The organism is Pleomorphochaeta naphthae (assembly GCF_055396005.1).
Genome location: NZ_AP042457.1, coordinates 1,481,790 through 2,404,535, shown reverse-complemented (window position 1 = coordinate 2,404,535; position 922,746 = coordinate 1,481,790). Strand labels below are relative to the sequence as shown.

Here is a 922,746-nt window from a genome sequence, read left to right as displayed (position 1 = left end):
TCATATTTTCCAGATTTTAATGAAGCAGATAGAACCTATTTTCATCTATTGGAAACAAAAAATACAGAATATCCTTTTGGTTTTTTAACTAGTTATACAACAACAATAGATAATAAAGTCAAACATATGCCATTATCTTATGCTCTTGAGGAATTTAAAAATGATGAAAAAGAATTATTACATCTTTTAGCAATAATTTTTAAAGCGAGTAAAAGATGTGAAATTTTATCAACCATTATTGAGAAAGGTCAAATTTTTGATCCTATTTATTTAACTATTGATGAAGCTTATCAACTATTAAAGAATGCTGATTTTTTTAAAGAATGTGGTATTGGATTTAGATTTCCTTCTTGGTGGAAAAAGAAAAACAAAATTCACACTCAAGTTAAGATAGGTGAACGTTTTGAAAATAAATTATCTATGAAATCTTTATTATCAGTAGATTTGAACTTTGTTATAGATAATGAAACTTTATCAAAAAAAGAACTTTTAAATTTATTATCATTAGAAGAAGGATTAACAAAATTTAAAGGTAATTGGATTGAGATAAATCACGAAAAGTTAAGAAAATTATTAAGTGAATATAATTTATTAAAAGAAAGATTTGAAGAAGGTTTAAGCTTTGTTGATTTTTTAAAAATGCAACAAGACGCATCATCTATTTTAAATGATGAAAGTTTAGGTATATCTTTTGAAAATGGGAAGTGGCTAGATTTATTTAAATCTCATTCGTTGACTAGTAAAAATAAGTTCAAATTGAGTTCTGAGTTTCATGGAAAATTACGTAAATATCAAGAATATGGGGTTGCCTGGTTATATGAAATGTTAAATTATGGGTTTGGTGTTTGTTTAGCAGATGATATGGGTCTAGGTAAAACTATCCAAGTATTAGCGTTGTTAGGTACTTTTTTACAGCAAGAAGTTTATAGAACTGTTTTATTAATTGTTCCTTCATCTCTTATTGGAAACTGGATTTCTGAGCGAAATAAGTTCATGCCTTCAATCCCTATTTATACTTTAGATCAAAGCGAAAAGAAAATGGAAAGTTTGAATTTAGATAAAAAAGGTATTTATTTATCAACATATAAAATGGTTTCTAACCGAGAAAGTATAAATAAGAAAAAATGGGATTTGATAATATTAGATGAGGCACAAGCTATTAAAAATTCTAATACTAAACAAGCCAAAATTATAAAAAATATTGAAGCAAATAATAGGATAGCAATGACAGGAACTCCTATTGAAAACTCACTATTAGATCTTTGGTCTATCTTTGATTTTATAAATCCAGGATTACTTGGTAATAAAAAACAATTTACTTCTATTGCTAAAAAGGCTAAAGACAATACTAATATTTATAGTTGCCTAAGGAAGGTTATAGAACCCTTTGTTTTAAGAAGATTAAAAACTGATAAATCTATAATTAAGGATCTTCCTAAAAAAATAGAAACTGATTTATATGTCCCACTATCAGCAAAACAAGTTACTCTTTATAAGAGTATGGTATCTAAGGTTTTAAAGAAAGTAGATGAGGTAGAAGGTATAGAGAAAAAAGGATTAGTTTTATCAACAATATTAAAAAGTAAACAGATTTGTAATCATCCAAGTTTGTATTTAAAAACTGAAGATTTTAAAGAAAATGATAGTGGCAAATTTATCGCCTTAAAACAGCTTGCTGAAGTAGTTAAAGAAAAGCATGAGCGAATGTTAGTTTTTACTCAATATAAAACGATGATTTCTCCTTTAAAGTTTTTTTTAGAAGATATTTTTAGATATGAAGGTTTATATATAGATGGTAGTGTTTCATCTAAAAAAAGAAATGAAATAGTAAAAGCTTTTAATAGTGATACATATTATCCCTTTATGATAATTACCTTAAAAGCTGGAGGAACGGGTTTAAACCTTACTAGTGCTAATCATGTTGTACATTTTGATCGTTGGTGGAATAGTGCAGTTGAAAATCAAGCAACAGATAGAGCTTTTAGGATTGGACAAAAGAAAGTTGTAAATGTTTACAAATTTATTTGTAAAAAAACTATTGAAGATAAAATAAATGAAATTATAAATTCTAAAAAGGAATTATCTTCAAAAATAATCGGAGAGAGTGATCTTTCAACAGTATCATGGATTAACAATTTAGATAACAAAGAATTGAAAGAGCTTTTTTCATATTCTACTTAATAGATAAGGAATATTATTATGGATTTTAATAAATTTAGTCAAATGACAATTGAAGAGTTAAGAGAAAAAAGTTCAAGGAATTATAAAAAAGGATATAGTCCAATTATTCTTAGCGGTAAAAAAATATCTCAAACTTGGTGGGGTAAAAAATGGTGTGATAACTTAGAAAGCTATGCAGACTATTCTAATCGTATTCAAAGAGGTAAAAGATATGTGAGATCAGGAGCAGTAATTGACTTAAAAATTGAAGAAGGTTTTATAAATGCACTTGTTCAAGGATCGAGAAAGAAACCTTATAAAGTTGTGATTGAAATAGATCCTTTATCGGATATAAAAAAACAAGAGATTTTTGAAAAAGCACAAAATAAAATTGAAAATATAGAAGAGCTATTATCTGGAGGATTCCCTGAAGATTTAGCTCAAGTATTTTTGAATTCTGAAACAGGTTTATTTCCATCTCCTAATGAAATATTTATTAATTGTAATTGTCCTGATTGGGCAAATTTGTGTAAACATTCAGCTGCGGTATTATATGGAGTAGGTGCAAAATTAGATGAAAATCCTTTAATGTTTTTCTTATTAAGATCTGTAGATTTTAATCTATTTATTAAAAAAACAATAAAGGAAAAAACTAATTTGATGTTAAAGAATATACATAAGAATAAAGATAGAGTAATACCAAAAGATATCGCTAAAGAACTATTTGGATTTGATTTTATTTGAAGATATAATATGGTATTTAAGTAATTTATTTTTATTTTTTTGTAGTGCCATATTTCCAGTAAGATAAGCCACCAATATCATAAACTTGAGTATAGCCTTTCATAACAAGTTTTTTTGCTGCCTTGCTACTTCTGCTTCCACTTTGGCAGTAAACAAAGAAAATAGTATCTTTGTCTGGATATTTTGCTGCAACTTCTTTAGGACTTGAAATGTTTTTTGCTCTTTTGATATGACCACTTTTGTATTCATTAGGGGTTCTAACATCTAAAATAACAATACTTTTATCTCTATCCATTTGAGTTTTAGCTTCAGCTTGATCTATCTTATTATAAACAGCTCCCTTAGCTTTTGCTCTTAGCATTGCAATTTTCTGGTAAATATTATTAATAAGAAAAAATGCAATAGCAATTATTGCTACATACATTGTAAAATCATTAGTATTCATTTAATTCTCCAATATTTTATCTAGGGTAACTATAATTAAATTTTTAAATTTAAACCGTGATATAATCACTTAACCGTTAAGAAAGAGTTATTTAAAAAAAATATTCTAGTAATTTTTAAATTTCTGTTTTATTATCATAATTAAGCGAGGTTTATATAATGAAAAAGAAAATAGCTCTATTTTGTTTAATGTTGATGTTTGTTTCTAGTTTTACTTTTTCTAGTGATTACAGATTTTTATTCGATTCATTAGGCATGCATGAAGATTATTTAGGAGGTATTGGTCCTACTTATTTAAATGTCGGTATAGGTAAAACTGATTTAAACTTTATAAAAGACAATACAACTGAATTGCAATTTTATATTGGTGGAGGACTTGAAAAAAGAAATCTGTGGAATTCTATAACAGATGGAACAAATGCTGCAGATAATATAGTCAGTGTAGATTTAGTTAGAGCAGATTGGAAGTTTCAATTAAATCAAGGCTTTTTTAATGATGTACTTACTGCATCAATAGCTTATGATGGAATATTTGAATATTATAAAGATAAAATAGGATTTTCTAATAATTATACATATTATCCAGATTTAGTTGATGATAATCTTCTTGGAACATATTTTACTGGTGGATTATTTTTAGACTTTATGAATGATGATATGTTCGTTCAAGATGGTGTTTCAGTAGAAACAGAATTCTCAATTGCACCAGAACAAATTAATTCTTTAATTGGTCTATCTGATTTTTACAGTGCTAATGTTGAATTAATTTTTGCAAAAACTCTCTTAGATAGACAAGCTTATGATACAGGTAGGAATCTGTTTTCCTTAGTATTAGTTGATAGAGTTGTAGCAAATTATACAGATGGTTCAAGTGTTCCAACTTATTTTAGAAAGAGCATATCTTTAGGAAGAAAAGTTAGAGGCTTTAGTAACTATTCATATAATAATAAATTAACTTTCGTTAATAATTTAGATTTCAGAGTTGCTTTCTATGAAATTGATGAAATTAAATTTGCTAGAGTATTCCCACAATTTAACTTCTTTGTAGATGTTGGATATGGCATGCTTGAATATGTAAATACAAATTACAGTGAAGAAAATTTAATTGCTTCAACTGGAGTTCAAGCAACTATAAATGTTAATGATTTTGCTAGCTTAGGTTATCAATATGCTTATGTCTTGAAGGGATATAATTTTGATAAAGATCCAACAAGAGTTAGTGTTGGTTCTCTTGTGTTGATGCTAGATTTTTAAATAAAAAAATAAATACTTTTTTTCTTTGCTTCTTGGTTCTAAATCAAGAAGCATTTTGTATTATTATGTAATGAATTAGATTTCTTTTTATATCAAATAGTTTTTTTAATTATTGAATAGAGTTATCTCTTTGTATATAATTGGCATCTATGAGTAATAAGAAAATAGTATCTACACATTGGGCGGATATTTACGCCGATAAGATCATCCGTGAAAAGGGTGAAAAAGATTGTTATACCTGTGCAAGTGGTATCACCCCTTCAGGTACAGTTCATATTGGTAATTTTAGAGAGATTATCTCTGTTGAATTAGTTGCAAGAGCTTTAAAAGATAAAGGTAAAAACGTTCGTTTCATTTATAGTTGGGATGACTATGATGTATTTAGAAAAGTTCCTAAAAATATGCCTGAACCAGAATTGTTAGAAACTTACTTGAGAAAGCCTATTACATTAGTTCCTGATACATTAAAGAGAGCAGAAAATTATGCTCGTGGTAATGAAATTGATGTTGAAAAAATATTACCTGAAGTAGGAGTAAATCCTGAATATTTATATCAAGCAGAACGCTATAGAAACAATAAATATGCTGAAGGAATTAGAAAGGCCTTAGAAAAGAAAGAAGAAATAAAAGCAATTTTAAATGAATACAGAACAAATGAATTAGGTGATGATTGGTGGCCAATTTCAGTATTCTCTTCTTTCACTGATAAAGATACTACAACTATCTTAGATTGGGATGGAGAATATAAAATCACTTATCGTGATGATTCTACAAATCAAGAAGAAACAATTGATATTAGAGAAACTCCTAATACTAAACTACCTTGGAGAATTGACTGGCCAATGAGATGGTGCGAAGAAGAAGTAGATTTCGAACCAGCTGGGAAGGACCATCACAGTGAAGGTGGGTCTTTTGATACTAGTAAAAAAATTGTTGAAGTTTTTGGTGGTAAACCTCCGGTATCTTTCCAATATGATTTTATTTCTATCAAAGGAAGAGGTGGTAAAATATCATCTTCCTCAGGTGAAGTTGTATCTCTTTATGATGTTTTAGAAGTTTATACTCCTGAAGTTTGTAGATATATGTTTGTTGGAACTAGACCAAACACAGAATTTGCAATTTCATTCGATTTGGATGTATTAAAAATTTATGAAGATTATGATACATGTGAAAGAATCTATTTTGGTCTTCAAAAGGCAAATGAAAAGAAAACTGCAAAACAAAGAAGAATTTATGAATTAAGTCAAGTTGACTCTATTCCAAGTGAACCATCATATCAAATTCCATTTAGACACCTTTGTAATCTTCTTCAAATTTATGGTGGTGATATAGAAGCTGTTATTAATTCTTTATCTGATGTAAGTGATAGCCAAAAAGAAAGGCTTATTAAAAGATGTGAATGTGCTTGGGCTTGGATTACAAAATTTTCTCCTGAAGACTTTAGATTTGCACTAGCCACAAAAGATAGCGAGAAAGTGGAAGTTAGTGAAAAAGAACTAGTTTCAATTAAAGCGCTAAAAGAAGTTGTTGCTAAAATGGATACTTATGAGACAGCAAAAGAATTCACTAATGCAATGTATGCTTGTGCAACAGATAATGATTTAGAAACTTCTGATTTCTTTAGAATTATTTACACAATACTAATTGGAAAACCTAAAGGTCCTAAATTAGCTCAATTTATGTTGACTTGTGGTAAAGACAAAATATTACCTATTTTAGAAAAATATTAAAATAATAGCAGTAAGGCGTAAGCTTTACTGCATATTTTTTAGGGAGGAATATATTTTTATGAAAGTTATTTTAATAAATGGAAGCCCTAGAGAAAAAGGTTGTACTTATACAGCTTTAAATGAAATTGCTCAAGAATTAAAAAAGAATGATGTAGATAGTGAAATAATTTATATCAAAAGTTTAGAGAGAAGTTTAGATAGAGCATTTATCAAAGAAGTAAAAGAAAAGATTGAAGCATCCTCTGGATTGATTATTGGCTCTCCTGTTTATTATGCAGCAGCTACTCCTATTCTTTCTAGTTTTATGATTGAATTAATGAAAGTTTTAGATAAAGAAAAAATAGCATTAATGCCTGCTGCAAGTATAGCAAGTGCAAGAAGAGCTGGAACTACTTGTACAATTGATCAATTAAATAAATTCTTTACAATAAGTCAAATGCCCATAGTTTCTACTCAATATTGGCCTATGGTACATGGAAATACTCCAGATGAAGTCCAAAAAGATAAAGAAGGACTTCAAACAATGAGAATATTAGCTAGAAACATGGCTTACATGATAAAAGCTTTTAAATTTGCTAATATCGAAAAACCAAAATTTGAAAAGAAAGTAAAAACTAATTTTATTTAAATTGTTTAATGAATTACTATATTTTAAGTGTACTAAAGTATATCTTGGTAATTTTTATCAAGATATACTCTCATTAAAGAATTTTTTAGTTTTTCACCTCTAATATCTACAATATTTTTCTCTATTTCAGAAAATCCAAACTTATTAAAAAAAGACTGCGCTGAAAGACTAACATAAGATTCTAAAAATGGAATATTTTTATTCCTTGCTAATTGAATAATATGTTTAATTAAGGAAGTTCCATATCCTTTTTTTGAATAACCACCTCGAATGAAAAAATGATCAATATATCCATTATCTTGTAAATCAGCATATCCTATTATTTTATTTGAATCATAAATAGCATAAGGATTAATTTGCTTTATTTTATCACACCAAGAATTATAATCAATCTTCCTTGGTGCCCAAGCATCTAATTGTTTATCATTATAATAGTTTTTAGCATTGACATGTACAGAGGAATAAAATACTTTCCAAAGCTTTAATTCCTCCCCTTCTACATATCTCTTAATTATCATAAAGAGTCCTTTTGTATTCTAATTTAAAATTTTATCTAAAATAAAGGAGTTTTTTCTCCATTTTGGTTGAGCTTTTACACGTAAATCAAGTTGTAGTTTTTTGCCAGGGAAGATTTTTTTAATTTCTTTAAAAGATTGGACTCTAATTTTTTTGATATTAGCTCCACCTTTTCCAACAATAATACCTTTTTGAGATTCTCTTTCTACTATGATAAAAGCTCTAACCCAAATAAGGTTTTCTTTTTCTCTAAATTCTATATCGCTAACATCAACGTAAATGGCATGAGGCAATTCTTGATTAGCTAAAGCAATAGTTTTTCCTCTAATTATTTCACTTATTCTAAATTCTAAAGGTTGATCTGTGTAAGCATCTTCACTATACATTAATTCACCTTCAGGTGCTATTTTAAATAATTCAATTAATATTTCATCTATACCTTCATCATTTTTAGCGCTAGCACTTAAATAAATTGCATCAGGGAGATGTTCTTTTATTATTAATTTTGTTTCTTCTATTTGATCATCTTTTATTATGTCGTTTTTATTAAATACACAAACTATTGGTTTCTTTACAGCCTTTAAAATTTCTATAATAGCAAATTCTTCTTTACCAGGGACTCTTGAAGAATCAACAACATATAAAATCATGTCGCTTTCGCTTAATGGCGATGTTGCTATTTCTTGGAGCCTTAAATTTAGTGTTTGTTCATTCAAATGATACCCTGGTGTATCAGTAAATATTAATTGTCCTCTTTGATCTGTATATATTCCTCTAATTGCATTTCTTGTTGTTTGGGGCGTTTTCGCAGTAATAGATACTGGCATTTCAACTATAGTGTTTACCATTGTGCTTTTTCCACTTGATGGTCTTCCAATAATTGCTACTGTTCCACATTTCATATAGGACTCCTGGTTTAATTTTATCTTTATAATAATCAAAACTCTAAATATTAACAACATTAGAGGCTATAAATATTAATTTAAAAAAAATGACAAATGTCAGAAATAATAATTGACATATGCCTGATATGGTGTTATCTTATAGTTGTAAGCGACATATGCCAGATAACAAAAGATTTAATTATTATTAATTAAATATCACCAATGATAAAATATAAACAAGGAGATACAATATGCCAGGATTAAATGGAACAGGCCCAGAGGGCAGAGGTAAAATGACAGGAAGAGGATTAGGAAGATGTAATGCAATTGAAACTTCTTCTAATGATCTAAAAAATGAAGAGATTGAACAAATAAATACTTTAAATAGAGGTTTTAGAGATGGTGGGTTTAATCGTCCATTAGGATCTTTCTATAGAGGGGGAAGAGGTTTTAACTCATTTAGAGGCAGAGGAATGCGATTAAATGGTTGTGGCAGAAGAAATAGAGGTAATTTTTAATCATTAATTATTAACTCTTTATTAATTTCATTTATTATTCTTTTTGAGGAGAAAGCTGTTAGTTTTCTCCTCTTTGTGTTTTATGAATATAAATGAATAAAGTTTATAAATAAAGAAGTTTTTCTTATTCAAAGCTATGTTTTAATTATTAAGTTCTCAGTTGCTAGATGGTATAATAGATTATGAAAAGAGGAGAGGTTGAATAATGAATTATAATTTTGAAAGACAAAATAAAGGTGTGGAAAATTATGCCAAGAAATAAAAAATTTAGAAGAATTGGTTATATAAGTTCAATTAAACATTTTGCTCCAGTTAAAAGAAATGCCATTGTATCAAGAAAAGATAATGAAGATGTAATCTTAACTAATGAGGAATTTGAAACTATTCGATTAATTGATTATAAGGGATATACTCAAGTTGAATGTAGTAAATCTATGAATATAGCTAGAACGACTGTTCAGCAACTGTACACGGATGCTCGATATAAAATTTCATTGATGTTAATAGATGCAAGACATCTTTTTGTTGAGGGCGGAACTGTTGAAGTTGTTGATGATGAAATTTTAGAGAAAGAAGTAGGCCTTACTGAGAATTCTAATTACAAAATGAGACAAAGACGACATAGAAATAGGCAAAATAGAAATAATTTTAATTATAAATAAAAGTAAATTAATGATTAATTATAGTATACTATTTTACTTTCTCCATAATTTCTATTATATTATTTAAAGATATTAAATTTAGGAGTTACTAATTAATGAGTGAAGAAAAGAAAGACGTAAAAGCTCAAGATCCTCAAATGAATGAAAGACTATTAAAAACCCGTAGTATTTTACTAAGTGGTGAAATCAATAAAGAAAGCGCTGAAAAGATTATTTCACAATTACTTCTTTTAGAAGCAGAAGATAGCGAAAAAGATATTAAAATTTTTATAAATAGTCCTGGTGGTGATGTTGATGCAGGTTATGCAATATATGATATGGTTAGATTTATCACCCCAAAAGTAATAATGGTCGGTGCTGGTTTAGTAGCTTCAGCTGCATCTCTTGTTTTATTAGCAGTTCCTGCTGAAAGAAGAGTAGGCCTTCCAAATTCAACATATTTAATTCACCAACCTATGAGTGGAATGAAGGGTGTTGCAACTGCTATTGAAATTTATTCAAAACAAATTGATAGATTAAGAGCTAAGTTAGATAAAGTTATTGCTGATGCAACAAATAAAAGTGTTGAGGAAGTAAAAAAAGATACAGAAAGAGATCATTGGTTATTTAGCGATGAAGCTAAAGAATATGGTTTGATTAGTAGAATTGTTGAAAAGAGATCAGATCTTTAAAATATTATAAATAATATATTAAATGCAATCTTATAAAATTTCTAATAAATTACTTTAGGAGTTTTTATGGTTGCATTTTTTTTATTGTCTTTGTGTTTGATTTTTATCAGTTGTGAACAACCACAAGTAGAAGAGTTTTCTTTTAAAATTGTTAGTTGGAATGTAGAGAATTTAATGGATACTACAATAGATGGTAGTGAATATAGTGATTTCTCTTTAGATAATTATGATGAATCAGTTTATAGAAGACGCTTAAAAAATGCTTGTGATGTGATTGATGATTTAAATGGTGATGTTGTTGTTTTACAGGAAGTTGAAAATTCAAATGTACTTAGTGATATGGTTGATTTATATCTTTCTAGAAAAGGCTATATATATTTTGGAGCAATAAAGGAAGAAGATAGTGCTATATCTATTGGATTTATTTCTAAAATAAAACCTACTGATATAACAGTGCATGCTGTTGAAGGGGCTAGAAGCGTTCTAGCTTTAGACTTTAAAGTAGATGAAGAAGTAATTAGAGTTTTAACATTTCACGCCAAAAGTCAGATAGAAGGGTTTGAAGAGACAGAAAATCTTCGAATTAATTTAAGTAAAACTTTAAAGCGTCTTATAAACGAAAGTTATAATTATAATATTATTTGTATTGGTGATTTTAACGAGGATCCTTCAATCTACTCAACAATTCAAACAGCATTATATGATATTGAGAAAGAAAATGCTTTTTATTTTAGAGAGAAAGGATCTCTTTTAGTATCTTCATCACCTTATACACTTTTTCAAGATGTTTTATATTCCCCTCAATTAGATTTTAGTGTAAGAAAAAATAAAAATGGTACGTATTTTTATAAAGATAAATGGTATAATTTTGATTTAGCTTTGCTAAATAATAATTGTTTAGATCTTATTGGTTATGATTTTGATGATTTTAATATATATGCACCTCAAAAAATCTGTACATCAACCGGAATTCCATATTCTTGGAATGAAAAAAGTTTAACTGGAATAAGTGACCATTTTCCAATTTATGTGACCTTGAAAAATATTAAAAAATAGGAGGCTATGTAGCCTCCTTAAAATTTTAGTCTGTAGTTTTAACTTTTTTAGGGAATTTTAATTCATAGAAAATCTTTTCTAATGTAAGGCTTAAATTAATATTTTGTACTACACTCATAGATCCATCTTTTAATAAAATAGGTTTTAAAGTTACAGGGGAAAAGTTTAAAACCCCTTTAACTCCTGCTTTTAATAACCTATGATAAGTATCAGCTGCTGCTATTTCTGGAACGGTTATAATTCCAACCTTAACATCTAGTGCATCAACAACTTCATCAAGTCTAGATAAAGGATATATTGAAATTGGTTGAGAAGAATCGCTATAAACTTGTGGATCGCTATCAAATCCTGCCACAATTTTGATTCCATCGGGTTCAAATCCACCATAATGCATTAAAGCAAGTCCAATTCTACCACATCCCATTATTATAGCATTTTGAGAATCACCTTTTCCTAAAATTTGAGAAAGTGAAGCAATCAAATCTATAATCTCATAGCCACCTCTTTTCTGTCCATGAATAGATAATTGTGAGAAGTCTTTTCTTACTACCGCAGCAGATACACCAGCGGCATCAGCAAGGTTATGGGCAAATACTTTTTCTAGCCCAATTGAGCGAAGTCTATTAAGTGCTCGGTAGTATCTTGTAATTCGTGTAAGTTGGTCATTATTCATGAAAACCTCCTATTAATGTGACCAATGGTACATTATTTACAGTTTTTAGTCAATATTTGTTTTCCAATTTTAGTGTATCTGAGTTTAATATTTCTTTACGGGGTATATTTATATGTACATATTTGGCCAAGTATGTTAGAATAACCACTAATCAAGTAATTGATTAATGTAAATTAGGGTAAAAAATATTAGGAGGGTACATGTCAGAGAATAACATTGAATTCTCGCCAGAGTTGATTAGCTTTATCGACGAATGGCGTGACAAACCAGGTAATCTCATCATGGTGTTACACAAGGTCCAAAGTGAATATGGATATGTGTCGAGGGAAGCAGCTGATGAAGTTTCAAAAAGATTGGATATTCCATTTGCTAAAATATGGGGTGTTTTAACATTCTATCATTTCTTTAAGCTAACAAAGCCCGGTAAGTATAACATACAGGTTTGTTTGGGTACTGCTTGCTACTTAAAAGGTGGAGATCTTATTGTAGAAGAAATTGGCAACTTATTAGATTTAGAAGTTGGTGGTATCACTGATGACAGTAAATTTTCATTAGAAGCAGTTCGTTGTATTGGTTGTTGTGGTTTAGCACCAGTAATGACCATTGGTGGTGAAGTTTTTGGTAAGGTTACTAAGAATCAAATTCCTGGAATCTTAAAGAAATTCGCTTAAAAATAAGAAAATATGCATCGTTACATTAGTGATTTTATCTTAGATATAACTCAAAATTCATTTGAAGCAAATAGTTCATTTGTTGAGTTGTTTTTGAATGAGGAAAATCGCTTTTTATACGTTACCATTAAAGATAATGGTAAAGGTATGAGTCAAGATGTTTTAAATAAAGTTTTAGATCCTTATTATACTGATGGGATTAAACATAAGAATAGGAAAGTTGGCTTAGGCCTTCCGTTTTTAGTTCAAAGTGTTAAAGAAAGCGGAGGGAGTTTTGATATTAAGTCAAAACCAAATGAGGGAACTCAAGTAGATTGTTCATTTGATTTATGTAATATAGACACTCCTCCTCTTGGAGATCTTAGTTCTACATTTTTAGCTTTATATAGTGATGCAAAGGCTAAAGAGTTAGTAATTAGACGTGAGATTAATACTTCAAAGGGAAGTGGATATTATGAGTATTCAAAAAGCGAATTACTTGAGATATTAGGAGATTTTTCATCTGTATCATCCTTGTGCCTTTTAAGAGATTTTTTAAAAAGCCAAGAAGAAGATCTCATTCAATATTATATGGAGAGAACTTTAGTTTTTAAGCAATAGCAAAATGGAGAAAAAAATAATGGCAAAAATGACATTAGATGAACTTAGAGAATTAAGAGCTTCAAAGCAAAAGGCCTTACAAAAAAGAAGTATAGAAAGTAAAGAAGGCCAAATTATTATCGGAATGGGTACTTGTGGTATCGCAGCTGGTGCAAAAACTGTTTTAGATGCTTTTCTTTCTGAATTAGACAAAAAGGGGATTACAAATATCTCAGTTACTCAAACAGGGTGCATGGGACTTTGCCATGTTGAACCAACTGTTGAAGTAGTAATACCGAATATGCCTGATGTAATTTATGGTAATGTTGATGCAAAAGTAGCAAAGCAAATTGTTCAAGACCACTTAATCGATCATAAATTAGTAAGTGATCATGTATTCGACAGACCTGCAGCAGATATTTATGTAAAGGATGGAGATAAGTAATGGCTTTCAGAAACTATATTTTGGTTTGTGGTGGTACAGGATGTGAATCTAGCCACGCAGACGATATTTACAAAAACCTTATTGCTGAATGTGAAGCACAAGGGGTAAAAGACGAAGTACAGATTGTTAAAACTGGTTGTTTTGGTTTCTGTGAACAAGGTCCAATAGTTAAAATTCTTCCAGAAGATTCTTTCTACGTTCAAGTAAAACCGGAAGATGCTAAAGAATTGATTAGTGAACATGTTATTAAAGGTCGTGAAGTAACAAGACTTTTATATAATAAAGAAAAGAGTCATAAACATGCTCAAGTCGAAGAAATAGAATTCTATCAAAAACAGTTTAGAATTGTTCTTCGTAACTGTGGATTTATTGATCCAGAAAAAATTGATGAATACATAGCTCGTGATGGTTATGCTGCTTTAGAAAAAGCTTTGTTTGACATGACTCCAGATCAAATTGTTGAGGAACTTAAAATTGCTGGCCTTAGAGGTCGTGGTGGTGCAGGTTTCCCAACATGGATGAAATGGAATTTTACTAAGATGGCTGAAAATGATGAAAAATTCGTAGTATGTAATGCTGATGAAGGGGATCCAGGTGCTTATATGGACCGTTCTACATTAGAAGGGGACCCCCATTCAGTATTAGAAGCTATGACAATTTGTGGTAAAGCTATTGGTGCTCATCAAGGTTATATCTATATTAGAGCAGAATATCCTTTGGCTATTCATCGTCTAGAAGTTGCAATGAAACAAGCTAGAGAATACGGCTTGTTAGGAAAAGATATTTTAGGTAGTGGTTTCGATTTTGATATTGAAATTCGTTTAGGCGCTGGAGCTTTCGTTTGTGGTGAAGAAACTGCTTTGTTACAATCTATTGAAGGTTTTAGAGGAATGCCTCAACCACGACCACCTTTCCCTGCAGTAAAAGGTCTATGGCAAAAACCAACTTGTATAAATAACGTTGAAACATGGGCAAATATACCTGTTATTATAAATAAAGGTGGAGCTTGGTTCCAAAAAATTGGTACAGCTGATAGTCATGGTACAAAAGTATTTGCTTTAACTGGTAAGATTAAAAACTCAGGTCTTGTTGAGGTCCCAATGGGAACAACATTAAGAGAAATTGTTTTTGATATTGGTGGTGGAATTGCAAATGGTCGAGAGTTTAAGGCTGTACAAACTGGTGGACCTTCAGGTGGTGTTATTACAAAAGAAAACCTAGATACTCCTATAGACTTTGGTGGATTACAAAAAATTGGATCTATGATGGGTTCAGGTGGAATGATTGTAATGGATGAAGATGATTGTATCGTTGACGTTGCTAAATTCTATCTAAACTTTACTGTTGATGAATCTTGTGGTAAATGTGCACCTTGTAGAATTGGGGGTAGATCACTTCTCAATATCTTAGAGAAAATTACTAGTGGTAAAGGAACTCAAAAAGATATAGATAATATCCATGCTATTGGCCTTGCAATGAAAAAAGGTTCTCTTTGTGCTTTAGGTCAAACAGCTCCTAACCCAGTTCTTTCAAGTTTAAAATATTTCCCTGAAGAGTATAAAGCTCATATCGAAGATAAGAGATGTCCAGCAGGTAAATGTAAGAAATTAATTTCTTATTCAATTAATATTGATAAGTGTATTGGCTGTACTGCATGTGCACGAAAGTGTCCAGTGGGTGCAATTTCAGGTGAAAGAAAACAAGCTCATGTAATCGATCAAGCAGCTTGTATTAAGTGTGGCGCTTGTCTAGCAACTTGTAAGTTCGGCGCTGTAGAAGTTCATTAGGCGTCGGGAGGATCAAAGAAATAATGGTTAATGTAAAAATAAATGGTATTCCCGTAGAAGTAGCAGAGGGTACAACTGTATTACAAGCAGCAAAGGAAGTTGGAATTTATATACCAACACTATGTTATCATCCAGATTTAACTCCTTTTGCTTCATGTGGTATGTGCGTATGTAAACAAGAAAACAACAACAAAATGCTTAGAGCTTGCTCAACTCCTGTACATGAAGGATTAAGTGTAATAACAGATGATCCTGAATTATTTGAAGTTAGAAAAGCTATTTTAGAAATGACTCTAAGTACACATCCAAATTCTTGTTTAACTTGTATTAGAAATGGTAATTGTGAGTTGCAAACTTTAGCAGCTAAGTTCGGTATTAGAGAACAACCTTTTGAACATAGAGTATCTAAACTACGTGCTGATACTTCATCTCCTTCGATTGTTTTAGATCCACATAAATGTATAAAATGTGGCCGTTGTGTTCAAGTATGCCAAGAATTACAAGGAGTATTTGCTCTTGAATTTATTGGTCGTGGTGATTCAACCGTAATGTCTCCAGCTGCGAATTTAAAACTAAATGATAGTCCTTGTGTAAAATGTGGACAATGTATTGTTCACTGTCCAGTAGGTGCTATATATGAAAAAGATGAAACAGCAGACTTAAGAGCAGCTATAGCTGATCCTGAAAAAATTGTTGCAGTTCAAATGGCTCCTTCAGTCCGTGTAGGTATAAGTGAAGAATTTGACTTACCTGTAGGTACTGTTTCTACCGGGAGATTATATGCAGCTTTAAGAAAGATTGGTGTTGATTTAGTATTTGATACTAACTTTGGTGCTGATTTAACAATCATGGAAGAAGGTAGTGAATTAGTTAAGAGATTAACAACTGAAGGTAGTGTTTTACCTCAATTTACTTCTTGTTGTCCAGGTTGGGTTGATTACTGTGAAAAGTTCTATCCAGAATTAAACGAAAATCTATCTAGTGCTAAAAGCCCTATGATGATGCAAGGTTCAATTACTAAAACATATTATGCTCAGACAGCTAAAATAGATCCTGCAAAGATTTATAGTGTTGCTTTGATGCCTTGTACAGCTAAAAAATATGAAATTAAACGTGATGAAACGATGAAGTCTTCAGGCTATGATGATGTTGATTTAGTATTAACAACTCGTGAGATTGCTAGATTGTTTAGAGCTAATGGTATCGATTTTGCAGCGTTAAAAGAAGAAGAATGTGATTCTCCAATTGGTGAATATACAGGTGCTGGTACTATTTTTGGTAACACAGGTGGTGTTATGGAAGCTGCTGTTAGAACAGCTTTCCATTTAGTAACAGGTGATGAATTAGAAGATGTTAATGTAACTTCTGTTCGTGGTCTTGATGGTGTAAAAAAAGGTGTCGTAGACATGGAAGGCACTAAGATTAAGGTAGCAGTAGTTCATGGGCTTGCAAATGTTAAAGATATTTGTGAAGAAGTGCTCGCTGCGAAAAAAGCAAATAAGCCTGCACCATATGATTTTATTGAAGTAATGGCTTGCCGTGGTGGTTGTATTGCTGGTGGTGGTCAACCTTATGGAACTGACGATAAAGTTAGACAAGAGAGAATTGCTGGTCTATACAGTGATGATGAGCATTCAACATATCGTAAGTCACATGAAAATCCTTCAATTAAAAAAATATATGAAGATTTCTTCACTGAACCTTTATCACATAAAGCACATTCTTTATTGCATACTAAGTATACAAAAAGAAAACTTTATAATGCATAATTAAGGTTTTAAATAAAAGGGTCAGCTCTAAACTGGCCCTTTTTTTTTACTAATAAGTTCTAATATCTTTACGTTTATTATTGGAAATGATATCATAATATTAAAGTTATTTTTTATATAATAATTATATAGATGTGCTGCTTCTATATAAAAAGGAACTAACATGAAATTAAAAAACATATTAAATGAAAATGTTGTAAAAATAAATCTAGAAAGTAATTCAAAAGACGATATTATTAAAGAATTATTAGCAATATTAAAAGATAATAATTTAATTGAGGATGTAGATTTAGCTTATCATGATGTGATGGAACGTGAAGCTAAAATGTCTACTGGAATTCAACATGGTGTAGCAATTCCTCATGCAAAAACTAAGGCAGTAAAACAATTAACAGCATGTATTGGTTTAAAAAAAGAAGGAATCGATTTTAATGCTCTTGATGGTGAAAAAAGTAATATATTTATTATGACTTTATCTCCAAGTGATCATATTGGGCCTCATGTTCAATTTCTTGCAGAAGTAAGCCGTATAATCAAAACTGAGGAAGCTAGAAACAGTATTTTAGCATCAGAGACTCCTGCAGAAGTTTTATCAGTATTTGGAATTTAATAGTTTTTTGTTTTTATAAATAGAGGTTGGAGAAAGATGGCAGAGGAAATGATGGAGTTAATGTTGCAATTAGGAATTATTCTTATTGCAACTAAGTTTGTAGGGTATGTATTTGCGCATTATTTAAAACAACCTAAGGTTTTAGGTGAGTTATGTGCTGGAATGATTATAGGTCCGTATTTATTAGGTGCTATACCTATCGGTGAGTTTGGGCCATTGTTTCCCTTACCTTTAGATACAACAATTCCTGTTTCACCTGCTTTGTATGGTATATCGACTTTAGGGTCTATTTTTTTGCTTTTTGATTCTGGTTTAGAAACAGATTTACCAACTTTTATTAAATTTAGTGTAAAAGCTTCAGTTGTTGGTTTTGGTGGAGTTATTACATCTTTCTTGTTAGGCGCTGGTGCTACAGTAATTTTCCTTCCATCAGTACATTCATTAATGGATCCAGCAGCTTTATTTTTAGGTACAGTATGTACAGCAACTTCAATAGGTATTACAGCTCGTATTTTAGGAGAATCTAAAAAAATTGCGACACCAGAAGGTGTTACAATAATGGCAGCAGCAGTTTTAGATGATGTAATTTCAATTGTATTATTATCAGTTGTTGTGGGAATCGCTTCTGTTGAAATTGAAGGTAATTCTATACATTGGGGTGTTATTGCAGGAGTTGCATTAAAAGCAGTAGGCTTTTGGATTGCTTGTACTGTAATTGGAATAATCTTAGCTCCTAAGTTTACTAGAGGAATGAAAAGATTCCAATCCTTACCATTAATTAGTGAAATAGCTTTTGGAATAGCTTTGTTATTAGCAGGTTTTTCTGAAATGGCAGGCCTAGCAATGATTATTGGTGCATATATTTCAGGCTTGGCTTTGAGTCAAACAGATGTAGCACATAGTATTAGTGTTAGAATAAAATCAGTTAGTGAATTTTTTGTACCAGTCTTTTTTGCTGTCATGGGAATGATGGTAAATTTTTCCGCATTAAAAAGCATCTTAGGCTTTGCCTTACTATTCTCTTTGATTGCTTTTGTTGGAAAACTTATAGGTTGTGGAGCACCAGCTTTATTAGTAGGTTTTAATTTAAAAGGAGCATATCGAATTGGTTGTGGAATGCTTCCAAGAGGTGAGGTTACATTAATTGTTGCTGGAATAGGTCTTGCTTCAGGGGCTATAACTCATGATTTGTTTGGAGTAGCCGTTATGACAATGTTAGTAGCTTCAGTCGCAGCTCCACCTATGTTAGTTGGTGCGTTTAAAGGTGGTAGTGGCTATAAAAAGAAATTAAATATTAAAGATGATAATGATACAATTACAATTGCTTTAGATTTTCCGTCAAAAAGAGCTGCAACCTTTATTTCAGATACTGTTCTCGAAGGCTTCATAGCCGAAGGTTTTTTTGTTTCTAGTGTTGAAAGTTCACATACTGTATATCAAATTAGAAAAGAATCAACTATTATTATGTTAGATATAATTAGAATTGAAGATAATCAAGCTAGTGTCAAATTAACATGTAACAAAGAAGATGAAGCTTTTGTTAGGTTAATGTTATTAGATTCAATAGCTGACTTCCAAGCTTTTGCTAATACCCTCTCTTCAATGCAAGATCCAGAGATGATGAGTGCTCAGTTATTAATGAGTATGTTTAATGAGGATTAATAAAATATCCTCTTAGTTGTGCTAAGAGGATTATTTTAAGTATGGATTTTACATATTTTAATACATTTTTCATTATCTCCTGTAAGAATTAAAGTTTCATTATCTTCTGAAAGAACACCGTCTGTTGGACTAAAATCGACTAAATCTTCTTTTCCAAAGTATGTTAATTCTAGTGTAGTTGGATTAACATCAAAAGCTAAGAGGGAATTAGATTCCTTACAAAGAGCGTATATCTTTTTTAGCGTATTTTCATTATTTAGATTGTCATATTCAAGATAATAAATAAAATTAGTTACTGAACTAAATTCAGGTAATCCCTGAGTGCCACTAACATAGTTTTTAGTTTCTTTTAAAGTAGTTGCATAAATTGAATCTTCAGTATCAAGTTCCCCTAAAATTATTCTATTGTGAGCACCTGCTATAAAAGTTTTCCAATTTAAAGCACCAGCAACTAATATTTCATTAGGATTGTATTGAAGAGGATCGGTTGCTCTTAAGAGATAATTGCTATAATTTGGAACATTATATGCCATAGAAACATAACCTGTATCACTTGCAAAAGCTACAGAGTCTTGATTTGGACTCATTAAGCCTTTTGTACAATGATAAGTAATATCATCAGGATTATTGACCATAGCAATTGCAAAGAATTTGCTATCAAGTTTTGGGTCAATTTTATATTCTCTATAAGAATCTCCAAGGTTATCAAATACTAAAAAGTCAGTAGGTCTAATGAAAATTTGCCCAAAATTTTTAGCATATTTGTGGTAAGTATTGTCACTAAAGTATTTAGTTAATGTATTAAATGAATAATCATATATGTTTATAGTATTAGTATTTTGTTCTGATATAAAAACTCTATTTCTAGCCTTATCCACTTGGATATCTATTACATTAGAAAGTGGCATTTCATATGAATTATTATAAGTTTTAATAACTTCTATTGAATTATTTACTAGCCTACAAATTTGAAGAGTATGGGTATCTTTGCAGTATGAGATAATTTTATTATCTGGCAGAAATCGAATAATCATCTTATTTCCAACATAAAAACCATTTTCTCCATTTTCTATGGTAGCTATTACTTTTGGTAAATATGATGGGGCATTTATTTTTACATTAAATTCTTTATGCGCTGAACTAATACTTCCAATATCACCATTATCAACAATTACATCTAATCTATGGGCTCCAATTTTTGGTTTAAAGCTACAATCAAGTCCACTTCCTATTAAAGAACCATCTAAATACCAATCAATATTGAATTCACTTAAAGGGATATTGTTTTCTTCTTTTAGAGAAGGGAAAATTTCTTGATTATATGATACAACTTGAGGAACATCATCTATATAGCAAGTGATTGGGACCCCTGCTTTATTATTCAACACAATTGGAATATCACTATTATTAGTAGTATCTTGGTCTTCATCGATATTAAAGTATATAGTTCCTTCACTAGTTTTATTCATAACAACTCTAATTGCTTCGATACACCCCGCTAGTAATATATCTCCATCATATAGTTTTGCCGTAAGTGTATAAGAGTCAGCTCGTGCCACAGTTTCGAAAGTAGCTATACCTTGTGAATAATCTATAGTAGTTGGGGTAACTTTAACCTTACTTGAGTTTTGACCTTCTAATTCTAAATTTAGTTTTGGATTATTTGTATATTCAGGGTCCCAAATAAAATTAATTTTAATATTTCCATTACCTACAAGTTTGTTTAATTCAATAACTGCAGATGTAGGATTTTTATCAATATCTATTGTTGTAGATCCACTGACTAGTAAAAGTCCATCAATATTTTTTCCTACAGCAAACAAATCCCAAGTCCCAAGAGATAACCCCTTGATTGTTGTTTCATTATCTTTAATATTTATATTGAAATAATCATCTTCAAGAGGGCCTTTCCCCGTAATCGTAAATTGAGTTACTTCTAAAGGTATATCTTCTGGAAGAATAGATTTTGAAGTGTCTTGCTTTAATTTTAATATTAATGATGAAGTTGTTTGTTGACTTTCACAACTAACAAAAGAAAAAAGTATTGTAACTAAAAGCAAAATAATAATATTTTTTTTATTCATATAAGCCTCCTTGTAGGATATATGAAAAAATAATTATTATTGCCTCAGTATATAGATTTTAAAATTAGTATTGCTAAATTGATTAAACTAAAATATCTTGTTGATAAGGAGATTTAGGTTTGAAATATATATTAAGATTGTTAATTATTGCTATATTTTTCGTTTTAGTTTTTATACCTAGGACAGTTATTGGAAGTTTAGCATATTGGTTACTATTTGTAGCCTTATTTGTTGTAGTGTTTCTTTTTCTCTATAGTGAATATTATGTTAGTAAAAAAGCTGTAATATCTCTTTTAAAAGCAAAACCTGAATTTTCTTTAATATGTGAAAAAATCCCTTTTGAAGTTGAAAAAGATTTTGTAAGAGGTAGATTGGTTATCTATAACTCAATGGTATTATTATATTCTAAAAAAAATGGAAAATGTGAGCTTTCTTGGTCAAAATCAATAGATGAAATTGACTCTATTGAATTTAAAAAAGTTTCAACTAATAAAAAGGGTTTTACTTTGATAAGTGGTAATGAGGTTTTTGAATTTGCAACATATTTCTTTAAAATAGATCAAGAAGCTTTCATTAAAGCTTTAGATTTTGAAATCTAGAATTTAAGTATTTTTACTTAAGTGTTTTAAGCTATTTTCAATATATAGCTCCTATTTTAGTTTACTAGTTAGGAGTGCATATGAAGAAAATAGCTTTATTATTTCTTTTAATAATTATATCTACAAACTTATTTGCTGATGATGAGCCATCGTCTTTAGATGTTGCTCTAGATGTAGCATATCTTGATCCTTTTATAGATCATATAGTTTATAATGAATTAACTTTAAATCTAAATGTTGATTCAGATATATCTCTAAGAATTCCAATAAATATAATTTTCCCCTTATCAAATACAAGTGATTTAATTGGAATAGGGGGCTCCATAGATGTGTTATATCGACCAATATTTAATGGGATTTTTGTATCATTTTCTTTAGTCAAAATTGAATATCTGACAGGCTATGATGCACCTTTAGAAAATATACAATATTTAAATAAATTATCTTTTGGTTATACCTACAAAATAAATGAAAATTGGTTTGTTGAACCTTCTGTTTCTTTTTTTAATCTAAATGGAATGTATGAAGATAGCATTTTAATACTAAAAGACAGTTTTGGAGATTTTCCATCAGTGAGAGCTTCTCTCTTAATTGGTTATAAGATTTTTAATTTCTAAATATTAATGAAAAATTTTAAATAGAGGAGGAAGATAGTACAACCTATCAAAAAAAATGAAAAAAAGTATAGAAAATTTCTTTACAATTTTAATAGTTGTAATTTTAGTTTTTGTGATAAGTGGGTGTTCTTTTGCCTTAGATAGAACATTAAAAAAAAGTATAAGTGATGAAGAATTGATTACTTCAGTTTCAAGAATAGTCGATGAACAGCTAGAAATTGTTGCTCCATATTTTGAAGAAACTGATAAAAGTTTAGATTTAAATCAAATGACAGGAGACCAAGTAGTATCTGAATCTTTAAAAGAAGTAGGAGGAAAGGACTACTTAAGATTTAACTATAGTATTGCCCTTGAAGGGGATGAACGTTTAGATGATATAGCTACTCAAGCAAAATCTTTATTACCAGAGGAAGAAGCTTATAAAATTGATGAAAAGCTTCATCAAACAAGAGATTTTATAAATAGAGATATAGCTAATTTAAGTAAAGCGGTCCCTCCTAGTCAACAGGTAGCTTTCCAAAAAGATCTAAGGCAGTTAGTTACAAGAAGCTTTGTATTATTTACAGCTGGTCTAGTTTACATGTTTATGCCAGAGACTATGTTCTGGGGAAAGGTATCAGCCGCTGCTGCAATTAGTGTTGCTACAGGCGTTCTTTCTTGCACTATAATGAGTCTGTATCAATATTATAAATATGGAGGAGAGTCTCAACAGGCCTTTGCAGAGTGGGTAAATGAAATTTCAACAGAACCACAAGTTGCATTTGCTCTTGCAAACAGTATGATTTCTGTTGGTAAAACTATGAACAGATCTCCAATTGTTACAGGTATAATGATTTGTGTATTTTCATTATATCAAGTTATAGACATGGTAAAACCAATGTTGAAAAAATATAGTTTTGCTTTGTGATCGTTATAAAACAACAGTATTATTGTTTAGTATAATTGTTTTCTATATTACTTTGTGTAATAATAATGTAGAAACAAAATTGTAGGAGCAATCAAATGTTTGAAAATGTTAAAGATAATATGAAAACAAATTTCCTAAGATATACTGTTGTTGATACAATGAGCGACGAAAAATTAGCAGAAGTACAACATCCATCAAGTGTTAATCAATTAGATTTAATTAACTTATTAAAAAGTGATTTAGAAAAATTAAATATAAAAGATATTACTGTTGGAAAAGAAGGCGTTTTAGTCGCTCATATTCCACCTACTGTAGATAATGCACCATGTATAGGATTAATGGCTCACGTAGATACAGCTGATGATGTTGAAGGTAATGGAGTAAAGCCTCAAATCGTAGAAAAGTATAATGGGGAAGATATAGTTTTAGGTAAATCTGGTAGAGTTATAAAGAAAGAAGAAAATCCAGAACTTGACAAGTATATAGGTTCAACTATTTTTACTTCTGATGGTACAACATTATTAGGAGCTGATGATAAAGCTGGTGTAACAGAAATAATGGAGATTGCAAAAATTTTAGTTGAAAATCCAGAGATAAAACATGGTGAAGTTGAAATAATTTTTACTTGTGATGAAGAAACCGGTTGTGGTATGGACGCTTTCCCTTATGATAGAATTCATTGTGACTATTGTTATACAATTGATGGTGGAACTAGATATGAAATAGAGAGCGAATGTTTCAATGCTAGTAAAGTTTCTATTGATTTTAAAGGAGTATCTTATCATTTAGGTGCAGCAAGAGGCAAAATGGTTAATGCTTTAACAATGGCAACAGCTTTAGTAAATAGCTTACCCCAATCTGAAAGTCCAGAAGCCACAGATAATAGATTCGGATATTACTGTCCTTTAGAGTTAAATGCAACAAATGATGAAGCTCATCTTGTTGTTTATCTTCGAGATTTTGAAATCAGTGAAATTGAGAGAAGAGAAAATACACTTAAATCCTTATGTAAAATGGTTGAACAAATTTATCCAGGTGGAAAGACAAAAATTAATATTAAAAGACAATATTATAATATGAAAGATATATCTGTCAAAAATCCTAAAGTATTAGAGAGTATTTTTGAAGCTGGTAGAAGACTTGGGCAACCATTATTTGAATCCCCAATTAGAGGTGGAACAGATGGCGCTCGTATGGCAAATGAAAAAGGAATTCCATGTCCAAATATTTATACTGGGGGACATAATTATCATTCATATTATGAATGGTGTGCTTTAGATGCTATGGAAGATGCAGTAAAGTTAATTCTTGAAATAATAAAAATTGGAGCAGAAAATTAATGATAAAAAGGGCAATTATTTTTTCTCTTTTATTGATTAGCTTTTCAGTAATGTATGCATCTGATTTTCAAATTCAAAGAGGAGATTATAAAATAGATGATCTCTCACAAAAAGTTGAGACTTCTATTAAAACTGCCTTAGACTCTACCTTAGTAGGTTATACTAAGGTAGATGATTCTATTATGAGCACTCTTAAAATTTCTATATCAACTATAAAATATGAAGATTCTAATTTCTTTCTATCAGCCCAAGTTGTTTTAAATTCAAATTCAGTTCCAATAAATATTCAATTTAAAGAAGCAGATAAAGATAAACTAATCAAAAAATTAGATCAACTTTTATTTGATACATTAAAATATGATTTATCAGCTTTATTTAAAAGCGAAAGTGAATATGTGTTGAGTTATAATGAGAATTTTAAATCTTTTGAGAATAAAGATAATAAATTCAAAGTTGGTGATTTTTTATATCTTGCAGATTTTGAAAATAATAAATCTTTAGCCACTGTTAATTCAGTATTTGATGAAGTTGCAACTTTAAATTTTCTTTATAATCCTTCATCTTTAGTAAATTTAGAAATTGAAAGAGGACCAAGACATCAATTAGGTATAAATTTTGCTTATGATTATGAAGCTAATATTATTAGTATGAGTGGAGAATATTTTTATCTAAAATCACTTTTTGCTCCATTCGATACAATTTACTTAGGCCTATCATCTTCTCTTTTTTATGATTTAAATTATATAAAAATTGATGATGTTTCGATTGATTCAAATTTGTTAATAGAATTTCCCCTATCAATTATATTTAAATCAAATTATCTATTAAGTAGTGCAACAATATATTCAAAATTAAAGCTTGGCCTCTTAACCTATGATGATATAAATATGCATAGTGCGTTTGAAATAGGATATAAACAATATTTAACTCCAAATTTAAAATTAGCACTGTCATATAAAATGGATAGTAATAATGAGATGTATAATAGTATTTTATTTGCAACAGAGATTTTATTCTAATCTTGTTTAAAATAAAAATAATGGTAGAATTAATACATTAGGAAATTAAGAATGAAAAGATTTACAATAATATTATTTATCTGCATTATAATATTTAATTCTTGCGTAAGTGAGGATGAATTAATAGTCTTAGATTCAATTCCTAGTTGGGTTAAGACAGATCTAGATAATGACAATATTGAAAGTAATATAAATTATTATAGAATCGAAGGAATTGGAGCAACAGTAGAAGAAGCTACTTTAAATGCCGTAACTTCTTTCTATGATAGTTTTAGTAAATCTATATATATTCCTAATAAAGATATATTTATCTCATCATTATTGAATGATTATTATTATAAACCGTTAGAATTAAAAATTGAGAAGAAATATTATTTAGAAAATGAAGATTCCTTAAATAAAATTGTTTATTTATTAACTGCCAATAAATCTATAATTGAACAGGAGAGCTTAAATAAAATAGAAAAAGATCAACAAGTAATAACTGACTTAGAGCAATTTGAAAAAGAAAGTAATTTATTATATAGAGAAAATAAGGATTATGACTCAATAAAAATATTGATAGATGCTTATATAAAAGCTAATGAAAATGGTTTTATTGATAAAGCTAATACATATTTAAATACAATTATAACTAGAATTTCAGCTTTATCTATAAAGGTTTATGCAAAGAGTAATAAAAATATTTTAGAAATTAGAGTAAATAGGAATCAGGGATTAATTAACCCTACAGTAAAAGGGGTTAATCTTATAGCTCAATATAATTCAAAGGATGTTGATTTTCAAAATTATCTTTCAAGTGAAGATTTACTTCCATTTAAAGATAATTCTTTTACTTTTTATTTAGATGATAAAAATATAAATTTAAAAGGTTTGATAATATTTAAAATTGATTTAAGCAATGAAGTAGCTCTTCTTAGAAGTAAAAATTTTAATGAAGCTGCTGATAGAATAGAGTTGGTAATTGATGAAATAGTTTTTCCTTATGAAAGAATATCAGATTTTCAAGATAAAAAAGTGATGATAGTTTCGATAGAAAATGATGTTTACCAACAAAGGCGTGAAAGTTCAACAATTGAATTTTTTACGACACAACTTAAAAAATTAGGAGCACAAGTAATAGTTAAGGAAATAGATGATTTTGAAAATATAGATGAATTTAAATCTGAAGCAGATTATTTGTTTTTATTTAAAGGGGAAGTTTTAGAAAGTCAAGTTGCTATTAAAGTATTTGTAAGCTCTCATGGAAGTTTAGAAATATATGATTTAAATAGTCTAGAGTTAATTTTTCAAAGTAGTTTAATTGAAAGTGTAGCAATTGAAGATACTCTAGAAATTGGAGAAAAGGTATCTTTGATTAATGTAGCAAAAAGAGCTTTTCATAATTATTTTTAAATTTTATTGTTGAAATAATTTAGTAGATATAATTTTTTCAGGTACATTTGATATAATTCCAAACACTTTTTTATTTACAAGTTCAATAGCTTTTTGTTCGTCATCAACGCACCATGGTAGGATTTTAACTTCTTTATCGTTATATTGTTGAAACATCTTATCATTTAAAATATTGACATCTGGTTTGGCTATATTACATTGGAAAAGGAGAGAGCCATGACCTTTTCTTAAATAAAATGGAACTGATTTATCATTAGAAAAAATAATTCCTTCTAGAAGAGAGTGATTTGAAATTTTCTCAAAGGTTCTCATAGCAAAAGGGTTGAAAGATGTAACAATTACGTTAAATTCTAGTTTATATTTTCTAATTAGATTCCATAGTTTTTTGACTAATACATTATTATTTAACCCATTACTTTTTATTTCGATATCATAGAGCAGATTATTAGAAAATATTTGAAAAACTTCTTCTAGAGTAGGGATTCTTGTGTTTTTAAATTCTTCACCTTTATATATTCCAATATCTATATTTTTTACTTCTGAAAGGGTTAAATTTTCTATTTTATAGTCTTTATTAGTTAAGCGTTTTGTTGAAGAATCATGTATAACTACTAGTTCTCCAGTTTTTATTAGATGGACATCGAGTTCAATTGCGGGTATATTATTGTCAATGCAAAGTTGAAAAGCTGGTAAAGTATTTTCAGGGGCAAAGGAATTCATGCCTCTATGTGCAAATAGAATGGGTTTGTCTTTAAATTGATAAAATGCTCGCATAAATAAAACATAGTTCATTTTGTTTAATTTAGCAAGATTTATTATGTGGAATCAAAACAACTTGCAAAACATAGGTGGTTTTGATAGCTTAAATAAAGCGGAGGAGTTTGTATGAAACTTCAGAATGAAAAAATTGGTGATGAACTTTATGGGTTTAAACTAGTTGAAATTGAGAAATTAAGTGAATATGATTCTTATGGCTTATTATATAAGCATGAAGCAACAGCAATGGAAGTTTATCATGTTTTAAATGATGATAACGAATTGTTTTTTTCATATATATTTGAAACAATACCAAGTGATAACACAGGGGTTGCTCATATAATAGAGCATAGTGTACTTGCGGGGTCTAAAAAGTATCCTCTAAGAGATCCTTTCATGCAATTACAAAAAAGTAGTGCTTCAACATTTATGAATGCATTAACTTATCCAACTAAGACTCTATATCCAGCAGCATCTCCACTAAAAAAAGATTTTGATAATATTTTTAGTTTATATACTGATGCAGTATTTGCACCTTTATTAAGAGAAGAAACATTTATGCAAGAAGGGATAAGACTTCATTGTAATGAAAATGGTGATTTTGCATATAAAGGTGTTGTTTTTAATGAAATGCTTGGTGAAAAAAATGATGGAGAATATGTCGCAAATAGTATTTGTTTAAAAAATTTATTCCCAGATACCCCATATAATTTTAATTCTGGTGGTGAACCAATCGAAATCGTTGATTTAGATTATAAAAAATTTAAGTCCTTTTATATGCAATATTATCATCCAACTAATTCAAAGTTGTTTTTATATGGTAATTTAAGTATTGATAAGTATTTAGAGTTATTAAATAAAGAATATTTATCACAGTGTGCAAAAATTAATGTATCAAAAGTTAATTTGATTCCTAAAAAATGGGATGAACCTAGAACTTTAACTGTAAATTGCCCTAGTAGTGATTCTGATTCTGGATCTATAGTGGCAACAGCTTTTGTAACAACTGATTCATCTATACCTCTAGAAGTAATTACTTTATCGTTTATCTATGAACTGTTATTAGGCTCATCTGGTTGTCCATTATATAAAGCGATGTTAGAGTCTAAATTAGGGGAAGATGTTTCAAACTTAAGTGGTATTAGTACTGATTATACCATGATGCCTTTAATGATAGCCTTTTCTGGTGTTAAAGATAAAGAACCAGAACAAATTGAAAAATTTATTTTAAAACAATTATCTAAAATAAGTGAAAAAGGTTTTGATAAAGAGCTAGTTTCTGCAACATTTAAAAGATTAAGTTTCCAAATTCATGAGAAACCTTCTTCAGGACCAATGGGCCTTATAGTATTAAAACGTGCATTAAGAGGTTGGCTTAGAGGTTTCAGTCCTTCAACTACAGCAGAATATAGTAAAGCAGTTGATGAACTTAAAGTAAAAATGAAAGACAATCCAAGATATTTAGAAGAATGGATTGATGCTAATATAGTAAATAATAATCATCGTCTTTTGTTTGTGGCTAATCCAGATTCTACAGCTCTAGATGTATATAATGAAAAGTTAGCTAAAAAGATAAAAGAAAAAACTGATAGACTTGAAGCTGATGATAAATCTTATTATAGAGAAAAAACTCAGGCATTTTTAGAATTCCAAAATCAAGGTGATTCTCAAGAAGATTTGGAAAAGATACCTAAATTAGGCATTGATGATTTACCTAGTGATATTAAGTGTTATAACCATGAAAAAATATTAATACATAATACTCCTGTATTTATTATGAAAGAAGCAACAAATTCAATTGCTTATTTTGACATTTTTATTCACTTAGAAGATTTAAGTCCTAGAGAAATACAATTATTACCACTTTATACAAAAATTCTTGAAACTTGTTCCGTTGGAGATATGGATAACACTAAGGTGATGACTGAGGTTATGCGTAATACTGGTGGTTTTAATATTTCTTTAGAAGGTGGTTCAAAAACTAATCTAGAAAGGTGCTTAGGAATTATTTTTAGAGTAAAGATGTTAGAAGAAGATATTCAAAAAGGCATAAATTTAACAAAAGAAATAATTCAAGACTCACATTTAGATGATTATCAAAATATTTGGAATTCAATTGTTGAATTAAAAAACATGTATAAATCTGTAGCTTCTGGCTCTGGTTATAGATTCGCTACAATTGCAGCATCTAGTCCTTTTTCTGACAATGCAAAGTTAATTGAAGATTTGTTGGGAATAAGTCAATGGCTATTTTTAGATAAAATCAAACGAGAAGATATTTCATCACTAGCAGTTGACCTTGAAAATCTTAAGAAGAAAACTAATAACATCTCTAGGTTGGAAGTTCATTTAACATGTGATGAACACTTAATAGATAAAAGTACTAAGACTTTAGATGATTTCTTTAGTAGTTTTGAAGAGGGCCCTTCTATTCAAATTAAGGATACTTTTAATAAATTTAACGGTGAAGAACCAATCGATGCTAAAAAAGCCTTTATTTTACCTTCTTCAGTTAATCATACAAGTTATGTAATTCCATCAAAACCCTTAGGTAGTAAAGAAAATTCTGTACAAAGAATATTATCTTCTATTTTATCAGGTAATGATTTATGGAATGAAATTCGAGTTTTAGGCGGAGCCTATGGTGTTGATTGCCATGTAGAAAGTTTAGAGAGATTATTCATCTTTATTTCAGCTAGTGATCCTAATTTGACAAAAACTGTTGATAGTTTTAAGAAGGCGTTGGAAAAGTATAGTGATATTTTAGTAGATCAAGTTTTAATTAATGATGCTATAATTAGTAATGTCGCTAGTGATTTACGCCCATATGGTCCAGATAAAACAAGTATTATAGATTTTAGAAGAATTTTATATAAGATCACAGATGAGCAGAGAAAAGAGGCTAGGGAAGCGATTTTGCATGTTACAGCTGAAGATATAAGGCAGCAGGCAAAAATTCTAAAAGAAGAAAAAAGTCATTCTTTATCATTTTTCTGCGATAAAAGTATTTTTGATAAAGAAAATGAAATCTTGCAAATTAAAGAAGATGAATTAGTTTATCTCCCTGTATAAAAAAAATCCCACATTCAAAGTTGAATGTGGGTAAATGTTTTTATCAATTAGTAAATATAATTTAGTCCTTTACTAAATAATATTCCACTCAATCTATACATAGAAAATGGAGTTGTAATGATAGCGATATCAAACTCATTAGCCATTTCTATCATATCTTGGCTAGGTATTTTATTTCTTGCTATAACAATATTTCTAATATCACTCATAACAGCTGTTCTAACAGCTTGATTATTTGAGAGTCCTGTTATGAGCAGAATGTTGTCTTCTAGCAAAGTTAGTACATCACTCATCATATCGCTAGCAAAGGCAAAATCAACTTCATCATTTAAGTGTGAGTCCCCACACAAAAGTTTTCCAGAACAAAGTTCCAACACATCTTTCAATTTCATATACAAATTATAGCATTTTTTATCGATTGAGCATAGATGTTTTTTTTAATCCGTAACAAATTATCGATTTAATTTCTAGTTTTAACTTCATTCATCTTTTCAATTATTGCCCTATCAAAAACATGGACAATTCATAATTTATGATTTAAACTAACAATTAATAACGTATAAAATTTATGTTAATTTTATAAGTATTAAGTCTAGGAGTATATTTTTAAATGCAATTGAAAAAGTCCCTTTTATTTAGTCTCGTTTTCATGTTTGTTTCGCCTGTTTTATTTGCTTCAGTGCATTTTGGTACATATACTTATACTATAGATACTGTAATATCGATGCTTGAACTATCTTTAATAGAGGAAGGTGTTTTACCTGATACAGATGAATTTGAAGAAAATGTAAAAAGAATAAAACTTATGGTTGAAGCATTTGGTGAAGATGAATTAGTTAAAAACATGAAAGCACAAGCTCCTTTTAGTAGTATAGAAATTAATGATGAATTTTTAATATTAAGATTGAAAGATGGAGGATTTTCTGTTCCAATAGAAATAATAAAAAATGAAATATATTCTAAAGATCCTGAAAGCTTAGATAAAATAATAGGATTTTATAGAAATAATAAATTATATTTTAATTTTATTTTAACTTTTGATAGTGAAAAACAAACTGCAATTTCAAACGAATGTAGAGAGTTTTATTTAATACCTTTTGAGAGGGAGGGATAAATGAGATGAATGCAATTTAAGGAAGCAAATTTATTGAAGGTTTAAAACATTTTTTTGAAAAGCCTTAACTTTAACTAGACTTAATAAATATTCTATTGTACAGTTTTAATGAAAGTTCTCTTTTTAATGGTTTTAGTCTGGGGGTGAGGTAAAAACTAGAATAAAAGAGAAAAAACCCCTGCAACGGAAGGACATAACACCGTGAAGAATTATCCAAAATATTTTTTCACTTTTATCTTATTTCTTTTATTTGGTGCAAATTTATATGCATTGCCTAATCTTGAAAGAAAGAATGATATTAGTGATGATTTAGTATCTAAAATAACACCTAGTACAGATGTAGAAATTGTAGAAGTTGATGCTATAAAGGATTTAGACGATCCTCAAACTTTGGAAGATAAGTTTAGCTATGCTTATTCGTATTTACTGTATTTATCAACTCTTAGTCAAAATTTAGATATAAATCCTGAATACTATGCAAAAGGTGCAATAGATGCAGCTGAAGGAAAAGCTCTTTTTTCGGAGCAAGAAATTGTTGAGATTATACAGCAAATGCAACAACAAATGCTAAGTCAAGCTCAGCTACAAAGAGAAAAAGAAGCAGCTGAGAATTTACAAAAAGCAGAACAGATTTTAGCTGAAAATGCTAAAAGATCTGATGTTATTGTAACAGAGTCTGGTCTACAATATGAAATAATTGAAAAAGGAACAGGTGCTCATCCCACAGAAAGCGATAAAGTCGTTGTGAATTATAGAGTATATACTCAAGATGATAATTTATTAATCAAAAGTGAAGAAAATAGTAAGTTTGCCTTAAATTCACTAGTTCCTGGGTTTATAGAAGGTATTAAATTAATGAATGTTGGTGCAAAGTATAGATTTTATGTACATCCTACACTAGCATATGGTATGGAAGGTACTGATTCTATTCCACCAAATTCTTTATTGATATTTGATGTTGAGTTGAAGCAAATAATTAATGACCCAATTTCTTTAGCCTTGGGAGATTAATGAGGAATAAATATGAAAGAAACTAGTTTTTTTAAAAGAAATTTAACAATTTCAATGATTTTTGGTATTGCTATTGCAATTTTTGGTATAATTTTATTATTTCAAAGTGCAGAATTTTTAAATTTTGTAGTATTTATATATGGTTTATATAGTGTGTTTGTAGGTGTAAAAGGCTTACTGTTTGCAACTAATTTACAGCAACTAAAAAGAACTAAAACAGTAAATTTGTTTTCATCAATTTTTAGCATTGTTATTGGTATAATTATTATAGCTTATCCTTATTTCACTTCCACTTTAGCAGTAACAGTCATAATTTATTTATTAGCTGCTCAATTATTGATAAACGGTCTAGGAAATCTTTTTAGCTCTGTTGGCTTGAGAAACACTTCTTTTGATAGTACTTCTTTGTTAATTAGTGGTCTACTCAATTTAGTAATTGCTATAGTATTTTTTGTTTTCCCAAATCAAGTAGCCCAATTTTTCTTAAAGGTAATAGGTTTTATTTGTATCTTCTACGGCATTGGCCATTTCTTCTGGAGTTATAGGCTTAGAAAAGTTGAAAAAGAATTTGAAAAGAAGAATGTAGAAGGCGATTTTGAAAAAATGAATTAATAAATATAGAAGGTTTCGCTCTAAGTTTTATATTTATTGTATATTTATTGAATTTATATACAAGTAATATTGACACTAGTTAAATTATATATATAATTAAAAATATGAAAATTATTAGAACAATACATCATCATTTATTCGGTTTTAACCAACTCTAAGTGGTCTGGATTGTTCGTTATATCCTTGTAGTCTCCGCTTAGCGGGGATTTTTTTTTACCATAAATATATTTTAGGAGGAGTGATAAAAAGGTAAATAGCAGGTAGTTGCACCAATATTCCTATAGTGTGTTAAAATATATGGCACACAACTGAGGAATGGCCAAGACTTTAACTCGACATGTTTTACTAGTCCAAGAATATGAGACTGTTTAGGAGAATGAGGAGTTTTAGTCGTATCAATCACTGGTCCACTTACTGAGGCCGAATAGGAGAATGGAACAACTACCGAACAGAGAGCCATTTTTGATTTTGTGTATAAAAAAATAAATGCAAGGAGATAAGAATGGTTAACTGGGAAAACAAAACTGTTAGCGTAGGAATTGATTTGCATAAGACTCAATTTACAGTTTGTGCAATAACATCAACGAAAGAGATTCTATTTGAGAAAGTGTATCAAACTAACGATGAAGGTTATAATGCTTTTATTAGTGAATGTCACACTCTAGAAGACAAGTATGGTGCACATGTATCAATGGCAATAGAAGCTACTTCTAATGCTAGATACTTTAGAAACTTAATGCAGAAAGAAGGCTTTTTTACACTTGTTATTAATACTTTAAAATTTAAGGTTGTAACATTAAGTGCTAAAAAGACAGATAAAAGAGATGCTTTTACAATAGCTGAGTTTTTACTAAAAGATATGTTACCTGAAAGCTATCTATGCGATCAAGAAACAGAGGAGCTTAGAAAACTTATCTGTGAAAGAGCTGATTTAGTTTCATTGATAGTAAGAACTAAAAATAGAATACATAATATGATGTTAGGGTATGGGATAGTAACAACTGCCACTCAATTTCAAAGCAAGAAAAAGAGACTGCTTCTTCTAAAAGGTCTCGAAGACCACGCTTTGATTACGAAGAGGACAGTCTCTACCTTAAATAGTTTCATTCAAACTTTAGAAATTTTGGATGAACAAGTCAAGGCTTTAGAGGCATTAATTGAAGATTTTGTACAAGAAGATGAAGATGTTCAATTACTAAAAACTATTCCAGGTGTAGGGAAAATAACAGCTACAACCATTAGAGCATATGTTGGTGATATAAATAGATTTGCAACTTACAAACAGTTCGCAGCATATTGTGGACTCACTCCTTTTGTAAAGTTTTCAAATGAGAAAGGATTTACCGGACATATAACAAAGAATGGACCTGTAGAGTTAAGAACTGCAATGGTACAAGCTGTAATGGGTATGCTTCGTCTACAAAGATCATTAAGGTATTTGTCGCTAATTAATGATTATAAAAGAATGAAGAAAAACAAAGGTAGTGGGAAAAGTATAATTGCCTTTGCACGAAAACTCAGTAGAGTAATTTATGCAATTCTAAAGAAGAAAAAGCCTTTTGATATGAATAAATTAATAGGTGATTTTAATAAGCGACAAGCAGAAGCTGTATAGCTTCTAATAAAGAAAAATGAAGAAATTAGGTTATGGTTTTCTGTGAAAAACTATTGACCTTTTATAGGAGATGAAAAATGGAAGAAAGATTGAGAATTGCAATTCAAAAAAAAGGAAGATTAAGTGAAAAGTCACTTGAGCTTATAAAAACATGCGGTATTCATTTTGGTTGTGATTCAAGGGTTTTAAAAGAAGTCGCTTCTAATTTCCCAATAGAATTCTTATATGTTCGTGATGATGATATCCCTTCTTATGTAGACCAAGGTATAGCAGATATTGGTATTGTTGGAAGAAATGAATATGATGAACAACAAATACCTTTAAAAGTAGTACGTGATTTAGGATTTGCTAAGTGTCGTTTATCCATAGCAACTCTAACAAATTTTGAATATAAAGGTTTAAAATCCTTAGAAGGTAAAAAAATTGCTACTAGTTATCCAAATATTTTAGATAAGATTTTAAAAGAAAATGGAGTAAATGCTTCTTATGTTAAAGTTGGAGGATCTGTAGAAATTACGCCAACTATAGGTGTTGCAGATGCAATTTGTGATTTAGTTAGCACAGGAACAACTTTAAAAATGAATGGGTTAAAAGAAGTTGAAAGTATTTATACAAGTTCAGCAATAATGATTCAAAATAATAATCTCGATGGAGTGAAATTAGATATTTTAAAAAGATTATTAATTAGAATAGATGCTGTAAATAGAGCTAAAGATTATAAGTATGTAATTTTTAATTTACCAGAAGAACATCTTCCTGAAGTTGGAAAGTTAGTAGGATCAATGAAGTCCCCTACAGTTACAAAACTATATGAAAAAGGTTGGGTTTCTGTTCAGACAGTTGTTGCTGAAGACAGTTTCTGGGAGGCTTTTGAAAAGCTTAAAGCAATTGGGGCACAAGGTATTTTAGTTACAAAAATTGAAAAAATGACGGAGTAATCTATGATTCCATATTATTATAAACCAAATATTAGTGAGATTGAATCTTTATTTACTAGAGAACTAAGCGATGATAGTGATGTAGAAAAAAGTGTAAAGGATATCATAAATAAGGTAAAAAATGATGGCGACAAAGCTCTTTTCTATTTTGCTAAAAAGTTTGATAAGGTAGATTTAGATAGCTTATATGTAGGTAAAGAAGAATTTGATAATTGTGATTCACTGGTTAGTGACGATTTAAAAAAATCAATTCTTAGAGCAAAAGATAACATTGAAAAGTTTCACATAGCACAGTTACCACAAGGTGAGGAAGTTGAAATTGAAGACGGAATTTCATTAAGTCGAAAAATTGTTGCTATCAATAGCGTAGGTTTATATATACCAGGTGGAACAGCTCCTTTGTTTTCAACAGTTTTAATGCTAGGAGTCCCAGCTAAAGTTGCAAATGTAAAAAATATAATACTAGCAACACCTCCAACAAAAGATGGTAGCGTGAATCCTATTGTATTATTTACAGCAAAGGCGATTGGTATTGATAAAATAATTAAAGTTGGTGGAGCTAGTGCAATAGCAGCTCTATCTTATGGAACAGAAAGTATTAATAGAGTTGATAAAATTTTTGGTCCAGGAAATAGATATGTAAGTTATGCTAAAATGATAATATCATCTAGAACTTCAATTGATATGTTAGCAGGACCGAGCGAGGTCATGGTAGTAGTAGATAAGGATACAAAACCAAGCTATGCTGCAAGTGATTTCTTATCCCAAGCTGAACATGGTAGAGATAGTCAATCAATATTATTAATTTTAGCTAATGAAAAAGCTGCTTTAGATATAAAAAATAAGTTTATTAAAGAAGTTGAAAGACAACTTGAAAAATTAGAAAGGAAAGAATATCTCTTACCTTCTTTAAACAATTCTAAAATAATAGCGACAGATGATTTTAATAATTGTGTTGAATTAATTGATAAATATGCTCCTGAACATTTAGTTTTAAATTTAAATAGAGCAAAAGAAATTTCAAATAAAGTTAGTAACGCAGGTTCTATTTTTATTGGCCCTTATGCTTGTGAGAGTGCTGGGGATTATGCAAGTGGAACTAATCATACCTTGCCAACAAGTGGTTGGGCAAGAAGTGTCTCAGGAGTTAGTATTGATTCCTTTATCAAAAAAATAACCATTCAAGAAATTAGTAAAAAAGGCTTAAAATCATTAGGTCAAACAATAATTACAATGGCAGAAGGTGAAAGTTTAATAGCTCATGCTAATAGTGTAAGAGTTAGATTGGAGGATATTGAAAATGATTAAAGATTTACTAAGAAAGAATATTAGAGACTTAACTCCTTATAGTTGTGCTAGAGATGAATTTAATGGTGTTGCAGAGGTTTTTCTTGATGCAAATGAAAATTACAAATCATATTCAAATTTTAATTTCAATAGATATCCTGATCCTCACTGTACATTGTTAAGAAAAAAATTAGATGAAAAATTAGGCTTACCTTTTGAAAATACTGTTATAGGAAACGGTAGTGATGAATTAATTGATAATTTGATAAGAACATTTTGCGAACCTAAAGAAGATAAAATTATAATAATGAAGCCAACTTATGGGGCATACAAGGTTTTTGCCGATATCAATGATGTTGAAACTGTTTTTGTGAATTACAAAGAGAATTTTGAAATAAATTTAGAATTATTAAAAGAGACAATTGAAAGTGAATCCTATTTAAAGTTATTATTTATTTGTACTCCTAATAATCCTACAGGAAGAGCAGAAGATTTATCCACCCTTGAACAGATCCTTCAAATGTTTAAGGGGGTAGTTATTATTGATGAAGCGTATGGAGAGTTTAGTAGCAAGGAAAGTAGCGTAAAACTTGTAGATATATATGAGAACTTGGTAGTATTAAAAACCTTATCTAAATGTTTTGCTGCAGCTGGAATTAGAGCTGGGATTATGGTTACAAATAAAGAGATAGTTGAAGTTATTAATAATATGAAAGCCCCATATAATGTGTCTTCCTCTACTCAACGTGAGGCATTAAATATATTAGAAAAAACTGATATAATCTTTAAAGAAAGAGATGAAATTATTGAAAGAAGAAATAAATATTATAATAAATTTAAAGAATTATCTTATGTCAAACACGTTTATAATAGTGATGCTAATTTTCTCTTGATGGAAGTAAAAGATAGTAATTATTTATGTAAAAAACTTCAAGACAAAAAGATAATCATTAGAAATAGAACAAATGATTTATATCTAAACAATTGCGTAAGGATAACTATAGGTAGTGAAGAAGAGTGTAATTCTGTATATAAAGCTATCGAGGAGGTAGGAAATGAAGGAAAATAAAGGTCCTCTTTTATTTATTGAATGTAATAGTTTAGTAGGAAAAGTTGAAAGAGATGCTTCATTTAATTTTATAAAATTTCGACCATCTGTTTTTAGAGGGTTATCTTCTATTGTTGATAAGAGTAATTTTAAATTAGTTATGATTTTATGTTGCGAAGAGTATCAAGCAAAAGGAATCTCTGAAGAGAAAATAAATTCTCTTTGCAATAAGGTAAAAGAAGATTTTGCTAATGAAAGAATATATTTTGAAAAAGATGTTTTTGATTATGAAATCCAAAATTTATGTCCTAAATTTACTAAAGATAATTTAAAAATGAAGGGGTATCTTAGTGGGGATTATGATATTAATAATTCATTTATAATCGGAACTAAGAGTGAAAATATATCATTGGCTAAAGAACTTAATATTAATTGTATTTTATATAGTTCTAAAGATGATGCTTTAGAAAATAAAGATGAGGCTACTTTAATCAGTGATGATTGGAATGAAATATCGAATTTCTTAGTCAACAGTAAATTAAAATTAAGCAGAAAAGCTTCAGAAATTAGAAACACTAAAGAGACAAAAATTAAATTAAATTTAAATTTGGATGGAACTGGAAAATCTCATATAGATACTAAAATTAAATTTTTTGATCATATGTTAGAACAAATTTCCCGCCACAGTGATATAGATTTGGATTTAGTTTGTGATGGAGATTATGAAGTTGATGAGCACCATAGTGTTGAAGATGTTGCAATAGCTTTAGGCAATGCAATTAGTAAAGCAATTGGTGATAAAAAGGGATTAGCTCGCTATGGGTATAACAATCTAGCGATGGATGAAGTATTGGCTCAATGTGCTATAGACTTTTCTAACAGACCTTATTTAGTATATGATGTTCCAATAAAAAGAGAGTATATAGGATCTTTTCCAACAGAAATGTTTGAACACTTTTTTAAATCTTTTAGTGATGCAAGCAAATCAACTTTGCATATAAAAGTTAGTCCTGGAAATTCTCATCACATGATTGAAGCTGTATATAAGAGTTTTGCAAAATGTTTAAAACAAGCTTTGTATGTTTATCCTTTTAGTAATAAACTGCCAACAACTAAAGGAGTGCTATAATGATTGCTATTGTAAAATATAATGCTGGTAATATTCAAAGTGTTAAGTATGCTTTAGAGAGATTAAATGCTGAATTTGTAGTAAGTGATAATCCACAAGTTTTAAAATCTGCAGATAAGGTAATCTTTCCAGGAGTTGGAGAAGCTTCTTCTGCAATGTCATATTTGAGAAAGACTAAGTTAGATAAAGTTTTAACAAATCTTCATCAACCTTTTTTAGGAATTTGTTTAGGATTACAGTTGATGTGTAAATCAAGTGTTGAAAATAATACTGATTGTCTTGGTATTTTTGATTATCAAGTTACAAAGTTTGATACTGAAAAAGGGTATAAAATACCACATATGGGATGGAATCAGATAACATTTAAAGAAGATAATCCATTATTTGTAGGGATTAAACAAAATAGTTATGTTTATTTTGTTCATAGTTATTTTGTTCCAAAAGGTGATGATACTTTAGCTAAGTGTGAATATGATGAAACTGAATTTAGTGCAGCTCTTCATAAAGATAATTATTTTGGAGTACAATTCCACCCAGAAAAGAGTGGACAAATTGGTGCTAAAATATTACAAAATTTCCTGGAGATTTAGATAATGATAATAATACCAGCGATAGATATTATTGATAACAAAGTGGTAAGATTGACAAAAGGAGATTATGATTCAGTAAAAAATTATAGTCAAGATCCTCTTGAAATAGCAAAGGAACTTGAAGATTATAATATAACTCATCTTCATTTAGTTGATTTGCAAGGTGCAAAAAATAATAAGATTATGAATTTAAAAACCTTAGAAAGAATTGCATCAAATACTAATTTAATAATTGATTTTGGTGGGGGTGTTAAAACAGAGCAGAGTTTAAAAGATGCTTTTAATGCTGGTGCAAAACGAATTACTTGTGGAAGTATTGCTGTAAAAAATCCTCAATTAGTATTATCTTGGCTTGAAAAATATTCAAGTGATAGGTTAATCCTAGGGGCAGATTGTAAAGATAATATGATTGCTACTTCAGGTTGGTTAGAAGTGAGTGAACTTAAGGTTGATGAATTTATAAATAACTATTTAAATCAAGGTTTTAGAAGGGTAGTTTGTACTGATATTTCAAAAGATGGAATGTTAAAAGGCCCATCTTTTTCTTTATATAAAATGTTGAGAGAAAATTGTAATCCAGAATTGGAGTTGGTAGCTTCAGGTGGTGTAAGCTCAATTGAAGATATAGATAAGCTATATGAATATAAATTACATAGTGTAATTGTAGGGAAAGCTTATCTAGAAGGTAAAATTAGTATTAAGCAATTAGGCTTATTACAGGAGAAATATAAATGCTAGCAAAAAGAATCATACCTTGTTTAGATGTTAAAGATGGAAGAACTGTTAAAGGTGTTAATTTTGTAGATTTAATTGATGCTGGAGATGCTAGTGAACTTGCTAAATTGTATAGTGATTTAGGGGCAGATGAATTAGTATTTTTAGATATAACAGCTACAGTTGAAAAACGAGCTACTTTAGCTAAATTAGTTAAGAAAGTAGCATCAACTATTAATATCCCCTTTACAGTTGGTGGAGGAATTAATACAGTTGAAGATGTTGAAGTTTTACTATCTTCAGGTGCTGATAAGATTTCAATAAATTCTAGTGCATTTAAAGATCCAAAACTAATAACTACACTTGCAAATAATTTTGGAACTCAATGTGTTGTTTGTGCTTTAGACGTTAAAAAAGATCCTTCTTTTAAGTCTGGATACCAATGTTATATTCATGGTGGAAGAGTTAAAACAAATCGAGATGCATTAGAAGTTGCAAAAGAATTTACTGATAAGGGTGCTGGAGAAATATTATTAACATCAATGGATAAGGATGGTACAAAAGATGGTTTTGCTCTTGATTTAAACGCTATGATAAGTCAAAGTGTAACAATACCTGTAATTGCGAGTGGTGGAGCAGGAAAGTGTGAACATTTTTACGATGTATTCACAAAAGGTAAAGCTGATGCGGCCTTAGCTGCCTCCATTTTCCATTTTGGAGAAATCTCAATTCCAGAGTTAAAATCATATTTAAAAAATAATGGTATAAGTATTAGGGAGATATAATATGGAGTTAACAATTGAAAAAATCGATGAAGTTGATTTTGAAAAAGGGAATGGATTGATTCCTGCGATAGTTCAAGATGCTATTTCTGATAAAGTTTTAATGTTAGGCTATATGAATAAAGAGTCTTTAGTTGAAACTTTTGATAGAAAATTAGTTACTTTTTATTCTAGAAGTCGCCAGGAACTTTGGACTAAAGGCATGACCAGTGGTAATTTTTTAAATTTAAAAAGTGTTTTACTTGATTGTGACCATGATACATTATTAGTTAAAGCTACACCAACAGGGCCTGTATGTCACACTGGTGCAGATACTTGTTTTTTTGAAGAAAATGATTTTGAAGATATGGAAACAAAAGATTTCTTATTTTATCTAGAAAAAATAATAGAAGATAGACGAGATTATCCTATAGAAGGATCCTATACTAATCATTTATTCTCAAGAGGGATTAAAAAGATTGCCCAAAAAGTTGGAGAAGAAGCTACAGAACTTGTTATTGAAAGTATGGATGACAAACGAGACTTATTAATAGGAGAAACAGCAGATTTACTTTATCATTTACAAGTTTTATTAACATATAAAGGGGTAAAATTAGTAGAAGTGCTTGAATGTTTACAACATAGACATACTTAAAAAATTAATTGTATTATTTCTTATCCGTTGTCTAAAAATAACAAATAGCAACGGTTTTTTTTATTTTATAAAATGGGCTTTTTTTTATTATTTGAAATTTTAAAAGCCCACTTTTTAACCTTATAATTCTTCATACTCCTTCATCGAATGGTATTCATCTTCGCTGAAAATTATATGATCAATAATTTCAATTCCAAGAATTTTGCCACATTCAATTAATCTTTTTGTTATGTGTACGTCATTGATACTAGGGGTTAAAATTCCTGTTGGATGATTGTGGCAAAGAATAATTGCAACAGCTCTATTTTTTATTGCATTTGAAAAGACTTCTCTTGGATGGACAATACATTGGTTTATTGTCCCTATTGAAGCAACATCAATTGCTAGAATTTCGTGTGCACAATTGATTGAAATTGAAATAAACAATTCTTGTTCTCTAGTTGCGTAATGTCTAACAACTTTGTGAACATCTTCAGGTTCGATTATTTGCCTTTCTTTTTTTTCAATTTTCCGTCTTCCTAATTCTAAGGCAGCACATAATTGAGAACTTTTTGCTAAACCTAAACCTTTAATTTGACTTAAATCAGTTAGGGATAAATCTCCTTTTTCATCTAATATATTAATAACTGAAGTTGCAATGTTTTGAATTTTATTTTCTCTAGTCCCTGAACTAATTAATAATGCAATCAATTCTTCATCGGTTAAATGTTTAGCTCCGTAATTTTTTAATCTTTCTCTTGGTTGTTCAACCCTATCCATTTTTTTTATATCTGTACTTAATGGTGTATTTATTTTATATCTCATAATTCCATATACTCAATAACTTGTAAAATCGCATTATTTATGGTAAGAAAAACTTATGAAAGAAGAAAAATATAGGATTGGGGACCTTGCTCGAAAAGCTAGAGTTACAGTTCGAACAGTTCGTTATTATGAAAGCTTAAATTTAATTAGCCCAAGTTATAGATCTCAAGGTGGGCAAAGATATTATAGTCAAAAAGATTTAGTTTATTTGAAGCGAATCCTTGAACTGAAAGAATTAGATTTTTCTTTAGATGAAATAAAAAAAATAATAAACTTAAAAGATGAAGATAGTTCAGGAATTAAAAGAAGAAGCGAACTTCTTCATCAATATAGAAAAAAATTATCAAATGTAATTGATAAAAAAGTTGCTCTAGAAGCAAAGATTGATTCTATAAATTGGCATATAAGACAGTTAGAATCAAATATAGATTTTAGAGAATGCCCGGGAAAAGATTGTATAAGTTGTCAATTTAAAGAAAATTGTAGATTTGCATTAGATGATGAGCCTGAGTATTAAAGGATTTCTTTAATATGAATTTCAGGTTTAATTATATAATCATGGATATCTTCTTTTGAAGTGTTGAAAGCCAAATGATTAAACATTAGTTCAACTGCTTTAAAGCCTTGGTCGTATGCATTATGAATAACAGTACTTTCTATAATCCCTTGTTCTAATAAATTGATAGTTGCTGGAACTAAATCATAGCAAAAAATTTTAGGCCTTTGTAAGCTAGTATTTTCTATAATTGCTTTACAACCACCTTCAACCCCAGCCGCAACAAAGTAGACAGTAGTTATATTTTTATAATTTTTAAAGGCTTTTGAAACAATTTTATAAGCTATGGTTTCATTATCATTACATTCTAAAATATCAATTATTGAATAATTCGTTTTATTATCATCTAATGTTTTTATAAAGCCTTTTATTCTATCGTTGTGGCCTTTTACAGATAATGAACCTGTAATGATTAATATATTATTTATAGGATTATTGATTAATCTAATTAATCCTGCAGTGGCAACCCCTGATTTATAGTAATCTGGACCAACATAAAAAAGCCTATTACTTTTAGGAACATCCGTATTTACACAAGCTACAGGAATTCCTTTTTTTATTATATTATTTAATTTTTTTTCGATTTGTTTTGTATTGATAGTAGTTATCAGTAGCGCATCAAAGTTAAGTTTTTCTAATTTATCTAGAGCATCTAAGTGTTGTTGTAAATTGAATCCTTGAAGATGTTCAATATGGACATTAAGTCCATAATCTTGATATTCTTTTTTTGCTGATTTTATTCCGATTTTAACTCTGTCAAAAAAATGATTCCCTATATCTGGTAATAAACAACCTATTCTTATTTTCTTTTTTCGGATAGCTAAAAGAGAACCAGCTTTATTTTTAGAATAATTCAAGTCATTAGCGATTTGCTTTATTTTTTTTGCTATTTCCGGATTGACACCAGCGCGATTGTTGAGAACACGGTCAACAGTTCCCCTAGAAACACCGGCTTTATTAGCTATATCTTTAATTGTTGCCATCAATATTTTCCTTTTGAATAATTATAATAGCATTAGTGCAAGGTGTCACTAGGGGTTTAATTAATTCTTGTTTGCTGCCCGCTTTTTTGACATTACATCAAAAACTACTGCTGCGAGCAAAACTAACCCTTTAACAGCTTTTTGCCAGTTTGCATCTATACCTAGAATAGACATACCATTGTTCAGAACACCCATTAAAATAGCCCCTATAATGGCTCCACTTACTGTTCCTGTTCCACCATAAGCACTTGCTCCACCAATAAAACAAGATCCGATAGCATCTAATTCATATGTATTGCCTGCAGAAGGTGTTGCACTATTAAATCTAGCAACACAAACGAGAGCTGCAATTGCTGATAAGAAACCCATATTAGTGTATGCACCAAATAAAAGTTTATTGGTATCTATACCAGAAAGTATTGCTGCTTTTTCATTACCACCCATGGCATATAATTGACGACCTGGTACTGTTTTTGAAGTAAAGTAATTATAAACAAAGATAATAACACTTAACCAAATTAGTACGACAGGAAGACCTTTATGTTTTCCTAAAGCAGTCGCAAATAGTAATACTACAAAGGATATAGCAAATAATTTTGCGAAATTAGATAGCTTAGAACCGTGAATGTATCCTTTTTTTATTCTTCTGAAATAATCTTTTAAATTAAATAAAATATATAATGCTAAAAGAATAATAGCTATAATTAATGTAAAGACTAATTTACTGTTAGAATTTGTACTGTTAGGAAGGTAGCTTGAAAAAATTTTTAAATATTGTTCGGGGAAAGGTGATATTGTTAATCCATTAAGAATAATATTTGCTATACCTCTAAAAAGCAGCATGCCTGATAATGTTACAATAAACGCTGGTATTCTAACATAAGCAATCCAATAGCCTTGCCAAGCCCCTAATAATATTCCGAGAATCAAACAAATAAATATGGACAGATAAATATTTACATGAAGATTTACAATTAATGTTCCAGCTACAGCTCCTACAAGACATACTATTGATCCAACAGAAAGGTCAATATTACCTCCAGTTATAATACATAGAAGCATCCCAACAGCTAAAATTACAACATATGCATTTTGATTGATTAAGTTCGATATATTAGCAGGAGCAAGCATTGAACCTCTATCTGCTCCACGTATTAATAATTCAAATAGCAATACAACAGCTACTAATGCAATTAACATAGTATTATTTTTCAATATTTTAATAATTTTCCTTTGGTTAGAATTAGTCATTATTAATTAGTCTCCTTTGAACTTTGTATAATTAAAGTCATAATTTTTTCTTGTGTAGCTTCTTTTTGGGGCAATTCTCCTACAATTTTTCCTTCATTCATAATATAAATTCTATCGCACATCCCAAGTAATTCAGGAAGTTCGGATGAAATCATTATTACTGCTTTACCTTTTTCTACCATCTGATTTATTAAAGTATAAATTTCATATTTAGCTCCAACATCAATTCCTCTAGTTGGTTCATCTAAGAATAAAATATCGGGTTCAGCAAATAAGCTTTTACCAAGGAGTACTTTTTGTTGATTACCTCCACTTAAGTCTTCTACTTTTTGTTCTTCACTTGCACATTTAGTATTCATTTCTAAAATATATTTATTAGCAAGTTCAACTTCTAAATCACTATCAATTTTGAAATTATGAGATATTTTTTTTAAATTTGAGAGTGTTATATTTTTTTTGATTGAATTCGACAATATTAATCCATTGCCTTTTCTATCTTCCGTTACATAAGCTAATTTATTATCTATAGCAACTTTAGGTGAGGATAAATATACTTCCTTTCCTTTTATAAGGCATTTTCCACTTATTTTTTTCCCATAACTATGTCCAAAGATACTCATAGCTAATTCTGTTCTTCCAGCTCCCATTAGCCCACTAATTCCAATTACTTCACCTTTTCTTACATTGAAGTTAATGTTATTACAAATTAGTCTATCTGAATATAAGGGATGAAAAGCATTCCAATCCTTAATTTCAAAAATAATTTCTCCAATATTAGGAATTCTTTTTGGAAATCTATTAGATAAATCTCGGCCAACCATGGCTCTTATAATTGTGCTTTCATTGAAACCATCTTTTTTCTTAAGAGTTGTAATTGATTTTCCATCTCTTATTACAGTAACAGTGTCAGCTACGTATTCAATCTCATTTAATTTATGAGAGATGATTATTGAAGTCATCCCCTTTTTCTTGAATTCTAGCAATAAATCTAACAGATTTTTGGAATCTCTTTCATTTAAAGAAGCTGTAGGTTCGTCTAAAATTAATAATTTAACATTTTGGGTTAATGCTTTAGCAATTTCGACAAGTTGTTGTTTTCCAATTCCTATGTCTTTTATTAAAGTTTTTGAGGATTCGTTTAATCCAACTAGTTTTAAATATTTATCTGCTTCTTCATAGGTTTCTTCCCAATTTATATTAAATAATTTACCTCTTTCATTACCAAGAAATATATTTTCTCCAATAGAGAGTAATGGAACAAGAGCTAATTCTTGGTGAATAATGGCTATTCCTTGCTTTTCACTTTCATGAATATTAGCGAATTTACATTCTTTTCCATTAAAAATAATTTTGCCTTCATAACTTCCATAGGGGTAAACTCCACTTAATACTTTCATTAATGTGGATTTTCCAGCACCATTTTCACCTACTATGGCATGAATTTCACCTTCTGTTATCTGGAGATTAACTTTATCTAAAGCTTTGACCCCTGGAAAAGTTTTTGTTATGCTTTGCATTTCAAGCATATATTTCATACAATTCTCCATTTAAAGACATAGGTAGACTATTATTGTCTACCTATGTGTCAAAGTTAAATTATAAACCTAATTGTTCTGGTGTATAATAGCCACTATCTATTAATAGTTCTTGATAGTTATCAGCACTTGCGTAAACAGGTGTACATAAATAGCTAGGGATAATTCCGGTGCCATTATCATAAGTTTCAACATCATTTATTTCTGGCTCTGAACCTTTCATTAAAGCGTCAACCATAGCAACAACTTTTTCAGCTAAAGTTCTAGTATCTTTAAATACTGACATGGATTGAAGTCCTGCAATCATATTCTTAACACTTGTAACATCGCAATCTTGTCCTGTTAAATATGGGAAATTGTCTTTGGTATAACCAGCTTCAACTAACGCATTTGTAATACCTTGTGCACATGAATCATTTGATGAGAGGACAGCATCTAATCTTTGTCCATTAGGACCATATCCGTTTGATGTGATTAAATTTTCCATTCGTTTTTGTGCTTCCTCAGTACTCCAGTTAGGAGTAGAGCATTGAGCTTTTTCTGTTTGTCCTGATTTGCAAATAATAGTTCCATTGTCTAAATAAGGTTTTAGAACCGACATAGCACCTCCCCAGAAATAAACACAGTTATTGTCATCAGGAGCACCAGTAAAGAATTCCATATATGCAGGTTCTTTTCTGTTGTCTAAATCTAAAGCATCTCTTAAATATTCACCTTGAATGACACCAACACTATAATTGTCAAAAGTTGCATAATAAGAAACAGCTTCACTATTCATAATTAATCTATCATATGAAATGACAGGAATTTCTTTTTCTTTAGCGTCTTTTAACACTTCAGTTAAAGATGAACCATCAATAGCTGCTATGATTATTGCATCACAGTTACTCATAATCATGTTTTCAACTTGGTTTACTTGGGTAGGAATATCATTGTCTCCAGCATATTGTAAATCAACTTTATAACCGGCAGCTTCAAGTTTTTCTTTCATGTTAGCACCATCTTGATTCCAACGTTGTAAACTCTTAGTAGGCATTGAAACACCGATTTTTTTTACGTCTGAAGTTTCAGAAGTACCACCAGCGAAAATAGCAGAAGTAGCTATTATTAGAACTAATAAGAAGCATAAAAATTTTTTCATATAATTCTCCTTTTTTTTATTCGTGCCCGAGCACACATTTAATGATAGCATACTAATGTTAGTTGTCAAGCAAAAAAATAACTGTAAATTTAGGTATATCTAAAATATATAATAGGCAAAAAATATTTTAAAACGATGGCTTATGAATTATAAATTACTAAAAATTTTTTTAAAAATGCATAAATTAAGGCTATTGATATATATAGGGAATTGAAATATTCCTATTTTGTTAATTATAAATATTATTTTAATTATTGATTATATGATAGATTTTATATGTTATATTTTATAAAATTATGATAAAGATGAACCAAAGTATCCTTAGATTTGATAAGAATACTTTGGTTTAAAAAAATGAGAGATACATATTAAGAGAAAAAATTAATAATATTATATTTTGAGAAGATTGATACAAATATAACAGATATAACACTCATGATTTTTATTAATATATCAAGAGATGGCCCAACTGTATCTTTCAGAGGATCTCCTACTGTATCCCCAATGATAGAAGCTTCATGAGCATCACTAGATTTTCCACCAAAATGACCTTTTTCTATATATTTTTTCCCATTATCCCAAGATCCCCCAGAATTTGCAGTAAATATAGCAAGCATTATAGCAGATAGAGTTGTTCCTATTAATAACCCTCCAACAAATTTAGGTCCAAAAATAAAGCCTGAAATTAGAGGAGTAAATACTGAAATAAGAGCAGGATATTTCATTTCTGATAGGGCACCTTTACTTGAAATTGCTATACATTCTTTATAGTCAGGAACAGTATCTCCCTTTAATATTGAAGGATCTTTTATAAATTGTTCTCTAATGGCATCTACCATTTTTTTTGCTGACTTTCCAACTGCTTCAATAAGGATTCCACTAAAAAGGTATGGAAGTGCTGCTCCAACGATGGCTCCAGCTAAGATTAAAGTATCAATCATATTTAGAGATAAAGTTTGATGTGAACTAGCTTCACCCATCAATGCGTAAAGGTATGAAGCAAATAATGAGAGAGCTGCTAGTGCTGCTGATCCGATAGCAAAGCCTTTACCAATTGCAGCAGTAGTATTCCCTATAGCATCTAAATCATCAGTAATGGTTCTAACTTCCTCATCTAAATCACACATCTGTGCGATTCCTCCTGCATTATCAGCAATTGGGCCATAGGTATCAACGCTGACTGTTACAGCAACAAAGCTTAGCATTCCCATTGCAGAAATTCCAACTCCATATAATCCTGCAAAAGCATGAGATAATATAATACAGAAGCTAATTATTAGTATCGGAAATAAAGTACTTTTCATTCCAAGAGCTAATCCTTCTGTAATAACAATAGCTCCACCTTCTTTAGAAGATGTGGCAACTTTAAGTGTTGGTTTATATTGATAACTTGTAAAATATTCAGCGAAAAATCCTACTGTGAGACCACTTATTATTCCAAGTATAGCTGAAACCCAAGGGGAAATTGACCCAAATTTAAAAGCGGTAATTGTTGGATCCATGTAAAAGAAACTCATAAAGAAAGTTAAACATATTGTTAAAAGAGCACTGCGATAAGTAACGTTATTTAATTGTTTATGAGGATTGTTTAGTTTTTTCTTTTTTGTAAAAAGAAAGATAGAGAATGTGCAACTTAAAAGCCCTATAGAACAAAAAGCTAATGGAAATATAATTAACTGATTTAATTGACTGTATGAGATTGCCGATTCAGTATTCCTAAACGAATAAGCTGTATAAATAGCCAAAACTATAGCACTTATAATTGAGCCGACAAAGCTTTCTAGTAAATCTGAACCTAACCCAGCAACATCTCCTACATTATCACCAACATTATCTGCGATAGTTGCAGGGTTTCTTGGATCATCCTCTGGTATTTTATATTCTGCTTTACCAACTAAATCAGCACCCATATCCGCTGCTTTAGTATAAATTCCTCCTCCTACACGATTGAACATAGCTATAAGTGAACAGCCTAATGCATAGGCACTAACACTCATAGTAAACGGTATATCACTTATTCCAATGATATTGGTGTGGAAGGCTAGGTTGTCCACTTCTAATTGGCCTAATACTTTACCAAATACTATGTAAACAATTGCTAATCCCAGGAGGGCAAAAGAAGCTACACATAGCCCCATAACAGAACCACCTTCAAAAGCAACTTTCAAAGTTTTTCCTTTATTTTTAGTAGTTCTTGCCTTATTTGTTACTCTTACATTTGCAAGAGTGGCAATTTTCATTCCTATCCAAGCCGCACTAGAACTTAAGAATGCTCCTAAAATAAAGCAAAAGGCAGCAGTAGGTGATACTACTATGGATATTATTATTGCTAATATTATTGAAACGATGACAATTAATCTAAATTCCTGGTTTAGAAATTCTTTTGCACCTTCTTTAATGTATGAAGAAATTTCTATCATTTTTTGTGTACCAGGATCTTGTTTTTTTACAAGATTATAATTATAAAAAGCTAATAAAAGCGCTAAAAAAATAGAAATTAATAATAAGTATAACATTGTTACATCCTTCTAAGAATTTAATCCTATACTTTTAATTGTCAGACGGAATTATTGAGTTGTCAATAATTTAATTATATTTTTTTTACGTTTAAATGTGTATGTGTAAAAAACAAAAGAGAAGCAAAGAAATTAAGGATTTGTTTTATTATTTATTATTTTTTTTTAAGAAGGATATAAATTCACTTGGAGATAGTGGTTCGCTATAAAAATAACCTTGATAATAATCAATATCTAATTGAGATAAAAAATTGATTTGTGCTATAGTCTCAATTCCTTCAACCACAATTTCTAAATCTAATTTTTTTATCATGTTGATTAAAGATGATATCATAACTTTATATTTATTACTTTCTTGAGCTAAAAGTAGTAGGGCTCTATCAATTTTAGCAGTTGAAAAAGGAAGTCTAAGTACTGAATCTAAGTTCGCATATCCTGTTCCAAAATCATCCATTGAGAAAGAAATTCCTTCTTCTGATAATATTTTCATGGTCTTCTCTAATTGAGGTGCTAGGCTTGCTGTGCTTTCAGTAACTTCGAAAGTTATTTGATTTTTTTTAATATTATATTTTTCAAACAATAGAAGAATTTTTTTAGGAAAGGTTGGATCTAGACAATCAATAACAGAAAGGTTTATTGAAATATTTTTAAAATTATTAGGTAATTTATTCGTTTTTAGGAATTGGCAAACTTTCTCAATCATTGTTAAACTTAGTTGACTGATTATTCCTTTTCGTTCTGCAAAAGGAATAAATATTGATGGACTAATATATCCAAATTGTTTTGTATGAATTCTACACAAAGCTTCGGCTGAATTGAATTGATCATTTCTTGTGTTGTAGATTGGTTGAAGTTTTAATTGAATATCATCTTCTTCAATCGCTTTTAAAATAGCCTCATCTCTTTTTTGGTTATATCTATATTCTGTTATATTGTCTAAATGGAGAGAGGAAGGAATGCCTTCGTCTTTTGCTTTTTTACAAATAAAATTAATTAAATCTATAATTTCTGAAGTTGATTTAATATCGCTGAGAGTGTCTGAGTAAGCAATATGGACATTAATTTCTATAGTAATATCTTGGCTAGTAATTGTCTTAGGAAATTTTTGATATAAAAGATTTAAAATATTTTTTTGACATCTATTTTTTTTTGATATTATTATAAATCTATCGCCTTCAATTCTAAAGACAAGCGATTTATCTTTTATAAGATTTAATTCATTTGCAATATTTTTAATGACAAGATTTCCGAAATTTTCTGAAATGATGCTATTTATTTTTTTAGTATTTACATTATCTATAACAATAAAGTTGAAAGGGATATTTTTTGATATTAATGTATAAATATATTCATTAAAAGCCATCCTATTATATACTTTAGTCATAGTGTCCATGTATTCTGTTGGATTTAAAAGTGTTAAATACATTAAATAAATAGCTAGGGCCACTGCTGCACTTAGGATTGACACCATAGAAAATTTAATTTGGATTATGGTTGCACAGATACTAATTGTAATAAAAAAGGGAATGATTACTATTTGACTTAATGTTAAATCCTTGCGATTTTTAAATGCAAATATTACTGCAAAAATAAGGATAGTTACTTCACCTATTACTGCAATATTGAAAAGCTCTCCTCTAATATAATTGAGTTCATTATCGAAATAAAAGATTAAATGGGTAAAAGGGGTGGATAGAAGTAAAGAATAATTAATTATAACAATTAGTATTGGAATAGTTTTAAATATATTTCCAACCTTTAATTCATGTTTAGTTAAAACTATGATATACCTAAAAAGTAAGTATGGAATAATCCATTGTGAAATAAAAAATAGAATATTAACTATGAAATTTAAAGTTATATTGACTTTATTATTTATACAATAAAAGGATAGAATATCTATAAAAACAGAAAGCGTTCCTTCTATTAAAATAGCAGAAAATAATTTGTTAGCTCTGTTTGGAAATATAGGATGTGCGTGAAAATAGATTGCCAATATTGAAATAAAAGTTAGTGCAGTTAAATTGTATGAATAATCAAATAGCATCTAGGTTCACAACCCCCATATAGACTTTTCTAAAAGACTAATATATTTTTTGGTTAAAGTATATGCCATATATATTATATTTAGTACATATTTATAATGATTTCATCATATATGTGTTTGTCGACTCATACAAGTTTTTGAAAAGTTTATATTTTTTATCATAATAGTTTTTATTTCTCTTGTTAGGTGTATATATTTTATATTCAAGTTTTAGGGATTCTATAGCTTCTTTTAGAGATGAAAATTCATTTAATGAAGTATAAGCAAGTTGGGAGAGTCCTAGAAGTTCTGCTGAGGGAGTTTTATATACTACAAATTCTTTATTTGTTATATCACTTTTAAGTTGATGATAATAATCATTATGCTTTTTTGCAGTTGTAACATGGATTTTATCTATTGGATAACCAAGATTTTCAAAAATATCCAAAATAGATTTAAACGCAAAAATAGTACCTTCTATTACAGCATTAGCTATTTCTTCTTTTCTTGAGTTTACTGTTAAATTAAATAAAGTTGCAGTAGCTTCTGGCTTCCATATAGGTGCTCTCTCTCCATTTAGGTAAGGAAGGAAGATAAGAGAATTTTTTTTTGCTTGTTTTGCTAAGGTGTATATTTGTTCAAATTCTAAATCTTCTATACCTATAACTTCTCTAAGCCATTTTAAGGCTATTCCACTATTTGATAAGACGCCAGAGATATTATATAAACCATCTAAAGGATGTTCATAACATAAGAATCTATTATCTTTTAATGGTGTTCTAGAACATAAATTAACTCCTTCGCTTGTCCCATTTATATCAACTACTATATTTTCTTTATCTACTTTGGAGCCAATTATTGAAAAATAGAAATCTGATCCTCCTGCTATGACTTTGACATTTTTTTTAAGGTTAAATTGTCTAGCAATATCACTATCAACTGTAGAAATAACTTTTCCATGTTTTATAAAAGGAGGAAATTTTTGATTATCTAAATTAAAGAAAGCTAAACTATCTTTACTCCAATAATATTTTAACAACTTATTTGCATTATTTACTGTGTAAGCTTTTTTTGTTAGAGCATAATTTATAAGTCCATCAATGCTTAGAAAATATTTAGTTTTATTATAAATTGAAGGTTCATTCTGTTTTATATTCAATATTGAAGGTAGAAAAAAACTACCATCTATATATTCTCCGTAGTATGAAGAAACTTGTTTCGAATAATTAGAACCTCTTTTATCCATCCATAGCCTAGTTTCATCTCCATCAAATTCAAATTTGTTGTTTTTGAGTGTTACAGGAGAATATATAGGGATAAAGCTTGGTCCGTTACTCGATATTATGATTGCATCAATTTGATCAGTATCAATTGAAATGAGATAATCAGATAAAAAATCTAGGTATATATTTGCATCAAGTGTACATTTTTGATCAGTTATTATTGGACTTACGCTCTTTGTGATATAGTTAAAAAATTTACCTTCTTTGTTTATTAATGCTGCTTTTAAGTTTGATGTTCCAAAATCTAATGCTAAAATCACTTTATTTTCCTTCAATAGTTATCTGTTTTTGTTTATTATAATAGCTTATTGCAATCATAACAATTAAGGTAAAGACACTTGGAATCATTAAAGTTATATCTGCAGGAATATTATTGATTCCTTGTACATAATTTGAAATAGCTTCACTAAAGGCAAATAGGAGGGTTGCCGGTATTAAATATTTTATATTTGAATTGCATAAAAATATAATAACTAGAGCAAACCATCCTTTATTTGCACTCATTTGAGATATAAAAGTTCCTTGTTTAAGAGATAAATAACTCCCTGCTAAACCACAGAAAATACTTGATAAGATTAGGGCTATTGTATCTAATTTTACTTTAGAAAGTCCGTAAGCTTCTAAAACCTTTGGATTGTAACCACATGTTTTTAGTTTTAATCCAAATGGTGTTTTTTCTATTAAAATATATACAAATAAGAATAAGATTAAAGCTAAAGGAAGAAAAATAGTAATTTTGCCAATTATAGGAGTATCAATTAAATTCAATGAATTAATATTTAAACTTAAAAGACCTTTCGAATTAAAAAAAGAAAAGGTAATGATAAGAGTTAGGGCCGTAGCTAGCATATTGCTTGCAAGTGCAGTAATAAAAGGATTTGTTCTAAGATAAGCATTTATTAAGCTAATAATTGATGCAAGAAGAATTGAGGAAATTATTCCTAGGATAGTTCCTAAAAACAGTGAGCCTGTTAGGTTTGCTCCTATAATGGCAAAAAGAGCACTAATTAATGTTAATCCTTCAAGTGCTATATTAAGAGTTCCTCCAACTGAAGTTATAATTCCTCCTAGAGCTATTAAGAAGAGTGGAGTAAATAAGTTTAATGTACTATTGATTAATGTTAACATTTTTTTTCTCTCCTAATAGTGTGCTGCTTGTTATTAATAAGAATATTACTGCTTGAAATAATAAAGCAACATCACTACTTATATCACTATTTTGCATAGCAATTATTGAACCTTGGTTTACTAAAGAAATTATAAAGGCTATTGGAATAATTGCTAATGGATTATTTAGGGCAATTAGAGATATTGTAAGTGCGCTGAATCCTAGTCCAGATGAAAAATCCTTAATTACACTTTGGTAATTTGAAAAGATATATAGAGCCCCCGCTAATGATAAAAAAGATCCACTTAAACTAAAGCTTATTAAATAATTTTTTCTAACAGAAATTCCTCCATACCTTGCAAATTCTTTATTGAATCCAATTATTTTTGTTTCATATCCAAATTTTGTTTTTTCAAAAATGAAATAAAATAATATTGCTAAAATTAGAGCATAAATTATAGACGTTGAAAGATTAGAGGGTAAAAAGATTTTTGTTAGCATGTATGGAACTTTTTTTGTTGATTGTAAGTTAGATAATGGATCTTGTAATGGTCCGGTAACTAAGTATGAAGCATAGTAAGATATTGCAATTGATATTAGATAAGATGAAATAAGTTCCGGGGTATTAAATTTTACTTTTAAGTAAGCACTAATAAAAGCTATAAAAGCTCCAACAAAAAGTGCAATTATTAAGGCAAAAAATATGCTTAATTTACCTAATGGGGCTAGATTTATCGCAACAATAGTAGCAACTAAAGCCCCTATGTACATTTGCCCATCACCACCTAGGTTTATTAAGTTACATCTAAAGGCTATGGATATTCCAATTGCACTAATAATTAAAGGGGCTGTATGTGATAAGATATTTCCAAAAAAATAAGGTGAACTTAAAGGTCCAATAAATATTTGATAAAGAGTATTTATTGGTGTTTTACTCATTAAAAATACAATAACTATTAACAGTGCAATACTAATTAAAAAGATATCTATTAGTCCTTTAATTTTTCTCATATGTTTTTTTCCCTAACATGTATTTTCCAATTTCTTTTTTTGATACCGGAATATTATTATTAAATGTTTTACAAATTCTTCCTTCAAAAATAACATTAATTGAATCACTTAGCTTTATTATCTCATCTAAATCAGACGATAAAAGAATTATAGCTTTATTTTGTTGTTTTAATTCAAGTATTTTTGAGTGAATAAAATTTGTTGAATTTAAATCAAGTCCCCAAGTTGGATTAGAAAATACTATGTAATCTTTCATATTATCAATTTCTCTAGCCACTATTGCTTTTTGTATATTTCCACCACTTAATGTGCCCATTTTTTGATGAGGTAAACCTTTAATGCTGTATTTAGATATAAAACTTTTTGCTATTTTTGTTTTATCTTTTAGTTGATTTCTTCTATTGATAATTAGATTTTCACTTAATGTTGCTAAGGCTGCTGACCCATAATGATTGCGATCTGAGGGAACAAAGGCTAATCCGATTTTCCTAAGCTCTGAAGCTCTCAATTTTGTAATATCTTTGTTATTATAATAAATAGAGCCTGAAGATACTTGCATCATTCCACCTAAGACGGCTTCTAATACTCCTTTACCATTCCCACTAACAGCACAAAAGCCTAGGATTTCGCCTTTGTGAACTTTAAAACTTATATCATCTAATAATGGTTTGTTTTGAGAATGTTTTTTTAATCTTATATTTTTAAATTCAATAACAACATTATCGCTTAGCTTTTTATGTAATATATTATGATTTTTTAGAAAATCTTTTCCAATCATTAATTTAGTTAGAGTTTCTTCTGTAATTTCATTAGTTCTATAATCACCAACAAGATTTCCTTTCCTTAAAATCAATATCTTATCGCTTAAATTGATAATTTCATGTATTTTGTGAGTAATTAATATTATGCATTTATTTTTATCTTTTAGTTTTTTTATGGTTTTAAATAATTTCTTTGCTTCTGTTTCACTGAGTACTGCAGTAGGTTCATCAAAAATAAGAATTTCGGCTTGTCTATATAGCATTTTTAATATTTCTACAATTTGTTTTTCACCAGTAGTTAAATTTTTTACTAATTCAGTAGCCTCAAGTTTAAAGTCATATTTATCAATTAAGTTTTGTACTTCTGTATTTATCTTATCTAAGTCTGTAAAAAAAAAGAATTTTTTTTTCTCAATACCCAAAGCAATATTTTGAGCAATTGTTAATTCTTCTACTAATTTGAAATGTTGAAAGACCATCCCAATTTTATGTTTTATTGCATCTTGGGATGAGTGTATTGCCAATTCTTTATTATCTAGTTTAATAGTCCCTGTATCTGGTTTTACAATTCCATATAATATTTTTACCAATGTAGATTTACCAGCTCCATTTTCACCTGCTATTGCAGTTATTTCACCCATTTTAAATGAAGCTGTTACTTTGTTTAGAGCTAATACTCCAACATTTTTATATAGTTTTGTTATATTATTGATTTCAATATTGCTTATCATCTTTCAAGTAGAATCTCACCATTTTCAACTTTTTGCAACCAAGCGAGGAATTCAACTCTAATTTCTTCAGGAAGATGTTCTGCAAAAAGAGGATCGTCACTATAAAAGCCAATATACCCACTTTCAATTGATTCAATTTCAGCACTTCCCCAATTAATATTGTCGTTGTATGCATCTTCTAAAATCTTAACAGCAAGTTCTTTTTGATTCATGGCACCACAACCTAATACTACTCCAGGAGCTTGCTCATAGATGTTGTCATTTGGAAATACTATATAAGCATTATTTTCTTTAGCACTATTAATAACTCCAACTGATGCACTGCCGCTGATTGTTGATATAACGTCACAACCATTATCAATCATTGAGTTTGTTAATTCATTTGCTTTATCAGCATCATACCAGTTACCAATAATACGTTTATCAATTGTAAAGTTTTCGTCAATTGACTTAGCTCCATCTAAGTATCCAGGTATAATTTGTTCTGTTATTAGAGGATATTCTTGAGAGAGGACATACCCTAGCTTATTTGTATTTCTTATATTTGGTAAATCGCTTCTAGCAATCATAGCAGCAAGACGACCTAAGATATAAGATTGTTGGTATTGATTAAATTCATAAGTTGCAATATTAGGATTACCTTCAAAATATGCGTCAGTAATTAAGAATTTCTGATTTGGGAATTTTTTTGAAATATTATCACATATTTCAGTTAGTGAAGGGTTTGTTGTTAATACTATATCGTATTGGTTTGTAGCAACTAAACTAGTTAATTGAGACTCCCATTCAGCTTGGTTGTATCCAGCTTCATAAGTTTTAACTTTGACTGATGGATATTTTTGAGCAAACTCTAGAGCTCCATCATTTAATTTTTGATAGGGGGGGCTACCTGCAAGATTACCACTTATATAAACTAAAATAGAAAACTCATCGTTTTCTTTAGTTTCTTCTTTGTTACCGCCAGCAAAAACAAATGTTATATTAATTAGTGAAATTAATAGAATTAATAAAAACTTTTTCATTAACATCCTCCTCTAGAAAACATAAGAATTGTTAAAAGAACTTACAAGTAGTTAAGTAAAAAATGATAATGAAAAGTAGTTTTTTTTCTTACCTAAAAAATTTAACGTTAGCTTTACAAATTAAAGTAATTGAATTTTAAATTTCATATTCTAATAATTGACAATTTTTAACTTTAAATTCATAAAAATCTTCAAGGCTAATTGAATTAAAATATGAGTTAATTAGCTTAGAAGTTGTTGCATGGCTTACTATTAAAATAGTTGAATCATTTTCATAAGTTGCTAATAGTTCATCTAGGAAACTATATACTCTAGAAGCTGCCATAATCATAGATTCACCATTTGGGAACTTTAAAAATGGGTCTCTTCTTATTCGTCTAAACTCTGGGTCATAGAAATCACATCCTTCATCATCACCAAAATTAAACTCTCTTAATCTTTCATCAATTATAGCTTTTTGATTTAATAATTTTTCGATAGGAGCTACTGTTTGTCGGGCTCTTTTTAAACTAGATACAAAGATATAATCAAAAGTTAACTTTTTATCTTCAATAGTTTGCTTTAAAGTTTCTGCTTGGGATCTACCTGTTTTATTTAAGTTGATATCAGTTATTCCGCATACTTTTCTTTCGTTATTATAATCTGTTTGTCCATGGCGTGTTATATAAATCTTCATAAATTAAATTATAATTAAAACTATGATTATAGTCGATATGTGGGAAAGGGCCATTTGGCCCTTTCTTAAAAATTTATTTAAGAGCAAATAGTATATTAACTGATGTAGAAATTAATAATTCTCCAGTAGGCAATTGAGTATCATAACTTGCCGATTCTGCTACCATCATTTTAGCAGTATTCACTCTATTATAAGTAGAAAATGATGGAGTAGATCCTTCTGAAATACTTATAGGTTCTCCTAATTCCATATTAGCTGCATTTGCAAGAGTATTAGCTTTAGCTATTGCGTTTTTAACAGCTTTAATTCTAGCTTCTTCGTATGAAGCTGTTTTATCTTCTTTATCATATCGAATTGAATATAAATTAATGTTTGTAATTTTACCTATTTCATCAATTATTTTACCTAAATTATCAACATTTCTAATTTTTACATTGATGCTTTGACTTGCAGATTGACCGATTAAGATTCTTTTCCCATCTTCCCAATTATATTGAGGATTTAAGTTTAATGAATTTGTTGCTATATCTTTATCTGCAACATTGTACTTGTATAAAATTTTGAGAATTTCAGTCATTTTTTTGTTAGCAGAATTTAAAGCTTCGCTAGTAGTTTTTTCAGTCTCATTTACTTCAACTGTGAAAGTAGCTATATCGGGGGTTAGTGTGACTTCACCACTTGCACTAACAGAAATAACCTTTTGATTATTTATATCTCTTGAGCTTAAACAAGAGGTTAGTATAATTGAAATGAAAATTATACTAGTGAATAAGGCAATTTTTTTCTTCATTTTTAAAGACTCCTATATTGATTTCTTAATAAGGATAACACATAAAATATTATTATGTGACAAAAAAATAAAAACCCTGCTAAAAATAGCAGGGTAAATATAATTTAATCTTAATATTAAAGTGGTAGAACTTCCATAGTAGGAACTACTGCTAATAAAACACCAGCAGCTACTGCAGAACCAATAACACCAGCAACATTAGGACCCATAGCATGCATAAGTAGGAAGTTATGTGGATCTTCTTCTTGACCAACTTTACTTGATACACGTGCTGCCATTGGAACAGCTGATACACCTGCTGAACCGATTAATGGATTTACAGGATTATTCTTGCTAAACTTGTTCATAATCTTAGCGATTAATACACCACTAGTTGTACCTATAGAGAAAGCAATCATACCTAATAATAAAATACCTAAGGTATTTAGATTTAAGAAGTGTGAAGCTTCCATTTTAGAACCAACGGATAAGCCTAAGAAAATTGTAACAATATTCATTAAAGCATTTTGCATTGTATCACTTAATCTGTTTACTACTCCACATTCTTTAGCAAGGTTACCAAACATTAGAGCACCTAATAATGGAGTTGCTGAAGGAAGAAGTAAAGCACAAACTAATAATACAGCGATTGGGAATAAAATCTTTTCTAACTTTGATACAGGACGTAATTGTTTCATTTTGATTTTACGTTCTTCTGGAGTTGTTAAAGCTTTCATGATAGGTGGTTGAATAATTGGAACTAAAGCCATATAAGAATATGCTGCAACTGCGATTGAACCTAATAGTTCAGGTTTTAATCTACTTGTAACATAAATAGCTGTAGGGCCATCTGCACCACCGATAATACCAATAGAAGCTGCTGCATGTAAGTCAAAAGAAATACCTGGGATAAAAGAAAGAGCTAATGCACCAAGTAAAGCTATGAAAATACCAAATTGAGCCGCAGCACCTAAAATTAAAGTTTTAGGATTAGCAATTAAAGGTCCAAAGTCAGTCATTGCTCCAACGCCCATGAATATGATAATTGGGAACAATCCTGTTGATATACCACTGTCGAATAATAATTTAATAAATCCAGCTGCTCCATTGTTTGGATCAACGCCAGCAATGTATGCAAGAGGAATATTACTTAATATACAACCAAAGCCGATTGTGACTAATAGTAGAGGTTCAAAGCCTTTAGCAATTGCAAGATATAATAGAACTAAACCTATTATTATCATTATGAAATTGCCTGCGCCAAATTCGCTACCAGCTAGTCCAAGAAAACCGACGATACCGGTTGTTTGCCATAATTGGGAAAATGCTTGTCCAATCATATCTATTTTATCTCCTTAGCCGATAACCATTAATTCATCATCTGCGTTAAGTTGGTCACCTTGACTTACACAAATTTTATTTACTACACCATCACAAGGAGAGAAGATTTCGTTTTCCATCTTCATAGCTTCCATAACCATTACACATTGGTTTTTCTTTACAGCTTCACCTTGTTTTACGTTGATGCGTAATACTAGACCAGGCATTGGAGCGACAATAGATTGTCCACCTGCACTAGCTGTTGGAGCTGCAGCTTGAGGAGCTTGAGCTGGAGCTGTAGAAGCAGCTGGAGCTGTTCCACCAATAACAACTAGAATATCATCAGCTTGGCATTGGTCTCCGTTATCAACTTTGATTGCAGTAATTGTACCATCACATGGAGCAAAAACTTCATTTTCCATTTTCATAGCTTCCATTACTAAGATACATTGGTTTTTCTTAACAGTGTCCCCAACTTTTACGTTAGTTTTTAAAATTAAACCAGGCATTGGAGCAACGACGTTTACACTTTCACTTGATACAGCTGCGCTAGCTTGAGGAGCTGCTTTAGCAATTGCTGCTTCGTCAATTCCATCAGCAACTGATAGTGGGTAAGAAACGCCATTAACTTTAGCTTCATTTTTACCAATTTTAACGCCATAAGCTTTACCATTAACAGTAACAGTGAATTCGCCTTTTTTCTTAGCTGCTTCAGCTGCTCTATCAATTTTTCTAACACCATTAGCTTTAGCTTTGCCTGTTAGATATAAGATACCTTTTTCTTTACATGCAGATGCAATGAAAATGTTTTCTTCAGTTGTTTCAAGATTTTCAGCTTTAAGCATTTTAATAGCAACATCACGACCTTTTTTAGGATCAGCATCGTTGATATCAACAACTTTTTTAGTAGTAGGTTCTAGACCTAATTGTTCAGAAGCAATTTTTACAATTTCTGGATCTGGGTCTACAGGAGTTTTACCAAAGTAACCTAAAACCATTTTACCATAACCTTCTGCAATCTTTTTCCATGGGCCAAACATAACGTTATTGAAAGCTTGTTGGAAATAGAATTGAGATACAGGTGTTACAGATGTTCCGAAACCACCTTTTGCAACTGTTTCTCCCATTGCTTGAACAATTGCTGGATATTTATCCATTAAGTTGTTATCACGAAGCATTTGAGTATTTGCAGTTAAAGCTCCACCAGGTAATGGTGAGAAAGGAATGTTTGGATTAACTTTAGAAGCTTCTGGTGGTGTGAAATAATCTTTCATACATTCTTCGAATACACTTTCAGCTTTTTGAATTTTAGTGATATCGATACCTAAATCATAATCAGTACCACGAAGAGCGTGCCACATTGTAATGATATCAGGTTGACAAGTACCACCTGAAACAGGAGACATTGAAAGGTCAACTTGGTTAGCACCAGCTTCAATAGCACTCATATATTGTTGAATTGAAACGCCAGCTGTTTCATGGCTATGCATGACAATTTTTACATCTTTGCCTAAAAGTTTTCTTGCTCTTTTGATAGTTTCAAAAATAACATGTGGAGTAGTTGTACCGGATGCATCTTTGAAACAAACTGAGTCAAAAGGAATACCAGCATCTAGAATTTGTTTTAAAACTCTTTCATAGAAATCTGGATCGTGAGCACCTGTTGTATTAGGTGGAAGACTCATCATTGTTACTGTTACTTCGTGTTTTAGACCTGCATCATGAATAGCTTTACCACTGTCGATTAAGTTATTAACATCATTTAATGCATCGAAGTTACGAATGCTAGAAATACCATGTTTTTTGAACATTTGAGCGTGTAATTTAATGATATCTCTAGGTTGTGAGTCTAACCCAACAACATTAACACCACGAGATAATGTTTGTAGGTCTGCATCTGGACCTGCTACACGTCTAAATTCATCCATCATTTCAAATGCATCTTCATTACTATAGAAATAAAGAGATTGGAAACGAGCTCCGCCACCTGCTTCAAAATGATTAATTCCTGCCTCTTTTGCTGCTGCTACAGCTGGCATGAAATCTTTTGTGAATACACGGGCACCGTATACTGATTGGAAACCGTCTCTAAAGGCGGTACACATAAAATCAACTTTTTTTTTCATCAACTTTTCCTTTATTTTATTCTCGGGACTTTGCAACAGCGGCTGCTATAGCGGCTGCTATTTCTGCGTCAGCACTTACTTTTGGGGCTGCATTCAAACTGGAAGGAGTTGCTACTACTGGAGCAACTTGGGGTCTTCTAGCTTCAATTTTTTTAACAATTGAACTTAATCCTTTTGTTACAAAAATCAATACAACAAGGAATAGAAGAACTGTTCCCATTCCTAAAAGCATGAGTGTGACACCATTCTGTAGCTGACTGACGAGTTGGTCATTTGTTACTTGTGTCAATAAAATCATACGAACTCCTGAATTTTGTATGTTTTGAATGTATTTTATTAAGAAATACTTCTTATGTATAATAATGATAAGTGAGTATAGTTTCAAGGTATAATATCACCAAAATTTGTACTAATAATTACTAGTATTTATTTTGCTAATAAGAATATAAATATTGCAACAAAACGCAACAATGTGGAATTTAGCTATGTCTAAATTTCATACAAAAACGTACATTTGCATTCATAATATATCATTGTTTTTTGGTGAAAGATTAAGAATAATTCAAAACGATAATTATTTATCTATATTGTAATAGTATATATTATAATTAACTTTTATTAAAAGTTTTTTATATTGTAATAGTTTATGGTGAAATATTCGAACTAATAGAATAGAATAATAAAAAAAGATATTTTGAAAGAAAAAAAATTAACTTATGATGTAGATTATAAATAAGGCGACGTACATATTTATGGATAATGAGAATTACAAAGAAAAAATCGAAAAATTAGAAAGAAGAATAAGTGAACTTGAAATTTTAGTTGAACAGTTTAGAAGTGAAAAAAATCAATCAGAATTGTTAAGTTTTCCATGGATTGGTAATTTGGGTCAGTGGTATTGGTTATTAGATAGCAATGAAGTTTATTTTAACAATAAAAAAGTTTCTAATTTAGGCTATAAGGCTGAAGAGATTCCCTCTAAAGTTAAATATGAATTTTTTACTGAATTGTTGCATAAAGATGATTTAGAAAGAGTTATGGGTAATATGAGAGAACATTTGCAAGGCAAAAGAGATTCTTATGAAGTTGAATATAGAATAAAAGCTAAAGATAATACTTATAAATGGTATTACGATAGAGGGAAGATAACTAAAAGAGACATAACTGGTAAGCCCTTAGTCGTTTCTGGAATTGTCTTTGATATTAGTAAAAATAAAAAGATTGAAAAAGATTTAATTGAAGCTAATTCTTTAATGCAAGAATTATTAATTCATGATGATTTAACTCATGTATATAATAGAAGATATCTACTAAATCAATTAGAACTTTTAATAGATAATAACGAAGAAGGATTTTCCTTAATTTTATTCGATATTGATCACTTTAAAGCTGTCAATGATAAATTGGGGCATGATGTTGGAGATAAAGTTTTAGTAGAAGTGTGTAAAGTTGCAAATTCTATTGTTTCTGATAAGGGCGCTTTATGTAGATTTGGCGGTGAAGAATTTATTATTTTGTTATATGAGAAAAATTTAAGAGATTCGATTTTAATTGCTGAAGAAATAAGAACTAAAATAGAAAAGTGTCCTTTTAATAATTGTGAAAAAGTTACTGCTAGTTTTGGTGTTTCTACTTATAAAAAAGGACAGAGAATAGATGAATTTATAAAAGATGTGGATTCTCTTATGTATTTAGCAAAAGAGCATGGTAGAAATTGTGTAAAATTTTAATTTGACTTAACTTCACTTATGATTTTATATATGTTTGTTTTCTATAAAATTTAATTTTTTTATATTTCAATAGAAAAAAATAACAAAACTTTTGAAGTTTTATACAAAATCGGAGCTTTTTCAATTTGTCCATATAGAAAATTATTTATATTGAACACAAAAAATCATATATTATGTTTTTATTATTAATAGTTTAATTCTTTTTAATATAATGAAATAATGCTTGAATTTATTATTTAATATATTAATAAATATAACTTATTTATGATAAATAAAAAATGAGAAAAATTGATAATTTAAAATGTTAGTTTTATAATAATAAAAAACTAATAAAGGAGGTTAATATGATTTACAAAACTGGTCAAAAACCTGGTAAAGGCACTTATTTTTGCACTAAAGATCATCAAAAAGTTGTACTAGATGATTATGATGATACTTTACCACCTTGTCCTAAATGTGGAAATACAACTTTCACTAAGGCTTAATTCAAGACTTCGTCATTGTTTTTTAGCAATGGCGAAATTTATATAATTTAAAGGAATAAATTCGTAATAAAGTATTATTCAAATAAAAGTCAGTAGAAGTTTCTAATATATAAAAACGACAAATTGAATAACACTAACCTATATAGAAATAAAATTTGAATATTTTAATAAACGTTATGTTTAATATTTTTTAAAAAGACATTTGTCAAAAATAAATGCATCTTTCTACTCTGTTTTTATTGCCTTAAACTAATATTTTTACTATGCTTTAATTAAGAGTTTTCAAAATATAGGAGTATCAAATGTCTCATGAAGGAACCCCTGATGAACAGGCTATAAGAGAAGCTAAAATCAGGCAAAGATTAGATAGAATCGGTAAAAAAATAATAGTTATGAGTGGTAAGGGTGGTGTTGGAAAATCCACAGTTACCGTTAACCTCGCTAATGCATTAGTTGATGCAGGAAAAACTGTAGGACTTTTAGATGCAGATTTACATGGTCCAAATGTTGCAAAAATGCTTGGTTGTGAATCAGGAGCATTACAAAGTGAAGATGGTCAAAACTTCTTACCTGTAAAAGTTAGGGATGGCCTTTATGTAGTAAGTTTATCATTTGCTCTAAATAATAGCTCAGACCCTGTTATTTGGCGTGGTCCAATGAAAATCGCAGTTATTAAACAATTTTTAGGTGATGTAGAGTGGGGTAATTTAGATTATTTACTAATTGATACACCACCTGGAACAGGTGATGAACAATTAACAGTTATTCAAGCAATTCCTGAAATGACTGGTTCTATTATTGTAACTACACCACAAGATGTAGCTATTCTAGATGCTAGAAAAAGTGTAAATTTCTCTAGAAAATTGGGAGTAGCTGTTTTAGGTATAATTGAGAATATGAGTGGCCTTATTTGTCCAGACTGTGGCAAGGAAATTCCAATATTCGGAAAAGGTGGTGGAGAGAAGATGTCTAAAGAAATGGGTACTCCATTCTTAGGAAGTATTCCTCTAGAGATGCATCTTAGAGAATATGAGGACATCGGTGAAAGCACTTTAGCTAAGAGCCCTGATAGTAAAAGTACTAAAGCTTTAATTGACATTGCAAACTTTTTAGAGAGTAGGCTTGATGTATCTTCTGTAAAAAAAGACTTAAAAAATACTTCAAGTTGTTCTCCTTCAGCGTGTGCTAATTGTTCAAGTAATTGCAGTTCAAGAAAAGAGGGTTAATGAAAAAAGATCAATTTAAAATTGGAGATATAAAAGATTTAAATCATTTGATATGGGATGAAAAAGATAGAAAAACTATTTTGAATACTCCCATATTTGATTTAGTTGAAATAAATAGGGAATCAAAGCAAGGGGTTAATTCTAACTTTTTTACTCTTGCTAGTCCTGATTGGGTCACAATTATTCCTTGGTATTTAAATGAGGATAATGTGCCCTGTTTTGTTATGGTTCAACAATTTAGACATGGTAGTGCTAAAGTTGTTCGAGAGTTCCCAGCTGGTATGGTTGATAAAGGTGAAGATGCAATAAATAGTGCTTATCGTGAATTGAAGGAAGAGACAGCTCTGGGATCTAAAGAAATGATTTTTTTAGCGAAAGTTAATCCAAATCCAGCAATAATGTCAAATGAAGCTAATTTCTTTTTAGCTAAGGATGTATATAAAATCTCTAAAAGTCAGCACCTTGATACAACTGAACAGCTTGATGTTATTTCTGTTCCTGTTTTAGAAGTAATTGAAAAAATGGGTGTTGATCCTTTATATGATAATGGTGTTATGTTAATGGCTCTCTCTCTTTTCTTAAAATATGCAAGACTTGATTCATCTTTAATACAGACAAAATAAATTATCCTTGTTTTCTTTTATGTTTATGGAGTATTATATCCATATGTCTGTACATTTAATTTTAATTATAATTTGTTTGTTGGTCTTAATTTTATTATGGAGTTCTTCTTTCCTCTTTTATAAGGATAAAAATACTTATGATATTGAAACAAATGAAGAAAATGTTTTTTCTCCCAAATGTAGAAGTATCATTTTAAAGCATGAGCGGAAAACAGATACTGCAGTTTTAATGATTCATGGGTTCCCATCGACTCCGAGTGTTTATGATTACAGTGCTAATTGTTTTTTTGAAGAAGGTTTTGATTCTTATGCTTTCCTTTTACCAGGTTTTGGAACTTCTTGTGAAGATTTCAAAAAGACTTATTTTACTCAGTGGTTTAACTTTATTTGTAGAAAATATGAGATGTTAAAAACTCAATATGATAATGTAGCTATTGTTGGAATTAGTATGGGTGGTGCTTTAACTCTAAAATTAGGGGAAAAATATAGTGAAACTGATTTAGCTCCATTAGCTATAATTCCAATAAGTGCCCCAGTTATTTTTAATAGCTTGATTAAAGATAGAAAAATTACTAAATTTAGTTTCTATTTTGCTAGAATTATTTGTATTTTTAAAAAATACTTTAATGTTGGTATAGTAAATAGAGATGAAGATGGGGAAGATGGAACTAATAGGTGGCTTGGCTATTCTGGGGTGTTTTTACCGCAAGCAATTAGTTTGGTGAATGCAGAAAAAAGGATTAGAAAAGATTTAAATAAAATTACATGCCCTATGTTTGCTATCCATAATGTAAGTGATTTAACTGTCCCTTTTTTTAATTTACCTATAATAGCTAGTGAGAATAACTCAAAATATTTTAGGGCTAAAATTATTAAGATGGATGGCTTTAAACATACTAAGCATGTTTTATTATTATATTTTTCTGTACAAGAAGAATTAACAAATGATATTATTGAATTTATAAAAGGAAGATTAAATGAGTAAAAGAGATGATTATATAAGCTGGGATGAATATTTTATGGGTTTAGCTGTTTTAAGTGCTATGCGAAGTAAAGATCCAAATACACAAGTTGGAGCTTGTATAGTTAATACAAATAATAAAATTGTTGGTATTGGGTATAATGGTTTTCCAATTGGTTGTAGTGATGATAATCTTCCTTGGGAGAGACAAGGGGAATGGTTAGATACAAAATACCCTTATGTTTGTCATGCCGAGTTAAATGCTATTTTAAATAGTGTTAGTAGAGATTTAAATAATTGTACAATATATGTTGGTCTTTTCCCTTGTAATGAGTGTGCTAAGGCTATAATTCAAAGTGGAATAAAAAATGTTGTTTATCTTAGCGATAAGTATGCAACTAGCGATAATACAATAGCATCAAAGAAAATGTTTGATGCTTCAGGTGTAAAATATAGAAAACTAAAACCTGAACATCTCAGACTTTCCATCAACATGGATGAAAAGGAAATTTAATAGGAATTAGATATGAAAAAAATACCTTACTCATTTTTATTGATTGGGTTATTTTTTATTTTAGTATCATGTTCAAGTATAGATTCTTCAACCACTAATATGGTTAAAGATGAAAACCTATCTCTAATAATTAATACTGAGGATTTTGAGCAAAAAGAGTTTGAAATTACGATTCAAAATAAAAGTAACAAAGATATATTAATATTAATCACTGAAGCAAAAGTTCTAACTAAAGATGGTGAAAATGTTAATATAATGAAAGTTGATGATGCTCTATCAAAAGCTCATTCAATTAAAGTTACTAATATTAAGTTAAAAAGTAAGGCTGTATATAAACAAAGGTATGTTGCCGTTGGCTATGTAAGAAAGCAGATTTTAAATGATGAATTTGTTTTGATACCTTGGATTGATTCAAACAATTTTAAGTTATCTATTCCATATATTGTAGATAATAGAAAACATATAATAGAAATTAATTATTAGTTTAAACAAACCTCTTGCCTTTTATTGCAAGAGGTTTGTTATTGTTTGCCCAGCATGGGCAACATCTAGGTGGTGAAAGTCCAGTGCGCCAGTTCGGCGCTATATATATAAGTTGGTGAAATACCAACTCCAGTAAGATTTAGCAAATCACTGGAACTTAGCCTTGGAGTCGAAATAGAAATATTAGATTTAAGCGTAGGTAAAGGAGTGTGAGAGCCGTAAGGTAACTGAAGCTGTTTTAGTCCCGTTACACAGACAAAGGGAAGTCGATGCTTTTGGACTGGCAGCAGACAACAAGAAGAAACCGTTAATGCGAGGTTTTGGAGATTCCCTCGGGATTGTAAGGCATGGCGAGCACATAAGGTATATATAGTGTACCTGGGAGGTCTTAACCTTTTGTAAATATTTGCTAAGAGAGTATTGAGGTGTGAAAACTAAAATATTCTTTATGGAAGGAAAGAAGTCGGATTTACTCATAGTAGTGATGAAACTTATGAAAGTAAGCGGAGCGAAGGGGGAGACATTTTAAACGTTTCTAGGCGTTGAAACATCATTAGTACTGGAGGCTAATAATAATATGATGGAAAATGAAGCAAATAGAATTAGGGAAACATCCTTAAAGCATTTGGATGAGAAGTTACAAACCTTAATGCATTATGTTAGTGAAAGGAATCTTTATGAAGCCCATTTACAACAAATGAAGAACAAAGCAGTAGGAATAGATAATATTACTAAAGATGAATACAATGACAATCTATTTGAAAATTTAAAAGATTTATGTAATCGTATGAAAAGCTTTAAATATCATCCTAAACCTACAAAGAGGAAATACATTCCAAAACTTAATGGAAAACTTAGACCTTTAGGAATAGTATCCTATGAAGATAAACTAGTACAAAAAGTTATGGCAGATGTATTAACTAATGTATATGAACCTAGATTTTTATCTACTTCATATGGCTTTCGACCAAATAAAAGCTGTCATGATGTTATTAGAGATATTAATCATAATATTATGAGAAATAATATTAACTGGATTGTTGAAGCTGATATTAAAGGCTTCTTTGATAATCTATCTCATGATTGGTTAATGAAATTTTTAGAAAATGACATCAACGATAAGAATTTTCTTAGATATATAAAGAGATTTTTGATAGCAGGAGTAATGGAAGAAGGAAAGTTCTTTGAAACTGATAAAGGTGCAATACAAGGTGGTAACTTATCTCCAGTATTAGCAAATGTGTATTTACATTATGTTTTAGATTTATGGTTTGAAAAGGTAGTAAGACCTAGGATGAAAGGCAAAGCTTTCATATTTAGGTATGCTGATGATTTTCTTGCAACTTTTGAATATGAAGAAGATGCAAAGAAGTTCTATGCTGTATTACCAAAGCGATTAGCTAAATTTGAATTGGAAGTTGCAACTGAGAAAACTAGAATAATTCCATTTGGAAGAAATTCTAAATCAAAAGAAACATTTGAATTTCTTGGTTTTAAATTTATCAATGGTAAAACAAGAAATGGTTATTACAAAGTAGCCATAATTACCAGCCCAAAGAAATTAAAAGCTAAAAGACAAGAAGTAAAACTATGGATAGAATCACAAATGCATATACCAGTTATTGAGATAATTAATAAACTCAATAGAAAGCTTATAGGACATTATCGATACTATGGAGTAAATGGAAATAGCAAAGCTATGAGTAAATTTCGATGCTTTTGTGTTAAGCGATTACTTAGGACTCTTCAAAGAAGAGGGCAAAAGCACAAAATGAACTGGGAGAAATTCCAGCAAATAGTGAAATTTAACCCAATTGCTATTCCAAGAATCTATGTTCAAATATGGTAAGTTTCTAAAAGGTTAAAATGAAGAGCCGTATGCGTTAATAGCGCACGTGCGGTTCTGTGAGGGTCTTCATCAGTTGCATTTATACCGGAGATAAATGGCTGATGAATTCTACTCGACCTGTGGGTTTGGCAATTTCATTTAAAAAAAAATGAAATAACCACTAGTTGATGGCAAGTGCAGTATCGTGAGGTGCTGTGTGAAGGAAGCCTAAGGCAAAGTTTCGGGGCTACGAACAGAAACAAGATATAAGGCCGATTATGAGGATGAGTTTTTAATAAGTGATGAAGTCCAGCCAAAATTATAATAGGTAAATCTTTAGTCCACATGAAACGAAAGATGTTGTTCTTAACTGGGGAGGTCTGTAATACGTTGGAGAGGCCTAAATATTACCAATGATAACAACAATTCATACAGTAATGTGTGAACATGTATTACAGAAGTCAGCAGATGGCATAGTAGCAATTTTGGAGAATTGTGAAGGCCTGAATATCGAATTCTTTTCAAAATATGAAAAGTCTTACTATTAGCATGTAGATAAGTTGGAAGTATGGGTTATGTTAAGTCGAAGCTCAAAGGTAAAATGAAGAACAAGAATGCAAAAATAGAAAAGGAAAGAAATGATGAGGAAAGATAATCCGCAATTACCAAATACTGAATTGTGTGAGAAACTACTCTCCAATGAGAATCTAAAAGCTGCTTTTATCAAAGTTAAAAAGAATGGTGGAGCTGCTGGAATTGATGGAATGAATGTAGGTGGGTTAGATACATATTTAGATTCAAATATCAAAGATATCAAAAGTAGGATAATATCACGTAAGTACAAATTTAAAGCTGTTAAAAGGGTAGATATACCCAAAGATAATGTTAAAACTAGAATGCTTGGAATACCAACAGTACTAGATAGATTTGTACAACAATTAGTAGTACAGGTAATTACGCCATTGTTTGAGCCAACATTTTCAGCCTTTAGTTATGGTTATAGACCAAACAGAAGTGCAGAAGATGCTGTAAGACAAGCACAAATATATATAGCTGAAGGCTATAAATATGTAGTAGATATGGATTTGTCTAAGTTTTTCGACACGGTTAATCATGATAAGCTAATGGGCTTAGTATATGAAACATTAGAAGATAAGGATATTAGAAGATTAATATTTAGTTCTCTTAAATCTGGAGTCATGTACAATGGATTTAAAGTTGAAACAAATGTAGGCACTCCACAAGGTGGAGTAATAAGTCCAATATTATCAAATATCTATCTAACACCTTTTGATAAAGAAATGGAGAAGAGAGGAGTTAAGATTATTCGTTATGCCGACGACATTCAGCTTTTTGCGAAATCAAAGATGTCATCTCTAAGAATAAGAGATAATGCGATTAAGTTCTTAGAAAAGAAATTACAATTGACAGTAAACAAAGAGAAGACTAAAGCAGGTAGAGCAGAAGGAGCTAAAATTCTTGGATTTGTGTTTCAAACAAGAGGAAAGAAAATAGATGATGGAGTATTAAAACTCGGTAGATGTGTTCCACGGGATAAAAGTCTAGACAAACTAAAAACTAGGATAAGAGAAATTACTAAGAGAAACAGATGGGTCTCATTAGAAAGAGTAATTGCTGAATTGAATAGTTTGCTTAGAGGCTGGATAAACTATTATGCTAAAAGTACTATAAAAAGGAAGTTTAGAGATATAATGGAGTGGACACGAAGAAGAGTTAGACAGTATGCCTATAAAATTTGGAAGACTAGTAAAAATCGAAAACATCAATTGAGACTTTTAGAAGCTGAAGAATGGAAATTGAAGAAATATTATTACAGCTCAAGAAGTTATTGGAAAATGTCTGGAGCAATAAATAATGTGTTAACAAATAAAATTCTACAAGAAAAACTAAAACTAATTGATGGATTAAGATTATATGTTGAAAAGAATGAAGAAGCCAAAGAAAAAGATATCATTTACTTTGACTTCTTAGCAAAAAGAATGGCAGATGAAGAAGAAGGCCTTAAATTATTAAAAGAAGATTGGCACTACTTCAACATCGAGCGTTATGTTTGATAAACCGCCCGTTACCGAACGGTATGACATGGTGGTGTGAGAGGACGGTTTCGTGAGAAACCCTCCTACTCGATTATTTTAATTGTATCTTTTAGTTTTAGCAGCTTGTATGAAACCATTAAAACAAGGATTTGTATTATTTGGTCTACTTTTAAATTCAGGATGATATTGAACGCCTAAGAAGAAAGGATGATCTTTTATTTCAATTGCTTCAACTAAACTGTTATCAGGACTTATTCCTGTAATAGTTAATCCGGAATTAACTAAATCATCTCTAAACTTATTGTTGAATTCATAACGATGTCTATGTCTCTCATAGATAACATCTTGATTGTTATATAGTTTTTTCAAGACTGTGTTTTCTACTAATTTACAAGGATATGCTCCAAGTCTCATAGTTCCACCTTTATTTGAGATGTCTACTTGATCTTCCATTAAATCAATAACTGGATGAGTTGTATTTTGATCAAATTCACTTGAATTAGCATCTTCCCATTTTAGGACTTTTCTAGCATAACTCATGACTGCGATTTGCATTCCAAGACAGATACCAAAATATGGTATTTTCTTATCTTGTGCAAAATTTGCACTTAAAATCATTCCTTCAATGCCCCTGTTTCCAAAGCCTCCAGGAACGATTATACCATCACAATCTTTTAGTTTTTCATCAATATTGTCTTTTGTTAGTGTTTCACTATCTACCCAGCTTAAATTTACAGTACAGCCAATTTCCCAAGCACTGTGTTTAAGTGCTTCCATAACTGAGAGATAAGCATCGTGTAGTTGAATATATTTACCAACTAATGAGATGTTTATTTCTTTATTAGCTTTTGTGATTCTATCAATCATAGCATTCCATCGAGTTAGATCACATTCTTTTGTGTGTAGGTTAAGTTCTCTGCAAACGATATCGTCAAGCTTTTCATCATGTAACATTAGAGGGGCTTCATACAATACATTTAAAGTTCTATTCTCTATAACACAATCTTTTTTTACATTACAGAATAGAGCTATTTTTTCTTTAATAGATTTTTCTAAAGGTCTATCACTTCTTGTTACGATGATGTCAGGGAAGATACCAGTTGTCATCAATTCTTTTACAGAGTGTTGTGTTGGTTTACTCTTATGTTCATTACTACCACTTAAAAAGGGAACTAAGGTTACATGGATGAATAAACAATTATCAGGACCCACTTCATGGCTTACTTGTCTAATTGCTTCAAGGAAAGGCTGGGATTCGATATCTCCAGTTGTTCCACCGATTTCGGTAATAACTACATCAGCATTTGTCTTTTCTTCAATTGAATAAATAAAATTTTTAATTTCATTAGTAACGTGGGGAATTATTTGAACTGTTGAACCTAAATATTCTCCGCGTCTCTCTTTTTCAAGAACATTAAAATAACATTTACCACTTGTAAGATTTGAATACTTGTTGAGGTTTTCGTCGATAAATCTCTCATAATGTCCTAAATCTAAGTCTGTTTCAGCACCATCTTCAGTTACAAATACTTCTCCATGTTGAAATGGGCTCATAGTTCCTGGGTCTACATTCATATAAGGATCAAGTTTTTGAGCGGTAACTTTAAGTCCACGGTTCTTTAAAAGTCGTCCTAGTGAGGCCGCGGTAATCCCTTTACCGAGGCCTGAAACAACTCCCCCAGTTACAAAAATATGCTTAGTCATTATTTTCTCCTAAATAATTATTGTTGATATGTCTTGAGGATCTCTTTTGCAATCTCCCCTTTGCTTTTCCTTTGGTCCATTGCCCTTTTTTCTATATATCTATGGGCTTTTTGTTCATCAAATTTTAATCGTTCAATTATTAGAAATTTAGCTCTATTTACGATTTTAATTTCTTCTAATTTTCTTCTTAGTTTTTTGTTCTCATTAGCAATTCCCCTAAGTCTGATATTAACAGAGTTGCATAGAACAAGACTTTGGAATAATAGTGGAGAAATAATAGGTTTGCCAAGTAGTAAAACGCCTTCTTTTCCAACTCTTAGTGCAATATCACCAATATATCTTTCTTCAACAATAAGAATTACCAAGGAAAGTGAGCTTTTTGAAATGCTCATCGCCAAATCAATTCCATTTTCATCATTTAAAGGAGCATCTATAATTATTAAATTAAAATCAACCGATAGGATTTCTTGCCTTGCTTTACTGCAGGAAAAACAAGAGGTCATTGAACCTTTCACTCCATTTTTTGTTAGAAGTGATTTTAAATTCATATGACCTTTACCATTTGCTGATACAATTAAAATCTTTTCAAATTCAAACACTATTGATTTACCTTTAATATATTGGGAAATATTTTTCCTCTGTTAGAGTGCTTATATGTTCACAATGCTTATATTCTTCTAATTCACATTTTTTAACATTTAAATATGAATCTAGAAGCTTCTTTGGTAACACTTTTTTCAGAAACTCACTTTTTTCGGCTAAATTTATTGCCTGCTGCATAGTAGAAGGTAAGAAGGAGCCTTCACTTTCTACAAATGCGTTAGTTTCTATAGAAGGGGGAGGAGTCTCCTTATTTTTGATTCCTTCTAAAGCCGCCTCACAAATTAAAGTATAAATAATATAAGGGTTAGCACTTGTATCAGGGGTTCTAACCTCTAATCTACTATATCTTCCCTGAGTTTTTGGAATTCTGATTGTTGTAGATCTATTTCCATAGCCCCATCCAATGCGATTTGGTGCTTCAAATTGACCAAGTCTTTGATAAGAGTTGTAGATAGGAGAAGAGAAGATTGTCATATCTTTTATTCTATTTAATATGCCAGCAATCATGTACTCTCTAACTTGTTGATCATCCATATCTTCATCAGATCTTATAGACATGTTTACATGCATTCCATTTCCACTTTTTTTCTCTAATGGTTTTGGTAAAAATGAAGCAAACAATCCATTAAGAGTTGCTGTAGATTTAACTACACTTTTAAATGTAATTAAATTATCTGCAGAATTTAATAAATTACCATAAGTAAAATCAACTTCCATTTGACCAGGTCCACTTTCATGGTGAGATCTTTCTGTATGAAAGCCCATATCTTGAAGTGTTAAACAAATATCTCTTCGAATATTTTCTCCCTTATCATTTGGGGCAACATCTAAATAGGTTCCATTGTCGAGTGGAATAAAACTTGGATTTCCATCATCGTTTAATTTGAATAGGTAGAATTCACATTCACTTCCTATTTTAAAAGTATAGCCTAATTTTTTTGCTTTATTTACGAACGATTTAATAAGATATCTTCCATCACCTTCGAAAGGTGTGAAGTCAGGATATTTAATATCACAAAACATCATCACAACTTTTCCGCTTGAAGGTCTCCATGGGAGTACTTGTAATGTCTCTGGATCAGGAAATAAGAGTAAATCACTTTGTTCAACTGATAAAAAAACTTTTATTGATGAAGCATCAAATGAAATACCTGTGCTAAAAGCTCTATCAAGTTCATCACTGCTTATTGAGATATTTTTAAGATTCCCTAAGATATCACAAAAAGCTAATCTAATGAATTTAACATTATTTTCTTCAATGAAAGAAGAAATTTCATATTGCATGTTAGCCATAGCACCCTCCTAAGTTAGATTGCTGTGTAATGTTGTTTATATGGTAAAGTTGAATTAGGTTCCAATACATAAAAGTTTGCATTAAAAACAAGGTCTTTGTCAAAGGAAAATTCATTACAAAATTGATTAATTATATCTTTTATTGATTCTATATCATCTTTTGTTGCTTTTCTAGTTACTACTTGTTTAGGTAAATCTTTTGGTAATTCATCACTTCTTAAAAAAATCTTACCTCCATGCATACCTGTACCACAGAAATTACCAACTGGACATTTTCCATTTTGATTTAATCCTAAAACAATAATTAAGCCCCCAGCTAAATATTCTCCTAAAAAACTTCCTGCTCTGTCTCCAATAACAAGAACTGGTTGTTTATCATTATAGGCTTTCATATGAATTCCTGCTCTATAGCCAGCTGATTCTTTGATTAAAATTTTACCACCACGCATTGAATATCCTGCAGTGTCTCCACAGTTACCACGAACTATAATTTCGCCTTCATTCATAGTGTCTCCAGTAGCATCTTGGCAGTCGTTTTTAACTACTATTTTACTACCTTCATCGAGACAAGCTCCTAAAGCGTTTCCAGGGATACCTTTAATAGTAATATGTTTATTTTGCATTCCAGCGCCAATGTATCGCTGGCCATGGACATCGTCTAATTCGAATGAAGTTTCATTATCATCCCTAATTAGACTGTTTAAATTTTTAAAACTCATATGATTAACTGTTATTTTTTGCATTATTTATTACTCCTGATAAAATTCTCTATTCACCAGCATGCTGAATTCCTAGAATCTCTAATTCTTTTTCGCTTAACCCAATTCCTCTTAGCATTAATCTGTTTCCTTTTAAAGCTTCGATTGAGTTAATACCCATTCCACCCATCATCTCTTTGATTTCTCTTCTCCAAGCGGTAATTAAGTTGACTAGGTTTTTAGCCCCTTCTTCAGGATCTAATCTACTTTCAAGTTCTTTGATTTGGGTAGCAATTCCCCAGTTACATTTTCCTAAGTGACAACTTCTACAAAGATGACAACCTAGGGCGATAAGGGCACTTGTTGCAATATATACAGCATCAGCGCCTAGAGCTATAGCTTTTACAACGTCTGCAGAAGATCTAATAGTTCCTCCGACAACTAAGCTAACTTCGTTTCTAATACCTTCTTCTCTAAGTCTCTTATCAACAGCGGCTAGAGCTAATTCGATAGGAATTCCAACATTATCTCTAATTCTAAGAGGAGCAGCACCAGTACCACCTCTAAAGCCATCAATTGCGATTATGTCAGCACCACAACGAGCTATTCCACTAGCAATTGCTCCAACATTATGAACTGCAGCTATTTTAACAATTATTGGTTTCTTATAATTTGTTGTTTCTTTAAGCATATAAACCAATTGTCTTAAATCTTCGATAGAGTAAATGTCATGGTGAGGAGCTGGACTAATAGCATCGCTTCCTTGAGGTATCATTCTGGTTTTAGAAACTTCATCAGTGATTTTTCTTCCAGGTAGGTGTCCACCAATTCCAGGTTTTGCTCCTTGTCCCATTTTTATTTCAATAGCTTTTCCAGCATCTAGATATTTTGGGTGTACTCCAAATCTACCAGAAGCAACTTGAACTATAGTGTTTTCACCATAAACATAAAAATCTTCATGAAGACCGCCTTCTCCAGTGTTGTAAAAAGTGCCAAGTTCTTGTGCAGCAGTAGCTAGAGCTTTATGAGCATTATAGCTAATAGATCCATAGCTCATAGCACTGAACATGATTGGAAGGCTTAATTCCATTTGAGGTTTTGTATCTAAAATAATGTTATGATTTTCATCATATTCTAAGTCTAATTTTTTCTTACCAAGGAAAGTTCTAGTTTCCATTGGTTCTCTTAAGGGGTCAATAGAAGGGTTTGTAACTTGGGAAGCGTTAATTAGAATCTTATCCCAATAAACTGGATATTCTTTTGGTGTTCCCATTGAAGCTAATAAAACTCCTCCTGTTTGAGCTTGTCTAAAGATATTAGTTATATCGTGTTTACTCCAGTTAGAATTTGTTTTAAAACAATGATCTGATTTTACTATTTTTAAAGCATGTGTGGGACAAACAGCTACACAGCGATGACAATTTACACATTTTGACTCATCACTTAGCATTACTTTTAGCTTTTTATCGTAATAGTTAACACCATTTGAGCATTGCTTTTCGCAAAGTCTACAGTTTATACATCTATTTTGATCTCTTATAACTTCATATTCACTTTGAATTAAATTTACTTTCATAGGTTATTGAACCTCCTTATCTAGCTCAACAATGTAAGGTTCCCCTCCTTTGGGGAAATAGATGGAATCTAATTCTGGAGCAATAACTCTAATGGCTTCTTCTTCACTTGCCATATAAACCATATCATCCTTAGTTCCGACTACTAACGAGCGTAATTTTAGTCTGTCATTTAATGCCATTAAGCCATTGTTGTAGCTTACTATTATAGAAAAAGGTCCTGTAATAAGAAAACTTTCATAATTATTTCTAAGATATTTGTATTCTAATTTATCTTTTTCATCCATTCTTTCGATTGTGCTCCAGAAAGGGGCTGCTAATATATGAGCGACTGTTTTTATATCGATGTTTTTCTTTCTGTTTAAGAAATCTATCATATATGTAATTACTTCAGTATCTGTTTGTAAATTACATTTATAACCAAACATTTCAATATATCTTCTATTAGCATCGTAACTTGAAATTTCTCCATTATGTACTACTGAGTATTTAAGTAGAGAAAAAGGGTGAGCGCCACCCCACCAACCTGGAGTATTTGTAGGGTATCTACCATGAGCTGTCCAACTATAGCCACTATATTCTTCAAGTCTGTAAAATCTGCCAACATTTTCAGGATATCCTTGAGCTTTAAAAACACCCATGTTTTTACCTGAAGATACGATAAATGCACCTTTTATATGGGTGTTTACATTTATAGTACATCTTGCTACATATTCTTCTTCATCTAATTGACTTTCAGCTAATTTAGTTGGAAGAGGTGCTAAAAAATATCTCCAAATCATAGGTTCATCAGTAATAGAAGGAATTTTTCTTGTTGGAATTTTTGAAAGGTTTATCATATCAAAATGTTCTTCTAGAAATTTTAAGCATTCCTTTTTAGCTATAGAGTCCATATAAAATATATGGAAAGCATAATACTCCTTATATTCAGGATATATACCATAACCTGCAAAACCGCCGCCCAAGCCGTTTGATCTATCGTGCATAAGTTTTATTGAATCTATTGCAATCTGGCCAGAAAATCTTCTGCCTTTTTTTGAAAAGATACCGCTAATTGCGCATCCTGAGGGGATACGTATCTCCCCTTCTTTTTTTATTCGGTCCATTACTTTTCTCCTTATGATTCCAAAATCAATAAGTCTAAAATGAAAAAACGCCCATAGTTATCCTAACTATGAACGTCTTTGTTCAATCTTTTTATTTTATTTTTATATATAATATAGTGTTAAAACGCTAATTAGACTTCTTTGTCTTAATAAGGATATTATTGAAAAGTGTCATCCTTGTCTAGCATTTTATTAATTTTTTATTAATATAATATGTAATTTTATGCATAAAATGCATATTGAAAAAAAGATTATTTTAATAAAAATATTTTTATTTAGTTACTGGGAAAGAAATTAAATAAAATTTCAAAAAATTTCGGTTAAAAACATAAATTGGAGAGTTGACAAAAATAGTAGTATGATGTATTAATTTATCCTGTCTTTTGCAGCAAAAAGGGTTAATTACTTGTAGCATAAGTAGTTAGCCCAAATAAAATGTCCTTAGTGTTTATTTAACTTTTAAAATTTTCTGTATTTTTGTAATGTCACTTTTTTTTAATACATTCCAACTTAAATCTATACCTGTTTTATTTTTTAATTCCTTTAGTACATTTGAATAATTATTTGTTAGATAATTGAATCCATCTAACTTAGACACACTAGCGTCTCTTAATCCTTCTAACAATTCACTAGTAGTGAATTTATTTTCTGTTGTTTTGTTTAAATATCTAATTACCATTAATGAAAGCATACATATTAGTACATGCGCTTCTATGTGATTCTCTTTACTTACATATACTGGTCTTAAATCTAACTCTGATTTTGTTATTCTAAAACATTCTTCTATCTGCCATAGACCTCTATACATATCAATAATTTCATGAGTATTTACTTCTTTATTCAATTGTAATTGCATAGTCTTTGAGTTCCACCTAGAAGTCCAATCTAAATCTTTATCTTTTTCTTCTTTTTCAACTCCAATAACATTTGTTTCAATAATATAATAACCATCAAGCAGTTCTTCTTCTTCTAACTTTTTATTATCAAAACGAACTTCAGCCTTCCACTCTTCAATTTCTTTACCATTTTTATCTTTAACTTTTGTTTTAAGATATTTATTACTACCATAGTTATTATCTATTACAGATTTGGTTTTAGAGTGTGATGCTAATTCTGCTTTCATTAATGCACTCTGTCTCTCTATTTTTGCTCTTTCACTATACTTTTTACTCCAATAGATAATTTTCTTTCTTGGAAAGTTACTAATACTTGTTTTTTTACCATCTAGATTTGTTAATTTAATATTATGCATCATGTCATATTCTTTAAACATAAAGTCTATTTCAGAGAAGTCAATCTCTCCTTCATCTGTTAGTGGAACATCTATGTATTTATTAAGAGTTTTATCATATGTAATATATCCAGAAGGATCTAATAATACTTTCTTTAATTTTTTTGAACATTTTCTTGCACTTTCACTAATTACATAACCACACTGATTTGCAATAATATTTGCAATATTATCTCCCGTATGCATAGCTTTATCTGCTACATATATTGCATGATCTAAGCTCATTAATTTCTGTACTTTTTTAAAGGAAGGTAAAAAAGTAATACAATCATTGGTATTCCCATCATATGTATCAAACCAAACAGGGAGTCCTTCTTTATCCATAAACATACCTACTTGCACAATTGGTAAAGGTTTATGACTTTTTGATACACCTCTCATTCTATGACCATCTTCATCTTCTATTTCAAAATGTACATTTGTTACATCATAAAACATAAAAGAAGTATCTCTTTTATGTTTATTCACCATAGTTTTGTTTATATCTATTAGTAAAGAATCTTTAAGTGCTGCTATTTGTGTTAAACCTCTATAGATATCATGTTTTTGTAAATCAAAGTGTTCGAAAAAACAATCTTTTGTTTGCCAAGCTTTTAATTTTGAACCAGGATCTAAAATTCTTTTATATATCATTAATTTCATAAAAGATTCTAAACTAAATTCAATATTTAATTTTTTTTGTTCTTTACGTAAAAAATCAATTACTCCAAATTGATTTAATGCCCATAATATATAAAAATCGCCAGTATTAATTATTCTAGAAAATTTACCACTCAATTCATTGTATGGAAGAATAGCATCTCTAACTAAAGTAATATTAACAACATCCTGTTTTTTCTTAAGTTTGTTTTTAATATCTCTTTCTTTTTGTAATTCATCTTTAAAATGTTGGATAGGATCATCATATTTATCTAAATAGTCTTCAAGATAACCTAAATCTTTAACAGTAATAGTCTTTTTTTTCTTAGTTACTTTATCTCTAACTTGATGTTGATAAAACAATCTAGTTTTACCAGTAGCTTTTTCTTTTAACTTAGTTAAATACATGATTAAATCTCCTCATTGACATATTAGCACAACCATAAATAAAAGTCAACTACGTACAACTAGGGACAAAAATTAATTAAAAAAAATAATTATCAAAATGATAATTACATTCTAGCTAAAGACTTATTGTCTTAATTTATCTTTTTAACTGCAAAACTCCGGAGTCCATATAAAATATATGGAAAGCATAATACTCCTTATATTCAGGATATATACCATAACCTGCAAAACCGCCGCCCAAGCCGTTTGATCTATCGTGCATAAGTTTTATTGAATCTATTGCAATCTGGCCAGAAAATCTTCTGCCTTTTTTTGAAAAGATACCGCTAATTGCGCATCCTGAGGGGATACGTATCTCCCCTTCTTTTTTTATTCGGTCCATTACTTTTCTCCTTATGATTCCAAAATCAATAAGTCTAAAATGAAAAAACGCCCATAGTTATCCTAACTATGAACGTCTTTGTTCAATCTTTTTATTTTATTTTTATATATAATATAGTGTTAAAACGCTAATTAGACTTCTTTGTCTTAATAAGGATATTATTGAAAAGTGTCATCCTTGTCTAGCATTTTATTAATTTTTTATTAATATAATATGTAATTTTATGCATAAAATGCATATTGAAAAAAAGATTATTTTAATAAAAATATTTTTATTTAGTTACTGGGAAAGAAATTAAATAAAATTTCAAAAAATTTCGGTTAAAAACATAAATTGGAGAGTTGACAAAAATAGTAGTATGATGTATTAATTTATTAACAGCAAAGGCGCTGTAGTTCGGTTTTGAGCTACAGCGTCTTTTTTAATTTTCAAGAATTTTAGGAAAAATATAAGTTTTAAAGAGAGGTGCGCTGTATATGCAAAAAATAAGTGATTATTTTGGCTCAATGGTATTCGGTGATGATGCTATGAGAGATAGACTACCAAAAGATGTTTATCGTGCATTGAAAAATACAATCAGAGAAGGAAAAGAAATAGATTTAAATATAGCTAATGCGGTAGCTCATGCTATGAAAGAATGGGCTCTTGAGCACGGTGCAACTCATTTTACTCACTGGTTCCAACCTTTAACAGGTATTACTGCTGAAAAGCATGACTCATTTATTAACCCAGCTAAAGATGGTAAGGTAATTTTATCATTCTCAGGTAAAAACTTAGTAAAAGGTGAACCTGATGCATCTTCATTTCCTTCAGGTGGTTTAAGAGCTACTTTTGAAGCAAGAGGTTATACAGCTTGGGATCCTACTAGTTATGCATTTGTTAAAGACGAAACTTTATGTATTCCTACAGCTTTCTGTTCATATAGTGGTGCAGTTTTAGATAAGAAAACTCCATTATTAAGAAGTATGGCAGCTATAGATAAAGAAGCTAAAAGAATTTTAAAGTTATTTGGACATGATGTTAATAGAGTTCAAACCACAGTTGGTCCAGAACAAGAATATTTCTTAGTTGACAAAGAATTATATAATAAAAGAATAGATTTAAAATATACAGGTAGAACTTTACTTGGTGCTAGAGCTCCTAAGGGACAAGAATTAGATGATCACTATTTCGGTTCTTTGAAGCCTAGAGTTAGTGCTTTTATGCAAGACTTAGATAAAGAGCTTTGGAAATTGGGAGTTTATGCAAAAACTCGTCATAATGAAGTATCTCCAGCTCAACATGAATTAGCTCCTGTATTTACTACAACTAATGTTGCTTGTGATCATAACCAATTAACAATGGAAATTATGAAAAAAGTGGCAGATAGACATGGTTTGGTTTGTTTATTACATGAAAAACCTTTTGCTGGATTGAACGGGTCTGGTAAACATAATAACTGGTCAATTTCTACCGATACCAATATGAATTTATTAGAACCTGGGGATAATCCAAAAGATAATGCTCAATTCTTATTGTTCCTAGTAGCCGTAATTAAAGCAGTTGATGAGTATCAAACTCTTCTTAGAGCAAGTGTGGCATCTCCGGGCAACGACCACCGTCTTGGTGCAAATGAAGCTCCTCCTGCTATAGTTAGTATGTTTATTGGATCAGATTTAGAAGAAATATTGGAAGCTATTGCTGACGGTAGAGAAATTGATGGAAAGCAAAAAGAAAATATGCTTTTGGGTGTTGATGTTTTACCAGACTTTGTTAAAGATACTACTGATAGAAATAGAACTTCACCATTTGCCTTTACAGGAAACAAATTCGAACTTAGGATGTTAGGAAGCGCTGCAAGTGTTTCAACACCAAATACTGTATTAAATACAGCTGTTGCTAAAGTATTAGAAGAGTTTGCTGACGAATTAGAGGCTGCTGATGACTTTACTGTTGCTTTAAGTGATTTAGTTAAGAGAACTTATAAAGAACACAAGAGAATTGTATTTAACGGTAATAACTACAGCCAAGAATGGGTTGCTGAAGCTAAGGAGAGAGGTTTAAGCAATCTTAAAACTACTGTAGAAGCTGTTGGAGCTTACACAGAGAAGAAGAATATTGAGTTGTTTGAGCATTTTAAAGTATTAACTGCTTCAGAACTATATAGTAGGGCTACAGTTTTATATGAAAATTATGCTAAAACAATAAACATTGAGGCTTTGACTTTGGTTGACATGGTTAGAAGAATGATAATCCCAGCTAGTAACAAGTATTTAAGTAATCTTGCTGGTGAGGTTGCAAAGGTAAAAAGTGTTTTACCAACCATAGATTTAAAATCACAGTTAAGCTTAATGGAATCAATTTCTCAATTACTAAATTGTTTAAGCGAGAAGGTAAATTTAATAGAAGAAGAACTTATTAAAGCAAAAGCTATCGAGGATGAAAATAAAAAAGCAATTTTCTTCCAAGATAAAATCTTTAACTTAATGAGTGAAATTAGATCTTTTGCAGATGAGTTAGAATTACTTGTTGATAAGGATTGTTGGCCAATACCAACTTATGGTGATCTTTTATATTCGGTTTAATACTTTTTGTATTATTAGTGAATATGTTCAATTTTTTTAGTTTTTTGGTTGCTGCACTTTTGTGTGGCAACCTTCTAGAATTTTAAGGGATTATGGTATTTTATACTTTTAAGGAGTCAAATTATGTGTGGATTTGTAGGAATGTTTGATATAGAAGACGATTCTTCTTTGTATAGGGAACAGGTTTTAAAAATGTCTAAGAAAATTAGACATAGAGGACCAGACTGGTCTGGGATTTATCAAGGTGATAATGTTATTCTATCTCATGAAAGATTGAGTATTGTTGACCCCTTATCTGGTAAACAACCCCTTTATAGTAAAGATAAAAAGATTGTCTTAGCGGCTAATGGTGAAATTTATAACCATTTAGATCTTAGAGAAAAATATTGTAAGGATTATGATTTCCAAACTAATAGTGACTGTGAAATTATCATAGCTCTTTATGTAGCTAAAGGTCCTGATTTTATTGAAGATCTAAACGGTATTTTTGCTTTTGCATTATATGATAGTGAAAATGATTTCTATTTAATAGCAAGAGACCATATGGGTATTATCCCTCTCTATCAAGGTTGGGATGTTAATGGTCATTATTATGTAGCAAGTGAACTTAAAGCCCTAGAAGGAATTTGTCCTTCAGTTTGTACTTTCCCACCAGCTAGTGTTTATGATAGTAAGAGTAAAAAAGTTCAAACTTGGTATAAAAGAGATTGGATGGAATATGATAATGTTAAAAACAATGGTGGAAGTCCTGAAGTAATTAGAACTGCTTTAGAAGCTGCTGTAAAAAGACAACTTATGAGTGATGTACCTTATGGTGTATTACTTTCAGGTGGTTTAGATAGTACTGTTATATCTGCTATTGTAGCTAAATTTGCTGCAGAAAGAGTTGAAACTCATGATAAAGAAAAAGCTTGGTGGCCTCGTCTACACAGTTTTGCAATTGGACTAAAAGGTTCTCCTGACTTAGCAGCTGCTAAAATAGCTGCAGATTATTTAGGCACAGTACACCATGAAGTTCATTTTACTGTTGAAGAAGCATTAGATGCTGTTGAAGATGTTATTTATCATCTAGAGACTTATGATATTACAACTGTACGTGCTGCAACTCCAATGTACTTATTAGCAAGAGTTATTAAGAGCATGGGTATTAAGATGGTTCTTTCAGGTGAAGGTAGTGATGAATTATTTGGTGGATACCTATATTTCCACAAAGCTCCAAACGCAAAAGAATTCCATGAAGAGACTGTAAGAAAATTAAGTAAACTTCACTTATATGATTGTCTTAGAGCTAATAAATCATTAGCAGCATGGGGAGTAGAAGGAAGAGTTCCTTTCTTAGATAAAGAATTTATGGATGTTGCGATGAGCATTAATCCTGACTTAAAACTTTGTAATGATAGAATTGAAAAATGGGTATTAAGAGAAGCTTTTAAAGATATTGTTCCTAAAGAAGTTTGTTGGAGACAAAAAGAACAATTCTCAGATGGTGTTGGTTATAACTGGATTGATAGTTTGAAGGCTTTAACTGATAAATTAATCACAGATGTTCAATTTGATAATATTAAAAATAGATTCCCAATTAATACTCCTGCTACTAAAGAAGAAGCTTATTATAGAATTCTATTTAGTAGACATTTCAAGAGTGAAGGTGCTGCATCAACAGTTCCTCATGAAGCTTCAGTTGCTTGTTCAACAGCTACAGCTCTTGAATGGGATGAAAGCTTTAAGAAAATGAATGAGCCAAGCGGAAGAGCTGTAAAAACAGTTCACGAGAAAGCTTATAAATAAAATCTTATTTGTTCTTTCCCTTTTATTGATTAATTTTGGTAAAAGGGATTTTTTTGTCCAAATTAATGTTATAATATTTAAAAATATTAATTTAAGGAAAATGAATGAGATTGAAAAAAAATAAAAGAATAATTATTTTATTAATGATTTTTAGTTTCTCTATCAGCAATCTTTTTGCATTTTCTTTTTATTATAATTCTTTAAATTCTTCTAATAAAAAAATATATAATGAAGTTTATTCAGCACTTAAAAACAAGCAAGATTCTTTAACTGTAGATGTCTTTGATTTTAATTTATTAAGTGATATTTATTTTTATGTTCTAAGTGATAATCCTTCTATTTTTTATGTTACAGAGAAGTTAAATTATACTTCTTCACTTATTAATGATGAAATTGTATCAGCTCAACTTGAATTTAATTATAAGGATATGAGTGATGCAACAATTATTTATAATAATATAAAGTTAAATAATATATTGAGAGATATTGAAAGAGATGTATTAGGTTTCTCTGATTTTGAAATTGTAAAATATGTGTATGATTATCTGATACAAAACTCTTATTATGATAAGGATTTTCCAGATCAATCCCTATTAAGTATTTTATTAGATCAAATAGGATTGTGTACATCTTATGCTAAATCATTTAAGTTCATAATGGATTATTTTAATATTGATTGTTTTTTAGTTGAGGGCAAATTTAAAGGACAAACTGATAGCCATGTTTGGAATATGATAAAGCTTGATAATCAATGGTATCATGTTGATGTAACACAGGGCGATTCAACTAATGAATATATAGATTATAGTTATCTTTGTGTAACTGATGAGCAAATATTAAAAGACCACATAATACTTACATCTATAGATCTTCCAAAAGCAAATTCAGACAAATATTATTATTTAAAAAATATTGGTGGGTATTTTACTTTTTTTGATGACCAAAAAGTTACAGAAACTATTTCTAATTATATTAAAAAAAATAATGACATTTTTATTCTGACTTTTAAAGATAGCAAAGCTCTAAACAATGCTAAATCGTTTTTAATAGATAACCAAGGTTATATTAAAATATATTTAAAAAATGGATTAGAGCCATCAAATATAAATTATTTTATAAATGATTTAACTGATACTCTAATCATAGTAAATGATAAAACGTTAGAATCAGTTGATACAATTTATTTTGATAATTATTCTACTTCTAGTTTAGTAAAAAAACTTGAAGAAAAGTATTCAGATGGTAAAATGAGTTTTTTATTGTTATTTGAAAGTGAATCAGATTATAGAGCAGCAATAGATTATTTATTTGAAGAGAGAGAAATCTTTAATGTTTTTGAAGATTTAAAATCAATTGATATTATTTATTATGATGAGATAAATAGAGTTGATTTTACTATTTTAAATTAAGTTCATTTCATCTTTTTATAAATTGATCTAAATTATGTACTTTTTAAAGCTTTAAATATAAATATCCAATAGAATTTAGACATAAGAAAGTCCCAAGGTATAATTTATATACGATGGGACAGTTGAATAGTTTTAATTAAACTTAGTCTTCTTGAAGGGCTGCATAGCCTTCTTCTCCAGTTCTAACTTTAATTACGTTGTCAACATTATATATGAACATTTTTCCATCTCCATAGTGTCCTGTATATAATGTATCTTTTACAGTTTCCACAACAGTTTTTACGGGGACTTTAGAAACCACAACCTCAACCTTAATCTTTGGTAATAACGTCATATCTAATGGAACACCACGATATAGTTCAGTTACACCTTTTTGCATGCCACATCCCATAACATTTGTCAAAGTTAATCCTGTGACTTCGATATCATTTAAAGCTTTCTTAAGTGCAGGGAATTTGCTTCTCTTAGTAAGAATCACGATCTTAGTGAATTTAGATTTTTCATCTCTCTTATCTACAACTTTAACAGCCTTTTCTTTAATCTCTGTAGGTGTACCTTCTTCTTCTAAATCAATAGGAGTTCCAGCACCTGTTACGATTGGCATAAAGTCAGCATAAGCATTATCTAATCCGTGTTCTTCTAAGTCTAATCCAGCAATTTCTTCTTTAGCACTTACTCTTAAACCAACAGTTTTCTTAATTAGTGTAAATACGATTGTCATTGTAACAGTAACCCAAGCTATTACAGCAACAACACCGATAATTTGAGTAATTAATAATGAAGCACCACCACCATATAATAAACCACCATCAACAGCTAAGAAACCTGTTAAAATTGTTCCTAAGGCTCCACATACTCCATGAACTGAGAATGCACCAACAGGATCATCGATTTTAAACTTGTTCTCTACAATTTCAATTGCATATACAACAGTAATACCACTGATTAATCCAACGATAATAGCACCTGCAGGAGATACTGCATCACAACCTGCTGTAATTCCAACAAGACCAGCTAGAGCACCATTGAGTGTCATTGATACATCAGGTTTTTTATATTTAATCCATGTAACACACATTGTAGCTACTGCTGCTGTTGCAGCTGCTAAGTTAGTTGTTATAAAGATTTTTGAAGCACTTAATATTGTTTCATCTCCAGTTAATCCTACAGTTGAACCACCGTTAAAACCAAACCAACAAAACCAAAGGATGAATACACCAAGAGCACCAAGTGTTAAACTATGTCCAGGTATAGCCTTAGCTTTACCATCTTTATCAAATTTTCCAATTCTAGGACCTAAGATTTTAGCGCCGATTAGAGCTGCAACACCACCTACCATATGAACTGCAGTTGAACCTGCAAAGTCGTGGAAGCCTAAATCTGCTAACCATCCGCCACCCCAAATCCAGTGACCGCTGATTGGATATATAAGAGCACTAATAATGATTGAATATAAACAATATGATGAGAATTTAGTTCTTTCTGCCATTGCTCCTGAAACTATAGTAGCAGCTGTAGCACAGAATACAGTTTGGAAAATTAAAAATGCAAATGTTGGATAGCTGCCTGAATAATCATTTTGAACAAAAAAGTCAGGAGTTCCAATAAATTTACCTGCACCAAACATCAAACCAAATCCAATAATATAAAATACTATAGTACCTAATGCAAAGTCCATTAAGTTTTTCATTATAATATTTCCGCTATTCTTCGCCCTTGTGAATCCCGTTTCTACCATTGCAAATCCCGCTTGCATGAAGAATACGAGTACTGCACCTAATAAGACCCATAATGTGTCAACTGATGAATACATTTTCCCCTCCTGAAAATAAAAAGACGCGTGACCCAGTATTATTTGGATCACACGTCATTGTGTGGTATTTATTCGAAATGAATCGAAAAACAAAATGATAAAAAAAAGATTGCCTATAGGTTATACAAAAAAAAGACGATGCAAGATTTAGTAGTCCTGCATCGCCTTTGATGTATATACATTTTTTAATAATATTTTAAACTTTTGTCAATACAAAAAATGAATTTTTTTTGTATAAATATGTAAACTAATTTTTAATTCCTTATCTTATAAGAATTTAAAAAAAATTATAAAAGTGCTTTTTTTTATAAGTGTAATTAAAATTTACTTAATAAAGAGTCAATATTATTTTTTAACATATTATATAATGCCTCATCTTCATTAGTATCTGGGAAATTTCTCCAAACTATAACCTTTGCATTTTGATTAACATCAGATAAAGGAGAAGCGAGAGGATTATGGATATTATCAATTATTAAAGGAGAATCTAATTTAGAAACTTCATCAATATTTTTAGGAGATATAGAAGAAGGACCAAAAGTTCCAACTACATTTAACCCCAAAGATTTGGCAAATGCAACTTGATGAAAATGAACATAAGCATCTAGCTTATCTATTTGTTTCGCTTTTATTTCTTCTCTAGCTTCTTCAAATAATTTTTCAATTTTTTCAACCCTAATTTTACTTTTTTCCTCAGTGTTATATTTTGTGCTAATCTTTTTAGCTTGATCTTTAATATTATCGAGGGTATTTACAGTATTAATTTGGATTTCTATATCTTCATCGATTAGATTATTACTTAATGTTTCCATCATGGCTTCATAACCTGCATATACGAAAGCCTTGCTGTTTTGTATAGTTAATATATCACTTGGTAATATTTCGTATTCTGGTGGATGAGTTAAGTCTGAAGGGGCGATACTTATAACATTGTCTAACCCTCCTACATAGGCAAAAGAAGCACACCAACTAGTGCTAGCTACATAATCTGATTTAACCTCTTTTGTCCCTTGGGCAAAAAGGGCTAAGCCAAAAAACAAACAACTAAGTGAAATAATTAATTTTTTTCTCATTGTATTTTCCTCATTTTTATTGATTTTAAAATTGATATTAATATATAAATTAGCACAGCAATTATAGCTATTGTTGCACTTAAAGGTAGGTTGAAATATAAAGTTGTAAAAAAGCCAAATAACGCTAATACAAAACCAAAGATTGAAGAGAAGATAAATAATGTTTTTGTTGCACTACTAACTCTTGAAGCAATTAACACAGGGAGAATTAAAAGGGCATCAATTAATAGTGCTCCAATTAACCTCATTGCTAATGCTACACAAAGTGCAATAATTATAACCATAAAATTATAGTTTAGATCTACTTTAACTCCTAGACTTTTAGCTATTGCTTTATCAAAAAAAATTGAAACAATATTATTAAAATTTAAGATTAGATAAAGCAAAACTACTATTGTTAAGAGGGCTAAAATACTTAAATCTAAATAACTTAAAGCAAAAGGCGATCCCCATAATAATTGAAGTGAATCTTTAGCAGGTACATTGAAAGTATGCATTAAAAGAGAAGCAAGTCCCATTGTAAAAACCATTGCTGCAGCTGATGAGAAAGAGTTTGAACTTGGAATTTTTATAATTAAAAATACTACAATTAAATTAACTATTATTATAATAGGTAAGGTTGGCACATTTAAAGCAAGGGCAAGTGCACCTCCTAAAATTACTCCGTGCATTAGAGCGTATCTTAGAGGAACTAAATCAAGTCTTAATACCATTACCCCGCATAGAGGGAAAGAGATTCCTGATAGGATTAAAGCAATAAAAGCTTTGAATATTGGAGGAAGAGTTAATAAACTAAGCATTATGTCTCTCCATTTTATATGTATCCCATTTTAAAGTATCTTTAATATCTTTATCATGGGTAATTAGAATTATAGTTGGCATTTCTCCATTTCTTAAAGATTGCAATAAAGTTACAAGTTGAGCTTTGCTATCTTTATCTAAGAAAGATGTTGGTTCATCTAGAATTAATATTTTTGCTTTTTGGCATAAACATCTAGCAAGAGATACTTTTTGTTTTTCCCCGCCTGATAGAGAATAATAGTTTCTGTCTATTAGATGTATTGCTTTGCATTTCCTTAAACTCGTATCTATTAAATATTTTCTCTCAGCTTTACTTAAGTCTTTGTTTATCCCCATAGATACAACTTCTCTAACACTAATAGGGAAGGCTTGGTTTTCTTTTTCTTGTTTTATATATCCTATTGTTTTGGTTTCTAATTTATTAATTGGTTTTCCATCTATTAAAATTTTTCCACTAATAGGTTCTATTTCTTGGAGTAATGTTTTTATTAAAGTTGTTTTTCCAATCCCGTTATCGCCTTCAACAATTAAAGCATCTCCCCCTTTGATTTCTAAGTGATCAAAGGTATATAACACTTTATTTTCATAACCAATTTTTAAATCTTTTATTTCAACATTTAAACCAATTCCTTGTTTTGCTCTTATTTTAATTTTTTGGTAAATAACATCTACTGAATTTTCTTTTTCAAATAAATCTTCAGTTTTACAAAGTAATTTATCTATTAACTTAGAATAAACAAGTTCTACATTATGTTTTTCTAATAATGATTTTGCTCTTTCACTTACTAAATTAAATTTTACTCTTTTAATATTTAATTTAATCATGATAGCAGCAGCAGCTTTTCCTCCAGTTGTATCGTGAGCACTTAAGTTATCATATTTTTGGCTGGAATTGCTCAAAAATTTATCAAGTTCGAATAGGGGATATAACCAAGAACTAGAAGATGTAAATATTAATTCATTATCATTAAATACGTTTAAAGTAGTCCCTTTGATTAGGGGCTGGGTAAATTTTTCCATTGTAAAACTCCAAAAAAAAATAGCAAGGAGAAGCAGATATCTAATGTATCTAAGCCTTCCTGGCTAAAATAAAAACAAAAAAAATGAAAAGTAAGATTCCTTCTTGAAATCCTAGATTTAAGATATAATGTATTTGAATATATGTCAATTCACAATTTAACTAAATATTTTTATAACAGTTCTGCAATTGATTCAATAATTTCGTTAATGATTGTATCAAGCCCAATTCTAGTTGTACCTGCTATAGTTATATTACATTTGGATACGGGTATAAATATTTTATGTGCTTTACTTTGGCCAATGGCAAGTGCCATCTTAGGAGTAATTTCACCATGTAAGGCATCAGCTATTATAATACCAATTGGCCCTATAATAATATCAGCATCACGCGCTGCAACTATGACAGGATTCTCGCCAGTTGCAATCCCATCTGCACCACTTTGAAGCATAGCAGCTGTAGCTATGCTATTAGTTCCAATGGCTATTATTTCTGTATTTGGATATTTTTCTTTTATCTTTTTTATTAAGGTTTTTCCAAGGCTTCCACCTTGTCCATCTATCACAGTAATCTTTTTATTTGTTTTCATAAGTTTATTATAAATTATATATCTAAATATGAAAACATATATATTAGTTAAATGACTAGTAGTTTAGATCTAATCAATAAAATTATATTGACAAGGATAGAAGTGTTGTGTGAGAATATAGATAGCGTTGTATCACAGACTTAACCATTTCGTTAAACTAAGCGACACGCAGATTTTCAAGCACAACGTGCAAAACCGGGAGGAACGCTGTGCATACTTTCAGCGTCAATGGTAAAAAAATAACAACGGATGTAGACAAATCTTTACTAAGATTTTTAAGAGAAAATCTTAATTTATATGGTACTAAAGATGGTTGTAGTGAAGGAGCTTGTGGAACTTGTACTGTCATAATTGATGGTAAAGCAACAAAAGCTTGTCTAGCAAAAATTTCTAAGCTTGATGGAAAAAATATAACTACGATTGAAGGTCTAACTCAAAGAGAAGAAGAAGTATACGGGTATTGTTTTGCTGCCGCAGGGGCAGTTCAATGTGGGTTCTGTACTCCAGGAATGATTTTAGCTGCTAAAGCTTTGATTGATGTTAATAACAATCCTACACCTTTAGAAGTTAAAAAAGCAATAAGAGGTAATATCTGTAGATGTACAGGCTATATTAAAATTGAACAAGCAATTTTAGATAGTGCTAGATTTTTTCGAGAAAATTTAGAAATACCCAAAAATAGTGATAACCCCCCTAGTTTGACAGCTGATTCAAGAAACCTACTCCAATAAATACTTATCTCATAAAGAGATAAATTTTTTTATTATCTTTTTCGTTGTATTTTATTTGTACACACAGGGCACACTTGTATATATTTATAGTTTGTGCTATAATTTTATTTATCAAGTCGAGGTTTAAAAATGTATTTATCAGTCATTCCACAGAAAAGATCCAATAAACATAGAATGTATATAAGAGAGTCTTATAGAGTTAATGGAATTCAAAAAAAGAGAATAATTGAAGATCTTGGTTTTGTTGAAGACTATCTAGATCAATATGATGACCCTGTTGCTCATTTCAAAGAAGTAGCTAAACAAAGAACTGCTGAAAAAAATTATCTAAATGAAGAAGTTGAAGTTAAAGTAAGAATTCATGATTTTTTAGATAAACAACAAATAGAGAAATCAGACTTTAGTAATAGAAAAAACTTAGGATATATTGTAATCTCTCATTTTTATCATAAGCTAAAGCTAAACAAATTTATTAACAGTAAAAAAAGATCAACTGATATTGCCTTTAATATGGATAAAGTTTTTCAGTTATTAATTTATTCAAGAATTATTAATCCAGATTCTAAATTAGGGACCTTTAATAATAAGGAAACCTTCTTTGAGCCAATGAATTTCGATATACAACATATCTACCGCACAATGGATTATCTTTTTAAATGGAGATATAGCTTAATTAAGCATCTTAACAATCAAATGACGAAACAGTTTAATAGAGATACTACATTAATGTATTATGATGTGACTAATTATTACTTTGAAATAGATAATGCAAAAGAAATGAAGCAACGTGGTGTATCAAAAGAACATAGACCTAATCCTATTGTTCAGATGGGTCTTTTTATGGATGATATGGGAATACCTGTTAGTTATCGTCTTTTTGATGGAAATACAAATGATTGCTTAACTCTCCAACCAAATATGCAAACAGTAAAAGATGATTTGCAGATAAAAGATATAGTTGTTGTAGCAGATAAAGGAATGATGACAGGAGATAATAGAGGGAATATTCTTATAAATCATAATGGGTATGTAATAAGTCACTCTGTAAGAGGAGCTGATGCAGAGATGAAGGCTTGGGTAAAAAAACAGGATGATTATATTTATCTAGAAGTTCCAGAGAAAGAACAGAGATATGAGAAAATAAAAAAAGGGCGTTGTATTGTTGGAGAAGATAATGTTCCTAGAGTAAAAATGAAATCAAGATTTTATCCAGCAAAGATAAATGTAAAAAATAAAGAAACTGGGAAAATTACTAAAGTATTAGTTAATGAAAGACAAGTTGTGTATTACAGTCAAAAATTTGCAGATAAAGCTAAGAGGGATAGAGAAGATGCTCTTTGTAAAGCACAAAAATTTATTGATAGTGGTAGTACTGCTGTTATGAATAATTATGGAAGTAATAAATATATTAAAACAGATATTGTATCAACTAATGGAGAGAAGCTTTCAAAAACAGATTGTATAAAACCCTATTTTAATCAAGAAAAATTAAAAGAAGAAGAATCTCTAGATGGTTACTATGTGATATGTACAAATGTAATTGGATTAGATCCAGAAGAAAAACCAATGAAATGTAAAAGTAAATTCTTGAAGGATAATTACTTCAAGCTGAACAAAGTCGTTACCGATTTAGATATCATTGAGATGTATAGAGGATTATGGGAAATTGAAGAAACCTTTAAGATAACAAAAAGCTACTTAAATTTCAGACCAGTATTTCACAACAAAAAAGAAAGAATTGAGGCCCATTTCTTATCATGTTTTGTTTCTTTGGTAATTACAAGATTAATAGAACAATCAGTTGAATCAAAATGGTCAACATTACAGATAATTGAAAGTCTTCAAAAAGCTTGTGGAAGTGAGTTTGAAGATAACATTTATCTATTTGATTACTATGACGATATTTTAGAAGAGTTTGATCGTAAGTTAGGAACTTCATTTAAAAGAAAATATTTAAGTAAAGGTGATTTAAAATATATCATAGGAAAAATGAAGAAACAGTAAAAGTGTCCACAACTATTACACAACGTTTATAAGGATATAATTCTTACCATACAAGGAATTATATCCTTTTTTTCACCTATTTAGCTGTCAAAGACAGGATTTAAGATATAATGTATTTGAATATATGTCAATTCACAATTTAACTAAATATTTTTATAACAGTTCTGCAATTGATTCAATAATTTCGTTAATGATTGTATCAAGCCCAATTCTAGTTGTACCTGCTATAGTTATATTACATTTGGATACGGGTATAAATATTTTATGTGCTTTACTTTGGCCAATGGCAAGTGCCATCTTAGGAGTAATTTCACCATGTAAGGCATCAGCTATTATAATACCAATTGGCCCTATAATAATATCAGCATCACGCGCTGCAACTATGACAGGATTCTCGCCAGTTGCAATCCCATCTGCACCACTTTGAAGCATAGCAGCTGTAGCTATGCTATTAGTTCCAATGGCTATTATTTCTGTATTTGGATATTTTTCTTTTATCTTTTTTATTAAGGTTTTTCCAAGGCTTCCACCTTGTCCATCTATCACAGTAATCTTTTTATTTGTTTTCATAAGTTTATTATAAATTATATATCTAAATATGAAAACATATATATTAGTTAAATGACTAGTAGTTTAGATCTAATCAATAAAATTATATTGACAAGGATAGAAGTGTTGTGTGAGAATATAGATAGCGTTGTATCACAGACTTAACCATTTCGTTAAACTAAGCGACACGCAGATTTTCAAGCACAACGTGCAAAACCGGGAGGAACGCTGTGCATACTTTCAGCGTCAATGGTAAAAAAATAACAACGGATGTAGACAAATCTTTACTAAGATTTTTAAGAGAAAATCTTAATTTATATGGTACTAAAGATGGTTGTAGTGAAGGAGCTTGTGGAACTTGTACTGTCATAATTGATGGTAAAGCAACAAAAGCTTGTCTAGCAAAAATTTCTAAGCTTGATGGAAAAAATATAACTACGATTGAAGGTCTAACTCAAAGAGAAGAAGAAGTATACGGGTATTGTTTTGCTGCCGCAGGGGCAGTTCAATGTGGGTTCTGTACTCCAGGAATGATTTTAGCTGCTAAAGCTTTGATTGATGTTAATAACAATCCTACACCTTTAGAAGTTAAAAAAGCAATAAGAGGTAATATCTGTAGATGTACAGGCTATATTAAAATTGAACAAGCAATTTTAGATAGTGCTAGATTTTTTCGAGAAAATTTAGAAATACCCAAAAATAGTGATAACCCTAAATTAGGAACTAGATTTATTCGACCTGATGCTTTAGATAAGGCTTTGGGACGAGGAGTATTTACTGATGATATTGAACTTGAGGGAATGCTTCATTTAAAAGTTCTTAGAAGTGCTTACCCAAGAGCTAAAATTCTAAAACTAGATGTATCTAAAGCAGAGGCACACCCTAAATGTGTTAGAATTGCCACGGCTAAGGATGTTCCTGAAAATAAATTAGGACACTTAGTTCATGATTGGGATGTTTTAATACATGAAGGTGATATTACTAGGTATATTGGAGATGGAATAGCTATTATTGCAGCAACTGATGTTGATGCTTTAGATGAAATTGCATCTTTAATTGATGTAGAATATGAAGTATTGCCTGCTGTTGTTGATGTTCATCAAGCAATGGAAGAAGATGCTCCTAAAATTCATGAAAAGGGAAATATCCTACAAGTTGAACATATTCAAAGAGGTGATGTAGAAACTGCTTTAAAAAACAGTGCTCATATTGTAAGGAATACTTACAAAACCCCATATACTGAACATGCCTTTATGGAAGTTGAGTGTGCTGTAGCCTTCCCACAAGGAAAGGGCGTAAAGTTATATACATCTTCCCAATCAATTTATGATGATCAAAGAGAAGTTGCAAGAATGTTGAAACTTCCTTTAGATGATGTAGAGGTTGAAGCCGCATTAGTTGGTGGTGGTTTTGGTGGTAAAGAAGATATGAGTGTACAGCATCATGCAGCACTAATGGCTTATCTAACTAAAAAACCTGTTAAATTACATCTTACAAGACAAGAGAGTTTAATGGTTCACCCTAAGCGTCACCCAATGGAAATTGATATTACAACAGGTTGTGATGAAAATGGAAAAATCACAGCAATGAAGGCTGTTATTATTTCTAACACAGGAGCTTATGCCTCTTTAGGTGGTCCTGTTTTACAAAGAGCTTGTACTCATGCTTCAGGCCCTTATAATTATCAAAATATTGATATTATAGGTAAAGCAGTATATACAAACAATGTTCCAGGTGGTGCTTTTAGAGGATTTGGAGTAACCCAAAGTTGTTTTGCAGTTGAATCAAATTTAAATCTTTTAGCTGAAAAAGTTAATATGGATCCTTTTGAATTCAAATATAAAAATGCATTGAGAGTTGGTGATACTATGCCAAATGGGCAAATAACCTCTGAAGACTGTGGTATTGTTGAATGCATGGATTTAGCTAGAGATATTTATTATAAAAATCCTAGTAAAATAGGTTTTGCTAATTCATTTAAAAACTCAGGTATTGGTGTGGGTGTTCCAGATTCAGGTAGATGTATTTTATCTATTGAAAATTCAATAGTTCATATTAGAACTAGTGCAGCTTGTATGGGGCAAGGTATTGCTACTATGGCATCACAAATGCTTGGTGAAACTTGTAATCTTAAACGAGAGCAGATGTTAGTAGAGCCTCCTAATACGAGAAGAACTCCAGATTCAGGTTGTAGTACAGCAAGTAGACAAACTGCATTTACTGGAGAAGCTATTAAGAGAGCTGCAGAAAAATTAAAGGCAGCTTTAGAAAATCATACTATTGAAGAATTAGAAGGCCAAGAATTCGAAGGGGAATTTACATTTTATTCAGATCCAATTACTAGTGATAAACCACATCCAGTTAGCCATTTAGCTTACAGTTATGCTACTCAATTAGTTGAGTTAGATGACGATGGAAAATTAAAGAAAGTTTATGCTATAAGTGACGTTGGAACTCCAGTTAATTTGACTACTCTAGAAGGTCAAGTTGAAGGTGGAGTTGTTATGGGCTTAGGATATGGATTGAAAGAAGATTTTCCAACTTATGGTGGATATCTTAAGGTTAAGTATGGTACACTAGGGTTGTTTAGGAGTACTGAAGTACCTGAGATTGAAACAAAATTTGTTACTGGGCCAGGAAAAACAAAATATTCTTATGGCGCAAAAGGAATTGGTGAATTAAGTACAATTGCTACTGCTCCAGCTTGTCAAATGGCTTATTACAAATACGATGGTATTTTCAGAAAAGAACTGCCATTAGGTGGAACTCCGTATAAAAAGAAAAAAGAAGCTAAATAAGGCTAAGGTTATCCTCTCAATTTTGAGAGGATAATTTACAGGAGGAAATTTGTGATAATAAACAAAGTCAGTTTGATTGGATTTGGAGCTGTAGGTGCAATTTATGGTGACAAAATTTCTAAAGTTATTGATTCTTTCGAGGTTATAGTTAACGGAGAGAGAAAAGATAGATATGAAGAAGACGGCATAATGATTAATGGAAAGAGAAAATTTTATAGTTTTATTTCAAGCAATAAAGCTCAAAAACCTCAACTATTAATTATTGCTACAAAAAACCATCATCTCTCTCAAGTAATTGAAGATATAGAGTCTTTAGTTGATGAAAATACTATTATACTTTCTCTTTTAAACGGTATTGTTTCAGAGAGAATTCTAAAAGAAAAATTTCCTAAATCTACTATTTTATATAGCTTTGCAGTAGGGTTAAGTAGCGAAAACTTAAATAATGAAATTAATTATTCTACAGCTGGTAGAATAATTTTTGGATCTGAAAACAATGAAAAAACAGAAGAGGTTTTAGCAGTTGAAGAATTATTCAAAAAAGCTAAAATTGATTATGTAATACCTAACAATATAATGCATGATCTATGGAATAAATTCATGTTAAATATTGTTTATAACACAATATCCTCTATATTGAGAGCGGGGTATGGCGTCTTTAAAAATGAAGATGTTAAAACTCTAGCTTTTAAAGTTGCAAAAGAAGTTCAACTAATTGCTCAAAAAGAGGGCATAGATTTAAGTGATGATGATATTAAAAAAAATCAAGAATTAATTGTCGCCTTAGATCCATATGGAAGAACTTCAATGTGCCAAGATATTGAAGCTTCTAGAAAAACTGAAAATAAATTTTTTAGCAAAACCATTATAGATTTAGCTAAAAAATATGATATATGTGTACCTTATTGTGAAAGTATTTATTACCTTGCTCAAGGGGCAGAATATAGAAATGAAATGATGAAAAATAAGTAAATTTTTATTAAGATGCTGAAAGCTCTTTTTTAGCATCTTGAATTGCTTTTTTCATTAGGGGATATAAAATTCTTTCAATTTTATAGTCCCTATTTTTTATTATAGCCTTTAATTTATCATCGTCATCATAACATTTTAAAAGATCTACTAGTTTTCTTTTCTCTAGAATACGAACTGCTGGGACATTTAATTTTTTAGCGACTATATCCCTTGCGATAAAAAAATGTTTAAGGTAAATTTTTTGTTCTTTATTTAGACGCTTCCAGTTTGTTATTTTTGTCCAACCCGGTTTTGGTGTCTTTGTAATTTTACCAGCCATTTTCATTTTTCGCATTGCACTTTTTATTTTATTTTCTTTGGTTGCTAAATCAATGAGTACCGTTTTGAGTTCATGAAGATAGGCCACATCTTCTAACGCATATTGAATTTGACTCTCTTTAAGTGGTCTTTTTAGCCAATTTGTCATTTGATTTTTTTTCTTTGAGGCCTTACTACCGATATTTATATGTAAATAGTTTTCAACTAAAGCAGAATATCCTTTTTCAAAACCTAGTTCTAAGGCTAAAATTCTAACATCAAATATATTTTTAAGTTCGATGTTAAATTGTTTTTTTACAAGAGATGCATCACTATCACAACTAAACATTATTTTTTCGATTTCTTTTTCTTCTAGAAAATCTTTTAGCATGGACTCACTTATTTTAAATGGATCAATTATATAAAAATTCTTTGTGTCGAATATTTGAATTAAACACAAATGTTCACCATAAATATGAAGGTTAAATTCTCCTTCAAAGTCCATTGCTATACTGTTTAAATTATTCTCTTTTAAATAATTTATAAAGTTTTTTAAGAGTTCATCACTATCAATAATATTATAATTGTACATATTTTTTAACATATAACGTTTTTAAAATTTTTTAAAGGTATAAATTAAAGGAGCTCAAGTTTTTGAGCTCCTTTAATTAGTTGCATCTTTATTAGATATATTTTACTTCAGGATCAGTTTCAGGAATTATTATATTTAAAATAATACCAACTAGTGTTGCTAGAGCAACTCCACCTAAAGCGAATGATAAATTTTCATTAATGTTAAAGGAAATCATTCCTCCACCAATACCAATTACTAAGATAACACTACTTATTGTTAAGTTTCTCTTATCTTTGTAATTTACACCACTTTCTACTAAAGTTCTAAGACCACTTGATGCAATGATACCAAATAATAACATTGAGATACCACCAAGAACTGGGGTTGGAATTGTTTGAATTAATGCTCCAAATTTACCAAAGAAAGATAACAGTGTTGCAAGAACAGCAGCTCCGCCAATAACCCATATACTATATACTTTAGTAATAGCTAAGACGCCAATATTTTCTCCATAAGTTGTATTAGGTGGGCCACCCCATAAAGAAGCCCAAGCTGTTGCAATACCGTCACCTAAAATAGTTCTATGAAGGCCTGGTTTTTCATAAAAATTTTCGCCAACTACGTTGCTTAATACTAAAATATCTCCTAGATGTTCACAAATTGTAGCAAATGACACAATTATAAAAGATAAGATTGCGATAAGATTAAATTTTGGGAGAGCAAAAGTAGGTAAATTTATCCAAGCAGTTTCTTTAATGATAGTGAAATCAATAATAGCATAAGCTGGGAAGAAAAAACCCATAATTAGTGTGAAAAGATAGCCACTAAATAATCCAATTAATATTGGAATTAAAGCCCAGAAACGTTTAAAAAATATGTTTGCAATAATTGTTATTGCAAGCGTGACACAAGCTATTGAAAAATATACCATACTATAGTTTCCAGTCGGATCATTCATTGCCATGTTCATAGCTGTTGGAGCTAAGTTTAGACCTATTACAATAATCACTGATCCAATAACAACAGGAGGTAAAGCTCTATCTAGCCATTTGTGCCCTATAACTTTGATCAAAGCAGCAATTAAAGCATAGAAGATACCAGCACAAAAAGCACCCCCCAGAGCGTATGGTAGACCAAATGTTGATGAAACCATAATAATTGGGGGGATGAAAGCGAAAGAACTACCTAAGAAAGCAGGGACCTTAGCTTTAGTTAAAGCTATATAAATTAAAGTTCCTGTTCCCGCACTAAATAGTGCAGCACTTGGGCTTAGTCCGGTGAGAATCGGTACTAATATTGTCGCTCCAAACATAGCGAAAACATGTTGAATGCTTAAGAAAACCCATTCTCCGATTGGGGGTTTTTCACTTGGGCCGTAGACTGCCCCAGAGATAAATTTATCCGACATAAAAACTCCTAGATTGACTATAAATAAATAGTGTTGGTTTTATGACTTTTTGATAAGTCGTTTTACCTTACCAAAAAAATAAGATAAAAGGAAACCCCCTATATGATGAGAATAGGGGGAAAAAAGTTTTTTTCCTCAATTGAGTGCATAAAAATTGATGAAAATCACTTTTTAGGAGTTTTTACTTTTTAAACAAAGGTAAAAATGCCCCAAGGATTATTATCAATGGAAAAAATAGAACAATAATGATTATGAGTAGGATAAGGAGTTTTTTATCCTTGATTTTTTTATCGAGTGGTTTTTTTAATAAATATGTTTTTTCCATTGGGGGCTCTCCTTTCAATCTGTCTTTATCATAATAGGAGGGCTAGGACATATAATGTCCCTTAGAAAAAAAATTATATTAATTTTTGCATTTTTTTTATTTCATCTTTCCACATTTCTACTAATTTGTTAGGACAAGTAGGTTTAGACAATGATCCAAAAGAGAGAATCTTAGATAAAATTTCTTCAAAAGAGGTAAAGGGAAGAGTCATATATAGAGTATTATTTTTTATAATAACTTCTTGATCTTTGTGCCAAGTTTGGGTTTTTACAATGTTGGCAGCCTTATCATAGAACTCAATAGTAGCTATATAACTTCTAGTATTCATAAATATACCAAAGCCCGATGAAATATATTTTTTTAGTTCACTTTCATTTTCTACATAAGTGTAATCTTTTAGTAATTCTTGAGGATTTTTCATCCTTGATAAATGAAAATTCCTAAGTCCTTTTTTGTCTCTATCATAGGCAATTAAATACCAAGCTTTGCCATCATTAACTAATCTTAAGGGTTCTACTTCACGAATACTAATTTGATTTTTTAGATTTGTGTATTTAAACTTGAGACAATAATTGTTTTTCATTGTAAAAGAAACCACAGAAAAAATACTTTTATCTGGAAGATCAATTACTGGAGATAAAAATAAGATTTTTTTAGACAGATTTTTATCAGCTTCATTTAAAGTATTATCGATTCCTTCTGCAATTAATGAGGAGGAAAGGGGTTGTAATCCGTTTACATTGCTGAAATTGTTAAAAATTGCTTTAAAAATTAGGGTTTCATCGTTATTAGAGTTTGTAAGAGAAAAGTCTTTTTCATATTTATAATAATGATTTCTATGATCATAAATAATTGGAGCTCTAAAACGATCTCTCATATATTCTAAATCACGTTTAACTTGTCGAGTGCTTATTTCAAATTTAATAGATATATCGGTTAATTTCAAAGCTTCTTTTTTTGACAGTTTTTTATCAATATATATAATTCTTTCTGTTTGACTCATAATTTAAAGTTAACATATACACCTAAATATTGCAAAATTATTTTATCCATACTTTTGAGTGATAAGTTTTCTTGTTATTAATTCTTCAAAAGGACACCCTTTTTCAAATTCTTTACAATATTGCTCTTTGCAAATATCAAAAGAAAGAAAACTTTTTTTAGCTTGCTCAACATTTGCATAAACTTTCCAATATCCGCAATATTTTTCATTTTCACCTTTATGCTTAATAAAGCCAATAGTATCTACAAAAGGATATCCTAAGAAAATTCCAATTTCATGTGGAAAGTTCTTTTTGTTGTTTTCGAGTCTTTGATAAAGTTGTGACAATAAACCATCTAAACTTGTAATTTTATAATCAAGCGATTTTAATAAGTTTAAATTTTCAGATGTAAATACACTTTTTGTTAAATTTTTTTCATTAAAAAGTAAAAAGCGTCTAACATTTTTACAACCGCCTAATTCTCTAAGTCTAAAACCATTTTTTTTGAGTATTGGTTTAAGTTGATTTGCTTCTTTATTTAAATTAGGTTCATTTTTCACCATAATTAAGTAGCTAGGTTTTAAATTAGCAAAAACCGGACTACAATATTTGATTAATGTTTCACTTAAACTCATTGGTTCCTCTCTTGATTATATTGTTAGTTATTTCTAACAATATAAAATAAGGGTTGAAAATGGTCAATATATTTCTAAATAATTTAGCTAAAAAAAATAGTCGCCATAAAGACGACTATTATAAATAATAAGGATAATCTTATTTGTATTCACCAGGTTTAATTTCTGCACCATATTTAGCTTTAGCGTCAGAAATCTTAGCAATGAATTCATCCCATTTATCAAAGATTAATTGTGGACAGAATTCATCCATTTTCTTGAAGTATTCTTTACTTCTTTCTAATTTAGCAATCCATTTGTCACAACGGAATGTGAATTGGTAAGTATATTCTTCAAGAGTATAATCTAAGTCTAAGAATTTCTTAAATAGAGCTTTAAGATCTTCATATAGAGGGATTTTACCAGTAGGTGTATCTAATGCGTCATATTCGCCATGTACTCTACCTTCTGCCCAGTGTACCCAAACTTTCTTAGCTAGTTTATCTGTACAGAATTTACCTTCTGGAGTTCTTAAGAAATAGTTTGTTGAGAATACTTTAGGAACTTGTTTTAGACCCTTAACGAAGTTAATATTGTTTAGAGTGTATTCACCTAGAGGGTATGATAGGAAGTCCATGTTAGCCATTGGACTAGGTTTTCTAACACCTTCAGCACCGATTGTTGCACTAGTTGTTTCTGATTCTAGTGTACAAGCTTTAAGTAAGATACCTTCTTCCCAAGAAGCTGATTCTTCAACAGGAACTGTTGTATCACTATCACGGCCACCATAAAGAACACCTTGAACTAATACACCTTTCTTGTCTTCATAACCTTCTTTGTCGAAGTTATCTAAGTAATCAAGTCTCATTGTGTAACGAGCATTGCCGTGTGCACATTTGATTTCATTACCGTTAGCATCTTTTTTACCTTCATACCAGTCTTTACCTGAGAAGTTATCACCAGTTTTAGGAGTATCTAAACCTGAACCTAACCAATAAGGTTTGTTATCTGGTCCACGTAGAACGTTAGAGAAGATAACTTCTTGGTTTACGTTTAAGTTATGGAAGATAACTGGGTCATCTTGAGCGTTTACATCTTTGATAATACCGAAAATACCTTGTTCAACGTTTACAGCTCTGAATTCGCCATCGATGTTTCTGAAATATGCAATATCATCACCAACGATTTGTTCGCCTGGAATCATAGCAGTAGAAGTTTTACCACAAGCTGATGGGTAAGCACCTGTGAAGTAAGTCTTACGACCTTTGTCTTCGTTTACACAAGCCATTACGAACATGTGTTCACATAACCAACCTTCTTGTCCACCTTTGTTGATAGCAAGACGCATAGCATGTTTTTTTAGACCAACAGTGTTACCAGCATATTGAGCGTTCATTGAATAAACGATGTTGTTTTGAGTATCCATGTAGATTCTTCTCTTATCTACATTAAGAGTACAACCTCTTTCATCTAAAGGACCAGCTGAGTGAATAAATCTGAAGAATTCATCTTTTTCTTCATCTTTCATTTGTTTGAAGTGTTCATAAGCAGGTCTGTAAAGAATAGTTTCTGAGTGAGCAACATACCATGAATCTGTGAATTGTACACAAGGCATTGTGAATTCACTGAATGCAGGACCTTCGCAGAAGAATTTAACAACAGCATCTTTTCCTGCCATGTTGTTCTTAGCGATAGACATGATTTCTGCTAAACCTTCATCATAATCGATTGAGTTTAAGCTCTTCATCTTCTCTAAGTTTTCTTTGTATACCATGTAACGAGTGTTAACCTTGTCACGTGCTTGATCAGCTGGACCATCCCAGTGGATAGTTTGCTTATCATTAGCTAATACAAATTCTTCACCTTTTGCTATAGCTTGATCTCTGATGTATTGTTCATCTTCTTTGCTATCATCACAAACATAAATTGTTGCTGGATTACAATGTTCAGCAAATTGACCAACAAATTCAATAACTTTTTCATTTTCAAGTGCTGTTAGCTTTTTGAAGCTAGCTTCGTTCATTTTGCTCTTAAGTAAATCGGTATACTTAGAATTCATTTATTTCTCCTTTGGCGAATCCAATTAATGTGGAAACCCGTAAATCTATAATTACACTAATGTAACTATAACGTTTTTTTAACCTATAGGTGATTTTCACCCACAAATAGACAACTATCAGTAATTGATAGTTTATAATCTAGATAAATAATATCTGACCAAAAATCTATATACAGGAAACAAGTATATTTCCTTGTCTAATAATAAAAAATATAACTAAAAATATCAATACTTAAAGTTTGATTTTTAATTATAGCTTAAAAATAAATATAACAAATTGGGTATAAATTTTGAATATGATAAAAATATGGATAAAAAAATATCAATTTCTTAAAATTTTGGATATTTTCTTTAAATATTATTTTAAAATGTATGTAGTGAAACTTTATTTTTTATATAGTAAAATAGGGATTATAAAGAGAGATAAGGAAATAAAATGATTGAATTAGCGATGCCAGCTGGATCTATGCAATGTGGGTTAGTAGCCTTAAGAGATGGGGCAGATGCAATATATTTAGGTTTGAGAAATTATTCTGCTAGAAAGGGTGCAGTCAATTTTAGTATAGAAGAATATTCTAAGATATTTAGGTATGCCCACACCCTTAATAAAAAAGTTTACGTTACTATAAATACTGTGATTCATGATGCTCAATTAGCCACTGTTATGAAAATTCTTAAATCACTTCAAATAATTGGTAGTGATGGTATTATTGTTCAAGATTTAGGTGTTGCTAAAATTGTTAGAGATAATTTTCCTTCCTTACCTTTACATGGTAGCACTCAACTTGCAGTTCACTCTGTTGAAGGTGTAAAAGCAATGGAAACTTTTGGTTTTGAGAGAGTTGTTTTATCTAGAGAACTTACTATTGAAGAGATAGAAAAAATTAGAAACAAGTGTAAGGAGATTGAATTAAAAGTATTTATTCATGGTGCACTTTGCTATGGTTTTTCTGGTTTATGTATGGCAAGTAATATAATTACAGGAAGAAGTGCTAATGCTGGTGCTTGTGCCCAAATTTGTAGGACTTGGTTTTCTTATAATGATAAAAATGGTTATTTCTTTTCAATGAAAGACCTAGAGATATCAGATAGTGTTAAAAAGTTAAGAGATATTAATATTGATAGTCTTAAAGTTGAAGGAAGGATGAAATCACCTTCTTATGTTTCAGCAGTTACAAAATATTATAGAGCTATATTAGATAATGAGCCATTTGAAGATTTATATGAAAATATGAAAACAACATTTAGTCGTGAAAGTTCAAAAGGTTGGATAGATAATTATAAAGAGAATAAGGTTAGATTAGTTGAAGATAGATATCCATCACATAAAGGATTAGCCTTTGCAACAGTTGAAGACTTATTGATTATTAGAAACAGAAAATATGCTCTACTCTCTCTTGATAAAGATATAGCAATACATGATGGGGTTATGTTTTTAAGAGAAGTAGAAGGGCAGGTAATTGAGCCTGTAAAATTTAGTGTAAGCTCTCTTTTAGATTTAAATAGAAATCAAATTAAGAGGGAGAAAAAATTTAACAAGGTACTTTTATCTGTAAGTGATAGAGAGTGGGGATTATGTAGAGGGGATACTCTTTACTTAATAAAAAGACATAATCAAGATGAAAAATTAATAAATACAGATAGGCTTCCTTTTACTAAGAATTATGGAAAGGCAAAATTTATTATAAGTGATACCTCCATTAGTATTGTCGCATCTTTTGCTATTTTAAATGAAATAAAAGTTGAAAGACATATTAATATAGAAAAATCTAATAAACAATTTGATTATAAACAAAAAATTGAAAATATTTTTAGCCAATCAGGCGATAGTTTTTTTGAAGTAAGTTCTCTTGAAATAGTTAATAATACTTCTTACGATTTTTCTAATATATTTTTGCCTTTGGCAGAGATTAAAAAATTAAGAAGAGCTTTTTATAATGAAGTAGATTTATCAGTTGATAACTATATTAATGAAGAGTTATCTTTTGAAGATAATAAAAATATATATTATGTTGAAGAACTCCCTCCTAGATCAAAAATTAAAGTAAATGATTTACCTTTCTTTGAAAATATTCCTTCATCGGTAAATCAATTGATAAATATAGATGGGAAATATTATTTACCTCTACCTCCTGTATTTTTTAATGAAGAAGAGCAATGTAATAATCTTAAATTATTAGTAGACAGTTTGATAAAATCAAATCTATTAGATAAAGTTTACTTTGGAATAAATAATATTGCACATATTAATTGGTTAAGATCTTATGAAGTAAAAGTTTATGGTGATATTTATTTTTATCTTGCAAATAGACAAGCTGCCTTAAATTTGCTTAGTACTAATTTAAACGTTGTTGGCGCTTATTTATTTCTTGAAACAGTGAAAGGTGATTTATCATTGTGGCCATTTCTTCCAACAAGAGTTGATGAAGACTTTGTTCCACCTTTATTTATATCTAGAACTAATTTTTCATATGATAGTCTAAATAATGAGCAGAAGGATGGTGAGTATTATATCTCTCAAAGAGATAACGAATATAAAGTGATTACAAGAGGAGAATTAACTTATTTATTAAAAAGGAACTAGGAGGAAATAATTCCTCCTAGAACTTAGACATTTTTATATTTTCTCTTTTTGGTTTTTCAAAAAGATATCTCAAGGTACCCCATGAAAAACTCTTTAGATTAATATTTAATTTAATCTTCTAATAGGCCATATTCTTTAACAAAAGCTTCTGCGTTTTGAATAGAGCCACCAGCAGCACCTTTAACAATGTTATTTACCATAAGTGCAAAGCCAATTTTATTACCTTTTTTCTTAACACGACCGGTATATACAACCATTCCTCTAGGATTTCCCCAGAAAGCATATTTTGGTTGAGGGAAGGTTTGTTCACTGCTATATACTACAGGTTGTTCAGGAGTTGATGGTAAATCAGTTACAACTTTAAAGTCTTTCCATGCATCAATAACATCTTGTTCATTAACTTCTTCATCGCATTCAATCCAAACTGTTTCTAAATGACCAAACATAACAGGGACTCTTACGGTGAAAGCATATACTTCAGGATCAATTGACAGAATTTTCTTAATTTCTTTTTCAATCTTAGCTTCTTCACCATTAATGAAAGGAATACAGTTGTCAGTAATATCTAGTGAAGACAGACCAGGATATCCAGCTCCACTAACACTTTGATAAGAGTTAATATGAATAGTATTTATTTTGAATTTTCTAAGTGGTGCTAGTGCCATAGCTAAACCTGTTGTAACACAGTTAGCATTTGTAACGCAGAAACCAGTTTTTGGATAACCTTGATCTCTAATTAAATCTAGTTGTTCAAGATTAGTTTCAGGTATTAAAATTGGTACATTTGAATCATAACGCATAGCTGCTGCATTTGAGAAAATGTAGAAGCCGTGAGCTCTTAACTGAGGTTCTGCTTCTCTTGCAATATTTGCAGGTAAAGCTGAAAAGACAATTTGTACACCTGCTTCTTTCATAGAGTCGAAATTAAATTCTTTCATTTCAATATCTTTAATTGATGAAGGCATCTCTAAAGGTAAAATCCAGTGAGTTGTTGATGCATATGATAATCCTACTCTTGAGGCAGAAGCTGTAGCGTATGCTACATTGAACCAAGGGTGGTCAGCTAGCATCCACATGAATACTTGTCCAACAGCACCAGTTGCGCCAATTACAGCTACATTAATTTTCTTTTCCATGTTATTTCCTTGTTGGGCGGTTCCCAATTAATTTTCATTTTTTAATACTTTATAGTTTTTGAATTAAAAAATCAATACATTTTCAATAAAAAATGTTAATAAATTTACAAAATGTTAATATGATAACATTTAAGTTTATTATATTAAACATATTATAGGTTTTTGAAGATGCTCCTTTAAGTAGGTTAGTCTTATAACAATAGGTAAGAGAATTCAGAATTTTATATTATTTAGTTAATAGGGATGTCTAATTTAGTAAATTGAATAATTATAGATATAGAATTTTGTGAAAATCTAAGTAGATTGTAAAAAAGCGTAATTTTAAGATATCAAACAAAAAAAACTCTACTTTTTTTCAAGTAGAGTTATATAAAGAGTGCTATTTAGCTAATTAGAAAGTTTTTTCCCCAATTCTTTTAGCTTATCTAGGGTTTCATCATCAGGTTCTAAATTAGCAATTACGCCATCAGAAATTAGATTAACGCCGTTTTCTTCACATTTAGCTTGCCAATCTCTCATCCATTGGCCATCTCCCCAATCATAAGAACCAAATAAAAGAACCTTTTTATCCCCAAGTAAAGGTAAAAGTTCTTCAAAGAATGGCTCAAATTCGCCTTCATCTAAAACTTCATCCCCCATAGCAGGACAACCAAGAGCTATAGCATCATAATTAGAAATATCTTGGGCATTAGTATTTCCAACTTCAAAGAGATCACATTCATCACCTGCTCCATCTTTGATTGCTTGAGCCATTTGTTCTGTATTCCCAGTCATGGACCAATAAACTACTGCTGTTTTCATAACAAAATCTCCTTGTTATTATATGTTGTAATTGAAAGTTAGTGCTTTTAACGTGGTTAGTACTAGCTAACACATTAAAACTACTTATAAAAAGTAAAATCGTCAATAGTAAAAGTAAATAAAATTAGAAAAAATGGTAAGATTTTAATTTAACTTGTTATTGGCAAAATAAATAGCAAAAAAATATGGTGACTATTGGGTATAGTCACCATACAACAGGGAAAAATAATGGAGTGACAAATTAATAATACTAATTAAGAATAATATGTTGAGTGATATTATTTTTGTTAGCAATATGTAACTTATGTATGTAATATAAATCCATATTAACTTTTTGTCAATATTAATTAAATAAAAAAAGAAAAAAAAATTTAAATTAATAAAATAATCGAATTATATTAAATAAGAAGTGATTAACTATAGCTAAAATTAGGTTTTTCATTAATTATTTTTTTTAATATTATCTAATAGTGCTAGTTCATTTCTTTTTTGTTCATCAATATTTTTAATTAGTACAATTAAGTGAAGGTGTTTTGTTTCTTGATCGATTTTATATATATGTTGGATTTTATACCATCTGTAGCCATTAAATCTTTTTGTAATAGATCTTAGTTTCACATCTATATTTATATTTTTGGGAATTGTATTGTTAAAAATATGAGAAATATTATTATCTCTAATTTTGATTATCTCATGTAGGTAATCCATATGGATTACATTATTTAGTAAAAATTCGAAGTTGTTAATATTTTTATTTTCATAGAAATCTTTAGGTTCTGTTGGCGAATATAAAAAGATAGGAGTATTTGTAAGGAGATCGTATTCACCAAAAAACTCATAATCAGCTAAGGCTAATTTCATAATTTCTTTTTGTTTGTTAAATCTCTCTAGAATAGATTTATGGGTATTAACATCTATAATTATACATAAAGCTTTAATTGGCATACCATTGTTAAAAAGTGTATAGCTTAAAATATTATACCAACCTATTTTATTATTTTTTATATGTATTCTACCGAGCCAACTATTTTTTTGTTTTATCAATATATTGTTGAAAAATTGCAAAAAACTTTTTTTATCGTCTTCGTAAATTATACTATTTTCTATTAAAGAATTAGGAATATTTCTAACGTATTTATTTGTAACTTTTATTGGAGATGAAACAAATACACTCGTTTCAAACATTTTATGAACTAAATCAACTATTAAGAATTTAGAGGCAATTGTTGGAGTAATTAAAAGTTCCTTTTTATTGCATGAATAGTTTTCAGAATCATTTAAGTTTTCAATTTGAGTAACTATAGCAAAAATGTGCTTCTCTCTATGTTTGTCTCTTGTAATTTCTATATTTTCATTCACCCAAATGCTTTTATTTTCCTTATCTAAAAGTCTATATGAAAAAGTGAATTTAGGCCTTTGTGATTTAAGTTTTTTATAAACTTGTTCAAAATATTCTTTATCTTCAGGATGAATGAGTTTTCTATAATCATAATTAGTAGCCTTAATTAATTCTTTTTTGCTATAATTTAATAGGGAAGCGAAGTTATCACTAAAGTCTTCTATCAAATAATATTTATCAAAGTTATTTCTATGAGTTCCTGAAATTTGATAGTTTATTGCAACATCAGCGTGATCTTTGTTATTTTCCAATATTGATTGATTGATTTCAGATTCTAAATCTATCGTTGGTCTTGCTATTATATAGTATTTTATTTGATTATTATCTTTTTTCCCTACAATTAGAGCAATAACCCAAATATATTTATCTTTGCTTTTTATTCTGCAATTGCAGGAAAAAGGCGATGATGAATTTAGGTTTCTAAAAAAAAGTTGTTGCATAATTTCAACATCTTCCTCATACATATAATCAAAAATATTTTTATTCAATAAGTTTTTAGTGGCTTCTTGGGATAAGTTAAAAAGAGATGAAAACTGTTTATTAATATTTGAGATAGAATAATAGTAATTGTTGATATACCTAACTACAATCAGACCACCTTGGGAGTGTTGCATTAAAGCATTAGAGTTATAATCTGGTTTTTCAATATAATCAAATTTTATTGAAATGATTTTACCCTCATCATCATTAAATGATACTGTAGTAAAAATATTAATACTAAGAGATAAGTTTTTACTTTTATTATAAAGTTTTAAACTGTAATTAATATTATAAACTGTATCAGTTACTTTTAAGACTAAGCTTGATAAAGGGGTTGTTTTAAAAGAGGATGGAATTAAGGATATGTCTGTAATGAAAATAGCTTTGAGATCATCATAATGTGCTATTTCAGCTTTTTTATTGGGACCTGTCCAAATGATTTTTTCTGAGAAAAAACTTAATGATTTTTCACTATTTCTTTCATAATAAAAAACTTTACAGAAATTTTGTACAATTTGTAAAGCTCTCTTTTCTAAATTCATTTTGTGGTCCCTCAATAATTTATATTACTAAAATGGTATCATGCAATAATTTATTATACAAGTAAATTAAATTTTCTTTTACAATAGTTAAATAATATTTTAGGTGAGTTTGTTACAGACTTTTATCAATTTTTTATTTATTAATTTATTAAGGAAAAATTGAGGAGAAAAATATGAGTATAAAAATTAATAAAAATCGTTGTCCACAAAATCACCCATGCCCTGCTATTAGAATTTGCCCAACAGGTGCTTTAAGTCAGAGAGGCTTTTCTGCTCCAGAAGTCGATAATAGTAAATGTATAAATTGTGGTAGATGTACAAGAATGTGTGCTTTTGGAGTTTTTTCGAAACAATAAAATTATTTTAATTTTTTCAACTTTTTATATGAATTCATGCTAAAATAATTTTATGGATAAAAAAGATATTATTTCACGACTTCAGGAATTATATATTTATGATTTGTATGGGTTTAAAACGGAGCTTAAACCTTTAGCAATGATTCTTTTACTAGATGAACAAATAAACTGTGTTGCTACTGCTGTTTTTGAAGGTAAGAGAAGATTAATTTGTGTAACAGATTATAGGGTGATTATTATAGCAACTCCAATTGTTGGATCTACTGAAACAACAATTATTAAGCGGAAAGCTATAACCGACTATAAGGCCAATAAAAAAATATATAATTCTAACTTTACAATAGCTACAAAGGGAAAAGAATATTTCTTTAAAAATTCTCAAAGGAGAATTATCGATTTATTTCTATGGGCCATGGAACAACCTATCAAAGAATATGAAGATTAAAGGTAAACTGATATGGTTTTGAGTAAGATATTGCTCAAATCTATCAGTTTTTTATTATTATTTAGGTAAATATCCTTTTTTTAAGGATATTTTTTTTTACTTAACAACTAATTAGAAATTATAAAAAAAATAAAGGAAATCATCGTTTATCCTGATTAAAATACTTAACAAAGCTTTTTTGGGTGAAGATAAACGGAAAGAAAAATGCTTGACATTAGGAAATATTGGTGCCTATTATTAAACAAGTTTATTATTATTCAACTTAGTTGAATAGGTTTGGAGGATATGTGAAAAACGGGAAAAAAAATGATGGTAGTGGGTATACGAGCCGTTGGGGCCTTATATTAACATTGATTGGTGCTTCTGTTGGGACTGGTAATGTTTGGCGTTTTCCAAGAATGGCTGCGTTAAATGGTGGTGGATCTTTTGTATTAGCTTGGACAATATGTTTATTTGCAGTTTCAATTCCAATTTTAATTGCAGAGCATGTATTAGGTAGAGCCTCTCGACATGGTGCACCAGGAGCGTTTAGAGATTTTATTGGTAAAAAATATACTTGGATGGGAGCTTTTTTAGCTTTAACAACGTTATTAATTACCGGATATTACACAGTAATAATGGGCTGGTGTTTTCATTATGCACTTTTATCGCTTAAAGGTTTCGATGGGGTAGATACAGTTGCACTGTTTGAGACTGTCTCTCAAGGGGGAGTAAATTGGGTTTATTTTGTAATTTCATTAGTAATAACTGCTTTCTTTGTGTCTCAAAAAATAAGTAAAGGTATTGAATTAATTGGTAAATATTTAACTCCTATTTTATTTGTTATTCTAATTGTAATTGCAGTAATAGCATCTCAGATGGAAAATTCTGTTTTAGGATTACAGAGATTATTTACTTTTTCTTCTACAACTTTTTTCAGTGCTAATACTTGGCTTAATGCTTTATCTCAATCGGCATGGTCTGTTGGCCCTGGTTTTGGATTAGTAATTGTTTTAGGTGTATATACAAGCTCTAAAACAGATATTGGCTTAAATGAATTTGTACATGGATTAGGAGATAATTCGGCTGCCCTATTAGCCGGATTCGCTATTTTGCCAGCTCTTTTTGCCATGATGCCTGTAGATACTGCTACTGAAATTTGTGCAAGTGGTAACTATGGTTTAACTTTTATTTCTTTGACCTCTCTATTCTCAAGTATTCCAGGTGGTCATATAATTTCATTTTTATTCTTTTTTGCATTATTTTCAGCAGCTTTAACTGCGAACGTAATTTTTATGAGTACTGGAGTAGTTCCTATGATGGATTCTACTAAAGTTTCTAGAAAAAAAGCTACTGTGCTTTTGACAATTATTGTATTAATTATTGGAACGCCTTCTGCTCTATGGAGAAGTTTCTTAGGTAACCAAGATTGGGTTTTAGGCCAAGCACTTCTTGTAGGTACAATTTTTACTTGTTTCTTAATTTATAAATATGGAACAGAAAAAATGCGAACAAAATATATTAATACAAAATATAATGAACTTTATATAGGGAAATGGTGGAATGTTTCTGTGAATTTTGTAACACCAATTCTTATAACAATTATGTTTATTTGGTGGACTATCCAATCAATTGGTTGGGGAGCAGATTGGTGGAATCCTCTTGCAGAAGCTTCTCCTGCAACTTTCATAGTTCAAATTTTAATTTATGTTGTTATTCTCATAATTGCAAATAATTTTCTTTCAAAAAATTCTGGTGAAAGATATATCGACAATCCTGAAGAAGGTAGTGTATTTCCGCCTCTTCCTGAAATTCATACTAAGTAGGAGATTAAAATGGAAATAAGTGCAATTTTATGTATGGTAGTTTGTGTTGCCTTAAATTGGGGAGTTTTTGCTTTATGTTTAATTAAAATAGCAAAAACAGGAAAAAAAGAAGCTTAAAAATATAATAAAAATTTTAAGAGCGTAAAATTTACAAGGAGACAATATTATGTTTGCAACTAATGTTCCTTTTGATCTTTTTAGTAAAAGAAGAAATAAATGTAGAACGATCGCAAAGGAAAGAGATTATAAGGGTGTTATAGTATGTTCAAGAGGTGGAGGTACTTGGGATAGATATGCTGGTGGTCAGTTTTTTGCTAATCACTATCAACAAAGATGTTATCTACCCGATAATCTTCCAAGATGGAGTGGTCGATCCCATTCACTATTACTGATTCCGACAGATGGAGAGGATTGTTTATTAGTTACTACAGAAGAATATCGTAAAGATTTAGTAGCTATTGATGATATCCGTTTCAATAATAATTTTTTTGAACTTTTTTCTACTTCTCTAAAAGAAAAAAATATGGATAGTGGTAAAGTTGGGATAATATATGAAGATGTTATAACGGGAACTATTTTAAGACATTTATATAAAAGTTGTCCAAATATTGAATTGATTCCTTGCGATGATATACTTGAAAATTTAAGAAAAGTCAAAACACCAAGAGAAATACAATCTATAAAAAAAGCTTGTGAAATCGGATCTAAAGCAGTTTCTTTAATTATGGAAAATGTTGCTGAAGGTAAAACCGAAGCACAAGTTATAGCTCCAGGTCTCTCTCATGTATTTAGTGAAGGGGCAGCTCTTTATTTTATTGTAGTAAATGGAGGTAAAGATCCAACAGCTGTTCATAGCATAGATTCTCCTGGTTATGATTGTATTAATCCCTTAAAAAAAGGTTCAATTTTTAAAGTTGATTTCATCATCATATATGAAGGGTATATCTGTGATTTTGGTAGAACCACTGTAGTGGGTGGAGCGAATGATGAGCAAAAAGAAGCTATTAATTTAGTTACAAATGCTTGTGAAGAAATCATTAAAAACATTAAACCTGGAATGATGGTAAAAGATTTGTGTAAAATTGGTGATGATTATTTAGTAGAAAATGGTGTATCTCTATCAGAAAAGCAAAATGATCCAAATCAATTATATGCAGCTTTTCCACCCCACTGGGGTCACGGAATTGGTTTAACTTGGGAACAACCTTGGTTTGTCCAAGATTGTGAGGATGTCATTGAAGAGAATTGGTATCTCGCAATAGAAAAAGCGTTGTATAAACCAGGTTTTGGTGTTGTTACATATGAACAAAATTTGATAGTAACAAAAAATGGTTGCTTGGTATTGTCAACCACACCAAAATATTGGATTTAAGGAAAAGTGATGCAGTTAAAAGATAAAAGAGTGATTAGGTTTTTACAAAAAGCTGTTCAGATAAAAAGTATTTCTGGAAATGAAGAAGCATTTGCAAATTTGATTAAAGAAGAAATGGATTCTTTAAATTATGATAAGACTTGGATAGATTCTTATGGTAATGTTATAGGCTTTGTCAGAGGAAATAACCCTGGAACTATTCTTTTTGAAGGTCATCTTGATACAGTAGATGTACCATCTCTAGAGAAATGGACACACAATCCATTTTCTGGAGAGATAGTAGATAACAAGATGTATGGAAGAGGCACTTGCGATATGAAAAGTTCACTCTGTGCGATGATAGAAGCAGGAGGGAATCTAATTGCTTCTAATAATCGAGACTTTTGTTCTTTTTACGTTGTAGGAGTTATATATGAAGAAATTTTTGAAGGTGTAAGTTTTGGAAAAGTTTTAGATGAAATAGATGTTGATGCTGTTGTTTTAGGAGAGCCTTCTGATATGAGGGTGATGCTTGGGCAAAAGGGTCGAGCTGAGTTAAAAATAACTTCGCATGGGAAAAATGCTCATTCAGCCTTTCCTAATAAAGGTATCAATTCAATTTATAATATGAATCTTATACTCTCAGAATTAGATAAAATTGAATGTGCGAAAGATAATATTTTAGGAAATGGCATAATGGTTCCAACAGATATTTGTTCTTATCCTTTTCCTGGCAATTCAGTAATACCGGATAAATGTATTTTAACAGTTGATAGAAGACTAGTAACTAATGAAACTGCAGATAGTGTTTTAGAGAGTGTCGAAGTTGTTCTAAAGAAAATTGAAGAGAAAGATCATAATTTTTCTGCTTCAGTTAAATTAGCCACAGATAAACAATTAAGTTATACAGGAAAAATTTTGGAAGCTGAAAGGTTTTTCCCCGCATGGTTTACAAAAAAAGAAAGTCAGATAGCTAAGTCTATTTCAAAAGCTGTAAAGCATGTCACTAAAAATGATAAAGTATTATTTGACATGTATTCCTTTTGTACAGACGGTAGTGAATCTGCTGGTAATAGAAATATTCCAACAGTAGGGTTTGGCCCAGCTCCATCTAATCTCGCTCACATCGTTGATGAATATGTTGAGATTGAAAAAGTTATTGAAACTCAAAAAATTTATGAAGAAATTGTAAGATTTTTTTAAAGTGATTGTGAATTAGAAAATTTAGGAAGAGTAAAATTTTTGCTCTTCCTATTTTGGCTTTTATATATTATTCTTTAAAAGAGTGAGGGAAAAATTGGATTTACAAAAAATTGGTGCAACCATAAAACGAATTAGACTAGCTGAAAGAAGGACACAGCAAGATATTGCAACAATGTGTGGACTTTCAAAAAGTTATCTTTCAAAAATTGAAAGTGGAACTGTTCTTCCTTCTTTGAGTGTGCTCGGTCAAATAGCTGATGCTCTTGGAACAAAAGTTTCTGTTTTAGTTGCACAAGAAGAAAAAATAAGTATTGTACATGAAGATGCCGAGCATGTGCTATCTAATTTATCAAAGACTTCAATGGGGTATAGTATATTCCCATTTGCAGCTAGTATTAACAATAAGAAAATTCAACCTTTTTTATTTGTTACTAAAAAATCTGAACATAAATTAAATAAAAATTCTCATGATGATGATGAATTTTTATATATATTATCTGGAGAAATGTTCCTAGAGATAGGAAGTAAAAAATATCATCTTCAAGAAGGAGATGGAATATTTTTCGATGCAAGAATCGAACATATGACGATACCAATTTCAGAAGAAGTTAGAGTATTAGATATTTTTTGCTAATTGAATTTTAAAAACAAAGTATAGATAAAATAAAGGTGTCACAAAAATTGTAACACCTTGTTTTTTTTAAATAACTAAAATTAAATTATTGAATGATAGAATCTTCTTCTAGCATGTTTAGTTTCTTTGCAACGAAAGTTGTACAAGTTAAGTCACCAAATACGTTAAGTGCTGTTCTTCCCATATCTAGGATAGCATCGATACCTAATATCAAAGCATAAGCACCAGCAATAGCTGTACCAGGTTGTATAGGCATTCTAACTTGTTGCATTACCATAGCTAACATAATAGCTCCAGCACCAGGAACTCCTGCAGTACCAATTGAAGCCAAAGTTGCTGTGACGATAATTAATCCCATATCACTTAAGCCAAACATTCCATGGCCTACTGATAAAGCAATAAATATAGCACAAACACCTTGATAGATAGCTGTACCATCCATATTAATTGTTGCACCTAGAGGTAGAGAGAAAGAATAAACTTCTTTTTTAACACCAAGTTCTTTAGCAGCTTCGATTGAAACAGGTAATGTTCCACTTGAAGAACGAGTAACAAAAGCTGTTAAGAAAGGACTTCTTGCTGATTTCCAGAATGTTGATAATTTGATTTTTCCAAGTTTTAAAATACTTGAGTAAACTAAAAGAATATGAAGTAGATAACCTAAGAAACAAGCAACAGTTACGATGGCTAATGAACCAGCAACAGCAGCACCTTGTTTAGCAAATACTCCACTAATTAATGCAAATACACCAATTGGAGCAAATTCCATGATTCCTTTGACCATTTTCATCATTATTTCAGCAAAACCATCGAATAAATCAAACATTACATTACCTATTCTGCTTAGTCTTTCATCTTCCGAAATTTTAAGATAAGAAACACTTAGTCCAAAGATAATTGCAAAGAAGATAATTTGAAGAATAGAACCTGAAGTTAGGGATGTGAAAATGTTTTGAGGTACTATTTCAGCAATAGTATTCCAAATAGAAACATCAGCAGTCTTACCGGCAGCTTCAGCCGCAATTGTAGCAGCAATTTGTGCGTTAGGTTTAAAGATAAATCCCATTAATAATCCAATAATAACAGCGATAGCTGATGTTATTAAATATATTCCAACAACTCTGATTCCAACTTTACCAAGATTTGCTGGAGAAACGGAAGCCGATCCAACAACTAGAGTGGAAAATACTATAGGAATTAAGATCATCTTTAGTAATCTTACAAAGATATTACCAAGCATTTGCAACCAACCAGGGATTGTAGTGATTCCGTTAGCAGCTAAAATAATACCTAAAACTGCACCAAGTATTAATCCAATTAAAATTCTGTACAAAAGATTAAAATTGAAATACCAACCAAATAACCTGTTTTTGCTAACAGGAGCTTTATTTGCCATAAAAACCTCCATAAATAGTTATTTACTAACAATTAATAGTAACATAAATTTATAAATTTGCAATTTAATTTATATCCTTATGTTATTTTATTTAGGGGGTATAATACTAGAATTTAGGAATAATGAAAAGTAGATATATAAAATTTCTGTAAAACTAAAAAGTAATTAAGCACTTTAAATTTATTTTTTTTTACTATTTCCTTTTAATATAGCTATTTAACTATTTAGATTTAATATTAACTCGATTAAATATTCTATATATTTTTAATTTGTATTACATCTTTTTGAATATTTTATAAAGTAATTTCGAGTTTATATTTTATTAAATAGTTTTTTTTTCTAATTGAAAATAATTAGCTAAGTTAAGATAAAATTATAATAATTACATAAATTTTGAATGGGGTTTCTTATATAAAAATTAAGGATTTCTGTGTTTTAAATTCTTAAAAATAAATAATAATTAAACAAGAAATTATAAATTTTTACGTTAATTTGAATAATTAAAAATATTTTTGTATTTTGAATTTAGTAAAATTTTACCAAAATTTATGCTTATGTATTTTGTTCCCTTGTAAATAATTATACATCATTATTTTTGTATTAATATTTTTAATTTTAATTTCTTTGAATATTTTTTTTAAAAAAAGTATTGACAAAAAAGTTTTTAAAAATATATGCTAATAGCATGAAGAGGCGATGGTGCCTAGTTAAAGAACTACCATCGTCTCTTTTTTATTTATTGGCTAAAACTATTTTTTGCAAACGAGAGCAAAGGCGCTTTATTTTAGAGCGACTTTGCTCTTTTTTTTATAAAACCAATTGATATGAGGGAATACAAAAATTATGGACAAAATAAGCATTGAAGATGAGATATTGATGAGTGACATTGGGATGAAATTTAATAGTGGACCGGAAGAAATTACAGCATTAACCAGTGTTTCTCTCAATATTAAAAAAGGCGAATTTGTATCATTAGTAGGGCCTTCAGGTTGTGGGAAAACTACTCTTCTAAGAATCATAGCAGATTTACTAACTCCAACATCAGGAAAGGTAAGTATTGGAGGGGTTAGTCCAAGAGAGGCAAGATTAAGTGGAAAATATGGAATGGTATTCCAAAGCCCAGTTCTTTATGAGTGGAGAACTGTCATAAAGAATGTTGAACTCCCTTTAGAAATAATGCGTGTATCACCTACTGAAAGATATGAAAGGGCACAAGAAATGCTTGAAATGGTTGGATTAAAAGATTTTGGCAACAGTTATCCAGGTCAGTTATCAGGAGGAATGCAACAACGTGTTGGTATTGCAAGAGCCTTAGTAATCCAACCTGAAATACTTTTGATGGATGAACCTTTTTCAGCTTTAGATGAATTTACAAGAGAACGTCTTCATGAAGATTTATTAAATATTTGGAGAAGGACAAATAAAACAATTGTTTTTGTAACTCATAATATTTCAGAGTCAGTATTCCTTTCAGATAAGATTTGTGTTTTATCACCACATCCAGGCCGTTTATCTGCTGTAGTTGATGTAGATTTTGAAAGACCTAGAAGAATGAATATTAAAAATACACAAGAATATACAGCTAAGGTTGTAGAAGTTAGATCATCCTTTGAGGGGGTATAGTTTATGAGTCAACTTAAAAAGAAGAAAGATTCAAACACGTTAGTTACTTTTGTTTGGGCTTTAGGCTTTTTTATTGTTTGGGAGATAATCGCTTTTTTTGTTGAAGCTTCCCCAAACATTCGTTCTCCTGAAAAAGTACTTCCACATTTTTGGAAAATAATAGCAACCGCCTTTGATCAAAAGAAGATAAATGGAAGCGAGAGTGCAATTCAATTAGTTTGGTTAAATGCAAAAGTTACTTTGATTCGATCTGCTCAAGGTTTTGCAATTGGTTCAGGGGTTGGCTTTTTATTAGCTCTTTTTATGAGCTTAACAAAAGTTATAAAAAAAATAGCTTTTCCTTACCTAATGATTATTCAAATGATTCCTATATTAGGAATGGCACCAATACTTTTATCATTTACAGGAGATATTGATTCTAGTCGTATAATTATCGCTGCAATTTTAACCTTTTATCCGGTAGCAACTAATACATTAGCTGGTATGGAATCTGTAGAAAGAGAAAAACATGAACTTATGTACTCTTATGCAGCAAGTAAATGGCAATTGTATACAAAGACATTAATACCAGCAAGTATTCCATACTTATTTACAGGTCTTAAAGTTTCAGCTCCTTTAGCGATTACAGCGTCAATTTTGGTAGATACTTTGCAAGGAGGAATAGGTTTAGGTTGTTTGTTATCTCAATCACTTAAAGGAGCAATGACGAGGTACGTATTTTGGCTGATTGTAGTAATTAGTGCAGCTATTGGTATTTTAAGTTATTTGTTAATGGGTTTAATTGAAGATGTTTTCTCAGGCCATAAGAAAGCTGAGAGGGCGTGCAAGAGGTAAGTAAATAATGAAGAGACAAGAAAATTTGAATTGGGAAAACATATCAACAATCTTATATCCTTTAATTTTTGGGATAGTTGTTTTTGCCTTATGGCAGGGAGGCATTCTAAACATATTATTAAATACAGATACAAACACACTTCCTTCCCCAAGCCGTATAAACGCTATAATTTTAGATAATAAAGCAAAAATATTACTAAATTTAAAAGCTACATTAATTGTTGCACTTCTCGGTTTAGTATTTGGGTCTTTAATAGGTTATGGCTTAGCAATCTTAGTTGCTCAGTATAAAAAATGGGGAGCTGGAGCTATAACACTTGCTTCAGCATTTAACGCAGTTCCAATAGTGGCTCTTGCCCCTGTTATGAATAACTTAACTAAACAAGTATCACCAAATGTAGATTTTAGATCAATGCTCGCAAAAACAATTGTTGTTATGGTTATTTGTATAGCAGGAATGGCAGTTAATGCATATAGAGGTTTAACAGAGTTAAAACCATTTGCTAAGGATTTAATGAAAACCTATGCTGCAAGTAATTTTACAGTTTTCAAAAAGTTATTATTTCCAAATAGCATTCCATACGTATTTACAGCACTAAAGGTTAGTCTTCCTGGAAGTATCATTTCTGCCTTAGTTACAGAGTATTTTTCAGAAAAAGTCATAGGTATAGGTCGTCAGATTCGTGAAAACATTGTAACGGCACAATTTGCAACTGCTTGGGCATATATTATCGTTTCCTGCTTAATAGGAATATCTTTATATGTACTTTTGCTTTTTGTAGAAAATGCTGTCATGAAAAATAGAAATAGAAAATAAGGGTAACCGTACCGAAACGGTTTATAAAAATTTTAATAGAGAGGGATTAAAAGAATGGAAAGAAAAAAACTTAAAAAGGCTGTATTTATTACAGTTGTTGCTGCTGTTATTTTTGGGTTTACATCATGTAGTAAAGAAGAAGCTACTCCAGTAAAGGAGAGTGGAGTAACTTCTGAAAGTACTGCAACTTCAGAAACTGTGAAAACTGATAAAGATCGTATTTTAGAAGCTGCAGCTGAAGGTAAAATTGGTAACTGGGGCTTAGGTAATGAATATGAAATCCTTGCCTTATTGGCAAAATATGATCAACCTCTTGAATTCTTAAGTCAAGACTTTACTATGGATGGTTTTGATGATGGATCAATTACATTAGCATCAGCTATGACTTATAACGAATTAGGTTTAGTAAAAAATGATTATGATGGAGCCTATGGTTATGGAGATAGTATCGGTTATATCGATATGAACGATGAAGGGGTTGCTATGTTAGAAGATAACCTTTTCACAACTAAAGAATTTGCTGAAGCTAATCCAAACACTGTTAAAGCTTTCATTTATGCATCTCTTAAAGGTTGGGCTGATGCTTGTGCTAATCCACAAGAAGCAGCAGAAGTTGTATTTAAATATGGTTCATCAGTTTCATCTGAACATCAATTATACATGGCTAATGAAGTAAAAAAACTTGTTGAAACAGATACTAAAGGAAATACTGTTTCTAACTATGGATACATGGATGATGAAGCAATTCAACAAACTTTAGAATTAGCTCAAACTTATATCAAACTTGATGATAGTCAAGCAGCTGAAAAGCTAGCTAGTTTAACTCTTGATGATATCCGTGATATTTCATATTGGGAAGCTGCTACAAAATCACTTGACGGAAGCGATTTAGGAACCCCAGAAAAAACAGATGTAAAAATTCAACTTAAATGGTTACCTCAAAGTCAATTTATGGGTTATTACATGGCCCTTGATAAAGGATATTACGATGAAGTTGGTTTAAATGTAACGATCACACCAGGTGGTGGTGATATTGCTGAAACAACTGCTGTATATAACGGTACAGTTGATTTTGGAGTTACTTGGGTTTCTAATTTGATTTCTGCTAATGCTGCAGGTATGGGGCTATTAGAAGTCGCTCAAATTTATCAACGTTCAGGTTTACTTTTAGTTTATAAGAAATAATCATCAAAAATTAAATTCAAATATGGCAGTAAATATTCTGTCATATTTGAAGGGTTTTATTAAAAAGAGGTTTGATTAATATGGATTTAATAATAAAAAATGGAATGATAGTAACTCCATCTGAAACGTATAAAGCAGATATAGCTGTAAAGGATGGAAAAATTGTTAAAATAAGTAGTGAGATAACATCTGATGCTTCTAAAGTAATTGATGCTCAAAATAAATATATTTTACCAGGTGCAATTGATGCACACACTCATTTAGCAATGCCTTTTGGGGGGACAATTTCCGCAGATGATTATTTTGCTGGGACAAGGGCAGCATCTTGTGGTGGTACAACTACTGTTTTTGATTTTGCGTTGCAAGATTTTGATGAAAAAATGGTTGATACAATTAAAAGACGTGATAGCATCGCTTGTAAACAAGCAGCTGTAGACTATGCTTTTCATATCGGAGTAAAAGACATTCACGGTGAATTATTAGATTCTATGAAAGATGCTGTTGAATATGGTGTTCCAACCTTTAAAGTCTTTATGGTTTATGATTTTGGAGTTTCCGACGGTGTTTTTTATCAAGTACTTCAAAAATCAAAAGAAATAAATGCCATGATTTCTGTACATGCGGAAAATAATGAAATGGTAAATTATAATGTAGAGAAGTTTTTATCAGAAGGTAAAAAAAGTCCTTGGTATCATTATTTATCTCGACCTGAATTTGTTGAAGCAGAAGCAGATATGAGAGCAATTCAATGGGCGAAGGCCACAGGGGCTAAATTATATATAGTCCATCTTGCAAATGAAGAAGGGGTAAAAGCTGTTACAAAAGCAAAAGAAGATGGCTATCCGATTTATGCAGAAACTTGTCCACAATATTTAAATTTTACGAATGAAGTATATAAAAGGGAAGATGCTAGAAATTTTGTATGTTCTCCTCCAATAAAAGGACAAAAAAGCCAAGATGCACTATGGAAAGCCATAAAAAGAGGCGATATAGATGTAATTGCTACAGACCACTGTCCATTTATGCAAAGCGAAAAAGATTGGGGTATAGATGATTTTACTAAAATACCGAACGGCTGTGCTGGAGTTGAAAATATGTATCCTTATATGCTTAGTAAAGCAAATTCAGGTGAAATAAGTTTTAATAAAGCTGTTGAGCTTTGTAGCTCAAATCCTGCTAAAATATTTGGTTGTTCTCAAAAAGGTAGTCTTTCAGTAGGTAAAGATGCAGATATTGTTATATACGATCCAAACAAAGATTTTACAATTACTTGTGAAGGTATGCACTCTGATTATGATCATACAATTTGGGAAGGAGTTTCACTTCACGGTTATCCTGAGATGACTTTTTCTAGAGGCAGAATGGTTTATAAAGATGGTCAATTTTTAGGCGAAGCTGGATACGGTAAATTTGTAAAAAGAAAACTATCGTAACTTAAAAAAAAGATTATAAAAAAGGATTTAAAATATGGATAGTTCCGTTTTTCTAAATAAATTATCATCAAATGAAGCAAATAGATGCTTACTCTGCATTGATGCTCCATGTACAAAAGCTTGTACATCATCCAATAATCCTGCAGCAATGCTTTTTTCTCTACGCTTTGAAAATACAGGGGTAAAAGACTATTTTGATGGAGAAAAATGTAAAGATTGCGATGCCAAATGTGAAAGTGCCTGTGTACATTATGACTTTCCAATTAGGATTAAGAAAACTGCTTTAGCTTTAGAAAACCGTGATTTAATTTCAAGGAAAGCAAATTTAGAGTGCACATTTTTAGGTATCAAATGTGAAAATCCATTTTTTCTATCTTCTTCTGTTGTTGCTAGTAATTATGAAATGTGTAGAAATGCTTTGGAAATGGGTTGGGCTGGAATAGTTTTTAAAACTATTGGTTTTTTAACTCCTAAAGAAGTTTCTCCTAGATTTTCAGCTATTAAAAAAGAATCTACACCTTTTGTAGGATTTAGAAATCTAGAACAGATTGCAGAACATGAACTTAGTGAAAATCTCAAATTTATTTCAGATTTAAAAAGAGACTTCCCTAACAAAGTAATTGTATCCTCTATAATGGGACAAAGCGATGAAGAATGGACTCAATTAGCTAAATTATCTCAAGAAGCAGGGGCAGACATTATAGAGTGTAATTTTTCCTGTCCACATATGAGCGGAAATGGATTAGGATCTGATGTAGGTCAAAGTCCATCCCTTGTTAAGCATTATTGTGAGTGTACAAGAAAAGGAACAACCCTTCCTATTTTAGCTAAAATGACACCTAATATAGGGCATATGGAAATTCCTGCAATCAGTGCGATAGAAGGTGGAGCTGATGGAATTGCTGCTATTAATACAATAAAAAGTTTGTCAGGGTTTGATTTATCAGACATGACTTCTCAACCAAATATTAAAGGTAAATCTTCAATTTCAGGCTATTCTGGAAAAGCTATAAAACCTATTGCATTAAGATTTATTAGTGAATTATCTAGTTGTAAAGAATTAGAAGGTGTTCCAATTAGTGGTATGGGTGGAATTGAAAACTGGAAAGATGCTTTAGAATTTATTGCTCTTGGTTGTGGAAATGTACAAGTAACTACATCAGTTATGCAATACGGCTATAGAATCATTAAGGAGCTAAAAGCTGGCTTATCTACCTATATGTATAACAACAAAATAGAATCTATTTCAAGCCTTGTTTCAATGGCAAAAGAAAATATAGTTTCATCACAAGAGCTGGATAGAGATACGATTGTTTATCCAATTTTTAATAGTGATAAATGTTTAGGCTGTGGTCGTTGTTATATTTCTTGTAGTGATGCAGGTCATCAAGCAATTGAGTTCGATTTTAAGACAAGAAAACCAAAGTTGTTAGGAAATAAATGTGTGGGTTGTCATCTTTGTAAACTTGTTTGTCCAGCAGATGCTATAAAAGAGAGTAGACGTATAAATAAAATAAAATCAACCCTTGTACAGGAGGGTATTGTATGAGCAATAGATTGAGGAAAGCTAAAAAAATAAAGCTTTCAAGTTTAATACCAACTGAAAATTTTAGGATAGTTAGTATAGAACTTAGAGATATGCCCTGTGGGATAACTGAAATTCCAGTTACCATAGAGTTTAATAAAAAAAACAAACCCCCATATAAAAAACTTATGGTGGGAGGCTTATTTATTCATGGTTTTGTAAGAATGAATAATGAGCTTAGTAAAATTAATGGTGAAGAATATAGAAGGGGGGATGGTTCTGATTTAATTAAAAGAATTTATCTTACCGATTGGGATGGGGCCTTTTTATTATCTCTAGCATTAAACAGTGGTGGAGAATTTATATATGCAGTTACAAGTGAAGAAGTTGATCAACTTATCATAAATTGTATACACCCAAATGAATGAGAAAAATATTTATATAATGGAGGAAATGGTTATGTATAAATGTAGTTTGGAGAGAATGACAGACAAAATTGATACTTTCGCAAAATATGGTGATGCTGGACATGGGGGAATAACACGTTATTCACTATCTCCTGAAGCTATAGCGGCTAGAGAGGAGTTTATCAAACGAATGGAAGCAATTGGTGCTATAATTGAAGTCGATGATGTAGCAAATTTATATGCAACAATTGAAGGAAGTGATCCAACTGCCAAACGTATAGTAATGGCCTCACATATTGATTCGGTAACTAATGGGGGAAATTATGATGGTATTTTAGGAGTAATCAGTGCTATGGAGACTCTTGAAACTGTTGTTAAAGAAAACATCCCACATAAACATCCTTTAACTGCTATGGTTTGGACAAATGAAGAAGGCTCTCTATATCCTCCTGCTATGATGTGTTCAGGAATAGTATGTTATGATTATCTTCCAGATAGTATTAAAGAAAAGTTTAAAAAAGAAGATATGCTCGCTACAAAAGATGTTTTAACAGGTACCACTACTTTTGGTGAAGCTTTAGAAAAATCTGGTTTTAAAGGTGAAGAAAAATATAGATTGAGTAGGGAAAAATATCAATATATGTTTGAAACACATATAGAGCAAGGTCCAATTTTGGAAGATGCAAATAAAGATGTTGGAGTTGTAGACTGTGTTCTTGGAATGTTTAATTATCGATTAAAATTTTATGGACAAACAACACATGCTGGAACTTTTCCAATGCCAAAGAGAAAAGATGCATTTTACGCAGCTGCTCAAGCATTAATGTATTTACACAGCGAAATTGACAAATTAGGATATCCTGAACTTGTATATACAACAGGAGAAGTTGAGTGTCATCCTTGTGTTCACACTTGTGTTCCTGACTATTTTGACTTTTGTATTGATGTACGCCATGAAGATCCTAAAGTCTTAGATCAAGTTTTAGCAATTGTAAAAAGTTGTGCAGATAAAGAGTGGAGTGGTTGTAGTTGTTCTGTAGAAAAAGCTTGGAACCGTGATACAGTTTATTGGGATAAAAAACTAGTTTCATATGTAGAAGAAGCGGCTAAAGAATCAGGAGTTTCTTACCAAATAATACATTCTGGAGCAGGTCATGATGCACAATTTGCTTCATACATGATTCCTTCAACAATGATATTTGTTCAATCTAAAGATGGTTTGAGCCATTGTGAACCTGAATACTCATCTTATGAACAATGTACAGCCGGTGCAACTGTGATGATGAATGCTGTATTAAAAGCTGATAAAGACTAAAGGATTAATGTGATGAATGGAAAAGAAATAACTCAAAAGCTTAAAAAATATAATCTTCAATCTTGGAGTAAACAAAAAGATATTAATCCTATTGCTGTTGAAAAAGCTGATGGAATATATTTTTGGGATTATGATGGAAATAGATATACAGATATGTCTTCCCAATTAGTAAATCTTAATGTTGGATTTAATAATAAAGCGATTTCAGATGCAATAAAAGCAAAAGTTGATCAATATTGTTTTGTTGGACCAAGTTATGGTGATATATCTAGAGCCACATTAGCAGAAAAAATTATTTCACTTCTTCCTGACAATTTTGGTAAAGTGTTTTTTACTAATGCAGGAGCTGATGCGAATGAGAATGCAATTAAGATAGCTCGTATGTTTACAGGCAGAAATAAAATTATGAGCCGGTACAGAAGTTATCATGGTTCAAGTTTTGGGGCAGGTAATTTAACAGGAGAACCTAGGAGATTTGCACTAGAGCCAGGAATTCCAGGATTTGTGAAATTTTTTGATCCCTATATATATAGAGAGAAAATACCCTTTGAAAGTGAAGAAGATGCAGTTGAGTATTATATAGGTAAATTAGAAGAGCAAATTCAATATGAGGGTAGAGATGCAATTGCTGCCATAGTAATGGAAACTGTAACAGGTTCTAATGGTGTAATAATCCCTCCTAAAGGTTATATGAAAAAAGTTCGTGGGCTTTGTGATAAATATGGGATCTTATTAATATTTGATGAAGTTATGGCAGGTTGGTATAGAACAGGAACTTGCTTTGCTTTTGAAAATTTTGATGTAGTTCCAGATATTGTAACTTTTGCAAAAGGTGTTACTTGTGGGTATGTTCCTCTAGGTGGTGTAGCAGTTACCTCTAAAATTGCTTCCTACTTTGATGATAATTTATTATCTTGCGGTCTTACCTATAGCGGACATCCATTAGCCTGTGCTGCGGGAGTTGCTTGTGTTCAATACTATGAAGATGCTAATATCAAAGAAAATGTCAAACTATCTGGAGACTATCTTGCTAAGAGACTTGAAGAAATTAAGCTAAAATATGATGTAGTTGGAGACGTAAGGCATATTGGTTTATTTTCCTCAATTGAATTAGTTAAAGATAAAAAAACGAAAGAACCTTTAGTTGAATATGGGTATGATAAAGATGGGGTTATGAGTTCAATAATTGGAAAATTAAAGGCAAAGGGATTTATGACGTATTCACATGAAAATATGATTTTCGTTAATCCACCTTTAATTATAACTCCTGAGCAAATTGAAGAAGAACTTATGAAAGTGGAAGAAGTATTGGCAGAACTATAATTATATTAGGAGAGGTTTTATACTCTCCTATAATTTTAATTTATTTTAGAAAAATTCTAAATAAATATCAAAGATGATAGAAAGTATAATAAATTACTTTATCATCTTTTTTTAAAGATAAAGAAAAGTAAGATATACAAAATTTAGTTTATATTTAGCTTTTATTTAAAGATGTGAAAGAAGTTAAATATATTAATAGTTTAATTGAAGTTTTTAATTAATACTTGATTATTTAAATAAACAAATATTAATGATAGATAAAAACTTTCACTAGGGGGAAAAATGTCAACACAATTTGCTACTGCAAAATGGTCAATTTTAGGGGATAATGCCTTAATAAATTCTGGAAAGCATATTGCGAAGCTAGGTACTAGATGCTTGATTATTACAGGAAAACACATAACTAAGATAGAAATTCTTAATAAAGTTATAGATTTATTAGATTCTAATTCGATTGAATATGTAGTTTTTAATGATATTACAGGGGAACCTACCGATATAATGATAGAAGAAGCAGTTGAAGTATATAAAAGAGAAGATTGCGATTTCATAATAGGACTTGGTGGAGGCTCTCCTTTAGATAGTGCCAAAGCCTGTGCTGCAATGAGTACTCTAGATGGTAAAATTTCCGATTATGTAGGAAAAGAAATTTCAGGTGATTTTCCACCTATTGTTTTAATACCAACAACAGCTGGAACAGGTAGTGAAGTCACAAAATTTACCATAATAACAAATACAAAAACTGATGTTAAGATGTTGTTAAAAGGCGATGATTTAATTCCTACTTTAGCAATAGTTGATCCAGTTTTAACTCATTCGGTTCCAAAGAGTGTAACAGCTGCAACAGGAATTGATGCCTTGACTCATGCTGTAGAAGCTTATACTTCAAAATGTGCAAATCCTATAACAGATATGTTTGCTTTGTCTGCAATAAAGCGTATTTTCAAATATCTTCCAATAGCTTATATAGATGGAAATGATGCTACTGCAAGAAGTGAAATGGCAATGGCATCGTATGAGGCAGGGATTTGTATCAACAATTCATCTGTAACAGTAGTTCATGGAATGTCACGTCCAATTGGAGCCCTCTTTCATGTTCCTCATGGGATATCTAATGCAATGTTAATTACTCATTGTTTAGATTATGTATTAGATGGCTGTTACAGTAGATTTGCCATAATTGCCAAAGAAATTGGAGCTGTTGAGAATATAGAGAATGAGGAATTAGCTGCTATCAAATTTATAGTACAACTTAAGAAATTACTTAAGATGGTAGAAATCCCTAGTATAAGAGAATATGGAATTGATATGGAACTCTTTATGTCTCAAATTGATAAGATGTCTAATGATGCACTAGCAAGTGGAAGTCCAGCAAATACTAGAAAATATTTAGAAAAAAAAGATATCTTAGAAATTTACAAAAATGCTATATAGAAAAACTAATATAATCAATTAATCTTACAAACTAATTACCCTTTATCATTGAGGGTAATTAGTTTTATTAAATAAAAAAAAATCCTTACTAAAAAGTAAGGATTATATTTCGAGAGCGACGGGGATCGAACCCGCGATCTTCGGCGTGACAGGCCGACGCGATAACCATCTTCGCTACGCCCCCAAAAGACAAGTGTTAACCTATAGAATTTTTGACTTATTGTCAATAGGGAAAAAGTAAAAAGTTAAATATCTTTAGACTTAAAACTTAATAGTCTCAGAGCATTTAAGATAGCTATGAAGGTAACACCCACATCAGCAAACACAGCAGCCCACATGTTAGCCATACCAAGAGCCCCTAGAAACATGATTAAGAATTTAACTCCTATAGCAAAAAAAGCGTTCTGTTTTACAATAGTCATTGTTTTTTTAGATAGCTTAATAACGGAGGATAAACTACTTATTTGCTCTCCCATAATAACAACATCACTAGCTTCTATTGCAGCATCGCTTCCTGCAGCACCCATAGAAATACCAACTTCACTTAGGGCTAAAGATGGAGCATCATTAATCCCATCTCCTACAAAAGCAACAGAATGGCCTTTTTTTATAATTTTATCAAGTTCTCTAACTTTATCTTCAGGAAGTAAGTTTGCCTTAAAGGAAGAAAGGCCTAAATCAGAGGATACTTTTTTTGCATTTTCCCAATTATCGCCACTCAACATAATTAAATTATTGATTCCATTTTTCTTAAGTTGTTTAATTGTAGCTTTACTATTTTTCTTAATCTTATCTCCAATAGAAATAATAGCTTTGAACATATTATCAATTGCAATGTAGATTAGGGAATTTGTTAAATCAATATCATCATATGATTTAACTTTTATATTATTGTCTTCTAATAAAGCTTTTTTACCAATAAGTATAACTTTATTATTAACTGTTGCCTTTAATCCTTTACCAGCAATTTCTTCTACATTAGTGGCAACAAAGTCATTTTTAGTGTAGTTTTCACTCATTTTTATGTTTTCAAATTCTTTCACAATTGAAATAGCTATAGGGTGATTAGATAATTTCTCCACACTTGCAACGTAATTTAAGAGGGTGTTTTTATCAATATCTTCAACTTTTATATCTGTAATAGTAAACTTACCTTCAGTTAGGGTTCCAGTTTTATCAAAAACAATTGTATCGACTTTTGCTAAGTTTTCTAAATAAATACTGCCTTTTACAAGAACGCCTTTTTTAGAAATAGCACCAATACCACTAAAATAGGAGAGTGGAATTGATACAACAAAGGCACAAGGACAAGAAACAACTAAGAACATTAAAGCTCTATATATCCAAGTTGAATAAGGAATACTTGGAGCAAATAAAGGAGGGATAGTTGCAAGAAGCAAAGCAGAATATACAACAATTGGAGTATAATATTTTGCAAATTTCTTAATAAAAATTTCATTATGAGATTTTTTTTCGTTAGCTGATTCAACTAAGTTCAGAATTCTTGCAATTGTAGAATTTTCATAAGTTTTATTTACTTCAATAGTTATAGGTGAGTTAATATTTAAACTTCCACTTAAAACAGTTGTATTTTCCATTACATCAAAGGGAAGAGCTTCGCCTGTGAGAGGAGAAACATCAAGAGAAGAAGTTCCTTCAATAACAATTCCATCTAGGGGAATTCTTTCTCCCGGTTTAACTAGAATTATATCTTTAACTTTTACTTTTTCGGGTTCAATATCAACTATTTTACCATCTATAATACGATGAGCAATCTCACTTTTTAAACTCATTAAGCTTTTTATAGAACGTTTAGATTTATTAATGGCATATTGTTCAAATGTTTCTCCAATTTGATAAAACAATAATACTGCTACACCTTCGCTAGAACTTCCAATAATAAAAGCTCCAATTGAAGCGACAGCCATTAAAAAAGTCTCATCTAAAAAATATCCTTTGAATATATTTTTTATTGCTTTTAGCACAATATCGTATCCAATTATAATATATGAAATGAGCATAAAATATAATTTTAAACTTCTAAACAAAGTTAAGCCTAAGATAAATAAAATTAGCGAAATAATAATTCTTGGTATTCTAGGAATTTTCATAAAAAATAGTCCTTTATTTTATATGAATAGATATTCATATGTTGATTAAAAAAATATATGAGATAATTCTCATATATCTCTGACTCTGAATATACATGAATATTTATTCATATGTCAATACTAATCTTCATTTTTTTTATGATTCATGTGTTCTATTGCTATTTTTATTATTTCTTCAACATGGTCATCATCAAAGGAATAAAAAACATTTTTTCCTGACTTTTTAGCTTTTACTACTTTTGCATTTTTTAGAATTTTTAGTTGATGAGATATTGCAGATTGTTCCATGTCTAATTTTTTTGTTAAATCATTAACACATAATGGTCCGTTCCCAAGTTCTAGTATTATTTTCATTCTTGTAGAATCTCCTAGGACCTTAAAAAATAGACAACAAGAGTCGAAATCGGCCAATATTTCTTTTTTTCCAATCATATTTTTTCCTTTTCTTGATAGTCGTATTGTACTACTAAAAATTATTAATTGTCTATAAAATATATAATTTGCACTAAATCATAAATTATTTGTTAATTCTTACTTTTAATTTGACCGCAATAATGATACTTGTTAAACTAGTTTTATTAGAATAGATAAATTAGGAGAGTTAGATGAAACCAACATTAGTAGTATTGGCAGCTGGAATGGGATCAAGGTATGGCGGTGTTAAACAAATTGATTCGGTAGGCAAGAATGATGAAACCTTATTAGACTTTGGTGTTTATGATGCAATGAAAGCTGGGTTTGGTAAAGTTGTTTTTATCATTAGAAAAGATATAGAAAAAGACTTTAAAGAAAGACTTTTTGATCGAGTTAGTAGGAATATGGATGCTGAATATGTATTTCAATCAATTGATTCTTTACTAACTGACGAACAAATTGAATTGAGTAAGGATAGAACTAAACCTTGGGGAACAATCCATGCTGTTCTTTGTGCTAAAGATGTAGTTAAAGAGCCTTTTTGTGTTATAAACAGTGATGATTATTACGGTAGAGAAGCTTTTGAAATTATGGCAAAGCACCTATCTCAATTGGAAAAAGATAGTACAGAACATGCTTTAGTTGGTTATGTTCTTGAAAATACAATGAGTAAATCAGGTAGTGTCTCTCGTGCTGTATGTACTGTTGAAGATGGTTATTTAGTAAGTATGAAAGAGAATACTAAGATTGAATTTGTTGGAGATAAAATCATTAGTCATTTAGATGGTAAAGATATTGAAATGACAGGAAAAGAATGGGTCTCTATGAATTTCTTTGGTTTTTCAGCACGGGCTTTTGATTCGTTTTCTAAGTATTGGGATTCTTTTATAAAAGAAAATGTTACAACTGAAAAAACTGAATGTTATTTACCTGAAGGAGCAAGTGAAATTGTTAAATCTAATCAAGGTAAGTTAAAATTTTATACTACAAATGAAAAATGGTTTGGAATGACTTATAGTGAAGATCGAGACAATGTAAAAAAAGAATTGGATAAGAAAATTAAAGAAGGATATTATCCTGAAAAACTTTGGGAAAAATAAGAAATATAAACCGTTGACTTTTTGGTTTTTAAGGTCAACGGTATTTTTTTATATATGTTTTGTTTTCCAAGCAGCTTTTTCTATAGGAGTAAAACCTTCCCCCATTACTTGATAAGCATCATGAACTATTACAAAGGCGTTTTTATCAATTAGATGAATTTGATTTGTTAATCTTCCAATTTTATTATTGGGCATGACTGTCATAATTACTGGCCTTTCGTAATTGGTATATAACCCTTTACCTTCTAAAATAGTACCACCATGGTCTAAATCTTTTAGTATAACATTTTTAATTTCATCTCTTTTGTCACTTATTATATATATAGTTTTAGAACTATAACTTCCAAAGCCAAGAAGAACTTTATCAATACCAACACTTGTAATATATATTGTTATAATTGCGTAAAGCGCTGCCTCAATACCAAATATAAATATGCTGCATGTTACTATTATTGCATCTATAGTAAACATAGCATTTCCTAAAGTTAAAAAAGTATATTTTGATAAAATTTGAGCTAGAATATCAGTTCCACCTGTATTAGCACCACTTTTCATAACAAACCCAAGGCCAGCACCAAAAAAGATACCACCAAAAATAGCAGAAAGTAAGTATGAAACATGATTTTCATAACTGATAATTCCATCAGCACCAATCATTTTTGTAAGAAAGATAGTAAATCCTGAATATAGAATGGTTCCTAGTAATGATTTTAAACCATACTCTTTTCCAAAGATTAATAAACCTATGAAAAAAAGGGGAATACTTAAGATAAAAATTGAAGTACCTACATCAAAATTTAAAGTGTGATACAAAATAATCGCTATACCTGTAACCCCACCGTTTGCAATTTTTGCGGGGTTTGCAAATAAAACAACGCCTAGAGATGTTAATAATGTACCAATGATAATGTAAAAATATTCTAATAATTTATATCTCGTTATTTCCCTTTTCATAATATTTACTCCTAAATTTTAGTACTAATCTCTAAGTTTCTAGTTCGCATCATTTTTACAAGAACTTCAATATCATCAGAGATTGACAAGCAATCAAGAATATCCTTTTTCATGAAACCTTTTTCGCATGCTTTTATTAGAAATTCATATAGGGGTGTATAAAAATTATCAATATTAAGTAAGCCAATTGGTTTTGTGTGGATATTTAGTTGTAACCAGGTATATGTTTCAAAAAATTCTTCATATGTGCCAATACCTCCCGGCATAGCAATAAAAGCATCACTTCTTTTATACATTTCTTTTTTTCTTTCATGCATGTCAGTCGTAATTATCCTTTCAGTTTCAACATTTCTATTACAGACTTGTGGTAAGTTTAATCGTTTAGGTAAAACCCCAATTACTTTAGCTCCATTTTCATAGGCAGTAGAGGCCACTAGACCCATTAATCCTATATTCCCACCTCCATAAATTAAAGTCATTTTTTCCTTGGCAATATATTTTCCAACATTAATTGCCACCTCACTAAAAATTGGATTATTTCCTTTTGAAGATCCACAAAATATAGCTAAATTGTTTATAATATTCATGAGTTCAACATACAGCATTCCAAGATGAATGTTCAAGATATGATTGAGATAATAGGAAGAGGTAAAGAATTAATTAGATACATATTTTTTATCAATTAAGAACTCTTCAAATTTTTTTAGACTTGTTGCAAAATTATTTCTTCCAAAACCCATTCTAAAATAATTACCTTTAAAAAAATAAATATTAGCAGGTAATAATAGGACACCTTTTTCCTTTACTAAAGTGTCACAAAAATCTTCTATTGGTTCTTCTATTTTCATTTTCAAAAAACCTACAGGACCTGCCATTGGCTTATTGAATTTAAAAAGTGTTGAGTACTTATTGAAAAAGACTTCAGCTATTTCGATATTTTTTTGTATTAATTTTAAATTTTTTTGTAAAATTTCATCTCCATGGTTTAAAGCAATTGTCGCTAAAAATTCACTTGGGGCACTAGAGCAAATGCTAGTGTAATGTTTCATTTTTGTTAGTTTGTCTAAAATTATTGCATCTTTTGTGGCAATCCACCCGATTCTAAGACCAGCTAACCCATAAGATTTAGACATTACACCAAGAGATATTCCTTTTTCATATAAATCGGCTAACCAAGGTCTTTTAATTCCATCTAACTCAAGACCTTTATAAACTTCATCACAGAAAATATAAATATTATGTTTTTTTGCAATTTCTACTATTTTTTCTAATTCTTCTTTTTTGAAAGTATATCCTGTTGGATTATTTGGAGAATTTAAGACAATTAGTTTAGTATTTGGTTTTATAAGTTTTTCAAGCTGATTTAGATTTATAGACCAATTTTCTTCATTTTCCTCAAGTTCCCATTTAGAAGTTTCACAACCAATTGTTTTAGCCACTTCGAATAAGGATTGATAAATAGGAAATTCATATATTATATGGTCTTTTTTGTCTAAGAGGATATTCATAAAATTAAAGATAGCTTCTTGAGCTCCTGTATGAATTAAAATATCATTTTCATCTATAGTGTTAAATAAAGATGCAACTTGTTTTCTAAGTTCAATATCACCGTTAACTTCAGTGTACCCTAAATTTTGAGTCATAAATTTTTCTTTGGCTCCGATTTCATAAGATAAAAGTTCTTCTATATTCATTGATTGACAATCTGATTGTGTTAATAAATATGGTGCTGTAAATTCGTATTTATTAAAAAACACTTCTAATTTAAAATCTTCTATTTTCATTTTTATCCCTTACGTTTGTTTAGTTAATTTCAGGAATATATTATACCTAAATAATTATTTTTCTAATAGCTTTTTTATAGATTAGATTGATTTAATCAAATTTGTAAAATTTTTATATTTGAAGTAGTATGTATTTATTATATTTAAACATTGATTTTTAAAAATAAAGAATTATAATAAAAATATAGAATAAACCTTAGCTTTTTCTATATTTATTGCTATAATGTAACTAAGTAAATATATTAGTTTAATTTAATTGATAGGTATAATTATTGTACATAAAATGATAATTTTAGTTGTTTGGATTATATAATTAATGTATTATATATTATAGAGATATAATATATTCGTCTATATTTGAAAAAAAATAAGGAGAAAGGGTCATATTGTCCCTAAATATTAGCATTATGAAAAAAAGAATTATTACGCTATTAGCTTTATTAGTATTGTTACCTGTCATGGTTTTTGCAACTGATGTAGTTATTACATGGCAATGGATGCTTGATGATCCACAGGTTACCGGTTTTAGATATCAATTAAATGGAGAAGATCCTGAAGGTTGGACAGTTGTTGATGGAATGACTTCTTCTTGTGTTTTTGAAAATTTAGATAGTTCTAAAGAATATACTCTATATCTACAACAAACATATGATGGTGTTAATTGGTCTCCAAGTGCAGTTTCAACTGCTATGCCAGTCGTTGTAGCCGATGATACTATGGTAGAAGAGCCTGCTGCAATGGATGATGCTATGGTAGAAGAATCTCAAGAAGTTGCAATGGTAGATGAAACGACAGAAGAAGTTGTAGATGCAGCAAGTGAAGATAAAATGATGGCTGAAGAAGAAGTTGTAGATGCAGCAAGTGAAGAAATCACAGGTGATGAACAAAAGAAAGATAAAAAATCATCATATTATACAAGTATTTCATTAAGAGGTTCTGGTGTTTATGCTCTTAATGCTATTTCAGGAAATATTCCTTATGATAATTTAAGTGCAAGTGTTGGTATTGGCTTAGGTTTCAATAATATCTTTAAGATATCTAGTGTTGGTTTTGGATTAAATGTTAATGCAGATTACATTTTAGCTCCATATGATGGACAAGCATTAAATTCCTTAAATTCATTCTTCACAGATACATCTATTACAGATTATAGTTTGAGAGTTACATTAGCTCCTGAAATGGAATTCAATGTAGGTAGAGTTGTTGTTAACTTTGCAGGTTTAGTAGATGCAACTTTAGTTGATTTCCCATATGTTGGTACTTTAGACATAGATGAAGACTTTGCCTCAACACATATCTTACTAGGTTATGGTGGACAATTTGGCTTAGCATTTAAAGTTAATGACCATTTCCAAATTGGTACAGATGCTAAGTTTAGAAGATTTGGTGGTTTAGATGGAGAATGGGGTGTTGAAGTAACACCAGCTCTTGTATTAACATTTTAATTAATTGATAAATAAAGATTTGGGTCAGTTTTATTTCTGACCCTTTTCTTATCTTTTCTTTAGGAAAGTGAATATATGATACCTTGACCAAAGATTATTGGTGTTTGTATTATTGTATTATATTTTAAGTGAATAAAATGAAGGAGAAGGGGATTATTCCCCTACAAAAAAGATAATGAAAAAAAGCCGCATGCAACGTTGCATCGACTATATTAGATTTAACCATGAATCAGAAGGTTTTATTCTTTCTGATGAAGATGAGGCTGATATAATAGCAGTTTTAGAAAAAGATGAAACTGCTGATAGTTTGATTGAAAAGTATATTGTAGAAAATTCATTGGTGAACCACGATTATGTAGCTAGTGATAAAGATTTTGGTTATTACGAAAACACAAGATGTTTATTTAATTTTTTTGATGTTAGAGACCGTGCAAAACTGAGAGAAATTGCTATTTATATTACCGCTATCAGAACTGCAGAAATGATTGTTTATCCTGTTGAAGGTCCCTTTAATTTAGACAGATTAAAAGCAATTCATAGTAATTTGTTTGGAGATATTTATCCTTCTGCAGGAATGCTTAGAACTACAACAGCAGCTAAGAGAACAGAATTTTGTCGTCCAGAATATATTAATAGTTCAGCTAAAGAAATTTTTTCTAAGTTAAGGAAAGATCATTATTTGAGGAATTTAGATAGAGAATCTTTTATTAATGATTTAGCATATTATATGGGGGAAGTTGAAGCTTTACATCCCTTTAGAAATGGGAATGCTCCTACAGCCAGATTATTTTTTTGGGAGCTAATTTATTTAGCGGGATATAGAATAGAATGGTCTCAAGTTGATCCTGATAGACTCCTCGAAGCAGATATTTGTGCAATTGATGGTGATTATCAACCTTTGATAGATGTATTAGAAGACGTCGTTTATAAAAAATAATAATAAAAGCAAATCTTAGTATTTAAGGTTTGCTTTTATTATCAAAATATTCCTCAATTTTTTTATGTAGTAATTATTTCTAAAATGTTAAATCTATAATTTTAATATAATAGTTTCTAAATTAAAAAAAAACGATCTAATTTATCATATGTGTAGGTTAAAATACTAATATAGTTTATTTGATAAATTTCAAGTAACTATATCTTTTTTCACAGATTTTTAAAGTGAATTTATTTGACATTAGTTTAAATCAGGATTATCGTTTAATTAATGAGAGTTATTTTTATACTCTCAAATTATTCATGGAGGTAGTTATATGAGTGTAAACAATGCAATGACTTCAGAATTTCTCCACTCAGCATATGGTGGTGAAAGTATGGCACACATGCGTTATTTAATTTGGAGTGATATAGCAAAAAAAGAAGGTTTTAATAATATTTCTAGATTATTTAAAGCCATCGCTTATGCAGAAAGTGTCCACGCAGGAAACCACTTTAAAGTAATTGGAGGAACTACTTCAGATGCTTCAGTAACAGGTGGAGGAGTTTTTGGGGTTGGGAAAACTGCAGAAAACCTTCAAGGTGCTATTAATGGAGAAGCCCATGAAGTAGATCAAATGTATCCAGTCTATTTAAATACTGCTGAATTCCAAAATGAACCAGAAGCTAAGCGTTCATTTCATTTTGCTCTAGAAGCAGAGAAAATCCACGTTGAATTATTTAAAAAAGCTCGAGAAGCAGCTTTAGCTGGACATGATATGGAATTAGATAAAATATATATCTGTCCTGTATGTGGTCATACTGTTTTAAATGTAGCCCCTGAACGTTGTCCAGTATGTGGTGCTAAAAAAGAACAATACGTAGAATTTTAATATTATTTACGAAATGCCATTTTAAAGTAATTTTTACTTAAAATGGCATCATAAAAATATAAATTTTCCAAATTTATATTTTTTTATTATATTATTAATTTTAACAAATAATTACTTTTAAATTACAAGTAATAATTGTTAGAAAAATAAATTAAACTTATAACAATCCCTTTGTCTTTGATATTATTTCTTTTTCTTATATAATAGTATAAGAATAAAATATTAAGGGGTTTTTTTATGAATAGTTTTACTTATTATACTCCAACAAAAGTTATTTTTAAAGAAAATGGCGAAGTTGAATGTGCAAAAGAATTAAAAGTTTATAATCCAAAAAAAGTATTAATTCATTATGGTGGTCAGAGTGCTATTAAGTCTGGCTTAATTGATAGAGTTAAACACAATCTTGACGAAGCAAATATAGATTATATTTTATTAGGTGGAGTAGTAGCAAATCCATTATTATCAAAAGTTCATGAAGGAATTGCTCTTTGTAAGAAAGAAGGAGTTGATTTTATCTTAGCTGTGGGTGGTGGTAGTGTTATAGATTCCTCTAAAGCAATTGCTATTGGCTTATATAATGAAGGAGAAGTTTGGGATTTCTTCGAAGGCATTAGAGAACCTCAAGGTTCATTCCCTGTAGCAACAATTTTAACAATCGCTGCAGCTGGATCTGAAATGAGTAAAGGTTGTGTTATAACTAAAGATGATGGAATGTTAAAAAGATCAACAGCTCATCCTGATGCAGCTTGTAGATTTGCAATCATGAATCCATTATTAACACTAACTCTTCCAAATTATCAAACATTTAGTGGTTGTGTTGATATTTTAATGCATACAATGGAAAGATATTTAAATACCGATGGAGATCAAAATTTAGATATCACTGATGAAATTGCAGAAGGATTAATGAGGTCTGTTATAAAAAATAGTCTTATTTTAAAAGAAAATCCAAAAGATGTTAAAGCTCGATGGAATATAATGTGGTCAAGTAGTCTCTCTCATAATGGACTAACCGGCTGTGGTACTAATTCTGGTGAATGGGCTGTGCACAAGATAGAACATGAACTTGGTGGTAAATATAATGTTGCTCATGGAGCAGGATTGAGTGCTGTTTTCTCAAGTTGGGCTTTATATGTTATAGATAGAATTGAAGATAGATTGGAAAAATTCGCATTGAATGTTCTGGGTGTAGAGAAACAAGCAACATCAAGAGAAACAGCTCTTTTAGGTATAGAGAAGATGAATGAATTCTACCATAAAATTGATATGCCAACTAATTTGAGAGAATTAGGGGTAGAACCTACTGATTCAGAAATTGAAGAACTAAGCATTAAGGCAACTAATTTTGGAAAACGTTTAATTGGAACTACTATTGGCTTAGATAAAGATGATTTAATTAAAATATATAATATGGCTAAATAGTAAATCGCAATAATACAACCTTCTTAAGTAGATTAATAAATTTATTTATTATTTTCTGCTTTAAGAAGGTTTTTTGCTAATTCACTGTATAAAAAAGAAAATACATGAAAAAAAATTTAATAACGAACTTAAGTTTAATATATAAAGAAGGAAAGACATAGAAGAATAAAAAAGCTGCTACTCAGTCATAGTTATTGACTTTTGCAACAGCTCTTATTAATCTGAATTTATCTAGGATCCTGTTCATATTCAATAACAAAACCATAACACCTTCCAGGAAGTTTCTTTCCACCATATGTACCAACGCTATCCATGTAATCTCCCCAAGTCGAAACTGGAAGATTCATTTCACCGAATCCCATAACAGGCTGTCCATCTCCTGAATCATTTGGTTGTGTGTTATCTCTTGGATCTAAATCAATGATTCCATCATCTAGATTTATAGCCCAATTAGTATATTCAAAGGCCTCACCACTTAACCAAGTCCAACCTCCTGCTGGTTCAATAGAACCTTCAACTTGGTATCCACCTAAATATGGTCCAATACTAATACCATAATGCTTACCATTTTCATCAAAATGCCAAAAATATTTATCATCATTTATTAGAGAGAAAACGAAGTCATTTTCATTCTTCGTATTTATACAGGCTAGATAACCTCCTGCGTCCTGAGCTAAATATGCAGCTTGGTACCAATTTAAATTACCACTTGGCAGATAAATAGTTTCATAGTAATGAGTGATACCATTTTCTGATGTAAATTCACTAATACCTTTTCTTTCAATAGTTACATCACTTGGTAAATCTTCCCAACTGAATACTTCATAGGGAATAGTAAAATCTATCCCATTTATGTTTACAGTATGTGGATCTATTTCTACAGAAGATTCATCCATTATGCTTTGCATTAAGTTTTTTAATAAAGTAGAATCTACATTTAGAATTTTTGCTATACTTTCAAAATCAGGTTCCCCTTGATTTGGATCACCAAGAGCCTTAATTAATTCATCTGTAGTAACTCCTAATTTAGAGGCTACTAGAGCTAGTCCCTCATCAGGTTGTTCTTGAGTAATAGATGAGATAGCTATATTTTCTTTAGTACCCTGTGCAAATAAATTAATACTTGAAAGTAGTACTATTAATAACAGTGAAATTTTTTTATTCATATTTTTATCTCCAACAATTTAATTTATGAGTTTAATATACTTAATAATTTTTTATTATTCTTCTTAGCCGGTCGGCAAAGTAAAAAAAAAGGAAAAATTTGATATTAACAATTTCTTAATCCAAAAGCAAAGTTTGAATAATTTAATATAACTTAATTGTTTAGGATTATTACATTATCTCTTATATTTAAAAACTAGTTCTATGATATACGAGTTGTAATAAGGAGTTAATTGATAGGTGGGATTAGTGAAGAATAAATAGTTTAATTTAGAATAACTGAGTGTACATAATTAGTAAGTTAAAAAATAATTAAATATACTTTGTAATCCAAAATGAATTATAGAGAAGTTATCAAGATGTTTATAACTGAACAAAAGAATATATAAAAAAAAGAAAAAAAATATATCCGTTTAAAATGTTATAGTTTTAATAATTTGCTAAACAAGAGTTTCTATATGTACATTTATTACAGAAAGAAATGAGTTGAAGAAATAGAATATTGTATTAATGAGTATATGAAGTATTATAACAATAAAAGATTCTAAGGGTATATTTATAAAATGACATTAAATTAATATAAGAATTAATTGGAAAAAGCCAAGGATAAAGTCGCTAAATGACAACTTCAACGATTGAATAATTAGTTATACTAGATTAATTAAATTTAAGTTTGTTTAAGAATACCAACCAGTTCATTTTTTTTTCAAGGAAATAAGATATAAGGCTTAATTTGAGTAATATAATTTATATTCAATAGTATTTTGATTGACTGTTGTTTTAACAAAATATTATACTCTCTTTTATGTATCAAGTATTTGAGATAATTTTAGCTATGGGTAGTGCTTGGGCAATTATAGGATTGCTTAGGACTTTAGTATTAAAAAGGCATAAAACTATAAAAGATTTATGTTCAATAATTGTTATCGCTATTTTTTTGCTAACAATTTTTGATAATTTGCTTAGACCCACATTTATATCTATGGGTGCATTAAAATTTATATATCCAATAACTAGAATTAGTTATTTTTTAGTTGGACCTTCACTTCTTTTATATGTATTATCATTATTAGAAGAAAATTTTAAACTAGAATATAAACATTTATTTCATATAATTCCTTTTATAATTTGGTTCATTTATATTTTAATTGATCCTGCCTCAGTAAACCCTAAAATATCTTTTGGAAGTGAAATAAATGAGCTAAATAAGCCAAGTCCATTTTTTTCATTAGCTTTTGTTTGGGATTTAACACTCAATTTATCTAGAGTTATATATAGTTTTATAATTCTAAGAATTTTAAGAAAGCATAGTAAATCTATTGAAGATGAATATTCAACAAAAAATAAAAATATTACATTAGTTTGGATAAAATACTTAGTAGTTTTTTATACTGGAATATATTTAGTATTTAGTGTTATTCATATAATTTTAGCTGAGGATAATGAAATATTACAAATTTCTGCTGCCATCGTTAGAACTATTCCAGCTGTATTATTTGTTTTCTTTTTTTCTTTATTTTCTGAAAAACAAAATTCTCTAATATATTCTAAGAAAGAAGAACCCTCTACAGATTTGAAGTATCAAAAGTCAGGGATTACAGACGAAGAACTTAAAAAAATTTACAAATCAATAGTTCAATATGTTGAAAGTTCCAAAATATATTTGGACTCAGATTTAACTTTAGATAAATTAAGTGAGAAAATAAATATTTCAAGGCATAAAATATCTCAAGCTATTAATCATCAAGCATCTAAAAGATTCTATTTATTTATAAATGAGTATAGGTTAAATGAATTTGTTAATGCAATTAAAGAAGAAAGATATCCTTCTTATACTCTGATATCAATTGCATATGAGTGTGGTTTTAAATCCTCTTCCGGATTTTATTCAATGGTAAAGAATAAATATAATGTAACTCCTAAAGTTTTAGTCCAAAAAATAAAGGAAAATGAAATATAATGACCTATTTTAAGACTTAACTTATTTAATAAAGTTATTTCTTATGAGGATAAAATAAAATTATACTTAAGGAGCCTATTTTGTTAGAGATCAAACTTTATACAAATAATCGCAAGTCTATTTAAAAATCACAAAAGGCAATGTGCGTGAAAATTCTATATATAAATTAATCAACTATAGAAAATAAGATATTTTTTTGATAAACAATGCATCTTAGATAAGTTTAAAGAAAAAACAAAATCGAATATAGAATATATTAGAAGAGCTGTTACTCAGTCAAATATATTGACTTTTGCAACAGCTCTTTTTTTTAATTAAGATAGAGTTTCCTTTTTTATTACTTTTTTAGGCTTTTTTCTAACCTTAATAACTTGTCTTTCTTTAATTAGATAACATTGATGAATCTTGTTGTTTCTTTCAAAATCAGCACCAATAGATTCTTCAGTTATATTTTTAACATCATAATCTTGGTATATATAATCATCTAAGACAAATTTTCGATTATTATTACTAAAAATTAAGATACCATCTTTGTCTAAGTGTCTCATACAAAGGTGAATTAATCTCTTATGATCTCTTTGAACATCAAAGGAATCTCTTCCTTTTCCATTAGAAAAAGTTGGAGGATCACAGAAAATCAAATCATACTTATCGTATGAATTGTATAAATAGCTCATACAATCTTCTTTATAATAGAAATGATTCATTGTCTTAAAATTATTTAAAGCCATGTTTTTCATAGCCCAGTCAAGATAAGTTGAGGAAGCATCAACTGATACTGTTGAAAGAGCACCTCCCATTGCAGCTTGAACTGTTGCAGTTCCTGTGTAGCAGAAAAGATTTAAGAATCTAGTATCTTTTGCTAGTTCTTTGATTTTTTTTCTAATAGGTCTGTGATCTAAGAAAATACCAGTATCTAAGTAATCAGTAAAATTAACAAGGTATTTAGCATCATTTTCTTTAACAATAATAAAACGATTTTTACTACCTAATTTTTCATATTGGGTAGTTCCTTTTTGTCTATTTCTAGTTTTTACGAAGATGTTATCTATATCAATGTTTGTTGCTCTTTCTGTGGCTAAAACTAACTCTTCTAAATGTTTTTGAGCTACTTCCTCATCAATTGTAGAAGGAGCTGCATATTCACTTAGTACTATGTATTTGTGATCATACATATCGATTGAAGCACTATATTCTGGCATATCAGCATCATAGATTCTGTAGTTAGTTACATTGTCTTTTTCCATAATAGGGGTAAGACGATCTAGATTTTTGATTAGTCGATTATAAGCCATTTGAGAACCTTCACTTAAAGGTTGTGACAATCTTTCTTTTTTTCTTTCTTCGGCTTTTCTAATAAATTCTTGTCTTTCTTCTTCACTAAATACGTAATAGTGAGCAACTTGGCAAGGAATATTGGCATTCATAACAGAGTTAGTTCTATTAGGTTTCATATTTACAAAGCCTAGAAGTTCTTTTTCTCCACAAATGATAGAAGCATGCCAACCACCGAAGTATTCATTAAGTGTTTTACCCATATTTGAATATAGAGCTTCGATTTTTGCTTCGTCTAATCTAACGCCATATGGTGGGTCAGTGATAATATAGCCTGGAGTAGAAGGAACATCTTCTTTTGAAATTTTAGTGAAATCTTTTACTGAAAATTCAATTTTATCAAGAACACCAGCGGCTTTTGCATTTTTTTTAGCAATTTCTATAGCTTTTGGATCAATATCCCAACCATAGAATTTAAAATCTCTTTTACTTCCTTCTTCCTCTTCCAAAATTGCTTGGCCTAAAACTTTGTCCCAAACTTGTTCATCATGAACTGGAAGTTTAAAGAAAGCAAATCTATCTACATCAATTAGACCTGGAGCAACTTTGCTTGCCCAAAGAGCAGCTTCAATTAGAATAGTTCCAGCTCCACAAAAAGGATCTAATAAAGGGGGGAGCTCTTCTAAAGAATCATCTTCTAATTTTCTTCTATATTCGCTTCTTTTGATAACAGTAGCAGCAAGAGTTTCTCTCATTGATGCATCAACAAAAGCTAAACGATAGCCTCTTTTATGAAGTTTTCTTCCAGAAAAGTCAACAAAATATATAACACTATCACCTCTGACATGAACATGAAAAGTTACGTCAGGGTTGTCCTTTTCGACATTAGGTCTTTCACCTTCAAAGTTGTTTTTGATTCTATCAACTATAGCATCTTTTAATCTAATTGCAGCAAAGTGCCCATTTTTTAACCATTTACAGTTTTTTACTGTTTGGGTAATTGCAAAAGTAGTTTGGGGATTAACCCAATCTTCCCATGGAATTTCCATTGCACTTTGATACAATTCATCAGCATTTATTACATCATCATCATGATATAATGCTAATAAAAGTCTTGAAGAAACTCTTGAGTATAGAGTAAATCTATAAGCAGTTTCTAAATCACATTCAAATTCAACACCACCGTTAGTTGTGTTGGTTTCCTCAACTCCTAAAGCATGAATTTCATGCTCTAAAATATCTTGTTGGTTTGCTGCGCACGTTGCAAAAAAAACCATACGATTCTCCTCACCTCTGATTCCCCAGAGATTGTTTAAAAATATTTATATTATTTGCTATTTCTGTTGCAAATAAATTATTTAAATAATTGACTTATTTCATCCTTGCTAAAACTATAGTGACTATTACAATTTAAACAGGACAAGGTTAGAGGGAATGGCCCCTCTTTTAATATAGAGTCTTTGTCATTTTTTGGTAATCCCATTAAATGTTTGGCGAAGTTATCTTTATTGCAAGGACAAGAAAAACCTACACCTTCGTGAGATAAGTGAGTAGCTGTAGGGAAATTAGCCATAATATATTCTTTAGGACTAGTGTTTTTTGTCATATTTTTGCCTAAAGAAGGAAGGGCTTTAGTTTTTTCTTCCATTTTAATTAAAGCTTCATCACTGCAACCTGGGAGAGCTTGAATAAATAAACCACCTGCTCCCATTATTCTTCCATCCTTATCAAAATCAATTGATAGGTTGAAAAGGGAAGGAGTTTGTTCGCTTTCAATGAAATAAGTAGCTAAATCTTGAGCTAAATTTCCACTTTCAAGCATAACTTGTCCGCTAAAAGGAGATTTATTACCTTCAATTAATTTAGTAACAGTTAAAAAACCCGGACCATATAGAGAACTTGTATCAAAACTTGTTAGAGGTTCTTTTAATTCAATCGGATTGTATTTTAAATAACCTCTAACAGCACCACAAGCCCAAGCTTCTGTATAAATTCCGCCAATTGGTCCACCACATTCAACAGTTAATTGGACTCTATCATTGCCCTTAACAGTTGCAGAAAGTAAGGCGTTAGCGATATAAGCTTGGCCGAGTACTAAGGATTCTACAACCCCAGTTTCGTGATTAGCTCTCATTTGGTTTAATAAGTGGGTTGTGCTTATTATAGTAGCTCTAAAGTTGTTATCCTCAAGTAGGAAAACTTCTCTAGAATCATCATCTATTGTATTAAGGTGTTTAATTAATATTTCATCAGTAATTTCTTTTTTTATCATAGCGAACAAAGATTAGGCTAAAAGCTTTATTTTTTCAAGATTAATATAAGTTATCTCTGTTATATATTTATTAATTATCCATATACTAATTTATTCTATATAACTAAAGATGGTCAAATTGTGATTTTTTCAGTATTATTAATATTAATTAGTTACAAATTATATTTATTTTATAACTAATTGACACTTCTTAAGAAAATTTGTATGGTTAATTAGTTGTGTAATTAACCATCTAACCGATTTGAAATTTTATAATAAGAGAAAGAGTGAAAATGATTGATAAGAAGAAAATATTAATAACAGGTGGAGCTACCTTTTTAGCGAGAGAAATATCTCTTGCTTTATCTAAGGATTATCAGCTAATAATTCACTATAACAAAAGTGAAGAGGACGCAAAATCTTTATTGAAAGAGATTGGTGAGGATAATTGTAAATTAATTCAAGCTGATTTCAATAGAGTAGATCCTAAGCTCTTTTTTAAAAAAGCCCTCTCTCTTTATGGTTCTATCGATATTTTAATTAATGCCTCTTCAGTTTTCACAAAAATCGATACTAAAAATTTGAATAAAGATATTTTAGAACAGTATTATAATTTACATTCAATTTTTCCTTTACTATTAACAATTGAATTGTATAATCATTTAAAGAAATGTAATAAAAGGGGAGCTGTAATAAATATAAGTGATGCACAAATTAATATGCCTACAAAGAATAGAGTTCCATATTATTTAAGTAAGGAATCTCTATCATATCAAAGTAAATTGCTTTCAGGAGAATTAGCCCCTACACTAAGGATAAATGAAGTAGCTCCTGGATTTACTTTAGCAAAAAGTTGGGAAACTTCATATTTTGATAAGGTAGACAAGCTATTACCTTTTAATATAACAAAAGTTAATCAAATTATAAAAGCAATTAAGTATTTTATTGAAAGTGAACAAGTTAGTGGTCAATGTTTAAAAGTTGATAGTGGTCTATCAACTATCCCGATAAAACTAATATAAAGAGGAGTTCAAGAATATATCTTGGTGAAACAAATGAAGAAAAAAAAATTATTAATATTTTGTTTAATTTTCTTGAGTAACAATATTTATTTAAGTGCTGTTTCGCTTGAGAATTTAGTAAATCAAGCAATAGAGAAAAGTCCTCAAATTACTACTCTTGAGTTAAATAAAAACTATACAATGCTAAATATTGAAAGTAGTGAATTAGAAGAGAAAACTAAAGTTGGCGTTTCAACAGATGTAGAAATACCTGAATCTGATGAATATATTATAAAGGGAGGAGATTATGGTTTACTAAGCATAGAAATACCGGGTTCCTACACTCCAACTTCTCCCACTCAAGTAAGTAATACAACCTCTATTGTAGTAAATGGTGGAATTTATAAATCAGATGATTTAGATTATGTAGGAAGCCTATCAGTTTCTCATAATTTTTTAATCGGTGATTATACAAATAATTATAAAACCTTAAATAATCAAATTACTAGTTTAATAGCTACTCAAGCTTATGAAACAGGACTTATTAATTTTAAAAAAAATCTTTATAATATGGTTTCAAATATTATAAATAATGAAAAATCTCAGAGAGATGTAGAAAAGAAAATAAAAGATCAAGAGAAACTTATTAATGATAGTTTGACTTTAAATCGAATTACTGAAGATTCTCTATTATATAAACAGTATAATCTTGTGTTAAATACTTATAAGGATTCTTTAGATAACCTTAAAATTCAACATGAATCTATTCTCCAAAATTTTAAAGATTATACAGGTGTCGATTATGATACAGTAGATATAATTAGGGAGCCTGTTCTTAATTTAGATACTGATAATAGTGAAAGCTTGAGTGTCCAAATAGCTCAATTGAAAGTTAAATTAAAACAGGAAACTATAGATCAAGTAGAAAGAGAGAAAACTCAAAGCTATTTGAAGCTTGGCTCTACTGCTGCAACAAATTATGTGGATGATAATTTAGATATAACAGCTAGTGCCTCATATAATACCGATAATTTTTCTATAAGCGTAAATCCTACATTATCTATTGATTTATCTGATTCTTCTCTTTCCCCATCTTTTTCTTTTGGAGGGAAATGGATTAATGATACTACAACAGATAGAGATCTTATTAAAAATAAATTAAATGAGAATGAATTAGTTTCATCTCAGCTTGATTTAAACTCTGCTATACAAAATCAATCTCTTACTACATTAAATTTAAAATCACAAATAACTAATTGGCAAGCACAATATAAGCAATTAAATGATAATATTAAATTTAAAAACGAAAATTTATTACTTCAAATGCAGATGTTTGATTTGGGCCTTGTTTCACAGAGTGAGATTGATGATTTAGTTTTTGAAATAGAACAATTAAATTACGATAAATTAATTTTATTATTAGATGGCTTATCTATTGAACTAGATATAGAAAAAATGATGCTATAGGGGGATATTTAGATGGCTGAAATATATAAAGATGATGAAGTTGTGGAAAAACAAAAAAAGACTGTAGCTGATACAGAATCCCAAATTAGGCTTGAAATTAAAAAGAAATTAAGAAAAAAAAGACGTAAAAAAATATTAATTTGGCTTATTATAATTGCTTTAATCGTTGGAAGTTCTTATTTATATTCTTTTTATCAATCAAATCAAAGACTCCCTTGGCAGGCAGTAACGGTTGGTACTCCTATTGAAGAGTCTTATACTGAGTCCTTAGTAACTGAAGAAGTTACAAACCCAGTAGTAAATATAAGTGGATCTTTAAGTGCTTATGATTTACAAGATGTAGTATTAAGAACTAGTGGTGCTATAACTTCTGTAAATTTTGAAGAAGGTGATGAGGTAAAAAAAGGTGATATACTAGCAACTGTTGATGATACTAATCAACAATATATAATTGCAAAACTTAAAAGTGATATTGAAGCAGCTAAATTAAGTGGAAATCCAAATGATGTAAAACTTCTTGAATTACAATTGGCAAACGCAGAGAATAATTTAGAGTATACGAAAGCTATAGCAAACTTTGATGGAGTTGTTGCTTATCAAGGGTGGGAAACTGGAGATTACAATACTGTTGGAGATGCTGGAAAAATGATTATTGCCGATCTTAGTAAATTCAAATCTGTTGTTGAAATAGATGAAATGGATATTAATAATATTAAAGTTGGTCAAATAGCTGAGTTAAATTTTGATTCTCTTCCTGGAGTTACAGCTGAAGCTGTTGTTACTAAAATACCAATGTTAGGTAGGTATAACGCTCAAGGTTTTGGTGTTATGGATGTTGAAATTACTATTGATAATCCACCAGAAGGCCTTAGAACTGGGTTTACTTTCCATGGAACTATAATAGGGGATGAAGAAATTAAAAGAACTATTATAGATCAAGCAGCAGTCAAACAAAGTGGGAATGATTCGATTGTAACTAAGAAAATGGAAGATGGAAGTCTAAAAGATATAGTCGTAAAAATTAAGTATCTAGGTGAAGGTAAATGTCAAGTCTTATCAGGTGATATTGCTCCTGGAGATACTCTTGTTATTAAAAATACTCTTACTTTCCAAGAAGAATTGGCCAATGAAATGAAAGGGAGTGATAATTAATGACTAGTAATGTAATACATCTTGAGAATGTAAAAAGATATTATCTTGTTGGTGATTTTTTTGTTAAAGCTCTCGATGGTGTTTCACTTGATATAGAAAGAGGAGAATTTACTGCAATAATGGGGCCCTCTGGAAGTGGTAAGTCAACAATGATGAATTTAATTGGTTGTTTGGATACTGCTACAACTGGTGATATTTATATTGATGGAGAAAATACAGCAGGTTTAAATGAAACTGAACTAGCTTATATTAGAAATAAAAAAGTTGGCTTTGTATTTCAACAATTTAACTTATTAGGAAAGGAAAGTGCACTTAAGAATGTAGAAACTCCATTGTTATATGCAGGAATTAAACCTAAAGAGCGAAAAAAAAGAGCGATGGAAGCTCTAGAAAAGGTTGGCTTGAGTGACAGGATATATCATAAACCAAATGAGTTATCAGGAGGCCAAAAACAAAGAGTTGCCATAGCTCGAGCTATAGTAAGTAATCCTACTATTTTATTAGCGGATGAACCAACAGGAGCTTTAGATTCTAAAACAGGAAATCAAATAATGGAACTTTTTGAAGAATTAAATGCAGAAGGTAGAACTGTAGTCTTTGTTACTCATGATAGGGATTTAGGGAATCGTTGTCATAGACAAATCCATTTAAGAGATGGAAAGATAGAGGAATAGCTTATGTTTTGGGAAAATATAAAATTAGCATTATCTGCAATGAAAAGCAGTAAAATGAGGACAGCCCTTTCTCTATTAGGTATAATAATCGGAGTTGGTGCTGTTGTAGCTATTTTAAATCTTGGGGACAGTGCTTCTGCAAATATTACAAAAAGTTTAGATTCCGGTGGCACAGATATTATAACAATTTGGACCCAAGCAAATGAAAGAACAGAAGATATTTTTACAAGTCAATTTGCTCAAACTTTAAAAAATAGTGTTGAAGGAATTGATCAAGTTATCCCCCAAATGGTTAGTTCTGCTTCAATTAGAGCAAATAAAAAAAGTGCAGGTGCTCAAATAATGGGTACAGAATCATCATATTTTACTATTCAGAAACTTGAATTTGATAAAGGAAGTGCTTATACTCTTCAACAGAATATTAACTCAAGAGAAGTCGTTGTACTTGGAAATGGTATAGCGACAACATTATTTGAAAATGAAAATCCAATAGGAAAGAATGTTAGTTTTGTATTATCTTCAGGTGTAATAAAAAGCTTTCAAGTTGTTGGTGTTTTAAAAGAAAAAGAACAATCATATACTATGAGTTTTGATAATTCTGTTTTTATTCCTTTTAATACTTTTTCAAATAAACTTGTAAACACTGATGTTGTATCTAGCTATGTTGTTAAAACAAATAAAAGTTATGATACTATTGAAGTTAGTGATCAGATTAACAACTTCTTAGATACTTCCGTTGGAAATGATAGTTATCAAAGTTTTTCTCCTGCAATGATAACTAAGATGGCAAATGAAGTTACAGCGACTTTGAGTTTATTCTTGGCAGCTATAGCTGGAATTTCCCTTCTAGTAGGAGGTATCGGTATTATGAATATAATGCTAGTTTCAGTTGCTGAAAGGACAAAAGAAATAGGGATAAGAAAAGCTTTGGGAGCTTCTCCTTCTGTAATTAGAGGACAATTTATAGTTGAAGCCGTAACTTTAACACTTATTGGCGGTTTTTTAGGTATAATATTTGGGAGTTTTATAAGCTTAGTGGTTACAAACATAGCGGGGTGGACTTTATCACTTTCATATAAATCCTTTATAGTTGCAGTAGGCTTTAGTATGCTTGTTGGAATTTTCTTTGGTTGGTATCCAGCGATGAGTGCTTCCAAATTAGATCCTATTGAAGCTTTAAATTACGAATAATATTTATACTGGGAAAATATATGAAGAAATACAACAATTCAATAGTGAATGGTAAAGAACACTTATTTGTTATAAGTGGACTTGTTATATCTTACTTTTTAATAATTATATTTGTTTTATTTTTATACAATGCTTTAAAAGATAGAGAAGATTTGCGATTACAAATGGAAGCTGAACAATCTTTTAATAGTATTTTTTATTACATAAAAGATGATCCAGTTAAAGCAAATGATGAATTACAAAGTAAAGGTATATTAGGAGTTGGTGTTTATTCATATACAGGTAAACAGGTTCTTTCTCTTGGTGATGTTCCTACAATTTTATCAAAAAAAATAATAGATAATTTTAGTACCTGGGGATCCAAAACAACTGGAGGAACCGCTACTTATAATTATGATAATGATACTATAGAATATATTAGATTTATAAATAGACTAACAGTTTTATGGGATGTAATTGATCCTAATTTAGTTAAACTTTCTGATTTTAAAGCTCCTACAGTGAGTTTCCCTGATGTATTATACATAATTTTGGATGGAACTTCATATAGGGCTATGCAAAATCGCCTAAAAGTAATGTTGTTCATTGCTCTTTTTGTGATAACCCTTTTGTTTTTCTTCATAGTTAGGATATATAAAAATAATAGAAAATATAGGATTAAATTAGAGAGTCAAAGGAATCTAGTTAATTTAGGCCAAGCTGCAAGAACATTGACGCATGAAATCAAAAATCCACTAAGTTCTATTAATATTCAATTAGCAATTTTAAGGGTAAAAGTTAATCCTTCATATAAGTCAAATCTTGAAGTAATACAATCTGAAGTTGATAGGATAAAAATATTAACTGATAAGGTTAGTGAATTTTTGCATAACCCTGAAGGGATTCCAAGTGAATTTGAATTAGTTGAATTTATTCAAGATATTATTTCTAAATTTCCGAGTAAAATAGCATTATATTCATATTCTTCTTTTTATGTTAAAATGGACAAATTGAGGGCTAGAAGTGTCTTTGAAAATTTAATAAAAAATGCTATAGAGAGTGGAAAAAACCCCGAAGTTGAGGTTATAATAAAAAAAGGAAATAAAGCTAGAACAGTTGAAATTGAGGTAAAAGATAGAGGAGATGGCCTTCCTGAAGGTGTTAAAGATAAGATTTATGATCCCTTTTTTACAACTAAGACTACAGGAAGTGGGATAGGTTTATCAATTACCCGTCAATTTGTTACAGCTAGAGGCGGAAGCCTTAATTTATATCCGAGAGAAGGTGGTGGCACTGTTGCTCAAGTAATACTACCAACTTCTCAAATTCATTCTCACAGGAGTCGTTGATGAGAGTATTAATAGTTGATGATGAGATAAATATAAGAACATCGCTAAGTCAATTTTTTAGTGTATATGATATAGATAGTGAATTAGCTGAAAATGGATTAGTAGCTCAAAGGCTACTTTTTTCAGATACCTTTGATGCTATGATTGTTGATTTAAAAATGCCAGGGATGGATGGTCTTGAGTTAATTAGATGGATGAGAGAAGAAGGTTTTGATATCCCTGTAATTATGGTAAGTGCTCATGGAGAAATCTCTGATGCTGTTTCTGCTTTAAAAGGTGGAGCTGCAGATTATATAGTTAAACCTTTTAATCCTGAAGAGTTAGTTGAAAAAATTCAAAAAATGGTCGAAGCTAATAAAGTTAAATATTTAGTAGAAAATCCAACATTTGAAAATTCTTCATTTATTGGGCAATCTCCACAGATGTTAGATATAAAAAAGACCATTGCAAGATGTGCAAAAACAAGATCCAATGTTTTAATTACTGGAGAAAGTGGAACAGGAAAAGGTGTTGTTGCTAAAGAAATTCATAGGCAAAGTTTTGGCGAAGAAGGTCCATTTCAGTCAATAAATATTGGAGGAGTTCCAGCTTCTTTAATCGAAAGCGAATTATTCGGTCATGAAAAAGGAGCCTTTACAGGAGCTGTTAATAGAAAAATAGGGCTTTTTGAAGTTGCCAATGGAGGAACTCTTTTCCTTGATGAGCTAGGTGATCTACCATTAGATTTACAAGTTAAATTATTAACTGTAATAAATGATAGACAAGTTCAAAGACTTGGTGATACTCAAAAAAGAGACATCAATGTAAGAATTATTGCTGCAACAAATAAAAATCTTGAAAAAATGGTAAATGAAGGAACTTTTAGAGAAGATTTATATTTTAGATTAAATGTACTTAGAATTAAATTACCTCCTCTTCGTGAAAGACGAGAGGATATACCTTTATTAGCTGCTGGTATATTAAAAAGACTAAAGAGAGAAATGGGTAATGAAAGATTAGAAGGTTTTACTCCTAACGCGCTTGAGAAATTAAAACAAGGGCAGTATTACGGTAATGTTAGAGAGTTAGAAAATGTCATAGAAAGAGCTATTTTATTTTGTGATGATGTCTTGATACATGAAGATGATATTTCGATTGAAGATACTGTAGGAATGGCAATAAATCAACCAAGTACTCCTACAAAATCGTCGCTTGAAGTAAAATCACTAAAAGAAGTTGAGAAAGAAAAAATTATTGAATCATTGCACAGATGGGCAGGTAATAAAACAAAAGCCTCAAAAGAGTTAGGAATAAGTCGAAGAACACTATTAAATAAAATAAGTGAATATAATATTGAAGAATATAAGAAGGTAAAATAAAAGAGAAGAAGGCTATAATGGCCTTCTTTGTTATAGAAGTTATAAATTAAATTATGAAATTAGTTTAATAGTTCAGTAAGTATAGAGTAAAGTTGTTCTCTAATAATAGGTTTTGCTAGATGAGCATTCATCCCAACATTTAAAGATTTTTCTATATCTTTAGGATAAGCATTAGCAGAAAGAGCAATAATTGGTGTTGTTTTATCATTTTTTCTAATTTCAATAGTTGCTTCTAATCCATTCATCACAGGCATTCTTATATCCATTAAAATCAATGCATATTTGTTTTTGTTTGCTAATGCGATGCCTTCTTTTCCATTTTTAGCTACATCTACCTCACACTTATAAACATCTAAAAGTTTCTTTACTATTATGCAATTAATCTCAACATCTTCGCATAATAATATTTTTTTCCCTTTTAAAATATGTTTCGTCAGTTCTGTATCGTTTTTCTTTAGAAATTGTTCAACTTCATTAGTAGGAGCTTGATTTAAAAATAAATCAATAAAGAAAGTAGTACCAACATTTAATTTAGATTTACATGAAATTTTACCACCCATAGCTTCAACAAGATTTTTAGTAATAGCTAACCCTAGGCCTGTTCCACCTTCTATGTTTGAGAGTTCATTTATTTCGGTTGAAAAGGGAGTGAACATTCTTTTTTGAAAATCTTCACTCATTCCCACCCCATTATCTGATATTATGTGAGAAACTTTGATTTTACCGTTTGGTAATTTTTCAAAGGTATCTGTCCAAACAACGCATCCTCCTTTGGGAGTATATTTAATTGCATTATTTAAGATATTAATAAGTATTTGTTCAATACGTCTTTCATCTGCTTTTATATAAGAATATAAGTTTTCACAACGAAGTTTAAATTTGAGATCAATACCTTTTTGGGCAGCTCGTGGTTTAATTATTGTTTTTATTTTATTAGCTATTTTTGGAGTATAAGTTACTACCTCTTGAAGATATATTTTTCCGCTTTCCAATTTTTGCATATCAAGGATATCATTGATTAAAGAGAGCAGATAATCACTACTATCTTTAATTTGTGAAAAATATTTTAAAGCCTTAGGGTCTTTTATTTCGTCTAAACCAAAATTTGCGAAACTTAGAATTGCATTCATAGGTGTTCTCATATCATGAGACATCCTTGCTAAAAAATCTTCTTTTTGTAAATTAGATTTTTCTAAATCAAAAACTTTTTGCTCTAATTCTTGACAGCAATCATCTTCTTTTGTTAAGTCAATTACTAACAAAGTTCCAAAATAATTATTTTTAAAGAAAGAAGGATATCCATTTAAGCTTAATTTATGAGGCTTATTCTTTACTAAAGTAGTAAAAGATATTTTACTTGATTTCCCATTATTTAATTCCTTTTGAAAAGGCATAAAATTGTCTTTAGGAATATCTTTTAAGATATCTTGATAATTTTTTCCGATTATGTCAATTAATCTAATTTTAAAAAAAGATTCAAAAAATTTGTTAACTTTTATTATTCTATTTTCATGATCTAAAATAATTGCTGCTTTATTTATGTTTTGAATATTTTTAATATTAGAGTAAGGAAATATGTTTTGGATATTTCCATGATTAATTATAGAGAGTAGGCAAGGTTTGTTATCGATTGTGGTAGGATGACTTTCAACTTCCATATTTAGAATTTCACCATTGGCAGTTTTATGAGGAAAATGGAAAAAGTGACGAAGCCTGTTATTTGCATTTGCCATCTCTTTTTTTATATGATTATTTTGAAGTACGTTTAACTCGGATATTTTCATTGTACACAATTCATCTATTTTATATTGATAAGTAGATTCTGCTCTTTTATTTGCTGCTATTATATTTCCACTTTCTACATCAATTAATAAAATTATAGAGGGATGATTCATACAAGCTTCATTGTAATAATGCATTTATTATCCTTATTTCTTTATTTGATATAATTAAAATTATATTATATTATTATTATTTTTTTTTACTAACAATTCAAGGAAATAATGTATATAATGATATAATGCGATAAAAAAAGATTGACTGATATCAAAAATATGTAATACAAATTTGATTGTTTTATTAAATTTTGATATTAATATTATTTTTTTGTCAAAATGCTTTTTATTTATTTTATTTTTTGTTATATTTTTTTATAGATAAAAATATATTTATTGGAGATAAAATCATGGCAACAATTATTGGTGGACCAAGCAGATATGTTCAACAAAAGAATGCTTTAAACGACCTAACAACATTTACAAAAAATTTAGGTGATAATTTACTAATTTTAATTACTGAAAGTGGTAAAAAGAGAATTGGTAACATAATAGAAGACGGAATCAAAGATGGTGATACAACCAAAATCAACTTCTTATATTTCAATGGAGAATGTTCTAAAGTCGAAATAGAAAGAGTAAAAAGCGAAGCTCAAAAAGTAGGCGCTAACGTGATTGTTGGTATCGGTGGTGGTAAAGCTCTAGATACTGCAAAAGCTGCAGCTTATTATGCTAAATTACCAGTAGTAATTTGTCCAACTATTGCAAGTAGTGATGCACCTTGTTCCGCATTATCTGTTATATATACTGAAGATGGTGTTTTTGAAGAATATTTATTCTTAAGTGAAAACCCAAATATGGTATTAATGGATACAGCAATAGTAGCTAAAGCTCCTTCTAGATTAATAGTTGCTGGTATGGGTGATGCTCTAGCAACATATTTTGAAGCAAGAGCTTGTAATGCATCTAATGCAATTAACTGTTTAGGTGGAACAGACTCATTAGCTTCAATCGCTCTAGCTAAATTATGTTACGAAACCTTAATTGCTGATGGATATAAAGCTAAACTTGCTGCTGATAACAAAGTTTGTACAAAAGCTGTAGAAAATGTAATTGAAGCAAACACTTTCCTTTCTGGAGTTGGTTTTGAATCAGGTGGTATTGCAGCAGCTCACGCAATTCACAATGGTTTTACTGCTATCGAAGAAACTCATCACATGTATCATGGTGAAAAAGTTGCATTTGGTACTGTAGCTCAATTAATTCTTGAAAACGCAAGTGAAGAAGAACTTAAAGAAGTATATTCTTTCTGTGACAGTGTTGGCCTTCCTACAACACTTGAACAACTAGGTATCAAAGAAGTTAAAGAAGAAGATATTATGAAAGTTGCAACTTTAGCTTGTGCAGAAGGTGAAACAATTCATAATATGCCTTTTAAAGTTACACCTAACGATGTTTATGCTGCTATTTTAGCTGCTGATGAATTAGGAAAAGCTTATAAAAACTAAAATAAATTGAATTACTAACAACAATTTTAGGATATCTCTTAGAGGTATCCTTTTTTATTTTTATGAGATTTTGTCGTTTTTATGAAATACGTGTAATATTTTGTAATTGTTAATTTCTTAATCTTTTTTACACCTTTTTGTAATATAATTAAATTACTTAATAAAAAAGATCTATAAAGGATTTGAAATGAAAAAGATAAATAAAAAGGTTTTATTACTTTGTTTACCTCTCTTATTAGCATTAACTATATCTTGTTCAATTACAGAAACTATCTCCTCAGATAGTAATGTTATTTATGTTGATAGTGATGCAAAGGGCTTAAATGATGGGACAAGTTGGGAAAATGCTTATAATTCATTACAAAAGGCACTATCTGTAGCTAAAGCAGATACTGAAATTTGGGTAGCTGAAGGAATTTATTATCCGACAGAAGGTAAGGATCGCTCTATTAGTTTTACTATGGTAGATGATGTTGATCTTTATGGAGGTTTTTTAGGTAATGAAATATCAAAAGATCAACGTGATTGGCAAAATAATAAAACAATTTTATCTGGCGATATCGGAGTAAAAGGTTTAAAAACTGATAATAGTATAAAAGTTATTATTGCTGCAAATAATATATTAGATGGTTTTACTATCTCAAATGGTTATTTTTCTCAAAAATTAGAAGGTTCTCTAGCCACGAATGGCAATCTACCAATGACACAAGAGGTAGAAAGCAATAAATCAGTTGGTCATTTAACTCCAGACGCTGTTATGAGTGGAGATGCTTCTTCTTCAAATAGCGGAAACGGTATAATTATTTGGAAAGTCTCACCTATCATTAAAAATTGTATTATTGAAGATAATGAAAGTGGTAAAGGTGCAGGCGTTTATATAATGGGAAATAGTGAAGATGGTGATTTACCAACTTTTATAAACACAACTATAAGAAATAATATAGCTGAAGGAAGAGGCGGTGGAGTAGCTATTGATATGAGATCTAAAGCTATTTTTATAGATTGTATTTTTGATAGCAATGAATGTTCCAATGGTAAAGGTGGAGCAATATATAATGACTTTGGCTGCAGTCCTTTATTTGAAAATTGTTTATTTATAAATAATTTTGCTCAGTCTGGTGCTGCTATCGCAAATGATGGAGTATCAAATCCAGTAATTTCAAATAGTACTTTTTATAACAATACAGCAAGTGAAGCAGGGGCTGCTTTATACCAAGGAACTGGACCTTATAATGACCCAATAGTAACTTCTTCTATTATTTGGAATAATCATTGTGCTCAGGATAAAATAAGTGTTTATAATTTCAATGAATGTAATCCTAAAATTACTTATAGTATTGTTGAGGGAGGATACCAAGGAGAAGGTGTTTTAGATGTTGATCCTATGTTTATTGATGCAGAAAAGAATAATTTTAATTTGAAGGATAACTCTGTAGCAAAAACAGCTTCTAGTGATGGTGGCCAAATTGGGTTTAGGTCAGATGCTATAAAGGGAAGAACTGAAGCAGATTATAAGCAAATAATTAAATATTTAAATTCCTTTGAAGGTTCAGAAGAACCAACAGAAATGGATTTATCAAATCCAGTAAATCCTAGTGATGTTGAAACTATTTCATATCTTTTGTATGTCAATTATAAGGCTGTTGGAGATAATGATGGAAGTAGTTGGGCTAATGCATATACATCTTTACAAAATGCTATAAATGTAGCAAATGCTATTTATTTAAAAACAGATACTGAAGTTGATATTTGGGTAGCCAAAGGAGAATATCTTACAGGCAGTTATAGAGATGATTCAATAATCTTACAATCAGGAGTAAATATCTATGGTGGGTTTAATGGTGATGAATCATCTTTAAAACAACGAGATTATGTAAACAATCAAACAATAATAAGTGGTGAAATTGGAGATAAAACAACTAAAGAAGATAATTCATACCATGTATTTATTGCAAATGATAACGTTAAACTTGATGGACTAATTATAACAGGTGGATACGCTGATGGTGTTGATGGTGAAGTTTATGATAATAAAGGTGGAGCCATTTTAAACTATTTAGCAGGGAATAGAGTCATTCCAACTTATGAACCAACCTTAGGTTTTGATATTGAAATTAATAATGTTATATTTATAGAAAATTATGCACAAGAAGGTGGAGCAGTATATACATATCACGGTGGAAATCCAACATTTAATAATTGTAGTTTTATTGAAAATAGTGCTCAGTATGGGGGTTCTGTCTTAGATAGATCTGGAACTAATGCAATTTACATTGATTGTGAATTTATTTCCAACGAAGCTAAATATAAAGGTGGATCTGCATTTACGGATTATGGTTCTATGGCTTCTTTCTACAACTGTGATTTTTCAGATAATAAATCGGGTAGTGCAGGTGGTGCTATTTATGTAATAGATAGAGCATCCCAACAAGTTTTCAATGAGACGGATTTTGATTTGATAGATAAATCTTGGCCAAATACTACAGATATTTTTTCTTCTGTATATTTAGAAAATTGTTCTTTCTCAAATAATAGAGCAAACACAGAGGGAGGAGCTCTTTATGTTTATGAAAATAGTTTTGCCAAAATTGTAAATTCTTCTTTTGTCAATAATGAAGCACTTGATGCAGCTATAGTATCAAGTAATGGATCTACAATTTTTATTGATAATCTTACCTCTTTTGAAAATAATAACCCTCTTAATACCCTTGTAATAGGAAATAAATCGGTTATTATAGAGTAAAAAGTAATTAACAAAAAGGAAAAGTAAAAATTTTAACAGGATACTCCTTTTATAGGGGTGTCTTTTTATTTGGTTGACCTAGGGTGAAAATGACGGTATTATAATTACAGTAATAAGTGGTTGTAATTCCTTATATAATAAAGAATTATATTAATTGTGAGCTAATATAGAGATTTGTAATTTAAACAAATTCTTATCTGATAAAGAATTATATATACTTTAAAAGAATTTATTCATGGAGGCGGTAAATGAGCTTACCACATTGGAATTTAGAAGAAATATATACAAGTTGTGATGGTGAAGATTTTAATTCAGCTATTAATTCTTGTAGAGAGAACTGTACAAGGGTTAAGGCCTTGATAAAAGATGGATCTGCACTTGAAGAAGTTATTAAAACCTGGGAGAAGGTATTAGATACTTATGAAACCTTAGATGCTTATACATATGCTTTACTTTCTGTTGAAACAAATAATAGTGATTATATGTATGCCTTAAATAGAGTATCCAAATTAAGCTTAGATGTTAATAACCTTGAGGTTATTGTTGTAAATTATTTAGCTGAAAATAAGAGTGCTGTTTTAAATGCAATAGACAATGAATTAAGTGATTATTCTTTTGTTATTCATGAATTATTAGAAAAACAAAATCACTTGAAGAGTGAGGAAGTTGAAGCTGTAGCAGCGAATTTAAATAGAAGTGGAACTGAGGCTTTTTCAAGATTACAAGAGGCTTTAATAAGTCGTTCCGTTATTGATTTTGATGGTGAAAAGAAGACTGTTACAGAGTTGAGAAACATGGCTTTTGATAAAGATAGAAAGGTTAGAAAAAAAGCCTTTGATAGTGAAGTTGAATTATTGAAAAATAATGAAATAGCATTTGCAGCAGCTTTAAATGGAGTTAAAGGTTCTACTATTACTCTCGATGATTTACATAGTTATGAACCATTAAAGAGAAGTTTAACTCAATCAAGAATTGATGAAAAGATAATAAATGCTTTAATCTCCACTATAGAAAAAAATCTTCCTTTATTTAGAAAATATTTAAATAAAAAAGCAGAAATGTTAAATTTAGATCATTTAGCTTTTTATGATCTTTTTGCACCAGTTATTGATGATGTAACAAGGTATGAATTTGAAGAAGCAAAAGCTTTTATCTTAGATAAGTTCTATGGATTCTCTAAAGAAATGGGTGATTTCGCTAAGAAAGCTTTTGAAAATAATTGGATAGATGCAGAACCTAGAAAAAATAAAATTGGTGGAGCTTACGATATTGGCTTCCCAGATGCAGGAGTTTCAAGAATTTTATGTAATTTTGACTATTCATATAACGGATTGTCAACTTTAGCTCATGAATTAGGTCATGCCTTTCATGATAGTGTAGTACTTCCTAAGTCTCATTTACTTAGAACTTATCCAATGACATTAGCAGAAACAGCTTCAATTTTTAGTGAAACTATTGTGCTTCAAGGTGCTCTTGAAAAAGCAAGTGAGGTTGAAAAAATTTCATTAATTGAAACCTTTTTACAAGATACAACTCAAGTTTGTGTTGATATTTTATGCAGATTCTATTTTGAAAGAGAAGTCTTTGAAAAGAGAAAAGAGAGTGAATTAAGTAGTGAAGAACTTTGTGATATTATGGTTGCCTCTCAAAAGAAAACTTATGGAACTCTAAGTGAATATCATCCATATATGTGGGCTGTTAAAGGTCATTATTATAGTAGTGATTTCTCTTTCTATAATTATCCTTATGCTTTTGGTCAATTATTTGCTCTAGGTGTTTTTGCACAAAAACAGAAACTTGGTGATGATTTTGCTCCAAGGTATAGGAAAATGCTTGAGCAAACAGGAAAGGATAGTGCTAAAAATGTTGCAGCTCTTTTAGATTGTGATATAGAAAGTGAAGAGTTTTGGCAAAGCAGTATAGATATTGTTGCATCCTATGTTGAGGACTTTGTTAATGCAAGTAACAATTAAGAGTATTGCACAAGGTGGTGAAGGAGTTTCTCATTTACCTAATGGAAAGACAGTGTTTGTTGATGGGGCAGTTATTGATGAAGTTGTATCAATTGAAATATATAAAGAGACATCAAGTTATGCTAAAGCTAAGATAGTTGAAATTATAAGTGCTTCAGAGGACCGAGTTTCTCCTTTTTGTCCACATTATTTTGAATGCGGAGGTTGTAACCTCCAGCATTTAAAATATGAAAAACAAGTACAAGTAAAAGAAGACTTAGTTATTTCTCATTTAAAGAGGATTGGTAAATTAGATTTATCCAATATTAATATATTACCTACAGCAGTTGATAAAGATGCAGGTTATAGAAATAGAGTAAGATTCCATGTCTCAATGTCCGATAAAAAAGTTGGATTTTTGAAAAAAAATAGCAATGAATTATGTGATATAGAAAGTTGCCCTCTATTAGTAGATTCAATAAATAAGTCAATTGCAAATGGAGATATATTAAAAGCTGCAAGAATTAATATGTTTAGTAATAATTCTAAAGGAAAGTATATCCAAGTTCCAGTTTTTGCGGGAAATGATAAATTAACTTTTTCTAAAGACAGGGTGCCAATTACAATAAATGGTAGAACACTTATGGTAAGTGCTAATGTGTTTTTTCAATCAAATCCTATTTTATTAAGTCAGTTAATAACATATGTAACCTCTAAAATAGATAGTGATTCAGTTATGGATCTATACAGTGGAGTTGGAACTTTTTCTGCATTTTTACCTAAAGGTACAATTGCAGTTGAAAAGCAAAGGGACTGTCTCTCCTTAAGTAAAATTAATGCTCCAGAGGCTATATCCTTTACTGGAGAAGTAGAAAACTGGGGTAAAAAGAATAAAGAAAAAGTTGATATAGTAGTAGTTGATCCACCAAGAACAGGTTTATATGAAAGCGTTCCTAAACTTATAAAAAAGTTTGGTGCTAAAAAAATAATTTACATATCTTGTAATCCTGTGACTCTTTCTAGAGATATAAAAGCTTTACAAGAAATAGGTTATAGAGCAGAAGAAGTTAAAGTTTTTGATTTTTATCCACACACTCACCATGTCGAAAGTGTAGTTAGTTTAAAATTAAATATTTAAAACTATTTTTTAAAAAGGTCATTCATTTTAATAAGGATGTGATTTATGCAGTATTTAGTATTATTTAGAGGTATTAATGTTGGTGGAAAACATATTATAAAAATGGATGACTTAAAAAAGTTCTTATTAAAAGAAGGCTTTGAAAATATTAAAACATACCTACAAAGTGGCAATGCTATATTAACTTCATCTTTAAAAAAGATGGAAATATATGAAAAAATTAAAATAACATTTGCAAAAGAGTTCGGTTTTGAAAGTGAGATTGTAATTCTTAGTAAAGATGAAATGAATTTAATTATTAGAAATATGCCATTTTCTCAAGAAGAGATAGCACATCTTGAGATGACACAACCAAAAGTTGCACACCTTTATGTTTATTTTTTTAGTTCAAAAATAGATAAATCAAAAATCAATACAATTTTAGCAAACTATCAAGGACTTGATGAAATGATTTGTGAAGAAAATTATTGTTATCTTCTCTGTCATGAGAGTATAAGAAAATCTCAATTATCAATCAAAATGGCTAAGAACTTTAAAAATGTAACAGTTAGAAATATTAATAGTGTTAATAAAATATATAAATTAATGTGTGATTAATTTTTAAAAGTGAGGTGTATCCATTGAGGGGCATAAAGTCAAATAATAAAATTGCATCGATAGTTTCAAATTGGAAGGATGGGTTAATATATTCTTTTCTTCAAGGATATATGGGATACGCATTAGTAGACAATGAAGAAGAGCCACAATCTGTTCAAATTGTAGTTGGGGATTTTTCTTTTTTTGCAGGAGAAATCAACACTGATTTGCTAGAAAATCTTGCTTCTCCAATTTTAATAGCACAAAATAAAGAGTGGGCTAAAGAAATAGAGAACTTTTTTAAAGATGAAATTGTTAAACGAAAGCGTTATAAAATGAAGACTTCTATAAAATCTTTTAATTTAGAGAAATTAACAACATATGTAAATTCTCTAGACAAAGAATATAATTTAAGTAAAATTGATAAAAATCTTTATAAAAAGATTATAAAAAAATCTTGGTCAGTTGATCTATGTTCTCAATTTAATAGTGCAGAGGATTATGAAAAAAATGGACTTGGTTTTGTTATTTTAAAAGATAACAAAATAGTTTCAGGAGCTTCTTCTTATGTTATTTATGATAATTCTATAGAAATTGAAATAGATACAAAAAGGGAATATCGAGAAAAAGGTTTAGCTACAGTATGTGGTGCTAAATTGATTTTAGAGTGTTTAGAAAAAGGCATTTTTCCAAGTTGGGATGCTCAAGATTTAAGATCAGTTGCTCTTGCTGAAAAGTTAGGATTTATATTCGATTCTCCTTATGATGCTTATTATATAGTAGAAAATAAATAATAAAATTAAAAGCTGATAAATGTACGTTTTTCTTTTGGAGGTAGAATGGAAAATCAAGAAAATTATATCTTAGAGGACAAATTGATAAATTTAATTGAAACGCTAAAAGCTAGGTTTAATGAAAATTTATCATATCATCCTTATATTAAATGGGAAGAAGTTGAATCTAAATTGAGAAAAAATAGAGAAAAACTTATAATATTATATGATATGGAAATAACTCAAGGTTCTCCTGATGTTGTTTCATACAATAAAGATTCAGATGAATATATTTTCTTTGATTGCTCAAAAGAAAGCCCAAGTGGAAGAAGAAGTTTGTGTTATGACAGAGAAGCCATTGAAAGTAGAAAGGCTAATAAACCCAAAACAAGTGCTATAGAAATGGCAAAAAAAATGAAGGTTGAAATTCTCAATGAAGAGCAATATAGAATGCTCCAAAGTTTAGGAGATTTTGATACTAAGACATCAAGTTGGGTAAAGACCCCTGATAGGATAAGGAAATTAGGAGGTGCCCTATTTTGTGACAGAAGATATGATACAGTATTTACATATCACAATAGTGCTCAATCTTATTATTCTTCAAGAGGTTTTAGAGCTTTTTTAGTAGTTTAAGATGTAAGTTAATTAAAGGTAATATTATGGAAATTGAAACTAAAAGATTAATTTTAAGAGAATGGAGGGAAAGTGATGCTAGAGACTTATTCACTTTTGCAAAAGATACTAGGGTTGGACCTATTGCAGGGTGGCCTCCTCATAAAAGTGAAGAAGATAGTTTAAATATAATAAAAAATGTTTTATCAAAACCTTATACCTTTGCAATTGTACTTAAATGTGAAAATAAAGTTATTGGAAGTATTGGATTGTTGCTCCAAGGTGAAAGTAATTTAGATATATTAAAAGATGAAGGTGAAATAGGATATTGGATTGGTGTTCCGTATTGGGGACAAGGAATTACTTTTGAGGCGGTAAATGCCATAATTGACTTAGCTTTTAATACACTTAATTTATCAAAATTATGGTGTGGCTATTTTGATGGGAATATACAATCGAAAAGGGTTCAAGAAAAATGTGGTTTTAAATATCATCATACAAATGAAAATGTATATTGGAAGTTAACAGATGATATAAGAGTTGAGCATGTAAGCTACTTAGATAATTTCAAAAAGGGAGTGTAATATCAAGGGTGTAAGTTATTTACTCAATAATTTACACAGGTAGATTGAAACTCCTAGTTTATTTCTTGTACACCTCTTACCTAGTTATTAAATAAGGGGTGTATTATTTTAGTAAAGTTGAAAAATTGAATGCAGATTCTTTTATTCTGTTTAAAATCATTTCATCTTCTTTCACTTTTCCCCTGTTAAAGCAATTTAATACTTTAATAACAGAACAAACTTCATATCCAAGAGCTTCTAGAGGTTTTTTCATAGCATCTACAGTAAACCCCATATCTTCTTCACTCTCTTGTTCACAAATTGCAATGATTACAGCCTTTCTATTTTGATTAGCTAAGGAACTAGACCACTTACCAGGCCTGGGAGTTTCAAACTCATAAAAACAATATAATCTATCAATAAAGGCTTTCATCCATGCCGTAATATTGTAATTGTGGGTAGGAGAAATTAAAACTAACCCTTGGCTAGAAATTATATCAGGATAAAAAGAAGTCATATCATCTTTAATCCCAGTACAGATTTTATCTTTTCTGCATCTTTCACAACCAATACAGCCTGAAAAATTGTAGTCACGAAGATAAATAGATTTATTTTCTATACCATTTTGGTTAGCTATATCCATAAAATAATTAAGTAAAAAGTCAGAGTTCCCATTCTTTCTAGGACTGCCATTTATTCCAAGAATTTTATTTTTAACTTCCATTTCCATAAGTTCCCTTAATTTATAATTAAGTAAAGCTTAACATAAAAAGCATAAAGTTAAAATGAAACTAGTTTTAAAATTTTTAGCTATTTAATTTTTGATTATATTTTGAAAGGACTAATTCAATATCAGGCGTTGCAACTTGATCTATAGCTTTTAAAGTATTAGGAGGATCATCATAAGGTTTAATATTTTTTTCAAACCAAATAACATCATGCCAAGCATCAGCTTTATAGCCAGTATTTTTGAATACACCTAGTGTTCTAAATCCTAAATTATTGTGAAGTTTAACACTTTTATCATTAGGAAGAGTAATAACTCCATATATATTATAAATGTTTTGAAGTTTTAAAATATCTATAAGAGCCATGTATAAAATTTTTCCAATACCTAAACTTACATATTTATTATCCAAATAAATAGATAACTCTGCATTCCATTTATAAGCTTCTCTTTCTCTTATCTTGCCAGCATATGCATAACCAATAACTTTGTTATCTACTTCACAGACTAAATAAGGATAAAAAGATGAGATTTTATTTACTCTTGATTTAAAGTTTTCTAAAGAGGGTACTTCACATTCAAATGTTATAGAAGTATTTTCGATATAAGGTTTATAGATATTTAAAATAGATTCAATATCTTTTTCTTCAACAAATCGAATGAGTTTAGTTTCCATATCTTAATCCTTTTAGTAGAGATTAAAGCAAGAAAGTGATTTTTTTACAATAATAAAAGACTAAAAAATAATTAAACAAGTTTTAAATTATAGGTTTTATAACAAAATTCAAGTAATTAAGTTTTAATTTTATTCAATTGAAGCAGATATTGTTTTAATTTTTCAGGAACACTTTGTATTAAAAGATCAACAATTTTTTCTTTTGGTAAGGAAAGATAACCTGTTGCCCACTTTGATGTCATATCGATTGATCCTTTACAGTACATTTCTAGTAAAAAAGCAATATCTTCACTTAAAGGCTTGTGCGTTTGTTTGACAATAGCATTTTCATAAAATTCATAAATCATTTTAAAATCATAATTTTTTAAATTATTGTAATCATCACTTTTAAAAGCTTGAGAAAAGAATATTTTTTCATTTTCAATAAAAGTAAACTTCTCACATAAAGCTTCATGTAGAGTTAGTTGGACTCCCATTAATAAAAAACTTTTATCACAAAGTTGTTGAAAATACCAATTTACTAAATCATATTTATCTTTAAAATTTCTATAAAAAGTTTGTCGGGTTAAATTACTTTTTTTACAGATAGAAGAAACTGAAATTTTATCTAAACTTTTAGTTTTCATTAACTCTTTTATAGCAAGAGCAAATTCTAATTTGGTATCCATAAAGTTAATCCTTTTGTTTGTAAGTAGCTAAGCAATTACAAGAAAATTAGTAATTTTTATTATAAATCAAACTAGCTAAATTAAAAAAAATAACTACATTTAAATCTAAAAAAGTTTAACTACTTTTATCATAAGCAATTATAGTATAAAACCTAATTTATTTAATTTCTATATAAAAATTTTAAAAAAATATAGGCTAGAGTGACACTCTGATAAATCTGTAACTTGCTTTTGTTTAAAATCAAACCGATAATTAAATATAGATTAAGTCATTTGGAGGCAAAAAATGGTACAAAGATTTGTATTAAATGAAACATCATATCACGGTGCAGGGTCTATTTCTATTATTCCTGAAGAAATTAGAAATAGAGGATTTACAAAAGTATTTGTTTGCACAGATCCTGATTTATTAAAATTTAAGGTCGCTACAAAAGTCACTGATTTATTAGAGAAAGAATCTATAGATTATTACCTTTATTCTAATGTTAAAGCAAATCCAACAATTGAAAATGTACAAACAGGTGTTAAAGCTTTTATTGATAATAAAACAGATTGTATAGTAGCAATTGGTGGTGGTTCAGCAATGGATACAGCTAAAGCTATCGGAATAATTATTAATAACCCTGAAAATAGTGATGTTAGATCTCTTGAAGGAGTTTCTCCTACAAAGAGTAAATCTGTTCCAATAATAGCAGTTCCAACAACAGCTGGAACAGCAGCAGAGGTTACAATTAACTATGTAATAACAGATCCAGAGAAACAAAGAAAATTTGTTTGTGTAGATCCTAAAGATATCCCAGTTGTAGCAGTAGTCGATTCACAAATGATGAGTAGTATGCCAAAAGGTTTAACAGCTGCAACAGGAATGGATGCACTAACTCATGCAATTGAAGGTTATATCACAAAAGGTGCTTGGGAATTATCTGATATGTTCCATATTAAAGCAATTGAAATTATAAGTAAATCTTTAAGATCAGCTGTTAAGAATGAGAAAGAAGGAAGAGAAGGAATGGCTTTAGGTCAATATGTTGCAGGAATGGGTTTCTCTAATGTAGGTCTTGGAGTTGATCACTCAATGGCACATCCTTTAAGTGCTTTTTATGATACACCTCACGGTGTAGCCTGTGCTATTTTACTGCCAACAATCATGGAATTTAATAAAGATTATACTGGAACAAAATATCGTGAAATAGCAAGAGTTATGGGTGTTAAAAATGTTGATTCTATGAGTCAAGAAGAGTATCGTGATGCTGCAATAAATGCTGTAAAACAATTGTCGAAAGATGTTGGCATCCCTCAAAATTTAAAAGGTATTGTTGATGAGAAAGATATACCTTTCTTAAGTGAAAGTGCATTTAACGATGCTTGTAGACCTGGAAATCCTAGAGATTGTACTAAGGAAGAAATAGAACAACTTTATAAGTCTCTACTTTAATTCTTTTTTACTATAATATTTTTACCTTATTGCTACTATATTATTATTGGTTTTATCCAAAATATAGTAGCATTTTTAATTATTATACTTTCTCTTTTCAATCTTATTTTCGTGCATATTTTTACTTGTAACATTAAACACTTCTTCTAAAGTCATTTTATTTCCTTCATAGATATACTTACCTATTGAAAATGAGTATTTTAAAGGACCTTTATGGGTATCAATTACTAAGGATTTTTTTAAATTATTTAAGTGGAAAATAATTTCATCCCGACTGTGATCATTTTTTAAAAGAAGACAAAATTCATCCCCTCCATATCTATATATGGGAATATTTAGTTCTCTTTGGATTGTTTGAACAAAGTTTATTAATACCTTATCTCCCACTGCATGACTAAATTTATCGTTAATTTCTTTAAAATTATCTAAATCTAAAAACAACAGTGAGAAAGGAATTTTGTTTAAAAGCTTGTCTTCAATAATATTATTTAAATTTGTTCTATTATGAGCATTAGTTAAATTATCATAATAAATTGATTTTTTAATTTCTTCTTTATAGTTTTGATTTAAAGCTGTTGTTTGGTATGAAATTATAAATAATAAAGTAAATAATAGGCCAAGATTTCCATAGGCTTTGGTAGAGTAAAAAAGCATAAAAGAAATTAGAATGTAATAATAAAACATTGAAAGTTCATCTTTTGTTATTTTCATTGATAAAACTTTACCATTTGTTAATTTCAAGATTATGGAGACCATTAATTTATTGATAAAATTATATATTAAGATTCCACTCAGTATGCTTAAAATTTTATTTTCAAATAAATTAAAACTAATAATATAGGAGAAAAATAAACAGAAAACATGCATTGATAAATTAAATAGAACCTTAACATTTATTACCTTATCATAAAATTTATAGACATAGACTCTTATAATATTTACAATAGTTAAGGCAACAATAAGACTTAAAATTGAGGAAAATAGAGTAGTTATAGTTAGAGAAAATATTGCAATAATACCTAATAGAGAAAAATTTGAATTTTCAGAAAGGGAGATTGATTTAACTTCAGATATTATCATAAATAAAGTTGTTATCATTAGAGAAATATTTAATCCCATAGACGTAGTTAAAAAATATGATAATATAAAGGCTAGTACACCGAGCGAATATACAAAATATAAATAAGGTTTAAAAAATTTATTCATTGATTTCTCTTTTTATATCATTATTTTAAATTGCAAAATTTAATAGTAGTATTATAAAATTATTTTTGACTTTTATATATAAAAAAACTGAAGTTTAAAGACAATTATTAGTAGTTGAATAATATAAAAAGTCGAAATTGTACATAATAATTAAATTTATCTTATCTATTGTATAGTATAATAAAGAAAGGAGGTTTAAATGAAAACAATAATAATTTATGGAAGCAAGTATGGAACTAGCAAGGCTTATGCCATTGAGTTATCAAGAAAAACAAACATTGAAGTATTAGATTATAAGAGTGTTAAAAATTTAGATGATTATACTTCAATAATTTATATAGGTGGCTTATATGCAGGTGGGTTATATGGACTTAAAGACTTTTTAAAAAGAAATTCTGTAGATAAAAATAAAGATTTATACATCGTTACAGTTGGTCTCGCAGATCCTAAAAATAAGGAAAATACTACTCACATTAAAAAATCATTAGAAAAGAGGATTCCTTCTTATCTTTATAATGAGAATAACATTTTCCATTTACGGGGTGGAATAGATTATTCAAAACTTACTAAAGTTCATTTTCTAATGATGAAAGCTTTATATAATAAAACTAAAAAGCTCCCAGTAGAAAAACAAAATGTCGAAACAAAAGCCTTAATAGAAACATATAATAAAAGTGTTAATTTTGTTGATTTTAAAAGTCTAGATGAATTAATTTCAAAGCTTAAAATTTAATAAAACAATTTAAAGTTTTTTAACAGTATTTCCTTTATACAATTGTGTTGGAACAATAATATTTTTTTTATCGATTTTATTATTATTTTTAATTCTAGATATTAACAATTCGACAGCTTCTTTTGCTATTTGTTCAAAATTTTGAGCAATTGATGATAAATTACGATTTGGAATATCTTCAAATTGTATATGGTCAAAACCAATAATTGAGAGATCATTTGGAATAGATATATTTTTTTTCTTAGCAGCATGCATTATAATATTAGCGATAAGATCATTAACACAGAAAATTGCACTTACCTTATTTTTAATTAGTTTATCAAGGATGAGACTAGCTTCATTTTCATCAAGAAAAGTTTGCTCATCATCTTGAGTATTATGAAAGTTAGTAATAATAATTTCAGGTCTTAATAAAATCTTGTTGTCTAATAAAGCTTGACAATAACCTTTATATCTTTCACTTACAACATTAGAGTCTTTAACTCCAACAAAGGCTATGTTTCTATGATTATTATCAATAAGATATTTTACAGCAGTATATGAGCCATGATAATTGTCGGAACTAACTGATGGCAAATCTAGTTCTTCTAATTGTTTATCTAGAAGTACGATAGGAAACTCTTTTAAAATTAAATGACTTAGTGCAGTAATGTTTGCATTTCCAATTGGATAAATTATTGCTCCTGAAACATTATAATTCATTAGATTTTCGAGGATATTTTTTTCATTACTAATTAATTGATTTGAGTAGTGCACACTACAGAGAAAATTATTCTCTTCACAATATTTTGCAACATTATAAGCATATTGTTGTCCACCAGAGAAAAAATTGATCTTATGTGGAAGTACAAGAGATATAATATCAGTATTTTCACTTTTATAAGTAATTTTAGGAGATACAAAAGAACCTCTACCTTTTTGTCTATAAATAATGGATTTTGATTCCAACTCGTTTAATGCCCTAGTTACAGTAATACGAGAGGTATGAAATTGCTTCATTAATTGCGTTTCAGATGGGAGTTTGTCATTAGCCTTATATGTATTGTTGGAAATTAACAATTGAATTTCATTCATTATTTTTTGGTAGATTGGTGGCATGTCTACTCCTATTTTATTTTATTTAAATTTTTTAGGACTTCTTCTAAATTGCATTTTAAAGAGTTGTAAGAGTGATATTTACAACCAATTTCAAAATTTTGATTTAATAGCTTGTTTGTATCCTTTTTAAATAAACATTTTAACAGATTTTCACTAGTTTTGCAAAGCTGATTAGAATTCAATGTTTTTAAATATTTATAGTTATTATTAATTTCAAAAGAATCTCCCATTGAAATATAGTTATAACCAAAAGGTTTAATATCTGTTTTAAACACAGGATATTCGAAACAAATAATAGGTAGTTTTGCAAAAACAGCTTCTATAAACTGATTACCCCAACCTTCAAAAGTACTAGGGTAGCTTACTGCATCAACATAGCTATAGCTATCCCATAAACTATATTGTTTTTTACCATTTTCATTACTTCTTTCAGCTTGAATGACATTACTTAAAAAATGCACATAGCTACAAGCTTTTGAAAATTTTTTTAATTCTTGTAAATATTCTAAGCCATCGATTTCTGCATAGCCAACAATTAATAAATGAATCTTACTATCTTCATTTATCTTTTTATCGTTGTATAGAGGTAAGTTATAAAAAGGAGAGAGGAGTTTGTTTTCATTAATATAATTTACAAGCTGAATAGTAAATTCAATACTTTTTCTAGGTACAATCCTTGTAGCTTGTAATATCACAATATCATTTTTAGCAATACCTAAAGATTTAAAAGTATCATTTAACCCCTTATTATAATCATCCTTTTTCCAAGGCTTTTGATTGAAATCAAAAGTATCAGTTATAACTTTAGATTCAATACCTCGTCTTTCTAATAAATGTTTTTGACTCATAGTGTTTATTACAGCATGGATAATATATTTAGAAATGGGGGGAATGTATTTATTTAAATAATCAATTAAACGAGGATTAGTAACATTATTATATTGAGGACGTTCAAAATAGAAATCATGGTGCATTCCTAGAGTTGGAATTTTATATTCTTCAATAATTTCTAAAAAAGCCTTACTAGCTGCTATATGACGACCATGGCTGAATATATTATGAATAAATAAAAAGTCTGGTTTTTCCTTCTCAATAATAATTTTTAAAGTTTCTTTTATTTTGATACTTGTTTTATCTAGTTCTTTTAAAAGAGGATCAATATCTTTGTCTGCAATGTTTTTATCAAAAAAAGATTGAGTTAGTTTTACTATACTTGGATCATCAAAATTTAGATCATCTATTACATAGTTAGAATTTTTACTTTTTGGACCAGATACTAAAAAAGATTCATAACCAAGTTCTTTTAAAATATCCATTCGTTTTTCTATCTCAAGTGATACCCCATCAGTCATACCAACTCTATAATGAGCTATCATTACTTTATTCTTTTTATTATTCACTCTAAGCCTCTATTTTTAAGTTTTTTTTGTTGTTCTGCTTTAAATATTATAATATAGCCAGCTACTTGATATGTCAAGTTAAGATTTAAAATGTTAAGAATTTAATAATTTTATATATTTTTCTAGACAAATGAACAAACCTGATATATTATGTATTTAGTTACTAGGGGTTTTTTACAAAATCAGAAGTCAAAAGATAAAGATTTTTAACTTTGATATCACATCAAAGAGAAAAAGGAGTCATATATGAAAAAAATTAAGGTACTAATTGCTTTGATGCTTTTAGTTTCAACAGGTTTTATGTTTGCAAGCGGGCAAAAAGAAGAGAGTGGTGATAAAGAATTAAAACTAGTTGGTTGGTCAACAACTCCACAAGAAAAAGAATATGTTCAATCAAGAATAGATTTATTTGAAGAGGAAAATCCTGGAGTAACAGTAAATTGGGAAGTTCTTACAAATGAATATAATGAGACACTTCAAATTCAAATAGCAAGTGGAAAGGGCCCTGATGTATTTTATCTCGATGCAAGTTGGGCTTCAATGTTTATTGAAAATAATACTCTAAAACCTATAGATGATTATGTTGATAGTTCTGTAATAAATAGTTTTTATCCAAGCACACTTTCAGCTTTTAGAGATGATAGCAACATTTATGGATTATCTAAGGATATGAATACATTAGTTCTTTACTATGATGAATTAGCTTTTGAAAAATATGGAATGGAAGTACCAACTACTTGGGATGAGTTATTATCTACAGCTAAAGAATTTGCGAATAAAGGTGAATATGATGCTGGTTTAGTACTAAGAACTGATTTTCCAAGATTTTACCCTTTCATTTTACAAAATGGTGGTAGTATACTAGATTCACAAGGAAATCCAAATTGGACTGATCCTGCAGTAGTAGAAGCTTTTGATTTCTATTTTAATCAGTTGATTGGCAGTGGTGCTGCTAAGACTAATAAAGATTTCAATGGAGAAAACGAAGGTGCTTTGACTACTAAAAAAGTTCCTATGATGATTTCTGGTGGATGGGCTACAGCTTATTTAAATGAAAATGGAACTGACATTGAATGGAAAATGACGAAATTACCAAAAGGTAAAACAGAACATACTGTATTGTTTACAGTAGCATATGTAATGAATAAGAATGCTAATGATCCTGATTTAGCTGCTGAGTTTATCAATTTTATGACAAATGAAAAATCTCAGAGAATGGTTGTAGACAGTGGTTTAGCTGTACCAACAAGAATGGCAGTTGCTGATTACTATATTGAAAAGAATCCTTCATTAGGTGCAAACCCTGAACAAGCTGCTAATGCAACTGTTTATAATCTAGGTGTTCATACTCCAAAAATTGCAGACTTAATGACAGCAGCTGGAGAAAAGATTCGTTTACAAGGCGTTAGTGCACAACAAGCCCTTGAAGAAGCTAAAGAAGATTATATGAAGTATATTGATACTCTTTAATATTCAAACATAAGGATTAGAGAAATGAAGAAAACTAGACAAAAAGCGTTTTACGGTTGGCTTTTTCTCAGTCCCTACATAGTATTGGTGGTACTATTTTTCATAGTACCACTGTTATTTGCCATATATTTTAGCTTTACAAGATATAGTTTGATATGGGGTGGGATTGAAAATGCACAATTCATAGGATTGAAAAATTTCAGAAATTTACTTAGTGATGAGACATTTTTAATTTCATTAAAAAACACAATGATTTTTGTGTTATTGAGTTTGCCAACACAAGTAATTATATCTTTTGCCCTTGCTTACATATTGAACTCAAGAAAATTAAAAAAAACAGGTTATTTTAGAACTGTATTTTATATCCCAACCTTAATTTCAACTGTTGCAATAACGTTGATATTTTCTTATCTCTTTCAAAGTGAAGGATTAATTAACAAGGCCTTATCAATATTTTATAATATTAATATTAACTGGATGGATTCTGTCTCTCATATAAAATATCCTGTAGTAACAATGTATAGTTGGATAAAAGTTGGTATTTATATGCTCATATATTTAAGTGGATTTATGGGAATTCCTGATAGTTTTTATGAGACATTAAAAATTGAAGGTGGTAATTTATATCATGAAATAAGATTGATAATTATTCCGACTTTAAGAAATGTTACATATTTTATTACAACAATGATTTTAATAGATTCCTTCAAATTATTTGATATTCCATTTATCATTTCAAAAGGTACTGGTGGACCATTAAATGCGACATTAACAACAGTAATTTATATTTATAAAACAGCGTTCTCTTCTGGACGTATGGGTTATGCTTCAGCGACTTCTCTCTTACTGTTTTTAATCATTTTCATTTTTACAAAATTACAAAGCTATCTTAAAGGGAAAGTATCATGAACAAAAAAGTAAGTAGTATCATATTTAATTTAATTGTGTTTATTATCTCCCTTATTGCTATTATCCCATTTATTTGGAGTTTATATGCTTCCTTTAATTCTACAATGGTTATGAATAAAGAGTTTTTCTCTCCATTAAATTTTACTATTAAGAATTATGGGTATATTTTAACAGAATTTCCCTATACCAGATGGTTTTTAAATAGTGTTGTGGTTTCTGTTTTTGTATGTTTAGGCAATTTGATAATAAATACAATGGCTGGATATTCATTAGCACGTCTTAAATTTAAAGGTTCAGGTTTTATTTTATGGATGACATTATCCTTAATGATGATTCCTTCACAAGTTTTATTAGCTCCGACTTATGTAGTTTTAACAAAATTAGGATGGATTTCAACATTTAAAGGATTGATAATTCCTTTCTTATTTAATTTATTTAATATTTTCTTAGTATATCAATTTTTATTAGATATTCCCGCCGACCTTGAAGAAGCTGGAGAAATTGATGGATTAAATCCCATTGGAATATTTTTGAATATTATTATTCCCCTATCTGTTCCTATTTTAATAACCCAATCAATTTTATCTTTTACAAATAACTGGAATAGTTATTTATGGCCTAGTTTAATTGGAAATGTTGAAAGTTATTATACTTTACCAGTTGGTTTAAACTCCTTTTATGGCGTTTATTATCAAGATGGTAATTCAGTACAAGCTGGTGTAATGTTATTAACTTTACCAATAATAATTTTTTATATATTTGTTCAAAGATTTCTTAAAACAAATGATATTACTTCGGGAATTAAAGCTTAATGATTAAATCTAATATTTATAAAACAAACTTTTATTTAGATGGTAAGAGTGAAATATTAAAAGAGAATAATTGCTACAAGATCATAAGTGAAGATCTTATAAAACTTAGAATTAAAATAAATAAAGATAGCTTAATATTTTGGCCAAATAGAGAAGGGGAATTATTAGAAGGCGATAATATAAACAAAATCTTATCAGATTATAATATTGAAGAAGCCTCAATTTGTTATCCATCTACAGCTTCTATGTTGTTTTTTATGATTTTTAATAAAAAAGAAAATCAAGGTATAGTAATTTTTTCTAAAGCTGACGCAGAGGGGAAGATTTCTTTTTTCTCTTTAAGTAAAGAAGGAGAAACTTCTTTTATAAAAATTGAATCAAAAGGATTAGATTTAAAAATTAAATCATATAGGGCTAATTCAATTAATCTATTATTTGAGGAATTTTTAAAAGATGAAAAAATTATTTCAATATTGCCTAAAAGAAAAAAACTATCATCATATCAAGTGCAATTAGGGTTTTTTACTCCTTATGGAGAATATAATGTTCCCTCTTCTAAAGGCTTTTTAGTGAGTGTTGATATCGCGAAGTTGATGAGAAAATATTTAGGAGACAATAACATAATTCACATGTTTGCTTATCATGGGGCCCATGATAGCAATTATCCGCAGTATTTTCCCTCATCTTTATTAGGTGGTAAAAAACAATTAAAACAAGCCATAGATAAAATACATCAAGAAAAACAAAGATGTTCACTGTACATGAATGCTAGACTTTGTTCTGTAGAAAATTTGGAGCTTTTTCCTAAATTATATAAATCGATTGTAAAAAATGAAAAAGGCCAAGAAGTTATAGAAACATATTATGGCAGAAACTTTTATGTAATGGATCCATTAAGTGAAGATTGGAGAGCTATTTTAGTTGAAAATGCTTCTTATCTCAAAGACTTAGGAGCTGATATAATTCAATTAGATCAAGTAGCAGGTAGAGCAGCTATTGGGCTAGTGGGTAAAAAATGGGGTGAAGGATATAGAGTTTTAATTGAGGAGATTGCAAAATTAAATCTTGAAGTTTGGATTCAAGGAATTAATGAAATATATCCAGCAAATAGATTTGAATTATGCTATAGATATCCTAATATACTTTTAGATGGAACTATTAGAGGTGGCCATCCTTTTGGTATTAGTTACCCATTGATTCCAAAATTATTGAAAGACCAAAATTATATAATTCCTATTGGTAATTCAGATCTCTTAAATCAGGTTGATCCAACTTTGGTAACAGTTGATTTAGAACATCAATTAGGCCAATTATCCATTTATTCACAAGCATATATGGATAGTCTAATTAAAATTTTAGAGTCCCAAAAATAAAATAATATAAAATCTTGTTTTCTTTAAAAAATCTATTAATTAGCGTTAATAGATTTTTTTTACTATAAATTAATAAATGCAAATAGTTAATCATTTTTAGTTATCAAATAAAATAGATAAAAAATAATTAATATTAAATTAAGAATAAAATACTCAATTATTTTATTAATGTGTAAAAATAATATAAAATAAAGTAAAATTTTTAAAAAACTTAGACTATTTTAATAGTAATCGTATTACATTTGCTTTATCATATAATTAGGTTATTAACTAAAAATAAAATATTTTAGCTAATTAAAATGTAAATATATAAAAGGATATAAATGAATTTTATTTTAGGAATCTTTGTACTATATAAAGAAAGGTTCAATTTTTTCTTTGAATTGTTGGTACAACACATCTTACTTTCTGCTGTAGCTATATTTTTTACAACAATTATTGGTCTAGCCTTAGGTATTTATATTACAAGGAACAAAAAGGCAGCGGGTATTATCCTCTCGCTCAATAATTTTATATATACCATTCCTTCGATTGCACTATTTGGATTTTTAGTTGCTATTTCTGGAATAGGTAATACTAGTGCATTAATTGCATTAACAGTATATGGCGTTCTTCCGATTATAAGGAATACTTATGTTGGAATAAATGAAGTTGATTCTCAAATTGTTGAATCAGCTATAGCTATGGGAAGTACAAGTAAGCAATTACTATTTAAAGTGCAACTTCCTTTAGCAATGCCTGTAATTATTGCAGGATTTAGAATTATGGTCGTAATGACTATTGCACTTGCTGGGATTGCTTCTTTTATAGGAGCAGGTGGGCTTGGAGTTGCAATTTGGAGAGGAATTACTACAAATTTTCCTGAAATGACAGCTGCAGGTAGTATTCTAGTTGCCTTTCTTGCTGTAATAGTGGATTACTTTTTAGGTTTGATTGAAAAACATGCTAAAAAGAAAGCTATCGGTACAAGAAAAATGAGGAAAGTTAAATGAATAAAAAAAATATTATTATTTTACTTGCAAGTTTAGTAATTGTTACTTTTGTATCTTGCACTAAAAATGAAACTAAAAGTGTTGTTATTGCTTCAAAGCCAATGACTGAACAATATATTTTAGCAGAAATACTAACCCAATTAATAGAAAATGATACAGATATTAAAGTTGAACAAAAGCTAGGTATTGGAGGCGGTACATCAAATATCCATCCAGCTATGGAAAAAGGTGAGATTGATATATACCCTGAATACACAGGAACAGGTTGGTTATTTGTATTAAAGCAAGATTTAATAAATGATCCAATAAAGTTATATGAAGAAGTTAAAGCTGCTTATTTAAGAGAATATAATATTAAATGGTTAGCTTTATATGGTTTTAATGATACCTACGCTCTTGTAATAAACAAAGATATTGCGGATGAAAATAATATAGTAACATATTCAGATCTTGCAAAATATAGTGAGAATTTAACACTTGGTGCAGAGTATGATTTTTATGAAAGAGAAGATGGTTATGATGGCTTAAACTCAACATATAATTTTAACTTTGGTAAAACAGTAGAGTTAGATATTGGATTGAAATATAATGCTATCAACTCAAACAATGTTGATGTTATAAATGCTTTTTCAACAGATGCAATGCTTGAAAATTCAAACCTTACTGTATTAGTAGATGATAAAAATTTCTTCCCATCTTATTTTGCTACGACTTTAGTTAGAGAAGAAACTCTTGAGAAATATCCAGAGTTAGAAGATGTGTTAAACAAATTAGATGGTACAATTAGCAATGAAAAAATGATTCAAATGAATTATGAAGTGGAATTAGAAAAGAAAGATCCTAAAGTTGTTGCTAAAGAATTTTTAGTTGACCAAGGTTTGATTAAATAAAAAAAAGGCTTTCTAAAAATGGAATTAATTAAATTTGATAAGGTATATAAATCTTATGATAGCGATAAAACTGTTATAAAAAATCTTAATCTTAGCATAGAAAATGGTGAGTTTATAACACTTATTGGTAAATCTGGTTCTGGCAAGACTACAATATTGAAAATGATTAATGGGCTTTTACCTATTGATTCTGGTAAGATTTATATAAAAAATAAAGAAATAAAAGATTGGAATATAATTGAACTTAGAAGGGATATTGGCTATGTAATTCAACAGATAGGCCTTTTCCCTCACATGAGTATAGAAGAAAATATAGGCTATGTTTTAGATATTAAAAATGAAACAAAGCAAAAAATAAGAGAAAGAGCTAAATATTTAATTAACTTAGTTGGTATGAATACTAGTTATTTAGAAAAATATCCAAGAGAGCTCAGTGGTGGACAGAGACAGAGAGTAGGTGTCGCAAGAGCGCTTGCTGCAAATCCCGATATAATTTTAATGGATGAACCTTTTGGCGCAGTTGACGAAATTACAAGACGTTCGCTTCAAGATGAAATTATTAAACTCCATCAAACTCTTAATAAAACAATTGTGTTTGTTACTCACGATATAGAAGAAGCTTTCAAATTAGGAACTAAAATTGTTTTATTCGAAAAGGGTTCTATCATTCAAGATGGAACTAAACAAGAAATATTGATGAATCCTAAAAATAAATTCGTAGAAGATTTTCTAGGAAATAAGATTTTTATAAAGTATCTAAAAGAAATGTTTATTTAAAATAGTTATAGATAGCTATAATTTGTGTTCTGATATAAAAATATAATTCATTATTATTTTTTTGTTTGAGTTAGAAAACCTAGTGGATTATATCCGCTTGCATTCAATTAAAAATGTAAGGAAAAAGAAATGTTTGAATATTTAGAATTAGAAATTATTACCTCTGGTGTAGGTGTTTTTAAGATAAGAATAAAAGTTGTAGATAAAATTGTTTATTATAAATTTCAAAAAAGTAATTCGAGTTATTATAAAGATTATAATAAATACTTTAAATATTTAGAGAGTCAAGATTGGCTTAACAATTTAGAAAATTTAGAAATTGAAAATTGGATGTATGATTACACTAAAAATGATGATACCAAAGGCACCCAATGGACTTTAGATTATAAAGAAGTAAATCAAAGGTGTAAGCATATTTATGGTTATAATGCTTTTCCAAAAAATTGGAATAGTTTTATAAGCCTTATAAACACTTTGCATAAAGATATAAATCTGGTAGAGAACTTCTAAAAAAATGAGATAAAAAAATATGATAATAAATAAATGTAAGAAAGCCTCTTTTTCTGTAATAGGTAAAGAAGGTTCAACTAGAAATGGTAGAGATTTTATTTTTAATCTTTGGAAAGATGTAAATAAACATTATTCAGAGATAATTAATTTAGCTAAAAAAGATGACAATGGTAATCTTATAGGAATATGGGGGCTAATGAGTGATTTTTCAAAACAATTAAAACCTTGGGAGGAAAATTATTCTAAAGGAATATATTTAGCTGGTGTAGAAGTTGATTCTTTAGCTATAGCTCCTGCAGGATGGAAAAAATGGGATGTACCAGCTTTTGAATATTTATGTGTAGAGAATAATATTGATACAGCTTTTTCAGATGGAATTTTATATATTAAAGAAAATAATTTAAATTTTGTTGCTGCAGCTTTCGATTTTATTTCTCCTAAAACAAATATAGAGTATATATATTTCCCAATAAAGAAATTGTAGATTATTATTAAGGTAAAATCTAAGTAGGGCTAAAATGGATATTGAATCAAAAATACCAAGTATAAACAAACATCTCAAGAGTGATTATAAATATATTGAGCCAAATGAAATGTCTCATAAAGGGCTTTGTGTTCCTCAAATTATTGCTGATTATGGAAATTTGTTATTAAAAATTAGGTCCTTTCCTAGAGTTGGTAAATATATGATAGGATCAATTTATGAGATGAAAAAATCATATAATAGTTTATACAATCAACCTATAAAAGCATCAACTATGATTAAAGAGCAAGACTTAAGTGATTTAAAAAGTTTTTGCAAGGAACTTGATATTTTAGATATTGGTTTTACAACAGTAAATCCATCTTATATTTTTAGTAATAAGAAGATTCTCTACGACAAAGCTATAGTTGTCTCTTATAAGATGAATTATTCAATTATTAGTACAGCTCCTTCAAAACCAGTGGAAAGAGAAATTTTTAGAACCTATTATAAATTAAATTATGCAGTAAATAAAATTAAAGAATTTTTAAATTCAAAAGGTTATAATGCTCAAGCAGGCCCAGCACTTGGAGGAGAAGTAAGTTATCCTCTATTAGCCCAAGATGCTTCAATTGGTGAAATTGGAAAGCATGGTTTATTAATTTCACCTCAAGGTGGACCTTCAATCAGATTAGCAGCGGTTTATACAGATATAGAGAACCTGCCAATAAAAAAAGAAAATGGGCATTTATGGGTAAAAGACTTTTGTGATAAATGTAATCGATGTGTTACAAAATGTCCTGGCGATGCAATTTTTAAGAAAACAAAGATTTTAGATGATGGAACAAAAAAACATATAGATTATAAAAAATGTGCTATTCCTTTTTCAAGAAATTATGGGTGTACAGTTTGTGTTAAAGAATGTGTATTTTTTATTAATTCTTATGAAAAAGTCAAAAGTAGCTTTTTTTCAAAAAATTAAGCTAAGAGAATAAAGATAAATATTTAAAAGGATATTCCCATTAAAATAAAGATTAAAGAATATAAAGAATATGTAGATAAAACTGGAAAGAGGTTAAATCTTTATAGGCTTATCGCAAATGAATTTAAGATAAAATGTGCTCTTTATCCAGGCTCTTATATTGATATAGATCCCTCATTAGTAATTGAAAATGTAATTTATGTTGATAATTTTAGAGGAGCAATTAAGTATTTTAAAAATAGTGAATCTGAATTATTAACTTTTATAAATGATAATAAAGAATATAAAGCAGAGAGTAAAATATCTTTTATAGCGAAAGATTATAATACTGAACTAAATTTAGATCCTGTCGATTTAATAATATCACAATATGCAGGGTTTGTTGGCCAAGCTACTAAAAAATATTTGAAAAATGGTGGTATATTATTAGCTAATGATAGTCATGGAGATGCAACCTTAGCATATTTTGATAAGGATTTTGAATTTATAGGTGTTGTTGAAAGAAATAAGATAATGACTTCTAATTTAGATTCTTATTTTAAAATGAAGGATAATAAAACAATTGATTTATCTCTAGTTAGAGATAAAATGAAAGGTTTAAAATATATCAATATGCCAAGCAATTATATTTTTAGAAAAATTAAATCTAAAATTTTAAGTTAATTATACTATTTTATTTCAATTTAGATATTATTTTTAGGAGATTTAATATAAAAAATAACTGTATTTTCTTAATAGATAAGAAATTGTTTTATCTATTTGATAAATTAGTGTATAATTAAAATAATAATTTGACGTTATTTCTCGTCACTAAGAAGAAAATGGAGGTTCACTAATAATGAAAGGTAAAATTGTATTGAATTTAGCAATGAGCTTAGATGGGTATATCGCCAGTGAAGATGGAGGTTTTGACTGGATAGTAGGAGATGGATATTCGTCTTTAAATACAGAAGTTGGTCATAACTATCCAAAATTCTTAGAAAATATTGATATTGTGGTAATGGGACGGCATTGTTACGATCAAGGGTTTGCAACTGACTTTCCTGCAAAGCAAGTTGTAGTTGTAACAAGTGAAGAAAAAGAGAGTGAAGATAATGTGTATTTTATTAAAGATAACATTGTAAATACAATTAAAAATGAAAAAAGAAAAGGGAAAAATATATACCTTTTTGGTGGTGGTATATTAATAGATTCTTTTTTAAAAACTAATTCAATCGATGAATATATAATTGGAATAATTCCAATAATATTAGGCAAAGGTCGTCGTTTGTTTTTAGATAATAATCCTACCATATTATTACATTTACAAAAATATGAAATAGAAGATGGGATTCCATTACTTCATTACACTCGAAGAAAATATAGTAAAATAGTGTAATAGTTTATTTGCCCCCTTATATTTTATAAATTGTTTTTATTTTTAAATTCACCAGGACTGATACCATAATATGATTTAAAAACAGATCCAAAATGCTTAGAAGAACTAAATCCTACATCTATAGCTACATCTTGTACCTTTGAATTAGGATTTAAAAGAAGAGCTTTTGCTGTTTCCATTCTAAGCCTCAATAGATATTTTGAATAAGGTTCTCCAATTTCTTTATGGAATATAGTGCTTAAATATGAAGGGGTTATGTTAAAAATATCAGCGAGGATTGTTAAGCTTAACCCTTCTCTAAAATGGAGTTGTAGGTATTCTTGGATTTGAGATACTAGTGTGTTTTTATTAGCTTTAATCGGTGAAAAATTTTTGTTATTAACAGAGTTGTTTTTTAATGCAATAACAGATAGTGCAGCAGAGAGTTCTTCATCTCTTAGAGGTTTTAATAAATAGTCAAAAACATTTAGCTTTACAGCAGCCCTTGCATATTCAAATTCGTTGTATCCTGTGATAATTATTATAGGTAAATTAGGGTGATTTGAATAAAGATATTTAGATAATTCGATACCATCCATTGCAGGCATTTTAATATCAGTAATTACAGCATCATAAGTTTTGTGTTGTAAATATTGAATAGCATAGACACCATCGGAGGCAGTATCTTCACAAATCCATTCTTTATTAATTTCATTTAAATTGTTTCCTAAATATTCCCTCATTAAAGGTTCATCATCTACGATTAAAGCTTTATACATCTTATTCTCCTAATATTTTTGGAATAGTTAAAGTAAAGACGGAGCCTTCTTTAATAACAGAAGAGATAGATAATCCATATTTTTCACCATATTTAAGCTTTATCCTTCTTTGTATATTAATTAAAGCAACTCTTTTATTCGAAGATAAATACTCAGAATTTGGATTTTCAATTTTTTCTTTTATCTCTTTAAGTTTTTCTTTTTCTATCCCAACACCATTATCACGAATAATAATAGATAAATTTTCTTTCTTTTCACTTACATTAATATTAATAAGACATTTATCTTCTTTTCTTGAGAATCCATGAATAAGAGCATTTTCAATAATAGGTTGTATTGTTAAAGCAGGAATAAGATAATTTAATACCTTATCATCAACATTAATTTCATAATTTAAATTTGTATAGCGGATACATTGCATACTTAAATAATTTTTGCAAATTAAAAGTTCGCTTCTTAGTGTAATTTCAGAATCAGCGTGAACAAGTCCGTTTAATAATGAGGCTAGTTTTTCAATATAATCTATTGATTCTTCTTTTCTATTAACTTTAATTAATAAACTTATAGTATTTAAACTATTAAATAAGAAATGAGGCTTAATTTGATTACACATTGCAACATATTGGGCTTCTTTTTCAAGGTATTTAGCTTCATAAATTTTTTGAGTTAATAAGATATTCTTTTTCATAGTTGTCTCAATTTTTTCAGTCATTTCATTAAAAGTTGATGAAAGGTAGGCTATCTCATCATCTCCAATAACTTTTGCTTTAACGCTATAATCTTCACCTTGGACTTTTTTCATTAAATCTGTTACTTCGTAAATAGGTTTTAATAATCTTTTTACAAGCTGAGTCGAAAGAAGAATACCAATTGTTGCACAAATGAGCCCTAATATAATAGATCTAGTTTGGATCTCATTTATTCCCTTCGTCATAGATTGTAAATTACTAACATCATATATCGTCCAAGAGGTAAAAGGTATTTGAACAGATGTAATTAAAAAATCAAAACTATCAAAATTGAGAATATTGTTATTATAAGAGCCCATCTTTAATTTGTTATACATTTCAATTAGATATGATGTGGGATAACATTTACTACTGCCGTAAATGAATTCATCTTTTTCATTTGCGATAATTAAACCCTTATCTTCAGTATCTAAAACTTTTGAACAAATCTTATCTAACCCTTTAGTATTTACATCAATTCTTAAAATACCTAGAGTTTTGCTATTATCTTCTATATCTAAAATATTACTTAAGATAATAAAATTAGCGTTTTCAGTTTCAGGATATATAATTATAGGGACTTTACTAGAAGATACCTTTTTAATCATATCGTCATCCAAATTAGAATAGGATAAATATTTTTGAGTTCTTTTGCTAGAATAAACTTCTTGGTTTGAGAAGATATAGACTCCTTCAATATCTTCATTAGGAAGTAGGATATTTTTAGAAAGGAAATTTTCAATATTTCTTTGCTTAGATAAAATTGCTGAAGGTATAGTAGGGTGAGTTGATAATGAATTAATCAAAGTATCATCATAGTAGGGAAGTATGCACAATTCTTGGATATTTTGAAGATAACTATCTATGTTGTATGCTAACTGTTGTAGTGTTATTTTAGTATCGCTATAAGATAAGTCAATCATATCTTTTTTATAATTTCTAGAAGAAATAATAGTAACAATCATCACAGAGACAAAAATAAGAACACTAGTGCTAAAAAGTAATTTTTTCTTAATCGTCCATTTTTTCACCATTATCTTTCCCCTTTTAGTTTATAGTATAAGGACAAAAGAAGATGAGCAAGAATAATCAGTTAAAAATGAAAAAATCAAAAAAACTTATACCAAAATTTAAAAAACTTGGTATATCCAATTTTATATAGAGGGGTGATAATTAAACTATCACGGATTAAAAGGAGTTATGGTATGAATAAAAAAGTTATATCATTTTTAGTAGTATTTGCCATATTATCAGCATCGTTATTTGCAAATGGTAATTCTGAAATATCATTTTTTACAGGTAAGGTTGAAACGATTGATTTAATGAATGATATTATCAATGAGTTTAACGCTAATGAAAGTGAGGTTTCAGTTTCTCAAGAATACCAAAAGGATGCAAGTAACATTATAAAAGTTAAATTTGCTTCAGGTGAAGTTCCTGATATTATGACAACTTATGAGCAAGCATATGTCGATCAAGGTAAATACTTAGATTTGAGTGATGAAGCTTGGTGGGACAGATTAATCCCTTCAATGAGAGATAATTGTACGGATATTAAGACAAATAAACAGTATAGAGTTTGTACAAATATGACAATGGCAGGTTTATTCTACAATAAAGATATCTTTGATGAATTAGGCTTAGAGCCTGCTACAACTTGGGATGAGTTTGTTGAAAATCTTGAAATTATAAAAAGAGAAAGACCTGATGTTACTCCTTTGTTCATTCCTGGAAAAGAAGCTTGGTCATTAGGACATTGGATTGAGTTCGTTCCCCATGGCTACTTAAAACAAACTTTAGGCCCTATAGATTGTAAGATTGCTATGTTAAATAATGATCAAGAAAAATTAGATTTTGCTAACCCAAATGGGGCCATGGTAGAATTTGCTAGAAAAATGGTTGATTTACAAGAAAGAGGATTAATAAATAAAGATGTTTTAACTGCAACAGCAGATAATAGAACAGAAGCATTTGTAAGTGGGGAAGCTGCTATGTTCTCTGATGGAATGTGGGCTTTAGGTGGTCTTTTAGCTGCAAATCCTGATATGAATATTGGTTTTGCACCATACCCAGCATATATGCCAAATTCTCAACCTGTAGTTTTATCTGCAGAAGATAGTGGATATTGTATTTCAGCAACATCTACAAATATTGAAGGTGCTAAAAAGTTCTTAAATTTCTTATTCTCACCTGAAAATATGAAGAAATATTCTGAAGCTTTAGGTTCCCCTAGTGCATTTAAAGATGTAGATGCAGCTTGGGCTCCAGAAGGATTTAGAAATGAAGTTACAAATGTATTAAATACAGCAGTGAATATTGGCTTTACAAATGAAAAACCAGCAGGTTTCTCAGGTGATGATGCCGGAAGAATGGTCCAAGATTTACTAGCGGGTAATTATAGTCCTGAAGAATTTGGAATTGCCTATCAAAAAGCATGGAATAATGGTTTTTAAATATTGATTTACATCTGGTAGGGATTTTTTCCCTACCAAATATTTTAAGGATTAATAATGAAAAAAAGAATTGATGGAATTCAACTCATGAGTATTCCTGCAGCCTTGTTGTACGGAATTTTTTTTATCATTCCTCTTATGCAAGGAATAAGATTAAGCTTTACTAATTGGGATGGAATGGGAAAAGCTAAATTTGTTGGCTTTTCTAATTACATAGATTTTTTTAGTGACTCAAGAGCTTTAGGGGATATAAAAACAACAGTTTTATTTGCTTTAGGCAGTGCCTTATTTTTAAATCTAGTAGGCTTAGCATATGCCCTTTTAATGAAGAATAAGTTTAAATATCAAGGACTAGTTAGAGTTGTAATTTATCTTCCTTCAATAATAAGTCCTTTAATAATGGGATATATCTGGTATTTTTTACTCCAACCTGGAAGAGGTTTTATATATAGAGCAGCTGAAGTTTTTAATAATCCTATCAGTTGGAATTGGATGAGTAAATATTCTTCAACAATTATAATGCTAGTTATAGTAAATGTTTGGCAATATGCTGGGATGACAATGATTATTTATTTAGCTGGATTACAGTCTATAGCAAATGAAATGTATGAATCAGCACATATTGATGGGGCTTCAAGATTCCAGATATTCAAGAAAATAACAATTCCACTACTAGTTCCATCAATACGAATTAACGTAGTAACAAATATAATAGGATCTTTGTCTGTTTTTGATATTATTATGTCTCTTACAGAAGGTGGGCCTGGATATTCAACTGAAAGCTTGAGTATATACATTATGAGGATGTGTTACGGTAATAAAACAGGTTATTCAACAGCAGTTGCCATGATTTTATTTCTATTAATTTTGATTCCGGTTTTATTTTCCTTTAAGTTTACTAAATCAAGGAGTTAAAAGTGAAAGAAGTAAAAATAAATAAAATAATGAAAATAATAATTATTGCAGTCATATGCATAACTTGTTTATTGCCTTTTTATGTGTTGATTATTCTTTCGTTAAATGATCCAAGTAAGCTATTTTATCAAGGCAATATGTTTGTACCTGATTTACATTTTGAAAATTACATAGAAGCTTATAAAAAATCAAATATAGGTAGAGCTATGTTCAATTCAGCAGTTATTACCTTTGGATCCCTTAGTTTATCTATAATCGTTGGAGGAATGGCGGGGTATTCTATCGCTAGAAGAGCAAGTAAATTCAATTATATCTTATTTTCAACATTAATAGGTTGTATGATGATTCCAGGGATAATTAATACAGTACCACTATATACATTGATGAGAAAAATTCATGGAGTTGATACTCTTTGGGGAATGATTTTTGTAACTTCAACACTGTCATTACCAACTTGTGTATTTATATATACTACCTATATTCGAGAACTACCAAAAGAGTTAAATGAAGCTGCAGAAATAGATGGATGTACAGGGCTTTCTGCCTTTTGGAAAATTATATTTCCACTGTTAAAACCTGCAACAGCAGCTTTTGTAATATTAAATGGATTTGGAATATGGAATAACTATGCCCAAGCAGTATTTTTCTTACAAAGCAACAAAAAACATAATGTTCCACAAGCTTTATCTGTATTTTTTCAACAGTTTGCAGGAGCAAAATGGCATTTAGTATCTGCTACGGCCACTATAGCAATTATACCAGTAGTTGTCGTATTTCTAATATTTCAAAAGCAATTTATGAGTGGATTAGCTCAAGGAGCAGTTAAAGGATGATAAATTATATATATTCTGATAAAGCGAGTTATACAACAAAAGAGCCAATATATCTAATAATTGAAAGTAATATAGAAAAAGTTATCTGTGACATAGAGATATATAATTTAGAAAAGAAAGTACAATCTTTTAAAGTTAACCTTAAGCTGGGTACAAATAAAATTAACATTGGTTTATATGAAAAAGATCTTTCAGGTTATTTAATAGTTGTTAAATGTGATAATAAAATATATACAACAGCATTTTCTATAGATTCAAATAATTCAATAATTCGCTATGGTTTTTTAAGTGATTTTAATAAAATGGATGATAATTTTGATATAAAATGGCTTAATTTAAATCATATAAATTATGTGCAATTTTATGATTGGTCATACCGACATGATAATATGGTTCCACCAGTAAAAACCTTTAAAGATGCAATGGGTAAAAATAACAATCTAGATGTAATAAAAAACAAGATAAATACTTGTAAAGGCTTTGGTATGAAACCAATGGGGTATGGACCAATTTATGCTGCAACAAAAGAATATTATTTAACGCACAAAGATCAAGCTTATTATCAGAAGGGAAAAAGGCCATTAACATTTATAGATATCTTTTACTTTATGAATATAGAAAATGAGCAATGGGTTTCCCATATAATTGAAGAATATAAAAAAAGTATTGAGAAGGTTGGTTTCTTAGGCATACATTTAGATACATATGGTTATCCTAAAAGAGCTTTAGATAGTTATGGAGAGGTAAAATATCTAGATTATGAAATACCGAAATTTTTGGATAAGGTATCTAAAAAATTATTTCCTCATTCTTTGATATTCAATAACGTAGGAGCTTGGCCGCTAAAGAAATTAAATAATAAAAATCAAATAGCAACATATATAGAAGTTTGGCCACCATATGAAACATTTTATCACTTAAAAGAGTTAATTAATAAAGCAAAAAACTTATCAAAGCCGGTTGTTTTAGCAGCATATTTGCAAAGTTTTAGATTAGATAGAGATAGAGCTTTCTATAATGCACTATTAGTTAATTTCTTTATTAATTCACAAGGTGCTACTCATCTATTTTTAGGAGAAGAAAAGTGTGTGATAACTCAAGGATATTATTGTGATTATTCACATTTAGAAAAAGATGAAGCAAAAATACTTAAACATTATCAAGACTTTTATGTAATGTATCAAGAATTATTATTTGATGATTCATTAAAAGATGTGACAATGACCCATTGTGGTTGGGATAATGAAGAATATCAAATCGAAGGAAATTATTCACTTACTTCTCAACCAAACAAAATTTCTGTAGTTTTAAGAACAAACGGCAAAAAACATTTAATTTGTCTACTAAATTTAGAAAATAATGATGAAGTGTGGAACAAAGGTAAAAACGAGCCATCTTTAAGTTCACCTTTACTAGTAAAAATTCAAGTTTTTAAAAATGTTGAAAATGTTTATTTTGCTGATCCTGATACAAATTTAGGAAGAGTTCAAAAGCTAAAGTTTTCTCGAGTAACTGGAAAAAGAAGTGATATTATTGAAGTTGAGATTCCCCATTTTAAAGTTGGTTCTATACTATGGTTAGAGGAGAAATAATTTAAAATAGGATTAATGAATATATTATTTAACAAATTGAGATGAAAAATAGCAATATAAGAAGTCTTGTATTAATAAGTAAATATTAAAAAAACACAAATCGTAAATATGATGAGCTACTAGTTAATTAGTAGGCTTTAAATAATTTGGGATTTTGTGATAAGAATTGAAAAAAGTAAAATAAAAATCTGGATCAATTTAGACAATTAAAAGAACTCTTTTGTTTCTTTTAATAAGTCTTGTAGTGTTGTATTTTTCATTTCATTAAACATCGCCATTTGGATTTTAGTTAGGTGGGCATCTAAGATAGTGTGAATATTTTTTCCAATGGGACATTGGCAGTTTGGATTTTCATGAAAATTAAAAAAATCATTACTAATAGCTTCCACTGCATTGAAGATATCATAAAGATTTATGTCTTTTGGTTCTTTTTTTAGATATGCACCACCAACACCAGCTTTAACTTCAACAATCTCAGCTTCCTTAAGTTGCCCTAAAATTTTTCTTATAATCACTGGATTAGAATTAGTGCTATGAGCTATAAAAGTTGATGTAACTTTTATTTTATCTGAAAATGTTGCAATACATAGCATTGTATGAATTGCTAGTGTAAAGCGTTCTGTTATTTGCATTATATTATTCTCCAATTTTTGGTAAATCTTTTACTTTTTTTGTACAAAGGTAAATAAAATATTTTTTTGTTGTAACCATTGACATTACAACGATGGTTGTGTTAGTTTGGTTGTTGTAATGATTCTTGTTACAACATACTACAGATAAAAGGAAAAATCAATTATGGAAGATAAAATACTTTCTTTAGTCGTAATTCTTAAGACAAAAGAAGAGAAGAGGGATTTTGTTAAAAATGAAGTATCAAAAATAGTTCCTATAGTACTAGAAGAAGATGGCTGTATTAATTACGAGTTTCATCAAGATATAAATGATGAAAACACCTTTATATTTTATGAAAATTGGGCAACTTATGAAGCGTGGCAAAATCATGTTAATAGTGAGCATATGAAAAAATACTCAAAATTAACTAGTGATTTTATTGAAGATAAGAAATTATATCAATTATCTAAATTATTTTAATAAAATTCAGGAGTAAGAAAATGGAAGCTATAGAACTAATAAAAGGACGTAGAAGTGTTCGTAAATTTAAAGACGAAAAGGTAAGCAAAGATGTTTTAAACAAAATTATTGATGCTGCACGATTTGCTCCATCTTGGGGAAATTTCCAAATTGCTAGATACACTTTTGTAGATGATGAGGCAGTAATTAAACAGTTAGCAGAAGATGGTGTTAATGATTTTGTTTATAACATAAGTACTCTAAAAAATGCTAAAGGTGTTGCAGTTTTAAGTTTTGTAAAAGGTAAAAGTGGAAAGCTTGGTGGTGAAGAATATGCTACTAATAAAGCTAATGTTTGGGAAGTTTTTGATGCTGGTATAGCATGTCAAACTTTTTGTTTAGCAGCTCATGCCTATGGAGTTGGTACTTGTATAATGGGTGTTATTAATGATGAATCAATTTCTAAAATAGTAAACTTAGATGATGAAGAAACTGTTGCAGCTTTAATCGTTTATGGATACCCACAAGAAGAAGTTGCACCAACACCAAGAAAAAAAGTAGAAGAATTAGTTCGCTTTATTTAGCAATTTAGTTTAACGAATAATCTATTTAATATGAGAAAAGTATTTAATAAAATTGATTGTAATTTATATTATTTTTTAACTGTGCTTGATTAAGTTTAGCAATAGTTAGATAATTTGTGAATAACAAAAAAGATATTAAATACTTTTTATAGATAGAGGAGGAGTATATGGAATTCTTTGAAGTAATAAAAAATAGATATTCATACAGAGGTGAATTTACCTCTAAAAAATTAAGCGATGAAGATATAAATAAAATATTAAATGCTGCATTAGCAGCTCCTGTTGGAATGAAGGTTCAGACCTCTTCATATGTTGCTATAACAGATAAACAAATTATATCAGATTTAAGTAAAATAATTAAAGGAAATGGAATAGCAACAGCACCATTTGTTTTAGTTTTATTAACAGAAAATCTAAGTGGTTTTTCATCCATGAATTTTGAAGTTGAAAACTATAGTGCAGCCTGTGAAAATATTTTATTGAGTGTAACAGCTTTAGGTTATGCAACAGTATGGACAGACGGTATTTTGAGAGCAAAAGAAGTTAATGATTCAGTTAGATCATTGTTAAAAGTGCCTAAGAGTAAAACAATACGAGCCGTTTTACCAATTGGGGAACCAAAAAATCCTACTGGGCCAAAAGAAAAAGATAAAATAGAAGACCTTGTAGTTTTTAATCATTTTTAAAAATTTTAAATTGCATAATACATTTTTCATTCCACAGTGCTTAAAACATTGTGGAATTTTTTACTCTAAAAATGCTTTAAATTTATTTAAAATTTAAATTTGACATATAAAAAAAACGATGATAATATTTGATTAAACGATTAATCATATAAAAGGAGATTGATATGAAAAAGAAAATTGTATTATTGCTAGTTTTTCTATGCACTTTTGGCATGGCCTTATTTGCTAGTGGGGCTAAAGAAGAAAAAAGTTCAACAGATCAAAGTGAAGTTAAAAAAGTTGAAATGAAAATATCAACATGGACGAGTAACAAAGATCAAATAGCTCTATTAGATTCTTTTGTCCAAGAATTTGCTCAAAAGAAGGGAATTGAAATTGATTGTGAATTTGAAACAATAACTTTTGCAGAATACACAACAAAACTTTCTATGGAATTACAAGGAAATGAAGCTCCTGATGTATTTTGGGTATTAGAAACTACAGCTCCAACCTTTGTATCATCAAATTTACTAGGTGATTTAACCCAAGCTTTACAAGAGTATGACTTTTCTGATTTTTCACAATCAGCAATGACTCTTTGGCAAAAAGATAATAAAGTTTTAGGTATCCCATTCTCAACCTCTCCTTTCTTTATTCTATATAACAAAGATTTATTCAAAGAAGCAGGTCTTGATTTACCAACACAAATGCAAGCAGAGGGAAATTGGACTTGGGAAAACTTTAGAAAAATTAGTAAAATTATAAAAGATAAAACAGGAGTATATGCATATCAAACACCTGATGGAGCAGGTTATGATTCAAGAATTTTACACACACTTGTACCAATAATTAGATCTTATGGCTCAGATGCATGGACTGATGATAATGAAATTCTAATTAATTCAGATGAAAGTGTTGAAGCTGTTACTTTATTCCATAATATGATTTATCAAGATGGATCAGTAGTCCCTCCAGGAAACCAAAGTGATTTCTTTGCAGGTGATGCAGCTATGACAATGGGACAAATTTCAAGAGTTTCTAAATTAGAAGGAGCATCTTTCGATTGGGGAATAATTTCAGTTCCAGCTGGACCTGCAGGACAAGTTCCAGTAATTGGACAAGCTGCAATCTGTTCAAATGCTAAAAGTAAAAATGGTGAGTTAGCAAATGAACTTGTCGCTTACATGACAAATAAATCTTGTGTAGAGAGAATGGCTGGAATTTGGCCACCAGCTAGAAAATCTGTACTTAATTCAGATACTTTCCTAAACAGTAATCCATCAGTAAGTAGTGAAGAAATGCAAGAAGCAGTAGCATTCTCAATTAATACAGGAAAAGTTCTTCCATCTCATAAATTATATCCACAAATTGATGTTGAGTCTAAAATGGTTTGGGATAAGTTATGGAATAAAAATGCAAATGTAGAAGATGTTTTAGATCAAGTTGCACAAGTTTATTCTAAATATATTAAGTAAATAGGATTCAGGGCATTTATTATGGAGATGAAAACATTGATTAAAAAAAATAAAAGAAAACAAAATTTAATTGGTTATTTTTTTATTGCACCACAAATGCTTGGGTTTCTGTTCTTTGTAATGATGCCCTTGATATCAATATTTATTTTTTCTTTTCAAGAGAAAAATTTACTTTTTGGAACTTCTATATTTAGTGGATTTGATAATTACAAGAATTTAATTGAAGATCCACTATTCTTAAAAACTTTAAAGAATACCTTCTTATTTTCTTTAGGTGTTGTTCCTATAAATTTAATTTTTTCGTTAATTCTAGCTTTATATCTCGGTAAAGCTAGAGTTGAAACCTTTTACTTAAAAACAATAGTGTTTTTACCAGTAGTTACAAGTGGTGTTGCCTGGGCAATTGTTTTTAAGTACATACTCCAAGGTGGAGTAGATGGCCCATTAAATTACTTTTTATCATTAGTTGGTATAGAAGGACCAAATTGGCTTAGAGATGTAAGATGGGCAATGTTTAGCGTAATAATTACAAGAGTTATTAAAAATTTAGGAATGAATATATTAATATTTCTTGGTGCTGTTTTAAATTTGCCTAGAGACGTTCTTGAAGCATCTAGAATAGATGGGTGTAATACATTTTCAATGTTTTTTAAGATAAAATTACCATTGCTTATGCCTTCTGTATTGATGGTAATGATTGTAACGGTTACCGGCTCGATGAGAGTTTTTGATACAATTAAACTAATGACTGATGGAGGACCAGAGGGATCTACAATGGTTATTGTTTATTATATTTATCATCAAGCGTTTAAAATGTTTAATACCGGCTATGCTAGTGCAATTTCTGTTGTTTTATTTGCAATAGTTTTAATCTTGACCCTAATACAATGGAATGTTAGAAGGAAGGTATCTTATTATGAAAACTAATAAATTGGTCTCATATATATTTAGAGCTCTTCTTGCAGTTTTATTAACAATAATATTTGTGTATCCCTTTTGGTGGATGCTAGTAAACTCATTGAATAATCCTGCAGATATTTTTGGAAAACCTTCTTTTTTACCAAAAGCTTGGAAGTTTTCAAATTATGTTGAAATTTTTAAAGTACAACCTTTTGGTAAACATTTTATAAATACGATAATAGTAGCAACAGTTGGGACAGTTGGCAATATTATTTTTTCAGCCTTGAGTGGATATGCTTTTGCAAGAATTAATTTTAAAGGAAGAAATTTTTTCTTTATTTTATTATTAATGGCCTTAATGATGCCAATCGAAGTAATTATTATTCCTTTATATACACAGATGTCTGCATTAAAATTAACAGATAGCTTTATTCCATTGATGTTAATTCCTATCTTCTGTTCTCAAGGAGCTTTTTCTTCCTTTATGTTTAGGCAGCATTATATAACAGTACCAAGGGAACTTGAAGAAGCAGCAACTCTAGATGGGCTTGGAACATTTGAAATATTTAAAAAGATAATGCTTCCAATTTCAGGACCAATTATAGCATCTGCTGGTATATTAGCTTTTTTGTCTATATGGAATATGTATCTTGAACCTTTAGTTTTTATAAGCAGTTTAGATAAATTTACTTTACCTCTGTCTCTTGCCAATTTTAATGATACTTATGGACTTCCTCAGTGGCATTTGCAACTAGCAGCTACTTCCCTTTCAGTAATACCTATAATGGTTGTTTATTTAGTATTTCAAGAAAAAATTACAAATGCAATGGTTAATTCCGGTTTAAAATAGGAGAGAATATGAAATATGATGTTGTCATTGTTGGTGGTGGAATCGCAGGTTCCATTGCAGCAATAGCAAGTGCCCGTATGGGTGTCAAAACACTTTTAATTGAAGAAAAAGGGTGTCTTGGTGGTTCTTTAACTACCTCAGGTACAGGACCTATGATGACTTTTCATGCAGGAAAAGAACAAGTTATAAAAGGGATTACAGATGAAGTAATACAAAATTTAGTTAAAAAAGGTCTCTCTGTAGGCCATATAGTTGACACAACAGGTTACACATATACAGTTACCCCCTTTGATAGTGAAGGTTTAAAATATGAACTTGAATCAATGGTTATAGAATCTGGAGCACAAATACTCTTTCATAGCATTGTTTCAGATATTAAGGTTAACAATTCTCTTCTATCTAGTTTAGATATAATATCTTGTGGAAAACATTTTGAAGTTAGTGCAGATGTTTTTATTGATGCAAGTGGAGATGGAGATTTAATATACCAGCTTAAAATTCCTTTTACTCAAGGAAGAGAGATAGATGGTAAAGATCAACCTATGAGTATGAATATGAAATTATCAAATATTGATATTGATACTATAAGGGACTTGATGGATAAAAACGTTGAACTCTTTCCTTTTTTAAAAAATAAACCAGGAATAGAAAAAAAGGCTAGTCGTATATCCTGTTCTGGATTTCAAGAAATAATGAAAAAAGGAATAGAATCAGGAGAATTAACATTTGATAGAGATATCGTATTATTTTTTGAAACCAATACAAAAAATGAAGTAATTGTAAATATGAGTAGGATAAATAATTTAAATCCTGTAGATCCCCTCGATTTATCTAAGGCAGAAATTGAAGGCAGAAAACAAGTTTGGCAATTATATTATTATTTAAAAAAACATATTCCTGGTTTTCAAAATGCAATATTAATCACAACAGGACCAAATGTTGGAATTAGAAGTTCAAGAAGACTAATTGGTAATTATACTTTAACAGTTGATGATATAATAAGTGGTAAAAAATTTGAAGATGGAATTTCGGCATGTGGATATCCAATAGATATACACTCAAGTGATGGAGTTGAAACAAATACTACTTTCCTTCTTGACGGCATGTGGTATACTATTCCTTATCGATGTTTAATAAATAATACTATTAAAAATGTTATAGCTACAGGACGATTAATTTCTTGTACTTTTGAAGCTCAGGCCTCTTTAAGAGTTTCACCAAGTTGTGGAGCTTTAGGTCATGCAAGCGGAGTAAGTGCTGCTTTGTCAGTAAAAAATAAAATATTACCAACTGACCTTGATGCAAAATTAATCAGGAAAGAGCTAAAATTACAAGGAGCTTTTTTAGATTGAAGGACAATAAACGTGTAACAATTCAAGATATTGCAAACGAAGTTAATGTTTCATATGCGACAGTATCAAAAGTTTTAAGTGGAAAAATTGGTGGGAATATAAGAGTTAGCGAAGCAACTAAAAATAAAATAATCGAAGTTTCTACGAGATTAGGATATGTTCCAAATCATATGGCAAGAAATTTAAAAAAGAATAATCTTTCATTAATTTCAGTATTTACATATGAAGATATGAGTAAACATGAAATACAGCAAGAATATTTTGAATTTTATATTGGCGTATATTTACAAGGTGAAAAATTAGGATTAGATGTATTATTTTTAAATACTCGCAAAAATATATCCTCTTCATCTCGCGTGACCTTATCTTCTGGAGCAATAATGATTGGTGTGGAAAGAGATGATAGTGATATTAAAGCTTTAGCCTCTAGAAATTTTCCTTTAGTTTTTGTTGGTAGAAGAGAGATTCCTGGCATAAAAACGAACTGGGTTAGTTTTGATTATAAGACAGTAATTTTAGAGATATTTAAATTATTAAAAGAAAGAAATGTAAAACAACTTCTATTTATTAATTCTGTAAATCAAGCAGAACCACATGCTGATAAACAAAAGTATCTTTTTTATTTTGCAAAATTATTTGAAATTTCTGTTTCCGTTTTAAATTTAGGTAATTCATTAAATATTGATAAAGAACAAGAGAAAATATTAGATAATTTTGATTACTATATTGTAGATCGAATTTGGCAACTACCTGCTATAAATCAATATTTATCAAAAAAAGCCTATACATTGGGAAAAGATAAATTTGGAATAGTAATGGAAGATGATTGGCTTAATGAGAATAAATGGACATGTTGGGAAAATAAAAGACAAGAATTAGGAGCACTCGCAACAAAACATTTATATTCTATTTTAAATAAAAAAGAACTGCCATCTCAAAATTTAGTATCTTTGAAATTAGTTTTTAGAGACAGCTTTAGATTAGAAAATTAAGAAATTAAAATAAAAAGTATCACTTATAAAAACTATATTTTTTGTTGTTTTAAAGTAAAATAACTTACTACCTTGTCTTTACATATGTTAAACTTAAAATAAGATTTCCAATTTCATAAGGACAACTTAAGTGAATAAACATTACAATAGAATTTTATTTCAAGGTAGTAAAAAAGCTAAAAATAAAGAATATTTTGAAGGTTGGTACTTTAAAAACGTTAATAATACATCTACTTATACAATTAGTGTAATACCTGGAATAAGTTATAATAAAGTTGATCCTCACTGTTTTATTCAATTTATATCTTGTGATGATAAAAATAATCATTTTACCCAATATTTTAGGTATCCTTCATCAATGTTTGAATTCTCATTATCCCCATTTCAAATTAAAATAGGGAAATCTATTTTTAATGAGTTTTCTATATTTTTATCTCTTGAGAGTCCAAAGTTGAAAGTTGAAGGAACATTAATATATTCAAAATTAACGTATTTAAAAAAGACTTTTTTAAATCCTAATATTATGGGATATTTAAGTTATATACCTAAATTAGAGTGTAACCATCATATAATAAGTATGGGACATAAGATAAAAGGGTCTCTACTGCTTAATAATGAAAAAATCAATTTTGATGATGGTATAGGTTATAGTGAAAAAGATTGGGGGAGTTCTTTCCCAAGTGAATATATTTGGATCCAGTGTAATAATTTTAATCATTCTTCAATTAAATTAGCTCTTTCGGTAGCTAGAATTCCTTTTTTAGGCTTTTCTTTTAGGGGCTTTTTTTGTTCTCTTTTTATAGATCAAAAAGAATATAGATTTGCAACTTATAATAGAGCAAAACTAAAAATTGATAGTGCAAGTGAAAAATATACAAGTATAAGCTTTAAAAAAGGGGACATCACCTTGGATGTAATAGCTAATATAGATGAAGTTCAATCTCTCTCTTCACCCAAAAAAGGAATTATGAATCAATCAATTAAAGAAGGTCTTTCAGCTTCAGTGTCAATTTTATTTAGGGATTTACAAAATAATTTAGAAATCAATTCATTAGGTAAAAATGCAGGTGCAGAAATAATGATGAGAGTAGATTAAATATTCATTGAAGCTTTTTATTTATATTGATATGATGTGCTATCGTCAGTTGGTTAAATTATAAATAGTAAAAATTTGTATATAAATTAAGTCTATTCTGTTTACCTAAGTGATAGTAAAAAAAGTTTATGTCAGATAATTGTTTTTCAAAGTTTTGAAACAAAAATTATTCTACAACAAAACTAAAAAAAATAAATTAAAGGGATACAAATGGCAGGATACATAATATCCTTTAGTTTTGTTTCTATTGTTATATTAATAGCTACAATACTTGGAAAGTTTGGAAAAGTTAAAATTGAAGGAACAAGAAAATTAGTACATATAAGTGTTTCGAATTGGTGGTTTATTGCAATGTATTATTTTGTAAACCCAATAGAAGCCTCAGTAGTACCTTTTTGTTTTATAATAATTAATTATCTTTCTTACAAGAAGCAATTATTTGCAGCAATAGAAAGAGGGGAAGGGAAAAAAGATCTAGGAACAGTTTATTATTCAATTTCTTTGTTTATACTAGTTCTATTATCTTTTTCACTTAACAAACCTGAGGTTGGTTTACTTGGAATATTAATTATGGGATATGGCGATGGTTTTGCCGCTTTGGTTGGTAAAAAATGGGGAACGAAGCCTTTATTCTTAAATAAAAATAAAACATTTGAAGGTAGTCTCACAGTTTTTATATTTTCAATAATAATTACTTTTTCTGTTCTAAAATATTATTATCCATTTATTTCTATAAATCTATGTCTTATTATAAGCTTAATTTTGGGAGTTTTTTCATTTTTAGTTGAAGCTCTAACCCCAAATGGTTTTGATAATTTAACATTACCTTTATTAACAAGTGGTGTGTTTTATTATATAGTACAATATTTAATTTAATAGAGTTTTCTAGCTATATATCTTTTATCAAATCATAAATGTTAGAAGTGTCTAAGCTTATTTTTATAAAGTGTTTAATAATTCTCGATATTATATCATGAATAAATCCTTATTTTTAAAGAAATGGGTAAAATTCATATCTTAATATTGACAATAAAAATTAATTAGGCTAATCTAACTCTAGTTAGAGATATTTAAAATTAAAAGGACTCCTATTTGATAAAGAAAGAAATGAAACTGTTTATAGCTTTAAATGCAACTGTAAATAGTTTAACAAAAAAAACACATAAAATAGTAACACAATATGGACTTACATTGTCTCAATTTGCTGTTCTAGACGTTTTATATCACAAAGGGGACCTTTCGGTTGGAGATGTTCAAAAGTTGATTTTAAGTAGTAGTGGAACTATTGCTATAATAATAAAAAATTTAGAGAAGAATAATTTAATTAAAAAGCTTCAAGATGAAGGAGATAAAAGAAAGTATATCTTAAGGCTTACAACAAAAGGAGCATTTTTAATTGATAAAGTTTATCCAAAACATGAAGATAATATTATTTCTTCAATTAGTGTGCTAAACTGTGAAGAACAAGACTGTGTTCTAAAAAGTTTAAAAAAAATTACAGGATATAAAAATGATTAGAAAAATCGATGAGATAGTTAGAGATAATAACTTAGGGGAGGGTAAAAAAGTTAGTATGTATAAAGTACAAGATAAAAAAACATACTATGATTTTTATTCCCTTCTGATGTTAGATTCTATTGATACTAGTTCATACCAAGAATATAAAACTGGTTATGCTGCAAATCCCCAAAGAGGAGTAGAAACAATAAATTCTATTAAGACAGGGTTTTTGTCACATAGAGATTCTATAAAAAATGGTGATTTTGCTGATGATGAACAATGGGTGACTACAGGTTCTGGAATATTGTTTGAAGAAAAATCATCAGAAGTATGTATTCTTAACGGAGTTCAACTTTGGCTAAATTTACCAAGAGATATTAAAATGGCACAACCAGAATACCACAGTATAAAAAACAATTATGTAAAAGAGTTTTCGATAAATGATGGATTAGTTCAATTATTAAAAAATGAGTACATGACTAATCAAGGCTCATCTAGTAAATATTGGCCTGTTGATTATCATATAATCCATTTATGTAAAGAAAATAAAATTAAAATTGATACTAATGAAGACAAGATAGTGGTTATGTTTTCGTTTAAAGGTCAGTTTAAAATTGATAAAGAAATAGTTGAAGAGAAAACAGCTATAAAATTAACGGAAGGTAGCTTCATAGAAATAGAATCACTTTCAAAAGATATTGAAATATTATTGTTAAGCACCTATGGACAAAAACAACCCATGGTTTGGGGTGGTCCAGTAGTTTTAAATAATATTAGATAATAAATGTTATATATTATTAACGTTTATTTATTTAGAGACAGATTATGATTAATAATCAAAAGGAAAAAAGTTGTGAAAATTATAGACACATTACAAGAAAGAAGATCTTACTATGACATATCTAAAAAATTGCCAGTAGAGGAATCAGAAGTTTTTGACTTTATCAAAAAAGCTACTGAATTAGTTCCTGATGCATTCAATATGAAAAGTTCAAGAATTGTAGTAGTAACAAAAGAAAATCAAGATTTGCTTTGGGATAAAATATATGATAAATTCCAAGGTCAAGTTCCACGAGAGAAAATTGATGGTTTTAAAAATGGGTATGGAACTATTTTATATTTTATTGATAGTTTAGTTTTAAAAGCCTTAGAAAAACAATTTCCAGTATTTGCTCCTAAATTTATAGGATGGGCTGAACAATCAGCTGGAATGTTACAGCTTTCAATTTGGAGTGGTTTAAAAGAATTGAATATTGGTGCATCTTTGCAACATTATAATCCAATTATAGATGATGTTGTTATGGAGCTATTTGATGTACCTGACAATTATATTTTAAATGCTCAAATGCCATTTGGTGGAATAAATTCAGAGCCAAAACCAAAAGAAAAAGAAGATATTTCTAAAAGAGTAAGATTTATATAATTAATATAAATTAATATTATTTAGGATACAAAAAAATTATCTCATCGTAGTTGATACAGCATTGTATTAATTAGGATGGGATAATTATGTTTTATATAAACAATTTTTTTTCTTGACTCTAGTGTCAAAAACAAATATATTTTATTTAGACAGTATTGTCAGAATAAAATATAGGAAAAATAAATGCCAAAAGTTGTAGACATTGAAGAAATTAAGAAGCAAATAATATTAGGTTCTTATAATGTATTAATAAGAAAAGGGTTTTATAATTTAAATATCAAGGATATTTCAAAAGAGTGTGGGATAAATCGAACAACAATATATTATTATTTTAAAAGTAAAGAAGAAATATTTGAAAAAACTATTTACTACATTATCGATAAGATAGAAGCTGATATTAAAAACATAATTCAACAATCCAATAAAACTCCACTTGAGAGAATTAAACATCTAAATTACCTATGGGAAAAAGAATTTAAAAATACAAATATAATATTAATTTTAATGGACCTTTGGCTTTCTATAAAAAGAGAAGAAAGTGAAATGTTTGATAGAATAAAAGAGAGAATTAGTGAAATTAGTAATTTAATTAATAAATGTTCTCTTCACTCAATCAAAATGAAAAGAAATGAAGTCAAAGGTAAGTTAGATATAGAAAATTCATTCATAATTCTATCCATGCTCCAACAAATGCCTCTCAGATCAAACCTAGTTAAAGACAACATATTATCTTTAATATCTGTATTATAAATTTTTATAAATTAACATGTATATAGAAAAAATAGAGGAGAACAAGATGAAAACAACAAAAATGTTATTAACTAAACAAATACTTAATCGTGGTTTTAAGTATTTAGAAAAAGATCCTATTCAAAATCTTCCTAAGTTAGTTAAATTAGCTGGAAAAGTTCCAATGCAACCTGGGACTAGAAAACAATATGAGAAAATTAGAAATTATTGGAATGATGAAAATAGTACTTGGCATGTTTTTATTGAAAAATTATTAACAGAATTAAATCCTAATATTAGAAATACTTTTTTAATGAACCTCTCTTATAGTACCGGAATTAAAGGCTCTAAAATTCTACAAGAAAGTAGAGATAAATATAAATGTAATATTCCCTGGGCAATATTAATGGATCCTACTTCTGCTTGTAATTTAAAATGTAAGGGTTGTTGGGCCGCCGAATATGAAAAAACTGATTCTTTAGATTTTGATACTTTAGATAGTATAATAAATCAAGGTAAAGCTTTAGGTACATATGCATATTTATACTCAGGTGGAGAGCCAATGATTAGGCGGGATGATATCATTAAATTGGCGCAAAAACATAATGATTGTATATTCTTAGCTTTTACAAATGGTACGCTTTTTGATGAAGAGTATGCGAAGAAATTACAAGAAGTTGGAAATGTTACTTTTGCAATTAGTATAGAAGGTTATGAAAAAGAAACTGATATGAGAAGAGGTAAGGGAACTTACAAAAAAGTAATAAAATCCATGGATTTACTTAAAAAGTATGGTGTTCCTTTTGGTTTTTCAACTTGCTATCATAAATTAAATGAAGAAGTTATTTCTAGTGAAGAATACATTGATTTTATGATTGAAAAAGGTTGTCTATTTGGTTGGTACTTTACTTATATTCCTCTTGGAAAGGATGCGGTTGAAGATTTAATAGCAACTCCAGAACAGAGAAAACATATGTTTGAAAAAGTTAGAGAATATAGAGATACAAAACCTATTTTTACAATGGATTTCTGGAATGATGGTTCTTATGTAAATGGATGTATTGCTGGAGGAAGAAGATATCTTCATATAAATGCTAATGGTGATGTAGAACCTTGTGCCTTTATACATTATTCATCGGCTAACATACACAATGAAACTTTACTTGAAGCTTTGCAACAACCATTATTTAGAGAGTATAAAAAAAATCAACCATTTAATGAAAACTTATTACGACCTTGTCCACTTTTAGATAATCCAGACAAACTTAAAGAAATGGTACAAAATTCTGGAGCTACTTCAACTCAACCAGTAGATAGAGAAGATGTTGTAGACTTAACTAATAAAACACAAGAAGTTGCTAAAAAATGGGCACCTGTTGCTGATGAATTATGGGAAGAAGGTCATAGGGTTAAAAAAAGCAGTTAAAATCGTAAACAATTCAAAAACTAAAGCAATGAGTCTCCACTAGTTTAATATTGATTAGTGGAGAATTATTGTATCTATTCAAATATGATATAAATAATAATTAAGATATGTTTTGTATATATTAGTTAATTTCACAGGGGGGGAGATTTTTTTTAATTGGAAAATCCCTTCAGCTAATTAATATATAATTTTAATTAGAAAAGGGATTGAACCTCTTTTTTTAAATCTAATTTATTGTGTAAGAATATTAGATATATATAAATCTAACTTTTTTATTAATATTTCTTACCTATATTAATAAATTTTTATAAATACTAACTAGGATCTAGATAGACTATCTGATATTTACTAAAAGGAAAAAGATGTTAATTATTTTGAAAACTAGAGAAGAACTAAGATAGATAGAATAAATATAATATCAGCGCTATATTCAGGCTTTTAAAATATCAAGATTTTTAATTTCTTGGTACTATTTTATTATAACAGAGATGGTTTTTAATTTTTAAGCTTTGCATAGCTTTATTGTAGAAGATGAAATGAAAGTAGATTTTGAATTTTATAAAAATTAGAAGAAAATTGTTACAAGAATAGAAAAATTATTGTTCCAATAAATGACTAAAATTGAATATACTCATTATTAAAATTATAAAAAGGATTGATGAGTGAATAAAAATAACCTTACATTTAAATTAATTGATGAAAAATATGCCGTTTCTAGATTGTCTGCAAATGATAAATTGCCACAATGGTGTCCTATAGAAGATTTTGTAAGTATTACTAAAACAGATGATGAATTATCAATAGTATGTAAAGAAAGATATGTTAGTGAAAATGTAACGAGTGAGAAAGGTTGGAGAATATTAAAAGTTCTTGGACCTTTAGATTTTTCATTAGTAGGAATTTTATCTAAAATTACTTCTATACTAGCTTTAAATAGTATTAGTGTTTTTGCAATTTCTACATATGATACAGATTATATTTTGGTAAAAGATTTATCGCTTTCTAAAACAATTGAAGTTTTAGAAAAAGAAGGTTTTAAAATAATTTCATAATATAAAAATATCAAGGTTTAATCTTAATGTTTAATAGCATTAAGATTTTTTTTTGCTATAATCTTGACAATAGTGTGTTATATACACTATTGTGTGACTATGAGGTATAGCTGTGGATAATATAGATGGTATTTTAGATAATTTATTTGGAGAATTAAAACGTGGCACCTTAGTATTAAGTGTTTTATTAAAAACAAAAGAGCCAATTTACGGATATTCACTTGTTCAAGCTCTACAAGATAGTGGCATGAAAATTGATAAAAATACGCTTTATCCATTATTAAGAAGACTTGATAAGCAAGGGTTGTTAATTAGTTTTTGGAATACGAGTGAAAATAGAGCTAGAAAATATTATCAACTAAGTGAGGTAGGTAAAGCTGTTTTAGATGAATTGATAAAAGAGTGGAAAGAAATGAATTCCAACATTGAAAAGATGTTGTGAAAACTATAAGGAGTTAACATGCAGTTAATTGAAAAGTATATATATGCTATAGGATTAAAGTTGCCTATAGACGTAAGAGAAGAAATAAAACTTGAGTTAAAATCTCTATTACTAGATGAAATTGAAGCTTCTTATGGTGAAAACCCTACTGTTGATAATGTTAAGAAAGTTATTATGGAGTTTGGATCTCCATCTGAAGTTGCCTCTCGTTATAAAAATAAAAATGTTGTTATTGATGGTAAATATACAAATCTATTTTTTATGATCATAAAAATTATTATATTTGCCATGGCTGTGTCCTTTTCTGTAATTTTTATTATTGATTTGTTGACTCAGACCCTTACTCCTATAAATGTCTTAAAAAGCTTTTTAAAATTGTTAAGTAATATTTTGAGTGCTTCATTTGGTGGCATAGGAGCTTTAACTTTAACTTTTATGTTGATAACTAGGTTTAGTGCTGAGTTTGATGCAAGCTTAAATGAACCTTGGTCTATCGCAGATTTAGATAACATAAAACTTGAGGAAGATAAAAAATCAAAGGTTTCACTCTATGTAGAGATATTTTGTAGTGTGATATTTATTGCTTTAATTCAAAAAATGCCATCAATAATTTCTTATTTAGAATCTTTGGTAGACAAAACAGGCTTAAATTTGGGTCATTATATAAATCCAGTTGTTTTTAAACAGTATTTAGTTTATATCGCCTTTATTTTAGTGTTAGAAATTTTAGCGAATGTAGTAGAATTGGTTGTAGAAAACTCTAAATTCCTAGATATATTATCTTTAATAACTAAAGTTTTGAATATTGCGTTAGTTTTTGCTATGGTATTTGATAGTACTCTATATTTAAACTATTTAAATATATTTGGATTACGTGCCATTTTTATTATTAATGCTGTTGTTACTTCGTTTGAGTTTTTTTCTTTAATGTATACTTTTGCAAAACATCATTTGGTTTTTTCAAAAACATAAAAAAACATAAATTTTAATACTTTCAGTATTGTTTTAAATAACCATCTTTAAGTATTATTCATGTAAAGTATATGAATAATAGCAAATTTCTTTTGAGATAAGTTATTTTCAATTTTGTATTATAATTAATCCATTTCTATAAATTTTAGGAGTGGATTAATTTTTTTAATAAGATAAAAAAAAAGAGCAACTATTAAGTTGCTCTGTATTTTTAGGAGGTTTTTATTTTATTTATCACTTTAGTTGTGTTTTTCTATTATTGAATGCTATATTCAACTTTAATATCACTTGTATAATCACCAGCTGTTAGACTTTCATCACCACTCCAGCTTAAGTTAAAAGAGTTTACTGTAAGATCTTTGTGTAAACCAGCTGATATAGAGCTTAATGAAACTTTAGTATTAACTTGTGGTAAAATGTTTGAATCTAAAACAGTTGAACCGTTGATAGTTGTTTTAAAAGTTTCAGGAGTTACAGATACTTTAACAGCTAAGTCACTATTTTTATTACTAGAAGCTTTAATAGTAAAGAAATCAGTTTTACCATCTTCTGTTAATGGATCAACTTCAATTTGTTTTGTATCACCTTCGTTAATGATATTGTTGTTATAATATAAATCATAAGAAACTTCAGTTTCTTCAATTGAAGTGTTTAATTGTACTTGAGCTGATTTAGCGCTCATAGAAGTGATTGCGATTAATGATAATGCTAAGATTGATAATATTTTTTTCATAATTTGTTTTTATCCTTTAAATAAATAGTTTTTTTGTTTTCTTAATTTCCTTTAAGATGATTTAACTATAAGTTATATTGTAACTTATGTCAACACTAATATAAAAAATAATTAGACAAATTTGTAATAAAAATATTAACTTATTATATTGTAAGCAATTAAATAGTAAAAATAAATTGTAACTTATAGTAAAAGTATACAAAATTGAATAATATTGGCTAAAAAAGAATCAATTTTCTCTCACTTAACCCTTATTATTCGTAAAATAAATTTTAAATTATCCACTTTTTTGTTTTGGAGTGTTTTTATTTTTAAGTTAAAAGTGGGGAATCTGTAAATATTTATTTGTGGTATAAGCAAATATTGGACTTACGTTTTTACTAAAAGTTTAAGACACTAAGAGTTTTGAAACAATTACTATAATAATTAGATGGAAAAGTGTGATGTTTATATTAAGAAAATAATACCTCAAAAGTGAATTTGAAAGTTTTACAATTTACTTTTGAGGCATCAAGTAATTAAGTTTAGTTAATGAGTTTGAAAGGTATTATTAATTGACTGTATAATTTATAGTTACATCACTTGTATAAGTTCCGGCTGTTAAGTCACTTTTACCTATCCAAGAAAGCTTAAATTTATATAGTAATTTGTTAATTACTAATCCAGCTTTAATAGTTGCTACTTTATCGTTTATTGTTTGTACGGAAGGAGTAATACCAGAACTTACTTGTTTATTATTAACTGTTGTTGTAAATTCGGTAGCGTCGATTGAGATTTCAACAGCCAAATCATAAGGCATGTTGCTTTTGTTTAAATAAATTTCGAAATCGTTTGTTTCTCCACGATCAGATAAGGATCTTTGTATGTTAATTACATAAGGGTTGTCGACAGTTCCTGAAATTTCATTTCCAGCATATTTTAAAACATATTCAGGGTTAACTGAGTCAACATTTGTAATTAACTCTATCTGAGCTGTTTTTGCTGAAAGTGATCCTAGAGCCACTGTTAAAATAAATAAAATTGTTAATATTTTCTTCATTTTAATCCTCTTCTATCTATTGTGTTATTTCTCTAACAATATAATTTAAGAATGTATCTTATGTCAAGACTTTTATAGAGAAATATGAATCCATGTTTTTAAGTTACTATTTTATTATTTTTTATATATAAATAAACATTATTATAACGTAACTTATGTGGTAAGTTGCAAGTGATATAAATAGGTTTTGTTTAATCACCTAAAATTCTTTTTTAATAAATACTATCTTTACCTGATTTATATGTTGTGTTATGGAGTTTTCAGGTTTAGAATTAAATTATCTTGGAGGATTAATCATGATAGGTGCAATAATAGGAGACATTGTTGGATCAAGATTTGAGTTTAATAACCATAAATCGAAAGATTTTGAGCTATTTACAAATGAGTGTCGATTAACTGATGATAGTATTTTGACCTTATCTGTTGCTAAAGCGATAATGGAAAGTGAAAAAGTTGTAAGATATACTTTAGCCTCACAATTTAAAAATGATGAGTATTGTAAAATTCTTGAAAATATGACTATTAAATATTTAAAGGAATTTGGTAATAAATATCCACACAGTGGTTATGGAACAATGTTTAGACGATGGTTACATCAATCCGTTTCAAAACCTTATAATAGTTTTGGCAATGGAGCTGCTATGAGAATTAGTCCAGTAGGTTATTTTGCAAGAACAATAGATGATATATATATGTTATCAAAATGTGTAACTGGAGTAACTCACAATCATGAAGAAGGCTATAAGGGAGCAGAGGCTACAGCAGTTTCAATTTTCTTAGCTCGCTGTGGTTTACATAAAAATGAAATCAAGAAAAAAATAGAAGATAAATATTATAATTTAAATTTTACAATAGATGAAATTAGAGATAATTATGAATTTAGTGCTACCTGTCAAAAAAGTGTACCACAAGCTATAGTTGCTTTTTTAGAATCTACATCTTTTGAAGATGCTATTAGAATTGCAATTTCACTAGGAGGTGATAGCGATACAATAGCAGCTATTACAGGATCTATTGCTCAAGCATATTATTTAGTTCCTGAAGAATTAGAGTATAGTGCTTTAACATATTTCGATAAAGAATTACTTGATATATATGAACAATGGAAATTGTTCATGGAAAACAGAAATTGTCTATATTAGTTTGAATTATTTTCTTTTTTAATTTTTGTAATAAAGATTAAATTGGCTAGAGCAAATATAGTAGCAATTATTGCTGTAACTATAAAAGATAATTTTAGTGAATAAATATCACCTAGCTTTCCAATCAATGGGAATATAAAAATCATGAAAAAGCTAAATACCATACTTGCAAATGATAATATTGTTGCCCTATTTTTGCTAGGAATTAGTTTATTAATATAATCACTCATAGCAACATATATGAAATTTTCAACACCAGCTAGAAGAATATAAAAAATAAAAGAATATTTTGATACAGCAATAAACCAAATACAGATAGCGGCTACAAAAGGCATGATTATTAAGATCCCTTTTTCTTTTATTATTTTCTCTAATTTATAGGTTAAGGCTCCTGATAAACCTTCGAAAATTGCTGAAATAGAAAAAATAGCACCTATAAATAGTTCAGTATGTCCATTAGCTATCCAAAAGTTCTGAAGATAGAAAAATAGACTAGTTCCAAAAACTAGAATAACTTGTGTAAATATAATAAAAAATCCTATCTTTCTATTATTTTTAAGCACTGAGGTACTTTGAGTTACTTGGGTAACTAGTACTTGTTTTATACTTTTATTAGATATATCTTCTTTTTCATAATTTGGCTCTCTGAATATAAAAGATTGAATTATAGTTACAAATATGAAAATAAGGGTTAAGTAAAAAACATAGTCATAACTGATAGTAGCTAAATATCCGCCAAGCAAAAATGCAATAATTTGACCTAGCTGAAAAGCTATCTCTTGTCTTCCACATATTTTCATATAATCTTTTTCTATTTTTAATTCTTTCAAAGAATCATAAATTAAAGCTTCTCCTGCACCAGATTCTAGATTATAAGAAAGGGCTATCAAAATAAAAGAAAGAGCAAAAAATAAAAAACTATTTGCATAAAATAAAAGGGCTATGCTAAAAATTGCTAATATTCTTCCAAGCGTTCTACTAGTTTTTCTACCATATAAATCTGCAATTAAGCCAGTTGGAACTTCCATCAGAAATGAGGTAATGTGGAAGATACCTTCTAATAAACCTAATTCAACTAAGCTCATTCCTTTTGCAGCTAAATAAATCATCCAAAGCCCATGTGTTAAATTTAGATTTGAAAGAAAAATAAAAATATAATTGTTGGGAATGTTTTTGTATAATTTTTTGTTGTTCAACATTTTAGTTCCTATTAAAAATAATGGAGAGAGTACTCTTAGAAAAGTGTCTATAAGTACATTTTTGCTACATGATATAAATAAAAGCTAATTTATTTCAAGATAAATCATTTTGTCTAATTAATTAGATTTCTTTGAAAAATGAGTGTATATCTGATTTTTAAGCAAGAATTATGATACTATATAATAAATAAGATTTAAAGGATAAATAAATGTCAAGATTAAATATTTTATGGACCACAGATAGTGAAGCTACAATTACCTCTCTTTTAGTTCCTTATACTAATAATGCTTTAACTAAAAATTGGTGGGATGAAGTTCATGTTGTTATATGGGGTGCTTCAACAAAATATATTTTTGAAAATAAGGAAATTCAAGATATAGTAAAAAATATGATTAAAAATAATATAGTAGTAGAAGCCTGTAAATTTTGTGCTGATAAATTTGGAGCCACAACTTTATTAGAAGACTTAGGTGTGGATGTGAAATATATGGGTCAGCCTTTAACAGAATATCTAAAAAGTGATGCAAAATTTTTAAGTATATAAATAAAACGGAGGTAACTTATGAAAATAAGGACTTACAAAAATGATGTTCCAAACATTATCTTAGGATGTATGCGTATTCATGATAAGGATGATAAAGCTATTGAAACATTATTAATGACAGCTTTAGAAAATGGTATTAATTTCTTCGATCATGCAGATATCTATGGAAGAGGTGAAAGTGAAGCTAAGTTTGCAAAAACGGTAAAAGCTTTAAAAATAGAAAGAGAGTCTTTGATAATTCAATCAAAAGCTTCAATTCGCCCAGGAATTTGTTATGATTTTTCTAAAGACCATATATTGAAATCAATTGATGCAAGTTTGAAAAGGTTAAACACAGATTATTTAGATTTCTTTTTATTACATCGTCCTGATCCCTTAATGGAAGGAGAAGAAGTAGCAGAAATTATAAATACTTTAATTGAAACAAATAAAGTGAAGGCCTTTGGTGTTAGTAATCAAAATACTCATCAATTAAATTTATTAAATAAGTTTTGTGATAACAAGTTTGTTGTAAATCAAATGCAAATGAGCATAACAAACTGTCATATGATAGATAGTTCAATAAATGTAAATATGGATAACGAAGCTTCTGTTGATAGAGATGGGGGGATGTTAGAGTATAGTATATTAAATGATATTACACTCCAAGCTTGGTCACCTTTTCAATATGGTTTCTTTGAAGGAATTTTCTTAAATAGTGATAAATATATAAAATTGAATAAGGTTATTAATCGCTTAGCCGAAAAGTACAGTGTAAAGCCAGAGGCTATTGTAGTAGCATGGTTATTAAGAATCCCAACAAAGATACAAGTTATAGCAGGAACAACTAATTATAAGAGGTTAAGTCGTATTGCAAAAGCTACAAGTATAACTTTAACTCGTGAAGAATGGTATGAATTATATTTAAGCGCTGGGAAGAAACTTCCTTAAAATATAAAATAAATTAAAAATACATTGACAATCTTCTATGTTTTGATATAAAAATACATAGAAGGTTATCTATGTATGGAGATTCTATGAATTATAAAGAACTAAGTGAGGTATTTAAAATTTTATCAAATGATAAAAGGTTAGAAATTCTTGATCTCTTATCATGTGGAGAATTAAGTGCCTGTGAGCTTCAAAAAAAATTTGATGTTACTCAGCCAACTCTTTCTTATGATATGAAGTTATTGAAAGAAGCTTCTTTAATTTTAGAAAGGGTATCAGGAAGATCTCATTATTACTGTATTAATCAAGAGTATTTTAAAAAAATAAAAAATATATTTAATAAATTAACCCAAGAAAAGACAAATTGTTGTTGCCATAGATAGGGAGAAAAAAATGGCTTTATTTAGAAAAAAAATTAAAGTGGAAAAAGAAATTAAAGAAACAAATCCTAATGCAAGAATTAAGGTTTTAGGTTCAGGGTGTCCAAAATGTATGACACTAGAAAAGAATGCTAGTATAGCAGTAAAAAATTTAAATAGAGATGATGAAATTACTCATGTAACCGATATGAAAACTATTGTTTCATATGGAGTTATGAGTACTCCAGCTCTTGTTATTGATGAAAAAGTTGTTTCAAGTGGTAAAGTTTTGAGTCCAAAAGAAATCGAACAATTATTATAAGTAGAAGGTGTATTATGAAAGAAATAGAGATTAGAAGAAGTGTAAGACAATTTTCTGATAAAAAAGTAGATGAATCTACAATAATTGAGATTTTGAAAGCTGGTATGCAAGCCCCCATCAGCAATGAATCAACAACCATGGGAATTCATCGTTGTAGAAGATAAAAATAAAATTGAAGAACTTTCAAAGATTAGCCCTTATGCTAAATTTTCAAAAGATGCAGCTTTTATGATAGTAGTTTTAGCAAAGAAAGATTTAAAAGCTCCTAGTTTTGTTCAACAAGATTTAGGTGCTTGTACTCAAAATCTGATGTTGGAAGCTGTAAGTCATGGAATTGGATCAACTTGGATGGGGGTTTATTCTAAAGAGGATAGAAGTAAATTTTTAATTGAGACTTTAAATATTGATACTAAAAAAGTTGAGCCATTTTCATTAATAGCTTTAGGCTATCCTAAAACTCCTGATTTAATTAAGTTTGTTAATCGTTTCGATGAAAAGAGAATTCATAGAGAAATGTATTAATAAAATATAGTTTATCATTTAAATTTAATTGATATTTCACCCTAGATGTTTTAGAAGTTAATTCTAATATTTTAAGGAAGATTATGAAGAAAAAAGTAGCATTTGTATGTGTACACAATTCATGTAGGTCTCAAATGGCAGAGGCTTGGACTAAGAAATTAGGTGGAGATATTTTCGATGTTTATTCAGCTGGCACAGAAAAGTACCCCGAAGTTAAACCCCTTGCCGTAAAAGTTATGGAAGAAGAAGGGATAGATATGTCTTCACATTATCCTAAATTATTAAATGAAATTCCATCTAGTGTGGATATTTTAATTACAATGGGCTGTAATGTGCAATGTCCTTTTGTACCTTGTAAAGTCAAAACTGATTGGGGGTTAGATGATCCATCTGGTGGTCCTATTGAAGATTATAGAGAATGTTCTAATTTAATTAAAGAAAAAGTCATTGAATTAATTGAAACATACAAAAATTAATTAGAAACTTTTTCAAAATAAAGAAAAAAGCCTAAAAACTTTTAGATTGTAAATAACAGAATTAATTATTGCACTGCATAAAATATAGTTAATTTTTGTTAAGTATAATCCTATTAAGTTCTTTAGGCTTTTTTTTATCACATGTAAGGTAAAAATTATAGAGTATTCTAATTAATATAAATAATTATAATTAATATTTGCTTGTACTATAAATAATTAACTATTGTTTTGAGTGTAAATTAAAATTATTGATTAGAGAAAAAAACTAGTTGTTTTATTAGCACTATTGTTATTAGTTCCTTCTTTTGTCTTTGCAGGAGGACAAACAGAGAGCTCTAGTTCTAAAGAAGTAGAAATAAGATTTTCAACAATTTGGGTTGGGGCAGATACAAAAGCAGCACCTATTAAAGAGTTAGTTGATGAATTTAATGAAGCAAATGTTGGTAAAATTAAAGTTATTATTGAAGAAAATCCTGATGCAGATGCTTATCGATCAAAAATAAACACAATGTTAGGTTCTGGTTCAGCCCCAGATGTATTTTCATTCAATCCTGACCAAACTTCATTCATGTTCTATGATAGTGATGTATTAATGGATTTCACCGACGAATTAAAAGGAGACTGGAGTGATAATTTTGTTGATGGATCTATTGAATCTGCAACTATAAATGGTAAAACAAAATCCTTGCCTTATGAAATGGGATATACTCCAATTTGGTATAACATGGATATTATGGAAGAAGCTGGTGTTACAGAAATTCCAAAAACTTTTGATGAGTTCTGGGATGCCTGTGAAAAAATTAAAGCTGCTGGTTATGTTCCAACATCACAGATGACAGGTGGAACTAATGCTTGGACTTCAATGTTATGGTATTGTCATATTTTAAATGCTATTGGTGGACCAAATGTTTGGGAAAGAGATTTTGCAACAGATCCTGTATTTGTTGAAGCAGCTGAAATTCTCAATGAGATGTATCAAGATGGAAATACAACAGTTGATGCTATTGGTGGAGATGCTGGTGTTGCCGGTGGACATTATTTAGCTGGACAAACAGCAATGTTCATAAATGGTCCTTGGTATATTGGTCGTGTCGAAAGTGAAGCTCCAGAAGTATTTGCAGCTACCCAAATAGGACCAGGCCCTGGTGACAAATATTCCAATGGACAAGTTGGTTTCCCACAATCAAATTTAGTTGCTGCAAATACTAGTGACCCAGCAAAAAAAGAAGCTGTTCTAGCCTTCTTAAAATGGATGACTACACCAGAAAATGCAGCTCGTGTTTCTCAAGCCTCTGGTGCAATGCTAGCTGTAAAAACTCCTGGCGTAACAGGAAATAGGTTACAAACTCAATTTAATGAAGCTATAAGCAATGCTTCATTTATCCAAACACATTTCCAATTTAATTTTGCAACTGATGTTATGGCTGAATTCGGTCAAGCTTTAGCTAAGATGGCTTCAGGTAAAGCTACTCCAGAAGAATTTGTAGCACAAATTGCTTCTAAAATTCGTTAACCGATAAATTTTACTTGGGCCTAGTTGTATCTAGGCCCATCGTTAAATTAGGAGATTTTATGCATAATAAAAACGGCAAAATGATTTTTATTTTTTTGTTGCCCGTACTCATACTATTTTCAACTTTTTTTATCTATCCTTTAGCTTATGTTATTGTTACAAGCTTCTCAAAATGGAACGGATTTACTGCTCCACAATTTTTTGGATTTGAAAATTATAGATATTTATTTTCAGATGAGAATTTTAGATTATCCCTTAGAAATAATATAGTTTGGGCAGTAGTTTTAGGCTTTATTCAAGTCCCTCTAGCTTGTATTATGGCAATGATTTTATCTAGGAAACCTAAGGGTTGGAAGTTTTTAAGAACAGTATACTTTCTTCCAAATGTAATTTCTCAAGTAGCATTAGCTATGATGTGGACTGCAATATATAATGCTCAAAATGGAGTACTAAATGCTTTGTTAACATTTGTTGGATTAGGTCATCTTACCAATAACTGGCTTGGTAATATGGATACTGCTTTTGCCGCTGTTATATTTCAACAAGTTTTTTATATCGGATATTTTATGATTGTTATTCTTGCATCAAGATTAAGTATACCAGAATCTTATTATGAAGCTGCAGAATTAGATGGAGCTAGCATTTTACAACAAGAATTTCACATCACTATTCCTATGTTAAAACCTATATTAATTACAACAATAACTTTAGCTCTAGCTTATGGAATGAGGCATTTTGAGTCTACATTCTTGATGACAGGTGGTGGACCAGCTCATGCAACTTCTGTTATGGGAATTATGCTTTATACTGATATGCAAGCTTTAAGATATGGGGAAGGGAATGCTATTGGAGCCACTTTAGTTATTTTTGGTGGTGCTACAATAGGTCTTATTAGATATTTCTTAACGAAGAATAAAGATAACTAGGAGAATTGATAGAATGGCAAGTAAAATAATAAGAGAGAAATCCTCAATGAGCGTAGTAGGTACAATCTTAAAATGGATTTATTTGGTCTTTTTTCTTTGTATAACGCTACTTCCTTTAATTTGGTTGTTTATTACTTCTTTTAAGACAAATTTAGAATTTGAAACTGCATCTGCTTTTTCTCTTCCAAAAGATTGGCAGTTTGGAAATTATGTTAATGCTATTTCTATGAGTGGTCTTCCTAGACTATTTTTAAATTCAATTATTGTTGCAGTATTTGCTACAGCTTTAAATCTTTTAGTATCCTCCATGGGGGCTTTTGCTATAGCTAGGGAAAAATTTAGATTTAATGGTGTTTTATTAACTATAATAATGTCTGGAGTCTTAATTCCTATCATTGCATTAATGGTTCCTTATTTTAGATTAATTAAAAATTTACATCTCATTGACAGTTTAGGTGGCTTAATAATTGTATATTCTGCTATTAATATTCCTATATCAGTTTATTTAATTCATGGATTTATGAGTACTATACCAAAAGAATTAGAAGAAGCTGCTGTTATAGATGGGTGTACTTTTACTCAACGTTTTACGAAAGTAGTTTTTCCTCTATCTAAGGCAGGATTAGCTACCTCAGGTGTTTTAATGTTTATATACTGTTGGAATGAATTTACTTACGCAATGCTATTAACAAATAGTGAACGAGCAAGAACTCTTCAATTGGGAATAAGATATTTTAAATCACAATTTGTTGTTGATTATACAAGCATGTTAGCTGCAATCGTTATTACAATGATTCCAACTATTGTAGTATATGTCTTTATGCATGATCAGATTATTGGTGGAATGACAAATGGAGCTGTAAAAGGATAATAATATGATTGCAATTAAAACTAAAAATAATCAAACTCGAATATGTAGCGAAGATTTAACTTTAATTGATTCTCCTCATTTTATGACATTAAAACAAGGGGAGGCTGAAGTAGATATGCATCTAGGTAATTTTTTTATCGAAGATCATATAAAAAGTGAAAATAATTTTAATATAGCAGATTTTAAAATAGTAAATAACGATATAACTTTAATTCTTGAAGGTGAAAAAAAGGAAGAAGCAAAAGTTTTAATCCAAGAAATTGATGATTTAATTAAAATTAAATTCTTAAGTTTACCAAATGAATACAATCGTATCTCTATCAGATTTAAAGCAGAAAAAAATGAAGCTGTGTATGGTTTAGGAGAACAATTTTCCTATTTTAATTTAAGAGGTAAAAGCTATCCTATTTTTACTAGTGAGCAAGGTGTAGGTAGAAATAAAAATACTGAAATTACTCGTCTAGCAGATGAATATATGAAAGGTGGTGGGGATTATTACACTACATTTTATCCACAACCAACTTTTGTATCTAGTAGAAAATACTTTGTTCATTGTGATACTTTTGCATATTGTAATTTTAACTTTGAAAATGAAGACTATCATGAAATCACTTTTTGGCAACCTCCAAATGAAATAGTAATATCTAGTGCTTCCTCTATTTTAGAAACTGTATTAAAACTATCTTCATATTTAGGTCATCAGGATCTTCTTCCTAATTGGGCAATAAAAGGGCTATCTCTAGGAATTCAAGGAGGAAGTGAATACATAAAAGAATGTGTGGAAAAGGCAAAGTTATATGATTTAGATTTAAACAGTGTTTGGATTCAAGACTGGGAAGGTGTTAATATTACATCGTTTGGGAAACGGCTACATTGGGATTGGAAATGGGATGAAAAATTATACCCTAATTTGCCTAATATTATTAATGATTTTTCTAAGAAAAATGTAAGGGTAATGGGATATATAAATCCATATGTAGTTAAAGATGGCTCTTTGTGTAAAATTGCTGAAGAAAAAGATTATTTAGCTAAAGATAAATTTGGAGAAAATTATTATGTTGATTTTGGTGAGTTTAATTGTGGCATAATAGATTTTACAATTAAAGAAGCTTACCAATGGTATAAGCAAGTAATTAAAGAAAACTTGATTAAATTTGGACTTTCTGGTTGGATGGCAGATTTTGGTGAATATTTACCAACTGATTGTTATTTAAAAAATGGAGATGCTTTAGTTGAACATAATAGATGGCCTGGATTATGGGCTAAATTAAATTGGGAAGCTTGCCATGAACTAGGAAGGGATGATTTGATATATTTTATGAGAGCTGGTAATTCTATGAGTCAAAAATATTGCAAGTTAATTTGGGCCGGTGACCAAAATGTTGATTTTAGTGAAGACGATGGGCTTCCAAGCGTTATTACATCAGCTCTTTCCCTTTCAATGTGTGCAATGGGCCTCCACCATAGTGATATTGGTGGATACACAACTTTATATACTTTAAAAAGAACAAAAGAATTACTAATAAGGTGGGCTGAAATGGCTACTTTCACTATATTTATGCGAACGCATGAAGGTAATAGGCCAGAAGTAAATCATCAACTTATGAGTGATGTCTCTACGATAAAAGCGTTTAGTTATCTTGTTAAAATCCATAATCTTTTGTTTGATTATTTAAAGCATCTAAATAAAGTTAATCATGAAACTGGCCTTTCTATTCAACGTCCATTGTTTTTTCATTATGAAAATGAGAAATATTATAATATAAAAGATCAATATATATTAGGCGATCAACTTATAGTAGCTCCACAGTTAAAAGAAAAAACATTTAGTAGAAAAGTAGTCTTACCAAAAGAAGAGTGGATACATCTTTTTAGCGGAAAAGAATATGGAGAAGGAGTTTGGATAATAGATACCCCTTATCTTATGCCTGCAGTTTTCTATAAGAAAAATGGAGAATTTGCCCCATTATTCAAAAAAGTAAGAACTATTGATAAACCTAAGGTTGAGATATAGATATAATAGATAATTTTATTCTAAAGCCTATTTTATTTTTAATTGGTAACTATATATTATTCTAGACATTTTCATGAAAAATAGATATTCTCATTGATAATTAGTTGTTATTATTTTATGTATTCATTTTATATCAAAATGGAAAAATTTTTTGAATTTGAATTTAAGTTGTAGTACGTGAAATCACTATTTACAAAATTGGAGGCTGAATATTAAGTTATTAAGATCAATTATTGATTATATAAGATTAGAAAATAGATTAATTTCACAAAATAAAGAAGCTATACAATCTGATTTAGATAGACTATTGAGAACAGTTCTCCCAGCATGTATTTTTTTATTTGTGATGCTTGTGGGAATTTCACACTACACAAAACCAACACTTGCTTTTATAATTCTATATTCTATAGGAGCCTTACTCTGTTCAATTTGTTATATCATTGTTTTAAAAACTGATAGCTACAAATTACATTTATTAACTTATTATCTAGTCGCAATATATGTATTTTGGTTTTGCACATATATAGGTGCAATTGTTAGACCTTTTGCAACTGGTACTAGTATTGTAGTATTATTGGCATTACTTCCATTATTAATTCCAGATAATTTTTTAAGAGTTAATGGCTTTATATTTTTGTTTTATTTAGCATATTCTATTATTTGTTTTAAATTTAAACCTTTAAATGTAGCAATTGATGATTTTGTCAATGTTACTTGTTTTACTTCTATAGGCTTTCTATTAGGGAATAATTATCGTCACATCAAGTTATTAAGTTTTGATATTCAAAGAGAGTCAAAAGATAATGAACATATTGACTTTTTAACAGGTTTACCAAATAGAAGGCTAATGTTTTTGAGAATAGCTGATAGTGAAAATAAGGATACATCTCTTCCAATAACTGGTGTTATGATGATGGATATTGATCATTTTAAAAAGTATAACGATAACAAAGGGCATTTGAAAGGAGATATTTGTTTAAAAGAAATTTCTAAACTTTTTACAAGAATTACAATCGAACGGAATGTTGAAATATATAGATATGGTGGAGAAGAATTTGTTGGTTTTTATTATGGACATGATGAAGAAAAACTTGATAGTTTAGCAAATTATATAGTAGAGCAAGTTAGAAATTTAAATATTGAGTTTAAAGAATCCGAAACGAAGGTAGTAACTATTAGTTTAGGATATACTTTTAGTAAACCATCAGATGATTATGGTATAAATTATCTGATAGACATAGCTGACAAAGCCCTATATCTAGCTAAAAATGGCGGTCGAAATACTATTAAAAAAATATAGGAAACATTCTATAAAATGAAGAAAAAAGTTATTTTAATTATTTTACTTTTCTCTGTTATTAATTCTATATTTGCAAAAGAAAGTGGAGAAGATATTTATGTTCATTTTGCAAAAGTTGAATTAACAGAGCAAGAATTAAATACTATGGATTTTAATACTGTGTATTTAGTTGCAGCAAGTCCTACAAGTGAAAGTGTTGGATCCCTAGGTGCGCATGCTTTTGTTGTATTAGCTAAAGATGATGATTTTGATAGTGCAGTTGCTATAAACTTTTATGCATATCATGAAAGACTTACAATTTTAGAAAAAATTGGCCGAGGTGCAACAGTAGGATTAGAAGGATATATCGATATTAGACCTTTTTCTTATATAAATGAACGATATACAATAGGGCAAAATAGGACACTTTTTATTTATAAAACAAATATTGAGAAACAATATATTCCTCAGTTAATTCGAAAATTTTATGAATATAAAAATACAGATCTAAAATATCAATTTTTTAATTACAATTGTTCTTCTTTACTTGGAGAAGTTTTTTCTTCGGTTTTAACTACAGATGAAAAAAAGTATAACTTTCCAACTTTAATTATGCCAGGACGATTGATTTCTCTATTTGAAGATAGAGGCTTATTAGTTGAGGAGAAGGTTATAAGTCCTGCATTGATTAAAATAAAATATGACAATATTTCTTTAGACATAGAAGATATAAAATCTCGTGCTAAATTCTTTGAAATTCATGGTTCTGAAACTACGTTAAGCGATGGTTTTGAATTAATGGATACAACTGTTGATAATTTTGATTCGCATACAATTTTTAGTGAGAGAGTATCTTCACTTTATTTAGGTTATGATAAATTAAAATTAGCATTTGGTACTACTCTTTTCAATAATGAACTTTATGAACAAAGACAAAGTGCTTTAGTTTTATATGAAATTAAATTGTTTGATTTATCTTTTACAGCAGATTCATCATCTATAAATCTTGATAAATTTACAATATTGGAAAGTGGACGATATACAAAAATCAATTTAAGTTCATTTACACCATCCTCATACTATTTACTTAAAATAAATGAAGAGAATCAATTGTTAGATTTTAATGTTGGATATGGTATATCAGTAGGTAATCAAAATACACTATTTTCGATAATTCCTAGTGTAGAAACAAATATCGCAAATCTCCTTCTAACACTAAAAATTAAATCTATTTTAACAATATATTCAGAGAATTCTTTTGTGTTATTAAAAATTGATTATCCAATATATAATCAGACATCAATTTCAAATAAAGAAATACAATTAAAGGCTGGATTAAAATTTACAGATTCATTTAGTCTTGAGTCTTCTTATGATTTTATAGATGAAGATTTTAATCTATATCTAAAATATAACTTTTATCCTTTATTATTCTAATTGTCACGATTTTTTTGGATGTCAATAATTAATTCTTTAAGCAAGGATTTTAATTGATTAAATTTAATAGGATCAAAAGTTATATTGTTTTTCAATTCATTTGGAATTTTATAAGCTTCTTTTTGTAAATCCTTTCCTTTATCGCTAAGTTTTATATAAACTTTTCTTTTATCATTTTTATCCTTTTCTCTTAAAATTAAACCTTTTTTTTCTAGCTTTTTCAAAAGGGGAGTTAATGTATTACTTTCAAGATATAGTTTTTCTCCAAGCTCCTTTACAAGAATATTATCACTTTCCCATAGCACAAGGAGAGTTATGTATTGAGTATATGTTAAATCTAATTTATCAAGAGCACTTTTATATAATCTAATGACTTCTTTAGAAGCAACATAAATGGGGAAACAGTATTGATTATCTAGTTTTAAATCGTTATTCATCTTTTAAATCCTTAATTTGTATTATTTATCGTACGCGATTCATTTTATATTCTATATTAGAAATATAATCAATAATAATTGTGACAAAGTTGCTTACAAATAATAGAAATTATATTTATTATATAAATAAGAGGTATAGAAAATGAAAAAATGTAGTAATTGTGATGTTGAAATGCTTGAAGATTATACATTAAAAGGAACAAAAAGCGATTTATATATTCAAAAACAAGGCATATGTGGGCTTACTTTAAATACGATAAGTATTGCTGTATGTCCAAAATGTGGAAAAGTTGAAATGTATGTAGATCCAAGCAAGCTACAAAAAAATTTCTAAGAATTAAATTGTTTTTTAAAATCAGACATACTTAAAGAAGTATATTTCTTAAAAAAAGCAGCTAAATTAGCCGGTTCATAAAAGCCAAGTTTAGTAGCTATTTCATAATTTTTTAACTCATCTTTAAGTAAGAGTCGTTTAGTTTCAACAATTATTCTATTAATAATTAAATGTTTAGCAGAGATATCTGCACATTCTCTGCAAGCATTGTTTATAGTTTTCTTACTGAGACCCATTATTGAGGAATAAGTGTCTACATCTTTAATAAAAGTATAATTTTGTTCAACTAAAGATCTGTATTTATAATAAGTTTTATAAGTTGAAATAGAAAAATGATTAAGATTCTCATCATTTTCATATCTGAGAGAATTTATAAAACTCTGAAAAAGAGATTTAATTAAATTCTCTTTTTCTTCAAATTTTCCTGTACAATATTCTCTATAAATTAAATCAATTAAAATTTTATTAGTGCTATTTTCACTAGTGTTGATTTCTACTATAGGTTTCTCAAAAGGAGCTTCAAAAAACGATAATAAGTCGTAGTTATATAAAGAATAAGATTCAATGAAAAAGGGTTCGTTTATATTTACTAAATAGCCCTCTAAACTATTATTTACACGAAAAGAGTGTATTTTATTTTTTTCTAAAATAATTAGATCATTTTTCTTAATTTTATATTCCTTAAAATCTATACTATGAAAAGATTGTCCACTTGTAATGTATAACATAGTCCAAAAATTTAGACGAAAATCTTGTTCTAAAATTTTCTTGTTAGTTCTACTAAAAAAGTCTTGAATTTTAACAATTTCAAAATTAGCATTATTTTTATTTTTATTTTTATAAGAAATTCTTTTTATACCCATGCGATAAAAGTTATCATCTTGTAATAGACTAATACAATATAGAAGGGTTTCGTTTTCATAAGATTTATAATCAAATTTATATTCACATTTTATAAAGGGATATTATATTGTTTTATCGATAAGGATAAGATGATGAAAAAAATAATATTTACTTTATTTTTACTTTTTACACTACTTAGTTGTACTAGTAAAACAGAAGAGGTTCCAACTTTAAAAGTTGCAATGGATTTAAAATTTCCTCCATTTATGTACATAGATGAAGATAATAATCCCTCTGGGTTAGAAGTAGAAATAGCTAAGGCCTTTGCTTCATATCTAGATTGTGAATTAGAAATAGTTAATACAGATTTTTCTATGCTAATTCCATCTCTAGAAACAGGAGAAGTAGATATAGTAATTAGTGATATGACAATAACTGATGAAAGAAAAAGAAAAGTTGATTTTTCATCTCCATATAGATTTAGTAAAACAATAGCATTGGTAAATAAGGATTTCTATGAGGAGAAAGGAATAAATGATGATATGAGAGTTGAAGATTTTTTTGCCTTAGAGGGGCTTAAAGCCATTGGACTAGGTGCAACAATTTCTACAAGTATCCCACAAAAATATGGAATTGAAGCCACAGAAGTCTCAGAGATTGCTTCAGCAATAATGGAAATCAATACAGGACTATCAAATGTATTAGTAGGAAGTACAACAGTTATTCAAGATCATTATGCTAATAAAAATACAACAGAATTATATTTTGGAATTCCTGAATATTTTTCATCAGGGTTTGCAGTTAAAAAAGGTAATGATGATTTATTACAAAAGGCAAATGATTTTATTTACTCTTTATATGAAGAAGATGGATTATATAATGAGATAAGAGATGAATATGATCCAATAATTAAAGAATATTTAAAAAACGAAAACTTGGGGTTAGATTACATTGTTCAAAAACCAGAAAAGTAAAATAAGTAACTTTTTAGCATTTTTACTAGTATTTATTTTTTTACTCTATATTTTGTTTTTTTCAATTGATGGCTTGAATTATCAATTAATTTTACAAGAAAGAAAAAAATTATTCTTAGCTCTGATTTCAACGCTATATATTAGTCTTTCAACTTTATTAATAAGTTTAATTACTGGTTTCCTTTTTTATCTATTGAATAACTCAAAGAATGCTTTTTTTAAAATTCTCTCATCAATTGTAAAAGAAATAATTATGGGAACACCCCTACTAGTTATGATATTTTTAATTGTTTATGTTTTTGGGATAAGAATCCAAATATATAATAAAGAGTTGCTTGGAATAATAGCTTTAAGTTTATACATGACACCCTACATGGCAAATTCATTTGAATCAGCCCTTTCTATAATTGATGAGAGACAATATCTTGTAATAAAATTATATGATTTTACTTTTTACCAAAAATATAGATATATAATTTTACCACAATTGATAAAACCATTGATTCCATCTTTAATTAATAATTTTTCAATTATAATTAAAGGCTCAGCACTTTTAAAAATAATATCAGTTTCAGAAATAGCATATGTGATAACAGTAATTTCTAATAAAAGCTATGCAAGTATTGAAGGGTATCTAGTAATGTGGATTATGTATTTAGTAGTAACAATTCCCTTATCCCTTTTTGCTTCGTATCTTTCAAAAAGGTTTAGAAGATGAATATAAAAATAAAGAATTTAGTTAAAAGTTATGATAACAGAGTTGTTTTAAATAATATTAATTTAGAGATTAAAAATACAAAAGTGGTTGGAATTATAGGAAGTTCAGGATGTGGAAAATCAACACTATTGAGGCTTTTAGCTACACTTGAAGATTTTAATAGTGGAGAAATTGAAATAAATGGACTACAATTATCTTTGGTAAACAAAAAACAATATAGGAAGAATATTGGCTTTGTTTTTCAAGAACACAGTCTGTTCCCCCATTTAAATGTTGAAGATAATATTAAATTAATATTAGAAAAAATACAGAGAAAAAGTAAAAATGAGAGTGAAATTATAACTAAGAGATTGCTTAAAGAATTTAGTTTATCTAAAGAAGCTAAAAAGTTCCCTTCAAAAATTTCTGGAGGGCAAGCACAAAGAGCTTCAATAGTTAGAGCTATAGCAACTAATCCAAAACTTTTGTTTTTAGATGAACCTACAAGTGCTTTAGATCCTATATTAACTAAGGAAGTTTTGGAAAGTATTAAGACTTTAAAAAATAAAGGGATGGAATTTATTTTTGTAACACATGAAATGAATTTTTTGAAAGATATAGCTGATTATTATATTTTCATGGATCAAGGAAAAATTATTGATCATGGAAGAGTAAAAGATATAAATGAATCAAAATCAAATATGTTAATAAATTTTATTAATGTATAAAGTGATAATAACGGAGAGGAAAAATGTTAAGTATTAGTGAAATTTTTAGTAAGTTTGAAATGTTACATTCTTACAGTTTTGCGACAATCAATGATGGGTACCCAGAACTTAGAGTAGCTCATTTTATAACTTATGATAAGGATGGATTATATTTTCAAACTATGAAAGTTAAACCATTTTATAAACAATTGAAAGAAACAAAAAAAGTAGCAGTATTATCAATGGTTAGTGAGAATAAGGCAGTCGAGCATGATGAAAAAGGCTTGAGTGAGTTTCCACCAGGATTTTTTATTAGGGTTAAAGGAGATATTAAAGAAATAGATTTTGAAACACTAAGTGCAAAAGCAAAAAAAGATAATAGATTTTTACCTTTAGTAAAAGATATTGAAAGATATCCAACAATGACAACTTTTGTTTTATATAGATTTAGTGGTGAAGTTTATGATTTTGACTATGAAAAGGTAAATAGAGAGAATAAATTAGATAGACAACGCTTTAATTTTAATGGTTTTGAATATGAAGAAAGTGGTTTCCAAATAGATAAGGATAAGTGTATAGCTTGTGGTTCTTGTTATAAGGTATGTAGTTTTGATGCTATAGAGACTGGAGAATCATATTTTAAGTTAAAGCAAAATTATTGTGATGAGTGTGGAAATTGTTACAGTATTTGTCCAACTAATGCAGTAAAGGCTAAGGTTAATATGAGTGAAGAGGATAGATCACATTGTAAAAAAATCTTAAAAAATAATTTAGAAGCTAATTAATAAAAACTCATTATCATCTTGTTTGACTTACTATAAAAAAGTTATGATAATGTATGTAGATATTACATTAGTGAGGCATTTATGAAAGATGGTTTGATAAAAGTTGCGACATATTCACCAATCAATTACACAGTTGATTTAGAAAACAATAAAAACAATATTGTTAAAGCAATATATAAAGCAGCTAAAGACAAAATAAAAGTATTAGTTTTTCCTGAACTAAGTATAACTTCTTATACAGCTGGAGACTTGTTTTTAAATCAACTTCTAGCAGAAAAATCACTACAAATGCTAGAAGAAATTGTGAAAGCCACAACAACGGTTCCACAAATAGTATCAGTTGTTGGAACTCTTTTTATATTAAACAATAGAATTTATAACTGTGCTGCAGTCATACAAGGTGGTAAAGTTTTAGGTATTGTGCCTAAACAAAATATTCCAAATTACCAAGAGTTTTATGAAAAAAGATGGTTTGCCGAGCCTAAAGATGAAAATATTGAAATAGAGTTATTTAATGAGAAAACATATTTTGGAACAAGACTTCTCTTTAAATGTACAAATATATCAGATTTAGTTTTAGCTGTTGAAATTTGTGAAGATCTTTGGGTCCCAAATAGTCCAAGTAATCTTCACTGTGTTGCAGGAGCAACAATAATAGCAAATCCTTCTGCAACTGATGATATAGTAACAAAAAGCGAATATAGAAGGAATTTAGTATCAATTCAAAGTGCAAAATGTATTTGTGCTTATTTATACACTGGTGCTGGATCAGGGGAATCAACTACCGATTTAGTCTTTAATGCACATAACCTTATTTGTGAAAATGGAAGAGTTCTTTTAGATAAAGAAGAAAAAAGTGGGGAGATGAACGAAGCAATTATTGATGTACAAAGACTCTCTCTAGATCGTAGAAAAATGAATACTTTTTATAGAGATGTAGAAGATTATAAAACAATTGAATTTACTTTTGAAAGTGAAGAAACAGATTTAACAAATTATCATATTTCAAAAACGCCTTTTATTCCAAGTTCAAAAGCCCTAATGAAACAAAGGTGCGAAAAAATCTTAACTTTACAAGCTTTAGGCTTAGTTAGAAGATTAAAAGCTTCTCATTGCGAGCATGCAGTAATAGGTCTTTCTGGCGGACTAGATTCGACTTTAGCCCTTTTAGTTACTATTAGAGCCTTCAAAAAGGCAAATATAGAGTTAAAAAATATTCATGCAGTATCAATGCCTTGTTTTGGGACAACAAAAAGAACAAAATCAAATTCTGAAAAATTAGCACAACAAATGGGTGTAAGTTTTAGTGAAATTAATATTACAAAGGCCGTTTTACAACATTTTAAAGACATAGAGCACGATCAAAATGTTCATAATGTTGTATATGAAAATTCTCAAGCTAGAGAAAGAACTCAAATTTTGATGGACATGGCAAATAAAGTTGGTGGTTTAGTGATAGGAACAGGTGACTTGTCAGAATTAGCTTTAGGTTGGGCAACCTATAATGGGGATCATATGTCTATGTATGGTGTAAATGCCTCAGTGCCAAAAACTTTAGTTAAACACCTAGTAACATATAGTGCTAGTATTCAAAGTGAAGATGTCGCAAGGATATTGATAGATATAGTAAATACACCAGTAAGCCCAGAATTATTGCCTCCAACAATGGATGGAACAATTTCTCAAAAAACCGAAGAGTTTGTTGGTCCATATATTTTACATGATTTTTTCTTATATTACTTTGTAAGATGTTCTTTTTCTACTTCAAAAATCAAAAGATTAGCTTACCATGCTTTTGAAGATGAATTTGATAAAGAGGTAATTGATAAATGGCTCAAAGTCTTTGTTAAGAGATTCTTTTCACAACAATTTAAACGATCCACTTTGCCTGATGGACCTAAGGTTGGAAGTGTAACTTTAAGTCCTAGAGGAGATTGGAGAATGCCAAGTGATGCTATAAATAGCATATGGTTGAATAATACTTTATAAATGTTAAGTCAATAAAAGTAATAAAAGTTGATAAATTTGTCAAATAAGTAACAAAATACCAAAAAAATATTTTTTATTTGCATTTTTATATTTTTTTTGTAACAATTATTATTAAGTATGGTTTTGCTATATGTAGTACATGTGAATTTACAGAATAGGAGTTTATATTATGAATAAGAAAATTTGGGTTTTAGTTGCAGCAATTTGCTTATTATTACCAGTATCATTATCAGCTGAAGTTTTAGATTTCAGTATTGGAGCCACTGCTCAATATAATTTAGATTTTGAAGGTGCCTCATCTTCTACAAGTGAAGATTTCTTTGATTTTGATAATTATAGTTTTGGCGCTGAAGCAAGATTAAAATTTTTATTGCTTGAAGTTTCAGATATGGCATTAGTAGGAACTGAAAATGATGGTTGGCAAGTAACTAATTTGATGACAGCTGGATTAAGTTTTGATTTACTTAATTTAATTAGAGTTGGAGTTGGTTTAGGCCCAGAATTTTTAATTAATATTGATGAAAATGGTAACCTAACTAATGAAAATGATGAAGAATTTAATTTTGGTGACATGTTTATGCAATCTAATTGTACATATAAAGCAAATGTGGATTTCCTATTAGGTGGAATTACACTTTCTGCTAATTATACAATTCCATCTCAAGGATTCAATATTCAAAATATTATAGACAATGGTTGGGACTTCGGTTATTTAGCATTTGAAGATCCTAATGAAGGAAAATTAGGTGTTTCAGTATTAATTTCATTAATATAATATAATACTATTTATTATAAGGAGGGATTATCCCTCCTTTTTTTATACCCAAATTTAGATCTTTAAATATTGCTTTACTATTTCTATAACTTAAATTCTATGATAATATAGAAAAAAGCTAGGAGCGTGATTATGAAGAAATTTGGATTTAGAGATTTTGTTATTAAACCTATTTTATTATCAGTTGTTACTTTTTTTATTATTTTTTTCTTTTTTCCAAGCTTTAGTAATAAATATTTAAATGTAGGATTTTCCCTTTCATCTGACACAACTCAAAAAGTCGAAGATATTTCAGATTCAATTCAAAATAAAACAGGTGTAAATGTTGATGATTTATTAGATTCTCTTGATACAGATGATTTATCTAACATGCTCAATTAAAATAGGGAGTAACTTTTTGTGTCTTATAGACTGACTTTTTTAGGTTCTGGTACTAGTCATGGAGTTCCATCGATAGGTTGCAAATGTGAAACGTGTTTATCCACAAATCCAAAAGATAAACGTTTGAGAAGTAGTATTTTATTAAAGAGAAATAATAAAAACATTGTTATAGATACTGGGCCAGAGTTTAGAATCCAATGTCTACGGGCTAATATAGATCATCTTGAAGCTGTTCTTTATACACACACACATGCAGATCACTTAAATGGAATCGATGATTTGAGATCTTTTACAAACAAGGAAAGGACTTTGCCTTTATATGGTAGTTTAGATACTATTGTTGAAATAAAAGAGAGATTTTCATACATTGAATTAGGGACTCTTAACGGGACAACCATACCTAATCTATCATTAAATATTTTACAACCTTATCAAAAAGTTTCTATAAGTGATTTTGATATAACACCTTTGATTTTAGATCATGGAATGTTAAAAATTTTTGGTTATAAAATATTTAATACAGCTTATCTCACAGACTGTAATCACATCCCTAGCGAGACATATAAATATTTAAAAAATCTTGATGTATTAGTTTTAGATGCATTGCAACATAGAACACATAAAACTCATTTTACGTTAGAACAAGCGATAGAAGTTGCAAGGGAAATAGGTGCTAAAAAAACTTATTTTACACACATTGCACATGGGATAAATCATGAAAGAGATTCTAAATTATTAGATGCTAATATGGAACTCTCTTATGATACTTTATCCATGAAATTGGAGGAATAATGGACAGCTTATTTAGTGATAAAGATTTTGAAGATGGAAAAAAACTTCAAGAGAAAAATGAAATGCCAACAATAGATATGGAATTTGAAGATCAAAAAGTTGAAAATACTAAAAAAATAGATAGTGTTATAGATATGATGGAGGTTGATGAAAGTCAAAGAGAAGAATTTTACATAATCGATGGATTTGGTTTAATTTTTAGATCTTATTATGGTTTTATCAATAATCCTTTATATGATAAAGATGGAAATAATATTTCTGCTATATATGGTTTTTTCAATACTCTATTTATGGTTATTAGAAAATATAATCCAAATTATTTAGTTGTTGCTTTAGATTCTAAAGGACCTACATTTAGACATAAAATGTATGAACCTTATAAAGCAAATAGAGATGATGCTCCACAAGATTTAAAAGCTCAAATCCCTGTAATTATTGACTTATTAGAAAAGATAAACATACCAACTATAGCTAAAGATGAACTTGAAGCCGATGATATAATTGCTTATCTATGCCAAAAAGCTATTAAAAACGATTTAAATGCAATTATGTTTACAGCTGATAAAGACTTACTACAATTAGTTAATAAATATGTTTATTCACTAAGACCTCCTAAAAAAGGTCAAAAAGAATATAGGCTTTTTGGACCGAGTGAAGTAGAAGAAGAATTTTTAATAAGACCTGAGCAAATAATCGATTATTTAGCTTTAATCGGAGATAAAAGTGATAATGTTCCTGGAGTAAAAGGTATTGGTGCTAAAGGTGCTGTTAATTTACTTACAAAATATTCTAGTTTAGAAAACATATATAATAATTTAGATAAGCTAAGTAAAGGTGTTAAAAATAAGTTAATTGAAGGTAAAGAAGCGGCTTTTTTATCTCAAGAGTTAGTTAAACTTAGAATAGATGAATCATTGTTTGAAAACTTTAATGTTGAAGATTATAACTTAAATAATATTAAAATTGAAAATATCATCCCTTATTTTGAAGAAAAGCGATCTAGGTCTTTAGTTGCTGCAGCTAAAAAATTAATGAACAAAGAGCAACTTACAAAGTTAGATGAGAGAGAAGAAACAATAGTTGAAACAGATCCTGAAAAGATTGAAGCCATAGCAGATACTGAATTATTAGGAGCATCAATTTTAGAGCCAATTGATAGTATTGATCAATTAGATGCAATTCTAAAAAAGGTCTCATCTTCAACAAATCTAATGGCATTTGATACTGAGACGACAAGTGAGGATGCTATCAAAGCTACGTTAGTTGGTTTTTCACTGTCTTTTGAATTAAAAAAAGCATATTATTTCCCATTAATTTGTGGAGGGAAAAGAATCCATGAAGAAGAGGAAGTTAGACCAATATTAAAAAAATATTTACAAGATAACCCAATTGCAATTATTGGTCATAATATTAAATATGACTATAAAGTAATGAAAAGGTTTGGCGTAGAATTAAAAAACATAGTATTTGATACAATGATAGCCGCTTGGTTACATGAGAGCAGTGAGCCTTCGTTTAAAATGGATGCTATTGCTTTAAAATATTTAAATTATCTATGTGTTAGTTTCAAAGATGTAGTTCCAAAGGGAAAATTATTTAGTGATGTTGAAAAAACAGAAGCTGTAGCATATGCAGCTGAAGATAGTGATATTACATTTAGACTTTATAAATTTTTCAATGGCGTATTAGATATGCAAAGAAAGAAAGTCTTAAATGAGATCGAATTACCTTTAATCACGATTTTAGCTAATATGGAATTAGAGGGCATAGGTGTATCAATAAAAAAATTAGATGATTTATCTCAAATTTTTGGAAAGAGAATTGATGAAAACCTTAAAGAAATATATAAGCTGAGTGGTCATGAATTTAATGTAAATTCAACAAAACAATTGCAAACTGTCTTATTTGAAGAAAAGAAACTCCCAACTAAAAAGAAAACTAAAACAGGGTATTCAACAGCAACAGATGTTTTAGAAAGCTTAATAGATGAAGATCCAATAATTAGGAAAATATTAGATTATAGGGCAATAAATAAATTGAAATCTACTTATGTAGATACTTTTCCAGCCTTAGTAAATCCACAAACTCATAGAATTCATACCTCATTCTTACAATTTGGAACAGCAACAGGCAGACTTAGTTCAATTAATCCTAACTTACAAAATATACCAATTAGGAGTGATGAAGGTAGAAAAATTCGTGAAGCCTTTGTCCCTAAAAAAGGCTGTATATTAATGAGTGCAGACTATGCCCAGATAGAGTTAGTAGTTTTAGCTCATGTAGCAAATGATAAGGCACTTCAAAATGCTTTTATTAGTGGAGAAGATGTACATAAATTTACAGCTTCTTTAATATTCGATAAACCTCTAGAAGAGATAACAAGTAGTGAAAGAAGAGTCGCAAAGACCATCAACTTTGGAGTTATGTATGGAATGAGTGCCTTTAGACTTGCAAAAGAACTTTCAATTAAGAGAGATGAAGCGAGTTCTTTTATTAAAGCTTATTTCCATAGATATAGTAATGTAGCCTCATTTATAGATAAAACAATATCTCAAGTTAGAAAAGAAGGTAAGATTGTCACATTAATGGGTCATGTCAGAAATATTCCTAAAATAAATAGTAAAAATAAGCTAGAAAAAGCAGCTAGTGAAAGAGTTGCTGTAAATTCTATCATCCAAGGTTCAGCTGCAGAAATAATGAAAATAGGTATGATAAAAGTAGATAAGGCCTTAAAAGCTAATAATTTAAAATCTAAATTGCTTTTACAAGTTCATGATGAAGTTATTTTAGAAGTTCCAGAGGATGAGAAAGATATAGTATATAAATTATTAAAAGAAACATTGGAAAATGCATATAAATTATCTATTCCTTTAAGAACAAGTATTGAATTTGGTAAGAGTTGGGGAGAAATGCACTAATGTATGTAATTGGTTTGACAGGCAAAGCTTGTGCAGGTAAAAATCAAGTTGCAAGTGTATTTGAAGAAAAAGGCTTTTTAGTTATAGATGTAGATAAATTAGGTCATGTAGCTCTCGAAGATAAGAAAGCTGAAATAGTTAAAGTCTTTGGAGATAGTATCTTAACAAATGGTGTAATTGATAGAAAAAAGTTAGGGAATATTGTCTTTTCATCAAAGAATCAATTAAGAATATTAGAAAAAATCGTACACCCATATATAAAAGAGTTATGCATAAAAATTATAAATGAAACTGATAAAAACGTTGTAATTAATGCAGCTATACTACAAAGAGGAAAATTAGTTGATTTATGTTCTAATGTTATTTTTGTAAAAGCTTCGTTTTTTACTCGATATAAAAGAGCAAAAAAAAGGGATAAAAGAGGTTTTATTTGGGTATTAAAAAGAGAATTAGCCCAAAAAGATATTAATATTAAAAATTTAAAGCAAAAAACTAAAGTTTATATAATCTTGAATAAAAAGACAAAAAAGGAAATTTATCGACAAATTGATAACTATTGTGATATATTTAATAAAGAGAAAGAGAATATTTATAAAATGTAATAAAAATGATAGTATAAATCATATTTTTATCAATATATAAACTTGTTCGGTATGACATATATTGCTATAATTCAAATAGTAATAGGAATTAATACACCTTTAGGTGACAGAATTAAGTAGGAGGAATCCAGAATATTGTATTATCTTTATTCGGAACTATAATTTATGAAAAGATCAACACGTATTTCTTTATTAGTGTTTACTATATGTGCAGCTATTTTTGCTTTTGGGGCATTATGGTATACTAGACCTAATTCACCAAGTTATATAATAGAAGAAGCTCGACAAAGACAACAAGTTCCCCTTCTAGAAGTAAAAGAACCAGCAACACGAATGGAACCAATTGATATTGATTATGATAAATTAGCTGCTGCAGTTTCTCCCAAAGTAAAAGATTCCTTAAAAAATGATAGTGATTTTATAAATGAATTTGCAGATGACATTAATCTTACCATATCAAATTTGATTAAAGAATATACTACATCTACATTAGTTCCTTCTATTAATAGTAAAATTACAACATTAGTCGATCAATTATCAACATCATTATATAATGATTTGTCCTCAAATTTAACTGAAGATATGACCCAGTTAAGTGAAGATTTATCAACTCAGTTAAGTGAAGATTTACAATCAGATCTAACAAAAATGGTAGATGATAAGATTCAAATGACCTTAGATTCAATTGATATAAATACATATTTACCACAATTAGTAGACGCATTAACACCAGTAGTTGTGGGTCAGGTTTATGATATGGTAGAGGCAAATAAAGACGATTTTATTCAAGTTTCACAAGAAATATCTTCTTCACAATTTACAGAAAATGATGCCAAAGCTTTATATATCGAATACCGAACTCAAATAATTAATGATATAGTTCCTATAATTTTAGATGAAGTTGAATCTGTTCTACAAGCTAATATACAAACATATCTTGACTCTCAAGATGGTGAAGTAACATTAGAAACAGCTGAAACAACAACAAAAACTTTAACTGATACAACAACTCAAGATTCAACACTAACAAGTGATAGTGAAAAAGAGACAACAACTGTTGATGAGGTAAGTGCCGTTGTAGTTGCTCAAGTCTCCGATTCATCAGATACGACAAGCAATGATACAACAGTATCTAGTGATGATGAAATTGCTATTCCAACTTTCTATCCAACTCAAACGAAGACTTTAACAGCTGAGGAATATCAAGCACAGAGAACTGAGATTAGAAACGAAGCAATTGCTGATGCATTGAGTAAATTATCAGATCAGTAATATTGATTTGTGAAAAATAATGAGTGTGAGGTTACCTTAGGGTAACCTCTTTTTAATCGATATGTGGGTATTTTCTTATCTGACCATCTAAAGTTTCGAAAGTATATATTTTATCTTTAAAACATTTTAAATAACATTTTGAGAGAGGAACTTTTCCACCACCATCTGTTAAATCAATCATAAACGATGGCATAGCTAAACCAGAGAGGCGTTTTCTCATTTCCCTTTCTATTTCCATGGTTTTATCTACATTAACTCTTAAATGGGCCGTCCCAGATACTAAATCGCCTTGGAATACGTAATAAGGTTTTATTCTATTAAAAAGCAATTTATTACAAAGCTCTTCCATAGTATCAAAATCATCATTAACACCTTTTAACATAACACTTTGATTAAGAGCAAAAATACCAGCATTAGTAAATTTATTAATTGCCTCAATCGCTTTAGAATCTAATTCTCTAGGGTGGTTTACTTGGGTTAAAAGGTAAAATGGTGCACTAGAATATTTTTTGAAAATAGAAATTAGATTATCTGTAACTCTGCTTGGAGCTGTTACAACCATTCTTGTGCAAATTCTAATAATCAGTCTAGGGTTTTTTTCTCTTAGAGTTTTAACTAGAAAATCAATCTTTTTATCTGATAACGTTAGAACATCTCCACCTGTTAAAAGAATTTCAGTAATTTTAGGATGACGCTGAATATATGTTGCGGCTTTAATAATATCTTTATCACTTATAGGGCCAATTAATTTTCCTGTAAATCTTCTTCTAAAACAATGCCTGCAATACATTGGACAAATATCTGTAGTAAGGAGGGCTACTCTATTTTCATATCTATGGATTAATCTAGAAGAATGAGAATTATCAACTTCATTTAATGGATCTATATCTTCTAATAGTTCATCTTTTTCTTCAAGAACATTTGGAAAAACTTGAATTCGTAAAGGATCTTTTTCATCATTTAAATCAATTAATGATAAGTAATGACTTGTAATAGAGATAGGGAGAGTGTTTTCATTTTCTTTAAAATTTCTTTCATTTTCACTTAGTTTATATTTTTCTTTAAGTTCTTTAAAACTTTGGATCTCAATTTTCATATATTATGGTTTATATCAAATTTAAAATTTTAACAAGAGTGTTATTTCTTGATAAAAAAAGACTTGTAAATTAAAAAATGAAATGACATATAGTTGATAGTTTTTATACGACTTGGGTAAAAAATGAGTGCTTGCATAAAATTATCATATCTTATAGTATTAAAGTATTGCTAATAGACAACTTATAATTTTATAAAGAAAAGCATTAGCAACTAAATGTAATATAGTAAGCGATAAAGTAACAGCATGAGTATTTGATTTATGAGTTAGTACATGTTTTGAGTAATAGGTATTAATAAATTTATCGTTATAATGAAAATGTTTGTGAAAAATCAAGATTATAGAACTGGGGCTTGGTTAGGATATAATTGTCATGACCTGTACTACGCAAGTGGTATAATTCGAGCATATGCGAAGTTTAAGCGCTCTAACTCTAAAAATGAGTTGGAGTGTTTTTTTGTTTACAAAAGATAAAACATAAAAAATCTTCAATTCAAGTATAAAAGAAATTTTATCAATTTATGAATAAATATAGAAAAAAAATTAGTTATAGAAACTATTAAAAATAATTAGCTATAATATGTGATTTAACTAACAATATTTTTAATTTACAATTATTTTTATAGCTTTTCATAATAATTCATGCATTGGTAAAAGAAGGAGAATTATATGAAGAAGATTATACTTAGCTTCGTATCATTATTATTATTACTTACTTTATCAAGTTGTAATAGTAAAAATGAGACTACTATGGCTAAAGTTGAAAAGAGTGGTGAGATGACATTTGCAATGACAGGTGGATATCCTCCTTTTAATTTTATCAATGATGAAGGCGAGTTAGATGGATTTGATATAGATATAGCAAACGCTCTAACTAAAGAAATGGGAGTTGAAGCTGTGGGGATTACAACAGCTTGGGATGGAATAATTGGGGGCCTTTTGAGTAACAGATTTGATACTATTATTGGAAGTATGGCTATCACACCACAGAGACAAGAAAAAGTAAACTTTAGTAATCCCTATTATTATGATGGAGCACAATTTTTTACAGCTTCGGATAAAAAATTAAACAGTATAAGTGATTTAAAAGAGGGTAAAGTTGGTGTAGTTACAGGAACTACGTATCATACTGCACTAGAAGAAATGGATAATGTAACTGAGATAATGCAATTTGAAAGTGATGTTGATAATATAATGGCTTTAGAGCAAGGAAGAATTGATGGGTTAGTTACAGGGCGATTTGTTGGTTTACAAGCTCCTGAAAAGTTTGGAGTTGATTTAGTTCCATCAGGACAAATGTTATATTCTGAAGAAATAGGAATTGCGGTTAGAAAAGAAGATAAAGAATTATTAGATGCTATAAACACAGCCTTAGAAGCAATTATTGAAGATGGAACATATCAAAAAATAAGCGACAAATGGTTTAGCACTAATATTTTAGAAAAACAATAGAGGAAAAAAAATGACATTTATTACTAATTTCATGTCCTCTTTTATTGGCTTTTTTTCAGTAGTATTTAAATATGCACCAAAATTTGATAAAGCAATTATATACACTCTTGAGTTATCAGTATTTTCTATTTTACTAGGAACTTTTATTGGTCTAATCGTTACAACTTTAAAATTAACTAAATTTAAATTTCTACAAAAAATAGCTTACTTTTATATTTCCATTGTAAGAGGGACACCGCTCCTCTTACAATTGTATTTTATATTTTATGGGCTTCCTCTAATAGGGGTAGAATTTAATTCATTTACTTCTGCAATAATAGGATTAGCCTTTCATAATGGTGCTTATATTAGTGAAATATTTAGGGGAGCAATTGTTTCTATTCATTATGGTCAAGAAGAGGCGGCTAGAGCTCTTGGTATGAGTAAAATTCAATCTTTTAGTCATATAATTTTGCCTCAAGCATTTAAAAGATCAGTTCCAGCTTTAGGAAATCAATTTATTATAGCTATAAAAGATTCTTCATTAGCTAGTGTTATCACAATTACAGAAATTACACTCACGGCAAGACAATTTAGTGCTGCAACATATAATCCTTTTCCAATTTTATTTATTGCAGGTGTTTATTACTTTGTGATTATTACCATATTGTCGAAAACCCTAAAAAGATTGGAAAGGAGATTAAAAGTAGATGAAAGATAGGATAATGATAAAGATTGAAGATTTACATAAATCATTTTGTGATTTAGAGGTTTTGAAAGGAATTAATTTAGATATTCATGAAGGAGAAGTTATTAGCATCATTGGAGGTAGTGGTTCAGGTAAGAGCACATTGCTTAGATGTATTAATTTCCTTGAGAAAAAGAATAAAGGAAATATTTATATTAATGGTAAAAAAATCAAGCGAAATGCTACTGAAATAAATAAACTTAGGGAAAAGGTAGGAATGGTTTTTCAAAGATTTAATCTTTTCCCACACAAGACCGTTTTGAAAAATGTTATGGTTGGTCCAGTTGTAATAAAGAAAAAAGATAAAGAAGAGGTAAAGAAAAAAGCTTATCAATTATTAGATAAAGTTGGCTTAGCTGATAAAGCTGATGTTTATCCAGCTATGTTATCTGGAGGTCAACAACAACGTGTAGCTATAGCGCGAGCTTTGGCTATGGAGCCTGATGTACTTTTATTTGATGAACCAACATCGGCTCTAGATCCAGAATTAGTTGGAGAAGTCCTTCAAGTTATAGACAAGCTTGCTAAAGATGGAATGACGATGATAATAGTTACTCATGAAATGGGTTTTGCAAAAGAAGTATCAGATAGAGTTGTTTTTTTACATGAGGGGATAATAGAAGAGATAGGAAGTCCTAGTGAAATTTTTGAAAATCCTCAAAGTGAGAGATTGAAAAGCTTCATAGCTAGTATATGGTAGTCGTGTAATTATTTTTAACTGTTCAATCAATTTTCTAGCCCATTATTTGAGTTAGTCTTTTTAAAATAATATTTTATAGTTTTTTATTTACACTGTCTTTTAAATATTAGATTTATGTTATTTCAAAAAAAACATTCACATTAAAAGAAAAATCTATGGTAGAATAAAATATACTTATATTTGAGGTGTGATTCATGGCAACTGAAAAGAAAAAGGGTTTGTCGGGATATTATGTAACGACTTTTTTAATTGGACTTGGTTTTTTTACAATGGGTTTAATGGATCCTTTATATGATACTTACGTTCCAATCTTCTTATCAAAATTTATTGATTCAAAAGGTTTAATTGGATCAATTATGACATTTGATAACATATTAGCAATCTTTTTGATTCCGATATTTAGTGCTTTAAGTGATAGAACAAGAACGCCTATTGGAAGAAGAATGCCATTTATAATTGTTCTTTTACCTTTAACTGCAGTTACCTTTGGTTTAATACCCTTTACTGCCCTATATGCTTTATGGTTATTGATAGCAGCAGTATTTTTATTAAATCTATTTAAACAAGCTGTACGTGGCCCTGTTGTTGCTCTGATGCCTGATATGGTGCCAGGAGAAGTAAGATCAGAAGCTAATGGTGTAATAAATACAATGGGGGGAATTGCAACTATTGTTGGTACAGTTGGTTTAGCAAGACTAATGGATGTTCCTTTAACAATAAAAGGCAAGTCTTATGAAAATATTTTAGCCTTTCCAACTGCAAGTATATTAGTAATTGTTGCTGTCATTTTGTTATTTATATTTGTTAAAGAAAAAGATGGAAACTATAAAAATGAAGATAATGATGAAAAAGTACCAATTAAAAAAAGTTTAAAAGTTATTTTTAGTGAAAAAGATAAAAGTGCATTATTTATTTTATTATCCCTTTTATTTTGGTTTATAGCATATCAAGGCGTTTTACCTTTTGTTGGGTTATATAGTGTAGAAGTCTTACATACAAGCCAGGGCACAGCCTCTTTAGCAGCAGGAATGGTCGGTATAGCATATGCAATATTTGCTATACCATCAGGTAAATTTGCTCATAAATTTGGAAGAAGAAAAACTATTCGAATAGCATTATTTGCTTTGGTAATTATTCTTCTAGGTGTTTTTGCACATAATAAATTAACCATTAATTCAACACAAGCTTTTAGACAATATACATTTTGGATATTACTATTTTTCTTTGGAATTTTTTGGGTTACTGTAGTAACAAATAGCTTTCCAATGCTATGGCAGATGGCAGATTACAAAACCATGGGAATTTATACAGGGCTTTATTACTTTTTTAGTCAATTAGCTTCCATAATATCTCCACCAATTACAGGTTTCTGTATTGATTTATTTGGCCATCAAAGTTTGTTTGTCTATGCAGCCTTCAATATGGGTGTAGCGTTCTTCTTAATGAGAGGTGTTCATAGAGGTGAACCAGAAGATGATCCTGTAGAGATGACAAAAGAAAATTAGGAAGATAGTTTTAAGATGCATTTTCAATCAATAGTGATTACTTCCATGATATGGTTAAATGTATTTAATTACTAAAGAAAATGCTAAACAATATTATCTACATTATTCAATTTATTAATTATATATTTTAAAAAATTAAAGAGGTCGTTGCCATTTGTTACGACTTCTTTTTTTAATTACTAAATGAATTTTGCATAAAAAAAGCCTATTACTTAAGTCAAATATGTGAGACTTGCGTAATTGGCTTTTAAATTATCAATAAAGATTAACTAGCTATTAACTCTTTCTAAATATTCTTTAGTTTCAGTGTTAATTCTAATTTTTTCACCTTTTTTAATGAAAATTGGACATTTAACTTTTAAACCAGTTTCAGTTGTAACATATTTAGTAGCACCTTGAACTGTATCACCTTTAATAGCTTCTTCAGCTTCAGCTACTAAGTAAACAACTTTACTAGGAATTTGGATGTCTAATAGTTGAGTTTCCCAGAATGTACAACGATAAGTGTCACCGTCTTTCATAAGATATTCATAATCAGGGAAGTTTGCCATTGGTACTTCGATTTGATCGTAAGTATCAGTTAACATTAAATGGAATGATTCGCCATCATTATATAAATATTGACAATCTCTATCTTCTACTGTGATATCTTCTGCGTTATCTTGGCTTTTCATTGTTTCAGCTAAGATTTGACCTGTGCCAGGATTTTTTAGTTTTAAACGTACAAATGCTGAACCTTTTCCTGGATTGACGAATTCTCTATCGATGCAAACGAAAGGTTGTCCTTTAATAAGTAGTGCGGTGCCTTTATCGATTTGACCTGCTTTTATCATGCTTATTTACCTCTGTATAATGGAATTAAATTTAATAGCTATAGTAGCATATCAGAAAAGGGAAAAATAATCACCCCCTCAATATTATCAATATTCATCTGACTCATCAAAAGTCTATCCATTCCAATTGCGACTCCACTAGTCTGTGGGAAAGACTTAAATATTTTATAATATTCGTCATCAATATCTGCTATAACTCGATTAGAAGAAGATCTTTCTCTAATTATAGTAGAGTACTCTTTTCTATAATATTCTTTAATTTTATCTTCATCTCTCAACTCATCATAACAGTTTGCAATCTCTAGTCCCCCTATATACATTTCCCATCTTTTTTTGAAAGGTGAATTAGGTTGATTAGTTGCTAAACAATCGATTTGTTTGGGATAGTTGTCTAAAATTAAAGGTTTATCTTGTGGTAAATTAGGCTCTACAAAAGTTAAGAATAATCTATTAAAAGTTGATTCCCAACTTTCATTTCTTTGAACACTAGTTAGACCACATTTAATTGCTTTTTCATATAGCTGTGATTGGCTTTGGCATTTTTCTAAATCAATATCACAGAATTTCTTCATAGCATCATTTACACTCATTTTCCTAAATGGAGGTAAAGCCCAACTTGGAGTATCTTTTAAATGAGTTTTCTCAATCATCTCACTTGTTAACTCGATTGAATCTTGTTCATCCATACCAATTGAATAATATTCGAGCATTGTAAATTCTATATTATGTTGTTTTCCTATTTGTTCACTGTTTCTAAAACATTTTGAAAATTGATATATGGAAGGGAAACCTTCACTAATCAATTCTTTCATAAAAATTTCAGGAGATGGAATTAGATAAAGTTCTTTTGAAGGAAGAAAATCTGAAAGAAATTGTGTTGAAAAGTTTTCAATAGTTGCTTCAGGGATTAAAGTGGGGGATAGAGATGGAGTTTCAACTTCTAAATAATCTTTATCATTAAAAAATTTTCTAATATTAGTATATAAAATGCTTCTATTTTTAGCAGCTTGTAATTTATCAATATGTTTCATAACTGTTCTATATTATCTTGTAAATATATTCTTGTTCAAGATAAAAATAGTTAAAAAGACTCCAAAGCAATATTTACTTTGGAGCCATATATCATTTTACAATTTAGAGAGTAACACCATTTTTGAAAATAGCAATTTCATTGTAATTGTTTATTTCATTTTTAGTCTTATTCTCACCATTTGCTAGAGAGATGATGTAGGAAATTAGTTGATCTCTAACTTCATTTTTATCTTGAGTTAACATAGTTGAAGCATCAAAATCAATCCAATTCTTTTTATTTACTGCCAAATTGTGGTTAGTTGCAATTTTAACAGTAGGAACTACTGATCCTAGGGGAGTACCTCTACCAGTTGTAAATAGAATTAAATTTACTCCACTAGCACTCATATTAGTAGTTGAAACAATATCGTTTCCAGGACCATTTAAAAGAAGTAAACCAGAATCTTTAATTAAATCACCATAGTTTAAAACACCTTCAACAGGAGCTTTTCCACCTTTTTGTACACAACCTAATGATTTATCTTCTAAAGTTGTAATACCTCCAGCCTTATTACCAGGAGATGGGTTTTCATACACAACTTGGTTATTATCTATGTAGTATTGTTTAAAATTATTAATTAAATCAACACAATCATTGAAAACTTCTTTGTTAACACATCTATCCATTAAAACTTGTTCAGCACCGAACATTTCTGGAACTTCGGTTAATATTACACTTGATTTATAAGCAGATAACTTATCACAAACAAGGCCAACTAGAGGGTTTGCACTAATTCCTGAAAGTCCGTCAGAGCCACCACATTTCATGCCAATTTTAAGTCTTGAAATGCTAACTTTTTCTCTTTTAGATTTAGAAGCATAATCAATTAATTCAAGAAGCAATTTTTTAGCGTCAGCAATTTCATCTTCACTCTCTTGTGCTATTAAGAATTTGACTCTATCACTATTATAGCCATTTAATTCTTCTTTAAATTTATCTATAGTATTGTTTTCACAACCAAGACCTAAAACTAGAACTCCTCCGGCGTGTGGATGTTTTACTAAATTAGCTAAAATCTTTTTAGTGTTTTCATGATCGTCGCCCATTTGAGAACAACCATAAGGATGGGTTAAGGCTAATACCTTATCGATATTAGTTCCTTTGATTTTTTCTTCACCCCAAACTTCAAGTGTTGTAGCAATTTTGTTAACACAACCAACAGTTGGAATAATCCAGATATCATTTCTAATTGCAATATCATTATTTTCTCTAACATAAGCGTTAATAAAGATATCATCTTTAGCTTCATTTTCTTTTTCCCATTGTTCTTTTAAAGCCTTAGCTTTATTAGGGTCATAAGAGTATTCAATTTGTTCGCTCAGGTTAGTTTTTACATTATGGATATGAACATGTCTAGCTTTTTTAATAGGGCATTTTGCTCTACCAATAGGGTAACCATATTTTATAATGTTTTCACCTTCATTAATATCCTTAAGGGCAATTTTATGCCCTTGAGGGATATCTTCTAACAAGGTGAAACTATCATTATCGATGGTGATAGTATCCCCTTGCTTTAAAGGTGATAAAGCAATTAAGACATTGTCTTCTTCACGAATTTTGATATATTTTTTTTCCATTTAGTTTTTCCTATTTACAAACTCAGTTAGGGCTGTTTTCATACCTTTTTCACAGATTGAATCAAAATAAGTTAAAACGTTATCTTCTAGAGATTCAATTTGAGTTAAGTCTTGTCCCCACCAATCAGAATTTGATAATACTTTGTTAACGATGACTTTTCTATTTTCAGCTTTAGTTTCATCATATTCTTTGTAAAGATTTTCAAAGAATTCTAAAACAGATTCATCATCTTTAATTAGATATTCTTTATCATTATATAAGCCTTTCATACTTCTATTTTCAATTTCACTACCTTTGTAGAAACGAATTAAAGATGCAATTGAGAAACTTAGAGCTTGTGGTACTTTATTAAACTTTTCTACATATGAAAGAAGAGAAGGTAAATCACGAGTTTTGAATTTTGAAGTTGAGTTTAGTGAAATAGAAAGAACTTGGTGGTTTAAGAAAGGATTTTTAAATCTTGTTAATACATCATTTGCATAATCAAGAAGCATTTCTTTATCACCATCCATAGATTCAATGATTTCATCAAACAAGCCTTCTTTAATGAATTTGTAAACAGTTTCATTATTTAAAGCTTCATCTACAGTAGTAATTCCATAAAGGTGTGCTGCTAGAACCATAAGAGTGTGAGTACCGTTTAGGATTCTAACTTTTCTTGTTCTGTAGAAAGACATATCATCTGTAAAGATAACATTTAGCCCTGCTTTATCTAAAGGAAGAGCTTCCTTTAAAGCATTTACATCTTTATGTGTTTCAATTACCCATAGATGGAATAATTCAGCTGTATCTAATAAATTATCTTTGTAACCAATTTTTTCGCAAATTTGATCCGCATCTTTTCTAGGATAGCCTGTTACGATTCTATCAACTAATGTGTTAGTGAAAGTACATTCACTTTTTACCCAATTGATAAAGTCATCACCTAAATTCCATTCTTGAGCATATCTAATAATTAAAGCTTCTAAATTATCACCGTTTTTGTCAATTAATTCACAAGGAAGGAAAATTAATCCATGACCTTTTTTTTCGAAGAAGTTAAAGCGACTGAATAAAAATTGTGTAACTTTTGCAGGGAATGAAGCAGCAGGTTTGTCCTCTAATTTACAATTCTTTGCATAAGCAATACCTGATTCAGTAGTGTTTGAAACAACAAATTTCAAATCTTCACTTTTACTTAATTCCATATATTTGTCAAATTCATCATAAACATTAATACAACGACTTACACTAGTAATCTTTCTGTAATCTTCAACGATTTCTCCATCTCTAATTCCTCTAGTGATAGTTGTATAAAGACCTTTTTGGTCATTAATCATTTGACTTAGACCAGTTGCTAATGGTTGTATAATTACAACATTTGAATCAAAACCCATTTTTTCATTGGCAACGTCTACTTGCCAATCAACAAAAGCTCTTAGAAAATTACCTTCACCAAATTGAAGAATTGATTCTTTTCTAGCCACAGTCTTTGTTACATCATTAATTGTTTTCATAATTTACCTCTTATATACACTGTTGTATACATCATTGTATATGTTATTGCTTTTTTGTCAATAATAAAATATACTTCTTTTTAGAAATTAAGAAGGATTAGAGAATGGCAAAAAGGAAACAGACTCTTAAGCAAGTTGCATATGAGTATATAAAAAATAAAATAGTAAATTGTGAATATGAGCCAAATGCTTTTATAAATGAAGATATGATAGCTAACGAATTAAATGTTAGTAGAACTCCAATCAGAGAAGCTCTTATGAGACTTGAACAAGAGCAGTTAGTTAACATTTTGCCTAAAAGGGGTATTGTAGTTTGTTCTTTAACGCCAGATTTAATTGCATCAATCTTTGAAACAAGATTATTATTAGAGCCATACATAATTGAGACTTATGGAATGTATATTGATAAAGAAAAGTTGAAAGAGTTTAAGAAATTGTATGGTGGTGAATATAGAAAGAGTAAAGTTGAATTTGAAATAGACGATGAGTTTCATAGTTTAATTTATCATTGTAGTAAGAATAAATATTTAGTTAAGACACTAGAAAATACTACATTTCAAAATCAAAGGATAAGAGTTTATTCTGGAATAAAAGTATTTAGAGTCCCTGATACTTATGATGAACATATCCAAATTATTAACGCTTTACTAGATGAAGATTATAAATTAGCAGCAGAGAGGATGAGAGAACATATTTTGAAATCTAGAAAAAACTCATTAGAAATTGTTTTTTCTTCATAATATATAAACGAATTTTAAGTGGAGATAAATTATGAAAGAATTTATGGGTAGCGACTTTTTATTACAAACAAAAAGCGCTATGTCTTTATTTGAAGCAGCTAAAGATATGCCAATTTTTGACTATCATTGTCATTTGATCCCTAAAGAAATCGAACAAAATAAAAGATTCGATTCTATTGTAGATATTTGGCTTGGTGGAGACCATTACAAATGGAGACAAATGAGAACATTTGGTATTGATGAAAAGTTGATTACTGGAGATGCAGATCCCTATGATAAATTTTATGCTTGGGCACAAACAGCAGAAAATTTAATTGGTAACCCTCTATATCATTGGACTCATTTAGAACTACAAAGGTATTTTGATATAAAGTTACCTTTAAATACTAAAAATGCTAAAACTATATATAATATAGCTAATGAGAAATTAAAGACTGATAAAGATTTAGATGTATATGGCATCATGAAGAAATTTAATGTTTATGCTGTTGGAACAACAGATGATCCAATTGATGATTTAGCTAGTCATAAAATAATTAGAGAAAGAGGCGATTTAGAAACAAAAGTTTTACCTTCATATAGACCTGATAAAGCTTTAAATATAGGAAAAGCTGGTTTTGAAGATTATATTAATAAACTTGGAAAAGCTGCTAATATTGAAATTAAGAGTATTGGTGATGTAGTAAAAGCCTTAGTAAAAAGATTAGATTACTTTATTGAAAACGGTTGTAAAGCAACAGACCATGGTATTGAGAGAGTTCCTGCAATTTTCTTAAGCGAAGAACAATCTAACACAATTTTTGTAAAAAAAATGAATGGTGAGAAGTTAAGTGCAAAAGAAGAAGAAGCTTATAGTTCCTTTGTACTTCTACAATTAGCAAGAGCTTATCACAAAAGAAATATTGTAATGCAATTACATCTTTCAGCATTACGTGATAACAATACTAGAATGTTTAATATATTAGGACCTGATACAGGTTATGATTGCTCTCATGATAATAATGTTGCAGCTTCAACTTCAGCATTTTTAAATGAATTGGAGAAAACAAATCAACTTCCTAAAACGATCCTTTATTCATTAAACCCTAAAGACCATTATTCACTAGCAACTTTGATGGGATGTTTTCAGGGAGATGGAATTAAATCTAAAGTACAATTAGGTTCAGGTTGGTGGTTCTTAGATCATAAAGATGGGATGGAAGAACAAATGAAAGTTCTAGCAAATCTTTCAATGCTTCCAAATTTCGTTGGAATGTTAACAGATAGTAGATCTTTTTTATCTTATCCACGCCATGAATATTTTAGAAGAATATTATGTAATATAATTGGTACTTGGGTAGAAGAAGGTGAAATCTATAATGATGAAGAGACTTTAAATAGGATAGTAAAAGACATAGCATTTAATAATGCTAAAAATTATTTTAATTAAAAGTTTATTTATAAAATTGGGCACCTTTTTAAGGTGCCTATTTTAATAGGTATTTAATTTTATATTAAGTTATAAAAATAACTTTAAGTTACATAATTAGAAAAGACTAAAAATATTGTACAAATAGATTTAGTTAAAATATAGTTCGTTATCTTGTCATTTTATACCGCTATATCATATAATCGCAGTCATGGAAACATATAATACAGATGATATTATTTTTGCCTTAGCTACAGGATGGAATCAAAGTGCTTTAGCTATAATTAGAATAAGTGGAAAAGGGGCTATTAAAGCCCTCTCTTCTTGTTTTTCAAGACCTAAAAGTTTATTAAAGTGTAAGAATGCAACCTTGTTACATGGCTATATCATAGGTGAAAATAATCATAAAATAGATGAAGTAGTTCTCTCTGTTAATAGAGAAGGACATGGATATACTAAAGAAGAAGCCATAGAGATTACCTCTCATGGTTCTTTAGCAGTAATTACTGCAATTATGCAAGAGTTAACTAAACATGGAATGAGACAAGCAAAAGGTGGAGAATTTACTCTCAGAGCTTTCTTAAACGGTGCGATGGATTTAACTCAAGCTGAAGCTGTACATGAGCTTGTCACCTCTCAAAGTCAAATGGAAAGAGGCTTAGCTTTAGGTAGGTTAGAAGGCTCTTTATATAAAAGAATTGAAGAGATGAAACAAAATTTGCTACAAGCTATGGCTGTAATTGAAGTACAGTTAGATTATGCAGAAGATGAAGTTGAAGATTTTGACTTTCCTAGAGATATAATCTTTCAAACTAAAGAGTCTATTAAAGCCTTATCTAACACTTATGAGACAGGTAGACTTTATGGACAAGGTGTTAAGATAGTTCTTGCAGGAAGCACAAATGCAGGTAAAAGCTCGCTCTTTAACTTATTATTGAAACAAGAGAGGGCAATAGTTTCAGATATAAAAGGGACTACAAGAGATTACATTGAAGCTCAAACTACTATTAGAGGAATTCCTGTTAGATTATATGATACAGCAGGACTTAGAGATAGTAGTGATGTAATTGAAAGTGAAGGGATTAAAAGGACTAAGGAACTTTTAGATGTTTGTGATGTCATAATTTATTTAGTCGATGGAGTTGATGAAGATACAATTATTGATAGAAGCATAGTAGATAATCCCAAAACAATTTTAGCATATACAAAACGTGATATTAAACATAGAAAAGAAGCTATTTCAATAAGTACGATAACTGGAGAAGGCCTTGAGACTCTCTTTGATGCTATCATAGATAAAACAGCTTCCGGAATCCAAATTTCTGATGATTCTACACTTGTAATTGAGTCTAGTAGACAACATCAATTATTAGAAGAAGCTAAAGAAGCTCTTGAAAATATTTTAAGTATAGAAAGAGTTGATGTAGGCTTAGATATGATAGCTCTCGAACTTAATACTGCAATAACCGCTTTAGGTGGTTTGACCGGAGAAATTACAAGTGATGATATTTTAGAGAAGATTTTTGGTGGATTCTGTGTCGGAAAATAAGGAAGTAATATGGATTATGATGTAATAGTAATTGGTGGTGGACATGCAGGAATTGAGGCATGTTTAGCTACTAGTCGAATAGGATTTAAAACACTTTTAGTAACTCAAAATATAGATGCAATAGGACGTCTTTCATGTAACCCTGCAATAGGGGGATTAGCAAAAGGTAATATTGTAAGAGAGGTAGATGCTTTAGGTGGTGAAATGGCTCACCTAATAGATAGTACAATGATTCAGTATAGGATTTTAAATAGAAGAAGAGGTCCAGCTGTCCAATCACCAAGAGCTCAAGCTGATAAATTTGCTTACCATATGAGAGCGAAACATACTCTAGAATTGCAGAGCAATCTCTCTATTTTCATGGATACAGTAGTCGATTTAATGATTGACCATGATAAAAACGAAATCAATGGTGTAATTACAGAGAGAGGTCATAAAATTTCAAGTAAAGCAGTAGTTTTAACAACAGGAACCTTTATGGAAGGTAAAATTTTCATAGGTCAATATGATGCTCCATGTGGAAGACTTGGAGAGAGTGCTGCAATTGGGCTCGGAACAGCTTTGAGAAATCATGGTTTTAAACTTGGAAGAATGAAAACAGGAACACCAGCTAGAGTTAGAAGATCCTCAATAGATTTTTCTCAATTGGAAATTCAACCTGGAGATGATCCAATGATGCCTTTTTCATTTGACTATGAATCAATAAATAGACCTTCTATTCCTTGTTACATAACTTGGACAAATGAAAAAACTCATGCAATTATTAAAAAATATATGCACCTTTCCCCACTATATGGAGGAAAGATAGTTGGAAAAGGTCCTAGATACTGTCCTTCAATTGAAGATAAGGTTGTAAGATTTCCAGATAGAAATCGTCACCAAATCTTTATAGAACCTGAAGGAGAAGAGAGTGAAGAGATGTATTTAAATGGGCTTTCTTCTTCCCTTCCAGAGTTTGTCCAAAACGAATTTATGAGAACTCTAAAAGGTTTAGAAAATGTTGAAGTTATGAGACCAGCTTATGCTGTTGAGTATGATTACATGGATCCTCTACAATTATTACCTTCACTTGAGACCATAATGATAAGTGGTTTATTTGTAGCTGGCCAAACTAATGGAACTAGTGGATATGAAGAAGCAGCTTGTCAAGGATTAATGGCTGGAATAAATGCAGCACAAAAACTGAAAGGAGACGAGCCTTTAGTTTTATCTAGAGCAGAAAGCTATACAGGAGTTTTAATCGATGATTTAGTTACTAAAGGAACTAAAGAACCATATAGAATGTTCACATCTCGTGCAGAGTATCGCTTAAACATGAGACATGACTCTTGTGATCAAAGACTCACAGAATTAGCTTATAAAGTTGGCCTACAAAGTGAAGAAAAATTAGAAAGATTAAAGACAAAATTAGAAAGAATAGAAAGTGTTAAAGAATTATTAAAACAAAATTCATATAATCAAAAAAATGCACTACAAGCTTTGAAAATGCCTGAAGTAGAAATTGATGACATGATGGAAAAAATACATGAACTTTCTTTATATAGTGAACCAATTAGATATCAAACACAACTTGATGTAAAATATGAAGGCTATATAAAAAAACAAGAAAAAGAGGTAAAGAGATTTGCAAGTCTAGAGTCAATTAAAATACCTAAAGATTTTGATTTTGATAGCGTTAAAGGCATGAGTACAGAGGGAATTGAAAAGTGTAAACAAATTTGCCCTATAAGTATTGGTCAAGCAAGTAGAATTAGTGGACTTAGAACTACGGACATAGCAGTACTAATGGTACATGTTAAAAAGTGGAGAAAAAATTAATAGTGAAATATGAAAATATTTTAAGAGATTGCTTAAAGCAAGTAGATATAAAAATTAGTGATGAACAGATAAACAAATTACTTAGATATGTTGCTGAGATTGAATTATTCAATAAAAAATATAAACTTGTTGGAGCTAAAGACGAAGAGATTATTACAAAACATATAATGGATAGCTTAGTCGCTGTAAAAGAGATAGAAAAGCATATAACAAATGATTCAGTTATTTGTGATGTTGGCTCTGGTGCAGGACTTCCTGGAATTCCGCTTGCAATATATTTTGAGAATAATAAATTTACTTTAATAGAGAGAATGAGTCGAAGAGTAAATTTCTTAAATAATGCTGTAGTTGCTCTAAAGTTAAATGATAGGGTAACTATAGTAGATAAAGATCTAAAAGATGTTGATCAAATTTATGATCTAGTTACATTTAGAGCCTTTCATCCTCTTTTTGATATAATTGATTACATCGACAAAATAACAAACAATGATTCTATTGTTGTTACATATAAAGCGAGATACGATAGTGTTGAGGCAGAGCTGAAAATAGTAGAAGAAGAGTGTGAAAGCAAATGGAATTGGGAATATGTAGATTTAAATATACCTTTCATTGATGCACCTAGAATGCTATGTTTATTGAGAAAACAGAACACTTAGATATAAAGGAGCCTTCATAGGCTCTTTTTTATTTATAAAATATTTTTTACAATTGTAAAGTAAAATGTAATTTTTGGTCGATGAAATTGTCTATATATGATATGATAATAAACAAAAAATATAGTGTGAGCGCAAAGTGAGAAATAAAGCAAAAAAAAATAAAAAAACAAGAGAAAAAATTCCTAATCTAGAAAATAATATTGTTGAGAATAAAAAAGGTACTAAATTTTCCCTAGTTCTAGCTATTTTATTTTTAGTAACTTCGCTTTTACTTTTTTTAACAAGTATAATACCATTAGTTAATAAACCAGTAAGTTTGATTGGTATATCCACAAATCTAAGCACTTTTTTAGCTAATTATATTAGTTTTGTACCAGGAAACCCAATATTACTAATACCCACATATATTTCACTTTTTATAATATCACTAATGATATTTAGTTATCGAGGTAAAAAACCATATTCATATTTTAAGATTTTAATCTTTGCTTCATTTGTTTATAGTATATATTTAATTACCTTAAAGGCAAATAATTACCCATTCCCTAAATTTTTAACCACATCACTTTTAAGTGAAGATTTATCATCAGCAGAAATATCTTTTAGACTTCTACTTAGTATAGTAATAGAATTATCTCTTCTTATAATTCTTAATCCTATCAGTGATTATTTAAATAGAAGGCATAATAGAAAAGATAAAAGAAAAAAAACAGAAAAAATAAAAGATGATAAAACAAAAAAAGGTGTTGTCCCAAAAGAAGAGGTAGTAAATAAAAAGTCTGAAGTTAAGTCAGTACAGACTGATTTAGGAGTAAATTTTCCTAAGCCAGTAGATATACCAACATTATCCTTTGTTGATAAAGAAAAGACAAATTATGATTTTGGAGATATTAAACCACCTAAAAATGTTGAAAAATATGATTCAAAAAAAAGTGAGATTAAAGACTCAGTAGATGATGATTTCATTTCCAATTTAAATTCAAATCAGACCATCTCTCTAGAAACGTTGAAACTTGCAAAAAAGAATGTTGAAGAAAAGATGAAGAAGCTTAATACAATTGAGCCAATTACAAAAAAAACTTCAACTAATACACAGCAAGTAAAAAGGGATTCATTAAGTTTTGGATCAATATTATCTGAAAGTATAGATAAAAACAAACAAAATACAATCAATAATGAAAATATAACTGATCCTACACAACAAGCTAAACATGATAGAGATATTATTGATGCAAAAAATAAAGTATCAGGAATATATAATAGTAAAATTAGAAAGAACTCAGCCGTATTAAAGAAGAAGAATGAGGATTATCTTCATGATCCACTAAAGAACATTATGAGAAGTGGACATCTTTTAAAGGCAACTGAAAAAAATGCAATTAAAGATGAAATTGAAAATATAGTCGAAAGTAAAGAAGCTAGAGAAAAAACAACATCAAATATAATCGATGAGATAAATAAAAAAGTGACAGAGAAGAAAGATTCACTTTTAAATGATGATTTTTCTGATATAGATTTTAATGATTATGAACAAGAAATAACATCTTCACAACTCCAATCAAATGGTAAAAATAGAGAGACTAGTGATTTAAACGATGATAGTTTTAAAAATATAAACAATTATCACAGTACTGCAAGGCCTGTAGGTTCAGCTCAATTAGTAGATGAAACTGATGATCCTATTATAAATGATGAGGACGATGAAGACTTAGAGTCTGCAGTTGCGGGGTTATCTTCATCAAGGCTACTTGATCCTAACAAGTTCTCATATAAATTTCCTCCCAAATCTTTATTAAATGAATACCCACAACCAACTCAAGAGATAGATGAAAATGTTAAAAAGCAAGCTAGAATGTTAATTGAGACTCTAGCACAGTTTAAATATGATGTAGAACTTAGAAATATAGTAAAAGGTCCAACGGTTACAATGTTTGAAATAGTTCCTGCCCCAGGAATTAAAGTTAATGCGATTACAAATCTTAGAGATAACATAGCTATGAATCTAGCTGCAAAGAAAGTTAGGATATTAGCACCAATTCCTGGTCAAACTGCAGTAGGTGTTGAAATACCGAATCGTAAAAGAGATATCGTAGGTTTTAAAGAAATATTAACTAGTGTAGATACTTCAGATATGGCAATTCCAATGACAATGGGAAGAACTTTATATGGAGAGTGTAAATCATTCGATGTTGCAACATCTCCTCATATGTTAATAGCAGGATCTACCGGCTCTGGTAAGAGTGTTTGTGTAAATTCATTAATTTGTTCAATCCTTTATACAAGGACACCTCGTGATGTTAGATTAATTATGGTAGATCCTAAAGTAGTTGAATTGACAATCTATAATGGAATTCCGCATTTATTGACACCTGTAATAACTGAAACTAAGCGAGCATTAAAAGTTTTAGATTTCTGTATTGATGAAATGGATAGAAGAAATAAAATGCTAGCTAAAATGAGCGTTAGAAATATTAAAGGCTATAATAAAAAGATAAAAGAGCAAAAGATAGCACAAGAAAAAATGCCATATATAGTAGTAATTATTGATGAATTTGCTTCTCTAATGAGTACTGCTGGGAAAGATTTAGATGAGAAAGTTTCAAGACTTACAGCAATGAGTAGAGCTGTAGGTATACATTTAGTATTTGCAACCCAAAGACCATCGGTTGATGTAATAACAGGTGTTATAAAAAATAACTTACCAACAAGGGTAGCTTTTGCAGTAACATCGATTCAAGATTCTAGAACAATTATTGGAACAACAGGTGCAGAAGATTTACTTGGTAAAGGGGACATGCTATTTAGTGCCAATGGAAAGCCTGTTACTAGGATGCAAGGCGTATTTTTATCTGATGAAGAAGTTGAAGATATAGTAGCTTATGCGAAAAGACAAGAAGAACCAGATTACATTGATGAGTCATATTTTGAAGATCCATATGACGATGATATTGATCGAGATATGGATGATAATACAGATGATGAATTGTGGAATGCAGCCTTAAATATAGCATTTGAGAGAGGAAGTGTTTCAGCATCCTTCTTGCAAAGAAGACTTAAAATTGGGTATAACAGAGCAGCAAGGCTTGTAGAAGATATGGAGGCTAAGGGAATAGTTGGTCCAGCAAATGGAAGCAAGCCAAGAGAGCTATTAAGATATCAAGAGTAAAGAAGGTATAAAAAATGTTCAGAGAACATGCAATAATGAATGGTGAAATAGTTAAAGTTGAAGATGCAGTTGTAAATGTTGCATATAGAGAAGTTCAATTTAGCTTTTCAGCATATGAATCAATTTCGATTGTAAATGGAAGAGCAATTTTTTTAGAAGATCATATAACAAGATTATTTAATTCATGTGTTGGTATAAAACTCCGTCATCCTTTTAAACGAGGCGAAATAAAGCAAAGTATAATTAAATTAATAAAAACAGATACAATTGAAAGTGCCACCATGAGAATTTTGATAATTGGTGGAGAAGATCCTAAATTATTTATTACATATACAAAAAAGATTACGTACCCTGATTCATATTATAAAGAAGGGGTAGTTGTAACATCTTATGAAGGTGAGAGACTATTTCCAAAATTTAAAACAAGTAATTTGCTTTTAAGCTATATAGCACTAGAAGATGCAAAAAGTAAAGGTGGTTTTGAAGCTATATTAGTAAATAGAGATGGGTATTTATTAGAGGGAACAAGGTCTAATTTTTATGGATTTTCTAATAATAAATTATATACAGCTGAAAATGATAAAGTCCTAGAAGGTGTAACACGAACAAGGATTTTAGAAGCAAGTGAAAAATTAGGAATCGAAGTTGTTATGAGAGCTCCAATGTTAAAAGAAGTTAGACAAAATAAATTTGATGAGGTATTTATTTCTTCAACTTCAATGGCAGCGATGCCAATTAAAAAATTAGATGATGTAGAATTTAATACAGACTTTTCAAGAACATTAACACTTATGAGGATAATTAGAGAAAAAGAAAGATTTGATAGATAAAAATCCTGTAAAATATGGCATTCTTGTAATAATACCAAATTTATATTATCCTTAAAAAGATTTGAAGAAATAAATCCTAATTAAGGTGAAAATATACATGAAATTTACACAATTACCTTTCCATGAAAATGTGCTAAAAGGTATAGAAAATGCTAACTTTAGTGAATGTACTAAAGTTCAAGAAAAAGTATTACCAATAAGTTTAGAAAATAAAGATTTGATGGTACAATCAAAAACAGGTTCTGGGAAGACCGCAGTTTATTTATTAACAATATTGCAACGAATTGCAATCGCTATAGATAAGAAAGAAGCTTTACCAAAAGCATTGATAGTGGCTCCAACTAGAGAGTTAGCTGTACAAATTGAGCAAGATGCCAAGTTATTATCCTCTAATTTAGACATAAATATTGGAGTCTTTTATGGTGGTGTTGGTTATGAAAAACAAGAAAAATCTCTAAAAAATTGCGATATTTTTGTTGGAACTCCAGGGCGACTATTAGATTTTCAAAAAACAAAGAAAATAAATTTTAAACAATTTGACATTTTTGTATTAGATGAAGCTGATAGAATGTTCGATATGGGATTTTACCCAGATGTTCAAAAAATGTTCTCTCTACTTAAAGCCAAGAAAAATTTACAAACAATGTTATTTTCTGCAACTTTAAGTGTTAGAGTTAGAAATTTAGCTTGGTCTTATATGAGTGAACCAGTTGAAATAGAAGTTGAACCTGAAGAAATTTGTGTTGATAAAATTCAGCAAGAGTTATATCACGTAGCAAAAGACGAAAAGTTTCAACTTTTTTTATATCTAATGAAACAAGAAAATAGTACAAATGCTTTAATCTTTACCAATACTAAAGCTAAAGCAATTGAAGTTGCAAAACGACTTACTATAAATGGTTATCCAACAAAGTATTTAATGGGAGATTTAAGTCAATCAAAAAGATTAAGTACTATCAATAGAATGAAAGAAGGGAAAATAAAATACCTAGTAGCTACAGATGTTGCAGCTAGAGGCTTACAAATCGATGATTTAGAACTTGTAATAAATTATGATATCCCAGAAGATTTTGAAAATTATGTTCATAGAATAGGTCGAACTGCTAGAGCTGGTAAGACAGGTAAAGCAATAACTTTAGCTTGTGAAGAATATATATATGGACTTGAGCCAATTGAAAAATATATTGAAATGAAAATCCCTGTTAAATGGATAGATGATGATAAATTCTTAGAGATTGAAGATAAAAGTAAAGATTTAAAATTTAGGGATTTAGTAAGTGAAAAAGAATATGCTTCAAAAAAAGGCAAAAATTCATCTTCAAGATATCCTAAAACAAGAGACAATAAAAAGAAAAAGGACTTTACCAAAAATCCTCAAAAACCTAGGGTTAATAAGACTTCTGCTACCACAAAAAAACCTCAACAAAAAAAATCATATAATCAAAATAAAACTTATCCACAAAAAAATAGAAAATCATATAATGAAATACAACATTTATCTTTAGAAGAAAGATTAAATTATTATAAAGAACAGTATGGTGGAACACAAATTAAGAAGAAACCAAATCCTACAAAACTTCCTAATGCACCATTAGAGAAGGGCCAACGTCCTGCAAAAATTGATTTAGAGAAAAAAGAAACATATGTAAAGAAACACACAAAAATGCCTCAAACTGTTAAACAAGAAGAGAAAAAGAGTTTCTTTAAAAAGCTTTTTTCTAAGATTTATAAAAAATAGTCTTGTTCTACTTTCTTAGATAGATTATTTTTTGATTATATTAATAAATAGAGACTGGTATAAATTATGAAATATGTACATTATTTTTTTGCATTAATTTTATTTGCGATTGGAGTTGTAATTTCCACATTACTTTGTGTGCTCCCTGCTAATTTTATTAGACTATTAGGTTTTAAGAAAGCTTCTAAAAAAATTTATTGGGCTTGGGCCCCCTCATTAGCAAGATTTGCTTTGTTTTTATTGAATTATCGAGTACATATAGAAGGATTAGAAAATTTACCAAAAGATCAATCTAATGTTTGCTATGTTTCTAACCACCAAAGTTTACTTGATATTTGTGTGTATGTTGGAAAATTAAAATTAAAAGCTTCTCCAATTGCTAAAATTGAAGTGTTAAAAGCCCCATATGTTGGCTCTTTTGCTAAGGGAATTGAAGCAATTTTACTTGATAGAAAAAGCCCAAAATCATCTATCAAAGCTATATTAAATGGGACAAAAGAATTAAAAGAAGGTAAGTCTGTTATTATATTCCCTGAAGGAACTCGAAGCAAAACAGGTAAGATGGGACAGATGAAAGCTGGTAGTTATAAAATGGCTATTAGAGCCGAAAGTATAATAGTTCCTTTAGTAATACAAGGAACTAGAAATGGTTTTGAATCTAAAAAAGGTTTTCATAAATATGATGTTTATGTAAAAGTATTGAAACCTACAAGTGCTAAAAATTTAACTAAAGAAGAACAAAAAGAATTACCTACACTTGTCTCAAAACAGATAGAAGATACTTACGAGAAACTTCCAACCCCAAAATTTTAAAATGTTAGCACTCGATATTAATAACTTAAGGTTTAAATATAAAAGTTGGACTGAAAAAAAGTTAGAGGATACTTTTAAATCACTTGATCTACAAGTAGAAGAAAATCAAAAAGTTTTAATTTTAGCAGATAGTGATGAAGGTAAAACTACATTAGCTAGGCTAATCTCAAATTTATTAACTAAATTTATACCAAGTGAAATTGAAGGGTCTGTAAAACTATTTGATAATGATTTATTTGAAAGTGAACCATTTGAATTAGTAGATAAAGTTTGTTACGTGTCTCAAAACCCGTTAGAAATGTTTATCACAACTACAGTCGAGAATGAAATAGCTTTTCCTTTTGAGACCTTAGGTATTGAAAGAAATAAAATTATAGAAATAGTAAATCAATCTTTAAAACAATGGGGTTTAGAAAAATATAGAGAAGTATCTCCTACAGAACTATCTGGCGGGGAGAGAAAAAGATTGCTTTTAGCAATAACCTTTGCACTAAATTCAAAGATAATTGTACTAGATGAAGCTTTTGATGATTTAGATAAAAAATATAGAGATTTTTTAGCTAAACAAATTAAAGAGAAAACAAATACATTTATTGTTTTAAGTGCAAGATATTTGAATCAATTTGAAAATGTTTTTGATAGAGTTTTAGTATTAAAAAATGGAACCATAAAAGAAGTTGAAGATTATAAAGCGATGTTTACTCATCAAAAGATTGATACATATCTTTCTAATTCAAGATTAATAAAAGATCTTACATTTAGAGAAAAGAATATAAAAATCAATAAAGAAGAATTAACGATAAAAAATTTAAAAATTCAAAGAGTTAGAGAAAGTTCTAAATTTTTAAAATTTAGTTTACAGTGTGAAAAATTCTCTGTTAAAACAGGAGAGATTATAAGGCTTGTAGGAAATAATGGAAGTGGAAAATCGACATTAAGTAGGATAGTTTGTGGACTAGATACTCCTTTAAGTGGGCAATTAAAATTAAATGATAAACTTGTAACAAAAGAAATATTACAAACAAAAGTTGCATATTTATTTCAAAATCCAGATTTACAGATTTTTTTACCAACAGTTAGGGAAGAACTATCTTATGGCTTAGAAGCGAGGGGGAACCTCACTTCCTCTCAAATAAAAGCAAAAGTTGAATCTTGTGCAAAACTCTTTAATCTAGATCTTGAAGAAACTCCATCAACGATGAGCTTTGCCTTAAGAAAGAATTTACAAGCAGCAGTATATTATTTACTTGATCGTCCTTTTATTATTTTAGATGAAATTGATGGAGCTATGAGTTATCAATCTTCTTACTATATAATAGATAAATTAAGCGAAAAAGGTGCTGCCTTAGTAATAATAACTCATGATGATGATTTTGCAAAAAGCATCTCTGATAGAACTTATAAATTCAAAGATGGAATAGTTGAGGAAGTTTTATGAGTAGTGCAACAATATATAGAGAAGGAAGAGGCTTTTTATATAAGATAGATCCGAGGGCAAAAGTAATTGCCTTATTAATAGCCTGTGTATTTGTATTTCTTCCAATTTATTTTTCAGGCTTAGTTACCATCGCTTTTCTTTTAGTAATTTTATCATATTATTCAGTTGGAAAGAAAAACTCAAATAATATAATTAAAGCCATATTACCTATGATAATCTTAGTAATAATATTCGCACCTTTGTATGAAAGATCTGGTACACCTCTAATCATATACAAACAAAAATTAATATTAACTTATGAAGGCTTGATTCATAGTTTAACTTTATGTTTAAGGTTCTTTTCAATAACGTTTGCATGTTCTTTACTTTTTTTAACAACAAAAATGAATGAGTTCATGTTAGCCTTACAAGCTTTTTTTATACCATATAAAACTTGTCTAACAATATCATTAGTTTTTAGAACAATCCCTACAATATTTGATGCTTTTAATCAAATCACAGATTCACATAGTCTTAGAAGAAGTGAAGATTCTAAAAAGAAGAAATTGAAAAACATATTTCCAACATTAACAAGTTCCTTAGTAGTATCATTAAAAACAATACCTTCTCTTGCAATGGCCTTAGAAGCAAGAGGCTATGGGCTAAAGATTAAAAGGAGCAATTATCATATCTTATCAAAAAACAAGTATTTTATTTTCCAGACAATTGCTATTATATTCTTATTTGTGATATTGTTACTCATATTTAAAAATTTTTGAGGTTAATTGTTATGGAGAAAAGAAAATCAAATTCGGCTCTAAAAACATCATTAATTGCTGTTCTTACTGCTTTAGTTGTTGTATTCACAATTATTGTTAAAGTGCCAACTCCAACAAAAGGTTATTTAAACCTTTGTGATTTGGCTATATGTTTTATAGCATTTACATTTAGCCCTTTAACTGCATTTATAGCTGGAGGACTTGGAACTGCTATTGCAGATATAATATCAGGCTACCCACAATGGGCGCCAATATCATTTATTGTACATGGAGTAGAAGGACTTGTTGTTGCCTTGATAGTTAAGAGAAGTGCTAAAGATATTAGCAATGGTGTAAAAGTTCCTTTTTATAAAATATTATTAGCAATGGTCCTTGGTATAATAATAGTTGCAGGAGGATATTTTGTACTTTCTGCTATTTTTATGAGTTTAGGTTTTGCAGCCGCAGCTGCAGGAATTCCTGGAAATCTTTTACAAGCAGGAGTTGGGGTTGTAGTAGGTTATGCATTATCTCGGGCCGTAGTTAAAGCTTATCCGCCAGTACAAGGCATATTAAATTATTAAAGATTATGAGCGTTAGAGAAATTCTAACGCTTTTTTTAAAAAAAATGAAAATAATAAGTAATATTTGTTGAAATAATACAGAATAAATATAACAATAACCAAAGAAAAATCGAGTAGGGAGTTGAAATGCAACAGAAGGGACAATCATTTTTGATAGTTGTATTAGATTTTGGCGCACAATATAGCCAATTGATTGCAAGAAGAGTTAGAGAAATTGGTGTATATTCTCAAATATTACCTTTTAATTGTAGTATTGATGAGATAAAAGAGTTAAATCCTGATGGGATAATTTTTTCAGGTGGACCAGCTTCAGTATCTGCTGAAGGCTCTCCTAGGGTAGATAGTGAAATATTTAAATTAGGTATTCCAATTTTAGGTATTTGTTACGGACTACAAGTAATGATGAAACAAAATGGTGGGCAAGTAACATGTCCAGAAAAGAAAGAATATGGACTTGCCAATATTGATATTGTAAAACAATCATTATTATTTGATTCAATTAGTGACAAATCTCAAGTTTGGATGAGCCATGGAGATTCAGTATCTCAATTAGCAAATGGCTTTGAAATTATAGCATCGACAGAAAACTGTCCAATAACAGCAGTCGAAAATAAGGCTAAAAATTTTTATGGAGTACAATTCCATCCAGAAGTAGTTCATTCATTAGAAGGAACTAAATTACTAGAGAATTTTGTTATTAAAATTTGTAAATGTGAAAAAACTTGGAGCATGACAAGTTTTGTAGATCAAGCAGTTGAGCAGATCAGAGAAAAAGTTGGTGACAAACAAGTTTTATGTGGACTTTCTGGCGGAGTTGATTCATCAGTAGCTGCAGTATTAATTCACAAAGCAATAGGTGATCAATTAGTCTGTGTATTCGTTAATAACGGTTTACTTAGAAAAGGTGAAGCTGAAAATGTTCAGAAAATATTTAGAGATAATTATTCTATAAGATTGCAGTACGCTGATGCTGAAGATGCCTTTTTAGAAGCTCTTAAAGGTGTTAGTGAACCAGAAGCAAAGAGAAAAATTATTGGTAAATTATTTGTTGATACTTTTTATAGTGAAGCTAGAAAAGCAGGCGACATATCCTTCTTAGCACAAGGGACTCTTTATCCAGATGTTGTTGAATCTCAAAGTGCATTTGGTGGACCTTCATCAACAATTAAATCTCACCATAATGTTGGAGGCTTACCTGAAGATCTCAAATGGGATTTATTAGAACCTCTTAGAGACTTATTTAAGGATGAAGTTAGAGAGCTAGGTAGAGAACTAGGACTTCCTGAAAATATGGTAAACCGTCATCCTTTCCCAGGTCCAGGTCTTGGTGTTAGATGTATTGGTGAGATTACTAAAGAAAGACTAGATACATTAAGAGATGTAGATGCAATCTTCATTGAAGAAATAACTAAAGCTGGTTTATATGGTGATATTTGGCAAGCTTTAGCTTGTTTACTCCCTGTAAAGAGTGTTGGTGTTCAAGGTGATGAGAGAACTTATAGAGAAGTTTGTTCACTCAGAGCTGTGACTAGTGAAGATGCTATGACAGCCGATTGGTATAGAATGCCACCAGAAGTGTTACAAAATGCAGCATCAAGAATTTGTAATGAAGTTGCTGGGGTTAACCGTGTCCTCTATGATATAACAAGTAAACCACCTGGAACAATTGAGTGGGAATAAGAAAATAAATTGAAATGACTCCTTACATTGTAAGGAGTTATTTGTTGTTTTGACTAAGCAATATATATGTTGAAGCACACATTTGGGTTTATGAAAACTAAAAGATGTAATAATTTTAATATTTATAGAATAAGAAAAGAAGAGAATATAAATAAAATTGCATATACGAAACTGGCTATATTTAAAAACTAAAAAAGAAAATATATCTCTTTCCCTTATGAATCTAATCGATAAAATTTGAAAAATATCCAAAAATGATAATATTAACAATTTAGGATTAAAAAAAATATTTTTACATTATTTTATTCTTGAAGATAAAAAACCTTCAAAGAAGTTTCTAGCATTAATTCCTAACGTCCTATTTTTATAACCACCTTCTTGAACAAATAAAATTGGATAAGGTAATTTACCAATTTCCAATCCATTATTTCTAAAATCATTAGCTTTGAGAGACCAAGTACCAGTTGGATCACCCTTTGCTATATCTAGACCAAGACTAATAATCAGGTAATCTGGGTTAAAATTCTTAATTCTTTTTATGGCTTTTTGAAGCGTTTTTAAATATTCTTCACCATTTACATTTTCTTTAAGTGGATAATTTTGATTAAACCCTAAGCCTTGATTTTTACCAGTTTCTTCTATAAATCCAGAGAAATAAGGGTATGCAAAAGAAGGGTTACCGTGAATGGAGAGGGTTAAAACATCACTTCTAGAATAAAAAATTTGCTGATGGCCGTTACCGTGATGGTAATCGATATCAAGTATAGCAATTTTCCCATATTTTGAAAGAAAATGTGCAGCAATTGAAGCATTGTTAAAATAACAGAATCCACCAAAAACATTTTTTTCAGCATGATGACCCGGTGGTCTAACTAAAGCATAAGCACTATGATGTCCTTCGAGAAGTAAGCTAGCCCCTGTTAAAGCACAATTTACGGCAGCTCTTGATGCCACAAAAGCATTTTTATTTAAAGGAGTAAAAGTATCTATACAATAATAACCAGCTAATACTGACAAATCATTAGGAGGGCGAGTTAAATTTCTGACTGGGAAGACATATGGGTAAATGGATTTTCCTTCAGGAAAAGAACTACAAATTTTTTTGAAATAATTAAAATATTTAGTGTTGTGTATCTCTAATATTAACTTATCTGGAAAACTTCTAGCAGGGGTTAGCTTAAAAGACTCAAGTTTAGTAATTTCTTTTAAAATACTTGAGATTCTAACAGGAGATTCAATATATCCTCTTTCTCTAACATGGTGAATTTCATGCTTGTTATTTACAATTAGTGGAATTCTGTTTTTGATTGCTTTTGGGTTTTCTACAACTCGATTTTTCTTACTATACTTATAGTCTCTTAATAGTATCGGATCATCTTTAATCGAAGCTACTACCATTTTCACATATTTTTCTGGACAAAAAGTAGGATATTTTCTTTCTAAAATAGCTCTAACAATTTTTTTAGCAAACTTAGCAGATAAATCATAATCATTACCTAAATTATCAAAAACAAGATATGGAGGGCAATCATCTTCTATATTTACCACAGTCTCATATTTTGTATTAATAATAGGTCTAGCACCATATCTTTCATAGAATGCAAGACGAGCTTTGTTTTGTTTAATTTCACTTTTATCTTTACATAAAGCCTCATCATCAGGTAAACATTCCATAAATATACCAATTGAGTTTAAAAGTTGTGCTTCTTCTCTAATCCTTTCATAAATAGCTCCTCCAATTCCAGAAGAAGTTCTACCAGGTTTTACAGCTAAGTAATCTAGGTAGCAAAAATTTGTGTCAGGCATATAAAATAGAATAGCAAATCCTTTAACATTTGTTTGACTATCTTCAGCTACAAAAATTGTAGATGAAAATTTATATTTTAACGGATCTTTCATCTGTTCAATGATTTCAGATATCTTATCTTCTTTTACAGAAGAAAAATGACTTCTTAAAATTTCAAATATTTGTTCAATAGAATTTTTATTTGAGGGATGAAAAGAGTCAGTTATTTTTCTAATTTTAAATGTGCTCATAAAAAAAGGCTACTGCTGTTATTAACCCCCTGTCAATATTGATAGAGGCCAATATTGAGTTAATTATTATTATTTTTTCTAAAAGAATTTACATAATAATTAATAAAAAAATGTTTATAAAGTTAGCCTTTTGAAATACTAAGTTTGAGAGTTTATAATTCAAATTTATATTTGACTTATATGTATTTTAGTTAGTGTAATAAGTATAATTATTTACTCTGTCTATAAAGAGTTTAGTACCTTGGAGTTTAGTTAAAAAGCTCTCTTTAAGTTAAGTGTTTTAAATAATTCACTTTACTTTGTGTATTTTATTTTAAATGATTGTTGTTAGCATTGACTAATTTTTTAAAAGTATTACTATTGTATATGTAAGTAATAGATAAATAATACTTTCTATTATATAACAAGAGGTAAAATATGAATCAAAAACAATTTATGAGAATGAAGGATGCTGATGGTTTTATAGCTGCATTAGATCAAAGTGGTGGAAGTACTCCTAAAGCATTAAAAGCTTATGGTATTGATGAAAATCAATATAAAAATGATAAGGAGATGTTTGATTTAGTTCAAGATATGCGAAGTCGTATTATAACTAGCAAATCTTTTACATCTAAACATATTTTAGCTGCAATATTGTTTAAAAACACAATGGAAAGGCAAATTGATGGTCTTTATACAGGAGATTATCTTTGGGATAAAAAGGGAATAGTCCCTATTTTAAAAGTAGATAATGGACTTGCTGACAGAGAAGACGATGTCCAATTAATGAAACCAATGCCAGGATTAGAAGAATTATTAGAAAAGGCAAAAGAAAGACATATTTTTGGAACAAAAATGAGGTCTGTTATACATGAGGCTAATCCTATTGGAATTAAAAAGATTGTACAACAGCAATTTGAAATCGGTAAAAAAATAATAGACGCAGGATTTGTTCCTATAATAGAACCTGAAGTAAACATTCATAGCGAAACTAAAAAAGAAGCAGAAGAGCTGTTGATTAAAGAAATCGAAAGCCAAGTAGATAAATTAAAAAGTAATGACTATATTATGCTAAAAATCTCTATTCCATCAGTAGCCGGTGCTTATTCTTCTTTAATGAAAAATCCAAAGATTTTAAGAATAGTTGCTTTATCTGGTGGGTATTCTAGAGAAGAAGCTGATGAATTATTAGTAAAAAATCCGAAATTAATAGCAAGTTTTTCTAGAGCTTTACTATCTGATCTGTCAGTTAATCAAACACAAGAAGAATTTGATAATGTTTTATTAAAAACAATTAACGAAATTTATACAGCTTCTGTAATAAAATAAGAGCAGATAGATTTATCAATTATGTTTGACTTAAAATAAAATAATAAATAAGAGCTTAAGGTTTCATTTTCTGAAGTTTAAGCTCTTTTTAAATAATTAAATATATATATAAGGTTTAGTGTATAAATTAATGAATAAAGAATATGAAAAAGACAAATCTTCTTTGAAGAAACGATTAAGTAAACTTGAATACGAAGTAACACAAAATGCGGCCACAGAGCCACCTTTTAGTAGTAAGTACCATAATAGCCATGATAAAGGATTATATGTAGATATAGTATCAGGGGAGCCTTTATTTTTATCAACAGAAAAATTTGATAGTGGTTGTGGTTGGCCTAGCTTTACTAAACCTATATTTAAGGAAAACGTAAAATATAATAAAGATACATCTCATAATTTAGATAGAATAGAAGTTAAGTCTACTAAAGCTGATTCTCATTTAGGTCATGTATTTAACGATGGACCTTCTGAAGCTGGAGGTCTAAGGTATTGTATAAATGGCTCTTCTTTAAAATTTATTCCTTTCGATAAATTAGCTGATGAAGGTTATGAAGACTATATTAAGTATTTTAAATAACTAACTTTACAAATTAAATTTAACAATATTATTTATATGTTAAAAAAAATATAAGCTTTTATTGTATTTTAGTTGACAAGCCAACTAAAAATTATTATATTGTAATTAGTTGGTAAGCCAATTAATAAAGGAAAAGTAAAAATGGAAAATAAAACACGTGAAGTATTAAATATTATGCGCAGATTAAATAGAAAACTATTTACCACAAGTGGCAATAGTGAAAACTCAACTATTGGTTTAAGTCAAATTAATATATTAAAAGAAATTATTAATAATAAAAATCTTACCCAAGATGAATTAGCTAGTAATTTAAATTTAGATAAAACAACCATAGCTAAGGCTGTTAAAAAGTTAGAGGAAAAAGGTTTAATAATCAGGTCAAAAAGTGATGTTGATCGCAGAAAAAACAAACTAGTTGCTACCGATAGAGCCTTTGAAGTTAAAGATAAAATGAACGAACATATGAGAGAGTTTACACAGTCATATTTTGAAGGACTTAGTGATGAAGAAATAGTAAAATTCAAAGAAACTCTTGAAAAAATCGAATTAAATTTAGAAAGGAATAGAAGTATTATGAAAGATAAAAAACATGTATTATTAAAAGTATTAAAAGTCGTAGAAGAAAATGAAGGATTATCTGTTGAAAAGTTAGCAGAGTTACTTAATAAAGATAGTAATAAAGTAAATAAAGTTGTTGATAAGATGATTAAAAAAGGAATCTTAGAAAAAAGAGAAGATTTACTTTATGCACTAAAAAATTCTAGTGATCTAAAACAAGATTATAAAGAACATCATAAAGAGCATAAAAAAGATGAAAAGAACAAAGATCATAAAAAAGATAAAAAACACGTAATATTAAAAGTATTAAAAGCTGTTGAAGAAAATGAAGGATTATCTGTTGAAAAGTTAACAGATTTACTTAATAAAGATAGTGATAAAGTAAATGAAGTTGTTGATAAAATGATTGAAAAAGGAATTTTAGAAAAAAGAGAAGATTTACTTTATGCATTAAAAAATTCTAGTGATCTAAAACAAGATTATAAAGAACATCATAAAAATCATAAAAAAGATGAAAAGAATAAAGCTCATAAAAAAGATAAAAAACACGTAATATTAAAAGTATTAAAAGCTGTTGAAGAAAATGAAGGATTATCAGTTGAAAAGTTAGCAGAGTTACTTAATAAAGATAGTAATAAAGTAAATGAAGTTGTTGATAAAATGATTGAAAAAGGAATTTTAGAAAAAAGAGAAGATTTACTTTATTCACTAAAAAATATAAATGATTTAAAGCAAGAGCATAAAGAGCATAAATAAAACAATAAAACTTTTAACTAAATAATTTTAAATTGAGAAAAAGGCCAAAGTAGATATAAGAACTATTATAACTACTTTGGTTATTTTTATGTAAAAAAAGATTTGAAACTTCAAAGTTATATATATCTATTGACTATATATCTCTTAGTCAATACTTTTAAGAGAAGTTATAACAATTGGAATTTACATGGTAGTCAAACAAATTTTAAACAAGAATGAGATCAAGAATACTTATAAAGAAAAAGTGGATGCTCTTCCTTTTCTTTTATCTGTCATATTTTTTGGAATTACAAATTCTATTGCGAAAGCATTGATGAATAATTATTTAGCAGATATTGTTAAAATTTCCAAAATACAATTAGGTGTAGTTGAATTTTTTAGAGAACTACCAGGTCTATTTTTAATATTTATTTTAGCTTATTTACATAAACAAAGTGATAAGAAAAATTATCAAACAGCAATAATTATATCAATTGTTGGTTTTTTAGGATTAACATTTTTGGGAACCAGTTTTTGGGTAGTGGTAATATTTTTAGTTATGAACAGCCTTGGAGAACATATTAGTATGCAAGTTAGGCAAAGTTTATCAGTGGAAATGGCTAAAAGTAATATGAGTGGTAAATCTCTTGGGATAATGCAGGGGAGTCTATCTCTAGGAAATATTTTAGGATTTCTAATTGTTCCAATTATTTTTATAATAATGGCAGCTTTAGGTTTTTCAAGAGATAATGCTATAAGTTATAAGACTATTTATTTTATAGCAATGTTAATTGCTATTGTAGCTTATGTTTTTACTTCTAAAATTCCAGAATTAGATATAGAGAAAAAAACTGGACCAAAAATTTATTTCCATAAAAAGTATAGCAAATATTATATTTTATCTTTTTTTTATGGAGCAAGAAAGCAAATATTTTTAACTTTTGCACCTTTTGTATTGGTTCTAAATTATTCAGCTAGTGCCTCTTATATGTCTTTATTGTTTGCAATAACTGCAGGGTTGTCCATTATTTTTGGTCCAATTATTGGGCGTATAATAGATAGAGTTGGTTATAAAAAAGTAATGATTGCTGATACTTTAATCCTAATTATTGTTTGTTTTTTCTATGGTTTTGCTCATTTATTATTTAATCATAAAGTAGCATTTTATGTAGTTAGCATTAACTATGTATTAGATGCAATTCTTTCTCTATGTAGTATGGCCTCTTTAGTATATTGTAGAGAATTATCAATAAATCAAGAAGAATTTGGAAAAACAATTACTACAGGAATTTCTGTAAATCATTTAATTAGTATTGTAATAGCTCTACTAGGTGGATTAATTTGGCAAGTTGCTGGAATAGAAACACTATTTACAATCTCAGCTATATTAGGAGCTCTAAATAGTTTATTTGCAGCAACAATTAAGCAAGTAAAACAATAATAGTTGCTTGTTTATATGGATTTAGAATTCCAATTAGTTATAATTAAAAAAAATATTTAGTCAAATCAACTTGCTTTCACATTATATCATTATTATAATTGCATTTATGATTTCAAAAGATTTTCTAATTTCAATGTGCCAATTTATGAGTAAAATACTTGGCCCAACGTCGGAAGTTTTGCTTCACAATGCTAAAAATGGAGCAATAGAGTGGATTAATGAAGATTCAATTTCTCATCGCAAAATTGGAGATATAAATGCAACAGCTATTTTACAGTTGTTAAATTCTAAATGTGAGAATAATAATACAGATAAAATTATAGGTGGATTGAATACTTCAGAATCTAATAAATTAATTAGAACTAGTAATTTAATGGTTAGAGATGATGATGGTAAGTTGATATATGTTATTTGTGTTAATCAAGACATTACAGGGTTTGCCCAAATTCAACCGTTTTTACAACATATGTTCAGTGAAAAAGAAAAGAAAAATATCAACCTAAATGATAGTGACAGTAATGCTGCAGATATTGAAGAGATAATGACAAGTATAATTTTAGAAGAAGTTAAACATGCTGATTTTTATACTTTAGAAACCAAAGCTGCTAAAATGGAAGTTTTAATTAGGCTTTGGAATAGAGGAGTCTTCAAAGTTAAACAGGCTGTTCCAAAAGTTTGTGAAGTTTTGGATATTGCCCAACCAACACTCTATAAATATTTAAAACAAATAGAAGTAGAAGAAGCAGCAAAAGAGTAGAATTTTTATATTATTAAAATAAAATCATTGATTACTAAGGTAATTGGTGATTTTTTTTTATCATAAAATCGAAAAAATGATATTTTTTTATATAATTTTTTATATATCTGGAGGATTTTTATCGTAATTTCTTAAATTTGTAAAAGATATATGTGATATTTAATATGAAAATTGTCATTATATTTTTCATATTTTAGCATATTTTATATATTAATATCCAATTATTATTAAATAATATGAGTAATTGGATAATAATTCTCTATAAACTGAATTCTAATATTTTAATTAAAAAAATATTCATTGACATTACTATTCGTATATATTATTATCCTTATAGATAAAAAATTATCACATAGGAGAATTTATGAAAGCTAAAGAATTTTCAAATAAAGTATTAACTGGAATGAGCATTGGTATTGTTGCAGCTCTTGTTCCAAGTGCAATCCTTGGGGAGCTAAGTAAAGCTTTAGGTTTAACTTATATAGTATTAATAACAGGGATAGCTTCTAGGCTTGCTGCCTTTGCAATGGGTCTTTGTATAGCAGGACAATTTAAAATGAAACCGATACATGCAGTATCTCTTGCAATCTCTACAATGATTGGTAGTGGTGCAATACAAATGGTAGAAGGTTCTATGGTTCTTGCAGGACTTGGTGATGTTATTAATGCAGGTCTTACTGCAGCAGTAGCTGCTTTACTTCTTCTATGGTTTAATGATCGTTTTAAAAGTTACACAATGATTTTAGTACCAACTCTAACAATCGCAATCAGTGGTTTGTTTGGTTTATTCACACTTCCTTACGTTTCAATGATAACAGGTGCTGTTGGTCAATTCATCGCTTGGTGTACAACATTACAACCAATATTAATGGGTGCATTAATTTCAATGAGTTTTGCAATTATCATTATTTCCCCAATATCTACAGTTGGTATTGCTTTGGCAATTTCACTTTCTGGAATTGGAAGTGGTGCAGCTAACTTAGGTATATGTGCAGCAGGATTCGGTTTAGCTATTGCTGGTTTCGAAAAGAATGGTTGGGGTACTTCATTAGCTTCAGTATTAGGTTCTCCTAAATTACATATGGCAAATTTCTTAAAGAATCCTAAAATGTCTATTCCTCTACTTTGTAACGCTGCAGTATTAGGTATTCTAGCCGGAATTTTAGGAATTGTTGGAACACCAATGAGTGCTGGTTTTGGTATTAGTGGATTAATTGGTCCTTTAAATCACCTAGGTATTGTTGGTTACAGTGCTTCAAACTGGATTATTACTCTTATCGTATTTATTGTATTACCAATTGTATTAGGCTTTGTCTTTAAATATGTATTCTTTAAAGTTGTAAAAATATTAAGCGCAGATGATTACGCAGTAGAAGTATAAGAAGGATATAAAAATGGCTGAGAAATTTAAAATTACGGCTTTTGCAAGTCGTCCTGATGAAAGAGTTAGTTTTGATTTATTTGAAGATAAATTAAACTTAGATATAAAGCATGTAAGTAGTTCACTTTCACTAGATGTAGTTGAACAAGCAAAAGGTAGCTTAGGTGTTACAGTATTAGGTAACTGCGATTGTTCAAAACCTGTTTTAGAAGCTCTTGCTAATCTTGGTATTAAATATTTGGCTAGTAGAAGTGCTGGTTATAATAACATAGATGTTGAAGCAGCTAAAAGCTTAGGTATTAAAATAAGTAATGCTCAATATTCACCAAACTGTGTTGCAGATTTTGCAATAATGCTAGCATTAATGTTAAATCGTAAAGTATTAACAGGCTTAAAAAGAAATATAGCAAATGATTTTTCACTTCCCGGTCTCCAAGGACATGAGATGAAAAATATGACTGTTGGAGTAATTGGAACAGGTAGGATAGGAAGAGCTGTAATTAAAAATTATAGTGGTTTTGGTTGTAAAATTATAGGATATGATTTGTATCAAAATGAAGAGATTAAGAAATATATGACCTATGTAGATCTTGATTACCTTTTAGAAAATTCAGATATCATCACACTACATACACCTCTTTTTGATAGTACCTATCATATGATTAATAAAGAAAGTATTGCTAAAATGAAAAAAGGTGTAAAGATTATCAATACGGCTAGAGGTGAATTAATTGATACTGATGCCCTAATCGAAGGTCTTAAATCTAAGAAAATTGGTGCTGCCGGTTTAGATGTTTTAGAAAGTGAAAAAGGAATTTTCCATTCAGATTGTAGATTAAAAGGTGTTGATAATGATCATATCGCTATTTTAAAATCTCTTGATAATGTTGTATTAACGAATCACTTTGCTTTCTACACTGACCAAGCTGTAGAAGATATGGTTTACTGTGGTTTAAATAGTTTATACCAATTTATTACTACTGGTACTGCTGATTTTGAAATTAAATAATGATAATATAGAATTTGAGTGATATATTTAGATTGGTGCTTTTTAGGCACCAATCTTTTTTCTTATTATTTGTTTTTCTTAAATAGTCTAGAAAAACCACCATCAAATCGTTCTTCATTTATGAGCGTAAGATCTAGCTTAGCCCATTCATCAAATTTAATATCTCCAGGGACTAATTCATCAGTCATTATAACAGCAATTTCTTTACAAGCGTCAAGAAAAGCCATAAATATTTGCTTTCCTCCAATAACTGTTAATACTTCATTTGAATCTTTGTATTTATTTATCAACTTATCTATAGAAGTTACTACTTTAATATTTTTTGAGTATGAACTTACATCTAAATTTTTATCTTTAGTTAATATATAAAGGTTTGTCTCTTTTTTATAAACATTCTCCTTATAAAATTGGAGGCTTTTTCTCCCTGCAACATAGTGATCACCCTTTCCCCAAAGTGCTATTTGAGGAAGAACATCTTTTGGAAGTAAGGTGAATCTTAAGTCATTCCCTTCTTTTGTGGATGAGCCTAGTATATAATTTTTGTCTACCATAAAGGCAAGTTTTATCATTTTGTATCCTTTAATTCGAAAATAAGCATTTACTTATAATCTACTAATTTGTTTCTAGAGAATAAAATATTCTCTTCTGTATATGTTCAGTCTAATGTAGTAATTTTTCACATGTCAAGCAAATATGGTTAATTATAACCTTTTTTATTAGTGTTCTAAATAAATATCAAAAATTCACGAAATTATAACAGATAATTTTACTTAAGCTTCTGCAACAATATTTATTCTATATTTTAGAGTTTTCTTTTTTGTAACTAATTAGTAATGCAATTATAGTTGCTAAAGCAGCTCCTTTAATTCTCCAACCAAAGTTTACAATGAAGATATAATCTAGAATAATGTTAGTTATCGCAGAAGCAAGCATTGATATCATCGATAAAATATGTTGATTTTTAGATCTAACCGAACTACTTAAGTTGAATGAAATCATTTGAAAAATAAATCCATATAAAATAATTTTAAATAGTTAGGAGAGTAAGTGAGGATATCTTCGGTAGCTCCAAATATTTTTAATACTGAGTCAAGATTAAAATGCATAATTAATACCGTTGTGAGTGTAATAATTATTCCAACACTTAACATATTCCCAAATACATGGTTTGTGCTTCGAATATCTTTTTTTGCCTAGATTTATAGATAATAAGGCAGCGCCACCTGTTCCCACAAGATATGCACAAGCTACCAACATCATCATTACAAGGAAAGCAATTGTTAAGCCAGTAAGAGCTTCTTCTCCTGCAAATTGTCCAATAAAAATTCTATCTACAACATTATAAATTGTATTTACAATCATAACAATTGTGCTAGGTATTGAATATTAAGCTAAAAGTTTCCCAACCGATTTGGTTTCTAGTTCATTTGTTTTGTCTATAAGTTTTATGCTCGTATTCTAGAACATGATTTATTTTAATTTGTTATATATTTTTTCTAAAGATTGAATAGCATTTTCTAATATTTCTAAATCTTCATCACTTAAAGTTTCAATTAAATTACTTATATGTGAATCAAATTTATCCATCATCTTTTCAGCAAGTATTTTACCTTTTTTTGTTAAAAATAAATAAATTTCTCTTTTATCTTTTTCAGAAGGAGTTTTAATAATAATTTCTTTTTTTTCTAGTTTATCGGCTAGGTATGTAAAAGAACCACTTTCCATGTCTACTGAATCTATATAGTGTTTCATTGGTAAGCCAGGATGGAAGTATATCTCAATAATAGTTCTAACTTCATTTTTTTTAATTGGTGTATCCATTGAAGGTTTAAATGAAGAAGAAAAATAGTGCATGAGTTTTGGTAAAATGTTTGCTGATTTAGCAATTTTGTTTGCCTTTATTTTGTTGTTCATAATATTCCTGTTATTTAAATTGTCTTGAATTCTAACTAAATAAAAAATAAATAGTATTGAGTTTAAAGTCAATGTTATTATTTAGAATTCTAAATATTTTTTTAAATTAGGCAAATCGACAAAAAAAGAGCAACTATTAAGTTGCCCTGTATTTGGAGAGAGTATATATATTTTTTTAATTAGTTGATTGAGTAATTGATTGTTACGTTACTTACATAATCACCAGCTGGAAGTTCTTTGTTACCACCCCAGCTAAGGTTGAATTTATTAACTAATTTATCTTTATTAAGACCAGCACTTAAAGTTGAAACTGAATTAATTTGATTTACAGAAGGGGTAATGTTAGATTTATATGGAGTTGAGCCATTTAAAGTAGTTTCAAAAGCTTCAGGTTTTATTTCTACATTAACTGATAAATCACTATTTAAATTACTAGAAGCTACGATAGTAAAATCTTGAGTTTGTCCACCTTCAGTAAGGGATCTAGAAATAAAGATATCATATTCAGTTGTATTATCTTCAATTTTGTCATTGTTATAATAAAGTTCACAAGATACTGGAGTTGAATCTACAGAAGTGTTTAATTGTACTTGAGCTGACTTTGCGCTCATAGAAGTGATTGCGATTAATGATAATGCTAAGATTGATAATATTTTTTTCATAATTTGTTTTTATCCTTTAAATAAATAGTTTTTTTGTTTTCTTAATTTCCTTTAAGATGATTTAACTATAAGTTATATTGTAACTTATGTCAACACTAATATAAAAAATAATTAATAAATATTTTAAAATAAATATAAGTCTATATATTATAAAGAATTATTATATGTAAATAACTGTAACAATTAATATATTTGATCATAAGATGTAGCTTTTTTCTGAAAATCTAATAAATTTTATATTTTTTTTTAATAATTAAGCCCTAAAGCTTACCTTAGGAAAAATAGGTCAGTTTTATTCAACTTCTCCAAACTTATTACATAGCTATTTTAGTTACAAATAACTTATTTATTGTGTTATAAAGCTTAAAATTTGCTTTATTTTAATTTATTTAGCTTTGTTTTGTAAAACTTCTGTTGACTTCTACAAACTTATTACATATATTATACATATAAGGAGCATAAGAAATGAGAAAAGCATTTATCTTATTAGTTTTAGTTTTATTAACAACAATGTTTTCATTAACTGCTAAGTCAATGACTGTTCGCATTGTAGCTTATGTTCCTGAAACAATAACTTTTGAAGAAACAGATTCTTCTTTTTCAGTTAAGACTAATATGAGTAATGTAGATTATGGCTTTTATGATCAAAGTGGAAGCTTAGTTTCTCCTCAAGCAGCTGATGTATTAGCAATAAGTGCTATTTAATTTAGATTGATTTATTAAAAAGACAGACAATATATTAACAAAACTTGCATAACCCAATTTCTAAAAGGGAAAATTAGAAATTGGGTTACCTTTTTTTTAATCTAATATACTCTCATAAAAAAAGAGCAACTATTAAGTTGCTCTGTATTTTTAGGAGGTTTTTATTGTATTTATCACTTTAGTTGTGTTTTTCTATTATTGAATGCTGTATTCAACTTTAATATCACTTGTATAATCACCAGCTGTTAGACTTTCATCACCACTCCAGCTTAAGTTAAAAGAGTTTACTGTAAGATCTTTGTGTAAACCAGCTGATATAGAGCTTAATGAAATTTTAGTATTAACTTGTGGTAAAATGTTTGAATCTAAAACAGTTGAACCATTGATAGTTGTTTTAAAAGTTTCAGGAGTTACAGATACTTTAACAGCTAAGTCACTATTTTTATTACTAGAAGCTTTGATAGTAAAGAAATCAGTTTTACCATCTTCTGTTAATGGATCAACTTCAATTTGTTTTGTATCACCTTCGTTAATGATATTGTTGTTATAATATAAATCATAAGAAACTTCAGTTTCTTCAATTGAAGTATTTAATTGAACTTGAGCTGACTTTGCGCTCATTGATGTCATTGCGATTGCTACTAGTGCTAAGATTGTTAATATTTTTTTCATAATTTGATTTTATCCTTTAAATAAATAGTTTTTTTGTTTTTCTTAATTTCCTTTAAGATGATTTAACTATAAGTTATATTGTAACTTATGTCAACACTAATATAAAAAATAATTATACAAATTTATAATAAAAATATTAACTTGTTATATTGTAAGTAATTAAATAGTAAAAATAAATTGTAACTTATAGTAAATGTTGGATAAAATTGAAAAACTAAGATAAAAATTTGAGATGATTAATATAATAATTTATTTATAGATTATTAAATGTAGGTTTTCTTATTGATAGTTTTTCATGAGTTTGACTTATCTTTTTCTTTGAGTTACTATGGGTAAATGTATCGTTTGAATTTGTGAAGTTTCATAATATACTTTACAATATAGGTATGATTTTTATTTTTAATTAATTTGTAGTAGTACGGGGATATTTTTTTGAAAATTATAATACTAGGTGCAGGAAGACGGGGAACAAGATTAGCTTATTATTTATGCAAAGAAGATGAAGAAATTACTTTTATTGATAAAGATAGAACTCGTCTAGATAACGTCCTTTATAAAATTGACTGTATGGGGATTTTAGGTAATGGAACAGATATAGATATCCTAAGGCATGCTAATTGTGCAGAAGCTGATGTTTTTATTGCGGTTACAGGAAGCGATGAAATTAATATTGTATCTTGTGGCCTTGTGGCAAGCCAATTCCCAAATGTTAAAACCATTGCAGCAATTAAGAAATTGGGTTGGAGTGGTAAAAATGAAAGGATGGGTTCTTTATTAGGAATTTCTGAAATTGTTAATCCTAATATTGTAACAGCTAAATTAATATATAATATCGTAAGTAATGGTATTTATAATAATATAATAACATTTAATAATTCTGATTTAATATTATATAATTATTTAGTTGATGAATCGAAAAATTTTATTGGTAAAAGCATCCAAGAGATAAGAAAACAGACTAAAGAAAACTTTGTTGTTGCTGCAATTAAAAATAATAGAACAACAATTGTGCCAAATGGTAGTACAATAATTCATCAAAATGATATTTTATCCATTGTAGGTAAACCTAAAAACTTATCATCTCTAATGACTAACGTTTCAAAAAAGACTAAGGATAAATTCAAAATTGTTTTAGTTGGTGGATCTATGATAACTAGGTTTTTCTTAAGACAATGCACTACGTTACAATTAAGTAATATTATATTAATCGAAATGAGAAAAGATATTTGTAATGAATTTGCAAATGAATTTCCACAACTTGTTGTTTTAAATGCTGATATTACCGATGATTCTATATTAACAGATTCTCATTTAACTAATTACGATTTATTAATCGCTTTAACAGAAAGCGATGAATTAAATTTAATTACTGCAACTTATGCAAAGAAAAAGGGAATTGTGAGATCTATGGCTTTAATTAGACATAATATTAATTATTTAAGTATGGAATCATATTTAGGAATAGATTCAATTATTTCTACAACAGAATCGACTGTTGAGACTGTATTGAGTAAACTTAGAGGAAGTAATGTGTCTAGTATTCATTCTATTCTAGGTGGCTCTATTGAAGTATATGAATATACTGTTGAGAAAAACACAAAGGTTTGTGGTAAAAAACTTTCTGATATTAATATGAAAGGAAAAGGTATTATTGCGGCCATAAGTAATAAAAATTCAAAAAACATTACTCCAACTGGGGATTATGTTTTAAATCCTGGCGATTCTGTTCTAGTTAGTGTTAGCTCAGGTAGTGTTAAATATATTCAACAGTTATTTATTAAGGATCAGGACTAATGAATTTCAAGCAAGATTTAAAGCTTCTCTCTTATATGCAAATTTTTATTGCTTTATTTATGATTATCCCGACTGTAATGGCTTATGTAAAGAATGAACAACAGGCTTTAGTTGGTTTCTTATATTCGTTTGGTGTCATATTAATATTTGTTATTATTGTTTTTTTCACAACTAAAGGTGAAAAAAATACTAACCTTGGAACAAGAGATGGGTATTTCTTTGTAACTTTTACTTGGATTATTGGTGCAGCAGTAAGTGCTATTCCTTTATATGTTAGTGGTAGTTATCCAGATTATGTTAGTGCATATTTTGAGGTAATGAGTGGATTTACCACAACAGGTGCTACTGTGCTAACTCAAATTGAAGATAACCCTATTTCCATATTGTTCTGGCGATCAGCTACAAACTGGTTGGGAGGAATGGGAATTGTTGTTTTATTAGTTGCTTTAATTCCAAGAGTTGGTTCAGGTGGTAATAAATTAGTTGGAGCTGAATCTGTTGGTCCAGTTAAAGATAAATTAACTCCAAAAATCCAAAATACAGCTTTGATATTGTGGAGCATTTATGTAGGATTTTCTATTCTAGAAGTTATCTTATTACGTTTAGGTGGATTAAATTTATATGAAGCTGTAACTGTTACTTTTTCGACAATGGCTGCTGCTGGATTCTGTGTAAAAAATGCATCTATTGGAACATTTAATTCTTCTTATGTAGAAATCGTTGTTACAATATTTATGCTTATAGGTGGAGCAAACTTTGCCTTATATTATAAGGCACTTAATGGAAGATTAAAGCAAGTATTTAGAGATGGTGAACTTCATGCATACATTTTGATTTGGGGAACATGTACACTTGTTATAGCAGTATTTTTAAGCAGTAAAGGAATTTATTCAGATTTTGGAACTGCTTTACGTTATAGTGCTTTCCAAAATGCTTCTATTATCACAACAACTGGATTTGCAACTGCTAATTATTGTTTATGGCCAACTTTTACACAAATGGTTTTACTTTTGCTTTTCTTTGTTGGAGGTTGTGCAGGTTCAGCAGGTGGTGGAATAAAAGTAATTCGTGTTGCAACTGTAATTAAAGCAGCTATTGTCCACATTAAACAAAGAATATATCCTAATGGAATATTTCCTGTAAAAGTTGGAAGAAATGTAATAAGTGATGATGTCTTGATTTCTATAAGTGGATTTATAGCTATTTATATAGCTACAGGTTTAATAGGATCAGCTTTCGCAGCCCTTTCTGGTTGTGATATGATTACAGCTTTTTCTGCATCTTTTTTATGTTTAGGTAATATAGGAATTGGTTTTGGTTCTGTAGGGCCAACTGGGAATTTCTCAGCTTTCGCTCCTGCTTTGAAGTGGATGTTTGCTTTCTTAATGCTTTTGGGCCGCTTAGAACTATATACAGTATTTGCATTATTCACAAAATCTTTCTGGAAGAAATAAAACACTAAATAATTAAATTTCTAATACTAAAGCACTTTTAGTGCTTTAGCTATTTAAAACTTATAAATAATTATTAAAGTAATTTAGTAGGTTTTTATTCATTAAATTCAATTACCCAATTATCGTTTATTAATTGGGCTATTGAATCATAACACGCAATAAGGTTAACTGTTTCTCTATCGTAAATTTTATAAGAACAATTTAGAGCATCGATTAATTTAATAAAGCCTTGATCTCCTTTTGAATTTACAACCTTGCAGCCTTTGTTATTGTAAGGAAAAGAAAATAAGAAAAAATCTATATTAAGATTAGTTAAAAGTTTTATTGTTTTTACTTTTTTTTCATTTTCCCATTCTTTTTGTGTCTTCAATTTTTTGTATCCCGTGTTTTATTAAAAATATTGTTTCCTTTTTGTTATATTCCTAATATTACCACAATTTAAAAATTAAATCAAAATCCTATTTATATTTTAATTTAATATTTTTTTCTTTTAAAAAATTTAACCATTCGTCATTTGGTTTTCTATTTGTAATTAGATAATTAATTTTATCAAAAGAAGCGATTTTAGTTAAACTTGATTTATCAAATTTAGTATGATCGATTAATAAGAAAGCTATATCGCTATTATCTATCATTATAGAACTTATTTGAGCTGCAACTTCATTATCGTGACTTAGGCCAAATTCCTTAGAGATGGAGGTAGGGCTTAGAAAAACTTTTTCTGCATGAAGTTTTTTTAATAAGTCTATTGTGAAATTTCCTCTAAACGCATTTGAATTATTAATGAGAGTTCCTCCAAGACATATTACCTTTATAAGTGGATTGTTTGAAACAAGATTAATTATAGTTAATGAATTGGTAATAACTGTTGCTTTTATCTGTTTTTTGTTTAATTGTTTAGCAATACAGAAACTAGTAGAACTTGAATCAAGCATTAAAATATCTCCATCATGGATAAAATTGCTTGCAATTGAAGCTAAAGTTTCTTTTTCTTTAACCATAACTTGTTCTCTTAATTGAATTGGAATAGATTTATCAAAAGTGTCTATTTTATAAGCCCCACCATGAACTTTTATTATCCCATAATTTTTTTTTGATAAATATTCTAAGTCACTTCTAATAGTTTCCATTGTAACTTTTAATTCTGTAGCTAATTTTTTTACAGTTACTGTTTTTTCTGTATCTAAAATATGCTTAATAATATCTCTTCGTTCTTTTGCTAGCATAATATGTCCTTAAAACAAAATTTAGTCTTTGTTCCTAAATTATCATTAATATCTTATAATGTAAAGAAATATTATCAATTTTATCTTATCATATTTTATTGACATTTGGTATTATTCGTGTTTATATAATAAAAAACAATGAAAAACAAAATAAAAAAGGTGTCTCATGAAAAAACTAGATGATGGAATGGCTTTTATCTTAAAATATGAAAATATAGCATGGTATGATAATGGCGTGGTAAGAATTTTAGATAGAAGAATTTATCCAATTGAAGTTAAATTTGTTGAATGTAGAACTTATAATGAAGTGGCTCAAGCTATAAGTGATATGGTAACTCAAAGTTGGGGACCATATTTTGCAGCAGGTATGGGAATGGCGTTAGCAGCTTATCAAGCTAATGGTTTAGATGAAAAAAGCTTTGTAGAATTTATGCATACAGCCGGTATTGCCTTATATACAGCAAGGCCTACAACTTCAGCATTTATGAAAGAAATTGTTGAAAAATGTGAGAAAGCTGCTATTAAAGCAAAGTTAGAAGGCCAATCTCCAATAGATGCTGCATTTAATACAACAGTTGATTATTATAATGAAATTTATTCCTCTTGTCAGATTATGGGTAATTACTTAGTAGATTGTTTCCCAAACAAGGGAACTGTAATGACACAATGTTGGGCTGAGACTGTTGTTGGAATGATGTTAAAATCTATTAGGGAACAAAATAAAGATATAAAATTTATTTGTCCTGAAACTCGTCCATATTTACAAGGTGGTAGGCTTACTGCAAGTTGTATAAAGGATATGGGTTTTGATGTTACTGTTATTACTGATAACATGCCAGGTTATGTTTTAGAAAAGAAAAATGTTGATGTTTTTACATCAGCTGCTGATGTTATATGTATGGATGGTCATATTGTAAATAAAGTAGGTACATTTCAAATTGCATTAGCTTGTAATTATTTTGGTATACCATATTACGTTACAGGAAAACCTAATTTAGCTCATCCAGACAAAGAGTCAATCGTTATTGAAGAGAGAGATCCAGAGTTAGTATTACATGCCTTAGATAAAAAGTTTACTTTTGAAGGTGTTAAAGGCTATTACCCTGCTTTCGATATTACTCCACCAAAATTTTGTTCAGGTGTTATTACTGATAAGGGTAAATTTAACCCAAATGAATTAGAAAAATATTATAAGAGTGGTAAATAAAGTGGATAATTTTTATAAAGAAAGAGCAGAAGTAGCTAAAACTATGAACAAACTATTTGAAAGAGGTCTTACAACAGTTTCAGGTGGAAATATTAGTTTAAGGCTTACCGATGAGTTATTTTGTATAACACCTTCAGCTTTGGATAAAAGTAGTTTAACAGCTGAAAAAATAGCTATTGTTGGTTTTGATGGAACAAATTATACTCCATCCCTAAAGTTAAGCATCGAAAGCGAAATTCATAGGTTAGTATTAATCAATCGTAAAGATATTAATGCAGTTGTTCACTCTCATCCGATTTATGCATCATCGTTTAGTACTATAGAAGGTGAAAATCATATTTTATCAAAACTTACGGCTGAAGCTTATTACTTTATGGGAGATATTGTAAATGTTCCATATCACTTGATGGGAACTAAGGATTTAGCAGCAGAAGTTGCAAAATATAGTAAAGATTTTGATGTGATGTTAATGCAAAATCATGGTGCAATTGTTTTAGCCAAAGATTTACTTGGTGGATTTGATAAAATGGATCTTTTAGAGAGATCTGCTCAAATGAGTGTTGTTGTTAAGCAATTGGAATCTTTTGGATATAAACCTAAAGAGCTTAATAAATCTCAATGTTTAGAAATAGAAAAAATGAGATAAAAATGGAAGAATTGACTTTTATTGATAAAATTGCTGAGAGTGCAAATTATATAAAAAAATATGTTAATTATGATATAGACATTGCCTTAGTATTAGGTAGTGGGTTAGGTAAATTAGCATCAGAGATAGAAAATCCTATTATCATTAAGTATAGTGATATACCTTTTTTTCCAATTTCTACAGCTCCTGGGCATTTTGGAAGACTTGTAAGTGGAAAACTAGGTAACAAAAAAATAGTTTGCATGCAAGGCCGTTTTCATTATTATGAAGGATATGAGGCAAAGACAATTTGTTATCCAATATTTGTTTTTAATCAATTGAAAATAAAAAAATTGATTTTGACGAATGCTAGCGGATGTCTTAGACGTGATTGGAATGTTGGTGATTTAATGATTATTGAAGATCATATTAAATTAGTTGCAGACAATCCATTAAGAGGAACAAATTATGAGTCTTTAGGTCCACGGTTCTTTGACATGTCTAAAACCTATTCTCCTAGAATGGTAAAAGTAGCACAAGAGTGTGCTAAAGAAATAAATTTACCAATACGTAAAGGTGTTTATCAGTTTTTTTCTGGACCAAGTTTTGAAACAGCTGCTGAGATTAAGATGGCGCAAGCTTTAGGAGCAGATGCAACCGGAATGTCTACTGTTTTTGAGGCCATTGTTGCTAGTTATTTAAAAATGGAAGTTCTTGGAATAAGTTGTTTAACTAATATGGCTACAGGGCTTAGTAAAACAATATTAAATGAGGAAGAAGTTATAGAAACAGGAGAGAAAGTTAAATCTAAATTTATACAACTTCTGAAAAGTATTATAGAAAGATGGGAAAAATAATTACAATTAATATATATATATAATTTATTAATTGAGAGGAGAATCTTATGAAGAAATTGTTGTTAATTACAATGTGTTTGTTGAGTGTGTCATCTCTCGTATTTGCAGGTGGTGCTTCTGAAGAACCTACTAATGAGGAGAAAGGTCTTAATATTGCAATTATTACTACTCCTTCAGGTGTTGATGATGGTTCCTTTAATGAAGAGAACTATAACGGTATTTTATCATTTATTGAAAAAAATCCCGGTTCAACAGTTAAGCCATTAAGAGAACCAAGTGGAGATGTTGCTAAGGCTTTGAAAGTAGCTAGTGATGTAGTTGCAGATTATGATGTTGAAGTTTGTACAGGCTTCCAATTTGCAGGTATTAGTCAATTAGCTATTGATAATCCTGATACTAAATTCATTTTAGTAGATACTTTTCCAGTAGATCCAGATGATCCATCAGGTACTTTAGTATTAGATAATGTTTATGCAATGCTTTTTGCTGAACAAGAATCTGGTTTCTTTGCTGGTGTTGCAGCTGCTTTAGAAACAAAAACTAATAAAGTTGCAGTAATCAATGGTGTTGCTTACCCCTCTAATGTTAACTATCAATATGGTTTTGAATGTGGTGTAAAATATGCAAATGCTATTTATGGTACAAAGGCTGAAGTTGTTGAACTACCTTCTCAAGCAGGTACAGATGTAACAGGTGCTAATGTTGGTGGTAACTATATTGGATCATTTGCTGATGAAGCAACTGGTAAAATTGTTGGTAATCAATTAATCAATGAAGGTTGTGATATCTTATTTGTTGCAGCTGGTGGTTCTGGTAATGGCGTATTTACAGCTGCAAAAGAATCAAAAGGTAAAGTTAAAGTTATCGGTTGTGATGTAGACCAATGGGATGATGGAGTTGTAGGTGATGATAATATTATCTTAACAAGTGTTCTAAAGGTTATGGGAATAAATGTCGATAGAACTTTACAAAAAATTAAAGACGGCACCTTTGTTGGGGCTAACGAGGTTTTACAAGCTGATACTGATTCAACGGGCTTTGTTAAAGAAGAAGGTCGTCACCAATTACAAGATAGTACAATTGCTAAATTAGACGAAGTATATCAATTAGTTAAAAATAAGGAAATCATTCCTGCATCAAATTTCGGTGGATTCACACCTGATGAATTTATGGTTAATTAATCTAAGAATAGATCCATTGCTCTTAATTGAGTAATGGATCTTTTGGAGTAGATAAATGAATAATAATTTTGTTGAGCTTAGGAACATAAGCAAAGTTTTTCCTAATATTGTTGCGAATGATGATATTTCTTTAGAAGTAAAACAAGGAGAAATCTATGCAATTTTAGGTGAAAATGGTGCTGGCAAATCTACCTTAATGAGTATACTTTTTGGTTTATATGAACCTACTTCTGGGAGTATTTATATAAAAGGAGAGAAGGTAAAAATCTCATCTCCATTAGATGCTAATAAGCTTCATATAGGAATGGTGCACCAACATTTTAAGCTTGTTGATAATCAAAGTATAGCTGAAAATATTATATTAGGAATTGAACCTATAAAAAAGAAATTTGGGATTTTCCCCAAAGTCGATTTAGAATCTGCAATAAAAGATGTAACTTTATTATCAAAGAAATATCATCTAGAAGTCAATCCTACCGATTTAATCCAAGATGTTTCTGTTTCAACCCGTCAGAGAGTTGAAATTCTGAAAATGTTATATAGAAATGCTGAATTATTGATATTTGATGAACCTACTGCTGTTTTAACACCTCAAGAGATTGAATCCTTATTAGAAATAATAAAATCTCTAAGAGATAGTGGTAAAACTATTATTATAATTACACATAAACTTGATGAAATTAAAAAAATAGCAGATAGGTGTGCAATATTAAGAAAAGGAAAGCTAATTGATGTCTTAGACGTAGAAAAAACAACTACAAAAGAAATGGCATCTCTAATGGTCGGTCATGATATTTCTCTGCAAATAAAGAAAAATCCAAAACCTTATGGTAAAACAGTTTTAACAGTAGATAAGATTAGTGCAGTTAATAAAGATGGTATTCCAACATTAAAAGATGTTTCTTTTTCGATAAGAGAAGGAGAAATTTTAGCAGTAGCAGGTGTCTCAGGTAATGGACAAGTAGAAATTGCTGATGCAATTGCAGGACTGTTATCTATTAAAAAAGGAAACATTTCTTTAAATGGCTCTTTAATTAATGATTTAAGTATTAGAGAGAGATTAGAGAGTGGAATTTCTTATATACCAGAAGATAGGCATAATGTTGGACTTCTTTTAGATTTTACCTTAGCAAATAATCTTTGTTTGAAACAGTATTATAGAGAACCGTTCTGTTCTAAGAAAGGTGTACTTGATTTTAATAAATTTAATGAATTAAGTGAAATTTTAATTAAGAATTATGATATTAGATGTGGTGAGGATGGCCCTAACACAATAGTTAGAAGCATGAGTGGCGGAAATCAACAAAAAGCAATTGTTGCGAGAGAAATTCATGCGAACTCTGATTTAATTATCTTTGTACAACCTACAAGAGGTTTAGATGTAGGTGCAATTGAAATAATACATCAACGAATTGCTGAATTGAGAAATAATGGTAAAGCTATTTTATTAATCTCTTTAGAATTAGACGAGATTATGTCTTTAGCTGATACTATTTTAGTCATATATAATGGTGAGGTTCAAACCATCCGTGATGCAAAAGAGTTAAGTAAAGAAAAAGTTGGAGAATATATGATGGGGGTTCATAAATCGTGCTAAACAATAAAAATATTTTTAAAAGAGCTTATGTTAGTTTTTGCGGACCTGGAAAACATCAAGTTATAAGGATTTCTTTATTTTGTTTATTTTTAAGTTTACTAGGTGGAGCTATTTTATTATTAATCCTCGGTAAAAATCCTTTAGTAGCATATAAAGCACTTTTACAAGGCTCAGGTTTACTTGCCAAAGCAAAGTATCCTGGTAGGAAAAGTCAACTTACTGATTTTTTAAATTTATTAAACTATTCAGTACCAATGATTTTTGCATCATTATCAGTTGCCATAGCTTTAAAATGTGGTTTATTTAATATCTGTGTTTCAGGAATTATGGTTTTATCTGGCTTTATGGCAACTATTTTAGTTGGTTATAGTGATATTTCTTCAGTGTTAGCTAAAATTCTTGTAATTTTAATTGGAGTTGGAGTTGGCGCTTTGATGGGAGCTTTAATTGGATGGTTAAAATACCGATTTAATATGAATGAAGTAGTTGTTGCAATTATGTTTAACTACATAATTAGTTATGTTGCAAGCTTTTTTATTCAAACCCAATTTGTAGATCCAATAACAAGACAAAGTATTGAAATAAATCAAAATGCAAGATTAACGCTTGTTGATGTTGAAATATTTTCTCTTAGGATGAATATTACAACAGTCTTTATATTAGCTTTAATAGTTGTATTTGCGATAAAATTTTTATTAGACAAAACCCGTTTCGGATTTGAATTGAAAGCCGTGGGTGTAAATAAGAAGGCATCTAGATACTGTGGAATAGAAGTTGGAAAAACATTAATAAAAACTATGATTATATCAGGAGCTTTAGCAGGTTTAGCTGGAGTTACTTATTATCTTGGCAGTTATGCCTCGATGCAGCCTAGGATAGTCCCTTCTTTAGGATTTGATGCTATAGCAGTAGCTCTTCTTGGAAATATGGCTCCTGTAGGATGTTTTTTTGCATCGATTTTAGTAATGATTTTCGAAAGTGGAACTGCTTATCTTTCATCAAGATTAGGAGTATTAAGAGAAATTGCAGCATTAATTACAAGTATTTTATTACTATTTAGTGCTAGTAGTGGATATTTTAAACTTATGGCTAACAAATTTAAAAGTGAATTAGTAGAAAGTGGAGGTAAAAATGAATAATATTATAATTGAAAGCATGGCTTTTACTTTACCTCTTTTTATAATTTCAATTGGTGGTATTTTTTGTGAAGGAAGCGGGGTAATTAACTTAGCACTAGAAGGTTTACTTGGAATGGGAGCTTTCTTCGGTGGGTTAATCGTTGCCTCTTTAACATCAACTTTTGTAGATTCTCAAAGTACGCTAGTATATATCTCATTATTTTCTGCGATGGTTGGGGGAGCATTATTTGCCATGTTATATGCTTTAATTGTATTAAAATTACAAGCAAACCAGGTAATTAGCGGAGTTGTTATTAATATGCTCTCTGTTTCTTTAACTGCCTTTTTAACAAACCAATTAAACATTTCACTTTTTGGACAATCTTCAAATAAATTTATGTTATTTGTTTTTCCTAGAGTGACAGTTCCATTTTTATCTAAGATTCCAATAATTAGTGGCTTTTTTACAGATGTTTATGTGTATGAATTTATTATAGTTGTGATAGCAGCTTTTATGGCATATATATTATATAAAACACCATTTGGCATGAGGCTGAGAGCTTGTGGGGACAATCCCCAAGCAGTAGCTGCTGCTGGACAAAATGTAACTAAAATTAGATTTATTGCGATATTAATAAGTGGAGCAATGTCAGGTTTAGGTGGAATGTGTTTTGCATATTCAATTTCAACTAATTTTTCTCCTAGCATTTATGTTGGATATGGATATTTGGCAATTGCTGCATATATTTTTGGAAACTGGAAAATTTCAAATACTCTATTAGCTTGTTTGATATTTGGTTTTGCAAGAAGTATTGGATATTTTTTAGTTCAACAATTATCCCTTCCAAGTAGCTATAGTGATTTAGTCTTAACATTCCCATATGTATTAACACTAATCTTGCTTTTATTCTTTTCTAAAACAAACAAAGCTCCAAAAGCCCTTGGAGAAGTTTATGATAAGGGAAAACGTTAATTTAAAAAAATAATAAAGACAATGGTGTCTTTAAATAAATAATGAATAACGGAATTTATAATAATTCTGGAGGTAGGTTATGAAAAAAATTAAAATTTTATTTTCGATTGTTGCCATTGTTTTTGGCTTGAGTTCTTGTGCAACTACAAATGATGTTGTACAAAGTGAAGTTAAGGATGATTTGCTCTATTTAGAGAGTAGATATGAAATTAATTTATTTGATGCTACAATAGAACCATCAATTTTTATTGAAAATTGTGAAACTATAAGTGGTGTAGATTTATCTGATGTAACAGATGTAGTAGTAGCTTTAGTAAAAGCATCAGGGTTTGAAGAATTAGCTCAAACTTATTCAATAGAAAAGGCAAAAGAGAGATTATCTTATTATGGAGTTAACCATATTGGTTCCTTTGATGCTAAATACATAGCTTGTGCTTTAGATGCAAAATTAATTGATAGTGAAATCATTTCTAAATTAGTTAAAGCTGATGAAATAGATGGTAGTGTTGCTGCAACTTTGTTAATGAACGTGGCCCAAGTTAATGGAAGTGCACGAAATTACTTAGGTAAAATCAGTGATGAGGATATTTTAAATAAAGTTGCAACTGCATTTAATTCTTATTACATCTATTCAGATAATAATTTAGATGTTGTAGGTAAGAAGTTAGTAGAATCTAAAGCTTCAACAGGATATAACTTAAAGAAAGATGGATTTAATTCCAACTTTATACCTGAACTAACAATAAAATATGGACATAGTGATGAAAAACATCTAAAACAATTAATTGCATTGTTAAATAGTGAAGGAATTGATGCAAAAATACAAATTGAACCAAAAGTTTCAATTTACCAATATTTATTAGAATGGGGTCCAATTCCAGAACCTTCATATTCATATTATGTAGAACAATATAGTGATGATTTATATTTAGTACATGCTTTAGAATATGATGCATTATTTGAATTTGAAAATGAAGCTGATTTATTAGATTTTAATAGGATTATTGAACAATATTCAAAGAAGTCTGAACAAAATCAGAAAGATGGAAGTGATGTAAAATTAATAGCAGGAGCTTGGTGGCAACCTCTCTATAGTACAACTGTGATGCATGATGAAGAAGCTTATAAAGTAATTTATGATAGTGTAGCAACTGAAAATGGCTATTCAATTCATCCTTTCTGTCTTGAAGAAAATAAAGATGAGTTAGCAACTATTATGCAAACATATACTGATGCTCCAATAGTTTTAAATAAAATGTATGTAAATAATGCTTTTTATAGATATTTGAGTGGAGAATCATCTGAATAAAAGAATATTAAATTTTTTATTCATGGACCGCTGTAACAGTCAAAGTAGACTAGCAGCGGTTCTTTTTTTTACTTAATTTGTTATTTGTGAGAAATAAAGAATATTTATTTAAGTCAAACTTATAAAGGCCTAAAGAGTTTTTAGGCTTTATAAGGCAAAAATATTTTTTGTTTTTTAAAATGCAACTAGTTAAAAAGTATCTTCTAAATTGTTAATAGTTTATTAAATAGTTTAATTTTGTATTTTTTACATAGATGAATTATTGACCTTTATTTGTAATTGTATTATTTTTTATTAGTTATTTTTTATAACTATTATTAAAAACAACTAAAATAGAGCAAGGGAGATCATTTTGGAAAATGTTAGAAAGTCAATTTTAACTTATATAGAATACTCAAGGAAAATCACATCTCTAATGCTTAAGAAAATGGCTCCTGTGAGAAAGAAATATAATTTAACAAAGTTGGATGCAAATGCTTTAATTTTCTTTGCTGAAGATGAACATCCTCCAATTGCTAGTGAGTTTAGTAAATGTGGATCATATTCTAAATCAAATGTTTCAAAAGCTTTATCTGATTTATTAAAAAAGGAATTAGTTTTGATGGAATCTGATCAAGAAGATCGAAGATTTCAAAAAATAATATTAACTGAAGAAGGTAAGAAAGTTGCCAAAGAACTAAAAGAATCGATTGAACCAATTATAAAAAAACTGAGTAAGGGAATTAGCTTAGAACAGAAAAAGCTAATAATTTTATTTTTGACTCAGTTAAAAGATAATATAAATGAAGTTATGGAAGAGATAGAAGGATAAATGGGAACAAAAATGTTTAAAAAGAAAATATTATTAATAAGTTTTAGTATATTGTTTCTAACAAATTCATTATTTGCTAGAAATCTTAGTTTAGATGATGCGGTGGAAGAGGCTTTAAATAAAAGCAGTCAAGTTCTTTCAAAAGTATTAGAAATAGAAAGTGCAACTATAGATGATGAATATAAATATTCATCCCTCTATCCAAGTTTAAGTGTAAGTGGCACAGCATATAGAGCGAATGAGCCCCAGGGTTATTCTAGTGGTACTGTAGTATTATATCCAACTCTTAGTGCTTCATTTACTTTTAACCCTGCAATGCTTACTTCTTTACAAACAACATCTTTGTCTCTTCAAAACAATCAAATTAGCTTAGATAAGGCAAAAAAAGATGTAGCATTACAGATAAAAAAATTATATTATGGAATTTTAGTTCAAGAAGCATCTTTAGATTTTCAAAGAGAAAATATTGAATATTTAGAAGAAACTTTAAAAAATACTGAAGCAGCTTATGAAAATGGTGATATTCCAGAATTAAATGTATTGCAACTAAAATCTCAAATTTCATCTCAAAGAGCAAGTCTTGAGAAAACAGAAACATCAATTGTATCTCAAAAGAGGACTCTTGCTTTTTTAATTGGCTTAGATGACATTACAGAAGATTTAACTCTAACTGATGAATTACCTCAAGAATATGATGTTGATTTATCGCAATTTACTCTGAATAAAGCACTAACTGCTTCATCCGATTTAAGATCATCTCAGATAAATAAACAGTTACTTGATGTAAATAAAAAAGCATTAGAGCAATCAACATATTTCCCATCTTTAGTTTTATCTGCAAGTTATAATCCAAGTTGGTATTTATACGATGGCTCTATAACTGATGGCTATGATAGTGGTAGTATTAGTGCAACTATAGCTGTAGATGTTACTAATATGTTACCAGGATCATCTGGTCAAAAATCTCTAAAAAAACTTGATATTTCTTATAAACAACTTGAATTAGGAAATACAAGTATTAGAGATAATATAGTATTAACGTTTAATTCTAATTTAGAAGCAATTAAAGATGCTAAAAGACAAATAGAATTAAGCGAGGAAAACATCGAATTGTCAAAGAAAGCTTTTGAATTAACATCTCTTTCATACGAAAGTGGTTTTACATCATTCTCTGATTTGCAATCCGCTCAATTAAGTGTAAGTAATGCTCAATTGTCATTACTTCAAGCTCAATATACATATGTAAGTGCTCTTCTAGATTTAGAAGATCAATGTTCAAACTAAACTAAAGGAAAATACAATGATTTTGAATTACAAAAAACAAATTATAAAAGTTACTATATTAGTAAGTCTTTCTTTATTGACTTTATCATCTTGTAGTAAAATCGATGAAGCACTTTCACCTTCCATAAATGAAGAAGATACAAAAGTTGAATTGTCAGAAGAAAGTTCAAAACCAATTAGCGTAAATGGGGCAATGGCAAAAATAGGGTCAATTAGTTCAAGCATTGAAGTAGCCGGTACAGTTACTACATCTAATCCTGTTGCAATTATTGGTGAAGCTACTGGAACACTAAAGAATTTTAACCTTGAGGTTGGTGATGAAGTAGAAGCTGACGAAGTTATTGGACAAATCGATCCTTCTCGCCCTGGTATGAATTATAAAATGAAGGATATTGAAGCTCCAATTTCTGGAACTGTTATATCAGTAAATACTAAAGAAGGCTCATTAGTCTCTTCATCTAATCCTTTAGGGTATATTCAAGATTTAAATGATACTACTATAAAAGCTAATATAATTGAAAAATATATTTCTTTTGTAGAAATTGGGCAGGATGTAGAAATTAAATTTGATGCCTTTCCAAATAAAATTTTTAAAGGAACAGTATCTGATTTAGAGCCCACTGTTAATACTCAAACTAGATCATTAGGAATTGAAATAGATTTTGAAGATCCAGATAATTTAGTATTACCAGGTATGTATGCCAAAAATAAAATCATTACTAAGACAATTGATGATGCTTTGTTAATCCCTTCCACAAGTGTTTTTGCAAAAGAAAACTCTTTTTATGTTTATCTAATTGAAAATGGAAGATTAGTAAAAACTCCAATAACAAAAGGCTTAGAAAATTATGATTATGTTCAAGTGCTTGAAGGCTTAAGTGAAGGAGATATTATAGTTAATTCTAAATCTTCCTTATTAGGCGAAGGCTCTTATGTAAATGTCCAAAACGAAGGAGCATTTTAATGAGTATAAGTGATACCGCAATTAAAAAACCTAGGACTGTTTTGATTTTTACTATCATTTTAGTAGCCCTAGGATTATATACAATGAATGAAATTCCTATTGATTTACTCCCTGACGTATCTCTTCCATACGTTATGGTAATAACTCAATATCCAAATGCTAGTCCTGAAGAAGTAGAATCTAAGTTAACAGAAGTTATGGAAAATACTTTTGCAGGTATTACAGGCTTAACAGATATAAATTCTCAATCTAGTTCAGGCTCTTCTACAATAACGCTACAATTCTCGCAGTCAACTGATTTAGATCAAGCGACGAATATGATAAGAGATAGGCTATCTTTAGTAGAAGATTATTTACCAGAGGATGCAACATCTCCGATGATAATGCAATTAGATGTATCTTTAATGCCTATAATGGGTGTATCTCTTACGGGAAATAAAACACCTGATGAACTACTTAATATTGCAGAGGATATAGTTTCTCCTGCCCTTGAACAGTTAGATGGTGTAGCTAGTACAACAATAAGTGGAGGAAGAGAGAAGATAATTAAAATTGAAATTGATAAAAATACTCTAGATACTTTAGGCTTATCTCTAACTCAAATGTCTCAAGTAATAGCAAGCCAAAACTGGAAATCAGATGCTGGTACTATAACTGATCATGATATGAATTACTCAATTAGTAGTGAAGGGAATTTCCAATCACTACAAGAAATTAAAGACACAATTATTGCTACAAAAACTGATAATCAAACAGGAAGTATTTCAACAATCACGCTAGGAGATGTTGCAACCGTAGTTGAAGATTATAAAGATACAACTTCCTATGCATATGTTAATGGAGAGCCAGGAATTATCTTGACTATTTCAAAGCAATCAGGAACAAATTCACTTCAAGTATCAGATTCTGTTATTGAGAAATTAGATAGTTTAAATAGGAGCTTACCTGATGGGGTTAAATTAGAAGTAGCATATAATACAACAGATTCGATTATAACCTCTATATCAAATGTAGCATCATCAGCAATCACTGGTGCAATTTTAGCAATTATAGTTATATTAATATTTTTAAGGAGTTTATCTTCAACTTTTACAATATCTCTAACAATTCCAATATCTCTAATAATTACCTTATTAGTATTACGCTTTACTAATAATACAATTAACATGATGAGCTTAGCAGGATTGACTCTTGGGGTGGGTATGTTGGTAGATAACTCGATTGTTATATTAGAAAATATATTTAGTTATCGTGAAAAAGGGGCAAAACCACATATTGCCGCATCTTTAGGTGCAAATGAGATGAAAAGTGCAATAACAAGTTCAACTTTAACTACAATTTCAGTATTTGTGCCTTTGTTACTATTTAGAAATAGCTTAGATGGGACAATTACAATATTTGAAGATTTAGCCTTTACAGTAATAGTATCACTAACAACATCCTTGTTAGTTGCTATAATCTTAGTTCCAACTCTTTCATCTTCCTTTTTTAAAGGACACATAAAAAGAGTAGGAGAAAAAAGAAGAGGGTTAAATGGTGTTGTTGAAAAAGTCTTTAATGCTTTTGAAAATGGTTATTCTAAGTTTATTAGATGGTGTCTACATCATAAAACCTTATTTATAGTCATTATTTTAGCCTTGCTTGTAGCTTCAATTGCTAAAATTCCATCTTTAGAATTCACATTTATCCCTGAAACTGATCAAACAAGTGTTACAGCAACATTATCATTTCCTCATGGAACTGATTTAGCAGTAATTGATGCCAAAACTACAGCATTTGAAGAAGATTTGAAAAAAGAAATTCAAGGATATACTAAAATGGCTACAACCATAGATGGAGGCTCTCAATTTACTATGTTTACAGGGGGAGGTTCCTCAACTTCTTCTATTTCTATCACCTTAAAAGATGCTGATGAAAGAGTCGCAGGAGATATGGATTATAAGGAAATAACAAAAATAATTGATTCCTTAGATAGCAAGTATACAGATTTTGATTTAACTGCTGATACATCTTCCAATTCTTCAGCTAGCTTTAGTGGTTCAGATATTGATATCACAGTTAAAAGTGATGACTTTGATAGATTAACACTTGTATCTACTCAAATTGCAAATATATTGGAGAAAGATGCCTCTAATTTAGTAAATAACGTTTCAAATTCAATCACTGAAGGAAACCCTCAACTATCTATAGTATATGATAAAGCTGCTATGAACAGAAATTATGTTAATTCAATGAGTATTGCTTCAGAATTAAAGGCAGACTTGAGTGGTGTTACAGTTGGATCATTTACTCAACAAGGTGAATCAATTGATATGATATTAACTTTAAGTGATGCTGATGAATATCATAAGTTTAATCTAGATCAAATAACAGTAACTAATCAATTAGGTCAAAAGGTTCCTCTTTCTGCTATTGCACATATAGAAGAGACAACTTCACCAATGACTATTTCTAGAGAAAACCAAGGTCGTGTAGCCCATATTACTGCAAGTAATGTAGGAAATTTATCAATAAATCAATTAACAAATGCAATTGAAGATTTACTAGATAAGAGTAATATTCCAATAGATGAAGGATTAACATATTCTGTTGGTGGTTCTTGGGATTCAATGAAAGAAGGAATTGAAGTATTTATAAAAATTATTTTGATGGCATCTATTTTAGTATTTGCTGTTATGTCTTCTCAGTTTGAATCATTCAAAGATCCATTTATTGTTATTTTCACTTTACCAATGGCCTTAATTGGAGTAGTTGCAACAATAGTATTAACAAAGTCAGTAATCTCATTAATGACTTTAGTTGGTATATTAGTTCTAGTTGGTATTATAGTAAATAATGGTATTGTTCTAGTAGATTATACTAATCTACTTAGAAAAAGAGATTATACTCTAGAAGATGCTTGTGTAACATCAGCTAAGACTCGTTTAAGACCGATTATGATGACAACTTTAACTACTGTCTTAGCATTAGTGCCTTTGGCATTTTTCCCAGGTGAAGGCTCTCAGCTCATTCAACCAATCGGACAGGTAATATTTGGTGGACTATCTTTTGGAACTTTAATGACTTTAACAATGATGCCAATTATCTATTATATTTTAAATAAGAGAGACGAAAAGAAAAAAATCAAAAAAGCATTAAAGAATAAACAACAAGCTTTAATCGATGGAAATGAAGATAGAGGAGAGATAAAATAATGAAAAGAGTTGAAATAATGATATCAAGAGCTTTAGATGAAGAATTTCTTGAAAGATTAAGTGCCTATGAATTAACACATTTTACAGCTATCTCTCCAGTTATTGGTAAAGGATTTTCTAATCCTAAACTTGGTGATGAAGTTTGGCCACAAACTAATAAACTATATATCTTTTATGTAAAAGAAGAAGATGTAATGAAATTAACAAAGATAGTTAATAAACTTAGGGAAGAGTTTCCAACTGAAGGCCTTGCTGCCTTTGAAAGCGAAGCTAAGTGTCTAAGTGAGTGTGAAGAATTATATTCATAATAATAAAAAAATAAGGAATATTGTAAGGCTATCAGTCTTCAATATTCCTTTTTTTAAATTAGTTGTAACTAAATAAAATAGAGCCTGTTGTTAATTTGTAAAATTCATAAAACAATAGGAATTTATATAATTAAAAACTATTATTTACACAAATTTAAAATATTAACTACATCTTTAGGATATAGTTTTTTAAATCCATTTATATACTTATTGTTACAAGCTTTTTTAGCCATAATCTCAAAGTTTTCATCTCCAATATTAATAGCAGATAAAGAACTAGCAATATGAAGGTCTTCATATAAGAAAGTTTTAAGCTTTTCAATTGCTAGCTTTGCAATTTCCATATCCTCAAGATTTGAATCAATATTAAAGACATTAACTCCAAATTGTTTAAACTTAGAAACAGTAGTTTCATCAAGAGTATATTCAAGCCATTTTGGGGTTAGAATTGCTAAGCCTAAACCATGAGTAATATCATAATAGGCACTTAATTCATGTTCTATAGGATGGCATGTCCAATCATGAGTTTTATCAGCAGCAACAAAACCATTAATAGCCCAAGAAGATGTCCACATAAGATTTGCTCTAGCTTCGTAGTTGTCAGGCTCATTATATGCTATAGGAGCATATTTAATAACTGTTTTCATTAGACCTTCCATCACAGTATCTAGCATGTAAAGGCTTTCATTCATATTGAAATATACTTCAAGAATGTGATTTAAAATATCTGCAGATCCACAAGCTGTTTGGTATTTGCTTACACTAAAAGTTAAACTTGGGTCTAAGAAAGAAACTTTTGGTCTCAAAGGTTCAAAAATTAAACCAATTTTATCATGAGTTTCAGGATTGCTAATAACACCGGCAGCATTCATTTCGGTTCCGGTAGCTGAGAGTGTTAAGATAGTAAATAAAGGTAGAGCTTTTTTAACATCAACTTTATTGAGCATTATATCCCAAGCATCTCCATCATAATAAGTAGCAGCTCCAATATATTTAGTACAATCAATAACAGATCCACCACCAACTGCTAGTAATACATCTATGTTTTTTTCTTTACAAATTTGTGCTCCTTTATTAACTGAAGAAACTCTTGGGTTGGGATCAATTCCAGATAGTTCAAATACTTCAAAATCTCCTTTTTTTAATTCATCCATAACCTTTTGGTATAGACCCATTTTTTTGATACTACCACCACCATAAGTTAATAAAACTCGCTTACCATATTTTTTTAATTCAGGAGCTAAATTGCCTAATTGATTTTTTCCAAAAAAGACTTTTGTTCCTATATCATATACAAAATTATTCATAAAAATCCTCCTATTTTTTATTAGTTATATTTAATTTAATCATGTTATAACTAAAATTAACAGAGTTTTATAATTAATTAAATGCCTAATTTAATATATTTTATTGTCTAATCCTATAAACTTATAATAAAAAAGCATTAAATCTCTTGGATTTTGTTGTATAATTCTATAATAATTATATGAATGTGAGAGTTTAAGGATGAATAAATGGAATGTAGTGATGCTATAAAATATATAAAAGAAAATAATTTAAAAGAAGGGTTTAATGAAACTAATGTAAAGGGTGTTAAAATCTTTAAAAATGATTATCCTGTTCCAAGACAACTTTTAGAATACAATCCTGGAATATTAATTGTATTAAACGGTAGTAAACATGGTTATATCAAAAATAATCATTTTGATTATAGTAGAGATTATTATATAGTTTTACCGACTCATCTTCAATTCGAGTGTGAAGCAATTGCCTCAAAAGATGATCCAGTTTTTGGGCTTTTTATAGAGATTGATATTTCATTATTAAATGAGTTAATTATTAAGATGAATTTAAGACCACATGTGGTTACAGCTAATTCTTTTAAGGTTAAACCTACTAAAATTGATAATAAGTTAGAAACAGCAGCATTAAGATTACTTGAAGTTTTAAAAGATGAAACAGACTCTGCCATATTAGGCTCTTCATTAGTTAAGGAAATCTTATATTTAGTATTAAAAGGTGAAAATAGAGATATATTATATTCTTTATGTGCTAATGGTAGTGATTATGATAGGTTAGCAAAAGCATTAAAAATAATTCATACAAGATATAAAGAACATTTAAATGTAGAAGACTTGGCAAAAGAGTGTTCAATGAGTGCCTCAGGATTTTATAAAATCTTTAAATCACTTACAGGAGAGACTCCACTTCAGTATATAAAGAAGATTCGGCTAAAACAAGCGAAAGATCTATTAGAGCAACAAAAGCTGAAAGCCTGTGATGTAGCAATTGCGATTGGGTATGAGAGTGTTTCTCAATTTTCTCGAGAGTTTAAAAGATATTATGGGGCGACACCAGGTATGGTGAGAATAAATAATAAAATTCAATAAAAGGGAGTAATTTTATGAAAATTGTTGATATGCATTGTGATACAATTGTTGCTTGTTATAAACACAACAAACATTTAGATAAAAACGATTTACATATTGATGTAGAAAAATTTATAAAAGGTGATTATTTACTTCAAAATATGGCTATCTTTCTAGATATGCGAGAAGAAAAAAATCTTACCAATTTGGCTAAAGATATAATTAAGTTTTATGATAGAGAAACAGATAATAATAATATTAATAGAATTTATAAATTTTCAGATATCAAAGAAGATAAAATAAACACAATGTTAACTATTGAAGATAGTGAGATAGTACCTTATCAAAATTTAGAAGAATTTTATGATTTAGGTGTAAGAATGATAACTTTAACTTGGAATTACCCAAATAAGGTTGGATTTTCAAATATTGATAGTGACCATTTTAGTGGATTTGAATCATTAAAAAGAATTGATAATGAAAATGGGTTAACTCAATATGGAAAGAAATACATCAAAAAAATGGAAGAAATGAATATTATAATAGATGTCTCACATGGATCTAATAAGTTAATGAGCGATGTACTTGATTACAGTGAGAAGCCTTTTGTAGCAAGTCATTCTAATTGTTATAGTGTAACACCTGTAGGTAGGAATATTAATGATGACTTACTTATAAAAATGATAGAAAAAGAGTGTGTAATTGGAATGAATTTTTGCAGTGCATTTCTAACAGATATTGGTAATAGTGAATCAAAAATAGATGATTTAATTAAACACATAGATCATATTTTAGATTTAGGTGGAGAGAATAATGTTGGCTTTGGTGGTGATCTTGATGGAATAGACTCTAAGTTAGAAATAAAAGATGCTAGTAATATGCAATACATAATTGAAAGACTAAAAAAGAGATATTCCATTAACATAGTTAAAAAAATAAGCCATGAAAATGTTCTATCTCTTTATGAAAAAGTTTTGAAATAATTTTTATTTACTTATAGCATTAACAGGGCAATTTTTTATTGCCTTGTTAATAATATCATCTTCAACTATTTCAATATTTAAAATTTGAGCTTTTTTATTTTCAATTTTAAATAAAGCGGGGTAAGTTTTTGTACAAATACCACAACCAATACAGGCCCTAGTATTAATACTAGCTTTCCCGTCCCTATATGATTTATCTACTGCAAGATCTTCATCTTTTATAATTTTATCACTTATAAATGAGAAAATTAAAATTGCAATAATTGTTAATATCCACCTAACTATCATAAAAGTTGGGCCTAAGAATTTTACTTCATTTATTAACATAGGAACTTTAATTACGGCCCATGAGCTTAGAATTATTATTATGTTTCTAATAGAAGCCCCTTTTTTATGAAGCATTACACAGATTGGAAAAGCAGCATAAATAGGTCCGGCTGATACACTTCCTAAAACAAAAGATAAAATAATTCCTTTTAATTTAGATTTTTTTCCCAAGTATTTCATAATAGTATCTTTATTTATCCAAGTGTCTAATAAGGCCGTTAAGACAAAGATAATAGGCATTATCATCAACATTTCTTTAATATAGTAAGTGCTATTATTTATTGAAGTGATAGCTAAAGTTCTATCAAAAATAAAAATTGAAATATAAGCTAATAAAATAAGTATTGAAAATAAATTATTTTTTAATTTTTTAATCATAAGATAACTCCCATAGCGAAAGCAATTAAAATTGCAAATACAAAGCTTAAAATATTTCTTGTTAAAGCAAATTTAATACCAAATTCCTTTTTCTCAAGCGGAAAAGTAACAAGCCCAACCATAGTCAAAGTAGTTAAAAAAGCTACTGCTGCAACTATATTTACCGAAGCATCTACTAGCGTTCCGACTAGAGGGAAGGCTATAAAAGCAGGGATTAGTGTTATAGCACCTAGAATAGCTGAGGCTATAGTTGAAATGATAGGATTTTGTCCTTCAATAAAAGTTGCTATTTCACCTGGTGGTATAATAGCAAGCACTAAACCAATTAGAAAAATTATTGAAAAAATACTAATTGCCATAGCCTGTCCCATTTTTAAAGCTGTTTTTAATGCTTTTAGTGTTTTTTGTTTGTTTTTAACTAGAGAGAAAATTACAAAAATTATTGTAATTAACCACATAGCTTTAGTAAAAATATCCATAAAATTACTCCTGTAATCTAGAGTATTGAATTAATTTTATCTAAATCAAAGACACCGATGAGTCTATTTTCTCTTTTTATAAAAAGACTCATTTACGACTTTTTTTCTTTAATTAAGTAAGTTACAATCAAAGAGAGGTAATGGATGAAAATAAAAAATATTTTAGATCAAGTATCTTATTTTGATAATTTAGATAATCTTGATACCCTAATTCAAAAAAGGTATATAAAGGTTAAAAATTATGAGAAAAATAATACAATTAGAGAAGTTAATGAAAGTTGTGAATGGGTTGATATTGTTGTAAGTGGAGTTGTAATTGCTTATTCATTAAGTGAAAATGGAAACGCAACAACAATGTTTGAATTTAGACAAGGTAGTATAATTGGAGCTAATTTGATATTAATCGAAGGAGTTTATCCACTTAATTTTTATTCAAAAGATAAAACTACAATAATAAGTATTTCTAGGAAGGGAGTTGAAGAACTTCTTCATAACTATAATTTTTGTTTAAAATTTTTTAAGGCATTATCTATTAATTCTCAGAACTTGAATAAGAAAGTGTTTTTATTTCACAAAAAAACGATTCGGGAGAATTTAATTGATTATTTTAATCAGCAATCTTTGATACAAAGATCAAAAACTATTCAATTGCCTATATCTAAAAAAGAACTTGCCGATTATTTTGGTGTGCAGAGACAGTCTTTATTTAGAGAATTAAAAAAATTAAATGAAGAAGGTATTATTAAAATAGAGAATAGGAAAATCACTATTTATTAAAAATAATAATTTGTTCTTGATTTAAAATTTAGACTTATTATAATATCTAAAAGGTGAGCCAATTTAAGTTTTAATTAAATCGCCAACCTCAAAATGTCTGATTTTTGTTCATTTTTAGCGTAGGTTCGCGCAAAGTTGTAATTCTTTGTATAATAAGAAAATAATTGGTAAATTAAATTTAAAATATAAGAAAATATTATTTGCTTTGTAACAAGCAATTTTGGGTTCGCGATTTGACTATTGTAATTTATTACTGTATAAGGAATAATATCGTAAGGAGTCTGAAAGGCATGACCTGCTAAAAGGGATTAAGACTCTTTCTATCTCCTTATAAACTTACTCTACACCATTTACCAGTCTGAAAGGCATGACCTGCTAAAAGGGATTAAGACCAGTTTCAAATTCATAAACTGGCAATGAATATTTCTTTGCGTCTGAAAGGCATGACCTGCTAAAAGGGATTAAGACCTCTCGTAAAATATGCTAATAATTAAGCCAACTTTATTATGTCTGAAAGGCATGACCTGCTAAAAGGGATTAAGACAGTAAACTCGATAATAAACATTTTTTTCACTTCCTCATCTGTGTCTGAAAGGCATGACCTGCTAAAAGGGATTAAGACATCATAATATGAGAAATATAATATAAAAGAAATAAATCAGAAAAAATACTCATTGATGAATTATTAATAATTGTTATATTAAAAAAATAAGAAAATTTATTTATTCTTCTTTTCTTAATTGATGCATAATATTCCTATAAAGGATTATAATATTATATAAAAATAATCAAAAACACTTTTAGATTTATTTGATAAGTTTATTTCTTTAATAAAAAAATAATATTTTAATAGAAAATAATAACAGATAAGTTAATAACAATATCAAATAATTATAGATTTAATGTCTATTGATTTTATTACAAAACTAATATTTTTTTGAGATTATAAAGATATTTTTCATCAATTTTTCATTATTTAAAAAAAGTTTGACAAACAAAAATTAATGGGTTAGATTATAGTTAATCGGTTGTGTGTACGTTAACATTTTTTTATTTTGAGTATTTATAACCATAAGGAGGGTCATATGAAACGTATATTTTTTATGTTATTAGTCGTTTTATTATCACTAAATTCACTTGTTTTTGCTGGAGGGCAAGGAGAGTCTAGCAAGACAGATCAAGTTACTATTGGGGTATCTATCTGGAGTTCTACAGATACTTTAGGAAGTCAATGCAAAAGAATTTTAGATAAAGCAGCTGATGCTTTAGATGTTAAAGTTAAATACATTGATCAAGGACATATTTCTGAACAAGTTACAGCTTCTGCTGAAACTTTAGCAGCTGCTGGTGTTGATGGAATGATAATTTGTAATTCAGCTTCAGCAGAAATGACTTCAGTAATAAACACATGTGAAGAAAATGAAGTTTATTGTGCGCAATTCTTTAGAGTAATAGATCCAGTGGCTAATCCAAATGAATATGCTTTAGCACAAAGATCTAAATATTTCTTAGGTGCCGTACATGAAGATGAAGTATCTAATGGAATGAATTTAGTTAAGATTTTATGTGAAAAAGGAAACAGAAAGATTGCATTGGAAGGTTGGGAAGCTGGAGATGCTACATTCCTTTTGAGATGGGAAGGCTATAAAAAAGGAATTGAAGAATGGAATAACAATCATCCAAATGATAAAGCAGTATTATTAGAACCTCAATATGGTGGAACAACAAGTGATACAGGTAGAGCAACTGCTGAAGCCATTATTAATGCTAATAGCGATGTTGATGCATTAATTGTAGCAGGTGGTGGTGGAGATACTTTAGTAGGAGCATTAGCTGCTATTGAATCACTAGGATTAAAAGGTAAAATTGATGTTGTATCAACTGATTTCTTAGCTGATTTAGATGTTCAATTACAAACCGGTGGAATGGCTGCAGAATCTGGTGGACATTACTGTGATCCTTTATTTGCTTTCATGCTAGTATATAACACAATTAAAGGCAAATATACTCCATCAACAGATTCTTTTGTTGATATTAAGTTCCCTTATTTATATGTTGCTTCATCTGATGATTACCAAGATTATGCTAAATATTTTGTATCTGATCTACCTTATAATGATGATGAAATTAGAGCAATGGCCAATATGTCTATAGATGAATTAAAAGCAACTGCTGCTAAATTATCAATTGAGGATGTTAAATCAAGACGTTAATTGTTAAGTAACATATGTGAAAGCATCACAAGCTTTCACATATGTTTTTAGGATAAAGAAAATGTCCTAACACAATATGGCATATTAAAGTTCTATTTTCTTGTTTCTAATCAGAGGTGAATATGGGTGATTTTTTTGAGAGATTTAAAAAAAATAGGTTTTACGGAATTACTATTTTATTGATACTCTTATTTTTCTTTTGGGCGGTTTTTAAAATAATTTCTCCCACTAATTTTGGAACTCCAAAATTAATGAGAGATTATTTTCAAACTAGTATTCAATACGCAGTCGGTGGCTGTGGTTTTTATTTCATTGTTGTTATGGGTATGTTTGACATGAGTATCGGTGCTAATGTTGTTCTATCCTCATTAGTTGGTGTTCTCCTATCTAGATATTTTGGATATTGGGGGTTAATTTTTGGCTGTCTGATTTGTGGAGCATTAATAGGGGCTTTTAATGGAGTCCTTTATTCAAAATTAAGAATTCCTTCAATAATAGTTACTGTAGGTTTAATGTTAATCTTAGAAAGTTTAGCTAACTATGTTGTAGGTTTAGATACATCAGGATTTCCAGGTAAATTAACAGACGCAAGTATTTTAGCAATCGGAAATGCTCCGTATAATTATATTATAGCATTCACTTCATTTTTCTTGATGGGTTTCATTTTACGTTATACCCGGATTGGAACTTATAGCAACGCAATTGGAAGTAATGAATATATAGCAAAAACCATGGGTATTAATGTTGAGAAATATAAGTTTATTGGTTTTGTTCTACTTCATTTCTTTGTTGGGATAATGGCTTTACTAACGGTTAGTTATGGTAGAGGAATGTTAGCAGTTACTGGAATGTCTTCAATGGATAGAAACTTTCCCCCTCTGATGGGAACTTTTTTTGGGATTGCCTTTAAAAAATATGGTTGTCCGGTTACAGCAATAGTTTTTGGTGAATTCATAATCCAAATTATCTTCAATGGTTTAGTTGCAATGCATATTCCAACCACAATAAATGATTTTATAACTGGTGCGGTATTACTGATTATTGTAACTCTAACAAATAGAGGTAAATTGGGAACAGTGGTCAAGTAGGAGACATTAATAATGAGTGAAGCTTTTTTAAGATCCGAAAACATAAATAAATATTTTGGAATAACACATGCTGTAAATAATGTGTCATTAGAATTTAATAGTGGAGAGATTCACGGACTTATTGGAGAAAATGGTTCTGGGAAATCCACTTTTTGTTCTATGTTAAGTGGTATTTATCCTATCACAAGTGGCAATTTTTATCTTGAAGGGAAAAAATTAGAAATAAGTTGTTTAGTAGATGCTAATAAAAATGGGATTTCTATGATTGTTCAAGAGTTAGGAACTTTGCCTGGCTTAACTGTTGCAGAGAATTTATTTTTAGGTGAAGAAGACCAATTTATGAAAGGTCCGATTAAAAACTTTAAAAAAATGAATGTAGCTGCCCAAAAGATTTTAGATGAATATGGTTATGGATATATTTCAGCGTCTAAGATGATTGATCATTATAGTTTTGAAGAGAGAAAAATTATTGAGATAATTAAGGCCGTTTATTTTAAACCGAAAGTTGTAATTGTAGATGAAACTACTACTGCTTTGAGTAAAACAGGCAGAGAAAATCTTTTCAAAATAATGAATGAAATAAAAAAAGAAGGAAATACTGTAATCTTTATTTCTCATGATTTAGTAGAAGTCTTAGAGCATTGTGATAGAGTTTCTTGTTTAAGAGATGGAGAGCTTATAGGAACTGTAAGTTCTAAAGAAGTAAATGTTGATAAATTAAAAAAAATGATGGTTGGCAGAGATTTAAGTGGAAAATATTATAGGACAGATTATAAAACTGCACTTTCTGATGATGTTGTATTAAAAGTTAAAAATGTCTCAGTAAAAAATCATATATCAAACATTAGTTTTGAGTTGCATAAAGGTGAAATTTTGGGTTTTGGTGGACTTTCGGAATGCGGAATGCATGAACTAGGAAAAGCCTTGTTTGGCGCGTCTTATGATAGAAAAGGTAGTGTAACTTTAGCTGATGGTACTCAGATTGATTCGATAAATGTAGCTATTAGAAAAAATATAGCTTATGGGTCAAAAGATAGAGACAACGAATCTATAATTGTTGCTGACACAATAAAATCAAATATTGTTTTACCTTCAATAGACAATCTGTCAACTCACCATTTTTTGAAAGAAAATAAACTTGTGGATTTTGCAAATAAGTTTGCACAGTTAATGAGTATAAAGATGGTTGATGTTCATCAAGATGTTTCAGAACTTTCTGGAGGTAATAAACAGAAAGTAGTTTTAGCTAGATGGCTCGGTAGAGATTCAGATATATTTATTTTAGATAGTCCTACTCGAGGTATAGATGTAAAAGTAAAAGCAGATATTTACAATTTAATGGAAGAATTAAAATTAAAGGGGAAATCAATAATAATGATTTCAGAGGAAATCCCTGAATTATTAGGAATGAGTGATAGAATAATTATTATGAAAGATGGACAGATTTCCAAAAAGTTTATGAGAGATCCAAATTTGACTGAAGAAGATATAATCGAAAAGATGGTTTAAGGAGCATGAATGATGAAAAATTTCAATATTAAAAATAATAAGTTAGATTTACGCTCATTTATGCCTTTAATAGGATTTGTCGTATTAGTTATAATTTTTGCTATATTAACAAATGGAAAAATCATACAACCAAGAAATCTAAAACTTATGCTGAGTCAGGTATATGTATTAATGATTGCAGCAACAGGAGTTTGGATGATAATGACAGTTGGTGGTCTTGATTTTTCTCAAGGCGCAATATTAGGTTTAGCATCAATTGTTTTTTGTGAATTTTCAAAATATAGCATAGTTTTAGGTATTGTTCTTGCGGTAGTTTCTGGAGCTCTAATGGGTGCTATTAATGGACTTTTCCATGTTAAATTTAAAATTGCTTCATTTATTGTAACTATTTGTACAATGTATCTTTTCAGAGGACTTTGCAAATTTATCACAACAAATGGCCCAATTCCTGCTTCTTTGAACGTTCTGGCATTAAATCAAACTTGGTTTAAAGTATTAATGACAATAATTGTATTACTAATAGGATTAATTGTAATAAAATATACACGGCTTGGCTATGACTTAAAAGCTATAGGAGCTGGTGAAATAGCAGCCCGATTCTCAGGTTGTCGTCCAGATTTATTAAAATTTTTAGTTTTTGTAATAGCAGGAGCAATTACAGGGTTTGCTTCTTTTATCAATGTAATAAAAGTTGGGTCAATTACAGGAACTGCTGGTAGCATGCTAGAGATTCAGTTATTAATCTCTTTAGTTTTAGGTGGCATGCCAATAAATGGAGGATCGAAAGCTAGATTTTCAAATATTATTGTTGGTACTTTAACTTACAGTGTTTTAGAAAAGAGTCTACCTATGGTATTTAGTGTTTCTGCTACTCAACAATTAGTTAAAGGTATTGTTTTCTTAATCGTTGTTGCATTAACTATTGATCATGAGAGTTTGAAAGTAATTAAATAATTTATAATTTTTTAAAGTAGAGGATGTGAAATTAAAAATAAATTTTTCATCCTCTTTCTTATATAAATATTTAGTTAAAATATTCAATTGCGAATCTTTGTAATTTAGAATAGTATTAGTAATATTATTATTCGATATTTTAGAAGTTTGATTTTAAGAAATCGCCAACCTTTAATATCGTGTTTTTTGCCCATTTTTAGCGTAGGTTCGCGCAAAGTTGTAATTCTTTGTGTAATAATAAAATAACCAGAAAATAAAGTTTTGGTAAAGAAAAAATATAATTTGCTCTCTAACAAGCAAATTTAGGTTCGCGATTTGACTATTGTAATTTATTGCTGTATAAAGAATAATATTGGAAGGAGTCTGAAAGACATGACCTGCTAAAAGGGATTAAGACATTGATACAATTTCACCATATAAAAAACTGAATTTCTTTTTTGTCTGAAAGACATGACCTGCTAAAAGGGATTAAGACTAAGTCAACCTCCCAAACCTTATCATCTTTGTTCCACGTCTGAAAGACATGACCTGCTAAAAGGGATTAAGACCATTTTCGTCTTCTGTTGCGAAGTTTTCCATTCCTCTTAGTTTTCTAGTCTGAAAGACATGACCTGCTAAAAGGGATTAAGACCACCGGTTAAGCTATCATAAACTAGTATATCAAACTTATCAGGTCTGAAAGACATGACCTGCTAAAAGGGATTAAGACGTAAATTCTTTTTTCCAAATTATACCGAAATCATAATTTCGTCTGAAAGACATGACCTGCTAAAAGGGATTAAGACAATTCACAATTAAAATAAATATGACCATCAACAATTATAGTCTGAAAGACATGACCTGCTAAAAGGGATTAAGACTTTGTGTTTTCCAGCTTAATAATTTTTCATCATGAATATTTACCGTCTGAAAGACATGACCTGTTAAAAGGGATTAAGACCGGGCATTTTCAAAAGCAAGGAATAATATATCATTGTTAAGTCTGAAAGACATGACCTGCTAAAAGGGATTAAGACTCTTTTCTTGAATTAGGCATTATTATTATTTCTGCATCTCCGTCTGAAAGATATGACCTGCTAAAAGGGATTAAAAAAGATTTTAAGATTTGGGGATTAATATTTTATTTGAGATAAAAAGTAAATATATTAACTCTTTTTACTTTGCACTTTAGAATTAATGAGATTACTATATAAATAAAGTATGATTATTGTTTAATCTTTTAGTTAATGTTTTTACAAGTTATTGTCATTAATGATTATTGAGATAGGGCTGAAAATATTAAATAACAAACCTTTTATTTATATAGGAGCATCAAATTGAAAGAAGAAGTGGTTTTAATTACAGGAGCAAGTAGTGGTATTGGATTTCAAGCAGCAATTGATTTGAAAAATAAAGGCTATATTGTCTATGGAGCCGCTAGAAGAATGGACAAATTAAAACAGCTTGAAAAAGAAGGCATTAATATTCTTGAATTAGATGTTACTGATGAAGAAAGTATGGTCAATTGTATAAATACCATAACCAATCAAAATGGTGGAGTTGATATTCTAGTTAACAATGCTGGGTATGGTAGTTTTGGGTCGATAGAAGATGTTGAGTTAGATGAAGGAAAAAGGCAATTTGAAGTAAACTTATTCGGATTAGCAAGAATGACCCAATTAGTACTTCCATATATGAGAAGTAAGAAGAAAGGCAAAATAATTAACATGTCTTCTGTTGGAGGAAAAGTCCACACTCCATTTGGAGGCTGGTATCATGCAACTAAATTTGCAGTCGAAGGTTTCAGTGATTGTTTAAGAATGGAAGTTAAGCCATTTAATATAGAAGTTATTTTAATTGAACCGGGTGGAATTAAAACAGATTGGGGAATTATTGCATCAAATAATCTAGAAAAAATTAGTGGTGAAGGTGCATATAAAAAAGAAGCTAATGCTGTTGCTAAATCGTTAAGGAAAATGTACACAGAAGGAAAAGGAACAAGTAATCCATCAATAGTATCATCAACAATAGTAAAAGCTGTTTTAAAAAAGAAACCTAAAACTAGATATTTAATTGGAGCTAATTCTAAGTCACTATTCTTCTTAAAGAGAATTTTAACAGATAGAGCATATGATCGAATTTTAATGAAATATATGAGTAAATAAAACAAAATAGTTTGATTTTTCTAAATTATATTAGTAAATAGACTCATTATATCTTTAATATTTTGATATATTGTGTCTAAACTATTTTTCATTAAAATGGTTTAAAGAAAAATATATAAACAATATAAGGATTATAAAATGAGACGTAAAGACAGGTTAGTTACAGACAGAAGTGAAATAATTGAGATTTTAGAAAATAATGATGTTTGCAGAGTTGCTATGAAAGACTCTCAAGGCTTATATATTGTTCCTTTAAATTATGGATATGAATTTGATAAAGATAATTTAACTCTTTATTTTCATGGGGCGCAAGAAGGTAGAAAAGCCGAAACATTTAAAAAAGGTAATTGTGAAGTTGCTTTTGAAATAGATGAAAAAAATAAGGTTGACGGAAAGGGCGATATAGCTTGCACATATACTTATTTTTATAAAAGCATAATAGGAAATGGAATAGCTTCAGTAATTGAAAATTATGATGAAAAGTTAAGAGCCTTAGAACTTTTAATGAAAAATGTAACAAAGAGAAGTAATTTTAAATATAGTGAAGCATCTGTTAAAAATGTTTTAGTTATGAAGATTGATGTAACTTCCTTTACTGCTAAAAAACAATAGGAGTTATAGTGCATAAAGTTAAGGCAAAACACATATTATCTAGTAGTGGCAATATGAATATTTATAGAGGATGCACTCATGGTTGTATATATTGTGATTCAAGAAGTGCTTGCTACAAGATGAATCATGATTTTGAAGATGTCGAAGTTAAAGAAAATGCACTTATCCTATTAGAAGAGACACTTAGAAAGAAAAGAAAAAAATGTATGATATTTACTGGCTCAATGTCTGATCCTTATCTTCCAATTGAAAAAGATTTGAAGTTGACTAGGGGAGCTCTTGAGTTAGTATATAAATATGGATTTGGTATAACAATTTTAACTAAATCTGATTTAATTTTACGGGATTTAGATTTAATTAAAAAAATAAATGAAAAAACTAAATGCGTTGTCCAAATGACACTTACAAGTTCTAGTGATGAAATGTCAAAGAAAATTGAGCCTAATGTTTCTGTTTTCTCAAAAAGAGTTGAAGCATTAAAAGTTTTTAGAGATAACAACATTCCAACAGTAGTTTGGTTAGGCCCAATTTTACCTTTTATTTTAGATACAGAGACTAATATAAGAAAGCTATTAAAATGTATAATAGAAGCTAAAGTAAAGGCTGTATTATATTTTGGAATAGGTATGACGCTAAGAGAAGGTAATAGAGAATATTTCTATAGACAACTTGATAAACTTTTCCCTCCACTGAAGAGAAAATATATTGAAATGTTTGGAAATAGTTATTATATAGGAAGTTATAACAATTCCAAATTAATGAAAATTTTAGATGATACTTGTTCAACGCATAATATATTACATCAGGTTGATGAAATTTTCTCATATCTTAAAAAATTTGAAGATAAAGAATATGTCCAATTAAGTCTCTTTTAATTGTGTCTTTTTTTTATTAAGATAAAGAAAAATGAGAAATAAAACCTAATAAGGAAATAAAAATATATATGAAATGTGTTATTCAAAGAGTAAAAGAAGCTTCTGTAACTGTAGATGAAAAAATAGTTGGCCAGATAGATCATGGCCTTTTAGTTTATTTTGGAGTTGCAAAAGGCGATAAAGAAGAATATATAGATTATATTGTGAATAAAATTTCTAAACTTCGAATGTTTAGAGATGAAAATGATAAGATGAATTTAAGTGCATTTGATGTTAATGCTAAAATTTTAGTAGTAAGCCAATTTACACTTTATGCGAATTTAAGAAAAGGTAATAGACCTTCATACGACAATGCTGAAAAGCCAGAAAGAGCAAAAAAATTATATGAAAAAGCCGTTGAAAAGTTTAAAGAACTTGGATTTGAAACTCAAACTGGTGTATTTGGAGCACATATGGATGTGAGATATTTAAATGATGGTCCTGTTACAATGATATTGGAGAAAATAGATTAGATGACATATATAGCTTTAGATTTTGAAACAGCCAATTCAAGTGCCGGTGGCGCTTGTTCTATTGGTATGGCAAAATTCGATGAAGAAGGTAAGGTTGTAGATACATATTATTCTTTAATATGTCCTAAAAATAGATACTTTGATCCTTCAATGACAAGGGTTCATCAACTTTCAAGTGAAGAGTGTTTACTCTCTCCCACTTTTGATCAATTATGGCCAGACATATTAGCTTTCATGGATAATGATATTATAGTGGCACACAATGCTATATTTGATTTTAAAGTATTACAAGGGTGTTTAGATGCTTATGATCTCAATTATCCTAGAAATGTATTTTATTGTACACTTCAAATCAGCCGAAAAAAATGGCCACAATTTAAAAGCCATAAGTTAACTGTACTAAGTGAATATTTCGAATTGAATTATAGAGCACACCATGCATTAGATGATGCAATAAACTGTGGAAAAATTATGAAAATCGCTTGTGAAGATAAAACCTATGAAAGGCAGACTTTAATTAATTATTTAGACTATGAATTAAAAGTTAAATCAAGAGTAATGATAGAAGATGGGTATTTATTTTAATAAGGGGATTCAAACCTCTGAAAGTTTTATAATAGGAGGGCTTTTGGCCCTTGCCGGTGGATATTTAGATACATATACCTTTTTTGGGCGAGGAGAGGTTTTCTCAAATGCCCAAACTGGGAATATGGTTTTAGTTGCTATAAACATAGCACAAAAAAACTATCATGAAATTTGGAAGTACATTATACCAATATTTAGTTTCTTTTTAGGCGTTGTAGTCGCTGAGACTATAAAAAATGGAAAAAGATCAAATAAAAAACATTGGCGACAAAATGTATTATTGTTAGAAATTTTAGTAGTAGTTTGTGTCTCATTTATAAAAACAAGCGATGCAACAAATATAATTGCTAATAGTTTAGTATCCTTTGTTTGTTCACTTCAAGTTGAGGGCTTTAGAAAAATGCACTCAACAGGGTTTGCTACAACAATGTGTACAGGAAATCTTAGAACAACAAGTGAAAATTTTTTTCATTACATAACCCAAAAAGATAAAAAATATAGGGATAGGGCAATAAGGTCTTTTTCTATAATATTATTGTTTATAATAGGGGCAATACTTGGAACTATAGTAACACTTAGATTCCATTCAGTTGCCATTTTAGGAGTAAATGTATTTCTTATAACTTCATACTTATTTATGAATAAAGAGAGATTATAGATAGGTAAATTTGTCAATTTAGTATTGACGAATAATAACAATAATGGTAATTTATTTTCATGATTTCTTTGGGGCTGTAGCTCACCTGGTAGAGCGCTTGAATGGCATTCAAGAGGTAGTCGGTTCGAGTCCGATCAGCTCCATTTTTTTGAAAAAAAATTAGATAAATGAAATTATTGCTTATTAAGTTAAAAAAATATCCTAAACGAAAGTTAGGATATTTTTTTCATGCTTTTTACTTCTTTTTTAGAAGACTTGCAAATGGGTTATAAGTATCATCATCGTCTTCTTGTTCAGCCATATATTTTTTAATATTTTCTTCTTCTTCAAAAGACTTAGTGGGACTTAACGCAATTCTTCTACCCTTTACATCAATATCATCTATTGATACAGGCATTTTTTCACCAATTTTATATAGTTTGCTTAAATTTGTATTATCTCTAGTATCAGGAAGTTTTGCAATAAAGATTAAACCATCAAGTCCAGGTTCTAAATTAACAAATAAGCCAAAACTAGTAATCTTAGAGATAGTACCTTCATACCTGTCCCCCACTTTATAGCGAGATGAAACAGTATCCCAAGGATCATCTTGGAGGGCTTTTGAACTAATAGACATTTTTTTATGATCTAGATCAAGGCTTAAAATTTGAGCTTCAATAACATCACCAATTTTTAATTCTTTTTCAATATCTTTAACTCTACCAACTTTAATTTCTGAAATAGGAAGTAAAGCTTGTATACCTTGTACATCAACAAAGGCACCAAAAGATTCAATTTTTACAACAGAACCCTTAATAACATCACCAACTTTTAATTCTTTCTTGAGTTTTTCAATTTTTTTATTTTCTTCAACTTCTTTAAAAGCTTTGTTAGAAACAATAATATTGTGATGTTCTCTATCAAATTCTTGAATTAAAAAAGTCATAGTTTTTCCAATAAAGAATGAAGGATCTTCTTTTTGCCTATATCCCATTTGTGAGAAAGGACAGAAAGCTCTACTATCTCCAATCTTAACTTCAAATCCACCTTTAATTTCTTTTTCCACGCTGCCTTCAACTGGGATTTTAGCTTCGAAGGCCTTTTCTAACACAGCAGTATTAGCCTTATCTCCTTTTAATCTAGTAGTAAAATGCATCTCCCCATTTTCGTTTGAAATAAAGTAAGCACTAATAGTATCTCCAACTTTAACAGTCAAATTTCCATCAGAATCAGTAAATTCAGATGCATCAAGGATACCTTCACTTTTTAAATTTAAATCAAGGAATATATTCTCCCCATATATAGCAACAATCTTTGTTTTTACAAGTTGTCCTTCTTCAAAATAATTAATCAATCTATTTCACCTCTAATTTCATTAAATATTTAGATTTGTTCTTAAAATCAATATAATCATATTAAAGTGATTATAATAATTTATATACTAATTAACTGTAACACAGTGTTTAAAATATGAAAACATCAAACTATTAAATCAACTAAATCCAAATAATATTTTTAAAATAGAGAATATTAAAATAGTTTATCTAAAAATAAACAATTATTTATTTTAAGAGAGGAGAGAATATTTATATTCATCTTTGCTCATTATTTTATTTATGTTAAGATAAATTTAAATATAGGAGCAAAATAATATGGATAAAAAATATTTAGATTATACAAAAGGTCTCTTAGAATATATAAGTGAAAGTCCCACTTGCTTTCAAGCAGTTGCTACGATAGAGAAAACTCTACAAAAAGTAGGATTCATTTGTTTAGATGAAACTAAAAGATTTAAATTAGAAACAAATAAAGCTTATTATGTTAAAAGAAATAATTCATCTCTAATAGCCTTTAAAATACCAGAAAATTACAAAGGGTTTTCAATAATAGCCTCACATACTGATTCTCCAACATTTAAATTAAAAAATGATTGTGAAGTAGTAAAAGAAGAGAAGTATACTACCCTAAATACAGAAGGTTATGGCGGAATGCTATTAGCCCCTTGGTTTGACAGACCCCTTTCCATCGCCGGTAGAGTTTTTATTAAAAAAGATAATGAGATTGAGGAAAAACTTGTAACAATAGATAGAGATCTCCTTACTATAGTAAACCTTGCGATTCATCAAAATAGAGAAGCAAATAAGGGCATAGAATATAAAAAACAAGTAGACATGTTACCAATATTTGCTCTAGGAAATAAGAAGGGAGCAATTAATACTTTGATTGCAAATACATTAAACGTAGATGAAGATCAAATTCTCTCTAGTGATTTATTTTTATACAATAGAATGAAACCAAGTATTTGGGGCTTAGATGATGAATTCTTCTCCTCTCCTAGAATTGATGATTTACAAGGGGTCTACACCTCTCTAACAGCATTGATTAATACAGAACCTTCTTCTTATATAAATATGGCTTTATTTTTAGATAATGAAGAAGTTGGAAGTGGAACAAAGCAAGGTGCTTTGAGTGATTTCTTAAAAATCACAATAGATAGAATTGCCAATTCATTGAATTGGGATGTTGAAGATAAGGCAATTTATCAAGCAAATAGCTTTATGGTTTCAAGTGATAATGGTCATGCTCTTCATCCAAACTATATGCAAGTAAATGATATATCTAATAAACCAGTATTAAATGGTGGTGTATTAATTAAACATTCAGCTAATCAAAAATATACCACAGATGCATCATCTGAAGCCTTGTTTAAATTTATTTTAGAAAAAGAAAATATCCCATATCAAGAATTTTTCAATAATTCTGATGTACCAGGCGGATCTACGTTAGGTAATTTAATTAGTAGATCATATTCAATTAATACAATTGATATAGGGGCTGCACAACTTGCTATGCACTCTCCATATGAAACAGGTGGTACAAAGGATACATATTATCTAGTTAAGGCTATGGAAGCTTTTTATAAAAGATAAAAATAACAGTTATAATTATCTCCATAAAATAATTTATGGAGATAATGCTTTAATTAAAAAGTTTAGAGAAAACTTTTGGAAAGATTGCTGTTAACCATAAGCCAATGATCATATAACGAATGAAAGCTCCACTATAATAAAAGCTTTCAGGGATTAATGAACTAAGTCCAAGTTGAATTATAAGCATTCCCAAAATAACAATAACAACGCGTAAAATTTTCTTTTGAATAGAACCTTCAACATTAAAATTAATTTTTTTAGTTTCGTAAGCGATTCCTAAAAATCCACCTCCACTGAAAGCAACAGTTTTCATTAAATCAGAAAAAGCTGTAGTATCAATTAAATTAATTTGAAGTAAACTACTAAGAATTAAAGCAAGAGAGGAACTAATAATTCCAATGAGTAAACTTAATTTATATTTTTTATCTAAATCAAAACTAACCCTTTCAAAGATAGGATAAAAAATCATAGAGAGTAGAATTCCAAGAATTAATCCAGTTGCAACATCAATAGGCCAATGAACACCTAAATACATTCTGCTAAGACCGACTAAAACAATAATGATCGCACAAATTATTGAAAGTGCTCTTTTTTTTATGGCAAAAGCTAGAGATGAGAACATTGAAGCTGCTCCCGTGGTATGACCTGAGGGAAAGGAATACCCAGTTGCAGTAGCAAGTCTTTTACCTTGGATTTCTGATAAAACAGTAAAAGGTCTAGGTGATCTAAATATAGATTTTAATAGTCCCATAGAAACTAAACTCACAACAAGGGATCCACATATAGCAAAACCTTTATTCTTATCATAAGTGTACATAACAATACTTAAGATTAAAATTAATAAGTTTTGTTCTCCAAAAAGTGAAGCAAAATTAGCTATAAAGTCTAAAGTTGGGTTACTGATATTTAAAAAAAACAAAAGTATATCTTTTTGCACAGTAATATCCTCCATTTTGTTAAGAAGTATAACAGATAAAATTAAATCTAACTATATGAAAAAAATAGAAAAATTAATTAACAAGTAGCATATTGTAATAAAAAAAACAAAAAATAAGGAATAAAAAGGATTAAATATACTCTTTAATAATTATTAATTTCATCTTATGATTGTGTTTAATTCAAAATGAGTAATATAATAAAAAAAACTAAGAAGCTTTAAAATATTGATATTCTAAAATTGAATTTTTGATAATTATTACTAAGAAAAATGTTAACAAGGAGTAAGTGTTTGAAAAGTAAATACATGACAATATATGAACACCTAGTTCATAAAATTGAAAAAGGTAGTATCAAAGCTGGAGAAAATCTTCCTTCTGAAAGTAAATTGATGAGTCATTATCAAGTTTCTAGAGATACAGTTAGGAAAGCTTTGAGTTTACTTGAATATAATAATTACATAATTAAACAAAGAGGAAAAGAATCTATTGTTAATAATATAAACAAGTTTAATTTTCCTTTATCTAATATAACAACATTTTCTGAATTAGTAGATCAACAAAAATTAAATGTAAATACTATTGTCGAAGATTTAAGTATTGTAGTTGGTGATCAAGAGATTATGAAGATCTTACAGATTGCTGAAAATGATGAGGTATATAGAGTTAAGAGAATTAGAAAGATAGATGGAGAGAAGGTAATTTTAGATAAAGATTTCTTTTTAAAAACAGCTGTACCTCATTTGAGTAGAGAAATTTGTAAAAAATCAATTTATCAATATTTAGAAAATGAATTAAATCTTAAAATTTCTAATGCAAAAAAAATAATCACAGTTAATAAAGTATCAAAAGAAGATAAACTATTGTTGGACTTAAAAGATGAGCCTTATATAGTAGTTGTTAAAAGCTTTACTAGATTAGAAGATGGTACTTTATTTCAATATACAGAGTCTCATCATAGAATCGATAAATTCCAATTCGTGGAATATTTAGCTAGACGATAAATAAGTAAATTTTTTCATTGACAAACTTGTACGTATAAGTTAGTATAATCCTACAATTTGTACGTATTAGTTGTGTGTGAAATTTAATATTGGAATAATACTGAATATGAAAAACTTTAAAAATGCTAGCGTGTATCAAGTTTATATCAAATCATTTAAAGATACAGATTCTAGTGGTGAAGGTGATATAAGAGGGATAATAGAAAAATTAGATTATTTATCATTTTTGGGTATCCGTTATATTTGGATAACTCCATTTTTCACATCTCCTCAAAGGGATAATGGCTATGATGTTTCTAATTATCTTTTACCTGATGCTAGGTATGGTACATCACATGATATTTATGAACTAATTGATGAAGCAAAAAAAAGAGATATTGGACTAATTTTTGATATGGTATTAAACCATACATCTTGTGAGCATGAATGGTTTCAAAAAGCTTTAAGCGGCGATGAGAAATATCAAAATTATTATTATTTCAAAGAAGGTAAAGAAAACAATACTCCTCCAACAAATTGGCTATCAAAATTTGGAGGCTCTGCTTGGAAGTATGTTCCCTCTCTTGGTAAGTGGTATTTACATTTATTTGATGAAACACAAGCTGATTTAAATTGGAAAAATCCAGAAGTTAGAAGCGAAGTTAAAAAAATAATTAATTTTTGGAAAGATAAAGGTGTTGAAGGTTTTCGGTTTGATGTAATTAATCTAATTTCAAAACCGGAAATTTTTATTGATAGTTTTGATGGTGATGGAAGAGAATATTATACTGATGGTCCAAAAGTTCACTCTTACCTTAAAGAAATAGTTAGAGATTGTGAAATAGAGAATTATTTTACAGTCGGAGAGCTGTCTTCAACTACAATAGATCACAGTATAATGTATTCGAATGAAGAGAATAAAGAATTAAAAATGGTCTTTAGTTTCTATCATTTGAAAGTTGATTATAAAGATTTAAATAAATGGGAATTAGAAGACTTAGATGTAAGGAAGTTAAAAAAAGTTTTAAACCAATGGCAAGTTAGAATGCAAGAAGGTGGAGGCTGGAATGCTTTATTTTGGTCTAATCATGACCAACCTAGAGTTCTTTCAAGATTTGGTGATGACAAAAAATATCATAAAGAATCAGCTACAATGCTGGCAACATGCATGTATTTACTTAGAGGTACTCCTTTTATTTTCCAAGGTGAAGAAATTGGGATGACTAATGCATATTTCACCTCTATAGACCAATACAGAGATGTTGAAAGTAAGAATTATTATGATATTTTGCTCAAACAAAATAAAAATAAAAATGAAATAATTAAAGTCTTACAAGAGCGATCTAGAGATAATTCAAGGACACCAATGCAATGGGATGGATCAAAAGCTTCAGGGTTTACAGATGGAATTCCTTGGATTGAAGTAAATAAAAATTATAAAGAGATAAATGTAGAAAAACAAATTCAAGATCCAACCTCTATTTTATATTTTTATAAAAAACTTATATCCCTAAGAACAGAATCCTCAACTATAGCAGAAGGATTATATAAACCATTGCTCTTAGAAGATGAAGATGTCTTCTCATATTTAAGGTTTGATGAAAGGGAAGAATATCTAATCGTAACAAATTTTAGTGATAAAGAAACAATAGCAATTTTTGACTTTGAAGAGACTAATTATGAAATGGTTATGAGAAATTATGAGGGTACAAGAGACTTCAGTTTAAATTTATTAATGAAGCCTTATGAAGCCTTAGTCTTTCATAGAGAAAAATAAAAGAGGACATATGAAAAAGATAATAAAGAAATATTCTTTTGAAATAGTTTTAGTACTGCCTTTAACAATATATATACTAGGTTTTACTATTTTGCCTATTTTTAAATCAATTCTAATGGGATTTACAAATGAAGAAACAAATACCCTATCCTTAATAAATTATAAAATGTTATTTAATAGGCCTCAGTTTGTTGATTCAATAACTAATACAATTTTTGTTGCTGTATTTAGCTTGTTTTTTCAGTTAGTAATAGGATTAATTATAGCTTTAATTTTGAAGAAGACATTCAAAGGGAAGGGATTTGTAAGAGCACTTGTTTTAATGCCTATGGGTATACCAACTTTAGTATCAGGTGTTATGGCTTTATATATTTTTGGAACCTCAGGATATTTAAATGAAATCCTTTTTAGACTTGGAATCTTAGATATACCAGTTAATTGGTTACAAGGTGGTTTTGGAAGTTTAATTGTAATTATATTAGCAGATACTTGGAAAGTTTTACCTACACTTGTTTTATTATTACTAGCAGGATTAGAAGCAATCCCCTCTGAAGTATATGAAGCCTCATATATAGATGGAGCAACTCCCTTTCAAACTTTTTTTAAAGTTACATTACCCTTATTAAAATCATCAGTAACAATGGCTTTATTATTTAGAGCAGTTGATGCTTTTAGAATCTTTGAGCTGCCACAAGTTTTAGTAGGTCAATCAATACCATTTGTAGCTACATATTCTTATGAAGAGTATGCAATAGGGAATATAAATGCCTCTGGTGCAGCATCTACAATTTTATTAGTAATGATTATGACTTTCACATTTTTGTATCTTAAATTCATTGATAAAGGAGAAGGATTCAGTGTTTCTGCCTAAATATTTAAAAAAAACTTTATTTTACTTAATCCTTGTTGTAATTTGCTTATTTATGATATTCCCATTGTATATTTTAGTTAAAATATCTTTTGGAAATGCATCAGAAGTATTAACTCAGCATCCAACCTTATTACCACACTCGATTACTTTTTCACATTGGACTAAATTGCTCAATTCAGGGAATTTGTTACAACCTTTTTTAAAAAGTTTTATAGTAGCTACTTTAACTATGGTTATAGCAACAATTATAGTAGCTCCAGCTTCATATGCAATCTCAAGATTAAGTAGTAAGGTAAGATATGCTTATGTATTAACTTTGTTTTGTACAAAAATGTTTCCAACAGTCGGTATTGCCTTACCTATTTCAGTAGTATTTTTGAAATTAAATTTATTAGATACAAATATAGGTTTGGTTTTGGCACACTTAATTGGTCAAGTACCTTTTATGGCTTGGATTTTAGTTTCAACCTTTTCAAGTATACCTAAAGAACTTGAAGAAGCAGCTGATATTGATGGCTGCACAAGAATTACAACACTAATTAAAATTATATTACCCGTTGCAGTTCAAGGAATTGCTGTAGCTGGTTTATATGTTTGGTTAAATTCTTGGAATGAATTCACATATGCGCTGTATCTTTCATTAACAACTAAGACCTTACCTTTACAAGTCTATTACTACGTACAACGGGGCGGTTTTTATCAACAAGCAGCATATGCAACAATTCTAGCAATTCCAGTCATTATTATGACATTTATTATGCAACATTATTTAAAATCAGGTTATCTATCTGGCGCTGTTAAAGGATAGTCTGAAAAGGAGAAATATAGATGAAAAAAAGATTTAATATTATAGGTTTGATATTATTAAGTGCTATACTCTTAGTAAGTGGAGTAAGTTGTTCAAAAGATGATACATCTACTAAAGACAGTGGAAATACAAAAGAGACATTGACAGTTACCATGGCTTTAAGTGAAGAAGAATGGGATGTTATGAGAAATGTTGTAATCCCAGGATTCGAAGAAGAAAATAATGTTTCAGTTGAGGCAATTCAAGTTGAAGCCTCTAATGTTAAGAAAAAATTAATTTCCATGAAAGAAGCTAATAAAATGGAAATTGATGTTATAGCTCAAGATGTTAATAACATTTCTAGCTTAGTATATGAAGGCCTTGTTGAAGATTTAAGTGATTATACTTCTATAATTCCTGAAGAGAGTATTGGTAAATTGTCCCAAGCTGGTATTATTGATGGTAAGACTTATTTTATGCCATATAGACCTAACGCAGAGATAAATTATTACAATCAAATTATGTTTGATAAATATGATTTAGAGCCTCCAACTACTTGGGATGATTTATATGAAACTGCTAAAATATTAAAAGAAAATGAAGGATTAGGACGTCTTTGCTTAAAGATGAAATTAAATGGAGATGCAATTGAATTAGCCGAGTTTATTAGATCGGCTGGTGGTGATTTGCTTGTACTAAACGATGAGGGGAGTATAGAAGCTTTTACTTTCTTGCAAAAACTTTGGCCTGAATTATCAACAAATACAATTAAAGCTGGTTTTAGTTCAAGCAATACATTCTTAGCTACTGATGAAGTTTATTATTGTCCTAACTGGCCATTTGCTGCAAATATTATTGTAAAAGATGGTGGAAAAGAAGAAATTAAAGCTTATGAAGGTTTCTCTGGTCCAAAAACTTATGCTAAAACATTAGGTGGGGAGATGCTAGGAATTCCTGTAGGATCTAAACACAAAGAATTAGCTATTAAATTTATACAGTATTTAGAAAGTAAAGAAGTTCAAGAAATATTTATGAAAGAAAATGGATGGGCTTCATTTAGAACTGATACTTATGAAAATGTTGATGAATGGCAAGTTCCATATTTTGAGAGTTTACAAAAAGCTTTAGAAGTTGCAACTCCTCTACCAAGAGTTTCTTATTGGTCCGAAGCACAACAATTAATAAACGATGCTGGTAAAGAAATTTTAATTAATAATGCTGACGTAAAAACAACATTAGATAAGTATGCAGCGAAAATGGAAGAACTTAGAAACTAATTATAATTTAATTTTATTTGATGTCATAAAGAACCTTGGTGAGTAAAAAATTACCTAAGGTTCTTTATTTTTTATCATACTTGTTTTATATAGTTTCATATGGCCAAGATAAAATTCCACCAAAATCAAATACATTTGAAAAGCCCATTAAAGCTAATTGAGAAGTTGCAACTCTAGATCGAACGCCACTCCTACAATAAATAAATATTTTGGTATCTTTTTTATAAACTTGTTTTACTATGTCAAAGACTTTACTTAGAGGGATGTTTATAGCCTTTGGTATATGTTTTTCATTATATTCTTCTTCGGTTCTAACATCTAAAATAACAATATCACTTTCTCTATCAAGTCTCTCTTTAGCCTCTTTTGGACTAATTTTATTGTATTGAGCTTTTAACATATATTATTTTACCACCTCATAGGGCCAATCAATAATTCCACCAAAATCATAAACATTCGTATAACCTTGACTTACTAATAGCTTTGCAGCTTGAGCACTTCTGTTACCGGACCTACAGTATACATATAATTTAGTATCTTTTTCAGGATATTTTTCTAAAACAGTTGATTCAATAACATTTAATGGAATGTTGATTGAATTTGGGATATGACCAGAAGCATATTCACTTGATGTTCTTACATCAATAACAAGGATATCATCTTGTTCATCAATCGCAGCTTTAGCCTGAACAACATTAATTTTATGATATTCAGCTTTTGTCGCCTCTTCTTTTATAACCACTTCTTCTTTTTGTACTTCCTGTTTTCCTGAAGCAAGTAGTGAAGGTGTTAGTACTACTAATATTATAGAAATTGTATAGATATATTTTTTTAGATGTTTCATGTTATTTACCTCTATTGTTTATTTTATTATAGCATACTTTAAATTTATGATAAAATAAGTGATTATGTCACCTAAAAATAATGATGATTGTTAAGGGGATAACTGCTCTTAATTAAAATTAACTCAATTTTGAAAATAAATTGTGAAAAAAAAATATTATATAACAAAAATGTTATTTTATGTTTAAAAAAATGTTAAAAAAATAATACTTTTACACTTTAGCATATAAACAATAATTAAGTAAAATATCTATGTTTTGATAATTTATTATAGTAAAAATTTATTTATTTATAAATTTAATTAAAATAAATCTTAAACTTCCTAAATATTCCAATAATTTATAAATTGACATTTATCAAATAGATTGTTTATTCTTAAATTAATCGCAATAAATAGGAAGGGTCAAAAGAGTGAAAGAGTCTTTTAGTATATTATTTGGCTTATTAGGTGGATTAGCAATATTTATATATGGCATGAATCTGATGAGCGAAGGGTTACAAAAGGTTGCCGGAGAAAGGATGAGACAAATTCTTGGTATTTTAACTAAGAATGTTTTTTTTGGTGTAATTGCTGGTGCTATAACAACAATGGTATTACAAAGTTCTAGTGCGACAACTGTTATGGTAATTGGATTTGTTAGTGCGGGGTTAATGAATTTGCCACAAGCTATTTCAGTAATTTTAGGTGCAAATATTGGTACAACAATGACAGCCCAATTAATTGCTTTTAAATTAAGTGATTATATTTGGCCAATTTTATTTTTAGGTTTTATCTTAAATTTTGTATCTAAAAATGAAAGAACTAAAAACATAGGGTTAACTATTTTTGCTTTTGGTTTGTTGTTTGTTGGAATTGAGACTATGGGAGATTTAATGAAACCCTTAGCAAAATCAGAAGTATTTGTAGCCTTGATTTCTAAAGTATCACATATTCCAGTGTTAGGTGTTTTAGTTGGGGCCTTAATGACTGTTGTTGTCCAAAGTTCATCTGCAACTATAGCAGTTTTACAAAATTTTGCAAGCACGCCGGGGCCAGATGGAGTTATGTCAATTATAGGGTTAAAGGGAGCAATACCAGTACTTTTAGGAGATAATATTGGTACTACAATAACTGCATTATTAGCTTGTATAGGGCAATCAAGAAATGCTAAAAGAACTGCTATAGCACATAGCGTATTTAATTTAGTTGGTGCGATTATTTTTATTTTCTTAGTCACGCCTTTTTCTTCCTTTGTTGCTTTTATATCACCAAAAGGACCAGAGCTAGAAGTAATATCTAGACAGATTGCTAATGCACATACTTCATTCAATATAATTAACACAATAATTTGGATGCCTTTTGTTTGGTTAATGGTCAAAATTGTAACCACATTAGTTCCTGGAGAAGAAGTTGAAGAGGTTGGAGAGAAAGCTGCTGCTATATATTTAGATCCACATTTATTAGCACAACCAGTTTTTGCTATGACGTTATGCCAACAAGAAGTATTACAGTCATGTGAAACCATTTTAAAGTCTTTCAAGAAAACAAAACTAGCTATAATTCCTTTCGATAATGATAATTCTGTTGAAATCAAAGCTGTTTGGAAGACTCAGAGAGATTTACAAAGAGAAATACAACATTACCTATCTAGAATGATTGCTATTGGAACACCTACAGAAGCACAAACAAACGCAATTACTGAATTATTATTAGTTTCTTCTGGTTTAGAGAGAATTTGTATTCAGATGGGTAATTTCATAGATGAAATGGTAGAATTAGAAAACAATGATTTATCATTCTCTGATAATGGAGAGACTGAATTAAGACATAGTTTAGATGCAATTATTGAATTATTTAAAGCTTCATTAGAAGTTTTAAAAGATGGAGATGATGTAAGTATAGTTATGGTTATTGCATTGAGAGAACGACTTATTGATATGGAAAAAGAAATGCAAGATCACCATCTTGATAGATTAAATACAGGTGTATGTAATCCTCAGATGACACCTTATTTCAATTCAATTCTTGGAGATTTAACAAGTATTGGAACTTATTGTTTAGATATATGTCAATCTTTAAGCTACGGATTAAATGTAAGAGTTGAAGATAGATAAAATTATAAAAATTAGTATTTCCATAGGCTAAGGCTTTAAGCTTTAGCTTATTTTTGTTATAAGGGAAGGGAGCAAAAAAATTTGGAGACATCAATGAATAATAATTCTTATCAGATTGTTCTTATAAGGCATGGGTTTTCTTTGGGAAATCAACTTAAGACATTAAGTGGTCAAAGTGATGTGCCTCTTATGGAAAAAGGTAGAAAGGAATTAGTAAAATATAGAGAAAAATATAATTTTATAAAAACAGATTTATTTTATAGTTCAGATTTAAGTAGGTGTGTTTCAACTTTTGAAACACTTTTTGGTCCCGAATGCAAATTAGATGGTACTTTTAAAGAACTTAGAGAAATTAATTTTAAAAAAAGAGAAAATGAAAGATTTTTAAGTAGAGATGTATTAATTAAATTATTTGAAAAATGGATAGTTGATGATCCGAGTACTAGAGATGTTGAATCATTTGAAGAAATAAAAGATAGAATGTTAAAAATTTTTAATAAAACTTTAGTTGATTTAAAAAATAAAAATTTAAAATCTGCAACTTTATTTACTCATTCTTGTGCAATGCGATGTTTACTAATTGGCTTGGGCCTTTTTGAGAAAAGCCAATATCATGAAATATCAGTTAAAAATGGGCAAGGCTATGTTTTAAACTTAGAATATAATAAAGATCTTGTTATAAAAGAATGTATTCCTCTATTTGAATATATAAAGTAATACTTATGCACCTATATTGTTAATAATTAAGATTTTTGATATCTTAAAAATATATATATCTGACAGGGAAGAGTAATCTAAACTAAAAGATAATTAATACAAATAACTTCTGAAGTATTAGGAATACTCCAAGACTAAGAAGCTTTATTTCTTTTTCTTTGGGCCTTCTATATTTCTGTTGGAGGTGTGGATGGACACTAGATTAGCTATAATTGCTATAATAATTGAATCCCCAAATTCTGTTGAGAGAGTAAATGAGACTCTTCACTCATGTGCTTCTTATATAATCGGCAGAATGGGTATGCCTTACCCTAAAAAAAATGTATCTATTATCACAATAGTTATTGATGCTCCTCAAGACAAAATTAGTAGCTTGTCTGGGAAATTAGGTCAAATTCCCTTTGTCAGTATAAAAACTACATATTCAAAGGTATAACTTATGTCTAATTTAAATTCAGCACCTAGGAGTGTTAGGCTTCACATCGGGATTTTCGGGAAAACTAATAGCGGGAAATCTTCACTTTTAAATGCTCTTACAACTCATTCAACTTCAGTTGTTTCTCCTGTGAAAGGCACTACTACTGACCCTGTGTATAAGTCGATAGAGTTATATGGTTTGGGTCCTTGTGTATTGATAGATACGGCTGGATTTGATGATACAGGAGAGATTGGAGCTTTAAGAGTTAAGAAAACCCAAGATGCCTTAAAAAGAACTGATATAGCAATAGTTCTCTTTGATGCTACAGAGACTAATTTTGAGAAAGAAATTGAATGGGCAAATAAATTAATAAAAAAAGGAACGCCTTTTTTAGCTGTAATTAGTAAGGTTGATTTGAATCATGATACATCTCAAATAGAAAAATTAATTGAAGAAAAATTTCATCTCAAAGCATTAAAAATTTATTCAACACAAGAAAATTTACAACATATCGTTAGAAAAGAGTTAATCAAAATAAATAAAAATAAATCTAAAAAAAGAAGCATTGTTGAAAACTTAGTAGAAAAAGATGATATAGTAATGCTTGTAATGCCTCAACAAATAAATGCACCTGAAGGCAGATTGATTTTACCTCAGGTTCAAACTATTCGAGATTTACTTGATCACAGATGTGTTGCAATCTGTGTTTGTACAGATGAAATTGATACTGCTTTAAAAGCTCTAAACAAACCTCCTAAATTGATAATAACAGATAGCCAGGTTTTCCCGCTTGTATATAAGAAGAAACCAAAAGAAAGTTTATTAACTTCATTTTCAATTTTGCTTTCAGCTGTTAAAGGCGATGTGAAAAAATTTGCATCAGCAGCTAAAGCCATTGATAATTTAACAGAAGATTCTAAGGTTTTGATAGCTGAAGCTTGTACTCACGCTCCCTTAACAGAAGATATTGGAAGAGTTCAAATACCAAGATTGCTAAAAAATAAAGTAGGTGATAAGTTACAAATTGAATTTGTAAGCGGGAGTGACTTTCCAACTAATTTAGATGATTTTGATTTAGTTATTCATTGTGCAGGGTGCATGTTTAATAGAACATATATGATGAATAGATTAAGTGAGTGTGAAAAGAAAAATGTACCGATGACAAATTATGGAATTTGTATTGCTAAGTTGTCAAATATTTTAGATTTTGTTAATTATTAAGCTTAAAAATAAATTAAAGTGAAAGGCAAAAGTCCTTTCACTTATTTTTATTATTTCAAACAATTAGTTAAATGTTCCCATTTTAAGTCCATATCTTTAATTAGAGCTATTTGGGTTCTACATCTATCTAGATTATGATGTTCTCTTTCAGTTGTAAAATAGACATCACCATTTAAATAATCAGTTAAAAATCTTATAGCCATGATTAGGGTAATATATCTACCAGCTTCTGCAATCAAGGATTTTTCTTTTTCACTTATAAAAGAAGAAGTAACTTCAAGGTAACCTTTAACTAAAGCTTCAAAATATTCTACATTACATTTCATTTTGTTAAAATCAACCTCATCTTCAACTGCTGTAGAAGTTGTGCTTCTAATCATATCCCCGACGTCAAATAAAATAGTTCCTCTCATAACAGTGTCTAAATCTATTATACAAAGAGCTTCTTTTTCATCTTCACTAAAAAGCACATTATTTATCTTAGCATCGTTGTGGGTTACTCTTTTTTTTAGTTCACCTTTTTCATATAAATCCCAAATAATCATAGCTCTATTTTTGTTATCTAAAAGGAATTGGACCTCATCAATTACAGATGATAGTCTTTTAACTTTGTCATTGTTTATAGCCTCTTCTAATTGTTTATATCTAAAAGCAATATTATGAAAATCTTTAATTGTTTCAAAAAGGCATTCATCATTAAAATCTTCTAATTGTTTTTGAAATTGCCCAACTGCTTTAGCTAAAATATATGCTTGATTTGCATTGTTTACTTTATCAAAAGTTTTAACATTATCTATAAATTTATAAGTTCGCCAAAAGTTATTATTTATATCTTTAAATAAAAGCTCATCTTCTCTAGTTTTTATAATTTGTAAGCACCTTTTTCCCTTATTATCTAAATCTTTTATTTTTGATTGAATATGAGAGGTTACTTTTTCAATATTATTCATAAGATTATATGGGTTATTAAATACGTAGGTATTTATCATTTGATGAGTGTACTTATCTATTTCACCATTGGCATTAGCAACTGTTGAAATATATGTAGAATTGATGTGGCCTTCTTTTTTTGCCTTATAATCAATCAATTTTCCATCAATATTAAATTGGGCAAAAATTTCTTTAAAATCCATAATATCCTCCTAAGATATACATTGAGTATATGAGTAATATTATTAGAAGTATTGATTCAAAAGTTTAATAAATTTGCACAATTAGAATTGTTTGTGCTTGTTCTCATCCGTTAAGAGTAAAATTGATTTAGAATATTCACTAGGACTCATTCCGACTATTTTTTTAAATTGTCTAGAAAAGTAATGAATAGTTGAATAACCAAGCCTATCAGCAATTTGGGTGAAATTATCAGTTTCGTTTCTAATTAATCTTTTAGCCTCTTCAATTTTTAAGCGGTAAAAATATTCCATTACACTCCAACCAGTTTCTTCTTTGAATAATTTTTGAATTAAAGACTTACTCATTGAACAATGAGAACATATATCTGTAAGGGTAATATTTTTATTAATATTTTCTTCTAAAAATGATATAACAAGATTAACTCGTCTCTCATTTTCTTTTTCATGAATAGAAATTACTGAATTCATAGTTGGTTTTGAATTTAATCTAAGTAAACTTAAAAGAAACATTTCAAGTGATGTTGCAATTAAATCAAGTGAAAAAGGGGGAGTTGAGTCCTTAAATATTAACTTTTTAAAATAGGGATCTCCTAAATTATTTTTAAATGTATCTCTTGATTCTTTAATGATTGTATTAAGGTAATAAACTAAATTGCGATTTAATTTTAAAACCTTATCTTGAAAATAGTTCATGCATTGATCAGGGCAATCAAAGGAAACTACTAATAAGTTAGGAGATATTTTCCCATTGCAAAATACATCATGAAATTTATTAGGAGTTATAAAAACAATGTCGCCTTGTTTTAGTTGGTAAACTTTCTTTTCAATAGTAATACCAACCTCCCCTTTATCTACGTATAAAAACTCCCAAAAATCATGAGCTTCACCTTCAAATAAAAAAGTGCTAGGATACTCAAAATAGTGAACAGTTATAATATTTGTTATAGTTAGTTCCCTCTTTAAAGGGGTTAAAGTAAAACCGTTTTTTATCTTTTCCATGTAGTTAAATATATACGAAGATAAGAAATACTGCTAGCATTAATAAGCCAAAAAGTGTGTAAAATCTTTTTTTATGTGATGTGTAAAAAATATTAAAAATTATAATGAATTTGTTATATTAATTATATTTCAAACATAAATGTGTAAAATATTATTTCTTTTTTATATAAGAATTTAAAAAGCAAACTTTAAGGAAAATCTTAATAATAAAGTATTTCTGATTTAGAAAAATATAATCTATTGACATATCTTGCATATTGACATAAGTGCCCAATTATGGTAGATTCTATTTGTCTGACAGTGGGGTCGGTTGATTATATCCCGTTAATATACTTTTTAGTTTTTTTGTTCACCCACTGTTTGTTTCAGCATTGTTTTCCCCCTCATTTACTGAGGTGATGACTGAAACACCCCTGTCGTTAAATCGACATCCCCTTCAAGAGTGCAAGCTTGTAAGGGGAATTTTTTTCCCAGATTGTTTAATTAAATTTTTGCTTTTGTGAAAATTGTATTGTTATGAGTTGATTATCATGGTATTTTAAAATAGAAGTAGATACTAAAAATAGGAGTATTTCGTGAATATTGTGATTATTGGAAATGGTCCAGCTGGAAATAATGTTGCCACTAAATTAGATGCAGAGGGAATAAAAGTTGACCTATATTCAAATGAAGAGGTAAATTTTTATAGCAGAATTAGATTGCCTGGATGTTTAGGAAATAAAGATAAATTATATTCCCTATGTTCAAAAAACGAGCCTTCATATATACATCATGAGGCGGTTGTTGCCATTCATAGAGAAAGTAACTCTATTTTATTAGCTGATGGTCAATCAAAACATTATGATAAACTTGTAATTGCTACAGGTTCAAATCCTATAGTGTTCTTCAATGATTCTGGGTTAGAGGGAATTTATACTTTGAGGAATTTTTGTGATGCGGAAAAGATAAGTGATGAGCTACAAGGCCCTGTTTGTGTTATGGGCGGTGGCTTATTAGGCTTAGAGAGTGCATTAGAAATAAATAGGTTGGGCTATAAAGTAACTGTTGTTCAAGGCGATGCTTATGTCTTAAACAAACAATTAAATGAAGAAGCCGCTCAGATTGTTAGTGATAAATGTGAAGAGAGAGAAAACTTTAAAATAATAAGTAATCAATTTGCAAAAAAAGTTGAAGGCGATAAACGAGTTAGAAAATTAATTTTGCAAAATGGAACTGAAATTGAATGTAATACATTAATTTTGGCAGCTGGAGTAAAACCTTCTATAACTTTGGCTAAGGGTTGTGGACTAAAAATTAATAAAGGTATAGAGATAAACGAATATTGCCAAACAAGTGATAGTGATATTTATGCTATTGGTGACTGTAGTGAATTTAATGGTGAGTGTCCCGGTTTATTACCTGTAGCTTTGGCAACAGCTAATGTTTGTGTTAATCACATATTGGGAAATAAAATTCAATATGTTCCACCTCAAATGCCTACAAGATTCCAAGCTGATGATTTAATAGTTGCTAGTTTTGGAGAACTTAGAGGCAAGTGTTATAGCAAAAGAAAAGATGAGAGATATGAGGCTTGGTACATAGATAATAATAAAGTGGCTGGTGTAATTTTGATTGGATCAAAGTCACACTTACCACTTGCAAAAGCTTCTTTAAATAAAGAAGTAGAAAATGTTGAAGTATTATTAGATTTCTAGTTTTTTTAACACATATAATCTAGAGCCATAATCGCCGAGGACTCTTGTAACTTCATTTTCATAATTTGTGCCACCATATTCTTGGTTTAATATTAAACCTGATTTACTTAGAAACTCGCCATAGACTCTATGGTGAGTTATTTCTACATTAAATTGTAAGATTTTTGAAATCTCATCAATAGCTTTTCCCTTAAGTAAGGAAGTTGGTAGAAAATGAGCTAATAAGTCTCCAAATACAGATAAATCAAATTTTTGTGCTCTATTAAACATTTCATAGTAAGCCTCATCATCTACAATTGGTATTTGTAATCTTTCTAAAGGAGGATTTGGAATTGTTCTAGTTCTAAAATCAAGTACTATTATTTCACTTTTGTCATTATTCATAACTGCCCATACGGCTCTATCTTTATTATCACTCATTTTATTGATTCTAGCTAAGGTGCCAAACTGTAATGTTTTCCTATATCTTTTGTAAAAAATTATTTGTTCTTTTATTTGTTCTAATTCATTTTTACTGATATTATTTAAATTTAATTCATAGCCTAAGTTCCCAATTGCAGCTACATTATATCTTGATTCAATATCACTAACTCGTAAAGTTTGGTGATTAGGGCTAGCACTAACATGATTTGTCATTGCACTCAAGGGGTATCCAAAACTAGTTCCTTCTTGAATGAAAAGTCTTTCATAAACGTCAGTACAATCACTTGTCCAGTTTTGAGGCATAAAACATAACATTCCTAAATCATACCTGTTTCCACCGGCTGAGCATGATTCAAATAAGATATTAGGGAATTTTCTAGTTAACCTATCAAGTAGTTTATAGAGGCCTATATAATATCTATGTAAAAATTCTCCCATATGTGAGATATCGTGGTTATAAGAATATAAGTCGCTAAAAACTCTATTAAAATCCCATTTTACATAATCAACTTCACCTAGTAAAAATATAGAAGATAAGGAATCTTCAAGGTATTTAATAACTTCTTCTCTACTTAAATCTAGAATAAATTGGTTTCTTCCAACACTAGGTTTTCTACCAGGTATCATAATAGCCCAATCAGGGTGTTCATCGAATAGGTTACTATTTCTGCTAATCATCTCAGGTTCGACCCATATTCCAAATAACATTTTCATTTTATGTATTTTTCTAGATAAAGCTCCAAGACCTTCGTTAAGTTTTGCTGTATTAACTTGCCAATCGCCTAAGGAAGAGGTGTCATCATTTCTATCACCAAACCATCCATCATCGAGTACAAATAATTCAGCACCAATATCTTTTGCTTTTTTTGCAAGGTTTAAAACTTTTGTATCGTCAAAATCAAAATAGAAAGCTTCCCATGAGTTTACTAAGATAGGACGTTCTTTATTTTTCCAATAACCTCTAACTATGTTATTATTTGCAAAATAGTGAAAGTTACGACTGATAGCGCTAAAGCCTTTTTCACTATAACTCATGATAGCTTCAGGTGTTTTAAATCTTTCATTTGGATGTAAAATCCATTTAAACGTAGAGTCATTAATTCCCGTGAGCAATCTAGTTTGGTTGTATGGAGTTACCTCAACAACTTCTTTATGGTTCCCACTATAAATTAGATTTGTAGCATAGCATTTGCCCGAAAATTCACTACAATTTTTTTCACTTAAGTAAATTAAAGGATTATGTTGTGCACTAGAAGCCCCTGTTTTAGAATCATTTACAATGATTCCTTCAGATAATGGTCTTTTATGAATATGTCTCTCTCTAGCCCAGGCTCCATCAAATGTAATTAAATCAAAGTTACTATTATCTATATCTAATTGAAGAGAATAAAGACTTTCTATAGTTATATTTTTAGTTGAAAAATTAAATAATTCTGCCTTTCTTGTAATGACATCGCAAAGATGAAAAACACCATAAGTTAGTACAAGTTTTATATCTAATTCTTTGTCTTTTAAAGTGATTCTTAGAGAATCACATTCTTCTCTACTGCCGTAAGACTCAGGTAAAGAAGAAAAGGTCTTAGGCTTTGCACTTATAATCTCATGACTAACGTAGACAAAATCTAAAGTAGTCATTCCACCATTATAACTAATTTTTGCAAATGGTTCTCTATAATCACCTTTACCTGGAGTGGAGATTTCTTGTTTAATTAATCCAAGATTTAATTCACTATTTTCTTCATATAGTGTTGATGTTCCAGCCTTTTGCATATATTTTGTACTTAAAAGTTTAGGATTTATACTTTTTTCATTTAGATGTGCACCATAATAAAGATGTTCTAAATGTTCGTTTGGTTTTGCTTTAAAAATATAAGTAGTGTTTGCTGTGGATAATATAAAAACGCCATTTTTTTCAATAATCATAGTAAATCTCCTTGTACTAATAGGCATGTATATTATAATTATAGTAGAGATATTAAAAATGTTCTATGTTTTTTTAATATAATGAGGAAAAAGGTATAATGGACATAAGAAGAGTTAGAATTAAAGAAGAAGAGAATGCAACTGTATTAAGCAACGATTTAATTAGAGCTGTTGTTCAAGATTATAATGGTAGGCTTATAGAATTTAGTGCCATGAATATTCATGGTGGATGGGTAAATTCGAATAAATTACATAGATTCCCATTTTCTAAAGATACAGTAGATCAAAATATTAAACATACAAATTCGGATCCTCTTATGGAAAAACTCTACGGCTATCAAGTTAAATTAGTAGAAAATGCCAAGAAAGAAACTTCCAAAGATGATGATATATCTTCAGTATTAGGAAATATTAATAACTATGATGAGTTGTTAAGCCAAAGTGAACATTTAAGCAAAAATGAAACTGATGCTTATCTAGATGCAATCTTTGAAAAAGACAGAGTCAAATGGCTTGTTCAGCGATACGGCAGTGATGAAACAACCGGAGGCGTTTGGGTTTTGTCCAAAAATGTTTCATTATTGAAAAACAATAAATGGGCGGCAAAAAGACTTGATGTTGTTTTACCGAACCAACCTGTTATTTATTCTGCTTTATATATTAAAAACACATCAGAGGAAGATATAAATCTAAATGTAGGTTTTGATAATACATTGGGTGCTCCATTTTTAGAATCAGGTTGTTTATTAAATACTAGTGCTAAACTTTGGAATAAGTTAAAAGATGCTCAATGTAATAGAATTATTGATAGAATTGCAGATACAGATAAACCTTTTAGTTTAGAAAAAGCTCCTCAAAAAAGCGGAGGAACTTGTGATATAAAAAATGTAATAGGAATTTTAGGTACTACAGATGTTCTTTATGCAGAAAATGAGAGTGAAAATCTCTCTCATATTTGGGCGAGCGTAATAAATCCCCATCATCAACTAGTTTATCTTTCATTTTCTCCTAGCAAAAAACTTATGGAAGATATGGATATAAATTTAAATTATTCCACAATGGTTTTAGATTACGGGGGAAGAAATCAACCACCTTGGTCTTTGTATGAAGGAGGTCCTAGTAATGAATTTTCAATTCATTTAGGTGCTAGTACTTCTTATTTTGGAAATGGCGAAGGTGTAATATTTAAACCTGGAGAGATAAAAAGAGTTTTATATGCTAGATGTTTAACTACATATGATAATGCAAGAATGGGAAACAATTTTTCTTCCTTTGAATCTTTTAATCATAATATAGTATTAAAAAGGACGAAAAGTTCTATAGTAATTCCTTCAGATCCTAAGTTTGAAATTATTAAAAAATTTGGTAATAAATTAATTGCTTTTGATTAGATTTTTTACTTTTTTTCTGTTAAGCTCTCTCTGAATTTGAGAGAGTTTTTTTATTTTAATATCTAAGTTTAGATGATATAATATTTCTAATTTGTGATTGGGGGAGATTTGATGCTTTTTAAACAACTAAAAGATTTTACTATTATAGATACTGAAACTACAGGTCTTGGGTGTTATTCACGATTAGTTGAATTTGCTGGAATGAAATTTAGAGATGGTAAAGCTGTTGATTCTTTCCAAATCTTAGTTAATCCAAGGATGAAGATGAGTGATGATGTTATAAAAATCCATGGTATTACAAATGAAATGGTAAAAAACTGTCCTCCAATTGATCAAGTTAGCCATAAAATTTATGATTTTATAAAAGATGATGTCTTAGTTGCACATAATGCTGGCTTTGATGTAGATGTGTTAAATAGAAGGTTAACTTTTGGCCTAAAAAATAATTACATAGATTCTTTAACTATATTTAGAGAAACTTTAAATTTACCTAGATATAAACTTGATTACATAAGAAAATATTTTAATATTGAAATAGATCAAACTCACAGAGCTTTAGATGATGTTGAGATGTTATATCAATGCCTAAAAAAAATTAAAAAACCATATTCTTTAAATATTAAAAATATAGGTAGTGTTAAGGGAAGTTGCAGACCATCACAGATCAAAGTTACTAATAAATTAAGCAATAAGTTATCAAATTGTCATTGTGTTGTAACAGGCGAGATTCCTAATATGAGTAGAGTAGATTTTTGGCAATTAATTGTTAATCATGGTGGATTAGTTGGAGATTCAATTTTAGTTAAAACAAGATTTTTAATAGTCGGTGAGACTAATGTTGGATATGCAAAAATAAATAAAGCTATGATGAAGAAAGATAAGGGAGATATTATCGATATAATAAAATATCAAGATTTCTTAAATTTTATTAAAGAATAGTTGTCTTTTTTTGTATTTTTATTTATTTAACTTTTCATGTTTTTAGTTAAAGAAAGGAATTTCCTTTCTTTTTTTTTATGCAACAAAATTATGTTAAAAAAACAAGATATAGGACTATATCGATTTTTAAAAATCTATGATATATTTGTTATATATTTGAAACATTTCAAACTTTTTTGTGTTTTTTTTCAATTTGTTCTTTACAAAATAAGTTTTTAAAAATAGTCTATTGTAAATTTTATGAATAAATATGCATAAAAATGCATAAATTATCACAAATGGAGAGAAGTTATGAAAAAATTAGTATCTATTTTTTTAGTTTGTTTTGCTATACCTTTAGCAATTTTTGCCGGTGGTTCAAAAGAGGCACAAGTGAGTGAGATGCCTGAAGAACTTGTTTCATCTCCGGCTACAAATGTGGATGATTCAAATATGGAGGTTCAAAAAGGTGGAACTTTAACAATATCCCTTTCTGCATCCCCTAGTAAGTTGGATCCTATTCACTACAGTGGAACTTATGAAAGTCAAATTATTGGTGAAGTATGTAATACAATTATTGATTACAATAGTACCCTAAGTGCTTATGTTCCATCCTTAGTAGAAAGTTGGACAGTATCTGAAGATGGTAAACAATATGTATTCAAAGTTCGTGAAGGAATTTATTTCCAACCTGGAACATATCAAGATGGAAGAGAAATGACAGCAGAAGATATTGCTTATTCTTTAAACCGTTCTGCTAAATATTCTGATAGTAACCGTCTTTCAATGTTAGATTATGCTGAAGTTACTGGAGAAAACGAAGTAACTTGTACACTAAAAAGTTCAAATGCCTCTTTCTTAACAGCTTTAACTGATTCTGGTAATGTAGTAGTGCCAAAAGAAGAAGTTGAAGGTTGGGGAGATGATTTTGGTAAACACTTAGTTGGAACAGGTCCTTTTATCTTAAAATCCTTTAAACTAGACCAAGAAACAGTTCTTGTTAAAAATCCTAATTATTTCTTAGGTGAACCTAATATTGATGAATTAGTCTTTAAAGTAATTATTGATCCAATACAAGCTGTTAATGCACTTCAAACTGGCGATCTTGATATTGCTACAGGTTTAACAGGTGAATCTGTTCAAAAAGTAAAGGATAATGATGATTTGACCTTATTAGCTATCAATGGCTTACATGTCGCTTATATTTACTTTAACCAAGTAAATGGCCCAACTGCAGATATTAGAGTTAGACAAGCTATTATTGAAGCTATCAATGTTGATGAAATGACTCAATCTATTTACAAATATGGAGAAGCTTCAAGAGCTTATTTACCACTTCCTCCAGGATCTTGGGGATATGATGCTTCATTAGAAAGTGAAATTCCTTCATATAATGTAGAGCATGCTAAACAATTATTAGCAGAAGCAGGTTATGCTGATGGTTTAACACTTGATTTATATATTGGTAACACTCCTGCAAGACGTGCAATGTCAGTTTTAGTACAAGCTTACTTAGCTCAAGTCGGAATTACTGTAAATATTCATGCTGCTGAATGGGGAACTTTCAGTGACATAGCTATGAGCGGAAATGCTAATATGTATGGAATGTCTTGGACATGGTATCCAGATCCATATTTCTTCTTAAATAAAATGTTCTCAACAGAAGAAATTGGTGGTATTGGAAACGGCCAAGGTTTCTCAGATCCTGAAGTTGATGACCTCTTACAAAAAGCTCTTGAAGTATCAGATGTTGAACAAAGAGCAGCTTTTTATAAAGAAGCATTAGCAAAAATCGTAAGCCATGTTCCTGGTTTATATTACTCAAATGAAAAAGTCGTGTATGGTGTAAATAATAAAGTACATGATTTTATTCAAAGAGCTGATGGAACAATTCGTATTATTACTCCCGAAAATAATGTTTGGGTTTCTAAATAAGAAGAAGATAAATAAATAAAAGATGCTTGTAAAAAGATATATAAGTCTTTTTACAAGCTTTTGTAAGGTAAAAGAAATTGTTAAAATTAATTTTGAAAAGAATATTACAGAGTATTCCAACCCTTATAATAGTAATTTCTATTACATTTGTGTTAACTCGGATGATACCAGGAAATCCAGCAAGAACTGTATTAGGCCCACAAGCATCCCCACAAGATATTGCGCGGATGGAAGAAAAAATGGGATTAAATGATCCTATTTCAGTCCAATATATTCATTACATGGAAGATGTCTTTAAAGGCGATTTTGGAACATCATATATGTATAATCAGTCAGTTACATCTTTGATTGCAGAGCGTATACCAAACACGTTATTAATTACTATTACTAGTTTGATTATAGCTGTATTTCTTGGTGTTTTTATAGGTGTTATTTCAGCATTAAGACAATATTCGATTGTAGATTACGTTTTTATGGTTTTAGCTTTAATAGGTGTTTCAATGCCGATATTTTGGCTAGGCTTGATGTTGGTTAATACTTTTGCTGTCCAGTTAGGATGGTTTCCAGCACTTGGAATGGGCTCGATGGAAGTTGGATTAAAAGATGTTATTAGTCATATGGTTCTCCCTTGTTTGTGTTTAATTACTATTCCGCTTGCAACTTTTGCAAGAATTAGTAGATCGAGTATGCTTGAAATTATTCATAATGATTCGATTAATGCCTTAAGGGCACGTGGTATAAGTGAGAAAAAAGTAATATGGAAACACGCACTAAAAAATGCTTTACCTCCAATTGTAACTGTTTTAGGTCTGCAAATTGCGACAGCTTTTACAGGAGCTATTTTAACAGAAAGTATTTTCTCTTGGCCAGGAATGGGAACTATGATTATTTCAGCTATTGATAATCGTGATTACACTTTAATTCAGGGTACTGTTTTATTTATTGCAATAATATTTATAGTAATAAATATCTTAGTGGATATTGTTTATATGATAATAAATCCAAAAGTTAATTTTGAAATGAGTAAAGGTAAATAATATGGCTATAGAAAAATTAAAAAATGATGTATTAAGTATAGATCAACAAATGAGTTTGATGGAAAAAGAGAGAAAAGCCAATAGCCCTTTAAATAAATTATTAAGAAATAAAACTGCAGTAATTGGTGCGGTTATTGTAGCTTCGATGTTGATTATAGCTATTTTTGCCCCTTTGCTTGCTCCTTATAGCCCAAATGAAATACACCCTTTAGATTCATATCTCAAGCCTTTTTCTCCAGGCCATATTTTTGGTACTGATGCTTTTGGAAGGGATTTATTTAGTAGAATATTATATGGTGCTAGAATTTCATTACTAGTTGCAATCTGTAGTACAGCTGTTGCTGGTGTTATAGGAATATTGCTAGGCCTTATTTCAGGTTTTTTCGGTGGAATAGTTGATGCAATTATAATGAGAATTATGGATGGCTTTTTATCTTTTCCTTTCATATTACTTTCTATCATATTAATGACTGTCATGGGGACAGGAGTTGTAAATGTAATATTAGCTATTGGAATAGCAAATATGCCAAACTTTGCTAGAGTAGTAAGAGGTGAGGTAATTATTGTTAAAAATGAAGAATTTTGTAATGTAGAAAAGGTTCTAGGTGCATCGAATTTTAGATTATTATTTTCTCATATTTTACCCAATGCAATCTCTCCAATAATTGTTTATGCAACATTAGCTATAGCAGGAGCAATTATTTCTGAAGCTGCATTAAGCTTTTTAGGAGTAGGTATAGCCGCACCAACAGCATCTTGGGGAAGTATATTAAGAGATGGTAGAGATAGTCTTTATACAGCTTCTTATATTGCTTCAATATCTGGTTTATTTATCCTGTTAACTGTATTAGGGTTTAATCTATTTGGCGATGGATTAAGGGATGTATTAGATCCAAAACTAAAGAAATAGGAGAAAATAATGAGTGACCATTTATTATCGGTAAATGATTTAAAAACATATTTTTATACATCAAGCGGAGTTGTTAAAGCAGTTGATGGTGTTTCATTTAATCTAGATGCTGGCCAAACACTTGGAATTGTAGGTGAATCTGGCTCTGGTAAAAGTATTACAGCAAAATCTATAATACAGTTATTACCATCTAAAATTTGTAAGTCCAGTGGTGGACCGGTTATTTTTGATAATAAAAACATGCTTGAACTAAAACAAAACCAGATTAATAAACTTAGAGGTAAAGATCTATCCTTAATATTCCAAGATCCAATGACAAGTTTAGATCCAGTTTTTACAGTTGGCCAACAGTTAATTGAGTTAATTTTAACACATGAAAAAATTAGTAAGGAAGAGGCTTATAAAAAAGCTGTTGAAGCTTTTAGAAAAGTTGGAATTCCTGATCCAGAAAAGAGAATGAAATCTTATCCATATGAATTATCTGGAGGAATGTGTCAACGTGTTATTATTGCAATGGCAATAATGGGCTCTCCTAAATTAATTATAGCTGATGAACCGACAACAGCTTTAGATGTTACAGTTCAAGCACAGGTGTTAGACCTTCTTAAAGATTTACAGAAAGATTATAATACTGCAATTTTATTAATTACTCATGATTTAGGAGTAATTTGGGATATGTGTGATACTGTAATTGTAATGTATGCTGGCAAAATTGTTGAATATTCTACTGTTAAAACATTATATAATAATCCTATTCATCCATATACTTGGGGACTGTTAAACTCTATGCCTAAAGCAACTGATGAAGCAAAGTCAGATTTCATAACGATAAATGGAACTCCTCCAGATTTACGATTAACAGGCAACTTCTGTAATTTCTGTAATCGTTGTGAGTACGCACAAGAAAAATGCTTTCAAGAAGCCCCAGAGTTTATAGAAATAGAAGAAAACCATTTTGTAGCATGTCATAGACAAACAAAGTCAAAAAGAATTATAAGGGAAAAATAACATATGGATGATAAAAATATAATTATGCAAATCAAGCATGTACATAAAGATTATGTTATTAAAAGCAACACTTTAAAAGAAAAAAATCAAGTGTTACATGCTTTAAGTGATGTTTCCCTTGATATTTATAGAGGTGAAACCTTAGGTGTTGTTGGAGAATCAGGTTGTGGTAAATCTACTTTAGGTAGAGTAATTGCTCAATTAACTGATTGTACTTCTGGTGATATTATCTTCAATGATACAAATTTATTAACCTTAAAGAAGAAAGAGTTAAAAAGTGTTAAGAAGCAAATACAGATGGTTTTTCAAGACCCTTATTCATCTCTAAATCCAAGGAAGACTGCTGGATATTTAATAGGAGAGCCTTTAAAAATTCATAAGTTGGTTAAATCTAAAGAAGAATATGATGCAAAAGTTTTAAGCTTAATGCAAAGTGTTGGTCTTGATACTCAACATGTTAATAGGTATCCTCATGAATTTTCCGGTGGACAGAGACAAAGGATTAATATAGCTAGAGTACTTTCTTTAGATCCAACTTTTGTAATTTGCGATGAGCCAGTTTCTGCACTCGATGTTTCAATCCAAGCCCAAATTTTAAATTTATTTAATAAATTGCAAAAAGATAGGGATATAACCTATTTATTTATTTCTCATGATTTAGGTGTTGTTAAACATGTAAGTGATAGAATTGCAATCATGTATTTGGGGAGAATTGTAGAAATAAGCGATGCAACCGATGTTTATAACAATCCTCTTCATCCTTATACTAAAGCTTTAATATCTGCAATTCCACCAGAATCTCCATTTGATAAAGTAGAGAGGATTAAACTTAAGGGAGAAATTCCAAGTCCAATTGGTGATTTAGTAGGGTGTCCTTTAGCAAATAGATGTCCTTTTGCCAAAGATATTTGTCATAAAGAGATTCCTAAATTAAAAACTATAGAAAATAAACATAGTGTTGCTTGTTTTTTATATTAAATTGAATAGTAAAAAAGAAGGTAGTTATGAGTAATGTAACACGTAATGAGATTTTGTCTTATGCCGAGAAAAAAAGTGATGAACTAATTGAACTTGTATCTCAATTGATTCAAATTCCAAATGAGAATCCAGGGGGGAATCAACAAGTTGCAATTAATTTTGTAAAAGATTATTTAAACAAATACAGTGTTAAACATGAGCAAGTTCAAATAAATCCTGAATTTCCTTGTATAATCGCAGAGATTGGAGATAGAGCTAAAGGAACTAATATCATACTAAATGGCCATATTGATGTAGTTCCTGCCGGAGATTTATCTCAATGGAAATGGGATCCCTTTTGTGGAACAGTAACTGATAAATTAATATTAGGCCGTGGGACCTCTGATATGAAAGCAGGGCTTGCTGGAGCATTGTTTGCAATGAGAATATTGAAAGAAACAAATGCTGATTTAGAAGGTTGTTTAAGGCTTCATGTCGTCTCTGATGAAGAAAGTGGTGGCGAGTATGGTACTAAATGGCTTTGTGATTCAGGATATGCTGATGGAGCAGATGCTTGTATAGTTTGCGAACCTACATCTAAGTCAACAATAGAAATTGGACAGAAAGGTGGACTTCATTTAATAATAAAATCTAAAGGTGTTTCAGCTCATGGTTCTCTTGGTGGATTTAAGGGTGATAATGCTATTTTAAAACTATTAAAAGTTTTAGATGGTTTGAAGGAATTAAATAAAGTTAAAGGTCATTATCCTGATTCACTCTTACATTCTCTAAAATGCTCAAAAGAAGTTGCTGATTTTGCTTTAGAGCAAGAGGGAATAGGTGATATTATAGATCACGTTACAGCTAATGTTGGTTTAATCAGTGGCGGGTCTAGACCTAATATGGTAGCTGACTATGCTGAAGCAGTAGTAGATTGTAGACTTCCAATTGGAGTTGATAAATCTGAAATTGTGGAAGTAGTGGAGAAAATAATAAAAGATTCTAATCAAACAGGAATCTCCTGTGAGTATCAATGGGTTCATGTTCCTAACTACACAGTAGAAGAAGCTCCAATAGTTGAAGCGCTTAAGAAAAATGCAGAAGATGTATGGAAAATTGATGTTATACCAGCTTGGCAGTGGGCAAGTAGTGATGCAAGAGAATATAGACTATTAAATGTTCAAACAATTCAGTATGGTCCATCAAACACAGAAGGCATACATTCGTGCAATGAAAATGTTGATATTGAGGATGTATTAAATAGTGCGAAAATTTATTTAATGACTCTATGTGATTTATTTAATATAAAATAGTGAAGGAAATATAATATGTTATTACGTCAAGTCTTAGATCTTTATGATTTATTAGATACACCTAAAGCTAATGGTTATGAAATTGTAGAATTATTAAAAGAAAGAGGGGCAAGCAAAGTTTCTGTAGAAACTGTTGTTGGCGATAAAGGAAGTACTGATTGTATTACAATCTTAATTGAAGGATCAAATGGTAAATCCAAAGGTGGAAGTGTTCCCACTCTTGGTATTATTGGTAGACTAGGTGGAATTGGTGCTAGACCTGAAGTTACAGGTTTTGTTTCTGATGGTGATGGTGCTTTAGCCGCTCTTTCAGCTGGGTTAAAAATAGCTGAAATGAATAAAAAAGGTGATGTATTAAAAGGTGATATAATAATTGCAACTCATATCACTCCAACAGCACCAACTCAAGATCATTTTCCTGTCCCATTTATGGATTCTCCAATTGATATGGAAACAAATAATGAGAAAGAAGTTCTCCCAGAGATGGATTGTATTTTGTCAATTGATACGACTAAAGGAAATCGTGTTATAAATACAAATGGTTTTGCTATCTCCCCAACAATTAAAGAAGGATATATCCTTGAGGTAAGTAATTCATTAATGGATATTGTAACTAGGGTAACTGGTAAATTACCAAATATCTTCCCTGTTGCTCAACAAGATATTACACCTTATGGAAATGGATTACATCACTTAAACAGTATATTACAACCAGCTTGTAAAACAAACGCTCCTGTTGTAGGTGTTGCAATAACTACAGAACAGCCAGTTGCAGGGTGTGCTACTGGGGCTTCACATTTTGAAGATATTGAAAGTGCTGCAAGATTTGCTGTTGAAGTTGCTAAAGATTTAGGTGAAGGTAAAGTCTCTTTCTATAGTGAAGAAGAATTTGAAATTCTTATAAAGTTATATGGAAAGTTAAATAAATTCCAAACAAAATAACAAGGATTTATTATGAAAAGTGTAGCTATTATCTCAATTGGTCAAACACCAAGAGTAGATTTGACTCCAGATCTAGAGCAAGTTTTCAGCAAAGATGTTAAATTGGTAGAGTATGGAGCACTAGATAATTATTCTTTTGATGAAATAGAAAAAAATTTCAAAGTTTCACAAAATGATGAAATATTAGTTTCAAGGATGAGAGACGGAAGACAGGTTAAGTTTACTGATTCGTTTATTATCCCTAAAATACAAAAGTGTATTTTAGAAGCAGAGAAAACTTGTGATGCTACAATTCTAGCTTGTACAGGTGTTTTCCCTAAATTTAAACATTCCAAGTTATTTATTGAACCACAGGAAATAATACATGGAATTGTAGAAAAATTGAGTGATGGTCAAACTATTGGAGTCTGTGTACCTAATATAAACCAAGTTGAACAAGCATACAAATTTTGGGGTGAAAGCTCGGTAAGTGTTAAAGTTGTAAATGCTTCTCCTTATGAGCAAGCTGAAGACGTAAAAAATATCGTTAGTGAAGCTTTTTCAAACGAAGAAGTATTATTAATTTGTTTAGACTGTATTGGGTATAGTAAAAAAATGAAAGATGATATTCAAAAAATAATGGATATCCCTGTTTTACTTCCTAGAACAATGATAGCAAGTATTTTAAATGATTTAATTTAAAATACTTGATAAGTTAATTAAAAAGTTAGGTACCAATTGGTACCTAATTTTTTATAGTTTTTTTCCTTCACTTAAATATTGGTCTATGTAATAGAAAGCTTTGATAAGGATTTTAATACCAGTTAAAAACATATCAATATGTACGCTTTCATCAGGTTGGTGAGCCCCTCCCCAAGAATCATCAAACATTCTTGGAACATCTGCATCAAATATTCCATAAGCAACACCATTTTTTAATTTTCTTGCATAAGTTCCTCCACTTATAGTATAAGGAATCCTATTTTGATTTAGATATTTATTTGAAATATCAGTTAAATGTAATACTAATTCAGAATTTCTATTAATATGACTTGGAGGATTATCTACAAATTTCTCTTCTACATATCCAAGAGTCTTTAATTTATTCCCCATTTTTAACTTAATTATTTTTCCATCACATGTTATTGGATACCGGATGTTAAAATTAACGCTTACATATCCATCATTTAATCTAACTAGGCCTAGGTTATGGGAAATTTTGCCGGATATTTCATCTTCAAAAGGAACGTCTAATGATTGACCATGGACATCTTCTATCATGCTTAAAATTAAAGAAAATTCTTCTTTTTCTTTATTTGAGATCAAATCAGTTTCAATTAAAGCTTGCATTAATACTTGAGCAGCATTTAAAGATCCATCAGGATAAGCGGCATGTTTAGAAATACCTTTTGCTATAATTTTTGTACCTTTTGAAGCTTTTTCAACACTTATTCTTTTGTTATCTTTAAAAATAGCTTTAATTATAACTGTGTTATTATTATTTAAAGTTAACTCACCTACAGGAGGAACGACATTAGAAGCCGTTCCAACTGATAAATTTGTAATATTAGTAAAGTTAACCTTCTTTTTATAAGTGGCACTAATTATACCTTTTTCACCATAAATTACAGGAAAAGTGACATCTGGTACAATACTAATATCTGGCTCTTCATTATCTGACAAAAATTTATCAATATCTTCCATGCCTGTTTCTTCAGCTAAGCCAAAGTATTGAAAAAAAGTATTTTTTAGTAAATGATTATCTTCAAGATATTTTAGAGCGTACATAACAGCTACAGCAGGTCCTTTATTATCTCCTACACCACGGCCAATTAAAAAATTATTGACAATTGTGGCATCATAAGGGGGATATGTCCAATCATTACCCTCAGGCACTACATCTAAATGTAAAAATATTCCTACTTTTTTATTTGATCTATTTTCATCTTTAGAAGCAATACCATAATATTTTTCATTTCTCGTGTTGAAACCAAAATCCTCCATTATTGATAAAGCCTTATTTAAGGCTTTATTACATCCTTCACCAAAAGGAGTATCACTATTTTCTTTTACAGAAACACTTTTAATATTAATTAAATCAATAGTATTTTTTAAATATTCTTCTTTGATTTCTTCAATCCATTTGTCAATGGCTTTATCTGATAGAATTTGGCTTTTATCCATTTGTTGGTTCCCTATTTTTTTGTATTAATTTATAAAATTATATCACAATAACTGTTATTATAAAATCAAGTTGTTATAATAAATATTGATAAAAGTTACAAATCTATTTTTATTTAAAAAAATTATGGTTACTAAGATTTTTTATAAGGATAGAAGGTAAAAAAAAATAATAAAAATTTAACAAAGTTTTAATTTTAAATTAAAGAGGTGGTGATATATAATAAAAAAAACTCCTTACGAAAAGGAGTTTAAACAAAAATATTTTATGTATATAGAATAGAGTTAAAAAAGAGGTGCCAATCGGATTCGAACCGATGCATCACGGTTTTGCAGACCGTTCCCTTACCGCTTGGGTATGGCACCAAATCAACGATTGTGAGATTACCAAATTTATGGGTGTTATTCAAGTATATATTATAAAAAAAATATAAAAAGTCTAAAATATTCAAATTATTAGAAAATTTAAAATAAAATAAAATTTTTGAAAAACTATAATTAAGTAAGATTATGAACTTTATTGATAAAAAATTAAATAATTTTTGAACTTTTTTTTGTTGACATGTAATTATTTTGAATGTATTATGTAATCAAACGAACAAAAACGTTCAAAGGACTTAAAATGTTACCTGTTGAAAGACAACGATATATACAAGAATTAGCTATGAAAAAAAAGAGTGTAAGTGTTAGTGAGCTTGCACCCGAGCTAAACGTAAGTGAGTTAACAATTAGAAGAGATTTAGATAGTCTCTGTTCAAAAGGTGTTTTAGAAAGAACACATGGAGGGGCTACTTTAAGAAGAAATCTCAACATTGAGCCTGACTACTTACAGAAAGCTAGTGAATGTTCTAGAGAAAAACAAGCTGTTGGAAAACTTGCTGCCTCGCTATTAGAAGAGGGTGATACAGTTTATATAAACAGCGGTTCTACTACATTAGAAGTAATTAAATCAATTTTAGAAAAAAATATTGATATAACAATAGTCACAAATAATATAGATGCTATGTGGCTATGTAAAAGTGATGGAAATGTAAAAATCATTTTTGTCGGTGGTTATTACAGAGCAAAATCTCATTCTGTTTCAGGAAGATTAGCTTTTAGTTTGATTGATCAAATTTATGCAAATAAAGCAATAATTGGTGTTGATGGTTTTTCTCCTATTGCAGGTCTTACGACTCCAGTATTAGAAGAAGCTGATACAACTAGGGCTATGATTGAGCATAGCGTTGGGTCAAAAATTGTTGTTGCAACCGAGAATAAAATTGGAGTTGTTTCTAATTTTAAAACAGCTCCAATCGAAAGAGTTGATGTTTTAGTGACAGATGAAAATGGTGGAAACTTATTAAAAAACACAGAGATAAGTAAACATATACAAGTATTAATAGCAAAATCGTAGGAGGATAGCTATGAAATTCGAAGAAACTTATGCAGACAATTATAAAGATTGTGCATGGATCCCATTTGAGGATTTAGAAAAATTCATGAAAGAAGCACTAATTAATGCAGGTATTCCTGAAGAAGATGCTACAACAATTGGTGAAGTATTAATTGAATCTGATAAAAGAGGCATAGACAGTCATGGAATTGGTCGTCTAAAACCTATTTATATAGATCGAATTGATAAAGGAATTATGAATCCTAAAACTGAAATTGAAATAGTTAAAGATCAAGATGCTACTGCAGTTATCGATGGTCACAATGGTTTAGGACATGTTGTTTCTAAGAAAGCTATGGAAATGGCTATTGAGAAAGCTAAAAAATACGGTGTTGGTATGGTAGCTGTTAGAAATTCTACACACTATGGTATTGCCGGTTATTATGCTCTTATGGCAACAAAAGCTGATATGATTGGAATCACAGGTACAAATGCAAGACCATCAATTGCTCCAACTCATGGTGTTGAAAACATGATGGGAACTAACCCTTTAACTTTTGGTATACCAACTGATGAAGAATTCCCATTTGTATTAGATTGTGCAACTAGTGTATCACAACGTGGTAAAATTGAAGTTTATGGAAGAGCTGGAAAAGAATTACCAGAAGGTTGGGTTATCGGCCGTGATGGTAAAACTAGGACTGATACACAACAAGTATTAAAAGATTTAACCACAGGTAATGCAGCTTTAACTCCTTTAGGAGGAATTGGAGAAATAACAGGTGGATATAAAGGTTATGGTTATGCAGCAGTTGTAGAAATTCTATCAGCAGCTTTACAAGAAGGTGCTTTCATGAAAGCTTTAAATGGTTTTGATGAAGATCATAATCCAATACCATATCCTCTAGGACATTTCTTTATTGCAATAGATCCAGAACATTTTATGGGTGCTAAGACCTTTAAGAGAATAGCTGGAACAATTTGTAGACAACTTAGAAATAGTGAAAAAGCCCCAGGTGAAGATCAAATCTTTACACCAGGTGAAAAAGAATATATTGCTTATAATTATAGAAAAGAACATGGTTGTCCTGTTCCTCCATCTCTTCAAAAAGTCATGATTGAGTTAAGAGACAGATGGAATATGGATTATAAATGGGATTTTGAAAAATAAACAAAAAGGAAAAGATTAAATGGCAACGTTAAAAGAGAGAGCATTAGCTTATCATAGTCAAGATGGAGTACCTGGAAAGGTAAGTGTGGTTCCAACTAAACCTTGTAAAACCGCAGATGATTTAGGTTTAGCATATACTCCTGGAGTAGCTCAACCTGTACTGGCAATTGAAGAAACACCTGAAGATGCTTATAAATATACTGCTAAGGGTAATTTGGTTGCAGTTATTTCTAATGGAACAGCTATTTTAGGTTTAGGAGATAGAGGTGCTTTAGCTAGTAAACCTGTAATGGAAGGAAAAGGGGTTTTATTTAAAAGGTTTGCTGATATCGATGTTTTCGATATAGAAATTGATGAAAAAGATCCAAAAAAATTAATTGAAATTGTTAAGAAATTATCTCCAACTTTTGGTGGTGTAAATCTCGAAGATATTAAAGGTCCTGAATGTTTCGAGATAGAACAAGAATTAATTAAACAATGTAATATTCCAATATTCCATGATGACCAACATGGTACTGCTATTATTGCAACAGCAGGTTTAATGAATGCTACAGAAATTGTTAATAAAAATTTAAGCGAAATTAAAGTTGTTGTAAATGGTGCAGGTGCTGCTGGTGTTTCATGTGCTAAGATGTTTGTTGCTGCCGGAGTAAAACCTGAAAATTTAATAATGTGTGATAGTCGTGGTGTTATTTATAAAGGTCGCACAGAAAGAATGACTAAAGAAAAGTTACAAATGGCAGTAGAAACTGATGCTAGAACTCTATCTGATGCACTAAAGGGTGCAGATGTATTAATGGGCTTATCAGTTGCAGATTGTGTTACTCCAGAAATGTTGAAATCTATGAATAATGATCCTATTGTTTTTGCAATGAGTAATCCAAATCCAGAAATTGATTATCATTTGGCTCTAGAAACACGTAGTGATATTATAATGGCTACAGGTAGAAGTGATTATCCAAACCAAATCAATAATGTACTAGGATTCCCTTTTATCTTTAGAGGTGCCTTAGATGTTAGAGCTACTACAATTACAGAATCAATGAAAATGGCTGCTGCGAAAGCTTTAGCTAAATTAGCTAAAGAACCAATAGTTAAAGAAGTTGAAGAAGCTTATGGAAGAAGTTTTAGTTTTGGTAGAGATTATATCGTACCTAAACCATTTGACCCAAGAGTAATTGAGTATGAAGCAGTTGCTGTAGCAAAAGCAGCTTGTGAAGAAGGTGTTGCACTAAACCCAATTGAAGATTGGGATGCATATAGAGCTTCTCTCGTAAAAAGAATGGAAAAATATTGGAAGTAAATAATCTTTAAATATAATTTTCTAACTCTAAGAGACTACAAATCTCTTAGAGTTTTTTATATTTTTAATGAATTATATAATACACTATTTCTTTTTTCTCTTTTTGATATTATTATTTAAATATATTAGAGACAAGGAGATATTGTTTATGAGTGAATATGATAATAATTCTCATCCTTATGAGGAAGATAAATGTGTAAAGAAAACAACAAGTGATGATGCTTCTTCTGTTGTATTAATTTTAGGTATTATTGCAATCGTAAGTGTATTTTCTTGGATTTTTTCTTTTGTCGGATTAATCCTAGGGATTATTGCTTTAGTCAAAGGAACTAAGATTAGACATAATTCAAGTGCAGCAATGGCAGGATGGGTATTAGCAATTATTGCTATTTCCTTGTTCGCCTTAGGTGTTGTGTTCTTTGTTGGATTTTTTATGCCTCCTTTTTGGTGTTTTTTGTAATTTAATTTTTTAACTAATATTCCCGTGTAATAGCGGGATTTTTTTATGCTAAAAAAGAAGCATTAATTTATATTATGATAATTTTAAATCATAAATTAAAAATATGATGTCAATTTGACATATTCTAAATATATGATATAATTTAATCATAAAAAGAGGTGATAATTAATGAATGATGAATATTATTCTTCTAGTTTAATAGCAATTATTGGGGATATTAAAGAATCTAAAAAATTAAATAGTTCTAATAGAGGCTTTTATCAGCGAAAATTAAAAGAAGAATTAGATAAAATAAATAAAAAATATAAAGAAGAAATCCAATCTAATTTTGTAATAACTTTAGGGGATGAATTTCAAGGGGTATTAAAAAGTGCGACTGTCTTATTTGAAATAATAGAGATGGTACAGTTTGTAATGGATCCTATTTTAATGAGATTTGGAATAGGGATTGGAAAAATTTTTACAGATATAAACAGACTAGCTTCAATTGGTGCAGATGGTCCGGCTTATCATCGGGCAAGAAATTCTATTTCTATGATGAAAGATAGTCGTGATGACATACAAAATATATATTTAGATACGGCAGATCCTATAAAGGATTTTGAACTTAATTCTCATCTATATTGGGTATGTAATAATTTTAATAATTGGACACAGTTACAGCGAAATATTATAAAATATAAGGAAACAAATCCTTCTCTTACTCAAACAGAAATTGCTTCTTTATTAAAAATTAATCAATCTTTAGTAAGCAGGAGTTTAAAAGCTTCACGATATGATAACTATGTTAAATCAAAGATTTCCATATCCCAAATATTAGAAAACATTCTTAAGGAGATGCGATGAATAATATTTTAGTAATATTTATTTTACTCCACATTTGTGGTGATTTTTATTTTCAAAATCAAAGCATGGCAGAGAGGAAAAATTCAAATTATTTATTTGTTGTATATCATAGTATTTTTTATTTTATTACTATGTTTTTTCTTTTTATTTTTTATAAAGTAACACTATCTCTTCTTATCTCTATGTCAATAGTTGGTCTCTCACATTTTATTATAGATTCGATTAAATTTTTATTTATGAAGAGATACAACAAAGAGAGTAATTCTTTATTTATAGTAGATCAACTTCTTCACTTTTTAGTGTTATTTTCTTTATTTTTAGTTATAAAAAATAGTGATTTAGTAGAGTGCTATGAAAGGTTTTCTATAGAAAATATTATTCTCTATCTTAACTGTTTTACTGCCTTGTTAGTAATTTTTAAACCAGCAAATATCTTAATTAAAAGTATTTTACCATCTTCTATAAAAAAAGGAAAAGAGGAAGAAATTTCCTCTGTGAAATTTGGTAAATTAATTGGAAATCTTGAAAGGCTTTTAATACTTATGTTGCTTTGTGTAAATCAATATGTAGTAATAGGATATATATTTACAGCTAAATCTATAGCAAGATGGAAAAAATTAGTAGAAGATAAAGATTTTGCTGAATACTATTTAGTTGGGACTCTCTTAAGTGTTATAATTGCAATAGTTGTTTACTTTATCTTCTGTAGAAATATATTTATAAAGTAAATTGGGATGAAAATCACCCCAATTGTTTTATAATAATTCTTCTTTGATTTTTGCTTTAACGTTATCTAAAGTTTCATTATATTGTTGATCTAATTTTTTCAAATTCTCATCAAGCAACTGCATAAATTCTTTATCTTGTTCAGCTGAATATGTAAAACCCTCTCCATATTGTTGTTGTAATTGGGCTTCTTTTTGTTTGATTACAGGCTCAAATTGTTCTTTCATCTGTTTTACAAGTTCATCTTGATGGTTTAAATATTGTTTAAAGAATTCTTTAACTTGATTAATAGTATTTACCAATTCATCACTGTCGTCTTTTAAAAATGAAATAATATCTATTATTTTATCTAGAGTTGTTTCGAAATTATTATTTTTAGGAAGAGAAAGATTTAGCATTAAAATATTGATAATCCCCTCTATAGTGCTTTTTTTATCAGTAGAGTTTTCAAAGTCCTTTTTGAACTTGTCCAAAGTATAATCGATATCATTTATATATAAACCACAGATTTTTCTTCCAAGTTTAACTTGTTTCTCTTTGTTTATTTTGTCCATATCAACATTAAGATTTTCAGTTTTTTCTAAAGCTATTTCCCAAGCAGATTTTATTCTAGCCATAACCTTACCTCAATTTAAATTATTTAAAGAAAATTCTTTATAAAGATAAGATAATAACAAATAAACTAATTAACAAGTACCTTAAAGATGTGGTAAATTGCTTTTATGACAAATACAGTTGATTTGATTTATGGTTTCGACATTTTTGGAACAATAATCTTTGCTCTCACTGGGGCATTGAAAGGTGTGGAGAAGGATTTAGATTTCTTAGGTGTTATAGTATTTAGCACTACAGTTGGTTGTGGTGGAGGTATGATTAGAGATGCTTTAATCGGTGCAACTCCTGCTGCTGCTTTAACAAATTACATTTATTTAGTTGTTTGTGTTATTGTTGGAATCATAGTCTTTTTTATCGGTTCTTTTATTCATTCTGAAAGAAAAATAATTAAATATGCTGATGCTATAGGTCTTGGTGTTTTTACTTCCTTAGGCTGTGCTAAAGGTGCTCTTTATGAGTGTTCAGCAATGGGACAGGTTCTTTGTGGAGTAGTAACGGCTACAGGAGGGGGAGTAATTAGAGATATTATGAGTAAAAATATTCCTACTATATTAACTAGTGATTTTTATGCAACTGCCTCTTTACTTGGGGGCTTTTTATATTTAACTTTAGAAAAGTCTACTCTTTCTAGATCTTATTTGTTTTTAATAAGTGCTGTGTTTGTATTTATAATAAGAGTAGTAGCAATAAATTTATCTATGGAGCTACCTAAAAGTGGTTCTGTTTGGAAGAAGAGGAAGATGTAATGGCTGAAGAATTAAAACAATATTACTTAGATACATATAAAAAAGAATTAAAGGCTAAAATTACAAAAATAGATGGTAATAAAATATATTTAGATAAAACAATTTTCTATCCTGAAGGTGGAGGGCAACCAGGGGATAAAGGTTATATAAACAATTTTACTGTATTAGATACTCAAAAAGATGGAAATGATATTTATCATTTAGTAGATGAAGAAACTAATTTAAAAGTTGGAGATGAGATTTTATTAAAATTAGATTGGAATCATAGATATTATTATATGAAAATGCATGCTGCTCAGCATTTGATAAGTGGCATTTTATTTAACTACTTTAAAGTTGGAACCTTATCTGTACACCAAGGTTCATCTTATTTAACTATTGAAATAGATAATCCATCCTTTAGTGAAGACGATTGCTATAAAGTTGAAGATATTGCAAATGAAAAAATTTTAGAAGGCTCAGATATCTCTTATTTAGAGATGAATAAAGATGAGGCATTAAAACTTCCTCTTAGAAGAAGTATTAAAGTTGATGGTTTAATTAGAATTGTTAAAATAGAAGGTAATGATTTAATAGCTTGTGGTGGGCTCCATGTTAAAAATACTAGAGAAATTGGTAGAATAATGTTTTATGGAGTTGAGAAAATTAGAAAACATTATAGACTATTGTTTAAAGTCTCTCGTGATGCAGTTCTATACTCTAGAAAATCTCATATTTTATTAAAAGAACTTTGTACTCTTCACAGTGCTACTTTTGATAATCTGCTCTCATGTGATAAAGCTCTTTTTGAGAAAAATTTAAATCTTGAACGACAAATGAGAGCTTTAAAGAAAGAAAATGCTAATTTGATTCTAACTGCCTTATTAAATAGTAAGGATGAAAACATAATAATTGAAGATATTAGTGATAGAGATTTTGAGTTTAAAGATATCGATTTAGATGTTGATAAAGTTTTATTCTTATATAAAAAGGAAAATAATTTATTAAAGTGGTTTCTCTATCTAGGGGAGAGTTTTAAATCATATAATTTTAAAGACATTAGAGAAAAAGTATTGATTTTAATTAATGGAAAAGGTGGGGGAAGATTCCCTTATTTTCAAGGAAAAGGTGAATTAACTGATATTGAACGATTTAAAGAGGCTTTTTTAGGATATTTTAATGAATAAGAAAGAAAACGAAAAACATACTTTTTTAAAAGAAAATGGGAAATTTGATTGGAAAAAAATAATTATTAGAACTTTTTTTATGCTTATTTTTATTTTCCTCATTTTTATTCTTTATGATAAAATTTTTAGAACAAATGTAACTGCAAATACTTTAGCTACAGAATTATATAATGATTTAGGCTATCATGGAGTTGCCTTGTTTGTGTACCTTTGTGACACTTTTATAGTGCCTTTAACTCCAGATGTTATGTTCCCACTTGTTTCAGCTGATTGGAGCCCTTGGCAAATAACATTTTTTATGGGATCTGCCTCTTTTTTAGCTGGGCTTTCAGCCTATTGGTTAGGGCATTTAGTTTCTCTAATTAAAGTGATTGATAATGTAGCAAATAAGATTATGGGAAGTCATAAAGTCTTAATACATAAGAAAGGAGCCTGGGCTGTTGTCTTGGCCGCTTTGACTCCTATCCCTTATTCTACAATATGTTGGACAGCTGGTATTTTAAGAGTAGACTTTAAGAAAGTTGTGTTAGCAAGTTTAGTTAGATTTCCAAGAATGCTAATATACTACTACTTATTTAGAGCTGGAATTCATGTTTTAAATTTTCTATAATATTTTTTTAGCTGCTTTTATAATTAAATCAGTTCTAAATGGAGCATCTCCAATATATTCATCTGCATTTAATAATTCATCAGCCTTTTCTTTGCTAACATATTTTAAGATGACCTTATCATTAATTAAGGCTTCTTTTAATGTGTTAGTTTTGCCTTCTTGTACTTCTTGCCAAGCTTTTAAACTATGTTCACGAATTACTTCATGCATTTCTTGTCTATTTGCTCCATTTCTACCTAGTTCCATCAATAGTCTTTCACTTGCTGCAAAAATACCGTAAGTTTTCATATTCCTTTCGATAGCTGTTTTATGGATATTCATATTTTTAACAACCTTAATTGCAGTTAGAAGAATTTCATCTGAAGCTAAAAAAGTAGAGGGAAGTACAACTCTTCTATTTGCACTATCATCTAATGTCCTCTCTAAAAGAGTTTGTGCACTATTTTGCCAAACAGTGTTAGACTGAGAGCTTATAAATCTACATAAACTATCAATTTTTTCACTATTTATTGGGTTTCTTTTAAACGGCATAGCTGAAGATCCTACTTGATTTTTTCCAAAAGGTTCTGACCATTCTCCTATAGGTGGAGATTGTAAAATTCTGAAATCTATAAAGAATTTATAAAGAGTACAAGCTAGGGAAGAGAGTGCATTTATAACGCGTAAGTCTTGTTTTCTAGTATAAACTTGAGTTGCAGCATCAAAGGCTTTAAGATCAAGTTTAGCCATTACCTTATCTTCCATTTGACTAGCACTCATGTTTGTATTTTTTAACAGTTCACTATAACTTGCAGCAGTTCCTACTGCCCCTTTCATTCCTTTGCCTTTTATATTATCTCTAACTCTTTCTAAATCCTTAATATCGTCAATTAAATCTTGAGCACTTTGTGCTATTCTATAACCAACAGTTGTAGGTTCAGCTGGTTGAATATGTGTGAATGCCATACAAGGCATATCTTTATATTCTTCCATTTTATCTATAAATAGTTTTAATAACTCTTTTGATTTATCAATTATTAAAGATAAAGCTTCCTTTAGTCTAATAGCATCCATATTATCTAGAATATCCATGCTAGTTGCACCAAGATGAATAATAGCTGCTGCAGAAGGGCATTGCTCTGCGTAAGTTTTAATTTCAGCCATCAAATCATGATGGATTATATTTTCAATTTCAGTTGCTCTATCAACATCGATATCAGTTTTGTGAGCCAATAATTCTTCAACTTGTTTTTGGCTTACTAATCCAGCTTCCATTTGAGCTGTTGCGAGAGCAATCCAAATACGTCTAAGCAAAATTCTCTTATGTTTTTCGCTATAGATTTCTCTCATTTGAGAGCTACCATATCTCCAAGTAAAAGGTGATATATATGTATCATGGGTGAAGCTTGTCATTAAATTACTCCATATTTTATTATGCTAATAACAGATTATTTTGATAAAAAAGGGTTAAGCTTTAGCCTAACCCCTATTTAAAATTATAAAATGATAATTTGATCTCTTTCCGGGCCGACTGAAATAAATTTAATTGGGGCACCAACTAATTTACCAATTTCAGTACAATAATCTTGAGCTTCTTTTGGTAGGTCTTCCCATTTTCTAGCTTTAGAAGTATCGCATTTCCAACCTTTAAATTCTTTATATATAGGTTTTGCAACTTCTTGAAGTGCAGTTTCAGGTAAGTAATTAATAACCTCTCCATTAACTTCATAAGCAGTACAAACTTTAATTGTATCGAAATGATCTAAAATATCTAATTTTGTAATAGCGATACCAGTGAAACCATTAATCCAACAAGAATAATCAGCAGCTACAGCATCAAACCATCCACAACGACGAGGACGACCTGTAGTAGCACCATATTCATGTCCGATATCTCTAAGTTTTTCGCCATCAGCATCAAATAGTTCAGTCATGAAAGGACCACCACCTACACTAGTAGAATATGCTTTTACAACACCAATTATTTCATCAATCCTATTTGGAGCAATACCAGCTCCACTACAAGTTCCACCAGCTGTAGGGTTACTACTTGTAGTATATGGATAAATACCCCAGTCTAAATCTCTCATTATACCGAGTTGACCTTCTAGAAGAATGTTTTTGTTATTATTATATGCATCACGGATAACAGGAACAGAGTCAATAATTTTATCGCCAAACATTTCTCTCCATTTAGCACAAACATCAAGCATTTCTTCAATTGTAACTTGAGGAAGACCAAAATATGCTAATTCTCTATTTTTTCTTGGTAAAAGCATTTGTAATCTTTTTGTTAGTCTATCAACATCTAAGATATCTACAGCTCTAATTCCACTTCTAGCAGCCTTATCGCTATATGTAGGTCCAATACCTTTCTTTGTAGTACCAATTTTCCAATTCTTGCTTTTACTAGCTTCTTCTGCACCGTCTAAAGTACAGTGGAAAGGCATAATTAAATGAGCTCTTTTATCAATGAATAAATTGCTTCCATCAACACCTGCTTTTGCAATGGAATCTAGCTCTTCTTTCATAGTATCAAAATTTACTACTGTTCCAGCTCCTACAATGTTAGTAGTTTCTGGGTTGAAGATACCGGAAGGGATAATGTGTAGGGCAAATTTACCTTTGTCATTAATGACAGTATGTCCTGCGTTATCACCACCTTGAAAGCGGATACATAAATCAGCTTTTGTTGCTAAATAGTCAACAACACGACCTTTTCCTTCGTCTCCCCATTGGGCTCCTACAATAGCACTAATACTCATTGTTTTCTCCTTAGCCTTTATTTTTTAATAACATGGCTTGTTCATTTTTTGTATGTTCTTCAATATCCTCGGCATCCCACGGATATTTAATCCATAAATCCTCAATTTCAAGAGCTGGATAATATCTTTTAATCTGCTCTGGGAAATCGGCATCTTTTTCTTTAAGTTTGTTATGTAGTACTAAAACAGCAATTTCTTCGGGATCATATTTTAATAATTCTCTAACGCAGTAACCAAGAGTAGCTCTAGTATCATCTACTTCATCAATTAATAAAACTTTTTTCCCTTTTAATTGTTCTTGTACTTCATCAATCCACTGAATTTTGGTTGGGTGGGTTTTATGCTTTTTATCAACACCATAATATGATATACCAACAGCATAAATAGGGCGGTTAATAAAAGTCTTGATTATTCTTGCAGGAATAAATCCTCCAGAACCGATTGCAACAATCACGTCAGGGTCAAAGTTGCTTTCTGTAATTCTTTGTGCTAACTCTTTGACTAGTTTGTGAACAGTGTTGTAGCTAACATAAAATTTTTCGTTTTTCATAAAGAAGTTTCCAATTTTATTTTATTTTATTTTTTTGTAAATTTATTATTTAATTTTGAGGATGCATTTCGGCAATATATGGGAGAGTTCTGTGTTTTTCATTATAATCTAAACCATATCCAACTACCCAAACATCTGGAATAGTAAATCCCACATAATCTATTTCTACAGGTACAGTATGTCTATCTGGTTTATCTAATAAAACTAAAGTTCTAACACTAGCTGGTTTTCTTGATTTAAAGTTTCTTATTAGATAATCTAAAGTATAACCTGAATCTAAAATATCTTCTATAATTAAAACATGTTTATCTTCCATGTTTTCCCGTGTATCCATTAAAAGCCTAACGTTACCACTAGTCCTATCTCCTGTATAAGAAGATAAAGCAATAAAGTCAACAACATGATCTATTGTTAATTTTCTGCATAAATCTGCGGTCAAAATAAAAGAGCCCTTCAATACCCCTACGAGTATAAGACGCCCTTCAATGTTTGCATATGCTTCATTGATTTGATGTGCTAATTCATCAACCCTTCGAGAGATTGTATCAGCATCAATTAATACTCTAACCAAATCTTTAGTTAAAGCAGGTATTGCTAATGAAGATTCCATAGCCCCTCCAAAACTTAGTATAGTTATTTGTACAAGAAATAAAGATAATAGTCAATTAAATTTGGGGATGTTAAAAAGATTATTAATTCACACTTTTTACGTATTTTATAGATAAAAAAATATACTTAATATATGGCAATATGAAGTATTAAAGTAGATTTAATTTTTACACTTATATTCATCATTTAGCGTTTTATAATTATTATTTTTCTGATAAAATCAAATTGTATTTACTATACAATTTAACTAATTGGAGGTTATATGAAAGCATTTAAAGCTTATGATATACGTGGAGTTTTTGACAGCGATTTAACAGTTGATTTAGCATATAAAGTTGGCTATTTTTTACCAAAATTACTAGATGCAAAAACAATTCTAGTTGGAAGAGATATGAGAGTCTCATCTCCTGAAATTTTTACAAGTTTAACGAAAGGAATTACAGATGCTTCTTGTGATGTTTTAGATATAGGTCTTGCAACAACTCCTATGGTTTACTTTTCGACTGTACATTTTAAAGTAGATGGTTCTGTTCAAATCACAGCTTCACATAATCCTGCTAAATATAATGGATTAAAAATTAGCAGAAAAATGGCAGTTCCAGTTGGTGGAGAAACTGGTTTAAATAAATTGCAAGAAATGTGTGAGAGTGGCATTATTGAAGTGTCTGAGAAAAAAGGCACTATAAAACAAGTTGATGCAAAAACACCATATTTAGATTTCTTAAGAAAATATAAAGAAGATTATTCAGATATGAAAATAGCTGTCGACTGTTCAAATGGTATGGCTAGTTTGTTAATAAAAGAGGTACTAGGTAATGATGTAAAATATATATTTGATACATTAGATGGTACTTTCCCAAATCATGAACCTAATCCTTTAGATCCTAATAATACAGTTCAACTACAAGAAGTTGTAAAGAAAAATAAATGTGACTTAGGAATCATTTTTGATGGAGATGCTGATCGAGTCATGTTTATTGATGAAAAAGGTGGATATATTCCAGCTGATCATTTAATGGGTTTATTAGGTGAAAAAATGTTGGAGTTTGAAGGTGAAAAAATAGCTGTTGTCGACATTAGGACAAGTAAATCAACAACTGAATATTTAGAGAAACTTGGTTATGAAGTTATAATGTGGAAAGTTGGTCATGTTCATGCTAAGGCAAAGTTAAGAGAAACAGGGGCCGTCTTTGGTGGAGAACTTGCGGGCCATTATTATTTTAAAGAGTTTAATAATTGTGATAGTGGGATATTTGCTGCATTAATGGTTTTAAATATTTTAAAGAAAAAAAGAGCAGAAGGTAAAACTTTATCTTCTTTAATCGGTGATATTGTAAAATATGAATCAAGTGGTGAAATAAATTTTAAAGTTGAAAATAAAGATGAAGTAATTTCTATTTTAAAAGATACATACGCTCCAACTGCTACAAAAGTTTTAGATACTGATGGCTATAGAATTGAATTTGATTCATGGTGGTTTGGAATTAGAAAAAGTAACACAGAACCTTATTTAAGATTGGTTGTAGAAGCAAGTAATAAAAAAGAACTTGAAGAAAAAATTAATGAACTGACAATAATTATTAAAGATAACGCTAAGTAAAATAAAAGAATATAATTGGGGTGATTTTTATCACCTCAATTTTTTACTACTTTTCATCTAACACATCAATATAATTAAAATTTTTTTATTCTAATGTTGTAAATATTTATATATTAATCACATTATTTTGGTTTTTGTGGATATAAATATTATAGAAATTATACAAAGAAAGTACAATTTGAGGATAAAATATTGATAATTCGCATCAAAATTCAAAATATATTATTTTTTTATATTTACATCGGTAGTTAATTAAATTATGATTTACTTAACTTAATACTGAGACGTCTGAAAAACTTCTCATTAAAAAACTGTGTATACGGTTTAAAAAAGATTATAGACTTTACATTTGTAATCATTAAGGGGAAAGTATGCAGCTTAGCAAAAAAAAAGCTTTAAAAGCATTAGAAATAATGCTTAATTCAAGATATTTTGAACAACAAATTTCTAACTTATTTCAGAAGAAAATCATGCATGGAACAACTCATTTAAATATTGGTCAGGAAGCTTGTCAGGCTGGCCTTGCATTAAATTTAGATGATGGCGATTGGATAGTTCCAACTCATAGATGCCATGGTTACACAATAGCTAGTGGTAGCTCAATGTATAAAATGTTTAGTGAAATGTTTGGCTCTTCCCACGGCCTTAGTAAAGGACTTGGTGGTAGCATGCACATGAGCGATGTAGAACATAATAATCCAGGTTCATCTGCTGTTGTAGCTAGCGGTGTTGGTCTTGCAGCTGGCCTTGCATTTGCACTTAAAAGAAAAAAACAAAAGAATATGGCCGTTGCTCTATTAGGTGATGGAGCTACATCTCGAGGGGTAGTTCATGAGATTATGAATATATCTTCAATATGGAATTTACCTCTTTTATTTTTCTTAGAGAATAATGGATATGGGATGAGTGCAAATATAAATAGGATGGCTGCCGGAAAATCCCTTTCTGATCGTGCTAAAGTTTATAACATTAAATCTGTCACTATTGATGGTAATGATGTTGAAGCTGTTTACAAAGCAGTAAATTTAGCAAAAAAATACATAATTCAAGAAAAAAAACCTTATTTTATAGAATGTAGAACATATAGATTTAATGGACACTCAAAATCTGATCCTTGTGTTTATCGAACTAGAGAAGAAGAATCATATTGGTTGAATAAGTGTCCTATTAAGACGTTCACTAATAGACTTATAGATCAAAAGATTGTAAATAAAAATGAGATTGATATTTTAAATAAAGCTTGTTCAGCTTTTGTTTTACAAGAGTTAAAAAAGGCTGAAGCTGTGAAAGATGATTGTTTAGGTGAAGAGGAAGCTAGTAAATTTGTCTTTGATCCATTTCAAGTTGAAGAGAAAAGATCTCAATTTTTACATCGGGCTATTGGTAGAGAAGCTATAAGAGAAGCTTTGTTAGAAGAGTGTCAATTAGATGACAATGTAGTATTGATTGGCGAAGATATTGGAATTTATGGTGGATGTTTTAAAGTCACTGGTGATTTATATACACACATAGATGATCAAATTTATGAAACACCTGTAAGTGAAGAAGGTTTTGCTGGCATAGCAGTTGGTGCTTCTCTACTTGGTATTAGAAGTGTTGTTGAGGTTATGTATGGAGATTTTTCAACCCTTGTAAGTGATGCTCTAATTAATCATGCTAGTAAAATTAGATTTATGAGTGCAGGTCAATTTAATTGCCCTGTAGTCTTTAGATTCCCTATGGGATGTGGAACAGGTCATGGAGCCCAACACTCTCAATCATTAGAGATGATGTTCTCTAATGTTCCAGGTTTGAAAATTGTTGCACCGTCTTCTCCAAGGAAAGCAAAGGCACTATTAAAAGCTTCTATTAGAGATAATAATCCAGTTATTTTTTTAGAACATAAATTATTATATCTTTTAGAAGGCGAAGTTGGAGATGAAAATGACATCATGCCATTAGGTAAAGCTAGTATTCTTCAAGAAGGAAGTAAGGTTTCACTAATTTCTTATAGTTATAGTGTTAATACTTGTATCAAAGCTGTTAAATTACTAGAGCAAAGTGGAATTGGAAAAGACGTTGTTGAAATTGTAGATATAAACACCTTAGCGCCATTAGACCGAGAGACTATAATTAAGTCGGTTTCTAAAACTCATAGAGCGTTAATTGTTCATGAGGCACCTCTTGCAGCAGGTTTTGGTGCAGAAGTTGCCGCAACAATATGTGAAGATGAGAGGGCTTTTAATTCTTTAGAAAAACCAGTTATGAGACTTGGTGGTAAAAACTCCCCAATTCCGTTTTCTCCAACATTAGAGAAATCCTCTGCCCCATCTGAATTTGAGATTTTATCAGCATTAAAAAAACTTTTAGACATATAAAAGAAAAAAAATAAAAAACTCTATTGATAATCTCAATATTTAATAGATTTTGACCTTTTCATTTTTTCTTTTGTTTAATAAGATAAGTTGAAAATTAGTTGCATTTTTTTGTAATTAAATCTAGGAGTAACAAATATGGACATTGATGTAAAGAATTTGCATCCCTTAGAAGTCCGATTGCTTCGTCATGTAAAAATGGGTGAAGATATCACTAGTGAGAGATTGATTAGTGAGTTGGATTATAAGGTAGGGCAATGTAACCAAGCATTTAGTTGGTTATGCAATAAAGGCTTTTTAGAGGAAAAGAGTCGTACAACACGTACTCTTTTTGAACTAACAGAGTTGGGTCAACAACAACACAAAGATGGTATTCCAGCCTTTAGAATCTTTACATTTTTAAAAGAAAATGGAGAAGCTACTTTACCTGAAATAGCACAAAAGCTTAATTTAGAAAAAAGCGATGTTGGTTCCGCTTTTGGTTCTCTTTCAAAAGCAAAAGTAACTAAGATGAATCAAGATAAAAAAGCAATTGTTATTTCTGATGACCTTCCTGAGAGAGAAAAACTAATTATAAGCTTAATAGATAGAGGCGTTAGTGGTGCTATTGAAGAGTCTTCATTAACTAATGAAGAAAAAAAGGTAATGTCACAAATCTCTAAAAAGAGAGGAGCTTCTAATTCTGCTTTTAAAATGATTGAAAGAGAAGATGTTGTTTATGTTTTAACTGAGGAAGGAAATAAGGCAAGAGAAGCTATATTTGCAGCTCATATTACTGGTGAAGAACTAGGTAATGTTACACCTCAAATGCTTTCTTCTGGTAGTTGGAAAACAGGTACTTTCCGTCCTTATGGAATAGATGGTCCAACATCTAAGATTATTCCAGGAAGACATAATCCTTATGGTAATTACCTTCAATGGGTAAAAGACAAATTAACATCTTTAGGATTTGAAGAATTTGATGGTTCTTTAGTAGAAAATGAATTCTGGAACGGTGATGCTCTATTTATGCCACAATTCCACAGTGCTAGAGATATTCATGATGTTTATTATGTAAAAAATCCTTCTCATTGTAAGAAAATTGAAGAGCCCTGGTTAAGTAATGTAGCTCAAACCCACATAGATGGTTGGAAAACTGGATCTCGTGGTTGGGGTTATCAGTTTGACCATGAATTTACTAGAAGACAAATTATGAGATCACAAGGAACAGTTCTTTCTGCAAGACAACTTCCAAAAGCAAAAATACCTGGCAAATACTTTGGTGTTGCTCGTTGTTTCAGATATGATCAAGTTGATGCAACCCACGGTGCTGATTTCTATCAAACAGAAGGAATTGTTTTAGGAGATGATGTAAATCTAAAAACTTTATTAGGCTTATTAAAATTATTTGCTGAAGAGATTGCTGGTGCTGAAGAAGTTAAATATGTCCCAGGATATTTTCCATTTACAGAACCTTCTATTGAAGTTCATATAAAACACCCTGTATTAGGTTGGTTTGAGTTAGGAGGAAGTGGAATCTTCCGCCCTGAAGTAACAAAGCCTTTAGGTATTGATGTTCCAGTTCTTGCTTGGGGATTAGGAATTGATAGAATGGCCTTAATGCATTTAGGCTTAAATGATTTAAGAGAATTATTCACCCCAGATATTGATAGTGTTAGAACAAGGAGGGGAAATTAATGCCAAAAATAGAAACCACTGAAAAAGCATTATTTACTTTTTTAGGTAGAACATATAGTGATGAAGAACTTGAAGAAATATTCCCTGTTGCTAAGGCTGAATTAGATGGTCATGAAGGTGATGTTATAAAAATTGAGCTAAATGATACAAATAGGCCTGACTTATGGTCAGCAGCTGGTTTGGCTCGTTTATTAAAGTCCTATGAGAATGGGGAAGTAGCAATGTATGATTTCTTCTCAACAAAAGATGAATCTTTTGATGCAGAAGGAAGATCTATGAAGGTAGAGAATTCTCCTTCTTATAGAAAATATTCAATTGGTTTTGCTGCAAAGGGTCATGTTGTAAGTGAAGAAGATTTATTAGCATTAATCCAAAGTCAAGAAAAACTTTGTTTTAACTTTGGAAGAAAGAGAAAAACTATTGCAATGGGAATTTATCGAAGTGATTTGATTAATTATCCAGTTCACTATACAAGTGCTGATCCTGATAAAACTTCTTTTATTCCTTTAGGAATGGATGAAGAACTAACTTTGAGGGAGATTTTAGAAAAACATCCAAAAGGTATAGAATATGGTCCAATTATCAAGGATGAAAAAGTTTATCCTTATCTTGTAGATGATAAAGGAAATACTTTATCAATGCCACCTGTAATTAATAGTTCAAGTGTTGGAGCTGTTGAAGTTGGAGATAGTGACTTATTTGTTGAAATGAGTGGCCCTATATTAAAAAATCTTCTTCTTGCAGCATCAATCATGGCTTGTGATATGGCAGATATGGGATTTGAAATTTTACCTGTTAAAGTTGAATTTGACAGTGAAACAGAATTTGGTAAAGAAATAACAGTTCCATATTACTATCAAGAACCAATGAAATGTTCAATTGCAGAAGTTAGAAAGACAACTGGTATGGATTTTACTAGTGAGCAAATAATAGCTGCATTGAAAAAAATGGGTGTTTTTGCTATTTCTGATGATAAAGATATTTTTATCACAGTTCCTGAATATAGAGATGACTTTTTACATGCAGCAGATATAGTAGAGGATGTAATTATTGGATATGGTTTAAATAATTTTGAACCAGAGATGCCATCTTCCTTTACTATGGGTAGATTAACTCCTGCTGAAGAAATTGGTAGAAAAGTAAAAGATATTATGGTTGGTTTAGGATTCCAAGAAATGATGTACAATTATCTAGGTTCTAGAAAAGAATATATTGATAATATGTGCGTAGATGGATCAAAATATATTCAAATTGCAAACCCAATGAGTGAAAACTATGAATATGTTCGACCTTCAGTTATCCCAAGTTTATTAGAAAGTGAAAGTATTAGTGCAAGAGCACCATACCCACATAAAATCTTTGAAGTTGGAAAAATCGCATTTTTAGATGAAAAAGATAATAGTGGAACAGTTACAAGAAATTCTCTAGGCTTTATGTCTGCAGATTCTTTGATGGGCTTTAATGAAGTTTCTTCTTTAGTTAGTACTTTGATGTATTTCTTAAAAATAGATTACAAAAATGAAGTATTAGAAAATGATCCAAGATTTATTGAAGGTAGATGTGCAATCATTACAGCAAAAGGTAAACAAATTGGTATCTTTGGTGAAGTCAATCCACAAGTTTTAGAAAATTGGGGTTGTTCAATGCCAACTGTTGTTTGTGAAATTGATTTAGATACAATCTTAAGTCTTTAAAAAACAAAGATAATAGACAAAATTTAATTATCTATTATTGATGAAAAAAATTCCTTTAGTAGTTTATATACCACTAAAGGAATTTTTATATCTTAGAATTAATTAATAAAATTCTTTAATTCATATAAAGAAATCTAAAATTAAAGTTCATTTTTTTTAAAAAAAGTTTCAATTATCCTACTTCTAACTTCTTTTACCTTAATGTCAAAATGGAATATCAATAAGAATATATATTAGAAATAAACGGGATTTATAATTAAATAATTGTTTGTCTTATAACTAATTAATTAATCAAAGGTCTATATATTTTATACTTATTTGACAAAATAATAATAATAAAAAGAGATCAAGTTTAAATATTTATTTATCAAATTTTATGATTACCTAGAAAAAAAATATTTCAATATTTTTTTATTGATAGTTGACAGCTCACTCTTTTAGATGTATCGTTTTATTTGACCGAATATGATTCGGTTAAATAAAATTAGTGAGGTTTTTATATGAAATTCGAAAATTTATTTTCTCCAATTAAAGTGGGAAGTGTTGAAATTCCTAACCGTATTGCAATGATGCCCATGGGAGTTTTTTCTCCAAGAATGATGCGTCCTGATGGTAGTTATACTAAAGATGGTGCCGATTATTACATTGAAAGGGCTAAAGGTGGTACGGGTCTAATTATTACAGGTTTAGTTCCTATTATGCCTTTAGGTCCTGGTTTTCCATGCATTGTAAGTGATAGTGAATCCTACATAAAAAATCAAAAATATTTAGTTGATGGTATTCACAAATATGGTTCAAAGGTATTTATTCAAATGTCAGCACTCACAGGAAGAGTTAGTATTCATCCAGGAGATCTAGCACCAAGTGCTACACCTAATGTTTGGGATCCTACAAAATTATCACGTGAAATGACAAAAGAAGATATTAAGAATTACATAAATTATTTTGCTCAAGGTGCTAAAAATGCTAAAGATGCAGGTATAGATGGAGTTGAAATTCATGCTGTTCATGAAGGATATTTGTTAGATCAATTTGTTATTGCATCTATGAATAATAGAACAGATGAATATGGTGGCTCTCTTGAAAATCGTCTTCGTTTCCCAGTTGAAATAGTTCAGGCTATAAAGGCTAAATGTGGCGATGATTTCCCAGTTTCAATTAGATATAGTGTAAAGAGTTATATCAAAGCTTTTAACAGAGGTGCACTTCCTGGAGAAGATTTTGAAGAATTTGGTAGAGATATTGAAGAAAGTAAAATCATAGCTAAAAAACTTGAAGAAGCTGGATATGATATGTTAAATTGTGATAATGGAACTTATGATTCATGGTTTTGGCCACATCCACCAACATATATGCCTAAAGCATGTAATTTAGAAGATGTTGCTATTATTAAAAAAGAAGTTAGTATTCCTGTTGTATGTGCTGGTAAATTTGATAATCCAGAATTGGCAGAACAATCTATTATAGATGGCAAAATGGATATGTTAGGAATGGGAAGACCTTTATTAGCAGATCCTGATATTGCAAATAAATTTAAGAATGAAAAATTAGATGATATTCGTCCTTGTATTTGCTGTCACATGGGTTGTCTTGGTAAAATTTTCCAACCTTCAGATAATGATATTAGTTGTGCTTTAAATCCTGCTTGTGGTAATGAAAAAGCATATGCTATTACTAAGAGTGATAAAGTTAAAAAAATCTTAGTAATAGGTGGAGGAATTGGTGGAATGGAAGCTGCTAGAATTTCTTCACTTCGTGGACATAAGGTTGATTTATTTGAAAAAACAAATGAACTCGGTGGAGTTTTTGTAGCAGCAGCAAGTCCATCTTTTAAAGATGATGATAAAGTGCTTTTAGCATGGTATAAAAAGCAAATGAAAGATTTAGGCGTTAATGTAAAAATGAATTATACTGTTACAAAAGAATTTATTGAAAAAAGTGATTATGATGAAATATTTGTTGCAACAGGTGCTACTGCTAGAAAATTAGATATTGCTGGTCTAGATGACAGTAATAGAACTTATGCTATTGAAGCTCTTGGAAAAGGTACTGTAGATGGTGATAATGTTCTTGTTATCGGTGGTGGTTTAACAGGTTGTGAAATTGCTTATGAATTTAGTAAACAAGGTAAAAAAGTTTCTATTGTTGAAATGGATTCATCCTATCTTAATGTACCAGGTATGAGTGCTGCAAATATTAATATGCTTTTAGAATTATTAGAAAGTTATAAAGTTCCAGTTTTAACAAATTCTCGTGTTACTAAAGTAGAAAATGGTAAAGCAGTAGTAGAAACTGCACCTAAAATGGTATTAAATTCAGCAAATCGTTCGAAGTTAATGGCAATTCCAGCAAAAAAAATAGTACAAGAAATTCCTACAGATCATGTTATTATTTCTATTGGATACAATAGTGATAATAAACTCTATAATGAAATTAAGGACTTAAAAAATGTTCATTTAATTGGTGATGCTAAAATGCCATCAAATGTAATGAATGCTATTTGGGAAGCTTACGAAATAGCAATGAATATCTAATTTTATGATTAGTACCGATGACTGGTTGTTTGAAAACTTAGTCATCGGTTTAAAGTTATTTTTTAATTAAATAATAATTTAGTACCACAGTAAGATCTTTTAGTCCTTCAGTAACTAAATCATAACTACCTTCATGAAGACACCAATCATAAATAGTTCCTCTTGAAATTCTTAAAATCCTTTTCGTTATCTCTTGAGCATCCGCCTCAAATATTTTCTCTTCTATACCTTGTAGAACGCTTGAGTAAACTAGTTTATAAAATATTCTATCTTCATTTAGAATATACTTATTTTTATTAGAAAGTTGATTTTTGAAAAATTGAGTTGCATATATATATCCTAAGGAACCGATAGCTTTAAGTTGCTCTTCAATTAGAAATTTAATATTGTCTTGAGCTAATGAAGGTTTTCTTTTGTTCCAAGATTCTTTTAATTCTTTATCAAACCAAAAATAACCTTCATTTAATACACTTTCTTTGCTAGAAAAATGGTGATAAAAAGCACCAACAGAAATTCCAGCTTCTTTACATATTTGAGCTATAGTTACTTTTTCATAAGATTTTTCGACAAAAAGAGTTGTTGCCTTATCGAAAATGTTTCGACGAGTGTTAAGTGCCTGTATTTTTCTGAGATTTGGTTTACTATCTTCTTTCATATATTTATTTAATCATAGTGTGTTATCTCTGTAAAGATAGTTCTTAACTAAAATAAATCTGTACATTTATTTTAATTGCCTCTCTTTTACCATAAATCTTATAAACTATAACTTATTACATCATATTTATAACTTCAAATTTACATTAAGTGATATTGTTGTATAACATTTAATCAATTTTTAAATGCACTTTTTATTTTTAAATTAAGCACAAATAAAATTTGATTTTTAGCATAATAAATATTATTCTTTTTAATTGTTTTTAAGTTACACATCTCTTTTCTAAACTTGCATTTAATAGTTTTTTCATAGTAACTAAGCCAACAACTTTGTCCTGATTTTTAATAATTAAAATAGAAGAATTAGATCTTTGCATTAGAGTTAAGGCATCGTAGTTATTGCAAGAAGGAGAGACATCAATTTTAACTCTTTCTATAAATTGATTAATATTTTGAGTCTCATCATACTCCGCTTTATATAAATCTTTATATTTTATTATACCAATTACGTTTTTATCATCATCAATAACAGGGAGGACACTTAGATTATTATTTTTCATTAAATCAATAGTGTCTTTAATGTTATTGTCAGGTGAGCAAGAAATAAAGTCTTTCTTGCATACTTGTGAAACTGAACAGGTTGAAAAACTAGAGATACGTTTATCAAATTCTACATGAATACCTCGTCTAGATAGTTTTTTTGTATACATAGTATCATGGCTCAACAGTTGTGCGATAAAAAAAGAAATTACAGAACATAACATTATAGGTAGCATAATTTCATAGTTTCTTGTCATTTCAAAAAGCATAATAATTGATGTTAAAACACCTCCTGTAACACCAGAAACTATTCCAACCATTCCAACTAAGGCGTAAGCTGCGATTGATCCTGTTGTAGTTGGAAATAAAAAATTTGCAATAACTCCCATGATTCCACCTAAGGCAGCACCTAAAAATAGTGATGGTGCAAATATCCCACCTGAACCTCCACAACTTAGAGTTAGAGAATTAGCAATAATTTTAATTGCTACCATGAATAAGAGTATCCCAATTGTTGTTGCTTTATTAGCTAAAACAAAATCCATAAATTCATAACCAACTCCGAAAATAAAATAATTATCAAATAGTTGTAGAGAAATATATCCTAAAATCCCAATTAAAATTCCTCCGATAGCAGATTTAATTAAGGTATTAATTTTTATTTTATTTACAAAATCTTCAAACCCATAAACGCTTTTTATAAAAAGCACCGATACTAATCCTGTAAAAATACCTAGAATAATATGAAAAAATAATTCAAAAGTTGAAATCATAGCATATGAAGGAATTATAAAAGCAGGACTTGAACCGAGGAAAATAGCCGCACAATATGTTGATACAATTGAACTTATTACAAGAGGTAAAATAGTCATAATACTATATTCTGGTAATATCAACTCTAGCGCGAACATTACCCCTCCAATTGGAGCGTTAAAAGTTGCTCCTATACCACCGGCAGCACCTGCTCCAACTAAAATTATTTTTTCCCTAGAAGATAATTTGAGAAGCTGACCAAGGGAAGAGCCAAAGCTCGAACCTATTTGAACTATGGGGCCTTCTCTACCAACAGAACCTCCGCCACCTATAGTAATAGCTGAGGCGAAAATTTTAACTAAAGCTACAATCGGACGAATTGTTCCACCATTTTCAGCTACTGCATCCATTACCTCAGGAACCCCATGTCCTTTAGCTTCAGGGGCCCATTTTTCTGTTATAAAATTAGCAAGCATAAGAGATAGTGCTGGAACAATAATAACCCATTTACCCCAACGCGAAACATTTGATATAACACCTACAGATTTAAATGATAAAGTGCCTTGAAAAAAAATATTATAGAAGAAGTTAATTAGATATCTAAAACCAACAGACCCAATTCCAGAAATAATACCAACAAAAATACAAAGTACACCTATAAAAGCTGTTCGTTGAATTTGGTAGGTCCTCCAATCTTGTAGTAATTCATATACTCCTTTTGTTTCTTTTGTCCTGATTTTTGGCATAATGTAGTACTCCTTTTACAAATCATTGTGAAAATCAACTAAATAAAGTTCTGTTCGAGTTTGAGTTCTTGAAATATGTTTTAATTGTTTTAAATTATAATTTAAAAAGTAAATAATATTTAATAGAACAATACTTAACTCGTTATAACAATATCCATTTTTAACAATAACATGGATATAGAGAGGAAACCACTAAAATTTTAATTTTCATAATATAAGTTAAAAAAGAAGGTGAAATTTGAACGTAAATGTTCGTTTTAACATTTACTTTCTTCTCTAAAACTATTTGGAGTTTTAGAAGTATAGCGTTTAAAGAAACTAATGAAATTATTAGGACTTTTAATTCCTACAGCTTTAGATATTTCGCTAATACTTTTATTAGAATAAGATAGAAGATTTCTTGCCTTATCTATTCTTTGCCTATTTACATATTCTTTGAAAGTAGTATTAGTAACCTCAAAAAATAGGGTAGATAGATATTTAGCACTAATTCCCATTTGTTTTGCAACCTTATCGAGTGTTAGTTTTTTTTCTAAGTTATTATTAATATAAAATTTAGCTTCCCGAATTTTTTGGTTGCTTTTTTGAATTGTAAAATTAAAGCTATCACTTATTTTATCAATTAGTTGATAAGTTTTAAACAACAATTGAGAACTATTTTCACAAAATTCAAATTCGCTTGTTATTATAGTAGTTAGAAATACATTAAAATCTGGATCAATATTATTTTTATCAATAGTACTAAATATATAGCTAAAAATATAAATAACTAGATTCTTTTGCAATCTAAAACTACTAATATCTTTTTCTCTTATAATTAAAGATATAAACATAATTTTAATATATAATTTTAAAGCCTCTATATCTCCAGTTTTAATACTTTCTTCAATAAAATCTATAAGGTTAATCTCAATAGGTTTTATAACTCGTTTACAGTCTATTAAATCACTTAAATCACAAGAAATATTAGCAGCAACCTTATCTATATTTTTATTATAGATTTTGTTAAAAAATAGGAAAAATAGAAGTTTAGCATTTTCATAAATTAATAAATTGTCCTTTTCAAAGGGGCCGAAGATAAACAGTTTATCTTTTTTGATTATTATATGATTATAATCTTTGTCTTCAATTATGAATATATTTTTACGCTTTTTTATAAAATTTAAAATGTTTTCACAATTGCTAAACTTAAGAGTATTTTCATCATTAAGCATTTTAAATCCAATGTTATTCAAAGTACATAAATCTTCAATAAGTTGATAGTTTAGCATTATTGTCCCTTTTAAATAATAAATTAATTTAGTTTTATAAAACTTATGTATATATTATAATATAAATATGAGAAGTCAAAAAGAGATAGATTTATTGTGTAAGATTACAAATGCTTATTATTTAAAATTTAAAAATAGTGGGGAGTGCATAAGTGAATTCAATCCAACAAATATTTTAAACTTAGATCATGATCTCTATTATTCAAAAAAATTATTATTTGAAAAATTATCAACAGATATAGTCATATCACTTAAAGAGAACCTTTTTTATATATTAGTTAAAGAAACTTCTATAGTTCACATGCTAGGACCACTTGAGATTGATTTTAAAAATTTAGATGATTATCATTTTGTCTCATATAATGAAGTAGAAGCAGTATCTAGATTATTTTATTTTCTTTTGACAGGGTATGAACTTTATTATCATATACCTCGCTTTGTAGATGAGAGTTATAAGTTTTACAGAGGAGAAAAATTCTTTTTTAGTGAAGAAAAAATATTTAATTTTGAAGAACAACCTAATTTTACACTTAACAATCAATATCAATTATATAATGTCCTTTTGATAAGTATTAAAGAAAAAAATAAAGGGTTCTTGCACAATTATATACATAGTTTGCTAGAAGAAGATTTATTCGAAGAATTATTAGTTGATTTTGAAGAAAATGTAATTGAGAAATTAGGAATTTTTAGGTTGAAAAAAAATATATTAATTCATACAGTCTCAAAGATCATGTTTTATTTAAATGAAGAATTAGTAAATAAAAATAATAATATAAATATCTCGTATTTAATAATTAGCGAAGTTGAAAAAGCTAATAATATAGATAATTTACTTGAAATAGCTTATAAAATAATAGATCAAATAATTGATTCAATAGAGGATTATCAAATTAGTATAAATCCATATATAAGGAAAGCTACAAATTACATAATTTGCAATTTAGATCAAAAATTATCACTAGAGTCAGTAAGTAAAGAGTTATCTATAAGTCCTAAATATCTATCCTTTTTATTTAAAAAAGAATTAAATATTACTTTTAAAAATTATTTAATAGAAAAACGGCTTAGTAAGGCAAAAAAACTTTTACTATATACAAATAAAAGTCTTAGCGATATATCTTTAGAAATTGGGATACAAAATTCTAATAATTTTATTTCATTTTTTAAGAACTATGTTCATACCACTCCAAATAAATATAGGTTTAATTTTGAAGATTAGAATTAAGATTTTTATTGAATAATAGAAGGCCTGAAGTATCTAAGGGTTTACTATAATAGTAGCCTTGAATTTTATCCACACCTATTTCTCTTGCAATTTTATCTTGTTCTTCTGTTTCGACACCTTCTAAAATGATTTCGAAATTTAAATCTTTTATCATTTTAACAACTGTTTTTAAAACTTCTTTTTTAGATTCTTCTTTTTCACAAGCAAGTAAAAGATTTCTGTCTAATTTAACAATATCGAAAGGAAGAGTAAGAAAAGATTCAAAAGTAGAGTAACCAGTGCCAAAATCATCTAGACTAAGTTTGAATCCTTCCTTTTTTAATTTCTTCATGTTAGTTGTTAAAATATCCCAATTGATAGCTTTTGTTGATTCTGTAATTTCTAATACGATTTTAGAAGGGTCTATATTATTTCTGTCTAAAATTGAAATAAAGTCTTTAACTATATGAGTTTCCATAAAATGAATCATAGAAATATTTATAGAAATAGTTTCGAAAGGAATTTTAATAGTATTAATAACATGACAGATTTCTTCCATCATAGATTTTCCAATCGCTACAATCGTTCCATTGTTTTCTGAAATTGTAATAAATTCATCACAAGGAACGTAGCCAATACTAGGTACTTGGATTCTAGCTAAGGCTTCTGCTGTATCAAATGTATTCTTTTTTAAATTAAAGATTGGTTGTAAATTAAAATCAATAGGTTTGTTATTAACAATTTTATGAATTTCGGTGTCAATAATTCTATTTCTTGCGAAAGCTATAGCATCGTCGGAGGAGATGTATAAATCTAGTTTAGTATTTGAGTCATTTAATTTTTTTAAAGCCCATTGAATAGCATCTTTATAAGAGATTCTATCAGAAAAAGAATCTAGAGGGGCAGTGTGTGCGAAGAGATATCTAAGAGGTAGTGCTGCCGGTGTAGTCTCTTTTAAATGTATGAACTCATCAGAACATATATTTGCAGCAATCATTCGCTCAGCGTCTGTTTTATATGTTATTGCAAAAGTGTTTTGGTCTATTCTAAAGATGATTGATTGCTTTAGTGCTTTTTTTATTTTATTTATAATATCCGAATAAGTTTTTGGTATAAAAGAAAAAGTAGATAGTTCGTTACTAATATTTGTGTGTTTAACATGGAAGAAAAGCAGTTTAGTATCATTATTAATTTGTGTTAAAATATAGTTATCAAATGTTTCAGGATTCAAGGCTCCCGTAGCTGTATCTTCGGAGAGAATTGGACTTTGTTTTTCAACAAAAATTATTAAAATTAAGATAGCGTTTGCAAATTGTAGTAATTGGATTTTTGGTGTTAAATAATGTGCAATAATCATTAATACCAAAAATAATCCACAGAAAATTAAAAGGTTAACTTTCCTTTTTTGCATTATATTTTTCTGTTTAATTAAAAAATAAATTGAATCAATTAAATAACAAATTGCACTGAACCAAATAAAGGAATATAGAGGACCATAAGTAAAACTTCTATCATTAGCGATAGAAAAAATGATTCCACTTGTATCATTGTTGATAAGCATTATAAGAACAGTAATTGCCGGAATACTTAAATAAAAAACCCTATGCTCTCTTTTCATATTAAATCTACTGTTAAAATATAAATAGACAGATAGGATTTGAAGTTCTAATAAAATATAAAAAATTATACAAGTTGTGTAACAAAGTGCTAAAGAATATTTTGTGCTATTTAAAAAATGTATATCTAAAATATTTGTAAAAGCTGTAAATATACTTAAAACAACGTACATTGAAAATGGTCGCTGTGTCGGGTTATAAATCTGGCTCTGTGATATTTGCAAAATAATTATTGTTATTAAAATAATTATAGCTGATATATCAAAATTATTATAAAAAAATATGTTTTTCACTTGTTCTTGATACAGCTCCTTTTAATTTAGTGATTAAAATTTTAATTTCTCACCAAATTCATTTAGCTCATCTTCTCCGTAACTTTCATGTTTTAGTTTTAAAGTAGCCCCATCATCATAGTACCTAGGAATGACATGGATATGTAGGTGAGGTATTTCTTGGTTTGCTGCTTTAGAATTGTTTATGATGATGTTAGTACCATCGCAGTTAAGTTTTTCTCTTTGTAAAGCATCAACTTTTTTTGCTATTTCCATCATATGAGATAATTCATCAGCTGGACATTGAGAAAATGTTGGATAAGGTTTTTTGTTAATAACTAAAGCATGTCCCTTATTAACGGGATTAATATCTAAAATAACAATACAGATATCATCTTCATGCAATTTAGTTGCCGGTATTTCATTATTAATTATCTTTTCAAATATAGTACTCATAATTAATTATACTACCATATTTAATATAATTTTTAAAGAATATTTGAAAAAGTTCTATTTTAATTTCCCATATAGGGACAAATAAACTTGTAGCTGTAAACTAATTATTATATATTAGCGTTTAATGTTTAATTCATTAATAAAAAATTTATTTTTTTTACATTAAAGAGAAAAAAAATAACATACAGGATGTGCTAATGCAGACTTTAGATTTGCTTAACGAAAATCAATCTGTAACAAAAACAATTCTTTTATTAGCTTGGCCCACAATTACAGAACAAATTTTGTTAACTTTTGTAAATTATATAGATACAGCTATGGTGGGCTCTCTAGGGGCAGTAGCTACAGCTTCAATCTCAATTAATTCTTCAACAATTTGGCTAGTAAATGGACTCTTGAGTTCAATAGCAGTGGGGTTCGGTGTTTTAGTTGCTAAAAATATAGGTGCTAAAAATTTTAAAAGATCTTCTTTAGCAGCTAATCAAGGGTTGTTTGCTGCTTTATTCTTAGGATTGATTATTTTTTCAATAATGCTATATATAGGACCAAAGCTCCCATATTTTTTAAAAGCAGATTTGGCAATTGTTGAAGATTCCCTAAGTTATATTAAGTGGATAACTTTTGCCTTTATTCCTCAAAGTTTAATGATAATGAGTAGTGGTATTTTTAGAGCAGCTGGGAATACTAAAACTCCCTTTATAGTAAATATTTTAAATAATATTATTAATGTATTTTTAAATTATTTTTTAATTTTTCCATCAAAAGAAATTTCTTTTTTCAACTCTCAATTTACTTTACAAAGGGCTGGTTTAGGTGTTAAAGGTGCAGCAATTGCAACGTTCATTTCCATAGCTATATCACAATTAATACTTTTAATATTATTAGTTAAAGATAAAAGATATAAGTTAGATATAAAGATTATAAATCCCTTTAAAATGAATTGGAATATAAATAAAAATGCTTCTCTTTTGGCTTTACCAAATGCTTTTGAAAGGCTTTCTTTGACAATTGGACAGATTTTTTTGACTGCAATTGTAGCAAGTTTAGGAACAAAAGCTTTAGCAGCTCATTATTTAGCTATACAAGCTGAATCGATTACATATATGCCAACTTTTGGTTTTGCTACAGCAGCGACGACCTTAGTAGCTCAAGCCTTAGGTGGAAATAAGAAAGATTTGGCTAAAAAATATGCTAAAAATTCTCTCATAATGGGAACTTTAACAATGAGTGTTGCAGGAGTTTTTCTCTACATATTCTCTTCTTCTTTAGTTGGCTTCTTCACTTTTGATAACGAAGTTATTACCTTAGGCTCAAAACTTTTAAGAATCGTCGCAATCTGTGAGCCTTTTTTTGGTTTATCTATGATGGTGTTTGGGATATTGAGAGGCTCAGGAGATACTAAAAGGCCTTTCTTTATTTCAATAATAGGAATGTGGATCGTTCGCTTGCCTTTAGCTTTTTACTTTGTTAATTATTCTACTTTTGGTTTAAACGGAGCTTGGTTTGCAATGACTCTAGATTTGATAGTTAGAGGTCTAGTTAGCTTGTTTATTTTTAAAAAAGGAAAATTCTTTGATAGAAAAAGTTTAAGCTAAATATTAGAGATTTGTTTTTCTCTTTGTTCTTTTATAAAAATAAATATTGCTGCAGATGTTATTATTACATAACCAATTAATGAGCTAAATACAAAGGTTTCATGGAATAAGAAGTATGAGTATAATGCAGCCCAAATTAGTTGGAAATAATCATATATTGAAACATCTTTAGCACTTGCAAAGTAATAAGCATAAGTTAGGCCAAATTGACCTGCTGTTGCACTTAGTCCTGCCCCTAGAAGCATAAATACTTGATAAGTTGTCATAGGTGTGTATGAATAAATCAATAGAGGAACACAAACTATTGATGAGAAAAGTGAAAAGATAAATACAATTATACTTTTATTCTCTCCTTTATTTAAACAGCTTCGAAGGAATGTATATGCTAACCCCATACATAAAGCGCCAGTAATAGCAATCAAATAATTGACTAAGGTACCATTGTTGAATGCAGGATTTGCTACAAAGTACACACCAATAAATGCAATAAATATTCCAATTATTTGATAAACTTTTGGTACTTCTTTTAAGAATAAATAGCAGAATATTATAGTAAAAAATGGTCCAAGTTTAGCAATAATTGTTACATCGCTTAATAAAAGATGGTCAACTGAATAAAAATTACAAAGCATTGCAATTATTCCAAATACACATCTTGCTATTAGAGAAGGTATATTTTTCTTTTGAACCCTAACTTTTTGATGAGATTTATATAAAATAAAAGAAGCTACTATAGCTGCTATTATATTTCTAAAGAAAACTTTTTGAGTAGTGGGTAAATCCCCGCTTAATCTAATAAATACATTCATCGTGCCAAAACTAAATGAGCTAATTAATACACAAAGAATGCCTTTTGTCTTGTTATTCATTATAAATTGTCCTATTTTATGAAAAATAGTAACAAATAAAACTTTTCTTGTCTCGAGTTTTTAGTTTAATTTTTATCCCTTTTTTAATTTTTGTTTGATTAGCTTATATATGATAATTTTTATAATTTTATTAGAAGTGTTAAAGTTAAAAAAAATATACTAAAGATTATGGTAGAAAATTTAATTTAATTTGAAATTTAATACTTTTTTAATAATTTAGTATTATTGTTATTTTAGTCATAAAAATGTATAATTTATCTTGTGTTTGTTTAAAGTTAATATAAGATAAGTGCTTTTATTATAAATAAATTCAACTAATTAAAGATAATATTTACAGTATAGAAAAAAACTTAGCACAAAGGATTGAAAAAAGTTGTTGTTTGTTTTATTATCCTCACGGTGTATTAATTTATAGTAATGATATAATTTTTATTAATGCATAACAAATGTAAATAATGTTTCAGGAAAGGCCTGGGACTAAAACATATTCTATAATAAGAGGTTTTAATTTATGAGCAACCTGAATAACATGAGAAACATCGGTATTAGTGCCCACATTGACTCCGGTAAAACAACTCTTACTGAACGTATTCTTTATTACTGCAAGAAAATTCATGCAATCCATGAAGTACGTGGTAAAGATGGTGTTGGTGCAACAATGGACAGTATGGAACTTGAAAAAGAGCGTGGTATTACTATTGCATCTGCAGCAACTAACGTAACATGGAAAGATAAAGAAATAAACATTATTGATACTCCAGGTCACGTTGATTTCACAATCGAAGTTGAAAGATCTTTACGTGTTTTAGATGGCGCAATCCTTGTTCTCTGTTCTGTTGGTGGGGTACAATCACAATCTATTACTGTTGATAGACAAATGAAACGTTATAACGTACCTCGTATCGCATTTATTAACAAATGTGATAGAACTGGTGCTAACCCATACCGTGTTAAAGATCAATTAATTAATAAATTGGGCTTAAACGCAGTTATGATGCAAATCCCAATTGGTTTGGAAGATAAGCTTGAAGGTGTAGTAGACTTAGTAGAAATGAAAGCAATTTATTTCGATTCTGGTGCAGATGGCCTACAACCAAGATATGCTGAAATTCCAGAAGAATTAATTGATGAAGCAAACGAAAAAAGAGAAGAAATGTTAGATGCTATTTCTCTAGTAGATGACGACTTAATGGAAGCTATGCTAGAAGAAAACGTTACTGTTGATTTAATCAATGCTGCAGTACGTAAAGCAACTATTGCATTAAAACTTTGTCCTGTTTTTCTTGGTTCTGCTTATAAAAATAAAGGTATTCCACCTCTACTTGATGCTGTTAGTTCTTTCCTACCTAATCCAACTGAAGTTGAAAACAGAGCTTTAGATTTGGATAATGATGAAAAAGAAATTGTTTTACCTTCAGATGAATCATTAAAACCTGTTGTTCTTGCATTTAAACTAGAAGATGGACAATATGGTCAGTTAACATATATTCGTGTTTATCAAGGAAAAATTAAGAAAGGTGATGAGTTATTCAACACTAGATCAAGAAAGAAATTTAAAATTGGTCGTTTGATTAGAATGCACTCTAACGAGATGGAAGATTTACAAGAATGTGGATGCGGTGAAATTGCTGCACTATTTGGAATAGATTGTGCTTCTGGTGATACTTTCTGTCACCCAGACTTAAACTATTCTATGACATCTATGTTCGTTCCAAATCCTGTTATCTCTCTTTCAATTGAACCTGTAGACAAAAAAGCTGCTGATAACATGGCTAAGGCTTTAAATAGATTTACTAAAGAAGACCCAACTTTCAGAACTTTCGTAGACCCTGAGTCTAACCAAACCATTATTCAAGGAATGGGTGAGTTACACTTAGAAGTTTATGTTGAAAGAATGAAGAGAGAATATAAAGCTGAAGTTAAGATTGGTAAACCAGAAGTTGCATATCGTGAAACTATTTCACAAAGAGCTGAGTTTAACTATACTCACAAAAAGCAAACTGGTGGATCTGGTCAATATGCTCGTGTTGCAGGTTATATCGAACCTATCGCTCCTGCTGCTGAAGGCGAAGATCAAAAAGAATACGAATTTATTGACAAAATCAAGGGTGGTGCAATTCCAACAGAATATATCCCATCTTGTGATAAAGGTTTCCAATTGGCAATGAAGAAAGGAACTCAAGTTGGTTTCCCAATTGTTAATGTTTCTGCTTGTGTTAATGATGGTGCATGGCACCCAGTTGACTCATCTGATATGGCTTTCCAAACAGCTGCTTTATCTGCTTTCAGAGAAGCTTATGAAAGAGCAAAACCTGTTATTCTTGAGCCAATCATGAAAGTTGAAGTTACAGGACCAACAGAATTCCAAGGAAACATCTTCGGTTCTATTAACCAAAGACGTGGTATGATTATTTCATCTAGTGAAGAAGGTGTAAACTGTATTGTTGAAGCTGAAGTACCTCTTTCAGAGATGTTTGGTTATTCCACAGTATTAAGATCTTTGACTCAAGGTAAAGCAGAATTTACCATGGAATTAGCAAAATATGGTAAAGTTCCACAAAGTGTATCAACTGAGTTAAAAGAGAAATATGCAAAAAAACGTGCTGAAGAAAACAAATAAATTAGCATTAAATTAAATAATTATCGGATTTTATTGAAAAAATAAAGTCCGATATTTTTTTTTGCTATTTGGATTTATCTAAATTTTGATAGCTTTTAATTGTCGCTTTAATTTAAAAAAAACAAACATTTTTCCCCGAGTTAAACTTTTCATGATATAATTAATTATCAAGATATTTCGGAGGTAAAATACATGGAAATTCAAGAGTTAACCAAAATTAGCCCACTTCGCGTCTTTGAAGAGTCTATTGGTGGCGGCTTAGGCCGTGGTAATTTAGGTGTTCTAATATCTCGTCATGGGGTAGGAAAAACAGCCTGTCTAGTACACTTGGCAACTGATAAACTATTCAGAGGCGAACACGTAATTCACGTTTCTTTTAGTGGAAATGTTGAGCATGTTATAAATTGGTATAAGGAGGTATTCCAAGAAGTATCCGATAAACAAGGTTTAGATGGTGCAGCTACAGTATATGATGAAATATTATCAAATCGTGTAGTGATGAATTTTAGTCAAGATATGGTTTCTATTGATAAAGTCTTATCAAGTTTAGAAACATTAATTAATGCTGGTTCTTTTAAGGCAGATGCAATATTGTTTGATGGCTTTAAATTAACGACTGCGAATATTGAAGATGTGAAGAAAATAAAAGATTTTGCCTCTAGATTAAACGTTGAAGTTTGGTTTAGTGTATCCCCAGTTAGACAAGATATTAAATATGATGAATATGGTGTTCCAGAATCCATTTCACCTTATTTAGAAGTTATTGATGTTCTAGTTGGTTTAAAGATGAATGAGAAAGGTGACAGAGTAAGAATGACTCTAGTTAAAGAACATGACAAAGTATCGGAAAAACCTCTTGAGGTTTGCTTAGATCCTAAAACCATGTTAATTTCCAAATAATATATTGATGAGTCCTCCCTTTATGGAGGACTTTTTCTTATATTAAAAAGCTGCTAGATTTTCTAGTAGCTTTTTTTAAACCCATAACTCTTTAATTTCTTCAACTAAGATTACAGCTTGGGCTATGATAGCATCACCAGAGCCTAATTCACCTAGAATATTTTCTGAAGTTTTAGCTTTTATTGAAATTAGGGAAGGATCGATAGAGAGTAATCGAGAAAGATTGTTTTTAATTTTCTGTTTATATTCTTTTAATTTTGGGGTTTGTAAAATAATGGTACAATCTAAGTTGATAATTTGAATGGGATAAAGTTTTAATGTCTCTTTTAAAAGCACTTCGCTGCTGATATCTTTAAATTTTTCATCAGTATCACTAAAATGTGCCCCAATATCATCAGCACCACAAGAGCCTAAAATTGCATCAATGATGGCATGTAATAAAACATCACCATCACTGTGAGATATTTCACCTTTATCATTCGGAATTTTTATACCACCGATAATAAGATCTCTATTTTTCCCTAACTTATGTAAATCAAAACCTTGTCCAATTCTCACAAATATCCCTTACCTTATTTTATTGATGTATGATCGAAATTCTTTGTCTTTAAAGTATTTTTTTTCACCTTCAGATTTTGCTTCAATATATTCTTTAATTTGTTTTTCGGCATTTGGAATATCATTTAGGAAAGTTATTTTTGTATTTTTAATATCCCCAACACAAACTCCAACACCTAAATTAAAATCGCTATATATTTCAGTATCATCTGTATATACCTTATCTTCATCTGCATTTTGATGAGCAAGATAAATTTCTGGAAAATGAAAAACTTGAGGTGTTTGTACAGAAAATACTTTTGTTCTATCTATATGACGAGAAATAGTACCATTTTGATCAATTTCTTTAATTGAATCAGTAATAGGCACTGCTGGAGCACAACCTCCGTATACTTTTGCTGTGGCGAGAGTTCTAATGATTAATTCAGGTGTTACAAAACATCTAGCCCCATCATGTATTGCAACGAAATCAATAGGTAAGTCTAAAGTTTTCAACATAGAAAGAGCGTTTTTTACACTTTCTTGACGTGTCTTACCCCCATCACTTAGAATCAAAGGTACAGGACATCTATCTCCTAATTCCTCGAGTGCAACTAAACATTCTGTTTTAGAGTCTTTAGGAGTAGTTACAATAATAGCTTTGATGCCAGGAACAGCTAAAAATGGGGCAACCGAATTGTATAAAACGGTATGCTCATTAATTTTTAAGTATTCTTTTTTTACACCTGCATCATTACCATTGTTAAACCTTGAACTATTACCAGCTGCAGTAATTATAGCGCAAAAATTTGGAATGGACATGTTATTCTAATTTACTGAAGATAAGCATTTGAATCTCATCTTTTTCTTTATCTAGAGAATAGGCAGCTTCATCAATTAGTATTCTAAGCGCACTATCATATAATCTTCTCTCTTGAACTGGAAGTTCTTTGACTTTAGACCTATGGTAAAGAGTTTGGACCACTGTCGCAATTGAAGTAATTGATCCTTCTTTTAGAAGATCAACATTCATTTGATAGCGTGCCTTCCAATCTACTGGTGGCTGTTTGTAATCTTTAGAAATAGAATTGATAGCTTCTAAAGCCTCTTTTTTTTGTACAATGCCTCTAATACCCATCTCTGCTGATTTAGCAACAGGTATCATGACAGTCATATCTGAAATGTCTAAGTAAATAACATAGTAAAGAGTAGGCTTGCCTCTGAAATTTCTTTCTTCAATTCTTTTAACTATACCAACCCCTTGTAAAGGGTATACTACGTGTTCACCGACTATAAATTGTGTATCGTTTTTATTTGCACTCATAACTTTTGTATTATACTCTATTTTTTATTATAATACAACAAGGTTGGAATAGCCAAAAGTTGTAATTTTTATTAGACTTGCTCTTATGAAAAGTGAAATTAGAAATTGTGGAGTACTATTACATCCAACATCTTTGCCTTCTAGGCATGGCATCGGAAGTTTAGGTGATAAAGCTATAGAGTTTATTGATTTATTAGTAGAAATGAAAATCACATTATGGCAAATATTACCTTTAGGACCTACCGGATATGGGGATTCTCCATACGCTTCGAGAAGTACTTTTGCAGGTAATGAACTATTAATAGATTTAAACGAACTAGCCTATGCTGGATATCTTGAATTAACAGATGTTTTTAATGATCCATTTGAAATAACAGATAGAATTGATTATAACTTAGTAAGATCTTTTAAAGAGCCTTTACTTAGAAAAGCAGCTAATAACTTACTTAATTCTAAAGATAAAAAAGCTTTTAAAAGTTTTTGTAAAGAAAATGCTTATTGGCTAGATGATTATGCACTCTATAGTGTTTTAGTTGAGGAATATAATGACTCAAGATGGTATGTAGCTTGGCCTGAAGAGATAAAAAAAAGAGATAAAAAAACTATTTTAGAATTAAAGAAAAAATTTAAGGATAAAATAGAAATAGTTAAAGCTATTCAATATTTCTTTTTTACTCAATGGCATAAAGTAAAATCATATGCTAATGAAAAAGACATTAAAATAATAGGAGACATTCCAATATTTGTTGCAGGCGATAGTGTTGATGCATGGACTCATGTTGAACTATTTAAGATGGACGAAAATTATCAACAACTATTTTCAGCTGGAGTTCCGCCTGATGCTTTCAGTGATGAAGGCCAATTATGGGGAAATCCAGTTTATGATTGGAATAAACATGAAGAAACTGAATTTAATTGGTGGGTACAAAGGATAAAAGCAACTCTAGATATGTGTGATATTATTAGAATTGATCACTTTAGAGGTTTAGAATCATATTGGGAAGTTCCTAGCAGTGAAAAAACAGCTTTAAATGGGAAATGGGTAAAAGCCCCTGGTCAAAAATTGTTAGATCAGTTAAAAAAAGAATTTCATGATTTACCTTTAATCGCTGAAGACCTAGGTGTAATTACTGATGAAGTTGAAGAGTTAAGAGATAATAATAATTTACCAGGTATGAAAATTATTCAATTTGCATTTGGTTTTAAAGATGGTAAGTTTGATTCAACTAATGCTTATTTGCCTCATCATTGTACTTATAATAGTGTTGTCTACAGTGGTACACATGACAATGATACTACTAGGGGTTGGTTTAATAAGTTAAGTGAAGGTGAAAAAGATATAGTCAGAAGATATTTTGAAAGTAGTAACGAAGAAATTGTTTGGAAATTAATTCGTAGTATGCTCTTTTCAAATAGTAAATGGGCTATTTTACCTATGCAAGATATTTTAGAACTTGATACAGAGAGTCGAATGAATACTCCATCTACTTGTGGATCTTCAAACTGGAGTTGGCGATTGACGAGTCTAGATATAGAAGAGTGGAGAAAAAGTAGATTAAGTTATACGATAGAAATGTGTGATAGATTTAGATAAATAATATTAAGACTTGAGTGATAAGCTCAAGTCTTTTTCTTAATCAATGTTTCACTTAAAAAATTCTTGCTATGTTGTAAAAGTTTGATATAATGAACTTGTGTTTAGTATATAAAACAAAGTGAGGTTAGAAGTGAAACAAATCTTAATTACGGGAGCCTTAGGGCAATTGGGAAGTGAAATTGCCTTAGCCCTAAGAACTATATATTCGAATGAGAATGTTGTATTAGTAGATATCAGAGATGATGTTAATAAAGATCTTATTGCTAATGGTCCCTTCTACATAGCTGATTGTAGAGATGGAGAAACTTTATCAAAAATTATAGAGAAACATAAAATAGATACAATTATACATTTAGCAGCAATCTTATCAGCTAAAGGAGAGTTAAATCCAACTCATGCATGGGATATAAACATAAATGGATTAACCACAATTTTAGAATTAGCTAAAGAATATAATTGTAGCTTATTTACTCCATCATCTATTGGAGCTTTTGGTTCTTCAACACCTAAAGATAACACTCCACAATTTACAATTCAAAGACCTTCTTGCATTTATGGAATTACTAAAGTTGCTGGAGAATTACTTTGCGATTATTATTTTAACAAGTATAATGTAGATACTAGAGGAGTCAGATTTCCCGGTTTAATAAGTTATTTGACACCTCCAGGTGGTGGAACTACTGATTATGCTATTGAGATATTTTATGAAGCAATCAAACACAAGAAATATGTATGTCCTTTGAAAGCAGATACATACATGGATATGCTTTATATTGGAGATGCAGTAGATGCAGTTATAAAATTAATGAATGCTGATCCATCAAAGTTAAAACACAGAAATGCTTATAACATTACTGCTATGAGTTTTTCTCCAGCAGAAATAGCTAGAGAAATCAAAAAGCATATACCTTCATTTGAAATAGTATATGATGTAGATCCAGTTAAACAAAAAATAGCTGATTCTTGGCCCAATAAATTAGATGATAGTGAAGCTAGAGAGCAGTGGGGATTTAATCCATCTTACGATTTAGAGAAGATGGTTGAAAAAATGTTAGAAGAAATTTCAAGGAGGTTAAGTAATGATTAAGAATATTGAAAAAGAACTAAATGAATATTTAGACGGTTTAAAAAGTAAAGGCTTGTATAAAAGTGAGAGAATTTTAAACACTCCACAAAGAGGTGAGATTGAAGTAAATAATGGTAAAAAAGTCATTAATTTTTGTGCTAATAATTACTTAGGACTAAGTGATAATAAAGAAGTCATTGAAGCAAGTAAAAAAGCTTTAGATAGATGGGGCTATGGACTTTCTTCTGTTCGTTTTATCTGTGGAACTCAACAAATTCACAAACAATTAGAAAATAAAGTTAGTGAATTTCTACATACTGATGATACTATTTTATTCTCATCTTGTTTTGATGCAAATGGGGCTTTGTTTGAACCTTTGTTAAAAGATGAGGATGCAATAATTAGTGATGAATTAAACCATGCATCAATTATTGATGGCGTTAGACTTTGTAAGGCAAAACGATTTAGATATAAACATAGTGATATGAAAGATTTAGAGAGATGCCTTATTGAAAGCAAGGATTGCAGACGCCGTCTAATTGCAACTGATGGAGTATTTTCTATGGATGGAGATATTGCTAAGCTAAAAGATATAGTTGCTCTTGCTAATAAATATGAAGCTATTGTTATGGTAGATGATTCACATGCTACAGGTTATATTGGAACTACTGGCCGGGGAACCCCTGAATACTGTGGTGTTGAAGTTGATTTGATTTCTACTACTTTTGGAAAAGCTTTAGGTGGTGCTAGTGGTGGATGTATTTCAGGAAAACAATGTCTAATTGATTTGTTTAGACAACATGCTAGACCTTATTTATTTTCAAACACTTTAGCTCCTGCTATAGCTGGTGGAACTCTTAAAGTCTTTGAATTAATAGAAAAAGAAAATCCCTTTAGAACAAAAACTTTAGAAAATGCTAAATATTTTAGAGAAAAAATGGAAGCAGCAGGCTTTGATTTAGTTAAAGGTGATACTGCTATTGTTCCTGTTATGCTATACGATGAGGTTACAGCAGTAAAAATGGCTGAAAAGTTATTGGATGAAGGCGTCTATGTAATTGGTTTCTGCTATCCTGTTGTTCCTTTAAATAAAGCTAGGATTAGAGTACAATTATCAGCTGTTCATACCAAGGACCATTTAGATAAAGCTATTGCAGCTTTCACTAAAATTGGTAAAGAGATGAATATTATCAAATAACATAATTAATACTAATATTTTTTAGCTACTAAGATTTCTTAGTAGCTAAATTGTTATTTAGCCCAATTAATTTTTTTTATAATATTTTAAATACATATACCTTCTGAGTTATTAAAAGACCCAAATCTTCTTCTTTTTTAAAATTTATATTTATTTTTCTAAAAAGGGTATCTTTCTTGAGGTTAATATAAAAATTATGTATTATTCTTTCAGTTATGAATATTATATTATTTGACAATTTAGAAGAAATTAATAGTATCTCTATAAAAGATGATAGAGCTAGACACATTAAAAAAATCTTAAAATTAAAAGTTGGAGACTCTTTTTCAGCAGGAATAATTAATTCCGTTCGAGGAGAAGCTACTATAATAGATATAAATGATGAAAATCTAGTTTTTTCATTTAAAGGAGATTATTCTTCTCAAGAAACCTTACATCCACTTACTCTAATAATGGCTTTTGTTAGACCAATTTGTATGAAAAGGATTTTAAGGGAAGCTGTATCTTTAGGGGTGGAGAAAATTATTTTATCTGGGGCTGATTTAACAGAAAAGTCCTATGCTAAAGCAAATTTTTATGTTAAAGAAGAGTACAAGAAAGTATTAATTGTTGGGGCAATGCAAGCAGCTCAAACCACTATAAGTGAAGTTGTGATAGTAAAAAACATTCAAGATGCTATAAGAGAAATTGATAATTCATATGATAAGTTACTATTAGATAATGTTTTAAAAGGAAAGAGTTTAAGCGAGTATAACCCAACAAAAAATAAAAGTGTTATCGCAATAGGACCTGAGAGGGGATTTTCTCAAAGAGAGAGAAATATATTTGTAGCAAATGGATTTAGCTCTTATACTATAGGTAAGAGAGTTTTGAGAAGTGAGACAGCATCTTGTGCTGCAATAGCTTTAACACTATCAAGGATGAATTTGATTTAAATTAATTAATTAGGAGAAAGAAATGGCACATTGTGTAGTAGAGGAAGCTGAAAAAATACTAGATAAAGAATATAAAGTTTTAGATAAGGGCTTTGTACGTTTAGTAGATTACTGTGGAAGCGATAGTAGAATAGTTCAAGCTGCAAGAATTTCTTATGGTGATGGAACAAAAAGTTATAGAGAAGATAAGGGATTAATCAATTATCTAATGAGAAACGACCATTCATCTCCTTTTGAACAAGTAAATTTTACTTTCCATGTTAAAATGCCTATCTTCGTTGCAAGACAATGGATTAGACACAGAACAGGTAAAGTTAATGAAATTTCAGGTAGATACAGTGTTATGAGTGATGAATGTTATAGACCTGATTATTCTCATATAAATCAACAAAGTTTAGATAATAAACAAGGTAGAAAAGCTGAATGTGTTGATAAAGAAACTGCTGATAAGGTATTAGCAAAGTTTGAAGAAGACAAAAAAGTTATTTTTGAAAATTATCATCAGCTATTAGATCTTGGAATTGCAAGAGAACTTGCAAGAATTGATTTGCCTCTTTCTTTATATACTCAATGGTATTGGCAGATGGATTTAAGAAATCTTTTCCATTTCTTAGAACTAAGATTAGATAGTCATGCTCAATATGAAATTAGAGCTTATGCTCAACAAATTCTAGAAATAATAGAGAAAGTATGTCCAATTGCTGTTGATGCTTTTAAAAATCATATTTTAGGTTCCGTGACATTGTCAAAAAAAGAAAGAGAAGCTCTTTCTCTTATTCTAGAAGGTAAAGAGAATCCACTTAAAGGCAGAGCTAAAGCTATATTCGAGGAAAAGTTGTTATAAGTTATGGATAATGAGATAGATTCAGAGGTAACTTCATTAGGCGATAGTGTTAAAGAAGAATTTCTAAGCCCGCACGATCAAGCTAAATCTTTACCCCACAAAAGTGGGGTATATCTCATGCTCGATAAAAATAAAAAGGTAATTTATGTTGGAAAAGCAAAAGATTTAAAAAAAAGGGTTACAAGCTATTTTTTATCTAATCGAGATGCTAAAACAGCAGCCTTAGTGAAAAAAATTAAAGTAATAGAACATATCATTACAGGTAATGAATATGAGGCTTTAGTTTTAGAAAATACTTTAATTAAAAAATATAATCCACATTATAATATCGATTTGAAGGATGGTAAAAGCTATCCTGTAATTAGAATTACTAATGAAGATTTTCCAAAAGTTTTTAAGACTAGAAGAATAATTAAAGATGGTTCATCTTATTATGGACCCTTTCCAGGTGTTGCAAGCCTTCAGGTTTATCTTGATTTAATAGAAAAAATGTACCCTTTAAGAAAATGTGGGATCCCATTAAAAAAGAGAAAAACTCCTTGTTTATATTATCACATTGGTCGATGTAAAGCTCCTTGTTGTAATAAGATATCAAAAGAAGAATATGCAAAAGATGTAGCTGCTGTAAAAAAATTATTATCTGGAGATAATGATAAATTGATAAGTCAAACACAAAAAGAAATGTTGGCTTTTTCTAAAGAATTGAATTTTGAAAAAGCAGCAGAAAAAAGAGATCTTTTGAATGCTTTATTAACTATTAATTCTAATCAACAAGCCATGGATTTTAATCAAGAAAAGAGAGATTATGCTGCTATTGAAATGAGAGGCCCTTTATATACAATTAGTATAATGCAAATGAGAGATGGAGCTTTAATGGGTAGAGCTTTATATAGAGGAACAACTTTGGGTGATGAAACTGATTCTCTTTTAGCTTTTTTAATTAGATATTATTCCGATGGGTTAAAACTTCCTACACAACTATATATTTCTCACGATATTAATCTAGAGTATGTTTCAAAATATTTTAAAGAAGAATTAGATGTTGATATTAAAGTTGATGTACCATATGAAGGAAAGCATTATAGAATTTTGAAGATGGCAAGTGAGAATGCGTCTAGAGATGTTGAAAAAAGACTTAGGAATAAGGATAATACAAGAGCTCTTGAAGAATTACAAAAAGTTTTAGATCTTCCAGCTTTGCCAACTTTAATTGAAGGTTTTGATATAGCCCAACTTTCTGGTAAATATACAGTAGCTTCTTTAATATCTTTTAGAAATGGAAATCCAGATAAAGCAAATTATCGAAGATTTAATATTAAATCTCTTGAAGGTAAAATTGATGATTTTGAAGCAATGCGTGAAGCTGCAGCTAGAAGATATTCAAGAGTATTAAATGATAATCTAGAAAGGCCTTCGCTTATCTTAATTGATGGTGGTAAAGGCCAGGTTAACGCTGTTAGTGAAATTTTAGAAGATTTAGGCCTTAGCGAAATTCCAGTAGTTGGCTTAGCTAAAAGATTTGAAGAGATTGTATTTAATGATGATAGAGAGCCTTTAAGATTAGAAGAAGATTCTTTAGCTTTACAGACTTTAATTGCCGTAAGAGATGAATGCCATAGATTTGCAACTACAGCTAACCAAAACCTTAGAAGTAAAGAAGTTGCATTTAAGTTATTAGAAGATATAAAAGGGATTGGTAAAGATAGGTCTAAAAAACTTATGAAGACTTTTGGTAGTGTAGATGAAATTTTAAAACGAAGTCCTGAGGATATAGCAAAAGAAGGGAAAGTCCCTCTATCAGTTGCAAAACGTTTGAAAGAAAAACTTTCTCTATAGTTTGTTTTTTAAAGAAGGAGTTTCTAACTTTAGAGACTTCTTTCCTTTTTTTACAATAATATTATATAAAAGTTGTTCAATTTCTAATTTTAAAAAGTCACCAGTATTTGTCCTAATTTTTACATCGCTATCAATTAATAATGAAATAATTCTTCTACAATCTTGTGTTTTGTAGTTAGCAATAGCCTTATTATATAGAGCTACTTCATCTTTTCGATAAACAGCTTTTTTAACTCCTAAAACAGTTGCGTTTTGCATTGCTTGATAGCTAGAATTTCCCATGTCTATGCTTTCTAAGATACTTAAGAGTCTTCTAAAGCCCCAAAGTAGCCCACCTGTTAAGGTGAAAGCAAAAGTTGGATCTCTATCTAATAATACATGGACAATTTCAATAGATTCTTTTAATTTGGCGTTAAGAATCATTTCTAATAGTGTAAAAGAATTTTCATTTTTACTGTGATGAACATATTTTTGTATAGCAATTTCGTCAATAATATCACTTTGATTTTTATTAACATTAAAGAAAAAGGCGAGTTGATTACAAATTATTTTTAACTCTAAAGTATTATTATCTACTAATTCTAATAAAAGTGTTATTGCTTCTTTTGTAATTTGTAAATTATTGCTTCTAAAAAAATTAATGACATAATTATTTAAATCATTTTCGCTTAACGGGTAAAAAGATACTGTATTTGCTTTATTAATTGCTGATGATATTTTTGTACAGGGACTTTTTAGACTAAATAGCTCACTTTCAAGTATTAAAGTCGCACTGTCGCTAGGCGAGTTAATATAATCTAATAAATTATTAACTTGAGTTGAGTTAAGTTGATCTATAGCATAAAGAACTATTAAGGTATGAGAGGTAAATAATCCTGGATTATTTAACTCAACATACATTTCATTTTCGTCAAACTCAAAACTATAATATTTTTTAAATTCGACATTATTATCATATTTCTTTAATAAAGAAGAATATTCTTTTTTTATGGCTTCTTCTTTTGTTCCAGTTTCAGGTCCTAAAAATAATTTTATATTATTATTCACTACGTTTCCTATATTGTCGTGTCAATAAAGCAAGGGTTCCTGCAATTTGAAGTTGAGTAGTGTATATAGGATGATATGAACTATTTGCAGGTAGTAAAGTGACTCTATCTTCGCCACTTTGATAATATTTTAGTGTTAACCCAATTTCAGGAATGTCGGCTAAGACAATATCTCCATCATTAGCAACTTTGCATTTTTTAATAATTGCTAAATCACCAAAATATATACCAGCATCATCCATAGAATCATCAGTTACAATAATTGCAAAAAACTCATCTTTTGGTGAACAAGTTATCATAGATACAGAACAAGAAATTGTATAATCAGGAACTTTTGATAAACTTCCAGACTCATTTGTGCTATAAACAGGAATTTCTAACATATCCTGAAAAGGGACAAACCTAGGGTCAATAATTTCAATTGATCTAGAGATTCCTTGTGTTGTTTTGATAATGTTTTTGCTTTCTAAGGCTCTTACATGGTCATGAGCAGCCTTAACTGAAAAATTAAAGTAATTGCTAATATCTCTTACAGATGGACTGTAACGATATTCTCGCATATAATCTCTAATATACTGTGCAACTTGAATTTGTCTGTCCGTTAGTTTTTTCATAATCAGTTTGTGTTTTAATATAAGATTAAAACAAGCCTCCTTGCAATATCAAGTAAAATTACTTGTTCACATATTTAACGAAACTACTTATTGTTCGAATCTATTTTCAAAAAGTTTTTCTATAGCATCTGCCATTTCAACTTCATCCTCTCCTTCACATGAAATTTTTATTTCACTTTTAAAACCAGCACCTAAGGTGATAACACCCATAATAGATTTGCCATTGATTTTAATATCGTCTTTTTCCATATATAGTTCGCTTTTAAATTTGTTGGCGACTTTAACAATCATAGCAGCAGGACGGGCATGAATGCCTGCTCTGTTCTTTACAATTAAATTTTTACTAACCATCTATAAGGTGTTCTCCTCATTTATATAATACATTTTTTTTGCAGATTCAGTTTCGAACCATTTTAGTACACTTTGATCAAATTCTTTAGCAGAATGATATCCAAGTTGTTTTAATCTTTCATTTCTAGCAGCTGTTTCAATAATTATAGGAATATTTCTACCAGGTTTGACAGGGATAATTAATTTGGGAATATCGATACCTAAGAAAGAAGCTTTCATATTTTCTTCCCCAACTCTATCATAGTTTTTATTAGAATCCCATTCTTCAAGATGAACTAGTAGTTGAACTTGTTTTCTATCTCTAATAGCTCCAACACCAAAAATATTAGCTAAATTTATTATACCAATGCCTCTAATTTCCATATGGTGGGCTAACATTGGAGATTCTCCACTGCCAACTAAAAATGAGCTACCAATATTTCTAAGCTTTACTGTATCATCACTTATTAATCTATGACCTCTTTCAATTAACTCTAGTGCAGTTTCACTTTTTCCAACACCACTATCACCTGTGATAAGAACTCCAATTCCATAAACTTCTACGAATACACCATGTATTGTTTGAGTTGGTGCAAATAGTTCATCTAAAAGTTGGTAAATATGGCGTGAAAAATCAGAAGAAATAAGTGGAGTTTTAAGTATTGGAGTGCTAGACTCTTCAGCAATTTCTATAAATCTTTCACTTGGAGTGTAATTATGTGTGAATATACAACAAGGCACATTATATGAAAATAATCTCTCAATATTGCTGTAATCATTATTCTCTTCTAACATGTCAAGATAACTTTGCTCTCCATGCCCAAAAATTTGAACAGCATTTCCTGCAAATGATTCAAAAAAACCGGAAAGGGGTAACCCGGGTCTACTAATTTTACTACTTGTTATTTTATTTGAAAGGCCACTTCTTCCTGCAATACAAGATAGTTGCAGTTTGTTATGTTCTTTCAAATCTATATCTAATAGCTCTAGTATAGTGCAGCTTGTCATTAATTTTGCCTCCACTTTTTTTAAAATATATCACACAATTTCTTTTTTATAAAGAAGTACATTAACAAATGTAGATACTTTTTCCATGATCTATAAAATTTTTTCATATATAAAATAAATATATTAAAATTAATTTAATGTATTTATTAAATTAGTTATAACAAGTTTAAGTAATATATGCCTAACAAGAACTTAAAGTATGAATTTAAAATAGAATTTTCATTTTTTTTCTAAAAATGCGTGATTAAAGGCTAAAAATTAGGTAATCGATAAATTTTTATATAGGGTTTTTGATTTGACTTTTATATGTTTAAGGGTTAACTTATAAGTAGGTAAAGGATAATTGATGGTAATTATTTCATCAATTTAAAATTTCAGATTGTGACAAAGAGAGGGTAAAATAGCTAAGTAACTTTTTTTAAAATAATAATAATTTTTTAATTATTATCGGCAGCAGGTCCGTTGGACTTCTACAAAATTTAATGATAGGAGGATGCTTTTTAACTAGTATTAAAAAGCAAGAAATACATGAATATAACAGTTAAAGGTATACATTATACACCAAGTGATGCAACTAGAGAATTTTTGGATAAGAAATTAGACAAAATTAATTTTGCTAATGATTCTCTTAGTGATTTAGAAATTGTTATGACAAGAGAGAAAATCGGTCAAGGATTTCATGTTGACGCTCACTTACGTTTTAAATGGGGTACTAGAAAAACCATCAGTTTAGATTGTTATGAGTTATATGAAGGCATTGAACTGATTGTTGATAAAATTTCAACTGCTGCAAAAAGAGAAAAAGGAAAGGTGAAAAACCATAAAAAAGTAAGACCTGATTTTGTAGAACCAGAAGTTCTATAAAATAATATATATATAAAGATGGGAAGGTAAAACTTCCCATTTTTTTATTTAATTTCCTCTCAAGAAAGTAGAGTCAATATTCAATTCTTTTCGATATTTACTTACAGTTCTTCTAGCTATTTTTATTCCTTCTCCACATAGTTTATCTGCTATTTTTTGATCGCTAAGAGCTTTAGGGCCCTCATTTTCATTGATAATTTGTTTAATCCTTTCTTTAATTGCAGCTTTAGAATTATTTTGCGATGTTCCAACAGCATTTGAAAATAGGTTTTTAATTGGTATTATTCCCCAATCACATTCAAGCCACTTTGATGAAGCTAATCTAGAAACTGTAGTTTCATGAACATCCATTTCTAAGGCAACTTCTTTTTGTGTTAATGGTTTAAGATATAGTGGACCTTTAAAAAAGAATTCACTTTGTTTTTCAATTAATATCATTCCTAGCTTAAATAAGTTTTTATTTCTCATATCAATTTGGTTTATTAATTCTTTTGCTATAGTAGTTTGTTCTCTTATATATTTTTTGGTTTTAGAATCATCAATTTCTTTTGCAAGGTCAGTAAATTCTTTGCTAATTGTTAGATTAGGAAGATTCTTAGAGCTTGTTTCTAATTCAATTTTTCCATCAATAACATAAATTGATAAGTCAGGAATTATATATTCTCTTAATCCATTATCAAATTGTGAACCTGGGAATGGGGTCAAAGTTTGTAAAAAAGAAAATAGATAATTATAAGTTTCTTCATCAATTTTTAAATTAGTTAATATCTTTTTTATTTTTTTACTTCTAATATTTTGTAATTCATTATTTATTAATTTTTCAAATGTCTCTAATAATTCTTCCTCTAAACCTTTTATTTTAGCTTGAATTAGTAAAGACTCTCTAAAATCAGAACAACAACAACCAATTGGATCATAGTTTTGTATCTTATCTTGCATTTTTATTATAAGATCTTCTTTTTCTCTTCTAGAAAGTTTAGAAAGAGTTTCACTTTTTAAGTCTTCTTCAATTAATGTCATTGGATCTTGATTGTTGAAACCACTTGTATCTAAATTAGATATTAATAGTTCTCCAATTTCTACTTCTTCAGGAGTTAACCTATCTAGATGAAGAGTTTCTAATAAATGCTCCATTAAAGTTTTAGATGAAGTTAAAGTATTTTCTATAAATTTCTGTTTTCTATCACTAGCTTCACTATCATATACTCCCTGGTAGTCAGATCCATAGGCTGATGAATCTGAAAAATCATCAGCTTTAGATTCTGTTGGGAGTCTATTTGTTATATTATCTAAAGATTGTTCCATTGAATTTGGAATTTCAAGTGCTGGATTGCTTTCAATAGCTTCTTGAATTTTTGCTTGTAATTCTGTTAATGGAAGGGCTAGGGTCTCTAACCTTTGAAGCATGAGAGGTGATAATGATAATGTCTGTTTAGTTCCAATTTCAAGGGATAATCCCATTATTGATCCTCCTCAAATGTTGATCCAAAATAGATTTCTCTTGCCATCTCATCCTGTAATAAAGTTTGTTTATCTCCACTTGTTAAGATTGAGCCATTATTAATTATATATGAGCAATCTGTTATAGATAGTGTATCTCTAACATTATGGTCTGTTAGTAATATTCCAATGCCTTTATTACTTAAGTTTTTTATTAATATTTTAATGTCATAAACTGCTTTAGGATCGATGCCAGCAAAAGGTTCATCGAGTAATAGAAAGTGTGGACTAGTAGCTAATGCTCTAGCAATTTCAGTTCTTCTTCTCTCACCACCAGATAGAGTATATCCTAATTGTGAACGTAATGAAGTAAGTCCAAAATCTTCTAATAATTTATCTAATAATTGTTTTTGTTCACTTTCTGTTAAATCATCTCTATTTTCGATAACTAATTTTATATTATTTTCTACACTAAGTTTTCTAAATATTGAAGCTTCTTGTGGTAAATAAGAAAGTCCTTCTTGTGCTCTTTTGTGCATTTGTAAAGAAGTAATATCTTTTTCATCGAGAAATATTTTACCACCATTTGCTTTTATAAAACCTACTATCATATAAAATGTAGTAGTTTTTCCAGCCCCATTAGGGCCTAATAGTCCAATAACTTGACCACTTTCCATAGAAAAAGAAATTTTCTTTACTACAGTTTTTTTCCCATATTTTTTTTCAAGGTCCTTTATGGAAAGGATATGTTTCATAAAAGCTTAGCCAATTAAATTTTGGCTTCCTCCAAATCAAAGTATTATGAATTATTATAGCATGCAATTTTAAAAACTACTATGTTCTTGAATGTAGTTTTTGTGATGGTTACTTAGTAGTAATATTTGCTTCAATAGAACCATCCATTGAAATATCATTGTTATTTAAATTAATAGAAATTGCATTAGCTTTATATGTGTTATCTTGCCATATTACTGATGAATTTCCTAGTAATGATATATTTTTATCTTCTAAATTAACTCGTAGAATATCACAACTACATTTCATTATATCGTCATCACTGCTATGTAATAGTTTTACTTCAACAGATAAATCTAATATTGAATTTTCTGTATCATATTCCAGGTATGTCGCTGTAGCATAAATACTATTTTTTAAATCGTCAAATTCAACCCAACCATCAATTATAATTTGGTTTTTATCTCTGTAATATTTTAAAGAAGAACATCTTAGTGTTATTTCGTTTTCACTGTCTTGAAATTTGACATTACCAGTACATTCAATATAGTTATAATCATCCCCACTAAGGGTTATACTATCTGCTAAAATTGTCAAATCATCAATTTTTACATTAGCAGAGTTGCTAAGAGTTATTTTCTTATTTTCTTCTTTCATAGAGAGAGTGGTGTATCCTCCACTAAATTCGATTGATGAGGCAAAAAGGAAAATTGGAAAAAATAATAATAAAAATAGTGTGATAATATTTTTTTTATTTTTCATATAATTCTCCTTTTGTAATTTTTTTAAACTCAAAATATCTAGTATCTATATTTAATGATAAACCTGATCCAATGATTGTTGAGTTATCACTGATAACTGTTACTTTTTCATCGGATGTATTAAGAATTGAGTTTTCATTATTCCATTCAAGTGTATCACAGTATATTTCTAAAACAGGATCTAATATTTTAAATATTACATTTCCTTTTAGTTTAACATCATAATTTTCAGTATCAATTTCAATTTCATCACAGTTGCCAGTAACTTGTGTTTTCCCATTATTATCTTCAATAATAAATTCTACATTTTGGGCTTTTGTAAGATTTGTTTTATTATAAATTTCAACTTGGTCAGAAGCAAGTCGAATTGAGCTGTTAACATCTCTTTTGATTGTGTATCTAACATCTTCTAATATCAAATCAGGATGTTCAAGTATATCATTTTGTTCTTCATTTTCATTTATAAAAGAGCAAGAGGTAAGTAAAATGATAATTATAGTTAAGACTATGAATTTACATTTCATTTATCTCCTCCCTTTTTATATGATAAAATATATGTATATTAATTTAATTTTTCTAATACTTTTGGGTAATATTTACTTTTGCTATAATGAAAGTAAATACCCACACCAAGAAATCCTATTGCTACACCTAATAATCCAAAAAGGAATTTATATCCTTCCGTATTTGCAGGACTTATTAAATAAAAAATAGGGAACATAAGTAATGGAATCATTAATGTTATAAAGGATGTTGAAATTGTTCTTGCCGGTGGAAGGTAAATTTTAAGACTATCGCCAATATTTATTTTTTCAAAACCCTTATCGACTTTTGCACTAAAAGTTTTTCCTTTGACATTACAAAACATACTTCCGCTACAGCCTTTACATGCTGTAGTAGGGCAGGTAACCTCAACACTGTTATCGTCATTTATTTTTACTACTTCTACAATTTCTACCATTATTTTTCTTCTTCTTGTTTATAATCTAAAATAATTGTCTCAATATTAGTAGCTTTATTTGTTTCTTCATCAATATCTACTAACACCCCTTGCATTTGTAATCTCTCCCAACTTTCTGAAGATCTTAGTGGAATAGCATTTGTGAACTTTTTAATTTCAGTTTCACTGTTTAGACCTCCTACACTTAAAGTTGATCCTACCATTCCATTATCTGTTATATATGCTGTCCCTTTATCTAAAATTCTAGCATCACTTGTTATTGCTTTGCAATGTGTTCCAACGACAGCAGATACTTTACCATTTAGCAAATAACCCATTGTGTTTTTTTCAGCAGTTGTAGATGCGTGGAATTGTAGTAAAATTATGTCTTGGTCTGCAGAAATTTTATCCACAATTGAATTAGCAATTAAAAAAGCATTTGATAAATGTGTTCTTGGAAAATCACTATTTCCTAAAAGGTTTATAATTGCAATCCTTTTATCTTTTAATGTTAGATATTTAATTCCTTTTCCAGGATTTGTTAGTGGATAGTTTGCAGGACGAAGGATAAAGTTATTTTTATCTAAAAAATCAACCATATCGACTTTATAATATATTTTTTCTCCACCTGTGATTACATCAACTCCAGCTTTGTGGATCATAATTGAGTGGTTTTTACCTATACCAAATCCGTTAGTTACACCTTCACCATTTGCAACAACTAGATCTATATTGTTAGTTTTAATTACACTTTTAAGTAATTTTTTAATTACCGTAGTGCCAGGTCTACCAACGATTTCTCCTAAAAATAATACTCTAATACTCATGCATCTAACACTATATTGCAATTGAGTTTCAATCAAGTGAATTTATTAAAAACTTTTTAATTATTCTAAGAATATTTTTATTTATAGTTGTTTGTTTTAGATAATAATGATATAAAATACTTTAGATTGCCTAGGTGGCGAAATTGGTATACGCGCTTGGTTCAGATCCAAGTGGTCATTAGACTGTGCAAGTTCAAGTCTTGTCCTAGGCATTTAAGTACATATCGTTGATACAATAATGTAGCTATTGTAAATTCTTTTTATGTAAGGAATTAAAAAATAGCTGTTTTTTTATATAAGGCTAATTTGCCTGTTTTTCCAAGTCCTTTAGGAGTAATCGTGTAACAACAGACACACCTAGAGGGCAATCGTGTAAAAAGGTTAAAAATTCGATTTATTAATATAGGAATACTAATTTTGTTTTTTCTTATTTAATTCTTCTAATAATCCAGCGGTGATAATAGAAGCTGGCATCGCAATTAAAGCAATACCAAACAATGAGGAAATCATTGTAATAATTTTTCCTAATACTGAAACAGCATATATATCTCCATAACCAACTGTAGTTAGTGAAACTGTTGCCCAATAAATTGCATCAAAGAAACTATTAAAGGTATCTGGCTCAACATTAAAAATTATCAATGTTGTAATAAAAATATATCCTAAAGCTAAAATTCCAAACGAAATTAAAGCATTTTTCTCTTTTTTAAATATAGTAACTAATAATTGAACATCTTTTGAAACTCTGAATATTTTAAGTAATCGTAAACCTTTTAATACTTTAGTAATTCTTAATACTCTGAAGATTTTAAAGCTATTAGATAGAAGATTAAATGAAGGTAAAATGGATAATAAATCAAGAATTGCCCAAGTACTAAAGGGATATAGTAAGAAGGATTTTAAGCTTTTTTTTAATTTATGATTAGCCGTTATCCATCTCAATATATAATCAATAATAAAAATAGTTACTGTTAAATAATCAATATATTTAATAAATTCATATTCTGTTTTGAATATTAATCCTGTTAAACTTAACAGAATTACAATCAGCATAAATCCATTGTAAATAGAATTGTATTTTGCTTCTGAGTTATTAAGCTGGTTATAAATAAAACATATAATTTTTTTTGTCATAATAGTTATCCCTTAATTAATTAAATAGTAACAACTTGGTATATCCAAAATCCCTGTATCAATGAACAAACAGTTCTTTCAGTAATATTAGAAACCTTTCAATTGAAATTTAAACTTGAAAACTGTCAACTCATATAAATTATATTAGAAGCATTAATATAATTTAAGTCAACATTATTTTCCGTATATGGACTTATAGTTGTTTTATTGCCAGATGAAATAGCAGAACTTATTAACGTAATATTCAACTATATTAAGATTGACTGTACTTTTCTCTTTCTCGTGATAGCTCATCTCCTATAATTTTAACATGGTTCGTCAGATTGTTTAAAATATAAGATTTCTTGGCCCTTATAATGAATCGAATCTAAAAAAAGTATTGAAAATAGTTGTAAACTATTTAGGAATCTGTGACTACTAAATTGGGAGCTGACAAAATGTAGTAACTATTTCAATTAATAATTCATTATTTTTCTAATAGATATTATTATTGTATTTTTTACTTTTTGATTTATACTAAATAATCGGGAGATTAAAATGGAAATTAATTCAACAGACCAATTATTTAAAAACCAAACTGGAGGAGCAAATGCTATAACAGGGTTTGATTATCAATGTCTTTATTCTTGTTATACTGTACTTAATTGTCTAAATGAAGGAACAGACATTATGTATTTTGAAGGATTAGAAGATATAGATCTATATCAGCTAAATAATAATATAAATATTCAAGTAAAACATTCTAAAAACAAAAAAAATTCTTCGTTCTTTAAATCAATAATAAAAAATTTTATAAAAATATATTTATCAGAACCTTTTAATCAAAATAGAAAATTCAAACTGATTTATGATTTTAAAATTACGGAAGGGAATATAAAGGAGTTAATTAAAAGTAATTCAACAAGTAAAGCTCTTAGTAAATCAACAAATAAATATTGGAAGAATTTAATATTAGATTTAAAAGAAAATAATCCTGAATGGAATTGGGTACTTTTTGATTCTGAAAAATTTATAAAAAAAATTGAGTTTGAATTTATATCACAAAATGATTTACAAAGTATAATTAATAATAGACTTATTAAATTATTTGATATTTATGTAGGAAATGAAATATTATATGCAAGATCACTTTATTATTATTGTTTTATGAAAATGAAAAATAGAGAAACTTTATCAAAGTCTGAACTAAATATATATATTGAAAAGGTTAAGTATGAAATTAATAAGGGAACAAAAAATCCTGCTTATCTTTGGATAAAAGAAATAAATTTTAATGAAATCCCAGCTTCAAATGATAATTCTTTTTTCGAAGGTAAAAATACCTTACCAAATGATATTATTGCAAATTATCCTATACCTAGAGAAAAAATTGAAAAATCTGTAATAAAATCTATAAATAATAATATTATTACAATAATAAAATCTTCAAGTGGTCAAGGAAAGTCTACCATTGCATGGCGTGTAGCGTATTTATTACATGAAAATTATGAAATATACAAATTAAATTATTGTAATAATGTAAAAGAACTCGATAATATTATTGAACTCATTTCATCTAAAATAAAAATTGGACAAATTCCTCTATTAATTCTAGATAATTTAAATGAAAACTTAAAAGAATGGAATTTATTATCTCAATTATTATTAGAAAGAATTGGTACAAATTATAAATGCATAATCCACTACACTTGGACACCGTTATTCCATCATTTGGACAACGTTATGTTCATTCGGACAAATTAAATTTCTATCTTTAATCTTAACAAATTGTTAACATTCCGTCTTTCCTTTTTCAATCATATTTTACATTTATTTATAATTTTTTAGTTGTTTTTCTCCTAATTGTTCTCTCATTGATGAGCCTTTCAAATTTATCCTAATAGAATTAAAAGCTACTCTATCTAATGAAGCATCTGCAACTGTTGGATCAGGGAATAAAGTTTGCCAGTTTTTTACTGGTATTTGAGCAACAAAAAGTATTGATTTATGATATGTATATCTATCATCTATTACTTCTAATAAATCATGCGCTGCTGTTTGTGTTAAAGGTTCTAGCCCAAAATCATCTAACACTAGTAAATCACTTTTCTTTAATTCTAATAATATTCGTTCATATTTGGCATTGGCATAAGCCAAATTTAATTCTTTTATTAATCTTGTTGTTCTATAATATTTTACTTTAAAACCTTGAACACATGCTTCATGAGATAAAGCAGAAGCCACAAAGCTTTTACCCGTTCCTGTGGCACCTGTTACTATCATATTTAAATGGTTAGAAATCCATGAACAAGAAGCATATTGCACTAATTTATTTTTTAAACCTTCTCTATGCTCTGATTCAATAAAATCACTTAATACAGCTGAAGTATCCCTTATTCCAGAGTTTTTAATTAATCTTTGTAATCTATTGTTTTGTTTTCTTTCCCATTGCTTATCTACAATCATTGTCATTCTTTCATCAAAAGATAACTCTAAGGTTGAGCCAAAAGTTTCTTGTCTTTCAATTTCTTCTTTCATAGCAGAGAGTCTCATTTCTTTTAATCTTGTTAATGTTTGTTGATTCATTTGTTTTATTTCTCCTTTTTTATTTGTATTCACCACGAAGATTTTCATGGATTATTGGCTCATTATTTATTACAGGGATATTATCATTAGGTATTAAATAACATTTGGTTTTAATGATATTTGTTATTTCTTTAGCTAATAATGTATTTGTAACTATTGCTCTTTTACATGCAGCTTCAACAATATCTACATTATGTCTTTCAATTAAATTGATTATTGAAAAGCACATTTTATATCCTTGTTGAGGTTTATCGTATTTGTTTAACCAATATTCAATTACTTCTAATGTACTAGGACCAATTTGAAGAGCTTTATCTCTATAATCTTTAGATTCCATTCTACTTTGAAGTTTGAATTTTAAATCTTTTTTAGGCATATGGGTATCACAAGAAATTCTAGTAATCCCTTTTAGAGCCTTTTGATGAGTTGCTACTCTTTTATGATTAATGTATATTTCAATTAGATTATGACGAGCATGTAGCTCGTATGGTTTAGATGCATATTGGTAAGGAACTGTATATTCACAACCTTTATATGTTGCTGCATATGTGTTGCTGATAGTTCCAGTTTTTAAATCATAAATTTCATAATCATTTGCTGGCAAAGGAAGTAAGTGGGGTTTGTCATATTTAAGAAATATTTCTTCTCTGCTTACTTTTATTTTTTTATCAGAATCTACTTTTCTAGCTAATTCTTTTGTTTCTTTAAAAATGAAATTATTTAATTCATTGAAACTGTTAAACACACCTTTGTCTTTGATTTTTTCAAGAATCCAGGTTTCAGCTTCTCCAACAAATTGTTCAACAGAACCTTTATCCTTTGGAGCTCTTACTCTAGCAGGAATAATTGCAACATCATAAAATCTAGCCATTTCTTGATACAAAGGGTTTAATTGAATGTCATAACATTTTCTACTTATTACTGCCGTTTTCGTATTGTCAGGGACCCAGCACTCACTAATTCCACCATACCATTTTAAAGCTTTAACATGAGCTTCGTTCCAATAAGATTGACTCATATGTTCACAGGCTATACAAAATGGATAAGAACTTAATCCAAGTGTTGTTACAAAAAAATAAGCAGTTTTAAGTTTTCCAGTTTTAGAATCTCTTACACAATCAATTGTAGGTCCAACCCAATCTATGTACAGGTTTTGTCCTGGTTTTCTCTCTATCGGTGAATAAACATAAGCTTTAGAATCTTTCTTCCATTTACGATATTTTTCATAAAAGTAAGATCTACTTGAATTGGTTTCATTATTAGAAACACATTTAGCATACATGAATTTAATATTTTTCCTACTTCCTCTAGCATTGATTTCTTCATCAATATCTTTCCAATTAGGAAGAATTTTTTCTGATGAATCTAATTCCTTAGGAAAAAATAGTTGTTGTAATTCATAATCATTGTATTTTGCAATTGAATCATAATTTAATTCATGAATTCTACAAATTCTTAAAATATTAGCAACAGAACTTTTACTACATCCGACACTTCTTGCTATTGCACGAGTTGATAGATTAAATTCAAATTTCAATCGAATAATTTCTTTAATCATACTAATTTGAGTACTCCTCATATTGGGATCTCCTTTAAATGTTTTTATTTAAAGTTAATCCTTAATTTGAGAAATTTAAATACTGTCCAAATGTAGCATAATGCTGTCCACATCAGAGTGGAATACTGTCCAAGTTAGAGCATAGAATGCATTATAAAATATTAATCACTTCAAGAGAAGAAGCTTGGTATAGCTATTGTGGTGACATTTCACAAATAAGAAAATATAATTTCATTTCATTAAAACTTGATCAAAAACAAGCTTTAGAAATATTTACCGCCTTTAAAAACAAAGAAAAAATTCATAAAAACATTACTAATTGGAAAAGTGCATGGGAACAAATTGATAATAAAGGATTACTAATAGAATATGTATATTTAATTACACATGGAGAAATGCTTTCTGAAAGAATTAATTATCAATTAAAAAGACTAAATTTCCAAGAAAATACTACAATTAAATTTGATATATTGAAAAAAATATGTTTCGCAGATACTTTAGATATAAAACTAAGTGCAGAAAAACTTTTTTCATTTTATAATAAAAATAAAAATATTGATATTACAAGTATTTTAGATTCTTTCAATAAAGAATATTTAATAGTAAGTGATAGCAACTCAAAATATATAACAGGACTGCATCCTATCCGTTCAAAACATATTTTGGACAATTTATATAAATATTCATCAATAAATGACACAATAATTGATTTATTAGATATTGCTGATAGAGAGTATATCCCTATCCTTTATTCAAATATACCATTGCATATAAAAGAAGATAGTAAAGATAAATTTTATGTAGAATTAACTAATAATACTAAAAATAAATCCATTCAATACTATTATGATGCAATTAGAGGACTATTAAGTGGATCAATACAAAAATATTATTTGCAGAACAAAGATATTTTTATTCAAATTAATCAAAAATTCGAATTATTATTATTTTTAGCAGGAATAAATCCATTTAATACTTTTCCAGAATTCAACTATAAATATACTCCAATAGAAGATTTTAAGTATACTCTTAAAGATAATGAATTTTTAGAAAATATAATAAATCAATACGAAAAAATACCTAAATTTATAATTGAAGATAGTGATGTATATTCTTATACTGAACAATTTTATAATAATATTTTCGAAGGTATTATAATTGAAAAAGACTATGAAAATTTTTCCAAGCTATTATTTCTATTAACACATATAAATAAAAATACATTACTTATTAATGATAAACAAATTAATCAAATTTGGATAAATAAAGAAAAAATAGATACCTCAGAATTGTCTAAAATTTTTTATTGTTGGTATCTACTTAATAAAAAAGATTATTTAGATTATATCAAGATTAATAAAAATACTATCTTCAATTATATAACTATTAAAACAAATTCATTAAGGCTATATGAAAATAAAGAAAAGAATATTATTGTTGAATATATGTAAGCGTAAAATCACTGAAACTTTGAAATAAGAAGATCTTCTGTTAGTTTGTTATCAGGAGAAAATAAATGCAAAGAAAATCAAAATATTCTAAAGAACAAAAACAACAAATTATTGAAGATTGTTTAAACAGAAAGGAAAAAGAAGGTTTTTCAATAGCAGCTTATGCAAGGCAGAACAACATTTCAAGACAAACTTTATATACTTGGATTGAAAACTTTAAAAAAAATAAGCCTCAAAACCTAGTTAAATTAACAATAAGACAAAATGAAAATATTAATCATACCAATGATAAAATAATAAATATTAAAATCAATACATCTTTTTGTTCAATTGACGTCCCTTCAACTGTAAAAGAAGAAACATTGCAAACAATATTAATTGCTTTAAAAGGAGTTAATTAATTATGTTTTTTAATTTTGATGACTATAGTTTTTACATAAGGCCTGGTAAGACTGATATGAGAAAGAGAAGTTCAAGTCTTTCTTTTCTAATTCAAGATGAAATGGAGTTAAATCCTTTTGAAAAAAGTGTATTTGTATTTTGTAGTGGAAACAGAACAATATTAAAAGCTATTGTATGGGATAAAAATGGATTTTGGGAAATAACTAAAAGATATGAAACTGGCTCTTTATGTTGGCCTAAAGATGAGAAACAATCTAAGAGTGTATCGATAGAGCAATTAAAGCAGGTATTAGAAGGTCAAAATCCGTGGAGACAAATAGATACACTTTCTCCTACTAGAGTATGTTAAATATTCTAAATACTTAACATAATTTAAGCAATAATTATTGACATTTAATTACTTATCTGATAAGATTTTAAGCATGAGTAAATGGTGTACAAAAGAGTATTTAGACAAACTGAGTGATGATGCAAAAAATGACTTAATTTATCAGCTACTTTCTACAAATGAAAAATTAACTGAAGATATCAATGATTTAAAAGAAATACTTAGATTAAAAAGTACCAAACCATTTATTCCTTCAACTGAGCAAACAGGTTATCTTTTTGATGAAATGGAGTTGTTGGTAACAGCTTTAACTGAAGAGGAAGAAAAACTTATTGAAGTAAAAGAACATTCAAGAAAAAAAGCTCCTCATAAAGTTAAAGAATTAGCTAGTGATACACCAATTATTGATGTAAATCATTGTGAAGATGCAGATGATGAAATAGTTGATGAGAATGGCTATTTATATACTAGAATTGAAGATAAGGTCGTAGAAAAGATTTCTCTTCAACCAGCTTCATATTTTATTGAAAGACATCTTTATCCACAGTACAAACTAAAAGACTTTGAAGCAGATAGAAAATCTGGAGAAAAGAATATAATAGTAAAGTGGAATAATAAAGAAACGGACACTATCATAGCTTCTTCTTCCTTAGTATCTAAAGTAGTAACTAGAAAGTACAATGATCAACTTCCCTTATACAGGCAAGAAGCAATATTTAAAAGAGATGGATTAGAGTTTTCAAGACAAACTCTTTCAAATTGGTTATTAAGGTACTTTAATTTAATAAAACCTTTACAGAAGAGATTAAAATATCATATCTTATCATCTAATTTGATAAATCAAGATGAAACACCCGTTCAAGTATTAAAGATACCTAATTCAAAACCATCAACAACTCATTTTATGATGGTTAGGGTTGGTGTGTCTAATATAGATGCAAAAACAACACATAAGATAGTACAATACCAATATCTTCCTAATAGAAAGAAAGATACCTTAAACGAAGATACTAAATATTATGATGGATTCATTATGACTGATGGATTAAAAGGATATTTAGGCTTAAATAATCATCTTAATTGCTGGGTTCATGGTATTAGACAATTTAAAGAAATATTGAAGATAAATAAAAAAGCAACAGATGCTTTAATAATAGTATCATTAGTTAATGAACTCTACAAAGAAGAAAAAAAATTAAGAAAACTATATGAAAAAGGTATCTTAACAAAGGAAGCTTTTAATAAAACAAGAGTTGAGAAAACTGATAAAATATTTAAAAAGATCAGAGTCAAAATAGAAGAGATTAAACCAAAATATACAGAAAAAAGTGCTATGGGTAAAGCTATAAAATACTTATTTGAATATTGGGATACTTTAATAAAATATCCTAAATGTTTTGAAGCAACTCCCGATAACAATTTGGCCGAAAATTCGATTCGTCCATTCACACTAGGAAGAAAAAATTGGTTATTTAGTGTATCTCAACAAGGAGTAGAAGCTTCAGCTTTATATTACAGTTTAGTTGAAACAGCAAAAGCTAATAATATTAATGTATATAAATATCTCAATTATGTACTTGAAAAAGCTCCAAAGATGAAACAAGAAACAGATTGGGATCAACTACTCCCTTGGAATGTTTCAAAGGATAAGCTAGAAAACCTAGTAAATAGATCAAATCTTGCAGTTCCTAATAAAGCCAGAACTGAAAAATATATATTTAGAGGGGTACATTAGGTGAAAGCGCAAACGATTTTACGCTTACGAATATATATTATCACCATTAGATGTATTAGAAGCAAATTCTAATAGTGTATATAGAATAGATACTATTTTTTATTTTCTCCCTTTTTATGAAAATTACGGCGCAGATTCCATAAAATTAATTCCTAATTTATTTAATATCTACGATGATTCTCATAAAAGAATGCCAATAAAAAATGTAATAATAAGCAAACATCAAGATTTAACTCAAATTTGGAATAATACAATCTCTAAAAATTATGAATATATTACAATAATTGATTGGTTAGAATTTTGGATTGATATAAGAAAAAATTTAATTAAACTGAATGCAATTAGTATAAAATATTTTATGGACAGAATAATTAACCCAAGCATTGCTACTAAAGGATTAAAGAATTATAATTTTTATTACGAAAAATCAATAAAACAAATTGGAAAAATATTAATTTTTCCAAAACAAAATAATCCATTTAAAAATAATTCAAATAGTTTTGTTGAAGACTTTTTAAATAATTCTTATTTTTCATATATTACTTATTTCTACCAAAAAATTGTAGATTTTTCTAAATTAGAAGAACAATCCTCTCACTTAGCTATAAAAAATTTACTTGACAGTCAAATGTATTTAGAAAAAATGCAAGTTACTTTTAATGAAGTTTTATTGATGACTAATTATTCATTCTCTGATTTAAAACAAATTGAACAAGAAGAGAAGAATAGTATTTCTAATTTGTTATCAACTTGTTTGTATTTTAAAGATCAACCTACAAATATTAATTCAACACGAAATAATATTTTATACTATTATCAACAAAAAAAGATAGAGACTTTAAAAAAAGCAGAACAAATTTTAAATGGGAATGATTTTTTTAAAATAAATTGGATATTTCCTAATGATATTTTATATGATAAACATTTGTACAAATTACCTATAATAATTGATGATTTTGATATAAATAATAATGAATTATTAATTCCATTTATTTCTTCATTAGCTTTGCTATCAAATTTAGATATTAATTTTATTATCATTTTATTAAAAATAAATAATACAAATAAATTAAAAGAACAAGGCTTTTTAATTAATAATGCAAAACTTAAAATAATATTTGACGAAAACTATAATGAAAAGGATTTTGTAAATACAATATTACCGCTAAATATGGCTCTTCTAAACTATTTGTGGGTTAGATTCTATTAATTCTCTTGTTAAGTCCCTTTGTTAACTGATTTTATCTATTAGCTAAAGAGATTTTTATGTTACTACAAACCAAAAGTACAGAATTGAGTAAATTATTTATGTTTCTAAACCCGTAAGCTCTTCTAATACAGAGTTTTATTTTGTTATTTAAAGCCTCAGTTTTTGCATTGCTAATATTGTATGTTCTAGTTGCCATAATAGCATCATAGTGTCGTTTTATTTTTCTTCCAAGATCTATAAAACTTGGTATTCTGCATCTTCTAGCCCAAGATAACCATGAATCTAAATGTTCTTTAACTTCATCCATATCATCAAGCTTGAATATAAATCTAAGCTCTTCTTTTAGCCTATATGCTCTATATAATTGATTATCATTAAGCTTTATCATTTCCAATTTTTCTCTCTGATTTTTTGTTAAGTTTTCAGGGTTCTTGCGTAAGGCAAATTTAGAATTTTTTATAATCTTTGATTCATCTATTGGTTTCTCATCTCCTTTCTTAGGTCGTCCTCTACCTCTCTTCTTTGGTTTTCCTTCCTTCTGTTCAAGTATTGCTCTTGCTCTTTGGGAGGCAGCTTTTCTTACATCATCTAAAGCAACTTGTGCCCATCCAATTGCATGAAAAGGATCAATACAACGCTCTGCATTAGGAATATATTTATCTAGACAAGCCTTTATCCATCTAGCTCCATCACCACTAACAGTCTTAATAGAGGCTCTCTGTTCTGGACTTAAATATTCAAAGAATTTAGATAAAGTTTTTTGATTATGTCCTTCCTCTGCCCATATAACTGTACTATCATCGTTATTTACAACTGTTGTAATATAATTATGTCCTTTTTTATAGCTAGTTTCATCAATTCCAATATTAACTAAATTGTTAAACCTATCTTCATAATTAGGAGCAATATCCCATAATACTCTATTAATAATATCACCAACAGTATTCCAAGAAACACCCATAAACTCTGATAATGTTTTCTTGCTTAAATTAAAAGCTAACCAGGCTACTTGATTTTCAAAATCTTTAGTAAATCTAGAGTTATGCCTAGCCCAAGGAACTGCTGCAGTTATAACACCATGATCTGGACAAGTTACTCGATTAGTACTTGCTAAAACATATACAGCAATAGTTCCAACATCTAAAGATCTCCATTTTCGTAAAGTATTATTTTTGTCGTATCCTGGTAATTTTTTTCCACAGATTGGGCATCTGTTCTGCTCTCTTTTATATGATTCCACATGAATATAAAGCTCTTTAATATTTTTAGAATTATTAATTAAATTCCAATTTAAAACTTTTACATTATTGACACCAATTAATTGTTTTAATAAGCTCTTGATAGTCACTGGTTATACCTCTTTTGTTGGTTTGTGGTAAAACTACAATAGACGATAACTGGTGACTTTTTCAATTATATTTCTGAAATTTAAATTTATTTATTTCCAACTCCAATTTACTGATATAAATTAACTCCAATTTTTTAAATTTTACCCACATTTACTGATGAAGCCTCCTAAATATTGAAGAAAAATATATAATAAATTTTAATACTAAATATATGATTAATAAGAATTTAACAGATGAAACATTTGAAAAAATATGTATTCAATTGTTATATTATTCAAAACTAAATGAACTTAAACTAAATAAAATAATTAGGGAAAATCTTCAAAATAATATAAAAAATGTTATAGTTGAAATAATTAACAATCGTACTTTTTTGTCAATTGAAGAAAAACTCTTTATTGATAATAAAATAAATAATGTTATAACCAAGAATAATAATTTTTCATTCGATAATTATATATCTGATTTAAATTATTATAATAATAAATTTAATAATATTTGTAATACTTAAGAAATTTAATTTTGGTAGTTTAAATCTAACTTCGTAAGTTCTTTCGGTAAGTCTTAAGATTTAATTAAACTTATGAATCCGTTCTTTTATTTTAGAAATAATAGAACGGATAAGTAATAAAAATAATATTTATTTTTTATCTTTAGGTGGGCAAGGATCATTACCATAACTATTTTTGGTTATTTTTTTTCCTTGTTTGATATCCTAATTTTGAGTGTCATGAAGTTTTGTTTCTTTTGATGCACCACCTTTTTTTACAGCCCATTTTTCTGAAGATGTATAACTATGTGAATAGTTTTTTTTGGTATTTTTTCTCCCTATTTAAATAAAATATTGTCTTTTAAAATTATATATTAATTAATTATATATCTTGCTTTTTAAAAGTTAAGTTTGATTATATGGGGTACGCTTTTTTGTTTATAGATAGAGGAACGGTATTTGTCCTCAATCAATTAACCGAGGAGTGTAATATGCGAGATTTACCTATTGCATATGGGAGCAGTTGTTTTGCAAAGAAATGGTCTAATAAGACTATTAGTTTTGAAGAACTTTGCAAAAGATTAAAAACAACTATTAGAACCACTGAAACTCAAGAAGAGTATCCTTCTATTTCTAAGAGAGAGAAAGATAGAATAAAAGATAAAGGTGGATTTGTTGGTGGCCTATTAAAAGATAATAGAAGAAAAAGAGAAAACATAGTTAGTAGATCTATGTTAACTCTTGATGCCGATAATGCATCAGTTGATTTAATATCTAATTTTGAAAATCTTTGTGAGTATAGAGCAGCTCTTTATACAACTCACTCACATTTGCCTATATCCCCTAGATGTAGAATTATTATACCATTAACTCGAGATGTTACTCCTGATGAGTATACAGCCATTTCTAGATACTATACACGGAAGTTAGGAATAGATATGTTTGATGAATGCTCTTATAGACCTCATCAATTAATGTATTGGCCTACAACTCCATCAAATGGTGAATTCATATTTAAAGAAGTAGATAAAGATTGGTTAAATCCTGATTTGTTTTTAGCTGCTTTTCCTAATTGGAGAGATTGTACTCTTCTACCAACTTCTAGTAGAGAAAGCTCTGTTTATAAACCATCAAATAAAAAACAAGAAGACCCTTTATCTAAAAATGGAATAATTGGAGCTTTCTGTAGAGCCTATGGAATTGAAGAAGCAATTGCTAAGTTTATACCAGATGTTTATGAGTCTTCTTTAATAGAAGGAAGATATGACTACATTCCAGCTGATTCTAGTGCAGGAGTTATTATTTATGATAATAAGTTCTCCTTTTCTCATCATGCAAGTGATCCAGCTTGTAATAAATTATTAAATGCATTTGATTTAGTTAGAATTCATAAATTTGGACACTTAGACAATGCTATTGATGATTTAAATACAAAAAGTCCTTCTTTTGTTGAAATGAATAGCTTTGCAATTAATGATGAAAAAGTTAAAAAAATAATTACAAAAGAAAAAATAGAAGATGCGGGCCTTGAATTTGATGATAGTGATGATTGGTATAAAAATCTTGAAATAAATAAAAGTGGTAAAATTTTAGAAACCTTAGATAATTTTGTTTTAATATTGAGAAATGATAAAAAACTAATAAATATTAAATTTAATATTTTGAGTAATTCAATTGAGGTCGTAGGGAATGTGCCCTGGGAGCAGAAAAAACCTGGGTGGAGTGACACTCACTTTTCTCATCTCAAAGTATATCTATCAAAAGTCTATAATATTTATTCACCAATTAAACTAAAAGATGCATTAATCGCAGTAGCAGATGAAAGGGCTTTTCATCCAGTTAAAAATTATTTTGTTAACTTACCCAAGTGGGATGGCATTGAGAGAATAGAAACTTTATTTATCGATTATCTTGGGGCTGAAGATTCACTTTATACAAGAGCTGTAGCAAGAAAAACCTTAATAGCAGCAGTTGCAAGAGTTTTTGAACCAGGGATTAAGTTTGATAGTGTTCCAATTTTAAATGGTCCTCAAGGAATTGGGAAATCGACACTATTTTCTAAACTAGGTGGTAAGTGGTTTTCAGATAGTTTGACTCTAACTGATATGAAAGATAAATCTGGACCTGAGAAATTACAGGGATATTGGATTCTAGAACTCGGTGAATTAGCTGGTATGAGAAAAGTAGATATTGAAAGTGTTAAATCTTTTATTTCCCGTAATGATGATAAGTATCGACCAAGTTATGGAGTTAATGTGGAAAGCCATCTTAGACAATGTATTATTGTTGGAACTACTAATGCACAAGATGGCTTTTTAAGAGATATCACAGGGAATAGAAGATTTTGGCCTATAACAGTAACAGGAGATTGCATTAAGAAACCCTGGCATTTAAACGATGATATTATCGCACAAATTTGGGCAGAAGCTCTTATCTTTTACTTTATCGGTGAGAATTTATTTCTTGAAGGTGAAGTTGCAACTCTTGCTCAGTCTTATCAAGGTGATGCTATGGAAACTGATGAAAGAGAAGGTTTAATTAGAGCTTATCTTGATACACCAATTCCTGAAAAATGGGATGAGTTTGATATTGGACAAAGAAGAGATTATTTAGCTGGTTTTAACAATGGGGGAGGCGTTCTTCGAGATAAAGTATGCAATCTTGAAATATGGAGTGAATGTTTAGGTAAAAATCCTTCAGATTTGAGAATGTCTGATTCCTATGCAATCACGAGTATTATGAAAAAGATTGAGGGCTGGGAAAAAAGTGGTAGAACTAATTTTCATATCTATGGTCGTCAAAGATTCTATAAAAGACTTCAACCTTCAAAATGTTAGAAAAAGATATTGAAAAACAATTAGTTAATGAAACTAAAAGCATGAGAGGTCTAGCTCTTAAGTTTACTAGCCCTGGCTTTGTTGGGGTTACTGATAGATTGGTACTCCTTCCAGGGGGTAAATTAGCCTTCGTTGAAGTTAAAAGAGCAGGTGAAAAACCAAGACCAATTCAAATCTCAAGACATAAATTATTAAGAAAATTAGGGTTTAAGGTTTATGTTCTTGATTCAAAAAAACAAATTAAGGAAATATTAAATGAAATATATACCTCATAAATATCAAGCTTATGCTATAGATTTTATAGAGCAAAATAATATTGCAGCTGTTCTACTTGAAATGGGTTTAGGTAAAACTGTTATAACTCTTACAGCTATAGATAATTTACTTTTTGATTATTTTTTAGTTCATAAAGTATTAATAATTGCTCCATTAAGAGTAGCTAGAGATACATGGCCAGCTGAAATAATAAAATGGGATCATATAAACGAAATATCTTATTCTATTGTTGTTGGAACATTGGATGAAAGACTTGCTGCTTTAGATAAAAGAGCTGATCTATACATTATAAATCGTGAAAATGTCCAATGGTTAATAAATGATAGAAGGTTTGATTATGACATGGTTGTAATAGATGAATTATCTTCTTTTAAAAATCATCAAGCTAAAAGATTTAAGTCTCTAATGAAAGTAAGACCAAAAGTTGATAGGATTGTTGGTCTTACTGGAACTCCAGCTAGTAATGGTTTAATGGACCTTTGGGCTCAATTCAAATTATTAGATATGGGAAAAAGACTAGGTAAGTTTATAACTGCTTTTAGGAATGAATACTTTGTTCCTGATAAGAGAAATGGTCAAATAATATATAGCTATTCACTCAGAGAAGGCTCAGAAGAAAGAATATATAAAGCAATTGATGATATTACTATATCAATGAAAGCAGAAGATTATCTAACAATGCCGGATTTAATTAATACTACCTTTCAAGTACATTTGAATTTTCAAGAATCAAAAATATATAAAGATATGAAAAAGAAGTTATTGATTGAGTTAAAAGATGTTGAAATAACTGCTGCTAATGCTGCAAGCCTTAGTGGTAAATTATCACAAATGGCAAGTGGTGCTATTTATGATGATGATAAAAATATAATTAACATTCATGATAGAAAACTTGATGCACTTGAAGATATTATCGAAGCAGCTAATGGGAATCCGATTTTAGTAGCATATTGGTTTCAACATGATCTAGAGAGAATAATACATAGATTATCTAGGCTTAAATTAAAATATTCCACTCTTTATAAAGCAGAAGATATTGAAAAATGGAATAAAGGTGAATTGCAAATTGGACTAATTCATCCTGCTTCCGCAGGTCATGGATTGAACCTTCAATTTGGTGGTTATAACCTAGTTTGGTTTTCTATTCCCTGGAGCTTAGAATTATATCAACAAACCAATGCAAGATTATATAGACAAGGTCAAAAATCTAATGTTGTAGTTATTCAACATATTGTTACCAAGGGAACAATAGATGAGAAGATATTAACTGCGCTGTCAAGTAAAGATAAGGTTCAATCAGCATTAATAGATGCTGTAAAAGCTGATATAAAAGGAGTTCTAAATGAGAGCATATAGACTTCTTGTTGCAGGTATTACAGTTAGGGCCGTAGAGGATTATAAAAAGGCATTAAAGCAGTTAGATAGCAATCCGACTTATGAAGATGCAATAAAAACAAAGAAGGAGATAGAGGCCTTTTTTGAGAGTGATTGGTTTAAATTTTTATGTGAAATTAACGATGTAAGTAGAATATTAAAAAAGGAGAACATACTAAATGACAAATAAAGAATTTTTATCTAGAGCTTTTTATTTAGAGAGACAAATTAAATCAAAAGAAAATCAATTACAGTATTTAAGGGCTCATGCAATATATGTAACTCCATCCATTTCAGATATGCCTAATTGCAGTGCTACTGAGAAATCAAGAATGGAAAAAACTTTATTAAAGATAATGGAATTAGAAGATTATATAAATAAAGAGATAATAAAGCTTATAGGTTTAAAAAAAGAAATTGAGAGTGCTATTAAAGCTATTAATAATATTTCCTGTGAGACAATATTAGAGATGCGATATCTTGAATATTTGAGTTGGCAAGAAATAGCAATAAGACTTAATGTATCTCAAGATCATGTGTATTATTTACATAGAAAAGCTATTAGGTTGGTTAAAATATAATAAATATTCTAGTAGACAACTAATATTGAAATTAGTATACTTAAAAAAAATATTAAAGGAGTATAATAGTTTATGAAGAAAAAAAGTATACTACTACTATTATTAGTATTACTATTATGGGATATTGCTTGTTTTGCTTCAAGTAATGAAAAAGGTGATATGTATTATAAATATGGCTTAAATGAAAAAGCTAAAGAAGAATATATAGAAATTATATTTGAGTCTAATGAAAGTTTAAAACCTGAGGCTTATTATAAATTAGGAAATATTGCTTTTGAAGAAAATAAAATTGAAATAGCAATTGAAACTTGGAGTGCCCTACTTAAAAACTATCCAAATTCTAATTATTCAAAAATTGTAAAAGATAAATTGGAAATTTTAAAAGAAGTTGTAGGAAAAACTACTAAAGGTGTAGTAGATAATGCTGAAGCTGCAATATATTTAAAAAATGGAGATTTTTGGTCAGATGGTAAATCAGATACTTTTCATATTGATTCTAGTTGGATTGATAACGTAGATGCCTCTATTACTTGGTATGATCTTGTAATAACTAAATTCCCAAAAACTGTTGCTGCTGAAGAGGCTTATATTTCAAAATTAAAAACATTGTTGGGTTGGACAGAATCTGGAAGATATGGTTCATCTTATGGCCTTGAGAAAAATTTTGAGAAATATATTCCTTTGGTTTTATCAACATTTTATTCTTTTGAAAAAGAATTTCCAAATTCATCTACTTTACAAGCTTTTAGGTTTCAGATAGCTCAATCTTATTGGAAAGATAAGCAATGGGATAATACTAGAAAGTGGTTGAATATTATTATAAAAGAAGCCGGAGATAAAGATTTATTTTATAAAGATTTGGCTGAAAGAAGATTGCAAAAAGTAGAATATTAACCACAATAAATAAAAAAAATTATAGCTATCTATTTTAGGGCTATAATTTTTTTATTTAACATATTTATTAAGGAAAATTAAACGGTAGAAATCTTTTTTGATTCTATGTTTTTCTTATGGCCAAATATCAACATCAGCTCCGGAGCCATCTTTTAAATATAATATCTCTCCAGTGTCGTTAATTCCAAAGCCTAGAGTTGAATGATTTAGAAATAAAGTTTCTCCGGCTTTGATAATTGTACCATTGCTAAAATTATGTGATGTTGGGTTGTTTTTATTACCTAAAGTCCAATCACTTATATCAATATCAACTGAATCATAATTCTTGAGTGTTACTGACTCATTTTCAGTTGGGTTTTTTACAACACTATATATTCTAATATCACCTGTTGTAGGATAGCCTGATGAACCTCCTGTTGCAGTAAATCCTGTGGTTTTAATCCAGTTACCAGATAAATCATCATCGCCTAGGTTTGTGATAAATTTAGCTGATATAGGCCTATGGTCTGACACTTCTAGGCTTGCTTGCTCATCATCATTAGAAAATAACAATTCATCAAATTTGTACATTTCATAAAAAGAATTATACTCTCTGCTCCAAGTACCAGAGTTAATCCAAAAATTATCGTAGCTACTAGTATCAGTTATTGTTGTTTTTAATGTAGGTTGTATTAGATTGTGGTAGGTTCCCATATCCCAGCTATAATCATCTGCTGGCATGTTAAAGTCCCCTAGTAATATAATATCAGACTCACCACCATTTGCTGCATCTACTAAAGCAATTATATCATCCATCTTCATTATTTCTGCTCTTCTGTCAGTTATACTATCCCCATAAATAGAGTGAATAGTTGCTAATGTAAAATCAAAATCTGATGCTTTGAAATGAGCAATAAAGGGCTCTCTAATTAGTAAATCATCTGGATCATTAAATAGATAAGATATTCCTAGAGGTTGAATGATAGTTGAATCAAAAAAGTAAGTGTATTGTTCTTTTACACCTCTACCTGTTTTGTTTGAAATTATAGCATTCCATTCATCAGGTAATATGTTGAGTAATCTATTTATTACTTCAACATCTCTTACTTCTTGCACTGCAACTATATCATATCTATCTATCTATTATATTCGCAATTTTTTGTAGCTCTAAATCATCACGGCTATCATTAGATAAAATCCTAATATTCTAGCTTGCTAATTTGATTGATTCTGTAGGTTGTATATTATTTGGTATTGCATTAGTTATAGGGCAAGATACAAATAATAAAGATAGCACAATTAATATTGTAGCTTTTAGATGTTTCATAATATTACCTCAAAAGTTTAGTTGCCTATCTATTATATTATAAAATATGAAAGTTTTATACAATTGGCAATAGATTGGAATGGGCAAATAAAAAGCCTCACTGTTTGTGCGATAATTTTTGAAATAAGATTCCTAAAATATCTGAGTTGGAAAGAAATAAATTAAATTATTTATAATAAAAAAAGCTGTCCAAAAAATAAAAGAGTTGGATAATTACATTTTTATCAAAATATATTATTAACTGAAGTAGTAGGTTTTGTGGGTCATTTTCTACTCGATTGAGTTAAGAATTTTTACACATCATATTTTTAACGGGTTTAATTCATGCATAAAGTGTATTTATATGAATTTTTATTCATATAAATACACATATAAACTATTTACATTAAGCATCTTTAGTCATAATCATTATATCTGAAGGCAAAAATTCTATTTACAAATAAAATATTTTTATTAGGAGGTTGTATATGCAAAAAGTTAAGTCTATTTTGATAGATATTACTTTGACAATTATTTCTGCATTCTTTTATTCAATGGCCTTTCCCTCTTTTATAAGTGATAAAGGATATCCATTTTTAGCTTTTATTGCTTTAATACCACTATTGATTGCAATATATAAAACAAGCTTAAAATTTTCATTTCTAGTTGGATTTTTATTTGGGTTTATATTTTTAGCAATATTTAATTATTGGCTTTCAACTTTTCACAATTTGGCAATATTTATAGGCCCATCAATTAGAGCGATTCAATTGATGTTTTTTGTGCCAATTTTTAAATTGATATATACAGTTGAAAAAAAACATACTGTTTTAATTCAAGCAATATCTTACACTCTTTATACCTATATTATTCAACAAGGATTTTTAGGATATCCATATGGAAATTTATCGTCAGCTTTTGCATCCTATTTACCTATTGTTCAAATTACATCCATCACAGGACAATGGTTTTTATCTTTTTTCTTTATAATTCCTCAAATCTTTATTGCAGATTATATTGTAAGATATAGTAAAAAAAATAGTTTCTTTAAATTTCTTGATATTAAGAAAAAATTTATAATCTTATACTTTATTATTCTTATATCTATAAATATATTTGGTTATTATAGAATAAATTATTACAAAAATATTACTCCATCGTATTATAAAAAAATTGCAGCATTACAACATAATAATGATACTTGGAAAGGTGGATATCAGCAATACAAAAAAAATTTTGAAACGCTTAAAAAAATGACAATGGAAGCAATGGAATATAATCCTGATATGATTCTTTGGAGTGAAACAGCGTTTGTTCCATCAGTAAGTTGGCATACTAAATATCCAAACAATTTAGCAATTAGTAAATTGGTTGATGATTTTGTCGAATTTGGCAAATCTTTAGATGTTCCTCTTATAACAGGAAATCCAGAAGGTGTTTTGAAAGAAAATTATGATGAACCATTTAATGATGATGGATCTTGGAATAGAGATGATTATAATTCTATAATTCTATTTAACAATGATAAAATTGTTGATACTTATAGAAAACAACATTTAGTTCCATTTACTGAATACTTTCCCTATGAAAAACAATTTCCAAAAATTTATAATTTTTTAAAAGCAAATGATTTCAAATGGTGGCTTCCAGGGGATAAATCAAAAATATTTATATTCAATGATTTATATTTTTCTACATCTATCTGCTTTGAAGATGTTTTTGAAGATATAAGTAGAGAATTTGTAAAACAAGGTTCATCTTTATTATTAAATTTAACAAATGACAGTTGGTCTGGAGCTGTGAGTGCAGAAGTGCAACATTTAAATCTTGGAATTTTTAGATCAATTGAAAATGGAAGAAGTACAGTTCGCTCAACTAACAGTGGAATTACCTGTTTAATATTACCTACTGGAGAAGTTTTAAAACCGCTTCCTCCTTTTACTGAGTCATATATGATTTATGATGTTCCTATCTTTGAAGAAAAAGATTTTGGATTAACTTTTTACACAAAATACGGAAACTGGTTTGTTTATCTTTCTTTTACCCTTTTTATCATTTGGGGAATAATTAAAATAAGAAAGTTAAAAAAAACTCTTGACAATTGAATATCTATTCAATTATTATTAAATTGAATAGATATTCAACTGTTGGTTAAAAAGATGAGTGTAAATAAATTTAATTGTGATTGTAATTCTATACATGAAGATGTAATAGAAATAGTAAAAATGAAAATGCTTAATGATATTATTTTTGATAATGCTACAATTTATTTTAAGTTAATTGGAGATAGAACAAGAATTAGAATACTTTGGGCATTGAGTATACATGAAATGTGTGTTTGTGATATTGCGAATATTTTATGTATGAGTAAGTCAGCAGTATCACATCAGCTTAGCTCCTTAAGGGAAGCTAATTTAGTAAAATATAAAAAAAAGGGTAAAAGTGTGTATTACTCTCTAGCTGATAAACATGTTAAAGACATGGTAGACGCTGGAATAATGCATGTACACCAATAAATAGGAAAAAAAATGAAACTTTTATACAAATTAATTGGATTGGATTGCGCAAATTGTGCTGCAAAAATTGAAAAAAAAATTAATAAATTATCGCATGTTGAAAGTGCTAGTTTAAATTTTATGACTACAAAATTAAATCTAGAAATAACAGATGATTTTTTTGAAGAAACGAATAATGAAATTATTTCAATAATCAAAAAAATTGAACCTGATGTAATAGTGCAAAGAGTTTAAAATATGAAAAAAAATATTATTAGATTTATTATTGGACTTTTATTATTTATAATTGCATTTTTATTAAAAATATATGGAATTACTTTTAGTAATTATCTATTTATTATTAGTTATTTAATTGTAGGCTATGATATTGTAATAAAAGCTATAAGAAATATTTTTCGAGGTAGAATCTTCGATGAGAATTTTTTAATGACTTTTGCTACCTTTGGAGCTTTCTTTCTAAAAGAATATCCTGAAGCTGTAGCTGTAATGTTATTTTATCAATTAGGAGAATTATTTCAAAATTATGCTATAAATAAATCTAGGACTACTATTTCTAACTTAATGGATATTAGACCTGATTATGCTAATTTAAAAATTGGAAATGAAATTACAAAGGTAAATCCATTTGATGTAAAAGTTGGTGATTTAATTGTTATTAAAGCAGGAGAAAAAGTGCCTTTAGATGGAATAGTAGTTGAGGGAACTTCTCTTATTGATACCTCAGCTTTAACAGGTGAATCTGTGCCTAAAAATATAAGAGTTAATGATGAAATATTAAGTGGAAGTATAAATCAAAATGGATTAATTACAATTAAAGTATTAAAACCTTTTGAAGAATCAACAGTTAGCAAAATTTTAGATATAGTAGAAAATGCAAGTAGCAGAAAATCAAAAAGTGAAAATTTTATTACTAAATTCGCAGCAATTTATACTCCTTTTGTAGTTCTTGCTGCTATTCTTCTAGCAACAATCCCACCATTTATATTAAATCTTGGATCTTTTAATCTATGGTTATATAGAGCATTAACTTTCTTAGTTGTATCTTGTCCATGTGCATTAGTTATTTCTATCCCTCTTTCCTTCTTTGGTGGAATCGGAGGCGCTTCAAGAGAAAAAATCCTTGTAAAAGGAAGTAATTATCTTGAAGCTCTATCAAAAACTGAAGTTGTAATTTTTGATAAGACTGGCACATTAACAAAAGGTGTATTTAATGTTCAAGAAATTAATTCTAAAAATATTGATAAAGAACAATTATTAGAGTATGCAGCTTATAGCGAAAGTAATTCTTCTCATCCTATTGCTCAATCGATTCTAAAAGCTTATTCAAAAGATATAGATAATACAAGAATAAAAACGGTTGAAGAGATTCCTGGTCATGGAATAATTTCAAATATCGATAATAAAGAAATTTATATCGGTAATTCAAAGTTGATGAAAAAAATAATTCCAAACTTTGTTGAATTAAATAAAATTGGAACTATTGTATATATTGCAATTGATAAAGAATATCAAGGTTATCTTATAATATCAGATGAGATAAAATCAGATGCAAAAGATGCAATCATTAATTTAAAAAAAGAGGGCATAAAGAAAACAATTATGCTTACAGGAGATTCAGATTCTATTGGTAAAAAAGTTGCAAAGGATTTAAATATTGATGAAGCCTTTACCCAACTACTACCTACAGATAAAGTAGAGATAGAAGAAGATTTTTTAAAAAATATTCCAAAAGGGAAAAAATTAGCATTTGTTGGAGATGGAATTAACGATGCACCAGTACTTGCTTTGGCAGATATTGGGATTGCTATGGGAGCAATAGGTTCAGATGCTGCAATTGAAGCTGCAGATATTGTTATAATGAATGATGAACCATCAAAAATTGCTACTGCAATTAAAATATCAAGGAAAACTATTAAAATTGTAAAACAAAATATAACATTTGCATTACTTGTTAAATTTATAGTTCTATTTTTAAGTGCTTTAGGTATTGTTAATATGTGGCTTGCAATTTTTGCCGATGTAGGTGTTTCGATTATTGCTATAATTAATGCTTTGCGAGCTCTAAAAATTAAATGATGGTATTAATCTTTTGATCTAAATAAATTTTATACTCAGCTTTATATAATTTTTTTGTTGAGTATAAAATTTTAGAAATATTTAATGATTCTAAAGTACTTTATAGATTAGTCGTGAATTTTCATCTCCTTGCTATATATTTTATTTTTTAAGCATTTAATAAAAACTTTTATAAATTTTGTTGAAATCATTTAGGATTATTTATTTTGCATTAGTATAGTGCCAATACATATTTTACGATGAAAGAGATGTATGTAAATTTAAAAAGGAAGAAGTCCTATTATGAATTTTATGTAGGTTTCTTTAAAAGATAGAGACTGTAGTTTTGAATAAAAAATATTTGTTTTAAGTGTGTTACTTGTTGTATATATTTTATATTCTCTGTTGGTTTTTCTATTATTTAATAAACTTGATTAATAATGGAATGAGAAACATAAATTAAATAATAACTAATCTGTTTTATAAATTATTTCAAATATAGGTAAAATCATTTTAATGTATCTTTCTTAAAAAGGAGTACAATATCGATATATGGGAAATATTTATTTCTCTTTAGTTATTTGATCAAATAATTAAAACATTATTTGAACTTTAACCTTTTTTTATCATAATATCATTAATTGATAGATGAACATTATTAGCAATAATTTTTTTTGATTTTATTAAATTCATAATTCTATAGGAAAGGAATGAGTCACTTATATCAAAAGAAATATTTCGAAACACGTTACAAAGTATTATTTGAAATTTTGTAAAATTACTTGTAAGTTGCTCTAATATTAAATCATCTAAAAAGGATTCTTCTTTTACTAAGATTTTATTATTTTTAAATAATCTAAAACAATTGGTTGTATTTTGTAATTCTAAATATTCATCTTTTAGCTTATTTTTTTCTTCACGCGTCAATTTTTTAGCATAATTTAATAGTAAAGGATAATCTTCAAGTTCAATTTCTGCAGTTGCTTTTATATTTTTATATTTATCTATTTTATTAGGATTAATAATATAAATATTTGTATTTTCTAAAAAATAGCATAAAAATCTTAAATATATTTGTTCATTTGAACTATTTGTGCAGTAATAATAAATGGGATTTTCTGTAGTCTTTAATTCTTTGATTTTATCATAATTTATCTCTTCATCAATATATTGTTCACTTTCTTTATCATTGATTAAAGAACAAAATGATTTGAAATATTTTTTTCTATTGTAAATTGATTGAACATTATTAATGTCATATAAAGGGCCAATACATAAATAATCCCGTAATCCAAATATTTGATGGTTTTCTCTATTATTTTCATAAACATAACATAGTGCGCCAAATGAATTATATCCAGCAATAAGATGTATTTTTTTCATTGTGCAAGAATACTATAGAAAGATCTTTTGAGTCAATGATATTTGGAAATTCATTTTTTATTATGGCTTTGTAATAAATATTTTGATAGTTATCCAAATTAAATATACACCCTTAATAAAATAAGTCGCTCTATTTGAATCTTTCAGCCTAATTTAATTGATTTTAATAAATATTTCAGGTACACAGTTTATTTTTTCCAAAATTTTGTAGAATGAACAAAAACTGAATAATGAATAATTGGTTAAAACGTGTTAGTAAATCAATGTTTTATACGTTCAATTCTTGAAAAGTTTTTTATTTAATTTCCTATTTGGAAAGATATAAATTAAACAAAACTCAAGACAATTCCCAATTTTTATATAGATGTTTTTTAGCCTTTCATAAATTATTTTAATGAAAAAAAGCTGTCCAAAAAGTAAAAGAGTTGGATAGTCATAAATTTTTGTTTTTTTGATTTGGTGGACGACAAGAAAAATAGGACAATTCATTTTTTCTTATCCCTTCACCTTGTCATTGAAATAATTCCTTATCAAACAGCTACTTAAACACTTAATGGTACAATAGGACAATAATTAATATAAATAAGTATATATATATATAATAGTGGTAATAGTACTATATGTGTATATATACCCCTATTATATATAAAGAGTAGGAATAATAAGTGTCCGTGCCCACTTGGCCAAAAAAGAAATAAAGGGGTGAGTGGTATAAACAAATTTTCAGTAATTGAGGGTGAGGGGTAAAAATAAAAAATTACAGTAAATAACAGTTGATTACAGTAGTATTTTTTAGTTACTCTAAAATTAGAAAAATATATCGAGAGGACTCAAAGAAATTTGGGTTCTTTTTTTATGGGAAAATGAAATGCCTAAAAAACCTAAAAAGCCTTGTGCATATCCAGGATGTCCAAAATTGACTTATGGAAGGTACTGCGAGGAGCATGAGAAGCTAACAAGACAGCATTATGAAAAATATAAACGCAACCCTGAAACAAAAAAAAGATATGGTCCTCATTGGAAGAGGATACGAGATGCTTATGTGAGAGAACATCCAGTTTGTGAGATGTGTAAAAAGCGTGGGATCAATACTCCAACACAAGAAGTTCATCATATTATCCCTTTAGCTGAGGGTGGTAGCAGTGATTGGGATAACTTAATGGCTCTTTGCAAGTCTTGTCATTCAAGACTTCATACATTTAAAAGTAAAAAAATACATTGATATGTCATAACCTAGGGGTGTATAAATCTCTGTAGGATAAGGAGTTATAACAAACAGGGGCATTCATGCAGAAAAAATGGAATTCAAAGGGGGTATTAAACCCTAGATTGAGGTGATAATAGATGGCTAAGGATGGCACAAATCGAGGTGGAGCTAGAGTTGGTGCTGGTAGAAAACCTAAAGCTCTAGCTACAAAATTAGCAGAAGGAAAATCTGCTGTTGTATGTGATCTACCTGATACTCCAAACTTGAGTGGAATAGAAATGCCTCCCGTAAAAGAATATATGATGGCTTCACAAAAAAGTGGTCTAGAGTTATGTGCAAAAGATGTTTATAAAGACACTTGGAATTATCTTAAAGTGAGACGTTGTCAAGAAATAGTTAACCCTCAGTTAATAGAGCAGTATGCAATGAGTGTTGCAAGATGGATCCAGTGCGAGACAGCAATTAGTGATTTTGGTTTTCTTGCAAAGCACCCAACAACTGGTGCGGCTATTGCTTCTCCCTATGTTTCAATGAGTCGTGAATATATGAAGCAAGTTAACCAATGTTGGTTCCAGATATTCCAGCTTGTAAAAGAAAATAGCTCATCTGATTTTAAGGGAGCTAGCCCTCAAGATGATTTGATGGAGAGACTTCTTAATTCAAAGAAAAAATAAAAAAATCAAACAAAAGGAACTTTTCAAAGATGAAAAAACTAGTGACATCTGAATCAGTTTGCAAAGGGCATCCTGATAAATTATGTGATTTAATATCCGATACAATTCTAGATGCTTGTTTAGAAAAAGATAAAAATTCTAGAGTTGCTTGTGAAGTTCTAGCAACTGCGAATCACATAATTGTGGCAGGGGAGATAACCTGCAAAGAAAGAATTAATATAAAACAAACTGTAAAAGAAGTTTTATTAAATGTTGGCTATAATCCCAATGATTATAAAATATCAGTTTATGTGCATACCCAAAGTTCGGATATTGCAGGTGGGGTTGATTTAGCACTTGAGGTAAGAAATAAAGAATCAGACAAACAATTAGAGCTTGGAGCTGGGGATCAAGGAACCGTATTTGGCTATGCTACAAATGAAACAAAAGAATTTTTACCTTTACCCTTAGTTAAAGCACACGCAATTTGTAAAAAATTAGATTTATGTATGAAGGATTTATCAATTTTTGGAATTGGTCCTGATGGAAAAGCTCAAGTAAGTATTGAGTATGATGGGGATATTCCTATAAGGGTTTCTACAATAGTAGTATCAGTTCAACACATTGAAGAGATATATGTTAGTGAATTGAAAAAAGAAATAATTGAAAAAGTTATAAATCCAGTTTTTGAAGATTTTCCAATTGATATTAAAACAAATATTTTAATAAATCCTTCAGGCAAATTTGTTCTGGGAGGTCCTGCTGCAGATACAGGACTGACAGGTAGAAAAATAATTGTAGATACTTATGGCGGATTAGCAGCTCATGGTGGAGGTGCTTTTTCAGGAAAAGATGCTACTAAAGTTGATAGGTCTGCAGCATATATGGCAAGGGCTATTTCAAAGAATATTGTGAAATGTGGATTTGCAAGTAAATGTCAAACTTCTATTTCTTATGCAATTGGTAAAGCTCACCCAGTAGCTTTGGAAATAAAAACATTTGGAACTTCTAGTATTGGTGAATCAAAATTAGAAGATTTAGTATTAAATACTTTTGATTTAAGGCCTTCAGCAATCATTAATGATTTAGCGCTTTTGAATGTTAAATATTCTAAAACTTCGACTTATGGTCATTTTAATAATATAGAGAATAATACTTGGGAGCATTTTGATAAAACTGAAGAATTAATGGAGTTGTTTGAAAAAAGATGTTAATTGAAAAAAAGAAAATAAATGAATTAATTCCTGCTGATTATAACCCTAGAAAAGATTTAAAACCTAGTGATGCAGAATATGAAAAATTGAAGAGATCAATAACTCAATTTGGTTATGTTGAGCCAGTTATTTTTAATAAAAAAACATCACAAATCGTAGGTGGACATCAAAGATTAAAAGTTTTAAAAGATTGTGGGTTAAAAGAACTTGATTGTGTAATTGTAGATTTGACAATTGAGAAAGAAAAAGCTTTGAATATAGCATTAAATAAAATATCAGGTGATTGGGATAAAGAAAAATTAGCATTATTAATTACAGATTTAGAAGGCGTTGATTTTGATGTATCTCTCACAGGTTTTGATACCGAAGAGATTGATGATTTATTTAAGGATAGTTTAAAAGATGGATTAGAGGATGATGATTTTGATGTAGATGATGAATTGAAAAATCCTCCTATTACTAAAAAAGGTGATGTTTGGACTTTAGGCAATCATAGGCTTATTTGTGGGGATAGCACAAAAGAAGAAACCTATAATCATTTGATGTGTGATAAAAAAGCAAATTTGGTAGTAACAGACCCTCCATATAATGTAAATTATGAAAGTGGCGCAGGAAAGATTCAGAATGATAATATGGATAATAATTCTTTCTATGCTTTCCTGTTAGCTGCCTTTGAAAATATAGAAAAATGCATGGCAATAGATGCATCCATTTATGTATTCCATGCTGATACTGAAGGTCTTAATTTTAGAAAGGCTTTTAACAATGCTGGTTTTTATTTATCAGGGACTTGTATTTGGAAGAAACAATCACTTGTACTTGGTCGATCCCCTTATCAATGGCAACATGAGCCCGTTTTATATGGTTGGAAAAAGAAAGGCAAGCATAATTGGTTTACAGGAAGAAAAGAATCTACTATTTGGGAGTTTGATAAACCTAAAAAGAATGCTGATCATCCGACAATGAAACCTATTCAATTAATAGCATATCCTATTATGAATTCTTCTATGAGTGGAACTTTAGTATTAGACCCCTTTGGTGGCAGCGGTAGTACTCTTATAGCTTGTGAACAAACTGATAGAGTTTGTTATACTTGTGAAATTGATGAAAAATATTGTGATGTAATTATAAAAAGATACATTGAATTGGTAGGTTCAACTTCCAAAGTAACAATTGAGAGAGATGGTCTTTTATATTCATATGATGAATTGATAGAAGAAGGAAATAATGATGAACAGTTGGAATGTAATTAATACTCTTATCATATCAATATTTGGATCAGGTGGATTAATAATATGGTTCTTAAATAGGTCATCTAAAAAAAGAGATTCGAAAGATACTAATAGTGATGATATTAAAACAATTAAAGAAAAACTTTCCTTCGTTCAGGAAGGTCTAGTTATGACGTTAGAAAATGATAAGGTTATTTTTAAGGCTCTTAGAAATCATGAAATCAATGGTGAATCAGAGAATCAAGAAGAGAAGATGGATGAATATTTTTTATCTCTTTTTAAACATAATGGAGAGAATTAATGTATCTAGTAATAATAATTTTAGTCTATGCAGGTTTTATAGGACTTATGATGGAACTTTATAAAAAAGTAATCAGAAAAAATAAATCAGGTGTGTTAGAAATAAGGTTGTTGGCTTTAGTTTTATCAATCATATTTAGTATTTTTGTTTATAAGATAATCTCTATTAATGATATTTTTGAAGAGATTAACAATACTCCTTATATAATTATTTTATACTCAGCTTTAATTTATTTATTACAACTTCCATCTTGTATGAAAATATGGAAACCTTTGTTAAAAGATTTAATTGAAAGGAAAATCAAATGAATACTTTCATTACAATTATTGTAACAATTATATTAAGCTTACTCGGAATTACAAAGTATCAATCAAATAAAATAAAAGATCAAAAGAAAGAAATAGATAATAACAAAAAACAAGTAAAGAGTGCTAAAAAAGAGTTTGAAATAATAAGGGATGTTCAGGATAAAATAAAAAAGGTAGAAATAGATGAAAAACCTAAAAAGAAAAAAGCTGCTAAATCTGGGGATTTTTCTTCTCGTCTTAATAGGCTTAATAAGCTGCACGACAACTGATACTATTGAAGAGCCTTTTGATTCAACTCCTATACTAATAAATATGATACCAAAACTTCCTGAAATACCTAAATTTCCTAAATTGAATTGGAATTATGAAAATAATAAGTATTATATCAATGAAGAGAATGTTGATAAGTTATTAAATTATGGTGAATATGAGTTACCATTATATAGATATGAAATGAATCTATATAATAATCAATTGCAAATTGTACTAGATTCAATTAACTCAATTGATTTATTATAATCGTTAATATTACATATAGGTGAATTTTCTTGTATTAAATCTTTTTCTATAAATTTGTAATCAGTAGTTAATAAATAGTAAATTTTTATATTAAGATTTTTTTCATAAAAATATTTAACTATTTTATTCATCTTACAATTTGTAGATTGCCCCCCAATAAAACAGTTTCTTGGAGAAATGTTTCCATAACCATTATTGAAACGCTTGTATAAATTTTTAGATTCACCAATATAAATAATAGTTTTATTTACTTCCCATAAATATACCCCTGAGTCTTTTGGTATATTCAATTTAAATTTACAAAAGGAACCTTATCCATTTTTATTAAGTCGAAGATTTTTTTTATTACTGTATCTATTTTGAGGTGAATAGGAAATTAGATTACTTTGTTCATCAAAAGTTGGCTTTATTACATTTAAAAATTGAAATTTATACTTTTCTGAAATTATAAGAATGTTTGACATGTTATACCTTTTTAGTGAATTTTTAATATAATTATAAATTGAATAATCTTAATATTCAACTTGATAATATCTCCCTTTAGAGTGATATATACATGTATAGGAGATTATAATTTTATGAGAACTATTACTAAAAATCATTTAGATTATCTTAGAGAACAATACCCTTCAGGAACTATTGTTAAATTGCTTAGTATGGAAGATTTACAAGCTCCTAAAAAGGGAACTTTAGGTAGAGTATTTCATGTTGATGATACAGGAACTATACATGTTAAATGGGAAACAGGCTCAACTCTTGGAGTTATATACGGAGTTGATAGAATTATGAAGGTAAGCAATGACTGAGATTATTAAAGAGCAAATATTGAGAGTTCGTGATACATGTTTAACTAATATGTTTGATATAAAAAATGTTAGATTTATAGTAGAAGAACTAGATTTAATAGAATTAAAAAATTATATTGAAAATAGTGATGATAAAAGAGAGTATATTACTTTTATAATAAATGGAAAGCTTTAATAAAAGTTATCCATTTTTTTAAGGCCCTATGGGGTCTTTTTTTGTGTCTAAATATTATGAAAAAATTAAAGAAATACAAAGCAACCAAGTTTGAAGCAAAGGACTCAATCTATGATAAAGAAAAAGCTGACTATGCAGTTAATTTTATAAATTGTTTAAGTCATACAAAAGGCATATGGGCGGGAAAGCCTTTTGAATTATTAGATTGGCAAGAGCAAATAATAAGAGATCTATTTGGAATTATTAAGCCAAATGGGTATAGACAATTTAATACAGCTTATATTGAAATTCCAAAGAAGAATGGCAAAAGTGAATTAGCAGCAGCTGTTGCTCTACTATTAACATGTGGGGACTTTGAAGAGAGAGCTGAAGTATATGGGTGTGCAGCGGATAGAGGGCAAGCTTCTATTGTTTTTGAAGTTGCTGCTGATATGGTTAGAATGTGCCCAGCCTTGAGTAGAAGAGTAAAAATACTAACAGCTACAAAGAGAATAATTTATCTTCCAACTAATAGTTTTTATCAAGTATTATCTGCTGAAGCTTATTCAAAACATGGCTTTAATGTACATGGAGTTGTTTTTGATGAACTGCATACACAACCAAATAGAAAACTATTTGATGTAATGACAAAAGGCTCAGGCGATGCAAGAACTCAACCATTATTCTTTTTAATAACAACAGCTGGAACAGATACTCACTCAATATGTTATGAGCAACATCAAAAAGCAATTGATTTGATAGAGGGTAGAAAAATAGATAGCACTTTTTATCCTGTAATATATGGAGCAAGTGAAGAGGATGATTGGACAAAAAGAAAAACTTGGATTAAAGCAAACCCTTCAATTGGTGAGACTATAGGCTTTGATAAGGTTCAATCTGCATGCGATAGCGCAAGACAAAATCCAGGAGAAGAGAATTCATTTAGACAGCTAAGATTGAATCAGTGGGTAAAACAAACGGTTAGATGGATGCCAATGAATAAATGGGATTTATGTGGATTTAAAATTGATAATAACTCTCTTAATGGTAGAGTTTGTTATGGTGGATTAGATTTATCATCATCCACAGATATAACAGCTTTTGTTTTAGTTTTTCCACCCATTGATGAGGATGACAAATATATTATCAAACCTTATTTTTGGATTCCTGAAGAATGTTTAGATTTAAGGGTACGAAGAGATCATGTTCCATATGATGTGTGGTTAAAAACTGGCCATTTAGAAATAACAGAAGGCAACGTTGTTCACTATGGTTATATTGAAAAATTCATAGAAGAATTAGGGACAAAATATAATATAAAAGAAATTGCCTTCGATAGATGGGGTGCTGTTCAAATGGTTCAGAACCTAGAGGGTATGGGCTTTACTGTAGTGCCTTTTGGTCAAGGATTTAAAGATATGAGTCCTCCAACTAAAGAGTTAATGAAGCTTGTATTAGAGAAGAAATTAGCACATGGTAAACATCCCGTTTTAAGATGGATGATGGATAATATTTTTATAAGACGAGATCCTGCAGGTAATATAAAACCTGATAAAGAAAAATCAACTGAAAAGATAGATGGTGCTGTTGCAACAATAATGGCACTGGATAGAGCAATAAGATGTGAAAATGTAAATAATACTTCTGTTTATGATGGCAGAGGTATTTTATTTATCTAAATTTGGAGTGAAATATAATGCAATTTTTGCCAAACTTTAAAAAGAGAGCACGAGATAAACCTAAAAATAGTATTAATGGCTCCTCGTTTAATTTTCTTTTTGGAGGAACAACTTCAGGAAAACCTGTAAATGAAAGAACTAGTATGCAAATGACTGCTGTTTATTCTTGTGTAAGAATTTTATCAGAAGCAATAGCAGGACTTCCTCTACATTTATATCACTATGGAGAGAATAATAATACATTAAAAGCCGTTGATCATCCTCTTTATTTCTTATTACATGATGAGCCAAATCCTGAAATGACAAGTTTTATATTCAGAGAAACCTTAATGACTCATTTACTATTATGGGGTAATGCTTACTCACAAATAATTAGAAATGGTAAAGGGGAAGTTATAGCTCTATACCCATTAATGCCTGATAGAATGGTAGTTGATAGAGATAAATATGGAAATCTTTATTATCAATATACAAAAAGAGATGGTGATACTAATACTCTAAAAGGTACAACTGTAATATTGGATCCTAGTGAAGTATTACATATTCCAGGTCTTGGCTTTGATGGCTTGGTTGGATACTCTCCAATCGCAATGGCTAAAAATGCTATTGGAATGGCTATAGCTTGTGAAGAATTTGGAGCATCTTTCTTTGCAAACGGAGCAGCTCCTAGTGGTGTTCTTGAGCATCCTGGTTCTTTAAAAGACCCTAAAAGAGTTAGAGAAACATGGCAAGGACAATTTGGGGGTTCTTCAAATACTGGAAAAGTTGCAGTACTTGAAGAGGGTATGAAATACACTCCAATCTCTATCTCTCCTGAGCAAGCACAATTTTTAGAAACAAGAAAATTTCAAATTAATGAAATAGCTAGAATTTTCAGAGTTCCTCCTCATATGGTTGGGGATTTAGAGAAGTCAAGTTTTTCTAATATTGAGCAACAATCCTTAGAATTTGTTAAATACACATTAGATCCTTGGGTAATTAGATGGGAGCAGTCGTTATCTAGAATTCTATTTAACAAAGAAGATAAGAAAAAATACTTTATAAAATTCAATGTAGAAGGTCTCTTAAGAGGAGATTATCAAAGCCGTATGAATGGGTATGCCACTGCAAGACAGAATGGGTGGATGAGTGCAAATGATATTAGAGAGTTAGAAAATTTAAATAAAATATCTGATGAAGATGGAGGTAATCTCTATCTCGTTAATGGAAATATGCTTCCTTTAAATATGGCTGGAATATATGCCAATAAAGAAAGTACAAACACGGAGGATAATGGTAGTGAAGAACAAGAAGTTCTGGATTTGGAAAAACCAAGTAGAAAACGAAAATAAAGTAAGAGTTTTATCAATAAATGGAACAATTGCTGAGGATAGTTGGTTTGATGATGATGTAACTCCAAAACTATTTAAAGAAGAATTGTTTTCTGAGGATGGGGATCTAGTTATATGGTTAAATTCTCCGGGTGGAGATTGTATTGCCGCAAGTCAAATATACTCAATGCTTATGGATTATCCATTTAATATAACAATAAAGATTGATGGAATAGCTGCTTCTGCTGCATCTGTAATTGCAATGGCTGGAACTAAAGTATTATTAGCCCCAACTGCTCTTATGATGATTCATAACCCAATGACTGTAGCTTTTGGAAATCATGAAGATATGCAAAAAGCTATTGATATGCTTAATCAAGTAAAAGAGAGCATAATCAATGCTTATGAATTAAAGACTAACCAACCAAGAGCAAAGCTTAGTAAGCTGATGGATAGTGAAACGTGGATGAATGCAAATAAAGCAATAGAACTTGGATTTGCAGATGGGTTATTAGAAGATTCTAAAAAAACAAATATTGAAGATAGTTATTCCTATTCAGGAAAAGCTGTTGAATCAAAATTAATAAACAAAATAACAAATAAATACAGAAAGACTTCTCAAGAAAAAATTGAAACAGGTGTATCAATAAACGAATTAGAGAAGAGATTATTTTTAATTAAACCATAATAAATAGGAGATATGATTTATGAATAAAGCTAATGAATTAAGAGAACAAAGAGCTGGTGTTTGGGAGAAAGCTAAAAAGTTTTTAGACTCTCATAGAAATGAAAATAATATGCTTTCCAGTGAAGATACGCAAACTTATGAAAGAATGGAAAATGAGATTGTAAATCTTGGAAAAGAAATTGAAAGACAAGAAAGATTAGATAAAATTGAAAGAGAATTAAATGCTCCAATCAATTCTCCTATTACTTCTAAGCCTGGTGATATGGAAAACTCTAAAAAGATGGGAAGAGATAGTGGTGAATATGCTTCTGCTTTCTGGAAACAAATTAGAGCAAGAGATGGAATTGTAACTCCTGAGATTAGAAATGCACTAAGAATTGGAGTTGATACCGAAGGTGGATATTTAGTTCCAGATGAATTTGAGAGAAGGCTTGTTGAAGCATTAGAAGAAGAGAATATCTTTAGAACAATTGCTCATAAAATGAATACAGCAAGTGGTGATAAAAAAATCCCTATTGTAGCTTCAAAAGGGAGTGCATCCTGGATTGATGAAGGGGGAGCTTATCCTGAAAGTGATGATGCCTTTGGTCAAGTAAGTATTGGTGCTCATAAAGTTGGTACAATGATTAAAGTATCTGAAGAATTGATCAATGATAATGTATTTGATTTAGAGGGATATATTGCAAAAGAATTTGGAAGAAGAATTGGAGCAAAAGAAGAAGAAGCTTTCTTCATTGGGGATGGAAGTGGAAAACCATTAGGTATTTTAGCAACAACAGGGGGTGCTCAAATTGGAGTAACATCCTCTTTGGATTCAGGTATTAAATTTGATGAAATTATAGATTTATATTATTCCTTAAAATCACCATATAGAAAGAATGCAACTTGGATTGTAAATGATACAACTATTAAAGCTTTAAGAAAATTAAAAGATGGAAATGGTCAGTACATTTGGCAACCATCAGTAACTGCAGGAACTCCTGACAGTATTTTAAATAGACCTGTTCAAACCTCTTCTTTTATGCCTGAATTAACTGCTGGAAATAAGAGTGTTGTATTTGGGGACTTCTCATATTATTGGATTGCTGATAGACAAGGTAGAGTCTTTAAACGCTTAGGTGAATTATATGCACCAAGTGGTCAGGTTGGTTTCTTAGGTTCTCAAAGAGTAGATGGAAAACTAATTCTTCCAGAAGCAGTTAAAGTACTTCAACAAAAAGTAGCTTAGTAAGGATAAATTGATGAATAATTCAAAAAATTATAAAGAAGATGGTGGAGATACTATTGTACTTGGGGGTGATGTAAAAATCACCTCCACTGCAAATATAATAATTGAAGAAGGTTCTAATATTAAGGGCCTTTCAACTTTTAAAGAAATAGATAATCTTGAAGATAGTACTGCTGAAACTGTAAAAGCTTTAAAAAATGATTTTAACTTACTTTTTTCTAAATTAAGAGAAGTTGGACTGCTAAAAGTATAGTTATAACAAACACTTTAGAGAAATCTAAGGTGTTTTTTTATGGGGGTATGAAATGATTGTAAGTTTAGATTTATTTAATTCCTATACTGGAAATTATGAAGATAATGAATCAGCTATTCTTTTAAAAGAATCTTTTTTATCTTCTGCTGAAGAAGTAATAAAAGGCTACTTAGGTTTTGATCCAACTGAGCAAGAGTATGTTGATGTATTAATTTCAGGGAACGATAAAAAGAGATTATATTTACCCTCTCGTCCTATCACTTCTCTTTATTCAGTTTCTATTAATGATTCAACTTTTGATACAAATAAATTTAATTATAACGATGATTATATCTATTTTACTGATTATAAAATGCCTTTCAAAAAAGGTGTTGATAATATTTTATTAAGTTTTAAAGCTGGATGGAATGATAACAACATGCCAAGTGTAATTAAACTTTCAATTTTAAGAATAGCAACACTAATGCTCTCTGAAACAAATGGTAATATTGGTTTAACTGGTAAGAGTTTTTCTGATAATAGTAGAACTTTTATTAACTATAGTAATTATAGAAAATACTTGCAGCCTTTGGATATATTAAGAATTGTAAGGTTTTAAATATGAGACAGAAATCAAATACAGATTTTTTTTCAATAGAATCAGATATAACAGACCCTCTAAATATGCTAAATGATTTAGGTGCAAAACAGAAAACAATTATGAGAAGATTACTCTCTGGAATCGGTACTGATGCAAAAAACAAAGTTAAAAAAGGCTATAAAAGTAGTGGTTTAAAAAAACGCACTGGAACTCTTTATAAAAGTATTTCAAAGAGAGTAATTAAAAGTGGAAAGGCTGTAATTATTGAAGCAAAAGCGCAAGCTGAGAATAATGTATTTTATGGATATGCTCTTTCTAAAGGCTCTGAAATTAGAGCAAAGGATAATGGTTATCTAACCTTTCAGATAGATGGGAAATGGAAAAAAGTTCACAGCGTAAAATTACCTGAAAGAAACTTTGTAGAAAAACCTGTAAATGATTATCTAAAATCAACAGCTTATAAAGAAAAGCTTGATAAATTGGTTCAAAAAGAAATAGCAAAGATAGAAAAGAAAAATGAAAACAGAAATACAAGTTCTAGAAAAACTTAAATCCGTAATAATTAATAAATTAGCTTCTTATTATGATCAAGAAGTTACATTAGCACAAATAACAGATATGAATATAAAAATTGATTTTCCAGATATTGATAATATGAGAAAAAATAATATGTTTTATATTCAACCAGATTATGAAACCTTAGAAGAACTTAGTATTAATAGTGATATGGCTACTATGAATATTAAGATCTTTATTTTGTGTAAAGGTGCAAAATCACAAGAGTTAATAAAGAGAGTGTTTGCTTATTATTCAGCACTTTATGGGATGTTAAAAAACAATCAAAGCCTAGATGGTTTTATAGATTTTATAAAAATTACAGATATGGACTACTATCCAGCAGTATCAGAAATTGCAAACATTAGTGCAATTGAAGTTAGATTGGAACTTATGTGGTCTAAAGAATTTTAAAGGAAGTAGAAATGGCTTTTATAACAGGTAGTGGAACTACTATTCAATTTGGAAAAGAAAGTGGATTTGCAATAAGTGCTAATCCTACTACTTTAATAAATCATACAAATGAAGGAATAAGTGTATCAGTTTCAAAAGGGGATGAAGGATCTCTTTTAGCAAGTAAAACACCCTCTAGTAGAGACCTATTATCAATTGGAGTTGATGGCTCTATTAGTTTTATTTTAAGACCTGAGTTTGCAGGACTATTATTTCATTTAGCACTAGGTGGAAATGATACTTGTACTCAAATAGATGAAAGTGAATGGTATAAACATAACCTTTATTTATGTGATGTAAATCAAAATCTACCTTCAACTACAATTGTAATTGATAGAAAAGCGGTTGTTAAAAAATATCCTGGATGTACAATTTCATCCTTTTCCTTAACTTGTGCTGCTGGAGATTTTGTAAAAGGTAGTATTGATATAAAAGGGGTAAGAGAAGAAACAGGTTCTTTAAATACTTCAATACCTAATTTTAGTATTCCATCTTACAAATGTATAAGTGCAACCTTTAGTGTTGGAGGAAGTGTTTTTGATATTTCAAGTGCCTCTCTAAAAATTGATAATGCATTAGAAGAATCCCCTAAAACTTACTCATCAGGATTATATTCAGGACAACCTCAGCATGGAAAGAGAAGTGTAACTCTTGATTTTGAAATACCTTATAGTAGTGCAATTGAAGATTTTAAATCAAATTATCTAATAACAGAAAATAAGACAGAAGTAATATTAACTTTTGCTTCCTCTATTTCAGATTATAAAATTGAAGTAATTATTCCAAACCTATCAGTCAATGATGTATCTGCAAATATAGGAGGAACTGGAATACTAACAGCATCTATTTCAGGAGAAGCACTATCCGTTGGAGATACAGAGCCAATTGAAGTAAATATCACAGATAAAACAGCAACACCTTATGGAGATTAAGAAATATGTTTATTAAATCAAAAAATTATAATAATTGTGTTCAAAAAGTAAAAATAGAAATTGGAACTAATGTAGGTTTAGAAAAAGATGATGAAGCTTATATTGTATTAAAAGAATTACCTACAATTGAAATGCTTAAATTAAAAGATGCATCAGAAAAAAGTGAAAATGATATATTAATTCTATTTCGAGAATTGTTACCATTAATCTTAATAGATCATAACTTTTATGAAGATGAAAAAGCACAAAAGAAAATGTCAGAAAAGGATGTAACTTCAATTATTTTTGACTCCTTAGATTTAACAGTAAAGGTTGTGGACTCTTATACTAAAGCAAGTTTTTTTACCCGAGCAGAGAAGATAGGATAGCTTTATCTTCTCTTTGTATTGAGGTCTTTAATGGTAGGAGAAATCAAGAATTATTTAATGAATATAAGCATTGGTTATTTTATATAACTGATATTTATCTTCCTATTTGTGATAGTGAAACAGGGGATTTTAGATCTCTCCCTTTTGAGGGCTCAATCATGAATCAGCCTTATATGAGTATGCAAATACTAAAATTAATCCAATTAAATTATAGAAAGTTTTTGTATGAGAAAATGCAAAAAATAAAACAAAAGAGTAAATAGCCAGCTTCATGCTGGTATTTTTTTTGGGGTATAGAAATGGCAACACAAGCAAAAGTAATAATTAAAGGTCAAAACAATATAGGCCAAGCTACAAAATCTGCTGCTAATGATTTGTCTGCTCTAAAAAATACAGTATCAAAGTTTGGATCTACTCTTAAATCAGCCTTTGCCGTAACTGCAGCTATAGCTGCAATTCAAAAATTAGGGTCAGCCTGTAAAACAGCTTTAACTGAAGACTTTGGTGAAGCCAATAGAGCATATAAACAATTAGCAATTGCACTTGGAGATACTGCAGCCTACAACTCAGTTGTTGAAACTGTTGATACCTTAGCTAAGAAGACCTTAACAGCTAATGGGGACATTGAAGAGATGGTAGCAGAGCTTGCTGCTCTTGGTAAAAGCTCTGATGAAATTAATAGTATTTCAACTGCTGCAGTATCTTTATCAAATGTAACTGGTAAAGATTTAAAATCTTCAATGACTACTTTATTAAATACCTTTAACGGAACAACAACTCAATTAGAGAGATTAGGTGTTAATCTTGATGGAGTTACCAAAGAAGAATTGAGCCAGGGTGCTGCAATTGATTTAGTTATTGAAAAACTAGGTGATTACTCTGATAAAATAGCTGAAGGGGATGCAAATCAACACTTAAAAAATATGAGTGAAACCTGGGGGGATATTAAAGAAAAAATCGGTGGTGTTATAGATTTTAATTTTGGTCCTTGGATTGCTAAACTTGATACAGGCTTTGAAGATTTAGGTCAGAGAATAAATAAAATCACTATATATATTGGTGCAGTTATTAAAAATTTTCCTAAAGTATTTAGTTTAACTCTTTCTACTTTGTGGGAAATGGTAAAGAAAACCTTTGAATGGAATTCTATTAAAATAATATTTATTACAGCTATTAAAAATATTGGAATACTTTTAATGGAAATGTTAAAAGCAGTTTTTGGAGCAATTCCTCAAATGCTAACTCAATTAGTAGCAGGTATTCTTAATTGGATTGTTTACATTGCTGCAAATATTGAATCTTCCATATTAAATGCTATTCAAAATGTTATTAATAGTGCTGGTGAAAAAATTCAAGGTACTTGGATTGGTAAAATCTTTAAATTAGGAAATAAGCTTGAATCTATAGACTTTGGTGGGGATGTTATAAAAGAGAGAGCTGAAAGCAGTAAAAAACAAGCTGATAAATCTTTTGAAAATATAGGACCTATCTTAAAAGATTATGTTTTATCTGCAGTTGATAGTGCAAAAGTAATTAACTCAAATAATGTATCTGCTATTTCTGATATTTATGGTGGAATTAGTGATGATTTTAAAACTGCTTTAAATGAAATTGTCATGCCTGATTTAGAGGTGATAAAGAAACACTCAGATGCAGCAGATCAAAGTGAGGTGTTAGAAGAAATAGCTCAAAATATAGCTTCTAATCCTACAGTAGATAATACTAATAATACAGAAAAAGACGAGGAGTTTTCATTTAGAGATAAAATATCAACATCTTTAAATGATAAAATTTTTACAGTTTTTACGAGCATTTTTAAAGGTCAAGGAACTTCAATATTTGATTCTATTTCCAAAGAAATGTTAGGAGGAGTTGGAAGTTTAGTATCTGCTATCATGCCCCTTATAGATATAGTTATGCAGGTTGTTAATCCACTTAATATCTTGCTTACAATAATAGGTGGATTTGTTTCTGTTATGGAGCCCGCTTTAAATTCTGTATTTGCTCCTTTAATAGATGCCTTTACTTGGATTGGAGAAGCCTTAGCTTCTACAACCCTTCCATTATTAGATGAACTTCATAAAGTTTTCTCTGTAATTGCTAATGTTATCTTTGCTGTATTATCTCCTATTATTCAGTCCCTTGAGCCTTTGTTTTTAGTATTATCAGGAGTAATAGAAGCACTCCTTCCAATACTTATATTGGTTGCTAAAGCTTTTACTATATTGATGTCGCCTGTTCAGTTCCTTGCTGATTTGTTTTCGTGGTTAGGCTCTTGGATAAAATATCTAGGAGAAGCAATAGGTGTTACAATTTATAATTTATCACATCCCTTTAGTAGTAAAAAAAGTTATGGAACCACTCCTGGTAAATTCACCTCCGATGCCTTTAGTGGATTATCTGATAGGTTAAATGCTATTGATTCTTTTTCTAATCAAGATACAACAGCGACTGATTCTGTTGCAACTAATACCGCTGTTAGTAGTGCTGGGTATCAGGGGGGAACTCAAGTAACAATAAATATCTATCAACAAGCACCTATTGTAGGAGAAGGTGGGATGAGAGCTTTTGCAATGATGATCAAAAATCAGTTTGAAGAACTCAATTATTATGGAGTATCTGTATAATGGCAAAACTTAATAATCCAACTCTTTATTTAACCTTTTTAGAAAATGATATTCAGTTTAATCACGAGCTTAATCAAGTAATAAATAGTAATAATATTGTCTTTCCCTCCCTTAGTTTTAAGTATCAATTATTAAATGGATTGAAATCTTCGTCAAATCAAATATCTCTTCAATTATATAAAACTTGCTCAAGTATAGAAGATATTATTGTAACAAATGGAGATATAAAAGCTGTATTAAAAGATGGAAGTAAGACTATTTTTACAGGTTATCTTTCTTCAAATTATAACTGGTCTATTACTTCAACAGGGGAAAGTGTATTAAATCTCACGATTGAGGATGTTGGCACTAAATTGCTTGTTAAATCTTTTATAGAAGATGGGGAATATCTAATTAATTCATCAGCCTATATGGCAATATATGAAATATGTAATGTTGCTAGAGTTTCAATAGCACAAGATTGTGAGATAATTTTAGATACAGTCACCAAAAAAGTTGAGAGTGGTACAACCTGCAAGGATATAATAGATCAAATATTATATGAATTAGGGTATGTTTATTATTTTAATGAATATGGAAATCTTTTAGTTCATAAAATTGAATGTCTCTCAACTGAAAACTTAAGAGTAATAGATAAAGATTATTTATATTGTGTTGGCAATTCTGCAATAAATATTAAGAAAGATATAAGAAAATATAATGGTGCAAAAGTTACCTATACTAGACTAGGTACCTCTGATAATTATTTAATTTATAGAAATACAACGGGTAAAGATGATTCTCATCCCTATTGTTATTTTTCACTTAAGCCTAATGAGCATTTTGATGGGGTTGAAATTTATGATGAAATCGAAAGTGATAATACTTTTCGAAGTCCCTCTCTAGTTCAAGCCTGTAATGCTAAAAGCGAAACTGAAATAGTAGGAAGTAATGAAATCTTATCAGTTGAAAATGTTTCTACGATATTAAAATCTCAAAGTGGAAATGTGGTAGGAATAATTGATAGTGCTGGTGGAACTAATTTATTAATTGATATAAAAAATAATGGATCTATTCCTTATTATATTACCCAGCTTGATGCAATAGCTGATATTATTTTTGTAAAAGATACGAACCTTATTAGTACAACTGATACGATATCTCAAAACAGTGATAGCTCCAGTTCAATAATATGTGAAGAAGTAAAATATATTCACTCACAAGATTTGGCAAGTAAGCATGCTAATTTAATTTCACAATATAATAAGTATTCAAATACCAAATATGAATTTTATTCAACTGAAGATTTAGAAAATGGAAGTGTAATAACCCTATTTGACAACTTATATTCGGGTTTAAAAGTTAATGTATTAATTTATGCAAAAACCTTTACTGATCAAAGTGATATTATAAAATACTTAGCTGTTGGGATAAGTAAATTTGATTTAACAAAAAATGTTTATTATCAAAGCTTAGCAAAAGCCCAAAGGGAAACTAAGGGTGAAGATGGAAAATCTTTTAGTGTAGTAATCGAATCTTCAAATGGGACTCTTTTTAGAGCAAATTCAATAAATACAACCCTATCTTGTAAGGTTTACAAAAATACTATCGATATAACAGAGGCACTTGAATATTATCGCTTCAAATGGGTTAGGAAGACTGACAATGAAAAAAGTGATGAAGCTTTCAATACTTCATCGAAAGCACTTTATAAAAAATCAATATTAATAGAATCAGAAGACTGTATAGGACGTACAGTCTTTTTTTGTGAAGTTGATTTAGAAAATATTTAAATTAGGAGAAACAAATAATGAGTAAAACCTCAGCATCTTTTACCATCATGGATTACACTGATGGTATTTCATTAATCACGGGCATTGATTCTAATTTGCCTTTGACTTCTCTTTACGATACTGCAAACCAAAATCTGCATCCTTCTTGGGGCGGAGACACCTCTCTTATTTTATCCCCTAAAGTTATAAAGGCTGGGAGTGCAACCAGTTTATTAACAGAAATGACTAATAAAGGATGGAAGAGAAGGGCTTCAGGAGGAGATTGGATAGCTGTTATAAGTGGCCAAAATGGAGAAACTATAAATTCAGCAACAGGAGCTCTAACTGTAGCAGAGGATAAATTGGTAGGTGATGTTTGGCAAATTGATTATAAATTTAGTGGGTCATATTTAGATACTATTTTAAATTTAACTTTTCCTGTTGAAGTAAGTATTACTTTATCAAGGGTTGCTAATGGTACCTCTTTTGTAGTAGCTAGAGCATATACTCTAGATGGCTCTCAATTTAAAAATGGAGCACCTTCTTCTTTAAAAATTAAAGCTGAACTTATTAGAGGAACAACAACTGATACAACAAATTTATCCTATTCTTGGGAGAAATCAACAAATGGAAGTACCTGGACCTCTGTAACAGGAAGTACAAATATATTAAGTGTTACTCCCTCTATGGTTAATAGTTTTGCAATGTTTAGATGTCATATAAGTGATACAGACTCCTCTTCTGATACATACAATCAAATTTTTACAACTGAAGGGGTATCAATTTTAGATGTATCAGATCCTTATCAATCAGTAATAGAATCTACCGCTGGTAGTTTTTTTAAGAATAATAGTGGATCCACTATTCTTATATGTAAAGTTTATCAAAATGGAGTTGAGATTGATACAACAGGAAGTTCTTTAGTTTATAATTGGTGGAAAAATGATAAAGATGGGAATCCTGATGCATCCTTCTCTCCAGTTGCTGTAGCTACTGGTTCAATAGTTGCAACTAAGAAAAAAGCAATATCTGTTTCACATGAAGAGGTTGATATTAAATCTACATTTTATTGTGAGGTAGCATAAATGAAAGCTAGTTCCAGCATTACTTTAATTAATATTGTTGATGGTGAAGATGGATTATCTGTTTTATCAATTGAAGAACAATTTTCTATAAGTAATTCTAGGGACATTGAGCCTACTTCAAATTGGAGTGTTTCACCCCCTCAACGAAATGAAGGTGAGATACTTTGGAAAAGAGAAGTAATTACTTATTCTAATTCAACTATAAAAATACTTACACCATATTCAATAACAGGAGATAAAGGGGACCTAGGAGAAAATGGACCTGAAGGAGAAACCGGTAAATTAGCTGTTGTTTTTGAGTTAAATACAATTAATATAAAACCTTTACAAAATATTGGATTTATTGACTATAACGGAACTCAAGTAAATATTACTGAAACTTCAAAGTCTTTCACAAAAGGAGGGGATGGAATAATTATTGCGAATCTTAATACTAGTGAAATTAAATTTTGTAAATTGGAATTAGGAGAAACGACTTATAACAACAATATTGTGCAAACAATTAATATAATAGACTATGAAAATAGCACATTAATAACAACTAGACATTCAGCAATGATTAATTATTCTTATCTTAAAATTGGCGAGTTTGTAATTGATTCAGAGGGACAAGTTAAAACAGCAGCAATAACTTCATATGAACCAATTGATTCATATTTTCAAAAAGCTTTTATGAAAATATTTAAGCAAGGAAATATTTCTTCTAATGATTTTGAGAATTGGTTAGATGCTCTTGAACTGAAAAGCTTTTATCAAACTCTTGTTGTTTCTACGCTTTTAGTAAATTCCTTATTAGCAAATAATGGACAGTTTTTAAATTCTCTAAGAATCTCAGAAAACAATATTGAAGGAACGTTAAATAATAAATTAGATAAACCTGAGTTATTTAAAGATGGAATAACTTTAAATACTGATGGATCTATGCAAGCGAACTGGTCAGGATTAGATGAAAATGGATATCCAATAAGTGGCTGGAAAATTGAAGGTAATGGGAAATCATATTTTAATGGCTCCACAATGATTAATGCTGATGTTAATAAAATAACTGCAGAACAAATTGTTCATAAAGCATTAAAAACAATTGACCAAAAAAATGGAGCAACAATAAATTATTCTTTAGCACAAAATGAATGGCTATCTAATGATTTTTTTAATCAATTTGACTCAAACCATATTAATAGAAATAATTATAATATAACACTCAATGGAATACCTTATGATTATTTTTTTAAAACAAATAATGTAGATCAATATTTATTATACGATACTAATCCCTATACAACAAAAATAAGCGCACATGATAATAAAGTTTTACATACTTGGACTAATACTTTTGGATACCCAATATATGTAACAGTAAAAGCTACATTAGATGGTACAATGAATGAAGTTGTATGGGAAATTATTAATGGCTCTTATCCAAGAGAATTGTGTTCAATATCTCAAATAGAAGTAGATTTTGTTTTATTCCCAAATGAAACTTTACAATGCAGAGGTACTTCTTGGGCTCTTTGGGGTAGTCAAAATGCTTCTGTTAATTATGTTAGATTTCATAAAACCTTTAGAGGAGGTAGAGAAAATTTCTTAGAATTGAATAATAGAGAAGCCGTAGAAATAACTTATTCACAAAGGAATGAAAACCTTTTATCAGTGCCTATTACATCTATTACAATACCTCCATGGGTTGAATATTTATATATCTTTGTCGGAAGTGATAATGGAGCTTATTCATCTGAATCAAGAGGGGCATATGTAAATTTTAAATATAGTATAAATGGTGGAACTGAAGTTGATATAATCCCTTCAACAGGAGCCAGTACAGATGTTAATTATACTGGTTATTTCAGAATTGATTGTAGTTCTTATAATACTCAAATTACAGTGGCTTTAACAGCTTATTTATTTGGAGATGAATATGAGGAAGATGGCAAAGATAAAACAGCAGCGGCATCATTAAATATTAATTATATAGATTTTGGCTATTCTGTTTATATATCTGGAATACCTGATAGTTTTGCTTTATATGATTCAACAAGAAAAGAAAAGAAATATTTTTTGAACAATACTTATTATAAAAGTGATATTAATATAACCATGAATTCTATTAATTCCTTATCATATATTTCAAAAGTGAATAAAACTGATTTTATTTTAGGTTTATATAATTACATAACTTATGATTTAAGGGATACTTGGTTAGTTTTAACTGATGGAATAATTCATACAATATCTATTGATGGCATTGATACACAACTTGTTCAATTATTTATAACTAGTTCTTATATTAAAGCAATTGATAGTAATGGTAATACAGTAAATCTTATTCAAGAGGACAGATATAATTCATTAAACATGTATGCAATAGTAGCTGGTTCTATTGAATCAATTGAAACAGGGCATATTATACCGATTAGAGATAATAGGGTCATTGGAACATCAGAAAAACCTTATCAATCAGCAAATATTAATTTAATTAATGCAACTGAAGTTCATGGAAAAGTATATGCAAGTTAGAGGTATTAAATGAGTTGGAGTGTAGGAGATGAAATAACAGCTGCTAAATTAAATAGTGAAAATATTATAGCTAATTGGTCCTTTTCATGGACTGCTCCAAATAATTCAAATGATGATCATTCAATAGGAAATGCCTTATTTTATTATCATGATTGTGGTGGAATTAATGATCCTTTATTAATCTCTTGGCAGGCTTCTACTACTACTGAATGGTATTGGTTTGGGAATTATAGCCCTTGGATAACAATGTGGATTGAAAAAAGAACAGCAACAGGAGTTATTATTGGTAATAGATATGCAATAATATCTGCAGAACATGCAACCATTTCACTATCTGGTAATCTGAAAAAAAGTGATTTAACTTCACTCTTTGGCTCATCTGAAGGTTGGTATTATTTATATTATGATTGTCGAGATGATCAACATGGTTCAGCTTCTATGGATTTTTCATCATATATGTATCCAAATAGTAATGGAGAAAATAAAGCACTTCGATATTATATTGACCCAACTTCAAGTGGGTTTATCCCAGGGATAGAATTAACTGCTGCTAATTTAAATACACACAATGTTGGAACTTATTAATAAAGGAAACAAGATGATAATTATAATAAAAACTTTAGAAGGGACAGAATTATTAAATGTAGAATTTTCGAGTATAAGTGTGAAGGATAAGCTTTATTCTTTTAATTTTAATACTAATGCACTAATAAATCTAAACTTAGATACTGATAAGATTTACAATATTTCTTTTTTGAATGCTGAAGAGGTTGGCTTATCAGATGCGATGACTATGGTATACATATCCTACTATTATAATGCTTCAACAGCTTTTGTAAAAAATGAAGAAGGAGAAACGATATCTACAGTAGCTGTTAATTCCAATACAATTACACTTAAAAAATATTAAAACAAAAAAATGAAATATTTGTAACAAATTAAAGCCAACTTGATTTATTCAGGTTGGTATTTTTTTTATGTCTATAGGGTACGTTTTTTCGTTTATTAATAGATGGAGAGAATTATGACAATAGATGAAAAACAAAAAGTTAAGCAAATGAGAGAACAAGGTTTAAGCTATGCAATAATAGCTTCAATATTAAATGTCTCGGTAAATACTGTTAAATCATATTGTAAATATCATAATCTCAAAAAGTCTGATAAATGTGAAGATAATAAAACATATTGTTTAAATTGTGGGGAGCCTTTAATTCAATTAAAAGGTAAAAAAACTAAGAAGTTTTGCTCTGATAGTTGTCGTTATCAATGGTGGAATAAACATCGAAAAAAAACAAATAAAACATTTAATGAATTTATTTGCCCAACTTGTGGTACAAAATTTAAAGTTTATGGTAAGACTACCAGGAAATATTGCTCTCACGAGTGCTATATCAAAGCTAGATTTAAGGAGAAATAATATGGACAGTAAGAATTTTAGTAATCAAAAAAAATACAACTCATCTTTATATTTATTAGATAATTTAAAAGAAAATAAGCTGATAAAAAAAGCTGAATATGATCAAGCAAATAAACTTTTAATTAAAAAATACAAGCCAATGATACAAAGCTAATTCTTTATATTGACTTGATTTACTTTGAATAATAGAGCATTAATAGTGTATCAAATGAGAGGTGATTATGGAAAAAATAATTAAGATTGAAGCAAAAAATACCTCATATCTACACAAGAGAAAAGTTGCAGCTTACGCTAGAGTTTCAGTTGATTATCTTGATAGTTTGCACTCCCTTGCTGCTCAAATAAACTATTATACCAAGACAATAAGAAGTAGAGCTGATTGGCAGTTTGCAGGTATTTATTCAGATGAAGGAATAACTGGAACAAAAGTTAATAGACCAGGATTTCAAGAATTATTAAGGCAATGTGAACTTGGAAATGTTGATATGATTATTACAAAATCAATATCAAGATTAAATCGAAATACTGTTGATTTATTAAATACAGTTAGAGCTTTAAAAGAGAAAGGAATTAATGTTTATTTCGAAAGAGAGAATATTAATACAATTTCACAAGATGGTGAATTGTTTTTATCCCTTCTAGCATCTTTTGCTCAAGAAGAATCTAGAAGTATAAGTGAAAATACTAAATGGTCTATTAGAAAAAGATTTGAACAAGGAATTTGTAAATTTAACTATATTTATGGCTATAGATGGGATGGTAATAAATATGAAATTGTTGAAGATGAAGCTAATATAATAAAGCTGATTTTTAATAGTTATATTGAAGGGATGAGCCCTCATCAAATAGTTAAACTGTTAAATTCAAAGGGATTAAAACCTTTTAGAAAGGATTCTTTTTGTTATGAAAGTGTATGGCTAATACTAAGACAAATTAATTATACAGGGGACTCTGTTTTTCAAAAGACTTTTAGAGAAAATCATTTAACTCATAAGAAAAAAATAAATAAAGGTGAACTACCAAAATATTATGTAGCAGGAACTCATCCAGTGATTATTGAAAAAGAATTATTTAATAAAGTCCAAGAAGAAATAGAGAGAAGAAAAGCTTTAGGTTATAAAGCAAACCAATCATTGAACTTTAGTTGCTTTACATCTAAGTTATATTGCTCTATTTGTGGAAAGACTTATAGAAAGAGAAGTAATAGCAATAAGAGTAGTGCTGGAAAGATTTGTAAATACACAAGATGGATATGTGGAACGAAAATAACTAAAACTGCTAATGTTTGTCCTTCTTGTAATGTTCCTGATAAAGTCCTTCATCAGCTTTCAGCTGAAGTTATAAATAGAGAAGTTTTAGATGAAGATTTATTTAATACCCTTATTGAAAAAATAACAGTAGGGGAATATGAACTCTTTTTTTATTTTAAAGATGGTCAAATTGTAAAGAAAACATGGCAAACAAAGAAAAATCATAAGACAAGGATAAAAAAATATGACAAGGAAAGTAAAAAAGATACCAGCAACACTAGGACAATATTCGAAAACTCCTTTATCTCAGATAAAGAAGAAGAATGTCGCAGGATATGCTAGAGTTTCAACAGATAATAAAGAACAATTATCAAGTTATGAAACACAGGTAAATTACTATACTAAATATATAAATAGTAAAGCAGATTGGAATTTTGTAAAGGTTTATACTGATGAAGGAATATCAGGAACTAGTACTAAAAAGAGAGAAGGTTTTAAATCAATGGTTAGTGATGCACTTGATGGTAAAATTGATTTAATAATTACAAAAAGTGTTAGTAGGTTTGCTAGAAACACTGTAGATAGTTTAACAACAGTTAGAAAATTAAAAGAGAAGGGAATTGAAATCTATTTTGAAAAAGAAAATATCTGGACTCTTGATAGTAAAGGAGAGTTACTAATTACTATAATGTCATCCCTTGCCCAAGAAGAATCTCGATCCCTTTCAGAGAACTGTACCTGGGGTATTAGAAAGAGATTTGAAGAGGGCAAAGTTAAAATGTCTTATAAAAATTTCCTTGGATATGAAAAAGATAAAGCGGGCAATATAGTAATTAACGAAAGAGAAGCTAAAATAGTTAAATATATTTATTCTAGATTTTTACACGGATTAACACCTAATTCAATAGCAGAAGAATTAGAAACAAAAGAAGTTCCAAATGTTAGAGGGGATGTAAAATGGTATGGGTCTACCATAAAAAGCATGCTACAGAATGAAAAATATACTGGTAATGCTATTCTTCAAAAAACTTATTCAGTTGATTTCTTATCAAAAAAGAGACTGAAAAATAATGGAGAGATTACAAAGTACTATGTTGAAAATAGTCACCCAGCTATTATTTCCCAAGCGAAATTTGATTTAGTACAAGACGAATTTGAAAAAAGGGCTGCTTATCCCAATCGAAGTACCAGTGTTAATTTGTTTTCAAATAGAATTGTTTGTGGTAATTGTGGTGCTTTATTTGGTAGGAAGATTTGGCATTCCACTGATAAATATAGAAGAGTTGTTTGGCAATGTAATGATAAATACCGAGGAAAAGAGAAATGTGACAATGTTCATCTGAGTGAAGATGAAATATACAAAGCAGTATTAGAAGCAATTAATAAAATAATAGTTGAAAAAGATGAGATAATAGAGAATTGTCAATTAATTCTAAACAAAGTATTAGATACTAAAAAGATTAAGATTAAAGAAGCTGAACAATCAAAAGAATTAAATAAAATATCAAAGCAAATTGAACAACTAGTTGAAGGCAATTCTACTATTATTAATAACCCTGATGAATTTAATGAAGAATATAATAATCTATCAGCAAAGTATTTTGCAATTCAAGAGATACTTGAAAAGACACAAGCTATTCTAGCTGATAAGTATTCAAGGAAAATACAGATTGATAGATTTCTAGAAACTATCAAAACTCAGGATGATTTAATAACAGAGTTTTCTCCCAAGTTGTTCATATCCATTGTTGATATAGTTGAAGTCTTTTCTAAAAAAGAGATAAAAGTTCACTTAAAGAATGGTGAAATAGTTGTTGTTGATGTTTATTAATTTTGTCATTGCAAATTGAAGAGAGAACTCTTTTCAGTTGACTAATACTCTTTTATTTAGTTAATTTTATATAAAAGGAAGGATTAATTATGTTTGCTTTGATATCTGTGGGGATTTTTTGTGTCATGGCAGTTGTATTGTTGTTGATAAGGAAAGCACATATTGCCTCTGTCCGTAATTTAAAGGAAACTTTCGGTCGTATTCCAGATGAAGAGCACGATATGAAACGCGTGAGCTCATATCACGTTCAAGCCATACAAGCAGACGAGGAAGCTTCATTTCTGGATTCTACAACTTGGAGTGATCTCTCAATGGATTCTGTATATCATAGGATCAACGCATGTCACTGTTCTATAGGTGATGAGTATTTGTATCATGTTTTGCATGATGTCCACACACCACAAAGTACTCTGGAGTCCCGATATTTACTCAAAGAATGGCTTTCCTCAGATGAAGTTTCACGATTACGTCTTCAGAAAATTCTCGTTGGTATTGGTAAACGACCGGGAAACGGACTTGGTGCATTCATTTTTAATCCTTTTACCAAGCGGTTGGGAAATGATTGGATATATGTGGTATTGGCAATGTTACCATTAGTGGCATGTGCATTATTACCACTATCAATACAAATAAGCATGGGATTTCTGATATGTAGCGTGTGTCTTAATATCCTTGTATCGGTGAATAAAACAAGCTCTTTGGAAAGTGAGCTTGAGAGTCTTCGTTATTTTTCTTCATTGGTACATGGAGCGAAGATGATTCATCGTGAATTTGCAAGTCGATTGAATGAAATGGGTGGGAGTGGTACCCTCGGGGATGATCTTGAAATATCACTTGCTCCATATAGGCACATGCGTGGAGTTCTCCCGGGTAGCATGAACCCTTTTGCTGCTGAAGTTGAGGTCCCATTTTTAGTATTAAAAGCAGTGTTTCTCATGGATTTGATTCGCTACAATCGCACTGTGGGTTTGATGATTGCGCATAACCAAGAACTTCAAATGCTGTATAAGATTATCGGAGAACTTGATATGGCAGTAAGTTCAGCGTCTTTTTGTGCGAGTATCCCTTGGTATTGCAAACCCCATTTTGATGAAGAGAATTTCATCGTAATAGAAAGGGGCTATCATCCGTTGGTGAGTAATCCGGTTCCAAATTCTGTTGTGCTTAAAAATGACAGTATCCTAACTGGTTCAAATGCCTCAGGAAAGTCAACATTCATCAAGATGATTGCTGTTAATCACATTCTTGCCCAATCATTATTCATATGTTGTGCCAAGAAATATTCACTCGGACGGGCATTTGTAATTTCATCCATGGCTTTACGTGACAACATTGAAATTGGTGAGAGCTATTTCATGGCAGAAATTCGTTCCCTTCGAAGAATTATGGATGAATGCAAGAAGCAAAGGTGTGTCTGCTTTATTGATGAAATCTTACGTGGAACAAATACCCCTGAACGTATTGCTGCTTCGACTGCGGTGTTACGAGTTCTGCATAAAACACAGAGTATGTGCCTTGTTGCATCGCATGATATAGAATTGACAGAAATATTGGATGAAATATATGATAACTACCATTTCAGTGAACATTTTGAAAAAGAAGAAGTTGTCTTTGACTATCTGTTGAAGAAAGGACCAGCAAAGACAAGAAATGCAATTCGTCTTTTGGAATATATGGGTTTCGATGAGCAGGTCGTAATTGATGCAAGAGCAATGTTGTGTAAAAGTATGTAAAAACTCTGTAAGTCCTAGATAGCGTTGTCTTCTATGATAAAATTTTTACAAATGAAAAAGTATTTAAATTTATTTTTTTTCATTGTTTTTTAGTTTTTTTATAAATTGAAGGACTTGCTATAAGTTAAATAGCAAGTCCAAAATAAAAACTAACAATATGTTATTTGCCTATTTTTATTCCTGAGATTCTTTCATAATACTCAGCTAAACCACTATGATCGTGTTGACCTTTTCCATCAAAATGTAAATTCTCGAACATTTCTTGTACTTGAACAGAAATAGGCACTGGACTTCCAATTTCATGAGCTGTAGAAATTGCATTTGCTAAATCTTTTATATGTAAATCAATTTTAAAGCCTGGGTTGAAATTTGATTCTATCATCATTGGAGCTTTTGCATTCATTACAGTCGAGCCGGCCAGCCCTCCTCTGATTGCTTCAAAAACAGTTTGAGGATCTACACCAGCCTTCTTTGCTAAGGTCATAGCTTCTGCTAAAACAGCAATGTTTCCTGCTACAATAATTTGATTAGCAAGCTTAGTTGTATTACCAGCACCTATAGCTCCACACAAAACAGCAGATCCTCCAAGAATATCTAATATAGGTTTTACTTCATCAAATAAAGCTTTTTCTCCTCCACACATAATTGACATAGTGCCATCAATAGCTTTTGGTTCTCCACCAGAAACTGGAGCATCTAACATTCTAACACCTTTTTTTGCACAGGCTCTTCCTATTTCTTGACTAGCCAAAGGAGCTATTGAAGACATATCGACATATTTTAAACCAGATACAGCACCTTCTAATACACCTTTTTCACCCAAAACAACAGCCTTAACATGAGGAGAGTTTGGGAGCATTGTTATTAGTAAGGGTACTTGAGAGGCAATATCTGCTGCACTTTTTCCTCTAATTGCACCAGCTTTCTCTACTTCAACAATATTTTCTTCAATTATATCAAATACAATAACTTCATGACCTGCTTTTAATAAATTTTTAACCATTGGTTTACCCATAATTCCTAAACCAACAAATCCAATTTTCATAATTATTTCTCCTATTTATTTAAAATTTTTAATACTTTTTCGACAATATCATTTTCAGTCAAATGATATTTTTCAAGCAATTCTTCATATTTTTTGGCACTAGTACCATAGCTATCATTTATTGCAACCATACCTATAGGTAAAGGACAATCACATAAAGCTTCAGCAACTGCACTTCCCATTCCACAAAAAACATTATGTTCTTCTGCAGTAATTATGGCTTTCACACCTTTTATATTTTCTTTTAATTGTTCTAAATTTAAAGGTTTTATAGAGGATAAATTAACAACCCTTGTACTAATTCCTTTTTCTTCCAAAATTGTTGCAGCTTTTAAACTTTGAGAAACCATAGTTCCACATGCAAATATAACAACATCTTTACCTTCTTTCATTTTTGTCATCTGACCAAAGATATAAGGCTTATTAGGATCTGTTAACTCAGGAAGCTCAGCTCTACAAACTCTCAAATAAACTGGACCTTTATGATTTAACATTGCATGAACCATCTGCTTTGTCTCAATTGCATCAACAGGACATAAAACACTCATATGAGGGAGTACTCTCATTATGCCAATATCATCAATTGATTGGTGCGTTTTCCCATCTCCAAAATCAGACAAACCAGCAGAAGAGCCACATATCATTACATTTAAATTAGGAATAGCTATTGAAGATCTTATTTGATCATAAGGCCTTCCTGATGAAAAGACAGCAAAAGAACTTGCAAAAGGAATTTTTCCAGCTAAGGACAAACCTGCTGCAGTAGAAATCATGTTTTGTTCTGCTATTCCCATCTGAAAATATCTTTCAGGATATTCATTTTGAAAATATACACTCATAGTAGATTTTCCTAGATCAGCTTCTAAAGCAACTACTTTTTCACAATTTCCAATTTCTACTAAAGCTTCACCATAAGCTTTTCTAAGACTTGATGTTTTCATTGTTTTATATCTCCTCTCTCATTCTTTCAATACATTTTAAACTTTCTTGATATTCTTCTTCTGTTAATGCTGCATTATGATATTGACACTTACCTTCCGCAAAAGGGAAACCTTTAGCTTTAATTGTTTTTGCAACAATCACTGTTGGAAGGCCTTTAGTATTATCGGCTTTTTTAATAGCTTCTCTAATTTCTTTAATTGAATGTCCATCAATTTCTATAACATTCCAACCAAAAGCTTCAAATTTATCAGCAATTCTTTCAATTGGAAAAACTTCTTTTGTTGTACCTGAAGCTTGTACAGAATTTTTATCAACAAATAAACATAAATTATCCAATTTATAATTTGCACAGCTCATTGCAGCTTCCCAAATTTGTCCCTCTGATAATTCTCCATCTCCACAAACACAGAATACTTTTGAATCACTCTTATCTAATTTCAATGCCATAGCCATACCACCAGATATACTTAAGCCTTGACCTAAGGAACCTGTTACAGCTTCAAGACCTGGTGTTTTATCTATATCCGGATGACCTTGAAGAGTTCCATTAAGAGTTTTTACCTTATGTAATTCCTCTCTATCAAAATATCCCAATTCAACTAAGGCTGCATATTGTGCTAAAACAGCATGTCCCTTAGAAAATATAAGACGATCTCTGTTTGGATCTTTTGGATTTTTTGGATCTAAATTTTTCATCCTTTCAAAATACAAAACTGATAAAACATCTGCAATTGATGAACTACCTCCAAGGTGACCAACCTTACCAGGGGGTATCATTTCAATGATATTTGCACGAATTTGTATTGCCATTTTTTTTAAATATTTTTCTTTCTCATCTAAATTCATCACGATTCTCCTTAATTATTAATAACAAGTTACTCCACCATCGACACAAAGAGCTAATCCATTAATAAAGGAAGCTTCTTCACTAGCCAAATAGAAAACTGCATTTGCGACATCTTCTTTAGAACACAACCTACCTAAAGGGACTTCTCCATAGCGTTGAGCTTTTTTCTCAGGGTCTTTGAAAAGTTCATCAATAAAAGGCGTATTTACTGTACTTGGATGTATTGAATTACATCTAATTCCAAATTTTGCATATCTAGATGCAATAGATTTCGTTAATAAAGTTACAGCACCTTTTGTTGTCGTATATGCTTCAGGAGTGAATTTATGACCAATAAGGCCACATACAGAAGACATGTTAATAATTGAACCACCTTTTTGTTTTTTCATTATAGGCAAAACAAACTTTGTACCTAAAAAAACTGATCCGACATTAACATCCATCATTAATTTCCATTCACTTAAGCTAATATCTTCTATATCTTTTCTTATGTTTATTCCTGCGTTATTAACTAAAACATCAATTTTATTTTCTTTCTCTATTACTTCATTAACAGCTTTTTGCCAACTATCTTCACTAGTTAAATCCATGCATATAAAGTGCAAACTATTTTTATTTTTATCTTTATTTTCATTTATAAGAGCAGTTCCTTTCTCTTTATCTAAATCAAGAACATAGACTATTGCACCAGCATTAACTAATTTAATGCTCATAAATGAACCTAATCCACCGGCACCACCAGTAATTAAAAAAACTTTATTTTTAACATTCATAAATTTATTATTCCTCCAATTAATTTGTAAATTTTGCTTATTTAAAAATATATTCAAGTTCAATAGGTTTTTTATTCATAAGCTCTATACTTCTTTCATCAGGTTGTGAAAAACCAATATAAAATTTATATTTTTTACCTCTAATTTTTTTATTACCTTCATCATCTACGCTTTCTAAACATTTTTTATTTATCAATAATTTAGCTTCAGTTTTGTCTTTTATTTTTATTCTTTTAAATCCACATAGACTGGCATTTTTTGTTGCTAATGGATTAAAATCTTTTATATAGACTTGTAAAACTTCTTCTATTTCTTTTTCACCTAAATTTTGTATTAAAACTTTGACTTCAAATGTTTCAGAATATTCTTCAAGTTTTATATTGAGTATTTCTGCTTTTCCATAATTTAAGCCATATCCAAATGGATATAATACATTTTTATTATCTTCAAGAAATCTATAGGTTTTTCCTTTCATATTGTAATCTTCAAATGGACTTAATTTCTCTAAACTTTTATAAAATGTTACAGGTAATTTGCCAGAAGGGGAGGTGTTGCCAAATAAAATATCTGCTACAGCCTTTCCTCCTCTTGCTCCAGGATACCAAGCTTGAATAATTCCTGATGCTTTTTTATCTGCATAACATAGATCAATGGCACTTCCGCTCATCAAGATTACTATTGTAGGTTTATTAATTTTAATAATTTTTTCTAATAATTGATTTTGATTTCCTGGGAGTTTTAAATCAAGTTTATCGCCTGCTGCATATGCATTCCCTATATCTGGTTGTTCTCCTTCAATTGTTTCATCTAGTCCCAAACATAAGATAACTATTTCACTATTTTCTGCTACACATAATGCTTCTGAAATTCTATCATTATCGTATGCTAATTTTTCTTCTTTTTTTTCATAAATATGACAACCTTTACTATAGTTAATTTTAATATCATCATTTTTGAGTTCATCTTGAATTCCTTCTAAGACTGTTATATATCTAGAAGAAGTCCCATGATAATTTCCTATTAAAGCTAATCTGCTATTTGCATTAGGTCCTATTACAGCTATACTTTTTAATTTATTTTTATCTAATGGCAGAATCCCATCATTTTTTAGTAATACTATAGATTTTCTTGCTGCATTTATTGATAACTTTATATGTTCTTTGCTTTCTATTTCTGTATAGCTAATTGAATCATAGGGTGTTTTCTCAAACATCCCTAGTAAGTATCTAGTCGTGAATAATCTAGTGGCTGCTATATCAATATTTTCTTCTTTAATTAGACCTTTTTTTATGGCATTTAAAATATATTGATAGGTACATCCACAATTTAAATCACAACCTGATTTTAGGGCCAAAGATACTGATTCTTCAGGAGATTTTGTAACCTTATGGTTTTCATGAAAATCTTTTATTGCCCAACAATCTGAAACAAAATGTCCTTTAAAATTCCAAAGTCCTCTTAATACAATTTGCATAAGATAAAAGTTTGCACAACAAGGTTCTCCATTAGTTCTATTATAAGCTCCCATTACACTTTCCACATTTGCTTCTTTTACCAAGGCTTCAAATGCTGGAAGATAAGTTTCCCATAAATCCTTTTTACTTATTTTTGCATTAAAGTAATGTCTTTTTGCTTCTGGTCCACTATGTACTGCAAAATGCTTTGCGCAAGCTGCTGCTTTTAGATACTTTCCTTCCCCTTGTAATCCCTTTACAAAAGCTACTCCTAATTTTGATGTTAGATATGGATCTTCTCCGTAGGTTTCATGACCTCTTCCCCATCTTGGGTCCCTAAAAATATTAATATTTGGAGACCAAAAAGTTAGTCCTTTGTAAATATCTTTATCTCCTTTTTTTTGTGATTCATTATACTTTGCTCTTCCTTCGATTGCGATTACATTAGCTATTTTTTTAAGCATAACATCATCAAACATTGCAGCAAGTGCGATAGCTTGTGGAAAGACCGTTGCTACACCAGCTCTGGCAACTCCATGAAGAGCTTCATTCCACCAATTATATTCAGGGATATTCAATCTTTTAATTGCAGGAGAGTCGTATCTTAGTTGTGAAGCTTTTTCTTCCAAAGTCATTTGACCCACGAGCTTTTTAGCTTTTTCTTCTGCCCATTTTCTATTTCTCATAATTCTTCCTTAAAATATGTAAAAAATTTTTTAACTCTTAAAATCTTCAATAAAATCAGTAATTTTTCCTTCATATAATGGTAATGAAATTGTTTCTTGTGATTTACTGCTTTTATGAAAAGCTAAAATCATTTCTAAAGTTTTAAGTCCTTCATAACCATCCACCAGTAATTTTTCTTTACCAAGGACAGCATTGATATAATTGGTATATAATTTTCTATGTCCTAAACCATAAACATTTTTGTATTGTTTTTGATTAGTGATAAATGCATCAATGTTTTTATCATCAAGATCACAATAAATAATTTTTTCAGCAGCTAGTCCACCAAGTTTAATTGTTCCTTTTTCTCCAATTATTGTAATTGTTTCTTCAAGATTCTTTTTATATGTATTGGTAGTCCCTTCAAATTTTCCAATTACACCATTTTTATATTTTACTATACCAATTCCTAAATCTTCGATTTCAATATAAGGATGGAGTCTGTTTGATAAAAAAGCTGAAACTTGTTTTATTTCAGAATTAATAAACCAATTAATTAAATCAAACCCATGTATACATTGACTTAATAAAGCTCCTCCATCTTCATTCCAAGAGCCATGCCATGAATTATTTAAATAATATTTTTTATCTCTACACCATCTGACTGAAATTGAAATGTGAGAAATTTTACCTAGTTTATTTTCTATTAGAATTTTTTTTATTAATTGCGATGAATCATTAAATCTATTTTGAAAACAAATTCCCAGTAATAAAGAATTTTTTTTAGCTATATTTAATAATTCTTGAGCTTGTTTAATATCCATTGCAATAGGTTTTTCTAATAGAACATTTAATTTATGCTCTAAAAAAAACTTACATAGTTTATAATGTTCTCCATTATCAACTGCTATAGCTACAAAATCTAAATTTATTTTATTGTTAATTAAATCTCTATAATCTTTAAAAATTATAGTTTTATTTAAATTATATTTTTCTTTTAAGGCTAGAGCTTTATTTGTATCAATATCACATATTGCAATTATATTTAAATTATTAAATATTGCAGCTTGTATATGATATGAAGAAATTACGCCACATCCTATTAATGCATAGTTCATTTTATTATTATTGCCTTATTTTCAGCTTCAATAGCTAATTCAATTGATCTAAAAATATGTTCTTGAGTCATAGCAATTTCTGTTCTATTTAAACAATCTTGTATTAATTCTCCAAAGAAAGGGAATCCTACCATTCCGTTAATTTCGTAATGTTCTTCTTTTTCTTCATCAACTACATAAATATGATTTGGCTTTGTAGAATTAGCAATATCAACATATTTTCTTATTTCAATATAACCTTTTGTTCCAACGATAAACATTCTTCCATCTCCCCAAGTTGTTAATCCGTCAGGAGTAAACCAATCTACAGATATATAGCAAGGAATATTATTATCTGTAATATAGGTGGCATCTCCAAAATCCTCTAATCCAGGATATTGAGGATGTGTTAAATTTCCAACTCTTGATGATAGTAATTTTGCATCTTTTGCATTTGCATATGATAGAACTTGTTCTAATTGGTGAGAGCCTATGTCAGTTAATATACCCCCATATTGTTCTTTATTAAAAAACCAGTTTGGTCTTGTCTTTTCAGCTAATCGATGAGGTCCCCAGCCTTTTATGCTTACAACATTTCCAATTCGACCAGATTTAATTAAATCTCCGGCAAATATTGCTGATTCAACGTGTAATCTTTCGCTATAATAAACAAACCATTTTTTCCCAGTTTCTTTTACTTTTTTTCTAGCTAAAGATACTTGTTCTAATGTTGTAAAAGGAGCTTTGTCACTAAAAAAGTCTTTACCATTATCTAAAGCCTTTAATCCAATTAGATATCGTTCATTAGCAATAGCGGAGGTTGCTATCAAATTAATTTCTTTTATTTTCATCATTTCTTCAACCGTTGAAATGACAATAGCATCTGGAAATGTTTTTAAGAAATCATTTACTTTTGATTTGTCGTAATCAAAAACATATTTAATTTTTGCACCAAATTCTTTTAACCCTTTACACATTCCATAAATATGACCATGATCTAATCTACAAGCTCCAACTATAAATTCTTGTTTATTTTTGTTGCAATTTTTTTTAGTAATCCCAGTTGGTGTGTAATTTTGTCCTAGTTTATTTGATTTAGTATTCATAATTAAATCCTTTATTTGCCTAAAGAAATTTCTTCTTTAGAATATAAATTTTCTACGCTTTCACTTTTTTTATAAAAACGTGGAACTGCTTCCAATAATTCATTTTTTTTATAAAAAATATCATTTTTTTTAATAGGTAATTCTATTATTTTCTTTTCAGTCGCACTTTTATATATAGCATAAATTAATTCTAATGCTTTTTTACCATCGAGAGATGTTACTATTAATTTTTCTTTGTTTAAAATTGAATTAATAAAATTTTTAATTTCTCCATCATGTCCTTCTAATTCTAAATCAGGGATTTCATCATAAAGTTTTTGGAAATATTTTTCTGTTTCTATATCAGGTTCAAAGAAACCATTTTCTAACTGTTTAACACAATGCACTGTCCAAGGAATAGAAATAGAAGCCTTTTCTGTTTGGAAAAATATTTCTTGCTTTTCATTCATGTCCGTTAGTGATACATTAATTTCTGCTAAAGCTTTTGAATATTTTAAAATTGATAAGGAAGCATCCTCAACTTCAGAATTGTTATGGTTTAAATTTGAAAAAAATGAACTGAGATATTCTGGAGTTCCCATATACCATTGCAACATATCAATTTGGTGAACACTATGATTTAGAGTGCATCCACCACCTTCTTGTTCCCATGTACCGCGCCACCATAATTTATAGTAATTGTTTCCTCTATACCACATTGAATTAACTCTAGCTAATAAAATTTCTCCAAAAACATTTCTTTCAAATAATTGTTTTAATTTCATAGCAGAATTTTTAAAACGATTTTGTGAAATTATTCCTAAAGTTTTACCACTTGTTTTTTCTGCTTCTATCATAATATCAGCTTCTTCTAAGCTAGCAGCCATTGGTTTTTCACAAAGGACATTTTTACCATTCAATAAAAATTCACAGGATACTTCACAATGTAATGAAGGGGGTAGGCATATAGAAACGATATCAATATCTTCTCTTTTTAATAATGTCTTATAGTTACTTGTTATAGTTACATCTTTTAAATCAAGATTACATTTATCAGCTAATATTTTACATTTGTAAGTATATATGTCACAAAGGGCAACTACTTTACAATTCTTTTTTTGACTTAAATATCCATTTAAATGTTTGTGTGATATGTTACCTGTTCCAATAATTGCAACACCTAGTTTTTTCATAATAACTCCTTTTAGTGATCTAAATCACTAATAGAATATTACATTAATGGTATTGTACAATGGTTGATTTTTATATTTAATTGTACGATTTATATATTATTCAGAAGAAGTCTTAGGTAAAGTTATTTGTACAAAGAACCCTTGGTCTCTTTTCTTTATTGTTATACCGTAGTGTTTGCCATAATATAATTGAATTCTTTTTTGAATGTTAGTTAGTCCTATATGGTTTCCTGTAAATTTATAATGCTTTTTATCTTGAGGGGTATTCAATTGTGTAATTAATTTTTTATATTTATCTTGTGATATCCCTATACCATCATCAGATATATTTATAATTATCCTATTGTTATTTTCAAAGATCTCTACTTTTATATTTATATAATTGTTAGATTTATATAAATTATGTTTAAAACAGTTTTCAATAATAGGTTGAATACAATATTTTAATAAATAAATAGAATCTATATCTTCTACATTTAAATCTAAGGAAAAAGAAAATAAATGTTCATATTTTTTTTTCATTATATTTATATAATATTTTAAATACTTTAATACATGAGATAAAGGTACTATTCTTTTATCTTCACGTAAATCAAATCTAAGCATGTAGGCTAAGGCATTAATGCAATTTAATGCATTTTTAGACTCCTTATTTTCAATAAAATATACAATTATATCCAAAGTATTAAATAAGAAATGTGGATTCATTTTTGACTGTAAAGCCTCAAATTTAGATTCAATTTCTAATTTTTCATGTAATCTATCCTCTATATACATTTTTCTAATTATGTATAAAGAAATAAGCATTATAAAAATACTTGTAAGACCAATAAATATTATGAAATAACTAGTTGTTTTTGCACTTTTTATTATATTGTTATTTGAAATACTAACTATTAGAGATAGGCCTCTTGTGTGATCAGGTGATAACATTTCAAGTGTATCCTTATTTTCTCTTGTTAGAATTCCCAGATCAGCATTATATACACTAAACTCTTTTAATGAAGTATCGTGTTGCAAAACTTTCTCATTCTTTTTATAAATGTTTTTTGAAGTTTCAAGTAAAGTCCCCTTGTTGTCATAGATAGAAACATCCATGTTAATTTTTTGCCGTGCATAGTCAAAACTAAAATTGTTTTTTATATCAATTAACATTTGGGTTAGATTATATTCAACTATACAATAACTGTATTTTTCTTCTTCTAAGGATTTTATTATTGTAAAAACTGGTAAGATCGTTGATAGGTTCAATTCATCTCTATAACAGTCTAATACAATTGAATTAAAAGGGGTTTTATCATTTAGAGCTTTTTTAATTTTATTAATATCAATATTAGAGAGATAGTCATTAATAGGTTTTATAAGCCCATATGCACTACTGTTAATTTTTGAACCCTCTTTGTTCTGATATTGGATATATATATCTCTTATGCGAGTTTTTTGATTTTTTGTCATATATGTAATATATCTATCTACTTCCTCTGATGATAAGTTATTTGATGATAAGAAAGTGACAAATTGATTAGTAGAATTATCTATTGGGTTTAATATTTCTTGATTTAAAGATAATGAATATTTTGAAAGAATCGATTTTACATTCATTGTAAAATTCTCATATATATAATTTCTAGCAAATATTGAAACTATTATAATTATTGCAAATAAAAATATTATAAGTGAAATTATTAGTTTATAAAAAGTATTCTTTTTCATAAATTTTTTTTGTTTGTTATTTTATATTTATTCAATCTATATTTTCCTGGAGATACTCCAAGAACTTTTTTAAAGCATCTATTTAAATATGAAGCATCACAAAAACCAACTTTGTCAGCTATTTCTTCAAGAGATAAATCTTTATTTTTTAATAAATCAGATGCAATTTTAACTCTATAATATTTAACAAAATCAACAAAAGTTATTTTGATTTGTTTAGAAAAATTAGATGATAAATAAGCTACCGATACCCCAGCTATGTTTGCAACATCAGATAAATTAATTTCTTGAGAATAATTATGCTCGACATATTTCATAGCTTTTCTAATGTGTAACGGTAAATCTTCATTATAATATTTATTTTTTATTATAGGAATATCTTTGATAGTTAGTTTTACTTTATCTAAGACTTCAAAAAAGTCATTTTTAAAAACAGGTTTTACTAAAAAATCAAAGACTTTAAGTTGTATTGCTTTTTTTGCATAATGAAATTTATCATAGCCAGAAATGACAACAAAAATGCCACTCCAGCTTTTTTCTCTAGCATATTGCAAGAAATCCAATCCTGTTCCTCCGGGTATAATTATATCTGTAAAAATTATATCAGGTTTATTTGTCTCAAAACAGTTTATTGCTTCATCATAAGTTGAGGCTAATCCAATTATATTATATCCTCCACCATATTCTTTTATATAGTTACAATATCTTTTTTGAGCTATAGGTTCGTCTTCCACAATAAGTAAATCCATTAATAATTATCCTTTTAAACCACTTAAAGCAATTCCTTTTACAAAGTATTTCTGTGCACTTAAGTATACCACGACTATTGGAGAAATTGTAAAAATTGTAGCAGCCATTACTTCATTCCATTTTACATCGAGATCACCTTTTAATAAGGCTAGACCTAAAGTTAATGTTCTTTGGGATTCAGATTGCAAGAATATTAAAGCATATAAATATTCATTCCATATAGATAAAAGAGTTATTATGAATAGTGTTGTTAATGCAGGTTTAGCAAGAGGTAAAATTATTTTTAAATATCTTTGAAAATATCCATATCCATCAATAACGGCGGCTTCTTCAAGTTCTTTTGGAATCCCTAAAAAGAATTGTCTTAATAAAAATGTCCCATATGCAGTAAAGGTTTTTGCCAAGATTAAAGAGGCCGGATTATCTAAAAGTCCTAAAACTCTGAATAATAAGAAGTTTGGTATTAATACTACTTGATGTGGGACCATTAGAGTTGCTAAATATATATAAAATAATTGATCTCTAAATGGAAATTTTAATCTTGCAAAAGCATATCCAGCCATAGAAGATGTTAATAAAGTAAAAAAACATACAAAAACAGAAATTCTTACAGTATTAAATAAATATGTAAAAAAAGGTAATATTGATAATACCGTTTTATAATTATTAAAATTGATTGAGCTAAAGGTTAAAGCGTATGGTTTAGTATATACTTCGTGAAAATCTTTAAAAGATGTAATTATCATCCACCAAAGAGGAATAAAAAAGAATAAAAATATTATTCCTAAAACTATATACCATAACTTGCTTTCTTTTTTACTATTTATCATTTTTATATTTCTCCTTTATCTGACATTTTTTTCTGGAATATTGTTATAATAAAAATTATTAAAAATAATATTAAAGCTAAAGATGAAGCATAGCCCATTCTAAAATTCTGAAATCCATTTTGATAAATATACATTACAAGAGTATTTGTACTATTTGCTGGACCTCCTTTTGTTAAAACTGATGTTAAATCAAAGATTTGAAAAGATCCAATCAAAGATGTTACAAAAGCAAAAAATGTTGTTGGCGCAATTAAAGGTAAAGTTATACTTTTGAATATTGTAAAGGAATTTGCTCCATCAATTTCCGCTGCTTCATAATAGGTTTTAGATATCCCTTGTAATCCGGCTAGATAAATTACCATAAAATATCCTAATTCTTTCCATAATCCTACTAAAATTACAGAAAACATAGACCATGATACAGAGGATAAAAATGGAATTGGTCCAATTCCTAAAAAACCAAGGAGATGGTTAACTAATCCATTTTGGGAAGATTCTAATAAAGGTCTCCATAATATACCAACAGAAACCGATGAACAGACTGAAGGAAGGAAAGCGATAGTTCTAAAAAAATTTCTACCATGTAGTTCTTTATTCAATAAAATAGCTAATAATAATGATAATAATAAATTAATAGGTACTTTTACAAAAGAATATAATGCCGTATTTTTAAGGCAAACCCAGAATATGCTATCATGAAAAATGTTTTTATAATTTTGTAGACCAATAAAACTTTTTTTATCTAGCAATCCCCATTTCATAAAACCGAGAATAAAAGAATACAACATTGGCCAAACTGTAAAAACTATAAATCCTATTAGATTAGGGAGTAAAAATAATAATGCTGCGACATATTCGGGTTTCATTTTTCGTTTTTTTAAATTTATTTGTAATGCATTAGTTGCCATAAGATTCACCTCATAAATATGCACCTATATTTTATAATTAGGTTATATAGGTGCATAAAATTAATTATTGTTGAAAGTTTAATTGTTTCTTTGAATCAATTCTGTCATTTTAGTAGAAAGACTTGCAAAACCTTCTTTTGCACTTACATCGCCCATCATAATCTTTTGAATTACAGGCATAACTAAAGAATTTGCTTCTGCATAACCTTTTCTTAATGGTAATTTATGTCCATATTTTTTTGCGATGAGATTTGTAACTTCTTCTATTTTTAATGGGTAGACATCAGCCTGAACATATGAAGGCCATAATGTATTATCATTAGTTAACATAGGAGGAACTCTTTTTGAGTTAACATAGAATTTTTCTCCTTCATTTCCACGTAAGAATTTCATAAATTCCCATGCAGCGTCTTTATGTTTAGAATCTTTAGCCATACAAATTTCATTACTCTTATAAACTGTAGTATTTTTTACAACTGAACCACCTGGTAGGGGATAAACTTCAAATCTTACACCACCAATTTTTTGGAATGTTAATACTTGCATTGATGATGCGCCCATCATAGCTAAAGAACCATTAACAAACCAACGAGTAAAGACTTCTGTATCACTTGTAATTGAATCTTTAGGCATGTATCCTTGTTGATATAAATTAGCTAGTTGTTGAATTGTTTTGTAAGCTTCTGGATTATTTAATGTGTATGTATTTAAATCATCACTAAATAAATTTCCTCCTTCTGCCCAAATAAATGGGAAATAGGATGTTAATTGTCCATTATCTGCAGCAAAGCCATATGTTCCTGTTTCTTGTCCGTTGAATTCTTTTATTATATTGAAGAATTCATCCATAGTCCAATCATATGAAGGCATTGGAATTCCTGCCTTTTCAAAAGCATCAATATTTAATGCGATGTACATTGGAGCAGTACCCCATGGCAATGCAGATACATGACCATCAACAGTTGCTTCATCAATAGAGGCTACAGGATAAATAGATAAATCAAAATTATCTTTTGTTATATAAGGATCTAAATTTTCAATTGTTCCCAGGCTTGTAAAATCTTGGAAATTGTATGAATTAATTCTCATAACATCTGGAGCCATTCCTCCTGCTATCATAGTAAGTATTTTTGCATGATAATCATTATGTGGAGAAACTATTGTTTCAATTTTAATATTAGGATGTTTAACTTCAAAAGCATCAATTATATCTTGTTCTACACCAATTGCTTCTGGATTTCCCCAAAAAGCATATTTAATTGTAATTGGTTCATTATCTGTTTTTTGCTCAGTAGAGCCATTAGCAAATAATCCCGTTAAAGAAATTAATAGAATTGAAATAAAAATTGTTATTCGTTTCATATAGAAACCTCCTTTTAGTTTAAGTATAAGATAAGATTTTGGGTTTACAATGTTTAATTTATAGAAAAAAATGTACAATCTATAACAATTTGGTAGGATCAAAATTCATTATTTGATTAACAAAGCTTGAAATAGATTTAATTAATAATAAACCTGAATCCGTATAGATTTCAAAATAAGTAAAATATATCAACATATGTATAGTAAATTATAGAATAAAAAAGCCTCTTATGTTACAATTAGATTATCACAAAAAAAGGTAACAGGAGAGGCCAAATGATTGATTTTGATACTACAACAATTACATTAGAGAGTAAAGCAGGTTTAAACTTAATTTCTAAAATTTTAACATTTGCAATTATGAAAGTTAATGATAATGCTGAATATGATTTGGATACCCTTAAATCTAAAAGTCTTTTAGAAAATGAAACTATATATAAAACCTTAGTTGGTTTAAACTCTATGGGATTTACTAATTTTTCAGATGTAGAACAATTTAGAAATAATGAAGTATTTAAAGAATGTTTAAATCTTAAATTCACTCCTGCTCAAGAAACACTAAGATTGTATTTAGAGAAAGAACGTATTGCAAATTTTATTGAACATTGTAATTTAGTTAATATTGAATTACTAAAGAAAGTTTCTTTCCCATGTGAAAAGATAAGTGAAAAATATATTCCATTAGATTTTGATGTAACACCTATGATTAATCCTAAATGCAATAAAGAAGAATGTTCTAGAACATATAAAGGGGAAGATGGGTTTGCACCACTTATGAGTTACTTAGGCTCTTATTGTATTGGAGCTGAACTTAGACCTGGAAAACAACATTCCCAAAAAGATTCAATACCGTTTGTTCAAAAGGTATTGGATAATGCTAAAGAGATACTTACTTTAGAAGATTATAGTAAAGTGTTGTGTAGATTTGATAGTGGTCATGATAGTGTAGAAACTATTAATGTACTTGATAAAAATAATGTTAACTTTATTATCAAGAAAAAATGTAGAAGAAACGACTATTCACAAGATTTATTAGAAAGAGCTAAATCATTATATGATAAAAAGATATCATATGATTATAGACAAACAACTGTATACTATGGTTATTTTACCCAAATGTATCCAGTAGGAAAAGAAGAAACTTCTAATAAAGCTCAAATAGCATTTAAGATTAAAGAGAGTTATGAAGATAAAAAAGGTAATATATTATTATTTCCAGAAATAGAAGTAGAGCTTTATTGGACTAATTTGATTGAAGATGCAATAACAGTAGTTAATCTATATCATGACCATGCAACAAGTGAACAATATCATAGTGAAATAAAAACTGATTTAAACTTTGAAAGATTATCGTCTGGTAAATATAGAGTTAATGAAATGTTATTAGCAGCTATTACTAATGCTTATAACATTTTGAGAATAATTGGTGATATTACTTTATTAAATCAATTCTATTTACCTGAAGGAACTAAGGGTAATAAAGATAGAATTAGAATGAAAACAATATTGAGAGATATTATTTATACTAGTGCTAGATATATGAGAAAAGGAAGAAGTAAAGTGCTTCGGCTCTATAAGAAAAATCCTTGGACAGAGTTATTATTACGAATTGATAAATTTATTAACATATATTTTCCACTTTTCATTTAATACTCAATAAAACTAAAGATAAAACAACAGAAACAATACTTCTAATATCAATTAGAAGATTTTAGTATGACTGAAAAAAGTGATATTTGAAAAAAAATTAAAAATATTATTCTTCATTCTATTAAAATAATGGAATAAAATATAAGAACAGAAATAAGTAAAACAAATAGACAAGATAAAATCCGTACAACAAAATAATTCAGGTGACTTGAAATATTAACTGCAACCTTTTGAGCATTTGCAAGACTTAATGCAATTGAAATAGTGAAAAGTTTAATGAAAAATCTTTTTTTCGTTTGACTTTTTGCTTTTTCTGCCTAAAAATTAAGGTACGATGTTTATTTGTCATTACCAAAGGGCGCAAAAAACCCAGATTGGCAAATAATCTGTTTTTTTGCAGTACTAAATGCAATCACTGTCATTTTGTTTACTATTTCTTGTTGGTAAACAGTGCGTGTTTGGTTATTTTTACTGTTATTTAACTAAACTTGGTCTAAGCATTACTTCATCTGGTGGGATGTAAGTAATGCTTAAATTTTTTAAAATATTTGGGCCATACATTCTTTCAAAGATTTCGTATGGAGTATTATTTCCTAACTTTCCTCTTTTGTAAGAATTGATATGACTCATCATAAGATTTGTCTTCTTTTGATCTAAGTGATTTATTGATTGATATTTTGGGATTACTCTTCTAAGTAATTCATGATTTACTTCACATGATGCTTTTTGGTAACTTGCCATAGGCTCACAAAAGAAAACTTTTGTTCTACTAATTCCATCTATGGTTTCTTCAATCTGTTTTGGTCCCGAGAATTCAGCACCCAAATCAGTCAGAATAATAGGAAATAATCTTTTAAAATATTCATGACCTAGTTTTTCATACAAATCATTAAAGATATCAATAACAGATTGTGCTGTGTTTCTCTCTCTAATAAAGGCTAACATAAAAGAACAATTAACAAAGTGAATAGTAAGTAATACTTTACCTCCTTTAGTGCTTTCAACACTATCCATTTGTACAATAGGAATATCGGGATAATTATCTACATACTCTAAGTAATCATCATAAGACCTTCCAATACGACATTTCTTTTCAATTAACCTTTTAGATTTGTTTGTGTTAACTCTCTTTTTAAATCTAACAAGACGTGGATGTTTAAAATTATCAACTTCAAATAATCCTGAATGTTGATATGAATAAAGAGTTCTTTCACAAATAGGTATTTCATATTTATGTGTTTCATAAATATGATGAAAAGATTGTCCTTTCTTCACTAGAGGTGTAATCAAATCATTAGTAAATTGGAATTCATATTCATTAATAGCAATACCAGATCTTTTATCAACTAATACTTCTTTATACTGTTTTTGTGCATAAATACTATCATAAAATCTTTTTTCTAAATCACATCTGAATTCATTTTTACATCCATTACAAACATAAGGTGGTTTATCTAATAAAGGACATTCCTCTTTTATATAATCCTTACAAATATAAATGCACTTCCCACAAGTAGAACAACTTTTACCTGGACAATTAAGATTGTCACACATGTAGACTTTATTACAAGTTTTTCTAAATTTACAGTCATTGAAATAATGGCTCCATTTAGAACCTTTTCTTTTAAGCTGCATATGAGCTCTAATTTCTCTAGAAACGGTAGAAGGTGATCTATCAATTCCTTTAGCTATTTGTTTAAATGATTTCTTATCATTTAAACCACTATAAATAAAATGTCTTTCTTTAGAACTTAAATGTTTAAAGTTGTTATTCATAATTATCCTCCTTGATTTGAATAACGAACCAAACACAAAAACCAACAAGAATAAAATATTGTAAATCCTCATAAAAATAGAAAACAAGTGTGAAACAACCGAATAATAAGAAAACCTTATTTGTATTAGTAATAGCAACTATATCTTTTGCAATATTTATTGCAACCAATTTGCCTTAGAAAAAATTAGAGGGGGTTGCATTAGATAATTCAATTAACATAGTTTTTTTGTTTTCAAATATTTTGAATTTATCCTTGACAAATATAACTTTCATCAATTATAATTTAGGTAAATTAATATAAAAAAATATTACTGACAGACTATATTTTGTTGTATAGTCGGGTTACAAAATGAGTAACAACAGAGGGAAATATAAGCACATCTGTGGGACAGGAAAGTTCCATTGGTGTGTTTTTTTATTATGATTTTTTTAAAAAAAATACTTAAAAACAAGTTTTGGAGAGAAAAATGGGAAAAGATATTACATCAGAAAAAGTAAGAAGTGAAAAAGCTAGAAAGATAACTTTTGTTGGATTCTTTATAAACTCAATATTGTCAGTATTTAAAATAACTGCTGGTATTATTGGAAAAAGTAATGCTATGTTAGCTGATGGTATACATTCATTGTCTGACTTTTTTACAGATATTGTTGTTCTTGTTGGTTTTAAATTTACTGAGAAACCTGCAGATAAAGATCACAATTTTGGTCATGAAAAATATGAAACAATTGCAACTTTTATAATTGGAATTGCATTATTATTAGTAGGGTTTGATATTTTACAAGGTGGAGCAGTTAATGTCTATAAAATTGCTTTTAAAAATGAAATCCTACCCAGACCAAAATTAATTGCTATTATTGCAGCCTTGATTTCTATTTTTTCAAAAGAATTCTTATTTAGATTTACAAAGAAAGTCGGAGAAAAAATTAATTCTCCTGCTGTAATAGCTAATGGATGGCATCATAGATCTGATGCACTATCATCAATAGGAACCTTAATTGGTATCAGTGTTGCTTACTTTTTAGGAGATAAATGGATTATTTTTGATCCAATTGCAGCTATAGTTGTAAGTGTTTTTATTTTTAAAGTTGCTTTTGAGATAATGCTTCCTGCAGTAAATGAGCTTCTTGAATCATCCCTTGATGAGAAAGATGTAAAATATATATCTAATTTAATAGAAAGTAATCAAGGTATTAAAAATTATCATAACTTAAGAACAAGAAGGATTGGTTCAAATATTGCAATTGAAGCTCATTTAATGTTTGATAAAAATATTTCTTTATACCAAGCACATGCAATTTCTGAATCTATTGAAAAAACACTTAAAGAATATTTTGGGAAAAGAAGTATTATTACTTTTCATCTTGAACCAAATTATAAAGAATTCATTGATTAAAAATAAATCTTTTACCATTATATAATTAATGATATAATTTTTTTTATTAGGAGAACAAAAATGGAAAAAATTATTATTTATGGTAGTAAATATGGTACGACAAAAGCTTATTCCCAAGAATTATCAAAGAAGACAGAAATACCAATAATTGAATATTCAAAGGTAACAAATTTAGAAAGCTATGATGTTGTAATTTATTTTGGTGGACTTTACGCTGGGGGTGTTTTAGGGTTAAAAGATACACTCAATAAACATCCTCTTTCAATAAATCAAAAATTAATAATTATTACAGTTGGTTTATCAGATCCAAATGTTACAGAAAATACAGATAATATAAAAAAATTACTTTCTACACAGATTTCTAAAGATTTATATGATAATTGTAAAATATTTCATTTAAGAGGCGGGGTTGATTATTCAAAATTAAGTGTAATGCATAAAATAATGATGAAAGCTTTATATAATAAAACAAAGAAATTGCCTATTGAAAAGCAAAATGAAGAAACTAAAGCATTAATTGAAACATATAATAAGAAAGTTAATTTTGTAGATTTCAAAACGCTTAATCAAATTGATATGCACCCCTACAGGTTGACACTCTTCTTTGCATAGAACCCTTATAGGTTTCCATATGGAGGAATTACCATGTATAAGGCAAAGAAACCACAATTAATGGTTAGCCAAAAGCTAAGTGCTATTGAAGATTACTTAGAAGGTAGAGGCTCATATCAAGAGATTGCAGAGGCATATAATGTATCTCATGTTACAATACTTAATTGGGTAGCACAAAAGGATTCTCTTATTGCAGAATGTTTAGAATGTGCTAGGATGTATCCAGAGGCATTAAATCTATCCATTGTCTCAGAGGGGGAATCACCTACGAAATTAAGTAATGAGAAACAGCTAGAATTGTTAAAAGAAAACAGGCGTTTAAAAATAGAAGAAAGCAGAAAAGAAGATCATATTGCCTATTTAGAAAGCTTGCTTGAACTTAATAATATTGATCCCAATAAGATGTCGAAAAAAAAAGGAAGAAGCAATTAGATATGCCAAAGAAATAAAGCATAGAACTAACATAAAAAGCCTTTGTTCATTTGCAGATCTCTCACGTGCAGCTTTTTATAAATCACAGCAAAAGAGTGCTTATAATGAGCTAAATGATAGAATCATTAATTACATAAAAAAGATTCAAAAAGAAACTTGCTATGGTGTTGGATACAGACCGATGACAGCAATGGTTAACAATACACTTCATATGCAGGTGAATAAAAAACGTATTCATAGAATTATGGATGAAAACAATCTGCTATCTTCTGTTAGGAGAAGAAAATATTCTACTGAACAGTATAAGCAGAGAAAGGAATTAAAAGCCAACAGACCTAAGGATTTATTGAAACGTAATTTCTTTTGTGGTACTCCAAGAAATCACTTTGTAGTTGATATTACATATTTGTTTGGATTAGAAAAAATGTATTATTTAAACACTATTGTTGATTTATTTAATAGAGAAATTGTTGCCTGGAAAATAAGCGAACACCCTGATAGCCAATTGTGTGTAGATACGCTAGTAGAGCTATCAGAGCAATGTAATTTGCAAGGTTCTATCATTCACAGTGATGGTGGGACTTCATATGATAATAAGGCTTATATGGCTAAGGTTAATGAACTTGGGATGACTCCCAGTATGTCTTTTGGTGACTGTTATGATAACAGCGCAGAAGAGAGTGTAAATGCCATAATAAAAACTGAATGTTTATATAATAGATTTGGAAAAACTAAGTTTAAAAACAGAAGAATTAGATGTGCAAAAGTACTGGAAAGGATTGAAGAATTTATACCTTTCTACAATAACAAAAGAAGAAAAGCGGGACTTGGATGGGAAACTCCTGTAGAGCATCTTCAACACAATCCAAGAGGGACTTTACCTGTAATTGTAGAATAACTATTGACAACTAATACTGATACTATAGAATAGGACCTGACCCAAGTGCAAACCACATTGGGGTCAGTCACACAAAACAGGAACAACTTTAAGGGTTCCAGTCAAACATAAGGTGTAAACTTTATGGGGGTCAGATCATTACAATAAATTTTCAAAACTCCTTACTGTTCCTTACGCAAAACATCTTACCACGTACACTCCTGTTACCTTTTTTTGTGATAATCTAATTGTAACATAAGAGGCTTTTTTATTCTATAATTTACTATACATTTGTTAATATATTTTACTTATTTTGAAATCTATACGGATTCAGGTTAATATAATCTATTCAATTTTTTTATAAGTAATAACATTTTCTCTAATTAGATATGCACTTGATGAACCTAAATCAACCATAAGATTTAAAATCCAAATATAATCGTTTATCAACTTATTGTTGTTTTTTATTTCTCCAATATGGTTAAAATATAGTCGTTTTATCATTCTTTCAGCTGAATAAGAGGTTAAAGAAATTGCTTCTTGTAAATTTGATTCTAATAATATTTTGAGCCAGCTTATGCCTTCTGGTAAAAATTCTTTTTCACCTATTGTTGAAAAAACATTAATTATTGATGCAATATTATTTTTACCTCTTTCAAGTACTAGGTTTTTATAAAATGTTTTTTTATTATTTAAAACACACCATTCATATTTAAGAGGATTCCCATTGATATCGCATAAAAGAAATCTTATATCTAAAAAAAGCGTTGGAATAAGTGGATGTTTATCATTTGTTGGTAATAAAGTATTAAGAAGTTCCCATAAAGTCCAGAAATTTTCCTTTTGTTTTTTAAACTTTAATTGGTCAATATTTAAATTACTATTATCGTAAAGTTTTATTGCAATATAATCCAATATCCCTTTAACAAACTCTACTAAATCATTGTTAGATGAATCGTTTGATATTGAATTTATCAATTGTGTTAAAACTTTTTTAGAGAAGGAAATATTAGTATTTAATAATAAAAAAGTTGATAAATAATTTTCAATTAATGCTATAGCACTATATTGTAAGTTTCTGGATTTTTTATTATAAGCATATTGTTGCTTTTCTTTTATGAATAAATCAGAAATAACTAAAGATGACATTTTATTAATAAAATTTGAATAATCAATATTTTCAACATTATAAGGTGTTATTATAAGTACTTTAGTAAGTAAATATGCATCAAAATTTTTAAAATTAATTTCTGAAAGGTCTAATTTTTTAGTATCAGTATATAAAATTCTTTGAATAAATTCTTTTTCTTTTCTTTTTTCTTCAGCTAAGGTATCTTCGTCTTGGTACGCATAAGATTTAGGGTTTTCTTTTTTGAATTGAGCATATTTAATAAGGCAAAGCCATATTTTTTTTAATTTTGTAGGAAAAAGTTTGAACAATGTTTTTCTAATATACTGTAAAATAGTTTTGGTTTCATTTTCAGAAAAAGGAGCAATCAACATATAAAATATTATTTCTAAAATTTCGGATATTTCCTTTTCTTCTTGAAGATTTTGCAAAATTAAATGGAAGGCTGTTAATGATATGGATTTATCCAATAAAGTGTAGATTTTATTTTCACTATAGTTGTTATAGAATGTATCATCTAGGATAGCTTTATTTATTTTTATAAGAGTATCTAGGCACCACTTTTTTTGTTCTTTCGAAATTGAAATTGGAAAATCTTTTAATCCAAGGACAGCTAAAGTTGCGGGTCTACTATATGTTGAGTCAATATTGTTTTTGTCTAAATAGTATAAATAACATTCATTCCATTTGTCAAAACTAATTTTTTCTTTATTTTCATAAGCTTTGAAAATCAAGTTTGAATATGAAGCTGATTTATTTATAGAATAAATTTCATCTTTTTGTGATTCTAAATAATTATTCACATCTTCTTCATATTTTGTTTCTAAAGGGAATCCTCCTAATTTTTCATCATATTCTTTTGCTTGTAAATTTCTTATATCAATATCTTGTAAAAGTTTTCTCATATCAAGATCTTTTTTATTTACTTGTTTTTTCATTTTATCAAAACACTTATGAATATCTTTCTTTAATTTTTTATTATTTAATTGATAATAGAAAATAAAATCACTTAATCCACGCTTGTATTTTTTCCGATGAGGAAGTTGATTTGATTCCCAACGTTCTTTTGATGCATATGGATTATTAAAATCCATTGGAGATAGAGCAGTGGATTCTTGTACTACTCGACTTATATCCCATTGATAAGCTTCTTTAATCGATAGTAAGGGTAACATAGATTCTTCTACTTCTTCTGGATATGCCATAGTAATACTTGATAATACTGCAATAGGAGAAATGTTATTGCTGTTTATAAATATATAGTCAAAGATTTTTTCTAAGATTTTCTTAGTTGTTGGTGTTTTTATTTTAGCTATTTCTAAAAGATATTTTTCTAAGCTCATTAGTAATGATACCAGTAAATAGCTAGTTACGCTTATGCCTCTATATGCTACCCATAATTGAGGAGAGGCCCATAATTTAGAAGTAGTTCCATCTTTGAGAACCAATTCAATTTTTGATATATTATGTTTATATTCACAATCAGAATTAACATAAAAATCAACAGCATAATTGATAAATTCAATTATAAATTTTACTCCAATCCAAGGATGATAATTCAATAAAGTATAAAAAGGTGTTTTATATATTCCAGAAGGGCTGAATGAAAACAAATGTTTTATTCCCCAACATTCATCCTCTTCTAATGAATTGTTTATGGGGAATCCCCATCCATGAACTGTGAGCTCTTCTTTTTTTTGTGGAATATCTTTCCAATATTTCCAAGCTGTTTCAATAATAACCTCAGGTAATTCTTTTATTAAATTATAATTTCCTACTCCTGAAAGGGAAATTTCAATAACATTTTTATAAAAATAATTCAATTCCCATGAACTATTATTGTCAATATGAGTAAAAGCCCGATTTAATAAAAGCTTAATTTCATCTTTTGAAACTCCAGCTAAGTTAAAAATAATGGTTATTAGATCTTTGATTTTATCACTTGAGCTTTTTGCTTTCCAAAAAGCATTTTTATCTTCTATTTCGTTTAGGTAAGTAAGTACTATAAATTTCATTGCTTTTTTTTCATCATTATTGATTTTATTATATTGGAACATAATTCTATAATTATACTCAGAAATAAAGTTTAATATTGAATGTTTAATTATATCTAATGTAGAAAGATGATTCTGAATAAAAAATATTGATTCTTTCCATCCAGAACCTATCGGCAAAAGAAATGAATTTTCTTTATTAATTTGGAAATTTTCTTTACAACATGTTTTTAGTATATGAAGACATCTATTAAATAACTCTGCCTTGTTATCTAGAAGTTCTTTTTCAAAATTAATAAAAAAGGAATGGCTAGTATCTGATTTAAAAATGGCAATTAATAATTCATCTGACCAATATTTTTCAATATTTTTATCAAAAATAGTTGTTTTTATTAAATCAATAAATTTATCATTGTTATCAATTAGATAATCTTCAACCCAAAGGCGAAAAGCTCTTCTAATTGCGGGTTCATTACCTATTTTGTTAAATAAATCTTGTGGATTGGGAAAATCATCGTAGGTTGATGAAATATATTTAACTAATGCCCAATCTTCTAATATATCATGAGTGGGAGAGTATTTTCTATTATTATTGTTTTCTTGAAAAATTATTTCATCATTTTCTAAACAAGTTATAGCTTCAGCATCAAATTTATCAGGACGTACAAAGAGTTTCATTTTTTTTGCTCTTTTTATAGCTATGTCCATAAACGCTTCTTCTCTTTTCAAAGGAAGCCCATTTCTAGTATTAGTTTGATCTACAACTAATGAATTCCATAACTTATTTTTAAATTCAGTTAATGATAAATTAGCATAACTATCATTTGTTTTACTAATTGCCAAGATTGAAAAATCTATATATTTTGGACTTTGAAGTAACTCTTTTAATTTTTTATTGTCCATAACACTAATTAATTGTGGAAATTTTTCTTTTACAAGATTTAGTTCCTCATCATTAAGGGGGGGGATTTCTGTGATGTTAGTTTCATTTATATCAATATCAAATTTTTGAGTAATTAAATCTATTGCATATTTTCGTGATGATGCTATCAATTTGATTTCAGGGTGTTCTTTTAACAATGCTAAAAGTTGTTTAAAAGCGCATTCAGGGTCTGTTTCTAATAATTTTTCTAGGCTATCTATGTAAATTAATTTTTCAGGAATGAGTGATATACAAGAAAATATATTTTCAATAGTCTCATGTATTCCCAGATTAGAAAATAAATTTGCCAAAGTTGGTGTATTAAATTGATCAGCTCTGAAGACAAACACACTCGCATTATGAAAATTTTTATTAAGAAGAGCTTTGATTGCTGCAGATTTTCCAACTCCTGGGTTCCCCGAAATAATTGTAATTTGTGAATTATTTATATTCTTTACAATTTGTTCAAGTACTTCAGTTCTAGGAAAATTTAATATATTTTCATTTTTTCCAATATAAGTTTTCAACGGTCGTAATATTTCTTTACTATCCGATTTAAGCTTTTCAACATCTTTAATGCACGGTTGTAATCTAGCATTGTCAAAATAGTTAAAGAAACTTTCACTCTTTATGCTTTGAAGATTTATACTACCACCATTTGGATTGAGGGTTGATATATAAGAAAAAATACTATTCCAGATTTCATCTTCTGAAATTGATGTTTCATTGTTTTTAGAAAGTTTAATAAGATTAAGAAAATAAGTTTTATCGACACTACCATTATTTAATAGATCATATTCTAAAACATCAACACATTTTAAAAATTCCCATAGTTGTTTATCTGTCAAATCAATATTGTTATTTGCTTCTTTTAATATCTTACGAAAAATATCTAAACTATTTTCTTTTATTTTTATTCTGTTTACTTCTGATATAAAATCAATTTCTGAATCATGACTTTTTGCCCAATTAAAAAGGGTTTTAAAATGTGCTCTTTCATTTTTAGATAAACCATTTTTTATTATAATAAGTTTATCTTTTGATTTGTCAAAAATTGAAGTATTGTTAAAATCCTTCCAAAAAGCAGTTACTACGTCTTTAAATTGTTCATTTTTCGAAGTAAATGAAATATCGTGTTTTACCTGAAAAAGTAATCGATGGCTCCCTTGTATTGAATTAACTATTGCCATAAAATCATCTGTTTCATAACCTCTGTTTGTTACTTGCAATGCAATTTCTGTTAGTTCTCCTGAATCTATACAAGGTACACTACATTTTGTAATCAGTGCTGTTAAAAATGCCGTCTGAACTAATTGTTCAAAATTTGTTCCACCACCACCTTTTTGAAAAGCACTTCCTTTATCTGACATATTTACCTCAATTAATTATTATGTTTCAAAGTTATAATTTATTATCCAATAATGGAAATATCTAATATTCGTTCTAGTAAACTAATTATATTTTTAAATTATATATTTAGAAGTGTAAAAATTCAAACTTTATTGAACAATTTAATAATATTTTTTTGTTATATATGCTTTTGTTAAAGGTTATTATTCAAAATTTTACTTAAAAAAGAAAAAGTTTATTCATAATTATTTTAAACCCTATTAAGAAAAATTACACCCACTTTTTATATAATCGTATTGTTGTATTAATGTGTGAAATTCTAGGCATAATTCTAGTTTTCAAAATACGATTAATAAAAGATATTAATTCTTTATCTACAAAGAGTTAGTATCTTAATTTTTTTTAAAGTTCTAAATCAAAAAATCCTCAACTATACTATCGTGTAATTATCTACTAAGGTTCATCCACTTTTTTCCATTACGTGTATAGTATAGGTATAACGTGTATTGTTTATTTTTGAGGTTTATTATTCTCAGTAAATCTTTATTGGTATCATTTAAAATTAAACTAAGCTTATTTAATAATTCTTAACTATTTATTTATATCTTATATCCTTTTTGTTATGAGATTATAGGATTTTTGTCAAAATATTAGATTTACAATATTTTTTTCATAAAATATATTTATTAATATGAATAATTTTTGGAAACTAACTAAAATTTATGATATAATTTGTTTCATATAGTTGATATTACTCGAGGTAAATAATGGCAACGATTGACTTAAAAGAAATTCCAGAAAGATTAAATAAACTTGTTGAAAATATGGAACAAAATGAATTTATTTATTCATTATTAGATATTTATGGTATTAGTAAAGCTACAGTAACTAAGTTAAAAAATGGCGCTTATAATGTAGCAAAAAATGATATAGATGTAGATTTTAAACGGAAAGTTTATTTTAGACCAGTTCAATTAGGTGCAGATCTTATTGTTGAATTAGCAGATATAGTAAAAAATATTCATAATAAAGAAAGATTTGTTATTGTAACAGATTATACTACTTTAGTTGCAAAAGATATGAATACAAAAGAAACAATTGAGATATCAATATCAGACCTTCCTAAACACTATAGGTTTTTTGCTCCATGGGCTGGAATTGAAAAGACTGAAACTCATATTGACAATCCTGCAGATGTTAAAGCTTCATATAAAATGGCATCTTTATATACAGAAATAAAAAAAGATAATTTAATTACAAATGAAGAAGAAACTCATGCAATGAATGTTTTTTTATCTAGAATCCTTTTTTGTTTTTTTGCTGAAGATACTGGTATTTTTGAACCAGGTCAATTTTCAGATTTGATTGAAAAATATTCAAACAAGGATGGCTCTGATTTAAAATTATTATTAACTAATTTATTTATAGTTTTAGATACACAAGAGGGTGATAGAAATGATGTTCCTTTTTATTTAAAGGATTTTCCTTATGTTAATGGAGGATTGTTTAGTCTGAAAACAGAAGTTCCCGTATTTTCTGCTAAATCAAGAAAAGAACTTATTGAAGCAGCAAATAGAGACTGGGAACATATTAATCCAGATATTTTTGGTTCTATGTTTCAGGGAGTTGTTTCTGAAGAACAAAGAAGTAACCTTGGTCAACATTATACCTCTGTTTCAAATATTATGAAAGTTATAAATCCATTATTTATGGATAATCTCAATGAAGAATTTAATCTTCTAAATGAGCAATTAATTAATCTTGAAAAAGAAATAGAAGAAAAAAAAGAAGTAGGTATCTATGATTTAGTTAAACAAAATAATAAAATTGTTTCTATAAAAAAAGAAATGCTTAAATTAAGAACTCGAATAAGTAAAATTAAAATTTTTGATCCTGCATGTGGTAGTGGAAATTTTTTGATAACAGCTTATAAGGAATTATGTAAATTAGAGATAAAAATTATCAAAGCTACTGACAGTTTTGCTTATTCTGAAATAAGGTTAGATAATTTTTATGGTATAGAAATCGATGATTTTGCAGCCGAAATAGCAACGCTTTCTCTTTGGTTAGCCCAGCACCAAATGAATTTAATGTTTTTTGATGAATTTAACCAAATGAATCCTACTTTACCTCTTTCAGAAGCTGGTCAAATAATCAAAGGTAATGCATGTAGCCTAGATTGGGAAGAAGTTTGTCCTTATAAAGAAGGTGATGAAATTTATATATGTGGTAACCCTCCATTTGTAGGGATTTCAAATATATCCGAATCCCAAAAAGTTGATAGAAAACATGTTTTTAATGATACAAAGAAAATTGGATATATAGATTATGTAGCTTGTTGGTATATCAAAGCTAGTAATTATATGAAAAATAAAAAATCAACAAGAATAGCCTTTGTAGCCACTAATTCTATAACTCAAGGAACTCAAGTTGATTTAATATGGCCTAAGATATTTAAAATGGGGTTAAAGATTAATTTTGCATATACTTCATTTCGATGGATAAATAATGCACAATCTAAAGCTAAAGTGTCAGTAGTAATTATAGGAATTTGTCAAAATAATAAAGATAAAGCAGTATTATATTCTAATTCAAAAAAACAATATGTTGAGAATATTAATGGTTATCTTATAAATGGGGCTAATATTTCAATAAAAACTAGATTAAAACCTTTTTTTAATAATTTACCAGTTATGAAATATGGTTCCAAAGCAACCGATGGTGGTAATTTAATCCTGTCTCCTGAAGAAGCAAATAGGTTATTAATGAGTAATCCAAATTTACATAGTATAATATTAAAATTTCAAGGTTCTTATGAATATATAAATAATAAAAAACGTTATTGCTTGTGGATTACTAAAAATAATAAAGATCTAGCTTATCAAAATAAGGATGTACTTGAACGAATAAATAAAGTCAAATTATTTAGATTAAAATCAAAAAAAAATGCAACTAAGAAACTTTCAAAAGTGCCATATAGATTTGGAGAAGATTTTTTTGAAAATAAAATTTCTATTATTATTCCGTTGGTTTCTTCAGAAAATAGAGATTATATTCCTATAGGAATAGTCGATCAGAATACTGTAATATCTAATTCAGCTTCATTTATCAGCTCTTCTGAGATTAAGGATTTATATTCAATTTTTGCTTTGATTGAATCAAAAATGCATATGATTTGGGTTAAAACCGTAGCAGGGAGGCTTGGAACAAGTTTAAGGTATGCAAGTACAATTTGTTATAATACTTTTCCGTTTCCAAAGACATCACAAGAGCAGAAAAAACAATTAGTTTTGAATACACAAGCTATATTAGATACTCGTGAATATTATTTTGATAAAACAAATGCTTGGCTTTATAATCCAGATACTATGCCAGAGGACTTAAAAAAAATTCATGAAGAAAATGACAAATTTGTAGAAAGTTTATATAAACCATCAGGTTTTAAATCTGATAATGAAAGATTAGAATTTTTATTTGCAGAGTATGAAAAATTAGTTAAAAAAGAAGGTAAATAATATGCCAGAAATGATGAGTATTGATTATAATAAAACAGGTGATAGTGTTAAATCAAATGCATTAGGTATGCGAGAAATGCAGGAGAAAGTATATAACCAAAGAGAATCTCAATATATACTATTAAAAGCACCTCCTGCTTCCGGTAAATCAAGGGCATTGATGTTTATCGCATTAGATAAAATGTATAATCAAGACATAAAAAAGACTATTGTTGCTGTCCCTGAGAGGTCTATTGGTTCTTCTTTTGCTCCCACAGCTCTTTCAGATTTTGGATTTTTCAAAGATTGGGAACCTGAAAAAGAATATAATCTTTGTTATTCAGGTAGTGATAGGAGTATTGGTAAAATAAAAAAATTCAACGCATTTTTAAAAGATGAAAAAGCTAAAGTTGTTATATGCACTCATGCCACACTTAGATATGCTTTTAGGGGGTTAGACCCATCTGAATTTAATGATATATTTCTTGCTATTGATGAATTTCATCATGTTTCAGTTAATGAAGATGAAAATGTTTTAGGGGATATGATATCCTCGATAATAAAAAACTCTTCAGCACACGTTATGGCTATGACAGGTTCCTATTTTAGGGGCGATGGACTTCCTATCTTAACACCTGAAACAGAGAGTTTATTTACTAAAGTAACTTATAGTTATTATGATCAACTTAATGGGTATAAATATCTAAAAACTCTTAATTTGAATTATAGCTTTTATCAAGGTATCTATACTGATTCTATTAAGGCAGTATTAAACCCAAAACTAAAAACTATTATACATATTCCAAATGTTAATAGTGCTGATTCTACTAAAGATAAATATAATGAAATAGGGCTTATTACTGATATTTTAGGTAATGTCAAATCGTGTGACCCTATTACTGGTTTAGATATTGTTGAAACTGAAGATGGTACTGAATTAAAAGTAATGGATTTAGTAGATGAAACAGGTAGAGATAAAAAATTGCAATATATTAGAGATCATCATGATAAAGATGATTTAGATATAATAATAGCATTGAACCTTGCTAAAGAAGGGTTTGATTGGCCTGCATGTGAGCATACTTTAACTGTAGGTTATAGAGGGTCTTTAACTGAAATTGTTCAAATTATTGGAAGATGTACTAGAGACTTCCCAGGCAAAGAAGTTGCTATTTTTACTAATTTAATTGCTGAGCCTGATACAACAAGTAAAAAAGTTGCTGATGCTACAAATGATATGTTAAAAGCAATAACGGCTTCATTATTAATGGAGCAGGTTATGCAACCTAAATGGGATTATAAAAGTAAAAAGTTTAAAGGGAGTGATGATAATGTAACCGTAGATATAAAAAATCCTCCGACATCAAGAGTAAGAGACATACTTGAAAATGATTTAAGTGATATTTCAGCTTCCATATTAAATAATCAATATGTAAAAATGGCTATGACAGATAAAGATAATGGGAAGCTCATTAATAAAGTTCTAATACCTAAAATTATTCAAGACATTTATCCTGACTTAAATTCAGAAGAGTTAGAATCCGTTAGAGAAAATGTAGTAACAAGTCTTACATTAGTAGGTAAAAAAACAGAAACTCATGGTGATAATAGATTTATTAAATTTGCAGATAATTTAATTAATGTACAAGATTTAGATATAAATCTTATAGATTCTATTAACCCTTTTTATGAATCATATGAGATTCTTTCAAAAAATGTTGATTCCGATGTTCTTGGGATTATTCAAAGAACAATAAGAGAGTATAGAAATCCTATAACTATACAAGATGTCAAAAATGAATGGCATTTAGTAAAAGACTTTTATACAGAATATAAACGTGCTCCTGAATTAAATTCAAAAAATTTGTATGAAAATCATTTAGCAGAAATTCTTTTAAAAGCTCAAGAGTTAAAAAGGAAGCAAGTAAAATGAGTTTAAGTTCAGAAGAAATTGATGTATTAAATTTTATTAGTTCAGATGATCCATTTGGTTTGTTAGATAAAGTTGTAAAAGAAGAAAAAAATAGAAAGGAAAAAGAACAAGAAGCTAACCCCATACTTAAAGCATTTAAAGAAATAAATGATTTTTATGAAAATAATGGAAGATTGCCTAAAAAAAATGATAATACTGAAGAACGAAAACTTGCTATTCATTTACAAAGTATTCTTGATGATGATGTTAAGAAAGATGTCCTTAAGAGTTATGATAAATATAATTTATTAGTAAAAAAAGAAAAGCAAAAAAATCCTGAGGATTCTTCAAAAGAAAATAATATTGAAGATATTTTTGATGATGAAATTTCATCAAAATTATTAGAAGTAGATTATGATGAAAAAGGTCTTTTTGATTTTTCAAATGGTTTAAGCACAGCCAAAGAAAGAGCTCAAGCTGATTTTGTTGCACATAGAAAACCTTGTCGTAATTTTGAAAAATATAAACATTTATTTGAAGAAGTCCAAGAAGCTTTAGAGCAAAAACATAGGAAATTAATACCTTTTAATGTAAAAACTTTGCATGTAGGAGGATTTTATGTACAAAATGGTATTTTGTTATATCTAGAGTCTTTGGATAATTTAAAAATCAGAGGTTCAAATTATGATGGAAGAACGCATTGTATATATTCAAATGGAACTGAATCAAATATATTATATGAGTCTTTGCGAAGAGCTTTAAACCTTGATGGAGGTATGACTGTCACAGAAGATGAAAGAAGTAGTGCTGGGCTACTATTTGAGCAAAATCAACTTACAGTGGATGATGAGGATCGTGAATCAGGATATATTTATGTGTTGATGTCTATGAGTCAAGATGAAAAGATAAAAGCAATACCAAATCTTTTTAAAATTGGGTTTACTACTAAATCAGTAGAATCAAGAATAGCAAATGCATCTAAACAGTCAACATACTTAAATAGTGATGTTCGCATAGTTGCAACCTGGAAATGCTATAATACTAAGACTCAAAAAATAGAGGACATTATACATCAATTTTTAAAGCCTGCTCAGATTATTTTTACTGTTTCTTCAAGTGAAAAAAAAGCAGATGCAAATGAATGGTTTTCAGTGCCTTTACCAATAATTAAAGAAACTGTTGAAAGAATAGTTGATGGATCTATAGTTAAATGTTACTTCGATGTAGAGACTCAAACTATAAAAGTTAAATAAAGAATATTAATTATTATTTTTGAATTATTTAAATAAAATTTAAATAGGATTGGGGCCAAAGTTATGTTTGATATAAATGAATTTAGTGGTGCTGTAAAAGCATTTTTTGAATTAATTAATAATTTTTACACTTCGTATTCTGAACCTAAAAAAGCTCGGAAAATGTTAGATATTGAAGCTGAAGGTATTAAAAAAATTGCTGAGGCTAACGCCTATGCTGTTAATACTTTATGTGATAGTTTAAGGAAAAATAATATTGGTAATTTAACTGAAAATTTGCCTCCTTTGTTAGATAATAAATTTAACAAACAGAATGATATGTTATCTAGAGCTACTTTAAAAGAAATTAATAGCTCAATAAGGAAAGAAGTAAATATAGAAACAATTTTTCAGAAAACTTATAATGAATTAGAAAATAAAGAATTAAAGAGTGATGATAAAGTTGATAATGATTGGATAACTAGATTTATTGATATTGCAGAAAACATTTCTAATGATGATTTACAAACACTTTGGAGCAAAATATTAGCCAATGAAATTATTGAACCAAAAAGTTATTCATTAAGAACTTTAGATGTTTTAAAAAATTTATCAACTCACGAAGCTAAACTATTTGAGGAAGCTAGTAATTATGTTATTAATGATTCTTTTTTATTATCAGAAACTGATAATATTCTTAATTATCCAATAACTTATTATAATCTAACCGTATTATCTGAGTGTGGATTGATAAAAGATGAACCCTTACTCGCTTATAATAAAAAGCTAAATAACTTTCCTGAAAAGGTATTAGAATATGGTAATTACCTATTATTATGTGATAGTAGTTTAGAAAAAGAAATCCAAATGGAAATTTATCCACTTACGTCTACCGGCAAAGAATTATATGAAATAATTAATTGTGAAATATCAAAAAAATTTTTTATAGAAATTGCTAAGAACCTTTCTGAAAAAGAAAAAAAATCTTCATTCTCTATCCATGAAATTTTAAGCAAGGAACAAAAAGGTCTGAGGTATAAACGGACTTCAATTTGGACTAGTTTAAATTCAGTAGAATAAATAAATTATAATTTTGATGGATTAATAAAAAAAATCTATTCTATATAGAGGTGTTATGAAAAAAGTAGTAATATAATAATATGAGTAAAACTGAAAATCATAAACTTTTTTACAATTATTCTTTAAAATATCTTTATGAGATATTGCCTAAAGATATGAAAAGAGAAGAGTTAGAAAAATACTTTGTGGGAGATAAAAAGGATTTTAGTTGTCTTGAAGATATATTTGAACATTAATTAAATCAGCCCAAAATTATCAAAGAATGCCTAATGTTATTAAATTTGAACAGAAGAGAGATTTAATTAAAAAACTATTATTTAATTTTGATTTTAGAAAGATATCAGAATTTACTTTTGAAGATATATATGAAATTTTTAAAGAAAATTTTGAAATTAAAAACTCTGAAAAGAAAAATAACTGTTGGTACAAGTGGACAAAATCAATAATTGATTCATCAAAGTTTATTAATGATTTTGCTGATTTAGATGATTTCTTAAAATTTATAAGTATGTTTGAATATAACCTTCAAACTAAAATAGCTTTACCACTTTTAATTTCAAAGAAAATAAGTGGAATTGGTTTTGCACTAGCTTGTGACTTTTTAAAAGAGTTAGGATTTACAGATTACTCAAAACCAGATGTTCATATTGTAGAAGTTCTTACTTCATTACAATTTTCTGAAAAAGATGACATTCAAATATTTGAAGAAATTGTGAGAATATCAAATGATTGTAAAGAAATAGATAATTCAATTACTCCATACAAAGTAGATAAAATAATATGGTTAATTTGCTCAGGTAAATTTTACTTAGATGATATAACTATAAAACCTCATAAACAAGAATATATTGATTTCTTAAAACAAAAATTACACTAATATTGTTAAATATACATCTAGGGAGGGGTACGCTTCCTCGGTAATAAGTAGGAGCAGAAATACTCTATCTACTATTATTTACTGAGGCCTTATGGAAAGAGATTTTAGTACCCCAATTGGAAATAATTTTACAGTTAGTTATGCTAATTGTGTATAGTTAATAAATCAAAACTTTTTATAGGGGGTGAGCTTTTTCGGTAATAGTAGAGGGGCTAAAGTAATTTTGTCCTTAAATTATTTACCAAGGAGTGTGTTATGCGTAATTTACCCATAGCCTATGGTAATAGTTGTTTTGCAAAGAAATGGTCTAATGAGACTAATAGTTTTGAAGAACTTTGCAAAAGATTAGAAACAACTATTAGAACAACTGAAACTCAAGAAGAGTATCCAAACCTACCTAAGAGAGAAAAAGATAGAATCAAAGATAAAGGTGGATTTGTTTGTGGTCTATTAAAGGATAATAGAAGGAAGAGAGAAAACATAGTAAGTAGATCTATGTTAACTCTTGATGCAGATAATGCATCAACTGAGTTAATAGCTAACTTTGAAAATCTTTGTGAGTATAGAGCAGCTCTTTATACAACTCACTAACACATGCCTCAGTCTCCTAGATGCAGAATTATTATACCATTAACTCGTGATGTAACTCCTGATGAGTATACAGTCATTTCTAGACATTTTACTAATATCTTAGGTATTGATATGTTTGATGAATGTTCCTATAGACCTCATCAACTAATGTATTGGCCTACAATTTCATCAAATGGAGAATTCATATTTAAATAGGTTAACAAAAAATGGTTAAATTCTGACTTGTTTTTAGCTGCATATCCTAATTGGAGAGATTGTACTCTTTTACCAACTTCTAGTAGAGAATGCTCACTTTATAAACCATCAAATAAAAAACAAGAAGATCCTCTTACTAAAAAAGGTATTATTGGTGCTTTCTGTATAGTATATGGAATTGAAGAAGCAATAGCTAAGTTTATAAGTGATGTTTATGAACCATCAGTAGTAGAGGGTAGATATGTTTATATACCTGCTGATTCAAGTGCTGGTGTTATTATTTATGATAATAAGTTTTCTTTTTCTCATCATGCAAGTGATCCAGCTTGTAATAAATTATTAAATGCATTTGATTTAATTAGAATTCATAAATTCGGTCACTTAGATATAGATGGTGATAACTCTACTTCTAAAAGTCCATCTTTTGTTGAAATGAATAATTTTGCTATAAATGATGATAAAGTAAAAGAATTAATAACTAAAGAAACAATAGAAGAAGCTGGAATTGAATTTGATGATAACAGTGAAGATTTGATTACTGAAATAGAAGTAAATAGTAAAGGAGAAATCTCACCTTCCTTTAATAACTTTGTTTTAATATTAAGACATGATAAAAAACTTAATAATATTAGATACAATGTTTTAAGTAATTCTATAACTGTTGTAGGTGATGTTCCTTGGAATCAAAATAAACCTGGTTGGAGTGATATGGATTTTGGAGGTTTATTAAATTACTTTTCAAATGTTTATAAAATATATTCACCAACTAAATTAAAAAATGCTCTTTTAGCTATATGTGGAGAAAGACTTTATCATCCAATAAAAGAATATTTTAATTCATTACCTACATGGGATGAAGTAGAAAGGATAGATACTTTATTAATTGATTATCTTGGTGCTGACGATTCACCTTATATTAGAGCTGTTACAAGAAAGACATTAATAGCAGCAGTAGCTAGAATATATGAACCAGGTATTAAGTTTGATTGTGTACCAATCTTAAATGGACCACAGGGGATAGGTAAATCAACTCTCTTTTCTAAACTTGGAGGGAAATGGTTTTCTGATAGTTTAACCCTAACTGATATGAAAGATAAATCAGGACCTGAGAAACTTCAAGGATATTGGATATTAGAACTTGGTGAATTAGCTGGTATGAGAAAAGTAGATATAGAAAGTGTTAAATCTTTTATTTCTCGTAATGATGATAAGTTTAGAGTTAGTTATGGTGTAAATATAGAAAGCCATCCAAGACAATGTATTATTGTTGGAACTACTAATGCAGAGAGAGGATTCTTAAGAGATATAACAGGGAATAGAAGATTTTGGCTTATAACTGTTACAGGAGATAGTATAAAGAAAGCCTGGGATTTAAATAATGATATAATATCTCAAATATGGACTGAAGCTTTAGTTCTATATCAGAAAGGTGAGTCATTATATCTTGAAGGTGATATAGCAAAAGTTGCAAGAGATTATCAAGATAAAGCTATTGAATCTGATGAAAGAGAAGGACTTGTTAAAGCCTATCTTAATACTTTACTTCCTGAGAAATGGGATGAATTAGGACTTGGGGAAAGACGTGATTATCTTTCAGGTTTTAATAGTGAAACTGGTAAAGTTGAGAGAACAACAGTCTGCAATCTTGAAATATGGAGCGAATGTTTAGGGAGAGATTCTGCCTCTATTAAAAAAGCTGATTCCTATGAAATTGCTACAATAATGAAGCATATGGATGATTGGATAAGATTTGAAGGGAATAAAAGTAAAACTAAGCGATTCCCTATTTATGGCAAACAACAAGCTTATGTTAAAAAGGTGAAAGAGTAATTATCAATTCACGATAGTTAATTGTAGTAATACTAAAAATATTAGCATCAGTAGTAATTTAACTATTGGTGCTAATGCTTTATAAATCTTATTCCACTTTATTTTGATTAGTCTTGCAATCAAATCAAATAATTCTGAATAAAATATATAAATAAAGGAATAAAAAGCTAAAAACTGGAAGAAAAAAAGCTAATCATTCCACTGTTTTATACCATCTTTAATTCTTTACAATGGTGATTTAAGAATCTCTTGGTATAAGTGGAATAAGAATATACTAATAAAGTATTAATATTATATATATAGTATATAGGGGTATATACCATATAAATCCTATGCACTATCAAATAGTTTGAAATGCATCATTCCTTATTCTATCTATCCATTATTAGAAAATTACAATTTAAAAGTGAATTGTCTTCAAAAAAATGGCCCCAGGCCCTTAGACAACTGAAGCTCTATCCATGTAATTAAATAATAGAATCATTCAATATAAAGTTCAAGGAGGTGGTCCTCCTGGTGAAGTTGTTGATATTACCATAGTTATTTAAAAAGGTGACACTGGCGATGGTCTTTATACTAACTTTTCTAAATGAAATATTATTTTTTTTACTATATAAAAGTTATATAAATGAGTGTCACTACCGTAACCCCCAATTGATGAATTAGTAATATATTTAATTATCAAAAAGCTTATTCGCTAATTTAGATTTTAAATTCTAAAGTTGAAGAATTGATAAATGATATGTGTTTTAAATTATAAAAATCTACAATTTTTTTATAATGGACTAAATCTTGATTGTTATAATAAGCAATGTGCAAATTCTTGATATTTCCCGTTTCTTGCATTTGTGCTATTCTAAATAATATATGGTCATCTACTAGTTCTCCTTTTTTAAAAGGGTTAGGAGTAATTCCTTTGGCTGGTAAAAGATCAATATATCCTACTCGTTGAAAGCTTAAACCATATATTAAAAAATTATTGATTGTTATTTTCTTATCATTAAAAAAATCTAAATTATAATATTTATTATAGTTTTGATATTTTTGTATCTGCAATAGTTGATTATATTTTCCAATTCCATTCCATCCCCATAATATTTTCCAATAGAATTCTTTGTCATTTATATGCGTAAATATTAAATTATTTACATCTGAACAATTTGTGATAAAGTATCCATGCAAGTGTTGTGGAAATAACGACTCAAAAAAAGTGTCAAAATTGGTAGTAAATACTGATGCATTAGTTGTTAACTTATTACTTATCGATTCATTATAAATTTGTATTTTTTTATTTAGTCTCATATATTCTAAATAATTAGTTAGAAGGGAATTCCAAATATTATATAATGGTGGCATGAAATTTTTTATTGATGAAAAATCATAATCGTTGTTTTCGAACATGTCACGTCCAAACCAATATTCTATATTCCCATCCCTCTTACTATAATAATTTTTAATGACTAGTTTAAGTTTTTCAAAATATTTAATATTCTCAATTGTCTTTTTCTTATAAAAAAAATTAAAAATTAGTCGTTCTTCTCTTTCAGATAAGGCATTATCAAAAAAGTTTTTAATAAATTTATCAAAGTTTAATAAATATTTTTTTTCTTCAACAATAAAAGAATTAATCTGAGATAATAAATTTATTGAAAGTCCATTGCCAAATAAAAAACCGTCAAACTTCAAATTAGTCTCCTCATTCACTCTTTTTAGTCTTTTTTATCAACACTTATCGACCAAAAGTATGAATCTATTAATTTCATTATTGGGTATTTATAATTAGTTTCTTCGAATATCTCAGATTGAATATTCAATAATTCCAATTTGTTATCAATAGCGAATTGATAAATTTTAGCTATTGAGTTCACAGAAAAGTTTTGTATTAACTTTGAATTATTAACTTTATTATATTCTTTAATTCCTGATTTGAAATATCTATCATATGCAGGGGTACAACCAAGAATCCCAAGCATAATTTTTGTAGTTAAAGTGCTTGAAATATTGTTTTTGGGAGCAGGTTTTCCAATATAATTAAAATAGTTTTTTCTTTCCATATTTAATTTTTCTTGAAGGTCTTTATGTAATTCATAAGTTAATTTGGCTAATTCTTTATAATTATTAATATTTAAATTTTCATCAAAATTTCTTAATTTAAAATATTTATTTGTAAAGATAGTTTCAATTATAGGTTTATAAATTTTATAATCTTTTTGGATTAAAAAACTAGAACCTCGATACATTCCCCAACTTGCTAGATAGAACCCAAGATGTAACATAGCTAGTTCTAGCGATTCATCATATTGTTCTATTTTTAAACTATTGAAATATGAATAGCAATGGTTAAAGCTTCTGTATCTGTCATTGTTATGGTTTTTTAATTTAGTGTAAAATGGTAATAATTTTTCTATTGGTGGGTTCATTGAATAAGATGCTCCATGTATTTTATTTTTCAATTTTTGGAAGTGAAATATATTTATAATTAAAAATAATTTCAAATATAATATTATAATATGATAAGAAAACTAATCAATCAAGAGGAAATATTAAAAATAAAAGAATCAAGTGTTGCTAAACCAGCTGTAATTGTTTTTTTTACAATAGCTTTTAAAAAAGGTGACACTGGTGATGGGCTTTATACTAACTTTTCTATATGAAGAATTATTTTTTTTACTATATATAAGTTATATAAATGAGTGTCACTACCGTCACCCTCAATTGATGAATTGGTTATATTTTAAATTGTAAATATAATTATAAGTTCCTTATTAGGAATATTATACATTTATTTTGATTTTTATTATACACAAATATACTGTTTTGCTATACCCAGAACACCTACACTCTTCACTAGCTTAATAATTTCCTTTGATTAATGTTTGATTTATGGGGGTGGGGGTATTAAATCTCTAGGACTATTGCCCTTATAACGAACAGGGGCAATAACGCAGAAAAAGCAGTATTCAAAGGGGGTATTAACCCCTAATTTTTTCAAATAATATAATTACTACTAACTTGATAATTCTCTTCTTTAGAGTGATATATACACCCTATAAGGAGAATTAATTTTATGAGTAATATTACTAAAAATCAGTTACAACAATTAAGAAAAGAATACCCTGTTGGATGTGTTGTTAAACTAATATCAATGGATGATTCTTTTGCTCCAAATGGGGGAACTTTAGGCAAAGTATTTTATGTAGATGATACAGGAACTATCCATGTAAATTGGACTAATGGATCTACTCTAGGTGTTGTATTTGGAGTAGATAAAATAGAGAGAATTGAATAAATGAAAAAAAATCTTAAAAAAAGTTGAAAAAAAATAAAATTAATAATCCTAAACTCTTGTATTTTTAATACAGACAACAAATAAGAGGGTATTTCTTTTATTATATTTTTTTTAATTAACTACTAGTTTTATATCAAATAAGGCCTTTATGGGCCTTTTTTTGCGTCTTAGGGGGTACGTTTTTTCGATATATAATAGGAGGGGAGTATATGAAAAATACTGAAAAAGAAAACATCACTAAGTTAAGAAATGCAGGATATGGTTATACAGCAATAGCTAATGAACTAAACATATCTATTAATACTATTAAATCATTTTGTAAAGCTAATAACCTAGGTGGAGTTAAAGCTAAGAGGAATAATAAAAAGAAGAATATTAGCTTTTGTTTAAACTGTGGAAAAGAATTAAAACATACACCAGGGAAAAAGAAAAAGAAATATTGTTCTGGTAAGTGCAGATATCAATGGTGGAATAAGAATAGGGATTGTAAATCAACCTATCAAATAAGATGTAAATCTTGTAATAAAAAGTTTAATGCCTATAAAAACAGTAACAGAAAATATTGCTCTCATGAGTGCTATATAGCAGACAGATTCAAAGGAACTATCTTATGAATAATAACCAATTTGAGAGACAAAAAAACTATAGTATTTCTTTAGAAATCCTATTCTCTTTAAAAGAAAATAACCTAATAACTGATGCTGAATTTAAAGAAGCTGAAAAATTATTAAATGAAAAATTTAAACCTATTATATCGATTGTATCTCTTGGTATCAACTTGAATTAGTTGGGGTTATAGAGCATGTATATACATTAAGTAGGAGATGTTTTATGACTAAAATAACTAGAATAAACCCCTATATATTACCAATAAAGAAAAAGAGAAGAGTTGCAGCTTATGCAAGAGTGTCAGTTGATTATGAAAAGAATATAGAATCTCTTAATACTCAAATAAGCTATTATACTTCTTTAATACAAAATAACCTATCTTGGGAATATGCTAGTGTTTATTATGATAAAGGTGTAACTGGTACTAAAATTAATAGACCAGGGTTTAAAGAATTAATGTATCAATGTGAGATAGGTAATATTGATATGATAATAACCAAATCAATATCTAGGTTCACTAGAAACACTGTTGATTTATTAGATACAGTTAGATCCTTAAAAGAAAAAGGAATAAATGTATATTTTGAGAGAGAGAATATAAATACTAATTCTCAAGATGGAGAATTGTTATTAACTCTATTAGCTTCAATTGCATAAGAAGAATCTAGAAGTATTAGTGAAAATACTAAGTGGGCAATTCGAAAAAGGTTTGAAGAAGGAATATTTACTCATAAAAATCTTTATGGATATAGATGGGATGGTCAAGAATATCAAATTGTAGAAGAAGAAGCTAAAGCAGTTAAATTAATATTTAATAGTTATCTTGAAGGTATGAGCCCTAATAAGATAGTTAAACTATTAAACTCAAAAGGTTTTAAACCAATGAATAGCGATAAGTTCTGTTATGAAAGTGTATGGTTAATACTAAGACAAATTAGCTATACAGGGGATTCAATTCTACAAAAGACTTTTATTGAAAATCATTTAACTCATAAAAAGAAAATTAATCGAGGTGAACTTCCAAAATATTATGTTGAAGATACTCATCCATTAATTATTAAAAAAGAATTATTTAATAAAGTTCAAGAAGAGATTGAGAGAAGAAAAGCTTTAGGTTATAGAGCAAATCAATCATTAACCTTTAGCTGCTTTACTTCAAAACTCTATTGCTCTATTTGTGGAAAGACTTATAGAAAGAGAACAATTCCAAATAAAAGCTGTACTGGCAAAATAAGCCATTATAAAAAATGGATATGTGGAACCAAGATAACTAAAACAGCAAGAGTTTGTCCATCTTGTAATGTTCCTGATAAAGTACTTCACCAGTTAGCAAGAGATGTAATTAACAGAGAAGTATTCGATGAAGAATTGTTTGATTCTCTTATTGAAAAGATAACAGTTGGAGAGTATGAACTATTCTTTCATTTTAAAGATGGTCAAATAATTAAGAAAACATGGCAATCAAAGAAAAATCATAAGACAAGGAGAAAGTTACATGCCTAGAGTCGTTAAAATAATACCTGCAACATTAGAAGAATATTCATCAACTCCAATAGATAAATATAGTAAAAAGAAAGTAGCCGCTTATGCTCGTGTATCAACAGATAGTGAAGAGCAAGCCTCAAGTTATGAAACACAAGTTAAATACTATTCTTCATATATTAAAAATAAACATGAATGGGATTTTGCTGGTGTTTATACTGATGAAGGGATATCAGGAACTAGTATGAAAAAGCGTGAAGGCTTTAAATCAATGGTACAAGACGCACTTGATGGTAAGATTGATTTAATAATAACTAAAAGCGTTAGTAGATTTGCTAGAAATACAGTAGATAGTTTAACAACTGTTAGAAAATTAAAAGAAAAAGGTGTTGAAGTATATTTTGAAAAAGAAAACATCTGGACACTGGACAGTAAAGGAGAACTACTAATTACCATAATGTCATCTCTAGCTCAAGAAGAATCTAGATCCATTTCAGAAAACTGTACTTGGGGGATTAGAAAGAGATTTGAAGAAGGAAAAGTAAAAATATCTTATGGGAGCTTTCTAGGCTACGAAAAGGATGATAATGGTAATATTGTAATAAATGAAAGAGAAGCAACTATAGTTAGATATATCTATTCAAGATACTTACAAGGCATAGCCCCTAATACAATTGCAAAAGAGTTAGAAGATAAAAAAGTCCCAAATGTAAGAGGAAAAGTTAAGTGGTATGGCGCTACTATCAAAAGCATGTTACAAAATGAAAAATATACTGGTAATGCTATACTTCAAAAAACATATTCAACAGACTTTTTATCAAAAAAGAGAAAGGTTAATAATGGAGAAGTTCCAAAGTATTATGTTGAAAACAGTCACCCTTCGATTATAACAAAAGAGCAATTTGAACTAGTTCAAGAAGAATTTGAAAAAAGAGGTAATCTTAAAAATAAGAATATAAATAAAAGTGTATTTGCAAATAAAGTTATTTGTGGTGATTGTGGTAGCTTCTATACAACTAAAACCTAGCACTCAACCGCTAAGTACAAAAGAATAATCTTTCAATGTAGTAATAAATACAAAAACAAAGTTAGATGTACTACTCCTCATTTTTATGAAGAAGAGTTAAAAGAAATAGCTGTTAATGCAATTAATGATTTAATTAAAGATAAAGATTCAATTATTGAAAATTGTAATCTTATTATTAATCAAGTACTACAAACTGAAAAGTTAAAATCAAAAGAAGAAACTCTAACTAAAGAAGTTGATAAATTATCAAAAGAACTAAATCAATTAGTAGCTACCAATGCTACAACAATTCAAAACCAGGTAGAATATGATGAAAAGTATAATAACCTATATTCAACATATTCTTCAGCTCTTAATGAATTAAAAAGCCTTCAAACTACAATTCAAGATAAAAACAATAGAAAAAGTAAAATCAAGCAATTCTTAAATGCTTTAAAATCACAAGATGAAATCTTAACTGAATTTTCACAAAATGTTTTTTTATCTCTAGTTGATAGAATAGAGGTTTATTCAAAAGATGATATTAAGTTTGTTTTTAAGAATAGTGAAAATGCCGTTTAATTTGCTTACAGAAAAGAAAGATAACTAATATATAATAGCTTTTATTTAGTTTTTTACAGTATTAAAATATTTGATAAATGTCAGAAAAAAATAATATTAGTTTCATTATTTTTATAGTTTTTTTTCAAAACTATGTTACAATTAATTTATTAATTATTGATAAACTTATAAAGTGTACTTGTATTCTTCTATCGAGATATATAAAGAAATGGGTATCATTGATTGTTACACACATTGTTCTTTAATTAATATACTATATTAAAAGTAATTTTTTTTATATAAACCTTTAAGGGATAATACATGTGGAATGATATCGAAACAACTGAAGATTTGTTGAACTTTCAAGTAGTAGCTGATACTGCTGCACAGATTATTAGAGATTCCAATAATCAACCTATTTCCATTGGAGTCTCAGGTTCATGGGGAGTCGGTAAATCCTCGTTATCGAAAATGATTGTTAAATCAATAAAAAGTAATGAAGATAAGCAAAAGTATGTTATTATTGAATTTGATGCATGGTTGTATCAAGGATATGATGATGCGAAATTGGCCCTTCTTCAAATAGTCTCGGATAAACTCTTTTCAGAATCCAAGAAAAATGAATCAGCTCTTTCAAAAGCAAAAGAATTTGCAAAGCGAATAAATTGGTTAAGGATAGGTAAGTTACTTGCTCCTGTGGTGGGTGGAGCTGTAACTGGAGGCAGTCTTGGAGGACCAGTTGGAGTAGTAATTGGTGCTGTTGGAGGAATAGTAAAATCTGGAGGAACTCCAACTTCTGATGATTTAAAGAATCTGAGTGATGCTTATTCAAATTTAGGCCCAGAGATATCAGGATTATTAAAAGAACAATCATCAACATCAATACCTAAGGAAATATCGGAATTAAGACAAGTATTTTCTGATCTTTTAGAAGAGCTAGACGTAAAACTTATCATAGTCGTTGATGATTTAGATAGATGTTTACCTTATACGGCAATCTCTACTTTAGAAGCAATTAGACTTCTTTTATTTCTACCAAACACCGCTTTTATTGTTGCAGCAGATGAGGAAATGATTAGAAATGCTGTAAAAGTTCATTTTGGTGATGAAGATATGTCTAAAGATTTGGTAACTAGTTATTTTGATAAACTCATTCAAGTTCCTATACATGTTCCAAGATTAGGAACTACAGAAATTAAGGCGTATCTTATTCTTTTGCTTGCTGAAACAAAAATGCAATCAGGAGTGATTACTGATGAATGTTTTCTAGATGCAAAAAAGAAAATTCTCAAAGCAGTAAAGTTGTCTTGGTCAAAAGAATTAACATTCGGAATTATGATGGAATCTTTTGGGGATGAAGCAAAAAATATCCAAACTGAGATAGAGCTTGCCGATCAAATAGCAGGAATAATGATGAACTCAAAACATATATTGGGCAACCCTAGGCTTATAAAAAGATTTCTTAATGATTTGATGATTAAAAGAACAATAGGAGAGGCTCAGGGATTAACTATATCTTTTGAAGAACAAGTTAAAATGCAATTATTTGAAAGATGTGCAACAGAAAAAGCCTTTGAGTTTCTTATACAAAATATTTCGGTTGTTGATGGAAAAATTGCTTTTTTAAAAGAAATTGAAGATAAGATCGCTGAAGGTGGAGAAATTTCATTACCAGATCCTTCTTGGGATGATAATTTTATTAAAGGTTGGTTGGAACTTAAACCAAATCTTGGTGATACGGATCTAAGACCTCTTGTTTATTTGAGTAGAGAGAAAAGTCTTTCGATGCAGAATTCTGATGATTTATCTCCTGAGGGTAAACAGATATTAGCAATTTTAGAGGTCAGCACAAAATTTGATGATACTTTAGTACCTCGTATAAAAAAGATTGGTGAAGTTGAGGCAAGTAGATTATTCGTTAGAATGAAAAAAATTATTAGATCAAATCAGTGGAATCAAAAATATTTTATCCAATCAATGCATATACCAACTGCATTTCAAAGTATAAGTATCCAATTTATATCTTTCGTAAACGAAATGCCCCCAGAAAAGCGTATTCCAACTTTAATTCCTCAATTAGTTCGTACAGAATGGGGACTATCGTTGGTAGAGCTTTGGAAGAATGATAAAGATACCCCAGAAAGAACAATTAAAGCTATAAAAGGATTAAGGAGGAGTGATAAAAAGGTAAATAGCAGGTAGTTGCACCAATATTCCTATAGTGTGTTAAAATATATGGCACACAACTGAGGAATGGCCAAGACTTTAACTCGACATGTTTTACTAGTCCAAGAATATGAGACTGTTTAGGAGAATGAGGAGTTTTAGTCGTATCAATCACTGGTCCACTTACTGAGGCCGAATAGGAGAATGGAACAACTACCGAACAGAGAGCCATTTTTGATTTTGTGTATAAAAAAATAAATGCAAGGAGATAAGAATGGTTAACTGGGAAAACAAAACTGTTAGCGTAGGAATTGATTTGCATAAGACTCAATTTACAGTTTGTGCAATAACATCAACGAAAGAGATTCTATTTGAGAAAGTGTATCAAACTAACGATGAAGGTTATAATGCTTTTATTAGTGAATGTCACACTCTAGAAGACAAGTATGGTGCACATGTATCAATGGCAATAGAAGCTACTTCTAATGCTAGATACTTTAGAAACTTAATGCAGAAAGAAGGCTTTTTTACACTTGTTATTAATACTTTAAAATTTAAGGTTGTAACATTAAGTGCTAAAAAGACAGATAAAAGAGATGCTTTTACAATAGCTGAGTTTTTACTAAAAGATATGTTACCTGAAAGCTATCTATGCGATCAAGAAACAGAGGAGCTTAGAAAACTTATCTGTGAAAGAGCTGATTTAGTTTCATTGATAGTAAGAACTAAAAATAGAATACATAATATGATGTTAGGGTATGGGATAGTAACAACTGCCACTCAATTTCAAAGCAAGAAAAAGAGACTGCTTCTTCTAAAAGGTCTCGAAGACCACGCTTTGATTACGAAGAGGACAGTCTCTACCTTAAATAGTTTCATTCAAACTTTAGAAATTTTGGATGAACAAGTCAAGGCTTTAGAGGCATTAATTGAAGATTTTGTACAAGAAGATGAAGATGTTCAATTACTAAAAACTATTCCAGGTGTAGGGAAAATAACAGCTACAACCATTAGAGCATATGTTGGTGATATAAATAGATTTGCAACTTACAAACAGTTCGCAGCATATTGTGGACTCACTCCTTTTGTAAAGTTTTCAAATGAGAAAGGATTTACCGGACATATAACAAAGAATGGACCTGTAGAGTTAAGAACTGCAATGGTACAAGCTGTAATGGGTATGCTTCGTCTACAAAGATCATTAAGGTATTTGTCGCTAATTAATGATTATAAAAGAATGAAGAAAAACAAAGGTAGTGGGAAAAGTATAATTGCCTTTGCACGAAAACTCAGTAGAGTAATTTATGCAATTCTAAAGAAGAAAAAGCCTTTTGATATGAATAAATTAATAGGTGATTTTAATAAGCGACAAGCAGAAGCTGTATAGCTTCTAATAAAGAAAAATGAAGAAATTAGGTTATGGTTTTCTGTGAAAAACTATTGACCTTTTATAGGAGGTAAAAAATGGGAACATCATCTTCGAGTAAAGGACCTGGGACAGGAGTTCCTTTTGATCCTCCTTGGTTAGATAGGATACCTTCTCCTTTAATACCTGGAGAAGATTTAGAAAGTTTACCAAAAACGCCAACACCTTCTAATATATCCTCAAATGAAGATCTTGCTCCTCCAGCAAGATTTCTTGGAGCAAGACGAAATCTTAATAATTATATTCATTCGGGAAATAGAGAAAGTCTTAATAGGGCTCTTGGACATTATTCAAGAAAAGGAATGGGCGGATCTTCAGTAATAGCTAATCGTATGATAATTTCTACAAGAACTGCTGCAGGTCTTTTGGGGTTTTTTAATTCTGTTTCTTCTGGTAATAATTCTGCATTAAAGTCTTGGATTGAAGGATTTACGTCAAAAGGTGCAAGTGCAAGAGAAATAGCAGATGGTATTGTTGACATTGTAGGTCCAAATGGAGGGAGTTTAGATGAAATATCTGCACAGAACTCTCTTGCTTTGGCTTTTGAAGATCTACTAACAGAACATCCAGAAGTTAATCTTTTGAGTTTAACAGAATCAAGTATTTGGTCATTATTAGGATCTTATCTAGGTTATGAATTATTCAATAGAATATATTTAGATATTGGGCAATGCTTTGAGAATTCAAAATTAACAGCTATTGAAGCAGAATCTCGTAAAGAAGAGATGAGAACTTATATTATTTCAGATGTAACAGCAAGTCTTAATATAATTAGAAAAACTGGTACTAATTACTCTAAACAAGAAGTAAATAAAGTTTTTAGAGAAGTCCTTTTTCGTACAATAAATATTTATGAAGGAGCATTGGAATGAAGATTGTTAGTTGTGTAGAATCGAGTATTCCTCAAAACCGTTCTGATGAAGTTATTTATATTTGCCAATACTCAAATCCTGGAGCACAAGATATTGGCTATTTTGGATTAGGTTTCTGGGATACTATTCGTAAACAAGGAATTGCTCCATCTACTGCTATTTGGGATTTTGCAACGTTTGCGCTTACAGTAGCATCGATAGATAAATTAATTTCACGAAAGTCAAGTCCTGATGGATGGACAAGAGAGCTTGATGTTGAAATCCATCTTTGCTCTCCTGATAAGTGGTATTCACAAATAGAGCAGTTGCAAAATCTTTTAAGATTTCTTACTGGAGATTTTTGGACGCTTTCATTTTGTGATGGAGGGTTTTTTCCTCCTTCCCCAAAGCCAATAATGCATGAAGCTGATTGTATAAGTTTATTATCAGGAGGTATGGATAGTTTAATTGGGGCAATTGATTTAACAAGAGATGGGAAATTGCCAATTTTTGTGTCTCATATTGTAAAGGGATCTAAAAATGCTCAAGAAAAATATGCTAGTAGTTTAAGTGCCTCTGAAAGGTTATATCAATGGAGTTATAATACAAAACTTAAAGGACATGGAGAAGACTCAACTCGTGGTAGATCCATGGTTTTTTATGCATTTGCAGCAATAGCTTCGGCGTCAATTAATAGGAAAAGTGCTGAGCCAATTGACTTATATGTTCCAGAGAATGGTTTTATAAGCCTTAATGTAGCTCTTTCGCCTGGGAGGCTTGGGAGTTTAAGTACAAAAACAACACATCCAATATATATGAGTGGTTTACAAAATTTATGGAATCATTTAGGAGTTCCTCTTAATTTAAAATTTCCATATAGGTTCAAGACAAAAGGAGAAATGATGAAAGAATGTCTTGATCAAGATTTATTAATGGATTTGGTAAAAGATTCTGTAAGTTGTGCTAAATATGGTAGAAAACATATTCATTGTGGAGTTTGTGTACCTTGTTTAGTAAGAAGAGCTGCCTTTATGAAAGTAGGTTGGGAGGATTACACAAAATATGGTAAAAATATTAAGAGTGATAGTGTAGATAATATTTCTGTTACAGCGACATCTTATTTGCATATGCAATCAAAAGGAATACGTCATATAGTAGGTAGTGCTCTAAATTTTGCTAGTGATACCGATAGGGTTAATTATGAAGGAGTTTTTTATAGAGGGTTAACTGAAATTTATGAACTATTACATTACTATGGTCGCGTATGATTGATTTTCATTGTCATCTTGATTTATATCCCAATGTCCTTTCTTTTATTAAGGAAGTTGAAAAACGAAATAAATTTACATTAGTAGTAACAACAAGTCCTCGAGCTTGGTTAGCTACTTCACAAGTATTTGCTTCAATCAAAAATATAGAATGTGCTATCGGCATGCATCCAGAGATAGTGATAAAGAAGTATGTTGAAAAGAATATTTTATTAGAGAATATTTCTAGGTCTAGGTTTGTAGGTGAAATTGGAATTGATGGATCAGTTAGTAATATTGACTCTTTACCTATTCAAATATCGTTATTTAAAGATATCATTAGAGAGGCAGAATCTTGTGGTGGTAGAATTCTAAGCATCCATTCTCGAAAAGCTGAATTACTGGTACTAGATATCCTTGAACAGGAATGTTTTAACAGTACACCAATTTTACATTGGTTCACTGGAAATAAATCTTTATTAAGTAGAGCTATCAATATGCAATGTTTTTTTAGTTTGGGGCCTGCTATGACAAGAACGATTAAAGGTAAAAGACTTATTTCAGAAATACCAATTGAATATATTTTGCCAGAATCCGATGGTCCCTTTGCATTAATTAAAAACAAACCGGTTATGCCTTGGGAAGCAATAAATATCATTCCAGATTTATCTGAAGTTTATGGTATTTCTAAAGAGCAGATACTAAAAAAGTTATTAAAAAATGCTCAAAGATTCACAAATACACTTTCCTGAATAATTAATAATATTTAAAGTTATAGAATGTCATAACTTTCCTATCAACGAACTAGTAATCGGTTGATATCCCTTTAGTAGATTTAATATTTATCCAATAATTTTGCCTTAATAAAAGCATCTATAACTTTAGGTAATAATAATTCTGGTATAAATGAATTTACCTTATATTTTTTATATTTTCTTTTTGGGACTAGTTTGGTTATAACTATAATTTATAGATTTCAAATAGACACATTAAAAATGATGATTAGTTATATAATGTGTATGGATTAATCAGTATAGAGTGTTATTTTATTAAAAGTGAATCATTAGGATTTATCAAATTTAACAAAAAAAACTGCCCATTAATCAGGGCAACTTCTAATTTTAAACTTTTATAATATTAAAAAAATTTAAAAAGAAAAAAAAGTTGAAAGAATCGATATATGTCCTTTCTTAAAAAAAATATCTCTATTTATTTTTGATCTTCATTGGTATTATATTGTTGAGTGTATAATAAGTCAATTATTTCTTTAACAAATCTTACAGAATTAATAATAAATTTGTGGTCAGATTTTTTTATGTTGAATAAATCTTTTTCTTTAATAATTCTTCTTTCAAATAAATTTTTAATATCAAGTAGAGCGTTTTCTTTTATTTTAGTACTTGTTATTATATTATTAAATAGAATTATAGTAGCTAAAATATCATTAATAACATCATGTTTTAATAATTTTTTTTGAAATTTTTGTTTATCATAACTATCAGGCTTTCCATTAACATTTTGTTTTAATTTATATATTTCAGATAAAAGTTGAAAATTTAGTTCAATATTTTCATTTTTTAAAGAATTTAGAATACAATTATTATGAGCACAAGCATTCCTTATTATTCTAACTGACCAAGAAAAATTCTTAATAATACTTGTATATGATTTGCCTAATTTTGTTGCTTTGTTTGAATAATACATTTCATGTAAATCAATTAATTCTTTGAAACTTAATAATTCTACAAGTGCCCATATAGGAATATCATCAGAATATTTATTATATATATCTGAGCAATAAGATTTTGTTGATTTTTTAGAAAAAGCTTCATAAGCATTTGGATATTCTTTAAAAAAATATTTTAACAATAGAATATCCATCTTCATCACAATCGTTAGTTATATCATTAATTAAATTTAATTTTAATTGATGTTCTATAGATAAACACATATTGAATAATATACGTCGTAAGTATAAATCAATCTTTGAGAGTTCAACTAATTGCTTATAATATAATTCCCAATATTCTCCAGTATTTTTATTGATATCAAACAATTTAGCATAAGATTTTAATTTATAAAAATAAGTGCTATTTTTTAAGAAACATTTAGCATTTTCTTCTTCATTTTCAGCAAATCTAATGTTTTTCATATTTTTCATATAATCGATTTGTTCATCTATATTTAATTTTTTTTTCATCTAGGATCCTGCAAATAAAAATAATTTTAACATAGGTATAAGTATATAACAATATAATGAAATAAATGAAAACAAATACAAGCTTTCCTTTTTTCTAGCAATTAATGTATTATCAAGTGAAAAAATTGAATAGTTTACTTGATACAAGAGGACAATTCTATATTATTATATAATAATTAGTAGTGGCTCCTCTGATATTAATTCTTCATTAGGGAATGAAAGTTTATTTATATTTAGAATTAGCCCTGAATAATTTACTTTTTTTAAAACAAATCTGTAGAATAAGGACATTAAAGCATTATATACAAAATGAAAGTTGTCAAATTCATTTTGAATAAGATTTGGTATATCAAATTCTCCATGAAATATACTATTTCTATGAGCTATTATTATTTTTTCATATTTTTTTAAATCAATACCATTTGCTGTGAAATTGCCACAAAGAATATCTCTATTAGAAGGACCAAAAATGTTAGGGATTCTTTTATTAACAATATTAAATTGATCTTCAGAAAGAGTTCCCTTAGATTTCTGTTCTTTTAATATTAATTGAAATTGCTTTATAATTTCTTTTTTTATAGGTTTAGATATTTTCTTTTCTTCTCCTAAGGTAAGCTCAGTTTTATTCCATTTTGCAAGTACTCCTAAATTCGCAAATAATTGTAAACAAGTATAAAGTGATAAATCTCCACAACTTCCTAAAATTATTTGTACTACATTTGAACAGTATTTATCTTCTGAAATTTTTTGATAAAGATTAAATATATTTTCTGTGGGAATTTTATGCCAATATTTAATCATTGTTTTATATTCTATATTATTTTGAACGTTATTTAAAATAGTTGAATAGGAAGGAATTAATTCATTCATATTTTGTTTAATTATACCTTTATTAGGATGGGAACTGATTAAAAATGGTTTGGTAAAATCTATATTACTATCTTTAAGTATCATTTTCCCTACATTCGAAAAATTTGTAGAAAGGAAGAAGCCAAAACCTAACATTAAATTATTTATTTTGGTTATAAAATCCGCATAATAAGTTTGCATATTATAATCTATAAAAATTAATAAATTATTATCAGTTTTAAATTCATAAATTAAAAAAGATGCATTATCGTCTTTAATCTTAATACAAGACGTTGATGTTAATGCATTATTTTGATTATTGTTTATTAATATTGGAGTTGAATTTATTATAGAAGTCCAATTAGTGTTTTTTTTATTTTGTATCGAAAGAACTGCTCGATAATATCCCTCAGTATTAGAATTTTGTAAAACCAAGTCATTGATTAAAATTACAGTATCAAATGGATCTTTTGTAAACTTTCGCTGTAATATAAAACTATTATTAGAAATATAAGATATATTTTGGGTCTTCTAACCTATATGTGGGTTAGAGCCTAATTAATTTTCTCTTTAAGTCCCTTTGTTAACATAATTTATCTGTTCGCTAAAGGGATTTTTATGTTGCTACAAACCAAAAGTACAGAATTAAGTAAATTATTTATGTTTCTAAATCCGTAAGCTCTTCTAATACAGAGTTTTATTTTGTTATTTAAAGCCTCAGTTTTTGCATTACTAATTTTGTATGTTCTAGTTGCCATAATAGCATCATAGTGTCGTTTTATTTTCCTTCCTAAAGCTACAAAACTTTGTATTCTACATCTTCTAGCCCAAGATAACCATGAATCTAAATGTTCTTTAACTTCATCCATATCATCAAGCTTGAATATAAATCTAAGCTCTTCTTTTAGCCTATATGCTCTATATAATTGATTATCATTAAGCTTTATCATTTCCAATTTTTCTCTCTGATTTTTTGTTAAGTTTTCAGGGTTCTTGCGTAAGGCAAATTTAGAATTTTTTATAATCTTTGATTCATCTATTGGTTTCTCATCTCCTTTCTTAGGTCGTCCTCTACCTCGTTTCTTCATTTCCCCTTCTTTCTGTTCAAGTATTACTTTTGCTCTTTGGGAGGCAGCTTTTCTTACATCATCTAAAGCAACTTGTGCCCATCCAATTGCATGAAAAGGATCAATACAACGCTCTGCATTAGGAATATATTTATCTAGACAAGCCTTTATCCATCTAGCTCCATCACCACTAACAGTCTTAATAGAGGCTCTCTGTTTTGGACTTAAATATTCAAAGAATTTAGATAAAGTTTTTTGATTATGTCCTTCCTCTGCCCATATAACTGTACTATCATCGTTATTTACAACTGTTGTAATATAATTATGTCCTTTTTTATAGCTAGTTTCATCAATTCCAATATTAACTAAATTGTTAAACCTATCTTCATATTTAGGAGCTACATCTATTAATACTCTATTAATAATATCACCAACAGTATTCCAAGAAACACCCATAAACTCTGATAATGTTTTCTTGCTTAAATTAAAAGCTAACCAGGCTACTTGATTTTCAAAATCTTTAGTAAATCTAGAGTTATGCCTAGCCCAAGGAACTGCTGCAGTTATAACACCATGTTCTGAACAAGTTACTCTATTAGTATTAGCTAGGACATATACAGGAATGTTTCCAACATCAAGAGATCTCCATTTTCGAGGAGCTTCTTTTTTGTCGTATCCAGGTAATTTTTTTCCACATATTGGGCATCTGTTTTGCTCTCTTTTATATGGTTCTACATGAATATAAAGCTCTTTAATATTTTTAGAATTAGTAATTAATTCCCAACTTTTAACTTTTACATTATTGACACCGATTAGTTCTTTTAATAAGCTCTTGATTGTCATTGGTTATCGTCCTTTGTGTGTTGTTGTAAATTTACAATAGACGATAACTGATGACTTTTTCAATAAATTCCTTAAAAAAACTAATATCTGTATTCTTTATTCCTTTCTTTTTCAATTCTCAATTATAAAATTTACCCACACTTAGTGATGAAGCCTCTATATTTTTTATATAAATTCTTAATATGAATTGATTGATATCTTTAAATTGTTTTATCCATGATACTTCAATAGTATAATATCCGTTTGAATTATATTTTAAATTTCCCTCTAATACTTGAAAAAATCCTTCTGTGCTCTCAATTGTCACAGTATGTTGATTGTAATTAAAAGTATTAAAAATTTCTAATGAATTACCAATTTCTTTAAACATATTAATTTTTTTATATTCAGAGATTTGATTATTCCAGTAGTCCTTAAATTTATCCATTTTTTAACCTTCATTATATTATAACATCAAAATATTGTATAATTTTACACCCACTTTAGAAAAAATACACCCTTTTTTTCTAAAATCGTATTGTTGTATTGATGTGTAAATATCTAGGCATTTAAGTACATATCGTTGATACAATAATGCAGCTATTATAATTTCTTTTAATATAAGGAATTAAAAAATAGCTGTTTTTTTATATAAGGCTAATTTGACATATTTATCAAGCCCTCTTGGGGTAATCGTGTAATAGTCAACACCCCTAAAGGGTAATCGTGTAAAATTTGAAATATTACTAATTTATATTTTATTTTCATTAAATTTATCCAAAAAAATAACCATTTCAAATAATCTTGAAGATGATACACTTTTATCAAAATAAGAAGAATAAGGAAATTCTTCACCAACATTGATATCATCAATATACAAAGCAACTTCTTGGAGTTTCTTATTATTTTTGTTTTCACATACGCTAAAAAAAAATCTATAATCTTGGTTGTCTTTTATAGTAAAAATATATTTTTGTTTTATTATAAATTCTTTTTTATTTATAAGTTCCGGAGGAGAGATTTTAAGCATTACTTTTAAAAAGTCTCCAATTGTTATACTATTATATTTAGATATTTTAGCAGGAAATCTAAAGTTAGTATTAACTAAGGTTCCATATCCAAACAAATTATTTATTATATTTATATCATTATGGTATTTTTCACTATAAACATCAAAAGGTTTCTTTGATTGCAAATTTATGGTTATCTCTTTGAATAAATCGGGAGAACAATATTTTATTGAATAAAAAAAGGATAATATTAAAGATTCAGTATCTGAAAAAGTTTTATTTGAATAGAATGCTAAGAAATCATCTAATTCATATTTAATTTTTTCAAATTTTCTAAGTGAAAAATTATAATTTGGTAAAATATAACAAATTAATGTTATAAATGATTTATTATTGCTATACTTCAGTTGCAAATAAGCATTAATAGTTTTTATATACTCTTCATTATTCGGAATAGGTAAGAAAAATTTTCTATTGATTAAACGGTCAAAATAACCTTCAGAGTCTGTATTGCTACCATAAAAATGTTCAACACTTCTTTCCAACTGGTTAGAATTTATCGCTAGAATAAATAAAAATCTTCCATTATTAAAAAAGTGCTTTATTCTTTCTAAAAATTCAACAGCAAAAGTGGGTCGACATCGATCTAGCTCATCAATTATAATTATAATTTTTTTTGAACTATTAGGATTTATTGAATTGTAAATTAATTCTAGATTGTCATTAAAAGTTTCAAATAAAATTGATAAATCTGTTTTTTGTAAATACTTATTTTCTATGTTTCCTTCGAAAATGTTATACTGCTTGCTAACATTATTTTCTATATTTTCTAGTGAATTTTTCGAAATTGATAAATATTGAGAATTATATAATTTAGAAAAAAATGAATGTTGATCTATTGAATTTGAATCAAGGGTTATTCTAATAAATTCATTTACAGTAGCAGATAAATATAATAAAGCTTTCCTTAATTGTTTTTTATTATTTAAATCAGTGTTTTTTTGAATTATTTGAGTATTAAATTCTCTTATAAAAGGTTTTAAAGGTTCTTCTTCATAATCATTAGACCAAGCATCAAAAGATATTACTCTATAGTCCTTTTCTATTAATTTTTCTTCCAAAGCTTTAATAAATGTTGTTTTCCCAAAACCCCATTCAGCATTTATACTAAATACTTGCTTATCCAATTCTAATTCATTTATTGTAGAAATATTTCTGTTAATAGATTTATTTGAATCAATAATTTTAATTAAATTATTACAGAATTGTTGTCTTGAAACGAATAATTTGGTGTAATATTCTTCTTTGGTTTCATTTTTCTTATTATCATATTTGTTTAAATCTTTTGTATTATAAAAAATATAACTTTCAATCAAAATTATGCTTATGATAAGGGACCCAAAAATATGGGAAGTCATTATTTTATCAGAAAAATCTGTTTTTAGATTTATTATTTGATTGTATAAAAAATTTAATATATTGGGTAAACATATTATAATAATAGATAATGGGAATAATAATTTCAAATTTTTAATTTTTCTATTTTTACTTCTCATCCCATATATTTGGGTTATAACTATTAATCCCAAAAGGAAAAGAATTTGAATATATCTACAGAAAAGATCTACATTTTGCATTAATTTTAACCTTTAATAAATTATTTTATTTTACATCTCATAATTATCAGTCCACAATTCACATTGCGTCATTACTGTTTTAATTGTATCATTCATGCCCTTTGGTGGGTATTTATATTTTTTATGCAATTTCTTAATTAACATTCTCATTCTAGCTCTTGCGGATTCTTTCTTTTTCCAGTCAATAGTTTTATTTTTTCTAAGGGTTTCAGTTAGCTCTTTCGTGATTGCTATCAACTCATCATTTTTATAAAAACCTTTTATATCTTGAGGGGTAGTTAATGCATCATAGAAAGCAAGTTTATCTTCTGATACCCCAAGATGATTACCAGCTTGTTTTGCTTCTGCTATATCATTTGCAAGTTTCATTAATTCAGCTATTACTTTTTCATTTGTTCTTAATCCATTAATATCGGTGGCATAAGTTTTACCATTTATGTCCTATTAGCTTTTTCTGGAATATTGATTGAAAGTTTTAATGATAAGCCCATAAATTTACCTCATAGATAAATTTTATTTTACCATAGAAAACTAAATTGTTGAATGATGGATAATAAAAAATATCATAGTTGATTATTAATATAATTTATTTTTACTATTAAGCTAACAAATTGTGTTGTATAATAAAGGTTATAATAAGTTAATAAATTTTATGGAATAAATTATGAAAGAAGAAATAGAATATTTATATAAATATAGGCCTTTATATTCTTATTGGAAAGATATAATAGATACAAAAACTGGAGAAATAGTTAAAAAAGTAAAAGTTAAAAAACCTATAATTAATAAATTTACTTTTGACTTATTAACAAAAGGTGAAATATACTTTTCTTCTCCAAGAGAATTTAATGATCCTTTTGATTGTTGGATACCTGTCTTTCCAAGTAAAATAACTGAAGAATTCGTAAAAAATAAAATGAAAGAAGATCCTAAATTTAAAGAATATATTATTACAAATTTTAATAGAGATATTCCTAGTTTTGTTAAATGTCATAATAATCCTATGATAGATTATGATTTAAAGACTCGAATTCATAGAGAGGCTTTTGATGATAATTTGGTTTGTTGTTTTTCTAAAACTCATGATAATCTTTTAATGTGGTCACATTATGCGGATTCTCATCAAGGTATATGTTTAGGATTAAAATATAGGTATAAAAATAAAGTTAAATATTTAGATTTAATATCAGAAAAAGGTAAAGTTGAAATACCAATTGAAGCTGTAAATTATTCGCATGATGGTAAGAAAGAAATTCCAGTTCCAGCTAATATGATTAAAAATGAGCTAATAGAGAAAAATTCATATTTGAAAGCAAAAGAGTGGGAGTATGAAAAAGAAGTGCGAGCCATCATTACAAAAGAAGAAGTTGGTTCAAAAATATTAAAATTAAGAAAAAATAGTATAAAAGAATTATATTTTGGAATTAATGTACCTTGTAAAATAATCTTAAAAACAATGAAGATATTATATGATTCAAAATACTATAATTTTAAAGCTATAAAATTTTATAAAATCAAAGATGCTATTGGTTGTTTTAAGTTGGATTTTATAGAAATTAAGAAAGATTATTTTTATAAAAACCTTAATGTAATAGAAAATATACTTAAAAAGGACTCTGTATAACATCTATATTCTTTGTTAAAATAACTTTTGTTATAGATGTAATAGTAAACAAAATAGGGTTCTTTCCTTTAATTAGGGATTAGTTATAAGCTCCATCAATAAGATAACCATTATTTTCCTCGTCTTAGTTGCTGACAAGGTTATATAATCCTTTGCCATTAATATCAAGCTAAATTTCATTTTACCATAGAAAACTAATTTATGAATGGGAGATTTTAGATTTTTATTCTTTAGAGGATTTTCTTTTATTTTTTTTGTTGAAAAGTTATTTATTTCTATGAGATACTATAAGTAAGGAAACTTTATGAACGGTTATTTAAAAAAGCAAATTCTTTCTTCTGAAGCAAATAATATTTTTGATATTACAATACATGATATATTTCATATGATACAAATTAATGAAGCTGATAGATTTGAATGCGAGAAAATTACTCAAAGTGTATACAATAATGAAAGATCAATTAAATCTAATGAAACAAAGACAGCTTCACGACTTAACTTCTATAATGAAATTTTATATAGATATCCTAAGACTGCCGGTTTTATTATGGAATATCCGCACGGCAAAATAATAACTCAAGCAGAAAGAAATCATTTTTATAGAGGTGAAAATCAAATATATGAAAAAAGTATTCCAACTTTATTGAGACAATTAAATCTGAAAAAAACAAAAGAAGAAAAAGAACTTTTTAAGATAATAAATGAAATGAGAATTGCAGAATTTGGTATATTTCTTGTAAAGCTTGATTTCATTCAACAATGGCCTTATAAAATTGGGTCTACTGTTTTATTTGATGTTATAGCACAACATTATGGATTAAATACGAATTGGTTAGATATTACAAATGATTTTCTAGTAGCATTATTTTTTGCAAATTGTTTTTGGGACAATAATACTAATTCCTGGAAACCTTTAACAAGAAAAGAAACTGAAAAAAATGAAAATACTAAATATGGTTTAATATATCACTGTCCTTTATGGCAAAAAGAATTACATAATGGATATGAATTAACAAATGAAAAAGGAGAACGAGTTTTAGATAATGCAATATTACCTATAGGGTTTCAACCTTTTATGAGATGCCATATGCAATCTGCATATGGTATAAAAATGCTGGAAGAATTTCCTTTACAAAATGATGTTATATTTGAAAAATTACGTTTCCGCCATAATGAAGAATTGTCAACATGGATTTTTGAAAGGATGGGTAAAGGCAAATTAATTTATCCCCATGAAGGACTAAGCCATTTCATTGATATAATTAAAAAAATAAAGGAATCTTATGTTTTTTCTGAAGAAGCCTTTAATTTTACTTTTTCAAAAAATAAATATTTTACAAATAAAGAGCAATGTTTAAATAAAATTCTAACAACTAATATTTTAGGACATTCAATAGAAATTGGAAGAGATAAACATCCTTATTCCTTACCTAGTCAAAGAATAAAAGAATTTGATAAAGTGTATAAAGACTTTTCAATTGAAAAAGAATATAATATAAAATTGGGCATATGTAAAGTTTTTTAGATTTAATTTTGGCTAAATCACAAACTTTTTGTGAATTTTTTGACATGTATATTATCATATTTAGTTATTTCATTTTTAATAAAATAAGAATTCAATTTTTGGCTTTACGACTCAATAAATGTTCGCTGTATTGTAATTTACTTATATCTTATTCCAAGCTTTTCCAAATAATTCTCCACCATTTGCTGATAAACGAATAACTTGAGTATCTTCGAAAATTTTTTTAGCATCCTCATGATATTTTTCTATTTTATCAATAGCAATAAAAACTTGTTTTTTATTTTTTAAGTATTGCTTAGCAATGCCTGACACTGGGAAATCCCCTACAGGTTTCAATAGGTCAGAATCGTGTATTAATGCAGGTATACAACTTAATTCTAACATGGCTAAAACAAATAATATCATTCCTTTCTATTGAGTGCCTGCACTGAACGGGTTCTCCTTTTTTAGTCAAGCTTAATTTTACTTAATAAGTTTTATATTTTATACACCCTAGAGCCCTTTAAACGTGTAATTATATTGGAATTGGTGTACCAATGCATAACACTATATATGGTTAATACCTTGATACAATTTCTTATAAGTTTACTTAAAATAAAGAATTAAATAATAGTTGTTTTTTTTACATAAGGTTACTTAGCATGATTTTTCAAGCCCACTAGTAGTAATCGTATATCAACAGATCCCCCTGAAGGGTAATCGTGTAAATTTATGTTCTATTTATAAAAGGTGTTTTTAGAATATTTTAATTTTATATGAAATTAAATAATTCTGCTTATTTTTAAATAATTTGCTATGACTTCCTGTTCTAATTAGTGATAGACATAAATTCTCGTTTTCTATTTTATATATTAGTAATAAATCTAGTTATATATGGCATCCTCTCATGTTTTTAAAATGTTTTGAGTTTGTTAATTGATGATCTTTATATTTTTGAGGTAACGGATTTTGCTTAGCTAAAAGTGTAATTATATGAATAAAGTCTTCTTTATCATGTCCACTTTTCAAGGCTGTTTATAGTCTTTCTTAAATTGAGTATGATATTTAATTTTAAGCATCTAAATCGTTCATTAATTCTTCTACAGAATTAAAAGGTCCTTTTAAGTTTTTGTTGTTTTGTGTTTCACTTAAAGCTTTTAAAGTTGATGAATTTGGTTGTTTAAGAATAACTTTAAAAGGAAGCCCTTCTTCTTGAATAACTTGTCTCAAAAAAATATTAATTGCTGTACTCATATCAAGACCTAAACTAGAAAGAATCCTTTGAGCATCCTTTTTTATTTGTATATCTGTTCTAACTGTAATGCTTGATTTATCATTCATTTTCTTTCTCCTATAAAAGGTCAATAGTTTTTCACAGAAAACCATAACCTAATTTCTTCATTTTTCTTTATTAGAAGCTATACAGCTTCTGCTTGTCGCTTATTAAAATCACCTATTAATTTATTCATATCAAAAGGCTTTTTCTTCTTTAGAATTGCATAAATTACTCTACTGAGTTTTCGTGCAAAGGCAATTATACTTTTCCCACTACCTTTGTTTTTCTTCATTCTTTTATAATCATTAATTAGCGACAAATACCTTAATGATCTTTGTAGACGAAGCATACCCATTACAGCTTGTACCATTGCAGTTCTTAACTCTACAGGTCCATTCTTTGTTATATGTCCGGTAAATCCTTTCTCATTTGAAAACTTTACAAAAGGAGTGAGTCCACAATATGCTGCGAACTGTTTGTAAGTTGCAAATCTATTTATATCACCAACATATGCTCTAATGGTTGTAGCTGTTATTTTCCCTACACCTGGAATAGTTTTTAGTAATTGAACATCTTCATCTTCTTGTACAAAATCTTCAATTAATGCCTCTAAAGCCTTGACTTGTTCATCCAAAATTTCTAAAGTTTGAATGAAACTATTTAAGGTAGAGACTGTCCTCTTCGTAATCAAAGCGTGGTCTTCGAGACCTTTTAGAAGAAGCAGTCTCTTTTTCTTGCTTTGAAATTGAGTGGCAGTTGTTACTATCCCATACCCTAACATCATATTATGTATTCTATTTTTAGTTCTTACTATCAATGAAACTAAATCAGCTCTTTCACAGATAAGTTTTCTAAGCTCCTCTGTTTCTTGATCGCATAGATAGCTTTCAGGTAACATATCTTTTAGTAAAAACTCAGCTATTGTAAAAGCATCTCTTTTATCTGTCTTTTTAGCACTTAATGTTACAACCTTAAATTTTAAAGTATTAATAACAAGTGTAAAAAAGCCTTCTTTCTGCATTAAGTTTCTAAAGTATCTAGCATTAGAAGTAGCTTCTATTGCCATTGATACATGTGCACCATACTTGTCTTCTAGAGTGTGACATTCACTAATAAAAGCATTATAACCTTCATCGTTAGTTTGATACACTTTCTCAAATAGAATCTCTTTCGTTGATGTTATTGCACAAACTGTAAATTGAGTCTTATGCAAATCAATTCCTACGCTAACAGTTTTGTTTTCCCAGTTAACCATTCTTATCTCCTTGCATTTATTTTTTTATACACAAAATCAAAAATGGCTCTCTGTTCGGTAGTTGTTCCATTCTCCTATTCGGCCTCAGTAAGTGGACCAGTGATTGATACGACTAAAACTCCTCATTCTCCTAAACAGTCTCATATTCTTGGACTAGTAAAACATGTCGAGTTAAAGTCTTGGCCATTCCTCAGTTGTGTGCCATATATTTTAACACACTATAGGAATATTGGTGCAACTACCTGCTATTTACCTTTTTATCACTCCTCCTAATAATAACTGGTCTATAATACCAGTATAATTTCTATTGTTTATTACCATCTATAAATAAATAGATGATATGTTTTTATAAGTGATATAATTGTGGGCAGAGGGCCTCATTTTCAATAAACTTTAAAGTTTTAAAAGGAGTCTGTCCTCGGTCCCAGTTTTCCCTATCGGTTGATTAAATCTTTGAGTTTCATTCATGCGGGAGATTGGAAAATGGAACCTATTTTTAACCTTGGAGGTTAGTATGAGTATCGTTGGTATCGACATTTCAAGTACTTCGGCTACATTTTGTATTCTTGGCAATACAGGTGTTATCGCACAAGACAATTTTCCACTAAATAAAACTGGTTTTAACAAATTATTATCTACTCCCGGAATTAACAAAGATACTACATTTGTCATGGAATCCACTGGGAAATATCACTTAACTTGCTATCATTATCTACTAAATCACAACATGATAGCTTATGTTGTAAATCCGTTGCTTATTAAGCAATACAAGGATACAATTACCTTAAGGAAAACTAAGACTGATAAGTCCGATGCTCTCCTTATTGCAGGGTATGCAAATAACCCTAGTATTCAATTTGAAGGGAGAAAAACTGAGTTGGAATCTGAAAGTAAACTTCTCTCTAGAGATAGGATTGCTAATAGCGAGCAACTTGCAAAAGCTAAGACTAGATTGAAGGGAGATATAGCTGTATCCTTCCCTGAATTGCATAATATTAACGTTTTTACTGATTCTTGGCTCAATTTGTTGTCTGTGTATGGTTCTGCTAAACAAGTAGCTTCTGCCTCTACTGTACAACTTGCTAAAGCTATTAGAGGAACTAGAGTAAAAAGTACTGAGAGAGATAAAAAGCTTGCTAAAAAAGCCAAAGAATTGGCTAAAGATTCTGTGGGTGTAGATCTTCATGCAGCTATTACCAAGCATCAAGCTAAAACTGTTCTTTATCTTAAAAAGGAAGACAAAGAACTTACAAAAGCTCTCATAAATATGGAAAAAGAAATTCATCCACAAGAGATAGAGATTATTACTTCTTTCCCTGGTATTAGTGATACAACTGCTGCACATTTTATGGCAGAGATTCAAGATATTCACCGATTTAGTCGCTACCAAAAATTGATAGCTTTCATAGGAACTGATCCAACAATCTATCAATCTGGAAAGGAAGATAGGCATGGTAAAATTTCCAAACGAGGGAATCGAGTCCTGAGAAAATATTGCTATCTGATGGCAACTAATAGCCTTAGAAGCAATCCAGTTTTGGCTGAATATTATTCTAGAAAAAGAGAACAAGGTTTCCCTCATAGAAAAGCTATGATTGCTACAACAAATAAACTTATTAGGGCTATTTACGCCCTTTTGATTAGAGGCGAAAAAGCTAGTATTCAATAATTTAAAATCTTTTTCCTTAATCATAATTGTTTATAGTTGACTCCTTGTACTTATAATATAATAGAATAATAATAAATTATAAACATATTTGCTTACAAACATACTACATTGTCTTACATTTCTGTGATATATGATTATAGTTGAAGTAAATTAAGGTAAAAAAAATCATAAAATTAGTTAAAAGTTTTAAAAGTTAATTAAGAGCAATTATCAAGTTATGAAACACAAATAAATTACTATACAAAATATATAAATAGCAGAGCTGATTGGAATTTTGTAAAAGTTTATACTGATGAAGGAATTTCAGGAACTAGCACCAAAAAAAGAGAAGGTTTTCAATCAATGGTACAAGACGCACTTAATGGAAAGATTGATTTAATTATAACAAAGAGTGTTAGCCGATTTGCTAGAAATACAGTAGACAGTTTAACTACAGTTAGATTGTTAAAAGAAAAAGGTGTTGAAGTTTATTTTGAAAAAGAGAATATTTGGACTCTTGATAGTAAAGGAGAGTTACTAATTACCATAATGTCATTCCTTGCTCAAGAAGAATCTAGATCCATTTCTGAAAACTGCAGCTGTGGGATTAGAAAGAGATTTGAAGAAGTAAAAATGTCTTATGGTAGTTTTCTAGGCTACGAAAAGGATGCTAATGGTAATATTGTAATTAATGAAAGAGAAGCAACTATAGTTAGATATATCTATCCTAGATTCTTGCAGGGGGTAACACCAACTTCAATTGCAAAAAATTAGAAGATAAAGGAACTCCTAATGCTAGAGGTGATGTAAAATGGTATGGCACTACTATTAAAAGCATGTTGCAAAATGAAAAATATATAGGGAATGCTATTCTTCAAAAAACATATTCAACAGATTTTTTATCAAAAAAGAGAAAGGTTAATAATGGAGAAGTTCCAAAGTATTATGTTGAAAACAGTCATCCCTCCATTATAACAAAAGAGCAATTTGAGAAAAGAGGTAATCTTAAAAATAAGAATATTAATAAAAGTGTATTTGCTAATAAAGTTATTTGTGGTGATTGTGGTAGTGTATATACTACTAAAACCTAGCACTCAACATCTAAGTATAAAAGGATTATCTTTCAATGCAGTAATAAATACAAAAACGAAGTTAGATGCACTACTCCTCATTTTTATGAAGAAGAGTTAAAAGAAATAGCTGTTAATGCTATTAATGATTTAATTAAAGATAAAGATTCAATAATAGAAAGTTGCAATCTTGTAATTAATCAAGTTTTACAAACAGATAAGTTAAAAGCAAAAGAAGAAACTCTAACTATTAAAGTTGATAAATTATCAAGAGGATTAAACTAGCTAGAAGCTTCTAATACTACAACAATTCAAAACCAGGTAGATTATGATGAAAAGTATAATAAACTATATTCAAAATATTCTTCAGCTCTAAATGAATTAAAAAGCCTTCAATCTACAATTCAAGATAAAAACAATAGAAAAAGTAAAATCAAGCAATTTCTAAAAGCTTTAAAATCAAAAGATGAAATCTTAACTAAATTTTCACCAGATGTTTTTCTTTCACTTGTTGATAGAATTGAAGTTTATTCAAAAGATGATATTAAGGTTGTTTTTAAGATTGAAAAATAAAGGTTATAAAGGAAAATAGAATTTAAATTAATGCTAGCGTTTATTAACAGCCTAATTCTTTGTGATAATTTTTGAGAGTTGTGAATCTATATATTTTACTGCTAAGAATATGTGTGTTATTATTTTTTACTGCTGAAATATATTTTGAGACATATTTTTCAAAACTCTTTATAATATAATTTTCTTTAGAAGTAATAGATATATATTCGTCGTTTGGTATTAAAAAAGGCTCTTTAGATAAAATATAAGATGGGTTAGTAATTAATAATGCTTTAGAATAATCAAGCCCCTTTCCTAAACTGTTTGCAATATGATTCTTTTTAGTAATAAATGATGCTTTGTTCTTAATATTTGATCTTAGGGGAATTGCAAATGTTAAATTATTGATATTTATTATGACTAATCCAAAACCCCGAGTTTTATTTTCAATCCAGTTTCCTTGAACATGATCTAAGGCTTCTATTAGATTATTATTATCGTTGTAAAAGGATTTATCTAATTTAACAATTTTCATAAGTACAATTACTCCAAAGCAAAAAGTAAAGCCTCCAATTAGGAGGCTTGCTTACAGTCCATTCTGTTCGGATTTTTCAGTTTTTTAAATGGGGCAATCCTACCACCATCTTCATTCTGTTCGGATTTTTCAGTGTTTTACGTGGGGCAATCCTACCACCACTGACTGTAATAAAAGTATCTAATAATTTTATTTAATAGTCAAGTGAAAAAAACTCTAATCTAAAGATTAGTTAATGATAAAAAGTAAAAACATCTCCTAAACGAAAGTTTTACTATTTACGTTTTCTTTCGGTTAATAACCTATCCAAGAAATGGTCTATCTAAACGTAAAACCTATGTTAGGCTACATAATTAACATCCTTGGCAATATTAATTATTTCAATGGCCGTCAATATTTATTAGAAATATTGATTAATTGTTATGTCAATAGCTTTTATTATTTTAATTAAAATCTCCCTAGTTCTGCAGTAATAAATAAAATAATAAAAAGCTTATTCCTTTTAGGGAAAGTATTTTTTTTGCTTAAAATAAATTTTTATATAACATTTTGTTGTATTACTCTGTAGGCCTTGACTATTTTTAAGTTATAGTAGATACTTAAAATACGAGGTGTTATATGTTTGTTAAGAAATTACCTGTAAACAAAGATGGAAAAACTTTATTGATTTTTGCAGAATCTATTAGAATACCAAATGGATATACTACAAATGCCAAAGGGAAAAAAGTTAAAGCTTATAAGATTAGGCAAAAGAAAATTAAAACTATTGGTTATTATGAAGATCTTCTAGATCTTTATGAGGATCCTATTGCCCATTTTAAAGCAGAAGCTAAAAGAATAAATGAAACTAACAAGCAAAAAAAAATTGAAAACACTATTTCAGTAGAATACAATACTGATGAATTATTCGACATTAATACAAATACTAATAATTTATATAATTTAGGCTATGTAATGATAAATGCAATTTATCATGAATTAGAAATAGATTATTTATGGAATAACAGAAGAAGATATACAGGTGATAAATTTAATCACAATATGATTTTTTTATTATTAGTAATTGATAGGATTATTTATAGTTCTTCAAAGAAAGGAGCTTTAAGTAAAACTGACTATTTTTTTGAGAACTTTAATTTTACTCTTGATGATACATATAGAGCTTTATCCTTTTTTGCAAAATATAAAGTAGATTTACTAAAAGTGTTAAATCAAAATGTAATCAAAAGATATAATAGAAATACAGATTTATTATTTTATGATGTTACAAACTTTTATTTTGAAATAGATGAAGAAGATGATTTAAGAAAAAAAGGAGTTTCAAAAGAACATAAGCCAAATCCAATAGTTCAAATGGGATTATTTATGGATGATAAAGGAATGCCTATAAGTTATCATAAATATGAAGGCAATAAAAATGACTGTTTAACTTTTATACCAAGTCTTGAAACAATAGGTTTTGATTTAGATTTTGACAATGTCATTTATGTAGCTGATAAAGGGATGATGAGTGGCACCAATTTAAGTAGAATTATCAAAGAAAAATCTGGATATGTAATTAGCTATTCTGTTAGAAAAGCAGATAAAACTTTTCAAGAGTGGGTATTAGATGAAACAGGCTATGAAGAATGGGTAGAAGAAGACAATGAAAACAATCATGCAGAGAAAGTAATCTATAAACGCAAGTCAAGAATGCAACCTAGAGTAATATGGGTTGATAAAATCTATAGAGATAAAAATGGAAAGGTAACAACAAAAAAGGTTGAATTTACAATAAATGAAAGACAGATTGTTTTTTACAGTTCTGCGTATGCAAAAAAGGCAAAAAAAGATAGAGAAAAAGCTAAAAAAATAGCATCAGGGAAATCAGCATCATCGATTTTAAACAAAGGAGCAATGAGTTTAATAAATAATTTAGCAGTTAATAAAGAAACTGGAGAAATTGAATCGAATCAATGGGGACTCATTAAAGATTTTGATGAAAAAAAACTAGAAGAGATTGAAAAACTAGATGGTTACTATGCAATAATGAGTAATGTCATTGGAATAGAAGAGAATGAAATTCCTTTTAAAGCAAAACATAGGTGGACTAAAGATAATATGTATCAACTTAATAAAAAAGTAACTGATTCAGATATAATACAAATGTATAAAGGTCTTTGGAAAATTGAAGAAAGCTTTAAAGTAACAAAGACAGGTTTAAAAGCAAGACCGATGTATGTTAGAAAAGAAGATCATATAGAAGCCCATTTATTAGTATGTTTTACAGCATTATTAATATTAAGAGCTTTAGAAGTAAGATCAAATCTCAATGCATTTCAAATACAAAAATTAATACAAGAATTTCAAGTTGATGAAATATCTGAAAATTTATTTAAAACGACATATTTTTCACCAGAGTTATATAAGCTTGGAAAAGCTGTAGGATTAGATTTAAGAAAAAAACAATATACTAGAAAAGAACTGAAAAGTTTTATATCAGAGAGTAAAAAATTTGGACGTCTAAATTAAAATTAAATTATCAATGAATGTAACACATGAAAATGTGTAAAAATGTTGAAATAATTTCAAGCTACACAATAACTTAGTGTAGCTTTTTCTATATTTTTGCTGCAGAACTCAGGATAAAAGTATCTAATAATTTTATTTAATAGTCAAGTGAAAAAAACTCTAATCTAAAGATTAGTTAATGATAAAAAGTAAAAACATCTCCTAAACGAAAGTTTTACTATTTACGTTTTCTTTCGGTTAATAACCTATCCAAGAAATGGTCTATCTAAACGTAAAACCTATGTTAGGCTACATAATTAACATCCTTGGCAATATTAATTATTTCAATGGCCGTCAATATTTATTAGAAATATTGATTAATTGTTATGTCAATAGCTTTTATTATTTTAATTAAAATCTCCCTAGTTCTGCAGTAATAAATAAAATAATAAAAAGCTTATTCCTTTTAGGGAAAGTATTTTTTTTGCTTAAAATAAATTTTTATATAACATTTTGTTGTATTACTCTGTAGGCCTTGACTATTTTTAAGTTATAGTAGATACTTAAAATACGAGGTGTTATATGTTTGTTAAGAAATTACCTGTAAACAAAGATGGAAAAACTTTATTGATTTTTGCAGAATCTATTAGAATACCAAATGGATATACTACAAATGCCAAAGGGAAAAAAGTTAAAGCTTATAAGATTAGGCAAAAGAAAATTAAAACTATTGGTTATTATGAAGATCTTCTAGATCTTTATGAGGATCCTATTGCCCATTTTAAAGCAGAAGCTAAAAGAATAAATGAAACTAACAAGCAAAAAAAAATTGAAAACACTATTTCAGTAGAATACAATACTGATGAATTATTCGACATTAATACAAATACTAATAATTTATATAATTTAGGCTATGTAATGATAAATGCAATTTATCATGAATTAGAAATAGATTATTTATGGAATAACAGAAGAAGATATACAGGTGATAAATTTAATCACAATATGATTTTTTTATTATTAGTAATTGATAGGATTATTTATAGTTCTTCAAAGAAAGGAGCTTTAAGTAAAACTGACTATTTTTTTGAGAACTTTAATTTTACTCTTGATGATACATATAGAGCTTTATCCTTTTTTGCAAAATATAAAGTAGATTTACTAAAAGTGTTAAATCAAAATGTAATCAAAAGATATAATAGAAATACAGATTTATTATTTTATGATGTTACAAACTTTTATTTTGAAATAGATGAAGAAGATGATTTAAGAAAAAAAGGAGTTTCAAAAGAACATAAGCCAAATCCAATAGTTCAAATGGGATTATTTATGGATGATAAAGGAATGCCTATAAGTTATCATAAATATGAAGGCAATAAAAATGACTGTTTAACTTTTATACCAAGTCTTGAAACAATAGGTTTTGATTTAGATTTTGACAATGTCATTTATGTAGCTGATAAAGGGATGATGAGTGGCACCAATTTAAGTAGAATTATCAAAGAAAAATCTGGATATGTAATTAGCTATTCTGTTAGAAAAGCAGATAAAACTTTTCAAGAGTGGGTATTAGATGAAACAGGCTATGAAGAATGGGTAGAAGAAGACAATGAAAACAATCATGCAGAGAAAGTAATCTATAAACGCAAGTCAAGAATGCAACCTAGAGTAATATGGGTTGATAAAATCTATAGAGATAAAAATGGAAAGGTAACAACAAAAAAGGTTGAATTTACAATAAATGAAAGACAGATTGTTTTTTACAGTTCTGCGTATGCAAAAAAGGCAAAAAAAGATAGAGAAAAAGCTAAAAAAATAGCATCAGGGAAATCAGCATCATCGATTTTAAACAAAGGAGCAATGAGTTTAATAAATAATTTAGCAGTTAATAAAGAAACTGGAGAAATTGAATCGAATCAATGGGGACTCATTAAAGATTTTGATGAAAAAAAACTAGAAGAGATTGAAAAACTAGATGGTTACTATGCAATAATGAGTAATGTCATTGGAATAGAAGAGAATGAAATTCCTTTTAAAGCAAAACATAGGTGGACTAAAGATAATCTGTATCAACTTAATAAAAAAGTAACTGATTCAGATATAATACAAATGTATAAAGGTCTTTGGAAAATTGAAGAAAGCTTTAAAGTAACAAAGACAGGTTTAAAAGCAAGACCGATGTATGTTAGAAAAGAAGATCATATAGAAGCCCATTTATTAGTATGTTTTACAGCATTATTAATATTAAGAGCTTTAGAAGTAAGATCAAATCTCAATGCATTTCAAATACAAAAATTAATACAAGAATTTCAAGTTGATGAAATATCTGAAAATTTATTTAAAACGACATATTTTTCACCAGAGTTATATAAGCTTGGAAAAGCTGTAGGATTAGATTTAAGAAAAAAACAATATACTAGAAAAGAACTGAAAAGTTTTATATCAGAGAGTAAAAAATTTGGACGTCTAAATTAAAATTAAATTATCAATGAATGTAACACATGAAAATGTGTAAAAATGTTGAAATAATTTCAAGCTACACAATAACTTAGTGTAGCTTTTTCTATATTTTTGCTGCAGAACTCAGGATAAAAGTATCTAATAATTTTATTTAATAGTCAAGTGAAAAAAACTCTAATCTAAAGATTAGTTAATGATAAAAAGTAAAAACATCTCCTAAACGAAAGTTTTACTATTTACGTTTTCTTTCGGTTAATAACCTATCCAAGAAATGGTCTATCTAAACGTAAAACCTATGTTAGGCTACATAATTAACATCCTTGGCAATATTAATTATTTCAATGGCCGTCAATATTTATTAGAAATATTGATTAATTGTTATGTCAATAGCTTTTATTATTTTAATTAAAATCTCTTTCGATGTTTTTGGGAATTTTTTAATATAGTGGTTATGGAATTTCAACAATTATTAATAAATATGGTCATGATGTTTTTGATATAGAAAGTAATTACATACGATGTACTATTCCTTTTGATGCTGAAGTTATATCAAAAACTAAGAAGAAAAATGTCGGTTTGAATAAAACAGAAAAGAAAGTCATAATTTATTTATTAGATGATGAGAGCTATTCTGCAGAAGATATAGCTAAAAAGGTAGATGTTACAAAAAGAACTATTGAAAGAGCTTTCAGTTATTTACAAAATAAAGGAATAACTGAAAGGATAGGTTCGAAACGTGATGGAGTTTGGCACGTTATAAAATAATTTAACGGATTTATTAAATATTTTTACACCCTGTTAAGAAAAAATACACCCACTTTTTCTATAATCGTATAGTTGTATTGATGTATAAATTCCTTGGCATTAAACTACATATCGTTGATACAATAATTCAGCTATTATAATTTCTTTTAAAATAATCAATTAAAAAATAGCTGTTTTTTTATATAAGGCTAATTTGCCAGTTTCTACGAGTCCTTCAAGAGTAATCGTGTAAAATAGTAAAAATTTAAACAATACTATTTATTCATAATAGTATGATTAATTATGATATTTTGAGAAAACTAAGTTATATTTATTGTTCAAACCTTACATGCTAGGTCAAAATAAAGTATCAATTTTAAAAAATAATTAATTAATTTGTCCAAATAGTGCCATTTGGACGATTTATTAGTGAAAATACTTTAATTTTTAGTTATAAATTAAATGGTAGGATAAATCCTGAGTTCTGCAGCAAAAATATAGAAAAAGCTACACTAAGTTATTGTGTAGCTTGAAATTATTTCAACATTTTTACACATTTTCATGTGTTACATTCATTGATAATTTAATTTTAATTTAGACGTCCAAATTTTTTACTCTCTGATATAAAACTTTTCAGTTCTTTTCTAGTATATTGTTTTTTTCTTAAATCTAATCCTACAGCTTTTCCAAGCTTATATAACTCTGGTGAAAAATATGTCGTTTTAAATAAATTTTCAGATATTTCATCAACTTGAAATTCTTGTATTAATTTTTGTATTTGAAATGCATTGAGATTTGATCTTACTTCTAAAGCTCTTAATATTAATAATGCTGTAAAACATACTAATAAATGGGCTTCTATATGATCTTCTTTTCTAACATACATCGGTCTTGCTTTTAAACCTGTCTTTGTTACTTTAAAGCTTTCTTCAATTTTCCAAAGACCTTTATACATTTGTATTATATCTGAATCAGTTACTTTTTTATTAAGTTGATACATATTATCTTTAGTCCACCTATGTTTTGCTTTAAAAGGAATTTCATTCTCTTCTATTCCAATGACATTACTCATTATTGCATAGTAACCATCTAGTTTTTCAATCTCTTCTAGTTTTTTTTCATCAAAATCTTTAATGAGTCCCCATTGATTCGATTCAATTTCTCCAGTTTCTTTATTAACTGCTAAATTATTTATTAAACTCATTGCTCCTTTGTTTAAAATCGATGATGCTGATTTCCCTGATGCTATTTTTTTAGCTTTTTCTCTATCTTTTTTTGCCTTTTTTGCATACGCAGAACTGTAAAAAACAATCTGTCTTTCATTTATTGTAAATTCAACCTTTTTTGTTGTTACCTTTCCATTTTTATCTCTATAGATTTTATCAACCCATATTACTCTAGGTTGCATTCTTGACTTGCGTTTATAGATTACTTTCTCTGCATGATTGTTTTCATTGTCTTCTTCTACCCATTCTTCATAGCCTGTTTCATCTAATACCCACTCTTGAAAAGTTTTATCTGCTTTTCTAACAGAATAGCTAATTACATATCCAGATTTTTCTTTGATAATTCTACTTAAATTGGTGCCACTCATCATCCCTTTATCAGCTACATAAATGACATTGTCAAAATCTAAATCAAAACCTATTGTTTCAAGACTTGGTATAAAAGTTAAACAGTCATTTTTATTGCCTTCATATTTATGATAACTTATAGGCATTCCTTTATCATCCATAAATAATCCCATTTGAACTATTGGATTTGGCTTATGTTCTTTTGAAACTCCTTTTTTTCTTAAATCATCTTCTTCATCTATTTCAAAATAAAAGTTTGTAACATCATAAAATAATAAATCTGTATTTCTATTATATCTTTTGATTACATTTTGATTTAACACTTTTAGTAAATCTACTTTATATTTTGCAAAAAAGGATAAAGCTCTATATGTATCATCAAGAGTAAAATTAAAGTTCTCAAAAAAATAGTCAGTTTTACTTAAAGCTCCTTTCTTTGAAGAACTATAAATAATCCTATCAATTACTAATAATAAAAAAATCATATTGTGATTAAATTTATCACCTGTATATCTTCTTCTGTTATTCCATAAATAATCTATTTCTAATTCATGATAAATTGCATTTATCATTACATAGCCTAAATTATATAAATTATTAGTATTTGTATTAATGTCGAATAATTCATCAGTATTGTATTCTACTGAAATAGTGTTTTCAATTTTTTTTTGCTTGTTAGTTTCATTTATTCTTTTAGCTTCTGCTTTAAAATGGGCAATAGGATCCTCATAAAGATCTAGAAGATCTTCATAATAACCAATAGTTTTAATTTTCTTTTGCCTAATCTTATAAGCTTTAACTTTTTTCCCTTTGGCATTTGTAGTATATCCATTTGGTATTCTAATAGATTCTGCAAAAATCAATAAAGTTTTTCCATCTTTGTTTACAGGTAATTTCTTAACAAACATATAACACCTCGTATTTTAAGTATCTACTATAACTTAAAAATAGTCAAGGCCTACAGAGTAATACAACAAAATGTTATATAAAAATTTATTTTAAGCAAAAAAAATACTTACCCTAAAAGGAATAAGCTTTTTATTATTTTATTTATTACTGCAGAACTAGGGAGTAATCGTGTAAAATAGTAAAAATTTAAACAATACTATTTATTCATAATAGTATGATTAATTATGATATTTTGAGAAAACTAAGTTATATTTATTGTTCAAACCTTACATGCTAGGTCAAAATAAAGTATCAATTTTAAAAAATAATTAATTAATTTGTCCAAATAGTGCCATTTGGACGATTTATTAGTGAAAATACTTTAATTTTTAGTTATAAATTAAATGGTAGGATAAATAAATGAAGAATATTAGTAAGAAAGCTCTTTTTGTTTTTTTAACTGGGATTGTACTTTTGATAACAAGTTGTCAAACTGTCGAAAAAGAAGAAACTTCATCTCAAGATTTAGAGGTAAAGTTTGTAGTAACGGATACAATGCAATCTAAATTTTATGATGCTGATGGTAATGTTATTGATGAGCCTGAATTAGGTGATTCTTTATATGGTCAAGATGCACAATATCAAGGTATTATGCCTTCATATACAGATAATGGGGACGGAACTGTTACAGATAATAATACAGGTTTAATGTGGCAACAAACTCCACCAACAGATAAGATGAGCTATGATGAAGCTGTAGAATATGTAGAAAATTTAGAATTGGGTGGATATACTGACTGGAGACTTCCAACTATTAAAGAATCTTTTTCTTTAGCAAATATGGATGGACAACTGAATGCTGAAGATATTTCAGAAAGTATTCCTTATATTGATTCTGATTATTTTGATTTCTTCTATGATGAAAATCGTCCTTATACTGGATCTTATTGGACAAGTAGTGTAACTAAAATTCCTGCTGAAAATGAATATGAAGAAATGGAAAAGAACTATGGATTTAACTGGGCAGATGGTCACTTGAAATCTTATGGTGATGGTTACTATCTAGATGGATCTTCTTCTGGTTCTTCTATTCCTGCGGGAGTTAGAGCTGTACGTGGTGAAGAAGGAGTATTTGGTGTAAATGATTTTGTTGATAATGAAGATGGAACTATTACAGATAACGCTACAGGATTAATGTGGAGTCAACAAGATAGTGGTGCTATTAATGATGACGGTTCTATTCGTGATGTAGATGATGATAATTATGGTTTAGGTAGAACTTGGGTTGATACATTAGAATGGGTTCAATCAGTAAATGAAGCTAACTATATGGGCTATAGTGATTGGAGATTACCTAATGCTAAAGAACTTCAAAGTATAGTGGAATATGGTATAACAGAGTTACCTGTTGTTGATACTGATTATTTTGACTTAAGTAGAGAAGATTGCTATATGTGGACAAGTACTACTTGTGGTGACTTCCCTGATACAGCTCTATATTTTGCATTCGGAAAAGCTTATGGTATTAATCTTGCATCTGGCGGTGCTGCTGGTATGAGTAATGATGAACAAATGGGCCCTCCACCTGAAGGTGATAGCGATGGTGAATTACCTCCTTTAATGGAACAATCATCAGAAGAATCAACAAGTACTGAAGATGTAACTGTAGCTGACTTTGTAGATACACATGGCCCTGGTGCAATGAGAAATGATTATAAAGATACAACAGGAGCTGCAACACAAGCACCAGCACTATCAAGAGCATTATGGGAGCAATTATATGGTGAAGAATATCCTTATGAATATGATGAAGCTAATGATACAACAACTATATTTGACTTAAGTGCTTCAGAAAATGCAGCAGACTATATAGTAATATATAATTACGCATTATTAGTACGTGATGCTAACTAAATTAATAGAATAGGATTAGTAGTAATTATAAGAGCCTCAAAAGAATAAAATGCTTTTGGGGCTTTACTTCTTTTTACGAGGTTTGTATTTATATATATTTTATTGTATCTGCTATTTGATTGTAAAAGAGATCTTTACGTTACTTACATAATCACTTGCAGAAAGTTCAATGTTATCTTCCTAGCTTAAGTTAAATTAATTAGCTAATACGTGATCATGCTTATAAGCATTTAAAACTGTAATGGATTTTTCAGTGTTAAGAGATGCTTGTACAAAACAGCTTTTATCATTTGTATTGTCAGATAATTTAAGAGAAGAGTTTGTATTAGAAACTGTTGACCAATTAATAGAAAGATATGGAACCCAATTAAGTAAGAATGTAATTATCACAAGTGACCAGGGTGTACATTACTCTGCAAGAGAATATAGAAGGAAATTAAAGATGTATAATATCACTCGCTCGATGAGTAGATGTGCGAACTGCTGGGATAATTCGCCGCAAGAAAGCTTTTTGGGTCATATGAAAGATGAGATAGATATTACAGAATGTAATAGATTTGAAGAATTAAAATATTGTATTAATGAGTATATGAATTATTACAATAATGAAAAATCCCGATGGGATATAAGCAAAATGACTCCTAATCAATATAATAAATATTTGAGGAAAGGACATTATATTATTCCTGGAAAAGGCAAAGTTAAAGTTGCATAATTACAACTTTAACTTTTGGATAATGTGGTATACTAGATTAAGTAAAATAAAGTTTGTCTAAAAAAGGCGAACCAGTTCACCTTGTTAGCTTATATATATTAATAATTTAATTTTAAGGAGTAGTGATAATGATTTTGAATATATCAGTCTATGCGTTTATTGTATTAACGTCACTAGTAATTTTGTTCCAATTATGCCTAGCTGCTGGTCTACCCTGGGGGGCAGCATCTATGGGTGGAAAATTTAAAGGTAAATACCCGGTAAAAATGAGACTAGTAGCAATTTTAAATTCCTTTTTATTATTCTTTTTTATAATTATTATACTATCAAGATCTACCTTCGCTTTTCCAAGTTTATTTTCTTTTTCGAAAATAGCAATATGGTTTCTTATTGCTTTTTTTGTAATAGGAACAGTGATGAATTCAATAACACCGAGTAAAATAGAGAGAATTTGGGTTCCTGTTACTTTACTCCAATTTATCACTAGTTTGATTATTGCTTTAAATTAAAATTAAGGTTCAACATATAAATGATAAAATAGGCCGAATGTGTAACTGGTTTCAAGTATGAAACCAGCTGCACATTATAGCAAAAATTAGAGAGTGAATCGAAAAATATGTATAACATTTTAGAATAGTTAAATAACTTACACATTGTGATTGACTCTTTCGTTTTTAAGTATGAAAAAGTATTAATATAAATATACTATTTCATGTAACTCTGAGGTGTCATATTCTTTAACTGTATTTTCTTTCTTGATTATGGTATGTTCTTTTCCAACATATCGGTAGCATGATTCGCCAGGTTTAACCTCAGTTTTTTCACTCATTACAATTCTATCTAACTCGATATTAACACTTATTTCAATTCCATCTTTTTTATAAAAAAGCTTCACATTTCTTGCATATTCTTCACCCATCTCAGAATCAAATACTACATCTTTTAATTCTGATTTACAGATCCTCAAAGTTTCTGGGTTTGGTTCGCATAGAACTGTTCCATCTTTATCAATTGCAAGCAAACTAAGTAGTAGACTATCATCTTTCATGACCAGCAATCCATAATCAAGACACAAATCAGGAGTATGTATTTTTCCCCAATACCACTGCTTATATCTTTTATTCATATTATTGTGTCCCCAATTATGATCATGGTAACCTTCTCCTTTGAAAGGTATTTCTTTACCATCTTTATATATAATACCTTCTACCTTTGCATGAGGTGCTGCTACGGTCCAGCCCATATTAGGTGGATTTTCAGGGGTGAAATAATGAGGAATTTGTGGGTAGAACTTTAATTTACACCCATTGCCGTTAATCATGGTATAGATTTCATAATATTCACCAAAATCAACGCAGTATTGGTTATTGAACCTTGCTTCGCATTTCTCGTAGCTTACGGTCACTTCATCTCTTGTAAATTCTTCTAACTCCCAAGCTGAATCACCATTTTCATAATAAGCATTATATCTGATAGAAGGTTTTCTGGGCTTTAGTCTTGTGTCATTAACTGAATACATGGCAACTATGTGGGTTCCATCTTCAGAATTTGCATCAAAATACCACCACTCAAACTCTTGTTCCTCATCCTTGAAAGGTAATTGTACATGCATTGCATCTTCTTTTAAAAAATTCATTTAGTCTCCTTTGTATACACTTATATATAAGTATACACTTGTATTTTTTTTCTATTAATAGAATAATTATATTTGAAAAGCTAAGTCAATATTTCTAAGGAAGTTTGCACACATTGCTCAAATTTGTATACTAAGAGGTTTAAATGAATTTTACTAAAAAAGATTTACCAAATTTAACAAGAACAAAAAGATGGATAATTTCAGCACTTTTTAGACTGATGGAAACAGATGACTATAAAAAAATAACAATCACACAAATAATTGATGAAGCTGAAATTGCAAGAAGAACTTTTTATGTCCATTATAAAAACAAGCATCAAATTATTAAGGAGTATATTGATGAAACTTTTAGTAGAATTTGGTTAGATTTCAATCAAAATAAACAAAAATCACTTTATGATATTGCCTATTATTCTTTTAGTGAATGTTTCAAACATATTGAAATACTAAGAGTATTGCACAAACATAACCTGTCCAATTATTTTTATGAGCAGTTTATAATTAAAATGAATAAAACTACAAAAGAATCTAATTTGGCTGTTTTCGATGTTTCTGATTTTTCTGAATCAGAAATTATATATTTGAACATATTTCATGCTTCAGGTTTGGTTAAAATGATTGACCGATGGATCCAGGATGGTTGTGAAGAAACACCAGAAAAAATGGCTGCCTTATATGTTAAGATTTGTAAGATTGGAATACTAAATGATTGAAAATAATAAGATGAATCAGAAATAGAAGTTAAAATTATTTGTGTATATGAATCTAGATCTACAGGTTTTAACCTAAAAAGAGAATTAGAAAAAGCTAATATTGATTGTATAATAATGGCACCTACTAGAATATATAAAAAAAAAGATGGTAATCGAGTAAAGACAGATAAGCAAGATGCTAGAAATTTATCTCAAACATTATTTTGTAAAGAAAAAAAGTAAGTAGTTCTAATCTCAGTTGAAGATAAAGCTACTAGAGACTTCATTAGAATGAAAGATGATATAAAAACACAATAAAAAAGCAAAGTAACAGTTAAAATCATTTATTTTAAGAAGAAATATTAATTATCCATTTCAAGAAGGAGCTTGGTCTGATGCATATAGATAATGGTTAAAGACTATTAAATTTGATTTAATGATTAATCAAATAACTTATAAAGAATATTTAGTAGAAATATATAGATTGAAAGAAGCTATAAAGCGTTTTGATATAAAGATTGAAGAATTATATAAAAATGAAAAATATAAAGAAGATGTAAAAAGATTATGGGGCTTTATAGGTATAGATCACATATAGCCTTATCTATAGTATGTGAAATAAAAGATTTTGCAAGATTTAATAAAGCTAGAGAGTTTTCATCATTTATTGGGCTATGTGCAAGAGAATTATCTTGTTTTATCAAGTTTAAGAAACTTTCGGCATCAGGAGCATTAAAAAGATTATCTCTAAAAGATTTATGACTTAATATACGAGCTAATTTACTTAATATTCTTAAATGGTAACTACTATTTTTTTGGGGGCCAACAAGTAAAAATACAAGTTTAATATTTTTTTTATCAAGTGCTAGTAGCTCAATTTAAGTTTTAAGAGGCATAACTGCTATCAATGATTTATCCATTGATGAACATCTATTTCAAATCCGCAATATTTAAATAAGCGTTTTCTAACAAATCCGCACTTTTTTAAATAGCTAAGTCTTTGCAAAAATAACAATTCTTATAAATTGATTTTATTCCCAACCCTTGGGAATGTCTAAGGAAATTCGAAATGCTTAAGTAGTTTTATTAAAGAATAATTATTATCTACACTGAATTACTATTTGTGTGTAATTGTAAAAATTTGTGTTAATTTTTACAAATAGGATTCACAAATATTACTAAACAAACTTTAAAGATGCATAGTATTTTTTAAAGTTCTTTAAGTCTTATAATTAGATTAAAATAAATTTAAACGAAATCTTGAACCGGCACGGAAAGTTTAGACACTTTAATAAAACTTAATCATCCCTAAGTACTACATTGAATCAAATATTTAGAAAAGATTAGTTATGATATACTAGTCTTGATGGAGATTTAGATGGGTAAAAGGTACTTTATTGAAGAAGAAATTGCTAAAATAAGAGCAAATGAGTATGCCTAAAAAGTTAGTGAAAAATCAATTAAATATACTTTAGAATTTAAAAAGGAATTTTGGAGAAGATATCAAGGTTGCCAATCACCAGGAACTATATTTCTTGATTTAGGTTTTGATTTAGATATTATTAATCGTGAGAGAATTCATGGATTAACTAATAATATTAAAAGACAGGCTACAAGAGCAAATGGATTTGAAGATCAAAGAGTCAATAATTCTAGACCTAGAACTAAAGAGGCAATATCTGTTGAAGAAAAGCTTAAAGCTTAAGAATTAGAGATAAAAAAATTAAATCAAAAGTTGGAATTCTTAAAAAAAAAACATCATGATAGAGGAAAAATATTCACTATCGCGACAGCAGAGAAGGAAGAAAAAAAGAAAATAATACAAGCACAATTGCTAGATCCAGAAAATCTATTAACAGTTGAAGAATTATGTTTAATAGCAGCAATATCAAGAGCTAGTTATTACTATTGGCTTAACTTTAAAGATAAGCGTGATGAAAGAGAGTCAAAAGATAGAGCTGCAGTTGATATAATATTAAATGTATATAAGCATAGAAAGTTTAAGAAAGGTTCAAGACAAATCTTTATGATACTATGAAATACACCAAATAAGATGAGCTTAGAGAAGATAAGGAGATTGATGAAAAAATATGGATTATTTTGTCCAATCAGGAAAGCTAACCCATTTTAGTACTTATCGTTGATACAATATAGCAGCTATTATAATTTTTTTTAATGTAAGGAGTTGAAAAATAGCTTTTTTTAATTTAAGGCTATTTTGTCTTATTTTTCAAGTTTTCTAGGAGTAATCGTGTACCTTAAAAAGATAATCGAATTAGATAATGTAATAGTCAACAGAATTGTTTTTTTAATAGCGGTATCTAATATTATTTATATATTTTTTCTAACAGTGTTTTTTCCATTTATGTCAGTTAGATGAGTAATGAATTCACCTTTACTTTTAATAGATATCAATTAAATCAAATAGTGCTTTATTTTTATAAATAACTTCTTTTCCAACTTTTTCCTCAATTAAAAATCCTTCTTGAACAAGTAATTTAAGATATTTTGTTGCTGTGCTTCTTGATAGTTTTAATTGCTTTTGGAAATATATATTTTTTGTATAGAACTCATAATAAATTAAATCTACTAATTCTTTGCTATATATTTTAGGAAGCTTTTGCTTCATTTTAGTACAAGTTGCTTCAATACTTTCATTAATTTTCTTGATAAAATTTATTGTAAATTCTGAAGTCTCTTCAATTCCTTTGAGCATATATATAATGAAATTCTCAATGTTATGAATATCTTTGTTACACTCATTGAGTAGATCATAATATTCTGCTTTGTTTCTTATTATATATTTACTTAAATATAATATAGGTAAATCTAGCTTTTTTGTCATGACAAGGTAGAGAATATTTATTAAACGCCCAGTACGACCATTACCATCATAAAAGGGATGTATTGTTTCGAATTGATAATGGATTATTGCCATTTTAATAAGTGGATCATATGTTTCATTATCTGAATTTATATATTTTTCAAGATTAGATAAATATGTCATTATTTCTTCATATGATTGGGGAGGTGTATGAACTATTTCTCTAGATTTGGAATTAATTATTTCAGTTCCAGGAAGATTTCTTATATCTCCAATATTTGGTTCTATAATTTTGTGGATATCGATTATATCATTAATACTTATAAATCCTTTTTGTTTGAGAATTTTATATCCTTCGTTTATAGAACCTCTATATTTTAGTACTTCTTTAGAAGAAGGATTAATGCTATATTCAGTTATTTCTTTATATAATTCATCATATGTTGTAACAATATTTTCTATTTCCGAAGAATCTTTTGCTTCACCTAGAGTAACAACATTCAATAAGATTCTAGGATTTTCTAATGTTGATGTAATACCTTTTAATTCACCTATCTTGTTGTTTGCTTTATTTAATTGTATTAAAACTTTTTTAGTTTCAATATCAAAGTCTAAAGGTAGTTTATTCATTTTTATTTACTCCTATTAGTCATAAATCCATATTTATTGAATTATATATTTTAAGTGCTTCAACTTTTATAAATAACTAATAACTATATAAAAAGATAATCATGTAATAAGTATATGACTAAAATATTAAAAATAATAGTTATGTTAATAGTTTATGAGTAATTTATTAAAAAATCTAGTCACGTTATTGTTTTATGAATAAAAATTAGAGAAATTTATTCATGTTTATAAATCTATACTAAAATATTATAAGTAATAGGTATGCTATAAATTTATGAATATTAATTTAAATATGGTTAAATATAAAGTTCTTTCCTTTTTAATAATGCTTTGATTTTGTGACCTAATGATTTTTATGTTTTTGTGCGAATGGTTTTAATTTAAATAATAAGTTTAATTAAGGGGTTTCTTTTATGTTAGAATAGGTGAATTAATATTAAGAACAAGTACTAAAAAGCGTGAAGTGTTTAAATCCATGATTAGTGATGCACTAGAAGGTAAAATTGATTTAATAATTACTAAGAGTGTTAGTAGGTTTGCTAGAAATACAGTAGACAGTTTAACAACAGTTAGAAAATTAAAAGAGAAAGGAATTGAAGTATATTTTGAAAAAGAAAATATCTAGACTCTTGATAGTAAAGGAGAGTTACTAATTACTATAATGTCATCTCTTGATTAAGAAGAATCAAGATTCCTTTCAGAAAATGTACTTGGGGGATAAGAAAGAGATTTGAAGAGGGAAAAGTAAAAATATCTTTCGGTAGTTTTCTTGGATATGAAAAAGATAAAGAGGGCAATATAGTAATAAATGAAAGAGAAGCTAAAATAGTTAGATATATCTATTCTAGATACTTACAAGGCATAGCCCCTAATACAATTGCAAAAGAGTTAGAAGATAAAGAAGTTAAAAATGTAAGAGGATCTATTAAGTGGTATGGCTCTACAATTAAAAGCATGTTACAAAATGAAAAATATACTGGTAATGCTATTCTTCAAAAAACATATTCAGCTGATTTCCTAACAAAAAAGAGACTGATAAATAATGGGGAGATTCCAAAGTATTATGTTGAAAATAGTCACCCTTCTATTATAACAAAAGAACAATTTGAACTAGTTCAAGAAGAATTTGAAAAAGAATGTGCTTACTCAAATAGAAGTACCAGTGCTAATCTATTTTCAAATAGAATTATTTGTGGCACCTGTGGTGCTTTATTTGGTAGGAAGATTTGGCATTCAACTGATAAATATAAAAGAGTTGTTTGGCAATGTAATGATAAATATAGAAAAGAAGAAAAGTGTACAACAACTCACCTTTCTGAAGATGAAATATATAAATCAATACTAGAAGCTATTAATAAAGTAATAGTAGAAAAAGATGAAATAATAGAAAATTGTGAATTAATATTAAACAAAGTATTAGATACTAAAAAACTAAAGATAAAAGAAGCTGAGAAATCAAAAGAGTTAAATAAAATATCAAAGCAAATTGAACACCTAGTTGAAGGTAATTCAACAATTATTCAAAACCCTGATGAATTTAATACACTGTATAATAATCTATCAACAGAGTATTTTGCTATTCAATAAAAGGTTGAAAATACACAAGCTATTCTAGCTGATAAGTTTTCACGGAAAATACAGATTGATAGATTTATAGAAAATCTTAAAGCCCAGGAAGAACTAATAACAAAACTTTCTCCAAAGCTTTTTACATCCATTGTTTATATCGTTAAAGTGTTTTCAAAAAAAGAAATAAAAGTACATTTTAAAAATGGTGAAAAAGTTGTTGTTAATTTGTTGAGGTAAAAAAGAAAGATAAACAATATTTTATAGATTTATTTTTATTATTTTTCATTTTCATAGATTCTCCTCTAGATGTAATACTAGAGGAGGTGCAGTTAACTTCTAAGTTCAACTTAAATGGGGGCATATCAAAATGTTAGTAAATTAATATAATATAAAAAGTAAATTATCAATAAAATATTTAAAAAATAATGTACAGCATAATAAAACTATTGTAAAATAAAAGAAGTTTTTATTAGGAATCTAAGAGGTTTTTGTATGTATGTTAGTCCAATTGTATTTATTATTTCTTTATTAATTGTAATCGCTATTATTTTTGTAATTTTTTTATTAATTAGAAATTTTATTTGCTGGTATTATAAAATTAATATAAATATCAAATTACTTGAAAGTATAAATAATAAGTTAGAGTTTCTATCTAAGCAGAACTTTCCAGATGAATATATCGAATTTGAGAAATCTTTAAAACCCCTAGAACCTATTGAACAGAATATAAATATTGAAAAAGATATAAAAGAAAAACACATATGCTCTAAATGTGAAACTAGTATACAAGGCAAAGAATACTATTGTGCAAAATGTGATGAATATTTTTGTTATGATTGTATTTTATCTGGAGCAAAATGTCCTAAATGCAAATCTCGATTGATTAATTAATTTGAGGCAAAATAAATAGAATTTTCTTATTCAAAAAATAGTTAATTTTTAGAGTTAGAAAAATATTGAGGAGGTTAATGTGTTTGATTTTTTAATAATTACATTTTTAATTTTAAATATAATATTCATTGTATACTTATTTATTTTTATTCGAGATTTCATGAATTGGTTTTCTAAACAAAACAAAAAGAGAATCGAATTATTAGAATCAATAAATAAAAATTTAAAAAAAACTGAATCAGCTAATGATTTTAATAAGAAAGAATAGATTTAAAAGAAAAAAATTCATTATATGAAAATTATAAGATAAAAGTCCTATTATTGGTATTTTTTTGACATTAATTTATTCAATTGAGAATTATTTTTTATTACATTTATTTTGAAGAGAATAATTCAATAGCTTGTTTTATATCAATTACTTGAGTTCGTTCATGTCCTAATATTCTATATACAACTGATTCCCTGTAAGGTTAAATGTGACATTTAACCTTATAGGGAATCTCCTAAACTCCTAGTTACATAAAGAAGAGTTAATTAAATGTGTCAATAATGTTGATGGTGTGAAATTTACTTGTGAAGTAAGTATTCTAATTCGTTTACAGTAAGAATTCTAGGAAGAGTTTCTTAAATAAATAATGATTTACTTTTCTTCCATATATATGCTGAAAATGATGTTACTACCGTTTTATATTATACAAGGTGAAGCAGGAATCCAATAAAGAAACATGCGCTTCCTCCAAGAACAAAAAGATGCCAAATTAAATGATGGTGTGGTATTTTTTCTACAGCATAAAAAATCATTCCGACAGAGTATGTTATACCACCTGCTAATATCCAAAATAATAAACCCTTAGGCGAGAATTCTCTAAGAGGATTCAAGAAGAACACAATCATCCATCCCATTGGTAAATAGAGTAGGTCAGAGAGTAGATGGACCTTTGCAAGAAACACCGATTTCATGATAATCCCTGCAATTGCTAGAGTCCAAATGATTATTAGCATTTGCCATTTAAATGGATTAGGGAGTACGAGCATTGCTATTGGAGTGTAAGTACCTGCGATAAGGAGGTATACTGCAGACTGGTCGAGAACTCTCACAATTGCGTGGTACTTTGGCTTACCTGTGAGCAAGTGTGTTGCAGTTGATGTGAGGTATAATATTATTTGAGCAATTCCATAAATTAGAAATGCAATTTGAGCATAGGTGCTACTACCTGCTTTAATTTCTAGAACAATCAGTGCAATAATCCCCAAGATGATACCAATACCATGAGATAAACTGTTCATACGTTCTTTCTTACTAATCATGTAGAAACCTCCACATTTGTATAATTCATTATATAAATTATTAAGTCTTATTTCTATATTGAAATGATTTTTAAATCTGGAATCTTAAAAAATACGAGGGATGATATAATAACAATTATTAATAAATATTAGTTGAAGCCTATAAACGATAAGATAATTTGGTTATGTAAACTAAACAAAATTATAGAATTATAATTAATAAAACTATCTAAATTAGTTAAGATAATCTAGACTCTGTAATTGTAGATCTTCATGCAACTATTACCAAGAATTAAGCTAAAATTGTTCTTTATATTAAAAAGGAATACTAAGCTCTAACAAAAACTCTCACAAATATGGGGAAAAAAATTCATCCACAAGGGTATAGATTATTATTCAATCTGATAGCATTTAATATCCTTTGAATTAATTATTTATTAACTTAATATTATTTTTATGAAGAGAGAGTATCGATTTTCACATAGAAAAGCGATGATTGCACCAATAAATAAATATATTAGAGCCATTTACGCCATTATAATTAGAGGCGAAAAGCTAGTGTATAATAATAAAAAATCTTTTTCCTTAATCATAATTGACTTTCATTAAAAATTATTCTTCTCAATTTGTTGATTAAATATAATATACTTATTTTAGGATTAAGTGTAATAATAAAATACCATAAAATTATATAAATTCAAAACTAGGACAAGAAAGATTAGCTCTCAATTATGTTTACAATTAGAAGTTAACTGCACCTCCTCAAGTTACCGCTAAATGAGAAGCTTTATTATCACTAGATGAATGACCAACAGTTGTTCTGTTAAATAGATTTGTCATTAAATATATATAGTGCCAAATTTTTTTCTTAACATGTAAAAAAATAAATTAAAAAACTAGTAAATAGATTAGATTTTATAACATTTTAATAATTACGATATTGATAACGAATTAAAATATAATTATTTACTCAAATTATCAAATTGATGATAAAGGTAATGTTTCAAAAGTATCTAGTGCCAGTATATATTGTATAATACAAGGGCGAAACAAGTAAAAGATAGTTCTGACTTTTACAATAAGAGTGAATTCCTAAAAAGCATTAATTTAATGGACTACAGTATGAATAAGGTTACATATACTAATATCACAAAAAAAATATACATACCTATAGCTATTAATTATAGGATTGTAATGTTGAAACAGGTAGAACTGTTTACTCAGGGTCTGAGACTACACAACAGTTATACTTAATCGAAAAAATTAATTCTCGAATTTCTGCTAAATCAAGTACTATTTCTAGTTGGTATCGTGACAAGTATATACGTTTAGGAACAAAATTCTCACCTGATCCAACAAAAGAGCAGATATAAGAATGTTATAATAAAAAAGCTAAGATAATTTCCAATTATGGCGAAATTTCAGAAGCAATTGTAGAAGATAGATTCTAAAAATTTTACTAAATTATATATTAATATTCGGTTTCTTTATTTTACTGAAGCCGAGTATTAAGCTCATAATTTTTAAAAATTACAGTGTCCACTTGACGTGTACCTGTTCAATTTTGCTTTATTTTTTAGCTACTAACCTTCCAACCATTAGAAATAACTTCATCAATAGAATTATAAGTTCCTAATAATTTATCTGTTTCATAGTCATAGATAGGATAAGTATTCTTTAATGCATCATTTAATTTAATATATCCATAACTTCCATCTAGGTTATCCATATTACACCCTTTATTATTTCCTGAAAGATCAAAAGAAAATGCAACAATATCTACTTTTTCTAGAATTTCTCTCGTAAGTTTTTTTTGATCCTTTCTCCATTCTTTCTTTTCCATATAAAACTCCTTATCAACTAGATAAATAGTACCATGTTTAAATAGCTTATGTCAAAAAATATTGTTTATATAATAAAAATATAGGGTAGTGTTTAATTGAATTATCTAATGCGACCTTGCCTATTTTTTTTATAGCTAATTTGGTTACAGTAAATATTGTAAACGAATAAAAGATAGCAGTTAATAATTGAATTGAGTTTAAAAAAATAAGTATCTCTTTTAAAAAATATTTTTTAACTATTAATTATAATTGTGGTATTATTAGAAAATAGGAATTGATGTTAGGATGAAAAAAATTAAAAGAATTCAAGTTGTAAATTTAGTATTAATAGTTATATCGATTTTGGTATTGCCATGGATAACAAATCTTCATGGTTTTACAGGACTCTGTAGATGGAATCCCTTTTATAAAAATATAGTTAGCTATTTATGGGCTTTTAATATACTAATTTTGGTTATTTTTATTATTTCCGTTTTACATTTAAAAAGTAAAAAGATATTAAATGTTTTTAAATGGATTTCAATCAGTCTTTCGTCTTTATTTTGTTTAGTGTTGGTTGGTTTATTTTTTTATTTGACAATCCCAACTTTTTCAAAACCAGATGAAATTTATAGTATTACAGAAGTTAGTAAAAATAATAAATTAAATGAAAAAGAGCCTTTGCTCTCTTTAGCTGTTTCTTCAGATCCACATTGGGGGAGTGAAAGGAGTAATAAAGATGCGAGAGATGAAATACTCAAAAATATTGGAGAATCAGATTACGATGCATTCTTATGTTTAGGGGATATTGCAGAACTTGGTTCAACTGAATCATTTTATAAAGAAGCAGCAAATGATTTCAATAAATATTTGAATGAAACTCCAATCCATGTTGTTTTAGGTAATCATGATGCATTAATTAATGGTACAGGAGTATTTAAAAAATATTTCCAAAAAAATCATGATTATTTCTATAGTCGTATCGATTACGATAATTTACATATAATTACTTTAGATATTTTATGGGATGCTAAAGAATTTGATAAAAATCAAAAGCAATGGCTTATAGAACAATTAGAAGAAATACCAGAAGAGGATATGACAATCGTCCTCTCACATTGTTTTGGCTATAGTTCTGGTTATTTAGATTCTCAAACGGGTATGCAATGGTATGATAATAAAGATGTTATTGAAAAAGTAGCTTCAGTAATTGAAGAATATAATGTTGAACTTATGATAAGTGGACATAATCATTTGATGGAATTATTAAAACATGGAAACACTTATTATGGAATAATTGGCACAATGGGTGGCCATCTTGATAGTCAAAATGATTATACTTCACCTCAATCTATCTGGTTAAATAATAATACTTTTGGATGGCTAGATATCCAAGTTTATGAAAATTTTTTAGAGTTAACATATAAAGATCAAACTGGTAAAAACCTCTATAAGGTTACTGTAGAAAATAACTTATAAGAATGTAAAATATTTTGTAATTATTAGTCTTTTTGAATTTTAATCAATTGGGAGAAAATTTTGAATAAGTCAAAACCATTTTTAATTTATAACGCCTCTATCGTGTATGGAGAATCTTGTAAAATTTTTAACCATTGTGCAATTTTGATTAAAAATTCAATAATTTCTGAAATTTATTTTAATCAAAATGATTATCAAAAACTATTATTAGATGATGATATTTCAACTTTTGATGCTGAAAATAATCTTTTAGGACCAGGTTTGATAGATATGCATATTCACGGTTGTGGAGGGGTTGATACTAGTAGTGAGAATCGTGAAGAAGCTCTTTTTAAAATGGCAAGAATACTTGAGAAAAATGGGATTACTACTTTCCAACCTACATTACTTTATGATTATAAATCATTAGTAGAAATATCTATGACAATCAATAATAACCCTATATTAAAAAATTATATTCCAGGATTATATATTGAAGGGCCTTTTATAAACAAAGATAAAAAGGGTGGTATTCCACTTTCTTGTATTATAGAACCTAATGTTGGTGAATTAAAAAAATTATTAGATATAAAGATAGATAATAAATGTGCAATAAAAACTATGACGATAGCCCCTGAACTTAACAATATTGAATCTATTATTAATATTTTAGAAGCTAATGATATAATTGTAGCACTTGGCCATAGTGATGCTACTATATCTGATATACCCAAATTAAATAAATATCATTTTACTCATCTATTTAATGCTATGAGTGGTATTAGTCATAAAAAGCCTGGATTAGCCATGTATCCATTTATGCAAAAAAATAGTGAGAATATTTCTTGCGAAATAATTGGTGATGGTATCCATATAGCTTATGATACGCTTAAATTTGCATTTAATTGCTTAAATAAAAATCAAATCTGTCTAATTTCTGATTCAATGAAATTTGCTGAAATAGGAAGTGGAACCATGCAATATTGTAATAAAGAAGCATATTGTGATGGAAAAGCTTGTTATTATCGTGATGATGATACTTTAATTGGTTCTTGCACACTAATATTTAAGAGTGCCAAATCCTTATTAGAAAAAAATATAATTACAAAAGAAGATTTTTTTAGGATAGGTTCTGTAAACCCAGCAAGGATTTTAAATTTAACAGATAGAGGATCTATAAAAATTGGCAAAATTGCAGATTTAGTATTAGTTGATTCTTCCTTTAATATTTTGAAAGTATTTAAACAACATTTATAATTTGTTTAAGATATAAAATCAATTTTTAGATAGGTCATTTGAATTTTAGTATTTCCAATACTGATTTGGAGATTTCTTTTTGGTCTAGAGGAGATTCTTCTTCTAAAAAAGATAACAGAGAAGCAAAAAGCCCCCCAACAATAAATGTCCTTTGAACATGATTAAAAGAATCTTTATATTTCCCTTTTGATAAAACAATATTCAAGTATTTTTCAAAAGGGCGGTACATTACCATATGGAGGTTGTTTTTTAGATAAAGTTTGATATCAGATTTTAAAATTTGCCAAAAATTAAAACATTGAACTAAGGCTTGTTCTAAATCAAATTCTTCGCCTTGAAGTGATGAAATATATTCAGAGAATACACGGTCAAAATGAAATTGAAGAATATCTTCCTTCCTATCAAAATTTCTATAAAAAGTAAGTCTTGCTACTCCCGCTTTTTCAGTTATATCAGTAATGGTGATCTGATCATAGGATTTTTCTTTTAATAGTAATAGTAAAGCATCAGCAATCCATTGTTTACTTCTTTCTGATTGTTTCATAGCTTATAACCTCCATAAGTGTAATAAAATCAACTATTTTGTATCTTCTATTCTGGATTTTTATTAATTATAATTGTGTTATTAGTTGTTACAGTTATAACACTTGTTACACTTTTAGTCAAAATTTAGGAGAACCAAATTATGATTTTATTTTTAACTTTACTTAGTGGTATCGCATGGACAATAGTTTATATTGAAGCAATTAGAAAAGGTTTTAAAGATAAAACTTATGCAATGCCGCTTTTTGCATTGGGGCTTAATATTGCATGGGAAGCTATCTATTCTATTACTGGGTTAGCAAATCCAACTATTCAAACGCCAGTTAATTTTATTTGGTGTGGACTTGATGTAGTGATTGTTATTACATATTTTTTATATGGCAAAAAAGAATTTCCTAATAATTCAAAGAAATATTTTATACCATATAGCATACTTGCCTTTGCAACAACCTTTGCAATTCAGATGGCTTTTTACTTACATTTTTCTAGATCAGAAGCAGCTTCATATTCAGCATTTTTGCAAAATGCAGCGATGTCGATACTATTTTTAACAATGATATTTCAACGTCAAAGCAAAAAAGGTCAATCTGTACTTCTTGCTGTTGCTAAATGGATAGGTACTCTTGCTCCCGTTATAAGTTTTGGTTTGTTAAAGGAATTCAATATATTTGTTTTGATAACAGGGATTATATGTAGTGTGTTTGATATTATTTATATCGTTGTATTAGTCAAATGGGATTCCATCAAAACTTCTACAAAAACATCACAATTTTAAGGTGAAACTGAAGTGACAATTTTATATTTTACTGCAACAGGAAATAGTCTATACGTGGCGAAACGGTTAGGTGGAACTTTATTTTCAGTTCCTCAACAAATTAAACTAGAAAATTTTGTATATAAAGATGACAAGATTGGAATAATATTTCCAGTATATGGACTATCGATTCCAAAGTATATTGAAAACTTTATTAGCAAATGTACCTTTGAGACAAAATATCTTTATGCAATTATGACTTATGGTCAATATGCGGGAGGAGTAACAGGCTGTCTTAATGAGATTGCAAGGAAAAATAGTCTAGAGTTTTCATATATTAATTCTGTAAAAATGATTGATAATTGGTTGCCTGGATATAGAATGGAAGATCAGATAGGTTCTGTAGGTGAAAAAGATGTAAACGGCCAGATTGAGAAAATAATAAGCGATATTAATTCTAATGTGTGTTGGCAAAAAAGAGATAGTAGTATTGATAGATTTGCAACATCTATTTTAAAAAAAATGAAACCGACAAAGAAAAAGAAAGTAAGAATTCACACAGAAGGTTTGAAAGTATCTGATTATTTTTTCATTGATAATTCGTGTATAGAATGCAGTATATGTACGAAAGTCTGTCCCGTAAGTAATGTTGAATTAAAGAATTCAAAACCTTTTTTCAAAGATAAATGCATCAGTTGCCTAGCCTGTGTACAAAATTGTCCGAAAAAGGCGATTAGGGTAAAAGGTGAAAAAAGTCATGAGAGATATAGAAATTCAGAAATAAGCTTACAAGAAATAGTTGAATCTAATAATAGAACTGATAAATAGCGATAAATAATACAATAAGATTAGGAGTAATTAGGATGACAATATTTGATAAATACTTTACTTTGTGGGACTCTGCTCTTTTAGATGAGTCTGCATTTAATGAATTGATGGACTTATTTGCTGATGATGTAGTGGTTAAAGCACCTCAAGGCGAAGTGAAAGGTAAAGATAAATTAGGATTCGGTATTAAAGAAACACTAAAAAATTATTTTTCTATGAAACATGTTTGGAAAGAAAAAAACACAGATTATGGGCTAAAAGCGACATGGGCAGTTGTTCATGAATTGAAAAGTGGAGAAATGCATGCTGCCGTAGGTGTTGATATTATCCAACTCAATGAATCTGGAAGAATAAAGCATTTAGAAATTAGACCGGAACAAAATATAACGAAAAAAATCCAATAATATTATTCTGCAATAAAGCAGGGTAGTCTTTTGTTTTTTTCTGAAATTGATAATAAAAAAAGGAGGAGTGGTATGGATAATGCAGAAACAGTTTATGTAAAACTGCATAAAATATATGCGGGGAGGTTAAAACTCGGTGCCGAAAGCGTTCCTGTTGAGTTTTATCTTATTGAGCATAAAAAAGGAATAATACTCTTTGATACTGGTATGCCTAGAGAATGTATGGATAATCTCTCTGAATATTGGGGCGAGATGATAGCTAGTATGTCTGAAGTTGATATGACAGAGAATGAGTTAGTAGTAAATGCTATTAATAACCTTGGGTTTCAAGCTGAAGATATTAAATATGTCATTCAAAGCCATCTTCACTTAGATCATAGTGGAGGTATTGGATTATTTCCAAATGCAAACTATATAGTACAGCAAAGCGAATGGGCTGCAGCACATGATTCCAAATATCCTTTTCCCATTAATCAACTTTACATACACGAAGATTTTGATAAACCAGTAAATTGGAAATTCCTTAAAGGAATTGATGAAGATTGCTATGATCTGTTTGATGATGGATCTGTAATAGTTTGGTTTACTCCAGGTCATACACCAGGGCATCAAAGTTTAGTGATAAATACTAAAAACCACGGACATATTTTATTAACAGGAGATGCCTGTAACGACTATGCCACTTTACAAGGGGAAACAGGTTTTTCTTTGTGCTGGAATGAAGAAGAGTGTATAAAATCATTGAAGCGTATTCAAAAAGCAAAAAAAGATGGTTGGTTGCTTCTCTTTCCACATGATTCAAAGAATTGGAATAAAAATGAAAAATATTACGATTAATTTATAAGGAGGATAATTTTATGAAATTATTAAAAGACAAAGTAGCTATTGTAACTGGTGGAGCAAGTGGTATGGGTGCTGCCTATGCAAAACGTTTTATTGAAGAAGGGGCAAAGGTAATCTTTACTGATATCAATGAAGAACTCGGAACAGCTTATCAAGTTGAGTTGGGAAATCAAGCAGAATTCTATAAACATGATGTAGCTGATGAACAGCAATGGAAAGATCTTGCTTCGTTGGTTAAAGAAAAATATGGCCATGTTGATGTTTTAGTAAATAATGCAGGTATTGGTGGTAACAAACCTATTCTAGATTTTCCAGTAGAGTTATATATGCGTGTAGTTTCAGTAGACCAAGTTTCCGTACTTTTAGGTATGAAATATATTGGTGGTTTAATGGCAAAACAAGGCAGCGGATCTATTATCAATATTGCTTCCACAAGTGGTCTTGATGGACAGATATTTGGTGCGGCATATTGTAGTGCTAAATGGGCTGTTAGAGCTCTATCAAAAACTGGAGCACTCGAGTTTGCAAAATACAAGGTTCGTGTAAATTGCTTACTTCCCGGTTTCGTAGATACCCCTTTAGTTTCTGCTCCTGAATATGCACAACTAAGAGCAAATTATGAAACGACAATTCCTCTTGGTAGAGCAGGTAAAGTCTCTGAAATTGCCGAGGCCTGTTTATTTCTTGCTTCAGATATGTCAAGCTATTGTAATGGCACAGAGTTAGTAGTTGATGGCGGATTAAGTTCCAATGCCCACGCATATTCTGATTATATGATTCGCAATTTAAAAATGTGGTAATTGTGAAACATATTTAAAGCATATTATTGTGGCGTATTGAAGTTTATTACTCAACCAACAATAGCAGTGATATCTTATACTAAATTTTACAAAGGTTTTGTGGTAAACGGAACTTGTGTCTGTGGCTATTTTTGTACCTTATCTAAGTTTTGGATAAGGTACATGCTATTATACAACTTATGAAGATGTTTAATTTAAATACATATAAGATATAGCAATGTATAAAGCTATAAAGAGCACCTTTAAATATAATTACCTTAATAGAATTCATTAAGAGTAAGAAACAATAACCGATAACTATAGATATAGAAATTTTATTTGTTCATTAACCTTAGGAAGAAAAAGAAGCACAATTAGCAAAGACACAAAACTAAAGGGTGCTTTCGAAGCAAAAGATAAAACAGAGTTCATTACCAAAGCTTATGGTAAATCTCAGCTTGAATTAGAGCTCTTAAAAAAAAAGATGAATTTATCTAATTAGATCTTTGCGAACTTATTACTCCAGGTCTTAAATATTTTTCATTTGGACATACTATTGAATGTTCAATAAGTGAGCAATGTAACATATTAGATATAAGTAGAAGTCACTATTATGATTTGTTAAATCATCATATAGAAAGAGAAGTAAAATATAAAGAAAAAAATTAAATATAAAAGAGCAAAGATTATAAACCTATTCCTTTTTTAGGCTATAGAAAAATATCGACCATTTTAATAAAATAAGGGTATAAATGGGCAACAGATATTACTTATATAGCATTACCTCATGGATTTGTATACCTATGTGCAATAATAGATCTTAACAGTCGTAAAATACTTTCATGGAAATTAAGTAATACAATGGACGTATATTTTTGCATTGAATGTTAATAGAAATCTATAGAAATTTATGGGGTTCCATCAATTTTTAATAGTGACCAAGATAGTCAATTTTCCTCAAATGAAATCTATTATAATTCATTTACTGGTGCATTGAAAAAAGAGGGAAAACTACTGAAATATTCGTGAAATATTTTAGAAAGTGTCTTGATTAGCTGCTTCCTAAACTTAGCCTAAAATATACATAGTGATTAATTTAATTTTGATCTGTTGTATTAATTATTAAACCGCAAAAAATAAGAAAGATTCCAATAAGAGTATTTATAGTGTAGGTTTCTTTTAATAATAGAATTCCTAAGAGTGAAGCTGTAAGAGGTTCAGCTAAAGTATAGGTAATAGCCTTTGTTGAAGAAGTTTTTTTCAACCCTATAGCAAAAAGAGTATATGAGAGACTAGTAGCTATAACTCCTAAATGAAATAAGGGTAGAATTTCATTAATGCTAATTTGATACGAATTCCTATATATAAATAATATGGGAGATAGACAAATTGCTCCAAAGAAAAATATCATACCATTAGTTTTAATTCTAGAATTATTTTTGTATGCAGTTTTGGAATTTAAAACAAAAAGAGCATAACAAAGGCCAGCAGATAAGGAACATACAACTCCAAAAATATCAAAGCTGGTATTGTTTTTATTATAAAAAATAAATATACAACCAGCTATTGAAATAATAGTTGCTATTATCCATTTCTTAGAAATTTTTATATCCAATATCTTATTAATGATTCCAGTAAATATTGGTGCACTTGAGATTGCTAAAATTGTACCTAGGGCAACTGATAATCTTGATACTCCTAAAAAGAAAAAAGGTTGATAAAAGGCTATACAAATAGATGAAATAAATATTGATTTTATATTTCTTAAATCTTTAAATTTATTTGTTTTATCAAAAAAAGATAAGATAAATAAAAAACTACCTCCAATAAGCATTCTAAATGTTGCCACAACTAAAGGAGGCATTTGATCAGATAAAAAAACTTGAGAGGTTCCTGTAGTTCCCCATAATACAGCACTTAATATGATTAAAAAAGAAGAATAGTTCATAAAGTATTGATAATAATCAAAGATTTAAAAAAAAACTAGCCTAAATTTAAAATTTAAAATACTTACCTGAATCCGTATAGAATACAAAATAAGTAAAATATATCAACATATGTATAGTAAATTATAGACTAAAAAAGCCTCTTATGTTACAATTAAATTATCACAAAAAACGTAACAGGAGAGGCCAAATGATTGATTTTGATTCTACAACAATTACACTAGAGAGTAAAGCAGGTTTAAACTTAATTTCTAAAATTTTAACATTTGCAATGATGAAAGTTAATGATAATGCTGAATATGATTTGGATACCCTTAAATCTAAAAGTCTTTTAGAAAATGAAACTATATATAAAACCTTAGTTGGTTTAAACTCTATGGGATTTACTAATTTTTCTGATGTAGAGCAATTTAGAAATAATGAAGTATTTAAAGAATGTTTAAATCTTAAATTCACTCCTGCTCAAGAAACACTAAGATTGTATTTAGAGAAAGAACGTAGTGCAAATTTTATTGAACATTGTAATTTAGTTAATATTGAATTACTAAAGAAAGTTTCTTTCCCATGTGAAAAGATAAGTGAAAAATATATTCCATTAGATTTTGATGTAACACCTATGATTAATCCTAAATGCAATAAAGAAGAATGTTCTAGAACATATAAAGGGGAAGATGGGTTTGCACCACTTATGAGTTACTTAGGCTCTTATTGTATTGGAGCTGAACTTAGACCTGGAAAACAACATTCTCAAAAAGATTCAATACCGTTTGTTCAAAAGGTATTGGATAATGCTAAAGAGATACTTACTTTAGAAGATTATAGTAAAGTGTTGTGTAGATTTGATAGTGGTCATGATAGTGTAGAAACTATTAATGTACTTGATAAAAATAATGTTAACTTTATTATCAAGAAAAAATGTAGAAGAAACGACTATTCACAAGATTTATTAGAAAGAGCTAAATCATTATATGATAAAAAGATATCATATGATTATAGACAAACAACTGTATACTATGGTTATTTTACCCAAATGTATCCAGTAGGAAAAGAAAATGTTACAAATAAGGCTCAAATAGCATTTAAGATAAAAGAGATTTATGAAGATAAAAAAGGTAATATATTATTATTTCCAGAAATAGAAGTAGAGCTTTATTGGACTAACCTTATTGAAGATGCAATAACAGTAGTTAATCTATATCATGATCATGCAACAAGTGAACAATATCATAGTGAAATAAAAACTGATTTAAACTTTGAAAGATTAGCATCTGGTAAATATAGAGTAAATGAAATGTTATTAGCAGCTATTACTAATGCTTATAACATTTTGAGAATAATTGGAGATATTACATTATTAAATCAATTCTATTTACCTGAAGGAACTAAGGGTAATAAAGATAGAATTAGAATGAAGACAATATTAAGAGATATTATTTATACTAGTGCCAGATATATGAGAAAAGGAAGAAATAAAGTGCTTCGACTCTATAAGAATAATCCTTGGACAGGGTTGTTATTAAGAATTGATAAATTTATTAACATATATTTTCCGCTTTCTGTTTAACACTCAAATAATATAAATACAAAACAACAGAAATAATACTTCTAATATCAATTAGAAGAGTTTAGTATGACTGAAAAAAGTTGTATTTGGAAAAAATTAAAAATATTATTCTTTCTTCTATCAAAATAATGGAATAAAATGTAAAAATAGAAATTGCTAAAACAAATAGACAAGATAAAATCCGTACAACAAAATAATTCAATTATAAAATAGCCAAAAATTAGCTATAATTATCAATTATTAAGATTTATACGGATTTAGGACTTAGATATTTATTCTTTATTATAATACATTTAAATTTAAAATGAAGCTTTTGTAGCTAAAAATTTTAATTTATTACTCTCAATCAGATTTTATTATATTATTAAGACTAAATGAAATTGATGGTGTGATAAAACATTTAAGTGTTTTTGGTACAAAATAATAATTATGCCCATTTAATCTAATTAAGCTTGTTTTGTAATCAACGTTTTATAACAAGAGTATTTAATACTTCTTTTTTATATGAAGATACAGTTGGGGTTGTATTGGATATCTCGAGTAAGAATGTAAAATATTAGCAAAATATTGTAATAAAATAATGTACTTTAGAATAAAAATCATGTAAACTAAAATTAATTTTATTAGAAAACTAAGAGGTTTTGTATGTATGTAAATTCAATTGTATTAATTGTTTCATTATTGATAGTAATCGCTATTCTTTTTGTTATTTTTTTAGCAATTAGAAATTTTATTTGTTGGTATTATAAAATAAATATAAATATCAAATTACTTGAAAGTATAAATAATAAGTTAGAGTTTCTTTCTAAGCAGAACTTCCCAGACGAATATAGTGAATTTGAAAAATCTTTATGTTCAAAATGTGGAAATAAAATTGAAGGGGTGAACTATTATTGCTCTAATTGTGATGAACATTATTGTCATGATTGTATTTTAGCTGGAGCAAAATGTCCTAAATGTAAATCTCGTTTGAGTAATTAATTTAGAGTAAAAATTGTTGTTCAGAGTTTTTATTTATTGTTAATTAACTTGCATGATAAATACAACGATGGTATTATTTAATTATGTTATTTTGAGTGAAATAGTAAAGGTTAAGTTAAAAATATCTAAGATTGCACTTTTTATAAATTTATTAACAAGTTTTAACAAAAAAACATTAGAAGAATTTATTAGGACAGAAAGAAATATAGTTATTCTTTTTTGTGATAAATTGATACAGTAAGTAAATTATCTTTAGGAAACTAAATTGAGTATAAATCATAATGAAATTTTATTTTTTGGAGCTAGATTTAAAAGAGGTTGTTTAGGAGCAATATTATTAACTTTTACTTTTTTTATTTTAAATTGTTTTGTAAGTTAAGTGTCTAATTCATGTTTTTATTTTCTGTTTTAAATTTGGTAGTGTAAGAACTAGTTTAAAATGTCTGATAGAGATATTAATTTAGAATTTAAGAAAAACTGCAAGAAGAAATTCTAGTAAGAAATCTAAAAACACTTAATAAACCCTATTGAATAAGTTTTTTGTTTTATTATTTAAGATAGAGTCATTTCATATTTTATTCTTGCAAATTCATTGTTTATATATTTCAAATGTAAATAAATCTATTTTTTTGGGACCTTTTTGAGACTTTTTCTTTTGTAGTACAAGATTATAGACGATAGCATTTAACACAAAGAGGTACCAAATGAACCGTGCAACAAATATTATATCCATTATTATATTGTTATTTACTCCCTTATTTTTTTATTCATGTGATAAAAAAACTTTAGAAGAAAAAGATAATCTAGTACTTGATGAAGTTTCAGCAGCCACTGATTATACTCAAGTGGTATCCACCGCTGTTGAAATCAAAGAAGCTGCATTGCGTGATCGTGTGCTAGCTAGTGGGACCATTCAAGGTATTAAAGAAGTAAATGTCAAAGCCCGCGCTTCAGGTGTTATTAAGTCTATCGATTTTAATTTGGGATCAAAAGTAGAAAAAGACCAAGTCCTTTTGGTTTTGGATGATACTATTCCATTATTGAATTTCAGCCAATTGAAAAACAATTATGAAAATAGCCTTAAAGAACTTAAAGCCAATAAGCAACTTTATGAACGTGGTGCTATTTCTCTTGTTCAGTTGACCCAAACACAAAGCAGTGTTGATGGGCTTGCTGCTCAACTTGAGCAAGTGAAAACTAATTTACAAAATACCAAAATAACAACTCCAATAGCTGGTAGTGTTGCTGAGAAAAACAATCTTGTTGTTGGTGATCTCATACAAGCAGGTGAGCAAATTGTGCGTGTTGTAGATCTTGAGAACCTTCGCCTAACCGTAGCTGTAGGGCAGACTCAACTTTTTCTTATTAAGGAAGGTGCCCCAGCTCTTGTAACAATTAAGACACCTACAGAGGTTATCGAGGCTGAAGGTAAGGTAAGTGGTATTAGTGCTAGCAGTGATTCTAGTACAGGAAGTTGGTCGGTATTAGTTGATTTCACAAATCCAAAACCATCTATAATTAAAGCAGGTATAAGCGCAGATGTAATTATTTTCAATGAGGAGGCTCCCATTTATACTTTGGTTCCTAATTCAGCAATGGTTTATAGAAATGGAGTAACCTCAGTCTATTTGGTAGAAGGTGATAATGCAAAACAGGTTAATGTAAAAATAGTTGACCAGTATGGAGACCAAAGTGCCATAGAAAGTCTTGATGAAGATATCACCCTAGTAGGAAAGAAAGTCCTTGTAAGTGCTCTCTCTCGTATTTTGGATGGAACCTCTGTCGTAACTCAAGATAACTAATAAAGGAACCTATTATGGATAAACAAAAAGTATTCAGTATTGGCAGGTTCTCTGTAACTAAGCCTGTGATGGTAAATATATTAATGATAACAGTCCTACTTTTAGGTGGCTTAAGTTTGGCGCGTTTACCACAAGAACAGTTTGCAGAGATTCCATTCTTTTGGGTTAACGTAATAGTTCCTTACCCTGGAGTTGGTGCCGAAGACTTGGAATCTTCAGTAACTATACCAGTTGAAAATGCGTTTCAAGGTATGAATAAACTTAAAAAGATAAGTTCAACTACTAGTGAAGGGCTTAGTGTTGTTAGGGTTGAATTTGATGATGGTATTACACAGCAAGAGTTTAATTCTCTATACCAAGAGGCTCAAACTCGATTCAATCAAGTAGCATTACCTGATGGTGTACTTGATCCAATTGTCGATGATTTCTCATCAGCTGATTTTCTTCCTGTTATCGAGGTTGTAATTAGTGGTAACCTTCCATATGATCAGCTTCGTGAACAAGCTATATCGCTTCAGAATAAGATATTAAAGGTTAAGGATGTTTCTGATGTTGAACTACTTGGGCTTCCAGATAAACAGATTCTAATTAACTTAGATAACAGTAGTCTAATCTCAAAGGGGTTGAGTGTTAACGAAGTGGTCAGAGCTATTTCTGATCAAAATAGTACAATCCCTAGTGGAACATTAAATACAGGTTCTAGAGAGTATCTCTTAAGGACACTTGGTTCAATTGATACTGTCTCAGACTTTGGTTCTGTAATTATAAGGCGTTCTTCAGATTCCTCAGGTTTGGTAAGGGTTAGTGACGTAGCAGAGGTAGTTGATGGTTTTGATCCAGATTCATCTCTTGCCCGTTTTAATGGGAACCCTTCGGTTAACTTGAGAGTTATCAAAGTAGTGAAGGGAAACTCAGTTGATATTGTTGATGGGGTAACTCAAATTGTAGAAGAAGCTAGATGGGAGAACAATGGAGGAGCGAATATCACTCTATTTAATGATTCAACTGTCCAAATAGCATCAAGTCTGTCAGTGCTATCTACAAACGCTGTTTTGGGGTTGTTTTTGCTTGTTATTATTCTTTGGCTTTTTATTGGCTTTAGAAATGCTATAATAACGGCTTTAGGTATACCCGTAACATTTGCCTTAACATTTTTAGTTTTGGATTTGCTTGGAGAGACAATCAATACAAATACTTTATTTGGTCTAGTTTTAGTTTTAGGACTGATAGTTGACCACGCTATTGTTATCATAGAAAATTCATATAGATTGCAATCTAATGGACTTTTACGGCATGATGCAGCAATAGAAGGCTCTAATCAAGTTATATGGCCAGTAGTTGCTGCAACTGCAACGACTGTAGCAGCCTTTCTTCCTCTAATGCTTCTTCCTGGAACTATAGGAAAGTTCCTAAGGGTTATCCCTTTAACCGTTACGATAGCTCTTATTGTCAGTACGGGTGAGGCTCTTTTTTTCCTTCCAAGTCACTATGCCGAATGGGGGCCAAGAGAAAAGAATAAAAGAGAACCAGGTACTTGGTTTATTAAAATCCAAAAAGGGTATTCAAAACTCTTTGCAAAAGTTTATAAATTTAAAATTCTCACTCTTTTGCTTGCATTAATGCTTACTATAGGTGTCTTTTCTTTGGTAAGTACCCTTCGACAAGACCTTTTTTCAGCTGAGGATTATTCCTATTTCAATATTGAGATACTTACACCAAGAGGTACTTCTTTAGAGCAAACCAATAAAATAGTAGCACAGTATGAGAATATCTTGCTTGAAAAAGTGGGAAATGGAGAGATAATATCTATCAGTACCAAGATAGGGACACTGGGAAGTGGAGAAGCTAATTCAACTCAAGCTCAGATAACTGTAGACCTTGCTGAGATGAGTGAAGGAAGAAATCGTAGTATAGATGAAATTATTGCTGAGGTACAAAATGAAACTTACTATCTCAGTGGTGTTGAAAAAGTATTTTTCCGCAAAGCTCAAAATGGGCCACCTACAGCAGATCCTTTGAGTTTTCGTTTTTCAGGTGATGATTATAACCAAATTATTGATGCTTCCAATGCTATCGCTAACTTATTAACCTCCATTGATGGAGTTACAAACGTGGAGAGTGACTTCATGGCAGGTAGTCCTGAGCTTAGAATAAAAATAAATCAAGAGCGTGCAAGTGCACTTGGGGTAACTGTATCTAGTGTTGGCTCATATATACGTGCCCGTTTTGATAATATACCTGCGGGGATTTTCTTTGAGAATAATGAACAAATAGATATTGTAGTACGTTTTGCAACATCGGATTCTAGGCAATATGAAAACCTTGAGCAACTATTGATTCCTACAGAAGATGGAAGGCAGATTCCACTTTCTAGTATTGCATCCATTGAGCTTGACAACTCTCTAGGATCAATACGTAGGGTTGAGGGTAAACGCGAGATAACTGTTTCAGCAAATGCTATTGAAACTTTAGATCTTCAAATGGTAAACCAAAAGGTACAAGAACTTTGGAATCAAAGTCTCTCTTATAGATATCCTGATGTAACTTTTGGCGTAGGAGGGGAATTCGACGACTTTAGTACTTTAATTTTTGATATAATTCGTGTATTTATCCTCGGTATATTTTTAATCTACTTGATTCTAGGAACTCAATTCAACAGCTATAGTCAGCCTCTATTGATATTATTTTCTATTCCTTTTGCCTTTATTGGTGTAGTACTATATCTCTTTGTTTCAAAAACTCCACTTTCAACAACAGTGATCTACTCTAGTGTAGCTTTGGCAGGTATTGCAGTTAATGATGCAATTGTACTCATTAGTTTTATCAATGAATTACGAGATAAAGGAATATCTATTAAGGAAGCAGTAATGGAAGCCGCTAGAACAAGGCTTAGGCCAATTATTCTTACTTCCCTGACAACCATTGTTGGTCTTTTGCCAACAGCAATTGGAATAGGAGGGTATTCTGTGGTTTGGTCTCCTATGGCTAGTACAATTATCTTCGGTCTAGTTTTCTCAACCCTAACTACCTTGTTTATAATTCCTATGTTATATGGAACTATTTATGACAAAAAGAAGAAAAGGAGTGAAAAGTGAAAAATCACCTACTACCAATATTAAGTATATTAATTGCAATTTCCTTTCCACTTTCTGCAAATTCCTATCCATCTCTAGATGTCCAATATGAGGTAGAAAATGGAGATGAAGTTGTATTAGATCAAGAAAAAATTCAAACATTTATAAACCAATGGCAAGATAATTCTCTTTCTACATTTTCTGAAGCAGCTAAAGAGTTACGCTTGGTTCTTTTAAAGGGAAATTATGATCTTGAACAACTACAATCCCTATATAGGATGCAACTTAAGCAACTGCAATACCAACAGAAAGAGCAAGGATTCAAGATTGGCTTATCTTCCCAACCGTTGTATTCATTAAGCAGAAGCCTAAACCAAACTTCTACTGGGGGTTATGATCTTTCTAATACTTTTGGTGTTGGTACGACTATTTCTAAAACACTTGGAACAGGTGCTATTGCAACTTTCAATGCCTCTCATAAATCTTCTATAACAAAAAATAGCACTGCGGGGTCCTTTTGGACATGGACCCATAGCCCATCCGCGAGTCTTACTATCAATCAACCCTTATGGGTAGGAGATGGTATAATAGACTCTAATTACTCAGAGAAGCAGATAGAAAAGCTACATATATCAGCTGAGAATGCTAAACTTTCATATAATCAACTTCTAGAAACCCTTGTAGTTCAGGGACTTAATCAATTATCAACACTACAAGCTCTTAAGGAGAGTAGATTTCTCTTAGGTGAGCAACTTAGTATTGAGAAAATTTCAATCAAGGATGCAAAGAAAGACCTAGAAGACGGTAGGATAAGTCGTAATGCATATGAGGCAAGAGTACTTAATCTAAATCAGATACGATACTCCCTTACTGAGATTGAAAGACAAATAGAGACAATTCAAAACTCCTTACAAACTCTTTGGGGAGATAATGAATACCCGAAACAAGTAATTGTAGATAGTGATTTATTTGAAACCTTACCTTCAATAATATTTGATAAAGAAGAACTTGTGAAAATTCTTTTAACAAAAGATTACTCCTATGCACAAGCATTGGGTAATCTACGTTCAGCTGAGATAGATGCAATGCTTAAGAATCCAAGTGATGCACCAATGCTTACCTTATCCTTTCAATTTTCTCCTTACTATTCCCCAAATACAGGAACTGGATTCTTAACATCTTTTGATGAATTGTTTACTAATAGTACGCCTCTCTTTTCTTTTTCAATAGGATTTAGTGCTTCAGACTTTTCTCGATCAACTACGAAGCTATCCTCATCTTTGGCAGAAGAGTCAGTTTTACAGGCTATGATAGAAGTCGAGAAAGCCCGAGATAATATAGAATTGAAGGTAGATGAGATTCAAAGAAATATTAATAGCTTATTGCTTAATCTATCTATCGGTCAGTATGAAGTTAATCAGCGTAATAATGATGTAGAAGTTGAACGTATTCGATTTGATATAGGGCTTGCTAATGAGAATAGCATTAGAGCAAAGGAAATTGCTTGGTATGATTCTGCTTTCATGGTTTTGCAGACTTTACGAGAGCTTGAGTTGATAGCCTTAGATTTAAGTGCCCTTGGTGTGGATATTTGAGAGAATATATTAATATTAATTAAAAGTTAATATTAATGGTAGTCCATTGAACTTGCAAAAATTCAATTGTAATCTCATAATATTAATTGGTATAAAAATAAATTTTATAATCCTAGAAGAATAATACCAAATTGAATACAAGAAACAGGAAAACAATATGGATAAAAATGAAATCTTTGTAGTATACGGAAATCAAATCAAAGAAATGACTCAAAAACTTTTAAACAAGGCAAATATTGAGCAACTAATTCCTTCAAAGCAATCTGTTATTGGCTTAAAACCTAATCTAGCAGTATCTAAAACTGCTGATAGTGGAGCTACTACTCATCCAGAGATAGTAATCCAAATAATCGAATATTTACAAAACTTAGGCTATTCAAATATAAAAATTATTGAATCAGCCTGGATTGGAGATTCAACTAAACAAGGGTTTAAAGTTAATGGTTATTATGAAATAAGCAAGAAGTACAATGTACCTTTAGTTGATGTAAAAGATGATACATATATTAAAAAAACTTCAAATGGAATAACAATGGAAATTAGTAAAGAAATAATGAACATAGACTTTTTAATTTCACTTCCTGTCTTAAAAGGCCATTGTCAAACTCTAATAACCTGTGCACTAAAAAATATGAAGGGCTGTTTATCAGATCACTCAAAAAGATTATTTCATTCTCTAGGCTTAATGAAACCCATAGCAACATTAAATTCTATAAAAGCTGCTGATTTAGTTATTGTTGATTCAATAAATGGTGATTTAGATTTTGAGGAAGGTGGCACTCCTATTCAAACTAACCGAATGTTTATAGCTCTTGATAGTGTTTTATGTGATACTTTTTCAGCTTCACTTTTAGGTTATAAAGCATCTGATATAGAGTATATAAATATTGCCAATGAGTTAGGTGTTGGCTCAAATGATTTAGATACTGCTAAAATCACATATCTAAACAAACCTGAAGTAGATGATTTTAGTAAGCCTAAGGGTATTGTTTCACATCTTGCAAAATATACTTGTCCTAATAAAGCTTGTTCAGCTTGTTATGGTAATTTAATTCATGCTTTAAAAAGACTGGATGAAAGTAGAAATTTACATTTAACAAAAAAAATTTGTATTGGACAAGGATATAAAAACATCACTGATAAAAATCTAATAGGTGTTGGGATTTGTACCAAAAATCTAGGTAAATCTTTAAAAGGCTGTCCTCCTAGCGCAAGTGATATGATAGATTTTATCAATAAAAATAGTTAAATATATATACTACTTAAATTATATTAGCTATAAGAACACAGAGAGTTTTATAGCTAATATAAATTACCTAAAATTTAAGTTGTCCAAAAAAAGAACAAACTTTTAAAAAAAATATTTCAATTTATTAGTAAAACCTTGGATACATATTTTAGGTTATTGGAATTTTAAATGATAAATCAAGTTTATAATCATTGTTATTTGAAACCTTAGGAGTTATTGCAACATAGTTAAGAACTTTTGATAATTTTTTATTATAATTTGAAGCATAAGTAAAGACCCTAACCATTCCAAAAATTTTGAACCCCACTAGAGCAGTTAAGCTAGCAATGCTTAGGCAATTTAAGTAAATATTTTCTCCATAATGTAAGGAAGCCCCATAGCCTAAAGAGAAAACTGTAAAAGTAGAAAGCATTCCAGCTAAGGTAATTGATCCACCAGATATATCACCTTGAATATATGAGCCAAGCCCAAAACCAAAGACTGTATTCAAAAGAAAGGGGGTTGTAACACTGATTTTATTACTAGAATATAATGATTCTTTCTGATTTAACGAAAAATTTAAACTCATTTGACTAAGTTCATAAATTTGTTGTTCATTATAATCATTTATATAAGATAATTTAGTTTTTACAGAGTTATAATTGTTTTTATCATTTGCCGCAAAAATACTTACTCCACCAAGAAGTAGTATAACTGATAAAAAAAGATGTTTTTTCATTTATTTTCCCCTAAATCTTATTATCTCGAATTCAAATCCAATCCAGATGACTTTGAATGAGTATTATTAATTTTATAACTTTTTATATTAACGTAGAAATAAAATTTCTAATTTATATAAACCCCTTTTTCATAAAATAGATTTATAATATTACATTAGATTAGAGTAATAATTTACTATTTTTCTTTTACTTTAAAACTTAAAAAAGAAAAACTTATTTTTAAACTAAACTGGACCCCATAATATAGACACAAGAAAAAACTTAATAATCTAAAGAATATCACAATGAACTATGTTTTTGGATTAATCTAGTTATGATAAAATTATGATGATTGGATATTTTATGGGGAAAAGGTATTTTTCTAAAAAGGAAATAAAAGTACTTTTGATTTTATAAAATAGCGTAAAAAGTAAATATAAAAATCAAGTTAGGCCAATTTTGCTCAATAACTGGGAAGCCACTTATTTTAATTTTAATGAAGAAAAATTGCTTCAATTAGCACAGAAGGCTAAAGAGATTGGCGTAGAATTGTTTGTACTAGATGATGGTTGGTTTGGAAAGAGAGATGGTGATACAACAAGTTTAGGAGATTGGGATACATACCTCACTAAACTGCCTAATGGAATTGGAAATCTTGCTAAACAAATTAAGTCTTTAGGATTGAAATTTGGTCTTTGGTTTGAGCCAGAGATGGTAAATATAAAAAGCCATTTATATAAAAAACATCCTGATTGGATTATAAAAAGGGAAAAAAGAGATTCTTGCATTGGTAGAAATCAGCAAGTATTAGATTTTTCAAATGACTTAATTGTTGAGTATTTATATGAGAAAATGTCTAAAATTATTAAAGAAACTAATTTAGATTATATAAAATGGGATATGAATTGGATATTACTGCGTTAGCTGAAAGCGAAATTGAAAAAATGAAAGAAGATATCAAATTCTTTAAAGAATATAGAGAATTGATTCAATTTGGCAAGTTTATTCGCTTAGAATCACCTTTTAAGGGTAATACTTGTGCTTGGATGGTTATATCACAAAATAAAAAAAACAGCTATTTTAGCATATTATAAAATATTAGCTACACCAAATCCTCCATTAAACAAAATTAAACTTCAAGGTTTAAATGAGAATGTATTATATAAAATAAATGAAAAGGATTATTATGGAGGAGTGATAAAAAGGTAAATAGCAGGTAGTTGAACCAATATTCCTATAGTGTGTTAAAATATATGGCCCACAACTGAGGAATGGCCAAGACTTTAACTCGACATGTTTTACTAGTCCAAGAATATGAGACTGTTTTGGAGAATGAGGAGTTTTAGTCGTATCAATCACTGGTCCACTTACTGAGGCCGAATAGGAGAGAGGAACAACTACCGAACAGAGAGCCATTTTTGATTTTGTGTATAAAAAAATAAATGCAATGAGATAAGAATAGTTAACTGGGAAAACAAAACTGTTAGCGTAGGAATTGATTTGCACATGTATCAATGGCAATAGAAGCTACTTCTAATGCTAGATACTTTAGAAACTTAATGCAGAAAGAAGGCTTTTTTACACTTGTTATTAATACTTTAAAATTTAAGGTTGTAACATTAAGTGCTAAAAAGACAGATAATATGATGTTGGGATATGGGATAGTAACAACTGCCACTCAATTTCAAAGCAAGAAAAAGAGACTGCTTCTTCTAAAAGGTCTCGAAGACCACGCTTTGATTTAAGAAGAGGAGTATCTCTACCTTAAATAGTTTCATTCAAACTTTAGAAATTTTGGATGAACAAGTTACGGCTTTAGAGGAATTAATTGAAGAGGAATGTACAAGAAGATGAAGATGTTCTATTACTAAAAACTATTGTAGGTGTAGGGAAAATAACAGCTACAACCATTAGAGCATATGCCCATGATATAAATAGATTTGCAACTTACAAACAGCTTACAGCATATTGTGGACTCACTCCTTTTGTAAAGTTTTCAAATGAGAAAGGATTTACCACACATATAACAAAGAATGGACCTGTAGAGTTAAGAACTGCAATGGTACAAGCTGTAATGGGTATGCTTCGTCTACAAAGATCATTAAGGTATTTGTCGCTAATTAATGATTATAAAAGAATGAAGAAAAACAAAGGTAGTGGGAAAAGTATAATTGCCTTTGCACTAAACTTTAGTAGAGTAATTTATGCAATTCTAAAGAAGAAAAAGCCTTTTGATATGAATAAATTAATAGGTGATTTTAATAAGCGACAAGCAGAAGCTGTATAGCTTCTAATAAAGAAAAATGGAGAAATTAGGTTATGGTTTTCTGTGAAAAACTATTGACCTTTTATAGGAGATGAATTAATGAATGTTGGATTTAACTTAGAAATTCCTTTTAATGGAACAACTAGAAGTGAATATTATAAAGGTAAAATAACCGTTGGGACTGATTTTGGAGATTTTACATCCCAACTCTATATAATTAAAGCTATTTAATTTTAAATAAAAATAAAATAATTAAATCTGCTACTTTTAGTGTAGAGTAGCAGATTTAGATAAAACAATTACAAATAATAGATTAAGTAGCTTTAAATAAATATATTAAGAATTTACTTGATAAGGTTATTTGTAAAAGGAATTTAAATATCAAAAGTAATTAAAACTACTGATTAAAGGACTTATATAATTAATTATTAATCCGTTAAAATAAGCTTATTTTTGTTTGTTTTTAAAATATTTATTAAATTCTGGATGTCTAGAAATATATCCTCTGAAGGTTGATTGTTTTACCTTTAACCCATAATTATCTACTAAATATTGCCATAAAACTTTTTTGTAGTAAAAGGTTTTTGTTTTGCTTTTTAGAAGTTCTTTTATAATTGAATAATAATCATCAATAGGTGATTTTCTTTTTCGCTTTGAAACTTTTTCATAACCATTAATATATTTTTTTACGGTTCGTCGATCACAACTTAACTCTCTAGCTATTTGTGAAAGATTGACTTTTAAATTTGAATCTTCAATGAGTGTTTTCAATTTAACTAAATCTTCTAATTTGTTAATTTCAATGTTAGAATTCATTTTTTTACTAATAATCATAAATATCCTCATTTAGAATCTAGTATACTATATTATTCAAAAGTTAAAGTTGTAGTTCTGCAACTTTAGCTTTCCTTTTTTTAGAAATAATGTAATGACCTTTGCTCAAATATTTAATATATTGATTAGAAGTCATTTTAAAAAGTTTCCATTGATATCTTGAATCATTGTAATAATTCAAATAATCATTATTTTCCATAAGTGGAATAAAGCTTTTATAATCTAAATTATTCTAATTATCTTTTTTTTCAAAGATAAATTCCAAAATTGGATCTTTTAATTCAAAGAAATCATGAGATGTTATATCTATTGGGATATCTGGATAAAGAGAATCTATATTATCATCATTGATTAATTTGAAATAATTAGTAGACCAAGAAATTCTATTTCCGGAAGGTAATTGAGTTACTTTTACTTCACCATAATGGTTGGGTTTACCACCAGTTGGGCTTCCAATTAGTATCCCATTATAATCATTAGAAAGTTCAATAGCATTCATTAATCCTGAAGAGAAAGTTTTTGATCCAATTATTATATAAAGTTCAGCTTGATTTAATTCATTTTTTAAAAGAGAATACAGCGGTTTTATAACATTTGAATTTCCTCCCGAGTTATTTCTCAAATCTATAATAACCTTATCAATATTTTTTTCTTTTACTTGCGAGTAAAGCTCATTAATAAAATTAGAAAAAGGTTGATCTAGATCATTTACACAAGCATTATATAAAATATATAAGGCTTTTTCATCTTCATAGAATTCTCCATAATATGCTTTATCATTGAATTTTATATAAGGGGGAAGGTTAGTCTTATCTGCCGGGTAAGAATTATCATAATATACAGCCCAGTCAAGATTCCTAAAATTTTTTAAATCCTTAGCTTCAAAGAAAATTGTTTCTTCACTATCATCTCTAAATTTGAATGTCATATTACAATTCGATTTTGAGTTAGTAATTCCAGCTCCATAAAGTAATTTAGGGTCAAGTAAACTTGATGATAGAAGAGATTTTAAGTAGAAGTCATTTTCATGAGAAAGCGTTGATTTTAAAATTGAGAAAACACTAGTGTTTTGAGAAGCAGAAAAAATAGGTATACCATTAATTTTAATTAATTCAACACCTACAGCTTTAGTATTACTTGAGTCTCTAACCAAATGATAATTTTCATTTAAAGCAGCCGTTACAAAAACGCCATCATCTAATACTTTTAAATTTAAAGGATAAGCCTCAGTCATTGTATAACCATAAGAAGTATGAGCATCATTAATTAATGAAATAAAGGAACGGATTTTAACCCATCGTTGTTCTAACTCTAAGTCCTTGCATTCTTCTTTTAATTTATCAATTTTCTCAAAGTACTCTTTTTTACTTATACTATGAAAAATATTTTTGTGTAGCTTAGGAAGTTCATTTTCTATAAAATATATATCACCTTCCCAAGGCTCTAAAATATCAACTACTTCATTTGGAAGCTGATATACATCACCTATCTGTAATTGACAAGAGGTAATAACTAACATTACTAGCAGTAATAATTGAACTAAAAAATATTTTAATTTCATATAATATCCTTATAATTATAGATTTAATAAAACTGTAGATAAGAAAATATTTTTGCTATAATAATTATTGCAAAATAAAATATAAGTGTCTAGTTTTTGTAATCTTAGAGGATTAATTTATAAGATTAGACTTTATAATTACTATAATTAAGTATAACAACTATTCTTAGTAAATATGTTGTTGTTTATCATGTAGAAAAAGATAAAACCTAAAATTTACTTATATAATACAATGTTTTGTACATCTAAAAATAAATTACATCACAAAACCATCACAATTCTTAAGTATAATACGTTATTAGAAAAGGAAGGCTATTATGATGAAAAGTAAATATTTTGTTTTAACTGTTATTGCTAGTGTTTTTTTGTTATTTGGTTGTGATCTAACCCTTAGTTATGATTATTCATTTTATATAACCGAGGTTTCAACCTCATCAAGTGTCGGTGGTCTATCTGTTGATTATATTGAATTATATAATGTGACTGATGAAGATATTGATTTAAGTGGATATTATTTTGGAGATAGCGAAGGTATTGATGATTGTCATCAAGTTACATTACCTTTAAGCATTAATCAATGGGATAGTGAAACATCTCAATGGATTAGTGATACAACAACAACCGATGCTCCAACAATTCCAGCAAATGGTTACTTAATAGTCCTTTATTCAAATGATTTTGCAATAGATGATGAGATGTCTATAACACAATTAGTTACTTGGACTGAAGAAGACGAGGACGAAGTTGAAACTCACACCGTTGATGATGAATATTCAAATATAAATTATTTAACAGTACCTGAAGGATTGAAAGACAGTAAAGCTGAAGGTGTATATATTTATAATTCTGTAGGAGAACAAGCAACTACCTTTTTTACATATGAAGCAGATGAACAAGGTGATGATACTGTATTTTTATATATAGATGGAGAATGGACACAAGGTAGTGCATCTGCTGGAGAAGCCAATGAATAAGAATTTCAAATATTTTATTTTTACTTTTTTGATTATAATGATTTTTTCATCCTGTAGTTTGAATATATACGGTTTTTCTGATGTATTAGATTATGGAGATGTAGATGAATCAGATATTTATTATAGTGAATTAGAAAGTATTTCAGATTGGGATGATTTAACTCATGGTAAGTTGGATACTGATGATATAGTTAGCAATATTGATAAAATATTCGACACTTCTAAAGTTCAAAAGTTAAGAATAGTAATTGAGCCTGAAAATTGGGAATTAATGAATGAAAATTTAGAAGATTTAAAAGATGAATTAGGAAGATCCTCAGATTTTACATCCATCGACGATCCTTTTTTTGTTCCTTCTGAAGTATTTTACAGTGAAGATGGATCAGATGAAAATATGAAAGAATGGTACAAAGTTGGTATTAGATTTAAAGGTAATTCAAGTCTTTATCATGCTAATTCTAATAAATTGCCATTTAAGTTAGATTTTGATGAATTTGAAGATGTTTATGATGATATTGATAATCAACGATTCTATGGCTTTAAACAATTGAATTTAAAAAACAATTATGATGATGAGTCACAAATGCATGAAGTTGTAGCAACTGAGCTCTTTCGAGATTTTGGCTTAACGGTCGCTCATGCATCTTTTTATGAATTATATATTAACGTTGATGGTGGAGATGAAGATGATGATATCTATTATGGCTTATATACTTTAGTTGAAGAAGTAGATGATACAGTAATTAAAACTCAATATGATGATGACGATGGTAATTTATATAAACCAGAAGATGATGCTGCTACGTTTGCAAGTGGAACTTACGATGAAGATGAATATGGTTTAAAAACAGATAATGATGAATCTTATGAGGATATTTTAGAGTTATATAATGCAATAAATGATGATGATTTGACTGATTTAGAAGAAATATTTGATATTGATATTTTCTTAAAATGGCTTGCAGCAAATACAGTTATGCAAAACTGGGATACATATGGTGTAATGCCTCATAACTATTTTTTATATAATAATCCAGATAATAAATTTGAATGGATTCCTTGGGATAGTAATGAAGCTTTAACCTCTTCAAGTAGATGTCTTGATTTAGATATGGAAGAAGTTGATGATGATTGGCCTTTAATAAGATATATTTTAGATGACGATAATTATAGAGAAACATATAAATCTTATGTTTATGATTTTGCCTATGATTATTTTAACGAAGATTATCTTAATGACATATATGACGAATATAAAGATTTAATTGAGGATTATGTAACAGCTGAATCATCTAATTATACCTTTACTTCTTCTAGTAAATTTACAGCAGCTTACAATGAATTAAAGGATCACACTAGTGATAGATATACTGCAGCAATGAGCTATTATAATAGTGAAGATTAAAATAAATCATATTATTTATATTTAATTATCAACTTTGTGAGGTTGAATTTTTAATTCAACATTATAACTTACGTAATTTATAAAAGATGATAATTAAGAATAGTTATATTCAATTTTAAAATAAGTTAAAGTATACAATAATTGATAGAGTAGTTTTATATTCACTAATATTAAGAGGTTAATGTTGTTTTTTGATTTGGTTTAAATTGTAAATATATATTGGCACTATTTTATTTTTTTTATTCGAAAAAATATTTACAAAAAAAATTTTATTTTTTAAAATCTTGTTAGTCTAATTACTATAAATGAGGAAAATTTTACTAAATGAAAAGAAAAAGCATTATTATTTTAATGGTGTCAATACTTTTGATATCATTAATGTCTTGTGCAACTACTGGAATATATGATTCCGCAGAAAAAACGCGTTTTAATGATAATAATATTTCTGTTAAGGTTAATGGTGTTATTGAAAAACATACTTTTATGATTTATGGTTTTTCTTTGGTTTCAAATAAAGGTGTATCACTTACAATTAAAAATATAAGTGATAGTCCAATTACAATTAATTGGGAAAAATCTTCAATTACTTATGGAAATAATACTTCCAGCGTGTTTATAGATGGACAAAAAGCAATTACAGCAAATACTTCTTCCATGCCACCTTTAACTATCCCTTCACAAAAGTCTGTCAGTGTTAAAATTTATCCTTCAAAGAATGTTAAATTCAATTCTAATAAAATGGAATGGGAGATTGAAAAAATGGGATTGAGCAAAGGTGAAAATCTTATAATTGTATTGAATTATGAATATAAAAATAAGGATTATTTTATTGAAGTAAAAGCTGCACCAAAAAATGGCTTTATAAAATTAGGTTTTTAAAAAGATATTGTTTATTTAAGTTGAAAGCTAGACTGTTATTGTCTAGCTTTTTTTAGTTGGTGTGATTATCTAATATCTGTTTAAATAATTAATTTAACTTATTTCCTAATTTGTTATTTTAAATATTAGAGTTAATTATCAAAGTATTTATTAAAATTTTTATTCTAATCTTGTTAAAATTGTTAATTTTAAAAGTGATGTGACCAACTCTATTTTTCAGCTTTATTTTGATTAAAAGGTCTAACTGCAACTATAATAATTCCAAGAACTGATAGCAAGAAACCCCACAAAAATCCACCGTCATATCCTTTTGATTCATTTATTGATTTGCTAATAAACCCGCAAACAACCGCTAAAATTAAATAAATAAAAATTTCCATATGTTAAGTCTTCTTTTATTTTAATACTAACATTAAATTAAAAAGTTGTCTAATAAAAATATTTCTATATATAAGTTATTTCAAAAGTAATTTATATGGCAACTAGCTTTTATTTATAAATATTTACGATAAATAGATAATATAGCCCATAAAGAGTTTTGATACATAACTTAATAATACAATTAATTTGATATTAAAATTTTTTATAGGGAATTTTTAAAAGTTTCTAATTGCAATAATTTGATTTCAATTTATCAATAACTATGCCCAATAATACTAAAGACATAAAATCTAACTAGATTTTAAGTTAATCTATGTAAATATATTACATTATGGTTTTATTGACAGGATGCTAATGAATGATCAAAAGGAAGCAAAGAAAGTCTTGATTATTGAAGACGATAGAGAGATTGCAAATGTTGTTGTAGTAAATCTAGAAAGCAATAGAATTAAAATAGAACAAGTTCATGATGGACAATTAGGGTTAGAAAAATCTAACTTGGGGAGTTTAATTTTATTATTCTCGACATTATGTTTCTTGGACTTGATTAGTGCTCCATGTTGCTCGTGAGCAACAATAGTTGTATTTATAAAAATATTTCTACTTAAATATTGTTTCAAGAGATGATTTTAATTATTATAGTAATAAAAAGTACTTCAAGGATTTTTTATGAGAAAATTACTAATATTATTTCTTACTAGCATATTTTTTTTAATAGGGTGTGATAGTTCTCTAATTCAAGCTTATTTAGAATACCATTTTGATAGTTATGATGGAAATTTAATTGTAACTAAACTTGAGACTAATAATGTTTTCTCAAAAAGACAAGATTTTGATTCTGTAGTCTTTGACGATGAAATATATATTATTGGTGGCTATGATGTCACAGTAAGAGGCGAAAAAGATAGTTATTGTGAAGATGTATATAAGAGTGCTGATGGAATAAATTGGACATTATTAACCGATAATGCTCCTTTTAAAGGTCGTCGTGGTCATAGAGCAACTGTTTTGGATGATTATATATATGTAGCTGGAGGATTCTGTGCTGATGATGAGACTGGAGAGAGAGGTTACAAAAACGATGTCTGGAGAAGTAAAGATGGAATTACTTGGGAAGAAGTAAGTCAAAACTCTCAAAACATTTGGGAGCCTAGAAAAGATTTTGGAATGTTAAGTACAGACAATGCAATATACGTCTTTGGTGGGTTTAGGCAAGTTAATAAGGTTGGGCCAAAATACCTAGATGATATTTGGAAAGGTGATGTTGGAGATGATGGAATAACATGGACTGAATTATCAGTTACTATGAAAGGTGGTAGAAGTTCTTTTGCATATGAATTAGTTGGAGATGATATTTATATACAAGGAGGATCCTTTTTAGGAGCTACTCAATCTAAGACAGGGAATATTGACTCTTCAATAGATTATTGGGACTCTCTTTGGAAATTAAATATAAAAGATTCTACACCTACATGGGAATCGCTAGATAGCCCTATAAACTCTTGTAATAGAAGGAGTGATCATTCTTTAGTTTATTTAGATGATAAACTTTGGTTATTTTCTGGAAGGAGCAATAGTTCACTTCATTTTTCTCATAACAAAGATACATATGGGACACTCTATTATGATTTAGAAAATACTAAATGGGTAATGGATTCATATGGTGCACCAACTGATCCTGTATATGGATATTCAATAGAAATTTTAAATAACAAGATGTATCTCTTAGGTGGTTTTTCTAGTAGCGGACCTAGAAATTCTGTTTGGCTACTTGAAGAGGGGGATAATTAAGATGAAAAAAATGTATATTACAATATTATTAGCTATTTGTATTTTTCCTTTGAGTGCTAAGTCAAGTTTTTTAGGACTAACTTTTACTGGCTTACCTGAAAACTTTTTTTATGAATCATATTTAGCTGACCCTCTTGCTGTTAATACTGAACTTACTTATAGAGATTATGAAATTGATGAAATTCATCCTAATGAATTAGGAGAAGAGACCCATTTTGATTGTAAAATTGGTACTAGATTTAATTTCTGGAGAATATCTCCTGAAGACCATCCAGATTTAGGGATAGAATTTGAAATAGGAGCAGCAATTTGTGCTTTTATGAATACTCATGGTACAGATTTATTAAGTACTGATGGAATATATTATTACACACTGATTTTTAAACCAAATTACTTCTCAACTTTTAAATGGGGACATCATCACATTTGCTCTCACCAAGGTGATCAATTAGATACAAATGGAGATGGTAATCAATATATTGATTTTGATATTAATGCTATATTGAATGAAAGTAATTTCGTTAGAGATGATTATATTTTTTCAGCAGATATTTTACCTCTGTATTTTTTGAAAAATATTAATGAGAACTTCGCTAAAGCTTTAAAGGTATATGGTGATTTTATTTACTATAATCCCGCTGAAAGCCTTTTAGGGGGTGATTCTAATTCAGTTGTAGAACATGCATATATCTGGTATCAATACGGAGCAGAATTAAAAATACCAATATCAGATAATAAATTAGGGACTCTATTTTTGGCAGGACAAATAAGCAAATGGCAACAAGCCGCTTATACAAGTAACTATACTTATCAAATTGGTATTATTCTTCCCTCAGAAAAAAAATCTCAAAGATTGAAATTTGCATATCAATTTTATGATGGACAATCTCTGATTAATAATTATCAAAATAGAAGATCTCGGTTCTCAGGATTCGTATTTACAATAGATCAATAAAATATATATGGCAATCCAAAAGGGTTGCCTTTTTTTACCTTTCAACGTTTACATAAAAAGAAATTTTTTAAATATTTTCGATATTGCTACAAAATAGTATGATATTCTACATAAGTTTAAATGCTCTGCTATCGAAAAAGATATGTGCTTTATGAGATATATCAGTATCTAATGACCACTCAGGAACAACTAATAGGGCACCATCCCTTTGTAAAGTTGGCAGTGCAGAGCCACAGTTTGGGAAAAATTTTTAGAATAATTTACTATTCTTAACTATATATGTTTTTACTTTATACTCTTTAGTAATCTGTGTGGTTTTTTGTTTAAGATGAAAATAAATTGGAAGCAAGTGCTTAACCTGTATCTTTTTTACAACGAGAACAGGGACAAAGAAAGAAAGCTTTATAGTCGCCTTTAATCTCAAATGTAATATTTTTACAAAGATATGACCCTTTATGATTCATTATTACTTCCTCCTAAATAATTAGAAAAATTATATATTATATATTGGTTATAATGTAGGAGATATGGATGGTTGAAATTAAAATCTTAGATTTATATATCATTATCAATTAGTTTAAATAGTTAATTATTATATTTTAAAAGTAAAAAGAAACGACTTTTGTATTTACATACAGTTTCATTCATTGTTTATCCTTTGGTAATATAAAATATTGATATAAATCTAAGAGAACAGTAAAAGTTTTTAATTACATAAACCTTTTAATCATTAAGGAATTTAAATTTTAATATGTTTTAAGTTGACCTATATAAATATAGTACACTATAGTTTTATTGAGAGGATGCTAATGAATGATCAAAAGGATTTAAAGAAAGTCTTAATTATTGAAGACGATAGAGAGATTGCAAATGTTGTTGCAGTAAATCTAGAAAGTAATGGAATTAAAACAGAACAAGTTCATGATGGACTATTAGGATTAGAGAAATCTAAAACTGGAGAGTTTGATCTCATTATTCTCGACATTATGCTTCCAGGACTTGATGGTATTAGTATCTGTAGAAAACTTAGAGAAGAAAAATATAATACACCAATTCTCATGTTAACGGCTAAAATAGATGAAATTGATTTAGTTTTGAGTTTAGAACTTGGAGCTGATGATTACATGAAGAAACCTTTTAGCATGAGAGAATTACTCGCTAGAGTTGGAGCTCTTATTAGAAGATCAGAAAAAACTATTAATAAAAGGGAAGAAGAACAAAATGAGAAACTACAGTTTGGAGAACTTATAATTGATTATACGAAGCATCAGGTCATTGTTAGAGGAAAAACTCTTAATTTAACGGTTAAGGAATTTGAACTCTTAGATCTTTTTGCTAGAAATCCAGGTAGGGTTTTCAGTCGTTCTGACCTTTTAAATACGATTTGGGGATATAATTTTGAAGGATATGATCATACTGTAAATACTCATATTAATAGATTAAGAAATAAATTAGAAGAAGATCCATCTAAACCAAAATATCTTTTAACAGTTTGGGGCTTAGGTTATAAATTCACAGAACAGGAGGATCTAACATGATATTTCGTTCATTCTATGCAAGGCTATCAATACTGTTCTTAATTCTTGTTTTTTTATTTGGATCTGTAAGTTTATTCATTGCATTTGATGCATCTACCCACCTTTTCGATGAAGTTGATCAGTTAATAAACAGAGAGTATGCAGCCAATATTTCCGACGAGTTATCAGCTATAATAGCAGAAGATCCTACAGGTAATCAAATCAAAGAAGCTATCCATTATATAATGGTTTTAAATCCTAATGTTGAAATTTATCTACTAGATGCTGGAGGTAAAATTCTTAGTTATTTCACTGGACCGGGGAAAACTATAAAACGAGAAAGTGTAGATACAACTCCTCTTGAATTATTTCAAGAAACAGGTGGTTATGAGTCTATTTTTGGCGATGATCCTAGAACTGTGAGCGAAAAAAAACCTTTTTCAGCGGCACCAATGCAAATTAATGATGAACAAGGTTGGGTTTACGTAATTCTAAGAGGACAGGGTTTTGATTCCTCCCTTGCCTTAGTTAAATCAAATTATTATCTTAGATCAGGGCTATCTACATTTTTAATAGCTTTACTTTTTACACTTATTGCAGGTCTTTTTTTGTTTTTTATACTTACAAACAGATTAAGGAAATTAAGTGAAGATGTGCAGATTTTTAAATCAGGTAACTATGGCCATAGAGTAGAAATTAAAGGAAGGGATGAACTTGCACAATTGGGTAGCACCTTTAATGAGATGGCACAATCAATAGAAGAAGGTATTCAAAAATTAAAAGAAGCTGATCAACAGAGAAGCCAACTTATTGCAAATATTTCTCATGATCTTAGAAGTCCTTTAACTTCAATTAGAGGACATTTAGAGACCTTGTTAATTGAAGAAAATAAAATATCAGAGAAAGAAAAACGTGAGTATGTAGAAATTACTCTTAGAAATGTAGCTGGATTTCAGCGGTTAGTCGAAGAATTGTTAGATTTAGCACGATTTGAATCAGGGCAAATACACCCAGACAAAATATTGTTTTCACCTGCTGAACTTTTACAAGATATTATATTAAAGATGAGGGGACAATCCGATTCAAATCATATAACAATAAAATATAATCCAGATCCTAACCTTCCTTTTTATAAAGGAGATATAGGTTTATTTGAACGTGCATTTACAAATATTATAGGCAATGCTATAGAACATACGCCTGAAAGAGGAATAATAAAAGTAGAATTATCAATTATCAATGATGCATATATAATCACTGTTATTGATAGTGGAGGGGGAATCCCAGAAGAAAATCTCCCTCATATATTTGAGCGCTTTTATCGTGTAGATAAGAGTAGAAATAGAAAAACTAAGGGAACTGGTCTTGGTCTTGCTATTGCAAAAGAAGTAATTGAGTTACATGGAGGCTTCATAGAAGCCAAAAATTCAAATGATGCAGGTGCTATTTTTACTATAACTCTTCCTTTAATAAGTTAATTTTTTTTGTATCTTCTGTGATACTTTTGTGACAATTATAGCCTACCTTTGATGTAGGAGGTAACGCTATGAAGACGTTAACTACAACAATTATAATATTATTAGCAATAAGTTTTCCACTTTTTTCAGGTGGTAAAAAAGAAACAATCCCTGAGAGTGAAAATGCTATGATGATGATGGCTCAAGATCAACAAATTTCAAATACTAGCTCAGAGCCTTTTATAGAATATCAAAATCTAGAGCAAGCTAAAATGGTAGCTGCAGAAGCTCCAACAGTACTTTTCTTTTTTGCAAGTTGGTGTCCAACATGTAGAAGTGCTCGTGAAGAATTTAATGAAAGACAAGATGAATTTAAAAATATAAATATTATCTTAGTTGATTATGATAATTCAACAGATCTTAAGAAAATGTATGGAATTACTTATCAACATACTTTTGTTCAAATAGATGAAAATGGTGATACCCTAGTTAAATGGAATGGTGGTGCCACTGATAAGTTGCTTTCAACTGTAAAATTGGAGAATTAATTATGATGATACTTGCCTTTTTCGCTTTTTTATCAGGTATAGTAACGATATTATCACCATGTATCCTTCCTGTTCTTCCTATTATTCTCTCGGGAACAGTAGGAGGAAAGAAAAAGCCGGTAGGTATCGTTCTTGGATTTGTAATTAGTTTTAGTTTATTTACATTAGCTCTTTCGGCTTTAGTTCAAGCTTTTTCCATATCAGCAGATACTTTAAGATATGTGGCCGTTGCAATTATCGTAACTTTTGGTATTACATTGATGATTCCAAAATTACAATTAGTTTTAGAGAATATACTCTCTAAAGTTGCCCGCTCTAAAGGGACATCAAACCGAAATGGATTTTTTGGCGGGGTAATGACAGGCTTAAGTTTAGGCTTGGTTTGGACACCTTGTGTAGGTCCAATAATGGCATCGGTAATTAGTCTTGCAGTAAGTCAACAGGTAGATGGTGGATCTGTAATTATAGTTGCAGCCTATTCTTTAGGCACAGCAATTCCTATGTTTGCTATAATGGCTGGTGGTAGAAAACTATTAAACCGTTTCCCTAAAATAACAGCGAAAACTAAAGAAATCCAACGAGTATTTGGAGTTATTATGATAGCTGCAGGCTTAATGATTGGTTTTGGTTTTGATAGAAGTTTCCAAACCTTGATTTTGGAAGTCTTTCCAAATTATGGAACAGGATTAACTACTTTTGAACAAGGAAATCTAGTCCAAAATGCTTTAAATGATCGTAATGCAGATAGCAATACATCTGATAGTTTTGATTGGTCAGTGTCTAGTGAATCAGCTAAGGTTTCAAATTATGGAGAAGCTCCTGAATTCATTGCTAAAGGACCTTGGCTAAATACTGAGCAACCTTTATCAATTGAAGCTTTAAAAGGTAAGGTAGTTCTTATAGATTTTTGGACTTATAGCTGTATTAACTGTGTGAGAACAATTCCGCATTTAAGAGAAATTTATGACAAATATGAAAAATATGGGCTAGAGATTATTGGAGTCCATTCACCAGAATTTCCTTTTGAAAGAAATGTCGAAAATGTTCAAAAAGCAATTGAAGAATTGCAAATAACTTGGCCGGTTGTTTTAGACAACGACTTTACTCAATGGAATGCTTACAATAATCGTTATTGGCCAGCACAATTTTTCATAGATGGAAATGGAGAAATTAGATACTTTCATTTCGGTGAAGGTGGTTATGATGAAGCAGAGCAAGTAATAAGAACTTTGCTACAAGATAATGGAGCAGAACTTGATAATCAAGAAACTATTGAAATATCAACTGATAGTTTAAGTGAAAGAACTCCAGAGATTTATCTTGGCTACTTGCGAGCAACAAATTTTGCTTCTGAAGGAAGATTTGATGAGGACACACTCACAGCTTTTGAAAAAAAGGAATACCTTGAATTAGGAGAGTGGTCTTTAGGTGGAGAGTGGATTATAAGAAATGATTTTATTGAAATCGATGGAGATGGAGAATTAGAACTACTATTTAAAGGTAAAGATGTATATATGGTAATAGAACCTTTAAATGATGAGAGTATAATTACTGTTGAAATAAATGGTAAGAGTCCACAAGATACTGCTGATGTAGTTAATGGGGTTTTGAAACCTAATAGTAGTAGACTGTACCATCTAGGGAGTTTTTCTGATTCTTATGAAAAATTACTTGGCCTTAAAATTTCAGGTAATGTAAGGCTCTTTACATTCACTTTTGGTTGATTTGATAAATACCATGTTTATGTAATCAAAAATCAATAGACAGACTATCTGCTAAAAGTCAAAAAGACTATTGGAGTAAATAAAATGAAAGACAGTCATATAAAATATATATTAATAGCTATATTAATTTTGGTTTTTACACCATTATTATTAATATCGCAAGGAAATATAGAAGAACCTGAACAAGTATCTAATCTATATATCGAAGAAAGTGAACCATTACCACCAGCTGATGGAGAAAATGGTACTTGGGAAAAACCTTCTGATGATATATTGAGAGAAAATCTTACATCAATGCAGTTCGAAGTAACACAGAATGAAGGGACAGAACCTGCCTTTAATAATGAGTATTGGAATAATAAAGAAGACGGAATCTATGTAGATATAGTTTCTGGAGAGCCCCTTTTTAGTTCTGCAGATAAATTTGTATCAGGTACAGGATGGCCAAGTTTTACTAGGCCCCTATCTTCAGGAAATATAAAGGAAATAACCGATACTTCGTATGGTATGAAAAGAACAGAAGTAAAAAGCTATTTTGGGGATTCTCATCTAGGTCATGTATTTTCTGATGGCCCAGATCCAACAGGACTGCGTTACTGTATTAATTCTGCATCTTTGAAGTTCATTCCTAAAGAAGATTTGATACTTGAAGGCTATGGTCAATACTTAGATTTATTTCGCGGAGGAAGTTCTAAACTTATTATTCGAGATGAATTGAAAGAATGGGAAGATTTATACGAAAGTGATGAAGTTAGTACTGCGGTTTTTGCAGGAGGATGTTTCTGGGGAGTAGAGGCAGTATTTGAACAGCTTTACGGTGTCCTTGATGTAGATTCAGGTTACAGTGGAGGAACACAAGAAACAGCTACCTATAATAAAGTTTCATCAGGTAAGACCAATCATGCTGAGGCAGTTAGAATTATATATGATCCAGAACTTATTGATTATAGGACCTTACTTGAGGTATTTTTCACAGTTGCACATGATCCAACTCAACTTAATTACCAGGGCCCAGATCATGGCAGACAATATAGATCAGTAGTTTTTTACGCTGATGAAAATCAAAAAATTGAGACAGAACAATATATAGCTGAGCTTACAGAATCTAAAATTTATTATGATGAAATTGTAACAAGAGTTACATCACTTAAAGCATTTTATGAAGCAGAAGATTATCATCAAGATTTCTTGATTAATAATACACAACATCCATATATAACTAGTTGGGATATACCTAAATTAGAGGATTTAAATAACACTTATCCAAAATTGCTTGCAGTAAATAATCCTGAAACATTTGATAAAGCTAATGATTTGCTTGAAATCAATGAAATTAAATAATTGAAGATAGAAAAATATACTCAGTTATAATATATAAAATTAGAAATTTAAAATGCAGCCTAACTTAATAATAGTTAGGTTGTATTGTTTAATCTTAGTTGCAATTTATCTTTAGTTTAAGTTGATATTATTTATTCAAAATTTAAATTTAATTATTACATTTTAAAACTAGGGACAATATTTAGGTAGAAAATACTAAAAAAAATATTTAATTGTTTTATAGATAAAGAAATATTTGTCTCTTTATGTTTCATTGCTGCAAAAAACCTAATTGATTATTTTTTACTATTGTATTTTTCTTCTTTATTCTCCTTGACTAAAGGTTTTAATTTTTGTAATGTATATGAGCAAATGCTCATACATGAATAAGCTATTTTTTTTACACCATATATGATTGAATGAGCATGTAACAATATATACCCTAGGAGGTAAAATATATGGTAGAGATATTTAAGGCTTTAGCTGAAGAGAGTAGACTGAGAATTTTATCAATTCTACTTGAAGATGATATGTGTGTATGTGAAATAGAAAGTAGTCTTGGATTAAAACAATCGAACATATCTCGTCATTTATCGGCGCTTAAAAAAAGTGGTTTGGTAGATAGCTATAAAAAGGCACAATGGGCATATTACAAAATAAATAAAAAGTTTGTAAATGAAAATCCAAAACTTTGGCTATATCTTGAAGAAAAGTTAAAAGAGTTACCAAGTTTTCAAGAAGATAATAAAAGATGGAAAAAGTGTAAAGAAGATAAACTTTGTAATAATTAGTTTATAAAAAAAAATGAATTTAGGTATCATAATAAGGAGTTAATTATGAAAGATAAAAAGTCAAGCGATATAGGATTTTTTGAAAAATACTTAACATTGTGGGTTGTGTTATGTATGGTTGTGGGCGTAATGATAGGTAAATTTACACCAGCTATCCCAGAATTTTTAGGTCAATTTGAATCAGCAAATGTATCAATACCTATTGCAATTCTTATTTGGATTATGATTTATCCAATGATGATGAAGGTAGATTTCCAAAGTATTAAGAATGTTGGTAAAAATCCTAAAGGATTATATCTAACTTGGGTAGTAAACTGGCTTATAAAACCTTTTACTATGTTTGCAATATCATCATTCTTCTTTTTTGTTGTATTTAAAGCAATAATTCCTGAGGATTTGGCTAAAGATTATTTAGCAGGAGCCGTTTTACTTGGTGCTGCACCATGTACAGCTATGGTATTTGTATGGAGTCATTTAACAAAAGGAAACCCAGCTTACACAGTTGTTCAAGTAGCTACAAATGATTTGATCATCTTAATAGCATTTACACCAATTGTAGCCTTCTTGTTAGGTGTTGGTGGCGTTCAAGTTCCATGGGATACACTAATTTTATCAGTTGTATTATTTGTCGTAATTCCTCTAGTTGCAGGAGTAATAACTCGTATTTTAGTTGTTAAAAAAAAGGGAGAAACATATTTTAAAGAGGCCTTTATACCAAAGTTTAATAATATAACAATTGTTGGATTGCTTTTAACCTTAATTATTATCTTTTCTTTCCAAGGAGATGTAATACTAGAAAATCCATTGCACATTATTTTGATAGCTATACCATTAACTATTCAAACATTTTTTATATTCTTTGTAGCTTATATCGCTGCTAAAGTTTTAAAACTACCACATGATATAGCAGCCCCAGCTGGAATGATTGGAGCATCAAATTTCTTTGAACTATCTGTTGCAGTTGCTATTTCATTATTTGGGACAACATCACCTGTTGCTTTAGCTACAATAGTTGGTGTATTAGTCGAAGTACCTGTTATGTTAACTCTAGTTAAAATTGCAAATAATACAAAACAATGGTTTGTAAAAGATAGCTTAAACTAGGTGAAATAAAGTAAAAATTTAAGAGGCTAATATGAAAAAAATAACGATTTATGAACCTGCTATGTGTTGTCCAACAGGACTTTGTGGAGTAGGCGTTGATTCTGAATTACTTAGAATCTCAACAGTATTAAATAATTTAAAGAAAAAAGGAATCGAAGTTGAGAGATATAATTTAACAAATTCTCCTATGAAGTTTATGACAAATAAAATAGTAAATAAAATGATTAATGATAAAGGAGTTGATGAGCTACCTTTTACATTAGTAGATGAGGAAGTTGTAATTGTAGGAAGATATCCCACTAATGAAGAACTTGCTAATTTACTTGATATTCCTTTAAATACTTTAGATGAATAATTAGGAGAACTAAGAATGATTGAACAATTTAATCCACAAATTATGGATTTGACAAAATATACATTTTATACAGGCAAGGGAGGAGTAGGAAAAACTTCTACTGCTTGTGCCACTGCAGTTACTTTAGCTGACAGTGGTAAAAAGGTTCTTTTAATAAGTACCGATCCTGCATCTAATTTACAAGATGTATTTAATACCGAACTTAATAATAAAGGTGTGTTAATTAAAGAAGTTCCAAATCTTGTTGTTGCTAATCTTGATCCTATTCAAGCTGCTGCAGAATATAGAGAGTCCGTGATTGCTCCATATAGAGGGAAACTTCCTGAGGCTGTGCTAAATAATATGGAAGAACAACTATCAGGTTCTTGTACTGTTGAAATTGCAGCATTTAATGAGTTTTCAAAATTCATTACAGATGAAGAGATTCAAACAAAATATGATAATATCATTTTTGATACAGCTCCTACTGGACATACCCTAAGGATGTTACAATTACCTTCAGCTTGGGATAACTTTATTAGTGAGAGTACACATGGTGCATCTTGCTTAGGACAACTTTCAGGGCTTGAGAGTCAAAAAGATGTTTATAAAAAGGCTGTTGCAACTTTATCAGATAAAAACTTGACAACTTTAGTCTTAGTTTCACGCCCAGAAACAGCACCTTTAATAGAAGCGCAAAGGGCATCAATAGAACTATGTGAAATAGGTGTCGAAAATCAAATGCTTATCATAAATGGGGTAATAACTTCACATGATGATAAGATATCTGATAGCTTATATAATAAACAGCAGAAAGCTCTTTCTATAATGCCTTCAAAATTAAAATCAATACAAAGCTATTTCATTCCTTTGCGAGGTTATAATGTTACAGGTGTCGATAATGTAAGATCTTTATTAATTAAAGATAATTTAAGTGTTAGTGAAAAAGCTATTAAATCACAGAATATTCTAGAACTTAAAGATGTTATTGATGATCTTTCAAATAGTAACAAGAAAGTAATTTTTACAATGGGTAAAGGTGGAGTTGGAAAGACAACAATTGCTGCAGCCATAGCTTTAGGACTATCGAAAAAAGGAAAAAAAGTTCAGCTTACAACTACAGATCCTGCTGCTCATCTTAAATATGTTATATCTGAAAGTGATGGTATTAGTATGAGTCATATTGATGAACAAGCAGAATTAAAGAAATATCAAGAAGAAGTACTTTCAAAAGCTAAGGAAACTATGTCTGCTGAGGATTTAGCTTATGTAGAAGAGGATTTGAGATCACCTTGTACTCAAGAGATAGCAGTGTTTAGAGCTTTTGCTGAAATAGTTGAAAAGGCAGAAAATGAAATAGTTGTTATAGATACAGCTCCCACTGGACATACACTTCTTCTATTAGAATCTACTCAAAGCTATAATCAGGAAATTGAACGTTCAAAGGGTGATATTCCTGAAGCAGCAAAAAAACTCTTACCTAGACTTCATAATTCTGATGAAACTGAAGTTATTATTGTAACTTTGCCAGAAGCTACACCAGTTTATGAAGCTAAACGATTAGAAGAAGACTTAAAAAGGGCTAAAATAAATAATAAATGGTGGATAATTAACTCATCATTATATCAGACAGGAACAACTAATTTGTTGTTATCAGCAAAAGCAAGTAATGAAATTGAATGGATTAACAAGGTTGATGAATATTCAAAAGGAAACTTTGCTGTAATAGCCTGGAATCCTGATGAAATTAAAGGTGAAAACTTAAAAAATCTATTGGATTAATATTTCAGATATTTTAAAAATATCTGAGTGATAATTATAAATAATATTTAGAGGTAATAAAAATGAAAATTACAGACGAAGCTAAAGCCATGCTTCAAGAATTATTTGCTTCAAATGATAGCAATTGTCTAAAAGCTATGTTACAAAAATCTTGCTGTGGGACTTCTCTTGCTTTTAACTTAGCAAAACTAGAAGAAGGTGATGAATATACTTCCATAAATGGAATCTCCGTGTTAATGGATGATGATGCTAAAAAACGAGCTGAATCAGTAACAATTACTGTTGAGAATGGTGAGTTGTCAATTCATGATGAAGCATCATCGTGTTGTTGTTAATCTTTTAAAATATTTTTTATCCCCTTGATGAATCAATTTTTCAAGGGGATTCTTAAACTCTATTAAATAATTATTGTGTTATTAAAAAACCCAATTAGCATTAGTTGCTTTTTCTGATACTTCCCAAAGTTTTTTTGCTACCTTTTTATCTTTTGCATGTGGTTTAATTTTGCACTTTCCCACAGGACCAACCCAATAACTTCTTCCAGTTGGACCGTAAAATCCTTTTTCATCCAAATCTTTCTCAGTTGCACACATTAGTTCTGGATAAGCTCCTTTTTCAGCTGATTGAGTTAAAGGAGTCATTAATTTAAAAGATATTCTCATAAATAAATTACCGCTAGTATTAATTAACGATGTTCTAGAAGAACCTGGATGACAAGCATATACTTTTACATCAGTCTTTCTAGCTTTTTTTAACTTATCTTGTAAATGATAAACAGACATTATTTGAGCAAGTTTGCTTTGACTATAAGCATTATTACCAGTGTAATCCTTATCCCAGTTCATATCATCAAATTTTATTGTTTTAATTCCCATATCATATCCCATACTGCCAACAGTTACGATACGTCCTTTAGATTTCTCAATTAAGGGAAAGAGTAAGCTTTGAAGTAAGAAATGGCCATAATGATTAACTCCTAATTGACTTTCAAAACCGTCAACTGTTAACTTTTGTTTTGGAACTTGAGCAATCGCCCCATTACACATTAATGCATCTATTCTGTTTATTTTTTCATTTATTTCTTTGCCCGCTTTTCTAACAGAGGAAAGATCTCCTAAATCTATCTTTATATATGAGATATCAATATTATTACCTAGTTCTTTTTTTAATATTGAAATTACTTTTTTAGATTTTTCAGGATTCCGATTTAACATCACAACTTTTGCATCTTTTGATAATAAAATTTTTGTAGCTTCGAATCCTGTACCACTAGTAGCACCTGTTATTAAATATGTTTTTCCTTTTAAGGACTTAATTCTATCTGGTGTCCAACCTTTTTTCCCAAATTGTCTATCTGCCATTTTATGACTCCTTTAATTTTATTTTAATTTGTATCTAATATATTTACTTAATGTATATATATAATATAACTCTCAATAATATATAAAAATAGTATAAATTATCTTTAAAATATGCCTATTTATATCATTTAGGTTGAAAATTGTTATTTTAATTGATATTTTTATTTCATGATAAAACAACAAATAAAAGAAATTATAAATAATAGAGTTTTTGAAGATAAATTGATTGAAACAGGAATAAAGGGTGTAAAACTTTTTAAAGTAACAAAATCTCATCAATGTGCTCCTGTTGTATATGAGCCGACAGTAGTTGCAATTGTAAATGGCGCAAAAGAAGCAATTTTGGATGGAAAATCTTATATATTTGATAGCAATAAATATTTATGTTGTCCCATATCTATGCCTGTAGAAGCTGGGACTCCACAAGCCTCAGTTGAAAATCCTTTATTAGGAGTTCATATTACGTTAGACACACGGGTAATGAGAGAGATTGTAATTGAAATGGATAATTCAATTGAATCAATGCCTAAAACTAAAAAAGGCTCTATACCAAAAGGTCTAGCCTTAGCTAGTTGGGACGATAATTTTAGTGAAGCTTTATTTAGATTACTTAAAATAATCAATAATCCAATGGATCTTGCAATACTTGGGCAATCTCGCTTGAGAGAGTTATATTACACTATATTAAAGGGCGAAGCTGGAGATACAGCTAGAAATTCTTTTGGAGTAGGTAATGAGATTGCACGATCAATAGAATTTATATCTAGAAACTTAGATAAACCTATAACTATAGACGATATGGCAAAGCAAGTGGGGATGAGCAGAGCTGTATTTCATCGTAAATTTAAGCAAGCAACAACTATGTCTCCAATACAGTTTATAAAATCAATGCGCTTAAACAATGGGGCTATGAAAATAGCATCAGGTATGAATATAAATGAAGTTGCCATGCAAGTTGGATATGTTAGTGCATCACAATTTAGTAGAGAGTTTAAACGGTTATATGGACAGTCACCAAAGCAATGGAGTCAAAATATAACATTGTCAGCTGATACAATAAGACAAGCGATCCCAAGTGCGACATATTTTGACTAATTTTTAGTTTTCCTATTATAATTATTATCGATCTTGGATATTTTTATTAATTCTACTGATATTAAAAAATGACGAAATCACTTTGGAGTAATTTTGATTTATATATCTATCTGCAAACTAGTATATACTATAATATCCTAACAATTATAATAATTAGCATAGATAATCAAATCCACCGATAATTCGGTGCGATGTATGGATATCTTCCTCAAAAAATGACCAATCAATATTATATTGAAAATAAGTATCCATATTTGTAATGATTTCATAACTAATTATTTCACTAAAATCTAGTCCGTTATAACTACGTTTTTGATAATTATCATTTTTATATATCCAATAATTTGAGTTACCAAAATTTCCTATAATCACAACTATAAATTTAGAAATTTTATGCTTATAATTTAGATTGGTATTAAATGAAAATCTTAGAGTATTAGGTAAGCTTAAAAAATTTCTCCAATCTAAATCAAAAATTGCATTTGTATTCCACATTATTAAATAATTATCATAAGAATCAAAAATTAGGTATAGATTATTGTTTATAGACAAATTTTTGGAGGCTTCATCAGTAAATGTGGGTAAAATTTAAAAAATTGGAGTTAATTTATATCAGTAAATTGGAGTTGGAAATAAATAAATTTAAATTTCAGAAATATAATTGAAAAAGTCACCAGTTATCGTCTATTGTAGTTTTACCACAAACCAACAAAAGAGGTATAACCAGTGACTATCAAGAGCTTATTAAAACAATTAATTGGTGTCAATAATGTAAAAGTTTTAAATTGGAATTTAATTAATAATTCTAAAAATATTAAAGAGCTTTATATTCATGTGGAATCATATAAAAGAGAGCAGAACAGATGCCCAATCTGTGGAAAAAAATTACCAGGATACGACAAAAATAATACTTTACGAAAATGGAGATCTTTAGATGTTGGAACTATTGCTGTATATGTTTTAGCAAGTACTAATCGAGTAACTTGTCCAGATCATGGTGTTATAACTGCAGCAGTTCCTTGGGCTAGGCATAACTCTAGATTTACTAAAGATTTTGAAAATCAAGTAGCCTGGTTAGCTTTTAATTTAAGCAAGAAAACATTATCAGAGTTTATGGGTGTTTCTTGGAATACTGTTGGTGATATTATTAATAGAGTATTATGGGATATTGCTCCTAATTATGAAGATAGGTTTAACAATTTAGTTAATATTGGAATTGATGAAACTAGCTATAAAAAAGGACATAATTATATTACAACAGTTGTAAATAACGATGATAGTACAGTTATATGGGCAGAGGAAGGACATAATCAAAAAACTTTATCTAAATTCTTTGAATATTTAAGTCCAGAACAGAGAGCCTCTATTAAGACTGTTAGTGGTGATGGAGCTAGATGGATAAAGGCTTGTCTAGATAAATATATTCCTAATGCAGAGCGTTGTATTGATCCTTTTCATGCAATTGGATGGGCACAAGTTGCTTTAGATGATGTAAGAAAAGCTGCCTCCCAAAGAGCAAGAGCAATACTTGAACAGAAGGAAGGAAAACCAAAGAAGAGAGGTAGAGGACGACCTAAGAAAGGAGATGAGAAACCAATAGATGAATCAAAGATTATAAAAAATTCTAAATTTGCCTTACGCAAGAACCCTGAAAACTTAACAAAAAATCAGAGAGAAAAATTGGAAATGATAAAGCTTAATGATAATCAATTATATAGAGCATATAGGCTAAAAGAAGAGCTTAGATTTATATTCAAGCTTGATGATATGGATGAAGTTAAAGAACATTTAGATTCATGGTTATCTTGGGCTAGAAGATGCAGAATACCAAGTTTTATAGATCTTGGAAGAAAAATAAAACGACACTATGATGCTATTATGGCAACTAGAACATACAATATTAGCAATGCAAAAACTGAGGCTTTAAATAACAAAATAAAACTCTGTATTAGAAGAGCTTACGGGTTTAGAAACATAAATAATTTACTCAATTCTGTACTTTTGGTTTGTAGTAACATAAAAATCTCTTTAGCTAATAGATAAAATCAGTTAACAAAGGGACTTAACAAGAGAATTAATAGAATCTAACCCACAAATAGTTTAGAAGAGCCAATTTTTGTATTATTATTTAATGAAAAAAATGAATATGATAAATTACTGTTAAACATATATAATAAGTTATCTGAAAAGGTCCTACCTATTTCATATTGTAAGGAATTATTATTTATCAGTGTTGAAATTATCACTGTCATTATAATCAGTATAAGTAAAACTATTATGAGATTGAATAGTGGACGAGATTTTTAATCTTTTACCTTGATATATAGTATCAAGAGAAAAATAATCTTTTGTATCTATATCTTCGACAAAACCTTCTTTTTTGATAGGTAAACTTATTGATAAAGATAAGCCTGTTTATAAATTCATTGAATTATAATCATCAAAGTCAGCGAAAACTCGCCCAGACATTAAAGAAGTAATTAAAATTGATGGGTCTTTAGATATGTCATTATAAATTAAGGGGAGGGTAACAATAGAAGAAAAGCTTTTATTATTTAAAAATATATTTGCAAAAGATAAGTTACTTTCATGATTTATCAAAGAAAGATTTACAATAGAATATTTTAAATCTATTAGTCTGCCTATCTCATCCTAAAATAATATCGAAAAGTAGGATATGTATTATTTATTTTATCAACTTTGATATCAAATGAACTGTTGATTAAAATATTATTTAAATAAATTGATAAAATAAGCAGAATATAAAGTTGATTCTATCGTTTTAGATTATGGAAAAATTAAAAGTGATAAATAACATTTATTGTTTTAATAAAGAAGAAATAGATTTATGATTGGAAAAGGTGAGTTGATCATGATAAAGAAAAAATGTAATTAATTAATGTTTTAGTAGAGGGATGTTTTATGAAGTAGAATTTAAGATTAAAGTGTTATAATCAATTCAAAGATATAGGGTTTTTATAAATTTGATAAAATTTGAGAATTAGATTATAAGAAATATTATGATGACTTAAGGGAAAATATGAGATATAAAACTATTTTTGATGTACCCTCTTGCTTTATTTAGTCGTTTTAATTAGTCTTTCTCAGTTATGGAGAAATGTTTTGAATTATAATTTTTTAGAAGGTAGTATATCAAAAAAATTAATTAAATTTACTATTCCTATTTTAATTGCTCTGTTTTTGCAACAACTATATGGTGCTATAGATTTACTAATAGTTGGTAATTTTGCTACAGCTGCAGATGTATCGGCTGTAAGTATTGGTTTTCAATTTATTTCTATTTTTATTAATTTAATAGCTGGTTTATCAATGGGAACAACTATAATAATTGGACAAAAAATAGGAGCACAACAATCTAAAGATTTAGGAGAAGTAATAGGAGCTGGTATATTTATATTTTTTATAATAGCTTTAGGTTTTACTTTCTTAATAGGATTAAATGGTTCTTTTTTTTCTTCAATGTTAAATACTCCAGATGAGTCGTTTGCAAAAACTTCACAATATATAAGTGTACTGGCTTATGGTTCTATTTTTTTAGTTTCATATAATGTACTTGGTTCAATTTTTAGAGGAATTGGAGACTCTACAACTCCTTTGATTGCTGTAATCATTGCAACAATTGTTAATATAATATTAGATATATTATTTGTTCATTCTTTTCAAATGGGATCATATGGGGCTGCTGTTGCAACTGTGATAGCACAAGCTGTAGCTGTATTGTTTTCTTTATTTATTATAACGAGGAAAAAACAAATATTTACTTTAAGGTTTAAAGATATATCATTTCACAAGAAGTATACAAAGCAAACATTAAGCTTAGGATCTCCTGTTGCAATAAATGCATTTTTAGTTACTCTCTCTTTTACCTTTGTTTTATCCATAGCTAATAGATTTGGTGTTTACAGTTCAGCTGGAGTTGGAGTTACAGAAAGACTTATTAGTTTCTTGATGTTAATTCCAATGGCATTTTCTCAAGCAATTGCAAGCTTTGTAGCACAAAACGTAGGTGCTAAAAAACATAAACGAGCCTCAGATGGAGTAAAAATTACGATTTTAATTTCTTTAGCTTTTGCCTTTATTTCAATGTTTATAGCATTAGTTAAAGGCCCATTATTACTTTCATTATTTACAAATAATCCTAAAGTGGTTCCACCTGCTTATGAATATTTAAAAGCTTATTGTTTTGATATATTCTTTACAGCTTTCTTATTTCCTTCAATAGGATATTTTAATGGGTATGGAAAAACTAAATTTACTTTGATATCAGGGACAGCTGGAGCTCTTTTATTTAGAATACCAATTTCTTATTTATTGTCTTTAGTAACTCCAACTTCTATTTTCTTAATAGGTTTAGGAACTCCTGCTGGAACAGTATTTCAATTAACAATATCTTACATATATTATAAACATCTTCAAAAACAAATAAAAAAAGAACAACTAAAAACTCCTATCTAAAGGATATAATTTCAAAACATGTAAATAATTGAATTTAAAAATAAGAATATCTTAATAAGGAAAAGGGTTAATTAATTTTTAATAATTGAATAGAGCATTCTCTTTAAATCTTTTACAATCAAATCGCAAAGAGTGTACGATCCACCTTTAAGACACCAATCAATAATATCTCCTCTACCGATGCGAAGAGAAGCTTCAGCAATTTCGTTTGGGTCAGTATCACTTTTGAAATAACCTTCTTTAATTCCTTCTTCAATTGTTTCAACTAATGTAATATAAAGTTTTCTGTTGTGACTAAAGGAATAATCAGGTTTAGATGATATTATTTGATAATAAGAGCCAACCATTAAAACATAACCAAGTTCCTCTTGCATCAAACATGCAGACTGTTCAAGAATCCCAATAAGTTTATCAACAGGTGAATTAAACTTTTTCTCATCAAGACGCTTAAATAATCTTTCATCGATTATTTGGTATGTCTCATCAATTATACTATCTTTAGATGAAAAGTAATGGTAAAAAGTACCCAGAGAAATATTTGCAGCCTTACATATTTCTTTAACTTTTACAGAGTTGTATCCTCTCTCTTTAAATAAAGCCATTGCTGTTTCAGAAATATGCCATTTTTTATCTAAGGCTTTTTGTTCACGAGTATTCAGTTTTTTCATATGCAAAATAATACCAAATTATCAATACACCGTAAAGCTATATATTTAAACATTCGAAATTAGATATTTTTTTATCTTTTTTTTATTTAAATCAATAAATTTTTATTGACTTTTGAAAAATCTGCCTACATAATGGACTAGAACCTTATTCTAGAACGTGGTTCTACTTATTTTATTTTCGCACTTAGAGGTTTTTATTATGACAAGCAAACAAGGGGCTAAAATCCCCTCATTTATCAAATTAGTGCTTTTCTTAACGCTATTTACAGCAACAGCACTTCTTACGATGTTTCAGCCAATATGGGCAAACATCCCACTTAATATAATAATCCCAGTATTATTATTAATGTTTATGGAAATGGTTTTTTTTGAAAGATTAAAGCTATCAACACTGATCTGTATGAGATTGTTGGTTGTTGTTACAATATTTGGACTATTTTCAGGAACGACATGTGTTAAAATCGTTTTGGTTCTTTGGATGATTAATATTCTTGAGGCAACTCTTACAGACTTGAGTAAGAAGCATTATTTCAATGCAATAACAGGGTTTGTATTAACTTTGTCTTTATTTACTTTCTTTACTCAAGAAAACTTATCTTCATGGAATGGTATTTATTATAGTTTAATGTTCAAAGGATCAGTTGGAACTATCTGTTGGATTATATCCTATACTATTTGGAACTGGGACTTTGTTAGTTATGATTTTCCCCCAGCTATTGCAAAGCTCCATTTAGCAGTTTTAGCTTCTCCAATTGTTGGTGCCTTAATTACAGGAAATCCTGGTCTTTGGTTTATCTTAAGAGGGAATAGTCTTACAACTGCAGGGGTTACAGAAATTTCTTTTAAAAAGAAAATTGTTAAAGCACTCGAAAGTGATAAAATGACAAATTTTGTTGAAAAAGTTCATACAGTTCCAATTCAAATCACTTTAATGATTATAAACGTATTGCTAGTGGCAGTACCAATTTTAGTTTTGTAAATAATAAATAAGAGGAGAATTATAAATGAATCATTATGATGCAATTATCATAGGTGCCGGTAACGGTGGGCTATCTTCAGCAGTTAGGTTAGCTACTAAAGGTAAAAAAGTATTAGTTCTTGAAAAACATAATATCCCTGGTGGATGTGGAACTAGTTTTAGAAGAGGTAGATTTGAATTTGAAGTTGCTCTTCATCAATTATCAAGTATGGGAACTAGTGAAAAACCTGGAGAGTTAAGAAAACTTTTTAGAGAATATGGAATTGAAGATAAAATTGAATGGATTCCAATTAAATCTCTATATCAAGTAAATCTTCCAAGTGGTAAAAACCAATCTATTCCTGCAAATAGAAAAGAAGCTGAAAAAGTTCTTTGCGAACAATTCCCAAAAGAAAAAGACAATATTCTAAGATATTTTCAAACAGTTTATGATTTTCACAATCAAACTAATGCATTTATGGCTATGCAAGCTAAATCTACTAGTGAACCTAGTGAAATAAAGAAATTTATTGTAAAAAGTGTTTTTGCAAAGAAATTTCCTGTACTTGCAAAGTATGCTATGTGTAGCACACAAGAAGTTTTAGACGAATTTTTTGAAGACAAGGAACTTCAATTGTGCTTAAGTGCTTATTGGTGTTTTATGGGAATGCCTCCAGAAAGATTTCCTTTCTCAATTCTTGCAAGATGTACAGCTATTTACATTGATGATCATCCTTATTATGTAAGAGGCGGATCTCAAGTAATTTCCCAAGCTTTAGCAGATGCTATTCGCGAAAATGGGGGAACTGTAAAATATAATTGTGGTGTTAAAGAAATTGTTATCAAGAACAATAAAGCTTGTGGCGTTATTGATGAAAATGGTGAAGAATACTCCTGTGATGATATTATTTCAGGTATTTCACCAATTGATACATACTTTAAGTTAATTAAAAAAGAGGAAGTTCCAAAAGATGCTAGAAAATATTTATCAGCATACACTGTTGGAATATCTGCTTTAGTTTGCTATATGGGACTTGATTGTAAGCCAGAAGATATTGGATATACTGATTCATTTAATTTAACTTATGATAATTTAGATTGTAATGAAGTTTTCCAAAAGGCCTATACACTAATGCCTGAAACTGATCCGATTATAAATACTTGTTATACAGTTGACGATCCAAAAGTTTCTCCTGAAGGTACAAGTGTTATTTCTGCTGGTGCTTTAAAATTCGGTAAACCTTGGATGGAGTTATCACCTGAAGAATATCATAAAACAAAATATGAAGCTGGAAATATTATTATTGATAGACTTGAAAAAATGTATCCAGGTCTTCGCAGTCATATAGAAGAAATTGAAGTAGCAACTCCTTTGACATATATGCATTATCTTCATCATCCAGAAGGTTCTATTTATGGTTTTGAACAAGATTTAAAATCATCTGTATTCTTCTTTCCAAGAGAAGACCAAGTAGAAAATCTAACATTTGCTAATGGATGGGTCAATATTTGTGGATTTGGCCCTAATTACATGTATGGTGCACAAGTTGCAGATAGAATTCTAAATAGGGAGACAAAATAATGGCTGATTTAAAGAATATGATTATAGCATCTATGCCTCACGGAAAAGAAATATTACAAGAAATAGATGATAAAAGAAAAAATGGTACTAATTATGAACTAGAAATTGGAAAGGTTGAATCTACTGTTGGTAAATACCATAAGAATAGTCTTAATTTAGTTGTAAATAAAATAATTGAACACGGAAGTCTCGCGAGAACTATTCGTCTAACGCCTAAAGAGGGTATTTTACCAATTTTTGAAGCTGGTCAATATTTAAACTTATTTACTGAAATTGAAGGAGTTAGAACTTCTCGTCCTTATTCAATTTCTTCATCTCCTCTTCAAAGAGCTTATTATGAAATTACTATTGCGAGAACTAAATCCGGTTTTGTTTCAGACTTTTTATTAGACAATGTTAAAGTTGGTGATGAATTTAGTGCAAATGGTCCAGCAGGTGCTTTCCATTTTAACCCAATTTTCCATAGCAAAAAAAGTGTAATGATTGCTGGTGGAAGTGGTATTACCCCTTTCATGAGTATGTGCCGTGAAATTTTTGATAACCGTCTAGATAGAGAAGTTCATCTAATCTATGGTTGTAGAAATAGTGAATCTGTTTTATTTAAAGAAGAACTTGAATCTTTAGCAAAAACATATGAAAACTTTACTTTCACTTTAGTTTTATCTGAAGCTGAAGCTGGTTATTCAGGTAAAACAGGCTTTATAGATGAAGCCTGCATTAAAGACTTAGTAAAAGATATTAAAGGTAGTACTTTCTATATTTGTGGCCCACAAATTATGAATGACTTTGTTGTTAATGCTTTATTAAGTTTGGGTGTTAGAAAAGCAATGATAAGACGGGAGATGTTTGGTAGTCGTCAAGATATCCAAAATGAACCAGGTTGGCCAAGTGAGCTTAGTGGAAAGGAAACTTTCACAATTACAATTGATGGAAAAACAAAAATTAAAGGCTTAAGTGGTGAAAGTCTTCTAACTTCTTTAGAAAGAGCAGGTGTTCGAATGAATGTATGTTGTAGAAGTGGAGAGTGTAGCCTTTGTCGTATTCAACTTACAAGTGGCAAAGTCTTCCTTTCAAAAGGAATGCTACTTAGATATGCTGATGAAAAATTTGGCTATATCCACTCTTGTAAAGCTTATCCAATTACAGATGTAAGCATTAATCTATAATGTTAATTTAAATTAAAATAGAAGGTAAATAATATGTTATTTTTTGAAGCACAACCTTTATCAAACTGGTTGATGTTATTTTTGGTATTTGGTGTTTTATTATTACTTAATGAAATATGTCGAAGGACGAAGCTTGGGGGAATTATTCTTTTAATTGTCCTACCATTATTGTTGACTATATTTGTATGTCCAAAAACTACAAAAGGTACTAGTGTTGATGATTGGTTTCATTTTGCAAAAGTATACTCTTCGCTTGCTGGTTGTATTGGATTTTTTCTTATTCGCCATATTGAAGGAGCAACTAAAAAGAAATGGGTTTTAATCTTCCCTCCTTTAATTTTAGCTGTTAATATTTTAGAAGCTGTAATTAGAGATTTTGAAATCGGTGGAATGGGTTTAGTTGCACAAGTTTTTGATGGTATGATGATGACAAGTGGTCCTTGGAATTATTTAAACGGCATTGCTGGTATTTTAAATATCATTACAATAACAGGATGGGCTGGAATTGTAATTAGTTCTTCAAAGAGCAAGGATATGCTTTGGCCAGATATGTGTTGGTTCTGGATTATAGCTTATGATTTATGGAATTTTGCATATACTTATAACTGTCTAGGGGATCATGCATGGTATTGTGGTATTGCTTTACTAGTTGCTCCAACTTTTGCAGCATTTACCTTCAAAAAGGGTGCTTGGTTACAACATAGAGCTCAGACTTTAGCTTTCTGGTGTATGTTTGCTATGACTTATCCCTCCTTTATTGATAATTCACGTTTTGCAGTTCATGCAAGCCAAAATCCAACTGCTTTGATGTTAGCAAGTACACTTTCATTAGTTGCTAATGTCGCTGTATTTGTATTCATGGTTTACAAAGTTGTAAAAACTAAGAGAAACCCATACTCAAGTGAACTTTATACAGATTTAAGCTGTTATAGAGAAGTTGCAAATGATGCTATGCCAGTTTAATTCTAATATTAATTAATAAAATTAATAATTAAAAATTATTTAACTCTTTCATGTCTTTTATTTGATGTGAAAGAGTTTTTTGGTATTTTATACAAAATAATTTATTAGATTAGATATTTAATCTATATTCTACATTTTTTGTGTTTGTCGTATTAATGCAAAGTTTTAAATTTATTTTTATTGTAATTAAACAATTTATAACATATCTATATAAATATTTATTTTACTAACAAATCTTTATCTTTTAACAGTTTAATAATAATTAATATTGATTATCGAAAACAACTTGAAAATTAATATTAGTTTAATTATTAATGCTATAATTTATATTAAATTTTATGAATTATAATCATCATTTTAAGTATTTTAGCATATATTGATATAATTTATTTTTTATAGTATAGTGAGATGCGAATCAAGACACTTTCTAAAATATTTCACGAATATTTCAGTAGTTTTTCCTCTTTTTTCGCTGCACCAGTAAATGCATTGTAATAAATTTCATTTGGTGCATAATATCCCAACGATTGGTGTGGCCTTGTAATATTAAAATAATTAATAAACCAATCCAATCCTTCTTCCAATTCACTCATGGTAGAGTAATCATGAAGAAAAATATGTTCATATTTTAGAGTTCTCCAAGTTCTCTCCATATATATATTATCCATTGCTTGACCAACAGAATCCATACTAATTCTAATATGTTCTCTTTTTAATACTGCAAGGAATTCATTTGAGGTAAATTGGCTACCTTGGTCACTATTAAAAATTGATGGTACTCCATAAATTTCTATGGATTTTTCTAAACATTCAATGCAAAAATATACGTCCATTGTATTACTTAATTTCCATGAAAGTATTTTACGACTGTAAAGATCTATTATTGCACAAAGGTAAACAAATCCATGGGGTAATGCTATATAAGTAATATCTGTAGCCCATACTTGATTTACATATTGGATAACCATGTTTCTCAACAGATAAGGGTATTTCTTATGATTTTTACCTTTTTTAGCTCTAGAAGTATTCTTTACTGCTATAGCACTATATATCCCTAATTCCTTCATTAAACGCCTTACAATGCTCTCTGTTGCCCACTTATATCCTTTTTTTATTAATATAACAGATATTTTTCTATATCCTAAAAATGGAACTGGGGACCAAGCTTTAAGTATAATCATTGCTCTTTCATAATCAATTTTTCTCTCTTCTCTATATTTTATTTCTCTTTCTATATGATGATTTAACCAATCATAATAATGACTTCTACTTATATCTAATATATTACATTGCTTACTTATTGAACATTCAATAGTATGTCCAAATGAAAAATATTTAAGACCTGGAGTAATAAGTTCGCAAAGATCTAATCCAATAAATTCATCTTTTTTTTTAAAAGCTCTAATTCAAGCTGAGATTTACCATAAGCTTTGGTAATGAACTCTATTTTATCTTTTGCTTCTTCTAATTCTTTTTCAGTTTTTGTATTTTTCTTTGATTCTTCAAAAGGAGATAAATCATGCCGTAATAAACTTTTTTTCCACAATGAAACCATACTTGGTGTAACTTGATATTTTGCTGCAATTTCTTGTACTGTAGCTTCCTCTTGTATTGCTTCTAATGCAACCTTTAATTTTGTGTCTTTGCTAATTGTCCTTCTTTTTCTACCCATAATTAATATATTATTCCTTTGGGAATAAACTAACAAGGATTCGTGAAATTATTTTTCTGTTGTCTAGTAACTCGTCTCAGTATATAGGTTAGTATTAAAAAAATAAATATTTGCATTTCTCAAATATTTTTAAGTTGAATTTATAATTTTTTGTTTGACTTTTAACAAATTATAATGGAATATATGCGTATAATTACACAAAAAATAAGAAAATAACCACTATTTACCGAAACATATTATCTATTGATTTCCTAATAAATAAAATGTAATGGATGCTTCTTGATTTACTTAATAAAAGTAGTGAAGAGTTATTACCGCATTTTTCTTTAAAGGATAGTTATGATAAATAAGAGTGTTCGAATATTTAAATTGTTAATAGTGTTATTGATTATTATATTGTTTTCATCTTGTGATGGATTAATATCTAATGGATCTTCTAATTTTGATAATGATAAACTTATTACAGCGTATAACTCATTGATGTTAAAGTTAGATAGTGAAGAAATAACTTTAGGCATTGAATATACTTATGATGATGAAACAGAAGAATTAACTACTATTTCCTTTGAAAATGTTTCTATTTTACACAATGGAGTAACATATATTTTTAATGGTCAAATTGAAGTTGAAGATTCTGATAATTATGATTTAGATTTAATTGTGACTACATCGATTTCTGATGAAACCTTTACTATTATTTTAGTGCAAACATTTGATAATCTTTCCTTTAAGATTAATGGTGTAGATTTTTCAGATAGTATTTTAAGTTTAGATTTTAATTCTGATAATAATAATCCAGATGAACCTTATATTTTTCATGAAGATTATATAGAAAATTTACTAAAAGCTTTTACTTTGTTGATGAAAAATTATAATACATATAATAATAATCATGCATATTTAGATGAATTTGATAATGTTGATTTAATAGTAAAAAGCGATGATAGAATTTATACGTTTAATGGAATTACAGAAGTATTAGAGGATAATTCTTATAAATTAAATTTAACAGCTAAAATTGAGCAATTAAATCTTGATGATATTGATCTTTCTATTAATATTAATATTGATCCTGATGGTACTATCTCATTATTTGATATAGATAGTCATAATTATAGTGTAGTTGTAGATGATTATTATAAAAATTGGAATTCAACGGGGAGTACATCGGTTGTAAACTCGGAAGCTGAAAGAAATATAGCATACTGGTTATTTAATAACTTTTCTAAGTATCAAGATGGTGCCGTTAAATGGGAGACATCAACTGAGTTCCGTACTTATTATTATGAAGGGTATTCTAACATTTATAGTCGTTATCACTTTGATTTAGAATTTACATATGATGGGAAAACTATTTTTCTAAATGGTTATTATGATAATAGAACGGATCTTGTTAATGATTATACATCTAAAGACATTACTATTACTTCGCCAGACTTCGTAAAAAGTTATAAGGGCATAGTTGTCAAAACAGGTTCAAATTATTATGTGAAAATAAATGGTCATATAATGGCAACTTATGAAATAGTAGATAATCACTGGGAGCTTGTTCAAAATTAATTTCGGATTATATATAGTTTTAAACTATAAAACTACATGGTAATATCTTCTATATCTAGCAATATATTGCATTGAAATTGGTTCTTAATATATTTGTTAATTAGGATAAAGATTAAAATTAATTTTATTTATTTAAATATTGATACCACATTGTTGCAAAGGATGCTTTCAACAACGTGGTACATATTTTTAAGGAAATTATTCTATTATTATTTTAACTCTTCATCTTGGCAAACTGCTACTTTACCACAAGCTCCGCTTGCCATAAGAGCATAAGCTTCATCGGCTTTTTCAAGTGGGAAGCGATGAGTAATTAAATCTTCAGGATGAATACCCCACCTTACGATTTTTTCTACTAAGTCTTCCATTTTCCATATGCTTGTAACCCAAGAGCCAATTAGAGTTTTTTGATCATGAAGCATATCTTCGCTTGGATTGAACTGAACTGTACCACCTTCACCAATCATTACAATCTTTCCCCATTTTCTAGTAGCTCTAATAGCTGTTGCTCTTCCAGCATCACTTGCAGAACAATCAAATGCTCTCTCAACCCCATGACCACCAGTTACTTCTTTAACTTGTTTAACATTATCAGGACCGGCAATGAAAGCTTCATCGACTAAACCAAGTTTTTTTGCAACCTCAATTCTAGCTGGTTGTGTTTCAATTCCAATTAATTTGTTAGCTCCCATCGCCTTGCATAGCATCAAACATGCTAAACCAACAGGGCCAAGTCCAACTACTAATACAGCATCATTACCAGATACTCCAGCTTTTTCAATACCCTCATAAACAGTACCAAAGCCACAAGCAACTTGAGCTCCATCACTATATGAGAGACTATCAGGTAGTGCCACTAAATCTTTCTCATCTGCAAGTAAATATTCAGCCATACCTCCATCTCTTTGCCAACCATAGGCAGCTCTTTTATCAGAGGTGCAACTGATCATATAACCTTGTCTACATTCATGGCAGACCCCGCAGCCAGATATATGATAAACAATTACTCTATCACCTTTTTTAAATCTTTTGAGACCTGGACCTTCTTCAATAATTTGTCCACAAGGTTCATGACCTGCGATTACACCCTGATAACCTTCTGGGCCTTTACCAAGATGTTCTCTATAGATACATCGAATATCACTACCACAAATAGTAGAAGATTTCATTCTAAGTAATACTTGACCATAGCCTGGTGTGGGTATTTCATATCTATCAAATGAAACACTACTATTACCTGGTAATGTTGCTCCTAACATTGTTTTCTTTTCCATAATTATTATCCTCCTATGGTTTTAACTTACGATAACTCCATTTTCATCCCATAAATCATGCCAATCTTTAGCACCTTGCCATAAAAATACATGACCTTTTATTAGACGACAGTTTTTATCTATTTTATTTAATTTATTTAGCTCTTCTTCAGTCAGTGGATCTTCACATATGCTTTTTAAATTTGTAATAATATTTCTTTCTTTAGTAGAGAAGGGAATTGGAATTACATTATTTGCATTAGCCCATTTTAAGCAAATTAATGCGGGATGTGTTTTGTGAGCTTTTGCAATATCTAATATTACAGGATCCTCTAAATCAACAGTATCCTCACTTGTTTTATCTCTCTCAGGTCTATTAGGAGAACCAAGAGGAGAAAAACCAATAATCGTCATCTTATTTTTCATGGCATACTCTCTAAGTTCTTTTTGTTGGAAATGAGGATGCATTTCCATTTCAATGATACTTGGCTTAATATTACAATCAGGCAAAATTTTATTTAACTTTGGAATTGTAACATTACTTACTCCAATTTCTTTAACAAGGCCATCTTTCATTAATTTTTCAAATTCTCTCCATAAAACCATAAAATCTTCATGAATATATGGTTTAGCATCAGGGCTTCTTGAGTTAACATCACATCCTGGTGGATGGTAATTAGGAAAAGGCCAATGAACAAGATAAAGATCTAAATAATCTAGACCTAAATCACTTAAGCTTTTTAAAAAAGATGGTCTAATATCTTCTTTATTATGTTTATCATTCCATAATTTTGAAGTAATCCAAAACTCTTCTCTTGGTATTTTCTCTCCAGTAATTTTCCCATCCATGGCTTCTCTTAAAACTATACCAATCTCTTTTTCATTCCCATAAATACTTGCACAATCTATGTGTCTGTATCCTGCTTTTATAGCGAGTCTTACACTTTCCATCATTTCTTTATTAGATACATGATCAGAGCCAAAAGTACCAAACCCGATAGTTGGAATCTTGTTGTTATTAATTGTTGTAAAATAAGGTATTTTCATAAAATTTCCTCATAAAAACTGGTGTAAAATACCAGTATAAAATCTAGCTTTTTATAACTTTCTCTAAATTTGTTTAAGTTATATTTTTATTTTATTATGAATAAATGTTTTAACAATGCTCAAAAAGCGAAAATTAAGTACCATTTTACGCAATTAGTGTTATTATAAAGTATGAAGAAAATTGGTTTAAAGTTAATGTTTCAAGACCACTATGATAATAGTGTAGCTAAAGGGGTATTGAAATATTCAAAAAATAAGATAGATTGGGAAATAAATGGAACTGGTTATTGTTTTCAAGAAGAAACAGAAGAGATAGATGCCTTAATAGCTAGGATTGAAACTATTGAGGAAAAAGAAATTTATGAGAAATTAGATATCCCTGTTGTTGATATTGCAGGTGCATTTTTTTCTGATAAAATTTCCACTGTTAGAAATGATGATTGGGATACAGGGGTGAGATGTGGTAATTATTTTTTTAATTTAGGAATTAAGCAATATGCTATGTGTTTGGTATCGAATACTAATTGGGCTAAAGAGAGAATGATGGGTTTTTGTAGTAGTCTAAATATTGCTTATGATAAATTAAACTGTTTTAGCAGACCTCTTTCTTGGTGGAAGGATATTTATAACTATAATGATGTTGATTTTAAATCTTGGCTAAAATCATTATCAGTTAATACTGGTTTATTTTGTTGTAATGATTTATCTGCTATGAAAGTTTCTAATGCCCTTAGACATTTATCAATAAATGTTCCTTCAGAGGTTATTATTTTAGGGGTAGATAATGAAGAGCTTATGTGTATGCTTGCAAAACCAACTATATCAAGTATGGCATTACAGTTAGAAAATATAGGTTATACTGCAGCAAAGGTATTAGATTTGATTATAAATGATAAAAACAAGAAAGTTGTTTACAGAATTCCTCCCATAGATGTTATCGAGAGGGAATCAACAACTTTATTTTATGGGGAAGATGTTTTTGTATCTCAAGCTATCTTGTTAATTAAGGACTATATAGGCACTAGTTTTGATGTAAACGATATTGTTAATCAACTAGGTTGTAGTAGAAGAACCTTAGAAATAAAATTTAGAAAAGTATTGAACACAAGCATTCACTCTTTTATTGTAGAAGAGAAATTATTAAAAGCTAGAGACTTATTAATTACAACTAATCTTCAAGTAAAAGAAATTTCTAGTGAATGTGGATTTGGTTCACTGCAAAGGTTCCACTCATCATTTAATAAAAAATACGGAGTTACACCGAACAAGTATAGATTCTTAAATTCGATAAACAAATAATTTAGTTGTGTTTAAAATAGGATTATTTATCTTCAAAATTAGGGAGCTCTGGGAATTTAGGAATTTTTTCTAAATCATTATCCCAACATGCCCGACTATCCATAAATATATGTCCTTTAGGTGTAATTTGAGGATCTGTATCTAAAGAGCCTGCAGGCACTACTAATAAAGTTCCATCCATTTGTAATGTAGGAAGGGCAGATCCACAATTTGGACAAAAACTTTTTGAATGATTAGTTCCTTCAACTCGATAAGTTTTTACTAGATTGCCCCCTGTAATCCATTTAATTTTCGCAGTAGATGAAAATAAATTAGATGCATGAGCTGAGCCTGTGTCTTTTCTGCATCTAGAACAATGACAAAGAAAGAAGTTTTCAAATTCTCCCTCAATTTCAAATGTTATAGATTTGCAAATACAGGAGCCTGTGTGTTTCATTATTATCTCCTTTTGATAAGATATATAGAATAATATAACATCACAGTCATTGTATATCAATGTAATTCTCTTTTTATTTAATATGGATTTAGTTATATTTCAGGCTAACTGATTAATTATTTATTTGTTAAGTTAGAATTTTTAGTCATTTAAGATATAGATTTTATTTAGAAAGTTAATAGAGATTAGTTTAGCCATTGGGCCTTATAAATATTTATAAATTATCATAAAATATTATAAGGACTCCAATAGCTATTTTTTTTAATGTATATCTAATTAAATAGTTTTATCAATTTGTTGTAATTCTTTTTTTTCACTTTCCTTTTCAGTTGGTAAAATGATGTTTAAAATAATAGCAGTGAGAGTTGCTAAAACAACAGGAGATTTACCAAAAATCATAATAAACCAAGCTGGAAAGCTTGCAATAGCACCACTTGCTTGACTGATACCAACACCTAAGGCTGCAGAAAGTCCAACAATGGAAGAATTTCTATAATTCATTTTTTCACTAGTTACTAGTTTCATACCTGTCATTGCAATTGATGCAAATACTGAAATTGTTGCCCCACCTAGAACACATTGAGGAATGGTTGTAAGAATCGCCGAAAATTTAGGAATTAAACCTGCAATCAATAAAATAGTAGCACTAAGACCTAAAGTAATTCTATTAATGACTTTTGTGCTTGCTACAATTCCAACATTTTGTGAATATGTTGATGTTGGAAGCCCACCAAAGAAAGCTCCTAAAACGTTTGATAAACCATAACCTATAATACCACCCTGAAGTTCAGAGTTAGTTGGTTCTCTATCTAAACCTCCAATTGTTGTTGCAGAAAAATCACCAATTGCCTGAATAGCATTTATTGTAAAAAGAATACCTAAAGCTATACAAGCTGATAATTCAAAAGAAATTCCAAATGGCATAAATTTAGGTAATTGAAAAACTTTTGCTGTTGCCACAGGATTTGAATCAATCATTCCAAAAGGTATTGAAACTAAATAACCGACTAATATACCAATGAGGATTGAAGATAATTTTATTAAACCTTTTCCAAAGTGATTTAAAGCAGTTACTATAGTAAGTGTTAATATTGCAATTGACCAATTTTCCCAACTTCCGTAATCAGGACTACCAACACCACCTGCCATATAATTAATTGCAGTAGGATATAGTGATAAGCCAATAGTAAAGACAACAGTACCAGTGATCATTGGAGGAAAAAAACGTCTAATTTTTCTAACAAATACTCCAACTAATGCTGCTATTAATCCGCCGACAATTTGTGCACCAAAAATAGCACTTAAATCATAACCTTCAGCAATTGCTAACATACTTGAAAGATAAGCGAAACTAACACCCATTATAACTGGTAATTTTGAACCAAAATATTTTCCAATTGGAAAAAGTTGAATAAAAGTGGCTATTGATGCAGTTATGAGTGCTGATTGAACTAAGATAATTCCATAGTTAGGAACAGGTGAAGAAACAGCTTGCGAAATAATTAAAGCTGGGGTTACACATCCGACAATCATAGCAACTACGTGTTGTAGTGCCATAGGAATAGATTTTCCTATTGAAGGCATTCCATCAAGTTCAAAAATGGAACTTTTCTCTAAATTTAACATAAATTCTCCAAAATATTATAAGGTTTGTTTTGTTGCAATGTGTTGCATTATAATATGAAACCTCTAATTTGCCAAGAAAATTTCTGAAATAATTGATATATTTTTATTTATTTAGAATATAGTTTTTACCTAAGTTTATAAGCTAAAAGACAATACTGATTTAAGTCAAAATATTTAAATAATTAAGATAGTGTTGTATATTTTGATATTTTTAGACTCGATGGTATATATTTTTGAAATATTATATAGAAAAATGTATTTATAAATTATTATAAAATATCCCTCTTCCTGATAAGGGAAAAGGGATGTAATTTACTATTTTACAGGGACTGTAACTCTAAGTTCTAAAGCATCTAAAAAGCCTGGTTTTGCTTCTACTGTTTGTGGAATAAGGTTTACACTTGGTGCAGCACTTGAACAGAATTGATTTAAATACTCATTACTTGTTGTAGCATATTCTTGTGGGTTTACATGAGGTACCATTCCTTCTTCTGTAAATTTCATATGTGGAATTCCAAAAATTTCTACACTTGTTTCTTGTGGCAATTGTGGATGCATGTCAGGGCGGACCATATGGAATACATAAAAACCTGTTACTTCCTCACCATTTTTAATACAACTCATCTTTAAAATATGGGCAGATACTGTTCCTTTTTTAATTTTGCCATAAGCAAAAGTATCAAAATCTTCTTTAGCAGTAACCATTTCATGGGTATAAATATATTTGTCATATTCTAATCCACTATACTTTGCCATTATTCTTGTAGTTCCACCGTACATGGAAAAGAATCCTCCTAATATAACGTCAGCTGGTGGTAAGGGAGCACATAGAGAATTAATCTCTTCTACAGTTTTGCCAAATGATAAAGTTCTTGCCCATGGTGCAGAATTTACTGTATCATCTTCCATTAAGGTTACAACAATTTTTTCAAGTTTACCTGAGAGTGAAGCCATTACAACAGGAAGGTAAGGATTAAATAAGCCCGGATAAATTCCTTGTTGTACAATTGTTACTCCATTTTCTAAAGCACAATTATTTACTTTTTCATAAAGTTTAGGAGCTGTTTCTTCCCAACAATATGTATCAAGAGAAGTTACAACGTTTTTCTTTGCTCGTAAGGCTTTACAAATTACTTCTGCTGTAGGACCTCGACCTGTAGGGGTTCGATCACCTTTATCCCATAAAGGCATGATGTATAATAAAACAACTTCGGCATCTAAAGCCAAAATTGCATCAACATCAGATGAAACTATTACTCCAGTTTTAGGTAGTCCAAAGATTTTCCCAGCATCCTTTCCAATTTTCTTTGGGTCTAAATCAATAGCTCCTACAAGTTCTAATGTTTTTGAAGCTTGAATCATCATGATTGCTGTTCGTCCTAGATTTCCTACTCCCCATATAATTACTCTGTTTTTGGTCATTATTATGGTACTCCTTATATAAATTAAGGCTTCGTTTAGAAAAAATTTTGTTTAAGAAAACGCTGTCTTAGATTAGAGGCCTTTTAATGAAATAGAAATTTAGTTTTGAAAAAGAATATTAGAATTTCCAACCTCTTTATATCAGTATAGATTTATCGATTGAGAACATCAACAATATTTATCACTTATTTTGTTATTTTGAATTTTGTTTGATTTTATAAATTTTTATAAGAAAATAATTAAAAACATGTATTTGTTAAAAAGGAGTATAATCATTTTAGACAATCTAAATATTAAAATATTTCAAAAATTAAAAATATGTCTAAACAAAACTTTTTAAATCAACTATATTACTTTCATGCTATTTTATTTTGCTCCTCTAGAAGGCCTAACCAATTACACTTATCGAAATACGTATTCCACTTTTTATAAAGATGTGGATAAATATTTTACGCCTTTTCTCAATGCAAATACAGAAGGCTGTCTTGCAAGAAAATCTAAAAGAGAAATAGATTTAGTTAATAACAAGGTTTCAAATCTTGTTCCTCAACTTTTAACGAACAACTCTAATACCTTTAATATAGTTTCAGCTAAGTTGAATGATTTAGGGTATAGTGAAATTAATCTTAATTTAGGATGCCCTTCTGGCACTGTTACGAGTAAGGGGAAAGGCTCTGGACAATTAAAAGATTTAGACAGACTTAGATTATTTTTTGATGAAATATTTAAAAATAATATTCAAGAAATTTCTGTTAAAACTAGAATAGGGTTTAAAGATCCAAAAGAAATGGAATCTTTACTTCCTATTTTTAATGATTATCCGATAAAAGAATTAATTGTTCACCCTAGAGTTAGAGAAGATTATTATAAAGGTGAAATAAACTTTGATGTATTTAAATTTGTAGTTGAAAATTCAAAAAACGAGGTTTGTTATAATGGTGATTTGTTTACTGTAGATCACATTAAAAGTTTTGTTTCTAAATTTCCAACAGTAAAAAAAGTTATGATTGGACGAGGGTTACTAGCAAATCCAGGTTTAGTAGAAGAGTATAAAACAGGGAAAGCTGCGAGTATCCAAATTTTTAGAGAGTTCCATGATTCTCTTTATAAACAGTATTCACAAATTCTTTATGGAGAGAGAAGTCTTCTCTTTAAAATGAAAGATTATTGGAGAGTGTGGAAGATAAACTTCCCTGAAAAAGAAAAACAAGTTAAACGCCTTCACAAATCACAAAATCTAAATTCTTATAATAAAGCAGTTGATTCTATTCTTCAATAGAACTTTTGTATATTTTCATACACATACAAGTATTTTAATTAAGTTGCATTTATTGTTATAATCATATGATTAATTATAAGTTTATGTAGTTAATTATTATAAAAAAACAACTGCAATTGATAAGGTATCAGTTAAACAGTTGTTTTTATTAAAAATTAAAGCTATTTCAAATAACCTAAATATTCACTTTGTAAATCGATGATTGTATCTAATAATTTCTCAGTTTGTAATATGCTATTATTAGTAGTATCAACTAAAAGTGCTTGTAATGCCAATTCTCTTGATTGTTGAATTACTGCTTCAGCACATAATCTTAAAACACCAACTCTATTACTCAATAATGATGAAAAACCTAATGGCATAACCTTATCTAAATTTACGCCATGAACTCCATCTTTATTTACAATTGCTGGAACTTCAACAATTGTGTCATTTGGTAGGGTAGAAATTAGCCCATTATTTATAACATTTACTGCTAATTCTTCATGATTATCATCGTTTATTATACCTTCTATTATTGGTACTACTCTCCAATATTCTTCGGGCAATGTCCCTGATTTTAATCTTCCATACATGTCAACTTGGTGTCCAAGACATTCTTTTTTATAATTTGTATAGAAATCCATAACTCCTGCATGATCTGCAACTTCTTGAGCCCAATGAATGTATTCACTGAAATGACTGTCTGTTGTTATTGGAATTTTTTTGAAATATTGGATTATTTTCATAAATAATCCTCTTTCTAGAGTCCCCTCAAAATAAGGAATTGCTTTTTCCATTATGTCATTCATCGCTGATGATCCATCTTTAACATAAGTTGCATCTAATAAACAACTAAAATGATTTAATCCCCCAGAGGTTGTATGTAGTTGATCAAATGGAATATTTAAAATTTTTGGTAAATGTATTACAAGGGAAGAAACTTCATGGCAAAGTCCAATTACCTTTAATTTGGGATATTTTTTTGTGACAGCAGTAAGAATATTTGTCATAGGATTGCTTAAATTCATAATTAGAGCATTTGGGCAAATTTCTTGTATATCTTCACATATTTCCAATATTGGTGGGATGATTCTAAATGAGTGGAACAATCCACCAGGGCCTCCGTTTTCTCCATAAACTTGTTTTATTCCAAAATGAAGGGGAATATTCCAATCCATTTCCCAAAGTTCATATCTATCACCAACTTCTATTGAGATTAAGACAAAATCAGCTTCTTTTAGAGCTTCTTTTCTATTTGTTGTTGCAGTTATTTTATAATTTAAATTATTTGACTTTAAATATTCTTTTGATACTTTTTCAACTTCACGTAGTGGAACAGGATTAATATCAACTAAAGCTATTTCACAACCTTCTAAGGTTTTACTTTTAAAGATATCACCTAAGGCACCTAGTCCAAACATCGCACTTCCGGCACCAATTAATACAATTTTCATATATACTCCTTTTTATTTAAAATATGGTATAAGCTCTTTATGGGCTTCAAATAACTCATTAACCATTTGATCCATTGCATCTAAGTTAAGCATTGAAGAACAGAGTGGATCTAACATTACAGCTTGATATATTAATTTCTTATTATTTAATAAAACTGCTTCAACAACTAAATTTTGAACATTTATATTTGTTCTATTATAGCTAGCTAGTTGTTCTGGAATTTTTCCAATATGTGTTGGTTGAATTCCATTTTTATTTATTAGACAAGGAACTTCTACACAACAATTTGTTGGAAGATTAGTAATTAATCCAGTATTTAATACATTCCCATTAATCTGACTATTTTCTCCACTGACAATTGAATTGATTATAGATCCGGCATATTCTTCACTCATGTTAACATGAAGTTCTTTTCCTTCTACAATGCTTTGTTTTGTAGATTCAAATTCTTTAAGATTAATTTTACATCGTCTTATATATTCATTTATTGGAATTTTATATTTTTCGATTAACTTTTGATCTTTTATGAAATATGGACAATACTCAGCATTATGCTCGCTAGATTCTGTAACGAAATAGCCAAGTCTTTTTAACATTTCAAATCTAACTTTATCTCCTTCAAAAGTTTCAACTGCACTATCTTTAAAGTTCTCCCTAAACCAGGAGTCAGATGCTGGGCAATCATATAAATGTTTTGGAACAAAATTAGGATTTTTATCTAACTTATTCTTTAATTCAAATAATTTTGGATATAAATTTTGTCCCTTTGTTTCTAGTTTTAAAAACCAAGCTTGATGATTAATTCCAGCAACTTTAACATCTAGTTCTTTATATGGGATATTTAAATATAGAGCTAATTGTTTGCTTGTTGTTTGGACACTATGGCATAATCCCACATATTTTACTGTTGGATATTTTTTTAATACATATTGAGATAGCATTGCCATTGGATTAGTATAATTTAAAAGATAAGCTTTTGAGTTATATTTAATTATAGCTTTACATATTTCATCCATTACAGGCATTGTTCTTAATGCTCTAAAAATTCCACCTATACTCATCGAATCAGCAATTGTTTGTTTTAAACCATATTTTTCAGGAATTTCAAAATCAACTAAAGTAGATTTGAATCCTCCAACTTGTACTAAATTTATTACAAAATCAGCATTTTTTACTGCTTCATCAATACTGTTTGTAGTAGTAATTATTGTATTACTATTGCGTTGCTTGATGAACATTTTTGCTACTTTTTCTATAAGTTCTAGTCTTTCAGAGTTGATATCTTCAAGACAAAATTCACAGTTCTCTAATGCTTTAAATCCAAGAATATCTACCATAAGTTGTTTAGAAAAAACAACACTTCCAGCTCCAATTAAAGTTATTTTAATCATTTTATCCTCTTTTATTTATTAAATTCATATATAAAGTTAACAATTCCTTCTTTCTCTTCTTTTGGATTAACTCGTAAAAGATGTGCTTCCTTTTTATATCCTTTGTAATCGAGATTAACCGCATCAGTTGAACAAGTTTGTCTTTCAACACAGAAGAATGGTTTATTTTTTGGAGTAAAGACTTGCATATGTGTAAAGTCATCAGTTGCATCCATATAAATTCTCAATCCAATATTTGGATAATCAATATATACTCGTTCATCCTTAATCATTGATGTAAAGCAATTATCTAAATCTAGGTGACTTGGAGGGGTTGGATTTCTTAAATCAAAGTCTTTTCCATCTACTTTTAATAGTTTTCCTGTTGGAAGTAGTTCTTCACTTAATTCCATCATGTGTTTAGCTGGAACTCTTATAAATGAGTTTTCGTTACCACATAGTTTCTTGAAAAAAGTATGATAAGATATTCCAAAAGGAAGGGTTTTATTAGATAAATTTTCCACTTTGTATTTTATATCAAATCCTTTTTTATTTACTTCAAAAATTATTGTTAATTTATGTTCCCATGGAAATCCTTCATATATTGGGTGTTTCTTAGTAACGTTAATCCAAGTTTCTAACCTAACATAGTCTTCATTTATTATAGGTTCATTATATTCCCAACTTTCATCATAAACTAAGGAATGAAGAAAGACTGGGATTCCATTTTTTTGTTGCCAATAGTTGTTTCCATCAAATTTATAGAAACAATTTCGTAATCTATTAGGGAACGGATATAAAATTGGATTTCCTGTGTAATATGAGGTTAAAGAGAAATAACTATCATAATGTATTACTTCAAATTCATCTACTCGAAAACAATAAAGATTATTGCCAAGCGTAGGTGATACTTTAATTAAAATGTTATGTTCGTTATCATTTTCTTTTTCATATCCTAATAAATATGATTTTTCTCCTTCAATAGTTTCTCTATCATAGTAAAAGCTCATAATGTTCTCCAATTTATTTTCTTGTTACATATTTTTGTGCATCAATGGCTACTGCTAATATGACAATTGCACCTTTGATGATATAAAGCATATAAGGACTGACGCTTATATAAACTAAACCATAGTTAATTACCTGAAAAATAATTACACCAATAACAATACCAAATATTGATCCAACACCTCCCATTAGAGAGACTCCACCAACAACACAGGCTGCAATGGCGTCTAATTCATAGCCGTTTCCTAAATTATTTGTTGCACTTCCTGTTCTTCCAACTTCTAGAGCTCCAGCAAATCCATATAAAAAGCCTGCTATTAAATAAATAATAATTATTGTTTTTGTAATGTTGACACCAGATACTTTGGCAGCTTCCATGTTATTACCAATTGCAAAAAGATTTCTTCCTAGTTTTGTTTTGTTCCAAATAAACCACATGATGGCAACTAGAATTACAGCATAAATAATTAAATTAGGAATTCCCAAAAAATCTCCCTGAGCAAAATCTGTAAAAGAAGTTCGTAAGCTTCCAATTGGTGCTGCACCACATACCTTTTCATAATAAGTTGAAGTTGCTCCGTATAAAATCATCTGCATGCCTAATGTGGCGATAAAGGCTGTAACAGATAATTTTGTTACGATAATTCCATCTATGAGAGAAATCAAACCACAAATTAAAACTACCAATAGTATAGGGATAAATACTGGTAAATTTAGACCAGGGAAGATAATATTCGGATTATCTAATGCTTGCATCATTGATGCAGATACAACTGCAGCTAATCCAACAAATCTACCAATCGCCAAGTCACATCCAGCTAATACTATAATTCCACTAACACCTAGTGCTAATATCATTCTTGTTGAAGCTTGTGTAAAAATAAACTTGAAGTTATTTATGGATAGAAAAGTAGGATCTACTATGGTAATTATTATTATCAATGCAATTAATACTATATATATAGCGTTGTTCATTAATTTGGTTTTTATAATCCTTTTTTTTCTTTTTCTTTCTATATCTTCTTTTGTTAACTCAATCATTGTTTATGAACTCCTATAAAAATTTTGCAGCTAAGCGAAGAATTTCTTCTTGATTTGTATCTTTTGTGTTAACTATTCCCGCTATTTTTCCGTTACTCATAACTAATATTCTATCTGAAACACCTAGAAGTTCTGGCATTTCTGAGGAAACCATAATTATGCCTTTCCCTTGATTTGCTAAGTTGATAATTAGTTGATAAATCTCAAATTTAGCACCGACATCTATTCCTCGGGTAGGTTCATCTAAAAGAAGAATATTAGGAGATGTTAGCATCCATCTTCCAAAAATTACTTTTTGTTGATTACCTCCTGATAAGTTTCTTATCATTGCTTTATCAGAAGGAGTTTTAACATTTAAAGTTTTTATGATTTTAAGAACATCATTATTTGCTTTTTCATCGTTTATTACTCCATATTTACAGTAGCAATCAATATTCGATATCATTATGTTGTCTTTAACACTCATCCCAGGAAAAATTCCATTATATTTTCTCTCTTCTGTTAGAAGGGCAAATTTGTTTTTGATTGAATTAGAGGGATTTGAGTTTTTACATTCATTATTTTCTACAATGATTTCACCTGATTCTCTTGTTCTATAACCAAATAGTCCTTCGACAATTTCAGTTCGCATTGATCCTTCTAGTCCCGCAATCCCTAATATTTCACCTTTTCTTAGTGTAAAAGAAATATCTTTTACTAGAGGAGAGTAGACTAAGGATAAATTCTTTATTTCTAAAAGAGTTCCATCTGGAGTGTTGGTTTTTTTGGGGAATCTATTAGTAAGTTTTCTTCCTACCATTAACGTAATAACATTATCGATGTTAATATTCTCAATATTTTGTGTTGAAATAAGTTTTCCATCTCTCATTACAGAAACTTCATCAGCGATGCTAAAAATTTCCTCTAATTTATGAGAAATATATATAATGCTACACCCTTTGGCTTTTAATTTGTTAATTACTCTAAACAGATGAGCGACTTCTTTTTCAGATAAAGAAGATGTGGGTTCATCCATGACAATTATTTTTGCATTATATGATGCAGCTTTTGCTATTTCTATCATTTGTCGATCAGAGATTGATAGCTTTTCAACTTTGATAGATGGGTTTATATCAATTTCTAGATTTTTAAATATTTCTTGAGTGTCCTGAAATACCTTTTTCTCATCAATAATAATTCCATTTTTCATAGGAAAGCGTCCAAGCCAAATGTTATCCATGACTCTTAATCTTGCAACTTGATTTAACTCTTGGTGAACCATTGTGATCCCATTATCTAATGCTTGTTTAGGTTCTACAAAACTGACAACGTTTCCTTCAAGCTCAATTGTTCCATTGTCAGGTATATATATCCCAAAAAGGCATTTCATTAATGTTGATTTACCAGCTCCATTTTCTCCTACTAAAGCATGAACAGTTCCTTTTTTTACAGTTAAGTCCACATTATCTAAGGCTTGTACTCCAGGGAACGCTTTTGACATTCCTATTATTTTTAATAAAATAGGATTATTGGTCATAAGATTTTTCTCCAATTAGTAATATATAATCATGGTACAAAGATGTACCATGATTAATTAATGATTTTATTTGTATGCTTCAATTGCATTATCTAGATTGTCTGCCATGGTAATTTCACAAGCTACACGAACATCTTTCTTTTCTCCGAATACGTAATCAGTACCATCTAATGGGTCTCGACCGTTAGCAACATTAACTGTCATTTTGTATGCAGCAAGACCTAAGGCTTTAGGGTCATTTAAGATAGTTCCTAGTAATTGGCCTTTTTTAATTAGTTCAACAGCTTCAGGAAGTCCATCTACTGCAACAACTGGCATATATTTGCCATCAGTAAAGTAACCGGCTGCTTTAAGAGCTTCTACTGCACCTAGAGCCATTGCATCATTGTTACAGATTACAAATTCAATTTTGTCCCCATGTTTAGCTAACCAAGTTTCCATAAGATCTTTACCTTTTGAAGCATCCCACATTCCGGTTTGTAGTTCTAATTCTTCTACGCCAATTCCAGCTTCTTTGATAATTCTTATTGGTTCGCTAGTTCTAACTTCAGCATCTGGATGACCAGGTTCACCTTTAAGTAATACATATTGAATCTTTCCATCGTTGTTTTTATCCCAAGCTGGATTAGCTTTCCAAGAATCTACAATCATTTGGCCTTGTTGAATTCCAAATTCAGCTGAAGTGATTCCAGCATACCAGCATTTGTCGTAACCCATTATTACATCTTTAGAAGGTTCTTTATTGTAAAAAATTATTGGGATGCCAGCTTTTCTAGCTTTTTCGACAACTGTTTGACCTGCAGCAGGTTCTACTAAATTAACACATAAAGCTTTTACGCCTTTATTTATGTATGTATCAATTTGGTCATTTTGTTTTGCTTGGTCATTCATTGAATCACAAATTAGTAATTCTGATTCTGAATCTTCAGCTGCAGCTTTTTCTATAGCTTTTCTAACAAATGACATGTAATTGTCATCGTATTTATAAACAGTGACTCCTATTTTAGGAATGTCTGTTTCTTGTTGGCCATTTGCAAATATAGTGATATTGCAAATTAAAAGTAATGCTAAAAAAATTGTTGTTGATTTTTTCATCTTTTCTTCTCCTTTTGTAATGAAATAATTAAATACTTTATTTAATCATTAAAGAAAGTATTTAAAAATAAAATACGTAATCGCTCTTTAACTAGGATAGCATTAGACCATAAATCTGGCAAGTTTTATTTTTAAAACAATATAATTTATTGTATAGTAGATAAATATAAGATATTTTTAGTTGATTATAACTGATTTCTACTTAATAGAGTGATATAAAACTAAATTTATCTATTAAATAAAGTATGGTAAAAACTATAAAATTAAACTGTTTTTTTAATTATTAAAAAAAGTCTTCTTCTAAAATCTTATTTAGGACTAAGGCTGCTGCACCAATTTCTCCTTTACTTCCTTCAAAAGATGATTTTAGAATTTTTACATTATTACAGCATTCAGTCATTGCTTGTTTTTTCACAGTTTCAGTGATTTGGGTTTCTATAAATTCCCAAGATTGAGATAGTTGTCCACCAATAATGACAGCTTCAGGATTAAAAACATTGATTATATCTGCTAAAGCTGTTCCAACATATACTCCAATATTGTTTAGGACTTCTATTGCTAACTCATCATTATTTCTTGCAGCTGTATCGATTATATCGTAATTGATTTCATTTAAATCACCATTGTTAACCATTGAAGTAATAATTGTAGGATAGCCTAATTGAATTTTATTAATTATTTCTTGCACAAGAGCTCTTGATGAAGCGACTGTTTCGAGACAACCATAGTTGCCACATAAACATTTTACACCATTTTCTTTTACTCTTATGTGACCAATTTCTCCAGCAGCCGATGAAACTCCTCTAAAAAGTTTTCCATCTATTAAGATTCCGCCTCCAACTCCTGCATCTAAACTTAGAAATATTAAATTTCTAAGATTCCTATATTTTCCAAACCATTTTTCTGCTAATACCATTACTCTTGCATCGTTATCAACTATGACAGGTAGTTTAAATTCGTTTTCTAAAAGTGCCTTAATATTTACATATCTCCAATTGAAGGCTGGGGCAAATATTGAAATTCCTGATTTATAGTCTACAACCCCATGAAAACCGACGCCAATACCAAGAATTCGTTGAAGATTTCCATTTACATTTTTTTTCAACTCTTTGATTGAATATACTATTGTGTTAAAAATATTTTCTTTGGTGATTGGTAATGGATATTTATCAGTTCTAGTAATTTTAGGTTTGCCTTTTAAATTTACTATTGTTGATACAACTTCAAATTTTTTTACTGTAATGCCAATACTTAGTAATGAGGTTTCGTTTATTTCTAGCATTTTAGGCTTTCTTCCACCTGAAGATTCGCCTTCTTCCCCAAGTCTTATAAAATTCATTTTTTCTAATTCAGCAACATTAGAAGATACTGTTGCTGCTGTTATATTTAAATCTTTAGCTATTTGTGCTCTGGAAATGGATCTTTCTTCCCAAACTTTTTTTAAAATATTTCTTCTGTTTTGCTTTTGAATTAAAGAGTTTTTATTGTTATCCATGAATCTTATAATACCTTAGTTGTTGATAAATTAATAGATTTTTTTAAATTAAATAATAAAATTAGTTTACTTAATGGTGGGTAAAATGTAGTAGAAAATATTTTTCTAAGAATATAAATATTAATAGATGAAAAAAAATTTTTGTAAAAATTAAAAAGCTTAGAATATATATATTATCTTGATGTTCTCTTTTTTCGTATTGTTCTATTAAGGCAATTTGTAAATAGGTAGAGTGAATAATTATTCAAAAATTATACAAATAAAACCTAAAATATATGCATATAAAAGTCCTATATAATCAAATACGTCATATTTCTAGCTATAAATATATTTATTTAACCAATTTGATTAATAATTTTTTGATATTTATACAATAAGTTATATTAAAAAAGGTTTGAAGTATAGATTAATTTTTGATATGAGATTATTATAGTCCAAATATTAAAATTGATTCAGGATGGACAAAATGTTAATTGAGGATTTTATTAAAAAGGATGAAGAACTTCAAGAACTTTTTCAGTCTGTATCAGTATTGGATTTAGCAAAGTTTGAAAGAAAAACATATAAGACAAATGAATATTTAATTAATAAAGATTGTTGTGCTAATAATATTTTTTTTATATTTGAAGGTATTTGTGGAATACTTAAAGATTTAGCAAATGGCGAATCTTATTGTTCTTATAAAATTAATTCAATCGCTATAATAGGCTTATCTGAAATCCTTCCTAAAAAAACTAAAATTAGAGTTGCGGATGTTATTGCTATTAGTGACGTAACAGCTTTTTCTATAAGTAAATCTTATTTTAAAACTTTTCAAATAAAGTATCCTGATTTTTATAATAGATGTATACAAATTATAATTGAAACTTTACACCAAAATTTAATGGTGCATATAGAATGTAAAAAGTATAATGCAAAGTTAAATATAATATCATATCTTATTCACTGTTATAAATTATATTATAAATTACCTCAATTTAATAATAATGGTGTTTTTATAAACGAAACTCGTCAAATGATTGCCGATTTTACAGGGCTTTCAGAGAGAAGTGTAAATTCAACAATTGAACTTTTGAAAACTTTAAACCTTGTTACAGTGGATCATCAAAAATTATATATAAATAAAAATCAATATGAAAATCTATTAGAATATAAATTTAATAATACTTAAAAAATCTTACAAGCTTGCAAAATTTCCTACTTTTATTGAAATCAAAATGATATAAGAGAAGTAATAATATAAATTTTTAGGAGTGCTTTATGTTAAAAAAATTTGTTGTATCTTGTTTATTGATTTCAATGTTACTCATTGGGTGTGCTAAATCCACTGAGACAAAAGAGGTTGATTCTTCATTAACTGTAGAGAAAACTGTTAAAGTTGCCTTAATCACATCTTCAGGTGGACTTGGAGATAGATCATTTAATGATGCAGCTTATGAAGGCTTAAAAAGAGCTGAAGCTGATTATGGTATTGAAATTAAAGTAATTGAACCACAAGGTGTTTCTGACTATCAACAATCACTTAAATTAGTTTCTTCTGCGGGATATGATTTAGTTATAACTGTTGGAAATGACTGGAGTGATGCTCTTTCTGTTATAGCCCCTAATTTCCCTGATACTAAATATGCTGCAATTAACTTAAGTATTAGTTTAGACAACTTACAAGTAGCACAATTTGCTGACCATGAAGGATCTTTCTTAGCAGGTGCATTTGCTGCCTTAATGACTAAAACAAATAAAATTGGATTTATTGGTGGTATGGATGTTCCAGCTATTAAACGTTTTTATGTTGGTTATCAAGAAGGTGCAAAATATGTTAATGATGATATAGAAGTTATACCAACTTATGTTGGATCTTTTGCTGATCCTTTTAAAGGTAAAGAATTTGCTCTTCAATTAATTGGTGAAGATTGTGACATTATTTTCCACGCTGCAGGTAAAACAGGCGAGGGGTTATTTGATGCAATTAAAACTAGTGATGATGTTTATGCAATTGGAGTAGATAGCGACCAGGATTCTATTGTTGAAGGAAAGATTTTAACATCAATGATTAAAAGTGTTGATGCTGCAGTATATGATATGACAAGTTCATTTATAGATGGCACATTTGAAACTGGTAAAGTTCTTTATGGGCTAGAAGAAAAAGGTGTAGGTCTCTCTGAAATGAAATATACAAAAGATATAATTCCTTCAGATGTTTTAAATCAGCTAGCTGATATTAAAGCAAAAGTTATTAGTGGTGAAATCCAAGTTACTGATGTATTTGAAGAGTAGGTAATTATGGGTAAATATGCTATTGAATTAAATAATATTACCATGGTATATCCCGGAGCAAACTTCAAAGCTAATGAGGATGTCTCATTAGCTATTGAAGAAGGCACTGTCTTATGTTTAATTGGCGAAAACGGCGCAGGTAAATCTACTTTAATGAATATCCTTTATGGATTATTTGAACCTTCTGATGGTGAAATAGTAATTAGAGGTGAAAAGAAAGTTTTTCATTCTAGTCTAGATGCTTTAAAATCAAATATTGGTATGGTTCATCAACATTTTATGCTTGTTGAAGAATTATCAGTTCTTGAGAATATAATAATAGGGTTCGAACCTAAAAAAAATTTGTTTATTAATAAATTAAAGGCTAGGAATAAAATTACTAAAATCATGAAAGATAATGGTATGGAAATTCCTTTAGATGAAAAAGTTTTAAACCTCCCTGTAGGTATGCAACAGAAAGTAGAAATAATAAAAATCTTATATAGAGGTGCCGATATATTAATTTTTGATGAACCAACTGCTGTTTTGACGCCTCAAGAAACTCAAGAATTATTTATAAATATTAGAAAATTAATTACTGCTGGAAAAACTATTGTATTTATTACTCATAAATTAAACGAAGTTATGGAAATAGCTGATAATATTGCAATTATGAGGCGAGGTAAAATGGTAGGGTTTGTTAAGAAAGATAGCACGAATACAGTTGAACTTGCTGAATTAATGATTGGATCTAAGTTGCCAAAACTTAGGGAAAGGAAAACTTTAAACCTTCCTGTAGTTGCAAGAATTAAAGGTCTAACAGTAAATTCTAAAACTCAAAAACCTTTATTAAATAATGTAAATTTAAATATTAGAAAAGGTGAAATTGTTGGTATTGCCGGTATTTCAGGAAATGGTCAAATTGCCCTTGCTGAGGCAATTACTGGGGTAAAAAAACCTGATTCAGGAAGTTTTGAATTAAACGGTAAAGATTTTACTAATCTAACTCGTAAAGAAAAAATCCATAATGGTATAAGTTACATTCCTTTCGATAGAAAAAAGGAAGGACTAAATATGGAGTGGTCACTAGATCAAAATTCAATTGCCGGTTTCCATGATTTAGATGAGTTTCTAAAAAGTTATGGGCCTTTAAAACTCTTAAATAAAACTACCATTAAAAACAATGCTCAAAGAATGATTAAGAAATTTGATATAAGAACCCAAAGTTATAATACTAAAATCGCATCACTATCTGGCGGAAATCAACAGAAAGTTGTTATAGGTAGAGAAACTTTAGTAAAGAAACCAAAACTATTAGTTGCAGCAGAACCGACTCGCGGAGTTGATATTGGTGCAATTAGTTTTATTCATGATTACATTCTGCAATTAAGAAATGAAGGTACTGGTATTTTATTATTTTCATCAGATTTAGATGAGATATTTACTTTATCTGATACGATTTTAGTTATGTACGAAGGTGAACTAGTTTGCAAGTTTAATTCTAACGAAATTACAAAAGATGAGCTCGGTTTGTATATGGCAGGAGCTAAACGAAATGAGGTTTTTTATGAATAAAATAACCACAGAAACTTTAAAAAAGTTATCTAATCCTATAATTGCTATTTTAATCTCTCTTTTATTAGGAATTTTTCTTATTATTCCGACAGGTGAGAGTCCTCTAGAGGTTTATAAAATGTTACTTGTTGGATCTCTAGGAAGTAAAATTAGTTTATATGGCACCTTTGCTGCTGCTACTCCTCTATTATTTACAGGTCTTGGAGCGGCAATGTCGTTTAGAGCTGGTGTATTTAATATTGGTTTAGAGGGCCAATTGTATATGGGGGCTATGGCTTCAGCATTATGTGGCATTTATTTTAGCTTTTTGCCAGCGTTTATTCTTTTACCTTTATGCTTGATTTCAGCTCTTATTGCTGGAGCAATATGGGGCTTTATACCTGCAATTTTAAATGTTAAATTGGATGTTAATATATTTTTAAATTGCATAATGATGAATTCTATAGCTCAGCTATTTTGTAATTATCTATCAGCTTATCCTTTTAAGGGTGAATTACCAATTTCAGCTACTGCAAAGGTTTCTGATAAAGCTTTTTTGCCAAAATTAGCTGGTAATATGAATGATTTAAACCTTGGTTTTATAATTGCAGTCATATTAGCAATAATTATATATGTTGCATTGTTTAAAACTAGATTTGGTTATGAAAGTAGGGCAGCTGGAATAAGTAGAATATTTTCAAGATATATTGGTGTAAATGCCGCAAGGAAAACTATAATAATAGTCATGATTAGTGGTGCTATCGCAGGACTTGCCGGTGCTGAGAGAATTCTTGGTGTTAACCATCGATATATTGCTGATTTTTCAAATGGTGTAGGTTATACAGGAATAGCTGTTTCTTTACTTGCCATGCACAATCCTATTGGATGTGTTGTTGCTGCAATATTTTTTGGTGCTTTAGAAAATGGTGCTATTCAAATGGAAGTAATGACAAATATTTCACGGGATTTGGTTTCTTCTATAGAAGCGATAATGATAATTTTTATGGCAGGATCATATAGCTTTCCACGATTAAAAAAATACTTAAATAGTAGAAAAAAGGAGACTATAAATGCTTGATAGCTTGACTATAATAATTGAAGTTACAATTAGGTCTTTTCCCGCTATTTTGATGGGGGGACTTGCAGGTTTAATTACACAAAGAATTAAAGTTGGAAATCTCGGACTCGAAGGTTTTATGTTAATTGGTGCATTTGTTGCTGTTTTAGGCAGTTATTATTCCGGTTCTTGTTGGTTCGGTATATTTTTAGCTTGTTTTATAAATGCTCTATTATGTATATTTTTCATCATTTTTAATCAAGAATTTAAAGCAGATAATGTAGTAATGTCTGTAGCAATCAATATGTTTGCTTTGGGAATTACAAAATATATGTTATCGGTTTTATTTGGTGTAAAAGGAGCTTTTTCTTCACCAAAAATTATTGGTGTACCAAAAGTTAATTTACCTTTTTTAGAAGATATTCCAATATTAGGAGCTTTTGCTCATCAATCGATTTTAGTTTATATTTCTTTAATATCTTTGGTTTTTATACAATTATTATTATTTAAAACTAGTTTGGGTTTGAGAATTAGAGCAACTGGCCCAAATGAAATGGCGGTAATTACTGCTGGTGTAAACACTAAAAAAGTTAAAATATTAACATATATATTAAGTGGCATTTTGTGCGGTTTAGCAGGGGCATATCTTTCATTAGGTCAACTTACAATGTTTACTGACAACATGACAAATGGTAGAGGCTTTATTTCAATGGCCGCAGCTAATTTTGGATTTGGCTTACCTGTTGGAACCTTTTATGGTGCATTATTATTTGGATTTGCTGATGGAATTACTATGCGGGCACAATTACAGGGGTTCCCTCCACAGTTGGTTTCAATTATCCCATATTTGATTACTATTCTAACTCTTTGTGGAATTGGGCTATATAGAAAATATCGTTTGAAGGAAATTTAATAATGAAAACTAAAAAGAAAAAAAATATATTGCTAATTACTACTGATCAGCAAAGGTATGATACCATAGCTGATGAAAATCACAAGTTTATTAAAACTCCTAATTTAGATAATTTAATAAAAGATGGGAAATTATATAATAATTGTTACTGTGCTCTCCCAGCTTGTATTCCTTCAAGGCACAGTATTTTAACAGGAGAGTATAGTTCTGTTCATAATATGGATCATAATTATTTTAATAACGAAGAATTTGTTCCATATGATGTACCATCTTTCCCAGAATTTTTAACTGAAGCCGGATATGATACTCAAGGTATAGGTAAAATGCATTTTGTTCCAACTCGTAAATCAAATGGTTTTAATCATTTAAAATTGATGGAAGAAATTCCAGATTATATTGAAGATGATGAATACACTATGTTTTTAAAAGAAAAAGGTTATGGAAGATTTCAGTCTGTTCATGGAGTTAGACATTATCTATATATGCAACCTCAACAATCTATGTTACCTGAAGAACTTCATGGTTCAGCTTGGGTCGCTAATGAAACTATATCTGCAATGGATAAATTAGATGGTTCAAGACCATTTATGTATTGGACTTCTTTTATTTCACCTCATCCTCCTTTTGATGTTCCATCAACGTGGGCTCATATGTATGATGATATACAGTTACCTCCATTAGTTGAGTCTAAAACACCAATTTCCAATATTGCCATTGAAAATAGTAAAATTGGTGAATATGCAAATAAAGAAAGACAAGAAAGAAGTAGAAGACTTTATTATTGCTCTCTCTCTTATGTCGACTATCAAATTGGTAGAATAATAAAAAAAATGAAAGATATGGATATTTATGATGATACTTTAATTGTATTCACATCTGATCATGGAGAGATGCTTGGAGATTGTGGAACTTTTCAAAAATTTCTTCCTTATGATTTTTCATCAAAAGTTCCTTTTATTATAAAACCTCCAAAAAATATGAGTCTTACAGTAGAACAAAATGAGATGGTTAACCTTATTGATTTATTCCCAACGTTTATGGATGTTGCAGATATTAATATACCATTAGTGGATAAATTACCTGGGGAAAGTTTATTTAAAAAGGATAGAAAGATTGAAAGAAGTTTTACTTTTGTAGAGTACCATAGAGCAAATAAAAGATGGGTGTCTTTAGTTTCTAATACATATAAGTATAATTATTACTATGGTGGAGGCAAAGAAGAGTTATTTGATCTTATAAATGATCCTTTTGAAACTGAAAACTTATTATATAATACGGACCTGTCATTAGATGTTTTAAATATTAAAAATACTTATAGGAAGAAATTAATACAATATGAAAAACAATTAGGTCCCCAGGGGTATGTTGTTGAAGATGATTTTATTGTTTTAGATACTTATCAACCTAATTGTTTTGTTGAAAGGAATTTCCCTAAATTCCCTTTACATTTAAAAGAGGAAGAAAGGAAAAATATGCTAAATTTAACTGATGAATTGCAACTGGCTATTCAAAATGAACCATTAATGGATGATTTTAAAGTTGAGAACTTTGAAGTGATTAGAAAAGTATATAAAGAGTAGAATTTTTGAGTAAGATTAGTATTTTTTTGTACTGATGATTATATAATTGATTTAGTATTCAGACACATTTTTTTTGTAATTCATAAATTAAGCAATAAGTAAACTTTCGTTTTTAAATAAGATATACTATAGACGTTAATCTACAGTATATCTTAGGAAAACTATAAATAGCTGAATTTAATCTATTAATTAGCAGAAAGTACGAGTTCTTTTTGAGTTTTCCATCTATAATCTGCAGTAACTTTTACATCCAACTGGTAGTTTTTATCCCAAATAATCACTAGCTTTTTGTTTTCTTCTTGTAAAGAAAATTGAGCTGATGAAGGGAAAGTGAATTCGCCAAACCCTTTAATTGTTATACAAATTGTTGTTTTATTCCTTTTTATAGCTAAATTTAATCCATGAATATTTAAATTTTTTATAGAAAAATTGTTATATTTCGTTTCAATTATATGAAAATTAAATCCGTCTATATTTGGATGTATTCCAACAACAAATCTAATAATGAAATCTGTGTAAAGTGCTCCCCAACCATGGAAGGGTAGGCCAGCACCATCTCCATTTTCTGCATCATAATATTCATAACAGTTGTTGTTATGAATTGTTGAAGATAAAAATCTATTTAAAATCATAGCAGCAGCATCAGGATGAGAAGATTCGATTCCATATAAAATTGACCAGGTGATTTGTGGCCAATTTGCTCCTCGCCAAAAATCATAAGAACAGTATGAGTTTTCACTTTTACTTACAGATGGGATAGGGGCTTTGGTAAAGAATTCTTCATCAGAAAGGAGATATTCTTGTATTAAACGGTCTTTCTGTTCTTTAGTTGGTATATCAGTCATTAAAGGAAGTAATCCTGCAGCAGTTTTTACAAGAATCTTTTTGTTAGTTCCTGCCTCAAGATCATAATAAAATCCATCTTTTGAATTATACATTAGAGTATTCATACTTTTTTTAGTTTGTTCTTGTTTTTTTATCAAACCTTTAGGTTCTTCTTTGCCTAGTATTTTAGCCATTTTTATGATTGTTTGTCTCATTAGATAGATATATGTATTGAAATCTACACCTTCAATAAAAGGATCAAGAACCCTATTCCTAGTTGCCTCATCAAATCTAGGACTGTTATCCCAGCCTGATTCCCAAATGTTTGTGTATGCAGATAATCCTCTATTACCTAAGTCACGATATAAGGTTAACCAATTATCATATGCTAGTAATGAATTATAAAAGAACTCTAAGTAGTCTTTATTTCCAAATTTTTTATAAACTTCGTTAATAGTTATTCCAATGACAGGGGGTTGTGTTGTTCCAGATGTTTTTGCATCTCCATCCATCCATTCTCTACCATTTGTTGGATACATAAATAATTCATAAGGAATCATTCCATTGCGCCATTGATTTAGAACAAAATTCTTCATTTCTTGTTCAGCATGAGTTGAATCATTATTCCATAACCATGCAATAGTTTGGAATGCTGAATCCCAGAAAAATTGATTGTAATAGTGGAATTTATTTACTGATGTAAATGGGAATTTCATCCTTTCTTCTGGGAATTTTATTTTCCCAGCAAACAATATATACCAACTAGTATAATATATTTTTTCTAATTGTGTATCATCACAATCAAATTGAGGTATTGTTTTAGTAAAAATATTCCAACGAGATATCTCATTGTTTTGAGCATCTAATATGCTTTTATTGAGTGTAGGTGTGGTTTTCGTTTTTAAATTGTCTAATGAAAACTCTACTGATAGTGAATCATTAAGTTTTGGATTCCACTTAAAACAATAGAAACTATTTCTTGAAGTAACAGAAGTATTAAGCAAATTTTTGGCTTTTCTTCGGATTTCTTCATTGACCCAAAAAGTATAACGTTTTTTAAGATTATGACTTGTAAAATAGTGACTTTTTGCAATATCTACAGGATAAAGAGGTGAAACTGATATTGATTCCATTGGTTTTGATACTGACAGATTAAAAGAAAGATTGTCCCATTTCCCTTCTAATATTTGATTATTGATAACATCTAGTTTACAATTCCCTTCTTCCTCCCAATGATAAGGAATTCCTTGAGGAGAAAATAAACAAGAACCAGTAAATAAAATTGTTATATCAATGGAACTTTTAATATCCATTTCTAAAAACGCAGTATTTTCTTTGACCGTGATAACTTGAGTTATTTTTAAATCTTTTGAAGAAAATATAGATAATTTTTTAATAGGATCTGTCGAACTGTATGTTTCTGTCAAAGTAAGCTTTTTCCCTTCTTTATCAAACACTTCAGCTTGAAATAATGGCTGAAATTGCATAATTGAGGAAACAAAACATTCAGGAAGACCGGGGAATGATAGACCTTTCTTTTTTCTTATGGTTATAAGGTTTCCAAATTGAGTATCAAGTTCTGGTATTTGAGTGAAAAAGTTTTTAGTTTCTAGGGTATATTTCATAATTATTGACCTTTATATAAATTGTTTTGCCTAAAGAAAAGGGGGAGTTAGTTTCTAGTAGAATTAATTGTCCTTGTTTCAAAGAAAGTTGGTAACGATTTATATTACCAAGATATGAGCGGCTAGTAATGATAGCAGGAATCCAATCCGGGGTAGGAGTGTGGCTGAATAGTAAATCCTCAGGGCGTGTAAAAAGTATTCCTTTACCTTCGAAATTTGGTTTTTTAGGCAAAAATATTTTTTCACCAGAAGATAAAATGAATGTATTATTTTGTATGGTCCCTTCAATAAAATTTGCTTTGCCAATAAAATCTGCGACAAATTGATTTGCTGGTTTTTTATAAATTTCTTCAGGATTACCAATCTGTAACACTTTACCTTTGTTCATAACAGCTATCCTATCAGAGATTTCCAAAGCTTCTTCTTGATCATGTGTTACATATACTGCTGTTATTCCTAACCTTTGCTGAATTTGCTTAATTTGTTTCCTTAATGAAATCCTTAATTTTGCATCGAGATTAGATAGCGGTTCATCTAGAAGAAGAATTTCTGGGTTGATTACTAAAGCTCTAGCTATTGCAACTCTTTGTTGTTGACCCCCACTCATTTCTTCAGGGTATTTTCCCTCAATATTTGGTAGTTCAACCATGTCCAAAGCCCATTTGACTTTATCTCTAATTGTTTTTGAGTCTACTTTTTTTATTTCTAATCCATATGCAATATTTTTAAATACTGTTTTATTTGGCCATAGGGCATAGTTTTGAAAAACGAAGCCAATATTTTTTTTCCATGGTGGCAAACTTGTATTATCTTTGTCGTTAAATAAAATTTTCCCTTTCTCTGGTCGTTCAAATCCCGCTATAATTCTAAGTAATGTGGTCTTTCCACATCCAGATGGTCCTAATAGAGTGAAAAATTCTTTTTCTTTTATTTCAAGTGATACATTTTTTAATGCTTGTAATTTACCAAAATTCTTTTCAATATTTATTATTGAAAGGGATGTTGTTTTACGATTTTGTGTATTAGATTGCTTCAAGGCGGACCTCCGTAGGTTTTCTAGTTTTTATTGTTACTATGTATAAAGGTATATATAACATCATCATAAGTAGTACTGTCATTGAAGATGCAAGCCCAAAGTCAGCACCTGCATCAATAGTGTTTTCAAATACAACAGCAGTCATAGGTTTCCAAGGGGGACGATATAAAATTATCGTGGCACTAATCTCAGTCATTATTTGTAGAAAAGCGAGTGTAGCACCACTAATAACTCCACCAATCATTAAAGGAAATGTAATTTGCCAAAAACTTTTCATTGTGTTTGCACCAAGACTTTGAGCAGCTTCTTCTAGAGCACTGTGTACTTGATAAAGAGCTGTTTCTGCACTTTTAACTGAATATGGAAGTTTTCGGACAAAATATGCAAGAACTAAAATTAACCATGTTCCAGTTATCATTATAGGTTTTTGATTAAAAATTAAGATAAAACCAATACCTAATACCGTACCTGGTATAAGATAAGGAGCCATTACGAGTTGATTTAGAACACCTGAGGCTTTCCATTTCTTTCGTTTTACAAGAATGTAAGCTATACCAATACCAAAAATTATATTTAATGCTGTGGCAATGCCTCCTGTAAATAGTGTTACCCATACCGAGTTTAAATTTGATTTAAATAGATTTACATAGTTAGCAAGAGTAGGATTAGAGGTAATAACACCGGCTCTCCAGGTAAAGAATGAGGTAATTAATACTGATAGATGAGGTATGAATGCACACAATAATACGATAAAAGTTATTAAATATGTTAAAATTCTATGTTTTGTGCTAGCTCTACGTGCAGATGGTTTGTTTGTTTTTATGGAAGCATATGAGCGCCTTGCTAAATAAATTCTCTGACCTGTTAGCATAATGAATGAAATGAAGATCATAATCATACTACCTGTGCTAGCAATAGAAAAATTACCTCCTATTTCATTAATGTATTCTTTGTAGACAAGTACTGGGAGTACATTTAAATCTAGTGAAATTACATATGGTGTACCAAAATCAGTGAATGCCGTCATCATGGCCATGTACATTCCATTAATTATTCCCGGCATTACTAAGGGAAGTTCAATCCTCCAAAATGTATTCCGTCTATCTCCTCCTAGGCTCATTGAACTCTCTCTTAAAGAATTATCTACTGAAGTAAAAGTATCATAAGTAAGCAGGAAAATAATTGGAAATATTAACCATGTTATAACCCAAATAACTCCATGTATACCAACAATTGACCAGTCTAAACCTAGCATACGAGTGAGGATCCCATTACTTCCTAATAACATCCTCCATGCATATGCTCCGAGAAACGGTGGTGCCATTGATGCCATAGTAATAAGTGTTATAACAAAACTAGTGCCGGGTATTTTAAAACGAGAATATAGATAGGCTAAACCTACTCCTAATATAGTGGCAATAAATGTGGAAAATAAGGTTACTACTAAACTATTTTTTATAGCTGTTATATATTTTCTTGTTGATAAAAATTTCAGATAATTGCTAAGAGTAAAGTGCTTTGATCTATCTTCTATACGTAAGTATGCTCCTTCTGAGAAAGATATTTTTACTTGAGAATTATTTAATTGTTGAACACTAAAAGGAGTTGTCTTTTGTTCTCCAAAAAGAGATCCAAATACTTTTTGAGAAATAAATAAAATATTATTTTTAGTTTTAATTTGAACATTAGATTCTACAACTTCTGCTGAGATTGATTCATTAGTAGTAGGAGTTGAAATATAGATTTCTCCTGGTTTTTTAGAACTAATAGAATATGCTTTTTCACCTTTCTGATATAGCGTAAAAGCGTTTTTTGTTTGATCTGTTAAACTAAAACCTTCCATGGCTTCTGTTTCAACGCTCAATTCATTGCTTTCTTTACTTGTAGTTATCGTTAGTTCTCCTCCATCTTGCTGAAAAGAACTTTTAAATATCCAAAATTGAGATGTGATTATAAGCGATGCTAAAAAGATCAATGTAAAAGCCGTGAATAATTTCCATGGATCTTTAAAAAATCTTATTATTTTTGACAAGATAGTCTCCTTTTTAAATGCAAGCCATTTTAATTAATTAAATATGGCTTGCATATATTTTAAATATTATTATTTAAGTAGAGCATCAAATTTAGCATTTACAATTTGTCTTGGCTCGTTTGCTGTGAAAAGATTTAGTTTGCCTAGTTTAGGTAAAACCTCAGGTGGGTCTACATCTATTCTAGCTGATCTTCTAGAAATGGTATCTACAGCAATTTTATGTGCTTCTGGAGAAGAAACAAAATCAATAAGTAATTTGCCTAATTCAGGGTTAGGACCATTCTTTACTAGAGCAATTGCATCCATTTGTACTGTAACAGCATCTTCTGCATAAATCATCTTAACAGGAAGTCCCTCTGCTTCCCATGTAGCACCTAAATCTTCATTTATGAATCCAGCAGGTAATTCTCCATCACGAACAGCTTTAAACATAGCATCAGAGCCTGGTATTACAACACTGTTTTCTAACATTTGTTCAATAAAATCCCATCCATATGCATTTACTAACCCAGAAACTATCGTGTAACCTGTACCTGATTTATTAGGATCTGCAAGTGCTATAGCCTTACCTTTCCATTTAAGATTAACTAGGTCCTTTACTGTGGTAGGATACTCATCTTCACTTAGAAGATTTGTATTTACTAGGATAGGCTGGCATAGGATTGCGAAAGGGTGCCATTTATGTGCAGGGTCAGTGTTCTGCATAAATTCATCTGCAGGGGATTCGTAAGATGCAAATAATGATTCATATGATTCAAAACTTGTAGTATCTCCACCCCACATGACATCCGCTGATGGGTTGCTTTGTTCTGCTTCAAGTCTAGAAAATAGTTCACCTGTACCGGCTTTGATTTGTTCAATCCTTACATCCGGATATTTTTCATTGAAGGCATCAAGAATTGGATCGGTAATTTCTGGACCATGTGGTGTGTATATTGTAACGACCCCCTTAGGTCCTGAAGTAATTTCTTGTTCTTTTGCTCCTGCAGCAAATAGTAATGATAAAGAACATCCAGTTAAAAACATAATAGATATTAAACGTTTCATAAACTCTCCTTTGGTTATGTCCAAATTCATTTTGGTAGTAACCATTTATACTATAACTCATTTTTATTATATGTCAATTGTTTTTTATTATATGCAATAACTTTCTAAACTATATACATTTAAGGAGACTGTTTTACCGGTTATTTTATTGACATGTTTATTAATACCATTTAAAATAATGGATATGTCCAAATATAAGAGAGATACTATGCAAACATTTAAATATATGAAGATAATCGAAAAAATTCGTAATAATATCCAGCACGGTGAGTGGTTGGAAGGTCAAAGAATTCCATCTGAAAGAGATTTAGCGATTGAATTTGAAGTAAGTAGGATTACTATTAATAAAGCAATAGAATGTTTGATCGATGAAAATTTACTAATCCGTTATAAGAATAGGAAAGGAACTTTTGTAAATAGTAGAAATACTGTAGATCCCATTAATCTTGTTGGAGTTGCCATTGATGATGTTTCTGATAGATTTGGTTCAACTTTATTGAGAGGAATTGAGGATTTTTTGTGGCATAAGAAAATTCATACAGTTATATGCAATGGAGATCGGGATTTTTATAAAGTAAGAGACTATATAAATTCACTTTCAAAAAATAAGATTGATGGTGTTATTTTTTCTCCAGTTATTGATGAAAGCACTGATTTTTCACAAAATATTGAAATAGTAAAAATTTTAGAAATGCAAAATATTCCATTTGTGTTAATTGATAGAACTATCCCTGGATATGCTGCAAATTCAGTATCATCTAATCACTATGAAAGTGCTCGTTTAATTACTAGAGAATTGATTAATAGAGGGCATAGAAATATTCTTCTTATGAAGGGGTTAGATTGTTCAAGTATGGATGATAGAGAAAAAGGATATTTAGATGCTTTAAAAGAAGCTGGAATACCGATTCATCCTTCATTCCTGACGCAATTCAATGATAATAAGCTGTTCAAACAACCGGATAAGGAAGAAATAGGTAAAATATATCAAACCTTAAAAAGATTAAGTCAATCTTTTACGGCTGTTGTTGTTTTAAATAATAGACTGTTAAGAGGATTTAAACTTGCTATGGAAGAGATAGATCCTAATTGGGAGGATAACATAACAATTGGATTACATGATCTTTTTTCTCTTCAAGAGCAAAAACCAAAGAATCTTTTGCAAATAATCCAACCGGATTATGAGATCGGAAAGGAAGCGGCACGGTTGCTTCTTCAGATTATTGAAGATCGTTCTACTGTAAATAAGCAAATTGTCATTGAATCAAAAAGTCTTTTTTAATGTAAATTGTTATTTATCTATATTCTAAATTAGATATCATTCAATTTATAAAAAGATAATATCAATTTATGGTTTAAATGTAGTTCTATCTGTATTCTATTATTACTTAGACTTAAAATGTATTTTCTTATCTCTTGTGAAAATAAGAAAAACATCTAGCCTTTGATAGTGTATGTAAATTAATAATAATCTTTTTCCAAAGTAAGAAGAGAGTAGTATTTTATTAAAAAAAACTAGTGCTTTGTCTTAGATAAAATTAATTAACTTATTAATATACACTATCGGCCTAGATGCAAGTATTACTGGTATCGAATAAATAAAGGTATAATAGTTTTAATTTATTAATCAGCGTTTACTTTTTTAAGTTGGTTATCATAATAAATTTTATTTCTCTTTGCACAAATTGTGTATATTACTATTTGAAATAATTCTTATATCTTTAGATTTAAATGGAGAGTCAATTTCCTGTTTGAAAGAAGAAATTTTGCCTCCTGCTTCTTGAACTAATAGCATTCCAGCAGCAGCATCCCATGGATTTAGCGTACATGCAATGTAAGCGTCTTGCTCTCCATTTGCTACTTGGCAAAATCCCATGACAGCACACCCATAAGATCTAACTTGTCCTGCATTTAGTAGTAGATATTGTATTTTCTCACTAATTTTTTGTCTTTCATTTAAAGGGCCTAAATCAAAATCTATTCTCGAATTCGTTAAACTTGAGGTCTCTGACACCCTAATTTTTTTCCCATTTTGAAAAGCACCTTTATTTCTTTCAGCTAAAAAAATATCATCAGAGACTGGGAAAATAATACCACCAACTTCAGGAATTCCATTAATTGTAAGCCCAATGCTAACACCAAATTCAGGGAAAAGTCCTCTTACAAAGTTTTGAGTTCCATCTATTGGATCAATAATCCAACATCTTTCCTTTTTTGTATAACTTATTGAATCTAGTCCAGATTCTTCTCCAATAATTAAATCATTTGGAAATTGTTTCTTAATTTTTTCTACTATTAACTTTTGTACATTTACATCTACTTCGGTTAATAAATCATTTGCATGCTTTTTTGTAGAAACATGTAAGTTTTTTCTATTAACATATTGTTTTACAATATATTTAGAAACAAAATTAAGTAATTCTTCTAAATATTTTAAATCGTCCATTTTATGCCTTCTTTCTTTTTTTATTTGCTTACTTATTTAATCAATTTAAGTATTTTGTATTACAGAAATACTTTTTAAAATGCTTTCTCTTGGGTTTATAACTTCTCTAAATCTCTCAGGGTAAATTTCTAGGGTGTAAAATCCATTATAATTTATAGACTGTAATGCTTTTACATAATAATTGAGTGGAATCTGTCCTGTATTAAGTGGCCAGTGTGTTTCATTATTTTGGCTAACATCGTGTATATGTGTATGAATAACTTTTGTTAAAAACTCTTGTGGATATTCTAAATTTAGGTGGCCATTTAAAACATTTGAATAAGTATGGCCAATATCCCATCCAATTCCTAATATAGGACTATTAACGCGGTTACAGATTTCAACTATATTCTTATATTTAGTCCCAGGATCTTGAATTCCTTTTTCCCTATTTATTTCAAGTGCTACTTTAATTGGGAAATTAATTAACTTTAGTTTTTGAGTAAGCAATCTTAAATTTTTTGCAGTGTTATCAATTAAACTCTCAATAGATACGGAAGAATCTGTTGATGATAGTGCGTGTAAATTCAGCATCAAATGAGTCTGCTTATTTTGTTTAATATCCTTTAATACTGTAGGAAACCATGGATAATCATTTTCAATATCTCCCTCTTTAATTATTTTTGGTAAATGACAATGTAAAATTACAATAAGATCATTTTTTAAAATTGTCCTACATGCTTCAATAACTTGTTGAGGAGGTGCTTCGTCGTTGAAATTTGATATTTCTATACCGCTTAAAACTTTTTTCTCTAAAGGCAAAAAAGATTTTGCAGGACCGAAATTTTTAGTAAGGATTTCATCCCTTACATTTTTTACATTGCCCGATAGATAACTATAGGGGAGAGATAGTGAAATTTTTTTCATAGTTGACTCCTTTAGCTTATTTACTTATCACTATTTTTAGTAGGTTTGTTATATATATATGTTGCTCTCAATTCTTCAAGTTTCTTTAATGATTCAATCGATTCCTTTTTTAATCTATCGTTTACACCTAATATTAGGGCAAAGGAAATTGCCATAGGTACTACAGGAGAGGGGAATGTCCCTTTTTGACCTCTTTCCGCATATAAGACGTAATCAACATTTTCACTACTAGTGGGATTGTGCATATCTGTAATTAAAATTGAGGTTGCTTTATGGTCTTTAAGTATTTTCATTGCTCTTAAATTGTCAGTTGACAACCTTGAAAAATTATAAATAATAGCTGCATCTTTTTCACTCAAAGTGAGGAAATGTTCGCACATAGAACTACCTCCTTCACAAACATATTTGCAAGGAATCCTAAGTCTACGAAGTCTAAAATTCAGATAATGCGCCATGTGTTCATTTGCTCCTATTCCAATAATGTATAATGTTTTAGCTGAACAAATGTGATCTATAGCAGCATTAAATGCTGCTTTATTTACACTATTGATAGATGCTTTAAGGAATTCTACTTCATGAGATATGATAGATTCATAAGAAAATTCAACATTTTCCATGATTGCTATGGAGTGCCTCATTCTTGTTTCAGGGGACAAATAATCACGATAATAAGTAAAGAGTGCTTCTCTAAAATCATTAAATCCATCGTAGCCTATGTACTGAGCAAAGCGAACTAATGTCGCTTTACTCACTCCAATTTCATCAGAAAATTTTGACATAGGGAAATAAATTATTTTCTCTATGTTATTCATAACATAATCGGCAACCTTTTTTTGTTGTTTTGAAAAAGAGTCATAAAGATTTGAAATTTGTTGAATTATTGGTATATCATTCATATGCTAAAACCCAAATGAACAGATTAAATTTTCTGTTTTTTCGTCATAAATATTTCCACGTTTAGGCAAAATTGCAAAAACATCTTCTATTTTCATATCCACACATTGTTCCTCAGGTAATTTTACTAGTAATTCAGGTCCATTTTGTGTAGAAACAAGATGGATTAGTACTTCAGAACCAGTTGGTTGAATAGTATAAATTTTATAATTTATGCTATTCTTATCGCTTGCAGCTAATTTAAAATCTTCAGGTCTAATATTTAATACTACCTCTTGATTATCTTTTAATAAATTTTCAGTATCTTCCATTTCAATGGGTATTTTAGCGCCACACTTATCTGTAAATATTAATTTATTTTTATTTACTTTTACAGTTCCACGAAGAAAATTAGATTGTGGATTACCCATGAAATCAGCAACAAATAAATTTGCAGGGAAGTGATATACTTCATTTGGAGTTCCAATTTGTTGTATTATTCCACCATTCATTACAACAATTTTATCAGATAATGCCATAGCTTCGATCTGATCATGAGTTACATAAATTGTTGTTGCTTTTAAGTCTATATGAAGTCTTTTTAACTCTGAACGCAATTTCATTCTTAATTTTGCATCTAAGTTAGAAAGGGGTTCATCAAATAGGAATATGCTTGGCTCAGTTACTACCATACGAGCTACAGCAACTCTTTGCTGTTGTCCCCCACTAAGTTCATGGGGATATCGATCTTCGTAACCTTCTAATCCGACTATTTTAAGAATTTCGTTAATTCTTTCTTTTTTTTCAGATTCTGATAAACCTTGTTTGTTTAATCCAAATAAAATATTACCACCTACTTTCATATGTGGCCAAAGAGCATAATTTTGAAAAACTAATCCAAGGCCACGCTGTCCTGAAGGTACGTTAATATATTTTTTACTAGAAAATATACATCGATCATCTATGTATATTTCTCCTTCCGCTGGTTCCTCAAGTCCAGCAAAACATCTTAGGGTTGTAGTTTTTCCACAGCCTGAAGGTCCTAAAAGTGTAATGAATTCATGGTCGTTAATTACCAAATTCAAATTATTAACGGCTACTACATCGCCGAATCGTTTAATAATATTTTTAAAAGTTATTGTACTCATAATTTTACTCCAATTTAAAGTTCAATCTTACCGCCAATGCGATCTAGTAACATGTGTCCACTTACAACAATAAAGATTATTAACAACATTAGTGCATATGCATGTTGTACAAATTCCTGAGATTGATATCTATATATAATAGATGTCATTAAAGGGTTTTTAGGTGTGACTAATAAAATCACAATATCTAGTGCTCGCATAGTTGTTATGAAAGTTAATAACATTGCTGACAGAATTCCTGATTTTGAAAGAGGCATTACTATACGAGTAAATCTTTTAGCCCATCCAATATTGTGAATAACACCAACTTCTTCTAGGGAAGGATCGATTTGGTGCATTGCCGAAATACCAGAACTAGTTGAAAATGGTAAATATTTTACAGTACAAGTTAAAACTAATAGAGCAAACGTTCCATATAGTGCGGGCATAGGTCCCCAAGAGCGTGCAAACATTGTAAGGAAAATACCACCAAAAGCAATTCCAGGTATCATATATGGTACAAAAGAAACACTTTGTAGCCATCTTGAGAATCTATATTTACGATTTCTTACAACGGTGTAACCTATTAAAATCCCAATAACTCCACTAACTAATGCGGTTATTATTGCAAGTGATACAGAATTTTTTATTGATGAAAGAATATATGGATTTCTGAATATACCAGGTTGACCTTCTGCAATTGAAGGAATGCTCTTACCTATCCAATAATGTAGAGTAAGATTATCAATCCCATATCGTCCATTTTGTAACATTAATGATTGCCAACCTAGTAGAAATAATGGCAAAAATACAAAAAGTACAACAAACAACATAACGAGGAATGTAACAAGTTTATGCCATTTTCCAAGACTTTGTGGTTTTCGAGAACTGCCTTTTCCTTCTACTGTAACAAAGCGTTTACGAGATCCAATTAATTGTTGGTTTGTAATTACTAAGATAACAGTTATTAAAATAAGCATAAGTGACATTACATAACCTTCTCCATAAAGTTGATTATGCATTGAAGAATAAATACGTGTTGAAAGAGTATAATATCTTACAGGTAAACCAAGTATGGATTGCGTTGTAAACTCTCCTAAACCTTTGCTAAAGGTTAAAATAAATGCTGAACCTAAAGCAGGTAAAGAAATCGGAAAAGTTATTTTTCGTAAGATTTCAAATTTACTTGCGCCCATTATTTCTGCACTTTCTTCGAGTCTTGAATCAATATTTGCCAACACCCCACGCATTAAAATGAAAGTATATGGAATATAATGTACTCCAAGTGAAATAACTATAGGAATATAGCCGTATGCAAGCCATTCTGGAGCATTAATACCAAAGAAATAATTTAGCATTCCTTGAGCCCCTCCAAAACGTTCACATTTAAAAAGCATTTTCCAAGCTAGTGCAATTGTCCAAGATGGTGCTATATACGGTATTACTAAGACTACTGATAAAAATCTTTTATGATGAATATCCGTTCTAACTACAACATAAGCAAGAAGAGATCCTAATACTAATGATATTAAAGTCATGCCGAGAGCAATTGCTAGACTATTTATGCCGGGTTTAAAGAATAATGAATTTGTTAATTTGCTAAAAAGAACCCGAGTCCAATAGAAAAGTGTGAAAGTTCCTTCTTCAGCGCCCCGGACCAAACGTGATCCGGAAGCGTCGAATAGGAAGGAATTTACTACTATAAACAAGAGCGGTATTACAACCAAAAAAAATAGTAAAATAAGAAATATAATTCCCCATAATTTTTCTGGACTGCGCCCTAGTTTCTTTAATTTATATATTAAATTTTTCATAAGTTACCAACCATTTGTTTTGTCGATTTCTGTAGGCAAATATTTTAGAAAGTCATCCAAAAATCGCGAACTTCTAATCCATAATCATATACATAATCATAATCAATAAACCAAGTATAATCTTTTAAATCATCTAAATGCTTATCTCCTTTAGGAGTAACATCACTTCTTGAAGACCATCCCCCAGGAACGTTAAATGGACTCATACCACCTTCACCATTTGAATCGCCTAATAGATAACGGATAAGAATTTTAGCAGCGTTTGGGTGAGGTGCATTTGCAGCCATAACTAAGTGGTTGGCCTTGGTTATACCTACTTTTGGTTCAACATTCCAAGCTATGGCTAATTTTGCTTCTTTGGAATCATTGTAGCGAATTTTAGACGACGCTACGCTAAGAGTTAATGGTGGATCACTTTGACCTGCAGTTCCAACTGACATGGCAGCGTCTCCATCTGAGGAAGTAAGTACTATACCATTTTCAATAAGTCGTTTAATAAATTCTTCACCGGCATTAGTTACACCATCACTAAGTTGGAGTTTCTCTCCAAATTCTTTTTCATAAGCAGCTTCCATTTCATTTGAATGTTGAACAACTGTTTGTAAAAAATTTAAATTTTCTTCTGTCAACATTGGATCCTTCATTTGAACTTTGCCATACCATTCTTCTTTAGTTAAATCCCATAAATTATCTATTGGAGAACCATTTGGATAAACTTCAGTGTTATAAAAAATTACTTTTGATTCTAAAGAATGTACTAATAGTGGACGTTGAAAATCTGATGATATAACTTTATCAGTTTTTACTCCATCTTCTAAAATTGAAGGGACGTAGTTTTGAACATATCCTTTTGGCATTAACTCATTTAAGAGTGATGAACCGTTTGCGAGCATTAAAACATCAGCATTATATACACCTGCATTTTGTTCACGAGTGATTTTATCTATCTGTTCAACGTCTGCCATATCGATGGCTTCAACTTCAATACCTGGGTATTTTTCATTAAATGCTTCAAGTGCATCATAGATTCTCGAAGATAGTGAATAAATTACGACTTTTCCTTCCTTTTTAGCATCTTCGTAAATTTTATCCCAATTTTCATTTGTAGAAACTATCTGTGCCTCCTCTACAGATATAGTTTCTTCTTGTGTGCCAGAAGCCCATAAGAATGTGCTTAAACAAAGCATCCCCATTAAAATAATTCCCTTTTTCATATAAATACCTCCATTTTGTTATTTATATTTATATGAATTTATTATATGCACAGTTTGTTTCATATGTCAAATTTTTTGTAACAAATGTACCATTTTTGCTATAATAAAAGTGATAAATCCTATAAAATATGAGTAATATAATTAATATTAACTATTATTTGTTTTTATATTATTTCATTTCTTTATAAATTATGTAAAACTACAAATAATTTCATTTTAACGACATTTTATCGATTAAATTATTTATTTTTTTAATAAGCAAAATTATATTTCATATGTTTAATTGGTTGAGAGTTATCTTTTTTAGCTTCAAATGTACTAATCAGTTAGTATTTATAGCTAATAGGATAATTAAACTACTAAAGAACAATGGATATTTTAACTTAGCTTATGATGTATTTAAAATATTTTAAAAGATGTATGGGTTAGACTTTACTAATCATAAATTAAGTATTGTTATTAAACTTTATTGTATTTTTTAATTGATAAAGGATTAAGTGTTACTTGTAAATCTAAAATAATTAATGTATTGTTTGACATCAAACAATATGAGGGTTAATTTTTGCTCTTATTATGATATTAGGAGTATTTTATGAAAAAAGAACGATTTGTATTTGAGATTGGATCTTTGCATCACAAGATAAAAAGAAAAATTCAAAATTCAGAATTCTTTCAAAACATAAATAAAATGACAGGAACAAATTGTAATATTATTTTATTTCTTGCTGATAATAGTGATATAGACATTTTTCAAAAAGATATACAAGAACATTTTGATGTTACTAGATCAACCATGTCAAAAGTACTTAGTCTTATGGAAAAAAAAGATTTAATACAAAGAAAATCAGTTTCATACGACTCGAGACTTAAGAAAATAGTGTTAACAAAAAAAGCATTAAATTTAAGTGATTCTATACGAAATGAGTTAGATAAATTTGATGCAGTTATGACTAGAGGTTTTAGCAATCAAGAGTTAGATATGTTTTATTGTTATATAAATCGAGTTAACGAAAATATAGATTTAGCTAATATAAAGGGTATTAATTGTGATTAAATATTTATCAAAAAGCATTAGGGAATATAAAAAAGATACAATCAAAACGCCAATTTTTGTTACTTTTGAGGTTTTGATGGAAGTGTTAATTCCATATATTATGGCAAAAATAATTGATTATGGTATTGATTTAGGTAACATGTCTGTAGTTATTCAACTAGGTATTGTTTTGTTAATAGCCTCTTTTATTTCTTTATTATTCGGAGTTTTAGCTGGAAAAAGTGCAGCAAGAGCTTCAGCCGGTTTTGCTAGAAATTTAAGAAAAGATATGTTTTATAATGTTCAAACATTTTCTTTTTCAAATATAAACAAATTTTCAACATCAAGTATAATTACAAGGTTAACAACTGATGTAACAAACGTGCAAAATTCATATCAAATGATAATTAGAATGGCAACAAGAAGTCCTGCAATGATAATTTTTTCATTAGTTGCAGCTTTTAGTATTGATAAAAAGCTTTCCCTAGTATTTTTAGCCTCTATACCAATACTTTCTGTAGGACTTTATCTCATAATGAATAAAGCCTATCCTATTTTTCGACGAGTTTTTAAAAAATATGATAAGTTGAATAGTGTAGTTCAAGAGAACTTGTTAGGAATTAGAGTTGTTAAATCATATAATCGTGAAAATCATGAGATAGGTAAATTTAAAAGTATTTCTTCTGAAATATACAAGGATTTTACTAAGGCTGAAAAAATTATTGCTTTTAATATGCCTCTTGTACAATTTATAATGTATTTTTCTATGATTTTATTATCTTGGTTTGGAGCTAGAGCTATTATAGTAAGTGGAAATAATCCAAATATTGGATTGAGTACAGGACAGCTCTTAAGTCTGATTTCATATACTATGCAAATTTTAATGAGTTTGATGATGCTCTCTTTTGTACTTGTGATGATTACAATTTCTAGAGCATCAGCTGAAAGAATTTCAGAATTATTACAAGAAGAGAGCACTTTAAAAAATATTGATCAACCAATTAAAGAAGTTAAAGATGGATCAATATGTTTTGAGAATGTTAACTTTAAATATTCTAAAGAATCGGATGTTTTATGTTTAGAAGACATTAACTTAACAATTGAGTCTGGTGAAACTGTTGGTATTTTAGGTGGAACTGGTTCTTCAAAAACTTCGCTTATTCAACTCATTCCACGATTATATGAAGTGACAAGTGGTAAAATATTTGTTGGTCAAAAAGATGTTAGACAGTATGATTTGAAAGCATTAAGAGATCAAGTGGCTGTTGTACTACAAAAAAATATTTTGTTTTCAGGAACTATAAAAGAAAATTTACGATGGGGAAATAAAAATGCAAGTGATGAAGAATTAGTTAAAGCTTGTAAATTGGCCCAAGCTCATTCATTTATCATGGAATTAAAGGATGGTTATGATACATATGTAGAGAGGGGTGGAACAAATTTATCAGGAGGACAAAAACAACGTTTATGTATTGCAAGAGCATTGTTGAAAAATCCGAAGATATTAATTTTAGACGATTCAACAAGTGCTGTAGATACAAAGACAAATGCTCTTATTCAAAAAGCTTTTATTGAGGAAATTCCAAATATTACAAAAATAATAATTGCACAACGTGTAGGTTCAGTAAAAGATGCAGATAAAATTATTGTTATGGATAATGGAAAGATAGTAGGAATCGGAAATCATGAATATTTATTAAAAAATAATCATTTATATCAAGAAATTTTCAAAACTCAATTAAAAGGAGTAAAATAATAATGAGAAAACAAGTAAATAAAGATACAATTGTGCGTCTATTTTCATATATTAAAAAATATAAATTTAAACTTATAATCGTTTTTATAAGTATAATTTTATCAGCTGTGGCTAGTGCCCTAGCTTCATTATTTATTCAAAGTTTGATAGATGATTATATTTCACCTTTGCTATTAGAAAGTGTTCCAAATTTTTCTCCATTATTTTCTATCCTTTTAGTTATGGGTTGTATATACCTTATAGGAGTTCTCTCAACACTTATATATAATCGTTTAATGGTCAGTATTGCTCAAGGTGTATTAAAAAAAATTCGTGATGAATTATTTTCAAAAATGCAATGTTTGCCTATCAATTATTTTGATTCAAATAGTCATGGTGATATAATGAGCAATTATACTAACGATATAGACACATTACGACAGATGATATCCCAGAGCTTACCTCAATTGATTTCATCTATAATTACCATAATTGCAATATTTTTTGCTATGTTGTATCTAAGCATTGGTTTAACGGTTTTTGTTGTGATTACACTTTTCCTTATTTTGAAAGTTATTGGGCAAGTAGTAAATAAAAGTGGAAAATATTTTGTAAGACAACAGCAATCACTTGCTGATGTAAATGGATATATTGAAGAGTTAATTACAGGGTTAAAAGTTGTAAAAGTATTTAATTATGAAAATGAAGCTAAACAAGCATTTGATAAAAAAAATGACGAACTATGTAATAATTCAACATTAGCAAATTCCTATGCAAATATTTTAATGCCAATAATGGGTAACTTTGGTTATATACTTTATGTATTATTAGCAATAATTGGAGGAGCTATGGCGATTTTAGGGACTCCAAATTTAAGTATTGTTGGTGTAAATGTTATCACTTTAGGTATGATTGCTTCATTTTTACAGTTATCTAGGAGCTTTGTACGTCCTATTGGTCAAGTATCTCAACAGTTAAATTCTGTAATAATGGCAATTGCTGGAGCAGAACGTGTGTTTAGATTGATGGATGAAAAAGTAGAAGAAGATGAAGGATATGTTAGCTTAGTAAATGCCAATAAAAAAGATGGTAAGATTGTAGAAACTGAAAAAAGGACTGAGATATGGGCATGGAAATATCCTCATAAAGATGGTTCTATAACATACCATGAATTAAAAGGGGATGTTATTTTTAATAATGTTTATTTCTCATATATAAAAGGGGAACCTATTTTAAAAAATATATCATTACATGCTAACCCTGGAGAAAAAATAGCACTAGTTGGTGCAACTGGAGCAGGTAAGACAACAATTACAAATTTGATTAATCGCTTTTATGATATTGATTCTGGAAAAATTAAATATGATGGTATAAACATAGATAAAATTAGAAAAAGTGATTTACGTCGCTCTTTAGCAATAGTTTTACAAGATGTTAATCTTTTTACTGGAACAGTAATGGATAATATACGTTATGGTCGTTTGGATGCAACTGATGAAGAATGTATTGCTGCAGCTAAACTTGCTAATGCAGACCATTTTATAAATATGTTAAAACATGGATATGATACGATTTTATCAGGAGATGGAAGTGACTTGTCACAAGGACAACGCCAATTAATTTCGATTGCAAGAGCAGCTGTTGCTGACCCACCTGTAATGATTTTAGATGAGGCTACCTCTAGTATTGATACGCGAACTGAGGCTATAGTTCAAGAGGGAATGGATTCCTTGATGAAAGGTAGAACAGTTTTTGTAATTGCTCATAGATTATCAACAATTAAAAATGCCGATAAAATTATGGTAATAGATAAAGGTGAAATCATAGAACAAGGAAATCATGAACAATTAATTGAGCAAAATGGTACTTACTATAAGTTATATACTGGGGTTTTTGAACTTAGTTAAAATTAAAACATCTTATGTTATATAAATTTAGGTAAGATAATTTTATCTAAATTATTTAAAGTTGTGTTTTTAAATAAAAAAGCAATTTGAGATGTTGTTTAATAAATATATAAAGTTGCTTAGAGTTTTGATGATATAAAATATTCTTTAATTAGATTTTATTTTAGATAATAAATTTAAGAAGTGATTTTCATAAGCGACAAGAAGAAGTTATATAGCTGCTAACAAAGAAAAAAATAAAATTGGGTTAAGTTTAGCTTAAAAAAATTATTGACCTTTTATAGGAGTGGATCCCATGATAAATGTATCCGAAGTACTTGAAATATCGATACCAACGATACTCATACAAACCTCCAAGGTGAAAAATAGGTTCCATTTTCCAATTATCCACATGAATGCAACAAAAGATTTAATTACTCGATAGGGAAAATTAGGATCGAGGACAGACTCCTATAAAAACTTAAAAGTTTAATATAAATGAGGTACTCTGCCCATAAGTATATCACCTATAAATACATATCATAGAGGTGGTAATAAACAATAGAAATTATACTGGTATTATAGACCAGTTATTATTAGGAGAAATATAAGTGAATATTAATTTTTCATTAGAAAATGCTGTTAATAAGAGATATAGTGTTAGAAATTATAACAATAAACCAATACCAATTGATTTGGCTAAATCTATTAAAGAATTTTCTCATACTTTAGATAACCCCTTTGGAAAGAAGGTTAATTATCATTATTTTGGTAAAGAGTTTATGAGTGGGGATAAATTACGTGGATCATATGGTATTATTCAAGGTTCTAGACAATATATAGCTGCAACAATAAATTTAGAGCCCAATAGTTTAGAAGCTTTAGGGTATGAGTTAGAAGTATTAGTACTTTATTTAGCTAATCTAGATATTGGATCTTGTTATTTAGGTCTTACATTTGATAGAAAGGGTTTTTTATCATCTTTAAATCTTGATGAGAATGAAGTTTTACCTATTTTACTTCCATATGGATATGCTTCAGATAAAAAACGCTTAAAAGATTTTGCGATGAGAAAACTTGTAACAGCAGATAAGAGAAAAAGTTGGGATAAATTGTTTTATAAAAATGATTTTAATACATCATTAAACAAGCAAGAAGTTTTAGATTTTTCATTTGCTTTGGAGATGGTTCGTTTAGCTCCTTCCGCTTCGAACAAACAACCTTGGAGAGTTCTATATTTAAATAATTCTTTCCATTTTTATGAATATAAAAAACCTGGTTATAGTGATGCTTTTTCTTACGATATCCAAAAAATAGATATGGGAATTGCAGCGGCTCATTTTGATCTTGCTATGAAAGAACAAGGTATGTCACCAAAAATTGATTTTACGGAGCCAAAAAATGTTCAAATACCTAAGAATATAGAATATAGGTTTTCATGGATAATTTCATAAGGTTTAGATAATATTTAAACATAAATAAAATAATACCAACTTTTAAAATAAACAGTTGCTTTTTAAATTGTTTTGGTTTTTTTTATGATGAAAATTCGAATGAATTGTAGATTAAGAGAATATTTTTATTGCTAATTATTCAATCTTAGAATACTATACAATGAAATTGGGAAATATTAATTTAATATAAAAAATGCATTATTTTTTATACATTTGTATAATAAACTTAGTATAGAAAAAATTCATTCAAAATACACATTCCATAAAAAATGTAAAAAACCTGAATTTAAGTATAATAAACTGGTATTATTAATTTATTTTGATAAGATTTCAAATTTTTTCAAATTTGGTTGGTTGTCTATGTGTTTTATATTGAGTACCTTTCCATTATAGGAGTTACAAATGGTAAAGACAGTAGCGCAAATGTTTCATAAAAGCACTTTAGATAATCCAGAATTAACAATGCTTAGTTCAAAGAATAATAAAGGTGTATTTATTGATGAAACTTATAGAGAAGTAGAAGATAAAGTTATTAATTTAGCACTAGCCTTATTTGTAACATTTAATTATAAGAAACAAGATTTAGTAGCAATTATTAGTGATAACAGGAAAGAGTGGATATATAGTGATTTGGCTCTTCAATATTTAAATTGTGCTGATGTACCAAGAGGTTTGGATGCAACTGATTTAGAATTAATTCAAATCTTAAATGACACTAAAGTAACTACTTGTTTTATAGAGAATACTCAAACTATTAAAAGATTTAATACATTAAAAAAAGATTTACCTTTTTTAGAGACTTTAATTTTAATGGAAGATGTCCAAGTAAAAGAGGATAGTCAATTTGAAGTTGTACGATTATATGATTTGTTAGAAAAAGGTCAGAAATTAATTGAAAAAGATATCAGTTTAAAAGATAAACTTATAGATGATCTTACAAATGGTAAACCAGATGATTTAGTTACAATAATATTTACTAGTGGAACTACTGGTGCATGTAAAGGGGTTATGCTAACTAATAATAATTATATTCATGAAGTCACTCATTTACAGAAATTTGTAAATAATCAATTTTTACCAGGTCAAAGATGGATGACTGTTCTTCCTATTTGGCATTCGTTTGAAAGAAGTGTAGCTTATGTTTCTATTTATTTCTCTCAAGCTATGTATTATAGCAAACCAATTAGCAAAATAATGTTAAGTGACTTTAAAAAGGTTAATCCACATTGGTTTTCTTCTGTTCCACGAATCTGGCAGTCTGTAAATAAAACTATTGAGAGAAAGATAAAAAAATCAACTAGTTTTAAAAAAGCTTTAAGTCTAGTTTTAATTACAAATGCTCTCAATTTGAGAAAGGGTTACAATGAAGTTCATAATTTACTACCAAGATATAAAAAAAATCATTTTAGAGGATTTGAGTTAATTGATGGACTTTTCAAAATGGCAATCCATTATCCTCTTTATGTACTTGGTAAAAAAATGATGTTTGATAAAATTAAAAGCCTTTTCGGAAATAGTCTAATAGCTGGTATTAGTGCTGGTGGGTCCATGCCTAAAGGTGTTGATAATTTCTTTAATTCTATTGGTATTACTTTATTGAACGGATATGGGATGACTGAAACAGCTCCAATTATTACAGTTAGAAATCTTGTAAAACCTATTGTAGGTAATATGACTTTAGTTGATGGATATAGTATAAAAATAGTTGATGAAGATAATAGAGAAGTAGAAATTGGTCAAAAAGGTGTTTTAAAAGTTAAAGGTCCTCAAGTTATGAAAGGCTACTTTAATAATGAAGAAGCAACAAGGAAAGCAATTGATGAAGATGGTTATTTAAATACAGGGGACTTAGTAACAAAAACTATTAATAATGATATTGCTATTGTTGGAAGGGCTAAAGATACTATTGTATTAGCAGGTGGTGAAAACTTAGAACCTGTTCCAATTGAAGGTAAATTAAGTGAGCTAGATTTTATTGAAAATGTCATTGTAATTGGTCAAGATAGAAAGTATTTGTCAGCTCTTATTGTTCCAAATATGAAATCTATAAAAGAATTAGTAGGGCAATTAAATGAAAAATATAATGATGATAAAGACCTGATTCACAATTATATCAAAGAAAAAATTGATGAAAAAGTTAATTGTAAATTAGGCTTTAAAAAATATGAATTAATCAATAGATTTGTTATTCTTGAAAAACCTTTTGAAGTTGGTAAAGAATTAAGTGCTAAGTTAGAATTAAAACGTAATATTATTATGGAGTATTATAAAAAAGAAATTGATATGCTTTATGCACATTAAAAATCTAATATAAATAATAAAACACTTGAAAATGGTATAGATCAAATTCAAGTGTTTATTTGTCTTTTTTTATTTAAAATGATTATACCTTTAAATAGTGTTTTATTTATTATCTAAATTATTTTTTGTTGAACAAAGGCACTTAATTTATCAGATAGAGAGCATAGCATTGGTGCTTTCATTTTAAAGTTTTTATATTCTTTGGTCTTAAAAGGTTCATAAAGAGAGTCTCTATTAACTTTATCCTTTCTTCCTTTTTCATATACATAAATAACTCTATTTTCTTTACTTAAATTAACAGAATTGCATAAGTTTACAAATTGTTGCAAATTAGAAAAAGTCTCTATGTAATATAAAATTACATCAATAGAATCATCTTTTTTTACACTATCAATATTTAAATAATATTTTTCTGGAAAGTTAACCACTAAAATATGGTTAAAGTTATCTAATTTTAATTTGTATAAATCCATTTGTTTCTCGCTTTTTTGTAGATTTTTAAATTATCAAGTTAATAATTGAAATAAGAGGGCTCCGATTGTATTGCACCAATTGATAACATATCATCTGTTAATCGTGGATTGTATAAAATATCATAAGGAATATCTTCATTTGTTATCCCATCTTTATCCAAATCGACTTCATCTTTTAATAAATAAGTAGTATCTCCATTATGATATAATTTATTGCTATCATATGAGTGATATTTAAAATATAAATCATTTTCACATATCAAATTGCTAAAATCTTTTGCGAAATTTTGAGGATAAGTTGGATCTACGTAGTAAATACCTTCTTTATTTATATTGGATGGCATTGCTGTTTTTATATATATGCTTTCTCTAATATTATCTTCATTTAAATAATCATCAACCTTTTGAAAAATAAAGCAATTATAGAATTCAAAGATATTTGAATCATCTACTTGAGAGTGTATAGCAGGTGCTGTAATATATCCATTTGTAGAATTATTAACAAATGTTGATTGATAGCATTTTAATTTTGCTTCAGGCTCTAAGTGTACTGTAGCAGAATAATCGGAATTTGCAATATTTTTAAAGAATAATGTTTGGTTTAAATTTAATTCTATATTTCCTTTTACATATATAGCACTTCCTTCTCCATTACTTGTTATATTATCTATAAATATTGTTTGCCAAATATCTTGTATCTTTTGATTCATGGATTCGCTAGAAAAATACATAGCTCCACCTTTCCATGAAGCATAATTATCTTTGAATTTACATTCGACTATTGTGGGGTATGAATCTATGTTATATATTCCCCCTCCATTACATTCTGTGTTATTTCCATCGGCGTAGCCGTCACTAATTACACAATGTTGAATCCAAGAACTTTGATGAATTTCATTATCTCCACCAGGATTATAAAATACATGATAACAGTTATCGACTTTACTCTCTAAATCTCCAATATTTCCAGATAAAATAGTTTCATCATATTCATTTGAAAAAGAAGAATCATAACCACCGATTAAATCTACATTATTTAAAAGCATAAAATGAAAAAATCTATCTGTGTTCCAACTATTATCACTATCAAAGCCTGGTTTTTCTTTAGGAGTATAAAATCCTTTAGCAATATGAATTTCCTCAATATCATAAATTGAGGCTAAATAAAGGGCATTTTGTAAATCAATTGTTGGATTTTCACTTGTAGAGCCAAAAAGTTTAACACTAATATAATCTGCTTTATTATCTACAAAAAGACACTGCGGCATATTCTCTGGTTTTTGTAATTCATATGCTCCAAGATCATAACTACTTGTTCCACAATATTCATTTATAAGTTTTACATCGTTGAGGCGTAAGTTATTTATATTTTTTAGAGATAGGTTAACTGCTCTTGCATTATCATTTATATCACTTGTTAATCTATCTATGTCCATCCCCATATCTAAAGCAGGGTTTGTAACATTTTCATATAATTCCAAGAAATTTTCATTTACTTGATCGTTATTTGAGTATTTAAATATTTTTGTATCAGCTGGTATAAAGATATATCCATCATCAGTATAAATCTCATCCTGAATTATAGTACATTTCGCGTTAAATTCTGAATCATATGGATAATATGTAGCACTTGAATTATTATTTGTACCATTTTTCCAGATGATTGTATTATATATTTGTGAGGAAGTTGAAAATTCACCTTTTAGATATGATGGCTCATTAAAAGCTATAGTTGTATTATACATGTTTATAATACTTTCATCACTTACATAAAATGGTTCCATTTTATTTTTAAAGAAAGCACAGTTTTCCAAATCAACTCTAATTGTTTTGGTCGAAGTACCATAAATAGAATAAGCATTATTATTATAAAATTTTATTTTTGAAAATTTTTGAGGGTATGAACTTCCCCAAGCATTCATATAAACAACCCCACCATAAGACGATGTATTATTATAAAATGTAAGTCCTTCTAATATAGGAGTACAATCTTCAATATAGATGGCTGCTCCAAAAGATGCTTTATTATTATAAAATTTTATGTTAGTTAGAGTTGGGGCTACTTTTTGTAAATAGATTCCCCCTCCATAAGATGAACCTGAGCCATAAGCCAAGCCTCCGGTGATACTAACATTTTTTAAAATTGCGGATGAATTTATTTCAGATGATTGAGGTAAATATATAACATGTAAAGATTGTTCATTACCGTCTAGAATAGTTTCTCCTCCAGTAGGATCTTCGTTAGCATTCTCACTACCAGCAAACCCTCCTGTTATAGTTAAATTGTTTCTTAATGCAAAATGATAGCCATTACCATCTAATGCTTCTAATCCATTAGGATATGATGTAGGAAAATATCTACCTTCTTTGACATATAGATTTTTTATACCATTTGATGCAGCATCATCAATAGCATCTTGTAAATTTCCATATGCTGTATTCCAAGAGGCCCCATATCCAGTCCCATCTTCACTAACATATAAAATTGTGGAATCATCAGTTGTATTATCAGGTGTAATGGAATTTGTTGAACAATAGCTTATATTCCCAATTGCATCTGTTAAAGTGTATTTAAATACTATGTCTTCTATTGCTCCTATTTCATTTTCACCACTATCTCCAACAATTGAATTTTCATTTTCAATAGTCTCAAGATATGTATAATTTTCATTATTTCCAACTTTATATGAAACATCAATTTTTACAACGTCTGTATTGTTATTTGACCAAATTGTTTTAGCTTTTCTAAAGTCTTGAGGGCTAGGGTAATTAAAAGTTAAAGGAGTAGGTTTTTTTCTATCAATATGAATAGACTTTGAAGTTATAGCAGCATCACCATAAGTGCTATATTCCTCATACCTAATATCTATATTCAATGTGAAGTCTTCATCTTCAGAAGTTTCATATAGTTGCACTTTAGTGTAAGTTGTATTCCATTGTTCATTTTCATTTAAACGATATTGGAAAGTAAAAATCTCATCTTCGCTTACTGGAAAAGTTGGTTCAATATAAATTTTAGTACTATTTGTTATTGTATCAATATTATTAGATGAATCATCTGATAATTTGAAAATAGGTTTTATTATTTGTGTGTTAATTGTAAAATCACAGGTGGTGCGACTATTACCTTCCTCTCCAAAATTATTTGTAAAATATATTTCAATATGATGTGATCCTTCTGTATATATTTCAACTGAAGAAGATGAATTTAAAACAGAAAAAGGAATTGAATTATCAATAGAATAGTAAAAATGTCCCTTCCTCAGGATTTAAATTATCTGGTGCTGAATAATAAAGAATAACACTTTCGTTAACTGTAGAGCCATTTAGAATGAGTTCATCAGTATCTTTGCTTCGCAAATCCATATTTAATGGACCTGGAATTTCACTAGCATCTTCACCTGGTGCAGGACAACTAGCAAATAAAATTACTATGATAGTAAAGCTGTAGGCGTATTTAAAAATATTGTTAATTTTCATACGTCCCTCTCTTTATAAAACAACAACAACAACTATCTAATATTATAGCATATAAAAATAGATAACTAATTATTTATTTTATTTCTGTTCATTTTATAGAGTACTGGGCAATAATTTTTGTTAAATATTGTTGTTTAAAATTAATAAATTAAAGGTTTACTATATTTTGTGATCACAAATTAAGTTTTATATAATTTAAAATCAAAAGGTTTAAATTTTTCTTCAGAATTTAAAGAATAATTTTATATTATTATAGCTAGATTACTTGCAGTTTTTTTTAAAATTACTTGTTTTATCAATTTATTTAGCGTAACATAAATATGAGAGGTTTAGTATGGAAGATAACACAACCAATGCAAAAATCGTAGCGACCATAGGACCAGCTTCACGAAGTTATGAAATGATTCGTGATATTATCAAGTCTGGGGCTAGAGTAATTAGACTAAATTTTAGTCATGGTGATCATGAAGAACATCAAAGAACTGTGGATTGGACACGCCAAGTATCAGTTGAACTTGATACTCCTGTTGCAATATTTCAAGATTTGCAGGGACCTAAAATTCGAGTAGGACAGCTTGAAGTTGAATCTTTTCAAGTTAAGGATGGAGAAACTTTAAAAATTACTACTGAACCCTGTATTGGGAATAGAGATTTAATAAGTATCGATTATCCCTTTCTACATGAAGAAGTTGTAATAGGAAATAGAATTCTCATAGATGATGGTCTTATAGCTCTTAAGGTATTAGATGTTAAAGAAAAAGTTATTACAACAGAGGTTGTTGACGGAGGTACTGTAAAACCTAGGAAAGGAGTTAATCTTCCAGGTGTCCCTTTGAAACATCTCTCTTCTTATACTAAAAAAGATGAAGTGGACCTTGATTTTGCCTTCCGTAATAATCTTGATTTTGTAGCTTTATCTTTTGTAAGAAGTTCTGATGATGTTGTTGCATTAAAGAAATTTATGTATAAAAAATATGGCAGAGAAATACCAATTATTTCTAAGATTGAAAAACCAGAAGCTGTTACTGATATAGCAAATATTATTGCTGAATCTAGCGTAATAATGATTGCTCGTGGTGATCTAGGTGTTGAAACTTCTGCTGAAGAGGTTCCTGTAATACAAAAAACACTTATTAGAGAATGTAATCTTGCAGGACTTCCTGTTATTACTGCTACACAAATGCTTGAATCGATGATTAAAAATCCAAGGCCTACACGCGCCGAAGCTGGAGATGTAGCAAATGCAATTTTAGATGGGACAAGTGCTGTAATGCTTTCTGGAGAAACTGCTGCTGGTGATTATCCACTTCGTGCAGTGGAGATAATGAAGAGAATTATAACATATACTGAAGCAAGTCTGACATACCGTAGGCTTGTATTAGACCAACGGTTAAATCAAGAGGATATTGAAATTAATAGGAAGAAAAGCACTACTGAAGCAGTTGGTGTTGCAACTCGTGAATTAGCTATGGCTATTAAAGCTGCATATATCGCTTGTTTTACTCATTCAGGAGGTTCCGCTAGACTTATATCAAAATTTAGACCGGCTGTCCCCATTATAGCTTATACTCCAATTAAGCAAACAGCTCAAAGACTTGCTTTATCTTGGGGAGTAACTCCAATTTTGATACCTAAATTGAGTTCGCTTGATGAGTTATTTGAAATTGCTCCTAAATATTTAAAAACTATCGGTTATATAAAGCAAGGTGATAAAATTGTTATTACTGCTGGAGTTCCTGTTGGCTCTCCAGGTAGGACTAATATGATAAAAGTTGTAGAAATATAAATATTATAAAATGGCCCTCAATTGTGAGGGCTTTTTTATGAATTACATAAAATTTAAGAGGCTTCATCAGTAAGTGTGGGTAAAATTTAAAAAATTGGAGTTAATTTATATCAGTAAATTGGAGTTGGAAATAAATAAATTTAAATTTCAGAAATATAATTGAAAAAGTCACCAGTTATCGTCTATTGTAGTTTTACCACAAACCAACAAAAGAGGTATAACCAGTGACTATCAAGAGCTTATTAAAACAATTAATTGGTGTCAATAATGTAAAAGTTTTAAATTGGAATTTAATTAATAATTCTAAAAATATTAAAGAGCTTTATATTCATGTGGAATCATATAAAAGAGAGCAGAACAGATGCCCAATCTGTGGAAAAAAATTACCAGGATACGACAAAAATAATACTTTACGAAAATGGAGATCTTTAGATGTTGGAACTATTGCTGTATATGTTTTAGCAAGTACTAATAGAGTAACCTGTCCAGATCATGGTGTAATAACTGCAGCAGTTCCTTGGGCTAGGCATAACTCTAGATTTACTAAAGATTTTGAAAATCAAGTAGCCTGGTTAGCTTTTAATTTAAGCAAGAAAACATTATCAGAGTTTATGGGAGTTTCTTGGAATACAGTAGGTGGAATTATTGACAGAGTATTATGGGATATTGCCCCTAATTATGAAGATAGGTTTAACAATTTAGTAAATATTGGAATTGATGAAACTAGCTATAAAAAAGGACATAATTATATTACAACAGTTGTAAATAACGATGATAGTACAGTTATATGGGCAGAGGAAGGACATAATCAAAAAACTTTATCTAAATTCTTTGAATATTTAAGTCCAGAACAGAGAGCCTCTATTAAGACTGTTAGTGGTGATGGAGCTAGATGGATAAAGGCTTGTCTAGATAAATATATTCCTAATGCAGAGCGTTGTATTGATCCTTTTCATGCAATTGGATGGGCACAAGTTGCTTTAGATGATGTAAGAAAAGCTGCCTCCCAAAGAGCAAAAGTAATACTTGAACAGAAAGAAGGGGAAATGAAGAAACGAGGTAGAGGTAGGCCTAAAAAAGGTGATGAAAAACCAATAGATGAATCAAAGATTATAAAAAATTCTAAATTTGCCTTACGCAAGAACCCTGAAAACTTAACAAAAAATCAGAGAGAAAAATTGGAAATGATAAAGCTTAATGATAATCAATTATATAGAGCATATAGGCTAAAAGAAGAGCTTAGATTTATATTCAAGCTTGATGATATGGATGAAGTAAAAGAACATTTAGATTCATGGTTATCTTGGGCTAGAAGATGTAGAATACAAAGTTTTGTAGCTTTGGGAAGAAAGATAAAGCGTAATTATGAAGCTATAATAGCAACTAGAACATACAAAATTAGTAATGCAAAAACTGAGGCTTTAAATAACAAAATAAAACTCTGTATTAGAAGAGCTTACGGGTTTAGAAACATAAATAATTTACTCAATTATGTACTTTTGGTTTGTAGCAACATAAAAATCCCTTTAGCTAACAGATAAAATCAGTTAACAAAGGGACTTAACAAGAAAATTAATAGGATCTAACCCACATATAGGTTAGAAGACCCAAATTTAATTTTAATTTTCTACGTTATCTCTATTTATATCGATTGGTGCTTTAATAGTTGGCAGACAATAAGTGAGCTCTGCTTTTCCTAAAATTTCACTATTTTCTATAGCATCCATAAAATTAATAAAATTTACATCTGTTGAATTTTCCATTGGAAGTTCTATAGGGTAATTAGATAAAGCAAAAATTGCTACATGGAATTCTTTCGATTCAATATTTGGGTTAAAAGGGAGAGGTTGAGGATTAATATTTTTATTTCTGTTATTTGCCATGTACCAATTTTCGCCAGGTATTTTATCCCAAGAGATTTTATTAATTGAAGGATCTATCCCCCAAAGAAGTAAAATTGCGTTAATAATTGTTTGATCTTCTGGATTTGGAAAATCATACATAATGATAGCTAGTGATTTAGTCCCCTCTGGGATGTTTTCCCAACTTAAGGGAATATGTATTTCATCTTTCTCAATATTTTCTTCATTTAATTTTCCATTTTCAATTGCTGAACTTGTGAGCGTAAAATTGGATGGTCCGTATTCGGTGGTTAGAGATTCAAATATTTTCGTAGGATTTAGGTTTTCTTCATTAGGCTTTTTGTCTTGTGGCCTCCTTAGTTCCTCAATGTTATTTTCTGTAGGGGGAGGGGGTAGTTGAATTTTTAACTCATCTGGATTGAAGCCTAAAGACAATAATGCTTCATCAAGCTCATCGCCTCCTATTAATCCCAAATTTCTAAATAATTCATTTATCGATATTATATCTTCTTCACTAAGATTCTCAGGATCATAATCTGCTAATATTTCTGCAAGTAAGTCTTCAATATTTGTGGTATGAATTGTTATTTCTTGACTTTCCTCTTCTGTTTGTCCGCTAGCAAATGTAAAGGTTATAGGGAAAAATAGTATAATAAGAGTAAAGATTATAATCTTACATGATTTCATAAGTTATCTCCTAGTTAAAATATTATATTTAATGATACATTAGTTATGTGATGGTAATGTGAGAGAATGAAGTAGATAATTGACTTGGAGTAAAATATTTTGTTTAAATAATTTAAACTAAGATAAATAATTAGGCTAATTGTTATTTATAAGTTTTTGTTTTGTGTGTGCTAAAATGATTTAAAAAAAATTATATTTTTAAAATCATAAAATAGTACATTCGATAGATAATATAGTAAAAAATAAGGAGAAAATTGATGGCTAATCACAAAATTTATTCAATGAGCTTTGCAAAAATATATTCTTTATACATAAAAAAAGTTGAGAAAAAAGGTAAAGGTCAAGCAGATGTTGATGAAATTATATTTTGGCTAACAGGATATACTAAAGATGATTTAGAAAGCATTTTACAAAATGAAGTAGATTTTGAAACTTTTTTTAAAAACGCCCCTAAATTAAATCCAGATAGAATATTAATTAAAGGCATGATATGTGGTGTTAGAATTGAAAATATTGAAGAACCGCTTATGAGAGAAATTCGATATTTAGATAAATTAATCGATGAACTGTATAAAGGAAAAACACTAGATAAAATTCTTAATAGAATAAAAGCATAAACAATAATTACTCTTTTATTTCTCTTACAGAATTTCTAATTACAAGGTTTACATCTAATTTAACATTTGGATGTTCAATTGCTTGTTTCTTAATAAGTTTCATCAACATTGATACAGCTACTCTTCCTTTATCGCCAGAATTTTGATGTATTGTTGTAAGATGTGGATGAATTATACGAGAGAAGATATTATCATCAAAACCTGTTACAGAAATCTCTTCTGGTATTTTTACACCACAATCTTGTAAATAGCTTACTGCTTCAGCAGCGTAATAATCAGATGAGAAAACAAGGGCTGTATATGGCATTTCTTTTGTAATTAGTTTTGAATATATTTTATATCGTTCACTTCTTTCTTTTGCAAGTAATATTTTATCAGATAGATTCAAATCTAAATTTGCTTCTTGAAAGGCCTTTTGGCAACCTTTAAAACGATGTAAATCAGTTCCAGAGAAAAGTACATCGTTTGCCATAAATATAACTCGTTTATGGCCCATTGATATAAGATATTTTGATATTAAGTATCCACCTTCTTCGTCTTGAAGTCCGACACTATAATATCTATTTTGATTGTCTTCAAAGTGTGAATCTATAAATACAACTGGGCTTTCAACACTATCTAAAATAATAGGTCCTATTCCACTTGGAACCCATACGAGTATCAATCCTGCAAGCTTCCATGTTTTTGCTAGACGAACTACTTCTTCTTCGTCAGCTGTAGTATGTAACATAAAGAAATAACCCATTGCTCTAATCTCTTCTTCTAAGGCACCTAAAATTGCAGAAGAAAAAGGATCTTCAAGAACAGTTTCATTCCATCTAGGTTCCATAAACATGATAACGCCAATTATACGAGAATCATTTTGACCAAGTATCATAGCCGCCATATTTGGGGTATAATTATATTTCTTAATATATGTTTCTACTTTTTTACGAGTTGCAGCAGAGACCTTAGAATAATTTCCATGAAGGACATTTGTAACTGTTGTTGGACTCACACCTGCTTTTTTTGCAATATCTTTGATTGTTGGCATGGCCTCACCTTATAATAATTTTTATTAGTTGTATATGTTGTATAAATATTTATTTAAAAAAATAGGGGTGAAGAAGAAAATTTTCATTTTCTTCTTCATTTAAGTTGTTTACTTTAAGTATCCTAGCCATTTCTTTTGAGTTGAAATCATTCTATCTACTAATTCATCGAGTGAAGATGCTTTATTTACAACTGGGTTAGCTAAAAGTGCTTGAATAACATATTTTTTTTCTTTTTTTATTATAGCTTCAGCTGTTAAGTCATAAACTCCTGCATAAGATCTCAGTAGTGCTAAGTATCCTTTTGGGATGTTAGGAACTTTTATACCGTTGACTCCATCCTTATTTATAATAGCTGGGACTTCAACTGCAATCCATGATGGTAAATCTTCAATTAAACCATTATTTGGAATATTAACAGCAGCTTCTTCATATCCTGAATTAGTTTCAATTCCTTCAATAATTGGTATAACTCTTTCTGAAGTTTTAGTTTTTATTTCAGATATAGTCTTTTTAGAAAGTACAGCTTTATAATAATCATAAAAATCCAAAATACCTCTATGATCTACTATATCCCATGCCCAACCTAAATATTCACCAAAATGACTGTCTACAGTGATTGGAAGAAGATTATAATCTTTTAGCATTAATCTAGCTATATGGCGGTCAGCCCATCTATAATTGCTTTTTTTATTACTTTTTCCTTTTGAGAATTGTTCTTCAGTTTGAAGTTTGCCAGAAGCAAGATATTCATCAAATACATCACTGTAACCAGGTTCTTTTTCGAAGAAATCATTAGCTTTTTCTAAAACTTCTGGATATAAGTCTTTACCGGTTTTCTTGTCATGTAACTCTATCATACAGCTAAAATGATTTAATCCTGCAGCTCTAAAGTGCATTTCATCAATATCTTTATTTAGCATAGGTGGTAGCCATTTATTTAGCCAACCAATTTCATGGCACATACCAATGAATTTGGCTTTAGGGTACACTCTATGGACAGTAGTACATATTGCAGTCATAGGGTTAGAATAGTTGAAAACATAAGCGTTAGGGCAAATTTCCATAACATCTTTCATGATTTCAAGGACTACAGGAATAATTCTTAAAGCATGAAAAACTCCACCAGGTCCACCATTTTCTCCATATACTTGGTTAATTCCATATTGTAGTGGAACTTTCCAGTCTTCATCCCATAATTGGAATCTATCTCCGACTTCTATAGATGAAATGATATAATCAGCATTTTTAAAAGCAGCTTTTCTGTCTGTTGTGGCAGTAACTTTATTACTTAATGAGTGATCTTTAATAAAGGTCTGAGCACTTTTTAATACGCTATCTAGTGCTTCTTTGTTAATATCTAGAAGCGTAATATCACATCCTTTTAAAACGGAGCTATTAAAAATATCTCCGAGCATACCGTAACCGAACTGGGCTGAGCCAGCCCCTACTAGAACAATTTTCATATAATTGTCTCCTAATATTTATTTTATTGAGCCCTCTACCATTCCTTTAATAATATATCGTTGCGCAAATAGATAGAGAACGATAATTGGAAGCATTGCGATAAGGGTAGATGTTAGAATTAAATCCCATTGTTTCAAATATGCTCCAGCAAATGCTGTTACAGCAATTGGAATAGTTTGAACTTTTCCATTTGAACCTAATATGAGTAATGGTAGTAGGTAGTCATTCCAAATCCAAATACCATTTAGAATTAATACTGTAACAATAATGGGTTGGAGTAATGGGAATATTATTACAAAGAAAGTCCTACCTCTAGAACAGCCATCAATTGTAGCAGCTTCTTCAAGTTCGTAAGGAATATTTTTAATAAATCCATGGAAAATGAATATTGATAAAGGTGCGCCAAATCCAAGGTAAGCAAATACAACACCTGGGACTGTTCCTAATAGCTTAATGTTTAAAAAATTACCTACAATTCTTATCCATTGAACGAGAGGATACATAAGAACCTGAAAAGGTATTACCATAGCGGAAACAAAGGCCATGAAGATAATTGTAGACCATATAGTTTTGTTTCTTACTAATACCCAAGCTGCCATTGATGAAAATATAGCTATAACTAATAGAGAGAAAAAGGTGATAATAGTGCTATCGCCAAAAGCCCCTATATAATCAACAGTTGGGTTGTTAAATATTAATGAAACATTAGTAAATAATTGTCCCCATGATTCTGGTTTTGCTATTGCATTATATATAATTTCCTTAGAAGTTTTTGCTGAATTAATAACAACCATTGCAAATGGAATCATAAATAATATGAACAAGATAATTGTAAAGATTTCTAAAATTACAAGGCCGTATTTATGTAAAGTGTATTTTTTCTTATCTGATATAGGATCGCTCACATTTCCACCTCTTTTCTTTTATTGATTGTAACTTGTATCAAGGATACAATGAGAAGTACGACAAAGAGTACTACAGCTTTTGCTTGTGCCTCAGCCATACGGTTTGCAGATGCAGTGTTGAAAATATTCATAGCTAATAATTCACTAGCTTTAACAGGTGATCCAAGGAATCTTGTAGCAGGTCCTCCATTCGTTAATGTTAAGTTCATATCGAATTGTTTGAAGGATGTAGTTAATGTTAAGAAAAGAGAAATTGTAAAAGCATTAGCCATCATTGGGATTAGAATTTTAAATACTCTAGTAGAATATTTAGCACCATCAACGTTGGCAGCTTCCATGAGAGAAGTTGGAATACTTTGAATAGCTGCTACATATATTAACATAATATATCCAGCATATTGCCAAGTATTTACAACAGCCATTGTCCAAATAACCGAGTTTGGTTTACTTAAAAAAGAGTCTTGAAGAAATTGAATCGAAAAAGTATCGCCAATTCCAACTAAAATATTGTTGAAAATAAATTGCCAAATATATCCTAGAACGATACCACCAATTAGATAAGGAACGAAAAAGCCAGCTCTATAAAAATTTCTTCTTGGAATTTTGCTAGTTACAATAAGTGATAAAACGAAACTTACAACATTTACAAAAATTACATTTAAAAATGTAAAAAGAATTGTAATTAGAAAAGAATATAGAAAGTCAGGGCTATTAAATAGGTATTTGAAATTAGCAAATCCTACAAAGTTAATATTCCTGCTTACGCCGTTCCAGTCTGTCATTGAATAATAAAGCCCAAAGAAAAATGGGATTACTATAATCATGAAGAAGGCAAATAGGGTCGGTACTAAAAAAAGCACATTGATTAAACGATTTTGCTTCATTATCTTCTACTCCTGTATTATATACTAAATAGCTCTTGCAGCATTGACTGCAAGAGCTACAAAATTTTGTGCTTATTTAAAACTTGCAACAGCTGTATTCATATCTTGGATAAATTGATCAATATTATCTGGGTTTTGTGCAAATAAATCGAAGATAGGTCCAAAGATGTTTTGACCAGCACCATCAGGTAACATTCCAAAGAATACGCCATAGTTACCACCCTTAGCATTAGCTTCCATCAAAGCTTGGCTAAGTTGTCCAGAAGGTTGAAGAGTTACAGATTTGAAAGCAGGAATCATTCCAGCGTCATTTACCATGTATTTGTGACCTTCTTCAGTAGTAGCAATTGATGTTAAGAATGCTTTAGCAGCTTCTTTGTTAGGACTTTGTGAATTAACAACGTACCAACTTGGAGCGAAAAGGAATAATCCAGTTTCTTCTGTGTCTAAGAATGCATGTGGTGCATAACCAATTTCAAAATCTACACCTAATTGTGCTAAGTTTGGATCTACCCAGTTTCCTTGATGTAAGAAAGCTGTTTTACCTTGAGCGAAAGAACCAACTTGGTCATCGTAACTACCATTGATTAAGATTTGACGATCAGAATATTTATATAATAATTGGAGGTATTTTGCGTATTGTAAGAAACGTTCTTGATCTAATTCGCCATTAAGTGCTTTTTCGATGATAGATGTATCATTGAAATCAAGGCCACCACCCCAATAAACTGCTAAGTTATGTTGAGCTGCAACCCACCACATTCCACCAGCTACAGATGCTGCCATAGCAACCGGTGCATCAATTCCAAGTTCATCTTTTTTTGCATCTAAAATTTTAAATGCTTCTTCATAAGCTGCTCTTGTAGTAAGTGTTGAAGGATCAATACCTGCCTTATCTAGGATTTCAGCATTGTATGCTAAACCATAACCTTCGATTGCTACAGGGAATCCATAAACTTTACCATCATCTTTAAATGCTAAATCAGTATCACTTACCCATGGTTGATCACTTAAGTCTTCAATGTAATCTTTCCAAAGATCATACCCACCTTGACCTTCAATAACAAAGATATCAGGCATTTGATCAGATTGTAATTTTGCCTTTAAAGAACCGGCATAGTCACCACCACTACCAAGTGATTCAACTTTTACAGTTACACCATCAGTTGCTGCACTATATTGAGCTGCATAAGCATCAAGTGCATCTTTGATTTCAACTTTTTGTTGGAACATGTTTACTGTAATTTCTCCAGATTGTTCAGATGTACCTGAAGCAAAAACACTAGCTGTGATAAATGATAAACCTAAAGTAAATGCTAAAACTTTTGAAAATGTTTTTTTCATTTTTAACCTCTTTTTGTTAGAACTTATGTTGCATTAAGTAAGACTAAATTAGTTAGGTGTTACGCAACACTACATTTAGTATAACACCATTTTTCACTCTGTCAATTAAAAAAAAATAGTTTTTGTTATCTTATTTTAATAATTAATAAGAATTCAAGGAAATAAAAAATGAAAATTGTTCAATATAAAACCATTGACTAGTGAATAATATACTAATTGTGTTATTAAAATGTTGAATTTATGATTTAATGTAAAATTAAGCAATAAAGCAAATTAGCTAAGAGAAAATTAATGTTTTTCTATGGAGCTTTGTCAAGAAAAATGATTTATTAATAAAAACTATATTAAAAATAATATCTAAATTAGAAAAAAAATATACCCCGCATTTTGCAGGGTACAAAGATAAAAATTTTTAATAATTTAATAATAAAATAACTATTTTAAATAAAACTTATAAATCCAATCCCAATTTCATTGTTTGATTTAATAATGGGATATGGAGTTAAAACATTATTAATTGCAACTTTTGATGGGCTTTTTTTATCTATATTTCTTGTAAAATATGAAGCAAGTATTTGACCTGTTAAGGTTGTTCCCATAATAATTGAAGTATATGTTTTTTGATTAATTGATACAAAATCATCAAGAATTAAATTAGTAAATACTCCAATCAAAGCCCCTCCGATTCCTCCAATAGAGACTAAACCACTTCTAGCTGAGGACCATTCGATTTTATCCCATAGTTTAAGAGAGCCGTAGTAAGATAAATCTGTTAATCCCATTCCTATTAATAGGGTATTCGTAGTATCTAAATTATCGAATAAGAAGGTACTAAGCCAATAGTAGTAATTAGTCCAACTATAAGCTTGCAAGCCAAAAAAAGCTTTCCCTTTTTTTATTTCTTTATCTTTAAGAGCATAATATGAAAGAAACAATGAACCATTTAGAGTGGCTAATTGTGCTGTAAGAAAGGCTTTTTCTTCAATAACCTCGTCTTCAAAGAGTTCATTTTCTAATGAAATGCCCTGTAAGTAATAAAAATTACCCATTGCTATGACTTGATTGGTGATAATATTTGAATAAAAATCGAAGGATATAGGATTATCTTTAGATAGAAGATAAGAAGTCGTAAGACCTAAACCAACACCAGTGAGACCTGTAAGTCCAATAGATAGAGAATCAAATTCAATATCGAAAAGGTCTAGGACTCTCAATGAAGAATAAGTTAAAGTTGAAAGATTCCCTAAATAAAAAGGAACCATGCCTGAATTATCAACCTTATTATTAATATTATAGAGGAAATTACTAGCTTTTATTTTATAAGCAGAATCTGGATATTCAATTATTAATTGATCAAAGGCAGATTTAGCCTGGTCATTATTCTCATCAATTAAAGATTCTAACCCCTCAATATATAAAATAGTATCGTCACTTGCACTCAAGGGGCTTATTATTAATAATAATATAAACATAATTAAAACATATCTTTTCATAAAATTTTCCTTTATTTTATTTGCTAAAATACTCGAAAAGTTGTTACAAAAAATAATTTTTTTAAAAACTATTTATAAATTTGATGTAACTCATTCTAAAATATTTGTCTGTTTTTCTCAAAATGTGATTATAATAAGCAAAGTTAATTTTGGTATTTATAAAAAAGGTAGTAAAGTTAATTATGTTTTACATTATAATAATTAACTTATATAAAATTTTGCTTTACCTAAACTGAAACATTATTCTTTTATGAATGTTACATAAAAATATAATATCAGAGAAAGATGATTGAGTATAAGTCCATTATTTAGCTATTTTATCAATATTTTCCATTTCTAGTTCATTTATCTTTTTTTCAAGATCTCTTAAATCAGAATGAATAGCATTAATTTTAAATTCAATAGTATTTAAAATCCAAAATTGGAAATGGCTTGTTTTATATTGGTGATGCATCATAAATACAATTTTTATAGATACTAATAAAACACTTATTTCAAGAGATATATATGGTGGTAAAAAGTGAGTTGTCATTTCAAGAATAAATAAAATAAGAATAATAGCGAGAAATATTCCATTTATTATGGCATCAACTTTGGAGAAATTTTTTCCACCTACTTTGCCTAGCATTGTTCTAATTTTTTCTTTTTCTTGATTGTAATCCTCAATTTCTTTACGTAAGGCTTCTTCAGCACTTGTAAAATCTTCTTTGTTCATTTGTAACCCTTTTATATATATATTTCACTTTCCTGCTTTATATATCGACTCATTATTTGTAATAGTAAATTATTTAATTAAATACTCAAATTAATTTTAAATCAGATATCTCAAGAAAGATTTATAATTGTTTAAACTGTTTTTAATACTTTTGCAAGTAGTATTTTGAAAAAAAATAATTCTTAATAGGATAAATAATTATTTATTTAAGAATAAAAAAAGCTTACTAGTTAATCTTAATTAATAAACTAGAAAGCTTAATTTTACAAATGAAGATATTTTTATTAAATATTTCTTAAAGATAATTTTGTGAATAATGATTTTAGAAGTAATTTAACTTCTTTATTAGTTAATTTTTCAATATCGACAAATGCTCGATTTATATACCTTTGCGCTAATTTTTCAGCTTTTTCTACACCACCTAAAGATATAGTTAAATCAACAACCTTTTTACTTTCCTTTCTTGATAAAGCTTTTTTATTTTTTACTAATTCAAATAAAGGAGTTTTTTCAAGATTACTGTTGGACTCAGTTTTTAATGCTGCTATGAGGGGGTAGGTAGGTATTCCAACATGAACATCTTGCCCTACAGCTTTTCCTAATTTGAGTTCATTACCAGTATAATCTAGTATGTCATCTTTAATTTGAAAGGCCATTCCAAGGCAATATCCTATTCGGTGTAATAATTGTTGTTGGTATTTATCCCCAGAGCTTACAGCAGCTCCTGAATAGGCACTAAGAGCAAATAATGAAGCTGTTTTTCCTCCAATTCGGCGAAGATAAGTTGAGGAAGATATTAGAAAATTACCAACATCGGCATCTTGGGCTAATTCGCTCTCTAATAGACGAGTGAAAGCATTTGTTACCGCGTTTGTTTCTAAATCTCCCTTTTTCCCATTAATTAGAGTCATAGCTCGAGCTAATAGATAATCACCAGCAAGAACTGCTTGTTTAGGACCTACTTTTGAATTTATAGTAGCAATTCCTCTTCGAGTTTTTGCTCCATCAATAATATCATCATGGATTAAAGATGCCATGTGAATCATTTCTAATACACTAGCCACCCTTAAAGTTTCCTCTTCGCTTTCGCTATTGCCAACTTTAGAACCAATTATAACAAGGGCGGGACGAATCATTTTCCCTCCCTTTGTTACTCTCTCAAGCAATAATTCTCTAATAAAAGGATTTGAATGTTCAATAGATGTTAATATTAGTGAACGCACCTGTTGAAGTTTTGCTTCAATAGATGGTTCATCTTTCCAAAAATCACTCATATTAGGTCGTAATATCCTTATTCTTAGCTAGTCTTCTTTCCATTTGTTTTTTAGTAAATGCTGGTTCATCCATAAATATGTAAAGTTTCTTTGCAAATGGAATTTTGTTCCAAACTTTTTTAATCCAAGGCATTACCCAATAGTCTAGACCAAAGGCTCTGCCTGCTCCGCCTATCATTACAATAGAAACAGCCATATACCATAAAATTTCTTTACCTGCAAGAGCTCCGATTAAGAACATTGTAGAAAGTCCTAGAGAAACAACTGCTGCTGGAGCGGTGAAGAGACCTCCAATTAAGGCAAGACCAATTCCAACTTCAGATAAAGTAATTAAGACCTGGAATAGATAAGGAGCTAGTGCTACAAGGTTATCATTCATCCAAGTAAATAGTGCTAATGGTTCACTTAATAGTGGTGGGGCAAATTGTTGAACAGTAGTTGTAACTTGGTTTGCTGCATCAGTTACTACACCAGAGGCTGCACTTACTGCATTAACAACTTGAGTTGCGGTTTGAGCTACAGCATCGGATGCAGCACTTACTGCATTAACAGCTTGAGTTGCGGTATGAGCTACCGCATCGGATGCAGCACTTACTGCTTGAGTCGCAGTTTGAGCTACAGCATCGGATGCAGCGCTTACAGCTTGAGTTGCAGTCTGGGTTACAGCATCGGAAGCAGCGCTTACTGCATTAACAGCTTGAGTTGCAGTTTGAGTTACGGCATCGGAAGCAGCGCTTACTGCTTGAGTTGCAGTCTGGGTTACGGCATCGGAAGCAGCGCTTACTGCATCGCCTTCACTACCAGTGGAGGATCCCCAATAAACTTTTGAGCCTGTTTTATCAGAAAGCCACCCACTATTAATTTTCCCAATTCCTTCAATTAGCCACATCACACCTAGGTAAATTCTTAAAAATGCTAACCAATATCCTTGTGCTTTATATGAAGCGAAACCACCAATAAGAGATCGTCTATTTTTAATATTCAATATCTCATGTTTAAAATAACCCCAAGCTCCATTAATACCACACACTCCAGCTTGATAGTACATATTAACTAGGTGTTTGATAGCCATTGCAGGAAAGCCTGATAGTGACATACCAGCTGTATGAGATACAGCATATCTACCACCGATACTTACCATATAACCATGGAAATTAGATTTAAAAGGTTCAACTGGCTTTGCATCAACACCAAATTCTTTTTTGATATTATAGATAATACCATCAGCAGCAGTAGCAGCTGTTTGTTCAGCCGCTTCAACAATTTGAGGGATAGGGCGATTATCTTCTAAAAACCAAACACCATCTCCTGCTAGATAAACATTATCGTAATCTGGAGATTTCATAAATTGGTCAACTTGCTTTCGTTGCACTCTACCATCTGTTAAATCTAATTCATGGCAGAATGTAGTTCCTCTAATACCGCAGGTCCATATAAGAGTGCTAGTTTTAATAACTGTGCCATCTTTTAGAGTTAGAGAATTTGCATCAGCTTTAACAATTAAGCTGTTAGTTCTTACAATAACACCTTTTTTCTCCATATAGGCAATGGCTTTGTTTCTAGGTTTATCTGGAAGCATTCTTAAGATACTATCAAGTGCCTCAATATTCATAAGTGTAACTTCATCATAATCCACGCCATATTCTTCACAGAGAATTGGTAACCATTCAATTAACTCTCCAGTTAGCTCAACACCTGTAAAACCACCCCCGGCTACAACAAAGGTGAGTTGTTCTTTTCTTTTTTCTTCATCACTTATGTAACTTGCTTTTCTAACAGTGTTTAGTATATGCTGTTTAATTTTAATACTATCTTCTAAACTCCAGAGGAAAAAAGCATGTTCCTTAATTCCAGGAATATTAAAATCTGTGGATTCTGCTCCTGAAGCTATAATTATTTGATCATATGGATAAGACGCCTTAGATCCTTTGAGAACTTGTTTTTTAAAATCAATAGTTTGAATTTCATCACGAACTACATTTACTCTTTTACCTGCGAATATTCTGTCATAGGAAATTTTAACTGATTCTTCACCAACTCTATTTCCTGCAACTTCATGTAGTTCAGTCATTAGAATATGGTGTTTGTGTTTATCAATAAGAGTAATTTCTACTCTGTCTTTAAATTTCTTTAATTTTTTTGCGAGTCGTTTGGCTGCATGAACACCAGCGTATCCTCCGCCTAATACTACTATTCGTTTTTTATCCACTTAATTAAATACTCCTTATTAATTAATTTATTTATTATTCTTTTATTTGTTTTATAATATATTTGTTATAGTAAGCCATCTAAAACATAAAAAATCAAGGGTAGATGATTGAACTTATTATTAAAATCGATATATTATTATACATTAATATCATGAAATATAAATTTAAATCAATCAAAAACATTTTACTTATGTCATTTTTTCTTACATTATTAGTTGGATGTAGTAAAAATAACGTAGAAATTGAAAAAACTGTAGCTTCTGAATCAAGACTTCTTCTTGGAACTTCTTGTAAAATAACAATATATGATTATCCTACTGAAGATATTTTTTTACAAGCTTTTGAGAGAATTGCAGATATAGAACAAAAGATGTCTATTCGAATTTCATCTAGTGAAGTCTCTCTTATAAATCAGAATGCTGGAATTAAACCAGTTATAGTATCTGAAGATACTTTTTTGGTAATAAAAGAAGCTCTCGAAGTTGCAAAGCTTAGCAATGGGGCCTTTGACCCAACAGTTGGTCCGTTAGTTTCTGCTTGGAATATTGGCTCTGATGATGCTAGAGTGCCCCCACAAGAAGAAATAAATTCTCTTTTACCTTTAATTGGGTATGATATGGTAACTTTAAGTGAAAAAGATAAGAGTGTGTATTTAGAAAAAGAAGGGATGATGCTTGATTTGGGAGGCATTGCTAAAGGATATGCTGCAGATGAAGTTGCTAAAATTCTAGTTGCAAATAATGTCGAAAAAGCTATTATTAATCTTGGGGGAAATGTTTTAACCCTCGGAACTCGTGTTGATGATACAAAATGGAGAATAGGTGTTCAAAACCCTGAGGCAGAAAGAGGCGGGTATGTTATGATAGTAAACCTTGAAGATCAAGCGTTAGTTACAAGTGGACCGTATGAGAGATTTTTAGAAGTAGATGGGGTAATTTATCATCATATTCTAGATACTAATACCGGCTATCCTGTTGTAACTAATTTAACAAGTGCAAGTATAATTGGATCTAATTCTTTCATTTCAGATGCACTAAGTACCGCCATCTACTCATTAGGACTTGAAAAAGGTTTGGCTCTTATTAATTCAATAGATGGGGTTGAAGCATTGTTTATCGATGATAATGATAATATTTATATCTCAGATGGGTTTAAAGATAATTCAATTCCTTTCAGTGTTACTGAAGATTCTTTTAAGGTAGTTGAGCAATAAATGGGAAAATATTTTCAGAAGTTTCACTGAAAATAAATAGGATTATCGCTATAATCGAGATATGGATAATGTGAAGGAAAATATCTTTTTTATTAGCATATCTAATTTCAGTTTGTTTTGTTTTTCCTTCTTTATCTAAATCAATTCCTAAAAGTAATTGATCTATTGCCCCTATTATAGGAGTTTTTTTCTCAATTTGATGCCAACTCGTTGTTAAGCGGTCAAAATAATAAAATTGAAGAGAGATTAAAGCTCCTAATTTTCCTGGTATTTGAGGTCTAGAGCTCATCATATAGTGGGAGGCATAGATAAAACTAATGAGAAGTAAAGCTTTCTTTGCTCCCATAATTAAGGAACCAGAGGTAATTGGGTAGGATCCTATTGAAAAAAGCACTAAGCCTTGGGGCGACAGAGTGTGAGCAAAAGAGATTGAGATTAGCAAAATAATATTTGGTAGAAGACGAAACTTTCTGCCACTCTGTAGTGCTAATATTATTATAAAGATTGTGATAAGCAATCTAGAAATTAGAGATTCAGAGAAAATAATACCCAGTATTATAAAAAAGCCGCTGATAAGTCTTAGTGTTGAATATTTCATACTTTTTCTTCCTTAAGCTGTGCATACCATTTACTTTTATTTATAAATTCATTAGCAAAGATTCCTAAAATAATGCTACTAATTAAACTTGAGAAAAGAAAAAGAGGAGCAAATACATAAGTTGCTTCTTTAAATAAAATCAGATAACTTATAAGAAGTTGGCTAATAGAGCTGCCTAGGGCACCACTTAAACTAATACCAACTCTACTAACCTTATCTTTAAATAATTTATAGACTAAGAGCATTAAGATAGCACTTGATACACTACCTGCTAGTGAAAAAAGTATTATATAACTGAAGATAGTACCGCTAATTAGACCTTGGCCTAATACCTTTAATAAAAGTAATAAAAAATATTCTCTATTTTTTAAAATACCTAGAGCTAGGATTATAGGAAGGTTAGCAAGTCCTAAACGCATGAAAGGAATAGGTTTTGGAATCATGTATTCAATTGTTGAAAGAAAAAGAGCACATGCTGCAAAAAGGGCAACAAGTTCAATTCTTACCTTAGAATGAGATATCATCAGTTTCCTCCTCTAAGTTTGTATCTTTTTGCCCTTCAATCACTATAAAGACATTATTTGGAAGACAAGCAAGCCATTCACCAGGTTTATCTATCCATCCGCTTAATACACATACTTGATTTTTACAGTCTGAAGAGTGTACATGAACTCTGTTATTAGAGATTTCTATAGTAGTTTCTCCAACAGGACCTTCAAATGTTGCAATCGTATCGACACTTAAGTCATATACCCATTCTTTATCATCGCTAGTAACATGGACTTCAGGCTTCCCTGAAACAGTATTATAAAGGGTAAAGCTTAGAACACTTATAGTAATAAATAATAAAAAAATAATGAAGTCGATAAGTGTTATTTTTTTCATAAGCTCATGTTATCAGTTTAACACACTTGTGTCAAAAGGTTTTAAAATCGCAAAAAGTATAGATAATTTATTATTTAATTGAGGGCTTTTCCCTTGAATTTCATTATCTGAGTTTGTATACTGCAACTCGATATCAATATATCAGGAGTAATAAATGAAAAAAAATAGTATTCTATTCAATATAACACTATTAGTTGTCTTACTAAGTGTTACCTTGGTTAGTTGCCAAAAAGAAAGTGAAGCCCCTGCTAACGATGCAGAACAAGCTACAAAAGCTGTTGTTGTAGAAGAAAGTTCTTATGAAGATGGAATTTATTTTGCCGCAGAAGAAAATTTTGCATCAAACGGTTGGAAATATGTTGTTACCTTAGTTGTTGAGAATGGTAAAATTACTTCAGCAGATTGGAATGGAGTAAATGTAAGTGCTGGCCTTTCAAAAAAAGATTATGATAAAGCTGGTAAATATGGTCTAGTTGCTAAAGGTGGAGCACAAGCTGAATGGTATGAACAAGCTGCAAAGGTTGAACAATATCTACTAGACACTCAAGACCCATCAGTAATCAGTTACAAAGATGAACAAGGTCACACAGATGATATTGCAGGTGTATCTGTTCATGTTGTTGAATTCTTTGATTTAGCTCAAAAAGCATTAGCTAATGGACCTGTTGGAAGAGGTAAGTATGAAGATGGAGCATATTTCTTCTCTGATTCACAATTCCCTTCTTCTGGATGGAAAGATTATGTTTCACTAACTGTTATTAACGGGAACATTGTTGGTGTAAATTGGTCAGCAATTAACAAAATGGGACAAGATAAAAAAGCCTACGATGCTGCTGGAAAGTATAATATGGTTGAATATGGTGGAGCACAAGCTAACTGGTCAGACCAAGCAGCTAAGGCAGAACAATATTTAATTGAAACACAAGATCCAACTCAAATTTCATATAAAGATGATGAAGGTCATACAGATGACATTGCAGGTGTATCAGTTCATGTAAATGCCTTATTTGAATTAGCTGACTCAGCTTTAAAAGCAGGCCCTGTTGAAGTTGGACCTTATACAGATGGTGGATACTTTGCAATCCAAGATGATTTTGTTAACGGTTGGAAAGATTATGTGTCATTATTCGTTAAAAACGGTAACATTGTAGATGTATATTGGTCTGCATTTAACGAAGCTGGTGATGATAAAAAAGATTATGATATGGCTGGTAACTATGGATTAGTTGCAAAAGGTGGAGCTCAAGCTGAGTGGTATGAACAAGCAGCTAAAGCTGAACAACATTTAATTGAAACTCAAGATGTTACTGCTATAACTTATAAAGATGATGCTGGACATACAGATGATATTGCTGGTGTTTCTATTCATGTAAATTCATTATATGAATTAGCAGCTCAAGCATTAAACAATGGTGTTGTAAGCGTAGAGTAAATTCTTAGAATTATCTTTTAAAGAAAGGTCTTTATCTTGAAATAAGATAGAGACCTTTTTAGTTGTTTTATAATTTATTGAGATTTAAATAATCACAAGGTAGAAAGTTTAAATCTATTAAAAATAGAAAAGAAAGTAAATCTCTAATACTAAATGAAGCAAATTAATAACTTTATTCAATAATGAATGATACAATAAAGCAAATCATTACAATTAAGCTATAATAAAAATGAACTTTTGTTGTATTTCTTATACCTAAGTTTTTATAATTTCTAACATTGTTAATAGCTTTTATAGCGTATGGTAGAGTTACAAAACTAATTAAAGAATAAATAGGGAAATATCCTAAAACAACATAAATGGTTGTTAAAATATAGACACCAACCACCAAAGAAATAAAAATAAATTTACTTAATTTATCTCCAATCCTAACAGTCATAGTTCCCATAGCAAATTTTTGGTCTCTCAAAAAATCTCTCATTTCATTACTAATCATAAGAGCAGGGATTAAAAAAGAGGTTGGTAGGTTAATTAAAATAGGTGTCCATGCAAAAGAACCAGCTATAGCATAATAAGAGCCTAAACTCATAAGTGGCCCCATTAAAATGAAAGAAAGAGGAACTCCAAGCCCTCTCCTTTTATAAACAAAAGGCTCTCCTGTGTAAGCATAAGATCCAATGATTCCAGCTAGACCTATAACTAACATCCATATATTTGTTCTATATATTAAATATAAACCGATAGCGCTAGCTAATAGTAGAACTCCAATACCTGAGATAAAGACAAAAACATCAAAGTAACTGCGTTCCATCTTCAAAAATCTCATCGTTTTAGTTCCTTGGGGAGGATATTTAAAACTTCCTTCAAAAAAGTCATTAATTAAGTTTGCTCCAGCTTGTGAAGCTAAACCAGCAATCATTATTATAGTAACTAGAAATACCATATAAGAAGTGCTCTGTCCTTCAAAATACCCATTTATATATGCAGCTATGATACCAAAGGCTGTTGATGCAAAAGCTAGGCTAAGAGAAAAAACCCTTAAAGCTATCCAATAATTTTTTATAAATGATTTAACTTGTTTCATATTTTATAATTTTTTGTCCTTTCAATGTTTGTCGTTGTTGTTAGTTTGTATCATTCACTTTATTTTAGGTCAAGTCTCTTAACTGCTGAATTTAATTAGTTTTATATCTATATTAAACAGTTTATTTTCTAAATTTATAGTAAATAAAATAGATTATGAGGCTTTGTTATTATGTTATAGTCTTGAAACAATTAATAGTTTTAGTATATTTTTAGATACAATTATATCTATTTACAAAAAGGAATAAAAATGAAAAATAAACTTATAATCAGCATATTATTGATTGTATCTCTACTTAGTATTAGTTGTTCTAAAGAAGAAACAAAGGCTCTAAACATAGGGTTGATGCCAGCAGTTGATATAGCTCCCATTATGTTAGCTGAAAAAAATGGGTATTTTGAAGATGAAGGTTTAGAAGTAAACCTACAAATTTTCTCAAATGCACAAAATAGGCAAACAGCCTTACAAACTAATGAAATTGATGGGGCAATGACAGACTTAGTTGCACTAATTACAAATAATGCAGAAGGATTTGGTCTAAAAGGAATTTTTGCAACAGATGGTATGTTTCCATTATTAGTAAATCCAAATTATATTGACGACAAAGATATCAAAGTTGGAACTATGGAAATTAGTGTTTCAAATTATTTAGTAGAACAATATCTTAAAGATGAATATAATTTTGAAAAGATTTTTATTAATTCGATACCTACTCGTTTAGAAGCAATTAGTACAGGTGAAACTGAAAGAGGATTAATTCCAGAACCTGTTGCATCAGTTGGAGAGATGAATGGTTTAATTAAAATAGTTTATGATGGTATTCCAAGTGAGAGCCTTGATATATTAGCATTTACAGATAAAGCCATATCAGAAAAATCTAAATCCATAGAGCTATTTACTAAAGCTTATGCTAGAGCTGTAGAAGATATTCAAAAAGATCCATCTTTAGCAAGAGATGTATTGATGGAAAATATATCAACACTTCCACCTCAAGTTAGAGATTCAATAACCTTACCTGAATATAATGAACCAACACTACCAAGTGAAGAGTTTGTATCTGAATTAATTGATTGGACTGAAAATTTAGTAGGAAAAACATATGATATTACTGCAGATGATATCTTAGATGGAAGGTTTGTAAAATAATGATAAACATAGAGAAGGCATCTTTTTATTATGATTCAAAACCAGTATTTAAAGATATAAATCTAAGGATTGAAGGTAGAAATAATATAAGTATAGTTGGCCACAGTGGATGTGGTAAAACAAGCCTTCTCTATTGTATTAAAGGATTGAAAGAACTTTCACAAGGTACTATAAAGCTAGATAGAATAAGGCAAGAAGATATTGGCTTATTATTCCAAGAGGATAGACTTTTACCATGGAAAACTGTAAAAGATAATATTTTATTAGGCTTAGACAAAAACCTGCCAGTACAGCAGTACATAGATATGGTAGGGCTCAGTGGTCATGAAAATAAATATCCTTCCCAGCTAAGTGGTGGTGAGAGGCAGAGAGTAGCACTCTCTCGCGTATTAATTAGGCATCCAAAGCTTTTACTTTTAGATGAACCTACAGCTAGTTTAGATGAATTAACAAAAGAATCTCTTCAAGATATAATTTTAAAGTTATCAAAAGATCTTGAAATGAGTTTTATTCTTGTTACTCATCATATAGAAGAAGCAGTATATATGGGGGATAGAGTAATAGTTTTTGGCCAAGAATTAATAGATATTGATACAAAAGGCACCGATAGACTAAGCAAACAATATTTTGAAAATGTTAAGAAAGTTAGATTAGCATTTAAAGGAAGAGGAAATGAATAAAGGTTATTTTATTAAAGGGGCATTATTATTGTTAATACCTTGGTATATCTTAGCTTTTAGCATTTCCATGCCAATTATACCTTTTCCTCATTTAGTTTTAAAAGAAGTTTTTACAGAGTTAATTAGAGGACAAGTTTTAATACATCTATTAGTTAGCCTTTATAGAGTATTAACAGGCATTTTATTAGCCTTATTAATTGCTATTCCTTTAGGAATATTAATGGGATTGAAAAACTCTGCAAACAAATTATTAACTCCAATTATTTACCTATTTCAACCAGTGCCCAAAATAGCATTGTTGCCAATTTTTTTAGTGTTATTTGGTATAGGTGATTTAAGTAAAATTTTAATAGTATCAATGGTTATATTTTTTCCATCAGTTTTGATGATAAAAGATAGTGTTGCAGAAATTAATTATAATTTTGTAGAACTAGCAAAAGCATATCACTTAAGCAACCATCAAGTTCTAGTAGATATAATCTTTCCTAGCATCTTGCCAAGCATTTTTTCTACCTTAAGAATATCAGTAGGCATTAGCTTATCTGTATTATTTTTCAGTGAAAATTTTGCCACCGATTATGGAATAGGCTACTATATTATGAACAGTTGGATAATGGTTAATTATCTACAAATGTACACTGGGATAGTATTTATAAGCCTTTTGGGTATTTTCTTATATAAAACAATAGAAATAATAGAAAAGAAAACAATGCCATGGAAACTTGTAACTCCTAGTAATAGAAGTTAATACAAAAACTTTTATTAATTATATAAAAAGTATAAAAACTCCAAGAACAGATACTAAAGTTCCAATAACTTCTAAGGATTTTATCTTCTTCTTTTGAACAATTAATTCATACATGAGGATAAAAATTGGACTTATTTGTGCAATAGCAGTAACAAGACCTACTGGGGCGAAATTAAAAGCATATAATAAAACAGTTATTCCAATAATAGGTCCACTAATAGTAGCTAGAAAAAGCAAAGATAGATTTTTAGCAGAATTAAAAGCTTTAAAGTCTTTAAGAAATTCTTTCCTAAAAAAATGAGAAAATAAAGCAGCAGCTACAAAACCTCCAATTATCCTAATTGAATTTGTCCCTAAAGGCCCAAGAGTTGAAAGAGCACTTTTAGCTAAAATATTAGAAACGGATTGTGAAATAGCACCAAGAAAGGCAAAAATTATACCCTTAGTTAAGTTGTTGTTTGTTTCTTTAATATTTTTATCTTTACTTAATACTAAAATAATAATTCCACTAATTGTAATTAGGGATGCAACCATTTGAATAACTGTTAGAGATTCCTTGAAGAAATAATAAGATAAAATAGAGTGAAAGATAGGATTCAATGTCATAATTACCATTGATTTCCTAGCCCCTATATTAGTGTAAGCCCAAAAAGCAAAAGAATCACAAATAAAATATCCTATGACTCCAGATAATAATAAAATTATCCAAGTGTGGATTGGAGCAAATAAAAAATCAGAGCCTTCTGTTAAAAATGTAAGAATTAATATAAGAGGGAAAGCAATCCAAAGTCTTATATGTACTGTAGCTCTTGTTGAAACATTTTTCCCTAAGTAGGAAAAAATTAAAGACTTTTCAGCAGATGTAATTGCTACAATTATAGCAAGAATTTGACCAAACAAAAGGTTACTCATATTATATTGTCCCAAATGAAATTTAGAAGTAGGATAGAGGCTTTGAATTATAATTTCAATAATATTTGTAAAAGTATTCTTATTAATATTATTTTTAATAATGTTTAGACTAAAACACTATTATAAGTTATTAGTAAAGAAGAATAACTTAATGTTTGGTTGAACGGTATTAATGAGAACTAAAATATAAGGTGACATTAAAATTATATAATATTTTGTAATTAGAGTTAAAAAAAGGGCCTATAAATTATAAACCCTAATATCTAAACTAAAAAGAAAAGTCATCAATGACAGCTCCGAATTGCCATCTATCCCATTCATCTAGTTCAGTGTCAACAACATAATCATATCTAATTACATGGTGGACATAGCCTTCTGCTACATCTGAATTTATACCTTCAGCAACATATAAATATTTAGATGAATTAGCTGTTATATTATCTCCATATCCTTTATCTGTTAAAACGAGATCAACATAATCTCTTGAGTAGTCATAAGTAGACGTTGCTGACATATTTTCATCTAAAAGATATAAATCATCATCTATTTTTAGATATAATTTGTTTCCAGTGTTGAGATAAATAGAATCATTTTCAATAGCAATACCCATAACTCCAGCATCAAGGTCATCTAAAGATACAGCAGTTATAAAATTCTCATCGGTATCATCTAAGGCAAAATCAATTATTATATAGCCTTTAAATTCATCACTTGCAATATATAATTTTGTTGAGTCATAGACCATATCTATATATCCTACTGCCAAATTTAAGTCAAGAAATTCTGTTAAGTCATATTCAACACTAGTATTTATATCAATAGTATCTGTTGAAGAAACGTAATCAAATTGTATAATCTTATCTTTATTTCTATCTGCTACAAACATCTTATCATCTGCTATAAGAATATTAACAGGTTGTGAATCACCTTCAAAGGAGTGAGAAGAAGTAGTTATTGAAGATACATTATATTTAGTTATTTTTTCTTGATTTAAGTCAGATACCCAAAAATTTTCTCCATCAATTGTTGCTAACCCATGTGGTGTAGCACATATACTTATAATGTAACTTTTATTTTTAAGATCTACAATTTTACCCTTCTCCCAAGATGCGAGATAAATATTGTCATTTTCATCTCCAGCTAAATTAACCTCAACCATGCCATAAAATAAATCAGGCCCTCCACCATCTCCACCTATACTTCCTTGCAGCAAATTATTAATCAAAGGACAAGAAGTCATTATTATAATAGTAGAAATAGTAATTACAATTAAACTAATGCTTTTTTTCATGTTCAACCTCCAAAACACAATTACTTATTTATATACTACCATATATTTCTAAAATATTAAAAATAATATACATAATATTATGAACTGGTTCGCCTTTTTTAGACAAACTTAATTTTACTTAATCTAGTATACCACATTATCCAAAAGTTAAAGTTGTAATTATGCAACTTTAGCTTTGCCTTTTCCAGGAATTATGTAATGGCCTTTCCTCAAATACTTATTATATTGATTAGGAGTCATTTTACAAATATCCCATTGGTATCTTTCATTATTGTAATAATTCATATACTCATTAATACAATATTTTAATTCTTCAAATTTATTACATTCTGTAATATTTATCTCATCTTTCATATGACCAAAAAAGCTTTCTTGCGGCGAATTATCCCAGCAGTTCGCACGTCTACTCATAGAGCGTTTAATATTATACTTCTTTAATTTTCTTCTATATTCTCTTGCAGAGTAATGTACACCCTGGTCACTTGTGATAATAACATGTTTACTTAATTGGCTTCCATATCTATCTATTAATTGATCAACAGTTTCTAGTACAAACTCTTCTCTTAAATTATCTGACAATACAAATGATAATACCTGTTTTGTACAAGCATCTCTTATTACTGATAAATAGGCTTTTTTACTTCTATTAACTCCATAATACATATAAGTAATATCTGTTGTTAATAACTCTCCAGGTCCATAATCTCCCCATTTTCTTTGAACTCTATTTTTAGCATAAGTACTTGTTTGTGTTGCTTTAAGCATTTTTCTATATGGGTTAGCTTTCCTAATTGGACAAAATAATCCATATTTTTTCATCAATCTTCTTATCTTTTCTAAGCTCATCTTATTTGGTGTATCTCTTAGTACCATATAGATTTGTCTAGAACCTTTCTTAAACTTTCTATGCTTATAGACATTTAATATTATATCAAATGCAGATCTATCTTTTGACTCTCTTGCATCACGATTATCTTTAGAATTAAGCCAATAGTAATAACCAGCTCTTGATATTGCCGCTACCCCACATAATTCTTCAACTGTTAATAGATTATCCGGATCTAGCAATTGTGCTTGTATTATTTTCTTTTTTTCTTCCTTCTCTGCTGTCGCGATAGTGAATATTTTTCCTCTATCATGATGTTTTTTTTTAGAAATTCCAACTTTTGATTTAGTTTTTTAATTTCTAATTCTTGAGCTTTTAATTTCTCTTCAACAGATATTGGTTCTTTAATTCTAGGTCTTCCTTTATTATTAACTCTAGTGTCTTCAAATCCATTTGCTCTTGTAGCCTGTCTTTTAACATTATTAGTTAATCCATAAATTCTCTCTCGATTAATAATATCTAAATCAAAACCTAAAGCAAGAAATATATTTTCTGGTGATTGGCCACCTTGATATCTTCTCCAAAATTCCTTTTTAAATTCCAAAGTATATTTAATTGATTTTTCACTAACTTTTTCAACATACTCATTTGCTCTTAATTTAGCAATTTCTTCTTCACTAAAGTACCTTTTACCCATCTAAATCTCCATCAAGACTAGTATACCATAACTAATCTTTTCTAAATATATGATTCAATGTGGTACTTAGGGGCGATTAAGTTTTATTTAAATGTCTAAACTTTCCGTGCCGGTTCAATTAGATTGATGTATATTATTTAAAAATAAATAAGATTATATTATTATATTTTTATACAACTTAAATAATAAAAAAAACTGTAAAACTATATATAAGGCTAATTAATAAAATAAACATTATGCTATTTTAGGAAAATTAATTTAGGCTTTTACGATTTAAATCAGGACAGTTTCCAAAAAGATAGAAATATATATTTATAAAAGTACTTCTATTTGGAGTGTTTTAAAATTTACACAAATTAACTTTTTAAACTAATTTTGACAAAATAACCTTTTCAGTAAAAATTTTAAAAAATATTAATTTATTTTAAATTAAATCTTTCATTTATAAATAAAATGACATATAATTTTGTTATATAAGATTAACAATTTAATAGAATAAAACAATAGGAAAAAAGTAGATAAAATTTTAAAAAATAATAAATTATCAAATAACATTACAATTTCAACTAATATTATTTAATCAACTAATAGAATTATGAGTGATAATTTTGAGGAGAGCGGTTTTGCTAAACAAAAGAATTGAGAAGTTAATTCAAGAGCCATTTATTTCTAATTATACAACTGTTGTCTCTTCAAAAAATAAAGATGTTGTAAAATTACAGTTAAACAAAAAGTTTGGTAAAGGTTTTATTATCATGTATGAAATATTTCCTAATGTTTTTATTTTTTATAATAACTACAGAGAGTTAAATCCTACTTCAAATTATATGGAAACAAAATACAAAGAAAATGCTTTAATTGTTAGTCATTGTTTATCTGGAAATTCAAAGCTTAAACTCAAGGATAATACAAGTATTGATTTTAAAAAAAATGTTAGTATCTATTTTTCAGGAAGATGCTTATTAGAAACTGTTAATAAAGATATTAATGAGTTAGAGCATATATCATTATTTTGTTATTGTACTTCATTATATGAGCTTGGAAGGCATTTTTCGCTTGAAGAGGTCGTAATTAAGGATTATTTAAATCAATTGTGTAACATGGGGAAAATTCTTGTTGGTAAAACTGATCCACATACAAGTAGATTACTTATAGAATTTGAAGCTTTTAGAAAAGAAGAAAATTTTCCTATGTTGAAGATAAAAGGTATAGAATTGTTTATAGATACTATAATAAATTATCAAAAATATAAAAAAATTGCTCAAATAAACTATAATCCAGATATTATAAATAAAGTTGAAAGAATTAAATATTTTTTGGAAAGCAACTGGACACAAAATTATACAATAGTAGAATTGTCAAAAAAATTTAATATCTCTCAAACCTATATAAAAACACTGTTCAAATATTTATATGGAATGGGGCCCTCTAGTTATATAAAGAATTATAGATTAGAAAAGGCAAAAGAAATGCTTAAATCACCTAATGTATCAATAATTGATGTATCTTTTTCCATTGGTTATAGTAATCCAAGTCAATTTTCTCATGACTTCAAATGTAAATTTGGTATTCTCCCCTCTAAATACAAAAATAGAGTTTAAGTTAAATTTGTCTAAATTGTATAAATTTATGACTATTTTTGTTAGAAGTGATTAACATTTTATGATAACTTTATCTTGAATTAATTATTGGGGGGCTCATGCAAAAAAGTAGTAAATTTAAGATATATAGTTTAGAAAATTCCTCTAAATTTTCTAATCAAATATTCCATATCCCAAAATGCCATAATTTAGATAAATAATTAAATAAAGTTGCTTAATTGGGGGGAGAATGAAAAATAGTTATGCAATAAAAAATAGTAATAATGATTTGTTAATATTATATAGAAAACACAGAGCTAAAAAACGATTATTTGTAATTATATTAATTCCAACAGTAATAGTTTTAATTGGTATAACAATAACCTTTGGTTCTGCTGATATTAAGTTTTTAGATATATATAAAATAATTTTTAAAAAGATTTTCCCTTCCTTATTAGTAGATGCAGATTTAAAAACTAGCGAGTTAATAATATGGAAAATCAGGTTGCCTAGGACTTTGATGGGAGTATTAGTTGGCCTTGCTTTAGGCTCATCAGGTGCTGTAATGCAAGTAATTTTAAAAAATACGTTAGCAGACCCTTATATGTTAGGAATAAGTTCGGCTGCAGGATTTGGAGCATCTCTTGCAATAATATTTGGTATAGGATTTTTTAGTGGACCTTTTTTAATAATAGGGAATGCCTTTATCTTTTCTTTAATATCAACCCTTTTAATATTAATAATATCTTTGAGAAAAGATTCGAATTCACAGATGATGATATTAAGTGGTTTAGCTCTTCTATTCTTTTTTCAAGCTTTAACAACCTTGATTCAATATTTTGGAGATTCAGATGCTGTCAAATCAGCAGTGTTTTGGACAGTTGGAGATTTAGGTAAAGCCGATTGGATAGATTTGAAGATTACAACTCCAATTGTTATAATTTGTTATTTTTTATTAATTTATAAATCTAGCGATTTAAATGTTATGAATACAGGAGATGAATCAGCTCAATCTCTTGGGATAAATGTTAGAGGTACCAGAATTTTTACAATGATTGTTTGCACAATTATGGTTGCAACAGTTGTAAGTTTTACAGGTACTATTGGTTTTATTGGGCTTGTTTCGCCTCATATAGTAAGAATGCTTGTAGGAAGCGATAATAAAGTTTTAGTCCCATCCTCAGGCTTGGTAGGAGCTGTGTTTTTAGTAGTTGCAGATAGTATAGCTAGGACAGTTTTATCTCCAATATTACTACCAGTTGGAGCTATAACAGCGTTTTTAGGAGTACCTTTATTTGGTTATTTAATAATAAAAAGACAAGGAAAGAGCATATGATAATAGAGGTTGATAATCTTAACTTTTGCTATGGTACAAAAGAAATACTAAAAAATATTAATTTTATAGTTGGTAGAGGAGAATTAATTTGTATTATTGGTCCAAATGGATCTGGTAAAAGTACCTTAGCAAAATGTATAGAAGGGTTACACAAACAATCTAGTGGAACCATCTTATTTGATGGAAAAGATTCAAGGGCATTTTCTAAGTCAGAGATAGCTAAAAAAATAGGATATGTTGCACAAAATAACGATCAACTATTTGGGGATATAGTTTTTGATACAATATTGTTGGGAAGGAAACCATATTACTCATATAGTCCAAACGAAAAAGACATAGAGATTGTTATTAAAGTTATCCATGAACTAGAATTAAATGATTTAGCAATGAGACGCTTTGATAGCCTTTCAGGAGGACAACAGCAGAGGGTGATAATAGCTAGGGCGCTCGCACAAGAACCAGAGGTATTACTTCTCGATGAACCAACATCTGCACTCGACATCGCTCATCAATTAGAAGTAATTAACATTCTCTCAACTTTAATTAAAGAAAAAAACATTTCTACAGTTATGGTTATTCATGATTTGAATATGGCAAGTAGGTTTGCAAGTAAAATAATAATGTTAAAGGATGGTGAGATTTATTCACAAGGAAAGCCTCAGGAAACTTTGACACAAGCCTCATTAAAAGATGTATATAAGGTTGAGGCTAAAATACATGAAATAGATGGGGTTGTTATGGTCAATCCTATAAATAGAATAAAATAATTTGGGAGAATTATATGAAAAAAATGCGTAAACATATTTTGTTTTTTATATTAAGTTTATTCACACTAAATATTATTGCAGCTCAAGGAGTTGAAGAGGATATATCCTTATCTAACAAAGATGATTCTAAAAGTTTTACTGTAACAGATATATTAGGTCGTGAAGTTACATTTAATAAACCAGTAGAAAAAGTTGCTTTTACCCATATGGCTACAGGAGAAGCAATTAAAGTACTAGGGGGCTGGGATATGGTAGTAGCTCGTGATGGCTATACAAATGATGGTAGTGTTTTCCCTAATTTAGAAGAAATCCCTACTTTGACACCTATAATGGGTTCTCCTTATACAGATATAAATATGGAATTATTATATCAATTAAATCCTGATGTGTTGATTCTAGAAGTTATTCCAATGCCAGGTTTAGAAGATTTGATAAGTAAATTAGATAAAATTATTCCAGTTGTCTGTGTAAAAACTTTTTTGCCTGAAAAAGTAGAATTTAGTATGGATGTATTAGGTAAGGTGTTAGGAAAAGAAAATGAATCTAAAGATTTCATAGAATGGTATAATAGCATTATAAATAGATTATTAGATAAAACAGGAAAACTTAGTGAAGAAGAAAAACCAGTGGCATTTTATAAAATGGGATATGGTGATGTTGAAGATTTAATGTCATTTAGCGATGAACAAGACTTTGTTCCTTTAAGAAATAAAGCAGCAGGGTTTATAAATTATACAGCTAACACTCCTTCTCAAGGAGGATGGGTGACATCATTAAATCCTGAATGGATTGCCTCTAATGATTTCGATATCCTTTTTATAAATGATCCAAATCCTAGCATGTTTGGACTTAATGTAACAGATACCACACCAATACAAAATCATATAGATCAGGTAAAAGCAATAGACTGTCTAAGTGAAAGTTCAGCTGTGAAAAATAAAAGAGTATATATGATAAGTTCTGATCTAACAGCCTCTCTAAGGATGTTTATTAGTTTTGCATATTATGCAAAAGCATCCCATCCTGATTTATTTAAAGATATGGATCCAGATGAAATTCATCAAGAATATTTAAATAAATTTTTAGGTTTAGATGTAGATTTATCTGAGAGCGGAGTTTTCTTTTATCCAAAAGTAAAATGATAATATTATGATTGTATCTATCAAGCGATTATTTTTTATTATTAGAAAAGTCTTTTTTTATAAATAGAATGTTAGCTATAACTAATAAACATAAAAAATATTTTGTATTAAATTTAAACTATAAATATTTTATGTATAAGATTTTAAATAAAAATTAAGAATAATATTTTAATTAAATATTTTTGAAATAAAGTTAGAATGAGCTAATAAAAATTAGAATTTATTTTTATTATTAAGTCTTATAAAAGTAAGAAAAATAAATATATTTGGGAGGTGAAATAAATGCGACAAAAAAAACAATTAATAGTTTTTTTGTTGATAGGTGTTTGTGTTATTAATTTTTCTTTTGCAAAAGGCGAAAAAGAAGTTGTAAATAATTCAATTCAAAATACTTTAGTTAAGGGGCAAGATAATCAGTATGATTGGCTAATTGCTGATACAGATGATTATATAACACTTATCGATAGTTATGATAATCAAGTAACAATAAAAAAACCTATAAGAAAAATTATAGTACATGATATGGGGTCAGCTTTATCTTCCATAAGAGCATTAGATGCACAAGATTTAGTTGTAGCAAGTAATTCGTATGTTAAAAAAAATGCTACATTTTTCCCTAAATTATCAAAATTACCAATTATTTCTGAAGATTCTCAAGCAGTTGATTCAGAATTGATTCTTCAATTACAACCTGATTTAATTTTATCAAGACCTTTTTATCTTGAACAATTAAAAGATGTTATCACCTCGGAAATACCAATAGTTCAATTAACTTTTAATTCACTAGAATCTTATAAAAAGCTTGGTGCAATTTTAGATAAGGAAGCTGAAGCAAATGAATTTATTAATTGGATAAAAAGCTATACTGATATAATTGAGAGACGAATTTCAACATTAGATTATGAAGATTACCAAGAAGTCTTTGTCTACTACGGTGGAGAATATGGACTCAGTGATCCTCCACCATATGGAACTTTTGGTAAAGATAATTTTTTAAGGAATGATTTGATTATGGCAGCTGGGGGTAAAAGTATTACCTCTAATATACCAGGGGATTGGATTGATGTAGATCCCGAGTGGATTATTAAACAAAATCCTCCTCTAATAATACGGGAGTGCTATGTTTACAAAACAAATCCGGAATTAGGTTATGGGATAAACAATGAAACAAATGCAAATAATTTAATCAATAATATTTTAAATGAGCAAGTTGCTTTTGAAAACAGTGATGCAGTAAAAAATAAGAATGTACATTTAATATATGGAGATTTAATCGAAGATTCTTGGTTTATAAGTCTTGTTTACTTGGCAAAATGGTTTCATCCAGATCTATTTAGTGATTTAGATCCAAAAAAAATGCATCAAGAATATTTAACAAGATTTCAAAAACTTGATTTTGATTTAGAAAAACAAGGCCTTTTCACATATTCAGCAATTGAAGGAGAATATTAAAATGTCAACGAAAAAAAAATTTGTATTAAAGAGACTAATGCCTTATATGGAGAAGAAAAAAATCCTTCTACCCTTAGCCTTAGTTTTATCTGCTATTTCTGCAGTTTTAAATATAATACCATTTGTCTTAATATGGGTTATTGTTAGAAGTATATTATCAACAGGTTCACTATTTGATATTCAAAATCTTAGTTTTTATGCTTGGATGGCTTTTATAAGTGCATCTTGTGGTATTATTTTATATTTTTTAGCTCTCATGAGTTCTCATCTAGCAGCATTCCATGTTGAAGTTGGTATTCAAAAAATTGGGATGAAAAAAGTGTTGAATATGCCTTTAGGATTTTTTGATAAATATTCAAGTGGAAAAATTAGAAAAATTATTAATGATGGAGCAGGGACTACTCACACCTTTTTAGCTCATCAACTTCCTGATATAGCAGGAAGTATTATTTCTCCCATAATTTTAATTGCTTTAATTGTTTACGTAGATTGGAGGATGGGAATTGTTTCTCTTATTCCTATTCTATTGGGCTTTGTAACAATGAGTTTTATGGTAAGTAATAAAGGTAAAGCCTTTCAAAAGCAATATTATGATTCACTAGAAGAAATGAGCTCTGAATCAGTTGAATACATTCGAGGTATTCCAGTTGTAAAGACATTTGGACTGTCTATTTTCTCTTTTAAACGTTTTTATAATAGTATTATTAAATATAAGGATATGGTTTATGCCTATACTGTACTTTGGCAAAAACCGATGTCTTTCTATACTGTCATTATGGAGAGTGCTGCATTCTTTTTAGTTCCAATTGGAATTTTACTCATTGGTAGATCAAATAATCTTGCTTTAGTTTTATCCGACTTTGTTTTCTATATATTAATATCTCCAATTTTTACATTATTATTAATGAAATCTATGTATTTCAGACAAAATATATTAATAGCTGAACAAGCAATAGATAGAATTGATAACTTATTAGATTATCCTACAATGGATTTTTCTCAAGCTAATAAAAAAATTGAAAATTTTGATTTAGAATTTAAAAATGTAAGTTTTTCATATGATAAAAGTGATAAAAAAGCAGTCGATAATATTAGTTTTACTTTAAAAGAAGGTCAGACAATTGCACTTGTTGGACCATCTGGAGGAGGGAAAACTACCATAGCTCGATTAGCTGCAAGATTTTGGGATATTGATGAAGGTGAAATTTTAGTTGGAGGTGTTAATATTAATAAAATGCCAAAACAAGAGCTTATGGACACTATTTCATTTGTATTCCAATCAACAAATTTATTAAAAGGTTCTTTAAGAGAGAATATCTTATTTGGTAATGAATTAGATAATGAACAAACTCTTAATAATGCTATTATAAATTCGCAATCAAAAGAAATAATTGATAATTTACAAGAGGGCTTAGAAACTCAAATTGGATCTCAAGGGACTTATTTATCTGGAGGAGAACAACAGAGAATAGCTCTTGCAAGAGCAATGGTAAAAAATGCTCCAATTTTATTATTAGATGAAGCTACAGCTTTCGCTGATCCTGAAAATGAGCATTTAATTCAAAAGGCCTTAAAAGACCTTAGTTCTGGAAAAACAACTCTGATGATTGCTCACCGTCTAACAACAGTTAAGGATGTAGATAAGATCTTAGTTATTAAAGATTCTAAAATTGTTGAACAAGGTACTCATAAACAACTGTTAAAGAAAAATGGTTTGTATAAAACAATGTGGGATGAATATCAACAATCAATCGATTGGAAAATCTCTACAAAAGAAATCATATAAAGGATGGACAAAATGATTAATTTTTTTAAAGAAAAATATGCACTTTCTCAAAAAGGTGCAAAAGATTTTGTGCTTTCAATTGCTTGGACAATCATATTGGATTTATCTTTTATGCTTCCTGTAATTTTTAGTTTTAAATTTATTCAAGATTATTTACCTAAATTGCTTCATAATGAACTGGTTCGCCTTTTTTAGACAAACTTAATTTTACTTAATCTAGTATACCACATTATCCAAAAGTTAAAGTTGTAATTATGCAACTTTAGCTTTGCCTTTTCCAGGAATTATGTAATGGCCTTTCCTCAAATACTTATTATATTGATTAGGAGTCATTTTACAAATATCCCATTGGTATCTTTCATTATTGTAATAATTCATATACTCATTAATACAATATTTTAATTCTTCAAATTTATTACATTCTGTAATATTTATCTCATCTTTCATATGACCAAAAAAGCTTTCTTGCGGCGAATTATCCCAGCAGTTCGCACGTCTACTCATAGAGCGTTTAATATTATACTTCTTTAATTTTCTTCTATATTCTCTTGCAGAGTAATGTACACCCTGGTCACTTGTGATAATAACATGTTTACTTAATTGGCTTCCATATCTATCTATTAATTGATCAACAGTTTCTAGTACAAACTCTTCTCTTAAATTATCTGACAATACAAATGATAATACCTGTTTTGTACAAGCATCTCTTATTACTGATAAATAGGCTTTTTTACTTCTATTAACTCCATAATACATATAAGTAATATCTGTTGTTAATAACTCTCCAGGTCCATAATCTCCCCATTTTCTTTGAACTCTATTTTTAGCATAAGTACTTGTTTGTGTTGCTTTAAGCATTTTTCTATATGGGTTAGCTTTCCTAATTGGACAAAATAATCCATATTTTTTCATCAATCTTCTTATCTTTTCTAAGCTCATCTTATTTGGTGTATCTCTTAGTACCATATAGATTTGTCTAGAACCTTTCTTAAACTTTCTATGCTTATAGACATTTAATATTATATCAAATGCAGATCTATCTTTTGACTCTCTTGCATCACGATTATCTTTAGAATTAAGCCAATAGTAATAACCAGCTCTTGATATTGCCGCTACCCCACATAATTCTTCAACTGTTAATAGATTATCCGGATCTAGCAATTGTGCTTGTATTATTTTCTTTTTTTCTTCCTTCTCTGCTGTCGCGATAGTGAATATTTTTCCTCTATCATGATGTTTTTTTTTAGAAATTCCAACTTTTGATTTAGTTTTTTAATTTCTAATTCTTGAGCTTTTAATTTCTCTTCAACAGATATTGGTTCTTTAATTCTAGGTCTTCCTTTATTATTAACTCTAGTGTCTTCAAATCCATTTGCTCTTGTAGCCTGTCTTTTAACATTATTAGTTAATCCATAAATTCTCTCTCGATTAATAATATCTAAATCAAAACCTAAAGCAAGAAATATATTTTCTGGTGATTGGCCACCTTGATATCTTCTCCAAAATTCCTTTTTAAATTCCAAAGTATATTTAATTGATTTTTCACTAACTTTTTCAACATACTCATTTGCTCTTAATTTAGCAATTTCTTCTTCACTAAAGTACCTTTTACCCATCTAAATCTCCATCAAGACTAGTATACCATAACTAATCTTTTCTAAATATATGATTCAATGTGGTACTTAGGGGCGATTAAGTTTTATTTAAATGTCTAAACTTTCCGTGCCGGTTCACAACTCAAGTAATTCATTAATTAATAATAATATCTATTTAATAATGGGAATAAGTTTTTTTGTCATAATGTTTGTTATCGCATATTTTCAATACAACTCAACATATACAAAAATTTATGATGAAAGTGCAAAAAGTAGAATAAGTCTTGCTGAAACGTTGAGAAAATTACCTTTAGCATATTTTGGAAAAAAGGATGTTGCAGATTTAAGCTCAACTATTATGGAAGATGAGACACAAATTGAACAGTTGTTTTCACATACAGTCCCACAACTTTATGGGGCGATTGTTACTACGTTTATTATGGGGATACTTCTATTTATTTATAACTGGCAATTAGCTCTTGCTACATTTTGGGTTGTTCCTATTGCAATATTAGTATTTTATCTTTCAACAAAATTTCAAAAAAAAGCACATGTGAGATTGTATTATCTAAAAAGAGATATTACAGACAGAATTCAAGAATCTCTAGATTGTGCTCAAGAAATTAAAGCATATAATAGAGAGACTTATTATTCAAATATATTAAACTCCAAATTAGATTCCTATGAAACTAATTTAATAAATAATGAACTCTTGATTGGAGCTTTTATTAATCTTTCCTATGTTTTCTTAAAATTAGGTCTTCCAAGTGTAATTTTAACTGGAGCTTATCTTCTTTCAAAGGGAACAATTAGTATTTTTGTATACCTTGTCTTCTTAGTAGTTTCCGCTAGAATATATAATCCTGTAATGGGGGCCTTAGATAATTTTGCTGCTCTTATCTATCTAAAGGTACGTATAAATAGAATGAAAGATATGAAAAAAATGCCAATGCAAGAAGGTTCAAAAACATTTAATCCTAAAAATTATGATATTAAATTTAATAATGTAGATTTTGCATATCAAAAAGGTGTTCAAACTTTAAAAAATGTTAGTTTTACAGCCAAACAAGGACAGATTACTGCTCTAGTTGGGCCTTCAGGAGGAGGAAAAAGTACTGTAGCAAAATTGTCAGCAAGATTTTGGGATATAGATAAGGGCATTATTACACTAGGGGGACAAGACATTTCAAAAATAGATCCTGAAACATTATTATCTAAATTTGCGATTATATTTCAGGATGTCACACTTTTTAATTCTAGCGTAATGGAAAATATTAGACTTGGAAAGAAAGATGCGACTGATGAGGAAGTAATACAGGCAGCAAAACTTGCTCAATGCTCAGATTTTATAGAAAATCTTCCACAAGGATATAATACTTTAATCGGAGAAAATGGTGAAAGACTTTCAGGAGGAGAAAGACAACGTCTTTCGATTGCTAGGGCAATTTTAAAAGATGCCCCAATTATTTTGATGGATGAAGCTACTGCTTCTCTAGATGCAGAAAATGAGACTAAAATTCAAAATGCACTAAGTACTTTAATAAAAAATAAAACAGTATTAATTATTGCACATAGAATGAGAACTGTCTCTAGAGCTGATAAAATCATTGTTATAAAAGATGGAAGTATCGTTGAGATGGGAAGCCCTGAATCTTTGCAAAAAAAACAAGGTTATTTTGCAAAAATGGTAAAAAATCAGATTCAAAATTAAGAAATACAGCTTGAAATTATTATTTATTAAATCACAAATCCCCAGTTAATTAATGCTAGGGATTTGTTTGTTTTCTGATAATGTTTTAAAAAATCATAAAAAATAAAAAATATCATATTTTGCCAATCATAGTTCACTTTAAAAGTGTTTTCTCTCTTTTGTACCATCAATTATGTTTTTTTATATAAAAATACAAAGTTTTATATAAAAATAACCAATTAGCAATGATTTTTTGTTGACGGCAGTTTGATTAGTATGTTATAAATACTTTGAAGATTCAAAGTTAGGAGTTTTAAAAGTGAAAAAGAGATTATTCAAAATAACCTTATTATCATTATTATTAATAATGGTATTTACTGGATGCAATAAAGAAAATAATGAAGAAGAAAAATCATTTAGCATAGATAATAAAATGAAGATTGTTGCTACCACACAGATGATTGGAGATGTTGTATCAGAAATCGGAAAAGATAGAGTTGATGTATATACAATGATGGGACCGGGTGTTGATCCTCATTTATACAAAGCAAAGACAAGTGATCTAACAAAACTAAATGAAGCTGATCTAATCATCTATAATGGAATTCATTTAGAAGCAAAAATGGCAGATGTTTTAGAAAAATTATCAAGTTCTAAAAATATTCATTCAATTGAAGAAGGGTTAGATGAAAACAATTTGATAACTATAGATGGGGCACATGATCCTCATATTTGGTTCGATGTTCAAAATTGGATTGTAGCTAGTGATGTGATAAAAAATGCTTTAATTTTGACAGATCCAGATGGTAAAGAAACATTTCAATTAAACTATGATAATTATGTTGCAAAACTTGAACAATTAGATAGTTATGTTAAAGAACAAGCTCAAAAAATTCCGAAAGACCAAAGAATAATCGTAACAGCTCATGATGCTTTTAATTATTTTGGTCGAGCCTATGACTTTGAAGTTAAAGGGCTTCAAGGAATAAGCACAGTTGATGAAGCTGGAACTTTAGATGTAAAAAATCTAGCTGATTTTATAACTGAAAATAAAATTAAAGCATTATTTGTAGAATCTTCCGTATCACCTAAAAGTATTCAAGCTCTTCAAGCGGCAGTTGAAAGTAGGGGATGGCAAACAAAAATTGGTGGCGAGCTTTTTAGTGACGCTATGGGAGATGCAAATACTTTTGAAGGAACTTACATAGGTATGGTAACTCATAATATAGATACTATTGTAGCAGGTTTGCTTGGTGAATAAAGAAAAAGGGGGAATGTTATGGATAAAAATTGGGCTATAGATGCTGAAGATATTACTATCGCTTATCATGATAAACCTGTAATTTGGGATGTCGATATGCAAGTTCCAAAAGGGGTGATGATGGCAATAATAGGGCCTAATGGTGCAGGTAAATCAACTTTAATTAAAGGTCTTTTAAATCTTATCCCATTAACTGCTGGAGAGGTAAAAGTTTTCGGTGATTCATATAAAAATATGAGAAAAAAAGTTGGCTATGTTCCACAAAGGACAGCTGTAGATTGGGATTTTCCCACTACAGTACTCGATGTTGTTTTGATGGGAACATATGGAAAACTTGGCTGGATTAAAAGACCTAGAAAACAAGAAATTATTTTAGCCCATGAAGCTATTGAAAAAGTAGGAATGAGTGAGTTTGCTAATCGTCAAATAAGTCAATTATCAGGTGGGCAACAACAGAGAGTTTTTTTAGCAAGAGCTTTAACACAAAATGCAGAAATATATTTAATGGATGAACCTTTTCAAGGGGTAGATGCAACAACAGAAAGAGCAATTATCGCCATATTAAAGGAATTAAAAAATTCAGGTAAAACAGTTATTGCCGTTCATCATGATTTACAAACAGTTCCAGATTATTTTGATTGGGTTACTTTATTAAATGTAAGAAGAATAGCAGGGGGACCTGTAAAAGACGTATTTACTAAAGAGAATTTAAGAAAAGCATATGGTGGTAGGATTTCTTTCTTAGAAGACAAGAGTGAATAGAGGAGATAATAATGTTTGATGGACTTTTTTATGATTATACTTTACGAATTGTTTCTTTAGGTGCCCTCTTGCTTGGAATTACTTCAGGAGCATTAGGCTCTTTTGCAGTGCTTAGAAAGCAAAGTCTTTTAGGGGATTCGATTTCACATGCAGCCTTACCTGGTATTGTTTTGGCTTTTATGATAACAGGTAGTAAAAATTCTTTTGTTTTATTAATAGGTGCAGCCATAGCGGGGTGGATTGCAACTGTTTTTATTCTTTCGATTATCAGAAATACTAGAATAACAAGTGATGGAGCACAAGGTACGATTTTAAGTGTTTTCTTTGGTTTAGGCTTATTACTATTAACTTATGTTCAATCAAAACCTAATGCCGCTCAAGCTGGTCTAGATAAATATCTATTTGGACAAGCTGCAGCACTTCTTCCAGAGGACATTAAATCATCTGCAATATTAGGTGGTATTTCAATTGTAATAATGATAGTGATATGGAAAGAGTTGAAATTACTAACCTTTGATCCAGATTTTGGACAATCATTAGGTTTTAGTGCTAAATTGGTAGATTATTTGATAACTGCCCTAATTGTAATAGCCATTGTAACGGGTTTACAAACTGTCGGTGTTATATTAATGAGTTCAATGTTAATAGCACCGGCGGCAGCAGCAAGGCAGTGGACAAATAAATTGGGTGCAATGGTAATTTTATCTTCAACTTTTGGGGCAGTAGCTGGACTTGTAGGAGCTATTATTTCTTGCATAATACCAAATTTACCAACTGGTCCAAGTATAGTATTAAGCCTAACAGCAATTGTAATAATATCCTTATTATTTGCACCAGAGAGAGGTGTTATATCTTCAATGATAAAACGATATAATAATAGATTTAATTTCTCACTTCAAAAAATACTATTGATATTATTAGATCTAGAAATACTTCATGGTGGTGAACATAGGGCTCATGATAGTCATACAATAGCTTATGCTCAAAAAACAATTAAGAATGTAGATACAGCACTTATTGCTTTAGAGCAAAAAGGATTAGTTTTAAGAGATACAAGGGGGAATTGGTTGCTTAGTGATGAAGGAAGAAATAAGGCTAATTTAATTAAAAAGGGTGGTTCATTATGATAGTAGAAATTTTAATTATTGCAGTACTCGTTTCTGTTGCATGCGCCATTCCTGGTGTATTTTTAGTTTTAAAAAAAATGTCTTTAATTAGTGATGCAATAAGTCATTCTGTATTATTAGGTATAGTTGTTGGATTTATGTTAACACATTCACTATCTTCACCTTTGTTATTTATCTGTGCAGTAATTACGGGGTTATTAACTGTTTTCCTATCTGAAGTTTTAGTTAAATCAAAACTGGTTAAAGAAGATGCGGCAATAGGAATCGTTTTTCCAGCTCTTTTTAGTATTGGTGTAATTTTAGTTAGTAGATACACAGGCAATGTTCACTTAGATACTGATGCAGTACTTTTAGGTGAGTTGATATTTACACCTTTAGATAGAATAACATTTATGGGTAGGGATTTTGGCCCTAGGATGATTTGGGTAATGTCGATAATATTAATTATTAATTTAGCAGTTCTTTTTCTTTTCTTTAAAGAACTTAAACTTGCAACTTTTGATAAAGGATTATCAGCATCATTAGGTTTTTCACCTATATTAATTCAATATATCCTCATGGTTGATGTTAGCATAACTACAGTTGGAGCATTTGATGCAGTTGGATCTATTTTAGTTGTAGCACTTATGATAGTTCCAGCGGCAACAGCATATTTGTTAACTGATAATTTAAAAATTATGGTAATTCTATCTATAGTAATAGGAATTATATCTTCATTCTTAGGAATTGCTTTTGCATGGATAATTGATGCATCGGCATCTGGAGGAATGGCAGTGATGGTTGGAATTATATTCTTTATAACCTTTTTGTTTTCACCATCAAGAGGTCTTATTGTACTTAGAAACAAGAGAAAAAATCAAAAAATTGATTTCGCTGTAAAAATGCTTTTAGTTCATTTACTACACCATTCCGATACAGAAAGTGCTTCAGATGAATGTCGTGAACAGCATTTATTAGAACATATTAATTGGGAACCCCGATTTGCAAAACAAGTAGTTCAAAAAGCTAAAAAAGATGCACTTGTAAAAGAGAGTGAAGGTATCTTAATATTAAGTGAAAATGGAATAAGCATGGCTCAAGAGTCAATGTTGGGGTAAATTATGACAAATAATATTTCAAAAACACTTCAAGATTATCTAAAAATAATTTTGATTGAAGCTCAATTTAATCCTAAAGGTTATGTTTCTATGGGAAAGTTAGCAGAAAAAATGGGGTTAACTGCTGGAACCGTAACTACAATGATTAAAAGATTTTCTAAAGATGGTTGGATTGAATATAAACCAAGAGTAGGCTGTTGCTTAAGTGAAAAAGGTAGTGTGGAAGCTGTTAAACTACTTTATAAACATAGAGTATTAGAATATTTTTTAGAGAATACGTTAAAGATGAATTGGCAAGATGTTCATAAAGAAGCTGAACATTTAGAGCATGAATTATCTGATAAAGTATTACAATACTTAGATAAGTTTTTAGATTATCCAAAAGAGGATCCACACAATCAACCAATTTTTAGAAATATTGGTGAATTTAAGAATTATTATTCACAAAGTTTTTATACACTGGATTGTGCAGAAAGCGATAATGAATATGTTGTTGAAAAAATAATAAATAATGAAGATAGTGAATTTAGATCATATTTAGTAGCTAATAATTTTCTTCCAGGTAGTGTTTTTAAAGTAGTCTCTAAATCAGTACCTGGTGGTTGGATTGAAGTTAAGTCATCTAAAAGTAAAAGTGTACATTTTAGTTTTGAAATAGGTAAAAAAATTATAATTAAATCACTCAAATAAGCTTCATCTTTAATAATATATTGAGACAGTATTAATTAAAAAAACTATACATTTTAGAAATTTAATAAATGTGTAGTTTTTATTTACTCCATTTTTAATATTTAATCTGTCAAATAAAATATAAAAGTAGTTTATGCAATATATTTCATTGACGAGTGAAAAATAAACATTTACCATTAGTATAGTTCTTTTGTTTAAAGATTTTTGGTTAATGGAAAATTTGAACCTATAATATTGAATAAATTCAATATAAAGTTCGTTGTGTAAAATTATGAATATTTATCTAAAAATAGATAGTAAACATTTTCTCACATATAATTGTAATTGTTTTTATAGCACTTTTCTTTTTTAGCAAGTTCTAATCATATTGATTTCACCGTAGAAAATTAAGATAAATTATTATTACATCGAATTTATTATTTTTAAAATATAAGGAGAAATTAATTTTGAATGTTAATAAAAAGATAGAAGAAGATCTTTATAACTATATAATAAAATTGTCTAAGGGTGAGAAAACAAAAGAGTTGTTTGAAAAATATAGAGCATCTCTAGAATGTTGTACTCCTTTAGAAGTTAATTCTGCAATAGATAGATATATAGAGACTGATAATGATTTTAATCAAATAGAAAAAACTGTAGCTAAGTTTATTAGAGCTTGTGAGAGAGGTTTAGATTCTAGTGAAAAAATTGATTCAAATATCCCATTCATCTCTTTATTAATTGAAGAGAACTCTTGCTTAGAAAAATATAAAGAAAACACTAGTATAATATATAAAGAATTTATTAATGATTATAAAAAAACAGAAAAGATAGATGAAAAAAAACTTTATATATTAAGAGATAAATTGTTAGGATATAAAAATATTAAGCCTCATTATCTAAAGCTTCAAAATTCACTTTTCCCTGCTTTAGAGAAGACAAATGTGAATATGAACTGTCTTAAATTAATGTGGCACATTCAAGATGACATTATGGATGCTTTAAAGTATCTTTTGAAAATTATAGATGAAAAACCATTTGATTTTATTAAATTTAATAAAATATATGGTGATATGTTCTTAAAGATTGGAAAACTATTATATAGAGAGCAACATATCTTATATCCCTTAGCTGTTGATATAATCCCACAGGAAGAATTTACTCACCTGTTAAATGATGTTGATATGTTAGGTACAGCCTTTGATGTTAAATTAAAAGATTATTATAGAGGTAAAAATATGTCAGAAATTATTAATAATAACAATGAGAGAAAAGAAGAATTAAATAGAATAATAAAGGTATTAAACGAGAGTGAAGATCACAGCTTTGCTAAAAAAGAAATCAAAAAAGATTTTAAGAAGTTGCTTGATAATTTAAGTCCCGAAGAAATAGCTGAGGCAGAGCAAGCTCTTATAGCTGAAGGAGTTCCTGTTGAAGAGGTTCAAAAGTTATGCGAACTTCATGTGGATACCTTCCATGATGCTTTAAAAAATGCCTCAAAACGTTCTGAAAATGGAAGTGAAAAAATAAGCGGACATCCAATTGCTAATTATAGAAGTGAAAATAAAGAATTAAAATCACAAATTGCAAAATTTAAAAAGTCATATAAAAGTTTAAAAAGAACAAAAGATTTTAAAGCTTTTGATAAAGCTCTAGAGAATATTTCCCAAATTGATATTCATTATACTAGAAAAGAAAACCAACTCTTTCCATATTTAGAAGATGTTGATTTTACTGGTCCATCTAAGGTTATGTGGGGTAAACATGATGAAATAAGAGCTGTTTTTAAAGAACTTAAAACTGCTTCAAGTGAAAAAAATGTAAATAAGTGTATTTCTCTCTCAAAAGATCTTATTCCCAAGTTAAAGAGAATGGTATTCATGGAAGAAAAAATACTTTTTCCAACAGCTTTAAGAAAATTGCCTGAATCAGTTTGGGGTGAAATTAGAAAAGGAGAAAACGAAATTGGTTTTGCTTGGATAAAACCAGGAAACCTTTGGGCTCCTGAACTATCTGCTCATAATCCTATACAATCAAAACCAATTGTTACTAAAAGTGATGATAATTTAATTGATTTAAGTGTCGGAAAATTAACGGCTTCTCAAATTAATTTAATGTTAACAAATCTTCCTATTGATATAACATTTGTTGATGAGAATGATAAAGTAAGATATTTTAGCCAAGGTAAGGAGAGAATATTCCCTCGTTCACCTGGAATTATAGGACGAGATGTACAGAATTGTCATCCTCCAAAAAGTGTTCATATTGTTCAAAAAATAGTAGAAGATTTTAAATCTGGAAAACGTGATGTGGCAGAGTTTTGGATTCAAATGAAGGGCTCTTTTATTCATATCCGTTATTTTCCTTTATTTGAGGGAAATACATATAAGGGAGTTATTGAAGTGAGCCAGGAAGTCTCTAGTATTAGAGCTCTTGAAGGAGAGAAGCGTTTGTTAGATGAAGAATAAATAAAAAGTAAGATTTATGAAAACTATATAAAAAACCTCCAAATGAAATATATAAGGGATTATATATTTAGTAATGGAGGTTTTTATTCAACAATTTTAAGTTTTATTTTTTAGTATTTTTTAAAGCAACCTTAATATTTCCGTAAATTAATAAAATTAATAATACTAATAATATTAGAGCAATCGGTCTAATTAAGATATAAGATATAATATTTAAATCTTTAGCAGTAGCAATTATTATTGATTGTCTAAGATTTTTTTCGGCCATTCCTCCTAAAATCATTCCTAACACACTTGGAGCAATAGGTACATCCAATCTCTTGAAAATTAAACCGATTATTCCAAAACATATTGCGATTAAAATGTCAAAAAGACTGTTTCTCGCACTATAGGCCCCAATAATGGAAAATATTAGTACTGCTGGAATTATATATTTAGTATTCACTTTGAGTATTTTTGAAAATAATTTAACCCCTGAAAATCCTAATACAATCATGAGTATACAACTTATTAGAAGACCAAACATCATTGTATAAACAACATCGCCATGTTCAACAAAAAGTTTAGGTCCAGGAATTAAACCATGTATTGTTATTGCACCAAAGATTATTGCTGAGGTTGCTGATCCTGGTATTCCTAAGCTAAGTAGGGGAACAAAGGAACCACCTACAGCAGCATTATTTGCACTCTCTGGAGCTACTATTCCATCTATACTTCCTTTTCCAAATAACTCTGATTCTTTTGAAGTTCTTCTTGCTTCCCCATAAGCAATAAAAGATGCAATAGCTCCACCAGTTCCAGGTAAAATTCCAATTAATGTTCCTAAAATTGAAGATTTTAATATTATTTTCCATCTACTTAAAGTTTCTTTAACTGCTTTTAAAGGATTAAATTTACTAACTTCATTTGTTGTTACATTTTCTAAATTGGATTTTTCATAAAGTAAATTTAACATTTCAGAAATTGCAAAGAATCCTACACTAACTGGGATTAAACTTAGACCAGATTGAAGATTCATCGATTCAAAAGTAAAACGATAATTACAACTAGTGTTATCCATTCCAACAGTAGAAAGTATTAGACCAAAGGCAACTGCGAAGAATCCTTTATAAACATTACTTCCCATTAATGCACCTACTACAGCAAGTCCTGAAAGACAAACTAAAAATAATTCTGGTGGACCGAATTTTAAGGCAACTTTTGCAAGTATTGGTGTGAATAACATCATAATAAGTACACCAAAAAAACCACCAAATCCACTTGATAAGACTGAATAAGTTAGAGCCTCGCTACTTTTTCCCTGTCTAGCTAAAGGATTTCCATTCATAGCTGTACAAGCAGCTTCTCCAGTCCCTGGACAATTTAATAAAATAGCTGATATAGAACCACCATAAGTTGATCCCATATATAAGCCACCTAGCATTAGTAGCCCAAGACCTGGTGATAAACTATATGTTATTGGTAGTAGCAAAGCTACACCAACAACACCGTTTAAACCAGGCATAGCCCCAAATACTATTCCTAGTCCAACTCCAATAATATTTAGTAATAATGCAAAAGGGCTAAAAGAAGTACCAAGCGCATTTAAAATAATATTCATTGACTATGCCTCCACCTTGTTTTTAATTAAACATAGTAGGATTTTCATCCACTAATGCTTTCATTGCTTCATAGTTATTATCTAATCTTTCTTTAACTTGAGTTTGATCTAAGAATCTATAAATCTCATTCATATTAGTCATTTTAGCTTGGAAAGCTTCATCTGTTACTTTTCTGAGTGTTTCAGTAATTTTATCCTTAACTTCTTGAGGAGTACCCTTTGGAGCAACAATTACTCTATATGTTTCAGAATCGATATCATAACCATTTTCTTTCATGGTTGGAACATCTGGGATTACAGATAATCTTTCACCAGCAAATGTTGCTAATGTAGAAATTCCTTGACCTTCAACTTGAGCAATAAATTTTTTATCCAAAATAGCACAGTCAACGTGACCACCTAGAAGGGCATTAAGGCTATCTCCACCTCCACCTTGCATAACAGTAGTAATATCTATACCTGCAGCTTTTTCAAACATTGCTGCTTCAGCAACGTGAGTTTTACCAGATACAGATACAGTTATGTTTCCAGGATTTGCTTTAGCATAAGAAATAAAATCTTCTAAAGTTTTAAAGCCAGTTTTGTCATTTGATAATAAAACATTTGCTGTTGTGTTAATTGCACCAAGATACTCAAAGGAATCATAGTCATAAGAAACATTTTCACCAGTTAATAGAACAAGAATATGGTCTAAGTTTGAAAGTGCACCAATTGTATAACCATCAGGTTTTGCAGAAGATAGAGAAGTTAAACCCACTTGTCCAGCTCCACCACTTTTATTATTTACAATTATTTTTTGTCCTAATTCAGGTTCCATAGCAGCTGTTAAAAGTCTCATTAGTGAGTCAGTTCCACCACCTGCTGAATAAGGAACGATAAATTGAATTCCTTTTTGAGGATATTCATTTGCTGATTCTGTTGTTCCATTTGCAAATACTACCATACTTGCAAATACCATTAATAAAGTTACAAAGAAAGTCTTTTTCATATGTAATTCTCCTTTTTATTTATATTAGAATTCCAGTTGGAGTAACCAACTGTAGAATGACGGCAAACCCTATATAAGCTATGATTGCTAATGTAAGGGAATAAATTAATGCAATTTTAAATTTTTTGCTTCTACTATTATCTTGAACTACTAGCATTAAGACAAAAGATAGAGTAAATAAAGTAAAATAAAATCCGAGTATTTCAATTAAGAAATAGGCAATGAATAATAAAAAAATAACAAGTAATTCTTTTTTCTTAATAATAATATCATCCAATGTTTTACTATTCTCTAAATTTTTTAAATAATTAATGAATTGTCCTATACAAGCCGATAGTGCAATTACTAAACTTACAAGTGGCAAGATACGACTTTCTGGAACATCTATTGAAATAATTTCAATTACAAGAATTAGAGAAAAAATAAGCATTAAAAAAGTTGATACTAAACTATCGGCATTTTTTGCCTTATTTTTTTTAACCATTTTACACTCCTTTTTTTAAATAAGTACGGTTGAAAATTCTTTGAGAGCTTCTTTTGTAATTTCAATCCCAATTCCAGGCTTATCGTTAAAGTAATATCTACCATTTTTAACAATTTCTTTTGGAGTAGATAAAATGTCTCTATTTTCTAAAGCCATAAATGGGAATTCTAAAGGAAGTGTCCTCTCTCCTATAGTTGATAAATGTGCACTGTGAGCAGTAGCAATTAGTCCATTTGGATTATGTAACGTTGCAAAAAGTCCTAAGCCTTCAATTGCTGGAATTAAATTTCTAACAACACTTGGACCTCCAACATATTTCATATCAGGCATTAATACTTCATATAATTCCGTATTCGCTACTTTAAAAAAGCTTGACATATCATATAGCTCTTCACCAGTAGCCCATCTTATTTCTGGATGTCTATTTTTTATATTTTTAAAATTTTTAGTAAAATTTTCAGCAATAGGATCTTCAAGCCAATAAGGAGTTCCTTGTTTTTTAAGTAATACTAACATTTTTTCTAAATCAGAAGTCCTAAATCTTTGATGGCAATCAATGGCGACATTATCTATTGAAGTTACATCTAATAAAGCTTCTAATCTGTCCATACCAAGTTTTATATTAGTATCAAAAATTTCTGGGGACACTTCATCAAAAGGCGTTGCTTTTAATAAAGAAAATCCTGCATTTAAAGCTTTTTTTGCATTATCTGCTAATTTTTGAGGGGATCTTTGCTTTCTTATAGCTTTATTTAAGTTTGCATATAATTTAATGCTGTCGGTTTTATCGCTTCCATATAATTGGTAAAGAGGTAAATTTAATTTTTTAGCTTTAATATCCCAAAGACATTGGTCAATTCCACTTATAGCAGTAGAATAGATTTTCATATTCCTTGTTGTAGGATAGCTCCACATTTTAAGGGCTCTCATACATTGATTTATATTAGTTGGATCTTTTCCAACTAAGTGTTTTTCAAATTTAGAAATAAGGTTTGCAACTCCTAAATCATCAGGGCTTCCTGTTACTTCACCCCATCCCGCAATGCCCTCGTCAGTCATAATTGTTAAAATAACCCATAAGTCATTTTCAAAAGTCATTTTGTAAGTAGTTATTTTTTCTATTTTCATCTATTCTACCTTAAGCCTATTAAAATTGTATTCAAATGTTGATTCTATAATTGATATTGTTTCTTTTGCATTTCTCGTGATTATTGAATTATATATATTAGTATGATTAGAAATTGCTCTAACGAAATTGTCAGTAGTAACTTTTGCCATTTCAGTAAAATATTTAATAAAAACATCCTTACAACCTCTAAAGACATTTACAAAAAGAGGGTTTCTTGATCCTTTTATTATGGCATAGTGAAATTTGTAATCAGCTTGAATATATTTTTCTACATCACCATTACAAGTTTTCATTTGAACAAGTGCGTCATGTAAGAGTTGAAAGTCTTCGTCAGTTCCTCTTTCACACATTAATTTAATGCTTGAAAATTCTAATACTTGACGCAATTCGACAATATATTTGTATTCATTTCTACTTAAATCAATTTTATCTATTGTATTTGTTAAAATGTTGTCAAATCTGTGATTGGAAATAACAAAAGAACCTTTGCCAGCTCTAGTAGCTATAACATTTTGTGCTCTAAGTTTTTGTATTGCACTTCTTACACTAACTCTACTTACTTGTAACATTTTGCTCAGTTCATTTTCAGAAGGTATTTTATCTCCAATTTTCCATTTACCACTTTCAATTTTTTCTAGTAAATTTTCATAGATTTCATCAGACAAAGATTTGTTAGAATCAAATTCAATTGACATTAATTTTTTACCTCCTGTGTTACCAGTACTACCTGTATTACAAGTTATAATAATCTATGAATTATAATATTGTCAATAAAAAGTTTTATTTTTTTTCAGCTATTACATTTAGAGAGAAAGTTTTTAAACTTTTAGTAAAGTTTATATTTGAAGAGATAATTTTTTTAATTTACTTATAGTAGATTTTAGATAAAAAAATATTGAATCATTTTCTAATTTCCATTTTATAATTTATTTATTTTTGTTATTATTAGTTGTATAATTAAAAAATAATTATTTAATTAATAAAAAACTTAAATACTACAAAATCAATATAGTTTATATTGTAGTTTTTTTATTTTGATAGTAGCCTAGTCATACTATTCTAATTTTTGTGAGGGGAGAATATGTTTAAACATAGTGTTGTTTATAATTCTATTAAGGAAAAAATAGTAATAGGTGGATGGTACGAAGGAATGTTAATACCTTCAGAATCTCAATTATGTGAGATGTACAATGTATCCAGAATTACGATAAGAAGAGCTTTAAAAGAATTAGAATACAGTGGATTTGTGAAAAGGATTCAGGGAAAAGGAACCTTTGTTAAAGTTAATAACCAAGATGCAATTGAAGTTAGTACATCAAGTGATAGTGATGATGCAATAACTTATGAAATTATCGAATGTAAAAATGTGGCAGCAGATAGTGTTGTAGCTAGAAAATTACAAATTGGTGACTATGAAAATGTTTTATATTTAAGAAGAATAAGATATCGAGGAAATAAAGCTGAAGCTTTTATTGAAACTTGGTGTACTTCTTTGACTGCAAATCAAATTAAAAATTATGATTTGACTACTGAGAAAATATTAACTGTGCTTTCTGATATTAAAAACGAATTAATACAATCTTCATTTGTTACTGTTGCACCAATAATACCTGAGGATTGGATTTGTAAAATTATTAATGTCGAATTAGCTTCTGCGCAAGCTTTGTTATCAAGAGTATCAACTAATTCTAATGATGAACCTTGTGAATACACTAGAGCAATTGTTAATTCTGATGATATAGAGTTTGCAATTAGTTCGTGGGTAAAAAAAGATAGTTACAAAGGGCTTTGATTTAATTACTATTTAAAACTATATTTTACAATTTTAGACAGATTTGAGCTTTCATTTTTATCTTTAAAATAGCTGTTTTAAAGTTAGTTTATAAATCTTTTAATAATAATAAATTAAAAGATATTTTTGTTATGGAAAAATAATTTGTTGTTTTTTTTATAAAATTTGTAAATCCTTATTACTAATTACTTCATTATTTTAAGTTGTTAAAAGATTATTTATTTTTCACAAAAACTGACTTGTTTGATGAAAAAAATGCAGTTACTTATTTCTTTTTCATTATATTTACTTGAAATTGTATTGATTCTCAGTTATGCTATTTTTGACAATTTGTAAAATATTGTAAGTAAAGGGAATATTATGGAAAAAACTATAATCACTATGTCGAATCAAGCAGCTCAAAAGTATGGAAATAGAGCATATACCACAAAGAAAATTGATGGGAAATGGATTCCCTGCTCATTTGAAGATGCAAAAACTATTACTGATAATATAGCAGCAAGTTTATTAAAAAGAAAATTTAAAGCACAAGATAAAGTTTCAATATTAAGTGAGGGCTCTAGCGAGTGGGTAAACATAGAGCTTGCAGTTATTAAAGCTCGTGGAATAAGTGTTCCTTTATCAATTAAATTAACAGGAGCTGAAATTGCTTTTAGGGTAAATCATAGTGAATCTACAATGATTGCGGTATCTCATAATACAATAGAGAAAGTCGTTGATGCTTTTTCTGATTTTGACCATAAAGTGATTCTTATCTATCTAAATGATGAAGATGATAGAATTAGTGAAATTGCTAGTAAAATGAATTGGAAGAAAAATGAAGATTTTCTTATTTATAATGACTTAATTGAAGATGGAAAAGCAATTTTACAAAAAAATACGGATATAGTTGAAAAATCTGTAAGCAAAATTAAAGAAAATGATGTAATTAATATTTGTTATACAAGTGGAACAACAGGAAACCCTAAAGGAATTATGTTAACTCATCTAAATTATTGGGCAAATAGTCATGACGCTGTTAAATTATTTGAACTTCCTGATGCGACATTTGAGACTTTGATTGTGTTACCTGTTGATCATTCGTTTGCCCATACTGTTGGAATTTATACTGCATTTTTGAGAGGTATTACTCTTCATTTTGTAGATTCTGGTAAAACAAATGCATCCATTATTAGAAATTTCCCTAAAAATCTTAAAGAAGTAAATCCTATATTTATGATGACAGTTCCGTCTATAAGTGGTAGTTTCATGAAAAAAATGAGACAAGAAATTCATAAAAAGGGTGGTATAGTTGAAAAAATATTTAATAGTGGGCTTAAAGCTGGTATTTTAAGAAATGGTGATGGCTATAATAAACCTAAAGGTTTTATTAGAGTAAAAACTTTCTTTCCATATTTCTTGGCAAATAAATTAATTTTCAAAAAACTTAGAGCTGTCTTTGGTTCAAGAATAAAATATTGTGTTGGTGGTGGTGCTTTATTAGAAGCTAAACAACAACATTTTTTTGCTGCTATTGGTGCACCAATTTATCAAGGTTATGGACTAACAGAAGCTGCTCCTATAATAAGTAGTAATAGTCCTAAGAGCTATAAATTTGGAACAAGTGGGAGAGTTGCTCCTTCTATTAAGTGTAAAATAATTAAAGATGATGGAACTGAAGCAAAAGTAAACGAAAAAGGTGAAATCGTTATTAAGGGCGATAATGTAATGAAAGGTTACTTTAAAAACGAAGAAGCCTCCAAAGAAGTTCTAAGAGATGGTTGGTTATATACTGGTGATTTAGGTTATTTTGATGAAGATGGGTTCTTAGTTGTAACAGGTAGGGCTAAAGCACTCTTGATTAGTAAAGAAGGTGAAAAATATTCTCCAGAAGAAGTTGAAGAAGTTATGTATAATAATGTAGATATCATAAATCAACTTTTAGTTTATAATGATCACAAACCTTCAACAACAGCTTTAGTAACTCTTCAAGAAGATAATGTAAAAGCTTTGATAAAAGAAAATTCTATAACTAATGCTAAAGATGCTTATACTTTAATAATCAATACAATTAAGTCATATGAAGAAAAAGCTTCAAGCATTCCAGTTATGTGGCATCCTGCTAGATTTGCAATAATCGAAAAACCTTTTAGTGAAGCAGATGGTTTAGTGAACTCAACAATGAAATTAGTTAGATACAAAACTATAGAATTCTATAAAGAAAGACTTGATTTATTATATAGTGATCCTGATAAAAACCGAGATAAAAATTTAGAAATTATTGAGAAATTATTTTTCTAATTTAACTTTAAATTAGTTGAAAAAGAACTAGCTTTGCCTAGTTCTTTTTTTATGGCTAATTATATATATTTTTGTTTCATACATTAAATAAAATTTGTTATAATGATTATTAATTTAAGACAAGTTTTTATTCATTTGTGTATTAAATAAAAAAATACTTTTATAATTTATAATAAATTAGCTAGTTTTTACTATGTTTTTGTTTAGTATTAGTTAACTTTATAAAAAGTTTTCAATAAAAAATAATAGTTTTAGTAACTTAATGGTGTTTTTTATACTTTAATATTGTAGAATGTATTTGTTATTAAAAATCTTTTTTAGATATTAAGGATTTTATTAATATTTTATTTTGTGCAAAGTAAAATTAGAGACATTTTTTTGGAGGAAAAAATATGAAAAAGAAAACAATAAGTTTAGTAATACTTTTATCTATAATTTTTTTGTTATCCTCTTGTGATGTTACAACTTTATTAGATACTTTCAAAGGCAACGTTTATGAAGATGTGTTTGATGTAGACCTAGTTGGTGATTCAGCTCAAGAGGCTGCAGATAATGTATCTCAATCTTTAGTTCCAGTTTTAAATGATGAGAATGAGCCCGTACTTCCTACACAAACAGATGAAGAGAAGGAAGAATTAAAATCAACTGTAGCAAAAGCTATTTCTAGCGAAAGTTCATCTGATGCTTTTTTTGATAGTCTTGAAGAAGAGGCTAGTGAAGAGCAAGGAACTGCTGCAAAAAATACAGCTGATGATGTTAATGAAAAATTAGATGGTTTAAAAGATTTAGACTTAGACGATAATGATCTTGAAGCTCAAATTGATGAATTAGTAGATGCGTTAATGTTAGATTTACCTGATAATCCAACTCAAGCTGATGTATTAAATGTTCAACTTGCAAACAATCTTGTAAATAGTTTGTCTGATGCTTTGGATTTAATTGATGATGAAGATGCTAGTGATGATGACATTATAGATGGATTTTTAGATGTAATTAGTGATGCTGCTTTTATGTTAAATGTAGCTAAAGCACAAGGTTCAACTTCAGATCTAATAAATAGTCTTGATTTTTCACAGTTAATGGATTTGTTCGCAGATGATTCTGGATCTAGTTCTGATTCTGATCAAACTACATCTTTTAATTCTGAGGCAGTTGATACTTTAAATGCGTTTAGATCTACTGTGGATTTAGTTTTAGAAAATATATTAGGTATTGATCCTGAAAATGTAAACGAAGGAATGGATTCAGATATATTAGATGCTGCAATTGATAATTATAAATTGCAATACAGTGCATTTAATTCTTTCTTGGCTGTTACTAAATATAACACTACAGGGATTGAGTATGAGATAACTCAAGATGATCTTGATGAATTTGCTGGAATTCCAGGTGTAATATCATATACAATTGCAACTGCATTAGTAAATGTAGATACAGTTTTTGAAGAATTAAAACCAGAGGATGAAAATTATGATACTATCAAGGAAATTGTTGATGCATTAATTGGTGCAAATACTAGTTTGGTATATCCCGATGAATATACTGAAGATATGGAATTTTTTTTACCAGAGGATTTAGTTTCTATTGGCCAAGACTTCCAAGGAAATTCTGATGATATTTCTGATGTATTAGAAGATTTAGGGTTAGAAGAAAAAGCTAAGGTATTTATAGACAATGCTATATATTTAGTAGAACTTACAGTTTCAAACCCTGATGATAATTTATTATTACAAGCTTTATTGGAATTCCACAGTTCATTGACACCTGAAGGAGAGGAGGACTAGTTTTATGAAAAATATTAAAAAAATAATTTTAAGTATAACGATATGTGGTATATTAGTTTCAACCTCGGCTTTTGCTGATCCCGATCCAGCTTTACTATCTACAGATACTCTTAAGGTTCGATCCACTGCGTTTGAACCAACAAGTAGTCATAGATTATCAATGGGCGGAGCTGGTTTAGGCCTAGCCGGTTATTATGATAGCTATTTATATAACCCAGCAAATATTACAAAAGATGGATTTAAAATTGTATTTCCATCATTAACAGTAACTGTTAATAATGTTTATGATTTAATGGTTCCAGATAGTGGAGATGATATTATTACTATAGCTCAAAGACTAGGTAGTGATGATAATGCTCCAATTGATATGGGAACATTAATCTTGAAATCTATTCCATACGGTTATGGTGAAATAATGACATTGGATACTAATGTTGGTTTTAAAACACGAGGCTTTGGTCTAGATTTAGCTGTACAAGAAAAGCTTAGAAGTTATAACAGTAGTGGAAACTATAGTGAGGCTTCAGCAATAAGTGAAACAACTGTAGCAGCTACTATGGCTTTAGGTTTCAATGTTCCATTGGGAAAGAATTTCTCAATTGATTTAGGAGCTAAAGGTGCCTTTAATTATAAAGTTTACTCAATTGCAATGGGCTTTGATGAAGTAATAGACTTGATGAGTGGCTCAGATGATATGGGTACTACTTTGATGGAAACTATTCCTTTTGCTAGTGGATATGCTCTTCCATTTGCTGTTGGTGTTAATTTGAATCTACCTTTAGGCTTTACTCTTAGTGGAGTTGGTAGAAACTTCAATGGTAATTATAATATGACAGGATATACAAACCTTAAGAGCTTAATAAATAATGATGAGACTATTGTTGCATTTGCTGGAGAAAATTCTTTAGGAACTGATAATTCAACGGCACCTAGTTTATCAGACAGTTTTGAAGTTGAAATACCTTGGAGCTTAGATATTGGTTTAGCTTTTGCACCTTCAACTCCTTTAGATGGAATGTTTAAACCATCTATCGCAATTGATTTTATTGATAGTTACTCTCTAATTGAAGATTTAATTAATCAAGATAAGACGACTGCAGAATTACAAAGTGCAGCATTAACTTCATTAAATGTAGGAGCTCAAGTAAGGCTCTTTAGTTTAATGGATGTTAGAGCAGGGCTTAGCCAAGGATATAAAAGTGTAGGCGTAGGTTTAGATTTATTAGTAATCCATCTAGATGCTGCTTATTATTGGAAAGAATATGGTGATATCCTAGGACAAAGTCCTTCAGATTCGCTTAGTGTTAAATTCTCTTTGTTAAGTAGATAACATAACACATAATTATTAATGAAAATGCTCTTTGACTATACGTTGAGGAGCATTTTTGTATTATTTGGTATAGGCGATATGTAAAAAATGTGTTATTCTGATAACAAATTATAGATTTCAACAACAATTTGTATAAAAATCATATACATTATCACAATTTGATGTTATATTGTTATTATTTTGTGAGGAGGAGCTGCAAATGGACAATTTTGGAGCATGGGGCTTAATTCCCCCCATTTTAACTATAACTTTAGCGTTTGTAACAAAAGATGTAATTATTGCATTATTTTTAGGAATTTTATCAGGATCATTAATTGTCGCTGGTGGAAATATTTTTTTAGCAATTCTTAGTTTGACTGATATGTTAGCAGGAAGTTTAAATGATGGATGGAATATTAGGATCTTTTTATTCTGTGCATTGCTCGGTGGTTTAGTTGGTATGCTAAGTAGGACTGGAAGTGCAAGAGCTTTTGGACAATGGGCTGCAAAGAGACTACATAGCAAAAGAGCAAGCTTATTGATGACTTGGTTCTGTGGTATTATTATTTTTATTGATGACTATTTTAATTCATTAGCAGTTGGTACAGTTATGAGACCAATCACTGATAAAAACAAAATCCCAAGAGCAAAACTAGCCTATATTTTAGACTCGACAGCTGCACCTGTTTGTATAATTGTTCCAATTTCTTCATGGGTTATTACCGTTATGAGTTTAATAAAAGGATCTGAAGGCTTTTCTCAATTAGGTCTTTCAGAATTTGCTTTTTTCATGAAGAGTGTTCCTTTTAATGTTTACGCAATTTTAACATTAATTATGGTTGCAACGATTATCTTCACTTCAAGAGATTTTGGGGCTATGAAAAAAAGTGTAGATTTTGCTAAAGAAACTGGTAAATTATTTAATGAAGAATATGGACCAGCCCCTGGGGAAGTTGAACTTGATGGCGACTCAAATAAAAATAAAGCTAAACCAATGGATATGTTATTCCCAATTGTTGTTTTAATTGTATCAGCAGTTATCCTCTTTCCTTTAACAACTTGGTTAACTAGTGTAGATGGAACTACTATATTGAATTTAAATCAAGCTATGGCAACAATAAGTGTTGGTGAAGCTTTTAATAATACTGATGCTTCAATGGCATTATTTTATGCTGTTATAATTACTTTATTTTTAACTTATATATTTTATATAGCTCGTGGTTTATTCTCAATAAAAAGTGCTAGTGATTCTTTAATTGAAGGAATTAAGAGTATGGTTCCAGCCTTAATCATTTTAACAATGGCTTGGACTATTGGTGGTATTATTAAATACTCTCCTGAAGATGGAGGTTTAGGTTTAGCCTCATATCTTTCTGAAGCTGTGGTTGGAGGTGGTTTTCCTCTTTGGTTAGTTCCTATGATTGTTTTTGCCTTATCTGCCTTAATTTCATTTGCAACAGGAACATCTTGGGGTACTTTTGCAATAATGATTCCAATTGTTATGCCAATAGTAGTAGGATTAGGACAAGCAAATGCCCTAAACCAAGCACATTTAATTAATAGTTGTTTATTCAGTGTTAGTGCAGTTTTAGGTGGAGCAGTCTTTGGAGATCATGCTTCCCCTATAAGTGATACAACCATTCTCTCATCCACTGGAGCAAGCTGTCCACACTTAGAGCATGTAAGAACACAATTACCATATGCTTTAACTGTTGCAAGTTGTGTATTTATTGGATATTTTGTTGGTGGAATTATGAATATGAATATTGTAGCAACTTGGATTACATCTTTGATTTGTTTTATTCTAGCCATGGTTTTTTTACCAAAAATTTTAAGCAGTAAATAAAAAGACATATAATTGTATAGAGCCACTTGATATATATAGGTTGGCTCTTTTTTTATGTTGTTTATTATTTGTTAATATTATATTATTTAATAAAATATATTTAGTAGGGTAAAGGTATGAAAAGATTTGTTAAAATAACACCTAAAGTTGTAGAATACGCTTGGGGGAATAAAGACTTTATTCCTAGTTTAATTGGTATGCCAATTGATGAGAAGCCAAAGGCAGAAATGTGGATGGGAACTCATCCAGGAGCTCCATCACTTATCAGTGATACAAATCAAACTTTAGAAGATTTTTTAGTTGAAAATTCACATTTCTTTAGTATTGATCACCTAAAGCTTTACAATGACAAATTACCTTTTTTGTTTAAAGTATTAGCTATCGAAAAGCCTCTCTCTATTCAATGTCATCCAGATTTTAGAGAAGCTAAAATTGGATATGATAATGAGAGAGAATTCAGAAAATCAAATCCTAGAAATCTTTGGAATTATAAGGATGATAATAGAAAAGCTGAAGTAATTTATGCACTAACCCCTATTACAGCAATGTGTGGTTTTTTAAGTGATGAAGAAATAATTACTAATTTAAAAACTTATATTCCAAATGGTTTTGAAAAATATATTTCTTCTTTAATTCAAAATGGTTCAAATAATGCAAAAACTATTTTTGAATATATATATACAGTTGATGAAACTGTTTTAAAAGAACTAATAGATGAATTGCTAAAAAATGTAGATTCTTGTGAGAATAAGGTAGGGGAATTCTTCACTAAAGAAGGAATTATAAATAGGGTCAAAACAGAGTTTCCAACCGATAGGGGATTGTTTGCTCCACTTCTGTTAAATGTTGTTCATTTAAATAAAGGTGAGGCATTATACCTTGAACCAAGATTGTTACATGCTTATGTATATGGTAATGGTATAGAATTGATGAGTGCATCTGACAATGTTCTTAGAGGTGGTTTGACTAATAAGAAAATGGATGTTGATGAACTTATGAAAGTCATGATTGTTAAACCTTTAAAAATTAAACTATGTAAACAATATCTTGATGTAAATGGAAAAACAGTAGTAGATACACCAACTGATGAATTTACATTAGCAGTTTATAAAAAAGGTGAGTATGATATTAGAACAGATAACCTTGAGATGCTTTTATTCTTTGATGATAGCACAATAGAAATAAAAGGTGAGGTTATTCCTGTAAAAAAAGGTAGTGTTTATGTCATTGCAGCAAATACACATTTAAAATTATCTAATAGTGGAGATGTTTTTGTAGCAACTTGTTAGTTAGTTCAAATTTACTTGAATAGAGCTAGGATCTTTTTGATGCTAGCTCTATTTAGTTTTTGACTTAATTCTTTTACTGTATGAAAAATAGATATTTTTGATATTTGATTATCTATAAAAAATTTAGTAATATTTTTAGTTAAACATAAAAATTCTAATAAAAATACGCAAATTTCTTAAATAAAATCTTGTTAATGCAATATTACTATGTTATATTTTATTTATGGAAAATATAAAATTTATTGATTTATTAAATAGAGAATTAATTATTGCTATGGGGTGTACTGAACCTGCTGCAAGTGCCTTAGCAGGAGCGAGAGCTGCAGAGTTGTTAGAAGGGCCTGTTGATAAGATATTTATACAAACAAGCCGTGATATGGTTAAAAATGCTATGGGTGTTGGAATCCCTAACTGTAAATCAAAAGGAATTCCAGTTGCTGTTGCTCTGGGAGTTGCTGTCAAAAGTATTAAAAATGGCCTTGGAATTTTATCAGAAGTAACTGAAGAGCAAAAGAAAATAGCATCTACCTACAATGTATCTTTAGAAATGGTTGAAGATGTTCCACCATTATATATTAAAGTTGAACTTTCTAATGATATGCACAAAACAATTGCTATTGTTAGTGGGAATCATTCATATTTTTCTTATCTCCAAAAAGATGATGAAGTTTTAATTGATGCTCCACTTGGAAAGGTTTCTAATACTAATGATTCTTCTTTTATGGCAGATGTAACTTTAGAAGAGATTGTAAGTTTTGCTAATGAATTACCGAGAGAAACAGTTTCTTTACTTATCAGCTCTGCTAAAACTAATTTAGCCATTTCTAAACATGCCCTAACTACAGAGTATGGATTAGCTGTTGGCAAAAATACATATGAAAATTTAAATGATCCTCCACAAAGTTTAGATGAGGCTTTATCCTTAGGAGCTACACTTTCGGCAAGTGCATCCGATGCTAGAATGGCAGGTTGTCCTCTCCCTGTAGTTATTAATAGCGGAAGTGGAAATCAAGGAATAACAATTACTTTACCTATATATAATTTAGGAAAATATTTGAAGAAAAGTAAATTAGAAATAGCAAGTGCTTTAGCAATTGGTGAATTAGTTGGATTATGTTTGACTGCAAAAAAAGATAGGTTATCTGCACTTTGTGGAGCATTTACAGCTGCTATTGGAACAGCATGTGGTTTAGTTTATCTTCAAGGTGGAAATATAGACACTATGAACAAAGCAATCAATGTAATGATTGCTAACTTAACCGGAATAATTTGTGATGGAGCTAAAATGACTTGTGCTCTTAAGATTTATTCCTGTGTTCAAAGTGCTAACCTAGCAAGCCAACTTGCTCTTAGGGGATCTGCTCCTGGAGAAGAGAGTGGTATTGTTGGAATGGATTGTGTTCAGAGTTTTGATTATCTATCTAGAATAAGTCATGAAGGAATGGCACAAACTGATAAAACAATATTAGCAATTATGTTAGAAAAACAAAAAGAAAGAGAAGAAAAGTGTTAATTATAAAATAAAAGGATGCTATTTAAATTTTAGCATCCTTATTTTCTATCCTTTTACTCCAGATAGTGCTATACCTTGTATAAAATATTTTTGCAAGAAAATAAATAACACTATTATAGGAATTGTTGCCATAGTTGCCCCTGCCATAATTTGGTTATAGAATATTCTATTTTGTCCTTGTAATAAAGAAATACCAACAGACAAAACTCTAGAATTATCTGAGGAACTAATTATTAAAGGCCAAAGATAATCATTCCAAGAGTACATTACTGTGAAAATCAATAAAGAAATCAAAGCAGAACCTGTTAATGGTAAATATAATTTTCTAAAGCGACCAAAAAAAAATAACCATCAATTCTACCAGCTTCTAGATATTCATTAGGTAATGATAGATAATATTGTCTAAGTAAAAACATCCCAAAAGCACTAAACATTCCAGGTAAGGTTACACCTAATAAAGTATCGATTAATCCTAAAAATCTCATGATAATGTTCTTTTGTACAAGACTCATTTGTGGTGGAATTATCAAAACTGATAATAGGAGTAAAAATATTATATTTTTACCTTTAAACCTTATTTTTGCAAACGAGAAAGCTGCCATAGAACAAAAGATAAGTTGCGCTATAGTTCTCATTATTGTTAGCATTATTGTATTAGAGTAATATTTTAAAAAAGGAATTACTTTAAGAACCTCTGTGTAGGGTGTAAATAAAATTTTCTCTAGTAAGAAACTTGGTGGAACTTTCGTCAATTCTGTTGTTGATTTTAAAGACGATAAAATCATCCAAATAAATGGAATAGCTGTCATAATTCCAAAAATTAGTAATTTTTTATATTTGGATTTTAAGTCTCTACCTTTTTTAAAGCATCATCGATAACTGGCTTTTATTCATTGTCCCAATACATTAATTATAAAGCCACTTCTTTCTCTTCTTCTTTACTCTAAGCAAACATTGGTACCATTAAAGTTACCAAAAACATAAATAATGTTATGTTTTTTTTCATAATTTTCGTCCATAAAAATATAGTTTTATTCTAGTTTTCTATATTTATCATTTAACATGGATTTGTGAGCTTCAAATGCCATCTTATGAGATTGCAAAGATTGGTTTATTGAAGTTTCTAAAGGGTAGTTATCTTTGTCTTGAAGATGCTTAATCAAATCACTCATGAAGTGAGAATCTCCACCACCATGACCATCTGCGATGAGGGAAGGGTGCTCAATTAGTTTTCTCTCTCCTGTTGAAAAGCTATAAGCTTCTATCTCATCCGTAATCATATTGCCTCTAATTTCGCCATTTTCAAGCATGATTTTTATAGTTCTTGAAGTATCTTTAGTGTAAGCACTCATAGTAAATGCTACAGTAACATCATTTTTAAATTTCATTGCAACTACCTGATGTTCTGTCATATTATTATCGCAGGCAAATACACATCTACCATATGGGCCATTATCAAGTGCTTCAATAATACCTTTTTCAGATAAATCTGTAGTAATAATATTAACTGGCCACCCTTTATTTCCTGTTAAATAAATTTTAGGGGCGTAATATGGGCAAGTAGTGCTATGGGGACATCCATTTAGACATCTATCAGGTGCATTTTTTGGTTTGTTTTTTCCAGAAAAATATCCCTTACTTCCAAAAGATGATATTTCTGTACAATCGGAACCAATTAAGTAAAGTAAGATATCCATATCATGGCAACTTTTAGCTAAAATCATAGGGGTAGATGACTTTTCATCTCTCCAATTTCCTCGAACAAAGCTATGAGAATAATGAATATTTCCAATATTCTCATTATGTTGTATTCCAATTATTTTTCCATATTCATTAGATTTAATTAAAGCTTTGATTGACTTAAAAAATGATGTATATCTGAGAACATGGGCTATTGCTACACTAACACCTTTTTCATTTGCTTTATTTGCTATAATTTGGCATTCCTCATATGTGGGAGCAATAGGTTTTTCCAATAATAAATTATACCCTTTTTCAATAGCTGCAAGGGCTGGTTCAAAATGCATTCTATCTTGAGTACATACACAAACTAAATCAGCAAATTTTTCTCTCATGAAAACATCTTGCCAAGATTTAAAACTATTTTCTTTTGGAATATTGTGTTTTTGTACCATCAGCTTTCTTTTTTCTTCATCAGGTTCAGCTACAGCTATTATTTGAATTTCATGTGGATTTTTATAGGCATAATCTCCATAAGTATATTGGCCTCTTCCTCCAGCACCTAAAATAATTGCTTTTATTTTTTTCATTTTCCTACCTCAGTTGTTTAAGTATGTTTATATTTTAAATTAGTTTTATTGATTAAAAAATGACAAAAATTACTTGATTTTTGTCATATCCGTGTATATTCTTAGTTATGGTAGATAGAAACGATTTAGTAAATAATTATAAAATTATTAAAAATCCAAGAGATTATTTTAAAGGAAAAGGTCATTTAATTTTACCTGTTCCTGATAACATTATCTGTTTTGTAAGAAAAAATTACGGAAATGATGGGTTATCTAATGCCGTACAATCTCATCATAGGTATGTTTGTATATTCAACTTACTAGATTCTTTAGATGTAATAATTGATGGTAAATTACAAAGAATCAATAAAGATGAAGGGTTAATCCTTTTACCTTATCAGTATCATAAATTTCCAATTCCTAAGAAACAAAATAATATTTTTGCAATTTTTATTACTTTTGAGATGGAATGTGATACATACTTTGAATCATTTAGATTGAATAATTTTAAGCTTGATCAACAAGTTTTTAATTTATTAAATCAGTTTTTTTATATTTATAATGATAATCAGAAGGGTGTAATTCCATTAGTTCTTGCACAGTTGCTTCTTCATATATATCAAAACACGGACTTAGTGAGTAAAGAGACATCAATAAAGTTAATGCGAGATAATTTATTGCAGAAGATAATTACTACAATAAACTCAGATTTACATGCAAATGTTATTGAAATTGCTAATAAATTAGGATATTCAGAAAGTCATTTAAGACGATATTTTAAAAAAGAGATGGGTATGACTTTAGGAAGATATATTATCGAGCTTAGAATTTCAAAATCAGTTTTCTATTTATTTAAATATAATTATAGTATCTCTGAAATTGCTGAATTGTGTGGATATGATTCTATATATTCATTTAGTAGGACTTTTAAAAAAGTAGTTCATTATTCACCATCTGTGTTTAGATCTGTTATCAAAAAAAATCCAGATATGCTTATTGATTATGGTATGAAATAAGTGAAGTTTGAAGAAAATATTTTCATAAAAAAAGGTTGTAAGAATATTTTTCAATTCTCACAACCTTTATTTATTAATCTATAGTAAAAGCAAATCCCATAAATTTAGCACGTTTTGTTTGATAATTATTTTGTAGAGATTGTCCATCGTAATATTGATATGCTAATCTCATTCTTTGTCCATTTTTTCCTGGTGGGAATATAATACCAATTTCTAGATTAGTATTAGCAGCATAAGCTGTTTGTTGCCAATGGCTTCTTTGTGCTGCAACAAAAAGTGATCCAAACTCTTTGTTATCAATAGGTATTTCTAATTCAAAACCATATTGGAACCAATGATATGAATGCACATTTGGATCATTCATTCTACTACTAATTTCTAATCCTCCAGGGACATAAAAATTATAGTCACCATAAACTCTTAATAATTTTGAAAAGGTTGGGAAGAAAGGATTTAAGAAATGTAAAGGTTCAAAATAGCCAGAAATCATATAGTCATCTCGAACATAATTGCTTTCATTAGAATAAATATTATTGTCATAGTCATTATATTTAGAACCATCACCATTTGTATCTAATTGGTCTCCTTGGTGAGAACAAATATGATGTTTAGCTAACCTTAATCCTCCCCAATCTACAGGTTTAATAGCTAAGGAAAAATAATAGATACCATCCATCCCTAATAAATCAGTTCCATGAGTGTTCATGAATGTACAAATGGCTAACCCCCAATCCATTTCAATACCTAAGTTAGGGTTATTAATTGGAGATATTCTCCAGAAGTTAAATCTTGTACCTATATTTACATCAAAGTGATCTTCAGTCCCATCAGATGTTGGATGGATTTCCTCAATTTGATATTTTCTATATGTAATTTTAGTATTTACGGCTAAAGGGTCAGCAAGATAAGAAGGATATAAAAACTCATCTGGAAGACTTGTGAAACTCAAGTTTAGGAATTCAATATTATGAGGTTCATTAGATTTTGCATTAATAGGTAAAATGGTTAAAATTGCAATTAATAATATAGTTCCTCTTTTCATTTTATTCTTCCTCCCCTGTTTTTTCGATAGTCCAAACATCATTTTGTGGACCACTGCTAGAATAACCACCGATTAAATATATTTTTTCATTAAAGAGTACTGTTTGATAACCATACCTTGGCTCAACAATTGCTCCATCTGAATCTGTTGTCCAAGAGTTATTATCTATAGAATAATAAACAGTGGAGTAATTTCTTGTTTTTTCTGAGAAAGTAAGTGAACTATTACTTTTTCCTGAGAACATCCAAATTCTATTGTCATAGTAAATTAAGGAATGATTGCTTCTTGTATAGGCATTATCAGGTGTTTCTCCTGTATTTGCCCAAGTTTCATTTGTTAAATCAAATTTCCATAACTTTTCCCAATTAGTAACTGATTCGTCAGTCCTTCCTGAACTAGATTGTTTAGCATCTTTAAAAGAGCCACCTTGTAAGTAAAATGCATCATCAGTTTTACAATATGCAAAAGAGGCTCTTGCTCCTAATCCCATATCATCTGTTACTGGAGTCCAAGTTTCTCCGTCAGTTGATTTATACATATCTCCATAGTATGTATTATCATCTGCATTAAAACCACCAAAAATATAAAGAGCATCGTCACTACTTAACATTCCATGATAAGCTCTAGCATTCCAAGAGGTTGAGGAAGTTACCTCAGTCCAATTCTCGCCATCACTAGTTGTCCAAACATCATTTACATAACCTCTATCACCAGTCTCTTCATCTACTCTAAAACCTCCAGCTATATACAAATTATCATCTAAAACAGCAGCCGCCATTCCTCGTCTACCTTTCCAAGGGGCATCATCAGTAACTTTTTCCCAAGTAATGCCATCTTCACTTCTATATACATCTTCTTTGTAGCTATCTTCATCACCTCTAGCAGAGCTATCGTAGCCACCCATTACATAAATATAATCTTGAAATACGATTGCTACAAAATCTTGTCTATTAGAAAATTCAGCATTTTGGACTATTCTAGTTGGAGTTAATTCTCCATCGTAAGATTCAAAAGTATATTGTGAATATGGGATAATGAAAGACCCATCACAACCAAAAAAGAATAAGGGGATAAGTAAAAAAAGTAATGCACATTTTTTCATAGTAACCTTCCTGAACTTTATTTACCTAAAATATTAAACATTAGTAATAATTTAGTGTGTAGTTTTATGAATTAACTTGGATATTATAACAAATATATTTATTAAATAAAGTGAAAATATTATATTTAAAACTTTTTTTATTATATTTTTTTGTTATATAAAAGAAACTTGGTTACAATCTATTTGTTACATTATAATTTCAATAAAATTTTTAAATTTGAAAAATTAAATTAAACTTTTAACTTGTATTAAAATTTGACAATTTCAATTTAAAAATGAAAATTTATTGCAGGTTTTATAAAAAAAATATTTTTCCTATTGACAATAAAGGCTAAATTATATAGGTTAACAAATGTCTTTAAGGGGGCGTAGCGAAGATGGTTATCGCGTCGGCCTGTCACGCCGAAGATCGCGGGTTCGATCCCCGTCGCTCTCGATAAAGCTCTTTACAATTTGTAAGGGGCTTTTTTTATTTTTATATATCATTTGCTTTTAAGTTTAACTAATCTCGGTTAAAATTATTTTAAAGGAATAATAAGGCTAATTGTCTTTAATTTATTCTTTTGGGGTAATTAGATATCATCTTCGATTAGGTGGTAATTCGAAATTAAATATATTTAGGATAAAAAAGTGAAAAATGATTTTGAATTAATTAAGCATTATTTAAGAATTGATAGAGAAACCTTTAATCGAGAGATTAGAAATGAAGCATTTGATACTCTAAAAAAGAAATCCCATTTTCATGTTTATACAGGGGGATTATTAGCTTTAACGAATAATTGTGTAAATAATTGTCATTATTGTGGATTAAATCGAGATAATGGGGAAATTCGTAGATTTACTTTAGACGATAAAACAGTAATTAAATCTATTAAACTTGTTAAAAAAATGGGTTTAAAGAGAATTCTTCTAATTGGAGGAGAAAATCCTAAAATATCTATTTCTCAATATTTGAAATATATTGAAGAAGCTAAAAAAAATGATTTAGAAATAAATATTGCCATGGGTGTTTTTACAAAAAGTGAATATAAACAGCTAAAAGATACAGGTTTAGATTATTATACTATAAAGTTTGAATCTTCGAATCCTAATGTATTTAATTCTAGTAATCCTGATATAACCTTTGAAGATAGAATGAAAGCAATTAGGGAAGTTAAAGAAGTTGGACTAAAGTTAGGTACAGGTAGCATTGTAGGACTAAAAGGTCAAAGTTTTGATGACATTGTAAGAGATATACAATTAACAAAAGAGTTAGAAGCTGATTGGGTGCCTATAGTCCCATATATACCAGCTAAAAACACAATTATGGCTAAAGATACTCCATTTGGTAATGTAGACCTTTTACTTAGAAGTATTTCATTATTAAGATTGCTTCTTCCAACTTCACAAATTACAGCTGGTCAGCCTACACAGGATTCTAAAGAAGGTTTTGCTGATAAAAAAGGAAATATTGAAGCCTTAAAACATGGGGCAAATAAACTATTTGTTGAAGTAACCCCAATGGCAATGAGAGGGGAGTTTGAAATAATAGAAGGTAGAAAATTATTTCAAATTGAAAATATTGAAAATATGATAAAAAGTGTTGGACTTGAAAGATTTTAATTGAGGAAAAGAAAGTTTATGAAAATTATGGTTGGAATGAGTGGTGGAATTGACTCCGCAGTAACTGCATATTTATTAAAAGAAAAGGGCTATGATGTTAAAGCAATTACTATGCTTTTAGGTAAAGGCAATAGCCAATTAAAAAATGCGAAAAAGTCAAATTATTGTTTCGCCCCAAATAAAGAAGATGAATTAAAAAAAGTTAAAGAAATCTGTGAAAAATTAGATATTGAAAGTATTTTATTAGATTTATCCTCTAATTTTGAGAATACTGTACTGCAAAATTTTAAAGACGAATATTTAAATGGAAGAACTCCTAATCCTTGTGTGTGGTGTAATGCTAAAATAAAATTTAAGGCTATGCTTGAAGAAGCTGAAAAACAAGGTATTGAGTTTGATAAATTTGCAACGGGTCATTATGCTAGAATTATAGAAAAAAATGGTCGCTATTGTTTATATAGAGGTAAAGATTTAAAGAAAGATCAAAGCTACTTTTTATATAGATTAACTCAAGATCAGCTTTCTAAAGTCCTTTTTCCTTTAGGGGATTATGTAAAAGATGAAGTTAGAGCTATTGATGTGAAGTTAGGTTTTCATGAAGAAAAACAAACCGAAAGTCAAGATTTTTATGATGGCGATTATACAGAGTTATTAAATGTAGAGAGTAAAGAAGGAAATATTGTAAATAAAGATGGAAAAATACTAGGAAAACACAAAGGCTTATTCCATTACACAATAGGACAACGAAAAGGTTTAGGTATTGCTGCAGATAGACCTTTATATGTTTTAGAATTAGATACTTTTAAAAATGAAGTTGTAGTTGGTTATCAAGAAGAAACTTTTAATAATATAGTTGAAGCTAAGGACATTGTTTGGGGATCTAGAGAAAGCATAAATGAAGAAAAGTTAGATGCTAAAATTAGAAGTACTGGACAACCAAGTAAGGCAACTGTCTCAACGTATATAGATACAGATGGAAATCAAGTATTAGTTGCTAAATTTGATGAGCCAATTCAAGCTGCTACTCTTGGTCAATCTTTAGTTATTTACGATGGTGATGAAGTTGTAGCGGGTGGTATTATTTCAAACACAAAATAATTGGTAAAAAATGTAAATTTTTATATACAAATCTATATAAGTGAGTTATAATTTTATTCGTAATTGATTATTCTTCATGAATTTAATATTTTATATAGGCGGCCAGATAAAAACTCAAAATTTTTATTTGGCTTTATGTTTGTTTTTATTAATATTCTTTTTTCATTAGATATTAAGTTAAAATTTATACAATACTACTGTAAATTTTGATTAAAGAACAATAAATGTTGTTTCTTTTCTTTCTTTATGTTTAAATAAGTTGAAATCGAATTTAGGAGATGTTTATGAGAGTTATAATTGAGAAAGATTATAATGATTTATCAGCTTGGGCCGCTAGATACATTGCAAATCAGATAAATGAAGCAGCCCCTTCAAAAGATAAACCTTTTGTCCTTGGCCTTCCTACAGGTTCCACACCTTTAGCAACTTATAAAGAATTAATACGATTATATAATACTAACTATGTTTCATTCGAAAATGTTGTTACTTTTAACATGGATGAATATGTGGGCTTAGATGAAAATCATCCACAAAGTTATCATTATTTTATGTGGAATAATTTTTTTTCGCACGTTAATGTAAAAAAAGAAAATGTCAATATTTTAAATGGTATGGCTAAAGATTTAGATAGTGAATGTATTCGTTATGAAGATAAAATTAAAAGCTATGGTGGAATCGATTTATTTTTAGGGGGAATTGGAGTTGATGGCCATATCGCTTTTAATGAACCTTTCTCATCCTTAACCTCTCGAACTAGAGTCAAAACTTTAACATATGATACAATTGTAGTTAATAGTAGATTTTTTGATAATGATGTTTCTAAAGTTCCAAATACTGCGCTTACAGTGGGTGTAGAAACTATCACTAGTGCTAAAAGTGTAATTATACTAGTAAATGGACATAACAAGGCTAACGCATTAAAATTGAGCGTTGAGGGCCCAGTTTCTCAATCATGTACAGGTAGTGTTTTACAACTACATAAAAAAGCTCTTTTCGTTGTAGATGAATCTGCTTGTGATGAGCTTAAAGTTGGCACTTATAAATATTTCAAGGATATAGAAAAATCGAATCTGGATCCTAATGTTCTTTTAAAATAATAATTTTTTTGCCTTTTTTTAGTAGTTTTTAAAAAGGCATTTTTTTTTGTACTTGAATTAATGTTTTATTATTGGTAAAAATAAGGAAAACATTTTAAAGGATAACTGCTATGAACATTGTATGTCTTGATTTAGAAGGGGTGTTAGTACCTGAAATTTGGATTGCGTTTAGTGAGGAAACAGGTATAGAAAAACTTAAATTAACTACCCGTGATGAGCCTGATTATGATAAATTAATGAGATATAGATTAGATATCTTAAAAAGTCATAATTTAAAATTAACTGATATTCAAAATACAATTAGTAAAATAAAAGTTCTAGATGGTGCAAAGGAATTTTTAGATGAACTTAGAACTTTAACTCAAGTTGTTATTTTAAGTGATACATTTAGTGAATTTGCTGCTCCTCTTATGAAACAATTAGGTTATCCAACTATTTTATGCAATGAATTAGTTGTAGATGAAAATAATATGATTGTTGATTATAAATTAAGAGCAAAAGATGGTAAACGTAAAGCCATTGACGCTTTTAAGAGTTTGAATTTTAGAACTTTTGCTGCTGGGGATTCATATAATGATTTATCTATGATTCATAAAGCTGATGGAGGTTGTTTATTTAGAGCTCCTAAAACAATTTTAGAAAAAGAAAAGTCTTTGAAATTAACTACAACTTATGATGAATTCTTGTCTGAAATTAAAGCTTTTTTAAATAATAATTAATAAATGAAAAAAATAGAAAAGAAAATATTAGGATCATTAATAGTATTAATAATTAGTATAATCATTGGGTTTTCACTACTTTCAGTAATTTATACTGGTAGTGCCCTAGTTGAAGCTATAGTTGCTATCATTGTGATAGTAGTATTAATAATATTATTGGTCCTTTTTAAGAACTTTTATAATGATTTTAAAGATACATAGTTAAAAATTTATTTTATTTATTGTATTTACAAGTAGTATTTCTAATAACTAATGTAGGATCTAAAATAATTCGTTCTGCTTTTTCAGATGGGTTTTCAATTTGCTTAATGATTAATTTTACAGCTTGTTCACTCATTTTTTGAACATGCTGATCTACAGTTGTAAGATTAATATCATATAATGATGAAAAATTAATATTATCAAACCCAATAATTGATAAATCTTCAGGAATCCTTATTGAATTTTCTCTACAACATTCAATAAAGCCAATGGCAGATAAATCATTTCCTATAACAATTCCTTTAGGTTTGTTTTTTAGGTTTTTAATATATTTTTTTGCCAAATTATATCCGGTATCAAGTTTCAAATCAGTTTCCAAAACAAATTCTTCTTTGAAAGGTATGTTGTAATTTTCAAGTGCTTTTAAATAGCCCTCATACCTTAAAATTGAAGCTGAAGATTCAACAGTTCCTTTTATATATGCAATTCTAGGAAAGCCTAATTCAATTAGATGCATTGTAGCAATATAGCCAGCTTTGAAATTATCTAAAATAACTGAATTCGTTTTAAAATCATTTATATCAAGCATCCTATTTACAAGAACTAGGGGGATTTTTTCTTCTTGCAATTTCTCACTTAATGCACTTTTTCTTGCTGTTAATAAAATAAGCCCTGCAAAATTAGAACTTACAATTGTTGTAATAAATTCTTTTTCTTTTTCTGCATTATTTTCGCTATTGAAAACAACTAGCATATATCCTTTTTCAATTAGATATCTTTGAATATAAAATGCCAAATCAGCATAAAAAGGATTCCTTATATCACTTAATATTAATGCAACTATTTTTAGAGCACCTTTACTTAAGCTCCTTGCTATAGTATTAGGACTGTATCCAATTTCTTGGATATATGAATTGATTTTATCCTTTAACTCTTTACCTACACCAGGAGAGTTATTCATTGCTCGAGAAACTGTGGATTTAGATACGCCTAAATCTTTGGCTATTGCTGTAATTGTCATTTTTTTAGACATTTAAGTAATCCCTCATATCTTTGTTTATCACTAAATAATTATTACATACTTCATCATAAAAAAGCAATATTAGATTATTTTTTATATGAATATTGTAATATTATTATAATATTTTGAATTTATTAGTTAAATAGATCAGTGTTTATTCTTTAAAAAAATAAACACCGAATAAAACTAACAAATTATTTCAATGCTGCTGGATATTGAAAATCTTCTTTTGAAATATCAAAAGGCCAAACTAGTACAGGTTGTTTATTAATATACTGAACAACTGTTAAGTTACCTCCCATGTTTTGATTTTTATATTCAATACCATTAAAACTTGAATCAGTAAATGAAATTGTTGAATATGGTAGAATAATTTCTGGTTTAGCACCAATGTCAAAGCTGTTTTTGATATCAATTTTATTAAAAGCATTTTTGATTGCTTCAGTAGATAAATCGCCTTGATCACTCGCAATTTTTAATGCTGATGCTATTACATATGTAGTAATATAAGCTTCAGCGGAGTGTCCATTCATTTCTACATTATAAGTTTCTTTAAATTTGTTTGAAATTTCAGTTCCTTTTGAACCTGCTACGAATTCTGTTGCTACAGCAATTCCATTACATAAGTTACCAACAGCAGGAACATAAGATGCTTCAGTAAATCCATTACCTTTTGCTATACATAAATTTGGTGCATAACCTTGTTCATTAAAAGTTTTGGTAAGCAAAATTGCGTCTGAAACATAACAATCTACAATTAAAGCATCAGGATTTAATCTTTTTAGTTGTAATACTTCTGAAGTAAGATCAGCAGCCCCTTGAGAATATAAAACTTCACCAAGGTATTCATATCCTAGTTCTTCAGCCCAATATTTAGTCCACTCAACAGTTTGTTGTCCAACTTCAGTGTTATCAGCACAAACAGCAATTGTTTTAATATCAGCATCACTTCTTTCTTTATCCATATCAGCAATTGAATAAATCATATCTCTAATGAACATCATATTAGTTGGAGCTAATCTAAAGAAATATTCATATCCATGAGAAGTTAGATTATCAGAGGTTGCATTAGCAGTAATAAAAGGTACTTGATAAGTTTCAGCTACTTGAGCTACTACTTCAGTTACACTACTTTGGTAAGCTCCAATTACAGTTTTAACTTTTTCCTGAGTTAATAGCCTTTCCATTTCAGTCATACCAAATTCGCCTTTACCTCTTGAATCACCATAGATGATTTCAATTTTTTTCCCATTAATTCCGCCAGCGGCATTAATTTCGTCTAAAGCCATTTCGATACCTTTTTGCATATTTTGACCTGAATCAGCTAGATCTCCAGTTAATGGATATAATCCACCAATAAGGATAGTATCAGAGTTTTCTTCTTCTTCACTTTCTCCACTTGCCAATAAAGGTGTAACTACTACCATTAGCAATACCAGACTTAGTAAAAATAATTTTTTTACTTTTTTCATTTTTTTTCTCCTTTTATGGATTCCTTAGAATCCTAAATATGCTTTCTTTACGTCTTCGTTATTAAGTAAATATTCAGAATTCCCTTTAACGTTGACAACTCCGTTTTCAATTACATAACCGTTTGAAGCAAGACTTAAAGCTTTTCTAGCATCTTGTTCGGCAATGGCAATCGAAAGGCCATTGGTAGATGAGACATTTTTAGCAATTTTGAAAATTTCATCTACGATTTTTGGGGCTAAACCTAACGATGGTTCATCCATTAATAAAACTTTAGGTAAGCCCATCATTCCTCTTGAAAAGGCTACCATTTGCTGTTCACCACCCGATAATGTACCAGCTAATTGTTTTTGACGTTCTTTTAAAATTGGGAACCAATTGTAGATTTGTTCTAAGGTGTTTTTTTTCTTTTTTTTAGATTCAGTAGTGCAGGCGCCTAATTCTAAATTTTCATAGACAGTCATGTTAGGGAAAAGTTGTCTCCCTTCAGGACATAAAATAATTCCTCTATCAATAAATTCAGCACAAGACTTATTTGTTATATCTTCTCCTTCAAAGAAAATTTTTCCTTTAAATGGAGAAATTAATCCTGCTGCTGCATTAATAGTAGTGCTTTTACCAGCTCCATTGCTTCCGATAAGAGAAGTAATTTGACCTTTTTCAAGAGAGAAAGATAAATCCCATATGACTTGAGTATCTCCATATTTTACGTTGATATTTTGGACAGTTAAAAAAGATTCTTTCATTATTTTGCTCCTTTTCCTAAGTAAACTTCGATTACATATGGATCATTCATTACTTCATTTGGGGTTCCTTCTATCATTTTCTTACCATGATGCATCATAATTACTTCTTCACAGAGATTTTTTACTGCACGCATAACATGTTCAATTAGTAAAATTGTAACTCCCGATTCATTAATCTTTTTTATCAAATTAACAGCTGAATCAGTTTCCGTTTGATTTAACCCTGCCATAACTTCGTCTAGGAGTAGTAGTTTTGGTTTAGTTGCTAAAGCTCTTGCTAGCTCTAATCTTTTTTTGTAAGATGTTCCCATTTCTCCAGGTAATAAATCTTTTTTGCTATATAGATCTGTAAACTTTAATATTTCTAAGGCATAGCCTTTTGCTAATTTAGCACTAGAAATATCTTGTCTTCCAAAAAGAACTCCTGAAATAACATTGTCTAAGACAGTCATATTTTGTAGAGGTTTCATAATTTGAAAAGTTCTAGCTATCCCTTTAGAAGTATAAGTATGGGCCAAATTGCCTGTTATATCATTTCCTTCATAAATAATATTTCCTTTAGTAGGGGTGTAAACTCCACTAATCATATTAAAAACAGTAGTTTTTCCAGCTCCGTTAGAACCGATCATTCCTGTAATTGATCCTTCCTTTACAAAAAAGTTAACATCGTCAACAGCTCTTAACCCTCTAAAATCTTTTGTCAAATTTTTTATTTCTAAAATGTTTTTACTCATATCATTACCTCTCATCATCACTAGCTGTTTCAAATAACTGAACTTTGTTTAATATTTTCTTTTTAACTTTACTTTTATTGAACCATCCCATAATTCCAGAAGGTTGGAATAAAATAACAATAATAATTATGCTTGAGTAAACAACTAAATTTAAACCGCTAACTATATTACCTAATGCGGCATTTAAGTATTCAGATAGAGGAGTCAAAATTATTCCACCAATAAGTGGTCCTGTTACGCTTCCTAATCCACCAATAATAGCGGGAAGAACAAATTCTATAGATTTAGTTCCCATCATTATATCTGGGTTAATATAGCGAACGTAATTTGCATAAAATACTCCACATATAGCAATCATTCCACAGCTAATGAAAGTAGCAATCAATTTGTATTTTTGAGGGTTGATACCAATAGCGTTAGCTGTATCTTCATCTTCTCTGATTGTTTTTAAACCATAGCCTAATTTTGATGTGTCTATTTTTTTTAGAATCATGTAGTAGCTAAGCATTAAAATTAATGCAATATAGAAATATGGGACCTTAGATGTAAATCTCATTTGTAAAAGTGAGGATTTGCCATATTGTAATAATAATCCTTGTCCTTTTCCTGCTAAATCCCAATTTAAGAATAGATTTCTTATAGCCTCACCAAAAGCGATTGTTACTAGGGAGAAATATGCACCATGAAGAACAAAACAAGGTGATAAAATAATGGCCCCTAATGCACCAACTATAAAAAATACTAGAATTATGCTAATCCAAGGTGAAATCCCAAGACAATTTAATAAAAGTGTAGAAATATAGGCTCCAAGACCAAAGAAAGCAGCATGTCCTAGGGATATTTGACCTGTTAAGCCTCCTAATACACTCCAAGAAAGAGAACAAGCGACTGCTAAAAATGTCGTAATAAAAATTGACATTAAATATGGAGTTTTGATAATTATTGGAATAAAAGATAATATTATAAGTAAAATTATAGGTAGTAGATTTGATTTAATTATTTTTTTCATTAGTTAGCCTCTTTTTTTCTTTAGATTTATTCTTTCTTTACCAACAAGTATTAATATAAATATTAGGAAAACGAGAGTATCTTTAAAGGATGAGCCAACTACTACTGCTCCTATTGTTTCTAATAATCCCAATACTAGTCCACCAGTGAATGCACCAATTACACTACCTAATCCTCCAAGTGTTACAACAATAAAAGATCTTGTACCATAAATATTACCTACAGTAGGATATACATAGTAGAAAGACATTAAACATGCTCCAGCTATTCCTGCAATACTTGCTCCTAATCCATATGTAATTGCATATATTTGATTAGTTTTAACACCACAAACTTTTGCCCCAACAGGGTTTTGGGATGTTGCTCTTATTTGTTTTCCTAAAGTTGTATATTTTAGCATCGTAAAAATTAATACAGTTACAATCATTAAGAAAAGAAAACTTATTAATTTTGGTGCACTAATATTTAATCCAAATAACTGAATTACTTTATTTGATACAAAACTTGTAGCAGTTCTATAATTTGATTTAAATATTAATAATGCTAAATTGGAGAAAAGGATTCCTAAGCAACATGTTAAAAATAGAACATTCGAATCATCATCAGATTTAATTGATTTTGTAATTAAGGTTACTTGAATTAAAGCACCAAATCCAAACATCAAAACTGCCACTATTGGAATAGTTATAAACGGATCCATTCCCATTTCACATAATAGATAAGACATATACATACCTATCATTAATATTTCACCTTGACAGAAGTTAACAATTTTCATAACTCCAAAAATAAGGTTTAAACTCATTCCAATCATGGCATAAATCCCTCCGATCATTATACCGTTGATTATTGCCTGTAAAAGTGTATTCAAAGCACACCCTCCTTTTAAATTGTATGCAATCTAATTTAAAAAATAACGCAACGTTGCGTAAAATAAGATATTTTTAAACAACCGTTTTCGTTATTTAGTGTATACTATCACGGAAATTTGTAATCGGCAAGAAATAAATTAATTTTTTATTTCTTTGTATAATCGGTATTTATTAGTTAATTACTTAATTAGTATCCTATTTTCTTAAAAAAATAGTTAAAAAATTAATTAGTATATTTTTCTTGACAAGATTAATTATAGGTCTTAAACTAACTGTAAATTAAGGAACCGGTTTCGTAATAGGAGCATCTTGTGATTGAGGGTAAAATGAAATGGCGACAAGATTTTTTAAAAAATATGTCGGATATATCTATAGGAAATAGAACAATATTTACTTATAACAATTTAGAAGATAATATTTATCTTTCTTTAGTTAAAGTTTCGAAAAAATTTGCGAATAAAGTAGCAATTATTGATGATAATGAGATTGAATATACATATACACAATTACTAGAAATGGTAGATGATTTTGCATCTTTTCTAGTTACAAAAGGAATCACTAAAGCAACTCATGTTGGCATTTTGTTACCAACTTCAATTGAATATTGTATAACTTTTTTTGCCTTAATTAAAATAGGAGCCATAGTTGTATTATTACCTACTAAATATAAAGAAACAGAAATTCAATCATTATTGATTCAAGCTGAAGTTACAAATCTAATAATATCTGAACGTTATATTTCATATTTTAATCATATTACTATTAATAAAATTTGGGTTAATTGTGAGACCAAAGCAAATGGCTTATCACATTATTGTACAACTGATCAGGTGCATTTTGAAAAAGCTAATAAAAATAATGATTGTGTAATCATTTTTACATCTGGAACAACCTCAACAAGCAAAGGTGTTGTCATTAAAAATTATAATGTTATGCATGCTGTTGAAACATATAAAAGATTATTAAATATAGGGGAAGATGATAAGTTAATACTCCCTATTCCCATATATTTGATAACAGGTCTAGTAGCTATTTTAGGCCTTAGTGTTCACTGTGGTGCTACTGTCAAATTAAATAGAAAATTTAATGCTGATAAAGTTTTAAATGATATTGAAAAATATAATATTTCATTTATGCATGCCTCTCCCGCAGTATTTTTACTTTTATTAAAAGAAAAACATAAAATGCATGATTTATCTTCTTTAAAAACGATTGCTTGCGGAGCAGGTAATATGCCTAAAGCTAAAATTGAAGAATTGCATAATTGGATACCTTGTGCTCAATTTCGAACTATATATGGGTTAACTGAAACAACTTCACCTGCCACTATTTTCCCAACAAATGCTTATAAACATAAGTATGTTGGTTCTGTAGGTTTACCAATTCCTGGAACAAAGTTTTTAATCCAAGATGAAAAAGGTAACCATCTAGGAGCTAACGAACGTGGAGAAATTTTAATTAAGGGTAGTGTTGTATTAGATCGATATTACAAAAGAGATGATTTGAATTTGAAAAATGACTGGCTAAGAACAGGAGATATAGGATTTTTCAATGAAGATGGTTTCTTGTTTATAACCGACAGAAAAAAAGACATTATAAATAGAGGTGGTGAAAAAATTTGTTCTATAGATGTCGAGAATGCAATTTATGATATTAAAGGAATAATAGAAGTTGCTGTAATTGGAATAGCCAATGATTTATATGGGGAAGAGGTTATCGCAATTGTAGAAAAAGAAAATAAGGCCTCAATAACTGAGGATAGCATTAAAAAATATTTATCTACAAGATTAGCAAAATATGAAATACCAAAAACAATAGTTTTCGTAGATTCGATTTCCAAATCAGCTAATGGAAAAATTAATAAAAAATATTTAAAAGAGAAATATACAAAAAGGAGTCTTTCTAATGAAAATGCCTGAATTTGTTTCAGCTGATAAAGCAGCTGAGCTAATTGAAAATAATTCTACTGTAGTAACTATTGGTATGACCTTAGTTTCTTCTGCAGAAGCTATATTAACAGCAATTGAAAAAAGATTTGAAGAAAAAGGGCAACCTAATAATCTTACTTTAGTTCATTCCTGTGGTCAAAGTGATTGTGATCGAGGTATTCAACATTTTGCTCATGAAAAATTACTTTCTAAAATAATTGGAGGTCACTGGGGGCTTCAACCAAAAATGATGGAACTAATTAAGAATAATAAAATTCTAGCTTATAACATTCCTCAAGGTCAATTCGCTCAATTATTTAGAAGCATGGCAGGAAAAGAGCCTGGTAAAATTTCTAAAGTTGGATTAGGAACTTTCATTGATCCTCGTATAGAAGGTGGAAAAATGAATGAAATTACTAAAAAAGCAGAAGATATTAATGATATTTTAACTATTGATGGCGAAGAATATATTAGATATAAGCCGATACCTTTGGATTATTGCATAATTAGAGGAACATATGTAGATGAAATTGGTAACTTATCAACTGATGAAGAAGCTATGAAATTAGAAGTTTTACCTGCAGTTTTAGCATGTAAACGTTTTGGTGGTAAAGTAATAGCTCAAGCTAAGTATAAAGTTCAAAAGGGTGATATCCATTGTAAAAAAGTAACTATACCAGGTGTATTTATTGATTACGTAGTTATAAGTGAGAATCCGGAAGTAGATCATAGACAGACTCATAGTTTTGCTTTTAATCCTGCATATTGTGGAGATATTAAAGTTCCAGAATCAAAAACAGAAATTTTAGATCTTTCTGTTAGAAAAGTTATTGGAAGAATTGCTTTGATGAATCTTAGGCCTAATAATGTATTAAATGTAGGTACAGGAATTCCAAATGATGTAATCGGCCCAATAATTACAGAAGAAAACATTTCCGAAGATGTAACAATAACTGTTGAGTCAGGAATTTATGGCGGCATTCCAATGGGAGGAATTGATTTTGGAATTGCTAAAAACAATTATGCCCTAATCCGCCATGATGATCAGTTTGATTATTATAATGGTGTTGGTGTTGATATAACATTTATGGGGGCTGGTGAAGTCGATCCGTTTGGAAATGTTAATGCTACTAGATTAGGACCAAAACCTACAGGAGCTGGTGGATTTGTAGATATAACAACTAATGCTAAACATGTTGTATTTTGTGCAAGTTTTACAGCAAAAGGTCTTATTTGTTCATTTGAAGATAATAAATTACATATTTTAAAAGAAGGTTCTCTAATTAAATTTGTTAATAAATTGCAACAAGTTTCTTATAATGGCGAAATTGCTTTCAAAAAGGGAAACAAAATGCATTACGTAACGGAGAGGGCTGTATTTACAGTTTCAGAAAAAGGTTTAGTGCTTGAGCAAATAGCTGAAGGAATAGATTTACAAACTCAAATATTAGATTTAATGGAATTTAAACCAATTATATCTGAAAATCTTAAATTTATAGATAGTAGGGTTTATAAAACTGATGGAATTATGGATTTAAAAAAAATAATTTTTGAATAAAAAATGGAGGAATTATGAGATTAAAAGAGAAAGTTGCTATTGTAACAGGTGCCGGAAGTGGTTTAGGTGCTGGCATAGCATTAAAGTTAGCACAAGAAGGTGCTAAGGTTATTGTTGCTGATATGAAAGCAGAAACAGCTAATAGCATGGTTGAAAAAATTAAAGCTGAAGGATTTGAAGCTAAAGCGTTTGTAGTTAACATTGCAGACCAAAATCAAGTTAAAAGTATGTATGATTTCACTTTAGAACAATATGGTACTTTAGATATTGTAGTAAATAACGCTGGAATTAATAGAGATGCAATGCTACATAAAATGTCTGTTGAAGATTGGAATCTTGTTATAAGTGTTAATTTAACTGGTACCTTTTATAGTGTTCAATATGCTACTCAAATTTTAAGAGAAAAAGGTAAAGGTGCAATTATTAATATTTCTTCAGGAAGTTGGTTAGGTAATATTGGACAAGCTAATTATGCAGCTTCAAAAGCAGGGGTCGTTGGATTAACAAAAACAGCATCAAGAGAATTGGCAAGAAAAGGTGTTACCTGTAATGCTATTTGTCCAGGTTTTATTGAAACAGATATGACAAGAGGTGTTCCAGAAAAAGTTTGGGACATTATGATTAGTAAGATTCCAATGGGTAGAGCTGGAAGCCCAAGAGATGTAGCTAATTTAGTAGCATTTTTAGGTTCAGATGAAGCTGATTATATAACTGGCGAAGTAATAAACGTTGGTGGTGGAATGATTGTTTAGGAGAAATTGATGACAAATAATTTAAAAGACGTGGTAATTGTTAGTGGAGTGAGAACTCCAGTCGGTGCTTATGGAAAAAGTTTGAAAGACGTTTCAGCAATTGATTTAGGTGCATTAGTTGTAAAAGAAGCAGTAAAACGCGCTGGAATTGATATAAATAAAGTTGATGAATTAATAATGGGTCAAGTTGGTCAAGTTGCAGAATGTGGATTTATAGCTAGGGCTGTTGCACTTAAAGCTGGAATGAGTGAAGAATCTACAGCATATTCAGTAAATAGACAATGTGCCTCATCACTACAGTCAATAGCTGATGCTGTAATGGAAATTCAAACAGGGCAAAATGAAATTGTTGTAGCAGGTGGAACAGAAAATATTTCACAACTCCCTTACTATGTAAAAGATGCTCGTTGGGGAGCTAGAATGGGACATAAAGTCTTTGAAGATGGAGTTATTGATATATTAACTTGGCCTTTAAATAATTCACATAATGGAGTTACGGCTGAAAATGTTGCAAAAAGATATAATGTTTCAAGAGAAGAACAAGATCAATTTGCCCTAAAGAGCCATCAAAAAGCTTCAAAAGCAATAAAAGAAGGTAAATTTGTTGAAGAAATTGTACCTGTTGAACTAGTAGATAGAAAAGGAAATGTTACAATTTTTGATACTGATGAAGGTCCTAGAGCAGATCAGACAATTGAAAAGCTACAAAGATTACGTCCTTGTTTTGTAAAAGAAAATGGAAGTGTAACAGCAGGAAATTCTTCAAGTTTAAATGATGGGGCCGCAGCTTTAGTATTGATGTCAAAAGAAAAAGCTCTTGAATTAAATCTTAAACCATTATTAACAATAAAAGGATTTGCAGTATCTGGTATAGATAGTGACTATATGGGATATGGTCCTAAATTATCAAGTGAAAAGTTAGCTAAAAAATTAGATTTAGATTTAACTGAAATTGATATGTTTGAAATTAATGAAGCCTTTGCGAGCCAGTCAGTAGCTGTAGCTAGAGATCTTAAATTGAGTGATGAAAAAGTTAATATTTATGGTGGTGGTATTTCAATTGGACACCCATTAGGTGCTACAGGAGCTGTTTTAGTTGTTAAAGTATTACATGAATTAAAAAGAACCACTAAAAATGATGCGATGGTTAGTATGTGTATTGGTGGTGGACAAGGAATGTCAATGTATTTTACTAAAAATTAATTCCTATTAATTTTTTGTAAATCTTTTAAAATAAATTCTTCAATATAATTTTAAATATACTGAAGAATTTATCATATAAATTATTAAATTATATAATAACATAGCAAAAATTTGATAAATCTATATGAAGAAGGAAATTAAATGATTAGTTTTGATATTAAAGGTAAAAGAGCTATAGTTACTGGAGGCTCAAGTGGTCTTTGTAAAGAAATTGCAAAACAATATGTCGAGGCTGGATGCAAGGTTGTAATTGTATCAGTTGATAATGGAATTGAAAGTGCAGCTAAAGAAATAAGTAAAGAAGGGAATATAGTTGAATATATTCAATTTGATCTTACAGATTTTGATAATATTCCAAAATTGGTAGATGAATGTTTATTAAAACTTGATAATAGAGTTGATATTTTATTTAATGGAGCAGGTATGATTAAAAGGGCTCCAGCTTTAGATGTAAAATTCTCTGATTGGCAAAAAGTGATAGATTTAAACTTAAATGCTGTTTTTTTATTGTCACAATTAGTTGGTAGGCACATGGTAGAACAAGGCTCAGGTAGAATAATTAACATGGCCTCAATGGATTCTTTTTTTGGTAGTGTTATGGTCCCTGCATACTCTGCTAGTAAAGGTGGATTAGCTATATTAACAAAGGCTTTATCTAATGAATTAAGTTCTAAGGGCGTTAATGTTAATGCCATAGCTCCAGGATATATGAGAACTGCTCTAACTAAAAACATGAAGGATGTAAATCCAGCTCAATATGCAGAAATAACTAATAGAATTCCAATGGGTAGATGGGGTGAGCCAAAAGACTTAGCTGGCCTTGCAATTTTTCTTGTATCTAGTGCTTCTGAATATATAACTGGTGCTATTATACCCGTAGATGGTGGATTTATGGGAAAATAATTAATTTGTGTCTTGAATAAGAATTAATATTAGATTATCGTAGCATTCGGGTTATATTTTCTAATTGCAATTTGACCTCTTTTAAGAAAATACTTCGATTAGTGTTCTAATGTATTTTTTTGCTCGTTTATGGTAAAAAGTTACAATACACTTAATAAATGTAAAGTAAAAATATTAAAATTTTGTTAATTAGCTTATTTTTTTCTTAAAAACATATTGACTAGAATTGCGTTTTTATTCATTTTAGCTATATCTAAATTATACGTTGTGACAGAACGAATAGGAGTATGTTATGACCCGCGAATTCATAGACGAAATGAAGGAAGCGCTAAAAGCAGAAAAAGCTGCTATTTTGAAAAAATTGATCAAACAAGATTCAGATTTTAAAGATTTAGTTAACGCAAAAACTATCAATGATAGCATTGATTCTGTAACTGAGGAATTAGCATTTAGAAAAATTCAAATAACTGCTACTCATGATTATAATAAGTTACAAGCAATTGATAATGCCCTCTCAAGAATTCACAACAAACAATATGGATATTGTTTCCAATGTGGAAAGGAAATCCCAGAAAATAGGTTAAGGGCAATTCCTTATGCAGTTGTTTGTGTTGACTGTAAAAACAGTGAGGAAGAGAAGGCTGGAAGAAGTAGGTAAAATAATTAAAGGTTCACAATTTTTGTGAACCTTTAACTGTTTTTAGAAATAATCTTAGAAATATGGATTGTTTCTCTCTTGCTTGATTGTTGTTTTAGGACCATGCCCAGGTAAGACAATTATATCGTCATCTAATTCCATAAGTTTAGATAAGCTAACCTGTATATCTTGGTAGCTTCCTCCAACAAGGTCACATCTTCCAATACTACTTGCAAAAAGAGTATCTCCAGAAAATAGGATATTATTTTCTTCATCTAGGTAGCAAACTCCACCTTGAGTATGACCTGGTGTTGAAATAACTTTGAAGTGACAATCATCTAAAAATTCTCCGCCTTTAAGAGTATAATCAGCTTCTGGTAAATTATTAATTTCGTTTTCAAAACTCTGCAGGAAAGTTAAGTCAAAACAATATTTATTAATGAAGTCTTTACCTTTTTTTCCAAGGTAGCATAGATCTTTTTCACCGACAAAGATTTCTAATGAAGGATAGGTTTCAACCAATTTTGGCAAGCCCATTATATGATCCCAATGTCCATGAGTTAGTAAAACTGATACAGGTTCAACATTTCTCTTTTTAAGAAAATCAATAATTTTATCTGCATCGGCACCAGGATCGATTATCCAAGCACTTTGAGTTTCTTCATTACCATAAATATAACAATTTGTTTGGTAAGGACCGACAATTAAGGAATCAATAAACATAAATCCACTTCCTATCTAATTATTTCTTTTTGGAATAAGTAATAGAAGCTGTGCGGCCTTTGATGTCAATACCGTCCAAAACTTCGATTGCCTTTTCACAATTTTTTTCATCCATAGTTATAAAAGAATATTTATCATGGACTCTGATGCTATAAATATCATCTCTAGTGATATTTAACTTTTCTTGAAGTAAAAGAGAAAGTTCTTTAGTATATAACTTTTTCATTTTACCAACATTTAAATAAAGAGTTTTTGCCCCATCAGGAAGTTTTTTTACTGGCTTAGGTTTTTTTACTGCTTTAGTTTCTGTTTGTGCTGCTTTAGCAACATTTTGATCTGCAAAAGTTTTTTTTGCCTTTGAATTTCGACTTTTTTGACTTTTAGCTTTTTGAGCTTTATCATCTTTCGATGACTTAGTGAGCTCTCTTAATAAGTAAGCCATAAAGTATCCACGTAAGCGCCATGGAACATTCTTTTTGATGAGTTTTTTAAGAGATTCTAATTCTTCAGGATTTGGATCTGTTTCAGTTTTTCCTGCAAGTAATTTAATCTTCCCAATTAGAACATCATCTAATTCAATAGGGGTGCTCTTGTTTCTATTATCCATGAGCAAGTCTCCTTAAAGATATTTACTACACTCATTGAGTTTTAGTGTAGTTCCTTTTTTGCAAAATATATAATAATTTTTTATATGTTTTAATTATATATTTTGTATAATACTAAGGCTAGGAAAAGGCACCTACCTTAGCTCCAAGGATACCTTCCGGTCACACTCGGGGAATTGATAAACTAAAAAGTCCTGCAATACCAATTTCTTTTGAGCATATAAAAGAATTAATAGCTTTGTCAAGGAAACAATTATTTGCTATATTGTTCTTATGGCCTATAGTAGCAGTGAACAAATAGTAATAATAGAGAAGCAAATAGAAAAAGTCAAACAACTTATAGCTAAACATTATCTAAGTTTAGGTGTATCTGTTGCACTTTTTGTAAAAAATAAATCTTTTCCTTATTGTTCAAATGAGCTTATTGACTATGAAATGTCTAAAAAAGAATATAAAAAACAATTAGATATTTTTAATAAACTTAAAAATAAAGTAGACATAGTTGATGACTGTAATAAACAAATTTGTAATTTGAGAATATTATTAGATGAAAAAAAAGAAGAAGAAGAAAAAGAGCTCTCACGCTTTGGAGCTGCAGTTTATGAGGCTTATTCTAATAATAAATTAAGTGAAGATTTAAAAATTAAGCTAGATTCTATTTTTAACAATATAAATAAAACAATAGCTAAGTATGAAAAAAAAGCTAACTCTACAAATGTAATTTTATTTTCTGCTTTTTATAATAATCTTTTGTTAAATAAAAAACGAGAATTAAAAAAATTATTTAGAAATGCTGCTGTTTATCTTAGAGATAATAACCTAATAGAAAAAATTGAGATTTTAAATAAAGAGAAATATTTAAATACATTAAATCTAGCTATTAATTCTAGAACTCAATTAGAGAAGAAAATTAAAAAATGTGAAAATCAAATCAAATTGATTAAAAATGAAGAAGCTCATTCTTCTTCTAGGGTATTAGAAGAACTAAAAAAAGATGTGAAAAATGCTAAAGAGAGTGAAATAAATGCTGCTATATTATTAGGTAAAGAACTATATAATACTCTCCCCAATGATATTACCTCAAAAGAAATTGGCATAAAAGCAATTTCTTTGATAGATAATATAACACTAGAACTTGCTAAAATTGATAGTTTAGAACAAGATATAGTAAAAATAAAAAATGAGATGATCATTACAGAGCTTTCAGCTCAGATAGCACATGAGAGAAGTAAAATTAAAACGCTTGAAACTGAAATAGCAAATTGTAATAGACAGATTAATAAAATAGAACAAAAAATAAATGAAAAACGTAATAAGATAATAGAGTTGAAGAAAAAAGGAACATTTGAAAAATCAACTTTAGACTTAGTTACTTTGGATGAGAGCGATGGAAACACCGAAAAATAATGATAAAAATGAAATGAGTGAGAACAAAAAGCCTATACATAAAAAAACTCCGTCTACTTCTTCTAAGTCTAACTCGGTGAAAAGAAAAGCAAGAACTGAAATACAAAAAAAAGCTTTATTAGACAAAGAAAAGACCCCATCTGCTACTAACAAAAATCCAACAAAAAAACCTAGAATAGCAAACGTGCAAACTAGTGAAGCTTCTAAGAGTAGAAAAGAAATCAAAAAAAATAATATAGATGAAATAATTGTTCCTCCGAGAAAAGCCGTTAGAGGAATTCCTAGTTCTAAAAAAGATGTCTTTAAAAAAGGAGGATACTCTTCTACTCAACAAAAAAAAGAAGTTAAAAAAGAAGAAGATAAGAACCAAAATAAAATAAATTCTCAAAGTAAGAGTAAAAAAGACAAAACAGTTCCACATATAAATCATGAACAAAGTCATACTTATTCAATTAAGAAATTAAAAACTAATATAAAAGATGATGCTAAAACAAAAAGTGATAGTAAATCTAAAATTTCTGTAACTAAAAAAACAAGCCAGAAGAAAAAAAATGTAAATCAAAAAAATAAAGAGATAAAAAAACCTATCTCAAAAGTTAAAAAGAATGTTAGCCCTAAAAAAAAGAAATCTTCTACTAAGAAGAATAAAAAGATTAAAAAAAATACAATTAATAAAAATAAATATATTATTATAATTCTTTTTATCTTATTATTAGCTTTAATTATTTTAAAGCTATTTTCTAATACTCAATTTTCTAATAATAGTTTAACATCTAGTTTATCGAATGATAACTTAAATATAATAGAGCCAATTTCTTCAAACGATATAAATTTAGATTATATTTATGTTGGAAACGATACAAATGACTTATCCTCTATAAACAGTTCTCTATCTTTATTAAATGAAGAGGAGAATAATGATTCATCAATTTCAATTGTCAATATAGAGGATGATAAATTGAGTGGAGATTACGTAAAATTAACAATTAACAAAGGATTAAGTGCTAAAGCAATATCTTTTTTATTAGAAGAAAATGGGGTTTGTAGTAGTGAGGCTTTTTTAAATTATGTTGTTAGTAATAATTTAGATACCAAGCTTAGAAGTGGTACCTATATTATTAAGAAAAATAGTCACATTGAAGATATAGCCTCAGCTATTGTTGAATCAGATGATATAACAATAAAAATCTATCCAGCAAGTACTATTGATCAAGTTGATCAGCTTTTAGCAAGTCGTAAACTTATAGATAAAGGAGAATTTATCGAGGCTTGCACAACAATTTGTAGTGAAAAAGGCTTAGAATTTGTAGAAGGGTGGTTTACTCCAGCAATCTATAAAATTACAAATAAATTTGATGTAGATTTATTAGCTAGAACGATGTTAGAAAATACTTTTAAAATTTTATCACCATACCTTAAAGATATTGCAAATTCTGGGTATAGTATAAACGAGATAATAATAATAGCTTCATTAATTCAAGCTGAAACTCAAGATGTTGATCAGATGCCGATAATTTCAAGTGTTATTCATAATAGAATTAAAAAAGATATGCCACTTGGAATTGATGCAACTACAAGATATGAACTTGGGAATTGGAGTGATGAAATAACGCAAGAAATATTTGATAAGCAAACTCCATATAATACAAGAAGAAAAAAAGGGCTACCGCCTAGTGGAATTTGTTTAAGTAGTAAAGAGGCAATTGAAAGTGCAATCTATCCGTCAGAGACTGATTATCTGTATTATATCCATGATTTGGATGGTAATTTAATCCCAGCTTTGACTTATGAAGAACATTTAGAAAATATAGAAAAGAGAGATAGTAAAATATAATGAATTATGAATTTGGTAAGTATAACTTACACACTCATTCCTTTTATTGTGGGCATGGAGTAGGTGAGTTAGAAGATTATGTGAGAGAAGCAAAAAATAATTCAATAGAATTGTTAGGTTTTAGTGAACATTGTCCAGTAAAAGAAAATCGCTGGTCAAAGAGTAGAATGGATTATAAAACTGTTGATACCTATTTAGCTAATATAGATAATTTAAAAGAGGTGGAAAAGCAAAATAATGAAAAGAATTTAGCTTTAAAACAAGATATTGAAAAAACGTCACTTAAAATATTAAGTGGTTTTGAATGTGATTATTTTAAAGAATATCATTCGTATTTAGAAGAAATGAAAGAAAGATGTGATTACTTAATTTTTGGGGTACATTATTTAAATTTACCAACAAACAAAGATTTTCCACTTCATCATTATCCTTTAAATAAAAAAGCATTAAGTGTTTATGCTAAACAATATATAAAATCAATCGAAAGCGGATTATTTTCATTAGCAGCTCATCCTGATTTATTTTTTATACAATATTTCAAATGGGATGAACAAGCAAAAGCTGTTAGTAAAGATATAATCGAAGCAGCCCTGTATTACGATATGCCTTTAGAGGTAAATGGAAATGGTATTTTAAAAGAGAAAACAATAGGCTTTAATAACGATATGAGATACCTATATCCTGTTGAAGAATTTTGGAATCTTGCAAAAAGTTATGATAAAATAAAGATAATTTCTAATTCGGATGCACACTCTCCTTATAACATAGGTAAAGCTATAGATTTGTGTGATAAGTTTGGGAAAAGAGTTGGATTAGAATATAAAAGCGCAAATATAGATAATATTGAAAGTAGCCATAAAATAGAATTCGTTTAAAGAGGGTATAAATGAAAAGTGTTTTAGTAGTTTGTTTGAATCCAACATTTCAAAAAACATATATGTTTGATTCGTTTATTTTAGGAGAAGTTAATAGGGCCAAATATTTAAGAGAAGATGCTAGTGGAAAAGGTATTAACGTATGTAGAATCCTAACACAAAAAAATATAGACAATGTTATAATTTCTCATCTCCATTACAAAGATGAAAAGCGAATGTTAGAATTAACACAAAGAGATAATATAAATCTAAAATATGTTTTAGATTATGATTCTAGAGTAAGAACCTGTTCAACCATCTTAACAAAATCAGGACAAACTACTGAACTTGTTGAAGAAAGTAATAAAGTTAGTGATTCAACTGATCAGAAAATAAGAGAATTATTTAATCAAGAGATTGAGAAATGCGACTATTTACTTATTACAGGTACAAGAAGTCCAAATTATAAAGAGGATATTTATTCTTCATTTGTAAAGAGAGCAAAAGAGCTAAATAAGAGAGTAATTTTAGATGTAGCAAATGATGAATTAAAAAGATGTATAAAATATAGACCAGATATAATTAAGCCGAATTTGAGAGAATTTATGAAAACTTTTTATAACCAAGATATATTAGAAAATTCACAAAATGATGAATGCAAAGAGAAAGTAATAGCTAAAATTAAATATCTCTACGATGAGTTTAATATAATAAGTGTTATAACTAGAGGTAAAAGGCCAACTTGGGTTTATGATTCTAGTGGATTTTATCAAATTGAAGTTGAAAAAAGTGATAAATGTGTAAATACAATTGGTTGTGGCGATACCTTTGCAGCTTCTTTAGTAGCTAATTTAATTGAAAATAAAACATTAGATATTTCTCTAAAAAATGCTAGTTATGATGCTATGTTAAATGCAGAGAGTATTATACCTGGAAGTTTAGTTTAAAAGGCGGGGTGCGAATAAAATTCCATCACTTCATTTGTAGTAGGATGCTTAAATTTTATATATGAAGCGTGTAGGGCCATAAACTTCTCATTAGGTTTTCTTACGCCATAAAGCCTATCTCCAACAATTGGGAATAGCTTTTCCTTAGAATGGACTCTAAGTTGGTGTGTTCTACCAGTTTCTGGAGAAAATAAAACTCTAGTATAAATCTCATTTGTATCCTTATTTTTTTCAATACCAATTCTCTTATAATGAGTTATAGCCTTTTTACCCTTTTCAAAATCAACAATTTGGTAAGGCCTATTTTCAACATCTAATCGTATAGGTAAATCGATAGTACCTTTTTCATTTTTAACAACACCTCTAAGAAGTGCTGTATATTGTTTTTCTACTTCTCTATGTTGAAACTGTATTGAAATATTTCTATGAGATGCCTTATCCATAGCTAGGATTAATAAGCCTGAGGTATCCATATCTAATCTATGTGTGCTACTTTGTTCTATAGCATTAGGGAATATCTTTTTAAATCTAGATGTTATACAATCTTTTAATTCAGGTTTTTTCCCTGCAATTGTTGTAATATTAGCTTGTTTATTAATTACGCAAATATATTGATCTACATAAATAATATCTAGTTTTAACATATGTGGTAAAATTAAAGAACATTTTTCCTCACAAGGAGGATAAAAAGATAGATGTTGTTTTTCTTTAGTATTTTTACCATAAAACCCTTCAGCTAAGCTAATAGGAGTTAGTGAGTTTTTAAAAGCGTGATTTAGCAATTTAGGAGCACAACAATCTCCCGTTCCAGTTGGGAAAAATTGATTTTTTTTCAAATCCCTAAGTTTTAAAATTTCCCCATCTACTGTGTGAAATGTATATAAATCTTGAATCTCAGCTAAGGCTTTATTACTAAGATCTTTTCTGATTTTAACTAAATCTGTGCTATTATTTGATTTAATTTCTCTAGTTAGTTTTTTTATTTGTGAATCATATTTATTAACTATTTGATCAAATTTTGTTGTATCAAAAGCAGGTGGTACAAATCCTTTTACAAGATATCTTGAGTATAGTTGTGAGGAAAAAGCTTTTAGAACAACTTCATTATTATCTTTGTCTAAACAAACTAAGATTCCAAACATAATACCTTTATCATCCATTAACTTTTCTGTAGTTAAATCTTCACTAATAATTTTAGTTTCATCAAATGTTTTAAATAATTTCTTTAGGTGGATTGAGGCTAACTCGACATCAAAAATTCTTCTTTCTATCATGCGTATAAATGTATATAAAAGTGAACTTTTATTCAAATACAAAATTTATCTTAACATAAATTTAGTTTAAATTCATTGTTTTGCATTAAGTAATAACACATTGCAGTTCTTAATAACTGAGAAATTAAAGGCAATATGGCAAAAATATTTATACAGCGCTTAAAAAAATTGTTAACAATTAATTTTCTTTTAAAAAGGGAAAAGTTATGGCTACAAAAAAACAGCAAAGTCCTCCTTTAAAGAAGGAAGAGGTAACCCAGAGTGAAGAAAAAAAACTTAGCAAAGATAAAATAATTGGCTTAATAATTGCATTTGTTTCTTTATTAATTATTGTTTATGTGGCTTTTTTAGGAATGGGTAAAAGACCTATTTCTAAAATGACAAAAGAAGAAGCCTTAACAACTTTAAAGACTATTTACGGCTCTTCGTGGATTATAGATGAACAAGGTGTATCTTATCCATTAGCATCTAGGGGTCAAAAATATGAAAAAATATTTTTGACCACAGATTTAGATAGAGAAAAAGTAATTTTGCCCATTTTTCTCTATCTTGATAAAACTAATGAAGTTTTAGGTAAAGAACTAGGCTTTATTTACTATGATGAAGAAAATTCATTATTAAAAGCTCATTTGCCAAACTCTAAGATATATGATCTTGTCTATTCTAAATCTAAAAATAATCAAATGGAAAATATAGCCTTTATTTTTAGTGGAAATCAAAGAACTTATTATATTAAAGAAGAATTAGTTGAGAGTGATGAAGAATAAGGAGAATAATTTTATGAAGGATAATAAGAATAAAGAAAAGATAAATACTAAAAAAGCCTTTTATAGCGTTTTGTCAATGATAATATTAATTTTGAGCGTATCATATTTTTTCCAAAGTTGTGATGCTTCATTGATCCCTCCAATTGAAGATGAATCAACAGTTGATTTAATAGATGATTTTATACAGGGAGATGATGACGATTTAGTTGAAGAAGAAAATTATTTTTCTTTTGATATTACAGAACAACTTATAAGTGATAGACCAACTGTGTATGTTGAGAATGAAGAGACAGCGAGTATTGAGATAACAGAGTTCTATGAAGAAAGAGCGTGGGGCTGGTCTTTTATTAGTGGATTTGAAGAAGATGATAATAATGGCTTATTCTCTTATGAAATTGAAGATAATATTCTCGTTTTTAATAGTGATGGCCAATATTTTAATGCTAGAATTGATTATAATAACTGTTGGCAAGTTGATAATTATCTTTATTCAAAGATTGAAATTAATGAAATTAAATATAATTGTTATATAGTATTAGATTAAATTTAAAAAAGAGCCATTCTTTTGATATAGTAATAATTTGGAACTAATGCTTTGCTAGGTAAAAAAAAGAAGATATCAAGTTTTAGATATCTTCTTTTTAAATCATGTTGATATGTTTTATAATAAATTACCTTTTATTTTTAAAGGTAAGCCAGCTACTAATAATATGACATTATCAGAGAGTTTAGCTATTTCTTGATTAAAGGTACCAATAAGATCAAGTAATTTTTTTTCTTTTTCGTCAATATTAATTGTTGTAAGTTCAACAATGTTTGAAAGTATAACAATATCTTGTTTGGGATTAGATAATATATCTAAAAGAAGGCGTTGTTTTTCTTCTAAATTTTCATTAGATCTAACTAAATTAGATAGCCATTCTACAATATTATCAACAAGTACAATTTGTGCAGAAGATGGGAGATCTTTTAAGGTTTTATCTAAATTTTTATTTTCTTCTATAATAGTAAATTGTTCTTCACTTTTGAAATTTAAATCTTTACATTTATCAGTGACTTCATCAACTCTATCTCTAGATGTTGCTATAATAGTTCTATGTTCACTTTTTATTCCAAAGCTTAAAGCGTAGTCACAAGCATAAGAACTTTTTCCACTTTTATATGCTCCAAGTAAAAGAGAAACTTGTGGTTTCTTTTTTGTTTGGATTTTTTTATCACTAGCACTAGAGAGGAGTGTGCGAGAATTCGTTTTAACTTGGTTTTGATATAGATGCATTTTTTTGATATCTATTGTTGGCATTTTTCTCTCCTACTAAATCATACTAACATGTAAATTTAGATATTTCTACTATTTTATTTTTCAAAAATTAATCCAATACAATAGCTTAATGCTTTGTGTAATTATATAAAAATTAACAATAAATGAGAACAAAATTAATAAGAATAATAGAAGTTTAATTATTAAAAGATTTTCTAATATTCAAGTTTTCATCGTCTAATAAAAATTGTAATTTTCTTAAGATTCTAGCAAGCTCATCTATATCATTACTATTTAAATTATCAACAATTTTCATTGAAATCCTTTTTAATGTTTTGTTTATTGTAATAGCTTTACTCTCACCTTTAAATGTTAATTTAATGAGAGTTTTTCTCTTATCTTGAATATCTTCGATAAATCTAATTAGATTGGCTTTTTCTAAAATCTTACATATTTGTTTAGTATTTTGGTGACTAGTAGAAAGTTCCCTTGAAAGTTGTCTCAAACTTGGAGGGGTAGGTCTTTCATATAAAAATAAAAGTACTTCAGCTTGTCTCTTTGTGAGAGAGTTTTTATTTGAATCTTCTTTTTCATAATATTGTTCCATTTTAGACAACAAAGATGAAATTTGTTTAATAGAAAGTAAAGAATGTTCTAGAATTTCAATATCTTCAAAATTACTCATAATTAATTATCTAAGTCAAATGAGTCAGGGAAGATAAAGTCATTTAAATCTGTTGAATTTTTAGTTTTTTGTGCTTCAAGAATTTCATAATCTTCTTTACTCATTTTTTTGCCTTTACTATTTTTACGTGCCATTTTTTCAAGTGTCTGATTGTTAATGTATCGTCTTTGAATTCTTTTTCCACTACCTAGTAAGATTGCAATTGGACGTAAGCTTTCTATATTTACACAGAAGATTTGAATCATACTAGTTAGAGGTACTGCCAAAAACATTCCTGGTATTCCCCAAACAAAACCCCAAAGAGATAATGATACTAATAAAACAAATGGAGATAGACCTAATTGTATACCTTGAAGTCTAGGGTCTATAATATTTCCTAAAACAGTTTGAATTGAAATCGTTAATACTCCAACATAAATTATGCTAATCCAATCAGGTGCAAATTGTATAAGAGCCATAGAAATGGTGACAAGAGTCGCAATCAATGATCCAATACTTGGTATAAAATTCAAAACAAAGGCTAAAAGTCCCCATAAAATAGCAAAATCAAGACTAGTTACTTTTGCTGTTAAGTAGAATAAAATACCGGTGATTAAACTTATTGTAAATTTTATAAATAAATATCTTGCAATTTGGTGAGTTGTTCTTTGTGCAATTGATACAATGATTTTGCTTTTTTTACCATTGAAGGCTTCATTAATTTTTGGAGTTAGAGTATGTCTTTCTAAAATCAAGAAAAATAAAAAGACAAAAACTAATAAAATATTTTTAATGATGGTTGCAAAATGTGATGAAATATTAGTTAGACTTGTTAATGTTATATTTATCCAATTAATATCCATTCTAGAGAGAAATGTTTCTCCTGGTTCAAAATCTAACAAACTAGAAAGTTTTTCAGTAATCAAATAATCTAGCTCATCAACTCTACTTCCATAAGCTGGTATTCCAATAATTAATTTTTGGATTACCATAAATACCAATACACCAACAATTAATAAAAAAGCAAGAAAAGCAAGAATTCCAATGGTATTACTCAGCCAATATGGAAAATGCAATTTATCGAGTTTTTCAAGAAGTGGGAATAAAATAAGCATAACAAAACATGCAAAAACTATTGGAAGTAAAACACTACTAGCAGCTTTTAGTCCAAAGACTATAATAAAAAATATAACAGTGAAAGCTAATGCTTTCAAATATTTATTACTATCTTTTAAATTTAAGGAATTCGGAAACTTTGTATTTTCTTTCATATTATCAAATATAAACTAGCTATGAAAAACCTTCAATATCTGCTATTAATTAATTATGAAAGAAAAGCAAAATCTTGATCGAATACAAGTAGTTTTAGTGGACACACAAGATGGGGCTAATATTGGTAGTGTTTGTAGGGCAATGAAAACTATGGGAATTACACGCCTAGCCTTAGTTAGTGATAGAACTTACGATATAGTTAGGATTAGGCAATTAGCCCTTAAAGCTATTGATATTTATGAGAGAGCATCATATTTTGATAATTTAGAGGCTGCGCTTTCAACTAGTATTTATAGTGTAGGGGCAACTAGAAGAAGAGGAAAATACAGAAAAGCAGATTGTTTAAATCCTGAACAATTAGCTTCTAAAATATCAACTTTAGGAGATGGACTTGTCTCTATTGTGTTTGGTAGGGAAAAAAGCGGATTAACAGATGAAGAAGTAAATGCTTGCTCGCAAATTGTTACAATTCCAACTAGTGAAGACTTCCCATCATTAAATCTTTCTCAAGCTGTACAAATTATAACTTATTCTCTTTACAATAGATTAAAACCCTGGCCTGTAGAATTTTCCCCTATAACAAAAGATAGGCTAAATGACGGAGTTTTTAAATCAATAGATAGTTTAGATAATATAGGTTATTTTAAACAAAAATATGAGAAATATTGGACAACTATTTTATTAAGAGATGTATTTGAACGAGCTACATTAAGTGAAAGTGAAATGCAAAGAATTGAGAAATTGTTTGATAAAATGTCTAAAATTGCAAAATATAAAAAATAGATAGTTAAATAAGATTTATTTTAGCAATAATTTTTCCTTGAACATTAAAATCAGATGGAATTGAATCATTATTATAATGATTTATTATACTATTTAAACTTATATAAGTAGCTAAATATATTTTATCAGTTAATTCAATTCCTCCACTTTGAGTTAAGCTTATTGTTATTTGTGGAGTTCCAACTATTATAGAAGAGATTACTTTTCCAATTATATCATTATCAGTATCTTCTTTATTTGTTTTTATTCCTTTTGTCCCTTTTATTTTAAATAATAAAGTTGAAGCAATATTCCAATTTTGAAAAGAGGAATATTTAAAAGAAGCTGAACTGACAATAGCATCAGGGCCATAAATATAGCCACCGTATCCTATTTCACTATATTTTCCATAATTATAACCTAGAATATAATCATAATTATAATTTAGAAGATTAACTTCTTCATCCCCCTCAATAAAAGAATCATATTTTTCATTTAAATAGAGATAAGGAGATGTATAAACTACCTCAATATTTTTACTAATTATTCCATTAGTTTTTGATTTAGAATTTTTATAATTAATTAAAAATCCATAAGAAGAGGGAAACTCTTCTCCGGATTCAAATACTTGAATTTGATCAAATGAAATTATAAAATTAAGTTCATTTCCTTCATTAATTACCCAAGTTGTTTGAAATCCTAAAATATTATTTGCCTCATCATTTGCTTTTATAATTTTGTTATCTTTAAAATTATAATAATTATGAACGAACATAAAAGGGATGAGCATCCTAAAATTTAAAGTAGATACTTGAAAGAGAGCTCCTTGATAAATATCTAGAGAAAAATTTTTCAATAGATTAATTTTTGCTTTATGCATTACTCTGTACTGTTGTTTTCCATTAAAAGATATTGGTGAAAACTCTAGAGAAGAACTTTGTTGATCAAAGGCTGTTACATTTATTGTATATGAAAATTTTGATGATAGAAGGGAGAAGGCCATATAGTCTTGTTTTGAGAAGTTGTCGCCTATAAAAAAATTACCTGTTATACCACTACCTGATGATAATCTATTTTTACCAATCTGAAAGTTGTAATGCTCATCTCCAATAGATAAACCAATTTTGAAAGGGTAGTGAATTTCAAAATTATTTTTCCAAGTTGGTAATAAGAAAAAGGAATCTAAGTTAGTTTCAATAGAGGAGGCGTAATCTATAGGAGTGTAATTTAACTTATCTTTTATAGCAAACTGTGAATATCCTACAATATTTTGTCCAAAATATAATTGTGTATTTAAATCTAACCAAGGGGATATATCTTTGTATTGGTTATCTAATTCATAATATTTTAATTTACTATTATCATTTGTTTCATAAAAAAAGCCTTCGAAAGTAATAGGAAGATTAATATTAAAGGCAAAATTTTCATTTGAATATAGTAAATTATCTTTATTAAATAATTCTTTTTCAACTTTGTCATATAAACTTTTATCAATTTTGCTTAATGATGCTCTATCAATTTTGTTAAAAGTATATAAAACACTAGCTGCTGTTGTTGGATAATTATCATATATTCCTGTTACCTTTGAGTTTAAAGCTAGATGGTTTACTGTTGTTACAATAAAAGAATCTCTATCATATAGAGTTGCTATTGTATTCATTGAATAAGCTTTAAATGGTATTAAACATATTAAAATTATAAGTGAAAATAATTTATTTAATTTCATAATTCATCTCAAATTGTTTATGTTACTTAAATGCTAATAAATATTAAGTGAGCTTTCAATATCAGGGTCTTAGTTATTTAATAATTGTTGTAATTATTTGATGATAAGATTATAGAATTAACAGATTGAAAATCAAAGATTATATTTTGGGTATTCTATAATAATTGAAAATCCTTGTGCTTTTGGAATTTTCTTAATAAGATTGAACATAATAATGGAGTTAGAATATATGATTAATGAAGGCTTTTTAAATCCCATGCCTAGAGTTGTAGCGCATAGAGGTGATAGTAAACATTTTCCAGAGAATACAATTGAAGCATTTATTTCTGCAGTAAAAATGGGAATTGATGTTATTGAAACTGATGTTCATTTATCAAAAGATAATCAAGTTGTAATTTGGCATGACGAAACTTTAGATAGAAACACAAATGGAAGTGGTAGAATAGAAGATCACAGTGTAAAAGAATTATTAGAATTTGATGCTGGATATACTTTTACAAAAGATGGGGGGAAGACTTTCCCTTTTCGAGGGAAGAATATAAAATTATGTACTCTTGAAGAAGCTTTAGTAAAATGCCCTAATCAAAGATTTAATATTGATTTAAAAACTAAAGATTTAAGAATAGTAGATGAGTTTATAAAAGTTGTTAGAAAGCATAAGGCTGAACATAGAGTTTGTTGTGCTTCATTTCATTTGGAAAATCTGCAAGCTATTAGAGAAAAAGCTCCTGATATATTAACTAGTGTTACTACAAAAGAAGTTGTTCCTTTATTAATTAAACAAAAACTAAATATATTACCTAAAAAATTAGCAGAGAGAAAAATTATTTTTCAAGTGCCAGTCTCTCAAGGAATAATTAAAGTAATCACTCCTAGGTTTATAACAATGATGCATCAAAGAGGTGCTGTAATTATGGTTTGGACAATTAATGATGAAGAAGAGATGAGAACACTTTTTAAAATGGGGGTTGATTCTATAATGACAGATGACCCAGCTACTGTGATAAAAGTTGCTAAAGAGTTAAATATTAGATAATAATTTTGAGAAATAAACCTCACTACTTAGTTAAAAATAAATAGTGAGGTATTGTTTAAATAGTTAGTTTTAAATTTGTTCCAACTATATTTGTTTTAATATTCTGTTTCGTTAGAGCTGTTGCCTCTTTATGACAGATAATATATTTATTCTTTTTAAAGAGAAACGGTTCATATTTTTTATCTGAATAAAATTTGATGTTATTTTCCCTCAATTCAGTATTTGTTAAATCGCTTAAAATAATTACTGCCCTAAATCCTGTACTATCTACCTTACAAGGAGAGAAGTGTAGTGTTGTGTTATAAAGCAAAATAGTAGTATTTTTAGGTATATAAAAGGTTTTAATTTTTGAACTAGTTAATTCATAATTATGATCTAAATCTGTTAGCTTCGCTAAAAACAAAACGACATCAGTGCTATAAACATTAATTTCATTACAAGTGTGCCACTCAAGAGCATTTAAGTCAGTATTTTGACCATTACAATAACCTATTTCAATTTCTTCATCAAAATAAGGAGATAATTCTTCAATTGTTTTTTCATCTTCCCATTCTCTAACATATGGGATGTAAATATTTCCTTTGTCGGGAATCTTAGTATCTTTTTCTAATTTTGTAATTAAATTTTTACTACAATTTAAGTCTAAGATTTTTCCATATTCTTTAAAAAGAGAAGAGTAAGCACTTTCAATTGAAAGGCTAGGATTTAGAGTTTGTAATTTTTTTAAAGTTGAATTATTATTTGACAAAATAAGTCTCCTAAAGTGCGAACATAAAGATACCAGTTAAAAGCAATAAAGCAAAAACAATAATTGAAAAAGTTCTTGCATTAACTTTGTTATGTATCATCTCACCAATGATTATCCCTACAAACAAGAAAGGTAGCTGTGTCAATGTGTTTTTAAATGTTGTAAAAGTAAAACCAGGATTATTAAAAAAATAAGATATAATAATAATAGAGTTTAAGGTAAACCAAACAGAACACAGGGTTGCTCTAAAATCTTTTTTATCTTTTAAAACTTTTGTAGCATATATTACAACAAGTGGGCCCCCACTAGAAATTGCTCCGTGAACAACTCCCCCAAATAATAAGGCTAGAGTGGATGTGATTTTATCTTTTTTACTTAAAGTAGTAACTTCTTCATTTTCGTTTTCCCTCTTCATTAATAGTTTATATAAATTTAAGATTGATACAAAAATTATAAAAATAGCTAAGCCTTTTTTAAATAGAGATGGATTTACATACCTAAAAATATACATTCCTATTGGAAGTGTAGGTATCATAAGAGCTAATATTAAAAATGTATGTTTTATTTTCACATGTTTTAAGTTAGTTACAACTATATATAAAGCTAAAATCCAAGCTAAAATTGTAACTATCATTATTCCTTGTTTTAGACCGAGTAGGGCTGTTACAAAAGGAACAGCTATAACTGTGCACCCAAAGCCTGTTATAGCTTCAAGTGCATGAGTTATAAATACTACAAGTCCACTTAATATAAGGTTTAACATTTTGCCACCAAGAAAGGATAGATATTTTCTTTTGTTGCTTTAGGTATTTGGTTCCACATTTTTGGATCATCAAAAGCCCTATTAAAGTGTTCATCTATTTCTTCTTTTTTTATTTCAACTCCTAGTTGTTTGAAATTTCTAGGTAGCTTCATCAAAGTAAACATCTTATCAAGTTTTTCATACAATTTAGAGAGTAAAATGTCTTCATCTTTTTCGCTGAAAAAAGCTTTAGCAATTTCACAAAGAGGCTTTTTAACATTTTCAAGACTCATCGACATTTTAAAAATATCTAGTAAAGTAAATGCACAAGCACTTCCATGTGGTACGTGAAAATCTTCGCTCAATACAAAAGATAGAGCATGACCTGCTGCAGTTCCTGTACAACTAAATGTAGCTCCAGCCATTGCAGAGGATAGTAACATGTTTTTTGCCCATTCGCTGTTATCTGTTTTATTTACTGCAGCTGTATATAATTTTGGTAAATTATTAATAATGTCAATTGAAACTTCTATAGCCAATTTTCTAGTTTCTTCAGTCGCATTTTTATTCCAAATAGTTTCTAACACATGGTCTAATGCATCAACTCCAGTTGAAGCAATTAATGAAGGAGGCATATTTAAAATATATTCAGTATTTAAAATAGCTTTCTTTGCATGCATTAATTGTGATCCTAGGGTATATTTTCTTTTACTAAGAGAAGTATAAACTCCAACTTTAGTCATTTCAGAGCCAGTTCCAACAGTTGTTGGGATTAGAATTAGAGGAAGGCTTTCTTTCTCTATTTTTCTTTTAGGTGAATTAGACAAATAGTCTTCAAGGTCTCCACCATTTGTTTGTAGCATACTAATGGCCTTAGCACTGTCCATAACAGAACCACCACCAATACCAACAATTAATGAAGTTTTATTAATTTTACTATTCATATTATTAATATCACTTGTTCTAGGGTTTGGGTGAACCTCATCTAAAACTGTAATATCAATAAGATTTTTCATATCTTTTAAAAGTATTTCTTTTTCCTTAATTGGGGCATTATCTACAATGAAAGTAATATTTTTTAAATTAGGATCTAAAAGCAAACATTCTTCTAAAAGAGTTGAAGCACTTAAGGAGTCAGTTTGTACTATTTTTACAGGATTATTTAATAAGTTCCTGTGTGTAATGTCTTTCATTATTTGAAATTCTCCTTTTCAATTTCTACAACTTGGTTAAAGGCATTAGTTAAGAAATCAGTTTTAAATTCCATTTTTTCACAGAAATTTCTCTTAAGCCAACCATCAACAATTTCTGTTGCTACAAAAGGAGCTGTAATCCAACCACCGAGAGTTATTACATTAGCTTGGTTGATGATTTTAGCTCTCTCACCACTGAAGATTGAGTCAACAACACAGGCATAAATACCTTTATGTTTATTAGCGACAATAGCCATTCCTTGACCAGTACCACAAACTAAAATACCTTTATCAGCTTCTTTATTCTGTATAGCCTTAGCTACTTTAGGAGCTTGTTCAAAATAAGGTTTTGGATGATCTTTATCTTCTATGCCAAAATCTAAAACTTCATAGCCTTTTTCTAATAAAAAATCTTTAATAGCAGTTTTTAAATCATAACCACTTAAGTCACTTGCAATTGCAATTTTCATAAAATATTTCTCCTTTTTATTTCAATACTTCTTTAACTTGTTTACAGATTTCTTCTGCTGTCAATTTATAATATTCTTTTAAGTAATCAAGAGTTCCAACTTGACCGAATTCATCTTGGACTCCAACCATTCTCATTTTTGTAGGTCTCTCAATAGCTAATAAATTACTAATAGCACTACCAAGACCACCACCAACTTGATGATTTTCAGCACTTACAATATGTTTAGTTTTTGCTGCATAATGTAAAATTAATTCTTTATCTAGAGGTTTTACACAAACTGGATCTATAACAGCAGCGCTGATACCTTCCTTTTCTAATCTTTTTGCAGCTTCTAAAGCTTCTGGAACTAAAACATAACCTAAGGCTATGATAGTAACATCACTTCCGTCTCTCAAAACTTTTGCTTTCCCTATCTCAAATTTTTCATCCTTATCATAAATAGTTTGAGATCCTTTTCTTTGAAGCCTCATATATGTAGATCCATAATGATCTATTAAGTTATATATAGTTTTATTTAAGCTAACTGAATCACAAGGTTCACAAATTACTAAATTTGGAATGGTTTGCATGAGGGCTAAATCTTCAAAAGGCATATGGGTTCCGCCATTAAAAGCTGCTGTAACTCCAGGATCTGTTCCAACTAATTTAACATTTAGTTGAGCATAATTTGCACTTAAAAAGAATTGATCAAAAGCTCTTCTGCTAGCAAAACAACCAAAAGTTGCTGCAAAAGGAATTTTTCCCATATTTGATAAACCTGCACTAACTCCAACTAAATTAGCTTCTGCAATACCAACTTCAACGAATCTTGAAGGGTAGGCTTTTTTAAAATCAGCTGTACCAGTTGCTCTCATTAAATCAGCTTCAAGTACCATAATTTTATCATTCGATTTTGCTGCTTCAATTAATGTCTTGCAGTATATTTCTCTCATATCCATAACTTTAGAGCTCCTTCTTTAATTCGTTGATTGCCTCACTAGCAATTTCTTTAGAAACAACCATGTTGTGGTTTGTAAGTTTGTTTTCAGCAAAAGCTGCACCTTTACCCTTTACAGTGTCTAAAATGATCATGTTTGGCTTGTAATTAGATAATTTTGCACATTCAATTTTACTTTCAATTGCTGCAATATCATGACCATCACATCTGTAGACATTCCAACCAAAAGCTCTCCATTTACCTTCAATATCGCCTAAATCCATTGTGGATTCAGTTGTTCCATCTAATTGAAGTTTATTATAATCAGTAAAAGCAATTAATTTATTAAGTTTATATTGAGAGGCAAACATTGCAGCTTCCCAGTTTTGTCCCTCATCAGATTCTCCATCACCAATGATTGCATAAGTGTAATTCTCTAACTTATCAATCTTGCAAGAAAGAGCCATTCCACAAGCAGCTGACAATCCTTGACCTAAACTACCGGTTGTCATATCAATTCCTGGAGTTTTAGTCCTATCGCAATGGGAAGGAAGATTAGTGCCGCCTTTGTTTAATGTTTTAAGCCAACTTAAAGGGAAAAAACCTCTTAAAGCTAAAGTTGAATATAAGGCTGGGCCCGCATGCCCTTTAGATAGAACTAATAAATCTCTACCAACTTTTTTGGGATCTGTTGGATCTATATTCATTTCTTTAAAATATAGTAAAGTTAATACCTCTATCACAGATAGAGAACCACCAACATGGCCAACTCCAAGATGTCCTATAGTTTCTAATGTTTTTATACGAATTTCATTAGCTTCTTTTTTTAATATTTGAAGCTCTGTTTTAGTAATCATTTTACCCTACCTTTATTACTTTCTTTATGAAAATAATAAATTCAAAAGGGAAATTTGTAAAGAGAAATTTTAATAAATTAATAACTTTATTTGTGAAAGTAAGTAAAAATGCTTTCTAAAGTAAATATTATATGTTACAAATAAAGTAGATTATCTTATAGGAGATGGGTGAATGGTGAAGAATGTGATGAGAGCTAGTGATATTAGAACTCATAATATTAATATGGTTTTAGCTGAGATATATAAGAGTCGTGAGAATGGTATATCTCAATCCTCATTAGTTAATTTAACAGGTTTAAAAGCACCAACTTTGTTTAGAATTTTTTCAGAATTAGAAAAAAAAGATTTAATACAACCTATAAAAAAAGAGTATAAAGAAGATGGGAAGAAGGGTAGAAAACCTTTATTATATACAGTAAATGCTGATAGTTTATTTTCCATAGCAGTTGAATTTTGGGCCGGAGTTATATTAATTGGTTTATTTAATTTTAAGTTAAAAAGAGTAGCGTCAGTAACTCTCTCAATTTCTGACGATTTTGATATAAATGAAGTAGTAGCTATAATTACTAAAAATATAAATTCAATAATTAAAGAGCATTCAATTGAGAGAAGTAAAATCATTGGAGTATCGGTAGCAGCTCCAGGTTGTGTAAATATTGAAAAAGGGATAGTTATTGACTATCCAAGAATTAAAGGCTTAAATCATTATCCACTTTCAAGTGTATTAGAAGAGGAATTAGGCTTATATGTTATTGTGCATAATAACTGTTCAGCCTTAGCATATGGAGAATATCTATATGGTGAATATAAAGATCCTAAGGGCTTGTTTACTTTTTTATTGAGACGAGGTGTAAATGGTGCTTTAGTCAGTGAAAATGGTATTTATATAACTCCAGATTGTGTTACTTTAGAAACTGGCCATATTCCAATTAGCTTTGATGGTCCTGTATGTACTTGTAAGGGAAAAGGTTGCTTACAAGCTTATTTGCTTGACTTAGATAGTAATCCTAATACCCCATTATTTTCTTCATTAGAGCAAAGAATTATCGATAAAGATCCCAAAGCTTTTGAAATTCTAGATAAGGCTAGTGAATATTTATCTGTTGGTATTAGAAACTTAAAAATTCTTTTAACGCCTTCAACTATTTTAATCGAGTGTTCAAGTGATGTTGTTGCAAAGGAACTATCTAAGAGAATCAGAGAAAAAACTGATGAATTAGTAAAAGATGGTATCATTTCTCCTGTTAGAATTTTTGGTAAAGAATATTCAGCTATAACAACTCAAATGGGTGCCGTGGAAATTTTAATGGAACATTATTTCAGTAATTAAAAATTAATCAATTAAGTCAATATTTTGCTATATTTGTTTTTTTTAGTAAAAAAAAGTTGACTTATTGCTTTTTATATTGTTTACTTTCAGTAAGAAATAAATAAAATAAGAAGGTTTTTTATGAAGCAGAAAGTATCTTTAGGCATAGTTTGTTTAGCTAGGAAAACATATGATTATCATGCAGCAGAAAAATTGTATAAAAACATATTAGAAGAAGTTAAAAAAATTGAAAATGTTGAATGGACAGTTATAGAAAACTTAGTTATCGAAAAAGATGAAGGTGAGGCTGCAGGTTTAAAATTTGCTTCTAGCAATCTTGATGGGATTGTTTGCATTAGTGGAACTTTTCACTTAGGTCATTTACCACTCTTGATAAAAAGACATTGTGATAAGCCAATGCTTCTTTGGGGGCTTCCTGAATTACCCTATAACGGTGGTAAAATTAGATTAAATAGTGTTTGTGGTGTTAATTTAAATGCATCTAATTTATATAAAAGTGGTTTTGATGACTATGTTGTTCGCATAGATTCTAAGATAGATAATGACTGGATTGACGCTCTTAGAGTTATTAGAGCTTTAAACAATAGTCACATTGGTATTTTAGGCTTTAGGGCAGATGGTTTTTTCAATGTAGGGGTGCAAGATAATAATGTATTCGATAATACAGGGGCGATTGTAGATCATTTTGAGTTATCAGATGTAATTAATTTAAAAGTAGATGATCAAGAGGTAGAAAGTCGAAAAAAACAAGTCTTACAAACATTTGATTGCTCCTCGATTAGTGAAGATCAAGTTAATAAGGTATCGCTTTTGAGTGCCAAATTAAATAAATTTTACATAGATAATAATTTAAATGCCTTAGCAATTAGATGCTGGCCAGAATTTGCTAGAGATTTTGGAATAAGTCCATGTGCTGCTATGAGTATTTTACAAAGTGAAGATAAAATATTTACTTGTGAAGGTGATATTGATGGATCTCTTTCGCAAATAGCCCATAGGGCTCTTGGAGCTGAAACGCCATTTTTATTCGATTTCTCACAAGTCGATTTCGAAAAAGATTTTGCATTATTTTGGCATTGCGGGGTAGCCCCTTGTAATCTTTGGGATGGTGTTTGTAATAGATCTCTCGATACATATTTTGCTGGAGGAAAAGGTGTGACAGCTGATTTTGTTCTAAAAAGTGGACATGTCTCAGTATTAAGATTAGATTCAGCTAGAGGAAAATATAGAATGTTTATCCAAGATGCAACAGCAGTTCCAATGGAAAAATTGTTGAAAGGAACTTATCTAAAAGCTAAATTTGATAGACCTGTTAAAGATGTTTTAGATATAATAGTAAACAATGGTTTTGCTCATCACAGTAGTGTAGTTTATGGTTCTTTTTTAAAACCTTTGAGAATTGTAGCAAAATTAAAAGGTTGGGAAATCTTTGAGTAGTAATTTTCTCCTTTTTTGAAATAACATAGTTGATCCGTCAGTGTTTGGCGGATCATTTATATTTTAGAGCTTTTAAAATGTATCCAAGTTTAAAGGTTGAATAAATCTTATTTAAATATTGATTAATCACATTTATAACATTAAAGAAAAATGTAATTAAAAATTAATAGGGAGCTTTACATAGAACATTATACTTTACTTATCCTAATATAAATATCGTCAGTTGCATTTCTTTATATAAGCTTTGTAGTACTTTTAAATTACTAATTTAATGATACAATTTGTAATATGTCTAGAAATTTTAAGTTTTATTTTCTTAAAAGATTAATTTACTACTTTATTTTCAATTAAAATAAACTCTCAAAAATTTATTAATAATTAGAAGAATTAAAACATAATTGGATATAATAGCCATATAATTTTAAAGTTAATTATTTTAAATAATTGGTAGATTTTGAATTCTTTCTTGGAAAGTTTCAATTAAAGATTCTATTAATATAGAATACTTGTGAATGTTGTTTTGGATTCTTTGCACTGGAGCAGATATACTAATAGCTGCAACGGGTTTGTTACGAACTAAAATAGGTGATGCTATACACATAATACCAATTTCATGTTCTTCATTATCTAGAGCATATCCTTGCTTTCGGATTTTGGTCAGTTCTTTAAGTAAAGACTCTTTATCGGTGATTGTTGTATCAGTAAATTTTTCAAAAGTCATGTTATCAACAATATCTAATATTTCTTTTTCATCTAAAAAAGCAAGCATAGCTTTTCCAAGTCCTGTACAATAGAGCGGTGCTTCTCCCATAATTTGACTAGCAGTACTAACTCTTAAAGTTTGCGTTGATTCAATCTTATGTAAATAAGTTAATTTTCCATTATTAAGTTTTGCAAGATGTACTGTCTCCTTAGTATGGCGAGCAATAGTTTCTACAATTTGCACCCCTTCTTCAAGTAAGATACCTTCAATGCTTGAAGTGCTATGGAAATTGTTCATTTTGCTTGTTAAAAAATATTGTTCATCTTTAGGAGTTTTAGCAATATATCCTAAATCTTCTAAGGTATTTAAAAATCTAAATACAGTACTTTTATGAATTTTAGTTTGTTTAGCAATATCAGATAATATTATTTTTTTATTTTTTGCAATTGTTTCTAGTATTAACATAGTTCTTTCTACTGCAGTAACTTTATTTTCTTCCATTTATACCTCTGTTTCATTTTTGTTAATGTGTTTCATTTTTCTCTTGACAGAATTAATAATTCATTATAAAAAGTATTATATGTTATAAAAATGAAACGGTCAATTAAAAATGAAACAGGAGGTTTTGTATATGATGGATAAAGCTATTATTAAAGAGCTTGAAAAGAAATTAATTGTAGCTGTGCTAGTAATTGATGATTTAGATACAGCAGTTGATAGTGCAAAGGCTTTAGTTGCAGGAGGAATTACTGCTATAGAATTAGCATTAAGAACACCAGTATCATATGATGCTATAGATTTAATACATAAAAACGTACCAGAGATGATGATTGGAGTTGGAACTGTTATTAAACCTGGACAAGCTAAAAGAGTTAAAGAATTAGGGGCTTCTTTTGCAGTTGCTCCAGGGTTAAATCCTAAAATAATGAAAGAAGCAAAAGATTGTGGATTACCATTTGCTCCAGGTATTTCAACTGCTAGTGAATTGGAAAAAGCTGTTGAGTTAGGTTGTGATTTAGTTAAATTATTCCCAGCTGAAGCTTTAGGTGGAATAAAGTACTTTAAAGCAATGACAGGTCCATATAAATATTTAGGACTTAAATATTTCCCTTTAGGTGGAGTTAATGAAGAAAATTTACCAGCTTGGGCAAGTGAAAAAGATATTTGTCCAATAGGAGGTAGTTGGATTGCTAAAGGAAATCTGATTAAAGACAGAAATTATACAGAAATTACAAATAGAGCTAAAAAAGCAATGCAAATATGTAAAGAAATAAAGGATGGGATTAAGAATGTCTAATAAGATAGTTACTTTTGGAGAGATAATGATGAGGTTAAATCCTCAAGGGTATCTAAGATTTTTACAAGCAAATAATTTTGAAGTAAGTTTTGCAGGTGGAGAAGCAAATGTTGCTGTATCTTTAGCTAATTTTGGAGAAAATGTTTCTTTTGTTACAAAACTCCCAAAACATGAAATAGGTCAAGCCGCAGTTAATTCTTTAAGAAATTACGGTGTAGATATTAGTGATATTACTAGAGGTGGAGATAGAGTTGGTTCTTACTTTGTAGAAAAAGGTGCTTCCCAAAGAGCTTCAAAAGTAATATATGATAGAAAATATTCAGCTGTTTCTTTAGCAACAAAAAGTGATTTTGATTGGGATGAGATTTTTGCTGGAGCAACTTGGTTCCATTTCACTGGTATAACTCCAGCATTAGGTGGAGAGCTTCCAGAAATTTGTTTAGAAGCTTGTAAAAAAGCAAAAGAAAAAGGTATTACAATTTCTTGTGATATTAATTATAGATCAAAACTTTGGTCTAGAGATGAAGCAAATAAAGTTATGTCAACATTAATGCCTTACGTTGATGTTTGTATCGGAAATGAAGCAGATGCAAAAGATGTGTTTAATTTACAAGCCGGTAATACGGATGTTGAGAAGGGTGAATTAAACAAAGATGGATATATTGATGTTGCTAAACAATTAAGTGAAAAGTTTGATATTAAAACAGTTGCTTTCACACTTAGAGGAAGTCTTAGTGCTAGTGTAAATACTTGGGCAGCTATGCTATATGTAGATAATAAAGCATATTTTTCTCCAAACTATACTATTCAAATTGTTGATAGAGTAGGTGGTGGAGATTCTTTCAGTGCTGGTTTAATTTATAGTCTATTTAATAATTTCAAATCACAAGATGCAATCAACTTTGCAGTTGCAACTTCTTGTTTAAAACATACTATAGAGCATGATTATAATTTGGTTAGTTTAGATGAAGTAAAATCTCTCGCTGCAGGTAATGCTTCAGGTAGAGTTGTTAGGTAATTTTATTAGTTAATAACTTTGAAAAATTGTTTTACTCTATGATGAAAATTAGTGTATAGGTAATTTATAAAATAGTTACTTATGCACTTTTTTAATAAATATTTTTCCCATCTACACCCAAGTATAAATTTAGAATTTTCTTTCTCTAATATATTATTAGATACATAATAATAAAAATCCCTTTATTATTTTTATTTAAAGATGTTATAATAGGCCAAAAAAGAGGTAATTATATGACAAGAGATGAGGCACTAACTTTATTAAAGAAATATAATCAAAGCGAAGCATTAATTAATCATGGTAAAGCAGTAGAAGCTGTAATGAAAGCTTTCGCAAGATATTATGATGAAGATGAAGAGTATTGGGGAAATGTGGGGTTGCTTCATGATTTAGATTATGAAAAATGGCCTGAACAACATTGTGTTAAAACAGAAGAGTTATTAAAAGAAGAAAATGTAGATGAAAAATTTATTAGAGCTATTTGCTCTCATGGTTGGAAAATCTGTACTGATATAGAACCTAAATTGCAAATGGAAAAAGTTTTATATACTATAGATGAGCTTTGTGGGCTTATAAATGCTACTGCACTTATGCGACCAACTAAAATGGACGGCATGAGTGTTAAGAGTGTAAAAAAGAAATTCAAAGCCCAAAGTTTCGCAGCAGGTGTTAATAGAGATGTTATAACAGAGGGAGCTAAACTTATGGGAATGGAATTGTCTAAAATAATGGAGATTTCAATTAAAGCAATGAGTGAAGTTGCAAGCGATATTGGGTTATAATAAAAAATATTTTCGCTTCTAAACGGATTAGAATAAACTAATCCGTTATCTTTTTTATGTATTAATTAGTAGAATTTATTTAAATGAGACATCTTTTGTGGAGGTTTATGATGTTAAAAAAGAAAATTATTTTTACTATATTTTTTGTAATAATTATTTTAACAAGTTGTACTACAACAGGGGTTGAAACATATTATCAAAGTGAAGTTGAAAATGTTACGATCCCAAAATTAGGAGAATCAAACACAGTTTATGTAGGGGATACCATATTTACTCAAGCTATTTATAATAGAAAGCCCACAATTGAATTATTAGTTGATTATGGCACTAGAGCTCCTAAAGGAACATATATTTTACTTGGTGAATCAGAGTATGGTGATTTAGTATATAGAAGCAATGACTTTTTGGGTTCATATTCAATTTTTCCACAATTGTTAGAAGATAAAAATGGCAAGGTTTGTGTTGATGTAACAGATTATAATTTTATTGATGAACAAGATTATAAGAGATCTTTTAGTTATAGTGATGATTCTTTTGAACAACAAATTATTTACACAGGATGCGAAAATAACTTAGTTTATTTTTCATATAGGGAATTTAGTTCAAATTATGCTAGAGATGCTTACACTATTGATCTAGTTTATGATTTAGATAAAGGAAATATAATAAACGTAAAGAATTCATCATTTGAAATTATTGAAGCAAACAATGAAAAGATTACTTATAAGGTTTTATCAACCTTTTAATTATAGAAATTGCGAAATAAAATAATAGTTATTAATAAATAAGCTATTTAGAAAACCTTTGGGAGGTTAGTTGAAATGAGTCATGTAGTTAGATCAAATGATGTTATTCTTGAAAGTGTTGGAGAGGGTGTTGAACGACGAGTTCTCTCCTATAGTGATAACATTATGGTTGTAGAAGTAAATTTTAAAAAGAATTCAATTGGAGCTTTGCACTCTCACATTCATGAACAGTGTTCCTATATTACAAAAGGAAAGTTTGAGTTTGAAATTGATGGGAAAAAAGAAATAGTTGGGGAAGGTGATTCTATTTATTTTTCTCCTAATTCAAAACATGGTACTCTTTGCCTTGAAGAGGGAACTGTCATAGATGTGTTCACTCCTAAAAGGGATGATTTTATTTAGTTTATTATATATTAGCATAAGCTTTAGGTGATTTTCCCATATATTTTTTAAATACTTGAAAAAAGTATGCATAGTCTGAAAATCCACAACGACTTGAAATTTCTTCCATGTTCAAGGTTGTGGTTTTAATTTGTTTATATAGAACTAAATTTATATAATTTAAAGTAATCTATCTTATTTAAGTTCATAAAATTTGGAGACAAATTTCTCATTTTTATCAATTTTAATTCTAAGCAATTTATATAAGGTTTAAACTGTTTTCTTAATTGAATACTAGACTTCAATATTTCCTTTGCTGATAAAAATTTCTTTCACTTATATTAGAATTTTATAGATTTTAATACAAATTTGTAAAAAAAATCTTTATTGAATAATATTTAAATCTTGACAAAAAGTATAATGATAGTAGAATTAATATTACAAGTATGACTTGTATAACTAATAGAACTAGTATGAAATTAATATTTAGGAGAAGAATTAATGAAAGAAAAAAGTAGTAAATATATGGGATCTGTTAAAGTGGGGCAAAAGGGACAAATAGTTATTCCAAAAGAAGTTAGAGATATGTTTGATATCAATTCTGGTGATACTCTCTTACTATTAGCTGATTCAAAAAAAGGAATTGCAATAGAAAGAATGGGGGTATTTAACAAGATTGCAGATGCAATTTTTAAAGGTCGGGCTAAAGAAATATATCCCGATCACAGTGAAGAAGACAGTAAAGTATTTGCAAATAAAATAAAACAATTGAATGAGGAGGATCAAAAAGAGGATGATAGCAATTGAAACAAAGAATCTTACAAAAAGATATAAAGAAACCTTAGCTGTAAATAATTTGAATTTATCTATTAACAAAGGTGAGTTATTTTCACTTTTAGGTGTTAATGGAGCTGGAAAGACTACAACTATTAAAATGTTATCTTGTTTAATTAGACCAACAAGTGGCGATGCTTTTTTATTGGGAAACAGTGTAATTGAAAATCCAATAAAGGTTAAAGAAATTATAAACGTTTCACCTCAAGAAACGGCTATAGCACCAAATCTTACTGTTAGAGAAAATTTAGAATTTATAGCAGGTATTTTTGGGTTTAGTAAACAAGAATCAAAAGAAAAAGCAAATAATATGATTACTTCTTTTAATATGGAAGAAGTTGCAAAACAAAAAGCTAGTACTTTATCAGGTGGATGGCAACGTCATTTAAGTATTGCCATGGCTTTAATTACCGATCCAAAAATTTTATTTTTAGATGAACCAACATTAGGTTTAGATGTTCTTGCTAGGAGAAAACTTTGGACTTTAATTAACAGTATGAAAGATAAAGTAACAATTATATTAACAACACACTATTTAGAAGAAGCAACAGCACTTTCTAATAGGATAGGTATAATGGTTAATGGAGAAATTAAAGCTATAGGAACTTCTAAGGAGTTGATGGATCAAACCAATTCAAACAACTTCGAAGATGCTTTTGTAAGTATTGCAAATAAAGGAGAGAAATAAATTATGAAAGTTTTAGTTTTTGCCTCAAGAAATACAAAAGAAATAATTAGAGATAAATTTAATTTAGCATTTGGACTTGGCTTTCCTGTTATCTTATTGTTTTTACTTACAGCTTTGCAAGCAAATATTCCAGTTCCAATTTTTGAATTATCAAGTTTAACCCCTGGTGTTGCTGTTTTTGGCTTATCTTTTATTTCTCTTTTTTCAGGTATGTTGATTGCAAAAGATAGGGAGAGTTCACTAATGCTTAGGCTTTTTACTTCCCCACTTAGATCTTCACATTTTATTTTTGGATATACAATTCCTCTATTGCCTATGTCCATAGCACAAATTGCGGTTTGTTTTTTAGTAGCTATTATTCTAGGTTTAACATTTACTTTTAATATTATACTCACAATTATTGTACTTATACCTTCTGCTCTATTATTTATAGGCTTTGGCTTATTGTGTGGTAGTATATTTAATGATAAGCAAGTTGGTGGAGTTTGTGGAGCCTTGTTAACAAATGTAACAGCTTGGCTATCTGGAACTTGGTTTGATTTAGATTTAATTGGTGGGGTTTTTAAATCAATATCTTATATTCTTCCTTTTTATCATGCTGTTGAATCAGGCCGACAAACATTAGCTGGTAATTTTAGTAATATTTGGCCACATTTAATTTGGGTCATTGTTTATGATATTGTAGTTTTAAGTATTGCAATTATTGCTTTTAATAAAAAAATGAAAAGTGATAATGTGTAAAATTTATTATGTTTATAAAATTAAAAGGCAATAGCTAAATTAATAACTATTGCCAAGGAGGTAATAAACTATTAAAGGGAGAGTCATTTGTACGGATGACCTGTTAAATCTTCGATAATAATTTTATCTTCATCTTTGATATCACATCTTTTGCCACCATTTTGAATTCTTTCAATTTCACTTCTAGCTATCTTAAAAGTAGTTGGATTAACTTTATATTTTTTGCTACATAATAAGCCAAATATCATTAGAATGAGTGGGACTACATTAAATAAGACTCTAATTGTATTTACTGTTAAAGGAGTTTGTTGAGTTAGTTCGGCATTAAATCCAACTATGGCTAGAACATTACCAAAGATCCAAAGTACTACAGCTTGAGTCAACTTTCTAATTAATGTAAACATTCCACAAACAGCTCCAGAACGGTCTTTCCCATGGCAAAGAATTTCAACATCACAAGATTCAGGAAGCATAGCCCAAGGCATTGATATTATTGCTGAAAAACCGATACCCATTATTATACAAAGAATAATTATTAAATAGGTTGGTGATGATGGATTTAAAATTAACATGAATAAAATCATAGTTAATATAATAATAGTTGCTCCAACTCTATAAGCCACAGCTTTTCCTTTTCTATTAGAGAAATAAATATAGAATGCTAAAGCTAAAAGTTGAGCTAAGAGGAAAACTCCTAGAAAGTAATAAAAACTCTCTGCCTTAAATAAATAATAAGTTGCATAATAAATAAAACTTGCTGATAAAATGTCCATTGCAACATAGGCGAGCAAATACATTTTAATATGAATTTTGAAGGTTTTGTTAGAAAGAAGAGTCTTTAATTCTTTGAAACTCTCTTTCAAGGAAAGAGTTGATACTTGATGTGGTATATTTTCTTGTTCGAAGGTGCCCAAAAACACAAATACCCAAGGAATAGCGTAAAGAACGCCAAAAGCTAAACCAACAATTCTAAATCCTATCTCAGGATTATCTTTATATACATTGTTAACAAGATATCCCGGAATTGTTCCAGCAATCAAAGCTGAAAACTGTGAGAAAGCCATTTTTGATCCTGATAATCTTGCTCTAGTTTTATATTCTACACTCATTTCACTAACTAAGGCATTGTAAGGAACCATAACCATTGTAAAAACTGTTGAGAAAAGAGTGTATGTAAAAGTGTAGTATAAAACTTTTAGTACTAAAGAATCGAATTTAAAACTGTTCCATAATAGGGAATAGCTAATTATTATAGGGATTATTCCAAGTAAAAAATAAATCCTGCGTCTTCCAAATCTTGATTTAGTTTTATCAGATAAAATGCCAAATAGTGGATCACTAATAGCATCCCATCCTTTTCCAACTAAAACTACAATTGCTGCATACTGTGGAGGTATTTTAGCAACATTTGTTAAAAACATCATAAATAGAGTACTTATAATTAAAAAAGAACCACCTCCAAAGAAGTCTCCAACTCCATATGCGATTATATTTCTTGTTTTAACTTTTCTAATATCTTGTTTTGCATTTATTTCCATAAAGTAAATAATATAGTAGCATTTTTCATTTGTAAAGAATTGTTTTACAAATGTTACTTTTTCTAAAAAATAAGTAACATAAATATGTAATAATGATAATTATTTTAAATAATAATTAAATTATTTAGAGAGTTTACTATAAACAAAATATAATATAATTTTTGATTTGTTGATATTTTTTTCATCTATAAAGTAATAAGAGATATTTAAAATGTTATCTTTCTTATCGAATGAAATTAAAAAAAATAATTATAAATTTGTTACATAACTATAGAATTTGATAGCTATATTGAATTACTTGATATATTATATAGTTACAGATTTAAACAAAAGAAGGTAAAAATATGAATACATGTACAGTATTGTTAGAGAACAATAATGATAATTTCTCTCATGGAAAATGTGCTCATGGACTCTCTTTATTTTTAGAAATTGATAATTTAAAAATACTTTTTGATACTGGACCCAATTCTAATTTCATATATAATGCGCATTTACTTAAAAAAAATTTAAATTCTATTGATTCGGTAGTATTGTCACATTCTCATTATGATCACTGTTGTGGGTTTACTGAGTTTATTAAAAAATTTAGATGCCGAGAATTAATTTGTAGTGATAGATTTTTTTATGATAAATACAGTTTGAAAGATGGTGTTTATTATTATAAAGGAGCAGATTTCGATGAAAAGTTTTTAAATTGTTTTGTAATTCACACAACATATGTTGAAAAAACTTTAAAACTAGCTCCTCATATTTTTATCCATTCCAATATAGAAAATTCTGAAGGTATGGAAGAATTGCCAAAAAATTTTTATATAAAAGAGAGTGATGGTTATTATCCTGATAAATTCCTAGATGAATCAGTTCTGGTTTTTGACAAGAAAGACGGATTGACTGTAATAGTAGGATGTTCTCATCCAGGTATCATATCTATAATTAAAGCTGTATCAAAAATTCATGGTAAAAAAGTTAAGACAATTATTGGTGGTCTTCATTTAGCAAAAGCAAAAAAGTCTAGGATTGAAAAAACTATAACAGCTTTAGAGAGAGAGGGCGTTGAGAAAGTTTATTTAGGTCATTGTACAGGAGATAAAATCATTGAGTTTATTAAAAAAAGAGATTCTAAGATTGAGGCTTTTAGGATATCAACAGGTGCCGTATTAGAATTATAATATATGAATTGATATCAATTTAAAGAGTGTAGTTAATCAAAAAAATTACACTCTATTTTTTTTGTTAAACATCAAAAGTCTGATTAAATGATATATGAAGGTTAAAATATTGATAAAGGATAAATAAAATCAACTATTGGTTATATTATTTTATAAATACTAATAATATAACTTAAAATTAATTTTTATTGTTGAATGTTGTATTAAAACTTGATAGACTCGCATCTATTAATTTTAGATTGGAGTTTTTATGTCTCAAAAAAATAGTTTAGTTCTTAAGAAAAAATCTTTATTCAATATATCAAAATTCCCATTCTATTATGGTTGGGTTATTTTATTGTTTGGATCGCTTGGTGTTCTAGCTAGTATTCCAGGTCAAACAATGGGTGTTTCCGTTTTTACTGATTACTATATTAATAATCTCAATATAACAAGGGTAGAAATTTCAACTGCATATATGATAGGAACTTTAGCAAGTAGCTTAATAATTTCTTATGCAGGAATATTTTTTGACAAATATGGTGCAAGAGTTGTTGCTGCCATTTCCTCAGTATTTTTAGGCCTATTTTTATTAATTTTAGGATTTTCTCCATCAATAATTAATTTCTTAACTAATTTATTTAATGTCCCACATCTACTTACTGTTTTTGTAGTTATTACCTTTGGTTTTTTTGGAATTAGATTTTTCGGACAAGGTGTTTTAACTTTAGTTTCAAGAGGAATGGTTGCAAAGTGGTTTGGCCTCAGAAGGGGATTTGCTGTTGGAATTATGGGATTAATAACAGCTTTTGGCTTTTCATTTGCTCCACAACCTCTCCATTCAATGATAGTTAGATTTGGATGGGATAAGGCATTAATAGTAATTGCCTTATTCTTAATATGTATCTTTTTCCCACTAGTTTTAATCTTTTTTAGAGCTGAGCCAAGTAAGTATGGTATGGAAGTAGAACAAGGGATGAAAGTAAAACAACTATCAAAGAAAAATAAGGTTATGGATGCAGAAATTGATAAAACAGTGGCCGAAGCTAGAAAAGATCCTCTTTATTGGGTAATTCTTTTATCTTTAGGGTTTTGGAGTTTATACAACACAGCTTTTACTTTCCATGTTGTTTCAATTTTTGATGGAATTGGTGTAAATGCATCCGATGCTGTTAAAATATTTTTACCTATTTCAGTGATTTCAGTTATTTCAAGATTTTTAGCAAGTTATTTAAGTGATAGAATTTCCATTAAATATATCTATATATCTTATGTTGTATCACTCATTTTAGCTTCTGTTTCTATGTTAATCTTATCTTACCCAGTATCTAGAATTATATTAATAATATCTTTTGGTATAGGTGGGGGACTTTTTGGAATGTTAAATATTGTAACTTGGCCAAAACTTTATGGTAGAAAGCATTATGGGGCTATTAGTGGATTTGCCATGGCTATAGTAGTGGCTAGCAGTGCAATCGGTCCATGGTTGTTTAGTTTGGCTAAGAAATTTACTAATAATTATAATATTGTAGGACTTGTTGGAATTATTGTATCAGCAATATTTTTAATATTTGTTTTGAAATCTAATTGGTCTGTTGAAAGTAAATAGCTTAAATCGATAATCATCAACTTGATAAATTAATAAACTCTTAAGGATAAAGGATAAAATAATCTACTATCCTTATGAGTTTTTTTTCTATATTGTTAAATATTGTGTTATGATTTTAAAGAAATGAGATTAAAAATTTATTCACCAATAAATAAAGATAAAAAGAAAATCTTCCTTTCTTTTGAAGGTATTAAAACTGAAGTACAGTACTTTGAGGGTATAATTAAAAATAGAGATATTTTAAATGTTAATCCGAATATTGAAATTATTTTAATGCTTAGAAATCATACTTTTTTAGGTTGGAGTAATCCTCTAAAAGCAATGCAAAGGACAAAATTTTGTATAGATAACTTATCAAATAATAAAAGAAATGTTTCTTCCTTTATTAGTTCCATAGTAGAATTTTGTTTCTATAATTCTTCACATTTGTCGACTAAAGAAGATGCATCCTTTTTATATGATGATCTCATTGACTTAGTTAAAATTCAATACAATTTATCAAAGAATGATAACTTTGATTTCACTAAATCAATAGCAGAAGATATTACAGACAGTGTATTAACTAAAATAAATAAAGAATATGATATTAAAGAATTAGATGAGTTTATTAACTCCCAATTTATACCATTCAATCCAAAGTTAGATAAAGTTTGTCTAATAGTAGATAGAGATAGAAGAAGTGTTAATAATAAGCAATATGAAATGTTAGTTAATTCATGCCAAGCTAATAATTTCTCTCTTTATGTATCAAATCCTTGTTTTGAATTTTGGCTATTATTACATTTTAATGAGGTTTTTACATTAGATAGAGCTCTACTTTTAGATAATAAAAAATTAAGTAGTGATGATAATCCAATCCATTATTGCGAGAATGAATTAAAAAAATTATTGAGAGATTATGAAAAAAATAATATATGTTTTAATCAATTAATCGATAGAATATCTGTAGCTATTGAAAATGAGAAACGATATAAAGAATCGATTGATGATTTAAAAAATGAACTTGGTAGTAATGTTGGGATATTAGTGGGACAACTATTAAATAATAATCAATTTTAATATTTGCCAAGTACAAAAGGTATCAGTGTTTATATCATTGATTTTTAGATAGAATAAGATTAATATTGATTAACAAAATATATATAGGATTTAATTAAAATATGAAATCAAGTGAACCTTCAATGAAAGATGTAGCAAAATTAGCTGGTGTTTCGACTGCAACTGTTTCGCATGTAATAAATAATTCATGTAATGTAAAAGAAGAAACAAAAACTAAAGTTAATAAAGCTATTGATAGATTAAATTATAAAGTAAATCCTACTGCTAGACGTTTAAGAACGGGGCATTCACAGATTGTTGGTTTTGTAGTCTCTAACTTAGCCCATTATTTTTATCAAGAAATCGGTGCTAAAATTGAGGAAGTTTTAAATAAAAATGGTTATGAATTATTTTATATAAACACTCACGAGGATAAAGAAAAAGAAATTCAGCAACTTGAACTTTGTACATCTGAAGATTTTGCAGGTGTAATTGTTGTTCCTGTAAACGATGATTGGAGTTCTATTAAAAATATACTAGGTAATACACCAACTGTTTTTATAGATAGAAAGCCCAAACATATAAGACGTGATGTTGTGTTAATTACAAATGCTCAAAGCAGTTTTAATTTAACTAATGAATTAATAAATAGAGGTGCTAAAAAGTTAGCTTTTATCTCTCCACAGTTAGATAGTACTATGAAACTTAGACTTGATGGATTTAAAGATGCTATTTACCAACATGGTCTAGAGGTTGATGAGGAGTGTGTTATTTTTGGAAATTACAAACCAAAGATTTACACTGAACTTGCAAGTGATGAAGAATTTGAGAGAATTTTGAATTTTGTAATTAATGAAAAAAAAGTAGACTGTATTGTCTCTGGTAATGCTTTGTTTGCTTTTACTGCTATTTCATATTTTAAAAAGAACAATATTACACTACAAAAAGATATTCTTTTTGGAACGTTCGATAATGCGTTTTGGATGAAAAATTTAGATGAAGAGTTAATTGTTGTTGAACAAAATACTAGCGCCATGGGTGAAAAAGCCGCTTCTATTTTACTTAGTAGATTAAAAGGTGAAACTTTCATTTATGATGAGTATTGTATAAATACGAATATAGTTGTTTTAAACGAAAAGAAATAAATAATATATAATTAGATAGAAGAAGAGGGACCTTTGTCCCTCTTCAATTGATATTATATGAATAGTTTGAAAAAACTAAACTTTCATAAATTTAAGTTGTTGCATTTTTCTTTTGATAACAATCAAAACCAACAGCAATGATTAATACTAGACCTTTAACAATTAATTGCATATATGTGCTAATATTTAATAAAACCATTCCATTTGTTAATACACCAATGATTAATACACCAGCGACAACACCACTAATTTTACCAAATCCACCTGTAATTGATACACCACCTAAAACTACACATGTGATGACATCAAATTCATAACCAAGTCCTGCTGTAGGTTGTGCTGAATTTGTTCTAGATAACATAACAATCCCTGCTAAACCTGCAAAGAATCCAGCTAAAGTATAAATTAAGAATTTTGTTCTTCCAACTTTTATACCAGATAATTCTGAAGCTTCTTCATTTCCACCTACTGCATAGAAATAACGACCAAAATATGTTTTATTTAAGATGAATGATCCAACTGCAAAACAAACAATCATGATAATTACAGGAACAGGAACTACTCCTAAATAACCTTGACCAATTACTTTAAATCTTTCATCGAATCCATAAATTGGAACACCACCAGAAATTAAATAAGCAGCACCCTTAAAAATAATTTGAGTTGCAAAAGTTGCGATAATTGCTGGAATTCCAATAACTGAGACTAGAGCTCCATTTAAAAAACCTATTGCCAGAGCTAATAACATTGAAAGTGCTATTGCAGCTGGGATACTTAAACCCATGTTTACCATAAGGTATGCACAAACAACATTGACTATTGTAATAATAGATCCAGTAGATAAGTCAATACCTGCTATCAAAATAACAAAAGTCATTCCGATAGAAGCAATTCCGTACATTGAAACTTGTCTTGCGATAGTAAACAAGTTGTTAGATGATAAGAATCTAGGGTTAGCTATAGAAAAGCCTATTACTAACAAAAGTAGAACAACCCAAATGGCTTTAGCCTTGAATTGATTTAATATTTCATTTTTATTATTTTTTACACTTAATGTAGCATTCATACTATATTTCTCCTTAACAATTAGAAGCCAAAGCCATTATTGCATTTTGACTAAATTCATTTTTTTGTAATTCACCTGTAATAACACCCTCTGAGAAAACAACAATTCTATCGCTCATGCCGATTAATTCCTCCATTTCAGAAGAGATTAAAATTACTGTTTTCCCTTGTTCAACTAGAGAGTTAATAATTTTGTAAATTTCAAATTTTGCACCTACATCAATACCTCTAGTTGGTTCGTCTAATATAATTAGTTGTGAATTAGCAGCAAGCCATTTACCTAAGATAACTTTTTGTTGATTACCACCACTAAGGTTTTTTACAATTTGATTAATTGAAGGAGTCTTTATTAATAATTCCTTAACTTGTTTATTTGTGATTTCTTTTTCTTTTTTCTCATCTATTTTGGAAAATTTAGAAAAATGATCATAAATTGGCATATTTATATTATGGTTAATTGAATTGTGTAGGATTGCTCCATGTCTCTTTCTATCTTCAGGAACAAGGGCGATACCTAGTTCAATTGCATCTTTAGGACATTTTGGATTTATTTCTTTACCATTAAAGTATATTTTACCAGAGTCCTTTAATACTGATCCAAAAATCATTTGGGCAAGTTCTGTTCTTCCGGCTCCAACTAAGCCACCAATTCCAAGAACTTCACCTTTTCTAACCTCTAAATTAACATTTTTATCGCCATTACCACAAACATTTTCTAGTTTTAAGATAACTTCATCTTTAATAGTATTTTTAATTTTTTTAGGATAAGATTCTTTTAGTTCTCTACCAACCATTAATTGAATTAATTCATCAACAGTAGATTTTTCAGTTTCAAGAGTATCGATATATTCACCATCTCTTAAAACGACAATTTCACTAGATAGTCTAAAGATTTCTTCTAATCTATGTGAGATGTAAATAATTGCTACACCTTTAGATTTTAATAATTCACAGACTTTCATCATAGATTCAACTTCTCTACTAGTTAGTGGAGCAGAAGGTTCATCCATGATTAATACCTTTGCATCTAATCTAATAGCTTTAGCAATCTCTATCATCTGTTGATAACCGACTGATAAATTACCACATAATTCTTTTGGATCGATTTTTATATTGAGTTGTTCAAAAGCTTTTTCGGCTTCTCTCTCCATAGCTTTTCTATCGATTACAAGACCTTTTCTAATTGGGTTTCCTAAAAATAAATTTTCAGCTGCTGATAACCCTTTTATGTTGTTAAATTCTTGATAAATAATTGCAATTCCATTTTCTCGAGCTAATTGTGGGCTCATATGTGTAAACTCTTTACCGTTTACAATGATTTTTCCTGATGTTGGTATTACAGCTCCGGAACATGTTTTGATTAATGTTGATTTTCCGGCACCGTTCTCGCCAATTAAACCTAAAATTTGACCTTTTTTAATTTTCAAAGATACATCATTTAGGGCAAGAACACCTGGATACTTTTTTACAATATGTTGTAATTCTAGTATATATTCACTCATTACTTTTCCCTTTTTTTATATGAAATAATCTTTCATATATTTCATTATCTCTATAATTTTCATACCTTTTGGTAAATTTAGTAGTTTTAGGGAATTCTTTTATTCTCCAAACTTTTCATTATAATATCCTTTTGTTTTTATGAGAGCGTACCCTATATAAAATAGGGTACTGATATAAAGTTTTTTTAAGTAAAGTCAGCTAAGAATTCTGCTGCGTTTGATGCATCCATAACTGTTAATGGTCTGTATACATTTTGATCTTCAAATTCATAACCAGTTAATAGTTTTTCATACATATCAACACAAGCTGCTGCTGTTTTTTTGTTTGAACCTTCAAATCCAACTGAAGCTCTTGTTGCTTCGCCATTTACAATAGCTTGTAGTTGTTGTTGTGTAGCATCAGCTGAGAAGATACCCATATCATCTGGAATATTTCCTTTAGTTAAAGTCATGAAAGCTTCATTAGTTCCAATGTCTCCACCAGCACCAATTGAACAAACAACTTTTACATTTGGATGTGCTTGAAGGATAGATTCCATTGCTGTTAGAGCGGTAGCTGCATCTAAACCAGGTTGTTGAGCTACAACTTTATATTTACCATCAGCTTCAGCTTTAAGACCTGCTAAAATACCATTTTCTCTATCTAATAGAATAGGTGTTTGTGGATAGTTGATAATTGCAACTTCTGCAGGATTAGAAGTGGTATAATGTTCAGATATAAATTTACCAGCTTCAGAACCGATTGCATTACCAAGTTCAGTATTATCTAATACCCAGTTAACATCAGTGTTTGTCATTTTATCATCCCAACACATAACCTTAATGCCAGCTTTTCTAGCTGTAGCTAAATAATCTTCTAAAGCATTAGGATCAGATGGGTGTACCATGATTAAATCTACACCGTTTGTGATATAGTTTTCGATTTGTTGAATTTGAGTAGCTGAGTTATCATTACAAGCTAAGATAGTGTAATCCCAACCTTTTTCTTTTAATAATTCCTCAACTTCACCAAAAACTCCAGCCCAATAACTGTTTTCTAAAGATTGAATAGTAATTCCAACTTTAAAAGTTCCGTCTTCTTTTTCGCTTGAACCACTTGCAAATACTGGTGCGACTACAAAAGCAACAACTGCTAGTGCTAATAAAAATTTCTTCATAAGAAAATCTCCTTTTTTATATATTCTATTTATTAAATCCAAAGTTTGGATTATTTTGTTATTTGTCTAGAAACAAGAGAAAGCTCCATCAACTACGATATCTGACCCTGTTGTAAAAGTGCTTGTATCGCCTGCAAGATATACACAGATTGATTGAAGTTCTTCAGGATTTCCCATTCTCTTCATAGGAGCCATATCATTCCATTTAGCTATTAATGGTTTTAATTGTTCTGACTCTTTAATTAATTCAGTTGCCATATATCCTGGGCTAATGCAGTTAACTCTAACGCCACGAGTAGCCCATTCAACTGCTAAAGATTTTGTTAAAAGGATAACTCCTGCCTTTGATGCATTATATGCACATTGAGGTTGAGGAACATTTACGATGTGACCTGACATGGAAGCTGTATTAATAATTGAGCCATAGCCTTGTTTTAACATTACCTTGCCGGCAGCTTGTGCTGTTAAAAAGACACCAGTTAAATTAATATCAATATTTCTCTTCCATTGTTCCCAAGTCATCTCTTCAGCTGGAGCGTTAATACAAATTCCAGCATTACAGAAAGCAACATCCAATTTTCCAAATTTATCTAAAATGATTTCAATCATCTTATTAACTTCATCTGGATTTGTAACATCAGTTTTAATTGCAATCGTTTCAACGTTGTAAGTTTCTTTTAAGAGAGAAGCTGTTTTAGTAGCTTCTTCAATGTCGATATCAACGATAGCTAAATTAGCACCAGCTTGAGCAAAAGCAGTTGCAACACTTTTACCAATACCGCGAGCACCTCCTGTTACAAAGATTGCTTTACCATCTAATCTCATTTTTTCAATAATACCCATTATTGTTTTCTCCTCAGGTTTTATTAAATAACCTTAATTTAAATATTAGTTTTTTAAAAATTCTTCTAATGTGCTTCTAACACTAGAGTTTTCAATTTGAGCTTTAAAAGCACTAAATTTCTTAATTATGGTAGGATCACTAATGCCCAAATAACTCATAAAACTCTTATCATCTTTAATTAATTTTTGAAGTAAATCAGCATTTGGATCCTCTATTGGAATAATGTTGTTCTCACTATCGACACCTTTTAGGAAAACTGCCCAGAATGCTAATGAGAGAATAAGAGCATTGTTATCTGAGATTTCTAATAAAGGTTTAACAATTGCATTGCTAATCTTTTTAGAACCATCACTAGCTAATCTAAGTAATTTATCTTTGATGTATTTATTAGAAAAACGATCAATTAGTTGATTTTTGTATTCATCTAAATCAACACCTTCTACAGGACTTAAAGATTTAGTAATCTCTTCCATATAATGATTTCTAATAAAATCTTTAATTAATGGATCGTTTATTCCCTCATCAACATCTCTATGTCCAAGTAGGTATGAAGGGTAGGAAAGGGCACTGTGAGCACCATTTAATAATCTAATCTTCATAAGTTCATAAGGAGTTACACTCTCAACAACTAAAGCACCAACTTTTTTGAACATTTGAACTTGATCAATTTTAATATCTTCAATTACCCATGTTTTAAAATCTTCACAATGAACGCCACAAATATCTCTAATATCATATTTTTCTTCTAATTCTTTAATATCTTCATTAGAAGTTGCTGGAGTAATTCTATCTACCATAGTATTTGGGAAATATATATTTTCTTTAACCCAATCTAAAATTTCAGGATATTTAAGTGAAATAAATTCATAAACACAGCCTTTTAACATATTCCCATTTTCAGGAACATTATCACAACTCATAATAGTTACAGGCTCTTTAGTAGTATTAAATCTTGTAAGTAAAGATTTAGATAAAACACCAACAACAGAAGAAGGATTTTCCTCAGACTTTAAATCTTTCATGATAAGAGGATGATTTAAATCTAATTTATGATTTTCACTATCATAGCAATAACCTTTTTCAGTAACAGTTAGAGTAATCAATTTTGTATTAGTAGAAGTGAGAACTTCAAAAACAGTTTCAGGATCTATAGTTAAATTAGCATAGTTTGCAATTCCACCTCTAACAGATAGCTTTTCATTTCCAAAAGGATCTTTTTCTAAAACAGTATATAAGTAATCTTGTTCTTTCAAAGTAGTATAAAATTCTTTCTTTGTAGGAATTAAATCAATTTCATAAACTCCATCTTTGTAAATTCCTCTCTCCATTAATTCTTCAATGTAAGATAAAAAGTGAGCTCTATGAAATGCACCAAGTCCAATATGAACTAAGGCTGGTTTTAATCCTTTGCGATTGTAATGGGGTACTTGAATGGAAGTAGACTCAATTTTTGTTAAATTATCATTCGAAAGTGTTAACATATTTATCATTCCTCTTGATTTAAAAGTGTTTTTTAATCGATTAAATTTTGTAATTAAAAAAAATAACTTAAAAGTCATTTAGTTAAAATTTTTAATGTTGAATTTAATCAATAAGTTACAAATTTTTTAGTGAAATTTAAATAATATAAATATAATTCGTTGTTAAATAAGAAATTATTTATGCTATATTGCTATGATGCTAAAGTAGTACCTTTGAATTTATATTATTTATATTCAATTCTTTCGTGTCTAAAATTAATCTACCATTGATTTTTATATAGCGCAAGCAAAAAAAAATAAATATTTTTTAATCGATTAAAAAAAGTGTAATAATTTCAAAAAATTAGACATAAATTAAACTATATTCAATATTAAATTTTTACTTAATTATTTATAATATAAGAAAATACAAAAAACTTTTTGAAGTAATAAAAATATTTATTTATCGATAAAACTCTATCTTATATGTTTTATCATTTTACTATATTTTTGTTAAGGGATTTTGTTTTATTATACATAAATGGGATTTTTTATTACAAAAATCTTAATCTATTATTTCTAGCTTTATAAAAATTGTTTAAATTCTCTGATTTTATTTAAATAATTTAGTAATATACTGGACTAAGTTAAAAAATAAAAAAAATAGTTTGCAATTTTAAACAATATATCCTATTATGTTTCATATAATCGATTAAAAGTAGGATACAATGTATTTTGATAAAGTCTCAATGAAAGATGTAGCAAAAAAAGCTGGTGTTTCAACTGCAACAGTCTCTCATGTTATAAATAATTCTTGCAAAGTTAAAGAAGAGACTAGGATAGTTGTTAATAATGCTATTAAGGAATTAAATTATAAAGTAAACCCTACAGCTAGGAAGCTTAGAAATGGACAGTCAAAGACTATTGGTTTTTTAGTTTCTAATTTAAGCCATTACTTTTATCATGAAATAGGGTCCGCAATTGAGCAAGTTCTTTATAAAAGAGGTTATGAATTATTATATATAAATTCACACGAAGATAAAGATAAAGAAAAAAGACAACTTGAATTGTGTAAATTAGAGAATTTAGCTGGACTTATTGTTATTCCTGTAAACAGTGATTGGAGGGATCTTGAAGTAATTGTAAAACATATCCCTTTAGTATTTATAGATAGAAAACCTATAAATATAAGGAGAGATACAGTTTTAATTACTAATGCAGTTGGAAGTTTTGCCTTAACTAATGAGCTAATTAGAAGAGGTGCAAAAAAAATAGCTTTTATCTCTTCTAAATTTGATACTACCTTTAAAATGAGAGTTGATGGTTATAAAGATTCCTTAGAACAACATAATATTGAAATTGACAATGATTGTATTATTTATGGCAATACTAGACCAAAAGTTTATAGTGAATTAGCTGCAGATCCTGAGTGGGCTCAAATTTTAGATTATGCTATCCATGAAAAAAAGGTTGATTGTATTATTTCTGGAAATGACCTTTGTGCTTTTGGTGTAATATCTTATCTAAAAGAGCATAATTTTACTTTACAAAAAGATATTTTGTTTGGAACTTTTGATAATGCCTTTTGGATGAAAAATTTTAAAGAAGAAATTATAGCTGTAGAGCAAAATACAAAGGCTATTGGCAGAAAGGCAGCAACTCTGCTTTTAAGCAGGATTAATGGTGATACTTTTGTTTATACTGATTATAGAATTGGCACAAGATTAGTATCTATAAAACAAAATGAGGTTAAATACTTATCTTGATAAATGTTTTGAGGAGTTATATTTTATGGCAAATATTGTGGCATTAGGTGAATTGTTAATTGATTTTATTCAAGTTGGGGAAAGCGATATTAAAAATCCTATTTATGAAGCTAATCCAGGGGGAGCTCCCTGTAATTTTTTAGCAATGACAGGTAAATTATCTCACAAACCAACTTTTATTGGTAAGGTTGGTAATGATAATTTTGGAAAACAATTAGAAAAAGCAATTGTTGAGGCTGGTATTAATACATCAGGCTTAATTAAAAGTGATAAATATCCAACTACACTTGCATTTGTTCATCATGATAGCTCAGGTGATAGATCTTTTACTTTTAATAGAAGTGCAGATGCACAGATAAGTGAAAGTGATATTAGTGAAGACTTATTTTTAAATCAAGATGTTTTTCATTTTGGCACTTTATCTATGACAAATGAAAAGTGTAAAAAAGCAACGCTTAAAGCTATTAAAATAGCAAAAGAAAAGAATTTATTAATATCTTTTGACCCTAATTTAAGAGCAAATTTATGGGATGATTTAAATAAGGCAAAAGAAGCTTTTATTGAAGGCTTTAAAGTTTGTAATGTATTGAAAATTGCTGATAATGAGCTTAGTTGGTTTACTGGTATTGATGATTTAGATTTGGCTATTGAGGCTTTTAGAAAAGAATATAATATTGATTTAATTTTCTTAACATTAGGTAAAGATGGATCTAAAGCTTATTATAAAGATATTTGTGTAACTGTCCCAACGTTTTTAGAAGTTGCTTGTGTTGATACAACTGGTGCAGGCGATAGTTTTATGGGAAGTTCCTTGTCTAAGGTGCTTGAAATTGGCATAGATAATTTAAATGAAGAAAACTTAAAAGATATCTTATTATTTGCTAATGCAGCAGCTTCTATTGTAGCAAGTAGAAGAGGTGTTATTAGAATCTTGCCAAGTTTAGAAGAAATAGAAAAATTAAAAGCCACAAAAACTAATTAAATTAAAAAGAGGATAAAGATGAAAGAAGATATGAAAGTTGCCATAATGCAAGGTATTGGTAAAATTGGGTATGAGATGAGAAAAGTTCCTCAGCCAAAAGCTGATCAAGTTTTAGTAAAGATACAATATGTAGGTGTTTGTGGCTCTGATTTACATTATTATGAACATGGTAGTATAGGAAAATATGTTGTTGAACCACCTTTTGTATTAGGTCATGAAGCAAGTGGTATTGTTGAAAAAGTAGGGGATGAAGTAACTAATTTAAAGGTAGGCGATCGTGTTGCTTTAGAGCCTGGTATTACTTGTGGTAAATGTGAATTTTGTAAGACTGGTCGATATAATCTTTGTCCTGATGTTGTTTTTTTTGCAACCCCTCCAATTGATGGAGTTTTTTGTGAATACACTACCCATCCTGCAGATCTTTGTTTTAAATTACCAGAGAATGTTAGTTCTATGAATGGGGCATTAATAGAACCTTTAGCTGTTGGTTTTCACGCAGCAGATCAAGGGGGAGCTAGAGTAGGTCAAAAGGCTGTAATCTTTGGTGCTGGTTGTATAGGTTTAATGACTCTACTAGCACTTAAAACTTACGGTTTAAACGATATTACTGTTGTTGATATATTACCTAATAGATTAGAACAAGCTAAAAAACTTGGTGCAACTCATGTGGTTAATTCACTTGATAAAGATTATTTAGACAAATTTAATGAAATAACTTCAAATAAAGGATATGATATAGCATTTGAGAGTGCTGGAACAGAAATAACAACTAGACTTTGTATTGATGTTTTGAAAAAAGGAAGTACCTTAGTTTGTGTTGGATATTCAAAAAGTGGAGAGATGACTTTGCCAATGAGCCTTTTATTAGATAAAGAGTTAACAATCAAAACTGTTTTCAGATATCGCCATGTTTATCCAAAGGCTATTGAAGCTGTAGCAAGTGGTAAAATTAATCCAAGTGATGTTGTAACAAATATCTTTGAATTCGATGATGTCCAAAATGCTATGGATAAATCTGTTGAAGATAAAGCAAATATAGTAAAATCTGTTATCAAAATAAGTTAGTTAAGTTAATTTATTAGCTAAACTCTTATTCCATATATAATTTTTATTTATCTAACCTTGTTTGCATCGTATGTGAATGAGGTTTTTTTAATTAAGTTAGTTGACAGTATCAATATTATAAAAATATAATTAGCTATTATTTTATCGAAACTTTGTTTAGGAGTTTTAAAGTTGAAAAAAAAATTCATTAGTTGTTTTTTTCTTGCTATAGTTGGTTTAACATCTATTTTCGCTAATTTTGATTATAGATTTGATTTAGTTTCATTTGACCCATTACACAAAGAATATTTTGCAGATGTAAGAAGACCTGAACTCTCTATCAATTATTTGTTTTATACAGAAGGATATCCAGACAGAGTTATCCAAGATGAGTATGTAGATGGTAATACTACAACTAATAAAATAAAGTATTGGGAACTTGATATGAGTCGTTTAGAACCATTAAACCAAATGATTCATTTAAAAATTGGTGAAACAGCATCACTTGCTAGAAGTACTTTTACATTTGATCATTGGCTTAGCCCTATTTCTTTTGATTTTTCTATGCAAGGTTTATTACAAGAGTTCTTCTTAGGTGGATTTGACGATAGTATTGGATATGATGGTATTTATTTTTTTGGAGGAACTTTTAGAATAGGGGATGTTTTTTCTATGAGGATAGGAAATCATCATTATTGTTCACATTATGGTGATGCTATTTTAAAAGGTATTTCTAAAACAGCTGATATTAGTAATAGAGATTATTTTTGGTTAACTTATAAATATATTAGAATGGATGCTTTTGTATTAGGTTTTTCAATAGAACCAACTTCTAATTTTAGACTTTATGGTGAATTAAATTATCCACCAAGAGACATACAAAGTATTAGACCAGATATGTTTGCTCCAAATTGGGTAACTAGAAATGGTATACAAATAAATGATTATCCTGATTGGTACAATGCAAGAATTGTAAATGTCGGTTTTGAATATAGCCATCACTTTTTTAAGAAATTAGGTAAAACTACAATTGGTTATGATCTTCATATGTATGAAGAGGGAAAAGTGATTTATAATCATTTTGAAAATGGAGCATCTGATGGAACTGATAGCGAAGTAAGTGATGCTGAAGATAGCAATATATATTTTGATAAAGATGCCCCTTGGGAAGTTGAACATAATATTAGAATCTCTCAAGAATTAAATGATACAGTATCTTTAGAATTTACATATCATAATGGTCGCTCTCCTTTTAATAACTTCTTTTTCCAACATACTGAGATATTTGGAGTTGGAGCTAGAGTTAATCCTAAATCAACAGTAACATTATTTGATACTGAATAAAGCTTAGATATAATTGTAAATATTTGTTAATTTAAAATATCGAAATATGAGGTGGTTTAAACTGTCTTTAATGTTAACTTATTGATATTTTATATGGTGCTCAAATAAGGGTTTATTATGAGAGAGAAAGGTCATAAGTAAAATTGTTTGGTTTGTTATTATATGATTGAGAGTTTAGTAAATTTGTTTATAATTACTCGAGTTGTGAAATATATGTAAAATATCTGAGTAAGAAATATTTTAAACCTAACGTATAATCTAAAAAAACAATTGACGTAAATAGTAGATTTTTTTATAATTTTTTTCATTGCACTATAATTTGAGGTCACTATTATGAAAAGAAAATTATTTATTATTTTGTCGTTTTCTATTTTTTGCCTAACATCATTATTTGCTACTTTTGATTATAAATTTGATGCTTTTTCTTTTGAACCAATTTATAAAGAATATTTTGCTGATAGGGCAAGACCTGATTTTAGTTTAAGTCAAATTACTTATTTTGATGGGTATCCTGATAGAGTTTTACAAGATACTCATGTAAATGTTAATGAAGAGGACTGGGAAGAAAATAAATACACTAAGGTATTTTTATTTGATGACTTAATTCAACCTGAAAATAAATTTGTAGCTCTTAAAATTGGAGATACAATGGCCATAGGTAGAAGTACCTTTATATTTGATCATTGGCTTAGTCCTATATCTTTTGATATTTCAATGCAAGCTCTTTTACAAAATTTCTATAGAGGGTCATTTGATGATACTGTAAGCTATGATGGAATATATTTTCTAGGAACTACATTAAGAGTCGGTCCAGTTTTTTCAATGAGAGTTGGTCTTCACCATTATTGCTCTCATTATGGAGATGCTACTTTAAAGAGAATTAGAGCTAATTTTGATGATGGATTTGGTGATGATTTTTTTGATTTTGGATTCACCTATAAATATGTAAGAATGAACGGATTTGTTGTAGGACTTTCACTCGATTTAACACCAAACTTTAGAATTTATGGAGAGTACAATATACCTCCCCAAGATATTAATAGTCTAAGGCCTGATATGTTTGCTCCAAATTGGATAACAAGAAATGGTGTTGTAATAAATCCAGATTATCCAGATTCATATAAGGCTAGAATCATTAGTATTGGTTTTGAGCATTCATTTAATTTATTTAAAAATTTAGGCAAAACAACTATCGGATATGATCTTCATATGTATGAAGAAGGTAAAATTCAATACACAATTGAAGAAGATGATGAAGATTTTGAGTATTATGAAGAAGATGAAAATGATGAATATTCATCTTATCATTTTGCTTCAAATTATTTTTTCGATGAGGATGCTCCTTGGGAATTAGAACATAATGTTAAAATAGCTCAAGAATTAGATAAAAATATTTCTTTAGAAATTGCTTATCATAATGGAAGATCTGTTATGAATAGTTTCTTTTTCCAAAAAACATCAACTTTAACTGTTGGATTAAGATATAATCCCGATTATACCGTAAATGTTTATGATTCAAGTAAGTAATTGATATTATTTTATAGCTACAATTAATTTGTAGCTATAATTTTGACTAATATAGTCATAAAAGGAGTTTGTTTTGAAAAAAAAGTTATTTTCAACTTTGTTTTTATGTTTTGTAAGTTTGACAACCTTGTCTGCAAATTTTGATTACCAATTCGATATCTTCTCTTTAGATCCCTTGCATAAAGAATATTTTGCAGATCGTGCAAGAGCTGATATGAGTGTTAATTATCTCAATTATTATTCTGGTTATCCTACAGTACTACTTCAGGATACTGGTGATAGTGTTCAAGTTTATGATTTAGGCAACTCTTCTACTGAAGGGGTTATGATGCAATATAAATTAGGAGAAACCTTTTCTATTGCAAGAAATACTTTTACATTTGATTCATGGTTAAGTCCAATAGCTTTTGATTTATCAGCTCAGGCACTAATTCAATCTTTCTATACAGAAAGTTTTAATAATGGAATTGGATATGATGGTATTTATTTTTATGGTGTAACAGCTAGAATAGCAGATATGTTTTCAGTGAGGATAGGAAATCATCACTATTGCTCCCACTATGGAGATGAAATTTTTAAATCTTTAAGTTCTACAGATCTTACAAAAATAAATTTAGGCTATAAATATATTAGGATGAACGGTTTTGTTATAGGAGTATCTGTTGAACCAACATCTTGGCTTAGATTATATGGAGAGTATAATTTTATTCCAGAGGATGTTGATACGATTCGTCCAATAATGTTTGCTCCAAAGTATGTTAATTCTAATAATTCAGATTATCCAGATTGGTATAGTGCTAAGATTATTAATGTTGGAATTGAATTAAATGGTACAATCTTTAAGAACTTAGGTAAGACTACTATCGGATATGATCTTCATATGTATGAAGAAGGTTTGATTGAATATGATATAATCGATGGATCTGTTGTTACCTTTAATGAAGACGGTACTTGGGAATTAGAACATAATGTTAAGATAGCCCAAGATTTGAATGAAACAGTTTCCATAGAACTCTCATATCATAAAGGAAGATCTCCATTTAATAATTTTTATTATTTACAAACATCTTATTTAAGTTTTGGATTTAGAGTAAATCCAAAAAATACATTCACCCTTATCAATACAGATAAAAGTTAAGTAAAAAATGTAGTTTATCTTAAAATTTTTAAGTATATTAACAAAATTTATTTCAATAGAAAATTACACACTTTAAAGTTCACTTAAATTTAAAAAATGAGCAATAATTATAATTAATATTTAAAAAGGAGTTTTATTTGAAAAAGCAAATATTAATTTGTCTACTTTTATGTTTAATGGGGTTATCACCATTATATTCAACTTATGAATATGATTTTGATATGATATCTTTGGATCCAATTCACAAAGAATATTTTGCAGATAGAACAAGACCTGATATGAGTATTACAACTCAGTTTTATTTAGATGGTATTCCAGATAGAGTTCTCCAAGATTCTGATGGGGAAATGAAAGTTTTTGAATTTGGAGGTGATTTTACTGAAACTGGTGCTCAAACCTTAATTAAGGTAGGGGAAACCTTATCTATTGCTAGAAGTACTTTCACTTTTGATAGTTTTTTAAGCCCAATCGCTTTTGATTTTTCATTTCAAGGCGTGCTTCAATCTTTTTATACAAATGCTTTTAACTATGGTATAGGGTACGATGGAATTTATTTCTTTGGCGGAACATTTAGAATAGGAGATGTTCTTTCAATGAGAATTGGTCAAAATCACTATTGTTCCCATTATGGAGAGGCTATATATAAACTTGTGGATAAAAAATATGAAACTTTAGATGACTTTAGTCTATCTTATAAATACATTAGGATGAATCCTTATGTAATAGGTTTATCAATTGAACCAACTTCATTTTTTAGAGTTTATGGGGAAATAAGTTTTCCAGGTAGAGATATAGAGGTCCTTCATCCTAATGTATTTAGACCAAGTTGGTATGATAGTAATAATCAGTATAGTGATGATTATAATGCAAGAATAGCAAATGTTGGAATTGAATTAAGTGCAAATATATTTAAGAACCTAGGTAAGACCACCATTGGTTATGATCTTCATATGTATGAAGAAGGAAAAGTTATTTATAATCATGTAACTGGTGGAGATGTTGATTTCAAAGAAGATGCACCTTGGGAATTAGAACATGATGTTAGAATAGCACAAGAGATTGGTAATTCTCTTTCTTTAGAAATCTCATATCATAATGGAAGGTCTCCTTTTAATAATTTCTATTTCTTGCATACTGAATTATTAGGATTTGGGTTAAGGTTTAATCCTTAAAATATTATTCTTTAATTAACTTTAATATTATATTTAATTATCACTCTGTAATTTATTAAATTAGATTATAGAGTGATTTTTTGTTGTAAAATATTTATGATTTGAAATTTTAAGTTTGTTATCTACAGATAAATGGTAATATAATGGAAAGAGACTTTTCAGTTTTTTATAATATTTAAAGTTGAGGTTCCCCATGGATAGAAAAAAGAAAGAGTGTTTCCAAAAATTTATGATTAAAAAATACATGACTCTAAAAAAAGGAATTAAAAAAGAATCTTTAGAATGTGACTATAGTATTAAAGATTTGATATCTAAAATGAGTTTAGATGAAAAGATTGATTATATTTCAGGAGTAAATGATTTTTGTATAAGAGGAAATGATAAGTTAAATTTAAGTGAAGTGTGGACAACTGATGCTACAGCTGGAGTTAGAGGTTGGGATGAAAAAGTTACAGTTTTCCCTTCTCCCATAGCAATGGCTGCAACTTTTAATAGAAAATTAGTTGGTAAAACTAGTGAAGCTATTTGCAAAGAAACAAGGGCTGTTGGAGCCTCAATTTTGTTAGCTCCAGGTGTAAATATTGCTAGAGTTCCAACTTGTGGAAGAAATTTTGAGTATTTTGGCGAAGATCCTTATTTATCTGGTGAGATGGCTAAATTTTATATAAAAGCTGCTAATAAAGTTGGGGTAATTACTACTGTAAAGCATTTTGCTTGTAATAATAGTGATTATGATAGACATAAAGCAGATAGTATTGTAGATGAGAGAGTTCTCCATGAAATTTATTTACCTGCATTTAAAAAAGCTGTTGACAGTGGGACTCTATCTGTTATGACTAGCTATAATTTAGTTAATGGTACTTATGCTAGTGAAAATGAATATTTGATTGAAGAAGTTCTAAGAAAAAAATGGGGATTTAAAGGCTTTGTTATATCCGATTGGACAAGTGTTTATTCAACAGTAAATGCTATAAAGCACGGGATAGATTTAGAAATGCCAAAAGGAGTTTGGTTTTCAAGAGACAAAGTCAAAAAAGCTCTAGCTAATAATGAAATAAGTGAAGCAGATATCGATAAAAAGGTTAGAAATATTTTGACTGTTTTAAAAAAAGCTGGAGTTTTAAATAGAAATATAAATGATTCAACTATTGAATTACATAGTAAGGAGAGTCAAAAAGTTGCTTATGATATTGCCCTTGAATCTATAACTTTATTAAAAAATGATAATAAACTTCTTCCATTGAATAAAGCTAAAATTAAAAAAGTAGTTTTACTCGGAAAGAACAGAAATATTATTCCATCAGGAGGTGGATCTTCTCAAATAATTCCAAAAGTAGAGATGATAAGTTTTGAGTCAAAATTAAAAAATGAAGGATTTGAAGTTGAAAGTTTTGGCAGAAAATGGTTGAAAAACAAGAAAACAAGAGAAAAAGTTCAAACCGCTGATCTTGTTATAATCAAAACCGGTTTTGATGGTTATGATGAGAGTGAATGTTATGATAGAGATTATGAAATAGATCAAAATGAAGTTAAAACAATAGTTGAAGCTAATAACTTAAACAAAAATACAATCACTATTGTTAATTCAGGCGGTGCATTCGACCCAAGTTGGATAAAAAAGGAACCAACATTATTGCTTTCATATTATTTAGGAGAAAAGGAAAGTGATGCTCTTTTTGATATAATTTTCAATAAAGTTAGCCCCTGTGGTAAGTTACCTTTTACAATTGCAAATAAGTTATCTGACTGGGAAAGTGTTAAAAACTATTATAATGATTATAATAAGTTTTCAATTAAAAGAATCCATAAAGGTCAAGGAAACCCAAATGTCAGAGTACCTTCGAAAATAGAATATAGAGAAGGGTTACTAATAGGGTATAGAGATTTTAGAACTAATAATAAAGAAGTGGCTTTTGATTTTGGTTATGGATTAAGTTATTCTTCATTTAAATATTCGAATCTATTAATCAATAAAGATAAAGAAAAAATACATGTAAGTTTTGATATTGAAAATACTGGAGATATTAAAGCTAAAGAGATTGCGTTTGTGTTTATTCATTCTTTAGATAGTAAGGTATTTAGAGTAGAGGAAGAACTCAAAGGCTTTGAAAAAATTGAATTAAAGCCAAAAGAAAAGAAAAATATTTCAATCAAATTAACTGAAGATGATTTTAAATATTATAGTAAGGATAAACATGATTGGGTTTTAGAAAAGTGTAATTTTGAAATTAGAGTAAATTCTAGTGCCAATAAAATTGAATTGAGTGATAAAATTAAAATAGAATAAGGTAACGGTTAAGGAGTTGGATTATATTGTCTAACTCCTTGTATTGTTAATATTCTATAGTCTCTTCTTCCATTTTTATAGCTGATGGAATTTTTCCAAGCCCTGGCATTGTCATTATTGAACCAGTTAAAGGAATAATAAAATTAGCACCTGCAGATAAATTTACAGATTTCACAGTAATAGTGAAATCCTTTGGTACTCCAAGGATGTTTGGATCATCGGAAAGTGAATTTGGGGTTTTGGCAATACATACATAAGCTTTACCAAATCCCATTTTTTCATACTTCTTAATTTGATTTTCAGCTTTTTCAAGATATTTAACGTCTTTAGCTCCATAAATGTTTTTTGCAATAGTTTCAATTTTCTCTTTTATTGTACTATTTAAATTATATATTGGTTTATAATTTGAAGGTTCATTATTTAAGATGTTAATGACCTTTTTAGCTAAATCAATTGTTCCTTCTCCACCTTTTGAAAAACCATCTAAAAAAGATACAGTATAACCTTCATTTTCACACCAAGTAGTTAATGCATCAATTTCTTTTTGGGTATCTTGGGCAAAGTGGTTTATTGCTACAACTATTGGAATATTATATTTCTTAACATTTTCTATATGGGCTTTTAAATTATTAACACCTGAAAGTAAAGCGTTTACATTTTCTTTTTTAAGATCTTTATATTGTACACCACCGTGCATTTTTAGAGCTTTGACTGTAGCTACAACCACTGCAGCTGATGGCGTGATTTCTCCTTCTCTACAAGCGATATCTAAAAACTTTTCAGCTCCTAAATCAGCACCAAATCCTGCTTCTGTTATAGTAATTGGGGATAATTTCATAGCAAGTTTAGTTGCAATAAGTGAATTGCATCCATGTGCTATATTAGCAAAAGGTCCACCATGTACAAAAACAGGGGTGTGCTCTAACGTTTGTACAAGATTAGGCTTTAAAGCTTCTTTCATTAATTTCATAACTGCATTTGAAACTTTTAAATCTGCTACAGTAACTGGAGTCTCATCATAAGTGTAAGCTACAATTATTTTTTTTAATCTTTGATGAAAATCTTTTGAATTATTTGCTAAACATAATATGGCCATTAATTCTGAAGCTACAGTTATTACAAAATGATCATTTCTTTCAATACCATTATATTTGCCTATTCCTATTTTTATGTTTCTAAGGACTCTATCGTTCATATCTATGGCGCGTGTCCATACAACGCTTTCAGGATTGATATTAAGTGGATTTCCTTGATAGATAGAATTATCTAAAACTGCAGCAATTAAATTAATTGAGGAGGTTAGAGCATGGATATCTCCTGTGAAATGAAGGTTTATATCGTCTTTTGGTGCAATAGAGGCTAATCCTCCACCTGTTGCACCACCTTTAAGACCAAAAACAGGTCCAAGAGAGGGTTCTCTTAAACAAAGAATTGCTTTTTGATTTATCTTCCCCATGCCTTCAGATAGAGCAATAGCAGTTGTTGTTTTGCCTTCGCCAGCCTTTGTTGGAGTTATGGATGTTACAAGGACAAGCTTGCCATTTTTTTTGTTTGCTAATTTATTATTAATTGATGGTTCAATTTTTGCTTTATATTTACCATAAGGTTGAATATATTCGTCTTCAATACCTATACTTTTTGCAATCTCGCCAATTGGTGAAAGATCCATAGATTACCTCCTCAAAGGCTTTGGATATATGATTTGTTTTAATATATCATGAGAGTTTGCAATTATTCAAAGGGGTATTTTAATAAATTTTGTCTTTTTGCAACAGAATAGTATATATTATTCATTTATTTGTTGCATAATTTATTATATGTTGCAATGATGATTAATTATTGCAACATGGTATGAAATAACTAGTTAAATAATATCTATATGGCACATTTTCATAGCTTCAATTGCCCTTTTGTGACTTTCAGGATTTACACCGGCACATGAGTTCTCTTCAACGTATATAGGGATATTAGGGAAGTAAGCTTTGACTAGCATAGCATTTGAAATAACACAAATATCTGTGCACAAGCCAACTAGGGTTATACTTTCAATTTTTTCTTGTTGATTTAAATCTTTAAGATATTCTACTAGTTTTGTACTACCAAAGGTTTCTTTGTTAAATATAGGTTCATTTACATATGGAAGGAGTTTGTCAGTTATTTGCCAACCTTTTGTATTTTCAATGCAATGAATAATAGGAAGATGCTTACCTTCTTCTGTTTCCATATAGTTATTTTGATGAGTGTCCCTAGTAAAAAATACTTTCCCATCAAAATTTTTTACTCTATCTACAACTTTATCTACAATGTTAACTGCTTGATCTGTTCCAAGAGCACCATCAATAAAATCATTTTGCATATCAATAACTAATAAAACTTTCATAATCAATAACGCTCCTAATAAATAATCTTTCTTAGTATAAAATAACTTTTAGTGATAAAAATGTCTATAATTATTAATTTATGAGTTTTATATTGAAATAATTTTGCCAAACTCAGTAATGAAAATTTGCCAAACTCGGTAATAAAAACTTGCCAAACTTGGTAATAAGTACTACCAATGGATTAGGAGAGTATACTTTGGCTTACTATCAAAGTGTTGCAGATACTTTATTAAAAGAAGAATTAGAAGCAAGAGGGGCAATTCTAGTAAAAAGCGTTAGGTGTTGTGGTAAAATTTCTACCTCATTGAAAATTGCTAAAAGCACTTTATTTATGCAAAATTCACAGACAAAAAATCAGAATATTCAAATGGCAGAATTAAATCCTTCTGCACTTTTGCAAGGAGATGTTCCTCCTAAAATGCCTTTCATATAAAACTCATGAATTTTTGTTGTTTCATATCTTACTTCAGGGAAGTCAGCTAAGCTATAAAGTTCAGAATTAAGGGTATCAGGATTTTTTGTAACAAAGTAAATTTGCTCTTTCATATATTTTTTTAAATCCAAATGGAGTACATTGTGTGTAGTGAATATAAATTGTCCATTATGTTCTTTTCCATTAATAAAAGAAATAATTTTATCAGAAAGTACCGGATTCAACACTCTATCCATTTCGTCAGCAAATACTGTTTTGTTTTCATAAACAACTCTATAGATTTGAACAGCCCAAGCAAAATATTCCATTACACCACTTGAGTCCTCGCTCAACTCCTTAGAGAATATTGAGCCATCGATTTTTTTACGCTTTATTTCTGTTTTAAAAAATGGGTGTTCCTCATTAATTTTTATACCAACAATAGAAGAATCAACCATTTTTAATATTTCTAAAAACTTTTTTTCTTTTAAGATTCTTATATCATCTTCTTCTTTTTTTAAATCTTTATAGTAGTTGTAATTAATAAAAATTTTTTCAGCATAAAGATTATTATTTATATAATTTACAAAATTTAAGCTATGTTTATCTCCTAAAAGTGCAAATTTATTTATGAAAAGGCCAATAGACTCAGAAGATTTCACTATAGTGTTAAAGGCCTTGATTATATTAGGTTTTAATTTAGCTTTAAGAACATATTTAGACAATTTTTTATCTTTTGTATTTTGTTCTCGTGATACTATAAAAATTTCTTGTTTTTTCCCATATAATGTTGTTTTTAATGATAAGCTTTCAAATATAATTCCTAGGTAATCAATTTGTAAAACATAAAAGTATAACTTATTGTTAATTAAAATATCTAATGAAAATTCTTGTGTTGTATTACATTCTTCAGGGTTGTCAGAACAGATGTTATTTATATTAGTTAGATTTTTAAAGGATCCAACTTTATCATTTGTTTTGAATAAAGATTTTAGAAAGTTAAGACTGCCAATTAAATTTGTTTTTCCTCCCGCATTTTCACCTACTATTACAGCGGTTTTTAAAATATCTAAACCATATTCGGTTTTATTAAAATTATTTAAAAATCTATTTTTAACTTTATTTGCAGGGGCAAGTAAATCTAAAATACTAAATTCTTTAAAAGATTTGTAATTTTTGAACTCATATCTACATATCATATGATACTCTCCTTATAAACTAAAACAATAAAATGTTTTAATTTATTGAAATTATATAATATTTTTCTAAAAAGTCAAATGTCAAAACATTAATTCTGTTAAATTTCTTGTTTGTAAAAAGCTATTTTAAATCTATCTATTTTAATTATTAGTCTTTTAGGACAAGATATGGGGTAGATAAAAAAAGGTTGATAATCTTCATTTTTGAAGAGAATCAACCTTTTATATTATAGTTTTAAAAATTATAATTGAGGATTTTCTACTGTTGTTTTATCCTGAATTTGGTAAGGCGCTAAAACAGAAATCATTCTAACAGGTTTGTCAGAATTGTTTTTAACATAATGAACCTCTTTTGGTTCAATGTGAATAAATTGTCCTTTTGTAAGATGGTATAATTTATTATCTACAATTATATCAACTTCTCCTTCTTCAATATAAAAATTTTCTTCCATTATATCATGATAATGAGCTGCGAAATCTTCACCAGCTTGAAATTGAACAATAGCGAAATTTGCTCTTGGTCCCTTCATTAAATATTTAGGGCCACTGTTTCCGAAACGATATTCTTTGTCTTTTTCGTCAATTATATACATTATTTGTCTCCTATACTCCTGGGGCTTTCCACATATATCTTTCGATATTTGCATCACTAAGTTTGAGTTGATTTTCATAAACTTTTAGCCATTTTTCATATAAATTCATATATACCTTGTGATTATCCATATTTGGTATATACGTTTTTTCAATCTTTACTATTTTTTTCGATGCTTCAACAACATCTTTATAAATTCCAATTCCAACACCTGCAAGTATTGCACTTCCTAATGCAGTTGCTTCTTTTACAACAGGAACTGATAATGGGATGCCTAAAACATCACATAAGATTTGCGACCATAATGGGCTTTTTGATGCTCCACCCGCAAATATTACGCTATTTATGTCTTTTTTAGTTGTTTCTTTAATTAGTTGAACATGCCCATATGTTATAAATGCTGTGTTTTCTAAAATCGCACGATAAAAAGTATATTTGTTAAAATTCTTAGCATCTATAGCAAAATTAGTAAAAGAAGGGGCAGCATGTTTCCAAGATAAAAAGTTCATGATATTGCTAAAAGTGCACATCATGCCATTAGAACCGGCAGGAATATCTTTTGCTTTTTGATCCATCATGTAATAGAAATCTATATTTTTCTCTTTAGCTAGTTTTACATCCAATTCACAAAAAGCATCTCTATACCATCTCATAATAAGACCTGGAATAAAAGCTAGAGCTTCATATTGCCAAACATTTGGAATTGAATGACAGTTAACTCTTACTGGGCTTTTTTCAGATACAATTGGATCGTCTGTATTATATTCATATTGCCAAAAGCTTCCACCAAAAATAGCAGCTTGATCACTCTCAACAACACCAACTCCAATTGAACCTAATTGAGCATCTCCACCACCAGTTACAATAGGGGTATCTTTTTTCAAAGAGGTTAGGTTGGCTGTTTCTTGATTAACTTTAGCAACTATATGACCGCATTCTGAAACCTTCGGGAATATATCATCACGTAAGTTGCATCTTTGAGCAATAGTTTTATCCCAGCTTCTACTTTTAAGATTGAAAAAACCTGAAGTTGAACCATTGCTAGGATCTACTTTAAGGACACCACTCATTTTATATATTATCCAATCGTTAATCATTCCGATGTGGGCGATGTTTTTATAAATTTCGGGTTCATTATTTTTAACCCATAATAATCTTGGAATAGCACTTAATGGAAAGGTTTCCCCTGTTTCCTTATAAAGTTCCGCTTCTAAGTTTTTATTTTCCTTAAGTTGTTTAACTTCATCGTCACTTCTTGCATCAACATTAGCACAAGCCCAAATTTCTTTGCCTTCTTTATTGTAAAGAACTATTGCTTCCCTCATGCAAGTTGTTGATATTGCTTTAATTTTAGAGCTATCAATTTTAGATTTCTCTATAACTTCTTTGATAGAACTTGTGGTCAATTTCCAGTTTTTATCCCAGTCAAAGTTCATGCTTCCAGGATATCTAGGATCATTTAAATGTTCCCATTCTTTAGAAACACATTCGATTTGATTTCCTAATGTGTCAAAAATGACCGCTCTAACTGACCCTGTACCAGCGTCAATAGCTAATAAATAGATGTCATTATTCAAGATTACCTCCTATTAAACATTTAAATTTAACCATTCAGCAGTTTCTTGATCTGTAATAAGAATATTAATGTAACCACCTCTTAAAGCGGCTCTTATTGCCTCCCTTTTAGCTTTTCCAGCAGCAACTCCTATTACATTTTTTAGTTTTTTAAACTCATCCATCGAAATACTGATTAAGTTCTCATATAATTCACAAGAGATTATATTACCATCTTTGTCTAAAAAATGACTTAGGATATCGCCTACAGATCCTTTCATTTTGAGAAGGTTAAATTCATTCTTGTTTATAATTCCATTGTTTATAATAGTTGCTTCGTCATTCATTCCCCCTATTCCAACAATAGTGTAAGAAGCATTGCTATTCATTTTAGCAATTTCAATAACAGATTTTTCTTTTTGAAGAGCTTGAACCATTTCATTGGTAGAAGCAATTAAGGGGGCCGGAATTAGATAGAAATTAACATTTTTCATTAAAGTATATTGGTCTAATAGATATAAGCTTACTCCTCCAGTTAGTGTAACAAAGTTAATTACTTTATCACTTAAATTAGTAAGTTTGTTAATAGTTTTAATTGGAGTGTCCCCATATCCAATATTTAATATATTTATATCATCTAGCCTTGCATCTAAATACATTGATGCAGCTGTTGCTACATTTGTGTTTATATCTTCAATTTTATAACTAGTAGAAGTTGGAACAACCATAGCATCCTGTAACTTATATTTTTTTATAAGATCTTGTTCTATTGATATTTTATTCTGTAAGTCTCTTCTAATTTTAAATTGGATTATATTTTCCTGTTGTGCTTTATCTAGCATTCTCACAACTCTCATTCGTGATATTCCAAGTTTGTCAGCGATAGTTTGTTGTTTTAGTTTGTCGATATAATATAACCAAGCTATTTTAGAAATAAGTTCGTCTTCATAATTCATTAATTGCTCCCCAGTTTGTGAACATTATTTAGTATATTGATAATATTATCATAAAAGATTTATGTTTGCAAGATTAAAAAAAATATTAAATAAAAGTGAATAAATAGGAATATATATATTTATAACAACAAATTACATACATATTAAAATGATGTGAAAAAAAATTTGACAAATCGAATTATTGGGGATATGCTTATCTTGTATAACAAAGTTACACTAACTAAACAAATGAACAAAACAGGAGAAAAAATGAAAAATAAAGATTATTCGTTATTAGAAATAGTCGATATTAAGAAATCATTTATTGGTAATAGTGTTTTAAAAGGAATAAATTTAAAATTGAACCAAGGGGAATGTCTTGCATTGATTGGTGGTAATGGAGCTGGTAAAAGTACTCTTGTTAAAATAATAATGAGTATTTATAAACCAGATTCAGGACAGATATTTGTTAATAACCGTCAAATTACTTTTTCAAACCCATCAGAATCTCTCAATAATAGCATCTATTTAGTTCCACAAGAGCCAATGTTATTTCCTAATATGAGTCTTAAAGAAAATGTCTTAATTGGTATAAATAAAAATAAAAATGAATTGATTCAAAAATTAGAGAATTTAATTAAATCTTTAGGTTGGAATCTTGATTTAGAGCGTGAAGCTCAAACTTTGACAATAGCTGAACAACAACTAGTTGAAATTTTAAGAGGACTTTTAAGAGAAGCTAATATTTTAATATTAGATGAGCCAACAAGTGCTTTAACTTTTGATGAGGTTAATTCTTTATTTAAAATTATAAAAGACTTAAAAGCTAAAGGTATAGGATTAATATATATTACTCATAGATTAAATGAAGTTTTTGAAATAGCAACTGATGTTGCTATTATGAGAGATGGAGTAATTACTGTTAATGGAAAGGTTGAAAACTTTACTCATGAAATGTTAGTAGAAGGTTTACTACCTGAAAATAAAGAAAATTGTACAACTTCTTGTGATGAGGGTGACTTAGTAGAAGTTGATTATGATAAAGACCCTGTCTTTAAGCTCGATAAGTTTAGTGGGTATGGCTTTGAAGATATTGATCTAGAAATTTATCCTGGTGAAATTTTAGGTGTTGCCGGTGTTGTTGGAGCTGGTAGAACAGAACTTGCTACAACTATTTTTGGACTAGATAAAGTCAGAAAAGGAAAGGCTTATTTAGAAGGTAAAGATGTAACAAGTTTGCCTACTGCTAAAGTTATTCAAGCTGGTATTAATTATATTCCAGAAGATAGGTTCCAAAATGGTATTTTTGGCATAACTAGTGTTCGAAATAATTTAACATCTGCATATATAAAAGGACGTCCTTCAATTTTTACCCATATCAATGATGAAGAAAAAATTGCTGAAAAATATATAAAAAATTTCAGAGTTAAAGTTACAAGTCAAGAACAGTTGATGAGTTCTCTTTCAGGTGGAAATCAGCAAAAGGTAATTATTGGTAGAGGACTTTCAACTAATCCAAAATTATTAATATTAGATGAGCCTACTAGAGGTATTGATGCAGGTGCTCGTGGGGACGTTTATAAGATTATAAGTTATTTAAAGAAAACTGGAGTTGCAATAATGTTAATTAGTTCCGATATGGAAGAAATTGTGGAATTAAGTGATAGAGCTATAACAATTTTTCAAGGAAGAGTTAATAAAGTATTTAGTAAGGAAGAAATCAATGGGGATTCATTGATGAAAGCTTCATTTGGGGTGGATAGTACTGATGAAAACTAATGTTAGAACCATTTTGAAAATGAGAAGTGTAACTTCTTTTTTGTTTGTCGTAGGATTGTTTTTATTAGTTGGTCTAGTAAATCCTGATTTTCTAAAACCAAGTAATCTTTTATTGACTATTAATTCAAGTGTTGTATTCACACTTTTATCAGTTGGTATTGCTTTTCCAATTATTACAGGTGAAATTGATGTATCTGTAGGTGCTGTAATGGGACTTTCTGCTGCTGTGAGTGCGACTATGATAAGAGATGGACAACCTTGGGTTTTAGCTGTAGGTGCTAGTATTTTGATTGGAATAGCTTGTGGATATTTCAATGGATTTGGTCTTATGTATTTAGGTATACCATCAATCATTATTACATTAGGAACAAATGGAATAGTAAGAGGGCTTATTTATGTTTATACAGATGGAAAATGGGTTGAAAACCTTCCTTTTGAATATAAAAGTTTAAGTCAAGCTACTACTTTAGGTATTTCCAATTTTTATATTGTAGCAATCTTGATAGCTATTATTGGAACAATTTTAATTAGAAGAACTAAAGAAGGAAAATATTATTATGCTGTAGGTGATAATATTGCTGGATCTTTTTTAATTGGTATTCCTGTAAAGAAAACTAAGATTTCTGCTTTTGTTCTCTCTTCTGTGTTTGCTTCTTTAGCTGGCCTTGTTTATGTTAGTAGAATTGGCTTTGTTACTCCTACTGCTGGTATGGGATATGAAATGAAAGCAATTGCAGCCTGTGTTTTAGGTGGCGTAAGTCTTTCAGGCGGTGTTGGTACCTTAATTGGAGCTTCTCTTGGAGCAATTATCATGTCTTCTGTTGGTAGGATTTTGGTATTCCTTAAATTTTCATCAGATTATGATGGAACGATTACTGGTATTTTATTAATTACTATCGTCGTAGTTGATGCTTTGATCCAAAAATATAATACCGAAAAAACTAGACGTACAAGATTATTAGCTAAAACATCGAATGGAGGGGCATCAAATGAATAGTCTAACTAATAACAAAAAAATATTTAGATGGGAAACCTTTTTAATTGCATTAATTCTTTTAGAAATAGTTATTTTTGGTACTATAAATCCTAGATTTTTAAGATTGAGAGTCTTACTGGGATCGGTAAATGACTTTATGTCTATTTGCGTTATTTCACTTTTTGTAACTTTTGTATTAATTACTGGTGGAATGGATATTCAAGCAGGCTCAATTGTTGGCTTAACTTCGATTATAATAGGAGTTTTTTGGCAGCAAGTAGGATTAAATATTTGGGTTGCTAGTGTTGTAGCTATTATTATTGGAATCCTTTGTGGATTATTAAGTGGATTTTTTGTTGCCTATACAGGAGTACAACCCATGGTTGTTACTTTAGGTGGATCCTTTTTATATTCTGGCTTAGCAGTTTCAATAACAAAACTTGCTAAAGTAGAAGCTTACAAAGGTATTAGTGGCTTCCCAAAAAGCTTTACTAGTTTTAGTAAATTTAGATTATTTAATGTGATTCCTTCCCAGATTTTTATATTGTTAGTTTTAATTATTTTTGCATTCATATTACTTCATTACACAAAATATGGGAGATATATCTATTTAGTAGGTATTAATAAGGAGGCTGCAAAATATTCAGGAATCAACCATAGGTTAATTATTATGAGCAGTTATGCTTTGTCAGGGTTCGGCGCAGCAATTGCTGGAATTATTTTAACTTCATATTTAGGTACTGCAAAAGCTGACTTTGGTAAAGAGTTAACTCTTCCAATTATCACAGCTGTTGTATTAGGAGGTACTTCTATTACAGGAGGAAAGGGAACCATTATTGGTACTGCTTTTTCTGCTATCGCAATTGGAATTATGAGATTTGGCTTATCTATGGCAGGGGTAAATACACAATATACTGATATACCTGTTGGAATTTTACTTGTAGTTGCTGTTTCTTTGAGAGGTTTATCTGAACAAGGTGTATTTAGAAAACTTAAATTAAAATTCAAAAAAGGTAGTGTAGCGGCTACCACAAAATAAACTTAGGAGGCTTATTATGAAAAAGCTATTGATTTTATTACTATCTATTCTAGTTAGTACTTCATTTATTTTTGCTTCAGGATCTGAAGAGAAATCATCATCAAGTAAAGATGAAAAAGTAATTGTTTTTATTCCAAAAATTAGTGGTAACGCTTTTTTCGAAGTTGCTAATGATGGAGCACAAGAATTAGCAGAAAAAGTTGGATTCACTGTAAAATATGACGGTAGCCCAGAAGCATCTGTTGCTAACCAAGTCACTATTATAAACAATGCTATCCAGCAGGGGGCAGATGGTATTGTTGTATCTTCAGTTGATGCTACAGGTTTAGATGATGCTCTAAAGATGGCAAAAGATGCAGGCATGACTGTAATGACATGGGATAGTGATGTTAGTGCTGATGCTAGAGAGATGATGGTATCTCAAGGTACACCCAAAATTTTGGGAGAGATGTTAGTAGAAATGGGTGTTGATTCTCTAAAAGAAAGAGGGGTAAACCCTGAAACCGACACTGTAAAATATGCATGGCATTATTCTCAAGCAACTGTAACAGACCAAAATTCTTGGAGAGTAGCTGGAGAAGAATATATTAGAAAACAATATCCAAATTGGGTAAATGTTGCTCCAGATAACTATTATAGTGATCAAGATGCAGAAAAAGCTATTACAGTTGGTGAAGCTGTTTTAACTGCACACTCAGATATTGATTTAATTATATGTAATGACTCAACTGCATTACCAGGTCAATGTCAAGCTGCACAAAATCTTGGCCTAGATAAAAACGATGTTACTATAACTGGTTTCGCAACTCCTAATGCTATCAAAGATTATTGTAGAGCTAATGTAATTCAAAGATGGGGTTTATGGGATGTTAAAATCCAAGGCGGAATTGCTTGTTACTTAGCTTATTATGGTGCTTTAGGTAATGATATTAAAGTTGGGGATGTAATTGATGTTCCAACTATTGGTGAAGTTAAAGTTGAACCAAATACTGTTTTAGATCCTAATGCTTATACTGCTGATGATTCTGGTGTTGTATTACTTCCTGAAAGAGCTGTATTTACATTAGAAAACATGGACAACTATAATTTCTAACATACAATCAATGTAGATTTACAAATTCTATATGCCAAATTTTTGGCATATAGCTTTATATATAGGAGAATAAAAAAATGGCAGATTTAGATGGTTTTAAAATTGCACATGATTATCATGTTGATATACCTTTTGCTTGTGATGGTAATTTTCATGTAAAAGGTGCTGGAAATTTAGATTGGGGTATGAAGAAACATCTTTCTAAAATTTTCAATCCAAAAAGTGGTAATACTGTTATGTTTGCCTTCGATCATGGGTATTTTATGGGATCTGTTTCAGGTCTTGAAAGATTAGATTTATTGATACCAAAACTTAGTCCATATATAGATGTTTTAATGGGTACCCGTGGAGCAATTAGATCTTCAGTTAGACCTGATAGTGGTAATTCAATAGCTTTGAGAGTTAGTTCAGGCTCTTCAATGTTGAATGAAGATTTAAGTCATGAGGTTGTTGCAGTAAATATTGAAGATGCTATAAGAATGAATGCTGATTGTTTAGCTGTACAAACTTTTATTGGTGGCGATGGACAATTATCTAGTATTGATAATTTATCAAAGACCATTAATGCTGGACTTAGATATAGTATTCCAACACTTGGGGTAATAGCCGTTGGTAAACAATTAGAGAGAACTGCAAAATATTTTAAATTGGCTACAAGAATTGTTGCAGAAATGGGTGCTAATATAATTAAAACTTACTATTGTGATGATTTTGAAGAAGTTGTAGCTGCTTGTCCTGCACCAATTGTAGTAGCTGGTGGTAAAAAACTTCCTGAAAAAGAAGCTCTTGAATTAGCTTATAATTCAATTTCAAGAGGTGCTAAAGGCTTAGATATGGGAAGAAATATTTTCCAAAGTAAATACCCAGCAGAAATGGCTCAAGCAATTGGAAAAATTGTTCACGAAGGCTTTAATGATAAAGAAGCATATGAGTTCTTCTTAGATCTTATTAATTAAAAAAATTACTTTAAATATTGCTGCTGTATAATTTCAATTATTTATTGAAATACAGCAGCTTTTTATATGAGTTAAAATAGGGTAGTTAGGAATATTTATTTTATGGTTTTTGCCCACTTTAGTGCTTTCTCTTTTTGTTTCTCTAAATCTTCACTAACGTTTATAAATGAAGAAAGTGAAATAAGTTTATTCTTTTTCATAACTGACTTTTCAATTCGTTTCTTAGCTTTTTTATCTCCACCTTTATGTGTGTAAAATAAGGCAATGTTTTTGGAATTTATGAGATTTCCTTCTAGAAGAGAATATGTTGGTGATGCTAAGGTTCCAGCCCAAATTGGTGAACCAATAATAATTGTTTCATACTTATCTATATCATGTTTTATAGGGTTTAATTTAGGTTTTCTTTTAAAACTAGATTGATAACCTCCAATTAAATATTTTGTAAAACCTTTTGCTTTTATTTCTTTTTTTGGCGTTATTTTCTCAATGTCAAAGTTGAGTTCTTTTGCTAAATGATTAGCTATTTTTTCTGTACTTCCTTCTAATGAATAATATAATATTAGAGTTTTATTCATAATTATCCTCCATATTTGTATGATAAATGTAATAATTATTGGTTATGCCACTAAGCAGTCTTTTATTATTATATCGCACTTTATTATTTATTAGAAATTAATCTTGAGATGTTTTATGATTTTATATAAAAATCTTAAATCAAAAAAAGCTTTTGATCATTCAAAAGCTTTATTGACTATTAGTTCTTATCAAGTTCACTATTTATTATATCTAGGATATTCAGTGCAAAGAAGTCTGTAAGGTTTTTCATCTTCTTCTATTTCTGGGAATCGTCCCATCTGCTTGTAGAAGAAGTTATCATTTACATCATCATTACACATAGAAACTTCACCAATTAATACATCACCACCTTTCGCATCAAAATCATGATATTGATAAGGCCAAATTGTGATGCTCTCTCCAGGGTTTAAATACACTTTAGTTCCTGCAGGAGCTTTGTAACTTCTTCCATCTGTGTTTATAGTTACATCGTTTTTTGATAATGATCCATCTTTTTCAGCATTATATACAGAAATAATTAGTGTGCCACCACCACGATTTATAATATCTTCACATTTATATGCGTGGTAGTGCATAGGTGCTTTTTGATTTTCAAATAGCATTAACAATTTTTCTGCATATGGCTTTTCATATCTCTTATCTTTCTGATTTCCATTTCTAAGAGTAATTAGCGAAAATCCAAGTTCATAAAAGTTATTTAAGCCGAAATCTGTTATGTCCCATCCGAGTTGATTATCTCGAATTTCATCATACTCGTGATTTTTTTCTTTCCACTCTTCATAACTCCAGTTACAAAAGGGGGGAATACTAAATTTATATTCTTCTAATAAGGCTTCAAATTTTTTGATAACATTATTAATTTCTGATCTCTTCATAAGTACATCCTTTTGAATATATATCAAATAATTTCATGACTTCGTCATAACTTTTCATGGCAGAGGTCCCATCAACTTCAGCTAATGAACAAATAGCTGTAGATACTGCAACTTTTAGAGCTTTTTCTAAATCATAACCTCTATAAATTGAAATTATAATTCCAGAAAGAAATGCATCACCTGCACCTGTTGTGCCTTTTATATAACTTTTTGGGACATCTAAGGATTCTGCCTTATATATTTTATTTGTTTTACAATCTAATCCGTAATTAAATAACTTAGAATGTATAACAACCCAATTTGTTACTCCAAAGCTTTTTATCTTATCAAGGGCAGTAATAACATTTTCTTCAATGATATTATCATCTTCATCTTTAAGTTGAATTCCACTAATGCTTTGGGCTTCTAATTCATTCACAGTACAATAATCACTGTATTTTAGAGCACTTCTTGCAACTTGTATAGTTTTTTCGTCATTTTTTGAAACCATATCAATAGAGGTTTTTATACCTTTTTGTTGGGCAAGATAAAGAAGTTTAGCTATTTTTGATCCAAATTCAGAATCTTCATCCATAAGTTTTCCAATTAAACCTATGTATTCTACTTGAAGGATACCTCCTTCCAAATTATCGAGATTAATACAATCGATATCGAAATCTTTATTTGAGGCTGCATCAAAGAAAAATGTTCTTTGCTTAGTCGATAAAGAATCCATTACATGAGTGGTTGGGGTTTTCTCAAGTACTTTTGTATTACTCATATCTATATTAGAATATTTACTAAATTCTTCTTTTATAAGTGTTGCACCTTCATCGCATCCTATTACACTATTGACAACTATTTTTATATTCTTATCTAACTTTGCTAAATCGAGAATTAAGTTACCAGAGCCTCCAATGGAGGCACTAGTATCACTTATAGTTGCTAAACTACTTTCTGTAGGATATTTATTAATGAAGTAGTGCTTATCTAAAATAACAGGGCCTACTACAATAATCGATTTATTCATTAAAACTAAATACTCCAATTGCTCTCTTTACATCTTCTTTCATTGCGTTTTTGGCAATTACTGGAATGTCGTGGAAGAAGATATTATCATCTTCACTCTTAGCTGCTAAATGATTGTATACTGCCTTACCTCCATATAATGTCATGTAAGTATAGTAGTTGATTTTTCTAATACCATTTTTAATTGCAGTTTGGAATTCTTCTTTTGAAAGACCTGAACCTCCATGCATTACAAAAGGTATATCAATAGCTTCTTTAATTAGTTTTATTCTATCTAAATCTAAAACAGGTTTTTCTTTGTATAATCCATGTGAGGTTCCAAAAGCTATTGCTAAGGCATCAACACCTGTTCTCTCAACAAATTCTTTTGCCAATTTAGGGCTTGTGTAAATATCATTGAGATCAGCATAGTTTTTTGCACTTTCACTAACACCACCTTCACCAAGACCAATTTCTGAAGCAAAAATATGTCCTAGTTCAGCTTCTACACTAACTCCAACGCTATGTGCGGCTCTTACAACTGCTTGAGTTTCTTTTACGTTTTCCTCAAAAGATGAAGCAGAAGCATCAATCATTACTGAAGTAAAGCCAAGTCTAATAGCCTTTATACAAGCTTCAAAACTACTGCCATGGTCTAAGTGTACACAAACTGGTACTGAAGATTTTTTTGCAAAATGCAACATTATTAGAGCTGCTTCTTCAATTTTCATCAAAGGTTCATGTACCCCAGCATAATTCATGATAACTGGCATATTTTTTTCTTCTGCAGCTTCTATTATAGCTTGTGCACTTTCGAAATTTGGAACATTAAAAGCTCCTATTGCTACTTTGTTTTCGTTCGCAAAGTCCATTACATTTTTTAAATTAACTAACATTTTATACGTCCTTTTGTTTATTATTTATTCTTATTTCGCAAGAAGTCAATGAAAACTGCTAATAAAATGACTGTTCCTTTAACAACATATTGCCAAAATGAATTAACATTCATTAAATTAAGTCCATTATTTAGGAATCCAATGATTAAAGCACCTATTATTGTGCCTCCTATTTTACCACTACCTCCACTCATTGATGTTCCACCAACTACTACAGCAGCAATTGCATCCATTTCAGCACCGTCTCCAGCTGTTGGTTGCCCTGAATACATTCTTGAAGCTAAAACTACACCAGCTAGTCCTGATAATAGACCGGTATATGCGTAAACATAAAATTTAATTTTTGAAACTGAGATACCACTAAAGTTTGCAGCTTGAGTATTTCCACCAACAGCATACATGTGCCGCCCAAATTTTGTATTATTCATTAATAATGCCGTGATTATCAGAACAAAAACTAAAATAACAACAGGTGTTGGAATAGGTCCGATATAGCCTGCTCCGATAAATTGCCATTCTTTTGATACTACTCTAACTGGAGAGCCTCCTGTATAAACATATGCTAAACCACGAGCTATATTCATAGTAGCTAAAGTTACAATAAAGGGTGGAATGGTTGTTTTTGATATAACAGTACCATTAAATACACCAATTAAGATTGCGACAAATAATCCTAATATAATAGCTACTGGAATTGGAAGTGAGTATCGAGCAACTCCGGCTGCAGCTACACAACCACTTAAAGCTATAGTTGATCCAACAGATAAGTCAATGCCTCCTAAAATGATAACCATTGTCATACCACAAGCTAGGTATAGGTTTGTAGAAATTTGTCTCAAAACATTAAACATATTTCTAGAGGTTAAAAAAGCCTTAGTTGTTGGGGGATAGATTGCTAAAAATAAATAAAGTACAACGAAAGCAATTATTATACCTAAGTTCTCTTTTAAGAATTTATAAGAGCCTTCCTTCATTTTTGAAGATTGAATTGTATTAGTTTTTCCCATTTTAATATTCCTTTTTATTCTGCTGCTAAGTGCATGATATTTTTTTGTGTTAATTCAGTATGATCTAAACATCCTTTAACATGTCCATGTGCAAAGACATAAACTCTATCACTCATGTTAATAATTTCAGGAAGTTCACTAGATATCATAATAATTGATAAGCCTTCTTTTACAAGTTCATTCATAATTGAATAAATTTCGGCCTTTGCACCAACATCAACACCTCGAGTTGGTTCATCTAGAATTAATAGTTTTGGTTTGGTAGCAAGCCATCTACCTATTAGAACTTTTTGTTGATTTCCTCCAGAAAGGTTTCCAACTGTTTGAGTTACTGAAGGTGTTTTTGTGTCCATTAAATCAATATATTTTTGGGTTATTTCACTTTCTTTCTTTTTATTTAATTTTATTCCCTTAATAAATTCACTTAAAACTTCAATTGTTGTATTATATTCAACACTTTGAATAAGGTAGAGTCCTTCTTTTTTCCTGTCTTCTGGAACTAAAGAAATACCATCTCTAATAGCTTGGTGAGCACTTAAATAATGTTTTTTTTCTCCTAAGAATATAATATCCCCACTGTAGTCTTTAGTTAGTCCAAAGAGACATTTAACTGTTTCACTTCTTCCTGCACCGACAAGACCAGCAAAGCCAACGATTTCTCTTTCTTTAACTTCAAATGAGACATCCTTTACCATGTTGTTATCACATAGGTGTTCACATTTTAAAAGGGTTTTACCAGCTTCTAGATAATTTCTTGTATAGTATTTAGATAGTTGTCTTCCAACCATCATATTTATCAATTCTTCTTTTGTGCTTTCTTTAACTATTTTTGTACCAACATATTCACCATCTCGTAAAACAGTAACTCTGTCGCAAATTTCATTTAGCTCACTCATTTTGTGAGAAATATATATAATACCAACACCCTTATTTAATAGAGTTCTCATGATAGAAAATAAAAAATCTACTTCTTTATCTGATATGGAAGAAGTTGGTTCATCCATAACTAAAATTTTTGAATTAAAAGAAATAGCCTTAATAATTTCAACCATTTGCTGTTGGGCAATTGTGAGATTTTTGATAAGAGTTGTAGGTTCAAAGTCAAGGTTATAATCTTCAAGGAGTTTTTTAGCATCATTGTTCATCTTAGTTTTATCAACAATAATACCTTTCATAGGTTCGCGACCTAAGTAAATATTTTCTGCAACAGTCATATAAGGAACTAAAACAAGTTCCTGGTGAATGATTGCAATTCCATTTTGATGAGCTTGAAGAACATTTTGAATATTTACTTTATTGCCTTCTATAAATATTTCGCCTTCATCAGCTGCATAAATTCCCCCAAGTACTTTTATGAGAGTAGATTTTCCAGCACCATTTTCTCCAAGTAGAGCATGGACTTCTCCTCTCTTTAACTCAAAATTAATATCTTTTAAGGCATATACACCGGGAAACTGTTTGTGTACATTTGTCATTTTGAGTAAAACATCAGTATTCATAATTTTTTCCTGTTACTTTTTTTGTTTTGAATAACTAAAGGTTTAAAATACTTAAGGAGTGAAACTCACTCCTTAAGTCAATATTAAAACCTATTGCCAGCCGTCAGTTCCAAAATCATCAACGTTATCAATTGTGATTAAGAATGTAGGAACAGGGTATCTTGCATCAACGCTTTCACCATTTAAGATCTTATACATTAGATCTACAGAAGTTGTTGCAATGTTAATTGGAGATTGTGCACCTGTACCTTCGATTAATGATTCATCGCCTCTTGCAATTTCACTCTTAATGTCAGGAGATCCATCAACACCATAGATTAAACAATCTGTAATACCAGCAGCATTAGCAGCAGCTAAAGCACCAAGAGCTGTAGGGTCGTTACCACCGAAGATAGCAACTACATCTGGGTGTGCTTGTAATAAGTCTTCACTGATACTCATTGATTTTTGTAGGTTACCTTTTGCATCTTGTTGTGCAACAATGTTGAAACCTTTTCCTTCAATAGCAGCTAAGAAACCATTAACTCTGTCTGTAACTGAATTCATTGTAGGAGAATCTAAAACGATAATATCTCCACCTTGTGGTACTTTTTTTACTAGGTCTTCACCACAAACTTTACCAGCATTGTAGTTATCACTACCTGCATAAGTTGCAACATAACTCATATCAGCAACTTCAGTATCGAAGTTAACAATTGGGATGCCTGCATCTTTTAATTGGTCTAAAGCTGGAATAATACCTTCAGCTTCAGCTGGGTTTAAGAAAATACCATCAATACCTTGTGCAATTAAATCTTCAATTTGTTGTATTTGACGAGTAACATCGTTAGCTGGGTCTACAGAAATAAGAGTGTCTCCCTTTGCTTCTACTTCATCTCTAATAGTTTTTTCAATTAAAACAAAGAATGGATTTGATTGGTCCATACATGTAAAACCGAATTTGTAACCTGTTTCTTCTTCAGCTGATCCTTGTGCAAATACACTTGTTAGAACTATAGATGCTAACAATAATGATACAATAACTTTTTTCATCAAAAAGCCTCCTTAATTAATTTATTTAAATTATAAGGCGTATGTGTATGTTAACATCTGTAATTTGTAATTACTTTTTTATGACAAATGTAATATATTAATTATCTAACTTTGATTGGATTATTCTTTGAAGTTTTTTTAGAGCAATGGCAGTATCCATTTCATCATTTATAATATTATCTATTTCTTGTTGAGCTATGGCCATTGCTTCATTGTATTCTTTAAATTTTTGAGGGGAGATACTTTTATCCATGATTGTATATAATAAACTATTATTATATTTCATATCATTTTCACCCATATTTTCTAAAAGAATATCAGCAATGGTATCGCTTTTTGCAACTTTTTTTAAAGGTGAAGCTCCTTGAGAATATTTATATATCTGTTCTTGAATTTTGTAATTGTGAGTGAATGTTTTAAGTAAATCAAAAGCTAAGGATTTGTGCTTAGAATTAACATTTATTGCCATAAGTAGTGATTGCATTTCACTAATATTATCCCCTTGTGGGCCACTTGGCATTGTTGTAAAATCCCATTGATAATCAAGATACTTATTAATTTTATATGGGTAAGCTGTATATGTTCTATATTCAGCAAAGCTAATTGGCATAAATGCAACTTTTCCCTTATCAAAATCAAGTTGGGTAAGTTGTTGGTTATCATTAATAGTATTTATTTTTTGCATGAATTGTACAGCCTCAATAACTCTTTGATCATTAAAGTTAGATGTAGTTCCAATATCGTTGAACAAGGTTACTCCATTTGTATATGTTACATCTAACCAGTTTAAATCACTAACTCCAAAGGTATCTATTTTGTTATCTAAATTTTCATCTTTAGTAATAGCTCTACAAATGTTTAAAAATTCGTCCCAAGTCCAAGTTGAGGAGGGTACTTCAATATTATTGTTTTCTAATAATGTCCTATTTATAGCCATAAGATTGGGATTTACTTCATAAGGAAGGGCATATTGTTTATTTTGATAAGTTCCTGATGAATATGCAGATTCAAAATAATCATCTTTTGAGATAGAGGAATCTTTTTCGATTAATTTTTCAAGATCTAATAAAAGCCCAAGTTCAGCATACTTATTAAAATCTTCATTTAAAATAAAAAACACATCTGGAAGATCTCCCTTAAGAGCTTTTTCACTTAGATAAGAGGAATAATCATCTAACCTTATCCCTGAATAATAATGTACTTTTATATTTGGATGTATTTTCTGAAATTCTTTAATTGCATCATCTATATTTCTATAACTATCTTCTCTTGCAACATTCCAATTACTTCCTGCAAAAATACCAACTTCTAAAGTTATGTCTCTTTGTTTTGTAATTAGTACAGCTATTAACATTGTTGTTATTACTAAAATTAATGGGAGTAAGGTAGTTAAAATCTTTTTTTTCATAAAATATTAAGTCCTATCATAAATTCTTTTCTGCACGGCCCAAATAGCTAATTGGGTTCTGTCTCTTAAATCGAGTTTATCAAGAATTGAACTTAAATAGTTTCTAATAGTTCCTTCAGATAAATTCAATTCATTAGCTATCTCTTTATTAGATAATCCCTTTTCTATTTTGTGTATAATTTTCCATTCACTTGGTGTTATTGTATCAACTATACTTTGATCTATGTCTATCTGTGTGCTAGCATTTGCTAGTTTTGAAAAAAGTTTAACAACCTTTGAAGCTACATCAGGGTTGATCATAGATTGACCACTATATACTGTGTTTATAGCTTTGCATAAGTTGTCTGTAGAGGTGCCTTTCAAAAGGTAACCACTTGCTCCATTTTTTAGAGCGTGAAAAATGTATTCATCATCATCAAAAGTAGTTAATATAATAATTTTTATATCAGGGTACTTTTCTTTTATCATCTTTGTACATTGTACTCCATCAAGTTTGGGCATTCTAATATCCATTAGTACAATGTCTGGCTTTTCATTTTTTATAGATTGAAGAGCTAAGTATCCATTTTCGACAATATCAGTAACTTCAAAGTTGTCTTGAGCATTCAGAACAATCATAAGTGATTCTCTAACTAGTTGTTGGTCATCTGCAATTAATATTTTAATCATTATTTTTTCTCTCCACCTCTCAATGGAACAATAGCTCTGACGGTAAAACCATTGTCATTAATGTAAGAAATAGATCCTTTTATACTTTCTATTCGCTCTTTCATATGACGTGTTCCAAAACCTGGTTTTATTTTTTTACAGCCGATTCCATTATCTTTTATTTCTAAAAAAAGATTATTATTTTTATCTTTTATAAGTTTTATATCTATTTTTGATGCATATCCATGTCTAATTGCGTTGGTAATACTTTCTTGAACAACACGATAGATAGCATTCTCTTCATATTTCTCTAAGTTGAAATCTTTTTCGATAGTATATTTAATATCTATATCAGTTGTTTTGATAGTCCTTTCTATCATTTTGATTATAGAAGTAGCTAAGCTAATATCTTCACTACTATCAGCTCTGAGTGTTGTTACACTTGTTCTAACTTCTTTAATGCCACTTTTAGCAACATTAGATATTACTTCAAGTTTTTCTTTTGTAGCTATAGGATCTTTGTCTAAAGTCGCAAGACATGCATCAACACCAAAAGAGATTGCTGTTAATGAATGGCCAATTGTGTCGTGGATTTCTCTAGCTAATCTGTTTCTCTCTTTAGTTTCTCCCATTTTCTCTTTAATGTCTGCTAGTTGTTTAAGCTCTTCATTTGCCACTGATAATTTTTTATAAAGTGCATTGATCTCATTAATCCTTCCTCTTTGCTCTTGGATAACGAGAGCACAAAATATAATAAAACAAATTAAGTTTAACCCTGTTAAGGTATAGTAAAATGTAAGAATTACTTGTCTAATCTGCTTAGGGTAGTAGTTGATATATGCATTTATGGAAAAGAGATTTACATAAACATCTAAAATTGAAAATGTTGTTAATATGTAAAGAAATACTCCAATACTTATTGCAATATATTTGTTTTTACTCTCGATATAATAAACTACATTAGCTAATACCCAAAGAATGATTCCATTGTAATTAAAATCAACAATTTTCATTAAGATAATTGCAATTGCAGTATCGAATAAAATGGACAGTAGGATGTTTTTCTTATTATTTGGGAATACAAATTGTCTTAAGTAAAACGTTCCAATGAGAGCACTGTTTAAAATAATACCGTAAAATAATAATAGATTAGGTTTGTAGGGAAGTTTCTGCAAATTATTAATAAATGTTCGAGAGTTGTTATCGATGCAAACAAGTTCAGTAGTTGTATTTATTAATATTAATATAAATGATATTGCAAAAATATTAATTCCTAACATGACATATTTAATTTTTCTAATATTTGTATTATCCATATTTCTACTGCCATCCAGTTATATCAAATTTATCAATATTTTCTTTAGTAATTAATTCAACTGGCACATAAATTAAAGGGTCAATCTGTTCATTATTTAAAGCTTTATAAGCAAGCTCTACAGATTGCTCTGCCATTCTAAGTGGGAATTGTGCACTAGTTCCTTCCATATATCCTTTATTAATCATGGCTTTTGCATCAGGAGAGCCATCAATTCCATAAATTAAAATATCATTGTCAATCTTTGCTTTTTGAATTGCAGCAAGGGCTCCTAAAGCGGTTGGATCGTTTCCTCCAACTACAACATCAAATTCACTAGAATCTTCTTTTAAAAATTGTTGCATGCTTACCATAGAATCGTTTAATGTGGAGGAGCTATATCCTCTAAAGATTATCTCATATTTATAGTTGTTCTCATCAAAGGTGTCGAGTAGACCTCTTATCCTTTGGCTAGTTGAATAGATTCCTTCATGATTTATTATAACAATTTTGGGATCAGTTTTCTTCTTCATTATATCTTTTGCTATCTGAACACCAGCTCCATAATTATCGCTTAATATTATAGTTTCAACAAATTGCTTTGCAAAAACATTCGTATCAACGTTGATTATTGGAACACCTCTGTCTCTACATTCTAAAAGGGCAGGGGTAATACTACTCCAATCAACAGGGTTAATAAAAAGTAAATCTACACCTAAATCTAGCATGTCTATAATTTGTTGATTTTGTTTCAACTGACTTTGTGCGGGGTCACGAGTTATTAATGAATCTCCATTAGCATCAATGATTTCTTCCATCTTGGAGTTTAGAGCAATAAAATATTGATTATCCATTGTCATATATGTGGCCCCAAAAGTATAATGTTTTTTTGAATTCTTATATGTGTTAAATAAAAAAATAGTGAAAAAAATTAAAAGAGTTAGGGAAATACAAAATATAATTACAAAAAATCCTTTGTGGTTGTTGTTGTGTTTATCTGTCATATATTTATTACTCCCTACATTTTTTCTATTATTGCACAGTGAGAGAAAATTTCAACAGATAATAAAAAAAAATATGTATTTGTTATGCTTTCAAATTGAAATATATGTTCCGTAATTAATTTTTTAGTTATCATTAAATGTTAGAATGCTTAATTGTATAAGGTAATTGCACTATAATTTATGTTATAAGTGCTATCTATTAAAAATAAAATAATTAAAGAGATTGAAATGAGTAATTAATGAATATGTTTTTAATGTGAAAAAATCACATTAAACTACTTAAAATAAAGTGTAAAGTGTAAAAAATTGTTGACTGTTGTGAAAAATATGATAATATGATAACTATCATAAGAGGTGTATATGTTAATTAGATTTAGAGTTGGGAATTTCTTATCATTTAATGATAATCAAGAATTTTCAATGATAGCCGGTAAAACTAGAAATTATTCAGATCGTTTATACAAAGATGATTCATTAAAATTAATTAAATTTGCAGCGTTTTATGGTGCCAATGCATCAGGTAAGTCTAATTTAATTAAAGCAATTGATTTTGCAAGAGTAACAATTTTACGGGAAATACCATCGAAAAGTATTATTTCCTATTCAAAAATAAATAATGACAATAAAAATAAAAATAGTTATTTCGAATTTGAAATAGAATTAAATGGTAAATATTATGCATATGGATTTGAAATTCTATTAAGTGAACGAGCAATAAAAAAAGAATGGTTATATGAATTATTTTCTAGTAAAGAAGATAAATTAATTTTTGCTAGGGATATTGAAAATAAATCTTATGAAATTTCAGATAAATATTTTAAAACTAAAAAATTATATAATAATTTGATAGTATTTATAGATGTAATTAAAGAAGATAGTTCTGTATTATTTTTACATGATATAAATGAAAAAAAAGTTTCTTTATATAACGAATTTCCTGAAGTTCAAATATTGAAAACAATATATAATTGGTTTTACAAAGATTTAGATGTTAATTATGCTAATCGCCCTTTAAAAGATTCATATAGAAATATTTTTGATGAAAATATTTCTTGTAAAATTCAAAAGTATTTGAATATGTTTGGCATAGGTATAACAAAAGTCGTACCTCATCCTGTATCTAGAGAAGAGATTAAAGAGTCTCTTCCTCAGTTTGTTATAGATGATATAATTGAAGAATTAAAAAAAGATAATAATAAAATCCCTAAAAAGAAGATATTATTAAATTTTTCTCTTAAAGGTTTTTACCTTTTTGAAAAAAATCAAAATGATGAAATTACATATAAGGTCTTGAATTTCAATCATGGTGACGATGATATTGCTTTTTTGCTATCAGAAGAATCCGATGGAACTCAACGTTTAATGGAATTATTATCTGTTTTAATTATAGAAGAAGAAGGAAAAATATTTATTATTGATGAAATAGATAGGTGCTTGCATCCTTTGTTGACTAAAAAATTTATTTCTTCGTTTTTAGAAATAGCTAAGAAGAAAAATATTCAATTAATTGTTACAACTCATGAATCACAGCTAATGGATTTGAATTTATTGAGAAAAGATGAAATTTGGTTAATTAATAAAGACAAATATGGAGAATCGACAATTTATAGTTTAGATGAATTTAATGAACGATTTGATAAAAAAATTGTACGAGCTTATTTAGATGGAAGATATGGTGCTATACCAGAATTTGATAAAAATATAAATTATGGAGAAATTAGTGAGGATTAGTTTTAATGCGAATACAAAGGGTGAAATCTACTTTTGGGGAAAGAAAAAAAGTATTTGAAAATTCTAACCCTCGAAAAAAATATTTTCTTGCCTACGAAGGTGTCAAAACTGAAGTTCAATATTTTAATGGAGTATGTAATCATAAGGAATATTTAAATATATCAGCATCGGTTGAACTTGTTCCTTTATTGAGACATAGTCCTCATATTGGTTGGAGTAATCCGTTAAAAGTATTTGATAGAGTTAATTCATGTTTAAAGCATTTATCAAAAAATGAAAGAAATGTAGATTCTTTTGTGAATGCTATAAGTGATTATTGTTTTAATGAATCAGAAGATTTACAAACTATAGATGAAAGAAATGAATTGTATAAAACTATTTTAAATATTTTTGAAGAAAAATTTAATTTAGGGCCCAATGATAATATAAATTTTTCCGATGATGAAATTATTTCTAAAATAATTCAAATAATGAGTATCCTTTCAAAAAACTTACTTGTTAAGAATATTGAAAATTTTATATACATGCAATGTGAAACTTATGATCAAGAATATGATTGTGTTTGTTTAATAGTTGATAGAGATAAAAAAAGTTTTACAAATAATCAATATGATAAATTAATAAATAGTTGTAAAAAATATAATTATCATTTATATGTGACAAATCCTTGTTTTGAGTTTTAGTTATTATTGCATTTTGATGAATGTTTATCTTTAGACAGAAAAAAGTTGATTGATAATAAAAAAGAATTTAAAATTAAAAATGCTCATGGAGAGATTGAGACAGTAACTTATTGTGAATATAAAATTAGAGAGCTTATGCCTCAATTTAGAAAAAATAACTTATGTTTTGATTTATTAAAAGATAAAGTCATTAAAGCAAAGGCTAATTCATTAAAATTTGAAAATCATTTAATAGAATTAAAATCAAAAGTTGGAACTAATTTAGTATTTTTATTTGATGAAATCGAAACAAATAGTAATATTTAATTGTTTAAAATTAATGATTTAATATTTTAAATATTCTGTAAATGAATTTGATCCGAGCTTTCTTCGATACTTAATCATGTTCTTCCAGATTATATTTCCTTGTTTTTCCGTAATAATTCCTTTTTCTAAAGCTTCTTTTAAAATATCACCAGTAGTCTTATTTTGTAAATTATATTCTTCAATAAATTTTGAAATGTCTTTTAAGTTATTGCTTGCTATAATCCCAGAACTTGTTTTTGCTAAGGCGATGCAAGCCGCTTCCCCATTACCAATAATGCAATGGCCCTTATCAGGATGTTTTGTTAATTTAGCGAAAATTTCATATTCTTCACTTGGTATTTCAATTGTTTTGATAGAAGCAACTTTGAGGTTCACTAATTGATCGATTCGGCTTTTTAAGTGTGGAACACTAGGATTAGATAATTCGTTATAAACTTCTTTCGGTATGATGATACGATTTGGATATAATAAAGCCAATATGCTTTGTTTATCTATCCATAAAAATGCTGAAAGTCAATTAGTATCAAAAAACAAAGGCTCAATCATATATTTCTTCTTCTTCAAAATCACTGCCAAAAACTAAATCTGACCGAAATGCGGTTAATAAAAATTCTTCATATTTACTATTAGATATTAAATTGTCCTCAAGTAATTTATTGGCTATTTTAACATAATAACCATAAGTGCCATATTGTTTGTCTTTAGGTAAGGCTTTATATAGTGAATCATCATATCCTAAATCTCTTGCTGATTTAATAACATTATGTTTATATTGTTCTGCTTCTTTATCTGAGATTACTCCGTCTTGTTGTAACCTAAACAATATTGCCTGTCTACTGACTTTGAAGTATTGCTCTAAATATACAATATCTTTTAGTTGGAGTTTGTTTGTGGAATCAGTTAATATTTTGATTTTTTCAGCTAACGAAACTGCTGGTATCAAGAGATACGATGCAAATTGATCAGCTGTTTTTTCTATATTTGAACTACCACCGATTTGTTTAGAGCAAGCTGATTTGTTGTTAGCTTTATTGAAATATAAATGATAAATTTCATGTGCCATTGAAAATCTTTGTCTTCCAATAGACATAGATGAGTTAATAGCGATAATTGGTGTGTTTGAATTAGTCAAACAGAGTCCACTCATTCTCTCTCCCATTGGGTAAAAGATAATTGAAAGCTTATCTATAGTTTGCATAACAGCTAAAATATCTATTGGACCATTCTGTTCAATACCAAAATCTTTTCTAAAAGTCGCGGCTTTTGTGCTAATTTCTATGTTGTTCATTAAACTTCACTGTCCTTTTTGATATCGGTCATAGATTTTAAATTTAATGCAATTTTATTTATATAACTTATAGTTTCTAAATCTTCTGAAGTAATTCCATTTGTCCTAAATGAAAAGCTAATAGGTTGTGCTGTTAAATTTTCACAAAAAAATGTATTACTTTCAACTCCAAATAAAGATGATATTTTCTCAAGCAAATCTGTTGTTATATTTCGTTGATTTTTTTCAATTTTTGAAATTAAACTTTGATCAACTTTTAAAAAAGTTGCTAACTGCTTTTGTGATATATTACTTTTTTCTCTTAACTTATTGATATTTTTGCCAATATTGTCATAATTCATTATTTTGCTCTCCTCTCTGCATTATAATAATTCTAAATTGTCATAAAGTCAAATGATATTTTATATAAATAAATGACAAAAATTGTTGTATTTTTTTATTATATTAAAATTAATTTGTTGTTTAAGTTTTTATATATCAGTTGTTAGTGATTAATTTAATGTAAATATATTAAATTCTGTCATATAATTTAAAGTTTATTGTATTATATTAATGACTTATTTAATATTAAATTATAAAATTGAACTTTTTGTAATACTGCAAAGACTGCAATAATACCAAATGTGAACTCTCTAGATAATTAAAATGATAGTAAATAAAAGGATTGCATTCTGCAAAAACAGAAAACAATCCGTATAATTTAAAGAGAAATGTCGTTATGAAGGAGTTCATAATAAATAATTCTCTTAAAGCTATTTTTAATAAACTATACTTACTAATCCTGTAGTGAATACTGGTACAAAAGTGAAAAGTAACAAGTCAAATACTAATAAGCCATAGAAGGGTAATGCTTCTTTAATAAAGTCTTTAGTTTTACATTCTGTAATACCACAAGTTACAAACATTAGAGTTCCCATAGGTGGAGAGATAGCTCCAATTGCATTGTTGAAAATATACATCATAGCAAAGTGGATTTCATTAATACCAAAACCTTTTGCTACTGGAGCAAGTAAAGGAACTAGAATAATCATTGAAGCATTTCCTTCAATAAACATACCAACAATTACTAAGAAAATATTAACTATAATTAAGAATAAATATTTGCTATGTATATGTAATACCATCCAATCCGTAAATTGTTGTGGGATTCTCTCTTTTGTTAAAATCCAAGAGAAAACTGTAGCTGCTGCAACAATTAACATAATTGAAGCTGTTGTAGTAACAGTTTCTTTTAGTGCAACTGCAGAATTTTTAGCATTTAACTCTTTGTAACATAGGCCTAAGATAACAGCATATACAATAGCTACTGCTCCAGCTTCTGTTGCTGTAAATATTCCAAGTCTGATTCCACCAATAATTACAATAGGAAGACATAATGGAGCAATTGCAGGAGGTAATACTTTTTTATATTCTTTACTTGTCATTCTTTCAGTTCTAATTGGTTTGTAACCTCTTTTCTTTGAAATTCTAGAAACAAGCATCATCATAGTTGCACATAAGAAAGTACCTACTCCGATTCCAGATACAAATAATTTACCAATTGAAACATTTGCAATAACGCCATAAATAATCATCGCTATTCCGGGTGGAATTAAAGGTGTTATCATACTAGACATAGCTGTAACTACAGTTGAAAAAGATTTAGAGAATCCATTTTCTTCCATTTCAGGAACTAACATTTTAGCTTCCATCGCAGCATCTGCTAAGTTTGATCCAGATAGGCCTCCCATTAATGTTGAGAGAAGAACATTTACTTGAGCTAAGCCACCACTTAGTCTACCTGTAGCAACTGAAGCAAAATTCATAATTCTTTTTGTAACACCAGTATAATTCATAAAGGTACCGGCACTAACAAAGAATGGGATAGCAAGCAAGGAAATGCTTTCTGTTCCAGTAATCATTTGTTGAGCAAAAACTACTGGGTTGATTCCTGGTTTTAAAAGGAAATAAACTAATGAGCCTCCAAGAATTGAAACAAAAACTGGAACTTTAAAGAATAATAGTAGCAGTAATGTTACAGCACATAAAATAATAATAAAAGTCATTATGCTATCTCCTTTACTTTTTTATCTGATACGTATTTTGTTAAGAAATAACTGATGAGCATATCAATACATGATAGAGGTGCTATTGCATAAATTAGCCAATATGGAATTTCTAACATTGAAGTTGAACGTCCACTTCTCAAAAATAACTTAACAAAACCAACACTTTGATATAGTAAATAACCTAGGACAATTAAAACGATAGCATCTATAAAATATTCAACTACCTTTTGTATTTTACTTGGCATAGCGTCTACAACTATTTCAATAGCTACATGGTTGTGTGTTCTAAATGCAATTCCTGCTGCTCCGAAAACTATCCATACCATACAAAATAATTGTACTTCTTCTAACCACGTAAAAGGTTTACCTACTACATATCTCATCAAAACTCCCATGGTGGTTAAGATTACCAAAACCACCAGGGAGATAGCAGAAATATAGAGATCAAGGTTTTTCAATACCTTAAATACTTTATTTTCACCACTCATTCTTTTTTGCCCCTTTAGAACTATATTATTAATTTAGTTAGCACCCATTGCTTCACGAACTGTTTCATATAAACCTTCAGACCAACCAAATTCATCACCATGCTCGTAGAAAGCTTGAGCTGCTTCTTTAAATTCAGCTGTCATTTCGTCTGTCATTTCAGTTACGATAACACCTTCATCAATCATCTTTTGTAAATATTCAGCTTGGCTTGCAGCTTGAAGTTCATTATTATAAACACCAGCTTCTTTACCTGTACTAATTAATAATTCTTGTTGTTCAGGAGTTAATGAATTAAATAAGTCTGCTGACATTACCCAAGTTGTGAAGTTTTTAACGTGACCATCAAGTAGTAGATAGTGTGCAACTTCATGTAATTTTCTACCATACAATGTTGATAGTGGATTTTCAGCTCCATCAATAGTTTTTGTTTGTAGAGCTTGGTAAACATCACCTAAACTCATACCTGTTGAAGTAGCTCCTAAAACATCCATACCAATACTTTGGATTTGGTTAGAAGGTACACGAATTTTCATACCTTTTAAATCTTCTAATGATTTAACAGGATCAACTGTTAAAGTATCTCTTTGGCCATATACCCAGTTTGAAGTAATAATTTTCAAACCTTTATCTTCTAATTTTTCACTTTGAGTTTTATACCAATCGCTATCAACTAATTGCCAACATTGATCCCAGTTATCAAATAAGAAAGGACCAAATACAATACCGAAATCTTTTACACCATAATCAGCGTAGAAAGCACCGTCTGCTAGTGTTACAACAGGTTCACCTAAAAGCATTGAGTCAATTAATTTACTTTTTGAACCAAGTTGGCTATCAGGGAATAATTCAATAACTAAAGATCCATCACCTTTTTCAGCAACAAGTGATTGCCACTTTTCAAGAGCTTGACCGATAGGTTCTGACATTGAATTTTCAAAACCAATTTGAATTGTTACAGGATTAGCAGATGAAGAACCAGCTTCTTCTGAACTACCGCTTGCGAATAATGATGTTGCTAATAAACCACATAAAATGATTAGTGCACATGTTCTTTTTTTCATTTTAAACTCCTCAGTGTTTATAAAATTAATTTTTTTTTATTTAGTAAAGTCGATCATGACTTTAAGCATTTGACCTTGATTGTTACTAAAATCTGCAAAAGCAGTAGCAACATCATCAAATTTATAGATATTAGTAACAACTTCTTTTAAAGGAACAGAACCTGATTTAACTAAATCTATTAATTCTAAGAAATCGCTTTTTAGAGCATTTCTTGAACCGTGAACATTTAATTCTTTTTGTTGTATTCTTGTAAAATTGAAATCTAAATTTTTCTTACCAACACCAATTAATACAACTGTGCCACCAAAACAAGCAGCATCTATACAATTTTGGAAAGTAGATGGTAGACCAACAGCTTCAATAACTACATCGAATCCATTTTTATTTGTTATTTCATTCACTTGTTTGATAAAATCCTCAGGTGAAGTATTTAGTATAACACCATCAACACCAAATGATTTTGCCTTATCAAGTTTATCTAAAGAAATATCAGCTATATAAACATTAGCACCTTTTGCCTTAGCTGAAAGGGCAGCTAATACACCAATGGTGCCAGCACCAATAACTAATACATTATCACCTTGTTTAACTTTTCCTCTCTTAACTCCATGGTAACTTATACAAAAAGGTTCAATAGCTGCAAGTTCAATTGGATCTAAACCTTTTCCATCATAAACCCTTTCAATTGGCATAGAAACATATTGAGCAAAAGCTCCATCTCTTTGGCAACCTAAAGTTTGATTGTGTTCACATGCATTAACAATGCCTTTTTGGCAAGAATAACATGTATTATCATTAAAGTAAGGGTTACAAGTTACAATCATCCCTTTTTTTAAACCTTTATCATTCTCATCAATATCAACAATCTCTGCTGAAAATTCATGACCTGGAATTCTAGGATAATCAAAATATGCAAATGAACCTCTGTATGAACCTAAATCACTTCCACAGATTCCACCATATAATATTTTAAGTAGAACTTCACCTTCTTTTCTCTTAGGCATGTCAATGTCTTTAATTTCTATTTCCCCAGGATTGTTTATATAAACTGCTCTCATTAGAAAAAAACTCCGATATATTTATTATAATTTATCTTGTTGTATACAACAAAGTATATTTCATATACTAACATGGATATGAAATCTGTCAACAAAAATTTTTATAAATTTTTAAAGTTTTTTTTTGATCAATTTTTTTTATAAAAAGGTTGGTAAAAATCATGTAAATTTTATAAATTTAAAAATAATATTGAAAATAAATTTTACACAAAAAAGTAAAAGTGTAGATTCTTTACTTTTGTTTCTTATATTAATACAAATAGATGGTTAAGAAGTTGGAATAGGAAAATTAATTGCATAGTCATATATTATTTGGATATTTATGCATTTAAGCCTGTGAATTTAAATTATATAAAATATGAATATATATTAAAATATTTACCGTTTATCTCAATTTAAAGACAAAAAGTTATTAAATTATAGGGTTTCTTTATATTTTAATCTAAAATTAAGCAAAAAAAACAGTTCAAAGTGAAAGTAAAATAAAAAAATGATTAACCCTTATTATTCTGATAAAGATAAAATTACTTAACATAAATGAGTTAAAAACTACTTAGCTTAGATAATATTAAAATAGGCTTTGTCATATATGTAAATAAATGATATATTATTATCTATATATTTTTAAATTTATATTATAGTATAGGAGCGAAATATAATTATATATAAGTAATTGTTTTTCACCAATATTTACTATTATTAGGAAAATGGAAACTGTTTTATATGATAATTAAGAGATTGTTGTATACATCAGATAATAAAAATATGTTATATACTAAATTATAATTTACAAGTAAAATAAATTTAATAAGTTAAAAAAAAGGAACATCCATTATGAAAACTGAAACACTGAAGCTCAAAGCTTATAATGCAATAAAGCGGAATATTATTGAATGTAAATATATTCCCGGTTCCATGATAAATGAAGAACAGTTAAAAGAAGAGTTGCAAATAGGGAGAACTCCAATAAGAGATGCACTTGGTAGAATTGAACAAGAAGGCTTGATTAAAATTAAACCTAAAAAAGGAATTTTAGTTACTCCCATTACAATTGAGGAAATAAATAAAATCTTTGAAGTTCGTTTATTAATTGAACCTTTTGCCTTACAAAAATATGGGTATCGTCTTGATAATGTTGAGTTAGTTTCTTATTTAAAGTACTTAAAGCTAGGTGATAACGGCAATTTAGATCGCAAAAAAATAATTGAATTAGATGATAAATTCCATGATTCAATAATCAACTGTGTCCCTAATAAATATATTATTACTTTTTATAGTATAATTACTTCTCAAAATAAAAGGCTGAGGATTTTATCTGGAAGTGAATATACTACTAGAATAAAAGATGGGGCAGATGAACATATTAAAATTATAGAAGCAATTTTAAGAGAAGATTTTGATGGAGCAAGTTTAGCTCTTGTAGAGCATTTAAATCAGTCTAAGAGTAGTGCCTTTAAATTACTAACAAAAATTCCACCACAAGTAGCAGCTTGGACTAATACACCTTCTGTAAACTAAATTCTAAAAAATATATTTTCTATAAATAGTCTTCTATGATAATAGAGGACTATTTGGCCTTTACTTATGTGTAAAGAAATTTAATTTAAAAATTTATAAATGAGATTTAAACTTGCTTTAGTACCCATTCCTGTAAAATTAACATCATACCCAGATTTTGAATCATCTTCTCTAAAGCAAAAATTATATATAGGTTGGTTAGTATTTATTTTAATATTTATATAGAAATTATCAGTAACCTTTGTACTTAATTCTACTCCTAAATATATCCCCCAATTAATATTAAATATATCATCGTTATCTAAAACAAAATATAAGGTATTCATGACTATTCCAGAACCAATTGATGAATAAGATTTTTCACTTATAGGTAAATGTATTTGCAATCCTAAAAAAGATTCGCTAAAGATTTGCCCATTAAAACTTTCTATTGTAGTGTAGGTAATATTATCTAAATCATCTAAATCCTCGTAGATAATTTTTGGAGATGCTAAAGTAATCTGGCCATAAGTATATAAGGTTTTTGAGTTTAGTAAGGATTTCTCAGTAGAAATATTTACACTTAAGCCCGATATTTCATAAGTGTCTAAAAAAAGGTACATGTAATTATCTATATATCCCAATCCCGTGCTAAGAGAATTTTTATTATCAGATGAGAAAATTGGAGTACAGATAATAATAGATAAAATAAATACAATAATTTTTTTCATATATTTTTCCTTTAAAATTTATATAGTATGGATAATTGACCTAACCCACCAAAACCTATAAATGAATTATTTAAATCATTAAAAAGTTCACCATCAAAATAATAATCAGTGAAGTAAATATTAAAGAAATCCGTTGATAGAAGAATACCAAAATCTATGTAAAAATCATTATTTAAAGAAAGATTTCCTCCAATACTTGCGTATGATCCGAAACTAAATAAAATCCATAAATTCTCAGGCGATTCTAAAGTTATTAAGTTAGTGTGGATGCCATAATTAGCGTAAAAATTTAGGTTGTAATTTATTAAAAAGTTATTTTTTATTCCTATAAAAGATTCAAACATATATCTAGTAGGATATTCTTCGTTTAAATTATATCCATCCATTTGAGCATCTATAAAAGATAGTGAATAATCGATAGAAAAAGAATATTTAGGTTTTTCTTTTTTTAAACTGTCTGTATTTATAGTTATACTTGGCCCTTTAAAATACATATCTTCACATAAGAAATGTACGTAGCTAGTAGTATAACCTCCACCGATTCCTAAATATTGATTAGTTTCTTTATAATTAAAAGCATAAATTGAAGTAGTTATAAAAAATAAAATAACTACTATTATAAATTTTTTCATAATATATTCTCTTTATTTCCGTTAATAAAAATAGTTTTGTTATATAAATAATATTAGATGCAAAACTATTATTTATGTAACATCTAATTATTTACCTAAATCTATGTATATGCAAGAAAAAAATACTAAATATTATTTGTACAAATGATAAAAAATTAAGGCCATACAAGATTCAACAATATGGGTACCGATTCAAAATTCATATTTTATTATGATATTATTTAGATTAATTTATTTTTTTAACAGATTGTCTTTTAATTATCTTATGAGGAACTATAATTTTATTATCTTCAAGAATATATTTTTTATTATCTACAACATATTCATTATTTTTATTTATTAATGATAAGACAGCTAATTTGCCAATAAGCTTAGCAGGTTGAGATACAGTCGAAAGGGTTGGTCTAAAAATAGAAGATAAGAAAATATTATCGAATCCTAAAATTGATATATCTTCTGGAACAGAGAATCCATTATCCATAGCAGCATTTAATGCACCGATAGCCATTGTATCGCTAGCTGCAAATATTGCAGTTGGTCGCTTCTTTAAAGAAAATAATTCATTAGCATTTTTATACCCTGCTTCATATGAAAAGTCACCAATTTTAAAAAAATTAGGATAAATATTAATATTATTATCTTTTAAAGCATCACAATATCCTTCATGTCTTAGTAAGCCACTTGTGGTATCCTTGTTAACTCCACCAATCATTGCAATATCTTCATGTCCATTATCGATTAAATATTTAACGGCTTCATAAGCTGCCTTATAATCATCAATATTGATATTTATAGAATTAAAACCTTTAATCAAGATACTAGTTTGAATTATTGGATAACTACAGTTATTTAATAATTCAAGGATCTTTTTGTTTACTTTTTCATGCATTAATATTAATCCGCAAATATACATTTCATTAAAAAGCTTTAAGTATTTAATTTCTTTAGATAAATCCTCTTGAATACTGCAAACGATGATATTGTAGCCAATTTTACTAGCTTCTTCTTCGATAGTAGATATCATAGTTGAATAATAGTCATAGCTTAAGTCAGGAACAATAACTCCTATAAGAGTGGATTTTCTACTAGCAAGACTTCTAGCAGCTTGACTGGGTTGATATTCTAATTCTTTAACAGCGGATAAAACTTTTTTCTTTAATGAAGGACTCACTTTCGCTTGACCGTTTAGAACCCTAGAAACAGTTGAAATTGAAACTCCAGCTTTTTTTGCTACATCAGTTATTTTAGCTCCCATAAGCACCTCATTACATTTTTATCATTTTTATATTATCATAAAAGACAATATTTGTCTTAAAAAATAGAAAGTTAAATAATCTTAAAGTAAATAAATTATTTCTTGACAAATAGCTAATTATAGTTCAGTATAGTTTTGAAAGCGTTTTCAAAATATTGGAATAAAGAGAGTGTTTTATGAAAGCCTTTTCATAAAATAGAGAAAAAGAGGGAGATGTAAATGAAAAAAATTAAAGTTATGTTTTTGTTTGTATTAATTAGTCTAATTTCACTTAGCTCAATTTTAGCTAAGGGAACAAATGAAGAAGTTGGTAAAAAGACATTAACAGTAAGTATTTGGGATGAAAACCAAAAACCTGCGATTGAGAAAATTTTGAGTGAATTTAATGCACAAAATAGTGAATATGAAGCTGTATTAGAATTAACACCTTGGAATTCTTATTGGACAAAATTAGATGCTGCAGCTGGGGCTAATCAAGCAGCAGATGTTTTTTGGATGAATGTTTATCTACCTAAATATGTTGAAGGTGATGTTATGTTACCTTTAGATGAATATATAGCATCTGCTAATATTGATTTAGATAATTATGTAGAAACAACAGTTAATATGTTCAAATATGATGGAAGCACTTGGTGTTTACCAAAAGGTATGGACACAGTTGTAGTTGCATATAATAAAGCAATTTTTGATAAATATGGTGTTGATTATCCTAAAGAGGGCTGGACTTGGGAAGATATGAAATCTACAGCTACTCAATTGAAAAATGCAATTGCAACAGCTAATGGCAGTGAATATCCACTCTTAATGGAACTAGATGCACAACCATCCCATTTTAACTTTGCCTATCAAACCGGTGGCTATATAATCAATTCAGATTATACTAAATCAGGTTATAATCTAGATAGCACAGTTGAATCATATGAGAATGTTGTTGACCTATTTAATGAAAAACTATTAGCACCATACACTGTATTATCAGAAACTAAAGGTACTGATTTGTTCTTATCAAAAAGAGGAGCTATGGTATTTATTGGCTCATGGCAAGCTGCAGTATTGGAAAAATCATCAATTGCTGAAGCAAAGAATTTAGGTCTAGTTACAATGCCATCACAAGAAAAAGACAATACCTCAGTTATTGGTGGATTAGGATATGGAATATATAAAAATACTAAATACCCAGAAGGTGCTTTTCAACTAGTTTCATTTATCACGGGAGAAGCTGGTAATAAAATTCAAGGAGAAGAAGGAATAGATATACCAGCATACAAAGCTGCCCAAGTCTATTACAAAGATCATTTTAAAAATATTGATGCACAAGCTTTCTTCGATGCTGCAACTAATTCAGTACCATTTCCAGCTGGTCCAGATATCAATGCATGGTTTGGAATAATTAATGATAATGTAGCTAGAATTTATGCACAAGAGATTACTGCAAAAGAAGGTTGTGATATTATTTATGACCAAATGCAAGCTATTTTAGACAAGTAGTTATGTTTTATATTCCAGTATTTAAATACTGGAATATATATCTTTTTTTCAAGGTGGGGGTTATGACAAGCAAAGAACATAAAGAAATAAGGAGTGCATACCTTTTTATATTACCGTTATTATTGGGTTTATCACTTTTTTATTTTTTTGCTTTTTTTCAAAACTGTGCTTATAGTTTTACCGATTTGTCTTCATTTGGTAAGCCTAATTATATTGGATTAGAAAATTATAGGAAATTATTTAGTGATGAAAAATTTATTATTTCTTTAAAAAATACTTTCATGTATGTAATTTTAGGAGTTCCTTTAGTTTTAGTATTATCTACACTAACTGCTGTATTTTTAAACTCAATCAATAGATTTAAGACTTTATTTAGGACAAGTTTATTTTTACCAGCTGTTACAATGCCTGCTGCAATCGGATTGCTTTGGAGATGGTTATATAATTATGAGTTTGGAATAATTAATTTTATATTAGAAAAATGTGGATTAGAAAAAATTGCTTGGTTATCTAATACAAATTTAGTAAAAATTTCAATTACAATAGTATTAGTTTGGAGCATGGTCGCAATATATACAATTATAATAATGGCAGGATTACAGAATATTTCTAAAACATATTATGAAGCAGCAAAGATAGATGGGGCTTCTCCAATAAAAATATTTTTTAAGATTACCTTACCTTTACTAACTCCAACCTTATTTTTTTCAACAGTAATGACTACAATAGGTATTTTTCAAATATTTGATTTTATTTTTTTAATGATACAACCAACAGCATTGAGTTTAAGATATAGCATGTCTTTAGTTTATTATTTTTATGATCGTGCTTTTATAGCCTTTGATAAAGGTTTTGCTGCAGCAATATCTATGGTTTTGTTTTTTATTATTTTAATTGTAACCATTATCCAGTTAAAATTTCAGAAAAAGTGGGTATATTATGAGTAAAGCAAAAAATTCAAATTCGATAATTTATATAATACCTGAATCCGTATAGAATACAAAATAAGTAAAATATATCAACATATGTATAGTAAATTATAGACTAAAAAAGCCTCTTATGTTACAATTAAATTATCACAAAAAACGTAACAGGAGAGGCCAAATGATTGATTTTGATTCTACAACAATTACACTAGAGAGTAAAGCAGGTTTAAACTTAATTTCTAAAATTTTAACATTTGCAATGATGAAAGTTAATGATAATGCTGAATATGATTTGGATACCCTTAAATCTAAAAGTCTTTTAGAAAATGAAACTATATATAAAACCTTAGTTGGTTTAAACTCTATGGGATTTACTAATTTTTCTGATGTAGAGCAATTTAGAAATAATGAAGTATTTAAAGAATGTTTAAATCTTAAATTCACTCCTGCTCAAGAAACACTAAGATTGTATTTAGAGAAAGAACGTAGTGCAAATTTTATTGAACATTGTAATTTAGTTAATATTGAATTACTAAAGAAAGTTTCTTTCCCATGTGAAAAGATAAGTGAAAAATATATTCCATTAGATTTTGATGTAACACCTATGATTAATCCTAAATGCAATAAAGAAGAATGTTCTAGAACATATAAAGGGGAAGATGGGTTTGCACCACTTATGAGTTACTTAGGCTCTTATTGTATTGGAGCTGAACTTAGACCTGGAAAACAACATTCTCAAAAAGATTCAATACCGTTTGTTCAAAAGGTATTGGATAATGCTAAAGAGATACTTACTTTAGAAGATTATAGTAAAGTGTTGTGTAGATTTGATAGTGGTCATGATAGTGTAGAAACTATTAATGTACTTGATAAAAATAATGTTAACTTTATTATCAAGAAAAAATGTAGAAGAAACGACTATTCACAAGATTTATTAGAAAGAGCTAAATCATTATATGATAAAAAGATATCATATGATTATAGACAAACAACTGTATACTATGGTTATTTTACCCAAATGTATCCAGTAGGAAAAGAAAATGTTACAAATAAGGCTCAAATAGCATTTAAGATAAAAGAGATTTATGAAGATAAAAAAGGTAATATATTATTATTTCCAGAAATAGAAGTAGAGCTTTATTGGACTAACCTTATTGAAGATGCAATAACAGTAGTTAATCTATATCATGATCATGCAACAAGTGAACAATATCATAGTGAAATAAAAACTGATTTAAACTTTGAAAGATTAGCATCTGGTAAATATAGAGTAAATGAAATGTTATTAGCAGCTATTACTAATGCTTATAACATTTTGAGAATAATTGGAGATATTACATTATTAAATCAATTCTATTTACCTGAAGGAACTAAGGGTAATAAAGATAGAATTAGAATGAAGACAATATTAAGAGATATTATTTATACTAGTGCCAGATATATGAGAAAAGGAAGAAATAAAGTGCTTCGACTCTATAAGAATAATCCTTGGACAGGGTTGTTATTAAGAATTGATAAATTTATTAACATATATTTTCCGCTTTCTGTTTAACACTCAAATAATATAAATACAAAACAACAGAAATAATACTTCTAATATCAATTAGAAGAGTTTAGTATGACTGAAAAAAGTTGTATTTGGAAAAAATTAAAAATATTATTCTTTCTTCTATCAAAATAATGGAATAAAATGTAAAAATAGAAATTGCTAAAACAAATAGACAAGATAAAATCCGTACAACAAAATAATTCAATTATAAAATAGCCAAAAATTAGCTATAATTATCAATTATTAAGATTTATACGGATTTAGGTAATATTAATTTTTAGTGTTATTTTAACAATAGCTCCATTTTTCTGGATGTTTTTAACCTCTATAAAAACTTTTGAAGAGGCTATTGCAATACCACCTATTATTTTTCCTAAATCGCCTCAATGGGTAAATTATTTAATCATATCAGAAAAATTTCCTTTTGTTAGATTATATTTAAATACAATAGTAGTAATAATATTTGTAATTATAGGGCAATTAATAATCAGTTCTTTAGCAGCATACGCATTTGCAAGATTAAAATTTCCAGGGAATAACTTTATTTTTGTCTTAGTTTTAGCTTTATTGATGCTACCTAGCCAAATTTTTTTAATACCTCATTACAATATAATGATCTGGTTAAAAAGTACTGATACAATTAGGGCTTTGATATTGCCAAATTTATTTAACGCATTTGGTGTCTTTATGCTTAGGCAATTTTATATGAGTATACCTAAAACATTAGATGAAGCTGCTACTATTGATGGATGTTCATATTTTCGAATTTATAGACAAATATTATTGCCATTGCTAAAGCCAGGTTTAGTATCTTTAGCTATTATAACAGCATTAAATACTTGGAAAGCTTTAATGTGGCCATTAATTGTAAATAGATCAATTAATAAGATGACCTTATCTGCTGGATTGGGTTTATTAATTGGAGAACATACAACATATTACGAACAAGTTATGGCCGGTGGAGTTATATCAGTTTTCCCAATGTTAATTATATTTATGATTTTTCAAAAGAGTATTGTTGAAGGTATCGCAAATACAGGAATAAAAAATTAAAGGTGAAATTATGTTAGATATATTATTTATTGGTGCTCATCCTGATGATGAGCAAGCTATTGCAGGAATAATGTTAAAAAGTAAAAAAGAAGGATTATCAACAGGGGTAATTATCTTAACAAAAGGTGAATCTGGAGGTTTTGCTTCAAAAAATGTAAGAGTAAATGAATTAAAACAGGCTGCTAAAGCTATGGACTTAGATTATCTTAGAAATTTAGATTTTGAAGATAGTGGTATTGAATTTACAAAAGATGCTGTTGATAAATTAATACCGCTATTAGTTGAAACTAAGCCTAAAATTGTAATAACAATCCATCCAGATGATTATCATCCAGATCATGTAGCCGTATCAAAAATAGTAGATAGAACAGTTTTTGTAGCCGGTTTAAAAAAATACATGGGTGATCAAACCTGGCATCCTTCGCATGTCCTATATGTTTCTTTAGATGGAAGAACTAATAAAAAGAGGGCCGATATTTTAATAGACATAGATGAAGTGATTTCTCAAAAGATAAAAAGTATGAAATGTTATGAATCACAACAGATAGATAAGTTTTTGTTAACTAATTCTAAATATTTAGGAAATTTGGCTGGCTGTGAATATGCAGAAGGCCTTTATCTTAAACAACCTATAGTTTTAGATAAAATAGATTCTCTTATTACAAAAAATAAATTTGGTAGATAAATTAGGTAATTTATGGAAGATTATAAAATAAATTTAAAACAAAAAAGTGAAGCTATAGAAAATAGGCGTTGGTTACATAAAAATCCTGAATTAGGTTTTAATTTAGATAAAACAATAAACTATATACTTAGAGAATTAAAAAAAAATGATATAGATTATAAACTTGATAATAATAATATTATAAGTGTCAATTTTGGAAATAGAGGTAAAACTCTTTTATTTAGAGCCGATATGGATGCTCTTCCTATTAAAGAAAAAACAAACCTTGAATATATTTCCCAAAACGATAATATGCACGCTTGTGGGCATGATTTTCATAGCTCTATTTTATTAAATGTAGCAAAAATTATAAAGAAAAATGAGCAAAGCTTAACCAATAAAATCAAATTAATATTTCAACCAGCAGAAGAGATTATTGAAGGTGGTAAAAAAGTAGTTGAGAGTGGATATCTAGATGATGTTGATAATGCCTTAATGTTTCATGTATATCCTTCTTTAGATGTTGAACCTGGAACAATAATAGTTCCAAATCCTGGACCAACTACACTTTCTACTGATTTCTTTAAAATTACCATAGAAGGTGTTGGCGGTCATGGTGCAATGCCAGAAAAAACTATTGACCCAATAATTGTTGCCTCTCATTTAATTATTAATTTAATGAATATTTGTGAGAGAGAAATTTCTTTTTTAGATTCAACTTTAATTACAATAGGGAAGGTTATTTCAGGAGAAAAAAGTAATGTTATAGCTTCACAAGCAGTAATTGAAGGTTCTATTAGAAGCTTTGATGAAAAAAATAAACAATTTATATATTCAAGGATTGAAGATATATCAAAGTATACAGCGAAAACATTTAGAGCTAAAGCAAAAGTAGAAATTCTAAATGGTTGTCCAAGTGTAGTATCTGATAAATTATTTTTGGATAAAATTAAAAAAATATTTTCAAAAGAAAATATAAATTATGATATTTCAACAAAATATTTTAATGAAGGTAAATTTATATTTGGTGAAGACTTTTCATTTTATTCATCAAAAGTTCCTTCAGTAATCTGTTTAGTCGCATCTGGTAGAAGTGAAGAGGGATATAAATATCCACTACACAATCCAGAAGTAATTTTTGATGAAGATTTATTAGTTAATGCAATAAATGCTTTTGTATCAATTGCGTTTAATTTTTAATTGATTTTAGGAGTAAAAAAATGAAATTAGCAGTTCTCGGTGGTGGTGGAGTGAGATCTATGTTTTTAGCAAAAAGTCTCACTCAACGTGCTAAAGAATTAAATATAGATGAAATTGTATTTATGGATACAAATTTAGAGAAGTTAAATATCTTTGGAAAAATGGCTCAGGAAGTTGCAAAAAGGATAGATAGTAATATTTTATTTACATTGACAAATGATGCTAAAACAGCTGTTAAAGATGCAAAATATATAATTACTACAATTAGGGTTGGTGGTGATAGAAAGAGAATTGATGATGAAACAATAGCCTTAAAGCATAATGTAATTGGACAAGAGACAACAGGGGCAGCGGGGTTTTCTTTTGCAATGAGGTCAGTTTCTGTGTTAGCTAATTATTGTGAGCTAATAAAAAAATATTCTAAAGAAGATGTAAAAGTATTTAATTTCACGAATCCAGCAGGAGTAGTATCTCAAACTCTTAGAGATATGGGGTATGATTTTACATATGGAATTTGTGATGCACCTAGTGGACTTTTGCATGACTTTGCCAAGATTTATGAAGTTGATCCATCTAGTGTAGTTGGTGAGTGCTTTGGTCTAAATCATTTATCCTTTTTTAATAGTATTAAGATTAATGGAAAAGAAGAATTAAATAATATAATAAATAATGAGAGAATATATAAAGAGAGCGAAATGAGATATTTCTCTAAAGAAATAACAGAACATTTTGGATATATTATCAATGAATATTTATATTACTTTTTTTATAGAGAACAAGCATTAAATAATATTTTAAATTCAAGTCAAACAAGAGGACAATTAATTAATGAAGTTAATAAAGGTTTAATTAATGAATTGAAAGAGTATGATATAAGCAGAGATTTTGATGTTTGTTTAAAGATATTTGAAAAATGGTATGATAAAAGAGAATCGGCATATATGAAAAATGAAACGGGAGTTAATAAGAGTAAAACACCATTTACTTTTGATATTTACTCTCCGGATTTAGGTGGATATGCAGCAGTTGCTTTAAACTTCATTGAAGCTGTAGAAACTAATAAAAAAGTAAATATGATAATGTGTGTACCTAATAATGGAGCAATTAAAGAATTAGAAGATACAGATATAGTGGAAGTAACTTGTACTATAGACAATAATAAAGTAATAAATCATAAATTTACAAATATAGATGAGACAATTTTAGCGTTAATTAAAAAAGTTAAAACATATGAAAGATTGGCATCAAAAGCTTTGAGGGATAAAAATAAAAGCATAGCAATTGATTGTTTATTTTCTCATCCTTTAGTTAATTCTTATTCATTATCAACTACTTTGGTAAAAGAATATTTAGAATCGAATAAAGACTATGTAGAAGGGTGGAAATAAAATATGAGTTTTGTAGCAAGTACAGGTATTATTAATGTTGATATATTATATGGAGATGTAAAAAACGTTCCAAAAGAAGGAACAGAAATATTTTCTAAAGCCTTTGATATTCAACTAGGCGGTGGAGCCGCTGCTACTATGATCAATCTATCAAGATTAAACGTTCCAACAAAATTAATAACATTGCTTGGAGATGATACATTGTCAGAATTAGTAAAAGAACAGTTAAATAATTATAATCAACCATACCTAAATATATATAGTGGTAAAGAGATGCCTTTAACTGTAACTTCAGTTATGGTTACAAAAAAAGATAGGACATTTATTTCCTATAGAAAAGATATACCAATAACAGAGAGTATGAAACAAAAGGTTTTTGAATATTGTAAAGGGGCAAAAATAGTACAAATTCAAGAAGGCTATGAGGATGTATATTTAAAACTAAAAGAGTTATATCCTGATACTATATTTGTTTATGATACAGGTTGGGTAGATCATTTAAGCATAGAGAAATTTGAAAAATATTTAAAAATAGCTGATTATTTTACTCCTAGTATACCTGAAGCATTAAAGATAACAAATACTGATAATATGCTTGATGCAGCCAAAATTTTGCATAAATATTTTAAGAAAGTAATTATAAAATTAGATACTAAAGGCTGTTTTGTTAGTACAGAAAGTGAACAATACGTGATTCCAGCTTTAGATTGGATAAAGAAAATAGATTCAACTGGAGCTGGTGATGCTTTTCTTAGTGGTTTTATTTATGGCCTCTATTATGACAAAGACATATCTGATTGTGTTATATATGGAAATATTTCTGGAGGTTATTGCGTTAAGGATTTAGGCTGTTTGACATCTTATCCTAGTGAAAAAGAGTTCGAGACAAATTATGAAAGAGTTAAGAATTTAATTGATTATAATGTTGAAAATTATCTATAAAAAACGAGGATAATACTTTGAGTGATGAAATTAATAAAAAAATTATAAATATTTTAAATAGAGAGTTAATTATAGCCCTTGGTTGTACTGAACCAGCATCAATTGCTTTTATTTCAGCAGTAGCTATTGAAAATTTTAATAGTGATATTGAGAAAATAAAAATTGAATGTAGCACTAATATAATTAAAAATGTTCATGGTGTATCAATACCAAATACAAATAATAGGAAAGGGATAAAGTATGCTATTGCAGCCGGTATGCTTATAAAACAATCAAGTAAGAAATTAAAAATACTTGAAGCATTAAAAGAAGAAGATATAGAAAAGATAGATAATTTTGTTGAAAATACTGATATTGAAATAATAAAATCTCAGATTAAAAATACACTTTTTCTAAGAATTGAAATTTTAGGATTTAGAGAAAAAGTGTTAGTTGAATTAATTGACGGTCATACTAACATTACTAAAATAGTAAAAAATGATGAGGTGATTTTTGAAAAAGAGTATAAAACAAATATATCAGCAAATAATCAATATGATTTAAACTTTGAAGAAATATTTGAATTTATTAATAAAGTAGATATTCAACTAATACCTAAATGTATAAAAGATCAAGTTGAGTTAAATTATCAAATTGGTAAATGGGGCCTTTTAAATAATAAAGAAATAAATATTGGGCAGTATTTTAAAGATGAAAAAATTGATATAGCATTAGTAGCATCAGCAAGTGAAGCAAGAATGTCAGGGTGTAATTTACCTGTTGTAATAAATAGTGGATCAGGTAATCAGGGGCTTGTTGTATCTCTTCCGCTAATAAGCTATGCAAGGAGAAATAAACTTCCCAAAGATATCTTATATCGAGCGATAATGCTTTCTAATTTATTAGCAATTTGGCAAAAGCAAGAGTTTAGTAAATTATCGGCATTTTGTGGTGCTGTAAATGCTGCTGCAGCAGTAGGAGCTGCATTAACATGGCTAAAAGGCGGCAATGCATATCAAGTGAAAGAGTGTATAAGCAATACTTTAGCATCAGTGGCCGGAATGTATTGTGATGGGGCAAAAATTTCCTGTGCCTTTAAAGTAGCAATATGTGTTGAAAATGCTACAATCGCAAGTTCAATGGTTTTAAATAATAAAATATTTCATAGTGGAGAAGGGATTATAAAAGCTAGTGTTGAAGAAACAATTAGTAAAACGGCAACCATTGTTAATAGCTGTTCTGATTTAGATAATCTCATATTAGATGTAATTTTAAATTGAACAATTAAATATTTTTGAGTGATAAAGTTTTTTATTTCAAATTAATGTATAATATAAGTTTGAAATAGAGCCTTTAAAGTAGATTTAATAGTTTTAAAACTGCTTTTGAGGCTCTTTTTGTTAATATGGATACAGATAAAATAAGTTTCTAGTGAGTAGAATATTTAAAGAATAGATTAATATTATTTATAATTTAAACCTTTTTTGTGTTTAGAAAATTACTTTTTATGTAAACCTATAGCTAAAAAGGTTATTCCAGCTGCAAGTAGAATGGCGCCAATACCAAATTCAGATTTTGTAAAGCTAATTAATATTCCTTGAATGATAATAAAACTTCCATAAATTTTGAAATTTAAACTTTGCACATAGACTCTACGACTTATAAAAAAAATAGTGATAAAAATAATAGAGACTGCTATATTTAAGAAAATATTAGTTATAAAAGCTAGCATAAGATTCCTCGATATTTATTTTATTTTTTAAAATTGTAAATTAATGTCGATAATTTTAACAGAGTAAAAGATATAAATAATTAAAAACAAATTATAAAAATTGAAGGCAATTTTGTTTCTCCTCAGTATGTTAATAATATCTCAATTGATATTTGGATGATTTAAAACTAGCAAGTGATAATCTACTATGCTTCATTAGTACTTGATTCAAAGAATTTATGATATGTTTTATAATTTAAAAGTATAGCTAAATTTAATATCTGTTAATATATTTAAAAATCAACAATATAACTATATTTATCAACTTGATAAGTAAATTGTATGTTTGTAATCAATTAAGCTTCTATGTTTGAGGTAGCGCTATCATTATTTAAATTCTATAAATAATAAGAGGAAAGATGAAAGGTAAAAATGAAAGCTTTAAATAAAATGAATTAGTCTAATTTAAATTAGATTAAAGTTTTATTAACTTTATTATTGTTAAATAGACAATGTTTTTTAATAGTCAAAGAAACATATATAGATAATCTTTTTAATAAAAGAAATTCCTTATTTATTATAAAATAGATGGTTAAATTATCCTAAATAATGTTAGTCCATAATATTAAAAAATTATTATTTTGCGAATAATTCGCAATATTATAAAATTTTTCTTGAATTGTAAAATTTTTAGGTTTATAATAGCAATATATCCGCATAAATAATCATTAGGAGGATAATGTGTTATTAGAATTTAAAACAAGTAATTTTAAATCATTTAAGGATGAAATAATTTTCTCTCTAATTCCGTCCGCTAAACAGAAAGGTTTAGATTATAGTATTATAACTAAAAAAATAGCGAAGAAAAACTATAAAGCTATTTGTTCTTCTGTTATTTATGGACCAAATGCTTCTGGTAAAACAAATATTATTAGTGCAATAGATACTTTTAAACAAATTGTGTTAAGAGGGCATATAAATAATATTGAAGAAACTCAATCACCTAATTTCGCAGCATATTCGATTGAATTGATACCAAACAATTTATTAGTTGAAGCAAAACCAGTATATTTTTATATTAAATTTATTGAAGAGGAGTTTCTATTTGAATATTCTATCAAATTAGATTTAGGGAAGTTTTTACAAGCTGATTACAAAAGGAAAATAGTTGAAGAAGAATTAAGTATAAACAGTAAAAAAGTATTTTTTAGAACTAATACTTCACTTGAAGTTTTTAAGACCAAAGAGCTTAAAGAAATATTAAGAGATGATGTAATGCTTCAATTTGATAATCTAAGAGCTATTGCTTTAAGTAATATTCACGATAATGAATTATTTTTGCTAAATGGTTTTAAAAATATTTACAGTTCGAAAATTGTATCGATTATAACAAATTGGTTTGAAAAAAAGTTAAATACTTATTGTAGATGTGATCTATTAAATTGTACTAAAAGTATTGAGGATAATAAAGAAAACTCTATCTACATTGAAAAGACCATTGATGATGCTGCTAAAACTTTTGGAATTAATTCCAATGCATTAGGCTATGTTAAAGATGAAGAAAGTAGTAAATCTAGACTTGTTTCCGTCTTCGATAAATCTAAAATTGCTATTCCTGCAAAGATCTTTGAATCTTATGGAACCATTAGATTTGTAAACATTTTTCCAATTATACTTAGAATTTTAGTTAATGGTGGTGTTTTGATTGTTGATGAATTTGATGCATCAATCCATCCAAATGCTTTAATGAATATAATTAATATTTTCCACAATGATGAAATAAATATAAATCATGCTCAACTAATATTTAATACACATAATCCTATTTTTTTAAACAGTTCATTATTTAGAAGAGATGAAATTAAGTTTGTTGAAAGAGATGATCAAACTCACTTAAGTTATCATTATTCATTATCAGATTTTCCAACTGCAACTACCAAAAATGGTCCAGGAGTTAGAAAAGGCGAAGACTATTTAACAAATTATTTTATAGATAAATATGGGGCTATTAAAGATATTGATTTTACTGAAATTGTAACTCGTATTTTAAAATCTAATAAAAGGGTAGAGAAAGATGAAGACTAATAAAACATATTATTTTTCAGTAGAAGGAGAAACTGAAGTTTTGTATTTTAATTGGTTAGAAGAGCAAATAAATAAAGTTGAGAATAGGATTTTTAATGCTAAATTCAATGCTACGAAATATCAGAGTCCAACAAGTCGTGTAAAGAATCTAAAAAATAAAAATGGAATCCTGATAACTCATGTTGTTGATGTTGAAGGAAAAACAAAAAAAGATATAAATAAATTTGAAAGTGTCTTAGATAGAATGAAAGAAGCTGAAGGCTTGGGTGATAAAGTCATATACAATTTGGCATATAGTAACTTATCGTTTGAATTGTGGATGTGGTTAATCCTATTGCGAACTCGTCAGGCCAATTACTATCCTAAATATACAATGAACAAGTAAGTTAATAATTTCTTAAATTATTTAATAAATTACTATATTTTAAGTGTGCCAAATTGCGAACATTATTATACACTATCAATGACATAGTCAAAAAGATAAATCTGAAATAAATTGTATTAGAATTAAAATATTTTTTGTTATTTTGAACCGGCACGGAAAGTTTGGACATTTTAATAAAACTTAATCTTCATAAAATACCACATTGAAACATATTTTTAGAAAATATTAGTTATGATATACTAGTCTTGATGGAGATTTAGAAAAGGTACTTTAATGAAGAAGAAATTGCTAAAATAAAAGCAAATGAGTATGCCTAAAAAGTTAGTGAAAAATCAATTAAATATACTTTAGAATTTAAAAAGGAATTTTGGAGAAGATATCAAGGTTGCCAATCACTAGAAACTATATTTCTCGATTTAGGTTTTGATTTAGATATCATTAATCGTGAGAGAATTTATGGATTAACTAATAATATTAAAAGACAGGCTACAAGAGCAAATGGATTTGAAGATCAAAGAGTCAATAATTCTAGACCTAGAACTAAAGAGGCAATATCTGTTGAAGAGAAGCTTAAAGCTTAAGAATTAGAGATAAAAAAATTAAATCAAAAGTTGGAATTCCTAAAAAAAAATATCATGATAGAGGAAAAATATTCACTATCGCGACAGCAGAGAAGGAAGAAAAAAAGAAAATAATACAAGCACAATTGCTAGATTCAGAAAATCTATTAACAGTTGAAGAATTATGTTTAATAGCAGCAATATCAAGAGCTAGTTATTACTATTGGCTTAACTCTAAGGATAATCGTGATGAAAGAGAGTCAGAAGATAGAGCTGCAGTTGATATAATATTAAATGTCTATAAGCATAGAAAGTTTAAGAAAGGTTCAAGACAAATCTATATGATACTAAGAAATACACCAAATAAGATGAGCTTAGAGAAGATAAGAAGATTGATGAGAAATATGGATTATTTTGTCCAATCAGGAAAGCTAACCCATATAGGAAAATGCTTAAAGCAACCCAAACAAGTACTTATGCAAAAAATAGAGTTCAAAGGAAATGGAGAGATTATGGACAAAGAGAGTTATTAACAACAGATATTACTTACATGTATTATGGAGTTAATAGAACTAAAAAAGCCTATTTATCAGTAATAAGAGATGCTTGTACAAAACAGGTTTTATCATTTGTATTGTCAGATAATTTAAGAGAAGAGTTTGTATTAGAAACTGTTGACCAATTAATAGAAAGATATGGAAGCCAATTAAGTAAGAATGTAATTATCACAAGTGACCAGGGTGTACATTACTCTGCAAGAGAATATAGAAGGAAATTAAAGAAGTATAATATCACTCGCTCGATGAGTAGACGTGTGAACTGCTGGGATAATTCAACGCAAGAAAGCTTTTTTGGTCATATGAAAGATGAGATAGATATTAAAGAATGTAATAGATTTGAAGAATTAAAATATTGTATTAATGAGTATATGAATTATTACAATAATGAAAGATACCAATGGGATATTTGTAAAATGGTTCCTAATCAATATAACAAGTATTTGAGGAATGGCCATTATATTATTCCTGGAAAAGGCAAAGTCAAAGTTGCATAATTACAACTTTAACTTTTGGATAATGTGGTATACTAGATTAAGTAAAATAAAGTTTGTCTAAAAAATGCGAACCAGTTCAGTTTATATGTTAAGTATAATATAATAGTAAAATGTTTTACGTTAACAAAAATAGAAAGGAATCAAGGATATCCAAGCTTACAATGTATTAGGTTAGAATTATATTTTTAGAGTGAATATTTAATTTAAATAGATCATAAAATCATTTTCGAATTTTTATAATCATGGATTTAAAAATGATAGATATAATAAAGTGATAAATTAATTTTGTTTTGATGTAAAGTATCAAATATAATTTAAATATTACCATTATATAATTCTAAAACTACAAAATAAAAAAGAGCCATTGTAAATAGTATCGATTAGATAAATACAATGACTCAGGACTTAATTGTTAGTAGGATCTAATTTTCAATATAGGGTACTATATCATTGTTTATATCCGGTCCAAAAAATTTAAAGGCTACCAAATCTTCTTTTCCAGTATTTTTTATTTTTACTCCCTTTATTGCTTTATCATGGCAAACTAAAAATTCGTCGTTAGAATCAGTTAAAGAAACTTTTTGACCTATTACAGGTCTTTTTTCAACTAATCCTTGTCCTTTCCAAATGAAAAGGCCATATAGGCCAAGAGCTTTAGTGGTATATTCACAACCTGGTTTAATGGTAATTCTAGTTCCATTGAATTTATGTGTATTATACCAAATCCATTCTTCTTTAACACCTTTTGGAGTTTTCTCACTAATTGGTTGAGGGGAGAGGTGATGGTGTTCAAAGAAATGTGAGTCTGAACAAGCTTCCCAGTCAATTTGTTGCAATGCTGCTTTTTCTGGTCCTAATTTATCTATTTTATCTTTAGATATATCTTTGCTCAGTAACCTTTTGCTTTGAGGATATCCCTCAATGTTTGCCTGGAAAACAGCCATAACATCGGATGATTCTTGTAGCTCTAATGTTAGAGCTGTGCCAGGAGCATGTAAGATGCCAGATGGCAAATGGAATCCTTCACCAGGAATATTTTGATATGCAAATGAATATTTTAAAATCGAATCACCTTCCCATTTTTTTAAATAAGGAATAAAAATCTCTTCTTGCAAATTCTTTTCAACTACAGAGGGGACAACTCCAAAAAATGTCTCAGGATGAGCTCCTAAATCTGCATCCAAATAGTAGTAAGCTTCTTCCTTAGATCTCAAACCAACTAGATCAGCATCTTTTTGCATCTGATGAATGTGATAAAAAAGTCTAGTTTTAAAATCATATATCTTAAGGAGTCTACCTAAGCATTTATGGTTAATATAATAATCTTTGCCAAAGGCCTTTTCACCTAAAATATCTAATGCTTCAATAAGAAGTAAATCTTTTGTTTGTTCAGAAAGTTTTACATAAGATTGCCCTTCATGTGGGGTAAAGATTGTATTATCTGTTTGTGTTTCAGATACTAACCATCTTTCGCAAATTGCTCCTTTTTCTCCAGCATCATATTCCTCGTCAGATAAACTGAGTCTTTTTCCTGGTGGTAAAAAATCTCTTGTTACCCAACATGGTTTCATTTGAAGTATGCCATCAAATTTTTCAAAATCATCTAAAAGTACTTCTTCTTTTGTCCTCATATAAAACCTCCTAAAATTTTATTTGACAGATTAAATTAACAATGTTACTATATTGTTAACGTTAACAATATTAACACGAGATTGAGGATAAGTAAAGATAAAATGGTAACTTTAAAAGACATAGCAGAAAAAGCAAAAGTATCTACAATGACAGTGTCGAGGGTTGTAAAAAATCCTGAAATGGTAAATATAAAAACCAGATTGAAAGTCGAAGCTGTTATAAATGAATTAAATTATCAGCCCAATGCAAATGCTCGCAGACTTGTCTTACAGAAGACTAATACAATATTAATTATTATTCCTGATATTAGTAACTTCTTCTTTAGTGAAATGATAGAAAGTTCTTCTCAAATTCTAAAACAATATGGATATAATGTTATTTTTGCAAATTCATATGGTTTTGAAAATGAGGAAAAAAGATTAATAGAAATGGGATTATCTAAAATTGTAGATGGAATTATACTTTATGTTCCACGTTCGAATTCAAATTATCTTGATCAAACTGGCAAGAATATACCAATAGTTGTTATCGATAGACAATTTGAAAGTGACTCAGTCGGCCAGATCTATATTGATAACTTAGAAGGGGCAAGAAAAGGAGTTCAATATATGCTTTCGATGGGACATAGAAGAATTGGATTAATTGAAGGCCCTGAAGAAGTTCAAGTAAATTATAGACGTAAATTGGGTTATATTAAAGCTTTAGAAGAACAAGGTATAGATTACGATGAAGAATTAATATTTAAAGGTGATTTCTCATTTACAGAAGGAAGGGTCGCATATAATTATTTTTCAAAATTAGATAATCCTCCAACAGCCTTGTTTGCTACAAATGATGTTATGGCACTTGGTTTTATTCAAAAAGCTCAAGAAAATGGCGTAAATATTCCAGATGATTATTCAATCCTTGGATTTGATAATATCAGAATGGGTAATATGATAGTTCCTGCATTAACAACAGTAAATCATCCTAAAAGACGTATGGGTAAAATGGCTGCTTATAAGATTTTAGAACTCTTAGGAGAAAAAATTACCAATATGGAAACCGTTGAATTAACAAATGATTTGATATTTAGAAATTCAATTAAATATTTAGAAAAAAAGGAAGAGTAATGAATCCGATTTTAGAAATGAAGCATATAATGAAGGCCTTTCCTGGTGTTCAAGCTTTAGATGATGTAACACTTAAAATAATGCCAAAAGAAATTCATTCTATTGTAGGAGAAAATGGTGCGGGTAAATCAACACTTATGAAGATTTTATCCGGGGTATATTCTAAGGATAGTGGAGAAATTTTGTTGAATGGTAAATTGGTCGAAATTAATTCTCCACAAGATGCTATAAACTTAGGAATTGGGACAGTTTATCAAAATTTAAACTTAATTCCAGTTTTATCAGTAGCTGAAAATATCTTTATGAATGAATTTGTTTATAAAAAAGGTATAATTATAAACCATAAGGAAATTGAAAGAAAAACTCAAGAAGTTCTTAATTTATTACATTCAACAATTTCTCCTTTGGCAAAAGTTGATTCATTATCTGTAGCAGATCAACAGATGGTTGCTATTGCAAGAGTTTTAGCCAAGAATATTAAAATTTTAATCTTAGACGAGCCAACATCTTCTTTGAGCCCAGCAGAAGCACAAAAGCTTTTTGATAATGTTAAAAGGCTACAAGAAAATGGAGTTTCGACAATTTTTATTTCACACCATATGGATGAGATATTCTCTATTTGTGAACATGTTACCGTTTTGTGTGATGGAAAATACGTCGGTGATTGGAATATTGATGACATTGATAATAATAGATTAGTAAAAGCAATGATTGGTAGAGATATAGAAATATCAGAACCAAGAAAAATGTCTACAAATACAGAAGAAATTTTAAAGATTGAACATTTAACTTCAGGTGAGTGGGTTCGTGATGTGTCATTTTCTGTTAAAAAAGGAGAGATTTTTGGTATTGGTGGTCTAGTCGGAGCAGGAAGAACTTGGATGGCAAAATGTATTTTTGGAGCGGTTTCAGACTGGACTGGTGCAGTAACTATCGAAGGGAAAGAAGTTGATATTAAAACTTGTGAAGATGCCGTAAACCATGGAATAGCTTTTGTTCCTGAAGATAGAAGAAATGAAGGCTTGGTTTCACAAATGTCAATTATGGAAAATATTGGATTATGTAATCTTAAAAAAATTACTTCTAAAGGTATTTTAAATAAAAAGAAAGAAGAAAAACTTGCTACAGAAGTAATAAAAAATATGAATGTTAAAACTCCTTCTATAGGTCAAATTGTAAAAAACCTGAGTGGTGGTAATCAACAAAAAGTCGTTCTAGGAAAATGGTTTATTACAAATCCTAAAATTATGATTTTTGATGAACCAACAAGAGGGATAGATGTCGGGGCTAAAAGTGAAATATATAAAGAAATTGAAAATATGGCAGAGCTAGGAATTGCTATTATCGTTATTTCTTCTGAATTACCTGAATTAATAAATTTAAGTGATCGAATCATGGTTCTTTCAAAAGGGAAAAAAACTGCTGAATTTAAAAGAGATGAATTCAATGCAGAGAAAATAATGCTAGCTGCTACTTCAAATTAAATAGGAGATATTATCAAATGTTAAAAGCTAAAAATAAATTTTCAATAAAGGAATATGGGTCTGTAATTGCTCTACTAGTTGTTTTTCTTATTCTGTCAATAAGTTCACCATTTTTTCTTCGCTCAAGTAATATAAGAAATATTATTGTTCAGGTAGCAGTAATAGCAATTTTAGCAGAGGGTGCAACTTTTGTAATACTTACAGGAGGTATTGACCTTTCTGTAGGTGCGGTTCTAGCACTTTCTGGAGTTTTATCTGCTAGTATTGTTAAAAATACAGGTAATACATTTTTAGGAATATTTGTTTGTATCGCAGTTGCAATAATTTGTGGTTTGATTTGTGGAGTTTTAATAGCATATGGAAAAGTTCCAGCATTTGTTACAACTCTAGGAATGATGTCTATAGCAAGAGGATTGTCCTTTGTATATACCAAAGGAAAACCTATTAGTGGTTTTTCAGCTGCATTTAGATTTTTAGGAACTGGAGATATTTTTGGATTACCAGTCATGATTATAGTTGTTATTGTATTATTTGTTTTAATGAATTTTATATTAAAAAAAACAGCTTTCGGAAGAATCACTTGTTCTATTGGTAGTAATGAAGAAGCTACAAGGTTGACTGGAATAAACACAAAGAAATACTTAGTAAGAATTTATATGTTAGCAGGTTTTTTAACTGGAATAGCGTCATTAATGTATGTTGGTAGAATAAATAGTGGTCATCCAAATTCAGGACAAGGCTACGAGTTAAATGCAATAGCTGCAGTTGTAATTGGTGGTACAAGTTTATCTGGAGGTAAGGGTTCAATAATGGGTACCTTAGTTGGTGCTCTATTGATGGGAATAATTGGAAATGGACTAAATTTATTAAACATAAGCTCTTATTATCAAAATGTTGTTCTTGGCTTAGTAATTATACTAGCAGTACTTGCAGATCAAAATATAAAAAATTAAATAATTATATTAAACATTAAATAAACTAGGAGGAAGTTATGAAAAAGTTTTTATTGTTTATTGGGATTTTGACAATGGTATTTGGTTCAGTTTCAGCAAAAGGGGAAAGTGAAAAACCTGCTACAGATGATGGTGCATTAGTTTTTGGTTATGCTGTACAAGATTTAGGAAACCAATATTGGGTAACCGCAGCTGAAGGTGTTAAATCAAAATGTGATGAATTAGGTATATCAGTAAATGTTATGGATGCCAACTGTGATCCATCAAAAGAATTAGCAAATATTGAAGATATGATTTTATCAGGTGTTGATGCAATTCTTCTTTCACCTTGGGATGCTGATTCTGGTTCTAATGGCGTTATAGCAGCAAATAAAGCTGGAATACCTGTATTTGTTCTTGATATTGGCGTTAACGATGGTGATATTGAAACATTTATTGTTTCAGACAATGTTGAAGGTGGTAGAATGGCTGGTGAATTTATTGCTGAAGATTTGAAAGCTGGCGATGAAGTAGCTCATATCCAATGTCAACTCGGATATGTAATTCCTGCTTTACGTGGACAAGGTTTTGAAGAAGTGATGAAAGAGAAGAATATGAATATTGTAGCAACACAACCTGCGGATTCTCAAAGATCTAAGGGCATGGATGTAATGCAAAATATTTTACAAGCTAATCCAAATCTAAAAGCAGTTTTCTGTGAAAATGATGAAATGGCTCTTGGTGCTATTGAAGCAGTTGCAGCAGCTGGACTTACTGGAAAAGTAAAAGTTGTTGGTTTTGATGGTACTGATGATGCTGTTGCAGCTATTAATGAAGGAAGACTTTCAGGTACTATTGCTCAACAACCTTTTAAGATGGGTGAACTTGGTGTTCAAGCCGCTGTGGATTTCTTAGATGGCAAGACTTTAGAAGAAACAACTTATGTTCCTGTAAAGCTATTAAAAAAATAATTTTTTAATGTTAACGATATCAGTCATGAGATTCTCATGGCTGATTTTTAAGGAGTTGAAATGTATGATTTTTTAAATATATCAAAAGAAAATATAGAAAAAAGAACTGGTACTTTAGCACAAGTCTGTAGTGCAAAAAAACTTACTTTTTCTGAAGGAGTTTCAAAAGGGCTTGATGTTGTTGATATACATTCTGGTGGTGGTCTTGATTATCAAATATTAGCTGGACGAGGAATGGGGGTTGGAAGGGCTTCCTATAGAGGTGTGCCTATTTGTTGGATTTCTCCAATGGAGGAAGTTGCTCCTGCTTTTTACAATCCACAAGGTGAAGCCTGGTTAGAAACATTTGGTGGGGGTATGATTACTTCTTGTGGTTTAACAAACGTAGGTGGGCCAACAGTTGTTGATGGACTTAATGTGGGTCTTCATGGTAGATTGTCACACATTCCAGCAAATGATGTTTCAATAACTAAAGAATGGGTTTATGATAGTTATCAAATAAAAGTATCTGGTTATATGACTGATGCATGTGTTATGGGACATAATTTTCAGATTAAAAGAACTTACATTATAAAAATGGGAACAAATGAAATTCATTTTTATGATGAAATAAAAAACTGTGGTGATAGAAGAGAACCATTATTTGTTCTATATCATCTGAATTTTGGATATCCTTTTGTTTCTGAGAATACAAAAATTACAATCGATGATAGAATTGGCCATCCAAAGGTTAAAGATAATTCATACTTTGATAAAAGAGATAGCTGGCAAGAATTTTCTAAACCTCAAAATAATATCTCAGAATTAGTCTATTATCATACTCTAGAAAAGAAAAATAATAATTCTAATATAGTAATTGAAAATCAATTTGATGATTTAAAACTTAAAGCTGAGATATCATTTCCTTTGGATTCTTTAAATCATTTAGTTGAATGGAAGATGCTTGGCGAAAAAAATTATATTCTAGGCATAGAACCTGGGAATACTTTTGCTTCTGGAAGAGATTATTCTTTTAAAAATAACGATGTAGAATATCTTGATCCGAATGAAGTAAAAAAAATTGAAATGCATTTGAGATTTAATGTTATAAATTTATAATAGAGATTTTTATATTAAAAATATTTTAGCCTTACTTAAGACTTTTATTTAGTATTTACAATCTGTTTCAAGTAATTAGTACTTTTAAGTAATAGTTAAGATAAAATTACTTTATAGTTTTTTTAAGTTAGAATGTTTTAATATAAATTGGGTAAGACTAATCAAAATGATTATGAAAAAGGGCTGTTACTTAGCCAATCAAAAATGGCTTTTGCAACAGCTCCTTTAGCTATAAAAGATTGAGTTAAATATTTAACTAAAAAATTTATTTAATAACTGTTTTATCCTTTAACAGCTCCAGCAGTAAGACCTGCTACAAAGAATCTTTGTAAGAATATAAACATTATTGCAACAGGAATAGAAGCTATAACACTTGCTGCCATCATACCAATCCAGTCATTTCCCCCTTCACCTGTAAAAGTAAATATCATTCCACTTGCAAGAGTTCTCTTTGCAGTAGTTGAAATAAGAGTTAAGGCATATAACAAATCATTCCAGGCCCATACAAAACTATATATTGCAATAGTAGTCATGCCAGGGAAGGCAAGAGGCATTACAATTTTTATCATAGTTGTAAAATCACTAGCACCATCGATACAAGCCGCTTCCATTATAGAGTTTGGAATTTGATCAAAATAAGCTTTAAGCGTCCAAGTTCCAATAGGAAGAGTTAAAGCCACATAGGCTAAGATGATAGATGGAAATTTATCAATTAGTCCCATATTTTGAAGCATAGGATAAAGAGAGACAAGAAGTAATCCTTGAGGAAAAGCTTGGCTGATTAAAATAATAGCCATAACTTGTTTTCTTCCTTTATATCTAAACTTTGAAAAACTATAACCAGCAAAAGCCGAGATTGTTGTTGATAAGATACTTGATAAAATAGCAACTATCATACCATTTCTTAAATAACCTAAAAAATCTAAATTATGTAAAATCCTATTAAGATTGGAGAAATCAAAGTTTTGAAAGAATGTAATTTTGTACATTTCACTTTCTGGTTTTAGAGAGGTAGATATCATCCAAAGTTGAGGAAAAAATGCAAAAAATCCAATTAATATCATGAAAGTAATGAAAAATATTTTGAAGCCTAAAGTTTTTTGAAACATATTAATTTTCCTCCTTTATATTTCTTAAATAAACCCAACTAAAACAACCTAGTAAAATCGCCCAAATAACTCCAAGAGCAGCTGCTCTTCCTAGGTTATATTCCTTAAATGCTTTTTTATAAACTTCAATAGCAAATGTTGAAGTTGCTCTCTCTGGTCCTCCGTCGGTCATTACGTTTATTAAATCAAAATGTTGTAAGTTTGAAATAGTTCCTAAAATAAGGATAAGTAGTAATACAGGTTTAATTGTTGGGATAATAATATGATTGAAGACTTGAATATTATTAGCTCCATCAATTCTAGAAGCTTCACATAGCTCATTTGGAACACCTTGAAGACCACCCATAATAAATGCCATATACCAAGGGAACATCTGCCAAGTTCTTGCTGTTACAACAGCAACTAAAGAGGTACTTTTTCCGGCGAGCCAAATAACATTGCTGTCAATAATTCCTATTTTGTTTAATAGAGCATTTAAAATACCATAATCACCATTGAATATCCAATTCCATAAAAATCCAATAGCAATACCAGGTATAATCCAGTTTACAAGGGTTAACCCTCTCATAAATTCTGAAGCTTTGAATTTCTCGTTCATCAAAATTGCCCATATTAATCCCAACGTAAAAGGGCAAAGAGTAGAGAACAAAACAAATTTAAAAGTAGTCCAAATTAATGGTAAAGTATTTGGATCTTTAAATAATTTAATGTAATTTTCAAACCCTACAAAATCGTTTTTTGGAAAAATCAAGTTTTTATTAGTAAAACTAGTAAAAATTGAATTTACGAAAGGATAAAAAATCATAAGGGCGAAAACCAATAAAGCAGGAAGCACTAAGAGCCATGCCATTAATGTACTATTTTTTGAATTTGTTTTCATAAATTCTCCATATTTTCAAAAGTATCCACTCCTATTTTATAATAGAAGTGGAAATGTTAATATATTTATTTAATATTATAGATTCTCAATTCTAGATACCATATCAGAAGCAGCAGTTTCAGCTGTTTTTGAACCCGATAATACTGCTTGTAAATTCTCAGTAATAATTGAGTTATATGCTGAGTAATTAGGACCAGCAGTTTCAGCAAGTCTTCCACCATCTAGGATAGGTTTCCAAGAATTAGCCCAGTAATCATTTGCAACTTCACTACTATTTAAGACGCTATTTTTAGAAGGAAGCATACCATTTTCTTCAAAGTACTTAAGAGCAACATCTTCACTAATTAAATGCTCAATGAAAGATCTAGCTTCAGCTTTTTTAGGAGATCTGTCGATAATTACTAATAAGTGACCCCAACCACTAGCTTTTGGAGTATCACCTTCTTTTAATACAGGGTTAACTTGAGGTTTAGCATAAGATTCGATAGGACCAAAAGCTTCGTTTGTTATAGCACCTTTAGCTAAAAGAGCATCGTTGTAGAAAGCAACTCTACCTTCTTTAAATAAAGTTCTTGCATCACCTCTACCCATAGCACCTTGGATGTATCCCTTGTCAGATAATGATTTAAACCATTTAATAGTTTCAATAGCTTCATCACTATCTAAAACACAATTTCCATTATCATCGAAAACGCTAGCACCAAAAGTCCAAAGCCATACCATGAAGTCAGGAGCACAAGTTCCACTATCTTTAGTCATAGCAGCAAATGGTAATATATCATTGCCAGGATCATTGTCAGTATTTGCAGGATGATTATTTTTAACCATATCTAAAGCTTTTTCGAAATCACTAATAGTTACAACATCAAAATCAACACCACTATCTTTTAGAATTTGTGTATTTGCTATCATACCCATAGGAGCGACAGTCCAAGGAACACCATATTGAACACCTTCGAAATTTCCAACTGAAATAGAACCGGGAGCAAAGTTATCAGTGAAGAAATCGTCTCCAAAAATTTCAGATAAATCAGCTAAGACACCAGCTTGAGCTAATGCTGGAAGCATTCTAATATCAATTTGAGCAATATCATATTGTTCTTTGCCTTGTGCTCTAAGAGCCAATTGTGATTCTGTTTCACCCCAAGGCCAATTAATTTGAACAACTTGATTTTCACTAGGTTGTGTTTCGTTGAAAGAAGTAATCATCCATTTAAATATCTCTTTGGACGATTCTTCGCTACCACTCCAGTTACTCCAAGTCATACCTTGTTGAGATTCTGTTTCTTTGCTACCACTAGCAAATATACTAGAAGTTGCAAGTGCGATAATAGATAAAACAATAAATGTTTTTTTCATATCTTTTTCTCCTTTTATTAAACTTTATTTTCTATTTCTAAACTGAAAAGACGAATTCTTTTTTCACCCCAAGTTTTTTTAAACTTGATAGTTATAGAATCAATAGTTTCAGAAAAATTAACATTTACAACCCTTTGATAATTGTCTTTAATGTTGATAATTTCAACTTCCTTTTTGTTTTTGTATCCAACAATATCAAAATCTCTAACTAGGGAAGGGGCAACACCATATACATTATCAATTAAATGCGACTCATTAACTTTAAGTTGTCTAGAACTCACTAATTCTCTCTCTAGACTAGGATCAAAGTAGAGCTTTAAAAAGTTAAAAGAATTAGAAGAGTTAATATTTAAATCACATTCAACCTTATCACTTACCCAAGCATTGTATGAGTTATAAGGGCGATTATAACCATTTAACAAGTTGTCTTTTGAGAGATAATTAAAGTTATTTAGTTTAACAAGTGGGTTATAGTATTTAGGTTTTCCAACATGTCCCATTAAAATACCAGGTAAATTTTCATCCATAGTTGGAAAACTAATTAAAGAAGTAGAGGCAAAATAGAATGTTAAATATGAGGTATCTTTCACTTGAAACAAGTTAAGTTTTACAAAATTTCGACCTTTCTTTAATTCAATAGTTTTATTTTCCCTATCGGCAATGTCAAAGCGATGAGGTAAAATATCTTCTCTAACTTTTAAGGAGATAAAAGTATCTTCTTTACTGTCAATTACCACAGCAAAATCGTTAATTATACAACTTGGAAGAGTTATGAAAACATCTTGACCTTCTGGCTTTAATTCACCATTTTCTACACCTGGTACACAATTAATAGTTGAACTTACTTCAATATTAAGATTAACACTTTTTCTTTTTTTCTCTTTACCAATTAAAAGAACATCTTCAATTTTTTCTTGTACAAAATTATAATCAGATTTTAAATCACTAGTTTTCTTATCAGACTTAGCTAAAAAAGCTGCTGCAGTACCTGCAGCCTGTCCACTAAGAGCACAAGTATCCATTATTCTAGTACTAGCAAAAGAAGAGTGAGTTGTTCCAATAATCCTTCCACAAAGAAGGAGATTTTTAACATTAGAAGAATATAGTGATGAAAGAGGAATAGGGTAGATGCCAACTGGAATTTGAATACAACTTTGTTCAGTTGAATAAATACCCCCTTCAGGATGAAAATCTAAAAACCAGCCACCATAAAAAGCAACATCATCAAAGAGTCTTTTATCTTTAATGTCATTGTAAGTAATAATAGTGTCGGTTTTAAATCTTCTGCTTTCTCTTTTTCCTGGAATATTTCCAATCCACACAAGATCTAAATTATCAGCATCATATAACCCACTATTTTTGATGTAGTTAAAAATACCATATGCAAGTTTTTTTAGTTCTAGAGATACATCATTAATATTTTTAAACATATTAGTATCTCCACCATATTCAACCCACCAGAAATCTAGACCATTAGTTTTTTCATTTACAATTCTACCATCATTATTGATAAGCTTATCAATTTCTTCAATAGAATATGCAAAAGATGGAGGAATAAAATCAACCTTATAATCTTTTTCTTCAGTAAAGAACAAAATAGAACTACCTTGAGTGCAAGAAGATGGGGTAGTTGGAGCATATTCTTCATTAAATTCATCTTTGCTTTCTTTTCCAATAACAAAATCAATATCACAAGAGGAGGCTACAATCCCATCACCTGAGGCATCGATAAAAACTTTACTGCTTATAAAATAATGAACTTCACCTTTAGTTGAAAAAGCTTCAACAGCTTTTACTTCATTATTTTCTACATCTGTTGAAACAACTAAAGTGTTTAACAATAAAGTAATGTTTTTTTCTTTTAAAACAGCTTCAAGTAAAACTTCATCCCAAATAATAGGAGAGAGATGTTGATTAATATATTGATTTCTTAATTTTAGTTCACCTAAAATCCCCATCTCTTCGCTAAATATATTACCACCACCAGAGGAGCCTCTAGTCCAAACTCTAATTTCACTAGAGCTATTGCCTCCTAACACAGCAGATGAGTTAATAAGTACAGTTTTACAGCCATTTCTACTAGCAGCAATTGCAGCACAAGTGCCAGATATCCCACCACCAATTACTGCAACATCAAAGTTTAATTTTTCTACGTTCATATAAAATACTATAAGTGCAAAAAATTGAGAAAACAATATACTATTTTGCTCACATTATGAAAGAACCTGCTAAATAGTATAGCAAAAAAGTACATAAGAAACTGTAAAATTTTTCAAAAAAATTTGACATATAAAAATTATGCCATATAATTAAAAACATGGAAGAAATTAAATACAAAAAAATCTATAACTATTTAAATAAGTTAGCAGCATATTATGATGCAACTATCTGTATAAAGGATTTCTCCGGCTTCATAAGCCAAAATCCAGACTTTCATGCAGCCCTTTCCCCATTTATGATTCATGATAAACCATATTGTAAATATATAAAATCAGATTCATCCGCAATGATGTATTGTCAATCTCAAATACCTTATTTAATAAAAAAATGTCATGAAACAAGATGTAGTTTTACAGGAACTTGTCATGCAGGAATGTGGGAACTTGTAGTTCCTTTAATTCAAAATAATCATATAATAGGTGCCATTTTATTTGGATGTTATAGAGAAGAGAATATAGATAAAAAGAAAAATTATATAAGAGTAAATAAAAGATTTACATCTCTATCATTAGAGAAATTAGAAAAACTATATAATACAACTTCCCAAGTTCCAAGTTCAAAAGATATCGAGTTAATACAAGCATCCTTAGAAGTAATAGCTAATGAGATAGTGATATTACAAGATCCTAATTTTGATAGCCAACCTTTATTTAATAAAGAAGAAGTTAGTACATACGATTCAATGGTAATGAATGCAATAGAATATGTAAAAGGCCATATGAAAGAGAAGATAAGCTTAGATCAAGTTGCAAATCATTGTAATTATAGTTCTTCTTATTTATCTCATCATTTCAAAAAAATAGTTGGAGTAAATATAAACGAATATATAAATAAAATGAAAGTTGAACATTCAAAAAACTATTTATTAAAAACAGATGATACACTTGCAAAAATTGCTGAAGAATTAGGATTCTCTGATGTTTCATATTATAGCAGAATATTTACTAAAATCTGTGGAATATCGCCTGGAAAATTTAGAGAAAAATATTTAAGGGTGGTCAAAAGTGAAAGATTATAAAAAAGCAGTAGATTATATAGAATTTCTTAAAAAAACATATGGATTAGATATAACAATAAAAGATTATAAAGGGTTTGTTTATGATAATGAGAAATTAGAATTTTCCTTAAGACCTTATCTAGCACATACAAATCCTTATTGTATGTATGTTAAAGAGAGAGAAGAAGAATTTTATAAATGCTTGAATAATAATAAACAGTTAATAGAGAAGTGTAAGACAAAAGATTACTTTTTTCATATGTGCCATGCTGGAATTTGTGAGTTAATTATACCTATAAAGGAAGATAGAAGAATATATGGTTCTATAAATATATCACATTTTAATCATTATCCTGAAAAGACAAAGAAGGCAATTGATGAAACATTTTCAAAGGAAAGAAGAGAAGAAGGACAGAGAAAGTTTAAAGTGTTTGCAAGAAGTGCCTATGTAGAAAGTTCAACATTAATTCCAAGTTTAGAATTATTAGCTCAATATTTACTATTATTAATAAAACAAACACCATATAAAAAAGAAAACAAAGAAGAGAGAGAAGAAAAACAATTAAGAGATTATATAAAAAATAATATTTCAAAAAAGATAGTAGCTGATGAAATCCTAAGTACACTTAAAATAAGTAGAACTCAGCTAAAACAACTAATTAAAACAAAAGACGCTAAAAACCTTAGAGATTATATAAATACAATAAGAATAGAAATAGGTGAAAAACAACTATTAGAAACACAAAAAACTCCTAAAGAAATTGCACTTTCACTAGGATTTAAAGGCTACAGACATTTTGAAAATGTCTTTTTTGAAAAACTAAATATTTCTCCAAAAGATTATAGAAAGTATTATAAAAATGAGAAGCATTATTAAAACTTTACATAAATAAATTATCAACTTTGTACAGATTCTAAATAATTTTAAAGCTAATTTCAAAATGTAAAAAGATCTTATTCTAGAAGTGAACAAAATCATTATCAAAAATAAGGCCAATAGTTTCTGAAGTTTTATAGGTCCTATCCTTAAATGAAAAACGGTGGAGGAAATCGATAATGAGATACGAGGTAGGCGTTATTTTTGCTTAAATATCACCTTTTATAAGTATTTAAATAATGATTTTTAGTAATTGTTTCAACAAAAAAATGTTAAATTATATGTTTTTGATTTTTGAAATTTATTAAGTTTTAGCTATTTGTTTAATTTATTGTTGCATTTGCCCGGATAAAATTAAAAAATATCCGGGTAAATAAAACAAATTTTTAGGATATTATGAATTATTTTAAACAGACCGAAAAGCATTTAAATATTTCTGAGGGTGTGATAACTTCTTCTTATTGTCGACAAAATGGAATTCCAACTTCATATTTAAGTAGGTTAGTTAAAAAAGGCCTTCTTATTAGGATATCAAAAGGTCTTTATATAAATAAAAATGCCAATTATGATGAATTCTATTTTTTCCAATATCGGTTTCGGTTTTAAAAAAACTGTATTTTCCTATGAGTCTTTATAATAGCAGAATAATTTAAATTGATTTTTCTAATAGAAAATCAATTAAGTTTAGATGGATAATGCCATCTCTTTTAAGTAATATCTTATCAAGACTAATTACATATTTTGGATAATTATCTTTAATATATTTATATGCTGAAAATTCTCTTTCAATTGTTTTTGCATCTGTTAATAAATAGCAAGCTTGAATATAAAATTTTTCCTCATTTTTTTCAGCAATAAAATCAACTTCACTTTTATAAGTTTTTCCAACATATACTTTATACCCTCTAGCAATTAATTCATTATAAATAATAGTTTCAATTAAAGCGCCATATTCCATAGAACCTTTATCTTTTTTTAAATTAAAAAAACCTAAGTCTTTAGTATAAATTTTTTCTTCGTTCGATAATTTCTTTTTTCCTTTGATATCATATCTAGTGACTTTATCGATGATGCAAGCTTTTACTGTATTATTAATATATTCATAAACAGTAGGAATCGATACTTTAAAATTATTTTGATTTAATACTCTTGCTACATTAGTTCCTGAAATTGATTTTGCTGAATTTCCAACTAAATAATCAACAACTTTTTCAAGACTATAATTATTTGATGAATTAGTTCTTAAAATGATGTCTTTTAGGACAATTGAATTATATATATTTTCAAGTAGAAGGTTTTTACTTTCCTTGTCAATTTTACACACAAGAGGAAAACCGCCCCATTTTAAATATTCCAAAAATAGGTCATCGATTGAGGTTTTACTATCTTTATTAAATTCAACATATTCACTAAATTTAAATGGTAGTACGGAAAAGCTTACCGTTCTCCCCCCTAACACGGTACTCAATTCGCCTGAGAGTAAAGTAGAATTTGATCCAGTAATAAATATACTACAGTTATAAGTTGATCTAAAAGAGTTGATTACTTTTTCAAAACCAATTACATTTTGTATTTCATCAATAAAAATATAATATTTATCATTGTTTACAATTTTATTTTTAATATAGATATATAAATTTTCATCGAGTAGTAAATTTCTTTTTTCAAATTCTTCTAAATTTAAATATATGATATTTTCGTTATTGATCCCGTTTGATTTTAACTCATCGATTATTTGATTCATTAAAACTGATTTACCAGAACGACGCATACCTGTAATTACTTTAATCATTTCTGAATTATAAAATGGTCTTATTCTCTTTAAATAATTTTCTCTTATAACATTTTTCATTTTGTCCTCCTGGTGATTTAAGTATATTGGAAGTTATAGTTAAAGTAAATAAATGAATTTAATTATTAATAAAAAAATTAATATAAATTAAATCAATTTAATTAATATTAAAAAATTATGATAAATTTAAATCAATTGAATTTACTGTCGACAAAACACAATAGGTGTAGAGTTATAATTATTTGTGAGAAAATTGGAATTAAATTTGTCCATATGATGGAATAACGGTGTCCAAGTGTAGTGGATTATGCAATTTAAAGACAAAATAATATTTCCAATCTTTTTTAGACTATATTAATCTGTTTTAACATGTAGGGATTACTTTATCTAATTGTATTTTTCTTGTTGTCCTTCCTGTGATAAGTTATACTGTTTCCTAGAAAACTAAATAATTTTATTTATAAAGGTGTCTACAAAACAAATGTTTCATGTTGAGCAAATTATAAAAAAAGTCCCTAATGGATGTACAAAACCCTTTCAAGCAATGTTGAAAGAGGGGCAGAGAGAAATTTATGCTTATATAAAGTTAAAAAACAATGAGCAAGGAGTTTTAGCACTAATTAATGAATTAATTTCATATAATTTAGCTTTAGTGTTAGACATTCCTATGCCTCTAAGTGGAATTGCAATTATTGATGATGCGACAAATTTTGGAGAGTTTGAAATTGATAGGAGCAATTTTGGACATTGTTTTTATTCAAAGGCAATTGACCCCGCTACCATATTAAATAGGCAAATTATGAAATATGTGAGTAATAATGATTCGTATGAGAAAATAATACTTTTTGATCATTTGGTGTATAATAAGGATAGAAATAAGGGAAATTTATTGATATATTTAGGTGCAAATGATAAAATTATTTACGCGATTGATCATACTCATGTATTTAAAAATGAAACGATATGGGATAGATATTGTTTTAAACAAGGAATGAGCCAAAATGATTACACAGATACGCAAATATTAGAACGAAATAAATATGATTATTTTTTTACTAGTAAGAAAATAACTTATAATTCTTTATTAGAGCAAGCTGAGATATTCAAAGAAAGGATTAGTGAAACATTGTTTGATAAAATCTTTATGAAGATTCCCAAAGATTGGAATGCTAATACAGAGGATTTAGAAGAACTAAAAACATATTTACTATATCGACGTGATAAATTGGATGATATATGTTTACTCATTAGTAATTATATAGAAAATAAGGTTAGAAGGTAAAAATATGAAAAATAATATACAATTTTCAGTGCTAAGCTATTATCCAAATTTTTTAAATAATGAAAATATAAATTTAGGTATTTTGTTTCATAATCTTATTAATAATACTAGAAAATTCATTATTACTAAAAATTGGAAAAGAATTTCTGTTTTTGATGACGAAATAGATTTAGATTTTGCAAAGGATTTTCTTAAAGGTATTAAAGAAGAATGTGAAGATTCCTTATGGAATAGTAATGACAATTTTTCTTTAAAAGAATATACAAAATATTATATAAATCAATATAGGTTTAACAAAATTATTGAATCAAATGATAATGATTTTGATCAATTTGTGATTAGAACTTCAAAATATTATTTGAGGCACGATTACGAAAAAAAAGACAGATTAAAAATAAAAGAAGAAATAAAATTTATAAAACAATTAATGAATTCAGAGAATGTGCAATATTCTACAAAACAAGTAATTGGTGGTTTTGATGAGAGTATTTCTTTTGATTTTACTGTGAAAAATTATGGTTTTAAGCATTTTGTTTTTGAGAATAAAAATATTAATCGTCAGATTATGACTGCTAAAGCCTGGTCTTATACTGCAAGTAAGTTTAAAGATATGAGAACTGTTTTTACGTATGATATTGAGAAAAAAGACTCTAAAGAATTTAATATTATAATGAAAATTTTAAGAGAAAATGCTTATAAAGTATTATCAAAAGATGAGTTATTTAATTTTATTAAAGAAATTTCATCTGAAAGATAAACTTTCAATTCTTGTGAGCTATTTTAAAGAACGTATTATTATTTGTATAAGATAGAATTAGACTTAAAATTGTTGAGTGTGAACAGCTAAAGTTGTACTCATAATAGAAGTATTACAAATTGTGTGTGAAAAATTATTTACAAAAGAGCTACAATAATTAGATCCAAAAGAATTTGAATGATTAGGATTTATAACTGTAGCAATAAATAAATTAAAATTATCGATTTAGTGCAGGACTGTATCAGAGGTATGAGTATCGAATGCAATTTATGACGTTTTTTAAGAAACTAAATTTTGGTGTTACTTCTAACAAAACAATATATAAGTATATTTTTAAGATTGTTGTATTTAATGGGAACTTTTTGTGATATTATCCCTAACTGTGATTAATAATTCCATACAAGATTTATAATCGCATTTGCACCCTATTTTTTCTAAATCCGTTAGAAAATTTTCAAATTGTTTCTTCCCTCCGATTTCAAGTAGGAAGAGAGGTAAAGGATTGATTGCAAATATTTTATTCTGTTTTTCTGCTAGGGCCGATTCAATCTTATGTAATTTAATTAAATCATACTCAATTATGTCTGAATATGAATCAGATGATAAGGTAGTATCCTTTTTATCATCTATACATGTTAAAAATCGATCAAGGTGGATGGATAGATATTTTTTAAATTGATCGATATTCATTCTAGCTTGCCTGTCAGGATTTTTGTTTCCAATAATCATTATATATTTTTTAAAATCAGAAATTTTTATAAAACAATTATTATTGCAATTTGAGAATGAATTATCTTTTGGTATATCCCATAACGATTCAACCATTGGATAACTAATAAATGGTTTTCCAAATTGATTGGTTGATTCATTACAAAGTTCTAGTAGTTGGTGTAAATTTTCATTAAAATCTTTTAATTGCTTTTTATTAGTTTTATTTTGAAATATACCATGGCAATCATAGTCAAAAAATAAGTAAACCTCTGAAATATCATCAAGTCTTAATGAATCTATAATTTCGTTTGTTTTTCCCATTTCTTTAAGCCAAGATAAATAATCTAAATAGGGGGCTTCTTTTAGGTCCTTACATAATTTTAAAATACTACCAACATCTGGGGAAAAACAATATTTTTATTATTATCTAAAAAAAATTCATTTAACGTTATTCATGGTTTTACCCTTCAATATTATTAAATTCTCCAGCCTTAAACATTTTCTCTAGATTGTGAGCTTGTCTAATTTCTTTGCCAGTAAGTTTATTCAAGGATTTAATTTTATTATCTTCAATAAGGAAATAAGCATCAGGTCTTAATATTTCGTTGCTTATTAAATTTGGATTATGAGAAGTAATAATAATTTGGATATTAGTTATTTTTTTTAATGATGAAACAATATTTTTTGATAATTTGATGTGGTAATACGCATCAAATTCATCAATACACAACAAAGAAGGATGTTTTTCATTTTTACACATTTCCCACCAATAAAAAAATAATAGGAGTGCACTTTCACCATTAGACATATTTCCTATAATTGGCAAATAATTATTATTACCAAATTCATAATAAGCTACATTACTTCCATCAGGTAGTTGTTTAACAACAATCTTTCTATCAATATCATTTTGAAAAAGAAATTTATTATATTCCTTGATCCAATTATTTTTAATTATTTCATCAATAATTTGAGCAGTCCCATTTTTAAACCCTATGTAGCTTCTATCTTGTAAACTCCAAAAAAGTAACATATTTTGAACATACTCCATGAAATCATAAAAAGCTTTGGTTTCTTTGTTTTTTACATCTAATTGGGTATTTGCATATAAATATTTAACAGCAGATAATTTAGAATTTTTTAAATCAAGTGTCAAAGAGGGACTCTCTTTAAACTTATGCTTAAAATTAAATCCTTCTGATTTGTCAAAAATAATTAATTGTTTTTGGTTAATAATAAGTTCTTCGAATACTATTTCATCTATATTTTGTTTCTTGTATCTATAAATAACAATGTTTTCATCAAAGCAGAATTCATATTCAAATTCAACAAGTTTATCTTTATTATATATGTTTTGGTAGTTTGTAGTTTTATCTAGTCCTCTTTGCTTATGGTTTACATCAGTTAAAGAATATACAATGTCAAAAAGTGCAAGCATCAAATTTGATTTTCCACATGCGTTGTATCCATAAATCATAGCAAAATTTAGAATTTTATTCTCATTTACTATTTCAGCATTAAAATTATAGTTAGCAGCTGTAAGATCAAGAGTTATTTTATCCTTGAAATTTTTAAAATTTGTAACACTAAAACTTTTTAACATGATAGAACTCCATATTTTTGTTATAAAGTATACCATGTTTTTAAAAAATGTATTTATGCCGTAAAAAAAATACGGTAAAAAGAAAACTAATTTTGTTTTCATCTAAACCGATAATTCTTTTAAAACATTTCTATTCTATGTAGTAGAAAATATGTAGATAGCCTCAATTTATTATTCTGAATGTAAAATTAAAATATTTGATGAAATAAAATCTAGGCATTTGCAATACTTAATGCAACTAATTAACCTTAGAAAAAAGAAATTAGGGTAGCCGTAGATATTTCAAGTAATAAAAAAAATAACCAATCTTTTCTGAATCTATGATTCAATGTGGTACTTCGTAAAGATTAAGTTTTATTATAATGTCCAAACTTGCCGTTCCGGTTCACAAGTTAATCAATAAAGAATATTTGATTATAATATTAAAGAATTGATTGAAGAATTTGTATTATTCAGTTTATATTAAAATTCTATAAATAATGAAAATGTAACTTAGCCTTTCCTTCTTTATTGCCTTTGATCTTAAATCCGGCTTAAAAAATACGAGTAGAATTATGAATCTATGATATACGATATAAAGAGCTAATAAGAGCTGAGCCTAAAAATAAATATCTCTAAGTAGAGTATAAATGATAAGATAATAAGTGCGAACAAAAACGATGAGATAAGAATGTACAGAATTTAATAATCAAAATAATATTTTCATTAAAACTGAGGATATTTATGATTATTAAGCAAGAAATTAATTCTGACATTGAAAATAACAAATTAGAGAATTTAGTTAAATTGAAAGCACTTATTGAAGAGTAAAATTTTTAAAATCTTTTAATTGGTTAAAAAGGGTAAGATAAGGATGGATTTTATTCTTAAAAAAAGTAATTAGTACCCTGTACACAATAAGACAGTTGATTTATTTAAAGATATCATTAAACTCTAAAAGTAAATGAGTGACATATTATAATAACTTAATAAGTTCAAAAAAAAGGAATAAATAAAAAATACTATTACAAAATTACTATTTATTTTAGAACGATTTAATAAAGGAATTGATATCCCCTTAATTTAATTGACTCTTAGAAAATAACTGCACTTCCTCTAGTAATCATCTAGAGGAGAATTTATGAAAAAGAAAAGAAAGCACCAAACAGTTATTAATAAGCTTAATACTATTTTAAAGTTGTCTCTTTAATTATCAATGTAGCAGGAACGACTGATTCAAAAGCTTGGTAATCATCAAGTGCATTAATTGCTAAATCCGCCATTAAGGGAATATTTTGATTAACAGAAGTAATTCTCAAAATTGATGTTTCAGAAACAGGTGAGTTGTCATAGCCAATAACTTCAACTTCTTCAGGAATTTGTAGTTTATTAGTTACACATTGGCGAATGCAAAGGTGAGCAATATCATCATTAGAGCAGAAAAACCCTAGCTTTTTATTTTGGTATTTATTAATTAAATTTTTGATAATCTTGTCCATTTTAGAAAAAGCTTTTTGACTATATGGGTCAGTAAATTCTTTTTCAATTATTATTTCATTTTGGATATTATTAGACATAACTTCAAAGCCTAATATTCTTTTGAAAGATGGCCAATCTTTGTGGTACCCATTGTTAATATGAATTACAACATCGCAATGATCTTGTATTAATTTTTCGGTTGCTATTTTAGCACCGTTAAAATTATCATTATTGATTTGTTTGAAATTTCCCCCAGGTCTTTCAATTGCGATAATAGGTAATGGAATATTTTCAATATCTTCATTATTTAAAAAATCTGTTAAAAGGATAACACCTTTTACACGATAAGATTGAAAACATTTAATTAGCTCTAATTCAGATTCTTTATCGGAATTAGATGTAAAAACTATAATGTGATAGTTTTTTTCTTTTCCTTTAGATATTAGTTGGTTTAATAATTCAGTATAAAAACTTTGATGTAGGTGAGGTAAAATAAGTCCGACTAAATTGGAATGTCCTTTTGCTAAATTTGCCGCAAAGTAATCAGGAGTGTAGTTTAACGCATTAATTGCTTTTTCGATTTTTAATTTAGTTTTGTTAGATATTATATCTGGATTATTAAAATATCTTGATACTGTCGTTGTTGAAATATTAGCTTCTTTCGCAATGTCATGTAGTTTTGTTCTTTTCATTAAATCCTCATCAATTTTAATATCGTTATGTTCACTATATCACTGATATTTAGAATAGGCAATATTTTATGAAAAAAAATTTCATAAACTTAAAAATTATAAAAATATGGATAATAAGCTGTAAATAATAGAGTTTTTTACTAGTTTTGAAAATTAATTTCATATAAATGTAATAAAGTATTAATTTTTATGAAAACGCTTGACATTTTATAAAACAGTGCTAAACTTTGATTATCTAGAAGACTTTTACTTAAAGGAGAAAAATTATTATGAATGTTTGGCAATCAAACAGTCCTCTTGGTGGCTTACCAGTGATAAAAAAGGCAGTATCTAAGAGAGCTTCGAGTTATGATGTAACTGGTGGAAACAAGGATTTTTGGACTGTTGAAACTGGAGATACAGCAGTAATGGCTGATATAGAAGGGACTGGATGTATTAAGCATATTTGGATGACAATAAGATGTTATGATGAAATGTATTTAAGAAAATTAGTTTTGGAAATGTTTTGGGATGATGATACTACTCCAAGTGTGCGAGTTCCTTTAGGTGATTTTTTTGGTATTGGCCATGCAACTTGTAGACATTTTGTATCTCTTCCTTTAAATATTACTTTTGGAAAAAGAAGAGGGCCAAAAGGTCCATTTTCAGGATCTATGAATTGTTATTTTCCAATGCCCTTTGGTAAAAAAGCAAAAATACAATTAGTTAATCAAGCAAATAAAAAAGTTGAAAATTTATTTTTTATGATTGATTATGAATTATACAATGATCCTATGCCTAATGATATGGGAAGATTTCATGCACAATGGAGACATGAAAATCCATGCAAAAAAGTAGTTTATAACACAGATCTCAAAAATCCTGCTCCTTGGGACTTACCTGGGAAGAATTTGACAGGAAAAGATAATTATACAATTTTAGAGGCTCAAGGAACCGGCCATTATGTCGGGTGTGTTTTAAATATTGATAATTTTGATGCTTCAAATCAAGAATTTACCTGGCCTGGAGAAGGTGATGACATGATATTTATTGATGGTGAAATTTGGCCTCCTTCATTACATGGAACTGGAACTGAGGATTATTTTGGATGTGCATGGGGGTTTCCAAGTGGAGAATATGATGGACCTTATCATGGAATTTCTTTAGGAAGCGATGTACAAGAACATTTTGGTAAATGGAGTTTATATAGATGGCATATCGAAGATCCAGTTCATTTTGAAAAATCTATAAGAGTTTCAATTGAACATGGACATGCAAATGATCAAGGAAATGAGTATTCAAGTGTTGCATATTGGTATCAAATTGGAAATCATCTTCCATGTGAAGAATTAGAAGCTGTAGAAAAACGCCTACCTAAAAGGTGGCCTGAACATGGGACTTGGGATAGATAATTAAAAAAAAATAAGCAAAGGGAGTTTATTATGAAAAAGACAATTGTATTTGGTTTGATGTTGCTAGCAATTAGCTCATCAATCTTTTCGCAAGGTACTTCAGAAAAATCTGAAGCAAAAAAACAACTTACTGTACTAGTAGAAAGTGGAAGTCCAGGAGAAGCTGTTGCAAAATCAACTGCTCAGGAATTTAAGGATAAAACGGGATATGAAATAATAATAGATGCCGTTCCATATACTGGGTTGTATGATAAATTATCTGCAGAAATAAAAGCTGGTGCGTCAACCCATGATGTGGCCACTTTAGATGTTTTGTGGTTGCCTGCTTTTAAAAGAGGATTGCTTGCTTTAGATGATATTGCAACTGAAGAAATCAAATCTGATTTTTTACCAACATTGGTAGATGGTGGAACATTAGATAATGAATTATATGGTTTTCCAATGTGGATAAATGCAAAAGTATTAATGTACAGAGTCGATTGGTTTAATGATGAAGACAATAAACGAGAGTTCAAAGAAAAGTTTGGATATGATTTAAGTGTTCCAACAACATGGGAAACATATATGGATGTTGCAAGTTTCTTTACTAAAGATGATATATATGGAACTGCTGTTTATGGAGCTGCTAGTGGAGATACTGTATGTTCTTGGTTAGACCATGCTGCTCAAGCAGGTGCAAAACCTTTAGTATTAGATGAAAACGCTAATGTATTAGTTAATGAAAAACCTTACGTTGATGCTCTTGATTTCATGGTAAATCAATATAAAAAAGGTGTAGTTCCAAAAGAAACCTTATCTGTAGCAAGTACTGAAGCACAAGAAATGTTTAAAAATGGAAAGTTAGCAATGCAATTGAACTGGTCACATCAATATCCTGCTTTGTATGATCAAATGGGCAAAGATAAAGTAGGTGTAGCAAACATGATTGGAGGACCTGCGGGAATTGCTGCTACAACAGGACCTTGGTACCAATGTGTTTTAAAAAATTCAAAAAACGTAGATATTGCAAAAGAATATATTTTATTTATGTTTGATCATAATAAAGATTATATGGAAGCTGCTTTGAAAATTGCTGGTAGAAAATCTGTATATGAAGAATATTCTACTCAACCTGGGGCTGAACATCTTTCTGCAGTATTGTCTACTTTAGCTCAACCCCAATCTCAAAATAGACCTGCAACACCATATTGGACACAAATTGAAGAGATCCTTTATAAAAATATCCAAGATGTATTTGCTAATAAAATGACTTCTCAACAAGCTTTAGATGCTGCTAAAACAGAAATAGAAGCAGTAATACAATAATGATACAATAAATCTGAGAGAGGATATTCTCTCTCAGATTTATAAGGATGTAAATATGAATTTATTATCTAAAAAAACGCTGTTATGTTTCTTTTTGCCAGGTGCTATTTTTTTAAGTGTTTTTTTAATTTATCCAATTTTCAAGATGTTAATTGATAGCTTTTATTTATTTTCTTTTGATGGGGAAAAAGCTTTTATAGGGTTTAATAATTATATAAAAGCTTTTACAAACACATCTTTTATTCAACCTCTAACCAATACTTTAAAATACATAACAATTGCAGTAGGCTCAGAATTGGTTTTAGGTCTTGTTTTAGCTTTACTTTTTGAAAATAAATTTCCTGGTAACAATATTTTGAGATCTATTGTTCTTACTCCATTAATGATTGCACCATTGGTTGCAGGACTTATTTGGAAGTTGATGTTAAGTGCTCAGTTTGGAATTATAAATTCTATTTTGGTAGATTTAAATATATTAAATAATACCAGTGATATTTTATGGTTAGCAGATGAAAAATGGGCCCTATTATCTTGTACATTTGCAGATATTTGGTTAACAACACCTTTTATGATGTTAATGTCACTTGCTGGGATTCAAGGAATAGATAAAAGTTTGATTGAATCCTCTAGGATTGATGGAGCAAATTTCTTTCAACAGCTATTTAAAATAAAACTTCCAAATATAAAAGTAATATTATTGACTGCAGTATCAATAAGAATTATTGATGCAGCTAGAACATTTGATATTGTTTGGGCAATGACTCAAGGAGGACCAAATAATTCTTCAGAGTTATTAAGTATTGTAATTTATCGTACTTTGACAAGATACAACAATGTGGGTTATGCAAGTGCAATGGCAGTAGTGTTTATAATCACTTTAGTGATATTTACCTTAGTTGCTATGCAAAGTTTGTGGAATCCCAAGAAACAAGGATAAATCGTGGAAAATAAGAATAAAAAAATAATTTTTTTTAGTATTTCATTTTTGTTAGTAATGTTTTGGTTATTCCCATATCTTTATTTAACAAGTTCAGCTTTTAAGCCAAATGCAGAAGTTATATCAATTCCTGCTAGATTTTTTCCAACTAAAATCTCTGTAGAAAATTTTGTTAAGTTGTTTGATAGACTTCCAGTATTTAAGTATATAGGAAATAGTTTAGTAGTAGCAATTGTTAGTACTGGTTTATCTGTTATTTTAGGATCTTTAACAGCTTATGCAATTACAAGGTCAAGGTTATCACATACCTCAATTTTTATAACTATTTTAGTACTAAGTTTAAAAATGATACCAACATCAATTATAGCCGTCCCAATTTATGAAATAATAATAAATTTAAAATTATATGACACTAAACTTGCTTTAATAATTGTATATGTTGCTATAAATATACCCTTTGTAATATGGGTAATGATGGGGTTTTTTAGCAAAATTCCAAGAAGCTTAGATGAAGCTGCATGTATCGATGGAGCTAGTACTTTAAATATTTTTACTAAAATAATACTACCAATTAGCCTTCCAGGATTATCAACCGCTGCAATTTTTACATTATTTACAGCATGGAATGAATTTTTGATTGCTCTGCTTTTAACGAGCATAAATGCTAAAACTTTTACAGTGTGTTTATCTGAGTTTCTTTCTGCATATAATATGGATTTAGGCCCTATGTGTGCTGGAGCTTTTTTATTTAGTTTCCCAGTCTTGATTATATCAATGTTAGGCCAAAAGTTTATTGTAAAAGGTATGATTGCGGGAGCTGTTAAAGAGTAGTTAAATCGAAAAAAAATTCATTAATAGATTGGTAAAAATCAATAATTAGGATTTGTAAAATTTTGTATTTTATCATCACTCAATCTGTGATGAAGCTTAGAATAATTTTATTAATTAATATTAAAAATTAGAATAGATAGGAATAAAAATGTTAAGACATGAAGGAAATTTTATAGGAGATACTTGGTATTTTGTTCAAAATGATAAAGTTCATTGTTACTATTTGACTTGTCCAAATACATATGAAAGACATACAGCATGGGATATAGCACATGCTGTCTCAACAGACTTAATAAACTGGACTGATCAAAGTGTCGTTTTAAAAAAAGGGAATACAGGAGAGTGGGATGATACTTGCTTAGCAACAGGCTCAATAATAGAACATAATAATAAATATTGGATGGCTTATACTGCTAAATGGAATAGTAGCGATGTTGCCATTGGTATTGCTTTCTCTACTGATCTCTACAATTGGGAAAAGATAGATAGAAACCCAATAACTAAAATTGATGATAAATATTATGAGAAAATAGGGAGTGGCAGTCGTGCAATTTCTCATTGGAGAGATCCCTATCTTTTTAAACATGAAGAGTATATTTATCATGCAGTTTGTGCAAGTAAAAATAAAGGTAAAAGTGATAGAAGAGGTACTGTTGGATTAGCTCGTTCAAAAGATATGATAAATTGGGAAGTTGTGGCCCCTTTAAAACTAGATGAAGTAGCCGCAGAATTAGAGTGTCCCCAAATACATAGAATTAAAGACAAATATTTATTGATATTCTCGTCTTTTTATGAATTGTTTTCAACTGATATCAAGACAGAATATGGTGTTAATGGATTACCAAATTCCGTCTATTCTATGTGGAGCGATTCTATTTTTGGACCATATAATTTTACATATCAAAAGTCTTTAATACCTTCTGATTATCCTGTAAAGCCATATGCTGTGCAATTAGTTATTTTTAAAAATAATCTTTACCTAATGGGTACAGTTTGGGATTTTGAAAATAATAAAGATTTTGTAACAGACCCTATACCTGTTGAATTTGATGGAGAAAAATTAGTAGTACAAAAGAATAAATAATAATGATTCTAATAGTTTGTTATTTAATGGGCCTTTTAATACATTTTTTGAGATTGTAATTTACTAAAGTACTCTCATTTTTTTTAATATAAACTATTGATAATTCTTAAAATAACAATATTACGTAATTATAAAATAAGGTGCTAATAATTAAATACCACATATTAAATGCTAAGAATATAATTTGAAAGATTATGTAGTAGTACAAGTATCTATATTTATAGAGACTAATGCAGATTAGTCTCTATTCAATTGAGATGGTTATATTTTAAAATCTTGACTAAATAATTAAAATAAAAATCTTATATTAATTCACCATCCTTAAAACATAAATTAATCTAAGAATGTAAAGAATTAACTTATACATTGTTAGAAATATAAAATAACTAGAAAGTTAAATGTTAAATCAAAGATTATATAATACTAAATTAATTTTAGATTATGAAGATAAGAAAAAGAGACAACAAGAGCCCTATAAACTTCATCGATATCTTTAGCCCCTTTTTCAGTAAATTCAATTTCAATACTCATAGGACAGTTGTTATTATTTTTCTCTAAAATGTCAAAGATCTTAGGAAAGTTAATATAACCTTTGCCTAGGGCAGGAAAATCCCAAACATCTTGTTTGCCACCTTTATCTTTGATATGCATATAACTAACATTGTTAACACAAGCTTTTAAATCATCTTCAGGTAGTACATTCCCATAAAATAAAACATTAGCTGTATCATAATTGATTTTGATTAAGTTAGAGTCAACTTTTTCTACAATGCTATTTAAACTCTTTCCAGTAGGAAATTCTTTACCATGAGTTTCTAAAACAAGCATTAAATTATTTCTCTTAAGGTGAGGAATTAAAAACTTTAAATTTTCAATTAAAGTTTTTTCATTAGAAGAAGAGTTGTTTTTAATATGAGCTTCACCAATAGAGCTTACAATATATTTAGAGTTAAAAAATGCAGCTAACTCCATATTTAAAATAAAATCATCTAATCTGTTTTTATCCATAAGGGAAGTGTGACCACTAAAAGCAAAAGGGATTAAACCTAAATCATTAATCATATTTCTAACTTTAACAAGATGCTCAAAAGATTGAGTTGGAAATACATGTTCAGTCCAACCCTTAGTAGCTGTTAATTCAATATATTTAAACCCAGCTTTTTTAATTAGAGGAAGAGCCTCTTCAATAGAAAACCCGTGAAAAGTGTTAGTGTTTACACTAATAATTCTATCCATATTTAAAAACTCCTTTTTAATTTTTTTTAAGCCAATTAGCAGTAGATTCTCTAATAATGATTTCAGTCTCCAATCTCATAGATTGGATAGGACTTTCCTCTTTGTTAATGTGTTGAATAAGCATAGAGCAACTATAAATACCAAGTTGGTATTTAGGTTGATTAACAGTAGTAATAGTTGGCGAAGTCATATAGGTTAGAGGAATATTATCAAAACCAATTACTGCAATATCACCAGGAACTTTTAATCTATTTTGTTTAATAGCTTTAATAGCAGCAATAGCGTAAATATCGCTAACAGCGAAGATAGCATCAGGTTTATTACTAGAATTAAGCAATTGATAACAAGTAGCACAAGCAATATCATAATTAATTTCTGGAATTTCACAAATTAAATTATAATCTAAAGGAATATCAGCAGAAACGAGGGCTTGCTGATATCCAATTAATCTCTCTCTCGCATATTTATATTTCAAAGGACCATTTAAAAGAGCAATTTTTCTCCTACCTAAAGAGAGAAGATAATCAACAACATTTTTACTAGCTTGAATATCATCAACACTAACATAAGGGAGATCTAAAGCATCATTATATTCGCAACATTGAACAATAGGAATAATATTACTAAGTTTATCAAGAAGACTTGTTTCAATAATATTAGTAGTAATAAGACCAGCCGCATTAGAAGTTTTTAACATATCAATAAAATTATTAATATTTCTCTCTTTAATAACTTCCTCACTAATTAAAAGAGAATACCTATTTCTAAGAGCACAATCTTTAGCTCCGGCGATTATTTCAGAATAGAAAGGATTATTAAGAGATGGAATATTGAAAATAATAACATTATTTTCAATAGATTTTGAATTCTCAATAAAAGAACAATCCACACCAAGTTCTTTCATAGCTTTTAAAACTTTTTCACGAGTCTCATTTTTTACAGAGAAGGGTCTGTTCATGACCCTACTAATTGTTGCTATAGAAACATTAGATAATTTTGATATTTTTTCATAAGTAGCTCTCTTATTCATAACTTTAGTTTAAATGCTTTTTGCTAAAAGTAAAGAATATCTTTTTTTTTGAATAATTTTCACAAAAGTGTGAAAAATATTGTAAAAAAGTAGAAATTTTTTCATGAAGCTTGATTTTTTTACCCTAAATTATCTTTATCTTGACAATTTTTCAAAATGCATTTAACTGAAAAAAAAAGCTTTTAAGGGAGGTCTTTTTATGAAAAAGTTTTTAGTAAGTCTATTAGTTTTATCAATTTCACTAATGAGCGTATTTGCTAGTGGTACAAAAGAGGATACAGGCCCAGATAAACACAAAATTGGAATATTAGCTCCAGCAGTAACACATGGTTGGGTAGCCGCAGTTGCATATAATGCAGAAGAAAGATGTAAAGAATTATCAGATCAAATAGATTATAAACTTTACACATCCTCAAACGGTGAAGAGATGACAACACAACTTGATGATTTACTCCTTTGGGGTGCAGATTTAATAGTAGCATTCCCACAATGGACAGGAATGGAAGTTCCAATACAAAGAGCAATAGACAAAGGAGTAGTAGTCGTAAACTTTGATATATTAATAGATGCCGATGGAGTATATAGAGTATCTGGAGATAATGAGGATATGGGAGTACAAGGAGCACACTACATAGTAGATAAGGTAGGAAAAAACGCAACAGTAGTAGTACTAGAAGTTCCAACCTCAGGAAGCGTATCTGAACTTAGAAAGAAAGGCTTTATGGAAACAATCATGAAAATTGCCCCAAATACAAACATCTTCACATTTGCAACAAAGTTTACAAGAGAAGATGGATTAAAAGATATGTCTGACATCTTAACATCCTTCTCACACATAGATGCAGTATATTCAATGGATGATGAAACAAGTATCGGAGCCTTACAAGCAATAAAAGAAGCAAAGAGAGATGACATTAAAGTTATAACCGGTGGTGGAGGCTGTCAAGAATACTTTAACATGATGCCATTAGAAGAAGATATCTACCTGCAAAGTGCACTATATTCCCCTGCAATGGTTAGAGATGCTATAGATATGGGACTTAGCGTCTTAAATGGTGAAGAAGTAGAACCAGTTAAGATAATACCAACAACAATCGTTGATAAAACAAATTATAAAGAATTCTTAGACGAAAATAGTCCATACTAATAAAAATTAATAACTAGGTAAGGGGAAACCCTTATCTAGTTAAAAAGTTAGGGAAAAGATATATGAAGATACAAATGAAAGGTATCGATAAATCGTTTGGATCAAATAGAGTATTAAAGAATGTGAATTTTTCAGTTCAAAGTGGAGAAATCTGTGCACTACTTGGAGAAAATGGAGCTGGCAAATCAACACTGATGAACATACTCGGCGGGGTATTACCAGCTAATTCAGGCAGCGTATTTATCGATGATAAAAAAGTCTCATTTACCAAACCTTCAGATGCTATTGAAGCAAAGATAGCATTTATCCATCAAGAATTAAATTTAATCAATGATTTAAATATTTATGAAAATATGTTCATAAATAGAGAGATAAAAACAAAAAAACATCTACTAGATACAAATCAAATGAGAGAAAAAGCTACTCAAATATTTGAAAAAATGAACATATTAATAGATCCTAACCAAATGGTTAGAAACCTTGATGCCTCATATAAACAGATAGTTGAGATAGCAAAAGCCCTATTAATGGAAGCTAAAATAATCATAATGGATGAACCAACATCAAGTTTAACAGACACAGAGATAGAGAGAGTTTTTACACTCATGAAAGATTTAAAAAAACAAGGTGTTGGAATGATTTTTATATCTCACAAACTAAATGAAGTAATGCAAATCTGCGATACATATTCAGTATTGAGAGATGGGGTTTTAGTAAATGAAGGAAAAGTTTCAGATGCTACAACAAGAAGTCTTGCTAAAATGATGGTAGGACATGAGGTTAGAGATAAGATTCTAATAAATGATGAAAAATATGGCAGAGAAACCTTAAGACTTGAGAAACTTTCATGTGAAAAATATTTTAAAAATATAACTCTAAAGTTACATCAAGGCGAAATATTAGGAGTAACAGGCTTACTAGGAGATGGCAGAACAGAATTATTCCAAACAGTATTTGGAGCCTTTAAGAAAAATTATGAAGGAAATATCTACGTAGATGGGAAAAAAGAGAGAATAACCTCAACAGATCAAGCAATCAAACTTAGAATAGGGTATGTACCAAGAAATAGAAAAGAAAATGGCATACTTAAAGATTTAAACATTTTAGATAATGGAACGCTTGTTACCTTAAGAAGTATGAAAAAGAGATTTTTCCTAGATACAAATAAACAAGTTTCTTCATTTCAAGACAAAGTAGATAAACTCCATATCAAAATGGAAAACATGAATGATTCAATAAATAGTTTATCAGGCGGCAATCAACAGAAAGTAGTATTAGCTAAATGGCTATCTACAAACCCTAAAATCTTGATATTAGATAATCCAACACAGGGAGTTGATGTAGGAGCTAAAGAAGAAATCTACGATATAATACTCACCCTTGCAAAAGAGGGAGTATCAATAGTAGTTCTCTCAAGTGAAGCAAAAGAGATAATAAAACTATGTAGAAAAGCCTACGTATTATATCACGGAAGGATAACAGGGATAGTTGAGGGAAAAACTATGAGTGAACAAAACATAATGCACCTAGCAACAGGTGGCCAATTAAATTAGGAGTTTTAGGTGGACAATAAAATAAAAGAGAAAAGAAAAAATAAATTTCTTACAAATTTTAAAACATCTTGGAAAGAAAGTTCAACTTTTAGTACAGCAATAGCCTTATTAGTAATGATAATACTACAAACCTTAGCACTAGGCTTTGATTTCAGTGATGGCTTTAGATATTGGATAGTAAGATGGGGCCATAACTGGATAAACATATTAAGAAATAATGCAAATATAGGGATAATATCATTAGGAATGGCCTTTGTAATCATCTCTGGAGGAATAGATTTAGCAGTAGGCTCAGCCCTAGTTGCAATAGGGGCCTTTTTAATGGTCTTTATAAACACCTCAGGAGGAGTGCTCCTTTCAATAGGCATAACAGGAGTGCCAGCCTTTATCATAGCAATAGCTCTAAGTTTACTAGTAGGACTTTTGCTTGGAGCCTTTACAGGAGTAATAATAACATATGGAAAACTCCCACCCTTTATTGCAACATTAGGAACTATGAAAATATTTAGGTCCGTAACCCAGCAATTTATGCAAGGGAATAATCCACAAGTACCGAAAGCCTTTTTAAAAATAGCCTCAGTAGAAATCTTTGATCTAATGCTAATGCCAATCCTATATTGGATAATAATCGCATACATATTAAACCTAGTATCAAAAAAGACAGCATTTGGAAAACATGTATATGCAGTAGGATCAAATGAGAGAGCAGCAGCCTTAAGTGGAATTAATGTAAAGAGAGTAAAACTAGTAGTTTATTCACTAATGGGCTTTTTAGTAGCAATAGCAGCAATATTACAAGTAAGTAGAATCGGGGCAATGGACTATGCAAATGCAGGATCCGGCTATGAGATGGATGCAATATCAGCAGTCATAGTAGGTGGAACAAGCATGAGTGGAGGCCGAGGAACAATAGGAGGGACAATACTTGGAGTATTAATAATATCAGTAATGAACAACTTATTAAATCTTTTAGGCGTTCCCCCATTCTTGAGAGAAGCCTTTAAAGGAGTAATAGTAATCTGTGCCGTATTACTACAGAAAAAAGAAGAAAATTAAGAGGTGCTAATAATGATAGGAGTTGGAATAATAGGATGTGGGAAAATAGCTCAAGTTAGACATATCCCAGAATATTTAGATAATGAAAATGTAAAACTAATAGGCTTTTATGATTATAATGAAGAGAGGGCAGCAACACTAGCAAAAAAATATAATGCTAAAAGTTATATAAGCTATGATGAATTACTACATGATAGGAAAATAGATGCAGTTAGTATTTGTCTACCCAATAATTATCATGCACCAATCAGTATAAAAGCAATGAGAAGTGGTAAACATGTCCTGTGTGAAAAACCAATGGCAATAAACCTAGCAGAGTGTGAAGCAATGGTTGCAGTATCAAAAGAGACAAACAAAAAGCTAATGATAGGCCACAACCAAAGATTAGCAAAAGCCCATATATATGCAAAAGAGCTAATAGAAAAAGGCGTCATAGGGAAAGTAATTTCCTTTAGAACAACCTTTGGCCACAGCGGACCAGAAACATGGAGCATAGACCCAGGCAAAGATGTTTGGTTCTTCTCAAAAGATAAAGCAGCCATGGGAGCAATGGCAGATTTAGGAATCCATAAAACAGATTTAATACAGTATCTACTAAACTCAAAAATAATAGCAGTAACATCAAAACTAGTTACATTAGATAAAAAAGATTCAACAAAAAAACTAATAAAAATAGATGATAATGCCTTTTGCATATACGAGATGGAAAACAACATAGTTGGAACAATGCATGCAAGTTGGACAATGTATGGAGAAGAAGATAATTCTACAATCATCTATGGAGATAAAGGATGTCTTAGAATCTATGAAGATCCAAACCACTCAATAGTAGCACAACTAAAAAATGGAGAGAAAATCTATTATGATATAGACAAAATCCAAACAAATGACAAACAAACAAAATCAGGAGTAATAGATGCCTTTGTAAAAAGCATAGTAGAAGAGATAGAGCCAAGTATTACAAGTGAGAGTGTACTAAGCAGCATGAAGGCAGTATTTGCAAGCATAGAAAGTAGCAAATTGAACAAAAGAGTAGAGGTTGAATAAACATGAAATTAGGAATAGTAAGTGCAATATTTGAAGAATTAGAATTTGAAGAAGTAATAAAGAAAGTCCATACCTTAGGCTATAAATGTATCGAAGTAGCCTGTTGGCCTAAAGGAGAGAAAGAGAGAAGATATGCAGGAGTTAGCCACATAGATGTAAATAACTTAGATGATCAAAAAATAAAAGAAATTAAAAACATCACTAAAACATACCAAGTAGAAATATCATCATTAGCATATTATCCAAATACCTTAGATCCATCCCCAACAAAAAGAAGAGAGAATATAGAGCACCTAAAGAAAGTAATAAAAGCTAGCAAATTATTAGATATCAATCTAGTAACAACCTTTATCGGGCGAGATCAAAATAAAACAGTTGAAGAAAACATAGAAGAATTTAAAAAAGAGTGGCCAAAAATAATAGAATATGCAAAAGAAAATAAAGTAAAAGTAGCAATAGAAAACTGTCCAATGCTATTTGACAAAACACAATGGCCAGGAGGCCAAAACCTATTTACAAGTGTAAAAATATGGCGAGAATTATTTAAAATAATAGATAGCCCATATTTTGGAATCAACTTTGATCCATCCCACTTCGTATGGCAACAGATGGATTATATAAAACCAATATATGAATTTAAAGATAAAATGTTTCACATCCACTTTAAAGACATAAAAATATTAGAAGATAGGCTAAAAGAAGCAGGAGTGCTCTCCTATCCACTAGAATACATGATCCCAAAAATCCCAGGACTAGGAGATGTAAACTGGTCAAAGTTCATCTCAGCCTTAACAGATATAGGATATGAAAGTTATGCCTGCGTTGAAGTAGAAGATAGAGCCTTTGAAAGTTCATTAGAAGATAAAATAAAAAGTTTGAAATTAACAAAAAAATATTTAGAACAATTTGTGATATAAGGAGAAGGGCATGGTAAAAATAGCTATAGTTGGAGCAGGAGGCATGGCTAAAGTCCATCTAGATAATTATAAATATATAAAAAAAGCTAAAGTAGTAGCACTAGTTGGAAAAACAAAAAAAGATCAAGAAGAAGCAGAGAAAAGAAACCTAAAGTTTTATGAAGATCTAGAAACACTACTAGAGAAAGAACCCATAGATATAATAGATATCACAACACCAACATTTACCCACTATCCCTTAGTAAAAAAAGCCTTAGAGAGAAAAAAAACAGTAATCTGTGAAAAACCCTTTACCCTAAAAGAAGAGAGAGCAGAAGAATTATTTACACTAGCAAAAACAAATAAAAGTTTTATCTATATAGGGCAAGTAGTCCGCTTTGCAAAAGAGAGCCAAATATTAAAGAAAATAGTAGAAGATAAAAGATATGGAAAAGTATTAGATGCAGAATTTAATAGATTATCATCCTACCCATTTTGGGTACAAAACGATTGGTTTAAAGACAAAAATAAAAGTGGATTAGTCCCCTTTGATCTACATATCCATGATTTAGATCTAATAATAAGCATATTTGGAGAGCCTAAAGATTATAGAGTATATAAAAGTGGGAGAGAAAATATAGATTATAGTGAATTTTATAGATTCACATATATCTATGATAAATTTCAAATAACAGCCCAAGCTTCTTGGTACAATTCATCAATGCCCTTTTTAAACAATTGGAGAGTAGTATTTGAAACAGCAGTTTTAATATTTGATGGAAAAACATTAAAAGCCTATCCAAAAGGAGAAAAAGAAATAGAGTATGATATAAAAGATGAAGTAGTTGTTCCAACATCAACAAACCTACCACCAACAGGCTGGTTTTATAATGAATTAACAAACTTTATAGAAAGTTATGAAAAAAAGAAAAACTCAGATATAGTTGATAATCGCGAAGTACTAAAAGTATTAAAACTTTTAAATCAGTTTTAAACAAAATAAAAAGAAAAATGTAAAACTTATTATAGTCTCAAACCTGAGGCTATAATTTTAATTAAAAATGATTATTAAAAAAAATCTAAAAAGAAAAATGATATATAAGTGAGCTTAAACAAAAATATAAGATAAGAAAAAATTAATATATCAGTACAAAACAAGCCTTCCTCGAAAAAAATATCATTAATTATATCAAATAATTTGAAAGGCATAGTAGAGTTATATTCTGATGATTTTAAATAATTAAGAATTAACTCATTTTTGATTAAATGTGAATTGCATGCATAAATATCAGAAAGTAGTTCTTTTTAAAGTGTGCCTACTGAAAATCATAATGATGTAATTAAAAGGTTTATACAAAAAAGAACTGATATTACAGATATTCATAAAAGTAAATAAGAGAAATCTATGATTGTATGAAAACTATCTTAGGAAAAATTTAAATAGATTAATTTCTATAGAAAAATCCCATAAAATTTGTAGCAAGGATATTAATCTTCTCGATAATCTATACAAGAGGTCAAGAATTTTAAAATAAATGAGATATTTAATCTTACAGAGAATCAAATCTGTGGCTTAAGATAATATGATTAATAACTTTAATATGATTTTCTCACAGAATTTATAAATATCCTGCTATAAGCAGAAAATCATGCTAATGCTGGAAATTTTCCTATTAATGTGTTTTAGGATAGTGTGAAAGTTATTTTTTGAAAAATGTTTTTGAATCAACAAACCTGAAAAAAAAAATTAAAAAAAATAAAACTTGAAAAATGCTTTCATGTGTATTACTATTAAATTATCTTAGAAAACAAAAGGAATTATTATGAGTTTTATTTTTTCACCTAGTCCATACGAAGATAAAAGGGCTATAAATTATCCTGAAGTAGAAGCTTCTGTACTTAACGAATGTTTATTCAAGTATGACAATGTAACAAGTGGTTTTTTTGATTTATTAAAAAGCCTAAAAAGTGGAGTAGTTTCCTTAGATGGAGCTCCCTCAGCAGAGTTTAATAGAATGGTTAAATCTATTCGTAGCAAAGCTAAAATAGAAAATTTCAATATTAAATATATTCCTATTGATAAAATCTATAAAAGTAGTGATGAATTATATGATTTTTTATTGACATATCTTCCTGAAGATAAAATAAAAGATCCTTCTCAAATTTTTGGAAGAGTATTTAAAGAAAAGTATGATTCTATATTCGATAATAGTAAGTTAATAAAACTTTTAGCGGATTTAGAAAAATATAAGAAAGAAGGAGAAATTGTACTTCTTTATGGTCAAGGCGCTGGCTCAGAAAGTTTTTGGAACATCGCTGACAAAGTAATTTTCTTTGATGTTACACCAAAAACAATGTTTTCAAGAATTAAAAATAGTGAATATACTTGTCTTGGTGATGAAAAAGGTTTAGCAATTCGTCAAGAGTTTAGGAGAATTTATTATATTGATTTTCAATTGTCATTACATTTAAGAGAAGAATTAATAAAAACTAATAGATTGGATTATTACATTACCAGTGAAAGAGATGAAGAATCAATTATGATTTCACATTCAGCTATGAGAAAGGTATTATTAAATTTAGCTAAGAGACCTTTTAGATGTAAACCTATTTATAGTGAAGGTGTTTGGGGCGGTTATTTTTTGATGAAAGCTAGAAATTTACCAAAAGATCAATTTAGAAACATTGCTTGGGCAGTTGATATGATTCCAATGGATAATTCTTTAGTTATTCAAATGAATGACCAGAAGGACATTTTTGAATTACCATTTATGGCTTTCTTGCAAGAAGTACCCGAACAAATAATGGGCAAAACTTTAACAGAAAGATTTGGAAGATATTTTCCTATTCGATTTAGTTATGATGATACTTTCCATAGTCCTGGAAATATGTCTATCCAGTGTCATCCAAGAAAAGAATTTTGTAAGAATAATTTTGGAGAATATTACGGTCAAGATGAGGCTTACTACGTAATAGAGACCGGTGTAGGTGCAAAAACTTATTGTGGATTCAAGAATGGTGTTAATGTTGATGACTTTATGGTAGAGGCTAAAAAGTCCGAAACGAATAAAACCAAATTTGATCACGATAAATATGTAAATTCAATTCAATCTATTCCTGGAAGACAATTCTTAATACCTGGTGGAACAATTCACGCTTCTGGAAGAAATCAATTAGTACTTGAAATTGGTTCATTAATTATGGGTTCTTATACTTTTAAGCAGTATGATTATATGAGGAAGGATTTAGATGGAAATCCAAGACCAATTCATACATATTATGGTGAAAAAGTGTTGGAAAAAGATAGGAATGAAGATTTCGTTAATAAACGCTTAGTAAAAGATCCAGTATTGTTGAAGAAGGGAGATACTTGGGAAGAATATTTATTAGGAGAAGATCCTCTAGTATATTTTTCAACAAGGCAAATAAGATTTTCTGATAAAGCAGAAGGAAATACAAATGGTAGATTCCATGTATTGACTCTTGCTGATGGTGAGAAAGTAAGAATTCAATCAAAGAAAGATCCAAACAAATGTTATCATTTAAATTTCTTGGATATTGTTGTAGTACCAAGTGATATTGGAGAATACGAGATTATTAATGAAGATGTTCGTAAACAACCAATAGTAGTTTACAAAGTTCAGGTAAAAGAATGATAAAAAAAAGTGATTTAATTTTAGGAATTGACGCTGGAGGACAAACTTTTAAGTTTTCTTTGTTGAAATACTCTAATTTAAAACCTTTATTCGAACCAATTTATACTTCAATAGATTCAAATGGCTCAAAACAATCCATTCTAGATGTTTGGAATTCAATAATTAAAAAAGCAATGAAAATTGCTGAAGAGAATAATGGAGAAATAAAGCTAATAGGCTGTTCTTGTCCAGGACCTTTTGATTATTACAATGGTATTAGTTTAATGGACCATAAATGGAAGTCAATAAAAGGAGTTAATCTTCCAAAAACTTTTTATGAAAATGGACTAAATCCAAAGATTCCTGTCTTTTTCTGTCACGATGCTCATTCCCTTGTTTTTGGGGAAATAGCATCTGGACGATGTAAATCATTTAGCACCGTAGGTGGTTTCATTATTGGTTCTGGTCTTGGCTTTGGAACAGTTAGTAAAGGATCTATTTTGGCAGATACATTAGGAACTCCTATTTTTAGAATGTTCTGTAGACCTTTTAGAAATGAAACAATTGAGGATTTTGCAGCAAGTAGAGGTATCCCTCGATTATTTAAAGAAATAACTGGACGTTCAACGGAGCTTTCGGCAAAAGAAATAGGAGACTTGGCTAATAAAGGCGATGAAAAAGCAATTTTAGCTTATAGAAAAATGGGGGAAGCCATTGCTACAGTTTCTTCAAAAATAATTGAAGATTATAAAATTGATTGTTTAATATTTGGTGGTAGAATTTCAAATTCATTTGATGTCTTTATTCCTGCATTTAAAGAAGAATTAGAAAGAAAAGGAACTAAAATTCCATTATTATTAAAATCTCAAAATAGTGAAATGTTATCCATAATTGGGGCTTCTTATTATGGGAAAAAACAAAAGGAGAATATAAAAAATGAATAAAACAATAAATTATATTTTAGATATATTAAAAAAAATTAGTTTTTATTTGTTAATAGCCTATTCTGTATTAGTAGGTATTCAAGTAATTTCTAGATATTTTTTTAATTCTCCGACAACTTGGACAGAATTGGTAGCTAGATATTTGTTTGTTTGGTCAATAATGCTTTATATGCCAGTATTGTATCGTGATAAAGGTAATCCCGCTTTTGATATTATTTTTAAAAATTTGAACTCAAAGATGCAAAGAGTATTAAATATCTTGATGAATTTAATAATAATGCTTTGCGCTATATGTCTTCTTGTTTGGGGTATTAAATACTGTGATTTAATGAGTAATAAGTGTATCAAAGGTTTAGGAACTGATTTGAAAATTTCAATGAATTTGGTTTATTCAGCAATACCTGTAGGTGGGTTTTTCTTACTACTCACTAGTTTAAAAGAGTTTGCTTTTAGTATAAAGCGACTTGATAAAGGAGACAAATAAAATGTTGTTAATATTAATTATATTGTTTGTTGTCCTTTTATTGGCTGGGGTTCCTTTAGCTTTTACATTTTGTGCTGCGTCTTTTGGATCAGCGATTTTTTCAGGTGAAATAAATCCAATATTATTGATTCAAAAACTTTTTAATTCAATAGATAGCTTTACATATATGGCAATTCCTTTATTTTTATTGGCAGGCAATATTATGAATCAAACAGGAATTACTAAAAGGCTTGTCGAATTTGCAGATTCTTTGGTTGGACAGTTTTATGGGGGATTAGCTCAAACAACTGCGCTATCTGGGATGTTAATGGCTGGAATCTCTGGATCAGCTAATGCAGATGCAACTGCAATTGGAGCTTTACTTTTACCTCCATTACGAGAAGCAGGTTATGATGATGGTTTTAGGGTTTCTTTGGTTTCTGCTTGTGCTGTACTTGGACCGATTATTCCCCCTTCAATTTTAATGATTGTTTATTCTGGTGTAAGTACAATATCTGTTGGAAAACTTTTCATGGCTGGTATTATTCCAGGGATTACTCTTGGTGTTTCTTATATGATATACAGTTATTTTTATGCAAAGAAACACGATATCAAAAGAACAAAATTTGTAGGATGGAAAAATGTTGGAAGATGTTTTTTAGCCAGTTTAGGTGGATTAATAATGCCAATAATAATTATTGGTGGAATCTTATTAGGTATTGTTACTGCAACTGAAGCAGGAATTTTAGCTGTTATTTACGGAGTAATTTATGGTTTTGTTACTAAATTATTGGATTTAAAAAAGCTTAAGAAAAGTATTGAAGATGCCTTAGTTGCTACAGTTGGTTCTATTCTTGTAATTTGTTTTGCAACTTTAATTGGATATATTTTTACACAAGCAAACGTACCTATATTAATAATGAATATGCTTGAAGCTATTTCAACGAATAAATATGTCATTTTAGTTATTATTTCATTGTTATTGGTGGTTATGGGGTTATTTATTGATGCAAATGCCATAATTTTAATGATGGTTCCAGTATTTGCTCCATTAATATGTAGTTTGGGTTTAGATCCAGTTTATTTTGCTATGATAATTTTATTATCAGTTGCTACGGGCGGTTTAACACCACCTGTCGGATTGGTTTTATATATAGTAGCAAGTATAGAAAATGTCAACATTTCAAGAGTAGTAAAAAAGATTTGGGTTTTTGTGGGATTGATGGTTTTAATGGTTATCCTAGTAATTTTCATTCCACAATTAGTAACATGGATTCCATCTGCTATAGGTTAGTAAGGAAAAGAGAAAAAAATAGGTAATGACTTTTTTTACGGTTTGAGTGATGAAAATTTAAATAGCAGGTAGTTGTCTCAAAATTTCTATTGAACCTTGAATTATATTTATAAAACCGAGGCATGGCCAAGACTTTTAACTAGATACATTTTATTGGTTCAAGATATGAGGTTGTTTAAAAGAATGGAGAGTTTTGTTGTGTTAATTATTGGTTCATTTACTAAGGTGAAATAGGAGAATGAAACAACTATCGAACAGAGAGCCATTTTTGACTTTTAGTATAAAGAAACAAATGAAAGGAGATAATAAAAGATAATAGAAAAAACAAAACTGATAGCGTAGGAATCGATTTGTATATGACTCAATTTACAGTTTGTGCAATAACTTCAAAGAAATGAGTTTTTATTTGGAAACGCGTATTTAACCAATTTTATATAGTTTTTATTGATAAACGTCACAATAGTATGGGGCAAACTCTTTGAAAACTATAGAAGCTACTACTAACGTTATGTGTTTTAGAAATTTGACGTAAAAAGAAGATTTCTTACAACGTTTATTTATACTTTATAAATTTAGATTGTAACATTAAGTGTTAAAAAGCCTGAGAATAGAGATTCATTTATTAAATCATATTTTATCTGAAAGTTATTTAAAGGAATAAGAAATATAAGAATTTAGACAACTGATCAGTAAAAGATATGGCTTAGTTTCATTAATAGTAAGAACTAAGAGTATAATAAATAGTATGATGTTCGATTATAAAATAGTAATAAGTGCTATTTGATTTCAAAACGAGATAAAAGAGACTGCATTTTATTGACAATCCCGAATGTCTTTCTTTGATTACTAAGAGGACGGTCTTGATGTTAAAAAGTTTTATTCAACGTTTATAAATTTTGGACGGATAAATTATTACTTAAGCGGTATTAATTGAAAATTTTGAACAAGAAGTTAAAGATGTTTAGCTGCTATAAACTATTTTTAGTGTAGTAAAATAGCAACCACAAGTATTAGAGTATATGCCCAGGGTGTTTAATAAATGGATTTGTAATTTTTAAATAGATTACAGCAAATTGTGGAATCACACCATTTGTAAAATTCTCAAATGAAAAAAGATATACGGACATATAACGAGGAATAGAGACCTGTAGCGTTGATAACTTCAATGTTACAAGCTGTGATAGGTAAGCTTTGTCTATAAAAAGATGAAAAAAACAAAGGAAGTGGGCAATTTATAATTGTCTTAGTAAGAAAATTTCAATAAGCGACTCGCAGAAGCTGTATAGCTTCTAACAAAGAAAAAAAATGTAAAATTAGGTTATGGCTTTTTGTGAAAAGCTATTGGCCTTTTTTAGGAGGATACATGAAAAAGTTTTTAGTGTTATGTTTAATGTTTAATGTTTTCGTAGGATTTATTTTTGCGAATGGAGCACAAGAAAATAGTAAAGCCACAGAGCAAGAACAGGTGATTGAAATTTCATTAGCTCATGGAAATGCTATTGATCAACCAATTGGTGTATATTCACAACTTTTTGCGGATAAGGTAAATGAAAGGAGTAATGGTAGAATTCATATTACAGTTTATCCAGCTGGACAATTAGGTAATGCAATTGATTTAATGGCTAATGTTTCAAATGGATTGCAAGATATGAGTATCATTGATATTGGATATCTTAATGAATATAAACCATCATATGCTATGGTAAGTTTACCAATGATGGTAAATAGTTGGGAACAAGCTGAAAAAGTTCTTGATAGTGATGAATGCGCACAAATGAATGAAGAAATTGCCCAAGATGATAATATTAGGATTATGGATTGGTGGTGGAATGGTTTTAGAAATATGTGCTGTAAAGAAGAAATAAACGAAATAGCTGATTTTAAAGGCAAGAAGTTCCGTTCACCTGGTTTAGATATGTACTTAAAAATGTTTGAAATTTTAGAAGCAAAACCTACTATCATTGCATGGGGAGATACTTATTCAGCTTTACAAAGTGGTCTTGTTGATGGAATGGAAACAACAACTGAAGCTTTAGTTACTCAGTCATTTTATAAAATAGCTGATAATATAATTTTAACTAGACATATTTTTAGTTGTAATGCTCCTGTTATTAGTGAAGAACTTTGGGAAAGTCTTTCAACTGAAGATCAAAAATTGCTTACAACTTGCATGGATGAAGTCACAGAAGAATTAAGAGCAGAAGTAATTGACAAAGAAAATGGATATCTCGAAACCTTAAAGACTTCTGGAAATAATGTTGTAGTTCTTAAAGATCAAGATAAATTAGTTAATTTATTTACTCCTTATTGGAATGAGTATGCTGAAAAATATGATTGTGTTGATTTTATGAATTTTATTATTTCATGTAAATAGTATTTAATAGCCTCTAATTTCTTTAAATTAGATGGCTTTATTTTTAGGAGGTAAATTTTGAGAGATATAACAGCTAAAATTGGCTTGTTGCCAATAGCATGTTCTAGATTTAAAGGTATGGGGAAAGAAACCCCTCAAACATATGAAGAAAGAATTCAGGTTAGACTGGATAAAATTGCAAATGGTGTTTCTCAATTTGCCCAGCCAATTAATCCTGGTCAAATTTATACTAAGGAAGACTTACAAAGTGCAATGGATTTATTTTATAACAATAAAGTTGATTTAATTTTTGCTTTTTTCCTTTCTTGGTCTGAAGATGCAATTTGGATCAGATTTTTACGTGATATGTATCCTCTTCCTATATTTTTTTCGCACATTAGTCCTGAAATAACTTATTCCAATACTGAAGAAGAAAATCCATTTATTGAATATCTTTCTACAGGTGGTTTAGTTGGGACTTTGGAAGGAAGTGGAGCTTTTGGAAGATTTGATAGAAAAATGTCCTATTCTTATTGCGGAAATTTGGAAGAGGTTTTAAATGAACTAGAATCATTCGCAACGGTTTCAGTTCTTAGATCAAAATTAAGACAAGCAAATTTTGCTCTTATGGGTAATTATCCAGAAATAATGTGGTCTACTTATTGCGATCCTTTTACTTATTTTAGCAAGATTGGTCCAGAGTTGAGATTTGTTTCAATAATGACTTTGAAAAAAGCTTATGATTTAATACCCGATAAGAGGGTCGATGACAATATTAAAATTTTATTAGAAAAATATCAAACAAGAGGTGATATAGAAAAGGAACATTTTAAAGCTTCAGTGAGATGTTCTCTTGCAATTGAAGATGTGGCTCGTGAAATGAATATTTGTACTGTTGTTCTTAATGATGCTAGTAAATTACTATTTGAAGAAATTGGATTACGTCCAGGTTTCTATCCGACTCCTGAAAACAAAGGAGACGTGTGTGTAGTCCCAGAAGGGGATTTAGGCGTAGGGCTAGCTGTTTATATGTTGAAAGAAATTAGTAAAGAACATGTGAATATTATTGAACCTGCATATATAGAAAATAATGGGAATGTTAAAGTTGTTCATGCTGGACCAAATGATTATTCAGATCCAAAAGGAAAAACTATAATTGCCCGCGATATTCGATTCGCTAGATCTGGATGGAAACATGCAGGAGCTTCTTTTGCTTGGTATGTAATTCCTGAAGGTAAAAAAACACTTCTTCATTGTTCTCAGGGAAAAGATGGTAAATATAAAATGGTAGTTACCATGGCAGAAGGAATCTCAATGAACCACGAATTAGCAAGTTATTCTCATGGGTGCATTAAGTTTTTAGGAAACTCTGCTAACGAGGTTTTTAGGGCTTTAATTAATGAGGGTGTTACTCAACATTATGCAATAGCTCCTGGTGACTGGAGAAAAGAATTAAGATATCTTGCTAACATGTTAGATTTTACTTATCTCGAGATTTAAAAAGGTTTCATTGACCTAGAAGCTTATTTTGAATAGTATAAAATATGTCACTATTATAAAAATATTAGGGGGGATAAAATGGTATTTAAATCTATTGTGGATAATTACAATAAATTGAGTAGAACTGAAAAAATTATCGCAGATTACATTATTGAAAATCCAGGAATAGCTTTAGAAAAAAATGCTTTCGAATTAGCCGAAGTTACAAAGACTTCACCTGCTACTGTTGGTAGATTTTCTAAAAAAATAGGTTATAATAACTTTTTAGATGCAAAAATACATTTAATAATGGCCATAAGTACTCCATTAAAAGAGGCTACAGGAGGAATGAGTCTCTTTGTTGATGATGGTGACAGTTATCCTAAATGTGCCAAAAAACTATTAGGTCAAATTACTAACGTTTGTAATTCCGCATTAGAAATTATTGATTACAATCAAGTTGAAGTTGCTGTAAATAAATTGCTTAAGGCCAATGTTATAATGTTGGCTGGAATTGGTGCTTCGGGTATATCAGCTCAGGATTTATATATTAAATTAAATAACATTGCTTTAAAAGTACAATACGATAAAGATCCCCATATAAATTTAAAATCTATGTTTTCTGCTACTCCAAAAGATGTCATTGTAATTTTTTCTTATTCAGGGGAATTAAAGTTGATAACTAAAGCTGCTCAAATAGCTTCTGAAAGAGGAGCATTTGTTATTTCGATTTGTGGAAATACTAATTCTTCTCTTTCAAAATATTCTGATTTGCTTTTTCAGAGTCCAGCTATGGAACAAAGAGTTAGGGTAGGTGCAGTGAGTTCTCACTATTCGCAGCAGGTTATTAGCGATTTATTATTTTTAGGAATAGTTTCTAAATCTTTTAACAAAACTAAAAAGAAAATTGTCGATATCAATAATGTAATGAAAGAAATAATATGAAAGAAAAGTTCCAATTAAAGAGTGAGGCTCTTTGTATAACTCTCAGTAATATTGATAAATATTTAGGTACGAGGTTTGAACATTTTCCTTTTATTGACCAAGTTGTTTTAGATGGCAAACATACTTTTTTAGGAATGGAGAAAACTATAAATGGTTATGGGACAGGCGGAGTTGGATTGATGAATGGTTGGCTGTGGAAAAATCCAGAGCAAATTGAAAAGATAATGAATAAATATCCCATTTTGGGAGTAGGAATTATTGAATTACAAGACCATGAAACCTATTCAATTCGGGAAAATTACCCCGTTGAGTTTGTAGAAATAAAGCAATTAGTAAAAGAAGAAAATGTTATTTCTTTTGAATTGTTTCAAAAAGATTTTTATGGTTATTCTTATAAGATGGTAAGGACTTTTGAAGTAAAAGAAAATAAACTTATTTTAAAAACAAAGATTACAAACCTCGGTAAAAAGAAAATTCTAGCAGAGCAATTTTGTCATAATTTTATAATGTTTGATCAACATGCAATTGATTCTTCTTATAAAATCAGTCTTGATGGAATAAAAAACTTAAATCTTGTCAGAGGTGAAATTTTACTAGATAGTAATTATTATTTTCCAATGAAATTTGATTCACAACAGGGATCTTTAGCTTTTAGTTGTACTTATGCATCAAACAAATCAAGAATTATTAGGATTGAAAATCAGTCTATAAAAACTTTTGTTGAAATTGTAGATAGTTTTACATCGAAGAGATTCTATCATTGGTTAAGTAATTGGTGTTTGTCTCCTGAATCTTTTTGTGAAGTAAATTTAGAAGAAAATCAAAGTGAAGAGTTTTCTAAAATATTTACATTTGGGTTTTGTTAAATAAAGATTCTGTATAGATTTATCTAACAATGCTATCGAAATATTTTAAAAATGAACAAATATACTTATTCTATACAATAATTGAGTGTTAGAAGTTATAAAGCTACTGAATCAGTTTTAAAATATAAAGATATATAGATGCTCTATAAAAGATGTAGAGCATCTATATTTTAATAGTAAGTACTATAAAAAAAATAATGTAACTTCATCAACTATTGTCTATAAAAATAAAAATTAAACCATCCCAAGCAATATAAAAATGACAGAAGTGGTAAAATAAAAAAAATTAAATTACTAAAAAAATATAAGACAAATATTAATAAAATTAGCCATATTTTTAAATTAAAAAGGTCTCTAATAAAACTAAAATAACCAAGTAAAAAAACAAAAAGCTAAACAAAATCAAAATTATAGAAAAATTTATAATATCAATTAGAAAATTAAGCAAATAAAGTTAAAATAAGAGAATTGATAAAAATAATAAACTTAGAAATATAATTTGTAAAAAGTTTTAAAAATAACTGCAAATTCAATAATTGTTCAAATATGAACAAAAAAAACTAAAAAAAAGCAAATAAATATATGAAATTTTAAAAAATTAGCCAACCTAAAATGTAATAAAATTATGAAATTATGTAAATTATTTCATCCTAAAATATTGAAACATTCAAAAAAAAATAATCTTTTTAAAATAATATAAAAATGATATTTAACTAAGAAGAAGGTTAAATGTATCAATTTAATTATATAAATAAAAAAGGAAAACATGGCAACCTAATTAAAAAGCACAAATTAATAAATTAATAATTCCTTTTAAGTTAAATAATTAGTAAAATAATTAAAAATTAAACTAGTTAAATTATAGTTATTTAACTTCTGACATAAAACTGATTTGTTAAAAATTTGTTTAAAAAATTGGAGAGAATACCCTGTAACAAAAGTACGTGATAATTGTTAAATATATTGCATGGATAGTAAATTTGAGTTATTATTCAGTACGATAATTAAAAGAGGTTTAGAATAAATTAAGACAAAGTAGGGGATTGTCTTATCTTGCTCTGGGAGTATATGCATAATTCAATTTTTCTACTTTTCTTAAAATTTTAGCTAATATTCTCACATAGTGTTTCAATATTTTTAGTATACGCTGATAAGTCGCGGTATTAAAAGTTGAAGAAAATATATAGAAAAATAATACAGACACTCAGTCTGTATTGCCCTGCTATATACCTTTCAATTTTTATATAAAAACTTAACCTATTGAACCAATTAATAAACCTCGAATACTTAATTAAATATTTACTACTCCTATACAAAACTTGAGGATTATTAAGCCTATGAATTCAAGAACATTAAGAATAGCTTTATTAGTAATAGTTGATATAATAGTATTTTTTATATCAGCACTCTTAACAGTGTTTATAGTAAATGGTTCAACAAGAGAGTTAAGTAATTATATTTATGTAATATTCATGACCCAAATACTTTGCTTAATAATCTTCAAAGTATATAGAGTTAGGTTATTAGATAGTTCATTAGAACTTGCAATAAGAGGCTTGGCACTAGTAATAGGATCAATAGTTGGATTTTTTCTAGCATTTAAGATGGAAATGTTTACAAATTCCATCTTTAGAGAATTCATCTGTTACTCAGTATTATCCTATTTTCTAGCAATGGCATATAGAATCCTTTATAGATTTGGTAAAACAAATCATGATAGAAGACTTTCTAATGGAAATTCATTTTCTCAAGATCAAAGAAAAGCAGCTTTAGTATATGGAGCTGGTGAAATTGGAAAAGCTTTAGCAAGACAATCAACAAAAGGTAAATTAGATTATAATATCGTTGGGTTTATAGATGATGACAAAGTTAAAAGAGGTTCATTAATCTTAAATAAACAAGTGTTAGGAGATATAAAAGACCTGCCAAAAGCCTTAACAACAACAAAAGCAAAAATATTAATAATAGCAGTGACAGAGCTTTCTGCAGATAAAATGCAAGAAGCAGTGAGTGCTGCAAATACTAACAATGTTGAAGTTAAAATCGTTCCATCCTTATTTGAATTAGAAAATTCAAACAAACAACCAATAGATTTAAGAAGTATAGACTATAAAGACCTACTTGGAAGAAAACTTATTGAGATAGATAAAGAGCCAATAAGGGAGATGATAGAAGGTAAAGTAGTACTAGTTACAGGAGCTTGTGGATCAATTGGAAGTGAAATATCTAGACAGGCTAGAAGCTATAAACCAAAGAAATTAATACTTTTAGATATAGATGAGAGCTCATTACACGACAGTGCACTAAGACTGTTGAATTATAAAGCAGAGTGGAGTGAAGAAGTAGTTCCAGTATTATGTGATATAAAGAATAAAGAGAAAGTAGATCAGATAATAAGCAAATATAAACCAGATATAATATTCCATGCAGCCGCTTATAAACACGTTCCATTAATCCAACTTTATCCAGAAGAAGGAATTAGAACAAATGTAGGTGGCTCATTTAATGTATTAAGCCTTGCTGCAAAACATAAAGTTAAAAAAGTAGTAGTAATAAGCACAGATAAAGCAGTAAACCCAACAAATGTAATGGGAGCTACCAAGAGAATGGTAGAGTTAGAAGCTGCAATGCTTAATGAAGAAAACCCAGATACAGAATTTGTTTGTGTTAGATTTGGAAATGTACTAGGATCTAGAGGATCCATGTTACCCTTGTTTATAGAAGAAATCCAAGCAGGCGTTCCAATCACAGTAACCCATAAAAAGATAATAAGATACTTTATGGCAATACCAGAAGCAGTATCCCTAGTATTTTTAGCAGGCTCTATCGGAAAAGGTGGAGAAGTTATGGTACTAGATATGGGACAGCCAATAAACATATATGAATTTGCTAAAAAACTAATAAACATGTATGGCGATCCAAACAAAAACAAGATAACCATCACAGGCCTAAGACCAGGGGAAAAGATGTATGAGGAACTTCTCGCAAATAAGGATAATACCATCCCAACCTCAAACAAGCTCATCTTCAAAGCAAAAGTAACAGGCTCTCTCAACAAAGATGAGTTCTGTACTCGTCTAAAAACAATCAACACTCAAACCCCTAAACAGTTAAAGCAGTGGTTAAGTGAAACAATAGTTGAGTTTAATGAAAAGTAAAAAAAAAAGTTAAAATTAACAAAAATAAAAACACAACGAAATAAATAAAATAAAAATAGAGATAAAAAAAACAAGATTAATAATAATATAAATACATATAAGGTGATAAAATGAAAATATATTTAGTAATAAAAAGATTAATAGATATAATCCTTTCATTATTAGGATTAATAATATTATCACCAGTATTTTTAATACTTATTATAGCAATAAAATTAGATTCTAAAGGACCTGTCCTTTTTAAACAGAAAAGAGTCAAAATACATAAAAAACATTTTAATATATTAAAGTTTAGAACAATGAGAATTGATACACCAAGTGATATACCAACACATATGTTAGAAAACCCAGATCAATGGATAACAAAAGTTGGTAAGTTTTTAAGAAAAACATCCCTTGATGAATTACCACAAATTATTAATATTTTAAAAGGTGATATGTCAATCATAGGACCTAGACCCGCACTTTGGAATCAGTATGATCTAATTGCAGAAAGAGATAAATATAGTGCAAATGATGTTCCTGTAGGTCTAACTGGTTGGGCACAAATAAACGGTAGAGATGAACTACCAATAGAAGTAAAAGCTAAACTTGATGGTGAATATACTAAAAAGATTAGCTTTATTTTTGATATGAAGTGTTTCTTTGGAACAATCTTCTCAGTAATAAAAACTGAAGGAGTTGTAGAAGGCGGAACAGGAACATTAAATAAATAGTAAAGTAAAATTATGAAAAAGATATTAATAACAGGTGCAAATAGCTATATAGGAACAAGTGTAGAAAAATGGTTGATGAAAGAACCAGAAAACTACCAAGTAGATACCCTAGATATGCAAGATGAAAACTGGAGAAATTATGATTTTTCCCCCTATGATACAGTATTTCATGTTGCGGGCATTGCTCATGTATCAACAAATCCTAAATTAAAAGATTTATACTATAAAGTAAATAGAGATTTAACAATTGAAACAGCTAAAAAAGCAAAAAAAGAAAATGTTAAACAATTTATCTTTATGAGTAGTATAATAGTTTATGGTGATAGCAGCGCTAAAGATAGAGTAATTACAAGAGATACAATTCCAACACCAAGTAACTTTTATGGGGATAGTAAATTACAAGCAGAAAAAGGAATAGAACCATTAAGAGATGATAACTTTAAAGTCGTAATACTAAGACCACCAATGATATATGGGCCTGGATCGAAAGGAAACTATCCAAGACTTTCAAAACTTGCACAAAAAACACCAATATTTCCAGATTTTCCAAATCAAAGAAGTATGTTATTTATAGATAACCTTTGTGAGTTTATAAAACTAATGATTGACAAAGAAGAAACAGGATTATTTTTTCCTCAAAATAAAGAATATGTATCAACAACAGAATTAGTAAGACAAATAGCAAAAGCATATAATCATAAAATAATTTATACTAAAATATTTAATCCATTGATTAGCTTAATGTTTAATTTGCAGACAGTAAAAAAAATGTTTGGAAATCTTATTTATGATAGAGATTTGAATGAGTCTTCTCTCTTAAATTATTCATTGATAGATTTTTGTAAATCTATTTACAATACAGAAAGAATAAACCCTAATGAATAAAAAAATTCTATTTTTAGTAAATCATGACATAGTAATATATAATTTCAGAAAAGAATTAGTTGAACGATTATTATTAGAAGGGTATGAAGTTTATATTTCTTCTCCCTATGGAGAAAGAATTGATGATTTAATGCAGATGGGATGTAATTATATCGAAACAACAGTTGATCGGCATGGAATAAATCCTATTAAAGATTTATTTCTTATAAAATTTTATAAGAAAATTATTAAACAAATAAAACCAAAAGTTGTATTAACATATACTATCAAACCAAATATTTATGGTGGTATCGCAGCAAAAAGGTATAATATTCCATATATTGCTAATATTACAGGATTAGGAACTGCTGTAGAAAAAAAAGGTATATTGCAAATTATCACAGTTTTAATGTACAAATATTCTTTTAAAAAAATTCAAACTGTATTTTTACAAAATCAAGAAAATATGGATTTTTTTAAAAAGAAAAATATTGCACAAGATAAACTTAAATTATTACCTGGTTCAGGAGTAAATTTAAAACATTTTCAGTTATTAGAATACCCCCCAGAGGATACGATAGAATTTGTATTTATCTCTCGAATAATGAAAGAAAAAGGTATAGATTTATATTTAGAAGCCGCCAAAATTATTACCACAAAATATCCCAATACAAAATTCCATGTCTGTGGGTTTTGTGAAGAGAATTATGAAAAAAAATTAAAAGAATATCAAGACGAAGGTTATATTATATATCATGGTATGGTTAGAGATATAAGAGAGATTTTAAAGTTTACTCATTGTACAATACACCCTTCATATTATCCTGAAGGTATTTCAAATGTTCTTCTTGAAAGTGCAGCCTGTGGAAGACCATTAATTACAACCGACAGAAGTGGATGCAGAGAAGTTGTAAAAACTGATATTAATGGATTTATTGTATACCCCATTAATGTTGTCAATCTGATACAAAAAATAGAAGTATTTTTAAATTTACATTACAAAGAGAAAATTGTAATGGGATACAATAGTAGAAAATATGTTGAACAAAATTTTGATAGGATAATTGTAGTAAATTCATACATTAAGGAAATAGAAGGAATAACTTAGTGGACTATAAAAAAATAATAAAAAATAGAAATGTAAGATTTAAAATATTACGACTTTTTGATTTTTTACCTGATAGAGTAATGCTTAAATTACAATATCGAATTAAATTGAATAGAAAACTGAATATAAACAATCCTAAAAGGTTTACCGAAAAATTGCAGTTATATAAAATGTATTACCGCAATGATATTTTACATGTTTGTGTTGATAAATATAAAGTTCGCAGTTTTGTTGAATCAAAAGGATTAAAAAATATTTTGCCCAATTTTTATGGATTGTTTGATAATGTTGATGAAATAGATTTCATGCGTCTTCCTAACAAATTTGTAATGAAATGCACAGATGGGGGGGGGGGGCTAAATGTAATGATTTGTAACGATAAATCAAAAATGAATATACAAAATACTAAAAAAATATTATTAGAATGGTTAAGTCATAATAAAATTTATGGTGGCCGGGAATGGGCTTATAATGGATTACAACCTAAGATAATAATTGAAGAATACTTAGAAGATGAGTCTTGCTCAAATGGAATATTTGATTATAAGTTTTTTTGTTTTAATGGGGTTCCATATTATATTGTTTTAGATGGTGACCGTTTTACAGGGCATAAAAGGAACTTTTATGATATTAATTGGAATAAAATTGAAGTTAGTAGTGATTGTCCAAATTTTGATAGAATAATCCCCAAACCAGAAGGTTTATCTGAAATGATTAGAGTTGCTAAGATTTTAGCAGTTGATTTTGATTTTGTACGAGTAGATTTATATTATGTTAACAAAAAAGTGTATTTTGGAGAATTAACTTTTTACCCTTGGAGTGGATATGTAAAATTTAATCCTGATTTTTTTGATTATGAATTAGGCTCTAAATTTAAAATAGAGAAAATATATTAATATAGTTATTAATTTATTAGTTAAAGTTAACATAATAATTAAATATTCGGTTTTAGATTAGAAAGTATATAATTATTTCTAAGGTGTTCTCTTGGAATAGTGGCAAAATAATTATGTAGGTTGTTGAGTAATGCTTATATTAATAAAGAATGGGATGTTTATATAGTTTAATTATTAAATTATAAAATAGATTATATTATCGATAAATGGATTAAAATAGAAGATTCATTAATTAAAACTTCTAATAAATTTTTTAATTTTAATTAAAAAAGCAAATTAAAAAGTTCATAACCGTAAAAGATATATGGAAAGATATTTCAATAGATTTTGATGATATGCCTATGATTAATTCTAAATGTAATAAAAAAGAATATACAAGGATAAAAAAGTGTGAAGATGGTTTTTTTTCTTATGTGTTTACTTAGGCTATTATTGTATTGGATTAGAACTTAGACTTAGAAAGAAAGGCTCAATATCTTTTGTTAAAAAGATATTTGATTCAGAAAAGCCTCAAAAATTATTGTGTAGATTTGATAGTGGTCATGATAGATTAGAGGCTATCAAGGTGCTTTAAAAAGGTGTAGAAGAAATGATAACCCAGAAGATTTATTAAACCAAAACATCTTTTGTGGCACACCTAGAAAAAAGGAATGTTGTTGATATTACATGCTTTTATTGTTTAGACAAAACGTATTATTTGAATACTATTATGGATCTATTTAATAGAGAAATAGTAGCGTTGAGAATTAGTGATAGTCCAAATAGTGAATTATGTGTAAATACATTATTAGATTTATCTAATAAATATGATTTAGATAGATGTATAATTCACTCTTGTTGCTGACACTAGCTATGTAAACAATAGTTATATGGATTTTTTGGAAAAGTTTAATGGTAGAATTAGTGTTTCTGTTGGAATTTTTTATGACAATGTAGCTGAAGAATCCCTAAATTATATAATAAAACCAGAGGCGTTTTATACAGAATTTGGGAAGAAGAACTTTAAAGATCGACAAGTTAGAGCTGAATTAGTTCGGGCAAAAATACGATGGTTTATTACCTTGTGTAATTATATTAGAAAGAAAAAAGGAATAAATTGGCAAACTATAATAGAAAGATTAGAGAAAAATCCTAGAGGAACTTTACCAATTAAATATAACCCAGAATTGACACTATAAGGAATAGTGCTAAAATACTTAAAACAGTACCTTACTATTTAGGAAGAAGTGGCTCTTAAAGTGTCAACTAAATTGGTTGCAAACTAGAAAAATAAATAGAAAAAATAAAATCTATACAACATAATAATTCGATTAAATAATGACTAAAATTAGTTAGATTTATTAATTATTATAATTTGTGCGGATTTAGATTTGTGTTAAAAAGAAAATTATAAATCTAATTATTAACCCATTTGTCTAGAATAAAAAATATTTTGTTGATTGATTTTTTTGTGTTGATGAAATTCCAATTACTATAATTCCTAGATTAAGAATTCAAATTAGAGATGTTGAAGCTTTAAAAAGTGAATTAATTAAAGAGAAATTAATAATAGATGGATTGAAAAAACTTTGAAATGATATTAATTATATTGAAGCTATTACAATTAATTGGTACGGAAAGTTTGGACGTTTTTATAAAACTTAATCTTCGCAAAGTATTACATTGAATCATCTATTTAGAAAAAACTAGTTATGAAATACTAAGCATAATGGTTATTTAGATTAATAAACAGTATTTTTTTACGGTGGATTTAAAAGGAACGAAAATGTTGAAAACAAATATTCAAATACAAGGGAAGACTGTTCTTGTAACTGGAACTGCAGGATTCATTGGTTTTTACCTAACAAAAGAATTGCTTTTAAAAGGTTGTAATGTTATAGGATTTGACTCTATGAATGACTACTATGATGTAAGCCTCAAAAAGTACAGAGTTTCTGAAATTAAAAAAATGAATAGACGGTTTATATTCATCAAAGGAAATCTTGCAAACAAAGAATTGTTAAACAAAGCATTTGTAGATTATAAACCAGAAGTGGTTGTGAACCTTGCGGCTCAGGCTGGAGTAAGATATAGCATTGATTATCCAGATGTTTACATAGAAAGCAACATTGTTGGCTTTTACAATATTCTTGAAGCTTGCAGAAATAATCCTGTTAAGCATTTAGTCTATGCTTCATCAAGTTCTGTTTATGGAGGAAACAAAAAATTCCCTTTTAGCACAGAGGATAAGGTAGATACGCCTGTTAGTTTGTACGCAGCAACAAAGAAGTCAAATGAGCTTTTGGCACATGCTTATTCTAAGCTTTACAACATACCTTCTACTGGGCTTAGATTTTTTACTGTCTATGGCCCTGCTGGTAGACCAGACATGGCTTACTTTGGTTTTACAAATAAGCTTATTAAAAATGAAACTATAAACATTTTTAACTATGGTAATTGTCAGAGAGACTTTACATATATAGACGACATTGTAGACGCCATTGTAAGAGTAATACAGTCTGCACCAGAAAAGATGAACGATGAATCTGGTATACCACTAACACCATACAGAATCTACAATATTGGTGGATCACATCCAGAGAACCTTTTGGACTTTGTACAGATTTTAAGTGAAGAACTAGTAAGGGCAGAGGTCCTTCCTAGCGATTTTGATTTTGAATCTCACAAGAAACTTGTTCCAATGCAACCTGGTGATGTTCCTGTAACATATGCGGATGTAAGTGCTCTTGAAAAAGATTTTGGATTTAAACCAGAAATAGATTTAAGAACCGGGCTTAGAAATTTTGCTCAGTGGTATAAGGAGTATTATAAAGTATGAAAATTGCTGTAGTTGGAATTGGATATGTTGGTATGTCTCTTGCTGTTCTTCTTTCACAGAAAAATGAAGTTTTAGCATGTGATATTATTCCTGAGAAAGTAGAAAAGATTAATAATAAAGTTAGTCCAATACAAGATAAAGAAATTGAAGAATACCTAGCAACAAAGTCGCTTAATCTATTAGCTACAACAGACCCACAAGAAGCATACAAATCTGCAGACTATGTAATTCTTGCTGTACCTACTAATTACGATAGTAAAAAGAATTTTTTTGATACTTCTTTTGTAGAAGATGCTATTGAAACAGTTCAGAATATTAACAGGGATGCAATAATTGTAATTAAGTCAACTATTCCAGTAGGTTATACAGAACGAATTAGAACTAAGTATGGAAAGAAAATAATCTTTTCCCCAGAATTTTTAAGAGAAAGCAAAGCGCTTTATGATAATCTTTATCCTTCAAGAATTATTGTTGGAACAGATAAAACTGATACAGAACTTACAAAAAAAGCAGAGAAATTTGCTGAACTTTTGAGAGAATCTGCACTTAAAGAAAATATTGAAATTCTTATTATGGGTTTTACTGAAGCCGAAGCAGTAAAGCTCTTTGCTAATACTTACCTAGCGTTGAGAGTATGTTATTTTAATGAACTAGACACTTATGCAGAAATGAAAGGGTTAAACACTGAAGAAATTATCAAAGGCGTTAGCTTAGATCCAAGAGTTGGGGATTTCTACAATAACCCATCATTTGGTTATGGCGGTTACTGTTTACCTAAAGATACAAAACAACTTCTTGCTAACTATCGAGATGTTCCACAGAACATGATGTCAGCAATTGTTGAAAGTAACAGAACAAGAAAAGATTTTATTTCAGATCGTGTTCTTGAGATTGCTGGGGCTTATGAAGCAAATGATAAATATGATGCTAGAAAAGAAAAAAAAGTTGTTATTGGTGTATACAGGCTTACTATGAAGTCAAATAGTGATAACTTTCGTCAGAGTTCTATTCAGGGAGTAATGAAAAGAATAAAGGCGAAGGGTGCAACAGTTATTATTTATGAACCTACGCTTGAGAATGGAAGTACATTCTTTGGTAGTTTGGTAGTAAATGATTTAGAATTGTTTAAGAATATGAGTCATGCCATAATTGCTAATAGATTCAGTGATGATCTTAGTGATATAGAAGAAAAAGTATATACAAGAGATTTGTTTGGAAGGGACTAAATTCTAGGAGAATGAAAAATGCCCAATGGAACAAATATTAGACTATTTGAAAAGAAAATTTGGAGAGAAAAACCCTCACTGCATTGTTATGTTCTTTAGTCTGTTACAGTAGTTTATTAAACAAATTTGATGAGAACTGTTAGAAAAAATATCAATTAAATAGAAAAAATTGTAGCTGAAAAAGTAAGTGTAAAATATCATATTGGTCTTTTCTATGGTAATACAGTATACCATCTTTGTGGTAAAATTTTAGGAGATAATTTTTATGGAAAGACAGCAATCAGTCATAAGCATGGGAGGAGAAATAGTCTGAAGTTCTGATATGAACTATGATGTACCCTTTAATTGTATTGTATACGAAGGCGGTGTCTCTGTTTTTATTAATACAGAATCAGATACCTAGAACATAGATTTTGTTTCTCTTGAAAAAATATTTGAAATGTATCTAGAAGTAAACCTTGAGGCATTGTTTAGTTTGGAAAATGTACTTGGATAGGAATAATTAAAACTGTTATTAATATTTTAAGTTTTATATGTGATAAATGTATGATTGGTGTAGCCCCGTGGTTGTAAATGAAAAGAGCCTATACTTAGAGTTTTCTAAAAGTAAAAGAAAGAATATATAATAGCTATTTCTAATAAAGGCTTCGAAAAGTCATTAGGTTTCTTGAATGAAGAGTGGCAGTATAGAAAAAATTTGCTGCTTGAATGATTTATCTAAGGAAAGAAAACAATAAGAGAAATTATATCACTTAAGAAAACTTTGAATGAAGTGAATATTTTAAACCTCAGAATGGGTTAGCGAAGTGAAATGAGAGTAGTTATCGTCGCGAATTAAGACATTGGTTTGTATAAATTCAGTACAGAATTTGTTCAAAGTCCTTAGAGAAGAATGAGGTGTATATTGCTATCTCTCAAGATGAATTTATCGAAGAGTTCAAAGCCATGGATGCAAATTCGTTGATACAGACTTTGATAGGCATATACAAACATAATAAAAGAGCTGCGTCTCATTTTTTTTATAAGAAAATCTTAAAAGAAGTTGATTTACATATTGTATTCACAAATACGGTTAAACTAATGCTTATGCTAGAATGTCTTAGACTTTTCTCAAAGTCCCGTATGTTGCTAATTTAACTGACTTTGGAATGTCAATTGGAAAAGGAGGTTTCCTGCAGATTGGTTCTTACTCACTCTATAAAATAAGACATCAAAAGGTTCTGAAGGTCTATTTTTAAATAAGGAGAACAGAGATATTATGTTGAATTGTAAAGTGGTAACTCCCCCCTAATATATGCTTCTTGGTTAAGGTGTTCACCTGAATAACTACAATGGTGAATGGTACCAAAATGGTGAAACTATTGATTTCGTATTTATTGCTCATATTATGAAAGAAAAAGGTATTGACCAATATTAAGATGACGCTAAAGTTATCAGATATAAATTCTTAAAATCGAGGTTTCATGTTTGTGGTTTTTGTGAGTTGTATATGAAGGGCTTCTAAAAGAATTTTATGAAAATGGTATGATTGTATATCCCGGTTTTGTGATAAATATGTTACAATTTATGAAATTGCAAGTAGCACTATTTATTTTACATATCATTTTGAAGCACTTTAAAAAGTCTTGCTTGAAAGTACGGCTATAGGATGTTCGATTATCATCATAAAAAGAAGTGTTGCCATGGAATTGTAAATAATGATGGTAATAATGGATAAATTGTTAACGAGAAGGGTTATAATGAATTGATTGAGAAATTCTTAGAGTTGAGTTTTGATGAACGATAACAAATGAGATTAGCAGTTAGCGATGAGGTTGAGCGAAAGTTTAATCGACAAATTGTTCTTGACATGTATCTCAAGGAAATAAATAAGAAGGCTTAATGGATCATGAAAAAATAATTAAATCGCGAGCAGTAAGAGCGACTTTTCTAGATGTTCTACGTTTTATTATAGATTTAATGATGTTGAGAATACAGTATAAAATTAAAACAGGACGTAAATTGAATCTTTATAATCCAAAGAGATTTACTGAAAAATTATGAAAGTACAAAATTAGTTATTAAAATCTTATGATTCCTAAATGTATTGATAAATACAAAGTAAAAGAATCTTTAAAAAAAGGTTTTGAAAGAATTTTGGTTCTGTTGATTGTACATTTTAATGATGTCTCATATATTAATTGTGACAAGTTACTTTAAAGCTTTGTACTAAAAATAAAAAATGTAGGTGGGGATTGTAATTGTTTGCCGAGAGAAATCAAATTTTGAAATTTATGAACTAAAAGAAAATTGTTATGCAAGACATTTAAACCCAAATCAGATGGTAGAGAATGGGGGTATTACGGATTAGAGCTTGGGGTAATAGTTGAGTAATTATTAGTAAATGATAATAATCCGCTGGCTTAGAACCAAAGTATACCGTCGTCGATGTTGATTGATATATTGGGTACAAAAGAAACTTTTACGATGCTAAGTTGAAGAATCTACATATCATTAGTGATTGGCCGATCTTAAATAGAGAAATTCATAAACCAGATAATTTTGAAGAAATGATTCGAATTGTAGTTAGATATTAAGAGGATTTTATAATTGTGAGTGTGGATCTTTAAAGTTGCTATAGACACTAGATAAATATATTTTGGAGAATTGACATTTTATCAGTGGATTGGATATGTTCAGTTTAATCCTATTGTTTCAGATTTTCTAATAGGAAGAAATTTTAAACTGAAAAAGGTGTAATTTGTATTATGATTAAAAATTTGTTTTTAAAACTTCAAGTTTTTGTATTGGGTTCATATGAATTTAATAGGCTCTTTGTGACTTACATTGTCGAATTTATTAACATTATAAAAAAGAGAAAATTAATAAAAACAGTGAGTTTTAATAATAATGAAAAAAAGGAAATTAAAGAGTTCTATAGAACTAATTATGGGAAATCTATACCGCTTTTTTGGCATAGGTTATATCAAAGCTATACTGGTAAATATAATGTAAACTATTTTCCAGAGATTTTATTTTCGACTAAAATCGAAAAAAAAATGAATCCATTTCATCCAATTTCAGGTCAATTTGGTGATAAAAACTTGTTACTCCAATTGTTTGGTAATGTTCAGGATATAGTTATTCCAAACACGTTGTTTTCTTGTGTAAATGGTGTTTGTCGTGACAACAACAACCGGATAATATCAAAAGAAAAATTGATTAAAGGAATGAATCAAATACAAGCTGTTATAAAGAAATCTATTGATTCTTCAAGTGGTCGAGATGTACTAATCATAAATTCAAAATGTGGAAGAGATACTATACTCAATACTAGTATTGAAACAATAGTCAATAAATTTGGTAATAATTTTGTAGTTCAAGAAATAATTAAACAAAATGAACAGCTATCGCATATTTATGCACATTCTTTGAATACATTTCGGGTTATTACATATATCCTTAATGGAATAATTCATGTATGTCCTATTTCTCTCAGGATTGGCCGTGGAGGTACAGACAGAGATAATATTCATTATGGTGGAATTTGTGTTGGTGTGGATGATACTGGTAGATTAAGAGATAAAGCATTTACTGAGTATGGAGAGAGATTTGAAGCACATCCAGATTCGGGTGTTGTATTTTCAAGTGTTCAGTTTGATTTTGTTATGCGAATGAAAACTATTGCGATTAAATTGCATTCTCACTTACCTTGGTTAGGGATAATATCTTGGGATTTTTCAGTAAATCAATCTAATGAAATGGTTTTGATTGAGATGAATACAACTGGACAATCTGCGTGGTTTCCACAAATGGTTAATGGTGAAGCATTATTTGGAAATAATACCATTGAGATATTACAATTGATTAAACATTAGTTGAGGATACTATTATGGGGAAAAGAATTATTTTCTTCACTGGAGGAATGGGCCGTGGAGGAGCAGAGAGAGTCATTTCATTGCTTGCTGAAAAATACAAGGAAAGGGGATGGAATGTGGCAATTGCCATGGTATTACATAATATTGTGGAATATGATATACCGGAGGGTGTAGAGCTTTTTTCACTTTCAAGTAAAAAAGGTAAAATAGGGATAATTTCTACGTGTAAGAATATAAAAAACTTCGTTTTGGAATATCGACCATCTGTAATTGTTTCTTTTTTGTCTCCTGTGTGTGTGTTGGTTGATTTTGCTATTGGAAGAAAAAGACAATGCCCTCTTATTATGTCAGAGCGAATAGATCCTTCGATGGCAAAACGAAATATGTTATTTTCATACATCGTGAAAAGGGCTTATTCGAATTCAGATTGGTTTATTGCACAGACAAGAAAGGCAAAAGAGTATTTTCCTCTTTCTATTCAGAAAAAGACAACCATAATACCAAATCCTATAAAGGTTGTTTGTGAAAAAACCAATAAAAATCAAAAACGTATTGTTACAGCAGGAAGATTAACAGGACAGAAAAATCATTTAATGCTAATTGATACATTCTCTAAAATACATATGCATTATCCTGAATACAAGTTAGAGATATATGGAGAAGGTATATTAAAAAATGTACTTGAAACGGAAATTGAGAAACTGAAACTTGAAGATGTTGTGTTTTTAAAAGGAACCGTTTCAAATTTACATGAACAGATAGCAGATGCTGATATTTTTGTTTTACCTTCTAATTATGAAGGTCTCTCTAATGCTTTTTTAGAAGCAATGCTGATGGGGTTTCCTGTAATTTCTACGGACTGTGCTGGGGCAAATGAATATATCGTTTCTGGAAAGAATGGAATCATTACTAAGGTGGGGGATACCAAAGATATGTTTGATGCAATTAAGCTGTTAATAGATGATAGTGACTTGAAAAGACGACTAGGATTTAATGCGAAGATAAGTGTAGAACATGTACGTGTTGATAATGTAATTAATAAGTGGATGTCAATTATTGATAAAGTGGTAGAATCGTTTTAATTAAATTATATTATGTAGAAAAATGAGAAATTTTATATTTATGTTTGCATTACAATTTTCATATGGGGATTAATTTTAATTAGATTTAAAAAATATATAAATAGCTTAAAAGTAACAGTTGTCTCCTTCTTGAAATTATTGATGTATATTGTATTATTTGTTAGACGAACCCATAAGGAATTGTAACTCATGAACACGATTGAAAAGCCAGTTAATAAGATTTGGATAATGTATATAGAAGTGTTGTTTGTCATTTTTATGACGGACGTCAGCTATATATCAATAAATGAGAGTTCAATTATTGTAGATGTAACAAAATTTGCTATCATTTTTGTTTCTTTGTACTTTGTTATTCTAGAATGTATTTTCAAAAGAATGCCGATTAGAATTATGCTTCTTTTATTATCATTTAGTGTTTTTTGTACCATTTTTTTCACTGGTGTTTTATTTAAGCTTTCTTTTTATGTATTCGTAGCAGAATTGTGGTTTTGTTATTTGTTTTCTAGAAAATATACTATAAAGGATTTTACTCATTGTTACTTGATCTTGATGAGAATTATAGCAGTTGGGTCATTGATTTGTTGGCTATTTCCTCAGTTTTTTGTTAGCATCAATATATTCCCTAAATTTACTTCTTCTGTGGGTGCGGAGTACAGATTTCTTGGCGTAGCAACTATTCCATTAAAAACTCATATGCAGAAACGAAACTTTGGTCCGTTCTGGGAACCAGGCACTTATCAAGTATACTTGAACATGGCCATTTTTCTTTTATTATTTGTAGAAGAGAGGAAAAAGAAAGCTTTTGATATTGTTTTATTCATTATTACGGACTTAACTACTATGTCTGGAGCTTCTTTGTTAACCTTAGGGTTGATTATTTCTGCATATCTGTTGAAAGATAGAAAAATAAAAACATTTATAACTGTACTGAGTAGTAGTGTAATCATCACTGTATTGATGAATACAGTCCTTTTTAATGGAATTTTGCTGAAAATGTTGGGACAGGATAGGAATTCGTCTTTGATGTTTCGTTGGATTGGATTAGAGGGAAGTATTAGGGCCTTTCTTTTACATCCGTTATTTGGCGCCCCTTACACAGAGATTTTGCAGATTAAAAATGAATTGGCGCTTAAGTATCTTGGTATTTTTTATGGAAGCAATACCAGCACGTTTACTAATTATTATGCCTATTATGGTTTTTTTGTTGGATCTTTTTTTCTTGTGGCCTCTTATATGTTTTTTAAGAAAATATGTAAAAAGGGTATTGTTGGCATGATTGCCTTTGCTGCATACTTTTTTTCAACCTCTAATGAAAATCTTATAGGATCTCTACTGATTATTACTGTGGCTTCGTTAGGGTTTTGGGGTAATCTGAAATTGTCAATTCCTGAGGTAATAGTAAATGAATAAAAATATTTGCATAGTTAGAGCGAATCCGAAAGATGATGTTAGCCAGATTTTGAAGCAACGAGGATATCATGTTTATGGACTATACAAAGGATTTGGACATGTTGTCAGTCGGACTATACGAAAATTGTGGTTGAAATATAGACTGCCATTTGCTTCTATTTGGTTTGAAAAGTCTGTTTTGGATGATTCCGCTCAAAGGGTTTTTGTATTTGAATCTTTGTTGACAAGGTCTTATCTTGTTTGGCTGATACAGCACAAAAAGGATGCTTCTATTGCGGTGTGGTATTGGAATATTGTAAAGAATACCATTGATCCTAGAACTATCATGGATTTATCATGTACATTCTGGTCTTTTTCTAGAATGGATTGTAAAAAGTATGGATTAAGATTTAATCCACCACCATATTTTCATGAAATGGAATATCAGTCAACTGAAGAGTGTGTTGATATTTGCTTTGTAGGTAAAGACAAGGGTAGACTGGAGCAGATTTTAAAATGGAAACAAGTGTTTGAAGCTCAAGGCTTATCCACAGAGTTTTACATAACGCCAGATCATCCTTATAACAAAAACCCTAATTACTCAAAACCGATATCTTATAAACAGTCTGTTGAGATAAGTGCAAGAGCAAAGGCTATCTTCGATTACATCGAAATTGATAACAGTGGACAATCCATGAGAATTATGGAGGCGCTGTTTACAAACAAAAAGATTATTACTAATAATAAGCTTATAGTTGATTATGATTTCTACTGTCCTGAAAATTTTTTCATTCTTCATGTTGATCCGATTGAGAAATTGAAAGATTTTATGGTTACTCCATATAAAAAATCAATAAGAGATGTAAAAATGCGTTATGATTTTGATAGCTTTATTACACGATTTTGGGAAGATGATAAAGAATCATGGTGGTATAATAATGAATAAACGTAAAACTTCACGAATTTTAGCAGTTAATTGCAATAAAACTTCCGGAGGTGGAAAAATCATGCTGTCACTTGCGGATTTTGCTAGGAACAATGGTTTTGAGGTTGTGACTGCTACACCTGAGGGTAAATACTCAATTAATATTGAAAATAATATAACTATAACGAAAAGATGGCAAAAGGGGATAAACTGGAGGTTGAGTAAACTATCAGGCAATGATAGAACCCTTCCTTTCGCACAAACAAACAAGTTGATTAGGTTTATTAAAGAATACAAACCAGCGATAGTTCATCTGCATGGTTTACATGGTTATTATGTAGACTATATTAAGCTACTAGATTATTTAAAAAAAAGAAATATTATTGTAGTTTGGACTCAGCATGATTGTTGGGCTTATACAGGGAAATGTGTTCATTACACTTCTGTTAATTGCGAAAAATGGCAGACAAAATGTTATAACTGTCCTCAACTTGATCAATTTCCTGCAAGTGTTTTTTTTGATAAAACTGAACAAATGTTCGAGATGAAAAAAAAGTGTTTTTCGACTTTGTTGAATTGTACTTTTGTACCGGTATCAAAATGGCTTAGTGAAGAGATGAAAAAGTCATTCCTTAAAAACTCAAATATTCAATTGATAGCAAACGGAATTGACACTAGTGTTTTTTATCCACAGAAGAGTGATATAAAAGCTAGAAATGGAATATCAGAAAAAAAGGTTATTCTCGGTGTGGCAGCTAGTTGGTCAGAAAGGAAAGGCATCGAAGATTTTTTTAAACTAAATGAAATGATTGATAAGAGTACAACTGCTATTATTATTATTGGAATTAATGCACAATTTATCAATCGTTGTCGAGATGTTGGTATTGTTCCAATTTTAAGAACTGCTGATAGAAACGAGCTTGCACAATGGTATTCTGCTTGTGATGTATTTTTCAATCCGTCAACTGAAGAAACATTTGGATTAGTTACTGCTGAAGCAATGGCGTGTGGGGCACCAGTTGTTGGGTATAGATCTACCGCAACTACAGAATTACTAGAAGGCACTTCTAATTACTGTGTAGAACCACGTGATGTAAATGCGGCTAAAAAGGCAATAGATATTGTATTGACTTTACCGAAAGCATTTTTTTCTGAGTGTAACAGAACAAAAGTGCTGGAGAACTATGATTTGATTAGTCAGTTTTCAAAATATATTGATTTATATAATGATTTGTTGAGTGTTAAAGCTTAGTAAAAAGAGAATGTGGAGAAAGTAGAATCTTGAATAATAAAGTAGTAAAAAACGCATCATGGATTATTGCTAGCAGAATTGTTCAAGCTTTGCTTGGGATGGTTATATCGATGCTTTCAGCACGATATCTAGGACCAGGGAATTATGGGTTAATCAACTATGCTTCTTCAATAGTCGCTTTTGTAGTTCCGGTTATGCAGCTCGGCTTTAAAAATATACTTGTAAGTGAGTATATTAGTCATCCTGAAGAGGAAGGGAAAATTGCAGGTACTACATATGCTTTGACCCTTTTTTCATCACTGGCATGTATTTTTGGTGTTATCTCGTTCACATTTTTTGCTAATGCAAATGAGACTATAACAATTACCGTGAGTTCACTTTATAGCCTTATGTTGTTGTTTCAGGCAACAGAGTTAATTCAATATTGGTTTCAATCTAAATACTTATCCAAGTATGTTTCAATAGTGTCTCTGTGTGCATATGCAGTTGTGTCGGCTTATAAAATATTTCTGTTGTCGACAGAAAAAAATGTAACATGGTTTGCCGTTTCCAACTCCATCGATTATTGCTTGATTTCAACAACATTGTATGTTTTATATAGACGTTTTGGGGGGCAACAGCTATCATTTTCTTGGAATGTCGCTAAGCGTATGTTATCTTCCGGGAAATATTACATCATATCAGGGTTGATGGTAGTAATATTTGCGAATACTGATAAAATAATGCTTAAGTTAATGGTTGGAGAAGCAGAAACCGGTTATTATTCAGCTGCTGTTTCATGTATCAGTTATACTTCATTTGTTTTTTCTGCAATAATTGATTCAATGCGACCGAGTATACTCGAAGGAAAAATAGAAAGCAAAGGAAAGTATAAACGTAATGTAGTTTACCTCTATAGTATAATTATTTATTTAGCGTTTGGTTTAAGTCTGATTGAAACGATATTTGCTCCGTTGATTATTAATGTTTTATTTGGCAAAGCTTATTTACCGTCAATAGGTGTTTTAAGAATTATTGTATGGAATTCAACTTTTGGATATTATGGTGGTGCAAAAGATGTATGGATTCTTGCAGAACAAAAACAAAAATATTTGTTATGGTTGAATTTTTCTGGAGCTATTGGAAATGTGATAATAAACGCTCTACTTATACCATCTATGGGGGCTACAGGAGCTGCAATAGCATCGGTAATAACGCAATTTTTTACTAATATTTTAATGGGATTCATTATCAAAGAACTTAGACCTAACAATATGTTGATGATACGATCATTGAATCCAAAATACCTACTTGAAATTAAGAATAAAATTTTTAGAAAAACAAATAATTAATAAGGAGATTAAGATAAATGTCAACTTTTACTAACAAAACACTAATGATTACTGGAGGCACAGGTTCATTTGGCAATGCTGTTCTTGAACGATTTTTAGATACTGATATAAAAGAAATTCGTATATTTTCCCGTGATGAAAAAAAACAGGATGACATGCGCCATCAATATAACAATCCTAAATTAAAATTTTATATTGGTGATGTACGAGATATTAGTACAATACGGCCTGCAATGATTGGTGCCGATTACGTATTCCATGCCGCAGCATTGAAGCAAGTGCCTTCCTGCGAGTTTTTTCCACTTGAAGCCGTAAAAACAAATGTTTTCGGTACTGATAATGTGTTGACTGCAGCAATTGAAGTTGGAGTAAATCGAGTGGTTTGTCTTTCTACTGATAAAGCAGCATACCCAATTAATGCAATGGGAACATCTAAAGCAATGATGGAAAAAATTATTATTGCTAAGGCAAGAACTGTTGACCCTGCAAAGACTAGAATCTGTTGTACTAGATATGGTAATGTTATGTGCTCTCGGGGTTCAGTTATACCTTTATTTATAGATAAAATTAAATCAGGGTATCCACTAACTATAACTAATGGTGATATGACAAGATTCATCATGAATTTGGATGAGGCTGTTGATTTAGTTCTCTATGCATTCGAAAATGGCTCGCAAGGAGATTTGTTTGTTCAAAAAGCAGAAGCGTGCACAATTGATATATTGACTCAATCCATTAAAGAGTTGTTTGATGTACCTGATTATCCAACGCAAATCATAGGTATGAGACATGGAGAAAAAATGTATGAAACATTGCTGACAAATGAGGAATGCACTAGAGCTCTTGATTGTGGTGATTTTTATCGTGTGGTCGTAGATAATCGTGATCTTAATTATGAAAAGTACCTTTCAGATGGTAATATCGATAGAAATGGGTTGGTTGAGTTTAATTCAAATAACACAAGGTTGCTTGATGTAGAGGAAGTAAAGAAAAAACTGCTAACTTCTGAATTGGTCATTAAAGAACTTGAAGCTTTTAAAAAAATCAAGGGAATATAATGAGCATCTTTGATTAAATATTGAGACTGTTTTTCTACATATGTGAGTAATAAAAAATGGTATGAGTGTTTGTAGAGCAGTCTCACTCAGTTCACTACAAGAAAGTATATTAACTATATTTTGAATAGACCATACCTTATATTTCTCTATGATTACTTGGGTAAGAGAGCTTTAT

At 29.2% G+C, this 922,746-nt stretch carries 835 protein-coding genes, 5 tRNA genes, 6 pseudogenes, 2 CRISPR repeat arrays and 1 riboswitch (1 of these 849 cut by a window edge); of the genes and pseudogenes, 545 read left to right on the top strand and 301 right to left on the bottom strand.

Annotated features, from left to right (window positions below; translation table 11 throughout):
- Together ACZ5SO_RS10985 and ACZ5SO_RS10980 are read left to right on the top strand one after the other, a co-directional pair.
- Window positions 1–2,181 carry the 3' portion of a DEAD/DEAH box helicase gene (locus ACZ5SO_RS10985; protein ID WP_464624620.1) on the top strand. The gene continues 399 nt to the left of window position 1, outside the view, so only the last 2,181 of its 2,580 coding nucleotides appear in the window; its start codon lies off the left edge, out of view; its stop codon occupies window positions 2,179–2,181.
- Between the two features lie 18 nt (window positions 2,182–2,199).
- A complete protein-coding gene (locus tag ACZ5SO_RS10980) occupies window positions 2,200–2,904 on the top strand; it encodes an SWIM zinc finger family protein (protein WP_464624618.1) in 705 nt (234 codons plus the stop codon).
- A 31-nt stretch (window positions 2,905–2,935) separates the two neighbouring features.
- On the opposite strand, the gene ACZ5SO_RS10975 is transcribed toward ACZ5SO_RS10980, so the two are convergent.
- Window positions 2,936–3,349: a rhodanese-like domain-containing protein gene (locus ACZ5SO_RS10975; protein ID WP_464624617.1), complete on the bottom strand. Its 414-nt coding sequence runs from the start codon at window positions 3,347–3,349 to the stop codon at window positions 2,936–2,938.
- A gap of 158 nt (window positions 3,350–3,507) precedes the next feature.
- Between ACZ5SO_RS10975 and ACZ5SO_RS10970 the strand changes: the two genes are divergently transcribed.
- The 3 genes from ACZ5SO_RS10970 to ACZ5SO_RS10960 all read left to right on the top strand — a co-directional run bounded on the left by ACZ5SO_RS10970 (window position 3,508) and on the right by ACZ5SO_RS10960 (window position 6,960).
- A complete protein-coding gene (locus ACZ5SO_RS10970; RefSeq protein WP_464624615.1) occupies window positions 3,508–4,602 on the top strand; it encodes a hypothetical protein in 1,095 nt (364 codons plus the stop codon).
- Between the two features lie 149 nt (window positions 4,603–4,751).
- Complete coding sequence (gene lysS / locus ACZ5SO_RS10965) at window positions 4,752–6,332, top strand: lysine--tRNA ligase (RefSeq protein WP_464624614.1); 1,581 nt, start codon at window positions 4,752–4,754, stop codon at window positions 6,330–6,332.
- A 58-nt stretch (window positions 6,333–6,390) separates the two neighbouring features.
- Complete coding sequence (locus ACZ5SO_RS10960; RefSeq protein WP_464624612.1) at window positions 6,391–6,960, top strand: flavodoxin family protein; 570 nt, start codon at window positions 6,391–6,393, stop codon at window positions 6,958–6,960.
- 32 nt (window positions 6,961–6,992) lie between these two features.
- On the opposite strand, the gene ACZ5SO_RS10955 is transcribed toward ACZ5SO_RS10960, so the two are convergent.
- Window positions 6,993–7,478, bottom strand: coding sequence for a GNAT family N-acetyltransferase (locus ACZ5SO_RS10955; protein ID WP_464624611.1), 486 nt, complete (start codon window positions 7,476–7,478; stop codon window positions 6,993–6,995).
- Window positions 7,479–7,496: 18 nt separating this feature from the next.
- A complete protein-coding gene (gene era / locus ACZ5SO_RS10950; protein ID WP_464624610.1) occupies window positions 7,497–8,378 on the bottom strand; it encodes a GTPase Era in 882 nt (293 codons plus the stop codon).
- A 233-nt stretch (window positions 8,379–8,611) separates the two neighbouring features.
- On the opposite strand from era, the gene ACZ5SO_RS10945 reads away from it, so the two are divergent.
- From ACZ5SO_RS10945 to ACZ5SO_RS10930, 4 genes are all read left to right on the top strand, one after another.
- Complete coding sequence (locus tag ACZ5SO_RS10945; protein WP_464624608.1) at window positions 8,612–8,878, top strand: DUF5320 domain-containing protein; 267 nt, start codon at window positions 8,612–8,614, stop codon at window positions 8,876–8,878.
- Between the two features lie 248 nt (window positions 8,879–9,126).
- Window positions 9,127–9,540: a DUF134 domain-containing protein gene (locus ACZ5SO_RS10940; protein WP_464624606.1), complete on the top strand. Its 414-nt coding sequence runs from the start codon at window positions 9,127–9,129 to the stop codon at window positions 9,538–9,540.
- A gap of 95 nt (window positions 9,541–9,635) precedes the next feature.
- On the top strand, window positions 9,636–10,211 hold the full coding sequence (locus ACZ5SO_RS10935; protein ID WP_464624604.1) for an ATP-dependent Clp protease proteolytic subunit: 576 nt from the start codon (window positions 9,636–9,638) through the stop codon (window positions 10,209–10,211).
- Window positions 10,212–10,277: 66 nt separating this feature from the next.
- Window positions 10,278–11,267: an endonuclease/exonuclease/phosphatase family protein gene (locus ACZ5SO_RS10930; protein ID WP_464624603.1), complete on the top strand. Its 990-nt coding sequence runs from the start codon at window positions 10,278–10,280 to the stop codon at window positions 11,265–11,267.
- A 25-nt stretch (window positions 11,268–11,292) separates the two neighbouring features.
- On the opposite strand, the gene ACZ5SO_RS10925 is transcribed toward ACZ5SO_RS10930, so the two are convergent.
- On the bottom strand, window positions 11,293–11,940 hold the full coding sequence (locus tag ACZ5SO_RS10925; RefSeq protein ID WP_464624601.1) for a redox-sensing transcriptional repressor Rex: 648 nt from the start codon (window positions 11,938–11,940) through the stop codon (window positions 11,293–11,295).
- 200 nt (window positions 11,941–12,140) lie between these two features.
- Here ACZ5SO_RS10925 and ACZ5SO_RS10920 point away from each other — a divergent pair, with 200 nt between their 5' ends.
- The 7 genes from ACZ5SO_RS10920 (at window position 12,141) to ACZ5SO_RS10890 (ending at window position 19,463) form a co-directional block, all read left to right on the top strand.
- A complete protein-coding gene (locus ACZ5SO_RS10920) occupies window positions 12,141–12,611 on the top strand; it encodes an NADH-quinone oxidoreductase subunit NuoE family protein (RefSeq protein WP_464624599.1) in 471 nt (156 codons plus the stop codon).
- Between the two features lie 12 nt (window positions 12,612–12,623).
- The gene (locus ACZ5SO_RS10915) at window positions 12,624–13,211 is read left to right on the top strand and encodes an ATP-binding protein (protein ID WP_464624597.1); all 588 of its coding nucleotides are present in this window, start codon (window positions 12,624–12,626) and stop codon (window positions 13,209–13,211) included.
- Window positions 13,212–13,230: 19 nt separating this feature from the next.
- Window positions 13,231–13,635 carry a (2Fe-2S) ferredoxin domain-containing protein gene (locus ACZ5SO_RS10910; RefSeq protein WP_464624596.1) on the top strand — a complete coding sequence of 135 codons (405 nt, stop codon included), beginning with the start codon at window positions 13,231–13,233 and terminating at the stop codon, window positions 13,633–13,635.
- Window positions 13,635–15,422, top strand: a complete 1,788-nt coding sequence (locus ACZ5SO_RS10905) for an NADH-ubiquinone oxidoreductase-F iron-sulfur binding region domain-containing protein (RefSeq protein WP_464624595.1) — start codon at window positions 13,635–13,637, stop codon at window positions 15,420–15,422. Before ACZ5SO_RS10910 ends, ACZ5SO_RS10905 begins: the two co-directional genes overlap by 1 nt.
- Before the next feature lie 23 nt (window positions 15,423–15,445).
- Window positions 15,446–17,191, top strand: coding sequence for an NADH-dependent [FeFe] hydrogenase, group A6 (locus ACZ5SO_RS10900; protein WP_464624594.1), 1,746 nt, complete (start codon window positions 15,446–15,448; stop codon window positions 17,189–17,191).
- Window positions 17,192–17,354: 163 nt separating this feature from the next.
- Entirely contained in the window at window positions 17,355–17,801 is a 447-nt protein-coding gene (locus tag ACZ5SO_RS10895) for a PTS sugar transporter subunit IIA (RefSeq protein WP_464624592.1), read from the top strand.
- Between the two features lie 36 nt (window positions 17,802–17,837).
- Window positions 17,838–19,463, top strand: a complete 1,626-nt coding sequence (locus tag ACZ5SO_RS10890; protein ID WP_464624591.1) for a cation:proton antiporter — start codon at window positions 17,838–17,840, stop codon at window positions 19,461–19,463.
- A gap of 35 nt (window positions 19,464–19,498) precedes the next feature.
- Here ACZ5SO_RS10890 and ACZ5SO_RS10885 read toward each other — a convergent pair whose 3' ends face one another.
- Complete coding sequence (locus tag ACZ5SO_RS10885; protein WP_464624589.1) at window positions 19,499–21,547, bottom strand: hypothetical protein; 2,049 nt, start codon at window positions 21,545–21,547, stop codon at window positions 19,499–19,501.
- A gap of 119 nt (window positions 21,548–21,666) precedes the next feature.
- Between ACZ5SO_RS10885 and ACZ5SO_RS10880 the strand changes: the two genes are divergently transcribed.
- The 6 genes from ACZ5SO_RS10880 to ACZ5SO_RS10855 all read left to right on the top strand — a co-directional run bounded on the left by ACZ5SO_RS10880 (window position 21,667) and on the right by ACZ5SO_RS10855 (window position 27,424).
- On the top strand, window positions 21,667–22,146 hold the full coding sequence (locus tag ACZ5SO_RS10880) for a hypothetical protein (protein ID WP_464624587.1): 480 nt from the start codon (window positions 21,667–21,669) through the stop codon (window positions 22,144–22,146).
- Window positions 22,147–22,226: 80 nt separating this feature from the next.
- On the top strand, window positions 22,227–22,763 hold the full coding sequence (locus ACZ5SO_RS10875) for a hypothetical protein (RefSeq protein WP_464624585.1): 537 nt from the start codon (window positions 22,227–22,229) through the stop codon (window positions 22,761–22,763).
- 55 nt (window positions 22,764–22,818) lie between these two features.
- Window positions 22,819–23,670 (top strand): hypothetical protein, encoded by an 852-nt coding sequence (locus tag ACZ5SO_RS10870; RefSeq protein ID WP_464624584.1) that lies wholly within the window; start codon window positions 22,819–22,821, stop codon window positions 23,668–23,670.
- Between the two features lie 95 nt (window positions 23,671–23,765).
- Window positions 23,766–25,010 carry a peptidase T gene (pepT, locus tag ACZ5SO_RS10865; RefSeq protein WP_464624583.1) on the top strand — a complete coding sequence of 415 codons (1,245 nt, stop codon included), beginning with the start codon at window positions 23,766–23,768 and terminating at the stop codon, window positions 25,008–25,010.
- Window positions 25,010–26,029 carry a hypothetical protein gene (locus ACZ5SO_RS10860; protein ID WP_464624581.1) on the top strand — a complete coding sequence of 340 codons (1,020 nt, stop codon included), beginning with the start codon at window positions 25,010–25,012 and terminating at the stop codon, window positions 26,027–26,029. Before pepT ends, ACZ5SO_RS10860 begins: the two co-directional genes overlap by 1 nt.
- Window positions 26,030–26,080: 51 nt before the next feature.
- Window positions 26,081–27,424 carry a hypothetical protein gene (locus ACZ5SO_RS10855; protein ID WP_464624579.1) on the top strand — a complete coding sequence of 448 codons (1,344 nt, stop codon included), beginning with the start codon at window positions 26,081–26,083 and terminating at the stop codon, window positions 27,422–27,424.
- Between the two features lie 3 nt (window positions 27,425–27,427).
- Here the strand turns inward: ACZ5SO_RS10855 and ACZ5SO_RS10850 are convergent, their stop codons facing one another.
- A complete protein-coding gene (locus ACZ5SO_RS10850; RefSeq protein ID WP_464624578.1) occupies window positions 27,428–28,198 on the bottom strand; it encodes a glycerophosphodiester phosphodiesterase in 771 nt (256 codons plus the stop codon).
- Between the two features lie 111 nt (window positions 28,199–28,309).
- Here ACZ5SO_RS10850 and ACZ5SO_RS10845 point away from each other — a divergent pair, with 111 nt between their 5' ends.
- Window positions 28,310–31,252, top strand: coding sequence for an insulinase family protein (locus ACZ5SO_RS10845; RefSeq protein ID WP_464624577.1), 2,943 nt, complete (start codon window positions 28,310–28,312; stop codon window positions 31,250–31,252).
- Between the two features lie 47 nt (window positions 31,253–31,299).
- Here ACZ5SO_RS10845 and ACZ5SO_RS10840 read toward each other — a convergent pair whose 3' ends face one another.
- A complete protein-coding gene (locus ACZ5SO_RS10840; RefSeq protein ID WP_464624576.1) occupies window positions 31,300–31,644 on the bottom strand; it encodes a DRTGG domain-containing protein in 345 nt (114 codons plus the stop codon).
- 218 nt (window positions 31,645–31,862) lie between these two features.
- On the opposite strand from ACZ5SO_RS10840, the gene ACZ5SO_RS10835 reads away from it, so the two are divergent.
- The 12 genes from ACZ5SO_RS10835 (at window position 31,863) to hisIE (ending at window position 42,726) form a co-directional block, all read left to right on the top strand.
- Entirely contained in the window at window positions 31,863–32,366 is a 504-nt protein-coding gene (locus ACZ5SO_RS10835) for a hypothetical protein (protein ID WP_464624575.1), read from the top strand.
- Between the two features lie 201 nt (window positions 32,367–32,567).
- Window positions 32,568–33,377, top strand: a complete 810-nt coding sequence (locus ACZ5SO_RS10830) for an FKBP-type peptidyl-prolyl cis-trans isomerase N-terminal domain-containing protein (protein ID WP_464624573.1) — start codon at window positions 32,568–32,570, stop codon at window positions 33,375–33,377.
- Window positions 33,378–33,389: 12 nt separating this feature from the next.
- Entirely contained in the window at window positions 33,390–33,989 is a 600-nt protein-coding gene (locus ACZ5SO_RS10825) for a DUF308 domain-containing protein (protein WP_464624572.1), read from the top strand.
- A gap of 502 nt (window positions 33,990–34,491) precedes the next feature.
- Entirely contained in the window at window positions 34,492–35,604 is a 1,113-nt protein-coding gene (locus tag ACZ5SO_RS10820) for an IS110 family RNA-guided transposase (protein WP_464624023.1), read from the top strand.
- A gap of 77 nt (window positions 35,605–35,681) precedes the next feature.
- Complete coding sequence (hisG, locus tag ACZ5SO_RS10815; protein ID WP_464624570.1) at window positions 35,682–36,542, top strand: ATP phosphoribosyltransferase; 861 nt, start codon at window positions 35,682–35,684, stop codon at window positions 36,540–36,542.
- Between the two features lie 3 nt (window positions 36,543–36,545).
- Window positions 36,546–37,850 carry a histidinol dehydrogenase gene (gene hisD / locus ACZ5SO_RS10810; protein WP_464624568.1) on the top strand — a complete coding sequence of 435 codons (1,305 nt, stop codon included), beginning with the start codon at window positions 36,546–36,548 and terminating at the stop codon, window positions 37,848–37,850.
- Entirely contained in the window at window positions 37,843–38,898 is a 1,056-nt protein-coding gene (gene hisC, locus ACZ5SO_RS10805) for a histidinol-phosphate transaminase (RefSeq protein ID WP_464624567.1), read from the top strand. The genes hisD and hisC overlap by 8 nt, the downstream gene beginning before the upstream one ends.
- Complete coding sequence (gene hisB, locus ACZ5SO_RS10800) at window positions 38,885–40,006, top strand: imidazoleglycerol-phosphate dehydratase HisB (RefSeq protein ID WP_464624565.1); 1,122 nt, start codon at window positions 38,885–38,887, stop codon at window positions 40,004–40,006. The genes hisC and hisB overlap by 14 nt, the downstream gene beginning before the upstream one ends.
- Complete coding sequence (gene hisH, locus ACZ5SO_RS10795) at window positions 40,006–40,596, top strand: imidazole glycerol phosphate synthase subunit HisH (RefSeq protein ID WP_464624564.1); 591 nt, start codon at window positions 40,006–40,008, stop codon at window positions 40,594–40,596. The genes hisB and hisH overlap by 1 nt, the downstream gene beginning before the upstream one ends.
- 3 nt (window positions 40,597–40,599) lie before the next feature.
- The gene (hisA, locus tag ACZ5SO_RS10790; protein WP_464624562.1) at window positions 40,600–41,334 is read left to right on the top strand and encodes a 1-(5-phosphoribosyl)-5-[(5-phosphoribosylamino)methylideneamino]imidazole-4-carboxamide isomerase; all 735 of its coding nucleotides are present in this window, start codon (window positions 40,600–40,602) and stop codon (window positions 41,332–41,334) included.
- Window positions 41,328–42,095 (top strand): imidazole glycerol phosphate synthase subunit HisF, encoded by a 768-nt coding sequence (hisF, locus tag ACZ5SO_RS10785; protein WP_464624560.1) that lies wholly within the window; start codon window positions 41,328–41,330, stop codon window positions 42,093–42,095. Before hisA ends, hisF begins: the two co-directional genes overlap by 7 nt.
- A gap of 1 nt (window position 42,096) precedes the next feature.
- The gene (gene hisIE, locus ACZ5SO_RS10780; RefSeq protein WP_464624558.1) at window positions 42,097–42,726 is read left to right on the top strand and encodes a bifunctional phosphoribosyl-AMP cyclohydrolase/phosphoribosyl-ATP diphosphatase HisIE; all 630 of its coding nucleotides are present in this window, start codon (window positions 42,097–42,099) and stop codon (window positions 42,724–42,726) included.
- A gap of 120 nt (window positions 42,727–42,846) precedes the next feature.
- Here the strand turns inward: hisIE and radC are convergent, their stop codons facing one another.
- Window positions 42,847–43,530, bottom strand: a complete 684-nt coding sequence (gene radC, locus ACZ5SO_RS10775) for a RadC family protein (RefSeq protein WP_464624556.1) — start codon at window positions 43,528–43,530, stop codon at window positions 42,847–42,849.
- A 55-nt stretch (window positions 43,531–43,585) separates the two neighbouring features.
- Between radC and ACZ5SO_RS10770 the strand changes: the two genes are divergently transcribed.
- Window positions 43,586–44,047 carry a MerR family transcriptional regulator gene (locus tag ACZ5SO_RS10770; RefSeq protein WP_464624554.1) on the top strand — a complete coding sequence of 154 codons (462 nt, stop codon included), beginning with the start codon at window positions 43,586–43,588 and terminating at the stop codon, window positions 44,045–44,047.
- Here ACZ5SO_RS10770 and ACZ5SO_RS10765 read toward each other — a convergent pair.
- From ACZ5SO_RS10765 to ACZ5SO_RS10690, 16 genes are all read right to left on the bottom strand, one after another.
- Entirely contained in the window at window positions 44,044–45,069 is a 1,026-nt protein-coding gene (locus ACZ5SO_RS10765) for a LacI family DNA-binding transcriptional regulator (RefSeq protein ID WP_464624553.1), read from the bottom strand. The genes ACZ5SO_RS10770 and ACZ5SO_RS10765 overlap by 4 nt on opposite strands.
- A gap of 60 nt (window positions 45,070–45,129) precedes the next feature.
- A complete protein-coding gene (gene mmsB, locus ACZ5SO_RS10760) occupies window positions 45,130–46,320 on the bottom strand; it encodes a multiple monosaccharide ABC transporter permease (RefSeq protein WP_464624552.1) in 1,191 nt (396 codons plus the stop codon).
- Between the two features lie 2 nt (window positions 46,321–46,322).
- Window positions 46,323–47,855, bottom strand: a complete 1,533-nt coding sequence (locus ACZ5SO_RS10755; RefSeq protein WP_464624550.1) for an ATP-binding cassette domain-containing protein — start codon at window positions 47,853–47,855, stop codon at window positions 46,323–46,325.
- Window positions 47,856–47,916: 61 nt separating this feature from the next.
- Window positions 47,917–48,996 carry a multiple monosaccharide ABC transporter substrate-binding protein gene (chvE, locus tag ACZ5SO_RS10750; RefSeq protein WP_464624548.1) on the bottom strand — a complete coding sequence of 360 codons (1,080 nt, stop codon included), beginning with the start codon at window positions 48,994–48,996 and terminating at the stop codon, window positions 47,917–47,919.
- A gap of 368 nt (window positions 48,997–49,364) precedes the next feature.
- Window positions 49,365–51,512 carry a sodium-translocating pyrophosphatase gene (locus ACZ5SO_RS10745; RefSeq protein WP_464624547.1) on the bottom strand — a complete coding sequence of 716 codons (2,148 nt, stop codon included), beginning with the start codon at window positions 51,510–51,512 and terminating at the stop codon, window positions 49,365–49,367.
- Between the two features lie 148 nt (window positions 51,513–51,660).
- Window positions 51,661–53,559: an EAL domain-containing protein gene (locus ACZ5SO_RS10740; RefSeq protein WP_464624546.1), complete on the bottom strand. Its 1,899-nt coding sequence runs from the start codon at window positions 53,557–53,559 to the stop codon at window positions 51,661–51,663.
- A gap of 91 nt (window positions 53,560–53,650) precedes the next feature.
- A complete protein-coding gene (locus ACZ5SO_RS10735) occupies window positions 53,651–55,081 on the bottom strand; it encodes a xylulokinase (RefSeq protein WP_464624545.1) in 1,431 nt (476 codons plus the stop codon).
- 1 nt (window position 55,082) lies between these two features.
- Entirely contained in the window at window positions 55,083–55,949 is an 867-nt protein-coding gene (locus tag ACZ5SO_RS10730; RefSeq protein ID WP_464624544.1) for an ABC transporter permease, read from the bottom strand.
- Window positions 55,930–56,940, bottom strand: a complete 1,011-nt coding sequence (locus ACZ5SO_RS10725) for an ABC transporter permease (protein WP_464624543.1) — start codon at window positions 56,938–56,940, stop codon at window positions 55,930–55,932. Before ACZ5SO_RS10725 ends, ACZ5SO_RS10730 begins: the two co-directional genes overlap by 20 nt.
- Window positions 56,927–58,432 carry an ABC transporter ATP-binding protein gene (locus tag ACZ5SO_RS10720; protein ID WP_464624542.1) on the bottom strand — a complete coding sequence of 502 codons (1,506 nt, stop codon included), beginning with the start codon at window positions 58,430–58,432 and terminating at the stop codon, window positions 56,927–56,929. The genes ACZ5SO_RS10725 and ACZ5SO_RS10720 overlap by 14 nt, the downstream gene beginning before the upstream one ends.
- Window positions 58,429–59,454, bottom strand: coding sequence for a BMP family ABC transporter substrate-binding protein (locus ACZ5SO_RS10715; protein WP_464624541.1), 1,026 nt, complete (start codon window positions 59,452–59,454; stop codon window positions 58,429–58,431). The genes ACZ5SO_RS10720 and ACZ5SO_RS10715 overlap by 4 nt, the downstream gene beginning before the upstream one ends.
- A 136-nt stretch (window positions 59,455–59,590) precedes the next feature.
- Window positions 59,591–60,130 (bottom strand): histidine phosphatase family protein, encoded by a 540-nt coding sequence (locus ACZ5SO_RS10710; RefSeq protein ID WP_464624540.1) that lies wholly within the window; start codon window positions 60,128–60,130, stop codon window positions 59,591–59,593.
- Window positions 60,131–60,203: 73 nt separating this feature from the next.
- A complete protein-coding gene (locus tag ACZ5SO_RS10705; protein ID WP_464624538.1) occupies window positions 60,204–60,920 on the bottom strand; it encodes an SIMPL domain-containing protein in 717 nt (238 codons plus the stop codon).
- Between the two features lie 116 nt (window positions 60,921–61,036).
- Window positions 61,037–62,239 carry a sodium ion-translocating decarboxylase subunit beta gene (locus ACZ5SO_RS10700; RefSeq protein WP_464624537.1) on the bottom strand — a complete coding sequence of 401 codons (1,203 nt, stop codon included), beginning with the start codon at window positions 62,237–62,239 and terminating at the stop codon, window positions 61,037–61,039.
- Between the two features lie 15 nt (window positions 62,240–62,254).
- Window positions 62,255–64,345 carry a biotin/lipoyl-containing protein gene (locus ACZ5SO_RS10695; protein WP_464624535.1) on the bottom strand — a complete coding sequence of 697 codons (2,091 nt, stop codon included), beginning with the start codon at window positions 64,343–64,345 and terminating at the stop codon, window positions 62,255–62,257.
- Window positions 64,346–64,361: 16 nt separating this feature from the next.
- Window positions 64,362–64,643 carry an OadG family protein gene (locus ACZ5SO_RS10690; RefSeq protein WP_464624534.1) on the bottom strand — a complete coding sequence of 94 codons (282 nt, stop codon included), beginning with the start codon at window positions 64,641–64,643 and terminating at the stop codon, window positions 64,362–64,364.
- A gap of 454 nt (window positions 64,644–65,097) precedes the next feature.
- Here ACZ5SO_RS10690 and ACZ5SO_RS10685 point away from each other — a divergent pair, with 454 nt between their 5' ends.
- The 9 genes from ACZ5SO_RS10685 to ltrA (ACZ5SO_RS10645) all read left to right on the top strand — a co-directional run bounded on the left by ACZ5SO_RS10685 (window position 65,098) and on the right by ltrA (ACZ5SO_RS10645) (window position 74,270).
- Window positions 65,098–66,075 carry a sensor domain-containing diguanylate cyclase gene (locus ACZ5SO_RS10685; RefSeq protein ID WP_464624532.1) on the top strand — a complete coding sequence of 326 codons (978 nt, stop codon included), beginning with the start codon at window positions 65,098–65,100 and terminating at the stop codon, window positions 66,073–66,075.
- 344 nt (window positions 66,076–66,419) lie between these two features.
- Window positions 66,420–66,560, top strand: coding sequence for a zinc ribbon-containing protein (locus ACZ5SO_RS10680; RefSeq protein ID WP_464624530.1), 141 nt, complete (start codon window positions 66,420–66,422; stop codon window positions 66,558–66,560).
- A gap of 302 nt (window positions 66,561–66,862) precedes the next feature.
- Window positions 66,863–67,786, top strand: coding sequence for an Mrp/NBP35 family ATP-binding protein (locus tag ACZ5SO_RS10675; protein ID WP_464624529.1), 924 nt, complete (start codon window positions 66,863–66,865; stop codon window positions 67,784–67,786).
- Window positions 67,786–68,409 carry an NUDIX hydrolase gene (locus ACZ5SO_RS10670; protein ID WP_464624527.1) on the top strand — a complete coding sequence of 208 codons (624 nt, stop codon included), beginning with the start codon at window positions 67,786–67,788 and terminating at the stop codon, window positions 68,407–68,409. Before ACZ5SO_RS10675 ends, ACZ5SO_RS10670 begins: the two co-directional genes overlap by 1 nt.
- A gap of 43 nt (window positions 68,410–68,452) precedes the next feature.
- Entirely contained in the window at window positions 68,453–69,394 is a 942-nt protein-coding gene (locus ACZ5SO_RS10665) for an alpha/beta hydrolase (protein ID WP_464624526.1), read from the top strand.
- Window positions 69,387–69,884 (top strand): deoxycytidylate deaminase, encoded by a 498-nt coding sequence (locus ACZ5SO_RS10660; protein WP_464624525.1) that lies wholly within the window; start codon window positions 69,387–69,389, stop codon window positions 69,882–69,884. The genes ACZ5SO_RS10665 and ACZ5SO_RS10660 overlap by 8 nt, the downstream gene beginning before the upstream one ends.
- A 12-nt stretch (window positions 69,885–69,896) precedes the next feature.
- Entirely contained in the window at window positions 69,897–70,367 is a 471-nt protein-coding gene (locus tag ACZ5SO_RS10655; RefSeq protein WP_464624524.1) for a hypothetical protein, read from the top strand.
- 577 nt (window positions 70,368–70,944) lie between these two features.
- Window positions 70,945–72,216 carry a group II intron reverse transcriptase/maturase gene (ltrA, locus tag ACZ5SO_RS10650; protein WP_464624523.1) on the top strand — a complete coding sequence of 424 codons (1,272 nt, stop codon included), beginning with the start codon at window positions 70,945–70,947 and terminating at the stop codon, window positions 72,214–72,216.
- Window positions 72,217–72,836: 620 nt separating this feature from the next.
- Window positions 72,837–74,270, top strand: a complete 1,434-nt coding sequence (gene ltrA, locus ACZ5SO_RS10645) for a group II intron reverse transcriptase/maturase (RefSeq protein WP_464624522.1) — start codon at window positions 72,837–72,839, stop codon at window positions 74,268–74,270.
- A 78-nt stretch (window positions 74,271–74,348) separates the two neighbouring features.
- Here ltrA (ACZ5SO_RS10645) and ACZ5SO_RS10640 read toward each other — a convergent pair whose 3' ends face one another.
- From ACZ5SO_RS10640 to ACZ5SO_RS10605, 8 genes are all read right to left on the bottom strand, one after another.
- Window positions 74,349–75,956 (bottom strand): CTP synthase, encoded by a 1,608-nt coding sequence (locus ACZ5SO_RS10640; protein ID WP_464624521.1) that lies wholly within the window; start codon window positions 75,954–75,956, stop codon window positions 74,349–74,351.
- Between the two features lie 17 nt (window positions 75,957–75,973).
- Window positions 75,974–76,555, bottom strand: coding sequence for an ANTAR domain-containing response regulator (locus tag ACZ5SO_RS10635; RefSeq protein WP_464624520.1), 582 nt, complete (start codon window positions 76,553–76,555; stop codon window positions 75,974–75,976).
- 13 nt (window positions 76,556–76,568) lie between these two features.
- A complete protein-coding gene (locus tag ACZ5SO_RS10630) occupies window positions 76,569–77,852 on the bottom strand; it encodes a glutamine synthetase family protein (protein ID WP_464624518.1) in 1,284 nt (427 codons plus the stop codon).
- A 14-nt stretch (window positions 77,853–77,866) separates the two neighbouring features.
- Entirely contained in the window at window positions 77,867–78,595 is a 729-nt protein-coding gene (locus tag ACZ5SO_RS10625) for a GltB/FmdC/FwdC-like GXGXG domain-containing protein (protein WP_464624517.1), read from the bottom strand.
- A gap of 25 nt (window positions 78,596–78,620) precedes the next feature.
- Complete coding sequence (locus tag ACZ5SO_RS10620; protein WP_464624516.1) at window positions 78,621–80,126, bottom strand: glutamate synthase-related protein; 1,506 nt, start codon at window positions 80,124–80,126, stop codon at window positions 78,621–78,623.
- Window positions 80,127–80,129: 3 nt separating this feature from the next.
- Window positions 80,130–81,230, bottom strand: coding sequence for a class II glutamine amidotransferase (locus tag ACZ5SO_RS10615; protein WP_464624515.1), 1,101 nt, complete (start codon window positions 81,228–81,230; stop codon window positions 80,130–80,132).
- Window positions 81,231–81,678: 448 nt separating this feature from the next.
- Entirely contained in the window at window positions 81,679–83,568 is a 1,890-nt protein-coding gene (locus ACZ5SO_RS10610) for an IS1634 family transposase (RefSeq protein WP_464624514.1), read from the bottom strand.
- 136 nt (window positions 83,569–83,704) lie between these two features.
- Window positions 83,705–83,950 (bottom strand): hypothetical protein, encoded by a 246-nt coding sequence (locus tag ACZ5SO_RS10605; RefSeq protein WP_464624513.1) that lies wholly within the window; start codon window positions 83,948–83,950, stop codon window positions 83,705–83,707.
- A gap of 476 nt (window positions 83,951–84,426) precedes the next feature.
- Here ACZ5SO_RS10605 and ACZ5SO_RS10600 point away from each other — a divergent pair, with 476 nt between their 5' ends.
- From ACZ5SO_RS10600 to ACZ5SO_RS10590, 3 genes are all read left to right on the top strand, one after another.
- Window positions 84,427–86,514 carry a glutamine synthetase III family protein gene (locus tag ACZ5SO_RS10600; protein WP_464624512.1) on the top strand — a complete coding sequence of 696 codons (2,088 nt, stop codon included), beginning with the start codon at window positions 84,427–84,429 and terminating at the stop codon, window positions 86,512–86,514.
- 123 nt (window positions 86,515–86,637) lie between these two features.
- The gene (gene asnB / locus ACZ5SO_RS10595) at window positions 86,638–88,302 is read left to right on the top strand and encodes an asparagine synthase B (protein WP_464624511.1); all 1,665 of its coding nucleotides are present in this window, start codon (window positions 86,638–86,640) and stop codon (window positions 88,300–88,302) included.
- Window positions 88,303–88,406: 104 nt separating this feature from the next.
- Window positions 88,407–89,711, top strand: a complete 1,305-nt coding sequence (locus ACZ5SO_RS10590) for a transglutaminase domain-containing protein (RefSeq protein ID WP_464624510.1) — start codon at window positions 88,407–88,409, stop codon at window positions 89,709–89,711.
- Between the two features lie 142 nt (window positions 89,712–89,853).
- Here ACZ5SO_RS10590 and ACZ5SO_RS10585 read toward each other — a convergent pair whose 3' ends face one another.
- The 5 genes from ACZ5SO_RS10585 to ACZ5SO_RS10565 form a co-directional block, all read right to left on the bottom strand.
- Window positions 89,854–91,524, bottom strand: coding sequence for an ammonium transporter (locus tag ACZ5SO_RS10585; protein WP_464624509.1), 1,671 nt, complete (start codon window positions 91,522–91,524; stop codon window positions 89,854–89,856).
- A gap of 317 nt (window positions 91,525–91,841) precedes the next feature.
- Window positions 91,842–92,597 (bottom strand): metal ABC transporter substrate-binding protein, encoded by a 756-nt coding sequence (locus tag ACZ5SO_RS10580; protein WP_464624508.1) that lies wholly within the window; start codon window positions 92,595–92,597, stop codon window positions 91,842–91,844.
- Window positions 92,594–93,397, bottom strand: coding sequence for a metal ABC transporter permease (locus tag ACZ5SO_RS10575; protein ID WP_464624507.1), 804 nt, complete (start codon window positions 93,395–93,397; stop codon window positions 92,594–92,596). Before ACZ5SO_RS10575 ends, ACZ5SO_RS10580 begins: the two co-directional genes overlap by 4 nt.
- Window positions 93,390–94,418: a DUF1893 domain-containing protein gene (locus tag ACZ5SO_RS10570; protein WP_464624506.1), complete on the bottom strand. Its 1,029-nt coding sequence runs from the start codon at window positions 94,416–94,418 to the stop codon at window positions 93,390–93,392. The genes ACZ5SO_RS10575 and ACZ5SO_RS10570 overlap by 8 nt, the downstream gene beginning before the upstream one ends.
- Window positions 94,419–94,588: 170 nt before the next feature.
- A complete protein-coding gene (locus tag ACZ5SO_RS10565) occupies window positions 94,589–95,005 on the bottom strand; it encodes a DUF3842 family protein (protein ID WP_464624502.1) in 417 nt (138 codons plus the stop codon).
- 209 nt (window positions 95,006–95,214) lie between these two features.
- Between ACZ5SO_RS10565 and ACZ5SO_RS10560 the strand changes: the two genes are divergently transcribed.
- Window positions 95,215–95,736 carry a 2Fe-2S iron-sulfur cluster-binding protein gene (locus ACZ5SO_RS10560; protein WP_464624505.1) on the top strand — a complete coding sequence of 174 codons (522 nt, stop codon included), beginning with the start codon at window positions 95,215–95,217 and terminating at the stop codon, window positions 95,734–95,736.
- Between the two features lie 129 nt (window positions 95,737–95,865).
- Window positions 95,866–97,740, top strand: coding sequence for an IS1634 family transposase (locus tag ACZ5SO_RS10555; RefSeq protein ID WP_464624504.1), 1,875 nt, complete (start codon window positions 95,866–95,868; stop codon window positions 97,738–97,740).
- Between the two features lie 153 nt (window positions 97,741–97,893).
- On the opposite strand, the gene ACZ5SO_RS10550 is transcribed toward ACZ5SO_RS10555, so the two are convergent.
- Window positions 97,894–98,310 carry a DUF3842 family protein gene (locus ACZ5SO_RS10550; protein WP_464624502.1) on the bottom strand — a complete coding sequence of 139 codons (417 nt, stop codon included), beginning with the start codon at window positions 98,308–98,310 and terminating at the stop codon, window positions 97,894–97,896.
- 209 nt (window positions 98,311–98,519) lie between these two features.
- Between ACZ5SO_RS10550 and xdh the strand changes: the two genes are divergently transcribed.
- Entirely contained in the window at window positions 98,520–101,087 is a 2,568-nt protein-coding gene (xdh, locus tag ACZ5SO_RS10545; protein WP_464624501.1) for a selenium-dependent xanthine dehydrogenase, read from the top strand.
- Window positions 101,088–101,138: 51 nt separating this feature from the next.
- Complete coding sequence (locus ACZ5SO_RS10540; protein WP_464624500.1) at window positions 101,139–102,059, top strand: ketopantoate reductase family protein; 921 nt, start codon at window positions 101,139–101,141, stop codon at window positions 102,057–102,059.
- A gap of 7 nt (window positions 102,060–102,066) precedes the next feature.
- On the opposite strand, the gene ACZ5SO_RS10535 is transcribed toward ACZ5SO_RS10540, so the two are convergent.
- The 6 genes from ACZ5SO_RS10535 to ACZ5SO_RS10510 all read right to left on the bottom strand — a co-directional run bounded on the left by ACZ5SO_RS10535 (window position 102,067) and on the right by ACZ5SO_RS10510 (window position 108,319).
- Window positions 102,067–102,948, bottom strand: coding sequence for a ribonuclease D (locus tag ACZ5SO_RS10535; protein ID WP_464624499.1), 882 nt, complete (start codon window positions 102,946–102,948; stop codon window positions 102,067–102,069).
- Window positions 102,949–103,039: 91 nt separating this feature from the next.
- Entirely contained in the window at window positions 103,040–104,338 is a 1,299-nt protein-coding gene (locus ACZ5SO_RS10530; RefSeq protein ID WP_464624498.1) for a uracil-xanthine permease family protein, read from the bottom strand.
- Between the two features lie 181 nt (window positions 104,339–104,519).
- Window positions 104,520–104,663 (bottom strand): hypothetical protein, encoded by a 144-nt coding sequence (locus ACZ5SO_RS10525; RefSeq protein WP_464624496.1) that lies wholly within the window; start codon window positions 104,661–104,663, stop codon window positions 104,520–104,522.
- 73 nt (window positions 104,664–104,736) lie between these two features.
- Window positions 104,737–105,666: a helix-turn-helix transcriptional regulator gene (locus ACZ5SO_RS10520; RefSeq protein WP_464624495.1), complete on the bottom strand. Its 930-nt coding sequence runs from the start codon at window positions 105,664–105,666 to the stop codon at window positions 104,737–104,739.
- A 42-nt stretch (window positions 105,667–105,708) separates the two neighbouring features.
- Complete coding sequence (locus ACZ5SO_RS10515; RefSeq protein ID WP_464624494.1) at window positions 105,709–106,281, bottom strand: DUF3793 family protein; 573 nt, start codon at window positions 106,279–106,281, stop codon at window positions 105,709–105,711.
- A gap of 139 nt (window positions 106,282–106,420) precedes the next feature.
- Complete coding sequence (locus ACZ5SO_RS10510) at window positions 106,421–108,319, bottom strand: phosphoenolpyruvate carboxykinase (GTP) (RefSeq protein ID WP_464624493.1); 1,899 nt, start codon at window positions 108,317–108,319, stop codon at window positions 106,421–106,423.
- 436 nt (window positions 108,320–108,755) lie between these two features.
- Between ACZ5SO_RS10510 and ACZ5SO_RS10505 the strand changes: the two genes are divergently transcribed.
- Window positions 108,756–110,903 carry a U32 family peptidase gene (locus ACZ5SO_RS10505; protein WP_464624492.1) on the top strand — a complete coding sequence of 716 codons (2,148 nt, stop codon included), beginning with the start codon at window positions 108,756–108,758 and terminating at the stop codon, window positions 110,901–110,903.
- Window positions 110,904–111,013: 110 nt separating this feature from the next.
- Here the strand turns inward: ACZ5SO_RS10505 and asd are convergent, their stop codons facing one another.
- The 3 genes from asd to ACZ5SO_RS10490 all read right to left on the bottom strand — a co-directional run bounded on the left by asd (window position 111,014) and on the right by ACZ5SO_RS10490 (window position 115,261).
- Window positions 111,014–112,039: an aspartate-semialdehyde dehydrogenase gene (gene asd / locus ACZ5SO_RS10500; RefSeq protein ID WP_464624491.1), complete on the bottom strand. Its 1,026-nt coding sequence runs from the start codon at window positions 112,037–112,039 to the stop codon at window positions 111,014–111,016.
- A 387-nt stretch (window positions 112,040–112,426) separates the two neighbouring features.
- The gene (locus tag ACZ5SO_RS10495; protein WP_464624490.1) at window positions 112,427–112,840 is read right to left on the bottom strand and encodes a flavodoxin; all 414 of its coding nucleotides are present in this window, start codon (window positions 112,838–112,840) and stop codon (window positions 112,427–112,429) included.
- 441 nt (window positions 112,841–113,281) lie between these two features.
- Entirely contained in the window at window positions 113,282–115,261 is a 1,980-nt protein-coding gene (locus tag ACZ5SO_RS10490; RefSeq protein WP_464624489.1) for a PAS domain-containing protein, read from the bottom strand.
- 173 nt (window positions 115,262–115,434) lie between these two features.
- Here ACZ5SO_RS10490 and ACZ5SO_RS10485 point away from each other — a divergent pair, with 173 nt between their 5' ends.
- The 6 genes from ACZ5SO_RS10485 (at window position 115,435) to ACZ5SO_RS10460 (ending at window position 121,055) form a co-directional block, all read left to right on the top strand.
- Window positions 115,435–115,617, top strand: a complete 183-nt coding sequence (locus ACZ5SO_RS10485) for a 4Fe-4S binding protein (protein WP_464624487.1) — start codon at window positions 115,435–115,437, stop codon at window positions 115,615–115,617.
- A gap of 52 nt (window positions 115,618–115,669) precedes the next feature.
- Window positions 115,670–116,062 carry a PH domain-containing protein gene (locus tag ACZ5SO_RS10480; protein ID WP_464624486.1) on the top strand — a complete coding sequence of 131 codons (393 nt, stop codon included), beginning with the start codon at window positions 115,670–115,672 and terminating at the stop codon, window positions 116,060–116,062.
- Between the two features lie 287 nt (window positions 116,063–116,349).
- Window positions 116,350–117,867 carry a sodium-dependent transporter gene (locus tag ACZ5SO_RS10475; RefSeq protein WP_464624484.1) on the top strand — a complete coding sequence of 506 codons (1,518 nt, stop codon included), beginning with the start codon at window positions 116,350–116,352 and terminating at the stop codon, window positions 117,865–117,867.
- Between the two features lie 166 nt (window positions 117,868–118,033).
- A complete protein-coding gene (locus tag ACZ5SO_RS10470; protein WP_464624483.1) occupies window positions 118,034–119,239 on the top strand; it encodes a M24 family metallopeptidase in 1,206 nt (401 codons plus the stop codon).
- Between the two features lie 9 nt (window positions 119,240–119,248).
- Complete coding sequence (locus ACZ5SO_RS10465; protein WP_464624482.1) at window positions 119,249–120,421, top strand: YgeY family selenium metabolism-linked hydrolase; 1,173 nt, start codon at window positions 119,249–119,251, stop codon at window positions 120,419–120,421.
- A 94-nt stretch (window positions 120,422–120,515) separates the two neighbouring features.
- Window positions 120,516–121,055 carry a helix-turn-helix domain-containing protein gene (locus ACZ5SO_RS10460; protein WP_464624481.1) on the top strand — a complete coding sequence of 180 codons (540 nt, stop codon included), beginning with the start codon at window positions 120,516–120,518 and terminating at the stop codon, window positions 121,053–121,055.
- 85 nt (window positions 121,056–121,140) lie between these two features.
- Here ACZ5SO_RS10460 and ACZ5SO_RS10455 read toward each other — a convergent pair whose 3' ends face one another.
- A complete protein-coding gene (locus ACZ5SO_RS10455; protein ID WP_464624480.1) occupies window positions 121,141–122,451 on the bottom strand; it encodes a dicarboxylate/amino acid:cation symporter in 1,311 nt (436 codons plus the stop codon).
- A gap of 843 nt (window positions 122,452–123,294) precedes the next feature.
- Between ACZ5SO_RS10455 and ACZ5SO_RS10450 the strand changes: the two genes are divergently transcribed.
- The 10 genes from ACZ5SO_RS10450 to ACZ5SO_RS10405 all read left to right on the top strand — a co-directional run bounded on the left by ACZ5SO_RS10450 (window position 123,295) and on the right by ACZ5SO_RS10405 (window position 134,347).
- A complete protein-coding gene (locus ACZ5SO_RS10450) occupies window positions 123,295–124,074 on the top strand; it encodes an ABC transporter ATP-binding protein (RefSeq protein ID WP_464624479.1) in 780 nt (259 codons plus the stop codon).
- 3 nt (window positions 124,075–124,077) lie between these two features.
- Window positions 124,078–124,908, top strand: a complete 831-nt coding sequence (locus tag ACZ5SO_RS10445; protein ID WP_464624478.1) for an ABC transporter permease — start codon at window positions 124,078–124,080, stop codon at window positions 124,906–124,908.
- Window positions 124,909–124,915: 7 nt separating this feature from the next.
- Window positions 124,916–125,725, top strand: a complete 810-nt coding sequence (locus tag ACZ5SO_RS10440) for an ABC transporter permease (protein WP_464624476.1) — start codon at window positions 124,916–124,918, stop codon at window positions 125,723–125,725.
- Between the two features lie 54 nt (window positions 125,726–125,779).
- Window positions 125,780–126,910 carry an ABC transporter substrate-binding protein gene (locus ACZ5SO_RS10435; protein WP_464624474.1) on the top strand — a complete coding sequence of 377 codons (1,131 nt, stop codon included), beginning with the start codon at window positions 125,780–125,782 and terminating at the stop codon, window positions 126,908–126,910.
- 80 nt (window positions 126,911–126,990) lie between these two features.
- Window positions 126,991–128,343: a dihydropyrimidinase gene (gene hydA / locus ACZ5SO_RS10430; RefSeq protein WP_464624473.1), complete on the top strand. Its 1,353-nt coding sequence runs from the start codon at window positions 126,991–126,993 to the stop codon at window positions 128,341–128,343.
- 34 nt (window positions 128,344–128,377) lie between these two features.
- Window positions 128,378–129,892 carry an NAD-dependent dihydropyrimidine dehydrogenase subunit PreA gene (gene preA, locus ACZ5SO_RS10425; RefSeq protein WP_464624472.1) on the top strand — a complete coding sequence of 505 codons (1,515 nt, stop codon included), beginning with the start codon at window positions 128,378–128,380 and terminating at the stop codon, window positions 129,890–129,892.
- Entirely contained in the window at window positions 129,889–130,296 is a 408-nt protein-coding gene (locus tag ACZ5SO_RS10420) for a hypothetical protein (RefSeq protein WP_464624471.1), read from the top strand. Before preA ends, ACZ5SO_RS10420 begins: the two co-directional genes overlap by 4 nt.
- 31 nt (window positions 130,297–130,327) lie before the next feature.
- The gene (locus ACZ5SO_RS10415) at window positions 130,328–131,590 is read left to right on the top strand and encodes an allantoate amidohydrolase (protein WP_464624470.1); all 1,263 of its coding nucleotides are present in this window, start codon (window positions 130,328–130,330) and stop codon (window positions 131,588–131,590) included.
- Between the two features lie 12 nt (window positions 131,591–131,602).
- Window positions 131,603–132,913 carry an aminotransferase class III-fold pyridoxal phosphate-dependent enzyme gene (locus ACZ5SO_RS10410; protein WP_464624469.1) on the top strand — a complete coding sequence of 437 codons (1,311 nt, stop codon included), beginning with the start codon at window positions 131,603–131,605 and terminating at the stop codon, window positions 132,911–132,913.
- Window positions 132,914–133,195: 282 nt separating this feature from the next.
- Window positions 133,196–134,347 carry an iron-containing alcohol dehydrogenase gene (locus tag ACZ5SO_RS10405; RefSeq protein WP_464624467.1) on the top strand — a complete coding sequence of 384 codons (1,152 nt, stop codon included), beginning with the start codon at window positions 133,196–133,198 and terminating at the stop codon, window positions 134,345–134,347.
- 110 nt (window positions 134,348–134,457) lie between these two features.
- Here the strand turns inward: ACZ5SO_RS10405 and ACZ5SO_RS10400 are convergent.
- From ACZ5SO_RS10400 to ACZ5SO_RS10390, 3 genes are all read right to left on the bottom strand, one after another.
- Window positions 134,458–134,531 (bottom strand) — tRNA-Asp (locus ACZ5SO_RS10400).
- Window positions 134,532–134,592: 61 nt separating this feature from the next.
- Window positions 134,593–136,458: a heavy metal translocating P-type ATPase gene (locus ACZ5SO_RS10395; RefSeq protein ID WP_464624465.1), complete on the bottom strand. Its 1,866-nt coding sequence runs from the start codon at window positions 136,456–136,458 to the stop codon at window positions 134,593–134,595.
- 120 nt (window positions 136,459–136,578) lie between these two features.
- The gene (locus tag ACZ5SO_RS10390; RefSeq protein WP_464624464.1) at window positions 136,579–136,890 is read right to left on the bottom strand and encodes an ArsR/SmtB family transcription factor; all 312 of its coding nucleotides are present in this window, start codon (window positions 136,888–136,890) and stop codon (window positions 136,579–136,581) included.
- Between the two features lie 173 nt (window positions 136,891–137,063).
- Between ACZ5SO_RS10390 and ACZ5SO_RS10385 the strand changes: the two genes are divergently transcribed.
- The gene (locus ACZ5SO_RS10385; RefSeq protein WP_464624462.1) at window positions 137,064–137,972 is read left to right on the top strand and encodes a nucleotidyltransferase family protein; all 909 of its coding nucleotides are present in this window, start codon (window positions 137,064–137,066) and stop codon (window positions 137,970–137,972) included.
- Window positions 137,973–138,020: 48 nt separating this feature from the next.
- On the opposite strand, the gene ACZ5SO_RS10380 is transcribed toward ACZ5SO_RS10385, so the two are convergent.
- The 3 genes from ACZ5SO_RS10380 to ACZ5SO_RS10370 all read right to left on the bottom strand — a co-directional run bounded on the left by ACZ5SO_RS10380 (window position 138,021) and on the right by ACZ5SO_RS10370 (window position 140,710).
- On the bottom strand, window positions 138,021–138,926 hold the full coding sequence (locus ACZ5SO_RS10380; protein WP_464624461.1) for a YitT family protein: 906 nt from the start codon (window positions 138,924–138,926) through the stop codon (window positions 138,021–138,023).
- A gap of 11 nt (window positions 138,927–138,937) precedes the next feature.
- Window positions 138,938–139,513 carry an LOG family protein gene (locus ACZ5SO_RS10375; RefSeq protein WP_464624460.1) on the bottom strand — a complete coding sequence of 192 codons (576 nt, stop codon included), beginning with the start codon at window positions 139,511–139,513 and terminating at the stop codon, window positions 138,938–138,940.
- A gap of 69 nt (window positions 139,514–139,582) precedes the next feature.
- Window positions 139,583–140,710 carry an aminotransferase class I/II-fold pyridoxal phosphate-dependent enzyme gene (locus ACZ5SO_RS10370; RefSeq protein ID WP_464624458.1) on the bottom strand — a complete coding sequence of 376 codons (1,128 nt, stop codon included), beginning with the start codon at window positions 140,708–140,710 and terminating at the stop codon, window positions 139,583–139,585.
- Window positions 140,711–141,117: 407 nt separating this feature from the next.
- Here ACZ5SO_RS10370 and ACZ5SO_RS10365 point away from each other — a divergent pair, with 407 nt between their 5' ends.
- The 4 genes from ACZ5SO_RS10365 to ACZ5SO_RS10350 all read left to right on the top strand — a co-directional run bounded on the left by ACZ5SO_RS10365 (window position 141,118) and on the right by ACZ5SO_RS10350 (window position 145,385).
- On the top strand, window positions 141,118–142,155 hold the full coding sequence (locus ACZ5SO_RS10365) for a fibronectin type III domain-containing protein (RefSeq protein WP_464624456.1): 1,038 nt from the start codon (window positions 141,118–141,120) through the stop codon (window positions 142,153–142,155).
- 175 nt (window positions 142,156–142,330) lie between these two features.
- Window positions 142,331–143,092 (top strand): Fic/DOC family protein, encoded by a 762-nt coding sequence (locus ACZ5SO_RS10360; RefSeq protein WP_464624455.1) that lies wholly within the window; start codon window positions 142,331–142,333, stop codon window positions 143,090–143,092.
- A gap of 316 nt (window positions 143,093–143,408) precedes the next feature.
- Complete coding sequence (locus ACZ5SO_RS10355) at window positions 143,409–143,963, top strand: rubrerythrin family protein (protein ID WP_464624453.1); 555 nt, start codon at window positions 143,409–143,411, stop codon at window positions 143,961–143,963.
- A 237-nt stretch (window positions 143,964–144,200) separates the two neighbouring features.
- Complete coding sequence (locus tag ACZ5SO_RS10350) at window positions 144,201–145,385, top strand: iron-containing alcohol dehydrogenase (protein ID WP_464624452.1); 1,185 nt, start codon at window positions 144,201–144,203, stop codon at window positions 145,383–145,385.
- Window positions 145,386–145,612: 227 nt separating this feature from the next.
- Here the strand turns inward: ACZ5SO_RS10350 and ACZ5SO_RS10345 are convergent, their stop codons facing one another.
- A complete protein-coding gene (locus ACZ5SO_RS10345; protein ID WP_464624451.1) occupies window positions 145,613–146,551 on the bottom strand; it encodes a C-type lectin-like domain-containing protein in 939 nt (312 codons plus the stop codon).
- Between the two features lie 803 nt (window positions 146,552–147,354).
- Here ACZ5SO_RS10345 and ACZ5SO_RS10340 point away from each other — a divergent pair.
- On the top strand, window positions 147,355–148,509 hold the full coding sequence (locus ACZ5SO_RS10340) for a helix-turn-helix domain-containing protein (RefSeq protein ID WP_464624450.1): 1,155 nt from the start codon (window positions 147,355–147,357) through the stop codon (window positions 148,507–148,509).
- A gap of 314 nt (window positions 148,510–148,823) precedes the next feature.
- Here the strand turns inward: ACZ5SO_RS10340 and rlmKL are convergent, their stop codons facing one another.
- Both rlmKL and ACZ5SO_RS10330 read right to left on the bottom strand, forming a co-directional pair.
- Window positions 148,824–151,061 (bottom strand): bifunctional 23S rRNA (guanine(2069)-N(7))-methyltransferase RlmK/23S rRNA (guanine(2445)-N(2))-methyltransferase RlmL, encoded by a 2,238-nt coding sequence (gene rlmKL / locus ACZ5SO_RS10335; protein ID WP_464624449.1) that lies wholly within the window; start codon window positions 151,059–151,061, stop codon window positions 148,824–148,826.
- A 77-nt stretch (window positions 151,062–151,138) separates the two neighbouring features.
- Entirely contained in the window at window positions 151,139–152,056 is a 918-nt protein-coding gene (locus ACZ5SO_RS10330) for an Hsp33 family molecular chaperone HslO (RefSeq protein WP_464624448.1), read from the bottom strand.
- 272 nt (window positions 152,057–152,328) lie between these two features.
- Between ACZ5SO_RS10330 and ACZ5SO_RS10325 the strand changes: the two genes are divergently transcribed.
- From ACZ5SO_RS10325 to ACZ5SO_RS10295, 7 genes are read left to right on the top strand one after another with little or no spacing between them, the layout of a single operon-like run.
- Window positions 152,329–153,057, top strand: a complete 729-nt coding sequence (locus ACZ5SO_RS10325; RefSeq protein WP_464624447.1) for an SDR family NAD(P)-dependent oxidoreductase — start codon at window positions 152,329–152,331, stop codon at window positions 153,055–153,057.
- Between the two features lie 33 nt (window positions 153,058–153,090).
- The gene (locus ACZ5SO_RS10320) at window positions 153,091–154,503 is read left to right on the top strand and encodes a hypothetical protein (protein ID WP_464624445.1); all 1,413 of its coding nucleotides are present in this window, start codon (window positions 153,091–153,093) and stop codon (window positions 154,501–154,503) included.
- A 12-nt stretch (window positions 154,504–154,515) separates the two neighbouring features.
- On the top strand, window positions 154,516–155,655 hold the full coding sequence (locus tag ACZ5SO_RS10315) for an efflux RND transporter periplasmic adaptor subunit (protein ID WP_464624444.1): 1,140 nt from the start codon (window positions 154,516–154,518) through the stop codon (window positions 155,653–155,655).
- Window positions 155,655–156,329: an ABC transporter ATP-binding protein gene (locus ACZ5SO_RS10310; protein WP_464624442.1), complete on the top strand. Its 675-nt coding sequence runs from the start codon at window positions 155,655–155,657 to the stop codon at window positions 156,327–156,329. Before ACZ5SO_RS10315 ends, ACZ5SO_RS10310 begins: the two co-directional genes overlap by 1 nt.
- A 3-nt stretch (window positions 156,330–156,332) precedes the next feature.
- Window positions 156,333–157,520, top strand: a complete 1,188-nt coding sequence (locus ACZ5SO_RS10305) for an ABC transporter permease (RefSeq protein WP_464624440.1) — start codon at window positions 156,333–156,335, stop codon at window positions 157,518–157,520.
- A 20-nt stretch (window positions 157,521–157,540) separates the two neighbouring features.
- On the top strand, window positions 157,541–158,848 hold the full coding sequence (locus ACZ5SO_RS10300) for a sensor histidine kinase (RefSeq protein WP_464624439.1): 1,308 nt from the start codon (window positions 157,541–157,543) through the stop codon (window positions 158,846–158,848).
- Window positions 158,848–160,206 (top strand): sigma-54-dependent transcriptional regulator, encoded by a 1,359-nt coding sequence (locus ACZ5SO_RS10295; protein WP_464624437.1) that lies wholly within the window; start codon window positions 158,848–158,850, stop codon window positions 160,204–160,206. The genes ACZ5SO_RS10300 and ACZ5SO_RS10295 overlap by 1 nt, the downstream gene beginning before the upstream one ends.
- Window positions 160,207–160,265: 59 nt before the next feature.
- Here ACZ5SO_RS10295 and ACZ5SO_RS10290 read toward each other — a convergent pair whose 3' ends face one another.
- Window positions 160,266–162,125 carry an ATP-binding response regulator gene (locus ACZ5SO_RS10290; protein ID WP_464624436.1) on the bottom strand — a complete coding sequence of 620 codons (1,860 nt, stop codon included), beginning with the start codon at window positions 162,123–162,125 and terminating at the stop codon, window positions 160,266–160,268.
- A 266-nt stretch (window positions 162,126–162,391) separates the two neighbouring features.
- On the opposite strand from ACZ5SO_RS10290, the gene ACZ5SO_RS10285 reads away from it, so the two are divergent.
- The 8 genes from ACZ5SO_RS10285 to ACZ5SO_RS10250 all read left to right on the top strand — a co-directional run bounded on the left by ACZ5SO_RS10285 (window position 162,392) and on the right by ACZ5SO_RS10250 (window position 171,867).
- A complete protein-coding gene (locus tag ACZ5SO_RS10285) occupies window positions 162,392–163,489 on the top strand; it encodes a glycerol dehydrogenase (RefSeq protein WP_464624435.1) in 1,098 nt (365 codons plus the stop codon).
- A gap of 187 nt (window positions 163,490–163,676) precedes the next feature.
- Window positions 163,677–166,232, top strand: a complete 2,556-nt coding sequence (locus ACZ5SO_RS10280) for a right-handed parallel beta-helix repeat-containing protein (RefSeq protein WP_464624434.1) — start codon at window positions 163,677–163,679, stop codon at window positions 166,230–166,232.
- Window positions 166,233–166,480: 248 nt separating this feature from the next.
- The gene (locus ACZ5SO_RS10275) at window positions 166,481–168,205 is read left to right on the top strand and encodes a M3 family oligoendopeptidase (protein WP_464624433.1); all 1,725 of its coding nucleotides are present in this window, start codon (window positions 166,481–166,483) and stop codon (window positions 168,203–168,205) included.
- Window positions 168,189–169,322 (top strand): class I SAM-dependent RNA methyltransferase, encoded by a 1,134-nt coding sequence (locus tag ACZ5SO_RS10270; protein ID WP_464624432.1) that lies wholly within the window; start codon window positions 168,189–168,191, stop codon window positions 169,320–169,322. Before ACZ5SO_RS10275 ends, ACZ5SO_RS10270 begins: the two co-directional genes overlap by 17 nt.
- Before the next feature lie 45 nt (window positions 169,323–169,367).
- Window positions 169,368–169,919 carry a DUF1697 domain-containing protein gene (locus ACZ5SO_RS10265; RefSeq protein WP_464624431.1) on the top strand — a complete coding sequence of 184 codons (552 nt, stop codon included), beginning with the start codon at window positions 169,368–169,370 and terminating at the stop codon, window positions 169,917–169,919.
- 23 nt (window positions 169,920–169,942) lie between these two features.
- Window positions 169,943–170,692, top strand: coding sequence for a GNAT family N-acetyltransferase (locus tag ACZ5SO_RS10260; protein ID WP_464624429.1), 750 nt, complete (start codon window positions 169,943–169,945; stop codon window positions 170,690–170,692).
- A gap of 45 nt (window positions 170,693–170,737) precedes the next feature.
- Window positions 170,738–171,304: a DUF4256 domain-containing protein gene (locus ACZ5SO_RS10255; RefSeq protein WP_464624428.1), complete on the top strand. Its 567-nt coding sequence runs from the start codon at window positions 170,738–170,740 to the stop codon at window positions 171,302–171,304.
- A gap of 26 nt (window positions 171,305–171,330) precedes the next feature.
- A complete protein-coding gene (locus ACZ5SO_RS10250; protein WP_464624427.1) occupies window positions 171,331–171,867 on the top strand; it encodes a GNAT family N-acetyltransferase in 537 nt (178 codons plus the stop codon).
- 103 nt (window positions 171,868–171,970) lie between these two features.
- On the opposite strand, the gene ACZ5SO_RS10245 is transcribed toward ACZ5SO_RS10250, so the two are convergent.
- The 3 genes from ACZ5SO_RS10245 to ACZ5SO_RS10235 form a co-directional block, all read right to left on the bottom strand.
- Window positions 171,971–172,576 carry a flavodoxin family protein gene (locus ACZ5SO_RS10245; RefSeq protein WP_464624426.1) on the bottom strand — a complete coding sequence of 202 codons (606 nt, stop codon included), beginning with the start codon at window positions 172,574–172,576 and terminating at the stop codon, window positions 171,971–171,973.
- A 76-nt stretch (window positions 172,577–172,652) separates the two neighbouring features.
- Entirely contained in the window at window positions 172,653–173,249 is a 597-nt protein-coding gene (locus tag ACZ5SO_RS10240) for an N-acetyltransferase family protein (RefSeq protein WP_464624425.1), read from the bottom strand.
- A 116-nt stretch (window positions 173,250–173,365) separates the two neighbouring features.
- Window positions 173,366–173,917, bottom strand: coding sequence for a TetR/AcrR family transcriptional regulator C-terminal domain-containing protein (locus tag ACZ5SO_RS10235; protein WP_464624423.1), 552 nt, complete (start codon window positions 173,915–173,917; stop codon window positions 173,366–173,368).
- Window positions 173,918–174,203: 286 nt separating this feature from the next.
- Here ACZ5SO_RS10235 and fucO point away from each other — a divergent pair, with 286 nt between their 5' ends.
- A complete protein-coding gene (gene fucO, locus ACZ5SO_RS10230; protein WP_464624421.1) occupies window positions 174,204–175,352 on the top strand; it encodes a lactaldehyde reductase in 1,149 nt (382 codons plus the stop codon).
- 75 nt (window positions 175,353–175,427) lie between these two features.
- Here the strand turns inward: fucO and ACZ5SO_RS10225 are convergent, their stop codons facing one another.
- A complete protein-coding gene (locus tag ACZ5SO_RS10225) occupies window positions 175,428–176,558 on the bottom strand; it encodes a GGDEF domain-containing protein (RefSeq protein WP_464624419.1) in 1,131 nt (376 codons plus the stop codon).
- Window positions 176,559–176,757: 199 nt separating this feature from the next.
- Here ACZ5SO_RS10225 and ACZ5SO_RS10220 point away from each other — a divergent pair, with 199 nt between their 5' ends.
- Entirely contained in the window at window positions 176,758–177,291 is a 534-nt protein-coding gene (locus tag ACZ5SO_RS10220) for a flavodoxin domain-containing protein (protein WP_464624418.1), read from the top strand.
- A 9-nt stretch (window positions 177,292–177,300) separates the two neighbouring features.
- Here the strand turns inward: ACZ5SO_RS10220 and ACZ5SO_RS10215 are convergent, their stop codons facing one another.
- Entirely contained in the window at window positions 177,301–178,389 is a 1,089-nt protein-coding gene (locus ACZ5SO_RS10215; RefSeq protein ID WP_464624416.1) for a GntR family transcriptional regulator, read from the bottom strand.
- 8 nt (window positions 178,390–178,397) lie between these two features.
- On the bottom strand, window positions 178,398–179,789 hold the full coding sequence (locus tag ACZ5SO_RS10210; RefSeq protein ID WP_464624414.1) for a glycosyltransferase: 1,392 nt from the start codon (window positions 179,787–179,789) through the stop codon (window positions 178,398–178,400).
- A 246-nt stretch (window positions 179,790–180,035) separates the two neighbouring features.
- On the opposite strand from ACZ5SO_RS10210, the gene ACZ5SO_RS10205 reads away from it, so the two are divergent.
- The 12 genes from ACZ5SO_RS10205 to ACZ5SO_RS10150 all read left to right on the top strand — a co-directional run bounded on the left by ACZ5SO_RS10205 (window position 180,036) and on the right by ACZ5SO_RS10150 (window position 190,345).
- Window positions 180,036–181,259, top strand: a complete 1,224-nt coding sequence (locus tag ACZ5SO_RS10205; RefSeq protein WP_464624413.1) for an ABC transporter substrate-binding protein — start codon at window positions 180,036–180,038, stop codon at window positions 181,257–181,259.
- A gap of 24 nt (window positions 181,260–181,283) precedes the next feature.
- Complete coding sequence (locus tag ACZ5SO_RS10200) at window positions 181,284–182,168, top strand: carbohydrate ABC transporter permease (protein ID WP_464624412.1); 885 nt, start codon at window positions 181,284–181,286, stop codon at window positions 182,166–182,168.
- Window positions 182,165–182,980 (top strand): carbohydrate ABC transporter permease, encoded by an 816-nt coding sequence (locus tag ACZ5SO_RS10195; RefSeq protein WP_464624411.1) that lies wholly within the window; start codon window positions 182,165–182,167, stop codon window positions 182,978–182,980. Before ACZ5SO_RS10200 ends, ACZ5SO_RS10195 begins: the two co-directional genes overlap by 4 nt.
- On the top strand, window positions 182,980–184,353 hold the full coding sequence (locus ACZ5SO_RS10190) for a DUF6259 domain-containing protein (protein ID WP_464624410.1): 1,374 nt from the start codon (window positions 182,980–182,982) through the stop codon (window positions 184,351–184,353). Before ACZ5SO_RS10195 ends, ACZ5SO_RS10190 begins: the two co-directional genes overlap by 1 nt.
- A 323-nt stretch (window positions 184,354–184,676) precedes the next feature.
- A complete protein-coding gene (locus tag ACZ5SO_RS10185; RefSeq protein ID WP_464624406.1) occupies window positions 184,677–185,345 on the top strand; it encodes an ABC transporter permease in 669 nt (222 codons plus the stop codon).
- Window positions 185,342–186,235 carry a glycine betaine ABC transporter substrate-binding protein gene (locus tag ACZ5SO_RS10180; protein ID WP_464624405.1) on the top strand — a complete coding sequence of 298 codons (894 nt, stop codon included), beginning with the start codon at window positions 185,342–185,344 and terminating at the stop codon, window positions 186,233–186,235. Before ACZ5SO_RS10185 ends, ACZ5SO_RS10180 begins: the two co-directional genes overlap by 4 nt.
- Window positions 186,236–186,253: 18 nt before the next feature.
- Window positions 186,254–187,012, top strand: a complete 759-nt coding sequence (locus ACZ5SO_RS10175) for an ABC transporter ATP-binding protein (RefSeq protein WP_464624404.1) — start codon at window positions 186,254–186,256, stop codon at window positions 187,010–187,012.
- Window positions 187,013–187,141: 129 nt separating this feature from the next.
- Entirely contained in the window at window positions 187,142–187,522 is a 381-nt protein-coding gene (locus tag ACZ5SO_RS10170; protein WP_464624403.1) for a hypothetical protein, read from the top strand.
- Between the two features lie 19 nt (window positions 187,523–187,541).
- The gene (locus ACZ5SO_RS10165) at window positions 187,542–188,006 is read left to right on the top strand and encodes a GyrI-like domain-containing protein (RefSeq protein WP_464624402.1); all 465 of its coding nucleotides are present in this window, start codon (window positions 187,542–187,544) and stop codon (window positions 188,004–188,006) included.
- A gap of 34 nt (window positions 188,007–188,040) precedes the next feature.
- Complete coding sequence (locus ACZ5SO_RS10160) at window positions 188,041–188,967, top strand: 4Fe-4S binding protein (protein ID WP_464624401.1); 927 nt, start codon at window positions 188,041–188,043, stop codon at window positions 188,965–188,967.
- Window positions 188,968–189,372: 405 nt separating this feature from the next.
- A complete protein-coding gene (locus ACZ5SO_RS10155; protein ID WP_464624400.1) occupies window positions 189,373–189,630 on the top strand; it encodes a hypothetical protein in 258 nt (85 codons plus the stop codon).
- A 175-nt stretch (window positions 189,631–189,805) separates the two neighbouring features.
- A complete protein-coding gene (locus ACZ5SO_RS10150) occupies window positions 189,806–190,345 on the top strand; it encodes a dihydrofolate reductase family protein (RefSeq protein ID WP_464624398.1) in 540 nt (179 codons plus the stop codon).
- A gap of 23 nt (window positions 190,346–190,368) precedes the next feature.
- Here the strand turns inward: ACZ5SO_RS10150 and ACZ5SO_RS10145 are convergent, their stop codons facing one another.
- The gene (locus ACZ5SO_RS10145; protein WP_464624397.1) at window positions 190,369–191,103 is read right to left on the bottom strand and encodes a response regulator transcription factor; all 735 of its coding nucleotides are present in this window, start codon (window positions 191,101–191,103) and stop codon (window positions 190,369–190,371) included.
- 1 nt (window position 191,104) lies between these two features.
- Window positions 191,105–192,865 (bottom strand): sensor histidine kinase, encoded by a 1,761-nt coding sequence (locus ACZ5SO_RS10140; protein WP_464624395.1) that lies wholly within the window; start codon window positions 192,863–192,865, stop codon window positions 191,105–191,107.
- A gap of 171 nt (window positions 192,866–193,036) precedes the next feature.
- On the opposite strand from ACZ5SO_RS10140, the gene ACZ5SO_RS10135 reads away from it, so the two are divergent.
- Genes ACZ5SO_RS10135 through ACZ5SO_RS10120 form a run of 4 tightly spaced genes read left to right on the top strand, consistent with a single transcriptional unit; the run spans window position 193,037 to window position 197,624 of the window.
- Complete coding sequence (locus ACZ5SO_RS10135) at window positions 193,037–194,284, top strand: ABC transporter substrate-binding protein (RefSeq protein WP_464624394.1); 1,248 nt, start codon at window positions 193,037–193,039, stop codon at window positions 194,282–194,284.
- Window positions 194,285–194,341: 57 nt separating this feature from the next.
- Window positions 194,342–195,199 carry a carbohydrate ABC transporter permease gene (locus tag ACZ5SO_RS10130; protein ID WP_464624393.1) on the top strand — a complete coding sequence of 286 codons (858 nt, stop codon included), beginning with the start codon at window positions 194,342–194,344 and terminating at the stop codon, window positions 195,197–195,199.
- A gap of 2 nt (window positions 195,200–195,201) precedes the next feature.
- Window positions 195,202–196,032, top strand: a complete 831-nt coding sequence (locus tag ACZ5SO_RS10125) for a carbohydrate ABC transporter permease (protein WP_464624392.1) — start codon at window positions 195,202–195,204, stop codon at window positions 196,030–196,032.
- A complete protein-coding gene (locus tag ACZ5SO_RS10120) occupies window positions 196,029–197,624 on the top strand; it encodes a glycoside hydrolase family 66 protein (RefSeq protein WP_464624390.1) in 1,596 nt (531 codons plus the stop codon). The genes ACZ5SO_RS10125 and ACZ5SO_RS10120 overlap by 4 nt, the downstream gene beginning before the upstream one ends.
- 206 nt (window positions 197,625–197,830) lie before the next feature.
- Here ACZ5SO_RS10120 and ACZ5SO_RS10115 read toward each other — a convergent pair whose 3' ends face one another.
- Window positions 197,831–198,256, bottom strand: coding sequence for an Rrf2 family transcriptional regulator (locus tag ACZ5SO_RS10115; RefSeq protein ID WP_464624388.1), 426 nt, complete (start codon window positions 198,254–198,256; stop codon window positions 197,831–197,833).
- Window positions 198,257–198,419: 163 nt separating this feature from the next.
- On the opposite strand from ACZ5SO_RS10115, the gene ACZ5SO_RS10110 reads away from it, so the two are divergent.
- From ACZ5SO_RS10110 to ACZ5SO_RS10025, 18 genes are all read left to right on the top strand, one after another.
- Window positions 198,420–198,716 (top strand): putative quinol monooxygenase, encoded by a 297-nt coding sequence (locus ACZ5SO_RS10110; RefSeq protein WP_464624387.1) that lies wholly within the window; start codon window positions 198,420–198,422, stop codon window positions 198,714–198,716.
- A gap of 20 nt (window positions 198,717–198,736) precedes the next feature.
- Window positions 198,737–199,279 (top strand): nitroreductase family protein, encoded by a 543-nt coding sequence (locus ACZ5SO_RS10105; RefSeq protein ID WP_464624386.1) that lies wholly within the window; start codon window positions 198,737–198,739, stop codon window positions 199,277–199,279.
- 167 nt (window positions 199,280–199,446) lie between these two features.
- Complete coding sequence (locus tag ACZ5SO_RS10100) at window positions 199,447–199,965, top strand: nitroreductase family protein (RefSeq protein ID WP_464624385.1); 519 nt, start codon at window positions 199,447–199,449, stop codon at window positions 199,963–199,965.
- A 164-nt stretch (window positions 199,966–200,129) separates the two neighbouring features.
- A complete protein-coding gene (locus tag ACZ5SO_RS10095; protein WP_464624384.1) occupies window positions 200,130–201,419 on the top strand; it encodes an ABC transporter substrate-binding protein in 1,290 nt (429 codons plus the stop codon).
- 27 nt (window positions 201,420–201,446) lie between these two features.
- Complete coding sequence (locus ACZ5SO_RS10090; protein ID WP_464627847.1) at window positions 201,447–202,346, top strand: carbohydrate ABC transporter permease; 900 nt, start codon at window positions 201,447–201,449, stop codon at window positions 202,344–202,346.
- Window positions 202,336–203,169 carry a carbohydrate ABC transporter permease gene (locus ACZ5SO_RS10085; RefSeq protein WP_464624382.1) on the top strand — a complete coding sequence of 278 codons (834 nt, stop codon included), beginning with the start codon at window positions 202,336–202,338 and terminating at the stop codon, window positions 203,167–203,169. The genes ACZ5SO_RS10090 and ACZ5SO_RS10085 overlap by 11 nt, the downstream gene beginning before the upstream one ends.
- An 8-nt stretch (window positions 203,170–203,177) precedes the next feature.
- Window positions 203,178–204,521, top strand: coding sequence for an FAD-dependent oxidoreductase (locus ACZ5SO_RS10080; protein WP_464624381.1), 1,344 nt, complete (start codon window positions 203,178–203,180; stop codon window positions 204,519–204,521).
- Window positions 204,518–205,513: a LacI family DNA-binding transcriptional regulator gene (locus ACZ5SO_RS10075; protein WP_464624379.1), complete on the top strand. Its 996-nt coding sequence runs from the start codon at window positions 204,518–204,520 to the stop codon at window positions 205,511–205,513. The genes ACZ5SO_RS10080 and ACZ5SO_RS10075 overlap by 4 nt, the downstream gene beginning before the upstream one ends.
- 130 nt (window positions 205,514–205,643) lie before the next feature.
- Complete coding sequence (locus ACZ5SO_RS10070) at window positions 205,644–206,609, top strand: tocopherol cyclase family protein (RefSeq protein WP_464624378.1); 966 nt, start codon at window positions 205,644–205,646, stop codon at window positions 206,607–206,609.
- Window positions 206,610–206,819: 210 nt separating this feature from the next.
- Window positions 206,820–207,485, top strand: a complete 666-nt coding sequence (locus ACZ5SO_RS10065; protein ID WP_464624376.1) for a diacylglycerol/polyprenol kinase family protein — start codon at window positions 206,820–206,822, stop codon at window positions 207,483–207,485.
- 216 nt (window positions 207,486–207,701) lie between these two features.
- Window positions 207,702–208,127, top strand: coding sequence for a MarR family winged helix-turn-helix transcriptional regulator (locus ACZ5SO_RS10060; RefSeq protein WP_464624374.1), 426 nt, complete (start codon window positions 207,702–207,704; stop codon window positions 208,125–208,127).
- Complete coding sequence (locus ACZ5SO_RS10055) at window positions 208,120–208,890, top strand: pirin family protein (RefSeq protein WP_464624372.1); 771 nt, start codon at window positions 208,120–208,122, stop codon at window positions 208,888–208,890. Before ACZ5SO_RS10060 ends, ACZ5SO_RS10055 begins: the two co-directional genes overlap by 8 nt.
- 72 nt (window positions 208,891–208,962) lie before the next feature.
- Window positions 208,963–209,532, top strand: a complete 570-nt coding sequence (locus ACZ5SO_RS10050) for a nitroreductase family protein (protein ID WP_464624371.1) — start codon at window positions 208,963–208,965, stop codon at window positions 209,530–209,532.
- 183 nt (window positions 209,533–209,715) lie between these two features.
- Window positions 209,716–210,282 carry a TetR/AcrR family transcriptional regulator gene (locus tag ACZ5SO_RS10045; protein WP_464624370.1) on the top strand — a complete coding sequence of 189 codons (567 nt, stop codon included), beginning with the start codon at window positions 209,716–209,718 and terminating at the stop codon, window positions 210,280–210,282.
- A gap of 46 nt (window positions 210,283–210,328) precedes the next feature.
- Window positions 210,329–211,687, top strand: coding sequence for a radical SAM/SPASM domain-containing protein (locus ACZ5SO_RS10040; RefSeq protein WP_464624368.1), 1,359 nt, complete (start codon window positions 210,329–210,331; stop codon window positions 211,685–211,687).
- Between the two features lie 662 nt (window positions 211,688–212,349).
- Window positions 212,350–212,739, top strand: coding sequence for an ACT domain-containing protein (locus tag ACZ5SO_RS10035; protein ID WP_464624367.1), 390 nt, complete (start codon window positions 212,350–212,352; stop codon window positions 212,737–212,739).
- Between the two features lie 112 nt (window positions 212,740–212,851).
- On the top strand, window positions 212,852–213,181 hold the full coding sequence (locus ACZ5SO_RS10030; RefSeq protein ID WP_464624366.1) for a PadR family transcriptional regulator: 330 nt from the start codon (window positions 212,852–212,854) through the stop codon (window positions 213,179–213,181).
- An 18-nt stretch (window positions 213,182–213,199) separates the two neighbouring features.
- Window positions 213,200–214,153, top strand: coding sequence for a hypothetical protein (locus ACZ5SO_RS10025; RefSeq protein ID WP_464624364.1), 954 nt, complete (start codon window positions 213,200–213,202; stop codon window positions 214,151–214,153).
- A 256-nt stretch (window positions 214,154–214,409) separates the two neighbouring features.
- Here ACZ5SO_RS10025 and ACZ5SO_RS10020 read toward each other — a convergent pair whose 3' ends face one another.
- Together ACZ5SO_RS10020 and ACZ5SO_RS10015 are read right to left on the bottom strand one after the other, a co-directional pair.
- Window positions 214,410–214,886, bottom strand: a complete 477-nt coding sequence (locus ACZ5SO_RS10020; protein WP_464624362.1) for a hypothetical protein — start codon at window positions 214,884–214,886, stop codon at window positions 214,410–214,412.
- 550 nt (window positions 214,887–215,436) lie between these two features.
- Window positions 215,437–215,925, bottom strand: a complete 489-nt coding sequence (locus tag ACZ5SO_RS10015) for a hypothetical protein (RefSeq protein ID WP_464624361.1) — start codon at window positions 215,923–215,925, stop codon at window positions 215,437–215,439.
- Window positions 215,926–216,221: 296 nt separating this feature from the next.
- Here ACZ5SO_RS10015 and ACZ5SO_RS10010 point away from each other — a divergent pair, with 296 nt between their 5' ends.
- Entirely contained in the window at window positions 216,222–217,067 is an 846-nt protein-coding gene (locus ACZ5SO_RS10010) for an ADP-ribosylglycohydrolase family protein (protein WP_464624359.1), read from the top strand.
- On the opposite strand, the gene ACZ5SO_RS10005 is transcribed toward ACZ5SO_RS10010, so the two are convergent.
- The gene (locus tag ACZ5SO_RS10005; protein ID WP_464624357.1) at window positions 217,064–218,266 is read right to left on the bottom strand and encodes an MFS transporter; all 1,203 of its coding nucleotides are present in this window, start codon (window positions 218,264–218,266) and stop codon (window positions 217,064–217,066) included. The two genes, ACZ5SO_RS10010 and ACZ5SO_RS10005, sit on opposite strands and share 4 nt — an antisense overlap.
- A 209-nt stretch (window positions 218,267–218,475) precedes the next feature.
- On the opposite strand from ACZ5SO_RS10005, the gene ACZ5SO_RS10000 reads away from it, so the two are divergent.
- From ACZ5SO_RS10000 to ACZ5SO_RS09940, 13 genes are all read left to right on the top strand, one after another.
- On the top strand, window positions 218,476–218,811 hold the full coding sequence (locus ACZ5SO_RS10000; RefSeq protein ID WP_464624356.1) for a DsrE family protein: 336 nt from the start codon (window positions 218,476–218,478) through the stop codon (window positions 218,809–218,811).
- 18 nt (window positions 218,812–218,829) lie between these two features.
- On the top strand, window positions 218,830–219,741 hold the full coding sequence (locus tag ACZ5SO_RS09995) for an aldo/keto reductase (RefSeq protein WP_464624354.1): 912 nt from the start codon (window positions 218,830–218,832) through the stop codon (window positions 219,739–219,741).
- A gap of 86 nt (window positions 219,742–219,827) precedes the next feature.
- The gene (locus ACZ5SO_RS09990) at window positions 219,828–220,124 is read left to right on the top strand and encodes an ArsR/SmtB family transcription factor (protein ID WP_464624353.1); all 297 of its coding nucleotides are present in this window, start codon (window positions 219,828–219,830) and stop codon (window positions 220,122–220,124) included.
- A gap of 10 nt (window positions 220,125–220,134) precedes the next feature.
- Window positions 220,135–220,422 carry a thioredoxin family protein gene (locus ACZ5SO_RS09985; protein WP_464624352.1) on the top strand — a complete coding sequence of 96 codons (288 nt, stop codon included), beginning with the start codon at window positions 220,135–220,137 and terminating at the stop codon, window positions 220,420–220,422.
- A 14-nt stretch (window positions 220,423–220,436) separates the two neighbouring features.
- A complete protein-coding gene (locus ACZ5SO_RS09980; RefSeq protein ID WP_464624350.1) occupies window positions 220,437–220,586 on the top strand; it encodes a nitroreductase family protein in 150 nt (49 codons plus the stop codon).
- Window positions 220,546–220,944 carry a nitroreductase family protein gene (locus tag ACZ5SO_RS09975; protein ID WP_464624349.1) on the top strand — a complete coding sequence of 133 codons (399 nt, stop codon included), beginning with the start codon at window positions 220,546–220,548 and terminating at the stop codon, window positions 220,942–220,944. The genes ACZ5SO_RS09980 and ACZ5SO_RS09975 overlap by 41 nt, the downstream gene beginning before the upstream one ends.
- 83 nt (window positions 220,945–221,027) lie before the next feature.
- Window positions 221,028–221,420, top strand: coding sequence for an arsenate reductase ArsC (locus ACZ5SO_RS09970; protein ID WP_464624348.1), 393 nt, complete (start codon window positions 221,028–221,030; stop codon window positions 221,418–221,420).
- A 286-nt stretch (window positions 221,421–221,706) separates the two neighbouring features.
- The gene (locus ACZ5SO_RS09965) at window positions 221,707–222,933 is read left to right on the top strand and encodes an ABC transporter substrate-binding protein (RefSeq protein WP_464624347.1); all 1,227 of its coding nucleotides are present in this window, start codon (window positions 221,707–221,709) and stop codon (window positions 222,931–222,933) included.
- A gap of 59 nt (window positions 222,934–222,992) precedes the next feature.
- Window positions 222,993–223,859 (top strand): carbohydrate ABC transporter permease, encoded by an 867-nt coding sequence (locus tag ACZ5SO_RS09960; RefSeq protein WP_464624346.1) that lies wholly within the window; start codon window positions 222,993–222,995, stop codon window positions 223,857–223,859.
- A gap of 13 nt (window positions 223,860–223,872) precedes the next feature.
- On the top strand, window positions 223,873–224,730 hold the full coding sequence (locus ACZ5SO_RS09955; RefSeq protein WP_464624345.1) for a carbohydrate ABC transporter permease: 858 nt from the start codon (window positions 223,873–223,875) through the stop codon (window positions 224,728–224,730).
- Between the two features lie 4 nt (window positions 224,731–224,734).
- A complete protein-coding gene (locus tag ACZ5SO_RS09950; RefSeq protein ID WP_464624344.1) occupies window positions 224,735–226,744 on the top strand; it encodes an alpha-glucosidase in 2,010 nt (669 codons plus the stop codon).
- A 346-nt stretch (window positions 226,745–227,090) separates the two neighbouring features.
- Window positions 227,091–228,044 carry a GGDEF domain-containing protein gene (locus tag ACZ5SO_RS09945; protein WP_464624342.1) on the top strand — a complete coding sequence of 318 codons (954 nt, stop codon included), beginning with the start codon at window positions 227,091–227,093 and terminating at the stop codon, window positions 228,042–228,044.
- Between the two features lie 15 nt (window positions 228,045–228,059).
- On the top strand, window positions 228,060–229,460 hold the full coding sequence (locus ACZ5SO_RS09940; protein ID WP_464624341.1) for a lipoprotein N-acyltransferase Lnb domain-containing protein: 1,401 nt from the start codon (window positions 228,060–228,062) through the stop codon (window positions 229,458–229,460).
- Here the strand turns inward: ACZ5SO_RS09940 and ACZ5SO_RS09935 are convergent.
- A complete protein-coding gene (locus ACZ5SO_RS09935) occupies window positions 229,457–229,897 on the bottom strand; it encodes a MarR family winged helix-turn-helix transcriptional regulator (protein WP_464624339.1) in 441 nt (146 codons plus the stop codon). The two genes, ACZ5SO_RS09940 and ACZ5SO_RS09935, sit on opposite strands and share 4 nt — an antisense overlap.
- 142 nt (window positions 229,898–230,039) lie before the next feature.
- Here ACZ5SO_RS09935 and ACZ5SO_RS09930 point away from each other — a divergent pair, with 142 nt between their 5' ends.
- Window positions 230,040–230,231, top strand: coding sequence for a hypothetical protein (locus tag ACZ5SO_RS09930; RefSeq protein WP_464624338.1), 192 nt, complete (start codon window positions 230,040–230,042; stop codon window positions 230,229–230,231).
- Here the strand turns inward: ACZ5SO_RS09930 and ACZ5SO_RS09925 are convergent.
- The gene (locus tag ACZ5SO_RS09925; RefSeq protein ID WP_464624337.1) at window positions 230,228–231,094 is read right to left on the bottom strand and encodes an AraC family transcriptional regulator; all 867 of its coding nucleotides are present in this window, start codon (window positions 231,092–231,094) and stop codon (window positions 230,228–230,230) included. The two genes, ACZ5SO_RS09930 and ACZ5SO_RS09925, sit on opposite strands and share 4 nt — an antisense overlap.
- Window positions 231,095–231,226: 132 nt before the next feature.
- On the opposite strand from ACZ5SO_RS09925, the gene ACZ5SO_RS09920 reads away from it, so the two are divergent.
- The 11 genes from ACZ5SO_RS09920 (at window position 231,227) to ACZ5SO_RS09870 (ending at window position 242,966) form a co-directional block, all read left to right on the top strand.
- Window positions 231,227–232,048, top strand: coding sequence for an ABC transporter substrate-binding protein (locus ACZ5SO_RS09920; RefSeq protein ID WP_464624336.1), 822 nt, complete (start codon window positions 231,227–231,229; stop codon window positions 232,046–232,048).
- Window positions 232,026–232,766 (top strand): ABC transporter permease subunit, encoded by a 741-nt coding sequence (locus ACZ5SO_RS09915; protein ID WP_464624335.1) that lies wholly within the window; start codon window positions 232,026–232,028, stop codon window positions 232,764–232,766. Before ACZ5SO_RS09920 ends, ACZ5SO_RS09915 begins: the two co-directional genes overlap by 23 nt.
- A complete protein-coding gene (locus tag ACZ5SO_RS09910; protein ID WP_464624333.1) occupies window positions 232,763–233,473 on the top strand; it encodes an amino acid ABC transporter ATP-binding protein in 711 nt (236 codons plus the stop codon). Before ACZ5SO_RS09915 ends, ACZ5SO_RS09910 begins: the two co-directional genes overlap by 4 nt.
- 23 nt (window positions 233,474–233,496) lie before the next feature.
- Window positions 233,497–234,237, top strand: a complete 741-nt coding sequence (locus ACZ5SO_RS09905) for a 4Fe-4S binding protein (protein WP_464624332.1) — start codon at window positions 233,497–233,499, stop codon at window positions 234,235–234,237.
- Between the two features lie 81 nt (window positions 234,238–234,318).
- Window positions 234,319–236,226, top strand: coding sequence for an NAD(+) synthase (locus ACZ5SO_RS09900; protein ID WP_464624330.1), 1,908 nt, complete (start codon window positions 234,319–234,321; stop codon window positions 236,224–236,226).
- A 169-nt stretch (window positions 236,227–236,395) separates the two neighbouring features.
- Window positions 236,396–237,001, top strand: coding sequence for a hypothetical protein (locus ACZ5SO_RS09895; RefSeq protein WP_464624329.1), 606 nt, complete (start codon window positions 236,396–236,398; stop codon window positions 236,999–237,001).
- 132 nt (window positions 237,002–237,133) lie between these two features.
- Entirely contained in the window at window positions 237,134–237,382 is a 249-nt protein-coding gene (locus ACZ5SO_RS09890) for a hypothetical protein (protein ID WP_464624328.1), read from the top strand.
- A gap of 18 nt (window positions 237,383–237,400) precedes the next feature.
- Window positions 237,401–238,174 carry an MBL fold metallo-hydrolase gene (locus ACZ5SO_RS09885; RefSeq protein ID WP_464624327.1) on the top strand — a complete coding sequence of 258 codons (774 nt, stop codon included), beginning with the start codon at window positions 237,401–237,403 and terminating at the stop codon, window positions 238,172–238,174.
- On the top strand, window positions 238,174–241,092 hold the full coding sequence (gene polA, locus ACZ5SO_RS09880) for a DNA polymerase I (protein WP_464624325.1): 2,919 nt from the start codon (window positions 238,174–238,176) through the stop codon (window positions 241,090–241,092). The genes ACZ5SO_RS09885 and polA overlap by 1 nt, the downstream gene beginning before the upstream one ends.
- A complete protein-coding gene (gene coaE / locus ACZ5SO_RS09875; protein ID WP_464624323.1) occupies window positions 241,092–241,694 on the top strand; it encodes a dephospho-CoA kinase in 603 nt (200 codons plus the stop codon). The genes polA and coaE overlap by 1 nt, the downstream gene beginning before the upstream one ends.
- Before the next feature lie 165 nt (window positions 241,695–241,859).
- Window positions 241,860–242,966, top strand: a complete 1,107-nt coding sequence (locus ACZ5SO_RS09870) for a hypothetical protein (RefSeq protein WP_464624321.1) — start codon at window positions 241,860–241,862, stop codon at window positions 242,964–242,966.
- A gap of 52 nt (window positions 242,967–243,018) precedes the next feature.
- Here ACZ5SO_RS09870 and ACZ5SO_RS09865 read toward each other — a convergent pair whose 3' ends face one another.
- Window positions 243,019–244,062, bottom strand: coding sequence for a KamA family radical SAM protein (locus ACZ5SO_RS09865; RefSeq protein WP_464624319.1), 1,044 nt, complete (start codon window positions 244,060–244,062; stop codon window positions 243,019–243,021).
- Window positions 244,063–244,731: 669 nt separating this feature from the next.
- On the opposite strand from ACZ5SO_RS09865, the gene ACZ5SO_RS09860 reads away from it, so the two are divergent.
- From ACZ5SO_RS09860 to ACZ5SO_RS09845, 4 genes are all read left to right on the top strand, one after another.
- Window positions 244,732–245,514, top strand: coding sequence for a transporter substrate-binding domain-containing protein (locus tag ACZ5SO_RS09860; RefSeq protein ID WP_464624317.1), 783 nt, complete (start codon window positions 244,732–244,734; stop codon window positions 245,512–245,514).
- A 10-nt stretch (window positions 245,515–245,524) separates the two neighbouring features.
- Window positions 245,525–246,214, top strand: a complete 690-nt coding sequence (locus ACZ5SO_RS09855; protein ID WP_464624315.1) for an amino acid ABC transporter permease — start codon at window positions 245,525–245,527, stop codon at window positions 246,212–246,214.
- Window positions 246,204–246,941, top strand: coding sequence for an amino acid ABC transporter ATP-binding protein (locus ACZ5SO_RS09850; RefSeq protein ID WP_464624314.1), 738 nt, complete (start codon window positions 246,204–246,206; stop codon window positions 246,939–246,941). Before ACZ5SO_RS09855 ends, ACZ5SO_RS09850 begins: the two co-directional genes overlap by 11 nt.
- A 194-nt stretch (window positions 246,942–247,135) precedes the next feature.
- Window positions 247,136–248,446, top strand: coding sequence for an MFS transporter (locus ACZ5SO_RS09845; protein WP_464624312.1), 1,311 nt, complete (start codon window positions 247,136–247,138; stop codon window positions 248,444–248,446).
- Between the two features lie 269 nt (window positions 248,447–248,715).
- Here the strand turns inward: ACZ5SO_RS09845 and efp are convergent, their stop codons facing one another.
- The 4 genes from efp to ACZ5SO_RS09825 all read right to left on the bottom strand — a co-directional run bounded on the left by efp (window position 248,716) and on the right by ACZ5SO_RS09825 (window position 253,425).
- Window positions 248,716–249,279 carry an elongation factor P gene (gene efp / locus ACZ5SO_RS09840; RefSeq protein WP_464624311.1) on the bottom strand — a complete coding sequence of 188 codons (564 nt, stop codon included), beginning with the start codon at window positions 249,277–249,279 and terminating at the stop codon, window positions 248,716–248,718.
- Between the two features lie 38 nt (window positions 249,280–249,317).
- Window positions 249,318–250,310, bottom strand: coding sequence for an amino acid--tRNA ligase-related protein (locus ACZ5SO_RS09835; protein ID WP_464624309.1), 993 nt, complete (start codon window positions 250,308–250,310; stop codon window positions 249,318–249,320).
- Window positions 250,311–250,413: 103 nt separating this feature from the next.
- Window positions 250,414–251,928, bottom strand: a complete 1,515-nt coding sequence (locus ACZ5SO_RS09830) for a UxaA family hydrolase (protein ID WP_464624308.1) — start codon at window positions 251,926–251,928, stop codon at window positions 250,414–250,416.
- Window positions 251,929–253,425 carry a tagaturonate reductase gene (locus tag ACZ5SO_RS09825; protein ID WP_464624306.1) on the bottom strand — a complete coding sequence of 499 codons (1,497 nt, stop codon included), beginning with the start codon at window positions 253,423–253,425 and terminating at the stop codon, window positions 251,929–251,931. It lies immediately after the preceding gene.
- A 104-nt stretch (window positions 253,426–253,529) separates the two neighbouring features.
- On the opposite strand from ACZ5SO_RS09825, the gene ACZ5SO_RS09820 reads away from it, so the two are divergent.
- The 13 genes from ACZ5SO_RS09820 (at window position 253,530) to guaA (ending at window position 270,582) form a co-directional block, all read left to right on the top strand.
- Window positions 253,530–254,165 carry a GntR family transcriptional regulator gene (locus ACZ5SO_RS09820; protein ID WP_464624305.1) on the top strand — a complete coding sequence of 212 codons (636 nt, stop codon included), beginning with the start codon at window positions 253,530–253,532 and terminating at the stop codon, window positions 254,163–254,165.
- Window positions 254,166–254,196: 31 nt separating this feature from the next.
- Entirely contained in the window at window positions 254,197–255,594 is a 1,398-nt protein-coding gene (uxaC, locus tag ACZ5SO_RS09815; RefSeq protein WP_464624303.1) for a glucuronate isomerase, read from the top strand.
- Between the two features lie 190 nt (window positions 255,595–255,784).
- Window positions 255,785–257,122, top strand: a complete 1,338-nt coding sequence (gene mnmE, locus ACZ5SO_RS09810) for a tRNA uridine-5-carboxymethylaminomethyl(34) synthesis GTPase MnmE (RefSeq protein ID WP_464624302.1) — start codon at window positions 255,785–255,787, stop codon at window positions 257,120–257,122.
- A 9-nt stretch (window positions 257,123–257,131) separates the two neighbouring features.
- Entirely contained in the window at window positions 257,132–258,940 is a 1,809-nt protein-coding gene (gene mnmG / locus ACZ5SO_RS09805) for a tRNA uridine-5-carboxymethylaminomethyl(34) synthesis enzyme MnmG (protein ID WP_464624300.1), read from the top strand.
- A 2-nt stretch (window positions 258,941–258,942) separates the two neighbouring features.
- Complete coding sequence (gene rsmG, locus ACZ5SO_RS09800; RefSeq protein ID WP_464624298.1) at window positions 258,943–259,596, top strand: 16S rRNA (guanine(527)-N(7))-methyltransferase RsmG; 654 nt, start codon at window positions 258,943–258,945, stop codon at window positions 259,594–259,596.
- A 136-nt stretch (window positions 259,597–259,732) separates the two neighbouring features.
- Complete coding sequence (locus ACZ5SO_RS09795; protein ID WP_464624296.1) at window positions 259,733–262,762, top strand: DNA translocase FtsK; 3,030 nt, start codon at window positions 259,733–259,735, stop codon at window positions 262,760–262,762.
- A gap of 14 nt (window positions 262,763–262,776) precedes the next feature.
- A complete protein-coding gene (locus ACZ5SO_RS09790) occupies window positions 262,777–263,592 on the top strand; it encodes an aminotransferase class IV (RefSeq protein ID WP_464624295.1) in 816 nt (271 codons plus the stop codon).
- A gap of 97 nt (window positions 263,593–263,689) precedes the next feature.
- Entirely contained in the window at window positions 263,690–265,330 is a 1,641-nt protein-coding gene (locus ACZ5SO_RS09785; RefSeq protein WP_464624293.1) for a DEAD/DEAH box helicase, read from the top strand.
- A gap of 66 nt (window positions 265,331–265,396) precedes the next feature.
- Window positions 265,397–266,143, top strand: coding sequence for a lysophospholipid acyltransferase family protein (locus ACZ5SO_RS09780; RefSeq protein WP_464624292.1), 747 nt, complete (start codon window positions 265,397–265,399; stop codon window positions 266,141–266,143).
- Between the two features lies 1 nt (window position 266,144).
- Complete coding sequence (locus ACZ5SO_RS09775) at window positions 266,145–267,581, top strand: ATP-binding cassette domain-containing protein (RefSeq protein WP_464624291.1); 1,437 nt, start codon at window positions 266,145–266,147, stop codon at window positions 267,579–267,581.
- Window positions 267,578–268,339, top strand: coding sequence for an energy-coupling factor transporter transmembrane component T family protein (locus tag ACZ5SO_RS09770; RefSeq protein WP_464624290.1), 762 nt, complete (start codon window positions 267,578–267,580; stop codon window positions 268,337–268,339). The genes ACZ5SO_RS09775 and ACZ5SO_RS09770 overlap by 4 nt, the downstream gene beginning before the upstream one ends.
- A gap of 11 nt (window positions 268,340–268,350) precedes the next feature.
- Window positions 268,351–268,902 carry an ECF transporter S component gene (locus tag ACZ5SO_RS09765; protein WP_464624289.1) on the top strand — a complete coding sequence of 184 codons (552 nt, stop codon included), beginning with the start codon at window positions 268,351–268,353 and terminating at the stop codon, window positions 268,900–268,902.
- A gap of 126 nt (window positions 268,903–269,028) precedes the next feature.
- Entirely contained in the window at window positions 269,029–270,582 is a 1,554-nt protein-coding gene (gene guaA / locus ACZ5SO_RS09760; protein ID WP_464624288.1) for a glutamine-hydrolyzing GMP synthase, read from the top strand.
- A 297-nt stretch (window positions 270,583–270,879) separates the two neighbouring features.
- On the opposite strand, the gene ACZ5SO_RS09755 is transcribed toward guaA, so the two are convergent.
- Window positions 270,880–272,619 (bottom strand): GNAT family N-acetyltransferase, encoded by a 1,740-nt coding sequence (locus tag ACZ5SO_RS09755; protein WP_464624287.1) that lies wholly within the window; start codon window positions 272,617–272,619, stop codon window positions 270,880–270,882.
- A 417-nt stretch (window positions 272,620–273,036) separates the two neighbouring features.
- Between ACZ5SO_RS09755 and ACZ5SO_RS09750 the strand changes: the two genes are divergently transcribed.
- The 7 genes from ACZ5SO_RS09750 (at window position 273,037) to ACZ5SO_RS09720 (ending at window position 280,385) form a co-directional block, all read left to right on the top strand.
- Window positions 273,037–273,927 carry a fructose bisphosphate aldolase gene (locus tag ACZ5SO_RS09750; protein ID WP_464624286.1) on the top strand — a complete coding sequence of 297 codons (891 nt, stop codon included), beginning with the start codon at window positions 273,037–273,039 and terminating at the stop codon, window positions 273,925–273,927.
- A 130-nt stretch (window positions 273,928–274,057) separates the two neighbouring features.
- Window positions 274,058–274,504 carry a peptide-methionine (R)-S-oxide reductase MsrB gene (msrB, locus tag ACZ5SO_RS09745; RefSeq protein ID WP_464624285.1) on the top strand — a complete coding sequence of 149 codons (447 nt, stop codon included), beginning with the start codon at window positions 274,058–274,060 and terminating at the stop codon, window positions 274,502–274,504.
- 141 nt (window positions 274,505–274,645) lie between these two features.
- Window positions 274,646–275,818: a MarR family winged helix-turn-helix transcriptional regulator gene (locus ACZ5SO_RS09740; RefSeq protein ID WP_464624284.1), complete on the top strand. Its 1,173-nt coding sequence runs from the start codon at window positions 274,646–274,648 to the stop codon at window positions 275,816–275,818.
- A 187-nt stretch (window positions 275,819–276,005) separates the two neighbouring features.
- Window positions 276,006–277,238 (top strand): MFS transporter, encoded by a 1,233-nt coding sequence (locus ACZ5SO_RS09735; RefSeq protein ID WP_464624283.1) that lies wholly within the window; start codon window positions 276,006–276,008, stop codon window positions 277,236–277,238.
- 106 nt (window positions 277,239–277,344) lie between these two features.
- A complete protein-coding gene (locus ACZ5SO_RS09730) occupies window positions 277,345–277,995 on the top strand; it encodes a PAS domain-containing protein (protein ID WP_464624281.1) in 651 nt (216 codons plus the stop codon).
- Window positions 277,996–278,359: 364 nt separating this feature from the next.
- Window positions 278,360–279,376 carry a PTS sugar transporter subunit IIC gene (locus ACZ5SO_RS09725; RefSeq protein WP_464624280.1) on the top strand — a complete coding sequence of 339 codons (1,017 nt, stop codon included), beginning with the start codon at window positions 278,360–278,362 and terminating at the stop codon, window positions 279,374–279,376.
- A 13-nt stretch (window positions 279,377–279,389) separates the two neighbouring features.
- The gene (locus tag ACZ5SO_RS09720; protein WP_464624278.1) at window positions 279,390–280,385 is read left to right on the top strand and encodes a D-isomer specific 2-hydroxyacid dehydrogenase family protein; all 996 of its coding nucleotides are present in this window, start codon (window positions 279,390–279,392) and stop codon (window positions 280,383–280,385) included.
- Between the two features lie 65 nt (window positions 280,386–280,450).
- On the opposite strand, the gene ACZ5SO_RS09715 is transcribed toward ACZ5SO_RS09720, so the two are convergent.
- The 6 genes from ACZ5SO_RS09715 to ACZ5SO_RS09690 all read right to left on the bottom strand — a co-directional run bounded on the left by ACZ5SO_RS09715 (window position 280,451) and on the right by ACZ5SO_RS09690 (window position 282,961).
- Window positions 280,451–280,954, bottom strand: coding sequence for a dihydrofolate reductase (locus ACZ5SO_RS09715; RefSeq protein ID WP_464624276.1), 504 nt, complete (start codon window positions 280,952–280,954; stop codon window positions 280,451–280,453).
- Between the two features lie 226 nt (window positions 280,955–281,180).
- On the bottom strand, window positions 281,181–281,384 hold the full coding sequence (locus ACZ5SO_RS09710; RefSeq protein WP_464624274.1) for a hypothetical protein: 204 nt from the start codon (window positions 281,382–281,384) through the stop codon (window positions 281,181–281,183).
- Window positions 281,381–281,536: a hypothetical protein gene (locus ACZ5SO_RS09705; protein WP_464624273.1), complete on the bottom strand. Its 156-nt coding sequence runs from the start codon at window positions 281,534–281,536 to the stop codon at window positions 281,381–281,383. Before ACZ5SO_RS09705 ends, ACZ5SO_RS09710 begins: the two co-directional genes overlap by 4 nt.
- On the bottom strand, window positions 281,481–281,753 hold the full coding sequence (locus tag ACZ5SO_RS09700; RefSeq protein WP_464627846.1) for an MATE family efflux transporter: 273 nt from the start codon (window positions 281,751–281,753) through the stop codon (window positions 281,481–281,483). The genes ACZ5SO_RS09705 and ACZ5SO_RS09700 overlap by 56 nt, the downstream gene beginning before the upstream one ends.
- A 102-nt stretch (window positions 281,754–281,855) precedes the next feature.
- On the bottom strand, window positions 281,856–282,299 hold the full coding sequence (locus ACZ5SO_RS09695; protein ID WP_464624271.1) for a MarR family winged helix-turn-helix transcriptional regulator: 444 nt from the start codon (window positions 282,297–282,299) through the stop codon (window positions 281,856–281,858).
- Between the two features lie 179 nt (window positions 282,300–282,478).
- On the bottom strand, window positions 282,479–282,961 hold the full coding sequence (locus tag ACZ5SO_RS09690; protein ID WP_464624269.1) for a hypothetical protein: 483 nt from the start codon (window positions 282,959–282,961) through the stop codon (window positions 282,479–282,481).
- Between the two features lie 465 nt (window positions 282,962–283,426).
- Here ACZ5SO_RS09690 and ACZ5SO_RS09685 point away from each other — a divergent pair, with 465 nt between their 5' ends.
- Entirely contained in the window at window positions 283,427–283,666 is a 240-nt protein-coding gene (locus tag ACZ5SO_RS09685) for a hypothetical protein (RefSeq protein WP_464624267.1), read from the top strand.
- A gap of 195 nt (window positions 283,667–283,861) precedes the next feature.
- Here the strand turns inward: ACZ5SO_RS09685 and ACZ5SO_RS09680 are convergent, their stop codons facing one another.
- On the bottom strand, window positions 283,862–284,338 hold the full coding sequence (locus ACZ5SO_RS09680; protein WP_464624265.1) for a hypothetical protein: 477 nt from the start codon (window positions 284,336–284,338) through the stop codon (window positions 283,862–283,864).
- 432 nt (window positions 284,339–284,770) lie between these two features.
- Here ACZ5SO_RS09680 and trkA point away from each other — a divergent pair, with 432 nt between their 5' ends.
- Both trkA and ACZ5SO_RS09670 read left to right on the top strand, forming a co-directional pair.
- The gene (trkA, locus tag ACZ5SO_RS09675; RefSeq protein WP_464624263.1) at window positions 284,771–286,132 is read left to right on the top strand and encodes a Trk system potassium transporter TrkA; all 1,362 of its coding nucleotides are present in this window, start codon (window positions 284,771–284,773) and stop codon (window positions 286,130–286,132) included.
- The gene (locus ACZ5SO_RS09670) at window positions 286,132–287,586 is read left to right on the top strand and encodes a TrkH family potassium uptake protein (RefSeq protein WP_464624262.1); all 1,455 of its coding nucleotides are present in this window, start codon (window positions 286,132–286,134) and stop codon (window positions 287,584–287,586) included. The genes trkA and ACZ5SO_RS09670 overlap by 1 nt, the downstream gene beginning before the upstream one ends.
- A 94-nt stretch (window positions 287,587–287,680) precedes the next feature.
- Here ACZ5SO_RS09670 and ACZ5SO_RS09665 read toward each other — a convergent pair whose 3' ends face one another.
- Both ACZ5SO_RS09665 and ACZ5SO_RS09660 read right to left on the bottom strand, forming a co-directional pair.
- Window positions 287,681–287,956, bottom strand: coding sequence for a hypothetical protein (locus ACZ5SO_RS09665; RefSeq protein WP_464624261.1), 276 nt, complete (start codon window positions 287,954–287,956; stop codon window positions 287,681–287,683).
- A gap of 88 nt (window positions 287,957–288,044) precedes the next feature.
- Window positions 288,045–288,812: a DeoR/GlpR family DNA-binding transcription regulator gene (locus tag ACZ5SO_RS09660; RefSeq protein WP_464624260.1), complete on the bottom strand. Its 768-nt coding sequence runs from the start codon at window positions 288,810–288,812 to the stop codon at window positions 288,045–288,047.
- A gap of 166 nt (window positions 288,813–288,978) precedes the next feature.
- On the opposite strand from ACZ5SO_RS09660, the gene ACZ5SO_RS09655 reads away from it, so the two are divergent.
- The 13 genes from ACZ5SO_RS09655 (at window position 288,979) to ACZ5SO_RS09595 (ending at window position 304,240) form a co-directional block, all read left to right on the top strand.
- Window positions 288,979–290,019, top strand: a complete 1,041-nt coding sequence (locus ACZ5SO_RS09655; RefSeq protein WP_464624259.1) for a s-methyl-5-thioribose-1-phosphate isomerase — start codon at window positions 288,979–288,981, stop codon at window positions 290,017–290,019.
- A gap of 1 nt (window position 290,020) precedes the next feature.
- Window positions 290,021–290,665 carry a class II aldolase/adducin family protein gene (locus ACZ5SO_RS09650; protein ID WP_464624257.1) on the top strand — a complete coding sequence of 215 codons (645 nt, stop codon included), beginning with the start codon at window positions 290,021–290,023 and terminating at the stop codon, window positions 290,663–290,665.
- Complete coding sequence (locus tag ACZ5SO_RS09645; RefSeq protein ID WP_464624255.1) at window positions 290,638–291,501, top strand: purine-nucleoside phosphorylase; 864 nt, start codon at window positions 290,638–290,640, stop codon at window positions 291,499–291,501. Before ACZ5SO_RS09650 ends, ACZ5SO_RS09645 begins: the two co-directional genes overlap by 28 nt.
- Before the next feature lie 47 nt (window positions 291,502–291,548).
- Entirely contained in the window at window positions 291,549–292,682 is a 1,134-nt protein-coding gene (locus ACZ5SO_RS09640) for a BMP family lipoprotein (protein ID WP_464624254.1), read from the top strand.
- Window positions 292,683–292,737: 55 nt separating this feature from the next.
- Window positions 292,738–294,279, top strand: a complete 1,542-nt coding sequence (locus ACZ5SO_RS09635; RefSeq protein ID WP_464624252.1) for an ABC transporter ATP-binding protein — start codon at window positions 292,738–292,740, stop codon at window positions 294,277–294,279.
- Entirely contained in the window at window positions 294,273–295,418 is a 1,146-nt protein-coding gene (locus ACZ5SO_RS09630) for an ABC transporter permease (protein ID WP_464624250.1), read from the top strand. The genes ACZ5SO_RS09635 and ACZ5SO_RS09630 overlap by 7 nt, the downstream gene beginning before the upstream one ends.
- Window positions 295,411–296,370, top strand: a complete 960-nt coding sequence (locus tag ACZ5SO_RS09625) for an ABC transporter permease (RefSeq protein ID WP_464624249.1) — start codon at window positions 295,411–295,413, stop codon at window positions 296,368–296,370. The genes ACZ5SO_RS09630 and ACZ5SO_RS09625 overlap by 8 nt, the downstream gene beginning before the upstream one ends.
- 79 nt (window positions 296,371–296,449) lie before the next feature.
- On the top strand, window positions 296,450–297,679 hold the full coding sequence (locus ACZ5SO_RS09620) for a hypothetical protein (protein WP_464624247.1): 1,230 nt from the start codon (window positions 296,450–296,452) through the stop codon (window positions 297,677–297,679).
- Between the two features lie 352 nt (window positions 297,680–298,031).
- Window positions 298,032–298,490, top strand: a complete 459-nt coding sequence (locus tag ACZ5SO_RS09615) for a MarR family winged helix-turn-helix transcriptional regulator (protein WP_464624246.1) — start codon at window positions 298,032–298,034, stop codon at window positions 298,488–298,490.
- Complete coding sequence (locus ACZ5SO_RS09610; protein ID WP_464624245.1) at window positions 298,491–299,774, top strand: TolC family protein; 1,284 nt, start codon at window positions 298,491–298,493, stop codon at window positions 299,772–299,774. It abuts the gene before it with no gap.
- Window positions 299,775–299,790: 16 nt separating this feature from the next.
- Window positions 299,791–300,738: an efflux RND transporter periplasmic adaptor subunit gene (locus ACZ5SO_RS09605; protein ID WP_464624244.1), complete on the top strand. Its 948-nt coding sequence runs from the start codon at window positions 299,791–299,793 to the stop codon at window positions 300,736–300,738.
- A complete protein-coding gene (locus ACZ5SO_RS09600) occupies window positions 300,738–303,932 on the top strand; it encodes an efflux RND transporter permease subunit (RefSeq protein WP_464624243.1) in 3,195 nt (1,064 codons plus the stop codon). The genes ACZ5SO_RS09605 and ACZ5SO_RS09600 overlap by 1 nt, the downstream gene beginning before the upstream one ends.
- Window positions 303,932–304,240, top strand: coding sequence for a PG0541 family transporter-associated protein (locus ACZ5SO_RS09595; protein WP_464624242.1), 309 nt, complete (start codon window positions 303,932–303,934; stop codon window positions 304,238–304,240). The genes ACZ5SO_RS09600 and ACZ5SO_RS09595 overlap by 1 nt, the downstream gene beginning before the upstream one ends.
- 140 nt (window positions 304,241–304,380) lie before the next feature.
- Here ACZ5SO_RS09595 and ACZ5SO_RS09590 read toward each other — a convergent pair whose 3' ends face one another.
- Complete coding sequence (locus tag ACZ5SO_RS09590; RefSeq protein WP_464624240.1) at window positions 304,381–305,547, bottom strand: iron-containing alcohol dehydrogenase; 1,167 nt, start codon at window positions 305,545–305,547, stop codon at window positions 304,381–304,383.
- 207 nt (window positions 305,548–305,754) lie between these two features.
- On the opposite strand from ACZ5SO_RS09590, the gene ACZ5SO_RS09585 reads away from it, so the two are divergent.
- Both ACZ5SO_RS09585 and ACZ5SO_RS09580 read left to right on the top strand, forming a co-directional pair.
- On the top strand, window positions 305,755–306,630 hold the full coding sequence (locus ACZ5SO_RS09585) for an AraC family transcriptional regulator (protein WP_464624238.1): 876 nt from the start codon (window positions 305,755–305,757) through the stop codon (window positions 306,628–306,630).
- Between the two features lie 14 nt (window positions 306,631–306,644).
- Complete coding sequence (locus tag ACZ5SO_RS09580) at window positions 306,645–307,592, top strand: dipeptidase (protein ID WP_464624236.1); 948 nt, start codon at window positions 306,645–306,647, stop codon at window positions 307,590–307,592.
- Between the two features lie 3 nt (window positions 307,593–307,595).
- Here ACZ5SO_RS09580 and ACZ5SO_RS09575 read toward each other — a convergent pair whose 3' ends face one another.
- A complete protein-coding gene (locus ACZ5SO_RS09575; RefSeq protein ID WP_464624234.1) occupies window positions 307,596–308,297 on the bottom strand; it encodes a ferredoxin in 702 nt (233 codons plus the stop codon).
- Window positions 308,294–308,776, bottom strand: coding sequence for a permease (locus tag ACZ5SO_RS09570; RefSeq protein WP_464624233.1), 483 nt, complete (start codon window positions 308,774–308,776; stop codon window positions 308,294–308,296). Before ACZ5SO_RS09570 ends, ACZ5SO_RS09575 begins: the two co-directional genes overlap by 4 nt.
- 144 nt (window positions 308,777–308,920) lie before the next feature.
- On the opposite strand from ACZ5SO_RS09570, the gene ACZ5SO_RS09565 reads away from it, so the two are divergent.
- The 12 genes from ACZ5SO_RS09565 (at window position 308,921) to ACZ5SO_RS09510 (ending at window position 320,846) form a co-directional block, all read left to right on the top strand.
- Window positions 308,921–309,553: a Crp/Fnr family transcriptional regulator gene (locus tag ACZ5SO_RS09565; protein ID WP_464624231.1), complete on the top strand. Its 633-nt coding sequence runs from the start codon at window positions 308,921–308,923 to the stop codon at window positions 309,551–309,553.
- Window positions 309,554–309,832: 279 nt separating this feature from the next.
- Window positions 309,833–310,175: a CRISPR direct-repeat array (repeat unit 36 nt; unit sequence GTCTGAAAGGCATGACCTGCTAAAAGGGATTAAGAC).
- Window positions 310,176–310,638: 463 nt separating this feature from the next.
- Window positions 310,639–311,766 (top strand): sugar ABC transporter substrate-binding protein, encoded by a 1,128-nt coding sequence (locus ACZ5SO_RS09560; protein ID WP_464624230.1) that lies wholly within the window; start codon window positions 310,639–310,641, stop codon window positions 311,764–311,766.
- A 122-nt stretch (window positions 311,767–311,888) separates the two neighbouring features.
- Window positions 311,889–312,854 (top strand): ABC transporter permease, encoded by a 966-nt coding sequence (locus ACZ5SO_RS09555; protein ID WP_464624229.1) that lies wholly within the window; start codon window positions 311,889–311,891, stop codon window positions 312,852–312,854.
- A 12-nt stretch (window positions 312,855–312,866) separates the two neighbouring features.
- Window positions 312,867–314,363, top strand: coding sequence for a sugar ABC transporter ATP-binding protein (locus tag ACZ5SO_RS09550; RefSeq protein WP_464624227.1), 1,497 nt, complete (start codon window positions 312,867–312,869; stop codon window positions 314,361–314,363).
- Between the two features lie 12 nt (window positions 314,364–314,375).
- A complete protein-coding gene (locus ACZ5SO_RS09545) occupies window positions 314,376–315,317 on the top strand; it encodes an ABC transporter permease (protein ID WP_464624225.1) in 942 nt (313 codons plus the stop codon).
- Between the two features lie 361 nt (window positions 315,318–315,678).
- Window positions 315,679–316,410: a CRISPR direct-repeat array (repeat unit 36 nt; unit sequence GTCTGAAAGACATGACCTGCTAAAAGGGATTAAGAC).
- Between the two features lie 223 nt (window positions 316,411–316,633).
- Window positions 316,634–317,461, top strand: coding sequence for an oxidoreductase (locus ACZ5SO_RS09540; protein WP_464624224.1), 828 nt, complete (start codon window positions 316,634–316,636; stop codon window positions 317,459–317,461).
- 138 nt (window positions 317,462–317,599) lie between these two features.
- Window positions 317,600–318,073: a pyridoxamine 5'-phosphate oxidase family protein gene (locus ACZ5SO_RS09535; RefSeq protein WP_464624223.1), complete on the top strand. Its 474-nt coding sequence runs from the start codon at window positions 317,600–317,602 to the stop codon at window positions 318,071–318,073.
- An 8-nt stretch (window positions 318,074–318,081) separates the two neighbouring features.
- Window positions 318,082–318,948 (top strand): SPL family radical SAM protein, encoded by an 867-nt coding sequence (locus ACZ5SO_RS09530; RefSeq protein ID WP_464624222.1) that lies wholly within the window; start codon window positions 318,082–318,084, stop codon window positions 318,946–318,948.
- A 68-nt stretch (window positions 318,949–319,016) separates the two neighbouring features.
- Window positions 319,017–319,460: a D-aminoacyl-tRNA deacylase gene (gene dtd / locus ACZ5SO_RS09525; RefSeq protein ID WP_464624220.1), complete on the top strand. Its 444-nt coding sequence runs from the start codon at window positions 319,017–319,019 to the stop codon at window positions 319,458–319,460.
- Window positions 319,461–320,045: a 3'-5' exonuclease gene (locus tag ACZ5SO_RS09520; protein ID WP_464624219.1), complete on the top strand. Its 585-nt coding sequence runs from the start codon at window positions 319,461–319,463 to the stop codon at window positions 320,043–320,045. It abuts the gene before it with no gap.
- Window positions 320,029–320,703 (top strand): YoaK family protein, encoded by a 675-nt coding sequence (locus ACZ5SO_RS09515; RefSeq protein WP_464624218.1) that lies wholly within the window; start codon window positions 320,029–320,031, stop codon window positions 320,701–320,703. The genes ACZ5SO_RS09520 and ACZ5SO_RS09515 overlap by 17 nt, the downstream gene beginning before the upstream one ends.
- A 70-nt stretch (window positions 320,704–320,773) precedes the next feature.
- Window positions 320,774–320,846, top strand: a tRNA-Ala gene (locus ACZ5SO_RS09510).
- A gap of 92 nt (window positions 320,847–320,938) precedes the next feature.
- Here the strand turns inward: ACZ5SO_RS09510 and ACZ5SO_RS09505 are convergent.
- Window positions 320,939–322,036: a 30S ribosomal protein S1 gene (locus ACZ5SO_RS09505; protein WP_464624216.1), complete on the bottom strand. Its 1,098-nt coding sequence runs from the start codon at window positions 322,034–322,036 to the stop codon at window positions 320,939–320,941.
- 298 nt (window positions 322,037–322,334) lie between these two features.
- Here ACZ5SO_RS09505 and ACZ5SO_RS09500 point away from each other — a divergent pair, with 298 nt between their 5' ends.
- Window positions 322,335–323,612 carry a M18 family aminopeptidase gene (locus ACZ5SO_RS09500; RefSeq protein ID WP_464624215.1) on the top strand — a complete coding sequence of 426 codons (1,278 nt, stop codon included), beginning with the start codon at window positions 322,335–322,337 and terminating at the stop codon, window positions 323,610–323,612.
- Between the two features lie 49 nt (window positions 323,613–323,661).
- Here ACZ5SO_RS09500 and ACZ5SO_RS09495 read toward each other — a convergent pair whose 3' ends face one another.
- The gene (locus ACZ5SO_RS09495) at window positions 323,662–324,549 is read right to left on the bottom strand and encodes a phosphatase PAP2 family protein (protein WP_464624213.1); all 888 of its coding nucleotides are present in this window, start codon (window positions 324,547–324,549) and stop codon (window positions 323,662–323,664) included.
- 291 nt (window positions 324,550–324,840) lie between these two features.
- Here ACZ5SO_RS09495 and treR point away from each other — a divergent pair, with 291 nt between their 5' ends.
- The 5 genes from treR to ACZ5SO_RS09470 all read left to right on the top strand — a co-directional run bounded on the left by treR (window position 324,841) and on the right by ACZ5SO_RS09470 (window position 330,242).
- Entirely contained in the window at window positions 324,841–325,551 is a 711-nt protein-coding gene (gene treR / locus ACZ5SO_RS09490) for a trehalose operon repressor (protein ID WP_464624212.1), read from the top strand.
- A gap of 106 nt (window positions 325,552–325,657) precedes the next feature.
- Window positions 325,658–327,307: an alpha,alpha-phosphotrehalase gene (locus ACZ5SO_RS09485; RefSeq protein WP_464624211.1), complete on the top strand. Its 1,650-nt coding sequence runs from the start codon at window positions 325,658–325,660 to the stop codon at window positions 327,305–327,307.
- 10 nt (window positions 327,308–327,317) lie between these two features.
- The gene (locus tag ACZ5SO_RS09480) at window positions 327,318–328,178 is read left to right on the top strand and encodes a carbohydrate ABC transporter permease (RefSeq protein ID WP_464624209.1); all 861 of its coding nucleotides are present in this window, start codon (window positions 327,318–327,320) and stop codon (window positions 328,176–328,178) included.
- 52 nt (window positions 328,179–328,230) lie between these two features.
- Window positions 328,231–328,986, top strand: a complete 756-nt coding sequence (locus tag ACZ5SO_RS09475; protein WP_464624207.1) for a carbohydrate ABC transporter permease — start codon at window positions 328,231–328,233, stop codon at window positions 328,984–328,986.
- Between the two features lie 20 nt (window positions 328,987–329,006).
- The gene (locus ACZ5SO_RS09470; protein ID WP_464624206.1) at window positions 329,007–330,242 is read left to right on the top strand and encodes a sugar ABC transporter substrate-binding protein; all 1,236 of its coding nucleotides are present in this window, start codon (window positions 329,007–329,009) and stop codon (window positions 330,240–330,242) included.
- 85 nt (window positions 330,243–330,327) lie between these two features.
- Here the strand turns inward: ACZ5SO_RS09470 and ACZ5SO_RS09465 are convergent, their stop codons facing one another.
- Together ACZ5SO_RS09465 and ACZ5SO_RS09460 are read right to left on the bottom strand one after the other, a co-directional pair.
- A complete protein-coding gene (locus ACZ5SO_RS09465; protein ID WP_464624205.1) occupies window positions 330,328–330,642 on the bottom strand; it encodes a rhodanese-like domain-containing protein in 315 nt (104 codons plus the stop codon).
- Window positions 330,643–330,645: 3 nt separating this feature from the next.
- Window positions 330,646–331,086 (bottom strand): rhodanese-like domain-containing protein, encoded by a 441-nt coding sequence (locus tag ACZ5SO_RS09460; RefSeq protein WP_464624204.1) that lies wholly within the window; start codon window positions 331,084–331,086, stop codon window positions 330,646–330,648.
- 410 nt (window positions 331,087–331,496) lie between these two features.
- On the opposite strand from ACZ5SO_RS09460, the gene ACZ5SO_RS09455 reads away from it, so the two are divergent.
- The 4 genes from ACZ5SO_RS09455 (at window position 331,497) to hydF (ending at window position 335,535) form a co-directional block, all read left to right on the top strand.
- Window positions 331,497–333,179 (top strand): Na/Pi cotransporter family protein, encoded by a 1,683-nt coding sequence (locus ACZ5SO_RS09455; RefSeq protein ID WP_464624203.1) that lies wholly within the window; start codon window positions 331,497–331,499, stop codon window positions 333,177–333,179.
- A gap of 93 nt (window positions 333,180–333,272) precedes the next feature.
- Complete coding sequence (locus ACZ5SO_RS09450) at window positions 333,273–333,896, top strand: histidine phosphatase family protein (protein ID WP_464624202.1); 624 nt, start codon at window positions 333,273–333,275, stop codon at window positions 333,894–333,896.
- 190 nt (window positions 333,897–334,086) lie between these two features.
- A complete protein-coding gene (locus tag ACZ5SO_RS09445) occupies window positions 334,087–334,332 on the top strand; it encodes a TM1266 family iron-only hydrogenase system putative regulator (RefSeq protein WP_464624201.1) in 246 nt (81 codons plus the stop codon).
- Between the two features lie 3 nt (window positions 334,333–334,335).
- A complete protein-coding gene (gene hydF, locus ACZ5SO_RS09440; protein ID WP_464624200.1) occupies window positions 334,336–335,535 on the top strand; it encodes a [FeFe] hydrogenase H-cluster maturation GTPase HydF in 1,200 nt (399 codons plus the stop codon).
- Between the two features lie 50 nt (window positions 335,536–335,585).
- Here the strand turns inward: hydF and ACZ5SO_RS09435 are convergent, their stop codons facing one another.
- Window positions 335,586–336,668 carry a phosphotransferase enzyme family protein gene (locus ACZ5SO_RS09435; RefSeq protein WP_464624199.1) on the bottom strand — a complete coding sequence of 361 codons (1,083 nt, stop codon included), beginning with the start codon at window positions 336,666–336,668 and terminating at the stop codon, window positions 335,586–335,588.
- Between the two features lie 81 nt (window positions 336,669–336,749).
- A complete protein-coding gene (locus ACZ5SO_RS09430) occupies window positions 336,750–337,667 on the bottom strand; it encodes an AraC family transcriptional regulator (protein WP_464624197.1) in 918 nt (305 codons plus the stop codon).
- Window positions 337,668–338,242: 575 nt separating this feature from the next.
- Between ACZ5SO_RS09430 and ACZ5SO_RS09425 the strand changes: the two genes are divergently transcribed.
- A complete protein-coding gene (locus ACZ5SO_RS09425) occupies window positions 338,243–339,361 on the top strand; it encodes an NAD(P)/FAD-dependent oxidoreductase (RefSeq protein ID WP_464624196.1) in 1,119 nt (372 codons plus the stop codon).
- On the opposite strand, the gene ACZ5SO_RS09420 is transcribed toward ACZ5SO_RS09425, so the two are convergent.
- Window positions 339,350–341,707: an alpha-galactosidase gene (locus ACZ5SO_RS09420; protein WP_464624194.1), complete on the bottom strand. Its 2,358-nt coding sequence runs from the start codon at window positions 341,705–341,707 to the stop codon at window positions 339,350–339,352. The two genes, ACZ5SO_RS09425 and ACZ5SO_RS09420, sit on opposite strands and share 12 nt — an antisense overlap.
- Before the next feature lie 98 nt (window positions 341,708–341,805).
- On the opposite strand from ACZ5SO_RS09420, the gene ACZ5SO_RS09415 reads away from it, so the two are divergent.
- From ACZ5SO_RS09415 to ACZ5SO_RS09370, 10 genes are all read left to right on the top strand, one after another.
- Window positions 341,806–343,098 carry a hypothetical protein gene (locus ACZ5SO_RS09415; protein ID WP_464624193.1) on the top strand — a complete coding sequence of 431 codons (1,293 nt, stop codon included), beginning with the start codon at window positions 341,806–341,808 and terminating at the stop codon, window positions 343,096–343,098.
- Window positions 343,099–343,209: 111 nt separating this feature from the next.
- Window positions 343,210–344,037, top strand: a complete 828-nt coding sequence (locus ACZ5SO_RS09410; RefSeq protein WP_464624192.1) for an exonuclease domain-containing protein — start codon at window positions 343,210–343,212, stop codon at window positions 344,035–344,037.
- 291 nt (window positions 344,038–344,328) lie between these two features.
- Entirely contained in the window at window positions 344,329–345,951 is a 1,623-nt protein-coding gene (locus tag ACZ5SO_RS09405; protein WP_464624190.1) for an ABC transporter substrate-binding protein, read from the top strand.
- A gap of 92 nt (window positions 345,952–346,043) precedes the next feature.
- Window positions 346,044–346,988 (top strand): ABC transporter permease, encoded by a 945-nt coding sequence (locus ACZ5SO_RS09400; RefSeq protein ID WP_464624188.1) that lies wholly within the window; start codon window positions 346,044–346,046, stop codon window positions 346,986–346,988.
- Between the two features lies 1 nt (window position 346,989).
- Complete coding sequence (locus ACZ5SO_RS09395) at window positions 346,990–347,898, top strand: ABC transporter permease (protein WP_464624187.1); 909 nt, start codon at window positions 346,990–346,992, stop codon at window positions 347,896–347,898.
- Between the two features lie 9 nt (window positions 347,899–347,907).
- Window positions 347,908–348,906 carry an ABC transporter ATP-binding protein gene (locus ACZ5SO_RS09390; RefSeq protein WP_464624185.1) on the top strand — a complete coding sequence of 333 codons (999 nt, stop codon included), beginning with the start codon at window positions 347,908–347,910 and terminating at the stop codon, window positions 348,904–348,906.
- Window positions 348,907–348,909: 3 nt separating this feature from the next.
- Window positions 348,910–349,884, top strand: a complete 975-nt coding sequence (locus tag ACZ5SO_RS09385; protein ID WP_464624184.1) for an ABC transporter ATP-binding protein — start codon at window positions 348,910–348,912, stop codon at window positions 349,882–349,884.
- A gap of 26 nt (window positions 349,885–349,910) precedes the next feature.
- Window positions 349,911–351,176 (top strand): M20 family metallopeptidase, encoded by a 1,266-nt coding sequence (locus ACZ5SO_RS09380; RefSeq protein WP_464624182.1) that lies wholly within the window; start codon window positions 349,911–349,913, stop codon window positions 351,174–351,176.
- A gap of 15 nt (window positions 351,177–351,191) precedes the next feature.
- Entirely contained in the window at window positions 351,192–352,118 is a 927-nt protein-coding gene (locus ACZ5SO_RS09375) for a DUF1177 domain-containing protein (RefSeq protein WP_464624181.1), read from the top strand.
- A gap of 12 nt (window positions 352,119–352,130) precedes the next feature.
- On the top strand, window positions 352,131–352,799 hold the full coding sequence (locus ACZ5SO_RS09370) for an AroM family protein (RefSeq protein ID WP_464624179.1): 669 nt from the start codon (window positions 352,131–352,133) through the stop codon (window positions 352,797–352,799).
- Between the two features lie 51 nt (window positions 352,800–352,850).
- On the opposite strand, the gene ACZ5SO_RS09365 is transcribed toward ACZ5SO_RS09370, so the two are convergent.
- Both ACZ5SO_RS09365 and ACZ5SO_RS09360 read right to left on the bottom strand, forming a co-directional pair.
- Complete coding sequence (locus ACZ5SO_RS09365) at window positions 352,851–354,281, bottom strand: Sapep family Mn(2+)-dependent dipeptidase (RefSeq protein WP_464624178.1); 1,431 nt, start codon at window positions 354,279–354,281, stop codon at window positions 352,851–352,853.
- A 291-nt stretch (window positions 354,282–354,572) separates the two neighbouring features.
- A tRNA-Cys gene (locus tag ACZ5SO_RS09360) sits at window positions 354,573–354,644 on the bottom strand.
- Between the two features lie 256 nt (window positions 354,645–354,900).
- Here ACZ5SO_RS09360 and ACZ5SO_RS09355 point away from each other — a divergent pair.
- From ACZ5SO_RS09355 to ACZ5SO_RS09330, 6 genes are all read left to right on the top strand, one after another.
- The gene (locus tag ACZ5SO_RS09355) at window positions 354,901–355,674 is read left to right on the top strand and encodes a DeoR/GlpR family DNA-binding transcription regulator (RefSeq protein WP_464624177.1); all 774 of its coding nucleotides are present in this window, start codon (window positions 354,901–354,903) and stop codon (window positions 355,672–355,674) included.
- A 10-nt stretch (window positions 355,675–355,684) separates the two neighbouring features.
- A complete protein-coding gene (locus ACZ5SO_RS09350; RefSeq protein ID WP_464624176.1) occupies window positions 355,685–356,824 on the top strand; it encodes an Ldh family oxidoreductase in 1,140 nt (379 codons plus the stop codon).
- A gap of 19 nt (window positions 356,825–356,843) precedes the next feature.
- A complete protein-coding gene (locus ACZ5SO_RS09345) occupies window positions 356,844–358,127 on the top strand; it encodes a malic enzyme-like NAD(P)-binding protein (RefSeq protein ID WP_464624175.1) in 1,284 nt (427 codons plus the stop codon).
- Window positions 358,128–358,275: 148 nt separating this feature from the next.
- Window positions 358,276–358,587: a hypothetical protein gene (locus ACZ5SO_RS09340; RefSeq protein ID WP_464624174.1), complete on the top strand. Its 312-nt coding sequence runs from the start codon at window positions 358,276–358,278 to the stop codon at window positions 358,585–358,587.
- A gap of 168 nt (window positions 358,588–358,755) precedes the next feature.
- The gene (locus tag ACZ5SO_RS09335) at window positions 358,756–359,433 is read left to right on the top strand and encodes a SatD family protein (RefSeq protein ID WP_464624173.1); all 678 of its coding nucleotides are present in this window, start codon (window positions 358,756–358,758) and stop codon (window positions 359,431–359,433) included.
- Window positions 359,430–360,161 (top strand): DUF3307 domain-containing protein, encoded by a 732-nt coding sequence (locus ACZ5SO_RS09330; protein ID WP_464624172.1) that lies wholly within the window; start codon window positions 359,430–359,432, stop codon window positions 360,159–360,161. Before ACZ5SO_RS09335 ends, ACZ5SO_RS09330 begins: the two co-directional genes overlap by 4 nt.
- A gap of 27 nt (window positions 360,162–360,188) precedes the next feature.
- Here the strand turns inward: ACZ5SO_RS09330 and ACZ5SO_RS09325 are convergent, their stop codons facing one another.
- A complete protein-coding gene (locus tag ACZ5SO_RS09325; RefSeq protein ID WP_464624171.1) occupies window positions 360,189–360,776 on the bottom strand; it encodes a DUF6657 family protein in 588 nt (195 codons plus the stop codon).
- Window positions 360,777–360,881: 105 nt separating this feature from the next.
- Between ACZ5SO_RS09325 and ACZ5SO_RS09320 the strand changes: the two genes are divergently transcribed.
- Genes ACZ5SO_RS09320 through ACZ5SO_RS09310 form a run of 3 tightly spaced genes read left to right on the top strand, consistent with a single transcriptional unit; the run spans window position 360,882 to window position 363,296 of the window.
- Window positions 360,882–361,520, top strand: a complete 639-nt coding sequence (locus ACZ5SO_RS09320; protein WP_464624170.1) for a trimeric intracellular cation channel family protein — start codon at window positions 360,882–360,884, stop codon at window positions 361,518–361,520.
- Entirely contained in the window at window positions 361,499–362,686 is a 1,188-nt protein-coding gene (locus ACZ5SO_RS09315) for an alanyl-tRNA editing protein (protein WP_464624169.1), read from the top strand. The genes ACZ5SO_RS09320 and ACZ5SO_RS09315 overlap by 22 nt, the downstream gene beginning before the upstream one ends.
- Entirely contained in the window at window positions 362,679–363,296 is a 618-nt protein-coding gene (locus ACZ5SO_RS09310) for a YqaA family protein (RefSeq protein WP_464624168.1), read from the top strand. Before ACZ5SO_RS09315 ends, ACZ5SO_RS09310 begins: the two co-directional genes overlap by 8 nt.
- Here the strand turns inward: ACZ5SO_RS09310 and purB are convergent.
- The 4 genes from purB to hpt form a co-directional block, all read right to left on the bottom strand.
- Window positions 363,291–364,688 (bottom strand): adenylosuccinate lyase, encoded by a 1,398-nt coding sequence (gene purB / locus ACZ5SO_RS09305; protein WP_464624167.1) that lies wholly within the window; start codon window positions 364,686–364,688, stop codon window positions 363,291–363,293. The two genes, ACZ5SO_RS09310 and purB, sit on opposite strands and share 6 nt — an antisense overlap.
- Window positions 364,689–364,771: 83 nt before the next feature.
- Complete coding sequence (locus ACZ5SO_RS09300; RefSeq protein ID WP_464624166.1) at window positions 364,772–366,040, bottom strand: adenylosuccinate synthase; 1,269 nt, start codon at window positions 366,038–366,040, stop codon at window positions 364,772–364,774.
- 10 nt (window positions 366,041–366,050) lie between these two features.
- Entirely contained in the window at window positions 366,051–366,590 is a 540-nt protein-coding gene (locus tag ACZ5SO_RS09295) for a phosphoribosyltransferase (RefSeq protein WP_464624165.1), read from the bottom strand.
- 49 nt (window positions 366,591–366,639) lie between these two features.
- Window positions 366,640–367,200, bottom strand: a complete 561-nt coding sequence (gene hpt / locus ACZ5SO_RS09290) for a hypoxanthine phosphoribosyltransferase (RefSeq protein WP_464624164.1) — start codon at window positions 367,198–367,200, stop codon at window positions 366,640–366,642.
- Between the two features lie 261 nt (window positions 367,201–367,461).
- Here hpt and ACZ5SO_RS09285 point away from each other — a divergent pair, with 261 nt between their 5' ends.
- The 5 genes from ACZ5SO_RS09285 (at window position 367,462) to ACZ5SO_RS09265 (ending at window position 377,058) form a co-directional block, all read left to right on the top strand.
- Window positions 367,462–368,799 (top strand): phosphomannomutase/phosphoglucomutase, encoded by a 1,338-nt coding sequence (locus tag ACZ5SO_RS09285; protein ID WP_464624163.1) that lies wholly within the window; start codon window positions 367,462–367,464, stop codon window positions 368,797–368,799.
- Window positions 368,800–369,170: 371 nt separating this feature from the next.
- The gene (locus ACZ5SO_RS09280; protein WP_464624162.1) at window positions 369,171–371,156 is read left to right on the top strand and encodes an alpha-ketoacid dehydrogenase subunit alpha/beta; all 1,986 of its coding nucleotides are present in this window, start codon (window positions 369,171–369,173) and stop codon (window positions 371,154–371,156) included.
- A gap of 135 nt (window positions 371,157–371,291) precedes the next feature.
- Window positions 371,292–372,830, top strand: coding sequence for a phenylalanine--tRNA ligase subunit alpha (gene pheS, locus ACZ5SO_RS09275; RefSeq protein WP_464624161.1), 1,539 nt, complete (start codon window positions 371,292–371,294; stop codon window positions 372,828–372,830).
- Window positions 372,830–374,524 carry a phenylalanine--tRNA ligase subunit beta gene (gene pheT / locus ACZ5SO_RS09270; RefSeq protein ID WP_464624160.1) on the top strand — a complete coding sequence of 565 codons (1,695 nt, stop codon included), beginning with the start codon at window positions 372,830–372,832 and terminating at the stop codon, window positions 374,522–374,524. The genes pheS and pheT overlap by 1 nt, the downstream gene beginning before the upstream one ends.
- A 500-nt stretch (window positions 374,525–375,024) precedes the next feature.
- Window positions 375,025–377,058, top strand: a complete 2,034-nt coding sequence (locus ACZ5SO_RS09265; protein ID WP_464624159.1) for an oxidoreductase — start codon at window positions 375,025–375,027, stop codon at window positions 377,056–377,058.
- Between the two features lie 55 nt (window positions 377,059–377,113).
- On the opposite strand, the gene ACZ5SO_RS09260 is transcribed toward ACZ5SO_RS09265, so the two are convergent.
- The 3 genes from ACZ5SO_RS09260 to ACZ5SO_RS09250 all read right to left on the bottom strand — a co-directional run bounded on the left by ACZ5SO_RS09260 (window position 377,114) and on the right by ACZ5SO_RS09250 (window position 381,022).
- Window positions 377,114–377,713 (bottom strand): TetR/AcrR family transcriptional regulator, encoded by a 600-nt coding sequence (locus tag ACZ5SO_RS09260; RefSeq protein WP_464624158.1) that lies wholly within the window; start codon window positions 377,711–377,713, stop codon window positions 377,114–377,116.
- 262 nt (window positions 377,714–377,975) lie between these two features.
- On the bottom strand, window positions 377,976–379,751 hold the full coding sequence (locus tag ACZ5SO_RS09255; RefSeq protein ID WP_464624157.1) for a chloride channel protein: 1,776 nt from the start codon (window positions 379,749–379,751) through the stop codon (window positions 377,976–377,978).
- A gap of 257 nt (window positions 379,752–380,008) precedes the next feature.
- A complete protein-coding gene (locus ACZ5SO_RS09250; protein ID WP_464624156.1) occupies window positions 380,009–381,022 on the bottom strand; it encodes a helix-turn-helix transcriptional regulator in 1,014 nt (337 codons plus the stop codon).
- A 67-nt stretch (window positions 381,023–381,089) separates the two neighbouring features.
- Here ACZ5SO_RS09250 and ACZ5SO_RS09245 point away from each other — a divergent pair, with 67 nt between their 5' ends.
- Window positions 381,090–382,244, top strand: coding sequence for a helix-turn-helix transcriptional regulator (locus ACZ5SO_RS09245; protein ID WP_464624155.1), 1,155 nt, complete (start codon window positions 381,090–381,092; stop codon window positions 382,242–382,244).
- Here ACZ5SO_RS09245 and ACZ5SO_RS09240 read toward each other — a convergent pair.
- Both ACZ5SO_RS09240 and ACZ5SO_RS09235 read right to left on the bottom strand, forming a co-directional pair.
- Window positions 382,228–383,847 carry an EAL domain-containing protein gene (locus tag ACZ5SO_RS09240; RefSeq protein WP_464624154.1) on the bottom strand — a complete coding sequence of 540 codons (1,620 nt, stop codon included), beginning with the start codon at window positions 383,845–383,847 and terminating at the stop codon, window positions 382,228–382,230. The two genes, ACZ5SO_RS09245 and ACZ5SO_RS09240, sit on opposite strands and share 17 nt — an antisense overlap.
- Window positions 383,848–384,171: 324 nt before the next feature.
- Complete coding sequence (locus tag ACZ5SO_RS09235) at window positions 384,172–384,573, bottom strand: HIT family protein (protein ID WP_464624153.1); 402 nt, start codon at window positions 384,571–384,573, stop codon at window positions 384,172–384,174.
- Between the two features lie 197 nt (window positions 384,574–384,770).
- On the opposite strand from ACZ5SO_RS09235, the gene ACZ5SO_RS09230 reads away from it, so the two are divergent.
- Window positions 384,771–386,168 (top strand): MATE family efflux transporter, encoded by a 1,398-nt coding sequence (locus ACZ5SO_RS09230; RefSeq protein ID WP_464624152.1) that lies wholly within the window; start codon window positions 384,771–384,773, stop codon window positions 386,166–386,168.
- Here ACZ5SO_RS09230 and ACZ5SO_RS09225 read toward each other — a convergent pair.
- The gene (locus ACZ5SO_RS09225; protein ID WP_464624151.1) at window positions 386,165–387,037 is read right to left on the bottom strand and encodes a DMT family transporter; all 873 of its coding nucleotides are present in this window, start codon (window positions 387,035–387,037) and stop codon (window positions 386,165–386,167) included. The genes ACZ5SO_RS09230 and ACZ5SO_RS09225 overlap by 4 nt on opposite strands.
- A 511-nt stretch (window positions 387,038–387,548) precedes the next feature.
- Between ACZ5SO_RS09225 and fusA the strand changes: the two genes are divergently transcribed.
- Window positions 387,549–389,657, top strand: coding sequence for an elongation factor G (fusA, locus tag ACZ5SO_RS09220; RefSeq protein ID WP_464624150.1), 2,109 nt, complete (start codon window positions 387,549–387,551; stop codon window positions 389,655–389,657).
- 192 nt (window positions 389,658–389,849) lie between these two features.
- Window positions 389,850–390,557, top strand: coding sequence for a hypothetical protein (locus tag ACZ5SO_RS09215; RefSeq protein WP_464624149.1), 708 nt, complete (start codon window positions 389,850–389,852; stop codon window positions 390,555–390,557).
- A 75-nt stretch (window positions 390,558–390,632) separates the two neighbouring features.
- On the opposite strand, the gene ispF is transcribed toward ACZ5SO_RS09215, so the two are convergent.
- The 3 genes from ispF to ACZ5SO_RS09200 are packed head-to-tail and all read right to left on the bottom strand — an operon-like array spanning window position 390,633 to window position 392,418.
- The gene (gene ispF / locus ACZ5SO_RS09210) at window positions 390,633–391,115 is read right to left on the bottom strand and encodes a 2-C-methyl-D-erythritol 2,4-cyclodiphosphate synthase (RefSeq protein WP_464624148.1); all 483 of its coding nucleotides are present in this window, start codon (window positions 391,113–391,115) and stop codon (window positions 390,633–390,635) included.
- A 9-nt stretch (window positions 391,116–391,124) separates the two neighbouring features.
- Window positions 391,125–391,916: an IspD/TarI family cytidylyltransferase gene (locus ACZ5SO_RS09205; protein WP_464624147.1), complete on the bottom strand. Its 792-nt coding sequence runs from the start codon at window positions 391,914–391,916 to the stop codon at window positions 391,125–391,127.
- Window position 391,917: 1 nt separating this feature from the next.
- A complete protein-coding gene (locus ACZ5SO_RS09200; protein ID WP_464624146.1) occupies window positions 391,918–392,418 on the bottom strand; it encodes a CarD family transcriptional regulator in 501 nt (166 codons plus the stop codon).
- An 85-nt stretch (window positions 392,419–392,503) separates the two neighbouring features.
- Here ACZ5SO_RS09200 and malQ point away from each other — a divergent pair, with 85 nt between their 5' ends.
- From malQ to uvrC, 6 genes are all read left to right on the top strand, one after another.
- Complete coding sequence (malQ, locus tag ACZ5SO_RS09195) at window positions 392,504–394,012, top strand: 4-alpha-glucanotransferase (RefSeq protein WP_464624145.1); 1,509 nt, start codon at window positions 392,504–392,506, stop codon at window positions 394,010–394,012.
- A gap of 133 nt (window positions 394,013–394,145) precedes the next feature.
- The gene (locus ACZ5SO_RS09190; protein WP_464624144.1) at window positions 394,146–395,102 is read left to right on the top strand and encodes an NAD-dependent epimerase/dehydratase family protein; all 957 of its coding nucleotides are present in this window, start codon (window positions 394,146–394,148) and stop codon (window positions 395,100–395,102) included.
- A complete protein-coding gene (locus tag ACZ5SO_RS09185; protein WP_464624143.1) occupies window positions 395,095–396,279 on the top strand; it encodes a glycine C-acetyltransferase in 1,185 nt (394 codons plus the stop codon). Before ACZ5SO_RS09190 ends, ACZ5SO_RS09185 begins: the two co-directional genes overlap by 8 nt.
- A gap of 215 nt (window positions 396,280–396,494) precedes the next feature.
- Window positions 396,495–397,214 (top strand): 16S rRNA (uracil(1498)-N(3))-methyltransferase, encoded by a 720-nt coding sequence (locus tag ACZ5SO_RS09180; protein ID WP_464624142.1) that lies wholly within the window; start codon window positions 396,495–396,497, stop codon window positions 397,212–397,214.
- Between the two features lie 22 nt (window positions 397,215–397,236).
- Window positions 397,237–398,058 carry an FAD-dependent thymidylate synthase gene (thyX, locus tag ACZ5SO_RS09175; RefSeq protein ID WP_464624141.1) on the top strand — a complete coding sequence of 274 codons (822 nt, stop codon included), beginning with the start codon at window positions 397,237–397,239 and terminating at the stop codon, window positions 398,056–398,058.
- 3 nt (window positions 398,059–398,061) lie between these two features.
- Window positions 398,062–399,894 (top strand): excinuclease ABC subunit UvrC, encoded by a 1,833-nt coding sequence (gene uvrC / locus ACZ5SO_RS09170; protein WP_464624140.1) that lies wholly within the window; start codon window positions 398,062–398,064, stop codon window positions 399,892–399,894.
- Here the strand turns inward: uvrC and holA are convergent.
- The 4 genes from holA to hprK form a co-directional block, all read right to left on the bottom strand.
- On the bottom strand, window positions 399,889–400,941 hold the full coding sequence (holA, locus tag ACZ5SO_RS09165; protein WP_464624139.1) for a DNA polymerase III subunit delta: 1,053 nt from the start codon (window positions 400,939–400,941) through the stop codon (window positions 399,889–399,891). The genes uvrC and holA overlap by 6 nt on opposite strands.
- A complete protein-coding gene (locus ACZ5SO_RS09160) occupies window positions 400,934–401,554 on the bottom strand; it encodes a LexA family protein (protein ID WP_464624138.1) in 621 nt (206 codons plus the stop codon). Before ACZ5SO_RS09160 ends, holA begins: the two co-directional genes overlap by 8 nt.
- An 87-nt stretch (window positions 401,555–401,641) precedes the next feature.
- Window positions 401,642–401,905, bottom strand: coding sequence for an HPr family phosphocarrier protein (locus ACZ5SO_RS09155; RefSeq protein WP_464624137.1), 264 nt, complete (start codon window positions 401,903–401,905; stop codon window positions 401,642–401,644).
- Complete coding sequence (gene hprK / locus ACZ5SO_RS09150; protein ID WP_464624136.1) at window positions 401,906–402,892, bottom strand: HPr(Ser) kinase/phosphatase; 987 nt, start codon at window positions 402,890–402,892, stop codon at window positions 401,906–401,908. It abuts the gene before it with no gap.
- Between the two features lie 528 nt (window positions 402,893–403,420).
- Here hprK and ACZ5SO_RS09145 point away from each other — a divergent pair.
- A complete protein-coding gene (locus tag ACZ5SO_RS09145; RefSeq protein WP_464624135.1) occupies window positions 403,421–403,756 on the top strand; it encodes an HPF/RaiA family ribosome-associated protein in 336 nt (111 codons plus the stop codon).
- 48 nt (window positions 403,757–403,804) lie between these two features.
- On the opposite strand, the gene rpoN is transcribed toward ACZ5SO_RS09145, so the two are convergent.
- From rpoN to ACZ5SO_RS09115, 6 genes are all read right to left on the bottom strand, one after another.
- A complete protein-coding gene (gene rpoN, locus ACZ5SO_RS09140; protein ID WP_464624134.1) occupies window positions 403,805–405,217 on the bottom strand; it encodes an RNA polymerase factor sigma-54 in 1,413 nt (470 codons plus the stop codon).
- Entirely contained in the window at window positions 405,217–405,951 is a 735-nt protein-coding gene (gene lptB, locus ACZ5SO_RS09135) for an LPS export ABC transporter ATP-binding protein (protein WP_464624133.1), read from the bottom strand. The genes rpoN and lptB overlap by 1 nt, the downstream gene beginning before the upstream one ends.
- Before the next feature lie 109 nt (window positions 405,952–406,060).
- Complete coding sequence (locus ACZ5SO_RS09130; RefSeq protein ID WP_464624132.1) at window positions 406,061–406,693, bottom strand: hypothetical protein; 633 nt, start codon at window positions 406,691–406,693, stop codon at window positions 406,061–406,063.
- Window positions 406,683–407,216: an LPS export ABC transporter periplasmic protein LptC gene (lptC, locus tag ACZ5SO_RS09125; protein WP_464624131.1), complete on the bottom strand. Its 534-nt coding sequence runs from the start codon at window positions 407,214–407,216 to the stop codon at window positions 406,683–406,685. Before lptC ends, ACZ5SO_RS09130 begins: the two co-directional genes overlap by 11 nt.
- A gap of 38 nt (window positions 407,217–407,254) precedes the next feature.
- Entirely contained in the window at window positions 407,255–407,653 is a 399-nt protein-coding gene (locus ACZ5SO_RS09120) for a SoxR reducing system RseC family protein (protein ID WP_464624130.1), read from the bottom strand.
- Window positions 407,653–408,459 carry a TIGR00282 family metallophosphoesterase gene (locus ACZ5SO_RS09115; protein ID WP_464624129.1) on the bottom strand — a complete coding sequence of 269 codons (807 nt, stop codon included), beginning with the start codon at window positions 408,457–408,459 and terminating at the stop codon, window positions 407,653–407,655. Before ACZ5SO_RS09115 ends, ACZ5SO_RS09120 begins: the two co-directional genes overlap by 1 nt.
- A gap of 128 nt (window positions 408,460–408,587) precedes the next feature.
- Here ACZ5SO_RS09115 and ACZ5SO_RS09110 point away from each other — a divergent pair.
- Window positions 408,588–408,671, top strand: a tRNA-Leu gene (locus tag ACZ5SO_RS09110).
- Window positions 408,672–408,870: 199 nt separating this feature from the next.
- Here the strand turns inward: ACZ5SO_RS09110 and ACZ5SO_RS09105 are convergent.
- Window positions 408,871–409,593: an ion transporter gene (locus ACZ5SO_RS09105; protein ID WP_464624128.1), complete on the bottom strand. Its 723-nt coding sequence runs from the start codon at window positions 409,591–409,593 to the stop codon at window positions 408,871–408,873.
- A gap of 537 nt (window positions 409,594–410,130) precedes the next feature.
- Here ACZ5SO_RS09105 and ACZ5SO_RS09100 point away from each other — a divergent pair.
- On the top strand, window positions 410,131–411,336 hold the full coding sequence (locus tag ACZ5SO_RS09100) for a dsDNA nuclease domain-containing protein (protein ID WP_464624127.1): 1,206 nt from the start codon (window positions 410,131–410,133) through the stop codon (window positions 411,334–411,336).
- Window positions 411,337–411,402: 66 nt separating this feature from the next.
- Here ACZ5SO_RS09100 and istB read toward each other — a convergent pair whose 3' ends face one another.
- Both istB and istA read right to left on the bottom strand, forming a co-directional pair.
- Window positions 411,403–412,158: an IS21-like element helper ATPase IstB gene (gene istB, locus ACZ5SO_RS09095; protein WP_464624126.1), complete on the bottom strand. Its 756-nt coding sequence runs from the start codon at window positions 412,156–412,158 to the stop codon at window positions 411,403–411,405.
- A 19-nt stretch (window positions 412,159–412,177) separates the two neighbouring features.
- Window positions 412,178–413,737 carry an IS21 family transposase gene (gene istA, locus ACZ5SO_RS09090; protein ID WP_464624125.1) on the bottom strand — a complete coding sequence of 520 codons (1,560 nt, stop codon included), beginning with the start codon at window positions 413,735–413,737 and terminating at the stop codon, window positions 412,178–412,180.
- Between the two features lie 125 nt (window positions 413,738–413,862).
- Here istA and ACZ5SO_RS09085 point away from each other — a divergent pair, with 125 nt between their 5' ends.
- The 5 genes from ACZ5SO_RS09085 (at window position 413,863) to ACZ5SO_RS09065 (ending at window position 418,842) form a co-directional block, all read left to right on the top strand.
- Complete coding sequence (locus ACZ5SO_RS09085) at window positions 413,863–415,167, top strand: hypothetical protein (RefSeq protein ID WP_464624124.1); 1,305 nt, start codon at window positions 413,863–413,865, stop codon at window positions 415,165–415,167.
- Window positions 415,168–415,232: 65 nt separating this feature from the next.
- Window positions 415,233–415,568, top strand: a complete 336-nt coding sequence (locus ACZ5SO_RS09080) for a transposase (protein ID WP_464624123.1) — start codon at window positions 415,233–415,235, stop codon at window positions 415,566–415,568.
- Window positions 415,569–415,570: 2 nt separating this feature from the next.
- A complete protein-coding gene (gene tnpB / locus ACZ5SO_RS09075) occupies window positions 415,571–415,918 on the top strand; it encodes an IS66 family insertion sequence element accessory protein TnpB (RefSeq protein ID WP_464624122.1) in 348 nt (115 codons plus the stop codon).
- A gap of 73 nt (window positions 415,919–415,991) precedes the next feature.
- On the top strand, window positions 415,992–417,632 hold the full coding sequence (gene tnpC / locus ACZ5SO_RS09070; protein ID WP_464624121.1) for an IS66 family transposase: 1,641 nt from the start codon (window positions 415,992–415,994) through the stop codon (window positions 417,630–417,632).
- A 190-nt stretch (window positions 417,633–417,822) separates the two neighbouring features.
- Complete coding sequence (locus tag ACZ5SO_RS09065) at window positions 417,823–418,842, top strand: hypothetical protein (RefSeq protein ID WP_464624120.1); 1,020 nt, start codon at window positions 417,823–417,825, stop codon at window positions 418,840–418,842.
- A gap of 31 nt (window positions 418,843–418,873) precedes the next feature.
- Here ACZ5SO_RS09065 and ACZ5SO_RS09060 read toward each other — a convergent pair whose 3' ends face one another.
- The gene (locus ACZ5SO_RS09060; RefSeq protein WP_464623959.1) at window positions 418,874–420,190 is read right to left on the bottom strand and encodes an ISL3 family transposase; all 1,317 of its coding nucleotides are present in this window, start codon (window positions 420,188–420,190) and stop codon (window positions 418,874–418,876) included.
- Between the two features lie 212 nt (window positions 420,191–420,402).
- On the opposite strand from ACZ5SO_RS09060, the gene ACZ5SO_RS09055 reads away from it, so the two are divergent.
- Entirely contained in the window at window positions 420,403–420,702 is a 300-nt protein-coding gene (locus ACZ5SO_RS09055) for a hypothetical protein (RefSeq protein ID WP_464624119.1), read from the top strand.
- A gap of 204 nt (window positions 420,703–420,906) precedes the next feature.
- Here the strand turns inward: ACZ5SO_RS09055 and ACZ5SO_RS09050 are convergent, their stop codons facing one another.
- Window positions 420,907–421,023, bottom strand: coding sequence for a DUF2188 domain-containing protein (locus ACZ5SO_RS09050; RefSeq protein ID WP_464627845.1), 117 nt, complete (start codon window positions 421,021–421,023; stop codon window positions 420,907–420,909).
- A gap of 149 nt (window positions 421,024–421,172) precedes the next feature.
- Here ACZ5SO_RS09050 and ACZ5SO_RS09045 point away from each other — a divergent pair, with 149 nt between their 5' ends.
- The 6 genes from ACZ5SO_RS09045 to ACZ5SO_RS09020 all read left to right on the top strand — a co-directional run bounded on the left by ACZ5SO_RS09045 (window position 421,173) and on the right by ACZ5SO_RS09020 (window position 426,643).
- Window positions 421,173–423,518: a virulence-associated E family protein gene (locus ACZ5SO_RS09045; protein WP_464624118.1), complete on the top strand. Its 2,346-nt coding sequence runs from the start codon at window positions 421,173–421,175 to the stop codon at window positions 423,516–423,518.
- Window positions 423,512–423,793 carry a PDDEXK family nuclease gene (locus tag ACZ5SO_RS09040; protein WP_464624117.1) on the top strand — a complete coding sequence of 94 codons (282 nt, stop codon included), beginning with the start codon at window positions 423,512–423,514 and terminating at the stop codon, window positions 423,791–423,793. The genes ACZ5SO_RS09045 and ACZ5SO_RS09040 overlap by 7 nt, the downstream gene beginning before the upstream one ends.
- Complete coding sequence (locus ACZ5SO_RS09035) at window positions 423,774–425,150, top strand: SNF2-related protein (protein WP_464624116.1); 1,377 nt, start codon at window positions 423,774–423,776, stop codon at window positions 425,148–425,150. Before ACZ5SO_RS09040 ends, ACZ5SO_RS09035 begins: the two co-directional genes overlap by 20 nt.
- Window positions 425,137–425,358, top strand: a complete 222-nt coding sequence (locus ACZ5SO_RS09030; protein WP_464624115.1) for a hypothetical protein — start codon at window positions 425,137–425,139, stop codon at window positions 425,356–425,358. Before ACZ5SO_RS09035 ends, ACZ5SO_RS09030 begins: the two co-directional genes overlap by 14 nt.
- Window positions 425,348–425,749, top strand: coding sequence for a DUF1492 domain-containing protein (locus ACZ5SO_RS09025; protein ID WP_464624114.1), 402 nt, complete (start codon window positions 425,348–425,350; stop codon window positions 425,747–425,749). The genes ACZ5SO_RS09030 and ACZ5SO_RS09025 overlap by 11 nt, the downstream gene beginning before the upstream one ends.
- A gap of 72 nt (window positions 425,750–425,821) precedes the next feature.
- Window positions 425,822–426,643, top strand: coding sequence for a tetratricopeptide repeat protein (locus tag ACZ5SO_RS09020; RefSeq protein WP_464624113.1), 822 nt, complete (start codon window positions 425,822–425,824; stop codon window positions 426,641–426,643).
- 114 nt (window positions 426,644–426,757) lie between these two features.
- Here ACZ5SO_RS09020 and ACZ5SO_RS09015 read toward each other — a convergent pair whose 3' ends face one another.
- Window positions 426,758–427,738, bottom strand: a complete 981-nt coding sequence (locus ACZ5SO_RS09015) for a lamin tail domain-containing protein (protein ID WP_464624112.1) — start codon at window positions 427,736–427,738, stop codon at window positions 426,758–426,760.
- Between the two features lie 678 nt (window positions 427,739–428,416).
- On the opposite strand from ACZ5SO_RS09015, the gene lnt reads away from it, so the two are divergent.
- From lnt to ACZ5SO_RS08995, 4 genes are read left to right on the top strand one after another with little or no spacing between them, the layout of a single operon-like run.
- The gene (gene lnt / locus ACZ5SO_RS09010; protein ID WP_464624111.1) at window positions 428,417–430,033 is read left to right on the top strand and encodes an apolipoprotein N-acyltransferase; all 1,617 of its coding nucleotides are present in this window, start codon (window positions 428,417–428,419) and stop codon (window positions 430,031–430,033) included.
- 54 nt (window positions 430,034–430,087) lie between these two features.
- The gene (locus tag ACZ5SO_RS09005; RefSeq protein ID WP_464624110.1) at window positions 430,088–430,444 is read left to right on the top strand and encodes an ArsR/SmtB family transcription factor; all 357 of its coding nucleotides are present in this window, start codon (window positions 430,088–430,090) and stop codon (window positions 430,442–430,444) included.
- Between the two features lie 12 nt (window positions 430,445–430,456).
- On the top strand, window positions 430,457–430,678 hold the full coding sequence (locus tag ACZ5SO_RS09000) for a cation transporter (protein WP_464624109.1): 222 nt from the start codon (window positions 430,457–430,459) through the stop codon (window positions 430,676–430,678).
- A 3-nt stretch (window positions 430,679–430,681) separates the two neighbouring features.
- A complete protein-coding gene (locus ACZ5SO_RS08995) occupies window positions 430,682–432,520 on the top strand; it encodes a heavy metal translocating P-type ATPase (protein WP_464624108.1) in 1,839 nt (612 codons plus the stop codon).
- A 591-nt stretch (window positions 432,521–433,111) separates the two neighbouring features.
- Here the strand turns inward: ACZ5SO_RS08995 and ACZ5SO_RS08990 are convergent.
- Window positions 433,112–433,882, bottom strand: coding sequence for a DUF3658 domain-containing protein (locus ACZ5SO_RS08990; RefSeq protein WP_464624107.1), 771 nt, complete (start codon window positions 433,880–433,882; stop codon window positions 433,112–433,114).
- A gap of 916 nt (window positions 433,883–434,798) precedes the next feature.
- Between ACZ5SO_RS08990 and ACZ5SO_RS08985 the strand changes: the two genes are divergently transcribed.
- The 31 genes from ACZ5SO_RS08985 to ACZ5SO_RS08835 all read left to right on the top strand — a co-directional run bounded on the left by ACZ5SO_RS08985 (window position 434,799) and on the right by ACZ5SO_RS08835 (window position 462,530).
- Window positions 434,799–435,104: an HNH endonuclease gene (locus ACZ5SO_RS08985; RefSeq protein ID WP_464624106.1), complete on the top strand. Its 306-nt coding sequence runs from the start codon at window positions 434,799–434,801 to the stop codon at window positions 435,102–435,104.
- 122 nt (window positions 435,105–435,226) lie between these two features.
- On the top strand, window positions 435,227–435,763 hold the full coding sequence (locus ACZ5SO_RS08980; protein WP_464624105.1) for a P27 family phage terminase small subunit: 537 nt from the start codon (window positions 435,227–435,229) through the stop codon (window positions 435,761–435,763).
- Between the two features lie 29 nt (window positions 435,764–435,792).
- Complete coding sequence (gene metK, locus ACZ5SO_RS08975) at window positions 435,793–436,956, top strand: methionine adenosyltransferase (RefSeq protein WP_464624104.1); 1,164 nt, start codon at window positions 435,793–435,795, stop codon at window positions 436,954–436,956.
- Window positions 436,950–438,209, top strand: coding sequence for a site-specific DNA-methyltransferase (locus tag ACZ5SO_RS08970; RefSeq protein ID WP_464624103.1), 1,260 nt, complete (start codon window positions 436,950–436,952; stop codon window positions 438,207–438,209). The genes metK and ACZ5SO_RS08970 overlap by 7 nt, the downstream gene beginning before the upstream one ends.
- Window positions 438,187–438,489 (top strand): hypothetical protein, encoded by a 303-nt coding sequence (locus ACZ5SO_RS08965; RefSeq protein WP_464624102.1) that lies wholly within the window; start codon window positions 438,187–438,189, stop codon window positions 438,487–438,489. Before ACZ5SO_RS08970 ends, ACZ5SO_RS08965 begins: the two co-directional genes overlap by 23 nt.
- Window positions 438,489–438,797, top strand: coding sequence for a hypothetical protein (locus ACZ5SO_RS08960; RefSeq protein WP_464624101.1), 309 nt, complete (start codon window positions 438,489–438,491; stop codon window positions 438,795–438,797). The genes ACZ5SO_RS08965 and ACZ5SO_RS08960 overlap by 1 nt, the downstream gene beginning before the upstream one ends.
- Window positions 438,794–439,066, top strand: coding sequence for a hypothetical protein (locus ACZ5SO_RS08955; protein WP_464624100.1), 273 nt, complete (start codon window positions 438,794–438,796; stop codon window positions 439,064–439,066). Before ACZ5SO_RS08960 ends, ACZ5SO_RS08955 begins: the two co-directional genes overlap by 4 nt.
- Window positions 439,067–439,109: 43 nt before the next feature.
- Complete coding sequence (locus tag ACZ5SO_RS08950; protein WP_464624099.1) at window positions 439,110–439,316, top strand: hypothetical protein; 207 nt, start codon at window positions 439,110–439,112, stop codon at window positions 439,314–439,316.
- A 578-nt stretch (window positions 439,317–439,894) separates the two neighbouring features.
- Entirely contained in the window at window positions 439,895–440,122 is a 228-nt protein-coding gene (locus ACZ5SO_RS08945) for a DUF4314 domain-containing protein (RefSeq protein WP_464624098.1), read from the top strand.
- Complete coding sequence (locus ACZ5SO_RS08940; protein WP_464624097.1) at window positions 440,115–440,297, top strand: DUF5049 domain-containing protein; 183 nt, start codon at window positions 440,115–440,117, stop codon at window positions 440,295–440,297. The genes ACZ5SO_RS08945 and ACZ5SO_RS08940 overlap by 8 nt, the downstream gene beginning before the upstream one ends.
- A gap of 56 nt (window positions 440,298–440,353) precedes the next feature.
- Window positions 440,354–441,955, top strand: a complete 1,602-nt coding sequence (locus tag ACZ5SO_RS08935) for a terminase large subunit (RefSeq protein ID WP_464624096.1) — start codon at window positions 440,354–440,356, stop codon at window positions 441,953–441,955.
- A 17-nt stretch (window positions 441,956–441,972) separates the two neighbouring features.
- Window positions 441,973–443,286 (top strand): phage portal protein, encoded by a 1,314-nt coding sequence (locus ACZ5SO_RS08930; protein WP_464624095.1) that lies wholly within the window; start codon window positions 441,973–441,975, stop codon window positions 443,284–443,286.
- On the top strand, window positions 443,228–443,953 hold the full coding sequence (locus ACZ5SO_RS08925) for a head maturation protease, ClpP-related (RefSeq protein ID WP_464624094.1): 726 nt from the start codon (window positions 443,228–443,230) through the stop codon (window positions 443,951–443,953). The genes ACZ5SO_RS08930 and ACZ5SO_RS08925 overlap by 59 nt, the downstream gene beginning before the upstream one ends.
- 19 nt (window positions 443,954–443,972) lie before the next feature.
- Window positions 443,973–445,181, top strand: coding sequence for a phage major capsid protein (locus ACZ5SO_RS08920; protein WP_464624093.1), 1,209 nt, complete (start codon window positions 443,973–443,975; stop codon window positions 445,179–445,181).
- Window positions 445,182–445,194: 13 nt separating this feature from the next.
- A complete protein-coding gene (locus ACZ5SO_RS08915) occupies window positions 445,195–445,434 on the top strand; it encodes a Head fiber protein (RefSeq protein ID WP_464624092.1) in 240 nt (79 codons plus the stop codon).
- A 52-nt stretch (window positions 445,435–445,486) separates the two neighbouring features.
- Window positions 445,487–446,032, top strand: coding sequence for a hypothetical protein (locus ACZ5SO_RS08910; protein ID WP_464624091.1), 546 nt, complete (start codon window positions 445,487–445,489; stop codon window positions 446,030–446,032).
- Window positions 446,033–446,034: 2 nt separating this feature from the next.
- Complete coding sequence (locus ACZ5SO_RS08905; RefSeq protein ID WP_464624090.1) at window positions 446,035–446,565, top strand: hypothetical protein; 531 nt, start codon at window positions 446,035–446,037, stop codon at window positions 446,563–446,565.
- The gene (locus ACZ5SO_RS08900) at window positions 446,531–446,983 is read left to right on the top strand and encodes a hypothetical protein (protein WP_464624089.1); all 453 of its coding nucleotides are present in this window, start codon (window positions 446,531–446,533) and stop codon (window positions 446,981–446,983) included. Before ACZ5SO_RS08905 ends, ACZ5SO_RS08900 begins: the two co-directional genes overlap by 35 nt.
- 11 nt (window positions 446,984–446,994) lie before the next feature.
- A complete protein-coding gene (locus ACZ5SO_RS08895; protein WP_464624088.1) occupies window positions 446,995–447,954 on the top strand; it encodes a phage tail tube protein in 960 nt (319 codons plus the stop codon).
- Between the two features lie 5 nt (window positions 447,955–447,959).
- Window positions 447,960–448,322: a hypothetical protein gene (locus ACZ5SO_RS08890; RefSeq protein WP_464624087.1), complete on the top strand. Its 363-nt coding sequence runs from the start codon at window positions 447,960–447,962 to the stop codon at window positions 448,320–448,322.
- A 299-nt stretch (window positions 448,323–448,621) separates the two neighbouring features.
- Window positions 448,622–450,949, top strand: a complete 2,328-nt coding sequence (locus ACZ5SO_RS08885; RefSeq protein ID WP_464624086.1) for a phage tail family protein — start codon at window positions 448,622–448,624, stop codon at window positions 450,947–450,949.
- Window positions 450,949–452,721 carry a hypothetical protein gene (locus tag ACZ5SO_RS08880; RefSeq protein ID WP_464624085.1) on the top strand — a complete coding sequence of 591 codons (1,773 nt, stop codon included), beginning with the start codon at window positions 450,949–450,951 and terminating at the stop codon, window positions 452,719–452,721. Before ACZ5SO_RS08885 ends, ACZ5SO_RS08880 begins: the two co-directional genes overlap by 1 nt.
- A gap of 17 nt (window positions 452,722–452,738) precedes the next feature.
- Entirely contained in the window at window positions 452,739–453,785 is a 1,047-nt protein-coding gene (locus ACZ5SO_RS08875) for a hypothetical protein (protein WP_464624084.1), read from the top strand.
- Window positions 453,786–456,299, top strand: a complete 2,514-nt coding sequence (locus tag ACZ5SO_RS08870; RefSeq protein ID WP_464624083.1) for a hypothetical protein — start codon at window positions 453,786–453,788, stop codon at window positions 456,297–456,299. It abuts the gene before it with no gap.
- 9 nt (window positions 456,300–456,308) lie between these two features.
- Window positions 456,309–456,884: a hypothetical protein gene (locus ACZ5SO_RS08865; protein WP_464624082.1), complete on the top strand. Its 576-nt coding sequence runs from the start codon at window positions 456,309–456,311 to the stop codon at window positions 456,882–456,884.
- Between the two features lie 13 nt (window positions 456,885–456,897).
- Window positions 456,898–457,209 carry a hypothetical protein gene (locus ACZ5SO_RS08860; RefSeq protein WP_464624081.1) on the top strand — a complete coding sequence of 104 codons (312 nt, stop codon included), beginning with the start codon at window positions 456,898–456,900 and terminating at the stop codon, window positions 457,207–457,209.
- A 114-nt stretch (window positions 457,210–457,323) separates the two neighbouring features.
- Complete coding sequence (locus ACZ5SO_RS08855; protein WP_464624080.1) at window positions 457,324–457,716, top strand: sigma factor-like helix-turn-helix DNA-binding protein; 393 nt, start codon at window positions 457,324–457,326, stop codon at window positions 457,714–457,716.
- 1 nt (window position 457,717) lies between these two features.
- On the top strand, window positions 457,718–457,870 hold the full coding sequence (locus ACZ5SO_RS08850; RefSeq protein WP_464624079.1) for an SHOCT domain-containing protein: 153 nt from the start codon (window positions 457,718–457,720) through the stop codon (window positions 457,868–457,870).
- 67 nt (window positions 457,871–457,937) lie between these two features.
- Entirely contained in the window at window positions 457,938–459,308 is a 1,371-nt protein-coding gene (locus tag ACZ5SO_RS08845) for a recombinase family protein (protein ID WP_464624078.1), read from the top strand.
- Entirely contained in the window at window positions 459,211–460,797 is a 1,587-nt protein-coding gene (locus ACZ5SO_RS08840; protein WP_464624077.1) for a recombinase family protein, read from the top strand. The genes ACZ5SO_RS08845 and ACZ5SO_RS08840 overlap by 98 nt, the downstream gene beginning before the upstream one ends.
- An 89-nt stretch (window positions 460,798–460,886) precedes the next feature.
- A complete protein-coding gene (locus tag ACZ5SO_RS08835) occupies window positions 460,887–462,530 on the top strand; it encodes a MutS-related protein (protein WP_464624076.1) in 1,644 nt (547 codons plus the stop codon).
- Between the two features lie 160 nt (window positions 462,531–462,690).
- Here the strand turns inward: ACZ5SO_RS08835 and garR are convergent, their stop codons facing one another.
- From garR to ACZ5SO_RS08770, 13 genes are all read right to left on the bottom strand, one after another.
- Entirely contained in the window at window positions 462,691–463,575 is an 885-nt protein-coding gene (gene garR, locus ACZ5SO_RS08830; protein WP_464624075.1) for a 2-hydroxy-3-oxopropionate reductase, read from the bottom strand.
- Window positions 463,576–463,586: 11 nt separating this feature from the next.
- Complete coding sequence (locus tag ACZ5SO_RS08825) at window positions 463,587–464,516, bottom strand: transketolase family protein (RefSeq protein ID WP_464624074.1); 930 nt, start codon at window positions 464,514–464,516, stop codon at window positions 463,587–463,589.
- Window positions 464,517–464,520: 4 nt separating this feature from the next.
- Window positions 464,521–465,363 carry a transketolase gene (locus ACZ5SO_RS08820; RefSeq protein ID WP_464624073.1) on the bottom strand — a complete coding sequence of 281 codons (843 nt, stop codon included), beginning with the start codon at window positions 465,361–465,363 and terminating at the stop codon, window positions 464,521–464,523.
- Window positions 465,364–465,381: 18 nt separating this feature from the next.
- On the bottom strand, window positions 465,382–466,137 hold the full coding sequence (locus ACZ5SO_RS08815; RefSeq protein ID WP_464624072.1) for an SDR family NAD(P)-dependent oxidoreductase: 756 nt from the start codon (window positions 466,135–466,137) through the stop codon (window positions 465,382–465,384).
- A gap of 37 nt (window positions 466,138–466,174) precedes the next feature.
- Entirely contained in the window at window positions 466,175–468,277 is a 2,103-nt protein-coding gene (locus tag ACZ5SO_RS08810) for a glycoside hydrolase family 3 C-terminal domain-containing protein (RefSeq protein ID WP_464624071.1), read from the bottom strand.
- 30 nt (window positions 468,278–468,307) lie between these two features.
- A complete protein-coding gene (locus ACZ5SO_RS08805; RefSeq protein WP_464624070.1) occupies window positions 468,308–469,375 on the bottom strand; it encodes a Gfo/Idh/MocA family protein in 1,068 nt (355 codons plus the stop codon).
- The gene (locus ACZ5SO_RS08800; protein ID WP_464624069.1) at window positions 469,372–470,460 is read right to left on the bottom strand and encodes a Gfo/Idh/MocA family protein; all 1,089 of its coding nucleotides are present in this window, start codon (window positions 470,458–470,460) and stop codon (window positions 469,372–469,374) included. The genes ACZ5SO_RS08805 and ACZ5SO_RS08800 overlap by 4 nt, the downstream gene beginning before the upstream one ends.
- 11 nt (window positions 470,461–470,471) lie before the next feature.
- Complete coding sequence (locus tag ACZ5SO_RS08795) at window positions 470,472–471,632, bottom strand: Gfo/Idh/MocA family protein (RefSeq protein WP_464624068.1); 1,161 nt, start codon at window positions 471,630–471,632, stop codon at window positions 470,472–470,474.
- Between the two features lie 96 nt (window positions 471,633–471,728).
- Window positions 471,729–473,345, bottom strand: coding sequence for a sensor histidine kinase (locus tag ACZ5SO_RS08790; protein WP_464624067.1), 1,617 nt, complete (start codon window positions 473,343–473,345; stop codon window positions 471,729–471,731).
- Entirely contained in the window at window positions 473,342–474,094 is a 753-nt protein-coding gene (locus tag ACZ5SO_RS08785; protein WP_464624066.1) for a response regulator transcription factor, read from the bottom strand. Before ACZ5SO_RS08785 ends, ACZ5SO_RS08790 begins: the two co-directional genes overlap by 4 nt.
- 6 nt (window positions 474,095–474,100) lie before the next feature.
- Window positions 474,101–474,925, bottom strand: coding sequence for a carbohydrate ABC transporter permease (locus tag ACZ5SO_RS08780; protein ID WP_464624065.1), 825 nt, complete (start codon window positions 474,923–474,925; stop codon window positions 474,101–474,103).
- 2 nt (window positions 474,926–474,927) lie between these two features.
- A complete protein-coding gene (locus ACZ5SO_RS08775) occupies window positions 474,928–475,833 on the bottom strand; it encodes a carbohydrate ABC transporter permease (RefSeq protein ID WP_464624064.1) in 906 nt (301 codons plus the stop codon).
- Between the two features lie 78 nt (window positions 475,834–475,911).
- Window positions 475,912–477,195 carry an ABC transporter substrate-binding protein gene (locus ACZ5SO_RS08770; RefSeq protein ID WP_464624063.1) on the bottom strand — a complete coding sequence of 428 codons (1,284 nt, stop codon included), beginning with the start codon at window positions 477,193–477,195 and terminating at the stop codon, window positions 475,912–475,914.
- A 276-nt stretch (window positions 477,196–477,471) separates the two neighbouring features.
- On the opposite strand from ACZ5SO_RS08770, the gene ACZ5SO_RS08765 reads away from it, so the two are divergent.
- Window positions 477,472–478,845 (top strand): IS1380 family transposase, encoded by a 1,374-nt coding sequence (locus tag ACZ5SO_RS08765; protein ID WP_464624062.1) that lies wholly within the window; start codon window positions 477,472–477,474, stop codon window positions 478,843–478,845.
- 474 nt (window positions 478,846–479,319) lie between these two features.
- Here ACZ5SO_RS08765 and ACZ5SO_RS08760 read toward each other — a convergent pair whose 3' ends face one another.
- Entirely contained in the window at window positions 479,320–480,621 is a 1,302-nt protein-coding gene (locus tag ACZ5SO_RS08760; protein WP_464624061.1) for a transposase, read from the bottom strand.
- Between the two features lie 303 nt (window positions 480,622–480,924).
- A riboswitch (NiCo riboswitch) is annotated at window positions 480,925–481,016 on the top strand.
- A gap of 73 nt (window positions 481,017–481,089) precedes the next feature.
- Between ACZ5SO_RS08760 and ACZ5SO_RS08755 the strand changes: the two genes are divergently transcribed.
- The 4 genes from ACZ5SO_RS08755 to ACZ5SO_RS08740 are packed head-to-tail and all read left to right on the top strand — an operon-like array spanning window position 481,090 to window position 483,958.
- Window positions 481,090–482,016 carry a cation diffusion facilitator family transporter gene (locus ACZ5SO_RS08755; RefSeq protein ID WP_464624060.1) on the top strand — a complete coding sequence of 309 codons (927 nt, stop codon included), beginning with the start codon at window positions 481,090–481,092 and terminating at the stop codon, window positions 482,014–482,016.
- A gap of 60 nt (window positions 482,017–482,076) precedes the next feature.
- A complete protein-coding gene (locus tag ACZ5SO_RS08750; protein ID WP_464624059.1) occupies window positions 482,077–482,628 on the top strand; it encodes a flavodoxin domain-containing protein in 552 nt (183 codons plus the stop codon).
- A gap of 33 nt (window positions 482,629–482,661) precedes the next feature.
- Window positions 482,662–483,060, top strand: coding sequence for a hypothetical protein (locus ACZ5SO_RS08745; protein WP_464624058.1), 399 nt, complete (start codon window positions 482,662–482,664; stop codon window positions 483,058–483,060).
- A complete protein-coding gene (locus tag ACZ5SO_RS08740) occupies window positions 483,017–483,958 on the top strand; it encodes an IS3 family transposase (RefSeq protein ID WP_464624057.1) in 942 nt (313 codons plus the stop codon). Before ACZ5SO_RS08745 ends, ACZ5SO_RS08740 begins: the two co-directional genes overlap by 44 nt.
- Before the next feature lie 324 nt (window positions 483,959–484,282).
- On the opposite strand, the gene ACZ5SO_RS08735 is transcribed toward ACZ5SO_RS08740, so the two are convergent.
- Window positions 484,283–489,352 carry an ATP-binding protein gene (locus tag ACZ5SO_RS08735; protein WP_464624056.1) on the bottom strand — a complete coding sequence of 1,690 codons (5,070 nt, stop codon included), beginning with the start codon at window positions 489,350–489,352 and terminating at the stop codon, window positions 484,283–484,285.
- Between the two features lie 747 nt (window positions 489,353–490,099).
- Here ACZ5SO_RS08735 and ACZ5SO_RS08730 point away from each other — a divergent pair.
- The 9 genes from ACZ5SO_RS08730 (at window position 490,100) to ACZ5SO_RS08690 (ending at window position 500,543) form a co-directional block, all read left to right on the top strand.
- A complete protein-coding gene (locus tag ACZ5SO_RS08730) occupies window positions 490,100–492,847 on the top strand; it encodes a DNA methyltransferase (protein WP_464624055.1) in 2,748 nt (915 codons plus the stop codon).
- A 1-nt stretch (window position 492,848) separates the two neighbouring features.
- On the top strand, window positions 492,849–494,759 hold the full coding sequence (locus ACZ5SO_RS08725; protein ID WP_464624054.1) for a DEAD/DEAH box helicase: 1,911 nt from the start codon (window positions 492,849–492,851) through the stop codon (window positions 494,757–494,759).
- A complete protein-coding gene (locus ACZ5SO_RS08720; protein ID WP_464624053.1) occupies window positions 494,756–495,991 on the top strand; it encodes a GIY-YIG nuclease family protein in 1,236 nt (411 codons plus the stop codon). The genes ACZ5SO_RS08725 and ACZ5SO_RS08720 overlap by 4 nt, the downstream gene beginning before the upstream one ends.
- Before the next feature lie 63 nt (window positions 495,992–496,054).
- Window positions 496,055–497,050 (top strand): DUF2806 domain-containing protein, encoded by a 996-nt coding sequence (locus ACZ5SO_RS08715; protein ID WP_464624052.1) that lies wholly within the window; start codon window positions 496,055–496,057, stop codon window positions 497,048–497,050.
- An 80-nt stretch (window positions 497,051–497,130) separates the two neighbouring features.
- Window positions 497,131–497,286 carry a hypothetical protein gene (locus tag ACZ5SO_RS08710; protein WP_464624051.1) on the top strand — a complete coding sequence of 52 codons (156 nt, stop codon included), beginning with the start codon at window positions 497,131–497,133 and terminating at the stop codon, window positions 497,284–497,286.
- Window positions 497,287–497,312: 26 nt separating this feature from the next.
- The gene (locus ACZ5SO_RS08705; protein ID WP_464624050.1) at window positions 497,313–497,927 is read left to right on the top strand and encodes a hypothetical protein; all 615 of its coding nucleotides are present in this window, start codon (window positions 497,313–497,315) and stop codon (window positions 497,925–497,927) included.
- A 255-nt stretch (window positions 497,928–498,182) separates the two neighbouring features.
- On the top strand, window positions 498,183–498,518 hold the full coding sequence (locus ACZ5SO_RS08700; RefSeq protein WP_464624049.1) for a hypothetical protein: 336 nt from the start codon (window positions 498,183–498,185) through the stop codon (window positions 498,516–498,518).
- Between the two features lie 3 nt (window positions 498,519–498,521).
- The gene (locus tag ACZ5SO_RS08695) at window positions 498,522–498,713 is read left to right on the top strand and encodes a hypothetical protein (RefSeq protein ID WP_464624048.1); all 192 of its coding nucleotides are present in this window, start codon (window positions 498,522–498,524) and stop codon (window positions 498,711–498,713) included.
- Window positions 498,714–498,740: 27 nt separating this feature from the next.
- The gene (locus tag ACZ5SO_RS08690) at window positions 498,741–500,543 is read left to right on the top strand and encodes a virulence-associated E family protein (RefSeq protein WP_464624047.1); all 1,803 of its coding nucleotides are present in this window, start codon (window positions 498,741–498,743) and stop codon (window positions 500,541–500,543) included.
- A 702-nt stretch (window positions 500,544–501,245) separates the two neighbouring features.
- Here the strand turns inward: ACZ5SO_RS08690 and ACZ5SO_RS08685 are convergent.
- Entirely contained in the window at window positions 501,246–502,229 is a 984-nt protein-coding gene (locus ACZ5SO_RS08685; RefSeq protein ID WP_464624046.1) for a hypothetical protein, read from the bottom strand.
- 23 nt (window positions 502,230–502,252) lie between these two features.
- Window positions 502,253–502,963: a hypothetical protein gene (locus tag ACZ5SO_RS08680; RefSeq protein WP_464624045.1), complete on the bottom strand. Its 711-nt coding sequence runs from the start codon at window positions 502,961–502,963 to the stop codon at window positions 502,253–502,255.
- 90 nt (window positions 502,964–503,053) lie between these two features.
- On the opposite strand from ACZ5SO_RS08680, the gene ACZ5SO_RS08675 reads away from it, so the two are divergent.
- From ACZ5SO_RS08675 to qatD, 12 genes are all read left to right on the top strand, one after another.
- Window positions 503,054–503,197, top strand: coding sequence for a hypothetical protein (locus tag ACZ5SO_RS08675; RefSeq protein WP_464624044.1), 144 nt, complete (start codon window positions 503,054–503,056; stop codon window positions 503,195–503,197).
- A gap of 413 nt (window positions 503,198–503,610) precedes the next feature.
- Entirely contained in the window at window positions 503,611–503,832 is a 222-nt protein-coding gene (locus ACZ5SO_RS08670) for a DUF4314 domain-containing protein (protein WP_464624043.1), read from the top strand.
- Window positions 503,833–504,041: 209 nt separating this feature from the next.
- Entirely contained in the window at window positions 504,042–504,446 is a 405-nt protein-coding gene (locus ACZ5SO_RS08665) for an RNA polymerase subunit sigma-70 (RefSeq protein WP_464624042.1), read from the top strand.
- Window positions 504,443–504,619: an SHOCT domain-containing protein gene (locus ACZ5SO_RS08660; protein ID WP_464624041.1), complete on the top strand. Its 177-nt coding sequence runs from the start codon at window positions 504,443–504,445 to the stop codon at window positions 504,617–504,619. Before ACZ5SO_RS08665 ends, ACZ5SO_RS08660 begins: the two co-directional genes overlap by 4 nt.
- 44 nt (window positions 504,620–504,663) lie before the next feature.
- Window positions 504,664–505,098: a recombinase family protein gene (locus tag ACZ5SO_RS08655; RefSeq protein WP_464624040.1), complete on the top strand. Its 435-nt coding sequence runs from the start codon at window positions 504,664–504,666 to the stop codon at window positions 505,096–505,098.
- 15 nt (window positions 505,099–505,113) lie between these two features.
- Window positions 505,114–505,944 carry a recombinase family protein gene (locus tag ACZ5SO_RS08650; RefSeq protein ID WP_464627844.1) on the top strand — a complete coding sequence of 277 codons (831 nt, stop codon included), beginning with the start codon at window positions 505,114–505,116 and terminating at the stop codon, window positions 505,942–505,944.
- Complete coding sequence (locus ACZ5SO_RS08645) at window positions 505,937–506,950, top strand: recombinase family protein (protein WP_464624039.1); 1,014 nt, start codon at window positions 505,937–505,939, stop codon at window positions 506,948–506,950. Before ACZ5SO_RS08650 ends, ACZ5SO_RS08645 begins: the two co-directional genes overlap by 8 nt.
- Window positions 506,951–507,811: 861 nt before the next feature.
- A complete protein-coding gene (locus tag ACZ5SO_RS08640) occupies window positions 507,812–509,692 on the top strand; it encodes a KAP family P-loop NTPase fold protein (protein ID WP_464624038.1) in 1,881 nt (626 codons plus the stop codon).
- A gap of 238 nt (window positions 509,693–509,930) precedes the next feature.
- Window positions 509,931–511,043 carry an IS110 family RNA-guided transposase gene (locus ACZ5SO_RS08635; RefSeq protein ID WP_464624023.1) on the top strand — a complete coding sequence of 371 codons (1,113 nt, stop codon included), beginning with the start codon at window positions 509,931–509,933 and terminating at the stop codon, window positions 511,041–511,043.
- Window positions 511,044–511,120: 77 nt separating this feature from the next.
- A complete protein-coding gene (qatB, locus tag ACZ5SO_RS08630; protein WP_464624037.1) occupies window positions 511,121–511,954 on the top strand; it encodes a Qat anti-phage system associated protein QatB in 834 nt (277 codons plus the stop codon).
- The gene (qatC, locus tag ACZ5SO_RS08625) at window positions 511,951–513,201 is read left to right on the top strand and encodes a Qat anti-phage system QueC-like protein QatC (RefSeq protein WP_464624036.1); all 1,251 of its coding nucleotides are present in this window, start codon (window positions 511,951–511,953) and stop codon (window positions 513,199–513,201) included. The genes qatB and qatC overlap by 4 nt, the downstream gene beginning before the upstream one ends.
- Entirely contained in the window at window positions 513,198–513,932 is a 735-nt protein-coding gene (gene qatD, locus ACZ5SO_RS08620) for a Qat anti-phage system TatD family nuclease QatD (RefSeq protein WP_464624035.1), read from the top strand. The genes qatC and qatD overlap by 4 nt, the downstream gene beginning before the upstream one ends.
- Before the next feature lie 457 nt (window positions 513,933–514,389).
- Here the strand turns inward: qatD and ACZ5SO_RS08615 are convergent, their stop codons facing one another.
- The 7 genes from ACZ5SO_RS08615 to ACZ5SO_RS08585 all read right to left on the bottom strand — a co-directional run bounded on the left by ACZ5SO_RS08615 (window position 514,390) and on the right by ACZ5SO_RS08585 (window position 521,176).
- On the bottom strand, window positions 514,390–515,061 hold the full coding sequence (locus ACZ5SO_RS08615) for an Abi family protein (RefSeq protein WP_464624034.1): 672 nt from the start codon (window positions 515,059–515,061) through the stop codon (window positions 514,390–514,392).
- On the bottom strand, window positions 515,030–515,380 hold the full coding sequence (locus tag ACZ5SO_RS08610) for an Abi family protein (protein WP_464624033.1): 351 nt from the start codon (window positions 515,378–515,380) through the stop codon (window positions 515,030–515,032). Before ACZ5SO_RS08610 ends, ACZ5SO_RS08615 begins: the two co-directional genes overlap by 32 nt.
- A 165-nt stretch (window positions 515,381–515,545) precedes the next feature.
- A complete protein-coding gene (locus tag ACZ5SO_RS08605) occupies window positions 515,546–516,664 on the bottom strand; it encodes a hypothetical protein (RefSeq protein ID WP_464624032.1) in 1,119 nt (372 codons plus the stop codon).
- A gap of 158 nt (window positions 516,665–516,822) precedes the next feature.
- A complete protein-coding gene (locus ACZ5SO_RS08600; protein ID WP_464624031.1) occupies window positions 516,823–518,139 on the bottom strand; it encodes an ISL3 family transposase in 1,317 nt (438 codons plus the stop codon).
- Window positions 518,140–518,257: 118 nt separating this feature from the next.
- Window positions 518,258–518,566: a hypothetical protein gene (locus ACZ5SO_RS08595; protein WP_464624030.1), complete on the bottom strand. Its 309-nt coding sequence runs from the start codon at window positions 518,564–518,566 to the stop codon at window positions 518,258–518,260.
- Between the two features lie 303 nt (window positions 518,567–518,869).
- On the bottom strand, window positions 518,870–520,504 hold the full coding sequence (locus ACZ5SO_RS08590) for a KAP family P-loop NTPase fold protein (RefSeq protein ID WP_464624029.1): 1,635 nt from the start codon (window positions 520,502–520,504) through the stop codon (window positions 518,870–518,872).
- A gap of 291 nt (window positions 520,505–520,795) precedes the next feature.
- Window positions 520,796–521,176 carry a type I restriction enzyme endonuclease domain-containing protein gene (locus ACZ5SO_RS08585; RefSeq protein WP_464627843.1) on the bottom strand — a complete coding sequence of 127 codons (381 nt, stop codon included), beginning with the start codon at window positions 521,174–521,176 and terminating at the stop codon, window positions 520,796–520,798.
- A 253-nt stretch (window positions 521,177–521,429) separates the two neighbouring features.
- Between ACZ5SO_RS08585 and ACZ5SO_RS08580 the strand changes: the two genes are divergently transcribed.
- Both ACZ5SO_RS08580 and ACZ5SO_RS08575 read left to right on the top strand, forming a co-directional pair.
- On the top strand, window positions 521,430–522,389 hold the full coding sequence (locus ACZ5SO_RS08580; protein WP_464624028.1) for a DUF2971 domain-containing protein: 960 nt from the start codon (window positions 521,430–521,432) through the stop codon (window positions 522,387–522,389).
- Window positions 522,390–522,693: 304 nt separating this feature from the next.
- On the top strand, window positions 522,694–523,914 hold the full coding sequence (locus tag ACZ5SO_RS08575) for an FRG domain-containing protein (protein WP_464624027.1): 1,221 nt from the start codon (window positions 522,694–522,696) through the stop codon (window positions 523,912–523,914).
- A 141-nt stretch (window positions 523,915–524,055) separates the two neighbouring features.
- Here ACZ5SO_RS08575 and ACZ5SO_RS08570 read toward each other — a convergent pair whose 3' ends face one another.
- The 4 genes from ACZ5SO_RS08570 to ACZ5SO_RS08555 all read right to left on the bottom strand — a co-directional run bounded on the left by ACZ5SO_RS08570 (window position 524,056) and on the right by ACZ5SO_RS08555 (window position 526,424).
- Window positions 524,056–524,319 (bottom strand): DUF2326 domain-containing protein, encoded by a 264-nt coding sequence (locus tag ACZ5SO_RS08570; protein ID WP_464624026.1) that lies wholly within the window; start codon window positions 524,317–524,319, stop codon window positions 524,056–524,058.
- Window positions 524,320–524,781: 462 nt separating this feature from the next.
- A complete protein-coding gene (locus tag ACZ5SO_RS08565; protein WP_464624025.1) occupies window positions 524,782–524,922 on the bottom strand; it encodes a type II toxin-antitoxin system mRNA interferase toxin, RelE/StbE family in 141 nt (46 codons plus the stop codon).
- A gap of 42 nt (window positions 524,923–524,964) precedes the next feature.
- Window positions 524,965–525,234, bottom strand: coding sequence for a type II toxin-antitoxin system RelB/DinJ family antitoxin (locus ACZ5SO_RS08560; RefSeq protein ID WP_464624024.1), 270 nt, complete (start codon window positions 525,232–525,234; stop codon window positions 524,965–524,967).
- A gap of 77 nt (window positions 525,235–525,311) precedes the next feature.
- Entirely contained in the window at window positions 525,312–526,424 is a 1,113-nt protein-coding gene (locus ACZ5SO_RS08555; RefSeq protein ID WP_464624023.1) for an IS110 family RNA-guided transposase, read from the bottom strand.
- 514 nt (window positions 526,425–526,938) lie between these two features.
- Between ACZ5SO_RS08555 and ACZ5SO_RS08550 the strand changes: the two genes are divergently transcribed.
- From ACZ5SO_RS08550 to ACZ5SO_RS08540, 3 genes and pseudogenes are all read left to right on the top strand, one after another.
- Window positions 526,939–528,093, top strand: a complete 1,155-nt coding sequence (locus ACZ5SO_RS08550; RefSeq protein WP_464624022.1) for an IS110 family RNA-guided transposase — start codon at window positions 526,939–526,941, stop codon at window positions 528,091–528,093.
- Window positions 528,094–528,309: 216 nt separating this feature from the next.
- A pseudogene (locus tag ACZ5SO_RS08545) lies at window positions 528,310–528,846 on the top strand (recombinase family protein); the annotation flags it as partial.
- Window positions 528,804–529,163 carry a recombinase family protein gene (locus ACZ5SO_RS08540; RefSeq protein WP_464627842.1) on the top strand — a complete coding sequence of 120 codons (360 nt, stop codon included), beginning with the start codon at window positions 528,804–528,806 and terminating at the stop codon, window positions 529,161–529,163. The pseudogene ACZ5SO_RS08545 and the gene ACZ5SO_RS08540, both read left to right, overlap by 43 nt.
- Before the next feature lie 595 nt (window positions 529,164–529,758).
- On the opposite strand, the gene tenpIN is transcribed toward ACZ5SO_RS08540, so the two are convergent.
- Window positions 529,759–530,229: a type III toxin-antitoxin system TenpIN family toxin gene (tenpIN, locus tag ACZ5SO_RS08535; protein ID WP_464624021.1), complete on the bottom strand. Its 471-nt coding sequence runs from the start codon at window positions 530,227–530,229 to the stop codon at window positions 529,759–529,761.
- Window positions 530,230–530,847: 618 nt separating this feature from the next.
- On the opposite strand from tenpIN, the gene ACZ5SO_RS08530 reads away from it, so the two are divergent.
- The 3 genes from ACZ5SO_RS08530 to ACZ5SO_RS08520 all read left to right on the top strand — a co-directional run bounded on the left by ACZ5SO_RS08530 (window position 530,848) and on the right by ACZ5SO_RS08520 (window position 535,944).
- Window positions 530,848–532,740, top strand: coding sequence for an IS1634 family transposase (locus ACZ5SO_RS08530; protein ID WP_464624018.1), 1,893 nt, complete (start codon window positions 530,848–530,850; stop codon window positions 532,738–532,740).
- Window positions 532,741–533,301: 561 nt separating this feature from the next.
- The gene (locus ACZ5SO_RS08525) at window positions 533,302–535,194 is read left to right on the top strand and encodes an IS1634 family transposase (RefSeq protein ID WP_464624020.1); all 1,893 of its coding nucleotides are present in this window, start codon (window positions 533,302–533,304) and stop codon (window positions 535,192–535,194) included.
- Window positions 535,195–535,755: 561 nt separating this feature from the next.
- Window positions 535,756–535,944 carry a helix-turn-helix domain-containing protein gene (locus ACZ5SO_RS08520; protein ID WP_464624019.1) on the top strand — a complete coding sequence of 63 codons (189 nt, stop codon included), beginning with the start codon at window positions 535,756–535,758 and terminating at the stop codon, window positions 535,942–535,944.
- Between the two features lie 568 nt (window positions 535,945–536,512).
- Here ACZ5SO_RS08520 and ACZ5SO_RS08515 read toward each other — a convergent pair.
- The gene (locus ACZ5SO_RS08515; RefSeq protein ID WP_464624018.1) at window positions 536,513–538,405 is read right to left on the bottom strand and encodes an IS1634 family transposase; all 1,893 of its coding nucleotides are present in this window, start codon (window positions 538,403–538,405) and stop codon (window positions 536,513–536,515) included.
- A gap of 400 nt (window positions 538,406–538,805) precedes the next feature.
- Between ACZ5SO_RS08515 and ACZ5SO_RS08510 the strand changes: the two genes are divergently transcribed.
- The gene (locus ACZ5SO_RS08510; RefSeq protein ID WP_464624017.1) at window positions 538,806–540,299 is read left to right on the top strand and encodes an Lcl C-terminal domain-containing protein; all 1,494 of its coding nucleotides are present in this window, start codon (window positions 538,806–538,808) and stop codon (window positions 540,297–540,299) included.
- A 241-nt stretch (window positions 540,300–540,540) separates the two neighbouring features.
- Window positions 540,541–541,014 carry a DDE-type integrase/transposase/recombinase gene (locus ACZ5SO_RS08505; protein ID WP_464624016.1) on the top strand — a complete coding sequence of 158 codons (474 nt, stop codon included), beginning with the start codon at window positions 540,541–540,543 and terminating at the stop codon, window positions 541,012–541,014.
- Between the two features lie 148 nt (window positions 541,015–541,162).
- Here the strand turns inward: ACZ5SO_RS08505 and ACZ5SO_RS08500 are convergent, their stop codons facing one another.
- Both ACZ5SO_RS08500 and ACZ5SO_RS08495 read right to left on the bottom strand, forming a co-directional pair.
- Window positions 541,163–541,498, bottom strand: coding sequence for a hypothetical protein (locus ACZ5SO_RS08500; RefSeq protein ID WP_464624015.1), 336 nt, complete (start codon window positions 541,496–541,498; stop codon window positions 541,163–541,165).
- 207 nt (window positions 541,499–541,705) lie between these two features.
- Window positions 541,706–542,650 carry a hypothetical protein gene (locus tag ACZ5SO_RS08495; protein WP_464624014.1) on the bottom strand — a complete coding sequence of 315 codons (945 nt, stop codon included), beginning with the start codon at window positions 542,648–542,650 and terminating at the stop codon, window positions 541,706–541,708.
- A 143-nt stretch (window positions 542,651–542,793) separates the two neighbouring features.
- Between ACZ5SO_RS08495 and ACZ5SO_RS08490 the strand changes: the two genes are divergently transcribed.
- The 3 genes from ACZ5SO_RS08490 to ACZ5SO_RS08480 all read left to right on the top strand — a co-directional run bounded on the left by ACZ5SO_RS08490 (window position 542,794) and on the right by ACZ5SO_RS08480 (window position 544,104).
- Window positions 542,794–543,363, top strand: a complete 570-nt coding sequence (locus ACZ5SO_RS08490; protein WP_464624013.1) for a TetR/AcrR family transcriptional regulator — start codon at window positions 542,794–542,796, stop codon at window positions 543,361–543,363.
- Between the two features lie 415 nt (window positions 543,364–543,778).
- Complete coding sequence (locus ACZ5SO_RS08485) at window positions 543,779–543,940, top strand: hypothetical protein (protein WP_464624012.1); 162 nt, start codon at window positions 543,779–543,781, stop codon at window positions 543,938–543,940.
- On the top strand, window positions 543,910–544,104 hold the full coding sequence (locus ACZ5SO_RS08480) for a transposase (RefSeq protein WP_464624011.1): 195 nt from the start codon (window positions 543,910–543,912) through the stop codon (window positions 544,102–544,104). Before ACZ5SO_RS08485 ends, ACZ5SO_RS08480 begins: the two co-directional genes overlap by 31 nt.
- Here ACZ5SO_RS08480 and ACZ5SO_RS08475 read toward each other — a convergent pair.
- Window positions 544,095–544,190: pseudogene (locus tag ACZ5SO_RS08475) on the bottom strand (PTS sugar transporter subunit IIA); the annotation flags it as partial. The gene ACZ5SO_RS08480 and the pseudogene ACZ5SO_RS08475 sit on opposite strands and share 10 nt — an antisense overlap.
- Before the next feature lie 608 nt (window positions 544,191–544,798).
- Here ACZ5SO_RS08475 and ACZ5SO_RS08470 point away from each other — a divergent pair.
- Together ACZ5SO_RS08470 and ACZ5SO_RS08465 are read left to right on the top strand one after the other, a co-directional pair.
- A pseudogene (locus ACZ5SO_RS08470) lies at window positions 544,799–545,047 on the top strand (HTH domain-containing protein); the annotation flags it as partial.
- Between the two features lie 30 nt (window positions 545,048–545,077).
- The gene (locus ACZ5SO_RS08465) at window positions 545,078–545,380 is read left to right on the top strand and encodes a hypothetical protein (RefSeq protein ID WP_464624010.1); all 303 of its coding nucleotides are present in this window, start codon (window positions 545,078–545,080) and stop codon (window positions 545,378–545,380) included.
- 363 nt (window positions 545,381–545,743) lie between these two features.
- On the opposite strand, the gene ACZ5SO_RS08460 is transcribed toward ACZ5SO_RS08465, so the two are convergent.
- Window positions 545,744–546,796, bottom strand: a complete 1,053-nt coding sequence (locus ACZ5SO_RS08460) for a Fic family protein (protein WP_464624009.1) — start codon at window positions 546,794–546,796, stop codon at window positions 545,744–545,746.
- Between the two features lie 421 nt (window positions 546,797–547,217).
- On the opposite strand from ACZ5SO_RS08460, the gene ACZ5SO_RS08455 reads away from it, so the two are divergent.
- Window positions 547,218–547,421, top strand: a complete 204-nt coding sequence (locus ACZ5SO_RS08455; protein WP_464627841.1) for a recombinase family protein — start codon at window positions 547,218–547,220, stop codon at window positions 547,419–547,421.
- Window positions 547,422–547,480: 59 nt separating this feature from the next.
- Window positions 547,481–548,383: a recombinase family protein gene (locus ACZ5SO_RS08450; protein ID WP_464627840.1), complete on the top strand. Its 903-nt coding sequence runs from the start codon at window positions 547,481–547,483 to the stop codon at window positions 548,381–548,383.
- On the opposite strand, the gene ACZ5SO_RS08445 is transcribed toward ACZ5SO_RS08450, so the two are convergent.
- Window positions 548,377–548,514 carry a hypothetical protein gene (locus ACZ5SO_RS08445; RefSeq protein WP_464624008.1) on the bottom strand — a complete coding sequence of 46 codons (138 nt, stop codon included), beginning with the start codon at window positions 548,512–548,514 and terminating at the stop codon, window positions 548,377–548,379. The two genes, ACZ5SO_RS08450 and ACZ5SO_RS08445, sit on opposite strands and share 7 nt — an antisense overlap.
- 343 nt (window positions 548,515–548,857) lie before the next feature.
- Here ACZ5SO_RS08445 and ACZ5SO_RS08440 point away from each other — a divergent pair, with 343 nt between their 5' ends.
- Both ACZ5SO_RS08440 and ACZ5SO_RS08435 read left to right on the top strand, forming a co-directional pair.
- Window positions 548,858–549,256 (top strand): hypothetical protein, encoded by a 399-nt coding sequence (locus tag ACZ5SO_RS08440; protein ID WP_464624007.1) that lies wholly within the window; start codon window positions 548,858–548,860, stop codon window positions 549,254–549,256.
- A 79-nt stretch (window positions 549,257–549,335) separates the two neighbouring features.
- Window positions 549,336–549,524, top strand: a complete 189-nt coding sequence (locus ACZ5SO_RS08435) for a hypothetical protein (protein WP_464624006.1) — start codon at window positions 549,336–549,338, stop codon at window positions 549,522–549,524.
- A 422-nt stretch (window positions 549,525–549,946) separates the two neighbouring features.
- Here the strand turns inward: ACZ5SO_RS08435 and trhA are convergent, their stop codons facing one another.
- Window positions 549,947–550,564, bottom strand: coding sequence for a PAQR family membrane homeostasis protein TrhA (gene trhA / locus ACZ5SO_RS08430; RefSeq protein WP_464624005.1), 618 nt, complete (start codon window positions 550,562–550,564; stop codon window positions 549,947–549,949).
- A 1,555-nt stretch (window positions 550,565–552,119) separates the two neighbouring features.
- Window positions 552,120–552,386, bottom strand: a complete 267-nt coding sequence (locus ACZ5SO_RS08425) for a hypothetical protein (RefSeq protein ID WP_464624004.1) — start codon at window positions 552,384–552,386, stop codon at window positions 552,120–552,122.
- Window positions 552,387–552,672: 286 nt separating this feature from the next.
- Between ACZ5SO_RS08425 and ACZ5SO_RS08420 the strand changes: the two genes are divergently transcribed.
- Window positions 552,673–553,845, top strand: coding sequence for a metallophosphoesterase family protein (locus tag ACZ5SO_RS08420; RefSeq protein WP_464624003.1), 1,173 nt, complete (start codon window positions 552,673–552,675; stop codon window positions 553,843–553,845).
- Between the two features lie 60 nt (window positions 553,846–553,905).
- The gene (nagA, locus tag ACZ5SO_RS08415) at window positions 553,906–555,081 is read left to right on the top strand and encodes an N-acetylglucosamine-6-phosphate deacetylase (RefSeq protein ID WP_464624002.1); all 1,176 of its coding nucleotides are present in this window, start codon (window positions 553,906–553,908) and stop codon (window positions 555,079–555,081) included.
- Window positions 555,082–555,115: 34 nt separating this feature from the next.
- Here nagA and ACZ5SO_RS08410 read toward each other — a convergent pair whose 3' ends face one another.
- Window positions 555,116–555,625: a TetR/AcrR family transcriptional regulator gene (locus ACZ5SO_RS08410; RefSeq protein ID WP_464624001.1), complete on the bottom strand. Its 510-nt coding sequence runs from the start codon at window positions 555,623–555,625 to the stop codon at window positions 555,116–555,118.
- A 141-nt stretch (window positions 555,626–555,766) separates the two neighbouring features.
- Between ACZ5SO_RS08410 and ACZ5SO_RS08405 the strand changes: the two genes are divergently transcribed.
- The 6 genes and pseudogenes from ACZ5SO_RS08405 to ACZ5SO_RS08380 form a co-directional block, all read left to right on the top strand.
- Window positions 555,767–556,399 (top strand): transmembrane-type terpene cyclase, encoded by a 633-nt coding sequence (locus tag ACZ5SO_RS08405; RefSeq protein WP_464624000.1) that lies wholly within the window; start codon window positions 555,767–555,769, stop codon window positions 556,397–556,399.
- A gap of 12 nt (window positions 556,400–556,411) precedes the next feature.
- On the top strand, window positions 556,412–557,206 hold the full coding sequence (locus ACZ5SO_RS08400; protein ID WP_464623999.1) for an EFR1 family ferrodoxin: 795 nt from the start codon (window positions 556,412–556,414) through the stop codon (window positions 557,204–557,206).
- Between the two features lie 35 nt (window positions 557,207–557,241).
- Complete coding sequence (locus ACZ5SO_RS08395; RefSeq protein WP_464623998.1) at window positions 557,242–557,610, top strand: hypothetical protein; 369 nt, start codon at window positions 557,242–557,244, stop codon at window positions 557,608–557,610.
- Between the two features lie 72 nt (window positions 557,611–557,682).
- Window positions 557,683–558,447 (top strand): N-acyl homoserine lactonase family protein, encoded by a 765-nt coding sequence (locus ACZ5SO_RS08390; protein ID WP_464623997.1) that lies wholly within the window; start codon window positions 557,683–557,685, stop codon window positions 558,445–558,447.
- A 20-nt stretch (window positions 558,448–558,467) separates the two neighbouring features.
- Complete coding sequence (locus tag ACZ5SO_RS08385) at window positions 558,468–559,253, top strand: SDR family NAD(P)-dependent oxidoreductase (protein WP_464623996.1); 786 nt, start codon at window positions 558,468–558,470, stop codon at window positions 559,251–559,253.
- A 732-nt stretch (window positions 559,254–559,985) separates the two neighbouring features.
- A pseudogene (locus ACZ5SO_RS08380) lies at window positions 559,986–560,198 on the top strand (DDE-type integrase/transposase/recombinase); the annotation flags it as partial.
- A 130-nt stretch (window positions 560,199–560,328) separates the two neighbouring features.
- Here ACZ5SO_RS08380 and ACZ5SO_RS08375 read toward each other — a convergent pair.
- Entirely contained in the window at window positions 560,329–561,180 is an 852-nt protein-coding gene (locus tag ACZ5SO_RS08375) for a DMT family transporter (protein WP_464623995.1), read from the bottom strand.
- A gap of 188 nt (window positions 561,181–561,368) precedes the next feature.
- Here ACZ5SO_RS08375 and ACZ5SO_RS08370 point away from each other — a divergent pair, with 188 nt between their 5' ends.
- From ACZ5SO_RS08370 to ACZ5SO_RS08345, 6 genes are all read left to right on the top strand, one after another.
- Window positions 561,369–562,742, top strand: coding sequence for an IS1380 family transposase (locus ACZ5SO_RS08370; protein WP_464623994.1), 1,374 nt, complete (start codon window positions 561,369–561,371; stop codon window positions 562,740–562,742).
- 645 nt (window positions 562,743–563,387) lie between these two features.
- The gene (locus tag ACZ5SO_RS08365) at window positions 563,388–563,723 is read left to right on the top strand and encodes a hypothetical protein (RefSeq protein ID WP_464623993.1); all 336 of its coding nucleotides are present in this window, start codon (window positions 563,388–563,390) and stop codon (window positions 563,721–563,723) included.
- 704 nt (window positions 563,724–564,427) lie between these two features.
- Window positions 564,428–565,525 carry an efflux RND transporter periplasmic adaptor subunit gene (locus ACZ5SO_RS08360; RefSeq protein ID WP_464623992.1) on the top strand — a complete coding sequence of 366 codons (1,098 nt, stop codon included), beginning with the start codon at window positions 564,428–564,430 and terminating at the stop codon, window positions 565,523–565,525.
- Window positions 565,526–565,593: 68 nt separating this feature from the next.
- Window positions 565,594–568,620: an efflux RND transporter permease subunit gene (locus tag ACZ5SO_RS08355; protein WP_464623991.1), complete on the top strand. Its 3,027-nt coding sequence runs from the start codon at window positions 565,594–565,596 to the stop codon at window positions 568,618–568,620.
- On the top strand, window positions 568,617–570,194 hold the full coding sequence (locus tag ACZ5SO_RS08350) for a TolC family protein (protein WP_464623990.1): 1,578 nt from the start codon (window positions 568,617–568,619) through the stop codon (window positions 570,192–570,194). The genes ACZ5SO_RS08355 and ACZ5SO_RS08350 overlap by 4 nt, the downstream gene beginning before the upstream one ends.
- Window positions 570,195–570,351: 157 nt before the next feature.
- Complete coding sequence (locus ACZ5SO_RS08345; protein ID WP_464623989.1) at window positions 570,352–571,443, top strand: DUF362 domain-containing protein; 1,092 nt, start codon at window positions 570,352–570,354, stop codon at window positions 571,441–571,443.
- 148 nt (window positions 571,444–571,591) lie between these two features.
- Here ACZ5SO_RS08345 and ACZ5SO_RS08340 read toward each other — a convergent pair whose 3' ends face one another.
- Window positions 571,592–572,161 (bottom strand): P13 family porin, encoded by a 570-nt coding sequence (locus tag ACZ5SO_RS08340; protein ID WP_464623988.1) that lies wholly within the window; start codon window positions 572,159–572,161, stop codon window positions 571,592–571,594.
- Between the two features lie 439 nt (window positions 572,162–572,600).
- On the opposite strand from ACZ5SO_RS08340, the gene ACZ5SO_RS08335 reads away from it, so the two are divergent.
- The 6 genes from ACZ5SO_RS08335 (at window position 572,601) to ACZ5SO_RS08310 (ending at window position 574,638) form a co-directional block, all read left to right on the top strand.
- Window positions 572,601–573,065, top strand: coding sequence for an alpha-galactosidase (locus ACZ5SO_RS08335; RefSeq protein WP_464623987.1), 465 nt, complete (start codon window positions 572,601–572,603; stop codon window positions 573,063–573,065).
- Window positions 573,035–573,235, top strand: a complete 201-nt coding sequence (locus ACZ5SO_RS08330) for a hypothetical protein (protein WP_464627857.1) — start codon at window positions 573,035–573,037, stop codon at window positions 573,233–573,235. The genes ACZ5SO_RS08335 and ACZ5SO_RS08330 overlap by 31 nt, the downstream gene beginning before the upstream one ends.
- Complete coding sequence (locus tag ACZ5SO_RS08325) at window positions 573,180–573,350, top strand: GH36 C-terminal domain-containing protein (protein WP_464623986.1); 171 nt, start codon at window positions 573,180–573,182, stop codon at window positions 573,348–573,350. Before ACZ5SO_RS08330 ends, ACZ5SO_RS08325 begins: the two co-directional genes overlap by 56 nt.
- A gap of 305 nt (window positions 573,351–573,655) precedes the next feature.
- Window positions 573,656–573,886 carry a hypothetical protein gene (locus tag ACZ5SO_RS08320; protein WP_464623985.1) on the top strand — a complete coding sequence of 77 codons (231 nt, stop codon included), beginning with the start codon at window positions 573,656–573,658 and terminating at the stop codon, window positions 573,884–573,886.
- Between the two features lie 83 nt (window positions 573,887–573,969).
- Window positions 573,970–574,428, top strand: coding sequence for a transposase (locus tag ACZ5SO_RS08315; protein WP_464623984.1), 459 nt, complete (start codon window positions 573,970–573,972; stop codon window positions 574,426–574,428).
- A gap of 78 nt (window positions 574,429–574,506) precedes the next feature.
- Entirely contained in the window at window positions 574,507–574,638 is a 132-nt protein-coding gene (locus ACZ5SO_RS08310) for a hypothetical protein (RefSeq protein WP_464623983.1), read from the top strand.
- A gap of 219 nt (window positions 574,639–574,857) precedes the next feature.
- Here ACZ5SO_RS08310 and ACZ5SO_RS08305 read toward each other — a convergent pair.
- The 3 genes and pseudogenes from ACZ5SO_RS08305 to ACZ5SO_RS08295 form a co-directional block, all read right to left on the bottom strand.
- Window positions 574,858–575,241 (bottom strand): annotated as a pseudogene (locus tag ACZ5SO_RS08305) (IS21 family transposase); the annotation flags it as partial.
- Window positions 575,242–575,284: 43 nt separating this feature from the next.
- On the bottom strand, window positions 575,285–575,440 hold the full coding sequence (locus tag ACZ5SO_RS08300) for a hypothetical protein (protein WP_464623982.1): 156 nt from the start codon (window positions 575,438–575,440) through the stop codon (window positions 575,285–575,287).
- A gap of 33 nt (window positions 575,441–575,473) precedes the next feature.
- Window positions 575,474–576,802 carry a S41 family peptidase gene (locus tag ACZ5SO_RS08295; protein WP_464623981.1) on the bottom strand — a complete coding sequence of 443 codons (1,329 nt, stop codon included), beginning with the start codon at window positions 576,800–576,802 and terminating at the stop codon, window positions 575,474–575,476.
- 317 nt (window positions 576,803–577,119) lie between these two features.
- Here ACZ5SO_RS08295 and ACZ5SO_RS08290 point away from each other — a divergent pair, with 317 nt between their 5' ends.
- The 3 genes from ACZ5SO_RS08290 to ACZ5SO_RS08280 all read left to right on the top strand — a co-directional run bounded on the left by ACZ5SO_RS08290 (window position 577,120) and on the right by ACZ5SO_RS08280 (window position 580,060).
- Entirely contained in the window at window positions 577,120–577,776 is a 657-nt protein-coding gene (locus tag ACZ5SO_RS08290) for a hypothetical protein (protein ID WP_464623980.1), read from the top strand.
- Window positions 577,769–579,181, top strand: a complete 1,413-nt coding sequence (locus ACZ5SO_RS08285; protein ID WP_464623979.1) for a CotH kinase family protein — start codon at window positions 577,769–577,771, stop codon at window positions 579,179–579,181. The genes ACZ5SO_RS08290 and ACZ5SO_RS08285 overlap by 8 nt, the downstream gene beginning before the upstream one ends.
- 324 nt (window positions 579,182–579,505) lie before the next feature.
- Entirely contained in the window at window positions 579,506–580,060 is a 555-nt protein-coding gene (locus ACZ5SO_RS08280; RefSeq protein WP_464623978.1) for a hypothetical protein, read from the top strand.
- A 209-nt stretch (window positions 580,061–580,269) separates the two neighbouring features.
- Here the strand turns inward: ACZ5SO_RS08280 and ACZ5SO_RS08275 are convergent, their stop codons facing one another.
- A complete protein-coding gene (locus tag ACZ5SO_RS08275; protein ID WP_464623977.1) occupies window positions 580,270–580,440 on the bottom strand; it encodes a hypothetical protein in 171 nt (56 codons plus the stop codon).
- Between the two features lie 355 nt (window positions 580,441–580,795).
- Between ACZ5SO_RS08275 and ACZ5SO_RS08270 the strand changes: the two genes are divergently transcribed.
- The 3 genes from ACZ5SO_RS08270 (at window position 580,796) to ACZ5SO_RS08260 (ending at window position 583,187) form a co-directional block, all read left to right on the top strand.
- The gene (locus ACZ5SO_RS08270; RefSeq protein ID WP_464623976.1) at window positions 580,796–581,011 is read left to right on the top strand and encodes a hypothetical protein; all 216 of its coding nucleotides are present in this window, start codon (window positions 580,796–580,798) and stop codon (window positions 581,009–581,011) included.
- Between the two features lie 99 nt (window positions 581,012–581,110).
- On the top strand, window positions 581,111–582,232 hold the full coding sequence (locus ACZ5SO_RS08265) for a Kelch repeat-containing protein (protein ID WP_464623975.1): 1,122 nt from the start codon (window positions 581,111–581,113) through the stop codon (window positions 582,230–582,232).
- A 1-nt stretch (window position 582,233) separates the two neighbouring features.
- Window positions 582,234–583,187, top strand: coding sequence for a hypothetical protein (locus ACZ5SO_RS08260; RefSeq protein ID WP_464623974.1), 954 nt, complete (start codon window positions 582,234–582,236; stop codon window positions 583,185–583,187).
- 353 nt (window positions 583,188–583,540) lie between these two features.
- Here the strand turns inward: ACZ5SO_RS08260 and ACZ5SO_RS08255 are convergent, their stop codons facing one another.
- A complete protein-coding gene (locus ACZ5SO_RS08255; RefSeq protein ID WP_464623973.1) occupies window positions 583,541–583,651 on the bottom strand; it encodes a GFA family protein in 111 nt (36 codons plus the stop codon).
- A 345-nt stretch (window positions 583,652–583,996) separates the two neighbouring features.
- Here ACZ5SO_RS08255 and ACZ5SO_RS08250 point away from each other — a divergent pair, with 345 nt between their 5' ends.
- From ACZ5SO_RS08250 to ACZ5SO_RS08205, 10 genes are all read left to right on the top strand, one after another.
- The gene (locus tag ACZ5SO_RS08250; RefSeq protein ID WP_464623972.1) at window positions 583,997–584,725 is read left to right on the top strand and encodes a response regulator transcription factor; all 729 of its coding nucleotides are present in this window, start codon (window positions 583,997–583,999) and stop codon (window positions 584,723–584,725) included.
- Window positions 584,722–586,182, top strand: a complete 1,461-nt coding sequence (locus ACZ5SO_RS08245; RefSeq protein ID WP_464623971.1) for a sensor histidine kinase — start codon at window positions 584,722–584,724, stop codon at window positions 586,180–586,182. Before ACZ5SO_RS08250 ends, ACZ5SO_RS08245 begins: the two co-directional genes overlap by 4 nt.
- 68 nt (window positions 586,183–586,250) lie before the next feature.
- Window positions 586,251–586,709, top strand: a complete 459-nt coding sequence (locus ACZ5SO_RS08240; RefSeq protein ID WP_464623970.1) for a TlpA family protein disulfide reductase — start codon at window positions 586,251–586,253, stop codon at window positions 586,707–586,709.
- Window positions 586,710–586,711: 2 nt separating this feature from the next.
- Window positions 586,712–588,433 carry a cytochrome c biogenesis protein DipZ gene (locus tag ACZ5SO_RS08235; RefSeq protein WP_464623969.1) on the top strand — a complete coding sequence of 574 codons (1,722 nt, stop codon included), beginning with the start codon at window positions 586,712–586,714 and terminating at the stop codon, window positions 588,431–588,433.
- A gap of 84 nt (window positions 588,434–588,517) precedes the next feature.
- Complete coding sequence (locus ACZ5SO_RS08230) at window positions 588,518–589,774, top strand: bifunctional methionine sulfoxide reductase B/A protein (RefSeq protein ID WP_464623968.1); 1,257 nt, start codon at window positions 588,518–588,520, stop codon at window positions 589,772–589,774.
- A 437-nt stretch (window positions 589,775–590,211) separates the two neighbouring features.
- Window positions 590,212–590,544, top strand: coding sequence for an ArsR/SmtB family transcription factor (locus tag ACZ5SO_RS08225; RefSeq protein ID WP_464623967.1), 333 nt, complete (start codon window positions 590,212–590,214; stop codon window positions 590,542–590,544).
- 45 nt (window positions 590,545–590,589) lie between these two features.
- Window positions 590,590–591,648: an ACR3 family arsenite efflux transporter gene (arsB, locus tag ACZ5SO_RS08220; protein WP_464623966.1), complete on the top strand. Its 1,059-nt coding sequence runs from the start codon at window positions 590,590–590,592 to the stop codon at window positions 591,646–591,648.
- A gap of 31 nt (window positions 591,649–591,679) precedes the next feature.
- Window positions 591,680–592,003, top strand: coding sequence for an arsenite efflux transporter metallochaperone ArsD (arsD, locus tag ACZ5SO_RS08215; protein ID WP_464623965.1), 324 nt, complete (start codon window positions 591,680–591,682; stop codon window positions 592,001–592,003).
- A 15-nt stretch (window positions 592,004–592,018) separates the two neighbouring features.
- Complete coding sequence (gene arsA / locus ACZ5SO_RS08210) at window positions 592,019–593,764, top strand: arsenical pump-driving ATPase (protein WP_464623964.1); 1,746 nt, start codon at window positions 592,019–592,021, stop codon at window positions 593,762–593,764.
- A 62-nt stretch (window positions 593,765–593,826) separates the two neighbouring features.
- A complete protein-coding gene (locus ACZ5SO_RS08205; RefSeq protein ID WP_464623963.1) occupies window positions 593,827–594,099 on the top strand; it encodes a hypothetical protein in 273 nt (90 codons plus the stop codon).
- An 81-nt stretch (window positions 594,100–594,180) separates the two neighbouring features.
- Here ACZ5SO_RS08205 and ACZ5SO_RS08200 read toward each other — a convergent pair whose 3' ends face one another.
- Window positions 594,181–595,125 carry an SDR family oxidoreductase gene (locus ACZ5SO_RS08200; protein ID WP_464623962.1) on the bottom strand — a complete coding sequence of 315 codons (945 nt, stop codon included), beginning with the start codon at window positions 595,123–595,125 and terminating at the stop codon, window positions 594,181–594,183.
- Between the two features lie 168 nt (window positions 595,126–595,293).
- Here ACZ5SO_RS08200 and ACZ5SO_RS08195 point away from each other — a divergent pair, with 168 nt between their 5' ends.
- A complete protein-coding gene (locus tag ACZ5SO_RS08195) occupies window positions 595,294–596,220 on the top strand; it encodes an AraC family transcriptional regulator (protein WP_464623961.1) in 927 nt (308 codons plus the stop codon).
- 153 nt (window positions 596,221–596,373) lie between these two features.
- On the opposite strand, the gene ACZ5SO_RS08190 is transcribed toward ACZ5SO_RS08195, so the two are convergent.
- Complete coding sequence (locus tag ACZ5SO_RS08190) at window positions 596,374–596,715, bottom strand: hypothetical protein (protein WP_464623960.1); 342 nt, start codon at window positions 596,713–596,715, stop codon at window positions 596,374–596,376.
- Window positions 596,716–596,946: 231 nt separating this feature from the next.
- Here ACZ5SO_RS08190 and ACZ5SO_RS08185 point away from each other — a divergent pair, with 231 nt between their 5' ends.
- Together ACZ5SO_RS08185 and ACZ5SO_RS08180 are read left to right on the top strand one after the other, a co-directional pair.
- A complete protein-coding gene (locus ACZ5SO_RS08185; protein ID WP_464623959.1) occupies window positions 596,947–598,263 on the top strand; it encodes an ISL3 family transposase in 1,317 nt (438 codons plus the stop codon).
- Between the two features lie 1,080 nt (window positions 598,264–599,343).
- The gene (locus ACZ5SO_RS08180; RefSeq protein WP_464623958.1) at window positions 599,344–600,696 is read left to right on the top strand and encodes an MATE family efflux transporter; all 1,353 of its coding nucleotides are present in this window, start codon (window positions 599,344–599,346) and stop codon (window positions 600,694–600,696) included.
- 71 nt (window positions 600,697–600,767) lie between these two features.
- Here the strand turns inward: ACZ5SO_RS08180 and ACZ5SO_RS08175 are convergent, their stop codons facing one another.
- Window positions 600,768–601,364: a TetR/AcrR family transcriptional regulator gene (locus ACZ5SO_RS08175; RefSeq protein WP_464623957.1), complete on the bottom strand. Its 597-nt coding sequence runs from the start codon at window positions 601,362–601,364 to the stop codon at window positions 600,768–600,770.
- Window positions 601,365–601,563: 199 nt separating this feature from the next.
- On the opposite strand from ACZ5SO_RS08175, the gene ACZ5SO_RS08170 reads away from it, so the two are divergent.
- Genes ACZ5SO_RS08170 through ACZ5SO_RS08155 form a run of 4 tightly spaced genes read left to right on the top strand, consistent with a single transcriptional unit; the run spans window position 601,564 to window position 606,033 of the window.
- Window positions 601,564–602,343: a hypothetical protein gene (locus tag ACZ5SO_RS08170; protein ID WP_464623956.1), complete on the top strand. Its 780-nt coding sequence runs from the start codon at window positions 601,564–601,566 to the stop codon at window positions 602,341–602,343.
- A 25-nt stretch (window positions 602,344–602,368) separates the two neighbouring features.
- Complete coding sequence (locus ACZ5SO_RS08165) at window positions 602,369–603,904, top strand: phytoene desaturase family protein (protein ID WP_464623955.1); 1,536 nt, start codon at window positions 602,369–602,371, stop codon at window positions 603,902–603,904.
- On the top strand, window positions 603,904–605,070 hold the full coding sequence (locus tag ACZ5SO_RS08160; protein ID WP_464623954.1) for a flavin reductase family protein: 1,167 nt from the start codon (window positions 603,904–603,906) through the stop codon (window positions 605,068–605,070). Before ACZ5SO_RS08165 ends, ACZ5SO_RS08160 begins: the two co-directional genes overlap by 1 nt.
- A gap of 33 nt (window positions 605,071–605,103) precedes the next feature.
- On the top strand, window positions 605,104–606,033 hold the full coding sequence (locus tag ACZ5SO_RS08155) for a DUF5692 family protein (RefSeq protein WP_464623953.1): 930 nt from the start codon (window positions 605,104–605,106) through the stop codon (window positions 606,031–606,033).
- Window positions 606,034–606,470: 437 nt separating this feature from the next.
- Here the strand turns inward: ACZ5SO_RS08155 and ACZ5SO_RS08150 are convergent, their stop codons facing one another.
- Both ACZ5SO_RS08150 and ACZ5SO_RS08145 read right to left on the bottom strand, forming a co-directional pair.
- Entirely contained in the window at window positions 606,471–607,346 is an 876-nt protein-coding gene (locus tag ACZ5SO_RS08150) for an IS3 family transposase (RefSeq protein ID WP_464627833.1), read from the bottom strand.
- A 53-nt stretch (window positions 607,347–607,399) separates the two neighbouring features.
- Entirely contained in the window at window positions 607,400–607,705 is a 306-nt protein-coding gene (locus tag ACZ5SO_RS08145; RefSeq protein WP_464623952.1) for a transposase, read from the bottom strand.
- Window positions 607,706–608,044: 339 nt separating this feature from the next.
- Here ACZ5SO_RS08145 and ACZ5SO_RS08140 point away from each other — a divergent pair, with 339 nt between their 5' ends.
- Entirely contained in the window at window positions 608,045–609,265 is a 1,221-nt protein-coding gene (locus tag ACZ5SO_RS08140; RefSeq protein ID WP_464623951.1) for a hypothetical protein, read from the top strand.
- Window positions 609,266–609,474: 209 nt separating this feature from the next.
- Here the strand turns inward: ACZ5SO_RS08140 and ACZ5SO_RS08135 are convergent, their stop codons facing one another.
- Both ACZ5SO_RS08135 and ACZ5SO_RS08130 read right to left on the bottom strand, forming a co-directional pair.
- On the bottom strand, window positions 609,475–610,539 hold the full coding sequence (locus ACZ5SO_RS08135; RefSeq protein ID WP_464623950.1) for a zinc-dependent alcohol dehydrogenase family protein: 1,065 nt from the start codon (window positions 610,537–610,539) through the stop codon (window positions 609,475–609,477).
- Window positions 610,540–610,560: 21 nt separating this feature from the next.
- Window positions 610,561–611,565, bottom strand: a complete 1,005-nt coding sequence (locus ACZ5SO_RS08130; protein ID WP_464623949.1) for an aldo/keto reductase — start codon at window positions 611,563–611,565, stop codon at window positions 610,561–610,563.
- Between the two features lie 171 nt (window positions 611,566–611,736).
- On the opposite strand from ACZ5SO_RS08130, the gene ACZ5SO_RS08125 reads away from it, so the two are divergent.
- Window positions 611,737–612,864, top strand: coding sequence for an AraC family transcriptional regulator (locus tag ACZ5SO_RS08125; RefSeq protein ID WP_464623948.1), 1,128 nt, complete (start codon window positions 611,737–611,739; stop codon window positions 612,862–612,864).
- Between the two features lie 22 nt (window positions 612,865–612,886).
- Here ACZ5SO_RS08125 and ACZ5SO_RS08120 read toward each other — a convergent pair whose 3' ends face one another.
- The 3 genes from ACZ5SO_RS08120 to ACZ5SO_RS08110 form a co-directional block, all read right to left on the bottom strand.
- Window positions 612,887–613,300, bottom strand: a complete 414-nt coding sequence (locus ACZ5SO_RS08120) for a GFA family protein (RefSeq protein ID WP_464623947.1) — start codon at window positions 613,298–613,300, stop codon at window positions 612,887–612,889.
- Between the two features lie 276 nt (window positions 613,301–613,576).
- Complete coding sequence (locus tag ACZ5SO_RS08115) at window positions 613,577–614,926, bottom strand: uracil-xanthine permease family protein (protein ID WP_464623946.1); 1,350 nt, start codon at window positions 614,924–614,926, stop codon at window positions 613,577–613,579.
- 315 nt (window positions 614,927–615,241) lie between these two features.
- Window positions 615,242–616,348 (bottom strand): hypothetical protein, encoded by a 1,107-nt coding sequence (locus ACZ5SO_RS08110; RefSeq protein WP_464623945.1) that lies wholly within the window; start codon window positions 616,346–616,348, stop codon window positions 615,242–615,244.
- 358 nt (window positions 616,349–616,706) lie between these two features.
- Here ACZ5SO_RS08110 and ACZ5SO_RS08105 point away from each other — a divergent pair, with 358 nt between their 5' ends.
- Entirely contained in the window at window positions 616,707–617,627 is a 921-nt protein-coding gene (locus ACZ5SO_RS08105) for a tRNA-dihydrouridine synthase (protein ID WP_464623944.1), read from the top strand.
- 161 nt (window positions 617,628–617,788) lie between these two features.
- Here the strand turns inward: ACZ5SO_RS08105 and ACZ5SO_RS08100 are convergent, their stop codons facing one another.
- The 7 genes from ACZ5SO_RS08100 to ACZ5SO_RS08070 all read right to left on the bottom strand — a co-directional run bounded on the left by ACZ5SO_RS08100 (window position 617,789) and on the right by ACZ5SO_RS08070 (window position 626,589).
- On the bottom strand, window positions 617,789–619,063 hold the full coding sequence (locus ACZ5SO_RS08100; protein ID WP_464623943.1) for a family 4 glycosyl hydrolase: 1,275 nt from the start codon (window positions 619,061–619,063) through the stop codon (window positions 617,789–617,791).
- A gap of 12 nt (window positions 619,064–619,075) precedes the next feature.
- Window positions 619,076–620,455 (bottom strand): alpha-galactosidase, encoded by a 1,380-nt coding sequence (melA, locus tag ACZ5SO_RS08095; protein WP_464623942.1) that lies wholly within the window; start codon window positions 620,453–620,455, stop codon window positions 619,076–619,078.
- Between the two features lie 11 nt (window positions 620,456–620,466).
- Complete coding sequence (locus tag ACZ5SO_RS08090; protein WP_464623941.1) at window positions 620,467–621,444, bottom strand: aldose epimerase family protein; 978 nt, start codon at window positions 621,442–621,444, stop codon at window positions 620,467–620,469.
- Window positions 621,445–621,457: 13 nt separating this feature from the next.
- Window positions 621,458–622,483, bottom strand: coding sequence for a galactose/methyl galactoside ABC transporter permease MglC (gene mglC / locus ACZ5SO_RS08085; protein WP_464623940.1), 1,026 nt, complete (start codon window positions 622,481–622,483; stop codon window positions 621,458–621,460).
- 13 nt (window positions 622,484–622,496) lie between these two features.
- On the bottom strand, window positions 622,497–623,999 hold the full coding sequence (locus ACZ5SO_RS08080) for a sugar ABC transporter ATP-binding protein (protein WP_464623939.1): 1,503 nt from the start codon (window positions 623,997–623,999) through the stop codon (window positions 622,497–622,499).
- A 66-nt stretch (window positions 624,000–624,065) separates the two neighbouring features.
- Window positions 624,066–625,094, bottom strand: coding sequence for a galactose ABC transporter substrate-binding protein (locus tag ACZ5SO_RS08075; RefSeq protein ID WP_464623938.1), 1,029 nt, complete (start codon window positions 625,092–625,094; stop codon window positions 624,066–624,068).
- A 283-nt stretch (window positions 625,095–625,377) separates the two neighbouring features.
- A complete protein-coding gene (locus tag ACZ5SO_RS08070; RefSeq protein WP_464623937.1) occupies window positions 625,378–626,589 on the bottom strand; it encodes an ROK family transcriptional regulator in 1,212 nt (403 codons plus the stop codon).
- 466 nt (window positions 626,590–627,055) lie between these two features.
- Here ACZ5SO_RS08070 and ACZ5SO_RS08065 point away from each other — a divergent pair, with 466 nt between their 5' ends.
- The 6 genes from ACZ5SO_RS08065 to ACZ5SO_RS08040 all read left to right on the top strand — a co-directional run bounded on the left by ACZ5SO_RS08065 (window position 627,056) and on the right by ACZ5SO_RS08040 (window position 633,946).
- Window positions 627,056–627,760, top strand: a complete 705-nt coding sequence (locus ACZ5SO_RS08065) for a Crp/Fnr family transcriptional regulator (protein ID WP_464623936.1) — start codon at window positions 627,056–627,058, stop codon at window positions 627,758–627,760.
- 89 nt (window positions 627,761–627,849) lie between these two features.
- A complete protein-coding gene (locus ACZ5SO_RS08060; RefSeq protein ID WP_464623935.1) occupies window positions 627,850–628,863 on the top strand; it encodes a BMP family lipoprotein in 1,014 nt (337 codons plus the stop codon).
- 6 nt (window positions 628,864–628,869) lie between these two features.
- On the top strand, window positions 628,870–630,417 hold the full coding sequence (locus tag ACZ5SO_RS08055) for an ABC transporter ATP-binding protein (RefSeq protein WP_464623934.1): 1,548 nt from the start codon (window positions 628,870–628,872) through the stop codon (window positions 630,415–630,417).
- Complete coding sequence (locus tag ACZ5SO_RS08050) at window positions 630,410–631,474, top strand: ABC transporter permease (protein WP_464623933.1); 1,065 nt, start codon at window positions 630,410–630,412, stop codon at window positions 631,472–631,474. The genes ACZ5SO_RS08055 and ACZ5SO_RS08050 overlap by 8 nt, the downstream gene beginning before the upstream one ends.
- On the top strand, window positions 631,467–632,366 hold the full coding sequence (locus ACZ5SO_RS08045) for an ABC transporter permease (RefSeq protein WP_464623932.1): 900 nt from the start codon (window positions 631,467–631,469) through the stop codon (window positions 632,364–632,366). Before ACZ5SO_RS08050 ends, ACZ5SO_RS08045 begins: the two co-directional genes overlap by 8 nt.
- A gap of 2 nt (window positions 632,367–632,368) precedes the next feature.
- Window positions 632,369–633,946 (top strand): sulfatase-like hydrolase/transferase, encoded by a 1,578-nt coding sequence (locus ACZ5SO_RS08040; protein WP_464623931.1) that lies wholly within the window; start codon window positions 632,369–632,371, stop codon window positions 633,944–633,946.
- 185 nt (window positions 633,947–634,131) lie between these two features.
- On the opposite strand, the gene ACZ5SO_RS08035 is transcribed toward ACZ5SO_RS08040, so the two are convergent.
- The 4 genes from ACZ5SO_RS08035 to ACZ5SO_RS08020 form a co-directional block, all read right to left on the bottom strand.
- On the bottom strand, window positions 634,132–636,396 hold the full coding sequence (locus tag ACZ5SO_RS08035; protein ID WP_464623930.1) for an amylo-alpha-1,6-glucosidase: 2,265 nt from the start codon (window positions 636,394–636,396) through the stop codon (window positions 634,132–634,134).
- Window positions 636,374–637,432: an ABC transporter ATP-binding protein gene (locus ACZ5SO_RS08030; protein ID WP_464623929.1), complete on the bottom strand. Its 1,059-nt coding sequence runs from the start codon at window positions 637,430–637,432 to the stop codon at window positions 636,374–636,376. The genes ACZ5SO_RS08035 and ACZ5SO_RS08030 overlap by 23 nt, the downstream gene beginning before the upstream one ends.
- Entirely contained in the window at window positions 637,419–639,464 is a 2,046-nt protein-coding gene (locus ACZ5SO_RS08025; RefSeq protein WP_464623928.1) for an ABC transporter permease, read from the bottom strand. Before ACZ5SO_RS08025 ends, ACZ5SO_RS08030 begins: the two co-directional genes overlap by 14 nt.
- Before the next feature lie 69 nt (window positions 639,465–639,533).
- A complete protein-coding gene (locus ACZ5SO_RS08020; RefSeq protein ID WP_464623927.1) occupies window positions 639,534–640,511 on the bottom strand; it encodes an ABC transporter substrate-binding protein in 978 nt (325 codons plus the stop codon).
- 184 nt (window positions 640,512–640,695) lie between these two features.
- Here ACZ5SO_RS08020 and ACZ5SO_RS08015 point away from each other — a divergent pair, with 184 nt between their 5' ends.
- On the top strand, window positions 640,696–641,793 hold the full coding sequence (locus ACZ5SO_RS08015) for a GntR family transcriptional regulator (RefSeq protein ID WP_464623926.1): 1,098 nt from the start codon (window positions 640,696–640,698) through the stop codon (window positions 641,791–641,793).
- Between the two features lie 384 nt (window positions 641,794–642,177).
- On the opposite strand, the gene ACZ5SO_RS08010 is transcribed toward ACZ5SO_RS08015, so the two are convergent.
- Genes ACZ5SO_RS08010 through ACZ5SO_RS07985 form a run of 6 tightly spaced genes read right to left on the bottom strand, consistent with a single transcriptional unit; the run spans window position 642,178 to window position 648,891 of the window.
- Window positions 642,178–642,957, bottom strand: a complete 780-nt coding sequence (locus tag ACZ5SO_RS08010; protein WP_464623925.1) for an inositol monophosphatase family protein — start codon at window positions 642,955–642,957, stop codon at window positions 642,178–642,180.
- A 45-nt stretch (window positions 642,958–643,002) separates the two neighbouring features.
- Window positions 643,003–643,863, bottom strand: coding sequence for a sugar phosphate isomerase/epimerase family protein (locus ACZ5SO_RS08005; RefSeq protein WP_464623924.1), 861 nt, complete (start codon window positions 643,861–643,863; stop codon window positions 643,003–643,005).
- A gap of 20 nt (window positions 643,864–643,883) precedes the next feature.
- Window positions 643,884–644,759, bottom strand: a complete 876-nt coding sequence (locus ACZ5SO_RS08000; RefSeq protein WP_464623923.1) for a MurR/RpiR family transcriptional regulator — start codon at window positions 644,757–644,759, stop codon at window positions 643,884–643,886.
- 3 nt (window positions 644,760–644,762) lie between these two features.
- The gene (locus ACZ5SO_RS07995; RefSeq protein ID WP_464623922.1) at window positions 644,763–645,884 is read right to left on the bottom strand and encodes an ABC transporter ATP-binding protein; all 1,122 of its coding nucleotides are present in this window, start codon (window positions 645,882–645,884) and stop codon (window positions 644,763–644,765) included.
- A gap of 14 nt (window positions 645,885–645,898) precedes the next feature.
- On the bottom strand, window positions 645,899–647,677 hold the full coding sequence (locus ACZ5SO_RS07990) for an ABC transporter permease (protein ID WP_464623921.1): 1,779 nt from the start codon (window positions 647,675–647,677) through the stop codon (window positions 645,899–645,901).
- 44 nt (window positions 647,678–647,721) lie between these two features.
- Window positions 647,722–648,891 (bottom strand): ABC transporter substrate-binding protein, encoded by a 1,170-nt coding sequence (locus ACZ5SO_RS07985; RefSeq protein ID WP_464623920.1) that lies wholly within the window; start codon window positions 648,889–648,891, stop codon window positions 647,722–647,724.
- Window positions 648,892–649,483: 592 nt separating this feature from the next.
- On the opposite strand from ACZ5SO_RS07985, the gene ACZ5SO_RS07980 reads away from it, so the two are divergent.
- From ACZ5SO_RS07980 to ACZ5SO_RS07960, 5 genes are all read left to right on the top strand, one after another.
- The gene (locus ACZ5SO_RS07980) at window positions 649,484–649,945 is read left to right on the top strand and encodes a MarR family winged helix-turn-helix transcriptional regulator (protein WP_464623919.1); all 462 of its coding nucleotides are present in this window, start codon (window positions 649,484–649,486) and stop codon (window positions 649,943–649,945) included.
- Complete coding sequence (locus tag ACZ5SO_RS07975) at window positions 649,938–651,680, top strand: ABC transporter ATP-binding protein (protein ID WP_464623918.1); 1,743 nt, start codon at window positions 649,938–649,940, stop codon at window positions 651,678–651,680. The genes ACZ5SO_RS07980 and ACZ5SO_RS07975 overlap by 8 nt, the downstream gene beginning before the upstream one ends.
- Window positions 651,681–651,682: 2 nt before the next feature.
- Window positions 651,683–653,566, top strand: coding sequence for an ABC transporter ATP-binding protein (locus ACZ5SO_RS07970; RefSeq protein ID WP_464623917.1), 1,884 nt, complete (start codon window positions 651,683–651,685; stop codon window positions 653,564–653,566).
- Between the two features lie 590 nt (window positions 653,567–654,156).
- The gene (locus tag ACZ5SO_RS07965; protein ID WP_464623916.1) at window positions 654,157–654,999 is read left to right on the top strand and encodes a nitroreductase family protein; all 843 of its coding nucleotides are present in this window, start codon (window positions 654,157–654,159) and stop codon (window positions 654,997–654,999) included.
- A gap of 402 nt (window positions 655,000–655,401) precedes the next feature.
- The gene (locus tag ACZ5SO_RS07960) at window positions 655,402–657,300 is read left to right on the top strand and encodes an AMP-dependent synthetase/ligase (protein WP_464623915.1); all 1,899 of its coding nucleotides are present in this window, start codon (window positions 655,402–655,404) and stop codon (window positions 657,298–657,300) included.
- Window positions 657,301–657,413: 113 nt separating this feature from the next.
- On the opposite strand, the gene ACZ5SO_RS07955 is transcribed toward ACZ5SO_RS07960, so the two are convergent.
- From ACZ5SO_RS07955 to ACZ5SO_RS07945, 3 genes are all read right to left on the bottom strand, one after another.
- Window positions 657,414–657,773: a hypothetical protein gene (locus ACZ5SO_RS07955; RefSeq protein WP_464623914.1), complete on the bottom strand. Its 360-nt coding sequence runs from the start codon at window positions 657,771–657,773 to the stop codon at window positions 657,414–657,416.
- A gap of 38 nt (window positions 657,774–657,811) precedes the next feature.
- Window positions 657,812–660,688 carry a hypothetical protein gene (locus tag ACZ5SO_RS07950; protein WP_464623913.1) on the bottom strand — a complete coding sequence of 959 codons (2,877 nt, stop codon included), beginning with the start codon at window positions 660,686–660,688 and terminating at the stop codon, window positions 657,812–657,814.
- Between the two features lie 319 nt (window positions 660,689–661,007).
- Window positions 661,008–661,253: a hypothetical protein gene (locus ACZ5SO_RS07945; protein WP_464623912.1), complete on the bottom strand. Its 246-nt coding sequence runs from the start codon at window positions 661,251–661,253 to the stop codon at window positions 661,008–661,010.
- A 334-nt stretch (window positions 661,254–661,587) separates the two neighbouring features.
- On the opposite strand from ACZ5SO_RS07945, the gene pyk reads away from it, so the two are divergent.
- Window positions 661,588–663,039 carry a pyruvate kinase gene (pyk, locus tag ACZ5SO_RS07940; protein WP_464623911.1) on the top strand — a complete coding sequence of 484 codons (1,452 nt, stop codon included), beginning with the start codon at window positions 661,588–661,590 and terminating at the stop codon, window positions 663,037–663,039.
- A gap of 224 nt (window positions 663,040–663,263) precedes the next feature.
- Window positions 663,264–664,580 (top strand): ISL3 family transposase, encoded by a 1,317-nt coding sequence (locus tag ACZ5SO_RS07935; protein ID WP_464623910.1) that lies wholly within the window; start codon window positions 663,264–663,266, stop codon window positions 664,578–664,580.
- Window positions 664,581–664,658: 78 nt separating this feature from the next.
- Here ACZ5SO_RS07935 and ACZ5SO_RS07930 read toward each other — a convergent pair whose 3' ends face one another.
- On the bottom strand, window positions 664,659–665,588 hold the full coding sequence (locus ACZ5SO_RS07930) for a hypothetical protein (protein WP_464623909.1): 930 nt from the start codon (window positions 665,586–665,588) through the stop codon (window positions 664,659–664,661).
- Between the two features lie 257 nt (window positions 665,589–665,845).
- Between ACZ5SO_RS07930 and ACZ5SO_RS07925 the strand changes: the two genes are divergently transcribed.
- Window positions 665,846–666,205, top strand: coding sequence for a DUF2200 domain-containing protein (locus tag ACZ5SO_RS07925; protein ID WP_464623908.1), 360 nt, complete (start codon window positions 665,846–665,848; stop codon window positions 666,203–666,205).
- A gap of 7 nt (window positions 666,206–666,212) precedes the next feature.
- On the opposite strand, the gene ACZ5SO_RS07920 is transcribed toward ACZ5SO_RS07925, so the two are convergent.
- From ACZ5SO_RS07920 to ACZ5SO_RS07880, 9 genes are all read right to left on the bottom strand, one after another.
- Window positions 666,213–667,238 carry a LacI family DNA-binding transcriptional regulator gene (locus ACZ5SO_RS07920; protein WP_464623907.1) on the bottom strand — a complete coding sequence of 342 codons (1,026 nt, stop codon included), beginning with the start codon at window positions 667,236–667,238 and terminating at the stop codon, window positions 666,213–666,215.
- A 108-nt stretch (window positions 667,239–667,346) separates the two neighbouring features.
- Entirely contained in the window at window positions 667,347–668,702 is a 1,356-nt protein-coding gene (locus ACZ5SO_RS07915; RefSeq protein ID WP_464623905.1) for a family 4 glycosyl hydrolase, read from the bottom strand.
- Window positions 668,703–668,720: 18 nt separating this feature from the next.
- Complete coding sequence (locus tag ACZ5SO_RS07910; RefSeq protein WP_464623903.1) at window positions 668,721–669,608, bottom strand: carbohydrate ABC transporter permease; 888 nt, start codon at window positions 669,606–669,608, stop codon at window positions 668,721–668,723.
- Complete coding sequence (locus ACZ5SO_RS07905; RefSeq protein ID WP_464623901.1) at window positions 669,605–670,492, bottom strand: carbohydrate ABC transporter permease; 888 nt, start codon at window positions 670,490–670,492, stop codon at window positions 669,605–669,607. Before ACZ5SO_RS07905 ends, ACZ5SO_RS07910 begins: the two co-directional genes overlap by 4 nt.
- Window positions 670,493–670,564: 72 nt before the next feature.
- Window positions 670,565–671,836 carry an ABC transporter substrate-binding protein gene (locus ACZ5SO_RS07900; protein WP_464623899.1) on the bottom strand — a complete coding sequence of 424 codons (1,272 nt, stop codon included), beginning with the start codon at window positions 671,834–671,836 and terminating at the stop codon, window positions 670,565–670,567.
- 440 nt (window positions 671,837–672,276) lie between these two features.
- Window positions 672,277–673,329, bottom strand: coding sequence for a hypothetical protein (locus ACZ5SO_RS07895; RefSeq protein WP_464623897.1), 1,053 nt, complete (start codon window positions 673,327–673,329; stop codon window positions 672,277–672,279).
- Between the two features lie 304 nt (window positions 673,330–673,633).
- A complete protein-coding gene (locus ACZ5SO_RS07890; protein ID WP_464623895.1) occupies window positions 673,634–674,044 on the bottom strand; it encodes a hypothetical protein in 411 nt (136 codons plus the stop codon).
- Window positions 674,045–674,328: 284 nt separating this feature from the next.
- A complete protein-coding gene (locus ACZ5SO_RS07885) occupies window positions 674,329–675,318 on the bottom strand; it encodes a polyprenyl synthetase family protein (RefSeq protein WP_464623893.1) in 990 nt (329 codons plus the stop codon).
- A gap of 1 nt (window position 675,319) precedes the next feature.
- Window positions 675,320–677,527, bottom strand: coding sequence for an FAD-dependent oxidoreductase (locus tag ACZ5SO_RS07880; protein WP_464627823.1), 2,208 nt, complete (start codon window positions 677,525–677,527; stop codon window positions 675,320–675,322).
- A gap of 191 nt (window positions 677,528–677,718) precedes the next feature.
- Between ACZ5SO_RS07880 and ACZ5SO_RS07875 the strand changes: the two genes are divergently transcribed.
- Complete coding sequence (locus ACZ5SO_RS07875) at window positions 677,719–678,741, top strand: FAD:protein FMN transferase (protein ID WP_464627822.1); 1,023 nt, start codon at window positions 677,719–677,721, stop codon at window positions 678,739–678,741.
- Here ACZ5SO_RS07875 and ACZ5SO_RS07870 read toward each other — a convergent pair.
- The 3 genes from ACZ5SO_RS07870 to ACZ5SO_RS07860 are packed head-to-tail and all read right to left on the bottom strand — an operon-like array spanning window position 678,722 to window position 680,224.
- The gene (locus tag ACZ5SO_RS07870; protein WP_464627821.1) at window positions 678,722–679,339 is read right to left on the bottom strand and encodes a hypothetical protein; all 618 of its coding nucleotides are present in this window, start codon (window positions 679,337–679,339) and stop codon (window positions 678,722–678,724) included. The two genes, ACZ5SO_RS07875 and ACZ5SO_RS07870, sit on opposite strands and share 20 nt — an antisense overlap.
- Complete coding sequence (locus tag ACZ5SO_RS07865) at window positions 679,336–679,863, bottom strand: Gx transporter family protein (protein WP_464627820.1); 528 nt, start codon at window positions 679,861–679,863, stop codon at window positions 679,336–679,338. Before ACZ5SO_RS07865 ends, ACZ5SO_RS07870 begins: the two co-directional genes overlap by 4 nt.
- The gene (locus ACZ5SO_RS07860; RefSeq protein WP_464627819.1) at window positions 679,847–680,224 is read right to left on the bottom strand and encodes a NusG domain II-containing protein; all 378 of its coding nucleotides are present in this window, start codon (window positions 680,222–680,224) and stop codon (window positions 679,847–679,849) included. The genes ACZ5SO_RS07865 and ACZ5SO_RS07860 overlap by 17 nt, the downstream gene beginning before the upstream one ends.
- A gap of 154 nt (window positions 680,225–680,378) precedes the next feature.
- On the opposite strand from ACZ5SO_RS07860, the gene ACZ5SO_RS07855 reads away from it, so the two are divergent.
- Complete coding sequence (locus ACZ5SO_RS07855; protein WP_464627818.1) at window positions 680,379–681,656, top strand: hypothetical protein; 1,278 nt, start codon at window positions 680,379–680,381, stop codon at window positions 681,654–681,656.
- A gap of 172 nt (window positions 681,657–681,828) precedes the next feature.
- On the opposite strand, the gene ACZ5SO_RS07850 is transcribed toward ACZ5SO_RS07855, so the two are convergent.
- Complete coding sequence (locus ACZ5SO_RS07850) at window positions 681,829–682,740, bottom strand: UbiA family prenyltransferase (RefSeq protein ID WP_464627817.1); 912 nt, start codon at window positions 682,738–682,740, stop codon at window positions 681,829–681,831.
- A gap of 249 nt (window positions 682,741–682,989) precedes the next feature.
- On the opposite strand from ACZ5SO_RS07850, the gene ACZ5SO_RS07845 reads away from it, so the two are divergent.
- From ACZ5SO_RS07845 to ACZ5SO_RS07835, 3 genes are read left to right on the top strand one after another with little or no spacing between them, the layout of a single operon-like run.
- On the top strand, window positions 682,990–683,886 hold the full coding sequence (locus ACZ5SO_RS07845) for an ABC transporter substrate-binding protein (RefSeq protein WP_464627816.1): 897 nt from the start codon (window positions 682,990–682,992) through the stop codon (window positions 683,884–683,886).
- On the top strand, window positions 683,886–684,566 hold the full coding sequence (locus ACZ5SO_RS07840) for an ABC transporter ATP-binding protein (RefSeq protein ID WP_464627815.1): 681 nt from the start codon (window positions 683,886–683,888) through the stop codon (window positions 684,564–684,566). The genes ACZ5SO_RS07845 and ACZ5SO_RS07840 overlap by 1 nt, the downstream gene beginning before the upstream one ends.
- Window positions 684,559–685,314, top strand: a complete 756-nt coding sequence (locus ACZ5SO_RS07835; protein ID WP_464627814.1) for an ABC transporter permease — start codon at window positions 684,559–684,561, stop codon at window positions 685,312–685,314. Before ACZ5SO_RS07840 ends, ACZ5SO_RS07835 begins: the two co-directional genes overlap by 8 nt.
- Before the next feature lie 18 nt (window positions 685,315–685,332).
- Here ACZ5SO_RS07835 and ACZ5SO_RS07830 read toward each other — a convergent pair whose 3' ends face one another.
- The 4 genes from ACZ5SO_RS07830 to ACZ5SO_RS07815 form a co-directional block, all read right to left on the bottom strand.
- Window positions 685,333–686,226, bottom strand: a complete 894-nt coding sequence (locus ACZ5SO_RS07830; RefSeq protein ID WP_464627813.1) for a DMT family transporter — start codon at window positions 686,224–686,226, stop codon at window positions 685,333–685,335.
- A gap of 268 nt (window positions 686,227–686,494) precedes the next feature.
- On the bottom strand, window positions 686,495–687,517 hold the full coding sequence (locus tag ACZ5SO_RS07825; protein ID WP_464627812.1) for an NHL repeat-containing protein: 1,023 nt from the start codon (window positions 687,515–687,517) through the stop codon (window positions 686,495–686,497).
- Window positions 687,518–687,676: 159 nt separating this feature from the next.
- Window positions 687,677–688,585, bottom strand: coding sequence for an IS3 family transposase (locus tag ACZ5SO_RS07820; protein ID WP_464626030.1), 909 nt, complete (start codon window positions 688,583–688,585; stop codon window positions 687,677–687,679).
- A gap of 11 nt (window positions 688,586–688,596) precedes the next feature.
- Window positions 688,597–689,040 (bottom strand): HTH domain-containing protein, encoded by a 444-nt coding sequence (locus ACZ5SO_RS07815; RefSeq protein ID WP_464626031.1) that lies wholly within the window; start codon window positions 689,038–689,040, stop codon window positions 688,597–688,599.
- A 623-nt stretch (window positions 689,041–689,663) separates the two neighbouring features.
- On the opposite strand from ACZ5SO_RS07815, the gene ACZ5SO_RS07810 reads away from it, so the two are divergent.
- The 7 genes from ACZ5SO_RS07810 to ACZ5SO_RS07780 all read left to right on the top strand — a co-directional run bounded on the left by ACZ5SO_RS07810 (window position 689,664) and on the right by ACZ5SO_RS07780 (window position 697,298).
- Window positions 689,664–690,641, top strand: coding sequence for an AraC family transcriptional regulator (locus tag ACZ5SO_RS07810; protein WP_464627811.1), 978 nt, complete (start codon window positions 689,664–689,666; stop codon window positions 690,639–690,641).
- Between the two features lie 229 nt (window positions 690,642–690,870).
- A complete protein-coding gene (locus ACZ5SO_RS07805) occupies window positions 690,871–691,956 on the top strand; it encodes a FecCD family ABC transporter permease (protein WP_464627810.1) in 1,086 nt (361 codons plus the stop codon).
- The gene (locus ACZ5SO_RS07800; RefSeq protein WP_464627809.1) at window positions 691,953–692,723 is read left to right on the top strand and encodes an ABC transporter ATP-binding protein; all 771 of its coding nucleotides are present in this window, start codon (window positions 691,953–691,955) and stop codon (window positions 692,721–692,723) included. Before ACZ5SO_RS07805 ends, ACZ5SO_RS07800 begins: the two co-directional genes overlap by 4 nt.
- 14 nt (window positions 692,724–692,737) lie before the next feature.
- A complete protein-coding gene (locus ACZ5SO_RS07795) occupies window positions 692,738–693,865 on the top strand; it encodes an ABC transporter substrate-binding protein (RefSeq protein WP_464627808.1) in 1,128 nt (375 codons plus the stop codon).
- 282 nt (window positions 693,866–694,147) lie between these two features.
- The gene (locus ACZ5SO_RS07790; RefSeq protein ID WP_464627807.1) at window positions 694,148–695,317 is read left to right on the top strand and encodes an ABC transporter substrate-binding protein; all 1,170 of its coding nucleotides are present in this window, start codon (window positions 694,148–694,150) and stop codon (window positions 695,315–695,317) included.
- Window position 695,318: 1 nt separating this feature from the next.
- Entirely contained in the window at window positions 695,319–697,103 is a 1,785-nt protein-coding gene (locus ACZ5SO_RS07785) for an ABC transporter ATP-binding protein (protein WP_464627806.1), read from the top strand.
- A gap of 12 nt (window positions 697,104–697,115) precedes the next feature.
- Window positions 697,116–697,298, top strand: coding sequence for a hypothetical protein (locus ACZ5SO_RS07780; protein WP_464627805.1), 183 nt, complete (start codon window positions 697,116–697,118; stop codon window positions 697,296–697,298).
- Between the two features lie 57 nt (window positions 697,299–697,355).
- Here the strand turns inward: ACZ5SO_RS07780 and ACZ5SO_RS07775 are convergent, their stop codons facing one another.
- Entirely contained in the window at window positions 697,356–698,264 is a 909-nt protein-coding gene (locus ACZ5SO_RS07775; protein ID WP_464626030.1) for an IS3 family transposase, read from the bottom strand.
- 11 nt (window positions 698,265–698,275) lie between these two features.
- Complete coding sequence (locus ACZ5SO_RS07770; RefSeq protein ID WP_464626031.1) at window positions 698,276–698,719, bottom strand: HTH domain-containing protein; 444 nt, start codon at window positions 698,717–698,719, stop codon at window positions 698,276–698,278.
- 91 nt (window positions 698,720–698,810) lie between these two features.
- On the opposite strand from ACZ5SO_RS07770, the gene ACZ5SO_RS07765 reads away from it, so the two are divergent.
- The 7 genes from ACZ5SO_RS07765 (at window position 698,811) to ACZ5SO_RS07735 (ending at window position 707,772) form a co-directional block, all read left to right on the top strand.
- On the top strand, window positions 698,811–700,409 hold the full coding sequence (locus ACZ5SO_RS07765) for an ABC transporter ATP-binding protein (RefSeq protein ID WP_464627804.1): 1,599 nt from the start codon (window positions 698,811–698,813) through the stop codon (window positions 700,407–700,409).
- 298 nt (window positions 700,410–700,707) lie between these two features.
- Window positions 700,708–701,649: a metal ABC transporter solute-binding protein, Zn/Mn family gene (locus ACZ5SO_RS07760; RefSeq protein ID WP_464627803.1), complete on the top strand. Its 942-nt coding sequence runs from the start codon at window positions 700,708–700,710 to the stop codon at window positions 701,647–701,649.
- A gap of 18 nt (window positions 701,650–701,667) precedes the next feature.
- Window positions 701,668–702,411 (top strand): metal ABC transporter ATP-binding protein, encoded by a 744-nt coding sequence (locus tag ACZ5SO_RS07755; protein WP_464627802.1) that lies wholly within the window; start codon window positions 701,668–701,670, stop codon window positions 702,409–702,411.
- A gap of 11 nt (window positions 702,412–702,422) precedes the next feature.
- Window positions 702,423–703,538 carry a metal ABC transporter permease gene (locus ACZ5SO_RS07750; RefSeq protein ID WP_464627801.1) on the top strand — a complete coding sequence of 372 codons (1,116 nt, stop codon included), beginning with the start codon at window positions 702,423–702,425 and terminating at the stop codon, window positions 703,536–703,538.
- Window positions 703,535–704,635, top strand: coding sequence for a metal ABC transporter permease (locus ACZ5SO_RS07745; RefSeq protein ID WP_464627800.1), 1,101 nt, complete (start codon window positions 703,535–703,537; stop codon window positions 704,633–704,635). Before ACZ5SO_RS07750 ends, ACZ5SO_RS07745 begins: the two co-directional genes overlap by 4 nt.
- 3 nt (window positions 704,636–704,638) lie before the next feature.
- The gene (locus tag ACZ5SO_RS07740) at window positions 704,639–705,325 is read left to right on the top strand and encodes a metal-dependent transcriptional regulator (RefSeq protein WP_464627799.1); all 687 of its coding nucleotides are present in this window, start codon (window positions 704,639–704,641) and stop codon (window positions 705,323–705,325) included.
- Window positions 705,326–705,771: 446 nt separating this feature from the next.
- Complete coding sequence (locus ACZ5SO_RS07735) at window positions 705,772–707,772, top strand: DUF438 domain-containing protein (protein ID WP_464627798.1); 2,001 nt, start codon at window positions 705,772–705,774, stop codon at window positions 707,770–707,772.
- A gap of 103 nt (window positions 707,773–707,875) precedes the next feature.
- On the opposite strand, the gene ACZ5SO_RS07730 is transcribed toward ACZ5SO_RS07735, so the two are convergent.
- The 5 genes from ACZ5SO_RS07730 to ACZ5SO_RS07710 are packed head-to-tail and all read right to left on the bottom strand — an operon-like array spanning window position 707,876 to window position 712,668.
- Window positions 707,876–709,372, bottom strand: a complete 1,497-nt coding sequence (locus ACZ5SO_RS07730) for a tripartite tricarboxylate transporter permease (protein ID WP_464627797.1) — start codon at window positions 709,370–709,372, stop codon at window positions 707,876–707,878.
- A 22-nt stretch (window positions 709,373–709,394) separates the two neighbouring features.
- Complete coding sequence (locus tag ACZ5SO_RS07725; RefSeq protein ID WP_464627796.1) at window positions 709,395–710,360, bottom strand: tripartite tricarboxylate transporter substrate binding protein; 966 nt, start codon at window positions 710,358–710,360, stop codon at window positions 709,395–709,397.
- Between the two features lie 19 nt (window positions 710,361–710,379).
- Window positions 710,380–710,844 carry a tripartite tricarboxylate transporter TctB family protein gene (locus tag ACZ5SO_RS07720; RefSeq protein WP_464627795.1) on the bottom strand — a complete coding sequence of 155 codons (465 nt, stop codon included), beginning with the start codon at window positions 710,842–710,844 and terminating at the stop codon, window positions 710,380–710,382.
- Window positions 710,845–710,859: 15 nt separating this feature from the next.
- Window positions 710,860–711,972, bottom strand: a complete 1,113-nt coding sequence (locus ACZ5SO_RS07715) for a mandelate racemase/muconate lactonizing enzyme family protein (RefSeq protein ID WP_464627794.1) — start codon at window positions 711,970–711,972, stop codon at window positions 710,860–710,862.
- Entirely contained in the window at window positions 711,973–712,668 is a 696-nt protein-coding gene (locus ACZ5SO_RS07710) for a FadR/GntR family transcriptional regulator (protein WP_464627793.1), read from the bottom strand.
- A gap of 386 nt (window positions 712,669–713,054) precedes the next feature.
- Between ACZ5SO_RS07710 and ACZ5SO_RS07705 the strand changes: the two genes are divergently transcribed.
- The 7 genes from ACZ5SO_RS07705 (at window position 713,055) to ACZ5SO_RS07675 (ending at window position 723,786) form a co-directional block, all read left to right on the top strand.
- On the top strand, window positions 713,055–713,765 hold the full coding sequence (locus tag ACZ5SO_RS07705) for a GntR family transcriptional regulator (RefSeq protein WP_464627792.1): 711 nt from the start codon (window positions 713,055–713,057) through the stop codon (window positions 713,763–713,765).
- 360 nt (window positions 713,766–714,125) lie between these two features.
- Entirely contained in the window at window positions 714,126–716,045 is a 1,920-nt protein-coding gene (locus tag ACZ5SO_RS07700) for an AMP-dependent synthetase/ligase (protein ID WP_464627791.1), read from the top strand.
- A 392-nt stretch (window positions 716,046–716,437) separates the two neighbouring features.
- On the top strand, window positions 716,438–717,829 hold the full coding sequence (locus ACZ5SO_RS07695; RefSeq protein ID WP_464627790.1) for a hypothetical protein: 1,392 nt from the start codon (window positions 716,438–716,440) through the stop codon (window positions 717,827–717,829).
- 4 nt (window positions 717,830–717,833) lie between these two features.
- Window positions 717,834–719,159: a hypothetical protein gene (locus ACZ5SO_RS07690; protein ID WP_464627789.1), complete on the top strand. Its 1,326-nt coding sequence runs from the start codon at window positions 717,834–717,836 to the stop codon at window positions 719,157–719,159.
- A gap of 199 nt (window positions 719,160–719,358) precedes the next feature.
- Window positions 719,359–720,984, top strand: a complete 1,626-nt coding sequence (locus tag ACZ5SO_RS07685; protein ID WP_464627788.1) for a Na+/H+ antiporter NhaC family protein — start codon at window positions 719,359–719,361, stop codon at window positions 720,982–720,984.
- Window positions 720,985–721,100: 116 nt separating this feature from the next.
- Complete coding sequence (gene manA / locus ACZ5SO_RS07680) at window positions 721,101–722,273, top strand: mannose-6-phosphate isomerase, class I (RefSeq protein ID WP_464627787.1); 1,173 nt, start codon at window positions 721,101–721,103, stop codon at window positions 722,271–722,273.
- 223 nt (window positions 722,274–722,496) lie between these two features.
- Window positions 722,497–723,786 (top strand): L-cysteine desulfidase family protein, encoded by a 1,290-nt coding sequence (locus tag ACZ5SO_RS07675; RefSeq protein ID WP_464627786.1) that lies wholly within the window; start codon window positions 722,497–722,499, stop codon window positions 723,784–723,786.
- A 45-nt stretch (window positions 723,787–723,831) separates the two neighbouring features.
- Here ACZ5SO_RS07675 and ACZ5SO_RS07670 read toward each other — a convergent pair whose 3' ends face one another.
- The 3 genes from ACZ5SO_RS07670 to ACZ5SO_RS07660 all read right to left on the bottom strand — a co-directional run bounded on the left by ACZ5SO_RS07670 (window position 723,832) and on the right by ACZ5SO_RS07660 (window position 726,056).
- Window positions 723,832–724,080, bottom strand: a complete 249-nt coding sequence (locus ACZ5SO_RS07670; protein WP_464627785.1) for a hypothetical protein — start codon at window positions 724,078–724,080, stop codon at window positions 723,832–723,834.
- 11 nt (window positions 724,081–724,091) lie between these two features.
- On the bottom strand, window positions 724,092–724,595 hold the full coding sequence (locus ACZ5SO_RS07665; RefSeq protein WP_464627784.1) for a carbohydrate ABC transporter permease: 504 nt from the start codon (window positions 724,593–724,595) through the stop codon (window positions 724,092–724,094).
- Between the two features lie 222 nt (window positions 724,596–724,817).
- A complete protein-coding gene (locus ACZ5SO_RS07660; RefSeq protein WP_464627783.1) occupies window positions 724,818–726,056 on the bottom strand; it encodes a Gfo/Idh/MocA family protein in 1,239 nt (412 codons plus the stop codon).
- Between the two features lie 107 nt (window positions 726,057–726,163).
- Between ACZ5SO_RS07660 and ACZ5SO_RS07655 the strand changes: the two genes are divergently transcribed.
- A complete protein-coding gene (locus ACZ5SO_RS07655; RefSeq protein ID WP_464627782.1) occupies window positions 726,164–727,051 on the top strand; it encodes a helix-turn-helix transcriptional regulator in 888 nt (295 codons plus the stop codon).
- A 73-nt stretch (window positions 727,052–727,124) separates the two neighbouring features.
- Here ACZ5SO_RS07655 and ACZ5SO_RS07650 read toward each other — a convergent pair whose 3' ends face one another.
- Together ACZ5SO_RS07650 and ACZ5SO_RS07645 are read right to left on the bottom strand one after the other, a co-directional pair.
- Window positions 727,125–728,093 carry a DUF1207 domain-containing protein gene (locus ACZ5SO_RS07650; protein ID WP_464627781.1) on the bottom strand — a complete coding sequence of 323 codons (969 nt, stop codon included), beginning with the start codon at window positions 728,091–728,093 and terminating at the stop codon, window positions 727,125–727,127.
- Between the two features lies 1 nt (window position 728,094).
- Complete coding sequence (locus tag ACZ5SO_RS07645) at window positions 728,095–729,195, bottom strand: Kelch repeat-containing protein (protein WP_464627780.1); 1,101 nt, start codon at window positions 729,193–729,195, stop codon at window positions 728,095–728,097.
- Window positions 729,196–729,557: 362 nt separating this feature from the next.
- On the opposite strand from ACZ5SO_RS07645, the gene ACZ5SO_RS07640 reads away from it, so the two are divergent.
- From ACZ5SO_RS07640 to ACZ5SO_RS07615, 6 genes are all read left to right on the top strand, one after another.
- Window positions 729,558–729,631: transfer RNA gene (locus tag ACZ5SO_RS07640), tRNA-Asp, on the top strand.
- A gap of 194 nt (window positions 729,632–729,825) precedes the next feature.
- A complete protein-coding gene (locus ACZ5SO_RS07635) occupies window positions 729,826–730,797 on the top strand; it encodes a radical SAM protein (RefSeq protein ID WP_464627779.1) in 972 nt (323 codons plus the stop codon).
- Window positions 730,798–731,895 carry a tRNA 2-thiouridine(34) synthase MnmA gene (gene mnmA / locus ACZ5SO_RS07630; protein ID WP_464627778.1) on the top strand — a complete coding sequence of 366 codons (1,098 nt, stop codon included), beginning with the start codon at window positions 730,798–730,800 and terminating at the stop codon, window positions 731,893–731,895. It begins immediately after the preceding gene.
- A gap of 284 nt (window positions 731,896–732,179) precedes the next feature.
- Window positions 732,180–732,992 carry a glucosamine-6-phosphate deaminase gene (nagB, locus tag ACZ5SO_RS07625; RefSeq protein ID WP_464627777.1) on the top strand — a complete coding sequence of 271 codons (813 nt, stop codon included), beginning with the start codon at window positions 732,180–732,182 and terminating at the stop codon, window positions 732,990–732,992.
- A 110-nt stretch (window positions 732,993–733,102) separates the two neighbouring features.
- The gene (thrH, locus tag ACZ5SO_RS07620) at window positions 733,103–733,711 is read left to right on the top strand and encodes a bifunctional phosphoserine phosphatase/homoserine phosphotransferase ThrH (RefSeq protein WP_464627776.1); all 609 of its coding nucleotides are present in this window, start codon (window positions 733,103–733,105) and stop codon (window positions 733,709–733,711) included.
- 3 nt (window positions 733,712–733,714) lie between these two features.
- Window positions 733,715–733,912 carry a hypothetical protein gene (locus ACZ5SO_RS07615; protein ID WP_464627775.1) on the top strand — a complete coding sequence of 66 codons (198 nt, stop codon included), beginning with the start codon at window positions 733,715–733,717 and terminating at the stop codon, window positions 733,910–733,912.
- 13 nt (window positions 733,913–733,925) lie between these two features.
- Here the strand turns inward: ACZ5SO_RS07615 and ACZ5SO_RS07610 are convergent, their stop codons facing one another.
- The 6 genes from ACZ5SO_RS07610 to ACZ5SO_RS07585 all read right to left on the bottom strand — a co-directional run bounded on the left by ACZ5SO_RS07610 (window position 733,926) and on the right by ACZ5SO_RS07585 (window position 739,762).
- Entirely contained in the window at window positions 733,926–734,945 is a 1,020-nt protein-coding gene (locus tag ACZ5SO_RS07610) for a LacI family DNA-binding transcriptional regulator (protein ID WP_464627774.1), read from the bottom strand.
- A 182-nt stretch (window positions 734,946–735,127) separates the two neighbouring features.
- Window positions 735,128–736,405 (bottom strand): ABC transporter substrate-binding protein, encoded by a 1,278-nt coding sequence (locus ACZ5SO_RS07605; protein ID WP_464627773.1) that lies wholly within the window; start codon window positions 736,403–736,405, stop codon window positions 735,128–735,130.
- Window positions 736,406–736,429: 24 nt separating this feature from the next.
- Window positions 736,430–737,149 (bottom strand): ABC transporter ATP-binding protein, encoded by a 720-nt coding sequence (locus ACZ5SO_RS07600; protein WP_464627772.1) that lies wholly within the window; start codon window positions 737,147–737,149, stop codon window positions 736,430–736,432.
- A complete protein-coding gene (locus ACZ5SO_RS07595) occupies window positions 737,149–737,883 on the bottom strand; it encodes an ABC transporter ATP-binding protein (RefSeq protein ID WP_464627771.1) in 735 nt (244 codons plus the stop codon). Before ACZ5SO_RS07595 ends, ACZ5SO_RS07600 begins: the two co-directional genes overlap by 1 nt.
- Window positions 737,884–737,887: 4 nt before the next feature.
- Complete coding sequence (locus tag ACZ5SO_RS07590) at window positions 737,888–738,892, bottom strand: branched-chain amino acid ABC transporter permease (protein ID WP_464627770.1); 1,005 nt, start codon at window positions 738,890–738,892, stop codon at window positions 737,888–737,890.
- A 3-nt stretch (window positions 738,893–738,895) separates the two neighbouring features.
- Window positions 738,896–739,762 (bottom strand): branched-chain amino acid ABC transporter permease, encoded by an 867-nt coding sequence (locus ACZ5SO_RS07585; RefSeq protein WP_464627769.1) that lies wholly within the window; start codon window positions 739,760–739,762, stop codon window positions 738,896–738,898.
- Between the two features lie 312 nt (window positions 739,763–740,074).
- Here ACZ5SO_RS07585 and ACZ5SO_RS07580 point away from each other — a divergent pair, with 312 nt between their 5' ends.
- From ACZ5SO_RS07580 to ACZ5SO_RS07555, 6 genes are all read left to right on the top strand, one after another.
- Window positions 740,075–741,682 carry a class I adenylate-forming enzyme family protein gene (locus ACZ5SO_RS07580; RefSeq protein WP_464627768.1) on the top strand — a complete coding sequence of 536 codons (1,608 nt, stop codon included), beginning with the start codon at window positions 740,075–740,077 and terminating at the stop codon, window positions 741,680–741,682.
- Entirely contained in the window at window positions 741,669–743,249 is a 1,581-nt protein-coding gene (locus ACZ5SO_RS07575; RefSeq protein ID WP_464627767.1) for an acyl CoA:acetate/3-ketoacid CoA transferase, read from the top strand. Before ACZ5SO_RS07580 ends, ACZ5SO_RS07575 begins: the two co-directional genes overlap by 14 nt.
- Window positions 743,250–743,263: 14 nt before the next feature.
- A complete protein-coding gene (gene fabG, locus ACZ5SO_RS07570; protein ID WP_464627766.1) occupies window positions 743,264–744,001 on the top strand; it encodes a 3-oxoacyl-ACP reductase FabG in 738 nt (245 codons plus the stop codon).
- 9 nt (window positions 744,002–744,010) lie between these two features.
- Entirely contained in the window at window positions 744,011–745,204 is a 1,194-nt protein-coding gene (locus ACZ5SO_RS07565) for a thiolase family protein (RefSeq protein ID WP_464627765.1), read from the top strand.
- A 141-nt stretch (window positions 745,205–745,345) separates the two neighbouring features.
- Entirely contained in the window at window positions 745,346–746,107 is a 762-nt protein-coding gene (locus tag ACZ5SO_RS07560) for an SDR family oxidoreductase (protein WP_464627764.1), read from the top strand.
- Window positions 746,108–746,399: 292 nt separating this feature from the next.
- Window positions 746,400–746,765 (top strand): TraR/DksA family transcriptional regulator, encoded by a 366-nt coding sequence (locus ACZ5SO_RS07555; RefSeq protein ID WP_464627763.1) that lies wholly within the window; start codon window positions 746,400–746,402, stop codon window positions 746,763–746,765.
- A gap of 54 nt (window positions 746,766–746,819) precedes the next feature.
- On the opposite strand, the gene ACZ5SO_RS07550 is transcribed toward ACZ5SO_RS07555, so the two are convergent.
- On the bottom strand, window positions 746,820–747,467 hold the full coding sequence (locus ACZ5SO_RS07550; protein ID WP_464627762.1) for an MBL fold metallo-hydrolase: 648 nt from the start codon (window positions 747,465–747,467) through the stop codon (window positions 746,820–746,822).
- A 19-nt stretch (window positions 747,468–747,486) separates the two neighbouring features.
- Window positions 747,487–748,074: a DbpA RNA binding domain-containing protein gene (locus tag ACZ5SO_RS07545; RefSeq protein WP_464627761.1), complete on the bottom strand. Its 588-nt coding sequence runs from the start codon at window positions 748,072–748,074 to the stop codon at window positions 747,487–747,489.
- Window positions 748,075–748,345: 271 nt separating this feature from the next.
- Between ACZ5SO_RS07545 and ACZ5SO_RS07540 the strand changes: the two genes are divergently transcribed.
- Genes ACZ5SO_RS07540 through ACZ5SO_RS07525 form a run of 4 tightly spaced genes read left to right on the top strand, consistent with a single transcriptional unit; the run spans window position 748,346 to window position 753,114 of the window.
- A complete protein-coding gene (locus tag ACZ5SO_RS07540) occupies window positions 748,346–749,479 on the top strand; it encodes a hypothetical protein (protein WP_464627760.1) in 1,134 nt (377 codons plus the stop codon).
- On the top strand, window positions 749,460–751,313 hold the full coding sequence (gene mltG, locus ACZ5SO_RS07535) for an endolytic transglycosylase MltG (protein WP_464627759.1): 1,854 nt from the start codon (window positions 749,460–749,462) through the stop codon (window positions 751,311–751,313). The genes ACZ5SO_RS07540 and mltG overlap by 20 nt, the downstream gene beginning before the upstream one ends.
- The gene (locus ACZ5SO_RS07530) at window positions 751,313–752,188 is read left to right on the top strand and encodes a PHP domain-containing protein (RefSeq protein ID WP_464627758.1); all 876 of its coding nucleotides are present in this window, start codon (window positions 751,313–751,315) and stop codon (window positions 752,186–752,188) included. The genes mltG and ACZ5SO_RS07530 overlap by 1 nt, the downstream gene beginning before the upstream one ends.
- Before the next feature lie 11 nt (window positions 752,189–752,199).
- The gene (locus tag ACZ5SO_RS07525) at window positions 752,200–753,114 is read left to right on the top strand and encodes a 1-phosphofructokinase family hexose kinase (protein ID WP_464627757.1); all 915 of its coding nucleotides are present in this window, start codon (window positions 752,200–752,202) and stop codon (window positions 753,112–753,114) included.
- Here ACZ5SO_RS07525 and ACZ5SO_RS07520 read toward each other — a convergent pair.
- Entirely contained in the window at window positions 753,111–754,388 is a 1,278-nt protein-coding gene (locus ACZ5SO_RS07520) for an RluA family pseudouridine synthase (protein ID WP_464627756.1), read from the bottom strand. The genes ACZ5SO_RS07525 and ACZ5SO_RS07520 overlap by 4 nt on opposite strands.
- A 206-nt stretch (window positions 754,389–754,594) precedes the next feature.
- Between ACZ5SO_RS07520 and ACZ5SO_RS07515 the strand changes: the two genes are divergently transcribed.
- Together ACZ5SO_RS07515 and ACZ5SO_RS07510 are read left to right on the top strand one after the other, a co-directional pair.
- Complete coding sequence (locus tag ACZ5SO_RS07515; protein ID WP_464627755.1) at window positions 754,595–755,155, top strand: hypothetical protein; 561 nt, start codon at window positions 754,595–754,597, stop codon at window positions 755,153–755,155.
- Window positions 755,156–755,168: 13 nt separating this feature from the next.
- Entirely contained in the window at window positions 755,169–755,699 is a 531-nt protein-coding gene (locus ACZ5SO_RS07510; protein WP_464627754.1) for a hypothetical protein, read from the top strand.
- A 117-nt stretch (window positions 755,700–755,816) separates the two neighbouring features.
- On the opposite strand, the gene ACZ5SO_RS07505 is transcribed toward ACZ5SO_RS07510, so the two are convergent.
- The 3 genes from ACZ5SO_RS07505 to ACZ5SO_RS07495 all read right to left on the bottom strand — a co-directional run bounded on the left by ACZ5SO_RS07505 (window position 755,817) and on the right by ACZ5SO_RS07495 (window position 758,348).
- The gene (locus ACZ5SO_RS07505) at window positions 755,817–756,455 is read right to left on the bottom strand and encodes a bifunctional adenosylcobinamide kinase/adenosylcobinamide-phosphate guanylyltransferase (RefSeq protein WP_464627753.1); all 639 of its coding nucleotides are present in this window, start codon (window positions 756,453–756,455) and stop codon (window positions 755,817–755,819) included.
- Window positions 756,456–756,609: 154 nt separating this feature from the next.
- Window positions 756,610–757,098 carry a MarR family winged helix-turn-helix transcriptional regulator gene (locus ACZ5SO_RS07500; protein ID WP_464627752.1) on the bottom strand — a complete coding sequence of 163 codons (489 nt, stop codon included), beginning with the start codon at window positions 757,096–757,098 and terminating at the stop codon, window positions 756,610–756,612.
- 2 nt (window positions 757,099–757,100) lie between these two features.
- Window positions 757,101–758,348, bottom strand: coding sequence for an AI-2E family transporter (locus tag ACZ5SO_RS07495; protein ID WP_464627751.1), 1,248 nt, complete (start codon window positions 758,346–758,348; stop codon window positions 757,101–757,103).
- Between the two features lie 55 nt (window positions 758,349–758,403).
- On the opposite strand from ACZ5SO_RS07495, the gene ACZ5SO_RS07490 reads away from it, so the two are divergent.
- On the top strand, window positions 758,404–759,132 hold the full coding sequence (locus tag ACZ5SO_RS07490; protein WP_464627750.1) for an RNA methyltransferase: 729 nt from the start codon (window positions 758,404–758,406) through the stop codon (window positions 759,130–759,132).
- Between the two features lie 4 nt (window positions 759,133–759,136).
- On the opposite strand, the gene ACZ5SO_RS07485 is transcribed toward ACZ5SO_RS07490, so the two are convergent.
- Window positions 759,137–760,837 (bottom strand): hypothetical protein, encoded by a 1,701-nt coding sequence (locus ACZ5SO_RS07485; RefSeq protein WP_464627749.1) that lies wholly within the window; start codon window positions 760,835–760,837, stop codon window positions 759,137–759,139.
- 229 nt (window positions 760,838–761,066) lie between these two features.
- Between ACZ5SO_RS07485 and ACZ5SO_RS07480 the strand changes: the two genes are divergently transcribed.
- On the top strand, window positions 761,067–761,873 hold the full coding sequence (locus ACZ5SO_RS07480) for a glycerophosphodiester phosphodiesterase (protein ID WP_464627748.1): 807 nt from the start codon (window positions 761,067–761,069) through the stop codon (window positions 761,871–761,873).
- 55 nt (window positions 761,874–761,928) lie between these two features.
- Here ACZ5SO_RS07480 and ACZ5SO_RS07475 read toward each other — a convergent pair whose 3' ends face one another.
- Genes ACZ5SO_RS07475 through ACZ5SO_RS07450 form a run of 6 tightly spaced genes read right to left on the bottom strand, consistent with a single transcriptional unit; the run spans window position 761,929 to window position 766,801 of the window.
- The gene (locus ACZ5SO_RS07475; RefSeq protein ID WP_464627747.1) at window positions 761,929–762,621 is read right to left on the bottom strand and encodes a DUF4867 family protein; all 693 of its coding nucleotides are present in this window, start codon (window positions 762,619–762,621) and stop codon (window positions 761,929–761,931) included.
- Window positions 762,622–762,631: 10 nt separating this feature from the next.
- Window positions 762,632–763,384 carry a sulfite exporter TauE/SafE family protein gene (locus ACZ5SO_RS07470; protein WP_464627746.1) on the bottom strand — a complete coding sequence of 251 codons (753 nt, stop codon included), beginning with the start codon at window positions 763,382–763,384 and terminating at the stop codon, window positions 762,632–762,634.
- On the bottom strand, window positions 763,378–764,556 hold the full coding sequence (locus ACZ5SO_RS07465; protein ID WP_464627745.1) for an iron-containing alcohol dehydrogenase: 1,179 nt from the start codon (window positions 764,554–764,556) through the stop codon (window positions 763,378–763,380). Before ACZ5SO_RS07465 ends, ACZ5SO_RS07470 begins: the two co-directional genes overlap by 7 nt.
- Window positions 764,556–765,026, bottom strand: a complete 471-nt coding sequence (locus ACZ5SO_RS07460; protein ID WP_464627744.1) for an RpiB/LacA/LacB family sugar-phosphate isomerase — start codon at window positions 765,024–765,026, stop codon at window positions 764,556–764,558. Before ACZ5SO_RS07460 ends, ACZ5SO_RS07465 begins: the two co-directional genes overlap by 1 nt.
- 16 nt (window positions 765,027–765,042) lie before the next feature.
- Entirely contained in the window at window positions 765,043–765,966 is a 924-nt protein-coding gene (locus ACZ5SO_RS07455; protein WP_464627743.1) for a transketolase family protein, read from the bottom strand.
- Window positions 765,967–765,970: 4 nt separating this feature from the next.
- Window positions 765,971–766,801 carry a transketolase gene (locus tag ACZ5SO_RS07450; RefSeq protein WP_464627742.1) on the bottom strand — a complete coding sequence of 277 codons (831 nt, stop codon included), beginning with the start codon at window positions 766,799–766,801 and terminating at the stop codon, window positions 765,971–765,973.
- A gap of 172 nt (window positions 766,802–766,973) precedes the next feature.
- On the opposite strand from ACZ5SO_RS07450, the gene ACZ5SO_RS07445 reads away from it, so the two are divergent.
- Together ACZ5SO_RS07445 and ACZ5SO_RS07440 are read left to right on the top strand one after the other, a co-directional pair.
- Window positions 766,974–768,131 (top strand): ROK family transcriptional regulator, encoded by a 1,158-nt coding sequence (locus tag ACZ5SO_RS07445; protein WP_464627741.1) that lies wholly within the window; start codon window positions 766,974–766,976, stop codon window positions 768,129–768,131.
- Between the two features lie 120 nt (window positions 768,132–768,251).
- The gene (locus ACZ5SO_RS07440) at window positions 768,252–769,568 is read left to right on the top strand and encodes a fucose isomerase (RefSeq protein ID WP_464627740.1); all 1,317 of its coding nucleotides are present in this window, start codon (window positions 768,252–768,254) and stop codon (window positions 769,566–769,568) included.
- 436 nt (window positions 769,569–770,004) lie between these two features.
- On the opposite strand, the gene ACZ5SO_RS07435 is transcribed toward ACZ5SO_RS07440, so the two are convergent.
- On the bottom strand, window positions 770,005–770,772 hold the full coding sequence (locus ACZ5SO_RS07435; protein WP_464627739.1) for an IclR family transcriptional regulator: 768 nt from the start codon (window positions 770,770–770,772) through the stop codon (window positions 770,005–770,007).
- A 130-nt stretch (window positions 770,773–770,902) separates the two neighbouring features.
- Here ACZ5SO_RS07435 and ACZ5SO_RS07430 point away from each other — a divergent pair, with 130 nt between their 5' ends.
- From ACZ5SO_RS07430 to ACZ5SO_RS07410, 5 genes are all read left to right on the top strand, one after another.
- Window positions 770,903–771,568: a bifunctional 4-hydroxy-2-oxoglutarate aldolase/2-dehydro-3-deoxy-phosphogluconate aldolase gene (locus ACZ5SO_RS07430; protein WP_464627738.1), complete on the top strand. Its 666-nt coding sequence runs from the start codon at window positions 770,903–770,905 to the stop codon at window positions 771,566–771,568.
- Complete coding sequence (locus ACZ5SO_RS07425; RefSeq protein WP_464627737.1) at window positions 771,561–772,586, top strand: PfkB family carbohydrate kinase; 1,026 nt, start codon at window positions 771,561–771,563, stop codon at window positions 772,584–772,586. The genes ACZ5SO_RS07430 and ACZ5SO_RS07425 overlap by 8 nt, the downstream gene beginning before the upstream one ends.
- A 233-nt stretch (window positions 772,587–772,819) precedes the next feature.
- Entirely contained in the window at window positions 772,820–773,368 is a 549-nt protein-coding gene (locus ACZ5SO_RS07420) for an HDIG domain-containing metalloprotein (protein ID WP_464627736.1), read from the top strand.
- A gap of 110 nt (window positions 773,369–773,478) precedes the next feature.
- Window positions 773,479–774,114: a hypothetical protein gene (locus ACZ5SO_RS07415; protein ID WP_464627735.1), complete on the top strand. Its 636-nt coding sequence runs from the start codon at window positions 773,479–773,481 to the stop codon at window positions 774,112–774,114.
- 75 nt (window positions 774,115–774,189) lie between these two features.
- Window positions 774,190–774,516, top strand: a complete 327-nt coding sequence (locus tag ACZ5SO_RS07410; protein WP_464627734.1) for a cupin domain-containing protein — start codon at window positions 774,190–774,192, stop codon at window positions 774,514–774,516.
- 4 nt (window positions 774,517–774,520) lie between these two features.
- Here the strand turns inward: ACZ5SO_RS07410 and ACZ5SO_RS07405 are convergent, their stop codons facing one another.
- Entirely contained in the window at window positions 774,521–774,646 is a 126-nt protein-coding gene (locus tag ACZ5SO_RS07405; RefSeq protein ID WP_464627839.1) for a helix-turn-helix domain-containing protein, read from the bottom strand.
- A gap of 350 nt (window positions 774,647–774,996) precedes the next feature.
- Here ACZ5SO_RS07405 and ACZ5SO_RS07400 point away from each other — a divergent pair, with 350 nt between their 5' ends.
- The 3 genes from ACZ5SO_RS07400 to ACZ5SO_RS07390 are packed head-to-tail and all read left to right on the top strand — an operon-like array spanning window position 774,997 to window position 776,758.
- The gene (locus tag ACZ5SO_RS07400; RefSeq protein ID WP_464627733.1) at window positions 774,997–775,302 is read left to right on the top strand and encodes an AbrB/MazE/SpoVT family DNA-binding domain-containing protein; all 306 of its coding nucleotides are present in this window, start codon (window positions 774,997–774,999) and stop codon (window positions 775,300–775,302) included.
- Complete coding sequence (locus tag ACZ5SO_RS07395; protein WP_464627732.1) at window positions 775,289–776,017, top strand: ABC transporter ATP-binding protein; 729 nt, start codon at window positions 775,289–775,291, stop codon at window positions 776,015–776,017. Before ACZ5SO_RS07400 ends, ACZ5SO_RS07395 begins: the two co-directional genes overlap by 14 nt.
- 3 nt (window positions 776,018–776,020) lie before the next feature.
- Window positions 776,021–776,758: an ABC transporter permease gene (locus ACZ5SO_RS07390; RefSeq protein WP_464627731.1), complete on the top strand. Its 738-nt coding sequence runs from the start codon at window positions 776,021–776,023 to the stop codon at window positions 776,756–776,758.
- Window positions 776,759–776,841: 83 nt separating this feature from the next.
- Here ACZ5SO_RS07390 and ACZ5SO_RS07385 read toward each other — a convergent pair whose 3' ends face one another.
- Window positions 776,842–778,296, bottom strand: a complete 1,455-nt coding sequence (locus ACZ5SO_RS07385) for an MFS transporter (protein WP_464627730.1) — start codon at window positions 778,294–778,296, stop codon at window positions 776,842–776,844.
- 344 nt (window positions 778,297–778,640) lie between these two features.
- Here ACZ5SO_RS07385 and ACZ5SO_RS07380 point away from each other — a divergent pair, with 344 nt between their 5' ends.
- From ACZ5SO_RS07380 to ACZ5SO_RS07365, 4 genes are all read left to right on the top strand, one after another.
- A complete protein-coding gene (locus tag ACZ5SO_RS07380; protein ID WP_464627729.1) occupies window positions 778,641–779,468 on the top strand; it encodes an MBL fold metallo-hydrolase in 828 nt (275 codons plus the stop codon).
- A gap of 250 nt (window positions 779,469–779,718) precedes the next feature.
- Window positions 779,719–781,056 carry an MFS transporter gene (locus ACZ5SO_RS07375; RefSeq protein WP_464627728.1) on the top strand — a complete coding sequence of 446 codons (1,338 nt, stop codon included), beginning with the start codon at window positions 779,719–779,721 and terminating at the stop codon, window positions 781,054–781,056.
- 123 nt (window positions 781,057–781,179) lie between these two features.
- The gene (locus ACZ5SO_RS07370; protein ID WP_464627727.1) at window positions 781,180–782,115 is read left to right on the top strand and encodes an RloB family protein; all 936 of its coding nucleotides are present in this window, start codon (window positions 781,180–781,182) and stop codon (window positions 782,113–782,115) included.
- A 101-nt stretch (window positions 782,116–782,216) separates the two neighbouring features.
- Complete coding sequence (locus ACZ5SO_RS07365; protein WP_464627726.1) at window positions 782,217–783,239, top strand: LacI family DNA-binding transcriptional regulator; 1,023 nt, start codon at window positions 782,217–782,219, stop codon at window positions 783,237–783,239.
- A 91-nt stretch (window positions 783,240–783,330) separates the two neighbouring features.
- On the opposite strand, the gene ACZ5SO_RS07360 is transcribed toward ACZ5SO_RS07365, so the two are convergent.
- From ACZ5SO_RS07360 to ACZ5SO_RS07340, 5 genes are all read right to left on the bottom strand, one after another.
- A complete protein-coding gene (locus tag ACZ5SO_RS07360) occupies window positions 783,331–784,305 on the bottom strand; it encodes an ABC transporter permease (RefSeq protein WP_464627725.1) in 975 nt (324 codons plus the stop codon).
- A gap of 13 nt (window positions 784,306–784,318) precedes the next feature.
- Complete coding sequence (locus ACZ5SO_RS07355) at window positions 784,319–785,806, bottom strand: sugar ABC transporter ATP-binding protein (protein WP_464627724.1); 1,488 nt, start codon at window positions 785,804–785,806, stop codon at window positions 784,319–784,321.
- A gap of 185 nt (window positions 785,807–785,991) precedes the next feature.
- Window positions 785,992–786,963: a sugar ABC transporter substrate-binding protein gene (locus ACZ5SO_RS07350; RefSeq protein WP_464627723.1), complete on the bottom strand. Its 972-nt coding sequence runs from the start codon at window positions 786,961–786,963 to the stop codon at window positions 785,992–785,994.
- A gap of 66 nt (window positions 786,964–787,029) precedes the next feature.
- Window positions 787,030–787,806 (bottom strand): SDR family oxidoreductase, encoded by a 777-nt coding sequence (locus tag ACZ5SO_RS07345; RefSeq protein ID WP_464627722.1) that lies wholly within the window; start codon window positions 787,804–787,806, stop codon window positions 787,030–787,032.
- Window positions 787,807–787,851: 45 nt separating this feature from the next.
- Complete coding sequence (locus ACZ5SO_RS07340) at window positions 787,852–789,288, bottom strand: mannitol dehydrogenase family protein (protein WP_464627721.1); 1,437 nt, start codon at window positions 789,286–789,288, stop codon at window positions 787,852–787,854.
- A gap of 707 nt (window positions 789,289–789,995) precedes the next feature.
- On the opposite strand from ACZ5SO_RS07340, the gene ACZ5SO_RS07335 reads away from it, so the two are divergent.
- From ACZ5SO_RS07335 to ACZ5SO_RS07300, 8 genes are all read left to right on the top strand, one after another.
- On the top strand, window positions 789,996–791,033 hold the full coding sequence (locus tag ACZ5SO_RS07335; protein ID WP_464627720.1) for a LacI family DNA-binding transcriptional regulator: 1,038 nt from the start codon (window positions 789,996–789,998) through the stop codon (window positions 791,031–791,033).
- Between the two features lie 25 nt (window positions 791,034–791,058).
- Window positions 791,059–792,015, top strand: a complete 957-nt coding sequence (locus ACZ5SO_RS07330; protein WP_464627719.1) for a carbohydrate kinase family protein — start codon at window positions 791,059–791,061, stop codon at window positions 792,013–792,015.
- 18 nt (window positions 792,016–792,033) lie between these two features.
- On the top strand, window positions 792,034–793,080 hold the full coding sequence (locus tag ACZ5SO_RS07325) for an NAD(P)-dependent alcohol dehydrogenase (protein ID WP_464627718.1): 1,047 nt from the start codon (window positions 792,034–792,036) through the stop codon (window positions 793,078–793,080).
- Window positions 793,081–793,251: 171 nt separating this feature from the next.
- Window positions 793,252–794,403 (top strand): hypothetical protein, encoded by a 1,152-nt coding sequence (locus ACZ5SO_RS07320; protein WP_464627717.1) that lies wholly within the window; start codon window positions 793,252–793,254, stop codon window positions 794,401–794,403.
- A 333-nt stretch (window positions 794,404–794,736) separates the two neighbouring features.
- Complete coding sequence (locus ACZ5SO_RS07315; protein ID WP_464627716.1) at window positions 794,737–795,930, top strand: hypothetical protein; 1,194 nt, start codon at window positions 794,737–794,739, stop codon at window positions 795,928–795,930.
- Window positions 795,931–796,003: 73 nt separating this feature from the next.
- On the top strand, window positions 796,004–797,068 hold the full coding sequence (locus tag ACZ5SO_RS07310) for a hypothetical protein (RefSeq protein WP_464627715.1): 1,065 nt from the start codon (window positions 796,004–796,006) through the stop codon (window positions 797,066–797,068).
- A 137-nt stretch (window positions 797,069–797,205) separates the two neighbouring features.
- A complete protein-coding gene (locus ACZ5SO_RS07305; protein ID WP_464627714.1) occupies window positions 797,206–798,240 on the top strand; it encodes a hypothetical protein in 1,035 nt (344 codons plus the stop codon).
- Between the two features lie 193 nt (window positions 798,241–798,433).
- Window positions 798,434–800,527 (top strand): beta-glucosidase, encoded by a 2,094-nt coding sequence (locus ACZ5SO_RS07300; RefSeq protein ID WP_464627713.1) that lies wholly within the window; start codon window positions 798,434–798,436, stop codon window positions 800,525–800,527.
- A gap of 46 nt (window positions 800,528–800,573) precedes the next feature.
- On the opposite strand, the gene ACZ5SO_RS07295 is transcribed toward ACZ5SO_RS07300, so the two are convergent.
- Both ACZ5SO_RS07295 and ACZ5SO_RS07290 read right to left on the bottom strand, forming a co-directional pair.
- A complete protein-coding gene (locus tag ACZ5SO_RS07295) occupies window positions 800,574–802,196 on the bottom strand; it encodes a formate--tetrahydrofolate ligase (RefSeq protein WP_464627712.1) in 1,623 nt (540 codons plus the stop codon).
- 195 nt (window positions 802,197–802,391) lie between these two features.
- The gene (locus tag ACZ5SO_RS07290; RefSeq protein WP_464627711.1) at window positions 802,392–802,907 is read right to left on the bottom strand and encodes a cysteine hydrolase family protein; all 516 of its coding nucleotides are present in this window, start codon (window positions 802,905–802,907) and stop codon (window positions 802,392–802,394) included.
- A 197-nt stretch (window positions 802,908–803,104) separates the two neighbouring features.
- Here ACZ5SO_RS07290 and ACZ5SO_RS07285 point away from each other — a divergent pair, with 197 nt between their 5' ends.
- A complete protein-coding gene (locus ACZ5SO_RS07285; protein WP_464627710.1) occupies window positions 803,105–803,341 on the top strand; it encodes a hypothetical protein in 237 nt (78 codons plus the stop codon).
- Here ACZ5SO_RS07285 and ACZ5SO_RS07280 read toward each other — a convergent pair.
- The 4 genes from ACZ5SO_RS07280 to ACZ5SO_RS07265 form a co-directional block, all read right to left on the bottom strand.
- Complete coding sequence (locus ACZ5SO_RS07280) at window positions 803,272–804,519, bottom strand: AAA family ATPase (RefSeq protein WP_464627709.1); 1,248 nt, start codon at window positions 804,517–804,519, stop codon at window positions 803,272–803,274. The two genes, ACZ5SO_RS07285 and ACZ5SO_RS07280, sit on opposite strands and share 70 nt — an antisense overlap.
- A gap of 242 nt (window positions 804,520–804,761) precedes the next feature.
- Window positions 804,762–805,112 (bottom strand): cupin domain-containing protein, encoded by a 351-nt coding sequence (locus ACZ5SO_RS07275; RefSeq protein WP_464627708.1) that lies wholly within the window; start codon window positions 805,110–805,112, stop codon window positions 804,762–804,764.
- A gap of 10 nt (window positions 805,113–805,122) precedes the next feature.
- Entirely contained in the window at window positions 805,123–806,688 is a 1,566-nt protein-coding gene (gene lsrK / locus ACZ5SO_RS07270; protein WP_464627707.1) for an autoinducer-2 kinase, read from the bottom strand.
- Window positions 806,689–806,700: 12 nt separating this feature from the next.
- Window positions 806,701–807,621: a sugar-binding transcriptional regulator gene (locus tag ACZ5SO_RS07265; protein WP_464627706.1), complete on the bottom strand. Its 921-nt coding sequence runs from the start codon at window positions 807,619–807,621 to the stop codon at window positions 806,701–806,703.
- 249 nt (window positions 807,622–807,870) lie between these two features.
- Here ACZ5SO_RS07265 and ACZ5SO_RS07260 point away from each other — a divergent pair, with 249 nt between their 5' ends.
- The 5 genes from ACZ5SO_RS07260 (at window position 807,871) to lsrF (ending at window position 813,443) form a co-directional block, all read left to right on the top strand.
- Window positions 807,871–809,379 (top strand): sugar ABC transporter ATP-binding protein, encoded by a 1,509-nt coding sequence (locus ACZ5SO_RS07260; RefSeq protein ID WP_464627705.1) that lies wholly within the window; start codon window positions 807,871–807,873, stop codon window positions 809,377–809,379.
- The gene (locus ACZ5SO_RS07255) at window positions 809,369–810,376 is read left to right on the top strand and encodes an ABC transporter permease (protein ID WP_464627704.1); all 1,008 of its coding nucleotides are present in this window, start codon (window positions 809,369–809,371) and stop codon (window positions 810,374–810,376) included. The genes ACZ5SO_RS07260 and ACZ5SO_RS07255 overlap by 11 nt, the downstream gene beginning before the upstream one ends.
- Window positions 810,369–811,394 carry an ABC transporter permease gene (locus ACZ5SO_RS07250; protein WP_464627703.1) on the top strand — a complete coding sequence of 342 codons (1,026 nt, stop codon included), beginning with the start codon at window positions 810,369–810,371 and terminating at the stop codon, window positions 811,392–811,394. Before ACZ5SO_RS07255 ends, ACZ5SO_RS07250 begins: the two co-directional genes overlap by 8 nt.
- Before the next feature lie 16 nt (window positions 811,395–811,410).
- On the top strand, window positions 811,411–812,487 hold the full coding sequence (locus tag ACZ5SO_RS07245; RefSeq protein ID WP_464627702.1) for a substrate-binding domain-containing protein: 1,077 nt from the start codon (window positions 811,411–811,413) through the stop codon (window positions 812,485–812,487).
- Window positions 812,488–812,564: 77 nt separating this feature from the next.
- Window positions 812,565–813,443: a 3-hydroxy-5-phosphonooxypentane-2,4-dione thiolase gene (gene lsrF / locus ACZ5SO_RS07240; protein ID WP_464627701.1), complete on the top strand. Its 879-nt coding sequence runs from the start codon at window positions 812,565–812,567 to the stop codon at window positions 813,441–813,443.
- Window positions 813,444–813,538: 95 nt separating this feature from the next.
- On the opposite strand, the gene ACZ5SO_RS07235 is transcribed toward lsrF, so the two are convergent.
- The 11 genes from ACZ5SO_RS07235 to ACZ5SO_RS07185 form a co-directional block, all read right to left on the bottom strand.
- Window positions 813,539–814,018, bottom strand: coding sequence for a flavodoxin family protein (locus ACZ5SO_RS07235; RefSeq protein WP_464627700.1), 480 nt, complete (start codon window positions 814,016–814,018; stop codon window positions 813,539–813,541).
- Window positions 814,019–814,216: 198 nt separating this feature from the next.
- Window positions 814,217–814,894: a D-lyxose/D-mannose family sugar isomerase gene (locus ACZ5SO_RS07230; protein WP_464627699.1), complete on the bottom strand. Its 678-nt coding sequence runs from the start codon at window positions 814,892–814,894 to the stop codon at window positions 814,217–814,219.
- Complete coding sequence (locus ACZ5SO_RS07225; protein WP_464627698.1) at window positions 814,875–815,903, bottom strand: carbohydrate kinase family protein; 1,029 nt, start codon at window positions 815,901–815,903, stop codon at window positions 814,875–814,877. Before ACZ5SO_RS07225 ends, ACZ5SO_RS07230 begins: the two co-directional genes overlap by 20 nt.
- Entirely contained in the window at window positions 815,896–816,777 is an 882-nt protein-coding gene (locus tag ACZ5SO_RS07220) for a class II fructose-bisphosphate aldolase (RefSeq protein ID WP_464627697.1), read from the bottom strand. Before ACZ5SO_RS07220 ends, ACZ5SO_RS07225 begins: the two co-directional genes overlap by 8 nt.
- 20 nt (window positions 816,778–816,797) lie before the next feature.
- Entirely contained in the window at window positions 816,798–817,784 is a 987-nt protein-coding gene (locus ACZ5SO_RS07215) for an ABC transporter permease (RefSeq protein WP_464627696.1), read from the bottom strand.
- Between the two features lie 14 nt (window positions 817,785–817,798).
- Window positions 817,799–819,283, bottom strand: a complete 1,485-nt coding sequence (locus ACZ5SO_RS07210) for a sugar ABC transporter ATP-binding protein (RefSeq protein WP_464627695.1) — start codon at window positions 819,281–819,283, stop codon at window positions 817,799–817,801.
- Window positions 819,284–819,373: 90 nt separating this feature from the next.
- A complete protein-coding gene (locus ACZ5SO_RS07205) occupies window positions 819,374–820,315 on the bottom strand; it encodes a substrate-binding domain-containing protein (RefSeq protein ID WP_464627694.1) in 942 nt (313 codons plus the stop codon).
- A gap of 97 nt (window positions 820,316–820,412) precedes the next feature.
- Window positions 820,413–821,723: an ABC transporter substrate-binding protein gene (locus ACZ5SO_RS07200; RefSeq protein WP_464627693.1), complete on the bottom strand. Its 1,311-nt coding sequence runs from the start codon at window positions 821,721–821,723 to the stop codon at window positions 820,413–820,415.
- A gap of 6 nt (window positions 821,724–821,729) precedes the next feature.
- The gene (locus ACZ5SO_RS07195) at window positions 821,730–822,392 is read right to left on the bottom strand and encodes a response regulator transcription factor (protein WP_464627692.1); all 663 of its coding nucleotides are present in this window, start codon (window positions 822,390–822,392) and stop codon (window positions 821,730–821,732) included.
- Window positions 822,392–823,687, bottom strand: a complete 1,296-nt coding sequence (locus ACZ5SO_RS07190) for a sensor histidine kinase (protein WP_464627691.1) — start codon at window positions 823,685–823,687, stop codon at window positions 822,392–822,394. The genes ACZ5SO_RS07195 and ACZ5SO_RS07190 overlap by 1 nt, the downstream gene beginning before the upstream one ends.
- A gap of 4 nt (window positions 823,688–823,691) precedes the next feature.
- Complete coding sequence (locus ACZ5SO_RS07185) at window positions 823,692–824,525, bottom strand: substrate-binding domain-containing protein (RefSeq protein ID WP_464627690.1); 834 nt, start codon at window positions 824,523–824,525, stop codon at window positions 823,692–823,694.
- A gap of 504 nt (window positions 824,526–825,029) precedes the next feature.
- Between ACZ5SO_RS07185 and ACZ5SO_RS07180 the strand changes: the two genes are divergently transcribed.
- Genes ACZ5SO_RS07180 through ACZ5SO_RS07170 form a run of 3 tightly spaced genes read left to right on the top strand, consistent with a single transcriptional unit; the run spans window position 825,030 to window position 827,389 of the window.
- Window positions 825,030–826,400 carry an AAA family ATPase gene (locus ACZ5SO_RS07180; RefSeq protein ID WP_464627689.1) on the top strand — a complete coding sequence of 457 codons (1,371 nt, stop codon included), beginning with the start codon at window positions 825,030–825,032 and terminating at the stop codon, window positions 826,398–826,400.
- Between the two features lie 5 nt (window positions 826,401–826,405).
- Entirely contained in the window at window positions 826,406–827,083 is a 678-nt protein-coding gene (locus tag ACZ5SO_RS07175; RefSeq protein ID WP_464627688.1) for an RloB domain-containing protein, read from the top strand.
- Between the two features lie 45 nt (window positions 827,084–827,128).
- Complete coding sequence (locus ACZ5SO_RS07170; protein ID WP_464627687.1) at window positions 827,129–827,389, top strand: hypothetical protein; 261 nt, start codon at window positions 827,129–827,131, stop codon at window positions 827,387–827,389.
- An 18-nt stretch (window positions 827,390–827,407) separates the two neighbouring features.
- Here ACZ5SO_RS07170 and ACZ5SO_RS07165 read toward each other — a convergent pair whose 3' ends face one another.
- From ACZ5SO_RS07165 to ACZ5SO_RS07135, 7 genes are all read right to left on the bottom strand, one after another.
- Window positions 827,408–827,884 (bottom strand): PIN domain-containing protein, encoded by a 477-nt coding sequence (locus ACZ5SO_RS07165; RefSeq protein WP_464627838.1) that lies wholly within the window; start codon window positions 827,882–827,884, stop codon window positions 827,408–827,410.
- Between the two features lie 43 nt (window positions 827,885–827,927).
- The gene (locus tag ACZ5SO_RS07160; protein WP_464627686.1) at window positions 827,928–828,677 is read right to left on the bottom strand and encodes an ImmA/IrrE family metallo-endopeptidase; all 750 of its coding nucleotides are present in this window, start codon (window positions 828,675–828,677) and stop codon (window positions 827,928–827,930) included.
- The gene (locus tag ACZ5SO_RS07155) at window positions 828,677–829,018 is read right to left on the bottom strand and encodes a helix-turn-helix domain-containing protein (RefSeq protein WP_464627685.1); all 342 of its coding nucleotides are present in this window, start codon (window positions 829,016–829,018) and stop codon (window positions 828,677–828,679) included. Before ACZ5SO_RS07155 ends, ACZ5SO_RS07160 begins: the two co-directional genes overlap by 1 nt.
- 417 nt (window positions 829,019–829,435) lie before the next feature.
- Window positions 829,436–830,722, bottom strand: a complete 1,287-nt coding sequence (locus ACZ5SO_RS07150) for a TRAP transporter large permease (RefSeq protein WP_464627684.1) — start codon at window positions 830,720–830,722, stop codon at window positions 829,436–829,438.
- A complete protein-coding gene (locus ACZ5SO_RS07145; RefSeq protein ID WP_464627683.1) occupies window positions 830,722–831,213 on the bottom strand; it encodes a TRAP transporter small permease in 492 nt (163 codons plus the stop codon). The genes ACZ5SO_RS07150 and ACZ5SO_RS07145 overlap by 1 nt, the downstream gene beginning before the upstream one ends.
- 33 nt (window positions 831,214–831,246) lie before the next feature.
- On the bottom strand, window positions 831,247–832,275 hold the full coding sequence (locus tag ACZ5SO_RS07140; RefSeq protein ID WP_464627682.1) for a C4-dicarboxylate TRAP transporter substrate-binding protein: 1,029 nt from the start codon (window positions 832,273–832,275) through the stop codon (window positions 831,247–831,249).
- A 36-nt stretch (window positions 832,276–832,311) separates the two neighbouring features.
- Window positions 832,312–833,334, bottom strand: a complete 1,023-nt coding sequence (locus ACZ5SO_RS07135) for a zinc-binding alcohol dehydrogenase family protein (protein ID WP_464627681.1) — start codon at window positions 833,332–833,334, stop codon at window positions 832,312–832,314.
- Between the two features lie 834 nt (window positions 833,335–834,168).
- Between ACZ5SO_RS07135 and ACZ5SO_RS07130 the strand changes: the two genes are divergently transcribed.
- The gene (locus tag ACZ5SO_RS07130) at window positions 834,169–834,852 is read left to right on the top strand and encodes a GntR family transcriptional regulator (protein WP_464627680.1); all 684 of its coding nucleotides are present in this window, start codon (window positions 834,169–834,171) and stop codon (window positions 834,850–834,852) included.
- 80 nt (window positions 834,853–834,932) lie between these two features.
- On the opposite strand, the gene ACZ5SO_RS07125 is transcribed toward ACZ5SO_RS07130, so the two are convergent.
- The 3 genes from ACZ5SO_RS07125 to ACZ5SO_RS07115 form a co-directional block, all read right to left on the bottom strand.
- Window positions 834,933–835,562: a hypothetical protein gene (locus ACZ5SO_RS07125; RefSeq protein WP_464627679.1), complete on the bottom strand. Its 630-nt coding sequence runs from the start codon at window positions 835,560–835,562 to the stop codon at window positions 834,933–834,935.
- An 11-nt stretch (window positions 835,563–835,573) separates the two neighbouring features.
- Window positions 835,574–836,194, bottom strand: a complete 621-nt coding sequence (locus tag ACZ5SO_RS07120) for a hypothetical protein (RefSeq protein WP_464627678.1) — start codon at window positions 836,192–836,194, stop codon at window positions 835,574–835,576.
- Between the two features lie 226 nt (window positions 836,195–836,420).
- The gene (locus tag ACZ5SO_RS07115; protein WP_464627677.1) at window positions 836,421–837,449 is read right to left on the bottom strand and encodes a LacI family DNA-binding transcriptional regulator; all 1,029 of its coding nucleotides are present in this window, start codon (window positions 837,447–837,449) and stop codon (window positions 836,421–836,423) included.
- A 219-nt stretch (window positions 837,450–837,668) separates the two neighbouring features.
- Between ACZ5SO_RS07115 and ACZ5SO_RS07110 the strand changes: the two genes are divergently transcribed.
- The 9 genes from ACZ5SO_RS07110 (at window position 837,669) to ACZ5SO_RS07070 (ending at window position 847,918) form a co-directional block, all read left to right on the top strand.
- Window positions 837,669–838,937 carry an ABC transporter substrate-binding protein gene (locus tag ACZ5SO_RS07110; RefSeq protein WP_464627676.1) on the top strand — a complete coding sequence of 423 codons (1,269 nt, stop codon included), beginning with the start codon at window positions 837,669–837,671 and terminating at the stop codon, window positions 838,935–838,937.
- 62 nt (window positions 838,938–838,999) lie between these two features.
- On the top strand, window positions 839,000–839,884 hold the full coding sequence (locus ACZ5SO_RS07105; protein ID WP_464627675.1) for a carbohydrate ABC transporter permease: 885 nt from the start codon (window positions 839,000–839,002) through the stop codon (window positions 839,882–839,884).
- A gap of 157 nt (window positions 839,885–840,041) precedes the next feature.
- Window positions 840,042–841,415, top strand: a complete 1,374-nt coding sequence (locus tag ACZ5SO_RS07100) for an IS1380 family transposase (RefSeq protein WP_464623994.1) — start codon at window positions 840,042–840,044, stop codon at window positions 841,413–841,415.
- A gap of 309 nt (window positions 841,416–841,724) precedes the next feature.
- A complete protein-coding gene (locus ACZ5SO_RS07095) occupies window positions 841,725–842,465 on the top strand; it encodes a carbohydrate ABC transporter permease (RefSeq protein WP_464627674.1) in 741 nt (246 codons plus the stop codon).
- A 10-nt stretch (window positions 842,466–842,475) separates the two neighbouring features.
- The gene (locus ACZ5SO_RS07090) at window positions 842,476–843,150 is read left to right on the top strand and encodes a PIG-L family deacetylase (RefSeq protein WP_464627673.1); all 675 of its coding nucleotides are present in this window, start codon (window positions 842,476–842,478) and stop codon (window positions 843,148–843,150) included.
- Window positions 843,151–843,162: 12 nt separating this feature from the next.
- Window positions 843,163–844,329 carry a M20 metallopeptidase family protein gene (locus ACZ5SO_RS07085; RefSeq protein WP_464627672.1) on the top strand — a complete coding sequence of 389 codons (1,167 nt, stop codon included), beginning with the start codon at window positions 843,163–843,165 and terminating at the stop codon, window positions 844,327–844,329.
- Between the two features lie 20 nt (window positions 844,330–844,349).
- Window positions 844,350–845,717 (top strand): family 4 glycosyl hydrolase, encoded by a 1,368-nt coding sequence (locus ACZ5SO_RS07080; RefSeq protein WP_464627671.1) that lies wholly within the window; start codon window positions 844,350–844,352, stop codon window positions 845,715–845,717.
- Window positions 845,718–845,720: 3 nt separating this feature from the next.
- Complete coding sequence (locus tag ACZ5SO_RS07075; protein WP_464627670.1) at window positions 845,721–846,659, top strand: carbohydrate kinase family protein; 939 nt, start codon at window positions 845,721–845,723, stop codon at window positions 846,657–846,659.
- 17 nt (window positions 846,660–846,676) lie between these two features.
- Window positions 846,677–847,918: an L-cysteine desulfidase family protein gene (locus ACZ5SO_RS07070; protein ID WP_464627669.1), complete on the top strand. Its 1,242-nt coding sequence runs from the start codon at window positions 846,677–846,679 to the stop codon at window positions 847,916–847,918.
- 218 nt (window positions 847,919–848,136) lie between these two features.
- Here the strand turns inward: ACZ5SO_RS07070 and ACZ5SO_RS07065 are convergent, their stop codons facing one another.
- The gene (locus ACZ5SO_RS07065; RefSeq protein ID WP_464627668.1) at window positions 848,137–848,370 is read right to left on the bottom strand and encodes a hypothetical protein; all 234 of its coding nucleotides are present in this window, start codon (window positions 848,368–848,370) and stop codon (window positions 848,137–848,139) included.
- 720 nt (window positions 848,371–849,090) lie between these two features.
- Between ACZ5SO_RS07065 and ACZ5SO_RS07060 the strand changes: the two genes are divergently transcribed.
- The 5 genes and pseudogenes from ACZ5SO_RS07060 to ACZ5SO_RS07040 all read left to right on the top strand — a co-directional run bounded on the left by ACZ5SO_RS07060 (window position 849,091) and on the right by ACZ5SO_RS07040 (window position 852,433).
- Window positions 849,091–850,434, top strand: a complete 1,344-nt coding sequence (locus ACZ5SO_RS07060) for an AAA family ATPase (protein ID WP_464627667.1) — start codon at window positions 849,091–849,093, stop codon at window positions 850,432–850,434.
- A complete protein-coding gene (locus ACZ5SO_RS07055; RefSeq protein ID WP_464627666.1) occupies window positions 850,424–850,819 on the top strand; it encodes an RloB domain-containing protein in 396 nt (131 codons plus the stop codon). The genes ACZ5SO_RS07060 and ACZ5SO_RS07055 overlap by 11 nt, the downstream gene beginning before the upstream one ends.
- 332 nt (window positions 850,820–851,151) lie before the next feature.
- Window positions 851,152–851,400: pseudogene (locus tag ACZ5SO_RS07050) on the top strand (HTH domain-containing protein); the annotation flags it as partial.
- A 125-nt stretch (window positions 851,401–851,525) separates the two neighbouring features.
- The gene (locus ACZ5SO_RS07045) at window positions 851,526–851,912 is read left to right on the top strand and encodes an IS3 family transposase (RefSeq protein WP_464627665.1); all 387 of its coding nucleotides are present in this window, start codon (window positions 851,526–851,528) and stop codon (window positions 851,910–851,912) included.
- Window positions 851,828–852,433 carry a DDE-type integrase/transposase/recombinase gene (locus ACZ5SO_RS07040; RefSeq protein WP_464627664.1) on the top strand — a complete coding sequence of 202 codons (606 nt, stop codon included), beginning with the start codon at window positions 851,828–851,830 and terminating at the stop codon, window positions 852,431–852,433. Before ACZ5SO_RS07045 ends, ACZ5SO_RS07040 begins: the two co-directional genes overlap by 85 nt.
- A 422-nt stretch (window positions 852,434–852,855) precedes the next feature.
- Here the strand turns inward: ACZ5SO_RS07040 and ACZ5SO_RS07035 are convergent, their stop codons facing one another.
- A complete protein-coding gene (locus ACZ5SO_RS07035; RefSeq protein ID WP_464627663.1) occupies window positions 852,856–854,064 on the bottom strand; it encodes a hypothetical protein in 1,209 nt (402 codons plus the stop codon).
- Between the two features lie 102 nt (window positions 854,065–854,166).
- On the opposite strand from ACZ5SO_RS07035, the gene ACZ5SO_RS07030 reads away from it, so the two are divergent.
- Genes ACZ5SO_RS07030 through ACZ5SO_RS07010 form a run of 5 tightly spaced genes read left to right on the top strand, consistent with a single transcriptional unit; the run spans window position 854,167 to window position 859,662 of the window.
- Window positions 854,167–855,177 carry a LacI family DNA-binding transcriptional regulator gene (locus ACZ5SO_RS07030; RefSeq protein WP_464627662.1) on the top strand — a complete coding sequence of 337 codons (1,011 nt, stop codon included), beginning with the start codon at window positions 854,167–854,169 and terminating at the stop codon, window positions 855,175–855,177.
- Window positions 855,177–856,661, top strand: a complete 1,485-nt coding sequence (locus ACZ5SO_RS07025; protein WP_464627661.1) for a sugar ABC transporter ATP-binding protein — start codon at window positions 855,177–855,179, stop codon at window positions 856,659–856,661. The genes ACZ5SO_RS07030 and ACZ5SO_RS07025 overlap by 1 nt, the downstream gene beginning before the upstream one ends.
- A gap of 17 nt (window positions 856,662–856,678) precedes the next feature.
- Window positions 856,679–857,614, top strand: a complete 936-nt coding sequence (locus ACZ5SO_RS07020) for an ABC transporter permease (protein ID WP_464627660.1) — start codon at window positions 856,679–856,681, stop codon at window positions 857,612–857,614.
- Window positions 857,615–857,652: 38 nt separating this feature from the next.
- Window positions 857,653–858,564 carry a substrate-binding domain-containing protein gene (locus ACZ5SO_RS07015; RefSeq protein WP_464627659.1) on the top strand — a complete coding sequence of 304 codons (912 nt, stop codon included), beginning with the start codon at window positions 857,653–857,655 and terminating at the stop codon, window positions 858,562–858,564.
- Between the two features lie 60 nt (window positions 858,565–858,624).
- Window positions 858,625–859,662: a DUF4432 family protein gene (locus ACZ5SO_RS07010; protein WP_464627658.1), complete on the top strand. Its 1,038-nt coding sequence runs from the start codon at window positions 858,625–858,627 to the stop codon at window positions 859,660–859,662.
- A gap of 281 nt (window positions 859,663–859,943) precedes the next feature.
- Here ACZ5SO_RS07010 and ACZ5SO_RS07005 read toward each other — a convergent pair whose 3' ends face one another.
- The 4 genes from ACZ5SO_RS07005 to ACZ5SO_RS06990 form a co-directional block, all read right to left on the bottom strand.
- The gene (locus ACZ5SO_RS07005) at window positions 859,944–860,771 is read right to left on the bottom strand and encodes a carbohydrate ABC transporter permease (RefSeq protein WP_464627657.1); all 828 of its coding nucleotides are present in this window, start codon (window positions 860,769–860,771) and stop codon (window positions 859,944–859,946) included.
- 1 nt (window position 860,772) lies between these two features.
- Window positions 860,773–861,651: a carbohydrate ABC transporter permease gene (locus ACZ5SO_RS07000; RefSeq protein ID WP_464627656.1), complete on the bottom strand. Its 879-nt coding sequence runs from the start codon at window positions 861,649–861,651 to the stop codon at window positions 860,773–860,775.
- A 75-nt stretch (window positions 861,652–861,726) separates the two neighbouring features.
- Window positions 861,727–863,010 (bottom strand): ABC transporter substrate-binding protein, encoded by a 1,284-nt coding sequence (locus ACZ5SO_RS06995; RefSeq protein ID WP_464627655.1) that lies wholly within the window; start codon window positions 863,008–863,010, stop codon window positions 861,727–861,729.
- A gap of 17 nt (window positions 863,011–863,027) precedes the next feature.
- The gene (locus ACZ5SO_RS06990) at window positions 863,028–865,169 is read right to left on the bottom strand and encodes an FAD-dependent oxidoreductase (protein WP_464627654.1); all 2,142 of its coding nucleotides are present in this window, start codon (window positions 865,167–865,169) and stop codon (window positions 863,028–863,030) included.
- Between the two features lie 158 nt (window positions 865,170–865,327).
- Between ACZ5SO_RS06990 and ACZ5SO_RS06985 the strand changes: the two genes are divergently transcribed.
- The 3 genes from ACZ5SO_RS06985 to ACZ5SO_RS06975 all read left to right on the top strand — a co-directional run bounded on the left by ACZ5SO_RS06985 (window position 865,328) and on the right by ACZ5SO_RS06975 (window position 867,710).
- Window positions 865,328–866,248, top strand: coding sequence for an AraC family transcriptional regulator (locus ACZ5SO_RS06985; protein WP_464627653.1), 921 nt, complete (start codon window positions 865,328–865,330; stop codon window positions 866,246–866,248).
- The gene (locus tag ACZ5SO_RS06980; RefSeq protein ID WP_464627652.1) at window positions 866,235–867,104 is read left to right on the top strand and encodes a helix-turn-helix domain-containing protein; all 870 of its coding nucleotides are present in this window, start codon (window positions 866,235–866,237) and stop codon (window positions 867,102–867,104) included. Before ACZ5SO_RS06985 ends, ACZ5SO_RS06980 begins: the two co-directional genes overlap by 14 nt.
- A gap of 396 nt (window positions 867,105–867,500) precedes the next feature.
- Window positions 867,501–867,710 carry a type IV toxin-antitoxin system AbiEi family antitoxin domain-containing protein gene (locus ACZ5SO_RS06975; protein ID WP_464627651.1) on the top strand — a complete coding sequence of 70 codons (210 nt, stop codon included), beginning with the start codon at window positions 867,501–867,503 and terminating at the stop codon, window positions 867,708–867,710.
- Window positions 867,711–867,753: 43 nt separating this feature from the next.
- Here the strand turns inward: ACZ5SO_RS06975 and ACZ5SO_RS06970 are convergent, their stop codons facing one another.
- Window positions 867,754–868,956, bottom strand: a complete 1,203-nt coding sequence (locus ACZ5SO_RS06970; protein WP_464627650.1) for an ATP-binding protein — start codon at window positions 868,954–868,956, stop codon at window positions 867,754–867,756.
- Between the two features lie 421 nt (window positions 868,957–869,377).
- Between ACZ5SO_RS06970 and ACZ5SO_RS06965 the strand changes: the two genes are divergently transcribed.
- A complete protein-coding gene (locus ACZ5SO_RS06965; RefSeq protein WP_464627649.1) occupies window positions 869,378–870,178 on the top strand; it encodes a HipA family kinase in 801 nt (266 codons plus the stop codon).
- 4 nt (window positions 870,179–870,182) lie between these two features.
- Complete coding sequence (locus ACZ5SO_RS06960; protein ID WP_464627648.1) at window positions 870,183–870,935, top strand: DUF3037 domain-containing protein; 753 nt, start codon at window positions 870,183–870,185, stop codon at window positions 870,933–870,935.
- Window positions 870,936–871,283: 348 nt separating this feature from the next.
- Here ACZ5SO_RS06960 and ACZ5SO_RS06955 read toward each other — a convergent pair whose 3' ends face one another.
- The 3 genes from ACZ5SO_RS06955 to ACZ5SO_RS06945 form a co-directional block, all read right to left on the bottom strand.
- Window positions 871,284–871,967 carry a site-specific integrase gene (locus ACZ5SO_RS06955; RefSeq protein WP_464627647.1) on the bottom strand — a complete coding sequence of 228 codons (684 nt, stop codon included), beginning with the start codon at window positions 871,965–871,967 and terminating at the stop codon, window positions 871,284–871,286.
- 139 nt (window positions 871,968–872,106) lie between these two features.
- Entirely contained in the window at window positions 872,107–873,249 is a 1,143-nt protein-coding gene (locus ACZ5SO_RS06950; protein WP_464627646.1) for an AAA family ATPase, read from the bottom strand.
- Between the two features lie 1,166 nt (window positions 873,250–874,415).
- Window positions 874,416–875,399 carry a LacI family DNA-binding transcriptional regulator gene (locus ACZ5SO_RS06945; RefSeq protein ID WP_464627645.1) on the bottom strand — a complete coding sequence of 328 codons (984 nt, stop codon included), beginning with the start codon at window positions 875,397–875,399 and terminating at the stop codon, window positions 874,416–874,418.
- A gap of 269 nt (window positions 875,400–875,668) precedes the next feature.
- Here ACZ5SO_RS06945 and ACZ5SO_RS06940 point away from each other — a divergent pair, with 269 nt between their 5' ends.
- The 5 genes from ACZ5SO_RS06940 to ACZ5SO_RS06920 all read left to right on the top strand — a co-directional run bounded on the left by ACZ5SO_RS06940 (window position 875,669) and on the right by ACZ5SO_RS06920 (window position 880,947).
- Complete coding sequence (locus tag ACZ5SO_RS06940) at window positions 875,669–876,790, top strand: glycoside hydrolase family 172 protein (RefSeq protein ID WP_464627644.1); 1,122 nt, start codon at window positions 875,669–875,671, stop codon at window positions 876,788–876,790.
- 30 nt (window positions 876,791–876,820) lie between these two features.
- On the top strand, window positions 876,821–878,095 hold the full coding sequence (locus tag ACZ5SO_RS06935; RefSeq protein ID WP_464627643.1) for an ABC transporter substrate-binding protein: 1,275 nt from the start codon (window positions 876,821–876,823) through the stop codon (window positions 878,093–878,095).
- A gap of 55 nt (window positions 878,096–878,150) precedes the next feature.
- Window positions 878,151–879,032, top strand: coding sequence for a carbohydrate ABC transporter permease (locus ACZ5SO_RS06930; protein ID WP_464627642.1), 882 nt, complete (start codon window positions 878,151–878,153; stop codon window positions 879,030–879,032).
- 3 nt (window positions 879,033–879,035) lie between these two features.
- Complete coding sequence (locus tag ACZ5SO_RS06925; protein ID WP_464627641.1) at window positions 879,036–879,863, top strand: carbohydrate ABC transporter permease; 828 nt, start codon at window positions 879,036–879,038, stop codon at window positions 879,861–879,863.
- Window positions 879,864–880,011: 148 nt separating this feature from the next.
- Entirely contained in the window at window positions 880,012–880,947 is a 936-nt protein-coding gene (locus ACZ5SO_RS06920) for a glycoside hydrolase family protein (protein ID WP_464627640.1), read from the top strand.
- A 423-nt stretch (window positions 880,948–881,370) separates the two neighbouring features.
- On the opposite strand, the gene ACZ5SO_RS06915 is transcribed toward ACZ5SO_RS06920, so the two are convergent.
- On the bottom strand, window positions 881,371–882,183 hold the full coding sequence (locus tag ACZ5SO_RS06915) for a sugar phosphate isomerase/epimerase family protein (protein ID WP_464627639.1): 813 nt from the start codon (window positions 882,181–882,183) through the stop codon (window positions 881,371–881,373).
- 16 nt (window positions 882,184–882,199) lie between these two features.
- The gene (locus ACZ5SO_RS06910; protein ID WP_464627638.1) at window positions 882,200–883,213 is read right to left on the bottom strand and encodes a LacI family DNA-binding transcriptional regulator; all 1,014 of its coding nucleotides are present in this window, start codon (window positions 883,211–883,213) and stop codon (window positions 882,200–882,202) included.
- Window positions 883,214–883,412: 199 nt separating this feature from the next.
- Between ACZ5SO_RS06910 and ACZ5SO_RS06905 the strand changes: the two genes are divergently transcribed.
- From ACZ5SO_RS06905 to ACZ5SO_RS06760, 30 genes are all read left to right on the top strand, one after another.
- Window positions 883,413–884,360, top strand: a complete 948-nt coding sequence (locus ACZ5SO_RS06905; RefSeq protein ID WP_464627637.1) for an ABC transporter substrate-binding protein — start codon at window positions 883,413–883,415, stop codon at window positions 884,358–884,360.
- Window positions 884,361–884,422: 62 nt separating this feature from the next.
- Entirely contained in the window at window positions 884,423–885,913 is a 1,491-nt protein-coding gene (locus ACZ5SO_RS06900; RefSeq protein ID WP_464627636.1) for a sugar ABC transporter ATP-binding protein, read from the top strand.
- Between the two features lie 9 nt (window positions 885,914–885,922).
- Window positions 885,923–886,969 carry an ABC transporter permease gene (locus tag ACZ5SO_RS06895; RefSeq protein WP_464627635.1) on the top strand — a complete coding sequence of 349 codons (1,047 nt, stop codon included), beginning with the start codon at window positions 885,923–885,925 and terminating at the stop codon, window positions 886,967–886,969.
- A 12-nt stretch (window positions 886,970–886,981) separates the two neighbouring features.
- Window positions 886,982–888,016, top strand: a complete 1,035-nt coding sequence (locus ACZ5SO_RS06890; protein ID WP_464627634.1) for a Gfo/Idh/MocA family protein — start codon at window positions 886,982–886,984, stop codon at window positions 888,014–888,016.
- Between the two features lie 2 nt (window positions 888,017–888,018).
- Complete coding sequence (locus ACZ5SO_RS06885; RefSeq protein WP_464627633.1) at window positions 888,019–888,933, top strand: sugar phosphate isomerase/epimerase family protein; 915 nt, start codon at window positions 888,019–888,021, stop codon at window positions 888,931–888,933.
- A gap of 10 nt (window positions 888,934–888,943) precedes the next feature.
- On the top strand, window positions 888,944–889,906 hold the full coding sequence (locus ACZ5SO_RS06880; RefSeq protein ID WP_464627632.1) for a Gfo/Idh/MocA family protein: 963 nt from the start codon (window positions 888,944–888,946) through the stop codon (window positions 889,904–889,906).
- Window positions 889,907–890,735: 829 nt separating this feature from the next.
- Window positions 890,736–892,568 (top strand): class I mannose-6-phosphate isomerase, encoded by a 1,833-nt coding sequence (locus tag ACZ5SO_RS06875; protein ID WP_464627631.1) that lies wholly within the window; start codon window positions 890,736–890,738, stop codon window positions 892,566–892,568.
- Window positions 892,565–893,491, top strand: a complete 927-nt coding sequence (locus tag ACZ5SO_RS06870) for an ROK family protein (RefSeq protein ID WP_464627630.1) — start codon at window positions 892,565–892,567, stop codon at window positions 893,489–893,491. Before ACZ5SO_RS06875 ends, ACZ5SO_RS06870 begins: the two co-directional genes overlap by 4 nt.
- Window positions 893,484–893,975 carry a TRAP transporter small permease gene (locus ACZ5SO_RS06865; RefSeq protein ID WP_464627629.1) on the top strand — a complete coding sequence of 164 codons (492 nt, stop codon included), beginning with the start codon at window positions 893,484–893,486 and terminating at the stop codon, window positions 893,973–893,975. The genes ACZ5SO_RS06870 and ACZ5SO_RS06865 overlap by 8 nt, the downstream gene beginning before the upstream one ends.
- A 1-nt stretch (window position 893,976) precedes the next feature.
- Complete coding sequence (locus tag ACZ5SO_RS06860; RefSeq protein WP_464627628.1) at window positions 893,977–895,248, top strand: TRAP transporter large permease; 1,272 nt, start codon at window positions 893,977–893,979, stop codon at window positions 895,246–895,248.
- Between the two features lie 1,363 nt (window positions 895,249–896,611).
- Window positions 896,612–897,622 (top strand): TRAP transporter substrate-binding protein, encoded by a 1,011-nt coding sequence (locus ACZ5SO_RS06855; protein ID WP_464627627.1) that lies wholly within the window; start codon window positions 896,612–896,614, stop codon window positions 897,620–897,622.
- Between the two features lie 57 nt (window positions 897,623–897,679).
- On the top strand, window positions 897,680–899,101 hold the full coding sequence (locus ACZ5SO_RS06850; RefSeq protein ID WP_464627626.1) for a hypothetical protein: 1,422 nt from the start codon (window positions 897,680–897,682) through the stop codon (window positions 899,099–899,101).
- Window positions 899,102–899,179: 78 nt separating this feature from the next.
- On the top strand, window positions 899,180–900,025 hold the full coding sequence (locus tag ACZ5SO_RS06845) for a MurR/RpiR family transcriptional regulator (RefSeq protein WP_464627625.1): 846 nt from the start codon (window positions 899,180–899,182) through the stop codon (window positions 900,023–900,025).
- Window positions 900,022–900,891, top strand: a complete 870-nt coding sequence (locus ACZ5SO_RS06840) for a hypothetical protein (protein ID WP_464627624.1) — start codon at window positions 900,022–900,024, stop codon at window positions 900,889–900,891. The genes ACZ5SO_RS06845 and ACZ5SO_RS06840 overlap by 4 nt, the downstream gene beginning before the upstream one ends.
- A gap of 1,337 nt (window positions 900,892–902,228) precedes the next feature.
- Window positions 902,229–904,049, top strand: a complete 1,821-nt coding sequence (locus tag ACZ5SO_RS06835) for a polysaccharide biosynthesis protein (protein WP_464627623.1) — start codon at window positions 902,229–902,231, stop codon at window positions 904,047–904,049.
- A 110-nt stretch (window positions 904,050–904,159) separates the two neighbouring features.
- Window positions 904,160–904,765: a sugar transferase gene (locus ACZ5SO_RS06830; RefSeq protein ID WP_464627622.1), complete on the top strand. Its 606-nt coding sequence runs from the start codon at window positions 904,160–904,162 to the stop codon at window positions 904,763–904,765.
- Between the two features lie 12 nt (window positions 904,766–904,777).
- Window positions 904,778–905,650, top strand: coding sequence for an NAD-dependent epimerase/dehydratase family protein (locus ACZ5SO_RS06825; protein ID WP_464627621.1), 873 nt, complete (start codon window positions 904,778–904,780; stop codon window positions 905,648–905,650).
- Window positions 905,643–906,737 (top strand): glycosyltransferase family 4 protein, encoded by a 1,095-nt coding sequence (locus ACZ5SO_RS06820; RefSeq protein ID WP_464627620.1) that lies wholly within the window; start codon window positions 905,643–905,645, stop codon window positions 906,735–906,737. The genes ACZ5SO_RS06825 and ACZ5SO_RS06820 overlap by 8 nt, the downstream gene beginning before the upstream one ends.
- The gene (locus ACZ5SO_RS06815) at window positions 906,737–907,633 is read left to right on the top strand and encodes an ATP-grasp fold amidoligase family protein (protein ID WP_464627619.1); all 897 of its coding nucleotides are present in this window, start codon (window positions 906,737–906,739) and stop codon (window positions 907,631–907,633) included. Before ACZ5SO_RS06820 ends, ACZ5SO_RS06815 begins: the two co-directional genes overlap by 1 nt.
- A 709-nt stretch (window positions 907,634–908,342) precedes the next feature.
- Window positions 908,343–908,477, top strand: a complete 135-nt coding sequence (locus tag ACZ5SO_RS06810; RefSeq protein ID WP_464627618.1) for a hypothetical protein — start codon at window positions 908,343–908,345, stop codon at window positions 908,475–908,477.
- Between the two features lie 25 nt (window positions 908,478–908,502).
- Window positions 908,503–908,811, top strand: a complete 309-nt coding sequence (locus ACZ5SO_RS06805; protein WP_464627617.1) for a hypothetical protein — start codon at window positions 908,503–908,505, stop codon at window positions 908,809–908,811.
- Window positions 908,812–909,398: 587 nt separating this feature from the next.
- Window positions 909,399–910,451, top strand: a complete 1,053-nt coding sequence (locus tag ACZ5SO_RS06800) for an NAD-dependent epimerase/dehydratase family protein (RefSeq protein ID WP_464627616.1) — start codon at window positions 909,399–909,401, stop codon at window positions 910,449–910,451.
- On the top strand, window positions 910,448–911,677 hold the full coding sequence (locus ACZ5SO_RS06795) for a nucleotide sugar dehydrogenase (RefSeq protein WP_464627615.1): 1,230 nt from the start codon (window positions 910,448–910,450) through the stop codon (window positions 911,675–911,677). Before ACZ5SO_RS06800 ends, ACZ5SO_RS06795 begins: the two co-directional genes overlap by 4 nt.
- A 2,816-nt stretch (window positions 911,678–914,493) precedes the next feature.
- A complete protein-coding gene (locus tag ACZ5SO_RS06790) occupies window positions 914,494–915,534 on the top strand; it encodes a sugar-transfer associated ATP-grasp domain-containing protein (RefSeq protein ID WP_464627614.1) in 1,041 nt (346 codons plus the stop codon).
- A 14-nt stretch (window positions 915,535–915,548) separates the two neighbouring features.
- Window positions 915,549–916,616 carry a glycosyltransferase gene (locus tag ACZ5SO_RS06785; protein ID WP_464627613.1) on the top strand — a complete coding sequence of 356 codons (1,068 nt, stop codon included), beginning with the start codon at window positions 915,549–915,551 and terminating at the stop codon, window positions 916,614–916,616.
- A 189-nt stretch (window positions 916,617–916,805) separates the two neighbouring features.
- The gene (locus tag ACZ5SO_RS06780; RefSeq protein ID WP_464627612.1) at window positions 916,806–918,026 is read left to right on the top strand and encodes a hypothetical protein; all 1,221 of its coding nucleotides are present in this window, start codon (window positions 916,806–916,808) and stop codon (window positions 918,024–918,026) included.
- A 178-nt stretch (window positions 918,027–918,204) separates the two neighbouring features.
- A complete protein-coding gene (locus ACZ5SO_RS06775) occupies window positions 918,205–918,951 on the top strand; it encodes a WaaS/CpsH family glycosyltransferase (protein ID WP_464627611.1) in 747 nt (248 codons plus the stop codon).
- Window positions 918,881–920,182, top strand: coding sequence for a glycosyltransferase (locus tag ACZ5SO_RS06770; RefSeq protein WP_464627610.1), 1,302 nt, complete (start codon window positions 918,881–918,883; stop codon window positions 920,180–920,182). Before ACZ5SO_RS06775 ends, ACZ5SO_RS06770 begins: the two co-directional genes overlap by 71 nt.
- A 29-nt stretch (window positions 920,183–920,211) precedes the next feature.
- Window positions 920,212–921,513: a flippase gene (locus ACZ5SO_RS06765; protein WP_464627609.1), complete on the top strand. Its 1,302-nt coding sequence runs from the start codon at window positions 920,212–920,214 to the stop codon at window positions 921,511–921,513.
- A gap of 17 nt (window positions 921,514–921,530) precedes the next feature.
- Window positions 921,531–922,571: a polysaccharide biosynthesis protein gene (locus tag ACZ5SO_RS06760; protein WP_464627608.1), complete on the top strand. Its 1,041-nt coding sequence runs from the start codon at window positions 921,531–921,533 to the stop codon at window positions 922,569–922,571.
- Window positions 922,572–922,746 lie beyond the last annotated feature (175 nt).

What these genes read in the sequence shown, in the direction of transcription:
- ACZ5SO_RS07400 (WP_464627733.1), top strand. Translation starts at nt 774,997, where the DNA reads ATGAAAGAAAAAAGTAGTAAATATATGGGATCTGTTAAAGTGGGGCAA.
- ACZ5SO_RS08560 (WP_464624024.1), bottom strand. Translation starts at nt 525,234, where the DNA reads ATGAATGATAAATCAAGCATTACAGTTAGAACAGATATACAAATAAAA.
- ACZ5SO_RS07125 (WP_464627679.1), bottom strand. Translation starts at nt 835,562, where the DNA reads ATGAAAAAAATTATTGTATTTATTTTATCTATTATTATCTGTACTCCA.
- ACZ5SO_RS10575 (WP_464624507.1), bottom strand. Translation starts at nt 93,397, where the DNA reads ATGCTTAGTTTATTAACTCTTCCTCCAATATTCAAAGCTTTTATTGCT.
- ACZ5SO_RS10285 (WP_464624435.1), top strand. Translation starts at nt 162,392, where the DNA reads ATGGCAACAATTATTGGTGGACCAAGCAGATATGTTCAACAAAAGAAT.
- ACZ5SO_RS07985 (WP_464623920.1), bottom strand. Translation starts at nt 648,891, where the DNA reads ATGAAAAAGGGAATTATTTTAATGGGGATGCTTTGTTTAAGCACATTC.
- ACZ5SO_RS06860 (WP_464627628.1), top strand. Translation starts at nt 893,977, where the DNA reads ATGTTGTTAATATTAATTATATTGTTTGTTGTCCTTTTATTGGCTGGG.
- ACZ5SO_RS09910 (WP_464624333.1), top strand. Translation starts at nt 232,763, where the DNA reads ATGAATATAAAAATAAAGAATTTAGTTAAAAGTTATGATAACAGAGTT.
- ACZ5SO_RS06880 (WP_464627632.1), top strand. Translation starts at nt 888,944, where the DNA reads ATGGTAAAAATAGCTATAGTTGGAGCAGGAGGCATGGCTAAAGTCCAT.
- ACZ5SO_RS07080 (WP_464627671.1), top strand. Translation starts at nt 844,350, where the DNA reads ATGAAATTAGCAGTTCTCGGTGGTGGTGGAGTGAGATCTATGTTTTTA.
- ACZ5SO_RS10280 (WP_464624434.1), top strand. Translation starts at nt 163,677, where the DNA reads ATGAAAAAGATAAATAAAAAGGTTTTATTACTTTGTTTACCTCTCTTA.
- ACZ5SO_RS08710 (WP_464624051.1), top strand. Translation starts at nt 497,131, where the DNA reads ATGAGTAAAACTGAAAATCATAAACTTTTTTACAATTATTCTTTAAAA.
- ACZ5SO_RS06870 (WP_464627630.1), top strand. Translation starts at nt 892,565, where the DNA reads ATGATAAAAAAAAGTGATTTAATTTTAGGAATTGACGCTGGAGGACAA.
- ACZ5SO_RS08260 (WP_464623974.1), top strand. Translation starts at nt 582,234, where the DNA reads ATGAAAAAAATGTATATTACAATATTATTAGCTATTTGTATTTTTCCT.
- ACZ5SO_RS10610 (WP_464624514.1), bottom strand. Translation starts at nt 83,568, where the DNA reads ATGTATTTAACTAAGTTAAAAGAAAAAGCTACTGGTAAAACTAGATTG.
- ACZ5SO_RS07205 (WP_464627694.1), bottom strand. Translation starts at nt 820,315, where the DNA reads ATGAAAAAAGTTATTGTATCATTATTGTTAGCATCTATAGTTCTAACA.
- ACZ5SO_RS07140 (WP_464627682.1), bottom strand. Translation starts at nt 832,275, where the DNA reads ATGAAAAAAAGAACATGTGCACTAATCATTTTATGTGGTTTATTAGCA.
- ACZ5SO_RS07930 (WP_464623909.1), bottom strand. Translation starts at nt 665,588, where the DNA reads ATGAAATCATGTAAGATTATAATCTTTACTCTTATTATACTATTTTTC.
- ACZ5SO_RS09855 (WP_464624315.1), top strand. Translation starts at nt 245,525, where the DNA reads ATGACATTTATTACTAATTTCATGTCCTCTTTTATTGGCTTTTTTTCA.
- ACZ5SO_RS10310 (WP_464624442.1), top strand. Translation starts at nt 155,655, where the DNA reads ATGACTAGTAATGTAATACATCTTGAGAATGTAAAAAGATATTATCTT.
- ACZ5SO_RS10555 (WP_464624504.1), top strand. Translation starts at nt 95,866, where the DNA reads ATGTATTTATCAGTCATTCCACAGAAAAGATCCAATAAACATAGAATG.
- ACZ5SO_RS08240 (WP_464623970.1), top strand. Translation starts at nt 586,251, where the DNA reads ATGAAGACGTTAACTACAACAATTATAATATTATTAGCAATAAGTTTT.
- ACZ5SO_RS06800 (WP_464627616.1), top strand. Translation starts at nt 909,399, where the DNA reads ATGTTGAAAACAAATATTCAAATACAAGGGAAGACTGTTCTTGTAACT.
- ACZ5SO_RS10195 (WP_464624411.1), top strand. Translation starts at nt 182,165, where the DNA reads ATGAACAAAAAAGTAAGTAGTATCATATTTAATTTAATTGTGTTTATT.
- ACZ5SO_RS06945 (WP_464627645.1), bottom strand. Translation starts at nt 875,399, where the DNA reads ATGAAAAGAACAAAACTACATGACATTGCGAAAGAAGCTAATATTTCA.
- ACZ5SO_RS10835 (WP_464624575.1), top strand. Translation starts at nt 31,863, where the DNA reads ATGCAATTGAAAAAGTCCCTTTTATTTAGTCTCGTTTTCATGTTTGTT.
- ACZ5SO_RS08525 (WP_464624020.1), top strand. Translation starts at nt 533,302, where the DNA reads ATGTTTGTTAAGAAATTACCTGTAAACAAAGATGGAAAAACTTTATTG.
- ACZ5SO_RS09080 (WP_464624123.1), top strand. Translation starts at nt 415,233, where the DNA reads ATGCAAAGAAAATCAAAATATTCTAAAGAACAAAAACAACAAATTATT.
- ACZ5SO_RS08855 (WP_464624080.1), top strand. Translation starts at nt 457,324, where the DNA reads ATGACAATAGATGAAAAACAAAAAGTTAAGCAAATGAGAGAACAAGGT.
- ACZ5SO_RS10340 (WP_464624450.1), top strand. Translation starts at nt 147,355, where the DNA reads ATGTATCAAGTATTTGAGATAATTTTAGCTATGGGTAGTGCTTGGGCA.
- ACZ5SO_RS06920 (WP_464627640.1), top strand. Translation starts at nt 880,012, where the DNA reads ATGTTAAGACATGAAGGAAATTTTATAGGAGATACTTGGTATTTTGTT.
- ACZ5SO_RS09580 (WP_464624236.1), top strand. Translation starts at nt 306,645, where the DNA reads ATGAAAATTGTTGATATGCATTGTGATACAATTGTTGCTTGTTATAAA.
- ACZ5SO_RS10360 (WP_464624455.1), top strand. Translation starts at nt 142,331, where the DNA reads ATGAAAAAAAGCCGCATGCAACGTTGCATCGACTATATTAGATTTAAC.
- ACZ5SO_RS07695 (WP_464627790.1), top strand. Translation starts at nt 716,438, where the DNA reads ATGAAAAAGAAAACAATAAGTTTAGTAATACTTTTATCTATAATTTTT.
- polA (WP_464624325.1), top strand. Translation starts at nt 238,174, where the DNA reads ATGGACAGCTTATTTAGTGATAAAGATTTTGAAGATGGAAAAAAACTT.
- ACZ5SO_RS09890 (WP_464624328.1), top strand. Translation starts at nt 237,134, where the DNA reads ATGAAGAAATTTGGATTTAGAGATTTTGTTATTAAACCTATTTTATTA.
- fucO (WP_464624421.1), top strand. Translation starts at nt 174,204, where the DNA reads ATGGTACAAAGATTTGTATTAAATGAAACATCATATCACGGTGCAGGG.
- ACZ5SO_RS09025 (WP_464624114.1), top strand. Translation starts at nt 425,348, where the DNA reads ATGACAAATAAAGAATTTTTATCTAGAGCTTTTTATTTAGAGAGACAA.
- ACZ5SO_RS10465 (WP_464624482.1), top strand. Translation starts at nt 119,249, where the DNA reads ATGCAGTTAAAAGATAAAAGAGTGATTAGGTTTTTACAAAAAGCTGTT.
- ACZ5SO_RS09750 (WP_464624286.1), top strand. Translation starts at nt 273,037, where the DNA reads ATGAATCAAAAACAATTTATGAGAATGAAGGATGCTGATGGTTTTATA.
- hisH (WP_464624564.1), top strand. Translation starts at nt 40,006, where the DNA reads ATGATTGCTATTGTAAAATATAATGCTGGTAATATTCAAAGTGTTAAG.
- ACZ5SO_RS08705 (WP_464624050.1), top strand. Translation starts at nt 497,313, where the DNA reads ATGCCTAATGTTATTAAATTTGAACAGAAGAGAGATTTAATTAAAAAA.
- ACZ5SO_RS09585 (WP_464624238.1), top strand. Translation starts at nt 305,755, where the DNA reads ATGGAATGTAGTGATGCTATAAAATATATAAAAGAAAATAATTTAAAA.
- ACZ5SO_RS08555 (WP_464624023.1), bottom strand. Translation starts at nt 526,424, where the DNA reads ATGGTTAACTGGGAAAACAAAACTGTTAGCGTAGGAATTGATTTGCAT.
- ACZ5SO_RS08805 (WP_464624070.1), bottom strand. Translation starts at nt 469,375, where the DNA reads ATGAACTATGCATTAATAGGATGTGGCGTAATTTCTTCATATCATATA.
- ACZ5SO_RS08490 (WP_464624013.1), top strand. Translation starts at nt 542,794, where the DNA reads ATGAATTTTACTAAAAAAGATTTACCAAATTTAACAAGAACAAAAAGA.
- rpoN (WP_464624134.1), bottom strand. Translation starts at nt 405,217, where the DNA reads ATGGGATTATCCCTTGAAATTGGAACTAAACAGACATTATCATTATCA.
- ACZ5SO_RS07150 (WP_464627684.1), bottom strand. Translation starts at nt 830,722, where the DNA reads ATGACTTTTATTATTATTTTATGTGCTGTAACATTACTGCTACTATTA.
- ACZ5SO_RS08550 (WP_464624022.1), top strand. Translation starts at nt 526,939, where the DNA reads ATGAGTATCGTTGGTATCGACATTTCAAGTACTTCGGCTACATTTTGT.
- ACZ5SO_RS06890 (WP_464627634.1), top strand. Translation starts at nt 886,982, where the DNA reads ATGATAGGAGTTGGAATAATAGGATGTGGGAAAATAGCTCAAGTTAGA.
- ACZ5SO_RS07250 (WP_464627703.1), top strand. Translation starts at nt 810,369, where the DNA reads ATGAATAGTCTAACTAATAACAAAAAAATATTTAGATGGGAAACCTTT.
- ACZ5SO_RS07515 (WP_464627755.1), top strand. Translation starts at nt 754,595, where the DNA reads ATGGCTACAAAAAAACAGCAAAGTCCTCCTTTAAAGAAGGAAGAGGTA.
- ACZ5SO_RS09570 (WP_464624233.1), bottom strand. Translation starts at nt 308,776, where the DNA reads ATGGATATTTTTACTAAAGCTATGTGGTTAATTACAATAATTTTTGTA.
- ACZ5SO_RS08915 (WP_464624092.1), top strand. Translation starts at nt 445,195, where the DNA reads ATGAATAATTCAAAAAATTATAAAGAAGATGGTGGAGATACTATTGTA.
- ACZ5SO_RS07235 (WP_464627700.1), bottom strand. Translation starts at nt 814,018, where the DNA reads ATGAATAAAACTCTAATATTATATTATTCATTAGAAGGAAGTACAGAA.
- ACZ5SO_RS07690 (WP_464627789.1), top strand. Translation starts at nt 717,834, where the DNA reads ATGAAAAATATTAAAAAAATAATTTTAAGTATAACGATATGTGGTATA.
- ACZ5SO_RS10305 (WP_464624440.1), top strand. Translation starts at nt 156,333, where the DNA reads ATGTTTTGGGAAAATATAAAATTAGCATTATCTGCAATGAAAAGCAGT.
- ACZ5SO_RS09870 (WP_464624321.1), top strand. Translation starts at nt 241,860, where the DNA reads ATGAAAAGATCAACACGTATTTCTTTATTAGTGTTTACTATATGTGCA.
- ACZ5SO_RS07430 (WP_464627738.1), top strand. Translation starts at nt 770,903, where the DNA reads ATGATGGATAAAGCTATTATTAAAGAGCTTGAAAAGAAATTAATTGTA.
- ACZ5SO_RS09230 (WP_464624152.1), top strand. Translation starts at nt 384,771, where the DNA reads ATGCAGACTTTAGATTTGCTTAACGAAAATCAATCTGTAACAAAAACA.
- ACZ5SO_RS09780 (WP_464624292.1), top strand. Translation starts at nt 265,397, where the DNA reads ATGAAATATGTACATTATTTTTTTGCATTAATTTTATTTGCGATTGGA.
- istA (WP_464624125.1), bottom strand. Translation starts at nt 413,737, where the DNA reads ATGAGGAGTACTCAAATTAGTATGATTAAAGAAATTATTCGATTGAAA.
- ACZ5SO_RS09280 (WP_464624162.1), top strand. Translation starts at nt 369,171, where the DNA reads ATGCAGCTTAGCAAAAAAAAAGCTTTAAAAGCATTAGAAATAATGCTT.
- ACZ5SO_RS09160 (WP_464624138.1), bottom strand. Translation starts at nt 401,554, where the DNA reads ATGAAAAAACTAACGGACAGACAAATTCAAGTTGCACAGTATATTAGA.
- ACZ5SO_RS10380 (WP_464624461.1), bottom strand. Translation starts at nt 138,926, where the DNA reads ATGAAAAGGGAAATAACGAGATATAAATTATTAGAATATTTTTACATT.
- ACZ5SO_RS09670 (WP_464624262.1), top strand. Translation starts at nt 286,132, where the DNA reads ATGAATTTCAAGCAAGATTTAAAGCTTCTCTCTTATATGCAAATTTTT.
- ACZ5SO_RS08505 (WP_464624016.1), top strand. Translation starts at nt 540,541, where the DNA reads ATGGATTTTTCAGTGTTAAGAGATGCTTGTACAAAACAGCTTTTATCA.
- ACZ5SO_RS09620 (WP_464624247.1), top strand. Translation starts at nt 296,450, where the DNA reads ATGAAAAAAATTAAAATTTTATTTTCGATTGTTGCCATTGTTTTTGGC.
- ACZ5SO_RS09130 (WP_464624132.1), bottom strand. Translation starts at nt 406,693, where the DNA reads ATGAAAAATAAAAAAAATATTATCACACTATTTTTATTATTATTTTTT.
- ACZ5SO_RS08615 (WP_464624034.1), bottom strand. Translation starts at nt 515,061, where the DNA reads ATGGATATTCTATTGTTAAAATATTTTTTTAAAGAATATCCAAATGCT.
- ACZ5SO_RS07885 (WP_464623893.1), bottom strand. Translation starts at nt 675,318, where the DNA reads ATGAGTGATTTTTGGAAAGATGAACCATCTATTGAAGCAAAACTTCAA.
- ACZ5SO_RS10535 (WP_464624499.1), bottom strand. Translation starts at nt 102,948, where the DNA reads ATGTACAATTATAATATTATTGATAGTGATGAACTCTTAAAAAACTTT.
- ACZ5SO_RS08225 (WP_464623967.1), top strand. Translation starts at nt 590,212, where the DNA reads ATGGTAGAGATATTTAAGGCTTTAGCTGAAGAGAGTAGACTGAGAATT.
- tnpB (WP_464624122.1), top strand. Translation starts at nt 415,571, where the DNA reads ATGTTTTTTAATTTTGATGACTATAGTTTTTACATAAGGCCTGGTAAG.
- ACZ5SO_RS09680 (WP_464624265.1), bottom strand. Translation starts at nt 284,338, where the DNA reads ATGAAAAAAATATTAACAATCTTAGCACTAGTAGCAATCGCAATGACA.
- ACZ5SO_RS07755 (WP_464627802.1), top strand. Translation starts at nt 701,668, where the DNA reads ATGGATAAAAATTGGGCTATAGATGCTGAAGATATTACTATCGCTTAT.
- ACZ5SO_RS08940 (WP_464624097.1), top strand. Translation starts at nt 440,115, where the DNA reads ATGACTGAGATTATTAAAGAGCAAATATTGAGAGTTCGTGATACATGT.
- ACZ5SO_RS08205 (WP_464623963.1), top strand. Translation starts at nt 593,827, where the DNA reads ATGAAAATTACAGACGAAGCTAAAGCCATGCTTCAAGAATTATTTGCT.
- ACZ5SO_RS09215 (WP_464624149.1), top strand. Translation starts at nt 389,850, where the DNA reads ATGGAAATTCAAGAGTTAACCAAAATTAGCCCACTTCGCGTCTTTGAA.
- ACZ5SO_RS07850 (WP_464627817.1), bottom strand. Translation starts at nt 682,740, where the DNA reads ATGAAACAAGTTAAATCATTTATAAAAAATTATTGGATAGCTTTAAGG.
- ACZ5SO_RS07740 (WP_464627799.1), top strand. Translation starts at nt 704,639, where the DNA reads ATGACAAATAATATTTCAAAAACACTTCAAGATTATCTAAAAATAATT.
- ACZ5SO_RS09985 (WP_464624352.1), top strand. Translation starts at nt 220,135, where the DNA reads ATGGCTTTATTTAGAAAAAAAATTAAAGTGGAAAAAGAAATTAAAGAA.
- ACZ5SO_RS07865 (WP_464627820.1), bottom strand. Translation starts at nt 679,863, where the DNA reads ATGATATCTCATTCTAAGGTAAGAATTGAACTTGTTGCCCTTTTTGCA.
- hisB (WP_464624565.1), top strand. Translation starts at nt 38,885, where the DNA reads ATGAAGGAAAATAAAGGTCCTCTTTTATTTATTGAATGTAATAGTTTA.
- ACZ5SO_RS07700 (WP_464627791.1), top strand. Translation starts at nt 714,126, where the DNA reads ATGGAAAAAACTATAATCACTATGTCGAATCAAGCAGCTCAAAAGTAT.
- ACZ5SO_RS10205 (WP_464624413.1), top strand. Translation starts at nt 180,036, where the DNA reads ATGAAAAAAATTAAGGTACTAATTGCTTTGATGCTTTTAGTTTCAACA.
- ACZ5SO_RS07765 (WP_464627804.1), top strand. Translation starts at nt 698,811, where the DNA reads ATGTCTAAACTTTCCGTGCCGGTTCACAACTCAAGTAATTCATTAATT.
- ACZ5SO_RS10975 (WP_464624617.1), bottom strand. Translation starts at nt 3,349, where the DNA reads ATGAATACTAATGATTTTACAATGTATGTAGCAATAATTGCTATTGCA.
- ACZ5SO_RS08910 (WP_464624091.1), top strand. Translation starts at nt 445,487, where the DNA reads ATGATTGTAAGTTTAGATTTATTTAATTCCTATACTGGAAATTATGAA.
- ACZ5SO_RS07020 (WP_464627660.1), top strand. Translation starts at nt 856,679, where the DNA reads ATGTTAAAAGCTAAAAATAAATTTTCAATAAAGGAATATGGGTCTGTA.
- ACZ5SO_RS09705 (WP_464624273.1), bottom strand. Translation starts at nt 281,536, where the DNA reads ATGTTAAGTGTTGGAATAATTATTACACTCACAACGGTATTAATTATG.
- ACZ5SO_RS08060 (WP_464623935.1), top strand. Translation starts at nt 627,850, where the DNA reads ATGTTAAAAAAATTTGTTGTATCTTGTTTATTGATTTCAATGTTACTC.
- ACZ5SO_RS09775 (WP_464624291.1), top strand. Translation starts at nt 266,145, where the DNA reads ATGTTAGCACTCGATATTAATAACTTAAGGTTTAAATATAAAAGTTGG.
- ACZ5SO_RS09960 (WP_464624346.1), top strand. Translation starts at nt 222,993, where the DNA reads ATGCATAATAAAAACGGCAAAATGATTTTTATTTTTTTGTTGCCCGTA.
- ACZ5SO_RS09735 (WP_464624283.1), top strand. Translation starts at nt 276,006, where the DNA reads ATGGTAGTCAAACAAATTTTAAACAAGAATGAGATCAAGAATACTTAT.
- ACZ5SO_RS09765 (WP_464624289.1), top strand. Translation starts at nt 268,351, where the DNA reads ATGGAGAAAAGAAAATCAAATTCGGCTCTAAAAACATCATTAATTGCT.
- ACZ5SO_RS09785 (WP_464624293.1), top strand. Translation starts at nt 263,690, where the DNA reads ATGAAATTTACACAATTACCTTTCCATGAAAATGTGCTAAAAGGTATA.
- ACZ5SO_RS07800 (WP_464627809.1), top strand. Translation starts at nt 691,953, where the DNA reads ATGATAATAGAGGTTGATAATCTTAACTTTTGCTATGGTACAAAAGAA.
- fusA (WP_464624150.1), top strand. Translation starts at nt 387,549, where the DNA reads ATGAGCAACCTGAATAACATGAGAAACATCGGTATTAGTGCCCACATT.
- ACZ5SO_RS09710 (WP_464624274.1), bottom strand. Translation starts at nt 281,384, where the DNA reads ATGATTTCATTCAACTTAAGTAGTTCGGTTAGATCTAAAAATCAACAT.
- ACZ5SO_RS07180 (WP_464627689.1), top strand. Translation starts at nt 825,030, where the DNA reads ATGTTAATTAGATTTAGAGTTGGGAATTTCTTATCATTTAATGATAAT.
- ACZ5SO_RS08230 (WP_464623968.1), top strand. Translation starts at nt 588,518, where the DNA reads ATGAAAGACAGTCATATAAAATATATATTAATAGCTATATTAATTTTG.
- ACZ5SO_RS07275 (WP_464627708.1), bottom strand. Translation starts at nt 805,112, where the DNA reads ATGTATATAATTGACGAAAAAGACAAAGAATATCGTTTCGGAAACAGT.
- ACZ5SO_RS08090 (WP_464623941.1), bottom strand. Translation starts at nt 621,444, where the DNA reads ATGAGCTTTTACTATGATAGAGAAACTATTGAAGGAGAAAAATCATAT.
- ACZ5SO_RS07560 (WP_464627764.1), top strand. Translation starts at nt 745,346, where the DNA reads ATGATTAGTTTTGATATTAAAGGTAAAAGAGCTATAGTTACTGGAGGC.
- guaA (WP_464624288.1), top strand. Translation starts at nt 269,029, where the DNA reads ATGCAACAGAAGGGACAATCATTTTTGATAGTTGTATTAGATTTTGGC.
- ACZ5SO_RS06835 (WP_464627623.1), top strand. Translation starts at nt 902,229, where the DNA reads ATGAATTCAAGAACATTAAGAATAGCTTTATTAGTAATAGTTGATATA.
- pheS (WP_464624161.1), top strand. Translation starts at nt 371,292, where the DNA reads ATGGACATTGATGTAAAGAATTTGCATCCCTTAGAAGTCCGATTGCTT.
- ACZ5SO_RS07185 (WP_464627690.1), bottom strand. Translation starts at nt 824,525, where the DNA reads ATGACAATGGATAATCAATATTTTATTGCTCTAAACTCCAAGATGGAA.
- asnB (WP_464624511.1), top strand. Translation starts at nt 86,638, where the DNA reads ATGTGTGGATTTGTAGGAATGTTTGATATAGAAGACGATTCTTCTTTG.
- ACZ5SO_RS08995 (WP_464624108.1), top strand. Translation starts at nt 430,682, where the DNA reads ATGAAAAAAAATATTATTAGATTTATTATTGGACTTTTATTATTTATA.
- ACZ5SO_RS07805 (WP_464627810.1), top strand. Translation starts at nt 690,871, where the DNA reads ATGAAAAATAGTTATGCAATAAAAAATAGTAATAATGATTTGTTAATA.
- hisG (WP_464624570.1), top strand. Translation starts at nt 35,682, where the DNA reads ATGGAAGAAAGATTGAGAATTGCAATTCAAAAAAAAGGAAGATTAAGT.
- ACZ5SO_RS10415 (WP_464624470.1), top strand. Translation starts at nt 130,328, where the DNA reads ATGTATAAATGTAGTTTGGAGAGAATGACAGACAAAATTGATACTTTC.
- ltrA (WP_464624522.1), top strand. Translation starts at nt 72,837, where the DNA reads ATGAGGAAAGATAATCCGCAATTACCAAATACTGAATTGTGTGAGAAA.
- ACZ5SO_RS09850 (WP_464624314.1), top strand. Translation starts at nt 246,204, where the DNA reads ATGAAAGATAGGATAATGATAAAGATTGAAGATTTACATAAATCATTT.
- ACZ5SO_RS09205 (WP_464624147.1), bottom strand. Translation starts at nt 391,916, where the DNA reads ATGTCCATTCCAAATTTTTGCGCTATAATTACTGCAGCTGGTAATAGT.
- lptB (WP_464624133.1), bottom strand. Translation starts at nt 405,951, where the DNA reads ATGAAACATATCCTTTCCATAAAGGACCTTGAAAAAAAATATGGGAAA.
- ACZ5SO_RS09955 (WP_464624345.1), top strand. Translation starts at nt 223,873, where the DNA reads ATGGCAAGTAAAATAATAAGAGAGAAATCCTCAATGAGCGTAGTAGGT.
- ACZ5SO_RS10600 (WP_464624512.1), top strand. Translation starts at nt 84,427, where the DNA reads ATGCAAAAAATAAGTGATTATTTTGGCTCAATGGTATTCGGTGATGAT.
- ACZ5SO_RS08055 (WP_464623934.1), top strand. Translation starts at nt 628,870, where the DNA reads ATGGGTAAATATGCTATTGAATTAAATAATATTACCATGGTATATCCC.
- ACZ5SO_RS08410 (WP_464624001.1), bottom strand. Translation starts at nt 555,625, where the DNA reads ATGAAACAATCAGAAAGAAGTAAACAATGGATTGCTGATGCTTTACTA.
- ACZ5SO_RS08660 (WP_464624041.1), top strand. Translation starts at nt 504,443, where the DNA reads ATGAATAATAACCAATTTGAGAGACAAAAAAACTATAGTATTTCTTTA.
- ACZ5SO_RS08765 (WP_464624062.1), top strand. Translation starts at nt 477,472, where the DNA reads ATGATTGATTTTGATACTACAACAATTACATTAGAGAGTAAAGCAGGT.
- ACZ5SO_RS10135 (WP_464624394.1), top strand. Translation starts at nt 193,037, where the DNA reads ATGAATAAAAAAGTTATATCATTTTTAGTAGTATTTGCCATATTATCA.
- ACZ5SO_RS10565 (WP_464624502.1), bottom strand. Translation starts at nt 95,005, where the DNA reads ATGAAAACAAATAAAAAGATTACTGTGATAGATGGACAAGGTGGAAGC.
- ACZ5SO_RS09685 (WP_464624267.1), top strand. Translation starts at nt 283,427, where the DNA reads ATGAGAAAAGCATTTATCTTATTAGTTTTAGTTTTATTAACAACAATG.
- ACZ5SO_RS09715 (WP_464624276.1), bottom strand. Translation starts at nt 280,954, where the DNA reads ATGATAAAACTTGCCTTTATGGTAGACAAAAATTATATACTAGGCTCA.
- ACZ5SO_RS08695 (WP_464624048.1), top strand. Translation starts at nt 498,522, where the DNA reads ATGCCTCAGTCTCCTAGATGCAGAATTATTATACCATTAACTCGTGAT.
- ACZ5SO_RS08390 (WP_464623997.1), top strand. Translation starts at nt 557,683, where the DNA reads ATGGATAATGCAGAAACAGTTTATGTAAAACTGCATAAAATATATGCG.
- ACZ5SO_RS07455 (WP_464627743.1), bottom strand. Translation starts at nt 765,966, where the DNA reads ATGGATATGAGAGAAATATACTGCAAGACATTAATTGAAGCAGCAAAA.
- ACZ5SO_RS09040 (WP_464624117.1), top strand. Translation starts at nt 423,512, where the DNA reads ATGTTAGAAAAAGATATTGAAAAACAATTAGTTAATGAAACTAAAAGC.
- ACZ5SO_RS08200 (WP_464623962.1), bottom strand. Translation starts at nt 595,125, where the DNA reads ATGGCAGATAGACAATTTGGGAAAAAAGGTTGGACACCAGATAGAATT.
- ACZ5SO_RS09300 (WP_464624166.1), bottom strand. Translation starts at nt 366,040, where the DNA reads ATGAGTATTAGTGCTATTGTAGGAGCCCAATGGGGAGACGAAGGAAAA.
- istB (WP_464624126.1), bottom strand. Translation starts at nt 412,158, where the DNA reads ATGAATCAACAAACATTAACAAGATTAAAAGAAATGAGACTCTCTGCT.
- ACZ5SO_RS07790 (WP_464627807.1), top strand. Translation starts at nt 694,148, where the DNA reads ATGCGACAAAAAAAACAATTAATAGTTTTTTTGTTGATAGGTGTTTGT.
- ACZ5SO_RS06995 (WP_464627655.1), bottom strand. Translation starts at nt 863,010, where the DNA reads ATGAAAAAAACATTTATTGTTTTATCTATTATCGCACTTGCAACTTCT.
- ACZ5SO_RS10855 (WP_464624579.1), top strand. Translation starts at nt 26,081, where the DNA reads ATGAAAAGATTTACAATAATATTATTTATCTGCATTATAATATTTAAT.
- ACZ5SO_RS08800 (WP_464624069.1), bottom strand. Translation starts at nt 470,460, where the DNA reads ATGAATACTAAATCAAATAAACTAGGACAAAATTACACACCAACTGGG.
- ACZ5SO_RS08320 (WP_464623985.1), top strand. Translation starts at nt 573,656, where the DNA reads ATGGCAATAGAAGCTACTTCTAATGCTAGATACTTTAGAAACTTAATG.
- ACZ5SO_RS09310 (WP_464624168.1), top strand. Translation starts at nt 362,679, where the DNA reads ATGAATAAGAAAGAAAACGAAAAACATACTTTTTTAAAAGAAAATGGG.
- tnpC (WP_464624121.1), top strand. Translation starts at nt 415,992, where the DNA reads ATGAGTAAATGGTGTACAAAAGAGTATTTAGACAAACTGAGTGATGAT.
- ACZ5SO_RS09475 (WP_464624207.1), top strand. Translation starts at nt 328,231, where the DNA reads ATGATATTCCCATTGTATATTTTAGTTAAAATATCTTTTGGAAATGCA.
- ACZ5SO_RS08040 (WP_464623931.1), top strand. Translation starts at nt 632,369, where the DNA reads ATGAAAACTAAAAAGAAAAAAAATATATTGCTAATTACTACTGATCAG.
- ACZ5SO_RS07055 (WP_464627666.1), top strand. Translation starts at nt 850,424, where the DNA reads ATGAAGACTAATAAAACATATTATTTTTCAGTAGAAGGAGAAACTGAA.
- ACZ5SO_RS09575 (WP_464624234.1), bottom strand. Translation starts at nt 308,297, where the DNA reads ATGATTAAAAAATTAAAAAATAATTTATTTTCAATACTTATTTTATTA.
- ACZ5SO_RS09350 (WP_464624176.1), top strand. Translation starts at nt 355,685, where the DNA reads ATGAAATTCGAAGAAACTTATGCAGACAATTATAAAGATTGTGCATGG.
- ACZ5SO_RS09465 (WP_464624205.1), bottom strand. Translation starts at nt 330,642, where the DNA reads ATGTTAAAAGCTCAATACAATAAAATTAGTCCAAAAGAGGCTAAAGAG.
- ACZ5SO_RS10080 (WP_464624381.1), top strand. Translation starts at nt 203,178, where the DNA reads ATGAAATATGATGTTGTCATTGTTGGTGGTGGAATCGCAGGTTCCATT.
- ACZ5SO_RS07445 (WP_464627741.1), top strand. Translation starts at nt 766,974, where the DNA reads ATGGTGAAGAATGTGATGAGAGCTAGTGATATTAGAACTCATAATATT.
- ACZ5SO_RS08780 (WP_464624065.1), bottom strand. Translation starts at nt 474,925, where the DNA reads ATGATAAATAGTAAAAAAGAAAGCAAGTTATGGTATATAGTTTTAGGA.
- ACZ5SO_RS07875 (WP_464627822.1), top strand. Translation starts at nt 677,719, where the DNA reads ATGTCATTTTTTCTTACATTATTAGTTGGATGTAGTAAAAATAACGTA.
- ACZ5SO_RS08360 (WP_464623992.1), top strand. Translation starts at nt 564,428, where the DNA reads ATGAACCGTGCAACAAATATTATATCCATTATTATATTGTTATTTACT.
- mnmE (WP_464624302.1), top strand. Translation starts at nt 255,785, where the DNA reads ATGGAAACATATAATACAGATGATATTATTTTTGCCTTAGCTACAGGA.
- ACZ5SO_RS10250 (WP_464624427.1), top strand. Translation starts at nt 171,331, where the DNA reads ATGGAAATTGAAACTAAAAGATTAATTTTAAGAGAATGGAGGGAAAGT.
- ACZ5SO_RS10695 (WP_464624535.1), bottom strand. Translation starts at nt 64,345, where the DNA reads ATGAAAAAAAAAGTTGATTTTATGTGTACCGCCTTTAGAGACGGTTTC.
- ACZ5SO_RS07545 (WP_464627761.1), bottom strand. Translation starts at nt 748,074, where the DNA reads ATGGATAATAGAAACAAGAGCACCCCTATTGAATTAGATGATGTTCTA.
- ACZ5SO_RS08530 (WP_464624018.1), top strand. Translation starts at nt 530,848, where the DNA reads ATGTTTGTTAAGAAATTACCTGTAAACAAAGATGGAAAAACTTTATTG.
- ACZ5SO_RS08005 (WP_464623924.1), bottom strand. Translation starts at nt 643,863, where the DNA reads ATGAAAAAAATTTCACTATCTCTCCCCTATAGTTATCTATCGGGCAAT.
- ACZ5SO_RS10755 (WP_464624550.1), bottom strand. Translation starts at nt 47,855, where the DNA reads ATGAAATATATGCTTGAAATGCAAAGCATAACAAAAACTTTTCCAGGG.
- ACZ5SO_RS08075 (WP_464623938.1), bottom strand. Translation starts at nt 625,094, where the DNA reads ATGAAAAAATCAACAACAATTTTTTTAGCATTACTTTTAATTTGCAAT.
- lsrF (WP_464627701.1), top strand. Translation starts at nt 812,565, where the DNA reads ATGGCAGATTTAGATGGTTTTAAAATTGCACATGATTATCATGTTGAT.
- hisF (WP_464624560.1), top strand. Translation starts at nt 41,328, where the DNA reads ATGCTAGCAAAAAGAATCATACCTTGTTTAGATGTTAAAGATGGAAGA.
- ACZ5SO_RS08110 (WP_464623945.1), bottom strand. Translation starts at nt 616,348, where the DNA reads ATGACCAAAAACAGAGTAATTATATGGGGAGTAGGAAATCTAGGACGA.
- ACZ5SO_RS08070 (WP_464623937.1), bottom strand. Translation starts at nt 626,589, where the DNA reads ATGGATAACAATAAAAACTCTTTAATTCAAAAGCAAAACAGAAGAAAT.
- ACZ5SO_RS08775 (WP_464624064.1), bottom strand. Translation starts at nt 475,833, where the DNA reads ATGGCAACTAATGCATTACAAATAAATTTAAAAAAACGAAAAATGAAA.
- ACZ5SO_RS10330 (WP_464624448.1), bottom strand. Translation starts at nt 152,056, where the DNA reads ATGATAAAAAAAGAAATTACTGATGAAATATTAATTAAACACCTTAAT.
- ACZ5SO_RS10730 (WP_464624544.1), bottom strand. Translation starts at nt 55,949, where the DNA reads ATGTTAACATTAATCAATAGTACATTAAACTTATTTACTCCACTCTTC.
- ACZ5SO_RS07960 (WP_464623915.1), top strand. Translation starts at nt 655,402, where the DNA reads ATGGTAAAGACAGTAGCGCAAATGTTTCATAAAAGCACTTTAGATAAT.
- ACZ5SO_RS07345 (WP_464627722.1), bottom strand. Translation starts at nt 787,806, where the DNA reads ATGGGTATTATTGAAAAAATGAGATTAGATGGTAAAGCAATCTTTGTA.
- radC (WP_464624556.1), bottom strand. Translation starts at nt 43,530, where the DNA reads ATGAGATATAAAATAAATACACCATTAAGTACAGATATAAAAAAAATG.
- ACZ5SO_RS07605 (WP_464627773.1), bottom strand. Translation starts at nt 736,405, where the DNA reads ATGAAAAAAGTAAAAAAATTATTTTTACTAAGTCTGGTATTGCTAATG.
- ACZ5SO_RS07840 (WP_464627815.1), top strand. Translation starts at nt 683,886, where the DNA reads ATGATAAACATAGAGAAGGCATCTTTTTATTATGATTCAAAACCAGTA.
- ACZ5SO_RS07375 (WP_464627728.1), top strand. Translation starts at nt 779,719, where the DNA reads ATGTCTCAAAAAAATAGTTTAGTTCTTAAGAAAAAATCTTTATTCAAT.
- manA (WP_464627787.1), top strand. Translation starts at nt 721,101, where the DNA reads ATGAAAAGATTTGTTAAAATAACACCTAAAGTTGTAGAATACGCTTGG.
- ACZ5SO_RS10490 (WP_464624489.1), bottom strand. Translation starts at nt 115,261, where the DNA reads ATGAATTTAGAAAAGAGAGCTTTACAAATTGTACAAAATTTCTGTAAA.
- ACZ5SO_RS10925 (WP_464624601.1), bottom strand. Translation starts at nt 11,940, where the DNA reads ATGAATAATGACCAACTTACACGAATTACAAGATACTACCGAGCACTT.
- ACZ5SO_RS07745 (WP_464627800.1), top strand. Translation starts at nt 703,535, where the DNA reads ATGATAGTAGAAATTTTAATTATTGCAGTACTCGTTTCTGTTGCATGC.
- ACZ5SO_RS09250 (WP_464624156.1), bottom strand. Translation starts at nt 381,022, where the DNA reads ATGCTAAACTATCAACTTATTGAAGATTTATGTACTTTGAATAACATT.
- ACZ5SO_RS07890 (WP_464623895.1), bottom strand. Translation starts at nt 674,044, where the DNA reads ATGAACAAAGAAGATTTTACAAGTGCTGAAGAAGCCTTACGTAAAGAA.
- ACZ5SO_RS07095 (WP_464627674.1), top strand. Translation starts at nt 841,725, where the DNA reads ATGTTTTTAACCTCTATAAAAACTTTTGAAGAGGCTATTGCAATACCA.
- ACZ5SO_RS09115 (WP_464624129.1), bottom strand. Translation starts at nt 408,459, where the DNA reads ATGAGTATTAGAGTATTATTTTTAGGAGAAATCGTTGGTAGACCTGGC.
- ACZ5SO_RS08900 (WP_464624089.1), top strand. Translation starts at nt 446,531, where the DNA reads ATGAAAACAGAAATACAAGTTCTAGAAAAACTTAAATCCGTAATAATT.
- ACZ5SO_RS07315 (WP_464627716.1), top strand. Translation starts at nt 794,737, where the DNA reads ATGAAAAGAAAATTATTTATTATTTTGTCGTTTTCTATTTTTTGCCTA.
- ACZ5SO_RS08950 (WP_464624099.1), top strand. Translation starts at nt 439,110, where the DNA reads ATGATACCAAAACTTCCTGAAATACCTAAATTTCCTAAATTGAATTGG.
- ACZ5SO_RS10300 (WP_464624439.1), top strand. Translation starts at nt 157,541, where the DNA reads ATGAAGAAATACAACAATTCAATAGTGAATGGTAAAGAACACTTATTT.
- ACZ5SO_RS08010 (WP_464623925.1), bottom strand. Translation starts at nt 642,957, where the DNA reads ATGGACGATTTAAAATATTTAGAAGAATTACTTAATTTTGTTTCTAAA.
- ACZ5SO_RS09725 (WP_464624280.1), top strand. Translation starts at nt 278,360, where the DNA reads ATGAAAGCTAAAGAATTTTCAAATAAAGTATTAACTGGAATGAGCATT.
- ACZ5SO_RS09145 (WP_464624135.1), top strand. Translation starts at nt 403,421, where the DNA reads ATGAATATAACAGTTAAAGGTATACATTATACACCAAGTGATGCAACT.
- ACZ5SO_RS07195 (WP_464627692.1), bottom strand. Translation starts at nt 822,392, where the DNA reads ATGATTAAAATATTAATTGCAGATGACCAACAACTAGTTAGAGAATCA.
- ACZ5SO_RS07900 (WP_464623899.1), bottom strand. Translation starts at nt 671,836, where the DNA reads ATGAAAAAAACATTTTCAAAAGTTTTAGCATTTACTTTAGGTTTATCA.
- ACZ5SO_RS10450 (WP_464624479.1), top strand. Translation starts at nt 123,295, where the DNA reads ATGGACAAAATAAGCATTGAAGATGAGATATTGATGAGTGACATTGGG.
- ACZ5SO_RS09865 (WP_464624319.1), bottom strand. Translation starts at nt 244,062, where the DNA reads ATGAAAATTGAGATCCAAAGTTTTAAAGAACTTAAAGAAAAATATAAA.
- ACZ5SO_RS10900 (WP_464624594.1), top strand. Translation starts at nt 15,446, where the DNA reads ATGGTTAATGTAAAAATAAATGGTATTCCCGTAGAAGTAGCAGAGGGT.
- ACZ5SO_RS10905 (WP_464624595.1), top strand. Translation starts at nt 13,635, where the DNA reads ATGGCTTTCAGAAACTATATTTTGGTTTGTGGTGGTACAGGATGTGAA.
- ACZ5SO_RS10895 (WP_464624592.1), top strand. Translation starts at nt 17,355, where the DNA reads ATGAAATTAAAAAACATATTAAATGAAAATGTTGTAAAAATAAATCTA.
- ACZ5SO_RS08155 (WP_464623953.1), top strand. Translation starts at nt 605,104, where the DNA reads ATGTTATTTTTTGAAGCACAACCTTTATCAAACTGGTTGATGTTATTT.
- ACZ5SO_RS10110 (WP_464624387.1), top strand. Translation starts at nt 198,420, where the DNA reads ATGGAAGATAAAATACTTTCTTTAGTCGTAATTCTTAAGACAAAAGAA.
- ACZ5SO_RS08130 (WP_464623949.1), bottom strand. Translation starts at nt 611,565, where the DNA reads ATGAAAATACCTTATTTTACAACAATTAATAACAACAAGATTCCAACT.
- ACZ5SO_RS07945 (WP_464623912.1), bottom strand. Translation starts at nt 661,253, where the DNA reads ATGAAAATTAACAATATTTTTAAATACGCCTACAGCTTTACTATCATA.
- ACZ5SO_RS07530 (WP_464627758.1), top strand. Translation starts at nt 751,313, where the DNA reads ATGAATTATGAATTTGGTAAGTATAACTTACACACTCATTCCTTTTAT.
- ACZ5SO_RS10130 (WP_464624393.1), top strand. Translation starts at nt 194,342, where the DNA reads ATGAAAAAAAGAATTGATGGAATTCAACTCATGAGTATTCCTGCAGCC.
- rlmKL (WP_464624449.1), bottom strand. Translation starts at nt 151,061, where the DNA reads ATGGTTTTTTTTGCAACGTGCGCAGCAAACCAACAAGATATTTTAGAG.
- ACZ5SO_RS08745 (WP_464624058.1), top strand. Translation starts at nt 482,662, where the DNA reads ATGTATAAGGCAAAGAAACCACAATTAATGGTTAGCCAAAAGCTAAGT.
- ACZ5SO_RS10485 (WP_464624487.1), top strand. Translation starts at nt 115,435, where the DNA reads ATGAGTATAAAAATTAATAAAAATCGTTGTCCACAAAATCACCCATGC.
- ACZ5SO_RS08245 (WP_464623971.1), top strand. Translation starts at nt 584,722, where the DNA reads ATGATATTTCGTTCATTCTATGCAAGGCTATCAATACTGTTCTTAATT.
- ACZ5SO_RS10940 (WP_464624606.1), top strand. Translation starts at nt 9,127, where the DNA reads ATGCCAAGAAATAAAAAATTTAGAAGAATTGGTTATATAAGTTCAATT.
- ACZ5SO_RS07600 (WP_464627772.1), bottom strand. Translation starts at nt 737,149, where the DNA reads ATGAAAGAATCTTTTTTAACTGTCCAAAATATCAACGTAAAATATGGA.
- ACZ5SO_RS10190 (WP_464624410.1), top strand. Translation starts at nt 182,980, where the DNA reads ATGATTAAATCTAATATTTATAAAACAAACTTTTATTTAGATGGTAAG.
- ACZ5SO_RS06900 (WP_464627636.1), top strand. Translation starts at nt 884,423, where the DNA reads ATGAAGATACAAATGAAAGGTATCGATAAATCGTTTGGATCAAATAGA.
- ACZ5SO_RS07955 (WP_464623914.1), bottom strand. Translation starts at nt 657,773, where the DNA reads ATGGATTTATACAAATTAAAATTAGATAACTTTAACCATATTTTAGTG.
- ACZ5SO_RS09825 (WP_464624306.1), bottom strand. Translation starts at nt 253,425, where the DNA reads ATGAAAACAATTAATGATGTAACAAAGACTGTGGCTAGAAAAGAATCA.
- ACZ5SO_RS07495 (WP_464627751.1), bottom strand. Translation starts at nt 758,348, where the DNA reads ATGAAAGAAAATACAAAGTTTCCGAATTCCTTAAATTTAAAAGATAGT.
- ACZ5SO_RS10625 (WP_464624517.1), bottom strand. Translation starts at nt 78,595, where the DNA reads ATGCAAAAAATAACAGTTAATCATATGAGTTTTAAAAATTTAAACAGT.
- ACZ5SO_RS09445 (WP_464624201.1), top strand. Translation starts at nt 334,087, where the DNA reads ATGGACACTAGATTAGCTATAATTGCTATAATAATTGAATCCCCAAAT.
- ACZ5SO_RS10395 (WP_464624465.1), bottom strand. Translation starts at nt 136,458, where the DNA reads ATGAAAATTCCTAGAATACCAAGAATTATTATTTCGCTAATTTTATTT.
- dtd (WP_464624220.1), top strand. Translation starts at nt 319,017, where the DNA reads ATGAAATGTGTTATTCAAAGAGTAAAAGAAGCTTCTGTAACTGTAGAT.
- ACZ5SO_RS10325 (WP_464624447.1), top strand. Translation starts at nt 152,329, where the DNA reads ATGATTGATAAGAAGAAAATATTAATAACAGGTGGAGCTACCTTTTTA.
- ACZ5SO_RS10470 (WP_464624483.1), top strand. Translation starts at nt 118,034, where the DNA reads ATGTTTGCAACTAATGTTCCTTTTGATCTTTTTAGTAAAAGAAGAAAT.
- ACZ5SO_RS07510 (WP_464627754.1), top strand. Translation starts at nt 755,169, where the DNA reads ATGAAGGATAATAAGAATAAAGAAAAGATAAATACTAAAAAAGCCTTT.
- ACZ5SO_RS09120 (WP_464624130.1), bottom strand. Translation starts at nt 407,653, where the DNA reads ATGGTAGAAATTGTAGAAGTAGTAAAAATAAATGACGATAACAGTGTT.
- ACZ5SO_RS09995 (WP_464624354.1), top strand. Translation starts at nt 218,830, where the DNA reads ATGAAAATAAGGACTTACAAAAATGATGTTCCAAACATTATCTTAGGA.
- ACZ5SO_RS07825 (WP_464627812.1), bottom strand. Translation starts at nt 687,517, where the DNA reads ATGAAAAAAAGCATTAGTTTAATTGTAATTACTATTTCTACTATTATA.
- ACZ5SO_RS07325 (WP_464627718.1), top strand. Translation starts at nt 792,034, where the DNA reads ATGAAAGAAGATATGAAAGTTGCCATAATGCAAGGTATTGGTAAAATT.
- ACZ5SO_RS08235 (WP_464623969.1), top strand. Translation starts at nt 586,712, where the DNA reads ATGATGATACTTGCCTTTTTCGCTTTTTTATCAGGTATAGTAACGATA.
- mglC (WP_464623940.1), bottom strand. Translation starts at nt 622,483, where the DNA reads ATGATTGAGTTAACAAAAGAAGATATAGAAAGAAAAAGAAAAAAAAGG.
- ACZ5SO_RS09430 (WP_464624197.1), bottom strand. Translation starts at nt 337,667, where the DNA reads ATGGAAAAGATAAAAAACGGTTTTACTTTAACCCCTTTAAAGAGGGAA.
- ACZ5SO_RS09860 (WP_464624317.1), top strand. Translation starts at nt 244,732, where the DNA reads ATGAAGAAGATTATACTTAGCTTCGTATCATTATTATTATTACTTACT.
- ACZ5SO_RS10095 (WP_464624384.1), top strand. Translation starts at nt 200,130, where the DNA reads ATGAAAAAGAAAATTGTATTATTGCTAGTTTTTCTATGCACTTTTGGC.
- ACZ5SO_RS07420 (WP_464627736.1), top strand. Translation starts at nt 772,820, where the DNA reads ATGACAAGAGATGAGGCACTAACTTTATTAAAGAAATATAATCAAAGC.
- ACZ5SO_RS08760 (WP_464624061.1), bottom strand. Translation starts at nt 480,621, where the DNA reads ATGAATAACAACTTTAAACATTTAAGTTCTAAAGAAAGACATTTTATT.
- ACZ5SO_RS08820 (WP_464624073.1), bottom strand. Translation starts at nt 465,363, where the DNA reads ATGAATTTAGATGAGAAAGAAAAATATTTAAAAAAAATGGCAATACAA.
- pheT (WP_464624160.1), top strand. Translation starts at nt 372,830, where the DNA reads ATGCCAAAAATAGAAACCACTGAAAAAGCATTATTTACTTTTTTAGGT.
- ACZ5SO_RS07120 (WP_464627678.1), bottom strand. Translation starts at nt 836,194, where the DNA reads ATGAAAAAATTTATAATAGTAGTTATTTTATTTTTTATAACTACTTCA.
- ACZ5SO_RS08645 (WP_464624039.1), top strand. Translation starts at nt 505,937, where the DNA reads ATGCCTAGAGTCGTTAAAATAATACCTGCAACATTAGAAGAATATTCA.
- ACZ5SO_RS10910 (WP_464624596.1), top strand. Translation starts at nt 13,231, where the DNA reads ATGGCAAAAATGACATTAGATGAACTTAGAGAATTAAGAGCTTCAAAG.
- ACZ5SO_RS08790 (WP_464624067.1), bottom strand. Translation starts at nt 473,345, where the DNA reads ATGAAAAAGAATACTTTTTATAAACTAATAATTTCACTTATAATATTT.
- ACZ5SO_RS10590 (WP_464624510.1), top strand. Translation starts at nt 88,407, where the DNA reads ATGAGATTGAAAAAAAATAAAAGAATAATTATTTTATTAATGATTTTT.
- ACZ5SO_RS08020 (WP_464623927.1), bottom strand. Translation starts at nt 640,511, where the DNA reads ATGAAACGTTTAATATCTATTATGTTTTTAACTGGATGTTCTTTATCA.
- ACZ5SO_RS08460 (WP_464624009.1), bottom strand. Translation starts at nt 546,796, where the DNA reads ATGAATAAACTACCTTTAGACTTTGATATTGAAACTAAAAAAGTTTTA.
- ACZ5SO_RS10215 (WP_464624416.1), bottom strand. Translation starts at nt 178,389, where the DNA reads ATGCCACCAATCTACCAAAAAATAATGAATGAAATTCAATTGTTAATT.
- ACZ5SO_RS09905 (WP_464624332.1), top strand. Translation starts at nt 233,497, where the DNA reads ATGTTAAGTATTAGTGAAATTTTTAGTAAGTTTGAAATGTTACATTCT.
- ACZ5SO_RS08960 (WP_464624101.1), top strand. Translation starts at nt 438,489, where the DNA reads ATGTATCTAGTAATAATAATTTTAGTCTATGCAGGTTTTATAGGACTT.
- ACZ5SO_RS09755 (WP_464624287.1), bottom strand. Translation starts at nt 272,619, where the DNA reads ATGAGCACATTTAAAATTAGAAAAATAACTGACTCTTTTCATCCCTCA.
- ACZ5SO_RS09605 (WP_464624244.1), top strand. Translation starts at nt 299,791, where the DNA reads ATGATTTTGAATTACAAAAAACAAATTATAAAAGTTACTATATTAGTA.
- ACZ5SO_RS09335 (WP_464624173.1), top strand. Translation starts at nt 358,756, where the DNA reads ATGAATGATGAATATTATTCTTCTAGTTTAATAGCAATTATTGGGGAT.
- ACZ5SO_RS07590 (WP_464627770.1), bottom strand. Translation starts at nt 738,892, where the DNA reads ATGAAAAAAATAATTAAATCAAATCTACTACCTATAATTTTACTTATA.
- ACZ5SO_RS07135 (WP_464627681.1), bottom strand. Translation starts at nt 833,334, where the DNA reads ATGAGAGCAGTTTATATAAACAATCCTGGGGAAATAGAAATTAAAGAC.
- ACZ5SO_RS09420 (WP_464624194.1), bottom strand. Translation starts at nt 341,707, where the DNA reads ATGATTATTGAAAAAAATGGCGTTTTTATATTATCCACAGCAAACACT.
- ACZ5SO_RS10720 (WP_464624542.1), bottom strand. Translation starts at nt 58,432, where the DNA reads ATGATAAGCAATATTGAAATCAATAATATAACAAAACTATATAAAAAT.
- ACZ5SO_RS08955 (WP_464624100.1), top strand. Translation starts at nt 438,794, where the DNA reads ATGAATACTTTCATTACAATTATTGTAACAATTATATTAAGCTTACTC.
- mltG (WP_464627759.1), top strand. Translation starts at nt 749,460, where the DNA reads ATGGAAACACCGAAAAATAATGATAAAAATGAAATGAGTGAGAACAAA.
- ACZ5SO_RS10120 (WP_464624390.1), top strand. Translation starts at nt 196,029, where the DNA reads ATGATAAATTATATATATTCTGATAAAGCGAGTTATACAACAAAAGAG.
- ACZ5SO_RS07410 (WP_464627734.1), top strand. Translation starts at nt 774,190, where the DNA reads ATGAGTCATGTAGTTAGATCAAATGATGTTATTCTTGAAAGTGTTGGA.
- ACZ5SO_RS09255 (WP_464624157.1), bottom strand. Translation starts at nt 379,751, where the DNA reads ATGCCAAAAATCAGGACAAAAGAAACAAAAGGAGTATATGAATTACTA.
- ACZ5SO_RS07565 (WP_464627765.1), top strand. Translation starts at nt 744,011, where the DNA reads ATGACAAATAATTTAAAAGACGTGGTAATTGTTAGTGGAGTGAGAACT.
- ACZ5SO_RS07415 (WP_464627735.1), top strand. Translation starts at nt 773,479, where the DNA reads ATGTTAAAAAAGAAAATTATTTTTACTATATTTTTTGTAATAATTATT.
- ACZ5SO_RS08935 (WP_464624096.1), top strand. Translation starts at nt 440,354, where the DNA reads ATGAAAAAATTAAAGAAATACAAAGCAACCAAGTTTGAAGCAAAGGAC.
- ACZ5SO_RS06875 (WP_464627631.1), top strand. Translation starts at nt 890,736, where the DNA reads ATGAGTTTTATTTTTTCACCTAGTCCATACGAAGATAAAAGGGCTATA.
- ACZ5SO_RS08920 (WP_464624093.1), top strand. Translation starts at nt 443,973, where the DNA reads ATGAATAAAGCTAATGAATTAAGAGAACAAAGAGCTGGTGTTTGGGAG.
- ACZ5SO_RS07665 (WP_464627784.1), bottom strand. Translation starts at nt 724,595, where the DNA reads ATGACAGCTATTCCATTTATTTGGATGATTTTATCGTCTTTAAAATCA.
- ACZ5SO_RS06960 (WP_464627648.1), top strand. Translation starts at nt 870,183, where the DNA reads ATGAAAAATAATATACAATTTTCAGTGCTAAGCTATTATCCAAATTTT.
- ACZ5SO_RS10675 (WP_464624529.1), top strand. Translation starts at nt 66,863, where the DNA reads ATGTCTCATGAAGGAACCCCTGATGAACAGGCTATAAGAGAAGCTAAA.
- ACZ5SO_RS08870 (WP_464624083.1), top strand. Translation starts at nt 453,786, where the DNA reads ATGAAAGCTAGTTCCAGCATTACTTTAATTAATATTGTTGATGGTGAA.
- ACZ5SO_RS10640 (WP_464624521.1), bottom strand. Translation starts at nt 75,956, where the DNA reads ATGACTAAGCATATTTTTGTAACTGGGGGAGTTGTTTCAGGCCTCGGT.
- ACZ5SO_RS09485 (WP_464624211.1), top strand. Translation starts at nt 325,658, where the DNA reads ATGAAAAACTTTAAAAATGCTAGCGTGTATCAAGTTTATATCAAATCA.
- ACZ5SO_RS07720 (WP_464627795.1), bottom strand. Translation starts at nt 710,844, where the DNA reads ATGGTTAAAAAAAATAAGGCAAAAAATGCCGATAGTTTAGTATCAACT.
- ACZ5SO_RS09595 (WP_464624242.1), top strand. Translation starts at nt 303,932, where the DNA reads ATGAAAAGAGTTGAAATAATGATATCAAGAGCTTTAGATGAAGAATTT.
- ACZ5SO_RS10605 (WP_464624513.1), bottom strand. Translation starts at nt 83,950, where the DNA reads ATGGACCGAATAAAAAAAGAAGGGGAGATACGTATCCCCTCAGGATGC.
- ACZ5SO_RS08815 (WP_464624072.1), bottom strand. Translation starts at nt 466,137, where the DNA reads ATGAATGTTAAAAATAAAGTTTTTTTAATTACTGGTGGTGCCGGTGGA.
- ACZ5SO_RS10715 (WP_464624541.1), bottom strand. Translation starts at nt 59,454, where the DNA reads ATGAAAAAGTTTTTATTAATTCTATTAATTTCACTAATTAATATAACA.
- ACZ5SO_RS07905 (WP_464623901.1), bottom strand. Translation starts at nt 670,492, where the DNA reads ATGAAGCAAAATCGTTTAATCAATGTGCTTTTTTTAGTACCGACCCTA.
- thrH (WP_464627776.1), top strand. Translation starts at nt 733,103, where the DNA reads ATGAACATTGTATGTCTTGATTTAGAAGGGGTGTTAGTACCTGAAATT.
- trhA (WP_464624005.1), bottom strand. Translation starts at nt 550,564, where the DNA reads ATGATTAGTAAGAAAGAACGTATGAACAGTTTATCTCATGGTATTGGT.
- ACZ5SO_RS07035 (WP_464627663.1), bottom strand. Translation starts at nt 854,064, where the DNA reads ATGAGGACAAAAGAAGAAGTACTTTTAGATGATTTTGAAAAATTTGAT.
- ACZ5SO_RS10495 (WP_464624490.1), bottom strand. Translation starts at nt 112,840, where the DNA reads ATGAAAACAGCAGTAGTTTATTGGTCCATGACTGGGAATACAGAACAA.
- ACZ5SO_RS10150 (WP_464624398.1), top strand. Translation starts at nt 189,806, where the DNA reads ATGAAAGGTAAAATTGTATTGAATTTAGCAATGAGCTTAGATGGGTAT.
- hydF (WP_464624200.1), top strand. Translation starts at nt 334,336, where the DNA reads ATGTCTAATTTAAATTCAGCACCTAGGAGTGTTAGGCTTCACATCGGG.
- ACZ5SO_RS09460 (WP_464624204.1), bottom strand. Translation starts at nt 331,086, where the DNA reads ATGAAACATCTAAAAAAATATATCTATACAATTTCTATAATATTAGTA.
- ACZ5SO_RS09635 (WP_464624252.1), top strand. Translation starts at nt 292,738, where the DNA reads ATGAATAATAATTTTGTTGAGCTTAGGAACATAAGCAAAGTTTTTCCT.
- asd (WP_464624491.1), bottom strand. Translation starts at nt 112,039, where the DNA reads ATGGAAAAGAAAATTAATGTAGCTGTAATTGGCGCAACTGGTGCTGTT.
- ACZ5SO_RS10630 (WP_464624518.1), bottom strand. Translation starts at nt 77,852, where the DNA reads ATGGCTAACATGCAATATGAAATTTCTTCTTTCATTGAAGAAAATAAT.
- ACZ5SO_RS10010 (WP_464624359.1), top strand. Translation starts at nt 216,222, where the DNA reads ATGATAGGTGCAATAATAGGAGACATTGTTGGATCAAGATTTGAGTTT.
- ACZ5SO_RS09295 (WP_464624165.1), bottom strand. Translation starts at nt 366,590, where the DNA reads ATGAAAAACGAAAAATTTTATGTTAGCTACAACACTGTTCACAAACTA.
- ACZ5SO_RS08255 (WP_464623973.1), bottom strand. Translation starts at nt 583,651, where the DNA reads ATGAATCATAAAGGGTCATATCTTTGTAAAAATATTACATTTGAGATT.
- ACZ5SO_RS09340 (WP_464624174.1), top strand. Translation starts at nt 358,276, where the DNA reads ATGAGTGAATATGATAATAATTCTCATCCTTATGAGGAAGATAAATGT.
- ACZ5SO_RS09355 (WP_464624177.1), top strand. Translation starts at nt 354,901, where the DNA reads ATGTTACCTGTTGAAAGACAACGATATATACAAGAATTAGCTATGAAA.
- ACZ5SO_RS08420 (WP_464624003.1), top strand. Translation starts at nt 552,673, where the DNA reads ATGAAAAAAATTAAAAGAATTCAAGTTGTAAATTTAGTATTAATAGTT.
- ACZ5SO_RS08680 (WP_464624045.1), bottom strand. Translation starts at nt 502,963, where the DNA reads ATGAACCCACCAATAGAAAAATTATTACCATTTTACACTAAATTAAAA.
- ACZ5SO_RS09470 (WP_464624206.1), top strand. Translation starts at nt 329,007, where the DNA reads ATGAAAAAAAGATTTAATATTATAGGTTTGATATTATTAAGTGCTATA.
- ACZ5SO_RS08595 (WP_464624030.1), bottom strand. Translation starts at nt 518,566, where the DNA reads ATGGATAAATTTAAGGACTACTGGAATAATCAAATCTCTGAATATAAA.
- ACZ5SO_RS08175 (WP_464623957.1), bottom strand. Translation starts at nt 601,364, where the DNA reads ATGAAAAAACTGAATACTCGTGAACAAAAAGCCTTAGATAAAAAATGG.
- ACZ5SO_RS08635 (WP_464624023.1), top strand. Translation starts at nt 509,931, where the DNA reads ATGGTTAACTGGGAAAACAAAACTGTTAGCGTAGGAATTGATTTGCAT.
- ACZ5SO_RS10840 (WP_464624576.1), bottom strand. Translation starts at nt 31,644, where the DNA reads ATGAAATTGAAAGATGTGTTGGAACTTTGTTCTGGAAAACTTTTGTGT.
- ACZ5SO_RS09380 (WP_464624182.1), top strand. Translation starts at nt 349,911, where the DNA reads ATGAGTAATGTAACACGTAATGAGATTTTGTCTTATGCCGAGAAAAAA.
- ACZ5SO_RS09225 (WP_464624151.1), bottom strand. Translation starts at nt 387,037, where the DNA reads ATGAATAACAAGACAAAAGGCATTCTTTGTGTATTAATTAGCTCATTT.
- ACZ5SO_RS08280 (WP_464623978.1), top strand. Translation starts at nt 579,506, where the DNA reads ATGAAAAGAAAAAGCATTATTATTTTAATGGTGTCAATACTTTTGATA.
- ACZ5SO_RS07920 (WP_464623907.1), bottom strand. Translation starts at nt 667,238, where the DNA reads ATGCCAACAATCAAAGATATTGCAAAAAAAGCAGGTGTGAGTCCAACA.
- ACZ5SO_RS09945 (WP_464624342.1), top strand. Translation starts at nt 227,091, where the DNA reads ATGCTTGTGGGAATTTCACACTACACAAAACCAACACTTGCTTTTATA.
- ACZ5SO_RS09845 (WP_464624312.1), top strand. Translation starts at nt 247,136, where the DNA reads ATGGCAACTGAAAAGAAAAAGGGTTTGTCGGGATATTATGTAACGACT.
- ACZ5SO_RS06760 (WP_464627608.1), top strand. Translation starts at nt 921,531, where the DNA reads ATGTCAACTTTTACTAACAAAACACTAATGATTACTGGAGGCACAGGT.
- ACZ5SO_RS07385 (WP_464627730.1), bottom strand. Translation starts at nt 778,296, where the DNA reads ATGGAAATAAATGCAAAACAAGATATTAGAAAAGTTAAAACAAGAAAT.
- ACZ5SO_RS08970 (WP_464624103.1), top strand. Translation starts at nt 436,950, where the DNA reads ATGTTAATTGAAAAAAAGAAAATAAATGAATTAATTCCTGCTGATTAT.
- ACZ5SO_RS10550 (WP_464624502.1), bottom strand. Translation starts at nt 98,310, where the DNA reads ATGAAAACAAATAAAAAGATTACTGTGATAGATGGACAAGGTGGAAGC.
- ACZ5SO_RS10225 (WP_464624419.1), bottom strand. Translation starts at nt 176,558, where the DNA reads ATGAATAAATTTTTTAAACCTTATTTATATTTTGTATATTCGCTCGGT.
- ACZ5SO_RS09085 (WP_464624124.1), top strand. Translation starts at nt 413,863, where the DNA reads ATGCATTATAAAATATTAATCACTTCAAGAGAAGAAGCTTGGTATAGC.
- ACZ5SO_RS07750 (WP_464627801.1), top strand. Translation starts at nt 702,423, where the DNA reads ATGTTTGATGGACTTTTTTATGATTATACTTTACGAATTGTTTCTTTA.
- ACZ5SO_RS09515 (WP_464624218.1), top strand. Translation starts at nt 320,029, where the DNA reads ATGGGTATTTATTTTAATAAGGGGATTCAAACCTCTGAAAGTTTTATA.
- hydA (WP_464624473.1), top strand. Translation starts at nt 126,991, where the DNA reads ATGGATTTAATAATAAAAAATGGAATGATAGTAACTCCATCTGAAACG.
- ACZ5SO_RS09500 (WP_464624215.1), top strand. Translation starts at nt 322,335, where the DNA reads ATGGATAAAAAATATTTAGATTATACAAAAGGTCTCTTAGAATATATA.
- ACZ5SO_RS07990 (WP_464623921.1), bottom strand. Translation starts at nt 647,677, where the DNA reads ATGAAAAATTTAATATATAAATTAAAGAAACTAGGGCGCAGTCCAGAA.
- pyk (WP_464623911.1), top strand. Translation starts at nt 661,588, where the DNA reads ATGGAAGATAACACAACCAATGCAAAAATCGTAGCGACCATAGGACCA.
- ACZ5SO_RS09410 (WP_464624192.1), top strand. Translation starts at nt 343,210, where the DNA reads ATGCTTTTTAAACAACTAAAAGATTTTACTATTATAGATACTGAAACT.
- ACZ5SO_RS09770 (WP_464624290.1), top strand. Translation starts at nt 267,578, where the DNA reads ATGAGTAGTGCAACAATATATAGAGAAGGAAGAGGCTTTTTATATAAG.
- ACZ5SO_RS07725 (WP_464627796.1), bottom strand. Translation starts at nt 710,360, where the DNA reads ATGAAAAAGACTTTCTTTGTAACTTTATTAATGGTATTTGCAAGTATG.
- ACZ5SO_RS08160 (WP_464623954.1), top strand. Translation starts at nt 603,904, where the DNA reads ATGGCTGATTTAAAGAATATGATTATAGCATCTATGCCTCACGGAAAA.
- ACZ5SO_RS08665 (WP_464624042.1), top strand. Translation starts at nt 504,042, where the DNA reads ATGAAAAATACTGAAAAAGAAAACATCACTAAGTTAAGAAATGCAGGA.
- ACZ5SO_RS06845 (WP_464627625.1), top strand. Translation starts at nt 899,180, where the DNA reads ATGGTATTTAAATCTATTGTGGATAATTACAATAAATTGAGTAGAACT.
- ACZ5SO_RS10920 (WP_464624599.1), top strand. Translation starts at nt 12,141, where the DNA reads ATGTCAGAGAATAACATTGAATTCTCGCCAGAGTTGATTAGCTTTATC.
- ACZ5SO_RS07645 (WP_464627780.1), bottom strand. Translation starts at nt 729,195, where the DNA reads ATGAAAAAATGTGCATTACTTTTTTTACTTATCCCCTTATTCTTTTTT.
- ACZ5SO_RS10585 (WP_464624509.1), bottom strand. Translation starts at nt 91,524, where the DNA reads ATGTATTCATCAGTTGACACATTATGGGTCTTATTAGGTGCAGTACTC.
- era (WP_464624610.1), bottom strand. Translation starts at nt 8,378, where the DNA reads ATGAAATGTGGAACAGTAGCAATTATTGGAAGACCATCAAGTGGAAAA.
- ACZ5SO_RS07465 (WP_464627745.1), bottom strand. Translation starts at nt 764,556, where the DNA reads ATGAAAGACATTACACACAGGAACTTATTAAATAATCCTGTAAAAATA.
- ACZ5SO_RS09320 (WP_464624170.1), top strand. Translation starts at nt 360,882, where the DNA reads ATGACAAATACAGTTGATTTGATTTATGGTTTCGACATTTTTGGAACA.
- ACZ5SO_RS10435 (WP_464624474.1), top strand. Translation starts at nt 125,780, where the DNA reads ATGGAAAGAAAAAAACTTAAAAAGGCTGTATTTATTACAGTTGTTGCT.
- ACZ5SO_RS07460 (WP_464627744.1), bottom strand. Translation starts at nt 765,026, where the DNA reads ATGAAAATTGCAATTGCAAGTGACTTAAGTGGTTATGATTTAAAAACT.
- ACZ5SO_RS07435 (WP_464627739.1), bottom strand. Translation starts at nt 770,772, where the DNA reads ATGGAAGAAAATAAAGTTACTGCAGTAGAAAGAACTATGTTAATACTA.
- ACZ5SO_RS08480 (WP_464624011.1), top strand. Translation starts at nt 543,910, where the DNA reads ATGGGGCTTTATAGGTATAGATCACATATAGCCTTATCTATAGTATGT.
- ACZ5SO_RS09405 (WP_464624190.1), top strand. Translation starts at nt 344,329, where the DNA reads ATGAAAAAATTAGTATCTATTTTTTTAGTTTGTTTTGCTATACCTTTA.
- ACZ5SO_RS08875 (WP_464624084.1), top strand. Translation starts at nt 452,739, where the DNA reads ATGAGTAAAACCTCAGCATCTTTTACCATCATGGATTACACTGATGGT.
- ACZ5SO_RS10240 (WP_464624425.1), bottom strand. Translation starts at nt 173,249, where the DNA reads ATGGAAACTAAACTCATTCGATTTGTTGAAGAAAAAGATATTGAATCT.
- ACZ5SO_RS10935 (WP_464624604.1), top strand. Translation starts at nt 9,636, where the DNA reads ATGAGTGAAGAAAAGAAAGACGTAAAAGCTCAAGATCCTCAAATGAAT.
- coaE (WP_464624323.1), top strand. Translation starts at nt 241,092, where the DNA reads ATGTATGTAATTGGTTTGACAGGCAAAGCTTGTGCAGGTAAAAATCAA.
- metK (WP_464624104.1), top strand. Translation starts at nt 435,793, where the DNA reads ATGAAAAAACTAGTGACATCTGAATCAGTTTGCAAAGGGCATCCTGAT.
- ACZ5SO_RS10200 (WP_464624412.1), top strand. Translation starts at nt 181,284, where the DNA reads ATGAAGAAAACTAGACAAAAAGCGTTTTACGGTTGGCTTTTTCTCAGT.
- ACZ5SO_RS07015 (WP_464627659.1), top strand. Translation starts at nt 857,653, where the DNA reads ATGAAAAAGTTTTTATTGTTTATTGGGATTTTGACAATGGTATTTGGT.
- ACZ5SO_RS09330 (WP_464624172.1), top strand. Translation starts at nt 359,430, where the DNA reads ATGAATAATATTTTAGTAATATTTATTTTACTCCACATTTGTGGTGAT.
- ACZ5SO_RS09105 (WP_464624128.1), bottom strand. Translation starts at nt 409,593, where the DNA reads ATGACAAAAAAAATTATATGTTTTATTTATAACCAGCTTAATAACTCA.
- ACZ5SO_RS10825 (WP_464624572.1), top strand. Translation starts at nt 33,390, where the DNA reads ATGAAAGAAACTAGTTTTTTTAAAAGAAATTTAACAATTTCAATGATT.
- ACZ5SO_RS08860 (WP_464624081.1), top strand. Translation starts at nt 456,898, where the DNA reads ATGATAATTATAATAAAAACTTTAGAAGGGACAGAATTATTAAATGTA.
- ACZ5SO_RS10375 (WP_464624460.1), bottom strand. Translation starts at nt 139,513, where the DNA reads ATGAATATTATAAACAATTTAGCTATATTTTGTGGATCTTCAAAAGGA.
- ACZ5SO_RS06950 (WP_464627646.1), bottom strand. Translation starts at nt 873,249, where the DNA reads ATGTTAAAAAGTTTTAGTGTTACAAATTTTAAAAATTTCAAGGATAAA.
- ACZ5SO_RS10085 (WP_464624382.1), top strand. Translation starts at nt 202,336, where the DNA reads ATGAAAACTAATAAATTGGTCTCATATATATTTAGAGCTCTTCTTGCA.
- ACZ5SO_RS07300 (WP_464627713.1), top strand. Translation starts at nt 798,434, where the DNA reads ATGGATAGAAAAAAGAAAGAGTGTTTCCAAAAATTTATGATTAAAAAA.
- ACZ5SO_RS08890 (WP_464624087.1), top strand. Translation starts at nt 447,960, where the DNA reads ATGTTTATTAAATCAAAAAATTATAATAATTGTGTTCAAAAAGTAAAA.
- ACZ5SO_RS10100 (WP_464624385.1), top strand. Translation starts at nt 199,447, where the DNA reads ATGGAATTCTTTGAAGTAATAAAAAATAGATATTCATACAGAGGTGAA.
- ACZ5SO_RS10725 (WP_464624543.1), bottom strand. Translation starts at nt 56,940, where the DNA reads ATGAGAAAAATTAAAGGACTAATAGATATCTTTTTAATTAGTATTGCA.
- ACZ5SO_RS09285 (WP_464624163.1), top strand. Translation starts at nt 367,462, where the DNA reads ATGAAAGCATTTAAAGCTTATGATATACGTGGAGTTTTTGACAGCGAT.
- ACZ5SO_RS10745 (WP_464624547.1), bottom strand. Translation starts at nt 51,512, where the DNA reads ATGTTATACTTATTATTAATTTCTATTTTTTTAGCGCTTTTATTAGCT.
- ACZ5SO_RS10355 (WP_464624453.1), top strand. Translation starts at nt 143,409, where the DNA reads ATGAGTGTAAACAATGCAATGACTTCAGAATTTCTCCACTCAGCATAT.
- ACZ5SO_RS08980 (WP_464624105.1), top strand. Translation starts at nt 435,227, where the DNA reads ATGGCTAAGGATGGCACAAATCGAGGTGGAGCTAGAGTTGGTGCTGGT.
- arsA (WP_464623964.1), top strand. Translation starts at nt 592,019, where the DNA reads ATGATTGAACAATTTAATCCACAAATTATGGATTTGACAAAATATACA.
- mmsB (WP_464624552.1), bottom strand. Translation starts at nt 46,320, where the DNA reads ATGACTAATTCTAACCAAAGGAAAATTATTAAAATATTGAAAAATAAT.
- ACZ5SO_RS07065 (WP_464627668.1), bottom strand. Translation starts at nt 848,370, where the DNA reads ATGCTAGCTTTTATAACTAATATTTTCTTAAATATAGCAGTCTCTATT.
- ACZ5SO_RS08725 (WP_464624054.1), top strand. Translation starts at nt 492,849, where the DNA reads ATGCCAGAAATGATGAGTATTGATTATAATAAAACAGGTGATAGTGTT.
- ACZ5SO_RS09640 (WP_464624254.1), top strand. Translation starts at nt 291,549, where the DNA reads ATGAAGAAATTGTTGTTAATTACAATGTGTTTGTTGAGTGTGTCATCT.
- ACZ5SO_RS10770 (WP_464624554.1), top strand. Translation starts at nt 43,586, where the DNA reads ATGAAAGAAGAAAAATATAGGATTGGGGACCTTGCTCGAAAAGCTAGA.
- ACZ5SO_RS06820 (WP_464627620.1), top strand. Translation starts at nt 905,643, where the DNA reads ATGAATAAAAAAATTCTATTTTTAGTAAATCATGACATAGTAATATAT.
- ACZ5SO_RS07425 (WP_464627737.1), top strand. Translation starts at nt 771,561, where the DNA reads ATGTCTAATAAGATAGTTACTTTTGGAGAGATAATGATGAGGTTAAAT.
- tenpIN (WP_464624021.1), bottom strand. Translation starts at nt 530,229, where the DNA reads ATGAAAATTGTTAAATTAGATAAATCCTTTTACAACGATAATAATAAT.
- ACZ5SO_RS07360 (WP_464627725.1), bottom strand. Translation starts at nt 784,305, where the DNA reads ATGAATGCTACATTAAGTGTAAAAAATAATAAAAATGAAATATTAAAT.
- ACZ5SO_RS07895 (WP_464623897.1), bottom strand. Translation starts at nt 673,329, where the DNA reads ATGAAAAGATATGTTTTAATTATGTTTATATTATTATTAATAATAAGC.
- ACZ5SO_RS08495 (WP_464624014.1), bottom strand. Translation starts at nt 542,650, where the DNA reads ATGAATTTTTTAAAAGAAGATGCAATGCATGTACAATTACCTTTCAAG.
- ACZ5SO_RS07255 (WP_464627704.1), top strand. Translation starts at nt 809,369, where the DNA reads ATGAAAACTAATGTTAGAACCATTTTGAAAATGAGAAGTGTAACTTCT.
- uvrC (WP_464624140.1), top strand. Translation starts at nt 398,062, where the DNA reads ATGGATAATGAGATAGATTCAGAGGTAACTTCATTAGGCGATAGTGTT.
- ACZ5SO_RS09645 (WP_464624255.1), top strand. Translation starts at nt 290,638, where the DNA reads ATGTTTAGAAATAGAAAAAATGAGATAAAAATGGAAGAATTGACTTTT.
- ACZ5SO_RS07370 (WP_464627727.1), top strand. Translation starts at nt 781,180, where the DNA reads ATGAGATTAAAAATTTATTCACCAATAAATAAAGATAAAAAGAAAATC.
- ACZ5SO_RS09900 (WP_464624330.1), top strand. Translation starts at nt 234,319, where the DNA reads ATGAAAGATGGTTTGATAAAAGTTGCGACATATTCACCAATCAATTAC.
- ACZ5SO_RS10175 (WP_464624404.1), top strand. Translation starts at nt 186,254, where the DNA reads ATGGAATTAATTAAATTTGATAAGGTATATAAATCTTATGATAGCGAT.
- ACZ5SO_RS09920 (WP_464624336.1), top strand. Translation starts at nt 231,227, where the DNA reads ATGAAAAAAATAATATTTACTTTATTTTTACTTTTTACACTACTTAGT.
- ACZ5SO_RS08510 (WP_464624017.1), top strand. Translation starts at nt 538,806, where the DNA reads ATGAAGAATATTAGTAAGAAAGCTCTTTTTGTTTTTTTAACTGGGATT.
- qatB (WP_464624037.1), top strand. Translation starts at nt 511,121, where the DNA reads ATGGGAACATCATCTTCGAGTAAAGGACCTGGGACAGGAGTTCCTTTT.
- ACZ5SO_RS09065 (WP_464624120.1), top strand. Translation starts at nt 417,823, where the DNA reads ATGCCAATAAAAAATGTAATAATAAGCAAACATCAAGATTTAACTCAA.
- ACZ5SO_RS09245 (WP_464624155.1), top strand. Translation starts at nt 381,090, where the DNA reads ATGAGAAGTCAAAAAGAGATAGATTTATTGTGTAAGATTACAAATGCT.
- ACZ5SO_RS09375 (WP_464624181.1), top strand. Translation starts at nt 351,192, where the DNA reads ATGTTATTACGTCAAGTCTTAGATCTTTATGATTTATTAGATACACCT.
- ACZ5SO_RS08735 (WP_464624056.1), bottom strand. Translation starts at nt 489,352, where the DNA reads ATGTCAGATAAAGGAAGTGCTTTTCAAAAAGGTGGTGGTGGAACAAAT.
- ACZ5SO_RS07715 (WP_464627794.1), bottom strand. Translation starts at nt 711,972, where the DNA reads ATGAAAATAGAAAAAATAACTACTTACAAAATGACTTTTGAAAATGAC.
- ACZ5SO_RS10040 (WP_464624368.1), top strand. Translation starts at nt 210,329, where the DNA reads ATGAAAACAACAAAAATGTTATTAACTAAACAAATACTTAATCGTGGT.
- ACZ5SO_RS08770 (WP_464624063.1), bottom strand. Translation starts at nt 477,195, where the DNA reads ATGAAACGAATAACAATTTTTATTTCAATTCTATTAATTTCTTTAACG.
- ACZ5SO_RS10520 (WP_464624495.1), bottom strand. Translation starts at nt 105,666, where the DNA reads ATGAGTCAAACAGAAAGAATTATATATATTGATAAAAAACTGTCAAAA.
- ACZ5SO_RS10615 (WP_464624515.1), bottom strand. Translation starts at nt 81,230, where the DNA reads ATGGACCGAATAAAAAAAGAAGGGGAGATACGTATCCCCTCAGGATGC.
- ACZ5SO_RS07290 (WP_464627711.1), bottom strand. Translation starts at nt 802,907, where the DNA reads ATGAAAGTTTTATTAGTTATTGATATGCAAAATGATTTTATTGATGGT.
- qatD (WP_464624035.1), top strand. Translation starts at nt 513,198, where the DNA reads ATGATTGATTTTCATTGTCATCTTGATTTATATCCCAATGTCCTTTCT.
- ACZ5SO_RS07925 (WP_464623908.1), top strand. Translation starts at nt 665,846, where the DNA reads ATGGCTAATCACAAAATTTATTCAATGAGCTTTGCAAAAATATATTCT.
- ACZ5SO_RS07335 (WP_464627720.1), top strand. Translation starts at nt 789,996, where the DNA reads ATGTATTTTGATAAAGTCTCAATGAAAGATGTAGCAAAAAAAGCTGGT.
- ACZ5SO_RS07030 (WP_464627662.1), top strand. Translation starts at nt 854,167, where the DNA reads ATGGTAACTTTAAAAGACATAGCAGAAAAAGCAAAAGTATCTACAATG.
- ACZ5SO_RS10655 (WP_464624524.1), top strand. Translation starts at nt 69,897, where the DNA reads ATGAAAAAAATACCTTACTCATTTTTATTGATTGGGTTATTTTTTATT.
- ACZ5SO_RS08120 (WP_464623947.1), bottom strand. Translation starts at nt 613,300, where the DNA reads ATGAAACACACAGGCTCCTGTATTTGCAAATCTATAACATTTGAAATT.
- chvE (WP_464624548.1), bottom strand. Translation starts at nt 48,996, where the DNA reads ATGAAAAAATTTTTATGCTTCTTATTAGTTCTAATAATAGCTACTTCT.
- ACZ5SO_RS08340 (WP_464623988.1), bottom strand. Translation starts at nt 572,161, where the DNA reads ATGAAAAAACATCTTTTTTTATCAGTTATACTACTTCTTGGTGGAGTA.
- ACZ5SO_RS09545 (WP_464624225.1), top strand. Translation starts at nt 314,376, where the DNA reads ATGAAAAATTTCAATATTAAAAATAATAAGTTAGATTTACGCTCATTT.
- ACZ5SO_RS09415 (WP_464624193.1), top strand. Translation starts at nt 341,806, where the DNA reads ATGGACATAAGAAGAGTTAGAATTAAAGAAGAAGAGAATGCAACTGTA.
- ACZ5SO_RS10890 (WP_464624591.1), top strand. Translation starts at nt 17,838, where the DNA reads ATGGCAGAGGAAATGATGGAGTTAATGTTGCAATTAGGAATTATTCTT.
- ACZ5SO_RS08080 (WP_464623939.1), bottom strand. Translation starts at nt 623,999, where the DNA reads ATGACCAATAATCCTATTTTATTAAAAATAATAGGAATGTCAAAAGCG.
- ACZ5SO_RS09935 (WP_464624339.1), bottom strand. Translation starts at nt 229,897, where the DNA reads ATGAATAACGATTTAAAACTAGATAATCAATACTGTTTCCCCATTTAT.
- ACZ5SO_RS07995 (WP_464623922.1), bottom strand. Translation starts at nt 645,884, where the DNA reads ATGAGTACAATAACTTTTAAAAATATTATTAAACGATTCGGCGATGTA.
- ACZ5SO_RS07260 (WP_464627705.1), top strand. Translation starts at nt 807,871, where the DNA reads ATGAAAAATAAAGATTATTCGTTATTAGAAATAGTCGATATTAAGAAA.
- ACZ5SO_RS10960 (WP_464624612.1), top strand. Translation starts at nt 6,391, where the DNA reads ATGAAAGTTATTTTAATAAATGGAAGCCCTAGAGAAAAAGGTTGTACT.
- ACZ5SO_RS08580 (WP_464624028.1), top strand. Translation starts at nt 521,430, where the DNA reads ATGAAAGAAGAAATAGAATATTTATATAAATATAGGCCTTTATATTCT.
- ACZ5SO_RS10370 (WP_464624458.1), bottom strand. Translation starts at nt 140,710, where the DNA reads ATGAAAATAGAAGATTTTAAATTAGAAGTGTTTTTTAATAAATACGAA.
- ACZ5SO_RS10165 (WP_464624402.1), top strand. Translation starts at nt 187,542, where the DNA reads ATGATAATAAATAAATGTAAGAAAGCCTCTTTTTCTGTAATAGGTAAA.
- ACZ5SO_RS10170 (WP_464624403.1), top strand. Translation starts at nt 187,142, where the DNA reads ATGTTTGAATATTTAGAATTAGAAATTATTACCTCTGGTGTAGGTGTT.
- ACZ5SO_RS06825 (WP_464627621.1), top strand. Translation starts at nt 904,778, where the DNA reads ATGAAAAAGATATTAATAACAGGTGCAAATAGCTATATAGGAACAAGT.
- ACZ5SO_RS07860 (WP_464627819.1), bottom strand. Translation starts at nt 680,224, where the DNA reads ATGAAAAAAATAACACTTATCGACTTCATTATTTTTTTATTATTTATT.
- ACZ5SO_RS08880 (WP_464624085.1), top strand. Translation starts at nt 450,949, where the DNA reads ATGGCAAAACTTAATAATCCAACTCTTTATTTAACCTTTTTAGAAAAT.
- ACZ5SO_RS08165 (WP_464623955.1), top strand. Translation starts at nt 602,369, where the DNA reads ATGAATCATTATGATGCAATTATCATAGGTGCCGGTAACGGTGGGCTA.
- ACZ5SO_RS09720 (WP_464624278.1), top strand. Translation starts at nt 279,390, where the DNA reads ATGGCTGAGAAATTTAAAATTACGGCTTTTGCAAGTCGTCCTGATGAA.
- ACZ5SO_RS07215 (WP_464627696.1), bottom strand. Translation starts at nt 817,784, where the DNA reads ATGGGAAAAACTAATACAATTCAATCTTCAAAAATGAAGGAAGGCTCT.
- ACZ5SO_RS07845 (WP_464627816.1), top strand. Translation starts at nt 682,990, where the DNA reads ATGAAAAATAAACTTATAATCAGCATATTATTGATTGTATCTCTACTT.
- ACZ5SO_RS09690 (WP_464624269.1), bottom strand. Translation starts at nt 282,961, where the DNA reads ATGAAAAAAATATTATCAATCTTAGCATTATCATTAATCGCAATCACT.
- ACZ5SO_RS09345 (WP_464624175.1), top strand. Translation starts at nt 356,844, where the DNA reads ATGGCAACGTTAAAAGAGAGAGCATTAGCTTATCATAGTCAAGATGGA.
- ACZ5SO_RS10845 (WP_464624577.1), top strand. Translation starts at nt 28,310, where the DNA reads ATGAAACTTCAGAATGAAAAAATTGGTGATGAACTTTATGGGTTTAAA.
- ACZ5SO_RS08885 (WP_464624086.1), top strand. Translation starts at nt 448,622, where the DNA reads ATGGCAACACAAGCAAAAGTAATAATTAAAGGTCAAAACAATATAGGC.
- ACZ5SO_RS08310 (WP_464623983.1), top strand. Translation starts at nt 574,507, where the DNA reads ATGAATGTTGGATTTAACTTAGAAATTCCTTTTAATGGAACAACTAGA.
- ACZ5SO_RS10515 (WP_464624494.1), bottom strand. Translation starts at nt 106,281, where the DNA reads ATGAGTTTAAGTGAAACATTAATCAAATATTGTAGTCCGGTTTTTGCT.
- ACZ5SO_RS10320 (WP_464624445.1), top strand. Translation starts at nt 153,091, where the DNA reads ATGAAGAAAAAAAAATTATTAATATTTTGTTTAATTTTCTTGAGTAAC.
- ACZ5SO_RS08330 (WP_464627857.1), top strand. Translation starts at nt 573,035, where the DNA reads ATGGGATATGAATTGGATATTACTGCGTTAGCTGAAAGCGAAATTGAA.
- ACZ5SO_RS07525 (WP_464627757.1), top strand. Translation starts at nt 752,200, where the DNA reads ATGAAAAGTGTTTTAGTAGTTTGTTTGAATCCAACATTTCAAAAAACA.
- ACZ5SO_RS08845 (WP_464624078.1), top strand. Translation starts at nt 457,938, where the DNA reads ATGGAAAAAATAATTAAGATTGAAGCAAAAAATACCTCATATCTACAC.
- qatC (WP_464624036.1), top strand. Translation starts at nt 511,951, where the DNA reads ATGAAGATTGTTAGTTGTGTAGAATCGAGTATTCCTCAAAACCGTTCT.
- ACZ5SO_RS08270 (WP_464623976.1), top strand. Translation starts at nt 580,796, where the DNA reads ATGAATGATCAAAAGGAAGCAAAGAAAGTCTTGATTATTGAAGACGAT.
- ACZ5SO_RS07575 (WP_464627767.1), top strand. Translation starts at nt 741,669, where the DNA reads ATGAAAATGCCTGAATTTGTTTCAGCTGATAAAGCAGCTGAGCTAATT.
- ACZ5SO_RS07470 (WP_464627746.1), bottom strand. Translation starts at nt 763,384, where the DNA reads ATGTTAAACCTTATATTAAGTGGACTTGTAGTATTTATAACTCATGCA.
- ACZ5SO_RS10160 (WP_464624401.1), top strand. Translation starts at nt 188,041, where the DNA reads ATGGATATTGAATCAAAAATACCAAGTATAAACAAACATCTCAAGAGT.
- ACZ5SO_RS08385 (WP_464623996.1), top strand. Translation starts at nt 558,468, where the DNA reads ATGAAATTATTAAAAGACAAAGTAGCTATTGTAACTGGTGGAGCAAGT.
- ACZ5SO_RS10850 (WP_464624578.1), bottom strand. Translation starts at nt 28,198, where the DNA reads ATGCGAGCATTTTATCAATTTAAAGACAAACCCATTCTATTTGCACAT.
- ACZ5SO_RS07650 (WP_464627781.1), bottom strand. Translation starts at nt 728,093, where the DNA reads ATGAAAAGAGGAACTATATTATTAATTGCAATTTTAACCATTTTACCT.
- ACZ5SO_RS09035 (WP_464624116.1), top strand. Translation starts at nt 423,774, where the DNA reads ATGAAATATATACCTCATAAATATCAAGCTTATGCTATAGATTTTATA.
- ACZ5SO_RS07685 (WP_464627788.1), top strand. Translation starts at nt 719,359, where the DNA reads ATGGACAATTTTGGAGCATGGGGCTTAATTCCCCCCATTTTAACTATA.
- nagB (WP_464627777.1), top strand. Translation starts at nt 732,180, where the DNA reads ATGAGAGTTATAATTGAGAAAGATTATAATGATTTATCAGCTTGGGCC.
- ACZ5SO_RS07225 (WP_464627698.1), bottom strand. Translation starts at nt 815,903, where the DNA reads ATGAATAAATCGATTATTGTAGTAGGCCCTGTTATTTTAGATAAGCAC.
- ACZ5SO_RS09005 (WP_464624110.1), top strand. Translation starts at nt 430,088, where the DNA reads ATGAGTGTAAATAAATTTAATTGTGATTGTAATTCTATACATGAAGAT.
- ACZ5SO_RS07295 (WP_464627712.1), bottom strand. Translation starts at nt 802,196, where the DNA reads ATGGATCTTTCACCAATTGGCGAGATTGCAAAAAGTATAGGTATTGAA.
- ACZ5SO_RS08290 (WP_464623980.1), top strand. Translation starts at nt 577,120, where the DNA reads ATGATGAAAAGTAAATATTTTGTTTTAACTGTTATTGCTAGTGTTTTT.
- ACZ5SO_RS10420 (WP_464624471.1), top strand. Translation starts at nt 129,889, where the DNA reads ATGAGCAATAGATTGAGGAAAGCTAAAAAAATAAAGCTTTCAAGTTTA.
- ACZ5SO_RS08035 (WP_464623930.1), bottom strand. Translation starts at nt 636,396, where the DNA reads ATGAAATATACCCTAGAAACTAAAAACTTTTTCACTCAAATACCAGAA.
- ACZ5SO_RS09265 (WP_464624159.1), top strand. Translation starts at nt 375,025, where the DNA reads ATGAAATTCGAAAATTTATTTTCTCCAATTAAAGTGGGAAGTGTTGAA.
- ACZ5SO_RS07480 (WP_464627748.1), top strand. Translation starts at nt 761,067, where the DNA reads ATGATTAATGAAGGCTTTTTAAATCCCATGCCTAGAGTTGTAGCGCAT.
- ACZ5SO_RS10580 (WP_464624508.1), bottom strand. Translation starts at nt 92,597, where the DNA reads ATGAGAAAAAAATTAATTATTTCACTTAGTTGTTTGTTTTTTGGCTTA.
- ACZ5SO_RS08405 (WP_464624000.1), top strand. Translation starts at nt 555,767, where the DNA reads ATGATTTTATTTTTAACTTTACTTAGTGGTATCGCATGGACAATAGTT.
- ACZ5SO_RS09000 (WP_464624109.1), top strand. Translation starts at nt 430,457, where the DNA reads ATGAAACTTTTATACAAATTAATTGGATTGGATTGCGCAAATTGTGCT.
- ACZ5SO_RS10065 (WP_464624376.1), top strand. Translation starts at nt 206,820, where the DNA reads ATGGCAGGATACATAATATCCTTTAGTTTTGTTTCTATTGTTATATTA.
- ACZ5SO_RS10005 (WP_464624357.1), bottom strand. Translation starts at nt 218,266, where the DNA reads ATGTTGAACAACAAAAAATTATACAAAAACATTCCCAACAATTATATT.
- ACZ5SO_RS08865 (WP_464624082.1), top strand. Translation starts at nt 456,309, where the DNA reads ATGAGTTGGAGTGTAGGAGATGAAATAACAGCTGCTAAATTAAATAGT.
- ACZ5SO_RS06805 (WP_464627617.1), top strand. Translation starts at nt 908,503, where the DNA reads ATGGATTTTTTGGAAAAGTTTAATGGTAGAATTAGTGTTTCTGTTGGA.
- ACZ5SO_RS07280 (WP_464627709.1), bottom strand. Translation starts at nt 804,519, where the DNA reads ATGATATGTAGATATGAGTTCAAAAATTACAAATCTTTTAAAGAATTT.
- ACZ5SO_RS07675 (WP_464627786.1), top strand. Translation starts at nt 722,497, where the DNA reads ATGGAAAATATAAAATTTATTGATTTATTAAATAGAGAATTAATTATT.
- ACZ5SO_RS09740 (WP_464624284.1), top strand. Translation starts at nt 274,646, where the DNA reads ATGGAAAATAAAACACGTGAAGTATTAAATATTATGCGCAGATTAAAT.
- ACZ5SO_RS07330 (WP_464627719.1), top strand. Translation starts at nt 791,059, where the DNA reads ATGGCAAATATTGTGGCATTAGGTGAATTGTTAATTGATTTTATTCAA.
- ACZ5SO_RS07490 (WP_464627750.1), top strand. Translation starts at nt 758,404, where the DNA reads ATGAAAGAAAAGCAAAATCTTGATCGAATACAAGTAGTTTTAGTGGAC.
- ACZ5SO_RS09925 (WP_464624337.1), bottom strand. Translation starts at nt 231,094, where the DNA reads ATGGGTATAAAAAGAATTTCTTATAAAAATAAAAATAAAAATAATGCT.
- ACZ5SO_RS08440 (WP_464624007.1), top strand. Translation starts at nt 548,858, where the DNA reads ATGTATGTTAGTCCAATTGTATTTATTATTTCTTTATTAATTGTAATC.
- ACZ5SO_RS08810 (WP_464624071.1), bottom strand. Translation starts at nt 468,277, where the DNA reads ATGAGAAATAGAAAATGGGCAGAAGAAAAAGCTAAAAAGCTCGTGGGT.
- ACZ5SO_RS08375 (WP_464623995.1), bottom strand. Translation starts at nt 561,180, where the DNA reads ATGAACTATTCTTCTTTTTTAATCATATTAAGTGCTGTATTATGGGGA.
- ACZ5SO_RS08190 (WP_464623960.1), bottom strand. Translation starts at nt 596,715, where the DNA reads ATGTGGAATACAAATGCAATTTTTGATTTAGATTGGAGAAATTTTTTA.
- ACZ5SO_RS10680 (WP_464624530.1), top strand. Translation starts at nt 66,420, where the DNA reads ATGATTTACAAAACTGGTCAAAAACCTGGTAAAGGCACTTATTTTTGC.
- ACZ5SO_RS07770 (WP_464626031.1), bottom strand. Translation starts at nt 698,719, where the DNA reads ATGGGTAAAAGGTACTTTAGTGAAGAAGAAATTGCTAAATTAAGAGCA.
- ACZ5SO_RS06785 (WP_464627613.1), top strand. Translation starts at nt 915,549, where the DNA reads ATGGGGAAAAGAATTATTTTCTTCACTGGAGGAATGGGCCGTGGAGGA.
- hisC (WP_464624567.1), top strand. Translation starts at nt 37,843, where the DNA reads ATGATTAAAGATTTACTAAGAAAGAATATTAGAGACTTAACTCCTTAT.
- ACZ5SO_RS08050 (WP_464623933.1), top strand. Translation starts at nt 630,410, where the DNA reads ATGAATAAAATAACCACAGAAACTTTAAAAAAGTTATCTAATCCTATA.
- ACZ5SO_RS10180 (WP_464624405.1), top strand. Translation starts at nt 185,342, where the DNA reads ATGAATAAAAAAAATATTATTATTTTACTTGCAAGTTTAGTAATTGTT.
- ACZ5SO_RS08750 (WP_464624059.1), top strand. Translation starts at nt 482,077, where the DNA reads ATGGAAAAAATTATTATTTATGGTAGTAAATATGGTACGACAAAAGCT.
- ACZ5SO_RS08195 (WP_464623961.1), top strand. Translation starts at nt 595,294, where the DNA reads ATGATAAAACAACAAATAAAAGAAATTATAAATAATAGAGTTTTTGAA.
- ACZ5SO_RS08365 (WP_464623993.1), top strand. Translation starts at nt 563,388, where the DNA reads ATGTATGTAAATTCAATTGTATTAATTGTTTCATTATTGATAGTAATC.
- ACZ5SO_RS10445 (WP_464624478.1), top strand. Translation starts at nt 124,078, where the DNA reads ATGAGTCAACTTAAAAAGAAGAAAGATTCAAACACGTTAGTTACTTTT.
- ACZ5SO_RS06965 (WP_464627649.1), top strand. Translation starts at nt 869,378, where the DNA reads ATGTTTCATGTTGAGCAAATTATAAAAAAAGTCCCTAATGGATGTACA.
- ACZ5SO_RS09970 (WP_464624348.1), top strand. Translation starts at nt 221,028, where the DNA reads ATGAAGAAAAAAGTAGCATTTGTATGTGTACACAATTCATGTAGGTCT.
- ACZ5SO_RS06955 (WP_464627647.1), bottom strand. Translation starts at nt 871,967, where the DNA reads ATGGGAAAAACAAACGAAATTATAGATTCATTAAGACTTGATGATATT.
- ACZ5SO_RS09565 (WP_464624231.1), top strand. Translation starts at nt 308,921, where the DNA reads ATGAAAATAAAAAATATTTTAGATCAAGTATCTTATTTTGATAATTTA.
- ACZ5SO_RS07245 (WP_464627702.1), top strand. Translation starts at nt 811,411, where the DNA reads ATGAAAAAGCTATTGATTTTATTACTATCTATTCTAGTTAGTACTTCA.
- ACZ5SO_RS09155 (WP_464624137.1), bottom strand. Translation starts at nt 401,905, where the DNA reads ATGGTTAGTAAAAATTTAATTGTAAAGAACAGAGCAGGCATTCATGCC.
- ACZ5SO_RS07915 (WP_464623905.1), bottom strand. Translation starts at nt 668,702, where the DNA reads ATGAAAATTGTTCTAGTAGGGGCTGGCTCAGCCCAGTTCGGTTACGGT.
- ACZ5SO_RS07505 (WP_464627753.1), bottom strand. Translation starts at nt 756,455, where the DNA reads ATGCCAACAATAGATATCAAAAAAATGCATCTATATCAAAACCAAGTT.
- ACZ5SO_RS09390 (WP_464624185.1), top strand. Translation starts at nt 347,908, where the DNA reads ATGAGTGACCATTTATTATCGGTAAATGATTTAAAAACATATTTTTAT.
- ACZ5SO_RS06990 (WP_464627654.1), bottom strand. Translation starts at nt 865,169, where the DNA reads ATGAACGTAGAAAAATTAAACTTTGATGTTGCAGTAATTGGTGGTGGG.
- ACZ5SO_RS06915 (WP_464627639.1), bottom strand. Translation starts at nt 882,183, where the DNA reads ATGGATAGAATTATTAGTGTAAACACTAACACTTTTCACGGGTTTTCT.
- ACZ5SO_RS08785 (WP_464624066.1), bottom strand. Translation starts at nt 474,094, where the DNA reads ATGGATTTACTTATTGTGGAAGACGAACCTATAGCTCAAAAAAGATAT.
- ACZ5SO_RS09655 (WP_464624259.1), top strand. Translation starts at nt 288,979, where the DNA reads ATGAAAAAACTAGATGATGGAATGGCTTTTATCTTAAAATATGAAAAT.
- ACZ5SO_RS10700 (WP_464624537.1), bottom strand. Translation starts at nt 62,239, where the DNA reads ATGATTGGACAAGCATTTTCCCAATTATGGCAAACAACCGGTATCGTC.
- ACZ5SO_RS07595 (WP_464627771.1), bottom strand. Translation starts at nt 737,883, where the DNA reads ATGAGTAAAAACATTTTAGAAATAAAAAATTTGACAAAAGATTTTAGA.
- ACZ5SO_RS10350 (WP_464624452.1), top strand. Translation starts at nt 144,201, where the DNA reads ATGAATAGTTTTACTTATTATACTCCAACAAAAGTTATTTTTAAAGAA.
- ACZ5SO_RS07130 (WP_464627680.1), top strand. Translation starts at nt 834,169, where the DNA reads ATGAAAACTGAAACACTGAAGCTCAAAGCTTATAATGCAATAAAGCGG.
- ACZ5SO_RS10570 (WP_464624506.1), bottom strand. Translation starts at nt 94,418, where the DNA reads ATGGAAAAATTTACCCAGCCCCTAATCAAAGGGACTACTTTAAACGTA.
- ACZ5SO_RS10345 (WP_464624451.1), bottom strand. Translation starts at nt 146,551, where the DNA reads ATGAATAAAAAAATTTCACTGTTATTAATAGTACTACTTTCAAGTATT.
- ACZ5SO_RS07380 (WP_464627729.1), top strand. Translation starts at nt 778,641, where the DNA reads ATGAATACATGTACAGTATTGTTAGAGAACAATAATGATAATTTCTCT.
- ACZ5SO_RS08285 (WP_464623979.1), top strand. Translation starts at nt 577,769, where the DNA reads ATGAATAAGAATTTCAAATATTTTATTTTTACTTTTTTGATTATAATG.
- ACZ5SO_RS06855 (WP_464627627.1), top strand. Translation starts at nt 896,612, where the DNA reads ATGAAAAAGTTTTTAGTGTTATGTTTAATGTTTAATGTTTTCGTAGGA.
- ACZ5SO_RS10955 (WP_464624611.1), bottom strand. Translation starts at nt 7,478, where the DNA reads ATGATAATTAAGAGATATGTAGAAGGGGAGGAATTAAAGCTTTGGAAA.
- ACZ5SO_RS06840 (WP_464627624.1), top strand. Translation starts at nt 900,022, where the DNA reads ATGAAAGAAAAGTTCCAATTAAAGAGTGAGGCTCTTTGTATAACTCTC.
- ACZ5SO_RS08670 (WP_464624043.1), top strand. Translation starts at nt 503,611, where the DNA reads ATGAGTAATATTACTAAAAATCAGTTACAACAATTAAGAAAAGAATAC.
- ACZ5SO_RS10000 (WP_464624356.1), top strand. Translation starts at nt 218,476, where the DNA reads ATGTCAAGATTAAATATTTTATGGACCACAGATAGTGAAGCTACAATT.
- ACZ5SO_RS07200 (WP_464627693.1), bottom strand. Translation starts at nt 821,723, where the DNA reads ATGAAAAAAAAGATTTTAACTACCTTACTCCCATTAATTTTAGTAATA.
- ACZ5SO_RS09370 (WP_464624179.1), top strand. Translation starts at nt 352,131, where the DNA reads ATGAAAAGTGTAGCTATTATCTCAATTGGTCAAACACCAAGAGTAGAT.
- ACZ5SO_RS10145 (WP_464624397.1), bottom strand. Translation starts at nt 191,103, where the DNA reads ATGTATAAAGCTTTAATCGTAGATGATGAACCTTTAATGAGGGAATAT.
- ACZ5SO_RS07855 (WP_464627818.1), top strand. Translation starts at nt 680,379, where the DNA reads ATGAAAAAAAATAGTATTCTATTCAATATAACACTATTAGTTGTCTTA.
- ACZ5SO_RS07870 (WP_464627821.1), bottom strand. Translation starts at nt 679,339, where the DNA reads ATGAAATATTCAACACTAAGACTTATCAGCGGCTTTTTTATAATACTG.
- ACZ5SO_RS07785 (WP_464627806.1), top strand. Translation starts at nt 695,319, where the DNA reads ATGTCAACGAAAAAAAAATTTGTATTAAAGAGACTAATGCCTTATATG.
- ACZ5SO_RS09240 (WP_464624154.1), bottom strand. Translation starts at nt 383,847, where the DNA reads ATGAAAAGAGAGCATAGGGTTTTTTATTTAAGTATTCCGGCAATTACT.
- ACZ5SO_RS08640 (WP_464624038.1), top strand. Translation starts at nt 507,812, where the DNA reads ATGTGGAATGATATCGAAACAACTGAAGATTTGTTGAACTTTCAAGTA.
- ACZ5SO_RS06795 (WP_464627615.1), top strand. Translation starts at nt 910,448, where the DNA reads ATGAAAATTGCTGTAGTTGGAATTGGATATGTTGGTATGTCTCTTGCT.
- ACZ5SO_RS09045 (WP_464624118.1), top strand. Translation starts at nt 421,173, where the DNA reads ATGCGAGATTTACCTATTGCATATGGGAGCAGTTGTTTTGCAAAGAAA.
- ACZ5SO_RS09100 (WP_464624127.1), top strand. Translation starts at nt 410,131, where the DNA reads ATGGAAATTAATTCAACAGACCAATTATTTAAAAACCAAACTGGAGGA.
- ACZ5SO_RS10765 (WP_464624553.1), bottom strand. Translation starts at nt 45,069, where the DNA reads ATGGCAACAATTAAAGATATAGCTAATAAAGCCGGTGTTTCTAGGGGA.
- ACZ5SO_RS07835 (WP_464627814.1), top strand. Translation starts at nt 684,559, where the DNA reads ATGAATAAAGGTTATTTTATTAAAGGGGCATTATTATTGTTAATACCT.
- ACZ5SO_RS10945 (WP_464624608.1), top strand. Translation starts at nt 8,612, where the DNA reads ATGCCAGGATTAAATGGAACAGGCCCAGAGGGCAGAGGTAAAATGACA.
- ACZ5SO_RS08100 (WP_464623943.1), bottom strand. Translation starts at nt 619,063, where the DNA reads ATGAAAATTGTATTAATTGGTGCCGGAAGTGCGATGTTTGGACTAGGT.
- ACZ5SO_RS08015 (WP_464623926.1), top strand. Translation starts at nt 640,696, where the DNA reads ATGTCCAAATATAAGAGAGATACTATGCAAACATTTAAATATATGAAG.
- ACZ5SO_RS07210 (WP_464627695.1), bottom strand. Translation starts at nt 819,283, where the DNA reads ATGAATACTGATGTTTTACTCAAAATGACAAATGTACACAAACAGTTT.
- ACZ5SO_RS09820 (WP_464624305.1), top strand. Translation starts at nt 253,530, where the DNA reads ATGGCAAAAAGGAAACAGACTCTTAAGCAAGTTGCATATGAGTATATA.
- ACZ5SO_RS08135 (WP_464623950.1), bottom strand. Translation starts at nt 610,539, where the DNA reads ATGGAAAAGAAAACAATGTTAGGAGCAACATTACCAGGTAATAGTAGT.
- ACZ5SO_RS09555 (WP_464624229.1), top strand. Translation starts at nt 311,889, where the DNA reads ATGGGTGATTTTTTTGAGAGATTTAAAAAAAATAGGTTTTACGGAATT.
- ACZ5SO_RS08355 (WP_464623991.1), top strand. Translation starts at nt 565,594, where the DNA reads ATGGTAAATATATTAATGATAACAGTCCTACTTTTAGGTGGCTTAAGT.
- ACZ5SO_RS09365 (WP_464624178.1), bottom strand. Translation starts at nt 354,281, where the DNA reads ATGGATAAAAGCCAAATTCTATCAGATAAAGCCATTGACAAATGGATT.
- garR (WP_464624075.1), bottom strand. Translation starts at nt 463,575, where the DNA reads ATGAAAATTGGATTTGTTGGTTTAGGAATTATGGGTAAACCAATGGTT.
- ACZ5SO_RS07485 (WP_464627749.1), bottom strand. Translation starts at nt 760,837, where the DNA reads ATGAAATTAAATAAATTATTTTCACTTATAATTTTAATATGTTTAATA.
- ACZ5SO_RS10235 (WP_464624423.1), bottom strand. Translation starts at nt 173,917, where the DNA reads ATGGATACCAAATTAGAATTTGCTCTTGCTATAAAAGAGTTAATGAAA.
- ACZ5SO_RS09610 (WP_464624245.1), top strand. Translation starts at nt 298,491, where the DNA reads ATGGGAACAAAAATGTTTAAAAAGAAAATATTATTAATAAGTTTTAGT.
- ACZ5SO_RS07520 (WP_464627756.1), bottom strand. Translation starts at nt 754,388, where the DNA reads ATGATAGAAAGAAGAATTTTTGATGTCGAGTTAGCCTCAATCCACCTA.
- ACZ5SO_RS08925 (WP_464624094.1), top strand. Translation starts at nt 443,228, where the DNA reads ATGGTAGTGAAGAACAAGAAGTTCTGGATTTGGAAAAACCAAGTAGAA.
- ACZ5SO_RS07265 (WP_464627706.1), bottom strand. Translation starts at nt 807,621, where the DNA reads ATGAATTATGAAGACGAACTTATTTCTAAAATAGCTTGGTTATATTAT.
- ACZ5SO_RS07815 (WP_464626031.1), bottom strand. Translation starts at nt 689,040, where the DNA reads ATGGGTAAAAGGTACTTTAGTGAAGAAGAAATTGCTAAATTAAGAGCA.
- ACZ5SO_RS07005 (WP_464627657.1), bottom strand. Translation starts at nt 860,771, where the DNA reads ATGTTTCAAAAAACTTTAGGCTTCAAAATATTTTTCATTACTTTCATG.
- ACZ5SO_RS07230 (WP_464627699.1), bottom strand. Translation starts at nt 814,894, where the DNA reads ATGAAGAGATCAGAAATTAATAATGTTATCAAAAAATTTGAAGCCTTA.
- ACZ5SO_RS10255 (WP_464624428.1), top strand. Translation starts at nt 170,738, where the DNA reads ATGGAAAATCAAGAAAATTATATCTTAGAGGACAAATTGATAAATTTA.
- ACZ5SO_RS07440 (WP_464627740.1), top strand. Translation starts at nt 768,252, where the DNA reads ATGAAGCAGAAAGTATCTTTAGGCATAGTTTGTTTAGCTAGGAAAACA.
- ACZ5SO_RS10185 (WP_464624406.1), top strand. Translation starts at nt 184,677, where the DNA reads ATGAATTTTATTTTAGGAATCTTTGTACTATATAAAGAAAGGTTCAAT.
- ACZ5SO_RS09550 (WP_464624227.1), top strand. Translation starts at nt 312,867, where the DNA reads ATGAGTGAAGCTTTTTTAAGATCCGAAAACATAAATAAATATTTTGGA.
- ACZ5SO_RS09325 (WP_464624171.1), bottom strand. Translation starts at nt 360,776, where the DNA reads ATGGCTAGAATAAAATCTGCTTGGGAAATAGCTTTAGAAAAAACTGAA.
- ACZ5SO_RS10860 (WP_464624581.1), top strand. Translation starts at nt 25,010, where the DNA reads ATGATAAAAAGGGCAATTATTTTTTCTCTTTTATTGATTAGCTTTTCA.
- ACZ5SO_RS07145 (WP_464627683.1), bottom strand. Translation starts at nt 831,213, where the DNA reads ATGAGTGGTGAAAATAAAGTATTTAAGGTATTGAAAAACCTTGATCTC.
- ACZ5SO_RS10290 (WP_464624436.1), bottom strand. Translation starts at nt 162,125, where the DNA reads ATGCATTATTACAATGAAGCTTGTATGAATCATCCCTCTATAATTTTA.
- ACZ5SO_RS07390 (WP_464627731.1), top strand. Translation starts at nt 776,021, where the DNA reads ATGAAAGTTTTAGTTTTTGCCTCAAGAAATACAAAAGAAATAATTAGA.
- ltrA (WP_464624523.1), top strand. Translation starts at nt 70,945, where the DNA reads ATGATGGAAAATGAAGCAAATAGAATTAGGGAAACATCCTTAAAGCAT.
- msrB (WP_464624285.1), top strand. Translation starts at nt 274,058, where the DNA reads ATGAATAAAGAATATGAAAAAGACAAATCTTCTTTGAAGAAACGATTA.
- ACZ5SO_RS10270 (WP_464624432.1), top strand. Translation starts at nt 168,189, where the DNA reads ATGCAAGTAACAATTAAGAGTATTGCACAAGGTGGTGAAGGAGTTTCT.
- ACZ5SO_RS08250 (WP_464623972.1), top strand. Translation starts at nt 583,997, where the DNA reads ATGAATGATCAAAAGGATTTAAAGAAAGTCTTAATTATTGAAGACGAT.
- hisIE (WP_464624558.1), top strand. Translation starts at nt 42,097, where the DNA reads ATGGAGTTAACAATTGAAAAAATCGATGAAGTTGATTTTGAAAAAGGG.
- hisD (WP_464624568.1), top strand. Translation starts at nt 36,546, where the DNA reads ATGATTCCATATTATTATAAACCAAATATTAGTGAGATTGAATCTTTA.
- ACZ5SO_RS08265 (WP_464623975.1), top strand. Translation starts at nt 581,111, where the DNA reads ATGAGAAAATTACTAATATTATTTCTTACTAGCATATTTTTTTTAATA.
- hprK (WP_464624136.1), bottom strand. Translation starts at nt 402,892, where the DNA reads ATGACAAGCTGCACTATACTAGAGCTATTAGATATAGATTTGAAAGAA.
- ACZ5SO_RS08370 (WP_464623994.1), top strand. Translation starts at nt 561,369, where the DNA reads ATGATTGATTTTGATTCTACAACAATTACACTAGAGAGTAAAGCAGGT.
- ACZ5SO_RS08575 (WP_464624027.1), top strand. Translation starts at nt 522,694, where the DNA reads ATGAACGGTTATTTAAAAAAGCAAATTCTTTCTTCTGAAGCAAATAAT.
- ACZ5SO_RS07115 (WP_464627677.1), bottom strand. Translation starts at nt 837,449, where the DNA reads ATGGGAGCTAAAATAACTGATGTAGCAAAAAAAGCTGGAGTTTCAATT.
- ACZ5SO_RS09990 (WP_464624353.1), top strand. Translation starts at nt 219,828, where the DNA reads ATGAATTATAAAGAACTAAGTGAGGTATTTAAAATTTTATCAAATGAT.
- ACZ5SO_RS09930 (WP_464624338.1), top strand. Translation starts at nt 230,040, where the DNA reads ATGAAAAAATGTAGTAATTGTGATGTTGAAATGCTTGAAGATTATACA.
- ACZ5SO_RS10275 (WP_464624433.1), top strand. Translation starts at nt 166,481, where the DNA reads ATGAGCTTACCACATTGGAATTTAGAAGAAATATATACAAGTTGTGAT.
- mnmG (WP_464624300.1), top strand. Translation starts at nt 257,132, where the DNA reads ATGGATTATGATGTAATAGTAATTGGTGGTGGACATGCAGGAATTGAG.
- ACZ5SO_RS07540 (WP_464627760.1), top strand. Translation starts at nt 748,346, where the DNA reads ATGGCCTATAGTAGCAGTGAACAAATAGTAATAATAGAGAAGCAAATA.
- ACZ5SO_RS08170 (WP_464623956.1), top strand. Translation starts at nt 601,564, where the DNA reads ATGACAAGCAAACAAGGGGCTAAAATCCCCTCATTTATCAAATTAGTG.
- ACZ5SO_RS10140 (WP_464624395.1), bottom strand. Translation starts at nt 192,865, where the DNA reads ATGGTGAAAAAATGGACGATTAAGAAAAAATTACTTTTTAGCACTAGT.
- ACZ5SO_RS09950 (WP_464624344.1), top strand. Translation starts at nt 224,735, where the DNA reads ATGATTGCAATTAAAACTAAAAATAATCAAACTCGAATATGTAGCGAA.
- ACZ5SO_RS10685 (WP_464624532.1), top strand. Translation starts at nt 65,098, where the DNA reads ATGGATAATGAGAATTACAAAGAAAAAATCGAAAAATTAGAAAGAAGA.
- ACZ5SO_RS09055 (WP_464624119.1), top strand. Translation starts at nt 420,403, where the DNA reads ATGATTAATAAGAATTTAACAGATGAAACATTTGAAAAAATATGTATT.
- ACZ5SO_RS06940 (WP_464627644.1), top strand. Translation starts at nt 875,669, where the DNA reads ATGAATGTTTGGCAATCAAACAGTCCTCTTGGTGGCTTACCAGTGATA.
- ACZ5SO_RS10875 (WP_464624585.1), top strand. Translation starts at nt 22,227, where the DNA reads ATGAAGAAAATAGCTTTATTATTTCTTTTAATAATTATATCTACAAAC.
- ACZ5SO_RS09180 (WP_464624142.1), top strand. Translation starts at nt 396,495, where the DNA reads ATGAATATTATATTATTTGACAATTTAGAAGAAATTAATAGTATCTCT.
- ACZ5SO_RS07660 (WP_464627783.1), bottom strand. Translation starts at nt 726,056, where the DNA reads ATGAAAAAAATAAAAGCAATTATTTTAGGTGCTGGAGGAAGAGGCCAA.
- ACZ5SO_RS06910 (WP_464627638.1), bottom strand. Translation starts at nt 883,213, where the DNA reads ATGAATAAGAGAGCTACTTATGAAAAAATATCAAAATTATCTAATGTT.
- ACZ5SO_RS07110 (WP_464627676.1), top strand. Translation starts at nt 837,669, where the DNA reads ATGAAAAAAATTAAAGTTATGTTTTTGTTTGTATTAATTAGTCTAATT.
- ACZ5SO_RS08600 (WP_464624031.1), bottom strand. Translation starts at nt 518,139, where the DNA reads ATGACAATCAAGAGCTTATTAAAAGAACTAATCGGTGTCAATAATGTA.
- ACZ5SO_RS08755 (WP_464624060.1), top strand. Translation starts at nt 481,090, where the DNA reads ATGGGAAAAGATATTACATCAGAAAAAGTAAGAAGTGAAAAAGCTAGA.
- ACZ5SO_RS08715 (WP_464624052.1), top strand. Translation starts at nt 496,055, where the DNA reads ATGTTTGATATAAATGAATTTAGTGGTGCTGTAAAAGCATTTTTTGAA.
- ACZ5SO_RS07155 (WP_464627685.1), bottom strand. Translation starts at nt 829,018, where the DNA reads ATGAATTATGACAATATTGGCAAAAATATCAATAAGTTAAGAGAAAAA.
- ACZ5SO_RS10015 (WP_464624361.1), bottom strand. Translation starts at nt 215,925, where the DNA reads ATGAAGAAAATATTAACAATTTTATTTATTTTAACAGTGGCTCTAGGA.
- ACZ5SO_RS10665 (WP_464624526.1), top strand. Translation starts at nt 68,453, where the DNA reads ATGTCTGTACATTTAATTTTAATTATAATTTGTTTGTTGGTCTTAATT.
- ACZ5SO_RS10980 (WP_464624618.1), top strand. Translation starts at nt 2,200, where the DNA reads ATGGATTTTAATAAATTTAGTCAAATGACAATTGAAGAGTTAAGAGAA.
- ACZ5SO_RS08720 (WP_464624053.1), top strand. Translation starts at nt 494,756, where the DNA reads ATGAGTTTAAGTTCAGAAGAAATTGATGTATTAAATTTTATTAGTTCA.
- ACZ5SO_RS08945 (WP_464624098.1), top strand. Translation starts at nt 439,895, where the DNA reads ATGAGAACTATTACTAAAAATCATTTAGATTATCTTAGAGAACAATAC.
- ACZ5SO_RS09200 (WP_464624146.1), bottom strand. Translation starts at nt 392,418, where the DNA reads ATGAGTGCAAATAAAAACGATACACAATTTATAGTCGGTGAACACGTA.
- ACZ5SO_RS08730 (WP_464624055.1), top strand. Translation starts at nt 490,100, where the DNA reads ATGGCAACGATTGACTTAAAAGAAATTCCAGAAAGATTAAATAAACTT.
- ACZ5SO_RS07025 (WP_464627661.1), top strand. Translation starts at nt 855,177, where the DNA reads ATGAATCCGATTTTAGAAATGAAGCATATAATGAAGGCCTTTCCTGGT.
- purB (WP_464624167.1), bottom strand. Translation starts at nt 364,688, where the DNA reads ATGACAAGCTTCACCCATGATACATATATATCACCTTTTACTTGGAGA.
- ACZ5SO_RS06865 (WP_464627629.1), top strand. Translation starts at nt 893,484, where the DNA reads ATGAATAAAACAATAAATTATATTTTAGATATATTAAAAAAAATTAGT.
- ACZ5SO_RS09185 (WP_464624143.1), top strand. Translation starts at nt 395,095, where the DNA reads ATGATTAAGAATATTGAAAAAGAACTAAATGAATATTTAGACGGTTTA.
- ACZ5SO_RS10105 (WP_464624386.1), top strand. Translation starts at nt 198,737, where the DNA reads ATGGAAGCTATAGAACTAATAAAAGGACGTAGAAGTGTTCGTAAATTT.
- ACZ5SO_RS07970 (WP_464623917.1), top strand. Translation starts at nt 651,683, where the DNA reads ATGAGAAAACAAGTAAATAAAGATACAATTGTGCGTCTATTTTCATAT.
- ACZ5SO_RS08395 (WP_464623998.1), top strand. Translation starts at nt 557,242, where the DNA reads ATGACAATATTTGATAAATACTTTACTTTGTGGGACTCTGCTCTTTTA.
- ACZ5SO_RS07175 (WP_464627688.1), top strand. Translation starts at nt 826,406, where the DNA reads ATGCGAATACAAAGGGTGAAATCTACTTTTGGGGAAAGAAAAAAAGTA.
- ACZ5SO_RS10365 (WP_464624456.1), top strand. Translation starts at nt 141,118, where the DNA reads ATGAAAAAAAGAATTATTACGCTATTAGCTTTATTAGTATTGTTACCT.
- ACZ5SO_RS06985 (WP_464627653.1), top strand. Translation starts at nt 865,328, where the DNA reads ATGGAAGAAATTAAATACAAAAAAATCTATAACTATTTAAATAAGTTA.
- ACZ5SO_RS06770 (WP_464627610.1), top strand. Translation starts at nt 918,881, where the DNA reads ATGATTTTGATAGCTTTATTACACGATTTTGGGAAGATGATAAAGAAT.
- ACZ5SO_RS07450 (WP_464627742.1), bottom strand. Translation starts at nt 766,801, where the DNA reads ATGATTACTAAAACAGAGCTTCAAATATTAAAAAAAGAAGCTAATGAA.
- ACZ5SO_RS09895 (WP_464624329.1), top strand. Translation starts at nt 236,396, where the DNA reads ATGAATAAGAAAATTTGGGTTTTAGTTGCAGCAATTTGCTTATTATTA.
- ACZ5SO_RS10710 (WP_464624540.1), bottom strand. Translation starts at nt 60,130, where the DNA reads ATGAAGATTTATATAACACGCCATGGACAAACAGATTATAATAACGAA.
- ACZ5SO_RS09480 (WP_464624209.1), top strand. Translation starts at nt 327,318, where the DNA reads ATGAAAAAGATAATAAAGAAATATTCTTTTGAAATAGTTTTAGTACTG.
- fabG (WP_464627766.1), top strand. Translation starts at nt 743,264, where the DNA reads ATGAGATTAAAAGAGAAAGTTGCTATTGTAACAGGTGCCGGAAGTGGT.
- preA (WP_464624472.1), top strand. Translation starts at nt 128,378, where the DNA reads ATGGATAGTTCCGTTTTTCTAAATAAATTATCATCAAATGAAGCAAAT.
- ACZ5SO_RS07795 (WP_464627808.1), top strand. Translation starts at nt 692,738, where the DNA reads ATGAAAAAAATGCGTAAACATATTTTGTTTTTTATATTAAGTTTATTC.
- ACZ5SO_RS06810 (WP_464627618.1), top strand. Translation starts at nt 908,343, where the DNA reads ATGGATCTATTTAATAGAGAAATAGTAGCGTTGAGAATTAGTGATAGT.
- ACZ5SO_RS07550 (WP_464627762.1), bottom strand. Translation starts at nt 747,467, where the DNA reads ATGTTTATTGATTCCTTAATTGTCGGTCCTTACCAAACAAATTGTTAT.
- ACZ5SO_RS07350 (WP_464627723.1), bottom strand. Translation starts at nt 786,963, where the DNA reads ATGAAGAAATTTTTATTAGCACTAGCAGTTGTTGCTTTTGTAGTCGCA.
- ACZ5SO_RS09435 (WP_464624199.1), bottom strand. Translation starts at nt 336,668, where the DNA reads ATGGATTTTAAAGAAATTTTTGCCCAATTTAATATTGATGGAAAATTG.
- melA (WP_464623942.1), bottom strand. Translation starts at nt 620,455, where the DNA reads ATGATTAAAATAACTTTAATTGGAGCTGGAAGTGTTGTTTTTTCTAAA.
- ACZ5SO_RS09520 (WP_464624219.1), top strand. Translation starts at nt 319,461, where the DNA reads ATGACATATATAGCTTTAGATTTTGAAACAGCCAATTCAAGTGCCGGT.
- ACZ5SO_RS10705 (WP_464624538.1), bottom strand. Translation starts at nt 60,920, where the DNA reads ATGAAGAAAAAAATTGCCTTATTCACTAGTATAATTTTCATTTCAATT.
- ACZ5SO_RS10970 (WP_464624615.1), top strand. Translation starts at nt 3,508, where the DNA reads ATGAAAAAGAAAATAGCTCTATTTTGTTTAATGTTGATGTTTGTTTCT.
- ACZ5SO_RS09260 (WP_464624158.1), bottom strand. Translation starts at nt 377,713, where the DNA reads ATGAAAGAAGATAGTAAACCAAATCTCAGAAAAATACAGGCACTTAAC.
- ACZ5SO_RS10510 (WP_464624493.1), bottom strand. Translation starts at nt 108,319, where the DNA reads ATGAATTCTAAGTATACCGATTTACTTAAGAGCAAAATGAACGAAGCT.
- ACZ5SO_RS06905 (WP_464627637.1), top strand. Translation starts at nt 883,413, where the DNA reads ATGAAAAAGTTTTTAGTAAGTCTATTAGTTTTATCAATTTCACTAATG.
- ACZ5SO_RS09535 (WP_464624223.1), top strand. Translation starts at nt 317,600, where the DNA reads ATGAGACGTAAAGACAGGTTAGTTACAGACAGAAGTGAAATAATTGAG.
- ACZ5SO_RS07100 (WP_464623994.1), top strand. Translation starts at nt 840,042, where the DNA reads ATGATTGATTTTGATTCTACAACAATTACACTAGAGAGTAAAGCAGGT.
- hisA (WP_464624562.1), top strand. Translation starts at nt 40,600, where the DNA reads ATGATAATAATACCAGCGATAGATATTATTGATAACAAAGTGGTAAGA.
- ACZ5SO_RS10620 (WP_464624516.1), bottom strand. Translation starts at nt 80,126, where the DNA reads ATGAAAGTAAATTTAATTCAAAGTGAATATGAAGTTATAAGAGATCAA.
- ACZ5SO_RS10660 (WP_464624525.1), top strand. Translation starts at nt 69,387, where the DNA reads ATGAGTAAAAGAGATGATTATATAAGCTGGGATGAATATTTTATGGGT.
- ACZ5SO_RS10220 (WP_464624418.1), top strand. Translation starts at nt 176,758, where the DNA reads ATGAAAACAATAATAATTTATGGAAGCAAGTATGGAACTAGCAAGGCT.
- ACZ5SO_RS10530 (WP_464624498.1), bottom strand. Translation starts at nt 104,338, where the DNA reads ATGTCGGATAAATTTATCTCTGGGGCAGTCTACGGCCCAAGTGAAAAA.
- ACZ5SO_RS08045 (WP_464623932.1), top strand. Translation starts at nt 631,467, where the DNA reads ATGCTTGATAGCTTGACTATAATAATTGAAGTTACAATTAGGTCTTTT.
- ACZ5SO_RS08990 (WP_464624107.1), bottom strand. Translation starts at nt 433,882, where the DNA reads ATGAAAAAAATACATCTTATTGCTGGATATAATTCATTTGGCGCACTA.
- ACZ5SO_RS08125 (WP_464623948.1), top strand. Translation starts at nt 611,737, where the DNA reads ATGAAGAAAATTGGTTTAAAGTTAATGTTTCAAGACCACTATGATAAT.
- ACZ5SO_RS06975 (WP_464627651.1), top strand. Translation starts at nt 867,501, where the DNA reads ATGAATTATTTTAAACAGACCGAAAAGCATTTAAATATTTCTGAGGGT.
- ACZ5SO_RS07090 (WP_464627673.1), top strand. Translation starts at nt 842,476, where the DNA reads ATGTTAGATATATTATTTATTGGTGCTCATCCTGATGATGAGCAAGCT.
- ACZ5SO_RS09660 (WP_464624260.1), bottom strand. Translation starts at nt 288,812, where the DNA reads ATGCTAGCAAAAGAACGAAGAGATATTATTAAGCATATTTTAGATACA.
- ACZ5SO_RS10265 (WP_464624431.1), top strand. Translation starts at nt 169,368, where the DNA reads ATGCAGTATTTAGTATTATTTAGAGGTATTAATGTTGGTGGAAAACAT.
- ACZ5SO_RS10385 (WP_464624462.1), top strand. Translation starts at nt 137,064, where the DNA reads ATGAAACCAACATTAGTAGTATTGGCAGCTGGAATGGGATCAAGGTAT.
- efp (WP_464624311.1), bottom strand. Translation starts at nt 249,279, where the DNA reads ATGATAAAAGCAGGTCAAATCGATAAAGGCACCGCACTACTTATTAAA.
- ACZ5SO_RS09385 (WP_464624184.1), top strand. Translation starts at nt 348,910, where the DNA reads ATGGATGATAAAAATATAATTATGCAAATCAAGCATGTACATAAAGAT.
- hpt (WP_464624164.1), bottom strand. Translation starts at nt 367,200, where the DNA reads ATGGAATCTTCATTAGCAATACCTGCTTTAACTAAAGATTTGGTTAGA.
- ACZ5SO_RS10505 (WP_464624492.1), top strand. Translation starts at nt 108,756, where the DNA reads ATGATTGAATTAGCGATGCCAGCTGGATCTATGCAATGTGGGTTAGTA.
- ACZ5SO_RS08840 (WP_464624077.1), top strand. Translation starts at nt 459,211, where the DNA reads ATGACAAGGAAAGTAAAAAAGATACCAGCAACACTAGGACAATATTCG.
- ACZ5SO_RS10295 (WP_464624437.1), top strand. Translation starts at nt 158,848, where the DNA reads ATGAGAGTATTAATAGTTGATGATGAGATAAATATAAGAACATCGCTA.
- ACZ5SO_RS06930 (WP_464627642.1), top strand. Translation starts at nt 878,151, where the DNA reads ATGAATTTATTATCTAAAAAAACGCTGTTATGTTTCTTTTTGCCAGGT.
- lptC (WP_464624131.1), bottom strand. Translation starts at nt 407,216, where the DNA reads ATGAAATGTAAATTCATAGTCTTAACTATAATTATCATTTTACTTACC.
- ACZ5SO_RS09625 (WP_464624249.1), top strand. Translation starts at nt 295,411, where the DNA reads ATGAATAATATTATAATTGAAAGCATGGCTTTTACTTTACCTCTTTTT.
- ACZ5SO_RS08825 (WP_464624074.1), bottom strand. Translation starts at nt 464,516, where the DNA reads ATGAAAACATCAAGTCTTAGAAAAGCTTATGGTGAAGCTTTAGTAGAA.
- ACZ5SO_RS10020 (WP_464624362.1), bottom strand. Translation starts at nt 214,886, where the DNA reads ATGAAAAAAATATTATCAATCTTAGCATTATCATTAATCGCAATCACT.
- ACZ5SO_RS07085 (WP_464627672.1), top strand. Translation starts at nt 843,163, where the DNA reads ATGGAAGATTATAAAATAAATTTAAAACAAAAAAGTGAAGCTATAGAA.
- ACZ5SO_RS07830 (WP_464627813.1), bottom strand. Translation starts at nt 686,226, where the DNA reads ATGAGTAACCTTTTGTTTGGTCAAATTCTTGCTATAATTGTAGCAATT.
- ACZ5SO_RS10525 (WP_464624496.1), bottom strand. Translation starts at nt 104,663, where the DNA reads ATGGAAAAAACATATTTATTAAAAAAACCACTCGATAAAAAAATCAAG.
- ACZ5SO_RS08895 (WP_464624088.1), top strand. Translation starts at nt 446,995, where the DNA reads ATGGCTTTTATAACAGGTAGTGGAACTACTATTCAATTTGGAAAAGAA.
- ACZ5SO_RS08295 (WP_464623981.1), bottom strand. Translation starts at nt 576,802, where the DNA reads ATGAAATTAAAATATTTTTTAGTTCAATTATTACTGCTAGTAATGTTA.
- ACZ5SO_RS08065 (WP_464623936.1), top strand. Translation starts at nt 627,056, where the DNA reads ATGTTAATTGAGGATTTTATTAAAAAGGATGAAGAACTTCAAGAACTT.
- ACZ5SO_RS09020 (WP_464624113.1), top strand. Translation starts at nt 425,822, where the DNA reads ATGAAGAAAAAAAGTATACTACTACTATTATTAGTATTACTATTATGG.
- ACZ5SO_RS10115 (WP_464624388.1), bottom strand. Translation starts at nt 198,256, where the DNA reads ATGCAAATAACAGAACGCTTTACACTAGCAATTCATACAATGCTATGT.
- ACZ5SO_RS10915 (WP_464624597.1), top strand. Translation starts at nt 12,624, where the DNA reads ATGCATCGTTACATTAGTGATTTTATCTTAGATATAACTCAAAATTCA.
- ACZ5SO_RS09030 (WP_464624115.1), top strand. Translation starts at nt 425,137, where the DNA reads ATGAGAGCATATAGACTTCTTGTTGCAGGTATTACAGTTAGGGCCGTA.
- ACZ5SO_RS09830 (WP_464624308.1), bottom strand. Translation starts at nt 251,928, where the DNA reads ATGGAAAAAAAATATATCAAAATTCGTGAAGAAGACAATGTCTTAATT.
- ACZ5SO_RS10405 (WP_464624467.1), top strand. Translation starts at nt 133,196, where the DNA reads ATGTCAACACAATTTGCTACTGCAAAATGGTCAATTTTAGGGGATAAT.
- ACZ5SO_RS07220 (WP_464627697.1), bottom strand. Translation starts at nt 816,777, where the DNA reads ATGTTAGTTAATTTAAAAAATGTAATGGACTTTGCGAACGAAAACAAA.
- ACZ5SO_RS08105 (WP_464623944.1), top strand. Translation starts at nt 616,707, where the DNA reads ATGCTATTTTATTTTGCTCCTCTAGAAGGCCTAACCAATTACACTTAT.
- ACZ5SO_RS07705 (WP_464627792.1), top strand. Translation starts at nt 713,055, where the DNA reads ATGTTTAAACATAGTGTTGTTTATAATTCTATTAAGGAAAAAATAGTA.
- ACZ5SO_RS08675 (WP_464624044.1), top strand. Translation starts at nt 503,054, where the DNA reads ATGATAAGAAAACTAATCAATCAAGAGGAAATATTAAAAATAAAAGAA.
- ACZ5SO_RS06830 (WP_464627622.1), top strand. Translation starts at nt 904,160, where the DNA reads ATGAAAATATATTTAGTAATAAAAAGATTAATAGATATAATCCTTTCA.
- ACZ5SO_RS08570 (WP_464624026.1), bottom strand. Translation starts at nt 524,319, where the DNA reads ATGATATTATTTGTTTTAGCCATGTTAGAATTAAGTTGTATACCTGCA.
- ACZ5SO_RS09560 (WP_464624230.1), top strand. Translation starts at nt 310,639, where the DNA reads ATGAAACGTATATTTTTTATGTTATTAGTCGTTTTATTATCACTAAAT.
- ACZ5SO_RS08515 (WP_464624018.1), bottom strand. Translation starts at nt 538,405, where the DNA reads ATGTTTGTTAAGAAATTACCTGTAAACAAAGATGGAAAAACTTTATTG.
- ACZ5SO_RS09940 (WP_464624341.1), top strand. Translation starts at nt 228,060, where the DNA reads ATGAAGAAAAAAGTTATTTTAATTATTTTACTTTTCTCTGTTATTAAT.
- ACZ5SO_RS09980 (WP_464624350.1), top strand. Translation starts at nt 220,437, where the DNA reads ATGAAAGAAATAGAGATTAGAAGAAGTGTAAGACAATTTTCTGATAAA.
- ACZ5SO_RS09395 (WP_464624187.1), top strand. Translation starts at nt 346,990, where the DNA reads ATGGCTATAGAAAAATTAAAAAATGATGTATTAAGTATAGATCAACAA.
- ACZ5SO_RS09590 (WP_464624240.1), bottom strand. Translation starts at nt 305,547, where the DNA reads ATGAATAATTTTGTATATGATATAGGAACAAAAGTCTTTTTTGGAAAA.
- ACZ5SO_RS07780 (WP_464627805.1), top strand. Translation starts at nt 697,116, where the DNA reads ATGATTAATTTTTTTAAAGAAAAATATGCACTTTCTCAAAAAGGTGCA.
- arsB (WP_464623966.1), top strand. Translation starts at nt 590,590, where the DNA reads ATGAAAGATAAAAAGTCAAGCGATATAGGATTTTTTGAAAAATACTTA.
- ACZ5SO_RS07105 (WP_464627675.1), top strand. Translation starts at nt 839,000, where the DNA reads ATGACAAGCAAAGAACATAAAGAAATAAGGAGTGCATACCTTTTTATA.
- ACZ5SO_RS10055 (WP_464624372.1), top strand. Translation starts at nt 208,120, where the DNA reads ATGATTAGAAAAATCGATGAGATAGTTAGAGATAATAACTTAGGGGAG.
- ACZ5SO_RS08425 (WP_464624004.1), bottom strand. Translation starts at nt 552,386, where the DNA reads ATGGAAAAGAAAGAATGGAGAAAGGATCAAAAAAAACTTACGAGAGAA.
- ACZ5SO_RS09975 (WP_464624349.1), top strand. Translation starts at nt 220,546, where the DNA reads ATGAATCAACAACCATGGGAATTCATCGTTGTAGAAGATAAAAATAAA.
- ACZ5SO_RS08905 (WP_464624090.1), top strand. Translation starts at nt 446,035, where the DNA reads ATGAGACAGAAATCAAATACAGATTTTTTTTCAATAGAATCAGATATA.
- ACZ5SO_RS10670 (WP_464624527.1), top strand. Translation starts at nt 67,786, where the DNA reads ATGAAAAAAGATCAATTTAAAATTGGAGATATAAAAGATTTAAATCAT.
- thyX (WP_464624141.1), top strand. Translation starts at nt 397,237, where the DNA reads ATGGCACATTGTGTAGTAGAGGAAGCTGAAAAAATACTAGATAAAGAA.
- ACZ5SO_RS10410 (WP_464624469.1), top strand. Translation starts at nt 131,603, where the DNA reads ATGAATGGAAAAGAAATAACTCAAAAGCTTAAAAAATATAATCTTCAA.
- ACZ5SO_RS07730 (WP_464627797.1), bottom strand. Translation starts at nt 709,372, where the DNA reads ATGAATATTATTTTAAATGCGCTTGGTACTTCTTTTAGCCCTTTTGCA.
- ACZ5SO_RS08700 (WP_464624049.1), top strand. Translation starts at nt 498,183, where the DNA reads ATGCGTAATTTACCCATAGCCTATGGTAATAGTTGTTTTGCAAAGAAA.
- ACZ5SO_RS06935 (WP_464627643.1), top strand. Translation starts at nt 876,821, where the DNA reads ATGAAAAAGACAATTGTATTTGGTTTGATGTTGCTAGCAATTAGCTCA.
- ACZ5SO_RS08795 (WP_464624068.1), bottom strand. Translation starts at nt 471,632, where the DNA reads ATGAAAAAACTAGGTGTTGCAATTATTGGAACAGGTAACATATCACAC.
- ACZ5SO_RS07190 (WP_464627691.1), bottom strand. Translation starts at nt 823,687, where the DNA reads ATGGATAATACAAATATTAGAAAAATTAAATATGTCATGTTAGGAATT.
- lnt (WP_464624111.1), top strand. Translation starts at nt 428,417, where the DNA reads ATGCAAAAAGTTAAGTCTATTTTGATAGATATTACTTTGACAATTATT.
- lysS (WP_464624614.1), top strand. Translation starts at nt 4,752, where the DNA reads ATGAGTAATAAGAAAATAGTATCTACACATTGGGCGGATATTTACGCC.
- ACZ5SO_RS08145 (WP_464623952.1), bottom strand. Translation starts at nt 607,705, where the DNA reads ATGGGTAGAAAAAGAAGGACAATTAGCAAAGACACAAAATTAAAGGTT.
- ACZ5SO_RS07365 (WP_464627726.1), top strand. Translation starts at nt 782,217, where the DNA reads ATGAAATCAAGTGAACCTTCAATGAAAGATGTAGCAAAATTAGCTGGT.
- ACZ5SO_RS10820 (WP_464624023.1), top strand. Translation starts at nt 34,492, where the DNA reads ATGGTTAACTGGGAAAACAAAACTGTTAGCGTAGGAATTGATTTGCAT.
- ACZ5SO_RS08000 (WP_464623923.1), bottom strand. Translation starts at nt 644,759, where the DNA reads ATGAATGATATACCAATAATTCAACAAATTTCAAATCTTTATGACTCT.
- ACZ5SO_RS07000 (WP_464627656.1), bottom strand. Translation starts at nt 861,651, where the DNA reads ATGAAAACAAATTCAAAAAATAGTACATTAATGGCATGGCTCTTAGTG.
- ACZ5SO_RS10440 (WP_464624476.1), top strand. Translation starts at nt 124,916, where the DNA reads ATGAAGAGACAAGAAAATTTGAATTGGGAAAACATATCAACAATCTTA.
- ACZ5SO_RS10740 (WP_464624546.1), bottom strand. Translation starts at nt 53,559, where the DNA reads ATGCTATTTGATTATTCATACAATTTAACTGCACTAACTTTTATTTCA.
- ACZ5SO_RS10870 (WP_464624584.1), top strand. Translation starts at nt 22,819, where the DNA reads ATGAAAAAAAGTATAGAAAATTTCTTTACAATTTTAATAGTTGTAATT.
- ACZ5SO_RS09835 (WP_464624309.1), bottom strand. Translation starts at nt 250,310, where the DNA reads ATGAAACATATTGATAAATTACAAGCTGCTAAAAATAGAAGCATTTTA.
- ACZ5SO_RS06970 (WP_464627650.1), bottom strand. Translation starts at nt 868,956, where the DNA reads ATGAAAAATGTTATAAGAGAAAATTATTTAAAGAGAATAAGACCATTT.
- ACZ5SO_RS08445 (WP_464624008.1), bottom strand. Translation starts at nt 548,514, where the DNA reads ATGGATGTAAAAAGCTTTGGAGAAAGTTTTGTTATTAGTTCTTCCTGG.
- ACZ5SO_RS10480 (WP_464624486.1), top strand. Translation starts at nt 115,670, where the DNA reads ATGGATAAAAAAGATATTATTTCACGACTTCAGGAATTATATATTTAT.
- ACZ5SO_RS07355 (WP_464627724.1), bottom strand. Translation starts at nt 785,806, where the DNA reads ATGAGTGAATATATACTAGAATTACAACATATTGTAAAAAAGTATCCA.
- arsD (WP_464623965.1), top strand. Translation starts at nt 591,680, where the DNA reads ATGAAAAAAATAACGATTTATGAACCTGCTATGTGTTGTCCAACAGGA.
- ACZ5SO_RS09695 (WP_464624271.1), bottom strand. Translation starts at nt 282,299, where the DNA reads ATGAACAACAAAATAAAGGCAAACAAAATTGCTAAATCAGCAAACATT.
- ACZ5SO_RS06780 (WP_464627612.1), top strand. Translation starts at nt 916,806, where the DNA reads ATGAACACGATTGAAAAGCCAGTTAATAAGATTTGGATAATGTATATA.
- ACZ5SO_RS08300 (WP_464623982.1), bottom strand. Translation starts at nt 575,440, where the DNA reads ATGGAAAATAATGATTATTTGAATTATTACAATGATTCAAGATATCAA.
- ACZ5SO_RS07075 (WP_464627670.1), top strand. Translation starts at nt 845,721, where the DNA reads ATGAGTTTTGTAGCAAGTACAGGTATTATTAATGTTGATATATTATAT.
- pepT (WP_464624583.1), top strand. Translation starts at nt 23,766, where the DNA reads ATGTTTGAAAATGTTAAAGATAATATGAAAACAAATTTCCTAAGATAT.
- ACZ5SO_RS08485 (WP_464624012.1), top strand. Translation starts at nt 543,779, where the DNA reads ATGATTAATCAAATAACTTATAAAGAATATTTAGTAGAAATATATAGA.
- ACZ5SO_RS08275 (WP_464623977.1), bottom strand. Translation starts at nt 580,440, where the DNA reads ATGGAAATTTTTATTTATTTAATTTTAGCGGTTGTTTGCGGGTTTATT.
- ACZ5SO_RS09730 (WP_464624281.1), top strand. Translation starts at nt 277,345, where the DNA reads ATGATTTCAAAAGATTTTCTAATTTCAATGTGCCAATTTATGAGTAAA.
- ACZ5SO_RS08930 (WP_464624095.1), top strand. Translation starts at nt 441,973, where the DNA reads ATGCAATTTTTGCCAAACTTTAAAAAGAGAGCACGAGATAAACCTAAA.
- ACZ5SO_RS10455 (WP_464624480.1), bottom strand. Translation starts at nt 122,451, where the DNA reads ATGGCAAATAAAGCTCCTGTTAGCAAAAACAGGTTATTTGGTTGGTAT.
- ACZ5SO_RS07160 (WP_464627686.1), bottom strand. Translation starts at nt 828,677, where the DNA reads ATGAACAACATAGAAATTAGCACAAAAGCCGCGACTTTTAGAAAAGAT.
- ACZ5SO_RS07555 (WP_464627763.1), top strand. Translation starts at nt 746,400, where the DNA reads ATGACCCGCGAATTCATAGACGAAATGAAGGAAGCGCTAAAAGCAGAA.
- ACZ5SO_RS08345 (WP_464623989.1), top strand. Translation starts at nt 570,352, where the DNA reads ATGGATAAAAATGAAATCTTTGTAGTATACGGAAATCAAATCAAAGAA.
- ACZ5SO_RS08655 (WP_464624040.1), top strand. Translation starts at nt 504,664, where the DNA reads ATGACTAAAATAACTAGAATAAACCCCTATATATTACCAATAAAGAAA.
- ACZ5SO_RS08835 (WP_464624076.1), top strand. Translation starts at nt 460,887, where the DNA reads ATGTTTGCTTTGATATCTGTGGGGATTTTTTGTGTCATGGCAGTTGTA.
- ACZ5SO_RS09790 (WP_464624295.1), top strand. Translation starts at nt 262,777, where the DNA reads ATGTTCAGAGAACATGCAATAATGAATGGTGAAATAGTTAAAGTTGAA.
- ACZ5SO_RS10315 (WP_464624444.1), top strand. Translation starts at nt 154,516, where the DNA reads ATGGCTGAAATATATAAAGATGATGAAGTTGTGGAAAAACAAAAAAAG.
- ACZ5SO_RS07980 (WP_464623919.1), top strand. Translation starts at nt 649,484, where the DNA reads ATGAAAAAAGAACGATTTGTATTTGAGATTGGATCTTTGCATCACAAG.
- uxaC (WP_464624303.1), top strand. Translation starts at nt 254,197, where the DNA reads ATGAAAGAATTTATGGGTAGCGACTTTTTATTACAAACAAAAAGCGCT.
- ACZ5SO_RS08965 (WP_464624102.1), top strand. Translation starts at nt 438,187, where the DNA reads ATGAACAGTTGGAATGTAATTAATACTCTTATCATATCAATATTTGGA.
- ACZ5SO_RS06885 (WP_464627633.1), top strand. Translation starts at nt 888,019, where the DNA reads ATGAAATTAGGAATAGTAAGTGCAATATTTGAAGAATTAGAATTTGAA.
- ACZ5SO_RS10025 (WP_464624364.1), top strand. Translation starts at nt 213,200, where the DNA reads ATGCAGTTAATTGAAAAGTATATATATGCTATAGGATTAAAGTTGCCT.
- ACZ5SO_RS10045 (WP_464624370.1), top strand. Translation starts at nt 209,716, where the DNA reads ATGCCAAAAGTTGTAGACATTGAAGAAATTAAGAAGCAAATAATATTA.
- ACZ5SO_RS07040 (WP_464627664.1), top strand. Translation starts at nt 851,828, where the DNA reads ATGCTTAAAGCAACCCAAACAAGTACTTATGCAAAAAATAGAGTTCAA.
- ACZ5SO_RS08115 (WP_464623946.1), bottom strand. Translation starts at nt 614,926, where the DNA reads ATGTTAAATTTAGAGAAAAGTTCCATTTTTGAACTTGATGGAATGCCT.
- ACZ5SO_RS09235 (WP_464624153.1), bottom strand. Translation starts at nt 384,573, where the DNA reads ATGAGTACTATATTTGAAAAGATAATTAATAATGAAATACCGGCAACT.
- ACZ5SO_RS07010 (WP_464627658.1), top strand. Translation starts at nt 858,625, where the DNA reads ATGTATGATTTTTTAAATATATCAAAAGAAAATATAGAAAAAAGAACT.
- ACZ5SO_RS10690 (WP_464624534.1), bottom strand. Translation starts at nt 64,643, where the DNA reads ATGATTTTATTGACACAAGTAACAAATGACCAACTCGTCAGTCAGCTA.
- ACZ5SO_RS10930 (WP_464624603.1), top strand. Translation starts at nt 10,278, where the DNA reads ATGGTTGCATTTTTTTTATTGTCTTTGTGTTTGATTTTTATCAGTTGT.
- ACZ5SO_RS08610 (WP_464624033.1), bottom strand. Translation starts at nt 515,380, where the DNA reads ATGAAAAAAAAATTAAATATAGATGAACAAATCGATTATATGAAAAAT.
- ACZ5SO_RS07610 (WP_464627774.1), bottom strand. Translation starts at nt 734,945, where the DNA reads ATGTCTAAAAAAATGACAATTACAGCAATAGCCAAAGATTTAGGCGTA.
- ACZ5SO_RS07500 (WP_464627752.1), bottom strand. Translation starts at nt 757,098, where the DNA reads ATGAGTAATTTTGAAGATATTGAAATTCTAGAACATTCTTTACTTTCT.
- malQ (WP_464624145.1), top strand. Translation starts at nt 392,504, where the DNA reads ATGAAAAGTGAAATTAGAAATTGTGGAGTACTATTACATCCAACATCT.
- ACZ5SO_RS07395 (WP_464627732.1), top strand. Translation starts at nt 775,289, where the DNA reads ATGATAGCAATTGAAACAAAGAATCTTACAAAAAGATATAAAGAAACC.
- ACZ5SO_RS08140 (WP_464623951.1), top strand. Translation starts at nt 608,045, where the DNA reads ATGATAAATAAGAGTGTTCGAATATTTAAATTGTTAATAGTGTTATTG.
- ACZ5SO_RS09450 (WP_464624202.1), top strand. Translation starts at nt 333,273, where the DNA reads ATGAATAATAATTCTTATCAGATTGTTCTTATAAGGCATGGGTTTTCT.
- ACZ5SO_RS07615 (WP_464627775.1), top strand. Translation starts at nt 733,715, where the DNA reads ATGAAAAAAATAGAAAAGAAAATATTAGGATCATTAATAGTATTAATA.
- ACZ5SO_RS10245 (WP_464624426.1), bottom strand. Translation starts at nt 172,576, where the DNA reads ATGGAAATGGAAGTTAAAAATAAAATTCTTGGAATAAATGGCAGTCCT.
- ACZ5SO_RS08850 (WP_464624079.1), top strand. Translation starts at nt 457,718, where the DNA reads ATGGACAGTAAGAATTTTAGTAATCAAAAAAAATACAACTCATCTTTA.
- ACZ5SO_RS10885 (WP_464624589.1), bottom strand. Translation starts at nt 21,547, where the DNA reads ATGAATAAAAAAAATATTATTATTTTGCTTTTAGTTACAATACTTTTT.
- ACZ5SO_RS07340 (WP_464627721.1), bottom strand. Translation starts at nt 789,288, where the DNA reads ATGTTAACACTTTCGAATGATAATTTAACAAAAATTGAGTCTACTTCC.
- ACZ5SO_RS07710 (WP_464627793.1), bottom strand. Translation starts at nt 712,668, where the DNA reads ATGTCAATTGAATTTGATTCTAACAAATCTTTGTCTGATGAAATCTAT.
- ACZ5SO_RS07655 (WP_464627782.1), top strand. Translation starts at nt 726,164, where the DNA reads ATGGTAGATAGAAACGATTTAGTAAATAATTATAAAATTATTAAAAAT.
- ACZ5SO_RS10390 (WP_464624464.1), bottom strand. Translation starts at nt 136,890, where the DNA reads ATGATTGGAAAAAAAGAAATATTGGCCGATTTCGACTCTTGTTGTCTA.
- ACZ5SO_RS10090 (WP_464627847.1), top strand. Translation starts at nt 201,447, where the DNA reads ATGAAAACATTGATTAAAAAAAATAAAAGAAAACAAAATTTAATTGGT.
- ACZ5SO_RS09600 (WP_464624243.1), top strand. Translation starts at nt 300,738, where the DNA reads ATGAGTATAAGTGATACCGCAATTAAAAAACCTAGGACTGTTTTGATT.